General features: G+C 62.5%; 864 protein-coding genes, 2 tRNA genes, 2 other RNA genes, 12 pseudogenes and 2 riboswitches (1 of these 882 running past the window's edge). Of the genes and pseudogenes, 502 read left to right on the plus strand and 378 right to left on the minus strand.

Annotated elements, in window-relative coordinates:
* Positions 1 to 162 precede the first annotated feature (162 nt).
* Complete coding sequence (locus CN933_RS00010; protein WP_018095874.1) at positions 163 to 1,125, minus strand: MBL fold metallo-hydrolase; 963 nt, start codon at positions 1,123 to 1,125, stop codon at positions 163 to 165.
* Between the two features lie 106 nt (positions 1,126 to 1,231).
* Between CN933_RS00010 and CN933_RS00015 the strand changes: the two genes are divergently transcribed.
* Positions 1,232 to 2,212: a LysR family transcriptional regulator gene (locus tag CN933_RS00015; protein WP_018095873.1), complete on the plus strand. Its 981-nt coding sequence runs from the start codon at positions 1,232 to 1,234 to the stop codon at positions 2,210 to 2,212.
* Positions 2,213 to 2,514: 302 nt separating this feature from the next.
* Here the strand turns inward: CN933_RS00015 and CN933_RS00020 are convergent, their stop codons facing one another.
* The gene (locus tag CN933_RS00020; protein ID WP_026168685.1) at positions 2,515 to 3,240 is read right to left on the minus strand and encodes an aspartate/glutamate racemase family protein; all 726 of its coding nucleotides are present in this window, start codon (positions 3,238 to 3,240) and stop codon (positions 2,515 to 2,517) included.
* A 30-nt stretch (positions 3,241 to 3,270) separates the two neighbouring features.
* Positions 3,271 to 3,894 (minus strand): flavin reductase family protein, encoded by a 624-nt coding sequence (locus CN933_RS00025; protein WP_018095871.1) that lies wholly within the window; start codon positions 3,892 to 3,894, stop codon positions 3,271 to 3,273.
* A gap of 133 nt (positions 3,895 to 4,027) precedes the next feature.
* On the opposite strand from CN933_RS00025, the gene CN933_RS00030 reads away from it, so the two are divergent.
* Positions 4,028 to 4,705: a GntR family transcriptional regulator gene (locus tag CN933_RS00030; RefSeq protein WP_018095870.1), complete on the plus strand. Its 678-nt coding sequence runs from the start codon at positions 4,028 to 4,030 to the stop codon at positions 4,703 to 4,705.
* An 80-nt stretch (positions 4,706 to 4,785) separates the two neighbouring features.
* Here the strand turns inward: CN933_RS00030 and CN933_RS00035 are convergent, their stop codons facing one another.
* The 9 genes from CN933_RS00035 to CN933_RS00075 all read right to left on the minus strand — a co-directional run bounded on the left by CN933_RS00035 (position 4,786) and on the right by CN933_RS00075 (position 16,457).
* A complete protein-coding gene (locus CN933_RS00035; RefSeq protein ID WP_018095869.1) occupies positions 4,786 to 5,790 on the minus strand; it encodes an ABC transporter ATP-binding protein in 1,005 nt (334 codons plus the stop codon).
* The gene (locus CN933_RS00040; protein WP_018095868.1) at positions 5,787 to 6,770 is read right to left on the minus strand and encodes an ABC transporter ATP-binding protein; all 984 of its coding nucleotides are present in this window, start codon (positions 6,768 to 6,770) and stop codon (positions 5,787 to 5,789) included. The genes CN933_RS00035 and CN933_RS00040 overlap by 4 nt, the downstream gene beginning before the upstream one ends.
* Positions 6,763 to 8,256, minus strand: a complete 1,494-nt coding sequence (locus tag CN933_RS00045) for an amidohydrolase family protein (protein WP_018095867.1) — start codon at positions 8,254 to 8,256, stop codon at positions 6,763 to 6,765. The genes CN933_RS00040 and CN933_RS00045 overlap by 8 nt, the downstream gene beginning before the upstream one ends.
* Complete coding sequence (locus tag CN933_RS00050; RefSeq protein ID WP_018095866.1) at positions 8,256 to 9,449, minus strand: amidohydrolase family protein; 1,194 nt, start codon at positions 9,447 to 9,449, stop codon at positions 8,256 to 8,258. Before CN933_RS00050 ends, CN933_RS00045 begins: the two co-directional genes overlap by 1 nt.
* 5 nt (positions 9,450 to 9,454) lie before the next feature.
* The gene (locus CN933_RS00055; protein WP_018095865.1) at positions 9,455 to 10,405 is read right to left on the minus strand and encodes an ABC transporter permease; all 951 of its coding nucleotides are present in this window, start codon (positions 10,403 to 10,405) and stop codon (positions 9,455 to 9,457) included.
* Between the two features lie 34 nt (positions 10,406 to 10,439).
* Complete coding sequence (locus CN933_RS00060; protein ID WP_018095864.1) at positions 10,440 to 11,408, minus strand: ABC transporter permease; 969 nt, start codon at positions 11,406 to 11,408, stop codon at positions 10,440 to 10,442.
* A 57-nt stretch (positions 11,409 to 11,465) separates the two neighbouring features.
* On the minus strand, positions 11,466 to 13,028 hold the full coding sequence (locus CN933_RS00065; RefSeq protein ID WP_018095863.1) for an ABC transporter substrate-binding protein: 1,563 nt from the start codon (positions 13,026 to 13,028) through the stop codon (positions 11,466 to 11,468).
* A 278-nt stretch (positions 13,029 to 13,306) separates the two neighbouring features.
* Complete coding sequence (locus CN933_RS00070; protein ID WP_018095862.1) at positions 13,307 to 14,797, minus strand: amidohydrolase family protein; 1,491 nt, start codon at positions 14,795 to 14,797, stop codon at positions 13,307 to 13,309.
* 79 nt (positions 14,798 to 14,876) lie between these two features.
* A complete protein-coding gene (locus CN933_RS00075) occupies positions 14,877 to 16,457 on the minus strand; it encodes an ABC transporter substrate-binding protein (RefSeq protein ID WP_018095861.1) in 1,581 nt (526 codons plus the stop codon).
* Between the two features lie 186 nt (positions 16,458 to 16,643).
* On the opposite strand from CN933_RS00075, the gene CN933_RS00080 reads away from it, so the two are divergent.
* Complete coding sequence (locus tag CN933_RS00080) at positions 16,644 to 18,119, plus strand: amidohydrolase family protein (RefSeq protein WP_018095860.1); 1,476 nt, start codon at positions 16,644 to 16,646, stop codon at positions 18,117 to 18,119.
* A 63-nt stretch (positions 18,120 to 18,182) separates the two neighbouring features.
* Here the strand turns inward: CN933_RS00080 and CN933_RS00085 are convergent, their stop codons facing one another.
* From CN933_RS00085 to CN933_RS00125, 9 genes are all read right to left on the minus strand, one after another.
* Entirely contained in the window at positions 18,183 to 19,496 is a 1,314-nt protein-coding gene (locus CN933_RS00085; RefSeq protein ID WP_102761180.1) for an aspartate aminotransferase family protein, read from the minus strand.
* Positions 19,497 to 19,510: 14 nt separating this feature from the next.
* Positions 19,511 to 20,179 carry a cysteine hydrolase family protein gene (locus tag CN933_RS00090; RefSeq protein WP_018095858.1) on the minus strand — a complete coding sequence of 223 codons (669 nt, stop codon included), beginning with the start codon at positions 20,177 to 20,179 and terminating at the stop codon, positions 19,511 to 19,513.
* The gene (locus CN933_RS00095) at positions 20,176 to 21,204 is read right to left on the minus strand and encodes a branched-chain amino acid ABC transporter permease (RefSeq protein ID WP_018095857.1); all 1,029 of its coding nucleotides are present in this window, start codon (positions 21,202 to 21,204) and stop codon (positions 20,176 to 20,178) included. The genes CN933_RS00090 and CN933_RS00095 overlap by 4 nt, the downstream gene beginning before the upstream one ends.
* Positions 21,205 to 21,217: 13 nt before the next feature.
* Entirely contained in the window at positions 21,218 to 22,108 is an 891-nt protein-coding gene (locus tag CN933_RS00100) for a branched-chain amino acid ABC transporter permease (RefSeq protein WP_018095856.1), read from the minus strand.
* A gap of 3 nt (positions 22,109 to 22,111) precedes the next feature.
* Positions 22,112 to 22,819, minus strand: a complete 708-nt coding sequence (locus CN933_RS00105) for an ABC transporter ATP-binding protein (protein WP_018095855.1) — start codon at positions 22,817 to 22,819, stop codon at positions 22,112 to 22,114.
* Positions 22,812 to 23,546 carry an ABC transporter ATP-binding protein gene (locus CN933_RS00110; RefSeq protein WP_018095854.1) on the minus strand — a complete coding sequence of 245 codons (735 nt, stop codon included), beginning with the start codon at positions 23,544 to 23,546 and terminating at the stop codon, positions 22,812 to 22,814. The genes CN933_RS00105 and CN933_RS00110 overlap by 8 nt, the downstream gene beginning before the upstream one ends.
* Before the next feature lie 51 nt (positions 23,547 to 23,597).
* A complete protein-coding gene (locus tag CN933_RS00115) occupies positions 23,598 to 24,770 on the minus strand; it encodes an ABC transporter substrate-binding protein (protein ID WP_018095853.1) in 1,173 nt (390 codons plus the stop codon).
* Positions 24,771 to 24,890: 120 nt separating this feature from the next.
* Complete coding sequence (locus CN933_RS00120; RefSeq protein WP_026168684.1) at positions 24,891 to 25,541, minus strand: cysteine hydrolase family protein; 651 nt, start codon at positions 25,539 to 25,541, stop codon at positions 24,891 to 24,893.
* On the minus strand, positions 25,531 to 26,346 hold the full coding sequence (locus CN933_RS00125; protein WP_018095851.1) for an N-formylglutamate amidohydrolase: 816 nt from the start codon (positions 26,344 to 26,346) through the stop codon (positions 25,531 to 25,533). Before CN933_RS00125 ends, CN933_RS00120 begins: the two co-directional genes overlap by 11 nt.
* Positions 26,347 to 26,494: 148 nt before the next feature.
* On the opposite strand from CN933_RS00125, the gene CN933_RS00130 reads away from it, so the two are divergent.
* The 5 genes from CN933_RS00130 to CN933_RS00150 all read left to right on the plus strand — a co-directional run bounded on the left by CN933_RS00130 (position 26,495) and on the right by CN933_RS00150 (position 32,846).
* Positions 26,495 to 27,397, plus strand: coding sequence for a MurR/RpiR family transcriptional regulator (locus CN933_RS00130; RefSeq protein ID WP_018095850.1), 903 nt, complete (start codon positions 26,495 to 26,497; stop codon positions 27,395 to 27,397).
* Positions 27,387 to 28,700: a glutamine synthetase family protein gene (locus CN933_RS00135; RefSeq protein WP_080636499.1), complete on the plus strand. Its 1,314-nt coding sequence runs from the start codon at positions 27,387 to 27,389 to the stop codon at positions 28,698 to 28,700. The genes CN933_RS00130 and CN933_RS00135 overlap by 11 nt, the downstream gene beginning before the upstream one ends.
* A 135-nt stretch (positions 28,701 to 28,835) precedes the next feature.
* Complete coding sequence (locus tag CN933_RS00140) at positions 28,836 to 29,303, plus strand: group III truncated hemoglobin (protein ID WP_026168683.1); 468 nt, start codon at positions 28,836 to 28,838, stop codon at positions 29,301 to 29,303.
* 88 nt (positions 29,304 to 29,391) lie between these two features.
* Positions 29,392 to 31,386, plus strand: coding sequence for a transketolase (tkt, locus tag CN933_RS00145; protein WP_102761181.1), 1,995 nt, complete (start codon positions 29,392 to 29,394; stop codon positions 31,384 to 31,386).
* A 26-nt stretch (positions 31,387 to 31,412) separates the two neighbouring features.
* Positions 31,413 to 32,846: a xylulokinase gene (locus tag CN933_RS00150; protein ID WP_018095846.1), complete on the plus strand. Its 1,434-nt coding sequence runs from the start codon at positions 31,413 to 31,415 to the stop codon at positions 32,844 to 32,846.
* 16 nt (positions 32,847 to 32,862) lie between these two features.
* Here CN933_RS00150 and CN933_RS00155 read toward each other — a convergent pair whose 3' ends face one another.
* Positions 32,863 to 33,597, minus strand: a complete 735-nt coding sequence (locus CN933_RS00155) for a GntR family transcriptional regulator (RefSeq protein WP_018095845.1) — start codon at positions 33,595 to 33,597, stop codon at positions 32,863 to 32,865.
* A gap of 496 nt (positions 33,598 to 34,093) precedes the next feature.
* On the opposite strand from CN933_RS00155, the gene CN933_RS00160 reads away from it, so the two are divergent.
* The 4 genes from CN933_RS00160 to CN933_RS00175 are packed head-to-tail and all read left to right on the plus strand — an operon-like array spanning position 34,094 to position 38,436.
* Positions 34,094 to 34,864 (plus strand): SDR family NAD(P)-dependent oxidoreductase, encoded by a 771-nt coding sequence (locus CN933_RS00160; protein ID WP_018095844.1) that lies wholly within the window; start codon positions 34,094 to 34,096, stop codon positions 34,862 to 34,864.
* 57 nt (positions 34,865 to 34,921) lie between these two features.
* Complete coding sequence (locus CN933_RS00165; protein WP_018095843.1) at positions 34,922 to 35,887, plus strand: substrate-binding domain-containing protein; 966 nt, start codon at positions 34,922 to 34,924, stop codon at positions 35,885 to 35,887.
* 54 nt (positions 35,888 to 35,941) lie between these two features.
* On the plus strand, positions 35,942 to 37,447 hold the full coding sequence (locus tag CN933_RS00170; protein WP_018095842.1) for a sugar ABC transporter ATP-binding protein: 1,506 nt from the start codon (positions 35,942 to 35,944) through the stop codon (positions 37,445 to 37,447).
* Positions 37,444 to 38,436, plus strand: a complete 993-nt coding sequence (locus tag CN933_RS00175) for an ABC transporter permease (RefSeq protein ID WP_018095841.1) — start codon at positions 37,444 to 37,446, stop codon at positions 38,434 to 38,436. Before CN933_RS00170 ends, CN933_RS00175 begins: the two co-directional genes overlap by 4 nt.
* Positions 38,437 to 38,490: 54 nt before the next feature.
* Here the strand turns inward: CN933_RS00175 and CN933_RS00180 are convergent, their stop codons facing one another.
* The 15 genes and pseudogenes from CN933_RS00180 to CN933_RS00250 all read right to left on the minus strand — a co-directional run.
* Positions 38,491 to 39,249 carry an SDR family NAD(P)-dependent oxidoreductase gene (locus tag CN933_RS00180; protein WP_026168682.1) on the minus strand — a complete coding sequence of 253 codons (759 nt, stop codon included), beginning with the start codon at positions 39,247 to 39,249 and terminating at the stop codon, positions 38,491 to 38,493.
* Between the two features lie 30 nt (positions 39,250 to 39,279).
* Complete coding sequence (locus tag CN933_RS00185) at positions 39,280 to 40,809, minus strand: xylulokinase (RefSeq protein ID WP_018095839.1); 1,530 nt, start codon at positions 40,807 to 40,809, stop codon at positions 39,280 to 39,282.
* Positions 40,806 to 42,353 (minus strand): xylulokinase, encoded by a 1,548-nt coding sequence (locus CN933_RS00190; RefSeq protein ID WP_018095838.1) that lies wholly within the window; start codon positions 42,351 to 42,353, stop codon positions 40,806 to 40,808. The genes CN933_RS00185 and CN933_RS00190 overlap by 4 nt, the downstream gene beginning before the upstream one ends.
* Before the next feature lie 4 nt (positions 42,354 to 42,357).
* Positions 42,358 to 43,098, minus strand: coding sequence for a deoxyribose-phosphate aldolase (deoC, locus tag CN933_RS00195; protein WP_018095837.1), 741 nt, complete (start codon positions 43,096 to 43,098; stop codon positions 42,358 to 42,360).
* Positions 43,099 to 43,100: 2 nt separating this feature from the next.
* Positions 43,101 to 43,991 (minus strand): SIS domain-containing protein, encoded by an 891-nt coding sequence (locus tag CN933_RS00200; protein WP_018095836.1) that lies wholly within the window; start codon positions 43,989 to 43,991, stop codon positions 43,101 to 43,103.
* A 12-nt stretch (positions 43,992 to 44,003) separates the two neighbouring features.
* Positions 44,004 to 44,864: an MBL fold metallo-hydrolase gene (locus tag CN933_RS00205; RefSeq protein WP_102761182.1), complete on the minus strand. Its 861-nt coding sequence runs from the start codon at positions 44,862 to 44,864 to the stop codon at positions 44,004 to 44,006.
* Positions 44,861 to 45,793 carry a phosphoglycerate dehydrogenase gene (locus CN933_RS00210; protein ID WP_018095834.1) on the minus strand — a complete coding sequence of 311 codons (933 nt, stop codon included), beginning with the start codon at positions 45,791 to 45,793 and terminating at the stop codon, positions 44,861 to 44,863. The genes CN933_RS00205 and CN933_RS00210 overlap by 4 nt, the downstream gene beginning before the upstream one ends.
* A 4-nt stretch (positions 45,794 to 45,797) precedes the next feature.
* Positions 45,798 to 46,751: a shikimate dehydrogenase family protein gene (locus CN933_RS00215; RefSeq protein ID WP_102761183.1), complete on the minus strand. Its 954-nt coding sequence runs from the start codon at positions 46,749 to 46,751 to the stop codon at positions 45,798 to 45,800.
* Positions 46,748 to 47,401 (minus strand): bifunctional 4-hydroxy-2-oxoglutarate aldolase/2-dehydro-3-deoxy-phosphogluconate aldolase, encoded by a 654-nt coding sequence (locus CN933_RS00220; protein ID WP_018095832.1) that lies wholly within the window; start codon positions 47,399 to 47,401, stop codon positions 46,748 to 46,750. The genes CN933_RS00215 and CN933_RS00220 overlap by 4 nt, the downstream gene beginning before the upstream one ends.
* A complete protein-coding gene (locus CN933_RS00225; RefSeq protein ID WP_018095831.1) occupies positions 47,398 to 48,042 on the minus strand; it encodes a glucose-6-phosphate isomerase in 645 nt (214 codons plus the stop codon). The genes CN933_RS00220 and CN933_RS00225 overlap by 4 nt, the downstream gene beginning before the upstream one ends.
* A 29-nt stretch (positions 48,043 to 48,071) precedes the next feature.
* Positions 48,072 to 48,836 (minus strand): SDR family oxidoreductase, encoded by a 765-nt coding sequence (locus CN933_RS00230; protein WP_102761184.1) that lies wholly within the window; start codon positions 48,834 to 48,836, stop codon positions 48,072 to 48,074.
* Position 48,837: 1 nt separating this feature from the next.
* The gene (locus CN933_RS00235) at positions 48,838 to 49,566 is read right to left on the minus strand and encodes an SDR family oxidoreductase (RefSeq protein ID WP_018095829.1); all 729 of its coding nucleotides are present in this window, start codon (positions 49,564 to 49,566) and stop codon (positions 48,838 to 48,840) included.
* A 17-nt stretch (positions 49,567 to 49,583) separates the two neighbouring features.
* Complete coding sequence (locus CN933_RS00240) at positions 49,584 to 50,678, minus strand: glycerol dehydrogenase (RefSeq protein WP_102761185.1); 1,095 nt, start codon at positions 50,676 to 50,678, stop codon at positions 49,584 to 49,586.
* Between the two features lie 35 nt (positions 50,679 to 50,713).
* Positions 50,714 to 51,484, minus strand: a complete 771-nt coding sequence (locus tag CN933_RS00245; protein WP_018095827.1) for an SDR family NAD(P)-dependent oxidoreductase — start codon at positions 51,482 to 51,484, stop codon at positions 50,714 to 50,716.
* 241 nt (positions 51,485 to 51,725) lie between these two features.
* Positions 51,726 to 51,911: pseudogene (locus CN933_RS00250) on the minus strand (GntR family transcriptional regulator); the annotation flags it as partial.
* 32 nt (positions 51,912 to 51,943) lie between these two features.
* On the opposite strand from CN933_RS00250, the gene CN933_RS00255 reads away from it, so the two are divergent.
* The 24 genes from CN933_RS00255 (at position 51,944) to CN933_RS00370 (ending at position 79,454) form a co-directional block, all read left to right on the plus strand.
* Positions 51,944 to 53,014, plus strand: a complete 1,071-nt coding sequence (locus CN933_RS00255) for an Ldh family oxidoreductase (protein ID WP_018095825.1) — start codon at positions 51,944 to 51,946, stop codon at positions 53,012 to 53,014.
* A 60-nt stretch (positions 53,015 to 53,074) separates the two neighbouring features.
* Positions 53,075 to 54,427 carry an ABC transporter substrate-binding protein gene (locus tag CN933_RS00260; protein WP_018095824.1) on the plus strand — a complete coding sequence of 451 codons (1,353 nt, stop codon included), beginning with the start codon at positions 53,075 to 53,077 and terminating at the stop codon, positions 54,425 to 54,427.
* A gap of 142 nt (positions 54,428 to 54,569) precedes the next feature.
* Positions 54,570 to 55,469 (plus strand): carbohydrate ABC transporter permease, encoded by a 900-nt coding sequence (locus CN933_RS00265; protein WP_234704913.1) that lies wholly within the window; start codon positions 54,570 to 54,572, stop codon positions 55,467 to 55,469.
* A gap of 10 nt (positions 55,470 to 55,479) precedes the next feature.
* Positions 55,480 to 56,340, plus strand: a complete 861-nt coding sequence (locus tag CN933_RS00270) for a carbohydrate ABC transporter permease (protein ID WP_018095822.1) — start codon at positions 55,480 to 55,482, stop codon at positions 56,338 to 56,340.
* Positions 56,341 to 56,344: 4 nt separating this feature from the next.
* Complete coding sequence (locus CN933_RS00275) at positions 56,345 to 56,587, plus strand: hypothetical protein (RefSeq protein WP_018095821.1); 243 nt, start codon at positions 56,345 to 56,347, stop codon at positions 56,585 to 56,587.
* Entirely contained in the window at positions 56,587 to 57,696 is a 1,110-nt protein-coding gene (locus CN933_RS00280; protein WP_018095820.1) for an ABC transporter ATP-binding protein, read from the plus strand. Before CN933_RS00275 ends, CN933_RS00280 begins: the two co-directional genes overlap by 1 nt.
* Positions 57,697 to 57,699: 3 nt before the next feature.
* Entirely contained in the window at positions 57,700 to 58,794 is a 1,095-nt protein-coding gene (locus CN933_RS00285) for an ABC transporter ATP-binding protein (protein ID WP_018095819.1), read from the plus strand.
* The gene (locus CN933_RS00290; protein ID WP_018095818.1) at positions 58,791 to 60,455 is read left to right on the plus strand and encodes a GMC family oxidoreductase; all 1,665 of its coding nucleotides are present in this window, start codon (positions 58,791 to 58,793) and stop codon (positions 60,453 to 60,455) included. Before CN933_RS00285 ends, CN933_RS00290 begins: the two co-directional genes overlap by 4 nt.
* 9 nt (positions 60,456 to 60,464) lie before the next feature.
* Positions 60,465 to 60,992 carry a 2,4'-dihydroxyacetophenone dioxygenase family protein gene (locus tag CN933_RS00295; protein ID WP_026168681.1) on the plus strand — a complete coding sequence of 176 codons (528 nt, stop codon included), beginning with the start codon at positions 60,465 to 60,467 and terminating at the stop codon, positions 60,990 to 60,992.
* Positions 60,970 to 61,761 (plus strand): SDR family NAD(P)-dependent oxidoreductase, encoded by a 792-nt coding sequence (locus CN933_RS00300; protein WP_018095816.1) that lies wholly within the window; start codon positions 60,970 to 60,972, stop codon positions 61,759 to 61,761. Before CN933_RS00295 ends, CN933_RS00300 begins: the two co-directional genes overlap by 23 nt.
* Before the next feature lie 8 nt (positions 61,762 to 61,769).
* Positions 61,770 to 62,765 (plus strand): zinc-binding dehydrogenase, encoded by a 996-nt coding sequence (locus CN933_RS00305; RefSeq protein WP_102761186.1) that lies wholly within the window; start codon positions 61,770 to 61,772, stop codon positions 62,763 to 62,765.
* Positions 62,766 to 62,794: 29 nt separating this feature from the next.
* The gene (gene aldA / locus CN933_RS00310; protein ID WP_018095814.1) at positions 62,795 to 64,231 is read left to right on the plus strand and encodes an aldehyde dehydrogenase; all 1,437 of its coding nucleotides are present in this window, start codon (positions 62,795 to 62,797) and stop codon (positions 64,229 to 64,231) included.
* Between the two features lie 41 nt (positions 64,232 to 64,272).
* Positions 64,273 to 65,046 (plus strand): SDR family oxidoreductase, encoded by a 774-nt coding sequence (locus CN933_RS00315; RefSeq protein ID WP_018095813.1) that lies wholly within the window; start codon positions 64,273 to 64,275, stop codon positions 65,044 to 65,046.
* A gap of 454 nt (positions 65,047 to 65,500) precedes the next feature.
* Positions 65,501 to 66,688, plus strand: a complete 1,188-nt coding sequence (locus tag CN933_RS00320) for a sugar ABC transporter substrate-binding protein (protein ID WP_018095812.1) — start codon at positions 65,501 to 65,503, stop codon at positions 66,686 to 66,688.
* 132 nt (positions 66,689 to 66,820) lie between these two features.
* On the plus strand, positions 66,821 to 68,305 hold the full coding sequence (locus tag CN933_RS00325; RefSeq protein ID WP_018095811.1) for a sugar ABC transporter ATP-binding protein: 1,485 nt from the start codon (positions 66,821 to 66,823) through the stop codon (positions 68,303 to 68,305).
* A 9-nt stretch (positions 68,306 to 68,314) separates the two neighbouring features.
* Positions 68,315 to 69,364, plus strand: coding sequence for an ABC transporter permease (locus CN933_RS00330; RefSeq protein ID WP_018095810.1), 1,050 nt, complete (start codon positions 68,315 to 68,317; stop codon positions 69,362 to 69,364).
* Between the two features lie 264 nt (positions 69,365 to 69,628).
* Positions 69,629 to 70,534, plus strand: a complete 906-nt coding sequence (locus CN933_RS00335) for a LysR family transcriptional regulator (protein ID WP_018095809.1) — start codon at positions 69,629 to 69,631, stop codon at positions 70,532 to 70,534.
* 179 nt (positions 70,535 to 70,713) lie between these two features.
* Complete coding sequence (locus CN933_RS00340; RefSeq protein WP_018095808.1) at positions 70,714 to 71,658, plus strand: ABC transporter permease; 945 nt, start codon at positions 70,714 to 70,716, stop codon at positions 71,656 to 71,658.
* Positions 71,655 to 72,473, plus strand: a complete 819-nt coding sequence (locus tag CN933_RS00345; protein WP_018095807.1) for an ABC transporter permease — start codon at positions 71,655 to 71,657, stop codon at positions 72,471 to 72,473. The genes CN933_RS00340 and CN933_RS00345 overlap by 4 nt, the downstream gene beginning before the upstream one ends.
* A complete protein-coding gene (locus tag CN933_RS00350) occupies positions 72,470 to 74,098 on the plus strand; it encodes a dipeptide ABC transporter ATP-binding protein (protein ID WP_018095806.1) in 1,629 nt (542 codons plus the stop codon). Before CN933_RS00345 ends, CN933_RS00350 begins: the two co-directional genes overlap by 4 nt.
* 1 nt (position 74,099) lies before the next feature.
* On the plus strand, positions 74,100 to 74,963 hold the full coding sequence (locus CN933_RS00355) for a serine hydrolase (protein WP_018095805.1): 864 nt from the start codon (positions 74,100 to 74,102) through the stop codon (positions 74,961 to 74,963).
* 23 nt (positions 74,964 to 74,986) lie between these two features.
* Positions 74,987 to 76,531: an ABC transporter substrate-binding protein gene (locus CN933_RS00360; protein WP_018095804.1), complete on the plus strand. Its 1,545-nt coding sequence runs from the start codon at positions 74,987 to 74,989 to the stop codon at positions 76,529 to 76,531.
* Positions 76,532 to 76,691: 160 nt separating this feature from the next.
* Positions 76,692 to 78,152 (plus strand): M20 family metallopeptidase, encoded by a 1,461-nt coding sequence (locus CN933_RS00365; RefSeq protein ID WP_102761187.1) that lies wholly within the window; start codon positions 76,692 to 76,694, stop codon positions 78,150 to 78,152.
* 261 nt (positions 78,153 to 78,413) lie between these two features.
* Complete coding sequence (locus CN933_RS00370) at positions 78,414 to 79,454, plus strand: NAD(P)-dependent alcohol dehydrogenase (protein WP_018095802.1); 1,041 nt, start codon at positions 78,414 to 78,416, stop codon at positions 79,452 to 79,454.
* Positions 79,455 to 79,869: 415 nt separating this feature from the next.
* Here the strand turns inward: CN933_RS00370 and CN933_RS00375 are convergent, their stop codons facing one another.
* The 14 genes from CN933_RS00375 to CN933_RS00440 all read right to left on the minus strand — a co-directional run bounded on the left by CN933_RS00375 (position 79,870) and on the right by CN933_RS00440 (position 95,069).
* Complete coding sequence (locus CN933_RS00375; RefSeq protein WP_102761188.1) at positions 79,870 to 82,431, minus strand: GcvT family protein; 2,562 nt, start codon at positions 82,429 to 82,431, stop codon at positions 79,870 to 79,872.
* 261 nt (positions 82,432 to 82,692) lie between these two features.
* Positions 82,693 to 83,052 carry a cytochrome C oxidase subunit IV family protein gene (locus CN933_RS00380; RefSeq protein WP_018095800.1) on the minus strand — a complete coding sequence of 120 codons (360 nt, stop codon included), beginning with the start codon at positions 83,050 to 83,052 and terminating at the stop codon, positions 82,693 to 82,695.
* A gap of 11 nt (positions 83,053 to 83,063) precedes the next feature.
* Entirely contained in the window at positions 83,064 to 83,786 is a 723-nt protein-coding gene (locus CN933_RS00385; RefSeq protein WP_018095799.1) for a heme-copper oxidase subunit III family protein, read from the minus strand.
* Between the two features lie 12 nt (positions 83,787 to 83,798).
* Positions 83,799 to 84,497, minus strand: coding sequence for a cytochrome c oxidase subunit 3 (locus CN933_RS00390; RefSeq protein ID WP_018095798.1), 699 nt, complete (start codon positions 84,495 to 84,497; stop codon positions 83,799 to 83,801).
* A complete protein-coding gene (gene ctaD / locus CN933_RS00395; RefSeq protein ID WP_018095797.1) occupies positions 84,494 to 86,275 on the minus strand; it encodes a cytochrome c oxidase subunit I in 1,782 nt (593 codons plus the stop codon). The genes CN933_RS00390 and ctaD overlap by 4 nt, the downstream gene beginning before the upstream one ends.
* Before the next feature lie 33 nt (positions 86,276 to 86,308).
* A complete protein-coding gene (locus tag CN933_RS00400; protein ID WP_018095796.1) occupies positions 86,309 to 87,253 on the minus strand; it encodes a cytochrome c oxidase subunit II in 945 nt (314 codons plus the stop codon).
* Positions 87,254 to 87,389: 136 nt separating this feature from the next.
* Positions 87,390 to 87,776: a c-type cytochrome gene (locus CN933_RS00405; RefSeq protein ID WP_018095795.1), complete on the minus strand. Its 387-nt coding sequence runs from the start codon at positions 87,774 to 87,776 to the stop codon at positions 87,390 to 87,392.
* Between the two features lie 199 nt (positions 87,777 to 87,975).
* Complete coding sequence (locus CN933_RS00410; protein ID WP_018095794.1) at positions 87,976 to 89,043, minus strand: ABC transporter ATP-binding protein; 1,068 nt, start codon at positions 89,041 to 89,043, stop codon at positions 87,976 to 87,978.
* 6 nt (positions 89,044 to 89,049) lie between these two features.
* A complete protein-coding gene (locus CN933_RS00415; RefSeq protein ID WP_018095793.1) occupies positions 89,050 to 89,883 on the minus strand; it encodes a carbohydrate ABC transporter permease in 834 nt (277 codons plus the stop codon).
* Between the two features lie 4 nt (positions 89,884 to 89,887).
* Positions 89,888 to 90,823: a carbohydrate ABC transporter permease gene (locus CN933_RS00420; protein ID WP_018095792.1), complete on the minus strand. Its 936-nt coding sequence runs from the start codon at positions 90,821 to 90,823 to the stop codon at positions 89,888 to 89,890.
* Positions 90,824 to 90,920: 97 nt separating this feature from the next.
* Entirely contained in the window at positions 90,921 to 92,183 is a 1,263-nt protein-coding gene (locus CN933_RS00425) for an ABC transporter substrate-binding protein (RefSeq protein WP_018095791.1), read from the minus strand.
* 37 nt (positions 92,184 to 92,220) lie between these two features.
* Positions 92,221 to 93,393 (minus strand): PLP-dependent transferase, encoded by a 1,173-nt coding sequence (locus CN933_RS00430; protein ID WP_018095790.1) that lies wholly within the window; start codon positions 93,391 to 93,393, stop codon positions 92,221 to 92,223.
* Positions 93,390 to 94,106 (minus strand): FadR/GntR family transcriptional regulator, encoded by a 717-nt coding sequence (locus CN933_RS00435; protein WP_018095789.1) that lies wholly within the window; start codon positions 94,104 to 94,106, stop codon positions 93,390 to 93,392. The genes CN933_RS00430 and CN933_RS00435 overlap by 4 nt, the downstream gene beginning before the upstream one ends.
* Positions 94,107 to 94,376: 270 nt before the next feature.
* Positions 94,377 to 95,069: a GntR family transcriptional regulator gene (locus tag CN933_RS00440; RefSeq protein WP_018095788.1), complete on the minus strand. Its 693-nt coding sequence runs from the start codon at positions 95,067 to 95,069 to the stop codon at positions 94,377 to 94,379.
* 124 nt (positions 95,070 to 95,193) lie between these two features.
* Between CN933_RS00440 and CN933_RS00445 the strand changes: the two genes are divergently transcribed.
* The 5 genes from CN933_RS00445 to CN933_RS00460 all read left to right on the plus strand — a co-directional run bounded on the left by CN933_RS00445 (position 95,194) and on the right by CN933_RS00460 (position 100,827).
* Positions 95,194 to 96,561: a glutamine synthetase family protein gene (locus tag CN933_RS00445; RefSeq protein WP_018095787.1), complete on the plus strand. Its 1,368-nt coding sequence runs from the start codon at positions 95,194 to 95,196 to the stop codon at positions 96,559 to 96,561.
* A complete protein-coding gene (locus tag CN933_RS00450; protein WP_018095786.1) occupies positions 96,558 to 97,871 on the plus strand; it encodes an NAD(P)/FAD-dependent oxidoreductase in 1,314 nt (437 codons plus the stop codon). The genes CN933_RS00445 and CN933_RS00450 overlap by 4 nt, the downstream gene beginning before the upstream one ends.
* Positions 97,872 to 98,055: 184 nt before the next feature.
* Positions 98,056 to 98,205 (plus strand): hypothetical protein, encoded by a 150-nt coding sequence (locus CN933_RS31415; protein WP_018095785.1) that lies wholly within the window; start codon positions 98,056 to 98,058, stop codon positions 98,203 to 98,205.
* Positions 98,206 to 98,355: 150 nt separating this feature from the next.
* Entirely contained in the window at positions 98,356 to 99,789 is a 1,434-nt protein-coding gene (locus tag CN933_RS00455; protein WP_018095784.1) for an aldehyde dehydrogenase family protein, read from the plus strand.
* A gap of 147 nt (positions 99,790 to 99,936) precedes the next feature.
* Positions 99,937 to 100,827, plus strand: coding sequence for a DMT family transporter (locus CN933_RS00460; protein ID WP_033047352.1), 891 nt, complete (start codon positions 99,937 to 99,939; stop codon positions 100,825 to 100,827).
* 5 nt (positions 100,828 to 100,832) lie between these two features.
* Here CN933_RS00460 and CN933_RS00465 read toward each other — a convergent pair whose 3' ends face one another.
* Positions 100,833 to 102,011, minus strand: coding sequence for an aminotransferase (locus CN933_RS00465; protein WP_018095782.1), 1,179 nt, complete (start codon positions 102,009 to 102,011; stop codon positions 100,833 to 100,835).
* 45 nt (positions 102,012 to 102,056) lie between these two features.
* On the minus strand, positions 102,057 to 103,124 hold the full coding sequence (locus tag CN933_RS00470; RefSeq protein WP_018095781.1) for a LysR substrate-binding domain-containing protein: 1,068 nt from the start codon (positions 103,122 to 103,124) through the stop codon (positions 102,057 to 102,059).
* 192 nt (positions 103,125 to 103,316) lie between these two features.
* Here CN933_RS00470 and speB point away from each other — a divergent pair, with 192 nt between their 5' ends.
* The 8 genes from speB (at position 103,317) to CN933_RS00510 (ending at position 111,058) form a co-directional block, all read left to right on the plus strand.
* Positions 103,317 to 104,375, plus strand: a complete 1,059-nt coding sequence (speB, locus tag CN933_RS00475) for an agmatinase (protein ID WP_018095780.1) — start codon at positions 103,317 to 103,319, stop codon at positions 104,373 to 104,375.
* Between the two features lie 169 nt (positions 104,376 to 104,544).
* Entirely contained in the window at positions 104,545 to 105,624 is a 1,080-nt protein-coding gene (locus tag CN933_RS00480) for an ABC transporter substrate-binding protein (RefSeq protein WP_102761189.1), read from the plus strand.
* Between the two features lie 169 nt (positions 105,625 to 105,793).
* Positions 105,794 to 106,831 carry an ABC transporter ATP-binding protein gene (locus CN933_RS00485; RefSeq protein ID WP_018095778.1) on the plus strand — a complete coding sequence of 346 codons (1,038 nt, stop codon included), beginning with the start codon at positions 105,794 to 105,796 and terminating at the stop codon, positions 106,829 to 106,831.
* On the plus strand, positions 106,828 to 107,682 hold the full coding sequence (locus CN933_RS00490) for an ABC transporter permease (RefSeq protein WP_018095777.1): 855 nt from the start codon (positions 106,828 to 106,830) through the stop codon (positions 107,680 to 107,682). The genes CN933_RS00485 and CN933_RS00490 overlap by 4 nt, the downstream gene beginning before the upstream one ends.
* Positions 107,679 to 108,479 (plus strand): ABC transporter permease, encoded by an 801-nt coding sequence (locus CN933_RS00495; RefSeq protein WP_018095776.1) that lies wholly within the window; start codon positions 107,679 to 107,681, stop codon positions 108,477 to 108,479. The genes CN933_RS00490 and CN933_RS00495 overlap by 4 nt, the downstream gene beginning before the upstream one ends.
* On the plus strand, positions 108,476 to 109,255 hold the full coding sequence (locus tag CN933_RS00500) for a carbon-nitrogen hydrolase family protein (RefSeq protein WP_018095775.1): 780 nt from the start codon (positions 108,476 to 108,478) through the stop codon (positions 109,253 to 109,255). The genes CN933_RS00495 and CN933_RS00500 overlap by 4 nt, the downstream gene beginning before the upstream one ends.
* A gap of 158 nt (positions 109,256 to 109,413) precedes the next feature.
* A complete protein-coding gene (locus CN933_RS00505; RefSeq protein WP_018095774.1) occupies positions 109,414 to 110,367 on the plus strand; it encodes a ring-cleaving dioxygenase in 954 nt (317 codons plus the stop codon).
* Positions 110,368 to 110,500: 133 nt separating this feature from the next.
* The gene (locus CN933_RS00510; protein WP_026168677.1) at positions 110,501 to 111,058 is read left to right on the plus strand and encodes an NADPH-dependent FMN reductase; all 558 of its coding nucleotides are present in this window, start codon (positions 110,501 to 110,503) and stop codon (positions 111,056 to 111,058) included.
* A 3-nt stretch (positions 111,059 to 111,061) separates the two neighbouring features.
* Here CN933_RS00510 and CN933_RS00515 read toward each other — a convergent pair whose 3' ends face one another.
* Positions 111,062 to 112,618, minus strand: coding sequence for a VOC family protein (locus CN933_RS00515; protein WP_018095772.1), 1,557 nt, complete (start codon positions 112,616 to 112,618; stop codon positions 111,062 to 111,064).
* Positions 112,615 to 113,490, minus strand: a complete 876-nt coding sequence (locus tag CN933_RS00520) for an SDR family NAD(P)-dependent oxidoreductase (RefSeq protein WP_018095771.1) — start codon at positions 113,488 to 113,490, stop codon at positions 112,615 to 112,617. Before CN933_RS00520 ends, CN933_RS00515 begins: the two co-directional genes overlap by 4 nt.
* Positions 113,491 to 113,697: 207 nt before the next feature.
* Between CN933_RS00520 and CN933_RS00525 the strand changes: the two genes are divergently transcribed.
* A complete protein-coding gene (locus CN933_RS00525; protein WP_018095770.1) occupies positions 113,698 to 114,450 on the plus strand; it encodes a Crp/Fnr family transcriptional regulator in 753 nt (250 codons plus the stop codon).
* A gap of 124 nt (positions 114,451 to 114,574) precedes the next feature.
* Complete coding sequence (locus CN933_RS00530) at positions 114,575 to 114,961, plus strand: response regulator (RefSeq protein WP_018095769.1); 387 nt, start codon at positions 114,575 to 114,577, stop codon at positions 114,959 to 114,961.
* Between the two features lie 13 nt (positions 114,962 to 114,974).
* On the opposite strand, the gene cysQ is transcribed toward CN933_RS00530, so the two are convergent.
* On the minus strand, positions 114,975 to 115,751 hold the full coding sequence (gene cysQ / locus CN933_RS00535) for a 3'(2'),5'-bisphosphate nucleotidase CysQ (protein WP_018095768.1): 777 nt from the start codon (positions 115,749 to 115,751) through the stop codon (positions 114,975 to 114,977).
* A 393-nt stretch (positions 115,752 to 116,144) separates the two neighbouring features.
* Between cysQ and CN933_RS00540 the strand changes: the two genes are divergently transcribed.
* The 6 genes from CN933_RS00540 to CN933_RS00565 all read left to right on the plus strand — a co-directional run bounded on the left by CN933_RS00540 (position 116,145) and on the right by CN933_RS00565 (position 121,647).
* Entirely contained in the window at positions 116,145 to 117,047 is a 903-nt protein-coding gene (locus CN933_RS00540) for a branched-chain amino acid ABC transporter permease (RefSeq protein WP_003525638.1), read from the plus strand.
* A gap of 4 nt (positions 117,048 to 117,051) precedes the next feature.
* On the plus strand, positions 117,052 to 118,437 hold the full coding sequence (gene livM, locus CN933_RS00545; RefSeq protein ID WP_018095767.1) for a high-affinity branched-chain amino acid ABC transporter permease LivM: 1,386 nt from the start codon (positions 117,052 to 117,054) through the stop codon (positions 118,435 to 118,437).
* Positions 118,437 to 119,324, plus strand: coding sequence for an ABC transporter ATP-binding protein (locus tag CN933_RS00550; protein ID WP_018095766.1), 888 nt, complete (start codon positions 118,437 to 118,439; stop codon positions 119,322 to 119,324). Before livM ends, CN933_RS00550 begins: the two co-directional genes overlap by 1 nt.
* Complete coding sequence (locus CN933_RS00555) at positions 119,321 to 120,046, plus strand: ABC transporter ATP-binding protein (protein ID WP_018095765.1); 726 nt, start codon at positions 119,321 to 119,323, stop codon at positions 120,044 to 120,046. The genes CN933_RS00550 and CN933_RS00555 overlap by 4 nt, the downstream gene beginning before the upstream one ends.
* 25 nt (positions 120,047 to 120,071) lie before the next feature.
* Positions 120,072 to 120,416 (plus strand): DUF6867 family protein, encoded by a 345-nt coding sequence (locus CN933_RS00560; protein ID WP_018095764.1) that lies wholly within the window; start codon positions 120,072 to 120,074, stop codon positions 120,414 to 120,416.
* A gap of 112 nt (positions 120,417 to 120,528) precedes the next feature.
* Positions 120,529 to 121,647: a branched-chain amino acid ABC transporter substrate-binding protein gene (locus CN933_RS00565; RefSeq protein ID WP_018095763.1), complete on the plus strand. Its 1,119-nt coding sequence runs from the start codon at positions 120,529 to 120,531 to the stop codon at positions 121,645 to 121,647.
* Between the two features lie 6 nt (positions 121,648 to 121,653).
* Here the strand turns inward: CN933_RS00565 and CN933_RS00570 are convergent, their stop codons facing one another.
* Positions 121,654 to 121,956 (minus strand): recombinase family protein, encoded by a 303-nt coding sequence (locus CN933_RS00570; protein WP_018095762.1) that lies wholly within the window; start codon positions 121,954 to 121,956, stop codon positions 121,654 to 121,656.
* 320 nt (positions 121,957 to 122,276) lie between these two features.
* On the opposite strand from CN933_RS00570, the gene CN933_RS00575 reads away from it, so the two are divergent.
* On the plus strand, positions 122,277 to 122,576 hold the full coding sequence (locus CN933_RS00575; protein WP_018095760.1) for a type II toxin-antitoxin system TacA family antitoxin: 300 nt from the start codon (positions 122,277 to 122,279) through the stop codon (positions 122,574 to 122,576).
* Between the two features lie 6 nt (positions 122,577 to 122,582).
* Positions 122,583 to 123,083, plus strand: coding sequence for a GNAT family N-acetyltransferase (locus tag CN933_RS00580; protein ID WP_018095759.1), 501 nt, complete (start codon positions 122,583 to 122,585; stop codon positions 123,081 to 123,083).
* A 69-nt stretch (positions 123,084 to 123,152) separates the two neighbouring features.
* Here CN933_RS00580 and CN933_RS00585 read toward each other — a convergent pair whose 3' ends face one another.
* Positions 123,153 to 123,605 (minus strand): MarR family winged helix-turn-helix transcriptional regulator, encoded by a 453-nt coding sequence (locus CN933_RS00585; protein ID WP_018095758.1) that lies wholly within the window; start codon positions 123,603 to 123,605, stop codon positions 123,153 to 123,155.
* Positions 123,606 to 123,785: 180 nt separating this feature from the next.
* On the opposite strand from CN933_RS00585, the gene CN933_RS00590 reads away from it, so the two are divergent.
* From CN933_RS00590 to ureG, 13 genes are all read left to right on the plus strand, one after another.
* Positions 123,786 to 124,781: an alpha/beta fold hydrolase gene (locus tag CN933_RS00590; RefSeq protein WP_018095757.1), complete on the plus strand. Its 996-nt coding sequence runs from the start codon at positions 123,786 to 123,788 to the stop codon at positions 124,779 to 124,781.
* 296 nt (positions 124,782 to 125,077) lie between these two features.
* Complete coding sequence (locus CN933_RS00595) at positions 125,078 to 125,911, plus strand: urease accessory protein UreD (protein WP_018095756.1); 834 nt, start codon at positions 125,078 to 125,080, stop codon at positions 125,909 to 125,911.
* Between the two features lie 28 nt (positions 125,912 to 125,939).
* The gene (locus CN933_RS00600; RefSeq protein WP_003525618.1) at positions 125,940 to 126,242 is read left to right on the plus strand and encodes an urease subunit gamma; all 303 of its coding nucleotides are present in this window, start codon (positions 125,940 to 125,942) and stop codon (positions 126,240 to 126,242) included.
* 12 nt (positions 126,243 to 126,254) lie between these two features.
* Positions 126,255 to 126,509: a DUF1272 domain-containing protein gene (locus tag CN933_RS00605; protein WP_018095755.1), complete on the plus strand. Its 255-nt coding sequence runs from the start codon at positions 126,255 to 126,257 to the stop codon at positions 126,507 to 126,509.
* 11 nt (positions 126,510 to 126,520) lie between these two features.
* Positions 126,521 to 126,826: an urease subunit beta gene (locus tag CN933_RS00610; protein ID WP_003525615.1), complete on the plus strand. Its 306-nt coding sequence runs from the start codon at positions 126,521 to 126,523 to the stop codon at positions 126,824 to 126,826.
* Positions 126,823 to 127,242 (plus strand): lysozyme inhibitor LprI family protein, encoded by a 420-nt coding sequence (locus CN933_RS00615; protein ID WP_018095754.1) that lies wholly within the window; start codon positions 126,823 to 126,825, stop codon positions 127,240 to 127,242. The genes CN933_RS00610 and CN933_RS00615 overlap by 4 nt, the downstream gene beginning before the upstream one ends.
* Before the next feature lie 3 nt (positions 127,243 to 127,245).
* Positions 127,246 to 127,896 carry a glycosyltransferase family 29 protein gene (locus CN933_RS00620; protein ID WP_018095753.1) on the plus strand — a complete coding sequence of 217 codons (651 nt, stop codon included), beginning with the start codon at positions 127,246 to 127,248 and terminating at the stop codon, positions 127,894 to 127,896.
* Between the two features lie 3 nt (positions 127,897 to 127,899).
* Positions 127,900 to 129,612, plus strand: coding sequence for an urease subunit alpha (ureC, locus tag CN933_RS00625; protein ID WP_018095752.1), 1,713 nt, complete (start codon positions 127,900 to 127,902; stop codon positions 129,610 to 129,612).
* Positions 129,613 to 129,778: 166 nt separating this feature from the next.
* Positions 129,779 to 130,318 carry a peroxiredoxin gene (locus tag CN933_RS00630; protein WP_018095751.1) on the plus strand — a complete coding sequence of 180 codons (540 nt, stop codon included), beginning with the start codon at positions 129,779 to 129,781 and terminating at the stop codon, positions 130,316 to 130,318.
* Positions 130,319 to 130,447: 129 nt separating this feature from the next.
* On the plus strand, positions 130,448 to 130,804 hold the full coding sequence (locus CN933_RS00635) for a putative quinol monooxygenase (RefSeq protein ID WP_018095750.1): 357 nt from the start codon (positions 130,448 to 130,450) through the stop codon (positions 130,802 to 130,804).
* Between the two features lies 1 nt (position 130,805).
* Positions 130,806 to 131,270: an urease accessory protein UreE gene (gene ureE, locus CN933_RS00640; RefSeq protein ID WP_018095749.1), complete on the plus strand. Its 465-nt coding sequence runs from the start codon at positions 130,806 to 130,808 to the stop codon at positions 131,268 to 131,270.
* Positions 131,263 to 131,934, plus strand: a complete 672-nt coding sequence (locus tag CN933_RS00645; RefSeq protein WP_018095748.1) for an urease accessory protein UreF — start codon at positions 131,263 to 131,265, stop codon at positions 131,932 to 131,934. The genes ureE and CN933_RS00645 overlap by 8 nt, the downstream gene beginning before the upstream one ends.
* 35 nt (positions 131,935 to 131,969) lie before the next feature.
* Positions 131,970 to 132,581 carry an urease accessory protein UreG gene (gene ureG, locus CN933_RS00650; RefSeq protein ID WP_018095747.1) on the plus strand — a complete coding sequence of 204 codons (612 nt, stop codon included), beginning with the start codon at positions 131,970 to 131,972 and terminating at the stop codon, positions 132,579 to 132,581.
* Positions 132,582 to 132,608: 27 nt separating this feature from the next.
* Here ureG and CN933_RS00655 read toward each other — a convergent pair whose 3' ends face one another.
* The 6 genes from CN933_RS00655 to CN933_RS00680 form a co-directional block, all read right to left on the minus strand.
* Positions 132,609 to 135,920, minus strand: a complete 3,312-nt coding sequence (locus CN933_RS00655; RefSeq protein WP_102761190.1) for an efflux RND transporter permease subunit — start codon at positions 135,918 to 135,920, stop codon at positions 132,609 to 132,611.
* Positions 135,921 to 135,935: 15 nt separating this feature from the next.
* Positions 135,936 to 137,123 (minus strand): efflux RND transporter periplasmic adaptor subunit, encoded by a 1,188-nt coding sequence (locus CN933_RS00660; RefSeq protein WP_018095745.1) that lies wholly within the window; start codon positions 137,121 to 137,123, stop codon positions 135,936 to 135,938.
* Positions 137,124 to 137,716: 593 nt separating this feature from the next.
* Entirely contained in the window at positions 137,717 to 138,709 is a 993-nt protein-coding gene (locus CN933_RS00665) for an ABC transporter substrate-binding protein (RefSeq protein WP_018095744.1), read from the minus strand.
* A gap of 156 nt (positions 138,710 to 138,865) precedes the next feature.
* Positions 138,866 to 139,735, minus strand: coding sequence for an ABC transporter permease (locus CN933_RS00670; protein ID WP_018095743.1), 870 nt, complete (start codon positions 139,733 to 139,735; stop codon positions 138,866 to 138,868).
* Complete coding sequence (locus CN933_RS00675) at positions 139,732 to 140,616, minus strand: ABC transporter permease (protein ID WP_018095742.1); 885 nt, start codon at positions 140,614 to 140,616, stop codon at positions 139,732 to 139,734. The genes CN933_RS00670 and CN933_RS00675 overlap by 4 nt, the downstream gene beginning before the upstream one ends.
* Before the next feature lie 69 nt (positions 140,617 to 140,685).
* Positions 140,686 to 141,477: an ABC transporter ATP-binding protein gene (locus tag CN933_RS00680; RefSeq protein WP_026168675.1), complete on the minus strand. Its 792-nt coding sequence runs from the start codon at positions 141,475 to 141,477 to the stop codon at positions 140,686 to 140,688.
* Positions 141,478 to 141,598: 121 nt separating this feature from the next.
* Here CN933_RS00680 and CN933_RS00685 point away from each other — a divergent pair, with 121 nt between their 5' ends.
* On the plus strand, positions 141,599 to 142,012 hold the full coding sequence (locus CN933_RS00685) for a cupin domain-containing protein (protein ID WP_018095740.1): 414 nt from the start codon (positions 141,599 to 141,601) through the stop codon (positions 142,010 to 142,012).
* Positions 142,013 to 142,078: 66 nt separating this feature from the next.
* Here CN933_RS00685 and hydA read toward each other — a convergent pair whose 3' ends face one another.
* Together hydA and CN933_RS00695 are read right to left on the minus strand one after the other, a co-directional pair.
* Entirely contained in the window at positions 142,079 to 143,533 is a 1,455-nt protein-coding gene (gene hydA, locus CN933_RS00690) for a dihydropyrimidinase (RefSeq protein WP_102761191.1), read from the minus strand.
* 80 nt (positions 143,534 to 143,613) lie between these two features.
* On the minus strand, positions 143,614 to 144,864 hold the full coding sequence (locus CN933_RS00695) for a Zn-dependent hydrolase (protein WP_018095738.1): 1,251 nt from the start codon (positions 144,862 to 144,864) through the stop codon (positions 143,614 to 143,616).
* A 276-nt stretch (positions 144,865 to 145,140) separates the two neighbouring features.
* Here CN933_RS00695 and rutR point away from each other — a divergent pair, with 276 nt between their 5' ends.
* Positions 145,141 to 145,782, plus strand: a complete 642-nt coding sequence (gene rutR, locus CN933_RS00700; RefSeq protein WP_018095737.1) for an HTH-type transcriptional regulator RutR — start codon at positions 145,141 to 145,143, stop codon at positions 145,780 to 145,782.
* Position 145,783: 1 nt separating this feature from the next.
* Here the strand turns inward: rutR and cyaC are convergent, their stop codons facing one another.
* Together cyaC and CN933_RS00710 are read right to left on the minus strand one after the other, a co-directional pair.
* On the minus strand, positions 145,784 to 147,457 hold the full coding sequence (gene cyaC, locus CN933_RS00705; RefSeq protein ID WP_018095736.1) for an adenylate cyclase CyaC: 1,674 nt from the start codon (positions 147,455 to 147,457) through the stop codon (positions 145,784 to 145,786).
* Between the two features lie 148 nt (positions 147,458 to 147,605).
* A complete protein-coding gene (locus CN933_RS00710; protein WP_018095735.1) occupies positions 147,606 to 148,505 on the minus strand; it encodes a LysR family transcriptional regulator in 900 nt (299 codons plus the stop codon).
* 104 nt (positions 148,506 to 148,609) lie between these two features.
* Between CN933_RS00710 and CN933_RS00715 the strand changes: the two genes are divergently transcribed.
* Positions 148,610 to 149,632, plus strand: a complete 1,023-nt coding sequence (locus CN933_RS00715) for a zinc-dependent alcohol dehydrogenase family protein (protein ID WP_018095734.1) — start codon at positions 148,610 to 148,612, stop codon at positions 149,630 to 149,632.
* A 64-nt stretch (positions 149,633 to 149,696) separates the two neighbouring features.
* Here CN933_RS00715 and preA read toward each other — a convergent pair whose 3' ends face one another.
* A complete protein-coding gene (preA, locus tag CN933_RS00720; protein ID WP_026168674.1) occupies positions 149,697 to 151,010 on the minus strand; it encodes an NAD-dependent dihydropyrimidine dehydrogenase subunit PreA in 1,314 nt (437 codons plus the stop codon).
* 31 nt (positions 151,011 to 151,041) lie between these two features.
* On the minus strand, positions 151,042 to 152,403 hold the full coding sequence (locus CN933_RS00725) for an NAD(P)-dependent oxidoreductase (RefSeq protein WP_018095732.1): 1,362 nt from the start codon (positions 152,401 to 152,403) through the stop codon (positions 151,042 to 151,044).
* A 199-nt stretch (positions 152,404 to 152,602) separates the two neighbouring features.
* Here CN933_RS00725 and CN933_RS00730 point away from each other — a divergent pair, with 199 nt between their 5' ends.
* From CN933_RS00730 to CN933_RS00770, 9 genes are all read left to right on the plus strand, one after another.
* Entirely contained in the window at positions 152,603 to 153,556 is a 954-nt protein-coding gene (locus CN933_RS00730; protein WP_018095731.1) for a sugar-binding transcriptional regulator, read from the plus strand.
* Between the two features lie 193 nt (positions 153,557 to 153,749).
* Positions 153,750 to 155,060: an ABC transporter substrate-binding protein gene (locus tag CN933_RS00735; RefSeq protein WP_018095730.1), complete on the plus strand. Its 1,311-nt coding sequence runs from the start codon at positions 153,750 to 153,752 to the stop codon at positions 155,058 to 155,060.
* A gap of 189 nt (positions 155,061 to 155,249) precedes the next feature.
* Entirely contained in the window at positions 155,250 to 156,122 is an 873-nt protein-coding gene (locus tag CN933_RS00740; RefSeq protein ID WP_018095729.1) for a carbohydrate ABC transporter permease, read from the plus strand.
* A gap of 4 nt (positions 156,123 to 156,126) precedes the next feature.
* On the plus strand, positions 156,127 to 156,957 hold the full coding sequence (locus tag CN933_RS00745; RefSeq protein ID WP_018095728.1) for a carbohydrate ABC transporter permease: 831 nt from the start codon (positions 156,127 to 156,129) through the stop codon (positions 156,955 to 156,957).
* Positions 156,958 to 156,987: 30 nt separating this feature from the next.
* Positions 156,988 to 157,989 (plus strand): ABC transporter ATP-binding protein, encoded by a 1,002-nt coding sequence (locus tag CN933_RS00750; RefSeq protein ID WP_018095727.1) that lies wholly within the window; start codon positions 156,988 to 156,990, stop codon positions 157,987 to 157,989.
* Positions 157,986 to 158,759 (plus strand): L-iditol 2-dehydrogenase, encoded by a 774-nt coding sequence (locus tag CN933_RS00755; RefSeq protein WP_018095726.1) that lies wholly within the window; start codon positions 157,986 to 157,988, stop codon positions 158,757 to 158,759. Before CN933_RS00750 ends, CN933_RS00755 begins: the two co-directional genes overlap by 4 nt.
* Before the next feature lie 26 nt (positions 158,760 to 158,785).
* Positions 158,786 to 160,270 carry a mannitol dehydrogenase family protein gene (locus CN933_RS00760; protein WP_018095725.1) on the plus strand — a complete coding sequence of 495 codons (1,485 nt, stop codon included), beginning with the start codon at positions 158,786 to 158,788 and terminating at the stop codon, positions 160,268 to 160,270.
* Complete coding sequence (locus tag CN933_RS00765; protein WP_018095724.1) at positions 160,267 to 160,941, plus strand: HAD family hydrolase; 675 nt, start codon at positions 160,267 to 160,269, stop codon at positions 160,939 to 160,941. The genes CN933_RS00760 and CN933_RS00765 overlap by 4 nt, the downstream gene beginning before the upstream one ends.
* Before the next feature lie 84 nt (positions 160,942 to 161,025).
* Complete coding sequence (locus CN933_RS00770) at positions 161,026 to 162,609, plus strand: FGGY-family carbohydrate kinase (RefSeq protein ID WP_018095723.1); 1,584 nt, start codon at positions 161,026 to 161,028, stop codon at positions 162,607 to 162,609.
* 453 nt (positions 162,610 to 163,062) lie between these two features.
* Here the strand turns inward: CN933_RS00770 and rsiB1 are convergent, their stop codons facing one another.
* The gene (gene rsiB1 / locus CN933_RS00775) at positions 163,063 to 163,857 is read right to left on the minus strand and encodes a PhyR-type response regulator RsiB1 (protein ID WP_003525566.1); all 795 of its coding nucleotides are present in this window, start codon (positions 163,855 to 163,857) and stop codon (positions 163,063 to 163,065) included.
* Positions 163,858 to 164,018: 161 nt separating this feature from the next.
* Between rsiB1 and rsiA1 the strand changes: the two genes are divergently transcribed.
* From rsiA1 to CN933_RS00790, 3 genes are all read left to right on the plus strand, one after another.
* On the plus strand, positions 164,019 to 164,186 hold the full coding sequence (gene rsiA1 / locus CN933_RS00780; protein WP_018095722.1) for an anti-sigma factor RsiA1: 168 nt from the start codon (positions 164,019 to 164,021) through the stop codon (positions 164,184 to 164,186).
* A gap of 7 nt (positions 164,187 to 164,193) precedes the next feature.
* On the plus strand, positions 164,194 to 164,748 hold the full coding sequence (locus CN933_RS00785; RefSeq protein WP_003525557.1) for an RNA polymerase sigma factor: 555 nt from the start codon (positions 164,194 to 164,196) through the stop codon (positions 164,746 to 164,748).
* 296 nt (positions 164,749 to 165,044) lie between these two features.
* Complete coding sequence (locus CN933_RS00790; RefSeq protein ID WP_018095721.1) at positions 165,045 to 166,550, plus strand: sensor histidine kinase; 1,506 nt, start codon at positions 165,045 to 165,047, stop codon at positions 166,548 to 166,550.
* 66 nt (positions 166,551 to 166,616) lie between these two features.
* Here CN933_RS00790 and CN933_RS00795 read toward each other — a convergent pair whose 3' ends face one another.
* The 7 genes from CN933_RS00795 to hemP form a co-directional block, all read right to left on the minus strand.
* Entirely contained in the window at positions 166,617 to 167,048 is a 432-nt protein-coding gene (locus CN933_RS00795; RefSeq protein ID WP_102761192.1) for a hypothetical protein, read from the minus strand.
* A 47-nt stretch (positions 167,049 to 167,095) separates the two neighbouring features.
* Entirely contained in the window at positions 167,096 to 167,458 is a 363-nt protein-coding gene (locus tag CN933_RS00800) for an ElaB/YgaM/YqjD family protein (protein ID WP_018095719.1), read from the minus strand.
* Between the two features lie 214 nt (positions 167,459 to 167,672).
* Entirely contained in the window at positions 167,673 to 168,464 is a 792-nt protein-coding gene (locus CN933_RS00805; protein WP_102761324.1) for a heme ABC transporter ATP-binding protein, read from the minus strand.
* Between the two features lie 8 nt (positions 168,465 to 168,472).
* Complete coding sequence (locus tag CN933_RS00810) at positions 168,473 to 169,591, minus strand: FecCD family ABC transporter permease (protein ID WP_018095717.1); 1,119 nt, start codon at positions 169,589 to 169,591, stop codon at positions 168,473 to 168,475.
* On the minus strand, positions 169,578 to 170,528 hold the full coding sequence (locus tag CN933_RS00815; protein WP_026168670.1) for a heme/hemin ABC transporter substrate-binding protein: 951 nt from the start codon (positions 170,526 to 170,528) through the stop codon (positions 169,578 to 169,580). Before CN933_RS00815 ends, CN933_RS00810 begins: the two co-directional genes overlap by 14 nt.
* Before the next feature lie 56 nt (positions 170,529 to 170,584).
* On the minus strand, positions 170,585 to 171,646 hold the full coding sequence (locus CN933_RS00820) for a hemin-degrading factor (RefSeq protein WP_033047348.1): 1,062 nt from the start codon (positions 171,644 to 171,646) through the stop codon (positions 170,585 to 170,587).
* A gap of 10 nt (positions 171,647 to 171,656) precedes the next feature.
* On the minus strand, positions 171,657 to 171,788 hold the full coding sequence (gene hemP / locus CN933_RS00825; protein ID WP_026168669.1) for a hemin uptake protein HemP: 132 nt from the start codon (positions 171,786 to 171,788) through the stop codon (positions 171,657 to 171,659).
* 238 nt (positions 171,789 to 172,026) lie between these two features.
* Here hemP and CN933_RS00830 point away from each other — a divergent pair, with 238 nt between their 5' ends.
* From CN933_RS00830 to hmuQ, 5 genes are all read left to right on the plus strand, one after another.
* Positions 172,027 to 172,455 carry a hypothetical protein gene (locus CN933_RS00830; protein WP_018095713.1) on the plus strand — a complete coding sequence of 143 codons (429 nt, stop codon included), beginning with the start codon at positions 172,027 to 172,029 and terminating at the stop codon, positions 172,453 to 172,455.
* 40 nt (positions 172,456 to 172,495) lie between these two features.
* Complete coding sequence (locus tag CN933_RS00835; protein WP_018095712.1) at positions 172,496 to 173,422, plus strand: energy transducer TonB family protein; 927 nt, start codon at positions 172,496 to 172,498, stop codon at positions 173,420 to 173,422.
* 205 nt (positions 173,423 to 173,627) lie between these two features.
* Positions 173,628 to 174,041 (plus strand): DUF2325 domain-containing protein, encoded by a 414-nt coding sequence (locus CN933_RS00840; protein ID WP_018095711.1) that lies wholly within the window; start codon positions 173,628 to 173,630, stop codon positions 174,039 to 174,041.
* A 51-nt stretch (positions 174,042 to 174,092) separates the two neighbouring features.
* Positions 174,093 to 174,359 (plus strand): hypothetical protein, encoded by a 267-nt coding sequence (locus CN933_RS00845; RefSeq protein WP_102761193.1) that lies wholly within the window; start codon positions 174,093 to 174,095, stop codon positions 174,357 to 174,359.
* A gap of 169 nt (positions 174,360 to 174,528) precedes the next feature.
* Positions 174,529 to 174,843 (plus strand): heme-degrading protein HmuQ, encoded by a 315-nt coding sequence (hmuQ, locus tag CN933_RS00850; RefSeq protein WP_018095709.1) that lies wholly within the window; start codon positions 174,529 to 174,531, stop codon positions 174,841 to 174,843.
* 308 nt (positions 174,844 to 175,151) lie between these two features.
* Here the strand turns inward: hmuQ and CN933_RS00855 are convergent, their stop codons facing one another.
* Both CN933_RS00855 and CN933_RS00860 read right to left on the minus strand, forming a co-directional pair.
* The gene (locus tag CN933_RS00855) at positions 175,152 to 175,514 is read right to left on the minus strand and encodes a DUF423 domain-containing protein (RefSeq protein ID WP_018095708.1); all 363 of its coding nucleotides are present in this window, start codon (positions 175,512 to 175,514) and stop codon (positions 175,152 to 175,154) included.
* Between the two features lie 5 nt (positions 175,515 to 175,519).
* Complete coding sequence (locus CN933_RS00860) at positions 175,520 to 175,912, minus strand: globin domain-containing protein (RefSeq protein ID WP_018095707.1); 393 nt, start codon at positions 175,910 to 175,912, stop codon at positions 175,520 to 175,522.
* A gap of 174 nt (positions 175,913 to 176,086) precedes the next feature.
* Between CN933_RS00860 and CN933_RS00865 the strand changes: the two genes are divergently transcribed.
* The 8 genes from CN933_RS00865 (at position 176,087) to CN933_RS00900 (ending at position 183,560) form a co-directional block, all read left to right on the plus strand.
* Entirely contained in the window at positions 176,087 to 176,641 is a 555-nt protein-coding gene (locus CN933_RS00865; RefSeq protein ID WP_018095706.1) for a TetR/AcrR family transcriptional regulator, read from the plus strand.
* Positions 176,642 to 176,687: 46 nt separating this feature from the next.
* Positions 176,688 to 177,029, plus strand: a complete 342-nt coding sequence (locus CN933_RS00870; protein ID WP_018095705.1) for a DMT family transporter — start codon at positions 176,688 to 176,690, stop codon at positions 177,027 to 177,029.
* Between the two features lie 179 nt (positions 177,030 to 177,208).
* Positions 177,209 to 178,264 carry a dipeptidase gene (locus CN933_RS00875; protein WP_026168668.1) on the plus strand — a complete coding sequence of 352 codons (1,056 nt, stop codon included), beginning with the start codon at positions 177,209 to 177,211 and terminating at the stop codon, positions 178,262 to 178,264.
* 47 nt (positions 178,265 to 178,311) lie between these two features.
* Entirely contained in the window at positions 178,312 to 179,952 is a 1,641-nt protein-coding gene (locus CN933_RS00880; protein WP_018095703.1) for an ABC transporter substrate-binding protein, read from the plus strand.
* A gap of 23 nt (positions 179,953 to 179,975) precedes the next feature.
* Entirely contained in the window at positions 179,976 to 181,037 is a 1,062-nt protein-coding gene (locus CN933_RS00885; RefSeq protein WP_033047285.1) for an ABC transporter permease, read from the plus strand.
* A complete protein-coding gene (locus CN933_RS00890; protein ID WP_018095701.1) occupies positions 181,034 to 181,966 on the plus strand; it encodes an ABC transporter permease in 933 nt (310 codons plus the stop codon). Before CN933_RS00885 ends, CN933_RS00890 begins: the two co-directional genes overlap by 4 nt.
* Positions 181,963 to 182,796 (plus strand): ABC transporter ATP-binding protein, encoded by an 834-nt coding sequence (locus tag CN933_RS00895; protein ID WP_018095700.1) that lies wholly within the window; start codon positions 181,963 to 181,965, stop codon positions 182,794 to 182,796. The genes CN933_RS00890 and CN933_RS00895 overlap by 4 nt, the downstream gene beginning before the upstream one ends.
* Positions 182,793 to 183,560 carry an ABC transporter ATP-binding protein gene (locus tag CN933_RS00900; protein WP_018095699.1) on the plus strand — a complete coding sequence of 256 codons (768 nt, stop codon included), beginning with the start codon at positions 182,793 to 182,795 and terminating at the stop codon, positions 183,558 to 183,560. Before CN933_RS00895 ends, CN933_RS00900 begins: the two co-directional genes overlap by 4 nt.
* Before the next feature lie 54 nt (positions 183,561 to 183,614).
* Here CN933_RS00900 and CN933_RS00905 read toward each other — a convergent pair whose 3' ends face one another.
* A complete protein-coding gene (locus CN933_RS00905; protein WP_018095698.1) occupies positions 183,615 to 184,532 on the minus strand; it encodes a sugar kinase in 918 nt (305 codons plus the stop codon).
* Positions 184,533 to 184,665: 133 nt separating this feature from the next.
* Between CN933_RS00905 and bglA the strand changes: the two genes are divergently transcribed.
* Complete coding sequence (gene bglA, locus CN933_RS00910) at positions 184,666 to 186,309, plus strand: beta-galactosidase BglA (protein WP_018095697.1); 1,644 nt, start codon at positions 184,666 to 184,668, stop codon at positions 186,307 to 186,309.
* Positions 186,310 to 186,354: 45 nt separating this feature from the next.
* On the opposite strand, the gene ade is transcribed toward bglA, so the two are convergent.
* The 8 genes from ade to CN933_RS00950 all read right to left on the minus strand — a co-directional run bounded on the left by ade (position 186,355) and on the right by CN933_RS00950 (position 194,478).
* Entirely contained in the window at positions 186,355 to 188,052 is a 1,698-nt protein-coding gene (gene ade / locus CN933_RS00915) for an adenine deaminase (protein ID WP_018095696.1), read from the minus strand.
* Between the two features lie 87 nt (positions 188,053 to 188,139).
* On the minus strand, positions 188,140 to 189,468 hold the full coding sequence (aptA, locus tag CN933_RS00920; RefSeq protein ID WP_018095695.1) for an omega-aminotransferase AptA: 1,329 nt from the start codon (positions 189,466 to 189,468) through the stop codon (positions 188,140 to 188,142).
* 89 nt (positions 189,469 to 189,557) lie between these two features.
* Complete coding sequence (locus CN933_RS00925; protein ID WP_018095694.1) at positions 189,558 to 190,091, minus strand: ATP-binding protein; 534 nt, start codon at positions 190,089 to 190,091, stop codon at positions 189,558 to 189,560.
* Between the two features lie 142 nt (positions 190,092 to 190,233).
* The gene (locus CN933_RS00930) at positions 190,234 to 190,578 is read right to left on the minus strand and encodes an ArsR/SmtB family transcription factor (protein WP_020487479.1); all 345 of its coding nucleotides are present in this window, start codon (positions 190,576 to 190,578) and stop codon (positions 190,234 to 190,236) included.
* A gap of 118 nt (positions 190,579 to 190,696) precedes the next feature.
* Positions 190,697 to 191,440: a HugZ family pyridoxamine 5'-phosphate oxidase gene (locus CN933_RS00935; protein ID WP_018095692.1), complete on the minus strand. Its 744-nt coding sequence runs from the start codon at positions 191,438 to 191,440 to the stop codon at positions 190,697 to 190,699.
* A 33-nt stretch (positions 191,441 to 191,473) separates the two neighbouring features.
* On the minus strand, positions 191,474 to 192,523 hold the full coding sequence (gene choV, locus CN933_RS00940; RefSeq protein WP_018095691.1) for a choline ABC transporter ATP-binding protein: 1,050 nt from the start codon (positions 192,521 to 192,523) through the stop codon (positions 191,474 to 191,476).
* Positions 192,520 to 193,365: a choline ABC transporter permease subunit gene (choW, locus tag CN933_RS00945; protein ID WP_018095690.1), complete on the minus strand. Its 846-nt coding sequence runs from the start codon at positions 193,363 to 193,365 to the stop codon at positions 192,520 to 192,522. Before choW ends, choV begins: the two co-directional genes overlap by 4 nt.
* Before the next feature lie 156 nt (positions 193,366 to 193,521).
* Positions 193,522 to 194,478: a choline ABC transporter substrate-binding protein gene (locus tag CN933_RS00950; RefSeq protein ID WP_018095689.1), complete on the minus strand. Its 957-nt coding sequence runs from the start codon at positions 194,476 to 194,478 to the stop codon at positions 193,522 to 193,524.
* 285 nt (positions 194,479 to 194,763) lie between these two features.
* On the opposite strand from CN933_RS00950, the gene CN933_RS00955 reads away from it, so the two are divergent.
* The 8 genes from CN933_RS00955 to CN933_RS00990 all read left to right on the plus strand — a co-directional run bounded on the left by CN933_RS00955 (position 194,764) and on the right by CN933_RS00990 (position 204,752).
* Positions 194,764 to 195,351: a thymidine kinase gene (locus CN933_RS00955; RefSeq protein ID WP_018095688.1), complete on the plus strand. Its 588-nt coding sequence runs from the start codon at positions 194,764 to 194,766 to the stop codon at positions 195,349 to 195,351.
* A 157-nt stretch (positions 195,352 to 195,508) separates the two neighbouring features.
* The gene (locus tag CN933_RS00960; RefSeq protein WP_018095687.1) at positions 195,509 to 196,597 is read left to right on the plus strand and encodes a hypothetical protein; all 1,089 of its coding nucleotides are present in this window, start codon (positions 195,509 to 195,511) and stop codon (positions 196,595 to 196,597) included.
* A gap of 61 nt (positions 196,598 to 196,658) precedes the next feature.
* On the plus strand, positions 196,659 to 197,807 hold the full coding sequence (locus CN933_RS00965) for a hypothetical protein (protein ID WP_018095686.1): 1,149 nt from the start codon (positions 196,659 to 196,661) through the stop codon (positions 197,805 to 197,807).
* 3 nt (positions 197,808 to 197,810) lie between these two features.
* Positions 197,811 to 199,727 (plus strand): AAA family ATPase, encoded by a 1,917-nt coding sequence (locus CN933_RS00970; protein WP_018095685.1) that lies wholly within the window; start codon positions 197,811 to 197,813, stop codon positions 199,725 to 199,727.
* A gap of 161 nt (positions 199,728 to 199,888) precedes the next feature.
* Positions 199,889 to 200,290: an endonuclease domain-containing protein gene (locus CN933_RS00975; protein ID WP_018095684.1), complete on the plus strand. Its 402-nt coding sequence runs from the start codon at positions 199,889 to 199,891 to the stop codon at positions 200,288 to 200,290.
* Positions 200,291 to 200,471: 181 nt separating this feature from the next.
* On the plus strand, positions 200,472 to 201,761 hold the full coding sequence (locus tag CN933_RS00980) for a DUF6638 family protein (protein WP_018095683.1): 1,290 nt from the start codon (positions 200,472 to 200,474) through the stop codon (positions 201,759 to 201,761).
* A 3-nt stretch (positions 201,762 to 201,764) separates the two neighbouring features.
* Positions 201,765 to 202,985 (plus strand): DUF2333 family protein, encoded by a 1,221-nt coding sequence (locus CN933_RS00985; protein WP_018095682.1) that lies wholly within the window; start codon positions 201,765 to 201,767, stop codon positions 202,983 to 202,985.
* Between the two features lie 87 nt (positions 202,986 to 203,072).
* Positions 203,073 to 204,752, plus strand: a complete 1,680-nt coding sequence (locus CN933_RS00990; protein WP_033047347.1) for a formate--tetrahydrofolate ligase — start codon at positions 203,073 to 203,075, stop codon at positions 204,750 to 204,752.
* A 90-nt stretch (positions 204,753 to 204,842) separates the two neighbouring features.
* On the opposite strand, the gene CN933_RS00995 is transcribed toward CN933_RS00990, so the two are convergent.
* Positions 204,843 to 205,676, minus strand: a complete 834-nt coding sequence (locus CN933_RS00995; RefSeq protein ID WP_018095680.1) for an extensin-like domain-containing protein — start codon at positions 205,674 to 205,676, stop codon at positions 204,843 to 204,845.
* A gap of 280 nt (positions 205,677 to 205,956) precedes the next feature.
* On the opposite strand from CN933_RS00995, the gene CN933_RS01000 reads away from it, so the two are divergent.
* From CN933_RS01000 to CN933_RS01020, 6 genes are all read left to right on the plus strand, one after another.
* A complete protein-coding gene (locus CN933_RS01000) occupies positions 205,957 to 208,176 on the plus strand; it encodes a TonB-dependent receptor, heme/hemoglobin family (protein WP_018095679.1) in 2,220 nt (739 codons plus the stop codon).
* A gap of 122 nt (positions 208,177 to 208,298) precedes the next feature.
* Complete coding sequence (gene trpLE / locus CN933_RS31420) at positions 208,299 to 208,343, plus strand: trpE operon leader peptide TrpLE (protein WP_180980694.1); 45 nt, start codon at positions 208,299 to 208,301, stop codon at positions 208,341 to 208,343.
* Between the two features lie 114 nt (positions 208,344 to 208,457).
* Positions 208,458 to 210,647, plus strand: a complete 2,190-nt coding sequence (locus CN933_RS01005; RefSeq protein ID WP_018095678.1) for an anthranilate synthase — start codon at positions 208,458 to 208,460, stop codon at positions 210,645 to 210,647.
* Between the two features lie 168 nt (positions 210,648 to 210,815).
* On the plus strand, positions 210,816 to 211,736 hold the full coding sequence (gene yiiP, locus CN933_RS01010; RefSeq protein ID WP_018095677.1) for a cation diffusion facilitator family transporter YiiP: 921 nt from the start codon (positions 210,816 to 210,818) through the stop codon (positions 211,734 to 211,736).
* Positions 211,733 to 212,197, plus strand: coding sequence for a preQ(1) synthase (queF, locus tag CN933_RS01015; RefSeq protein ID WP_018095676.1), 465 nt, complete (start codon positions 211,733 to 211,735; stop codon positions 212,195 to 212,197). Before yiiP ends, queF begins: the two co-directional genes overlap by 4 nt.
* 31 nt (positions 212,198 to 212,228) lie before the next feature.
* Positions 212,229 to 213,050, plus strand: coding sequence for an APH(3'') family aminoglycoside O-phosphotransferase (locus tag CN933_RS01020; RefSeq protein WP_050563114.1), 822 nt, complete (start codon positions 212,229 to 212,231; stop codon positions 213,048 to 213,050).
* 26 nt (positions 213,051 to 213,076) lie between these two features.
* On the opposite strand, the gene CN933_RS01025 is transcribed toward CN933_RS01020, so the two are convergent.
* Both CN933_RS01025 and CN933_RS01030 read right to left on the minus strand, forming a co-directional pair.
* Positions 213,077 to 213,565: a GNAT family N-acetyltransferase gene (locus CN933_RS01025; RefSeq protein ID WP_180980680.1), complete on the minus strand. Its 489-nt coding sequence runs from the start codon at positions 213,563 to 213,565 to the stop codon at positions 213,077 to 213,079.
* Positions 213,562 to 214,140 carry a HupE/UreJ family protein gene (locus CN933_RS01030; RefSeq protein WP_018095673.1) on the minus strand — a complete coding sequence of 193 codons (579 nt, stop codon included), beginning with the start codon at positions 214,138 to 214,140 and terminating at the stop codon, positions 213,562 to 213,564. Before CN933_RS01030 ends, CN933_RS01025 begins: the two co-directional genes overlap by 4 nt.
* Before the next feature lie 197 nt (positions 214,141 to 214,337).
* Here CN933_RS01030 and CN933_RS01035 point away from each other — a divergent pair, with 197 nt between their 5' ends.
* On the plus strand, positions 214,338 to 214,925 hold the full coding sequence (locus CN933_RS01035) for an ATP-dependent Clp protease proteolytic subunit (protein ID WP_003534438.1): 588 nt from the start codon (positions 214,338 to 214,340) through the stop codon (positions 214,923 to 214,925).
* 462 nt (positions 214,926 to 215,387) lie between these two features.
* The gene (leuA, locus tag CN933_RS01045) at positions 215,388 to 217,097 is read left to right on the plus strand and encodes a 2-isopropylmalate synthase (protein ID WP_018095671.1); all 1,710 of its coding nucleotides are present in this window, start codon (positions 215,388 to 215,390) and stop codon (positions 217,095 to 217,097) included.
* A 208-nt stretch (positions 217,098 to 217,305) separates the two neighbouring features.
* Here the strand turns inward: leuA and CN933_RS01050 are convergent, their stop codons facing one another.
* The 3 genes from CN933_RS01050 to CN933_RS01060 all read right to left on the minus strand — a co-directional run bounded on the left by CN933_RS01050 (position 217,306) and on the right by CN933_RS01060 (position 219,749).
* The gene (locus tag CN933_RS01050; protein ID WP_102761194.1) at positions 217,306 to 218,133 is read right to left on the minus strand and encodes an anti-sigma factor family protein; all 828 of its coding nucleotides are present in this window, start codon (positions 218,131 to 218,133) and stop codon (positions 217,306 to 217,308) included.
* Positions 218,134 to 218,136: 3 nt separating this feature from the next.
* The gene (locus CN933_RS01055) at positions 218,137 to 218,652 is read right to left on the minus strand and encodes an RNA polymerase sigma factor (protein ID WP_018095669.1); all 516 of its coding nucleotides are present in this window, start codon (positions 218,650 to 218,652) and stop codon (positions 218,137 to 218,139) included.
* Between the two features lie 194 nt (positions 218,653 to 218,846).
* Positions 218,847 to 219,749: a metallophosphoesterase family protein gene (locus CN933_RS01060; RefSeq protein ID WP_018095668.1), complete on the minus strand. Its 903-nt coding sequence runs from the start codon at positions 219,747 to 219,749 to the stop codon at positions 218,847 to 218,849.
* Between the two features lie 82 nt (positions 219,750 to 219,831).
* Here CN933_RS01060 and CN933_RS01065 point away from each other — a divergent pair, with 82 nt between their 5' ends.
* Complete coding sequence (locus CN933_RS01065) at positions 219,832 to 220,323, plus strand: NUDIX domain-containing protein (protein WP_018095667.1); 492 nt, start codon at positions 219,832 to 219,834, stop codon at positions 220,321 to 220,323.
* Between the two features lie 95 nt (positions 220,324 to 220,418).
* Here CN933_RS01065 and CN933_RS01070 read toward each other — a convergent pair whose 3' ends face one another.
* The gene (locus tag CN933_RS01070; RefSeq protein WP_018095666.1) at positions 220,419 to 221,411 is read right to left on the minus strand and encodes a glutathione S-transferase family protein; all 993 of its coding nucleotides are present in this window, start codon (positions 221,409 to 221,411) and stop codon (positions 220,419 to 220,421) included.
* 256 nt (positions 221,412 to 221,667) lie between these two features.
* On the opposite strand from CN933_RS01070, the gene CN933_RS01075 reads away from it, so the two are divergent.
* Positions 221,668 to 222,219, plus strand: a complete 552-nt coding sequence (locus tag CN933_RS01075; RefSeq protein WP_018095665.1) for a GNAT family N-acetyltransferase — start codon at positions 221,668 to 221,670, stop codon at positions 222,217 to 222,219.
* Between the two features lie 65 nt (positions 222,220 to 222,284).
* Here CN933_RS01075 and CN933_RS01080 read toward each other — a convergent pair whose 3' ends face one another.
* Genes CN933_RS01080 through CN933_RS01095 form a run of 4 tightly spaced genes read right to left on the minus strand, consistent with a single transcriptional unit; the run spans position 222,285 to position 229,112 of the window.
* Positions 222,285 to 224,354, minus strand: coding sequence for a membrane protein (locus CN933_RS01080; RefSeq protein ID WP_018095664.1), 2,070 nt, complete (start codon positions 224,352 to 224,354; stop codon positions 222,285 to 222,287).
* 10 nt (positions 224,355 to 224,364) lie between these two features.
* The gene (locus tag CN933_RS01085; RefSeq protein ID WP_018095663.1) at positions 224,365 to 227,178 is read right to left on the minus strand and encodes a DUF4159 domain-containing protein; all 2,814 of its coding nucleotides are present in this window, start codon (positions 227,176 to 227,178) and stop codon (positions 224,365 to 224,367) included.
* The gene (locus CN933_RS01090) at positions 227,175 to 228,095 is read right to left on the minus strand and encodes a DUF58 domain-containing protein (RefSeq protein ID WP_018095662.1); all 921 of its coding nucleotides are present in this window, start codon (positions 228,093 to 228,095) and stop codon (positions 227,175 to 227,177) included. The genes CN933_RS01085 and CN933_RS01090 overlap by 4 nt, the downstream gene beginning before the upstream one ends.
* 3 nt (positions 228,096 to 228,098) lie before the next feature.
* A complete protein-coding gene (locus CN933_RS01095) occupies positions 228,099 to 229,112 on the minus strand; it encodes an AAA family ATPase (RefSeq protein ID WP_018095661.1) in 1,014 nt (337 codons plus the stop codon).
* A 357-nt stretch (positions 229,113 to 229,469) separates the two neighbouring features.
* Here CN933_RS01095 and CN933_RS01100 point away from each other — a divergent pair, with 357 nt between their 5' ends.
* The 3 genes from CN933_RS01100 to CN933_RS01110 are packed head-to-tail and all read left to right on the plus strand — an operon-like array spanning position 229,470 to position 231,978.
* Entirely contained in the window at positions 229,470 to 230,093 is a 624-nt protein-coding gene (locus CN933_RS01100; RefSeq protein ID WP_026168666.1) for a DUF1285 domain-containing protein, read from the plus strand.
* Positions 230,090 to 230,722, plus strand: a complete 633-nt coding sequence (locus CN933_RS01105) for a CoA pyrophosphatase (RefSeq protein ID WP_018095659.1) — start codon at positions 230,090 to 230,092, stop codon at positions 230,720 to 230,722. Before CN933_RS01100 ends, CN933_RS01105 begins: the two co-directional genes overlap by 4 nt.
* The gene (locus tag CN933_RS01110) at positions 230,719 to 231,978 is read left to right on the plus strand and encodes a CCA tRNA nucleotidyltransferase (protein WP_018095658.1); all 1,260 of its coding nucleotides are present in this window, start codon (positions 230,719 to 230,721) and stop codon (positions 231,976 to 231,978) included. The genes CN933_RS01105 and CN933_RS01110 overlap by 4 nt, the downstream gene beginning before the upstream one ends.
* A gap of 18 nt (positions 231,979 to 231,996) precedes the next feature.
* Here the strand turns inward: CN933_RS01110 and CN933_RS01115 are convergent, their stop codons facing one another.
* Positions 231,997 to 232,182, minus strand: coding sequence for a DUF1059 domain-containing protein (locus CN933_RS01115; RefSeq protein ID WP_003534500.1), 186 nt, complete (start codon positions 232,180 to 232,182; stop codon positions 231,997 to 231,999).
* Between the two features lie 173 nt (positions 232,183 to 232,355).
* Between CN933_RS01115 and CN933_RS01120 the strand changes: the two genes are divergently transcribed.
* The gene (locus CN933_RS01120; protein WP_018095657.1) at positions 232,356 to 232,898 is read left to right on the plus strand and encodes an adenine phosphoribosyltransferase; all 543 of its coding nucleotides are present in this window, start codon (positions 232,356 to 232,358) and stop codon (positions 232,896 to 232,898) included.
* A 45-nt stretch (positions 232,899 to 232,943) separates the two neighbouring features.
* Here the strand turns inward: CN933_RS01120 and CN933_RS01125 are convergent, their stop codons facing one another.
* Together CN933_RS01125 and CN933_RS01130 are read right to left on the minus strand one after the other, a co-directional pair.
* Positions 232,944 to 233,414: a MaoC family dehydratase gene (locus tag CN933_RS01125; protein WP_018095656.1), complete on the minus strand. Its 471-nt coding sequence runs from the start codon at positions 233,412 to 233,414 to the stop codon at positions 232,944 to 232,946.
* Complete coding sequence (locus CN933_RS01130) at positions 233,411 to 233,866, minus strand: MaoC family dehydratase (protein ID WP_018095655.1); 456 nt, start codon at positions 233,864 to 233,866, stop codon at positions 233,411 to 233,413. Before CN933_RS01130 ends, CN933_RS01125 begins: the two co-directional genes overlap by 4 nt.
* A 165-nt stretch (positions 233,867 to 234,031) precedes the next feature.
* Between CN933_RS01130 and CN933_RS01135 the strand changes: the two genes are divergently transcribed.
* Entirely contained in the window at positions 234,032 to 235,138 is a 1,107-nt protein-coding gene (locus CN933_RS01135; protein WP_026168665.1) for a hypothetical protein, read from the plus strand.
* A gap of 24 nt (positions 235,139 to 235,162) precedes the next feature.
* Here CN933_RS01135 and ychF read toward each other — a convergent pair whose 3' ends face one another.
* On the minus strand, positions 235,163 to 236,266 hold the full coding sequence (gene ychF, locus CN933_RS01140) for a redox-regulated ATPase YchF (protein WP_018095654.1): 1,104 nt from the start codon (positions 236,264 to 236,266) through the stop codon (positions 235,163 to 235,165).
* Positions 236,267 to 236,495: 229 nt separating this feature from the next.
* On the opposite strand from ychF, the gene clpS reads away from it, so the two are divergent.
* On the plus strand, positions 236,496 to 236,801 hold the full coding sequence (gene clpS, locus CN933_RS01145; protein ID WP_018095653.1) for an ATP-dependent Clp protease adapter ClpS: 306 nt from the start codon (positions 236,496 to 236,498) through the stop codon (positions 236,799 to 236,801).
* 131 nt (positions 236,802 to 236,932) lie between these two features.
* On the opposite strand, the gene pth is transcribed toward clpS, so the two are convergent.
* From pth to CN933_RS01160, 3 genes are all read right to left on the minus strand, one after another.
* Complete coding sequence (gene pth / locus CN933_RS01150) at positions 236,933 to 237,652, minus strand: aminoacyl-tRNA hydrolase (RefSeq protein ID WP_018095652.1); 720 nt, start codon at positions 237,650 to 237,652, stop codon at positions 236,933 to 236,935.
* Positions 237,653 to 237,896: 244 nt separating this feature from the next.
* A complete protein-coding gene (locus CN933_RS01155) occupies positions 237,897 to 238,514 on the minus strand; it encodes a 50S ribosomal protein L25/general stress protein Ctc (RefSeq protein WP_018095651.1) in 618 nt (205 codons plus the stop codon).
* 153 nt (positions 238,515 to 238,667) lie between these two features.
* On the minus strand, positions 238,668 to 239,849 hold the full coding sequence (locus CN933_RS01160) for a benzoate/H(+) symporter BenE family transporter (RefSeq protein ID WP_018095650.1): 1,182 nt from the start codon (positions 239,847 to 239,849) through the stop codon (positions 238,668 to 238,670).
* Positions 239,850 to 240,167: 318 nt separating this feature from the next.
* Here CN933_RS01160 and CN933_RS01165 point away from each other — a divergent pair, with 318 nt between their 5' ends.
* The 4 genes from CN933_RS01165 (at position 240,168) to CN933_RS01180 (ending at position 244,141) form a co-directional block, all read left to right on the plus strand.
* A complete protein-coding gene (locus tag CN933_RS01165) occupies positions 240,168 to 241,124 on the plus strand; it encodes a helix-turn-helix domain-containing protein (RefSeq protein ID WP_018095649.1) in 957 nt (318 codons plus the stop codon).
* Positions 241,125 to 241,261: 137 nt separating this feature from the next.
* A complete protein-coding gene (gene adh, locus CN933_RS01170) occupies positions 241,262 to 242,770 on the plus strand; it encodes an aldehyde dehydrogenase (RefSeq protein ID WP_018095648.1) in 1,509 nt (502 codons plus the stop codon).
* Positions 242,771 to 242,861: 91 nt separating this feature from the next.
* A complete protein-coding gene (locus CN933_RS01175) occupies positions 242,862 to 243,239 on the plus strand; it encodes a DUF779 domain-containing protein (protein ID WP_018095647.1) in 378 nt (125 codons plus the stop codon).
* Between the two features lie 71 nt (positions 243,240 to 243,310).
* Positions 243,311 to 244,141, plus strand: a complete 831-nt coding sequence (locus CN933_RS01180; protein ID WP_026168664.1) for an isocitrate lyase/PEP mutase family protein — start codon at positions 243,311 to 243,313, stop codon at positions 244,139 to 244,141.
* Positions 244,142 to 244,181: 40 nt separating this feature from the next.
* On the opposite strand, the gene CN933_RS01185 is transcribed toward CN933_RS01180, so the two are convergent.
* The 6 genes from CN933_RS01185 to lgt all read right to left on the minus strand — a co-directional run bounded on the left by CN933_RS01185 (position 244,182) and on the right by lgt (position 250,607).
* The gene (locus CN933_RS01185; protein WP_018095645.1) at positions 244,182 to 245,114 is read right to left on the minus strand and encodes a ribose-phosphate pyrophosphokinase; all 933 of its coding nucleotides are present in this window, start codon (positions 245,112 to 245,114) and stop codon (positions 244,182 to 244,184) included.
* Positions 245,115 to 245,400: 286 nt separating this feature from the next.
* Positions 245,401 to 246,282, minus strand: coding sequence for a hypothetical protein (locus CN933_RS01190; protein ID WP_018095644.1), 882 nt, complete (start codon positions 246,280 to 246,282; stop codon positions 245,401 to 245,403).
* A 257-nt stretch (positions 246,283 to 246,539) separates the two neighbouring features.
* A complete protein-coding gene (locus CN933_RS01195; protein ID WP_018095643.1) occupies positions 246,540 to 247,691 on the minus strand; it encodes a M24 family metallopeptidase in 1,152 nt (383 codons plus the stop codon).
* 1 nt (position 247,692) lies between these two features.
* The gene (gene pgeF / locus CN933_RS01200) at positions 247,693 to 248,487 is read right to left on the minus strand and encodes a peptidoglycan editing factor PgeF (RefSeq protein WP_018095642.1); all 795 of its coding nucleotides are present in this window, start codon (positions 248,485 to 248,487) and stop codon (positions 247,693 to 247,695) included.
* Positions 248,488 to 248,649: 162 nt separating this feature from the next.
* Positions 248,650 to 249,753, minus strand: coding sequence for a class I SAM-dependent methyltransferase (locus CN933_RS01205; protein WP_018095641.1), 1,104 nt, complete (start codon positions 249,751 to 249,753; stop codon positions 248,650 to 248,652).
* An 11-nt stretch (positions 249,754 to 249,764) separates the two neighbouring features.
* On the minus strand, positions 249,765 to 250,607 hold the full coding sequence (gene lgt, locus CN933_RS01210) for a prolipoprotein diacylglyceryl transferase (RefSeq protein ID WP_018095640.1): 843 nt from the start codon (positions 250,605 to 250,607) through the stop codon (positions 249,765 to 249,767).
* A gap of 284 nt (positions 250,608 to 250,891) precedes the next feature.
* On the opposite strand from lgt, the gene CN933_RS01215 reads away from it, so the two are divergent.
* The 4 genes from CN933_RS01215 (at position 250,892) to CN933_RS01230 (ending at position 253,423) form a co-directional block, all read left to right on the plus strand.
* A complete protein-coding gene (locus CN933_RS01215; protein ID WP_033047342.1) occupies positions 250,892 to 251,179 on the plus strand; it encodes an accessory factor UbiK family protein in 288 nt (95 codons plus the stop codon).
* Between the two features lie 474 nt (positions 251,180 to 251,653).
* Positions 251,654 to 252,154 carry a type III secretion system chaperone family protein gene (locus tag CN933_RS01220; RefSeq protein ID WP_018095638.1) on the plus strand — a complete coding sequence of 167 codons (501 nt, stop codon included), beginning with the start codon at positions 251,654 to 251,656 and terminating at the stop codon, positions 252,152 to 252,154.
* 1 nt (position 252,155) lies between these two features.
* Positions 252,156 to 252,974 (plus strand): pyrroline-5-carboxylate reductase, encoded by an 819-nt coding sequence (gene proC, locus CN933_RS01225; protein ID WP_018095637.1) that lies wholly within the window; start codon positions 252,156 to 252,158, stop codon positions 252,972 to 252,974.
* Between the two features lie 107 nt (positions 252,975 to 253,081).
* Entirely contained in the window at positions 253,082 to 253,423 is a 342-nt protein-coding gene (locus CN933_RS01230; protein ID WP_018095636.1) for a tRNA-binding protein, read from the plus strand.
* A gap of 12 nt (positions 253,424 to 253,435) precedes the next feature.
* Here CN933_RS01230 and CN933_RS01235 read toward each other — a convergent pair whose 3' ends face one another.
* From CN933_RS01235 to CN933_RS01255, 5 genes are all read right to left on the minus strand, one after another.
* Positions 253,436 to 254,818, minus strand: a complete 1,383-nt coding sequence (locus CN933_RS01235; RefSeq protein ID WP_018095635.1) for an ATP-binding protein — start codon at positions 254,816 to 254,818, stop codon at positions 253,436 to 253,438.
* A 33-nt stretch (positions 254,819 to 254,851) separates the two neighbouring features.
* Positions 254,852 to 255,553 (minus strand): response regulator, encoded by a 702-nt coding sequence (locus CN933_RS01240; protein WP_013844742.1) that lies wholly within the window; start codon positions 255,551 to 255,553, stop codon positions 254,852 to 254,854.
* Between the two features lie 217 nt (positions 255,554 to 255,770).
* The gene (locus CN933_RS01245) at positions 255,771 to 256,289 is read right to left on the minus strand and encodes a MarR family winged helix-turn-helix transcriptional regulator (RefSeq protein ID WP_018095634.1); all 519 of its coding nucleotides are present in this window, start codon (positions 256,287 to 256,289) and stop codon (positions 255,771 to 255,773) included.
* A gap of 141 nt (positions 256,290 to 256,430) precedes the next feature.
* Positions 256,431 to 256,697, minus strand: coding sequence for a hypothetical protein (locus CN933_RS01250; protein WP_018095633.1), 267 nt, complete (start codon positions 256,695 to 256,697; stop codon positions 256,431 to 256,433).
* Between the two features lie 323 nt (positions 256,698 to 257,020).
* The gene (locus tag CN933_RS01255) at positions 257,021 to 257,650 is read right to left on the minus strand and encodes a DUF1236 domain-containing protein (protein WP_018095632.1); all 630 of its coding nucleotides are present in this window, start codon (positions 257,648 to 257,650) and stop codon (positions 257,021 to 257,023) included.
* Between the two features lie 218 nt (positions 257,651 to 257,868).
* Between CN933_RS01255 and CN933_RS01260 the strand changes: the two genes are divergently transcribed.
* Both CN933_RS01260 and CN933_RS01265 read left to right on the plus strand, forming a co-directional pair.
* Positions 257,869 to 258,024, plus strand: coding sequence for a hypothetical protein (locus CN933_RS01260; RefSeq protein WP_080636519.1), 156 nt, complete (start codon positions 257,869 to 257,871; stop codon positions 258,022 to 258,024).
* A 109-nt stretch (positions 258,025 to 258,133) separates the two neighbouring features.
* Positions 258,134 to 258,775, plus strand: a complete 642-nt coding sequence (locus CN933_RS01265) for an MBL fold metallo-hydrolase (RefSeq protein WP_018095630.1) — start codon at positions 258,134 to 258,136, stop codon at positions 258,773 to 258,775.
* Positions 258,776 to 258,848: 73 nt separating this feature from the next.
* Here CN933_RS01265 and CN933_RS01270 read toward each other — a convergent pair whose 3' ends face one another.
* The 6 genes from CN933_RS01270 to CN933_RS01295 all read right to left on the minus strand — a co-directional run bounded on the left by CN933_RS01270 (position 258,849) and on the right by CN933_RS01295 (position 263,182).
* Positions 258,849 to 259,274: a BA14K family protein gene (locus tag CN933_RS01270; protein ID WP_018095629.1), complete on the minus strand. Its 426-nt coding sequence runs from the start codon at positions 259,272 to 259,274 to the stop codon at positions 258,849 to 258,851.
* A gap of 143 nt (positions 259,275 to 259,417) precedes the next feature.
* Positions 259,418 to 259,633: a cold-shock protein gene (locus CN933_RS01275; protein ID WP_003532915.1), complete on the minus strand. Its 216-nt coding sequence runs from the start codon at positions 259,631 to 259,633 to the stop codon at positions 259,418 to 259,420.
* 669 nt (positions 259,634 to 260,302) lie between these two features.
* Positions 260,303 to 261,205 (minus strand): DMT family transporter, encoded by a 903-nt coding sequence (locus tag CN933_RS01280; RefSeq protein WP_026168662.1) that lies wholly within the window; start codon positions 261,203 to 261,205, stop codon positions 260,303 to 260,305.
* A gap of 186 nt (positions 261,206 to 261,391) precedes the next feature.
* Positions 261,392 to 262,582, minus strand: a complete 1,191-nt coding sequence (locus CN933_RS01285; protein WP_018095627.1) for a PQQ-dependent sugar dehydrogenase — start codon at positions 262,580 to 262,582, stop codon at positions 261,392 to 261,394.
* Between the two features lie 125 nt (positions 262,583 to 262,707).
* On the minus strand, positions 262,708 to 262,992 hold the full coding sequence (locus tag CN933_RS01290; protein WP_018095626.1) for a membrane protein: 285 nt from the start codon (positions 262,990 to 262,992) through the stop codon (positions 262,708 to 262,710).
* Entirely contained in the window at positions 262,985 to 263,182 is a 198-nt protein-coding gene (locus CN933_RS01295) for a hypothetical protein (RefSeq protein ID WP_018095625.1), read from the minus strand. Before CN933_RS01295 ends, CN933_RS01290 begins: the two co-directional genes overlap by 8 nt.
* 398 nt (positions 263,183 to 263,580) lie before the next feature.
* Here CN933_RS01295 and CN933_RS01300 point away from each other — a divergent pair, with 398 nt between their 5' ends.
* The gene (locus CN933_RS01300; protein WP_018095624.1) at positions 263,581 to 264,783 is read left to right on the plus strand and encodes a pyridoxal phosphate-dependent aminotransferase; all 1,203 of its coding nucleotides are present in this window, start codon (positions 263,581 to 263,583) and stop codon (positions 264,781 to 264,783) included.
* Between the two features lie 119 nt (positions 264,784 to 264,902).
* Here the strand turns inward: CN933_RS01300 and CN933_RS01305 are convergent, their stop codons facing one another.
* On the minus strand, positions 264,903 to 265,769 hold the full coding sequence (locus CN933_RS01305) for an NAD(P)-dependent oxidoreductase (protein ID WP_018095623.1): 867 nt from the start codon (positions 265,767 to 265,769) through the stop codon (positions 264,903 to 264,905).
* Positions 265,770 to 265,793: 24 nt separating this feature from the next.
* Positions 265,794 to 266,555 (minus strand): SDR family oxidoreductase, encoded by a 762-nt coding sequence (locus CN933_RS01310; protein ID WP_018095622.1) that lies wholly within the window; start codon positions 266,553 to 266,555, stop codon positions 265,794 to 265,796.
* A gap of 112 nt (positions 266,556 to 266,667) precedes the next feature.
* On the opposite strand from CN933_RS01310, the gene CN933_RS01315 reads away from it, so the two are divergent.
* Entirely contained in the window at positions 266,668 to 267,558 is an 891-nt protein-coding gene (locus CN933_RS01315) for a LysR substrate-binding domain-containing protein (RefSeq protein WP_018095621.1), read from the plus strand.
* 37 nt (positions 267,559 to 267,595) lie between these two features.
* Here CN933_RS01315 and carA read toward each other — a convergent pair whose 3' ends face one another.
* Positions 267,596 to 268,801: a glutamine-hydrolyzing carbamoyl-phosphate synthase small subunit gene (gene carA / locus CN933_RS01320; protein WP_018095620.1), complete on the minus strand. Its 1,206-nt coding sequence runs from the start codon at positions 268,799 to 268,801 to the stop codon at positions 267,596 to 267,598.
* 326 nt (positions 268,802 to 269,127) lie between these two features.
* Here carA and CN933_RS01325 point away from each other — a divergent pair, with 326 nt between their 5' ends.
* The 12 genes from CN933_RS01325 to CN933_RS01385 all read left to right on the plus strand — a co-directional run bounded on the left by CN933_RS01325 (position 269,128) and on the right by CN933_RS01385 (position 282,088).
* Positions 269,128 to 269,577 carry a GatB/YqeY domain-containing protein gene (locus CN933_RS01325; protein WP_018095619.1) on the plus strand — a complete coding sequence of 150 codons (450 nt, stop codon included), beginning with the start codon at positions 269,128 to 269,130 and terminating at the stop codon, positions 269,575 to 269,577.
* A gap of 233 nt (positions 269,578 to 269,810) precedes the next feature.
* Positions 269,811 to 271,814, plus strand: a complete 2,004-nt coding sequence (dnaG, locus tag CN933_RS01330; protein ID WP_018095618.1) for a DNA primase — start codon at positions 269,811 to 269,813, stop codon at positions 271,812 to 271,814.
* A gap of 45 nt (positions 271,815 to 271,859) precedes the next feature.
* The gene (gene recQ / locus CN933_RS01335) at positions 271,860 to 273,770 is read left to right on the plus strand and encodes a DNA helicase RecQ (RefSeq protein ID WP_018095617.1); all 1,911 of its coding nucleotides are present in this window, start codon (positions 271,860 to 271,862) and stop codon (positions 273,768 to 273,770) included.
* 139 nt (positions 273,771 to 273,909) lie between these two features.
* Positions 273,910 to 275,097 carry a glycine C-acetyltransferase gene (locus tag CN933_RS01340; RefSeq protein ID WP_018095616.1) on the plus strand — a complete coding sequence of 396 codons (1,188 nt, stop codon included), beginning with the start codon at positions 273,910 to 273,912 and terminating at the stop codon, positions 275,095 to 275,097.
* Between the two features lie 23 nt (positions 275,098 to 275,120).
* Entirely contained in the window at positions 275,121 to 276,155 is a 1,035-nt protein-coding gene (gene tdh / locus CN933_RS01345; protein ID WP_018095615.1) for an L-threonine 3-dehydrogenase, read from the plus strand.
* Positions 276,156 to 276,593: 438 nt separating this feature from the next.
* Positions 276,594 to 278,648: an RNA polymerase sigma factor RpoD gene (gene rpoD, locus CN933_RS01355; RefSeq protein WP_018095614.1), complete on the plus strand. Its 2,055-nt coding sequence runs from the start codon at positions 276,594 to 276,596 to the stop codon at positions 278,646 to 278,648.
* Positions 278,649 to 278,920: 272 nt separating this feature from the next.
* Positions 278,921 to 279,211 (plus strand): GYD domain-containing protein, encoded by a 291-nt coding sequence (locus tag CN933_RS01360; RefSeq protein ID WP_003532955.1) that lies wholly within the window; start codon positions 278,921 to 278,923, stop codon positions 279,209 to 279,211.
* 201 nt (positions 279,212 to 279,412) lie between these two features.
* Entirely contained in the window at positions 279,413 to 279,982 is a 570-nt protein-coding gene (locus CN933_RS01365; protein WP_018095613.1) for a transglycosylase SLT domain-containing protein, read from the plus strand.
* A 95-nt stretch (positions 279,983 to 280,077) separates the two neighbouring features.
* A complete protein-coding gene (locus CN933_RS01370; protein WP_018095612.1) occupies positions 280,078 to 280,431 on the plus strand; it encodes a DUF1428 domain-containing protein in 354 nt (117 codons plus the stop codon).
* 123 nt (positions 280,432 to 280,554) lie between these two features.
* Positions 280,555 to 280,977, plus strand: a complete 423-nt coding sequence (locus CN933_RS01375) for a secondary thiamine-phosphate synthase enzyme YjbQ (protein ID WP_018095611.1) — start codon at positions 280,555 to 280,557, stop codon at positions 280,975 to 280,977.
* 94 nt (positions 280,978 to 281,071) lie between these two features.
* A complete protein-coding gene (locus tag CN933_RS01380; RefSeq protein WP_018095610.1) occupies positions 281,072 to 281,476 on the plus strand; it encodes a ketosteroid isomerase-related protein in 405 nt (134 codons plus the stop codon).
* 255 nt (positions 281,477 to 281,731) lie between these two features.
* Positions 281,732 to 282,088 carry a hypothetical protein gene (locus tag CN933_RS01385; protein WP_018095609.1) on the plus strand — a complete coding sequence of 119 codons (357 nt, stop codon included), beginning with the start codon at positions 281,732 to 281,734 and terminating at the stop codon, positions 282,086 to 282,088.
* A 93-nt stretch (positions 282,089 to 282,181) separates the two neighbouring features.
* On the opposite strand, the gene CN933_RS01390 is transcribed toward CN933_RS01385, so the two are convergent.
* Positions 282,182 to 282,970: an SIMPL domain-containing protein gene (locus CN933_RS01390; RefSeq protein WP_003537551.1), complete on the minus strand. Its 789-nt coding sequence runs from the start codon at positions 282,968 to 282,970 to the stop codon at positions 282,182 to 282,184.
* A gap of 145 nt (positions 282,971 to 283,115) precedes the next feature.
* On the opposite strand from CN933_RS01390, the gene CN933_RS01395 reads away from it, so the two are divergent.
* The 6 genes from CN933_RS01395 to CN933_RS01420 all read left to right on the plus strand — a co-directional run bounded on the left by CN933_RS01395 (position 283,116) and on the right by CN933_RS01420 (position 288,887).
* Positions 283,116 to 283,191: transfer RNA gene (locus CN933_RS01395), tRNA-Ile, on the plus strand.
* Positions 283,192 to 283,427: 236 nt separating this feature from the next.
* Positions 283,428 to 284,390 carry an SDR family NAD(P)-dependent oxidoreductase gene (locus tag CN933_RS01400; RefSeq protein WP_102761195.1) on the plus strand — a complete coding sequence of 321 codons (963 nt, stop codon included), beginning with the start codon at positions 283,428 to 283,430 and terminating at the stop codon, positions 284,388 to 284,390.
* A gap of 196 nt (positions 284,391 to 284,586) precedes the next feature.
* Positions 284,587 to 286,290 (plus strand): alpha/beta fold hydrolase, encoded by a 1,704-nt coding sequence (locus tag CN933_RS01405; RefSeq protein WP_080636491.1) that lies wholly within the window; start codon positions 284,587 to 284,589, stop codon positions 286,288 to 286,290.
* A gap of 93 nt (positions 286,291 to 286,383) precedes the next feature.
* Positions 286,384 to 287,349 carry an MBL fold metallo-hydrolase gene (locus CN933_RS01410; protein ID WP_018095589.1) on the plus strand — a complete coding sequence of 322 codons (966 nt, stop codon included), beginning with the start codon at positions 286,384 to 286,386 and terminating at the stop codon, positions 287,347 to 287,349.
* Positions 287,350 to 287,478: 129 nt separating this feature from the next.
* Positions 287,479 to 287,916, plus strand: coding sequence for a DsrE family protein (locus tag CN933_RS01415; protein ID WP_018095588.1), 438 nt, complete (start codon positions 287,479 to 287,481; stop codon positions 287,914 to 287,916).
* A gap of 125 nt (positions 287,917 to 288,041) precedes the next feature.
* Complete coding sequence (locus CN933_RS01420) at positions 288,042 to 288,887, plus strand: SDR family NAD(P)-dependent oxidoreductase (RefSeq protein WP_102761196.1); 846 nt, start codon at positions 288,042 to 288,044, stop codon at positions 288,885 to 288,887.
* A 34-nt stretch (positions 288,888 to 288,921) separates the two neighbouring features.
* On the opposite strand, the gene CN933_RS01425 is transcribed toward CN933_RS01420, so the two are convergent.
* Positions 288,922 to 289,875, minus strand: a complete 954-nt coding sequence (locus tag CN933_RS01425) for an AraC family transcriptional regulator (RefSeq protein WP_348627586.1) — start codon at positions 289,873 to 289,875, stop codon at positions 288,922 to 288,924.
* A gap of 88 nt (positions 289,876 to 289,963) precedes the next feature.
* Here CN933_RS01425 and CN933_RS01430 point away from each other — a divergent pair, with 88 nt between their 5' ends.
* Genes CN933_RS01430 through CN933_RS01440 form a run of 3 tightly spaced genes read left to right on the plus strand, consistent with a single transcriptional unit; the run spans position 289,964 to position 292,522 of the window.
* A complete protein-coding gene (locus CN933_RS01430) occupies positions 289,964 to 290,416 on the plus strand; it encodes a nuclear transport factor 2 family protein (protein ID WP_102761197.1) in 453 nt (150 codons plus the stop codon).
* Positions 290,413 to 291,498: a Gfo/Idh/MocA family protein gene (locus CN933_RS01435; protein WP_018095584.1), complete on the plus strand. Its 1,086-nt coding sequence runs from the start codon at positions 290,413 to 290,415 to the stop codon at positions 291,496 to 291,498. Before CN933_RS01430 ends, CN933_RS01435 begins: the two co-directional genes overlap by 4 nt.
* A complete protein-coding gene (locus CN933_RS01440; protein WP_026168656.1) occupies positions 291,491 to 292,522 on the plus strand; it encodes a quinone oxidoreductase family protein in 1,032 nt (343 codons plus the stop codon). The genes CN933_RS01435 and CN933_RS01440 overlap by 8 nt, the downstream gene beginning before the upstream one ends.
* Before the next feature lie 165 nt (positions 292,523 to 292,687).
* Here the strand turns inward: CN933_RS01440 and CN933_RS01445 are convergent, their stop codons facing one another.
* From CN933_RS01445 to CN933_RS01460, 5 genes and pseudogenes are all read right to left on the minus strand, one after another.
* On the minus strand, positions 292,688 to 294,172 hold the full coding sequence (locus tag CN933_RS01445; protein ID WP_018095582.1) for a DUF1254 domain-containing protein: 1,485 nt from the start codon (positions 294,170 to 294,172) through the stop codon (positions 292,688 to 292,690).
* A gap of 114 nt (positions 294,173 to 294,286) precedes the next feature.
* Entirely contained in the window at positions 294,287 to 295,381 is a 1,095-nt protein-coding gene (locus CN933_RS32220; protein WP_267880145.1) for a DUF1214 domain-containing protein, read from the minus strand.
* Positions 295,382 to 295,485: 104 nt separating this feature from the next.
* Positions 295,486 to 295,821, minus strand: a pseudogene (locus tag CN933_RS32310) (hypothetical protein); the annotation flags it as partial.
* Positions 295,822 to 295,928: 107 nt separating this feature from the next.
* On the minus strand, positions 295,929 to 296,921 hold the full coding sequence (locus CN933_RS01455; protein ID WP_234704919.1) for a helix-turn-helix domain-containing protein: 993 nt from the start codon (positions 296,919 to 296,921) through the stop codon (positions 295,929 to 295,931).
* Between the two features lie 73 nt (positions 296,922 to 296,994).
* Positions 296,995 to 297,981, minus strand: a complete 987-nt coding sequence (locus tag CN933_RS01460) for a helix-turn-helix domain-containing protein (RefSeq protein WP_018095580.1) — start codon at positions 297,979 to 297,981, stop codon at positions 296,995 to 296,997.
* Between the two features lie 546 nt (positions 297,982 to 298,527).
* Between CN933_RS01460 and CN933_RS01470 the strand changes: the two genes are divergently transcribed.
* Positions 298,528 to 299,154, plus strand: a complete 627-nt coding sequence (locus CN933_RS01470; protein ID WP_018095579.1) for a hypothetical protein — start codon at positions 298,528 to 298,530, stop codon at positions 299,152 to 299,154.
* A 122-nt stretch (positions 299,155 to 299,276) separates the two neighbouring features.
* Here CN933_RS01470 and CN933_RS01475 read toward each other — a convergent pair whose 3' ends face one another.
* The 3 genes from CN933_RS01475 to CN933_RS01485 form a co-directional block, all read right to left on the minus strand.
* Positions 299,277 to 299,615: a hypothetical protein gene (locus tag CN933_RS01475; protein WP_018095578.1), complete on the minus strand. Its 339-nt coding sequence runs from the start codon at positions 299,613 to 299,615 to the stop codon at positions 299,277 to 299,279.
* A gap of 354 nt (positions 299,616 to 299,969) precedes the next feature.
* A complete protein-coding gene (locus tag CN933_RS01480) occupies positions 299,970 to 300,554 on the minus strand; it encodes a methyltransferase domain-containing protein (RefSeq protein WP_018095577.1) in 585 nt (194 codons plus the stop codon).
* A 96-nt stretch (positions 300,555 to 300,650) separates the two neighbouring features.
* A complete protein-coding gene (locus CN933_RS01485) occupies positions 300,651 to 301,280 on the minus strand; it encodes a hypothetical protein (protein ID WP_018095576.1) in 630 nt (209 codons plus the stop codon).
* 121 nt (positions 301,281 to 301,401) lie between these two features.
* Between CN933_RS01485 and CN933_RS01490 the strand changes: the two genes are divergently transcribed.
* Positions 301,402 to 301,638 carry a hypothetical protein gene (locus CN933_RS01490; RefSeq protein WP_018095575.1) on the plus strand — a complete coding sequence of 79 codons (237 nt, stop codon included), beginning with the start codon at positions 301,402 to 301,404 and terminating at the stop codon, positions 301,636 to 301,638.
* Between the two features lie 46 nt (positions 301,639 to 301,684).
* Here CN933_RS01490 and aac(3)-IV read toward each other — a convergent pair whose 3' ends face one another.
* The gene (gene aac(3)-IV / locus CN933_RS01495) at positions 301,685 to 302,494 is read right to left on the minus strand and encodes an AAC(3)-IV family aminoglycoside N-acetyltransferase (RefSeq protein ID WP_018095574.1); all 810 of its coding nucleotides are present in this window, start codon (positions 302,492 to 302,494) and stop codon (positions 301,685 to 301,687) included.
* Between the two features lie 540 nt (positions 302,495 to 303,034).
* On the opposite strand from aac(3)-IV, the gene CN933_RS01505 reads away from it, so the two are divergent.
* The 4 genes from CN933_RS01505 to CN933_RS01520 all read left to right on the plus strand — a co-directional run bounded on the left by CN933_RS01505 (position 303,035) and on the right by CN933_RS01520 (position 306,662).
* Positions 303,035 to 304,861: an AfsR/SARP family transcriptional regulator gene (locus CN933_RS01505; protein WP_018095573.1), complete on the plus strand. Its 1,827-nt coding sequence runs from the start codon at positions 303,035 to 303,037 to the stop codon at positions 304,859 to 304,861.
* Between the two features lie 17 nt (positions 304,862 to 304,878).
* Positions 304,879 to 305,094: a hypothetical protein gene (locus tag CN933_RS01510; RefSeq protein ID WP_018095572.1), complete on the plus strand. Its 216-nt coding sequence runs from the start codon at positions 304,879 to 304,881 to the stop codon at positions 305,092 to 305,094.
* A gap of 28 nt (positions 305,095 to 305,122) precedes the next feature.
* A complete protein-coding gene (locus CN933_RS01515) occupies positions 305,123 to 306,304 on the plus strand; it encodes a YcaO-like family protein (protein WP_026168655.1) in 1,182 nt (393 codons plus the stop codon).
* Between the two features lie 124 nt (positions 306,305 to 306,428).
* Positions 306,429 to 306,662 (plus strand): hypothetical protein, encoded by a 234-nt coding sequence (locus tag CN933_RS01520; protein ID WP_018095571.1) that lies wholly within the window; start codon positions 306,429 to 306,431, stop codon positions 306,660 to 306,662.
* Between the two features lie 123 nt (positions 306,663 to 306,785).
* Here the strand turns inward: CN933_RS01520 and CN933_RS01525 are convergent, their stop codons facing one another.
* Positions 306,786 to 307,580, minus strand: coding sequence for a DUF1194 domain-containing protein (locus CN933_RS01525; RefSeq protein ID WP_018095570.1), 795 nt, complete (start codon positions 307,578 to 307,580; stop codon positions 306,786 to 306,788).
* Positions 307,581 to 307,814: 234 nt separating this feature from the next.
* On the opposite strand from CN933_RS01525, the gene CN933_RS01530 reads away from it, so the two are divergent.
* Together CN933_RS01530 and CN933_RS01535 are read left to right on the plus strand one after the other, a co-directional pair.
* Positions 307,815 to 309,128: a glucoamylase family protein gene (locus CN933_RS01530; protein ID WP_018095569.1), complete on the plus strand. Its 1,314-nt coding sequence runs from the start codon at positions 307,815 to 307,817 to the stop codon at positions 309,126 to 309,128.
* A gap of 49 nt (positions 309,129 to 309,177) precedes the next feature.
* Positions 309,178 to 309,657: an anthrone oxygenase family protein gene (locus CN933_RS01535; RefSeq protein WP_018095568.1), complete on the plus strand. Its 480-nt coding sequence runs from the start codon at positions 309,178 to 309,180 to the stop codon at positions 309,655 to 309,657.
* Positions 309,658 to 309,720: 63 nt separating this feature from the next.
* On the opposite strand, the gene CN933_RS01540 is transcribed toward CN933_RS01535, so the two are convergent.
* On the minus strand, positions 309,721 to 310,512 hold the full coding sequence (locus CN933_RS01540; protein WP_018095567.1) for a crotonase/enoyl-CoA hydratase family protein: 792 nt from the start codon (positions 310,510 to 310,512) through the stop codon (positions 309,721 to 309,723).
* An 84-nt stretch (positions 310,513 to 310,596) separates the two neighbouring features.
* Between CN933_RS01540 and CN933_RS01545 the strand changes: the two genes are divergently transcribed.
* On the plus strand, positions 310,597 to 311,193 hold the full coding sequence (locus CN933_RS01545; RefSeq protein ID WP_018095566.1) for a TetR/AcrR family transcriptional regulator: 597 nt from the start codon (positions 310,597 to 310,599) through the stop codon (positions 311,191 to 311,193).
* A complete protein-coding gene (locus CN933_RS01550) occupies positions 311,190 to 311,552 on the plus strand; it encodes a VOC family protein (RefSeq protein ID WP_018095565.1) in 363 nt (120 codons plus the stop codon). Before CN933_RS01545 ends, CN933_RS01550 begins: the two co-directional genes overlap by 4 nt.
* Before the next feature lie 112 nt (positions 311,553 to 311,664).
* Here the strand turns inward: CN933_RS01550 and CN933_RS01555 are convergent, their stop codons facing one another.
* Positions 311,665 to 312,948: a cystathionine gamma-synthase family protein gene (locus tag CN933_RS01555; protein WP_018095564.1), complete on the minus strand. Its 1,284-nt coding sequence runs from the start codon at positions 312,946 to 312,948 to the stop codon at positions 311,665 to 311,667.
* Between the two features lie 231 nt (positions 312,949 to 313,179).
* Between CN933_RS01555 and CN933_RS01560 the strand changes: the two genes are divergently transcribed.
* Positions 313,180 to 314,859 carry an alpha/beta hydrolase gene (locus CN933_RS01560; protein WP_026168654.1) on the plus strand — a complete coding sequence of 560 codons (1,680 nt, stop codon included), beginning with the start codon at positions 313,180 to 313,182 and terminating at the stop codon, positions 314,857 to 314,859.
* A gap of 65 nt (positions 314,860 to 314,924) precedes the next feature.
* Here the strand turns inward: CN933_RS01560 and CN933_RS01565 are convergent, their stop codons facing one another.
* A complete protein-coding gene (locus tag CN933_RS01565) occupies positions 314,925 to 315,776 on the minus strand; it encodes a LysR family transcriptional regulator (protein WP_018095562.1) in 852 nt (283 codons plus the stop codon).
* A 122-nt stretch (positions 315,777 to 315,898) separates the two neighbouring features.
* On the opposite strand from CN933_RS01565, the gene CN933_RS01570 reads away from it, so the two are divergent.
* From CN933_RS01570 to CN933_RS01580, 3 genes are all read left to right on the plus strand, one after another.
* Complete coding sequence (locus CN933_RS01570; RefSeq protein ID WP_102761199.1) at positions 315,899 to 318,346, plus strand: GcvT family protein; 2,448 nt, start codon at positions 315,899 to 315,901, stop codon at positions 318,344 to 318,346.
* Positions 318,343 to 320,790: a GcvT family protein gene (locus CN933_RS01575; RefSeq protein ID WP_018095560.1), complete on the plus strand. Its 2,448-nt coding sequence runs from the start codon at positions 318,343 to 318,345 to the stop codon at positions 320,788 to 320,790. Before CN933_RS01570 ends, CN933_RS01575 begins: the two co-directional genes overlap by 4 nt.
* A gap of 141 nt (positions 320,791 to 320,931) precedes the next feature.
* Complete coding sequence (locus CN933_RS01580; RefSeq protein WP_018095559.1) at positions 320,932 to 322,476, plus strand: trimethylamine methyltransferase family protein; 1,545 nt, start codon at positions 320,932 to 320,934, stop codon at positions 322,474 to 322,476.
* A 15-nt stretch (positions 322,477 to 322,491) separates the two neighbouring features.
* Here the strand turns inward: CN933_RS01580 and CN933_RS01585 are convergent, their stop codons facing one another.
* The 11 genes from CN933_RS01585 to CN933_RS01635 form a co-directional block, all read right to left on the minus strand.
* Positions 322,492 to 323,013 (minus strand): hypothetical protein, encoded by a 522-nt coding sequence (locus tag CN933_RS01585; protein WP_018095558.1) that lies wholly within the window; start codon positions 323,011 to 323,013, stop codon positions 322,492 to 322,494.
* A gap of 106 nt (positions 323,014 to 323,119) precedes the next feature.
* A complete protein-coding gene (locus CN933_RS01590; protein ID WP_018095557.1) occupies positions 323,120 to 324,256 on the minus strand; it encodes an ABC transporter substrate-binding protein in 1,137 nt (378 codons plus the stop codon).
* A 1-nt stretch (position 324,257) separates the two neighbouring features.
* The gene (fhuF, locus tag CN933_RS01595) at positions 324,258 to 324,989 is read right to left on the minus strand and encodes a siderophore-iron reductase FhuF (RefSeq protein ID WP_018095556.1); all 732 of its coding nucleotides are present in this window, start codon (positions 324,987 to 324,989) and stop codon (positions 324,258 to 324,260) included.
* A gap of 28 nt (positions 324,990 to 325,017) precedes the next feature.
* Entirely contained in the window at positions 325,018 to 327,192 is a 2,175-nt protein-coding gene (locus CN933_RS01600) for a TonB-dependent siderophore receptor (RefSeq protein ID WP_018095555.1), read from the minus strand.
* A 407-nt stretch (positions 327,193 to 327,599) separates the two neighbouring features.
* Positions 327,600 to 329,027, minus strand: a complete 1,428-nt coding sequence (locus tag CN933_RS01605) for a gamma-aminobutyraldehyde dehydrogenase (RefSeq protein ID WP_018095554.1) — start codon at positions 329,025 to 329,027, stop codon at positions 327,600 to 327,602.
* A gap of 27 nt (positions 329,028 to 329,054) precedes the next feature.
* The gene (locus CN933_RS01610) at positions 329,055 to 329,870 is read right to left on the minus strand and encodes an ABC transporter permease (RefSeq protein WP_018095553.1); all 816 of its coding nucleotides are present in this window, start codon (positions 329,868 to 329,870) and stop codon (positions 329,055 to 329,057) included.
* Positions 329,860 to 330,810, minus strand: a complete 951-nt coding sequence (locus CN933_RS01615; RefSeq protein ID WP_102761200.1) for an ABC transporter permease — start codon at positions 330,808 to 330,810, stop codon at positions 329,860 to 329,862. Before CN933_RS01615 ends, CN933_RS01610 begins: the two co-directional genes overlap by 11 nt.
* The gene (locus CN933_RS01620; RefSeq protein ID WP_018095551.1) at positions 330,807 to 331,802 is read right to left on the minus strand and encodes an ABC transporter ATP-binding protein; all 996 of its coding nucleotides are present in this window, start codon (positions 331,800 to 331,802) and stop codon (positions 330,807 to 330,809) included. Before CN933_RS01620 ends, CN933_RS01615 begins: the two co-directional genes overlap by 4 nt.
* A 191-nt stretch (positions 331,803 to 331,993) precedes the next feature.
* Positions 331,994 to 333,154: an ABC transporter substrate-binding protein gene (locus CN933_RS01625; protein ID WP_018095550.1), complete on the minus strand. Its 1,161-nt coding sequence runs from the start codon at positions 333,152 to 333,154 to the stop codon at positions 331,994 to 331,996.
* A gap of 122 nt (positions 333,155 to 333,276) precedes the next feature.
* A complete protein-coding gene (locus CN933_RS01630; protein ID WP_018095549.1) occupies positions 333,277 to 334,185 on the minus strand; it encodes a LysR family transcriptional regulator in 909 nt (302 codons plus the stop codon).
* 99 nt (positions 334,186 to 334,284) lie between these two features.
* Complete coding sequence (locus CN933_RS01635) at positions 334,285 to 335,307, minus strand: LacI family DNA-binding transcriptional regulator (protein ID WP_018095548.1); 1,023 nt, start codon at positions 335,305 to 335,307, stop codon at positions 334,285 to 334,287.
* Between the two features lie 267 nt (positions 335,308 to 335,574).
* Between CN933_RS01635 and CN933_RS01640 the strand changes: the two genes are divergently transcribed.
* The 9 genes from CN933_RS01640 to CN933_RS01680 all read left to right on the plus strand — a co-directional run bounded on the left by CN933_RS01640 (position 335,575) and on the right by CN933_RS01680 (position 344,345).
* Positions 335,575 to 336,909 (plus strand): ABC transporter substrate-binding protein, encoded by a 1,335-nt coding sequence (locus CN933_RS01640; RefSeq protein WP_018095547.1) that lies wholly within the window; start codon positions 335,575 to 335,577, stop codon positions 336,907 to 336,909.
* Positions 336,910 to 337,009: 100 nt separating this feature from the next.
* A complete protein-coding gene (locus CN933_RS01645; protein WP_018095546.1) occupies positions 337,010 to 337,957 on the plus strand; it encodes a carbohydrate ABC transporter permease in 948 nt (315 codons plus the stop codon).
* Positions 337,954 to 338,895, plus strand: a complete 942-nt coding sequence (locus CN933_RS01650; RefSeq protein WP_018095545.1) for a carbohydrate ABC transporter permease — start codon at positions 337,954 to 337,956, stop codon at positions 338,893 to 338,895. Before CN933_RS01645 ends, CN933_RS01650 begins: the two co-directional genes overlap by 4 nt.
* Entirely contained in the window at positions 338,892 to 339,080 is a 189-nt protein-coding gene (locus CN933_RS01655; protein WP_018095544.1) for a hypothetical protein, read from the plus strand. The genes CN933_RS01650 and CN933_RS01655 overlap by 4 nt, the downstream gene beginning before the upstream one ends.
* A 4-nt stretch (positions 339,081 to 339,084) precedes the next feature.
* Positions 339,085 to 340,182 carry an ABC transporter ATP-binding protein gene (locus tag CN933_RS01660; protein ID WP_018095543.1) on the plus strand — a complete coding sequence of 366 codons (1,098 nt, stop codon included), beginning with the start codon at positions 339,085 to 339,087 and terminating at the stop codon, positions 340,180 to 340,182.
* Positions 340,175 to 341,170 (plus strand): ABC transporter ATP-binding protein, encoded by a 996-nt coding sequence (locus tag CN933_RS01665; RefSeq protein ID WP_018095542.1) that lies wholly within the window; start codon positions 340,175 to 340,177, stop codon positions 341,168 to 341,170. Before CN933_RS01660 ends, CN933_RS01665 begins: the two co-directional genes overlap by 8 nt.
* A gap of 10 nt (positions 341,171 to 341,180) precedes the next feature.
* Positions 341,181 to 342,818, plus strand: a complete 1,638-nt coding sequence (locus CN933_RS01670; RefSeq protein ID WP_018095541.1) for a dihydroxyacetone kinase subunit DhaK — start codon at positions 341,181 to 341,183, stop codon at positions 342,816 to 342,818.
* Between the two features lie 182 nt (positions 342,819 to 343,000).
* On the plus strand, positions 343,001 to 343,924 hold the full coding sequence (locus CN933_RS01675) for an alpha/beta hydrolase (protein WP_102761201.1): 924 nt from the start codon (positions 343,001 to 343,003) through the stop codon (positions 343,922 to 343,924).
* 7 nt (positions 343,925 to 343,931) lie between these two features.
* Positions 343,932 to 344,345: an ACT domain-containing protein gene (locus tag CN933_RS01680; protein ID WP_018095539.1), complete on the plus strand. Its 414-nt coding sequence runs from the start codon at positions 343,932 to 343,934 to the stop codon at positions 344,343 to 344,345.
* A 55-nt stretch (positions 344,346 to 344,400) separates the two neighbouring features.
* On the opposite strand, the gene CN933_RS01685 is transcribed toward CN933_RS01680, so the two are convergent.
* Positions 344,401 to 346,398 (minus strand): CocE/NonD family hydrolase, encoded by a 1,998-nt coding sequence (locus tag CN933_RS01685; protein ID WP_018095538.1) that lies wholly within the window; start codon positions 346,396 to 346,398, stop codon positions 344,401 to 344,403.
* Positions 346,399 to 346,477: 79 nt separating this feature from the next.
* Positions 346,478 to 348,067, minus strand: a complete 1,590-nt coding sequence (locus CN933_RS01690) for an ABC transporter substrate-binding protein (protein ID WP_018095537.1) — start codon at positions 348,065 to 348,067, stop codon at positions 346,478 to 346,480.
* A gap of 123 nt (positions 348,068 to 348,190) precedes the next feature.
* Between CN933_RS01690 and CN933_RS01695 the strand changes: the two genes are divergently transcribed.
* Positions 348,191 to 348,985 carry a helix-turn-helix domain-containing protein gene (locus CN933_RS01695; RefSeq protein WP_018095536.1) on the plus strand — a complete coding sequence of 265 codons (795 nt, stop codon included), beginning with the start codon at positions 348,191 to 348,193 and terminating at the stop codon, positions 348,983 to 348,985.
* Between the two features lie 29 nt (positions 348,986 to 349,014).
* On the opposite strand, the gene CN933_RS01700 is transcribed toward CN933_RS01695, so the two are convergent.
* From CN933_RS01700 to bcoG, 9 genes are all read right to left on the minus strand, one after another.
* Positions 349,015 to 350,646 carry an ABC transporter ATP-binding protein gene (locus tag CN933_RS01700; protein ID WP_018095535.1) on the minus strand — a complete coding sequence of 544 codons (1,632 nt, stop codon included), beginning with the start codon at positions 350,644 to 350,646 and terminating at the stop codon, positions 349,015 to 349,017.
* Positions 350,639 to 351,466, minus strand: coding sequence for an ABC transporter permease (locus CN933_RS01705; RefSeq protein WP_018095534.1), 828 nt, complete (start codon positions 351,464 to 351,466; stop codon positions 350,639 to 350,641). Before CN933_RS01705 ends, CN933_RS01700 begins: the two co-directional genes overlap by 8 nt.
* Positions 351,463 to 352,587: an ABC transporter permease gene (locus tag CN933_RS01710; RefSeq protein ID WP_018095533.1), complete on the minus strand. Its 1,125-nt coding sequence runs from the start codon at positions 352,585 to 352,587 to the stop codon at positions 351,463 to 351,465. The genes CN933_RS01705 and CN933_RS01710 overlap by 4 nt, the downstream gene beginning before the upstream one ends.
* Positions 352,572 to 354,161, minus strand: a complete 1,590-nt coding sequence (locus CN933_RS01715; protein ID WP_018095532.1) for an ABC transporter substrate-binding protein — start codon at positions 354,159 to 354,161, stop codon at positions 352,572 to 352,574. Before CN933_RS01715 ends, CN933_RS01710 begins: the two co-directional genes overlap by 16 nt.
* A 339-nt stretch (positions 354,162 to 354,500) precedes the next feature.
* On the minus strand, positions 354,501 to 355,283 hold the full coding sequence (locus CN933_RS01720) for a carnitinyl-CoA dehydratase (RefSeq protein WP_018095531.1): 783 nt from the start codon (positions 355,281 to 355,283) through the stop codon (positions 354,501 to 354,503).
* Positions 355,284 to 355,287: 4 nt separating this feature from the next.
* Positions 355,288 to 357,351 carry an acetate--CoA ligase family protein gene (locus tag CN933_RS01725; protein ID WP_018095530.1) on the minus strand — a complete coding sequence of 688 codons (2,064 nt, stop codon included), beginning with the start codon at positions 357,349 to 357,351 and terminating at the stop codon, positions 355,288 to 355,290.
* Positions 357,352 to 357,428: 77 nt separating this feature from the next.
* Positions 357,429 to 358,589 carry an acyl-CoA dehydrogenase family protein gene (locus CN933_RS01730; RefSeq protein WP_018095529.1) on the minus strand — a complete coding sequence of 387 codons (1,161 nt, stop codon included), beginning with the start codon at positions 358,587 to 358,589 and terminating at the stop codon, positions 357,429 to 357,431.
* A 185-nt stretch (positions 358,590 to 358,774) separates the two neighbouring features.
* Positions 358,775 to 360,265, minus strand: a complete 1,491-nt coding sequence (locus CN933_RS01735; RefSeq protein WP_018095528.1) for a carnitine 3-dehydrogenase — start codon at positions 360,263 to 360,265, stop codon at positions 358,775 to 358,777.
* 138 nt (positions 360,266 to 360,403) lie between these two features.
* Complete coding sequence (gene bcoG / locus CN933_RS01740; protein WP_018095527.1) at positions 360,404 to 361,306, minus strand: 3-dehydrocarnitine:acetyl-CoA trimethylamine transferase BcoG; 903 nt, start codon at positions 361,304 to 361,306, stop codon at positions 360,404 to 360,406.
* Positions 361,307 to 361,415: 109 nt separating this feature from the next.
* Here bcoG and CN933_RS01745 point away from each other — a divergent pair, with 109 nt between their 5' ends.
* Positions 361,416 to 362,387 (plus strand): GlxA family transcriptional regulator, encoded by a 972-nt coding sequence (locus CN933_RS01745; protein WP_018095526.1) that lies wholly within the window; start codon positions 361,416 to 361,418, stop codon positions 362,385 to 362,387.
* A gap of 91 nt (positions 362,388 to 362,478) precedes the next feature.
* Here the strand turns inward: CN933_RS01745 and CN933_RS01750 are convergent, their stop codons facing one another.
* From CN933_RS01750 to CN933_RS01770, 5 genes are all read right to left on the minus strand, one after another.
* Positions 362,479 to 363,240, minus strand: a complete 762-nt coding sequence (locus CN933_RS01750) for an SDR family NAD(P)-dependent oxidoreductase (protein ID WP_018095525.1) — start codon at positions 363,238 to 363,240, stop codon at positions 362,479 to 362,481.
* 4 nt (positions 363,241 to 363,244) lie between these two features.
* Complete coding sequence (locus tag CN933_RS01755) at positions 363,245 to 364,063, minus strand: ABC transporter permease (RefSeq protein WP_018095524.1); 819 nt, start codon at positions 364,061 to 364,063, stop codon at positions 363,245 to 363,247.
* Positions 364,063 to 364,929, minus strand: coding sequence for an ABC transporter permease (locus CN933_RS01760; protein WP_018095523.1), 867 nt, complete (start codon positions 364,927 to 364,929; stop codon positions 364,063 to 364,065). The genes CN933_RS01755 and CN933_RS01760 overlap by 1 nt, the downstream gene beginning before the upstream one ends.
* Positions 364,930 to 365,084: 155 nt before the next feature.
* Complete coding sequence (locus tag CN933_RS01765; RefSeq protein ID WP_018095522.1) at positions 365,085 to 366,248, minus strand: polyamine ABC transporter substrate-binding protein; 1,164 nt, start codon at positions 366,246 to 366,248, stop codon at positions 365,085 to 365,087.
* 51 nt (positions 366,249 to 366,299) lie between these two features.
* Positions 366,300 to 367,421: an ABC transporter ATP-binding protein gene (locus CN933_RS01770; RefSeq protein ID WP_018095521.1), complete on the minus strand. Its 1,122-nt coding sequence runs from the start codon at positions 367,419 to 367,421 to the stop codon at positions 366,300 to 366,302.
* A gap of 142 nt (positions 367,422 to 367,563) precedes the next feature.
* Between CN933_RS01770 and CN933_RS01775 the strand changes: the two genes are divergently transcribed.
* The 18 genes from CN933_RS01775 to derI all read left to right on the plus strand — a co-directional run bounded on the left by CN933_RS01775 (position 367,564) and on the right by derI (position 386,424).
* Positions 367,564 to 368,367 carry a helix-turn-helix transcriptional regulator gene (locus CN933_RS01775; RefSeq protein ID WP_018095520.1) on the plus strand — a complete coding sequence of 268 codons (804 nt, stop codon included), beginning with the start codon at positions 367,564 to 367,566 and terminating at the stop codon, positions 368,365 to 368,367.
* Positions 368,368 to 368,576: 209 nt separating this feature from the next.
* A complete protein-coding gene (locus CN933_RS01780) occupies positions 368,577 to 369,536 on the plus strand; it encodes a sugar-binding transcriptional regulator (RefSeq protein WP_026168650.1) in 960 nt (319 codons plus the stop codon).
* A 115-nt stretch (positions 369,537 to 369,651) separates the two neighbouring features.
* The gene (locus tag CN933_RS01785) at positions 369,652 to 371,097 is read left to right on the plus strand and encodes an ABC transporter substrate-binding protein (protein WP_018095518.1); all 1,446 of its coding nucleotides are present in this window, start codon (positions 369,652 to 369,654) and stop codon (positions 371,095 to 371,097) included.
* A 188-nt stretch (positions 371,098 to 371,285) separates the two neighbouring features.
* Positions 371,286 to 372,209, plus strand: coding sequence for a carbohydrate ABC transporter permease (locus CN933_RS01790; protein ID WP_018095517.1), 924 nt, complete (start codon positions 371,286 to 371,288; stop codon positions 372,207 to 372,209).
* An 11-nt stretch (positions 372,210 to 372,220) separates the two neighbouring features.
* On the plus strand, positions 372,221 to 373,078 hold the full coding sequence (locus CN933_RS01795) for a carbohydrate ABC transporter permease (protein WP_018095516.1): 858 nt from the start codon (positions 372,221 to 372,223) through the stop codon (positions 373,076 to 373,078).
* Between the two features lie 4 nt (positions 373,079 to 373,082).
* Complete coding sequence (locus tag CN933_RS01800; RefSeq protein ID WP_018095515.1) at positions 373,083 to 374,201, plus strand: ABC transporter ATP-binding protein; 1,119 nt, start codon at positions 373,083 to 373,085, stop codon at positions 374,199 to 374,201.
* Complete coding sequence (locus CN933_RS01805; protein WP_018095514.1) at positions 374,198 to 375,322, plus strand: ABC transporter ATP-binding protein; 1,125 nt, start codon at positions 374,198 to 374,200, stop codon at positions 375,320 to 375,322. The genes CN933_RS01800 and CN933_RS01805 overlap by 4 nt, the downstream gene beginning before the upstream one ends.
* Entirely contained in the window at positions 375,322 to 376,899 is a 1,578-nt protein-coding gene (locus CN933_RS01810) for an FGGY-family carbohydrate kinase (RefSeq protein ID WP_018095513.1), read from the plus strand. Before CN933_RS01805 ends, CN933_RS01810 begins: the two co-directional genes overlap by 1 nt.
* Positions 376,896 to 377,933 (plus strand): 2-hydroxyacid dehydrogenase, encoded by a 1,038-nt coding sequence (locus CN933_RS01815; RefSeq protein ID WP_018095512.1) that lies wholly within the window; start codon positions 376,896 to 376,898, stop codon positions 377,931 to 377,933. The genes CN933_RS01810 and CN933_RS01815 overlap by 4 nt, the downstream gene beginning before the upstream one ends.
* Positions 377,934 to 377,942: 9 nt before the next feature.
* On the plus strand, positions 377,943 to 378,611 hold the full coding sequence (locus CN933_RS01820) for a class II aldolase/adducin family protein (RefSeq protein ID WP_018095511.1): 669 nt from the start codon (positions 377,943 to 377,945) through the stop codon (positions 378,609 to 378,611).
* A 4-nt stretch (positions 378,612 to 378,615) separates the two neighbouring features.
* The gene (locus tag CN933_RS01825) at positions 378,616 to 380,154 is read left to right on the plus strand and encodes a glycerol-3-phosphate dehydrogenase (RefSeq protein WP_102761202.1); all 1,539 of its coding nucleotides are present in this window, start codon (positions 378,616 to 378,618) and stop codon (positions 380,152 to 380,154) included.
* A gap of 13 nt (positions 380,155 to 380,167) precedes the next feature.
* The gene (locus CN933_RS01830) at positions 380,168 to 381,223 is read left to right on the plus strand and encodes a class II aldolase (protein WP_102761203.1); all 1,056 of its coding nucleotides are present in this window, start codon (positions 380,168 to 380,170) and stop codon (positions 381,221 to 381,223) included.
* On the plus strand, positions 381,220 to 382,503 hold the full coding sequence (locus CN933_RS01835) for an FGGY-family carbohydrate kinase (protein ID WP_018095508.1): 1,284 nt from the start codon (positions 381,220 to 381,222) through the stop codon (positions 382,501 to 382,503). Before CN933_RS01830 ends, CN933_RS01835 begins: the two co-directional genes overlap by 4 nt.
* Positions 382,500 to 383,345, plus strand: coding sequence for a TIGR01459 family HAD-type hydrolase (locus tag CN933_RS01840; RefSeq protein ID WP_018095507.1), 846 nt, complete (start codon positions 382,500 to 382,502; stop codon positions 383,343 to 383,345). The genes CN933_RS01835 and CN933_RS01840 overlap by 4 nt, the downstream gene beginning before the upstream one ends.
* 13 nt (positions 383,346 to 383,358) lie before the next feature.
* Positions 383,359 to 384,297, plus strand: a complete 939-nt coding sequence (locus tag CN933_RS01845) for a sugar phosphate isomerase/epimerase family protein (protein WP_102761204.1) — start codon at positions 383,359 to 383,361, stop codon at positions 384,295 to 384,297.
* Positions 384,298 to 384,392: 95 nt separating this feature from the next.
* A complete protein-coding gene (locus tag CN933_RS01850) occupies positions 384,393 to 385,178 on the plus strand; it encodes a DeoR/GlpR family DNA-binding transcription regulator (RefSeq protein WP_018095505.1) in 786 nt (261 codons plus the stop codon).
* On the plus strand, positions 385,175 to 385,942 hold the full coding sequence (locus CN933_RS01855) for a triose-phosphate isomerase (protein ID WP_018095504.1): 768 nt from the start codon (positions 385,175 to 385,177) through the stop codon (positions 385,940 to 385,942). Before CN933_RS01850 ends, CN933_RS01855 begins: the two co-directional genes overlap by 4 nt.
* A 44-nt stretch (positions 385,943 to 385,986) precedes the next feature.
* Entirely contained in the window at positions 385,987 to 386,424 is a 438-nt protein-coding gene (gene derI, locus CN933_RS01860) for a D-erythrulose-4-phosphate isomerase (protein WP_003537271.1), read from the plus strand.
* 145 nt (positions 386,425 to 386,569) lie between these two features.
* Here derI and CN933_RS01865 read toward each other — a convergent pair whose 3' ends face one another.
* From CN933_RS01865 to CN933_RS01900, 8 genes are all read right to left on the minus strand, one after another.
* On the minus strand, positions 386,570 to 388,786 hold the full coding sequence (locus tag CN933_RS01865) for a TonB-dependent siderophore receptor (RefSeq protein ID WP_180980681.1): 2,217 nt from the start codon (positions 388,784 to 388,786) through the stop codon (positions 386,570 to 386,572).
* Between the two features lie 152 nt (positions 388,787 to 388,938).
* A complete protein-coding gene (locus tag CN933_RS01870) occupies positions 388,939 to 389,823 on the minus strand; it encodes an AraC family transcriptional regulator (RefSeq protein WP_018095502.1) in 885 nt (294 codons plus the stop codon).
* Between the two features lie 204 nt (positions 389,824 to 390,027).
* A complete protein-coding gene (locus tag CN933_RS01875) occupies positions 390,028 to 390,501 on the minus strand; it encodes a 6,7-dimethyl-8-ribityllumazine synthase (RefSeq protein WP_018095501.1) in 474 nt (157 codons plus the stop codon).
* Between the two features lie 89 nt (positions 390,502 to 390,590).
* A riboswitch (FMN riboswitch) is annotated at positions 390,591 to 390,756 on the minus strand.
* A 112-nt stretch (positions 390,757 to 390,868) separates the two neighbouring features.
* Positions 390,869 to 391,930: an ABC transporter ATP-binding protein gene (locus CN933_RS01880; protein ID WP_018095500.1), complete on the minus strand. Its 1,062-nt coding sequence runs from the start codon at positions 391,928 to 391,930 to the stop codon at positions 390,869 to 390,871.
* Between the two features lie 4 nt (positions 391,931 to 391,934).
* On the minus strand, positions 391,935 to 392,723 hold the full coding sequence (locus tag CN933_RS01885; RefSeq protein WP_018095499.1) for an ABC transporter permease: 789 nt from the start codon (positions 392,721 to 392,723) through the stop codon (positions 391,935 to 391,937).
* Entirely contained in the window at positions 392,720 to 393,601 is an 882-nt protein-coding gene (locus CN933_RS01890) for an ABC transporter permease (RefSeq protein WP_018095498.1), read from the minus strand. The genes CN933_RS01885 and CN933_RS01890 overlap by 4 nt, the downstream gene beginning before the upstream one ends.
* Positions 393,602 to 393,678: 77 nt before the next feature.
* Positions 393,679 to 394,782, minus strand: a complete 1,104-nt coding sequence (locus CN933_RS01895) for an ABC transporter substrate-binding protein (RefSeq protein ID WP_018095497.1) — start codon at positions 394,780 to 394,782, stop codon at positions 393,679 to 393,681.
* Positions 394,783 to 394,968: 186 nt separating this feature from the next.
* The gene (locus tag CN933_RS01900; protein WP_018095496.1) at positions 394,969 to 395,847 is read right to left on the minus strand and encodes a MurR/RpiR family transcriptional regulator; all 879 of its coding nucleotides are present in this window, start codon (positions 395,845 to 395,847) and stop codon (positions 394,969 to 394,971) included.
* 170 nt (positions 395,848 to 396,017) lie between these two features.
* Between CN933_RS01900 and CN933_RS01905 the strand changes: the two genes are divergently transcribed.
* The 8 genes from CN933_RS01905 to CN933_RS01940 all read left to right on the plus strand — a co-directional run bounded on the left by CN933_RS01905 (position 396,018) and on the right by CN933_RS01940 (position 405,006).
* Entirely contained in the window at positions 396,018 to 396,791 is a 774-nt protein-coding gene (locus CN933_RS01905) for an N-formylglutamate amidohydrolase (protein WP_018095495.1), read from the plus strand.
* A gap of 127 nt (positions 396,792 to 396,918) precedes the next feature.
* The gene (locus tag CN933_RS01910; RefSeq protein ID WP_018095494.1) at positions 396,919 to 397,428 is read left to right on the plus strand and encodes a TRAP transporter small permease subunit; all 510 of its coding nucleotides are present in this window, start codon (positions 396,919 to 396,921) and stop codon (positions 397,426 to 397,428) included.
* Positions 397,425 to 398,750: a TRAP transporter large permease gene (locus CN933_RS01915; RefSeq protein WP_018095493.1), complete on the plus strand. Its 1,326-nt coding sequence runs from the start codon at positions 397,425 to 397,427 to the stop codon at positions 398,748 to 398,750. Before CN933_RS01910 ends, CN933_RS01915 begins: the two co-directional genes overlap by 4 nt.
* 96 nt (positions 398,751 to 398,846) lie before the next feature.
* A complete protein-coding gene (locus CN933_RS01920) occupies positions 398,847 to 399,896 on the plus strand; it encodes a TRAP transporter substrate-binding protein (RefSeq protein WP_018095492.1) in 1,050 nt (349 codons plus the stop codon).
* Between the two features lie 94 nt (positions 399,897 to 399,990).
* Positions 399,991 to 401,361 (plus strand): glutamine synthetase family protein, encoded by a 1,371-nt coding sequence (locus tag CN933_RS01925; RefSeq protein WP_018095491.1) that lies wholly within the window; start codon positions 399,991 to 399,993, stop codon positions 401,359 to 401,361.
* Positions 401,362 to 401,552: 191 nt separating this feature from the next.
* Positions 401,553 to 402,938, plus strand: a complete 1,386-nt coding sequence (locus CN933_RS01930) for an aldehyde dehydrogenase family protein (RefSeq protein WP_018095490.1) — start codon at positions 401,553 to 401,555, stop codon at positions 402,936 to 402,938.
* Positions 402,935 to 404,080 carry an iron-containing alcohol dehydrogenase gene (locus CN933_RS01935; RefSeq protein WP_018095489.1) on the plus strand — a complete coding sequence of 382 codons (1,146 nt, stop codon included), beginning with the start codon at positions 402,935 to 402,937 and terminating at the stop codon, positions 404,078 to 404,080. Before CN933_RS01930 ends, CN933_RS01935 begins: the two co-directional genes overlap by 4 nt.
* A 209-nt stretch (positions 404,081 to 404,289) precedes the next feature.
* Positions 404,290 to 405,006 (plus strand): AAA family ATPase, encoded by a 717-nt coding sequence (locus tag CN933_RS01940; protein ID WP_003529183.1) that lies wholly within the window; start codon positions 404,290 to 404,292, stop codon positions 405,004 to 405,006.
* 26 nt (positions 405,007 to 405,032) lie between these two features.
* On the opposite strand, the gene CN933_RS01945 is transcribed toward CN933_RS01940, so the two are convergent.
* Together CN933_RS01945 and CN933_RS01950 are read right to left on the minus strand one after the other, a co-directional pair.
* Positions 405,033 to 406,322, minus strand: a complete 1,290-nt coding sequence (locus tag CN933_RS01945) for an NAD(P)/FAD-dependent oxidoreductase (protein WP_102761205.1) — start codon at positions 406,320 to 406,322, stop codon at positions 405,033 to 405,035.
* A 187-nt stretch (positions 406,323 to 406,509) separates the two neighbouring features.
* Entirely contained in the window at positions 406,510 to 407,916 is a 1,407-nt protein-coding gene (locus tag CN933_RS01950) for a L,D-transpeptidase family protein (RefSeq protein WP_102761206.1), read from the minus strand.
* A gap of 167 nt (positions 407,917 to 408,083) precedes the next feature.
* Between CN933_RS01950 and CN933_RS01955 the strand changes: the two genes are divergently transcribed.
* A complete protein-coding gene (locus CN933_RS01955; protein WP_018095485.1) occupies positions 408,084 to 408,923 on the plus strand; it encodes a DUF4432 family protein in 840 nt (279 codons plus the stop codon).
* A gap of 69 nt (positions 408,924 to 408,992) precedes the next feature.
* On the plus strand, positions 408,993 to 409,331 hold the full coding sequence (locus tag CN933_RS01960; RefSeq protein ID WP_010969769.1) for a protein tyrosine phosphatase family protein: 339 nt from the start codon (positions 408,993 to 408,995) through the stop codon (positions 409,329 to 409,331).
* A 34-nt stretch (positions 409,332 to 409,365) separates the two neighbouring features.
* Here the strand turns inward: CN933_RS01960 and CN933_RS01965 are convergent, their stop codons facing one another.
* From CN933_RS01965 to CN933_RS01975, 3 genes are read right to left on the minus strand one after another with little or no spacing between them, the layout of a single operon-like run.
* The gene (locus CN933_RS01965) at positions 409,366 to 411,012 is read right to left on the minus strand and encodes a thiamine pyrophosphate-binding protein (protein WP_018095484.1); all 1,647 of its coding nucleotides are present in this window, start codon (positions 411,010 to 411,012) and stop codon (positions 409,366 to 409,368) included.
* A 35-nt stretch (positions 411,013 to 411,047) separates the two neighbouring features.
* On the minus strand, positions 411,048 to 412,001 hold the full coding sequence (locus CN933_RS01970) for a DMT family transporter (protein WP_018095483.1): 954 nt from the start codon (positions 411,999 to 412,001) through the stop codon (positions 411,048 to 411,050).
* Positions 411,998 to 412,942 carry an alpha/beta fold hydrolase gene (locus tag CN933_RS01975; protein ID WP_018095482.1) on the minus strand — a complete coding sequence of 315 codons (945 nt, stop codon included), beginning with the start codon at positions 412,940 to 412,942 and terminating at the stop codon, positions 411,998 to 412,000. The genes CN933_RS01970 and CN933_RS01975 overlap by 4 nt, the downstream gene beginning before the upstream one ends.
* A gap of 189 nt (positions 412,943 to 413,131) precedes the next feature.
* Between CN933_RS01975 and CN933_RS01980 the strand changes: the two genes are divergently transcribed.
* The 4 genes from CN933_RS01980 (at position 413,132) to metF (ending at position 418,079) form a co-directional block, all read left to right on the plus strand.
* Positions 413,132 to 413,899: a ribonuclease T2 gene (locus tag CN933_RS01980; RefSeq protein ID WP_018095481.1), complete on the plus strand. Its 768-nt coding sequence runs from the start codon at positions 413,132 to 413,134 to the stop codon at positions 413,897 to 413,899.
* A 128-nt stretch (positions 413,900 to 414,027) separates the two neighbouring features.
* Entirely contained in the window at positions 414,028 to 415,677 is a 1,650-nt protein-coding gene (gene ettA, locus CN933_RS01985; protein ID WP_102761207.1) for an energy-dependent translational throttle protein EttA, read from the plus strand.
* Between the two features lie 435 nt (positions 415,678 to 416,112).
* Positions 416,113 to 417,135, plus strand: a complete 1,023-nt coding sequence (locus tag CN933_RS01990; RefSeq protein WP_018095479.1) for an ArsR/SmtB family transcription factor — start codon at positions 416,113 to 416,115, stop codon at positions 417,133 to 417,135.
* Between the two features lie 2 nt (positions 417,136 to 417,137).
* On the plus strand, positions 417,138 to 418,079 hold the full coding sequence (metF, locus tag CN933_RS01995) for a methylenetetrahydrofolate reductase [NAD(P)H] (protein ID WP_018095478.1): 942 nt from the start codon (positions 417,138 to 417,140) through the stop codon (positions 418,077 to 418,079).
* A 532-nt stretch (positions 418,080 to 418,611) separates the two neighbouring features.
* Here the strand turns inward: metF and CN933_RS02000 are convergent.
* The 5 genes from CN933_RS02000 to CN933_RS02020 all read right to left on the minus strand — a co-directional run bounded on the left by CN933_RS02000 (position 418,612) and on the right by CN933_RS02020 (position 423,982).
* Positions 418,612 to 419,556 carry a DMT family transporter gene (locus CN933_RS02000; protein ID WP_026168648.1) on the minus strand — a complete coding sequence of 315 codons (945 nt, stop codon included), beginning with the start codon at positions 419,554 to 419,556 and terminating at the stop codon, positions 418,612 to 418,614.
* 211 nt (positions 419,557 to 419,767) lie between these two features.
* Entirely contained in the window at positions 419,768 to 420,985 is a 1,218-nt protein-coding gene (locus CN933_RS02005; protein WP_018095476.1) for a lytic murein transglycosylase, read from the minus strand.
* 137 nt (positions 420,986 to 421,122) lie between these two features.
* Complete coding sequence (locus CN933_RS02010; protein ID WP_018095475.1) at positions 421,123 to 421,908, minus strand: glycoside hydrolase family 25 protein; 786 nt, start codon at positions 421,906 to 421,908, stop codon at positions 421,123 to 421,125.
* Positions 421,909 to 422,069: 161 nt separating this feature from the next.
* Positions 422,070 to 422,735, minus strand: coding sequence for a class I SAM-dependent methyltransferase (locus CN933_RS02015; protein WP_018095474.1), 666 nt, complete (start codon positions 422,733 to 422,735; stop codon positions 422,070 to 422,072).
* Positions 422,732 to 423,982 (minus strand): BtaA family protein, encoded by a 1,251-nt coding sequence (locus CN933_RS02020; protein ID WP_018095473.1) that lies wholly within the window; start codon positions 423,980 to 423,982, stop codon positions 422,732 to 422,734. Before CN933_RS02020 ends, CN933_RS02015 begins: the two co-directional genes overlap by 4 nt.
* 252 nt (positions 423,983 to 424,234) lie before the next feature.
* Here CN933_RS02020 and CN933_RS02025 point away from each other — a divergent pair, with 252 nt between their 5' ends.
* Positions 424,235 to 425,596: a serine hydrolase domain-containing protein gene (locus CN933_RS02025; protein ID WP_102761208.1), complete on the plus strand. Its 1,362-nt coding sequence runs from the start codon at positions 424,235 to 424,237 to the stop codon at positions 425,594 to 425,596.
* 37 nt (positions 425,597 to 425,633) lie between these two features.
* Here the strand turns inward: CN933_RS02025 and CN933_RS02030 are convergent, their stop codons facing one another.
* From CN933_RS02030 to CN933_RS02040, 3 genes are all read right to left on the minus strand, one after another.
* Positions 425,634 to 426,638 (minus strand): lytic transglycosylase domain-containing protein, encoded by a 1,005-nt coding sequence (locus CN933_RS02030; protein ID WP_018095471.1) that lies wholly within the window; start codon positions 426,636 to 426,638, stop codon positions 425,634 to 425,636.
* Positions 426,639 to 426,771: 133 nt separating this feature from the next.
* The gene (locus CN933_RS02035; protein WP_018095470.1) at positions 426,772 to 427,407 is read right to left on the minus strand and encodes a LysE family translocator; all 636 of its coding nucleotides are present in this window, start codon (positions 427,405 to 427,407) and stop codon (positions 426,772 to 426,774) included.
* A 140-nt stretch (positions 427,408 to 427,547) separates the two neighbouring features.
* Positions 427,548 to 428,762, minus strand: a complete 1,215-nt coding sequence (locus CN933_RS02040; protein ID WP_018095469.1) for a pyrophosphate--fructose-6-phosphate 1-phosphotransferase — start codon at positions 428,760 to 428,762, stop codon at positions 427,548 to 427,550.
* Between the two features lie 343 nt (positions 428,763 to 429,105).
* Between CN933_RS02040 and CN933_RS02045 the strand changes: the two genes are divergently transcribed.
* The 17 genes from CN933_RS02045 to murB all read left to right on the plus strand — a co-directional run bounded on the left by CN933_RS02045 (position 429,106) and on the right by murB (position 447,705).
* The gene (locus CN933_RS02045) at positions 429,106 to 429,813 is read left to right on the plus strand and encodes a J domain-containing protein (protein ID WP_018095468.1); all 708 of its coding nucleotides are present in this window, start codon (positions 429,106 to 429,108) and stop codon (positions 429,811 to 429,813) included.
* Positions 429,810 to 430,574, plus strand: coding sequence for an N-acetylmuramoyl-L-alanine amidase (locus CN933_RS02050; protein WP_018095467.1), 765 nt, complete (start codon positions 429,810 to 429,812; stop codon positions 430,572 to 430,574). Before CN933_RS02045 ends, CN933_RS02050 begins: the two co-directional genes overlap by 4 nt.
* 226 nt (positions 430,575 to 430,800) lie before the next feature.
* A complete protein-coding gene (locus CN933_RS02055) occupies positions 430,801 to 431,340 on the plus strand; it encodes a lytic transglycosylase domain-containing protein (RefSeq protein WP_018095466.1) in 540 nt (179 codons plus the stop codon).
* A gap of 137 nt (positions 431,341 to 431,477) precedes the next feature.
* Complete coding sequence (locus tag CN933_RS02060) at positions 431,478 to 432,665, plus strand: NAD(P)/FAD-dependent oxidoreductase (protein WP_102761209.1); 1,188 nt, start codon at positions 431,478 to 431,480, stop codon at positions 432,663 to 432,665.
* Positions 432,666 to 432,736: 71 nt separating this feature from the next.
* Positions 432,737 to 433,134: RNase P RNA component class A (gene rnpB, locus CN933_RS02065), an RNA gene on the plus strand.
* A gap of 416 nt (positions 433,135 to 433,550) precedes the next feature.
* Entirely contained in the window at positions 433,551 to 433,991 is a 441-nt protein-coding gene (gene mraZ / locus CN933_RS02070) for a division/cell wall cluster transcriptional repressor MraZ (RefSeq protein WP_018095464.1), read from the plus strand.
* A gap of 14 nt (positions 433,992 to 434,005) precedes the next feature.
* Positions 434,006 to 435,031, plus strand: a complete 1,026-nt coding sequence (gene rsmH, locus CN933_RS02075) for a 16S rRNA (cytosine(1402)-N(4))-methyltransferase RsmH (protein WP_018095463.1) — start codon at positions 434,006 to 434,008, stop codon at positions 435,029 to 435,031.
* A 6-nt stretch (positions 435,032 to 435,037) separates the two neighbouring features.
* The gene (gene ftsL / locus CN933_RS02080; protein ID WP_102761210.1) at positions 435,038 to 435,433 is read left to right on the plus strand and encodes a cell division protein FtsL; all 396 of its coding nucleotides are present in this window, start codon (positions 435,038 to 435,040) and stop codon (positions 435,431 to 435,433) included.
* A complete protein-coding gene (locus CN933_RS02085; RefSeq protein WP_018095461.1) occupies positions 435,433 to 437,181 on the plus strand; it encodes a peptidoglycan D,D-transpeptidase FtsI family protein in 1,749 nt (582 codons plus the stop codon). The genes ftsL and CN933_RS02085 overlap by 1 nt, the downstream gene beginning before the upstream one ends.
* A 165-nt stretch (positions 437,182 to 437,346) precedes the next feature.
* On the plus strand, positions 437,347 to 438,807 hold the full coding sequence (locus CN933_RS02090) for a UDP-N-acetylmuramoyl-L-alanyl-D-glutamate--2,6-diaminopimelate ligase (RefSeq protein ID WP_018095460.1): 1,461 nt from the start codon (positions 437,347 to 437,349) through the stop codon (positions 438,805 to 438,807).
* Between the two features lies 1 nt (position 438,808).
* Positions 438,809 to 440,242, plus strand: coding sequence for a UDP-N-acetylmuramoylalanyl-D-glutamyl-2,6-diaminopimelate--D-alanyl-D-alanine ligase (locus tag CN933_RS02095; protein WP_018095459.1), 1,434 nt, complete (start codon positions 438,809 to 438,811; stop codon positions 440,240 to 440,242).
* A 241-nt stretch (positions 440,243 to 440,483) separates the two neighbouring features.
* Complete coding sequence (mraY, locus tag CN933_RS02100) at positions 440,484 to 441,584, plus strand: phospho-N-acetylmuramoyl-pentapeptide-transferase (protein ID WP_018095458.1); 1,101 nt, start codon at positions 440,484 to 440,486, stop codon at positions 441,582 to 441,584.
* Positions 441,585 to 441,590: 6 nt separating this feature from the next.
* Positions 441,591 to 442,982 carry a UDP-N-acetylmuramoyl-L-alanine--D-glutamate ligase gene (gene murD / locus CN933_RS02105; RefSeq protein WP_018095457.1) on the plus strand — a complete coding sequence of 464 codons (1,392 nt, stop codon included), beginning with the start codon at positions 441,591 to 441,593 and terminating at the stop codon, positions 442,980 to 442,982.
* A 57-nt stretch (positions 442,983 to 443,039) separates the two neighbouring features.
* Positions 443,040 to 444,194 (plus strand): putative lipid II flippase FtsW, encoded by a 1,155-nt coding sequence (gene ftsW / locus CN933_RS02110; protein WP_018095456.1) that lies wholly within the window; start codon positions 443,040 to 443,042, stop codon positions 444,192 to 444,194.
* Positions 444,195 to 444,197: 3 nt separating this feature from the next.
* Positions 444,198 to 445,322, plus strand: a complete 1,125-nt coding sequence (gene murG / locus CN933_RS02115; protein ID WP_018095455.1) for an undecaprenyldiphospho-muramoylpentapeptide beta-N-acetylglucosaminyltransferase — start codon at positions 444,198 to 444,200, stop codon at positions 445,320 to 445,322.
* Entirely contained in the window at positions 445,319 to 446,734 is a 1,416-nt protein-coding gene (gene murC, locus CN933_RS02120; protein ID WP_018095454.1) for a UDP-N-acetylmuramate--L-alanine ligase, read from the plus strand. The genes murG and murC overlap by 4 nt, the downstream gene beginning before the upstream one ends.
* The gene (gene murB / locus CN933_RS02125) at positions 446,731 to 447,705 is read left to right on the plus strand and encodes a UDP-N-acetylmuramate dehydrogenase (protein ID WP_018095453.1); all 975 of its coding nucleotides are present in this window, start codon (positions 446,731 to 446,733) and stop codon (positions 447,703 to 447,705) included. The genes murC and murB overlap by 4 nt, the downstream gene beginning before the upstream one ends.
* 72 nt (positions 447,706 to 447,777) lie before the next feature.
* Here murB and CN933_RS02130 read toward each other — a convergent pair.
* A pseudogene (locus tag CN933_RS02130) lies at positions 447,778 to 449,087 on the minus strand (MFS transporter).
* Between the two features lie 401 nt (positions 449,088 to 449,488).
* On the opposite strand from CN933_RS02130, the gene aqpZ reads away from it, so the two are divergent.
* The 9 genes from aqpZ to ligA all read left to right on the plus strand — a co-directional run bounded on the left by aqpZ (position 449,489) and on the right by ligA (position 462,003).
* Positions 449,489 to 450,175, plus strand: coding sequence for an aquaporin Z (gene aqpZ, locus CN933_RS02135; protein ID WP_018095451.1), 687 nt, complete (start codon positions 449,489 to 449,491; stop codon positions 450,173 to 450,175).
* A gap of 310 nt (positions 450,176 to 450,485) precedes the next feature.
* Positions 450,486 to 451,412 (plus strand): D-alanine--D-alanine ligase, encoded by a 927-nt coding sequence (locus tag CN933_RS02140; RefSeq protein WP_018095450.1) that lies wholly within the window; start codon positions 450,486 to 450,488, stop codon positions 451,410 to 451,412.
* Entirely contained in the window at positions 451,400 to 452,329 is a 930-nt protein-coding gene (gene ftsQ / locus CN933_RS02145) for a cell division protein FtsQ (protein WP_018095449.1), read from the plus strand. Before CN933_RS02140 ends, ftsQ begins: the two co-directional genes overlap by 13 nt.
* The gene (ftsA, locus tag CN933_RS02150) at positions 452,326 to 453,654 is read left to right on the plus strand and encodes a cell division protein FtsA (protein WP_018095448.1); all 1,329 of its coding nucleotides are present in this window, start codon (positions 452,326 to 452,328) and stop codon (positions 453,652 to 453,654) included. The genes ftsQ and ftsA overlap by 4 nt, the downstream gene beginning before the upstream one ends.
* A 94-nt stretch (positions 453,655 to 453,748) precedes the next feature.
* The gene (gene ftsZ, locus CN933_RS02155) at positions 453,749 to 455,530 is read left to right on the plus strand and encodes a cell division protein FtsZ (RefSeq protein WP_018095447.1); all 1,782 of its coding nucleotides are present in this window, start codon (positions 453,749 to 453,751) and stop codon (positions 455,528 to 455,530) included.
* Between the two features lie 426 nt (positions 455,531 to 455,956).
* On the plus strand, positions 455,957 to 456,910 hold the full coding sequence (gene lpxC / locus CN933_RS02160) for a UDP-3-O-acyl-N-acetylglucosamine deacetylase (RefSeq protein ID WP_018095446.1): 954 nt from the start codon (positions 455,957 to 455,959) through the stop codon (positions 456,908 to 456,910).
* A gap of 265 nt (positions 456,911 to 457,175) precedes the next feature.
* On the plus strand, positions 457,176 to 458,042 hold the full coding sequence (locus CN933_RS02165) for an outer membrane protein assembly factor BamD (protein WP_018095445.1): 867 nt from the start codon (positions 457,176 to 457,178) through the stop codon (positions 458,040 to 458,042).
* A gap of 36 nt (positions 458,043 to 458,078) precedes the next feature.
* Positions 458,079 to 459,752, plus strand: coding sequence for a DNA repair protein RecN (gene recN / locus CN933_RS02170; protein ID WP_018095444.1), 1,674 nt, complete (start codon positions 458,079 to 458,081; stop codon positions 459,750 to 459,752).
* A gap of 97 nt (positions 459,753 to 459,849) precedes the next feature.
* A complete protein-coding gene (gene ligA / locus CN933_RS02175; protein ID WP_102761211.1) occupies positions 459,850 to 462,003 on the plus strand; it encodes an NAD-dependent DNA ligase LigA in 2,154 nt (717 codons plus the stop codon).
* A gap of 134 nt (positions 462,004 to 462,137) precedes the next feature.
* Here ligA and CN933_RS02180 read toward each other — a convergent pair whose 3' ends face one another.
* Positions 462,138 to 462,542, minus strand: coding sequence for a VOC family protein (locus CN933_RS02180; protein WP_026168647.1), 405 nt, complete (start codon positions 462,540 to 462,542; stop codon positions 462,138 to 462,140).
* Between the two features lie 348 nt (positions 462,543 to 462,890).
* Here CN933_RS02180 and panC point away from each other — a divergent pair, with 348 nt between their 5' ends.
* The 5 genes from panC to CN933_RS02205 all read left to right on the plus strand — a co-directional run bounded on the left by panC (position 462,891) and on the right by CN933_RS02205 (position 466,192).
* Positions 462,891 to 463,766: a pantoate--beta-alanine ligase gene (gene panC, locus CN933_RS02185; protein WP_018095441.1), complete on the plus strand. Its 876-nt coding sequence runs from the start codon at positions 462,891 to 462,893 to the stop codon at positions 463,764 to 463,766.
* A 2-nt stretch (positions 463,767 to 463,768) separates the two neighbouring features.
* Positions 463,769 to 464,590 (plus strand): 3-methyl-2-oxobutanoate hydroxymethyltransferase, encoded by an 822-nt coding sequence (gene panB, locus CN933_RS02190; RefSeq protein ID WP_018095440.1) that lies wholly within the window; start codon positions 463,769 to 463,771, stop codon positions 464,588 to 464,590.
* 217 nt (positions 464,591 to 464,807) lie between these two features.
* Positions 464,808 to 465,524 (plus strand): AzlC family ABC transporter permease, encoded by a 717-nt coding sequence (locus CN933_RS02195; RefSeq protein WP_018095439.1) that lies wholly within the window; start codon positions 464,808 to 464,810, stop codon positions 465,522 to 465,524.
* Positions 465,525 to 465,527: 3 nt separating this feature from the next.
* Entirely contained in the window at positions 465,528 to 465,836 is a 309-nt protein-coding gene (locus tag CN933_RS02200) for a branched-chain amino acid transport AzlD family protein (protein WP_018095438.1), read from the plus strand.
* 116 nt (positions 465,837 to 465,952) lie between these two features.
* Positions 465,953 to 466,192, plus strand: coding sequence for a PA2433 domain-containing protein (locus tag CN933_RS02205; RefSeq protein ID WP_018095437.1), 240 nt, complete (start codon positions 465,953 to 465,955; stop codon positions 466,190 to 466,192).
* Positions 466,193 to 466,565: 373 nt separating this feature from the next.
* On the opposite strand, the gene CN933_RS02210 is transcribed toward CN933_RS02205, so the two are convergent.
* Positions 466,566 to 468,401, minus strand: a complete 1,836-nt coding sequence (locus CN933_RS02210) for an aminopeptidase P family protein (protein WP_018095436.1) — start codon at positions 468,399 to 468,401, stop codon at positions 466,566 to 466,568.
* Between the two features lie 666 nt (positions 468,402 to 469,067).
* On the opposite strand from CN933_RS02210, the gene CN933_RS02220 reads away from it, so the two are divergent.
* A complete protein-coding gene (locus CN933_RS02220; protein ID WP_003536225.1) occupies positions 469,068 to 469,325 on the plus strand; it encodes a hypothetical protein in 258 nt (85 codons plus the stop codon).
* A gap of 69 nt (positions 469,326 to 469,394) precedes the next feature.
* On the opposite strand, the gene CN933_RS02225 is transcribed toward CN933_RS02220, so the two are convergent.
* The 3 genes from CN933_RS02225 to CN933_RS02235 form a co-directional block, all read right to left on the minus strand.
* Complete coding sequence (locus CN933_RS02225) at positions 469,395 to 470,270, minus strand: 50S ribosomal protein L11 methyltransferase (protein WP_026168646.1); 876 nt, start codon at positions 470,268 to 470,270, stop codon at positions 469,395 to 469,397.
* Positions 470,271 to 470,430: 160 nt separating this feature from the next.
* A complete protein-coding gene (locus tag CN933_RS02230; RefSeq protein ID WP_018095432.1) occupies positions 470,431 to 471,030 on the minus strand; it encodes an SCO family protein in 600 nt (199 codons plus the stop codon).
* A 145-nt stretch (positions 471,031 to 471,175) separates the two neighbouring features.
* Positions 471,176 to 471,334: a hypothetical protein gene (locus tag CN933_RS02235; protein WP_018095431.1), complete on the minus strand. Its 159-nt coding sequence runs from the start codon at positions 471,332 to 471,334 to the stop codon at positions 471,176 to 471,178.
* Between the two features lie 250 nt (positions 471,335 to 471,584).
* On the opposite strand from CN933_RS02235, the gene CN933_RS02240 reads away from it, so the two are divergent.
* The 4 genes from CN933_RS02240 to CN933_RS02260 all read left to right on the plus strand — a co-directional run bounded on the left by CN933_RS02240 (position 471,585) and on the right by CN933_RS02260 (position 475,416).
* Positions 471,585 to 473,654 (plus strand): methyl-accepting chemotaxis protein, encoded by a 2,070-nt coding sequence (locus tag CN933_RS02240; protein ID WP_018095430.1) that lies wholly within the window; start codon positions 471,585 to 471,587, stop codon positions 473,652 to 473,654.
* 2 nt (positions 473,655 to 473,656) lie between these two features.
* On the plus strand, positions 473,657 to 474,121 hold the full coding sequence (locus CN933_RS02245; RefSeq protein WP_003536237.1) for a chemotaxis protein CheW: 465 nt from the start codon (positions 473,657 to 473,659) through the stop codon (positions 474,119 to 474,121).
* A gap of 298 nt (positions 474,122 to 474,419) precedes the next feature.
* On the plus strand, positions 474,420 to 474,809 hold the full coding sequence (locus tag CN933_RS02255; protein ID WP_102761212.1) for a hypothetical protein: 390 nt from the start codon (positions 474,420 to 474,422) through the stop codon (positions 474,807 to 474,809).
* A 247-nt stretch (positions 474,810 to 475,056) separates the two neighbouring features.
* Positions 475,057 to 475,416 carry a hypothetical protein gene (locus CN933_RS02260; protein ID WP_018095427.1) on the plus strand — a complete coding sequence of 120 codons (360 nt, stop codon included), beginning with the start codon at positions 475,057 to 475,059 and terminating at the stop codon, positions 475,414 to 475,416.
* A gap of 177 nt (positions 475,417 to 475,593) precedes the next feature.
* Here CN933_RS02260 and CN933_RS02265 read toward each other — a convergent pair whose 3' ends face one another.
* A complete protein-coding gene (locus CN933_RS02265) occupies positions 475,594 to 476,091 on the minus strand; it encodes a CreA family protein (protein WP_018095426.1) in 498 nt (165 codons plus the stop codon).
* 103 nt (positions 476,092 to 476,194) lie between these two features.
* Positions 476,195 to 477,475 carry a GGDEF domain-containing protein gene (locus CN933_RS02270; RefSeq protein WP_026168645.1) on the minus strand — a complete coding sequence of 427 codons (1,281 nt, stop codon included), beginning with the start codon at positions 477,473 to 477,475 and terminating at the stop codon, positions 476,195 to 476,197.
* A 122-nt stretch (positions 477,476 to 477,597) separates the two neighbouring features.
* On the opposite strand from CN933_RS02270, the gene CN933_RS02275 reads away from it, so the two are divergent.
* Both CN933_RS02275 and CN933_RS02280 read left to right on the plus strand, forming a co-directional pair.
* The gene (locus CN933_RS02275; protein WP_026168644.1) at positions 477,598 to 478,287 is read left to right on the plus strand and encodes a phosphoribosyltransferase; all 690 of its coding nucleotides are present in this window, start codon (positions 477,598 to 477,600) and stop codon (positions 478,285 to 478,287) included.
* 82 nt (positions 478,288 to 478,369) lie between these two features.
* Positions 478,370 to 478,831, plus strand: a complete 462-nt coding sequence (locus CN933_RS02280; RefSeq protein WP_018095424.1) for a GNAT family N-acetyltransferase — start codon at positions 478,370 to 478,372, stop codon at positions 478,829 to 478,831.
* A gap of 53 nt (positions 478,832 to 478,884) precedes the next feature.
* Here CN933_RS02280 and CN933_RS02285 read toward each other — a convergent pair whose 3' ends face one another.
* From CN933_RS02285 to CN933_RS02295, 3 genes are all read right to left on the minus strand, one after another.
* Complete coding sequence (locus CN933_RS02285) at positions 478,885 to 481,437, minus strand: ATP-dependent helicase (RefSeq protein ID WP_018095423.1); 2,553 nt, start codon at positions 481,435 to 481,437, stop codon at positions 478,885 to 478,887.
* Positions 481,438 to 481,560: 123 nt separating this feature from the next.
* Positions 481,561 to 481,971 carry a carboxymuconolactone decarboxylase family protein gene (locus tag CN933_RS02290; RefSeq protein ID WP_018095422.1) on the minus strand — a complete coding sequence of 137 codons (411 nt, stop codon included), beginning with the start codon at positions 481,969 to 481,971 and terminating at the stop codon, positions 481,561 to 481,563.
* 16 nt (positions 481,972 to 481,987) lie between these two features.
* Positions 481,988 to 482,809: a cyclase family protein gene (locus CN933_RS02295; RefSeq protein WP_018095421.1), complete on the minus strand. Its 822-nt coding sequence runs from the start codon at positions 482,807 to 482,809 to the stop codon at positions 481,988 to 481,990.
* A gap of 320 nt (positions 482,810 to 483,129) precedes the next feature.
* Here CN933_RS02295 and CN933_RS02300 point away from each other — a divergent pair, with 320 nt between their 5' ends.
* Both CN933_RS02300 and CN933_RS02305 read left to right on the plus strand, forming a co-directional pair.
* The gene (locus CN933_RS02300; RefSeq protein WP_018095420.1) at positions 483,130 to 484,326 is read left to right on the plus strand and encodes an efflux RND transporter periplasmic adaptor subunit; all 1,197 of its coding nucleotides are present in this window, start codon (positions 483,130 to 483,132) and stop codon (positions 484,324 to 484,326) included.
* Complete coding sequence (locus tag CN933_RS02305) at positions 484,323 to 487,457, plus strand: efflux RND transporter permease subunit (protein ID WP_102761213.1); 3,135 nt, start codon at positions 484,323 to 484,325, stop codon at positions 487,455 to 487,457. The genes CN933_RS02300 and CN933_RS02305 overlap by 4 nt, the downstream gene beginning before the upstream one ends.
* Before the next feature lie 54 nt (positions 487,458 to 487,511).
* On the opposite strand, the gene CN933_RS02310 is transcribed toward CN933_RS02305, so the two are convergent.
* On the minus strand, positions 487,512 to 487,946 hold the full coding sequence (locus CN933_RS02310) for an anthrone oxygenase family protein (protein WP_018095418.1): 435 nt from the start codon (positions 487,944 to 487,946) through the stop codon (positions 487,512 to 487,514).
* A 470-nt stretch (positions 487,947 to 488,416) separates the two neighbouring features.
* On the opposite strand from CN933_RS02310, the gene CN933_RS02315 reads away from it, so the two are divergent.
* A complete protein-coding gene (locus tag CN933_RS02315) occupies positions 488,417 to 489,823 on the plus strand; it encodes an FAD-binding oxidoreductase (protein ID WP_018095417.1) in 1,407 nt (468 codons plus the stop codon).
* Positions 489,824 to 489,887: 64 nt separating this feature from the next.
* Positions 489,888 to 493,658, plus strand: a complete 3,771-nt coding sequence (locus tag CN933_RS02320; protein WP_033047280.1) for an AsmA family protein — start codon at positions 489,888 to 489,890, stop codon at positions 493,656 to 493,658.
* Between the two features lie 41 nt (positions 493,659 to 493,699).
* On the opposite strand, the gene CN933_RS02325 is transcribed toward CN933_RS02320, so the two are convergent.
* The 4 genes from CN933_RS02325 to ssrA form a co-directional block, all read right to left on the minus strand.
* On the minus strand, positions 493,700 to 493,942 hold the full coding sequence (locus tag CN933_RS02325; RefSeq protein ID WP_018095415.1) for a ribbon-helix-helix domain-containing protein: 243 nt from the start codon (positions 493,940 to 493,942) through the stop codon (positions 493,700 to 493,702).
* 82 nt (positions 493,943 to 494,024) lie between these two features.
* Positions 494,025 to 494,240: a DUF4169 family protein gene (locus tag CN933_RS02330; protein WP_018095414.1), complete on the minus strand. Its 216-nt coding sequence runs from the start codon at positions 494,238 to 494,240 to the stop codon at positions 494,025 to 494,027.
* Between the two features lie 21 nt (positions 494,241 to 494,261).
* Positions 494,262 to 494,777, minus strand: coding sequence for an SspB family protein (locus CN933_RS02335; RefSeq protein ID WP_018095413.1), 516 nt, complete (start codon positions 494,775 to 494,777; stop codon positions 494,262 to 494,264).
* A 203-nt stretch (positions 494,778 to 494,980) separates the two neighbouring features.
* Positions 494,981 to 495,340: a transfer-messenger RNA gene (gene ssrA, locus CN933_RS02340) on the minus strand.
* A gap of 149 nt (positions 495,341 to 495,489) precedes the next feature.
* On the opposite strand from ssrA, the gene CN933_RS02345 reads away from it, so the two are divergent.
* Positions 495,490 to 495,798 carry a DUF2853 family protein gene (locus CN933_RS02345; protein ID WP_018095412.1) on the plus strand — a complete coding sequence of 103 codons (309 nt, stop codon included), beginning with the start codon at positions 495,490 to 495,492 and terminating at the stop codon, positions 495,796 to 495,798.
* A 113-nt stretch (positions 495,799 to 495,911) separates the two neighbouring features.
* Here CN933_RS02345 and CN933_RS02350 read toward each other — a convergent pair whose 3' ends face one another.
* Entirely contained in the window at positions 495,912 to 496,358 is a 447-nt protein-coding gene (locus tag CN933_RS02350; protein WP_018095411.1) for a DUF2267 domain-containing protein, read from the minus strand.
* Between the two features lie 301 nt (positions 496,359 to 496,659).
* Between CN933_RS02350 and CN933_RS02355 the strand changes: the two genes are divergently transcribed.
* The 11 genes from CN933_RS02355 to CN933_RS02405 all read left to right on the plus strand — a co-directional run bounded on the left by CN933_RS02355 (position 496,660) and on the right by CN933_RS02405 (position 504,076).
* Positions 496,660 to 496,866: a hypothetical protein gene (locus CN933_RS02355; RefSeq protein ID WP_018095410.1), complete on the plus strand. Its 207-nt coding sequence runs from the start codon at positions 496,660 to 496,662 to the stop codon at positions 496,864 to 496,866.
* A 10-nt stretch (positions 496,867 to 496,876) separates the two neighbouring features.
* Complete coding sequence (locus CN933_RS02360) at positions 496,877 to 497,119, plus strand: hypothetical protein (protein WP_018095409.1); 243 nt, start codon at positions 496,877 to 496,879, stop codon at positions 497,117 to 497,119.
* 44 nt (positions 497,120 to 497,163) lie between these two features.
* Positions 497,164 to 497,382 (plus strand): hypothetical protein, encoded by a 219-nt coding sequence (locus CN933_RS02365; protein WP_018095408.1) that lies wholly within the window; start codon positions 497,164 to 497,166, stop codon positions 497,380 to 497,382.
* A gap of 160 nt (positions 497,383 to 497,542) precedes the next feature.
* The gene (locus tag CN933_RS02370; RefSeq protein ID WP_018095407.1) at positions 497,543 to 498,337 is read left to right on the plus strand and encodes a thymidylate synthase; all 795 of its coding nucleotides are present in this window, start codon (positions 497,543 to 497,545) and stop codon (positions 498,335 to 498,337) included.
* Between the two features lie 62 nt (positions 498,338 to 498,399).
* Positions 498,400 to 499,005, plus strand: a complete 606-nt coding sequence (locus CN933_RS02375) for a glutathione S-transferase (RefSeq protein WP_018095406.1) — start codon at positions 498,400 to 498,402, stop codon at positions 499,003 to 499,005.
* Between the two features lie 13 nt (positions 499,006 to 499,018).
* Positions 499,019 to 499,561: a dihydrofolate reductase gene (locus CN933_RS02380; RefSeq protein ID WP_080636486.1), complete on the plus strand. Its 543-nt coding sequence runs from the start codon at positions 499,019 to 499,021 to the stop codon at positions 499,559 to 499,561.
* A gap of 194 nt (positions 499,562 to 499,755) precedes the next feature.
* A complete protein-coding gene (hflK, locus tag CN933_RS02385) occupies positions 499,756 to 500,844 on the plus strand; it encodes an FtsH protease activity modulator HflK (protein ID WP_018095404.1) in 1,089 nt (362 codons plus the stop codon).
* Entirely contained in the window at positions 500,841 to 501,773 is a 933-nt protein-coding gene (gene hflC / locus CN933_RS02390) for a protease modulator HflC (protein WP_018095403.1), read from the plus strand. Before hflK ends, hflC begins: the two co-directional genes overlap by 4 nt.
* Positions 501,774 to 501,780: 7 nt before the next feature.
* The gene (locus tag CN933_RS02395) at positions 501,781 to 501,966 is read left to right on the plus strand and encodes a DUF2065 domain-containing protein (RefSeq protein ID WP_018095402.1); all 186 of its coding nucleotides are present in this window, start codon (positions 501,781 to 501,783) and stop codon (positions 501,964 to 501,966) included.
* Between the two features lie 5 nt (positions 501,967 to 501,971).
* Complete coding sequence (locus CN933_RS02400) at positions 501,972 to 502,358, plus strand: ACT domain-containing protein (protein ID WP_003534920.1); 387 nt, start codon at positions 501,972 to 501,974, stop codon at positions 502,356 to 502,358.
* A gap of 209 nt (positions 502,359 to 502,567) precedes the next feature.
* The gene (locus tag CN933_RS02405) at positions 502,568 to 504,076 is read left to right on the plus strand and encodes a Do family serine endopeptidase (RefSeq protein WP_018095401.1); all 1,509 of its coding nucleotides are present in this window, start codon (positions 502,568 to 502,570) and stop codon (positions 504,074 to 504,076) included.
* 31 nt (positions 504,077 to 504,107) lie between these two features.
* On the opposite strand, the gene CN933_RS02410 is transcribed toward CN933_RS02405, so the two are convergent.
* Together CN933_RS02410 and serB are read right to left on the minus strand one after the other, a co-directional pair.
* On the minus strand, positions 504,108 to 504,683 hold the full coding sequence (locus CN933_RS02410) for a GNAT family N-acetyltransferase (protein WP_018095400.1): 576 nt from the start codon (positions 504,681 to 504,683) through the stop codon (positions 504,108 to 504,110).
* Positions 504,680 to 505,567, minus strand: coding sequence for a phosphoserine phosphatase SerB (gene serB, locus CN933_RS02415; RefSeq protein WP_018095399.1), 888 nt, complete (start codon positions 505,565 to 505,567; stop codon positions 504,680 to 504,682). The genes CN933_RS02410 and serB overlap by 4 nt, the downstream gene beginning before the upstream one ends.
* On the opposite strand from serB, the gene miaA reads away from it, so the two are divergent.
* Positions 505,566 to 506,477 carry a tRNA (adenosine(37)-N6)-dimethylallyltransferase MiaA gene (miaA, locus tag CN933_RS02420; RefSeq protein ID WP_018095398.1) on the plus strand — a complete coding sequence of 304 codons (912 nt, stop codon included), beginning with the start codon at positions 505,566 to 505,568 and terminating at the stop codon, positions 506,475 to 506,477. The two genes, serB and miaA, sit on opposite strands and share 2 nt — an antisense overlap.
* 65 nt (positions 506,478 to 506,542) lie before the next feature.
* Here miaA and CN933_RS02425 read toward each other — a convergent pair whose 3' ends face one another.
* From CN933_RS02425 to CN933_RS02435, 3 genes are all read right to left on the minus strand, one after another.
* Positions 506,543 to 506,983, minus strand: a complete 441-nt coding sequence (locus CN933_RS02425) for a DUF6841 family protein (RefSeq protein ID WP_018095397.1) — start codon at positions 506,981 to 506,983, stop codon at positions 506,543 to 506,545.
* Positions 506,984 to 507,025: 42 nt separating this feature from the next.
* Positions 507,026 to 507,376, minus strand: coding sequence for a hypothetical protein (locus CN933_RS02430; RefSeq protein WP_018095396.1), 351 nt, complete (start codon positions 507,374 to 507,376; stop codon positions 507,026 to 507,028).
* A 112-nt stretch (positions 507,377 to 507,488) separates the two neighbouring features.
* Positions 507,489 to 509,525 carry an ATP-binding protein gene (locus CN933_RS02435; RefSeq protein ID WP_018095395.1) on the minus strand — a complete coding sequence of 679 codons (2,037 nt, stop codon included), beginning with the start codon at positions 509,523 to 509,525 and terminating at the stop codon, positions 507,489 to 507,491.
* A gap of 347 nt (positions 509,526 to 509,872) precedes the next feature.
* On the opposite strand from CN933_RS02435, the gene CN933_RS02440 reads away from it, so the two are divergent.
* On the plus strand, positions 509,873 to 511,651 hold the full coding sequence (locus CN933_RS02440) for an acetolactate synthase 3 large subunit (protein ID WP_018095394.1): 1,779 nt from the start codon (positions 509,873 to 509,875) through the stop codon (positions 511,649 to 511,651).
* A 21-nt stretch (positions 511,652 to 511,672) separates the two neighbouring features.
* Positions 511,673 to 512,245 (plus strand): acetolactate synthase small subunit, encoded by a 573-nt coding sequence (gene ilvN, locus CN933_RS02445; protein WP_018095393.1) that lies wholly within the window; start codon positions 511,673 to 511,675, stop codon positions 512,243 to 512,245.
* Between the two features lie 122 nt (positions 512,246 to 512,367).
* On the opposite strand, the gene CN933_RS02450 is transcribed toward ilvN, so the two are convergent.
* Complete coding sequence (locus tag CN933_RS02450; protein ID WP_018095392.1) at positions 512,368 to 513,213, minus strand: aldo/keto reductase; 846 nt, start codon at positions 513,211 to 513,213, stop codon at positions 512,368 to 512,370.
* Between the two features lie 311 nt (positions 513,214 to 513,524).
* On the opposite strand from CN933_RS02450, the gene CN933_RS02455 reads away from it, so the two are divergent.
* Together CN933_RS02455 and CN933_RS02460 are read left to right on the plus strand one after the other, a co-directional pair.
* On the plus strand, positions 513,525 to 513,734 hold the full coding sequence (locus CN933_RS02455; protein WP_003533862.1) for a cold-shock protein: 210 nt from the start codon (positions 513,525 to 513,527) through the stop codon (positions 513,732 to 513,734).
* Between the two features lie 156 nt (positions 513,735 to 513,890).
* Complete coding sequence (locus CN933_RS02460) at positions 513,891 to 514,115, plus strand: hypothetical protein (protein WP_003533858.1); 225 nt, start codon at positions 513,891 to 513,893, stop codon at positions 514,113 to 514,115.
* 102 nt (positions 514,116 to 514,217) lie between these two features.
* On the opposite strand, the pseudogene CN933_RS02465 reads toward CN933_RS02460, so the two are convergent.
* Positions 514,218 to 514,592 (minus strand): annotated as a pseudogene (locus CN933_RS02465) (SAM-dependent methyltransferase); the annotation flags it as partial.
* A gap of 447 nt (positions 514,593 to 515,039) precedes the next feature.
* Between CN933_RS02465 and CN933_RS02470 the strand changes: the two are divergent.
* The 4 genes from CN933_RS02470 to CN933_RS02485 all read left to right on the plus strand — a co-directional run bounded on the left by CN933_RS02470 (position 515,040) and on the right by CN933_RS02485 (position 517,371).
* Positions 515,040 to 515,633, plus strand: coding sequence for a LysE family translocator (locus tag CN933_RS02470; RefSeq protein ID WP_018095390.1), 594 nt, complete (start codon positions 515,040 to 515,042; stop codon positions 515,631 to 515,633).
* Positions 515,634 to 515,700: 67 nt separating this feature from the next.
* Positions 515,701 to 516,342, plus strand: a complete 642-nt coding sequence (gene nthA, locus CN933_RS02475; RefSeq protein WP_018095389.1) for a nitrile hydratase subunit alpha — start codon at positions 515,701 to 515,703, stop codon at positions 516,340 to 516,342.
* On the plus strand, positions 516,339 to 516,998 hold the full coding sequence (gene nthB / locus CN933_RS02480) for a nitrile hydratase subunit beta (protein ID WP_018095388.1): 660 nt from the start codon (positions 516,339 to 516,341) through the stop codon (positions 516,996 to 516,998). The genes nthA and nthB overlap by 4 nt, the downstream gene beginning before the upstream one ends.
* Entirely contained in the window at positions 516,985 to 517,371 is a 387-nt protein-coding gene (locus CN933_RS02485) for a nitrile hydratase accessory protein (RefSeq protein WP_018095387.1), read from the plus strand. Before nthB ends, CN933_RS02485 begins: the two co-directional genes overlap by 14 nt.
* A gap of 19 nt (positions 517,372 to 517,390) precedes the next feature.
* Here the strand turns inward: CN933_RS02485 and CN933_RS02490 are convergent, their stop codons facing one another.
* The 4 genes from CN933_RS02490 to CN933_RS02505 form a co-directional block, all read right to left on the minus strand.
* Entirely contained in the window at positions 517,391 to 518,197 is an 807-nt protein-coding gene (locus CN933_RS02490; protein ID WP_018095386.1) for an anti-sigma factor family protein, read from the minus strand.
* A complete protein-coding gene (locus CN933_RS02495; protein WP_018095385.1) occupies positions 518,194 to 518,748 on the minus strand; it encodes an RNA polymerase sigma factor in 555 nt (184 codons plus the stop codon). The genes CN933_RS02490 and CN933_RS02495 overlap by 4 nt, the downstream gene beginning before the upstream one ends.
* Positions 518,732 to 519,106 carry a COG4315 family predicted lipoprotein gene (locus CN933_RS02500; protein ID WP_018095384.1) on the minus strand — a complete coding sequence of 125 codons (375 nt, stop codon included), beginning with the start codon at positions 519,104 to 519,106 and terminating at the stop codon, positions 518,732 to 518,734. The genes CN933_RS02495 and CN933_RS02500 overlap by 17 nt, the downstream gene beginning before the upstream one ends.
* A 114-nt stretch (positions 519,107 to 519,220) precedes the next feature.
* Positions 519,221 to 520,309: an AbrB family protein gene (locus tag CN933_RS02505; RefSeq protein WP_018095383.1), complete on the minus strand. Its 1,089-nt coding sequence runs from the start codon at positions 520,307 to 520,309 to the stop codon at positions 519,221 to 519,223.
* Between the two features lie 247 nt (positions 520,310 to 520,556).
* Here CN933_RS02505 and CN933_RS02510 point away from each other — a divergent pair, with 247 nt between their 5' ends.
* Positions 520,557 to 521,684, plus strand: coding sequence for an ATP-dependent DNA helicase (locus CN933_RS02510; RefSeq protein WP_018095382.1), 1,128 nt, complete (start codon positions 520,557 to 520,559; stop codon positions 521,682 to 521,684).
* A gap of 12 nt (positions 521,685 to 521,696) precedes the next feature.
* On the opposite strand, the gene CN933_RS02515 is transcribed toward CN933_RS02510, so the two are convergent.
* Positions 521,697 to 522,329 (minus strand): LysE family translocator, encoded by a 633-nt coding sequence (locus CN933_RS02515; protein ID WP_018095381.1) that lies wholly within the window; start codon positions 522,327 to 522,329, stop codon positions 521,697 to 521,699.
* Between the two features lie 110 nt (positions 522,330 to 522,439).
* Positions 522,440 to 524,335 (minus strand): RpoH suppressor SuhR, encoded by a 1,896-nt coding sequence (gene suhR, locus CN933_RS02520; RefSeq protein WP_018095380.1) that lies wholly within the window; start codon positions 524,333 to 524,335, stop codon positions 522,440 to 522,442.
* Positions 524,336 to 524,723: 388 nt separating this feature from the next.
* On the opposite strand from suhR, the gene CN933_RS02525 reads away from it, so the two are divergent.
* The 5 genes from CN933_RS02525 to CN933_RS02545 are packed head-to-tail and all read left to right on the plus strand — an operon-like array spanning position 524,724 to position 531,735.
* Positions 524,724 to 527,798 carry an ATP-binding protein gene (locus CN933_RS02525; protein WP_018095379.1) on the plus strand — a complete coding sequence of 1,025 codons (3,075 nt, stop codon included), beginning with the start codon at positions 524,724 to 524,726 and terminating at the stop codon, positions 527,796 to 527,798.
* A complete protein-coding gene (locus CN933_RS02530) occupies positions 527,782 to 529,011 on the plus strand; it encodes a YcaO-like family protein (RefSeq protein WP_080636484.1) in 1,230 nt (409 codons plus the stop codon). The genes CN933_RS02525 and CN933_RS02530 overlap by 17 nt, the downstream gene beginning before the upstream one ends.
* Positions 529,012 to 529,018: 7 nt before the next feature.
* Positions 529,019 to 529,801 (plus strand): TfuA-like protein, encoded by a 783-nt coding sequence (locus CN933_RS02535; protein WP_018095377.1) that lies wholly within the window; start codon positions 529,019 to 529,021, stop codon positions 529,799 to 529,801.
* Between the two features lie 32 nt (positions 529,802 to 529,833).
* The gene (locus tag CN933_RS02540; protein ID WP_018095376.1) at positions 529,834 to 531,018 is read left to right on the plus strand and encodes a gluzincin family metallopeptidase; all 1,185 of its coding nucleotides are present in this window, start codon (positions 529,834 to 529,836) and stop codon (positions 531,016 to 531,018) included.
* A 21-nt stretch (positions 531,019 to 531,039) separates the two neighbouring features.
* Complete coding sequence (locus CN933_RS02545; RefSeq protein ID WP_018095375.1) at positions 531,040 to 531,735, plus strand: hypothetical protein; 696 nt, start codon at positions 531,040 to 531,042, stop codon at positions 531,733 to 531,735.
* Between the two features lie 27 nt (positions 531,736 to 531,762).
* Here CN933_RS02545 and CN933_RS02550 read toward each other — a convergent pair whose 3' ends face one another.
* The 4 genes and pseudogenes from CN933_RS02550 to CN933_RS02565 form a co-directional block, all read right to left on the minus strand.
* Positions 531,763 to 532,116: an EF-hand domain-containing protein gene (locus tag CN933_RS02550; RefSeq protein WP_018095374.1), complete on the minus strand. Its 354-nt coding sequence runs from the start codon at positions 532,114 to 532,116 to the stop codon at positions 531,763 to 531,765.
* 17 nt (positions 532,117 to 532,133) lie between these two features.
* Positions 532,134 to 532,373 carry a glycine zipper 2TM domain-containing protein gene (locus CN933_RS02555; protein WP_018095373.1) on the minus strand — a complete coding sequence of 80 codons (240 nt, stop codon included), beginning with the start codon at positions 532,371 to 532,373 and terminating at the stop codon, positions 532,134 to 532,136.
* A gap of 290 nt (positions 532,374 to 532,663) precedes the next feature.
* Positions 532,664 to 533,770, minus strand: coding sequence for a hypothetical protein (locus CN933_RS02560; protein ID WP_102761214.1), 1,107 nt, complete (start codon positions 533,768 to 533,770; stop codon positions 532,664 to 532,666).
* A 229-nt stretch (positions 533,771 to 533,999) separates the two neighbouring features.
* Positions 534,000 to 534,610: pseudogene (locus CN933_RS02565) on the minus strand (DUF899 family protein).
* 203 nt (positions 534,611 to 534,813) lie between these two features.
* Here CN933_RS02565 and CN933_RS02570 point away from each other — a divergent pair.
* The 4 genes from CN933_RS02570 (at position 534,814) to CN933_RS02585 (ending at position 539,962) form a co-directional block, all read left to right on the plus strand.
* Positions 534,814 to 535,566, plus strand: coding sequence for a pyridoxine 5'-phosphate synthase (locus CN933_RS02570; protein WP_018095371.1), 753 nt, complete (start codon positions 534,814 to 534,816; stop codon positions 535,564 to 535,566).
* Between the two features lie 243 nt (positions 535,567 to 535,809).
* On the plus strand, positions 535,810 to 537,825 hold the full coding sequence (locus tag CN933_RS02575) for an acyltransferase family protein (RefSeq protein ID WP_018095370.1): 2,016 nt from the start codon (positions 535,810 to 535,812) through the stop codon (positions 537,823 to 537,825).
* Between the two features lie 107 nt (positions 537,826 to 537,932).
* Positions 537,933 to 539,351 carry an aminotransferase-like domain-containing protein gene (locus CN933_RS02580; protein WP_102761215.1) on the plus strand — a complete coding sequence of 473 codons (1,419 nt, stop codon included), beginning with the start codon at positions 537,933 to 537,935 and terminating at the stop codon, positions 539,349 to 539,351.
* Positions 539,352 to 539,539: 188 nt separating this feature from the next.
* Positions 539,540 to 539,962, plus strand: a complete 423-nt coding sequence (locus tag CN933_RS02585; RefSeq protein WP_018095368.1) for a DUF983 domain-containing protein — start codon at positions 539,540 to 539,542, stop codon at positions 539,960 to 539,962.
* Positions 539,963 to 540,076: 114 nt separating this feature from the next.
* Here the strand turns inward: CN933_RS02585 and CN933_RS02590 are convergent, their stop codons facing one another.
* A complete protein-coding gene (locus tag CN933_RS02590) occupies positions 540,077 to 540,964 on the minus strand; it encodes an SDR family oxidoreductase (protein ID WP_018095367.1) in 888 nt (295 codons plus the stop codon).
* A gap of 164 nt (positions 540,965 to 541,128) precedes the next feature.
* On the opposite strand from CN933_RS02590, the gene CN933_RS02595 reads away from it, so the two are divergent.
* Positions 541,129 to 541,533, plus strand: a complete 405-nt coding sequence (locus tag CN933_RS02595; protein ID WP_018095366.1) for a winged helix-turn-helix transcriptional regulator — start codon at positions 541,129 to 541,131, stop codon at positions 541,531 to 541,533.
* Positions 541,534 to 541,638: 105 nt separating this feature from the next.
* Here CN933_RS02595 and CN933_RS02600 read toward each other — a convergent pair whose 3' ends face one another.
* Positions 541,639 to 542,343, minus strand: coding sequence for an aspartate/glutamate racemase family protein (locus tag CN933_RS02600; protein ID WP_018095365.1), 705 nt, complete (start codon positions 542,341 to 542,343; stop codon positions 541,639 to 541,641).
* A 200-nt stretch (positions 542,344 to 542,543) separates the two neighbouring features.
* Here CN933_RS02600 and CN933_RS02605 point away from each other — a divergent pair, with 200 nt between their 5' ends.
* From CN933_RS02605 to CN933_RS02630, 6 genes are all read left to right on the plus strand, one after another.
* Positions 542,544 to 543,008 (plus strand): Lrp/AsnC family transcriptional regulator, encoded by a 465-nt coding sequence (locus tag CN933_RS02605; RefSeq protein WP_003533799.1) that lies wholly within the window; start codon positions 542,544 to 542,546, stop codon positions 543,006 to 543,008.
* A gap of 133 nt (positions 543,009 to 543,141) precedes the next feature.
* Positions 543,142 to 544,410 carry an NAD(P)/FAD-dependent oxidoreductase gene (locus tag CN933_RS02610; protein ID WP_018095364.1) on the plus strand — a complete coding sequence of 423 codons (1,269 nt, stop codon included), beginning with the start codon at positions 543,142 to 543,144 and terminating at the stop codon, positions 544,408 to 544,410.
* Between the two features lie 83 nt (positions 544,411 to 544,493).
* A complete protein-coding gene (locus tag CN933_RS02615; protein WP_018095363.1) occupies positions 544,494 to 545,336 on the plus strand; it encodes a MurR/RpiR family transcriptional regulator in 843 nt (280 codons plus the stop codon).
* A 213-nt stretch (positions 545,337 to 545,549) separates the two neighbouring features.
* Positions 545,550 to 547,010 carry an MFS transporter gene (locus CN933_RS02620; RefSeq protein ID WP_018095362.1) on the plus strand — a complete coding sequence of 487 codons (1,461 nt, stop codon included), beginning with the start codon at positions 545,550 to 545,552 and terminating at the stop codon, positions 547,008 to 547,010.
* The gene (locus CN933_RS02625; RefSeq protein WP_018095361.1) at positions 547,007 to 547,666 is read left to right on the plus strand and encodes an aspartate/glutamate racemase family protein; all 660 of its coding nucleotides are present in this window, start codon (positions 547,007 to 547,009) and stop codon (positions 547,664 to 547,666) included. The genes CN933_RS02620 and CN933_RS02625 overlap by 4 nt, the downstream gene beginning before the upstream one ends.
* 151 nt (positions 547,667 to 547,817) lie before the next feature.
* Positions 547,818 to 548,717 (plus strand): aminoglycoside phosphotransferase family protein, encoded by a 900-nt coding sequence (locus CN933_RS02630; protein ID WP_018095360.1) that lies wholly within the window; start codon positions 547,818 to 547,820, stop codon positions 548,715 to 548,717.
* 35 nt (positions 548,718 to 548,752) lie between these two features.
* Here the strand turns inward: CN933_RS02630 and CN933_RS02635 are convergent, their stop codons facing one another.
* Both CN933_RS02635 and CN933_RS02640 read right to left on the minus strand, forming a co-directional pair.
* On the minus strand, positions 548,753 to 549,511 hold the full coding sequence (locus CN933_RS02635) for a thermonuclease family protein (RefSeq protein ID WP_018095359.1): 759 nt from the start codon (positions 549,509 to 549,511) through the stop codon (positions 548,753 to 548,755).
* 301 nt (positions 549,512 to 549,812) lie between these two features.
* Positions 549,813 to 550,589: a hypothetical protein gene (locus CN933_RS02640; RefSeq protein ID WP_026168643.1), complete on the minus strand. Its 777-nt coding sequence runs from the start codon at positions 550,587 to 550,589 to the stop codon at positions 549,813 to 549,815.
* A 170-nt stretch (positions 550,590 to 550,759) separates the two neighbouring features.
* Here CN933_RS02640 and CN933_RS02645 point away from each other — a divergent pair, with 170 nt between their 5' ends.
* The gene (locus CN933_RS02645; RefSeq protein ID WP_018095357.1) at positions 550,760 to 551,350 is read left to right on the plus strand and encodes a transglutaminase-like cysteine peptidase; all 591 of its coding nucleotides are present in this window, start codon (positions 550,760 to 550,762) and stop codon (positions 551,348 to 551,350) included.
* Between the two features lie 57 nt (positions 551,351 to 551,407).
* Here the strand turns inward: CN933_RS02645 and CN933_RS02650 are convergent, their stop codons facing one another.
* Entirely contained in the window at positions 551,408 to 553,351 is a 1,944-nt protein-coding gene (locus CN933_RS02650; protein WP_102761216.1) for a MacB family efflux pump subunit, read from the minus strand.
* 8 nt (positions 553,352 to 553,359) lie between these two features.
* On the minus strand, positions 553,360 to 554,634 hold the full coding sequence (macA, locus tag CN933_RS02655; protein ID WP_102761217.1) for a macrolide transporter subunit MacA: 1,275 nt from the start codon (positions 554,632 to 554,634) through the stop codon (positions 553,360 to 553,362).
* A 283-nt stretch (positions 554,635 to 554,917) separates the two neighbouring features.
* Between macA and CN933_RS02660 the strand changes: the two genes are divergently transcribed.
* Positions 554,918 to 555,565 (plus strand): TetR/AcrR family transcriptional regulator C-terminal domain-containing protein, encoded by a 648-nt coding sequence (locus tag CN933_RS02660; RefSeq protein ID WP_018095354.1) that lies wholly within the window; start codon positions 554,918 to 554,920, stop codon positions 555,563 to 555,565.
* A gap of 31 nt (positions 555,566 to 555,596) precedes the next feature.
* Positions 555,597 to 556,643, plus strand: a pseudogene (gene ilvC / locus CN933_RS02665) (ketol-acid reductoisomerase); the annotation flags it as partial.
* Positions 556,644 to 556,708: 65 nt separating this feature from the next.
* On the opposite strand, the gene CN933_RS02670 reads toward ilvC, so the two are convergent.
* Positions 556,709 to 556,963: a hypothetical protein gene (locus CN933_RS02670; RefSeq protein WP_018095352.1), complete on the minus strand. Its 255-nt coding sequence runs from the start codon at positions 556,961 to 556,963 to the stop codon at positions 556,709 to 556,711.
* A 238-nt stretch (positions 556,964 to 557,201) separates the two neighbouring features.
* Between CN933_RS02670 and CN933_RS02675 the strand changes: the two genes are divergently transcribed.
* The 5 genes from CN933_RS02675 to CN933_RS02700 all read left to right on the plus strand — a co-directional run bounded on the left by CN933_RS02675 (position 557,202) and on the right by CN933_RS02700 (position 562,140).
* A complete protein-coding gene (locus tag CN933_RS02675) occupies positions 557,202 to 558,155 on the plus strand; it encodes an adenylate/guanylate cyclase domain-containing protein (RefSeq protein WP_018095351.1) in 954 nt (317 codons plus the stop codon).
* A 156-nt stretch (positions 558,156 to 558,311) separates the two neighbouring features.
* Positions 558,312 to 559,256 carry an ABC transporter substrate-binding protein gene (locus CN933_RS02680; protein ID WP_018095350.1) on the plus strand — a complete coding sequence of 315 codons (945 nt, stop codon included), beginning with the start codon at positions 558,312 to 558,314 and terminating at the stop codon, positions 559,254 to 559,256.
* Positions 559,244 to 559,942: a L,D-transpeptidase gene (locus tag CN933_RS02685; protein WP_018095349.1), complete on the plus strand. Its 699-nt coding sequence runs from the start codon at positions 559,244 to 559,246 to the stop codon at positions 559,940 to 559,942. Before CN933_RS02680 ends, CN933_RS02685 begins: the two co-directional genes overlap by 13 nt.
* A 48-nt stretch (positions 559,943 to 559,990) precedes the next feature.
* Positions 559,991 to 560,326 (plus strand): hypothetical protein, encoded by a 336-nt coding sequence (locus CN933_RS31770; protein WP_086017462.1) that lies wholly within the window; start codon positions 559,991 to 559,993, stop codon positions 560,324 to 560,326.
* Positions 560,327 to 560,913: 587 nt separating this feature from the next.
* Entirely contained in the window at positions 560,914 to 562,140 is a 1,227-nt protein-coding gene (locus CN933_RS02700) for an aminotransferase-like domain-containing protein (RefSeq protein ID WP_102761219.1), read from the plus strand.
* Positions 562,141 to 562,360: 220 nt separating this feature from the next.
* Here the strand turns inward: CN933_RS02700 and CN933_RS02710 are convergent, their stop codons facing one another.
* The gene (locus CN933_RS02710; RefSeq protein WP_018095345.1) at positions 562,361 to 563,410 is read right to left on the minus strand and encodes an aldo/keto reductase; all 1,050 of its coding nucleotides are present in this window, start codon (positions 563,408 to 563,410) and stop codon (positions 562,361 to 562,363) included.
* Between the two features lie 37 nt (positions 563,411 to 563,447).
* Positions 563,448 to 564,122, minus strand: a complete 675-nt coding sequence (locus CN933_RS02715; protein ID WP_018095344.1) for a glutathione S-transferase family protein — start codon at positions 564,120 to 564,122, stop codon at positions 563,448 to 563,450.
* 181 nt (positions 564,123 to 564,303) lie between these two features.
* On the opposite strand from CN933_RS02715, the gene CN933_RS02720 reads away from it, so the two are divergent.
* Positions 564,304 to 564,846: a metal-dependent hydrolase gene (locus tag CN933_RS02720; RefSeq protein WP_018095343.1), complete on the plus strand. Its 543-nt coding sequence runs from the start codon at positions 564,304 to 564,306 to the stop codon at positions 564,844 to 564,846.
* 106 nt (positions 564,847 to 564,952) lie between these two features.
* Here the strand turns inward: CN933_RS02720 and rpsU are convergent, their stop codons facing one another.
* From rpsU to CN933_RS02735, 3 genes are all read right to left on the minus strand, one after another.
* Positions 564,953 to 565,189, minus strand: a complete 237-nt coding sequence (gene rpsU / locus CN933_RS02725) for a 30S ribosomal protein S21 (protein ID WP_003537123.1) — start codon at positions 565,187 to 565,189, stop codon at positions 564,953 to 564,955.
* 42 nt (positions 565,190 to 565,231) lie between these two features.
* Entirely contained in the window at positions 565,232 to 565,519 is a 288-nt protein-coding gene (locus tag CN933_RS02730) for a hypothetical protein (RefSeq protein WP_018095342.1), read from the minus strand.
* 169 nt (positions 565,520 to 565,688) lie between these two features.
* The gene (locus CN933_RS02735) at positions 565,689 to 565,898 is read right to left on the minus strand and encodes a cold-shock protein (RefSeq protein WP_018095341.1); all 210 of its coding nucleotides are present in this window, start codon (positions 565,896 to 565,898) and stop codon (positions 565,689 to 565,691) included.
* A gap of 380 nt (positions 565,899 to 566,278) precedes the next feature.
* On the opposite strand from CN933_RS02735, the gene CN933_RS02745 reads away from it, so the two are divergent.
* From CN933_RS02745 to CN933_RS02760, 4 genes are all read left to right on the plus strand, one after another.
* Positions 566,279 to 567,259, plus strand: a complete 981-nt coding sequence (locus CN933_RS02745) for an ABC transporter substrate-binding protein (RefSeq protein ID WP_018095339.1) — start codon at positions 566,279 to 566,281, stop codon at positions 567,257 to 567,259.
* Between the two features lie 7 nt (positions 567,260 to 567,266).
* Positions 567,267 to 569,303, plus strand: coding sequence for an ABC transporter permease (locus tag CN933_RS02750; protein WP_018095338.1), 2,037 nt, complete (start codon positions 567,267 to 567,269; stop codon positions 569,301 to 569,303).
* Positions 569,291 to 570,367 carry an ABC transporter ATP-binding protein gene (locus CN933_RS02755; RefSeq protein WP_102761221.1) on the plus strand — a complete coding sequence of 359 codons (1,077 nt, stop codon included), beginning with the start codon at positions 569,291 to 569,293 and terminating at the stop codon, positions 570,365 to 570,367. The genes CN933_RS02750 and CN933_RS02755 overlap by 13 nt, the downstream gene beginning before the upstream one ends.
* Before the next feature lie 138 nt (positions 570,368 to 570,505).
* On the plus strand, positions 570,506 to 572,218 hold the full coding sequence (locus CN933_RS02760) for an HAD-IIB family hydrolase (RefSeq protein WP_018095336.1): 1,713 nt from the start codon (positions 570,506 to 570,508) through the stop codon (positions 572,216 to 572,218).
* Between the two features lie 36 nt (positions 572,219 to 572,254).
* Here the strand turns inward: CN933_RS02760 and CN933_RS02765 are convergent, their stop codons facing one another.
* Positions 572,255 to 572,449, minus strand: a complete 195-nt coding sequence (locus tag CN933_RS02765) for a hypothetical protein (RefSeq protein ID WP_018095335.1) — start codon at positions 572,447 to 572,449, stop codon at positions 572,255 to 572,257.
* Between the two features lie 225 nt (positions 572,450 to 572,674).
* Between CN933_RS02765 and ftsZ (CN933_RS02770) the strand changes: the two genes are divergently transcribed.
* A complete protein-coding gene (gene ftsZ, locus CN933_RS02770) occupies positions 572,675 to 573,712 on the plus strand; it encodes a cell division protein FtsZ (RefSeq protein WP_018095334.1) in 1,038 nt (345 codons plus the stop codon).
* A 217-nt stretch (positions 573,713 to 573,929) separates the two neighbouring features.
* Here ftsZ (CN933_RS02770) and CN933_RS02775 read toward each other — a convergent pair whose 3' ends face one another.
* Positions 573,930 to 575,699 (minus strand): adenylate/guanylate cyclase domain-containing protein, encoded by a 1,770-nt coding sequence (locus tag CN933_RS02775; RefSeq protein WP_018095333.1) that lies wholly within the window; start codon positions 575,697 to 575,699, stop codon positions 573,930 to 573,932.
* Between the two features lie 183 nt (positions 575,700 to 575,882).
* A complete protein-coding gene (locus CN933_RS02780; protein WP_018095332.1) occupies positions 575,883 to 577,211 on the minus strand; it encodes a PQQ-dependent sugar dehydrogenase in 1,329 nt (442 codons plus the stop codon).
* Positions 577,212 to 577,487: 276 nt separating this feature from the next.
* Between CN933_RS02780 and CN933_RS02785 the strand changes: the two genes are divergently transcribed.
* The 9 genes from CN933_RS02785 to CN933_RS02825 all read left to right on the plus strand — a co-directional run bounded on the left by CN933_RS02785 (position 577,488) and on the right by CN933_RS02825 (position 587,475).
* Positions 577,488 to 578,627 carry a TRAP transporter substrate-binding protein gene (locus CN933_RS02785; protein WP_018095331.1) on the plus strand — a complete coding sequence of 380 codons (1,140 nt, stop codon included), beginning with the start codon at positions 577,488 to 577,490 and terminating at the stop codon, positions 578,625 to 578,627.
* A 75-nt stretch (positions 578,628 to 578,702) separates the two neighbouring features.
* Positions 578,703 to 579,368 (plus strand): TRAP transporter small permease subunit, encoded by a 666-nt coding sequence (locus tag CN933_RS02790; protein ID WP_033047329.1) that lies wholly within the window; start codon positions 578,703 to 578,705, stop codon positions 579,366 to 579,368.
* Positions 579,365 to 581,104, plus strand: coding sequence for a TRAP transporter large permease (locus CN933_RS02795; RefSeq protein ID WP_018095330.1), 1,740 nt, complete (start codon positions 579,365 to 579,367; stop codon positions 581,102 to 581,104). Before CN933_RS02790 ends, CN933_RS02795 begins: the two co-directional genes overlap by 4 nt.
* A 512-nt stretch (positions 581,105 to 581,616) precedes the next feature.
* Positions 581,617 to 582,951 carry a TadE/TadG family type IV pilus assembly protein gene (locus tag CN933_RS02800; protein WP_018095329.1) on the plus strand — a complete coding sequence of 445 codons (1,335 nt, stop codon included), beginning with the start codon at positions 581,617 to 581,619 and terminating at the stop codon, positions 582,949 to 582,951.
* A gap of 777 nt (positions 582,952 to 583,728) precedes the next feature.
* Positions 583,729 to 584,172: an NlpC/P60 family protein gene (locus CN933_RS02805; RefSeq protein WP_003529999.1), complete on the plus strand. Its 444-nt coding sequence runs from the start codon at positions 583,729 to 583,731 to the stop codon at positions 584,170 to 584,172.
* A 149-nt stretch (positions 584,173 to 584,321) separates the two neighbouring features.
* On the plus strand, positions 584,322 to 585,428 hold the full coding sequence (locus CN933_RS02810) for an endonuclease/exonuclease/phosphatase family protein (RefSeq protein WP_018095327.1): 1,107 nt from the start codon (positions 584,322 to 584,324) through the stop codon (positions 585,426 to 585,428).
* 2 nt (positions 585,429 to 585,430) lie between these two features.
* Positions 585,431 to 586,180 (plus strand): NUDIX hydrolase, encoded by a 750-nt coding sequence (locus CN933_RS02815; protein ID WP_018095326.1) that lies wholly within the window; start codon positions 585,431 to 585,433, stop codon positions 586,178 to 586,180.
* Positions 586,181 to 586,355: 175 nt separating this feature from the next.
* Positions 586,356 to 587,273 (plus strand): PhzF family protein, encoded by a 918-nt coding sequence (locus CN933_RS02820; protein ID WP_018095325.1) that lies wholly within the window; start codon positions 586,356 to 586,358, stop codon positions 587,271 to 587,273.
* A gap of 126 nt (positions 587,274 to 587,399) precedes the next feature.
* Positions 587,400 to 587,475 (plus strand) — tRNA-Lys (locus CN933_RS02825).
* Between the two features lie 87 nt (positions 587,476 to 587,562).
* Here CN933_RS02825 and CN933_RS02830 read toward each other — a convergent pair.
* Genes CN933_RS02830 through CN933_RS02920 form a run of 19 tightly spaced genes read right to left on the minus strand, consistent with a single transcriptional unit; the run spans position 587,563 to position 596,585 of the window.
* Entirely contained in the window at positions 587,563 to 588,747 is a 1,185-nt protein-coding gene (locus tag CN933_RS02830) for a site-specific integrase (protein WP_017267203.1), read from the minus strand.
* Positions 588,734 to 588,967 carry a hypothetical protein gene (locus CN933_RS02835; protein WP_180980683.1) on the minus strand — a complete coding sequence of 78 codons (234 nt, stop codon included), beginning with the start codon at positions 588,965 to 588,967 and terminating at the stop codon, positions 588,734 to 588,736. The genes CN933_RS02830 and CN933_RS02835 overlap by 14 nt, the downstream gene beginning before the upstream one ends.
* A 47-nt stretch (positions 588,968 to 589,014) precedes the next feature.
* Entirely contained in the window at positions 589,015 to 589,206 is a 192-nt protein-coding gene (locus CN933_RS02840) for a hypothetical protein (RefSeq protein ID WP_102761223.1), read from the minus strand.
* Positions 589,203 to 589,712 carry a DUF1643 domain-containing protein gene (locus tag CN933_RS02845; protein WP_102761224.1) on the minus strand — a complete coding sequence of 170 codons (510 nt, stop codon included), beginning with the start codon at positions 589,710 to 589,712 and terminating at the stop codon, positions 589,203 to 589,205. Before CN933_RS02845 ends, CN933_RS02840 begins: the two co-directional genes overlap by 4 nt.
* On the minus strand, positions 589,705 to 590,163 hold the full coding sequence (locus CN933_RS02850; RefSeq protein ID WP_102761225.1) for a hypothetical protein: 459 nt from the start codon (positions 590,161 to 590,163) through the stop codon (positions 589,705 to 589,707). The genes CN933_RS02845 and CN933_RS02850 overlap by 8 nt, the downstream gene beginning before the upstream one ends.
* On the minus strand, positions 590,160 to 590,423 hold the full coding sequence (locus tag CN933_RS02855) for a hypothetical protein (RefSeq protein WP_102761226.1): 264 nt from the start codon (positions 590,421 to 590,423) through the stop codon (positions 590,160 to 590,162). Before CN933_RS02855 ends, CN933_RS02850 begins: the two co-directional genes overlap by 4 nt.
* Positions 590,420 to 590,614 (minus strand): hypothetical protein, encoded by a 195-nt coding sequence (locus tag CN933_RS02860; protein ID WP_102761227.1) that lies wholly within the window; start codon positions 590,612 to 590,614, stop codon positions 590,420 to 590,422. Before CN933_RS02860 ends, CN933_RS02855 begins: the two co-directional genes overlap by 4 nt.
* On the minus strand, positions 590,611 to 590,958 hold the full coding sequence (locus CN933_RS02865) for an HNH endonuclease (RefSeq protein ID WP_102761228.1): 348 nt from the start codon (positions 590,956 to 590,958) through the stop codon (positions 590,611 to 590,613). The genes CN933_RS02860 and CN933_RS02865 overlap by 4 nt, the downstream gene beginning before the upstream one ends.
* On the minus strand, positions 590,955 to 591,245 hold the full coding sequence (locus tag CN933_RS02870) for a hypothetical protein (RefSeq protein ID WP_102761229.1): 291 nt from the start codon (positions 591,243 to 591,245) through the stop codon (positions 590,955 to 590,957). The genes CN933_RS02865 and CN933_RS02870 overlap by 4 nt, the downstream gene beginning before the upstream one ends.
* Positions 591,245 to 591,658: a hypothetical protein gene (locus tag CN933_RS02875; protein WP_102761230.1), complete on the minus strand. Its 414-nt coding sequence runs from the start codon at positions 591,656 to 591,658 to the stop codon at positions 591,245 to 591,247. The genes CN933_RS02870 and CN933_RS02875 overlap by 1 nt, the downstream gene beginning before the upstream one ends.
* Positions 591,655 to 592,362, minus strand: coding sequence for a hypothetical protein (locus CN933_RS02880; RefSeq protein ID WP_102761231.1), 708 nt, complete (start codon positions 592,360 to 592,362; stop codon positions 591,655 to 591,657). Before CN933_RS02880 ends, CN933_RS02875 begins: the two co-directional genes overlap by 4 nt.
* Positions 592,362 to 593,039, minus strand: a complete 678-nt coding sequence (locus CN933_RS02885) for a hypothetical protein (RefSeq protein ID WP_102761232.1) — start codon at positions 593,037 to 593,039, stop codon at positions 592,362 to 592,364. The genes CN933_RS02880 and CN933_RS02885 overlap by 1 nt, the downstream gene beginning before the upstream one ends.
* Complete coding sequence (locus CN933_RS02890) at positions 593,036 to 593,785, minus strand: DUF5131 family protein (protein WP_102761233.1); 750 nt, start codon at positions 593,783 to 593,785, stop codon at positions 593,036 to 593,038. Before CN933_RS02890 ends, CN933_RS02885 begins: the two co-directional genes overlap by 4 nt.
* A complete protein-coding gene (locus CN933_RS02895; protein ID WP_102761234.1) occupies positions 593,785 to 594,306 on the minus strand; it encodes a hypothetical protein in 522 nt (173 codons plus the stop codon). The genes CN933_RS02890 and CN933_RS02895 overlap by 1 nt, the downstream gene beginning before the upstream one ends.
* A gap of 1 nt (position 594,307) precedes the next feature.
* Positions 594,308 to 595,327: a phage recombination protein Bet gene (gene bet, locus CN933_RS02900; protein WP_102761235.1), complete on the minus strand. Its 1,020-nt coding sequence runs from the start codon at positions 595,325 to 595,327 to the stop codon at positions 594,308 to 594,310.
* Between the two features lie 2 nt (positions 595,328 to 595,329).
* Positions 595,330 to 595,860 (minus strand): siphovirus Gp157 family protein, encoded by a 531-nt coding sequence (locus CN933_RS02905; RefSeq protein ID WP_102761236.1) that lies wholly within the window; start codon positions 595,858 to 595,860, stop codon positions 595,330 to 595,332.
* A gap of 1 nt (position 595,861) precedes the next feature.
* Positions 595,862 to 596,098, minus strand: a complete 237-nt coding sequence (locus CN933_RS02910) for a hypothetical protein (RefSeq protein WP_102761237.1) — start codon at positions 596,096 to 596,098, stop codon at positions 595,862 to 595,864.
* On the minus strand, positions 596,095 to 596,355 hold the full coding sequence (locus tag CN933_RS02915) for a hypothetical protein (RefSeq protein WP_102761238.1): 261 nt from the start codon (positions 596,353 to 596,355) through the stop codon (positions 596,095 to 596,097). The genes CN933_RS02910 and CN933_RS02915 overlap by 4 nt, the downstream gene beginning before the upstream one ends.
* Positions 596,352 to 596,585 carry a hypothetical protein gene (locus CN933_RS02920; RefSeq protein ID WP_102761239.1) on the minus strand — a complete coding sequence of 78 codons (234 nt, stop codon included), beginning with the start codon at positions 596,583 to 596,585 and terminating at the stop codon, positions 596,352 to 596,354. Before CN933_RS02920 ends, CN933_RS02915 begins: the two co-directional genes overlap by 4 nt.
* Positions 596,586 to 596,713: 128 nt before the next feature.
* Here CN933_RS02920 and CN933_RS31430 point away from each other — a divergent pair, with 128 nt between their 5' ends.
* Positions 596,714 to 596,956: a hypothetical protein gene (locus CN933_RS31430; RefSeq protein ID WP_180980684.1), complete on the plus strand. Its 243-nt coding sequence runs from the start codon at positions 596,714 to 596,716 to the stop codon at positions 596,954 to 596,956.
* Positions 596,957 to 597,074: 118 nt separating this feature from the next.
* On the opposite strand, the gene CN933_RS02930 is transcribed toward CN933_RS31430, so the two are convergent.
* Positions 597,075 to 597,812 carry a helix-turn-helix domain-containing protein gene (locus CN933_RS02930; RefSeq protein WP_102761241.1) on the minus strand — a complete coding sequence of 246 codons (738 nt, stop codon included), beginning with the start codon at positions 597,810 to 597,812 and terminating at the stop codon, positions 597,075 to 597,077.
* 83 nt (positions 597,813 to 597,895) lie between these two features.
* On the opposite strand from CN933_RS02930, the gene CN933_RS02935 reads away from it, so the two are divergent.
* From CN933_RS02935 to CN933_RS02955, 4 genes are all read left to right on the plus strand, one after another.
* Positions 597,896 to 598,099, plus strand: coding sequence for a transcriptional regulator (locus tag CN933_RS02935; protein WP_102761242.1), 204 nt, complete (start codon positions 597,896 to 597,898; stop codon positions 598,097 to 598,099).
* Entirely contained in the window at positions 598,096 to 598,947 is an 852-nt protein-coding gene (locus CN933_RS02940; protein WP_102761243.1) for a DUF2312 domain-containing protein, read from the plus strand. Before CN933_RS02935 ends, CN933_RS02940 begins: the two co-directional genes overlap by 4 nt.
* A gap of 133 nt (positions 598,948 to 599,080) precedes the next feature.
* Positions 599,081 to 599,284 (plus strand): hypothetical protein, encoded by a 204-nt coding sequence (locus CN933_RS02945; protein ID WP_102761244.1) that lies wholly within the window; start codon positions 599,081 to 599,083, stop codon positions 599,282 to 599,284.
* Positions 599,285 to 599,618: 334 nt separating this feature from the next.
* Positions 599,619 to 600,017, plus strand: a complete 399-nt coding sequence (locus tag CN933_RS02955) for a hypothetical protein (protein WP_245425060.1) — start codon at positions 599,619 to 599,621, stop codon at positions 600,015 to 600,017.
* A 74-nt stretch (positions 600,018 to 600,091) separates the two neighbouring features.
* On the opposite strand, the gene CN933_RS02960 is transcribed toward CN933_RS02955, so the two are convergent.
* Positions 600,092 to 600,889: an HNH endonuclease gene (locus tag CN933_RS02960; RefSeq protein ID WP_102761247.1), complete on the minus strand. Its 798-nt coding sequence runs from the start codon at positions 600,887 to 600,889 to the stop codon at positions 600,092 to 600,094.
* 77 nt (positions 600,890 to 600,966) lie between these two features.
* On the opposite strand from CN933_RS02960, the gene CN933_RS02965 reads away from it, so the two are divergent.
* Positions 600,967 to 601,152: a hypothetical protein gene (locus CN933_RS02965; protein WP_102761248.1), complete on the plus strand. Its 186-nt coding sequence runs from the start codon at positions 600,967 to 600,969 to the stop codon at positions 601,150 to 601,152.
* Positions 601,149 to 601,721, plus strand: a complete 573-nt coding sequence (locus CN933_RS02970; RefSeq protein WP_180980685.1) for a TRM11 family methyltransferase — start codon at positions 601,149 to 601,151, stop codon at positions 601,719 to 601,721. Before CN933_RS02965 ends, CN933_RS02970 begins: the two co-directional genes overlap by 4 nt.
* A 5-nt stretch (positions 601,722 to 601,726) precedes the next feature.
* Here CN933_RS02970 and CN933_RS02975 read toward each other — a convergent pair whose 3' ends face one another.
* On the minus strand, positions 601,727 to 601,906 hold the full coding sequence (locus CN933_RS02975) for a hypothetical protein (RefSeq protein WP_102761249.1): 180 nt from the start codon (positions 601,904 to 601,906) through the stop codon (positions 601,727 to 601,729).
* Positions 601,907 to 601,974: 68 nt separating this feature from the next.
* On the opposite strand from CN933_RS02975, the gene CN933_RS02980 reads away from it, so the two are divergent.
* From CN933_RS02980 to CN933_RS03010, 7 genes are all read left to right on the plus strand, one after another.
* Entirely contained in the window at positions 601,975 to 602,190 is a 216-nt protein-coding gene (locus CN933_RS02980; RefSeq protein ID WP_003528137.1) for a hypothetical protein, read from the plus strand.
* A 1-nt stretch (position 602,191) separates the two neighbouring features.
* Complete coding sequence (locus CN933_RS02985) at positions 602,192 to 603,079, plus strand: hypothetical protein (protein ID WP_102761250.1); 888 nt, start codon at positions 602,192 to 602,194, stop codon at positions 603,077 to 603,079.
* Positions 603,076 to 603,936: a YdaU family protein gene (locus CN933_RS02990; protein WP_102761251.1), complete on the plus strand. Its 861-nt coding sequence runs from the start codon at positions 603,076 to 603,078 to the stop codon at positions 603,934 to 603,936. The genes CN933_RS02985 and CN933_RS02990 overlap by 4 nt, the downstream gene beginning before the upstream one ends.
* Positions 603,878 to 604,654 carry a hypothetical protein gene (locus tag CN933_RS02995; protein ID WP_102761252.1) on the plus strand — a complete coding sequence of 259 codons (777 nt, stop codon included), beginning with the start codon at positions 603,878 to 603,880 and terminating at the stop codon, positions 604,652 to 604,654. Before CN933_RS02990 ends, CN933_RS02995 begins: the two co-directional genes overlap by 59 nt.
* A complete protein-coding gene (locus CN933_RS03000) occupies positions 604,651 to 605,079 on the plus strand; it encodes a GcrA family cell cycle regulator (RefSeq protein WP_102761253.1) in 429 nt (142 codons plus the stop codon). The genes CN933_RS02995 and CN933_RS03000 overlap by 4 nt, the downstream gene beginning before the upstream one ends.
* The gene (gene nusG, locus CN933_RS03005) at positions 605,076 to 605,693 is read left to right on the plus strand and encodes a transcription termination/antitermination protein NusG (protein WP_102761254.1); all 618 of its coding nucleotides are present in this window, start codon (positions 605,076 to 605,078) and stop codon (positions 605,691 to 605,693) included. Before CN933_RS03000 ends, nusG begins: the two co-directional genes overlap by 4 nt.
* Before the next feature lie 84 nt (positions 605,694 to 605,777).
* Positions 605,778 to 606,080: a hypothetical protein gene (locus CN933_RS03010; RefSeq protein WP_102761255.1), complete on the plus strand. Its 303-nt coding sequence runs from the start codon at positions 605,778 to 605,780 to the stop codon at positions 606,078 to 606,080.
* Positions 606,081 to 606,137: 57 nt separating this feature from the next.
* Here the strand turns inward: CN933_RS03010 and CN933_RS03015 are convergent, their stop codons facing one another.
* Positions 606,138 to 606,623, minus strand: a complete 486-nt coding sequence (locus tag CN933_RS03015; RefSeq protein ID WP_102761256.1) for a helix-turn-helix domain-containing protein — start codon at positions 606,621 to 606,623, stop codon at positions 606,138 to 606,140.
* A 118-nt stretch (positions 606,624 to 606,741) separates the two neighbouring features.
* Here CN933_RS03015 and CN933_RS31435 point away from each other — a divergent pair, with 118 nt between their 5' ends.
* Positions 606,742 to 606,912 (plus strand): hypothetical protein, encoded by a 171-nt coding sequence (locus CN933_RS31435; RefSeq protein WP_180980686.1) that lies wholly within the window; start codon positions 606,742 to 606,744, stop codon positions 606,910 to 606,912.
* A gap of 19 nt (positions 606,913 to 606,931) precedes the next feature.
* Here CN933_RS31435 and CN933_RS03020 read toward each other — a convergent pair whose 3' ends face one another.
* A complete protein-coding gene (locus tag CN933_RS03020; protein WP_146032651.1) occupies positions 606,932 to 607,153 on the minus strand; it encodes a hypothetical protein in 222 nt (73 codons plus the stop codon).
* A 22-nt stretch (positions 607,154 to 607,175) separates the two neighbouring features.
* Here CN933_RS03020 and CN933_RS03025 point away from each other — a divergent pair, with 22 nt between their 5' ends.
* The 3 genes from CN933_RS03025 to CN933_RS03035 are packed head-to-tail and all read left to right on the plus strand — an operon-like array spanning position 607,176 to position 610,566.
* Entirely contained in the window at positions 607,176 to 607,787 is a 612-nt protein-coding gene (locus CN933_RS03025) for a terminase small subunit (RefSeq protein ID WP_027989944.1), read from the plus strand.
* Positions 607,754 to 609,190 (plus strand): PBSX family phage terminase large subunit, encoded by a 1,437-nt coding sequence (locus CN933_RS03030; protein ID WP_245425061.1) that lies wholly within the window; start codon positions 607,754 to 607,756, stop codon positions 609,188 to 609,190. Before CN933_RS03025 ends, CN933_RS03030 begins: the two co-directional genes overlap by 34 nt.
* A gap of 8 nt (positions 609,191 to 609,198) precedes the next feature.
* Positions 609,199 to 610,566: a phage portal protein gene (locus tag CN933_RS03035; protein WP_102761258.1), complete on the plus strand. Its 1,368-nt coding sequence runs from the start codon at positions 609,199 to 609,201 to the stop codon at positions 610,564 to 610,566.
* Between the two features lie 15 nt (positions 610,567 to 610,581).
* On the opposite strand, the gene CN933_RS03040 is transcribed toward CN933_RS03035, so the two are convergent.
* Positions 610,582 to 611,136 carry a hypothetical protein gene (locus CN933_RS03040; RefSeq protein WP_146032652.1) on the minus strand — a complete coding sequence of 185 codons (555 nt, stop codon included), beginning with the start codon at positions 611,134 to 611,136 and terminating at the stop codon, positions 610,582 to 610,584.
* 98 nt (positions 611,137 to 611,234) lie between these two features.
* Here CN933_RS03040 and CN933_RS03045 point away from each other — a divergent pair, with 98 nt between their 5' ends.
* From CN933_RS03045 to CN933_RS03085, 11 genes are all read left to right on the plus strand, one after another.
* Entirely contained in the window at positions 611,235 to 612,380 is a 1,146-nt protein-coding gene (locus CN933_RS03045; protein WP_102761260.1) for a DUF2213 domain-containing protein, read from the plus strand.
* Positions 612,381 to 612,392: 12 nt separating this feature from the next.
* Positions 612,393 to 612,863 carry a structural cement protein Gp24 gene (locus tag CN933_RS03050; RefSeq protein ID WP_017265451.1) on the plus strand — a complete coding sequence of 157 codons (471 nt, stop codon included), beginning with the start codon at positions 612,393 to 612,395 and terminating at the stop codon, positions 612,861 to 612,863.
* A gap of 25 nt (positions 612,864 to 612,888) precedes the next feature.
* Positions 612,889 to 613,866, plus strand: a complete 978-nt coding sequence (locus CN933_RS03055; protein WP_102761261.1) for a DUF2184 domain-containing protein — start codon at positions 612,889 to 612,891, stop codon at positions 613,864 to 613,866.
* A gap of 14 nt (positions 613,867 to 613,880) precedes the next feature.
* Positions 613,881 to 614,222 (plus strand): hypothetical protein, encoded by a 342-nt coding sequence (locus tag CN933_RS03060; protein WP_102761262.1) that lies wholly within the window; start codon positions 613,881 to 613,883, stop codon positions 614,220 to 614,222.
* Between the two features lie 51 nt (positions 614,223 to 614,273).
* Complete coding sequence (locus CN933_RS03065; RefSeq protein ID WP_102761263.1) at positions 614,274 to 614,768, plus strand: DnaT-like ssDNA-binding protein; 495 nt, start codon at positions 614,274 to 614,276, stop codon at positions 614,766 to 614,768.
* Positions 614,768 to 615,130, plus strand: a complete 363-nt coding sequence (locus CN933_RS03070) for a hypothetical protein (protein ID WP_102761264.1) — start codon at positions 614,768 to 614,770, stop codon at positions 615,128 to 615,130. Before CN933_RS03065 ends, CN933_RS03070 begins: the two co-directional genes overlap by 1 nt.
* Positions 615,131 to 615,782: 652 nt before the next feature.
* Positions 615,783 to 615,944 carry a hypothetical protein gene (locus CN933_RS31440; protein WP_180980687.1) on the plus strand — a complete coding sequence of 54 codons (162 nt, stop codon included), beginning with the start codon at positions 615,783 to 615,785 and terminating at the stop codon, positions 615,942 to 615,944.
* Between the two features lie 11 nt (positions 615,945 to 615,955).
* Positions 615,956 to 616,120: a hypothetical protein gene (locus CN933_RS31445; RefSeq protein ID WP_180980688.1), complete on the plus strand. Its 165-nt coding sequence runs from the start codon at positions 615,956 to 615,958 to the stop codon at positions 616,118 to 616,120.
* Entirely contained in the window at positions 616,120 to 616,323 is a 204-nt protein-coding gene (locus CN933_RS03075) for a hypothetical protein (RefSeq protein WP_102761265.1), read from the plus strand. Before CN933_RS31445 ends, CN933_RS03075 begins: the two co-directional genes overlap by 1 nt.
* On the plus strand, positions 616,320 to 617,357 hold the full coding sequence (locus tag CN933_RS03080; RefSeq protein WP_102761266.1) for a phage minor head protein: 1,038 nt from the start codon (positions 616,320 to 616,322) through the stop codon (positions 617,355 to 617,357). The genes CN933_RS03075 and CN933_RS03080 overlap by 4 nt, the downstream gene beginning before the upstream one ends.
* A complete protein-coding gene (locus CN933_RS03085; RefSeq protein ID WP_102761267.1) occupies positions 617,357 to 617,803 on the plus strand; it encodes a hypothetical protein in 447 nt (148 codons plus the stop codon). Before CN933_RS03080 ends, CN933_RS03085 begins: the two co-directional genes overlap by 1 nt.
* On the opposite strand, the gene CN933_RS03090 is transcribed toward CN933_RS03085, so the two are convergent.
* Positions 617,781 to 618,005 carry a hypothetical protein gene (locus CN933_RS03090; protein WP_102761268.1) on the minus strand — a complete coding sequence of 75 codons (225 nt, stop codon included), beginning with the start codon at positions 618,003 to 618,005 and terminating at the stop codon, positions 617,781 to 617,783. The genes CN933_RS03085 and CN933_RS03090 overlap by 23 nt on opposite strands.
* On the opposite strand from CN933_RS03090, the gene CN933_RS03095 reads away from it, so the two are divergent.
* From CN933_RS03095 to CN933_RS31450, 10 genes are all read left to right on the plus strand, one after another.
* Positions 618,004 to 618,420 carry a phage tail terminator-like protein gene (locus CN933_RS03095; RefSeq protein ID WP_102761269.1) on the plus strand — a complete coding sequence of 139 codons (417 nt, stop codon included), beginning with the start codon at positions 618,004 to 618,006 and terminating at the stop codon, positions 618,418 to 618,420. The two genes, CN933_RS03090 and CN933_RS03095, sit on opposite strands and share 2 nt — an antisense overlap.
* Before the next feature lie 15 nt (positions 618,421 to 618,435).
* Positions 618,436 to 618,924, plus strand: a complete 489-nt coding sequence (locus tag CN933_RS03100) for a hypothetical protein (RefSeq protein WP_088217708.1) — start codon at positions 618,436 to 618,438, stop codon at positions 618,922 to 618,924.
* 8 nt (positions 618,925 to 618,932) lie between these two features.
* Positions 618,933 to 619,307, plus strand: coding sequence for a hypothetical protein (locus tag CN933_RS03105; protein WP_102761270.1), 375 nt, complete (start codon positions 618,933 to 618,935; stop codon positions 619,305 to 619,307).
* Between the two features lie 68 nt (positions 619,308 to 619,375).
* Complete coding sequence (locus tag CN933_RS03110; protein WP_127520912.1) at positions 619,376 to 619,696, plus strand: phage tail assembly chaperone; 321 nt, start codon at positions 619,376 to 619,378, stop codon at positions 619,694 to 619,696.
* An 11-nt stretch (positions 619,697 to 619,707) separates the two neighbouring features.
* A complete protein-coding gene (locus CN933_RS03115; RefSeq protein ID WP_210204013.1) occupies positions 619,708 to 621,681 on the plus strand; it encodes a phage tail length tape measure family protein in 1,974 nt (657 codons plus the stop codon).
* A gap of 3 nt (positions 621,682 to 621,684) precedes the next feature.
* Positions 621,685 to 622,419: a hypothetical protein gene (locus CN933_RS03120; protein ID WP_102761272.1), complete on the plus strand. Its 735-nt coding sequence runs from the start codon at positions 621,685 to 621,687 to the stop codon at positions 622,417 to 622,419.
* Positions 622,419 to 623,018 (plus strand): hypothetical protein, encoded by a 600-nt coding sequence (locus tag CN933_RS03125; RefSeq protein WP_102761273.1) that lies wholly within the window; start codon positions 622,419 to 622,421, stop codon positions 623,016 to 623,018. The genes CN933_RS03120 and CN933_RS03125 overlap by 1 nt, the downstream gene beginning before the upstream one ends.
* Positions 623,019 to 623,026: 8 nt before the next feature.
* Positions 623,027 to 623,446, plus strand: coding sequence for a DUF6950 family protein (locus tag CN933_RS03130; protein WP_102761274.1), 420 nt, complete (start codon positions 623,027 to 623,029; stop codon positions 623,444 to 623,446).
* Positions 623,443 to 625,650: a phage tail protein gene (locus CN933_RS03135; protein ID WP_102761275.1), complete on the plus strand. Its 2,208-nt coding sequence runs from the start codon at positions 623,443 to 623,445 to the stop codon at positions 625,648 to 625,650. The genes CN933_RS03130 and CN933_RS03135 overlap by 4 nt, the downstream gene beginning before the upstream one ends.
* Positions 625,651 to 625,717: 67 nt before the next feature.
* A complete protein-coding gene (locus CN933_RS31450) occupies positions 625,718 to 628,300 on the plus strand; it encodes a hypothetical protein (protein WP_180980689.1) in 2,583 nt (860 codons plus the stop codon).
* Positions 628,301 to 628,310: 10 nt separating this feature from the next.
* Here CN933_RS31450 and CN933_RS03145 read toward each other — a convergent pair whose 3' ends face one another.
* The 3 genes from CN933_RS03145 to CN933_RS03160 all read right to left on the minus strand — a co-directional run bounded on the left by CN933_RS03145 (position 628,311) and on the right by CN933_RS03160 (position 631,535).
* Positions 628,311 to 629,081 (minus strand): FkbM family methyltransferase, encoded by a 771-nt coding sequence (locus CN933_RS03145; RefSeq protein WP_180980690.1) that lies wholly within the window; start codon positions 629,079 to 629,081, stop codon positions 628,311 to 628,313.
* 415 nt (positions 629,082 to 629,496) lie between these two features.
* The gene (locus tag CN933_RS03155) at positions 629,497 to 630,276 is read right to left on the minus strand and encodes an FkbM family methyltransferase (protein ID WP_102761329.1); all 780 of its coding nucleotides are present in this window, start codon (positions 630,274 to 630,276) and stop codon (positions 629,497 to 629,499) included.
* A 140-nt stretch (positions 630,277 to 630,416) separates the two neighbouring features.
* Entirely contained in the window at positions 630,417 to 631,535 is a 1,119-nt protein-coding gene (locus CN933_RS03160; protein ID WP_146032654.1) for a DUF1796 family putative cysteine peptidase, read from the minus strand.
* Between the two features lie 720 nt (positions 631,536 to 632,255).
* Here CN933_RS03160 and CN933_RS03170 point away from each other — a divergent pair.
* The 6 genes and pseudogenes from CN933_RS03170 to CN933_RS32315 all read left to right on the plus strand — a co-directional run bounded on the left by CN933_RS03170 (position 632,256) and on the right by CN933_RS32315 (position 635,446).
* Complete coding sequence (locus tag CN933_RS03170) at positions 632,256 to 633,146, plus strand: hypothetical protein (protein WP_146032655.1); 891 nt, start codon at positions 632,256 to 632,258, stop codon at positions 633,144 to 633,146.
* 225 nt (positions 633,147 to 633,371) lie between these two features.
* Positions 633,372 to 634,340, plus strand: coding sequence for a chitinase (locus CN933_RS03175; protein WP_102761281.1), 969 nt, complete (start codon positions 633,372 to 633,374; stop codon positions 634,338 to 634,340).
* Positions 634,340 to 634,624: a hypothetical protein gene (locus CN933_RS03180; protein WP_102761282.1), complete on the plus strand. Its 285-nt coding sequence runs from the start codon at positions 634,340 to 634,342 to the stop codon at positions 634,622 to 634,624. The genes CN933_RS03175 and CN933_RS03180 overlap by 1 nt, the downstream gene beginning before the upstream one ends.
* Positions 634,515 to 634,769 (plus strand): hypothetical protein, encoded by a 255-nt coding sequence (locus CN933_RS03185; RefSeq protein ID WP_102761283.1) that lies wholly within the window; start codon positions 634,515 to 634,517, stop codon positions 634,767 to 634,769. Before CN933_RS03180 ends, CN933_RS03185 begins: the two co-directional genes overlap by 110 nt.
* Before the next feature lie 59 nt (positions 634,770 to 634,828).
* Entirely contained in the window at positions 634,829 to 635,194 is a 366-nt protein-coding gene (locus CN933_RS03190; RefSeq protein ID WP_003528213.1) for a hypothetical protein, read from the plus strand.
* A 53-nt stretch (positions 635,195 to 635,247) separates the two neighbouring features.
* Positions 635,248 to 635,446 (plus strand): annotated as a pseudogene (locus CN933_RS32315) (hypothetical protein).
* Between the two features lie 28 nt (positions 635,447 to 635,474).
* Here CN933_RS32315 and CN933_RS03200 read toward each other — a convergent pair.
* Entirely contained in the window at positions 635,475 to 635,714 is a 240-nt protein-coding gene (locus CN933_RS03200; RefSeq protein WP_102761285.1) for a hypothetical protein, read from the minus strand.
* 191 nt (positions 635,715 to 635,905) lie between these two features.
* Positions 635,906 to 636,145: a hypothetical protein gene (locus CN933_RS03205; protein WP_102761286.1), complete on the minus strand. Its 240-nt coding sequence runs from the start codon at positions 636,143 to 636,145 to the stop codon at positions 635,906 to 635,908.
* A gap of 226 nt (positions 636,146 to 636,371) precedes the next feature.
* On the opposite strand from CN933_RS03205, the gene CN933_RS03210 reads away from it, so the two are divergent.
* Positions 636,372 to 637,313 (plus strand): hypothetical protein, encoded by a 942-nt coding sequence (locus CN933_RS03210; RefSeq protein WP_102761287.1) that lies wholly within the window; start codon positions 636,372 to 636,374, stop codon positions 637,311 to 637,313.
* A gap of 450 nt (positions 637,314 to 637,763) precedes the next feature.
* Here CN933_RS03210 and CN933_RS03220 read toward each other — a convergent pair whose 3' ends face one another.
* Together CN933_RS03220 and CN933_RS03225 are read right to left on the minus strand one after the other, a co-directional pair.
* Complete coding sequence (locus tag CN933_RS03220) at positions 637,764 to 637,949, minus strand: EsV-1-7 cysteine-rich motif-containing protein (RefSeq protein ID WP_102761288.1); 186 nt, start codon at positions 637,947 to 637,949, stop codon at positions 637,764 to 637,766.
* A complete protein-coding gene (locus CN933_RS03225) occupies positions 637,942 to 638,445 on the minus strand; it encodes a hypothetical protein (RefSeq protein ID WP_102761289.1) in 504 nt (167 codons plus the stop codon). The genes CN933_RS03220 and CN933_RS03225 overlap by 8 nt, the downstream gene beginning before the upstream one ends.
* A 134-nt stretch (positions 638,446 to 638,579) precedes the next feature.
* Between CN933_RS03225 and ligD the strand changes: the two genes are divergently transcribed.
* Positions 638,580 to 639,545, plus strand: coding sequence for a non-homologous end-joining DNA ligase (gene ligD, locus CN933_RS03230; protein ID WP_180980691.1), 966 nt, complete (start codon positions 638,580 to 638,582; stop codon positions 639,543 to 639,545).
* A 147-nt stretch (positions 639,546 to 639,692) separates the two neighbouring features.
* On the opposite strand, the gene CN933_RS03235 is transcribed toward ligD, so the two are convergent.
* The gene (locus CN933_RS03235) at positions 639,693 to 640,049 is read right to left on the minus strand and encodes a hypothetical protein (RefSeq protein ID WP_102761291.1); all 357 of its coding nucleotides are present in this window, start codon (positions 640,047 to 640,049) and stop codon (positions 639,693 to 639,695) included.
* Positions 640,050 to 640,628: 579 nt separating this feature from the next.
* Here CN933_RS03235 and CN933_RS32320 point away from each other — a divergent pair.
* The 4 genes and pseudogenes from CN933_RS32320 to CN933_RS03255 form a co-directional block, all read left to right on the plus strand.
* A pseudogene (locus CN933_RS32320) lies at positions 640,629 to 640,724 on the plus strand (Stf0 family sulfotransferase); the annotation flags it as partial.
* Positions 640,725 to 640,970: 246 nt separating this feature from the next.
* Positions 640,971 to 641,870, plus strand: coding sequence for a glycosyltransferase family 2 protein (locus CN933_RS03245; RefSeq protein WP_080636511.1), 900 nt, complete (start codon positions 640,971 to 640,973; stop codon positions 641,868 to 641,870).
* A 180-nt stretch (positions 641,871 to 642,050) separates the two neighbouring features.
* The gene (locus CN933_RS03250) at positions 642,051 to 643,046 is read left to right on the plus strand and encodes a Tim44 domain-containing protein (RefSeq protein WP_018095323.1); all 996 of its coding nucleotides are present in this window, start codon (positions 642,051 to 642,053) and stop codon (positions 643,044 to 643,046) included.
* Between the two features lie 228 nt (positions 643,047 to 643,274).
* On the plus strand, positions 643,275 to 643,997 hold the full coding sequence (locus CN933_RS03255) for a pentapeptide repeat-containing protein (RefSeq protein ID WP_018095322.1): 723 nt from the start codon (positions 643,275 to 643,277) through the stop codon (positions 643,995 to 643,997).
* An 18-nt stretch (positions 643,998 to 644,015) separates the two neighbouring features.
* Here the strand turns inward: CN933_RS03255 and CN933_RS03260 are convergent, their stop codons facing one another.
* The 3 genes from CN933_RS03260 to CN933_RS03270 form a co-directional block, all read right to left on the minus strand.
* Positions 644,016 to 644,300: a hypothetical protein gene (locus CN933_RS03260; protein ID WP_102761292.1), complete on the minus strand. Its 285-nt coding sequence runs from the start codon at positions 644,298 to 644,300 to the stop codon at positions 644,016 to 644,018.
* Positions 644,297 to 644,626, minus strand: coding sequence for a hypothetical protein (locus CN933_RS03265; protein WP_018095321.1), 330 nt, complete (start codon positions 644,624 to 644,626; stop codon positions 644,297 to 644,299). Before CN933_RS03265 ends, CN933_RS03260 begins: the two co-directional genes overlap by 4 nt.
* Positions 644,627 to 644,820: 194 nt before the next feature.
* Positions 644,821 to 645,510 (minus strand): LexA family transcriptional regulator, encoded by a 690-nt coding sequence (locus tag CN933_RS03270; protein ID WP_018095320.1) that lies wholly within the window; start codon positions 645,508 to 645,510, stop codon positions 644,821 to 644,823.
* Positions 645,511 to 645,644: 134 nt separating this feature from the next.
* Here CN933_RS03270 and CN933_RS03275 point away from each other — a divergent pair, with 134 nt between their 5' ends.
* The 3 genes from CN933_RS03275 (at position 645,645) to CN933_RS03285 (ending at position 647,534) form a co-directional block, all read left to right on the plus strand.
* The gene (locus CN933_RS03275) at positions 645,645 to 646,181 is read left to right on the plus strand and encodes a helix-turn-helix domain-containing protein (RefSeq protein ID WP_018095319.1); all 537 of its coding nucleotides are present in this window, start codon (positions 645,645 to 645,647) and stop codon (positions 646,179 to 646,181) included.
* 122 nt (positions 646,182 to 646,303) lie between these two features.
* On the plus strand, positions 646,304 to 646,921 hold the full coding sequence (locus tag CN933_RS03280; RefSeq protein WP_018095318.1) for a hypothetical protein: 618 nt from the start codon (positions 646,304 to 646,306) through the stop codon (positions 646,919 to 646,921).
* A 247-nt stretch (positions 646,922 to 647,168) separates the two neighbouring features.
* Positions 647,169 to 647,534 (plus strand): BA14K family protein, encoded by a 366-nt coding sequence (locus tag CN933_RS03285; RefSeq protein WP_026168639.1) that lies wholly within the window; start codon positions 647,169 to 647,171, stop codon positions 647,532 to 647,534.
* A 13-nt stretch (positions 647,535 to 647,547) separates the two neighbouring features.
* Here the strand turns inward: CN933_RS03285 and CN933_RS03290 are convergent, their stop codons facing one another.
* From CN933_RS03290 to CN933_RS03300, 3 genes are all read right to left on the minus strand, one after another.
* Positions 647,548 to 647,727 carry a hypothetical protein gene (locus CN933_RS03290; RefSeq protein WP_018095316.1) on the minus strand — a complete coding sequence of 60 codons (180 nt, stop codon included), beginning with the start codon at positions 647,725 to 647,727 and terminating at the stop codon, positions 647,548 to 647,550.
* Positions 647,728 to 647,890: 163 nt separating this feature from the next.
* A complete protein-coding gene (locus tag CN933_RS03295; protein ID WP_018095315.1) occupies positions 647,891 to 648,091 on the minus strand; it encodes a hypothetical protein in 201 nt (66 codons plus the stop codon).
* Between the two features lie 1,148 nt (positions 648,092 to 649,239).
* Entirely contained in the window at positions 649,240 to 649,647 is a 408-nt protein-coding gene (locus CN933_RS03300; protein WP_026168638.1) for a hypothetical protein, read from the minus strand.
* Between the two features lie 175 nt (positions 649,648 to 649,822).
* Between CN933_RS03300 and CN933_RS03305 the strand changes: the two genes are divergently transcribed.
* Positions 649,823 to 650,188 (plus strand): hypothetical protein, encoded by a 366-nt coding sequence (locus tag CN933_RS03305; protein ID WP_026168637.1) that lies wholly within the window; start codon positions 649,823 to 649,825, stop codon positions 650,186 to 650,188.
* Here the strand turns inward: CN933_RS03305 and CN933_RS03310 are convergent.
* On the minus strand, positions 650,185 to 650,589 hold the full coding sequence (locus CN933_RS03310; protein ID WP_018095312.1) for a hypothetical protein: 405 nt from the start codon (positions 650,587 to 650,589) through the stop codon (positions 650,185 to 650,187). The genes CN933_RS03305 and CN933_RS03310 overlap by 4 nt on opposite strands.
* A gap of 338 nt (positions 650,590 to 650,927) precedes the next feature.
* Here CN933_RS03310 and CN933_RS03315 point away from each other — a divergent pair, with 338 nt between their 5' ends.
* On the plus strand, positions 650,928 to 651,083 hold the full coding sequence (locus CN933_RS03315; protein ID WP_020487478.1) for a DUF3309 family protein: 156 nt from the start codon (positions 650,928 to 650,930) through the stop codon (positions 651,081 to 651,083).
* Between the two features lie 25 nt (positions 651,084 to 651,108).
* Here the strand turns inward: CN933_RS03315 and CN933_RS03320 are convergent, their stop codons facing one another.
* Complete coding sequence (locus CN933_RS03320; RefSeq protein WP_018095310.1) at positions 651,109 to 651,450, minus strand: GFA family protein; 342 nt, start codon at positions 651,448 to 651,450, stop codon at positions 651,109 to 651,111.
* A gap of 142 nt (positions 651,451 to 651,592) precedes the next feature.
* Between CN933_RS03320 and CN933_RS03325 the strand changes: the two are divergent.
* The 3 genes and pseudogenes from CN933_RS03325 to CN933_RS03335 form a co-directional block, all read left to right on the plus strand.
* A pseudogene (locus CN933_RS03325) lies at positions 651,593 to 652,366 on the plus strand (terminase large subunit domain-containing protein); the annotation flags it as partial.
* 47 nt (positions 652,367 to 652,413) lie between these two features.
* The gene (locus tag CN933_RS03330; RefSeq protein ID WP_146032656.1) at positions 652,414 to 654,024 is read left to right on the plus strand and encodes a hypothetical protein; all 1,611 of its coding nucleotides are present in this window, start codon (positions 652,414 to 652,416) and stop codon (positions 654,022 to 654,024) included.
* Positions 654,025 to 654,510: a hypothetical protein gene (locus CN933_RS03335; RefSeq protein WP_018095308.1), complete on the plus strand. Its 486-nt coding sequence runs from the start codon at positions 654,025 to 654,027 to the stop codon at positions 654,508 to 654,510.
* A gap of 67 nt (positions 654,511 to 654,577) precedes the next feature.
* Here the strand turns inward: CN933_RS03335 and CN933_RS03340 are convergent, their stop codons facing one another.
* Positions 654,578 to 655,420, minus strand: a complete 843-nt coding sequence (locus CN933_RS03340; protein ID WP_018095307.1) for a glycosyltransferase family 2 protein — start codon at positions 655,418 to 655,420, stop codon at positions 654,578 to 654,580.
* Between the two features lie 229 nt (positions 655,421 to 655,649).
* Here CN933_RS03340 and CN933_RS03345 point away from each other — a divergent pair, with 229 nt between their 5' ends.
* The 3 genes from CN933_RS03345 (at position 655,650) to CN933_RS03355 (ending at position 657,165) form a co-directional block, all read left to right on the plus strand.
* A complete protein-coding gene (locus CN933_RS03345; protein ID WP_018095306.1) occupies positions 655,650 to 656,462 on the plus strand; it encodes a lysozyme family protein in 813 nt (270 codons plus the stop codon).
* Between the two features lie 120 nt (positions 656,463 to 656,582).
* Entirely contained in the window at positions 656,583 to 656,834 is a 252-nt protein-coding gene (locus CN933_RS03350; RefSeq protein ID WP_018095304.1) for a hypothetical protein, read from the plus strand.
* Complete coding sequence (locus CN933_RS03355; protein ID WP_102761294.1) at positions 656,827 to 657,165, plus strand: DUF1515 family protein; 339 nt, start codon at positions 656,827 to 656,829, stop codon at positions 657,163 to 657,165. Before CN933_RS03350 ends, CN933_RS03355 begins: the two co-directional genes overlap by 8 nt.
* A gap of 144 nt (positions 657,166 to 657,309) precedes the next feature.
* Here the strand turns inward: CN933_RS03355 and CN933_RS03360 are convergent, their stop codons facing one another.
* A complete protein-coding gene (locus CN933_RS03360) occupies positions 657,310 to 657,594 on the minus strand; it encodes a hypothetical protein (protein ID WP_026168635.1) in 285 nt (94 codons plus the stop codon).
* Between the two features lie 36 nt (positions 657,595 to 657,630).
* Positions 657,631 to 658,050 (minus strand): hypothetical protein, encoded by a 420-nt coding sequence (locus tag CN933_RS03365; RefSeq protein ID WP_018095301.1) that lies wholly within the window; start codon positions 658,048 to 658,050, stop codon positions 657,631 to 657,633.
* 283 nt (positions 658,051 to 658,333) lie between these two features.
* On the opposite strand from CN933_RS03365, the gene CN933_RS03370 reads away from it, so the two are divergent.
* The 4 genes from CN933_RS03370 (at position 658,334) to CN933_RS03385 (ending at position 664,016) form a co-directional block, all read left to right on the plus strand.
* On the plus strand, positions 658,334 to 660,109 hold the full coding sequence (locus CN933_RS03370) for an SLC13 family permease (RefSeq protein WP_018095300.1): 1,776 nt from the start codon (positions 658,334 to 658,336) through the stop codon (positions 660,107 to 660,109).
* Between the two features lie 147 nt (positions 660,110 to 660,256).
* On the plus strand, positions 660,257 to 660,817 hold the full coding sequence (locus tag CN933_RS03375) for a DUF924 family protein (protein WP_026168634.1): 561 nt from the start codon (positions 660,257 to 660,259) through the stop codon (positions 660,815 to 660,817).
* A 41-nt stretch (positions 660,818 to 660,858) separates the two neighbouring features.
* A complete protein-coding gene (locus CN933_RS03380) occupies positions 660,859 to 661,320 on the plus strand; it encodes a GFA family protein (RefSeq protein ID WP_018095299.1) in 462 nt (153 codons plus the stop codon).
* Between the two features lie 131 nt (positions 661,321 to 661,451).
* The gene (locus tag CN933_RS03385) at positions 661,452 to 664,016 is read left to right on the plus strand and encodes a mechanosensitive ion channel family protein (RefSeq protein ID WP_026168633.1); all 2,565 of its coding nucleotides are present in this window, start codon (positions 661,452 to 661,454) and stop codon (positions 664,014 to 664,016) included.
* Positions 664,017 to 664,166: 150 nt separating this feature from the next.
* On the opposite strand, the gene CN933_RS03390 is transcribed toward CN933_RS03385, so the two are convergent.
* The gene (locus CN933_RS03390) at positions 664,167 to 664,808 is read right to left on the minus strand and encodes a TerC family protein (RefSeq protein WP_018095298.1); all 642 of its coding nucleotides are present in this window, start codon (positions 664,806 to 664,808) and stop codon (positions 664,167 to 664,169) included.
* 399 nt (positions 664,809 to 665,207) lie between these two features.
* Here CN933_RS03390 and CN933_RS03395 point away from each other — a divergent pair, with 399 nt between their 5' ends.
* Complete coding sequence (locus CN933_RS03395; protein WP_018095296.1) at positions 665,208 to 665,471, plus strand: hypothetical protein; 264 nt, start codon at positions 665,208 to 665,210, stop codon at positions 665,469 to 665,471.
* Positions 665,472 to 665,566: 95 nt separating this feature from the next.
* Here the strand turns inward: CN933_RS03395 and CN933_RS03400 are convergent, their stop codons facing one another.
* On the minus strand, positions 665,567 to 666,226 hold the full coding sequence (locus CN933_RS03400; protein WP_018095295.1) for a dihydrofolate reductase family protein: 660 nt from the start codon (positions 666,224 to 666,226) through the stop codon (positions 665,567 to 665,569).
* Positions 666,227 to 666,341: 115 nt separating this feature from the next.
* Positions 666,342 to 667,751: an adenylate/guanylate cyclase domain-containing protein gene (locus tag CN933_RS03405; RefSeq protein WP_102761330.1), complete on the minus strand. Its 1,410-nt coding sequence runs from the start codon at positions 667,749 to 667,751 to the stop codon at positions 666,342 to 666,344.
* Between the two features lie 186 nt (positions 667,752 to 667,937).
* Between CN933_RS03405 and CN933_RS03410 the strand changes: the two genes are divergently transcribed.
* Complete coding sequence (locus CN933_RS03410; protein ID WP_018095293.1) at positions 667,938 to 669,551, plus strand: SMc04171 family calcium-binding repeat protein; 1,614 nt, start codon at positions 667,938 to 667,940, stop codon at positions 669,549 to 669,551.
* A 103-nt stretch (positions 669,552 to 669,654) separates the two neighbouring features.
* Complete coding sequence (locus CN933_RS03415; RefSeq protein ID WP_018095292.1) at positions 669,655 to 670,488, plus strand: response regulator; 834 nt, start codon at positions 669,655 to 669,657, stop codon at positions 670,486 to 670,488.
* Between the two features lie 62 nt (positions 670,489 to 670,550).
* Here the strand turns inward: CN933_RS03415 and CN933_RS03420 are convergent, their stop codons facing one another.
* From CN933_RS03420 to CN933_RS03430, 3 genes are all read right to left on the minus strand, one after another.
* Complete coding sequence (locus CN933_RS03420) at positions 670,551 to 675,683, minus strand: beta strand repeat-containing protein (RefSeq protein ID WP_102761295.1); 5,133 nt, start codon at positions 675,681 to 675,683, stop codon at positions 670,551 to 670,553.
* 212 nt (positions 675,684 to 675,895) lie between these two features.
* On the minus strand, positions 675,896 to 676,657 hold the full coding sequence (locus CN933_RS03425) for an outer membrane protein (RefSeq protein ID WP_018095290.1): 762 nt from the start codon (positions 676,655 to 676,657) through the stop codon (positions 675,896 to 675,898).
* 408 nt (positions 676,658 to 677,065) lie between these two features.
* Positions 677,066 to 678,070: a GlxA family transcriptional regulator gene (locus tag CN933_RS03430; protein WP_003530649.1), complete on the minus strand. Its 1,005-nt coding sequence runs from the start codon at positions 678,068 to 678,070 to the stop codon at positions 677,066 to 677,068.
* A 506-nt stretch (positions 678,071 to 678,576) separates the two neighbouring features.
* On the opposite strand from CN933_RS03430, the gene CN933_RS03435 reads away from it, so the two are divergent.
* On the plus strand, positions 678,577 to 678,849 hold the full coding sequence (locus CN933_RS03435; RefSeq protein WP_018095287.1) for a metal/formaldehyde-sensitive transcriptional repressor: 273 nt from the start codon (positions 678,577 to 678,579) through the stop codon (positions 678,847 to 678,849).
* A complete protein-coding gene (gene dmeF, locus CN933_RS03440; protein ID WP_018095286.1) occupies positions 678,846 to 679,802 on the plus strand; it encodes a CDF family Co(II)/Ni(II) efflux transporter DmeF in 957 nt (318 codons plus the stop codon). The genes CN933_RS03435 and dmeF overlap by 4 nt, the downstream gene beginning before the upstream one ends.
* A gap of 13 nt (positions 679,803 to 679,815) precedes the next feature.
* Here the strand turns inward: dmeF and CN933_RS03445 are convergent.
* A pseudogene (locus CN933_RS03445) lies at positions 679,816 to 680,416 on the minus strand (YdeI/OmpD-associated family protein).
* A gap of 234 nt (positions 680,417 to 680,650) precedes the next feature.
* Between CN933_RS03445 and CN933_RS03450 the strand changes: the two are divergent.
* On the plus strand, positions 680,651 to 681,514 hold the full coding sequence (locus CN933_RS03450) for an alpha/beta fold hydrolase (protein ID WP_018095284.1): 864 nt from the start codon (positions 680,651 to 680,653) through the stop codon (positions 681,512 to 681,514).
* A gap of 123 nt (positions 681,515 to 681,637) precedes the next feature.
* On the opposite strand, the gene CN933_RS03455 is transcribed toward CN933_RS03450, so the two are convergent.
* On the minus strand, positions 681,638 to 681,838 hold the full coding sequence (locus CN933_RS03455; RefSeq protein WP_018095283.1) for a hypothetical protein: 201 nt from the start codon (positions 681,836 to 681,838) through the stop codon (positions 681,638 to 681,640).
* A 550-nt stretch (positions 681,839 to 682,388) separates the two neighbouring features.
* Between CN933_RS03455 and CN933_RS03465 the strand changes: the two genes are divergently transcribed.
* The 3 genes from CN933_RS03465 to CN933_RS03475 all read left to right on the plus strand — a co-directional run bounded on the left by CN933_RS03465 (position 682,389) and on the right by CN933_RS03475 (position 684,213).
* The gene (locus CN933_RS03465) at positions 682,389 to 683,285 is read left to right on the plus strand and encodes a LysR substrate-binding domain-containing protein (protein WP_018095281.1); all 897 of its coding nucleotides are present in this window, start codon (positions 682,389 to 682,391) and stop codon (positions 683,283 to 683,285) included.
* A 97-nt stretch (positions 683,286 to 683,382) separates the two neighbouring features.
* Positions 683,383 to 683,712, plus strand: coding sequence for an ArsR/SmtB family transcription factor (locus tag CN933_RS03470; protein WP_018095280.1), 330 nt, complete (start codon positions 683,383 to 683,385; stop codon positions 683,710 to 683,712).
* A gap of 30 nt (positions 683,713 to 683,742) precedes the next feature.
* Positions 683,743 to 684,213: an SRPBCC family protein gene (locus CN933_RS03475; protein WP_018095279.1), complete on the plus strand. Its 471-nt coding sequence runs from the start codon at positions 683,743 to 683,745 to the stop codon at positions 684,211 to 684,213.
* Positions 684,214 to 684,413: 200 nt separating this feature from the next.
* Here CN933_RS03475 and CN933_RS03480 read toward each other — a convergent pair whose 3' ends face one another.
* From CN933_RS03480 to CN933_RS03510, 7 genes are all read right to left on the minus strand, one after another.
* Positions 684,414 to 685,076: a phosphotransferase-like protein gene (locus CN933_RS03480; RefSeq protein WP_018095278.1), complete on the minus strand. Its 663-nt coding sequence runs from the start codon at positions 685,074 to 685,076 to the stop codon at positions 684,414 to 684,416.
* Between the two features lie 61 nt (positions 685,077 to 685,137).
* Positions 685,138 to 687,189, minus strand: coding sequence for an ASKHA domain-containing protein (locus tag CN933_RS03485; protein ID WP_018095277.1), 2,052 nt, complete (start codon positions 687,187 to 687,189; stop codon positions 685,138 to 685,140).
* 19 nt (positions 687,190 to 687,208) lie between these two features.
* Positions 687,209 to 687,547 (minus strand): hypothetical protein, encoded by a 339-nt coding sequence (locus CN933_RS03490; protein ID WP_018095276.1) that lies wholly within the window; start codon positions 687,545 to 687,547, stop codon positions 687,209 to 687,211.
* 2 nt (positions 687,548 to 687,549) lie between these two features.
* Complete coding sequence (locus CN933_RS03495; protein ID WP_018095275.1) at positions 687,550 to 688,509, minus strand: methyltetrahydrofolate cobalamin methyltransferase; 960 nt, start codon at positions 688,507 to 688,509, stop codon at positions 687,550 to 687,552.
* Between the two features lie 121 nt (positions 688,510 to 688,630).
* Positions 688,631 to 689,722, minus strand: a complete 1,092-nt coding sequence (locus CN933_RS03500; RefSeq protein WP_018095274.1) for a methylenetetrahydrofolate reductase — start codon at positions 689,720 to 689,722, stop codon at positions 688,631 to 688,633.
* Complete coding sequence (locus CN933_RS03505) at positions 689,719 to 690,306, minus strand: methylenetetrahydrofolate reductase C-terminal domain-containing protein (protein ID WP_018095273.1); 588 nt, start codon at positions 690,304 to 690,306, stop codon at positions 689,719 to 689,721. Before CN933_RS03505 ends, CN933_RS03500 begins: the two co-directional genes overlap by 4 nt.
* On the minus strand, positions 690,299 to 690,601 hold the full coding sequence (locus CN933_RS03510) for a virulence factor (RefSeq protein ID WP_003530676.1): 303 nt from the start codon (positions 690,599 to 690,601) through the stop codon (positions 690,299 to 690,301). Before CN933_RS03510 ends, CN933_RS03505 begins: the two co-directional genes overlap by 8 nt.
* A gap of 305 nt (positions 690,602 to 690,906) precedes the next feature.
* On the opposite strand from CN933_RS03510, the gene CN933_RS03515 reads away from it, so the two are divergent.
* Positions 690,907 to 691,374 (plus strand): BA14K family protein, encoded by a 468-nt coding sequence (locus CN933_RS03515; RefSeq protein ID WP_018095272.1) that lies wholly within the window; start codon positions 690,907 to 690,909, stop codon positions 691,372 to 691,374.
* Between the two features lie 316 nt (positions 691,375 to 691,690).
* On the opposite strand, the gene CN933_RS03520 is transcribed toward CN933_RS03515, so the two are convergent.
* Positions 691,691 to 692,311 carry a DUF1638 domain-containing protein gene (locus CN933_RS03520; protein ID WP_026168630.1) on the minus strand — a complete coding sequence of 207 codons (621 nt, stop codon included), beginning with the start codon at positions 692,309 to 692,311 and terminating at the stop codon, positions 691,691 to 691,693.
* Between the two features lie 37 nt (positions 692,312 to 692,348).
* On the opposite strand from CN933_RS03520, the gene CN933_RS03525 reads away from it, so the two are divergent.
* Positions 692,349 to 692,507 carry an entericidin domain-containing protein gene (locus tag CN933_RS03525; RefSeq protein ID WP_080636480.1) on the plus strand — a complete coding sequence of 53 codons (159 nt, stop codon included), beginning with the start codon at positions 692,349 to 692,351 and terminating at the stop codon, positions 692,505 to 692,507.
* Positions 692,508 to 692,595: 88 nt separating this feature from the next.
* Here CN933_RS03525 and CN933_RS03530 read toward each other — a convergent pair whose 3' ends face one another.
* Positions 692,596 to 693,294, minus strand: a complete 699-nt coding sequence (locus tag CN933_RS03530) for a cobalamin B12-binding domain-containing protein (protein ID WP_018095269.1) — start codon at positions 693,292 to 693,294, stop codon at positions 692,596 to 692,598.
* Positions 693,295 to 693,803: 509 nt separating this feature from the next.
* Here CN933_RS03530 and CN933_RS03535 point away from each other — a divergent pair.
* From CN933_RS03535 to CN933_RS03555, 5 genes are all read left to right on the plus strand, one after another.
* Positions 693,804 to 695,378 carry a trimethylamine methyltransferase family protein gene (locus tag CN933_RS03535; protein ID WP_018095268.1) on the plus strand — a complete coding sequence of 525 codons (1,575 nt, stop codon included), beginning with the start codon at positions 693,804 to 693,806 and terminating at the stop codon, positions 695,376 to 695,378.
* A gap of 107 nt (positions 695,379 to 695,485) precedes the next feature.
* Positions 695,486 to 696,190: a 4Fe-4S dicluster domain-containing protein gene (locus CN933_RS03540; protein ID WP_018095267.1), complete on the plus strand. Its 705-nt coding sequence runs from the start codon at positions 695,486 to 695,488 to the stop codon at positions 696,188 to 696,190.
* 73 nt (positions 696,191 to 696,263) lie between these two features.
* A complete protein-coding gene (locus CN933_RS03545; RefSeq protein WP_102761296.1) occupies positions 696,264 to 697,016 on the plus strand; it encodes a phosphodiester glycosidase family protein in 753 nt (250 codons plus the stop codon).
* 78 nt (positions 697,017 to 697,094) lie between these two features.
* Positions 697,095 to 697,730, plus strand: a complete 636-nt coding sequence (locus CN933_RS03550; protein ID WP_018095266.1) for a helix-turn-helix transcriptional regulator — start codon at positions 697,095 to 697,097, stop codon at positions 697,728 to 697,730.
* A gap of 27 nt (positions 697,731 to 697,757) precedes the next feature.
* Positions 697,758 to 698,900 carry an aminotransferase class I/II-fold pyridoxal phosphate-dependent enzyme gene (locus CN933_RS03555; protein ID WP_018095265.1) on the plus strand — a complete coding sequence of 381 codons (1,143 nt, stop codon included), beginning with the start codon at positions 697,758 to 697,760 and terminating at the stop codon, positions 698,898 to 698,900.
* Positions 698,901 to 698,952: 52 nt separating this feature from the next.
* Here CN933_RS03555 and bmt read toward each other — a convergent pair whose 3' ends face one another.
* Both bmt and CN933_RS03565 read right to left on the minus strand, forming a co-directional pair.
* Positions 698,953 to 699,966 (minus strand): betaine--homocysteine S-methyltransferase, encoded by a 1,014-nt coding sequence (gene bmt / locus CN933_RS03560; protein ID WP_018095264.1) that lies wholly within the window; start codon positions 699,964 to 699,966, stop codon positions 698,953 to 698,955.
* 75 nt (positions 699,967 to 700,041) lie between these two features.
* A complete protein-coding gene (locus CN933_RS03565) occupies positions 700,042 to 700,890 on the minus strand; it encodes a LysR substrate-binding domain-containing protein (protein ID WP_018095263.1) in 849 nt (282 codons plus the stop codon).
* A gap of 97 nt (positions 700,891 to 700,987) precedes the next feature.
* On the opposite strand from CN933_RS03565, the gene CN933_RS03570 reads away from it, so the two are divergent.
* On the plus strand, positions 700,988 to 701,395 hold the full coding sequence (locus tag CN933_RS03570; RefSeq protein WP_018095262.1) for a tautomerase family protein: 408 nt from the start codon (positions 700,988 to 700,990) through the stop codon (positions 701,393 to 701,395).
* Positions 701,396 to 701,436: 41 nt separating this feature from the next.
* Here the strand turns inward: CN933_RS03570 and CN933_RS03575 are convergent, their stop codons facing one another.
* The 3 genes from CN933_RS03575 to CN933_RS03585 form a co-directional block, all read right to left on the minus strand.
* A complete protein-coding gene (locus CN933_RS03575; protein WP_018095261.1) occupies positions 701,437 to 702,483 on the minus strand; it encodes a quaternary amine ABC transporter ATP-binding protein in 1,047 nt (348 codons plus the stop codon).
* A gap of 229 nt (positions 702,484 to 702,712) precedes the next feature.
* Positions 702,713 to 703,711, minus strand: a complete 999-nt coding sequence (locus CN933_RS03580; RefSeq protein WP_018095260.1) for an ABC transporter substrate-binding protein — start codon at positions 703,709 to 703,711, stop codon at positions 702,713 to 702,715.
* Between the two features lie 463 nt (positions 703,712 to 704,174).
* Positions 704,175 to 704,318: a hypothetical protein gene (locus CN933_RS03585; RefSeq protein WP_010969600.1), complete on the minus strand. Its 144-nt coding sequence runs from the start codon at positions 704,316 to 704,318 to the stop codon at positions 704,175 to 704,177.
* Between the two features lie 290 nt (positions 704,319 to 704,608).
* Between CN933_RS03585 and CN933_RS03590 the strand changes: the two genes are divergently transcribed.
* The 3 genes from CN933_RS03590 to cyaD2 all read left to right on the plus strand — a co-directional run bounded on the left by CN933_RS03590 (position 704,609) and on the right by cyaD2 (position 709,272).
* Positions 704,609 to 706,063 (plus strand): cobyric acid synthase, encoded by a 1,455-nt coding sequence (locus CN933_RS03590; protein ID WP_018095259.1) that lies wholly within the window; start codon positions 704,609 to 704,611, stop codon positions 706,061 to 706,063.
* A 91-nt stretch (positions 706,064 to 706,154) separates the two neighbouring features.
* Entirely contained in the window at positions 706,155 to 706,970 is an 816-nt protein-coding gene (locus CN933_RS03595) for an alpha/beta fold hydrolase (RefSeq protein WP_018095258.1), read from the plus strand.
* A 124-nt stretch (positions 706,971 to 707,094) separates the two neighbouring features.
* Positions 707,095 to 709,272: an adenylate cyclase CyaD2 gene (gene cyaD2 / locus CN933_RS03600; RefSeq protein WP_018095257.1), complete on the plus strand. Its 2,178-nt coding sequence runs from the start codon at positions 707,095 to 707,097 to the stop codon at positions 709,270 to 709,272.
* Between the two features lie 64 nt (positions 709,273 to 709,336).
* Here cyaD2 and CN933_RS03605 read toward each other — a convergent pair whose 3' ends face one another.
* Positions 709,337 to 710,266 carry a FecR family protein gene (locus CN933_RS03605; protein ID WP_018095256.1) on the minus strand — a complete coding sequence of 310 codons (930 nt, stop codon included), beginning with the start codon at positions 710,264 to 710,266 and terminating at the stop codon, positions 709,337 to 709,339.
* Between the two features lie 763 nt (positions 710,267 to 711,029).
* On the opposite strand from CN933_RS03605, the gene cobU reads away from it, so the two are divergent.
* The 12 genes from cobU to CN933_RS03665 all read left to right on the plus strand — a co-directional run bounded on the left by cobU (position 711,030) and on the right by CN933_RS03665 (position 725,737).
* Entirely contained in the window at positions 711,030 to 711,557 is a 528-nt protein-coding gene (cobU, locus tag CN933_RS03610; protein WP_018095254.1) for a bifunctional adenosylcobinamide kinase/adenosylcobinamide-phosphate guanylyltransferase, read from the plus strand.
* 3 nt (positions 711,558 to 711,560) lie between these two features.
* Complete coding sequence (gene cobW, locus CN933_RS03615; protein ID WP_018095253.1) at positions 711,561 to 712,625, plus strand: cobalamin biosynthesis protein CobW; 1,065 nt, start codon at positions 711,561 to 711,563, stop codon at positions 712,623 to 712,625.
* Positions 712,626 to 712,664: 39 nt separating this feature from the next.
* Positions 712,665 to 716,480, plus strand: coding sequence for a cobaltochelatase subunit CobN (gene cobN / locus CN933_RS03620; RefSeq protein ID WP_018095252.1), 3,816 nt, complete (start codon positions 712,665 to 712,667; stop codon positions 716,478 to 716,480).
* A 10-nt stretch (positions 716,481 to 716,490) separates the two neighbouring features.
* Positions 716,491 to 717,135, plus strand: coding sequence for a cob(I)yrinic acid a,c-diamide adenosyltransferase (cobO, locus tag CN933_RS03625; protein WP_018095251.1), 645 nt, complete (start codon positions 716,491 to 716,493; stop codon positions 717,133 to 717,135).
* On the plus strand, positions 717,135 to 717,560 hold the full coding sequence (locus tag CN933_RS03630) for an EamA family transporter (protein ID WP_018095250.1): 426 nt from the start codon (positions 717,135 to 717,137) through the stop codon (positions 717,558 to 717,560). Before cobO ends, CN933_RS03630 begins: the two co-directional genes overlap by 1 nt.
* A 160-nt stretch (positions 717,561 to 717,720) precedes the next feature.
* Complete coding sequence (locus CN933_RS03635) at positions 717,721 to 718,887, plus strand: transporter substrate-binding domain-containing protein (protein WP_018095249.1); 1,167 nt, start codon at positions 717,721 to 717,723, stop codon at positions 718,885 to 718,887.
* Positions 718,884 to 719,498 (plus strand): ANTAR domain-containing response regulator, encoded by a 615-nt coding sequence (locus tag CN933_RS03640; RefSeq protein ID WP_018095248.1) that lies wholly within the window; start codon positions 718,884 to 718,886, stop codon positions 719,496 to 719,498. The genes CN933_RS03635 and CN933_RS03640 overlap by 4 nt, the downstream gene beginning before the upstream one ends.
* Positions 719,479 to 720,375 (plus strand): ABC transporter permease, encoded by an 897-nt coding sequence (locus CN933_RS03645; protein ID WP_102761297.1) that lies wholly within the window; start codon positions 719,479 to 719,481, stop codon positions 720,373 to 720,375. Before CN933_RS03640 ends, CN933_RS03645 begins: the two co-directional genes overlap by 20 nt.
* Positions 720,375 to 721,295: an ABC transporter permease gene (locus CN933_RS03650; protein ID WP_018095246.1), complete on the plus strand. Its 921-nt coding sequence runs from the start codon at positions 720,375 to 720,377 to the stop codon at positions 721,293 to 721,295. The genes CN933_RS03645 and CN933_RS03650 overlap by 1 nt, the downstream gene beginning before the upstream one ends.
* Before the next feature lie 41 nt (positions 721,296 to 721,336).
* Positions 721,337 to 722,953 (plus strand): ABC transporter substrate-binding protein, encoded by a 1,617-nt coding sequence (locus tag CN933_RS03655; RefSeq protein WP_018095245.1) that lies wholly within the window; start codon positions 721,337 to 721,339, stop codon positions 722,951 to 722,953.
* Complete coding sequence (locus CN933_RS03660; RefSeq protein WP_018095244.1) at positions 722,943 to 723,887, plus strand: acetamidase/formamidase family protein; 945 nt, start codon at positions 722,943 to 722,945, stop codon at positions 723,885 to 723,887. The genes CN933_RS03655 and CN933_RS03660 overlap by 11 nt, the downstream gene beginning before the upstream one ends.
* Positions 723,888 to 723,955: 68 nt before the next feature.
* Entirely contained in the window at positions 723,956 to 725,737 is a 1,782-nt protein-coding gene (locus CN933_RS03665; RefSeq protein WP_018095243.1) for an ABC transporter ATP-binding protein, read from the plus strand.
* Positions 725,738 to 725,760: 23 nt separating this feature from the next.
* On the opposite strand, the gene CN933_RS03670 is transcribed toward CN933_RS03665, so the two are convergent.
* Entirely contained in the window at positions 725,761 to 726,546 is a 786-nt protein-coding gene (locus tag CN933_RS03670; RefSeq protein WP_026168628.1) for a TSUP family transporter, read from the minus strand.
* A gap of 325 nt (positions 726,547 to 726,871) precedes the next feature.
* On the opposite strand from CN933_RS03670, the gene CN933_RS03675 reads away from it, so the two are divergent.
* The 11 genes from CN933_RS03675 to CN933_RS03725 all read left to right on the plus strand — a co-directional run bounded on the left by CN933_RS03675 (position 726,872) and on the right by CN933_RS03725 (position 737,119).
* Positions 726,872 to 727,300, plus strand: a complete 429-nt coding sequence (locus CN933_RS03675; RefSeq protein ID WP_026168627.1) for a cobalamin biosynthesis protein — start codon at positions 726,872 to 726,874, stop codon at positions 727,298 to 727,300.
* Positions 727,301 to 727,433: 133 nt separating this feature from the next.
* Positions 727,434 to 728,273, plus strand: a complete 840-nt coding sequence (cobA, locus tag CN933_RS03680) for a uroporphyrinogen-III C-methyltransferase (RefSeq protein WP_018095241.1) — start codon at positions 727,434 to 727,436, stop codon at positions 728,271 to 728,273.
* Positions 728,270 to 729,559 carry a cobyrinic acid a,c-diamide synthase CobB gene (locus CN933_RS03685; protein WP_018095240.1) on the plus strand — a complete coding sequence of 430 codons (1,290 nt, stop codon included), beginning with the start codon at positions 728,270 to 728,272 and terminating at the stop codon, positions 729,557 to 729,559. Before cobA ends, CN933_RS03685 begins: the two co-directional genes overlap by 4 nt.
* Before the next feature lie 2 nt (positions 729,560 to 729,561).
* The gene (gene cobD, locus CN933_RS03690) at positions 729,562 to 730,563 is read left to right on the plus strand and encodes a threonine-phosphate decarboxylase CobD (RefSeq protein WP_018095239.1); all 1,002 of its coding nucleotides are present in this window, start codon (positions 729,562 to 729,564) and stop codon (positions 730,561 to 730,563) included.
* Positions 730,563 to 731,549 (plus strand): adenosylcobinamide-phosphate synthase CbiB, encoded by a 987-nt coding sequence (cbiB, locus tag CN933_RS03695; RefSeq protein WP_018095238.1) that lies wholly within the window; start codon positions 730,563 to 730,565, stop codon positions 731,547 to 731,549. The genes cobD and cbiB overlap by 1 nt, the downstream gene beginning before the upstream one ends.
* A gap of 126 nt (positions 731,550 to 731,675) precedes the next feature.
* Positions 731,676 to 731,963, plus strand: a complete 288-nt coding sequence (locus tag CN933_RS03700; RefSeq protein ID WP_010969581.1) for an acyl carrier protein — start codon at positions 731,676 to 731,678, stop codon at positions 731,961 to 731,963.
* 171 nt (positions 731,964 to 732,134) lie between these two features.
* Positions 732,135 to 732,611, plus strand: coding sequence for a 3-hydroxyacyl-ACP dehydratase FabZ family protein (locus CN933_RS03705; RefSeq protein WP_003530766.1), 477 nt, complete (start codon positions 732,135 to 732,137; stop codon positions 732,609 to 732,611).
* A 2-nt stretch (positions 732,612 to 732,613) separates the two neighbouring features.
* Complete coding sequence (locus CN933_RS03710; RefSeq protein WP_018095237.1) at positions 732,614 to 733,816, plus strand: beta-ketoacyl-ACP synthase; 1,203 nt, start codon at positions 732,614 to 732,616, stop codon at positions 733,814 to 733,816.
* A 12-nt stretch (positions 733,817 to 733,828) separates the two neighbouring features.
* Positions 733,829 to 735,112, plus strand: a complete 1,284-nt coding sequence (locus tag CN933_RS03715) for a beta-ketoacyl-ACP synthase (RefSeq protein ID WP_018095236.1) — start codon at positions 733,829 to 733,831, stop codon at positions 735,110 to 735,112.
* A gap of 43 nt (positions 735,113 to 735,155) precedes the next feature.
* The gene (locus tag CN933_RS03720; protein WP_102761298.1) at positions 735,156 to 736,184 is read left to right on the plus strand and encodes a zinc-binding dehydrogenase; all 1,029 of its coding nucleotides are present in this window, start codon (positions 735,156 to 735,158) and stop codon (positions 736,182 to 736,184) included.
* Positions 736,185 to 736,195: 11 nt separating this feature from the next.
* Positions 736,196 to 737,119, plus strand: a complete 924-nt coding sequence (locus CN933_RS03725; RefSeq protein ID WP_026168626.1) for a lipid A biosynthesis lauroyl acyltransferase — start codon at positions 736,196 to 736,198, stop codon at positions 737,117 to 737,119.
* A 234-nt stretch (positions 737,120 to 737,353) separates the two neighbouring features.
* On the opposite strand, the pseudogene CN933_RS03735 reads toward CN933_RS03725, so the two are convergent.
* From CN933_RS03735 to CN933_RS03750, 4 genes and pseudogenes are all read right to left on the minus strand, one after another.
* Positions 737,354 to 737,696, minus strand: a pseudogene (locus CN933_RS03735) (VOC family protein).
* On the minus strand, positions 737,680 to 738,123 hold the full coding sequence (locus CN933_RS03740; protein WP_018095231.1) for an SRPBCC family protein: 444 nt from the start codon (positions 738,121 to 738,123) through the stop codon (positions 737,680 to 737,682). Before CN933_RS03740 ends, CN933_RS03735 begins: the two are co-directional and overlap by 17 nt.
* 104 nt (positions 738,124 to 738,227) lie before the next feature.
* Positions 738,228 to 739,145, minus strand: coding sequence for a helix-turn-helix domain-containing protein (locus tag CN933_RS03745; RefSeq protein WP_018095230.1), 918 nt, complete (start codon positions 739,143 to 739,145; stop codon positions 738,228 to 738,230).
* An 81-nt stretch (positions 739,146 to 739,226) separates the two neighbouring features.
* Positions 739,227 to 740,645: an alanine/glycine:cation symporter family protein gene (locus tag CN933_RS03750; RefSeq protein WP_102761299.1), complete on the minus strand. Its 1,419-nt coding sequence runs from the start codon at positions 740,643 to 740,645 to the stop codon at positions 739,227 to 739,229.
* 432 nt (positions 740,646 to 741,077) lie between these two features.
* On the opposite strand from CN933_RS03750, the gene gnd reads away from it, so the two are divergent.
* A complete protein-coding gene (gene gnd, locus CN933_RS03760) occupies positions 741,078 to 742,508 on the plus strand; it encodes an NADP-dependent phosphogluconate dehydrogenase (RefSeq protein WP_018095228.1) in 1,431 nt (476 codons plus the stop codon).
* A 218-nt stretch (positions 742,509 to 742,726) separates the two neighbouring features.
* Positions 742,727 to 742,993 carry a hypothetical protein gene (locus CN933_RS03765; protein ID WP_102761300.1) on the plus strand — a complete coding sequence of 89 codons (267 nt, stop codon included), beginning with the start codon at positions 742,727 to 742,729 and terminating at the stop codon, positions 742,991 to 742,993.
* Between the two features lie 108 nt (positions 742,994 to 743,101).
* Here CN933_RS03765 and CN933_RS03770 read toward each other — a convergent pair whose 3' ends face one another.
* Positions 743,102 to 744,163 carry a LacI family transcriptional regulator gene (locus tag CN933_RS03770; protein ID WP_018095226.1) on the minus strand — a complete coding sequence of 354 codons (1,062 nt, stop codon included), beginning with the start codon at positions 744,161 to 744,163 and terminating at the stop codon, positions 743,102 to 743,104.
* Between the two features lie 471 nt (positions 744,164 to 744,634).
* On the opposite strand from CN933_RS03770, the gene CN933_RS03775 reads away from it, so the two are divergent.
* The 9 genes from CN933_RS03775 (at position 744,635) to CN933_RS03815 (ending at position 756,109) form a co-directional block, all read left to right on the plus strand.
* Positions 744,635 to 745,870 (plus strand): ABC transporter substrate-binding protein, encoded by a 1,236-nt coding sequence (locus CN933_RS03775; protein ID WP_018095225.1) that lies wholly within the window; start codon positions 744,635 to 744,637, stop codon positions 745,868 to 745,870.
* Positions 745,871 to 746,060: 190 nt separating this feature from the next.
* Entirely contained in the window at positions 746,061 to 746,969 is a 909-nt protein-coding gene (locus CN933_RS03780; protein ID WP_018095224.1) for a carbohydrate ABC transporter permease, read from the plus strand.
* Positions 746,962 to 747,900, plus strand: a complete 939-nt coding sequence (locus CN933_RS03785; RefSeq protein WP_018095223.1) for a carbohydrate ABC transporter permease — start codon at positions 746,962 to 746,964, stop codon at positions 747,898 to 747,900. The genes CN933_RS03780 and CN933_RS03785 overlap by 8 nt, the downstream gene beginning before the upstream one ends.
* A 6-nt stretch (positions 747,901 to 747,906) precedes the next feature.
* On the plus strand, positions 747,907 to 748,992 hold the full coding sequence (locus CN933_RS03790; protein ID WP_018095222.1) for an ABC transporter ATP-binding protein: 1,086 nt from the start codon (positions 747,907 to 747,909) through the stop codon (positions 748,990 to 748,992).
* A gap of 92 nt (positions 748,993 to 749,084) precedes the next feature.
* Complete coding sequence (locus CN933_RS03795; protein ID WP_026168625.1) at positions 749,085 to 751,559, plus strand: beta-mannosidase; 2,475 nt, start codon at positions 749,085 to 749,087, stop codon at positions 751,557 to 751,559.
* A gap of 56 nt (positions 751,560 to 751,615) precedes the next feature.
* Positions 751,616 to 752,377, plus strand: coding sequence for a sugar phosphate isomerase/epimerase family protein (locus tag CN933_RS03800; protein WP_018095220.1), 762 nt, complete (start codon positions 751,616 to 751,618; stop codon positions 752,375 to 752,377).
* 16 nt (positions 752,378 to 752,393) lie between these two features.
* On the plus strand, positions 752,394 to 753,527 hold the full coding sequence (locus CN933_RS03805) for a Gfo/Idh/MocA family protein (protein WP_018095219.1): 1,134 nt from the start codon (positions 752,394 to 752,396) through the stop codon (positions 753,525 to 753,527).
* Between the two features lie 156 nt (positions 753,528 to 753,683).
* On the plus strand, positions 753,684 to 754,712 hold the full coding sequence (gene mgrA, locus CN933_RS03810; RefSeq protein ID WP_018095218.1) for an L-glyceraldehyde 3-phosphate reductase: 1,029 nt from the start codon (positions 753,684 to 753,686) through the stop codon (positions 754,710 to 754,712).
* A gap of 290 nt (positions 754,713 to 755,002) precedes the next feature.
* Positions 755,003 to 756,109 carry a TRAP transporter substrate-binding protein gene (locus CN933_RS03815; RefSeq protein ID WP_100673719.1) on the plus strand — a complete coding sequence of 369 codons (1,107 nt, stop codon included), beginning with the start codon at positions 755,003 to 755,005 and terminating at the stop codon, positions 756,107 to 756,109.
* 206 nt (positions 756,110 to 756,315) lie between these two features.
* Here the strand turns inward: CN933_RS03815 and CN933_RS03820 are convergent, their stop codons facing one another.
* The 5 genes from CN933_RS03820 to relB all read right to left on the minus strand — a co-directional run bounded on the left by CN933_RS03820 (position 756,316) and on the right by relB (position 761,154).
* Positions 756,316 to 757,101 (minus strand): ABC transporter permease, encoded by a 786-nt coding sequence (locus CN933_RS03820; RefSeq protein WP_018095216.1) that lies wholly within the window; start codon positions 757,099 to 757,101, stop codon positions 756,316 to 756,318.
* Entirely contained in the window at positions 757,098 to 758,279 is a 1,182-nt protein-coding gene (locus CN933_RS03825) for an ABC transporter permease (protein WP_018095215.1), read from the minus strand. The genes CN933_RS03820 and CN933_RS03825 overlap by 4 nt, the downstream gene beginning before the upstream one ends.
* Positions 758,276 to 759,340, minus strand: coding sequence for an ABC transporter ATP-binding protein (locus CN933_RS03830; protein ID WP_018095214.1), 1,065 nt, complete (start codon positions 759,338 to 759,340; stop codon positions 758,276 to 758,278). Before CN933_RS03830 ends, CN933_RS03825 begins: the two co-directional genes overlap by 4 nt.
* A 107-nt stretch (positions 759,341 to 759,447) precedes the next feature.
* On the minus strand, positions 759,448 to 760,488 hold the full coding sequence (locus CN933_RS03835) for an ABC transporter substrate-binding protein (RefSeq protein WP_018095213.1): 1,041 nt from the start codon (positions 760,486 to 760,488) through the stop codon (positions 759,448 to 759,450).
* 117 nt (positions 760,489 to 760,605) lie between these two features.
* Positions 760,606 to 761,154, minus strand: coding sequence for a type II toxin-antitoxin system RelB family anti-toxin (gene relB / locus CN933_RS03840; protein WP_018095212.1), 549 nt, complete (start codon positions 761,152 to 761,154; stop codon positions 760,606 to 760,608).
* Positions 761,155 to 761,333: 179 nt separating this feature from the next.
* On the opposite strand from relB, the gene hisD reads away from it, so the two are divergent.
* The gene (gene hisD / locus CN933_RS03845; protein WP_018095211.1) at positions 761,334 to 762,632 is read left to right on the plus strand and encodes a histidinol dehydrogenase; all 1,299 of its coding nucleotides are present in this window, start codon (positions 761,334 to 761,336) and stop codon (positions 762,630 to 762,632) included.
* Between the two features lie 103 nt (positions 762,633 to 762,735).
* Here hisD and CN933_RS03850 read toward each other — a convergent pair whose 3' ends face one another.
* Positions 762,736 to 764,529: a TRAP transporter large permease gene (locus CN933_RS03850; RefSeq protein WP_018095210.1), complete on the minus strand. Its 1,794-nt coding sequence runs from the start codon at positions 764,527 to 764,529 to the stop codon at positions 762,736 to 762,738.
* On the minus strand, positions 764,526 to 765,101 hold the full coding sequence (locus CN933_RS03855; protein WP_018095209.1) for a TRAP transporter small permease subunit: 576 nt from the start codon (positions 765,099 to 765,101) through the stop codon (positions 764,526 to 764,528). Before CN933_RS03855 ends, CN933_RS03850 begins: the two co-directional genes overlap by 4 nt.
* Positions 765,102 to 765,448: 347 nt before the next feature.
* Here CN933_RS03855 and CN933_RS03860 point away from each other — a divergent pair, with 347 nt between their 5' ends.
* Together CN933_RS03860 and CN933_RS03865 are read left to right on the plus strand one after the other, a co-directional pair.
* Complete coding sequence (locus tag CN933_RS03860; protein WP_026168624.1) at positions 765,449 to 767,074, plus strand: glycoside hydrolase family 43 protein; 1,626 nt, start codon at positions 765,449 to 765,451, stop codon at positions 767,072 to 767,074.
* A 128-nt stretch (positions 767,075 to 767,202) separates the two neighbouring features.
* Positions 767,203 to 767,583, plus strand: coding sequence for an RcnB family protein (locus CN933_RS03865; RefSeq protein WP_018095207.1), 381 nt, complete (start codon positions 767,203 to 767,205; stop codon positions 767,581 to 767,583).
* Positions 767,584 to 767,691: 108 nt separating this feature from the next.
* On the opposite strand, the gene znuA is transcribed toward CN933_RS03865, so the two are convergent.
* Complete coding sequence (gene znuA / locus CN933_RS03870; RefSeq protein WP_018095206.1) at positions 767,692 to 768,705, minus strand: zinc ABC transporter substrate-binding protein ZnuA; 1,014 nt, start codon at positions 768,703 to 768,705, stop codon at positions 767,692 to 767,694.
* Between the two features lie 143 nt (positions 768,706 to 768,848).
* On the opposite strand from znuA, the gene CN933_RS03875 reads away from it, so the two are divergent.
* The 3 genes from CN933_RS03875 to CN933_RS03885 are packed head-to-tail and all read left to right on the plus strand — an operon-like array spanning position 768,849 to position 770,969.
* Positions 768,849 to 769,754, plus strand: a complete 906-nt coding sequence (locus CN933_RS03875) for a metal ABC transporter ATP-binding protein (protein WP_102761301.1) — start codon at positions 768,849 to 768,851, stop codon at positions 769,752 to 769,754.
* On the plus strand, positions 769,747 to 770,574 hold the full coding sequence (gene znuB, locus CN933_RS03880) for a zinc ABC transporter permease subunit ZnuB (protein WP_018095204.1): 828 nt from the start codon (positions 769,747 to 769,749) through the stop codon (positions 770,572 to 770,574). The genes CN933_RS03875 and znuB overlap by 8 nt, the downstream gene beginning before the upstream one ends.
* Entirely contained in the window at positions 770,574 to 770,969 is a 396-nt protein-coding gene (locus tag CN933_RS03885; RefSeq protein ID WP_003536852.1) for a Fur family transcriptional regulator, read from the plus strand. Before znuB ends, CN933_RS03885 begins: the two co-directional genes overlap by 1 nt.
* 9 nt (positions 770,970 to 770,978) lie before the next feature.
* Here CN933_RS03885 and CN933_RS03890 read toward each other — a convergent pair whose 3' ends face one another.
* From CN933_RS03890 to CN933_RS03910, 4 genes are all read right to left on the minus strand, one after another.
* Positions 770,979 to 771,509 (minus strand): gamma carbonic anhydrase family protein, encoded by a 531-nt coding sequence (locus CN933_RS03890; protein ID WP_018095203.1) that lies wholly within the window; start codon positions 771,507 to 771,509, stop codon positions 770,979 to 770,981.
* A gap of 49 nt (positions 771,510 to 771,558) precedes the next feature.
* Positions 771,559 to 772,245: a fumarylacetoacetate hydrolase family protein gene (locus CN933_RS03895; protein ID WP_102761302.1), complete on the minus strand. Its 687-nt coding sequence runs from the start codon at positions 772,243 to 772,245 to the stop codon at positions 771,559 to 771,561.
* Positions 772,246 to 772,432: 187 nt separating this feature from the next.
* Positions 772,433 to 772,642 (minus strand): hypothetical protein, encoded by a 210-nt coding sequence (locus CN933_RS03900; protein WP_003536846.1) that lies wholly within the window; start codon positions 772,640 to 772,642, stop codon positions 772,433 to 772,435.
* Positions 772,643 to 773,395: 753 nt separating this feature from the next.
* Positions 773,396 to 773,632 carry a DUF982 domain-containing protein gene (locus CN933_RS03910; RefSeq protein WP_018095200.1) on the minus strand — a complete coding sequence of 79 codons (237 nt, stop codon included), beginning with the start codon at positions 773,630 to 773,632 and terminating at the stop codon, positions 773,396 to 773,398.
* Between the two features lie 427 nt (positions 773,633 to 774,059).
* Between CN933_RS03910 and CN933_RS03915 the strand changes: the two genes are divergently transcribed.
* Complete coding sequence (locus tag CN933_RS03915) at positions 774,060 to 774,308, plus strand: hypothetical protein (RefSeq protein WP_018095199.1); 249 nt, start codon at positions 774,060 to 774,062, stop codon at positions 774,306 to 774,308.
* A gap of 156 nt (positions 774,309 to 774,464) precedes the next feature.
* Here CN933_RS03915 and CN933_RS03920 read toward each other — a convergent pair whose 3' ends face one another.
* From CN933_RS03920 to CN933_RS03940, 5 genes are all read right to left on the minus strand, one after another.
* The gene (locus CN933_RS03920; protein ID WP_026168623.1) at positions 774,465 to 775,121 is read right to left on the minus strand and encodes a hypothetical protein; all 657 of its coding nucleotides are present in this window, start codon (positions 775,119 to 775,121) and stop codon (positions 774,465 to 774,467) included.
* 485 nt (positions 775,122 to 775,606) lie between these two features.
* Positions 775,607 to 776,524: an NADP-dependent oxidoreductase gene (locus tag CN933_RS03925; RefSeq protein WP_018095197.1), complete on the minus strand. Its 918-nt coding sequence runs from the start codon at positions 776,522 to 776,524 to the stop codon at positions 775,607 to 775,609.
* Positions 776,525 to 776,716: 192 nt separating this feature from the next.
* Complete coding sequence (locus CN933_RS03930) at positions 776,717 to 777,262, minus strand: carboxymuconolactone decarboxylase family protein (RefSeq protein WP_026168622.1); 546 nt, start codon at positions 777,260 to 777,262, stop codon at positions 776,717 to 776,719.
* A gap of 34 nt (positions 777,263 to 777,296) precedes the next feature.
* Positions 777,297 to 778,037, minus strand: coding sequence for a nitroreductase family protein (locus CN933_RS03935; protein ID WP_018095195.1), 741 nt, complete (start codon positions 778,035 to 778,037; stop codon positions 777,297 to 777,299).
* Positions 778,038 to 778,169: 132 nt separating this feature from the next.
* On the minus strand, positions 778,170 to 779,126 hold the full coding sequence (locus CN933_RS03940; RefSeq protein WP_018095194.1) for a cupin domain-containing protein: 957 nt from the start codon (positions 779,124 to 779,126) through the stop codon (positions 778,170 to 778,172).
* A gap of 210 nt (positions 779,127 to 779,336) precedes the next feature.
* Here CN933_RS03940 and dusA point away from each other — a divergent pair, with 210 nt between their 5' ends.
* Positions 779,337 to 780,494 (plus strand): tRNA dihydrouridine(20/20a) synthase DusA, encoded by a 1,158-nt coding sequence (dusA, locus tag CN933_RS03945; RefSeq protein ID WP_018095193.1) that lies wholly within the window; start codon positions 779,337 to 779,339, stop codon positions 780,492 to 780,494.
* A gap of 127 nt (positions 780,495 to 780,621) precedes the next feature.
* On the opposite strand, the gene CN933_RS03950 is transcribed toward dusA, so the two are convergent.
* Positions 780,622 to 780,834: a cold-shock protein gene (locus CN933_RS03950; RefSeq protein WP_003535347.1), complete on the minus strand. Its 213-nt coding sequence runs from the start codon at positions 780,832 to 780,834 to the stop codon at positions 780,622 to 780,624.
* Between the two features lie 501 nt (positions 780,835 to 781,335).
* On the opposite strand from CN933_RS03950, the gene CN933_RS03955 reads away from it, so the two are divergent.
* Positions 781,336 to 781,953, plus strand: coding sequence for a J domain-containing protein (locus CN933_RS03955; RefSeq protein WP_018095192.1), 618 nt, complete (start codon positions 781,336 to 781,338; stop codon positions 781,951 to 781,953).
* A 237-nt stretch (positions 781,954 to 782,190) separates the two neighbouring features.
* Here the strand turns inward: CN933_RS03955 and CN933_RS31455 are convergent, their stop codons facing one another.
* Both CN933_RS31455 and uvrB read right to left on the minus strand, forming a co-directional pair.
* Positions 782,191 to 782,748 (minus strand): hypothetical protein, encoded by a 558-nt coding sequence (locus CN933_RS31455; RefSeq protein WP_102761303.1) that lies wholly within the window; start codon positions 782,746 to 782,748, stop codon positions 782,191 to 782,193.
* A gap of 246 nt (positions 782,749 to 782,994) precedes the next feature.
* Positions 782,995 to 785,988 (minus strand): excinuclease ABC subunit UvrB, encoded by a 2,994-nt coding sequence (gene uvrB, locus CN933_RS03965; protein WP_018095190.1) that lies wholly within the window; start codon positions 785,986 to 785,988, stop codon positions 782,995 to 782,997.
* A 213-nt stretch (positions 785,989 to 786,201) separates the two neighbouring features.
* On the opposite strand from uvrB, the gene CN933_RS03970 reads away from it, so the two are divergent.
* Positions 786,202 to 786,555 (plus strand): DMT family protein, encoded by a 354-nt coding sequence (locus CN933_RS03970; RefSeq protein WP_018095189.1) that lies wholly within the window; start codon positions 786,202 to 786,204, stop codon positions 786,553 to 786,555.
* 29 nt (positions 786,556 to 786,584) lie between these two features.
* Here CN933_RS03970 and CN933_RS03975 read toward each other — a convergent pair whose 3' ends face one another.
* Together CN933_RS03975 and CN933_RS03980 are read right to left on the minus strand one after the other, a co-directional pair.
* Positions 786,585 to 787,175 (minus strand): hypothetical protein, encoded by a 591-nt coding sequence (locus tag CN933_RS03975; RefSeq protein WP_018095188.1) that lies wholly within the window; start codon positions 787,173 to 787,175, stop codon positions 786,585 to 786,587.
* An 11-nt stretch (positions 787,176 to 787,186) separates the two neighbouring features.
* Entirely contained in the window at positions 787,187 to 787,576 is a 390-nt protein-coding gene (locus tag CN933_RS03980) for an acyl-CoA thioesterase (protein ID WP_018095187.1), read from the minus strand.
* Between the two features lie 210 nt (positions 787,577 to 787,786).
* Between CN933_RS03980 and CN933_RS03985 the strand changes: the two genes are divergently transcribed.
* The 4 genes from CN933_RS03985 (at position 787,787) to CN933_RS04005 (ending at position 794,466) form a co-directional block, all read left to right on the plus strand.
* Positions 787,787 to 789,601 (plus strand): methyl-accepting chemotaxis protein, encoded by a 1,815-nt coding sequence (locus CN933_RS03985; RefSeq protein WP_018095186.1) that lies wholly within the window; start codon positions 787,787 to 787,789, stop codon positions 789,599 to 789,601.
* Positions 789,602 to 790,015: 414 nt separating this feature from the next.
* On the plus strand, positions 790,016 to 790,570 hold the full coding sequence (locus CN933_RS03995) for a Kazal-type serine protease inhibitor domain-containing protein (protein ID WP_018095185.1): 555 nt from the start codon (positions 790,016 to 790,018) through the stop codon (positions 790,568 to 790,570).
* Positions 790,571 to 790,819: 249 nt separating this feature from the next.
* Positions 790,820 to 792,016, plus strand: coding sequence for an extensin-like domain-containing protein (locus CN933_RS04000; RefSeq protein ID WP_033047311.1), 1,197 nt, complete (start codon positions 790,820 to 790,822; stop codon positions 792,014 to 792,016).
* A gap of 311 nt (positions 792,017 to 792,327) precedes the next feature.
* On the plus strand, positions 792,328 to 794,466 hold the full coding sequence (locus tag CN933_RS04005; RefSeq protein ID WP_018095183.1) for a TonB-dependent receptor: 2,139 nt from the start codon (positions 792,328 to 792,330) through the stop codon (positions 794,464 to 794,466).
* A gap of 177 nt (positions 794,467 to 794,643) precedes the next feature.
* On the opposite strand, the gene CN933_RS04010 is transcribed toward CN933_RS04005, so the two are convergent.
* Complete coding sequence (locus CN933_RS04010) at positions 794,644 to 795,759, minus strand: ABC transporter substrate-binding protein (RefSeq protein WP_050563106.1); 1,116 nt, start codon at positions 795,757 to 795,759, stop codon at positions 794,644 to 794,646.
* Between the two features lie 492 nt (positions 795,760 to 796,251).
* Between CN933_RS04010 and CN933_RS04015 the strand changes: the two genes are divergently transcribed.
* Together CN933_RS04015 and CN933_RS04020 are read left to right on the plus strand one after the other, a co-directional pair.
* Complete coding sequence (locus tag CN933_RS04015; protein ID WP_018095180.1) at positions 796,252 to 797,178, plus strand: ABC transporter ATP-binding protein; 927 nt, start codon at positions 796,252 to 796,254, stop codon at positions 797,176 to 797,178.
* Entirely contained in the window at positions 797,175 to 797,936 is a 762-nt protein-coding gene (locus CN933_RS04020; protein ID WP_003535321.1) for an ABC transporter permease, read from the plus strand. The genes CN933_RS04015 and CN933_RS04020 overlap by 4 nt, the downstream gene beginning before the upstream one ends.
* Positions 797,937 to 797,954: 18 nt before the next feature.
* Here CN933_RS04020 and CN933_RS04025 read toward each other — a convergent pair whose 3' ends face one another.
* Genes CN933_RS04025 through CN933_RS04035 form a run of 3 tightly spaced genes read right to left on the minus strand, consistent with a single transcriptional unit; the run spans position 797,955 to position 799,709 of the window.
* Positions 797,955 to 798,656 (minus strand): TIGR02281 family clan AA aspartic protease, encoded by a 702-nt coding sequence (locus CN933_RS04025; RefSeq protein ID WP_018095179.1) that lies wholly within the window; start codon positions 798,654 to 798,656, stop codon positions 797,955 to 797,957.
* On the minus strand, positions 798,653 to 798,874 hold the full coding sequence (locus CN933_RS04030; protein WP_020487477.1) for a DUF1289 domain-containing protein: 222 nt from the start codon (positions 798,872 to 798,874) through the stop codon (positions 798,653 to 798,655). The genes CN933_RS04025 and CN933_RS04030 overlap by 4 nt, the downstream gene beginning before the upstream one ends.
* A 46-nt stretch (positions 798,875 to 798,920) precedes the next feature.
* A complete protein-coding gene (locus tag CN933_RS04035) occupies positions 798,921 to 799,709 on the minus strand; it encodes an adenosylcobinamide-GDP ribazoletransferase (RefSeq protein ID WP_026168619.1) in 789 nt (262 codons plus the stop codon).
* 139 nt (positions 799,710 to 799,848) lie between these two features.
* On the opposite strand from CN933_RS04035, the gene cobT reads away from it, so the two are divergent.
* Positions 799,849 to 800,865 (plus strand): nicotinate-nucleotide--dimethylbenzimidazole phosphoribosyltransferase, encoded by a 1,017-nt coding sequence (gene cobT, locus CN933_RS04040; protein ID WP_018095176.1) that lies wholly within the window; start codon positions 799,849 to 799,851, stop codon positions 800,863 to 800,865.
* A 225-nt stretch (positions 800,866 to 801,090) separates the two neighbouring features.
* Positions 801,091 to 801,504, plus strand: coding sequence for a diacylglycerol kinase (locus CN933_RS04045; RefSeq protein ID WP_018095175.1), 414 nt, complete (start codon positions 801,091 to 801,093; stop codon positions 801,502 to 801,504).
* Between the two features lie 74 nt (positions 801,505 to 801,578).
* Here the strand turns inward: CN933_RS04045 and CN933_RS04050 are convergent, their stop codons facing one another.
* Complete coding sequence (locus CN933_RS04050) at positions 801,579 to 803,114, minus strand: sensor histidine kinase (RefSeq protein ID WP_018095174.1); 1,536 nt, start codon at positions 803,112 to 803,114, stop codon at positions 801,579 to 801,581.
* Between the two features lie 150 nt (positions 803,115 to 803,264).
* Between CN933_RS04050 and CN933_RS04055 the strand changes: the two genes are divergently transcribed.
* From CN933_RS04055 to CN933_RS04075, 5 genes are all read left to right on the plus strand, one after another.
* Entirely contained in the window at positions 803,265 to 803,984 is a 720-nt protein-coding gene (locus CN933_RS04055) for a thermonuclease family protein (protein ID WP_018095173.1), read from the plus strand.
* Positions 803,977 to 804,606, plus strand: a complete 630-nt coding sequence (locus CN933_RS04060) for a uracil-DNA glycosylase family protein (protein ID WP_018095172.1) — start codon at positions 803,977 to 803,979, stop codon at positions 804,604 to 804,606. Before CN933_RS04055 ends, CN933_RS04060 begins: the two co-directional genes overlap by 8 nt.
* Positions 804,607 to 804,670: 64 nt before the next feature.
* Positions 804,671 to 805,159, plus strand: coding sequence for an Lrp/AsnC family transcriptional regulator (locus CN933_RS04065; protein ID WP_003535303.1), 489 nt, complete (start codon positions 804,671 to 804,673; stop codon positions 805,157 to 805,159).
* 307 nt (positions 805,160 to 805,466) lie between these two features.
* Entirely contained in the window at positions 805,467 to 805,739 is a 273-nt protein-coding gene (locus CN933_RS04070) for a type II toxin-antitoxin system VapB family antitoxin (protein WP_018095171.1), read from the plus strand.
* Positions 805,739 to 806,149, plus strand: a complete 411-nt coding sequence (locus CN933_RS04075; protein WP_018095170.1) for a type II toxin-antitoxin system VapC family toxin — start codon at positions 805,739 to 805,741, stop codon at positions 806,147 to 806,149. Before CN933_RS04070 ends, CN933_RS04075 begins: the two co-directional genes overlap by 1 nt.
* Positions 806,150 to 806,215: 66 nt before the next feature.
* Here the strand turns inward: CN933_RS04075 and CN933_RS04080 are convergent, their stop codons facing one another.
* From CN933_RS04080 to CN933_RS04090, 3 genes are all read right to left on the minus strand, one after another.
* Positions 806,216 to 806,944, minus strand: a complete 729-nt coding sequence (locus CN933_RS04080) for a DNA alkylation repair protein (RefSeq protein ID WP_018095169.1) — start codon at positions 806,942 to 806,944, stop codon at positions 806,216 to 806,218.
* Positions 806,941 to 807,810, minus strand: a complete 870-nt coding sequence (locus CN933_RS04085; RefSeq protein WP_018095168.1) for an NAD(P)-dependent oxidoreductase — start codon at positions 807,808 to 807,810, stop codon at positions 806,941 to 806,943. Before CN933_RS04085 ends, CN933_RS04080 begins: the two co-directional genes overlap by 4 nt.
* A gap of 68 nt (positions 807,811 to 807,878) precedes the next feature.
* Positions 807,879 to 808,706: a class I SAM-dependent methyltransferase gene (locus CN933_RS04090; protein ID WP_018095167.1), complete on the minus strand. Its 828-nt coding sequence runs from the start codon at positions 808,704 to 808,706 to the stop codon at positions 807,879 to 807,881.
* A gap of 286 nt (positions 808,707 to 808,992) precedes the next feature.
* Here CN933_RS04090 and CN933_RS04095 point away from each other — a divergent pair, with 286 nt between their 5' ends.
* Together CN933_RS04095 and CN933_RS04100 are read left to right on the plus strand one after the other, a co-directional pair.
* Positions 808,993 to 809,718: a DUF2270 domain-containing protein gene (locus CN933_RS04095; protein ID WP_018095166.1), complete on the plus strand. Its 726-nt coding sequence runs from the start codon at positions 808,993 to 808,995 to the stop codon at positions 809,716 to 809,718.
* A gap of 118 nt (positions 809,719 to 809,836) precedes the next feature.
* Positions 809,837 to 810,541 (plus strand): SDR family oxidoreductase, encoded by a 705-nt coding sequence (locus CN933_RS04100; protein WP_018095165.1) that lies wholly within the window; start codon positions 809,837 to 809,839, stop codon positions 810,539 to 810,541.
* A 28-nt stretch (positions 810,542 to 810,569) separates the two neighbouring features.
* Here the strand turns inward: CN933_RS04100 and CN933_RS04105 are convergent, their stop codons facing one another.
* The 4 genes from CN933_RS04105 to CN933_RS04120 all read right to left on the minus strand — a co-directional run bounded on the left by CN933_RS04105 (position 810,570) and on the right by CN933_RS04120 (position 813,622).
* Positions 810,570 to 810,836 (minus strand): usg protein, encoded by a 267-nt coding sequence (locus CN933_RS04105; protein ID WP_026168618.1) that lies wholly within the window; start codon positions 810,834 to 810,836, stop codon positions 810,570 to 810,572.
* A gap of 177 nt (positions 810,837 to 811,013) precedes the next feature.
* Positions 811,014 to 811,844, minus strand: a complete 831-nt coding sequence (locus CN933_RS04110; RefSeq protein WP_018095163.1) for an ABC transporter permease — start codon at positions 811,842 to 811,844, stop codon at positions 811,014 to 811,016.
* Positions 811,841 to 812,644: an ABC transporter permease gene (locus CN933_RS04115; RefSeq protein WP_018095162.1), complete on the minus strand. Its 804-nt coding sequence runs from the start codon at positions 812,642 to 812,644 to the stop codon at positions 811,841 to 811,843. Before CN933_RS04115 ends, CN933_RS04110 begins: the two co-directional genes overlap by 4 nt.
* A gap of 195 nt (positions 812,645 to 812,839) precedes the next feature.
* Entirely contained in the window at positions 812,840 to 813,622 is a 783-nt protein-coding gene (locus CN933_RS04120) for an ABC transporter substrate-binding protein (RefSeq protein WP_026168617.1), read from the minus strand.
* Between the two features lie 406 nt (positions 813,623 to 814,028).
* On the opposite strand from CN933_RS04120, the gene CN933_RS04125 reads away from it, so the two are divergent.
* Positions 814,029 to 816,281, plus strand: a complete 2,253-nt coding sequence (locus CN933_RS04125; RefSeq protein WP_018095160.1) for an OmpA family protein — start codon at positions 814,029 to 814,031, stop codon at positions 816,279 to 816,281.
* A gap of 109 nt (positions 816,282 to 816,390) precedes the next feature.
* On the opposite strand, the gene mobB is transcribed toward CN933_RS04125, so the two are convergent.
* The 4 genes and pseudogenes from mobB to moaA all read right to left on the minus strand — a co-directional run bounded on the left by mobB (position 816,391) and on the right by moaA (position 819,255).
* Positions 816,391 to 816,915, minus strand: a complete 525-nt coding sequence (mobB, locus tag CN933_RS04130; protein ID WP_018095159.1) for a molybdopterin-guanine dinucleotide biosynthesis protein B — start codon at positions 816,913 to 816,915, stop codon at positions 816,391 to 816,393.
* Positions 816,912 to 816,992: pseudogene (locus CN933_RS32505) on the minus strand (molybdenum cofactor guanylyltransferase MobA); the annotation flags it as partial. The pseudogene CN933_RS32505 and the gene mobB, both read right to left, overlap by 4 nt.
* Positions 816,993 to 817,040: 48 nt before the next feature.
* Complete coding sequence (locus tag CN933_RS04135) at positions 817,041 to 817,949, minus strand: DMT family transporter (protein WP_018095157.1); 909 nt, start codon at positions 817,947 to 817,949, stop codon at positions 817,041 to 817,043.
* 256 nt (positions 817,950 to 818,205) lie between these two features.
* A complete protein-coding gene (gene moaA, locus CN933_RS04140; protein ID WP_018095156.1) occupies positions 818,206 to 819,255 on the minus strand; it encodes a GTP 3',8-cyclase MoaA in 1,050 nt (349 codons plus the stop codon).
* 159 nt (positions 819,256 to 819,414) lie between these two features.
* On the opposite strand from moaA, the gene CN933_RS04145 reads away from it, so the two are divergent.
* Positions 819,415 to 819,789 (plus strand): gamma-butyrobetaine hydroxylase family protein, encoded by a 375-nt coding sequence (locus CN933_RS04145; protein WP_026168616.1) that lies wholly within the window; start codon positions 819,415 to 819,417, stop codon positions 819,787 to 819,789.
* Positions 819,790 to 819,830: 41 nt separating this feature from the next.
* Here the strand turns inward: CN933_RS04145 and CN933_RS04150 are convergent, their stop codons facing one another.
* Positions 819,831 to 820,322, minus strand: coding sequence for a MarR family winged helix-turn-helix transcriptional regulator (locus CN933_RS04150; protein WP_018095154.1), 492 nt, complete (start codon positions 820,320 to 820,322; stop codon positions 819,831 to 819,833).
* 44 nt (positions 820,323 to 820,366) lie between these two features.
* On the opposite strand from CN933_RS04150, the gene CN933_RS04155 reads away from it, so the two are divergent.
* Both CN933_RS04155 and CN933_RS04160 read left to right on the plus strand, forming a co-directional pair.
* Positions 820,367 to 821,284 carry an alpha/beta fold hydrolase gene (locus CN933_RS04155; RefSeq protein ID WP_018095153.1) on the plus strand — a complete coding sequence of 306 codons (918 nt, stop codon included), beginning with the start codon at positions 820,367 to 820,369 and terminating at the stop codon, positions 821,282 to 821,284.
* A gap of 91 nt (positions 821,285 to 821,375) precedes the next feature.
* Complete coding sequence (locus CN933_RS04160; protein ID WP_018095152.1) at positions 821,376 to 821,984, plus strand: pyridoxamine 5'-phosphate oxidase family protein; 609 nt, start codon at positions 821,376 to 821,378, stop codon at positions 821,982 to 821,984.
* Between the two features lie 46 nt (positions 821,985 to 822,030).
* Here CN933_RS04160 and fumC read toward each other — a convergent pair whose 3' ends face one another.
* Entirely contained in the window at positions 822,031 to 823,422 is a 1,392-nt protein-coding gene (gene fumC / locus CN933_RS04165) for a class II fumarate hydratase (RefSeq protein WP_026168615.1), read from the minus strand.
* A gap of 497 nt (positions 823,423 to 823,919) precedes the next feature.
* Between fumC and CN933_RS04170 the strand changes: the two genes are divergently transcribed.
* Entirely contained in the window at positions 823,920 to 825,815 is a 1,896-nt protein-coding gene (locus CN933_RS04170) for a L,D-transpeptidase family protein (RefSeq protein WP_018095151.1), read from the plus strand.
* 33 nt (positions 825,816 to 825,848) lie between these two features.
* Here the strand turns inward: CN933_RS04170 and CN933_RS04175 are convergent, their stop codons facing one another.
* Positions 825,849 to 826,532 carry an HAD family hydrolase gene (locus CN933_RS04175; RefSeq protein ID WP_026168614.1) on the minus strand — a complete coding sequence of 228 codons (684 nt, stop codon included), beginning with the start codon at positions 826,530 to 826,532 and terminating at the stop codon, positions 825,849 to 825,851.
* 219 nt (positions 826,533 to 826,751) lie between these two features.
* Here CN933_RS04175 and rpiA point away from each other — a divergent pair, with 219 nt between their 5' ends.
* From rpiA to CN933_RS04200, 5 genes are all read left to right on the plus strand, one after another.
* On the plus strand, positions 826,752 to 827,447 hold the full coding sequence (gene rpiA, locus CN933_RS04180; protein ID WP_018095149.1) for a ribose-5-phosphate isomerase RpiA: 696 nt from the start codon (positions 826,752 to 826,754) through the stop codon (positions 827,445 to 827,447).
* Positions 827,448 to 827,559: 112 nt separating this feature from the next.
* On the plus strand, positions 827,560 to 828,102 hold the full coding sequence (locus tag CN933_RS04185) for a DUF2059 domain-containing protein (RefSeq protein WP_018095148.1): 543 nt from the start codon (positions 827,560 to 827,562) through the stop codon (positions 828,100 to 828,102).
* A 200-nt stretch (positions 828,103 to 828,302) separates the two neighbouring features.
* A complete protein-coding gene (gene gor, locus CN933_RS04190) occupies positions 828,303 to 829,694 on the plus strand; it encodes a glutathione-disulfide reductase (RefSeq protein WP_018095147.1) in 1,392 nt (463 codons plus the stop codon).
* Positions 829,695 to 829,926: 232 nt separating this feature from the next.
* Entirely contained in the window at positions 829,927 to 831,300 is a 1,374-nt protein-coding gene (locus CN933_RS04195) for a class II 3-deoxy-7-phosphoheptulonate synthase (RefSeq protein ID WP_026168613.1), read from the plus strand.
* A gap of 130 nt (positions 831,301 to 831,430) precedes the next feature.
* Positions 831,431 to 831,826, plus strand: coding sequence for a GFA family protein (locus CN933_RS04200; protein WP_018095145.1), 396 nt, complete (start codon positions 831,431 to 831,433; stop codon positions 831,824 to 831,826).
* Positions 831,827 to 831,857: 31 nt separating this feature from the next.
* Here the strand turns inward: CN933_RS04200 and CN933_RS04205 are convergent, their stop codons facing one another.
* The 4 genes from CN933_RS04205 to CN933_RS04220 all read right to left on the minus strand — a co-directional run bounded on the left by CN933_RS04205 (position 831,858) and on the right by CN933_RS04220 (position 837,267).
* Positions 831,858 to 832,760 carry a hypothetical protein gene (locus CN933_RS04205; protein ID WP_026168612.1) on the minus strand — a complete coding sequence of 301 codons (903 nt, stop codon included), beginning with the start codon at positions 832,758 to 832,760 and terminating at the stop codon, positions 831,858 to 831,860.
* Positions 832,761 to 832,902: 142 nt separating this feature from the next.
* Complete coding sequence (locus CN933_RS04210; RefSeq protein WP_018095144.1) at positions 832,903 to 834,636, minus strand: TadG family pilus assembly protein; 1,734 nt, start codon at positions 834,634 to 834,636, stop codon at positions 832,903 to 832,905.
* Position 834,637: 1 nt separating this feature from the next.
* The gene (locus CN933_RS04215; protein ID WP_018095143.1) at positions 834,638 to 835,060 is read right to left on the minus strand and encodes a TadE family protein; all 423 of its coding nucleotides are present in this window, start codon (positions 835,058 to 835,060) and stop codon (positions 834,638 to 834,640) included.
* A 287-nt stretch (positions 835,061 to 835,347) separates the two neighbouring features.
* Positions 835,348 to 837,267, minus strand: a complete 1,920-nt coding sequence (locus tag CN933_RS04220) for an LTA synthase family protein (protein ID WP_018095142.1) — start codon at positions 837,265 to 837,267, stop codon at positions 835,348 to 835,350.
* Between the two features lie 267 nt (positions 837,268 to 837,534).
* Here CN933_RS04220 and CN933_RS04225 point away from each other — a divergent pair, with 267 nt between their 5' ends.
* Both CN933_RS04225 and CN933_RS04230 read left to right on the plus strand, forming a co-directional pair.
* Entirely contained in the window at positions 837,535 to 839,217 is a 1,683-nt protein-coding gene (locus tag CN933_RS04225; RefSeq protein WP_018095141.1) for an NAD+ synthase, read from the plus strand.
* Between the two features lies 1 nt (position 839,218).
* On the plus strand, positions 839,219 to 840,046 hold the full coding sequence (locus tag CN933_RS04230; RefSeq protein ID WP_102761305.1) for a TolB family protein: 828 nt from the start codon (positions 839,219 to 839,221) through the stop codon (positions 840,044 to 840,046).
* 9 nt (positions 840,047 to 840,055) lie between these two features.
* Here CN933_RS04230 and CN933_RS04235 read toward each other — a convergent pair whose 3' ends face one another.
* Positions 840,056 to 841,078: a LacI family DNA-binding transcriptional regulator gene (locus CN933_RS04235; protein WP_018095139.1), complete on the minus strand. Its 1,023-nt coding sequence runs from the start codon at positions 841,076 to 841,078 to the stop codon at positions 840,056 to 840,058.
* Positions 841,079 to 841,175: 97 nt separating this feature from the next.
* Between CN933_RS04235 and CN933_RS04240 the strand changes: the two genes are divergently transcribed.
* From CN933_RS04240 to bluB, 3 genes are all read left to right on the plus strand, one after another.
* On the plus strand, positions 841,176 to 842,369 hold the full coding sequence (locus CN933_RS04240) for a phytanoyl-CoA dioxygenase family protein (protein ID WP_102761306.1): 1,194 nt from the start codon (positions 841,176 to 841,178) through the stop codon (positions 842,367 to 842,369).
* A 63-nt stretch (positions 842,370 to 842,432) separates the two neighbouring features.
* Positions 842,433 to 843,254 (plus strand): SDR family oxidoreductase, encoded by an 822-nt coding sequence (locus CN933_RS04245; RefSeq protein ID WP_018095137.1) that lies wholly within the window; start codon positions 842,433 to 842,435, stop codon positions 843,252 to 843,254.
* Between the two features lie 40 nt (positions 843,255 to 843,294).
* A riboswitch (cobalamin riboswitch) is annotated at positions 843,295 to 843,504 on the plus strand.
* Positions 843,505 to 843,549: 45 nt separating this feature from the next.
* Complete coding sequence (bluB, locus tag CN933_RS04250; RefSeq protein WP_018095136.1) at positions 843,550 to 844,233, plus strand: 5,6-dimethylbenzimidazole synthase; 684 nt, start codon at positions 843,550 to 843,552, stop codon at positions 844,231 to 844,233.
* 533 nt (positions 844,234 to 844,766) lie between these two features.
* Here the strand turns inward: bluB and CN933_RS04265 are convergent.
* The 4 genes from CN933_RS04265 to CN933_RS04280 all read right to left on the minus strand — a co-directional run bounded on the left by CN933_RS04265 (position 844,767) and on the right by CN933_RS04280 (position 850,118).
* Positions 844,767 to 845,894 (minus strand): DUF2865 domain-containing protein, encoded by a 1,128-nt coding sequence (locus CN933_RS04265; RefSeq protein ID WP_018095135.1) that lies wholly within the window; start codon positions 845,892 to 845,894, stop codon positions 844,767 to 844,769.
* A 167-nt stretch (positions 845,895 to 846,061) separates the two neighbouring features.
* The gene (locus tag CN933_RS04270; protein WP_003534106.1) at positions 846,062 to 846,706 is read right to left on the minus strand and encodes an acyl-homoserine-lactone synthase; all 645 of its coding nucleotides are present in this window, start codon (positions 846,704 to 846,706) and stop codon (positions 846,062 to 846,064) included.
* Positions 846,707 to 846,861: 155 nt separating this feature from the next.
* Entirely contained in the window at positions 846,862 to 847,599 is a 738-nt protein-coding gene (locus CN933_RS04275; protein ID WP_018095134.1) for a helix-turn-helix transcriptional regulator, read from the minus strand.
* A 206-nt stretch (positions 847,600 to 847,805) separates the two neighbouring features.
* Positions 847,806 to 850,118 (minus strand): NADP-dependent malic enzyme, encoded by a 2,313-nt coding sequence (locus tag CN933_RS04280; protein ID WP_018095133.1) that lies wholly within the window; start codon positions 850,116 to 850,118, stop codon positions 847,806 to 847,808.
* 245 nt (positions 850,119 to 850,363) lie between these two features.
* Between CN933_RS04280 and CN933_RS04285 the strand changes: the two genes are divergently transcribed.
* Together CN933_RS04285 and CN933_RS04290 are read left to right on the plus strand one after the other, a co-directional pair.
* A complete protein-coding gene (locus CN933_RS04285; RefSeq protein ID WP_018095132.1) occupies positions 850,364 to 851,209 on the plus strand; it encodes a UDP-2,3-diacylglucosamine diphosphatase in 846 nt (281 codons plus the stop codon).
* A 137-nt stretch (positions 851,210 to 851,346) separates the two neighbouring features.
* Complete coding sequence (locus CN933_RS04290; protein WP_018095131.1) at positions 851,347 to 852,570, plus strand: MFS transporter; 1,224 nt, start codon at positions 851,347 to 851,349, stop codon at positions 852,568 to 852,570.
* Here CN933_RS04290 and dgcA read toward each other — a convergent pair.
* Positions 852,522 to 853,505: an N-acetyl-D-Glu racemase DgcA gene (dgcA, locus tag CN933_RS04295; RefSeq protein WP_018095130.1), complete on the minus strand. Its 984-nt coding sequence runs from the start codon at positions 853,503 to 853,505 to the stop codon at positions 852,522 to 852,524. The two genes, CN933_RS04290 and dgcA, sit on opposite strands and share 49 nt — an antisense overlap.
* Positions 853,506 to 853,690: 185 nt before the next feature.
* Between dgcA and CN933_RS04300 the strand changes: the two genes are divergently transcribed.
* The 4 genes from CN933_RS04300 to CN933_RS04315 all read left to right on the plus strand — a co-directional run bounded on the left by CN933_RS04300 (position 853,691) and on the right by CN933_RS04315 (position 857,809).
* Complete coding sequence (locus CN933_RS04300) at positions 853,691 to 854,830, plus strand: ABC transporter permease (RefSeq protein ID WP_018095129.1); 1,140 nt, start codon at positions 853,691 to 853,693, stop codon at positions 854,828 to 854,830.
* 11 nt (positions 854,831 to 854,841) lie between these two features.
* Positions 854,842 to 855,651, plus strand: a complete 810-nt coding sequence (locus tag CN933_RS04305) for an ABC transporter ATP-binding protein (RefSeq protein ID WP_018095128.1) — start codon at positions 854,842 to 854,844, stop codon at positions 855,649 to 855,651.
* A gap of 91 nt (positions 855,652 to 855,742) precedes the next feature.
* A complete protein-coding gene (locus CN933_RS04310; protein ID WP_026168611.1) occupies positions 855,743 to 857,113 on the plus strand; it encodes an MlaD family protein in 1,371 nt (456 codons plus the stop codon).
* 81 nt (positions 857,114 to 857,194) lie between these two features.
* Entirely contained in the window at positions 857,195 to 857,809 is a 615-nt protein-coding gene (locus CN933_RS04315; RefSeq protein WP_018095126.1) for an ABC-type transport auxiliary lipoprotein family protein, read from the plus strand.
* Between the two features lie 67 nt (positions 857,810 to 857,876).
* On the opposite strand, the gene CN933_RS04320 is transcribed toward CN933_RS04315, so the two are convergent.
* On the minus strand, positions 857,877 to 858,155 hold the full coding sequence (locus tag CN933_RS04320) for a BON domain-containing protein (RefSeq protein ID WP_018095125.1): 279 nt from the start codon (positions 858,153 to 858,155) through the stop codon (positions 857,877 to 857,879).
* A gap of 84 nt (positions 858,156 to 858,239) precedes the next feature.
* A complete protein-coding gene (gene hemF, locus CN933_RS04325) occupies positions 858,240 to 859,151 on the minus strand; it encodes an oxygen-dependent coproporphyrinogen oxidase (RefSeq protein WP_026168610.1) in 912 nt (303 codons plus the stop codon).
* Positions 859,152 to 859,353: 202 nt separating this feature from the next.
* Between hemF and CN933_RS04330 the strand changes: the two genes are divergently transcribed.
* A complete protein-coding gene (locus CN933_RS04330) occupies positions 859,354 to 859,614 on the plus strand; it encodes a hypothetical protein (RefSeq protein ID WP_003534130.1) in 261 nt (86 codons plus the stop codon).
* 139 nt (positions 859,615 to 859,753) lie between these two features.
* The gene (locus CN933_RS04335; protein WP_018095123.1) at positions 859,754 to 860,983 is read left to right on the plus strand and encodes an MFS transporter; all 1,230 of its coding nucleotides are present in this window, start codon (positions 859,754 to 859,756) and stop codon (positions 860,981 to 860,983) included.
* Here CN933_RS04335 and soxR read toward each other — a convergent pair.
* Positions 860,943 to 861,428 carry a redox-sensitive transcriptional activator SoxR gene (gene soxR, locus CN933_RS04340; protein WP_018095122.1) on the minus strand — a complete coding sequence of 162 codons (486 nt, stop codon included), beginning with the start codon at positions 861,426 to 861,428 and terminating at the stop codon, positions 860,943 to 860,945. The two genes, CN933_RS04335 and soxR, sit on opposite strands and share 41 nt — an antisense overlap.
* A 78-nt stretch (positions 861,429 to 861,506) precedes the next feature.
* Here soxR and CN933_RS04345 point away from each other — a divergent pair, with 78 nt between their 5' ends.
* Entirely contained in the window at positions 861,507 to 862,079 is a 573-nt protein-coding gene (locus CN933_RS04345) for an NADPH-dependent FMN reductase (protein WP_010969495.1), read from the plus strand.
* A 54-nt stretch (positions 862,080 to 862,133) separates the two neighbouring features.
* On the opposite strand, the gene CN933_RS04350 is transcribed toward CN933_RS04345, so the two are convergent.
* The gene (locus CN933_RS04350) at positions 862,134 to 862,595 is read right to left on the minus strand and encodes a tRNA (cytidine(34)-2'-O)-methyltransferase (protein WP_018095121.1); all 462 of its coding nucleotides are present in this window, start codon (positions 862,593 to 862,595) and stop codon (positions 862,134 to 862,136) included.
* Between the two features lie 479 nt (positions 862,596 to 863,074).
* On the opposite strand from CN933_RS04350, the gene CN933_RS04355 reads away from it, so the two are divergent.
* The 5 genes from CN933_RS04355 to CN933_RS04375 all read left to right on the plus strand — a co-directional run bounded on the left by CN933_RS04355 (position 863,075) and on the right by CN933_RS04375 (position 870,002).
* The gene (locus tag CN933_RS04355; protein WP_102761309.1) at positions 863,075 to 864,928 is read left to right on the plus strand and encodes an ABC transporter ATP-binding protein; all 1,854 of its coding nucleotides are present in this window, start codon (positions 863,075 to 863,077) and stop codon (positions 864,926 to 864,928) included.
* Positions 864,929 to 865,046: 118 nt separating this feature from the next.
* Positions 865,047 to 866,912 (plus strand): ABC transporter ATP-binding protein, encoded by a 1,866-nt coding sequence (locus CN933_RS04360; RefSeq protein WP_033047302.1) that lies wholly within the window; start codon positions 865,047 to 865,049, stop codon positions 866,910 to 866,912.
* A 314-nt stretch (positions 866,913 to 867,226) separates the two neighbouring features.
* Positions 867,227 to 867,805 (plus strand): ubiquinol-cytochrome c reductase iron-sulfur subunit, encoded by a 579-nt coding sequence (gene petA, locus CN933_RS04365; protein WP_018095118.1) that lies wholly within the window; start codon positions 867,227 to 867,229, stop codon positions 867,803 to 867,805.
* A 14-nt stretch (positions 867,806 to 867,819) separates the two neighbouring features.
* On the plus strand, positions 867,820 to 869,100 hold the full coding sequence (locus tag CN933_RS04370; RefSeq protein ID WP_018095117.1) for a cytochrome b: 1,281 nt from the start codon (positions 867,820 to 867,822) through the stop codon (positions 869,098 to 869,100).
* Positions 869,101 to 869,132: 32 nt separating this feature from the next.
* The gene (locus CN933_RS04375) at positions 869,133 to 870,002 is read left to right on the plus strand and encodes a cytochrome c1 (RefSeq protein ID WP_018095116.1); all 870 of its coding nucleotides are present in this window, start codon (positions 869,133 to 869,135) and stop codon (positions 870,000 to 870,002) included.
* Between the two features lie 735 nt (positions 870,003 to 870,737).
* On the opposite strand, the gene CN933_RS04385 is transcribed toward CN933_RS04375, so the two are convergent.
* Positions 870,738 to 877,022: an apolipoprotein A-IV repeat region-like domain-containing protein gene (locus tag CN933_RS04385; protein ID WP_102761310.1), complete on the minus strand. Its 6,285-nt coding sequence runs from the start codon at positions 877,020 to 877,022 to the stop codon at positions 870,738 to 870,740.
* Between the two features lie 504 nt (positions 877,023 to 877,526).
* Between CN933_RS04385 and CN933_RS04390 the strand changes: the two genes are divergently transcribed.
* Entirely contained in the window at positions 877,527 to 877,895 is a 369-nt protein-coding gene (locus CN933_RS04390) for an Hpt domain-containing protein (RefSeq protein ID WP_102761311.1), read from the plus strand.
* 399 nt (positions 877,896 to 878,294) lie between these two features.
* Positions 878,295 to 878,615, plus strand: coding sequence for a 2Fe-2S iron-sulfur cluster-binding protein (locus CN933_RS04395; protein WP_018095113.1), 321 nt, complete (start codon positions 878,295 to 878,297; stop codon positions 878,613 to 878,615).
* 470 nt (positions 878,616 to 879,085) lie between these two features.
* Here CN933_RS04395 and CN933_RS04405 read toward each other — a convergent pair whose 3' ends face one another.
* Positions 879,086 to 879,721: a DUF922 domain-containing Zn-dependent protease gene (locus tag CN933_RS04405; RefSeq protein WP_018095112.1), complete on the minus strand. Its 636-nt coding sequence runs from the start codon at positions 879,719 to 879,721 to the stop codon at positions 879,086 to 879,088.
* 195 nt (positions 879,722 to 879,916) lie between these two features.
* Between CN933_RS04405 and folP the strand changes: the two genes are divergently transcribed.
* From folP to folK, 3 genes are read left to right on the plus strand one after another with little or no spacing between them, the layout of a single operon-like run.
* Entirely contained in the window at positions 879,917 to 880,768 is an 852-nt protein-coding gene (gene folP, locus CN933_RS04410) for a dihydropteroate synthase (protein ID WP_018095111.1), read from the plus strand.
* 14 nt (positions 880,769 to 880,782) lie between these two features.
* Positions 880,783 to 881,154, plus strand: a complete 372-nt coding sequence (gene folB / locus CN933_RS04415) for a dihydroneopterin aldolase (RefSeq protein ID WP_018095110.1) — start codon at positions 880,783 to 880,785, stop codon at positions 881,152 to 881,154.
* The gene (gene folK, locus CN933_RS04420) at positions 881,141 to 881,665 is read left to right on the plus strand and encodes a 2-amino-4-hydroxy-6-hydroxymethyldihydropteridine diphosphokinase (RefSeq protein ID WP_018095109.1); all 525 of its coding nucleotides are present in this window, start codon (positions 881,141 to 881,143) and stop codon (positions 881,663 to 881,665) included. Before folB ends, folK begins: the two co-directional genes overlap by 14 nt.
* A 34-nt stretch (positions 881,666 to 881,699) precedes the next feature.
* Here the strand turns inward: folK and CN933_RS04425 are convergent, their stop codons facing one another.
* From CN933_RS04425 to CN933_RS04440, 4 genes are all read right to left on the minus strand, one after another.
* Positions 881,700 to 882,251, minus strand: a complete 552-nt coding sequence (locus CN933_RS04425; protein ID WP_018095108.1) for a hypothetical protein — start codon at positions 882,249 to 882,251, stop codon at positions 881,700 to 881,702.
* 135 nt (positions 882,252 to 882,386) lie between these two features.
* Positions 882,387 to 883,466: a YcjF family protein gene (locus tag CN933_RS04430; protein WP_018095107.1), complete on the minus strand. Its 1,080-nt coding sequence runs from the start codon at positions 883,464 to 883,466 to the stop codon at positions 882,387 to 882,389.
* On the minus strand, positions 883,463 to 884,962 hold the full coding sequence (locus CN933_RS04435) for a YcjX family GTP-binding protein (RefSeq protein ID WP_018095106.1): 1,500 nt from the start codon (positions 884,960 to 884,962) through the stop codon (positions 883,463 to 883,465). The genes CN933_RS04430 and CN933_RS04435 overlap by 4 nt, the downstream gene beginning before the upstream one ends.
* Before the next feature lie 168 nt (positions 884,963 to 885,130).
* Positions 885,131 to 885,667, minus strand: a complete 537-nt coding sequence (locus CN933_RS04440; RefSeq protein WP_102761312.1) for a SixA phosphatase family protein — start codon at positions 885,665 to 885,667, stop codon at positions 885,131 to 885,133.
* Positions 885,668 to 886,073: 406 nt separating this feature from the next.
* On the opposite strand from CN933_RS04440, the gene dksA reads away from it, so the two are divergent.
* Positions 886,074 to 886,493, plus strand: coding sequence for an RNA polymerase-binding protein DksA (dksA, locus tag CN933_RS04445; RefSeq protein WP_003532995.1), 420 nt, complete (start codon positions 886,074 to 886,076; stop codon positions 886,491 to 886,493).
* A 92-nt stretch (positions 886,494 to 886,585) separates the two neighbouring features.
* On the opposite strand, the gene CN933_RS04450 is transcribed toward dksA, so the two are convergent.
* Complete coding sequence (locus CN933_RS04450) at positions 886,586 to 887,548, minus strand: flagellar biosynthetic protein FliO (RefSeq protein ID WP_018095104.1); 963 nt, start codon at positions 887,546 to 887,548, stop codon at positions 886,586 to 886,588.
* A gap of 365 nt (positions 887,549 to 887,913) precedes the next feature.
* Here CN933_RS04450 and cckA point away from each other — a divergent pair, with 365 nt between their 5' ends.
* Positions 887,914 to 890,523: a cell cycle histidine kinase CckA gene (cckA, locus tag CN933_RS04455; protein WP_018095103.1), complete on the plus strand. Its 2,610-nt coding sequence runs from the start codon at positions 887,914 to 887,916 to the stop codon at positions 890,521 to 890,523.
* 119 nt (positions 890,524 to 890,642) lie between these two features.
* Here cckA and CN933_RS04460 read toward each other — a convergent pair whose 3' ends face one another.
* Both CN933_RS04460 and CN933_RS04465 read right to left on the minus strand, forming a co-directional pair.
* Positions 890,643 to 891,572 (minus strand): pseudouridine-5'-phosphate glycosidase, encoded by a 930-nt coding sequence (locus CN933_RS04460; protein ID WP_026168608.1) that lies wholly within the window; start codon positions 891,570 to 891,572, stop codon positions 890,643 to 890,645.
* A 135-nt stretch (positions 891,573 to 891,707) separates the two neighbouring features.
* Positions 891,708 to 892,667: a carbohydrate kinase family protein gene (locus CN933_RS04465; protein WP_018095101.1), complete on the minus strand. Its 960-nt coding sequence runs from the start codon at positions 892,665 to 892,667 to the stop codon at positions 891,708 to 891,710.
* 334 nt (positions 892,668 to 893,001) lie between these two features.
* Between CN933_RS04465 and recA the strand changes: the two genes are divergently transcribed.
* Together recA and alaS are read left to right on the plus strand one after the other, a co-directional pair.
* Entirely contained in the window at positions 893,002 to 894,087 is a 1,086-nt protein-coding gene (gene recA, locus CN933_RS04470; RefSeq protein ID WP_010969478.1) for a recombinase RecA, read from the plus strand.
* A 238-nt stretch (positions 894,088 to 894,325) separates the two neighbouring features.
* Positions 894,326 to 896,989, plus strand: a complete 2,664-nt coding sequence (gene alaS / locus CN933_RS04475) for an alanine--tRNA ligase (protein ID WP_018095100.1) — start codon at positions 894,326 to 894,328, stop codon at positions 896,987 to 896,989.
* A gap of 297 nt (positions 896,990 to 897,286) precedes the next feature.
* Here the strand turns inward: alaS and CN933_RS04480 are convergent, their stop codons facing one another.
* Positions 897,287 to 898,376, minus strand: partial view of an NADP-dependent isocitrate dehydrogenase gene (locus tag CN933_RS04480; RefSeq protein ID WP_010969471.1) — the 3' portion only. It continues 125 nt past the right edge of the window; only the last 1,090 of its 1,215 coding nucleotides appear in the window; the start codon falls outside the window, past its right edge; it ends in the stop codon at positions 897,287 to 897,289.

Raw genomic sequence — 898,376 nt, forward strand, 5'->3', positions numbered from 1 at the left:
GGAGCAGCCCGGTAGCTCGTCAGGCTCATAACCTGAAGGCCGCAGGTTCAAATCCTGCCCCCGCAACCAAACACATACACATGCACGTACACACGAAAAGGCCCGCATCAGCGGGCCTTTTTGCGTTTGGGGGGAGGTCGAGCACGATCTCCTCTCACTTGATCAGAACTGCCAATCGACCGGCACCCAGGCATAGCCGGCGTCCGTCTTGAGCATTCGGCCAAGGCCCGGGAACGGATAGTGGAAGCCGAGCACGAGGAGCCGGTCTGCAGCCGCCATGTCGAAGATGCGGCGGCGGGATGCGAGTGCGGCGTCCTTGTCGCGATCCGGCCCGGGCAACCAGGGCCGGTCGACATTGACGATCGGGTGGTAGGCGAGATCGGCCGTCAGCAGGAGCTGATCGTTCCCGGATTGAACGAGGAAGTTCGCCATGCCCGGCGTGTGGCCGGATGCCGGAAGCGTGGTCAGCCCGGTAACGATCTCCGCGCCGGCTTCGTACAACTCGATTCCCTTGGTGATGGGTTCAACGCTCCGCTTGATAGCCGCGGCGAAGTTGCGGCGAAAGTCTTCGGTCACCGGCATGTAGGAAAGATCCGGAACGTTACGGACGAAGAAGTCCCAATCGGCACGAGGCGCAAAGACGGCAGCCCGCGGAAATGCCTTGCCGCCCTCCGCTGTTCGAAGGTTGCCGACATGGTCCGGGTGCGTGTGCGAGACCACCACAACGTCTATGTCCTCGGGCCGTAAACCAACGGCGGCCAGATTCTCGAAGATGCGACCGCCTTGCGGACCCATGGTTTGCCCGGCTCCGGCTTCGAGAAGGATCCGCTTGCCATTCGTCTCGATAAGAAGGGTGTTGAGATTCAGCGTCAGCCGGTCGGTAGGCAGGAAAGCGCGCCTCAGAACGTCCTGCAGCTCTGCTTCTGGCGCATCGCTGGCGTAGATGCGGGGAGGGCCGCCGATCAGCCCGTCGCTCAGCACGGTCGCCGAGATGTCGCCGACGCGGAAGCGGTAATAGCCGGCATTTCCACCGTGAGCCGGAAGCGACGCGGCGGGAGCTGCCTGCGCAGAGCCCATCCCGGTAGGCAAGATCATTCCCGTGACCGCCGATGCGGCGGTCAGCATGATCTTCCTACGATTCAGAGTAATTTCACTCATGTTTTTGATCCCGTCCGAATAGCTGATCGCAGGTGCTGCATCTGGTGCCGCCGTCTGGCGACTTCTTCTGGGGATGACACAGGTTGGACGTGAGGATAAGCTAATCAAAACCGATCAGCTTATTAAGCAGGGCTTTGCAATGCGGCCATTACGGCTCGACAGCTTGGAAATCTTTGAGGACGTCGTGCGCTGTGGTGGCTTTAGAGCCGCCGCGCTTGGCAGGGGTGTTTCGTCGTCCGCCATCAGTCAATCGATCAGCGTGCTCGAAGAGGCGCTGGGAATTCGGCTTCTGAACCGAACGACACGCAGCGTCGCGCCTACTGAAGCGGGCGAGCGGCTTCTCGAGCGGCTAAGGCCCGCTCTGTACGAAATCAGAACAGCGGTCGACGACCTCAATCAGCTTCGCGAGCGCCCATCTGGCACGGTGCGGATCAACGCACCGGGACCGGCCGCCGACCACGTTCTGTGCCCTCTGACCTTTGAGTTCATGAAAATTTATCCCGACGTCAATGTCGAGATCGTCAGCGATGCTGCGATCATCGATATCGTGGAGCAAGGTTTCGACGCCGGGGTGCGCTTCGGGAATCAGCTCGCCCAGGACATGATCGCCATGCCCCTCGGTCCGGCCCTGCGATACGCGATCGTGGCCTCGCCGGACTATCTTCGCAAACGCGGTCGACCCGGCTCACCAGGCGATCTCTTACAGCACGACTGTATTCGCCGCCGCTTCCCCGGCGGAACCATGGTGACGTGGAAATTTGCGCGTGACGGCGACGAAGTGGAAATCACCCCGAAAGGTCGGTTGACATTGAGCTCAGCGCATCAGGAGCTCCAGGCCGCGCTCGCGGGATCGGGAATCGCTCACCTGTTCGAGGATTATGTCCGTGACGATGTCGAACAGGGCAGACTTATTGAGTTGCTCTGCGACTGGAAGCAGAAGCTGCCGAGTTGGTATCTGTATTATCCGAGCCGGCGACATACGAGCGCGGCCGTGCGGGCTTTCCTCGAATTCATCCGCAATCAGAGATGGTATCCTGATCGCAAGGAAAGATGAAAGCGGCCTCGAGAGGGTGCGGTCCTCGGCGCGTTTCATTGCGTCAGAGGTTGACCATTCCCTCGCATATTCGCGAGCAGAAGTCGTAACAACCGCACTTCCCGGTTCCTCATTCCTGTGCATGTCACAGGAATCCAGCCAGACCCCAGTCCTTGGGCTGGAAAGGCTCTTCCGCGCCGCAGACGCGGCGCTGCTGGATCCCTGTGACGGAGCACAGGGACGAGGAAAAAGGAGAGGGTGCAGTCCTCCGAAAACTTTCCTACAGCGCCGCGCTTCCTATGATACGCGCACCTGGAAGTCCTTTAAGCGCAAACCTTTTGACTGGCCGCGGTTTTAACTCGGGGATAGGCGTAAGTGTTGAGCTTGGAAGTCGTATATCCTCCGCCAAGCAGCGCTTCGGCCATCTTTACTGCAGCAGTCACGCCATCGATTACCGGCACTCCCGTCGCTCTCTGGAGGCGGGCACACAAGGATGACATTCCCGCACAGCCAAGGACGATCGCTTCGGCACCATCCTCGGCTTTGGCAATCTCGATTTCCTCGAGCAGCAGCCGCTCGGCTTTTTGCGGATCGTCCTCGAGGGCAAGGACCGGAAGATCGATAGCACGGACTTTCCGGCAATGACGCTCGGCGCCGTAATCGCTGACCAGATCCTCGATGATCGGAACCGAGCGCGGAAGCGTCGTTATGACGGAGAAGCGACGGCTGATCGTCATGGCAACCTGTACCGCAGCCTGGCAAATACCGATCACGGGGCCTTTGGCGACTTCGCGCGCGGCATGCAGTCCGGGGTCGTCAAAACACGCTATAACATAGGCGTCGACGCCCTGCGCTTCGCCGTGGCGGATCTCCGCCAGCATTCCCGGAACCGACATGGCTTCATCTGCACCACCTTCAATACTGGCCGGGGTATCGGTCGGATTGGAGGCGGAGACGTGCGTGTGGGGATGTTTGACCAGCAAGGCGCTTTCGAGCGCTTGCGCGGTCATGGAGGCTGTAGAATTGGGATTGATGAGATGAATATGCATGATGAAATTCTCGTTGCCTCTCATTGACGCCTATTTCTTCTTGACGAAATCGGCGATCGGCGGGGCCTTCAAAACGAACTGGCGGTCTGACGTGATGTAATTGTCGGCATGAAGCCGGGCGATCGGCTGGTAACGTTCCGGGTCCACATAATGACCATCGGCGTCGAGGCAGTCGCGGCGCACATGCATGTGCACCACCTCGCCCAGCACGAGGGTGCGGCGGGGATAGTCGATCAGGCGCTCGACGCGGCACTCGAAGATGCAAGGCGCCTCCTCGGCATAGGCAACATCGATCTTGCGGCACCGGGCGGCTTTCAATCCGGCCATTTCCAACTCGTCGACCTCGCTGTCGAAGCCAAGGCCGCAGATCAACATCTGTTGAGACAACGCCATATCGACCATGCTGATGGCAAATTCACCGGAGCGGCGAATATTGACCATCGTGTCCTTCGGCTCACCGGTCAATCGCGGCTGGATGCCCAGGACGACGATGGCCGGATCATGTGAAAACACGTTGAAGAAACTCATCGGCGCAGCGTTGCTATGCCCGCTCTCGGAGCGGGTCGTCACGAGCGCGATCGGACGCGGGCCGATGAAATTCGTCAGCAGCCGATAGCGGCTTTGCGGCTCAATTTCTTCGAAGTCGAATTCCATCGCGGTCCCAAAATGTCGGTCTTATGATCTACAATAAGCTTTCATATTGTAGACAATATTGCAAGCCATTTGAATCCGCGAGTTGACTTTTTCACGCGCTTGGCGATTGTCTGTTTCAGCAAGGAGAACAGGTATGCGCGAACAAGCCGCGATGTCGGTCGAGCAGATTGTCGAAAGGGTATGGCTTTCCATCGCTGAACGGCGATTGCGTCCTGGCGTGCAACTCAAAGAAGAACAGCTGGCGTCGATTTTTCACGTCAGTCGCGCACGTGTTCGTCAGGCGCTGACCGTTCTCGCACGCGACGGCCTCGTAACGATCATTCCCAATCGCGGTGCTTTTGTTTGCAAGCCGTCGGTGGAAGAGGCGCGCGACGTGTTTTTCGTTCGCCAGGCAGTGGAGAGATGCGTCGTGGAGCGTCTCTGCAGTTCGATGTCGAAGGATAGCGTGAAGCGGCTCCGCGATCATGTCAAAAATGAGCGGATCGCCAATGCCGAAGACAGCACCACGGATATCATCAAGCTTTCCGGCGGCTTCCATCTTTTGCTGGCCGAACTGACCGGGTCGGACTTCCTGTTTACGACAATGCGCGACCTTATCGCCCGCAGTTCGCTGATTACGGCCGTTTACCGGAACACCACACGCTTCAATTGCGGTCCCGACGAACATGCCGACATCGTCAAGGCGATTGCGGCGAAAGAAGCCCAGAGAGCCGTCCATCTCATGTCGCATCATCTGGAACATGTGGAATCCGAGCTCGACTTGAGTGAGATACGCGACTTTTCGCACGATCTGCGCGCAGCACTGGCTTGAAACGGCGGAACGCCGGCATCGTGATCTATTCCAGGAAGTTGAGACGCGGGACGCGGGCGGAAAACCGCACAGACTTTTCCTCATCCCGCTTCAGGTAAACGTTCCGCGATCACGTCCTCCGCCAGATGACAGGCTACCCGGGTGCCGTTTTGCAAGACCCGCACCGTAGGCACTTCCTTGGAACAGCGCGCCGTGGCGATCGGGCAACGCGGGTGGAAGGCGCAGCCGGACGGCGGTTTCAGCGGGCTCGGCACTTCGCCGCTGGCCGGCTCGCGGTTGCGGTTCGGTGCCTCGATGTTCGGAATCGTCTGCAGCAGGAGCCGCGTGTAGGGATGGCGCGGCTGAGCGAACAACTCTTCCGTATCGCCTTCCTCGACGATGCGGCCCAGATACATCACCGCGATGCGGTCCGACATTTGGCGAACGACGCTCAAGTCATGGCTGATGAAGAGATAGGTAAGCCCCAGCTCGTCCTGCAAACGGCGCATCAGGTTCAACACCTGCGCCTGCACGGACACGTCGAGCGCCGAGGTCGGCTCGTCGCAGACCAGAAATTCGGGTTCGCTCGCCAGCGCGCGGGCGATCGAGATACGCTGGCGCTGCCCGCCTGAAAATTCGTGCGGGAACTTCTCGCCATCGGATGGCGAGAGCCCGACAATGCCCAGAAGCTCTTCGACGCGCTCCGTCACCTCGGCCGCGGTCTTGCGCAGCTTCAGTTCGCGCAGCGGTTCGGCGATGATGTTCTTCACCCGCCAGCGCGGATTGAGCGAGGCGTAAGGGTCCTGAAAGATCATCTGCGCCGAAAGCGGCGCGCCGCTCCTGCCGGGCGCAAAGCGCATTTCGCCGCTCGTCGGACGATGCAGGCCGGTGACGAGGCGCGCAACGGTGGATTTTCCGCAACCGCTCTCGCCGACAATGCTGAGACAGCCGCCGGCGGGAACGGTAAAGCTGATATCGTTCACGGCCTGCAGATACTGTCGGGGCTTGCGCTCCACTACCCTGTTGAGCCAGGGAGCGGACACGTCGAATGTCTTGACCAGCCGGTCGACAGTCAGAGCCGGGGCCTTTTGCAACGGTTTGGTCATGCGGTGCCTCCTGCGCTCAGCCAGCAGGCGCTTGCACTCTGGCCGGCAAAAACGAGTTCCGGGCGTTCGCGCCGGCAGCGCGGCCCTGCCATCTTGCAGCGCGGATTGAACGCGCAGCCCTCGGGTATCGCGTCCAGACGCGGCATGGAGCCGTCGATCTGGTTGAGCCTCTCGACACGCGCGCCGAGCGACGGAATCGACGCCATCAGACCCTGCGTATAGGGATGGCGCGGCTGGTGCAGCACTTGTTCGACTGCTCCGATCTCGATCAGCCTTCCGGCATACATGACCGCGATGCGGTCGGCAGCTTCCGCGATCACGCCCATGTCGTGCGTGACGAGCATGACGGCGGCCTGCTTCTCCTTGCACAATTTGCGCAGGAGCGAGATGATCTGCGCCTGGATCGACACGTCGAGCGCCGTTGTCGGTTCGTCGGCGATGACGAGTTTCGGCGAGGCTGCAAGCGCCAGCGCAATCACGACACGCTGGCGCATGCCGCCCGAGAACTGATGCGGATACTGATTGACCCGCTCCTCCGGCGAGGGAATGCCGACATCGCGCAGCAACTGCACGGCGCGGGCGCGGGCTTCGGCCTTGCCGAGACCGAGGTGCCGGCGAATGGTTTCGACGAGCTGTGCGCCGACCGAGAACAGCGGATTGAGAGAGGTAAGCGGATCCTGGAAAATCGCACCGATCTCGCGGCCGCGGATTTTTTCCATGGCGCGATCATCGAGCGTATCGATGCGACGCTTGCCGAGCCAGACCTCGCCGCCGGCGATATGGCCCGGCGCTTCGAGCAGGCCCTGAATGGCGAGCCCGGTCATGGACTTGCCTGCGCCGGACTCGCCGACGACGCCGAGAATCTCACCGGGCCGGATCGACAGGCTGACATCCGACAGCGCGGTCACCGTGCCGCGACGGCCCGGAAAATCCACACGCAGATTGCGAACTTCAATGACTGGTTCCTGGATGTCACCCATTTGCGTCCCCCTCTATCGGATAGCTGGGCGGGAAGATTGCGGCGACCGGAGGATTGTTCCAGCTCCGCTCGGGATATTTGGCGATCAGCCCGTCATATTGAGCCTGCGCCTGAATGCGCGCCTCCTGCATGTCGAAGCCGGCGAGCTGGCGATCCAGCATGGAGACGCGGCCATCGACGAAGACCGCATGCGTGATCTTGCCAGACCCGCCGGTGACGATCGTGGTGATCGGATCGATGGACGGAGCCATGACGGTGTCGTCGAGGCGGAAGACCGCGATATCTGCACGGGCCCCCGGTGACAGATGGCCGAGATCGGAACGGCCCAGTGCCTTCGCGCCGCCAATCGTCGCCGCATCGAACAGGTCGGCAGACCGCAGGCGGTCGGGTGCGCCGTCGGCGATGCGGCCCGTGATAAGGCCCGTAAGCAGGTTCATCAGCATGTCGGGCGGTGTCGTATCCGTCCCCATGGCAATATTGATCCCGCGCCTGACGCAGGCGGAGAAGGAGTTGAGGATCGAGCCGCCACGGCCCGAAACCAGCGGACAATGGACGATGGAAACGCCGTTCGCCGCGTAAAGACCGAGATCCTCGTCCGTGGCGTTGGTGGCATGCGGCGCGATGAGGCGGTCGCTCAACAGACCGTGCTTTGCAAGCCAGCTCGGTGCGGTCGAGCCGTGCAGCATCCGCACCGTGTCCACTTCCATCGCGCCCTGTGCCATGTGCAGCCGGAATTTGCAGCCGAGATCGCGGGCGGCGGCATCGGTGCGCTGCAAAAGCTTGATCGTCGAGGTTTCGACACGGTCCGGCGCCAGCATGCCGCGCACCAGATCGCCATGGCTGCCATTCTGGCGTTCAATATAGGAAATGGCGTCGTTCAGGCCCTGAAAGCCGCGCTCCTCATCGAAGACAGGCACCATCTTGCCCGGTGCTTCCAGCACCATGCCGCCCGAACGGTAGGCGGGGCTGAGATAGACACGCAGACCCAGCTCGCCCGCGGCTTGCGCAGCCGCATCGAACTCGGCGACCGTTTCACCCCATTCACGGTAAAACAGCGATGCAATCGGAGCGGCGGTGGTGATACCGTTCAACAGCAGCTGGCCGAAAGCGAACCGCTTCTGAAAGGCCAGCGCCTCCTGCGTGTACATTTCATAAGGACCAGCTTCGACATAGGAACGCGGCCAGACGCGGCCCTTTGCCCAACCGGGATGATTGTCGATGCCGAGGATGGTCGTATCGAGATCCGACAGTGCGTCGAGATCGATCAGTCCAGGGCTGATCAAGGCATCGCCGAAGTCGATTCGGCGGGCCACTTCGCCGGGGAAACGGTGCCCGACGAATAGAATCTCGCCGTTCTCGAAAACGACCTCGCCATTGCGCAGAAGCCGGTGGCTGCCGTCTTTATGTCCGACCACCCAGCCGGCGGTGATCAGTGTGCGCCCATCCGGACGACGGCCGAGCGGAAGAGTATCGAAAGTCTCGCTCATTACGGCATCTCCACCACAGCGACGCCCTGACGGGCCGTGACGCGACCGCCCTTGACGACCAGCGGACGCGGAGCGACATCCACCACCGCATGCGCCAGCGTTTCACCGGTCAGCAGGGTGAAATCGGCATTGCAGCCGACATCGAGGCCGTAATTTTCCAGGCGCATGACATCCGCACCGCCCTGCGAGACGATGTGCAGCACATGTTCCAGATCGTGATCGGAGCGCACGCCGTTCTTCATGCCGATGACCTTGGCGCGATCGAGCATGTCCGGCTGACCCCACGGACCCCAGGTGTCACGGATGCCGTCACAGCCGCCGCCGATGCGCACGCCCGCTTCCTTCAGGCGCTTGATCGACGGCACTGTGGCCGAAGGCGCACCTGTCGTTAGGATGGCGACGTCCAGAATGGCGAGCTCTTCGATCAGCTGGCCGACGCGCAGATAATCGTTCATGCCGAGCGCAAACGCGTGGCTGATCGCCACCTTGCCTTCCATGCCGTTGGCGCGGATGCGCTCGAAGATGAGTTCCATGGTGAAGGCGCCGAGATCGCCCGTCTCATGCAGGTGAATGTCGATCGGCACGCCATGCTTGGTGGCGAGCGCGAACAGAATGTCGAGCTGTCCCTTCGGATCGCGGTCGATGCCGCACGGATCGATGCCGCCCAGCACTTCGCAGCCCTGACGCAGCGCCTCGTCGAGCAACTCCTTCGTGCCGGGCATGACCATCAGGCCCGACTGCGGGAACGCCACGATTTCGATATCGATGACGCCCCTGAGTTTTTCGCGCGTTTGCCAGACGCCCTCGACCAGCGACAGGCCGTGGACCGGATCTATGTCGACATGGCTGCGGATATGGGTTGCGCCATGAGCCGCCAGACCGATCGCATGGCGCATCGACTGACGATGCGGATCGATGCCGATGTCCAGACGGTGCTCGCGCTCGAAATCGATGCGCTCGCGCAGGATCGCGGCGCGGTTGTTGACATGCCACGGCATGCCCCAAGTGGTCTTGTCGAGATGGGTATGCGCATCGATCAGGCCGGGCGCGACGATGGCGTTGCCGCCGTCTTCCACGGCCATTCCCGGTTCAGCCTCAAAACGCCCGAAACCGGCAATCTTTCCGTCCCTGATCAGGACATCGCAGGATTCTCCTGCCATCGGCCGGACATTGCGGAGCAAAAGGTCGTTCATAAGGCTTACCTCAGTTTCGGATTGAGAGCATCGCGGAGCCAGTCGCCGAGCATGTTGACGGCCACGACCAGCAGGCAGAGCTGAATGACTGGGAAGAGCACGATCCACCAGGATCCGGAAAACAGGAACTGATTGCCAATGCGGATCAGCGTTCCCAGAGACGGCTGGCTCGGCGGCATGCCGATGCCGAGGAACGAAAGCGTGGCTTCGGTGAGGATCGCCATGCCGAAGTTGAGCGTGGCCGCCACCATGATCGGCGTCAGCGTGTTGGGCAGGATATGACTGGCCATGATGCGCCGGGCAGGGACGCCGATCAGCCGCGCCGCCGACACGTAGTCCTTTCCGGCTTCGACGATGGTCTGCGCGCGAACCGTGCGGGCATATTGCACCCAGGCGGATAACGCGATGGCGAGGATGAGCACCGCGGACGCCCCGACCTCTCGCAGGCTGACAGGCAGCATCTGACGCACGACCGTCGAGACGAGAATGGCGACGAGGATGGTCGGAATGGACAGCGTGATGTCGCCGAAACGCATCAGCAGATTGTCGATGAACCCGCCGAAGTAGCCGGCGATCAGCCCCGCGCTCATGCCGATCAGCAGGGAGAGCGCCACCGAGGCGATGCCGATGACGATGGAAATGCGCGTCCCGTAGAGAATGGCCGACAGCATGTCGCGGCCCTGCGTGTCGGTGCCGAGAAGATAGGGCCATTCTCCGCCTTCCTCCCATACCGGCGGCAGTTCGGCCTTCCACATGTCGAGCGCTGCGCCGTCATAGGGGTTCTGCGGTGCGATCAGCGGTGCGAACAGTGCCGTCAGGATCAGGATCGCCAGCAACGCGGCGCTGAACATCGCCGTCTTGCTATGGGTGAACGACCACCACAAATCGCTTTGGCGGATACGCTGGAAAAGCGATGGACGGGTGACGGGCGGAGTTTGAGAAGTCTGGATACTCATCGGTCTTGGCCCCACAGTCGGTTCAACGGGCGTTTCAGCGGGCTGTACGCAAGCGGGGATCGATTACCGCATAGGCAATGTCCACCAGCGTGTTGAGCACGACGAAGATGAAGGAAATGATGCAGAGATAGGCCGCCATCACCGGAATATCGAGGAAGGTCACGGCCTGGATGAAGAGCATGCCCATGCCTGGCCACTGGAACACGGTTTCGGTGATGAGCGCGAAGGCAATCAGCGAACCGACATTCATCGCGGTCATGGTCACGACCGGCATCAGGCAGTTGCGCAGCGCATGGCGGAAGTAGATGCGCCAGCGCGGAATGCCGCGCGCGCGGGCAAATTTCACGTAATCAGATCGGAGCACTTCCAGCATTTCAGCGCGGACCAGACGCATGACCAGCGTGACCTGATAAAGCGACAGAGCGACGGACGGCAGCAGGATCGCCGCGCGGCCCGAAGGCGTCAGGAGCCCCGTCGACCAGAAGCCAAGCTGCACGACATCGCCGCGACCGAAAGCCGGGAGCCAGCCGAACGTAACCGAGAAGACGAGGATCAGCAGGATGCCGACGACGAAGCTCGGCAGCGAGACCCCGACAATGGAGATAAACTGCAGGCCCTCGGTATACCATTTGCCGCGCTTGATCGCCGTCAGCACGCCGAGGGGAAGGCCAAGCAGCAGGGAGATCAGCGTGGCAACCAGCACCAGCTCCAGGGTCGCCGGAAAGCGTTCGGCGATCAGGCTCAGCACGTCCTGGCCGTTGCGGTAGGAGATGCCGAAATTGCCCTGCGCGGCGTTGACCACGAACCGGGTATATTGTGTCATCAGGCCATCGTTGAGGCCCAGACGTTCGCGCAGATTGTCGCGGTCGGTCTGAGTCATCTGCTCGTTGGCCATCATCTCGACGGGATCGCCCGCCAGCCGGAAAATCAGAAAGGCCAGCAAAGCGACGGCCAACATCACCATGACGGCGTTTGCCAGGCGCTTTATGATAAAAACCAGCATAGGAATTCCTCGGTCACAGGACGCTCCGGGAGTCCATCCCGGAGCGTCGTGGATGAATTATTCGGCAAACTGCGTCAGCCAGTGGCGCGGCTTGTTGTCCGGCAGCTGCACGATCTTTTCGATCTTGTTCGACATGACCCAGGCCATCGGCTGCTGGTGTAAGGGCAGCATCACGATCTCGTCCTTCACCATTTGCAGCGCTTTGCTTTGCAGCGTCAGGCGCTTGGTGCGGTCCATTTCGGTCGACGCCTGCACGATCAGCTTATCGATCTCCGGATAGCTCCAGCCGCCCCAGTTGAAGACACCGGCATTGGCCGTCTTCGTCTGAATCATCTGGAGAAGGATCGAATAGCTGTCGAGCATCGGTTCCGTGGCCCAGCCGATCAGATAGACGTCGGCCTTGCCGCTCGTACGCTTCGGCGCCTGTGCGGCGGTGGGGGCAATGTCGAGCTGCGGTTTGAAGCCTGCGCGGCTCAGCAGGTTCACCAGCCCCTGGCAAAGCTCTTCCTCGTTCACATAGGCGTCGGTCGTGCAGACCAGCGTGAACGGATAGTCCGAGGCGCCAGCCTCGGCCAGAAGCTTCTTCGAGAGGGCAGGATCGAATGCCAGCGTCGTGTCCAGCTCGGGAGCGTAACCCGGAATTTCCGGCGCGACCACCGCGCCTGCCGTGCGCGACTTGCCGCGCATGACGCGCTGCTGGATCAGATCCCGGTCGAGCGCATGGGCAAAAGCCTGACGCACGCGCAGGTCGTTGAACTTGTTCTCCGAACCGTTCGCGAGTTCCGGCTTGCGGTTGAAGCCGACCATGACGGTACGCAGATCGGTGCGCTCCATGACTTTCAGGTCGGGCTGCGCCTGCAGCCGCGGCAGATCCTGCGACGGTGCGTTTTCCGTGAAGTTGACTTCGCCGGAAAGGAGCGCGGCGACGCGCGTCGCCGCCGAGGTGATCGGCGTGAACTCGATGCGGTCGATGTTGGACTTGGAGGTCTTGTCCCACCAGTCCGGGTTCTTCACGAGGACCGTCTTGGAATCCGGGACCCGGCTTTCCAGCTTGAACGGACCGGTGCCGTTGGTGTGATAGGTGGCGTAGCCTTCGATCTTCGCGCCGACATCGGTCGGCTTCTCCGAATTGTTGGTCTTCAGCCAGCCGGCGTCGAAGACGTGGATGTTTGTGAGGTCGTTGAGAAGCAGCGGATAGGGCCCGCTCAGCTCAATATCGATCGTATGGTCGTCCACCTTCTTGGAGGACTTGTAGGCCGGCAGGTTGCCGCGAAGCGGCGAAACCGGATCGCTGACGCGCTTCAGGGATGCGAGCACGTCGTCGGCAGTGAAATCCGCGCCATCGTGGAATTTCACGCCTTTGCGCAAGTGAAAGCGCCAGACCGTATCGGAAACGGTTTCCCAGGATTCGGCAAGGGCCGGTTCGATCTTCAGATTGGCGTCATAGCGCACCAATCCTTCATAGACATGATTGAGAAAGGACAGCGTATAGCTGTCGCCATAGGAATAGGGATCAAGCGAGTAGATATCGCGCGCCGCTCCCCATTTCAGCGTTTCGGCATGGCCGGACAAGGTCAGGCCCATCAGCATCGTGGCCGCGAGGCCAAGTTTCTTCATCATATGTTTGCTCCGCTTCTGGAAATTTGCGCCTCCTTTTCGGAGGTCTGTTGTCATGCACCGCCGCATCCGTCGCCGGTTGCGGTATTCTCAAATGCTTGCGCCGGAAGGGCGCACACCGGGGTTGGGTGTGATTTTCCTCCATACGACATGACCTGCCTCCCAGGTCATATGAGGACAGTATGGCGATCGGCAAAAAGTTGTCAACGTGATTGTAGACAATATTTGTCCCATCGGCCCTATCGAATATGTCGACAAAATGCTCGGTTCCAGGTGAGTCCCTACTGGACCTTCCATACCGGATAGCTCGGCTGGAAGATTTTCCCGACGGGCGGATGCTGCCAACTGCGATCCGGATATTTGGCAATCAGGCCGTCATATTGTTGCTGCGCCCGCTCGCGCGCCGCAATCATGTCGATGCCGGCGACCTTGCCGTCCAGCATCGAAAGCCGCCCGTCGACAAACACGGCCTGCGTCACCTTGCCGGAACCGCCGACGACCAGCGTGGTGACCGGATCGACGCTCGGGGTCATATGGACATCGTCGAGACGGAAGACGGCGATATCCGCTTTGGCGCCGGCGGCGAGCCGCCCGAGGTCGCTGCGACCCAGCGCTTTCGCGCCGCCGCGCGTGGCGGCATCAAACAGATCCTTGGAGAATACCGCATCCGCAGCCTTCTCGCCGATACGGCAGGCGATCAGCCCGACCAGCAGGTTCATCAACATGTCGGGCGGCGCGGTATCGGTTGCCATGCCGATATTGATGCCGAGCCTGCGGCAGGCGGCGAAGGAATTGAGAATGCTGCCCATGCGCGCCGAGACCAGCGGCGAATGCGCGATCGAAACGCCATGTTGCGCGTAAAGCTGCAGATCCTGTGGCGAGGCGTAGGTTCCATGCGGCGCGATCAGCCTTTCGCTCATGAGCCCATGATCCGCCAGCCATTGCGGCGCGGAAACGCCATGCAGTCTGCGCATGATGTCGAGTTCCAGATTGCCCTGCGCCATATGAATTCTGACGCGGCAATCGAGATCGCGCGCCGCGGCCATGGTGCGCTGCAACAGAGGCAATGTGCAGGTTTCGATACGGTCCGGCGCCAGCATTCCGTTGACCAGGCCGTTATGACGGCCATGGTTGCGCTCGATGAAATCGATCGCGTCCGCAAGGCCTTGCAGTCCCCGCGCCCCATCGAATACCGGCTCGATACGCCCCGGACCCTCCAGAATCATCCCACCGGAGCGATAGGCGGGGCTCAGAAAGACCCTGAGCCCGAGATCGCCCGCCGCGTCGGCCGCAGCTTCGAATTCCGCGACGGTCTCGGCCCAGTGGCGATAGTAGAGCGACGCGATGGGCGCGGCGGTGGTGATGCCGTTCAACAGCAGGAGGCCGAAACCGAACCGCTTCTGGAACACCAGCTCCTCGGCGGAATACATCTCATAAGGTCCGCTCTCCACATAGGAACGCGGCCAGATGCGCCCCTTGGCCCAACCAGGCTGGTTGTCCTGGACGAGCAGGTAGGTATCGAGATCGGACAGGGCGTCGAGGTCGATCAGGCCGGGGCTGACCAGCGCCGTACCGAAATCGATCCGGCGCGCCACGTCCCCCTCGAAACGCGGCCCGGCATAAAGCACCTCGTTTTGCTCGAGGACGATTTCGCCGTCGGGGATCAGAGCGTGACCGGCATCACGCCAGGCGAGCACCCATTGTGCGGTTATCAGCGTTCGCCCCTCGGGCCGCTCACCCAGAACGAGCTGGCTGGAAAGATCAGGTTTCATGGGATTTTCGATCCTGCTGCATATCAAAAGAGCGCCTCACCGGGGTGAGGCGCTCTGATTGCGGGCTGGAAGGTCAGGCCTATTCGGCCATTTGCGTATACCAGTGGCGCGGCTTGTTGTCGGCACGGAAATCCACGCTCTTGACCTTGTCCAGCATGCCCCAGGCGATCGGCTGCTGGTGAAGCGGGATCAGGATCGCCTTGTCCTTGGCGATTTTCAGCGCCTGTTCTTCCAGCGCGAGACGCTTGGCGGTGTCAGGTTCCTGTGCCGCCTTCTTCACCAGATCGTCGAGTTCCGGATAGGACCAGCCGCCATAGTTGGACACGCCCGTCGAGCCGCTGCGCGTGGAGAGAACCTGAGAGAGCAGCGAATAGGCATCGAGCGTCGGTTCGTTTGCCCAGCTCAGATTGAACATGTCGGCCTTGCCATTGGTGCGCTTCGGCTGCTGCACGGCGCGCGGGCCCATGTCGATGGTGGGCTGGAAGCCGGCACGCTTGAGCATGTTTGCAACGCCCGAGCAGATGTCTTCCTCGTTGATGCTCTCGTCGTTCATGCACAGATAGGTAAAGGCGAGATCCTTCTGGCCGGCCTCTTCGAGCAGCTTCTGGGCAAGCTTGGAATCGGCAGGCTGATAAGTGTCGAGCGACTTCGCATAGCCGGCGATTTCCGGTGCTATGAGCGAGCCGGAAGGCCGCGCCAGCCCGCGCATGATCTTCTTGTTGATGAGATCGCGGTCGATGCTTGCTTCCACTGCCTGGCGCACGCGAAGGTCCAGGAACGGGTTCGGACGCCCGTCTTCGAGCTTCTCCTTGCCGTTGAAGCCGATGAAAACCGTGCGCAATTCCGTGCGCTTGCTTACGGTGATACCCGGCGAGGATTCCAGGCGGGGAAGATCCTGAATGGGGGCGGAATCGAGCAGATCGATTTCGTTGGAAAGAAGCGCTGCTACACGCGTTGCCGCCGACGCGATCGGAATATACTCGATCCGATCCAGATTGTGCTTCTTCTGATCCCACCACTGATCGTTGACGAGGAGAACGGTCTTGCTGTCCGGGACGCGGCTTTCCAGCTTGAACGGGCCTGTGCCGTTCGTGTTGTGCGTGGCGTAATTCTCGGTGTTGGACGCGATATCGGTCGGCTTTTCTGCGTTGTTGTCCTTCAGCCATTTGGCGCTGAACATGAAGATATTGGTCATGTCGTTCAGGAACAGCGCGGTCGGCGCCGAAACCTCGATATCGACCGTGAAATCATCGACCTTCTTGACGCCGACATAGAGCGGAATGTTGCCGCGCAGGGGCGAAGTCGGGTCCGAAACGCGGTTCATCGAGGCGACCACGTCGTCGGCCGTGAAATCCGCGCCGTCGTGGAACTTCACGCCTTTGCGCAGGGTGAAACGCCAGTGTTTGCTGTCGATCAGCTTCCACTCGGTGGCGAGCGCCGGCTCGATCTCGAAGTTCGGGCCATAACGGATCAGACCTTCATAGATGTGGTTCAGGAACGCCAGATTGGATGTCGAGGGAACGGAATCCGGGTCGAGCGAATAGATATCTGCCCGGCTGCCCCAGCGCAGCGTGGCGGCACTTGCCGAAGTGGCCAGCACCGGCGCGGCAATAGCCGCTGCGGCCAGCGTCGATATCAGAAACCTGTTTAAACGCGACATGAACTTCCCCTTATGACGGTCGATAGAGTGGTTGGCCCGAATTTTTCGGCAGTATCATAATCGATTGTTTTATTGTCAACGATATTGTTGGCAATTATGAATCAGAACATCGACAGTTCGAAATGACATTACGGGCGCGGAAACCGCGCAAAATACCGCAACGGCGTTTTTCAAGGGGAATAGGGAATGGATGGGCTCCTGCTGCTTCACGGGACGATCGTCACCGTCGACGAGACACGGCGGATCATCGAGGACGGTGCGCTGGCAATCGAAAACGACAGGATTGTCGACATAGGCACGGCGCAAGCGCTGGCTCCTCGTTATGCCGGAAAGAAAGTGATCGACTGCCGGGGCAAGATGATCATCCCCGGGCTGATCGATGCTCATGGGCATGCCGGCCATGCGCTTATCCGCAGCATCGGCGCCGACACCAATTCGCTGTGGATGCGCATCGTGACGCCGACCTACTATCACTATGTCACCCGCGATTACTGGTATGCGGATGGCCTCGTCTCGGGCCTGGAAAGACTTCGTGCGGGCGTGACCACCTCGGCCAGCATCATCACATCGATGCCGCGCAGCGACGATCCGGTATTCGCCATCAATCATGCTCGCGCCTATTCGGAACTCGGGCTTCGCGAGATCATCTGCGTTGGCCCAGCGGGTCTGCCCTGGCCGCAATCGGTCACGCGGTGGGAAAGCGGCAAGCCGGAGCGGCGCAGCGTCTCCTTCGAGGAGATGATCGAGGGCGCCGAAGCCGTCATCGAAAGCCTGAACGGAACCGCCGACGGGCGCATCAAGGTCTTCCTGACGCCATTCACGATCGTGCCTTCGGTCGAACCGTCGAACGCCTCGACGCCGGACTTTGCCGTCAATCTGACCGAAAACGACCGGATGCAGGCGCGGCGCATCCGTGAAACCGCGCGCAAATGGGGCGTGCGCATCCATTCCGATGCCTTCGCCGGACAGATACGCATGGCCTGGCAGGACAAGGAGAATGCGCTGCTGGGCCCCGATGTGCACCTCCAGCATTGCTGGGGAATATCCCACGAAGAGATCGACATCCTGGCCGAAACCGGCACCCATGTCACCCACGCGCCACCCGGACGCTCCACGCCGATCATGGAGATGATGGCCCGGGGCGTGCCGGTCGCGATCACTTCGGACGGCGCGGCTCCGAGCCGTCATTTCGATATGCTCCAGATCGCGCGCAGCGCCCAAGCCACCCAGCACATTCTGCACAATCACGACCGCTATATCCTGCCGCCGGGCAAGGTTTTCGAGATGATCACCATCGATGCGGCCGGCGCCATCGGCATGGATCACGAGATCGGTTCGCTCGAGGCGGGCAAGAAGGCGGATATCGTCATCATCGACATGCGCAAGGCGCATCTGACGCCCAACTGGATGCCGGTTCACCGGCTGATCCACCAGGTTCTCGGCAGCGATGTCGATACGGTGATCGTCGACGGCAGGATCATCATGGAGGAGGGCAGGGTACTGACCGCCGACATGTATGAGGCGCTGGCTTTCGGTGAAGCCGAAGCAAAGGCGCTCGTGGAGCGGGCCGGTCTGCACGCTCACATGCACGATCCCGGCTGGAAGCAATTACATCGCACGTTTCAAAGGCCTGTTCCGCTACCGCCCGTGCCGGAGCATTGAACTCACGCAGCTGATTGGAGACCTGGAAGCCCGCAATGCGTCCATGAAAGGCCAGCGACGCCGTTACCAGCCCGCGAAATCTCCAAGCAAGGCCTCATCGATGCGTCCGGCGGCCACATCGGCGAGCGCCTGGTCAAGCAGAGCGACACCCGCCTCGGCCTCCGCCTGCGTCAATGTCAGCGGAGGCGTGAGTTCGAGCACGTTGGACCGCACGCCGACATAGTAAAGTACGAGGCCGAGTTGGAAGGCGCGGTAGACGGTCAGCGCCGCCTGACGCGAAGCCGGTTCGCGGCTGGCGGGATCGGTCACAAGCTCGACGCCGAGGGCTAGGCCGCGGCCACGCACATCGCCGATCAGCGCATGGCCGGCGGCAAGGCGGTCAAGCGCGGCGCGCAGCGCCTTGCCGCTTCTTTCCGCATTCAGGACGAGGTGGTCGCGCTCGATCGTCTGCAGCACGGCCAGCGCGGCGGCCGCGCAGACGGGATTGCCGTGCACGGTCTGCAGCGCGAAGGCAACGCTGTGATTCATGATGGCTTCCGGACCGACCACCGCAGAAATCGGCAGGCCGCCACCAAGGCCCTTGCCGAAGACGACGATGTCCGGTTCGATACCGGAATGCTCGAAGGCGTTGAAGCGGCCGCTCCGGCCGAGGCCGACCTTCACTTCGTCCGATACGATCAGAATGCCGTGCCTGCGGCAGAGCGCTTCCACCGCCTTGAAGAATCCGTCCGGCGGCACCAGCATGCCGCCGTCCGACTGGATCGGTTCGATGAAGAACGCTGCGACCTCTTCCGGCGGCACTTCGGTCGCGAAGAGCCGCTCGAGGCGGGCGAGCGCGGCGTCGCTTGCAACCTCGGGGCTGCCGGCGGCATAGCTGTTCGGATAGGGCACGAGCGTCAGGCCCTGTGCCCGACTGCCCTGTTGTGCCGGATGGCCGGAAACGCCCATGGAGCCGATGGTGCCGCCGTGATAGGCCCCGTGGAACGCTAGAATGCGCGGCCGGCCGGTGGCGGCGACGACCATGCGGGCGACCGTCTCATTGGCGTCGGAGCCGGAATGGCCGAACCAGACGCGGCCGCGGGCGCGCTCAGGCACGAGCGAAAGCAGCCTTTCGGGGAGCAGCACGCAAGCCTCGTTGGCCGATGAAAGATAGCTCGCGCCCGCCTGATCGGAGAGCGCGCGGCCCACCGCTTCACGGATCGCCGGATGAGAGTGGCCGAGGCTCGCTGCGCCCCAGGAGGCGGAGAAATCGAGAAGCTGCCGCCCGTCGTCGGCGGTCAGATAAGCGCCGCTGCCCCCGACGACCGCCTGCGGAAAAAACCGCAGATGCGCCATTTTCGAAACCGAGTGGCTTTCGCGGGCGTAGAGATCGGGCACGCAGGCAATCTCCTCTATTTGAAAAAGGTGAGAACCTCTTCGAGCGAGACGACATGGCAGTAGATCATGTTGATGATCTCCAGTTCCCGCCGGTGCAGATCGTCCGTCGCCGCGGCGCCGCAGTCGTCGACGACGACCACGCCGAAACTTTCATCCGCCAGGCTGCGCACGGTCGAGGAGACGCACTGGTCGGTGAAGATGCCGCAGCAGATGACGTCCTTGATGCCCATATTGTGCAGGACGAGGCGAAGGTTCGTACCGGTCAGCGCGCTGTCTGTCGTCTTCGTGACGACGATCTCGTCGCTGCGCGGCTCCAGTTCCGGAACGATCTGGCCCTCGGGCAGCTCCTTCGGCAGGAGCAGGTAATTGAAGCCGGGCTTCTTCTGGCTCAGCGAGCGGTCGCGCCCGTCCGGCTTCAGGCAGGCGATGCGGGCGAAGATGACCTCCACTTTGCGCTTGCGGCATTCGTCGATCAGCCGCGCCGTGTTCGGTATCACCGTCTTGCGCATACGCTCGTAGAAAGGCTGCCAGCGGGCGGTTTCTTCAGGCGTATCCTTCGGGTCGAGATAGGTGTTCTGGATGTCGATGACCAGCAGCGCCGTCGTCGCCGGATCGAGCACGATGTCGTCCGGCTCCTCGGCACCGGCATAGTAGAAAGATCGGTAGGCGGTCTTCCAGCTCATGCAACTGTCTCCTTCTTGCGGCGGGCGCGGGTGAGGATGTGGCCTATCTCGCGGTTCGGGAAGAGACCGCCCGGCTTGACGATCATTACCGCGATCATGGCGAGCGCGAGGACGATTTCCGTGAGGCCGACGACCTGGCCGGCGCCCAAGGCGGTGGCGTTGAGCGCGCCTTCCGTGCCGCGCAGCCCCTCATAGGCGAACGTGACGAGAATCGTGCCGGCCACCGCGCCTGTCACCGTGTTGGCGCCGCCGATCACCAGCATTGTGATGATGAGGAACGTCTCCTTCAGATAGAAGGCCTTCGGCGCGAACGAGGTGATGAAATGTCCCCACAGCGCCCCGCCGATGCCGGCGATGAACGCGGCGAGGATGAAGGCGCGCCAGCGCAGGTGCGGAATGTCGGCGCCGAGGGCCGCAGCGGCGACCTCGTCCTCCCGCGAGGCGCGCAGCAGCTTGCCTGTCCGCGATTCCTTGAAGGCAAGCGCCACGACCACCACGATCGCCGCGACGATCGCCGCGATCGGCATGTCCGTCGTCTTCGGTAGGCCGAAGAGCGTGCGCGGGCCGTTGGTGAAGGCGCTCCAGTTGTTCATGACCGTGTAGAGCACGACGAGCAGCGCGAAGGAGGTGATCACCGACGCCGCATCCGAAAGCCGCATCAGCGGATAGGCGACGACGGCCGCGACGACGGCGGCCAGCACGCCCGCCGCGAGCATGGCGAGGAGCGGCGAAACTTCCACGACCTTCATGAAATCGTAGAGATCCGGCAGCGCCATGCCCTTCATCTGAGCCGGGATGGTGAGCACGGCGGACGTGTAGGCGCCGAGGCCCATGAAGCCGATATGGGCGAAGGAGAGCAGGCCCGAATTGCCCATGAAGGTCTGCAGGCCGATGACCAGCACGAGCGAGATCAGCAGGTTGGTGGCGATACGGTCATAGAGGCGGATGCCGAGGAGCTGGCTTCCGACGGCGATGATGGCGATGACGCCGATGAGGATGAGGGCGGTGAAATAGGAGTGTTTCATGGTCGCGCTCCCCTCAGGTCCGCTGTCCGCTCGCCGGACCCCTGATGAGGCCGTCGGGGCGCCAGAGCAGGATCAGGATGACGAGGCTGAAGGTGAAGGCGTCGCGGAATTTCAGCAGATCCTGCGACAGGGTGTAGTTGAGCGTGGTGTCGATGAGCGCGAGCAGGAACCCCCCGACAACGGCGCCGGGCAGGCTCCGCATGCCGCCGATGACCGTGGCGATGAAGGCGACGAGCAGCGGCTCCAGGCCGATGCCCGGAACGACGGTGCCGATGCGGCCGATCCAGAGAATGCCGACGACGCCGGCGAGGAAGCCGGAAAGGGCGAAGGCGGACGAGATGATGAGGTTCGCCGGCACTCCCAGCATGCGCGCCATGGTGAAGTTCGTCGCCGCTGCGCGCATCGCGATGCCGAGCGTCGTCCTGCGCATCAGGAAGGCGACGCCGGCGAGCAGTGCGATGGAGGCGGCGATGGTGATGAGGTTGCGGACCGGGGTGATCGCACCGGCGATCGAGACAGTCTGCGAGAAGATGTCCGGCAGCGGCACGTTGCGTGGTCGCGGCGAGATGAACAGCAGCGCCGCATTCTGCAGCAGGTTGGAGAAGGCGAAGGAGGTAATCAGCACCGCCGTCACCGATTTGGCCCGCACCGGACGGAAGGCGGCGTAGTCGGTGATGATGCCGAAGAGGATCGCCATACCGACGGCGAGCACCGCCATGACGAGCCAGGGCAGGCCCGAGCCGCTGGCGAGAAACATCGTATAGCCGGCCACCATGATGAGTTCGCCATAGGCGAAGTTCACGAGGCGAAGGATCCCGTAGATGATGACGAGGCCGAGTGCCATGAGCGCATAGGCGCCGCCGAGGCTGAGGACGTCGATGACGAACTGGATCGCGAAAGCCATGGATCAGCCTCCCAGATAATGCGCGCTGAGGTCGCTGGTCGAGCGGATTTCCTCGGCCGTGCCGGATGCGACGATGGCGCCGAGGCGCATGACGAAGGCGCGGTCGGCGACGGCGAGCGCCTGGTTCACGTTCTGCTCGACGAGCAGGATGGTGAGGCCGGATTTCTTCAGTGCCTCGATCATCTCGAAGATGCGTTCGACGATGGCCGGCGCAAGGCCGAGCGAGGGTTCGTCCAGAAGAAGCACCCGTGGCCTCGCCATAAGCGCGCGGGCGATGACGAGCATCTGCTGCTCGCCGCCGGAGAGCGTGCCGGCCGCCTGTTTCGAGCGCTCGGCAAGGCGCGGGAAGAGCGTGTTCAGCTTCTCGAGGTTGTCGCGGTTGCCAGCTTGGTCGCGGCGATGGATATAGGCGCCGAGCATCAGGTTTTCGGCGACCGTCAGGTCCGGGAAGACGTCGCGGGTTTCCGGCACGGTGGCAAGGCCCGCGCGCACGACCTGTTCGGGGCTCGCCGCGGTGATGTCCTTGCCTTCGAGCGTGATCGTGCCGCCGGAGGCTTTCAGCGCGCCGGCGATGCACTTGATGGTCGAGGATTTGCCGGCACCATTGGCGCCGAGCAGGCTCACCAGCTCACCCTTTCGAAGCGTGAAGCTGATGCTGCGTACAGCGCGGATCGCACCGTAGCTGACGGAAAGGTCGGCGACGTCAAGCATGGGCCGCCCCCTTGCCGAGATAGGCTTCGATAACGGCCGGGTGGCTGCGGACGTGGGCGGCGTCGCCCTCTGCAATCGTGCGGCCGGAGGCGAGCACATGCAGCCTGTGGCAGAGGCGCATGATGAGACCCATGTCGTGGTCGATGATGAGAAGGCCGAGCCGGCGTTTCTCGGGCAATTCGGCGAGCGTGTGCAGCAGGGTTTCCGTCTCGGCATCGTTCATGCCGGCGGCGGGCTCGTCGAGCAGCAGAAAGCGCGGTTCGGCGGCGAGCGCCCGGGCGATTTCGACGCGGCGCTTGTCGCCATAGCTGAGGCTTTCGCCAAGCTCGTCCGCCTTAGCCGTCAGGCCGAGTTCGGCCAGCAGGTCCTTCGCGCGTTCAGCCGACACAGCGCGGGAGGCGCCCTTTGCCAGCGCCGCCGCCTCGACATTCTCGAGGACGGTCATCGAGTTGAAAATGCGCACGATCTGAAAGGAGCGGCTTACGCCCGCAAGCGCGATCTCGCGCGGCGAGAGACCCGACAGGGTGATGTCGCCGGCGGCGATCGTGCCGGTCGCCAGCTTCACCTGGCCGGTGATGGCATTGATGAGCGTCGTCTTGCCGGAGCCGTTCGGCCCGATGAGGCCGACGACCTCGCCGGCGGAGACCGAGAGTGAGACATGGTCGAGTGCGCGCAGGCCGGTGAATTCCACCGACACGTCGTTTACCGCGAGACGCGTTTCAGACATGGCTTTTCCGAGGTGATGGGGCCGGCCTTGCGGCCGACCCGAATTGACCGATCAGGGCTTAGGCAGGGATTCCGGCTTACGCCATCCAACGAAGCTCGGCTTGCCGCCCTTTAGCTCGATCACGGCCGCAGCCTTGTTCGGCACATGGCCTTCCTCGTTCGTGCCGTAGTCGAGATCGCCGGTCAGCAGCTTGAACTGGCCATCTTCAAGTGCCTTGGCGAGCGCTGCGCCTTCGGTCGTTCCGGCCGCCTTTACCGCCTCGGCGAGCAGCATGATCGTATCCCAGCCCGTCGAGACGAAGGACGTGTCGGGCGCCTTGCCGAACATCTCCTTGTAGAGCTCGATGAACTTCGGCATGTCCGGATGCGCCTCCGGGCCCATCCAGGTATGCGTGACGAAATAGACGTCATTGCCGAATTTTTCGCCGAGCGCCTCGTGCATGGCCGGGTCGTCATAGGCGTCGCCACCGAGAACCGGCGCATCGTAGCCGACTTCGCGCAACGCGCGGATGATCACACCGATGTCCGTGCCGTAGGAGGAGACGAAGATCACGTCCGGCTTCTTGCCGAGCGCCTGGAGCCGGGCGAGCTGGGCGGAAAAATTATTGTCGCCGTTCGTGTAGGTGTCTTCGAGCAGAATCTCGCCGCCATCGGCCTTGAATTGCTCCACGAAATATTTCGAGAGCGACTTTGTATAGGCGATGAACTGGTCGGTGACGACGTAGGCCGTCTTCCAGCCCTTTTCCTTGACGGCGAAATCGGCGGCCGTCGCACCCATCGTGGTATTCCACATGGAGAGCGTGAACTGCTTGTCGCCGAGCGACCAGGAGGAATAGAGCGGGTCGGAGGCACAGGTCGAGATGCCGACGAGGCCCGCCGACTGCGCTTCACGGCTCGCGGGCGAACCGAAGTCGAAATCGCACGGTGCGACGATGATCTCGGCGCCCTTGTCGATCAGTTCGACCGCGACGTTGCCGACCGTCACCGGGTCCGACTTACCGTCGATATTGACGAATTCGACCTGCTTCCCCAGCAAGCCGCCATTGTCGTTGAGATACTTCACGGCGACCTTCGCGCCGTTGTAGCCGGGCGTGTCGAGGGGAGCCTGAATGCCCGTCATCGAGAGTGCGCCGCCGATCAGGATCTTGTCGTCGTCGGCAATGGCTGTGGAAGAGGCAAGCGCGAAGCTTGCCGCTGCCAGAAACAGTCTGGAAGTCTTGATCATGGTCGTTCCCCTTATTGATGCCATTCGGCGGTGGTCGTTGTGCGGCCTGGTCTTTTGACCTTCTTGTGCGGACCGCCCTCGTATGCTCCCTATTTGCCTCCCGTCGGCCGTTCGGGCAGGTTACTGCCCGATTTCCTTCAAAAGATCGTCGGTCGATATCTGGCGGCAATAGCCCTTGATTGCGCTCAGCGAGGTGTAGTGGCGTTCCTCCGAATAGGTGCCGCAGGCATCGGGTACGAGCGTCACCAGATAGTTGAGGTCGCAGGCGTCGCGCACTGCCGATTCCACGCATTGGTCGGTCAGGAGGCCGCACAGCACGATCTGCTTCACCCCGAGATTACGCAGCACATAGTCGATATGGGTGGAGACGAAGACACTGGAGGAACTCTTCGGGAAGACGATCTCGTCCTCCAGCGGTTCGAGCTCGTCGATTACCTTACCATCCCAGGAGCCTTTCGGCACGTTGAAGCCGGTGATCTTGTAGTCGAGGCTGCGGTCGCGGCCGTCCTTCGTCAGGCTCTCGATCGTCGTGTGCAGCACCTCGATGCCGGCCTTGCGGAAACCGGCGAGCAGGCGCTGCATGTTCGGTATCGCCACCTCGCGGATACGGTTGAAGTAGTAGCCGTACTTGCCGGCAATATCCGCATCCGAGACATCCTTGAACTCGCCCCCCTCGCGGCTGACGGAAAAGTTCTGCACGTCGATGAACAGGATGGCGGAAGCGGCCGGGTCGAGCGGCACGTCGCGGGTGGTCGGATGGTCAGCGGCCATCATTGGTTCCTTCGATGCTTTCTGCCGCAAGCCGGAGGGGGCCGGCCAGCCGGTCCGCCCATTCCTGTTGTCCGCGGGCGTCGTTGATGAGATCGTTGCGCACTTCGAGAAGCACATGCGGAATGCCGCGCCGCTCGCCGTGCACGGGGATCGTGTAGTCGGAGAGATCGTCGACGTGGTACGGCTCGTTGAGCCTGACGGTAACGTCCGGATTGGCGGCGCGGAAGACTTCGGCCAGCCGTTCGGCGAAACGGGCGTCGCGATTGTAGAGAAAGCCGAGTTCGAAATCCCGGACGGCGCCGGTCGCGCGCATGACGGGCGTGAAGCTATGTACCGAGACGAGGAAGAGCGGCTTGCCGGCCGCCTGTCGCCGGTCGAGCGCGACGGCGATCGCCTCGTGCAGCGGCTGATGGATTTCCACGTAGCGGCCGCGACGTTCGCGATCGGACAGGTCGGCATTGACCGGAACGACGGTCCCGTCGCTCTGCGCCACGAAGCAGTCCGTCGCTTCCAAGGGGCGATTGCAGTCGATGACGAGCCGGCTGTAGCGCTGCAGGACGAGTGCTGCATCGAGGCGTTCGGAAATGCCGCGTGCAACACCCTCGGCGCCGACGTCGTAGGCGATGTGACGGTCCATTTCCTCGGGTGCAATGCCGAGATCGCCAAGCGCTGCAGGCAGCGCGCGGCCCGCATGTTCGCAGGTGATGAAGATCGCCGATCGGCCGGTAGGATTGATCCATTCTACAGGATCCGGGTCACCCGCCTGCAGCAATCTGGTCGTGTCGCGATCTGCGAGCCTGAGCATGAGATGAGATCCGTCGTGCGGTCCGGCGGTGTGGCCTTCGATGGCGAACAGTCAAAGAAATTTTTCAATCATAGTCAATCTGATTTTTCCGTTTGACTAATTTTTTTCAGGACGCGAATATTCGTTCCAACCAAGGGAAGACACACCGATGAGCGATGGGAAATCGTCGACGACGATCCGCACGAGGATCCGCGAGGCCGCCGGGCAGCTGACGGCCAGCGAGCGAAAGATCGCCAATGCCATTCTCGCCGATTACCCCTTCACCGGCCTGGAAAGCATTCAGGAACTGGCGGCCAAGACTGGCGTCAGCGCGCCCTCCATCACCCGTTTCGTCAGTAAGATCGGCTGCGGCGGTTTCCAGGACCTGCAACGGCAATTGATCGCCGAGCTGAAGGAGGGCCGGCGCTCGCCCCTTGACCTCAAATCCAGCCAGAGGCCGGTCGGCCATTCGGAGTTCCTGTCGGAATATGTCGCGCGTGTTTCGGCCGTCATGGGGGAAATGACGGGAATGGTTTCACAGGCACAGTTCGACATTCTGGCCGAGCTTCTCGCCGACCCGTCGCGCAACATCTTCCTGCTCGGGGGGCGCGTCAGCAACAGCATCGCTTCCTTCCTGTCGATTCATCTCAGGCAGATCCGCAGCGGCATCTACCACATGGCCGACAACCCGGAGTTCTGGCCGGAGCATGTGCTGCGCATGCGCAGGAAAGATGTCGTGCTGCTGATCGATTTCCGGCGTTACCAGCTCAGCCTCGCACGCCTTGCCGAGAACATCGCCCAGAAGCGTGGCGCGACCATCGTCGTCGTCACCGACAAGTGGATGTCGCCGGCTGCCCGCAACGCCGATCACATCGTCGCGCTGCCGATCGACGCCGGCACGGCCTGGGACACGGTTTCCGCTGCCATGGCGCTCGTCGAGGCACTCATCGTGCGCGTCTCGGAGACCGATTGGGAGGCGACGCAGAAGCGCATCAAGGATTGGGACGGCATCCGCTTTGCGATGCCGGGCTACGACCAGGACAGGATCAACGGGGACTCAGATGAAACGTGAGGAAATGATGGTCGCCTGCTGCGGCGATCTCTCGGGCAAGGTGCGCGGCAAGGCCTTTCCGCTGGCGCAGATGGACAAGCGCTTGCAGCGGGGCGTCGGCTGGACGCCGACCAATGTACAGATCACCTGCTTCGATGCGATCGCCGAAAGCCCCTTCGGCTCGCTCGGCGACCTCGTGCTCATTCCCGATCCGTCGACCTGCGTCAGCTTCGAAAGCGAGGAGGGGGCGCCGAAGGAGAACTTTGTTCTCGGTAACATTCGCTATACCGACGGCCGCCCCTGGGAATTCTGCACGCGCTCTATTCTCGAGGCCGCCTTGGAGCGGCTGCAGAGCGTGGCGGGTGTTACGCTTTACGGCGCCTTCGAGCATGAATTCCAGCTCAAGCACCGCCTTGGCGAAATCGGCAAGGCCTTCACGCTCGGAGGGTTCCAGGAGGAACGGCATTTCTGCGAGGCGATCATCGCGGCAATGCGCGAGGCTGGCGTGACGCCCGATACGATCCTGAAGGAGTTCGGCGCCGGTCAGTTCGAGGTGACGATGGGTCCCCAGAGGGGCGTCACCATCGCCGACCATTCGCTGATTACCCGCGAACTCGTCGGCCTCGTCGCGCGCGAGCTTTCTTATGAGCCGACCTTCACGCCGATCCGCGATCCGGCCGGAGTCGGCAACGGCGTGCATGTCCACTTGAGCATGCTGGATTCGGCGGGTGCCCCGGTCACTTACGATCCGAACGGCAAACATGAGCTTTCCGAAGTTGCGGGAAAATTCGTCGCCGGCATTCTGAAATATCTCGACTCCATCATTGCGATCACGGCGCCGAGCGTGGTCTCCTACCTGCGTCTCACACCGCATCGCTGGAGCGCAGCCTTCAACAATCTCGGTTTTCGGGATCGCGAGGCATCGGTGCGCATCTGCCCGGTTTCCGATATCAGCGACATCGCCCGCGCCGCCCAGTTCAACTTCGAGTTTCGTGCGGCCGATGCGACCGCCAATCCACATCTTGCCCTCGCGGCAATCGTCCATGCCGGGGTACAGGGCATCGAGGAGGGGCTCGCGGTGCCGGAGGCGACGCAGGAAGACCTTTCGCTCCTGAGCGCGGAGGCCCTTGCCGCCCGCGGCTACGTCCGCCTGCCGCAGACACTCGAAGCGGCCCTCCAGCGCTTCAAGGGCAATGCGACAGTGTGCAGCTGGTTCCCCGAAGGCTTTGCCGACGTCTACGTCAAGCATAAGGAGGGCGAGATCGCCTATCTGGCGGACAAGACGCAGACGGAGATTTGTGCGGCCTACGACAGCGTCTATTGACGGCAACTGCCGCCGCTGCCGTTTACGGCCTGATCCTTGTCGGGCAGATTGCCGCATTCTGCAGTTCGGCTTTGGGCGCGACGTCCGCAATCCCTATATAGTGGGCAGCAGATGCGACCGAACCGGGCGGATGGTATGAGCGACGAATTGCAGGGCCACGCTGTGCAAAGCCCCGCTATGCGCGAAAGCGCAAAGGCGGAGATGAAAGCACTCGGGATCGATGAAGCGTTCATCGGTAGGCTGGTCGACACGTTTTATGCGCGTGTGCTCGCGCATCCGGAGCTTGGGCCGGTGTTCGACGCAAGGCTTTCGGGGCGCTGGCCGGAGCACATGGAGAAGATGAAAAGCTTCTGGTCCGCCGTTGCCTTCCGCAGCGGCGCTTACGGGGGAAAGCCGGTGCAGGCGCATCTCGGCGTCGCCAATATTTCTCCGGAACTCTTTCCGAAATGGCTGGGGCTCTTTGCTGGGACGCTGGACGACATTGCACCGAATGAGGAAGCGAAGGCCTGGTTCATGGCCACAGCAGAGCGCATCGCGCGTAGCCTGACGCTCTCGCTCTTCTACAATCCGGCGCTCGACGACCCGACACTCAAGCGCTCCTGAAGTTGGCCTTGGCGATTGCCAACGAATCTCCCTTGTCATGTTGTACTTACAACATTATAGGATGAGGAGAGATTTGGAGGCTTTATATATGTCCGACCGCCGGGTGTTGGCGAACGCCATTCGATTCCTGACCGTTGACGTCGTGCAGAAGGCGAATTCGGGCCACCCCGGAACGGCCATGGGAATGGCGGACATTGCCGAGGTTCTGTGGAACGACTTCCTGCGGCACAATCCGGCCAATCCGAAATGGATCAACCGCGACCGTTTCGTGCAGTCGAACGGACATGGGTCGATGCTGACCTATTCGCTGCTTCATCTCTCCGGCTACGGGCTGACGGTTCAGGATCTGAAGGATCACCGCAAGCTGCATTCCAGGACGCCAGGCCATCCGGAATACGGCATCACGGCAGGGGTCGAGACGACGACCGGTCCGCTCGGCCAAGGTTTTGCTACGGCGGCCGGCATGGCACTGGCGGAAAGGAAGCTTGCGCAGGAGTTCAACCGCGACGGCTTTCCCGTGGTCGATCACTTCACCTATGTTTTCGTCGGCGACGGCTGCCTCATGGAGGGCGTAGCGCAGGAGGCGGCCTCGCTCGCCGGCACTTTGAAGCTCAACAAGCTCATCGCCGTCTATGACGACAACAGCATCTCCATCGACGGCGAGACGCCGGGCTGGTTCGCCGACGACACGGCCGCTCGTTTCCGTGCGCTCGGCTGGAACGTCATCGCGGACGTGGACGGGCACGATGCGGAGGCAATCACCGCGGCCTTCGATGCCGCGCGCCGCTCGAGCGACAAGCCGACCATGATCTGCTGCAAGACGATCATCGGCTATGGCTCGCCGAACAAGCAGGGCAAGGAGGAGGTGCACGGGGCGCCGCTTGGCGTGGAGGAGGTGGCCCGCACCCGCGAGCACCTCGGCTGGAAGCATGAGCCTTTCATCGTGCCGGACGCCGTGATGCGGGCATGGGACGCCCGCCCGCGCGGCGAAAGGGCGGAAGCCGAATGGAATGCCCTTTTCGCGGCCTATGAGGCGAAGCACCCCGAACTGGCCGCCGAGCTGAAGCGGCGTACCGCAGGCCGGTTGCCGGACGAATTCGACGCGGTCGTGGCAAACGAGGCAGAGCGGGTTCTTACTCACGGAACGGTCAGGCAACCGATCCGCAAGGCTTCCAACCGCGTTCTCGGCAATCTCCTCCGAAGCGTGCCGGAGGTGATCGGTGGTTCGGCCGACGTTTCGATTTCGACGCTGGCCTGGACAGGTGCGGCGCATTCTATCAAGCCGGACGACTTTTCAGGAAATTTCGTGCACTATGGCGTGCGTGAGTTCGGCATGTCGGCAATGATGAACGGCATGGCGGCCCATGGCGGTCTCATTCCCTACGGCGCCTGCTATCTCGTGTTCAGCGATTACAGCCGCAATGCCGTGCGCCTTTCGGCGTTGATGGGCCTCAAGACTATCTTCCTCTTCACGCACGATTCGATCGGAGTGGGCGAGGACGGGCCGACGCACCAGCCGTGCGAGCAGCTGGTGGCGCTCCGCGCTATCCCGAACATGTCGCTGTGGCGGCCGGGCAGCGAACTGGAGGCGCTCGTTGCCTGGGAATCGGCGCTGAAGCGTGAAGGGCCAAGCGTTATCGTTGCCGCGCGACAGGACGGTGCGGTTTTCGCGCATAGGAGCGCCGATCTCGACGGTATCCGTCGCGGCGGCTACGTGCTGCAGGACGCGGGCGGCAAGCCCGATGTCGTCCTCGTCGCGACCGGGTCTGAGATCGGCCTTGTTCTCGAAGCCGCGGCGGTGCTGGAGGGCCAGGGCAAGGCGGTTCGGCTCGTATCCATTCCCAATGGCAATCTCTTCGCAGCGCAGGACCGTGACTATCAGGAAAGCGTGCTGGCTTTCGGCACGCCGACGATATTTGTCGAGGCGGCCTCTCCGCTTTATTGGTACCAGTTCCTCAGGGGACCGGGTACGGTCGTCGGCGTCGACCGATTCGGCGAATCCGCGCCCGGGCCGGAAATCTACCGCGTCATGAACCTGACGGCTGAACGGATCGTATCCGAGGCCGGTCAGTTCCTGTGCTGACACCTTGATCCAATGACGGGGAAAGCATGTATCTCGGCATCGACCTTGGCACCGGTTCGGTCAAAGCGCTTCTGATCGACGGCGACGGCAAGGCTGTCGCCGAGGCCGCGCGAGCCTATCCCGTCTCCTCGCCCAAGCCGGGTCATGCCGAGACGTCACCCGCGGACTGGTGGGCACAAACCGTGGCGGCCGTGCGCGCCTGCTGCGAGGGGCACGGCGGCGACGTTCGCGGCATCGGCCTGTCGGGCCAGGCACACGGTCTTGTCGCCATCGGTGCAGACGCCAAGCCGCTGCGGCCTGCCATTCTGTGGGCCGACCAGCGGGCGACCGCCGAAATGGAGGCGGTGCTTGCCCTCCCGGAAACGGTGCGGCGTCCGCTGGCCAATCCGGTCGTCAGCGGAATGGCCGGTCTCTCCCTTCTGTGGCTGCGGCGGAACGAGCCGGCCACCTATGGTGCGATTCGCCGCATCCTCGCCCCCAAGGATTGGCTGCGGCTCGTCATGACGGGCGAGGCCGCGACCGAGCCCTCCGACGCGTCGATGACACTGCTCTACGATGTCGGGGCCGACCGTTGGGCAAGCGATGTCCTCAGCCACCTGGCGATCGATCCCGCGATCCTTGCGCCCATCGTCGAATCCCATTCGGTCGCCGGCAGGCTGAGTGCAGCCGCGGCCGCCGAGCTTGGCCTTGCTGCCGGCACGCCGGTGGCCGCAGGCCTTTCCGATACGGCATCCTGCCTGTTCGGCATGGGCCAGACGAAGCCCGGCTCCACCATCCTCCAGGTGGGATCGGGCATCCAGATCATGTCGGTGGTCGAAACCATCGAACCGCGGGTCCAGCCCTTTTATAACAGTTATCGGGGCATCGGCGGCAATCTCTACTCGATGGCCGCCCTCCAGAACGGCGGCACGGCATTCGAATGGGCCCGCACCGTTCTCGGCGCCTCCTGGCGGGAAATGTACCATGCGGGCTTCGAGGAGAACGAAGGCAATGGCGGCGTCATCTTCTTGCCCTATGTGACGGGCGAGCGAGCGCCGCTGCTCGATCCGAACGCCTCCGCCGCCTGGGCCTATATGCGTCTTGGCTGCACGCGCAGCCAACTGATCCGATCGGTCTTCGAAGGCGTTGCCCTCGCCGTGCGCGACAGTTGGGATGCCCTGCGCGCTGTCGGTGTGTCGGCGGATCGGATACTCCTGACCGGTGGCGGCAGCACGGACACGCGCTGGCAGCAATTGCTGGCGGATATTCTGGAGGTGCCGCTTGTGCCGGCACACGATCTCGGCAATGCCACGATCGGCGCGGCCTATCTCGGAGGCATGGCTGCCGGCCATTGGCGCTCAATCGAGGACATCCCGTTCCCGGACCGTCCCGGCAGTCTGATCGAACCCCGGCCGTTCGAGGGGCTGAATGCACTCCTGCCTCGGTTTCGCGCCACCTATCGTGGCCTCAAGCACGTCTGAGAATGCCGCGCCGCTCTCAATAGGTCCGGTGCAGGTCGATGGTCAGCCGGGTCCGATCGGGATGGTGCCAGGACTCGTAATATTCGAGCACCTGCTTGTTCTGGTCGTAGGTGATTTCCCGGTTGAACAGGACGTAACTGTTCATTTCCACATGTAACTGGGCGGCGATCGCCTCTTCATTGATGCGAGCGAGCTCGACCTGCCGTCTGCCGGTCGTCGCCACGGCGTTATAGCGCTCGGCAAGATACTGGTAGAGGGAGACGTCCTCGAGCTCCTTCGACTGCAACAGATCGGGAAAGCGCGAGTAGGGCAGGAAGTTGCGCACCACGAGGAAAACTACCCCGTCCGCATAGCGCAGGCGCTCCAGAAACACCGCATCGTTTTCGCCGATCTGCTCCACGACATGGGCGGGCGGCTTGATGCGCTCCTGCTTCAACACCCGGGTCGTCAGCTTGAACCCGGCCTTGGCCATGCTTTCAAGCAGGGGATCGAGCTGCTGGACGAGCGCGATCGGCACCTTGCGTTCCAGCACGAAGGCGCCGCGGCCGCGCTCCGTCTCGATGAGATTGTCGTGGGCAAGCGACTGAAGCGCCTGCCGGACGACGCTGCGCGAGATGTCGTACTGCTGACAGAGCTCGCCTTCGGTCGGCAGCTTGCTTCCGGGAGGGTAAGCGCCGGATTCGATCGCGGCCCGCAGCGCCCCGGCGAGCTGAAAATAGAGTGGGATGGGTGAACTGCGTTCGATGCTCATGCGAATCTCTGCCTTTCGTACCGTGGCGGATAACTCTGCCCCTCATACCCATGACCTGACAAGCGGACATCTGTAAATGCGCCCAGACGGGGTGCACGGGGCGTTGACACTCACAACTCGTTCCGGTAACGATGTACGGACAACATTATAAAAAGCCTTTCTGATATAACAGATTGTGCGGGGACATCAAATACGGGAGTGGCAGAGGTGAATCCCAGTAAAGCTGTCGCAGAGTGCGTGCCGGATCGCGCCTATGCGGGGTGAGGGTCGGTCGTTTTTGCCCGCGCCACGCAGGTGAAGAACGTGTGGCTGCCTTACGGGGAGTAGGGCAGGGAGGAAGGCGGGCCGCCGGCCCGCCTGCAACATGTGCCGGGCGCGACGAGCTCCCGCACCGCAAATCGAAGACCGACGGTTCGCAGTCGAGGGCCGCGCAGTTGCGCGGCCTCCCGAACGCGCGCCTAGGTCAGGTTGCGACATGCACAGAGGGAGGACAGGGGTGCATCTCGAACGCTTCAGGCTCGACGGCGAACTTGCGGTCGTCACCGGAGGAGGACGCGGCATAGGACTCGCGAGCGCCGATGCGCTCGGCGAGGCAGGCGCGCGCCTTGCCATCATCGAACGCGATCCGGCGCTCCTCGAAGAGGCCCATGCAATCCTTCTGGCGAAGGGCTACGACGTTTCCGTGCACCAGGGCGACGTTACCGATCCTGCCCGCATGCAGGCAATCGCGGACGAACTAACCGCGAAAGGCGGCGCTTCCATCCTCGTCAACAATGCGGGCATCGCGCTCAGTGATATTCCAGCCGAGGACATGGAGGACGAACGCTGGCTCAAGGTCATCGACGTCAACCTGAACGGCGTCTACTGGTGCAGCCGCGCTTTCGGCCGGCAAATGCTTTCGGCCGGTCGCGGATCGATCGTCAATGTCGGCTCCATGTCCGGCTTCATCGTCAACCGGCCCCAGCCGCAGGCGCATTACAACGCCTCGAAGGCCGCCGTACACCACCTGACCAAGTCGCTCGCCGCCGAATGGGCGCCGCGTGGCGTGCGGGTCAACGCGGTCGCGCCCACCTACATCGAAACGCCGCTCAACGCGCTCGTCGAGAACGACAGGCCCATGCTCGACCGCTGGCTCGATTCCACGCCCATGGGGCGCATGGGCAAGGACCACGAGGTCGCAAGCGTGATCCTCTTCCTGTCCTCCCGGGCGGCCAGCCTGATGACCGGATCGATCGTGCTTGCGGATGGAGGATACACGCTCTGGTGATCGCATCCATGCCGGATGCCGGAACGAACGAATAGCAATCAACAAGGAGGAGTTACAATGTCCCGCATCAAGACGCTTCTGGCAGGGTCCGTGGCCCTGTTCGGCCTGACCTCTGCTGCCATGGCCGAGGAGTGCAAGGTGGGCCTCACCATGCCCTCGCTCAATGCGCCCTACTTCGCGGCGCAGGTCGCTGCGGTTGAAAAGGCAGCCAAGGACCAGGGTTGCGAAATCACGACGGCGGACAGCCAGAATGATTTTTCCAAGCAGATCAACGACGTCGAAGACATGATCGCCAAGGGAATCGACATCCTGATCCTCAACCCGCGTGACCAGGAGGCGCTCGTTCCGGTCGCCGACGCCGCTACCAAAGCCGGCGTGAAGGTCGTCGTGATGGACTCCACGCTGAACCCGAAGGCCAACGTCGTCACCCAGGTCCGTTCCTCGAATGACGAGAACGGCCGTCTCGTCGGCGACTGGATCGCCAAGAAGATGAAGGGCACGCCGATCAAGATGCTCCTCCTGTCCGGCAACCAGGGCAATCCCGGCGGCCTCGATCGCCGCATGGGCGTCATCAAGGGCATCGTGGAAGGCCAGCTCGTCAACGAAGGTGCGGTCAACCTCCAGGTTCTGGGCCAGGGCTGGGGCGACTGGGCGACGGACGGCGGTCTGAAGGCTGCGGAAGACCTGTTCCAGGCGCATCCGGACGCCAACCTCGTTGTCGGCGAAAACGACTCCATGGTCCTCGGCGCGGTTCAGGCCGCGAAGGCTGCCGGTCTCGATGGCATCCTGTTTGCCGCCGCGGCCGACGGACAGCGCGAGGCGCTGGAGATGATCAAGGAAGGGACCTACGGCGCCACCGGCCTAAACGATCCGGACCTCGTCGGACGCACCGCCTTCGATATCGCCTACAAGGCCTTCAAGGGCGAGCTTCCGGCCGACTTTCCGAAGCTGCACCTGACACCGGCCGACGTCATCTCCGCGGACAACGTCGACAAATACTACAACCCGCAGTCCGTATTCTGATCGACAATGAAGAAAGGGATGCACTGGGCCTCCGGTGCATCCCTTGGAGAGCCAATGACCGTACTTGTCAGACTGTCCGGCATCAGCAAGAACTTTAGCGGAGTACAGGCCCTGAAGGGCGTCGACTTCGACCTGAGGGCCGGCGAAGTCCATGCGCTGGTCGGTGAGAACGGCGCGGGAAAATCCACTCTGATGCGCGTGCTTGCCGGCGAAATGAAGCCGACCTCCGGGACCGTCAGCATTCACCGCGAGACGACGCAGCACTCCGCCCCGCGGGACGCCGCCGGCCGGGGTATTTCGGTGATCCATCAGGAACTGGCGCTGGCGCCCGACCTGACGGTCGCGGAAAACATCTTTCTCGGACGCCTGCCGCGCATCGTCAATCACCGCCGGCTGCGCAAGGCAGCCAGCGAAATCCTCGAACGTCTCGGCTTCGACATCGACCCCACCACGCACGCCGGACGCCTGACAGTCGCTCACCAGCAGGTCGTGGAAATCGCCAAGGCGCTCTCCAACCGGGCGCGCATCATCGTCTTCGACGAGCCGACCGCGGTGCTTGCCAACAGCGATGCCGAGCGCCTGCTCGCGATCATCCGCGAGTTGCGCGCGGGTGGTACCGGTGTCGTCTACATCTCGCACCGTCTGAACGAGGTCTTCGACCTTTCAGACCGTATCACCGTCATGAAGGACGGCTCGCATGTGGAAACGCTGGAGACCTCCGCAACGGATGTCGACGCGGTGATCGCACGCATGGTCGGGCGGCAGATGTCCGCGCTTTTTCCATCCAAGGCCGGGCGTGTTCCGGGTGACGTGATCGTCCGTGTGCGCAACGTTGCGCGCGGCCGCAAGGTCCGCGACGTCAGTTTCTCGGTTCGCGCCGGCGAAGTCGTCGGCCTCGGCGGTCTCGTCGGTTCGGGCCGTACGGAAGTCGCTCGCCTCGTCTTCGGTGCCGACAAGATGGATTCGGGCACTGTAGAACTCAACGGCAAACCGCTCCATCTCTCCTCACCGCGCGAGGCCGTGCGCGCCCGCATCGGCCTCGTTCCGGAAGACCGCAAGCAGCAGGGCGTCATCCTCGATGCGCCGATCCGGATCAACACGACGCTTGCCAAGATCCGCAGCATATCCCGTCTCGGCTTCCTCGACGTAGGCAAGGAGCGGCAGGTCGCCGTGGCGCTTGGCGCCGAGATGCGGCTCAAGGCGTCGAGCGTCGACGCGCCGGTTTCGAGTCTTTCGGGCGGCAACCAGCAGAAAGTGGCGCTTGCCAAATGGTTCCACGCCGATTGCGACCTGCTCATCCTCGACGAACCGACGCGCGGCGTCGACGTCGGGGCGAAGGGCGAGATCTACAATCTGATCAACGACCTCGCCAAAGCCGGGAAAGCAATCCTCGTTATTTCGTCCGAACATCAGGAACTGTTCGGCATCTGCGACCGCGTTCTCGTGATGGCGGAAGGGGCCATCGTCGGCGAACTCACTGAAAGCCAGTTCACCGAGCAGCAATTGCTGACGCTGGCAATGACCCGGTCGGCCCGGGAAAGGAATGAGACAAGCCCATGAGCATTACGTCCGCAAGCGCCGCCGCGCCCTCGTCGTTTACGCCGCGCGTTCTGGACGCGATCCGCCACTACGGTACGTTCGGCATCTTCCTGGTGCTGGTGGTCGTCGCGTCCTTCTGGTCCGATGCGTTCCTGACGGAGCGCAACCTGATGAACGTCGTGCGCCAGGTCGCCTCCGGCGCCGGCATCATGGCCGTCGGCATGCTCTTCGTCGTGCTCACGCGCGGCATCGACCTTTCGGTCGGCTCCATCGCCGCCGTCGGATCGGTGCTCTGCGCCCACCTTGTCGCAACACAGGGCTATGGCGTGCCTATGGCGATCCTGCTGGTCATTCTGACCGGCGCCGCCTGTGGCGTGGTCACCGGTTTCTTCGTCGCCTACATGCGGTTGCCGTCCTTCGTCATCTCGCTGGCGATGATGGCGATCGCCCGCGGCATCTCGCTGATCATCAGTGCGGGACGCCCGATCACCATGGGATCGCCCGGCGCGTCGCTCGTCGATTTCGGCAGCGGCTTTCTCTTCGGTATTCCACAGCCAGCGATCCTGATGCTGGTCATCTATGCAATCGGGGGCGTGGTGCTGCTCTATACGAGCTTCGGCCGCATCGTCACCGCGATCGGCTCGAACGAGGAGGCCGTGCGGCTCTCCGGCGTGCCGGTCGAGCGCTATGTCCTGTCGGTCTATGTCATCAGCGGCGCACTCGCCGCGGTCGCGGGCATCGTCGCCGCGGGCCGGACGGGCATCGGCACGCCTCAGGTCGGTGTCGGTGCGGAGCTCGATGTCATCGCGGCGGTCGTCATCGGCGGCGCGAGCCTCATGGGCGGGCGCGGCGGCATGTTCAACACGCTGCTCGGCGCGCTGATCCTCGGTATCATCACCAACATCATGAACCTCGCCGGCGTGCCGGGCTATCACCAGAACGTCTATCTCGGACTGATCATCATCCTGGCAATGCTCATACAGTTCGTCACCGCCCGGTCGCGCCGTTAGGCCCCGCAAAGCGGGCGAGGCGACGTGCCCCGCCCAACGCTGGTTCACCTTGATCTAGAAGCCGCCGACCACGAAGCCGCCATCGACTGGCAAGTCCGCGCCGGTGATGAATTCCGCGGCCGGCGAGGCGAGGAAGAGGGCGGTTCCGACCAGGTCGTCCACGGTGCCCCAGCGCTTGAGCGCCGAACGCTGGGCGATCTTCTCCGCCGGCACCGGGTCGGTCCAAAGACCCTTCGTCATGTCGGTCTTGTGGTAGCCGGGGGAGATGGCGTTGACGCGGATGCCGTCGGGGCCGAAGGCGTGGGCAAGATGGCGTGTGAGGCCGAGCACGCCCGACTTGCTGGCGCCATAGGCCGGCACGAGCGGATCGCTGACATAGCTCAGCATCGAGGCCGTGTTGAGAATGACACCGCGCGAGGCCTTCAGGAGCGGCAGGACGGCCATGGCAAAGCGCATCTGGCTATTCAGGTTGACGTCCATCACCTCCATGTAGGTGGCGTCCTCGAATTCCGACTCGGGCCGGGCAATGCCTGCGCCGTTGACCAGAACGTCGAGCTTGCTCAGCGTCCTGGCGAAGGCGTTGATCGCTGCCGGGTCGCGCACGTCGACACGCTCGAAGCGGATTGCCTCGTTTTGGGGATCGGCCGCGGCAGCCTTGAGCTTGGTTTCCGAACTGCCGAGTGCGATGACCGAGCCGCCAAGCCGGGCAAAGCCCTGTGCAATGGCAAGGCCGATGCCGGACGAACCGCCGGTGACGAGAATGTCCTTGCCGGCAAAAAGGTCCGGACGAAACGTATCGACGATGTCTTTCATGAATTCCTCCTCAGGCATGATAGTCGTTCTTCAGGTCCGCGTGCCGGCCGGATGGATCCGGGCGGCAAGCGCATCCATGTCGTCATAAAGCGCCATGCTGTGATGATAGAGCCGCTCGAAAACCGGCTGGACATGGCTGTAGACCTCGACCCATGCGGGGTCCGGCGCGATTTCTTCCGCATAACGCACATAGGCGTCCGCCGCGTCGTCCGGCCGGGAAAAGCGGCCTGTCGCGGTCGCGGCCATGGCCGCGCAGCCCATGAGGCCGCATTCTGGCTCTTGCGGCACCATCACCGGTGTGTCGAAGACGCTTGCCTTGATCTTGAGCCAGAGCTTCGTGCGGGCACCGCCGCCCGCCGCTATCATGCGCTCCAGGCGCTTGCCCGAGCTGTGCTCCATGATACGGATATGGCGGGCCATGGCGAAGGCGATCCCTTCCAGGATGGCCCGGTGCAGGTGCTCCATGCCGTGTCCGGCGCCGAGGCCGAAGAACTGTGCCCGCGCATTGCGATGCTGACCGAGGCGTTCGCCGGTGAGAAACGGCATGAACAGCAGTGCCTCGCAGCCGGCCGGCGCCTTCTCGGCGCGCGCGACGATGTCGCCGTAGCTCAGCGCGCCGTCATGGAAGGCGCGCCGCGCCCAGCGCATGCCGTCGCCGCCGGTTTCGAGAAGCACGAAGGGCGCCCAGTTGCCTTCGATGGTGGCGACGTTGGAAATCTCCGGATCCAGCAAGGGCTTGTCGGCGATCATCGTGACGATGGCACCGGTGCCCGTGCTGTCCGATCCGAGGCCGGGCCGGCAGACCCCCGAGCCGAGCAGCGCCACCGGATAGTCCGCTCCGCCCACCATGACGGGCGTGCCGGCGTTGAGTCCTGTCGCGAGCGCGGCCTGGTCCGTGACGCGGCCGATGATTTCCAGGGGGTTGCGGATGGGCGGAAGCAGCCGGGCATCAAGCCCCATTCGCTCGATCATCGCCGGCGACCAGGCGAGCGTTGCGGGGTTCATCAGAAAGCTGCAGGAGGCGTCGCCGGTATCCATGGCGATCTCGCCGGTCAGCCGGAAGTTGATGTAATCCTTGGGCATCATGGCGACGGCGCTGCGCCGATAGGCCTCGGGGTCGGCATCGCGCACCCATTGCAGCTTGAAGCCCGGCCAGGCCGGCGTCGGCGTGTTGCCGCTTTCGGCGAGATAGCTGCCGGGCTCGTTCTCCGCCTCGAAACGGCGCACGAGGTTCAGTGTGCGCTTGTCGTTCCAGAGCGGTGCGGTATCGCGCGTCAATTGCCCGGCATCGTCGATGAGCACGAGACCGTGCATCTGGCCGCATACGGCGACGATGGAGATGCGCTCGCGCGCGCCTTCCGCCTTGTCGAGTACGGTTCGGATGGCGATGCAGGCCCCCTCCCACCAGTCGAGCGGTCGCTGCTCTGCCCAGCCGAACTGCGGCACGATCTGGTCGTGCTCGCGCGCGGCGATTTCGACGATCTTGCCGCTGGTGTCGATGAGCGCCGCCCGCACGCTCCCGGTACCGACGTCGATCGCTAGAAAGAGTTCTCCGATCATGTTGCGGCCTCCCTCAATGCGGCAAGTGCGCCGGACAGTTCGTGTTGCTGCTCGGCCGCGAGGCGATAGGCAGCAAGCGCGGCCCGGTAGACCGTGCGTGCATCCGGCGCGGGTTCGCTGCGTCCTTCCGGAACGTGCAGTGCGCGGATCGGCAGGAAGTCCTCCCACAGCCCCATGCCGACGAAGGCCAACGCCGCAGCACCGAGTGCCGCCGCCTGCTGATCGACCCGCGTCTTGACGATCGTGCAGTCGAAGACGTCGGCGAAGACCTGCCGCCAGAAGGCGCTGCGCGCGCCGCCACCGACAATGATCATTTCCGGGCCGATGACCGTCATGCGGCGCAACTCGTCCAATGCGATCCGCAGCCCGAGTGCCACACCCTCGAGCGTCGCGCGCAGGATGTCGGCACGGCCGTGCTGCAGGTCCAGCCCGACGAAGCCGCCGCGCACTGCCGGTCCGCCCTCGAAGCTCGTGCCGCCGCCGAGCGTCGGCACGAAGATCAGGCCGCGCGCACCGGCCGGAGCCTCGGCGGCGAGCCGGAAGAGCGCGTCATGGACGTCCATTCCGGCAACCTCGGCCGCATGCTTCACGTCCGGCAGCAGCGTGTCCGTCACCCAGTTGAAGCTCGTGCCCGAGGAAAAGATCGATGTCGCCGAAATGAACATGCCCGGCGCCACATGGGCGAACACGAAGGGACGCACCCGATCGTCGAGGAGTGGCTCCGAAGCCGAAACAGTGATCCAGCTCGACGAGCCCATCGAGGCATAGGCGTCGCCCTCGAGAAAGGTGCGGCCGCCAAGCGCCATGCAACTGTTGTCGACGCCCCCCGCGACCACTTTCACCCCGGGGGAGAGACCGAGCCGTTCGGCAATGTCGGGCAGGACCTCGCCGAGGACATCGGTGGAGGCGACGATGGGCGCGAACAGGTCCCGGCTCAGCCCCGCCGCTTCGACAAGTTCGCAGGCATAGCGCCCCGCTTTGAGGTCATAGACGCCGGTGCCCGAAGCATAGGACGGATCGGTGGCGATGCGGCCGGTCAGCCGCAGGTTGATGTAGTCCTTCGTGCCGATGATCGTCCGTGCCCGCGCGAAGATGTCGGGTGCGTTCCGGCGCAGCCACATGGCCTTGAACACGGTGTAGAGGGGCGCCGGAAAACCATTGCCGGTCGTCCGGTACCAGGTGTCCGGATCGACGCGCGTGAAGAAATCCTCCGCTTCCGCGACGGCGCGTCCGTCGGACCAGATCGGTACGAATTCCTGCAGCAGCGCGCCGTTTTCATCGAGAGGAAGGCAGCCGAGGCTGTGGCCGGAAACGGCAATGGCACGGATGTCGCCGGCCTTGACCGCGGCATTCTCGAACAGAATCCGGAGGCTTGCGCAAATTGCCTCCCACCAGTCTTCGGGACGCTGCTCGTGACAGGAGGACGAGGGGTAGAACGTTCTGTAGGAAACCACCTCTTCCGCAATGCAGATCCCGTCCGGACGGAATATCGCGGCCTTGACGCCGCCGGTTCCGAGGTCGAATGCCGCAACGGTGTCGCTCATGGCGTCAGCCCGCCTTACCGGCAATGTCGAGGCGGCCGCCGGGCAGGGCGGCGCACTGGCGCACGAGGTCGACGGCGACCTGCGTATTGATGCCGAATCGGGTAACCCCCAGACGCATCATGCCGGCGATGGCATCGAGCGAACGGATGCCGCCGGAGGCCTTGATCTCCACCGCGCCCTCAACGCTTTCGACGATGAGTTTCAGCTTTTCCAGCGTCGTGGCGGTCGGCGTCCAGCCGGTGCCGGTCTTCACGAAGGCGGCTCCGCTTTCGGCTACGATCGCCGAAGCGGCCCGGATCTCCTCGTCCGTCAGATGGGCGAGCTCCAGAATGACCTTGAGCGGCACCGGGGCAATGGCCTCTGCGACGGCGCGTATCTCGTTGCGGACATAGCCGAAGTCGCCGGATTTGAGGCGGCCGACATTGATCATCATGTCGAGTTCCTGCGCGCCGTTCCCGGCAAGCTCCACAGCCTCGGCGGTCTTGGTTCGGGTGCTGTGGCCGCCCGAGGGAAAGCCCACCGGACCGCCGACAAGCGTCAGGCCGCCCGAGGGGACGAGGCTTCGCAACAGCGGCACGAAATTCGGCAGGGCATGCGCAGCGATGAACCCTTCCGCAACCGCGATTTCCGCCAGTTCCCGCACGTCCGCTTCCGTGTGGAAGGCCTGAACGGCGCTGATATCGATCAAGGCGGCGAGATCGCGGGGGGCGAGGGAGGCCGGCGGCTGGCGGCGGGTGTCGTTCATCTCTATGTCTCTGTGCTGGTGCGTAGGTAACGAAGATTGCGCTTCATGCCGGTGAAAAGATCGACATGCTCGGTGCCCCGGCGCAGTGCGACGCTGGTGGACAGGATGTCGACGACCGTCAGCGCGGCGATGCGGGAGATCGTCGGCGTGTAGATGTTGGTGTTTTCCAGCGTCTCGACCATCAGCACGATATCGCAGAATTCGACAAGCGGGCCGTCCGACCCGACGATGCCGATGACCAGACAGCCGCTCTCGCGCGCCCGGCGCGCGGTTTCGATGATCGCCAGCGTCGCGCCGGTATTGGAGATGACGACCGCGACGTCGCCGGGCTTCAGCATGGAAACGACCATGATCTGCTGGTGGGCGTCTGTTTCCGCGCCGCAGGGGACTCCGAAGAGGGGAAACTTCTGCTGGGCGTCGCGTGCGACGATGCCCGATGCGCCGAAGCCGAAGAACTCGATGCGGTTGGCCTTGGCAAGCGCGTCGACGGCTCGGTCGACCTGGACCGGGTCGAGATGATTGCGCACCCAGTCGAGGCTGGTGATCGTATAGTCGAAGATCTTCTCCGATACCTTGGCCGGATTGTCGCCGGCGTCGATGACCGAGTGGGTCGCGGACATGCCGAGCGCGAGACTCTGGGCGAGGCGGAGCTTGAAGTCCTGGTATCCCGTGCAGCCGATCGAGGTGCAGAAACGGATCACCGTCGGCTGGCTCACCTCCGCCCATTCCGCCGCCTCGGCGATGGTCGCATTGATGACGCGCTTCGGATCGGCCAGAACGAGTTCGGCGACCTTGCGGTCCGACTTGCGCAAGTCCGCGCGCTTCAGCCTGATGACTTCGAGTATGTTGTTGTTGCCGCCGATCGTTTTGGGCTGGAGCGCATTGGTCGACATGGAGATCCCCGGTTACTTGGACAGTCGGTATTCGACCGACAGCTTTGCCCGATGGAGCCGTACCCTGCAATCGGCGGCCGCCGATTTGGCGTCGATCACCCGGGGGTCTTCGGTATTGAAGGCGAACATGCCGTAGTGATGGGCGATCATGTCGGATGCGCCGATCCGCTCCGCCAGCAGGCATGCTTCGTCCAGCGTCAGGTTGCCGGCAATGCCGGCCTGCGTAAGTTCGGCGCGGCGGCCGTTGACCGGCAGGAGCGCCAGGTCGACCCGGAGGGGCGACACCTCCTCGACGAGTCCCTCGTAAGGGATCGTGTCACCGGCATGGTAGAGGCGTGCACCCTCGGCCGCGATCACATAACCGAGGAACCTGTGCCAGCCCTCGGGGGTGCGTTCGAGTGTTTCATGTGCGGCGCGGATTGCGGTGACGCCGAGACCGGCAAGAGGTTCGATGCGCTCGCCCGCGTCGACTGCGATAAGCCGTTCCGGCCCGACGCCGATACGCTCCTGCGCGGCAGCCAGCGCGGCGCGGGGCACGACGAAGCGGCAGTCCGGGTTGGCCGCGGCGATCAGCATGAGGGTCTGCGGATCCATGTGGTCGGTATGCTGATGGGTCACGAGCACGAGGTCGACCGGGCCGAGCCCGGACGGCGCGACCGGGGCCGTCATCATGCGGTCGTGCTCGAAGCGCTGGCCGCGGTATTTTTCCGCGAGGCTGTCGGAGAGATAGGGGTCGATGACGATGCGGAAACGGTTCGTCGCGATCACGAAACCGGCCTGCCCGAGCCAGTAGAAGCGGATGCCGTCGGCCGGCGGCACGGCGAGCCGCTCGGTAAGCGAACCCGAAAAGGGCACGGGCGACAGCGACATCATGCGCTCTCCTCCTCCAGGGCCGAGAGAAGGTTGGCCACCGCAATCGCGGTCGCCTTGCTGACGCTCTCGTCGGTCAAGCCGCCGATATGGCTGGTGGCGATGACGCGCGGATGGCTGGCAAGGGAGCCGGCCGCCGGCGGTTCCTCGACGAAGACATCGGTCGCATAGGCCTGCAGCCGGCCCTCGTCGAGTGCGGCGCGCACCGCCTCCTCGTCCACCAGTGTCGCGCGCGCGGTATTGATCAGGATGGCGTGCGGGGGCACTGCCGCCAGACGCGCCGCATCGACGATCGGCCGGCCATCGGCCGGGGCCGGGCAGTGCAGTGAGACGATGTCCGCCTCCGCGAAGACCTCGTCGAGGCTCCCCCATTTGAACGGGCCATACACTTCGACATTCGGACGGAACGGATCATGGGCGATGACGCTGGCCCGCATCGCCGAGACGGCGCGTGCGACGCGCTTTCCGATTGCGCCGCAACCGATAATCCCGACGCTGCGTTCCGCGATTTCCTTGCCGCGCGAGCGGGGCCAGCCGCCGGCGCGGATGCCGGCCGTTTCGGTTGGAATGTGACGCAGGGTGGCAAGGATAAGCCCGACCGCAAGTTCCGCCACGCCGACTGCGTTGGCGCCCTCGGCCTTGAGGACGCGGATGCCCCGTCCCTCAAGCAGGGAGAGCGGCAGATTGTCGATGCCGGTGCCGTTGCGGCTGATCGCCCGCAGACTGTCTGCTGCGGCGATGACCTTGCCGGAAACGGGCTCGACGCCCGCCAGCCAGCCGACACAGCCCGGCACGAGATCGATCAGTTCGGCCTCGTCCGGCATACGGCCCGGCGTGGAGAATACGAGCTCGAATCCAGCCTGCCGAAGCGGCTCGAGTTCCGGCGGCGGGGCGAGAGAGAGCGAACGGGGTGTCACGAGAATGCGCTTCACGGCGTCACCCCTTTGCCGCCTCGATGGCGATCCGCGAAATCTCGTCGAAGGTCGGCCCGGAGGCCGGAATGACGATATCGAACACTTCCGCGATGACCTGAGTCCAGCCGTGCAGGAAATAGGTCCATCCGTCCTCCACCTGCAGCCCGCGCGCGGCCTGCTGCCGTCGCGCCTGATCGAGAAAGACGAGGTCGCCGCGATAGTTGAGGTCCCAGGCGACGGCACGCTCGGGGAAAAGGCCGGCATCGGTGATCGGCGAACCCGGCGCGTCCTTGCCCAGACCGGTCGCGTTGATCACCATGGAACCGGGCTTCAGCGAGGCCATGGCCGCATCGTTCAGCTCCGGCCTGTCGGCCAGGACATAATCGACCTTCACGCGGGCGCCCATTGCCTCGTGAATCCGCTTCAATTCCTCGAGGCGGGGGCGCGACCGATTGGTCACGACGATGCGGGAGGGTAAATCGTCCCCGCGCTTTTCCTGCATGAGATGCCAGGTGATGGCGATGGTCGAACCGCCGGCTCCCATCGACAGAACTTCCGCGCCGGTTTCGGCGAAATGGCCGGTCGGCAAGAAGCCGTCGATGGCGAGACCCGATGAGATGGGATCCTTGGCGTGGCAGACGAGCTTGCCGCCGCGTTTGGACAGGCAGCTCGTCTCGTGCATCAGCAGTGCATGCGGATCGATCACGTCGAAGAGATCACGTGCCGCATTGAACAGGTCGATCTTGTGGGTCGTGACCAGCGCGCCGAGCGACAGCGGGTCCGATTTGATGAAGGAAACGGCCTCGCGGTAGGCCGCCGGATCGGCATGAAGCGGAAAATCGATACCTTTCAGGACCGCGTCCTTCAGGCCGAGGTGACGCGCCCAGGCGGGGAAGACCCGCATGATCGAGCTCTTCGCCGTCGTCACCCCGATGAAATAGAAAGTTGGCTGGGTCGCGGGCTGGTAGCGGCTCATCGGGTCACCTCGCGTATTTCCTTCGCCCGTGCGACTGCCGCGCGCGCCTTTGCCGTGATGTCGGCCCAACGACCTTCGCCGATGTCAGCCTTGGTGGCGATCCAGGTGCCGCCGACGGCGGCCACCGCGCCAAGCTTCAGCCATTCATGCATGTTGTCGAGGCTGACGCCGCCGGTCGGCACGAAGCGGGTGCCGAGATGGGCGAAGGGAGCACTGATCGCCTCCAGCATCGACGGGCCCCCGGCCGCCTTGGCCGGAAAGAATTTGGCGAGCTTCAGGCCGTTGCGGGATACGGCCGTCAGGTCGGAGGGCGTCATGATGCCTGGAGCGAACGGAAAATCCTTGGTCTTGGCGGCCGCGACGATCTCGGCGTCGAAACCGGGCGCGAGGCCGAAGCGCGCACCCGCACTGATCGCTGCGCGCAAAGCATCCGGCGTCAGGATCGTCCCGGCGCCGACCAGCAGTTCCGGGCGCTTCTCGGCCATGATCGCGATCACCTCGGCGGCTGCTTCGGTGCGGAAGGTGATTTCGGCAAGCGGCAAGCCGCCTTCGAGAAGCGCATCGGCCAGCGCGACGGCGTCGGAGGAGCGCTCGATCGCGATGACCGGAACGACGCCGAGGGTTGCGGCTTTGTCGAACGGGGCAATCATGCGGTTTTCTCCTTCTTTTCGCGGCCATAGAGCGCGGCGACCGTCGCCGCGTCGCGCATCCGCCAATTGGGATTGTCGACCTGCTTCCAGCCGCCCCTGCCGTCATCGATGATGCGCGCACGCATGCCGCCCGCCTTGGCGATGCAGTCGTAGTCCTGGCCGGAGTCGGCAGGGTAGCAGAAGAGCATCACGAGCTCGTCGCCGCCGATATTCACCGAACGGTGGATCCAGTACGGCGGCACGTAGCAGACCGTCTGCGCGTCGATGGGCACGACGCGGACCTCGCCCTCCGGAGATTCCAGGAGCATGAGGCCGCGACCCTTCTGGCCGTAGTAGATTTCCGGCCGGTCCGACTGCTTGTGAATGTGGCCGCGGGTGACGAAATACTCTTCGCCCACCTTGCCCGGCAGCATGCGGGTGATACCGAAAATGAGGTCGCCGGTGCGTTCGTTGGGGCGGAATTCCGAGACCTCGTAGACGACCGTATCGTTCCAGGTTTCCTGCATGGCAGAGAATGCCGCCTCGTCGGCATAAAGACCGGCGAGATCGCGGAAGCGTTTCTGATAGGCGCCCGTTGCATCGCTCATGGCACCGGTCCGCAGATCGACCTGGCACCCTGCGGGCTCAAATAGCTTTGTCAAAGTAATTCCTCGTATGTCTCGTTCTTGGTTCAGGCGATCGTGTAACCGCCGTCGATCATGAGGTTCGCGCCGTTGACCGTCGCGGCCGCGCCGCTGGCGAGGTAGAGTACCGATGCGGCGATCTCCCATGGCTTGGCGAAGCGCCGCGTCGGGATGGCGGCGCGGGCGCGCTCGCCTTTCTCTCCAGCCCAGCCGGTTAGCCCGAGCTCCGTTTCGACCACTGTCGGCGAGACGGCGTTGACGGTCACGCCGCGTGGACCCCATTCCAGCGCCATGCAGTTCGTCATGCCGATGATGCCCGCCTTGCTGGCGCAGTAGGCAACATGGCCCTCGATGCCGATGACCGCCGCCTGGGAGGCCATGTTGACGATGCGGCCCGACCCCCGCTCCAGCATGCCGGGGGCGATGGCGCGCGCCATGAGGAAGGCACCCTTGAGATTGACGGCGAGCGTACGGTCCCATTCGACCGTCGGATAGCTTTCCGCAGGGGCAAGCGGCCCGATGCCGGCATTGTTGATCAGAATGTCGATCCGGCCGAAGGCTTCGGTCACCGACTTGACGGCGCGCTCGACTCCCTGCTCGTCCGTCACGTCCGCCACATGGGCGATGTGGCCGGTGCCGAGCGAAACGGCCACATCCGAAACGGCGGCGTCGCGATCCAGAAGCGCGACGCGCGCCTTCTTCGCGGCGAAAGCTTCGGCAACTGCCCTGCCGATGCCGGTGGCGGCGCCCGTGACCACGACGGTCTTGCCGCTGAAATCAAGCAGGTCGTCGAAGGAGGGGACTTCCGTCATGTCAGAATTCCTGGCCTGTGTGGGTGATCGTCATCTCCTGGAGATTGACGTCCTGCGGCAGCTCGTAGGCAAAGAGCATGGTCCGCGCGATGTCGTTGGCATCCAGCCCGCCGTCGAGCTGCTTGCGGCCGCTGTCCCAGAAGTCGTAGGCGTTCTGGTGGGTGATGGTCTTGTCGATCTCCGACTTCGCAACGCCGGGCGAGATGACCATGACGCGGACGCGATGAGACGACATGGTCTGGCGCATTCCTTCGCTGACGGCATGTACGAAATGCTTGGTGCCGCCATAGACGTCATGGTGCGGATAGACCTTGCGGCCTGCGATGGAGGAGACGTTGATGATGGTGCCGTGGCGCCGCTCCTTCATGCCGGGAGCGACCGCGTGCATGCCGTTGAGAACGCCGAGGCAGTTGATATCGACGAGATCGCGCCATTGCGCTGGGTCCTGCTCGTCGAGCCGGGCGAGACGGGAGATACCGGCATTGTTGATGAGGCAGTCGACCGGGCCGAACTGCGCCTCACCCTGCCGGATCGCGCTTGCGAGCGCATCATAGTCACGGACGTCGGCGGCGACCGCGAGCATGTTCGGAAGCGCCATCGCCTCGATCAGTTCGGATCGGCGGGCGATCAGGAGCAGGGGATAACCGGCGGCCGAGAAGACGCGCGCGGTTTCCTGTCCGATGCCGGCGCTTGCGCCGGTGATCATGACGAGCGGCTTTCTGCCGGTCATGGTTTGCCTCCCGTCGGTCAGTGGATGCTGCGTGAAAAAGCGTCGAGCGCCAGGATCGCGTCGCGCACGGCCGCTACGGTGATGGTGACCGGCGTCGCATAGATGATGTTGCCGGGCCGGCAGGCGGCTTCCGCCACGCGCCCGATCTTGGCGGGCACGTCATCGACGACGCCGAGGTCCGCCAATTTGGTCGGCAGTCCGACGCTGCGGCAGAAGCGTATCATCGTCTCGATCTCGGATCGGTCGCGGTTTTCCAGCATCAGCAGGCAAAGCGTGCCGAAGGCGACCTTCTCGCCGTGGAAATAACCGTGCACCTCCTCCAGCACTGTCAGGCCGTCATGGATGCCATGCGCGGCCGAGCAGCCGCAATTCTCGAAACCGAGGCCGGATAGCAGCGTGTTGGCCTCGATGATGTTTTCGACCGCCTGCGTCAGCAGGCCTGCCTCGACGGCGATCTTCGCCTTGACGGCATCGCGTATCAGCACATCCTGGCAATGCCGGGCGATTGCCATCCCGGCTTCGGTAGCGGGGAAGCCGCCGGCCACATAATTGTCCGTGCGCGACTCGATGTTGGAGCGAGCCTCGAACCAGGTCGAAAGCGCATCGCCGATCCCCGCGACGAGAAAGCGTGCCGGTGCGGCTGCAACCAGGGCGGAATCGACGACGACGACGTCCGGGTTGCGGGGCAGGCGGAGTGCCTCCTCGTAGACCCCATGTTCGGTGTAGCGCACGGCAATCGCACTGCAGGGCGCGTCGGTCGAGGCGATGGTCGGTGCGATGACGATGCGCGCTCCAGTGTCGATGGCGACGATCTTGGCTGTGTCGGCCGTCTTGCCCCCGCCCACGCCCACGAGAATATCGCTGCCATGATCGATTGCGACCTGCCGGACGCGCTCGATCTCGGAGGTGCAGCACTCTCCGCCGAACCGCTCGAAGCGGATGTCGAGCGAGTCGCCGCAGCTTTTGCCGATGCGTTCGCTGAGTGCGTCGAACAGCACGCGGTCGATCAGGACGAGCGCGCGTTTGCCGAGCGGCGCCAGATAGGTCGCCAGCTTGTCGATCTCGCCCGCGCGCTGGATGTATTTGTTCGGACCGCCGAATGCCCGTGCCATTCAATTGCTCCTATCGCTGCATGGTGATGTGTAGGTCAGTGGATGGTGTAGCCACCGTCGATGGTGAGCACCGAGCCGGTGATGTAGCTGGCGGCGTCCGAAGCCAGGAACAGCACCGCTGCCGCCACTTCGCTGGCCTTGCCCGCGCGGCCCAGCGGCGTCATGCCGAGCCAGATTTTCGACCATACGGGATCATCCAGGCCACCCTGCGTCATCGCTGTCTCGATATAGCCGGGGGCGACGGCGTTGATGCGGATGTTGCTCTTGGCGAATTCGCCCGCGAGCGACTTCGTCAACATGTGTACGCCTGCCTTGCTGGCGTTGTAGGCGACCTGGTTCTGCGGCAGGTTGCTTATGTAACCCGAGATCGATCCGATGTTGACGATCGAACCGCGGCCGGCCGCCGCCATCGTCTCGATAGCCGCGCGACAGCACCAGAAAAGGCCGGTCAGATTGGTGTTGATCACCTCGTTCCAGGTTTCCGGCTCGAGTTTCAGGCTGTCGCAATGGCGCGCGATCCCGGCATTGTTCACGAGGATGTCGAGCCCGCCCAACTCTGCTGCTGCCTGCCTGACGACCTGCTGCGCGGCGCCCTCGTTGGAAATGTCAGCGGGCAGGTAGATCGCCTCGATCCCCTTCTGCTTCAATTGTCGGACAGCCTTTTCGCCTTCGTCGCGCGATCGGGCGGAAATGGCCACGCGCGCACCGGCTTCGCCAAGAGCCTCGGCGCAGGCGAAGCCGATGCCGCGACTTCCGCCAGTAATGAAAGCGGCGCGCCCATTCAGTCTGAAAAGCTCAGCGTACACTTCTCCCCTCCCTGGCTATGCGCATCCCGGCGCCTCTAAAAATGTAGTTTAATTACCTTGACAATCGAGTGTCAATCCGAAAATCTAACTATCAGAGGTGGAATTGCCGGATTACGCGGGGGGACGAGTTAATTTATCCCTGGCGCTGTCCCGGTTAAATGTAGCTAAGCTACAGGAGGGCTATTGCATGGGCGTGCTGCTTCAACGCCGTTTCCGGCCGGACCGCTGGAAGGGTGGGAGCTCAGCGACGGGTTGCCCGGCGTCGTCCCTTGGTCGCCGTCACCCCTTCAGCGTCGCGCGCCTTCGCCGCAGCCGGATAGTGCTCTCGCGTCGACGCGATGCGCCGTCCCATGAGGTCGATTGCGGCGTCGTCGTCACTGCTCGCGACCAGCTCGGCAAGGCACACATGGTCTTCGAACGAGGAGGCCCCGTCGCCCGCAATCTCCAGGTAGGCTTGACATGTCCGTCCAGACACTAGTTGCCCCTGATTTGCTCGAAGCGCGAGTCGAGAACGCCTTGCGCCAGGCCGGCGCTGCGCAGGACTCGGCCGCTGCAGCGGTGCGGGCGATGATGCACGCCTCGCGCATCGGGGTGGACAGTCACGGCGTGCGGCTGGTGGTTCATTATGACCGCGTGCTGCGCGGCGGCCGGGTCAACGGCACGCCGAGCATGACGGTCCGCCGGACCGCGGCCGCCACGGCCGTCGTGGATGGCGACAACGCGCTCGGCCATCACGCGGCCTATGTCGCCATGGATCAGGCCATCGAACTGGCGCGCGAAAGCGGCATCGGCGCGGTGGGAGTCATCCGTTCCTCGCATTTCGGCGCGGCCGGCGCCTATGCACGGGTGGCCGCCGAGGCGGGCATGATCGGCTTTGCCACCACCAATTCAGACAGGGTCGTGGCGCCGTTTCAGGGTCGCGAGGCCTTCCACGGCACCAACCCCCTGGCATTTGCCGCGCCGAGCGGCGGCGCGCGGCCTTGGCTGCTCGACATGGCAACCTCGTCTATCCCGCTGAACCGGCTGCTCCTCTACAAGTCCCTCGGAGTGTCTTTGCCGGCGGGGGTCGCGGTCGACGAGGCGGGCCGCCCGACCGTGGAGCCTTCCGATGGCAGGACGCTTCTGCCGCTCGGCGGTGTGGATTTTTCCTTCAAGGGTGCAGCTCTTGCCGGCGTCGCGACGCTGCTGTCGGCCATCCTGCAGGGCATGACCCTCGATCACGATCTCATGCCCATGGTCGGAACGGATGATTATTCGACCCCGCGCGGAATGGGTCATTTCCTGCTTGCCATCGATCCGGACCGATTTGGCGGACGCGACGTCTTCAACAGGGGCATGGCTGCTTATCTGGAAGCGCTGCGGGCCGCGCCCGCGCAGGAGGGGGGCGAAGTGCTGGCGCCTGGCGACCGCGAATGGCGTGTCGAAGCCGCGCGTGCGCAGACCGGCATCCCGATCGATCCCGATACCGCGGCCTTTCTTGGTCTGCTGCGGGATCCGGCCGAACCGGCCGGAAACTCCGAGGGGAGTTAGTTTCATAGCCAACACGTGCCGGGGCAGGGAGCCTCCGGCCACCAACTGGGGAGGAATAGAATGAAAACGATGCTGAAGCAGGGATTGCTGGCCGCAGCGCTGTTGACCTCGACGGCGCCGGCCGCCATGGCGCAGGAATGCGCGGATGCGGATCGCGTGCCGATCACATGGTCCACGATCGCGGGCTTCTACACGGATGCCATGGCGAAGCTGGTGTCGGGCTTCGAGGCGGGCCACTGCGTGAAGGTCAATGTCGTCAACATCGACAACTCGCAGCTCTACAACAAGCAGGTCATCGAAATGGTCGGCCAGACGGGTGCCTATGACGTCGTGACCCTCGAAACCTCCGAAAAGGCGGAATTCGCCGAAAACGGCTTCATTCTGCCGATGACCGAATATTTCGCGGACAAGAAGGAGCAACTCGACGATGTCGCGCCGACGCTCGCAGCGCTGACGACGCAGTACAAGGGCGATGTCTGGGGCCTGCCTTACTACACCTACACGGCCGGTTACATCTATCGCGCCGACCTGTTCGACGACCCGACCGAAAAGGAAGCCTTCAAGAAGCGCTTCAACTACGACCTCGCCGTGCCGACCACCTGGGCGCAGCACCGCGACATCGCCGAGTTCTTCACGCGCAAGGCTGGCGAGACGCTGAAAGGGGAAAAGCTCACCAAGGACTTTTACGGCGTCGGCCTGATGGCTGGTCCCTTCCCGGAGATCCAGGACGAAATGTCCGGCGTGCTCTGGTCCCAGGGCGCCGACTGGTTGACGGACGAAGGCAAGGTACCGGTCGATGCCGTCGAAAAGGCGATGAACGACTATCTTGAACTGGTCAAATACGCGCCGCCGGCCGCGCTTACCGTCACCTATGACGGGGTCATGAACCAGATGAAGGACGGGCAGATCGCGCAGACCTATTCCTTCTTCCTCGATCAGTGGCCGAATGCGGTGCAGACCGAAAAAGTACCGGGAGCCCAGATGGGCGTCGCCGAGGCGCCGGAGAAGAAAGCCTATATCGGCGGTTTCCTGCTGGCGGTTTCCGCATCATCCGCCCACCCGAAGGAGGCGATGGATTTCGTCGCCTATATCGGCGGACATGATGCGCAGATGGAGTTCGCCAAGGCTGGCGGGACCTCCACGCTGATGAGCGTTCTTTCCGATCCGGCCTTCGCCGCACCGGAGAGCCGCGCGAAGACCGGCCATTTCGCAACGCTCCTGGAAATCTTCGAGTCGATGAAGGGCTTCCGCTCGAACCTGTTCGACACGCCGTTCGGCGCGAAGATCTACAACACGATGCAGATCCCGCTGCAATCGGCCGCTGCCGGCCAGATCTCGGCCCGCCAGGCCGCCGAACAGCTTGCCGGCGAAGTCGAGAAGATTTGCGGCGGCCCGTGCCCGATCGGCAAGTGATCGGAGGCATCCCTCAACGCAATGCATGGTGGGCGCCTGCCCACCATGCGGATCGATCGAAAGGCGCGGACGACCCCGCGCAACCTTCTGGAGGAGTTTGATGTCGCAGTCGCTATCCGTGCCGGCGTCACGGGAAAGGGGAGTGGCCAGCCCGACTGCCATGTCCGATCGCTGGTTTTCGATCCTTCTCGTCGTGCCTGCGATGTTGGTCATTCTTGTCTTCGCCCTGCTGCCGCTCGCCTATGCGCTGGACGTGTCCTTTCGTTTCGCCGACCTGACGCGCGGCCGGATCGGAGATTTCGTCGGTCTCGACAACTACCGGGCGGTGCTGCACGACAGGGCCTTCTGGAGCTCCGTCTGGGTTACGCTCAAGTTCACGCTGACGGCCGTCACCCTCGAAATGGTGCTCGGCATCGCCATCGCCTTCCTGATTCACGGCGCCACGGCCGGCAAGGGCGTTATCCGCAGCCTGATGATCCTGCCGCTTGCCACCTCGGCCGCGGTGACGGGCCTTTTCTGGCGCTATCTCTACGACACGCAGTTCGGACTGATTAACTACTTCCTTGGTCTCGTCGGGCTGCCGGAGCCCAACTGGCTCGGCGACTATACGATCGCGCTCTGGTCCGTCATCCTGTTCGATGTCTGGCAATGGACCCCTTTCGTCGCGCTGATCGCGCTCGCCGGTCTCCAGGCCCTGCCCAAGGAGCCTTTCGAAGCCGCCGAACTCGATGGCGCCAGCACCTTCCGGGTGCTTCGCACCCTGACCTTTCCAATGCTGAAGCCGGTGCTCTTCCTCGTCCTCGTGCTGCGCACCATCGACAGCGTCCGGCTGTACGACGCGGTGGCGGTGCTCACGCGCGGCGGACCGGGCACGGTGACCGAAACCATGACCTTCTATCTCTACCGTACGGGCCTGAAGCTGTTCCGGATGGACTATGCATCCACCATGGCGATCTTCTTCCTCTACGCCATGCTGGTCGCAAGCCTCTTCGCGCTGCGCCCGCTGCTCACCCAATTTTCGTCCCGTGCATCGGAAGGCTGAGGAGAGCGCCATGCTGCAACGTGAATCAAGTTTCGCCAAGGAAGCGCTCCGCTACGGCCTGATCGTGCTCGTGCTCGGCTTCATCGTCTTTCCGATCGCCTGGATGATCATCACCTCGTTCAAGCCCGCCGATGCGGTCATGGTGTCGCCGCCGCGCTTCCTGTTCACCCCGACGCTCGAAAACTACACGCACGCGATCTACGACAAGAACTTCCTGTTCTACATCAAGAACACGCTGTTCATCTCCGTCGCTTCGACGATCATCGTCGTCGTCACGGGGTCGCTCGCGGCCTATAGTTTTGCCCGCTACAATGTCGGCGACGGCCATCTGCTCTTTTTCATCCTGTCGACAAAGATGTTTCCGGCGATTGCGGTGATCCTGCCTTACTTCCTGATCTTTCGGGATGTCGGCAAGACCGGCATCGGCCGCTTCTTCGGCATCGGCCTCGATCAGCCGGGGGCTTTGATCATCTCCTATACGGTGTTCAACCTGCCTTTCGCCATCTGGCTGCTGGTGTCCTTCTTCCAGGACATTCCCCGCGAGCTCGAACATTCCGCCCGTCTCGACGGCCTGTCGCGGCTGAAGGTCCTGGCCAAGGTCGTGTGCCCGTTGGCCGCCCCCGGCATCGCGGTCACCGGGGTGTTCACGCTGATCTTCAGCTGGAACGAGTTCCTCTTCGCCTACATCCTGACCCGCAAGGCCGCGAGCACCGTGACGGTAGGCGTCGAGTCCTTCTTCACCCTGCAAGGCATTCTCTGGGGCCCGGTCGCGGCCGCTGCCACCATCAGCGTCCTGCCGATGCTGGTCTTCGTGCTGGCCATGCAACGCTACATGGTCCGAGGCCTGACCTTCGGCGCTGTGAGAGGATAAGGTCATGAGCTTCAGTCAAGGCTGGGACACCGGCTTCCGCGTCATCCTCATCTATGTCGGCATCGTTTTCGTCTGGCTCGGCCTGATCGAGCCGTATTTCACCAGCCGGTCGGTGTCCGTCATCGTCATGAACATCGTTGCGTTCGCGATCTCTGCGGCTTTCGTCGTCCGCGCGCGCAATCGTTTTATCGCCGAGCGTCGGCAGGCCGAGGCCGACGTTGCCGCCCTGATGCAGGAGGACCTCTGATGTACGAATTGAGATCCGTCCACAAGCGATATGGGCTTGCCAAGGTCGCGCTGCGCAAGATCGATCTTGCCGTGCGGGACCGGGAATTCCTGGTGATCTACGGGCCTGCCGGCGCAGGCAAGAGCACGCTTCTCAACATCCTGGCGGGGATATCCAAGCCGACCAGCGGCGACGTGCTGCGCAACGGTACGTCCATTCTGCGCGTGCCGCCGGAAAAACGCGACGCGGCCATGGCTTTCGAGAATTATGCGCTCTATTCCCACCTTTCGGTCGGCGAGAACCTCGCCTTTCCGCTGAAGGCGCGCGGTTTCGACCGCGCCGAGATCGAGGCGCGGGTCAGGCGGATTTCCGGGATTCTCGGCATCGGGCACCTGCTCGAGCGGCGGCCGGGCTTCCTTTCCGGCGGGCAGCGCCAGCGCGTCGCGCTCGGCCGTGCGATCATCCGGCCGGCCGATATCTATCTTCTCGATGAGCCGGTCGGCCATCTCGACGCGAAACTGCGCCACAAGATACGCGCCGAACTGAAGGCGCTGGCGGAGGACCTGGCCGCGACTGTCGTCTTCACCACGACTTCGTCGCGCGAGGCATTGGCGCTCGGCGACCGCGTCGCCGTACTCAATGCCGGCAAGCTGGAGCAGGTCGGCAAACCCGCCGATCTCTATCACCGGCCCGCCAACGCCTTCGTCGCTTCCTTCGTCGGCGACCCGCCGATGAGCTTCATCTCCGTGAAGCCGCGGCGCAACGACGGCAACGTCGATTTCGTTACGGCGGACGGAATGCCGGTGGCCTCGCTTGCGGCCGAGGCCGTCCGGGACCTCGACGACGAGCCCGGCTCGCGGATCCAGGTGGGTTTCCGCTCCAACGAGGTCCGGATCGCCCGGGAGGGAGATTCCAACGCGCTTCGCGGCCGCGTCGATGTCATCGAGAACCTCGGCTACATGAAGATCGCACTGGTTGGCATCGGCGGCGACCAGGTTTCCGTCTCGGTGCCCGCCGGCACGCCGCTCGGTGTCGGCGAAACGGTCGCCATCGCCTTCCCGCGCGATGCCATTCATCTGTTCCAGAACGCCCTGGCGGTCACGCACGCGACGCCTTCCGCAGGAGTTTGACAAATGGCATCCATCAGAGCTGAAAAACTCGTCAAGCGCTATGGCGCCTTCCAGGCCGTGCACGGCATCGATTTCGAAATTGCCGATGGCGAGTTCGTCGCCATTCTCGGCCCCTCGGGCTGCGGAAAGTCTTCGACGATGCGTATGATCGCCGGTCTGGAGACGATCACCGAGGGGGCCATCTATTTCGACGGCAGGCGCGTCAACGAGGTGCGCGCCCGCGACCGGAACGTCGCCATGTCCTTCGAGTCCTACGCGCTCTATCCGACGATCTCGATCTACGAGAACATCGCCTTTCCGCTGCGTTCGGCCAATGTCGACAACAGGGAAATCGACCGCCAGGTCCGCGACATTGCCGAGAAGATGGAGCTGACGCCGCTCCTGAACCTCAAGCCGAAGGGCCTCTCCTCCGGACAGGCGCAGCGTGTCGGCCTGGCACGGGCGCTGGTGCGCAACCCTGCGATGTTCCTTCTCGACGAGCCGATCTCGCATCTGGATACGCGCCAGCGCTACCGCATGCGCCGCTTCATCAAGAGCCTTCACCAGAAGTTCAGCTACACCATGATCTACGTCACCCATGACCAGGAGGAGGCATTGGCGCTCGCCGACCGGGTCATGGTGATGAGCGACGGCGAAATCCAGCAGATGGCGGTGCCCGACGAGGTCTATGCCCGCCCGAAGAACGCGTTCGTTGCCGGTTTCGTGGGCGAGCCGCCGATCAATTTCTTCGACTGCCGCGTGGTGGCGGCGAACGGCGGCTGGGGGATCGAGTTCGAAGGCCGGAAGCTGGTTTTGCCGGAGCGTCTTCATGCCGCCGCGCAGGCTATCGGCGAGGGGGGCCTCGCGGCGATCCGGCCGCATTTTCTTTCGATCGAAGGCGACAGCCCGCTGCGCCTCGACGGCAAGGTCTTCATCACGGAAGAGTTGCAGGATCAGAATCTGATCTTCGTCGACGTCGGCGATACACGGTTCACCCTGGTCGCCCATCCGTCGGTCACGCCCAAGCGCGGCGAGGCGGTGCCGGTCTCGATCGACCCGGAGCACCTGTTGCTGTTCCCGCGGTCGCAGGCGGGCAAGGTCGAGAGTATCGTCGCGTGAGCTACGACTACATCGTCGTCGGCGGCGGAACGGCGGGTTGTCTTGCAGCCGGCAAGCTTGCGGGCGAGCACGGCGCGCGGGTGCTGGTCCTGGAGGCGGGACCGGACGACCGCAATCCGCTGATCCGCATGCCCGCCGGCTTCGTCAAGCTGCTCGGCGTCGAGAAATACATGTGGTTCTACAAGTCCGTGGCGCAGGCCCGGCTCGGGGGCCGAAGGCCCATCGTGCCGCAAGGACGCGTGCTCGGCGGCGGTTCGTCGGTCAACGCGATGGTCTATATGCGCGGCCAGCCGGCCGACTACGACGGCTGGGCGGACGAGATCGGTGACGATCAATGGTCCTACGATGCGCTGCTGCCCTATTTCACGGCCATGGAGGACAATGCGCGGCTGAACGACGACTATCATGGTGTCGGCGGTCCGTGGAAAGTGTCGGATCTCGAGCACATCTGCGAGCTCTCGCGCGCCTTCGTCCTGGCGGCCCAGGGCATCGGCCTGCCGCATAACGGCGATTTCAACGGTCGAAGCCAGCGCGGTGCGGGCGCCTATCAGGTGACGACGCGCAACGGTCGGCGCTGCTCGGCAGTCGATGCCTTTTTGCGCCCCGCCATGGCGAGCGGCCGGCTGGACGTGAAGACTTCCTGTCTCGTTCATTCACTCATCATCGAGAACGACCGCGCCGTCGGCGTACGCTATTCCGGGAACGGTAGCGGACGGTCTGTCGCCGAAGCCGGCTGCGATGGCGAAGTGCTGCTTGCCGCCGGCGCCATCGCGACGCCGAAACTTCTGATGCTCTCGGGAATCGGGCCTGGGGATCATCTGAAGTCCCATGGCATTTCGACGCTTGTCGACCTGCCGGGCGTCGGTGCCAACCTGCAGGACCACACCGAGACGCCGGTCGTGGCGCTTTGTAACGGACCATTCGGCTATTACGGGCACGATCGTGGCTGGAAGCAGATGCGCAACGGCCTCGAATATCTTCTCAACCGTAGCGGGCCGGTGACGTCCAACGGCGTCGAGGCGGGCGCCTTCTTCGATCCCGACGATCTTGGCGGCGACCCGAAGGTTCAGCAGTTTTGCGTACCGACGGTCTATCTGGACAAGGACCATACGGATCAGGAGGCCAGCCACGGGCTCACACTGAATTCCTGCGTTGCCCGGCCGCGTTCGCGCGGCTCGGTACGGCTCGCCTCCGCCGATCCAAAGGATCAGCCCCTGGTCGATCCGAACTATCTGGCCGATCCGGAGGACCTGCGCCTGTCGATCGGCGGCGTTCGCCGCGCGCGTGAAATCCTGCGGCAGGAGCCCCTGCGGTCGATGATCGCGCGCGAGGTGTTTCCCGGTCCCGACAAGGTGTCCGATGCGGATCTCGCCGAGCATGCCCGGCGGTTCGTCAAGACCGTCTATCACCCGGTCGGCACCTGTCGCATGGCCCGAAATGGCGACGCCGGCGGCGTGCTCGACGCCGAGATGCGGGTCCGCGGGGTCCAAGGGCTCCGGGTCATCGATGCATCCGCGATCCCGACTATCGTTTCCGGCAACACCAACGCCGCCGTGCTGGTCGTCGCCGACAAGGCGGTGGAGTTCATCACCGGCGGCAAGCGCCGCCAGCCTGCGGGAATCGCCCCGCGCAGCCCCTCGACAAATCGCCAGACAGCCTAGGAAACAGCCATGCCCCCCATGAAGACCGATCCCAATCCGCGCATGCCCTATCAATATCCCATGCCGAAGGAGGCGTTGCCCGACATCGTCATTCCCGACGCGATCCCGGCCGACGACCGGGTGTGGGTGCCGCAGGGGCAGAATGTCTGGTTTCGCCCGCTCTGTCTCAACCGTTCCGCCGGCTACTGGATGAACCTGCTGAAAGTTCGCAAATCCGGCGTGCTCAGCCGCCACCGGCATCCGCAGGCGGTCCACGGCTTCGTGCTGAAGGGCCGCTGGCACTATCTGGAGCACGACTGGGTGGCCGAGGAGGGCGGCTATGTCTTCGAGCCGCCGGGCGAAACCCACACGCTGGTCGTGCCCGACGACGTGGAGGAGATGATCACCTTTTTCCAGGTCAACGGCATCATGTACTACGTCGACGCCGTCGGCGAGCCGCTCGGTTTCGAGGACGTGTTCACCAAGATCGATATGTGCCGCGCCCATTACGACGCGGTCGGGCTGGGGGCGGATTATGTCGACCAGTTCATCCGCTGACGAGCGGACCGGCGCGACCGGCAATCCCGCCGCCTACCTGCGCCCCGGCCTCTTCGAGGGTCGGCAGGTGATGGTCAGCGGCGGGACCTCCGGCATCGGGGCGGCGATCTGCGAGGCTTTCGCCGCACTCGGCGCGGACGTGCTCGCCACAGGCGTCACCGAGGCGGAGATTGCCGCCGCCAAAAACCGGCCTGAACTCGGGAGAGTGCGATTCGCCACGCTCGACGTGCGCGACAGGTCTGCCGTCGAGGCTCTGGTCGCCGATCTGCCGCGGCTGGACCACCTGGTGAACTGCGCCGGCGTGATCCGCCGTAACGACGAACTCGACCCGGATGTGTTCGCCGATGTCGTCGACGTCAACCTCAACGGCTCCATGCGCGTCTGTGCCGCCGCCCGGCCGCGCCTTGCGGAAGCCGCCGGCACGATCGTCAACACCGCTTCCATGTTGTCATTCTTCGGCGGAGGGCTGGTGCCCGGCTATTCGGCCTCGAAGGGCGGCATCGCCCAGCTCACAAAATCGCTGGCGATCGCCTATGCGGCCGATAAAATTCGGGTGAATGCGATCGCGCCCGGCTGGATCGCGACGCCCCTGACGACGGCCCTGCGCGAGAACCCGGAGCGCAATGCGGCCATCATCGGCCGCACGCCGCTTAACCGTTGGGGCGAGCCGGCGGAAGTTGCCGGTGGTGTTCTCTATCTATCCTCGCCGCTCGCAAGCTTCGTTACCGGCAGCGTGCTGGTCGTCGACGGCGGCTATCTGACCATGTGAGGCACGACGTGAAGGCTATCGTTCTCCCCGGACCGCAGGCACGGCTCGACGACGTAACGCTCGACGAGCTGCCCATAGCCGAGCCAGGTCCCGGCGAATTGCGCTTCAGGGTCATCGCCGTTTCGATCAATCCGGTGGACTGGAAGCTGACCCTGGATCACAAGCCGGAATGGAGCTATCCGCATGTGTTGGGGCTCGACGCCGCCGGTGTCGTCGACGCGGTCGGGCCGGGCGTCGAAGGCTGGGAGGTCGGCGACCGGGCAGTGGTTCACAACAGCCTCTGGAAGGCCGGCGTCTTCGCCGAATATTGCCTCACACAGGCGCACGCCACGTCGCGTCTGCCCGACGGCGTGGGCTTTACCGACGCGGCGGCCATCCCCTGCGCCGGCTACACGGCCTATCAGGCGCTCTTCCGAAAGGCACGGCTCGAGGCGGGCCAGACCGTCCTTGTCCAGGGCGCCAATGGCGGCGTCGGCGGATTTGCCACGCAACTGGCCCATCAGGCCGGCGCGAAGGTGATCGCGCTGGCGCGGCCGGAGCATTTCGCCGCCGTTCGCGGCTTCGGCGCCGATGTCGTCTTCGACTACCGGGACGCGGACCTGTTGCGGAAGGTGCGGGCAGAAACGGAGGGCGGCGAAGGCGTCGATGTCATGCTGGAAGTCGTCAACCCCGGGGACGCCCGCAAGTCGCTCGCTTTTATTCACTACAACGGACATCTCGTATCGATCGACCCGCTGCCGGTCATGACCGACGTGCCGTCCTATACCTATGCCGCATCGATCCACGAGGTCGCTCTGGGCGGCGCCTATCATGCCGGACACCTGCCGACCCAGCGCGATTTCGCCCGCATCGGCGATGACATGATGGCGCGTCTTGCGGCGGGCGGGATCGATCCGATGATCGAAGAGATCGTGGCGCTCGGGGATGTCCCGGACGCGCTGCGGCGGCTGCGGCGCCGGGCGGTGACGGGCAAGATCGTCGCCCGCGTCGCGCCGGATGCCTGACGAGAACAATGCAACACGGGAAAAACACCATGTCCAGGAACACGCACTACATCGACGGCCAGTTTGTCGAGGACCGCACCTCCGACCGCATCGCCGTGTACAACCCGGCAACCGCGGAGCAGATCGCGGAGATCCCGGACGGCCCGGCCGAGATCGTCGATGCGGCGGTCGACGCCGCGCGCAGGGCGCAATTCGCCTGGTCGGAACTGCCGCCCATCGAACGGGCAGGTTATGTCAAGGCGATCGCCGAGAAGATCCGCGGCAAGGTCGATGTTCTCGCCGAAACGATTTCCCGCGAACAGGGCAAGATCCTGTCCCTGGCCCGGGGCGAGGTGCTCGGCATGGCCGGGCTGATGGAGTACATGGCCGAGTGGGCGCGCCGTATCGAGGGCGAGATCATCGCCAGCGACCGAAAGGGCGAGACGATCTACCTCAATCGCGTGCCGGTCGGCGTGGTCGCCGGCATCCTGCCCTGGAACTTTCCGTTCTATCTGATCGGACGCAAGCTCGCCCCGGCGCTCGTTGCCGGCAATACGATCGTCATCAAGCCGAGCGAGGAAACGCCGCTCAATGCGTTTCTCTTCGCCGAGCTGGCGGATGAGGTCGGCCTGCCGAAGGGTGTGTTCAACATGGTTTCCGGGCGCGGGCGCACGACGGGCGCCGCCCTGTCCGGTCATCCGGGCATCGATCTCGTCAGCTTCACCGGCAGCGTGCCGACGGGCATCGCCATCATGGAGGCGGCGGCGAAGAATCTCACACGGGTAAATCTCGAACTCGGCGGCAAGGCCCCGGCGATCGTACTGAAGGACGCCGACCTCGACATCGCGGTGGAGGCCATCACGGCGTCGCGCGTGATCAATACCGGCCAGGTCTGCAACTGCGCGGAACGCATCTTCGTCGAGCGGCAGGTGGCGGACGAATTCACGGAGCGCTTCATAAAACGCATGGCGGCCGTCACCTATGGCGATCCGATCGCCGAGCGGACCGTCGACATGGGGCCACTCGTCAATGCGGTCCAACTGGACAAGGTCGGGGCCATGGTCGACCGGGCACGCGAGGCGGGGGCCTCGGTGGTGCTGGGCGGAAAGCGCGCCGAGCGCAATCGCGGCCACCACTATGAACCGACCGTGCTTACCGGCTGCACCCCGGACATGGAAATCATGCGCAAGGAGATATTCGGTCCCGTCGCGCCGGTCGCCGTCGTCGAAGATGCGGACGAGGCGGTCCACTTCGCCAACGACACCGAATACGGCCTGACGTCATCGCTCTACACGCAGGATCTCAACAAGGCGATGCGCGTCACGCGGCGCCTGCAGTTCGGCGAGACCTATATCAACCGGGAAAACGGCGAGGCCTATCAGGGCTTCCATGCCGGCCGCAAGAAATCCGGGATCGGCGGTGCGGACGGCAAGCACGGCTTCTACGAGTACATGGAAACGCAAGCCGTCTATATCCAGCACGGCTGAGGTGGGAACGGACCGGCAGTGCCCGGCCAGAAAGGAATGGTATGTACCTCAGAAAATTCGATCTTTCCGGCCGCGTGGCCGTGGTGACGGGAGCCGGGCAGGGGATCGGGCTCGCCTGCGCGGAAGCGCTTTGCGAAGCCGGCGCGGCGGTCGTGCTCACCGACGTCAGCGTGGAGCGCTGCGAAGCCGGTCGGGCCGCGCTGGCAGCCAAAGGATACGCCGTCGAGACCGACCTGATCGACATCGGCGACAGTGCTTCCATCAATGCGGTGGCGGACCGGCTGGCAGATGGCGGCAGGGCGGCCGACATCCTCGTCGCAAATGCCGGGATCGCCCATGCCGGCGTTCCGGCCGAAGAGCTCTCGGATGCAGACTGGGAGCGGATGATCGGCATCAATCTCAGCGGCGCTTTCCGGTCCTGCCGGGCCTTCGGCAGGCATATGCTGGCCAAGGGCAGGGGATCGATCGTCACGATCGGTTCCATGTCCGGCACCATCGTCAACCGGCCGCAACAGCAGGTGCACTACAATGCGGCCAAGGCGGGCGTCCATCACCTGACCCGCTCGCTTGCTGCCGAGTGGGCGACCCGCGGCGTGCGGGTGAACTCGGTCGCACCGACCTATATCGACACGCCGCTTCTGACTTTCGCCAAGGAGGACAAGCCGATGTACGAGCAATGGCTGGACATGACGCCGATGCATCGTCTCGGCCAGCCGGACGAGATCGCCTCGGTCGTGCTCTTCCTGGCGTCCGACGCCTCCAGCCTCATGACCGGGTCCATCGTTGCCGCGGATGCCGGCTATACTTGCTGGTAAGAGCAATCCCAGGAAAAGTGCGTAGCGGTTTTCCGTCCGGGATTGCGGCAGAGGACCAGAGCAATTCCAGGAAAAGTGCGTAGCGGTTTTCCGGGGATTGCGGACAGGGAGGGGGACCCGATCCGGTTTGATTTATCCGCATGACATGCTATACGTACAACATGATAAATAAGCGCCGACAGTGATTTCTGTCGGTGCCTCTTGCTCTTGGGTTTTTCGTAGTCAAGCTACCTATCCAGCAAAGATTCCCCGTCTGATTCATCTAGCGCTCCCTGATGCTCGGCCAAGTTTGTGGGCATTTTCCTGAAGCGAGGAATGACTCGCCGCAAACACGATCACTAAAAATGTAGTTGAATTACGAAATAGCATTGTCTAGCATGTCCCTGCGTGAGAGTGGGACAGCCGGTCGGCGTCCGCCGCACGTGTGGAGGAGAATTCGACAGGGAGGGGAGCTATGTACAAAAAGCTCGCAAAATCATCGCTGTTCGCAGCGGCGGCCACTATCGCACTCTTGCCGATGCTGGGCGCTGTGCCGGCCGTTGCGCAGGACGGCGAAAATATCGACGTTACCATCGGCTGGGTGCCGCCGGACATTACCGGCGTCTTCAAGACGGCCACGAATTTCTTCGAGCTGGCTGCCGAGGACGCCAATAAGAATGGTTTCAACGTCAAGGTTCTGACGAAGTCGCCCACCAGCCCCACGGCCTTCGCCGAGCAGGTCAGCATCATCGAGGACATGATCCAGCGCAAGGTCGACCTCATCGCCGTTTCCCCGGCTGAAGTCGCGACCGTCAAGCCGGCCCTTGCCCGCGCGACGGAAGCCGGCATCCCGGTCGTCGTCGTCAATCTGCTCGAACCGATCGACGGCGTTGACGTCTCGTCCTACATCGGCTTCGACAACACGCAGGGCGCGGAGGTGAGCGCCTATTCGGTCGTAGACTATTTCGGCGGTCCGGGCGTGCTCGGTAGCGGCGACAAGGTCGATGTCGAACCCGGCACCTATCTCGACCTGAAGTTCTGGGAGGGTATCGCTTCCAAGCTCTCGGCCGAGGACAAGGCCAAGATCAAGGCGCGCGGTGCCATCATCGAGGGCGTTGCCGGCGGCTTCTTCTCGACGGCCCGCCTCGACGGATTCCGCAAGGTGCTCGAGCAGTTCCCGGGTATCGAGATCGTCGGCGGCACCTGCGCCGGCGACTGGAACCGCGAGAAGGGCACGCGTTGCGCCGAGGATATCCTGCAGGCCAATCAGGGCGATCTCGATTTCATCTGGGCGGCGTCGAACGAGATGGGCCTCGGCGCGATGCTCGTCGCCGGCTCGCAGAACCGGCTCGAAACCACACAGGACGGCGCGACTGTCGGTGACAAGAAGGTGGCGATCTTCACCAATGACGTCACGCCGGAGTCGGTCGACCGCATAGCCGAGGGCAAGATGATCGCCGAAACGACCCACGGCTTCGCCGATTGGGGTTGGTTCGGCACCAAGTTTGCCGTCGAACTCGCCTGCGGTCTGGAAGTGCCGAAGACCTTCGACATTCGCCCGCGCAGCGTTTACGAGGCGAATGCGCGCAACTTCTATCCGGAACCGAAGCTTGAGCCGATCGACTGGAAGACCATCCGGGCGAACTGCAAGAAAGCCGACTGAGCTTCTCCCAGGGCTGCGGAGCATCCTCTCGAGAGAGGGGTGCTCCGCGCCGCCGCTTGTATGCAGATGCAAACGGCATGCAGAGATAGAAAGGGCACGTTCCGTGCCGGTTCCTAGCGGTAGTTGTGGGGCATGGATCAACACGAAATCCTTCTGAAGCTCGAGAATATCGAGAAGCGCTTCCCCGGTGTCGTGGCATTGAAGTCGATCTCGCTCGAAGTGCGCGCGGGCGAGGTGCAGGTGCTTCTCGGCGAAAACGGCGCGGGCAAGTCGACGTTGATGAAGATTCTCGCCGGCGAGCATGCGCCGACCGGCGGGGCAATCGTGGTGGGTGGCCGGAAGGTTTCGGCGCTGACGCCGACGCTTGCCACGGAACTCGGCATCGGCCTCGTGCATCAGGAACTGAGTCTTATCCCGGCGCTCAGCGTCGCCGAAAACATCCTGCTCGGCCGGATGCCGCGCAAGGCTTTCGGCAGGATAGACTGGGGCAAGGCCTACGAGGACGCGTGCCGCGCACTCGAGGCGCTCGGCGTTTCCATCGACCCGACGGCCGAAGTGCGCACCCTCGAAGTGGCCGAGCAGCAATTGATCGAGATTACCCGCGTCCTGGAGCGCGGCCCGCGCATCCTTCTGCTCGATGAGCCCACCTCGGCACTCTCGGATAATGAGCGCAGCCGGCTCTTCGATGTCATTCGTCGCCTGAAACAGCGCGGTCACGGCATCATCTACATTTCCCATCACCTCTCGGAAATTCCGATGATCGCCGATCGCGTTACGGTGCTGCGCGACGGCCTCGTCGTGGAGACGCTGCCCGCCGACAAGGCGGACGAGGCGACGGTGATCAGGCTGATGGTCGGCCGCAGGCTGGAAGAACAGTTTCCCAAGGAAACGGTGGAACTGGGGGCGCCCGTGCTGGCCGTCGAAAACCTCGCCTCCGGCCGCACACTTAAGGATCTTTCCTTCATCCTCCGCCGCGGCGAAATCCTCGGCATCTACGGGCTTATGGGCGCGGGACAGGCCGAGATCGCCAACGCCCTGTTCGGCTTGCAGGCGGTCAAGGCCGGTTCGATCGAGGTCGGGGGCAGCCGCGCGGATTTCCGGCATTCCTCGGACGCGATCGCGGCCGGCCTCGGCTTGATCTCGCGTGACCGCCGGCAGAGCCTCGTGCCGATGCAGCCGGTCGGTCCCAATCTCAGCCTCTCCTGGCTTTCCGGGAAGTCGCTTCTGTCGCGTCTCGATCTTACGCGCGAGCGCGAGGAGGGCAGCCGCTACATTTCCGATCTGCGCATCCGTCCGGCGTCGTCCACGCACAAGCTGTTCTTCTTCAGCGGCGGCAATCAGCAGAAGGTCATTCTGGCGCGGTGGATGTCGAGCGGCGCGCGGATCCTGATTTTCGACGAGCCGACCCGCGGCATCGACGTCGGCGCCAAGGCGGAAGTGTTCGCGGTGATGAGCCGGCTGGTGTCGGAAGGCGCGTCAATTCTGATGATCTCTTCGGAGCTCAACGAACTGATCGGCATGGCGGACCGCGTGCTGGTCATGCGGAGCGGACGCCTCTCGGCGGAGCTGCCGAGGGAAGACATATCGCAGCACAACCTGCTGCGATATGCAAGCTAGGGAGTGGGAATGGATATGCGTGCGGAAAAGAATCCGGACATCCCGGCCGGTGCGGCTGGTGCCCGTAAGGCGAAGTTGAAGGCGGTCGTCTTCCAGGCTGGTCCGCTGATCGCCCTGGTCCTGCTGATGGCCTATCTCGCCTTTGCCACATCCAACTTCTTGACGTTCGACAACCTTTCCAACGTGGCACGGCAGTCCGCATTCGTCGCCATTCTCGCGGTCGGGCAGACATTTGTCATCCTGACGGGCGGCATAGATCTCTCGGTCGCGGCCATTGCGGCGCTTTCCGCCTCGATAACCGCCGTCCTGCTCACGCAGCCGCTCGTGCTGTTCGGTATCGATTTCGGCTTCGTGCCGCCGCCGGTGGCGATCCTCATCGGGATTTTGATCGGCATGGGCGCCGGTGCGCTCAACGGCTGGCTCATCTCCAAGTTCAAGATCCCGGATTTCATCGCGACGCTCGGCACGATGACGGCGTTCCGCGGCGCGGCGCTGCTGGTCACCGACGGCCTGCCCGTCCCCTCCTTCAATGCCGGCCGGCAACTTCCCGAAGGCCTGATCTGGGTCGGCGGCGGCCAGCTCTTCGGCGTGCCGGTGAGCGCGCTCATCGCTCTCCTCTGCGCGGCTGCCGGCTGGTACGTGCTTCGCTACACCGCGCTCGGGCGAGCGATCTATGCCGTCGGCGGCAACCGTGCGGCCGCCCATTCGTCCGGCATCAGCATTTCCCGGACCAAGATCATGACCTATGCCATTTCCGGTCTGCTGGCGGCGATCGCGGGTATCATCCTGGTCGGGCGCCTCAACTCCGCCAATGCGCTTATGGCGGATGGCGAGGAGCTGCGTTCCATCGCCTCCGTCGTCATCGGCGGCACCAATCTCTTCGGCGGCGAAGGCGGTGTGTGGGGATCGATCATCGGCGCGGCCATCATCGGCGTGCTCGGTAACGGCCTCAACCTGCTCGATGTCAGCCCGTTCTGGCAGCGCATCGCGCAGGGCGTCGTCATCGTGGTCGTGGTGATCTTCGACCAATGGCGCCGTCGCAGCATGACCCGCGTTTGAGGTCCATGAAGAGCAAGCCTCGAGCCCGGCGCTGCAATAGAGCGGAGGCGGAAAAGTGTGCGCGGTTTTCCGTCAGGAAGTGCGTAGATTCAAAGCGACAGAGCGTTTCAGCCATTAAATGACACAGTGAAACGCTCTATCTGACGCTCACCTATTGCTTTGTCGGCGGCGAAGAGCTTCCTCTGTCGAAGATACCGCCGGCCTTCCAGCAGGGCATTTCCGGCTGGCCGGGACGAACATGCCGCCATCGAAGGTGTTGACCCCATGAACATCAAGCAACTGGAAGTCCTGCGGACACTCCTTGCAACCGGCTCGACCATCGCGACCGCGAAGGCCATGGGTCTCAGCCAGTCGGGAGTGAGCCGCATGCTGCAGCAGCTTGAAAGCGATCTGGCCATCACGCTTTTCGCCCGCGACAAGGGCCGGTTGATTCCGACTCCGGAGGCGACGGTTCTTGGGCGTGATGCGCAAAACGTCCTGCTGGCCATCGAGCGCATGTCCGGCCATGCGGAGGATCTTCGCAACGGCTCCTCCGGGCCGGAGATCGTCCGCATCGGGCTGCCGAGCAGCATGTGGGAAAATTTCGCACCCGCCATGTTGATCGACTATGTCAGGGATTTTCCAGGCGTTCGCATCGAAACGTTCTTCGAGACGACCACGGCGATCACCAAACTGGTCGAGGAACGCGTGATCGACCTCGGTTTTTTACGTATCGAAGGCGAAACGGGGCCGGGCATTGCAATCGACAAGGTTGCGAGCGGTGAAAGCGTCTGCGTCGTTCCGAAGGATCACTCGCTTGCCGAATTGCCCGAGATCACCATCAAGCATCTGCGAAACGTGCCGCTCATCCTGATCGGTCGGCAGCGGCCGAACCGCATGGCGCTCGACCAGGCCTTTCAGCGGGCGGGGGTAAAGCAGATGGTCAAGATCGAAACCCACACCAACAGTTCGGCGTGCTCCTATGTCGCGCATGGACTGGGCGTGTCGATCATCAGCAGCTTCTATGCGAATCTCTACCGTCACCTGCCCGTCGTATACCGGCCGTTCGTGCCTCGCGCGACACAGGAATTCGGATTGGTGCGTGCCGCCGGAGTTCCGCTCTCCATCGCCGCCCAGGCACTCAGCGACGCCCTGAAGAAGCAGATCCGACTTTCGCAAGAAGATCAATAAAAGCAAAATACTGGCTCTTTTTGAGCCCTCAGTTCCATTGCTCCGCAATCTTCCAAAGCCCGCATAAGGCTATGACGAATATGCATAATATTGCGCGTCATTCCTCATTCCCGCATAGTCTGGGCCGAAGAAGCCGATGATGGCTCGATTTCAACTCGACCATCAATCGTGGGGAACCGATGCTACGCTTTATCCTGAGCCGTCTGATGATGGCGATTCCGACGATCGTGCTTGTCGCCGTGGCGGTCTTTGCACTGATCCGCTTCATTCCCGGTGACCCCGCCGCGCTGATGCTGGGGGACATGGCTCAGCCCGATCAGATCGCAGCAATGCGCGTGGAGCTCGGTCTCGACAAGTCCATGCCCCAACAATTCCTGATCTGGGCCGGCGATGTGCTGCGAGGCGATTTCGGCCGCTCGATCGTCAATGACGAGGCCGTGCTGCCGCTGGTCGTTTCGCGCTTTCTGGTGAGTGCGGAGATCGTGGTCGTCGCCGTGCTTCTGGCAAGCCTGATTGCCGTACCGGCCGGCGTAATTGCCGCGTGGCGTCAGAATAGCCTGACGGACCTGGCTCTGGTTGGAACGGCAACGGTTCTTCTGTCCATCCCGACCTTCTGGCTCGGCTTGCTGCTGCTGTTGCTTTTCGGGCTTGAACTCGGCTGGCTGCCTGTTCTGGGCTATGTCTCGATCGGCGACAATCTGACCGCCGGTCTGCTCTATCTCGTCCTGCCCGTCGTGACGCTGGTCATCCATGAAGCGGGAGTGCTGATCCGCATGGCGCGTGCCTCCACGTTGGAAGTGCTGCGTCTCGACTACATTACCCACGCCCGTGCGAAAGGGCTGTCGGAAAGCGCCGTGCTCTGGCGCCATGCGTTCAAGAACGCCTTCGGTCCGACCTGGACGATGATCGGCCTCATCCTGGGCAATCTGCTGGGCGGCATTGCCGTCATCGAGACGGTCTTCACCATTCCGGGGCTCGGCCGACTGATGGTGGACAGCATTTTCGCGCGCGACTACCCGGTCATCCAGGGATGCCTTCTGTTCGTTTCGCTCTCCTATGTGCTGGTCAACCTCGTCGTCGACCTTCTCTACCCTCTCTTCGATCCGCGTGTTGTCGCCGAATGAAAAACTTCACCCTCAACGGACTGATCGGCGGCATCCTGATCGCCACCCTGATCGTCACCGCTGCCGTCGGTCTCTTCTGGACACCCTTCGACCCGATGAAGCTCTCCTTCACCGCGCGGCTTGCAGCTCCCGGCAGCGCGCATCTGCTCGGCACCGACGAATTCGGCCGGGACGTCTTGAGCCGCCTGATGGTCGGCGCCCGAGCCAGCGTCTGGATCGGCGCGCTCACCGTCGGCTTCGCCACTGTCTGGGGGACGCTCATAGGCCTCATCAGCGGTTATGCGCGCGGCTGGGTGGACGGCATCATCATGGCTGTCAACAACGCGCTTCTCGCTTTTCCCGGCATATTGCTGGCGCTCGGGCTGCTCGCCGTTTTCGGCGCCAACCAGTACGGCATCATTTTCGCGCTCGGCATCGCCTATACGCCTTCCATGGCGCGCGTCGTGCGCGGCGCCGTGCTTTCGCTGAGGGAGCGGGAGTTCATCGAGGCCTCGCGGGTGATGGGAAATGGCGAACTTTATACGATGTTGCGCCATATCCTGCCGAATTGCGTGGCGCCGATCACGGTTCTCGCCACCTCCATGTTCGGCTGGGCCATCCTGTCGGAAAGCGCGCTCTCGTTTCTGGGCCTCGGCGTGCCGCCTCCGGCGCCGACCTGGGGCAACATGCTGGCGGCCGGGCGGCCATTCCTCCAGCAGGCCGCATGGCTCGGATTGTTCCCCGGCCTGTGCATCGCGCTGACGCTGCTTGGCATCAATCTTCTGGGCGACGCGCTCCGCGACCGGCTCGACCCGCGCATGAGGGGCCTGAAATGACGATGGACAAGCTTCTCACCGTCTGCGGCCTTGCGCTTGAAGTCGCAAGAACCGGCCATCAGGTCGTCAAGTCGGTCTCCTTCGACCTCGCGCCGGGCGAGATCTTCGGCATCGTCGGCGAAAGCGGCTCCGGCAAGACGCTGGCGACCCGAGCGCTGATCTCGCTGCTGCCGCCGACCGTCAAGGTCGCCGGCGGGTCGGTGTCCTACAGGGGCCGCGACGTGCTGAAGATGAAGGAAAATGAGCTTCGCCATCTGCGCGGTGCAGAGATCGGCGTCGTCTTCCAGGAGCCGATGACCTCGCTCAACCCGTCGATGACGATCGGCCGGCAGCTGGAGGAAGGCCTCATCCTGCACACCAAGGCCTCGGCGCAGGAGCGACGCTCCCTCATCCTCGACATGTTGAAGCGGGTCGGAATCCGCGATCCGGAGGGGGCGCTTGCCTCCTATCCGCACGAGTTTTCGGGCGGCATGCGCCAGCGCATCATGCTCGCCTCCGTCATGCTCTTGAAGCCGTCGCTGCTGATTGCCGATGAGCCGACCACTGCACTCGATGCCGTCATCCAGCGCGACGTGATGGAACTGATGGTGGAACTGACGCGGGCGGAAGGTACGGCCGTTTTGCTGATCAGCCACGATCTTCCGATGGTGGCGCGCTACACGAGCCGTATCGTCGTGATGGAAAAGGGCTCGATCGTGGAACAGGGCCGGACCGAGGACCTGCTCAAGGCACCGCAGCACCCCTACACAAAGAAGCTCCTCTCCTCGCTGCCCTTCCGCGGCCGGGCGCGCCAGATCGACATGACGAGGGTGCCCATGATCTCGGCCCGCGATATCATCGTGGACTATGCGGGCCGAAAGTCGCTGTTCAGGAAGAACAGGCCGAAGCGCGCGCTGCATGGCGTCAGCATCGACATTCACGAGGGCGAGGTCGTGGCACTCGTCGGCGGTTCCGGTTCCGGCAAGACGACGCTCGGCCGAACCATTGCCGGTCTCGTCACGGAAAGCGAGGGCCGCATCCAGTTCCAGGGACGGCCGCGCACCGAAAACTGGACCGATTATCGGCTCAACTGCCAGATGGTGTTCCAGGATCCCTATTCATCGCTCGATCCGCGCATGACCATCGACGCGCTGGTCGAGGAGGCGCTGAGGCTGGTCCCGGGCCTCGATGGCAAGGCCAAGCGCAAGCGTACCCTGGAAACGCTGGAGGAAGTCGGCCTCGGGGTCGACTATGCCGGCCGCTATGCGCACGAACTCTCCGGAGGTCAGCGCCAACGCGTCGCCATTGCGCGTGCGATCGCGCGGCGCCCGCGCTTCCTGATCGCGGACGAACCGGTATCCGCGCTCGACGTGACGGTCAGGGCGCAGGTCCTCGATCTCTTCTCGGATCTGCAAAAACGCTACGGCTTTTCCTGCCTGTTCATCAGTCACGACCTCGGCGTCGTCGAACAGGTGGCCGACCGCGTCGTCGTCATGCAGGACGGCCGGATCATCGAGGAGGGAGATCGCGACACGATTTTCGACAGTCCGAAGGAAGCCTATACGCGCCGGCTTCTCTCGGCCATTCCCGCCCTCGACCAGAACGAAAAGGGCGGCGTGACACTCAAATGGCGTCTGGAGAATTGATGTGGATAGGCTAACCGATCTTGGCCCGGTGAAGGAAAGGCTTGCGGAGATCTGCGACGCGCAGCCTTTCGTGACACGCTTCGTTGTGCGCAACCTCAGGACCGGAGAGACGATCGAACGCGGGGCCGACGAGGAAACGCCTTCTGCCAGCACGCGCAAGACCTCGATCATGATGGCGGCGCTGAAGGCGGTGCACGAGGGGCGGCTGGATCTCGACGAGCCCATCACCTACGAAGCCCGCTTTGCCGAGGAAGTCGCCAGCGGCATGTTCCGGTATTTGACGCCCGGGATCGTGATTTCGTTGCGCGACGCGATAACCGGTATGATGGTGCTGAGCGACAATGTCTGCACCAAGATGGTGTTCGAGCGTCTGACGCTGGAGGAAGTGGACAGCTACTGCAAATCGATCGGCATGCACGGTACGCATCATCGCTTCCTCATTCCGCCGCTGGCCCTGCCGCCGGACCATTCGCTGACCTCGGTCACGACCACGACAGCCCGCGACCAGGCCTTCCTGCTGCAGACGATCCTGGACGCGCAGACCTCTCCCGAGGCGATTGCGAAGCTCGGCACATCGCCGCAGTTGTGCGCCTATGCCTTGCAGACTCTGAAGAACCAGATCCTGCGCTATGCCATTCCGTCGCGCCTGCCGTTCGGCACGGTGGTTGCGCACAAGGGCGGCACGGGTAAGCGCGGCCGCATGAATGCCGGCATCGTCTATCGCGACGGCGCCCCCTTCTACATCATCTCCGCCTATACCGACGAAGTGCCGCAGGTCATGCCGGACGGCACACCGGGTTACACGATGGCGCTCGAGACGATCGGCAGGCTTTCGCGTGCCTGCTGGGACGGATTCCACTCATAACGATCAATAAAGAGGGTAGAACAATGAGAAAGCTTCTTCTTGCGGGCGCCGCACTGCTCGCCACGGCCAATATGGCAGCAGCACGCGACATCACGATCGCGCAGAGCTCAGATCTGCGCAGCAACAATCCGGGCGTCAACCGCGACGGCAATACCGACAGCATCATCCTTCACATCGTCGAAGGCCTCGTCGGCTACAACAATGTCGGCGAAGTGAAGCCGCTCCTAGCCAAGAGCTTCGAGATGTCGGCCGATGGGCTGACCTATACGTTCAAGCTGCGCACCGACGTGAAATTCCACAACGGCAAACCGATGACGGCCGACGACGTGGTGTGGAACTGGACGCGCTACCTCAAGCCCGAGACGAAGTGGACCTGCCTGAAAGATTTCGCAGAAGGCGGGGCCGCGCCTGTAGCCGGCGTCAAGGCCACAGATGCGGCAACCGTCGAGATCACGCTCGCAAAGCCGTCGGCCGTTTTCCTTGGCCTGATGTCGCGTCCCGAATGCGGCTTTACCGGCATGATTTCGCCTGAATCCGTCGCTGCCGACGGCAGCTTCGTCCAGCCGATCGGGACCGGCCCCTTCATGTGGGGGGAATGGAAGAAAGGCGAGTACATCCATCTCGAGAAATTCGCGGATTATGTATCGCCGGCAAACGATGGAAAGCCGGATGGCATGGTCGGTTCGAAGCGGCCCCTTGCAGACGGTGTCAAATTCATGGTCATTCCGGATGCCTCGACCGTGAAGGCAGGCCTGGAATCCGGTGTGCTCGACACGGCGGAAATCTCGCCGGATCTCATTCCCGAATTCCAGTCGAGCGAAACGATGCGATTGATCGTCGCGCGCAACAACGGCAAGAACCTCTTCTACATTCAGACCCGCGACAAGGTCCTGAGCAATCCGGGCGTGCGCCGCGCCATGGCGATGGCGCTCGATCTGGATCAGCTCGTTGCTGCCGCCTCCAACGGCACGGGCGAGGCGAACGGCTCGATGGTGTCGCAGGACTCGGTCTATTTCAGCGAAACGCAGAAGAAGCGTCTTCCCTATGACATCGAGGCCGCCAAGAAGGAGCTGGCGGATGCGGGCTACAACGGCGAGCCGATCTCGATCATCGCCAACAAGCGCGGCAACGTGCCGAGCTTCCCGGCCGCCGTCATGGCGCATGCGATGATGCAGCAGGCCGGCCTCAACGTACAGATCGAGGTTCTGGACTACGCAACCCAGGTCGACCGCCGCCGTTCCGGCAATTACCAGGTCATTTCGCAGTCGGTCGCGCCGCGTCTCGACCCCGCCCTGATGTATTCCTTCTACGTTGGCGACAAGGACGAGAACGCTTCCCTGATGTGGGACGATCCGAAGGCTATCGAACTGATGAACGCAGCCTATGCCGAGGCTGATCAGGGCAAGCGCCAGAAGATCTTCGACGAGTTCCACGAGCTCATGCTGAAGGAAATGCCGGGCATCTTCCTTTACGACATGGTCGATGTCTGGGGCGCGACCAGGAAGCTGAAGGGCCAGCCGGTCTGGCAGTCGAACGCCCGCCTTTGGGAGGTGTCGGTCGCCGACTAGCCCCCTGATCGCCTGCGCCGGGCGGCAGAACACCGACCCGGCCAATCCATCACCCATCGGACCGACCCGGTGAAGCGACCTTTGCGCGTCTGAAAAGACGCGCTGCGCTGCAGGCGCCGGCGATCTCCTGCGCCCGCCCTTCGAAATACGAGGACATGTCATGAACCGAGAGGACGTGATCTCGATCGCCACGGCGATCGAATCGATGAAACCGGAGTTTACCCGCTTGAGCGACAGCATCTGGGATTTCGCCGAGCTGAAATTCGAGGAGCAGCGCTCGTCCGGGCTGCTTACCAAGGCTCTCGAAGACAATGATTTTTCCGTTCGGCGCAGCGTGGCGGGCATGGACACGGCCTTCATCGGCGAGTCCGGCAGCGGCAAGCCGGTGATAGCCTTTCTGGGGGAATTCGATGCACTCGCCGGCATGAGCCAGACGGCCGGGATCGCCGAGGCGAAGCCGCTTGTCGAAGGTGCCAGTGGCCATGGCTGCGGCCATAACCTGCTCGGCGTCGGTTCGCTGATGGCGGCAATCGCACTCGCCCGGCATCTGAAGGCCCACAATCTGCCCGGGACCGTGCGCTATTACGGCTGCCCCGGCGAGGAGGGCGGCTCCGGGAAGACCTTCATGGTGCGTGCCGGCCTGTTCGACGACGTCGACGCAGCGCTTACCTGGCATCCGGCACCGTTCAACGGAGTGCGCTCCACCAACAATCTTGCCGTTCTCGAATATTTCTACCGCTTCAAGGGCGTGGCCGCGCACGCCGCGAACGCAGCCCATCTCGGCCGTTCGGCACTCGACGCTGTCGAACTCATGAATGTCGGCGTCAACTTTCTGCGCGAGCACATGCCGCAGGATTGCCGGGTGCACTATGCAATCACCGATACCGGGGGCAAGGCGGCGAATGTCGTGCAGGCGAACGCCGAAGTACTCTACCTGATCCGCGCGCCGGAAATGCCACAGGCGCTCGAGCTCGCCAGCCGTGTCGAGAAGGTGGCCCGTGGCGCAGCCATGATGACCGAGACGGAGGTGGAAATCGCCTTCGACACGGCCTCGACCAACCTCCTGCCCAACATCACGATCGAGACCGCCATGCATGAGAACATGGTGGCGCTCGGCCCGGTCGCCTTCGACGAGGCCGACGTCGCATTCGCCAGATCCATTCAGGAGACGTTCTCGCAAGAGGCAATCAAAAGCAGCATCCGCCTCTACCAGATGAAGCGCGACGTCTTCTCCAACGCCAATGTCGATGGATCGTCACCACTGCATCTCGGCCTGCGCGAATTCGAAGGCCATTCACACTTCCGCGCCGGCTCGACCGATGTCGGCGATGTCAGCTGGGTGACGCCGACGGCGCAGTGCTGGGCGCCGGCATGGGCGATCGGCACCAACCCGCATACCTGGCAGGTCGTTGCGCAGGGCAAAAGCCCGATCGCCCACAAGGCGACGGCGCATGCCGCCAAGACGCTCGCCACGACGGGTCTGTCGCTGATGACTTCGCCGGACCTGCTTGCCGCCGCCAGGGCGGAATGGCTGGAGAAGACGGACGGGAAATCCTATGTCTGCCCTATCCCGGCGGATGTCATGCCGGGGTCGCATTTTCATGATCGACCGGCCCGATGATGGCGTTTCGGCTTCGATCCTTCCGTCAGGGGTCGACCGTTCCCACCACCTCGTGAGATGTTCTGCATCGGCAAATGAGCTTCCCCGGGGCGTTCTTCTCTTCTTCGAATCGCAAAAACACACTAGCTCTTCTGCCTTGATGCAATTGCTGACGGGAATCGCTGCGCGAGTCTCCTCGAATTGCTGCAGAGGCGGCACGGGCGCAAAAACCATCTCGATCCAGAGCGGTAAACGGCAACTTATTGTACGAGGAGAACGGTAGTGGCAAAAGCGCTTGTACTTGAAAAGAAGGGGCAATTGTCGCTGCGCGACATTCCGGTCAGGCGGGATCTGTCGCCGGCCGACGTGCTGATCGGAATCCGCACCGTCGGCGTTTGTGGCTCCGATGTCCACTATTACACCCATGGAAAGATCGGGCCCTTTGTCGTCAACGAGCCGATGATACTGGGTCACGAGGCCGCGGGCGTCGTTCTGGAGGTCGGCTCGGAAGTCCGGCATCTGAAGAAGGGTGACCGTGTCTGCATGGAACCCGGCATTCCGGACCTCTCCTCCCGGTCGTCCAAGCTCGGCATCTACAATGTCGATCCGTCCGTACGGTTCTGGGCCACGCCGCCGGTCCATGGGTGCCTGACGCCCGAGGTCGTTCATCCGGCGGCCTTCACCTATCGCCTCCCCGACCACGTGTCCTTCGCGGAAGGGGCGATGGTCGAGCCGTTCGCCATCGGCGTGCAGGCCGCCCTTCGCGCGGGCATCAAGCCGGGGGATGTCGGCGTCGTCATGGGGGCCGGCCCGATCGGCATGATGACGGCACTGGCTGCGCTCGCGGGGGGATGCTCCAAGGTCTACGTGGCTGACCTCGCGCAGCCGAAACTGGATGTCATCGGCGCCTATGAAGGTATCGAGACAATCAATGTCCGCCAGCAGACGGCATCCGAGGCTCTGGCGCAGGCGACGGGCGGCTGGGGGGCGGATGTGGTCTTCGAGTGCTCCGGGGCCGCACCCGCAATCCTTGCTCTTCCGGGTCTTGCGCGTCCTGGCGGAACCGTCGTGCTCGTCGGCATGCCCGTCGACCCCGTCCCCTTCGACATCGTCGGTATGCAGGCCAAGGAACTGCGGATCGAGACGGTGTTCCGCTATGCCAATGTCTACGACCGCGCCATCGAACTGATCGCCTCCGGCAAGGTCGATTTGAAACCGCTGATCTCTGCTACCATTCCGTTCGACGAGAGCATCGCCGCCTTCGACCGCGCCGTCGAGGCGCGCCCCACGGACGTGAAGATACAGATCGAGATGCCGGCGTAAGAGCCCGTGGCGCGGCTCTTCGAACGCGGGCAAGGTGCCGGCCGTAAAGCTGATCGGCGTCACAGGTTGACTCTTCCCTCGCATATTCGCAAGCGAAAGTTGTAGTGGCCGCACATCTCGGTCCCTTATTCCTGTGCTCGTCACGGGAATTCAGCCAGACCAAGTCCTTGGGCTGAAAGAACGCTTTCCGCGCCGCAGACGCGGCGCTGCTTTCATCCCTGTGACGAGCACACGGATGAGGACGGAGAGATTGCAGTTCTCCGACAACTTTCCTACAGCGCCGCGCGTCTTATGCTGCATGTTTTCGTCCTTTGATCGACTACGAACAAGGAAACATGCCGAAAAGACCGGCCAGAGCTTCCACGTGGTTTCACGCCGGATCGGCCTGAAACCACGGACAGGTTATCCGGCCCGGTTACGTCCGCGGCTTCAGGTTCTCCGGGTCGTAAAGCGGCTTGTAGCCGACGCCGGCGACCTCGACCGGGTAGGTCTCGGCAAAATACTCGACATTGAGCTTGCGGCCGACCTGGCAGTAAGACCAGGGCAGATAGGCGAGCGCGATGTTCTTCCCGATCGTCGGGCCGTAGGCGATGGAAGTGGTGTAGGAGCGGCGGCCGAGTTCGTCGACCAGCACCTCGCCGGTCTCCGGGTCCATGACCGGCAGGTTGCCGACGGGGTAGCGCTTCACCCCGTTCCTGTCGGTGTTCTCCGTCATGAGGAGCGTGCAGAGTATGGCGGGCTGGTGCTCGCGCGCCTTGTACTCCATATGCTTCGCCTTGCCGCGGAAGTCCGCTTCCTTGACCTTCGGACGGGCAAGGTCCGCCTCGATAAGATTGTAGTGGGTGAGAAGATCCGCGTTCTGCAGGCGGAGGCTCTTTTCCATCCGGCGCGAGTTCGCGTAGGTCTCGACGCCGAAGGCCATGACGCCCGTGGCGCGCAGCGCATCCCAGACGGCCAGGCCGTCCTCGTATTTCATGTGCAGTTCCCAGCCCTGCTCGCCGACATAGGAGATGCGGAAGGCGGAGACCGGCCTGCCGGCGATCTCGATCTGCTTGATCGCGGCGAAGGGGAAATTCTCCGGATCGAGGCCGGCCGGTTCCGCCACGACCTTCTTCAGCGTTTCGCGGGCATTCGGGCCCCAGATGCCGATGGTGACGAACTTCTCCGAAACGTCGGTGATGGTGACGTCGAGCCCCCGGTCTTCCGCGACACGGCGCATATAGTGGAAGTCACGCGGGCCGGCATCGGCACCGTTCACGAGGCGGCAGCGGTCGCTCATGCGGAAGACGGTGAAGTCGGCGCGCACCATGCCCTCGTCATCGAGGAAGTGGGTGTAGATGCCCTTGCCGATATTGCCGTCTCCGCCGATCTTGGCGGCGCAAAGCCACTCGAGAAGCTCCACATGGTCCGGCCCTTCGATATCCACCATGTGGAAGTGCGAGAGGTTGACGATGCCGCAATCCTCGCTCATCGCCAGATGCTCGGCGTTGGAAACGCGCCAGAAGTGGCGGTTGTCCCACTCGTTCTCGCGAACCGGAATGCGGTTGCCGTATTTTTCGAGCAGGTGCTCGTTGGCGGCATAGCCGTGCGCGCGCTCCCAGCCGCCGAGTTCCATGAAGTAGCCGCCGAGCTCCTTCTCGCGCTCGTAGAAGGGCGAGCGCTTGACGTTGCGGCCGCTCGCATAGGGCTCGCGCGGATGCACGGCCGGGAAATAGATCTTCTGCGCCGCCTCGAAGCAGCGGCCTTCGATGAACTTCTCTTCGAGCTGGTGCGGGTAGAAGCGCGCGTAGTCGATCGAGGCGTGGTCGGTATGGGTACGCCCGTCCGTCATCCAGTCGGCGATCAGCTTGCCGTAGGCCGGGCCGTCCTTCACCCAGATGGCGACGCAGTACCAGAGGCCGCGTACCTTCTGGCTCTCGCCGCAGGAGGGGCCGCCGGCGGCCGATACCTGCAGCAGGCCGTTGAAGGAGTGGCCCTCGTTATAGCCGAGCTCGCCGAGGATCGGCGTAAGTTCCATGGCGCGCTCGAGCGGCTCGATGATCTGCTCCATATCGAGGTCGCGCTGCGAGGGCGACAGGCGTGCCTCGTGCTTTTCGAGGATGTCGCGCGGATGGCAGAGGCGCGGATTGTCTGTTTCGTAATAGCCCCATTCGATCTGGCCGCCCTCGGTGGTCCTCGGGTCGCCGGTGTCGCGCATATAGGCCGAGTTGCCCTGATCGCGCAGCAGGGGGAAGCCGATTTCCTGGCCGGTGCCTTCGAATTCGTTGTAGGGGCCGAAGAAGGTGAGCGGATGATCGACCGGCATGACAGGCAGGTCCTCGCCGACCATTTCAGCGATCAGGCGACCCCAGATGCCGGCGCAGACCACGACATGGTCGGCCATGATCGTGCCGCGATGTGTGACGACGCCCTTGATACGGCCGTTTTCGACAAGCAGCGCAGTTGCCGGCGTATTGCCGAATATCTGCAGCTTGCCGGACTTTTCCGCCGCATCGACCAGCTTGCCGGCAACCGTCTGCGAGCGCGGGATGACGAGGCCGGCATCCGGATCGAACATGCCGCCCATCACCTGATCTTCCTCGATCAGCGGGAACAGCTTCTTGATTTCGGCCGGCGAGACATAGTGTGCGCGGGTGCCGAAGGCCTTGGCGGAGGAAAGCTTGCGCTTGATCTCCTCCATCCAGACGCGGTCGCCGGTGCGTGCGACTTCCAGACCGCCGATGCGGGCGTAGTGACCCATCTTCTCGAAGAAGTCGATCGAATACTGCGTCGTCCAGACCGAGAGATAGTCGTGGCTTGTGGTGTAGCAGAAGTCGGAGGCATGTGCCGTAGAGCCGATATCCGTCGGGATGCCCGACTTGTCGATGCCGACGATATCGTCCCAGCCACGCTCGATGAGGTGGTGGGCGATCGATGCGCCGACGATGCCACCCAGTCCTACGATTACGACCTTCGCCTTTTCCGGAAACTCTGCCATTGATGCGACCCTGGTTTGGTTTTGAAGCCGGATATTAGAGCCTGCCGCGCCGCGAGTTGAGCCTGTCTACGACATAATCGTCGTGCTGCACGACCAGAATGTTGCGGGCGGCGGACGGGCACGGTCGCGGCCGCAAGGACGCTCATCTAGCTGATATAGCGAGAAAATACACCCTGCGGGGCGGCGAGGAACAGGTTTTTCCTCGAACAGGGAGGCGGCAGGCGGACGCGCCGCCGAAACGCGACCTTTCGGCAGCCGCCTTTACTCGCCGCCACCGAAGAAGGTGAGGCGCGTGAAGAGGACATAGTTCGATTCCGACACCATCAGCGCCACGAAGACGAGCACCAGCAGCGGGGGCAGAATGATCGCGTAGATCAGCGCCAGGCGTTCCCACGCCATATGCATGAACACGGCCACGATGAGGCCCGCCTTCAGCATCATGAAGATGAGGATCAGCGACCAGCGGAGATAGCCCTGCAGGCCGAAGTAATCGACGAGGTATGAAAGAGCGCTGAGGACGAAGAGCAGCCCCCAGACCAGGAGGTAGAGCTTGATCGGGTGCTGCTGGTGCTCCGTATGGGCGACCGCAGGTTGTGCCGGATGTATTTCCGCGTGAGCCACGATGCCCTCCCTCACCAAAGATAGAAGAATGCGAAGATGAAGACCCAGACCAGGTCGACGAAGTGCCAGTAGAGGCCGGTTATCTCGACGATCTCGTAGCGCCCCTTGCGGCTGGTGAAGAAGCCGCGCCGCTCCGTTTCAAAATCGCCGCGCCAGACCTTGCGGGCGACGATCAGCAGGAAGATCACGCCGAAGGTGACGTGGGTCCCGTGAAAGCCGGTGATCATGAAGAAGGAAGAGCCGAATTGAGCGGCTCCCCAGGGGTTGCCCCAGGGCCGCACGCCCTCGGCGATCAGCTTCGACCATTCGAACGCCTGCATGCCGACGAAGGTGGCGCCGAAAAGCGCCGTCAGAAGCATGAGCGCCGCGGTCTTCCGCCGGTCGCGGCGGTAACCGTAGTTGACGGCCATGGCCATGGTGCCGCTGCTCGAAATGAGAACGAAGGTCATGATGGCGATGAGGATCAGCGGCATGTGCGTTCCGGCGATTTCGAGTGCGAAAACCTCGCTCGGATTGGGCCATGGAACGGCGGTGGACATTCGCGCCGACATGTAGGCAAGCAGGAAGCAGCCGAAGACGAAGGTGTCGCTGAGGAGAAAGATCCACATCATGGCCTTTCCCCAGGAAACATCCTTGAAGGTGCGCTGGTCGGAGGCCCAGTCCGACGCGAGACCCGCCAGACCGGCGGGGCGCGGGAGCGTTTCTGCTGCGGGCTTCTTCATCGGTGCAGACATGTTCAACGGTTCCTATGTCAGCAGTTGGCGGCAGAAATCGATCACGCCGCTGGCCCAGCCGGCAAAAAGAGCGAAGAGAACCAGCCAGACGATCAGCATGAAATGCCAGTAGATGGCGCAAAGCTCGATCGACAGGCGCGTTCTGTTGTCGAGCGGTGTTTGCGAGGCATGTGCGGTTACCCGTCCGAGAGCGAAGAGCCCCCCGATGATGTGCAGGCCGTGCATGCCCGTAAGCAGATAGAAGAAGCTGTTGGCCGGATTCCCGGCGACGAAATATCCGGCGTCCGACAGCGCACGCCAGGCGAAGAGTTGACCCACGAGGAAAGCAAGGCCAAGAGCGAGCGCCGCCAGGAGACCGATCCGAGCCGCCTCGTCGTTCCGCCGCCCTGCCTCGACCCTGGTCCAGTGCAGGGTGATGCTGCCGGCGGCGAGGATGCCCGTATTGAGCCAGAGAAGGCCGGGCAAAGGCAGCGCGCCCCAGTCGGATGACGCCATGCGCATGAAATAGGCGCTGATCGCAAGTGAAAACAGCGCGCCGACGACGGTGAGAAATACGCCGAGGCCGATTTTTGCCGGCGGCAAACGCGTTGCGCCCCGCCGGTCGTGGAAGTGACCGACCTCGAGCCAGGGGCGCGATGTCAGGCGCTGCCCTGCGAGCCACCAGACGACGATGGCGGCGATCGCCGCCAGAAAGAAGGCGACGATGCTCATGAGACGGTCTCGTGACTGAGGCGGCCGGGCGTCGGCTGGTTCTGCGGGATGAAATCCTCCGGCGCGCCGGGGACGCTGTAGTCATAGGCCCAGCGGTAGACGACGGGCAGTTCATCGCCCCAGTTACCGTGAGGCGGCGGCGTCTCGGGCGTCTGCCATTCGAGCGTCGTCGCGCGCCAGGGATTGCCCCCGGCCTCCCGCCCGTGGCGCAGGCTCCAGCCCAGATTGAAGAGGAACAGGATCTGCGCAGCGCCGACGAGAAGCGCCATGACGCTGATGAAGGCGTTGAGCTCGGCGATCGAAGTCGTCACGAAAGATGCCTCGCCGAGCTCGTGATAGCGGCGCGGGACGCCGATGAGGCCGAGATAATGCATCGGGAAGAAGATGGCGTAGGCGCCGATGAAGGTGACCCAGAAATGGATCTGGCCCATCGCCTCGTTGAGCATGCGCCCGGTGATCTTCGGATACCAGTGATAGATGGCGCCGAAGATCACCATGATCGGCGCCACGCCCATGACCATGTGGAAATGCGCGACGACGAACATCGTATCGGAGAGCGGCACGTCGACGACGACATTGCCGAGAAAGAGACCCGTCAGCCCGCCATTGACGAAGGTGACGATGAAGGCGAGGGCGAAGAGCATCGGCAGCGTCAGATGGATATTGCCGCGCCAGAGGGTGAGGACCCAGTTATAGACCTTGATCGCCGTCGGCACCGCGATGATCAGCGTGGTCGTGGCGAAGAAGAAGCCGAAATACGGGTTCATGCCGCTGACATACATGTGGTGCGCCCAGACGATGAAGGAGAGGCCGCCGATGATGACGATCGCCCAGACCATCATGCGGTAGCCGAAGATGTTCTTGCGGGCATGGGTGCTGATGAGATCGGAGACGATGCCGAAGGCGGGCAGGGCGACGATGTAGACTTCGGGGTGGCCGAAGAACCAGAACAGGTGCTGGAAGAGAATCGGGCTGCCGCCGCCATATTGCAGCTGCTCGCCCATCTCGACGATGGCCGGCATGAAGAAGCTCGTCCCGAGCAGCCGGTCGAAGAGCATCATGACGCAGGCGACGAAAAGGGCAGGGAAGGCAAGCAGCGCCATCACCGTCGCGGTGAAGATGCCCCAGACGGTCAGCGGCAGCCGCATCAGCGTCATGCCGCGTGCGCGGCCCTGCAGCACGGTCACGACATAGTTGAGGCCACCCATGGTGAAGCCGATGACGAAGATGATCAGCGACGAGAGCATCATGATGATGCCCCAGTCCCTGCCGCCGGGCGTGCCGGAAAGGACGGCCTGCGGCGGATAGAGGGTCCAGCCGGCGCCGGTCGGTCCGCCGGGCGTGAAGAAGCTTGCGGCCAGGACGATCACGGCGAGCAGATAGATCCAGTAGCTGAGCATGTTGGCATAGGGAAACACCATGTCGCGCGCGCCGACCATCAGCGGGATCAGATAGTTGCCGAAGCCGCCGAGGAAGAGGGCGGTGAGCAGGTAGATCACCATGATCATTCCGTGCATGGTGATGAACTGATAGTAGCGCTCGGCATCGATCAGCTCGAATGTGCCGGGAAAACCGAGTTGCAGCCGGATCAGCCAGGACAGCACCAGCGCCACCATGCCGATGGCGATCGCGGTCGTGCCGTATTGAATGGCGATGATTTTCGCATCCTGGCTGAAGACATAGCGCGTCCACCAGCTATGCGGATGGTAAAGCTCAACATCCTCGACTTCGGGAGGCGGAAGTGCCTCGCCAATACCGGACCGGACGTCGACCATCATATCTCCTCCCCAGGGGCTACTTCACGGCACCTCCTACTGTGCCGCTGAGGCGGCGACCGTTGTCGCCGCCGGGCCGAAGCATTCTCGCTCTTCTTCAAAAAGCGCGAATGCTCCGGTTCCTTGTTCGGTCGCAACTCCGGACGGAGAACCGCTACACGCTTTTCCCGGAATTGCTTTTGTTTCCAATGATGCGGACAGTTGCGAAAAGGTCTGCTGCTCGGCGAGCCAGGCCTGGTAGTCTTCTTCGGTGTCGACCACGACGGTACCGCGCATCTGCGGGTGGCCGACGCCGCAGAGTTCCGCGCAGAGTATCTCGAAGGTTCCGGTCCGCGTCGGCGTCAACCAGAAATAGGTGACCATGCCTGGCACCATGTCCATCTTGGCGCGGAATTCGGGGACGTAGAAATCGTGCAGGACGTCGACCGACCTAAGCAGCATCTTGACCGGCTTGCCGACCGGCAGGTGAAGCTCGCCGCCTTCGATGATGATGTCGTCCTGCCCGGCGGCGTCGTCCCGATTGACCCCGAGCGCGTTTTCGGGGGCGATATCGCGCGTTTCGGTCGTGCCCAGCTTACCGTCCGCGCCGGGCAGCCGGAAGCTCCACAGCCATTGCTGGCCGATCACCTCAACTTCGGACGCATCCTGCGGGACGGTGACGAACTGGTTCCAGACGAAGAGGCCCGGCGCCAGCATCGCCGCGACACCGAAGGTCGTGCCCGTCGCGAGCCAGCCTTCGAGCCGCCTGTTTTCGGGCTCGTAAGCGGCGGTATTGCCGGGTCGGTGGCGGAAGCGCAGGACGCAATAGGCCATGAACAGGACCACGGCGGTGAAGGCGATGCCGGTGATCCAGAAGGTGATGGTGATGGTATTGTCGATGTAACTCCAATTGGAGGCGATCGGGGTCCACCACCAGGGACTAAGCAAATGGAACAACACCGAGCCGACGGCCAGCAGAACCAGAATCACTACCACGGCCATTCCCTGACCCTCCCCCGCCGTGATCGGCCGTGAGACGAATACGCAATCGCAGAGTTCCGATCACAATTATTGCACGAACGGAAAATACTGGCAAATCATCCGGACGAGATCGAATTCTCACTTCCCGCAAGTATTCCTATTTGGGATGCTGCTTCATGTAGGCGATCACATTGGCAATCTCCTCGTCCTTCTTGAGGCCGGGGAATACCATCTTCGTGCCTTTGACCTTGGCCCTGGGGTTACGCAGATATTCGGCGAGCGTCGCGTCGTCCCAGACGAGACCACCCTTGCCCGCATCGATCATGGCTTGCGAATATTTGAAGTCCGCATGGGTGCCGGCCGTCCGGCCGATGACGCCTTGCAGCGAAGGACCGACCTTGTTCTGGTCCTTGTCGATCACGTGACAGGTGGCGCATTTCTTGAAGACGGTGGCGCCGGCCTCGGCATCGCCCTCCTGGGCAAGCCCGGCGAGCGGACAGAGCGAGAGTGCCGAAAAAGACAGGGCAGCAAGTGCAATTCGCATGATACTTCCTCAATTTCGCCCGGCGCGGGGCAAGGAAGGCTATCGTCAAATCTGCTTTGGCGGTGCTTGCTTCTCTTAAGGAATGGTGCGCCGGGGCGGTTGATACGTGCGACAGGAAAGAAGCTAGTCCTTGTCGTAGAGAAGTCAATTGCTCCTTCCGGCTAAGCCTGAACCTGCGGGCCGCCATTCGGCGCGTGCGTCAGACGCGCTTGCCCTCCGCATCGAAGAAATGCAGGTGGTGGGCGGGGAAGTGGACGGGGATCGTGCCGGACGCCGTCAGGAACGACCGGTCGTTGGTGAAGACCTTGAAGGTCGCCCGCCCGAGCGAGAGATGCAGGATGATGCCGAAGCCCGTCGGCTCGACCAGATCGACGCCGGCAAGCAGCGTCTCCGGGCCGTGGCCGGCAAGCACGACATGTTCGGGACGGATGCCGAGCGTCACCTTTGCGTTATTCGAAAGGGGCGCGGCCGCGTCGAGCGGGATGCCGATCTCATCCGACATCTCGAAGCGCGGCGCGTCGCCCGCGTGGCAGGTACCTTCGAAGAAGTTCATGCCCGGCGAGCCGATGAAGCCGGCGACGAAAAGATTGGCCGGACGGTCGTAGAGATCGAGCGGGCTTCCGACCTGCTGGACCACGCCGCCGTTCATGGCGACGATGCGGTCTGCCAGCGTCATCGCCTCGATCTGATCGTGCGTCACATAGATAGAGGTGGCGCCCAGATCCTTGTGCAGTTTCTTGATCTCGGCCCGCATCTGCTCGCGCAGGCGCGCATCGAGATTGGAGAGCGGTTCGTCGAAGAGAAACGCCTTCGGCTCGCGCACGATGGCGCGGCCCATGGCGACGCGCTGGCGTTGGCCGCCGGAGAGCGCCTTGGGGCGGCGATCGAGCAACGGGTCGAGGCCGAGCTTGGCAGCGGCGCCAGCAACGACTGTCGTTATCCTTTCCTTGGCCGTCTTGCGCAGCCTCAGGCTGTAGCTCATGTTTTTCGCGACCGACATATGCGGGTAGAGCGCGTAGGACTGGAACACCATGGCAATGTCGCGGTCCTTCGGAGCGAGTTCGTTGACCCGCCTGCCGGCGATGCGGATCTCGCCGCCGGTCACGCTCTCGAGCCCGGCGATCATGCGCAGAAGGGTCGACTTGCCGCAGCCGGAGGGACCGACGAGCACGACGAACTCGCCGTCGCTGATCTTGAGGTCGACGTCGTGCAGCACCGGGTGGGTACCGTAGGACTTCTTGATGTTGGCGATGTCGATGGAAGCCATTGCGTATCAGCCTTTCACCGCGCCGGCCGTGAGGCCCTGGACGAGATAGCGTTGAATGAGGAGGAAGAAGAGGCAGGCCGGTATCAGCGCCAGCACGCCGGCGGCCATCATCTGCCCGAAGTCGACCGAGAATTTCGAAACGAAGGACAGGAGCCCGACCGGGAAGGTCGCCTGTGCGTTGCCGGAGATCAGCATCAGCGAGAAGAGCAGTTCGCTCCAGGCGGCGGTGAAGACGAAGCCTAGGGTCGCGGCGATTCCGGGCAGCGTCAGCGGCAGGATGATTTGGCGGAAGGCGACGAACTGCGTCGCGCCGTCGATCATCGCCGCCTCTTCCAGGTCCTTCGGAATGCCGTCGAAGAAGGACTGCATCAGGAATGTCGCGAAGGGGACGTTGAAGGCGGTGTAGACGACGACGAGCCCGGTGAGGCTGTTGGTCAGCCCCAGCGGCGAGAGGATCTTGAAGATCGGCGCGACCAGCATCACCAGAGGAAACATCTGCGTCAGCAGCATCAGCGTGACCAGCCAGTATTTGCCGCGGAACCGGAAGCGCGAGAGCGCGTAGCCGGAGAGCGAGGCGAGGATGGTGACGATCACGGCGGTCGACCCCGAAACGATCAGGCTGTTGCGGAAGAACACCGGGAAGGCGCTGTGCCGCAGCACGAAGTCGAAGTGTTCGAGGCTCGCCCGCGACGGCCAGAGACGAATGCCCTCCGAATAGAGGAGGTCGTTCGGCGTGACGGCGACCTTGAGCAGCCAGAAGAGCGGGAAGAGCGCGAAGGCGATATAAGCGAGGATCGCCAGGCGATGCGCAATGGTCAGAAATGCTTGTTTGGCGCGCATGGTCTCAATCCTTGCTCAGGAGCCATTGCCGCAGGATCACGATCAGCAATGAATAGGCGAGGAGCAGCGCCAGCAGCACCAGCGCGATCGCCGAGGCATAACCGAAATCCAGCCGCTTGAACGCCTGGGTGAAGATGTAGCTTGCGACGATCTGGGTTCGGTCCGCCGGCCCGCCATTGGTCATGACGATGATGAGATCGGCGAAATTGGAGATCCAGACCGTACGCAGCAGAATGGTGATCGCGATCGTGGGCGCCAGGAAGGGAAGGGTGATCGAAAGGAAACGCTGCACCGGGCCGGCGCCGTCGATGCTCGCTGCCTCGTAAAGGTCGCGCGGGATCGCCTGGAGCGCTGCCAGCAGTGTGATCGCGAAGAAGGGGATGCCCCACCAGATATTGGCAATGATCGGTCCCCACATGGCAAGCTGGGGATCGGACAGAATGTTGGTCGGCTGGCTCATGATGCCGAGAGCGAAGAACCAGTGCGGCAGCGGACCGACGACGGGGTTGAAAAGCCAGGCCCAGTTGAGGCCGGCCAGAAAACTCGGCACCGCCCAGGGCAGGAAGACGAGCGCCTGTGCAACCGCACGCCCATAGAATGGCTTGTCGAGCAGGAGTGCCAGGATGAGCCCGAAGGCGAACTGCAGGAACACGGAGGCGCCGGTCCACCAGAGCGTGTTGCGCAGCGAACGGAAGAATGCCTGGTCCTGGGCGAGCGCGCGGAAATGATCGAGGCCGACGAAACCGCCGGAGAAGGGGTTGAGCAGCTGGATGTCGCGGAAAGCGTAGGAGATGCCGAGCACCAGAGGCACGAGCATGACCGTAACGATCAGGATGAGCGCCGGAGCGGTATAGAGATAGGGCGCAGAGGCGTCGGCGATCCGCTTCATCAGCGGCGGACGGGTTGCGGGCAGGCCGTCATGGCGTGCGGCATAGGCCATCGATCGAAATTTCCCCTTTTTTGACCGCCGTTATCGATCGGCGTGCCTTTTCTTGCGTCGGACGACCGGCGGCGGCTGACCGCCGCCGGTGCCTGCGTTACTTCTTGCTTGCGAGGTACTTCTGCTGCGCCTTGGTCAGGTAGTCGGCCCATTGATTGGCGAGCTCTTCCGGCGTGATGTCGCCGAGCAGGGCCTCCTGGGTCGTCTTGATGGCGAGCGAATCCTTGAAGAAGGCGAATTCTTCGAGATAGGTCGGCATGACCGTCAGCACGACGTCCTTGTCGGCGAGTTCGTCGAACCAGCCCTTGAACTGCGGGCTCGCATAGAAGGGGTCCTTCTCGGCCGACTTATGGACGGGCAGCGCGCCGGTGCGCTTGTTCCACTCGATATTGCCTTCCGGGCCTTCCAGCGTTTCGATCAGCTTCCAGGAGAGATCCTTGTTCTGGCTGGCGGCAAGAATCGACCAGCCGGCAAAGCCGATCGTGGTAAAGGCCTTGCCGCTCGGCCCCTTGGGCATGGTGGTGACGCCGAAATCCTCCGGCTTCATGCGCTGGGCGATCGCGATCAACGCGTCCGGATCCTGGTCGAGGAAGGCGCAGGTGCCGCTGTAGAAGCCGGCGACGATCTCGTTGAAGCCCCAGTTGACGCTATCCTTGGGGGCGAGGCCGTTCTTGTAGAGGTCGATGACCCAGGTGAGGCCCTTGATCCAGCCCTCGCTGTTCATCGTCGAGGTGCCGTCCTCGTTGAAGAACTTGTTGTCGCCGGCCATGGTCGCGCCGAACATCACCCAGCCGTTGAGACCGCCCGGACCGCCGCGCAGGCAATAGCCCGATTTGCCGGGCAGCTTGGAGACCGCCTCGGAAGCCTTGACGAAGTCGTCCATCGTCTTCGGCGGTTCGGAGACGCCCGCTTCGGAGAGCAGCTTCTTGTTGTAGAACATGGCCCGGAGATAGAAGCCATAGGGCAGCATATAGGCGGTGTCGTTGACGTCGCGGCCGAGTTCGAGCGCGCGCTCTGTGAGGCCGGGGGTGTGCTCCCACTTTTCGAGATAGGGCTCGAGGCTTTCGAGCATGCCGTTATTGGCGTAGAGCGACAGCCAGGTGTCCGGCATTTCCATGACGTCGGGGATTTCGCCGGCCGAGACCATGGTCGCGAATTTCTGGAAGGCTTCGCCCCAGGGCAGCGAAATGATCTCCACGGTCGTGCCGGGGTTCGCCTGTTCGAACTTGGCGACGATCGACTTCAGCGTTTCGGTGCGCTCGGGGCTGGTGATGACCTCGACGAGCTTCAGCTTGGTATCGGCAAGGGCGCTGCCGGCCATCAGCGTGGCAAGCAGGGTGGCGGTGATCAGTTTCCTCATTTTATCGTTCCCTTTGTTCTCGCTGGTTGCGTGTTCGTCAGCCTGATGAAGCGGCTGTCATCGCCGTTTCGAGATCGCTCCAGAGGGCCTCCGTTCCCTCCAGGCCGACATGGAGCCGTACCGACCGCGGTGAAATGCCGAAGGCTGCCGCGGAATTGGGCTCGGCTTTCTGCGCCAGGACGACTTCGCCCGGCACGATGAGGCTTTCGTGGCCGCCCCAGGAGACGCCGAGCTTGAAGAGTTTCAGGTGATCGGCGAAGCGGCGCATGTCGACGCCTTCGCGGAAGATGAAGGAGAAAAGTCCGGAGGTGCCGGAGAGACCGGGGGGCAGATGGTTGCCGAGGCCCGGGTGGCAGACGGTTTCGACCAGCGGATGCTCGGCCAGACGACGGGCGACCGCGAGCGCCGAGCGCTCATGTGCCTTCATCCGCACCGGCAGCGTGCGCATGCCCCGGATCAGCAGCCAGGCGTCGAAGGGCGAAAGCTTGCCGCCGAGATAGGGATAGGCTTCCGAACGGATGCGGCCGATCAGGTCGCTCGACCCGGCGACGACGCCGGCGACGACATCGCTATGGCCGCTCAGATATTTCGATGCGGAGTGAATGACGAGGTCGACGCCGAGCGAGACCGGCTGCTGAAATACCGGACTGGCCCAGCTGTTGTCGATGACCGTGACGATCCCCTGCCGGCGTGCGAGAGCCGCAAGCGCTGCGACATCGTGCGTGTCCATCACCCAGCTGGTCGGGCTTTCCATGTAGAAGAGCTTGGCGCCTGGAAGCGCCCTGGCAACCGCCTCTTCGTCGCGCCCGTCCACATAGGTGACCTCGATACGCATGCGCTTCAGATGCGTGCCGAAGAGGCGGAACGCGTCGGGATAGACATGTTTCACGGCGACGATGCGGTCGCCCGGTTCGACGAAGGAGAGGACTGTGGAGGAGATCGCCGACATGCCGCTTGCGAAACCGATGGCGTCTTCGGCGGCTTCGAGCTTCGCCAGCATCTCCTCGAAATGCCTGACCGTCGGGTTGAGGCCGCGGGTGTAGATAGGCCGCACGCGCTCGCCCCGATAGGAAGCGACCATCTCGTCATAGTTCTTGAAGGTGAAGAGCGAGGTCTGCACGATCGGCGGTACGACTGCATCGAAAGCGTTGCTCTCGTCATGCGCGACGATAAGGGAGGCTCTCTCGAACGGATCGAGGCCGTTGTTCATTTGGACATTTCCTTGATGTCTTCCTCGACGACCGCGAGGATTTTCAGCGTTTCCGCGCGCGCGGCCTCGGCGTCCTGCGCCGCGATCGCATCGAAGAGCGTTCGGTGAAAGGGAAAGGAGCGCCTTGCGAAGTCCGAGCGGTCGAAAGGCTCGTCCCAGAAGCGTTCGAAGGCCTCGCGCATCTGTTCGAGCAGTTGCTTGAAGAGCGGATTGTGGGTCGCGTCGTAGATCGCAAGATGGAAGGCGAGGTCTTCCGGGCCGGAGGTTCCCTTGGCGAGATGGACCCGCTCCATCTCGTTGAGCTTCGTTTCGATGTTGACGAGGTCGGCCTCCGTGCGGCGCCGCGAAGCGACCATGCCGGCCTCGACCTCGATGCCGCGCCGCACTTCGAGCGTCTGCAGCAGCGCGTCGCGAAGGTGCTCCGTGTCGAGCGCCAGCGGCATGTGGATGGTTGCGGTGGAAATGGCGCGCAGGAGATAGGTGCCGCTGCCCTTGCGCGCCTCGACAACGCCGAGCGCCTGGAAATGGCTCAGCACCTCACGAATGGTGGAGCGGCCGACGGCGAGCGCCGCCATCATTTCCCGCTCGGCAGGCAAGCGATCCCCGGGGTTCAGCCCCGATCTTTGAATGAAATCGGCAAGGGCGGATATTACCTGCTGCGCCCGGTCTGCGGGCGGCAGGGGCAGGAGCATCGCTTTATCCTGCAGGGGCATCCGGTTCTCCCCAGAACCACAATTGGTCTGACATCTGAGCAATATGCAGGGGACAGGAGAGGTGGTCAAGGGCCAGATGAGCGTCGAAGCCTTGAGGTCTGCCCCTCACCCTAGCCTCTCCCCGCTTGCGGGGAGAGGAGACGAGTCCGTATCGACCCATCGAGGCTGAAGCGGAACACAGGGGTGTCCCCTCTCCCCCCAAGCGGGGAGAGGGCTAGGGTGAGGGGCAGATCAGGGTGATTATCCTACTGGAGCAGACCCAAGGCTCGTTCACCGCGCAAGCGCGAGCAGCTTGCCGATCGCCTGCTGATCGAAGCCGCCGATGCCCTCGCGGATGTCGGCGGCGATGGCTTGCGCCACGGCGTCCTCGTCACGCCGTCTCAGGGCCTCGATGGCCTCACGGTGACGGTCGATGACGTAGAATTCCGTGACGTGCTCCATGGCAATGCCGAGGATCGGCCCGAGCTGGAGCCAGAGGCTCTCTACGAACGGCATGACGACCTGATCGGGATTGGCCGTATAGATCCGCCGGTGAAATTCCTGATTGGCGATCAGCGCCTGCGCCTTCTGCCCCGCCAGGATCGCGGCCTCGATCGCGTCATCCAGTGCGATGATGCGGTCTATCTGCCGGTCGGAGAGATGGGCGACGGCCCTGCGCGCGGCATGGCTTTCAAGCGCGATACGAAGCGAGATCAGCTCCTCGAAACGCGCCGGCGTGATTCGCGGCACGACGATCCGCCGGTTCTCCAGAAATTGCAGGGCACCGATCGAGGTCAGCTGACGCAGTGCTTCGCGCACCGGCGTGGGGCTGCTCTCCAGCGCATCTGCGAGCCCGCGTATGGTGACGGAGGTTCCGGGCCGGAAGGCGCCCACCATGATCGCCTGCCTGAGACGCGCAAAGGCATAGTCGTGGGTCGTCATGCCTTCCGGCCGATGAAGGGCGGGCAGAGCAAGGGTCTTCAAGACGGCGATTCCTCCCGCACCCCGGGTGTTGGAACGAGTCGATCCTGCCGACCCGGGGCAGCTTGACTTCAAAACTGCAACTATGTCAATTTCCCGATAATGTGATCACAAAAAGAAATACGATATGTCAATCGATGCGGACGACCCGGAAGTGTTCCAGTCCTGGCTTGAACAGAACGGCCCGATAGAAAGTATTCAGGCGGTGATTTGCGACCTGAACGGCATCATGCGCGGCAAGCGGGTGCCGGTGGAACAGGCCAGGAAGGTGCTCGGCGGCGGCATCCGCATGCCGCTCTCGATCGTCGGCGTCGACGTCTGGGGTGAGGACATCATCGGCAGCGCGCAGGTCTTTGCGACCGGCGACCGCGACGGCATCTGCGGCGTCACGGGGCGAGGGGCCCTGCCGGTCAACTGGACGTCGCGGCCGAGCGCGCTGGTTCCGCTCTGGCTGTTCGTCGAGAACGGCAGGCCCTTTCTTGCCGATCCGCGCCAGGCGCTCGCGGCGATCATGCGCGAATATCGCGAACTGGGGCTGCGCCCGGTGGTAGCGACGGAGCTGGAATTCTATCTCATCGATCCCGAGCCGGACAGCGCCGTCCCGCCGATCTCGCCCTATACCGGCAAGCGGCTCGATTCCGACGCGATCCTTTCGATCGACGAGCTCGACGATTTCGGCGAGTTCTTCTCCGACGTCTACAGGGAGTGCGCGCGGCAGAACGTGCCGGCGGATGCGGCGATAGCCGAAAACGGCATCGGCCAGTTCGAGATCAATCTGCTGCACAGCGACGATCCGCTGAAGGCGGCGGATGACGCGATCTTCTTCAAGCGCATCGTCAAGGGGGTCGCCCGCAAGCACGGGCTCGCGGCGACCTTCATGGCCAAACCCTACGGCACCCGTTCCGGCAACGGCATGCACATCCATTTCAGCCTGCTCGACGAGGAAGGCAACAACGTCTTCGACGACGGCAGCGACGAGGGATCGGCCGTGCTCAAGCATGCGGTGGCCGGCCTCCTGCGCGGCATGGCCGAGACGACGCTTATGTTCGCCCCGCACTTCAATTCCTACCGCCGGCTGCGGCCCGACACGCATGCGCCGACCTCGATTTCCTGGGGTTACGAGAACCGCACCTCGGCAATCCGCATCCCGGGCGGCAATCCGGCGGCGCGGCGGATCGAGCACCGCGTCGCGGGTGCCGACGCCAATCCCTATCTCGTCATCGCCGCGATCCTCGGCGCGGCGCTCGTAGGCATCCGCAACAAATGGAAGCCGCCGGCGCCCGTCGAGGGACGAGCCTATGCGACGGAGAAATTGCCCAAAATTCCTGCCGATTGGGGGCAGGCGGTCGACGCCTTCGAGGCCGGACCGATCGCCGCCGAGATCTTCGATCCCGTGCTTCGCTCCATGCTGATCGCCTGCAAGCGCCAGGAGATCGCCGGCTTCGCCGAGCAGGTCACGGATTACGAATTCAGCGCCTATCTGGAAATCGTATGATGGCACGGAAGCAGAAATCCTATGCCGGGGACGGCAGCTACCCGACGAGCTATTACGCCGCCTCGCGCAACATCATCCGCAATCCGGTCAGGCTGGAAGGCCGGATCGAAACCGACATCTGCATCGTAGGCGCGGGGTATTCGGGCCTGTCCACGGCCATTCATCTTGCCGAAAAGGGCTACAAGGTCACCGTGGTCGAGGGTGCGCAGGTGGGCTGGGGCGCCTCCGGACGCAACGGCGGCCAGATCGTCAACGGTCTCAATGCCGGCCTGTCGACGATCGAGCGCCGCTACGGCGAGGATGCCGCCCGCTTCATCGGCGGCCTTGTACAGGAAGGCGGACGGATCATCCGCCGGCTCGTCAGCGAGTATCGGATCGAGTGCGATCTGAAGCCCGGCAATATCTATGCCGCCTATACCGGAGCCCACATGAAGGAGCTCGAGGCCAAGCAGGCGCTCTGGCGCAAACACGGGATGGACGATCATCAGCTTCTCGACCGCGAGGCGCTGCGCAAGCTCGTCGATTCCGAGGCCTATTGCGGCGGCATGCTCGACACCACCGGCGGCCATATGCATCCGCTCAATCTGGTGCTCGGCGAGGCACGCGCCCTGGAGAGCCTCGGCGGCGTGATCTACGAGATGTCACCGGTGACCCGTGTCGACCACGAATCGGCCCGGCCGACCGTCCATACCGAGGGGGGCGAGGTTTCCGCCCGGATCGTCGTGCTTTGCGGCAACGCCTATCTTGGCGATGCCGTGCCGAAGCTCGCCACCCGCGTCATGCCCGTTTCGACCCAGATGATCACCACCGCGCCGCTCGGCGAGGAGCTTGCCCATTCGCTGATCCCGAGCGACATGTGCGTGGAGGACGTTCGCTACATTCTCGACTATTTCCGGCTGTCCGCCGACAAGCGGATGATTTTCGGCGGCGGCACCGTCTATGGCGGTACCGACCCGGCGGATGTCGTGGCAAAGCTCAGGCCAAATCTCGAAAAGGTCTTTCCGCGGCTCAAGGGCGTGAAGATCGACTATGCCTGGAGCGGCAACTTCGCACTCTCCTTCACGCGCGTGCCGCAAATGGGGCGGATCGGCAGCAATACCTATTTCGCCCATGGCTATAGCGGTCATGGCGTGACGGGCTCCCACCTTTTCGGCCGCACTCTTGCCGAAGCGATCGACGGGGACGCGGCGCGCTTCGATGTCTTCGCGAAGCTGCCCTGGTATCCATTCCCCGGCGGACGGATGTTCCGCGCGCAGTATTCGACTGTCGGATCGTGGTGGTACATGCTCAAGGACGCCGTCGGCTGGTAGCCGGGGCGATCGCTCCTGGGCATCGGAGACCTCGAAAGAACCGTGTATTCCGCGCTGCCCGGCAGGCCGGTTAAACGAATTTTTCATTTCTCGTTTGATCCGTGGCAAAAAATTATCTAGGAATTCGATCAAGAATATAGGAGAACAACGGCTACAGGCCACGCCCCAACAGCGGAGAGACATAATGAACGCGACCAAGGCGATGACCCAATCCCGCTATACCGTCTACCGGGCTCGACCAGCCCGTCGTCCGACTGCCAGACACTTTACCCAGGCCATCGCGGTGGCTGCAGCCTTCACTTTCATCTGCGCGCTCCTCATCGGCGCGTTCTGATTTCGCAACGGCTGCAGGTGCTCATGCATCTGCAGCCGTTCATCGGCCGGTGCCGTTTCCCGACACGCTCCCTTCCGCTTTTCCGCCCTTGTCCGCGTGCAGCCGCCGTCGTAGCCTTGCCGGCGGAAATCAGACGGGATGGAGGAGCGAATGCTCGACAAACGGAAATTCTACATCGACGGCAAATGGGTTGAGCCGGCCACGCAGAACGATCTTCTGGTGCTCAATCCGGCGACCGAGAAGCCGATAGCGGTTATCTCGCTCGGCACCGCTGCCGACGTCGACCGGGCGGTTGCAGCCGCCAAGAAGGCATTCGCAAGCTATAGCCGGACGAGCGTCGAGGAACGGCTGGCGCTGCTCGAAAGGCTGCTCGCGATCTACAAGCGGCGTTACGATGAAATGGCCGACACCATCACGGCCGAACTCGGTGCGCCGAGAACGATGAGCCGCGAGCAGCAGGCGGATGTGGGCGTCGGTCATCTTCAGGGCTTCATCGATGCCCTGAAGCGCCTGAAACTCAAGGAAAAGCTGCCGAACGGCGACACGCTCCTGCGTGAGCCGATCGGCGTCTGCGGTCTCATCACGCCGTGGAACTGGCCGGTCAACCAGATCGCGCTCAAGGTCGTCCCGGCGCTTGCGACCGGCTGCACCTGCGTCCTGAAACCCAGCGAATTCACGCCGCTGAACGCCATGCTCTACGCCGAGATGGTCGAAGAGGCGGGCTTTCCGGCCGGCGTCTTCAACCTCGTCAATGGTGACGGCATTCATGCCGGGGCGGCGCTGTCGAAGCACAAGGACATCGACATGATGTCCTTCACCGGTTCGACGCGGGCGGGTATCGCCGTCAGCAAGGACGCCGCCGATACGGTCAAGCGCGTCACGCTCGAACTCGGCGGAAAGTCGCCGAACATCGTCTTTGCCGATGCCGATATAGAGGAGCGGGTGACCGCCAGCATTCTCGAATGCTTCAACAATTCCGGCCAGTCCTGTGATGCCCCGACACGTATGCTCGTCGAGCGCAGCGCCTATGACGAGGTCGTGGAAATCGCCAGGCGCGTCGGCATGGAGGCGAGGGTCGGCGATCCGACGAAGGATGGCTCCCATATCGGCCCGCTCGTCAGCCATATTCAGTTCGAGCGGGTGCAGGCGCTGATCGAAGCGGGCGTTGCCGAGGGCGCGACGCTCCTGGCCGGCGGCCCCGGCAAGCCGGAAGGCTTCGAGGCCGGATATTTCGTCCGGCCGACGATCTTCGCCGATGTCGACAATTCCATGCGGATCGCGCGCGAGGAAGTGTTCGGACCGGTGCTTTCGATCATTCCCTTCGATACGGAAGAGGAGGCGATCGCGATCGCCAACGACACGAATTACGGCCTCGCGGCCTATGTCCAGACGCGCGACCGCGAAAGGGCGGAGCGGGTGGCATCGCGTCTCCGCGCCGGCATGGTGCACATCAACGGCGGTCCGCACCGCTACGGAAGCCCCTTCGGCGGCTACAAGCAGTCCGGCAACGGCCGGGAAGGCGGGATGTTCGGGCTCGAGGACTTCCTGGAGGTGAAAACGGTTCACCTGCCGGACGCAGCCTGACGGGTCGTCTCTCCCACGGCCGCACGTTTTCGCGTGTGGTCGTTTTTCGCCTATCGGGCGAATTCGGCTGTCGCTTGCGGCGGGATTCTGATAGCTGGCTTGCCGCGCGCCGGTTCTGCGCGCGCTTCCCAGCCATCGGACATCGCCGTGACCCAAGCCGCCAGTTCCGCCGCTCCCCGTAACAGACTTGCCATGGCCGCGCTCATCATCGGCGGTGCCGCCATCGGCGGATCGCCGATCTTCGTGCGGCTCTCGGAAGTGGGGCCGATGGCCACTGCCTTCTGGCGTGTCGCGCTGGCGCTGATCCCGCTGCTGGCCTGGTCACGGCTGCGCGGCGGCGCAGTCGCGGACAAGCCCCCGCAGCGCCTGTCCGATTACGCTCAACTTGTCCTGCCGGGCGTATTTCTCGCCATCGATCTCGCAGCCTGGCACCTTGCGCTCACCATGACCTCGGTCGCCAATGCGACGCTGCTTGCCAATCTGGCGCCGGTCTTCGTGACGCTTGCCGGATGGGCTCTGTTCCGCTCGGCGGTCAGCGGCATCTTCCTGGGCGGCCTCGCCACGGCGATCGTCGGCGTGGTCGTCCTGAAAGGCGGTCCGGCGGCACTCGGCGGCGGCGATCTCGCCGGCGATGGGATCGCTATCGTCGCGGCCGCGTTCTATGCCGGCTACATTCTCGCAATCGGGCGTCTGCGAAGCCGCTTCAGCACAAACCGGATCATGATCTGGAGCACCGCATCGGCAGCCGTTTGCATGCTGCCGATGGCCCTGTTGGCCGAGCAGTCGCTTTTCCCGACGAGCGCCTTCGGCTGGGCCATGCTCTTCGGACTTGCCTTCGTGAGCCACGCCGGCGGGCAGGTGGCGATCACCTATGCGCTCGCTTTTCTGCCGCCGGCCTTTTCTTCGCTGACGCTGCTCCTGCAGCCGGTCGTGGCTGCGCTGCTCGCCTGGGTTCTGCTGAGCGAGCCGGTGGGCGCCATGCAGGCGATCGGCGGCGCGATCGTGCTGATCGGCATCCTGATCGCCCGCCGCGGCTGAGCCACTCAGATACCCGGCAGCTCGAATCGCGCGAGGCGCTCTTCGAGCTTGAGGATCGTCGCCACGTCCGCATTGGCGAAGGCGAAGCGCAGGTAGTTCTCCTGACCCTCGCCGAAATAATCGCCGGGCAAGCAGAGGACGCCGGCGAGCTTCGCCAGCTTCTCGGCGACGAATTGCGACTCGATATCGGGGAAGGGGTGGCGGATATAGGCAAAATAGGCGCCCACTGCCTGCAGGTTCCATTGCGGCAGCCGGGTCATGATCGTCCTCAGCGCCTCGGCGCGGGCGGCGATTTCGGCGCGGTTGGCGAGCCGCCAGTCGGCAAGCGCCGGTATCGCCCTTGCGACGGCCGCCTGGGGGGAACGCGGGGCGCAGATCTGGAGATTGTCCATGATCTTGGCGACCTGCTCGACCACCTGCGGTCCGGCGGTGATCGCGCCGAGACGATGGCCCGGAATGCAGAAGGACTTCGAGAAACTGTAAAGACCGATGAAACCGTCCTCCCAGCCCGGGGTTCGAAGCAGGCCGTGCGGCGCGGCGGCCGCATCCGGCAGGAAGTCGCGATAGGTTTCGTCCAGAATGAGCCAGGTTCCGTTCGCGCGGCAGAGCTCGTAGATGCGTTGCAGCAGTTCGGGCGGGTAGACCGCTCCCGTGGGATTGTTGGGCGAAACGAGCGCAAGTGCCCGGATGCCCGGCCGCAAGGCAGAGGCGATGGTCTCGACCTCGGGCAGGAACCCGGCGCCCGCATCGAGCGGCGCAAGCTCGACATCGATCCCCAGCATCGCCAGCGTCGTCTCCTGGTTGAAGTAATAGGGATTGCTCATCAACACCGTATCGCCGGCCCCGGCAACGGCCATCGCGGCACAGATGAAGGCCTGGTTGCAGCCGGAAGTGATGTGGACGTTGCCGGCGGCGACCGCCGCGCCATAGAGCGACGCCACGTGCTCGGCATAGGCCTGGCGCAGTTCCGCTTCACCCTCGATCGCTCCGTAGCCCGTGTAGGCCGCCGACGCCGCGGCTTCGCCCAGCCATTTCAGCATGTCGGGATGAGCGGGATAGCCGGGCACGGCTTGGGAGAGGTCGATCAGCGGGCCTTTTGCCCCGTCATAAGCCTTCGCCCATGCGAGCACCGAGGGTATCGGCGGCGGCGAGAGCTTTTCGACGAGGGGATTGAAATGCGGCATGGCGGATTTCCTGTTGTTGAAGCGGACGGGATTCTCAGCCCCGCATCATGATTTGATTTTGCGCCTCTGCGGGCGTTCCGGACGCCGGTTGCGCGGCGGGGAGCGGGGTTGAAGGCTCTTCGGTGTTGTCTTGCGGCCGGCATCTTCCGGCTTCGGCATGCGGCTGCGGATGATCGTGCGGGCGGACATCTGCAGCTCCGGCATCGGATCGCTTTCGAGAGCGGCAAACAGCCAGTCGATGAAAACGCGGACGATCGGCGCGGCGCGAACTTCATTACGGCAGGCGACGAAAAAGGCGTCGTTGGCCGGAACCGTCAGGTCGAAAGGGGCGATCAGCTCGCCACGGGCGATCAGGCTGCCGGCGGTGATCGTATCGCCGAGCGCAACGCCCTGATTGTGCAGGGCCGCCTCGGTCGAAAGCCGCGCATCGCTCATGAAATGCTGGCGACCGCGCTGGAAATCGATCGCGTCGGCTGCGGCGAGCCAGGTGTTCCACTCGCGGCCGTCGTCGCCATGCAGCATCACGTGGTCGCGGATGTCCCGGATGGAGCGCAGCGGCCGCATGTTGAGGAGCGTCGGGCTGACGACCGGGAAAAGCTCGAGCCGGCTCCAGAGCCTCGACCAGCAGTCCTGCCAGTTGCCGTCGCCATAGAGCAGGCAGACGTCGACGTCCGGGGAATCGAGGTTCGCCTCGTCATTGGAGGCGATCAGCCGCAATTGGACATCGGGGAACTGCTCGGTAAAGAGGTGCAGCCGCGGAATCATCCAGAAGGAGAGCAGTGCCGGGACGCAGGTGACGGTGAGTTCCCCGCTCGTCGCGGGCCGCGTCATCGCCGCCGTTGCCGCGGCGATCTCGGCGAAGGCATGCGTCACCGCAGGCAGGAGCAGCGCGCCCTGCGGCGTCAGCTTCAGCCGCTTGCCGCCCCGCTCGAAAAGGGGCGCGTTGAAGGAGAGTTCGAGCGCGCGGATCTGATGGCTTACCGCGCCGTGGGTGACGTTGAGCTCACGCGCCGCAGCGGAAACGGAGCCGCGCCGGGCGGTGGCCTCGAAGGCGCGCAGCGGATTCAGCGGAGGCAGGCGGCTCGACAAGAAGAAGCTCCGGAGAGGCGGCATCTATGTGAATTTTTCTCACATCAAACGCTATAACAATGTCAATTGCTTTTCCAGAAGAATTGTCTCCTAATATGCGCAACAAAGGCAAAAGCCGGGGAACCTGATTGCGCCGCTTCAGATCGGCACACCGCAAGTCGTGACTTGCGGTGCATCATGTGCCAGCCCCGGCTGAACGATACGGAGGTCCGGCGCATGGCTTGGGATGAACAGAAGCTCAACGCATTGAAGGCGAAATATGGCGAGAGCCATGGCGGCGAGCTCTTCGATCCGACCTTCCGCAAGGTCGCGGATAAGATTTTCACGAAGAGCGGCACGCGGCTGGCGCCCTATTCCGGCATTCCGACATTCCTGACCGCACCTCACATGCCGGTCGATGCCGATGAGCCCGATTTCGGCAATCTTCAGGTGGCGATGATCGGCGTTCCCATGGATCTCGGCGTCACCAATCGCCCGGGATCGCGCTTCGGGCCACGGGCGCTGCGCGCGATCGAGCGGATCGGGCCCTATAATCACGTGCTCGGCTGCGCACCGGTGCACGATCTCAGGGTCGCCGATATCGGCGATGTTCCCTTCCGCAGCCGCTATCGGCTCGAAATCAGCCACGAGGACATCGAGAAGCGGATCAACCAGATCGTCGGTGCGGGCGTCGTGCCGCTCTCCGTCGGCGGCGACCATTCGATCACCCATCCGATCCTCAAGGCCGTGGGCAAGAAGCAGCCTGTCGGCATGATCCATATCGACGCGCATTGCGACACTGGCGGCGCCTTTGACCTGACCAAGTTCCACCATGGCGGCCCGTTCCGCAACGCCGTCCTCGACGGCGTGCTCGACCCGACCCGCGTCATCCAGATCGGCATCCGCGGCTCGGCAGAGTATCTGTGGGAGTTCTCCTACGAGTCCGGCATGACGGTCGTTCATGCGGAGGAGGTCACCGGACTGGGTATTCCGGCGATCATCGAAAAGGCGAAGAAGATCGTCGGCGACGGTCCGACCTATCTTTCCTTCGACATCGACAGCCTCGACCCGAGCTTCGCGCCGGGCACCGGTACGCCGGAAGTCGGAGGCCTGACGACGCGTGAGGTGCTGGAGTTGATCCGCGGGCTGAAGGGCGTCAATCTCGTCGGCGGCGACGTCGTCGAGGTGGCGCCGCAATACGACACCACCACCAATACGGCCCATGCCGGCGCCCAGGTGCTCTTCGAGATCCTGAGCCTGATGGTCTTCAGTCCGGCCGTTGCCGGCAAGGGCTGATGCGCGGATGAACGATCCGAAACCGATGCGCATGGCGGGCACGAGCGGATCACGATAATCTATTGCCAGATCATTTTCCTTGCTGAAGCGAAGCGGGGACAAAGGGCGCAGGGAATCAACTAGAACAAGGGAACGCGGCGCAATCCGCCAAAAACAAAGGAGACATGCGATGATCATCAATTCCATCAAGCGCCGCACGCTGCTCGGTGCGGGGCTTGCCGGCGCGTCGATGCTGGCAATGCCGGCGGTGCTGAGGGCGCAGGACAAGTCGCTGAAGGTCGGCGTCTATGGCGGCTACTTCAAGGACTCATTCGGCAAGAACATCTTCCCCGAATTCACCAAGGCGACCGGCATCGCGATCGAATCCGTCGCCGAGCCCACCGGCGAGGCATGGCTCGTCCAGCTCGAACAGGCCGCCCGCGCCGGTCAGGCGCCCGCCGACGTTTCCATGATGTCTCAGGTGGCGATGCTCAAAGGGCAGGCGACCGACCTCTGGACGCCGATCGACATGGCCAAGATCAAGAACGGCTCGAACCTGCTCGACCGCTTCGTCAACAAATATCCGGACGGCCGCATCGCCGGCATCGGCGCCGTTTCCTGGTACATCACGCTGGTGACCAACACCGACGTCTACAAGGAGGCGCCGACCTCGTGGCAGGCGTTCTGGGATCCGGCGAATGCCGACAAGCTCGGCCTCCTGGCGCTGGTCTCCAATTCCTTCCTGCTCGAAGTGACAGCCAAGACCTTCATGGGCGGCACCAATGCGCTCGACACGGAAGAGGGGATTCTCAAAGCGTTCGAGAAGCTCGCCGAAGTGAAGCCGAACGTCCGTCTCTGGTACCGCGACGAAGCGCAGTTCGAACAGGCGCTGAAGTCGGGCGAAATCCCGATGGGGCAATATTATCACGACGTGACGGGGCTTGCCGCGGCGGATGGTCATCCGGTGCGTTCCACCTTCCCCAAGGAGGGCGGCATCCAGGATTCCGGCTGCTGGGCGCTTTCGCGCGCGTCGCAGAAGGTCGAAGAAGCCCACATCTTCATCGACTACATGTGCCAGCCTGCGGTTCAGGCGACGCTCTCGCGCAAGGTCGGCACCTCGCCGACGGTCAAACGCGAGTCGACCGATCTGACGGATAAGGAATTCGCTGCCGTCTCCTCGGACATCGAGCCGATCGTTCCGCGCTACGATCTCTACCAGACGAAGTCGGATTGGCTGAACCAGAAGTGGACGGAACTGATCGTCGGCTGAGGCCGGCCATGAGCCGCCGCCTCGGTATCCCGGGGCGGCGCAGCGTATTGCGCGACCTTAAACCGGAAGCGGTTTGGGGATAAGCTGATTTGGAATTTTGGAAGTGTCACCGCGGCAGCGTCTGACGTGGCCGGTGACATCCGCGCATGAGGCGCGAAACGGGGAACATATGTCGGGACTTGCCCTTCAAAACGTCGTCAAGGAATTCGGGTCGTTCAGGGCCGTCAACGATGTCGACTTGATGGTGCCGCACGGCACATTCGTCTGCATGCTCGGGCCGTCGGGCTGCGGCAAGACCACGCTTTTGCGCATGATCGCAGGTCTGGACCTGCCGACCTCGGGCTCCATAGGGCTCGACGGCGAGGACATCACCCGGGTTCCGACGCATAAACGCAATCTCGGCATGGTGTTCCAGTCGCTGGCGCTGTTTCCCCACCTGACCGTCGGCGAGAATATCGCCTATCCGCTGCGCATCCGCGGCGCGCCCAAGGAAGACCAGAGGAAACGGGTCGACGAGCTGCTTTCGATGATCCACCTGTCGGGCTATGCCGACCGGCCGGTCTCGAAGCTCTCCGGCGGCCAGCGCCAGCGCGTGGCGATAGCCCGGGCGCTGGCGATTTCGCCGAAGCTCTTCCTGCTCGACGAGCCCCTGTCGGCGCTCGACGCCAAGCTGCGCGAGGCGATGCAGGTCGAGCTCAGACAGTTGCAGCAGAAGCTCGGCATCACCACCATCGTCGTCACCCACGACCAGCGCGAGGCGATGACCATGGCCGATACGGTCGTGGTCATGAACGGCGGCGAGATCCGGCAGGCTGCTTCGCCGATCGAGATCTACCGCCGGCCGGCCGACAGCTTCGTCGCCGATTTTATCGGGCAGACCAATCTGATCGAAGCGGAGGCGGACACTTCGGGCCGCGTGACGGTGCTCGGTCAGCCCGTGCCGGGCCTGCAATTGCCGCCGGGCGCGGTGAAGGCGATGCTTTCGATCCGCCCGGAAGACGTGCACCTGACCGCGCCGGGTACCGGAGCGCTTTCCGGCACGGTGACCTTCGTGCGCGACCTCGGGGGCACGATCGAGACATTCGTCGATGTCGCCGGCCGGCAGATCGTGGCGGTCTCGACGCCGCGCGCCCGGCCGCAGGTGACGGTCGGCCAACAGGTCGGCGTCGCTCTCCCGCCCGATGTCTGTGTGGTGCTCGCCAGATGAGACGCGAACCGCCCCGAACCTTCGGTGATTACCTGCCGATCCTCTTCCCCGCGGGGATGCTGACGATCTTCTTCGTGGTGCCCTTCGGCACGATGATCGCAGTCAGTTTCTTTCAGCGCCAGCAGGGCGGCTTCTATACGCCGGCCTTCGTCTACGACAATTATGCCCGCTTCCTCTCGGCCTTCTTCGGCGGCGTGCTCGGCTTTTCCCTGATGCTGGCGATCGCGGTCGCCGCGTGCTGCGTGGTCTTGGCGCTGCCCTTCACCTATCTACTCACGCGTATGGCGCGCCGGGTGCAGGTCGTGTGGCTCGTCGCTCTGCTCTCCGTGCTTTCTCTCTCCGAAGTCATCATCGGTTTTGCATGGTCCACCCTTTTCTCGCGCACGGCCGGCATTACCAACATCCTCGTGGCGCTCGGGCTCATGGGTGAGGCGAAGGCGCTCACGCCGAGTTTTGCCGCTGTGCTGACCGGCATGGTCTATCAGGCCTTTCCCTATACCGTGCTCGTGCTCTTCCCCGCGCTCGTGCGCCTCGACCCGACACTGACGGAAGCCGCCCGCACACTCGGTGCCTCGCCGCTCAGGGCCTTCTTCACCGTCGTCGTTCCGGCGCTGAGAAACACGATCACCGCGACGCTGATCATGGTCTTCATCTTCGCGCTCGGCTCCTATCTCCTGCCGCAACTCCTCGGCCGGCCGCAGCACTGGACGTTGTCGGTGCTCATCACCGATCAGGCGATCTATCAGTCCAACATGCCCTTCGCCGCGGCGATGGCGGTGTTTCTCGTCCTGGTGACGCTTGGGCTGGTGGCTCTAACGGTCATCGCGGGACGGAAGGGAGAGGCGGCATGAGCACCATTTTCCGCAAGGTCTACTTCTCCCTGATCGGGCTCTTTCTCGCTTTGCCGCTGATCGTCGTCGCCGGCGTCTCGGTCAACGCCAAGCAGACGCTCGCCTTTCCCCCGCAGGGTTTCTCCACATCCTGGTACGGGGAAATCTTCCTGAACCCCGAATGGCGCAGCGCGCTTTTTGCCTCGGTGACGCTGGCGCTCCTTTCCGCCGCACTTGCGGTCGCGATCGCGCTGCCGCTTGCCTGGTTTCTCTGGCGGCGCGTCGCGCCATGGGCGAACATCTTCCAGCTTCTGGGGGTCGCGCCCTTCACGCTGCCGCCGGTCATCACCGCGCTCGGCCTGCTCACCTTCTGGGCGACGGCCGGCTTTTACGGCCAGCCCTGGACCGCCGTCGTCAGCCACGCGATCTTCTTCGTGACACTGCCGCTCGTCACGCTGTCTCTCGGCTTCACCTCGATCGACCGCTCGCTGGTCGAGGCGGCCTCGACGATGGGCGCGGACGACCGCACGGTCTTCCGCACCGTCGTTCTGCCGTTGATCCTGCCCTATATCGTTTCCGGCTATGCCTTCGCCTTCGTGCTGTCGCTCAATGAGTATATCGTCGCCTACATGACCGTCGGCTTCACGATGGAGACGCTGCCGATCAAGATCTTCAACGCGCTTCGCTACGGCTATACGCCCACCATGGCCTCCGTGACGATCCTCTTCGTCACGACGGCCGCGGTCATCTTCAGCCTCGTCGCCCGCTTCGGAGACCTGCCGAAGCTGCTCGGCGCCATGTCGTCGGACGGAAAATGATGAAGTTCGCTGCCCTGCAGATGAAGAGCATTGGCGGCGACGTTGCCGCCAATCTCGCCCGCATCGAGCGGGCGGCGATCGCGGCTTGCGGGAAGGGGGCGAGCCTGCTCGTCGCCCCGGAGCTCGCAATCACCGGCTACGGCGCGGGAGAAGCCATCCGCAGGCTCGCTGAGCCGGCGGATGGGCCGATCGTTCGAGAATTGGGGCGCATCTCGCTGCAAACCGGCGTCGCCATCGTTGCCGGATTCGCAGAGCAGGACGCGGACGCCATTTACAACAGCGCCGTCCATGTCGACGCGAATGCCACCCCGATTGTCTATCGGAAGTCGCATCTCTATGGCGATTACGAGCGTTCGCTCTTCACGCCGGCGGAACCCTCGACACGCCTGTTCAAACATCGCGGCGTCACTTGCGGCATGCTGATCTGCTACGATGTCGAGTTCCCCGAAAACGTCCGTCGCCTGGCGCTTGCGGGTGCCGATGCGGTGTTGGTGCCGACGGCCCTCCCGGCCGGATGGTCCGGCACTTTCATCACCGACCATATGATCCGGACGCGGGCCTTCGAGAACCAGCTCTTCGTCGCCTATGTCAATCACTGCGGTTCGGACGACATGTTTTCGTTTGCGGGACTCTCGCTCATAGCGTCCCCGGATGGCCAGGCACTGGCAAAGGCCGGTTCCGCGGATGAAACCCTGATCTTCGCCGAAATCGACCCGCAGGCATTTGCCATTTCCCGGGCGGAGAATACTTATCTCATGGACTTGAAACGCGGCTGATCTGCCAGATCGTTCTTAATCGGAGAACAATCCGTTCGCGTCGTCCCCCTTTTGGAAACGCTCGGTCGGATCGATATTGTGCTCAACCGAAATGCCCGCCCTGCAGCGCCGCGCAACTGACGCAAAAGGCGCTGCAGCATAGCGAATAGGAGGCAATCATGAGCTTGCAACTGACTGGTATTCACCATCTGACCGCGATAACCGCCAATGCGCCGGAGAACCTGCGCTTCTACACGGGGACGCTGGGCCTCCGCCTGGTCAAGAAGACCGTCAACCAGGACGACACGACGGCCTATCATCTCTTCTATGCCGACGGGCAGGCGACCCCCGGCACGGATCTGACCTTCTTCGACTGGCCGGTCGGAACCGAAGGACGCGGCACGCACAGCATTTCGCGGACCGGGCTTCGAGTCGGCAGCGCAGAAACCGTGCGGTGGTGGAAGCGCCGTTTCGATGAGTTGGAGGTCGCTTCCGGCGAGGTCGCCGAAATCGACGGCCGTATCTCCCTCGATTTCGAGGACGGCGAGGGCCAGCGCTTCCGGCTCGTCGACGACGGTGGAATGGCGCCGTCCCACCCTTGGGAAAGGAGCGCGGTTCCGGCCGAGCACCAGATTAAGGGCCTTGGGCCGATCACCATCAGCGTGCCGGACATCAGCAACACCGCGCTCGTGCTGACGCGTGTCATGAACATGGCCGAACTGCGGAGCTATCCGTCGCCCGATGGTGTCGGAGAGGTGCATGTCTTCTCGATGGGCGAGGGCGGGCCGGCGGCCGAACTGCATGTAGCGGTCCAGCCCGATCTGCCGACCGCTCGCCAGGGGGCGGGCGCCGTCCACCACGTCGCTTTCCGGGCGCCGGATGTCGAAACGCTGCATCGGTGGACGGAGCGCCTCGGCGAGTTCCGCCTGCCGTCGAGCGGCGAGGTCGAGCGCTTCTACTTCCGTTCGCTCTACTTCCGCGAGCCGAACGGCATCCTTTTCGAGATCGCCACCGACGGGCCCGGCTTTGCGGTCGACGAACCGATGGAAACCCTTGGCGAAAGCCTATCGCTGCCGCCGTTCCTCGAGCCGAAGAGGGCTCAGATCGAGGCGAGACTGAAGCCTCTGGAGTAACGGCTGCCGTTCTCGCCGGGCCGCGACATGAAGAGCCGGAAGCGATTCCGGCTTTCCTTTTGCCGCGAGCCCGCTAGTTTTTTGACTGACGCGGGATTTGCGCGGCATCGCCAGCGAAAGGAATTTGTCGTTCATGACCAAGCTTCTCGGCATATCGGGCAGTCTGCGGAAGGCCTCCTTCAACACTGCATTGCTCAAGGCCGCACAAGCGGTGGCGCCGGACGGGGTGGAATTCGAGACCGCGACCTTGCATGGCATTCCGCTGTATGACGGAGACGTGGAGGCCGAAAGCGGCGTTCCGGCCGCTGCGGAGGCGCTGAAGCAGAAGATCGTCGCGGCGGACGGCGTCATTTTCTTCACGCCGGAATACAACAATTCGGTCCCGGGTGTTTTCAAGAATGCGATCGACTGGCTGAGTCGCCCGCCAGCCGACATAAAGAAGGTCTTCGGCGGCCGGCCGTTCGCGCTCGCCGGCGCATCTCCGGGAAGCTTCGGGACCATTCTCAGCCAAAACGCCTGGCTGTCGGTGATGCGGACGCTCGGCGCCGAAATGTGGTCGGGCAAGCGGCTGATGGTGCCGAAAGCCGATACGTTGTTCGACGGCGACGGACAGCTGAAGGACGATCAGACCCTGGAGAGGCTGCGCGGCTTCGTACAGGCCTTCGCCGATCACGTCGCCGGCAAGGCATGACGCTCAGAGGCCGGATTGCGCGAGCCAGGGCCGGATAACGGCGATGTCTTCGACGCCTATTCCGTGGCCGGTATCGAGGTCGACTTCCTCGAAATCGGCTCCGCTGGCCCTGAGCGCCGTCTTCAGTTCCGGCGCGTGCTTGCCGTAGGGATCGTCCTTGCCGGTGAGCATTAGCACTTTGGTGCCCGCAAGGTCCGGTTCCGGCGCGCTTTCGAGCGCCGCCATCGCGCGCATCAGCACCGCGTTCCTGACAATGCCCGGGTGGAGATGCAGCACCGCGGCGAGCAGGTTGGCGCCGTTCGAGTAGCCGATGAACACGGTCTTCTCCGGGTCGAGGCCGTAGCTCTCGCGCGCGCCCTCGACGAAGGCGGCAAACGCTTCCGCTTCCGAGCGAATGTCCTGCTGGTCGAATTTCGTCATCGAAAAGCGCCGGAACCAGCGCGGGAAGCCTTCCTCGGTGCTGCGGCCGCGCACGCCCAGGAGAGTCGCATGCGGATCGAGCTGACGGCCGAAGGGCAGCATATCGATTTCGTTGCCGCCGCTGCCGTGCAGCAGCACGAAGGTACGATCGTTCGCCTTCTCCGGACGGTGGAACCGATGGATGAAAGGAAGCTCGCGCTGCGGCACCCTGGGTTCGCCGGGCAGCGCGAATTGCGGCAGCCTGACCAGCGTTGCCGTGGGATCGCTCGCCAGATGCGGGGGCAGGAACAGCGTCGTGCCGAGAGCATCCGGAGCTTCGTCGACGGCAAAGCCGGGCCCGTCCGTAGCGAGCTCGCAGAGCGCACCGCCGGGCTCGCGCACATAGAGCGAGAAGAAATATTTCCGGTCATGCGCATTGGTGGCGCCGGCGTGCTCCTGCTCGAGATCGGCTCTGACCGCAAGCACGGTCGCCTCATCGGGGGCGCGGAAGGCGATGTGGTCGATCGTGCCGGTACCAGGGGCGGCACTCCAGAAGCCGCCGGCATCGCGGACATCGATCACGTCCCCGGACGAGGAGGTGAGGCGACGGATGCTCTCCGTCGCTCCCGTCTCGGTGTAGCCGAAGTGGTTTTGAAGGAAGTGCGCCGTGTCTTTCGGTTTTTCCGTGAGCACCGTCGCGCCGCGTAAGCGGCGGATGGAGTCCGTTTCGGGGATGTCGTCTCCCGCCCAGGGCGCTGGCTCCGCAAGCGCGTTCGTTCCCACCAGCTTGACGATCACGCCGTCCAGGTCCTTCAGACGCAGGACCGGTTCGCCGAACTCCTGCGACGGGCCGGTCGCCTGGATGTTGAACTTCAGCGCTCGCGTCATCCAGTAGCCGATGCTGTCAGGCGGAATGGCGAAGGCGATCTCGCTCGGCTGGCCGTGACCGACCCGGCCCGGAGAGCCGTCTTCCCAGACCAGGAAACTCACGAGAGAGCCCGGCGAGCCCGCGGCGTCGCCGTAGAAGAGATGCAACTGATTGGGATCTTCGTAGCCGCCGGTCCGCTTGACGAGGTGCAGCCCCAGGAAGCCGACATAGAAATCGACGTTGGCCTGTACCTTGCGGGCGATCAGGGTGATGTGGTGAATGCCGCTCGTCACGGTCTTGTCCTCCCTGCCGTCGTCCCGGCGAGAAACGACTGGAAGGCTTCGCCGTAATCCGGGTGCCAGCGTGAAAGCGGCGGTCGGTTTTCGACGATGTCTCCCGCTGCCCAAAGGATGCGCTTTTCATCCGTTGAACGCGCGACCTCGTTGTCGGGGCAAAGGATATAGAAGTCGCCGCGGGCAAGGCTCTCCATCATGAAGTCCACCGTCTGTTCCGGCGTCCAGGCGCCCGCCGGCTTTTCCGTGCGCCCTTGCGCGGTGAGAGACGTGTAGACGAAACCGGGGATCAGCAGATGCGCATTGACCTTGCAGTCCTCGGTATTGCGCAGTTCGTGCTGCAGGGCCTCGGTGAAGACCTTCACGCCCGCTTTCGACAGGTTGTAGGCGGGATCGCCGGGCGGCGTGGTGATGCCCTGTTTCGAACCCGTGTTGATGATGAGCGCCGGCTGCCCGTGGGCAATCATCGCCGGGGCAAAGATGCGCGAGCCGTTGATGACGCCCCAGAGATTTACGCCGATCACGGCCTCCCAGTTCTCCAGTGGCCCGAAAACAGAGCTGCCAGGCTGGATGCCGGCATTGTTCATCAGCACATGCACGTGTCCAAAGCGCTCTTGCGTGACACGCGCCAGAGCCACGAGGTCGTCCGCCCGCGACACGTCGGTTTCGACCGCGGCGACATCGCCGGAGCCGCCCGGAGCCGCCTTCGCTACCTCGGCCGCCGCAGCGTGCAATCTCTCGCCGCCGAGATCGGCGAGCACAACCTTCATTCCAAGGCTGGCGAAGCGCCGCGCCGCGGCAAGGCCGATACCGGAGGCGGCGCCGGTCACGACGGCGACGTTGTTCTTGGCTATGGCGGAGTAGGACAGCATGGTTTCGATTCTGCTTGGAACGGATCAGCCAGACATAGGGTCTGCGCGCCGGCAAGTCCATGAGACTGCGTGGTGCGCGACGGGAAAAATGCGTGCTGCGTTGCCGCGATCACCAGCTTTCGTCTTCGGTCTTGTCGTTCTTTTGCGCCATGCTAGTGTGTCAAGTCTGCCCCATCCGCTCCGGTCCGCCGGGCCTCGAGATACTTCATGATAACCGAAGGCAAATTCAACAAAGGCACGCCCTGCAAAGAGTGTCCCTTGCGCCCGCTTCCGCTGTTCCGCCCCTTCAAGGCGGAAGAACTTGCATTCGTCTCCCACTTCAAGATCGGTGAGCTCGTCTTCGATGCGAGCGCGACGATACTCGCGGAGGGGGAGCAAAGCGAGCATCTGTTCACCGTGCTTTCCGGATGGGGTTTTCGCTACAAGATGCTCGATGACGGCCGGCGGCAGATCCTGAACTACGTGATGCCGGGCGATATCGTCGGGCTGCAAGGCACTCTCATGGGCGAGATGCAGCATTCGATCGAGGCGCTTTCGCCGGTCGTGCTCTGCGTCTTCCAGCGCGACAGGCTCGGCGAACTCTACAGGCAGCATCCCGACCTCGCCTACGATCTGACCTGGATCGCAGCGCGTGAGGAGCGGATGCTAGACGAGAATCTGCTGAGCATCGGCCGCCGTTCCGCTCTGGAGCGTGCAGCCTACCTCATCGCCTTTCTTTACCAGAGGGCCGTCACGCTGGAGCTCTTCCGCGGCGGCTGGACCGTTATTCCCGTCACGCAGCAACACGTTGCCGACACGCTCGGCCTCTCGATCGTCCACACCAACAAGACGCTGAAGAAGCTGGCGGCCAGGGGCCTCCTGCGCTGGGCCGAGAAGGGCTGCGACGTCCACGATATCGACGGCTTGCTTGCGCTTGCGGGCTGGGACGGATTCAGCGAGCCGAAGCGGCCGCTGATTTGATGCGAATCGTCATGCGTCAAATTACGTACAACATGTCTTTTTTAAATGCGCCCGGCCTCCCGGGTGTTCTATTAGCCGCTTCTTTATGGTCTCGGAAAATCGAGAGGCCGAGGGTGCAGATATAATGCCAGTCAGTCAGGTTCCGCCGGCCATCAAGTCGGTCCTCGTCCTCGAGGATAATTTCCTTATCGCTCTGGACATGGAAGAGATGCTCGTCGCTCTCGGGGTGACGAGCGTTCACGTCGCCACCACCAAGGCAAAGGCGATGGAACTCATCGCCGATCATACGTTCGATTTCGCAATTCTCGACATCAATCTGGGGGACGACACGAGCTTTGCCGTTGCCGATGCGCTGATGGCGCGGGGCATCAGCTTCGGCTTCACCAGTGGCTACGGGGAACTGTTGGCGCTGCCGAGCCATCTTCGCGATGTTCCGAGGATCGACAAACCCTTCAGCGAAGGAACGCTCAGCAGCCTCATCGCCACGGCCGCCTCTTCGAGAGACATGTGACTGCCGTTGCGGCTCACGCCCTGCCGCGCGAGATGAACCAGGGATTGGCGAAGTCGACGTCATCCGGTTGGTTGCGTTTGCCGTAGCCGAGCGGATTGCCCGCCATTGTAAGCGTCTGGCCACCGGCCGCCCTCAGGATCGCGTCGCCTGCCGCGGTGTCCCACTCCATCGTCCGGCTGAAGCGCGGATAGATGTCGGCAATGCCTTCCGCCAGCAGGCAGAACTTCAGCGACGAGCCGACGGCCTCATGGTCGCTGATGCCCTGATCGGTGAGGAAGGAGATCGTTTCGGGGCTGTTGTGCCAGCGGCTGGTCAGCGCCATCGGCCGGTCGCCGCAGCGGCGGCAGCCGATGGTGGTCCATTCGCCCGTGACCTGGCCATCCTCGACCGCCGCCTTCTTCGCCATGCCCGCGGCCGCCGAATAGATGAGGCCGAGAGCCGGTGCATAGACGACGCCGGCGACGGGTGCGCCGCTTTCTATGAGGCCGATATTGACGGTGAAATGGCTGTTGCGCTCGACGAATTCCTTCGTGCCGTCCAGCGGGTCGACGAGGAAGAAACGCGTTCCGGCGATATCGGCAACGTGGCCTGCGGCGACCTCCTCCTCCGCGACGACCGGTATATCCGGGAAGGCGGCCGCCAGATCGGCAAGGATGATCTGCTCGGCGCGGTGGTCCGCATCGGTCACGGGCGAGGCGTCAGCCTTGTAGGTGACGGCCGGCCCGGCCCGGTGAATTTCCAGAATTGCTTGTCCGGCGGCGAGCGCCGATGTCTCCAGTATGTCCAGCATTGCTTCCTGTTCTTGCGGTCGAGGCGATTCGCTTTGGAGCGCTTCGCCTCTTATCAGACGGGCAACGGCCACTGTAGCACTTGAATTGCTGCGCGGGTCACTTGCCGCGGCGGGGTGGGGCTTCCGCCCACTGCAATGCGCCCCGCTTCGTTGCCGCTATCTGCCCTTTGCTGCCGAAGGAGGCTATTTCGCAAGCGAATGCTGCTGAAATTTTCATTTTTCTGGCTCCAAAAGTGTCAAATCGATTTTATCGCGGAACAATTTGGTGGTGGCGCATTTTTTAGCTTTCATTTTCAATTGAAAGCGGTATGAAATCGGGCCTAGCACATGCTCGAAAATGAGTATTAAAAAACAAGAGATCGGACCGACAGGATCCGGTCCAGGGGAAGATTGATGGAGTATTTTGTCCAGCAGCTCGTCAACGGGCTGACGCTTGGGTCTATTTATGGTATGATCGCGATCGGTTATACCATGGTCTACGGCATCATCGGCATGATCAACTTCGCCCACGGCGATATCTTCATGCTTGGCGGCTTTGCCGCATTGATCGTCTTCTTGCTTCTCACGACATTCATTGCCGGCGTGCCGGTTGTACTGGCGCTTTTGATCATGATGGTCGTCGGTATGCTGACGGCTGCGCTTTGGAACTGGACCATCGAGCGCGTGGCCTATCGCCCGCTTCGCGGTTCCTTCCGTCTGGCGCCGCTGATCACGGCGATCGGCATGTCGATCGTGCTGTCGAATTTCATCCAGGTGACGCAGGGCCCGCGGAACAAGCCTATCCCGCCTCTGGTCTCCTCGGTCTATGATCTGTTCGGCATCTCGGTTTCTCTGAAGCAGATCATCATCGTCGTCATCACGGCAATCCTGCTCTCGGTCTTCTGGTACATCGTCAACCGAACCCCGCTCGGCCGGGCCCAGCGGGCGACCGAGCAGGACCGCAAGATGGCGGCGTTGCTCGGTGTCGATGTCGACCGCACGATCTCGGTGACCTTCATCATGGGCGCCGCACTCGCCGCTGTCGCCGGGACCATGTATCTGATGTATTACGGCGTGGTCGTGTTCACCGACGGTTTCGCCCCGGGAGTCAAGGCGTTTACCGCTGCCGTTCTCGGTGGGATCGGCTCGCTGCCCGGCGCCGTGCTCGGCGGCTTGCTGATAGGCCTCATCGAGTCGCTGTGGTCCGCCTACTTCACCATCGACTACAAGGATGTCGCGACCTTCTCGATTCTCGCGATCGTCCTGATCTTCAAGCCGTCGGGTATTCTCGGACGACCGGAAGTCGAGAAGGTATAGTTCCATGGCAAATGTCGCATCCACAACCGCAAGCGCCGGCAGCGAGCTGACGGCGCGGGCGCTCCGCGAGGCTGTCTTTGCGGGCCTCATCACGCTCGGAATGTTCGTGCTCTTCGTCGGCCTGAAAACCGACCAGAACATCCGCAACGAGCTCATCCTCACGCAGCGATTTGGCCTGCTCGCGACCTTCGTAGCCATCGCCATGGTCGGCCGCTTCCTCATGGTCGCCTATGTCCAGCCGCGGCTGGCGCAGCGCAAGGCGGCAAAGGCGGCCGCGCCCGATGTGGTGAAGGAGGAGACCTTCTTCAGCCGCAACTGGTCGAAGATTGCGGTCATCCTGCTGCTGTTCTACCCACCGGTGATCGTCGCGCTCGTGGGCGTCCAGGGGTCGCTGAAATGGGTCGACAATTTCGGCATTCAGATCCTCATCTACGTGATGCTTGCCTGGGGCCTCAACATCGTCGTCGGTCTCGCCGGGCTGCTCGATCTCGGCTATGTGGCCTTCTATGCCGTCGGTGCCTATTCCTACGCGCTGCTCTCCAGCTATTTCGGCCTGTCCTTCTGGGTGCTGCTGCCGATTGCCGGCCTTCTCGCCGCCTGCTGGGGCGTCGTTCTCGGCTTTCCGGTGCTGCGCCTCAGGGGTGATTACCTCGCGATCGTGACGCTCGCCTTCGGTGAGATCATCCGCCTCGTGCTGATCAATTGGACGGAAGTCACCAAAGGCACGTTCGGCGTTTCCGGCATCGCCAAGGCGACGCTCTTCGGTATCAAGTTCGATGCCACGAAGGACGGCTTCGCGGCAATGATGGGCCTGCCGATGTCTTCGGCCTATTACAAGATCTTCCTGTTCTATCTGATCCTCGGTCTCGCCCTGCTGACGGCGTTCGTCACGATCCGGCTGCGCCGGATGCCGATCGGCCGCGCCTGGGAGGCATTGCGTGAAGACGAGATCGCCTGCCGTTCCCTCGGCATCAACACCGTCACCACCAAGCTGACGGCGTTTGCGACGGGCGCGATGTTCGGCGGCTTTGCCGGTTCGTTCTTCGCGGTGCGTCAGGGCTTCGTCTCGCCGGAATCCTTCGTCTTCCTGGAATCGGCCGTTATCCTCGCCATCGTGGTTCTCGGCGGCATGGGCTCGCTGACGGGTATCGCCATTGCCGCCGTCGTCATGATCGGCGGCACGGAAATCCTGCGTGAACTGACCTTCCTCAAGATGATCTTCGGACCGACCTTCACGCCGGAACTCTATCGCATGCTGATCTTCGGCCTCGCCATGGTCACCGTCATGGTCTGGAAGCCGCGCGGCTTCGTCGGATCACGCGAGCCGACCGCGTTCCTGCGCGAACGCAGGGCAATCTCCGGCAGCTTCACCAAAGAGGGGCACGGCTGATGGCCTTTGGGACCGACACCATGACAAAAGACCCCATCCTCAAGGTTGAACGCCTGTCGATGCGCTTCGGCGGTCTCATGGCCATCAACGACTTCTCCTTCGAGGCGGAGCGCGGCGAGATCACGGCGTTGATCGGTCCGAACGGAGCGGGCAAGACGACGGTGTTCAACTGCATCACCGGCTTCTACAAACCGACGATGGGCATGATCACCATGCGGCAGAAGTCGGGCGCCGAATTCCTTCTGGAACGGCTGCCGGATTTTGAGATCACCAAGAAGGCCAAGGTGGCTCGGACCTTCCAGAACATCCGCATGTTCTCGGGTCTGACGGTGCTCGAAAACCTGCTCGTTGCCCAGCACAACAAACTGATGCGGGCATCCGGCTATACCATTCTCGGCCTGTTCGGCTTCCCGGCCTATCGCGAGGCATCCAGGGAGTCGATCGAGCTCGCCAGGCACTGGCTCGAAAAGGCATCGCTGACCGAGCGAGCCGACGATCCGGCCGGCGACCTGCCCTATGGTGCCCAGCGGCGGCTCGAGATCGCCCGCGCAATGTGTACCGGGCCGGAGCTTCTCTGCCTGGACGAGCCCGCGGCGGGTCTCAATCCGCGCGAATCGCTCGCCCTCAATGAACTGCTCCAAGAGATCCGCCGCGATACCGGCACCTCCATCCTGTTGATCGAGCACGATATGTCCGTTGTGATGGAAATATCGGATCACGTCGTCGTGCTCGAATACGGTCAGAAGATTTCCGACGGCACCCCGGACTTCGTGAAGAACGATCCAAAGGTCATTGCGGCCTATCTGGGTGTCGAGGACGAAGAGGTTGAAGAGGTGATCGGAGAAATCGAGGAAATCGAAGGCGAGCGTGGGGGGCCCGGACAATGACTGCGCCCCTGCTGCATGTGAGAGGCGTCGAGACCTATTACGGCAATATCCGCGCGCTGAGCGGCGTGGACATGGAGGTCCATCGCGGCGAGATCGTCGCGCTGATCGGCGCCAACGGCGCCGGGAAATCGACGCTCATGATGACGATCTGCGGCAGCCCGCAGGCGCGCACCGGCTCGGTCCACTTCGACGGCCAGGACATCACGCGTCTGCCCACGCATGAGATCGCGCGTCTGAGGATTGCCCAGTCGCCGGAAGGGCGCCGGATTTTCCCACGCATGACGGTGCTCGAAAACCTCCAGATGGGCGCGAGCCTCGACAATCTGAAGCACTTCAAGGAAGACGTGGAGAAGGTCTTCGCGCTTTTCCCGCGGCTCAAGGAGCGGCAGGCGCAGCGTGGGGGGACGCTTTCGGGAGGCGAGCAGCAGATGTTGTCGATCGGCCGTGCGCTGATGGCCCGTCCGAAGCTCCTGCTGCTCGACGAGCCGTCGCTCGGGCTTGCGCCCTTGATCGTCAAAGGTATCTTCGAAGCGATCAAGGTGCTCAACAAGAACGAGGGCCTCACCGTGTTCCTCGTCGAACAGAACGCCTTCGGAGCGCTCAAGCTTTCCGATCGAGGCTATGTAATGGTCAACGGCCGTGTGACGATGAGCGGGTCAGGCAAGGACCTCCTCGCCAATCCGGAGGTTCGCGCGGCCTATCTCGAAGGCGGCCGCCATTGATCCGCCGGGTGTGGAGTTGAGTGAGATGCACGGAATTCTCTACGAAGAAGCCTCGATCTGGCAGTTTGTTTTCATCACCTGCGTTCTCGGAGGCTGGACCGCGTGGCGGACCGGCAAGAGCGTCGCGGAAAGCTGGGGTGACGTTCCGCGGCTCGTGATTTATGTCGCACTGTTGGGCTGGGGCATCCGGTTCATCCACCATGCGCTTTTCAACGGAACGATGTTCACGCTGCAATTCTATGTAGTGGACACGGTCGTCCTTTTATTGTTTGCTGCCGCTGGTTTCCGTTACTATCGGACCAAGCAAATGGCCAGCATGTACTATTGGCTTTATGAAAAAACTTCGCCTTTCTCCTGGAAGGCAAAATAAGGGAACGGCGCGTGCCGGTCCGCGGCCGGTGCGAAAGAACACCGGCGCAATGATGGTGGGCATTGCGCAGGCTTATGAAACGAGACCCGCTCGAATATTTGGGAGTAACAAGATGAAAAAGTCTCTTCTGTCGGCCGTTGCGCTGACAGCAATGGTCGCCTTCAGCGGCACCGCGTGGGCTGACATCCTGGTCGGTGTCGGTGCTCCGTTGACTGGTCCGAACGCCGCCTTCGGCGCGCAGATCCAGAAAGGTGCAGAGCAGGCGGCCGAGGACATCAATGCTGCAGGCGGCATCAATGGGGAACAGATCAAGGTCGTACTCGGCGACGACGTTTCGGATCCCAAGCAGGGTGTTTCCGTCGCCCAGAAATTCGTGGCCGATGGCGTGAAATTCGTCGTTGGTCACTTCAACTCGGGTGTCTCGATTCCCGCATCGGAAATCTATGCGGAAAACGGCATCCTGCAGGTGACGCCGGCCTCGACCAACCCGCAATACACCGAACGCGGCCTGTGGAACACCTTCCGCACCTGTGGCCGTGACGACCAGCAGGGCGCCGTTGCGGGCGCTTATATCGCGGCCAATTTCAAGGACGCGAAAGTCGCCGTCATTCACGACAAGACCCCCTATGGTCAGGGCCTTGCCGACGAAACCAAGAAGTCGATGAACGAAGCCGGCGTCACCGAGGCGCTCTATGAAGGCATCAACACCGGCGACAAGGACTTCTCCGCACTTATCGCCAAGATGAAACAGGCTGGTGTCTCGATCGTCTATTACGGCGGTCTGCACACGGAAGCCGGCCTGATCATGCGCCAGATGAAGGACCAGGGCCTGAACGCGACGATGATGTCGGGCGACGGCATCGTCTCGAACGAACTGGCCTCGATTGCCGGCGATGCGGTCGACGGCACGCTGATGACCTTCGCACCGGACCCGCGCAAGAGCCCGGCTGCCAAGGACCTCGTCGAGAAGTTCCGCGCCGCCGGCTTCGAGCCTGAAGCCTACACGCTCTATGCCTATGCGGCCCTTCAGGTGATCGCAGAAGGCGCCAAGGCCGCCGGCAACACCGATCCGCAGGCGGTCGCCGAAGCCATCAAGGCCAAGGGCCCGTTCAAGACGGCAATCGGCGAGCTCGGCTTCGACGAAAAGGGCGACATCACCCGCCCGGACTACGTCATGTACACCTGGAAGAAGGGTGACGACGGAAAGTTCAGCTACTTCCAGAACGAATAGTTCTTCTTACAGGCAATCTGGGAGGCCCGGCGGCAAACGCCGGGCCTTCTGCCGTTGTGCGCCCGGCATGGGCGCACTCTTGTCGCGGCTGACGCGATCCAGCGCCTCGGCAAGCACCATATCGAAGCGGCAGCGCGCGGAATCCATGACCAGCGCCTGGAGACCGGGCCGCTGGATCATGCTGGAGCCGGAGATGGAAGGGTCCACCTGCCTCCTTCTCGGCCGTAGCCGGCACATGCGGAGCTGGTCGGCGATCGAGGCCTCGCGCTGCAGGTCCGAGGAACAGCGGGCGTAGACGGCAATCTTCACTGAGATTCGCTCCGAAGCATCAGGTGGTGCGCTTCCTCCGTCGCTTCGTCATCTGTATTCTTGAGCATAGCATTCCCTTGCCAACTGCCGTGCCAGGAAATCGACCATGCGCAGCCAGCGGGGGTCCGGATTGCCGCGGGGGGCGCGGCCATCGCGCTATCGCGCACTGTGTTGTAGCGCGATGACTTATGGGATTCCCGCCTTGGCATCGCCATATCCCGCTCCGTCCGGCCTCTCCCGACAACCTAAGCCATTGAATTGACCATCTCGTATTGCAGTATGCGATACAAACCCCTATATTCCCCCGAAGGAGACGAATGATGGCCAGCACAGCGGAACGCAAGGAATATCCCATCTCGATGCGCCTGCCCGAAGCAGACGTGGCGATGATTGATCGCGCTGCCAGCCTGCGGGGACGCTCGCGCACCGAATTCGTGCGCGATGCGGCGGTGCGCGCGGCCGAGGAAGTGGTCATGGAGCAAAGCCCGATCCGGATGAGCCCCGACAGTTTTGCCGCCTTCATGGAGGCCCTGTCCGCTCCGGCCGAACCTGTTCCCGAGATGGTCGAGCTGGCCAAACGGCCTGCTCCATGGGAGCCTGGCTACGTTCCGAGACGGTAATACCCGGTGCTATCCGTTCCCGAGCCGCTCTCCGCAGCGCACGATGTCTCGCAATTCTCGTGTGGCAAGCCGTCGCTCGATCACTGGCTGAAAACGCGCGCCCTGACCAATCAGGAGAGGGGGTTCACTGCCGTTCTCGTGGTGCATGAGGAAGGCCGTGTCGTCGGCTACTACGGTCTGGCGCCCACGGCGGTCGTGCCGTCGGTCCTTCCGCGTTCGATCCGCACTGGCCAGCCACCTGATCCCGTTCCCTGCCTCCTTCTCGGCCAACTCGCCACCGACGCTCAGTGGACAGGCTTGGGTATCGGAACGGGTTTGGCGAAGCACGCGCTACAACGCTGCGTCCGGGCGGCCGGCCTTATCGGCGGCCGCGCAGTGATGGTTAATGCGATTGACGTCGAGGCTTCGCTGTTCTGGCAGAGGCGTGGTTTCACGCCCTCGAAGGAAGATCCCTTCGTCCTGTTCCGATCCATCAGCGCCATCGCTGCCTCCTTCGCCGAGCGGTGACTACTCGTTCTTGGTGTTATCGGCCTAGCGCTGGTGTTCGAGCGCCGACGCTTCCTTCAATGATGCACTTTATCGCAGCAGCGATGCCCGGAGAGCCGCGATCTCTTGTTTCAGCCGGGCGACCTCTGCCGGCTCCATTCCCGTCGCATCGGCAATGCCGATCGGGACCCGACTTGCTTTCTCCCGGAGCGCGCGGCCGGTCTCGGTCAGGCGCACGCGCACTTGCCGCTCATCGGCCTTGTCGCGGGTGCGCAAAATGTAGCCCATGGCTTCCAGCCGCTTCAGCATGGGAGTGAGCGTGCTCGACTCCAGGAACAGCTTCTCGCCCAGACTGCCGACGGTCTGGTCGTCCTTTTCCCAAAGAGCCACCATCACGAGGTATTGCGGGTAGGTCAGGTCGAGCTCGTCGAGGAGCGGCTTGTAGACACGCGTGAAGGCGTGATTTGCGGAGTAGATCGCAAAGCACAGGAAGTTGTCGAGCTTCATGAGTTCCTCCGAAGGAGGGAGGTTTGCCTTTGCCATCGCTCCGGTCCCGATTATCTTTCCGACTATAATAAATCGTTCGCGATATAATCGCAAGGTATTGACGTCTGCCGCAGTCCGCGATAAATATCGTGCACGATTTAATTGTTGCCGATATAAATCGCGCGGCGATGATCGGATGTGAATTTTGATCGGATTTCAGGGAAAGGAGCATTTCCAATGACCAAGGCTCAGGCGAAGACAGCCACGAACGACGTCTCCCGCAGAGAAATTCTGACAGGCGCAATCGGCGCCGCCACCGCCGCGGCCGCACTCTCGGCCGCCAGCCCGGCCGTCGCCGGTGGCGCCGAGCCGCAAGCCGGTGCGGTGGCCACGAGAGTAAGCGGCAGCAGGATCAACACGCGTGATGGCGTCGAGATCTACTACAAGGACTGGGGTCCGAAGGACGGACCGGTGGTCGTCCTCAGCCATGGCTGGCCGCTTTCGTCGGATAGCTGGGAGGCACAGGCCTTCTATCTCGCCAGTAACGGCTTTCGGGTCGTCACCCATGACCGCCGCGGCCACGGCCGCTCGAGCCAGCCATGGGACGGCAACGACATGGATCATTATGCCGACGATCTCGCCGATCTGATCGAAACGCTGGACCTCAAGGACATCTTCCTTGCCGGCTTCTCGACCGGCGGCGGCGAAGTCGCCCGCTATATCGGACGCCACGGGACCGCCCGCGTCGCCAAGGCAGGACTGATCTCGGCAGTGCCGCCCTTGATGGTCAAGACCGACGACAACCCCGGCGGTCTGCCGAAGGAGGTCTTCGATGGCCTGCAGGCCGCCAGCCTCGCCGATCGCTCGCAGCTTTACCGGGACATCGCCTCGGGCCCGTTCTTCGGCTTCAACCGGCCCGGCGCGAAACCTTCACAGGGCATGATCGACAGCTTCTGGCTGCAGGGCATGACGGCCGGTCACAAGAACGCCTATGACTCCATCGTCGCCTTTTCGCAGACGGATTTCACGGAAGACTTGAAGAAATTCGACGTGCCGACGCTCATCATCCACGGCGACGACGACCAGGTCGTGCCGATCGATGCTGCCGCCCGTGCCTCCAAGAAGCTGGTGCCTCACGCCGAGTTGAAGGTCTATCCGGGTGCGCCGCACGGCATCACGGATACCCACAAGGACCAGCTCAACAAGGACCTGCTCGACTTCGCAAGGTCCTGAGCCAGCGGGATTGCAAAGCAGCTGAAAAGGGCACCCTCGGGTGCCCTTTTTGTATCCGACCGGCTACCCATCGGCTCGATTTCATGCACTATCCGGAAGCATTCCGGGAGACATATGATGACCGCCAAGCCGCGCATTCTTATCACTCGCCGCTGGCCACAGGCCGTGGAGCGGGGTTGAGACGCGTCGGTCTCTCGCTTTTGCGAGGCTTCGGCTCTTCCTGTGTAACAATGGTTTGACTTCTGCAACGCGGTTCGGGCGAAAACCCGTCCCCAGGGGAGCTTCGGCGAACGTCCATGGAAACGGCAGCGATCATCGCACCGCAGCGGGCGAGAGGAGAGGGGCGGCTCGTCGCCAAGGCCGAAGGCGGACGCACGCGCATCGCCGAGCTCTACCAGGAAGGCTGCGCCAAGATCCGTCTGCCCAGAACCTTCGATGCCTCGATGGAGGCCGTGCTCATCAATTCATCGGGCGGCGTGACGGGCGGTGACCGGCTTTCCTGGGATTTCAGGGCGGGAGAAGGCACGAAACTCACGCTGACGACTCAGGCCTGCGAGAAGATCTACAAGGCAAGCACCGGCACGGCCGAGATTGCGACGCGCATAGCGGTCGCCGCCGGCGCTCACGTCGACTGGCTGCCGCAGGAGACGATTCTGTTCGATCGGTCGGCCCTGTCGCGGAGCCTGGAGGTCGACCTCGCCGCCGACGCATCCTTTCTCGCGGTGGAGGCAGTTCTGATCGGCCGCAAGGCCATGGGCGAGGAGGTGCGCGCCGGCCTCTTCCGCGACAATTGGCGAATTCGAAGCGGCGGCAGGCTGATTCACGCGGAGAACCTCGCCTTGGCCGGCGACGTCGCGGCGCTTGCATCGCGGCGAGCGGTCCTCGACGGCGCTTCCGCCTTCGCGACCCTCGTCTATGCCGCGCCGGATTGCGAGTCGCAGCTTTCCAGAATGCGTTTGGCGCTCGCGGGACATGCCCTGTCCGGCGTCAGCCATTACCAAATCGGCGGTCGGGACAAGATCGTCGCCCGCCTTGCTGCGGCCGATGGGTTCGCGCTCAGAAAAATCCTGATCCCGCTCATTTCGCACTTGCGTAAAGACGCGTCAGTGCCGAAAGTCTGGACTCTCTGATCCCTGCAATCGATCTGGACGGCGACGCATGAATCTCACTCCGCGCGAAAAAGACAAGCTGTTGATTTCCATGGCGGCGATGGTCGCGCGGCGGCGGCTCGAGCGGGGCGTGAAGCTCAATCATCCCGAGGCAATCGCCCTCATCACCGACTTCGTCGTGGAAGGCGCGAGAGACGGCCGTTCCGTCGCCGAGCTGATGGAGGCGGGCGCCCATGTTCTTACCCGCGATCAGGTGATGGAGGGCATTGCGGAGATGATCCACGACATCCAGGTCGAGGCGACTTTTCCCGACGGGACGAAGCTCGTCACCGTCCACGAGCCTATCCGCTAGCGAGGAGGCACCATGCTCAGCCTGCGTCCAAACTGCGAATGCTGCAATCGAGACCTGCCACCCGATAGCGGCCATGCGATGATCTGCACCTTCGAGTGTACTTTTTGCGCCGGCTGTGCGGAAACGAAGCTTGGCGGGACTTGCCCGAATTGCGGAGGCGAACTGGTCCGGCGCCCGGTGCGGCCTGTGGCAATGCTGAAGAAATATCCGGCATCGACGGAGCGCGTCTTGAAGCCCGAAGGCTGTGCGCCCGAACGAGCCGTCTGAGGGGAAGGATCATGATTCCAGGTGAGATTATCGCCGCCGCCGGTGAGATCGAGTTGAATGCGGGCCTCGAAACCGTCAGCATCGAGGTTGCCAACTCCGGGGACCGACCGGTGCAGGTCGGCAGCCATTATCACTTCGCCGAGACCAATCCGGGCCTGATCTTCGACCGTGACGCCGCGCGCGGCAAGCGGCTCGACATCCCTGCGGGTACGGCCGTCCGCTTCGAGCCTGGACAGACACGGCAGGTGACGCTCATCCCGCTTTCGGGAAAGCGCGAGGTTTTCGGCTTCCGCCAGCAGGTCATGGGGAAGCTATGAGAGCGGCCGGTGCTGCTTTGAGCCTGTTGTTGTGCTGCACGGCTTCCGCCTATGCGCAACAGCCCGAGCCGGATTGCGGGAAGGCCGTGACCCAGATGGATCTCAACATATGCGCCGATCAGGACTACCGGGCGGCGGATGCGGAGCTGAACAAGACCTACCGCCTTGCGGTCGCGGCCATGCAGGCGACCGACAAGGAGCTTGGCGGCATCGACGCGGCTTACGTCGGAGCGCTCGAGGCACTGAAAAAAGCCCAGCGCGCCTGGATCGGCTATCGCGACGGCCAATGCGAACTCGCCGGGTTCGAGGCGAGGGGCGGCTCGATGGAGCCCATGCTGATCTCCGGTTGCCTCGCAGAGCTGACACGCAAGCGCACGGCCGAGCTCAAGAAACTCATGGAATCTTCGGAGAATTGATCATTGCAAAGCGGCCGCGTCATCATGATCGTTGGCAATGGTGACGTGCCCGAGGGCGCTGCCGCGACGATCGATGCAGCCGATCTGGTGATCCGTTTCAACGATTGCCGCTCGGTCGGGAAGGGCGGCAGCAGGACCGATATCATCGCCGTCTGCAACACCGGCCGCCCGGCACTGTCAATGCTTGCCGGCGGGCGCTGGAAGACGAGCGAGCCGGTCCGGCAGGCACGCGAGCTATGGAGCGTCCGCGCCGGAGCCAGGTTCGCCGCGATGCGGGCAGCACTTGCCGAGACACATCCGGATCTCGACGATTTCTGCGACGACTATACGGCCGGCTTCGAGAGCTTCGCGCGGGCTACGGCACGCAAGCACCGGGTCATCGCGGCCGAGACGCATGACCGGCTTGAGCGCGATCTCGCCCGCTTCGCGCCGTCGCCTTATGTCGCGCCGTCGAGCGGCTTGGTGGTCATTTCCGACATCGTGTCGAGCTTTGCCGCAGCCGGCGACGATGTGGTGCTTGCCGGCTTCGGCCATATCGGCTGGCAGTGGCACCCGTTTGCCGCCGAGCGCCGCTATGTCGATGCGCTCGCAGCGCAAGGGCGGCTTCGCAGGCTTCATCCATTTGTCTCTTCAGATTTGCCCCAGGGAGCCTGAACCATGTCCTACAGAATGTCGCGCGCGGCCTATGCCAACATGTTCGGTCCGACCGTAGGCGACAAGGTGCGCCTCGCCGACACCGAGCTCTTCATCGAGGTCGAAAAGGACTTCACCACGCATGGCGAGGAGGTGAAGTTCGGGGGCGGCAAGGTCATCCGCGACGGCATGGGCCAGAGCCAGGTGACGCGCGAAGGCGGCGCGGTCGACACGGTGATCACCAATGCGCTGATCCTCGATCATTGGGGAATCGTGAAGGCGGATATCGGGCTGAAGGACGGGCGGATCGCGGCAATCGGCAAGGCCGGCAATCCGGACACGCAGCCGGGCGTCACCATTATCGTCGGTCCGGGCACGGAGGTTATCGCCGGCGAGGGCAAGATCGTCACGGCCGGGGGCATGGATAGCCATATACACTTCATCTGTCCGCAGCAGATCGAAGAGGCGCTGATGAGCGGCCTGACATGCATGCTCGGCGGCGGGACGGGACCGGCGCACGGTACGCTCGCCACGACCTGCACGCCCGGACCCTGGCACATCGCCCGCATGATCGAAGCGGCCGATGCGTTTCCGATGAATCTCGCCTTTGCGGGCAAGGGCAACGCGTCGCTGCCTGGAGCGCTCGTTGAAATGGTACTCGGCGGCGCGACTTCGCTGAAACTGCACGAGGATTGGGGCACGACGCCGGCCGCCATCGACTGCTGCCTCTCCGTGGCCGATGAATACGACGTGCAGGTTATGATCCATACCGACACCCTCAACGAAAGCGGATTCGTCGAGGATACGATCGCGGCGATCAAGGGCCGGACGATCCATGCCTATCACACGGAAGGCGCCGGTGGCGGGCATGCGCCCGATATCATCAGGATCTGCGGCCAGCCGAACGTCATCCCGTCCTCCACCAATCCGACGCGGCCCTATACGGTGAACACGCTTGCGGAACATCTCGACATGCTGATGGTCTGCCATCACCTGTCGCCCAGCATTCCGGAAGACATCGCCTTCGCCGAAAGCCGCATCCGCAGGGAGACGATCGCGGCGGAGGATATCCTCCACGATATCGGCGCCTTCTCGATCATTTCCTCCGACAGCCAGGCGATGGGGCGTGTCGGCGAGGTGGCGATCCGCACCTGGCAGACCGCCGACAAGATGAAGCGCCAGCGCGGACGGCTCCAGGAGGAGACCGGCGACAATGACAATTTCCGCGTCAAGCGCTATATCGCCAAATACACGATCAACCCGGCGATCGCGCACGGCCTCAGCCATGAGATCGGCTCGCTCGAGGTCGGCAAGCGCGCCGATCTGGTCCTCTGGAATCCGGCCTTCTTCGGCGTGAAACCCGACATGGTGCTCCTCGGCGGCACGATCGCAGCAGCACCCATGGGCGACCCGAACGCCTCCATCCCCACGCCGCAGCCGGTCCACTACCGGCCGATGTTCGGCGCCTATGGAAAGAGCCGGACCAACTCCTCGGTCACCTTCGTCTCGCAGGCGTCGCTCGATGCCGGGCTTGCCGGCAGGCTCGGCGTCGCCAAGGAGCTCGTCGCCGTCCAGAACACCCGCGGCGGCATCGGCAAGGCGTCGATGATCCACAACAGCCTGACGCCGCATATCGAGGTAGACCCGGAAACCTACGAGGTCCGCGCCGACGGCGAGCTCCTGACCTGCGAGCCGGCGACGGTGCTGCCGATGGCGCAGCGCTATTTCCTCTTCTGAGCCGAACAGCCATGCATCGGCCGCATGGCTGCCATGCGGGAGGCCTCGAACCGTCGCTTTGATGCTGCACTGCAGCGGAAATTTCGCTAGGAAGGGCACTCGATTTCGCCGGTGCGCCTGTCCTCCCAAGACAGCGCCGCCGGCAGCCAGTTCTTAGGAGATGATGATGCTCGGCAGAAAAGTTCCCGCTGTAACCTTCCGCACCCGCGTCCGCGACGAGTCCGTCGGCGGTTCCAATCCGTTCCGCTGGCAGGACGTTACCTCGGACGACTATTTCGCCGGCAAGCGCGTCGTGCTGTTTTCGCTCCCGGGTGCTTTCACCCCGACCTGCTCGACCTACCAGCTGCCGGACTTCGAAAAGCTCACCTCCGAATTCCGGGGTCTCGGGATCGACGAGATCTACTGCGTCTCCGTCAACGACGCCTTCGTGATGAACGCCTGGGGCAAGTCGCAGGGCCTCGAGAACGTCAAGCTCATTCCGGACGGTTCGGGCGAGTTCACCCGCAAGATGGGCATGCTCGTCGCCAAGGACAATCTCGGCTTCGGAATGCGCTCCTGGCGCTATGCCGCCGTCATCAACAACGGCGTTGTCGAGCAGTGGTTCGAAGAGGAAGGCTACTCCGACAATTGCGACAGCGATCCCTACGGTGTCTCCTCGCCGCAGAACATTCTCGCGGCGCTGAAATCCAAGAAGCTCGCCGCCTGATCCCGATTCTCCCGAATCGATAAAGCCCCGGCTGCCGCAAGCAGGTTCCTGAAAATCCACGGGATTTTCGCCTTCTTGCTGGTGCCGGGGCTTTTTCTTGCTACAGTGAAGACTTCCAAGAGGAAGCGGATGTGGGGGCGCGAACCGCGCACGTTTCCTCTTTCACCGGCAAGGGGAATGCAGAAATTCATGGTTTACATTATCGCATATCTGACGGCGCATGCGGGCAAGGGCGACGAGATCGTGGCGCTGACGAAGCCGCTGATCCAGGCGACGCTGAAAGAGGCCGGTTGCGTCAGCTATGAGCTCTATCGCAAGCCCACGGATCCCGATGCGCTGGTGTTCGTGGAAACATGGAAGGACAGGGCAGCTATCGATGCCCATTTCGCCGAACCGCATCTGAAGGCCTTTCAGACGGCGGCGGCAAGCCTGCTGGCGAGCGCCCGCGTCGAGATCGTGCATCCGGAAAAGATCGAGGTGGTCTGACGTGCCCTATCGCTCGACCGAAGTTCGTTCGCCCGGTCCGGGCGAGAGGGCGCCGCTCCATCGCCTGACCCTGACGCATGAGCAGCGCCATCTGCGCCGCAAGCTCCTGCACCTCGACAACGACGATGTGGTGATGCTGGATCTCAAGGAGCCCGTGATGCTCGCCGATGGCGATCTCCTGGTGCTCGAGGGAGGCGGCCATATAGAGGTGAAGGCGGCAGCGGAGGCGCTTTACGACATCCGCGCGCGAAACGCGCTGCATCTGATAGAGCTTGCCTGGCATCTCGGCAACCGGCACCTGCCGGCGGCGGTAGAAGAGGGACGGATTCTGATAGCCCGCGACCCGGTCATTCGCGCCATGCTGGAGGGCCTGGGCGCCACCGTCGATGACGTGATCGAGCCCTTTCATCCCCTGCACGGCGCCTATCACCAGCACGGTCACGGCGATCACCACCGTCATGGCTGAGAATGCCGATACGCAGTCGCTCCTGCGTCTCGTTACCTGGCTCTCGCCCGCCTTTCCCGTCGGCTCCTTCTCCTATTCCGGCGGTCTGGAGCAAGCCATTCATGACGGGCTTGTCACCGGTGCCGACGATTTGCGGCTCTGGTGCGAAACGCTCCTGGATCACGGCACGACGTGGAACGACGCGCTGCTTCTGGCGGAAGGTTACCGTGCATATGACGATGCCGCGCGGTTGATTGCGGCATCGGAACTGGCCGAGGCGCTTGCCGGATCGCGCGAGCGGCACATGGAAACCATGCTCCTCGGCGAGGCGTTCCTGGCCGCCGCCGGCCACTGGCCGCACGCGGCGCTTAAATTCCCCGGCGGGAGAGCCGCCTATCCGGTGGCGGTCGGCGCGGTCGCCGGAGCGCACTGTACCGGCCTCGAAGCGGCGCTCGCCGCCTTTCTCAACGCCACCATATCGAACGCGGTGTCGGTGGCCATCCGCTGCGGCGTTACCGGCCAGCGCAACGGGGTCGGCATGCTTGCGCGTATGGAGGAGACGATAGGGGCGGCGGCAGCGCGCGCCGCGCTCGCCTCGCTCGATGATCTTGGCGCCGCGGCGATCATTGCCGACATTGCCTCGCTGCGACACGAGATCTTGCATTCACGGTTGTTCCGCACTTAACGGAACGATGGACAGACTTCGAAAGGATAGAAGAGATGCCATCGAAAAACGGTCCTCTGCGCATCGGTATCGGCGGCCCGGTCGGGTCCGGAAAGACGGCACTTACCGACAAGCTCTGCAAGGCCATGCGGGAGAAATACTCCGTCGCGGTGGTCACCAACGACATCTATACCAAGGAAGATGCCGAAGCGCTGGTGCGTATGCAGGCCTTGCCTTCGGAGCGGATCGTCGGGGTCGAGACGGGCGGATGCCCCCATACGGCGATCCGCGAGGATGCGTCGATCAATCTTCAGGCGATTGCCGATCTCAACCGCCGCATTCCCGATCTCGATGTCGTCTTCATCGAGTCGGGAGGGGACAATCTGGCAGCGACCTTCTCGCCCGATCTCGCTGATCTTACGATCTATGTGATCTCGGTCTGCCAGGGCGAGGAAATTCCGCGCAAGGGCGGGCCGGGGATCACCAGGTCCGATCTGCTGGTGATCAACAAGAAGGATCTCGCCCCTTACGTCGGTGCCGACCTCGGGGTCATGAAACGCGATGCGGCACGGATGCGAGCCGAAAAGCCGTTCGTGTTTTCGGATATGAAACGCGGCGACGGGGTGGAGCGGATCGTCGAGTTCCTGACGGTGCACGGGGGACTCTGAGCAGAGCACCCCCGCGCAGCTCTCGTCCTATTCCGCGGCAAGCGCCGGATGGCTGATGACCTTGCCGTCGGACTTGCGGCGCTTCTCGTCTTCGAGCGCCTTGATGCGCGCTTCGAGGCTCTCGATCGTGCTGCCCTGTTCGGCGGCAAGCTTGCTCAGCGCCTCCTGGTCGAGCGGCGGTTCTTCCTCGTCCTTCTGGCCGATGAAGCGGCCGAAAGCCCAGGCGAGGAGACGCGACAGGTCGTCCATGATCAGGAAGAAGGACGGAACCACGACGAGGCTCAGGACGGTCGAGACGATGATGCCTCCGATGACGGCGATCGCCATCGGTGCACGGAAGGAACCGCCTTCGCCGACGCCCAGGGCCGAGGGCAGCATGCCCGCAGACATGGCGATCGAGGTCATGACAATCGGACGGGCCCGCTTCCGTCCCGCCTCGATCATGGCAAGCGTCCGGTCCATGCCGTGATGCATCATCTCGATACCGAAGTCGACGAGCAGGATGGCGTTCTTGGTGACGATGCCCATCAGCATCAGGATACCGATCAGCACCGGCATGGACAGCGCGTTCTGAGTGAGGATCAAGGCGGCTGCCACGCCGCCGATCGCGAGCGGCAGCGAGAACAGGATGGTGAAAGGCTGTATCACATCCTTGAACAGGAGGATGAGTACGACCAGAACCATCATCAGACCCAGCAGCATGGCGTTGCCGAAGCTCTCCTGCATCTCGGCCTGCACCTCGGCATCGCCGCTTTCGAGGAACTGGACCGTCGCAGGCAGATCGGCGTCGGCGGCGATTTCCCTGAAGCGGGCCGATGCCGTGTCGAGCGCCACGCCGGCGGGCAGATCGGCGCCGAGCTTGACGACGCGGTAGCGGTCGTAGCGCTTGATGGAACTCGGCCCTTCCGCATAATTGATGTCCGCGACGCTCGACAGCGGCACGGTCGCTCCGGATGCCGTCCGGACCTTCAGGTTGCGGATCGCCGCCAGGTCGGTGCGAAAATCACGGTCGAGCTGCACCCGGATCGGGATCAGGCGCCCATCGAGCGCGATTTTCGCCAACTGCGCGTCGATATCGCCGATCGTGGCGATGCGGATCACCTCGGAGATCTGCGCCGTCGTAATGCCAAGGCGCGACATCTGGTCGTCGCGGGGCCGGATCTGCAGTTCCGGTCGGGGCAGCGCGCCCTCGGGGCTGACATTGGCAAGCAGCGGGTCTCGGCGCAGATCCGCTTCCAGGGTGGCGACCGCCTTGTCGAGATCCTCCTCGTTGTTGGAAAGCAGGTTGAACGACAGGTCACGTTCGCCGCGATCGTTGAGCTTGGTGACGCGGACATCGGGAATCGATCGCAATCGGGCGAAGATTTCCCTCTCGATCTCGGATTGCGGCTTGATCCGCCCGGCCGGGGGCAGCTTCGGCAGGTATTCGCCGATCAGCGGCGTGCGGCCGATCACGTCGTTGACGACCTTGTTGATCAGCGAATGATCGAGCTTCTCGAGCAGCACCGTGACGGCAGCGCGTCGCAGCTCGAGGTCGCCCTTGGGCGAGGCGCCGCCGAGCACGAAGACGTTTTCCACGCCGTCGATATCCTTGACGCGATTGTAGATCTCGGTGGTGGTCCGGTCCGTGTCCGCGAGCATTGCGTCCGGCGGCAGTTCGATCGACAGGCTTACGCGCGAGCTGTCTTCCGGCGGCAGGAAGCTGCCCGGGACGAAGACGAGCAGCGCGACCACCGAACCGACCGAGAGCAGGATGGCGACGAGCAGCGTGGAGTAGCGCGTGTACCAGCGTTTCGTGGTGAAGCGTACGAGGCGCGTGTACTGGCGCATCATGAAGCCTTCATCATCATGATGCCCGCCGGCATCCGAAGGCTTCATCAGATAGGCCGCCATGACCGGCGTGATCAGGCGGGCGACCAGGAGCGAGAAGAACACCGAGACGGCGACCGTCAGGCCGAACTGGATGAAGTACTGTCCCGGAATGCCCGGCATGAAGGACACGGGCACGAAGACGGCGATGATCGTGAAGGTGGTGGCGATCACCGCAAAGCCGATCTCGTCCGCAGCCTCGATCGCTGCGCGGTAAGGCGACTTGCCCATCCGGATATGACGCTCGATGTTCTCGATCTCCACGATCGCATCGTCGACGAGAATACCCGTCGCGAGCGTCATCGCCAGGAAGCTGACGAGGTTCAGCGAGAAACCGAGCAGTTCCATCACCCAGAAGGTGGGGATCGCCGAGAGCGGCAGTGCGACCGCCGAAATCAAGGTCGCGCGCCAATTGCGCAGGAACAGCATCACGACGATGACGGCGAGCAGCGCGCCCTCGATCAGCGTATGAATCGCCGCCTCGTAATTGCCGTAGGTGAAGTAGACCGAATCGTCCACCATCTCGATGGAAACGTCCGGGTGCTTTGCCCGGATTTCATCGAGCGTCTTGCCGACGGTTTCCGCGACCGACACTTCGCTCGCCCCCTTGGCGCGGAACACGGCGAAGGTGACGCCGGGCTGCCCGTTGAAGCGGGAGAACGACTTCGGCTCCTCATAGGTGTCGATAACGTTGCCGAGTTCCGACAGACGGACGAAGCGGCCGTTCGGCAGCGAGATCATCGTATTCGCCAGCGCCGTTACGTCGCGCGTGTCGCCCAATGTGCGGATCGCCTGTTCGCTGCCGCCGACCTGGCCCCGGCCGGAACCGAGGTCCATGTTCATCCGGCGAAGCTGGGCGTTGACGTCGGCGGCGCTGATGCCAAAGGAATTCAGGCGGTCCTCATCGAGCTCGACCCGGACTTCGCGGTCGGAGCCGCCGTAGCGGTCGACACGGCCGATGCCGGTCTGGCCCTGGATGGCGCGCTTGATCGTGTCGTCGACGAACCAGGAGAGCTCTTCCAGCGTCATGCCCGGCGACGAGACGGAAAATGTCTGGATCGCCTGGCCTTCCACGTCGACCTTGGAAACGATCGGCTCTTCGATCGAGGTCGGAAGATCGCTGCGGATGCGATCGATGGCATCCTTGACATCCTGCACGGCCTGCGTTGTCGGGACTTCCATGCGGAAGATGACGGCGGTCGTCGAAATGCCGTCGGTGATCGTCGACTCGATATGGTCGACGCCGGAGACGCCGGCGACCGCGTCCTCGATCTCCTTGGTGACCTGGGTTTCCAGTTCGGCGGGCGCCGCACCGCTCTGCGTGACGGCGATCGAAACGATCGGCACGTCGATGTTCGGGAAGCGGGTGATGGGCAGCGAATTGAACGACTGCCACCCGAGCACCACGAGCACGAAAAACGCCAGGATGGGCGCGACCGGATTGCGGATAGACCAGGCGGAGAAATTCATGGTCTCATGTTCCCGTCAGTTGGTTGCCGGCTCGGCGGATTCGACCGGATTGATGCGGTCGCCATCGCGCACATAGGCACCGGCCTTCGCCACCGCCTGTTCACCCGGTTCGATGCCGGAGAGTATCTCGATGAATTGTCCGTCCTGGATGCCCGTTTCGACAGGTACCAGGCGCACGACGCCGTCTTCTACCTTGCGGACGATGGATTTGCCGTCTTCCGATGTAACGGCCGTTTGCGGCAAAACCACCGTTTCCTTCTGCTCCGCCACTATCACGGCGCTGGCATACATGCCCGCGCGCGCCTTGGATGCGTCGGTCAGGCTGATACGCACCGTGCCGAGGCGCGTCTGCGGGTCGACCGTAGGGGCGATCAGGCGGATCTTCCCCTCGATCGTGGTGGTGCTGCCGGCAAGCTTGACTGTTGCGGTCTGCCCCACGGCAAGCTTGATCACATCGGACTCGGCGACATCGGCCCACATCTCGATTTCGCCGTCGCGAATGATCGCGAACAGCGGCTCGCCGCTGCCGCTGGCGATCGCACCGACCTTGGCGTTCTTTCGCGAGACGACGCCGCTGACCGGCGCCTTCACGGCGGTCCGCGCGAGACGCAGGTCGACGTCGTCAATCTGGGCCTGCACCACCTTGATATCTGCCGTTGCGACGCTCACCGACTGCTCCGCCGAGCGGACGCGTGCGCGGCCCGCTGCGGCAAGCGCTTTCAAGCGGTCGGCCTCGGCAGTCGAGACGGTACCGTTTTCCGACAGCTGCACAGCACGGTTCGCGACACGCGTCGCCTCTTCCGAATTGGCCGTCACTTCGGCAAGCTGGGCGTGCAACTGGGCGAGCGATGCCTCGGCCTTGGCGAGGTTGGCTTCGAGCTGACTTCTTTGCAGAAGCAGGGCGTCCTGGTTGAGGGTGGCCAGCGTGCTGCCTTTTTCCACCCGGTCACCGACGTCGACATTGAGCGACCGTATGGCGAGGCCATCCACCAGGGGAGAGACATAGATCTCCTCCACCGCCTCGATGGAACCGGTGGCGATGACGCGGTCGGTGATCGCACGCTTCGTCGCTTCGGTCACGACGATGGAGGGCGGTGCCTGTTTTTGCGGCGGCTTGGCGGCCTCTTCGGCGGAAGCGCTCACAAGCGCGGACAGGAGCATCGCTGCACAAGCGCCGATGAGAGGCAGGAGTTTCTGAGCCATAGGCCTGTTTTCCCGAAGCTGAAGCACACGTGCCCGATCACGCCCGCGCAGGGGCGAATATCCGGCCGCAATCACGCTATTTCACCTACAGCGCCGCGCGTCTTTTCGGACGCGCAAGGACCGCTGCAGCATTTTGAATCGCTGCCCGGGCAGCGGTTTCAAGCCACAGGCACCGGATGGGAAGAAAATTCCCTGATGGGCAATCCTAAAGAAATAAAGATTCCTCCATTCGCTTGCCCTCCAGTCAAACGTTCCGGCCTATGTAATCGCCGGAGCAAATGCTTACAAGAGCGGCGAAGCAATGGTGCCTCACTATTTCTACTGTCATGCGTCTTCGGATGCAATACGGGTGCAACCTGAAGGTAGTCTTAACAACCACAGCGTGGTGCGAGATTTTCGCCGTTTGACAGCGAACCCTCCACGCTAAGCCATTGGAATCGAGCCTTTGTGCGCGGGCGGGCGCTGATCGGTGCGCTTCTCCGGGAGTAACGCTGCGACCTTTGACCACGGGGTGCGAGTTCGCGGCAAGCGGCACGCCTTCGCATAAGGAGCGCGCGGCGAGTGCCACGCGCTCCTGATCGTCATGCGGCGCCTTATTTAAGCGCCGCGTCCGTGATCTCGTGGGTCCAGGCGCCTTCCGGCTCCTTGGAAATGACCGGGTCGGAGCCGCCGGCCAGCAGCGACTGGACGGTGCGCTGGTAATCCGCCTCGTCGAGCGCGCCGTCGGATCCTGCAGTCAGCTTGGCGACTTCGCCCATCATGCGCTTCTGGTGCTTTTCCGTCTGCGCGCCGGTGGAGTCGTTCTCGAGCACGATATCGGCCGCCTCGTCCGGATTCTCCTCGGCATATTTCCAGCCCTTCATCGAGGCGCGGACGAACTTCACCATCTTGTCCTTGAAGGCCTCGTCCTTGAGCTTGTCCTCGAGCACGTAGAGGCCGTCTTCGAGCGTGGCGACGCCCTGGTCCTCGTATTTGAAGGTGACCAGATCCTCCGGCTTGATGCCGGCATCGATGACCTGCCAGTATTCGTTGTAGGTCATGGTGGAGATGCAGGCGGCCTGCTTCTGAATCAGCGGATCGACGTTGAACCCCTGCTTCAGCACGGTCACGCCGTCCGGTCCGCCATCCGTCGGGATCTTCAGATGCGACATCCAGGAGAGGAACGGATATTCGTTGCCGAAGAACCAAACGCCGAGGGTCTTGCCCTTGAAGTCTTCGGGACCCTTTACTCCGGATTCCTTCAGACAGGTGAGCATCATGCCCGATGTCTTGAAGGGCTGGGCGATATTGACGAGCGGCACGCCCTTTTCGCGCGTGGCGAGGGCGGATGGCATCCAGTCGACGATGACGTCGGCGCCGCCGCCGGCGATCACCTGCGCCGGAGCGATATCCGGTCCGCCGGGCTTGATTTCGACGTCGAGGCCCTCTTCCTCGTAAAAGCCCTTGTCCTTCGCCACGTAGTAGCCGGCGAACTGCGCCTGGGTCACCCACTTCAGCTGCAGCGTGACCTTTTCGGCGGCATTGGCGTGGAAAGCGGCAAGCGAAAAGACGCCCGCTGCCAGCAGAATTCCAAGTTTCTTGTTCATTTCAGTTCCCTCTTATCGTTGCCTTGTCGTCCTAACACTTTGAAACTACGCATTTCGGCCGGGAAGGCCATTACGTATTTTCCCGGAAATGCTCCAACCCTTTGGTCCAACGCACTTCCGGACGGAAAACCGTTACACACTTTTCCTGGAAGTGCTCTAGGCTCGCCCACTGCGGATGGACGGATGCCAGAACGTGACCGCGCGCTCGATGAGCGCGACCACCCCGTAGAAGACGGAGCCAGCCACCGCCGCTACGGCGATTTCGGCCCAGACCATGTCGACGTTCATGCGACCCACTTCCGTGGAGATCCGGAAACCCATGCCGACAATGGGCGTTCCGAAGAATTCGGCCACGATCGCACCGATCAGCGCCAGCGTGGAGTTAATCTTGAGAGCGTTGAAAATAAAAGGCCAGGCGGCCGGCAAGCGGAGCTTGACGAGTGTCTGCCACCAGGATGCGGCATAGGTGCGCATCAGATCGCGCTCCATGTGGCTGGCGGCTGCAAGGCCCGAAACCGTGTTCACCAGCATCGGGAAGAAGGTCATGATGACGACGACCGCCACTTTCGACTGCCAGTCGAAGCCGAACCACATGACCATGATCGGGGCGACACCGATGACGGGGAGGGCGGAGACGAAATTGCCGAGCGGCAGCAGCCCTTTCTGCAGGAAGGGCGAACGGTCGATGAGGATTGCGACGACGAAGCCGAGGCCGCAGCCGAGCGCGTAGCCGGTCAGCACGGACTTCAGGAAGGTCTGCCGGAAATCGGCCGCGAGTGTCGGCAGCGAGTTGATCAGCCGCTGCCAGATCATCGACGGGGCGGGCAACAGCACCGAGGGGACGGCGAAACCGCGGACGATGCCTTCCCAGAGGACGAGTATGGTGATGCCGAAGAGGAGAGGCACGGCAAGACGTGCCGCATTGTTTGCGGCGTCGCTTGCGAACTGCTGCCGGACCAGCCATTCGTTGAAGGCCCAGGCAGCGAGCCAGAAGAGGATGGCGCCGGCGAGAGCGGCAATACTCATGGTCTTGCCCCCATGCGCTTCAGGACGGCCGTATGCGCCAGGCCAACGATCATGACGAGGACCGCGGCGAGGGCCGCAGCCATGAACAGCGCCGCCCAGATCTGTACGGTCTGTCCGTAATAGGACCCGGCGAGCAGGCGTGCGCCGAGCCCGGCGACTGCGCCGGTCGGCAGCTCGCCGACGATGGCGCCGACGAGCGAGATCGCGACGGCAACCTTCAGCGAGGTGAAGAGATAGGGCATGGACGAAGGCCAGCGCAGCTTCCAGAAGGTCTGGGCGGGCGAGGCGTTATAGGTGTGCATCAGGTCGAGCTGGATCGTTTCGGGGCTGCGCAGTCCCTTGACCATGCCGACGACCACCGGGAAGAACGAAAGATAGGTGGAAATCAGCGCCTTCGGAAGCAGGCCGGAAATCCCGATGGCGTTGAGCACGACGATGATCATCGGCGCGATCGCCAGGATCGGGATGGTCTGACTGGCGATCACCCAGGGCATGAGCGATCGGTCCATTGCGCGGTTGTGGACGATACCGACAGCCAGCAGCACGCCGAGCACCGTGCCGATGCCGAAGCCGAGCAAAGTGGCCGAAAGCGTGATCCAGGCATGATAGACGAGGCTGCGCTTCGAGGTGATGGCCTTATTGGCAGTCGTATCCCAGATTTCGGCGACCACCTGGTGCGGAGCGGGCAGCACCGGGCGTTCCTGGGCCATGGTATTGCGGAGGATTTCGGAAAAGCCGATCTCGGTGCCGGCACGCGCGGCGGTATCTCTTTCAAAAGGTGCGTTCAGGAAAACCGCTGCGACGTACCAGCCGGCGATCAACAGGAAAACGACCGTGGAGACGGGAAGCAGTTTGTCCTTAAGGAAGCTCTCCTCGCGCATGGTCACGCTCTCCCGCCAGTCGTCGTCCTTGTGGGGAGGGGTCGGGGATGGGTCATCTCCGCCCGGCGTCTACTCGTCATAGCTGTGCCCCGCTCTCAAGCCCTCGCGCACGCGATGCGCGATCTCGAGGAATTCCGGCGTCTCCCGAATGCCGAGCGGCCGTTCCCTCGGCAGCGTCGATTCGATGACGTCCGTGACGCGGCCCGGGCGGGGGCTCATGACGATGATCTTGGTCGAGAGGTAGACCGCCTCCGGAATGGAGTGCGTGACGAAACAGATTGTCTTGTTGGTGCGCGCCCAGAGTTTGAGGAGTTGTTCGTTCAAATGGTCGCGGACGATCTCGTCGAGCGCCCCGAAGGGCTCGTCCATCAGCAGGAGATCGGCATCGAAGGCCAGCGCCCGGGCAATCGACGCGCGCTGCTGCATGCCGCCGGAGAGCTGCCAGGGATATTTCTTTCCGAAGCCCGAGAGGTTGACGAGTTCCAGCGTCCGCTCGATCCGCGCCTTCCGGTCCTCGCTGGAGTAGCCCATGATCTCCAGCGGCAGCGCGATGTTCTTTTCGATCGTGCGCCAGGGATAAAGGGCGGCCGCCTGGAAGACATAGCCATAGGCGCGCTGCCGGCGGGCCTCCTCCGGCGTCATGCCGTTGACGGAAATGGTGCCGGCCGTGGCCTTTTCGAGATCGGCGATGACGCGCAGAAACGTCGTCTTGCCGCAGCCGGATGGGCCGATGAAGGAGACGAAGTCGCCCTTGACCACGTCGAGATTCACGCCGGTGAGTGCATTGACCGGACCGTCGCTGGTCTCGAACGTCAGGCCGAGGTTCCGGGCCGAGACCACGGAGGCGGGATTGGATGTCATGGACAAATTCTCATTATCGACTGCCTGTGTCAGACTGCTATCCGGACCCGCAACATGCAATGGCGGATTTGCCGGCGAGGTCGCCTGCTGCTGGTTTTTCAGCGTATTCTGGAGGACGGTCATGTCTCGATCACCCAATCCTGGCTGTCGCGTGGTTCGCCCGGGCGGTGCCTTTGCCGGCAAGCAGGGGCTCGACTATTTCGAAGGTATCGCCGCGGAAACGGTCGGCTCCACCGGCATCTGCATGCATCTCGTGACCATGCCGCCCGGTGCGCGCGCCAAGGCGCATCTTCACGAGACCCATGAAACGGCGATCTACGTGCTCTCCGGCGAAGCGCACACCTGGTTCGGCGAGCGGCTCGAAGAACACGTGATCACCAGAGCCGGAGATATGCTCTACATTCCCGCCGGCGTGCCGCACCTGCCGGCGAACCTCTCGCACGCCCCTTGCACGGCGGTCATCGCCCGGACGGATCCGAAAGGAAACGAGAGCGTCGTGCTGCTGCCCGAGCTCGACGGGCTCGTGCCCGCCTAGAGCAATTCCGGGAAAAGTCATCAGCGCGATCGCCGTTTCTCGCATGCGATAAGGTTGCGGCATCTCTCAGACGCCGCTTGCGGGAATGCCGCTGCGCTGCACCGCCCGTGGCGCCGTCACTTCCTTCCAGGTGGAAAGCGCGGTGCTGACCGCCGGGAAGGGATTACGCCGGACGAATTCGCCGTGGCCCTCCCGGGTCTTCACGGTTCCGTCCTCGATCGAAACCACGCCGCGCGTCAGCGTGAAACGCGGAAGACCGGTGACCGTCTTGCCCTCGAAGACGTTGTAATCGATCGCCGATTGCTGCGTCTTTGCCGAGATCGTCTTGGAGCGCTTGGGGTCCCAGACGACGAGGTCGGCATCGGCGCCGACGAGGATCGCTCCCTTCCTGGGATAGATATTCAGGATCTTGGCGATGTTGGTGGAGGTTACCGCCACGAATTCGTTCATGGTGATGCGGCCGGTCGCAACACCATAGGTCCAGAGCATCGGCATGCGGTCTTCCAGTCCGCCGGTGCCGTTCGGGATTCTGGTGAAATCGCCGACGCCGAAGCGCTTCTGCTCGGTCGTGAAGGCGCAATGGTCGGTCGCGACCACCTGGAGCGAACCGGAGGCAAGCCCCGCCCAGAGGCTGTCCTGGTGAAGTTTGTTGCGGAAAGGCGGCGACATCACCCTGCGGGCGGCGTGGTCCCAGTCCTTGTCGAAATATTCGCTCTCATCGAGCGTCAGGTGCTGGATCAAGGGCTCGCCGAAGACACGCATGCCCTTGGCGCGGGCGCGCCGGATCGCTTCATGCGCCTGTTCGCACGAAGTATGAACGATGTAGACGGGACAGCCGGCCATGTCGGCGATCATGATCGCGCGGTTGGTGGCCTCTCCCTCGACCTCCGCCGGCCGCGAATAGGCATGTGCTTCCGGGCCGCTATTGCCTTCCGCCAGCAGCTTCGCCTGCAGTTGCGCCACCACGTCGCCGTTTTCGGCGTGGACCAGCGGCAGCGCGCCGAGCGCCGCACAGCGCTGGAAGGAGGAAAACATCTCGTCGTCGTCCACCATCAGCGCGCCCTTGTAGGCCATGAAGTGCTTGAAGGTGTTGATGCCCTTTTCCTTTACGATCGTCTCCATCTCGTCGAAGACCTGCTCGCCCCACCAGGTGATCGCCATGTGGAAGGAATAGTCGCAGTTGGCGCGCGTCGACTTGTTGTCCCACATGGTGAGCGCCTCAAGCAGCGACTGGCCGGGCGAGGGGAGTGCGAAATCGACGACCATCGTGGTGCCGCCGGCGAGTGCCGCCCGGGTCCCGCTTTCGAAATCGTCGGAGGAATAGGTACCCATGAAAGGCATTTCGAGATGCGTATGCGGGTCGATGCCGCCCGGCATCACGTAGCAGCCGGTGGCGTCGAGCGTCTCGGCGCCGGAGAGATTCGGTCCGATTTCGACGATCTTGCCGCCTTCCACCTTTAAATCGGCCTTGTAGGTCAGGTCGGCCGTGACGATGGTTCCACCCTTGATGACAGTGCTCATTGGTTCGTTTCCCTGGAAGGTGCCTTCGGCGGCTCAGGCCACCACGAAAAAGGGCGGAACCACCGTCCCGCCCGCAAAACTCATTCCACGATCTCCGCCGTCTCGAGCACGGCGTGGAACAGGACGTCCGCGCCGGCCGCCGCCCATTCCCTGGAGATGTCCTCCGCCTCGTTGTGGCTGAGTCCGCCGACGCAGGGGCACATGATCATCGTGGTCGGCGCGACCTTTGCGGCCCAGCAGGCATCGTGTCCGGCGCCGGATACGAGATTCATGTGGCTGTAGCCGAGCTTCTCGGCGGCCCCGCGTACCGTCTCGACCAGCTTAGGGTCGAAGGTGACGGGATCGAAATGCCCGACCGCCTCGATGGAACAGCCGACGCCGAGCCGCTCGCAGATTTTTGGCGCTTCGGCTTCGATCCGGGCGCGCATGCCGTCCAGTTTGGCCTGGTCGGGTGAGCGGATGTCGACGGTGAACACCACTTGGCCCGGCAGGACGTTGCGCGAATTGGGCGAAAAGAACATCTGGCCGACGCCGCCGACGGCGCCCGGCTGGTTTTCCATGGCGACGGTCTGGACCATTTCGAGGATCCGCGCCATTGCGAGGCCCGCATTGACGCGCATGTCCATCGGCGTCGAGCCGGTATGTGCTTCCCTGCCGGTCAGCGTGAACTCCAGCCACCAAAGACCCTGACAGTGCGTGACGACGCCGATCTGCTTGTTCTCGGCCTCGAGGATAGGTCCCTGCTCGATGTGGTATTCGAAATAGGCGTGCATCTTGCGCGCGCCGACCTCTTCATCGCCAAGCCAGCCGATGCGCTTCAGTTCATCGCCGAAGCTCTTTCCTTCGGGATCCTTGCGGGCATAGGCGTATTCGAGGGTATGGACCCCGGCAAAGACGCCGGATGCGAGCATGGCAGGCGCAAAGCGCGCGCCTTCCTCATTGGTCCAGTTGGTCACGACGATCGGGTGCTTCGTCTTGATGCCGAGATCGTTCATCGTACGTACGGCCTCGAGGCCGCTCAGGACGCCGAGGACCCCGTCGAACTTGCCGCCGGTCGGCTGTGTGTCGAGATGCGAGCCGATATGGACGGGCAGCGCATCCGGATCCGTACCGGGTCGGGTGAGGAACATGGTGCCCATCTTGTCGACACCCATGGAGAGCCCCGCCTCTTCGCACCAGGACTGGAAAAGCCGGCGACCTTCGCCGTCCGCATCCGTCAAGGTCTGGCGGTTGTTGCCGCCGGCAACGCCGGGGCCGATCTTCGCCATTTCCATCAACGAATCCCATAGACGGTCGGCATTGACGCGCCTATTCTCGCCAGGTGCTGCCATGGCGTTCTCCTCTATTGTCGGCCAGTCCCTCCCCGGGATAGCCCTCATGTTCCCGTCGGCCGAATCGGGGCCTTGTTGTGATGCCCTTCGATCAGGCGTTGCCTTTGTCGGCAATCTGACTGATAATTTGACCGGTTGGTAAACATTACAACTTCCGTGGCGGCACTCAAGCCGGAAAAAGAAAAAAACAGGAGTTACTGCTCAAGAAATCGGCGCGTCCGAATATTGGGCAAATTGTGCCGACGTCTTTCGCTGGGGGCTTGGACAGGGGACGAGATGGTACTTCCGAGAGCGGCTAGAACCCAGAGGCGCACGCGCATCCAGGAGGAGAAGGAGGAGCAGATCCTCGAGGCGGCGCTGGAGGTGTTTTCCGCAAACGGCTTTCGCGGGTCGACGATCGATCAGATCGCTGACGTGGCGGGCATGTCGAAGCCGAACCTGCTTTATTATTTCCGCACCAAAGAGGCGATGCATCGCGCGCTGATAGACCGCGTTCTCGACACCTGGCTCGATCCTCTGCGCGCGTTCGATGCCGAGGGCAACCCGGTCGCCGAGATCCGCAGCTATATCCGGCGCAAGCTCGAAATGGCGCGCGACTTCCCGCGCGAAAGCCGGCTGTTCGCCAACGAGGTCCTGCAGGGCGCCCCGCGGATCGTGGACGAGCTCAAGGGTCCGCTGAAGCAATTGGTGGACGAGAAGGCCGAGGTTATCCGCAGCTGGGCCAAGGCTGGCAAGATCGCAAGATGCGACCCTTATCACCTCATCTTCGCCATCTGGTCGACGACGCAGCATTATGCCGACTTCGACGTTCAGGTGCGCGCCGTGCTCGGCCAGGAGAATGCCGGCGAAGGGCGCTTCGAGGACGCCGCGCGCTTTCTCGAGCGGCTGTTCGTCGACGGGCTGCAGGTGCGGGAGTAGCCTATCCGGCTGTCGGCAGGGATCGGGAGAGCTGCGCGGCGTCACCGACGATCCAGGTTTCCAGCGTTGCCTTGCGGCCCCGCAGGCTGATTTCGAGCCGTCTGTGGCCCTCGAAGCTTAAACCCGCGCGCTCGACCAGTTCGGCCGAAACGGCAAGCTCGACGTCGTGCTCCTTCGCGAGGCCTTCCAGTCGGCTCGCGGTGTTGATCGTGTCGCCGACGACCGTGAGCGAGGTTGCCTGGCCGTAGCCCATTTCGCCGATGATCGCCGGCCCCGCGTGGAGGCCGATGGCGAGCCTCAGCGGCTGCTCGAGCTCCCCTTCGAAAGTCTGGTTGAGCGCCCGGATTCCTTGCGACAACCGGGCGGCGGCCGACAGTGCCTGGCGGCAGGCTTCCGGCAGAGGGGCCTTCAGTCCGAAGATCGCGAGCGCCCCGTCGCCGATGAACTTGTCGACGACGCCACCGGAACTTTCGACGGCTTCGCCGACGACCTCGAAGTAGCGGTTGAGCAGAAAGACCGTGTCGTAGGGCAGCCGGTGTTCGGCGATGCGGGTGAAATCACGCAGGTCGCAGAAGAGCACTGCGACGCGGCGCTCGCGTCCGCCGGCGTTCTGGCGGGCAAGCTGCGTCTTGATCCCGATGCTGTCGGTGTCGAGGATGGGCACGACGCTCACATTGTGCACGGGTCGGAACTGGCAGGCGAGGCGTACGTTCTCGGGAGCGCCGATGCGGGTCAGCGTCGCGAGTTCTGCGGCTTCCGGCGTCGGTTGGCCTTCGAGCCCCTGCGTTATCCGCACGCGACAGGTCGAGCAGCGGCCGCGTCCGCCGCAGACGGACACATGCGGGATTCCAGCCGCCCGACTCGCCTCCAGAACGCTGAAGCCGAGGCTGACGGCAGCGACCCGGCCGTCCGGATAACGAATGCGAATACGGCCGCGCGCCGGCAGGGCGCGCAGAACGAGGGTGCCGCCGATCAGGCTTGCGAAGCAGCCATAGAATGCCAGCCTGATCCTATCGAGGAGGGCAGGGTCGACGCGAGGTGCCTGGCTGGCATAGGCCCTGTCGCCATAACCGCCATGTTCGGCGTAGTCGCGCTCCAGCGATCGGGCGCCGTTGACGAAGCCGAGCAGTGCGAAGATCGGCACCAGCAGGGCGACGGTATAGAGCAGCGTTTCGTACTTCGGAAACCAGGCGCGGCCGCGCATCCAGAACCAGGCGCCAAGGCAGGCGTGACCCCAGACGACGATGAGTGCAAGCGACTGGCGAGAGGTGTTGAACGAGCTTGACCAGAGCGTGCGCAGGATTGCGGGGTAGTCGGGGTAAACACCTGAAAGAAGCGGCTCCACGCGGGCGGCGACAACGTGAGGAATGAGCAGAAAGGGCAGGCTCAGGCCGAAGATGATCTTCAGGGCTTCGCCGACAGGCATCCTGAAGGTTTGCCGCCGGTAGAGACTGTCAAGCGCCATCAGAAAATGCAGCAACAACGCGCCGTAGAGGAGGGCCGTTCCGGGGATGCTCTGCCAGACCGAGGTGAAGATCCGCCGGCCCGTTTCCATGGCTCCGATCGACACCAGGCCGAGCGCATGGTTCGAGAAATGGAGGAGCACAAAGACGCCGAGCACAGCCCCTGAAATCAGGTGCATCTTCTTGCGCGTGCTGGCGGATAGGATCGTCAAACAATCTTGCCTGGGTCTGGCGGCCTCGAAACAGGCTCGCGTCAATGTCCTCCTTATTAACCAGATCACCGATGCCGGCAACTTACGTTTTCTAAACGAATTGTTTCGCTCTCGGGTCTTGCGCGGAGTGCGCATGTCCCATGCCGTGCTACTCCATGATGCGCGGCAATCCTGCGGCGAGCTTGTCGATCACCACCCGCAGTTTCGGCAGCATGTGCTGCGTTCGCGGCCAGACCGCATGCGCCTTGAAGATCAGCCCGGGGCGGTCGGTGAGGACGCGGACAAGCTCGCCTTTCTGCACGCGCTCGCGCACCAGCCAGCAAGGCAGCCAGGCAAGGCCGTGGCCGGCGGAAGCCGCATCGGCGATCGCGGCGAGATCATCGAGCCTCAGCCGCGTTTGCGGGAGCACGATTTCGGCCGCTTTGCCGTCGGACGGAAAGGACCAGGATAGCGGCTCGCCTCCACGGGCGTAGACGATGCCTTCTTGTGCTGCGAGTTCGGCCACCGTTCTCGGCGTGCCGTGCGTTTCAAGATAGGCAGGGGAGGCGCAGACGGTCATCCGCTGTTCCGCCACCGTGCGCATCATCAGGCCGGAGCCGTTGCCGAGCGGGCTGTTGCGGATGGCGAGATCGAAGCCTTCGTCGAGAAGGTCGACGACCCGGTCGTTGAAGGAGAGATCGAATTCCAGACGGGGATGCGCCCGCAACAGGTCGCGAAGCAGCGGCGCCACGCATTGGCGGCCGAAGAGGACCGGCATCGAGATGCGCAGGCGGCCGCGAATTTCCTGCTTCCCGGATTCGAGGAGGTCTTCGGCCGTTCTGATTTCGCCCAGCGCTTTTTGGCAGCTGTCGTAGAAGAGCTGCCCTTCTTCGGTAAGACTCTGCGTCCTTGTGGTGCGGTGAAAGAGGCGCACGCCGAGCCGTCGTTCGAGCCGGGATACCGTCTTGCCCACGGCCGAGCGCGAAAGGTTGAGCCGCGCGGCGGCGGCGGAAAAGCCGCCGGCATCGGCAACTTCCACGAAAACCGAAATACCGTTGAAGCGCTCCACGAATTGCGTCCTCCAGGGAACCAATGATGGGAAATCATATCGCAACCGAAGACGAATGTTCAACAGTATGCTCGCTTCACCGCAACGGATGAAAAGGAACGGGCATGTCCAAATGGATGCAGGAATGGAGCACGCAGACGGTGGCCCCCCACAATCTCAAGCGTGCCGAACGGCCGGTGCCGGAGGCCGGCGAGCACGATATCCTCGTGCGAACGCTTGCCGTATCGCTCAACTATCGCGACAAGCTGGTACTGGAGACCGGCATGGGGCTCGATCTCGCTTTCCCCTTCGTGCCGGCCTCGGATATGAGCGGAGTGGTCGAGGCCGTCGGCAAGAGCGTGACGCGTTTCCAGCCGGGCGATCGCGTGATCTCCACCTTCGCCCCCGATTGGCTTGACGGCTTACGACCCGGCACCGGCAGGACGCCTGCCTATCAGACGCTCGGAGGGGCGCATCCGGGCGTCCTGTCCGAATATGTGGTTTTCCCTGAAGGCTGGTTCGTCCCAGCTCCGAAGAGCCTCGACGCGGCGGAGGCGAGTACCTTGCCCTGTGCGGGCCTGACCGCCTGGTTCGCTCTTGTCGAGAAGGGGCATCTGCGGGCGGGCGACCGTGTCGTCGTGCAGGGCACCGGCGGCGTTGCGCTGTTCGGGCTGCAAATCGCTAAGGCGACCGGAGCCGAGGTCATCGTGACCTCGAGCAGCCGCGAAAAGCTCGATCGGGCTTTTGCGCTCGGTGCCGATCACGGCATAAATCGCCTGGAGGAGGACTGGGTGGAGCGCGTCTATGCGCTGACCGCGGATCATGGGGCCGACCACATTCTGGAGATCGCCGGCGGCGCCGGGCTCGGCCAGTCCCTGAAGGCAGTCGCGCCGGACGGGCGCATCTCGGTGATCGGCGTGCTCGAGGGCTTCGAGGTCTCAGGTCCGGTCGGGCCGCTTCTCCTGAAGTCTCCCGTCGTGCAGGGTATCAGCGTCGGTCACCGCAGAGCACTCGAAGATCTGGTCGGGGCCGTCGATCGACTTGGACTGAAGCCCGTCATCGACAGCCGTTACAAGTTCACCGAAGTCCCCGAGGCCCTCGCGCATCTCGACCGCGGCCCCTTCGGCAAGGTGGTGATAGAGTTTTGACGCGATAGAAACGTGGGAGGGCCGCCGGTGATGCCGGCGGCCCTCCGGTCTGACTCGTATGTCTTCACTCGGCGGCCTGGCGGGCCATCGGGTTGTTCGGATGGGTCGTCCAGTTGGCGTAGTTCGGGTCGACCGGTTTCCCGGTGCGCCGGTCGAGCGTGCCGGCCGCGAGCGGCTCCATGGTGATGCAGTTCTCCACCGGGCAGACATTGACGCAGAGGTTGCAGCCGACGCATTCCTCCTCGATCACCTCGAAATGACGCACGCCGTTTACGAATTGGGTGATCGCCTGATGCGAAGTGTCCTCGCAGGCGATATGACAGCGGCCGCATTTGATGCAGGCGTCCTGATCGATCTTCGCCTTGGCGATATAGTTGAGGTTGAGATATTGCCAGTCGGTGACGTTCGGGACGGCACGGCCGCTGATGTCGTCGAGCGACCGATGGCCCTTGGCGTCCATCCAGTCGGAGAGGCCCGTAATCATCTCCTGGACGATCTTGAAGCCATAGGTCATCGCCGCCGTGCAGACCTGCACGTTGCCGGCCCCGAGCACCATGAATTCCGCCGCATCCCGCCAGGTGGTCACGCCACCGATGCCGGAAATCGGCAGGCCGTGGGTCTCGGGATCACGGGCGATCTCGGCCACCATGTTGAGGGCGATCGGCTTCACCGCCGGGCCGCAATAACCGCCATGGCTGCCGCGGCCGTCGATCGAGGGCTCCGGCGAGAAAGTGTCGAGGTTGACCCCGGTAATCGAGTTGATCGTGTTGATCAGCGATACCGCGTCGGTGCCGCCGGCCTTGGCAGCGCGGGCGGGCTTGCGGATGTCCGTGATGTTCGGCGTCAGCTTGGTGATGACCGGCATGCGCGTATATTGCTTGCACCAGCGCACCACCATCTCGATATATTCCGGCACCTGGCCGACCGCCGAGCCCATGCCGCGCTCGGACATGCCGTGCGGACAGCCGAAATTGAGCTCGATGCCGTCGGCGCCGGTCTCCTCGACCAGCGGCAGGATCGCCTTCCATGCGTTCTCCTCGCAAGGCACCATGATCGAGGCGATCAGGGCACGGTCCGGCCAGTTCATCTTCACCTGCTTCATTTCGCGCAGGTTCACATAGAGATCGCGGTCGGTAATGAGTTCGATATTGTTGAAACCCAGCAGCCGCCGGTCGGCGCCCCAGATCGCGCCGTAGCGCGGGCCGTTGACATTGACAACGGGCGGTCCTTCCTCACCCAGGGTCTTCCAGACGACGCCGCCCCAGCCTGCCTTGAAGGCGCGCTCGACGTTGTAGGCCTTGTCCGTCGGCGGCGCCGAGGCGAGCCAGAACGGATTCGGGGATTTGATGCCGACAAAATTGTTGCGAAGATCAGCCATTGTTCTCGTCCTCTCGATCCTGTTCTGCTTTTCAAGCAACGGCGCTCGCCAGCGGCTGAGCCGCGGCGAAAGCCCGGTCGATCGATCCGGCGGCATCGCGTCCCATCGCGACGGCGGAAACGGTGAGATCCTCGCCCCCAAGCACGCAGTCACCGCCGGCCCAGACCTTGTCGAGCGAGGTGCGCCCTTCCGCATCGACGACGATGCGTCCGCTTTCCATGCGTAGCGCACCGAGGCCGGAGGCCTCGAAGGTCTGGCCGATGGCCTTGAAGATCTGGTCGGCGGCAATGATTCCGGTTTCGCCGGTCGTCGTCAGCCTACCGTTCTCAAGCGTGGTGTAGTCGAGTTCGATGCCGGCGACCCTGCCGTCCTTGACGGCGATGCGTTTCGGCTGCAGCCAGTGGCGGATGGTGACGCCCTTGGAGGCCGCGAGATCCTGCTCGAATTCCGAGGCGTTCATGTGCTCCTTGCCGCGGCGATAGCAGATCGTCACTTCCTCGGCGCCGAGCAGTTTCGCCTGGACGGCCGCGTCGATCGCAGTCATGCCGCCGCCGAGAACCACGACGCGCCGGCCGACCGGAATGTCGGCCTTTGTCTTCGACTGGCGAAGTGCGGCAATGAAGTCGACGGCATCCTCGACGCCTTCGGCATTCTCGCCTTCGATCCGCAGTGCATTGACACCGGCAAGACCGAGGCCGAGAAAGACGGCATCGAATTCTTCCGCCAGATCGGCAAGGGAGAAGTCGCGGCCGAGCGCCTTGCCGTGGCTGACCTCGATGCCGCCGACCGAAAGCACGTATTCGACCTCTTTCTGGGCGAAGTCGTCGACCGCCTTATAGGCGGCGATGCCGTATTCGTTGAGGCCGCCGGATTTTTCGCGCGCGTCGTAGATCACCACGTCGTGGCCTTTTACGGCCAGCCGATGCGCGCAGGCGAGCCCCGCCGGCCCGGCGCCGACGACGGCGACCCTGCGGCCGGAACGCGCGGCGCGCGAATAGAATTGCTTGTTCTCCCGCATTGCGATGTCGGTCGCGTAGCGCTGCAGGCGGCCGATTTCGACCGGCCGCTCCTCGGCCGTGTTGCGTACGCAGGCCTCTTCGCAGAGCGTTTCGGTGGGACAGACGCGGGCGCACATGCCACCAAGTATGTTCTGATCGAAGATCGTCTTCGCCGAGCCGATCGGATTGCCCGTCGCGATCTGGCGAATGAAGAGCGGGATGTCGATGGAGGTGGGACAGGCAGTCATGCAGGGCGCGTCATGACAGAAATAACAGCGGTCCGCGGCGACCAGCGCCTCGTGCCTGTCGAGTGGCGCATGAAGGTCGGAGAAATTGGCTTCGTACTCGGCAAGCGGCAGCCGCCCGCCGAGAATCCCAGATTGCGTCGTTCCCATTTTTGGCTCCCAATGTTTTCTCAGGATGACGGAACGGTAACACGCTTTATTTTTTTATCAAACGGTAAAATTTCCTTCCAAACGGCTGCAAAAGCCTGGAAAAGCGGACCTTGCCGGTGCCAAGGCGCGCCGCATATCGCCCCCGTTTGACAGCGCATGGAAAATAGTGGCAGCAAATCAAGGGGAAGGGAGCCAATCGATGGCACGCAAGGCGGAAAGCAGCAACAGGCTGGACGATGCAGCCCGCGCAGGCTGGCTCTATTATGTCGCCGGCCGGACGCAGGACGAGATTGCGTCGGTCATGGGAATTTCGCGGCAGTCGGCGCAACGTCTCGTGTCGCTTGCCATGGCCGAGCGGCTGATCAAGGTGCGCCTGGACCATCCGATCGCCGCCTGCCTCGAAATGGCGGCGCGTCTCAAGGAGAAATACGACCTCAAGCATGTCGACGTCGTTCCGAGCGACCCCGGTTCCCAATCCACGACCGTCGGAATCGCCGAGGCCGGAGCGGCGGAAATCGAGCGCTGGCTGAAGTCGGCCGAGCCCGTGGTGCTCGCGATCGGCACGGGCCGGACGCTGAAGGCGACCATCGACCAGCTGCCATCGATGGAATGCCCACAGCACCGTATCGTTTCGCTCACGGGCAATATCCGGCTCGACGGGTCGGCTGCCTATTACAACGTCATCTTCAGCATGGCGGACACGATCAAGGCGCGGCATTTCCCCATGCCCTTGCCGGTTCTCGTCTCCTCGCCGGAAGAGCGCGAAGTCCTGCACAAGCAGAGCCTGGTGCAGATCGCCCTGGAACTCGGCGCCGAGGCCGACGCCGCCTTCGTGGGCGTCGGCGAACTGGGGCCCGACGCGCCGCTTTGCGAAGACGGGTTCCTGGCGCGCGATGAAATGGCACGGCTGATGGCCGCGGGCGCTGCCGGCGAGATCTGCGGGTGGATGTTCGACCACGAAGGCGTGCTCCTGCCCGACAGCATCAATGAGCGCGTCGCCTCGGTTCCGCTGCCGCCGCGCGACCGCGCGTCGGTCATCGGGATCGCCAAGGGCAGGCGCAAATACGAGGCGCTGCGCGCCGCACTCAAGGGCAGGATCATCAACGGTCTCGTCACCGATGAGGCTACGGCCGACTATCTGCTCCGCGTCTAGATCGCGCAGCCGGCCGCGGGGCCGCGGCATCGGCGTCGTTCTCGTGAAATCCCTGTAAAAAATCCAAAGCTAAAACATCTTCTTAGCTGCTCTGCCGCACCGGAACGACAAATGCGCATTGACATTTCGTCGCAATCGGTGAGTAATTGCTCACGAGCAAGGCAAATGCTCAATTTCTTCTGGGAGGAAGTCGATGAATTTGAGAACTTTCCTGCTGGGCACGTGCTCGGCAGTCGCTCTGGCGGGTCTGGCCCAAGCGGAGACGCTGACCATTGCCACCGTGAACAATGGCGACATGATCCGGATGCAGAAGCTGACGGACGATTTCACGTCGAAAAATCCCGACATCCAGCTTGAGTGGGTCACTCTCGAGGAAAACGTGCTGCGCCAGCGGGTCACGACCGACATCGCGACCAAGGGCGGTCAGTACGACATCATGACGATCGGCACGTATGAAGTGCCGATCTGGGCGAAGCAGGGCTGGCTCCTGCCGCTCGACAATCTCGGTCCCGAATACGACGTCGACGACCTTCTGCCGGCGATCCGCAGCGGCCTGACGATCGACGGCAAGCTCTATGCGGCACCGTTCTACGGCGAGAGCTCGATGGTCATGTACCGCAAGGACCTGTTCGAGAAGGCCGGGCTTAGCATGCCCGATGCGCCGACCTGGGATTTCATCGCCGATGCGGCCCGCAAGATCACCGACAAGGATAACGAGATCTACGGTATCTGCCTGCGCGGCAAGGCCGGCTGGGGCGAGAACATGGCTTTCCTGACGGCCACGGCAAACGCCTTCGGCGCCCGCTGGTTCGACGAGAACTGGAAGCCGCAGTTCGACCAGCCGGAATGGAAGAACACACTCGACTTCTACGTCAAGCTGATGAATGACGCAGGCCCGCCCGGCGCCTCGTCCAACGGCTTCAACGAGAACCTGTCGCTGTTCCAGACCGGCAAGTGCGGCATGTGGATCGACGCGACCGTGGCCGCCTCCTTCGTGACCAATCCGAAGGAGTCGACCGTTGCCGACAAGGTCGGTTTCGCGCTCGCTCCCGACACCGGCCTCGGCAAGCGCGGCAACTGGCTCTGGGCCTGGAACCTCGCCATTCCGGCAGGATCGCAGAAGGCCGAGTCGGCGCAGAAGTTCATCGCCTGGGCCACGGGCAAGGATTATCTGAAGCTCGTTGCCGAGAAGGAAGGCTGGGCGAACGTTCCTCCCGGTACCCGCACCTCCCTCTATGAGAACCCGGAGTACCAGAAGGCGGCCCCCTTCGCGAAGATGACCCTGGACTCGATCAATGCCGCCGACCCGAAGAACCCGGCGGTGAAGCCGGTGCCCTATGTCGGCGTCCAGTTCGTGGCGATCCCGGAATTCCAGGGTCTCGGCACGGCGGTCGGGCAGGTGTTCTCGGCGGCGCTGGCCGGTCAGATGAGCGTGGATCAGGCGCTTGCCAGCGCGCAGCAGCTGTCGACCCGCGAAATGACCAAAGCCGGCTACATCAAGTGAGCTCCCAAGGAGCCGGAGCGTCTGCTGGAAACAGCGAACGCCCCGGCTACCTCCAGAGCGGGACGGGGAAAGGGGCAACCCGCCTTCGATCCGCGTTCCGCTCTGACTTTTCCAGTTCATGGCGCGCGTTCGGATGGCGATACGCCTGCCGTTTTTGAAGAACCGCGTCGACTTCACACGGGGGACGCCATGGCGACCTTGCACACCCGCTCCGCCGCGCGATTGATGATCGCGCCCTCGGTGCTCCTGCTTCTGGCCTGGATGATCGTGCCGCTGGCCATGACGGTCTATTTCTCGCTGCTGCGCTACAACCTGCTGATGCCGGGGATGGAGGAGTTCGCCGGGCTTACGAATTACACCTATTTCCTCACCGACCCGGCCTTCTTCCAGGCGATATTCAACACGCTCGCCATCGTTCTCGGCGTGCTCTTCATCACCGTGGTCGGCGGCATCGGACTGGCGCTTCTTCTCGACCAGCCGATGTTCGGGCAGGGGATCGTGCGCATCCTGGTGATCGCGCCCTTCCTCATCATGCCGACGGTGGCGGCGCTGGTCTGGAAGAACATGTTCATGAATCCCGTGAACGGACTTTTCGCCTGGCTTGCCAAGCTGCTCGGATTGCAGCCGTTCGACTTTCTCGCCAACGCGCCGCTTCTCTCGATCATTCTGATCGTCGCCTGGCAGTGGCTGCCCTTCGCCACGCTCATCCTGCTGACTGCGCTGCAGTCGCTCGACGAGGAGCAGAAGGAAGCCGCACAGATGGACGGCGCAGGCGCGGTAAGCCGCTTCATCTATCTCGTCCTGCCGCATCTCTCGCGTGCGATCACGGTCGTCATCCTGATCCAGACGATCTTCCTGCTGTCGGTCTTCGCCGAGATCCTCGTCACCACCAATGGCGGTCCGGGTACGCAGAGCACGAACCTCACTTTCCTCGTCTACGCCCAAGCCCTTCTGCAGTTCGATGTGGGCGGCGCCTCGGCGGGCGGGATCATCGCGGTCATCCTCGCCAATATCGTCGCATTCTTCCTGATGCGCATGATCGGCAAGACGCTGGAGGCTTGAGACCATGGCACGCAATGTCTCTACCGGGCGCAAGCTCATCACGACCGTGGTGGCCTGGACGATCGGAATCCTGATCTTCTTTCCGATCCTCTGGACCTTCCTGACGAGCTTCAAGACGGAAGCCCAGGCGATCGCCTCTCCGCCGGTCTTCCTCTTCTTCGACTGGACGACCGAGAACTATTCCGAGGTGCAGAGCCGGTCGGATTACCTGAAGCACTTCATGAATTCGGTGGTCGTTTCCTTCGGCTCGACCCTGCTCGGCCTGTTGATCGCGATCCCGTCAGCCTGGGCGATGGCGTTCTCGCCGACGAAGCGCACCAAGGACGTGCTGATGTGGATGCTCTCCACCAAGATGATGCCGCCGGTCGGCGTGCTGGTGCCGATGTATCTGATATTCCGCAACTGGGGACTGCTCGACACGCGCACAGGGCTCGTGATCGTGCTGACGCTGATCAACCTGCCGATCATCATCTGGATGCTCTACACCTATTTCAAGGAGATCCCCGGCGAGATCCTCGAAGCGGCGCGCATGGACGGCGCCTCGCTCTCCAAGGAAATCATCTATGTGCTGACGCCGATGGCGATCCCCGGCATAGCCTCGACGCTGCTGCTCAACATCATCCTTGCCTGGAACGAAGCGTTCTGGACCTTGAACCTGAGCGCCGCAAAGGCCGCGCCGCTCACCGCGTTCATCGCCTCCTATTCGAGCCCGGAGGGCCTCTTCTACGCCAAGCTGTCGGCGGCCTCGACGATGGCGATCGCCCCTATCCTCATCCTCGGCTGGTTCTCGCAAAAACAGCTCGTGCGCGGCCTCACTTTCGGCGCAGTCAAGTAAGGGCGACGCGGTTCAAACAAGGGTAAAACCATGGGAAGCATCACTCTCAAGAACGTATCGAAGGTCTTCGGCGCCCACGCCGTCATTCCCTCGATAGACCTCGATATCACCGACGGCGAGTTCGTCGTCTTCGTCGGCCCCTCGGGTTGCGGCAAGTCGACGCTTCTGAGGCTGATCGCCGGACTGGAGGACGTCAGCGACGGCGAGATCGTCATCGACGGCCGCAACGCCACCGAGCTGCCGCCGGCAAAGCGCGGCCTTTCGATGGTGTTCCAGTCCTACGCTCTCTATCCGCATATGAGCGTGCGCTCCAACATCGCCTTTCCGCTGAAGATGGCGGGCGAGGACAAGGCCACGATCGACAAGAAGGTCGAGGACGCGGCGCGCGTCCTCAACCTCACCGACTATCTCGACCGCAAGCCCCGCCAGCTTTCCGGCGGCCAGCGCCAGCGCGTGGCGATCGGCCGGGCCATCGTCCGCCAGCCGGAAGCCTTCCTTTTCGACGAGCCGCTGTCGAATCTCGACGCCGCGCTGCGGGTCAACATGCGACTGGAGATCAGCCAGCTTCACCAGCAACTGAAGACGACCATGGTCTACGTGACGCACGACCAGGTGGAGGCCATGACCATGGCCGACAAGATCGTCGTGCTCAACCGCGGCCGCATCGAGCAGGTGGGCTCGCCCCTCGACCTCTACCGCAGGCCGGACAATCTATTCGTCGCCGGTTTCATCGGGTCGCCGAAGATGAACTTCGTCACCGGTGCGCCTGCCGCGGCCCATCAGGCCCACACGATCGGCATCCGCCCGGAGCATATTGCCCTTTCGAAGGATCAGGGCACGTGGCGGGGCACGGTGGGAGTGGCCGAGCATCTCGGCTCGGACACCTTCCTGCACGTGCATGCAGACGGCATCGGTACTTTGACGGCGCGCGTCGGCGGCGACTTCGCGGTGACCCATGGCGATCAGGTCTATCTGACGCCGGATCCCGAGCGCCTTCACAGGTTCGATGAAAAGGGAATGGCAATTCGATGAAACGTCTTGAAGGAAAGAGCGCGTTGATCACCGGATCGGCGCGGGGTATCGGCCGCGCTTTCGCCGAAGCCTACGTGCGCGAGGGCGCCACGGTCGCCATCGCCGACATCGATATCGAGCGGGCGAGACGGGCGGCGGCGGAGATCGGGTCCGCGGCCTATGCGGTCGTGATGGATGTGACCCGGCAGGACTCCATCGACGCCGCGATCGCCGCGACCGTCGAACATGCCGGCGGGCTCGACATCCTCGTCAACAATGCCGCGCTCTTCGACCTCGCGCCGATCGTCGAGATCACCCGCGAGAGCTACGAAAAACTGTTTGCGATCAACGTCGCCGGCACGCTCTTCACCTTGCAGGCGGCCGCCAGGCAGATGATCGCGCAGGGCAGGGGCGGCAAGATCATCAACATGGCGAGCCAGGCGGGCAGGCGTGGGGAAGCTCTGGTGGCGATCTATTGCGCCACCAAGGCTGCGGTCATCAGCCTCACCCAATCGGCCGGTCTCGATCTCATCAAACACCGCATCAACGTCAACGCCATCGCTCCCGGCGTCGTCGACGGTGAGCACTGGGAGGGCGTCGACGCGCTTTTCGCCAAATACGAGAACCGTCCGCGCGGCGAGAAAAAACGGTTGGTCGGGGAGGCCGTTCCCTTCGGACGCATGGGCACCGCAGAGGACCTGACCGGCATGGCGATCTTCCTCGCCTCGGCGGAAAGCGACTACATCGTCTCGCAGACCTATAACGTCGATGGCGGCAACTGGATGAGCTGAGGCTCGTTCGCGAAAGGATTGAAAGGATGGCGACCAAACTCTCCCTTGCCACGCTCGACGCGGTCAAAGCCAGGGCCGGCGTCCCGAACTACGGCCGGCATGACCTTCGGGCCGGCATCGTGCATTTCGGCGTCGGCAATTTCCACCGTGCGCATCAGGCGGTCTATCTCGATGACCTTTTCAACCTGGGACGCGATCGCGATTGGGCAATTATCGGCGCGGGTGTCCTGCCATCGGACAAGGTCATGCGCGACAAGCTCGAAGCGCAGGATTTCCTGACGACGGTGGTCGAGCAGGACAACAACCGCACGGGCGCGCATGTCACGGGCGCCATGATCGCCTATCTCGAGCCTGGCGACACGCCCGCGATCGTGGCGCAGCTCGCAAGCCCGCTCATCCGCATCGTTTCCCTGACGATCACCGAAGGCGGCTATTTCATCGATCCGGCATCCGGCGTCTTCGACCCGGCGCATCCGGCGATCGTCGAGGATGCGCGCGATCCGACGGCTCCAAAAACCGTCTTCGGCCTCATCCTGGCGGGGCTCGCCGAACGCCGCGCCAAGGGCATTCCGCCGTTCACGATCATGTCCTGCGACAATATTCCTGGAAACGGAGAGGTCACCCACGCTGCCGTCTCCGGTCTGGCGCGCCTCTCCGATCCGGGCTTTGCGGACTGGATCGATGCCAATGTCGCCTTTCCGAACGGCATGGTCGACCGCATCACGCCGGCAACCGGTGCCCGCGAGATCGGCATCGTCGCCTCACAATACGGAATCGACGATGCCTGGCCGGTCTTTTGCGAGGAATTCAAGCAATGGGTGCTGGAGGACCGTTTCCCGCAAGGCCGCCCGGCGCTCGAAGAGGTGGGCGTGCAGTTCGTGCCGGACGTCGCGCCGTACGAGCATATGAAGATCCGTATCCTCAACGGCGGCCATGCGGCGATCGCCTATCCGGCGGCACTGCTCGACATCCATTTCGTTCATGAGGCGATGGAGGAGCCGTTGATCCGCGCCTTCCTGTCAAAGCTGGAGCACGACGAGATCATCCCGGTGATACCGCCGGTTCCGGACACGGATCTGAAGGATTATTACAAGCTCATCGAGACGCGTTTCTCCAATCCGAAGATCGGTGACACGGTCGCGCGGCTGGCGCAGGACGGCTCCAACCGACAGCCGAAATTCATCCTGCCGTCGACGGCCGACCGCCTGCGCCGCGGCGAAGACGTCGTCGGGTTGTCGCTCGTTTCGGCGCTGTGGTGCCGTTATTTCGCCGGCAAGTCGGACAGCGGCAAGGAGATCGTTTTCAACGACGCCAACGCCGACCGGCTGCAGGCCGCCGCAGTTGCAGCGAAGGACGATCCAATGGCGTTCCTTGCGCTTTCCGACATCTTCGGCGATGTCGCGCAATCCGATCTCTTCCGCCGCCGTTTCGCTCACGCGTTGAAAGTGCTTTGGGAAAAGGGTACGCGTGCCACGCTCCAGCTTTATCTGGACGGAAACCTCGGGGAATGACGATGGTGGGGCACGCCTCCAGGCTGGTGATTTTCGATTGTGACGGCGTATTGGTGGACAGCGAACCGATTTCGCTCGGGGTCCTCGTCGACGCGCTCGCGGCTGCCGGCGTTTCGATGACGACCGAGGAGGCGAGCGAGCGCTTCCTCGGCCGCAGCTTGAAGACGATGTCGACGATCCTGCACGAAGAACACGGACTTGCGACCGACGAGGTTTTTCTCGAAGGCATGCGGACACGGCTCTATGCACGATTTCGCGAGGAACTGAGGCCAATCGCCGGCATACGCGAGGCGGTGGAAGGGCTGGGCACCGCCCATTGCGTGGCTTCGTCGAGCCAGCCGGAGCGCATCCGCCTTTCGCTGGCCGTGACGGGGCTCATCGATCTCTTCGAGCCGAACATCTTCAGCGCCAGCATGGTGGAGCGCGGCAAGCCGGCGCCCGACCTTTTCCTGCATGCAAGCGCTAAGATGGGCTATTACCCGTCCGATTGCATCGTCATCGAGGACAGCCCGGCCGGCATCGAGGCGGCAAAGTCCGCCGGCATGCGCGTCTTCGCCTTCGCGGGGGGCAGCCACGCACGAAACGACCGCCACCGGCGGACGCTCGCCAGCCTCGAACCCGACGTGCTGTTTGACGACATGGGCGAATTGATACAGTTTGTCCGTCAATAGGGAGAGCAGGACGGGGCGGTTTTGCTGCCGCGTCGTCCGGCTCGGCGAACATCCATCATTTTTTCGGGACGGGGGCATCCATTGATGCGCGAATATGTCGTGGCGGTCGATATTGGAACCGGCAGCGCCCGCGCCGGCGTCTTCGACCGGCAAGGTAGGCTCCTGGCGCGGGCCGATCGGACGATTGCGATGAACCGTCCGGAGGAAAACCACGCCGAACACGATTCCGAGGACATCTGGGCTGCGGTCTGCGGGGCGGTCAGATCGGCGCGCGAGAAGGCGGCTGTGCCGGCGGAAAGCATTGCGGCGATCGGCTTCGACGCCACCTGTTCGCTCGTCGTGCGCGATCGCGACGGCCTCCCGCTCTCGGTCAATCGTCAGGGGGAGGCACGCTGGGACACCATCGTCTGGCTGGACCACCGGGCGTTGGCGGAAGCCGATTTCTGTACGGCGACGAAACATCCCGTTCTCGATCATTCGGGGCGGGTGATGTCGCCCGAGATGGAAATGCCGAAGCTGATGTGGCTGAAGCGCAACCTCCCGCAGCAATGGGAACGGGCGGGGTATTTCTTCGACCTCGCGGATTACATGTCCTGGCGGGCGACCGGAAGTCCGGCCCGCTCGCGCTGTACGCTGACGGCAAAATGGAACTATCTCGCGCACGAGAAACGCGGGTGGCAGCAGGACTATCTGGAGCAGATCGGTCTTGAGGACCTCCTCGAACGTGGTGGCTTGCCCGAGGAGACGCTGCCGGTGGAGCGAGCCGTCGGGCGTCTGAGCGCGAGCGCGGCGGAGGAGCTCGGGCTCGACACCGCATGCCAGGTCGCGCCGGGGCTGATCGATGCCTATGCCGGGGCGCTCGGCGTGCTCGGCGGCTTCGCGGACGCGCCGGCGAAGCTGGAGCGCCAGCTGGCACTGATCGGCGGAACCTCGAGTTGCATTGTTGCCTTTTCCAAGGACATGAAGCCGGGTTTCGGCATGTGGGGGCCTTATTTCGAAGCGGTCTTGCCCGGGCTCTGGCTCATCGAGGGCGGTCAGTCGGCGACCGGAGCGCTGCTCGATCATATCGTGCGGCTGCACGGAGGCGGACTACCACCGACGACCGAAACCCATGCGAAGATCATCGAGCGGGTGCAGGAAATGCGCGCGCTTCATGGCGCGGACTTTGCCCAGCGCCTTCACGTGCTTCCGGATTTCCACGGCAACCGGTCGCCGCTTGCCGATCCGCATGCACTCGGGGTCATCAGCGGGCTGCCGCTCGACTCCTCCTTCGATGCGCTGTGCCGGCTCTATTGGCGGACCTGCGTCGCGATAGCGCTCGGGATTCGCCACATCCTGGAGATGATGAAGGAAGCGGGCTACGAACTCGACACGCTGCACGTGACCGGCGGGCATGTGCGCAACTCCCTGTTAATGGAGCTTTATTGCGACGTCACCGGCTGCCGGGTCGTCGCACCCCAGGCAGCCGATGCCGTTCTCCTCGGCACGGCAATGACGGCGGCCGTCGCCGGCGAGCTCTATCCGGACCTCGCCAGGGCCGGACCGGCGATGTCGTCGGCTGGAACGGAACGGCTCCCCGACCCGGCGCAACGCCGCATCTACGACCGGGATTATCGGCGCTTCCTCGCGCTCTATCGGCATCGCGAGGAACTGGAGTCGATGGAGTGATTCAACATGCGAGGGGTGCAGATTTTCATCTGCAGTCTTGCCGAATATCCGCGGAACCTTTTTTCGCCTCGTGCATTATGGCGATAACCGGACGGTGACGCACATCGCCCCCAATGTGACGTCGGAGGCATACCGCCGGTTGCCAACTCACATCCCCCCTCAGTGAGTTGCCAAAGCTCAGCCAGTGCCCTTCCCTCGGCACTGGCTGTTTTGCTTCGGGAGCATCGGGCGATGCGACCGAGTTCCGGATGCGGGCGTTTGCGATGGTGATCATCTTAGGCGAGGCGTTCCTGTGCTTGTCACAGGAAGCCAGTCAGCCCAAGTCTTCGGGCTGAAAGAAAGTTCCGCGCCGCAGACGCGGCGCCCCCATCCTGTGACGAGCATTGGGGATGAGGGCCCCCGACACTGTAAAAGCAATGCCGCCGGGGCCCCTGTGGTGAGGGAAATCTCGACTCAGGCCGCAGCCTTCGTCGTCTCGTTGAAGAACAGCGCCTGGCTGATCAGGGCCTTCACCATTTCCGGATTGAAAGGCTTGGTGACGAGGAACGTGGGTTCGGGACGTTCACCGGTCAGGAGACGCTCCGGGAAGGCGGTGATGAAAATCACCGGAACGGCAGCCGTCTTCAGGATTTCGTTTACGGCATCGATTCCCGAGCTGCCGTCGGCGAGCTGGATGTCTGCGAGCACCATGTTCGGCTTCGTCGTCTCATAGAGGGCGATCGCCTCGTCCTTGGTGCGTGCAATCCCGGTCACGCTGTGGCCGAGGCTTTCGACCATCTGCTCGATGTCGATCGCGATCAGCGGCTCGTCCTCGATGATCATGATCTCGGTTGCAACCTGACGGGAAATTTCCTGGGATGCGCGGTCGAGAAGTGCGGCCAGCTTGGCGGCGTCTACATCGAGTACTTCGGCGGCTTCCTGTGGGGTGAAGGCTTCGACGGAAACGAGCAGGAACGCCTGGCGTGCGAGCGGCGAGACGGCCGCAAGGTTGACGGATGCGCGCTGTTCCCAGGCAAAGGGCGACACCGGCTCCGGCACGAGGACGGAAGACGATCCGAACATGGATGTGAAAAGACGGAACAACGCTACCCTGTCGCTGCTTGCTTCCGGAAAGATAGACGTATCCGCGATAAGTGCCTCAAGCACGGCCGCGACATAGGCATCTCCAGAGGTCTGCGACCCGGTCAGGGCACGCGAATAGCGGCGCAGATAAGGAAGAAATGGAGCAATACGGGTGGACAATGTCATTCAGGGACTCCCTCAATCCATGGGCGTAATATCGTTGCGAAAACGTTTCGCCGAAAAAATGGTTCCGCTTCGGAACATTTCATTTTTCCGCTGCGTTATGGTGCAGGCGAACTTTCAAGGGCGAAATTGCAACAATGAGATATACGACAGGGGCAGGGCGGATGAGCGGTAAAAGTCCGTCCTCCGACGATCCGAATGCGCAGATTGCGGTGAAGCTGAAGGCCCTCTATCAGTCGGTGCAGGAGGAAGCGATACCGGCACGCTTTCTCGATCTACTGGAAAAGCTGGAAGCTGCAGAACAGCAATCGGCTCTGCAGGGCAAGGAGTAAGCGCCGGATGTCATCCGAAAATCAAGAGTTCAAGCGTGAGATGCTTGCCGCGCTGCCGAGCCTGCGCGCCTTTGCGATGTCACTGATCGGACGACACGACCGGGCCGACGATCTCGTGCAGGACACGATCATGAAGGCCTGGGCCAAGCAGGATCATTTCGAGATCGGTACCAATATGAAGGCCTGGCTTTTCACGATCCTGCGCAACGAGCTTTACAGTCAGATGCGCAAGCGTGGGCGCGAGGTGCAGGACAGCGACGGCCATTTGACGGAGACGCTCGCCCATCACCCGGAACAATACGGCTCGCTCGATCTGCAGGATTTCCGCCGGGCGCTCGAACAGTTGCCGCCCGATCAACGCGAAGCGATCATCCTTGTGGGGGCCTCCGGCTTTTCCTACGAGGAGGCCGCAACGATCTGCGGCTGTGCGCTCGGAACGATCAAGAGCCGCGTCAACAGGGCGCGTCAAAGGCTGCAGGAAATTCTCCAGGTTAGGGGAGAAAACGACTACGGGCCCGACGAGACCTCCGCACCCATCACCTCGCGTGCCTTCGTTTCCTGATGCGATCCCGCAGCGTCCTGTCGGACGCGCGAAGTCGCTGTAGCACCTCGATCTGCTGCATGTTTTGTCCTTGAATCGATAGCGGTTCAAGGACATATGCATAGACCGGTGCCGGATTGAAGTTCGTGCGGCGCTCGCAAGAGGGCATTCGGAGGGCTGCGTTCGACCGGCGGAGCGTGGTCGCCATATTGCTCCAGTTTGCTGTATGTTTTCCTCCCTAGACCGGCTCCGGTCGAAGGCAAACATACAGTGGAGCTGAGATTCAGGCGCCTGCGCGAGTTTGGAGTTCAGGCCGAATGCGTGAAAAGACAGAGGCGATGCTTCCAGCGGTAGCGCAGGTGCTCGACGCGCCGGAGCGGCTCGGCGTCCTTCAGGCCGCCGTGCCGGACATGTCGGTTCCCGATGAGGATTTCGACGGGCTGGCGCGGCTTGCCGCGAGCCTTTTCGACGCGCCTATCGCTCTCGTCAGCCTGGTCGACCGCGAGTGGCAATGGTTCAAGGCATGCATAGGCACGGCTGAAACGCGGTCGCACGTTCGCGAGTCCTTCTGCGTCCATACGATTGCGGCAGGCGACGGCGGCCCCTTCCTCGTGCTTGATGCCTCCCGTCATCCGGCGTTCCGTCACCGCCGGGCGGTCGCCAGCCCCCCATTCCTGCGCTTTTATGCGGGCGCGCCGATTATTCTGGACGGTCAGGCGATCGGAACCGTCGCGGTTCTCGATGTCGAGCCCCGGTCCGAGGTCTCGGCCAAACGGCAAAGCGAGCTGCAGCGCATCGCAGGTGTCGCCGCCTCGCTGTTCAAGCTGAAGGACGAGACGCGCCGGCGTGCGCTCAAGGAGGCCGCGCTTTCCCGCGAGGAGCAGCGGCTCGCAATGGCGCTCGACGCGGCCAATGTCGGCAGCTGGCTCTGGGACATTCGCGCCGGCACGGTCTCAGGCAATGGCGCAATGATGCGCATGTTCGGTCTTCCGCCGGAGCGCACCGTCGGCGCCAAGGCGATCTTTTCCGCCATTCATCCCGAGGATCGCATCCCGACCTTCTCGAAGCTCCGTCAGGCGATGGCTGCCAACGAGGAATATGACGGCATGTTTCGCATCGGCACGAACGGGCGATGGCTTCTGGGCCGCGGCCGCGTGCACGACCGCGACAGCAAGGGCGCGCCCCTGAGCTTTCTCGGCATGACGATCGACGTCTCGGACCAGCAGGCGTCGGTGAACCGTACGCGACTGTTGCTGAAAGAGCTGAACCATCGGGTCAAGAACACGCTTGCAATGCTCCAGTCGCTCGCCCGCCAGACGCTCCGGCAAACGAGTGACCCGGCCGAGTTCATGACCGCCTTTGCCGGCCGCCTTCAGGCGATTTCCGAGGCGCACGGGCTCCTTTCCGACTACGAATGGGGCACGATCCACCTGTCGGAACTGATTTCGAAACAGTTGCTGCCCTATGTCAGCGATTATTCCCAACAGGTCGAGCTGCACAAGGACGAGATTCTTCTGGGTCCCGACCAGGCCGTTGGGCTTGGATTGGTGCTGCACGAATTGGCGACCAATGCGGTAAAATACGGCGCGCTCTCGGTTCCGACGGGGAAAATCGTGCTGACGGCGCGCCGCGTGGTCGAGGACGGCGAGACCGTCCTGCATCTGACCTGGACCGAAGTGGGCGGACCGCCTATTCGCGAGCCGCGTCGCCGCGGTTTCGGCTCGATCCTGATCGAGCGCAGCCTGGACAAGATCATCGGGAGCTCGGTGAAAGTGGAATATCTGCCTGCGGGGGTCACGGCATTGATCCGACTGCCGCTTTGAGGGCAGTCTGAGGGACCGCGCCTCGGCGCACGGAAAAGGCCCCGCCGGGGCCTTTTCCGTGCGGAATCAACTATCGTCGCTGCGCTTGCGGCCCCGGCTCAGTCCCAGCAGCGCGGCAACGGCAATCCCGGTCGCGGCTCCCAGAAGCGGCTGTTTGCGCAGGATGCTTGTCACCGCAACGAGCGCAAGATTCGTCCGCATCGCCGAGCGGCGGCGGCGTTCGTCGGCAAGCCGGCGGTCGCGGGCGTTCAGCCCGGCCATGACGCCGATGACGACCAGAGCGGTCACGATCAGGGCGACGGTGACCGTCAGCGCTGCGGCGACCGGCGAATAGCGCGCCGAGAGAAGCAGGGCGATTGCTATCAGCGCGAAGACGTAGGCGCTGCCGAGAAGCACGACGACGATGGCCCAGAGGACCACATTGCGTTTATAGCGCGACGCCGCAGCGGCGGCGTCGAACGCAAGCAGGGCCGACAGGACAGTTCCGAGTGTCCCCATAAGGTAGCTCCCCTTCATACTCGGTCAACGCGACGCCTGGCAGGTCCTCACCGGCGCAGCAAAGCGGCTGCGATGAGGCCGATAACGGCTGCGGTGCCGAGCGTCGCAAGAGGATGCTCGCGTATCGTCCGACGAACCTCTCTTTCCGTATCCGCATAGCGGCTGCGCAAGTCGGAAAGCATCTGCTCGCCGCTCTCCAACAAGGCGTGCAGATCGGTTTCGGCCTGGTCACGGGCGCCGCGCGCTTTGACCTTTGCATCACGCGAAGCCGCAGCCCCGCGGTCGGCAATCAGCGTCATGAGCTGCGCGATGTCTTCGCGTATTTCGTTGAGCTGATCCTCCATCGACGGGTCGATCGCGCTGCCGTTGCGCTTGCGGCTGCCCGAGCCCGAGAACATGCCTGTCGCCATTGTCTTTTCCCTCGCTGCTGTGCCGGCGTGAAACGGCCGGCATGTGGTCGGTTCATGCGAATCGGCCGGCGAAGGCACACTTCCCGGCTCTTTGTGCGCCCGATAGGACACGCGGCACTCCAAGCGGGCGCGGTCTACACGCCGGCATTGTAGATCAACGCATGAGGGAGGAATTTGTTTCGGTAATCCTGACGTTGCCGCTGTGAGCCCGGCTTCACATCGTGGCGGACTGCGGCAATACGAACGGGATATCCTGTGCCGGAGCGACGCTCACCCGCATGCGGCAGCCGAAGATCGCTTCCATGGTCTCGTCGGTCAGCACGTCTTTCGGCGCTCCGCGCGCCCGGATGCGGCCGGCTTTCATCATCACGATCTGATCGGCAAACATCGATGTAAGGTTGAGATCGTGCATGACAGCGACGACACCGCCGCCGTCGGCGCAGAATTGGCGCGCAAGCCGCATGATCGTGAGCTGGTGGCGGATGTCGAGGCTCGATACCGGCTCATCGAGCAGGAGATAGCGCGGTTCGCCGTCTGCGACCGGCGCCGAGATCTGGCAGAGGACGCGTGCGAGCTGCACCCGCTGCTGTTCGCCGCCCGAAAGTTCCTGGTAGAAGCGGCCGGAGAAGCCGGCGAGATCGACGGCCTCCAGAGCTTCGTCGGCTGTCCGGTCGCCGGCGACCGCCTTGCCGCTTCCGGCTGCCTCGAGGCCGAGGCGCACGATTTCCCTGACGGTGAAGGGAAATGAGATGACCGTCGATTGCGGCAGCACGCCCCGCTTCAGTGCGAGCTCCCATGGTTTCAGGCTTGCGATGTCGCGACCGTTGATGGTGACCTTACCGGCCGAAGGCGTGAGCTCGCCCGAGATCGCCTTCAAGGTCGTGGTCTTGCCCGATCCGTTCGGGCCGACGATTGCAGTCATCGCACCGGGAGCGGCGTCGAGGGAGACGCCGTGCAGCACCTGTCTTCCGGCAAGGCGGACGGAAATGTCGGATGCTCTGATCATGTTCGCAATCAAAGTCCCAAGTTCGACCGGCCCCTGAGCAGGACCCAGAGAAAGAAGGGCGCACCCACGAAGGCGGTGATGATGCCGATCGGCAGTTCGGCCGGCGACACGATGGTGCGGGCTAGCATGTCGGCGAAGATCAGCAGCGTGCCGCCAAGGAGGGCGGAGGCGGGCAGCAGGTAGCGGTGATCCGGGCCTATGATCAGCCGCAGGAGATGCGGAACGACGATGCCGACGAATCCGATGCCGCCGCTGACGGCCACCGACGCGCCGGTGGCGCCGGCAACGCTGAAGATGGCGATGTTCTTCAGCCGCTGAACCGGGACGCCCATGTGATAGGCGGCGGCTTCGCCGAGCGTGATGGCGTTGAGCCCGCGCGCCAGGAAGGGGACGACTGCAAGTGACAGGAGAATGATCGGTCCGGCGGCGCCGATCTTGGTCCAGTTGGCGCCGGCGAGCGATCCGAGGCCCCAGAAAGTGAGATCGCGCAGTTGTTTGTCGTCCGCGATGAAGACGAGTACGCCCGTCACTGCACCGGCAAGCGCGCCCAGCGCAATGCCCGCCAGCAGCATCGTCGCGACCGAGGTCTGGCCGCCGCGCGTAGCGATCCGGTAGAGCAGCAGCGTGGTGGCGAGGCCGCCGAGAAAGGCGCCGAAGGGGAGGGCATAGAAGCCGAAGACCGCGAATAGCGGGCCAAAGGCAACGTCACCGAGCACGATCAACAGCACCGCGCCGAGGCTTGCGCCGGAGGAAACTCCGACAAGGCCGGGATCGGCCAACGGATTGCGGAAGAGGCCCTGCATCACGACGCCGGAAACGGCAAGCGACGCGCCGACCAGCATGCCGAGAACGGCACGCGGCAAACGGATATCGAGGATGATGATTCGGTCGCGGGCGCTCATGGCCTGATCGGCCTCGCCGAAAAGCCACCGAAGGATATTGCCGAGCGAAGCGTCGGCGGCGCCGGTGGTGATGGAGGTCATGAACGTCACGGCCGCCAGTATCGCCAGAACGAGGATCAGGCCACGCGCCAGGCCCGCCCGGTCTCCGTTGCGCCAGTCGCGGACGATCCGGGCGGCAAGTGCCGGCCGGCGCATCGGGCCTTCCATGGCCTCACTGCGAGGCATTGGTCTTCTTTCCGTAAATTGCGGCGTTGAGTTCGCGGATAGCGCCTGCCGTGCGAGGACCGAAGCCGAGCAGATGCAGCCCGTCCATGCGGATCAGCGCCTTGTTCTTTGCCGCCGGGGTGAGGCTGAGGGCCGGAAGCGCGAAGAGTTCGTCGGGGCCTGCAGCATGGCTATCGCCGCGGTTCATCATCAGGACCACATCGGGCTTGGCCTCGATGATCGCCTCCTCCGTCAATGCCTTGTAACCGGGCGAGGTGCCGACGGCGTTGACCGCGCCGGCAAGCTCGATGATGCCGGCGGCGGCGGTGCCGGTACCGGAGGCGAGGATTCTGCCGCCCTGGGTGCTCAGAACGAAGAGGACACGCTTGCGCTCGCCTTCCGGGCGAGCGGCACTGTCGGCCACGGCGGCGGCGAGATCTCTCTCCACGGATTGCGCGAGCGTTTCGGCCTTTTCCTTCACGCCGAGGAAAGCTCCGACGGCGCGGATCTTGTTGACGATGCCGTCCTTGTCATAGGTCTCGGGGATGCTGGTGAAGGGAATGTTCGCCTCTTGGAGCACGGCGAGCGTTTCCGGCGGGCCGCTGCCCTCGACGGCCACGATTGCCGTCGGGTTGACGGCAAGAACGCCTTCGGGCGCCAATCGCCGCATGTAGCCGACATCCGGCAGCTTGGTCGCCGCCTCCGGGTAAATGCTGGTGGAGTCGCGGCCGACGAGGCGGTTCTCCTCGCCGAGCGCATAGATGATTTCGGTAATCGCGCCGCCCACGGAAACGACGCGGGAGGTGTCCGGCTGCTCGAGCACCTCGGCCATCGCCGGGCGCAGGAACGGAGGAGTTCCCGGCGCAAGCAGGGGCAGAACGAAAGGCGCCGACAGCGCGAAGGCTGCGAGGGCCATTTCCCAACGCCGAAGACGGCAGATACCGAAGCCGTTCATCATCACTTCCTTTGATCTGTGCGTGTCGTCCCAAATCGCCGCCCGGTTGGGCGGCGCCATCAGGCCGCGACGACGGCTTCCAGGCGGGGCAGCGCCTCGACCAGGCTGCGCCATTCGGCCCTCTCCGAGGAACCTTCCTTCCGCTTTCCGAAAAACTGGATGATCATCTCGCCCTTGGCGTCGAGCGCTTCGAGGGAGGTCACGTGTCCGTCGGCGGTCGGCTTACGCGCGGCCCAGAGTTCGGCGATGTGATCGGTGCGCAGATGCAGATGGAAGGTTTCGTCCATCACGTTCAGCCACGGCCCCATGGTACCGATCTTGACGACCGGACCGGAATGAATCTGGATGACGCCGCGGTTGCCGACGAAGCACATGATCGGCAGGGCCGTCTCTGCAGCATTGCGCATCATCATCTCGATGCAGGCCGTGTCGAGCCGCCAGGCAAAGTCGTCGCCGATCGCGTGCAGCGCCCGGCGCCGTCCGATATTGAGCTTGCGCAACATGCCGGGGAACTGATGCGTGTCCGTGAGCTTCGACCAGCGGTCGCGCAGCTCCGCCGTATCGACTGCAGCATCGGCCGAATCGTCGTCCGTGGGCGCGCCGGGATCGGCGATGAAGTCCTGCGACTGATCGTCCAGGCGAAGGTCTTCGACGATCGTCTCATAGGCGGCCAGGTTCGAGAGAGGACGCAGGTGAACCTTGTGGACAGCATTGCCCCACTTGTCGAAGAACTGCAGGCTGCGGCGAACCTCCCCTGTCGCATCCGTCTTGGTCACGGCGAAACCATGTGCCCAGGCGCCGGAAAAGATGCGCAGGTCGATTTCGGGACCAAGCACCAGAGCCGCGCCGTGCCCTTGCTTGATGTTCTCGTAGACGCCGACCTTTTCGTGGACGGCGCTTTCGTTGCGGGTAAGCGCAAGGACTTCGCCCAGCTCCTCGACGCGCTCGAGGAAGCGGCTGGCGCTGCATTGGATCCGGACGGCGGTGAGGCCGCATTCGGCAGCGACGAGCGCTGCCTCGGAAATGCCGAGCTTCGCGGCGATGTCGCGTTCGCGCAGCTTCGGATTCTCGGCGCGATAGGCCCGGATATCGGACGGGGTGGGGTGAGCGCTCTCAGTCATCGTCATCTCGCTACTTGTTCAGAATCAGCTTGCCCTGGCGGGTGATCTTCATTCGATAGATCGCCCCGTCGTGGGAAATGAGAATCTCGTTGTGGCCGCGGAAAAGGTCGTGGCTCTCGACGATCGGTTGCGGCCGGTTCAGCGGCGTCTCGGTCCGCGGGGATCGTGGATTATCGTTGTCGTTCGGTGTCACGGTTTTGCCGGTTCGCGAGTAGAAGACGAGACGAGTGCGTCATCCATTGATCCCGCCCATTCCAGTTAGTATCTTGACTTCATTACTCATATTTCATTAAGGACGCAATACCGGAATGTTGCGGTCAAGTTAAAAGGATCGCGTGCGGGAACCGAAAGGACCGCCGCGGACAGCGAGTGGTGCCAGGATGACTTACTTTTCCCGTTTTGCCTTTGCGGCCTTTGCAGCTCTCTTCACGGCAGGGGCAGCCGGAGCGCAGGATGCTGCCGCGCCAGCCGGCCTTTCGATCGAGCTCAACGAGATCGCGTCGTCGGAAAAGGGATGCAAGTTGACCTTCGTCGCCAGTAGCGCGCTCGCTCTTTCGAAGGTCTCGTTCGAATTCGTGCTCTTCGATCAGAAAGGTCTGGTCGAGCGCATGGCCGTGCTCGATTTCAGGGATCTTCCCGCGGGCAAGACGAAAGTCAGGCAATTCGATCTGCCGGGCACGAAGTGCGAGGCGGTGAAAAGCCTGCTGATCAACGATGCGCCGACCTGCGTCGGCGAAGGCGTCGGCAAGGGTGCATGTATGACGGGCCTGAAGACCGGCTCGAAATCGGCCGTGGAGCTCAAGGGCTGAGGTTCGCGTTCTCGAAATTGCCGGCGGAAGGCAAGACAGAATGAAACACATGGTGAAATGGGCGACGGCGATCGGCCTTTCCCTGCTGGCGCATGCCGGCGGGGCGATGTTGCTTGCTCCTGATGAGGAAAAGGAGCTGGCGCTCATCGCCGGCGGCTCCACCGTGGAAGTGTCGATGCTCGGCAACGCCTTCGAAGATGCCGTTCAGGCGGGGGACCCATCCGAAGTGGTGGAGCCGACGGAAGAGACGCCCGAGGAACTGAAGCCGACCGAGATCGAACCGACGGAAGAGGTGGTCGAAGCCGTAGAGCCGGTGCCGACCGAACCTGTTGCCCAGGAGCCGTCCGAGATGACGCCGACGGAGGCGGACGTCATACTTCCCGCGGAAGAAATGCCGGCGAGCCAGGTCGAAGAAGCAGACGTGATCGCAAGCATCGCTCCGGCCGAGACCGTCATTCCGCAGGAGAGACCGGACCCTGAGGAAGTCTTGAAGCCCGAGGTCGAGAAGGTCGAGCCGAAGAAGGAGCCGGCGAAGAAAAAGAAGGTCGTCCGAAAAAAGGCAGGTGAGGGCGGCGCCCAGGCGAAATCGCAGAAAAAGGGCAAGACCGACGGCGTGGAGAATGCCACGGCGGCTGCCGCCACCGGAGAAAGCCGCGGTGCGTCGCGGGAAATCGGCAATGCCGCGGTGTCGAACTATCCCGGCAAGGTCAGAAGAAAGCTGACCCGCGCTATTCGCTACCCGGCCGAGGCCAGAAGGCAGGGGCTGCGCGGTGTTGCCCATGTCAGCTTTACCGTAACTTCCGGTGGTGGGGTGGCAAGGGTCGGCATAACGAAAAGCGCCGGTTCACCCGTCCTCGATCAGGCGGCGTTGGAAACCGTGCGCCGGGCGGCACCTTTCCCGGCCATTCCCGCCGGTGCGGGCCGCGACAGATGGGAATTCAACATCCCGGTGTCCTTCACCCGGTGAATTCAGGGCTGTGAATCTGCTTCCGCGAGAGGAAAAAGTCGCGAAGGCGAGCATCGAAATATATGATCAAAACACTCATGTTTATACTTTACTCCTGCTATCAAGTTTTATAGGTTGCCTCCGTCACGCAACCGATCGGTGTGTGCCAAATCTGATTGGCGATGGGCCGCAGGGCCGGCGTCGCGAAGCAAGACGGAGACGACGGATGGGTGGCAAGCGGCACCAGAATGCAGGCAAGGGCGGCAAGGGCAGGGCGAAGGATGCGCAGAGCCAACCGCAATCCAATGCCGGAAAGGTGACGCTCGAGGGCCGTAGCTTCCTCTATGTCGGCGGACGCGACTGCCAGGTTGCGCATCTGCGCCAGATCGCCAGTTCCTACGGTGCGGAACTCATCCACCATGACGGCGGTTTACGGGAGGCGGTATCGCGCATCGATCGCGTCCTGCCCTCGGTCGACTGCGTCTTCTGCCCGATCGACTGCATCAGCCACGATGCGTGTCTTCGCGTGAAGACCGGCTGCAAGAAGTGGGGCAAGGCCTTCGTGCCGTTGCGCAACGGCTCGAAGTCGAGTCTCGAGCGGGCGCTTCAGGATCTGACCGGAAACGGCAGCGAGAACTGAATCTTTTACGAGCGGTCAGACGGCATTCTCGCCGGCCGCATGGAGCTTCCAATGCATGACGAACGTCCCGATCAGATGACGATGATCGGTCTCCACAAACTCGCTTCGCAATTCGGTGACGGACTGGTTCCCGAGCTCTACGAGCTTCTCACGCGCCGAGCACGGATGCTTGAGGAAAACGAAAACGCGACCGAATTTCCGACCTGGCAAGCGCGCCCGCCGGCGAGGGATCCTCTCGGCCTTGCGCCGCCGAGCGGGGGATCTGTCCTGCCGTTTCCGTCAACGACCGCGCAGCCCGTCTCGCAAAAGAAGGCCTAGATCGCTTCCAGGAAACGTGTGTAACGGCTTCCGTCCGGAAGTGCGTTGGACCAAGGGTTAGGGCCTTCCAGTGTTTCCATGAAACATTGGGATGCGCTAATAGTTGAGGCGCGGGATGCGGGCGAAAAACCGCACACACTTTCCTCATCCCGCTACAGGAGAGCTAGCCATGTTTTTCGCCATGAACCGTTTCCGTGTCGCAGCCGGCCAGGAGGAGGCCTTCGAGGCGGTCTGGAAGGCGCGGGACTCTTCTCTCTCGGAGATGCCGGGCTTCATCGAATTCCATCTGCTGCGCGGCGACAGCGTGCCGGAGGAAGGCTACACGCCTTTTATTTCGAAATCGGCCTGGGAGACCAGGGACGCCTTCATCGCCTGGACCAAGTCCGATAATTTCCGGGCGGCGCACCGAAGCGCCGGCGAAAACAAGGCAATGTATCTCGGTCCCCCGAAGTTCGAGGGCTTTACCGTCGTCGAGGGTGCCTGATCTTCAGCGCGCCGTCATGCTTGACGAACCCGCGGCGGCTTGTTTGATTTCCTCATTCCTGTGCTTGTCACAGGAATCCAGCCAGACCAAGTCCTTGGGCTGAAAGAACGCTTCCCGCGCCGCAGACGCGGCGCTGTTCTCATACCTGTGACGAGCACAGGAATGAGGCGAGGAGAGATTGCAGGCCTCCGAATCTCAACAGGTTTGGTTCACTTTCATCCGGAAGGCCAGTCTGCCTCCGAAAATGTGCGACTGCATACTGAAACTCCCCTCTTACCGGAATTCCTGTACTTCGGGCTTGTCCCTCCTCACGCTTCCGGGCGCAGGAATGCCCCGATCGCGACGGCAAGCCAGCCGGCCATCATCGTCAGGCCCCCGAGCGGCGCCGACATTGGGAAGAGGCCGTGGCCCGAGAAATGGCGCATGGTGAGGTCTCCGGCAAAGAGTGCCGTGCCTGCCGCCAGCAGCAAGGCGGCGAGGGCGGCGGTGCGGAAGTGCGCCCATCCGGCATGAAGCGCGACGAGCGCCGGTGCGTGGGCGAGGCACATGGCCGATGCGCCGCCGAGAAGACGCGGATCGCCATGCGAAGCGGCGGCGGCACTCGCGACGCCGAAGAGGCCCATGAGGCCGGCTACGAAAAGCATGGTCGAGCGCAGTCCGCTGTTCGGCATCCTGGCTATTCCTTGTTCTGCATATGATGGGCGAGCCGGGTGATCGGCTCCAGAATGATCTCCCTCAGCTTCGGGTGGGAGACGGTTTCTTCGAGTGCGCGGGTGAAGCAGAGAAGCCATTCGTCGCGCTCGACAGGCCCGATCCCGGCAATGAAGTGCCGGCGACGCAGCATGGGGTGGCCGCGTTTCTGCACATAGATCGGCGGTCCACCGAGCCAGCCGGTCAGATATTCGTAGAACTTTTCCTCGCTGCCGGTCAGATCCGGCGGGTGGATGGCGCGGCAGTTCGCCGCCTCGGGCAGGCTGTCCATCAGTTCGTAGAAGCGCCGCGTCAGGGCGCGCACGGTGGCGTCGCCACCGATCGCCTCGTAAAGCGTCGTCGTTTGCGGTTCCGTCATGGTCACGTTCCTCGCCGGGATTGGTACAGCGCGCGACCCGGGCGGGCAATGCCTTGCCATTCCTTCGCTTGCGGCTTTTCGGCGCGGCAGAGATCGTCGTCTGCCTTCCGCGCGACAATCGTCGCCCCGAGGAAAGCCACTTGACAAACCGTCCAGACGGTATGTTTATGAGATATGACAAACGCCCCATCAAGAAAAAAACAGCCGCAACGCGTCCGCCGGCAATTGCTGGAGGTCGCGGGACGCCTGTCGCTGGAGCAGGGCATCGCCGCGGTCACCCTCGACGCCGTATCGCAGGCGGCGGGTGTCAGCAAAGGCGGGCTGTTGCACCATTTCCCGAACAAGCTGGCTCTGCTCGACGCCCTCTTCGATGATCTTGTCGTGCGTTTCGACAGCGCCCTCGACGAAGCGATGGCCGGAGATGACGTCGAAAAGGGACGCTTTACGCGTGCCTATCTCGGCGTCTGTTTCGCGCTCGATGCGGAGGCGCAAGGTTGGCAGATGCTGACCATTGCGCTCCTGGCCGAGCCGCACCTCAAGGAGCGTTGGCGCGAATGGGTGGCGCGCCGGTCCGCGCAATTCGCCGCGACGGACAGTTCGCCAAATTGCCTGCTCGCCCGCTTCGCCGCCGATGGCGTCTGGCTGTCGGATCTGATGCGCAGCCACGACATCGAAGCGTCGACCAGGGCGATCCTGCTTCAGAAACTCAACGCGCTTTCGCTGGAATAGAGGGCAGACCCGTGCCGCTTTCCCATACTTCGATCGGAGACGTTCCGTGAATCCCGCCACGCTCTACACCGTTCTGGTGATCGCCATCGTCTTCGAAGTGCTCGGCACTTCCGCCATGCAGGCGGCGCAGCACTTCACGCGGCTGACGCCCACCGTGCTCATGGTTCTGTGCTACGCGGTCGCCTTCTTCTTCCTCTCCTATGCGCTCCGCTACATCCCGGTCGGAATCGCCTATGCGCTCTGGAGCGGCCTCGGCATCGTGCTGATCTCGATCGCCGGCTACGTAGTTTTCGGTCAGAAGCTCGATCTGCCGGCTATTCTCGGGCTGGGGCTCATCATCGCCGGCGTGCTGGTACTCAACCTCTTCTCGAAATCCACGTTCCATTGATCGCGGTGACGATCGCGGTCGGCTTCCTGCAAGTTTTCGCTACAGCCTATCCACTGAAATTCCCGGATATTCATTGAAATGCGCAGTCCGTTTCAATAGCATCGCCTTTCGTCTCCGTCCGGACGCGCGGTGGCGATGTCCCATCCGATCTCCCTGATATAACGAAGGAAAATTTGGGAATGCAGGCGGTTTTCGACGGCCATAACGATGTGCTTTTGCGCCTTTGGCAACATGCACGCGGCGGTGCCGACCCGGTGGCCGAGTTTTCGGAAGGCACCGATAAGGGCCACATCGATGCGGCGCGCGCCAGGGCAGGCGGTCTCGCAGGCGGCCTCTGTGCGATTTACGTCCCGTCCGGCGATCTGGTGCTCAAGACGCCGGATGAGAATGGCCATTACGCGACGCCCATGGCGGCGCCGCTCGACCACTTGCCGTCGCTCGCGACCGCCATGGAGCTCGCAGACATCGCGTTCAAGCTCGACCGCGCGGGCGCCTGGCGGCTTTGCCGTTCGGTTGAAGAGATACGCGCGGCAATGGCCGACGAAGTGTTTGCTGCCGTCCTGCATATGGAGGGCTGCGAGGCGATCGGGCCCGACCTCGCGGCGCTCGAGACTTTCCACGCCGCCGGACTTCGCTCGCTCGGCCCTGTATGGAGCCGCCATAACGTGTTCGGTCATGGCGTTCCCTTCGCCTACCCGATGTCGCCCGATACGGGGCCCGGCCTTACCGAAGCCGGCTTCGAACTCGTGCGCGCCTGCAACCGGCTCGGCATTCTGATCGACCTCGCGCACATCACGGAAAAGGGTTTCTGGGACGTGGCGAAGACGACCGACCAGCCGCTCGTCGCCAGCCATTCCAATGCTCATGCGCTGACGCCGGTCGCCCGCAACCTGACCGACCGGCAGCTCGACGCCATCCGCGAGAGCCGCGGCATCGTCGGCCTCAACTATGCGACGACGATGCTGCGCCCCGATGGGCAGGAGAACGCGACGACGCCGCTTTCCGACATGGTCCGCCACGTCGACCATCTGGTCGAACGTATCGGTATCGATTGCGTGGCGCTCGGATCGGACTTCGACGGCGCGACCATCCCCGAGGAAATCGCCGACGCGGCGGGAAATCAGAAGCTCGTTGCCGCGCTGGAAGACGCCGGATATGGTGACGCCGAACTGGCGAAAATATGCCGGGAGAACTGGCTGAGAGTTCTGGGTCAGGCGTGGCACAAGCCTGCCTGATCATCATGAAGAAAAGCCCGAGAAGGGTTAAAAGAGGGAAGCGCGATATGATGCACAAGCTCAACGGACGTTTTCGAGTTCTTGCCGCCTCGGCGGCACTCGCCATGGCAATGGGTGCGGCCCAGCCGTCCTTCGCGGAAACGCCGAAGGATACGCTGGTCGAGGGCTTCGCGTTCGACGACATCATCACCATGGATCCGGGCGAAGCTTTCGAGCTGTCGACCGCCGAGATGACCAGCAACACCTACAGCCTGCTCGTCCGCCTCGATCTCAACGACACGTCCAAGGTCATCGGCGACCTCGCCGAAAGCTGGACGGTCTCCGATGACGGCCTGACCTATACGTTCAAGCTCAAGTCCGGCATGAAATTCGCCTCCGGCAATCCGATCACCGCCGAGGACGTCGCCTATTCGTTTGAACGCGCCGTCAAGCTCGACAAGAGCCCGGCCTTCATTCTTACGCAGTTCGGCCTCACCGGCGACAACGTCACGGAAAAGGCGAAGGCCGCCGACGCCGAGACCTTCGTCTTCACGGTCGACCAGCCCTACGCGCCGAGCTTCGTGCTCAACTGTCTCACGGCGACCGTCGCCTCCGTCGTGGACAAGAAGCTCGTGCTCGAGCACGTGAAATCCGTTACGCCGAGCGACGAATACAAATACGACAACGACTTCGGCAATGAATGGCTGAAGACCGGTTACGCCGGATCCGGTCCGTTCAAGCTGCGCGAATGGCGCGCAAACGAGGTCGTGGTTCTGGAGCGCAACGAAAACTTCTACGGCGAACCGGCGAAACTCGCCCGCGTCATCTACCGCCACATGAAGGAAAGCTCCGGCCAGCGGCTGGCGCTCGAAGCCGGCGACATCGACGTGGCGCGAAACCTCGAGCCGGGCGATTACGAGGCGGTCGGCAAAAATGCCGATCTGGCGACGGCGAGCGCGCCGAAGGGCACGGTCTACTATATCAGCCTCAATCAGAAGAACGAGACGCTGGCAAAACCCGAGGTACAGCAGGCCTTCAAGTATCTCGTCGACTATGACGCGATCGGCTCGACGCTGATCAAGGGCATAGGCGAGATACACCAGAGCTTCCTGCCGAAGGGCGTGCTCGGTGCTCTCAACGAGAACCCCTACACGTTCGACGTTGCCAAGGCGAAGGAACTGCTGGCGAAGGCGGGTTATCCCGACGGCTTCACGGTCACGATGGACGTGCGCAACACCCAGCCGGTGACCGGCATTGCCGAATCTTTCCAGCAGACGCTGGCCGAGGCGGGCGTGAAGCTCGAAATCATTCCCGGTGACGGCAAACAGACGCTGACCAAGTACCGCGCCCGCAACCACGATATGTATATCGGTCAGTGGGGCATGGATTATTTCGATCCGCACTCCAATGCCGATACCTTCACCAACAATCCGGACAATTCCGACGAAGGCACGAACAAGACGCTCGCCTGGCGCAACGCCTGGGACGTTCCGGAACTCAGCAAGAAGACCAAGGACGCGCTCCTCGAACGCGACAGCGCCAAGCGCGCCGATATCTACAAGGAGCTGCAGAAGACGGTTCTCGAGAATAGTCCTTTCATCCTGATCTTTCAGCAGACGGAGGTCGCCGGCCTCCGTGGCAACGTCGAGGGCTTCAAGCTCGGACCGAGCTTCGACACCAACTACGTCTGGAACGTATCCAAGGAATAGTCGAAAGGACCGTTCCCTTGAGCATGAGCGGAATTGAACCCATGAGCGGGCGCCGGCGCGCCCGTTCCCGGAAGGCGTTTGTCGCGGTACTGCAGTTTCTCGTCGTCGTGGCAACCACCTATCTCGGCCTTCTCGCCGTCACCTTCTTCATCGGCCGCGTCATCCCGATCGATCCGGTGCTCGCCGTTCTCGGCGATCGGGCGCCGAATCACGTCGTGGAACGCACGCGCGAAGCGATGGGGCTCAACCTGCCGCTTTACCAGCAGTTCTTCATCTACTGCCGGCAAGCATTCACCGGCGACTTCGGGACCTCGGTGCTGACCACCAATCCGGTCATGGCGGATATCCGCCGCGTCTTTCCGGCCACCATGGAACTCGCGACGCTCGGAACCCTGATCGGCGCATTCATCGGCGTGCCGCTGGGCGTTCTCGCCGCCGTCAAGCGCGGCAGCATCGCCGACCAGGTTGTTCGCGTCATCGGCCTCGTCGGCTATTCCGTGCCGATCTTCTGGCTGGCATTGCTCGCGCTGCTCGTCTTCTATGCGCGGCTGCAATGGGTCGCCTACCCCGGCCGCATCGATATCGTCTACGAATACAGCTTCACGCCGGCCACCGGTTTCTACCTCCTGGACTCGGCCTGGCAGGGCCAATGGGACGTTTTCCGCGACGTCTTCCGGCACATCATCCTGCCGGCTTCGCTGCTCGGCTATTTCTCGCTCGCCTATATCAGCCGCATGACCCGCAGCTTCATGCTGAACGAGCTGCAGCAGGAATATATCGTTGCGGCGCGAGCCAAGGGCCTTTCGGAGGCGCGGATCATATGGACGCACGCGCTGCGCAATGCGGCGGTGCCGCTGGTGACGGTGATCGCGCTCTCCTATGCCGGCCTGCTCGAAGGGTCGGTCCTGACGGAGACCGTATTCGCCTGGCCGGGGCTCGGCCTCTACATCACCAATTCACTGCAGAATGCCGACATGAATGCCGTTCTCGGCGGCACGATCATCATCGGATCGGTCTTCATCGCCATCAATCTCCTGTCCGATCTTCTCTACCGGACGCTTGACCCGAGGACGCGCGCCCGATGAGCCTTGCCACCGAAACACGCCCGATGACGCGCCGCGAGTGGCTGCTTTCAGATCGCCCGCAGTCGCGGACCCAGGCTCGGCTCGGCCGCGCCTATATGACCTGGCGGCGCTTCTCCGCCAACCGGCTTGCGGTGCTCGGCCTTTGCATTCTGCTCGCGCTCGTATTCGTTGCGATCTTCGCCGATGCGCTCGCGCCTCACTCTCCGGTCATCGGAAACCTTGCCGGCGCGCGGCTTCTGCCGCCCGGCAGCGAAAGCTATCTGCTCGGCACGGACGACCAGGGTCGCGACATTCTCTCCCGGCTGATACACGGTTCGCGGCTGACGCTCCTCGTCGTCCTTCTCGTCGCAGTCATCGCGGCACCGGTCGGCCTGATCGTCGGCGCCGTCGCCGGCTATGCCGGCGGATGGGTTGACGCGGTCCTCATGCGCATCACCGACATCTTCCTCGCCTTTCCGAAGCTCGTGCTCGCGCTGGCCTTCGTCGCGGCGCTCGGCCCGGGGATCGAAAATGCGGTGATCGCGATCGCCATCACCTCCTGGCCGCCCTATGCGCGCATCGCCCGCGCCGAAACGCTGACAGTGCGCAACTCCGATTACATCGCCGCTGTGCGGCTGATGGGCGCCTCGCCCCTGCGCATCGTCTTCCGCCATGTCATGCCCATGTGCATGTCGTCGCTGATCGTCCGCGTTACGCTCGACATGGCCGGCATCATCCTGACGGCCGCGGGCCTCGGCTTCCTCGGCCTCGGCGCGCAACCACCGCTGCCGGAATGGGGCGCCATGATCGCCTCCGGCCGGCGCTTCATCCTCGACCAGTGGTGGGTGGCGACCATGCCCGGCATCGCCATCCTGATCGTCAGCCTCGGCTTCAACCTGCTCGGTGACGGGCTGCGCGATGCGCTCGATCCCCGGGAGAGCGGCCAATGAGCGCGCTTCTGACAGTCGAGGACCTCCGGGTCCGGTTCCCGACGCGCACCGGGGTTGTCGAGGCCGTTCGCGGGGTTTCCTTTACCCTCGGGCGCGAGCGCCTCGGCATCGTCGGCGAAAGCGGCTCGGGCAAGTCGCAGACGGGCCGTGCCATCATGGGGCTGACGCCGCCGCACGCGGAAGTGACGGCGAAACGGCTTGCCTTCGAAGGGATCGATCTTCTTTCGGCCTCCCCAAAACTCCGGCGGGACCTGCGTGGCAAGCGCATCGCCATGATCCTGCAGGATCCGAAATATTCGCTGAACCCGGTGATGAGCATTGGACGGCAGATCGTCGAGACCTTGCGGCGGCATGAGAAGGTCGGCCGCGCGGAAGCGCGGGAGAGGGCGCTCGACATGCTCGCGGCCGTGCAGATCCGCGATGCTTCCCGCGTCTTCGACCTCTATCCGCACGAGGTCTCGGGCGGCATGGGACAACGGGCGATGATCGCCATGATGCTGGTTGCCGGGCCGGAACTCCTGATCGCGGACGAGCCGACCTCGGCGCTCGACGTGACGGTTCAGCTCGAAGTCCTCGCGATCCTCGACAAGCTGGTGGCGGAACGCGGCATGGGGCTGATCTTCGTCTCGCACGACCTGCGCCTCGTCTCCTCCTTCTGCGACCGCGTTCTGGTGATGTATGCGGGCAGGATCGTCGAGGAGATCGCCGCATCGGAACTCGGCAACGCCAAGCATCCCTATACACGAGGTCTCCTGAACTGCATGCCGGTGATCGGGGCGGATCGCCATCCATTGCCGGTGCTCGACCGCAAACCGGAGTGGGCGCTATGACCGAGGCCGTATCCGTCGAAAATCTGAGCGTCGTCTTCGACGAGTTCAAGGCGCTCGATGCCGTCCGCGTGGATGTCGCGAAGGGCGAGTCCTTCGGCCTCGTCGGCGAATCCGGCTCGGGCAAGTCCACACTGCTGCGCGCCGTCGCCGGCCTCACCGCGGCAAGTGAAGGAACGATCCGGGTTTCAGGCCGCGAGGTTCGTGGCACGCGTCGTGACAAGGCCTTTTATCGGGCGGTGCAGATGGTGTTCCAGGATCCTTACGGTTCGCTGCATCCGCGCCAGACGGTCGACCGGCAGCTGATGGAGCCTCTGGCGATCCACGGCATCGGCGACGGCGAGCGCCGTATCCTGAAGGCCCTGGACGAGGTGGGCCTCGGATCCGGTTTCCGCTTCCGCTATCCGCACCAGCTCTCCGGTGGCCAGCGCCAGCGCGTCGCGATCGCACGCGCCCTCATCTTGGAACCCTCGATCCTGCTCCTCGACGAGCCGACCTCGGCGCTCGACGCGTCCGTGCAGGCGGAAGTGCTGAACCTCCTCGAAGAGGTGCGGCGCGACCGCGGCCTGACCTTCATCATGGTGAGCCACGATCTCGGCGTCGTCACCCATATGTGCGAACGGCTGGCGGTGATGCAGAACGGCCGCGTTGTGGAGCGGCTGACCTCGGCCGACCTGGTCGCCGGCCGCATTGCGGAGGAATATACGCGCAATCTCATGGTCGCGAGCAAGGGGTTCCGGCGGGAAGCGGTGGCACAAAGCGCGTAGGGTACCCCTCCGCCCGGCAGGGGGGCTTGCTGCCACCTTCACCCGGATCGCGCTTTAACCCCGCGGCAGCTTGTCCCGTCCGATCAGCGCGCCATGGTGACCGATCACGGCGGCCGCAACACGGGCGGCGAAGGCCGCAGCATCGGCCGGACTGTCGCCGCTGGCAAGACGGGCGAGGAAGGAGCCGTTGAAGCTGTCGCCGGCGCTGGTCGTGTCGACGACGGCGGAAACCTGCGTGGCGGGAACGTGAACCCGGTCTTCACCCGTACAATCGAGCGTGACGCCGTTTTCACCATCCTTGACCACAACGTTTTCGGCGCCGAGTGCCCGATAGCGCTCGATCGTCGCTTCCACGGATGCATCGCCGAAATGCGTGGCCTCGTCGTCGAAGCTCGGCATCACCATCGTTGCCGCCCGCGCACCGGCTTCGATCGTCGCGCGCATCCGAGCGGCGTCGTCCCAAAGGCGTGGCCGGATGTTCGGATCGAAGACGACCTGCCGCCCGCCCGCCTTTGCCCGCCGAAGCTCCGCAAGCAATGTTTCTGCCGCCTCCGGCGACAGGATCGCCAGGGTGATTCCCGAAAAGAACACCACATTCGCCGCCTCGATCGCCGTCCGGAGCCGATCGGGATCGTCCGCGAGCAGTTTCGCAGCGGAAGTCGAGCGCCAGTAGGAAAAGCTGCGCTCGCCGTTCTTGAGGTGGATCATATAGAGGCCGGGCGTTCGCCCTTCGATCCTGCGGATGTGCGCCGCGCCGACGCCGGTGCTCTCGATGAAGGCCAGCAGCTCGTCCGAAACCGTGTCGGTTCCGACGGCGGTGAAATAATCGACCGTCCAGTCCGCCGGCAGGAAGAGCCGGGCATAGTAGGCGGTATTGAAGGTGTCGCCGGCATAGCCCTTGCGCAGCATGTCGCGTTCCGCCTGCATGAGCTCCACCATGCATTCGCCGATCGAAAGCAGTTTGCCCGTCATTCAGTCCTCCCTTTCCGCTGATCCGAATTAAGCGCATGTCACTGCGCGAGCAAGCGAATGTTGACGGCGGCGTTTACTCGAAGAAGCGGTGAAGATAAATCTGGGTTGCTGAACCAACCATGGAGAGCTGCGCATGCCGGCGGCATCTGGATCGAACGAAAACTGGTGGCGCGGAGCGGTGATCTATCAGGTCTATCCGCGCTCCTTCCAGGATACGGACGGCGACGGAATGGGCGACCTTCGCGGTGTCACCCGACGGCTTCCCCATATCGCCTCGCTCGGGGTCGATGCCATCTGGCTTTCGCCCTTCTTCACGTCGCCCCAGGCGGACATGGGCTATGACGTTTCGGATTATTGCGACGTCGATCCCATGTTCGGCACGCTCGCCGATTTCGACGAGATGCTGGCGGAGGCCCATCGGCTGGGGCTCAAGGTGATCATCGACCAGGTGATCTCGCATACATCCGACCGCCACCCCTGGTTCGTCGAAAGTCGCTCGAGCCGGACCAATGCCATGGCGGATTGGTATGTGTGGGCCGACCCGAAGCCGGACGGAACGGCGCCGAACAACTGGCTTTCGATCTTCGGCGGTCCGGGCTGGGAATGGGACGGGGTGCGCCGGCAATATTACCTGCATAACTTCCTGTCTTCGCAGCCGGACCTCAACTTCCACAACCCGGAGGTTCAGGAGGCGGTGCTCGCGACGGTCCGCTTCTGGCTCGACCGCGGGGTCGACGGTTTCAGGCTCGATACGGCGAATTTCTATTTCCACGACAAGCTTCTGCGGGACAACCCGCCGCTGGTGCCGGATCCGGACGCAACGAGCCGCGATGCTCCGGAGGTCAATCCCTACGGCATGCAGGACCACCTCTATGACAAGACGCAGCCGGAAAACCTCGGTTTCCTGCGCCGGTTTCGAGCACTGCTCGATGAATATGGCGGCCGTGCGACGGTGGGAGAGGTCGGCGACGGGTCACGCTCGCTGCAGACGGTCGCCGCCTATACGAGCGGCGGCGACAAGCTGCACATGTGCTATACCTTCGACCTGCTCGGGCCGGAATTCACCGCGCGCCACTTCCGCCGCTGCGTCGAGAATTTCCAGTCTACGGTGACGGACGGCTGGGTCTGCTGGGCCTTCTCCAATCACGATGTCATGCGTCATGTCAGCCGCTTCGCGCCGCGCGAGGCCGACCGGGAGCGCGTGGCGAAGCTTGCGATCTCGCTGCTTGCCAGCCTGCGGGGCACCATCTGCCTTTATCAGGGAGAGGAGCTCGGCCTGCCGGAAGCGGAGCTTGCCTTCGAAGAATTGCGCGACCCATACGGCATCCGCTTCTGGCCGGCCTTCGCCGGACGCGACGGGTGCCGGACCCCGATGGTCTGGGAACGAGAGCTGACGAATGCCGGCTTTTCCGAGGGGGCTCCCTGGTTGCCGGTGCGCGACGGGCACCGAAGGCTGGCGGTGGATGCACAGGAGGGCGTCGAAGGATCGGTGCTCGAGCATTATCGCCAGACCCTTGCGTTCCGTCGGGCGCAGTCCGCGCTGGTCGACGCAGACATGACCTTCCTGGGCACCAACCAGGATCTTCTGGTCTTCACCAGAGAAAAGGAAGGCGAGCGGCGGCTGTTCGTCTTCAACCTGACCCAGGAGCCGCAGACGTTTCACCTCCCGACGACGCTCGTCGCCGAGCCGCATCCCATGCCCGGTTTTGCACCGGTTTTCGCGGATAATGCGATCAGTCTCGCCGCGCTCGACGTTTTCTGCGGGAGGTTGCGGTAGTGGAGGCGAGGTGCGGCTGCGTCAGCGAATGCCGCGCCTCGACCCTCACCCGATCAGCATGAACCTGTCCACATCGACAAGCCCGCGGTCGGAAATCTTCAAATGCGGGATCACCGGCAGCGGCAGAAAGGCGAGTTGCAGGAAGGGCTCTTCCAGCGTGGCGCCCAGCGCAAAGGCGGCCTGACGCAGATGGTGTAGCGTATCGCGCACGCGCTCGTGCGGTTCTAGGCTCATCAGGCCGGCGACGGGCAGGGCGATCTCGCCGGTGACCTTGCCGTCCTCGACGACGACGAAGCCGCCTTTGATCTCGCCGAGCCGGTTGGCGGCGACAGCCATGTCCTCCTCGCTCACGCCGACGACACAGATATTGTGGCTGTCGTGGCCGACCGTGGAGGCGATCGCGCCCTTTTTCAGGCCGAAGCCCTGGACGAAGCCATTGGCATGATTGCCGTTCACCCCGTGGCGCTCGATCACGGCGACCTTGATGATGTCGCGGTCGAGATCGACGCCGGTCCGGTTGCCTTCGGCGGGCAGGCGATATCGGCGGTGTTCGGTGATGATCTTGCCGGGCAGGACGCCGAGCACCGAAGTCTCGCCTTCATTGTAGGGGAGGCCGAAGTCCGCAGCCTTGACCTCGCGCGCCTTGACGCTGTCGAGCCCCACCGGCTCGACCGGCTTGCGCCCGGCGAAGAGAGCATCCGTAACGCGCCGGCCGGCGGAGAGGACGAGTTCGGCCTTGCAATTTTCCAGGCTGTCGACGACGACGAGGTCGGCGCGCCAGCCAGGTGCCACGAGGCCGCGATCGCTGAGGCCGAAGGCGCGCGCGGCGGAAATCGAAGCGGCGCGATAGATGGCGAGCGGCTCGACGCCAGCGGCGATGGCCGTGCGGATCATGTGGTCGAGATGGCCCTGCTCGGCGATATCGAGCGGGTTGCGGTCGTCGGTGCAGAGGGCCAGATAGGGCGACAGCCGCTCGGTGAGAAGAGGAATGAGGGCCTGCAGGTCCTTGGAAACGGAACCTTCGCGAACGAGGATGTGCATGCCCTTGCGTATCTTTTCGAGCGCTTCCTCCGCGCTCGTGCATTCGTGATCGGTGCGGATCCCCGTGGCGAGATAGCCGTTCAGTTCCTTGCCGCGGAGCAGGGGGGCATGGCCGTCGATATGACCGTCCTGGAAGGCATCGAGCTTGGCGAGGCAAACCGGATCCTTGTTGACCACCCCGGGAAAGTTCATGAACTCGGCAAGGCCGATCACCTTCGGGTGGTGGCGGAAGGGCGTGAGGCGCTCGATCGGCAGGTCGGCACCGGACGTTTCCAGGTGGGTCGCCGGCACGCAGGAGGAGAGCTGGACGCGGATGTCCATGATCGTCTCTGTCGCCGAATCCAGGAAATATTGTATGCCTTCGGTGCCGAGCACATTGGCGATCTCGTGCGGATCGCAGATAACAGTGGTGACGCCGAGCGGCAGCACGCAGCGGTCGAATTCGTGCGGGGTGACGAGCGACGATTCGATGTGGAGATGCGTGTCGATGAAGCCGGGAACGACGATGCGGCCGGTAACGTCGATCTCCTCACGGCCCTGGTAGTCGCCCCAGGTGCCGACGATCCGCTCGCCCGAAATGGCGATGTCGGAGGCGACCAGCTCGCCGGTGACCAGATCGAAGAACCGCCCGCCCTTGAGCACGATGTCCGCCGGCTCGCGGCCGACGCCCTGATCGATGAGACGCTCCAGCGCTTCGGACATGCGTGCACCTCGTCCTTGATATTGATTTCATGACAATAACCCTCTCCCCGTATCCGGGGAAAGGATTTTGCCTTTGGCAGGAATGCCTCAGATATTGTTCTTCAGAACGTCGCGCAGCTTGTCGAAAAGCTCGTCGATCTGTTGCTTTTCGATGATCAGCGGCGGCGACAATGCGATGATGTCGCCCGTAGTGCGGATCAGCAGGCCTTTCTCGTAAGCCTTGAGGAAGGCGGAGAAGGCGCGCTTTGTCGGCTCGCCGGCGATCGGCTCGAGTTCGACCGCGCCGATCAGCCCGATATTGCGGATGTCGATGACATGCGGGCAGTCCTTCAGCGAGTGCAGCGCCTCCTCCCAGTAGGGCGCAAGTTCGGCCGCGCGCGTCAGCAGCCCTTCTTCCTTGTAGGTATCCAGCGTTCCAAGCGCCGCGGCCGAGGCGATCGGATTGCCCGAATAGGTGTAGCCGTGGAAGAACTCGATCAGGTGTTCCGGCCCGGTCATGAAGGCGTCGTGGATTTCCGATGTCACGAAGACCGCGCCCATCGGAATGACGCCGTTGGTAAGCCCCTTGGCCGTGGTGATGATGTCCGGCTTCACGTCGAAATATTGAGCGGCAAAGGGCGTGCCGAGGCGGCCGTAGCCGGTGATGACCTCGTCGAAGATCAACAGGATCCCGTGCTTGGTGCAAATTTCGCGCAGCTTCTGGAGATAGCCCTTCGGCGGGATGAGAACACCGGTCGAGCCGGCGACGGGCTCGACGATGACTGCGGCGACCGTCGAGGCGTCATGCAGGGTGACGATGCGCTCGAGTTCGGCCGCGAGATCGGCGCCGTGCTCGGGCTCGCCGCGGGTAAAGGCGTTCTTGGCAGGCAGATGCGTGTGCGGAAGGTGATCGACGCCCGTCAGCAGCGTGCCGAACATCTTTCGGTTGGCGACGATGCCGCCGACCGAAATACCGCCGAAATTGACGCCGTGATAGCCGCGCTCGCGGCCGATGAGGCGGAAGCGCGAGCCATTGCCCTTGGCGCGGTGGTAGGCGAGAGCCACCTTCAAGGCGGTATCGACCGATTCCGATCCTGAGTTGGTGTAGAGGACGTGGTTCATGCCCTCGGGCGCGATGTCGACCAGCCGGTTTGCGAGCTCGAAGGCTTTCGGATGGCCGAGCTGGAAGGCCGGCGCGTAGTCGAGTTCGCCCGCCTGTTCACGAATCGCCTCGGTGATCTTCGGACGGCAGTGGCCTGCATTGACGCACCAGAGCCCTGCAGTTCCATCGAGAACCGTCCGCCCGTCATGGGTGGTGTAGTACATGTCCTTGGCGCCGACGAACAGCCGCGGTTCCTTCTTGAACTGCCGGTTGGCGGTGAAGGGCATCCAGAAGGCTCTGAGGTCGTTGGGCGTGGTGTTCAGGCGGTTGGACATGTCTTTCCTCCTCGTCGAGTCCCGGCAATCTGGATTTGCCGGGGCGGATTCTTTACCCGTTGGTCAAACTATCAGCCCGCCGAGGGGCGTCAAGCCAGGCGAAACGATCCGCTTTCCACGGCCTGGATCACGGCACTGAGCGTGTCCTCCCGAGTGTGTCCTTCGGTCGGAAGAACATGCCGTTCGAGGGGGCCGAGCGATGAGAGCTGCTGATGAAGCGCCCCGATGGGCACGGGGTCTGTCAATGTGTCTCCGCCGCGCTGTTGGCAGCGCCGGATGGCGACATCGAGCGGCGGACGCAGCACGACGTAGTGGAGCGGTGCCGTGATTTTCCTGAATGGTTCCAGGAACCACGGTCCGACGATGCCGTCCACAATGACGAAATAGCCGCCATGTGCGTAGGTTGCGGCCACTTTCGTCAACACGTCGACAACGACAGCGTTTTGTTCGTGAGCTTCGGGCAGATAGGGCGGTATCGCCCCGTTTTTGATGAAATGCCAGAAGTCGTCGCAGTGAAGATGGACCTTCGATGATCCTGGCTCTGCCGCGAGCGCCTGCGCTGTCGTGGTCTTTCCGGAGCCGGGTGGCCCGGTGAGAATGAGAATCTCGCGTTCAAGGTTCATGGCACGATCATGTAGCACGATGCTGCGGGACAGTCTGCGACAGGACCGAGAAGGCCTGCTCACCCGCCAAAAATGAAGCCCCGCGATCGGATCGGCGGGGCTTGATGAGGCGTGCTGTTCGGTCGACGGACGTGCTGGGAGGTTACGCCGATTTGCGAACGAGAGGCTTTTCGTCCACGGCATCGGTGTCTTCGCCGTAGATGTCGGATAGTGCGCCCAGAATCTTCAACACGGCGCCGGACGAGCTCGAATAATAGATCGTCTGTGCGTCACGACGGGTGCTGACCAGATTCTGCGCACGAAGCTTCGAGAGGTGCTGAGAAAGAGCCGATTGGCTCAACCCGACCTTATGGGCCAGGGCGCCAACCGCCATTTCCTCCTTGACGAGAGAGTCGAGGATGAGCAGGCGTTTCGGATTTGCCATGGCCGAAAGGAAACCGGCTGCTATCTCGGCGTCCTCGTGTTTTTCAGGCGGAAGAGGCTGCATCGTGTGCTCCATGCGAGAATTCATCACACGTAGTTATGATTGATGAAGCACGATAATTAGCCGTGATGCATAAAAGGGCAACCACCCCCTGCAAGAAATGGGGGTAGCTAAGATGCGATTAACGGTAAAGTTTTTTTAGAATTGGCCGTAATTCGGCCGCGTCGGCAAGAGGCGTCTCGAACTCCAGGCGGCGCAGACGGTCGCCGTCCGACAGGTCGAGCCCTGCCGAATCGATGCCGACGATCTTCCAGTCGCCTTCCGGTGCGCGGCAATGAGTGGTTGCATAATATCTCACGGCTTCGGCGTGATCGGCGTTCATGTGCTCGATCGCGCCGCCTTCCATTTCCGCGATGGCGGCAGCGGCCGGCGAAGCGATGGCGAGATCCTCCGCCGTCAGCACATAGGCGCGGCCGAAGCCGCCATTGAGGCTTGCCCGCAACGGGTTGAGACGGAAGAAGCCGAAGTCCGGAAAATCGGCATAGAGCTTGGACTTGGGGTGCCGGCGAAGAAATCGTTCGCGAAGACGCAGGTGGAGGGCGCAATCGCGCGGGACGGCTTCCGCCTCGCACTGGACCGTCAGGCGCGGATGGGCGAGCGGGTCGCCTTTGCCCGGTTCGCCGGTCAGCAGCGAAGCGCGCCGGTCCGCCGTGAGCGCTTGAGTATGCGTCGACAGCCGCGACACGAGGATGACCGGCGTTCCGTCGATATCGATGCCGACGAGTACACGGCTGACGAAGGGAAAACCATCGCTCCCCGGCTCGATCCCGGCAAGCGCGCCGCTTCTCGCCGAACGAAGAAGCACCCGGGCGAGCTTGCGTGCTTCCTCGTCAGTCTCGCGCAGCACACTGGGTTTCTCGCTCATGATCGACTCCTTCCGGCGGGCCAGCGCGCCGCGTCAACTTTTGTTGCGGTGGCGCGTCAATCCTTCGACGATGTTCTGGGCGTCGATGGTCCCGACGACGGAGCCGTTGTCGACCACACCTATGCTGCCCGGCTGACGCGACATGGCGTCGAGAATATCGACGAGCGGCGTGGTGGGCCTGGCCGTTGCCGAAACGCCGGTATTGGCGGCGGCTCGCCCGACGCCGGTCTGCATCACATCCTTCGCCGTCAGCATGGTGATCGGGTTCATGTGCTGGACGAAATCGGCCACGTACTGATTTGCCGGCTCCTTCACGATTTCCTGCGGCGTCCCGCACTGGATGATTCTTCCGCCTTCCATGATGGCGATTCGGTTGCCGATACGGAAGGCCTCGTCGAGATCGTGGCTGACGAAGAGGATCGTCTTTTTCAGCCGCCGCTGGAATTCGAGCAGTTCGTCCTGGAGGCGCGTGCGGATCAGCGGGTCGAGGGCCGAGAACGGCTCATCCATCAGCAGGATCGGGGCGCCGGTGGCGAAGGCTCTTGCGAGGCCGACCCGCTGCTGCATGCCGCCCGAGAGCTCGTTGACCTTGCGGTCCGCCCACTTGGCCAGGTTGACGAGTTCAAGCTGCTCGCCGACGCGCTTTCTTCGTTCGGCATCGGCAACGCCGGCCAGTTCGAGCCCGAAGCCGACATTGTCCGCCACCGTTCGCCACGGCAGAAGCGCAAACTGCTGGAACACCATCGAGACCGTATGCATGCGGAAGTCGCGCAGAGACTTGGCGTTGCAGCGATAGGGGTTCAGCGATCCGTTCGCGGTCTTGACCTCGACCTCGCCGCGCACCACCGGCGCGAGGCCGTTGACGGCCCTGAGCAGCGTCGATTTGCCGGAGCCGGACAGCCCCATCAGAACGAGGATCTCGCCTTCATTGATGGTCAGCGAAGCGCCGGCGACGCCCAGTACCAGGCCTGTGGCGGCACCGATCTCATCGCGCGTCTTGCCCTGGTCGACCATCTGCACGGCAATCTGCGGGTTTTTGCCGAAGATGATGTCGACATTCTTGAAAACGACGGCGTCGGTCATGCGCCTTCTCCTTCATCGGACGAGCGGAAAAGACGGTCGAGAACGATCGCGAGAATGACGATACAAAGACCGGACTCGAATCCTCTTGCGATGTTCACCGTGTTCAGCGCTCTGAGGACGGGCACGCCGAGACCGTCGGCACCGACGAGCGCTGCGATCACCACCATCGAGAGCGACAGCATGATGGTCTGGGTCAGGCCTGCCATGATCTGCGGCATGGCGAAGGGCAGTTCGACCTTGCGCAGCACCTGCCAGGGCGTCGCGCCGAAGGATTCGGCGGCCTCGACCAGCGCCGGCGGCGTCGAGATGATGCCGAGCCGCGTCAGTCGGATCGGCGCGGGAATGGCGAAAATGACGGTGGCGATCAGCCCCGGCACCATTCCGAGTCCGAAAAGGATCAGCGCCGGAATGAGGTAGACGAAGGTGGGGATCGTCTGCATCAGGTCCAGGATCGGCCGCATGATCGAGTAGATCCAGGCACGGCGCGCCGCAGCTATGCCGAGGGGCACGCCGACGGCCATGCTGACGAAGGTTGCCGCAAGGACCAGCGCCAGCGTTTCCGTGGTCTCCTGCCAATAGCCCTGATTGACGATCAGGAGCAGCCCGAGACAGGTGAAGGCGGCAATGCCGAGGGAGCGGCGGAACCACCATGCGAGCGCCGTCACGACGGCGATGATGATAAGCGGGTGCGGCGTCTGGAGGATGTAGAGCAGGACCGAAATGATCGCCGAAAGCACGTTGGCGAGCTGGTCGAAGAACAGGTCGAAATTCGTCGTCAGCCAGTCGACGAAAGACTTCGCCCAGGCGCCGATCGGGATGGGGTTTTCAGTCAGGAATTCCACGAAACAGGGTCCCTCTTGCCAGGGTCAACACTCAGGTCAAAAGACCGGTGGAAAAAAGGCGGGGTGTTTCCCCGCCTCACTGCATTTCCCATATCGGAGCCGATTTGAGCACGGAACATGCAGCAATTCAAAATGCCACGCGTGATCTGCCGCCGGTCAGAGGCCGAGGGCGGCCTTGACCGCGGCCAGTCCGTCGCCGCCATCCTTGGTCGTGACCCCCGCAAGCCAGGGTTCGATGCTCTGCGGATTGTCCTTCAACCACGCGGCCGCAGCTTTCTCCGGGTCTTCGCCGTCGTTGAGGATCTTGCCCATGATCTCGTTCTCCATCTGGAGGGAGAACGAAAGGTTCTGGAGAAGCTTGCCGACATTCGGGCATTCGGTCGTGTATCCGGCGCGCACATTGGTGTGCACCGTCGCGCCGCCGTAATTCGGGCCGAATACGTCATCGCCACCGGAAAGATAGGTGAGCTTGAAATTGGCGTTCATCGGATGCGGTTCCCATCCGAGGAAGACGATCGGGTCGCCGGACTTCTCGGCGCGGGCGACCTGCGCCAGCATCCCCTGCTCGGAGGATTCGACCACTTCGAAGCCCTTGAGATCGAAGGTGCCCTTTTCGACCATGTCGATGATCAGGCGGTTGCCGTCATTGCCCGGTTCGATACCGTAGATCTTGCCGTCGAGTTCGTCCTTGTGGGCCGCGATATCCTTGAAGTCCTTGATGCCCAGTTCCACGCCCTTGGCATTGGTCGCAAGCGTGTATTTCGCGCCTGCGAGGTTTTCGCGCACCGTCTCGACGGATTTATCCTCGCGGTAGGGGGCGATATCCGCTTCCATGGTCGGCATCCAATTGCCGAGGAAGACGTCGATGTCCTTGTTCTTCAGCGATGTGTAGGTAACCGGCACCGACAGAACCTTCACGTCCGTTTCGTAGCCGAGCGCCTCGAGGATGGTCGTCGCGGTCGCCGTCGTCGCTGTGATATCGGTCCAGCCGACGTCGGAGAAGCGGACCGTGCCGCAGCTTTCCGGTTCGGCTGCAAAAGCGCTTCCGGCGGTCAGGGTTGCCATGCAAACGGCCCCCGCCAGCGTGAATTTGAGAGAAAGCGTCCTTATCATCGTCGTCGTTCCCCTGCCTTGTGTTCTTTTTTTAGCCAAACACCAATGAAGCGCGAATTCAAGCGCCCCAGCGTTTAAAGAAGTGTATTGCCTCAGTACATTAACGGGATGCATAAAGCGACGCCTGATGTCGCAATGCCCGCGAAATACCGCCCCCCGGTGCGAGCAGTACTTGCGGGCCATCGCATGTGCGCCCTCTCGGAAATCTGTGAGTCGCTGCGGGATGCTCTGGTCATCGGACGCGTGCCCCGTCATGTAGCGGGCACGATGTCCGGAGATGGGACCATGTCCAAACTTTATTTCAGCTATGCGACGATGAATGCGGGCAAGAGCACGCTGCTCCTGCAGGCCGCCTACAACTATCAGGAGCGCGGCATGCGCGTCGTGATGCTGATCGCAGCTTTCGACGACCGCGCCGGCCAGGGTCGCATCGCGTCTCGCATCGGGCTGGAATCGGAGGCGATCCCCTTCCGTAGCGAGGACGATCTCCATGCGCTGATCGAGCGCCTGAACGGCGACGGCTCCGGTGAAATCGCCTGCGTCTTCGTGGACGAGGCGCAGTTCCTCGGTGAAGATCAGGTCTGGCAGTTGGCGCGTGTGGCGGATCGCCTCGGCATCCCGGTCATGGCCTATGGCCTGAGGACGGACTTCCAGGGCAAGCTTTTCCCCGGCTCCATGGCTCTGCTCGCTATCGCGGATGAGCTGCGCGAAGTCAGGACCATCTGCCATTGCGGGCGCAAGGCAACGATGGTCGTTCGCCTCGACGGCCGCGGCAAGGTCATGCGGGAGGGCGCTCAGGTGGATGTCGGCGGCAATGAGAAATACGTCTCCTATTGTCGTCGCCATTGGGAAGACCGGATGCACGAAGGGTGACGCGCAAGCCGGCCGGCGGCGATGCACCGGCCTACTGTCGTGCGCTTGAAAAAGCGGCCACCGCCCTTGTCGATCCGTGCTAAACATCCTTTATATAAGTGCAATCAAGGGCTGAAATAGTCCGCTCGCACTGCTGGCTGGCTTAGGGGAGAAGGCAATGGCGACGCTTCAGAATTTTGACTCCGAGATCGAGAAGACCAGAACCGTCGTCAAGGAGATGCGCGGCAAGCTCGAGCAGTCCGGCGTCGTTCTCGAGCAATTCGCCAAGGCGGACACCAAGCTCGGCGACGTCAATTTCGATATCGAGAACGCCCGCATTCAGGACGTCGTCAACCAGCAGAAGGTGATGGAAGCCAACATCGCCGATCTGATCATCGGACTGGAGGATGCCACCAACGTCTTCGGTGCCGAGTTCGAAAGCATGAAGAGCTACACCGGCTACGAGAAATTCATCGGAATCTTCTCGAAGCAGAAGATGCAGAGGCTGCGGACCGATCGCGTGCGCAACATGTCGCTTGCCGGCAACCTGCAGGAACTGCTGTCGAAATCGGATACCATCGTCGGCATCCTCAAGGACCAGAAGGCGATTCTCGACCAGCGCTACAAGACCTCCGAGCAGAGCCTCATCCAGGTGATCGAGCGCCGCAAGGGCACGATGGCTGCGCTGGAACAGACTCAGAAGCGGATCGAAGAGCTCAACCCGCTGCTGCTCGATATCGAGAACAGGATCGCCGCCTCGACAGACCAGAAGACCCGAACCGACCTCGAAGGCGAGCGCTCGCAGCTTGCGACCGAATACAATGAAAAGCAGGCGAAGGAACAGGAGCTTCTGGCCGAGAGCCAGACGCTCGAGCGCTACACGGCCATGTTCCAGACCTTCGTCGATTCTTTGAACAACCAGATCGCCGCCCAGAACACGCTGATCAACAAGCTTACCATCGACACGGAACAGCGCATCGTTCTCTACAAGGCACTGGAAGATTCGTTGAAGACGGCTGCGCAGCAGGACGTGGCGCACAAGATCAACACGCTCGGCAGTCAGGTGGACACGGCCGCCGAGGAGACCATGGCCGGGATCGGCGCGGCCGCACAGCGCCACATCGGCGATTTGCTCGAGATGCATGAAAAGAACATGCTTGCGACGCAGGATATCCAGCGGCGCAAGAAACTCGCCGACGACGCCTTCGCGCGCCGCTTCCAGACGGTGATGGACAAGCATAATGCAGCAAATTATGTGAAGCAGTGATCGGCAAGGCGGCAATGATCCGATCTGCGACCGCCTTTCGGCATTTGCCGGGAGAGCTGCCATGAATACCGCCATTCCTTCGGCCGTCAGGCAATATTTCGGCTCCGTCCGGGCGGCGCTCGCAGGGCTCGAGCTCTTCCTCGGAGACCGCAATTCGCCGCTTTACCGCGACAGCGTCGTCGGCGAAGTCATCGGTCCCTATCTTGCCCGGCTGAAAGCCTCGATCGCCTGCTGGGAAAACCGGATCGGTTTCGTCGAACAGTTTCGCATCTCGCGCGCCGAAAGCGGCTTTCCGGTTTTCCAGAACGTGCTGGAACTCGAAAACGACCGGCAGAATGCGGAGAAGCGGCTTGCGAGCATTCCTTCCGCCGATGCGCTGCGCGAGGAAATGGTCGATTTCATCCTGAGGCAGAGGGCGTTCCCCGAGGCCCTTCAGGTTCGCATGGCCGAAAGGCTCTATCTGGAGCAGATCGGCAAGGGGGATATCTTTTCGCCGTTCATCCTGCCGGAGACGATCCGGGTCGCGGTCAATCCGAAGACGATGCGGCCCTATTACGTCGTTTCCTGGGGCGCCTTCGACGGCAGTCAGACGCTGCCGATGATCTATATGGCGACGATCGAGGATTCCTCGGAGAATATCGTCGAGATGCTGGTGACCGAGGATGGCAAGCTCAATCCGGGAGTCGAGATTCCGCTCCCCGTGGGTGGCCTGCTCAATCCGGAGCTCGCAAGCCGTTTCGACGATTTCGCCTCCAAGAACAGCGCCTATTCGCTGACGCCGGCGACGATCGCCACAAATCTCGACAGGGACTTCCCCGAACTGCATCCGAAACAGCTTCGCCGGATCGTGCTCGGCCCCTTCTATTCGGCGGGCATCACCGAGAACAATGCGAGGGTCAACGACATTCTCTCCAGGGTGCGCAAGACCGAGAATGCGTGGCTGCTCACCTGGACGGTGCAGGAGGTCTTCTCGAAGGCGGAGCGGCCGGCAACGCGTGGCTTCTGGTCCTCCACCCAGGCGCAGGAGGAGTTTCACATCGAGACCGCCGATCTGGAGGCGGCGCGCATGGGGGTAAGCGCGTATGAGAAGCATGCACTGGTGCCGCACGACGCGTACCAGGCGCTCTATGCCTCCGGTGAGGCTGCCCAGGTCTTCGGCGATTACAAGGTGCATGTCATATCCGGCAACCAGGTGGTGAGCGAGGTCTGAGCCATGGCATTGAACACAGGGCTGACGACACTGCATGAGGACGATATCGCCGGACATCAGGCGGTGGCGCAGAGCCTGGTCACCAAGCTTGCCATTGTCGAGCGGGACGATGGCGCGGCCGCCACGCCGCTGGCAGGGACGGGGCGCCGTTTCGTCTCGACGGTCTCGACCGGCGGTCAGCGCCGCAGCCGCGAGGTCGAACTCGCACGCACCATCCAGGCGGTTCGCAGCGCCGACCCGCTCCTGTCGCCGGCGCAGCATTCGGTGCTCTATCGCACCCGTCGCGGCATCCAGGTGGCGCTGGCGGTTGCCGATGTCTTCGCGCGGCAGACGAACCTTGAACAATTGCAGGCGCGTAACGCCACCGCGCCGCTTACCGGCGAGGATGCGGCTCATTTCAAGGCGCTGCTCTCCGCTTCGGCCTATATCGCCGCCTTCACGCTTGCCGCCTATCTCGGCGCGACGCTGCAGGAAGAGGGCGAGCCGGTGGACGATGCCGCGGAGCCGGATTTCCTTTTCGACACGCCGCAGGATGCGCTGAAAACCATGGTCGCCGGTCTCGACCGCAGCATCGCCGGTGCGCCGGACGAGCTCGCTCTGGCCGCACGAGCCCGGGCCTTTTCCCGCATCGCGATCGAGGGTCTGATTGCGCGCAAGGCGCGTTTCACCGGTCTGCAGAATTTCGAGAGCGTGCATATCCGGCTCGACCAGGACGATTTTACGCTCAACGGTTTCGACGTCGCGCCCGGGCAGAAGCGCAAGCCGCTGGTGATGACCTTCAAGAAGCCCGAGGAGATCATCGGCAATCACATCGCCAAGTACCAGGCGCTGAAGCTCGCCAAGATGCTGATGGCCTACGACTTCGACCGGCAGATGAACCCTTTCGTCGAACTCGGCGGCTTTCTCTTCACCTTCATCGGCGACGGCATGCCGGGTACCGGCAAGACGATCCTGATCCAGATGCTCGCCGGCATGCTGCACGAATATTGCGGCATCGCCGGTTATCCCTTCCATTACGAGAATTTCGGCGTCGACCAGATTTCCTCCTATCAGGGCAAATCGGGGCAGAACTGCAAGGAATTCGTCAACAACGTCGTGAACCCGCGGGCGATCGGCTTCGGCACGATCGACGATGTCGACCAGGTGGCGGCTAAGCGCTCCGACGACCGTGCCTCGGCCGGTCAGCACGAGGTGACGGCGGTGCTGATGGAGAGCTTCGCCGGCGCCTCGACGGTGGTGCGCGGCAACTGCACCTTCGGCATGTTCTCCAACTATCCCGAGAATGTCGACGACGCCCTGCGCCAGCGGGCCGGTGCGCGCTGGCTGGTCGACGGGCCGCAGACGGAGGACGACTACATCGACATCTTCGCGCTGCTCGTCGGCAAGAACCACAAGATCCCCCTCGGCGAGCACGACCTCTATGCCGGTCAGGAGATCAAGCGCGCCGTCTCGCAATCCTATGCCGCGCATGCGCGACCGCAGGAGGAGGGGCTTGCCGCCGTCTGGGAGCGTTATCAGAAGGAGAAGGGCAAGATCGCCACGCTCGCCGATGTGGGCGCCTATCTGCACATGATCAAGGAGGCGGAGCCCCGCTTCACCGGGCGCGCCATCAGGAACATCACCGATGCCGTCAAGCTGAGGGCCATGGACGTCGAACTGCCCGACGACTGGTTCAGGGACGCCGGCACGTTCATGCATAGGCCCTACGACGAGAAGAAGGCGATGATCGAGCAATTGCGAGGCCCGATCACCATCGACATGGTGCTGCAGGAAATCAACCGCTATGCGGATAGCGAGTTCCGCTACACCGACAAATCCGACGATGCGGCAGTCGGCGAGATCATCCGCCGGGAGCGTCAGCGCGAGAGGGCGATCCGAGAGATCGAGACCATGAAGCGCGAGGGCAGGTGGCAGGGATGAAGGTTGTGTTCGCGGCATTTGCCCCTCACCCTAACCCTCTCCCCGCAGGCGGGGAGAGGGGACGAGATCCCTTGGGCGCGTTATCGGGTGCGATTGAACACAACGGTGTCCCCTCTCCCCGCGCGCGGGGAGAGGGCTAGGGTGAGGGGCAACCCGCAAGCATGAGAGGAGCGAACGAACGCCAGACAGAACGCGCGAGAGGTCTGCGGCAAAGCGACAATGAAGCAGAAGCGCTCCTTTGGTCGGAACTGAAAGGCCGACGACTAAACGGCTTCAAGTTCGTCCGGCAGGTCCCCATCGGTCGTTACTATGCTGATTTCGCCTGCCGTGATGAGCGGCTGGTCGTCGAGGTCGACGGCAGTCAGCATCAGATCGGCAGCGGCGATGAGAGGCGCGACGCGTTCATGATCACGAATGGCTGGAGTGTGCTCCGCTTCTGGAATACGGACGTCTTCAATGACCGCGCGGCGGTGCTGGAGACGATCGTGGCGGTCCTGGAAAAGCGGATGGTGGGAGCAATGAGGAGTGCTGATTTGACCTTCATTCCGGGGGAGAAGAGATGAGTCGGGCGTCGAAATCGGCGTCTCGGTCCGCCCCTCACCCTAACCCTTTCCCCGCAGGCGGGGAGAGGGGACCAACTTGCTTCTGGCCGGGGAGGTTGAAGCAGGCCACGACGGTGTCCCCTCTCCCCGCGCGCGGGGAGAGGGCTAGGGTGAGGGGCAGAATGCTGAGGAGCATCGCCGCATGAAGCGCCTTTTGGAAGCGGAGCTCATCTATGGACGGCTGCTCGACATTTCCGAACCGCATCTCGTCTCGCGCTACAACAAGGCTCTCAAAGGCTTCGGGCTGAAGCCGACGGCTCTTCAGCGGTTCAGCATCGATATGACCGGCTTCTCACCCGAAATCGCCGAGGAAATCGGCGACCGCGACTATCTGGATCCGAACCTGGTCAACCGGCGCTTCATCATCCTGACGCCGGCGCAGGCGGATCTGCCGGTCGTGCACACGAGCTTCTCAAACACCGCGGCGCTGATGCACGAATTCTTCAACGCCAATGGCCGCGCGATCAATGCGATCACCATCAAGGATGCGCTCTACGGCGAGATCGAGGATTCGGTCTCAGTCGTCGAGGACATTGACGATCTGCTTTCCATCAACGAAGTCCGCTTCCGGGTGCTCTCGGCCGAGGACATGCTCGGCAAGGCGACCGAACTGCGCGAGCTCGTCGACCGGCTGAAAAAGGTGCCGAACGCGTGGGCGGACGACGCGATGCTCGATCGGATGGTCGAACTCGCCAAGACGACCGGCGACATAAGGCAGAACGTGCTCGTGCCGGACGAACTGGTCTTCCGCCATGAGGCCTTCTGGGCAAATCACTTCGGCGGCGTCTACGTCTTTCTCGACGAGAAGACGACGACGGTCATCTGCGACCCTTCCGTGCCCGGTTTCCGCCGTTCGCGGCCCTGGCAGGTCAGCTACATCGCCATAACCGACCACGCCCGCATCTATGACTTTCTGGCGACGACCAACCGGCTGCAATTACCGCAGGCATCCTGGGTGCAGGAGTCCGGCCTCTTCCAGCATCGCGCGGACATGGTGATCCGTGGGCTCGTCAACGATGCCGATCCGCAGGCCGATCTGACAAGTGTCGACCGGATATGGCTCCAGACCTGGATCCACCGCAATGCCGCGCTGGTGGCGCGCGACGGGATTTATCCCTTCCTCCAGGAAATGGCGCGGGCGATCGCCGCGACGGGTACGATCAGGATGCAGGACGTCGCCCCGGAGAACCGGTTTCTGCTCGTCCGGGCCGCCCCGCAGCATCCCGATCAATGGCTCGTCAACCGCCTGATCTCCGAACTGGTCCCTCGCGATTTCGTCTCGCGATTCGTGTTCGACAAGCAAGGCTTCTACAAAGCCTATGAGGGCTACAGCGAAAAGTTCCGCGAATATGTTGTTGCGACACTGACCGGCACATATCTCAAGGACAAGGCCGCCTTCCGTCATAAGCTCTACGGTCTCAAAGAGGAATAAAACATGTTCGATCCGATCGTTGCGTTCTTCCAGCGTGTATTCACGGCGATCGGCCGTGGCATCGGATTGGCGGTGGCTTGGCTTCTGTGGCCGTTCGTCGCGCTCGGCAACTGGTACCGGGGACGAAGCTGGATCATCAAGGGGCCGATCGGCCTGATCCTCCTCTGCCTCGTGCTCTTCTACGCCTACTTTGTCTGGCAGACGCAAGCCTGGACGAATTTCGACCCGGACTATGTCGACCGCTACAAGCTCACCGACCGCAGGACTCCGGCCGGTTCGCCCGTCAGCGGACCTGGAACGACGACGGGCCAGTCCGGTTCTGCGGCTGACGCGAACCGAGCTACGGTCGCACCGTCCGGTGCGGACAGCACGACCGAGGCTCTCGCAGTGGCGGAGCTTCCGGCCGGAACGGTTTGTCAGACCTCGGCCGTCGTCGAGGTGGCGGCCGATCTCATCGACCTCAACGTCAATCAGAATGCCTGGATCTCGTCGATGCTCGGCTACAAGCTCGGCTTTTTCGGACTGGACTGGGACGATACGCCCTGGCTGGACAACAAGGCGTCCTTCCAGCGCGGCATCAATCAGGCGGTCCGGCGCACAGCGGTGGAACTGGTGGATTCGCTCGGCCGTGTTCGCGGTACATCGGGAGTCAATGCGGACCTGCAGAGCGCGCGCGGCAATATCCAGTTCGACGAGGAAACCTGGTATTTCGGCCTTAACCCCTTTGGTCCGAAGACCCCGACGCCCAGCTTCTATCGTTCGGCGATGCGCGACCTGAGGAAGTTCAACGTCTCGCTCGGCAAGTGCGAGGCGATCTTCGACGGACGGTCCGACAACATGGTCGAGTTCCTCGATCGCGTCGCCAATGATCTCGGCAACACCTCGGCGATCATCCGCGAACGATCGGAGTTCCACAATGGCGGCTGGTTCGACACGCGGGCCGACGACCGCTTCTGGTTCGCCTTCGGCCAGCTCTACGGCTATTACGGCATTCTCTCGGCTGCCGGTGCCGATTTCGAGAATGTCGTCACCCAACGTGGCCTGGGGCCGATCTATACCGAGACGATGAAGCAGCTTCGCGCTGCGCTCAGAATCCAGCCGCTCATCATTTCGAACGGCCGCGAGGACGGCTGGATCATGCCGACCCATCTCGCGACGATGGGCTTCTACATTCTCCGCGTCCGGTCGAACCTCGTGGAAATGCGCGACATTCTTGCCCGTTGACGGGCGACGTGCGAGCCTAGGCGAAGGAATGGAACCTGCGTACCCCGCGGAGGAGGCGGGGTGCGCGAGGCAAACTGGGGGGAAGCCGTGGGAGAGGTAAAGTCCGACATCGAGATCGCGCGTGCCGCGCGCAAGCAACCGATTATGGAGGTGGGCGCGAAACTAGGCATTCCGCCGGAGCATCTGCTTCCCTACGGCCATGACAAGGCCAAGGTGAGCGCCGAGTTCATTGCGGCGCAGCAGGAAAAGAGGGACGGCCGGCTCATCCTGGTGACCGCCATCAACCCGACGCCGGCGGGCGAGGGAAAGACGACGACGACCGTCGGTCTCGGCGACGGCCTGAACCGCATCGGCAAGAAGGCGATCGTCTGCATTCGCGAGGCGTCGCTCGGCCCCTGTTTCGGCATCAAGGGCGGGGCGGCGGGCGGCGGTTACGCCCAGGTGGTGCCGATGGAGGACATCAACCTTCACTTCACCGGCGATTTCCATGCCATTACGTCGGCGCATAATCTTCTCGCTGCCCTGATCGACAACCACATCTATTGGGGCAACGAACAGGCGATAGACATTCGCCGTATTGCCTGGCGGCGGGTCATGGACATGAACGACCGGGCGCTTCGCCAGATCGTCGGCTCGCTCGGCGGCGTCGCCAACGGCTATCCGAGAGAGACCGGCTTCGACATCACCGTCGCCTCGGAAGTCATGGCGATCCTGTGCCTCGCGATGGACATCAAGGATCTGGAGAGGCGGCTCGGCAACATCATCATCGGCTACCGCCGCGACAAGAGCCCCGTCTTTGCACGCGACATCAAGGCCGACGGGGCGATGGCGGTGCTGCTCAAGGACGCGATGCAGCCGAATCTGGTGCAGACGCTCGAGAACAATCCCGCCTTCGTACACGGCGGCCCCTTCGCCAATATCGCGCATGGCTGCAATTCGGTCGTGGCCACCACGACGGCGTTGAAGCTTGCCGATTACGTCGTGACCGAGGCCGGTTTCGGAGCGGATCTCGGCGCAGAGAAATTCTTCGACATCAAGTGTCGGAAGGCAGGTCTCAAGCCGGATGCAGCGGTGATCGTCGCCACCGTCCGGGCGATCAAGATGAACGGAGGCGTCAAGAGAGAGGATCTCGCCAGGGAGAACGTCGAGGCTCTGAGGAAGGGATGCCCGAACCTTGGCCGCCACATCCAGAACGTCAAGAAATTCGGCGTCCCCGTGCTCGTCGCGATCAACCACTTCACCTCCGATACCGAGGCCGAGATCCGTGCGATCAAGGACTATGTCCGCACGCTCGGCTCCGAAGCGGTTCTCTGCAAGCACTGGGCCGAGGGTTCGGCGGGCATCGAGGAGCTCGCGCGCAGGGTCGTGGACCTCGCCAATGCCGGCCATTCGCAGTTCTCACCGCTCTACGCGGACGAGATGCCTCTCTTCGAAAAGATCGAAACGATCGCCAAGGACATTTATCATGCGAGCGAGGTGATCGCCGACAAGGTGGTTCGCGATCAGCTGCGCACCTGGGAAGATCAGGGCTACGGCCATCTGCCGATCTGCATGGCTAAAACGCAGTATTCCTTTTCCACCGACCCGAACCTGCGCGGAGCGCCGACCGGCCACACCGTGCCGATCCGCGAGGTCCGGCTGGCTGCCGGCGCCGGCTTCATCGTCGTCATCACCGGCGAGATCATGACGATGCCCGGCCTGCCGAAGGTGCCTTCTTCGGAACGGATACGGCTGAACGAGCAGGGGTATATCGAGGGGTTGTTTTGAGGCGGCTCTGCCGCGGGCGCTCGCCGCAATTCCCTTCTCCCCGCATGCGGGGAGAAGGTCGCGGCAGCGGGTTGAGGGGCGCGCGCCTCCTCAGCGGCAATAGCGGTATCCGTTCTTTCTTTCGATAACGTCCAGATGCAGATGATCTTCATGCGCCGCGTCACTGCCGGGGTCGAGGACGGTCGTGAAATACAGGCAGGCCGAAGCCGTGACCGCCCGCTGGAACGCGCCGGTGAGGGTACCGTCCTCGTCGCGGGGCTGGATCTCAATCGTCTTGTCGTTGCTGAGCGTGAACGAGGCGATGTCGACCGCGTTGCCGCGCGCATGTTCAGATATCTTGCCGGTCTCTGCATTGTTCCTCAGCCGGCAGATATAGGTTGATGCCTGGTTCAAGGCGACGATGCGGGTCTCGGCGCCGAAGGCGCTTCTGGCGGCCGGTGCAGCCGTTTCCTTCGTCCAGCGCGCGAGCGCCAGCGCCGCCTTGCAGCGCATCACCCCCTCGGGCTTCAGCGTCACGTCGGGCAGTATCGCACTGACCCTAATCGGCTTGTCGATGCCGCAGCCCTTGCCGTCGTCGATGCCATCGACCTCGGCAAAGGCGGTGCCGAGCGATTGCAATTCCGAGAGACAGGATGCATATTCCTGGGGACTCTCCTTTTCGATCGTCAGCACAGGGCCGACGTCGAGGGCGTCGTCCTTCCAGTTCGGAGGCAATTCCTGCGCTGCCCGCGCGCCGTCCTTCTTTTCTCCGCCGGATTTTTCCAGGCTGCCAGCATCACCCGGCGGCGGCGTAATGGGCTTGGGCGTGGGCGTCGGCTGGCCGCTGCCGGCGGAGGGACGCGGCTCGGGTACCGGTCCGGTCTTCGGCAAGGCCGCTCCCGAAAGGAGAAACGCGGAGATCAGAATGATTCCGGCGTGGCGCATGAGGTCCTCTCCATCTTTTCTGCAGCCCCGGGCTTTTCTGCAGCCCCAGACGGCGAAACGCACCGGGAACGATCCTGTTTCAAATTGTGCTGAAACTGAGGACGGGGCCGCACCGCAGGCATGAAGATGAGGAAGAACCCCCAGATATATATTGACAATAACACTCATGTTTTCGTATGTGGCTGAAATAAGGCGGAAATTGCCGCCCCCTACCAGCCCAGCCAGCCCTTGAGTTCGCGCTCAACAGCAAGCCCGGCCAACACTTTCAAAGGACTGGTCCATGCTAAACCGGCATCATCGCCTGGCACTTTTGGCTTGCACGGCATTCGCTACCCTCGCGGGCACGACACTTACTCATGCGCAATCCACCGGGCAGCCGCAGGGCGCCGCCGAAAAGAAGGGGCGCGTGACCGTATTGAAGCAGCTTTCCGTGAAGGGGGGCGGGAAGGAGGGCGTGGCGGATACGCCGCTCGCCTCGCACGTCCCCGAAGAGCAAATCGATGACAACCAGGTGACGAGCTTCGAAGATCTGGGCAGGACACTCGAACCTGGTGTGTACTTCAATCGGGCCAACGGTAGCGTCAACATCCGCGGCCTCGACGGTCCACGCGTATTGACGACCATTGACGGCATCGCAATACCGTTTCTCGATGATGGTGCAAGGGATGCAGACGGAGGCATCGACAGCTTCGACTTCAATGAGTTGTCGAGCGTTGATATCGTGCGCGGGGCGGATTCGAGCCGCGCAGGTGGTGGCGCACTTGCCGGCGCCGTAGTTTTGCGCACCCTTGATCCGGAAGATCTGATTGGCGAGGGCAAGAGCTGGGGTGGTATCTTCAAGTTCACCTATGATGGCGACGACGAGAGCCTTGGCGGCTCCGCCGCAGTGGCTGCACGCTACGACAACACTGCAATCTTAGTCCAGGGAGGCTATAGAAGAGGAAACGAGCTCCAGACCAACGGCGATGACGGCAGCTATGGATCCGCTCGGACGGAGGCTAATCCGGCAGATTTCGACCAAAAGAACATGCTTGTCAAAGTGAAGCAGTACACGGACAGCGGGCATAGCTTTACGCTGACCGGCGAACGTTTCGATCGCGACAAAGACATCGATCTTCGGCGTGCGCAGACCGGCTCGCCCTATCGGCCAGGCGAGTGGAACGGTACTGAAGCCAACGAGCGCGACCGCATCTCGCTGAACTACGAGTTCGAGGCCACGGATGACCGCGCGCTTTTCGATGCGGCCAATGCCGTATTCTATTGGCAGGATCTCGTACGTGGGAATGGAACGCACGGCATGCGGTACTCCCGACCAATCGGTGATTACCGGCGTCTGAGCGAGGTCGAGGATCGTGGTTTTGGTAGTGCTGGCTATGTCGAAAAGGTTTTCGATTCCGGTTACTTCCATCACACGATTACGCTGGGCGGAGACTTCTACATCAATACGGTGACGCAATATTCATCCGGTCGGGACAACTGCGGACCTGGGCCCTACCCGTCGCGCGATTCGTGCAACTTCCTTCATACCAACCAATCCGACATGCCGGATGTCGACAGCAAGCGTTTCGGCATTTTCGCTCAGGATGAAATCGCATTCGGAGAAACCGGCTTCTCCCTTACGCCTGGTCTTCGATATGACTGGTATGAGCATTCGCCGCAGGAAACCGCTGCCTACACACGTAACCCGAACTACAACGGTTTGCCCGACGGACAGGATGCCGATGCATTGTCACCGAAGCTGCTGGCCAAGTATCAGGCCGCAGATAACTTCGAGCTCTTTGCGCAGTGGGCGATGGCTTTCCGCGAGCCAGAGGCAACCGAGCTATACCTCGATTACGGTGCACCGGGTACTTACCTCCGGCTCGGCAATCCGAATCTGAAGCCCGAAACGAGCAGTGGCTTCGAGGTCGGCGCAAATATCGGCGACTCCGAGTTCGGTGGCCGCATTACCGGCTTCTACAATCGCTATCGTAATTTCATCGATTCCGTGAATGCGCCGGTTCAGGATCGAATCAACTACCCCTTTGGCATCACGCAATATGTGAACCGCAATCGCGTGCAGATATCTGGCGTTGAACTCGCCGCTCACAAGGTCTTCGATTTCGGCGTTTCTTTCCGCGGCTCTGTGACTTATGCACTTGGAAAAGACCTGGGTACCAACGAACGGCTTGGTTCCGTAGCCCCTCTTAAAGGTGTCCTTGCGATTGGCTATGAGACCGAAACGTGGGGAACGGAACTTGCTATGATCGCAGCGAAGGAAGTCTCGTATAGATCAGACGCCAAGTTCAGAGCGCCTGGTTACGGAATATTTGATCTCACCGGTTGGTGGAAGCCGGAAACGGTCGAAGGGCTGACGATGCGTGCCGGTATCTACAACCTGTTCGACAAAGAATACTACGACGCGATTTCAATTCGCGACGTGACACCTCCGGATGCGGGCAAAGCGTTCTATTCCGAGCCCGGAAGAACGTTCAAGTTCTCGTTGACGCAGCGCTTCTAGTGCGATTCTGATTACGCCTGGAGGGTGGCCGTTGTAGCCACCCTCATTTTTGATATTGGCCCAGATAAGTTCCAAGATTTCCCGCTTGCGCGCCACTGCAAGCCGCGCTAACACTTCCGCCCATGGCAAACATGCAGAACATTTCGATCTGGTGGTGGGCTCGCTGAGGCGGCCTTGACCAGTCATGCGTGATTGAGAGATGGAGCCGCCCGGAGATTTCGAGGCGGCTTTTTTCGTATTCTGGCCGCGTGGAAAGACCGGGCTTTTACGGAGCGAGACGAATGGCAGCGGTAATTCTGGAAGACGGCGCGGAGAGCTATACCACGAAGGGCGGCATCGTCGTCACCCGCAGGCGGCGCGAGGCATCCTACAGCGACGCGATCGCCGGTTATGTCGACAGGCTCGACGAACGCCGCGGCGCGGTCTTCTCCTCGAACTACGAATATCCCGGCCGCTATACCCGCTGGGACACTGCGGTGGTCGACCCGCCGCTTGCCATCTCCTCCTTCGGTCGCTCGCTGTGGATCGAAGCCTATAACGAACGCGGCGAAGTGCTGCTGGCACTGATCGCCGAGGATCTGAAGTCCGTTGCCGACATTACGCTCGGCGCGCTTGCGCCCCGTCGTCTCGACCTCACAATCAACGAGCCCGATCGTGTCTTCACCGAGGAAGAGCGGTCGAAGATGCCGACGGTCTTTACGGTTCTTCGCGCGGTGACGAACCTCTTTCATTCGGAGGAGGACTCGAACCTCGGCCTCTATGGCGCCTTCGGCTACGACCTCGCCTTCCAGTTCGATGCGATCGAACTGAAGCTTACGCGTCCGGACGACCAGCGCGACATGGTTCTCTTCCTGCCGGACGAAATCCTGGTGGTCGATCACTATGCGGCAAAGGCCTGGATCGACCGCTACGATTTCGCCAGGGAGGACCTTTCGACCGAGGGCAAGGCAGGGGACATCGCTCCCGAGCCGTTCCTGAGCGTCGACAGCATCCCGCCGCACGGGGATCACCGCCCGGGCGAATATGCCGAACTGGTCGTCAAGGCGAAGGAAAGCTTCCGTCGCGGCGATCTTTTCGAAGTGGTGCCGGGGCAGAAATTCTACGAGCGCTGCGAAAGCCGCCCGTCCGAGATTTCCAATCGGCTGAAGGCGATCAATCCGTCGCCCTATTCCTTCTTCATCAATCTCGGCAACCAGGAATACCTGGTGGGTGCTTCGCCGGAGATGTTCGTGCGCGTTTCCGGCCGGCGCATCGAGACCTGCCCGATTTCCGGCACGATCAAGCGCGGCGACGATCCGATCGCAGACAGCGAGCAGATCCTGAAGCTCTTGAACTCGAAGAAGGACGAGTCCGAACTCACCATGTGCTCGGACGTGGACCGCAACGACAAGAGCCGGGTCTGCGTGCCGGGCTCGGTCAAGGTGATCGGTCGCCGTCAGATCGAGATGTATTCGCGGCTGATCCACACGGTCGATCACATCGAGGGGCGCCTGCGCGACGATATGGACGCCTTCGACGGGTTCCTCAGCCACGCCTGGGCGGTGACCGTTACCGGAGCGCCGAAGCTCTGGGCCATGCGCTTCATCGAGAGCCACGAGAAGAGCCCGCGTGCCTGGTACGGGGGCGCGATCGGCATGGTCGGCTTCAACGGCGACATGAACACCGGGCTGACCTTGCGTACCATCCGCATCAAGGACGGGATCGCCGAGGTGAGGGCGGGTGCGACGCTCCTCTATGATTCCAATCCGGAAGAAGAAGAAGCCGAAACCGAACTGAAGGCCTCTGCCATGATTGCAGCCATCCGCGACGCCAAATCTGCAAACAGCGCCAAGGCCGCGCGCGATGTCGCTGCCGTTGGCGCCGGAGTGAGCATCCTGCTCGTCGATCACGAGGACAGCTTCGTCCATACCCTGGCGAACTACTTCCGCCAGACGGGCGCGACTGTCACCACCGTGCGCACGCCCGTGGCCGAGGAAATCTTCGACCGGGTCAAGCCCGACCTCGTCGTGCTTTCGCCCGGTCCCGGCACCCCGAAGGACTTCGACTGCAAGGCGACGATCAAGAAGGCGCGGACGCGGGACCTGCCGATCTTCGGCGTCTGCCTGGGGCTGCAGGCGCTCGCGGAGGCCTATGGCGGCGATCTTCGTCAACTGGCGATCCCGATGCACGGGAAACCCTCGCGCATCCGCGTGCTCGAACCCGGTGTCGTCTTCTCCGGCCTCGGCAAGGAGGTGACGGTCGGGCGCTATCATTCGATTTTCGCCGATCCGTCCAACCTGCCGCGCGAATTCGTGATCACGGCCGAAAGCGAAGATGGTACGATCATGGGCATCGAACACAGCAAGGAGCCGGTGGCGGCCGTGCAGTTCCATCCGGAATCGATCATGACGCTCGGCGGTGACGCCGGCATGCGGATGATCGAGAACGTGGTTGCCCATCTCGCCAAGCGGGCGAAGACCAAGGCAGCCTGACCTCTTGCGCGTCGGCTGTATCGGCCGGAGGCATTCGACCGTTTGACAAGCGGCCCGTAATCGCCCATATGGCGCCCATGATCCGCCTGCGCGAAAACCCGCGCGGGCGGTTTTGCATTTGAATGGCCTTGCATCTGCAACTCGTTTGCATCTGCAGGAGGAATGACGATGACCGGAACCGACAATAGTACCATCCTGCGACTCGCCTTCTGGGGCATCCCCCTGTCGCTGGGCGTGATGGGTCTTAAAATGCTCGCCTGGTGGGTGACGGGCTCGGTGGCGCTCCTGTCCGACGGGCTGGAATCCTCCGTCAACGTGGTCGCCGCGGTGATTGCCTATGCGATGATCGGCTATGCGGCAAAGCCGGCCGATGCCGATCACCCCTTCGGGCATCACAAGGCGGAATACTTCTCCGCGGTCATCGAAGGCGTGCTGATCGTCCTGGCGGCGTTGCTGATTATCTGGGAAGCCATCCCCGAAATGATGGCACCGGTGCTTCTGAATGCACCGACGCTAGGCCTCGCCATCAATTTCGCCGCCGGCGTCGTCAATGCGATCTGGGCCTATGTGCTTATCCGCGCCGGCAGCCGCCATCGCTCGCCGGCCTTGCGTGCGGACGGCCAGCATATTCTCTCCGATGTCGTGACCTCCGTGGGCGTGCTCGTCGGCCTTCTTCTCGCCATCGCCACCGGCTACGCGATCCTCGATCCGCTGCTCGCCGTGATCGTCGCGGGCAACATCCTCTTCCAGGGCTGGAAGGTGATTTCGCGCTCCGTCGACGGGCTGATGGACAGAGCGGTGCCGGCGGACGAGGAGGAGGCGATCAAGGCGGCGATCGCGGCTAATGCCGGCGGGTCTCTCGGGGTCCATGATCTGAAGACGCGTCAGGCGGGCCCGGCGATTTTCGTGGATTTTCACATGGTCGTGCCGGAGGCGATGGCGGTCGGTGACGCGCACGATATCTGCGACCGGATCGAGGAGGCGATTCGCGTCGTGCACTCGGGCGCGGAGATCGCCATCCACGTCGAACCGGAAGGCGAAAAGGCGCACGGGGTGCGCGTTAAAGTTAGTGGAGCATCACGGAAATGACCAAGACTGACGTATCGGGACTTTCACAACTGGGGACGAAGGTCGATCTGCCCCAGAGCCCGGAAGAAGCGGTTCTCGAAAGGGTGCCGAGCGGGCACGGCGGCACGGACTTCGTCGTGCGCTTTACGGCGCCCGAGTTCACCTCGCTTTGCCCTATGACCGGGCAGCCCGACTTCGCGCATATCGTCATCGACTATGTGCCGGACGGCTGGCTGGTCGAATCGAAATCGCTCAAGCTGTTCCTGCATTCGTTCCGCAACCACGGCGCTTTCCACGAGGATTGCACGATCGAGATCGCCAAGCGGCTGGTTTCGCTGCTTTCGCCGAAGTGGCTACGGATCGGCGCCTACTGGTATCCCCGCGGCGGCATCCCGATCGACGTTTTCTGGCAGACGGGAAACCCGCCCGAGGGCGTCTGGCTGCCGGATCAGGGCGTGCCGACCTATCGCGGACGGGGATGATGGCGGTTGCTGATTTGCAATGGCGGGTTTCATGAGCAGGCGCGACGCCGGTGACGAAACGCTACTCCCGAAACTGCCTGCGGGTCGGGAATGGACACCGGTTCGTCACGGCGAATCCGGTGACCGCGTCTATCGTCGCAGCGACGGTAGCGCCTATGCGAAGATTGCGAGCGGTAAGGCCATGGCTCTGCTCGAGGGCGAGCGCGATCGTGTCGCGTGGCTGGCGCCGTTCCGCCTGGGCTCGCCCTCCGTCTGCGAGTGGATCGCAGCAGAGAATGAAGCATGCGTCGTCATCAGCGCGCTGCCGGGCGTGCCGGCAAGCCAGCTCCCCGTGGTCGACCTCAAGAGGGCCTGGCCGTCGATCGTGCGGCAATTGAAGCTGCTGCATGGACTGCCAACGGAATCCTGCCCCTTCGAGCGGCGACTCGCGTCGATGTTCGACCGGGCCGCGGATGTCGTCCGGCGCGATGCCGTCAATCCGGATTTCCTGGCTCCGGAGGATCAGAACACTCCGCCGGGCGAACTGCTCGACGCTCTGCGCGCTGAACTGCCGCGGCACCTGATCGATGAGCCTTCCGGTCTCGTAGTCTGCCATGGCGACGCATGCCTGCCCAACTTCATGATCGATCCGGATACACACCGCTGCACGGGCGTTATCGATCTGAGTCGGCTCGGAACGGCGGATCGATACGTCGATTTTTCGCTCCTCCTTGGCAACGCTCGCGAAAGCTGGACCGGACACGGCGATGCGGAGACCGCGCGGGACTGCCTCTTCGACATTCACGGGATCTCGGCACCGGACGAAGATCGTCTCGCTTTCTATCTTCGGCTGGATCCGCTGACCTGGGGATGAGCCGCCCGCCGGTTCGCACGGATTCCCTATCGACCGAGCCGAAGTGCTTTTGACAGGCCGATCTTTTCCAGTTCGGTCTGGAGTATCGGGTCGAAAGCGACTTTTCTCCAAAGCACTCGGTAGCCGAGACGCTGGTAGAGCTGAAGCGCCCGCTCGTTTTGGGCCGCCACCTGGATTGAGGCTTGCCTGTATCCACGCTCGGCGATTTGCGCTTCGAGCGCCTTTATGAGGGCCGATCCGGCGCCCCGTCCTTCGAAGGCGGGAGCCACCCAGATATCGCTGATGACATGGTCATCGTGCTCGCGGGCGCCGAGGCCGGCAGCTTCTCCATCGACTTCAGCGACGAGAATGCGAGGCCCCAGTTCTCGCACGAACGGCAGAAACGGATTGTTCTGTTCGGTGGCCGCCGCAACATGCGCCGGCACAAGCGGCTTTATGCCTTTGCGCCAGGCTTCAAGGCCGATTTGAGCGAGAAAGTCCGCCTCCTGCGGCAGCGCGGAGCGAACCAGTATCATCCGAGGATCAAGGCTGCGCCGGCTATGGCGGTGGCGCCGCCGACGATACGAGTGACGACGCCGCGGTCCGCAAGCCGGGCGAGCCCCATGCCGAGACCGATGCCGGCAATGTGCAGAAGAGCGGTTGCGATCACGAATCCTGCTGCAAACGACCAGGTGCCGGCCGAGCCCAATTCTCCACCGTGGGCATGGCCATGGAAGAGCGCGAAGGCCGCGACGATGGCTGCAGCCGTTGCCGCGTCAAGCCGGACGGCTATGGCGACGACCAGGCCGAGCGCCACGACGGAGGCGAGAATGGCCGGTTCGACAAGGGGCAGGGGAGCGCCGGCGTGGGCGAGAACGAAGCCGAGCAACATCGTCGCGACAAAGGCAGCCGGCACGCTCCACAGCGCCCTGCCGCCGATCTGAGCCGCCCAAAGGCCGACGGCGATCATCGCAAGAACGTGGTCGGCTCCGAACAGCGGATGGGAAAGACCCGCCATCACCGACCCGTGTTCGGCTGGATCGAGATGGGCGAAGGCAGGCGCGGAGGAGCCGGCGAAGAGCGCGGCTGCGAGAAGGACGGATTTCTTCATTCTGGGCCCCGATACGGACATTGATGATCCGCTGATCTTATTGGGCTCCCACCGGCTGTCCATACGTCATTTGGCGGGCCCTGTTCACCATCGTGCCGAGGCGGGCGGTTCGAACCGTGTTAACGCCGCCGTTTGCATTGTTTTCGCCGTCGAGTCGCATTATCTGGTTGGAAGACATTTCATGAGGAGTCCGAAGAATGCGGAACGACGACGACCAGGAAGAAAAGAAGACCGAATTGCCCTTGGGCAAGGAGACGGAGGCGAACCTTTTCAAGTCGCGTTCGATTTTCATTTACGGGACCATCACTCAGGAACTCGCGCAGAAGGTCTGCTCGCAGCTCGTGGCGCTTGCCGCGGCCAGCGACGACGACATCCGCCTCTTCGTCAACTCGCCCGGCGGCCATGTCGAATCCGGCGACAGCATCCACGACATGATCAAGTTCGTGAAGCCGAAGGTCTGGACCATCGGCACCGGCTGGGTCGCATCCGCCGGCGCGCTCATCTATGTCGCTGCGCCCAAGGAGCAGCGCCTGTGCCTGCCGAACACCCGCTTCCTGTTGCACCAACCCTCGGGCGGAACGCGCGGCATGGCTTCCGACATCGAGATCCAGGCACGCGAGATCATCAAGATGAACGAGCGTCTGAACCGGATCTTCTCCGAAGCGACCGGACAGCCGGTCGACAAGATCGCCAAGGACACAGATCGCGATTACTGGCTCGGTGCGGAAGAGGCGAAGGCCTACGGTCTTGTTTCGCGCATCGTCACCTCCATCGCGGAAATCTAGAGCGTCCGCCCCTCATCCGCCTGCAGACACCTTCTCCCGCAAGCGGGGCGAAGGGAGGCGAGGCGCCGCCTCAGACCCCTTTCCCCCACGCGCGGGGAAAGGGCTCGTCCTCGGACCAAACCCCGAGGAGAGGGCACTCTTGCTCCGCTTTACCAAGCCGTGTATAGGCTTTTCCATGACTGAGGCCGACGCAAACAAGATCGCAGCGATCTTTTCGGGACACGATGCCAATCGTGCTCCTGCGCGCGCCTTCGCCTCCCTTCTTCTTCTCGGCCTTATCCGCGGTTGCCGGGTTCGCTGAGGAGCGCCCGGCGGCCGAAAAGCCTTGCCGGCACCTGCTCCTCGAAATCCAGAAAAGCTGAACCAAATCGCGCGGCCCCCGCGGCATCGCCATCGCAATGTCCCGAATGATCGGCTATTGCATGCGGCAGGCTACGCTCCAGTGACGAAGAGAAGCTGCACATGATTTTGAAATCGCATTCCATCAAGACCGGCATGCCCGAAGCGGCTGTGAAATATCAGCCCTATCCGCAGATCGCGCTGCCGGATCGCACGTGGCCGTCAAAGGCGATTACCGAGGCGCCGATCTGGTGTTCCGTGGATCTTCGCGACGGCAACCAGGCACTCGTCGACCCGATGGGTCACGACCGGAAGGCGCGCATGTTCCACCTCCTCCTGGACATGGGCTTCAAGGAGATCGAGATCGGCTTCCCATCCGCGTCGCAGACGGATTTCGATTTCGCCCGCTGGTGCGTCGAGGAAGGCAACGTCTCCGAAGACGTGTCGCTGCAGGTGCTGGTACAGTGCCGGCCGGAATTGATCGCGCGGACCTTCGAGGCGCTTGAAGGTGCGCACCGGCCGATCGTGCATTTCTACAATTCGACGAGCGAGCTGCAGCGCCGCGTCGTCTTCGGCAAGGACGTGGCCGGCATCAAACAGATCGCGACCGACGCCGCCAAGATGATCACCGACATGGCCGCGAAAGCGGGCGGCGGCTATCGCTTTGAGTACTCGCCGGAAAGCTTCACGGGCACCGAACTCGAAGTGGCATTGGAGATTTGCAACGCCGTGATCGAGATCGTCCGGCCGACGGCGGACAACAAGCTCATCATCAACCTGCCCTCGACCGTGGAGATGGCGACGCCGAACATCTATGCCGACCAGATCGAATGGATGTGCCGCAATCTCGACAATCGCGAGAACCTGATCGTCTCGCTGCATCCGCACAATGACCGCGGCACCGGCATTGCCGCAACCGAGCTGGGGCTGATGGCGGGCGCCGACCGTGTCGAGGGGACGCTCTTCGGCAATGGCGAGCGCACCGGCAACGTCGATGTGGTGACGCTGGCGCTCAACATGTTCACGCAGGGCGTCGATCCCAAGCTCGACTGCTCGGACATCGAGCGGATCAAGGAAGTCTACGAATATTCCAACCAGATGGTCATTCCGGAACGCCACCCCTATGTCGGCGAACTGGTTTACACGGCTTTCTCCGGCTCGCATCAGGATGCCATCAACAAGGGCATGAAGGCGATCAAACAGGCGAACAAGCCGACCTGGGAGGTACCCTATCTGCCGATCGATCCGCGCGATGTCGGACGCAGCTATGAAGCGATCATCCGCATCAACTCGCAGTCGGGCAAGGGCGGCATCGCCTATATCCTGCAGGAGGACTACGGAATCAATCTGCCGCGCAATCTGCAGATCGAGTTCCGTGAGGAAGTCCAGCGCATCACCGACGAGGAAGGCAAGGAGCTGCCCTCGAAGCGCATCCATGAGCGCTTCATCGAAAGCTATGTCGAGCAGCCGGGCGCGCGCATCAAGTTCGTCGACCATCACACCTACCCTGTAGGCGAGCACAAAGGCTTGCGCGTCGTTGCCGCCGAGATCACGGACGGCGGCGAGACCAGACAGATCGAGGGCAAGGGCACGGGCCCGATCGACGGCTTCATCAATGCACTGTCGATCTATCTCGGCGTCGAACTCTCGGTGGCGGATTACTCCGAGCATTCGCTGCAGCATGGTTCGAACGCCGCTGCGATCGCTTATGTCGAGGTCGAGTATCCGGGCGGCAAGCTCTTCGGCGTCGGCATCAACACCAATATCGTGGCCGCCTCACTGGAGGCGATCGTCTCGGCTGCCAACCGCGTGCTGGACGTGATGGGGAAGTGACGCGCTTGCCCTGGTAGGTGCCCCTTGCCCCGACCCTCTCTCCGCGCGCGGAGAGAGGGGAGACGGAACTGGGCAGCGCTTAGCCTGGTCTTCGATAGGTGGATCGCGGAAACGCTCCCGACCCTGGCTCATATGCGATGGCCCTGCCTCCTAGGGGCAGAAGGTCGCGACGGCTCTATGCGGGGCAGCTACTCGGTCTTGATCAGCGTCAAATGTTCGCCGCCACCGTTTCGGCAAGGTCCTGCAGAGCGGGGTCGGAGGACGGACCTATCATCACGAATGAGACGCTTTCCCGTTGCCACGATATCAAGCCGAGGTCGCCGCGGATGGTCTCGGTGAATTCGCCGGATTGTTGCCCGTCGCCTTGCTTGAGAAAGCAGATAGTGAAGACCTCTCCCTCCCGGTCGCGATAGACGAGCTGGGCAACCGGCCTGCCGTTGGCGGCAAGGAGCCTCGCCCCTTCGAAGGATAATCCCTTGCGGGCGAGATCGGGGACAGCGAAGCTCACGCCGACGCTTGCGGCAAGCCAGGTCTCGATCTCGGCCGCCTGCGTTCCCGGCACCTCGACCAGATGCTCCTTCTGGCGCGAATAGATGCGGTGAGACCCCACGATATCGTCGATCCAGGGGTGGTCATCGGCCTGGTTCATCGGCTCGGCGAAGTCCGTGGCGCTGCCGAGAATGAAGCCGGCGGCTCCGCCGAGCAGGAAAAGGGCGATGGAAGCGGCGAGGATGCGCGGCCAGATGCGAGCGCTTCGTCTTGGAAGGCTGGCCGTCGTTACCCGCTCCGATTTCGGGTTGATGCCGGGGCCTTGCTTTATCTGGCGCACCAGCGCCAGCGGCACCGGATCATGGAGGAAGTTTTCGAACGCCCCGTTGCCGAAGGCGCTGCCCGACTTGAGCTTGTCGAGCAATGCCCTCGCCTCGTCGTCGCGGGCGAGAAGAGCGTCAAGCTCGGATTTTTCGCTTTCCGCGAGTTCGCCGTCGATATAGGCGGACAACCGCACCTCGAGCGCCAGCCCCTTCGTTTGCAGCAACGGTCAGGCCCTCCTTTCCGTATTTTCGGACAACATGGCCGCGAGCCTGAGCCGCGCCGTCGACAGCCTGCTCATGACCGTACCGACGGGGATGCCGAGGATCTCCGCCGTTTCCCGGTAGCTGTGGCCTTCGACATTGACGAGGAGGAAGACGCTTGCCAGTCCCTCCGGCATCGACAGGATCATCTTCTGCACCTGATTGGCATAGGCGGCCTTTTCGGCTGTTGCTTCGACGTGCGGTTCGTCCCGCTCGAAAACGTCGACCGCACCGGCGCTGCGCACCTTGCGCTTGCGGATTTCGTCCACCCAGAGATTGCGGGTCATCGCATAGACCCAGCTTTCCAGCCGGCCTTCGCCATTCCAAAGGTGACCGCGCGCGATTGCCCGCTCGCAAACTTCCTGGACGAGATCGTCGGCATCATTGGCATTGCGGGCCAGCGTGATCGCGAAGCGGCGCAGTTTGGGCAGCAGGCTGACCAAATCCCGTCTGAAATCCTTCATTTCTGCCGCTGGGCGCATTGCTCTTCCAGGAAAACGTGCCGGATCGCGCGTCCATTCGCCATCCGGACGCACCATCAATGATATGGAACATTTGGTCCTAAGTCTGCAAGGGAAGAGCCGGAACGGAAAGAGGTTTTTGCACCCCGGCAACCGGTTTTCCCCACGCCGCCGCGCGTCCTTGAATCGGCCGGGACCGAAAGGCTTCCGGCGTTTCAGAAATACGTCGTTTCGGCGAGCACCACGCCGGTCGCGTCCGGGTTGATCGCGTAGCGCTCCCGGGTCAGCCGCCAGTCTCCGGGCTCGCCGTCGACGGAAAAGAGATTGTAGGCGGCGACGGGCTTGCTGCCTCCGGGACCCTGCGAGGCGGATGCGATGCCGACGACCGGCACCGGCCCCGTATGCCCCTTGAGCCAGTGGAGCGTATTGAGATGCGTGTGGCCGTGCAGAACCAGCTCGGCCCCGCCGGCGGAGATGGTGGCAGCGAAACGGCGGATGCCGATCATGCGCTTGTGCATCGAGGTCGCGCCGCGAATCGGCGGGTGATGGATCATGACGATGCGGAACAATCCGGCTTCGCCGGCCTGGCGAAGGAGGTTGACCGTCGCGCGCGCCTGTCGCGGCCCGAAATAACCGCTCGCGGCGAAAGGGGGCGTGGCCACGGCCGTCGAGCAGCCGATGAGCGCCACCCTGCCGCGCACCCGCATATAGGGAAAGCAGGCATGCTTCTTCATCCAGCCGCTTGGGCCGTCGTCGCCGCGCATGAAGGGATACCATGCATGCGTGATCTTCTCGTATGCGCCGGGCACATAGGCGTCGTGGTTGCCTGGAACCACCGAGATTTCATTGGGGTCGCCCGCTTCCGCGAGCCATTCGGTAACCGCCTCGATCTCCAGCGAAGAGGCGAGATTGACGAGATCTCCGGTGATCGCCAGGTGATCCGGATTGCGCACCTCGATGTCCTGCATCAGGCAGTCGAGCGTCCCGGGAAAGAGATGGCGCACCCTGTTCCTGTGCCAGTTGACGAAACCGGTGATCCGCTTGGAGGCGAGTTCGCGGAGGGAGAGATCGGGCAAAGGCCCCAGGTGGACATCGGATATATGCGCAAGTTTGAACATTAATCTCGTCTAGCGCATATTCCCGGGAAGGGGAATCAGTAATGGACTATTCCCGGAAACCGTGAATGTGAGGAGAAGGCGTATGGACGAGAGCCGCGGGCCGGAGATACCCTCCTGGCGGCTCCGCTTTCTGACGCGGTTTGCCCATGTTTATTTCGCCCTGGCGCGCGGTATGACGCTCGGCGTGCGGGCTGCCTGTTTCGACGATGAGGGGCGGGTCTTTCTCGTAAGGCATTCCTATCTGCCGGGCTGGCATCTTCCCGGCGGCGGCCTCGACCGCAACGAGACTGCGGTGGAGGGCCTTGCCCGCGAACTCAGGGAGGAGGGCAACCTCGTGCTGACGACGGCACCGCTGCTCTTTCAGGTCTACTACAACCGGCGCACCAGCAAGCGCGATCACGTCATCTTCTTCCGCTGCGATAATGTCCGCCAGGAGCGGCCGAAGCGTGCGGATCTCGAAATCGCCGCGGCGGGCTTCTTTCCGCTCGACGACCTTCCGGCGGACACGACGCCTGCGACCCGGCGCCGGCTGGCGGAGCTCGCTGGAAGCGCGGCGCCGGATACGTTCTGGTAGGCGACCGATCGCCCCCTCATGCGCCTGCTTGTCCCTTCTCCCCCGCAAGCGGACGAAGGGACAAGCGGCTAGCGCCCATTTTCTCTCATCCTTGTTCAGAGGCTATCCCGCCCGTGCGGCGCTCCAAGGTCGAGCACCGGACCCGCCGGCACGATGCCCGTGGGATTGATCGTCGTATGGCTGCGGTAATAGTGCTGCTTGATGTGGTGCATATTGACCGTCTCGGCGACGCCCGGCACCTGGTAGAGCTCGCGCAGATAGCCGTAGAGATTCGGATAGTCCGCAATGCGGCGGATGTTGCATTTGAAATGGCCGACATAGACCGGATCGAAACGGACGAGTGTCGTGAAGAGCCGCCAATCGGCTTCGGTCAGGCGGTCTCCCGTGAGATAGCGCTTCGACGCGAGGCGGTTCTCCAGTTCGTCCAGCATGGAGAAGAGGGCGGCGACGCTCTCCTCATAGGCCGCCTGGCTGGTTGCGAAGCCGGCCTTGTAGACCCCGTTGTTGACCGCGTCGTAGATACGCGCATTGAGCGCGTCGATTTCGGGACGCAGATCTTGCGGGCAGAAATCTGCCGTCGAGCCGGTCAGACGATCGAAGGCCGAGTTGAACATGCGGATGATTTCGGCGGACTCGTTCGAGACGATCGTGTTCTTCCGCTTATCCCAGAGGACCGGCACCGTCACCCGGCCGGAATAGACCGGGTCGGCGCGCAGATAGACTTCCCAGAGCATGCGCGAGCCGAAGAGGTGATCGGCGGTGCCGCCGTTCTCGCCCTCACGGTCCTCTCCCTTGAATTCCCAGCCATTGGCCAGCATCAGCGGGTCGACGATGGAAAGCGAGATGAGGTCTTCGAGCTTCTTGAGCTTGCGGAAGATCAGCGTGCGGTGCGCCCAGGGGCAGGCAAGGGACACATAGAGATGATAGCGGCTCGCTTCGGCCTCGAAGCCGCCTTCGCCGGAAGGGCCGGGCGATCCATCTGCCGTGATCCAGTTGCGGAACTGCGATTCGCTGCGCTTGAAATGACCGTTCGTCGCACGCGTGTCGTACCAGACATCCTGCCAGACGCCATTCACGAGCCTACCCATAGGCCAACTCCTTTCGATCGTTTGCTGACGTCATAATTAGTGCTGAGAACCGCGGCCGATAGATGTGAAATTCCGAACAGTGCGTTTTACCCTTTGACTGGCAGCATTTTTCTGCTATCGGCGAAACGGTAGCTCTTTCATCTGGGAACGATCACAACAATGATCCTGTCGGGAAGCCTGCGACGACGCTGATGCTGCAAACGCCCATTCGGGGCGAGCCATCCTCCATGTCCGTTCGCATGCCGGTTCTCGACACATGAAAAAGCACGATCTCGTCTATCTGACCGAAGACGCATCCCACGACGCAGCCATCGAAATCATCAATGAAGAGGCGTTCGGGCCGGGTCGCTTCACCCGCGCCGCCGCGCGGATTCGCGAGCAGGGGCCCCATGACCGGGCGCTCTCCTTCATCTGCGCCGATAACGGCGAAACGATCGCGTCGGTCCGGATGACGCCGGTAACGGCCGGTTCGGTGAAAGGACATCTGCTCGGCCCGCTTGCCGTCCGGCCCTCGCACAAGAACCAGGGCATCGGCCGGGAACTCGTCCGTATTGCAGTCGAAGCGGCGCGCCGCAAGGGCACCGAAGCGGTTATCCTCGTCGGCGATCCGCCCTATTACCAGCCGCTCGGTTTCGAGAAGGTACGCCACGGCGCGCTCCAATTCCCGGGTCCCGTCGATCCCGCGAGGGTTCTCGTCGTGCCGGTCGCGCCGGACGTTCACGCCCGGCTTGAAGGCGTGATCGCCTGGCGGGATGACGGCGCCACCTGCCTCACTGCGCGCACGGAGGCGCAAGGGGCGGCTGCCTGATCTCTGGACGTCGGCTATTCGTCGTCCTCGGCCCGAGAATGGCGAAGCCGTGGCCTCGCCGGCGTTCACCGACCCTCGCGATACCAGGTAGCGGAGATGAGGAAGAGCAGTGCCGCCAGGCCGAAGAGCCCCGCGAAAAGTGAAAGGGAATCAATGCCCTTCAGCACCGTCTCGTCGGTCATGCGCAGCGACAGGCGCTGATCGTCCGCCACGCGGACGGCGCCGCGAACCGGGAGGATAGAGGGGAGGTCGACGGGTCCGTCGGCGCTCGCCAGACGGCGGACCAGGCCCTTCGTCTTCTCCGCCCAGGGTTTGATCTTCTCCTCCGTGGAAATCGCCGCCTTGAATTCGGGCGCATCGACGTTGCCGACATGGACGAGCGTCGTCAATTCGTCGTTGGCAACTTCGAAGAGGCCGATTTCATTCGTCTCGACCTCAGCCTTGTAGAGCCCCGGCTCGCCTTCCGTGAGCGTGACTTCCTGGGTCCGGCCGGAAGGATAGGTGAGGGTCGCCTGGCCGGGATCTCCTTCGATCGTCTGGCGCGTGATCTCGAGCGTCCGGCCCATCGCGCGGGCGGTGAGCGCCTCCTCTTCGAGCGCCGGCTCCTGCATCAGCCAATGCGCCGTGCGGCGATAGAGCGAGACATGCGGCCCACCCCCTTCGAAGCCGCGCGCCCACAGCCAACCCTGGTCGGAGAGCAGCATGGCGACACGCCCCTTGCCGACGCGGTTGAGGACCAGCAGCGGCTTGCCGTCAGCAGCTTCCATTACCGTCTGCCCGAGCGGCCTGTCCACGTCGACGGTACGGAACCAGCGGCCCCAGGCCGGCGGTTCGTCCGCTGCCCCTTCGAGCCCGCGGGTGACCGGGTGCTTCTTTCCTTCCTCCGAGAGCCGGGGGAAGAACGCCTTCTCGTTCATGACGCCGGTCGGCATTGCCGGCAGCACCGCCGCAAGCGGGGTCGCGGCGATCGAATCGTCGCCGGCGTGCTCCGGCCCGGCGGCGATCAGCAGCGCTCCACCGTTCTGCACGTACTGGGCGATGTTGTCGTAATAGAGGATCGGCAGCACGCCACGATGCTGGTAGCGATCGAAAATGATGAGGTCGAACTCGCTGATCTTGTCGACGAAAAGCTCCCGCGTCGGGAAGGCGATGAGCGAGAGTTCGTTGATCGGCGTGCCGTCTTGCTTCTCCGGCGGCCGGAGAATGGTGAAATGGACGAGGTCGACCGCGGCATCGGATTTCAAGAGGTTGCGCCAGGCGCGCTCGCCCGCATGCGGCTCTCCCGAAACGAGGAGCACGCGAAGATTTTCGCGGATGCCGTCGAGCACATGCACGGCGCGGTTGTTCGTCTCCGTCACCTCGCCGGCAACCGGATTGACGGCGAATTCCAGGATGTTGTTGCCGCCGCGCGGAACGGTGAAGCTGAACGGAACGTCTGTGCCGGGCTCCGCCTGCTCCGTGGCGATCTCGTTGCCGTTCAGGCGGATCGTCACCTCGGCGCTGCCGCCGGGAGCCGCGCCGTCATCCACGACCCGAAAGGTCATTCTCTGCTGTTCGCCGACGATGCCGAAGCGGGGGGCGCTGACGATTTCGATGCGCCGGTCGAACTCGTCCGGCTTGCCGCTGATCAGGGCGTGGACGGGTGCATCGAAGCCGAGCTTCTGGTTGACGTCCGGCACGTCGTGGATCTGGCCGTCGGTAATGAAGATGGCGCCGCCGACACGGGCGGGCGGCACGTCTGCGAGCGCCGTTGTCAGGGCGCCGAAGAGCCTGGTCGAGGGTGCCTCGGTTTCCTCGCCGTCGGCGGCTTCGACAATGCGCGCCTCGATCTGGGGGAAGCGGGAAAGGCGTTCCTTGAGCCCCTCGAGCGCCTGGTCGGTCTGCGCGCGGCGGTCACCGTTCTCCTGGCTCTGGCTGCGGTCGACAACGACGGCGACGATGGTGGAGAGGGGTTCGCGCTCCTCCTGGAAGAGGACGGGATTTGCAAGCGCGAGGCAGAATGCAGCCAGCGCCGCCGCCCTGATCCAGGCTCCCCGAACGCCGCGCCAGATACCGAGTGCCGCCAGAACAACTGCGACAAGCGCCAGTGCCCCGAGATACGGCCAGGCGAGAAGCGGCGAGAAATCGATTGTCATCGCCGGGTCCTCATTGTCCGAGCCGCTCGAGCAGGGCGGGCACGTGCACCTGGTCGGCCTTGTAGTTGCCGGTCAGCATGTACATCATGATGTTGACACCGGAGCGAAAGGCGTATTCGCGCTGCATTTCGTCCGGCGGCACGGTCGGTAGCAGTGCGACTCCGTTCGAATCCACGGCCCATGCACCGGCAAAGTCGTTGCCGGTGATGATGATCGGCGTCACCCCGTCGCCCGGTCGCGCCGGCCGGTTGCTCGGTTCCTCGCGACTATCGAGCTGGGATTCGATCCACAGCGGACTGCCGGTATAGCGGCCGGGAAAATTCGTCAGCAGATAGAAGGCCTTGGTCAGGACATGGTCGGCCGGAACCGGCTCCAGCGGCGGTATGTCGAGATTGCCGAGGATCGCCTGGAGACGTTCGGTGTTCGCGCTGGTTCCGTTCGATGAAGAGCCGAGCGAGGAAAACTGATCACGCGTGTCGAACAGGACCGTGCCGCCCGCTCGCATATAGGCATCGATTCGGCTGACGGCTTGCGGGCTCGGCATGGGCGCGCTGGCGGAAATCGGCCAGTAGATGATGGGGTAGAGGCTCAATTCGTCCTTGGAGATGTCAAGGCCGACGGGCGCGCCGGGCTCGAGCGTGGTGCGATAGGTGAGGAAGTCGGTGAGGCCTCTCAGCCCGTCTTCGGAAAGGCGGTCCACCTCTTCCTCGCCGGTGACCACATAGGCGAGATGCGTGGTGTCCAGCCGCTCGAGGATGCGCTGGTCGTCCGGGCGCGTGTCGTCGGCAAAGGCCTCCGGCGGAGCGAGGAAGACGGTTCCGGCGAGGACTATGATGATTGCCGAAGCGGCCCTTGCCATCCGTGCGCGTGAAAATACGCCACCCATGAAGAGCACGATCAGAGCGTCCGCGAGCAGCAGCAGGAGGGCGAGCGTCATCAGCGCCGGCTTCAGCGACCAGCTTTCCGTACCGGCCAGCCGCTCGGAGGTATGAGGGCCGGCGGCGGTCATGTCGATCCGCTTGAGCTCGGCGTCGCGCGGCAAGAGGTTGAGCGCCGTGAAGCCGTCCTCGGAGCCGTAGAGCCCCGGAGGATTGTCGGCTGTCGCGACCGGTGCCTTGCCGGGCACGATGTCGAGGGGACGGGCATTGCCCGTCTCAGCGACGAGCACGCCATCGGCGTTCAGAAGCCGGTAGGGCGGCAAGGTCTGCGCCTTCACGGCCTTGCCGTCGCTGGCGATACCGCCGCCGCGCGAGAGCTGGACACTGCGGCGAAGCATTTCAACGAAATGGCCCGAGATCGGCAGGTTCGACCATGTGGCCTCGGCGCTGACGTGAAAGAGCACGATGCGGCCCGCCCCGCGTGTCGCAGTCGTGACCAGCGGTGTGCCGTCGGCGAGGTTTGCCCATGTGCGCTCCGCCAGATCGGCTGTCGGTTCGGCCAGAACCTGACGCTTGACGAGAATGTCGGTGGGGCGGGCCATGCCGGCGAAGGGACTGTTGCCGGGATAATCGGCGAGCGGCTGCGGTTCGGACCAGGAGAGCGCGCCGCCGAGCGCCCGTTCGCCCTGGCGAAGCGTGACCGGGACGAGCGGATCGTCGGCAGGTGCGGCGGCCAGGCGGGGGCCGGCGAAGCGGATCAGCGTGCCGCCGTTGTCGATCCATTTCGCAAGCAGAGGATAGGTCTCTTCCGGCAGCCGGCCGATGTCGGCCATGATCAGAACCGAGGGGCGCTGCTCGAGAAGCTCCGGAATTGCAACGGCAAGATCGTTCTGGCGGGGCTCGACGAGATCGGCATAGGGGGCGAGCGCCCGATTGATATAGTAGAGCGGCGAGAGCAGCGGCTGCGACAGGTCACGTGCCTCGCCGCTCAGTAGAGCCACGCGACGGCGGCGAAAGCCGTCGTCGAGGAGATGCTGGGCGCCGGCGGTCGCGGCTCCTTCGATGCCGATGCGGGCGAAGTCGTTGCGCAGTTCGAACGGGGCCTCGATCATCCCCTTGGCGGTTGCTGCGCCGGGTGCGAAATCGATCGCCCCGCCGGCGATCGCCCGGCCGCGGGTATCGAACGCAACGATGGGCAGGGAACGGCCGTCGTCGGTCTTCAGCCGGCTCGCCGTCACCGACATGCCGCCGGACTCGTTGCTCGTCGTAGTGAGTGCCACGGCCTCGCTGCCGTCCGCTTCGATCACCTTGAGACCGGCCGCGCCGATCCCGGCCAGCGCCTCCATCGTCTTGCCGTCGCCCCCTTCAATGCCGTCGGTGATGAAGGCGACCGTTCCGGGAGGAGCGTCTTCAAAGGCCGCCTGCAAGGCCGCGATTGCGGAACCACGGTCGGCAGGCAGCGGCTCGGGTCTGGCCGCCGCCAGCCGGTTGCGCGCAGTACTCGCCGATCCTGGCGTGGCGTCGTGCTGGCGCTCTCCGGTGAAGACGATCGAAATCGCGACATCCTTCGCCTCGGCGTCGTCGATCAGCGCCGAGGCGGCTTCGACACGCCGCTCCCAGTCGGGCGCCGTTGCCCAACTGTTGTCGATCAGCAGCGCCAGCGGCCCGGAGGTCGCGAGCGTATTGCTGCGCGGGTTGAAGACGGGGTCGGCGATCGCGAAGATGACAGCCGCGGCCATCAGCATCCTGAGAAGGGTCAGCCACCAGGGGCTTTTCGAGGGTGTCTCCTCGCGCTTCATCACCGAAGCCAGGATGCGCAGCGGCGGAAAGATTTCGGCCGCAGGTCTTGGGGGCGTCATGCGCAGCAGCCACCAGATCACCGGCAGTGCCACGAGTGCTGCCAGAATGGCGGGGTTGGCAAAAATGAAGGAGAGGCCGCCGATCATGCAAGCCCCCCATGGGCCGCTCGGCCCGGCATGCCTGAAAGATGCATATGCACCGTGACCAGAGCTTCCGACGCCGCCCGATCCGTTCTGTGCGGAATGAAGGTCCAGCCGAGATGGCGCAGGCTCGTGCCGAGGCTGTCGCGGCGGGCGCGATAGGCACGCTGGTAGTCTTCGCGCAGGATCTCGGCACGTCCCGCGGTCAGCTTCTCGCCGGTTTCAGGATCGGTGAACTCGGTTCTGCCGGCATAGGGGAAGACTTCCTCCGCCGGATCGGCGATCTCCACGACATGGCCGCGCAGACCCCGGCGGGCGAGCGGTCCAAGTCGTTCCATCACCCTGTCGGCGGGGTCGAGAAAATCGCCGATCAGAACGAGGTCGCTGGCGCCGCGGATCATTGCGGTATCGGGCAGGCCCTCCGCAAGCGGACTATGCATGATTGCCGTTGCCAGCCGCTCGGCAGCGTTGCGTGCCGAAACCGGCTCCATCACGCCCGGGCAGCCGATCCGCTCGCCGGAACGGGCGAGAATTTCGGCGAGCGCCAGCATCAGCACCAGAGCGCGGCTCTCCTTCGAAACGGCGCCGAGCGTCGATTTGTACATCATCGAGGGCGAGAGATCGGCCCAGAGCCAGATCGTGTGCGCTGCCTCCCATTCGCGGTCGCGGACATAGGTGTGGTCGTCCTTGGCGGAACGGCGCCAGTCGATACGCGAGAAGCTTTCCCCGTCGCTGTAGGGGCGGAACTGCCAGAAGTTCTCGCCGATACCGCGCTTGCGCCGGCCGTGCCAACCGGTGATGACCGTGTTTGCGATCCTGCGGGCCTCGACAAGACAGTCGGGCACCAGCATCGCGCGCTGCTGCGCGCGCGACAGGACCTCACCGGAAGGGGTACGCGCGACAATGTGCCCGATCGAGGCCATGCGTCAGCCCTTGGCCCGCTTCACCAGGCCGGCGATGACGTCGCGCACCGACATGCCCTCGGCGCGGGCGGCGAAGGTCAGCGCCATGCGGTGCTGGAGAACCGGCTCGGCGAGCGCAAGGACGTCGTCGATCGAAGGGGCAAGCCGCCCGTCGTAGAGCGCGCGGGCGCGGGCGCAGAGCATGAGCGCCTGTCCGGCGCGCGGACCCGGCCCCCAGGCAACGTTCTTGTCGGTGTCGGCATTGCCGTTGCCGGGGCGTGCGGAACGAACGAGCGCCAGGATGGCGTCGACCACCTTCTCGCCGACAGGCATCTGACGGATCAGCCCCTGGATCTGCTGCAGGCGGCCTGCGTCGATCACGGGCCGCGCCTCGGTTTCTGCGAGTCCGGTCGTCTCGAGCAGGATCTGTCGTTCGGCGGCAAGCTCGGGGTAGCCGACATCGACCTGCATCAGGAAGCGGTCGAGCTGGGCTTCGGGAAGCGGATAGGTGCCTTCCTGCTCCAGCGGGTTCTGGGTTGCGAGCACGTGGAACGGCTGTGGCAGGTCCTTGCGGTCGCCCGCGATGGTGATGTGATACTCCTGCATCGCCTGCAGCAGGGCCGACTGCGTGCGCGGCGAGGCGCGGTTGATCTCGTCGGCCATCAGGAGCTGCGTGAAGATCGGGCCGGGAATGAAGCGGAAGGAGCGATGGCCTGCCGCGTCCTGGTCCATGACCTCCGAACCCAGGATATCGGAGGGCATGAGGTCGGGCGTGAACTGAATGCGGCTGTTGTCGAGCCCGAGAACGATGCCGAGCGTGGCGACGAGCTTGGTCTTGGCAAGTCCCGGAACGCCGACAAGCAGCGCGTGCCCGCCGGAAAGTACCGCGAGCAGCGTTTGCTCGACGACGCTCTCCTGACCGAAAATGACCTTGCCGATCTCGGCGCGGACCAGCGCGACCTCTCCGAGCGCCGCCTCGGCTGCGGCGACGATCGCCTTTTCGTCGGCCAGTTCGGTCGCGCCTTTCATTACACTCATTGCAAGTCTCCCGGTCGTCCGCTTCTGGATCGATCGCCGATGCCGGCTGTCCAGTTCCTGTTTTTCAATTTAGACCCCGCGGGGCGGCTGACAAGCCGCCGCCGTCGCACTATCTCGTGAGCTTGACACCAAAGCCTGAAGCATTGCGTTCCAGGCGCGAATGCGGACATATGCGCCGAAGCGAGCTTGTGGTGCATACCCGACGCTACAGCGCCGCGTCTTATCAGACGCGCAAGGCTTGCTGTAGCACTTTTAACTGCTGCATGCGTTTGTCCCCGATCGGTCACGAACAAGGACATGCAGCAGGCAACGGCGTCATGCTTCGGATGCAAGATCGAGACCAAACGGGACGGAACAATGGCAGAAGCCAAGATTCAACAAATGGGCGATGCGGCCGGCCTGGCGGCGCTGATCGCACGCGCTGCCGGGCAGACGGGCGGCGAGGCGAGAGGGTTGCCGCCGGTCGACCGCTGGAATCCGCCGTTCTGCGGCGACATCGACATGGAAATCCGCGGCGATGGAACCTGGTTCTACATGGGCACGCCGATCGGCCGGCAGCCGCTGGTGAGGCTGTTCTCGACCGTGCTTCGCAAGGACGAGGACGGCAAGACCTATCTCGTCACGCCTGTGGAAAAGGTCGGCATCCGGGTCGCCGACGCGCCGTTCATCGCCGTGGAGATGAGCGTGACCGAGAAGGACGGCGAGAATGTGCTGACCTTCCGCACCAATGTCGGCGACGTGGTCGAGGCGGGCCCGGAGCATCCCTTGCGCTTCGTTATCCACGGCGACAATCGCGAACTCAAACCCTATCTACATGTGCGCGGGCGGCTGAAAGCGCTCGTCTCGCGACCGGTGATGTACGACATCGTCGAGCTCGGCGAGACCATCGCGGTGGAAGGGGTGGAGATGTTCTGCGTCAGATCGGCCGGAGCGATCTTCCCGATCATGCCCGCGGCCGAGCTGGAAGCTTTGTGCCGATGAACGGTCACCCATACTCCGCCGACGAATTCCGTCGCCGCGCGCTGCAGCAGGCGGGGGGGCCGATCGAGACTGCCTGGCGCGATCACGGCGATTTCCTGCTGAACCCGGGCATCGTATCCTATCTCGAGTCCCTGCATCTGAAGGACGCCGCAGTCCTCGTCCCGGTCGTCGACGACGGCGAAGACGCCAACGTCATCTTCACCCAGCGCACCTCGAATTTGCGCAAGCATTCCGGCCAGGTCGCCTTTCCGGGCGGTGCGGTGGATCCGGAAGACCACTCCATCGAAGTCGCCGCACTGCGCGAGGCTGAGGAGGAGATCGGGCTCGATCCGCGTTTCGTCGAGACGGTCGCGCGGCTGCCGCATTACATGGCCATGTCCGGCTTCCGCATCACGCCGGTGCTTGCGGTGGTTCAGCCCGGCTTCGTGCTAGAGCCGAATCCGGAGGAAGTGGAGAGCGTGTTCGAGGTGCCGTTGTCGTTCCTGATGAATCCCCGAAATCATGGACGGGGAAGCAGTCACTGGCAGGGCGCTGAACGCCATTTCTATCGCATGCCCTACGGCGAAAGGAACATCTGGGGGATCACCGCGGGGATCGTCCGCATGCTCTATGAAAGGCTCTATGCATGACTTCCATTGTCGCCGAGCGCTGGTTTCAGGCTCCTCATCTTCGCCGTATCTTCGACCTGTTGAACGCCGATGGCGGCGAGGTTCGGGTCGTCGGAGGCGCGATCCGCAACAGCCTCATGGGTTTGCCGGCCGGCGACGTCGACCTGGCAACCACCTGGCGTCCCGAGGAGGTGACCGAGCGGGCGGGGCGCGCCGGCATCAAGGCGGTGCCGACGGGAATCGACCATGGCACCGTGACGCTCGTCATAGAAGGTGTTCCCTATGAGATAACGACCCTGCGCCGAGACGTCGCGACCGATGGGCGTCGCGCCGAAGTGGCCTTCGGGACCGACTGGAAAGCGGATGCGGAACGCCGCGACTTCACCATCAACGCCCTCTACGCCGGTGCGGACGGCGAGATCATCGACCATGTCGGGGGCCTCGGGGACATCGAGACGCGGACGGTGCGCTTCATCGGCAGCGCGGCCGAACGCGTGGCCGAAGATTACCTCCGTATTCTTCGCTTCTTCCGCTTCTTCGCCCATTACGGCAGCGGCCGTCCGGACGCCGAAGGCCTGCGGGCCTGCGCCCAGGCCCGCGCGAAGCTCGCCACGCTTTCCGCCGAACGCGTGTGGACGGAGACGAAGAAGCTGCTTTCGGCCGACGACCCCGGCCGTGCGCTCCTGTGGATGCGGCAGGCAGGTGTGCTGAGCGAGATCCTGCCCGAGACCGAAAAATGGGGCATCGACGCTATCCCCGCGCTGATCGCTGCGGAGAAGAGTTTTTCCTGGCAGGCGGACCCGCTCCTGAGGCTTGCGGCGATGGTCCCGCCCGACGCCGACCGGCTCGAAGCCATGGCCAAACGTCTGCGGCTGTCCAAGGCGGAGAGCGCCTACCTCGGCCGGTTCGCCGAAGCGCCGGAAATCGCCGCTACTCTTGCGGATGCTGCGCTCGACCGCAGGCTCTATCGCCATGGCGCAGAAGGCATTGTCGTCCGGCTGAGGCTTGCGCTTGCCTCGGCACGCCGCAAGGCCGAAACCGATCCGGCATTCCTTGCCGACAGCGCGTCCTTTCACCGCCTCCTTGCACGGGCGGAAAAATGGCAGCGGCCTGTCTTCCCGTTGAACGGTGCCGATGTCCTCAAACTGGGGGTTCCCGCCGGTCCCAAGGTGGGGGAAGTGTTGGCAGAGCTTGAAGCCTTCTGGGTCGAGCGCAACTTCAAGGTCGAGCGGGCGACCCTCGTCGCCCGGCTCGAGTCGATGGTGCGGTCGGGCTGAGACCGGTTCGGGCCGCGGTCAGGCGACCTTGGTTTCGTCGACGATGCGGGCCTTGATGTTGTCGACCATGTTTTCGCGGATGATCGTCTCGCCATGGGTCTCGCGCATATGCTCGACGACCCGGCGCACGATTTCCGCATCATTGTCAGCGCGGGTGTGCCAAGCGCAACCCGGGACGAGCGAACCGCATTCGAATAGGCGCATGGTGTTCCTCCTTCCTACAATCGGCAAGCCTCCCCTTGAAAAGCCTAGCATCAACCCGCGCTCTCGCCAAATTGTTCCGGCTCGGACCCCGAGCGAAGAAAATCCTGTAAACGGGCGCTTTGTTGGTGCTATGCCTGTGGCAATCGAGGATCCAGCAAAGGCCGCATTCACACATGACCGCTGTTCAATTGGAACTGATTTCCGCCATTCGAAGCATTCCGGACTATCCGAAGCCCGGCGTCATGTTCCGTGACATCACGACCCTGCTCGGCAATCCGCGGGCCTTCCGCCGGGCGATAGACGAGCTCGTCCATCCCTATGCCGGTACCAAGGTCGACAAGATCGCCGGCATCGAGGCGCGGGGCTTTATCCTTGGCGGGGCGATTGCGCACCAGCTTTCGGCCGGCTTCATACCCATTCGCAAGAAGGGAAAGTTGCCGCACGACACGGTGCGGATCGCCTACAGTCTGGAATACGGCGTGGACGAGATGGAAATGCACAGGGACGCGGTCGCTCCCGGGGACAAGGTGATCCTCGTCGATGACCTGATCGCCACCGGCGGCACCGCCGAGGGCGCCGCCAAGCTCCTGAAGCAGATGGGTGCGGACATCGTCGCAGCCTGCTTCATCATCGATCTGCCTGAGCTCGGCGGGCGCAAGAAGCTCGAAGCGCTCGGCGTCAATGTGCGCACGCTCATCGAATTCGAGGGGCATTGAGCCCACAGGCTTCTAGGCCAGGATCGAACAGCTGGCCCCGGCCATTCAAGCGAATTCGATGACCTTGCTCTCGAAGCGGATGACCGGCTCGCCGTGCTGGTTCTCGCCCTCGCAGAGGATCGTGTTGATCCGCCAGCCGGGTCGCGAGGCGACGATCCGGGCCTCCAGTAACGTGACCGCATAGGTGATCGTGTCGCCGGCATAGACCGGCTTCAGCCACCTGAGTTCCTTGAACCCGGGCGAGGGGCCGAGCGTCGGCGCATGCAGTCCCTCGGCTGCAAGGCGGCGGATCTCCTCTTTCCAGAACCGCAGGAAGCACTGCATCCAGCCGGCGCTGGTATGCCATCCGGAGGCGCAAAGACCGCCGAAAAGCGACTGTCTCGCCTGCTGCTCGTCGACGTGGAAGGGCTGCGGGTCGAAATCGCGGGCGAAGCGGATGATGTCCTCCGCGGTGAATGTCAGGCTGCCGGTGATGACCTTGCGCCCGGCCTGGTAGAGCTCCTCCAGCGTCATCATGCGCGCGCCTCCCCATTGCGGCGCCTAAACATGACGGAGCATTCCGAAACCGCCACGGCTTCACCGCTCTGGTTCTCGATCTCGTTGCGAAATTTGACGAAGCCGATTGCCGGCTTGGTTTTCGACGGGCGCGCCTCCAGGACAAGGCTGAAGCCTGAAAGGATATCTCCGGCAAGGACCGGCTTCTTCCACTCCATGAAGTCGACCCCCGGTGACCCTTGCGAGGACGAATCGCCGAGAAAGGCCTCGATCATCATCCGCATGCCGACCGCGCTCGTGTGCCAACCGGAAGCGGCGAGGCCGCCGAGAATGCTGCTCTTGCCGACCTCTTCATCCAGATGCATGGGCTGCGGATCGAATTCGCTGGCGAAGGCGATCATGTCGTTGGCCTGCATCAGGACCGGGCTGTAGTCGAAACGCCGGCCCTGAGTGAAATCCTCGAAATAAAGCATGCCTCATTCTCTCCTTACGGCGACGCGCGTTCCAAGAGAACGCACAAAGGGCCGACCTTACGTGGCTTCGGTCCGGCTGATTTTCCAGGTTGCGCATGTCGATTGTTCATGCGATCACCTTACCGAAAGTTGCGCGTTGCAGCTTTTTCCCGCAAGGATCCGCCCGTGACAGATTTGAACAAGGCCCTGGCGGCAGCCGCCGAAAAGGGACTCATATCAGCCGATCGTGTCAATGATCTTGATGCTTTTCTTTCGGCGCGGGGGGTGAGTGCAGGCCTCGCAATGGCCGCAGCAAGCCGCCCTGACGAGACACGCCACGATGCGCAAGCGGCAGAAGAGAGCGAGCAGCCGCGCTTCCTGCGCGGATTCCACGACATTCTTATCACGATCGGCGTGGTGGTCGTGCTTGTGGGGCTCTGGGGCATCGGCGGCACGATCGCCGTGCTGCCGCTAATCATCTTTCTGGCGGAAATACTCGTGCGCCGGCAGAGGCTGGCCTTGCCCGCGGTTGCGCTGACCCTGGCGCTCGTTCATTGGGTCGGGCAGGGAATGTACAACGTCATGGCGGCCGGACAGCCTGCGTGGACGGACGAGACCTATTTGATGTTGGCCTATGTCTGCGCTTTTCCAGTCCCTCTGGGGCTGTTTTACTGGCGCTACAGAATTCCCCTGTCTTTCGCCCTGTTCCTGCTGTCGATAGCAGCCGTGGCGGTCGCCTTCGTTTTCCTCGCTCTGGACAAAGCCTTCGGGGTCGACTTCGTTCTGGAACAGTATCCCCATCTGGTCGCAGCGATTCTTCTCGTGGCGGCGCTGGCGATTTTTGCGCTTGCCATGCGCTACGACATCTCGGACCCGCATCGTCTGACCCTGCGCTCCGACATAGCCTTCTGGCTGCATCTCGCCGCAGCACCGGCCTTACTCCATGCGATGCTCGGTTTCATCGTCTTATCCAGTCAGGGCGACGTTTGGTGGACAGGAGAGGGGGGCCTGGGTCAGTCAGCCGCCGTTATTTTCCTCGTGGCGCTTTTCATGACGATCGGTCTGGTGATCGATCGCCGCGCATTCGTGACGTCGGGCCTTTTGTCGCTGGGCGCAGCCATTTGGACGATCCTCCAGAAAAGCGGCGCCTCGCTCGATACCTACGTCTTCATCGCCTTCGCGGTGGTTGGGCTGACGGTACTCGTGATCGGCATTTTCTGGCAGCCGCTGCGCCGCGCAGCGATGAGCCTGCTGCCCGTCGCGATCACCGCGCGGCTGCATGCCGTGCGGTGATCCTGGCTCGCAACGGTTCCGCGCTTACGTATTGAACCGGAAATGGATGACGTCGCCGTCCTGGACGACGTATTCCTTGCCTTCGTCGCGAGCCTTGCCGGCCTCCTTCGCGCCGTTTTCGCCGCCATAGGCGATATAGTCGTCATAGGCGATCGTGTTGGCGCGGATGAAGCCGCGCTCGAAATCCGAATGGATGACGCCGGCGGCCTGCGGGGCCTTGGTGCCGCGAGGGATCGTCCAGGCGCGGGTCTCCTTCGGTCCAACCGTGAAATAGGTGATGAGATCGAGGAGCTTGTAGCCGGCGCGGATCAGACGGTCGAGGCCGGCTTCCTCGAGATCGAGCGCCGCGAGGAATTCCTTCGCTTCCTCTTCCGGAAGCTGCGCGACTTCAGACTCGATCGCCGCCGAAATGACGACCGTTTCGGCGCCCTGTTCCCTGGCCATCTTCTCGACGGCGCGGGTGTGCTCGTTGCCGGTCGCCGCGTCGCTTTCGGCGACGTTGCAGACGTAGAGAACCGGGTGCGAGGTGAGCAGGTTGAGGCTCTGGAGAATGCGAAGCTCGTCGGCGTCGAGCTTGGAAAGCAGGGTGCGCACGGGCTTGCCTTCCTGCAGCAGCTTCAACGAAGCTTCCATGATCGGAAGCTGCGCCATCGACTCCTTGTCCTTGCCGGTCGCACGCTTGCGCGTCTGTTCGGCACGCCGCTCGAGGCTGTCGAGATCGGCGAGCATCAGCTCGGTCTCGATGGTGTCGGCGTCTTCGACCGGATGGATGCGGCCTTCGACATGGGTGATGTCGTCGTCCTCGAAACAGCGCAGCACGTGGACGACGGCATCCACCTCGCGGATGTTGGCGAGGAACTGGTTGCCGAGGCCCTCGCCCTTGGACGCACCGCGCACCAGCCCGGCGATGTCGACGAAGGAGATGCGGGTCGGGATGATTTCCTTCGACTTGGCGATGTCGGCGAGTTTGCGCATGCGCGGGTCGGGCACGGCGACTTCGCCGGTGTTCGGCTCGATCGTGCAGAAAGGATAGTTCGCCGCCTGCGCCGCCGCCGTCTTGGTCAGCGCGTTGAAGAGTGTGGACTTGCCGACATTCGGCAGCCCGACGATACCGCATTTGAAGCCCATGGCTATAATCCGTCGTTCCTGATTTCTTGAGCGTGGCTATGGGATAAAGGAGAGAGGCGGTCAAGCTTTTCGCGCCGGTCCGCTTGCTCCGGCAGCCGGGTTTCACTTGAATGCCGGGGGACGGAGCGCGATATTGGCGGTAGCGGAGTGAGGAAAAAGGTGGGCGGTTTGCCACCTTCGCCCGCTTGATCGCCAACGCTTTTCTCATGTCATCGACGGCGGATTACCCATGAGCGACAATGATGTAGCCGCAAAGCGCCTGACCAAGCCCAAGCTCGACAGACCGAAGCTCTACAAGGTGCTGCTGGTCAATGACGACTACACGCCGCGCGAATTCGTGGTCATGGTGCTGAAGGCGGTTTTCCGGATGAGCGAGGAGGCAGGCTACCGGGTGATGATGACGGCCCACAAGATGGGCACTTCGGTCGTGGTGGTGTGTGCAAAGGACGTTGCGGAGACCAAAGCCAAGGAAGCGACCGACCTCGGCAAGGAGGCGGGCTTTCCGCTGCTGTTCACCGCAGAGCCCGAGGAGTGAGGCGGCGGCCTGCCCGGTTGGAGCGGGATGCGGGCGAAACCGCGCACACTTTTCCTCATTCCTGTGCTTGTCACAGGAATCCAGCCAGGCCAAGTCCTTGGACTGGAAAGACTCCTCCGCGCGGCAAGGCCTTAATCCCCCTTCGGCCCGAACATCTTCTTGAGCATGTCGGCCATCGGCCCCGTCGCCGGCAGCTTCTTCGGCTGGGCCGTGACGCGCGCCTGATGGATATGGGATTGCCCCGCCTGCTTCTTCGCAGCGACGGGTTTTTCCGCCTCCGGCTTGCCGCCGGTTGCCAGGGCGATCTTGTTCATGAGCTGCGAATCCTCGCCCTTTACCAGCATGTCGGCATTGTTGGCGATCGCTTCGAGCAGCGGTGACAGCCAGGTCTGGTCGGCCTTGGCGAAATCGCCGAGCACATGTGCGTGGACCAGATCCTTGACTCCGGGATGGCCGATGCCGAGGCGCAGGCGGCGGTATTCCTTGCCGCAATGGGCATCGATCGACTTGATGCCGTTGTGCCCGCCGTGGCCGCCGCCGGTCTTGATCCGGGCCTTGCCGGCGGGAAGGTCCAATTCGTCATAAATGACGACGATGTCCTTCGGCGCGAGCTTGTAGAAGCGCATCGCTTCGCCGAGCGCTTCGCCGGAGAGATTCATGAAGGTCTGCGGCTTCATCAGCAGGACGCGTTCGCCGTCGATCTCGCCTTCGGAGATCTCCGACTTGAATTTCCTCGACCAGGCGGAAAAGCCCTGGCGCCGCTGAATGGCGTCGACGGCCATGAAGCCGATATTGTGGCGGTTGCCGGCATATTTCGGGCCGGGATTGCCAAGTCCCGCGATGATCAGCATGCGGCCAAACTCCTGCATTCGCCCTGTGGCGATATATTTGAGTGGCAATCGCCACGCCCAGTTCCCTCAGCCCAAAATCACCGTCATCACCCAAAGTCAACGGCTATTTCCGATACCACTTTATCCGGTTCGCGCGCGGGAGGCAGCATTTGACGGGCAAAAGAAAACCCGCCCCACGAAAATGGGACGGGTTCTTTCATTCGGGGCGATCCGGCGTGGACAGGGCGTCCGCCGGAAACAGAGATCAAGCCTCTTCTTCGCCGCCTTCAGCTTCTTCTTCAGTCGGTTCGACTTCCTGCGTGCGGCCGGCGATCGTGGCAACCGTGAAGTCGCGGTCGGTGATGACCGGGGTCGCGCCTGCGGGAAGCGCGACGTTCGAAATGTGAACGGTGTCGCCGATCTTGAGGCCGGTGAGGTCGACCGTCAGGAATTCCGGGATGTTGTCGGCGGACACGTTGAGTTCGACCTCGTGACGGACGATGTTCAGCGCGCCGCCCTGCTTCAGGCCCGGCGACTTCTCTTCGTTCTCGAAGCGAACCGGAACCTGTACGGATACCTGGCTGCCCTTGGTGACGCGCAGGAAATCGACGTGCATGGTGAAGTCACGCACCGGATCGAGCTGATAGTCCTTCGGCAGGACGCGGATCTTTTCGCCGTTGACGTTGATCGTCGCAACGGTGGTCATGAAACCGCCGCCGTGGATCTTCATCGTCACTTCCTTGGTGGAGAGTGCGATGGCAAGCGGGGCCTGCTTGTCACCGTAGATGACAGCCGGGATAAGACCGTTGCGGCGAAGTTCACGGGAGGACCCCTTACCAACCCGTTCGCGCGTCTCGGCCTTGAGCTCGTAAGTTTCGCTCATAGGTAGACCTTTCTATGTTGTTTGGAGAGTTCGTCCGTCAAGAATGCGGAAAAACCTGAAGCCGCCATGCGGCTTCATCCGCGTTGCCTCCAAGGGTGTCTGCGCGGACGCGGGGTCCATAACCGAGAACCGGCGCAAATGCAAGGCGCGGCTTCAGGCCCTCTTTTTGGCTAGACGCGCGAGCGCCAGCATGAGGCCGCCCGCGACAAGCCCCCAAAAGGCCCCCGACACGCCGGCGAAACCGACGCCCGAGGCGGTGACGAGAAACGTGATGGCGGCTGCTTCGCGGGTCTCGGCATTCGTGAAGGCGGCAACTGCGGAACCCGAGAAGGCGCCGATCAGCGCAAGGCCGGCAACGGCCTCGATGAGGACCGATGGGGCAAGGCTGACGAAGGTCGTGACGGCTCCGGCCAGGAGGCCGAAGACGACGTAGGCGATACCGGCATTGATTGCCGACCAGTAGCGGCGGGCGCGGTCGGGATGAGAATCGGAGCCGGCGCACATCGCCGCGGTGATCGCCGCGAGATTGACCGCATGTCCGCCGAAAGGGGCACTCAGCAGCGTGAAAAGCCCGGTCGTGGCGAAGAGGGGACCCGGATCGGGGTGGTAGTCATTCACCTTCAGGACCGCGATGCCGGGGATGTTCTGCGATGCCATCGTAACGATGAAAAGCGGCAGAGCGATGCTGACCAGGGCGGAGGTGCTGAGGGAAGGCGGAACGAACTCGAGCTTCGGAACGAGCGCGGCGGAGAGCCCAGCCACGGCGCCCTCCGGCATCTCGATCCCGAAGGCGACGACGAGAACGAAGGCGACGAGCGCGGCGGGAACGGCATAGAGCCTGCTGAAGCTGCCGACGACGGCCCAGGCAAGAACGATAGGCAGGCCCAAGAGCGGGTTGAAGGCGATCGCCTTGACCGGAGCGAAGCAAAGGCTCAGGAGTACGCCGGCGAGCATCGCGTTTGCCAATGCCGCGGGGATGGCGGACACCATCCGGCCGAGGGGCTTCCACAGGCCGGCGACGATGATCAGCACTCCGCAGACGAGGAAGGCGCCGACGGCAGCGCTGAAGCCGCCTTCCACTGCGCCGGAACTCGCGAGCAGGGCCGCGCCCGGTGTCGACCAGGCGACGCTGACGGGAAGTCTCGTGACGGCGCTGATGACGATAGCGCAGATGCCCATCGAGACCGACAGCGCCATCAGTCCGGAGGCTGCCTGCGTCTCGTTCGCACCGACGCCGGCGAGCCCGTGCAGGACCACGGCGAAGGAGCTGGCAAAGCCCACGAATGCAATCAGCACGCCCATGAAGAGGCTTTGGACGGAGAAATCTCGGAGCATGGCGGACAACCGGGTGTTGCGATAAGCGAGGTTCCCTGTCGAGTAGCATATCCTCGACGCCTGTCGATACCGATCTGACGGCGCGCGTCGAGGGCGGAGCGAAAAAACCTTCGTCTAGCTGGACCTCCCGCAGCATCGATGCCTATAGTTAGGCCGGGGGAATTGCGCCGTGGGGGAGAGTTCGGCGCCTGGTTCCGCCGAAGAACGCTGTCCAAGCGGAGGAGGGGAGCGCGGGTCTCGCCCGTGTGCCTTGCTTGCAAGCGTTGATCACGTCCACGGGCCGACAGGCCCGATCGCCGCGATCCAGGGAGGGAGCGAATGCCTTCGATCAGGGACCACTCCGAGCGGGTCTACCGCATCGCACATCAATCTTCCGCTGCGGTGACTTCGCCGGTCGCTGCATCGTGGCGCCGCTGCATGACGCTGCACGGCCTGGCGCCCGAGGAGGCGCGTTCGCCCTGGCGGCTTTCCGAGAGCGAGTTCCGGCTGGCGCGCGAAAGCTCCGGCGTCCTGATCGCGGAGGCGAAAGGCGAGCTCGACCGGCTGTTTGCCACGGTCGGAAAGGCCGGGTGCTGCCTGCTGCTGACCGACGGAAAGGGCGTTGCGCTGGAACGGCGCGGCGCCGGCGGCGACGATGCGGACTTTCGCGGTATCGGATTGTGGTCGGGAACCGTGTGGAGCGAGGCGAGCGTCGGGACCAATGGCATCGGTACGGCGATCGCGGACGAGCGTCCGGTCCTCATCCAGCGCGACCAACACTTCCTCAGCCGCAATATCGGCCTGAGCTGCGCGACGGCGCCGATCCGCGACGAGAGCGGCAAGCTCGCCGCGGCGATAGACATCTCCACCTGCCGCGACGACGCATCCGAGGCGACGCTTTCGATCCTCTCGCAGGCGGTGCGCGATGCCGCAGCGCGAATCGAGGCCAATCTTTTCCGCCGCGCTTTCGTCGGCGCTCGCATCGTTCTCGTACCGGTCGATCGGACGGGACCTGCACTGCTTGCGGTCGACCGTGACGATCTCGTTCTCGGCGCGACGCGAGCTGCCCGGCTGTGGCTCGGACTCGACGACGAGCGTATCGCCGCCGGCGTCCCGGCTTCCGACCTGCTTCAGGAAGACCTGCCTGGCGAGGGCGGCGAATTGCCGGACGCCGAACGTGCGGCGCTGCGCCGCGCGCTCTCTCGGGCGAAGGGTAATGTGTCGATGGCGGCCGATCTCCTCGGCATCAGCCGCGCGACCCTCTACCGCAAGATGAAGCGGCTTTCTCTCAACTGATCGATATGGACGTCGACCTGTCGCAATTCTGAAACAGTCGGTGCCATCAACCGCGGCGCCGCCCTACCGGAAAAGCGCGTTCGGCCTCACTCTCCTTCCACAGCAACCGCACCGCTGTCATCCAAGGGAGGAAGTCCATGCTGCATCAGAAGATCGTCGAGAACCCCTACAAGCAGAAATACGGAAACTTCATCGGCGGCGAATGGCGCGAGCCCGTTGCGGGCCGCTATTTCGACAACACGACGCCGATCACCGGCGGCACGCTTTGCCAGGTCGCGCGTTCGGACGCCGCCGACATCGAGCTTGCTCTCGACGCGGCGCACGCCGCAAGGGAGAAATGGGGCCGGAGTTCGGCGACGGAGCGGTCCAACATCCTGATGAAGATCGCCGCCCGCATGGAGGACAATCTGGAGCTTCTGGCACGGGCCGAAACCTGGGACAACGGCAAGCCGATCCGCGAGACGATGGCCGCCGACATTCCGTTGGCGATCGATCATTTTCGCTATTTCGCTGCCTGCATCCGTGCGCAGGAAGGTTCGATCGGCGAGATCGACCATGACACCGTCGCCTACCATTTCCACGAGCCGCTCGGCGTCGTCGGCCAGATCATTCCTTGGAACTTCCCGATCCTGATGGCCGCCTGGAAGCTTGCGCCGGCGCTTGCCGCGGGAAACTGCGTCGTGCTCAAACCGGCCGAGCAGACGCCGGGGTCGATCCTGGTCTGGGCGGAACTTATCGGCGACCTCCTGCCGCCGGGTGTCCTCAACATCGTCAACGGCTTCGGCCTCGAAGCGGGCAAGCCGCTCGCCACCAGCCCGCGCATCGCCAAGATCGCTTTTACCGGCGAGACGACGACCGGGCGGCTTATCATGCAATATGCCAGCCAGAACCTCATCCCGGTCACGCTGGAGCTCGGCGGAAAGTCGCCGAACATCTTCTTCGCGGACGTCGCCAGCGAGGACGACGACTTCTTCGACAAGGCGCTCGAGGGCTTCGCCATGTTCGCGCTGAACCAGGGCGAGGTCTGCACCTGCCCGAGCCGCGCGCTTGTCCAGGAGAGCATCTACGACAGCTTCATGGAGCGGGCGGTAAAGAGGGTCGAGGCGATCCGGCAGGGCAATCCGCTCGATGAAGCAACGATGATCGGTGCCCAGGCTTCGAGCGAACAGCTCGAGAAGATCCTCGCCTATATCGAAATCGGCAAGGAGGAAGGCGCCGAGGTGCTGACCGGCGGCGGGCGCAATGTGCTCGAAGGCGATCTCTCGGGCGGCTACTACGTCAAGCCGACCGTATTCCACGGCCACAACAGGATGCGCATCTTTCAGGAGGAGATTTTCGGGCCGGTCGTGTCGGTCACGACCTTCAAGACGGAAGCCGAGGCGCTGGAAATCGCCAATGACACGCTCTACGGGCTTGGCGCCGGCGTGTGGAGCCGCGATGCCAATCGCTGCTACCGCTTCGGCCGCGCGATCAAAGCGGGCCGCGTCTGGACAAATTGCTACCACGCCTATCCGGCGCACGCCGCCTTCGGCGGATACAAGCAATCCGGCATCGGGCGCGAGACGCACAAGATGATGCTGGACCATTATCAGCAGACGAAGAACATGCTGGTAAGCTACAGCCCGAAAGCGCTCGGCTTCTTCTGATCCGGCCGGGCCCCTGCCGGCCCGATCCTCGCGGCGGGCTCCCGATGCTTCATCGGGGGCCTTCCGGCTTCTGCGAATGAGGAGATGCAAAGTGAGCGACGGAGCAACGGAGCCGCGCGTGCTTGCGACGGATGCGGCGATCGACCTCATCCGCGAAATCCGGCGCGATCATCCGGATATACTCTTTCACCAGTCGGGCGGCTGCTGCGACGGCTCGTCGCCGATGTGCTACCCGGCGGACGATTATATCGTCGGCGACAACGACGTGAAGCTCGGCGAGATCGACGGCGTGCCCGTCTATATCAGCTCGAGTCAGTACGAGGTCTGGAAGCACACGCAGCTGATCATCGACGTCGTGCCCGGCAGGGGCGGCATGTTTTCGCTGGATAACGGCCGGGAGAAGCGGTTCCTCACCCGCTCGCGCCTGTTTGGTGGGGGCGAGGCTTGCCCGGTGCAGCCCCGCGGTTGACTACGGGAAATTTGTCCGCGTGTTTTCGTTTCATGCTATCGCTGGTTATCTTCAAGCGACGGATGGCGGGCATGGGCAAGCAGCAAGACAAGCACCTGAAATTCCGCGCATTGCACGATCGCGAGGGCGCTTTCGTTATTCCAAATCCCTGGGATGCAGGGTCTGCGCGCATTCTCGCGGCGGTCGGCTTCGAGGCGCTGGCGACGACGAGCGCGGGGCTTGCGTTTTCCATCGGCCGGAGGGATTCGGCGGCGGCTCTCTCGCGCGACGTCATATTGCAGAATGCCCGCGATATCGTCGAGGCGACCGAATTGCCGGTGTCCGCGGATCTGGAGGACGGCTTCGGTAAGGATCCGCTGTGCTGTGCCGAGACGATTTCACTGGCGGCAGGCGTCGGGCTCGTCGGTGGTTCGATCGAAGACGCAACCGGTGATGCCGCCGATCCCGTCTTCGAGTTCGGCCTGGCCGTTGAACGTGTTGCCGCTGCCGCAGAGGAAGCCCGCAAGCACCCCTTCGTCCTCACCGCGCGCGCCGAGAACTTCCTGTGCGGACGGCCTGACCTCGACGATACCATCCGGCGCCTCGTCGCGTTCGAGGAGGCCGGTGCGGATGTCCTCTATGCGCCGGGGCTGCCCGACATCGAAGCGATCCGAACGGTCTGCTCTGCCGTCAAGCGCCCGGTCAATGTGGTCATGGGGCTCGCCGGGCAGGTCTACACAGTGGAACAACTGCAGGAAGCGGGCGTGAAGCGCATCAGTGTCGGCGGCTCTTTTGCTCGGGCTGCCCTTGCCGCACTCATGAGCGCGGCGCGAGAGGTCAAGGAGCACGGCACTTTCACCTATGCGAAAAGTGCCATGCCGGCCCGCGAGGCGGCATCATACATGCTGGACGTCAAGAGATGAACGACGTCCGCGTCTGGTGAGACGCGCGGCGTCGTAAACGTCAATCGAACAGGCTCGATACCGATTCTTCCTGGCTCGTGCGGCTGATCGCCTCGCCGAGCAGCGCGGCGGTCGAGATCACACGGATATTGTGCGCCGACTGCACTGCCGTCGTCGGCTGGATCGAATCGGTGATCACCAGTTCCTTCAACATCGAGGAGGTGACGCGCGCGACTGCGCCGCCGGACAGGACGCCGTGGGTGATATAGGCGGTGACGCTGGTCGCGCCGTTCTTCAGCAGTGCCTCGGCGGCGTTGCAGAGCGTACCGCCGGAATCGACGATATCGTCGATGAGGAGGCAGTCCTTGCCGTTGACTTCGCCGATGACGTTCATCACTTCCGATTCACCGGGGCGGTCGCGACGCTTGTCGACGATCGCCAGCAGACAGTCCAGCCGCTTGGCGAGCGCCCGGGCACGCACGACGCCGCCGACATCCGGCGAAACGACCATGACGTTCTTGAGATTGTAGTTCTCCTTGACGTCTCGCGCGAGGATCGGAACGGCATAGAGGTTGTCGGTCGGGATATCGAAGAAGCCCTGGATCTGCCCGGCGTGCAGGTCGAGGGTCAGAACACGGTCGGCACCGGCTTCGGTAATGAGATTGGCGACCAGCTTGGCGGAGATCGGCGTGCGAGGACCGGGTTTTCGATCCTGCCGGGCATAGCCGAAATAGGGAAGGACGGCGGTGATGCGGCGAGCCGAGGAGCGCCGGACCGCGTCGATCATGATGAGGAGTTCCATCAGATGATCGTTGGTCGGGAAGGAGGTCGACTGGACGATGAAGACGTCCTCGCCGCGCACGTTCTCGCCGATCTCGACGAAGATTTCCTGATCGGCGAAGCGCCTTACTGTGGCTTTGCCGAGCGGCAGGTTGAGATAGTTGCAGATCGCTTCGGCCAGCAGCCGGTTCGAATTGCCTGCGAAAACCTTCATTGACGGTCCGCCTTGAGCTGGCGCGGCCACGTCCGGTCGTCCGGGGGGTGGGTTCTCCGCGCAGATTCCGTGAGCCATTCCGATTGCGGGCAATCACTGCGGACGGCCGCTGTCAGAGCTGATCGGCCGCTTTTTAGCGTCCTTGAAGGTGAATGCAAGGGGATTGCTGCGGCGCAACGCTCAATATCCGAAAAACTTTGCGCCAGCCGGCCAGGATGACGGCGATTCCGGGCCGATTGGCCGAAAATCGGAAAGCGCGGGGGAAAGCGGAGCCCGAGCGGAGGCGCTATCCAGCGGTCGACCGACGCCATTCGATATAGGCGTCGATCGTCTGGCTGGCGATCGCCTCCATCGTTTCTGCCGGGACGGCGCTCCAGGGGTCGGCCGCCGTGTTTGCAACGGAGTCCTGTCCCTGGATGCGGTGCAGGCGATTGCCGCTGCCGTCGAGTATGTCCCAGACATAGACGACCGTCGTCTTGCCGCCGTCGTTGAGCGCTGAAAAATATCCCTTGAGGATATGGTCGCTGGTTTTGTCGGTCGAGCTCTTGATTGCGAGGCCCTGACTGCGCGCCGAAGCTCCGAGCTGCTTCGACAGCGGCGTGACCGCCTGGACCGGCGCGCCGATGATCGGCAGAAAACGGATTCCGCCCGAGCCGGTCGCAGCTGCCGCAGGCGATGCGGCGGCTTGCTGCGTCTGCGCGGGCGCCTGCGTCGTTTCGACCGGTGTGGGCTGCTCCTCGCCGCCATTGTCCTGCGTCGCGTCTTCCACGGGCGGTGCCTGATGCCGGGCGATCCGGGCGGGCGCCGCCTGAGGCTGCGTCGTCTGTACCGGTGCTTCACCGCCGGCGAGACGGTTTGCCTGGCCTTCCAGCGTGCCGGCCGGGTCGGTGTAGTCGCTATAGCCGACATTGTCGGCGGCGTGCTGCGGAGGCGGGCTCGAAATGTTCGGCTGTGCCGCGAAGGCGGCGGAGCGGCCCGGCGGCACGCTTTCCACCGGCATCACCGCGGTCTGCGCCGACATGGAGTCGAGATCCGACTGGGTCACTGGAGGGGAGCGGAAAGTGCCTTCGCCCACATCCACCTGCGGGATCAGGGCGTCTGTCGTGTTGCAGCCGGCCAAGGCTGCGGCAAGGCCAAGGCTGGCGATCGGATTGATCTGCTTGCGCATCGTTCCCACCGTCTCCGCTAGATCACGATGATTTTAGGTCGAGCCGACTAAAATCATGACCGTGATCGCTTCCAAAGAGCGAGAGCGGGACGCGGGCGGAAAACCGCACGCACTTTTCCTCATCCCGCTCTCGAACATCCCGGCGCCGGATGCGGCGGCTGCAGCGCCGCGCGCCCCGCGGGACGCGCAAAGTCGCTGCAGCAGGATCAGCCGCCGGCGCGTTCTTCACTTTCGACGGAAATCATAGGGCGATTTCCTTACGCAGATATGAAGTCCAGTCCGTAGCGCGAGAGCGGGCGGGGGGTGTCGGCCGTGGTGAGATAGGTCTGGCCGAGCGTCATGGCGGTACCGCTGTCCGAATCCATGATGATCATGTGGACGAAGAGGGACATGTCCGGCTCGATCTCCTGCGGATTGCCGATATGGAACATCTGGTGTTCCATCCAGGAGGGCGAGAAGCGTGCGCCGAGCGAATAGCCGCAGGCGTTCAGACGGTGCCGGGCAAGGCCGCGCTCGTCCATGATCTTCGCATGCACGTCGAAGACGGTCCCGAAGGTATTGCCGGGTCGAAGCACCATTTCGATCGCCTGGATCGTTTCCCGACAGGCGCTGTAAAGCTCGCGGTGACGGTTGGTGGGCTCGCCGATCACGACCGTGCGCATCATCGCCGCATGGTAATGGGCGCTGACACCGGCCCATTCGAGCGTGAGCTGATCGTTGGCGTCGAGGTTGCGCCGGCCGGCCTTGTAGCGGCAGAGCAGTGCGTCGGCCCCGGAACCGATGATGAACTCATTGGCCGGATAGTCGCCGCCGCCGGCAAAAACGGCACCCTGCATGGCCGCGAGGATATCCGCCTCGCTGCCGCCCGGGCGGATGAGTGGCAGCGCCGCGTCGAGCGCGTCGTCTGCAAGGCTCGCCGCCTTCTCGACATAAGCGATCTCCGCCGGGCTCTTGATCAGACGCAGGCGGCTGACGAGCAGCGACGCGTCGACCAGTTCCCCGAAAGTGGAGAGCTGGTGGTCGACGAGGCGCGCCGTTCTTCCGGTCATGCCGTGGGTGTCGTATTCGACGCCGATGCGGCGGCCGAGGAGATCGAGCTCACTGAGCAGATTCTTGAGGTCCATGGCCGGATCGGCATTGACCCGATCCACCCATATTTCGATGCGCTCGATATTCGACGTATGACGCGCCTGGCGCAGGTCGGCCGAACGGGTGAGCAGGACCATGGAACCATCCCGCTTGACCACCAGCGACTGGAAGAAGCAATAGCCGAAGGTGTCGTAGCCGGTCAGCCAGTACATGCTCTCCTGCGCGAAGAGCAGTATCGCGTCGAGCTTTTCTTCCTGCATCTTGGCCGTGAGCCGCGCCAGGCGGGCCGCATATTCTTCTTCGGCGAAATGAAGCGCCATCTCAAACCTCCCGTATGGAAATCGCTGATATCTGCCGCCCGTAATCAGGCTCCTGCCTGTGCGTCGTACGGCGATAGGAGAAGAAGCGGTCTTCGTCCGCATAGGTGCAGATGCCGAGGTTTTCCGCCGTCACGCCGGCCTCGGCCAACCGCCGGACCGTCAATCCGGGAAGGTCGAACATGGCGTGGCCGTCGCGGCCCGACGGCGTGAAAAACGACGCATAGCTTGCCTCGGTGGCGACGAAGCGGGCTACGAATTCGGGGCCGACCTCATAGTGGCTCCGGCTGATCGACGGTCCGAGACAGGCGATGATGCGCTCGCGGCGGGCGCCGAGCGAGATCATCGCTTCGACGGTGCTTTCGAGCACGCCACCGAGCGCGCCCTTCCATCCGGCATGGGCGGCACCGATGACGCCTGCTTCCGGATCGGCGAAAAGGACCGGACCGCAGTCGGCGGAGAGAACGCCGAGGACGATGCCGGGCGTTGCCGTTACCAGAGCATCGGCATCCGGCCGCGCGCCGTCGTAACCGGCGTCGACGATGATCGCGTCCGGCGAATGGACCTGGTGCACCGTGGCAAGTTGTCGTGGCTCCGCGTCGAACCAGCGGGCGACCCGGGCTCGGTTCTCGCCGACCCGTTCCCGCTCGTCGTTCGAGCCGAGACCGACATTCAAACCGCGGTAGATGCCCTCGGAAACGCCTCCCTGGCGCGTGAAATAACCGTGTGCGATTGCCGGGCCTGCCTTTGCGGCGAAGAGCGGGCTCTGCACAGGGGATAGCGAGGCATCATCCTGCATTCGGTGTTTTCGCCCTCGTGATTTTCTAAGCTTCGTTGGAATTGAGGGCGCGTTGCGGCCCGTCGACTTGCAGCTGATTTGCCGGCGCGATGTTGACCCGGCAGGCGGGGACTGTCAATCGCCCTGCCGAGCCGAGGAACGCGAGGCGGTGCACGGCCGGCGCTAAGACGCCTTCTTGTGGAAGGGCGCCAGGGCGACTTCCGGACTGCTTACCACCAGCACCTTGAACAGCTCCCCCATCCTGCCCGCGCCGGAGCCCGCAAGCCGCTCGACATCGTCGCGGATGCTTTCCTGGGTCGTGTCGTCCTTGTCCCGGCCGAGTGCCGCGGCGCGTTCCAGGAGTCCGAGGCCGACCAGGAAATCACCCTGACGGGCAAGTCCGTTGATCTGCACGCCCTCCGCTTTCGCACGGCTCGCCAACTGCTCGAAATCGACATGGCTGGTCAGGTCGGCGAGACCGGGATTGGCAAGCGGCGGATCATATTCGTGATTGCGGACGGCCTGCAGCGTGTCGCCGTAGCCGGTCGCCAGATGACCGTAGTCGATGATGATCGCCGTGCCGCTGCCGGCGCGGAGGCGCTCGCAGAGCGCGGCCATCACCGCGTCGCGGGCAGGGGAGATTTCGAAGATCGTGCCTTCCGCGACGGTTGGCGCGGGAGAGGGCAGCAATGCGGGATCAATGCCGGCAATGCCTGCGGCAAAGGTCAATCGGCCCTCCGCATCGAGGCCGACCATGCGCTCACGGAAGCCCTGTGCGGTCCGCACGAACTGACGGATCGGAATTGCATCGAAAAGCTCGTTCGCAGCCAGGAGCAGGAATCCGGAGGGAAGGCTGTCGAAGCTCTCATGCCAGCGGACCTTGCCTTCGTGTTCGGCCAAGGTCTCGGCCTGCAGCTTGCGAAGCCGGTCGCTGGTTTCGACGAGATGAACGGTTGTGGTCCGGTACAGCGCCGGCGCCAGCCGCCGGATGACGCGGAGCATGTCGGACATCATCGTGCCGCGGCCCGGACCGATCTCGGCGATAATCGCGTCCTCAGGCGTGCCGTGCTGCTGCCATGCATGCACGAGGAATATGCCGATCATCTCGCCGAAGAGCTGGCTGATCTCCGGCGCGGTGGTGAAATCCCCCGCCCGCCCGAACGGTTCGCGGACGCGATAGTAGCCATGCTGCGGATCGGCAAGGCAGAGGGAGAAATAGTCGGTCACGCTGATCGGTCCGTTGGTCCGGATCAGCGCCTTGACCTTGTCGGCGAGAGGATTCGTCATGACTTGTCCAGTCAAGCGGCGGCAGCCGCGCTGTGCGCCCGCGCAATGGCCCAGATTCCGACCAGTAGCATGGGCAGTGAAAGTACCATGCCCATGGTAAGCCAGTCCCCCGCAAGATAGCCGATCTGTGCGTCCGGTTCGCGGAAGAATTCCACGAAAATGCGGCTCGCGGCATAGCCGCAGACGAAGATGCCGGTGACAAGGCCGGGTATTTTCAAGGCTCTGCGGCGATAGACGAACCAGGCGAGCACGACCAGAAGCACGATGCCTTCGAGGGCCGCCTCGTAAAGCTGACTGGGATGACGGGCGAAGGGGCCTCCCGTCGGGAAGACGACCGCCCAGGGCATCGAGGACAGGCGGCCCCAGAGTTCTCCATTGATGAAATTGGCGATGCGCCCGAAGAAGAGCCCGATCGGCACCACTGTTGCCACGACGTCGAACAGGCTCCAGAGGGGGATGGCGTTCCTGCGCGCAAAGATGATCATCGCCAGCGTGGTGCCGAGAAGGCCGCCATGGAAGGACATGCCGCCGTTCCAGATCTGGATCGCGCGGACGGGATTCTCGAGGATGGAGCCGAGATCGTAGAAAAGGATGTAGCCGATGCGCCCGCCAAGCACGATGCCGCCGGCCGCCCAGAGCAGGAAGTCGTCAAGCTGCGCCAGGTTGAGGGGGGCGATGCCGTTGCGCCAGAGCGAAGCGTTCTGGATTATGCGGCGCGCATAGAGCCATCCGAGGAGTATCCCCGCGACATAGGCGAGCCCGTACCAGCGCACGGCGAGCGGCCCTATCGTGAAGATGACGGGGTCGATTTCGGGGAAGGGCAGGATGGCGAGGCGGGTCGCGATTGTTTCCAAGGTCTTCTCTCGTGCCGGACCGATGATTTCGGCGGAACATGACGAGCGAATCCGGCGCGGTCAAGCACCCGCTGCCGCCGCGCAACGACGCCCCAGCCTCTTCGAACGTAGAAAGGTGGCCGCAGCACGCTATACTGCCCCATCGCCCCATCGCAGATTAAAGGGTCCTGGAGAACGTTGAGCGGCGTCACGGACGTCATTTTCCTTGCATCCTCACGCCGGGGACCCTACCTGAAATTATGAGCTCCGCCGCATGTGGCGGGATGGAAATGGAGACCAGAAAGATGAGCACAGGCGCCAACCGTATTCTCGATGATCTCGCTCGGCTGATGACGGATGCGGCGGGCGCGGCACAAGGGGTGCGGCGCGAGGTCGAGGCGGCATTCCGGGCGCAAACCGAAAACTGGCTGAATTCTCTCGATGTCGTGAAGCGCGAGGAGTTCGAGGCGGTCAAGGAAATGGCCGCACGGGCACGGGACGAAAACGACGCTCTCCTTGCTCGCATCGAAGCGCTGGAAGCACGCATGGCCGCGACCGGTCCGGCAGCCGGCGACATCACGACGGGCAAGTAAAAACCTGCCGCAGGTCGGCTTTCGATCGCCGTCTACCCTCGAGCCGCGTGCCTTTCCGGCTCTCACGGATGCGAATGCGGCGCGGGGCCAATCGGCCACCCCGCCGTCGCCCGGCGCATTTCACTTCGTCAGCGTCACGGTTAACAAAAACTGAAAAGTTTTCCACCTGTGGACACTGGCAAAAAACCTTTATCGCAGAGTCGTTTAAGCAGCCGCGCTGAATCAGATTCATAGCGCGGGGCGCAATTCTTCCCGGCAATTTTTAGGCTCGGGGGCTGGCACGCTGACTCCGCCGTTATACACTGATTTTAAATGATGATTCGACACGGACCAAGCAAGCTCCGGGCAGGGTGAGTAAGCCAGGATAGTCGCAGGTCCAGCAATCATAGTGTGTTCGTATCCGGTATTGGGTTTGCAGTGTTGCGTCCTGTGAGCGTGACTTTGTGCGCCTTAGCCGCGCCTTTAGGGTGATGCATGAGCCTTTTGGAAATGGAAGTCGAGCGCCAGTCCAACCCGGTCGATATGATCGAGTTCGTTGCCGCGAACAATGACTGGTCGTTCGAGCGATCCGGCGAGGACGAGATTGCCATGACCGTCGAAGGCAGGTGGGCGGACTACCACGTTTCCTTTTCCTGGATGGAGGAGTTCGAGGCGCTGCATCTGGCCTGCGCCTTCGACATCAAGGTGCCGGACAGCCGCGCAAACGAGGTGATACGACTTCTGTCCCATATCAACGGCCAGGTGCTGATGGGTCATTTCGATCTTTGGCGCCAAGAAGAAGTCATCATCTTCCGGCAATCTCTGTTGCTCGCCGGTGGAGCGGAACCGACGAACCAGCAGGTCGAGGTGCTCCTGTCGAACGCGCTCGACGCCTGCGAGTCCTATTTCCAAGCGTTCCAGTTCGTCGTTTGGTCGGGCATGGATGCGCAGCGCGCGGTCGATGCGGTATTGTTCGAGACCGTTGGGGAGGCATGAAGTGAGCTTTGCCGTTTCGGGTCCGATCGTGCTCGTCGGCGCCGGCAATATGGGCGGCGCCATGCTCGCGGGCTGGCTGAAGAGCGGAGTGCGCGGCAACGACGTTCTCGTCATCGATCCGGGCCCGTCACCGGCGATGGCAAAGCTGCTCGCGGATAGCGGTGTGCAACATGTGACCTCCGCTCCGGCGGGCGCCGAGGCGGGCGCGATCTTCATCGCGGTCAAGCCGCAGGTGATGGAAACGGTGCTGCCACCCCTGAAAGGGCTCGTCGGTCCGCAAACCGTGATCGTTTCGGTGGCCGCCGGCAAGACGCTCCGTTTCATCGAACGGCACCTGGGTGAGGCGGCGACGGTGCGCGCCATGCCGAATACGCCAGCCATGATCGGACGTGGTGTGACCGGCGCCTTCGCGAATGCGCGCGTCAGCGATGCTCAGCGCGCCCTGGTGCATGATCTGCTGAAAGTCAGCGGCCCCGTCGAATGGGTCGGGAGCGAAGCGGATATCGATGCCGTGACCGCCGTCTCCGGCAGCGGCCCGGCCTATGTGTTTTATCTCGTCGAGTGCATGGCGGAGGCCGGGCGCAAGGCCGGACTCGAGGCGGACCTAGCCATGCGTCTTGCTCGGGAAACCGTCGCGGGGGCTGGTGAACTCCTCCATCAGTCCCCCGACGATGCAGCGCGCCTGCGCCAGAACGTCACTTCGCCCGGCGGTACCACGGCGGCTGCACTGGCGGTATTGATGGCGGATGACGGCATGCAGCCGCTCTTCGACCGGGCCATTGAGGCGGCGCGCAAGCGCGCGGAAGAACTGGCCGGGTAATTCCAGGCGAGACGGCGCGTCTCGCAGTTCACTCTGAAGTTGTCGCAATCGTTCACGTTTCCGGTCGTACGTCGAATCGACCCATCGACGTGATCCGGGGAACATTCATGACTGAAATCATTTCCTACGCCGATTTCGAACGCGTCGACATACGTGTCGGTACAATCGTGGAAGCGGAACCCTTTCCCGAGGCGCGCAAGCCGGCAATCAAGCTCAAGATCGATTTCGGTCCTGACATCGGCATCAGGAAATCCTCCGCGCAAATCACGGCGCACTACAAGCCCGAGGAACTCGTCGGCAGGCAGGTTCTGGGTGTCGTCAATTTCCCGCCGCGCCAGATCGGCCCCGTCCGTTCCGAGGTGCTCACGCTCGGCTTCGAAGACGAGGCCGGTGCGATCGTGCTCGCATCCACCGACAAGCCGGTGCCGAACGGCAAGAAGCTGATGTGAACGTCCCCGAATTTACGTCGGCACACGCACCGTCGCGCGCAGGCCGCCGAGGGGGCTGTCTGCGAGCGTGACATTGCCGCCATGGCTGCGGGCGATGTCGCGGGCCACGGCAAGGCCGAGGCCCGTGCCGGAACTGTCGAGATTGCGGGCTTCGTCCAGGCGGAAGAACGGTTTGAACACGTCTTCGCGTGACCGCTCGGGAATGCCCGGACCGTCGTCATCGACTGTGATGGTCAGCCATTTCGCGCTCTGGCGGGCCTCGATATGCACGGTGTTCGCATAGCGATAGGCGTTGGATGCGAGATTGGAGATGAGCCGCGTGAAGGCGTTCGGCCTCACGTGAATCTCGTTCTCGCCCTGGATCGCGGTCGTCAGCGTCTTGCCGTACAACTCCGCCTCCGCCGAAAGCCGCGCCATCAGATCGCTGAGTTTCAGTTGGCCGACATCCTCTTCCGCGTCTCCTCGGGCGAAGGCGAGATAGCCTTCCAGCATGTTCTGCATGTCCTCCACGTCCTGGTTGAGGCTTTCGAGGTCCGGATTGTTGCCCACAATTGCCAGCTGCAGCTTGAACCGGGTCAGGATCGTCCTCAAGTCGTGGCTGACGCCGGTCAGCATCGCGGTGCGCTGTTCGATCTGGCGCTCGATCCGCTCGCGCATCAGGATGAAGGCGAGACCGGCCCGCCGAATTTCATTGGCACCCCGCGGTGCGAAATCGTCGATCTTCTGTCCCTTGCCGAAGCTCTCCGCTGCGCTGGCGAGCGCCAGGATCGGCCTGATCTGCCCGCGCAGGAAGAGAATCGCGATCGTCAGCAAGACGAGCGACGCGCCGACCATCCACACGAGGAAGATGTGTGTGTTCGATGCATAGGCCTGGTTGCGGCGGGCATAGACCCTGAGAATGCGGTCGTCTTCGAGCTTGATGCGAATTTCCACGATCTTGGAATTGCCGACCGTATCGATCCAGAAGGGACGCCGGATCTGGTCCGAAATCTCCTCGCTGAGGATCTGGTCGAGGATTTCGAAGAAGGGCTTGGGGCGCGGCGGCGGCAGCTCTCCGCCGGGCTCGACGGTTATGTTGAGGTCGAGCTGATCGCGGGCGATGCGGACGATCTGGTCGATATCGCCCTCCCGCGGGAAGGTGGTGATCAGGTCGACGATGGCGGCGATGTCGTTGGTCACCGCCGAGGAGAGGCGCTGGGTGACGAGTTGCCAGTGCCGCTCCATGAACACGAAGGCGACCACGGACTGCAGCAGCACCATCGGGATGACGACGATCAGAAGCGAGCGCGCGTAAAGACCCATCGGCAGCCGGCGCCGCAGCCAGCGGACCACGCGCTTCCAGCCGCCGTCCGCGGGTGTCGTTCCTTCGCGCTTCAAACCGTCAAAGCTTGCCATGGCCCTTGATCCGGCCCTCGTTTCTGCCCATCGTCAGTCAACGCTCAGCCGGTAACCGATGCCGCGAACGGTCTGCAGCCAGACGGGGTTGGAAGGATCGTCCTCGATTTTACGCCTTAGCCGGTTTATCTGCACGTCTATCGTCCGCTCGCCGACCTCGGCGTCGTCGCCGATCAGCTCGTGGCGCGGAATGGTTTCGCCGGCGCGCTGCGAAAACAGCGTCATGATCTCCTGCTCACGGTCGGTGAGGCGGATATGGTCGGCTCCGCGGCGCAATTCCTTGCGCACGACCGAGAAGGTGTAGGGCCCGAAAATAACCTGATCGACCTTATGTGTCTGTGTCGGCTGGTTGCGGCGCAGAATATTGTTGATGCGGAGCACGAGTTCGCGCGGCTCGAAAGGTTTCGGCAGGTAATCGTCGGCGCCCGCTTCTAGCCCTTCGATACGCGAATTCGCCTCCGCCAGCGCCGTCAGCATGATGATCGGCACCGACTTGATCTGCCTGAGACTTTGCGTCAGAGCGATGCCGCTTTCCCCCGGCATCATCACGTCGACGACCAGAAGATCGAAGTCGATTCCTATCAGCTTTCGCCGGGCCTCGTCGGCATCGGCTGCCGTCGTTACGCGAAATCCCTGTTCGACCAGATAGCGGTTGAGCAGGTCGCGGATGCGCCGGTCATCGTCGACGACCAGAAGATGTGCCGCATCGTCGGAGACTGTCGCCTTTGCTATCATCTTTCGGTACCCTCATTGCCCGTCAAGCCGGAAAGGCTGCGCCAAAAATGCCGGAGACCGTGCAGCACAGGCGCCGCGGTCTCCCATTCTCATTCAAGGGGCTACCCGTTCTGCCACGAACGACGAGCCGACGTCCAATCAGACGCGCACAGGTCGCGTAACATTTTGAATCGTTGTGTGACTCTCGGGCGGCTTCCCTGCAGCGCCGCACAGTGAATCAGCCCGCAACGTCGTTCATCATGTTGGCGAGAAACCGCTTCACGGTTTCCCGTGCACCCGGTCCGGCCCTTGCCAATGCATCCGCTATGCGGCGGGACTGTGGTTCGGCAAGCGCCCGCGCCAGGGCCTGGCCTTCCGGCGTCGTGTAGAGCATGCGCTGCCGCCGGTCTTCGGGACCGGTTACCTGCCGGATATAGCCGGAATCGATCAACTGCTTGAGGACACGGGCAAGGCTCTGCTTGGTGATCTTCAGCGTTTCGAGAAGGTCCGCGACCGTCATGCCGGGTTCGCGGTTGACGAAATGCACGACGCGATGATGCGCGCGGCCGAATCCGCTCTTCTCGAGAATGGCGTCCGGGTCGCCGGTGAAGTCGCGATAGGCAAAGAAAAGCAACTCGATGATCTCGAAATCTATCGTGTCCACATCTTCGCCAGCGCTGTCGCTTACGCTCTTGTTCCTGATCTGGCCGACCACGCGGTCATATCCTTTCAATCGAAAATGCCGTTCGCGAAACATACCGCAATATATGTCAGTTTGGTTGACATATTTCCATCGAGTCGCATTCATTCAGAGCGAAGACACGCATGGCGCCTCGGCGACACGCAGAAAAGGCGGCCGCAGCCGCCTTTTGCATTGCGATGGATGTCGCCTCAAGACTCACGCCTGCTTGCCGACGAACTGCCCGACAATGCCGTTGAGAACGCCGCCGCCGACGAGAGCGCCGATTGCCTGCATGGCCAGACCGGTCGCGGCGGCCTCTCCGCCAAGCATCTGGATCAGGAACCCGCCGCCGACGCCGCCGATGGCACCGACGATCGTGCGTGCCACGACTGAGAATGCCTGCTGCTTCAGCATGGCGCTGGCGGCGTTTCCGCCAGCTGCCCCCGCAATCAACTGGGTAATGATAGGCACTAATGCTTCCATCGATCCCTCCGTCCTGCGACCCCTCATCCAGAGCCGCGACATACCGGACAATCCGGCACGGGAAGGTTGAAGCCGACGGGGAGAATTGTCAATTTTGCCACCACTGGTGTTGGCCACAGGCGGCGATCCGGAAGCGGACCTGTGGGATAGTCGCTTGAGTTGTTTCGGGAATTTATTTCGGGCGCGCGCGAGCGCACGAGGACCCTCAAAGCGGCATCGCTCGTGCTCGCTCCTGCCGGCGCGCTTCCGACGGGTGATTCGCCATGACGCAGCGTTGTGAATTGTCGCTGCGCCACTGTGCCTTCCCGCTTTTCGCCTGACGCTTAGCGATAGACGTAGACGACCCTTCTTGTCCCCGGATCGACAAGGACGGGCTGGCCATTGATGGTCACGTACTGATACTCGTAGTCGGGAATTGGCTGGACGGCCACCGTGTTCGGCAGCGTGGCACCGACGACGGCCTCTCCCTCTACATAGACGGTGTCGACCGGGTTCTCGGTGATATAGGTGCGCACCGTAGGAGGCGGAGTCACCGCTTCGACCTGCTCGACCGGACCCACCAGTTCGAGCGGTTCGGACGGCGCCACCACGGTCTCGCCCTCATAGGCGACCGTCGGGACCGAGAGTTCCGTGCGGCGTTCCTGGATAACGGCTGTCGTACCGCCCATGTCCGTGGCCAGGTAACGGGCGTAAGCCCAGCCGCGCAAGCCGTTGACGTCGATGCGGCACCAGTTGCTTCCCTCCATGCAGCCGTCGAGCACGGCAGCACTGCCCCGTGTGGCGACGCCGACTGCAGGATATTGCGGGCCGGGTCCCGCACGCACATTGAGGTCCGTCAGCGTCGTTGCGCTCATTTCGGCATGGGCTGCGGGAATGGCGGCGAGCATCGCGCCGGCTGCCAAAACCGCTCTGAGCGGGGCCGCTTTGAACAGAGTTGGAGAGAGGGTCTTCATCATCTTGCTCCTTCATTTGCAGGCCAGAACGCGCCGCGCTGCAGGGATGTTCCCCCCGTCACATCACGAAATACAGGGATGAAACATATTGCCGTCGCCAAGCGTTGCCGGGACTGAAGGAAGCCGACGAAGTCTTCGCTCTATTGTTGGCCGGCAACGCGCGGCTGAATTATCGATTTCTATCCGACACAGGATGGCTCCAAGCAGGGAGTGACGAGATGCAAGGTGAGATTTCGGACGATGCCAAGCTTGCCGCCAAACGGTTGCGTCCGCTGGTGGTGGTCGTCGTGACAGCCAAGCTCGTGGTTTCGGTGCTGTTGCTCGCGACGGTACACTATTCGCCACCGGCTTCGGAAATCGTGGCCCTGCGCTGATTTGCACTGTCATACCGCTCGCTTATCGCTATAGCTGGGAAAACGGCCTGGATCGGGAAGGGCTTCTCACTTCCAGGCTACCTCACGAGCAAGAGCGAGGCATGGTCCGATGTTACAGGCAGGCATTATCCCGGTAACGCATTTCGAGCAGAACTGTACTGTCCTGTTCGATAGCGAGACCAAGGAGGGCGTGGTCGTCGATCCCGGCGGCGACGTCGACATCATCCTGCAGACGATCCGCGAGAACGGCATCGCGTTGAAGGCTATCTGGCTCACACATGGTCACATCGATCATGCCGGCGGCGCCAAGGAATTGAAAGAAGCACTGGGGCTCGACATTGTCGGACCCCACAAGGACGACCTTCCGCTGCTCGAACGGCTGGAGGATCAGGCGGAGCGCTTCGGCCTCGCGATGAAGGTTCAGAACGTCGTACCGGACCGCTGGCTTGAAGAGGGCGATACCGTCTCCTTCGGCAACCACGTCTTCGAGGTCTTGCATTGCCCCGGCCACGCGCCCGGTCATGTGGTCTACTTCAACCGGGCACAAAATTTCGCCCATGTCGGCGACGTGCTTTTTCACGGCTCAATCGGCCGCACCGACCTGCCGGGCGGCAATCATCAGCAGCTTCTGGATTCGATCCGGGACAAGATACTGCCGCTCGGAGACAATGTGGGCTTCATCTGCGGCCACGGCCCGGGCGGCCAGATCGGCGAAGAGCGGCGCACCAACCCGTTTCTCCGCGGTCTTTGACGAGGGGTGCGAAAAAGAAAAGGGCGCATGACTTCTCCAGTCATGCGCCCTTTCGGTTAATACGCGGCGGTTTTCAGCCGGCGTTGCAGAAATGGCTGCGGCCGTCATAGCCGACGAAGGTTCCGGTGTCCGGATTGAACGAGCGATAGCGCTGCGAGCAATAGCGATACCAAGCCGGTGTCCAGGGCTCGAGGCCGTAGGTCTCGACCGCCACCGGACGATAGACGGGCCGGTAAACCGGGCGCGGACGATAGACCGGGCGGGGCTCGTAATAGTCGGGCTCCGGATCGATATAGACCCGCTCGCCGTAATAGCGCGGCGGCGGCGGCGAGGCGATCGCGCTGCCGATGAGCGCGCCTGCGGCCAAGCCGACGGCGCCCGCTACCCATGCATCGTCGTTATTGCGATGGCGGTGCCCTGCCTGGGCGGTGCCGAAGGTCGGGATAACGATGGCGGCCGCGGCGACCGACAGGACGGCTGCTTTGATGAATTTGTTCATGGGCTTCAATCCTATGCATGCGACCGGATGGTTTCCGGATTTCATGATGAGCAAAGTCTATATAAGACAAACTGAACGGAGCCTGAACGAAAAAACCCGGCAAAACTGCCGGGCTCGAACTTAACTTTCAGCAGAGAACAGCGTTAGCCGACGATCTGCAGGTTGACCGCCTTCGGGCCCTTGCCGCGGCGATCCGGCTCGGTGTCGAAGGATACCTTCTGGTTTTCCGTGAGACCGCTCAGGCCCGAGGCCTGCACGGCAGAAATATGCACGAAGATGTCCGCGCCACCGTTCTCAGGCTTGATGAAGCCAAAGCCCTTGTCTGTGTTGAAGAATTTTACAGTGCCAGTCTCGGCCATGCGTCAGGTCCTTTTCTCTCCACCCGGGTTGCGGGCAGCATTGCAGTTTTGCCCGATATGGGCGTGGGGGCAGTTCTCGACAATTGAGGAAAGGGTCCTGGTTATCGCGACCAGCCGCAGGAAGGAATAACAGCCTCCCCCCGTTGGCCGCCCGGAGTGGGTTGCGTCTCCGGCCCGCTTTTATTCAAGATCTTCCCGTGTTCGCAGATTGCCCGAACACAGTAAGAGTGATGGGTTTATTTTGAATTGGCAAGCAAAACTTTTCTGACGAGGTATTGCGTCTTATCATTGCTCAAAAAGAGGTCAGTTGGTCGTTTAGACTCGCCTGTTCAAAAAGCATCGCAAGCTGTTGAATTCAAAGCTTTTCGGCCATGGATCGGGATGCGGCTGGATCATTTGCGCCAAATTCCGTCGCACATGGGTATGCCGCAACTTTGTGCAGCCTGGTTTGTCGGTCCAAGCGCCTGATATCGCTCGTCGTTCACGCAGCGCACGGGTGCGAGGGGCCATAGACTGCAGGCCTACAGAAAAACTGCAGGATATATTGCCGGCTCAAGCGCAATTCACAGTTCCAAGCAAAATTGAGGGGTTTCCGAGAGTATTAGTAGTATTAACCCCGATGCGAAGCGCGCGGAGAAATTGCACGGAACGGCCAGCAGAAACCGCTGTTCAGACAGCAGCTTCCGCGGCCTCGCCACGTTTCTTCGTCAGTTCCGGCACGAGCTCGACCGCAAGCATCGCCAGGAAGATGACTGCGCAGCCGACGTAGCCGACCGGAGTGATGGTCTCTCCGAGCAGCAGCACCCCGAACAGGGCGGCGAAGAGCGCTTCGCTCGAGAGGAAGATGGCAGCCTGCGGCGCCGTCGTATAGCGTTGGCCGACGACTTGGCAGATGAACGCGATGCCGCTCGAGAAGATCCCGGCGTAGAGGATCTGCGGGAGGGCGCCGCTGATCGCGTCAAGGCTCAGCGGCTCGAGCAGCCCGGCCAGTGCGCAGCCTGCAACGGCACAGACGGCGAACTGCGTCATCGACAGGAGCATCGGCCGGCCCGTGGCCGGAGCGAATAAGCCGACCAACATCAGCTGAACCGCCCAGAACAGGGCACAGACGATCGTCAGCATGTCTCCGCCGGTCAGCGCCGAAAGCGCGCCGCCGCTCAGGAGAAAGATGCCGAAAGCCGCGAGCAGGGCGGCCGGCCAGATGACCCAGTGCGGCCGGCGGCGCAGGAAGACGACAGTCAGTACGGGGACGAATACCACGTAGAGCCCGGTCAGGAAGCCGGAATTGGTGACGGTGGTGGTGAGGAGGCCGTATTGTTGCGTGACGGCTCCGCCGAAAAGCGCCAGTCCGACGAAGACGAAGTTGCGCATGGCGTTGCGCGGCAAGGGCGCAGCGGCCTGCCTCTTTTCAAGGAGCGCCAGGGGCAGTGCCACGAGTGTCGCGATCGCAAAGCGCAGGCCGATGAACCAGAGCGGTCCGATCGCGTCCATCGCCGTCGACTGCGCTACGAAGCCCGCACCCCAGATTGCACCGGAGAACAGGAGGAAGAGATTGGCTTGAATGCGAGTCACCGCTGGCTCCGGGTCGTGGTCCTGCTCACGGGAGGCGCGCGATCTTCGCGCCATATTCCGCGACTTTCGAGAATCACTCCGAAGCCATGCTGCTCAGGTGATTGCGACCTCGCTCTATCAGTTGCGTTTTTTTCGGGCAAGCCGCTCCGTGTCGCCGCCAAGCTGGGCAGCCGTTCCGTAGCGGACTCATTGCGTCGGAGCTTTGGAGACCCTGAGCACTGCGCCGTCCTCCTCGTCGGTGACCATGATCAGTGCCCCGTCGGAAGCGACGATGACGTCGCGGATGCGGCCGAATTCGCCGTCGAACAGCCGTTCCTCATTGGTCACGGCGCCGGTCTCGTCGCGGTCCAGGCGGGCAAGCAACTGGTACTTCAGTGCCGCGATCAAAAGGTCGCCGTTCCACTCCGGAAACATTTGGCCGCGATAAACGGCGATCGCGCCGGGCGCGATTGATGGGTCCCAATAGAAGAGCGGCTGCTCAAGACCTTCCTTCGCGGTGCCCTCGCCGATCTCCACTCCGGAATAATCCTTGCCGAAGGTGATCACCGGCCAGCCGTAGTTTCTGCCGGGCTGCGGATTGTTCACCTCGTCGCCGCCGCGCGCGCCGTGCTCGACGGTCAAAAGCTTGCCGTCTTCGGGATCGAAGGCGATGCCCTGGGGGTTGCGGTGCCCTATTGACCAGATCTCGGCAAGGCCGCCGGTGCCGCCGCGATAGGGATTGGAGGCGGGAATGCTGCCGTCGGCGTTGATGTGGAGGATCGAACCGGCATGGTCGCGCGGGTCCTGGGCGCGCTCGCCTTCGCCGCGATCGCCGATGCCGAAGAACAGGCTGCCGTCCTTGTCGATGGCGATGCGCGAGCCGAAGTGCTGCCCCTTCCGGGTAAACCTGTTCATCCGGAAGATCTCCTTCACATCCCTCAGGCTCTGCTCGTCCTGCGAAAGAGCCGCCCGCACGAGAACGGTGCCGTAGCCACCATCACCGCGGACGGAAAGAGTGAGATAGAGCGTCCTGTTGGTCGCAAATTGCCGATCAAGGGCGACGTCCAGAAGACCGCCCTGGCCATGAGCGGCCGCTTTCGGCACCCCCTTGATCGCAGCCGACAGCTTGCCGTCGCGCAGAATGCGCAGCCGGCCGGGTCGTTCGGTGACGATCAGCGCCCCGTCGGGCATGGCTTCGACCGCCCAGGGATGCTCCAGCCCCGAGGCAAGCGTCTCGACGAGAACGGTTCCTGTCTGAGTGGGAAATTCCCGCCTCTCCTGCGCAGCGGCAGGGGACGAGGCGAAGGCAAGAAAGAGCGAGACTGCAGCCGCCGTCGAGAATGTAAACACTGTTCCGATGTCCATTGAGCCGCCAGTATTCCAGCGCGAGTGCCGCATTGCATTCCTCCGGTCCGTCCGTCTGAGCAAATGCATCGTGCCGTCTCGGAGGTCCGAACGCGCGAGCAACGCGCAAACTGGAGCGGCACGCACGGGCCTTCAAGTCAAATCGGATCAAAACGGCTTTATCGCACCGATCCTGTGGTGAGCGGTCCCGGCGCTTCTCGGATCGCCTCGAGGCGCGTCGGCTGGGGTTCGCCTTCCGTCGCGGAACGATGTCGTCCTCCGGAGTTTTGCTGAAGCAGATACCGCGCGACCTCGTCTTTGGCCTTCACGTAGAAGCCTTTGCCGACGAGCATCAGGCCGGCAAGGGCGAATAGGGCGACAATCGCAACGACGATTGTCTGGATCGCCGACAGTCGTGCGAAGAGGTCGGCGTTCGGCTGCGACGCGTTATCGTTGTCAGCCATGGCGCGCGGCTTCGGACTGGACGTGGGCCGTCGCGGGCTGCTGCCCGATGTCGGCTTGCGTCGTCACCTGCGTCATCAATCCGAGGACCATCACGATGCAGGCCGCAAGTGCGGCGAGCGCGATATAGAAACCCCAGCGTGCCTCGTTGCGGCGGGTGCGCGAGGCGGCGACTTCATCATCGAGAAACATAGCATACCCCCAAGATGCCGATGCATCCGCATCGCGAATTGGCGCTTGGAAATCGGCTCTTGCGGGACGGAATTGCGGCGCGCTGAGACAGTTGTTGTGGCGAAAAAAAGGCACGTCTCGGCCGCGAAAAAGCGCGGGAGTATCCGGGCGGAGGCGCGTCGACCGATGGTGCGCCGGCAGCCGCTCGGCCGCACGAGGTCATCCAGTTTCGGTCGATTGCTTTGATCGCACCCATGAAACTTTGTCATGGTGACGCATTTTGCGCTGACTTGCCGCCGTTTTTCGCCTGAAGCGCTTGCAAGACCGGGCGTCTTTCGACATAGACCTAACCGCTAGGGAACCCCGGTTTTCCGTTCCGTAGCGTCTCACGCCGTCTCGAAACGATCAGGAAACACACCATGGCCTTCCTTGCCGATGCCCTTTCCCGCGTAAAGCCGTCCGCCACCATCGCTGTTTCGCAGAAAGCCCGCGAGTTGAAAGCGAAAGGCCGCGATGTCATCGGCCTCGGCGCAGGGGAGCCGGACTTCGACACGCCTGACAACATCAAGAAGGCCGCGATCGACGCGATCAATCGCGGCGAGACGAAGTACACGCCGGTTTCCGGCATTCCGGAACTGCGCGAAGCCATTGCGAAGAAGTTCAAGCGCGAGAACAATCTCGACTACACCGCGGCGCAGACGATCGTCGGCACCGGCGGAAAGCAGATTCTCTTCAACGCCTTCATGGCGACGCTCAACCCGGGCGACGAAGTCGTGATTCCGGCACCGTACTGGGTCTCCTATCCGGAAATGGTGGCGCTGTGCGGCGGCACACCCGTCTTCGTCTCGACCAAGCAGGAGAACAATTTCAAGCTCAAGGCCGAGGATCTCGACCGCGCGATCACGCCGAAGACCAAGTGGTTCGTCTTCAACTCGCCGTCCAACCCCTCGGGCGCGGCCTATTCGCATGAGGAGCTCAAGGCGCTCACGGACGTCCTCATGAAGCATCCGCATGTCTGGGTTCTGACGGACGACATGTACGAGCACCTGACCTATGGCGACTTCAAATTTGCGACCCCCGTCGAAGTCGAGCCCGGCCTCTACGAGCGCACGCTGACGATGAACGGCGTCTCCAAGGCCTACGCGATGACCGGATGGCGCATCGGCTACGCGGCCGGGCCGCTTCATCTGATCAAGGCGATGGACATGATCCAGGGCCAGCAGACTTCGGGCGCCGCCTCGATCGCGCAGTGGGCGGCCGTCGAGGCGCTCAACGGCCCGCAGGATTTCATCGGACGCAACAAGGAGATCTTCCAGGGCCGCCGCGATCTCGTCGTCTCGATGCTGAACCAGGCCAAGGGCATTTCCTGCCCGACGCCGGAAGGCGCCTTCTACGTCTATCCGTCCTGCGCCGGGTTGATCGGCAAGACCGCGCCCTCGGGCAAGGTCATCGAAACGGATGAGGATTTCGTCTCCGAGCTTTTGGAGACGGAAGGCGTGGCTGTGGTCCACGGCTCGGCCTTCGGCCTCGGCCCGAACTTCCGCATCTCCTACGCGACCTCCGAGGCGCTGCTGGAGGAGGCTTGCCGCCGCATCCAGCGCTTTTGCGCCGCCTGCAGGTAATGCTCCTGCAGACCCACATGAAAGAGCCCGCTGCAACGGCGGGCTTTTTCATGTTCAGAGCTTGATTCAGCAATCTGCCAGTCCGATTCAAGCAGCAGTCCTAGCCCGTTGGAACAGAATCACTTTCGCTTCCGGATCACTTCGACGACGGCGGAGATGTCGTCGCCGTGGCCCCCACTGTCGACGCGGTCGCCCGCCAGCCGCAACATGGGTTGCATGAAATCGGGAGCGACGCCCTGTTCTTCGCTTGCCCTCACTATGTTCGCGAGCGCGATCTTCTGCATGGCGATGTTGGAGACGACATCGCGGCCGTGCATGCCGCTATCGATCTTGCCGGCGAGGTCGGGCAGGGTACCGCTCATCGCCTCGATCCAAGGCAGGAGCAGCGGCAGGAAGTCGACGGCCTTGCCTCCGGCGCTGGTCACCAGCGCGCTCGCGTGCAGGAAGCCCGAGAAGAGCCCGTACATGCCTGACAGCAGCGCTATGTCGTAGAGTGAAGCCAATCCCTCGTCTTCGCCAAGGTGACGGCTTTCGGCAAGGGCTTCGAGGGCCGAACTGTGCCGATCGAATAACGCACGCGAGCCGCTGTAAAGGATCAGGGCGCCGGCCCCGCCGATCATCGGCGGGATCGCCATGATCCCCCCGTCGAGATAGATCGCTGCCTTGGCCGCCAGCCACGTGCCGAGTTCCCGGGCGTCACCCGGCGTGCCGTTGGTCAGGTTGAGGAGGTCACGGCCGGCAAGCGCCTCCTCCGCCTGTTCCAGGACCGCCCGTGCGGCGGGGTAATCGACGAGGCAGAGGATGGCGAGTTCGCTCGCTGCAATTGCTTCGGCCGGGCTTTCCGCGATCTTCGCACCGGCACCTGCAAGCGGCTCGGCGCGCGATCGCGTCCGGTTCCAGACCGTGACGCTATGGCCGTTCTTGAGGAGCGTGCGTGCAAGCGCCGTCCCCATGGCGCCCATGCCGAGAACTGAAATGCTGCTCATGGATCGTACCTTTCTCGAAATCATTCAGGCGGCGGTCGAGAGCTTCTGGCCCAGGCCGCCGTCGACGGCGAGTTTCGCCCCGGTGGTGAAGGTCGCCTCGAAGGCGAGGAAGAGCACGGCGCGTGCCACTTCATCCGCGGTGCCGTTGCGCTTCATCGGCGTGATGTTGTCGCCGAGCGTCTTGAACTCGGCGCGCTCGGCTTCGGTGATGCCGGCGACGCCCTTGGTCGGCGTATCGATGAAGCCGGGGCTGACGCTGTTGACCCGGATACCGCGCGGCAGAAGCTCGGCGGCGAGCACGGATGCGAAGGAGACGAGTGCCGCCTTGCTCGCGCTGTAGACGCTCATGCCCGGATGGCCACCCTCGTCGGCGACGGAGGAGGTGAAGACGATCGATCCGCCTTCGCGGATCAGAGGCGTCAGCCGCTGCACGGTGAAGAAGGCGCCCTTGGTGTTGACGGCAAACTGGCGGTCATAGGAGGCCTCGCTCACCTGGTCGAAGGGCTCCAGCTCGGAGACGCCGGCATTGATGTGCAGGAGATCGATCGCTCCGAGCGTCTGACCGACGGTCGCACCGAGCACGGCGATTTCGTTGAGATCCGCGATGTCCGAGCGCAATGCATGCACGCGCGGGCCGAACTCCTCCCTAATGCGGGCGAGGTTACTCTCATTGCGGCCCGTGAGCAGTACCTCGGCGCCGCCTTCGACAAGCCGTCTCACGGTCGCCAGGCCCATGCCGTGGGTCCCGCCGATGACGATCGCCTTCTTTCCCTGATAGTTGCCCATGTTCGTTTCCTTTCGGTTCAATAATGATGACCAACAGATGCATCTGTGGACGAACTTGTGCTAGATGGCTCTGCGTGGATCTATCGTTCACGCTTGTGGATGATGGAAAACCATGGCCAATCTCAACGACTTCACGTTCTTTGTTCACGTCGTGGACCACGGGGGTTTCGCGCCGGCCGCGCGAGCGCTGAACCTGCCGAAATCCACGCTCAGCAAGCGCGTGGCCGAACTGGAAAAGGATCTCGGCGCCCGGTTGATCAACCGCACGTCGCGTCATTTCGCTGTGACCGAAACCGGCAAGGATTTCTATCGCCACGCGGCGGCGATGATGATCGAGGCGGAAGCGGCGGAGAATATCGTCAGGGGCAGACTTGCCGAACCCAGCGGCACGGTGAGGATCACGGCTTCGGTGCCGACCGCGCAGCTATCCCTGGCGCCGCTCCTGCCGCAGCTCGCACTTGCCTATCCGAAGCTGCGCGTGACGCTGCATGCGACGGACCGCTTTGTCGACGTCATCCAGGAAGGCTTCGATCTTGCGGTGCGAGACCATTTCGCACCGCTGCCGGATTCGGGCCTCGTCCAGCGCCGCGTCGGATTTCAGGCTAAGCTGATCGTCGCCTCACCGCTCTATTTGCGAGGGAACGGCACTCCCGAACGCCCGGAGGACCTCGATCGTCATGATGGGCTGCTCACGTCGCTGGCGTCCGAAGGCTGGGTGATGGAGCGCGCCGATGGGGCGACCGTGTCGGTCTCGCCGAGGCCGCGTTTCGTGGCCGACGAATCCCGCGTCCTGCGAGAAGCTGCGCTCGCGGGTCTCGGCATCACCACCTTGCCCGGCAAGCTTTGTCAGCAGGAGATCGAAAGCGGCACGCTTGTCCGCATTCTTCCGAAGTGGACCGCCGGCAAAGTGATGACGACGATCTTGATGCCGCACCGGCGCGGGCAGCTCCCCTCCGTACGGGCAACGGTCGATTTCATCGCCGAGCGTCTCGTCGACGGCTGATGCAAGAAGGCCCGCACGAGGCGGGCCTTGAAAGAACTCAGCGCTCGGCGAGTGCCGGTTCGCCCTTCTTCTCGCGAATGAGATTCAGGAAGCGGCGGAAGAGGTAGTGGCTGTCCTGCGGGCCTGGCGATGCTTCCGGGTGATGCTGGACGGAGAAGATCGGCCTGCCGCCGACGCGCAGGCCGCAATTGGTGCCGTCGAAGAGCGAGATGTGAGTCTGTTCAACGCCTTGCGGAAGCGAGTTCGCATCGACCGCGAAGCCGTGGTTCATCGAAACGATCTCAACCTTGCCGGTGGTGTGGTCCTTGACCGGGTGGTTGGCGCCGTGGTGTCCCTGGTGCATCTTTTCGGTCTTGGCACCGAGCGCCAGTGCCAGCATCTGGTGGCCGAGGCATATACCGAAGACCGGGATATCCGTCTTGAGAAGGTCCTGAATGACCGGCACGGCATATTCGCCCGTCGCGGCCGGGTCGCCCGGGCCGTTCGACAGGAAGATGCCGTCCGGCTTGAGCGCGATGACTTCCTCGGCGCTCGTCTGAGCCGGAACGACGGTGACACGGCAGTTCAGGCCGGCGAAGAGGCGGAGGATGTTGCGCTTGACGCCGTAGTCGAGAGCCACGACGTGATAAGCGGCGTCGGTCTCGCCCAGCGTCGAGTAGCCCTCGTCCCAGACCCACGGCTTCTCGTTCCAGCGATAGGACTGCCCGGACGTGGCGACCTTGGCGAGATCGAGGCCTTCGAGGCCGCTCCAGGCCTTTGCCTCGGCCTTCAGCGCCTCGACGTCGAAGACGCCCGCCGGGTCGTGGGCGATGACGGCGTTGGGCATGCCGTTTTCGCGGATCCAGGCCGTCAGCGCCCGCGTGTCGATGCCGCAGAGCCCGATGATGCCGCGCGCCTTCAGCCAGGCGTCGAGGTGCTTGGCGGCGCGGTAGTTGGAGGGCTCGGTGATGTCTGCCTTGAAGATGACGCCGACGGCACCGTTGCGGGCGGCAGGCGTAAGATCCTCGATGTCCTCGTCATTGGCGCCGATATTGCCGATATGCGGGAAGGTGAACGTGACGATCTGGCCGAGATAGGAGGGATCGGTCAGGATTTCCTGGTACCCGGTCAACGCCGTGTTGAAACAGACCTCGGCCTGAACCTTACCGGTCGCGCCGATGCCCTTGCCTTCGATCACCGTGCCGTCGGCCAGAACGAGCAGGGCAGTGGGTTTCTGGATTGTCCATGCGGGTGTCGCGGTCATCGTCTCTATCCCGTTGTGGCCGAAAGCGAGGCTTGAAAGCCGGTCGGTTCAGGGCCATTTCAGATCGCATGCGGCATGGCGCGCGGAAACCCCGCGGGAGAAAGTTCATGCCGATGTACGTGCAGGTGCCGGAAAATAGCCAAAGGCTCTGGCAAGGTCAACCAGACGCTGTGAATTGTTCCGAAATAAAATGCGTTATAATTCAATCGGTTGCCAAAGACGTTTGATTGTGCCTGCCGCACTGGTTTAAGACGATGACAAAAGGACGCATCGAACCGGCCCCCGCAGACAGAGCCCTGGGGTCGGTTTCGACATGGAGTTAAGACATGCGCGAGCATTTCGCCAATGCACTGAAAGAAGCCCTCAAGGCCAAGGATACCCGGCGCATCTCGACCGTCCGGCTCATCCAGGCCGCGATCAAGGACCGCGACATCGCCAATCGCGGCCACGGCAAGGACCCGGTCGGCGACGACGAGATTCTGCAGATCCTCGCGAAGATGATCAAGCAGCGCGAGGAATCGGCCCGAGTCTATGACGAGGGCGGCCGGCCGGAGCTTGCCGAGCAGGAGCGGCAGGAAATCGCCATCATCAACCAGTTTCTGCCGGAGCAGCTTTCCGAGGAAAAGGTCAAGGAAGTCTGCGCCAAGACCGTCGCGGAAATCGGTGCGCACGGGCTGCGCGACATGGGCAAGTGCATGAATGCCCTGAAGGAGCGTTATCCCGGCAAGATGGACTTCGGCAAGGCCTCCGGGGTGGTCAAGGATCTCCTGAAGTAAGCCGCAGCGCCCGCTACGGCGGGCGCGCATTCCTCAAGGCCGCTGACGGCAAACGACCCGTGCCGCGCCGGCCGACAAGCGTTACCCTTGGATCGAGCACGTACCTGTGAATAGCGGGCAAGGCGCAGGCTGCCTGTGGCTTCCTTCGGCCATGCCGCTTATATGGAGGTTTGCATGCATGTCGTTGCCCGAAGCCGCTGCACGGGCTCGGGCGACATGCGGTAGAGGTAACCATGCGCTTTTCACCGTCCTTCCTCGACGAGATACGCGACCGCGTCCCCATTTCGGACGTGATCGGCAAGCGCGTCACCTGGGACCGGCGCAAGACCAATGTTTCGCGCGGCGATTATTGGGCCTGTTGCCCGTTCCACGGCGAGAAATCTCCGAGCTTCCACTGCGAGGATCGCAAGGGCCGCTACCATTGCTTCGGCTGCGGCGTTTCCGGCGATCATTTCCGCTTCCTGACCGAGCTCGAGGGCCTGAGTTTTCCGGAGGCCGTGCAGCAGATCGCTGATTTGGCGGGCGTCCCGATGCCGCAGCCGGACCCGCAGGCCGAGCAGCGCGAGCGGGAACGTACGAGCCTGCTCGACGTCATGGAACTGGCGACGCAGTTTTTTCAGGATCAGCTTCAGACGGCGAACGGGGCAAAGGCGCGCGCCTATCTGCGCGAGCGCGGACTGACCGGCCGCACGATCGAGACGTTCCGTCTCGGCTTTGCACCCGACAGCCGCAATGCACTGAAGGAGTTTCTCGCCGGAAAGGGTATCGGCAAGGAGCAGATCGAGGCCTGCGGCCTCGTCGTGCACGGCGACGGCATTCCGGTTTCCTACGACCGCTTCCGCGACAGGATCATGTTCCCGATCCCGTCCGCCCGAGAAAAGGTGATCGCCTTCGGCGGGCGCGCCATGTCGCCGGACGCCCCGGCAAAATATCTGAACTCCAACGAGACCGAGCTCTTTCACAAGGGCAATGTGCTCTTCAATTTCGCCCGCGCCCGGCGGGCTTCGCAAGGTGCCGACGGCGCAGGCACGATCATTGCCGTCGAAGGCTATATGGACGTGATCGCGCTTCATCAGGCTGGGATAGAAAATGCCGTTGCGCCGCTCGGCACGGCGCTGACCGAAAATCAGCTCGATCTCTTATGGAAGATGACGACCCAGCCGGTGCTCTGCTTCGATGGCGACGGCGCCGGCGTGCGCGCCGCCCATCGGGCCGTCGATCTCGCGCTGCCCCATTTGAAGCCTGGCCGGTCCGTGCGCTTTGCCCTGTTGCCGGAGGGCAAGGACCCGGACGATATGGTGCGCCATGACGGACGCGAGCCCTTCGACAAGGTGCTCGCCAATGCCCGCTCGCTCGCCGACATGGTCTGGCAGCGCGAGGTGCAGGGCGGCGATTTCGACACGCCGGAAAAACGCGCCGAACTCGAAGCGCGGCTGCGGCAGGTGACCTCGGTAATCGCCGACGAGAGCGTGCGCCGCCATTATGGGCAGGACATGCGCGACCGCCTGAATGCGTTTCTCCAGGGGAGCGCGCCGTTCAGAGGCGAGAGGCGGCCGTTCGAGCGAGCCGGGAGGCAGGCGGGCAGGCAGGGTGGCAGGGGCTGGTCGCCGGCTCCCAACCCGGTCATGGGCGCGGCCGTGGAGGCTGGGACCGCCGGCAGTTCCAAACTCAATCAGATGCTGAAGGCCCGCGGCTCGCTTCGCCCGCCGGTACTTCGCGAGAGCGTGCTTGCATTGACGATCGTCAATCATCCGCAATTGCTGTTCGACGAGTATGACGAGATTGCCACGATCGAGTTCGACCACCGTGATCTGCAGCGCTGCTGGGCTGCGGTTCTGAACGCGGCGGCGGCGAACGGATTGCGGCTCACGCGGGAAACCCTCATGGAGCAGCTCGAGGCGGAGGGATTCTCCACGCTGATCGCCGCTCTGGACCGGCAGGTGCGCTATGCGCGGCTCTGGACCGCAACGGCGGCGGCGGCTCCGGAGGATGCACGCGAAGGTTACCTTCAGGCCCTGACGCTTCATCGGCGGACGAAGGCGCTGCTCTGGCAGAAGCGGGAACTCGAGCGCGAGATCGCGGAAGCCACGGCGTCCGAAGACGTGGAGCAGGGTCAGCGGCTTGTGCGCGCCATGGAGGAGGTGCAGCTCGAGCTTCACCGGATGGACAAGCTCGAAGCGATCATCGAAGGCTTCGGCGTGCTTTCCGGCCGCGTCAAGGGCCCGGCGGCTCGTTAGCCGATACTCTCACGACGGGCCGGTTGAGCAGCGGCCCGAGCCGGTTTGTCTTCAATCAGCCGCGACCCCATACTGCGTGCTCCCGATGAAAGCGATTCCATGCCCGAAAGCCACAACACCGCCCGCCTGTTCGAAACGGAAGGCCTCAACAATCCCCTCGATCTCCTGAAGCGTATCTACGGTTATTCCACCTTCCGCGGTCAGCAGCAGGCGGTCGTCGACCATGTGGTTGCCGGTGGCGACGCCGTCGTGCTCTTTCCGACGGGGGCGGGAAAATCGCTCTGCTTCCAGATCCCGGCGCTCTGCCGCCGGGGCGTCGGCATCGTCGTTTCGCCGCTGATCGCCCTGATGCGCGATCAGGTGGAGGCGCTGAAGCAGCTCGGCATCCGGGCCGCCGCACTCAACTCTTCATTGACGCGGGACGAGGCGATCGCGGTCCGCCGCGCTCTTTCGAGAGACGAACTCGATCTCCTCTACGTGACGCCGGAGCGCGCCGTCACCGATGGCTTCGCCGAAATGATCGCCGATGCCGACATCGCCCTTTTCGCGATCGACGAGGCCCATTGCGTATCGCAATGGGGACATGACTTCCGCCCGGAATATCGCGGTCTCGGCTGCCTCGCCGAGCGCTTTCCCGGCGTGCCGCGCATCGCGCTTACCGCCACCGCGGATCCCCATACGCGCGACGATATGATCGAGCGGCTGGCACTCGGCGGCGCGCGTGTTTTCACCTCCAGCTTCGACCGACCGAATATCGCCTATGAGATCGTGGAACGCGATCAGCCTCGCCAGCAATTGCTGCGCTTCCTGTCGCGCTTCAAGGATGCAAGCGGCATCGTCTATTGCCTGTCGCGCGCGAAGGTCGAGGACACGGCGGAATGGCTCGATGCACAGGGCATCCGTGCACTTCCCTATCATGCCGGCATGGAGCGGGCGGCGCGCGACGCCCATCAGGATGCATTCCTGAAGGAGGAGAATCTGTGCCTCGTCGCAACCGTCGCCTTCGGCATGGGGATCGACAAGCCGGATGTGCGCTACGTCGCCCATCTCGATCTCCCGGGCTCGGTCGAGGCCTACTACCAGGAGACGGGGAGGGCGGGTCGCGATGGTCTGCCTTCCGAAGTGTGGATGGCCTATGGCATGGCCGACGTCATTCAGCGCCGGCGGATGATCGACGAGGGCGGGGCGCCCGAGGAAATCAAGCGCATCGAGCGGGCGAAACTCAATTCGCTGCTTGCCATTTGCGAGACGGCAGGCTGCCGGCGCCAGGCCATCCTCGCGCATTTCGGTGAGGCTCATCCGGGCGGCTGCGGTCATTGCGACACCTGCCTAAAGCCCGTCGAGACCTGGGACGGCACGGAAGCGGCGATCAAGGCGCTTGCCGCCGTCTACCGGACCGGAGAGCGCTTCGGAACCGGCCATCTGATCGATGTGCTTACGGGCAGCGTGAACGAGAAGACGGAGCGCTTCGGCCATATCGACATGCCGGTCTTCGGGGCCGGCAAGGACCTGCCGGCGCGCACCTGGCAGTCGATCTTCCGGCAACTGCTCGCCGCCGGGCTGATCTCCGTGGACCACGGCGCCTTCGGAGCGTTGAAGCTCGAGCCCGAGGCCCGCAGCGTCTTTCGCCGCGAACGGCAGGTGCTCTTCCGCAAGGATCGTCCGAGCTCCGGCAAGGCCAAAGCCGCACGCGGGTCGAAGGCGACCGGGGAACGATCGGACCTCGCGGGATCGGATCTCGAGTTGTTCGAGCGGCTCCGGTCGGAGCGCCTCTCTCTCGCCCGAGAGATGGACGTGCCGCCCTATGTCGTCTTTCCGGATACGACCTTGATCGCTCTCGCCAAGCGTCGTCCGCGCGATTTCGACGAATTGCTCGACGTTCCCGGTATCGGCGAGAGCAAGCGGGAGAGATATGGCGAAGCGTTTCTCGCCGTGATCGAGGCGTTCGAGGGCTGAAGTCGACGCGGGATGATGGAACCGCCCTCGTCCCGGTGCGGGCGTGGGCGCAGCATCGAAACCGATTCCATGAGCAGTGCCATCGTGATAGTCGTCTAGACTGGTGAAATGAAGTTCTTGTCTCGAAAGCACGCAGCCCATGACCACGGCCTTCCTCTCCCATCTCCGTTCGGAACTCGAAAGCCTCAGGCAGGCCGGGCTCTATAAGTCCGAGCGGGTCATCACCTCCAAGCAGTCGGGCGAGATTGAAGTCGCTTCCGGCGAGCGCGTCCTGAATTTCTGCTCCAACAACTATCTCGGCCTCGCCGACAGCGATGATCTTGCGGAAGCCGCGAAGAGCGCGCTCGACCGTTACGGCTACGGCATGGCGTCGGTGCGTTTCATCTGCGGCACGCAGGAGGAACACAAGGAGCTCGAAGCGCGCATATCCTCCTTCCTCGGCATGGAGGATACGATCCTCTATTCCTCCTGTTTCGACGCCAATGGCGGTTTGTTCGAGACGCTGCTCGGCGAGGACGACGCGATCATCTCCGATGCGCTGAACCATGCCTCCATCATCGATGGAGTGCGCCTCTCCAAGGCGAGGCGCTTCCGCTATGCCAACAACGACATGGCAGCACTGGAAGAGGAGCTGAAGAAGGCGGAAGGCAGCCGTTTCAAGATGATCGCCACCGACGGCGTCTTCTCTATGGACGGCATCATCGCCAATCTCCAGGGCGTCTGCGATCTGGCTGAGAAATACCACGCCATGGTCATGGTGGACGACAGCCATGCGGTCGGTTTCGTCGGCAAGCATGGCCGCGGCTCCGCCGAGCATTGCGGCGTCGAAGGACGGGTCGATATCATTACCGGTACGCTCGGCAAGGCGCTCGGCGGCGCTTCGGGCGGGTATACCTCGGCGAAGGCCGACGTCGTCGAGTGGTTGCGCCAGCGCTCGCGGCCCTATCTCTTTTCCAATACGCTCGCGCCCGTCATCGCGGCCGCCTCTCTCAAGGTTTTCGAGCTGATCGAAGACGGCGACGCTCTGCGCAACCGTCTTTACGCAAACGCGGCGCTCTTCCGGAGCGAGATGTCCCGGCTAGGCTTCACGCTTGCCGGCGAGGGCCATCCGATCATTCCGGTCATGCTTGGAGATGCGGCGCTCGCACAGGAGATGGCGGCGCGCATGCTGAAGAAGGGCGTCTACGTCGTGGGCTTCTCCTTCCCGGTGGTGCCGAAGGGGCAGGCCCGCATCCGTACGCAGATGTCCGCGGCGCACAGCGAAGCGGATGTCCGCCGTGCGATCGCGGTCTTCGAGGAGGTGGGCCGCGAACTGGAGGTGATCTAATTGGCACAGGCGAGGATCGAGCGATGACCAACATGATGAAGGCACTCGTCAAGACGAAGCCGGAGGTCGGCCTCTGGATGGAGCGCGTGCCGGTGCCGGAAGTCGGCCCGAACGACGTCCTGATCCGTGTCAGGAAATCGGCGATTTGCGGCACCGACGTCCACATCTGGAACTGGGATCAATGGGCGGAGAAGACGATCCCGGTGCCGATGGTCGTCGGACACGAATTCATGGGCGAGGTCGTCGAGGTCGGGCCGGCCGTCAGCAAGCATCATGTCGGCGAGCGCGTTTCCGGAGAAGGTCACATCGTCTGCGGCAAATGCCGCAATTGCCGCGCGGGCAGGGGGCATCTCTGCCGCAACACGCTCGGCGTCGGCGTCAATCGCCCCGGCTCCTTCGCCGAGTTCGTCTGCCTTCCCGAATATAATGTCGTGTCGATCCCCGACGACGTGCCGGACGAGATCGCCGCAATCTTCGATCCCTTCGGTAACGCCGTCCATACGGCGCTCTCCTTCGATCTCGTCGGCGAGGACGTTCTGGTCACCGGTGCCGGGCCGATCGGCATCATGGGGGCGATGGTGGCCAAGCGTTGCGGTGCCCGCAAGGTGGTGATTACCGACATCAACCCCGTTCGTCTGGATCTCGCGCGCAAGCTCGGCATCGACCACGTCGTCGACGCTTCGAAGGAAAATCTTGCCGACGTCATGCGGGTGATCGGCATGACCGAGGGCTTCGATGTCGGGCTGGAAATGTCGGGCGCCGCGCCCGCGTTCCGCGATATGATCGACAAGATGAACAATGGCGGCAAGATTGCGATCCTCGGCATTGCACCGGCGGGCTTCGAGATCGATTGGAACAAGGTCATCTTCAAGATGCTCAACCTCAAGGGCATCTATGGCCGCGAAATGTTCGAGACCTGGTACAAGATGATCGCCTTCGTCCAGGGCGGGCTCGACCTCTCGCCGATAATCACCCACCGGATCGGCATCGACGATTTTCGCGACGGCTTCGAGGCGATGCGCTCGGGCAATTCCGGCAAGGTGGTGATGGACTGGTAGACGGAGTCGCGGTCGCGAGCGATTGCCATCAGGATTCTTCCGGAAAAATCGCGCAACCCTTGTCTTTCTTTGGGGCGCTCCTACATGTTGAGCGAAAGCTGATAAACAGCGCAAAATCCCGTCCATGAGCGTTTTTTGCCGATTTGCGCGGTTTTTCACCGGAAATGCTTGACGGGATCAAAAATTCTGGGAATCACCATTTCAAGCAGAAATGGCGACATGGTACGGCGGATAGGAAATCATGCCAGGGACGTTTCAGTGGCAGGACTGTCGAAGCTTGCCCGTTCACCGCGATCGCTGTCGTGGTTAATCAGGAATTAAATATCATCCCGTTACGTCAGGGGAAATAATCGGTGGCGGGTACGCGGCGTGCCCGGACCTCCGAGTAGCATTGATTACCGGGCGCCGGCCGGTTGCGACAAGGAAAGCGACGAATAAATGGCAACAAAAGTCAAAGAAAACGAAGAAGCCGACGTTGAACGTGAAGGTGCACCGGACGGTCCGCTTCTCGATCTTTCCGACGATGCTGTCAAGAAGATGATCAAGGCCGCCAAGAAGCGCGGCTATGTGACCATGGACGAGCTCAACTCCGTTCTGCCCTCCGAAGAAGTGACTTCCGAGCAGATCGAAGACACGATGTCCATGCTTTCCGACATGGGCATCAACGTCATCGAGGACGAGGAAGCCGAGGAGGCTGCCGCCAGCGACGACGATGACGGCGCCGACGAGGGCGAAAGCGAAGGCGGCGAACTCGCGCCTGCCAGCGGCACCGCGCTTGCAGCCAGCAAGAAGAAGGAGCCGACCGATCGCACCGACGATCCGGTGCGCATGTATCTGCGCGAGATGGGCTCCGTGGAGCTTCTCTCGCGCGAAGGCGAAATTGCCATCGCCAAGCGTATCGAGGCCGGCCGCGAAACGATGATTGCCGGGCTTTGCGAGAGCCCGCTTACCTTCCAGGCGTTGATCATCTGGCGCGACGAGCTGAACGAAGGCCAGACTCTGCTGCGCGAGATCATCGATCTCGAGACGACCTATTCCGGCCCCGAGGCAAAGGCTGCACCGCAGTTCCAGAGCCCGGAAAAGATCGAAGCCGACCGCAAGGCTGCGGAAGAGAAGGAAAAGGTACGCAAGACCCGCGCTGCGGCGAACGACGACGACATCACCAATGTCGGCGGCGAAGGCCAGCCATCCGAAGAAGAAGAGGAGGACGACGACGAGTCGAACCTCTCGCTCGCCGCGATGGAAGCGGAACTGCGTCCGCAGGTGATGGAGACGCTCGACGTCATCGCCGAAACGTACAAGAAGCTCCGCAAGCTGCAGGACCAGCAGGTGGAAGCGCGCCTTGCCGCGACCGGCACTCTGTCGCCGGCGCAGGAGCGCCGCTACAAGGAGCTGAAGGACGAGCTGATCAAGGCTGTGAAGTCGCTGTCGCTCAACCAGAACCGCATCGACGCTCTGGTCGAGCAGCTCTACGACATCTCCAAGCGCCTGACGCAGAACGAGGGCCGTCTCCTGCGCCTGGCCGAATCCTATGGCGTCAAGCGTGAGGCGTTCCTGGAGCAGTATTCCGGCGCCGAGCTCGATCCGAACTGGATGAAGTCGATCAGCAATCTCGCCGGCAAGGGCTGGAAGGAGTTTGCCAGGGCCGAAAACCAGACGATCCGCGACATCCGCCAGGAGATCCAGAACCTTGCCACCGAGACCGGCATTTCCATTGCCGAGTTCCGCCGCATCGTATCCATGGTCCAGAAGGGCGAGCGTGAAGCGCGTATCGCCAAGAAGGAGATGGTCGAGGCCAACCTTCGTCTGGTGATCTCTATCGCCAAGAAGTACACGAACCGTGGCCTGCAGTTCCTCGATCTGATCCAGGAAGGCAACATCGGTCTGATGAAGGCGGTCGACAAGTTCGAGTATCGCCGCGGTTACAAGTTCTCGACCTATGCGACATGGTGGATTAGGCAGGCGATCACCCGTTCGATCGCCGACCAGGCCCGCACGATCCGCATTCCGGTGCACATGATCGAGACGATCAACAAGATCGTCCGCACCTCTCGCCAGATGCTGCACGAGATCGGTCGCGAGCCGACGCCGGAGGAACTGGCGGAAAAGCTCGCCATGCCGCTCGAAAAGGTGCGCAAGGTCCTGAAGATCGCCAAGGAGCCGATCTCGCTCGAAACGCCGGTCGGCGACGAGGAAGATTCGCATCTCGGCGATTTCATCGAGGACAAGAATGCGCTGTTGCCGATCGACGCGGCCATTCAGGCGAATCTGCGCGAGACGACGACGCGCGTGCTCGCCTCGCTCACGCCCCGCGAGGAGCGCGTGCTGCGCATGCGTTTCGGCATCGGCATGAACACCGACCATACGCTGGAAGAAGTCGGCCAGCAGTTCTCGGTCACCCGCGAACGCATCCGGCAGATCGAAGCGAAGGCGCTGCGCAAGCTCAAGCATCCGAGCCGTTCGCGCAAGCTGCGCTCGTTCCTGGACAGCTGATTCCAGAACCTTCCACGAAGTAACGAAGCCGGGCCTGGATCTAGCGCCCGGCTTTTCTTTGTGCGCCGGGCCTGGCGCAAAACCGTACCTCGTTTTCCTCGAATTGCTTTATACTTTGCGCGTTGCGGCAGAGAAGGTCGCTCCCTCCCATCGCCGGGAACATGGCGTCCCGAGGCCGCATATGAGCGCGCGAATGCGCTCCGGTATTCTTCGATACAGGGCATCCTTGAGCGCCTTCGGCCGAAGGCGGGATGCTTTGCGGGAGGTGTGAGATGACGACTTACGTTCTGCTTCTCAATTGGACCGAGCTGGGTATCAGGAACGTGCGCGAGTCGCCGAAGCGGCTCGATGCGGCAAGGAGGCAGCTCGAGGAAATGGGCGGTTCCTTCAAGGACTTCTATCTGACGATGGGCGAACACGACATGGTTGCGATCTGCGAAGCGCCCGACGACGCAGTCGCTGCGCGCTTCGCTATCACGCTCGGCATGAACGGCAATGTGCGTACGCGCACGCTGAAGGCCTTCCCGGAGGCCGCCTACCGAGAACTGATCGGTACGCTCTGATAGAGCGCTTCCGGACCGCCGCTCATCTGCCGCCGGCGCCTTCTCCCCGCAAGGGGCGAACGGACACGTTCGCCCGCTCCCCGCCTGCGGGGAAGCTCGGATTCTAACCCGAGGAGAGGGGTAGCCCACCTTCGCCTACGCATAAAAACCGATCCTTAAGATTTACGTCTTATCAACCTCTCGCAAACGAGAGGTTCCGCGATGCGTTGCGTTTTTGTCGTCGTCCTCCTGTTGTTGGCCGGCTGCGGGACGGTGCCGAGAGAGACCCGGAACGCCTGTGCGGTTTTCGAGCAGCGAGATGGTCTTTTCAACAATTGGCGCAGGGCTGCCTACGCGGCAGAGCGCGAATACGGCGTGCCGGTCCCGGTGCTGATGGCGACGATCTATGCCGAGTCAGGCTTCCGCCATAATGCCAGGCCGCCTCGCACGAAGCTCTTCGGCTTCATCCCGTGGACAAGGGTCTCTTCGGCCTACGGCTACTCGCAGGCGCTTGACGGCACCTGGGCGCGCTATCAGTCCGAGACTGGCCGGTGGACGGCGCGCCGATCGGATTTCGGCGACGCGATCCGCTTTATCGCCTGGTATCACAATCAGAGCCACCAGCGGAACGGCATCGCCCTCAACGATACCTACCGGCTCTATATCGCCTATTATCACGGCCACAGCGGCTATGCCCGCGGCAACTGGAGCGATACGGCAAAGGCCGGCGCCAAGAGAGCATCCGGCATGGCTGCGAACTACGCGCGCCAGCTGCGCGGCTGCGGCTCCTGACTCGAGCGGATGACGGCAGCCATCAAAATGTCGACCCCCTGTCGGATCCTGCGCTCTTCGATCGTCCTTGTGATGTCAACGTGGAGGAGACGAAAATGGCGTATGTGGACGGTTTTCTCGTTGCAGTGCCGACGGCCAACATCGAGGCCTACAAGAAGCTGGCGAGCGCGGCGGGTGCGGTGTGGAAGGAGCATGGCGCGCTCAATTACGTCGAATGCCTCGCAGACGACGTGCCCTATGGCGAACTCACATCATTCCCGCGCGCGGTTCAGGCAAAGGACGACGAGACCGTCGTCTTCTCGTGGATCGTCTACCGGTCGCGTCAGGACCGGGACGCGATCGTCGCCAAGGTGATGGCGGATCCGAGACTACAGGGCGACGAATGGAAGTCCGTCTTCGATGGAAAACGCATGATCTATGGCGGGTTCGAGGCTTTCCTCGAACTATAGAAACGGCGTTGCGGCCTGCGGTACGATCCCGTAAGTCATGGAGCGAACCGGATGCTAGACAGGCCCCGTACGTCAATGGACATGCGGGGTCACAGCAGCGCCCGGAAGCTGGCGGAGGGGAGAATGGCGCAGACTGTCATCGCCATATCTACGAAAGGGCAGGGGCTCTACGAGTTCACGGCCGCGGCCGGCGACTTCGTGCGCGCGTCCGGCGTGGATGAAGGATTGCTCACGGTTTTCGTCCGTCATACTTCCGCTTCGCTGATCATCCAGGAGAACGCCGATCCGGACGTGAAGCGTGACCTCCACGCCTTTTTCCACCGGCTGGTACCGCCGTCCTCCGATCGCTCGATGAGCTGGATCGTCCATACGTTGGAGGGGCCGGACGACATGCCGGCCCATATCAAGGCGGCACTCACACAGGTTTCGCTCGGCATTCCCGTCATGCAGGGACGCCTGGCGCTTGGAACCTGGCAGGGGCTTTATCTGTTCGAACACCGCGACCGGCCGCACCGCCGCGAGATCGTCCTGCATCTCGGCAGCTGACGAGGCGCAGGCGCGGGCGGGCGCTACCATTTTCTCTTTCCGCGCGGCCGGCGCATTGCGGTAGAGTGAAGCGGGGGACAATTCGGAGGAGAAAATGACAGACGCCCAGACGATAGCCAGCCGTTTCATCGAAGCCCTGAACGACCGCGACTTCGACACGCTTTCGCGTCTCGTCGGCGAGGACGTCGCGTTCGACTCGCCCACCGGGGAGCGAACCCTCGGCGCCGGCGCGCTCAGGAGCTGGGTGATGAATTATTTCCGCCATTTCGACGAGAGCTTCGGCGACGTCGTGTTGATGCGGGACGCCGGGGGTGAGCGGGTGGCGGCGGATACGACCGCGCGCGGTACCTATCGCGAGACGATGGCCGGCTTTCCCGAAGCCTCCGGTCAGGCCTATTCCATTGCTAGCGTCTTCGTCTTCGAGATCGAGGACGGTCTCATTGCGCGACTCAGCCACTATCGCAACAGCCGCCTCTTCGAGCGCGAGCTGGCTGGGTGAGCCCGTCTTAACCGTCTGACGCCAACGCGTCCGGACGAAGAATCTTTATACACTTTTCTGAAGTGCTCTTAGCCTGTCGGATCAATAACTTGGCCTGCCGGAATGTACCGGGGGTTTGGAGCGATTCATGGCGCGTCGGCGGCGTGATGAACCTGAATACTGCATGAACGGAGGGTTCCGGTGCCGTTCAGTTTTGCGGGCCTATGTTTGCCTCAATCGTCAACCAGAACCGCTTCGTCACACCGGAGAAAAGCAATGAAAAAGTTCCTCGTTAACGCCGCCGTCGCTGCAGTGATCGGATTGACCGGTCTGGTTTCCACGGCCTCGGCTCAGTCGCTCACCCTGGAATTGGGTCCGGGCGGCGGCGTCCACTACCGCGACTATGACCGCCACGACGACTGGCGCGATCGCCGACACTATGACCGCCGCGACCGTCGCGGCCGCTGTGCACCCGGCCTCGCCGTCGAAAAGGCACGCGATCGCGGTCTCCGCCGCGCCTATGTTGCCGACGTCACGGGTCGCCGCGTCGTCGTCGAAGGCCGCCGCCATGGGCACCGCCAGGCCATTATTTTCGCCAATGCACGCGGATGCCCGGTCATCGGCCGCTGGTAAATCACCGGTTTTCCGTCTCGTCTCCCCCGGCCGACGGAAATGGAGCCCTCACGCCCTGGCGTGGGGGCTCTTTGCTTTGCGCTTCGGACCCCGTTACTGATTGACGGCGAACGTCACGTTGACGGTGACGTTATAGGCATTCTCGCCGGTCGCCATCGGAACCGAATCGGCGGCGGCAAATTCCTTCGCCATGCTGCGGACCACGGGGATCGGTTCGGGCCGGGAGGGCTGCTCCGCGATCTCGATCACGCGTCCGAGCGAGACCCCCGCCGCCTCGGCCAGGACCTTGGCCTTGTTGATGGCGTCGGCGACCGCGGCCTTGCGGGCTTCCGTGATCACGGCATCCGGCTTGTCGTTGGTGAACTCGATGCCGCCGCCCTGATTGACGCCGAGGGTCACGGACTTGTCCAGGATCTCGCCGAGCTGTCCCAGATCCCGCACGCGCACGCCGACGCCGTTGACGACCTGGTACCCCACCAGTTCCGGCGGCCGATTACCGCCGTCATTGTTCGGCGGATAGTGATATTGCGGATTGATCGAGAAGCCGCTCGTCTGCAGGTCGCGCTCGGCGATCCCGGCCTGCTTCAATGCCGAGAGCACGTCCGCCATCGCCTTGTTGTTGGCATCGAGCGCTTCGCGCGCGGTCTTGGCGTCCTTGACGACGCTGAGCTGCAAGATCGCCATGTCCGGAGCGGTCGTCGAGCGGCCCTCGCCGGAGACCTTGATTACCGCCTGTCGGCCCCTGACACCGTCCGGGCGCCCCTTGCCATCCCCCTTGCCGGCGGTGCTCTCCTGAGCCGCCGCAGCGGCTGCAAAGGCACCGGCAAATGCGGCTGCGACTGCGGCGACATGAACGGTACGGGCAATACGTGTAGAAAACATGGACGTTTCTCTCCGGTTGTTTATCCTCGATTCCATGCTTACCGATTGTGTAGCTATTGCGGCAATGGCTTGTCGGCAAAAAGGTTTTACGCTAGAGCCTGCACAGCGGACTGCCATTGGTCCGCAACCGCCGGCGACGACGGCAGGGCCTGTAGCTCAATGGTTAGAGCCGGCGGCTCATAACCGCTTGGTTGGGGGTTCGAGTCCCTCCGGGCCCACCATTTTTCTTTTTTTTCAATGATTTACATGGCGGATTTTCCAGAAAATTTGGAAAACCTTTGGGTAAACCCTCCGGGCAAAGAACAAGGCGGCTCGATGGCCGCCCCTTTTTCATTCGCCAGCAACCCGCATGCGGGGCCGCACTCCCTCCAATATCGAGCCCTCTCGCCAGTTCCGCCCCAACCGGCTATCAACTGGGTGCGCCCGGTTCCCGAGACGTTCAACGCGCGGAGGAAAAATGGCCCAGACGCCGCTTCACACTTCATTCGGTCCCACCGTAACGGCCGCGCAAGTCGCACTTCGTTCGGACCTCACCGGGCAAACAGCAATCGTTACAGGCGGTTCCTCCGGTCTTGGCTTGGAGACCGTGAAAGCGCTGTCTTCACGCGGAGCATTTGTATGCGTGCCCGCGTTGAACCCTTCCCTTGCCGCCGCAGCCCTTGAGGGCATTGAGCGTACTGAGGTTTGTCCCATCGATCTGATCGACGCACCCTCCATCCGCGCCTTCGCAGACGCATTCCTCGGGCGTCGAAAGCGGCTCGACCTCCTTGTTCTCAATGCGGGCGTAATGGCGAGACCCTTGTTCCGCGATGCGGACGGTCGTGAGGGTCATTTGTCCATCAACCACCTCGGACATTTTCGCCTGACGTCGTTGCTATGGCCCGCGTTGGTCTCGGCGGGCAAGTCACGGGTGGTCGTGATGTCGTCTCGCGGTCACCAAATGGGCGACGTCGACTTCGACGACCTGAATTTCGAGCGGCGTGCTTATGAGAAGTGGAGGGCCTATGGGCAGTCCAAGACAGCGAACGCGCTTTTTGCCGTCGCGCTGGATGCCCGGGGTGTAGATCACGGAATACGCGCCTATTCCGTACATCCCGGCATGATCATGACTGCCGGCATCGGCCATCTGAGCCGCGCCGAGTTCGACGCTTTCGGAGCCCTTGCGCCTGACGGCTCACCGATAATCGATCCGGTCAGGGATATGAAGACGGTGGAACAAGGCGCTTCCACTGCGGTTTGGTGCGCCACCGCGCCGGAACTTGAAGCGATAGGCGGTGTCTATTGCGAGAACTGCGGCATAGCGGCAATCAGTCCCGATGGACCCGATGGAGTACGCCCTTATGCCGTCGATCCAGAAAGGGCCGAAAGGCTTTGGCGCGAGACTGTCAGTCTGACAGGTTTAGAACCTACGAGAGCTTGACAGAAACGGCCCGTTCCCGATGGTCTCATGACCAAAGCCACGTAATCTTGACAGACTCGATGAAAATCGATGGACGACGTCCCTCTTCGGAAGCATAAATGTGCGCCGGGGACGTCTTTATTTCAGAATCACGAATTTTGGACTGACGTAGCGCTCAGTCCGCATCAAATTTTCAACGGTAATTCAGGATGATGCAATGGAAGGGCAGGCACTCCCAGCCGGAACTGCTATAGCTGACGTCGCGGTCACCTTCGGGCCATTCTCCCTTTATCCTGGCAGACATGTTCTGCTGAAGGAAGGCGAACCGCTGTCGATCGGCTCGCGCGCGCTCGAGATACTGATCGCGTTGGTGGAGCAGGCGGGCGAGCTTGTAAGCAAAGACGATTTGACCGCAAGGGCCTGGCCAAATGCGGCCGTGGAGGAGTCCAATCTAAGGGCGCAGATCGCATTGCTCCGAAAGGTGCTCGGCGACGACCAGACAGCTCCCCGCTACGTCGTCTCCGTTCCCTCGAGAGGCTATCGGTTCGTTGCTCCGGTCACCCGAATGCCACTCGAACCTGCCGCGGGGGAATTAGTCGACAACAACCTTCCGAAGCAACTTACGCAGGTGATCGGGCGCGAAGAGGCGATCAAGATCGTGGAAGGGCGGTTCCAGCGATTCCGGATTGTCACTATCGTCGGCCCTGGCGGCATGGGCAAGACGACGGTCGGCATCCGCGTGGCAGCCCAGCTCCTGTCATCGCACAAAGACGGCATTTGTTTCCTTGACTTGGCTCCGATAACGAATCCGCAGCTGCTCCCGTCTATCTTGGCCTCGGCACTCCGGCTGACAGAGACGTCGGACGATCCGACGAGGAGCCTGATCGGCTTTCTCCGCGGAAAGAGAATGCTGATCGTTTTCGACAGCTGCGAACACATCCTCGAGGACGCCGCACGACTGGCGGAAACATTGCTCCGTGAAGCACCGGAAGTCGCGATTCTGGCAACCAGTCGCGAAGCGTTGCGAGTGGAGGGCGAAAGTGTTTACAGGCTCCCACCTCTCGACATGCCGCCATCGGCTGTCGTCCTGACCGCCGACGACGCATTGAAATACCCAGCCATCCGTCTGTTCGTGGAGCGGGCTGCCTCTTCCGGAAGCGGGTATTCCTTCGATGACGACGAAGCTCCGGTCGTGGCGCACATATGTCGGCAGCTTGACGGGATTGCTCTGGCAATCGAACTTGCCGCGGCACGGGTCGAGGCATTCGGCACGCGCGGCATTGCCGAACTTCTGAACGATCGCCTGCTACTGCTGACAGGTGGGCGGCGCACGGCTCTTCCCCGTCACCAAACCTTGGCGGCTATGATCGAGTGGAGCTACGGAGCACTTTCGGCTCGAGAGCAGACGGTCGCCCGGCACGGTAAGGGCCGGGTCGCCAAGGCCGTCCTGATCTCTGCCATTCCTCCCGTTATGGTCAAGTCTGCTAAGAACCCGGGCGGACTTCCGATCGAGGTCTTCGACGGCTACCGTGCTGCTTTGGCGGCGAACCGCGCGCAGCTCTATCTCGATATCGCCAGCGGCCCGTTCTACGGCTTCAACCGCCCCGGCGCAGCCATATCGGAAGGCACCATTCGCAACTGGTGGCGACAGGGGATGATGGGCGGAGCGAACGCCCACTACGAATGCATCAAGGTCTTTTCCGAGACCGACTTCACGGAGGACCTCCAGGTCATCGACGTGCCCGTTCTGGTCATGCACGGCAGCGACGACCAGGTCGTTCCGATCGCGGACTCCGCGGAGTTGTCCGTGAAGCTGCTCAAGGACGGCAAGCTCAAGGTCTACGACGGCTATCCGCATGGAATGTTCACGACGCATGCCGACGTGATTAACGCCGACCTGCTGGCCTTTATCAAAGCGTGACGCCCCGGGCAGGCCGCGAGGTCTGCCCTACCTCCCACAAATTCAGCTGGATAGCCGTCGGCTCGCCTGCGACCGGCTGCGGAAAGGTATGCCATGAAATCCGAACACATGCTCTCCCGTCGTGGATTTTGCCTTTGCTGCATCGGGGCGGCGGGCTTCGCGGCTACCAGTGGCTGGATGAGTCCCCGCGCCGCCTACGCCGAAGCGCGCGGCTTGGTGAGCCTCATCAAGGATAGCGCCGCCAGTGCCAAGATAGCCACCCATAAACTGAGAGGAAACGTCACCGTCCTCGAAGGCTCCGGCGGCAACATAGCGGTCCTGGACGGCAAAGACGGCCTCGTCATGGTGGACGCAGGCATCAGCGTCTCCAAGACGCAGATGACGAAGACGCTCGCGGCGATCTCCGCCGAGCCCGTCACCCACCTCATCAACACCCACTGGCACTTCGACCACGCGGACGGAAACCCGTGGCTTGGCGCGGGTGGAGCCAAGATCATCGCCCACGAGAACACCCGCAAATATCTCTCGCAGGTGCAGAGGGTCGAGGACTGGGACTACAATTTCCTGGCCCTGGAGCGCATCGGCGTGCCCAAGCATGTCTTCGCGAAGGAGCATTCGCTCAAGCTGAACGGCCAGTCGCTGGACATGAAGTATTACGGCCCGGCGCATACGGACGGCGACATCTCCGTGATGTTCGGCGAAGCAGATGTCCTCCATGTTGGCGACACCTACTGGAACGGCATCTACCCCTTTATCGACCACTCGACGGGCGGCAGCATCGACGGGATGATCGCCGCGTCCGACGCCAATCTGGCCGCCTCGACCGACAAGACCATCATCATTCCCGGCCACGGAAACCCCGTGAGCAACCGGGCGGAGCTCCAGGCCTTCCGCGACATGCTCGTCGCCATCCGGGAAAACGTCGCGGCGCTCAAGCGCGAGGGGCGTTCAAAAGACGAGACCGTCGCCGCCAAGCCCACTGCAGCCTTCGACGCTAAGTGGGGCAAATTCGTCATCGACCCGGCGTTCTTCACCAAGCTGGTCTACGAGGGCGTGTAAAGCCTGACCAGCAATAACCGTTTTCCTGGCGCGTACCTCCCCATCCTCCCGCGCGTCAACGGGACGCCCCCATCTCGGGGCGTCCCGGCATCAAACCGTCGCAGCAGTCTGAACCCTCAGGAGACAGCCATGTCCGAAGCGAAAAGCGCGCTCTTCATCGACATTCCGGTCGAGCTCAAGGAAGTGAAATCCGTCCATAGCATCGGAGGCCTCGAGTTCGAAGGCGATCTTCCCGCGGCGCTGTTCCATCTCCAACTGATCACGACGGACATCGCGAACTGGAAGGCGGCATCCGACATCATCGTGGTCTTCCACACCAACGCCGGCCATGTCACCCTCGACGATGCGGCCTACAACGCCTCCCGCAACATCGCCACGGGCAACCCGTACAAGAAGCTCGTCTCCGATCTCATAGATGTCGGCGTGAAGGTCGAGCTCTGCGGGGCGACCGCCAAGGTCAACGGATGGGGCAACGCCGACCTCCTTCCCCACATCAAGATCAACCTCGACGCCATGGCGCGCACGATCCAGCTCGTGCAGCAGGGTTTCGTCAAAATCACCGAGTGACTTCACGCGCTCCGTCCGGGTGACGGCTCGATCTGCAGGAGGCTCACATGCTTCAAGTCCCACAATTCGGATTCCATTCGACGGCGTCGGAAGTCTTAAGCGACGTCGACCTCCATGGGAAAACCATGATCGTCACGGGAGGCGCTAGCGGTATCGGGATCGAGACGACGGCTGCGCTCGCGGCTGCCGGCGCGTCCGTCGTCATCGCCGTCCGTCGCCCGGAGGCCGCAGAGGAAGTCGTGCAAGACCTCAGGATCAGGACGGCCAATCCCGACATTTCGGTCCGGTCGCTCGACCTTGCCGATCTCCGCTCTGTCGGCCGCTTCATCGAAGACTGGGAGGGCCCGATCCACGCGCTCATCAACAACGCGGGAATCATGGCGTTGCCGGACCTTCGGCGCTCTTCTCAAGGCTGGGAGATGCAGTTCGCGACCAATTACCTGGGTCACTTCGCCTTGACCCTCGGCCTCCGCCGGCACCTTGCCAACGCCCGGGGCGCGCGTGTCGTGTCCGTGAGTTCGAGCGGCAGCCTCTTCGGACCCGTATTCTGGGACGATCCCCACTTTCGCTTTATTCCCTATGATCCGCTGCTGGCTTATGCCCAGTCGAAGACCGCGTGCACGCTGCTGTCCGTCGGGATCAAACAACACTGGAAGGACGACGGGATCGTCTCGAACGCCCTCAACCCCGGCGCGATCGCCACAAACCTTCAGCGCCACACCGGAGGGCTCCGCACCCCAGAGCACCTGCGCAAGACACCCGAGGAGGGGGCAGCGACGTCAGTCTTCGTCGCTGCCTCCCCATTGGTCGAGGGCACCAACGGGCGCTACTTCGAGAACTGCGCTGAGGCACCGATCGTCCAGAGCCGTCCTCAGCTGAAGTTGGAGGGCGTTCCCGGCTACGCGCTCGACCCCTCCAACGCGGAGAGACTTTGGCATATGGCGCTGAAATTCCTGGAAGAGTGCCGATGAACACGCTCCAACACGTGGGTTCCATGTACGAAAATCACCTCGGGTGCGGCTTCCCCCGATGCGCGACAGAGCTCGCCTTCTTGAACATGGCCGGAGTGTGACCCGTGACCCGTTTGAACGCCTTATTGAAGGCTGCGTCGGAGCCGTATCCCACTTTGCGGGCTATTTCCGAGATCGGTGCCGAAGTCTTGAAGAGCAGCGTCGCTGCGCACCGAACGCGCCAACTCGTGAGGTATTCCAGCGGCGTCTGCTCGATAACGCTCCTGAAGCGCACGGCAAAGGCCGATCGCGACATGCCAGCAATTCTGGCCAAAGAGTCGACGGTCCAGTTCCTCGCCGGATCGGCGTGGATTGCCTCGATCACGGGTTTCAGCCGTAGGTCCGACATGGCGGCCAACCAACCCCGTTTCGGGCTCTCGCCGTCCTCGACATACGCTCGCAGGGCGTGGATGAAGAGGAGCTCGAACAGCCGGGATATCGCGGCGTCGGAACCAAGGCCCGGAGCGCCGGTCTCCACTGCCAGCATGTTGAGAACGGAGGCGAAACCAGCGGTCCTGCCGTCGCTTTGCCTGAGGTGCAGGAAGCGGGGCAGCACGTCGAGTGCGGAGTCGCGGTCGATGCGCTCTATCTGGAACGATCCGCTGATGAACGTCGTCGTTGGGCCTCCACCCCCCAAGTTGATCCTGTCGCCCACCCGTCCACGCTCGACATCGACGCAGTCGATCAGGATGGAGCGCTCGTCGTCGAAGATTCGGTATGCAGCCTCGTCGAGCAGGATGAAGACGTCGCCGCTTTCGAGTGTGGTGGTCCCTGGCCGTTCGGGGGTGGTGAGGACGGCCGAGCCGCTGAGGACGTGAACGAATTCGCCGCGCGCTCGCCGGGAGACATGATCCCCCAGGGCGCGCTGGCTTCTAGGCGGGTGAATTTGGCGTCGCTGATGCGCGGTGCGGTCAAGATTTTCGAGAGCGTGTCCATGAGACCCGTGAATTTTGGACGATCAGACAACGGTTCAGGACTAATCGACCTCAAACGTCCAGAACGAGCGCCTTATGTAGACCTCCGAAAGGAGAATGCAAATGCAGGATGATTCACAGGCATTCGATGAGATCGCAATGAGGAAAGCCCGCTATTGCCGATATGTCGACACCAAGCACTGGGAGAAATTCCGGGAGCTTTTCGCCGACGCGCCGACCATCCGTTTCGTTGATCCCGAAGGGCATACGATCCATGCCTTCACGTCGGTCGACGAATTCGTCACGACAAGTGCCAGCTACCTTGAAGGCGCGCGAACGATTCATCACGTCCACAACGCAGAGATGGAGCGCGTCGCGGAAGGTCTGGTCGACGCAATCTGGTTGATGGAGGACTACTTGGTCTTCCCGCCCGCGAACGATGAACGCCCCGCCAGCATGCACGGCTACGGCCACTATCACGAAACCTGGGAGTTTCTGGACGGACACTGGCGCATCGCCAAGCTGGAGCTTCGCCGAACCATTCTGGAATTCTCGCCCAAGGAGCGTTTGCAATGACCCAGGCCCCCATCGGAGTCGGCATCATCGGCGTCCATCCGGACCGCGGTTGGGCATCGACCGCCCATGTCCCCGCGTTGCGTGACCTCGAGCAGTTTCGACTTTCCGCAGTGAGCCACACCCGCATGGAGATCGCAAAGGCATCGGCCGAGAAGTTCGGTTTCGACCATGCCGTTTCGTCGACGGAGGAACTCGTCAATCATCCTGAGGTCGACCTAGTCGTGGTCACGGTCAGGGTGCCGGAACATCTTGGGCTGGTGACGGCGGCCCTGGAAGCCGGGAAATCCGTGTTCTCGGAGTGGCCACTCGGTATGAACCTGCGCGATGCGGAAACCATGAACGCGCTCGCCTTGGAGAAAGGTGTCTCGGCGATGATCGGGCTCCAGACCCGGGCGAACCCGACCATCCGGCATATGCGGAGGCTCGTTTCCCAAGGCTATGTCGGCGAGGTTCTCTCCGCGACGGTCATCGGCTCGGGGATCACCTGGGGCGAGGAGATCGAGGAAGCCTTCCGCTACACGCTCGACCCTTCCCAAGGCGCGAGCATGCTGCACGTGCCGTTCGCGCATACGATCGACGCTTTGATTTTCGCTCTGGACGAGGATTTCCAGACCGTCTCCGGCACCCTCGTCAGCCGCCGCCCGACGATCAGGATGACCGGGAGCCATGAGGTCGTCCCGTTCGAGGTCGCCGATCAGATCGCCTTCACCGGCAAGCTCGCCAACGGCGCGCTGATCACCAGTCACTTCCGCGGCGGGCTGTCGCGTGCGACCAATTTCCATCTGGAGATCAATGGAAGCAAGGGCGACCTGTTGCTGACAAGCCCCGTGGGCTACGTGGGCTTGGGTGGATTCAGCCTCATGGGTGCTCAGGACGGAGAGACCTTGCATTCGCTCTCCGTACCGGATGACTTCGGTATCGACGAAAACGTGCTCACGGGGAATGTCAGGAAACTCTACGAACTCTTTGCGTCCGACATTACCTCGGGCACGCGCCAGAGCCCGACATTCGAGGATGCCGTCAAGTTGCACCGGCTGATTAATGCGGTCGAGCACAGCGGCGGAGTGGCGCGGGATGTTTGACACGATGCGGGCATTGGTTATGTACGAGCCGGGAGGACCCGAAGTCCTGCAGGTCCGAGACGTGGCGAAGCCGAAGATCGATAGACCGTCGGACGTACTCGTCAAGGTCATTGCGGCGGGGGTGAACCCGGCCGACTGGCAGAACCGCAAGAGTGGCCAACGGCACGATCCGAATGCGGAGACTGGTTCACCGACCATCCTTGGAATTGACGGCGTCGGCGTGGTCGAAGCGATCGGTGATGCCGTGGAAGGGATCACTGTTGGGGACGAGGTCTGGTACATCGACGGCGGCTATCCCGGCAATCCGGGGAGCTACGCTGAGTACAAGGTCGTTCACGGCGCTTATGTATCGAAGAAGCCTAAAAGCCTTGACTTCGCGCAGGCGGCCGCACTTCCAGTGGTCGGACTAACGGCGTGGGAAGCCGTCTTCGGCAAGGGCAAGGTCATGTCCGGCGACCACGTCCTGGTACACGGGGGCGCGGGCGGTCTCGGCCATATCGCGATCCAATATCTCTCGACAGTCGGTGCCCGGATCGCAACCACCGTCTCGACCGATGTCAAGGCGGAGTTCGCTCTCGGAATGGGGGCCGAGCTGGCCATCCGCTACCGGACCCAGGACGTCAACAAGGAGCTCAAGGCCTGGAGCGGAAAAGACGGCGCTGACGTCGTGTTCGACTTTGTCGGGCATGACAACTTTGCGCGGAGCTTTGAGCATACTGCAGCTTATGGCCGTCTGGTGAACACTGTGGTCTCTGACTGGCCCAAGGGCGGCAACGCCATGGCGGAATGGAAAAACCTAGACGTCTCGTTCGTCAACATCGGCCTGCCGCAGATCGCTCGCGATCATCGGAACAGGCTGCGACAAGTCAAGGTACTCGACCAGATCGCCGAAATGGTCGACGGTGGCACCCTGCGCGCTCACATCGACCGCGTGGTTTCGTTTGAAGGCGTTGGCGACGCGCATCGGGCACTGGAAGCGGGCGAGACCATTGGCCGGGTCGTCCTGCACATCAAAGGAGAATGAGATGAGCAGAAGCAAATCACCGTTGTCAATCAGCATAGAAACGGGACCCCTATCGGCTTCGCAAACCGATCGCTTGGTCGCTCCAGTGACGAAAGAATACGGTGCGCTGCAACCGCGTGCGCCCTTCCTGAATGGTCGTCAAACAGGAAGGGCGCAGTTCACGATTTACGGGTTGACCTTCTCAATGTCGGGCAGCGCCCAGGACTTGTCGAAGAACGCTTCTGTCGGGCCATAGAAGCGGAAGTAGGCGAACCATCCCTTGTCGGGGTTGGTCTGCACCCAGTTCGCCTCCTTGCCTTCGGGGGCTTTCGGGCCGAAATAGACGTCCACCGATCCGTCCTCGTTCGCGACGATATCTTCCTTGCGCGATGAGATGTCCGGCCGTCCCTGCTCGGTGACCGGCATCTGCCGCGTCGCCTCGTCGTAGGCGGTGACCGACCAGAAATTCTTTGCCGGCGGATTGGCCGGGACATGAAGTTTGTAGGTGTTCTCGCCCGAGAGCCATGCCCCGTCCGCGTCCTTGTAGGACGCGATGTAGCGCTGTCCGACGCCCACAGTCTGGGTCAGCATCGCCTTCGAAATCACGACGGCCTCGTAGAACCATGCGGCGCGCTCGTCGAGCTGATCATAGGTGTTCGCCTTCTGATCGGTCGCCACGACCAAAGCATGCTTCCAATTGGTCCCCTCCCAGAAAGGAGGCTCCACCCTTTTGTCGGTGGTGTTCGCCTTCGCCATCGCCTCGCCGACCAGAACCCCGTCTTGGAGCAGTTTGCTCTGTCTTTCGTCCGGCTTGAATGGCTGCCCTCTCTCGATGCCGAGGAATTTCAATTGAGCCAGGATCAGCCGGTCGCGTTCGTCGATGGGGTTGCGCTGGATGACTTCGTTCAGACTGTCCCAGTAGGCCATGCCGCGTGGCGGCATCTGGCTCCACTTCTTGTCACCGGCGGCGCGTGCCGGCATTGGCTCGCCAGTGCCTTCGAGAGTCCAGGAGTAGGTCTTGATCTGCGGGATCATCTCGGCGATCGCCTTTTCCTTGTCGGCATCGAGCAGCCGGAAGCCGGCGAAAACGTCGCGGCTCGTCGCCTGCACCACGAAATAGCCGGGTGCCTCCACCGGTCCGTATCCGGGCGGCATGATCAGGTATTTTCCACCCTTGCCCATGTCGGGGCCGACGACGCCGAGATCGGCAAGCACCCGCTGCCACGGGTCGAGGATCATGCCTGCGATCAGCCCCGGAGGCACTTCGACGACGAAAGGACCAGTTTCCTTCAAGTCGATAAAGGTGGCGATGTAAGGCGTCGTGTAGTTCGGCGTCAGGATTCCCAATTTTTCGGCGAAGTCCAGATAGGTGAGCATCTCGCCGCTCTTGCCGCCGAACACGCTGTAGTGGGCGCGACGCCATTCGTTCATACCGACCGCCGGGATGCCCCAGAGATAAGCTTGCGTTGCGCGCTGGAAGTCCATCTCGTCATACAGCTTTTTCACCGTCTCGGCGGATGGATATCCGCTCTGGAAGTTCAACTCGCCGATGCGGGTTTTGACAGCGGCATCGCCCTCGAAGGGGTTCGCCTCCTCAGCCCATGCGGCCGATGCGCTGCACAATGCCGATCCCAAAAGAGCCGATGTCAGAATTTTGGAAAGCACGGTCATGATCGTTCTTCCTGCAGGTTGGTTCCGGTCCGGGACCGGCCAATCGGCCGGCCGAACTTTCATTTCGCTAGGATTCTCGGCCGTGTCAGCCGTTTCGCCTGGAACGGGATTTTGTCATTTGATCTTCTCGAAATCGCCCGGCTTCCAGCTATAGTCGACGGCGCGATCGCCTGGACCATAGAGCCGAAGGATGGCGAAAAAGCCTCGGCCGGGAGCCGTCGCCAGCCAGTTGGCCTCCTTGCCTTCAGGCGCCTTCGGCCCGACGTAAAGGTCGATCGTGCCGTCTGCATTGACGACCGGTTTGTCGCGAGAGCCGAGCGACGGGTAGCGCCGCTCCTCGGTCGCAAGGCCCGATGCGTTCTCCGCCTCGTAGAGCGTCAGCGACCAGAACAATTCGGCCGGTACATCGGGCGGCAGCGTCACCTTGTACGAATTGTCCCCCGACAGCGGCGTGCGGTCCGCATCATTGAAGGCGATTGCGTAGAAGGCACCGCGGCCCGGCGTCAGCGACACCATACCGGGGCTGATTGAATAGTAATCCGTGAACATCCATGCCCGGTGTTCGATGTCCGTGAAGCCGCGTTCCCGGTTCACCCAGGATAGGTCGATCGATTTCTCCGGTCCTGGTTCGGCGGCGGTGTTTATCGGATTGGTCCAGCGCCGATCTGGCCAGACGAGGAGCGACTTACCGCCGACCTCCTCGCTAAGGCCGATGACGCGGCTCATCTTATAGCCGACATCCGCTGCGGTGTTGAGGATCGCTCGCTTCTGCGGAGAGGGCGAGAAGGGTTCCTTCGCGATCAGGCCGACATTGGCGAGGAGACCAAGACCGTCCGGTCCCGCCAGATTCTTGCCTTCACGGTCGATCAGCCACTTCAACTGCTCGAACGCCGAGATATCCGAGCGCGGCAGCATGTTTGCGTTCACGCCGGAGGCATTCGGAAATTGCATCGGCTTGCGCTCGCTCTCGGGGAGGTTCAGCGGATAGAGCTTGACCTGTTCCACGAGTTTGTTGGTGGGCTCGAGATTGTCCGGATCGTCGTAGAATGCGCGTAGGAATACGAAGAGGTTATTGGTGCCCGAGCGGTAGATATAAGCATCTTGGGGTAACTGTCCGTCATAGCCAGGCGGCGTGATGACGAATGTGCCGCCTTTGCCCGCATCGGGGCCGGGCAGGCCGACGTCGCCGAAAAACTTGCCGCCGTCCATCGGGATCGGCCGCTGCCAGAAGTCAAGCAGGATGCCCTGAATTTCGGAGGCGCCTCAAATACGATCGGACCCGTCTCGCCCATATCGATGAAAGCCATCGCATAGATCAGGTCGGAGTTCGGCGTCGTCACCATTGTCTTGGTGTCAAGCCTCTCTTTCCAGACCGGCATGACGTTGTAGCCGGTGCCAAAGACGTCCTCGGCTCCGCTCCTCATGCCCAGCGTGTTGATCAGCGGTAAGGCCCAGATATAGGCTTGGGTCGCCTGCTGAAAGAGAAGCTCGTCCTTCAGGGCCTTGGCAGTCTCAGCCGTGGGACGGTTTTGCTCGAACGGCAGGTTGGCCAGTCGATCGAAGCGTGCCTCTTCGGCCGCTGCCGAACCGGTCAGTCCGAATGCAAGGAATGCAGCGGTTATCGATGGAAATGCGGTTGTGCGTTTCATGATACTCGGCCTTCTGCTGGGGTTGGTGTTCCAATGCTGACATGCCGGATTTTCGGGCGGACTATGCACCCCCGCGCCTGTGGGCGGCTATGCGTTTTTTGCCAATCTCAAAGCCAGGCCCGGGAAATCGCACGGCGGGATTGTGCGGCTACGGTTGCGCTGGGCTTCTCTCCGAAAAGCTCCTGATACCAGCCGGACATGCGCCCGTGTTCGGCAATGCCCCACTTTTTGGCGCTTGCCGATATTGTCGCCAGTTGATCGCCGGCCATCAGATCGCGCCGAATTCTATGCAGCCGGAGCCTGCGCAGATAGTGGTTGGGCGTATCGCCCAGCACCTCGAGAAAGGCGCGGTAGAGGGTGCGACGGGAGGATCCGCACGCCGTCGTGATATCGGTTATCGATATGGGACTTGCGAGATGCCGGTCGATATATTGTTGCGCCAGTCGAACGATGGTTTCATAAGACGAAGGCCGGCTTGCGGCGGTCGTCCCACGATCGTTTGCGTAGTGAGAAATTATGGCCCGCAACATCGTGCTTCCTACGTGGACGCCGGCCTCTGTTTCTTCTCCCAGGTGCACCCGGAGCAACGCTTCTCTCAGCTCCTTGAGCTTTTCCTGGGCCAATGGCCTGGAATGAACCGCGGACTGCAGAAACCTGCGGCCAAGACCATCCTCCAGCCGGCGCAGATCAAGAGTTGCCGTTACATACATCGAGCCTGGTGCGCATAGGACGTCGACTTCGCACCCCGGAAGGAGAATACCCACCGTTCCTTCCGGGATCTGTCGCAGACAGACTCGAAATCCACCGACTTGGGAGAGCACAATTCCGACGGTGACGGCAGCGTCCGACAGGACACCCCTCGCCATCGCATTCCCCGCGATGAAACCCGAACTGAGAATCACGCCGTCATATGTGCTGAAGGCGAGACTGCCGCTGATCTTGCGCCCCGCCATTTGCACTGCGTCCAGCTCGGCACCCAGTACTGCATTTCGCAGGCCTTCGATGTCTTGCAACGGGAAGCGCTGCCAATGATCGGCCTTTGCATCCGGGAATGGATCACCGCTTAGCTTCTTCAAGGCTGCGACATGGCCATGGACCACGCTCTCCAATTTGCATCCCCAAAAGACGAGGATGGCAGGAAGGAAGCGTTCCCTCTATGCACCTTTTGCCAATCTAGTGGGCTGTCGAGCCTTGTTGTGCGGATTCGGACTGCTTGAACGCTGCTAATGTTTCGCTCGGCAGTTCCCCGAACAATTCGCGATACCATCCCGCCAATCTGCCGAGTTCGCTGATGCCCCACTCATTTGCCACGACCGCGATGGTGCACGCTCGTTCCCGATCAGTCGCGAGGCCCCGTCTTATTCTGTGCAGCCTTAGACGCCGGACGTATGTTTGGGGAGTGTCGTCGAGGATGTCCGCGAACGCGCGGTAGAGCGTACGACGCGAGGCGAATGCGGCAGCTGCGATGTCGTCAAGGGCTATCGGCTCAGAAAGGTGTTCGACTATGTAGGCTCTGGCACGCGCCACGATCCTCGCATGTAGATGTGTGTTGGCCCGGCGTCCGTGGTTATAAGGGGGGCGGCCAAGATGGTCGATGAGCGCTCTCAGCAGCATCTTCCCGAGACCGGGCCGTGCGGGGTTGCCCGTGTGGATGCGGCTAAATTCGGCCGCAAGCGCCGTTACCACCTCCGGCGTCATGGATCGATTGTGAATCCCACTTCCGCCTAGCGCAGCCCTGTCCAGAACCATTCCGTTTCTTCCGGCTTCCTGCTCGAGTTGATCGGCGGAAATCGTCGCTACGGCGTACATGGAGCCCGGCGCGTAGAGAGAATCGTGTTCGTCCCCTCCATGATATATGGCCACGTCTCCAGTTTTGACCTCGGTGAACGAGTGCCAGGATGATCCGGGGAGCCAGAGGCCAAGCCCCAAAGAAAGAGTGTCCGGGGAGAGAGGGCTGCGAAGCGCCACACGGCCTTCTATAAAGCCGCCGCTGTATGTCACGCCATCCTGCTCGGAAAAAATGAGGCTCCCTGACAGCTTGCCACGCGCCATCTGTGTAGCTTCCATTCCGGCACCATGCACCGCGTCGGACAGGTCTTCGACTTGCGATATCTCTATACGGTGCCAGGGGGACGGGACCTGCTGGAGAATTCCTTCCATTCCGAAACAATCCTCTTTTCGGAGAAGTTTCATACCGCAAACGGCCGGGCGCAAGCATTCCAACAACACGACTTCAGCTTCGCCGATCGTTTCACTACCCAGGATTGATACAATAGAGGAGCGTTTGCCGCGGGGCCAGTGTTCATCGGCATCGCAATGCGAGAACTTGACGGCAATAGTCCCTGGTTCGAGGCCTGCTGAGGTTCAGGCCGCCCGCCGCGGCTTATTTCATTTCCTCATTCCTGTGCTTGCCACAGGAATCCAGCCAGCCCAAGTCCTTGGGCTGAAAGAACGCTTCCCGCGCCGCAGACGCGGCGCTGCTCTCATCTCTGTGACAAGCACGAGAGATGAGAACGAGGAGACGTTGCAGTCCTCCGAAAAGTTTCCAACAGCGCCGCGCATCTTATGAGACGCGCAAAGGTCGCTGTAGCCCTTTCAGCTGCTGCATGGCTCACTTAACGGTTGCCGCTTCCAATCACAGGATTTCGATTTTACGCCGGCCGTTTTCAGCAATAGGCTTCACTGACGAAATGCTGGAGAATCGCCATGAACCGCGTGCTTGCATTCACAGTGGCCGTCCTGGCCTGCTCTCCACTGTGGGCACACGCCCAGGACACCTCCATGAGCTTCTTCGTCACCAGCGCAAATCCGGGCAGGGGTGGCGACCTCGGAGGACTGGCCGGAGCCGACGCATACTGCAATTCCTTGGCGACGGCGAGTGGTTCGACGGGCAAGACCTGGAGAGCCTATCTGTCCACCGACACCGAGAACGCCAGGGATCGGATCGGAAACGGCCCCTGGTACAACGCCAAGGGCGAGAAGATCGCCGACGATGTCGCCTCGCTTCACAGCGACGGCAACAACCTGACGAAGCAGACGGCTCTCAACGAGAAAGGCGAAGTCATTCCCGGCCGTGGCGACAGCCCCAACCGCCACGACATCCTGACTGGCTCGAAACCAGATGGAACTGCCGCACCGGAAACCTGCGGCAATTGGACAATGGGCGGCGCGGAGGGCGCGGCGATCGTCGGCCACAGCGACCGAACGGGCCTGGACGATTCCGATGCGGCGAAATCCTGGAATTCGTCGCATTCGACGAGGGGCGGCTGCTCGAACGAGGCATTCAAGGGAACCGGCGGAGACGGCCTCTTCTACTGCTTCGCAAGCAATTGACGGTGGCTGGGCCGCTCGCGGCATGCACCCGGTGCCGAAAAGCAAGCCGGCGCCACCAGTCCAGAATGGGCAACGCATTTCCGTTTGGGCACAATCTCGCTTGAATAGCTGACCGAAGGCGTTCAGGTCAGAAAGGGCATGATATCTACGCCGTCTCCTGGAAAGACTGTGATGTGCGGGTGGTCCTGGAACAGCCGCGCCGCGGCCTCGATGCTTCCCGCTTCGACGACAAGGTAGCCGCAAAATGGGTTCACGGCATTGGCGATACCGTCCCTGGTTACACGTGTCGTCTTGCCCACCATGCCACCACGGTCGAGGATGGATGCGGCGTTTCTGTCCTCCCAGGCTGCCCACTGTTCCAGCCCGACCGCGTCGATCGCGTCCTGCTCTGCCTTGGGCAGACTGCGGAAGGCGGCGAGGTCTTCGGGTTTCATGGTGTACACGGCCAGAAAACGGGGCATTGGCGCTCTCTTCGTGGTGGTAGATGGCTGCCAATCTACACTCTGTGCAGCCGAAGTCACCCGCATTGCCGCCACTTGTTTGATTTCCTCATTCCTGTGCTTGTCACAGGAGATCCAGCCAGACCAAGTCCTTGGGCTGGAAAGGCTCTCCCGCGCCGCAGACGCGGCGCTGCTCTCATCCCTGTGACGAGCACAGGAATGAGGAACGAGGAGAGGTTGCAGTCCTGCGCTGTAGCCCTTTAAGCGGCTGCATGTTTTTGTCCATTGATCGGCTACGATCAAAGGAAACATGCAGTGGCGCACGAAGCAACCCAATCATAAACTCAAAATGAATCTCAACAGGCCTTAGGGGATTTACTTCATGGCAGTAATCGCCATCCATTCCGTTGCCTTCCGGTCGTAAGCGCCGCCCAACCACGCTTCCGTTTCAATCGCCCGCCAAGGTGCCGCTGCACGCCAGAGCCGGATCAACTCGTCTTGCGATAGATAGTTATAATGACGACCAAGTGCGTCCGAACCCTCCTCGGCTCCTGTTTTGAAGCTCGCCCAAACGACCCCGTTTTCGATCATCGCCCGATAAACTTTCTCGATCACACCGCGAAGGTCCGATCGACGTACATGGGTCAATGAAGCGCAAGCATATACGCCGTCATAAATCCCGATGGCATCCAACTCATTGAAGAGCATTGTCTTGACTGGCCGTCCGATGCGGCGCGAAGCAATGGCGGCGAGTTCGGGGGAGCCGTCAGTGGCGTCAAGATCAAAGCCTCTTCCGATGATGGCGGCAGCATCGACACCGCCACCGGTCCCCAGTTCCAGGACTTTACCCTTTGGCCTGCAACGGTCGAGGAAGGTGAACAACCTCGGATTGGGAGCACCCCCGCTGGCAGCATATTCCTCGGCATTCGTGTCGTAGAAGCCTAGTGTTACGTCGGTCATCAGAAAATCGCTCGCCCCAATTCGTGCCGGTCATCATCGACGGCAATCATAAAGAAGGGGTGACCGCGCCCCGGGCGCAATCCGGTCGATTCCCGATTACCGAAGAAGTCCATCGCGTCCGAACTCCTCCCATCCGGCCAGGTTGGAGGCGACGTCTCCGTGTTCGGCTTCGGAGTTCGATCCGCCCTTGGTGGTGTTTCTCAACGATCGCGTCAACTTCGCCTTGTACGCAGCCCGTCTGCGGTTTTCGGCGGCAGCCGCCGCGTCTTCCTCGCGCCAATCGTCCACGACGCCTCGATCGAGAATGTCTGCGACAATCCTCGGGTCGAAGACATGAAATGTTATCTTTCTGGCGCGTCCGCGCAGCTTGACCGTTCGCGTTCCAGCACTCGGCAAGCGACCGTCGGCCAGCCACCGATGTCTTTCGCTCGTCTTGATCGTGAGAATGTCCTCGATCTCGCGCGGTATCACCGGAAGGGTCTCGATGCTTACCAACGCCTCGGCGACGACAGCCGATGCGGCGTGGAACGCAGCCTTCTCGCTTGCGGACATCATAAGCGTGAGCTCGCGACCATCGAGATTGAGCGATTTTTTCGTGGCAGACGGAAGCCGCGCGCGAATTTCCAGAAGGATGCCCTTCATGCGGACGGATGAACCCAATGTCGCCGCTGGCGGCAGCACCCATGTCTTGAGCAGCTCGATGCGACTGTTGTCGTGTTTCGGCATGACGCTTAGATGGGTCGCTTCCTTTAGATCGTCAACGACGTCATGCTGTCGGAGACAGAGCGTCCTCTAGGGTCAAGGCAAAAAGTATGGTAAGCGCCAGCCAGACAACAACAGGAGTGTAATGGTGAGCGAACCGACCGTCGCAGATGCGATAAACCGCATTTATGAATCGCTCCAGGCGGACAATGCCGACATCGACGCGCATATCGCGACTCTCAAGGCAGCGTTGACGCGGGAGGGGTTGAAAGAGGCCGTCTTTGATCCGGGCAGACTCGCACAGAACAACCGTTCTGGCAGGAAGCTGATGCAGGCCTACTTTCGGCAGCGCGGCGTAACGGTCAAATACTCGGATTCGTAAAACCGTGCCATGTCATCAGACGGGCCGTAGGAGACGGCCGAGCTGATCACCCGGCGAGGCTGCCGCCACGAGCGCAGCCGGCCGACTGGCGCGCCGCATCGCATTCGTCGCACCCTGCCTCTACCGGATGCAGGAAGACGAGTGGATCGCGGGCCAGTTGATCCGTGGCGATCCTCGCGATGTCTCGCGAGCGGATCAGGCGAGCATGGGCATGGCCGACCGGGCCCTCCCGCTGCAAGCCCTTTCGCCGCAGCCAGGTGTCGGCCAGGTTGAAGTTCTGGCAGCAGTGATCGTTCTCGCGATAGTCGATGCGGATCGGCCTGCCGTTATCGAGGACCGTACAGTGTTTCGGCACTCCATAGGGGACCTTCGCCATCAGCTCGGCGAGATGCAGCGTGGTGTCCGAATCGTGCCCGACGCCGAGGAGGAGCACTTGCCCGTCTAGTTCGTGGATACGTCCTATAGGACTTGCGGGAGCGTGCGGGGGCAGGGGCAGAGTGTCTGATGTGATGCGTGCGGCAAGCGGGCCGGCTGCCGCAAACGCGAACGGATGGTCGCTGCGCGTCACATTCTCCAGCCGCCAGAACGTGTCGGCGAGTATTCCCAGATCGGATGTTGCAGGTGTCGTCGCGGGGTCGAACGGCTCGTCGTCAAGACCCGACCATGATGGCATGACGAGTGTGCCCTCCGGGCCGATGGCCGTGCGCAGAGCGGCAATCACGCCAAGCGGCCCGCCTTCGACAGGCCGGACGCTGCGAAAGGAACTGTGAACGAGCAGAATGCCTCCAGGCTCTACCCCGAGTGCAATGAGTTGATCAACGACTTGCGAAGTCCGCCATTCATATTGTTGCGTCATGGATTGCCTATTGGTAACCGCTGGCATTGCGACAGCAAAAAGCGCGCTTGTTTGGGCCAAGCGCGCTCCGGCGAACGATCTGCAGCGGGTTTACGGCACCCTCGATCGATCCCGTTCAACATAGCATGAAAACGGCTGGCGAACAACGATGCGGAAGCTCCGCGGACGCCGTCTTGGGCTGCGTCCTTAACAGATATAAGCGGCAATGAGTTGCCATGTTCCGGCTTTTCGAGCATGTTCGCATCTGGGCTGCATGCGTTTCCGCATCGGGCTGGGAAGTGAACCAAGGGACGGGCAGGTGTGGCTCCGGGCATCGCAGCCGCACATCCGGAGGCATGAACCGTGCCGATCGGTGGCTGCGCCTGCACAGATTGCCGGTCTGTTCGGCGTCCGTCCTTCTTTCTCCAGCGACGAGCCGTGGGGCGCAGCGTGCGCTTTGGTGTTCGTGCCGAAGGGGCAGGAGAGGGTTGGTGAACGAGATGTCGACGGTCTCGCCGGTCGCCGGCGGCGCTTCCACCATTCGAGCCATTTGAGGTTTTCGTGGCGGGGCCGCATTATCGTCTGCAGACATTCGGGGAGTTGCGGCTGGTCGATTCCGGCGGCGTGGTTGTGGCGTGTCCCGAGCGGGGGTCGCTGATACTCGCCTATCTCTGCGTGTCCGGGGAGAAAACGGCTTCCCGTGAAAAGCTCGCAATGCTGATCTGGCCCGAACGGGAAAAGAGCGTCGCTTTCAAGAACCTGCGGTCGACATTGTGGCGCATGCGCCATCTTGCTGCGGAGTCGGGGCCGCTCATTGCGGCGACGGAAACCGAGGTGACGGTGGGGGAGATTACCTGCGACGTCGACGGTTTCGAGGCGCTGGAGCGTTCGGAAGAGGCGTTCCGCACCGGGCTTGCGCTCTGGCGCGACGGGTTTCTGGCAAGCGCGGATGTGCCACCGGGTCGCTATGCGGATTGGGTCGGAGAACAGCGGCGGCTGTTCACGCAGGCGATGCGCGCGGCGCTTCTCGGCGGCGAAGAGCGGTTTGCCGACAGGTCTCTGCGGCGCAGCGCGTGCATGCACCTCCTCGAGCTCGATCCGATGGATACGGCCGTGCGTGCGATCCTGGAGCGGATGACCGGCGGGGGGCTGGTCATCGGGGGCGGCGAGCCGGGAAGGGCCCGGCTGCCGCAGGCTGGGTTTGGCAGGGAGTTCGCAACGGAGGCGAGTGCTCCGCCGGTTGCGCCGGCACCCCGTGTCGCTCTGCTTCCCCCCGCGGCCTTCGGCAGCGATCCGATGCTTCACGCGGTCAGCGTGGCTGTGGTCGAGGACATCACGATCGGGCTATGTGCGCAACGATCGATGTCCGTCGTTGCTCCATACACGGCGGAGCGGATACGGGATGCCGCGGACAAGGCTGCGTTCCTGGAAAAGCATGGCGTCACCTATGCGCTCGACTGCCGCATGTCGGACCAGGGACTTTTCACGCAGCTCATATTTCTGCCGTCCGACGCGATCGTCTGGGCGGAGCGGTTCGCGATATCTCCGGTCGGTCTCCTTCAGCAACGCCAGGAAATCGCCTTTCATGTCGCCCGGGCGGTGACGGAGCAGGTCGAGACCGGCCGTGCCGCGCGTATCGACTATCTGGCCCATCCGGAGGCCTATTACGCCTACCTCGCCGGCCTGCGAAACCTCTCCAGCGTGGGGCTTCCCGAAATCCGCAGGGCACGCCGCGATTTCAGGGCCGCGCTCAAGCACAAGCCGGATTTTGCTCCGGCGCTGAGCGGGATGGCGCGCACCTATGCAATCGAGTGGATCCTGACGGCCCGCGGCGATCGTGAACTTCTTTCGCTGGCGGAGCATCACGCCAAGGAGGCGATCGAAAGCAATGAGGACCTGCCCGGAGCACACCGCGAGTTCGGTGTCGTCAAACTCTATCAGGGTGATCTCGACGAGAGCCTTGCGGCGCTGGATCTCGCGGAAAACCTGAGCCCGCATTATGCCGACGTGCTTTACAGCCACGCCGACACGCTCGTTCATGTCTCCCGTCCGCGTGAGGCGCTCGACAAGCTGGCCAAGGCGCTTTCGCTCAATCCGCTGGCGCCCGACACGTATTTCTGGAGCGCTGCCGGTGCCAGCTATTTCCTCGAAAACTATGAGGACGCGATCGGCTACGTTCAGAGAATGAAGGACAAGTCGCCCGGCGACAGGCTGCTTGCGGCAAGCTGGGCGATGCTCGGCGACCAGAAGAAAGCACGGGCGTACCGGATGCGGGCGTTGAAGAGCAATCCGACATTCGACGTCGACAAGTGGCTTGCCGTCGTTCCGATCAAGGAACAATGGCAGAAGGACCTCTATCGTGAGGGGCTGAAAAAGGCGGGGTTTTGAGGATGAGGGATAGCGATATGGCGAAGGTTGTTGTGATTGGGATTCCCGGCGAGCCGGGTCTGTGGCTGGCGGACCTGGGGAGCGGAACCGTCACGCCGCTCGATCAGGTGACGGGCGACCTGGCCGCGGCGGACAAGCTCCGGGCACAAGGGGGAACGGTCGTCAAGAATGTCGACCTCGCAGTGGCTGTGTCCTCCGCCGACAAGGTGTTTTCGGGCCATTTCGACGGGTGACCGGTCCCGGCATCGGGGTGGGGCCGACTTGCGCAATGAATATTCCGATCGTGTGCTGAGCCCGGAAGAGACCTTCGAACGTGTAAGGCCTCTGCTTTCCGGTTTCGGCATAACCCGGATCGCCAGGCACACGGGACTGGACAGGATCGGAATCCCCGTCTGGTGCGCCTATACGCCGAATGCGCGATCCATCGTGGTCGCACAGGGCAAAGGGCTGACGGATGTGGAGGCGAAGGTTTCCGCCGTCATGGAGGCGCTGGAGCGCGCTGTTGCCGGCGAACCCGCCGTCGAAACCATTGTGGCCACGACGCGCTCCCTGCAGGCGTCCGGGCGGACCGTGAACCCGCTTCCGGGGCTGATTGCGGCCGGGCAGGAGGAAATCGGTCCGGACGAAGAACTGCTCTGGGCCCCCGGCTCCGACCTGATCTCCGGCCGCGAGGTGTTCGTACCGCTCGCAGCGGCGCAGTTGGACCGTACCCGGCCTTCGCGTTTCTGGATGTCGTCGGATGGGCTCGCATCGGGAAATTCCATTCAGGAAGCGACATTGCACGGGCTGCTGGAGCGCATCGAGCGCGACGCCCATGTCCTGTGGGGCGTGTCAGGGCCGCAGAGCCGTTACCGCAAGTGCGTTGCTCCCGAGGGGTTCGGCGATGCAGCGCTGAATAGTCTCGTCGAGCGCATCAGAGCCGCCGGTCTCGATCTCCGGCTTTTCGACATTACCAGCGACATCGATGTTCCCTGCTTTCTGGCACTGCTCGGCCCCGCCGATATCGCCATCAGGGACGATGGTCGTTTCGTCGATGTGACAAGCGGCTGCGGGGCGCATGTCTTTGCCGTTCGCGCGGCGATCAGAGCGGTGACCGAAGCGGCGCAGTCGCGGCTCACCTTCATGAGCGGCGCGCGGGACGACGTCTTTCCCGAAACCTTCAGCCGGCCTTTGCCGGACTCGACCCGCCGGGCCTTCCTCGCGGCGCCGTGCTTGCATGCGCCGTCGGCGCCGCATGCAGGCGGCGATCCGGACGGGCTGCTGCGGCACACCATCGATCATCTGAAGGATGCAGACGTGCAATCTGTAATTGTGGTGCGCCTGTCGGATGAAGCTCTGCCGTTCGCGGTCGTCAAGATCTTCGTTCCCGATCTTGAAAACCCTGACGGTGAAAGAGCGCGCCGTTTCGGTCCGCGCGCGCTTTCCAAAGCGCTCGCATCATAAAGGAGCAGACCCGCAAAGCATTTGGCGAGATCTACTCCGGTACTCTACCGGTGCGAGTGCAACGCTCGTGCAACGCGCGAAAAATCCGAACTCGTCTATAGTCGCCGTCAGGGAAGCGCACGGAATGGGGGTTCAAATGAATAATCATCCTTCGTCCTTGACGGATACTGAAACGGAACTTGCGAGCATCGCCAGAATGCTCAGCCACATTCGCGATAGCGCCCGCGCATTGGACGCTCAGGCCGTCGAGTATTGCGTCGAGATGGCACTGCAGGCCGTTGCCAACGAGTTGCGGGATCGCAGCGAGCTCGTCATCGCGGCGGCGGGCTTCGACGCCAGAATTCACTCGTTGCAATAGCAGCGGGCGCGGGTCGCGTCACAAAGAGCCAAGGCGGCTTCGCCGTTCACCGAAACGGTGAGGCGATCTGTGGTCGGGCGGGAAAAAGCGCGCTGCGGGAAGACCCGCGGCGCGCTCTCACGTCTAGCGATCCAGCTCCGGGTAGACCCTGTCGAGAAAACCGGGCCGCAGCTTTTCGCCTATCATGCAGTCTGCCGCGGCTTCGCCGGCTGCAAGGCGGAGCGCCGGCGCGGGAGTGAGGCCGCTTACTTCCAGGATAAGCTTCTGACGGATTGCGATCGCGAAATCCTCGGGCTCATGGACGGGCAGGACGAAGGAGCCGGGGCCGCCGATGACGCATTCGGCGTAATACTGGTCGAGCGGCCCGGTCGAGACCGACGGGCGGATGAGGATCGCAAGCCCGTTAATGATGATTCCGCGCGATACGGCATCGTTGCGGGCAGGCGTGACCGGCGGCCCGGTATTGTTCGGTCCGTCACCGGAGATGTCGAGGACCCGTCGCGCACCTGAAAAGGCGTTCGAATCGATGAGGCTCGTGCCGAAAAGGATCGCGTTGGAGATCGAGGTGCCACGCCGCGTCCCGATCGGCCGCGCCTCAAGCTTGACGGCGAAGGCTTCGGCGTCGGCAGCATTTTCGATCACCTGCCAGTTTACGACGGAGGCCTCGTTTACGAGCCCTGCCCATTCGAAATAGCCGATGGCGATCCGCCCGAGGAGCCCGCCCTGAACCGCATTGATGAAATCCGGGTGTCGCAGCGCCTGCAGATAGCCGGAGCGCTGCACGCGCGCCTCCTCCATGTCCATCGAACCGGACATGTCGACAGCCAGCAACAGCTCCACGTCCACGTCGGCGGCCATGGCTGCCGACTGTATCGGGCTCCCGCTCAGAGCCAGGATCAATGCTATCGTGCCTAACATCGCATCAGCCAATCATCGTGGATCACGCGTCGGGCGTTCTGCCCCTCTATCCCGGGCACCGCGATTTGCCGTAAAACCGGCCTCGGCCTCCGGGCCGATGTAATCCGACGAATGTACCACAGGATTGGAAATCCGCGACTGCTGGCGCGACGCGGGCCTACAATATTCGGTGATCGCGGCAAGGGCTGCGCCACCCGCCGCAATGTCACCAACGTCATCGAAGAATAGGCCACCATGTTTCACTCGAACTGGAACTCGGATATCGCATGCGTCGACCGGCTGCAGCGCGCGGCGTTCGGCTACTTTCTTCGATATTCCGATCCGGCAACCGGTCTGGTGGCCGACACCTCGCGCGAGGGTTCTCCGTCGAGCATCGCCGCCACCGGCTTCGGACTGGCAGCCTATCCGGTCGCGGTCGAGCGCGGCTGGATCGGGCGGGCGGAGGCCGCCCGGCGTGTGTTGGCCACCCTCGCATTCTTCGCGGCGAGCCGGCAGGAGAGCGACGTACGGGCAAGCGGCTATCGTGGCTTCTATTATCATTTCCTCGATATGCCGTCGGGAGAGCGTGCCTGGCGAAGCGAAATCTCCACGATAGACACCGCGTTGCTGCTTGCCGGTGCCCTGGCCGCTGCGGCCTATTTTTCCGGCTCGGGCGCGCAGGAGCGGGAGATCAGGAGCCTCGCCGCGTTTCTCTATGAAAGGGCCGATTGGAACTGGGCGCTCAATGGCGGCGATACCGTCACAATGGGCTGGCGGCCGCCGGGGCGCTTCCTGAAGCACCGCTGGCGGGGCTACAGCGAGGCGCTGCTCCTTTATGTCCTGGCACTGGGATCGCCGACACGACCGATCATGCCGCAGAACTACGACGCCTACACCGCGGCGCATGAATGGCTCACGCTCGGCGGGATGGCGCATCTCCACGCCGGCGCGCTCTTCGTCCACCTGTTTCCGCAGGCCTGGATCGATTTTCGCGGCCTTCGCGACCGGGAGATGCGTGAAAGGGACAGCGACTATTTCGAAAACTCCCGTCGGGCCATCAGGCTGCAGCGCGCCCATGCCGAAGAAAATCCCCATGGCTTCGCGGGTTACTGCAGCGATCTATGGGGCTTCAGCGCCTGCCACGCGCCGAAAGGCTGGCTGCGGCTTCGCGACGGGCGGCGGCAGAGATTGCTCGGCTACGAGGCACGCGGCGCACCATTCGGCGCCGATGACGGTACGCTTGTTCCATGGGCGTCGCTCGCCGGCCTGCCGTTCGAGCCGGACGCGTGTCTCGCCAGCCTTTCCCACCTGATGTCGCATTATCCCGCGCTCGTTACGGAGGGTTGCCTTCCCGGCGGCTTCAATCCCAGCCTGCCCGGGGACGGCCCCGAGGGTTGGGTGGATGACAGAATCGTCGGGCTTGACCAGGGGCTCGTGGTCATGATGATCGAGAACTGGAGAAGCGGCCTGATTTGGGAACTGACGCGCAGCATTCCGGCATTCAGCCATGGGTTGAGCAGGGCCGGCTTTGCGGGCGGCTGGCTTTCGTCGACGCTGCCTCGAGTCTGAAACGAGGGAAGCGGCCCGAAGCGGCTTCGTTCCCGTCTGGAGTGCCGCGATGGTTGCCCTTGTTCCTGCGCTGGCTTTTGCCGCCGCTATCGGATCCGGTCTGATGGCCGGGCTCTTCTTCGTCTTCTCGGTCTGCATCATGCAGGCGCTGTCGCGGCTCCCGCCTGATCAGGGGGTCGCCGCGATGAACGCCATCAACGTGGTCATTCAGAACCCGCTGTTTCTCTCCGCCTTCATGGGTACGGCGCTGCTTGGCCTGATCCTCCTCGTCATGGCCTTCATCTCGGGCGGGCAGGGGAGTTATCTGCTGGCAGCCGGCGGGCTCGTCTACCTTGTGGGCACGCTCGCGGTGACGGTCGCGATCAATGTTCCGCTGAACGAGGCGCTTGCGGCCGCCCCTGCCGGCCAGGCAGCCGCCGAGCTCTGGCAGCAGCGATACCTGACCGACTGGGTCCGCTGGAACCACGTGCGCACCTTCGCTTCGACAGGCGCGCTCGCCCTTTTCGTGCTCGGCTTCGCGCGGATTTAGAACACTCCTGGAAAAGTGACGAACGGTTCTCCGTGCGGAACCGGGTCGTTTTGAAGAACCGGATCAGCGCCCGGCATAGCGTGGCTCTCGCCGCTCTCTCCAGGCGGCAAGCCCTTCCTTGAGATCATGGCTTGGAACCATTCGTGCGAATTGCTCGCTTTCGCAAAGCAGACCTTCTCCGATGGCCATGTTGAGACCGCGCGTCACGGCCGTGATGATGGCGGCGGTGGCAAGAGGGGAATGGCGGATGATCCGATCGGCAAGCGCTCTGGCCGAGGCGATCAGTTGATCATGCGGCACGACGGCATTGACGAGCCCCATGTCCATCGCGCGTTGGGGCGAGAATGCATCCCCGGTCAGGAGCAGCTCGAGCGCACGCTTTCGTCCTGCCAGGCGAGGCAGTCTCTGCGTGCCCCCGAATGTCGGCGGCATGGCAAGCTTGATTTCCGGTTTGGCAAAGCGAGCCCGCTCGCTCGCTATCGCGAGATGCACCGCTTCGGTCATCTCGCAGCCGCCACCATAGGCGAGACCGTTGACTGCAGCGATCACAGGCTTCGAAAAGGCTTCCAGGCGGTGCGTCAGCTGTTGCCCCCGCCGGACAAAATCGCGGCCGGCGGCGTTCACGCCCTTGGCCACGCTGCCGGCGAATTCGTGAATGTCGCCGCCTGCGGAAAAGGCGCGATCGCCGGCGCCGGTGAGGATGACTGCCTGCACCGTCTCGTCGGTCTCGACACGGTCGAGAAGGGCTAAAAGCCGATCGATCAGTTCGTAGTTGAGGGCATTCAGCTTTTCGGGCCGGTTGAGGGTAAGCAGGGCGATGCCGGCCGAAATTTCGATAAGAACCGTATCGGACATGAATTGTCTCCCATCAAGTATTGACGAGTGGAGGCTAAGTCGGCGACAAAGGAATGTATATTCACTAGTCGGTATACATAGCCCATGACGACGGCACCGAACACACGCGAACGCATCGTTTCCGCCGCTTCCACGCTGTTCTATGCCGAAGGGATCCGCGCCGTCGGCGTGGACGCCGTCGCCGAGGCGGCCGGCGTGACGAAGCGAACGCTCTATTATCACTTCAAAAGCAAGGACGACCTGATTGCCGCCTATCTCGAGGGGCGCGATCAGCCGAACCTCAAGCTCTTCCGGAAATGGTTCAGCGAAACCGAAGGCGACGTGGCATCGAAAGTCGAGGGCATCTTCCTCAATCTTGCCCGCGTCGCCCGACATCCGAAATGGAAGGGCTGCGGCTTCCTGCGCACCTCCGCCGAACTCGCCGGCATGCCGGGGCACCCGGCGATCCGTATCGGCGCCGCGCACAAGAAAAAGTTCGAGGAGTGGCTCCGGCAGGTGTTCGAGGCAGAAGGGATCGTGGACGCGGAAGCGCTCGCGCGGCAGGTCCTGTTGCTCCTCGACGGGAGCTTCGCCGTCGTTCTGCTCCACCGTGATCCGAGCTATATGGAGACGGCGGGGACGGCCGCGGCCTCGCTCGTCAAGTTGGCGCTATCGGAGCGGACAATCGGGAGGGTCGAATGACAGTACGACGCATCGTTCCTAATCTTCAGGTGTCCGATCCGCTTCAGGCGCAGCGGTTCTATGCGGACCTGCTCGGCCTGGAGGTGGTGATGGATCACGGCTGGATCGTCACATTTGCGGCGGTTGGCCGCTCCGCAATGCCGCAGGTGAGCTTCGCCACCGAAGGCGGGTCCGGAACGCCCGTCCCGGCGCTCTCGATCGAGGTGGATGACGTGGACGAAACCTATCACCGCGCCACGGCCGCCGGTGCGGAGATCGTCTACGATATCACCGACGAAAGCTGGGGCGTGCGCCGGTTCTTTCTGCGCGATCCGTTCGGCACTATCGTCAACGTCCTTTCGCATCGGGCAAGGGCTTGACCCCGGTCGTCCCCTAAAAACGAATGGATCGGCACCGCAATGAACAGGACGGCGATGGTCGCGCTGAGCACGCTGTCGCAGACCTCCAAACCGGACGACCTCCAGCAGCAGCCTAGATCATCGTCAGCGCGTTTGCGACGTCGGCGACGAGATCGTCCGGGTGCTCGATGCCGATCGACAGGCGGATCGTGGATTCGAGCACGCCGATCCGGGCGCGGACCTCGATCGGCACGCCGGAATGCGTCATTGCCGCCGGGTGGCTCGCGAGCGATTCCGTACCGCCGAGACTGACGGCGAGCTTGAAGATCTGCAGTGCGTTGAGGAAGCGGAATGCCGCCTCCTGGCCGCCGGCGATGTCGAAGGAGAAGGTCGATCCCGCGCCGGTGCATTGCGTGGCGAATACACGGCCGACCGGCGTGTCCGCGTCGTGGAACGGCAGATAATGGATCCGCTCGACCTTGGGATGGTCACGCAGGAATTCGGCGACGATGCGGGCGTTGTCGTTTGCCTTTTCCATACGCACCGACAGGGTTTCGAGCGAGCGGCCGATCATCCAGCAGGAATGCGGATCGAGCTGTGTGCCGATCGAGCCGCGCAGGGCCTTCACCTGCCTGATCAGCGCCTTGGAGCCGAGAACGGCGCCGGCGATCAGGTCGGAATGGCCGCCGACATATTTGGTCAGGGAATAAAGGGAAAGATCCGCCCCGTGTTCGATCGGGTGTTGAAAGACAGGGCCGAGCAGGGTGTTGTCGCAGGCGACGATCGGCCGATGCGCCTGTCTTTCTTCGACTCTTTCGGCAATGCGCCGGATCAACGCGACGTCGACAAGGCTGTTGGTGGGATTGGCCGGCGTCTCTATCAGGATCGCGGAGACCCGCCCCTTGCTCATCGCTTCTTCAGCCGCGGCATTGACGGCCGCCTCGTCCGTACCATCGCCAAAGCCGACCGCGGAGACACCCAGATTGAGAAAGGTCTTGGCGAGCAGCGTTTCGGTGCCGCCGTAAAGCGGCTGCGAATGCAGGATGGAGTCTCCCGGCCGCACGAAAGCGAGAAGCGTCGTGGCGATCGCCGACATCCCGGAGGAAAAGAGCGCGCCGGCTTCCGCTCGTTCGAAAATGGCGAGCCGGTCTTCGACGATCTCGCTGTTCGGGTGATTGAAGCGGGAATAGACGAGCCCGGCACCCACGCCAGCGGGCGGTTCGCGCCGGCCGGAGACGAAGTCGAAGAAGTCACGGCCCTCCTCGGCGGAGTGGAAGACGAAAGTCGAGGTGAGAAAGATCGGCGGCTTGACGGCACCCTCCGAGAGCTCGGGGTCGTAACCATAATTCAGCATCAGCGTTTCGGGATGCAGTTTGTGGTTGCCGATATGGGTCTTGGAGGGGTGCGGCGCGGTCATGGGTTTTTCTCCTTGGCGCAGGCAGACTCTACTACCGGCTTAAATATACCAAACGTCTGCGTCCGATCCTTGCTATTTGCGATCACTTCGTTTTGATGCCCGCGTCTCTTGCCGGCGCAAAATCCTCGACAGTGCCTCTGCACGTTTTTGTCCTTTGCAGCAGGCCAGCGGGAATTGACTACACGCCGGCGGAAAGCGACATTGCCGCCAGCGCGCGAAGTGGAGTCCGCCATGGAACACGTTCAGCAGACGGACCTGCCGAGACCGGTGCACCGTCACATCTCCACCTTCCTGCGTTCGTTTTCCACAAGCGGCCTCCTCGTCGGCATTCTGTTCTTTGCGGTTTCGTTGACGCCGAGTCTGATACCCAGGCCCTATCTGATTCAGGCCGTGATCTCCGGATTTTCCCTTGCAGCCGGATACGCGATCGGCGTGTTTCTGCGCTGGCTCTGGTCCTTCTTCGAACTCCCCGAGCCGACGGTGCGGCGCGCGCGAACATTGAAAATCGCCGCTGCGATCGTTTCGATAGCGGCCGCGGCCGTATTCCTGTGGCAGGCGGCGCATTGGCAAAACACAGTACGGCACATCATGGGCCTCGAGCCCATCGAGAGCGCCGAGCCGCTCCAGCTCGGCCTGATAGCCGTGCTCATGTTCATCGTCCTGGTCCTCCTGGCGCGGCTGTTCCGGCTGACCTTTCGCGTTCTTTCCCGATGGCTGCAACATTTCCTCACGCGGCCGATCGCCAATGCCCTCGGCGGGGTGGTGGCGCTCGCCCTGTTCTGGTCCGCTGCGAACGGCGTGATCTTCAAGTTCGCGCTTCGTGCCGCAGACAGTTCTTTCCAGCAACTCGATGCACTTATGGATCCCGAGATCGCACCGCCTGCCGATCCCGCCAGGACGGGGAGCGGCGCGTCGCTCGTGCACTGGGACGAGCTCGGGCGGCAGGGACGGCAGTTCATCGCGTCCGGCCCGACCGGCGCCGACATCGGGGCGTTCTTCGGGGCTGCAGCTCCCGATCCCGTGCGTGTCTATGTCGGGCTGAATTCCGCCGAGACCGCGCGGGAGCGGGCGAAGCTGGCGCTGGAGGAGCTGAAGCGTGCCGGAGGCTTCGAGCGCAAGTCGCTGATCGTCGTCGCGCCGACCGGCACCGGCTGGATCGACCCCGCCGCGCTCGATACGCTCGAATATCTGCTTCACGGCGACGTCGCGAGCGTGGCCGTGCAATATTCCTATCTCACCAGCTGGCTCTCCCTGCTGGTCGAGCCGGGCTATGGTGCCGAAGCGGCCGACGCCCTCTTCGACGCGGTCTATGGCTACTGGACGACGCTGCCCAGGGATCGTCGGCCCAAGCTCTATCTGCACGGGCTCAGCCTTGGCGCGATGAATTCGCAAGGATCGGTCGATCTCTTCGATGTCATCAGCGACCCCTTCCAGGGCGCGCTCTGGAGCGGGCCGCCGTTTCCGAGCGCGCTCTGGCGTTCGGTGACGGCCGACCGCGTCGCCGGCTCGACCGCCTGGCTGCCGCGCTATCGCGACAGCTCCGCCATCCGCTTCACCAGTCAGGAGAATGCGCTGGACATTCCCGGTGCGCGCTGGGGCGCGATGCGGATCGTCTATCTGCAATATGCCAGCGATCCGGTGACCTTTTTCGATCCCCGTTCCTTCTACCGGGAGCCGGACTGGATGAAGCCCCCGCGTGGACCGGACGTTTCGCCGGCGCTGAGCTGGTTTCCCGTGGTCACCGGACTGCAGCTGCTTGCCGACATGGCGTTGGCGACGACCTCGCCGATGGGCTACGGCCATGTCTATGCACCGGAACACTACATCGACGCCTGGATGGCGGTTACCGATCCGCAAGGTGTTACGGCCGAGGATATCGCGCGATTGAAGGCGCAATTCAGCAAGCGGTGAGCTGCCTTCATCGCTCCCCATCCGACCACAGAGAGAGGCCGGGGCGCCGGAAGCTTCGGATACGTCTAGGTCACGAACCCCGACAGCAGCCCCTCCATTGCGCCGATGATCTTGCGATGCTGATGGGCGTGGCGGGTGCGGAGGCTCGTTGCCGCATAGACGGTCTGCGAGATGACCGGCGCGTCGGCCACGACTGCAACGCGGTCGGCGAGCCGATCGGCAGTCGCCTGCGTCACGTAAGCGGCGCCGCCGAGCGTGCGCAACAGGTCCGTGACGGCCATGTTCTGGCCGGCCGCGAGCGAAGCTCCCGAAAGATGCGGAAGAGCCAGGCGGTGCGCCCGGTCGAAGGCCGGCGAGTAACTGGAACGGATATAGGTTTCAGGCTTCACCCCGGCCATCTCGGGAGCATCGGTGCTGACCAGCACGTAATGCAGTTCGCCGATCCGTTCATAGTGAAGGTCGGGCAGGAAATGCGGTGTGTAGAGGATCGCGAGATCCAGCTCTCCGGCGGCAAGATCGCGGTTCATCTGGTTCGAATAATCCGCCTCCATATAGATCTCGGTGGTCGGCAGGTCGCGGCGGATCGCAGCGACCCAGCGGCCGGCAATGATCTCGGCCAGGTCGTGCTGGATTCCGAGCCGCATCGAACGTTCCAGAGCGCCTGCACTCGCGACTGCACGGGTGGCCTCATGCCACTGGTTTTGCAAGGCTTTCGCATAATCGAGAAAGCGCAGTCCCGCGGCCGTCGGAAGGGTTCCGCCCTTGTTGCGGGTGAAGAGCTTGCGGTTGAACTGCGTCTCCAGCGCCTTCACCCGATGAGAAACCGTGGATTGCGTGATGTTGAGGCGCTCGGCGGTGCGGTTGAAGCTGCGCGTTTCCATCAGGTCAAGAAAGGTCTCGATCAGGTCAACCTGCATTTGTGTCGCTCCTTGCTCCTCCCCGCCAATCTAATCGAATTCTTCGATCAATAAAGCTGAATCGCCGCGCTTGATGGCATCAGGCTTCCCCGTCAAAGATCGCCGTAACAGAGGGAGCCAGCATGTCGAATTTGCCGTCTCACGCACGTGTCGTGATCATTGGTGGGGGAGCCGTCGGCGCCTCCTCGCTCTACCATCTTGCCAAGGCCGGTTGGACCGACTGCGTGCTTGTTGAAAAGAACGAGCTCACGGCCGGCTCCACCTGGCATGCGGCCGGCAACGTGCCGACCTTCTCCTCATCCTGGTCGATCATGAACATGCAGCGCTATTCGGCTTCGCTCTATCGCGACCTGGGAGCGCTCGTCGATTACCCGATGAATTATCATGTGACGGGATCCATCCGCCTCGGCCATTCGAAGGAGCGGCTGCAGGAGTTCAAGCGCGTCGTCGGCATGGGCCGTTACCAGGGCATGGACCTCGATATAGTGACGCCCGAGGAAATGCGCAGCCGCTATCCCTTCCTCGAAACGCATGACCTGACCGGCGCGCTATACGATCCCTATGACGGCGACATCGATCCGGCGCAGCTGACCCAGGCGCTCGCCAAGGGCGCGCGCGACATGGGCGCGAAGATCATCCGCTTCTGTCCCGTGACCGGTGCCCGGCGCGAAAGGGATGAATGGGTGGTCGAGACGGCGCAGGGCGAAATCCGCTGCGAATACGTCGTCAACGCCGCCGGATATTATGCCCGCGAGGTCGGGAAGATGTTCGGCCGCGACGTGCCGATGATGGTGATGAGCCATCAGTACGTCCTTTTCGACGAGATCCCGGAACTTGCCGCCTGGTCGAAGGAAGCCGGGCACAAGCTGCCGCTCCTTCGCGACGTCGACTCCTCCTATTATCTCCGCCAGGAGAAATATGGCATGAATCTCGGGCCGTACGAGAAGAACTGCCGCGCTCACTGGGTGAGGCCCGATGACCCGATGCCGGAGGATTTTTCCTTCCAGCTCTTCCCGGACGACCTCGAAAGACTGGAATGGTATCTGAACGATGCGGTCGAGCGCGTGCCGATCCTGGGGACGGCAGGTCTTTCGCGCGTCATCAACGGACCGATTCCCTATGCGCCGGACGGCAATCCGCTGATCGGGCCGATGCCCGGCGTGCCGAACGCCTTCGAGGCCTGCGTCTTCACCTTCGGCATCTGCCAGGCGGGAGGGGCCGGCAAGGTGCTCGCCGAATGGGTGACCGAAGGCCGGACCGAATGGGACATGTGGTGCTGCGACCCGCGCCGCTACACGGACTATACCGACCAGGACTATTGCATCGCCAAGGGGATGGAGATTTACGGCCACGAATATGCGATGCATTTCCCGAAGCACTACTGGCCGGCCGGGCGCGGCAGGAAGCTCTCGCCGATCCATGATCGCGTTGCGGCGCTCGGCGCGCAGTTCAAGCCCTATAACGGCTGGGAACGCGCCATGTGGTACGCGAAACCCGGCGACGACACGTCAGAGGCTGCGACGCAGACCTGGGGAAGGGAAGGCCCCTGGGCGAAGCGGATCGAGGAGGAGTGCCTGGCCGTGCGCGATGCCGCCGGCATTCTCGACCTGCCGGGCTTTTCGCGCTTCCGGCTGAAGGGGGAGGGCGCGCGCGAGTGGCTCTCCGGCCTCATCACTGGCCGCGTACCGAAGCCCGGCCGCATCGGGCTGGCCTATTTCGCTGACGACAAGGGCCGCATCCTCACCGAAATGTCCGTCATGGCGATCGAGGAGGATTTCTTCTTCCTGATCACCGCGGCGACGGCGCAGTGGCATGATTTCGAGTGGCTGCAGAAGCATCGCCCGGCGGACGCCGCCTTCACGCTGGATGACGTGACGGTGAAATTCGCCTGCCAGATCCTGACGGGGCCGAAATCGCGCGCGATCCTGGCCGAGGTCTCGGACGCCGACCTTGCGAAGGGGTGGCTGACGCATCAAACTGCGCAGATCGCCGGCCGTTATTGCCAGCTCGTGCGGGTCTCCTTCGCCGGCGAACTCGGCTGGGAGATCCACACGAAAGTGGAGGATACCGCCGCGGTCTTCGATGCCGTTTGGGAAGCCGGGCAGAAGCACGGCCTCAAGCCGTTCGGCATGGAGGCGCTCGACAGTCTGCGCATCGAGAAGGGCTACCGCGCCTGGAAGGGCGATCTCTCCACCGATTATACGGTTTTGCAGGGCGGGCTCGAACGCTTCGTCGACTGGTCGAAGCCGGATTTCAAGGGCAAGGCCGCGCTGGAGCGTGAGAAGCAGCAGGGCGTCACGAAGCGCTTCGTGACGCTGACGGTAGAGCCCGGCGATTGCGACGCGCCCTATATGTCGACGCTCTGGTCGGGCGGCGAGGTCGTCGGCGAGACCACGTCCGGAAACTGGGGCTACCGCACCGGCAAGTCGATCGCACTCGGCATGCTGCGCGCCGATCTGGCCGTTCCCGGCCAGGAGGTCGAGGTAGAGATTTTCGGTGACCGCTTCAAGGCCATCGTCCAGCCGGACCAGCCGCTCTGGGATCCCTCGAATGAAAGACTGAAGGCATGACGAAGCCCATTCCCGCAAAAGCGCGTGTCGTCATCATCGGCGGTGGCGTTTCCGGCTGCTCGGTCGCCTATCATCTGGCGAAGCTCGGCTGGACCGATGTGGTTCTGCTCGAGCGCAAGCAGTTGACCTGCGGCACGACCTGGCATGCGGCCGGTTTGATCGGCCAGCTGCGCGCTTCGCAGAACATGACACGGCTCGCCAAATACTCGGCCGATCTTTACGTGAAGCTCGAGGCGGAAACCGGCATCGCTACCGGCATGCGCCAGAACGGCTCGATCACCGTGGCGCTGACGGAAGAGCGCAAGGAAGAGATCTATCGGCAGGCCTCGCTGGCGCGCGCCTTCAACGTCGACGTACGCGAGGTCACGCCCGACGAGGTCAAGGAGCTTTACCCGCACCTCAACGTTTCCGACGTGAAGGCGGCGGTCCACCTGCCGCTCGACGGCCAGTGCGATCCGGCCAACATCGCCATGGCGCTTGCCAAGGGTGCGCGGCAGAACGGTGCGACGATCGTCGAGGGCGTGAAAGTCACCTCGGTGCTGAAGAAGGGCGGCCGAATAACCGGCGTCACCTGCGAGCAGAACGGCGAGAGCTTCACGATCGAGACGGAGAATGTCGTCAACTGCGCCGGCATGTGGGGCAGGGAGCTTGCCCGGCAATCCGGCGTCACCGTGCCGCTGCACGCCTGCGAGCACTTCTATATCGTCACCGAGGCGATACCTGACCTCAGCCGCCTGCCGGTGCTGCGCGTGCCGGACGAGTGCACCTACTACAAGGAAGATGCCGGCAAGATGCTGATCGGCGCCTTCGAGCTCAAGGCGAAGCCCTGGGGCATGGAAGGCATCCGCGAGGATTTCTGTTTCGACCAGCTGCCGGAGGACTTCGACCATTTCGCCCCGATCCTCGAAATGGCCGTCAACCGCATGCCGATGCTTGAAACGGCGGGCATCCACACCTTCTTCAACGGCCCGGAAAGCTTCACGCCAGACGACCGCTACTATCTCGGCGAGGCGCCGGAGCTCAAGGGCTACTGGGTGGCAGCCGGTTACAATTCGATCGGGATCGTCTCCTCGGGAGGCGCCGGCATGGCGCTGGCGCAGTGGATGAACGACGGCGAGCCGCCCTTCGATCTCTGGGAGGTCGATATCCGCCGGGCGCAGCCCTTCCAGAAGAACCGTTCCTACCTCAAGGAACGCGTCAGCGAGACGCTGGGTCTGCTTTACGCCGATCATTTCCCCTATCGCCAGATGGCGACCGCCCGCGGCGTTCGCCGCTCGCCCATCCACGAACATCTGAAGGCGCGCGGTGCCGTCTTCGGCGAAGTGGCGGGATGGGAGCGGCCAAACTGGTTCGCAAGGGACGACCAGGAGCGCGAATACCGCTATTCGTGGAAACGGCAGAACTGGTTCGAAAACCAGCGGGAGGAGCACCTCGCTGTCCGCAATGGGGTCGGCCTTTTCGACATGACCTCCTTCGGCAAGATCCGCGTCGAGGGCCGCGATGCGCTCGCTTTCGTGCAACGGCTTTGCGCCAACGAGATGAATGTCGAGCCCGGCCGTGTCGTCTACACCCAGATGCTGAACGCCCGCGGCGGCATCGAGAGCGACCTGACCGTCACGCGGCTTTCGCAGACCGCCTTCTTCCTCGTCGTGCCCGGAGCCACGCTGCAGCGCGATCTTGCCTGGCTGCGAAAACATGTGCGCGACGAGTTCGTGGTGATCACCGACGTCACCGCTGCCGAAAGCGTGCTCTGCGTCATGGGGCCAAGGGCACGCGAGCTCATGCAGAGGGTGAGCCCGAATGATTTTTCCAACGAGGCGCACCCCTTCGCCTCCGCCCGCGAGATAGAGATCGGGATGGGCCTCGCCCGCGCCCACCGCGTCACCTATGTCGGCGAACTCGGATGGGAGCTCTACGTCTCCACCGACCAGGCGGCGCATGTGTTCGAGACACTGGAACTGGCGGGTGCCGATGTCGGGCTGAAGCTCTGTGGCCTTCATACGCTCGATAGCTGCCGGATCGAGAAAGCCTTCCGGCATTTCGGCCACGATATCACCGACGAGGATCATGTGCTCGAAGCGGGGCTCGGCTTTGCGGTGAAGCCCGGAAAAGGCGAGTTCATCGGCCGCGAGGCGGTGCTCACCAAGCGCGACGAGGGTCTTTCGCGCCGGCTGGTGCAGTTCCGGCTTTCAGATCCGGAGCCGTTGCTCTTCCACAACGAAGCGATCGTGCGCGACGGAGAGATCGTCGGCACGATTACGTCGGGCAATTATGGCCACCATCTCGGGGGTGCGATCGGGCTCGGCTATGTGGCCTGCCAGGGTGAAAGCGAGGCCGATGTGCTGGCTTCCGCTTACGAGATCGAAATCGCCGGAACGCGGGTCAGGGCCGAGGCTTCGCTGAAGCCGATGTACGACCCGAAGGCGGAGCGGGTGCGGGCCTGAAAAGACTGCCCCCATAGGCCTGCCGGCACTTCTCTCCGTGTTGACGGGGAGAAAGGAGATGCCGTGCAGCAGTCCCCCGGGTGCGAAACCGAGGGACAGGGGCAAACAACAGACGACGACAGCGCCATTGGGAGATGAATGATGGCTGAGGAATGCGCAGTTGCGGCTTCGAGACGGTCCGGCGGACGGGCGGCGCGCGTTGCGCTTCGTTCGTCGCCGCTCGCCGAAAATATCCGCCCCGTTCGTCCGGGCCTTTCCGGCGGACAGTACAAGCCGCTGACGGAGGCCAACGTCAGACGGATTCACGAGGCGGCGCTCGATGCGCTGGAACAGATCGGCCTTGCCAACGCGCCGCGATCCGGCGTCGAGATCATGACCGGCGCCGGGGCCATCCTCGGCGAGGATGGACGACTCCGCTTCCCGCGTGCACTGGTCGAGGACATGCTGGCCATCGCCGCGCGCGACATCACCCTTTACGCGCGTGATCCGAAACAGGACCTCGAACTCAGCGGTACGCGCGTCTATTACGGTACGGCGGGCGCGGCGGTTCACGTGGTCGACGTCGAGAAGCGCGAATACCGCGAATCGACCGCCAAGGATCTCCTGAACGCGGCGCAGCTCGTCCATCACCTGGACAATGTCCATTTCTTCCAGCGAGCCATGGTCTGCCGGGACGTTTCCGACAATTTCCTGATGGACATCAACACGCTCTACGCCTGCTGCGCAGGGACGACGAAGCATGTCGGCACGAGCTTCTCCGATCCGTCGCATGTGGAGGGCTGCTTCGACCTCATTCACATGATCGCAGGCGGCGAGGACAAGTGGCGGGCGCGGCCCTTCGTTTCGAACTCGAACTGCTTCGTCGTGCCGCCGATGAAGTTCGCCGAGGAAAGCTGCATCACCATGGAGAAGTGCATCCGCGGCGGCATGCCCGTCCTGCTGCTATCCGCCGGACAGGCGGGGGCGACTGCCCCGGCGCCGCTTGCGACCGCCATCGTGCAGGCGGTTGCCGAGTGCCTTGCCGGCGTCGTCTACGTCAATGCGCTTTCGCCCGGCCATCCGGCGGTCTTCGGCACCTGGCCGTTCGTCTCCGATCTGAGGACGGGCGCCATGTCCGGCGGCTCCGGCGAACAGGCTCTGCTGACCGCCGGCTGCGCGCAGATGCACCAGTTCTATCGCCTGCCCGGCGGCGCCGCCGCCGGCATCGCGGATGCGAAGCTTCCCGATATGCAGGCCGGCTGGGAACAGGCGATCTCCAACGTGATGGCGGGGCTTTCGGGGCTCAACATGGTCTACGAGGCGGTCGGCATGCATGCATCGCTCCTCGGCTTCTGCCTGGAGTCGCTGGTGCTCGGAGACGACATGCTCGGCCAGGTGCAGCGCTGCATCCGCGGCATCGACGTAACGGAGGATTCGGTTTCGCTCGAGACCATGCGTTCGGTCTGCCTCGACGGCCCCGGCCACTATCTCGGCCATCCGCAGACACTCGGGCTGATGCAGACGGAATATATCTATCCGGCCGTCGCCGACCGCACGAGCCCGAAGGAATGGGTCGAGATCGGCCGGCCGGATCTCGTCGCCCGCGCGATCGAGAGGAAGAACCGCATCCTGGCAGACGCTGCCCCGTCGCTGATCTCGGCGGAGGCCGACCGGGCGATACGGGAGCGGTTCGGCATCTTTTGTTGACGTGTCGATTCGCCGTCAGCGTCGACCGGCACCTCTGACTTCGCTTACCTTATAGGTCCATTTCGGTGCAGTCGGCGCTTCATCCGGCCTGTAGGGGAAGGTCAGGAACGTCTCGAATGGGCGGTTCTGGCCGCCCGGCACCCGGAGCAGGATGAGAGCCGTATCCTCGCCGATACGTGTGCAGGCATCCTGCGGGCAGTCCTCGAGCGTCACCGTGAGGCGGAAATATTCGAGCGTGACGTCCGACGCATTGGCTGCGGTGCCACGGACCCGAAAGGTGCGCTCAGTTTCGTTCGGTTCGAACGCCATGTCCCGCAGGGTGATGTCGGCGACGGTCAGCCCGGCGGCGGGCCGGCTCGGGGCCGGCTCCGGGGCTTTGTCCGGAGCAGCTTCGTTCAGCCAGACGAGAAAAGCGACGCTCAGCCCCAGCGCAACCGCAATGGACAGGACCGGTTCGATCCAGCTGCGGAAGCGACCGTAACGGGCCGCGAGATACACGATCGCCAAGCCCAACGGTAACGCAATCAGCCACGCCATGAAGTTCCTCCTGCGAGAACCTTATATAGGGCGAGGCGGCGCTGGCAATCTTTGGGCACGCCCGGTCGACACCCTTCTGCCAATCCGGGGCAGGTTCAGCCGGCGGTCATTTCTTCAAACTGATCCAATAGATGCCCTCGAAGGGAACTGCAGCGAAGCGCCGGTCGATTTCGGCGAGCGTCGCCGCGGGATCGACGTCGGGAAAGAGGTCGGGGCGAAGCCAGGAGGCAAAGGCTTCCGCCGCGACGATGTTCAGCGGAACGGCGTTGAAGAAATTCCAGAGGCCGTGCACACGCCCGTTGCGGACGGCCGCGATGCTCTCCATCACCGGCTTGTCCACGGCCTGCGCCAAGGTCCGCTCCGCCTCTTCGGCCTTGACGCCGGGCCCGATCGAAAAGCCGCTATATTTGCCGCCCGGCGACGAGGTGGCGATATAGACGTCCGGGTTCTCGGCCATGACGGCTTCCGCGTTCATCATGCCGCCCGGGCGCGGCAGCGCGCCCTCGGCGATGTTGCGGCTGCCGGTGACGGCGATGAATTCGCCCAATCCCCCGACGCCGTAGGCCCAGCAGCAACGGTCTGGCGCGGGAAACGCTTCCATGAGGACTTTAGGGCCGGGCTCGGAACTCTTGGCGACGCGATCGCGGATGCGGGCGAGACGTTCCTCATAGAAGCGGGCGAACTCCTCCGCCTGTTCTTCTCTCTCGAAAACCCTGCCGAGGAGACGTATGTTGGCAGGCGTGTTTTTGAGTGCTTCGTTGTTGAAGTCCACGACGATGACGGGCACGCCGGTGCTCTCGAGGTATTCCATCGCGCGCTGGCCGGTTTCCGTATCCGCCTGCCAGTTGGCGAGAACCGCAAGATCGGCCTTCAGCGTCAGGATCGTTTCGAAGGAAAGGCCCGGTCCGCTGCCGTCGTCGATCAGCGGCACGTCTGCGAGCTTCGGAAACTTGCGAACGAAGCTCTCATAGATTTCCGGATTGTCGCCTTTCATGTCGCCGGACCAGCCGGCGAGCAGACTTACCGGGTCCGGATGGATGAGCGAGAGGGCGACGAGATTGAAGCCGCTGCCGAGAAGCACCGCCTTGGGGGGCGCGGGGATCGTTACCTGTCTTCCGACTGCGTCCGTGACCGTGATCGGCCATTGTGCCTGCGCCAGCGCGGCGAACGGGAAGAAGAGGATCGACAGGAGGGCAATGGCCTGAAGGAAGAGGCCGCGGCGGCGTGGGTATGGACGAGACAAGCTATTGTTTCCTTTGGCTTGGAAGGGCGCAGAGGCTGCCGCAGCTCGGAATGCCGGGGAGGAGATATCTCAGACAGCAGATCTTGCGCCGACAGACGCGCGTCCCGTCTTCTTCCTCCTGACGCAGACAGTCGAAGAAAGGATTGGGAGCGCCGTTGGGCATCAGACGGCAGCCGACCATGGCATCGGCCTGGTCGCTCATGGGGTCGGTTCCGGCGGTTCGAAGCGCATAATCGATGTAAACGGCGGCATTGTTCCAGGCGAGCCTCGGCGATATGCCGCCGGCCGCCTTGAGATACGGGACCACCTTGGCAAGATGCTCGTCCATGAGCGAGCCGATCAGGGCGAAGATGTCACGCCCGTCATCGTCGCGCCACTGACCTGCCGTCGCGACCCCGAAGGCGCGCGGCAGCCCGTCGTCCGAGAGCGCCACCGTCATTTGGTCGAAGTCCGCCGGCAGCGCCTGGTGGTCCAGCACCCGGGCGACGACATAGGGGATGGTCAGGGCGGAGAAATAATAGAGCGACCACATGGAGGCGACGGCGCGGCGGTCGGTGCCGCCGGAGGCCTCGGCATAGTGCGAGAGCGTCCGGTCAAAGGCGCCGGAGGCGAAAAATTCCGGGAGCGAAATGCCGTCGGAAAGATTCGCCGACAGCATCATCTTCTCGTTGCACCAGGCATGCGGGCCGGCAAAGGCCGCCGACAGACCTTTCGGCTCGTCGACTACCGCCATGCCCTCATGCCCGGCTGTTGTCATGAGCTTACCAGTTGTAACGCAGCGAGCCGATGACCATGCGGCCCTGATCGCGATGGCAGTAGCCGGCAGTGCACACGGCCTCGCGGCGGTCGAAGAGATTGGTGGCATTCACCTGCAGATGCAGACCCTCATATTTCTGGTCGATCGCTGCGAAGTCGTAGCCGACGGAAGCATCGAAGAGAACACGCGAACTATTCTTGAAGGTGTTTTCGTCATTACCGTAACTCGATCCCACGAAACGCGCGCCTCCACCCAGGCTGAATCCGTAAAACGGGCCATCTTCCGGCAATGTATAATGAGCCCAGATCGATGCCATATGCTGTGGTGCGGAAGATACATAGTTGCCGATCGTGCCTTCGGGGCCTTGAATGATTTTGACATCGGTATAGGCGTAAGAAGCGATAAGCGAAAGGCCGTTGTCAAGGCTGGTGTTCGCTTCGATTTCGAAACCGCGCGAACGCAGTTTGCCGCGCTGGACCTGTATGTTGGTGACGCCGTCCGCCTCTAAATAAAGGCCATTCTTCTGATCGATGTTGAAGAGAGCGGCCGTGATCAGCGTATTGCTGTTCGGCAGGAGGTACTTGACGCCGACTTCCTGTTGTTCGCTCTCGGTCGGTTTGAACGGCTGGTGCGTTTCCTGGTTGATGCCGGCATTGGGTGTGAAGGCCGTCGAGTAGCTTATATAGGGCGCCAGTCCGAAGTCGGTCTGGTAGGTGAGCCCTATGCGGCCGGAGAACTCCTTGTCCTTCTGCGAAACCGACGTCAACGAATCGCTGGCAAGGTCGGTGGTGTCCGTATCGGTCGATACCCAGTCGTAGCGTCCGCTCACCGTCAACGTCCAGGCGTCGTAGCGGATCTGGTCTTGCAGATATGTGCCGAGCTGCCACTGGTCCTGGACCGTACGGGTGTTGAAGTCTATCGGGTCGACCGGACGGCCCTGCGTCGGATTGTCGGTATCGAGCGGCGGCGACACGCCGCGTCCGTCGAGCGCACGGAAACGCAGTTTCGTATAGTCGATCCCCGCAAGCAGCGTATGCTCCAGAGCGCCGGTGTCGAATTTGGCTTCGAGCTGGTTGTCGATGACGAACGCGGTCAGCCGCTCGTCATAGGTGCCGGCGGCGCTGTCGAGCAAAGTCGGGTCGTCAGCATTCGGGGCGTAGGCGAAATCCCAGTCGGCGTCGATGTTCAGCGTGGATACACGCGCATTCTGGCGCAAGACGAAGGTGTCGTTGAGCCGGTGCTCGAATTCGTAGCCGATGCGCCCCTGCTTCTGTATTGAATCGTTGAAGTCGGGGTTGCCGGCAAATATGTCGGTCACTTCGCCGGTCAGCGGGTCGTTGTAATAGGTCGCGGTGCCTCCGGTCTTGGTGCGCGAATACTCGCCGAGAACCGTCAGCTTCGTGTCTTCGTCCGGCTTCCAGGTGAAAGCCGGTGCGATATAGGCGCGGTCGTCCGCAAGGCCGACCTGCTCGGTGTCGGCATCGCGCAGCAGGCCGGTCAGGCGATAATAGACCGGGTCGGTTTCGTTCACCGGGCCCGAGAAGTCGAACTGGCCCTGATAGCGGTCGTGACTGCCGTATTGGACCTGCACCTCTCTCAGCGCGTCTTCCGTCGGCCGCTTGGTGATGAGGTTGTAAAGACCGCCGGCGCCTGTTGCGCCATAGAGGGCCGAGGAGGGTCCGCGCAGGATCGAAACGCCTTCGAGCCCGTAGGGTTCGTTCTTGAAGACCGAGTCGACAGCCGCCGGCTGGCGGAGATTGTCGCGGAAGATGCCGGTAAAGGTTACGTCGAAACCGCGGACGAAGAATGCGTCGAAGCGAGGATCGAAACCATAGGCGCCCACGCGTGTGCCCGGCGTATAGGCGAGCGTCTCCAGCAGCGTCTGCGGGTTGCGGTCCTTCAATTGCTGTTCGGTCACCGTGGAAATCGATTGCGGAGTCTCGAGGAACGGCGTGTCGACTTTGGCGCCCGTGGCGCTGCTGATGCCGACATAGCCTTCGGCCGTGATCACGCCGCCACTGCCGTTGACCACCAGCGTTTCGAGCTCGGTCGAATTGCCGCCGGAAGCGGCTTCCTGTTCTGCTTGCTGCGCCTGGGCCGTGGCGACAAGGGCGAGGGCGGACGTTCCGGCGAGGGCAGCGCGAATGAGGGGCAGGAGGAAGGCGGATTTCGAGGGCATGCAACGCAACCTTATAGAGATATAAGTTATGTTCTATAAGATGAGCTATTCACTCATGATTGTTGCGGGCGCAAGCTCTTTTCATGACTTTTTCAGTCATGTTCCGGAAGTATGTGTGAAAAGTGCAACATCGGCGAACGCGCGGGCAGGGGAGCGGCCGGCCCGTGAGGGTTTGGATGGGCAAGTGGAGTGCGACGCGGCATGCCCCCAGAGCATTTCAATGTTTCATGGAAACCTTGAAATGCTCTAACCGATTGATCCAAAACACTTCCGGACGGAGAACCGTTACACTTTCCTGGAAGCGCTCTAACCTCTCTCGATGAGGCGAGGGACCGGGGCGAGGCTGCCGCGGGCCGCCTCGCCGGACCTGCGGCAGACGGTTGCCCGCAGGATGGGGCGCGGCAAATTCACCCGTGATTGATCATGATGTGACGGACGGCGGTGTAGTCCTCCAGCGCATAGACCGACATGTCCTTGCCATAGCCCGACTGCTTGATGCCGCCATGCGGCATTTCGTTGGTCAGCATGAAATGGGTGTTGATCCAGGTGCAGCCGTATTGCAGGCGGGATGCCGCTCGCATCGCCTTGCTGATGTCCTTCGTCCAGACCGAGGAGGCGAGGCCATAATCGCTGTCGTTCGCCCAGGCCACGGCATCGTCCTTGCCGGTGAAGCGCGTGACGGAGACGACCGGACCGAAGACTTCGCGGCGGACGATCTCGTCCTCCTGAGTGGCGCCCGCGACGACCGTCGGTTGGAAGAAGAAGCCTTGCTCGCTGCCCGTGCCGCCGCCGGTGGTGATCTCGATGTGCTTCTGATCGGCGGCCCTTTCGACGAAGCTTGCCACGCGGTCGCGCTGGCGCCTGGAGATCAGCGGACCGATCTCGTTTTCCGTGTCGTCGTCGAGATTGTAGCGGATGGTCGAGACGGCCGATGTGAGGTCGGCGACGAGTTTCTCGTAGATTCCGGCTTCGGCATAGATGCGGCAGGCGGCGGTGCAGTCCTGACCGGCATTGTAGTAACCGAAGGTGCGGATGCCGTTGACCACCGCCTCGAGGTCGGCGTCGTCATAGACGATGACCGGCGCCTTGCCGCCGAGCTCGAGATGGGTGCGCTTCACCGTCTTGGCGGCGGCCGCGAGCACCTTCTTGCCGGTGGCGATGTCGCCGGTGATCGATACCATGCCGACCTTCGGATGGTTGATCAGCGCGTTGCCGACGGTTTCGCCGCGGCCGGTGATGACGTTGACGACGCCTTCGGGGAGAATGTCGGCGAGGAGCCGCGCGAGCTTCAGCGCCGTCAGCGGCGTCTGCTCGGATGGCTTGAAGACGACGGTGTTGCCGCCGCCGATTGCCGGCGCCAGCTTCCAGGCCATCATCATCAGGGGATAGTTCCACGGCGCGATCGAGCCGACGACCCCGATCGGGTCGCGGCGGATCATCGACGTATGGCCCGGCAGATACTCGCCCGCCGTCGGCGCATGCAGATTGCGCACCGCGCCGGCGAAGAAGCGCCAGCAGTCGATGATCGCGGGCAACTCGTCGTTCTTCACCGCATTGATCGGCTTGCCGCAGTTCAGCGCCTCCAGCGCGGCGAATTCATCGGCTTCTTTCTCGATGGCATCGGCGACCTTCAAGAGGGTGTTGGAGCGTTCGGCCGGCGTCGTCTGCGACCAGCCGACGAAGGCGCGCTCGGCAGCGTCGACGGCGGCGTCGATCTGCGCGTGGGAGGCCTCGGCGAGGTCGATGATCCCGGCGCCCGTCCTCGGATTGAGAATGTGTTCCTCGGCCTCGGTTCCGGCTTCGAAGCGCGATCCGATCAAGAGCTGGGTGTCCATGTCTGTTCTCCCTTCAAGTGCGAAATGTCATTTGCCGGCGCCGGCGATCTGGTCGCCGTCGCGGGTCAGGTAATACGCGCCGAGGATCGGCAGGAAGGTGGCCATCACGACGACCATGGCGACGACGTTGGTCACCGGGCGCTGACGCGGGCGGATCAGCTCTTCCAGCATCCAGATCGGCAGGGTCGATTGCTGCCCGGCCGTGAAGGTCGTCACGATCACCTCGTCGAAGGAAAGCGCGAAGGCGAGCATGCCGCCGGCGAGCAGGGCCGTGCCGATGTTCGGCAGGATCACGTAGCGGAAGGTCTGGAAACCGTCGGCGCCGAGATCCATGGAAGCCTCGATCAGCGAGCCGGAAATCCGGCGGAAACGGGCGACCGCATTGTTGTAGACGACGACGATGCAGAAGGTCGCGTGGCCGAGCACGATGGTCCAGAAGGAGAAGGGGATGTCGGCCATGGAGAAGGCCGAACGCAGCGCAATGCCGGTGATGATGCCGGGAAGCGCGATCGGCAGGATAACGAGGAGCGAGATCGTCTCCCGGCCGAAGAAACGGGTCTGGCTGACGGCAGCGGCGCACAGGGTGCCGAGGACGAGGGCGACCGCAGTCGCGATCGAGGCGACCTTGACGGAGAGCGTCAGCGCCGCCCAGACATCCGGCCGGTTCCAGGCGACGGCGAACCATTGCGTGGTAAGCCCCGGCGGCGGAAACTGGTAGCTCTTTTCCTCGGTGGTGAAAGCGTAGAGAAAAATCAGCAGGATCGGCAGATGCAGGAAAGCGAGGCCGGCGGCGGCAGCGATCTTCAGACCCAATGGAGCGGAATTCGCCTTCTCAGAGCGCATCGAAGGCCCCCATGCGTTTGGCCATCCAGAGATAGGCGCCCATGATGACGATCGGCACGACCGTGAAGGCGGCCGCGAGCGGAATGTTTCCGGCGGTGCCCTGCTGCGCGTAGACGGCCTGACCGATGAAGAGCCGCGACGAGCCGACGATCTGCGGAATGATGTAGTCGCCGAGCGTCAGCGAGAAGGTGAAGATCGATCCGGCGACGATGCCCGGCAGCGCGAGCGGAAAGAGCACATGGCGGAAGGTCTGGGCGGGCGTTCCGCCGAGGTCCGAGGAGGCTTCGACCAGATTGGCCGGCACGCGCTCGAGCGCCGCCTGGATAGGCAGGATCATGAACGGCATCCAGACATAGACGAAGACGATGAAGGTGCCCGTATAGCTGACGGACAGCGAGTTGCCGCCGACGACCGGAAGAGATAACCAGGCATCGATCAGCCAGAGAAGGTTCAGCTTTGCGAAGAACCAGGTCAGAATGCCTTCCTTGGCGAGGATCAGCTTCCAGGCATAGATCTTGACGAGATAGCTCGACCAGAGCGGCAGCATGACGGCGAGATAGAAGAGCGCCTTCCATTTCCCGCGCGCGTAGCGGGCGGCGTAATAGGCGATCGGAAAGGCAATGAGCGCCGAGACGAGCGTCACCAGAGCGGCCATCGAGACGGTGCGGATGATGATGTCCAGATTGGCTTCGCTCAAGAGCTGCCGATAGGTCGCAAGCGTGAACTCGTAATTTATGAGCCCGGAGAAGTCGTCGATCGAAAAGAAGCTCTGCAGCAGCAGCGCGAAGAGCGAACCGAGATAGACGATCCCGAGCCAGAGAAGCGGCGGTGCGAGAAAGATCGCCAGCAGCACATGCGGGTGCCGCCAGAAAAAATCCGAAAGGCGGCCGGCCGGGCTGCGGCGCTGCGGAAGAACGATGCATTCGGCGACGATCGTCATGCGTCCTCCATCGGGTGGAGGTCGTGCGCGGCGAAGCTGATCGTGACCGGACTGCCGACCGCGGGAACGCGACGGGCCGCCGGGCTCGCCACGGCGATGCGGGCACCTTCGACGTCGATCACGATGCGGTTGGTGGCGCCGAGGAAGCTCTGCGAAGCGACGGTGCCGGAAAGGCTCAGCGCTCCGTCGCTCGGCGGCGCGAGGGTGACGGCCTCCGGGCGGAGACTCGCGAAGGAAGCCTTCAGTCCCAATCTGCGGCAGAGGTCCTCCGAAAGCACGTTGGAGGAGCCGACGAAATCGGCGACGAAACGGGTCTGCGGGCGGTTGTAGACTTCTTCCGGGCTTCCGAGCTGCTGAATACGGCCCTCGTTGAAGACGGCGATCCGGTCGGCCATCGACAGGGCTTCGCCCTGATCATGGGTGACGAAGACGAAGGTGATGCCGAGGGACTTCTGCAGCGTCTTCAATTCCTCCTGCATCTGTTCGCGAAGCTTCAGATCGAGCGCGCCCAACGGCTCGTCGAGAAGCAGAACCTTGGGCTTGTTGACGAGCGCGCGGGCGAGCGCCACGCGCTGGCGCTGGCCGCCGGAAAGCTGTCCGGGCCGGCGCGTGCCGTAGCCCGGAAGCTTCACCATGGCGAGCGCATCCTCGGCCGCCCTGCGGCGCTCCTCGCGTCCGACGCCCTTGACCATCAGGCCATAGGCGACGTTGTCGAGAATGGAGAGATGCGGGAAGAGGGCGTAGTCCTGGAAGACGGTATTGACGCTGCGCCGATACGGCGGCACGCCTTCGGCAGTCTCGCCGAAGATCTCGATATGGCCTCCGGTCGGCTGCTCGAAGCCTGCCATCAGCCTCAGGCAGGTGGTCTTGCCCGAGCCCGACGGACCGAGCATCGCGAAGAACTCGCCCTCGGCGATCGCAAGGTTCACGCGATCGACGGCACGGACGGCGCCGAAATAGCGGGAAACATTGTCGAAGAGGACGGCGGTCATAGGGATACTCCAGGTAATTATTGCCGCTCATCCGCCTGCTGGCACCTTCTCCCCGCTTGCGGGGAGAAGGGACTCGCGGTCGGTGCCTCGCCTGTATTCCGGGGCGAGGCCTTTGCGGAAGCGTTCCCTGTCCCCGCGAGCGGGAGACGGCCAGGATGAGGGGCGATGCTTGCGACGCGGTTGAGACCGGCTTACCGCCCGCCGATGACGCCGATATAGTCGGAGACCCAGCGATGATAGGGCACGCATTCGCCCTGGCTTTCGCATTTCGTCACGGGCGTCTTCCAGAATTTGACCTTCTCGAAGTCGTCATAGCCGTTGGTCTTGCAACCCTCGTCGGTCAGAAGATCGTTGCCCTTGCAGGCGGCACCGACCGAGGGATTGGCGCCGAACCAGGCGGATACATCGCCCTGGACCTTCGGCGAGAGCGAATGCTCCATCCACATATAGGCACAGTTCGGATGCTCGCTGTCGGCATGCAGCATGGTCGTATCGGCCCAGCCCGTCACGCCTTCTTCCGGGATGACGGAAGCGATCGGCTGCTTCTCCGCCTGCATCAGGTTGACCTGGAAGGGCCAGGAGCCGGAGGCGACGACGCCCTCGTTCTTGAAGTCGTCGATCTGGATCATCGCATCGTGCCAGTAGCGCCCGACGAGGGTGCGCTGGGTGCGCAACAGATCGAGTGCGGCCTTGTACTGATCTTCGTTGAGCTCGTAAGGATCCTTGATGCCGAGATCGGGCTTGTGCGCCATCAGGTAGTTGGCGGCATCCGCCACATGGATCGGACCGTCATAGGCCTGGACGCGGCCCTTGTTGGATTTGCCGTCGGGCAGCGTCATCTCCTCGAAGACGACCTTCCAGCTCTTCGGCGGCTGATCCTTGAAGGCCTCGGTGTTGTACATCAGCACGTTCGGGCCCCAGACATAGGGGGTGCCGTAATGGACGCCGTTGGCGGTGTGCCACGGGGCGTTCTGCATGCGTTCGTCGATCGTTTTCCAGCTGGGGATGAGATCTGTATTGATCGGCTGGACGCGCTTTCCAGCCACGAGGCGCAGCGATGCGTCTCCGGAGGCCGTCACCAGGTCGAAACCGCCTTCGTTCATCAGCGCGACCATTTCGTCGGAGGTCGCCGCCGTCTTGACGCTGACCTTGCAATCCGTCTTCTTCTCGAAATCGGTGACCCAGTCGTAGTTCTTGTCGGTCTCGCCGCGCTCGATATAGCCCGCCCAGGCGACGATCGAGAGCGCACCTTCGCCCTGACCGAGCTCTTTCAGCGGCTCCTGCGCCAGCGCGGGGGCGGCGAGGCCCAGCGACAGGGTAAGTGCCGTGCAGGATTTCAGGATCTGCTTCATCGGAAGTCTCCCCAGTTTCATGCCGTTAGCGGCTTTGTTCCCGGATCGAAGCGTGCCTTGGTTTCTCCGTATTCGCAAATTCATTAATCAGAATGCCGATATCGGGATTTCCGATATCGCGGTCATCGCGGGCGGGCGCTGCGCAGCGCTTCGGCCACGCCGACGAAATCGCGCGCGGACTGGGGCAGGCTCGAACCCTTGCGCCAGACCATGCCGACCTGCACGACCGGCAGCGCCCCGGAAACGTCGCGGCTTTCGATCCGGTCGCCTTCGAGCGACCACGGTCGGTAGACGAGATCAGGCAAAAGCGCGATGCCGGCACCGGTCGCGACCAGGCTTCTGACCGCCTCCACGGAGCGGGTGCGGAAGGCGACATGCGGACGCGCGCCGAGCGCCGTCAGGAGTTTGCCGGTATTCTCCTCGATCTCGTCCACCGTCAACATGATCAGCGGCTCTCTTGCGATATCCTCGACCGAGATGATGTCGGCGCTGACGAGCGGGTGGCCGATCGGCAGCCACAGTCGGTAAGGGGAGGTTTCCAGGATTTCCGCCTGCAGCGCCATGCGGTCGCGCAGGTTCGAAATGACCATCACGGCGACGTCGAGCTCGCCGCCGATCAGGAGGTGCTCGAGATAGGAGCCGTTGTCCTCGATGGCGCTCACCTCGATGCCGGGGCAGGCGCGGCGGTAGCGGGCAAGCAGGTCGGAGAGCACATAGCCGGCGACGAGGGACGTGACCCCGAGATTGAGCTTGCCGCCACGTTCCTCGCGGCTGTCGGAGAAGCTGCGCCGCGCATCGGAGACATCGGCGAGGATCTTGGTCGCGTGGCGCAGAAACTGATGCCCATTATGGGTGATCGCAAGGCCGCGGGGGTGCCGGTCGAAGAGCTCGACCCCGAGATCGGTTTCGAGCTCCTTGATTGCCTCGGTGATCGATGATTGAGAGATGGAGAGGTTCTGCGCCGCGCGGGTGACCGAGCCCTGCTCGGCGACGGCGACGAAATATTGCAACTGCCGGAGTGTGAATGCCATGTGCGAATTAACACCGTGCGCCGCAGGGAACGCAAGCACGGCGTGAACTGCGGCAGGGGTGACGCATTTCGTCTCGCACGCCGGAGCGACGCTGTTGAGTTAGAGATTTTCCCGCAGGAGGATCTCGATCCGTATGCGTTCCTGTGCCGCGAGAGGCTCGCGTGCGTCGGTGCGTGCTCTCATAATGCGGATTGCGCTTCGCACGGCGTGGCCGGGATCTTGCGCAATGACGGCATCGACCCGGTCGTCGCGTAGCGCCTCCTCGGTGAAAGGGGTCCGTTCGTGGACGACGACGGCAAGGTTGGTCAGATCGATGTTCGCGCCGATCGCCGTCAGGGGCATGCGCGCTTCCGAACTGAGCACATAAACAGCGGCGATGTTGGCTTGGTTGCCGAGCACGCGGGCGATGACTTCCTTACCCCGCCGCTCGTCGGCATGGGTTTCGATCGATGGCAGAGGCGTGAGATGGGGAAATTGCTCATTGATGACGGTATCGAAGCCGTGCCGACGCTGGATGCTGTCCATCGACTGCATCGTCTCCGCGACCACCATCACCTTGCCGGGCGTGCGACAGGTGAGCCTGCCGATCAGCTTTCCTGCCGTTGCTCCGGCTGCAAAATTGTCCACCCCGACGAAATCCGCCTCGGGCAGCTTTTCCTGGCCCGAGAGAAATTGAACGACCTTGATATTTCTTTCGAGAAGGCGTGCGACGGCATCGCGCACCTGCGGTGATTCCGGAGCCATCAGGGCGACCCCATCGACCTCATGCCCGTCGATGCCGGCGAGATATTTCGCGACCCCATGGGCGTCGTCGACGGGAATCTGGACATAATCGATGTCGATCAGGTCGCCCTTGAGCGCACCCTTCGACTCCTCGACGCGCTCAAGCAATTCACGGAGATAGAGGTCGCCGGATCTGGGAAATACAAACCGGAACCGATAGCTCTTGTTCCGCGCAAGGCTCACTGCAGCGGGGTTTCTAATAAACCCAATTCGTTCAATGGCTTCGTTGACGCTTCTGATTGCCTTCTTGCTTACATGGGGACGGTCGTTCAAAACACGATCGACGGTCGCCAGGCTGACGCCGGCCGCTTCTGCAAGGTCTTTGGCTGTTGGCCGCATGAGGGCTCCTGACGCGATCTGCACAGATCACGTTTCTCGCAAAATCGGAAAAAACGCAAGAATTGACGTGCGCACCTCAAAAATAGCTTGAATTGAGGTGCGCACGTCAATATGACTCTGCTGGCCGTGGCATGCTGGAGGAGCCGCAGGCCACAGAGGCGGCGCGGAGGAGAACAGACCCGCCGGGAAGTTTTTCGCGCCAAGTGCCCGCAAAGGGCGTGTTCAGCCTTCCGATGGGGTCGGAAGGCGAGGGAGGAGGTCCCCGCCATGACATTTCGCAACACGAGATCACTGGCCGCTTTCGGTACGCTTCTGGCTGCCGGCGTCGCATATCCAGGTCAGGCCAGCGCCAAGGACCTGACGCTGTGCTGGGCCGCGTGGGATCCGGCCAATGCGCTCGTCGAGCTCAGCAAGGATTTCGAGGCCCAGAGCGGCATCAAGATGAAGTTCGAATTCGTGCCGTGGCCGAACTTCGCCGACCGCATGCTCAACGAACTCAACTCCGGCGGCAAGCTCTGCGATCTGATGATCGGCGACAGCCAGTGGATCGGCGGCGCGGCCGAGAATGGTCAGTACGTCAAGCTCAACGATTTCTTCGACAAGGAAGGGATCAAGATGAGCGACTTCATTCCGGCGACCGTGGTCGGCTACGCCGAATGGCCGAAGAATTCTCCGAACTACTGGGCGCTGCCCGCCTTCGGCGACGTTGTCGGCTGGAGCTACCGGAAGGACTGGTTCGCCCGCCCCGAGCTGCAGGCGGAATTCAAGGAGAAATATGGCCGCGACCTGGCCGTGCCGAAGACCTTCGGCGAGCTGAAGGACATCGCGCAGTTCTTCCAGAAGCGCGAGATCGACGGCAAGACGGTCTATGGCGCGGCGATCTACACGGAGCGCGGCTCCGAGGGCATCACCATGGGCGTCATGGACGTGCTCTACAGCTTCGGCTTCAAATACGAGAACCCGGACAAGCCCTATGAACTGGAAGGCTACGTCAATTCGGCGGAAGCCGTGAAGGGTCTGGAGTTCTATAAGGAACTCTACGATTGCTGCACACCGCCCGGCCACTCGGATGCCTACATGTCCGAGGACATCGACGCGTACAAGTCCGGCCAGGTCGCGTTGCACATGAACTTCGCCTTCACCTGGCCGGGCATCAATGCCGACGCCAATGTCGGCGGCGAGAAGTCCGGTTACTTCCCCAACCCGGCAGGGCCGGATGGCGCTGCCTATGCGCAGCTCGGCGGGCAGGGCATTTCGGTCGTCTCATCCTCGCAGAAGCAGGAGGATGCGCTCGCCTACATCAAGTGGTTCGCGCAGCCTGAAATCCAGCAGAAATGGTGGCAGATGGGCGGCTACTCGGCGCTCCGGAAAGTCGTCGAGGATCCGGGTTTTGCGACGAGCCAGCCCTATGCGCAGACCTTCCTCGATTCCATGGCCATCGTGCAGGACTTCTGGGCGGAGCCGAGCTACGCCTCGCTGCTGCAGGCGGCGCAGAAACGCTTCCATGATTATGTCGTCGCCGGTCAGGGCTCCGCGCAGGATGCGCTCGACGGTCTCGTCAAGGACTGGACGCAGGTCTTCGACGACGAAGGCAAGTACTGACGTCATCGGCCGGACCCGCGCCTCCCAGCGGGCCAGGGCGCAGCCGGAGCCGGGGATCTGCCCCGGCTCTGCGCCGCCCACGTGCTACAGGGGAATACCAATGCTGAAATCATCCGTGGACCGGGTCGCCGAGGCGACACCGCACGCCATCGCCAGACGCATGCATGGTCTGTCCGACCGTGCGCTCGCCTGGCTCTTCGTCGCCCCGTCGATCGTGCTGCTTCTGGCGGTCAACATCTTTCCGCTCATCTGGACGATCCGGTTGAGCTTCACCAATTTCCGGGTCAACCGGCCCAATGCCGAGGTCGAATTCGTCGGCCTAAAGAACTACCTGAAAATCCTGTCCGACCGGGATATCTGGCTGACCATGCAGGCGACAGCCCATTTTCTGATCTGGACCATCGTGCTTCAGGTCCTGATCGGCTTCACGCTTGCCTATCTCATCAACAAGAAGTTCCGCGGCAACGATCTGTGGACCACGATCATCGTGCTGCCGATGATGCTGAGCCCGGCCGTGGTGGGTAATTTCTGGACCTTCCTCTACCAGCCGCAGATCGGCCTCTTCAACTATGCGGTCGGCTTTCTGACGAGCGCGGACCCCTCCAGCTTCTCGATGATCGGCGACGTGTCGCTCGCCCCCTGGGCCATTATCATCGTGGATACCTGGATGTGGACGCCCTTCGTCATGCTGATCTGCCTTGCGGGTCTGCGCTCCATTCCGCCCAGCATCTATGAGGCGGCCGAATGCGACCGCGCCAGCAAGTGGCGGCAGTTCTGGACGATCACCATCCCACTCGTCCTGCCCTTCCTGATGCTCGCCGTGCTCTTCCGCGGCATCGAAAACTTCAAGATGTTCGACCTCGTCGTACAGCTGACCGGCGGCGGGCCGGGCTCGATCACCGAACTCACCTCGATCAACCTCAAGCGCGAAGCGTTCGAGAAATGGCGCACAGGCTATGCCTCCGCCTATGCGGTCATCCTCTTCGTCACGGTCTTCGGTCTCGCCTCGATCTATGTCAAAGCCCTGAACAAGGTGAAACAACGATGAGTAGCTATTCCGTCGCCGAGCCGTCGCTCCGGCAGAAATGGTTCGCGGGCTTCCTGGTCGTGGTCTACGCCTTGATCACCATCCTGCCGCTCGCCTGGATCATCGCGACGAGCTTCAAGAGCCCGTCCGACGCCATCGCCTATCCGCCGAAGACCTTCTTCACGCCGACGGTGGAAGGGTATGTCAACGTTTTCACCACGCGTACGCGCCTTTCCGAGGAGCAGCTCCAGGCGCTCGGCGAGCCCACGACCTGGTACGACAAGCTCGTACGCAAGGATGGGCTGGTCATTTCCGGCCCCTCGCGCTTTGCCGAGCGCTTCACAAATTCGGTGATCATCGGCTTCGGTTCCACGGTGCTCTGCATCGTGCTCGGCACGGCCGCCGCCTATGCCTTCTCGCGCTTCAGGGTGCCGCTAAAGGATGACCTTCTCTTCTTCATCCTGTCCACGCGCATGATGCCGCCGATCGCCGTCGCCATCCCGATCTTCCTGATGTTCCGCTCGCTCGGCCTCAGCGATACCCATGCCGGGATGATCCTGCTCTATACGGCGGTCAACCTGTCGCTCTCCGTCTGGCTGCTGAAGGGGTTCATCGACGAGATCCCCGTCGAATACGAGGAGGCGGCGCTGATCGATGGCTACACCCGCTTCCAGGCCTTCTACAAGGTCGTGTTGCCGCAGGCAGCGACGGGCATCGCCTCGACCGCGATCTTCTGCCTGATCTTCGCCTGGAACGAATATGCCTTCGCGGTGCTGTTGACATCCGGCAACGCCCAGACGGCGCCGCCCTTCATTCCCACCATCATCGGCGTCAGCGGCCAGGATTGGCCTGCCGTCGCCGCCGGAGCCACGCTCTTCCTCGTGCCGGTCATGGTGTTCACCATCCTTCTGCGCAAACATCTCCTGCGCGGCCTCACCTTCGGAGCAGTCCGCAAATGACACGATTTCTCAACGGCCTCCGGCATTTCAGGCGCAGCGCCTGGGAAATGCTGGCCTCGGTGCTGATCGCGGCGGGTGTCGTCATGCTGATGCAGCCCTTCGCGCTTGCGCTCTACTCCTGGTCCTTCGTCATAACCCTGCTGGGCACGGTGATGTTCATCATCGTCAGCCATTTCCCGGAGTAGGCCGATGGCGCAAATCAGGATCCAGAATGTGCGCAAGGAGTTCGGCGCCTTTACCGCCGTGCGTTCCTCCACCTTCACCATCGAGGATGGCGAGTTCTTCATGCTGCTCGGCCCCTCCGGCTGCGGCAAGACGACGACATTGCGCATGATGGCCGGCCTCGAATTGCCGACCTCGGGCGAGATATTCATCGACGGAGAGGAGGTCGGCATGAAGCCGGCCAGCCAGCGCGACATCGCCTTCGTCTTCCAGATGTTCGCGCTCTACCCGCATATGAACGTACGTAAGAACATCTCCTATCCCCTGGTCAGCCAGGGCATGAAGCGCGAGGAGGTGGCGACGCGCGTTGCCGAGGTCGCCCGCATCCTCAAGATCGAGCATATCCTCGACAAGCCCGTCGGCGGGCTCTCAGGCGGCGATCGTCAGCGCGTGGCGCTCGGCCGCGCCATCGTGCGCCGCCCCAAGGCCTTCTTCATGGACGAGCCGCTCGGCGCGCTCGACGCGGAGTTCCGCGAGCACATGGCGGAGGAACTGCGCGCGCTGCACGACCGCATGGGCGCCACCACCGTCTATGTCACGCACGACCAGCTCGAGGCTATGCAGATGGGCGACAAGATCGTCGTCATGAACCATGGCGTCATCGAGCAGTTCGGTCGGCCGCAGCAGATCTACGACTGGCCGGCGACGAAATTCGTCGCCCAGTTCATCGGCTCGCCTTCCATGAATTTCCTCGATTTCGACGGCATGATCGGCATCGGCGGCGACAGCGTCGATCTCGGCGGCGTGAAGATGAAAGTGCCGGCCGCGCGGGAGGGCCGCGCCGGCCGCCTCACGCTCGGCGTGCGGCCGGAGCATGTGAAATTCCGCGACGATGCCGCCTACCGCGGGCGCGTCAGCGCCGTGGAATATCTCGGCACGACGCAGATCGTGACAGTTTCGACCGGTCATGGCGATCTGAAGGCGCGCATTTCCTCAAGCTGCAAGGTGCGGGAGGAGGAGATGGTCGGGCTCGATTTCGATACGCGCACCCTTTCGCTTTTCGATGCTGATAAAGGCAATGCGCTCGTCTCCGAGGCCAATGAGGGAGTGTTGGGTCATGGCTGAGGTCGTCCTTGAAAATGTGACGAAGCGGTTCGGCGGCACGCTCGCGCTCGGCGATGTCTCGCTCCGGGTGCCGGACGGCTCCTTCGTCGTGCTGCTTGGCCCGAGCGGCGCGGGCAAGACAACGACGCTGCGCATGGTCTCCGGTCTCGATGCCCCCGACAGTGGCGAGGTCTTCATCGGCGGCCGCGCCATGAAGGGGCTGTCGCCGGCCGAGCGCAATGTCGCGATGGTCTTCCAGCAATATTCGCTCTATCCACATCTCACGGTCCGCCAGAACCTAGAGTTTCCCCTGAAGTCGCCGCTCCTGAAGACGCCGCAGGCGGAGATCGACAGGAAGGTGAAAGAGGTTGCCGAGGTCTTGCAGATCGCCCACAAGCTGGAGAACAAGGCGACCGCGCTTTCCGGCGGCGAGATGCAGCGCGTCTCCATCGGCCGCGCTCTTGTCCGCAATCCGGATATCTTCCTGATGGACGAGCCGCTGAGTTCGCTCGATGCGAAGCTCAGAGCGGACCTGCGCATCGAATTGAAGCGCATCCAGGCGAAGTCAGGCGCGACACTTATCTACGTCACCCATGACCAGATCGAGGCGATGACCATGGCGACCCATGTCGGCGTGCTCAACGAGGGGCGACTGGTGCAGTTCGGTTCGCCGCGGGCCGTCTATGAAGAGCCCGTCAGCGTCTATGCCGCCACCCGTCTCGGCCAGCCGCGCATCAACGTGCTGCCGGCCGATCTCTTCGCCGGCGCTCCGGCGGGCGCAAAGAGCATCGGCCTTCGCCCGGAACACATTGTGCAAGGTGACGGGGAGGAGGCGCTGGTCAAGCGGGTCGAGCATCTCGGCGACCAGACACGCCTGCACCTCACTTTCAAGCGGCATGACCTCATCACCGTCACCGACGCCCACACGCCGCTGAAGGGCGGCGAGACCATTCGGATCCGACCGTCGCAGCCGCTCTATTTCGACGCGGCGGGCATGCGTTTAGCTTAAGGAGATTTTTATGGCGCAATTCATCAACAAGCGCGAAGACGTCGTCACAGAGGCGATCGATGGCGTGCTGGCTCTTTCGGGCGGTGCTCTTACCCGCCTCGACGGCTATCCGCATATCCGGGTCGTCAAGCGCAGCGATTGGGACAAGTCTAGGGTCGCGATCGTCTCGGGCGGCGGCTCGGGCCACGAGCCAGCCCATGTCGGTTTCGTCGGCAAGGGTATGCTGACGGCGGCCGTCTGCGGCGATGTCTTCGCCTCGCCCGGCGTGGACGCCGTGCTTGCCGGTATCCTCGCCGTGACGGGGCCAGCCGGATGTCTGCTCGTCGTCAAGAATTATACCGGCGACCGGTTGAACTTCGGCCTCGCCGCCGAGCGGGCGCGCGCCTACGGCCTCAATGTCTCGATGGTGATCGTCGGCGACGATATAGCGCTTCCCGATCTCCCGCAGGCCCGCGGCGTCGCCGGCACGCTCTTCGTACACAAGATCGCGGGGGCGCTCGCCGAGCAGGGCGCGGACCTCGACACCGTGACGGCCGCAGCAAGGCGTGTCATCGCGGGAACGCGCTCCATCGGTATGTCGCTCGATACCTGCCGCGTACCGGGCTCCCCGAAGGAGGATCGTATTCCCGAAGGCAAGGCCGAACTCGGCCTCGGCATCCATGGCGAGGCAGGCGTCGAGCAGATCGATTTTGCCGGCGCGCGCGCTTCGGTCGCCACCATGGTGGAGCGGCTGGCTGCGGTGATGGCTGAGGGGCCGCATGTCGCGCTGATCAACAATCTCGGCGGCACGTCGGTGCTCGAAATGTCGGTTCTGGCGCATGATCTCCTCGGCTCGGCCGTCGGCGCGAAGATTACCCATGCCATCGGCCCGGCTCCGCTGATGACCTCGCTCGACATGCAGGGTTTTTCCATCTCCGTTTTCCCGGCTGATGCCGCCGAACTGGAGCTCCTGAAGGCTCCCGTGCCGATCCCCGCCTGGCCGGGCGTTTGCGATGTCCGGCCGGTTGCCGTCGCGGCCCTGCCGGACGGCCTGACGCCGATCATGCCGATCCCGTCAAACCATGCGGCGACGCGCGCATTCCTGATCGGCTGCTGCGACGTGCTGGTCGCCGCCGAGCAGGATCTCAATGCGCTCGATGCCAAATCGGGTGACGGCGACACCGGCTCGACATTGGCAGGCGCGGCCCGCGCGCTGATCAACGCCGTCGACCGCCTGCCGCTGTCGGACCATACTCAGCTCCTGCGCGCCATCGGCCAGGAACTCAGCCAGACGATGGGCGGCTCCTCCGGTGTGCTGCTCGCGATCTTCTTCGCCGCTGCCGGGGATGGCGCGTCGAGCGGTCTGCCGATTCGCGAGGCGCTGCGGGCAGGGCTTGCCCGAATGCAGGAGATCGGCGGTGCCAGGATTGGCGATCGTACGATGGTCGACGCACTCGCGCCCGCATTGGACGCGCTCGGCCAGGGCATTGCCGCCGCCGCCGCCGCCGCGCGCGAAGGCGCGAACTTCACCGCCACGCTTACCCGCGCGAATGCCGGTCGCGCGGCCTATATCAATGCCAGACAGCTCGAAGGACACATCGACCCCGGCGCTGAGGCGGTGGCGCGGCTTTTTCAGCATCTGGCACGCTATCCCGGCATCGCTGGTTGACAGCGAGCCGAACGAACGGCTCGGCACCGCCTTGACGCCAAACATCTGCCGGGATTTCAGCCTGCCCAAGGCTCCCGGCGCTGTCGCATCGATTGCGCCGGAAGGGATGCCGGCCGCCGCCTACAACAACCTCGTTGTCAAAGTCGTCAAACTGACTCTAAGGTGCGGTGAGGGGGAATGGGATGGATTCGAAAACGACAAAGCCGATGCCGACAGAAGCGGGGATTCGCGCCTTTCACCAACGTTGCGAGGCGTTCTATCCCGCCGATGCGGTCAATGCCTCCGTCGAGCAGCAACGGCAATGGTACGATGCACTCTGCGCCGAGTTCGACGCGCCGTCTCCCGAAGGGCTGACCCGGCGGGACGGGCGGCTGGCGGGACGAATTCCGGTGCGGTACTACCGTCCGGCGAAGGTCGCGAGCGAGACGCGCGTTCTCTATATCCATGGCGGCGGGTTCGTCGTCGGCTCGCTTGAGAGCCATGATGCGATCTGCGCCGAGCTTGCCCATGGTGCACGGGTCGAGCTGGTGTCGGTAGACTATCGCCTTGCCCCCGAACATCTATGGCCCGCAGCCTTCGAAGACTGCTATGACGTGCTCGAAGCGCTTCTTGCCGATGGGCGTCCGCTCGTCGTCGCCGGCGACAGCGCCGGCGGCAACCTGTCAGCCGGAATCGTACTGAAAGCGAAGGCTGAGGGGCTCGCCGGCATCGTCGGCCAGGTTCTGATCTATCCCGGCCTCGGCGGCGATCTGACGCGCGGCTCCTATATCGAGATGGCCGAGGCGCCGCTGCTTTCCACCGCCGACGTCGACTATTACCGCGAGGTGCTGAAAGCGCCGGCGGATGAGCCGTTTGCGCACCCGCTGAAGGCCGCGGACCTGTCCGGACTTCCCCCCGCCTATATCACTGGAGCTCATTTCGATCCGCTGCGGGATGATGCGCGCGCCTATGCAGCCCGGCTCGCCCAGGCCGGCGTGGACGTCACCTACCAAGAAGAGCCGCAGATGGTGCATTCCTGGCTTCGAGCGCGCCACATGAGCCCCGGTGCGCGGGACGGCTTCGTGCGTCTCGTGCAAGCTGTGGCACGATTGACCGGCACGGCTTGAGTCGGCGATGAGCGGCGAGACCGATCTCCAGCGGCTGCTTGCAGAATTGGAGCCGGTGCTACATGACGGCGAATATGTCTATTGCACGGTTGAAAGTCGTGCTGCGGCCTGGTTCGCGCTTGAGCCGATCGGAACCTTTCGCGAAAATGAGGGGATTACGCTCATCCTCGAGCAGACCCGTGCCGAGGCGGCGGGACTTTCCTATGGACCGGTGCTGCGGCTGATTACGCTGGGCGTCCATTCCGCACTCGAAGCCGTTGGGCTGACGGCGGCGGTTTCAGGCGCACTGACGCAGGCGGGCATCAGCGCCAATGTTGTCGCGGCCTATTACCACGACCACATTTTCGTGCCCGCGGCAGATGCAGAAAGAGCCGTCCAAGTGTTGCGGGCGCTCAGCCACGGAAACGCGAGCGCCCGATGAAATTGCCCCTGGCTCACTCCCCGGGTAGCGGGACGAGGGGCAGTCGCGCCGAGCCTCACATGAAATCCCGCCGGATCCGCTTTTCGAAGCTCTTCTCGAAGATCTTCGTCTCTCCCTCGAAAGCCTCAACCCTGGCGGAGGCGATCCACTCGCTTTGCGTACAGCCGAGGCGGGAGGTCGAGACGGTCTTCAGCGATTGCTGCCCACGCCGCGCAATACAGGTCCAGGTCGAAGCGCCCGTCATCGAGTGTGGATCGTCCGGCGCGATCGTCCAGGTTTCTTCGCGGATGTCCTGCGTCACATTGCCCGTGCCGGGATGCTCGACGAGGCCGGTATTCTCGTAGATCCGATAATGCGTCAGGCCCTTGGTCATGTCGCGTTCGACGGTGCGGCGCGTTTCGGACGGCGAATGCTCGATATAGTGCGGCAACGGGTCGGGATTGGCCGGCTGCGGCACGACGATCTCGCGATGGTCGCCGAGAAGCGGCAGGGAAAGGGAGACGCTGGCCGTATCGATCGTGACGCCTGGATCGGTCGGCGACGGCAGGATGATCGGCCAATAGGAGGTCGACAGCGACAGGCGTATGCGGTGACCGGCGCGGAAGCGATAGCCGCAAGCATCGAGCACCAGCGTGACGCGCGTCTTGCGGTTCTTCTCCATTGGCACCGGCTGCGCATTGCCGTTGCGGTGCGCCAGGTTGAGGACGCCGAAGGCGACGCGGGTTGCCGTTCCGTCCGGATGGACATCGACGATACGCGCGACGAGATTGGCGGTTTCGGCACTGCAGGAAAGCTCGAGGTCGAGCACCGGCTGACCGAGATAGTCCTCCGCCTCGAGCAGCGGGCGCGTGTCGAAAGTGAGCGAGCCCGCATCGTCGATGCGCTGGTCGCCGGGCATCTCGGCGTCGGGCTTGAGCGTGAAATACTCACCGGCAGCGGTGCCGGTATCGAGCGGCGAACGCAGGTAAACATCGCCGATCCCGCGCCGGGACGGGGAACCGGCCGCCAGGCCTCCCTCGCTCGAAACCGCGAAGGTCCGCATTTCCGGCGTGCTCCAGACATCCTTGGCGATCCAGCGGCCCGGGTCTTCATTGCGCCTGACCGCAGGCCTCGGGCCGTCGAGCATATAGGCGCGCATCTGCGGCAATTGCTCGGCATCGTTCTTTTCGTCGCGAAGCCAGCGGTTCCACCAGCGGATCGCCTCTCCGAGAAAGTCTGCTCGCGGCTTCGGCCAGGCGAAATGCGGATATTTGTGGACCCAGGGGCCGATGAGCGCCTTGGCCTTGCCGCCGAGCCCCTCGACCGCCTTGATCGGCGTGTTGCGGTAGCCGTCCGCCCATCCGGCGATCACCAGCGCCGGGATCGGAAAGCCGTCGAAATCCTCCGAGATCGAGCCATGCCGCCAGAAATCGTCGCGGCGCTGGTGCTCCAGCCATTCCTCCAGGAAGAAGGGCTCGTTCTCGAGGCGCTCCAGCCACATCTCCCGCCAGCGCTCGCCGACGAGTTCCGGATCGGGCGATCGAGACTGGTAGGCGAGCATGGTTGCCGCCCAGGAGAGTTGAGCCGAGAGATGGCAGCCGTTCTTGTAGTGGATGTCGTCATTGTAGCGGTCGACGGTCGAGGCGATCGAGATCACCGCCTTGAGAGCCGGCGGCTTGAGTGCCGCCACCTGCAGACAGTTGAAGCCGCCCCAGGAGATGCCCATCATCCCGACCTTGCCGTTCGACCAGGGCTGTGCCGCAATCCATTCGATGATCTCGCAGCCGTCGGAGAGTTCACGCGGCGTATATTCGCCGTCGATCACGCCCTCGGACTCGCCCGAGCCGCGGATGTCGACGCGAACGCCGGCAATCCCGGCGGCCGCGAAGGCAGGGTAGGTGGATTCGTCGCGTGCACAGGTTCCGTCGCGCTTGCGGTAGGGCAGGTATTCCAGGACGGCCGGCACCGGCTTCTGCTCGGTGCCCTCGGGCATCCAGATGCGCGCGGCGAGCCGGGTTCCGTCCTCGAGGGTTATCCATTCGTTTTCGATCACGGTGAAATTGCGCTCGACCATGTTGGCTGCCTCCGATCGGTGCGTGACTGTTGAGATGCGAGGCGCAGGCGGAAAACCACCTGCGCCTGCTCATTGCACTTTAGCTGTCGAACCAGACGCGGCTTCCGACGTAGCCGTTGGAAAGGTCGTTGCCGATGTCGTGCACGAAGCCTTTCAGCGAAGCGGAGGCGGCGTTCACATAATCGTTGAAGACGGGCAGGATGAGACCGCCTTCGTCCCGCACCATGAGTGCCATGGTGTGGTAGAGCTCCTTGCGCTTGGCTTCGTCAAGTTCGGAGCGCGCCTGCAGGAGAAGCTTGTCGAAGTCCTCCCGCTTGAACCGCGTGTCGTTCCATTCCGCACTCGACAGATAGGACGTGGAATAACGGGAATCCTGCGTCGGGCGGCCGCCCCAGTAGGAAGCGCAGAACGGCTGAACATTCCAGACATTGGTCCAGTAGCCGTCTTCCGGCTCCCGGCGTACTTCGATTTCGATCCCGGCCTTGCGGGCGCTTTCCTGGAAGAGGACGGAAGCATCGACCGCACCCGGGAAGGCGGCATCGGAGGTGCGCAGCAGGATCGGCCGGTCGTGGCCGGACTTCTTGTAATGGAAGGCCGCCTTGTCGGGGTCGTAGGCGCGCTGCTCGATGCCTTCAGGTGCCAGCGCGTAGTTTTCGTTGACCGGATAATCGTTGCCGAGCGTGCCGTAGCCGCCGAGCACGCGATCGAGAATAGCCTGCCTATCTATGGCATATTTCAGCGCGAGCCTCAGGTCGTTGTTGTCGAAGGGGGCCGTGTCGCAATGCATGAGGAAGCTGTAGAAGCCCTTGCCCGAGGTCTGCAGGATCTCGACGCGGGGCGCACGCTTCAGCAGCGGCACGGTCTTCGGATCGACGCCGTTGATGAAATGCACCTGCCCGGAGGAAAGCGCCGCAATGCGGGCCGTGTTGTCGTTCATGACGATGATCTCGACGCTGTCGACATAGCCGCGGTCCGAACGCCAGTCGGCGGTGTTCTTCTCGAAGGTTGCCCGGATGCCGGCTTCGTAGCTTGCCAGCTTGTAGGGGCCGGTGCCGATCGGCGAGGTGGGGTTGTCGACGCCGCCGCCGGGCTGGATGATGAGATGATAGTCGGTCAGCAGGAGGGGCAGGTCCGCATTGCCTTCCGTCAGCGTCAGGACGAGGTCTCCGGCTTTTTCCTCGATCGCCTTGACGGACCGCATCAGCCCGAGCGCTCCCGACTTGGAGCCTTCGTCGGAATGCCGCTTCAACGTTGCGATCACGTCTGCGACGGTGAGTTTCTTGCCGTCGTGGAAAGCGATGTCGTTCCGGATCTTGAACGTCCAGACCGAAGCATCCGCCGACGACTCCCAGGAGGAGGCGATCGCGGGCAGCGGAGCGCCTGTCTCGGGATGGGACTCGACCAGCGTGTCGCCCCAGAGATGGCCGATCACGAAAGATACCGAACCGCTATAGGTTGCCGGATCGAGCGAATCGGTCGTCGCTCCGCCGTCGAGGCCGAGCTTCAGGTGGCCGCCGCGTTTGGGCTCCTGCGCCCGTGCCTCGCCCAAGCCGATGGAGCTCCCGATGCCGGCGGCGAGGCCGAGCGCTGCGGTGCCTGCGAGGAAGCCGCGCCGGTTGATGCCGGCCGGTACGATGAGGCCGTCGGGACGCTTCGTGAATTCGGTCATTTCCAGTTCCCCTTGTGTGTCTTGTTCGAGAGAAACCTAACGCCTGCCGGCCCCCAGGCAATTTCGCGACTTGACGCGAATTTTCGCTAGTTTACGCTGGCTGCAATTCGATAGGTGGAGCACTTGCAGCCGGACGACACATTCGTAACAAATCTGCGTTTTGCCTGTGCGACGCGGCGCTCGATCTCCCAGATCTGCCGCGAGATCGGCATCAACCGTCAGCAGTTCAACCGCTACATCAACGGCGAGGCGCGGCCTTCGGCGCACAACGTGCAACGGATTGCCGCGTTCTTCGGACTTGCGGCTGAGGATTTTTCGCTCTCACCCAAGCTGTTCGAGGCGCGTATGATCCGCCCCGAGCGGCACCGGCTGGAAGCGGGGCAGCTCCTCGAAGGGTTCCCGGGCGATGCAGCAGCCCTTCGCCACCATTTCGGCTACTACCAGACCTATCACCTTTCGCTCTCCTGGCCCGGCTTCGTGGTCTGTTCCTGCGCGCATATCTATGAGGAAGGCGGCTCGATCCGGGTGAAATCGATCGAGCGCATTCGCGACAAGGCGAACGAGATCGAACAGTTCTCGAAATATGTCGGCCTCGTCACCTTCTGGCGAAACCGCATCTTCATAGCCGAGCGCACCGTGGGGCAGGCGTCGATGCTGGCGCAGACGATCCTGATGCCCTTCGAGGTGCACCAGCGGGTCTATCTGCGCGGCACCACCATGGGGGTCTCGTGGCGCAAGGAGAACCTGCCCTACGCCTCGCGGATGATCTGGCGGCATATCGGGCTGGATCCGGACAAGCGCCAGATGCTTTCGCGCTGCGGGCTGCTTCCTTTCGGGTCGCGGCATCTGCCCTCTGCGGTCCGGCGCTTCCTGGAGACGCCGGAGGCCGAAGTGCTGACCATTCCCGCAGAATACTGACGAGTGCGCGTGGCGGCCGCCACGCGCACTCAATTGCCGGCGCTCTCCATCCGTCGCGTCTGCAGTACCTTTTCCAGCCAGCCGATTTCCATTTCGGGAACCGACTTCAAAAGCAGATCGGTATAGTCGTCGAAGGGCGGCGAAAGGACCTTAGACTTCGGACCGAAGCGCACCAGCCGGCCGCGATGCATTACGGCGACGCTGTCGGCGATTGCCCGGACGATCGCTATGTCATGGGTGATGAAGACGTAGGAAACGGCGGTTTCCTCCTGCAGCTTCAGAAGCAGGTTCAGAATCCCCTCCGCCACCAGCGGATCGAGCGCCGAGGTCGGCTCGTCGCAAAGGATGAGTTCCGGTTGGGCGGCAAGCGCCCGGGCGATCGCGACGCGCTGCTTCTGTCCGCCGGAAAGCTCGGCCGGATAACGATCGAGGAAGCGGGTGCCCATTTCGATCTGGTCGAGCAATTCCTTCACCCGCTCGGTCTTCTTGGCGCCATGCATTCCGAAGTAGAAGGAGAGCGGCCGGCCGACGATATCGCGCACAGTCTGGCGCGGGTTCATCGCCGTATCGGCCATCTGATAGATCATTTGGATCCGCCGAAGCTCGTCGTTGGTTCGCCCCTTCAAGGCTTTCGGCAGTTCCTTTCCTTCGAAGGTGATGCGCCCTTCGCTCGGCGGCAGCAGGCCGGTGATGACGCGTGCGAGCGTCGACTTGCCCGATCCGGACTCCCCGACGACTGCAAGCGTCTGCCCCTTCGGCAGGTGCATCGAGACGTCGTGCAGCACCTTGAAGCCGTTGGCGTAGCCGGCATGCACATGTTCGATCTTGAGAAGCGCGCCGGTCTGGTCCGGGGCCTCGACGCGTTTTTCCTGGCGGACGCTGACGAGGGCGCGGGTGTATTCTTCCCTCGGGGCCTCGATCACCTGCTTCGTGGTGCCGTATTCCACGGTCTTTCCGTGACGCAGCACCATGATGTCGTCGGAGATCTGGGCGACGACCGCAAGATCGTGGGTGATGTAGAGGGCCGCCGTGTCGGTCTCTTCGATCGCGTGCTTGATGGCCGCGAGCACGTCGATCTGGGTCGTCACGTCGAGCGCCGTGGTCGGCTCGTCGAAGACGATCAGTTCCGGATTGGGGCAGAGTGCCATGGCGGTCATGGCGCGCTGCAACTGCCCGCCCGACACCTGGTGGGGATAGCGGTCGCCGAAGGTCTCCGGATTGGGAAGGCCGAGGACCTCGAAAAGATAGAGCGCGCGCCTGTTCGCCTCTTCACGGCTCATGACGCCGTGACGGACCGACGCCTCGATCACCTGATCGCCGAGCTTGTGCGCCGGGTTGAAGGCGGCTGCGGCGGACTGCGCGACGTAGCAGACATTGCGCCCGCGAACCGCGTTGATGCCGCTGCGGCCGAGCTTCAGGATGTCGCGGCCGTTGAGCAGCACCTCACCGCCGGTGATTCTCACGCCGCCGCGGCCATAGGCGAGCGCCGAAAGGCCGATGGTCGACTTGCCGGCACCGGACTCGCCGATGAGACCGAGCACCTTGCCTTTTTCGAGATCGAAGGAAACGCCCTCGACCAGCGTCACCACCTTCGGCGGTTCGCCCGGCGGATAGCTCGTCGCTTCGATCTTCAGGTTCTTGACGGAAAGCAGCTCAGGCATCGCCGCGGCCTCCTTTCAGGCTCGAGGTGCGCTTCATCAGCCAGTCGACGACGAGATTGACGCAGATGGCGAGGGCGGCGATCGCTCCGCCCGGGATGAGCGCGGCCGATATGCCGAAGATGATGCCATCCTTGTTGTCCTTGACCATGCCGCCCCAGTCGGCGGCCGGCGGCTGGATGCCAAGGCCGAGGAAGGAGAGGGTGGAGAGGAACAGGATCGAGAAGGCGAAGCGCAGACCGAACTCGGCGAGCAGCGGCGACAGCGTGTTCGGCAGGATTTCCCGGAAGATGATCCAGACATTGCCTTCGCCGCGTAACCGCGCAGCCTCGACGAATTCCATCACCGCGACATCGAGGGCGACGGCGCGGCCGATGCGGAAGACACGCGTCGAGTCGAGCACGGCCATGACGAGGACCAGGATCCACAGATGCTGCGGCAGCACCGCGAGAACGACGAGTGCGAAGATCAGCGTCGGCACCGCCATCATCAGATCGTTGAAGCGGGAGAAGAACTGATCGACGAAGCCGCCGGTGACGGCTGCGGTGAAGCTCAGGATCATGCCGAGAGCGAAGGAGAGCACGGTTGCCGCCAACGCCACGAAGATGGTCGTGCGGGCACCGTAGATCAGGCGCGAGAGCAGGTCGCGGCCAAGATTGTCCGTGCCGAGCAGGAAATCGCCGCCGGCCGGGAGCCAGATCTCGCCGACCACCTCACGCTCGCCGAAGGGCGCGAGAACGGGCGCGAAGAGAGCGCACAGAAGCGCGATCGCGATGCCGATGATGCCTACCCAGGCACTGAGTGGAATGGATTTCAGGTTCATCGCGGGTGCCTCAGTCTCGGATTGGCGAGAATGGCGAGAATGTCGGCCGCCATGTTGAGGAAGATGTAGAAGGCCGCAAAGATCAGCCCGCACGCCTGCACGACGGGCATGTCGCGCACCGTCACGGCATCCACCATGTATTGCCCCATGCCGGGATAAACGAAGACGACTTCGACCACGACGACGCCGACGACCAGATAGGCAAGGTTCAGCGCGATGACGTTGATGACCGGGGCCACGGCATTGGGGGCGGCGTGGCGCGCGATGATGCGGAACGTGCCGAGCCCCTTGAGTTCGGCGGTCTCCACGTAGGCCGACGACATGACGTTTAGGATGGCCGCGCGCGTCATGCGCATCATATGGGCGAGGACCACGAGCACGAGGGTCGCGACCGGAAGTGCGATCGCCGAAAGGCGGTCCATGAAGCCCATGCTGGCGTAGACGGTGGCCGGGAAGGTGGCGACCCCCCATTTGACGGCGAAGAACATGATCAGCAGATAGCCGATGAAGAACTCCGGCAGCGAGATCGCCGCAAGCGATATCACGTTGATGATCTTGTCAGGCAGGCGGTTGCGGAATTGCACCGCGAGCATCCCTAGCCCCACGGCCAGCGGTACGGAGACGAGCGCCGCGAAGAAAGCCAGGAAGAGCGAGTTGCCGAGGCGGTTGCCGATCTGCTCGCTGACGGAATTCCTGCTCGCCCAGGACGTGCCGAAATCACCCTGCACCGCGCCGCCGAGCCAGCTGAGATAGCGCTCGCTCCAGGGGCGGTCGAGCCCGAGATCCTTGCGGATGTTCTCGACGGCCTGCGGCGTCGCCGACTGGCCGAGATAGGTGGTGGCGAAATCGCCTGGCAACGCCTCGATGCCGCCGAAGATCATCAGCGACACGGCGAAGAGCAGGCCGACGCTCAGTCCCAGGCGCTGAAGGATCAGCGCCGCGAGAGGACGGCGAAAGGCGAAGCGCCGCCAGAACGTGCCGCCGAGCTCGTCGGCGGCCGGGTCGGGTTTGGCTGGGGCACCGGAAAGATCGGGGGACCGCAGGGCTGTCTCGCCTGCGGTCGCATCCGTCACGACCGGACCCGTGATCGGTCCGCTTTCCATCATCAGGCGTCCAGCCATACCCTGGTCGCGACATAGCCGTTCGACATGTCGTTGCCGATGTCGTGGACGTAGCCCTTCACCGTTTTGCCGGCCGCGTTCACGAAGTCGTTGAACATCGGCAGGATCAGGCCGCCTTCGTCGCGCACCATCATCGCCATGGTGCGGTACATGTCCTTGCGCTTCGCTTCGTCCAGCTCGGAACGCGCTTCGAGCAGGATCTTGTCGAAATCCGGACGCTTGAAGCGGGTGTCGTTCCAGTCGGCTGTCGAGAGATAGGCGGTGGAGTACATCTGATCCTGGGTCGGACGCCCGCCCCAATAGGATGTCGAGAAGGGTTGGACGTTCCAGACGTTGGACCAATAGCCGTCGCCCGGCTCGCGCTTGACCTCGATCTCGATGCCCGCCTTCTTGGCGCTCGCCTGGTAGAGGACGGCGGCATCGACCGCGCCCGGGAAAGCGACGTCCGAGGTGCGCAGCAGCACCGGACCGCTATGGCCGGATTTCTTGTAGTGGAATGCCGCCTTGTCCGGATCGTAGGCGCGTTGCTCGATACCTTCGGGGAAGAGCGCATAGGTGTCGTTGATCGGGAAGTCGTTGCCGACCTTGCCGTAGCCGCCAAGAATGCGCTGTACCAGCGTCTCGCGATCCATCGCGTATTTCAGCGCCATGCGCAGGTCGTTGTTGTCGAACGGCGCCGTGTTGCAATGCATGATGAAGACGTAATGTCCTCGGCCCGACGTGTTGAGGATTTCCACGGTCGGCGCCTTCTTCAACAGGTTGACCGTCTTTGGGTCGACGCGGTTGATGAAGTGAACCTGGCCCGAGGACAGCGCCGCGATGCGCGCCGTCGCGTCGTTCATCGCGATCAGTTCGACGGAATCGACATAGCCGCGATCGGTGCGCCAGTCGTCGGCATTCCTTTCGAATGTGGCCCGTACGCCCGGCTCGAAGCTTGCGACCTTATAGGGGCCGGTCCCGATCATCGCGTCGGGATTGTCCGTGCCGCCGTTCGGCTGGATGATGAGGTGATAATCGGTCAGCAGCAGCGGCAGGTCCGCATTGCCCTCCGTCAGCGTCAAGACGAGCTTGTCGCCGTCGGCCTTGATTTCCTTGATGGATTTCATCACGCCGAGCGCGCCGGACTCGGACTTTTCGTCCGTGTGTCGCTGCAGGGTCTTGATGACGTCGTCGATCGTCAGTTCCTTACCGTCGTGGAATTTGACGCCCTTGCGGATCGTGAAGGTCCAGGTGGCGGCGTCGGCGGAGGGCTCCCAGGATTCTGCAAGCGCCGGCACCGGTTCGCCGGTCGTCGGGTGGCTCTCGACGAGCATGTCGCCCCAGTTCCGGCCGACCACGAACATGAATTGCGACAGCGCCTTTGCGGGATCCCGCGAATCGGTGGCGGCTGCCCCTTCGAGGCCGAGCTTCAGGTGACCGCCGCGCTTCGGCTCCTGCGCCGCGGCGCTCGACGCGAAGAGCGTATTCGCCGTAGACACAGCAATGCCGAGGGCGGCGGCGCGTCCGAGAAATTCACGCCGGTTCATTTTGCCGAGCATGACCTGACGTGCCAAATAGTCTTTGTAATCGCTCATTCCCCTGTTCCCTTCTTCAGCCGGCATTCGCCGTTCGTTGTGATTGGTAGAGTGTTCGCGTATTTGCCATCGGTCGAGATGGCCGGAGGTGGTTTGCAGTCCACCGGGATCGTCTCTATCCTGACCTCCTTGTCGTCTCTTTGCGCGTTATCCGCGTTGTTCACCCATAAGGCTAAACGCTTGGACGTGGCTTGTAACGTCCTAAATTATAAATCTTTTCCATAAGCATGTCTTATGGAAAGACTGCTCAGCCGCACGCGCCGGTGCTCGCGACGCGTCACGCTGAAGGCCGGCATCCTCCGGCTTCCACTCTGTCCGCGGCCGAAGAGGCCGCGTATCTCAGCGTCCCTTCCAGACCGGGTCGCGCTTCTCCGCAAAGGCGCGGGCGCCCTCGAGCTGGTCCTCGCTCGAATAGAGGACATCGACTGTCCTGAACTGGCGACGGGTGACCTTGTTCATGGTCGTCTGGAAGTCCCGGCCCTCGGCATCGCGGACCACTTCCTTGATTGCGGCATAGACGAGCGGCGGGCCGCTTTCGAGCAGGCGCGCCAGTTCCCAAGCCCGGTCCATCAGCCGTCCGGCCGGCAGGATCTCGTTGACGAAGCCCCAGCGGTTCGCTTCGACCACGTCGAGCCAGCGGCCGGTGAGCAGCATGTCCATGGCGATATGGTAGGGGATTCGCTTCGGCAGCTTGATCGAAGCGGCATCGGCGAGCGTGCCCGAGCGGATTTCCGGGAGTGCGAAACTCGCATGTTCGGCTGCGAGGATGATGTCGGTCGAAAGCGCGATCTCCAGGCCGCCACCGCAACAAATGCCGTTGACGGCAGCGATGATGGGCTTGTTGAGGTCGCGCAGCTCCTGCATCCCGCCGAAACCGCCGACGCCGTAGTCTCCATCGACTGGATCGCCTTCCGCGGCCGCCTTCAGGTCCCAGCCGGGGCAGAAGAATTTCTCGCCGGCGCCGGTGATGATCGCGACCCTGAGCGCCGGGTCGTCCCGGAAATCGCGGAAGATTTCGCCCATGACGCGGCTGGTCTTCAGGTCGATGGCGTTGGCCTTCGGCCGGTCGATCGTGACTTCGAGAATGCCGCCTTCGCGGCGCGTAAGGATCGGTCCGGTCATGGGCTCATTTCCTCCGGCGGATCAGGGCGTCGGCGGCAACGGCTCCGTGGCCGTCCGGCAGCACCATTATAGGATTGATATCGAGTTCTTCGAGTTTGGAAGCGTTTGCAACGACATAGGATGCCGCGGCAGCGACAGTTCCCGCCAAGGCGGCGATATCGCCCTTGGGATTGCCGCGATAGCCGTCGAGCAGCTTGGCGATCTTCAGGCCCGCAATCGCATCGCGGATCATCTCTTCGGTGACCGGCAGCGTGAGGATCGCGGAATCCTCGAGCAATTCGACGAGAATTCCGCCCGCGCCGATCGTCAGCACCGGACCTGCGACCGCGTCGCGCATCGCCCCGACGATCAGCTCCGCCACAGGCCTGGCGATCATCTTCTCGACGAGGTAACCGGAGGCGACCGCAGCCATGCCTCGCGCCGCTGTGATGACCTCCTGACGGCTTGTCAGATTGACCTTGACCGCACCGGCTTCGGTCTTGTGCGCCACGCCGAGGCCCTTGAGGACCACGGGGAAGCCGAGGGCCTCGGCCGCCGCTGCGGCTTCCTCGACTGTGGCGGCGCTCCTGCCACCGGGAACGATGACGCCCGCTGCCGCGAGCTCAGCCTTCGCTTCGGCTTCGCTCAGGGTGACGATCTCGCCTCCCTCGGGACGCGAGCGGAGGAGGGGAGGTGCTGCGGGCTTTGCCCAGATCGCGCCAATCGCAGCGGCGGTCTCGATGGCGGCGAGCGCCTCGTCGATGCCGAAGAAGGGCACGACGCCCGCCGACACCAGCGAGAGAGCGGTTTCCTCGGGCATGTTCTCGCCTAGGCTGGCAACGATACCGGCGACCGCGCCGGTAGCCTTCGTCGCATCGATGGTCGCCTCACAGGTCGTGACCCAGTCGGCCGCGTCGCATCGGTCGAGCCGCGGGAAATCGAGCACGATCAGGTTGAGGGCATAGCCGCCGCGCATCATGGCCGTGAAGGCGGCCGTCTGCTTCTCGCGATTTCCCCAGACGAAGGTGTGGTAGTCGAGCGGATTGGCGATCGTCACCATTTCGCCGAGGCTTTCGCGCAGCGGCTGGCGCTGTTCCTCCCTGAGTGCCCGGAAATTGACTTTGCGCCGGACGCCGGCATCCGCCATCAGCGATGCCTCGCCGCCCGAACAGCTCATCGAGGAGATATCGGCGCTGGGCAGCGGCCCATGAAGATGCAGCAGCTTCAGGGTTTCGAGCAACTCGGGCAGCGTATCGACGCGGCCGATGCCGAGGCGGGCGAGCAGGGCCGAGGAGACCCGGTCGTTGCCGGCTAGCGAGGCGGTATGGGAGACGGTTGCAAGCTGGGCTGCTTCCGATTTCCCGACCTTCAGCGTGACCACGGGTTTGCGCAGCTCGCGTGCGCGGGCGGCAAGCCTTTCCAACGCCTCGATGCTGTCGAAGCCTTCGATATGAAGACCGACGGCGGTGACGCGCGGATCCTCGAGCACGGCGCAGGCGATGTCGGAAAGGCCCGTCTGCGCCTGGTTGCCGGCCGTCATGACATAGGCCAGCGGCAGCCCGCGCTTCTGCATGGAGATGTTGCAGGCGATGTTGGAAGATTGCGTGAGGATCGCGACGCCGCGTTCGACCCGAAGCATGCCGTGCTGGTCGGGCCAGAGCAGCGCGCCGTCCAGCATGTTGATGAAACCGTAGCAGTTGGGCCCGACGATCGGCATGTCGCCGGCCGCCGCGACGAGCGCCTCCTGCAGGTCGTTGCCGTCGGTAAGCTCGTTTGCCGCCTCGCGGAAACCGGAGGCGTAGCAGACGGCACCCCCGGCGCCGCGCGCGGCGAGATCGCGGATGATCTCGATCGTGAGCGCGCGGTTGACCCCGACGAAGGAAGCATCCGGCGCCCTCGGCAGGTCGGACACCGAGCGGTAGCAGCGGCGGCCGAGGATTTCTTCCTCGCGCGGGTGGACCGGCCAGATGTCGCCGGCAAAGCCCATCTTGTCGCATTGTTCGATGACGCGGCGCGCCTCCTTGCCGCCGAAGACGGCGATGGAGCGTGGGCGGATGAGACGGTCGAGGGAGCGGGGAGTGGGGGTCATGCCGCGCCCCCGTGGAGTGCGCCGGAGAGATGCCCGGCAGGGCAGAGGGGGGTAATTTGCGGAAGCTCGCCCATCGCTCAAGCCCCCAGCGGCCGGAGCAGATCGCGGCTGATGATGTGTCGCTGGATCTCGGACGTCCCATCCCAGATGCGCTCGACGCGGGCGTCGCGCCAGAAGCGGGCGAGCGGCAGGTCGTCCATGAGTCCCATGCCGCCATAGATCTGGATCGCCTCGTCTGTGACGCGGGCGAGCATTTCGGTGGCAAAGACCTTGGCCGAAGCGATCTCGCGGTTGGACGGCAGGCCCTGGTCGAGCCGCCAGGCGGCCGAGAGTGTCAGAAGGTCGGCCGCGTCGATCTCGGTGATCATGTCGGCAAGCTTGAAGGAGACTCCCTGGTTGGCGCCGATCGGCTTGCCGAACTGCTTGCGCTCGGCCGCGTAGGAGAGTGCGTAATCGAAGGCGCGACGGGCGCGGCCGACGGAGGTGGCCGCCACGGTCAGGCGCGTGGCGTAGAGCCAGTCGTTGGCGATATCGAAGCCTTTATGGGCCTCGCCGAGAATCTGGGCGGAAGGCAGCCGGCAGTCGTCGAAAGTGAGGATGCAGTTCTTGTAGCCGCGATGCGAGACGGAATTGTAGCCTTCGCGGATTTCGAAGCCGGGGGTGCCGCGATCGACCAGGAAACAGGTGATCTTCTTCTTCGGTCCGCGCGGCGTCTGCTCCTCGCCGGTGGCGACGAAGACGATGACGAAATCGGCAATGTCGGCATGGCTGATGAAGTGCTTCGTCCCGTTGACGATCCAGTCGTCGCCGTCCTGCCGTGCGAAGCATTTCATGCCGCGCACGTCCGAGCCGGCATCCGGTTCGGTCATGGCGAGCGCGTCGAACTTGTCGCCGCGGACGGCGGGGAGCAGGTATCGCTCCCGCTGATCCTCGTTGCAGGCCATCAGGATGCCGGACGGCCGCCCGAAAAAGACGGTGAGGCCCATGGACCCGCGGCCGAGCTCGCGCTCGACCAGAGTGAAGGTCAGATGGTCGAGGCCGGCGCCGCCGACCTCTTCCGGGAAGTTGCAGGCGAAGAAGCCGAGTTCCTTGCATTTGCGGGCGATTTCCAGCCCGAGTTCGCGCGGCACCACGCCGGTCCGCTCGACCTCGTTCTCATGCGGATAGATCTCGGTCTCGACGAAGGTGCGGACCGTGTCGACGATCATCTGCTGTTCTTCGGTCAGTGCGAAATTCATTGTTCTCCCTCGTCAATTCTGGTCCGCGCGGCAGATCGCTCCTCAACGATCTGCTGCGGGCTCTCGGGCGGTGCCCCTCTCCTCGGGCTAATCCGAGGACTATCCCTCTCCCCGTCGGGACGTCCTTGGGACGGGGAGAGGTGCCGGCAGGCGGATGAGGGGCTCTTATCCCGCCAGCATCGCCATCACCGTTTCTGCCCCACATGCCGTCCCGCGCCCTCGGGCGCGTCCAGCTTCGCATGACCTTCCGCGATCGGCTTCAGCTTGGCCATCACCTCCGCCGGTGCCGGCACGGACTTGCCGGCCTTGGCGTCGACATGCAGCATCATCTGTTCGGCGGTGGCGATGACGTCGCCCGACGCCGCATCGTGAATGCGCGTGAAGAAGTGAATGCGCTTCTCGTCCGACGAAAGAAGCTGCAGGGTCGTATAGAGCGCCTGTCCGAGCTTGGCTTCGCCGAGATGACGAATGTGGGTCTCGACCGTGTAATAGCTGTGGCCGGCCTCGACATAGGCGAAGTCGACGCCGATCAACTTGAGCAGTGCGTCCGAGGTGTCGCCGAAGAGCTGTAAGTATCGATGCTCTGTCATGTGGCCGTTGTAGTCGACCCAGGCGGCGTTGACCCTGGTATCGACCAGACGCAGCGGCCCGGACGCGTCCAGGCTCTTCGACGGACTGCCGCCCTTTTCCCAAAGCCGCTTCTCGAAATCGGCGAGCAGCTTGCCGGCACCCCAGCCTTTGCCGCCGTCGCCGGCCTTCAAGGCATGCATGATGCCGACGAGGTTTTCGTCCCGGATGCGTTCGAGTTCGCGGATGGAGCGACCGGCTGCCTGCGCGTCCGATTGGGCCCCGATCTTCTCGACGAGCGCGTCGTCGAGATCGACCACGTCGGTGAATTTCGTCCAGGGCCATTTGAGGCAAGGGCCGAACTGGGCGAGGAAATGGCGCATGCCCGCTTCGCCGCCGGCGATGCGATAAGTCTCGAAGAGACCCATCTGTGCCCAGCGCATGCCGAAGGAATAGCGCATGACGTCGTCGAGCGTCTCGGTATCGCAGATGTCGTCCTGGATCAGCCAGAGTGCTTCGCGCCACAGCGCCTCGAGCAGGCGGTCGCCGACGAAGGCCTCTATCTCCTTGGCGATGACGACGCCCTTCATGCCGATCTCGGCGACCGCTTCCTCGGCGCGCCCGATCGTTTCCGGCGAAGTCTTCTTGCCGCCGACGAGCTCCACCAACGGCAGCAGGTAGACCGGGTTATAGGGATGGGCCACGAACATGCGTTCGGGGTGTTTCATCTCGGCCTGCAGGTCGGACGGGAGCAGGCCCGAAGTGGAGGAGCCGATGAGGGCGTCGGGCCGGGCGGCGGCATCGATCTCGTTGATGACGCCGCGCTTCAACGGCAACCGTTCGGGCACGCTTTCCTGAATCCAGTCAACGTCCTCGACTGCTTCCTGAACGCTCTTGCAGAAGGTGAATTTGCCGCGCGGCGGAAGCGGCGCCATGGTCAGCATGCCATAGGCGCGTTCCGCGTTGGCCATGACCTCGCCGATGATGCGCTCGGCTTCCGGATGCGGGTCGAAGATGTTGACGTCTATTCCTGCAAGCGCAAAACGCGCAGCCCAGGCCCCGCCGATGACGCCGCCGCCGATACAGGCGGCCCTGGTGATTGTGGTCATTCCCCTCTCCATTCAAAATGTCGTAAGAGCCTCTCCCGATCCCTTCGGGACCGACCTCCCCACAAAGGGGAGGGACAGGTGGCGCCTGCCGCGGCAGGTCAAGTCCTCCCCTTATGGGGAGGGTTGGGAGGGGTCTTGTTACCGCTTCGTCAGCTTCAGCTTCCTGCGGACCTCCTCCGGACCGATGATCTTCGCGCCCATGCTCTCGACGACGGAAACCGCTTTCTCCACGAGCTGGGCATTGGTCGCGAGCTGGCCCTTGCCGACATAGAGATTGTCTTCCAGGCCGACGCGGACGTTGCCGCCGGCAAGGATTGCGGCAGCGGGATAGGCCATGGCGTTGCGGCCGATCGAGAAGGCGGAAAAGGTCCAGTTCGAGGGAACGTTGTTGACCATGGCCATGAAGGTGTTGAGATCGTCCGGCGCGCCCCACGGAATGCCCATGCAGAGCTGGATCAGCACCGGATCCTCGATCAGGCCTTCTTCGGCGAGTTGCTTGGCGAACCACAAATGGCCGGTATCGAAGGCCTCGATCTCCGGACGCACGCCGAGTGCGGTCATCTGCCGTGCCATCTCGCGCAGCATCGACGGCGTATTGGTCATGACGTAATCGCCGAGCGAGAAATTCATCGTGCCGCAGTCGAGCGTGCAGATTTCCGGCAGGCATTCGGCGACATGCGCGACGCGTTCGGTGGCGCCGGCCATGTCCGTGCCCTTCTCGTTGACGGGGAAGGGGCTCTCGACGTTACCGAATACGAGGTCTCCGCCCATGCCGGCGGTCAGATTGAGCACCACGTCGATGTCGGCGGAGCGGATGCGGTCGGTCACCTCCCTGTAGAGATCGAGCCGCCGCGCAGGCGCGCCGGTGTCGGGATCGCGGACGTGACAGTGGACGACCGCGGCACCCGCCTTGGCGGCCTCGATCGCCGATTCAGCGATCTGTTTCGGCGTGACCGGAACGTGGCTGGATTTCGAGACGGTGTCTCCGGCGCCGGTGACGGCGCATGTGATGAACACCTCGCGGTTCATGCTGAGCGGCATTGATGTCCTCCCTTTCGTTGCCCGTATTACGGGCCAGAAAATGCCGCGTTGCTTTGCATTAAGAGAAGCATCCTATACATTATCGGAATTCTCTGGAGGAAGTTTTGTCGTGGACAGCAGCATCGCGCAGGCGCAGCATATCGACCTTCTGGTCTTGCCGGAGACCAATCTCATCCTTGTCGCATCGGTTGTCGAACCGTTGCGCGCCGCCAATCGTATCGCCGGGCGCACGCTTTACAGCTGGAGCCTGTTCAGTCCGGACGGGAGGGCGATCGAGACGAAGAGCGGCATTCCCGTCCCGGTGGCCGGCGCCTTCCGCCCGCAGCGCGAGACGGCGCCGCTCTTCGTGCTTTCCAGCTACCACTGGCAGCGCAGCGCCACCTCGCAGCTCAAGATGCTCCTGTCGCAGACGGCGCGGCACCGGGAGATGATGGCCGGAATCGAATCCGGCTCCTGGCTGCTGGCGGAGACGAGCCTCCTCGACAATTTCTCGGCCACCACCCATTGGGAGGATTTCGAGGATTTCGCCGCCGCCTATCCGCAGGTGACGATGGTGCGCGAGCGTTTCGTCATCGACCGAAAACGCATCACCACCGGCGGCTCGCTGCCGACGCTGGACCTGATGCTGGAACTGATCCGCCGCGCGCACGGCTATTCGCTGGCGCTCGAAGTGTCGCGCCTCTTCATCTACGAGCAGGAACGCACCCGCGGCGACCTCCTGCAGGTACCCGCGATCGGCAACATGCGCATTCTCGAGACTCGCGTCGGCGCCGCGGTCAAGCTGATGGAAGAAACGGTCGAGGCTCCGCTGACGCTCGCGCGGCTGGCGCGCCGCGTGGGGGTCAGCGCCCGGCACCTTCAGGATCTCTTCAAGGAGACCATGGGCGTCGCGCCGCACGAACACTATCTGGCGCTGCGGCTGAACGCAGCGCGGCGCAAGGTGATCGAAACGCGGATGGAGTTCGCCGACATCGCGGCGATTTCCGGCTTCAACTCGTCGTCTTCATTTTCGCGCAGCTATCGCGCGCATTATCGCGAAAGCCCCAGCGAGACGCGCCGGCGGCTCAAGCTGAAGAACTGATTCAAGGGCTTCAGGCGGAAGTTGAGCGAAGGTGAGTTTTACGAGTCGAATCAGAGGTCTGCGGCCAATCCATCGAGAGATGATTCAGCGATCAGACCACCGTCTCGCCCCCGTCCACCACGAGGATCTGTCCGGTCATGTAGGAGGAACGGTCGGAAACAAGGAAGAGGATCGACTCGGCGATCTCGTCGACGCTCGCCCAGCGGCCGAGCGGAACCCTCTCGCGGATATAGGCTTCGATGGCCTCGCGCCCGCCCATCTGGTCGATGAAGGGTTCGTTGAAGGGCGTGTCGACCCAGCCGGGGCAGAGAGCGTTCACCCTGACACCGTATTTCGCATAGTCGCCCGCCATCTGCCGCGTCATGGCGATGACCGCGTGTTTCGTCGTCGTATAGGCGATCATCTCACGATCGTAGAGGACGCCGGATGAGGACGACGTGTTGACGATCACGCCGCGACCGGCCGCCTTCATCGAGGGCATGACGAGGCGGGCGGCCATGAAATGGGCGCGGACGTTGAGGTTCCAGGACCGGTCGAAACCCGCCACCTCGACCTTTTCCAGGTCGCCGGCGACCTGCGCGCCGGCGTGATTGTGCAGTATGTCGATCCGCCCGTGCCGATAGAGGACATCGGCGATGCCGTCCGCAAGCGCTTCGTCGTCGGTGACGTCGACCGCGAGCGCTTCAGCGCTGCCGCCCCTGGTGGCGATCGCCGCCACGGTTTCGCCCGCGGCTTCCACGCTGCGGTCGACGACGACCACATGGGCGCCTTCGCGGGCCATGATGGCGGCGCCCGCCCGGCCGATTCCGGAGCCCGCTCCGGTCACGATCGCGATCCGGTCATTCAGGATCATGGTTTCACTCCCCGGATTTGCTTTTCTTTTCGCGCATGAGCACGCGGGCGGTCAGGATAAGGAACAGCGAGGCGACCAGGACCAGGGTCGCGATCGCGTTGATTTCCGGCGTCACCCCGCGGCGGATCGAGGCGAAGACATAGATCGGCAGGGTCGTCTTCGAGCCGGCGACGAAGAAGGCGATGATGAAGTCGTCGAAGGAGAAGGTGAAGGCGAGGAGAAAGCCCGCGAGGATCGACGGCAGGATCTGCGGCAGCACGATCAGCCGGAAAGTGGTGAGCGGCGTCGCATAGAGGTCGCCCGACGCCTCGACGATGTCGCGGCCGAGGCTCGCGATGCGCGCCTTGACGATCATGGTGACGAGCGCCATCGAGAAGAGCCCGTGGGCGGCGATGATGGAGCCGTAACCGAGTCCCAGTTGCGGCGGCTGATCGCCCGGCCAGAGGGCTGCGATCGTCGGGTTGACGAAGGAGAAGACAGCGACGAGTGCGACCAGCGTCGCGATGCCGATGACGACGCCCGGGACGACGATCGCCGCGGCGAAGAGAGCATCGAAGAGCGCGCGCATGCGGGAGCCAAGCCGTTCCATGCCGAGCGCTGCCATGGTGCCGAAGACGGCGGCAAGCGTGGCGCTGGTGAAGGCGATGATCAGGCTGTTCTGCAGCGCCGAGACGAGAAACGTGTTGCCGAGCGCCTTGCCGTACCAGGCGAGCGAAAAGCCCGTGAACTCGCTCGCATTGCGGCCGGCATTGAACGAGAAGAGCACGACCAGGGCGATCGGCGCATAAAGGAAGAGATAGACGGAGGAGATGAAGGCGCGCATCAGACGAGATCCACCTGTCTTGTTCCTGCGACCTTCCAGGCGATTCGCATCGCCACCATGAGCACGACGACGACGACGGCGACGAGTGTCACGGCGATCGCCGATCCGAAGGGCCAGTTCCGAGACTGCAGGAAGAGATCGACCAGCGCATTGCCGATGAAGAAGACCTTGCCGCCGCCGAGCAGCTGCGGGATCAGATACTCGCCGAGAAGCAGGATGGTGACGAGCGCGACGCCCGTCATGACCCCCGGCAGCGACAACGGCAGAGTGACGCCCAGAAAGGTGGAGACGGGCTTGCCGCCGAGATCGGCGGAAGCCTCCAGCAGGCGGCGGTCGAGCTTTTCCAGGCTCACATAGATCGGCATGATCATCAGCGGCAGATAGCCGTAGACGATGCCGAGCAGCACGGCGCCGGGCGTATTCAGCATGCGGACGTCCTCGATGCCGATCATCGACAGGAGATTGGGAATGCCGCGCGAGCCGAGGATGTACATCCAGGCATAGGTACGCACGAGCAGGCTTGTCCAGAAAGGAACGACGACGAGCGAGACGAGTATGAGGCGGTAGCGCGGATTTGCCTTGACGGCGAGATAATAGGCGACCGGATAGGCGACGATGAGGCAGAGCAGGGCGCCGGCCGGGGCGAGCATCAGCGTATTCCAGAAGGCGGCCGCGCGAGTCGGCAGATTGGCGAACTGCGCAAAGGTGAAGGCCGGCTGGTATCCGCCTTCAGGCGCCCGCTCGCCAAAGGCGAAGACGAGCATGGCGATGAATGGGAGAACCAGGAAGACGGTGAGCCACGCGGCCGCCGGCGCAATCAGCGCCGCCGTAACCAGTTTCCTCTTCGTGTTCGTTGCTGCCTGCATGGTTTGTCCGTGAACTGGAATGAAACTGCCCCTCACCCTAACCCTCTCCCCGCAGGCGGCGAGAGGGGACTGGGGCGTCGCGGCTTGTGTCCTTCTCCCCGTTAAACGGGGAGAAGGTCGCGGCAGCGGGATGAGGGGCGATCTTGCCCGTATGTTCAAGCCGATTTGAAGCGCGCCATCAGCTCGGCGCGGCCGGGATCCGTCAGCGTCACGGCAGCGCCGAATTCGAGCGGGGTGAGGGCCGCTTCGTCCGGATAGACGATCTTGTTCGAGGTGACATCGGCCGGGAGCAGCTTCATGACGCGGCTGTCGGTCGTCGGCGCGCCGTTGGCGATGTGTTCTTTAACGGCATTTTCCGGGGTCATCAGGAAATCGAGCAACGCGTAGCCCGCGGGCTTGTTCGCTGCACTCTTCGGGATCGCATAGAAGTCCGACCAGATCTCGCCGCCGTCCTTGCCGAGCACGAACTTGATCTCCGGCATGTCGCGGTTGAGTTGGGCCCCGTCATTGGTCCAGCACATGGTCATCCACGCATCGGTCGCGCGCATCGAGGGCTGATAGTCGCTGTTGATGGCATAGAGATGCGGCTTGACCTTGATCAGCAACTCTTCGGCCTTGGCGAGCTCTTCGGGCTTGACCGAATTGAAGGAAAAGCCGAGCGAGACCAGCGCGTTGCCGATGGTGGTCAGCTGATAGTCGTGCACCATGGCGCGGCCGTCGGCTTCCGTCATCGCGACCTCGAAGAAGTCCTTCCAGCTCGCAACCGGCGCCTTGATCTTGTCGGAATTCACCGCGATCCCAGTGGTTCCCCAGTTCTTCGGTACGGCATAGGTCTTTCCGTCGACGATGCCTTCATTGGTGAAGCGCCCATTTTCCGTCGAGGCGTCGTAGTTGGGCAGCTTGGAGAGATCGAGCTCGTCGATCAGGCCGAGCTTCACATAGGTCGAGATCGTGTAGTTCGTGGGCACGAAGAGGTCCCAGCCGGTGCCGCCCGCCTGCAGCTTCGCCAGCATTTCCTCGTTGGAACCGAAGACGTTGACTTCGACCGCAACGCCGGTCGCGGCGGTAAAGGCTTCGAAGGTGGCGGGATCGTGATAGTTCGGCCAGGTGGCGATCGACATCTGCGTGCCGAGGTCGCCGGCGGCGTAAGCGGCGGAGTTGAAGAGGCCGGGCTGGCGCGCCAATACGGCCGTCGCGAGGCCGAGGCCGGTGACGCCGAGAAAGTGACGACGCGAAACGGAGCCGCGCTTCAGGCGCATCAGTTCGTCGGCAAGCTTGTCCGCGGTGATCGGGGCATTCTCTCTGTACCACTTGGTCATGATGCTGTTCCCTTATCGTTGACGTCAATTGATTGCGGCAGATCGGGCCCTTCAGGCCGGAAAGACATGCATTGCATTCGGGTCGAAGCTTAGCCCGATCCTTTCGCCCGGCTCGGCGAGATCGCTGTCGTTCAGGCTGCGGCGGTCTGCGGTAACGAGAAAATCTCCGAGGCCCTCGACCTCGACCGAATATTCGACGGACGAGCCCAGGAAGATACGGTGGGTCACCGTGCCGCGCAGCGCAGCGCTGCCGTCACGCACCAGGCTTATCGCCTCCGGGCGCAGCGCAACCATGACCGGGCCCGCCGTGCCGTTGGCTCGGGCGGGCTTGGCAAGTCCGACGCCATTGGCGAGGAGGACCGCGCCGGCGCCGGGTTCGATCGACCCGGCGATGCGGTTGGCCTTGCCGACGAAGTCGGCGACGAAGAGACTTGCCGGGCGGTCGTAGATCTCCTGCGGCGGTCCGATCTGCACGATGCGGCCGGTGCTCATGACGCAGACGAAGTCGCTCATCGAGAGCGCCTCTTCCTGATCGTGCGTGACGAGCACGAAGGTGATGCCGAGCTCGCGCTGCAGGCTCTGCAGTTCGATCTGCATGGCGGTGCGCAGCTTCTTATCGAGCGCTGCGAGCGGCTCGTCGAGGAGCAGCACCTTCGGCTTGTTGACGATGGCGCGGGCGAGCGCCACGCGCTGCTGCTGTCCGCCGGACATTTCGTGGATCCGGCGCTTGCCGAAGCCGCCGAGGCGGACCATCTCCAGCGCCTCCTGAGCACGCCGGGTGATCTCGGCGGCCGGGATGCGGGGACGCATTTGCCTCAAGCCATAGGCGACGTTCTGCTCGACATCGAGATGCGGGAAAAGCGCATATTGCTGGAACACCATGTTGACCGGCCGGCGATAGGCAGGCACGCCGTTCATCGGCTGGCCGCCGATATAGACCATGCCTTCGCTCGGCTGCTCGAAGCCGCCGATCATGCGCAGGCATGTGGTCTTGCCGCAGCCGGATGGGCCGAGCAGCGCAACGAAGGCGCCCTTCGGCACCGTCAGGTTGATGTCCGATACGGCCGTTACGCTGCCATAGCGTTTGGCGACCGAACGGAATTCGATGTCGTTCGTCGAAGCGGATGTCACGTCTGTTCCCTGCGGTCGTTCTTGGAATTGCTCGCGGTTCATGCACCGCCGCTTCCACCGTCATTATCGGATAGCCTAGTCAAAATCGCCCGGGCCGGTATATACCCCAAGAGAGGTATTTCAACCCAGAATGCCCTGTGGGAGGAGTATACCCCAGAGCGGCGGAGCGACCCGGGAGAACCGTTTGGGCATCGACCTCGACAGACTTTTTCAGGCGATGGCGCCGCTGGTGAACGGCGCCCCGATGGATGACGAGGCTGTCGGCTGCACATTCCGGGGACTGATGTCCACCCTGATGACATTCGATTACGTCGTCGTCTTCGCCTATCGCGGAAAAGAACGGCCGCTCGACCTTTACAGTACGTTCGACGCCGAGGATCACGTGCTCTTCGTGAGCCTCTATCAGGCCGGACCTTATCTGCTCGATCCGTTCTATCACGCCGCTCGTGCCCCCAAGCCCGGCGTGTGGCGCATGCGCGAACTGGCGCCCGACCGCTTTTTCTCGAGCGAATACTACCGGACCTACTACGTCCAGACGGGGCTTGCCGAGGAGGTCGGCTTCTTCGTGCCGGTCAGCGAACAGGTCACCGTCGTCCTCTCCTTGATGCGGCGGGAGGCGACGGGGGTCTTCAGCGCGACGGAATTCGCTTTGCTGAAGAAGGCGGAGCTGCTGGTGGCGGCCCTCGTGCGCCATCATTGGGCGGAACTCGACCGTCGCTTCGATATGGCGCTCGCGAAAAAGGGCCGGGGCCGCCGGAAGGCGGCACATCCTCCGGCAGACGGGGTCTGGCGGCACCTCAATCTTACCGAGCGGGAAGCGGCGATCATCGAACTCGTGCTCCAGGGCCATTCTTCCGAATCGATCGGATTGAAGCTCGGCATTTCGACGGGCACGGTCAAAGTCCACCGCCGCAACGTCTATCGGAAGCTCGGCATTTCCTCGCAAACCCAGCTCCTGTCTCTCTACATCAAGAATCTCGGCCATTAGAGAGGCGGGCTTCCGCGTCTGCCGATCACCTGACGCCATTGGCTTTTCGAAAACTCCGCGGGACGCATCGCCGATGTGCCCGCGTTTTTTCGGCATGCGACCAACTGAGACTTGACAATTTTTTCAACCCGTGAAAATTATTTCATATTGAGATAAAAATATCATGCGCTGCAAAATTTATCATGCAGCGCAGCATCGGGTGGGAGGATATGGCGAGCATCGGTGGAATGGCTGTCCGCGAGGACGAGGCGAGCATGGCAACCCGCGCCGCCTGGCTGCATTACGCCGGCGGGCTGACCCAGGCCGAGGTCGCCAAGCGCCTGGGGCTCACGTCGCTCAAAGCACACCGGCTGATCATGAAGGCCAACCAGGAAGGGTTGGTGAAAGTCTATATCGACGGGGACGTCTCCGAATGCGTCGAGCTGGAGCAGAAGCTTTCCAGCCGTTACGGCCTGGACTATTGCGAGGTGGTCCCGGACTTCGACAGCGACGACCTGCCGTTGAAGGCGCTCGGCATCTCCGGGGCGCAGTTTCTCAGACGCGAGATAGAGCGCGGAGAGACGGCGTTGATCGGCGTCGGCCACGGACGCACGCTCGCAGCCAGCATCGAGTACATGCCGCGCACGGCGAGCAACAACACGCGCTTCGTTTCTCTGCTCGGCGGGCTCACGCGAAAATTCTCCGCCAATCCGCATGACGTTATCCACCGCCTGGCAGAGCGCACGGGCGCGGAAGCCTATGTGATGCCGGTGCCGTTCTTCGCGAATACGGTCGAGGACCGCGATGTCCTTTTCAGCCAGCGCGGCGTGCGGGAGGTCTTCGATCTCGCGAAGTCGGCCGACCTTCTGATGGTCGGGATCGGTACGGCCGAGCGCGAGGCATCGCTTGTGGCGACCGGGATGATCGAGATGCGCGAAATAGCGGAGATCCAGAAAGCGGGCGGCGTGGGCGAACTGCTCGGCCACTTCTTCGACGAGAAGGGCAGGCCGATAGAGACCGCGCTTTCGAACCGCACCTTCACGCTTGGCCGGCAGGACCTGCAGAACCGCCGCACCGTGGCGATTGCCGGGGGCAGGGTCAAGGCGCGCCCGATTCGCGCGGTCCTGGAGAGCGGGTTCCTGAGCGGACTCATCACCGACGAGCGCACTGCGCAGACGCTCGCCGCTTGAGAAAACACGGGACCGAGGAGCGACGAAAATCGGCGCTGCGGTCCAGGGAGGCAATACCGGTTGGGTAGCCGGCAGCTCAGTCGAGCAGTTTTACCCGTAGTGGAGGAGAAAACAGATGTACGACAAGGAGAAAGACCTCATTGGCGCATTCCTGCGCGGAGAGGTGGACCGTCGCGGCCTGTTGAAGGGCCTTGGCGCGGCAGGCCTGACGGCGGGCACCGCCGGCACCCTGTTCAACATGATGTCGACCCAGGCGCTTGCCGCCGACTTCGACTGGAAGGCACATTCCGGCAAGTCGCTGAAGCTGCTCCTGAACAAGCACCCTTATGCGGATGCGATGATCGCCAATCTTCAGGCGTTCAAGGACCTGACCGGCATCGAAGTCACCTATGACGTCTTCCCGGAGGACGTCTATTTCGACAAGGTGACGGCGGCGCTCTCTTCCGGCTCGTCGGAATACGACGCCTTCATGACCGGCGCCTACATGACCTGGACCTACGGTCCGGCCGGCTGGATCACGGACCTCAACGAGTGGATCAAGGATCCGGCGAAGACAAATCCGCAATATGGCTGGGACGACTTCCTGCCGGGCGTCAAGGCTTCCTGCGCATGGAACGGACAGCCGGGCGGTGCGCTCGGTTCGGAAGATGCCAAGCAATGGTGCATTCCGTGGGGCTACGAGCAGAACAACCTCTCCTATAATCAGGAGATGTTCGAAAAGGTCGGCGCAAGCGTTCCGAAGAACCTCGATGAACTCGTCGCTACCGCGGCAAAGCTCAACAAGGACGTGGGCGGCGGCGTCTACGGCATCGGCGTGCGCGGGTCGCGTTCCTGGGCGACCATCCATCCGGGCTTCCTTTCCGGCTACGCGAATTTCGGCCAGAAGGATCTGAACGTCTCGGAGGACGGCAAGCTTTCGGCCGCGATGAATACGCCTGAATCCAAGGCCTTCCACGCGAAATGGGTGCAGATGATCCAGGAGAGCGGCCCGAAGGACTGGTCGACCTACACCTGGTACCAGGTCGGCACGGACCTCGGCGCCGGCGCCTCCGCCATGATCTACGACGCCGACATTCTCGGCTACTTCATGAATGGCGGCGATAACAAGATGGCCGGCAAGCTCGCCTACGCGCCGTTTGCCGCCAACCCGGAAGCAAAGGCTCCGACGCCGAACATCTGGATCTGGTCGCTGGCCATGTCCAACTTCGCGAAGGACAAGGATGCGACCTGGTACTTCCTGCAATGGGCATCGGGTCTCGAGCACGCGATCTTCGGCGCGACCAAGATGGACTTCGTCAACCCGGTCCGGGCATCGGTCTGGAAAGACGAGATCTTCCGCGAGCGGTTGAACAAGAGCTATCCCGGTTATGTGGAGATGCACGACGTTTCGGCGCCGGGCGCGAAGATCCACTTCACCCCCCAGCCGCTTTTCTTCGACCTCACCACCGAATGGGCGGCGACGCTGCAGAAGATGGTGGCGAAGGAGGTGCCGGTCGACGAGGGTCTCGACAGGCTTGTCGAGAGCATCGACCGGCAGCTCGCGGAAGCCGGGCTCGGCTGATCGCACCTCAGGCTTGGAGCGGATGCGGGCGGACATCATCGAAGGTTCGCATCCATCCCGCTCCAGGCCAGCCCGCCGCCGGCGGGCCGCCGTTCCGGCACGAAAAGCAAATGGAAGAGGGGGTCTGGCTGCGCCGGCCGCGGCCGACCCCTTATGTCATAGACACAGGCATTTAGACGGAGCTGGCCATGGCTTCAGTAACGCACTCCAGCCCAAGGGGCAGCAGGTTCGGGATCAGCAAGAGGGCCTTGCCCTATGTGCTCTCCCTGCCGGCGCTTCTCGTGTGCATCGGTATCCTGATCCCGTTCTTCACGGCGGTGATCTATTCCTTCCAGCGCTACCGGCTTAGCCAGCCCTGGGCACGCCAGTTCAACTGGGGTGAGAACTATCTGAACTTCTTCACCGATCCGGGTTTCTGGAACACGCTGAAGATCTCGCTGCTCTATGCCGGCGTCACCGTGACCCTGGAGCTGCTGCTCGGTCTCGGCATCGCGCTGCTCTTGCAGCGCCGCTCCACGGTCAACAACTTCATCTCGATCATGCTGCTCCTGCCGCTGATGACGGCCCCGGCGCTCGCCGCGCTGATGTGGAAGCTGATGACCAATCCCGGCTTCGGAATCCTGAGCTATCTCGCAAGCCTCGTAGGCCTTGAGAATTTCCGCTGGGCCTCGTCGCCGGACACGGCGCTGCTGACCGTCGTGCTGGTCGACATCTGGGTCTATACGCCCTTCATCATGATCCTGCTGCTCGCGGGCCTCCGCTCGCTGCCGACGCAGCCTTTCGAAGCGGCGGCGCTCGACGGCGTGCCGCGCAGTTTCGTCTTCTTCCGCATCACCTTGCCGATGCTGACGCCCTATATTCTGACGGCGACGCTCTTCCGGCTGCTCGATTCGATCCAGCAGTTCGACATCATCTACGCGATGACGCAGGGCGGACCCGGGGACACGCTGACGGTCTTCCAGGTCGAGGCTTACCTCAACTTCTTCCAGTCGACCAATGTGGGGCGTTCCGCGGCGCTGCTGATCATCCTGTGGGCTATCACCTACGCCCTGTCGAACATCTTCATCAAGAACTGGCTCCGGCTGCGCGAACGCGCCCGCGGCGAAGCGTAAGGAGGCCGAAAATGGAAACCACCTCTCCGGTCGAACGGCTCCTGCGCGGCGTCGCGCTCACCCTGGTCGTCGTCTTCTTCATGTTTCCGATCATCTGGATCTTCCTCATGTCGTTCCAGACGAACGAGACGATCCTCAGAATACCCCCATCGGTGGTCTTCACGCCGACGCTCGAGAATTATGCGGCGCTGATCACCGGCAAACTCCAGACGGCTTCCGGCACGCTCGATATCGCCTTCATGCGCAATCTCGGCAATTCGGTTCTGCTGTCGGTCGCTTCCGTAGCTCTGGCGCTGGTCCTCGGCGTGCCGGCGGCCTATGCCTTCGCGCGGCACAAGTTCAGGGGGTCGGAGGACATCGCCTTCACGCTGCTCTCCTTCCGCTTTGCGCCGCCGTTGCTCGTGCTGCTGCCCCTGACGCAGTATTTTCAGTGGCTCGGCCTCTCGAACACCTATTTCGGTCTCATCTGGATCTACCAGCTGATCTGCCTGCCGCTCATCCTCTGGATCGTGCGCGGCTACTTCGAGGACATCTCGGCCGATGTCGAATATGCCTATCGCATCGCCGGCCACTCCTGGTTTTCGACGTTCCGCAAGATCGCCCTGCCGCTGGCAGGTCCCGGGATCGCAGCGGCCGGTCTGCTCGCCTTCATCTTCGCGTGGAACAATTTCGTGTTCGCCCTGGTGCTGGCGTCCGCGGACAAGCAGCCGGTGACAGTCGGCGCGCTGGCTTTCGTCACGGCCTCGGGCATCCAGTACGGCCAGATCGCCGCCGCGATCGTGCTCTCGATCACGCCGACGCTCGCACTCGCACTCTACGCCCAGCGCTACCTCGTCGAAGGCCTGTCGCTCGGTGCGGTGAAGGGATAATCGAATGACAACACTGCAACTGAAAAACATCGTCAAGCGCTACAAGAGCCAGGCGGTTCTGGACGATCTCTCGCTCGACGTGGCCAATGGCGAGCGACTGGTGCTCTTCGGCCCGTCCGGTTCCGGCAAGACCGTTCTGCTCCGGCTGATCGCCGGCGTCATCGAACCGGATGGTGGCCGGGTCCTGATCGGCGGCGAAGACATGACCGACGTGGACGCGGAGCATCGCGGGCTCGGCATGGCGTTCCAGAACTTTGCACTGTTCCCGCATATGAGCGCCTTCGACAACATCGCCAGCGCGCTGACCTCGCGGAAATCGTCCCGGGACACGATCGCCGCCGGCGTGCACAAGGTCGCAAAGCTCCTGAAGATCGATCATGTGCTGAGCCATCATCCGAAGGCGCTCTCCAACGGCCAGAAGCAGCGCACGGCACTTGCCCGCGCCCTCGTGGGCTCGCCGCCGCTGCTACTTCTCGACGATCCGCTTCGCAACGTCGACGCGAAGCTGCGCTTCGAGATGAGGCTGGAACTGCCGCGCCTGCTCGCCGCTCAAGGGGCAACCGTCATCTACGTCACGCAGGACTACAAGGAGGCAATGGCGCTCGGCGACCGCATCGCGGTCATGGCGCATGGGCGTATCCGCCAGATCGGCACGCCGGCGGAAATCTACAACGCGCCCGCCGATATAGAGATCGCCCGGCTCTTCGGCGATCCGACCATCAACCTGCTCGATGTCGTGCCGCAGCGCGGACCGGACGGCGCGTTCGTCGAACTCTCCGACATGCGGCTGCGCCTACCGGGCTTCGGCGCGCAAATTGTCGAAAAGCAATGCGTTCTCGGCCTGCGCCCGGAGACGATCGCTTTTACCGAAGCCGCCGCGCAGGGCGCGATCCCCGTGACGGTCGAGGCGGAAACGCCGCTCAACGAGAAGACCGTGACGCTGGCGCTGACCGCCCGCGGCCGCGAGATCTTGGTGTCCCGTCCTGCCGGTACCCCCGGCCCGGTCGCCGGACCGGCGCATATCGCAGTCGACGGTCGGGCGGCCTTTCTGTTCGACAAGGCGACGGGCCAGCGCATCCTTCCGTCCGAACTGGCATCCAAGCGCGATGGAGAAGCGGCATGAACGCTACCGCTCTTTTGATCGACAACGTCGACAAGTTCTATGGCCCGGTCGACTACGGCGTTCACGCCGTGAAGCAGCTGAACATGGAGGTGAAGAAGGGTGAGATCATCGCGCTTCTGGGCTCCTCCGGCTGCGGCAAGACCTCTACCCTTCGCATGATCGCCGGCTTCGAACCGGTATCGCGCGGCACGATTTCGGTCGCCGGCCGGCAGGTGCATATGCTTGCGCCGGTCCGCCGCAACGTCGCCATGGCCTTCGAAGGCTATTCGCTCTATCCGCCGCTGACGGTACGCGAAAACATAGCTTTTGCGCTCAAGGCGTCGAAGCTCTCTCAAAGCGTCGTCGAAGAGAAGGTAGCGAGCATCGCCAAGCTGCTCGAGATCGAGGATATTCTCGGCCGTTATCCGAGTTCGATTTCCGGCGGTCAGCAGCAGAGGGCGTCCCTCGGACGCGCGCTTATCCGCGACGCCGACCTGCATCTCCTCGACGAACCGATGGGCCAGCTCGAGCCGCAATTGCGCGCCGTGCTGCGCGGCCGTATCAAGCACTACATCAAGGAACGCGGGCTCACCGCCATTCTCGTCACCCACGATCAGACCGAAGCGAACGCGCTCGCCGATCGGATCGCCGTCATGGAAGGCGGCGTGCTGCAGCAGTTCGATACGCCGCAGAAGATCAAGGAGCGGCCGGCGAATCTCTTCACCGGAACCTTCGTCGGCGAGCCGCCGATGAACGTCTTCGAGGCAAGCGTCAGCGGCACGGACGCCCGCGTGACCTTCGGCCTCAAGGACGGGGTCCGGCTCGAATACCAGGCCGCCGATTTCTCCCATGCCGTTCGCAATGCGCTGATGAAGCGCCAGAATGTGGTTCTCGGCATCCGGCCCTATTCCGTCCGGCGCAGTGCAGACGGGGTGACGGGGCGTGTTGCCGTCAATCAATGGCTCGGCGACCAGACCCATATCGCGGCCGATTTCGCCGGCGGCACCATGGTGCTCGTCGAACACGACCGTACCAGCCTGGAGATCGGTCAGCCGATCGGCATCCGGCTCGACCCTGCAAGCCTGCACGTCTTCGACAGCGAGAGCGGTATCGCCATTTCGCACGGCGAGGAGCTCGCCTGATGCGCGACATCCTCATCGGCATCGATGCCGGGACGTCGGTCATCAAGTCGGTCGCCTTCGATCTCGGCGGCCGGCAGTTGGCGATGACGGCAGTTCCGAACAGCTATGAGGCGGTGGGCCGCACCGGCAGCGTTCAGGAGTTGCGGCGTACCTGGACGGACACGGTCAAAACCCTGGTCGAGCTCTCGGCCAGGATCGAGAACCTCCCTGGCCGTGTTGCCGCCATCGCGGTGACCGGTCAGGGGGACGGCACCTGGATGATCGACAGAGAGGGCGAGCCGGTGGGCAAGGGCTGGCTCTGGCTCGATGCGCGCGCCAGCGCAATCGTCGAACGCCTGCGGGCCGAAAGCGGCGATGCGGAGCGTTTCTCGCGCACCGGCTCCGGTCTTGCCGCCTGCCAGCAGGGCCCGCAGTTGCGCTGGATGAAGGATCATGCACCGGAAATGCTGCAAGGTGCTGCGACCGCTTTCCATTGCAAGGACTGGCTCTATTTCAATCTCACGGACAGGCGCGCGACCGATCCCTCGGAAGCGAATTTCACCTTCGGCGATTTCCGCAAGCGCCAGTATTCCGACGACGTGATCGACTTTCTCGGTCTCAACGAACTCAAACACCTGCTGCCGGAAATCGTCGACGGGGCGAGCACGCATCACCCTCTCTCGGCTGCCGCCGCGGCCGCCACGGGCCTGCCGGCGGGGACGCCGGTGGTGCTCGGCTATGTCGACGTCGTCTGCACCGCGCTCGGCGCTGGCCTCTACGATCCCGGAACCGACACGGGCTGCTCGATCATAGGCTCGACAGGCATGCACATGCGTCTGGCCGCCGGCGCCGACGATGTTCGGCTCAACCAGGATCACACCGGCTACACCATGTGCATGCCGATTCCGGGCACCTATGCGCAGATGCAGTCGAATATGGCTGCGACGCTCAATATCGACTGGATCCTGCAGTTTGCGGGAGGTCTCCTCAAGGGCATGGGGATCGAGAAATCGAAGAACGATCTGCTCGCCCATGTGGATGGCTGGCTTTCCGAGGCGAACGAGACTCCGCTTCTCTTCCAGCCCTACATTTCGGAGGCCGGTGAGCGCGGCCCCTTTGTCGATGCTTCGGCCCGCGCCTCCTTCGTCGGGCTTTCGATCAATCACGGCTTCGGCGACATGGTACGCGCGGTCTTCGACGGTCTCGCCTTTGCCTCGCGGGATTGTTACGCCGCGATGGGGCCGCTGCCGGCCTGCGTTCGGCTGTCGGGCGGCGCTGCGCGCAGCGCCTCGCTGCGCCGCATTCTCGGCGGGGCTCTCGGCGCCAGCATCCAGACGAGCGAACGCGAGGAGGCGGGTGCCGCCGGTGCGGCGATGATCGCCGCCGTCTCTCTCGGCATTTATCCCTCGATGGCCGACTGCGTCCGCGAATGGGTGCGGCCCCACCATCGGCCGGCAGAACCCGCGGATGAAGAGCTTGCGCGCCGCTATGACGCGCTTTTCCCCGCCTACAAGCAGTCGCGCCTAGCGCTTCAACCCGTCTGGCATGCGCTCTCCCACGCAGCCGGAACGGGAAACCAACAGGAAAGACCGCAATGAAGAAGATAGCCATTATCGGCGACCGGTTCATGCTGCCGGATGTTTTTCGCGACAAGATCGTCGAGGCATGCGGCGACGGGCATGAGATCAGCATGCTCGAACTGCCCTGGCCGGACGTGCCGATGGAGCACGGCTATGCCGTGGAGGGCATGGACGGCCTCAAGGAATATCTCGGCAAGCCCGGCGAAATCGTCGACTTCGTCGGCGATGCCGAGATCCTCGTGACGCAGCTTGCACCGCTGTCGCGAACGATGCTGGCTGACCTGCCGGGATTGAAGCTCGTCGCCGTGTCGCGCGGCGGTCCGGTCAATATCGACATGAAAGCCGCTCGCGAAGCGGGCGTCCTCGTCGTCAACACGCCCGGCCGCAATGCGAGTGCCGTCGCCGAATTCACGATCGGCGCCATCCTCGCGGAGACGCGCCTTATCCGCGTGGGGCACGAAGCGCTGAGGCGGAGCGAATGGCGGGGCGATCTCTACCGTGCCGACCGCACCGGCCGCGAGCTTTCCGAAATGACGGTCGGCGTCATCGGCTACGGCAATATCGGCACCAAGGTGGTCCGCTTGCTTCGTGCTTTCGGCACCAAGGTGCTCGTCCACGATCCCTATGTTCAGCTCAGCGCCGAAGACAGAAATGCCGGCGTCGAGCACGTCTCGCTCGACGAACTGCTTGCCCGCGCCGACCTGGTGACGCTGCATCCGCGCGTCAGCGAAGAGACGAAGAACATGATGAATGCGGAAACCTTCGCGAAGATGAAACCGGGGGCGATCTTCGTGAACACGGCCCGCGGACCGCTCTGCGACTATGACGCGCTTTACGAGAGTCTCGTCAGCGGCCATCTCGCAAGCGCGATGCTGGAGACCTTTGCCGTCGAGCCCGTGCCGGAAGGCTGGCCGCTGTTGAAACTTCCCAATGTGACGCTGACGCCGCATATCGCGGGCGCGTCGGTACGCACCGTGACCTATGCGGCCGAAATGGCCGCAGAGGAAGTGCGCCGCTACATCGCCGGCCTGCCGCCGGTCAATCCGTGCTGAGGTGGGACGATGAACGAACTTCAACTGCGCCAGTCGATCATCGACCATTGCCGCCACATGAATGCGATCGGCCTCAACCAGGGCACTTCGGGCAATATCAGCCTGCGCCATGGCGGCACGATGCTGATCACCCCGTCTGCGATCCCCTATGCCGAGATGACGCCTGAGATGATCGTCGCCATGCCGATCGACGGCGAGTATGGCGCCTGGGCAGGCCCCAAGAGGCCGTCGGTCGAATGGCCCTTCCACCTCGACATTCTGCGGGCGCGGCCGGATGTCGGCGCCGTCGTTCACACCCACGCGACCTTCTCGACAATCCTCGCGATCGCGCGCAAGCCGATTCCCGCCTGCCACTACATGATCGCCGCCTTCGGCGGTACCGACGTGCGCGTCGCCGATTACGCCCGCTACGGCACGAAGGCGCTGTCGGAGAACGTGCTGAAGGCGATGGAGGGGCGTTCCGCCTGCCTCATGGCCAATCACGGCATGATCGCGACCGGTTCGAGCCTGGAAAAGGCGATGTGGGCGGCGGTCGAGCTCGAGACGATCGCCAAGCAATATTACCACGCGCTCCTGATCGGCGGCCCGGTGGTCCTGCCGCAGGAGGAAATCGCCGGCGTCATCGAGGGATTTGCCACTTACGGCCATCAGGACAAACCCAACGGCGAGGCCGCCTGACCGCATGACGACGACAGGAGACAAGCACGTGAGTTCCGAACCCGGCACATACGACCTTTTCGTCATCGGCGGCGGCATAAACGGTGCGGGCATTGCCCGCGACGCGGCAGGGCGGGGGCTCTCCGTCCTGCTCTGCGAGAAGGACGATCTGGCGCAGGGCACGAGTTCCCGCTCCGGCAAGCTCGTTCATGGCGGCTTACGCTACCTCGAATATTACGAGTTCCGCCTGGTGCGCGAAGCCCTGATAGAGCGCGAGGTTCTGCTGGAATCCGCACCTCACATCATCTGGCCGATGCGTTTCGTGCTGCCGCACAATCCGGCCGACAGGCCGGCCTGGCTCGTACGGCTCGGCCTCTTCCTCTACGATCACCTGGGCGGCCGCAAGCGCCTCCCCGGCACGCGGGTGCTCAACCTGCGCACGGCCCCGGAAGGCGCTGCGATCAAGCCGGCCTATCGCAAGGCCTTCGAATATTCCGACTGTTGGGTGGACGACGCCCGCCTCGTCGTGCTCAACGCGCTCGACGCGAAAAAGAAAGGCGCCCGGATACTGACCCGCACCGCCTGCACCGGTATTCGCCGGCGAGGCGACCTCTGGCATGTCGAGATGACCGATGCCGCGACCGGAGCGAAGACGGAGGCCAAGGCGCGCTGCGTGGTCAACACCGCCGGGCCCTGGGTCAACGACGTGATCGGCCGCGTTGCGGGACTGAATTCGAGCCGCAGCGTGCGCCTCGTCAAGGGCAGCCACATCGTCGTGCCGAAGTTCTGGGAGGGGCGGCAGGCCTATCTCGTCCAGAACCCCGACAAGCGCGTGATCTTCATCAATCCCTATCAGAACGATCTGGCGCTGATCGGCACCACGGATATTCCCTATGACGGGCGGCCGGAGGACGTCACGGCGGACGAAAACGAGGTCGCCTATCTCCTGAAATCCGTCAACCGCTATTTCAAGCAGCAACTGGCGCCGGGCGACATCCTTCACAGCTTCTCGGGTGTGCGTCCGCTTTACGACGACAATGCCGAAAATCCGTCGGCGGTGACGCGCGACTATATTTTCGAGCTCGACGCCGCCGGGAAGGACGCGCCGCTGCTCTCGGTGTTCGGCGGCAAGATCACGACCTTCCGCAAGCTCTCCGAGCACGCGCTCGAGCGGTTGAAGCCTTTCTTTCCGAAGATGGGCCCGGCCTGGACGGCGCGTGCGCATCTGCCGGGCGGCGACATGGCGGATGCGGATTTCGAGCAGTTCCTCGGCGACCTGCGCGCGCGCTACCGATGGCTGCCGTCGGACCTCGCCAAGCACTACGCCCGGCTTTACGGCACGCGGGCGCATGATCTGATCGGCAGCGCCACCTGTCTCGACGAGCTCGGGACGGCGTTCACGCCGCTCTTCCGGGAGCGGGAAGCCCGCTTCCTCATAGAGAATGAATGGGCGCGAACGGCGGAAGACCTGATGGAACGGCGCACGAAACACGGCCTGCATATGAGCGACGCCGAGAAGCGGGCATTCAGCGGCTGGTTCGAGGGCCAGCAGGCTGCGGCGTGAGAAGGATGAATTGATGTTGCGAAGCTCCGAATTCGAAGCGCTTCTCGATCTGTCGGCCCGTGTCGGCGCCGATCCGGATCTCGTTCAGGGCGCGGGCGGCAATACCTCGATCAAGGAGGGCGGAACCCTCTGGATCAAGGCTTCCGGCCTGTGGCTTGCCCATGCCCGTCGGCGCGACGTGATGGTCGCGGTCGCGCTCGACCCGTTGCTCGACGCATTAGAGCGGGACGACCCGGCGACGGAGAAGGCGCAGGATTTCGTCGTCGAGGATCTGAACCCCTCGGGCCTCAGGCCATCGATCGAAACCACGGTCCACGCGCTGATGCCGCAGAAGGTGGTTGTTCATGTCCATTGCGTCGAGACGATCGCGACCGCCGTTCACGCCGACGCGGCCGCGATTGCCGAAGAGAAGCTTCAGGGCATTCCCTACGCCTTCGTTCCCTATGCCAGGCCGGGGCTGCCGCTCGCCAAGGCAATTGCCGAGCGGATTCGGGATGATACCTCGGTCCTGGTACTCGGAAATCACGGGCTCGCCGTCGCCGCCGAGACGGTCGCGGACGCCGCGCGTCTTCTCGCAGGGGTATCCCAGCGCTTCGCCGTGCCCGTGCGGCGGGCGCCTTCCGCCGACCTTGAGGCGCTGTCGCGCCTTGCGGTCAACAGCGCCTATCGGCTGCCCGACGACGGGCGGATCCACGATGCCGCGACCGATCTGGAAAGCTGCAGAATTGCCGCGGGAGGCAGCCTCTATCCGGACCACGTGATCTTTCTCGGCAAGGGGTCGGTTGTCGCCGCTCCGGGAGAGAACGCGCTCTCTCTCGAAGAGGGCTTCCGTCGCGCGGGAGAGAGCCTGCCGCCGGTCCTTCTCTTTCCCGGCAAGGGCGCCTTGGTGCTCAAGGATATCTCTGCCGGCGCGCTCGCCATGGCGCGCTGCCTTTCGGACGTGACGGCGCGAATCCCGGAGGGTGCAAGGCTGCGCTATCTCACCGATGCGGAAAACGCGGAACTTCTCGGCTGGGACGCGGAAAAATACCGCCAGCAGCTGAACCGTGCAGGGCAGGTGCTGCAATGAGCGGCCGGGGCAAGCTCGTTCTCGGCATCGACCTTGGCACGTCCGGTGCACGTGCCGTGGCGATGACCGCTGCGGGCGAGATCGTCGCGTCGGGCGCAGCCAGGCTTGCCGCCTTTTCCGACGACCATCGCGATCCGCTTGGCTGGTGGGAGGCGGTTCAGGCCGCGCTTGCGCAGGCACTCGAAGCCATCGACGGCTCGCATATATGTGCGGTCGGCATCGACGGCACGTCGGGCACCATGCTCCCGGTCGCTGCCGACGGAGCGCCGCTTGCGACGCCGCTCATGTATAACGACCCGGTCGGCGATCCCGCCATTCTGGAGCGCATCGCCGTCCATGCACCCAAGGAGAGTGCGGCACATGGCGCGACATCGGGCCTGGCCAAGCTGCTGACCGTCCAGTCGCTGCCGGAGGTCTTCCGTGTCATTCACCAGGCCGACTGGATTGCCGGCCATTTCACCGGGCTTTATGACGTCAGCGACGAAAACAACGCGCTGAAGACCGGCTACGATCCCGTTGCCCGCAACTGGCCGGAATGGCTTGCGCGGACCGGCGCGCGTATCGATCTTCTGCCCGACGTTCTGCCGGCGGGGGCGCCGGTCGCGACGATCTCGCCGGCCGCGGCGAAAGCCTTCGGATTGCCGAGCGAAGCCGTTATCGTTGCGGGTACGACGGATGGCTGCGCCTCCTTCCTTGCGACCGGCGCTGACCGGCCGGGTGACGCCGTCAGTGCGCTGGGCACGACGTTGACAGTGAAGATGCTCTCCGACAAGCCGCTCTTTGCCCCGGAATTCGGGCTCTACAGCCATCGGATCGGCGATATGTGGCTTGCCGGCGGCGCCTCCAATACCGGTGGCGCGGTTCTCGCCGCGCATTTCAGCAACGATCGGATCGCCGAGCTTTCGGAGCAAATCGACCCGGCGAGCGATACGGGCCTCGACTTCTATCCGCTGCTGAAACCCGGCGAGCGGTTCCCGGTGGCCGATCCCGCCTTCATGCCGCGCATGGAACCGCGCCCGACGGAGGACGCCGAATTCCTGAAGGCGATCTTCGAGGGCATCGCGGGGGTCGAGCGTCTTGCTTATGAGCGGCTCGTATCCCTCGGCAGCCCGGCCCTGGGCTCGATCCGCACCGTCGGCGGCGGCGCGAAGAACCGGGTGTGGACCGAAATCCGAAAACGGAGGCTCGTCGTTCCCTTCCTGCCGGTGCTATCGGAAGAGGCTGCTGCCGGCGCCGCTCGCCTGGCGCTGTCGGGAGCGAAAGAGGCGGGCGTGCTATGAGCGTCGTCCGGGAAATTCCAGCCCTCTCTGCGATATCGGACGCATATGATGCCTTTCTCGTGGATCAATACGGAGTGCTGAGAGACGGGCGCGGTCCCTATCCGGGTGCGGCGGAAACGCTTGTCCGACTTAAGCAGGCAGGAAAGCGGGTCCTCATCCTCTCCAATTCCGGCAAGCGCTCGGCCGAGAACGATCGGCGGCTGGAGGCACTCGGTTTCCAGGGCGGAAGCTGGGACTGGTTCCTGACCTCGGGAGAGGTTGCCTGGCAGCTCTTGAAACGGGAGGCCGAAGGCGAGGGTGGCGCAGCGCGCAAGTGCCTTCTGATCAGCCGCGACGGCGATCAGTCGCCGCTCAAGGGGCTGAATCTCGTGCGCACCGAGAGCGGTGAAGACGCCGACATCGTTCTGCTGGCGGGGAGCGAGGGCGATATCCATCCGCTTGCCTATTACGAAGATCTGCTGGGACCGGCTGCCCGGCGGGGCATCCCGTGCCTCTGTACCAACCCGGACAAGGTGATGCTGACGAGGAGCGGCCCGGCCTTCGGCGCCGGTCGCATCGCCGAGCTTTACGAAGAGCTGGGCGGTCCTGTGCGCTGGATCGGCAAGCCGTTTGCCGACATCTACGACTTCGCGCTCGATTTTCTCGGGCGGCCGGAGCCGCGGCGCGTCTGTGCCATAGGCGACAGCGTCGAGCATGACATTGCCGGGGCTGCGGCGGCCGGGCTCGGCTCGGTGCTCGTCGCCACCGGAATTCTCGAGCAGCGGTCGGACGAGGAGCGCCGGCAACTCTTCCGGGAGCACGGTGCGAGCCCCGATTTCATCCTCCCGAAATTCCTCTGGTAGCAAGGAGCCGGCAATGGCCTTCACGCTGTCGCTCAACACCAATCCTCTGGTCAACCGCTTTGCCGAGGCGGACGACCTGATCGACACCATCGCCGAGAAGATCCGCATCGGTTACGTCCAACTCACCCATGAATTCGTCAATCCAGGCTGGCCGGCGGCGACGATCAACAAGACGCTGCGGCAGTTTCGAACGGCGCTCGGCCGAACCGGCGTGAAAGTCACCTCCGGCATGACGGGCCCCTATGGCCGTCTCAATCATTTCGGACATCCCGACCCGGACGTCCGGCGCTATTATGTCAACTGGTTCAAGACTTTCGCCGATATCTCCGCCGAGCTCGGCGCTTCCGGCATGGGCACGCAGTTCGCGATCTTCACGCTCAGGGATTATCACGACCCGGCGCGTCGCGAGGAGCTGATGGCAATCGCCATCGAATGCTGGCGCGAGGTGGCAGAGCACGCCAAGGCCGCGGGCCTTTCCTATGTCTTCTGGGAGCCGATGTCGGTCGGCCGGGAGTTCGGCCACACGATCGAGGCGTGCAGGGCGCTCGACCGGCGTCTGGCGGCAGCCGACCTGCCGATCCCGATGAGGATGATGGTCGACATCGATCATGGCGACGTCACATCGCCGAACGCCGCCGACGTCGATCCCTATGCCTGGGCGGAGGCCTTTCCGCGGCAGTCGCCGATCATTCACGTCAAGCAGTCCTCGATGAACAAGGGCGGACACTGGCCCTTCACGGCCGCCCACAACAAGGACGGAAGGATCACGCCCGAACGACTGCTCGAGGCCGTCAGGAGGGGAGGCGGGACGGACAACGAAATCTGCCTGGAGCTTTCCTTCCGGGAGCGCGAACCGACCGACCGCAACGTGGTGGAAATGATCCGGGAGTCGGTTGAATTCTGGGAGCCCTTTATCGAAACGGGATTCAATGCTTCGAAATTATCACAATGAAATGTAACAAAATCCCATATGTGAGTTGAAAAATCACATAAGAGTGTTACCTTTCCCTTGGCGCGGCGGTTAGCTGCACCTGACGGGACGATGCGATGAAACCGGAAGACAGACGCCAGGCGATCATGGATGTCCTGATGGAGGCGGGAACAGCCTCCGTCGAGGAACTCGCCCTTCGCTTCGGCGTCAGCAAGATGACGGTTCATCGCGACCTTGACGATCTCGAACAGGCGGGGCTCCTGCGAAAGGTCCATGGCGGCGCTTCCATCCAGTCGAGCCCGCAATTCGAAAGCGATTTCCGCTACCGTGAAAAGATCGCGACGGGCGAGAAGCGCCGCCTTGCGGAACATGCCGCGACGCTGATCGAGCCCGGCCAGAGCGTCATCATCGACGACAGCTCGACGGCCGGAGCGATCTCCGGGTTTCTAAGGGATATTCGCCCGCTCACCGTCATCACCAACAATCTCGGCGTCATCGCCGATCTTTCGGGAGCCCCGGGCATCAACCTGATCGCGCTCGGCGGGCATTACAGCAAGAAATTCAACGGCTTTTTCGGTGTCGTCACCGAGGAGGCGCTGCGTTCGCTGCGCGCCGACGTGGCCTTCCTGTCGAGTTCGGCCGTCGAGGGCGCGTCAGCGTTCCACCAGGATCAGGAGGTCGTGCAGATCAAGCGCCAGATGGTGAAATCCGCCAGCCGCAAATATCTCCTGGTGGACCACGGCAAGTTCGGCCGGTCGGCCCTGCATTTCCTGACGGGGCTGGAGGCCTTCGATGCGGTGCTGACCGGAAGCGAAGTGTCCGAGGGGAATACGGCGGCGCTCGGCGACGCCGGCGTCAAGCTCGTCAGGATCGACAATCGGAAAATATTGGAGAACGCATGAGCAAGTCTGGTCTCTGGGTCGGCACGAGCTGGAAGATGAACAAGACGCTGGCCGAGACAATGGTCTTCGCCGACGGTCTTGCGGCCGCCGAGGATGGGCGCGATCAGCGGATACAGCGCTTCGTCATTCCTCCGTTCACCGCCGTGCGGCAGGTGAAGGAAAGGCTTAAGGCGACGAGCGTCAAGGTCGGTGCGCAGAACATGCACTGGGACGATGCGGGCGCCTGGACCGGCGAAATTTCTCCGGTCATGCTCAGGGATTGCGATCTCGACATCGTCGAGCTCGGCCACAGCGAGCGGCGGGAGCATTTCGGCGAGACCGACCGCACCGTGGGCCTGAAGACGGCAGCCGCCGTCAAGCATGGGCTCGTGCCGTTGATCTGCATCGGCGAGACTTTCGCCGAACGCGAGGCGGGCGAGGCGGATACGGTCCTGAAGCGCCAGGTGGAAGGCGCCTTTGCCTTTCTCGAAGGCGCGGCGCGGACGGCGCCCGTTCTCCTGGCCTATGAGCCGGTCTGGGCGATCGGCGTCAACGGCATACCGGCCACCGCCGACTATGCGGATGCCCGCCACCGCCGCATTGGCGAAGTCGCCGAGCGTGCACTCGGCGTGAAGGTTCCGGTACTCTATGGCGGCAGCGTCAATCCGCAGAACTGCGAGGAATTGATCCTCCAGCGCCATATCGACGGGCTCTTCATCGGCCGCTCCGCCTGGGACGTGGGCGGCTATCTCGACATTCTGCAACGCGTAGCCCGGGCGATCTGAGCATCGCCGGGTCAGGCAACAACACCTTACGGAAAGGAAACGACATGAAAATCGCGATTGGAGCCGACAGTGCCGGCAAGCCCCTGCTCGACGTCATCGCCGCGCATCTCGCCAAGAGAAGCGATCTCGAAGTCAAGGACCTGAGTCAGACCGGCTACTATGCCGATCTCTCCCGCGATCTGGCGCAGACGATCACGGCCGGCGAAAACGAGCGCGGCATTCTGATCTGCGGCACCGGCATCGGCGTGTGCATCTCGGCCAATAAGGTGCCGGGCATCCGCGCCGCGCTGACCCACGATACCTATTCCGCCGAGCGGGCGGCCAAATCCAACAACGCCCAGATCATCACCATGGGCGCGCGCGTCATCGGCCCGGAACTGGCGAAATCGATCGTCGATACGTGGCTGGCCTCCGAGTTCGACCCCAACGGTCCGTCGGCGGCAAATGTCGAAGCGATCGACCGCCTGGATCAGGCGAAGTAACGGTCGCGAATTCTGCGGCGCGTGCCGATCCTCCCTCATGCGCACGCAGCGAGACGCCCGGCAGCAATGCCGGGTGTTTTCGTTGAAGGGGCGGTGGATGAGTTCCCCCACATCCGGCTCTGCCTATGAGGGGAAGTACCACCCGTCACCACTTCTTGCTGAGCTTCAGCGTGAAAGTCCGGCTTTCGCCGTAGCCGCAGGTCAGGAGACCCTGGCAGCCCGCGACATAGTCCTTGTCGAACAGGTTGGCGACGTTGAGCGACGCCGTCCAGTCGTTCTTCTCATAGCGGATGGCGGCATCTACGAGCGTCGCCGCCGGGACCTTCTTCGTATTCGCGGCGTCGGCCCAGGACTCGCCCTGGCGGCGCACGCCCGCACCGAGGCTCATGCCTTCGAACGCGCCGCCGGTCACGGTGTAGTCGAGCCACAGAGCGGCCTGAGTCTCGGGTATGAGATAGGGCGACTTGCCGAGCAGCGACGGGTTGGTGTCTTCCGTGATCTCCAGATCGGTATAGCTGAACGCCGAGACGACCTTCCAGTTTTCGTCGATATTCACCTTGCCTTCGAGCTCGAAACCGCGGGAGCGCACCTCGCCGAGCGGTGTCGAAACACCGAGTGTGTCGGTCACCTGGACGTTCTGCTTGGTTATCTGGAAGACCGAGGCGGTGAACAAACCATCGATAAACGACGGCTCGTATTTGATCCCCGCTTCGTATTGGTAGCCTTCTTCGGGCTTCAGGGGCACCAGCGTCGTGACCGCGGGATCCGGGTTCGAGTCGCGCGAGCCCACGAGCGGATTGAAGAACGTCGCTACGCTCAAATAGGGCGTAACGCCGCTTTCGAACTCGTAGGCAAGGCCGGCCCGGCCGCTGAGCGCTCCGTCGTCATATCCGAAGTTCGAAGGTGCGGCCCAGGCCGTGGCGCCGTTCCTGAGGTCGGTGTCCACATAGTCGTATCGCCCATTGAGCGTGGCCAGCCAACCGTCGCCGAAGCGCACTTGATCCTGAGCATAGATGCCGATCTGCTGCTGCGTGAAAACCTGGTTGATGTACACGGATTTCGGGCCCTGCGGCACACCGTAAACCGGATCGGTCGGGCTGATCGGCGTAGCGTCTCCCGAGGCGCCAATGTGGTCCAGTCGATAATATTTGTAATCCAGGCCGGCAAGGAAGGTGTGGCTCGTGGCGCCGAGGTCGAATTCCGTCTCGGCGCGGTTGTCGATCGCAAAGCTGTCGACTTTCGAGGTGGCCTCGAAACCGATGCGGTTCAGAAGGTATTCGGGAGCGATCGGATCGACATTGCCGAAGCCGTAGGGATACGGATAGTTCTCGTGTTTGTGGAGATGGGCATAGCGGGCGTTTTGCGTAAATTTCCAGCCGTTGTCGAAGTCGTGCGTGAACTCATAGCCGGCCATCTGCTGGGCGTAGGTTCCTTCGTCCATGTCCGGCTCGCCGAAATAGGCGTCGCGGTCGATCTTGCCGAAGGGAGCATCGACCACGGTTCCGACATAGGGCAGGAAGCCGTTGCCCACATGAACCTGGTCCAGACCCTGGAACAGGCCGAAGACGGTCAGGCTGGTCGCATCGTCGGGCGCATAGGTCACCTGAGGAAGGATGAAACCGCGCAAGTCCTCGGAATAGTCCGAATAGTTGTCGCCGCCGGCGACCTTTCCGGTCAGGCGGTAGCGAACCGTTCCGTCATCGTTCAGCTTGTCGCTGATGTCGAAGCCGGTGAAGGCGTTGCCGTCGCTGTTGATGCCGACTTCGGTGTAATAGAGCGGCTCATCGAGCGGACGCTTGCTGATCAGATTGATGATGCCGCCCGGATTGGACCCGCCATAGAGCACGGAGGCCGGGCCCTTCAGCACCTCGATCCGCTCCAGCATGAAAGGGTCGATCTGGAAATTGCCGAAACCGAAGCTAAAGAGCGGCAGGCCGTCGAGGAAGAGGCCGGTCTGGGCCGCATCGAAGCCGCGGATGTAGAACCAGTCCGTGTCGGGATCGGTGCCGAAAGGTGCCGACAGGACGCCGGGTGTATAGCGCAAGGCCTCGTCGACCTTGTTGACCACGGCGCGATCGTCCAGTTCCTCGCGGCCAACGACGGAGACCGACTGGGGGATTTCGTTGAGCGGCGTGGCGGTTTTCGACCCGGTTGCAGTCGCCTTTGCGACGTAGCCGTCCACCGGTCCGCTCGCGCTGGCGCCCGTCGCAATGCCGCCCTCGACGACGATCCGCTCGAGCTGCGTGGCGTTTCCCTCCTGCGCCAGCGCCATTCCGCTCATCATCAGCGGCGCGAGCGCTGCTCCCCTCGCCAGAAGAGTCTTCAGATGCGCCCCGCGAATCCTGAACTTCATCTCAATCATGCCTCGAAAAATCGGCCGGCCCCGCGTTGCCCCGCGTGACCGGCACTGTCGACGATAAGATGAGTGTCTAGATCAACTATTTTGGCGGCGCTTGTCCCGATATCGGGAAATTGAACGATTTTGGGCAAAACTGCGCGCTGCCGGCGGACTGGTCAGGCGGTGTGACTTTTCTTCCAGAAGGCCGGAGTCGTGCCGACTGCCTTGCGAAACACACGGGTGAAGTGCGCCTGATCGGCAAAGCCCGTCTCGGCGGCAACCGAGGTCAGCGGGGCGTCGCTCCTGAGCAGCATCTGCTTTGCCCGTTCGACCCGCGCATTGATGTGCCACTGGTGAGGCGCGACACCCGTCGAAGCCTTGAAGGCGTGACTGAAATGCGATTGGGAAAGCCCCGTGAGGTCGGCGAGTTCCTCGAGCCGGACATTACGGGCGAAATTCTCCTCGATGAAATCGACGGCCCGCCGCAATTGCCACGCCGCAAGCTGGCTGCGCTTGCGGCCGCTTCGCTTGCCGATCTTCATGAGATCGATGAAAAGCGCCACCGTGAGGCCGTCGCCGTAAAGATCGTGGAGGGGCTGGGGATTGAGGCACTCGGCTGCGATCAGGCCGGCGATCGCGAGGAAGCGTTGGTCCTGGAACATCAGCCGGGGCGTCTCGATTGCCGCGGCGTCGAGGTCTTCCTTCAGGCGTCTGCCGAGTGCATCGATGTCGAAGTGAAGATCGAGATGCCGGATGTAATGGATGTCGACGACATCGGTCCAGAGCTCCATTCCGGCCGGGATATAGGAGAGGGCCTGCCGATGGTAGTTCTGGACGGCACCCTTGCCGTTTGCGGCGAGCTTCACCCTGCAATTGCCGCCGCCCTTGGCGTCGAGCACGATGAACATGCGGGGGTCCTCGGCGATATAATAGCCGCCCGCATGCGGAACGCATTCCACATCCCAGACATCCGCGACCACACCATTCCACTCTCTGCGGTTGAGGCCGCCGATGATCGAAAACCCGCTGATCCTGTTCTGCATGCGCGGCTGAAATGTCATCGTCGCTTTCTCCGGTCCTGCCGGCTTGCCAAGCCCGACCGCAGTAATCCTTCAAGTGTTATTCAAGTTTGTTATCGCGGATCGCGTGGGGTTTCAATCGCTTCAATGTGAAGGCGCGGCCGATGCCGACCGCGCCCCTTTTCTGAATGGAATTGGTACATCTGCGCCTCTCGGGTTTAGCCCGGGGAGAGGGGCAGCACCGTTTCAGGCGTCGACCAGCGCGAGCTTCGCACGCGCATCGAGAATCTGCGCGCAGGCATTCGCGGCTTCCTCGCCCTTGACGACGAAATGGTCGCGGAAGAAGGCGATCAGAGGCTCGCTTTCCTGGAAGTTGTGGGGTGTCAGGACCGCGGAGAGCACCGGCACGTCGGTATCGAGCTGGACGCGCATCATGCCGTCGAGCACCGTCCCGGCGACGAAGTCGTGGCGATAGATGCCGCCATTGACGACGAAGGCGGTGCCGAGGATCGCCGCGTAGCGGCCGGTCCTGGCGAGCGCCTGCGCATGCAGCGGGATTTCGAGCGCTCCCGGCACGTCGAAGATCTCGACATCGGCGGCGCTGCCGCCGAGTTTCGTCCATTGCGCAATGAAGGCGTCAACGCAACGATCGACGATATCGGCGTGCCAGCGGGCGCGGACGATGGCGATCTTGGCGGAGGGATGGGAAAGTATGGTCATGGTCTCAAGCCTTTCAGGGTTGGCATTTTCCAATGATCCCGTCGGGCGAACATGCATGTGCGAAGACCCCGGGGAGGGGCGACGCCTCTGCTTGCTCTCTTCCATCCGGACTATAACCGTCGGCTCCGGAATTCGACCGGATCTGCTGACCTTCGCACGAAAATGCGAAGCGCTCGCGGGCTTCGACCACCGACCATTCCCGATCCTGTGTTCGCTACCGCCGGTGGGGAATTTCACCCCGCCCTGAGAACGCTTGCGACTATAGCGGCTGTTTCGCCGCCGTCAAATCTGTGCTGCGACGTGAAAGCGAAAAATCACGACAGAATTTTCCAAGGATTTCGCACCTCTGAACAATTCATTCCGCGGTCTATTCGCGGATGACGAGCAGGTCCTTTGCCGCGAAGCGCAGCGTGACGCTCTCGCCGGCGACCGGCGGGGTCATGCCCGGATCGTTGAACATATCGAAGGAGATGATGTCTTCGCCGACCCGCAGCTTGGTGCGGATGACGGAGCCGAGAAAACTCCTCGATACGACTTGGCCCGGAAGTGCGGTATCGCCCCTGGCGCCCTCGGCGATTGAGCCTGCTTCCGGCCTGAGTGCCAGCGAAATGCTGTCGCCGCCCTTTGCCCCGGCTATCGGCTCTTTCAGCGAAATCCGCTGCCCGCCTATGGTGACCGCGCCGCTTGCGGGATCGGCCACCTTGCCCTCGATGATGTTGAGCGTGCCGACGAAGGAGGCGACGAATCGTGTGGCCGGGGTGTTGTAGATCTCGAAAGGGGTGCCGATCTGATCGGCGCGGCCGGCATTCATGACGACGATCCGGTCGGAGATCGACAGTGCCTCTTCCTGGTCGTGCGTCACGAATACCGTGGTGATGCCGAGCTGCTGCTGGATCTGCCGGATCTCCTCCCGCAGCGAGATGCGGATTTTTGCATCGAGCGCGGAGAGCGGCTCGTCGAGGAGCAGCACCTGCGGCTTGACGGCGAGGGCGCGGGCAAGCGCCACGCGCTGCTGCTGTCCGCCGGACAATTGATAGGGGAAACGGTCCGCCAGATGCTCGAGCTTGATCAGTCCGAGCATCTGCTTCACCCGAGCCTCGATCTCCGTTTTGGAGGCGCCGGCGACCTTGAGGCCGAAGGCGACATTGTCGTGAACATTCATGTTGGGAAAGAGTGCGTAGGACTGGAACACCATGCCGATATTGCGCTGGTTGGGCTTCAGCGTGCCCTGGTCCTTGCCGTCGATGAAGATCGAGCCGCCGGACGGCGTTTCGAAGCCGGCGATCATGCGCAGTATGGTCGTCTTGCCGCAGCCGGAGGGGCCGAGGAAGGAGACGAACTCGCCCTTGTCGATCCCCATGTCGAAATTATGCACGACCTGAACCGGGCCGAAGGATTTCTGGATGTTGGTCAGTTGCAGGAATGCCATGTGATCAAGCCTTGGCCGGAGCGGATTTCTGGAAGCGCGATACGAGCTGGATCAATCCCATGCTGAGCCAGGTGATCGCGAATGCGATGACGGCGAGCGCCGAAGGCTCGTAGGCCTTGTTGGCGCCGACAAGCTGCAGATAGGGGCCGAAGGCCGGGCGGTTGAGGAGCGCCGCCATGGTGAATTCGCCCATGACGATCGCGAAGGTGATGAAGGCACCGGAAAGCACGCCGCTCATCACATTCGGGAAAATGCAGCGGAAGAGGATGGTCGGCCATTTGGCGCCGAGGCTTTCCGCGGCCTCGGTCAGCGTTCTGACATCGATGGCCCGCATCGCCGTGTCGACGGCGCGGTACATATAGGGAAGCGACAGCGTCATGTAGGAGAACATCAGGAGCGCATTGGTCCCGGAAGTGGAGCCGGTCAGCGGCAGGAACGATGAGGAATTATAGAGTCTGAGATAGCCGAAGACGATGACGATCGCCGGAATGACGAGCGGCAGCAGCGTGATGAACTCGATGACGGGGCGGACCTGGGGCAGGCGCAGCCGCACCCAGTAGGCGGTCGGCACCACCAGCAGCATGCCGAAGATGATCGTGAAAAACGCCATCAGCATCGAATAGCCGAAGGTCTCGCGAAACTGGAAGTCGGAGAAGACCGACCGGTAAGCGTCGAAGGAATAGGCATCGCGGCGCATGCGCAGCGAGAATTCCAGCGTGCCGAGCAGCGGGACGATGAAATAGCTCGCTCCGATGGCGATGGCGATCCAGGCACCGAGACGTCTTGCTTTCATTTCTGCCACCGTTCGGCGCGCATCCGCAGCCAGATGTAGAGAATATTGGAGATGCCGGTGATGACGATCATGCCGAGCGCCAGCGCATAGCCGAGATTCGGATTATGGAGCACGTCGCCGCGGATCTGCGCATAGAGCAGGATCGGCACGATATTGAGCGAACTGCCGGTCAGCGCGTAGGCGGTGGCGATCGCGCCGAAGGCGTTGGCGAAGAGCAGGAGCGTCGTGCCGAGCAGGCTCGGCCAGAGGATCGGCAGCGCCACCATGCGCCAGTATTGCCAGGTGGAGGCGCCGAGAATTTCGGAAGCTTCGCGCCATTCCTTCTTCATGCCGTCGAGCGCCGGCGTAAGAATCAGCACCATCAGCGGGATCTGGAAATACATGTAGGTGATGGTGAGGCCGAGGAAGCTCAGGAGATTGAACCCCGTCGAATAGAGATTGAAGCCGAACCAGTCGCGCAGAAACACGGTGACAAGACCGGTGCGGCCGAGGGTGGCGAGAAAGGCGAAGGCGAGCGGAACGCCCGCGAAGTTGGAGGCGACGCCGGAAAAGGTGAGGAGCCCGGAGCGAATCCAGCCCGGCAGCCCGCCAAGCACGATCGCCCACGCAAGGAAAAAGCCGATGAGCGCGCCGCCGAGCGAGGAGGCGACCGATACGCGGATCGAAATCCAGTAGGCGGAGAGGATCGAGGGCGTGAAGAGATCGCCGATATTCTTGAAGGTGAACTCGCCTGCAGGCGTGAGGAAGGCGCCGGTGACGAGATAGAGCGTCGGAACGACCAGGAACATCAGCGCGAAAATCATGAAGGGCGCGATGCCCAGCCAGTCGATGATCGCTCGTTTGCTGATCAGGGGTGCTGCTGCTGTTGTCGTGGTCATAAAGCTTTCGGCTGTCCCGGCGTCGGAGGAAAATGACCTCCCCGCCACGTACGAGGCGGGGAGGTACGCAATGGCGGTTACTGCACGCTCGCGCCGACGACGCTGTCCCATTTGGTGGTGATCGCTTCCTTGCCCTTGGCCTGCTCGTCGAGTGTCGGGAACACGGCCTTTTCGTAGGATGCGGCCGGCGGCAGCTTGTCGAGCATTTCCTGCGGAACCTTGCCGTTCTTGACGAGGTCGTTGAAGCGGATCGGGTGGCAGTAGCCCTTCAGCCAGCCGAGCTGACCTTCGTCCGAATAAAGATATTCCATCCAGAGCTTGGCGGCGTTCGGATGCGGAGCGAAGGCAGAGATCGCCTGCACGTAGACGCCGGCGACGACGCCGGAGGCCGGGACGACGACTTCGACCGGCGGGTTGCCGTTCAGGCTGTCGCGCCAGGAGAGGCCGTTATAGTCCCAGGCGATGATGATCGGCGTCGAGCCTTGCGCAAGCGAGGCGGACTTGCCGATGACCGGGACGAAGTTGCCGGCCTTGTTGACCTCGGCGAAGAAGGCCAGGCCCGCTTCCCCGGCCTTTGCCGCATCGGTTTCGCCGGCCGCGAGGCCGGCGGCATAGACCGCCTGCACCGCCTGGTTGGATGCGCGCGGATCGCCGGCGAGGGCGACCGAGTTCGCATAGTCGGACTTCTTGAGGTCCGCCCAGTCCTTCGGCACGTCCTTGACGATATCGGTGTTCACCACGAAGGAGAGAACGCCGTAATAGTCGCCGTACCAATAGCCTTCCGGATCCTTGGCCGTGTCCGGAATCGTGTCCCAGGTAGAGACCTTGTAGGGCTGAATCAGGCCTTCGGCCTTGGCCGAGGGACCGAACGAGAGGCCGACGTCGATGACGTCGGGTGCCTGCGGGCCGGTGTTGCCCTTGTTGGCCTTGATCGCCTCGATCTCGTCTCCGGAGCCCGCATCCGGGTTCAGTTCGTTGACTTCGATGCCGTATTTGGCCTTGAAGCCGGCGATCACGTCGCCGTACCCGCACCAATTGTGCGGGAGCGCGATTGTCGTCAGCGTGCCTTCCTTCTTGGCGGCTGCGATGAGCTCTTCGCTCGGCTCGGCAACGGCTACTGCCGTCGTTGCGAGCAGCATGGCGGTCGAAAGCGAGAGCAGGCGTTGAGTCCTTGAAATCACTGGGGTTCTCCTTATTGGGTTTTCAGTCAATTTCGCCGATGCAGTTAAAGATATGCGATGAAGCTTATGTGACAGGCTTTGTCCCGCCTGCGGCAGATATGTCGGCTTCGGAGCAATCCGCCCCGGTTGCATTCGAATGTCGCCTGAATGCTCTTCCATCAGAGAATTCAAGCCGCCGGAGCCCTCCTAGACCGGCTTGCGGAAAATGCGGGTGGAATCGAACAGGCCCTCCAGCGTCTTCATCCGGTCCCGGGTTTGGTCCCAGTTCGAGCTCTGTACCGCCTCGATCAGCGCCTCCACGAGGAAGAGCAGCATGACGGAACTGTCCCATGCGGAGGGAACCTCGATCCGGGCGCGGAAAACCTTCGATGAAGACTTGGCGACCGGAGAGCCCCACTGGTCCGTGAAGAGGATGATCTCGACGCCGCGGTCTCGGGCGGAGCGGGCGAGCGTTTCCATTTCCTGCTCGTAACGGCGGATGTCAAACAGGATGAGGACGTCTCCCGGGCGCATGTCCAGCACGTAATGCGGCCACGAACTCGGGTTCGCGGCGATCTGCGTCACGCCGGTTCGGATGACCTGAAGATGAGTGAAGAGGTAATCCGCGAGAGAGCGGGTGATGCGCCCGCCGACGAGATAGACCCTGCGCTTCAAATCGGCAACGAGTGCGGCGGCCGTGTCGAACTCCGCGGGCTCGATCTGCGACAGCGTCTGGCGCATGTTTCCCATGACCGCGTCGGCGAAGCGGTTGAGCGTATGGGTTCCCGGCGCGCTGGCCGCCCAGCGGTCGTGCTTCGCGATCGGATTGGAAATCGTCGCCTCGAGCTCCTGATGAAGCCGTGCCTGAAAGTCCGGGAAGCCGCGAAAACCGAGCTTCTGAACCATGCGGGCGACCGTCGGCGTCGAAACGCCGGCGTTCTCTGCAACGGTGGTGATCGAGCCGAGACCGGAGACCGGGTAATTATCGAGAAGTGTCTCCGCCAACTGCCTTTCGGCGCGCGTCAGCGCGGCGAAATGTGCGCTGATCACATCCGACACCGTCATGGAAGCCGTGTTGCCGTTCAATGTCGTCCCCTTGGCCGGTCTTTGCCAGCTTGCCGGAAATTAAACATCGCTGTCACAATCGGAGTCAATCGCAATTTTGAAAAGATCGTTTCAGTTTTCCATTGACAGCAGCCCATTCGTGAAGAATTCTCTTCATAATCATCGTCTGCCAAGGCATTGGGGAGCCGGTTTTGACGAGACTTTTGACTGAGGCAGAGGGCGACCCGGTCGCGATCGAGAACGCTGAAGCAGCGGGAGATTTTCTCTTCGTCTGCGAGCATGCCTCGAACCGTATGCCCGAACGCCTGGGAACGCTCGGTCTCTCCGGAGAAGCGCTCGAAAGCCATATCGCCTGGGATCCCGGCGCGTTGGCTGTCTCCCGGCTGCTCTCCAAAGAGCTGGATGGCACCTTGATTCATCAGCGTTTTTCGCGCCTTGCCTATGACTGCAACAGACCGCCGGAAGCGGCTGCGGCGATGCCTTCCGTCAGCGAGACCTATGAGGTGCCCGGCAACGTCGCCCTGTCGGCCGCGGAGCGGCAGGCGCGGATCCAGGAGATTTACCTGCCGTTTCACGCGGCGGTCACGCGCGCGGTGGCAGACCGCAAGGCCGCGCGCAGAGGGCCGGTTCTCGTGACCATACACAGTTTCACGCCGATCTATTTCGGCAAGCCGCGGACCGTCGAGCTCGGCATTCTGCACGATGCGGACAGCCGGCTCGCGGAGCGCATGCTTGCCGCCGCGGCGACCGCGGAGGCGGGATACGACGTCCGCCGCAACGAACCTTACGGACCGGCCGACGGCGTGACGCACAGTCTGATCGAATACGGTATCCGCCTTGGCGTGCCCAACGTCATGATCGAGATCCGCAACGATCTCATCCGCGATAAAGTCGGCCAAAGGGTCATGGCCGATTATCTGGCGGGGCTGCTCGCAACGAGCGCGGTTGCCCTTCCGGCACAATAATAGACCCGGGGAGCGGCGAAGCCGCGGTGATGACGGTGAACAGGAGAGATGCAGCCCATGATCGGATCGGCAGCTATGGGAGGGGAGCTTCCTCGTCCTGACGGCGCGCGCGGGGCAGGGCGCCGCGATGCCTGAATATTTGAAAACCTATGTGCGGACGGTCGACGGCTTCAATCGCCGCGTCGGCCGGACGACCATGTATCTGATCTTCGCGATGATGGGCATTCTGCTCTATTCGTCCGTATCGAAGGCCTGGCTGCTGCCGTCGCTCTGGACGCTCGAAATGGCACAATTCGTCATGGCGGCATACTACCTGCTGGGTGGGGCCTATTCGCTCCAGCTCGACAGCCACGTGCGTATGGACCTGGTCTATGGCCGCTGGACTGCGCGCACGCGCGCTGCGGTCGATGCGATCACCATCCTCATGCTCTTCGTCTATCTGGGCTTCCTGCTTTATGGGGGCGTTTCCAGCACTGCTTACGCGTTGAAATACGGTGAGACCAGCTATTCGAGCTGGGCACCCTACATGGCGCCGATCAAGATCGTCATGACGATAGGCATCGCACTCACTCTCCTGCAGGCAACGTCCATCTTCATCAAGGACCTTGCCCGGGCGATGGGGAGGCCGATCGCATGAGCTACGAGATGATCGCCTTCATGATGTTCTCGTCCATGATGATGACGATGCTGACCGGGCAAAGGGTCTTCGCGGCCATCGGTGTCGTCGGCGCGGTTTCGGCTGCCTTCCTCTGGGGCAATGGCGGCTTCGAGATGGCCTTCGCCGCTTCGATGAAGCTGATGAAATGGTATCCGCTGCTCACTTTGCCGCTCTTCATCTTCATGGGCTACATGCTGTCGGAGTCCGGGATCGCCGAGGATCTCTACAAGATGTTCCACGTGTGGATGGGCGGCCTGCGCGGCGGGCTTGCGCTCGGCACCATCGGGCTGATGGTCATCATTTCCGCGATGAACGGACTCAGCGTTGCGGGAATGGCGATCGGCGCGACCATTGCGCTGCCCGAGCTCCTGCGCCGCGGCTACGACAAGACGATGGTGACCGGAGTCATTCAGGCGGGCAGTTCACTCGGCATTCTGGTTCCGCCGAGCGTCGTGCTGGTGCTCTACGGCATGATCGCGCGTCAGCCGGTGGGGCAGCTCTGGCTTGCAGGCGTGTTTCCGGGGTTGCTTCTGGCACTGCTGTTTTCGATCTATGTGGTCTTTCGCTGCAAGATACAGCCGCATCTTGGGCCCGCGCTTCCCAAGGAGGAGCGGAACGTCCCGCTTGCCGAAAAGCTCAAGCTGTTACGCGCCGGCATCCTCCCCTTCATGATCTTCTTTCTGATGATGGGCCTCTTCGTGATGGGCGTCACAAGCCTTGTCGAGAGCTCCGCCGTGGGGGCGCTTTCTGCCCTCGTAGCGGCCTGGTGGAAGGGGCGTCTGACATGGACCGTTTTCGACAAGACGATCGAGCAGACACTCGGCATCTCCTGCATGTTCATGTGGATCATCCTGGCAGCGCTCTGCTTCGGTGCGGTCTTCGACGGTCTGGGAGCGGTCAAGGCGATCGAGTTCCTGTTCCTGGAGAAATGGGGGCTGGGCCCGTGGGAAGTGCTGATCCTGATGCAGCTTTCCTATCTGGTCATGGGCACGTTCCTCGACGACACAGCCATGCTGGTGATCGTCGCCCCGCTCTACATACCTCTCGTCGGCAGCCTCGGCTTCGATCTGATCTGGTACGGCGTGCTCTACACGATAACCTGCCAGATCGCCTACATGACTCCGCCCTTCGGCTACAACCTGTTCCTGATGCGTGCGATGGCTCCTCCCGAGATATCGCTGATGGACATCTACAGATCGGTGCTCCCCTTCGTCCTGGTGATGCTCGTGGGACTGGCAATCGTGACGGCGTTTCCGGAGATCGCACTGTGGCTGCCGCACCATGTCTATGTGAAGGGCTGACGGGGAGCCGGCGCCTTGCGCCGCAAGAGGTGAGACCTTCCGATGGGGGGCTCCGAAAAAGAAGTGAACGTTGAACGAAAACAGAGGGAAACGGACATGACCAACAGACGCGATTTTCTGAAGAAGGCCGGGCTTGCAGCCGCGGCCGGAACGACGGCGCTTGCTGCCCCGGCAGTGCGTGCGCAATCCGGAAAGATCACCTGGCGCCTGCAGACCTATGCCGGCCCGGCGCTCGCCGAACATGTCATCAAGCCGGCGATCGATGCCTTCAACAAGGCCGCCAATGGCGAGATGCAGATCGACCTTTACACCGCCGATCAGCTCGTGCCGACCGGCGAATTGTTCCGCGCCATGCAGGCCGGTACGATCGATGCGGTTCAGAGCGACGACGACTCGATGGCTTCACCGGTCGACATCAAGGTATTCGGCGGCTATTTCCCATTCGCTTCGCGCTACAGCCTGGACGTGCCGACGCTCTTTCATCAGTACGGCCTCAACGAGATCTGGGCCGAAGCCTACGGAGAAGTCGAAGGGGTCACCTGGCTTTCGGCCGGATCCTGGGATCCCTGCAACTTTGCAACGGTGAAGCCGATCAAGACGCTTGCGGACCTCAAGGGCCTGCGCATCTTCACCTTCCCGACCGCGGGCAAGTTTCTGACGCGTTTCGGCGTCGTTCCCGTCACTCTGCCCTGGGAGGACGTGCAGGTCGCCATGCAGACGGGCGAACTCGACGGGCTCGCCTGGTCGGGGATTACCGAGGACTACACGGTGGGCTGGGCGGACGTCACCAAGTACTTCCTGACGAACAATATCTCCGGCGCCTGGTGCGGATCGTTTTTTGCGAACTCCGCACGGTGGAAGGAGGTGCCGGAGCATCTGCAGACGCTGTTCCGCCTCTGCATCGACTCCTCGCATTACTATCGCCAGCACTGGTACTGGGGCGGCGAGGCGAAGTTGCGCGCCGAAGGCACCAAGCTGGAACTGACGACCATTCCGGACGAGGAATGGAAAACGGTTGAAGCGGAGGCCCTGAAATTCTGGGACGAGATTGCTGCCACCAGCCCGCGCGCGGCCAAGGTCGTAGAGATATTGAAGAAGTACCGCGAGACAATGGAAAAGGCCGGGCCGCCCTATCGCTATACCTGATCGGGGCCCAGCAACTGACACCCGGGGCTGCGATGCGGCCCCGGAGATGGACGGAACAATTCTACCGGTAGCAGACCGGAACCAGGACCTTCCCATGAGCGCGAACTATACATTCGATGATTTGAAGAGAGACGTGGCCGAGGGCCGCATCGACACGGTGCTGGCTTGCCAGGTCGACATGCAGGGCCGGCTGATGGGCAAGCGGTTTCATGCGGAATATTTCGTGGAAAGCGCATGGAAGGAGACGCATAGCTGCAACTACCTGCTTGCGACGGATATGGAGATGGAGACCGTTCCCGGCTACAAGGCGACGAGCTGGGAGAAAGGGTACGGCGACTACACGATGAAGCCGGACCTCTCGACCCTCCGGCGCATTCCGTGGCTCGAAGGCACCGCGCTGGTCCTCTGCGACATGCTGGACCATGACACGCATGCGGAAGTGCCGCACTCGCCGCGCGCCATTTTGAAGAAGCAGGTGGCGCGCCTCGAAGCCATGGGCTTCAAGGCCTATATGGCGAGCGAACTCGAATTCTTCCTCTTCGATCAGTCCTATGACGATGCGAGGCTCTCGGGATATCGCGACCTGCAGCTCGCCAGCGGCTACAACGAGGATTACCACATCTTCCAGACGACCAAGGAAGAGGATGTGATGCGGGCGATCCGCAACGGTCTTCAGGGTGCCGGGATCCCGGTCGAGAACTCCAAGGGCGAGGCGTCCGCCGGCCAGGAGGAGATCAACGTCCGTTACGCCGAGGCCGTGACGATGGCCGACCGGCATGCGATCATCAAGAACGGCTGCAAGGAAATCGCCTGGCAGCGCGGCAAGGCGATCACCTTCCTTGCCAAGTGGAACTACTCGGCCGCCGGCTCCTCGTCGCACATTCACCAGTCGCTCTGGAGCAAGGACGGAGAAACGCCGCTGTTCTTCGACAAGAACGGGCAGTATGGCATGTCTGAGCTCATGCGCCATTATGTGGCCGGTCAGCTCGCCCATGCGAGCGAGGTAACCTATTTCCTGGCGCCCTATATCAACTCCTACAAGCGCTTCATGGCCGGCACCTTCGCTCCGACCAAGGCGATCTGGAGCAAGGACAACCGCACGGCCGGCTATCGCCTCTGCGGTGAGGGCAGCAAGGCAATCCGTATCGAGTGCCGCGTCGGCGGCTCCGATCTCAATCCGTACCTTGCCTTTGCCGCCCTGATCGCGGCCGGCATTTCCGGCATCGAGAACAAGATGGAACTGGAGGCGCCCTTCGTGGGCGACGCCTATCAGGGCAAGGAGGTGCGCGAGATCCCGCATACGCTGAGAGAGGCGAGCGAGGCGCTTTCCGGTTCGAAGATGCTGCGTGCCGCTTTCGGCGAAGAGGTTGTCGATCATTATGTGCACGCCGCAGAATGGGAGCAGCAGGAATATGACCGGCGGGTGACGGACTGGGAGGTCGCGCGCGGGTTCGAAAGGGCGTAACAACGCCCTCCCCAATCCCTCCCCACGAGGGGGAGGGGCTACGTTGCGGCACCCTCCTATCGAAAGCCGATGCCTCCACAAGGAGCATGGCCGAATTACCGTGGGGAGCGGTGCCGCAAGCTAAGCCCCTCCCTCTCGTGCGGAGGGTTGGGGAGGGGAATTCATTGTGAAATGAGAACAGGAAGACGATCATGACGATGATCCGATGTGTTTCGCCGGTCGACGGCGAGGTTTATGCCGAGCGCCCGGCAATGCCGCTGGAGATGGCGAGGCAGGCCGTGGCACATGCGCGCCTCGCGCAGAAGGCCTGGGCCAGGCGCCCGCTCGATGAACGTGTGAAGCTGGTGCTTGCCGGCGTGGCACGCCTCAACGAGATGGTCGACGAGGTGGTGCCGGAACTCGCCTGGCAGATGGGCCGGCCGGTGCGCTATGGCGGCGAATTCAAGGGATTCAACGAGCGCTCCAATTACGTCGCTTCGATCGCGGCCGATGCGCTGAAGCCGCTCGTCGTGGAGGAGAGCGACCGCTTCGAGCGGCGCATCGCGCGCGAGCCGCATGGCGTCGTCTTCGTCATCGCTCCGTGGAACTATCCCTATATGACCGCGATCAACACGGTCGCGCCGGCGCTGATGGCCGGCAATACCGTGATCCTCAAGCACGCCAGCCAAACGATCCTCGTCGGCGAGCGCATGGTGCGCGCCTTCATCGAGGCGGGCGTTCCGGCGGACGTTTTCCAGAACCTGTTCCTGGATCACGACACGACGGCGGCGCTGATTGCCGCCAAGAGCTTCGACTTCATCAACTTCACCGGATCGGTCGAAGGCGGCCGGTCGATCGAGCGGGCGGCGGCCGGCACCTTTACCGGCCTCGGCCTCGAACTCGGCGGCAAGGATCCTGGCTATGTGATGGAGGATGCCGACCTCGACGCGGCCGTCGACACGCTGATGGACGGCGCGACCTACAATTCCGGCCAATGCTGCTGCGGCATCGAGCGTATCTATGTGCATGAGTCGCTCTACGACGCCTTTGTCGAGAAATCGGTCGCCTGGGCGTCCAATTACAAGCTCGGCAATCCGCTCGATCCGGAGACGACGCTCGGTCCGATGGCACACAAGCGCTTTGCGGCAACCGTGCGCAATCAGATCGCCGATGCGATCTCCAGGGGTGCCAAGGCGCTGATCGACCCGAAGCTCTTCCCGCAGGACGATGGCGGTGCCTATCTGGCGCCGCAAGTCCTTGTCGACGTCGATCACTCCATGGAGTTCATGCGCGAGGAAACCTTCGGGCCGGCCGTGGGCATCATGAAGGTGAAGAGCGACGCCGAGGCGATCGAATTGATGAACGACAGCCGGTACGGTCTCACCGCGTCGCTCTGGACGAAGGATGCGGAGCGCGCGGCGCGGATCGGCAGTGAGCTCGAAACCGGCACGGTTTTCATGAATCGCGCCGACTATCTCGATCCGGCGCTGTGCTGGACCGGCGTCAAGGAGACCGGCCGGGGCGGCTCGCTCTCGGTGCTCGGCTTCCACAACCTCACCCGCCCGAAATCCTATCACCTCAAGAAAGTGACCGCATGACCATCACCGCCAACTGGAGCTATCCGACCGCCGTCAAATTCGGCGCCGGCCGGATCAAGGAGCTTGCCGACCACTGCAAGGCGCTCGGCATCAAGAAGCCGCTGCTCATAACGGATCGCGGACTTGCCCCGATGGCGATCACGCAGCAGGCGCTCGATATTCTGGAAGCGGGTGGCCTCGGACGCGCGATCTTCGCGGACGTCGATCCGAACCCCAACGACAGGAACCTCGAAGCCGGCGTGAAAGCGTTCCGTGACGGCGGCCATGACGGCGTCGTCGCCTTCGGCGGCGGCTCGGGCCTGGACCTCGGCAAGTGCGTCGCATTCATGGCCGGCCAGACGCGGCCGGTCTGGGACTTCGAGGATATCGGCGACTGGTGGACCCGCGCGAGCGTCGAAGGTATCGCGCCGATCGTCGCCGTTCCGACGACCGCCGGTACCGGGTCAGAAGTCGGGCGCGCCAGCGTCATCACCAATTCGGCAAGTCATGTGAAGAAGGTGATCTTCCATCCGAAGTTCCTTCCTGGCGTCACGATCTGCGATCCGGAACTGACGGTCGGCATGCCCAAGGTGATCACCGCCGGCACGGGCATGGACGCCTTTGCCCATTGCCTCGAAGCCTATTCGTCTCCCTTCTATCACCCCATGTCGGCAGGTATCGCCCTCGAGGGCATGCGGCTCGTCAAGGAATATCTGCCGCGCGCCTACAAGGACGGCACGGATCTCGAAGCCCGTGCCAACATGATGAGCGCGGCGGCCATGGGGGCGGTCGCATTCCAGAAGGGGCTCGGCGCGATCCACTCGCTGTCGCATCCCGTCGGCGCGATCTACAACACCCATCACGGCATGACCAACGCCGTGGTGATGCCCCCGGTCCTGCGGTTCAACCGCTCCGCGATCGAGGAGAAGATCGGTCGCGCCGCCGCCTATCTCGGCATTGCGGGCGGTTTCGACGGTTTCTATGACTATGTGCTGCAGCTCCGGGAGGAACTCGGCGTTCCCGACAAGCTGTCGGCGCTTGGTGTCGGCACGGACCGTATCGACGAGATGGCCGAGATGGCGATCGTCGATCCGACGGCCGGCGGCAATCCCGTCGAACTGACGCTCGATGCCGCCAAAAAGCTGTTCGCCGAATGCATTTGACGGGAGCCGTCGTTAATTTTTTCAAGCCCGGAAAACCCATGTTTTCCGGGCTTTTTCGTTGCTCTTCAACGGGAAATGCGCCCCACGGTTAACTTTTGGGGGCCAAAAGTTTCCATTTCGTTAACCATGTTCTGCAAGGTTCTATTAAGGAAACCGCGCGCCGTGCATCGCTCGGCGGACCGGAAACGAGCAAGGACGAGGTGAGAGAAATGGCGGTCATCACATTCGCCAATGCAAAGGGCGGTGCGGGAAAGACGACCGCGGCGCTGATCCTGTCGACGGAACTGGCGAGGCAGGGAAACCGCGTCGTGGTACTGGACGCCGATCCGCAGCGCTGGATCACGAGCTGGTCCGAAGTGTCCGGCCGTGTCGCCAATCTCGAGGTGATTTCGCACGTCACTCCGGCTTCGCTTCCCTGTCATATCCGCGAACTCAAGGGTGAGGCCGATTTCATCGTCATCGACCTCGCCGGAGCCAAGGACGCGATCGTCGCGTTGGCGCTGGGTCTGTCCGATCACGTGCTGATACCGGTTCAGGGCTGTGCCATGGATGCGCGGGGGGCCGTACAGATTCTTGAACTTATCCGCCATATCGGAGAGAAGGCGAGGGTACGCATCAACCACTCGGTCGTGTTGACGCGCGTCAATTCGCTGGTGACGACGCGAGCGCTGCAGACGATCAAGGCGCTGCTCGCCTCCCGCGGCGTTTCGGTCCTCGATACGCCGATCGTCGAGCGTGTTGCCTATCGCGAAATCTTCGAGTGCGGCGGCACCCTGCAGATGATGGACCCGAACAGGGTCAGCAATCTCGACAAGGCGCGCGAAAACGCATACGCGCTTGCCGCCGAGGTGCAGAACCTGCTCCCCGTGACCGCACGCCGCGCCCTGATGTCCCGCCTGCGCTCGGCTTTGCCGCGGGCGGCGTAGCGATCGATCCCGAAGGGCGTTGCCGTTCAGAACCTTTTATCGATGAAATGCTTGGCCTGGGCGCCGGCGTGGTAGAAGACGGATTTCAGAGTCCGCCACGGATCCGGCGTGACCGGCGTCTCGGCAAGCGGGATCGCGGACGTGTCGCCGGTGACGTGACGGGCAAGCGCGCGGCCGAAGACGGTACCTGGGGCTATGCCGCGGCCGTTATATCCGCTGATCGATACGACATTCGGGGCGAGCACATGCATGGCCGGCAGATTGTTCGTGGTCATGCCGATGCGGCCGTCCCACCAATATTCGAAGCGGAAATCCCCGATAAAGGGGAAGAGCTTGCGCACGGACCGGGCGGCGAAGGCCCGGTGTGTGCCCGCGGCGATCGCATCGAGCCTGCCGATCGATCCGAAAATCAGCCGGTTCTGCTTGTCCATGCGGAAGGAGGTCATCACCAGCCCCGTGTCCCAGGCCCCCTGGCGTTCGGGCAATATGCGCTCGGCCACGTGGTCGGGCAGCGGATTGGTCGCGAACTGGAAATAGGGAAGGATCGTCAGTTCCTGCCGGAACTCCTTCCATGGGGTATCGGTGACAAGGCTTCCATAGGCGTTGGTCGCGAGAATGACGTGACGGGCCGTGACCGTCCCACGCCCGGTCTTCAATTTCCAGAGATCGCCTTGCCGGCTGGCTGCAAGGAGGGGGGTATCGGTGAAGATTTCGGCGCCGGCGGCAAGCGCCGCACGCGCCAAGCCCCGCGCATAGGCGAGCGGCTGTATCGTTCCGGCTCGACGGTCGAGCAGTGCGCCTGTGAAGCACTCGGCCCCTGAAAGCGCGTGCGCCTTTTCTGCCGAAAGCACCTCAACCGGAGCACCGCGTTTTTTCCATTGCGCCTCGCGCTCCCGGATTTCCTTGAGCCCTTCCGCACCGACCGACATATGCAGCGTGCCGTTGCGAACGGCTTCGCATTCGATTCCATGTTTCGCAACGAGATCATAGACCAATGACGGGCCGTCGCCGAGTTCGTCGAGAAGGCGGTTGCCCGCGGCTGCTCCCAGCGTTGCAATCAGGTCGTCCGGCTGCACCCACATGCCGGCATTGACCAGGCCGACATTGCGGCCCGAACCCCCGAAGCCGATCATCCGCGATTCGATCACCGCCGTCCTGACGCCTGTCTCGGCCAGATGAAGCGCGGCCGAAAGGCCAGTGAAACCACCTCCGACGATCACCACCTCGACCGCCAGGTCGCCTGCTAGCGGAGCGGTGCGCGGAGCGGCCGGTGCCGTCGCATGCCAGAGATTGGGGAGAGCACGCTCCGTTGCCATCGCGGACAGTTCCTTAGAGTCAGGGGTGTTTCGCCTGTGATAAAGGCAATGCGGCGGAGTTTTTCATGACAATGTTTCATGATGTCATGAGGCTGCTGCGGCCGGCAGGGCTGTATGGCATTCGAGGCAGCTCGAGCGTGTCGCGATCATGCGCATTCACGCGGCACGCTTGGCTGATTGTCGTGCGTCAGTCGACGAATTCGACCGTGACGCCAGTGCTCACCATCTTGCCGAGTTCGGTCGCATCCCAGTTGGTAAGGCGGACGCAGCCATGGCTCTGGGTCTTGCCGATCTTCGACGGCTCCGGTGTCCCGTGAATGCCGTAGGTCGGCTTCGATAGTGCGATCCAGACGGTGCCCACCGGGCCGTTCGGACCCGGCTGCAGTTGCAGGATCCTGTCGTTAGCGCCCTGCTGGAAGTTGATCTTCGGGTTATAGGTATAACCTGGATCGAAGGCGATACGCTCGACATGCACCGTCCCGGAAGGCGACGGCGTGTCGGAAGAGCCGATGGTGGCCGGATAGGCGGCGATCAGTTTCCCCGCCTCGTCGTAGGCGAGCACCTGCTTGCGGGCCTTGTCCGCGACGATGCGCGCCACCTTGCCCTTCTTGTTCGGGCCGGGATTGACGACTTTGATCGTCGTGCCGGGGATCGAAAAATCGGCACCGGGATTGAGCTCGCGCAGATAGGCCTCGTCCATGTGGAACTTTTCGCCGAGCATCTCCGTCACGGACGTGAACGACAAATGCGGCAACTGCGCCTTGTGGGCGTAGTCTTCCGGAATGGAGGCGACAAAGGGGCCGGCCGCATCCGCCGCGGTGATCGTGTAGGTCGTAATCGGCAAGCCGCCGTTGAAGCGCAGCCGCTCGAGAATGTCTTCGGTATTGTTCGGATCGAGCGTTTCACCCGTTGCCTGCTGCCAGGCTTCAATGGCCTTGGTGACGTTCGAGCCCATCTTGCCGTCGATCACGCCGGGAGAAAAGCCTTCGCGGTCGAGGAAGACCTGCAGGGCAGCGATCTCGGCGCGCGACTTTCCTCTCGCCGTCATGGCCGGCGGCATCGGCTGTGCCAGCGGGTCATTGTATTGCGGATCGTAGGCGGCCTCCTCACGATCGGAGAGCGAGGGAAGGCTGTTGGGCAGATCCTCGCGCTCGACCGGAGCGGGCGCAATATCGCGATATTCGGGAATGGCGCCGGTAAACTCGCCGGGCTCGGAATAGCCGTAACCGCGATCGCGGGGATCGGGATAGCCATCGCGCCCGTATTGGCGGCGCCGCTGTCCGCGACCATAGCCGTCATTCGGCACGACGGTGGCGACGATATTGCCCCACGGATCCACGAGCACCGTGCGTCCGCGCCGGTCGCGCATGGCGTGAACCTCGGCCTCTCCGGGGATATAGTCGAGAATGTCGCCTTCGGGGGTGACGAGCATCACCTCGCCGCCGCCCCAATAGCCACCATAGGCATCCTGTGCGTTGGCGGGCGCAAGCTCCACGGCGATGAGGGCGAGTGCTGCGAAGAGCGAAAGGCCGGTGCGGGTCGCGGGCGTCACTAGGGAACCTGTCTTCATGGCGGTTGCTTTGCGGCGGTACATACCGATTTGGACGTTAATGTGAAAAAAGTGAATTCATCATGAACAGCCGGTTAAATTAGTTAGGCCAACATCCTGCCCATTGCAACGCTCGCCGAAATGGCCCGGTTCCGAGGCTTCGACTATCATGGATTCTCTGCCTGATTCCGGGCTCCTTGCGAGGAGGTGAAATGCGGACGACCTTGAACGCGGCCGATGGCGCCGCGATCCACCTCCTGTTCGACCCGTCCTCGGCACTCGATGTCGCGGCCTTCGTCGTGGCCGGCGTCGACCTGTCGCCCGGCGCGGCGATCCCCTCGGACGGCGATCCGCGGATCGACCGCGCGCTTGCGGGTTTCCTGTTCACCTGCGGTCCCGACCACATTCGTCATCCCGAGGCTCTGGAAGGCGGCGCCGGCGCCTATTATCCCCTGCACGGTTCGCTCGCCGGAACGCCTGTCAGCCGGACCGATATGTGCGGGGCAGGCGATCGCCGTACTGCGGTGACCGAAGTCGATCTCGCCTGCGGCGGCCGAGCGGCCATAGAGCGGCTCTGGCAAGTCGATGCGGCCGCGCACGCCGTGACGCTTGCCGACCGCGTCGTCAACATCGGTTCGTCGGCCTTTGCGCCGATGATGATGTATCACATGAACATCGCGGGGCGGCTGCTCGGCGAGAAAACGCGGATCGAAAGCCCGTCGGTCGAGGGCGGGTCGCTTCCCTGGCGCTTCGGCGAGGGGGACAGCGCGCACTTCTGCCGGCCGGCCGTTGCCTGTGACGGATGGTCGGAGGTGGCGCTGAGCGCAATGCCGGGTCTTCAGGGGCGTACACTCCGTGTGCGGTTCCGGACCGAGACGCTGCCGTTCCTGCAGATGTGGCGCTGTCAGCGCGGCGGCGCCAACGTCGTCAGCATCGAACCGGCCTCGCATCGCCTGGCGAAGCGGCCCGAACTTGCCGCAAACGGGGAGCTTGGCCTTCTTCAGCCCGGTCAATCGCGTGAATATCGCCTGGCTTTCGCCGTCTCCCGATGACGCCTTCTCGATTGACGCCGCCCGGCGCCGGGCCTAAATCAGGGCAACGCTTTTCTTGAGGGACGCCACATGGACATTCGCCAGATCAACGATGAGTACTCGGTTTCGGGCCAGATCACCGTCGACGACCTCGACGAGATCAAGGCGCTCGGCTTCAAGTCCATCGTCTGTCATCGCCCGGATTTCGAGGCCCCCGATCAGCCGACCTTCGACGCCATCGCGGCGCGTGCCCAGGAACTCGGGCTGGAGATCACCCATATCCCGGTCGGCCCGATGGGCGTGACCGCGGACGCGGTCAAGAGCATGGTCGACGCATTGGACGAATTCCAGCGACCGATGCTCGGCTATTGCCGCTCCGGCGCCCGCTCCACCGCAGTCTATCAGCAGACGCTGCATATTCGGGGCTGAGGCGGGCCCGGCGCAGCCGGGCCACCAAAAGCACTCACCCGTTGCGGATTTCGCTCAGCGTCCGCGTCGGCGTGATCGCTTCCGGGTCGAGCTTGATCTCGATGATGGCCGGCTTGCCGCTCTCACGCGCCCGCAGGAAGGCGCCTGCAAATTCTTCCGTCCTCGCCACCGTTTCGCCGTGGCCGCCATAGGCGCGGGCGAGCGCTGCGAAATCCGGGTTCGTCAGATCCGTCGCGCTGACGCGGCCTGGATAATCGCGCTCCTGATGCATGCGGATGGTACCGTAGATACCGTTGTTGACGACGAGCACGATGATGGGGAGTTCGTAGCGGACGGCGGTCGCGAACTCCTGGCCGTGCATGAGGAAACAGCCGTCCCCGGCAAAGCAGACCACCTCGCGGTCGGGATGCAGATGCTGGGCCGCGACTGCGGCCGGCAGGCCGTAACCCATCGAACCGGAAGCGGGAGCAGCCTGCGTCCCGTAACGCCTGAAACGGTGGAAGCGATGGAGCCAGGTGGCGTAGTTGCCTGCACCGTTGGTGAAGATCGTCTCCGGCCCCGTATTCGCCTCCAGCCAGTTCACGATCGGGCCCATCTGCACGTCGCCCGGTCCCTTCTCCGGCGGCGTCGACCATTTGAGGTAGGCCGCATGCATTTCCCCGGTGCGGGCGGACCAATGGGGCTCGGCCGCAGGCGTCAGGCTAGAGAGCGCCGCGACGAAGTCGCGCGGGCTCGCGGCAATTGCGAGGTCCGGACGGTAGACCCGGCCGAGTTCGCCCGGATCCGGATGGACATGCACCAGGGTCTGCCTCGGGTAGGGGACGTCGATCAGCGTGTAGCCGGAGGAAGGCATCTCCGAGAACCGCCCGCCGACGAGGAGGACGAGGTCGGCATCCCGGATTTCGCCTGCCAGCGACGGGTTGATGCCGATGCCGACATCGCCCGCATAGTTTGGATGCAGGTGGTCGAAAAGCATCTGGCGGCGGAAGGAGCAGCCGACAGGCAGCTGCCAACGCTCGGCGAAGCTCTGGAATCCGGCTACGGCCTCGGCGGACCAGCGAGTACCGCCGAGAATGGCGATCGGCCTTTTCGCGGTGGAGAGAAGCTCTGCAAGCTGAGAGATCTGGCCTGGGCCGGGGTGGCTTTCCACCGGCCGGTAAGCGCGTGCGGCCGGTGCTTCGGCGCTCTGTGTCAGCATGTCTTCCGGCAAGGTCAGGACCACGGGGCCGGGACGGCCGGACGTCGCGACGGCGAAGGCACGCGTCACGAATTCCGGGATGCGCGCCGGATCGTCGATTTCGCCGACCCATTTTGCGACTTCGGTAAAGGCCCGGCGATACTCGATTTCCTGAAAAGCCTCCCGCTCGCGGGCGTCGCGCTGTACCTGGCCGATGAAGAGGATCATCGGAACCGAGTCCTGCCGGGCCACGTGGAGTCCGGCGGAGGCATTGGTCGCGCCGGGGCCGCGGGTGACCATGCAGATGCCGGGCTCGCCCGTCAGCCGGCCCCAGGCATCCGCCATCATTGCGGCCCCGCCCTCCTGCCGGCAAACGACGACCTCGATGTCGGCGTCATAAAGCGCATCGAGCACCGCCAGATAGCTTTCTCCCGGTACGCAAGAGATGCGCTTCACCCCGTTTGCGGCAAGCGCCTCCACCACCAGTTGTCCGCCCGTTTCCATGTGCACCTCCCAAATGCTGTCCTGTTTCGCCGCTGTCAGATCGCCGGCGACACCGGCGCGATACCCGCCGTCTTCTGCACCTGTCGCTCGCGCCAGATGATATAAAGTCCTGAGCCGATGATGATCGCGATCCCCAGCCATTTCAGCGCGTCCGGCAGATCGCCGAAGACGAGCCAGCCGAAAATCGTCGCCGAGACGATCTCGAGATATTGCAGCGGCGCGAGCACCGAGGCCGGCGCCGCCCGATAGGCATAGACGCCGAGCACGCCGGAGATCGTCGCGGTGACGCCGACTCCCAACAGAAAGTACCAGGCGCGCCCGTCCGGCCAGACCGGATCGAAGACGCTCGATCCGCTGCCCTCGCCGAACCAGAGCAGCGCGAGACAGAAGAGGCCTCCCCAGATGCCGGCATGGAACTGCATCGACCAGGGATCCTCGTTCTGCGCGACCATGCGCGTCACGAGCAGGAAAACGGCGAGACCGAAGGCGGCGACGATCGGCAGAAGCGCGACCCAACCAACTTCCTGCATGCTCGGCTGGATGACGAGCAGCGAACCGAGGAAGCCGACAGCGCAGGCGGTGTAACGGCGCCAGCCGATCGTCTCCTTGAGGAAAATGCTGCCGAGAATGGTGAGGATGATCGGTTCCACGAAGAAGATGGCGATGGCATCGGCCACCTCCATGACCTTCAGCGTGGTGATGAAGGAAAGCATGGTCACCACCAAAAGGCCGCCGCGCAGCGCATGCAGCGCACTCTTGCGCCAGGTGAGATCAAACAGCGTGCCGCGCAGAAGGACGATCGGCAGGATGAAGACGATCTGCAGCAGGAAGCGGGCCGCCGTGATCTCGGCCGAGGGAACCGTCGCTATGGCGAGCTTCGAGAAGATGTCGATCAGCGGCGACAGCAACACCGAAAGGACCATCAGCGTCAGGCCGTAGGAGATCCGGTTGTGGTCGATTGCCGCCTTGGAAAGGGAGAGCTCGCTCATGGACGGTGCCGCTTTCCCCCGACTGCCTTCAGGCACCAGGCGGCGAACTCCGTCATCGCTTTTTCCCGTCCAATCTCGTTCAGCGTTTCGTGGCGCATGCCCTCGTGAATTACGATCGTGACATCCGTCATGCCCCGCGCTTTCATGCGGTTGCCCAGCCAGCGAACGGCCTCTCCGTTGAGGGTGGAAGGATCGGCGCTGCCGCCGGCGAGGTGAACCGGCAGGCTGGAGGGCAGCCGCGACAGCCGGTCGGAGCGGGCGCCGGCAAAGGCGAAGGCGAATACGTCGAGCCACAGCGATACGGTCGGGTCGAAACCACAGAGCGGATCTTCGAGATATTTGGCAACCTCGCTCTTATCGCGCGAGAGCCAATCGAAATCGGTCTGCCGGTCGGCGATGCTGGTGCTCCAGGCACCGAAGGTGAGTTTCGTCACGAGCGGACTTGGCACGTCCGAACCCTTCAGCATCTTCTCGATCGCCAGCAGCAACTGGCCGCCGCGCCCGGCAAGGCCGGGCCGGAAATTGGAGTTCCACACAGCAAGCGCGTCGTAGAGTTCCGGATCGGTTTCGGCGGCGTTAAGCGCGATCAGGCCGCCCATCGAATGGCCGAACAGCACGACCGGCAGGCCGGGATGGCTGGCCGCCGCCATATCGCGGAGCGCGCGGAGATCCGCGACGACCTTGGCCGCGCCGTCCCGCTGCGCGAACATGGCGGGAGATGCATCGGGGGCACAGCTCGTGCCGTGGCCGCGGTGGTCATGGGCGTAGACGTGGAAACCTTGGCCGGCCATGGCTTCGGCAAAGCGGGCATAACGGCCGGAATGCTCGGCAAGGCCGTGGCTGATGACGAGAATGCCTTGCGGTTCGCCCGCGGCGCCGAAATGGCGCCAGCCGAGCGTCGCGCCGGTCGGGCTTCGATGCGTCCTCACCTGCCCGAACATGCCATGCGCTCTCCCCCACTTGCGGATGCCGTGCGGATATCAAATCGATTTGGGTGGGAAAGGCAACCGCAGCTTGTTGCTCGTTGCGCATGAGATCACAACGAATCCGCAGATGCGATTCAGGGTCGCAATTTTCCCGTATATGGAGTTATTTGTTCCTGTTTTGTTTCCTTTAGAGGGTTTGGGGCAATGAAGACAAGGGCGATGATGCATCTGATCAGGTTGGCGGCGCTGGCGCTGGGTTTGGCGAATGCGCCCCTCGCTGCGGCTCAGGAGAGTGAGGCGAGCGAGGGCGAAACCGGCGCGGGAAGGACGGAATATGTCCTCGCCGTGAGTTGGCAGCCGGGATTCTGCGAGACCCGGCCCGATCGCAAGGAATGCGTCGATCAGACCGCGGAGCGCTTCGACGCCACGAATTTCTCGCTTCATGGACTATGGCCGCTCAAGAAGAGCTATTGCGGCGTGGAGGCGGATCTGAAAGCGCGCGACCGCAAGGGCGATTGGCTGGAACTGCCGGAAGTCGCCATGGGGGATGAGACGGCCAAGCGCCTGCTCGTCGCCATGCCAGGCGTCAAGTCCGGTCTGGACCGGCACCAATGGCTGCGCAACGGTACCTGCCAGACGGCAAACGCCGAGGACTACTTCGCGCTGCAGCTTCGGCTTCTGGACGAGCTCAACCGGTCGGCGGTGCGTGCGCTCTTCGCCGGCGGGATCGGCAGGGAACTCGACGAAAAACAGATCAAGCAGGCCTTCGACCAGGCTTTCGGGGCGGGGGCCGGAGACCGGGTGCGCATGCGTTGCCAGTCGGTGAACGGCCGCGACGTGATTACCGGGCTGACGATCGGGCTCTCGGGCGACCTCTCGGGCAAAGCCGAGCTGGCGGATTTGATCCAGGCGGCGGGGCCGACGGAATTCAAATGCGCGAAGGGGGTCGCAGACGCTGCCGGGCGGGGCTGATCCGGACCGCAATTCGCATTGAGGAGGCGGCGGGGGAGCGTGGGGGCAAGGGCCTTTGGCGTTGCCCCGCCACCATAATTCGCCTACATAGCGGGCAAAATTCCCTTCCGATGCGGAGCATTTCCTTTATGGCACGTCAATTCATCTATCACATGGCCGGGCTGAACAAGGCCTACGGTAACAAGAAGGTCCTCGAGAACATCCATCTCTCCTTCTATCCGGAGGCGAAGATCGGCATTCTCGGCCCGAACGGGGCCGGTAAGTCGACCGTGCTCCGGATCATGGCCGGCCTTGATACCGAATATACCGGTGAGGCCTGGGTCGCCGAAGGTGCGAAGGTCGGCTATCTCGCACAGGAGCCGCAACTCGATCCTCAGAAGAACGTGCTCGATAACGTGATGGAAGGGGTGGCTGCCAAGAAGGCGATCCTCGACCGCTACAACGAGCTGATGATGAACTATTCCGACGAAACCGCGGAAGAGGGCGCCAAGCTCCAGGACGTCATCGACAGCCAGAACCTCTGGGACCTCGACAGTCAGGTGGAAATGGCGATGGAAGCGTTGCGTTGCCCTCCGGGCGATGCGGAGGTCACCAATCTCTCCGGCGGTGAGAAGCGCCGCGTGGCGCTTTGCAAGCTTCTGCTGTCGCAGCCCGAACTGCTTCTGCTCGACGAACCGACCAACCACCTCGACGCGGAAACGATCGCCTGGCTCGAAAAACACCTGCGCGAATATCCGGGCGCCGTGCTGATGGTCACGCACGATCGCTACTTCCTCGACAACGTCACAGGCTGGATTCTCGAACTCGACCGCGGACGGGGCATTCCCTATGAGGGCAACTACTCCGCCTATCTGCAGGCGAAGGCCAAGCGCATGGCGCAGGAAGGACGCGAAGAGGCTGCCCGCCAGAAGGCCATCAGCCGCGAGCAGGAGTGGATCTCTTCAAGCCCCAAGGCCCGCCAGGCGAAGTCCAAGGCTCGTATTCGCGCCTATGACGAGCTGGTCGAGGCGGCTGCGGACCGGCGTCCGGGCGATGCGCAGATCGTCATTCCCGTGGGCGAACGGCTGGGACAGGTGGTCATCGAGGCGGAGAATATTTCCAAGGGTTATGGCGACCAGCTGCTGATCGAAGGCCTGAGCTTCAAGCTGCCGCCGGGCGGCATCGTCGGCGTCATCGGCCCGAACGGCGCCGGCAAGACGACGCTCTTCCGCATGATCACCGGCCAGGAGCAGCCCGACGACGGTTCCATCCGGATCGGGGACAGCGTGCAGCTCGCCTATGTCGACCAGAGCCGCGATGCGCTCGACGCCAACAAGACGGTCTGGGAAGAAATCTCGGGCGGCAACGACATCATCAAGCTCGGCAAGCACGAGGTCAATTCGCGGGCCTATTGCTCGACCTTCAACTTCAAGGGCGGCGATCAGCAACAGAAGGTCGGCACGCTTTCGGGCGGCCAGCGCAACCGCGTTCACCTTGCCAAGATGCTGAAGTCCGGCGGCAACGTCGTCCTGCTCGACGAACCGACCAACGACCTCGACACCGAGACCCTGGCCGCACTGGAAGATGCGCTCGAAAACTTCGCGGGTTGCGCCGTTATCATCAGCCACGACCGCATGTTCCTCGACCGCCTTGCCACCCATATCCTCGCCTTCGAGGGCGACAGCCACGTCGAGTGGTTCGAAGGCAATTTCGAGGATTATGAAAAGGACAAGATCCGCCGCCTCGGCCCGGACTCGGTCAATCCGAAGCGCGTAACCTACAAGCGCCTGACGCGTTGACCGTCATAGGTTTGCGGCGGCGCATCGCTGACCGCGTTCTTTGAGCCTGCACATCCAGCGAAGGCGGCTTCTCCGGGTCGCCATCGCCGGGCTTCGCCGCGCATCCTCGGGGCTTGACCCGAGGATCCGTTCACAAGCGACCGATACTCAAACAGGCGGCGTTACGCGCAGTCCGTTGCATGCACCGCGTCATCCACGGAGTTCGGCTGCTATGCCCGGCGTGTGGGTCCTCCGGTCCAGAGGTCGACGGGCAGAGCCTGCTCCCGAAGCGTTCTGAAATCTCCACAGATCGTAGCGCGCCATTTGTCGGCCGGGCGACCGCAAGGGCCGGCCGTTCTATCCTCCAGGCGCCATTCCATTGCCTCTATGCGCAAATCTCTTGCGCGGCCGCCACAAATCACATAAACATATCTTTATGTGTTGATGGGGAAGGCTATGGCTGATCGGGAAACGCTTGGTTTGGATGCGCTGGTCGACGTGCTGAAGGCGGCGGGCGAGCCGACGCGCCTGCGCCTGCTGGCCCTTCTCTCGGCCGGCGACCTGACGGTCACCGATCTTACCGAAATTCTCGGGCAGTCGCAGCCGCGCATTTCGCGTCATCTGAAATTGCTGGCCGAGGTCGCGCTCATCGATCGCTATCAGGAAGGCGCCTGGGCCTATTTCCGCCTGCGGCAGGAGGGCCGTCGCGTCGCGCTGATCCGCGAGCTTCTCGCATCGGCTGCAGCCGACGATGCAATTCTGGCCAGGGATGCAATCCGCCTTGCCACGTTGAAGAGAACCCGCGCGGAGAAGGCGCAGGCCTATTTCAGCCGCAACGCCGCCGAATGGGACAAGCTCAGACGTCTGCACATCGCCGAAGGCGACGTCGAGGCGGCGCTCAAGGCGATGGTCGGCGACGAGCCGGTCGACAGCCTGCTCGACCTCGGCACAGGAACCGGACGTATCCTGCAGCTCTTCGAGGGCATTTACCGTCGCGGCATCGGCGTCGACGCCAGCCGCGACATGCTGGCGGTCGCCCGGTCCAACCTGGACAGGGCCGGCATCACCAAGGCGTCGATCCGCCACGGCGACATCTTCAACCTGCCGCTTGATGGTCAATCCTTCGATCTCGTCACGATCCATCAGGTGCTGCATTATCTCGAGGAGCCCGAGGCGGCGATTGCCGAGGCCGCGCGCATGCTCGTCCCGGGCGGCCGGCTCGTGATCATCGATTTCGCGCCGCATGGGCTTGAACATTTGCGTGACGACCATGCCCATGCGCGCCTGGGCTTCTCGCACCAGACAATGAGCGAATGGCTGCAGAAGGCGGATCTTTCGCTCGAGAAGACGACCGATCTTGCGCCGGAAGGCGGGCAGGAGGGGAAGCTGACTGTCACCATCTGGCTGGCGCGCGATCAGCGCGCGGTCGAAACCGTTGCCGACTTGCCGCGCCAGCGTCTTCATGCAGGGGGAGTTTGAGAATGAACGGACGGACGCCTTATCCCGTGGACTGCGACGGTCTTAGATTTTCCTTCGAGTACTTCCCTCCGAAGAACGACGAGATGGAGGCGCAACTCTTTCAGACCGTCACGGCTCTCTCCGTCTTCGCGCCCGCCTTCGTCACCGTGACCTACGGTGCCGGCGGGTCGACCAAGGCGCGCTCCCTGACGACGGTCAAGCGGATGATCGGGGAGATGGAGATCGGGAATACGGCCGCGCATCTCACTTGCGTCGGCGCGCCGAAGGCGGAGGTGGACGCGGTCATCGACGAGTTCGTCGCCTGCGGCGTGCGCCATTTCGTCGCGTTGAGGGGTGATCCGCAAGGCGGTATCGGCAGCGTCTACGAGCCTTTTCCGGGCGGCTACGAAAATGCCGCCGCCCTCGTCGAGGCCCTGCGGGCGCGCGGCGATTTCGAGATCTCCGTCTCCGCCTATCCGGAAAAGCATCCGGAGAGCCCCGACGTCGCTGCCGACATAGACATGCTGAAGCGCAAGGTCGACAATGGCGCAACGCGCGCGCTTACGCAGTTCTTCTTCGACAATGACGACTTCGAGCGCTATCTGGAACGCGTAAGGAGCGCGGGCATCGCGATCCCGATCGTACCCGGGATACTGCCGATCAATAATCTCATCCAGGTGCAGAAATTTGCCGGTCTTTGCGGCGCCAGAGTTCCGGAGTCGATCGTTTCGCGGCTGGGTCCTCTTGACGATCAGCCGGAAGGGCGTTTCCGGGAGGCGGCCCATATCGCGGCCGAACAGATCACCGATCTCGTCCGGCGCGGCGTCAGCGATTTCCACCTCTACACGATGAACCGCCCGCAGCTCATCACTGCCGTTTGCGAACTGATGGGCTATGATCCGGAACTCGCGCCGGCTCAGCCGGCAGACACGGAACGCCCGGTCCGGGCCGTCGCGAGGGCATGACGGCCGACCTCGGATAAACAGCACCATAGCGAAAGCCCATGAATGCCGCAGCATTCATGGGCTTTCTGATTGTTGCAGCCTGTCGAACTATTGCGCCTGAGCGGCGGTGAGACCTTGCTGCAAAATGGATTTTCCGGAAATTAAAGTCCCCGTTTCGGCTGGACTGTCAGTGGCCCTGAATCACACGAAAAGCATTACGGCCACGAATGCGAACGCTGCACTGATCATAAGGACGTTCAACGAGTGTGTAAGTCCCATAAGCTGATCCTCCCTGCGTTGACGGGTAAAACATAGGGCGAAAAAACGGCATGTGAAAGCGAAACTTGTGCTGCACTGCGAAATTCCCTATCTCCGATTTTTTCATGAATGCATGTAATATGTTGAAAACAATCAACTATTTAGAATGCCACATTTTATTCACAATTCCTGCCAGGAGGTTAATGTAAACATCTGTAACGCTGCGTGAGTGTGTGAAAAAGTCGGTGAATCAGTCTACCGGCGCCCGCCGGGCGGATCGTGGCGCGCGGAACGGTCACCGTCCGACGGAATATCCGAGCTTCAGGACGCGCCCATCCAGGATCGCCAGGCCGACGGCGATGAGCAGCATGCCCCCGATATCCGTCGCCTGCAGTATTTCTCCCAGGAAGAGATAGCCAAGCAGGATGGCGCTTGGCGGGACGAGCAGCGTTACCAGCGAGGTGTTGGTGGCGCCCGCTTCGGCCATGATGCGGAAGAACAGGATATAGGCATAGGCGGTCGAGACGAGCGCCAGTCCGAGGATCGCGAGCACGGTCGTGAGCGGCGGCATGGGCAGGGTCCATGGCATGTCGACGAGGACCGCGACCGGCAGCATGATGAGCGTCGATGCCGTCAATTGCCCGGCGGCCGTCACCGGCGCGGCCAGATTGCGGAAGCGTTTGCCGTAAGAAGCGGAAAAGCCGTAGCTGACTGCCGCCAGGACCGGCAGGACCAGCGCCCAGAGCGGCACGTCGCCGGCAGCGCCGAAGAGGCCGGCAAGCGCACTCGGCCCTATGAGCACGACGGTACCGGCAAGCCCAAGCAGGCAACCGCTGAACTTCGCGGTGCTCAGCTTTTCATCCTCGGTCGCGACATTCGCTATGAGCACCGTCCAGACCGGCGTCGTGGCGTTGAGGATTGCAGCGAGACCGGCGCCGATATGCGTCTGGCCGAGAAAGATGAACGCATGCGGAATGGCGTTGTTGATGAGCCCCATGAGCAAGAACTCGCGCCAGCGCCCGGCGAGCGCCGGATATATGCCGTGTCGGCCGCGAAGATAGAGATGCAGGGCGAGGGCAGCGAGGCCGAGACGCAAAAGCACGAGCGTGAAAGGCGGCACATGGGCAACGGCCACCCGGGCGAAGAAGAAGGAACCGCCCCAGATGAGACCGAGCAGCCCGAGCAGTGCCCAGAGGCGCATGGTCATGTGGGTGCTGATGGAATTTGCGGGTGAAGCCATATCTTGCCTGCGCAGCAGCTGCCGCATCGGCCCGAAATCGGACGATTTCGGAAAGCACGATGCGTCGACCGAATAAGTTGGAGCGCACTTCGTGCGCCCATCCGGAACGACCGCGCTCTAAGCCGGAATAGGAGCCCGACAATTCAGAATTGTGCAAGCAGTATTGCGGCGAAGCGGGTGTCGCCACCCGCTTCTTGCGTCCTGCCAAAGGTTAAAGCGCCTCCAGCAGGCCCGGTGTTGCCCAGCCGTCGGCGGGAAGGCCGAGCTTCAACTGCTCCTTCTGCAGTGCGGCCCGCGTGCCCGAGCCGAGAATGCCGTCGATCTTGCCGACGTCATGACCAAGCGCCTGCAATCTGGTCTGCAGGGCTTTCATCTCGGCGTCGCCGAGCCCCGGTTCCGGATTGCCCTGCTGATAGGGAGGCGCACCGGCAAGCCGGGTCGCGAAATAGGCGGCGGAGGTCGTGTAGATGAAGGACTGATTCCACTCGAGATAGATCTTGAAGTTCGGGTAGGTCAGGAAAGCGGCGCCTTTGCGGCCCTGAGGGAGAACCAGCGAGGCTTCAAGCCCGCTGTTGGAGGTGTTGCCGTCACGCGGCGTGACACCGAGTGCGAACCAATCGCCGGCGGTCATGCCGGACTGCAGGCCCGTCTTCTCCCAAGGCAGTTGCTCCGGGACGCGGACCTCCTGAATCCACGGCTCCCCAGGCTTGAAGCCCAGGCTCTGGATGAATTTCGCCGCCGTCAGAATGGCATCCGGAGAACTCTTCTTGAGATTGACATGGCCGTCGCCGTCGCCGTCGACGCCATAGGCGATGATGTCCTCAGGCAGCATCTGTACCTGGCCGATCTCGCCCGCCCATGCGCCGGTTGTCGTCGCGGGATCGAGATCGCCGTGCTGTACCATCTCGATTGCGGCGAGAAGCTGCGGCCGGAACATTTCCGGCCGGCGGCAGTCATGCGCCAGCGTCACCAGCGCGTTGCGCGTATTGAAATCGCCCTGCACGGCGCCGAAGTCGGTTTCCATCGCCCAGAACGCGGTGATCACGGGCGCCGGTATGCCGAATTCCTGCTCGGCCCGGTCAAAGACGTCGGCATATTCCCGCATTTTCTGCGCACCGATGTCGAGGCGCGACTTGCTGACGGTTCGCTTCGAAAATTCGGTGAAGGTCCGCTTGAACACGCCCTGGGTGCGGTCGCGGCTGAGCACCTTCTGGTCGATCGCGGCGCCTGCGAGCGCCCGATCGGCGACGTCTGCGGGAATGCCCTTGGCGACCGCTTCTGCCTTGACGCCCTCCAGAAAGGAGCCGAGGTCGCCGCCGCACGCGGCGGCTGGGTTTCCCGACTGAGCCGGAGCTTGCGCCAGGGCCGGCGTGCCGGCGATGGCAAGAAATCCGAGGGAGAGAAGGGCTTTGCGCGCTGTGCCTGTCATTACAATTCCTTTCCGTGGCCGGCCGCACGGAATGCCGCCGGGCCCGAAGTCTGTCGAGAATGAAATCTATCGATGCTCTCTCAGAGCATTATGACCGAATGAAGAAAAATGCGGACCATGCCGCCCCGTCCTCTGGTCTATCTTGCCTGCGAGACGGTCGCGACCCACTTCTGCCAGTTCCTGGCGGAACCGGCGAAGGCGTTGATGTCCGTGCTGCCCTGAATGCCGGGGATCACGCCGGTGCTGGTATATTGCCAAAAGGCCCAGCGGCGTTCGACGTAGATGTCCTTAGGGTGCTTGGCTACCGAGCGCACCCAGAAATGATAGTCGTTGAAGGCGCCGACCAGATTGTCGCGGTGAAAATCGACGGACGTGTAGATGATCGGCCGTTTGCCGTAATGGGCCTCGAGCCGGTCCATGAACCGCTTCATTTCGGACCGCACGGTGTCCGGCGCCGGCCGGTAGCGGCAGGTCTTCGATTCGCCGTTCCATTCGACATCCAGGACGGGCGGCAGGTGGACGGCGCTCTTCGGCACGTTGGCAATGAACCAGTCGGCCTGGGCGTCGGCGGTGGAGCAGAAATAATAGAAATGATAGGGCGCGTAGGCGAGGCCGACGGCGCGCGCCTGCTGCCAATATTCGTGGAAGCGCGAGTCCAGCCGGTCCTTGCCTTCGGTTGCCTTGATGAACGCGAAGGACACGCCGGAATTCTTGACCTTTCGCCAATCGATGTCGCCGTTCCACTTGGAGACGTCGATTCCGTGAACGCTGTGATGGTGCGGCGTGCTGCCGCCGAAATCCTGCGGATCGGTATCGTGGAAGCGCGGCTGAATGGAGGCCGTCTTGACGAGGTCGTAATCTGTGGAGGTACAGGAAGAGAGAATGGAGGCGATGGGCAGCAATGCCAGGAGAAGCCGGCGCATGGGGGTTCCGTTTCGAGACGAACGACGATCCTGCCTCACGCGATGGTTTCCATGATTGGTGATGTCCCCCAGGGAGGCGTGACCTCCTTTTCACCATATCATCGTAAAAATTGCGTTAGCTCAAGTGTGAATTGCAGCCGAATGCTTTCCGCCATCGTCCGCTACGGTGCCGCGCGACGATAGACGGCGAGCCAGGCATAGCCTCGTCCGAGCGATCTGACCTCGAGCGCCGCTCCGTTTCTCTCGGCCCTTGTGCGCATCGCGTCGAAAAGCAATTCGCGCGGCGTGACGTGGAAACGTCCGAGCCAGGCCTGGAGGAGGCGGCGGAAGCCGGCCGGCCAACCCTCCTGCTGGCCGAAATCGACGATATGCAGCGAACCGCCCGGCTTGAGCGCGGCAATCGCGGCATCGACCGCCTTTTCCCATTCGGGAACCATGGAAAGCGCGTAGGAGATGACGATCCGGTCGAAGCCTTCCTGATCGAAGGAGGCGGCAGTGAAGTTCGTCGCGTCGGCGACCCGCAACACTGCGTCCGGCCGATTTTTGCGCCGGAGCTTGGCTTTGGCGGTCGCCAGCATCTCGGCCGAGATATCGAGGCCGAAGAGGCGCGCACCGGGGTAGAGTTCCCCGAGCACGGCGAGATTGCGGCCCGTGCCGCAACCGACTTCCAGCACGGATGCACCCGGCGGCGGGTTCAATTCACGGATCAGCGTGTCCCGGCCGAAGAGATAGTATTTGCGAGTGAAATCATAGATGTACCGCTGATAGCGATACATGCGGTCCATGAGGTGAGCCTGGCCTTCATTCGCAGTCTGCACGGCGCTCATGCTTTCTTCCGATAGATGTGGAAGCCGCCATAGATCGCGGACCGATCCTGGGCGCCGAGCCTCATCGAGGTCTCGGCATCGTAGTGCCACTGATCGAGGAGCGTGGTGGAGAGGCGCCCCGGCAGGATGCTCGCTTCCGCCGCCGTGCGGAAGATCACCGCCGCGCCGGCGTCGGCGGTGCGGGTGATCTCCGTCCAGAGGTCGTTCAGCTGCTGGTCGGTCATCCAGTCCTGTGCGTCGAGGAGCACGTAGCGGTCAACGGAGGCGGCGGGCTTGCCGGCGAGAAGCTCGGTGAAGCTCGCATGGTGGATCTCGACGCGCTCCGCATTGTTGCGAATCGCTTCGTATCGCGATGCCTGAAGATAAGGCGGCAACTCGCCCTCGTCCGGCCGCGGGTAGCGCCGCGCAAAGGCCTGCCAGGCGAAGTAGTTATCGCGCAAGGGGAAATGACAGGTCAGCTTTTCCAGGCGATTGCGCAGCACCGCGGCGACGGATTTCTCCCTGCTCAGGCTCGCGAGTTCGTCGAACTGCTGCGGCGGGATGCCGAGGCCGAAAAGGGAGCTCTTGCGGCTGGTGATCCACCGGATGACCGGACGCTCGAAGAGCGGAGCGAGCTTGTCTTCGAAGAACTGCCGCTGCTCGCGCATGGAGCGCGCCTTCGCGAAATCTTCAGGATTGACGCCATGCAGCCGTGCGAGAACATGGCTCGCGGCAATGAAGCGGCCGAGCAGGCCGGTACGGTAGATGTTGCGCCGGAAGACGCCGATGCGCCGGCGGCCGGTGAGATCCCGGCCGTTCCAATAGGCGCGGGTTGCCGGATCGAGCTTGGGAGCGAGGAACACGTCGTAAGCCTGGCCATTCGTGCGCGTACCCTCGACGGCGAGGAACCGCACCACGTCCTTGTGGCTCGGCAGGTGGCGAAAGGCCGAAAGCTTCAGCCGGTTGAGCGCGATGTGATGGGGATTGAGATCGACCACGTCTATTCGGGCAGGCGCGGCCGAGAGGTAGGTCAGCATGTTGCAGCCGCCGGAACCGATCGTCACGATCCGATGTCCGGGGCGGATCTGCATCGCTTCCATGTCGACAATCGGGTCCTCCCAGATCTGCGGATAGACGAGTCCGGAAAAGAGCAGACCGAACAGGCGTTCGGAGAGACCGGCGGGGGAGAGAGCTTTATGCTGCAGGAGTGCGCTTTTCAGTTTCGGATTCTTCTTGCCGAAGCCGGCATCCGGGGCGAAGTCGGTCATCTTGCCTATCGTCCAGTTGAAACTGAGCTGCTTCTAAGGTGACTCGGCTACACTTTGATGACGAGGTTTCGCACAGGGGCTCGCAGGGATTCGGGTATTGCCCCTCATCCGCGTGCCGACAGCATTTCCCCGCAAGCGGGGCGAAGGAGGCTCGCTGCGCCTCTGCTGACGGATACAAGACGCAATGGTCATGTACACTGGTCAGGCGGGCGAAAGCGCAGTAGCACTTATGCGAAGAGCGGGAGGGCGAGAATGAAGGGTCTTTTGAAGACGCTTGGAGGACCGGTGGCGGCCGCGCTCGCGGGCCTCGTCGGTTGGCTGGCGCTGTTTCCGCCTGAACTCCTCAAGGTGGGGGATGGCTATGCCGCCAAGATCGTCTGCTCCAACGTGTTCCTCGCGGGGCGCGATCCGCAGGAAGTGCTGGCGCAGGACGTGCAGGCGCCTGGCCACCCGCTGCTGAAGCTCGTGCGCGTTTCGGTCGATCAGGAAGAGCAGAGCGTGACGGCGCGTATCCTGGGCTTTGCCGCACCAGGCCGCGCCGTCTACCGTCCGGGCCACGGTTGCGCCAATGTGAGCGGAGGCAGCGCCGAGGCCATTGCAGGGATGCGCGCGACCGAGTCGGCAACGACGCCTCTCGCCCACGATCCCGGCGCCGACTGGCCGGACGGGGACAAGCCGGACATCGACACGGCCATTCAAATGCTCGTCGAAGATCCGGCACTGGCAGGCCCGGGCATGCGCGCAATCGTGGTCGTCAGGGATGGCAGGCTGGTCGCGGAAACCTATGCGGCAGGCTTCGACCGGAACACGCCCCTGCTCGGCTGGTCTATGACGAAGTCCGTGACCGCGGCGATCATCGGCCGGCGCATTGCCGAAGGGCGGATGGATCTGACCCAGACCAATCTGGTGACCGAATGGAACGGCGACGAGCGGGCTCGCATCAAGCTGACCGATCTTCTCGCGATGCAGAGCGGGCTCGATTTCAACGAGGATTACGGCGACGTCACGGACGTGACGCGCATGCTCTATCTGGAAAGCGACATGGCCGGCTTCGTCGCCTCGAAGCCTCTGGAGGCCCCTCCGGGCACGAAATTCGCCTATTCGAGCGGCACGAGCAATCTTCTGTCCCGACTCTGGATGGAGACATTCGACGACCCGGCTGAAGCGCTTTCCTATCCGCGCGAGGCGCTCTTCGCTCCTCTCGGGATGACGAGCGCTGTGATGGAGACGGATGCAAGCGGAACCTTCGTCGGCTCTTCCTACATGTATGCGTCGGCGCCGGACTGGGCGCGCTTCGCCGAGTTTCTGCTTCAGGACGGAAGCTGGAAGGGGAGGCGGCTCCTGCCGGAAGGTTACGTATCCTTCATGCGCACGCCGACTGCGGCTTCCGGCGGCGATTACGGGGCCGGCCAGGTCTGGCTCCAGGAAAACGGTATCCGCGCCGGAACGGCGAATTTCCCGCCCGATACGTTCTGGATGCTTGGACATGACGGGCAGGCGATCATGATCGTCCCCTCGCTTCGCCTCGCGGTCGTCCGCCTGGGGCTGACACCGTCGCGCCTCGGCTACGACGTGCAGAAGCTGAATGCGAGGATAATCGACGCGCTCGATTGAGCGATGTCCGGCAGACAGGCCAGCCGCTCGTCGCGGCTTACCTCATATTCAGCTCGTCGAGCATGCCCTTGCGCTTGGCATGGTAATAATAGCCGCTGGCATAGAGCCTTACCGCGCCGTCGTGCTGGTTGTCGGCAACCATCCACGCTCCGCGCAGATACTTGGTCGCGTATTTGAGGTTGGTTTCCGCGTCGAAGAGCCCTTCGGCCGGGCCCTCATAGCCGAGACCCTTGGCCGTGTTATAGCGGATCTGCATCAACCCGAAATTGCCTTTGCTGTAGGCGCGGGGGTTGTAGTTGCTCTCGCGCCTGACCACCCGGTGCACCAGCTCGAGCGGCAGACCGTTCAGTTCGGCATAATATTTGATCAGCCTGTCAAGCTCCGGCCGCGAGCTGGTCGGTGCTTTTCCGGACTTCAGCGAATCGGGGATGACGCTTGCGACCGCGCCGATTGCGGTGTCGAACACGCCCGTCTTCGGGCGCTCCGTCGGAACGATCATGCGCTTGGCGACAAGCGTTTCCAGACCGACCGGCTCGCCGGTGTCGAAATCCGATTCCCACGAGGCGGCAACTCCGATAAGCGGGGCGGACTGATGTCCGGCGCCTTTCTCGGGGACCGGCGGCGCGGCTGCCGGGGAGGTGCCTGCCGAGGCGGGTGTCGCCATCGCTACTTCAAAGGGCTGCGCGGGTTTGGCCGCCGGCACGGCAACCGACTGGGGAGCCGCGAAAGCGAGAGTCGTGTCTGTCGCGGGCCCCGTCTTCGTTTCGCCAGCGAAATCAGTTCCTGTGCTGCTTGCCGGCACCGCCGACGAGGTTTGTGCGGTCAATGCGGCCGAGGTGCTCGCCGTTGCGCCGATCGGCGCAGGCAGTGCGTAAGCCGTCGTCTCCGTTCCCGGCTTCGGCAGTGGCGTGACCGTCTGCACGGCCGTTAACTCCGCAAGCGACGTATGCTCGACCGTGGAACACCCGGAAGCAACAGCGACGGAAACAAGGGACACGGCGGCAAGTGCCCGCTTCGAAAGGGGAATACGGAATTTCGCCATGCTGTCACTTTCGTGCTTCTGGGCCCCGTAGCCCCTGCAAATCAGCGGTTGCCACCCCGCCGCGCTTGAATCTCCATTAACCTATGCCGCCGGTTGCGGCAAGCGCGTGAGAGCATTTCAGAGACTGCTCATGTCAGGTCGTGGCGCGCTTCAGGCCCGCCGTCAGCAGGCCGGCGCCGATGAGCAGCGAACCACCGAGGCGATTGACGATGCGCCGGACATTCGGCTTGCGGATGGTGCTTCCGGCCGCGGCAGCAAGCCAGGCATAAAGCGCCGCGTTGATCGTGGCGAGTATCAGGAATGTCGTCTCGAAGATCGCCATCTGCGCGAAAAGCGGCCGCGACAGATCGAGGAACTGGGGCAGGAAGGCGACGAAGAAGAGAATGCTCTTCGGGTTGAGTGCGGTCACCGCATAGGTGTGAACGAAGATCCGCAGCGGCCTTTCTGCAGGACTCGTTTCAAGGGTGCTCCCGCTGTCGTTGCCGACCGGCGCCTTCCAGAGCTTGATGCCGAGCCAGACGAGATAGGCGGCGCCGACCCACTTCAGCACGGTGAAAATCGCCGCCGAGGTTGCAAGCAGAGCGCCGAGGCCGAGCATCGACGCCGTCATTGCGGTGAAATCGCCAAGAGCCACACCAGCCACGGTCGCCCCCGCGATCTTGCGGCCGTGGCCGAGCGCATAGGATATGACGAGAAGGATCGTGGGGCCGGGAATCGCAAGCAGCACCGCAGATGCGGCGGCGAAGGCGAACCAGTGTTCGAAGGACATGAGGGGGCTCCGCGGTTGAATGGCTGCTGAAGAGGAGGGAGCCATGCCGGCGCGCAGCCGTCAACTCCTCTCGAGCCGAAAGCCTCCGGTGAGAAGCGGCTCGCCGTTTCAGAAAACAGCGAACCGCTCCTCGTCCTTCATCAGTCGGCCACCTGCCATTTCTGACCGACGACATCCATGACCTCGCCGAACCATTTCGCGGACGTGTCGAAATGCTTTCCGCCCTTGATGCGCGGGAACTCGATCGTGCGCAGCCGCCCGCCCTGGTCCTCGTCGTGACCCGTCACGCCGGAGACCTTGTTGAGCGCGCTCTCGACCGCCAGATCGACCATGCTCTGGATGAGGCGCAGATCGTCGACATTGGCGGGGGCGGAGCGGGCATAGTAGCCGGACTTCTGCACCATGGACCGCTCGGCGCCGAGGAGCGCCGCAAACTGCTTGGAGAACCAGTTGCCGACGTTGATCGTATCGATCTTCACGTGGCCGAACGCGTCGCGCTTGACCGTCTCGCCGGCGGCCTCCCGCTCGGCGACGATGGCGTCGAGGCAGGCGCCTTCGCTCACGAACAGCGTGACGAACCCGGCGCGATCCATGACTTCGCGCAGGCGCTCGGCTTCCGCTTCCAGATCGAACGCCATCTCGGGAAGGTAGAGGCCGTCGATGTTCTTCAGCTGTGCGTTCATCATGAAGCCGTCGACATATTCCTTGTTGCCGGCCAGCTGGATATAGGCGCGCGCGGTTGCCGCGGTCAGCCAGCCGCAGTGGCGGCCCATGACTTCATGGACGACGAGGGTGCGCGGCGCAGCGCTCTGTTCGTTGCTGACATGGTCGAAGAAGCGTGCGCCGTATTCGGCCGCCGTCCAGGCGCCGAGTGTCTGGCGGATGGGCACCACGTCGTTGTCGACCGTCTTCGGCAGCCCCACGACCGTCAGATCGTAGCCGTTGGCTCCGAGATAGGCTGCGAGATCGGCCGCGGTGGTGTTGGTATCGTCGCCGCCGATCGTGTGCAGGATGCTGATGCCGTCGGAGGCGAGCCTCTCGGCCGCGACGCGCAGCGGATTCTCCCCTTCCTTGACGAGACCGCGCTTCACGCAGTCGGCGGTGTTGGTGAGCTTTACGCGGCTGTTGCCGATCGGCGATCCGCCGTGGCGGTGGAGCACATGCGCCTTCTCGCGCATGGCCGGGGTGATTTCGATCCGGTCGGCGAGAAGCAGGCCCTGATAGCCGGAACGGTAGGCCACGAGCTCATAGTCCGGCGCGATGTCCGTGTAGCGTTCGATCAGGCCGCCGACAGCGGATGAGAGGCAGGGCGCGAGCCCGCCTGCCGTCAACATTGCGACTTTCTTCTTGGCCATGGGGTCCTCCTGGGGATTTCGGCATCAAGCGATCGCTCGTGAGATCAACCGCATTCTAAATCCTTGCCTTAGATCAAAGATAGCGGTGGTCTAACCCAAATCCGATGGAAATTAAATGACAGGGTTGTGGATCACGAGAACCGGGAACCGGCCGCGCGGTTGCAGCGTTGCGCCTGAAGGTCGCACGGCACCGTCCAGGAATTCGATTGAGATTTGTGACGATATGAATTATTGAGGGGCCATCACAAATTCGTCATCCATGATGGTTGACGCGGCTCTGCCGCTTGCAAATCGCCACCGCATCAGATCATGCTCGCGCGGTGGACAGGGAACAATCGCACTCATGTCATTTTGGGACAGCCTCCTCAAAATCGTCACGACCACTGGTAACGCCCTTACGGGAGTGGTCGAGGCGGTCCGGACGCTCTTCGAAGGAGATCCGGAAACCCGGCGAAAGGTCGCCTTTTCGGTCGCCATGATCGCCCTTTCGGCGAAAATGGCGAAGGCCGACGGCATCGTGAACGAGGCCGAGGTGAGCGCCTTTCGCGACATCTTCAAGTTTCCCGCGGACCAGGCGAGGAACGTCGCCAGGCTTTACAATCTCGCCCGCCAGGACGTTGCCGGCTACGAGGCCTATGCGGAGAAAATGGCTTCGCTCTGCTCCTCTTGCGAGAGGAATTGCCCGATTCTCGAAGACATCGTCGACGGCCTGTTCCATATCGCCAAATCCGACGGGGCGGTGCACGAGAAGGAGCTTACGTTCCTGAGGCGTGTGGCTGAGATATTCAGGATGGACGACGAGCATTTCGGGCGCATCATGGCGCGCCACGTTCATGGCGACGACCGCGATCCCTATCAGGTTCTCGGCGTTTCGCCGAAGGATGACTTTTCCGCGATTCGCAAGCGCTATCGCGTTCTCGTTTCCGAGAACCACCCGGACATGCTCGTGGCGCGCGGCGTGCCGGAAGAGTTCCACGCGATCGCCAACGATCGCATGGCCGTGCTCAACGCGGCCTACGAGGCGATCGAACGAGAGCGCCGCGCCGCATGACATCCGAGACCTGCGACTTCCCCGGCGCTCACCTCGTGCCCTCGCCCAATCATGGCGAGCGCGCCGGCGGGCGCAGGCCGGATATGATCATCCTTCACTACACCGGCATGGAGACGGCGGCGTCCGCGCTCGACTGGCTCTGTCGCGAGGAAAGCCAGGTTTCCTGTCACTATTTCATAGACGAGGAGGGGCAAATCGCCCAGCTGGTGCCGGAAGAACGCAGGGCCTGGCACGCGGGCAAGGGCGTCTGGAAGGGCGAAACGGATATCAATTCGTGCTCCATCGGGATCGAGATTGCCAATGCCGGTCACCCGGGCGGCCTCCCGGATTTCCCTGAAGCGCAGATCGAGGCGGTCGCCGAATTGTGTCTGGACTGTGGCGAACGCTGGCAAATCACCCCGGAGAGGGTGCTCGCGCATAGCGATATCGCGCCGATTCGCAAGGTAGATCCTGGAGAAAATTTTCCTTGGGATGTGCTGTTTCGTCGCGGGGTCGGACACTGGGTTGAACCGGCCTCCGTGAGGGGCGGTCGCTTCTTCCAGCGCGGCGACCGGGGCCAGCCCGTGGAAGCACTCCAGTCCATGCTTTGGCTTTATGGTTACGGAATTGAAATCACAGGGGATTTCTGCGCGAAGACCGAAGGGGTGGTCGCTGCGTTCCAGCGCCATTTCCGACAATCTCGAGTGGACGGCATCGCCGACGTTTCCACCATCGATACGCTGCATCGTCTGCTTTCGACATTGCCGATTCCGGCCGCCTGAAAAGCGATTTTTGTCCGCCCTAAATTAGCGTCTGATTGATTTTTGCGCACGATTTTCTCGTGCTGCCACATGTTTACCATGATGCGCCGGTCATTTCCGTTGCATCAACTGCAGGGGATGTGGCGCCGGGCGCGGCACTCTTGTCAATGAAAACGATCGGGAAATTCGATCGTCGCGGTGGGGTGCGCCGCGCGATCGGTTCCCCAGACCGGAGACTTCAAACTAAATGAGAATAGCGTCTGTTGCTGCGGTGGCGGCATGCCTTGGCATGTTCTTCGCCGGGATTGGTACGTCGTATGCAGGGGGCATCGACAAGACCGTCAAGACTTCTGCAATTCCGTCGGTAAGCAGAACGACGGGTTATCCGAAACCCGACCTGACTTTGCCGCGCGGATCCCAATACACGATCCTCATCCAGTCCTATGCTAAGCAATACGGCATTCCCGCCGACCTCGCTCACGCGATCGTCGAGGTCGAGAGCAACTTCAATGCCAAGGCTCGCGGAAGCGCCGGCGAAGTCGGCCTGATGCAAATCAAGCCGGCCACGGCCCGGATGATGGGCTATACCGGTTCGATCAAAGACCTCTACGAGCCTGAGACCAATATCAAATTCGGGATGAAGTACCTGGCGAAGGCGCAGGAGCTTTCGGACGGGACGACCTGCGGCACCATCCTCAAATACAATGCCGGCCATGGCGCTAAGCGAATGAACCCCGTTTCGAAGCGCTACTGCGGTAAAGTCAAGAACATCCTGGATTGGTTGTGATCTACCGCATGTGACGCTGTAAGACATACGCCGGATGGGTATTGCGTTCCGGCATATTGTTGATTGTCCGAAGGAATTCGGTGCGGAAGACTGAACGGCGTGCTATCTCGGTCGCGAAGCGAACATCGGGGAAGGGCATGTCGGAGAGCGTTGATTTCGTTATCATTGGCAAGGGGATGATGGGCGCCGCAGCGGCGCGTCACCTTGCGAGGGCGGGCGCCGGTGTCGCGCTTATCGGCCCCGATGAGCCGGAGGACTGGGCGAGCCACGGCGGCGTTTTCGCCAGTCACTACGACAATGCCCGCATCACCCGTACGATCGACGACGACCCGGTCTGGGCGCGTCTGGCCCGGCGCTCGATCGATCGGTATCCGGAAATCGCACAGGAAAGCGGCGTCGACTTCTATTTTCCCGTCGGCTGTCTGATCGCGGCTCCAGCTCCCGGCGGCGCGTTCGACTATCTCGAGAATGTCGAGCGTGCCCGCGACAGGCTGGGCGTCGAGGCACCGCTGATCCTTGGCGACGACCTTGCCGGGCGGTTTCCCTGGTTCCGCTTCCCGCAAGGCTATGCCGGCGTTCATGAGGCAAACGGTGCAGGCTACATAAATCCTCGTTCGCTCGTCCGTGCGCAAACGATCGCGGCCGAAAAATCGGGTGCACGGGTGATCCGCTCGGAGGTGATCTCGGTCGAAGACGGTCCGGATCACGTGGTGGTCGGCACGATCGACGGCCACCTGGTACGGGCCGGCCGCGTCCTGGTCGCCGCGGGCGGCTTCTCGCTTTCGCAGGCGCTTCTTCCGCGGCCGCTCGACCTTGCGGTAAAGGCGCGCACCGTGCTTTTTGCGGAGGTGGGCGCGGATGATCTTTCCTTCTATGAAGGCATGCCGTCGCTGATCGGAGTCGCGCCGGAGCAGGAGAGAAGCTATTACCTGTTGCCGCCGGTTGCCTATGCCGATGGCAAACACTACGTAAAGATCGGCGGCGATCCGACCGATCGGATCCTTGCGAGCGAGCCGGCGATCAGGGACTGGTTCCGAAGCGGTGCAAACGCGGATGCGGCCGAACACATGCGCGGACTGCTCGCCGAGACGATCCCCGGCTTGAGACCCGCTTCGACGCATTATTCGCCCTGCGTCACGGCGTTCACGCGACACGGCTATCCTTATATCGGTTTCGTGAGCGACCGCATTGCCGTGCTCACAGGCGGCAACGGCCAGGCTGCCAAGAGCTCCGACGAGATCGGCAGGCTTGGCGCGGTGCTGGTGGCGGACGGCCGGCTCGAGGCGGACGGGTACGAAACGGACTTCGCGGTCGCGTATCGCTAAGTAACCGCCGGACCGCGCGGCCGTGCCGATTTCTCTGGCGCTTGCCGTCCCGGTCGTTTAATGAGCCTCTGCCAGTTGGCCGGGCAGCCGCGCCTCGCAAGTGCCGAAAGGCCGCGGGGCGAGGAAAGTCCGGGCTCCACGGAAACACGGTGCCGGATAACGTCCGGCGGGGGCGACCCCAGGGAAAGTGCCACAGAAAGCAGACCGCTCCGCTTGCGGAGTAAGGGTGAAAGGGTGGGGTAAGAGCCCACCGCGGACATGGCGACATGGACGGCACGGCAAACCCCACCGGGAGCAAGACCGAATAGGGACGACACGGGCGCGCAAGCGCCCAGCCGGTTTCCAGGCGCGTCGTCCGGGTGGGTTGCACGAGGCTGCGCGCAAGCGCAGCCCCAGATGAATGGCTGCCACGTTTCGTCTCTCCGGAGGCGGAGCCATACAGAACCCGGCTTACAGGCCAACTGGCTTTTTTCTTTGCAGCTTTCGCCACTGCGGCAAAGCACGTCTCCTCAATTCCCTGACTCAGCGAATCACGCCTGCGAGGCTCGCCGCACCTCACGGACGCGGCTCGCTTTTGCGCGCGATTCCAAGGCATTAGGGTTTGGATCGTAACCCTTTGTTAAACTTAACAACCTATCAATATTTGATCATCCGCAAGGCTGGTTACGAGCTTCTCCCATTGACGCCCATATGGTCCCATGTTATCCCATAATGGTACTGCGCAAGGGCCGTGCAATGGCCCTCCATCGCGAAATTCGAGGCTTCCGTCGATGGGAAGATCAGGCGGGCACGCACGTGCCCGGCGGGGGATCCATGCGCGGTGGTGCGAGTGTATGTGCGGGCCGATGATCGTGGCCCGTCAATCGGAGGCGGCCGTTTCGCGTCATGAACCGCTTCTTGTCACATGTTACGAACCGGATCGATGCCAAAGGGCGGGTCTCCGTCCCTTCGGCCTTTCGCGCCGTGCTTTTGGAGGCAGGCGTGCGGGAGTTATACTGTTTTCAGGACTTCGTCTTTCCGGCGATCAGCGTCGGCGGGCCGGAGCTTCTGGACCGGTTCGAGAAGCAGATGGCCGCCGAGGATCCGTTTTCGGATGCGGCCAACGAGATGTCGCTCCTTGTTCATGGGGGCGGGGTCTATGTGAAGCTCGACCCGGAGGGCCGGCTGATGGTGACGGATTTCATCCGCGACTTCACCGGCATCTCGAACGACGTGACCTTCGTCGGGCGGGGCGATCATTTTCAGCTCTGGGATCCGCAGGCGTTTGCGAGGGCGCAGGCGGAGGCCAGAGAAGGGCGCAAGCAACGGGGGCTGCGTTCACAATAGAATGGAGAGGCGGGATGGTGACGGATCAAGGCGGCGGAACTTCTGATGCCGACGGCGGACCGGTTCGTCACATTCCCGTCCTCCTGAAGGAAGTTCTCGCGGCTCTGGATCCCGCTCCCGGCAAGATCGTTCTCGACGGCACTTTCGGCGCCGGCGGCTACGCATCCGCCATTCTCGATGCCGGTGCCGACGTCATCGCGCTCGACCGCGATCCGACGGCGATCGCCGCGGGGCAGGCCATGATGCACGCGAGTGGCGGGCGGCTGAAGCTCGTTCATTCCCGTTTTTCCGATCTGGCCGAGCATGCGCCGGCACAAGGGCTCGACGGCGTCGTGCTCGATATCGGCGTCTCTTCCATGCAGATCGACGAGGCGGAGCGTGGCTTCTCCTTTCAGAAGAAGGGGCCGCTCGACATGCGCATGTCGGCCGCCGGCGTCTCCGCCGCCGATGTCGTCAATCGAGCGAAGGTGTCGGACCTCATCCGCATCTTCGGCTTCCTCGGAGAGGAAAAGCAGGCGGGGCGGATTGCGCGCGCCATCGAAAAGCGCCGCGCCGAGACGCCGTTCGAGACCACCCGCGATCTCGCAAATCTCATCGAGACGGTTACGCCGCGCAAGGCCAAGGACAAGATTCACCCCGCAACGCGTGTCTTCCAGGCGTTGCGCATCTTCGTCAATGACGAGCTGGGCGAGCTCGCCCATGCCCTGTTTGCGGCCGAACGGGCTCTGAAACCTGGCGGCCGGCTCGTCGTCGTTACCTTTCATTCGCTCGAGGATCGAATCGTAAAGACGTTCTTCCAGGATCGGTCCGGCAAGGCGGGCGGCTCCCGCCATCTGCCGCTGGTGACGGCGCGCGCCGCAACCTTCACGCCAGTCGGCAAGCCTATGGTCGCGGCAAGCGAGGAGGAGGCGTCCCGCAATCCTCGTGCCCGGTCCGCGAAGCTGAGAGCGGGTGTCCGCACCGAGGCTCCGTCGCCGGGCGCCGATCTTTCGATTTTCAATCTGCCGGAACTGGCGAGCCTTGCAAGGCTGGGGGGCTAGAAGACGATGCTCAGAACGCTCGATATTGTCCTGATCGTCATCATGACGGCGGCCGCGACGGTCACCTACACGATCAAGCATAAGGCCGAGAACAAGCTCGAAGAGGTGCGCAGGCTCGACGCAGCGATAAAGCTCGAAGAGGACACGATCGATCTGCTCAAGGCCGACTGGGCGCTTCTGACCCAGCCGAACCGGCTGGAGAGACTGGTGACCGTCTTTGCAGCCGATCTGCAACTCGCGCCGACCCCCTCGACGCAGCTGGCGCGGCCGGAGGAGCTGCCGATGCTGAGGGCTGATCTGCCTCCATCCGAAGAGGATAAGAAGGCCAGGGAGCAGGCGGCCGACAATATCGCCGCCGTCATCGAGGCCGACAATATCGCAACAGGTTCGGTGGCGCGCTGATGTCGTTTCTCTCTCGTATCATGGTGCTGAAGAGCAAGGCGCATTTTTCGGCGGGCGGCAATAACCGCCCCGCCGACAGCGGGCTCAACGTCACTTTCGAAGGAACGCGCAAGAAGAGCGCAAGCCGGGCGAAAAGCCGGGTCGCGATCATCATCGCCAGTTTCGGCCTCGTCTACGCGGCGATCGGAGGACGCCTCGTCCAATATGGTCTCGCGCAGCCGGAAACGGTCTCCTCGATCGGCCGCGCCGATAGTCTCATGGCCTCGCGGCCGGATATTCTCGACCGCAACGGCGAGGTTCTCGCAACCGATATCCGTACCGTCTCGCTCTATGCGGAGCCGCACAAGATCGTCGATGCCGACGAGGCGGTGGAGCGATTGGCGACGGTGCTTCCTGATCTCAACGCGCGCGAAATCTACAACAAGCTCAAGTCGAATTCGCGCTTTCAATGGCTGCGCCGGCAACTGACGCCGAAGCAGCAGAGCGAAATCCTCGCGCTCGGCATTCCCGGCATCGGCTTCCGCCCGGAGAAACGGCGCTTCTATCCGGGAGGGCCGACTGCCGCCCACATCCTCGGTCACGTCAACATCGACAACCGCGGCGTCGCCGGTATGGAGCGTTACATAGACGAGCAGGGTCTCGCCGATCTTGCGGCGATCGGAATGACCAGCGATGCCAAGCTCGAACCGGTCAGGCTTTCGATCGACGTGCGCGTGCAGAATATCGTGCGCGACGTCATCGACGCAGGCATGAAGAACTACCAGGCGATTGCCGCCGGTGCCGTCGTCCTCGACGTCCATACCGGCGAAGTGCTGGCCATGGCCTCCGTGCCGGATTACGACCCGAACAGGCCCGCGGAAGGCGCCGAAGAGGGCTGGATGAACCGCATGTCGAACGGCACGTTCGAGATGGGCTCCACCTTCAAGACCTTCACCATCGCCATGGGTCTCGATTCCGGCAAGGTGACGCTCAACGACAGTTTCGATGCGACCGCACCGATCCGCATCGGCGGATTCACGATCAAGGACTTCCACGGCAAGCGCCGCGTACTGACGGTGCCGGAAATCTTCCAGTATTCCTCGAATATCGGTACCGCCAAGATCGCCGACCTGATCGGCATTCCGGGCCACAAGGAGTTCCTCACGCGGATAGGCCTGCTGACGAGGCTTCCGACCGAACTGCCGGAAGTGAAGGCGCCAAGCCAGCCGCGCGAGTGGAAGAAGATCAACTCGATCACGATCTCCTTCGGCCACGGCGTTTCGACGACGCCGCTGCAGACGGCGGTCGCAGGTGCCGCGCTGGTCAATGGCGGCAAACTCATCCCGCCGACCTTCCTGCCGCGCAGCGAGGAAAAAGCGAGCGAACTCGCGAGCGCAGTGGTCAAGAAGAGTACCAGTGAAGACATGCGCTATCTGCTTCGCTGGAACGGCATCGCGGGTTCGGGCAAGCGGGCGCTCGTTCCGGGTTTCAATGTCGGCGGCAAGACCGGCACGGCCGACAAGGTCGTCAACGGCCGCTATGCCAGCGACCTGAACTTCAATGCCTTCCTTGCGGCGTTTCCGATCGACGATCCCAAATACATGGTGCTGACCTTCATCGACGCGCCCAAGACCGGCGAAGGCGGGGGACGCACGGCCGGTTCGAATGCCGCCCCGATGGTGCGCGACATCATCAGCCGCTCCGCTCCGCTGCTCGGCGTGGAGCCGAAGTTCGGACAAGACGGTTCTGCCTTGCTTGTGTCTTATTGACCGTGAAATGAAAGGCGGAGGATTCGCGATTCCGCTGCATGGCTCCGTGAACCGGAGTCGATTCAAGGACCATACCATGCTGCATTCAAAATGTTACGGCGACCTTTGCGCGTCTGAGAAGACGCACGGCGCTGTTGGATCATATCGATGTGAGACGTGCAGTTCATGAAGATCACGGACCTGGCGGGATCGAATTTCCCGGAACTTTCGGCGCAGCTGAAGGGCGACGCCGCGACCATCGAGATCGGCGGCATCACGGCCGATAGCCGGCAGGTCAGGCCCGGCGACCTCTTCGTCGCCGTTGCCGGATCGAAGGCGGACGGGGCCGCTTACATAGCGGATGCGCTGTCTCGCGGAGCCTCGGCGGTCGTCGCCGGAAAAGGTGCCCAGGCGGAAGCGGGTGCGCCCGTCTTTGCGATCTCCGAACCGCGCAGGTTCCTGGCAAAGGCGGCATCCAGCTTCTACGAGCGCCAGCCGGAGACGATGGTGGCGGTCACGGGCACGGCGGGAAAGACGTCCGTTGCCTCCTTCACCCGGCAGATCTGGGCGCATAGCGGCTTCTCGGCGGCGATGATCGGCACCACGGGAGTGGTGGCGCCCGGCCGCACCGAATACGGCTCGCTGACGACCCCCGACCCGGTATCCCTGCACAAGCTGCTTGCGGAACTTGCCGATGAGGGCGTGACCCATGCGGCAATGGAGGCTTCGAGCCACGGTCTGGACCAGTGCCGGCTGGACGGGGTCAACCTCGCAGCCGCCGCCTTTACCAATCTCGGTCGCGATCACATGGATTACCATCCGACGGTCGAACACTACATGGCCTCCAAGATGCGCCTCTTCGGGGCGCTCCTGCCGAAAGGTTCGCCGGCGGTGATCTTCGCGGACGACCAATGGTCCGCCGAGGCGATCGCTGCCGCTCGCAAGGCCGGCCACGATGTGCGCACCGTCGGGCGCAACGGCGATTTCATTGCGCTGAAGCGCGTCGAGCATTTCCGCCACAAGCAGTCGGCGGAGGTGCATGTCGGTGACGACATCTACGAAATTCACGTGCCGCTCGCCGGTGATTTCCAGATCGCCAACGCGCTCGTCGCCGCGGGGCTCGCAATGTCCACCGGGATCACCGCAAAGGCGGCATTCTCGGCGCTGGAGAGGCTGCAGGGCGCTTCGGGGCGGCTGGAGCTCGTCGGACAGACGAAGGACGGCGCACTCGCCTATGTGGACTACGCCCACAAGCCGGACGCACTCGCAAACGTGCTGGAGTCCGTGCGTCCCTTTACCACCGGCCGGGTCGTGGTGGTTTTCGGATGCGGCGGCGACCGGGACAAGGGCAAGCGCCCGATCATGGGAGAGATTGCCAGCCGCCTCGCCGATGTCGTGATCGTCACCGACGACAATCCGCGCTCGGAAGTACCGGAAGTGATCCGTGCCGAGATCATGGCTGCGGCCAAGGGGGCTACGGAAATCGGCGATCGCGCCGAGGCGATCCGTGCGGCCGTCGGCATGCTGAAGACCGGCGATACGCTGATCGTTGCCGGAAAGGGGCATGAAGAGGGGCAGACGATCGGTTCGGTGACGCTGCCTTTTTCCGACCACGCGGAGGTCCGCAAGGCACTGGGAGGTCTTTGATTTGAACTGGCTCTGGACAAGCAGCGATCTTCTGGCCGCCATGAACGGCCGCCCGGTCGGGAACCTGCCCGAAGGGATCACCGGCATTTCGATCGACAGCCGCACGATCGGCGATGGCGAGGCCTTTTTCGCGATCAGAGGCGATCGCGTCGACGGCCACGACTATGCCGGGATCGCGCTTGCAAACGGAGCCGCGCTCCTGGTCGTCAGCGAAGCGAAACTCCCGGCGCTGGGGCGCCTGACCGCCCCGATGATCGTCGTCGACGACGTGCTGGAGGCGATGATCCGGCTCGGTTGCGCCGCCCGCGACCGCAGCGCGGCGAAAATCATCGCCGTCACGGGATCGGTGGGCAAGACCACCACGAAGGAGATGCTGAGGCACGTGCTGTCGCCCCTCGGCCGGGTGCACGCCTCCGTGGCGTCCTTCAACAATCACTGGGGCGTGCCGCTGACGCTTGCGCGCATGCCGGAGACGACCGATTTCGGGGTCTTCGAGATCGGAATGAACCATGCGGGCGAAATTCTGCCGCTGACACGGATGGTCCGCCCGCATGTCGCGGTGGTGACCAGCATTGCCGCCGCCCATCTGGGCAATTTCACGAGCCTGGACGAGATTGCGGCCGCCAAGGCCGAGATCTTCGAAGGCGTGGTCAACGGCGGCCATGCGGTCATCAATCGGGACAGCGCGCAATACGAGTTCCTCGAAAGGGCGGCTGCGGCGGCGGGGGTCAGCCATGTCCATTCCTTCGGCGCAAATCCGAGATCGGAGTTCCGTCTGGCCGAGTTTGCCGGAGGAGCGGAAAGCTCGGTGCTCTGGGCCGCCGTGGGAGGCAGAACGCTTGAGATAGCGATCGGGGCACCCGGGCGCCATATTGCCGAGAACGCCTTGGCGGCGATCGCCGCGGCGACGCTGGCAGGCGCGGATACCGATCGCGTCGTCGCGTCGTTTGCGACGATGCAGCCGGAAAAGGGCCGGGGGCTGCGGCATCACCTGAGGATCGGCGCCGGGCACCTCACCGTGATCGACGAAAGCTACAACGCCAATCCCGCCTCGATGCGGGCGGCGATCTCGCTTCTGCGCGATGCAGAGCCGTCAGCCGGCGGGCGACGCATTGCCGTTCTCGGCGACATGCTGGAAATGGGCGAGCATTCGGCGGTGGTTCATGCGGCGCTTGCGAGACCCATTATCGAGGCGGGTATTGCCGATGTCTGGCTGGCCGGGCCCGAGATGGCCCATCTGCGCGACGCCCTGCCGCCGGAGGTATCCGTCGTCCATCGGGACCGGGTGGATGATCTCACGGGCTACGCGCTCGGAGCTGTCGCGGCCGGCGACGTCGTGATGGTCAAGTCTTCGAAGGGCACCGGTTGCGCAAAGATCGTCCAGGCGCTTCTCGATGCCTATCCGCAGGAGACGGCCGGAGCAGGGGAAGTATAGGGACGTTGCCATCGCTGCATGTTTCCTCGAACCGGAACCGGTCTGCGGAAGAACATGCGGCTACTGAAAGCGCTGCGGCGGCTCTTGTGCACCCGAAAGGGTGCGCGGCGCCGCAGTGCTGGTGGATACGGCCTTCGGCCAGGGGAAATGGCCTAACATAGTCGAACGCAAGCGGGTATCTTCTGGCAGATGATTCTGTTGGACGATGTCCAATTATAAACTTCCGGGGGAAAGGTCCCTTATGCTGATCTGGCTTGTGGAACTGGCGGACCACTTTCAATTCTTCAATCTCTTTCGCTACATCACCTTCCGTACGGGGGCGGCTCTCTTCACCTCTGCCTTGATCGTGTTCCTGTTCGGCCCCGCCATGATCGCATCGTTGCGCATCCGCCAGGGCAAGGGCCAGCCGATCCGTGCGGACGGCCCCCAGACGCACTTCAAGAAGGCAGGGACCCCGACCATGGGCGGGTTGATGATCCTGACCGGCATCGTGGTGTCGTCGCTGCTCTGGGCCGATCTATCCAGCATCTATGTCGTATCGACGCTTCTGGTGACGCTCGGGTTCGGCGCTATAGGCTTCTACGACGACTATCTGAAGGTGACGAAGCAGTCGGAAAAGGGCTTCTCCGGCAAGGCACGGCTCGGCATCGAGTTCGTGATCGCCGCCGTTGCCGTCTTCTTCATGATGCAGGCGGCGCTTTCCGCGGGGGCGGCGGGTTCCACCTTCGGCTCGTCGGTGACCTTTCCCTTCTTCAAGGACCTGATGCTCAATCTCGGATATTTCTTCGTGCTGTTCGGCGGGTTCGTCATCGTCGGCGCGGGAAATTCCGTAAACCTGACCGACGGTCTCGACGGGCTCGCGATCGTTCCCGTCATGATCGCGTCGGCCGCATTTGGGCTGATCGCCTATCTTGCCGGTAACGCCGTCTTCGCCAATTACCTGCAGATCCATTTCGTGCCCGGCACCGGCGAACTCGCGGTGATCCTCGGTGCCGTGATCGGCGCGGGCCTCGGCTTCCTGTGGTTCAACGCACCGCCTGCTGCGATTTTCATGGGCGATACGGGTTCGCTTGCGCTCGGCGGCCTGATCGGCACCGTGGCCGTCGCGACCAAGCACGAGATCGTCATGGTCATCATCGGCGGGCTCTTCGTCATCGAGACGCTGTCGGTCATCATTCAGGTCTTCTGGTTCAAGCGCACCGGGCATCGCGTCTTCCTGATGGCGCCGATCCACCATCACTTCGAGAAGAAAGGCTGGACGGAAAGCCAGGTGGTGATCCGTTTCTGGATCATCGCAGTAATCCTCGCAATGGTCGGCCTCTCGACGCTGAAGCTGCGGTGAGCCGCGATGATCCCGGTCACCACATTCAAGGGCAGGAAGATCGCACTCTTCGGGCTTGGCGGCTCGGGGCTCGCGACGGCTCAGGCACTCGTTTCGGGCGGTGCCGATGTCGTGGCGTGGGACGACAATCCTGACAGCGTCGCCAAGGCTGCGGCGGCCGGGATAACCACGGCTGACTTGCGCGGCGTCGACTGGCATGACTTTGCCGCCCTGGTGCTTTCGCCCGGCGTGCCGCTGACGCATCCGAAGCCGCACTGGAGCGTCGATCTCGCGCATCAGGCCGGCGTCGAGATCATCGGCGACGTGGAGCTCTTCGTGCGTGAGCGACGCAAACACGCGCCCGATTGCCCCTTCATCGCCATCACCGGCACCAACGGCAAATCCACGACGACGGCGCTGATCGCCCATATCCTCAGGACGAGCGGGCGGGACACGCAGCTCGGCGGCAATATCGGCACCGCAGTGCTCACGCTGGATCCGCCGAAAGCAGGGCGCTTCTATGTCGTCGAATGCTCATCCTACCAGATCGACCTTGCGCCCACGCTCGACCCGACCGCCGGGATACTGCTCAACCTGACGCCGGATCATCTGGATCGCCACGGCACGATGCAGCACTATGCGGAGATCAAGGAGCGTCTGGTGGCGGGGAGCGGAACGGCGGTCGTCGGCGTCGACGACAGCCTCTCGAGCCTGATCGCGGATCGGGTGGAGCGGGCAGGAACAAAGGTGGTGCGTATCTCGCGCCGCCATCCGCTTGCCGAGGGCGTTTATGCCGAAGGCTCGGCGCTGATGCGGGCGCAGGACGGGGCATCGTCGCTCTTTACCGATCTTGCCGGCATCCAGACGCTACGCGGAGGGCACAATGCCCAGAATGCCGCGGCTGCGATCGCCGCCTGCCTGGCGGTCGGCATCTCCGGGAAGGAAATCGTGAACGGCCTCAGGAGCTTTCCGGGCCTCAAGCACCGGATGCAGCCGGTTGCGAAAAAGGGCGAGATCGTCTTCGTCAACGACAGCAAGGCGACCAATGCAGAGGCTGCAGCCCCGGCGCTTTCAAGTTACGACCGAATCTACTGGATCGCCGGCGGTCTGCCGAAGGAGGGCGGCATCACGTCACTGGCGCCATTCTTCCCGAAGATCGTAAAAGCCTATCTGATCGGAGAAGCGGCACCCTCCTTCGCGGCGACACTCGGCGAAGCAGTGCCCTACGAAATCTCGGGGACGTTGGAAAAGGCGGTTGCGCACGCGGCAGCGGATGCGGCGCGGGACACGCAAGGCCCTGCGGCCGTGATGCTTTCCCCGGCTTGCGCAAGCTTCGACCAGTACAAGAATTTCGAGGTGCGCGGAGATGCCTTCGTCGGCCATGTGGCGGCGCTCGAGGGCGTGAGCATGCTGATTTGACGGCTTCGGCCGGTAGTGGATGTTGGCGCGGTACGCGCCCGGAAAGGGGACAGACTGATGGTAAGCCGAGCCGAACGTGGCCCCGTGGCCGACTGGTTCTGGACGATCGACAGATTTTTTCTCGCCGCCTTCATCCTGCTGATGGGCGTGGGCTTCATGCTCTCCTTCGCCGCAAGCCCCCCGGTCGCCGAACGGCTCGGCCTCGACAGCTTCCACTTCGTCAAGCGCCATGCGCTCTTCCTCCTGCCGTCGCTGGTGGTGATGGTCGGCATCTCCTTTCTCTCGCCCCGACAGGTTCGGCGCACGGCGATCATCCTGCTCGTGATTTCCACGGCGATGATGGTGCTGGCTCTGTTCTTCGGCCAGGAGGTCAAGGGCTCCCGGCGGTGGCTGTCGCTCGCCGGCATTTCGATACAGCCCTCGGAATTCATGAAGCCCGCCTTTGTCGTGGTCTGCGCCTGGCTTTTCGCCGAACATGCACGGCAGCCGGAAATTCCCGGCAATCTGCTTTCGATCCTCCTCTTCGGTATCGTCGGGGCGCTCCTCGTTGCCCAGCCCGACCTCGGCCAGACCATCCTCACTGCGGCGGTCTGGGGCGGCATGTTCTTCATGGCCGGCATGCCATGGCTCTGGATCATCGTGCTCGCGTCGGTGGCGATAGGCGGATTTTTCGCCGCCTATTCCATCCTGCCCCACGTCGCCGGCCGCATCGACCGGTTCCTGACCGGCGAAGGCGATACGTTCCAGGTGGATACGGCCCGCGAGGCGATCATTCGCGGCGACTGGTTCGGCCGCGGCCCCGGTGAGGGCGTGGTGAAGCGCATCATTCCGGACAGCCATACGGACTTCATCTTTTCCGTCGCTGCGGAGGAGTTCGGCATCGTCTTCTGCATGGTCATCGTCATGATCTTCGCCTTCGTGGTCATGCGCGGTCTCAATCATGCCTTCCGCGAGCGCAACGACTTCAATCGGTTCGCGGTTGCTGGGCTGGTTCTGCAAATCGGCATCCAGTCGATGATCAATATCGGCGTGAATCTCGAGCTGCTTCCGGCCAAGGGCATGACGCTCCCGCTGATTTCCTATGGCGGGTCGTCGATGGTGGCGATCTGCGTGACGGCGGGGTTCATTCTGGCACTGACGCGTCATCGGCCGGAGAAACGCGCCGTCGAGCGCAGCCTCTTTCGATCGGGCGTCGGAGTGCCGGCGGAGTGAGACATGGATAAAGGCATCATTCTTCTTGCCGCCGGCGGGACCGGCGGGCACCTCTTTCCAGCCGAGGCGCTGGCGCATGAGCTGAAAGCGACAGGCTATTCCGTGCATCTGGTGACGGACAGCCGTGCCGAACGCTTCACGGGGAAGTTCCCGGCCGACGAGATTCATGTCGTGCCGTCGGCGACGATCGGTTCGAAGAACCCGATGAAACTCGCCCGGTCGGTGTGGAAGCTCTGGACGGGCCTGAGGGCGGCACGGCGACTGATTGCCAGGCTTAGGCCCAGGGCCGTCGTCGGCTTCGGCGGCTACCCGACGGTGCCGCCGCTGCTTGCGGCCACGGGCATGGGCATTCCGTCGATCATCCACGAACAGAACGCGGTGATGGGCCGCGCCAACAAAATGCTCGCATCACGGGTCAAGGCCGTCGCCGGCGGCTTTCTCCCGGAAGGCGCCGGAGCCTTCGCGGCGAAGACCGTGGCGACCGGAAACCCTGTGCGTCCGGCGGTGCTGAAGGCTGCCGGGCTTCCTTATGCGCCGGCTGCCGGCGATGCGCCCTTTCATCTCGTGGTCTTCGGCGGCAGCCAGGGCGCGCAATTCTTCTCGAAAACGGTGCCGCAGGCGGTCTGCCGGCTCGACGACGCGCTGCGCCAACGGCTGAAGGTGACGCAGCAGGCCCGGCCCGAGGACCGCGAAGGCGTCATCGCGGTCTACGAGAAGCTCGGCGTTCCCGCTGAGGTATCTCCCTTCTTCACCGACATGGCCGGTCGGATCGCTTCGGCGCAGCTCGTTATCTGCCGCTCGGGCGCGTCCACCGTTTCGGAAATCTCGGTCATCGGACGCCCGGCGATCCTGGTGCCGTATCCCTACGCTCTCGACCACGACCAGGCAGCCAATGCCGCGGCACTCGCCGCGAAAGGGGGGGCGCGCGTGATCGCGCAGGTGGAGCTCAGCGCCGAGCGGCTCGCCGGCATCCTTACGGATGCGATGAGCAACCCGGATGCGCTGGCGCAGATGGCGGCCGGCGCCCGCCAGACCGGCAAGCCGGATGCCGCGCGCTTGCTTGCCTTGCTGGTAGAGGCTATTGCCAGCGGCTCGACAGTCGCGAAGTTCAAGGAAACACGCTCATGAAGATGCCGAAGACGATCGGGCTCGTACATTTCATTGGTATCGGCGGCATCGGCATGAGCGGTATTGCCGAGGTCCTGCACAATCTCGGCCATCGCGTCCAGGGTTCCGACCAAGCCGACAGCGCCAATGTGCAGCGTCTGCGGGAAAAGGGCATCAGCGTCTCCATCGGGCACAAAGCGGAAAATCTCGGCGATGCCGAGGTGGTCGTCGTCTCGACGGCGATCAAGAAGGACAACCCCGAGCTCATCGCTGCCCGCGAGAAATTCCTGCCGGTCGTGCGGCGTGCCGAGATGCTTGCCGAGCTGATGCGCTTCCGCAATGCAATTGCGATCGGCGGGACCCATGGAAAGACGACGACGACCTCGATGGTCGCCGCCCTGCTCGATGCGGGCGGCCTCGATCCGACCGTGATCAACGGCGGCATCATCAACGCCTACGGCACCAATGCGCGCATGGGCGCCGGCGAATGGATGGTGGTCGAAGCAGACGAATCCGACGGCACGTTCCTGAAGCTGCCGGCCGACATCGCGGTCGTCACCAATATCGATCCCGAACATCTCGACCACTACGGCAATTTCGACGCCGTCCGTGCGGCCTTCCGGCAGTTCGTCGAGAACGTGCCCTTTTACGGTTTTGGCGTGCTGTGTCTCGACCACCCGGAGGTCCAGTCCATGGTCGGCAAGATCGAGGACCGGAAGGTCGTCACCTACGGCGAGAACCCCCAGGCCGACGTGCGCTTCCACAATATCCGCATGGACGGTGCGACCTCCATCTTCGATATCGAGATCCGCCGCCGCCGCACGGGCCAGGTGATCGCGATCAAGGACCTCAGGCTGCCGATGCCCGGACGCCATAATGTCTCCAACGCCACGGCTGCCGTGGCGGTCGCACAGCGGCTCGGCATCAAGCCCGAGGACATTGCGAGAGGTCTTGCCACCTTCGGCGGCGTGAAACGCCGCTTTACTCTGACGGGAGAGTGGAACGGCGCGCGCATCTTCGACGATTACGGCCACCATCCGGTCGAGATCAGGGCGGTCCTGAGGGCGGCGCGCGAGGCGTGCCAGGGGCGCATCGTCGCGGTCCACCAGCCGCATCGCTACTCGCGCCTGTCGAGCCTCTTCGAAGACTTCACATCCTGCTTCAACGACGCCGATACGATCCTGCTCGCTCCGGTCTATGCGGCCGGCGAGGAAGCCATAGAGGGCGTCAGCTCGGAAGCGCTCGTCGACCGCATCAAGGCTGCCGGCCATCGCGATGCCCGCCACATCCCCGGACAGGAGGCATTGGCGCCCGTTATCGCGAAGATTGCACAGCCGGGCGATTTTGTGGTTCTCTTGGGAGCTGGCAGCATTACCTATTGGGCCGCGGCCTTGCCCAAGCAGCTCGCGGAAATTTCAGGAAATCGAGCATGAAACAGGTCAACGGTCAGAAACTTCTCGATTCGCTCGGAAACGGCGTCGCTGCAATCCGCGGACGTCTCACGCCCGATGCCCCGATGGACCGCGTTACCTGGTTTCGTGCGGGCGGTCTCGCCGAGCTCATGTTCCAGCCGCACGACACCGACGACCTCGTCGCCTTCCTGAAGCTGGTGCCCGAAGAGGTGCCGGTGATGGTCGTCGGCGTGGGCTCCAACCTGCTCGTGCGCGACGGCGGTATTCCGGGTGTCGTCATCCGGCTTTCGGCGAAGGGCTTCGGCGATCTCGAACTCGCCGGTGAAAACCGCATCAAGGCGGGCGCGATCTGCCCGGACAAGAACATCGCCGCCATGGCACTCGACCATGGTATCGGCGGCTTCTACTTCTATTACGGCATTCCCGGTTCGATCGGCGGGGCACTCCGCATGAACGCCGGCGCCAATAGCGGCGAAACCAGCGAACGCGTCGTCGAGGTCCATGCCGTCGACCGCAAGGGCAACAGGCATGTCCTGAGCAAAGCCGAGATGGGCTACGGCTACCGCCATTCCGGCGCGGCCAAGGAGCTGATCTTCACGCATGCGATCTTCGAGGGCTATGCGGAAGACAAGACCAAGATCCGCACCGACATGGACGCCGTGCGCCAGCATCGCGAAACGGTGCAGCCGATCCGCGAGAAGACCGGCGGATCCACGTTCAAGAACCCGGACGGCCATTCGGCCTGGAAGCTGATCGACGAGGCCGGCTGCCGCGGGATGATGATCGGCAATGCCCAGATGTCGCCGCTTCACTGCAATTTCATGATCAATACCGGACAGGCGACCGGCTACGAGCTCGAATATCTCGGCGAGACCGTGCGCCAGCGGGTGATGGAGCATTCCGGCGTCAAGCTGGAATGGGAAATCAAGCGGGTCGGCAATTTCATGCCGGGCTATGAAATCAGGGAATTCCTCGGCCGCGCCACGGCCTGATCCGAAATCGGGACCAAGAAAAAGGCCGCGGCGGATATCCGACGCGGCCCTTTTTCAGGATTATTCCATCTCTCAGCCCGAGACCTCTTCCTCGTTCGAAAGAAGCAGGCAGACGAGCGTGATCGATGCCGCCGCCAGCAGATAGTAGCCGACATGGCCGAGGCTGTAATTGGTCGCGAGCCAGGTGGCGATATAGGGCGCCAGCGACGCGCCGAAGATGCCGGCGAGGTTGAAGGTCATCGAGGCGCCGGTATAGCGCACCGCCGTCGGGAAGGGAGCCGCCAGCGCCGCGCCGATCGGCCCGTAGGTGAGGCCCATCAGGCCGAGGCCGACGATCGAGAATACGAAGGCCCCGCCGAGACCGGATGACAGAAGCGGCGCCATGAAGAGGCCGAAAACGCCGATGCCGATCGTCGTCAGCACCAGCACGAGGCGCCGGCCGAAGCGGTCCGAAAGTATGCCGGAGACCGGGATCATCAGGCCGAAGAAGACGACGCCCGTCATCTGTACGAGCAGGAACTGTTCGCGCGAATAGCCGAGCTTGGTCGTGCCCCAGGAGAGCGAGAAGACGGTCATCAGATAGAACAGGACGAAGGTCGCGAGCGCCACGAAAGTGCCGAGTACGAGGCTTCGCTTGTGCGAGCGGAAGATCGCCGCGACCGGCACCTCGACACGCTCGGCTTGTCGATCGCCTTCTGGAATTCCGGCGTTTCGGTGATCTTCAGGCGGACATAGAGGCCGACGATCACGAGCAGCACGCTGGCGATGAAGGGAACGCGCCAGCCCCAGGCGAAAAAGGCCTCTTCGCTCATGACTTCGCCGAGGATGAGGAAGGTTCCTGCCGACAGGATGAAGCCGATCGGCGCGCCCAGCTGCGGGAACATGGCGTACCAGCTCCGCTTGCCTTCGGGCGCATTCTCGGTGGCGAGCAACACCGCGCCGCCCCATTCGCCGCCGAGGCCGAGGCTCTGACCGAAACGGCAAAGGGCAAGCAGCAGCGGTGCCACGACGCCGATCGTCGCATAGGTGGGCAACAGGCCGATGATGACCGTGGAAATGCCCATGGTCATCAGCGCGGCGACGAGCGTCGCCTTCCGGCCGATCCTGTCGCCGAAGTGACCGAAGATCACGGCGCCGAGCGGGCGGGCGAAGAAGGCGATCGAAAAGGTGGCGAGGGACTGCAGCATTGCCGAGGTCGGATCGGCTGCAGGGAAGAAAAGGTGCGGGAAGATGATTACCGCTGCGGTCGCATAGACATAGAAGTCGAAGAATTCGATCGTGGTGCCGACCAGGCTGGCGAACAGCACCCGGGCAGGGGAGTTCACGGCCTGCCGATGCAACGCACCATCCTGCGGCGACAGCGAGGTTGTCGCGTCTGTCATTGGTTCGTTCCTGTGGCAATTCGCGGGAAAGCGAGTAACTCTCTCCCGCCGGAATTGCGTAGTTTCAGAGGGTTAGATCAGTTCGCTGTCCCATGGACGCAAAAAAATGATCTGGCGGTTATGCCGTCTTGGGAGGCGGGCGGCCGGTTCTTAGCGCAAGTTTTCACATCGAGAAAGTCCGATTTCGTAAGAAATGCGAACTAAATGCGCTTGCCGGCGCAGCAATATTCCACCGGCGCATCGCCCCGCCTTGCCCGAGCAGTCGACATGCCCACCTACATGAATTCATGGGCTTCCCGTAATGCGGGCATTGACAGAAAATACATCTTCCGCTTGACGAGAATCGAATACTGGAGAACTCTCGTCGGCGAAGCGTTTTGCTTCGATTTGGGGGAATATTCATGTTCAGAAAGCTCTCTGCGGAATTTCTCGGTACTTTCTGGCTCGTTCTCGGCGGGTGCGGCAGCGCCGTACTTGCCGCTGCCTTCCCGGAGGTCGGCATCGGCCTGCTCGGCGTCTCCTTTGCCTTCGGCCTTACGGTGCTGACCATGGCCTATGCGGTCGGCGGAATTTCCGGCGGCCATTTCAATCCGGCGGTATCGGTCGGACTTGCCGTTGCCGGCAGAATGCCGCCGGCGAGCCTCGTCGGTTACATCATCGCGCAGGTCGCCGGCGCGATCGCCGCGGCTGCCGTGCTCTACGTGATCGCCAGCGGCAAGGCCGATTTTCAGCTTGGCGGTTTTGCCGCCAATGGTTACGGCGAACATTCTCCGGGGGGCTACTCGTTGACGGCGGCTCTCGTCACCGAGGTCGTCATGACCGCCTTTTTCCTGCTCATCATTCTTGGCTCGACGCATGGCCGCGTGCCTGTGGGCTTCGCGCCCATCGCCATCGGCCTTGGGCTGACCTTGATTCACCTCGTCTCGATCCCGGTCACCAACACCTCCGTAAATCCGGCCCGATCGACCGGACAGGCGCTGTTCGTCGGCGACTGGGCCATTTCCCAGCTCTGGCTCTTCTGGGTCGCGCCGCTGATCGGTGCAGCCATTGCCGGGATCGTATGGAAAATCGTCGGCGACGATAGCTAGATCGGGAAAGATAGCGCCACGTAAGACCATGTAGAGCCCGCCTGCACACGCAGGCGGGCTCTGCCTTTCCTAAGATTATTTCCCTTGCAAGCCACAGAAAGCTCTGATTCAGCTAGGAAATCTTGTCTCTGATTGATTCTGGGCGGGTTGCGCCGAAGCGCGTTTCGCGGCGAGAGTTAACCAAAGTAAACACTTCATTAACCATAATGTCGTTGTAGTGGTTTCACGCGACGGTCACGCGAATCGAGGCTTCGAAATCAGCCAGGTGCAAGCAAGCTTCGCGATAGTGGCGTATTGTTTGGGGGTTTGAATGAGCAGCAAGCATGTTGCTGTCCTGTTGGGCGGATTTTCCTCGGAGAGGCCGGTGAGCCTGTCTTCGGGGACGGCTTGCGCGGATGCCCTGGAGGCGGAAGGCTATCGCGTCACGCGCGTCGATGTCGGTCGCGACGTCGCAGCGGTTCTTCAGGAATTGCGCCCGGATGTCGTCTTCAATGCGCTTCATGGGCCGTTCGGCGAAGACGGGACGATCCAGGGCATTCTCGAATATCTCGAGATCCCCTATACCCATTCGGGCGTCCTGGCTTCTGCACTGGCCATGGATAAAGACCAGGCAAAGCATGTCGCCAAGGCTGCCGGCATCCCGGTTGCCGAGGCGCTGGTCATGGACCGGCGCAGCTTCGGCAATCAGCATCCGATGAAACCGCCCTATGTGGTGAAGCCGGTCCGCGAGGGGTCGAGCTTCGGGGTGGTGATCGTCAAGGAGGATCAGTCGCATCCGCCTCAGTTGATCACCTCAAGCGAGTGGCGGTACGGCGACCGCGTCATGGTCGAGCGCTATATTGCCGGACGCGAATTCACCTGCGGTGTCATGGGCGATGTCGCCCTCGGCGTCACTGAAATCATCCCGCAGGGGCACGCCTTCTACGATTACGACTCGAAATACGTAAAAGGTGGTTCAAAGCACGTCATACCTGCACAGATTTCACCAAATATTTACCAAAAAATACAAACACTGGCGTTGAAGGCGCATGAGGCGATCGGTTGCCGCGGCGTCAGCCGGTCCGACTTTCGTTTCGACGATCGTGGGGATGGTGAGGGCGAGTTGATCTGGCTCGAGATCAATACCCAACCCGGCATGACCCCAACGTCCCTGGTGCCCGAAATGGCGCAGCATGCGGGCCTTCAATTCGGTGAATTTCTCAGGTGGATGGTGGAGGACGCGTCGTGCTTGCGCTGAGGGGCAGAAGGGGCAAGAGGGTTCGTTACCCGGCCGGCGCTGTCGCCGAGGCGGATGAAGCGTTCGTCCTGCCGCGGCCGCTGCGCAAGGGCGTGCGCTTTCTGATCAGCCTTGGCGCCGGTCGAATCCGCTTCCCGAATCATACCGGAACAGTTTCCGCCGCAGCTTTCATGGTGGCCACGGGCCTTTACGGCATGTCGCTCGGCGGCCACACGCAGAGTTTCGCGCAGGTCTCGACGACTGCCGCCGGCTTCGCGATCGAGGACGTCCGCGTTTCCGGCAACGCGCAGACCTCCGAGATCGACATTCTCCAGCAGCTCGGCCTGGACGGCACGACGTCACTGGTGGCGCTCGACATCGAGGAGGCGCGTCGGCTTATCGGCGAACTGCCCTGGGTGGAGACCGTCACGGTGCGCAAGATCTATCCGGGTACGATCGAGGTCGTTCTCAAGGAGCGCGAAGCCTTCGGTATCTGGCAGCACGGATCGGATCTCTCCCTGATAGAGCGTAGCGGCAGCGTCATCGCGCCGCTCAGGGACAACAAGTTCGCCAGCCTGCCGCTTTTCGTCGGCCGCGACGCGGAGACGGCGGCGGCCGCGTTCTACGATGAATTTTCCCGCTGGCCGGAGTTCCGCTCCCGCGTCAAAGCCTTCGTGCGCGTGGCCGGGCGTCGCTGGGATCTGCGGCTCAACAACGGCGTCGTCGTGAAGCTTCCGGAAAAGGATGTTGCCCGCGCGATGAGCGTGCTCGCCGGTATGCAAGACACGCATCAGTTGCTGGAGCGCGATATCGCCGCCGTCGATCTCAGGCTCGAAGACCGCACGACCGTACAGTTGACGCCGGAAGCCGTGAAGCGCCGGGAAGTCGCACTCAAGGCGAGGGAGAAAATGCTGAAAGCCCAGGAGAAGCGGATATGAGTTTGTTCGGATCCGCCAATTTCGGCCTTCCGCGTCTGAAACCCTTGCCCTCGAAGCGGTCGCATGTCGTGTCGGTGCTCGATATCGGCTCGACCAAGGTGGTATGCATGATCGGCCGCCTGACGCCGCGTGCCGAGAGCCAGATCCTGCCCGGGCGCACGCACAGCATCGAGGTCATCGGCATCGGGCACCAGAAGTCGCGGGGCGTCAAGAATGGCGTCATCGCCGATCTCGACGCGGTCGAAAGTGTCGTCCGGCTTGCGGTCGATGCAGCCGAGCGCATGGCGGGACTAACCATCGACAGCCTCATCGTGAATGTTTCCGCCGGCCGCCTGCAGAGCGACGTCTATACCGCGACGATCGATCTCGGCGGGCAGGAGGTCGAGGCGAACGATCTGAAGAAGGTACTCGCTGCCGCGGGTCACCAGTCGCTGCGCACCGATCGTGCCATCCTGCACTCTCTGCCGACCGGCTTCTCGCTCGACGGCGAGCGCGGCATCCGCGACCCGCTGGCGATGTTCGGTGACGTTCTCGGCGTCGACATGCATGTGCTGACGGCGGAGCGGCCCGCACTGAAGAACCTCGAACTCTGCGTCAATCGCGCTCACCTCTCGGTCGAGGGCATGGTAGCGACGCCCTATGCCAGCGGCCTTGCGGCACTCGTGGATGACGAGGTCGAGCTCGGATGTGCGGCCATCGACATGGGCGGCGGTACGACGACGATCTCGGTTTTCGCCGAAGGCAAGCTCGTCCATGCGGATGCCGTCGGGCTTGGCGGCCACCACGTCACGACCGATCTTGCGCGCGGCCTGTCCACCCGCATCGAGGATGCCGAGCGCCTGAAGGTCGTGCACGGTTCGGCGCTTCCGAACAGCGTGGACGAGCGCGATATCATTTCGGTTCCGCCGATCGGCGAAGACGACCGCGATCAGCCGACGCACGTGCCGCGCGCTCTGGTTTCGCGCATCGTTCGCGCTCGCATCGAAGAGACGCTGGAACTCATACGCGACCGCATCCAGCGGTCCGGTTTCAGCCCGATCGTCGGCAAGCGGATCGTATTGACGGGGGGAGCCAGCCAGTTGACCGGCCTGCCGGAAGCGGCGCGGCGCATTCTCGCACGCAATGTCCGCATCGGCCGCCCGCTCGGCGTATCCGGACTGCCGGCCGCTGCCAAGGGCCCGGCCTTCTCCACGGCCGTCGGGCTGATGATCTACCCGCAGGTCGCCGACCTCGAGACGCATGCCGCCGGCAGCGGCATGTTCTCCACCCTCGGTGGCAACAGCCGTTTCGCCCGGATGGGGCAATGGCTGAAAGAAAGTTTCTAGACCGCTCGGCATATCGCCGAACGGGACAGGTGTTCGAGTTTGAAGGAATTGGCCGGCTCGGCAAGGCGGCCAGGGAAAGAGAAGGAACAGGACTATGGCCATCAACTTGCAGAAGCCGGACATTACCGAGCTGAAGCCGCGTATCACGGTCTTCGGCGTCGGCGGCGGCGGCGGCAACGCCGTCAACAACATGATCACCGCCGGGCTCCAGGGCGTCGATTTCGTCGTCGCCAACACGGATGCCCAGGCACTCACCATGACCAAGGCCGAGCGGATCATCCAGATGGGTGTCGCCGTCACCGAAGGTCTTGGTGCCGGCTCGCAGCCGGAAGTCGGCCGTGCGGCCGCTGAAGAATGCATCGACGAGATCATCGATCACCTGCAGGGCACGCATATGTGCTTCGTCACCGCCGGCATGGGCGGCGGCACCGGCACGGGCGCTGCTCCGATCGTCGCCCAGGCTGCCCGCAACAAGGGTATCCTCACCGTCGGCGTCGTCACCAAGCCGTTCCATTTCGAAGGCGGACGCCGCATGCGGATCGCCGACCAGGGTATTTCCGATCTTCAGAAGTCGGTCGACACCCTGATCGTCATCCCGAACCAGAACCTCTTCCGCATCGCCAATGACAAGACGACCTTCGCGGACGCCTTCGCCATGGCCGATCAGGTTCTTTATTCCGGCGTCGCCTGCATCACCGACCTCATGGTCAAGGAAGGCCTCATCAATCTCGACTTCGCCGACGTCCGTTCGGTGATGCGCGAAATGGGCCGCGCCATGATGGGCACGGGCGAAGCCTCCGGCGAAGGCCGCGCAATGGCCGCTGCGGAAGCTGCGATCGCCAACCCGCTGCTCGACGAAACCTCGATGAAGGGCGCTCAAGGCCTGCTCATCTCCATCACCGGTGGCCGCGACCTCACGCTCTTCGAGGTGGACGAGGCTGCGACGCGTATCCGCGAGGAGGTCGATCCGGACGCCAACATCATTCTCGGTGCGACCTTCGACGAGGAGCTCGAAGGCCTCATTCGGGTTTCGGTCGTCGCGACCGGCATCGACCGCACGGCCGCGGAGGTGGCCGGCCGCTCCGCCGACTTTCGTCCGGTAGCGCCGAAGCCGATCGTCCGCCCGTCCGCCGCCGTTCCGGCCCAGCCGCAGCCGACTGTTTCGCTGCAGCCCGCGCCGCAGCCGCAGCCGGTGCAGCAGCCGCTCCAGCAGCAGCAGAATGTCGACCACATCGCGCTCGCCATTCGCGAAGCCGAAATGGAGCGCGAACTCGACATCGCTGCGCGCACCCAGGTCGCCGCACCGCAGACGCAGCCGCAGCCGCAGCCGCAACTGCAGGAAGAGACCTTCCGTCCGCAGAGCAAGCTTTTCGCAGGCGTTGCTCCGGCGGAGGCCGCACCGGTCATGCGGCCGGCGCAGCCGGCACCGCGCCCGGTCGAGATGCAGGCGCCCGTTCAGCCGCAGATGCAGGCACAGCCGGTCCGGCAGGAGCCCACCCCGGTCGTGCGGCAGCAGGCCGAGCCGGTACGCATGCCGAAGGTCGAGGACTTTCCGCCGGTCGTGAAGGCGGAAATGGATCACCGGACGCAGCCGGCGCCTGTGCATCAGGAGGAACGCGGACCGATGGGACTCCTGAACCGGATCACGAGCTCGCTCGGGCTGCGTGAACGGGAAGCGACGAATGTCTCGTCCGACATGACCGCCGCCGCACCAAGCGCCGCCTCGCAACAGCGCCGGCCGCTTTCGCCGGAAGCCAGCCTCTATGCGCCGCGTCGCGGCCAGCTCGACGATCACGGTCGCGCTGCGCCTCAGATGCGGTCGCATGAAGACGATCAGCTCGAAATTCCGGCGTTCCTGCGCCGCCAGTCGAGCTGATACCTACGGCGCCGTGCGTCCGATCGGACGCGCAACGTCGCCGTGGTACTTTCAGTCGCCGCAGTTTTTCCTGAGCCGACTCCGGTTCAGGGAAACATGCGGAGACTGTTCCTTCACCTTGCCGATGCCCGGGCGCCAGCCCGGGCATTTTTCGATTTCCCTCGCGAAATCAGACACTTGTCATTTGCATTGCGCGCATATGAATTGCGTAACAAACCGAAACGAACAGTGATTTGGAATGGTGTCTCCAAACTCTTATTTTCATCATCGGAATTGGGGACGCATACGATTCGATCGGGCGCTGTTAGTTCGAAGACGAGATTTCCGCCGACTGGCGCGGGATCCCGGTACTTCGTCTTGTGTCTTGAGCAACGTGGCACCCTCTAGGATTTTGGCCGAAGGCCGCCTTGATTGAAAGTGACGAGAATGGGAATCGAACTGCTCGGGTTTCAGACGACGATTGCAAACCCGATAACCCTCAAGGGAATTGGCGTTCACTCCGGTGCGGAAGTCGAGATCACCTTCCAGCCGGCCGATGCCGACGCCGGGATCGTGTTCCAGCGTGTGCTTGCCGGCGGCCGGGTGAGCGAATTCCGGGCCGTCTCGTCGCAGGTCGGCAACACCGATCTCTGCACCGTCCTTGGCCTCTCGCCGGCGACCTCGATCGCCACGATCGAGCATGTCATGGCGGCGGTCTATGCGCTCGGCCTCGACAACCTGTCGATCGAGGTGCATGGCGCCGAAATGCCGATCATGGATGGCAGCTCCGCTCCCTTTATCGAGGCGATCGAGCAGGCAGGTATTCAATCGCTTGCCGAGAAGCGCCGCTATATCCGCATCCTAAAGCCGGTGCGCATCGAATCGGGCGCTTCCTGGTCGGAATTCACGCCCTATGACGGCATGCGCTTCGAAGTCGAGATCGATTTCGATTGCCCGCTGATCGGCCGTCAGGCATGGAAGGGCGACATGACGCCTTCCGTTTTCAAGCGGGAGCTGTCGCGGGCGCGTACTTTCGGCTTCATGCGCGATGTGGAGCGCCTTTGGGCAGGCGGTTTCGCGCTCGGCTCGTCACTCGAAAACTCCGTGGTAATCTCGGACGACAACGCGGTCATCAATGTGGAGGGACTGCGGTATACGGACGAGTTCGTCCGCCACAAGACCCTCGACGCCGTGGGCGATCTTTCGCTGGCGGGCGCTCCCTTCCTCGGCTGCTACCGCTCCTATCGCGGCGGGCACCGGATGAATGCCAATGCCCTCAAGGCATTGCTCAGCGATCCGACCGCCTATGAGGTGGTGGAAACGGCAACGCCGCGCCAGCGCACCCGTTCGCGGGACATGGTGGCGGTTGCCGCACCGGGCTTCGCGCCCTGGTCCGCCTGAGGGCACAGGACATTCATCTCCAGTCGCCGGCCGAAAGGCCGGCATTTTTATGATGATTCGATAGTTTCCCCGAGTAACGCGTGTTCTTCGGCACCGATTTTCACGGTGCCAGAGGCGCTTTACACATCTGAAAATGGGTGCAGCGTTGCAGGGCGCCACAAATTTGCATGAATTGCCGATCATGACGTTGCGGTCTTGAGGTAACTTGCTCTAAAACGCGCAAGTCTGGCGCGATGCTAGGCGCTGAGTGAAACGGGAATATCCGATGGTTCTTGCAGTTTCTGTCGACATAAGAAGATCAGCGCGCGTCGCCGCGGTCGTTCTTGCGGCTATCGCCGGCTCCAGTCTGATCACGGCCTGCCAGAACGATCCGGACATCGACATCACCAAACTCACGGCCGAGACCGATCCGCCGGACGTGCTCTATAACCAGGGCCTTGCAAACCTGAACGCCGGCAAGACGACGGAGGCGGCGCGGAAGTTCGAGGCGATCGACAAGCAGCATCCGTTCTCCGAATATGCCCGCAAAGCGCTGGTCATGAATGCATTCGTTTCCTATCGCAACGGCCAGTATCAGGACGCGATCAACTCGACCAACCGTTATCTGAACCTTTATCCGCAGTCGGAAGACGCGGCCTACGCGCAATATATACAGGGCCTTGCCTATACGAAGCAGATTCCGTCGGTGACGCAGGATCAAAGACCTGCGGCGAAGGCGATCGAGGCGATGCAGGTCGTCGTCGACAAGTATCCGGACTCCGAATATGTCGACGATGCGCAGGCAAAGATCCGCTTTGCACGCGACCAGCTCGCCGGCAAGGAGATGCAGGTCGGCCGCTATTATCTCGAGCGCAAGGAATACCTTGCGGCGATTTCACGCTTCCGCACCGTCGTCGAGCGATATCCGACCACCAATCAGGTCGAGGAAGCGCTCGCCCGTCTCGTCGAAGCCTATTATGCGATGGGCGTGACTGGGGAAGCCCAGACGGCGGCAGCGGTTCTCGGGCATAACTACCCCGACAGCCAATGGTATGCCGACTCCTACAAGCTGCTGCAATCCGGCGGGCTTGAGCCGCGCGAAACCGGCACGTCCTGGATCGCGCGCGCGGGAAAGAACCTCATCGGCGCGTGATTTTCCCGGCGCCCGACAACGAAGATATGAAACCGGATGCTCGCCCAGCTCGCGATCCGCGATATCGTCCTGATCGAACGGCTTGACCTCAGCTTCGATGCCGGGCTTTCGGTGCTGACCGGCGAAACCGGCGCGGGCAAATCCATCCTTCTCGACAGTCTGTCGCTCGCGCTGGGCGGCCGCGGCGACGGTTCGCTCGTGCGTCACGGCGAGGACAGGGGCCAGGTTACCGCTGTCTTCGACGTTCCCGCCGGCCATGCGGCGCGGCTCTTCCTGCGCGAGAACGGCATCGACGACGACGGCGATCTGATCTTCCGCCGTGTGCAATCGGCCGACGGCCGCACCAAGGCGTTCATCAACGACCAGCCGGTGAGCGTCCAGCTGATGCGGCAGGTCGGCCAGACGCTCGTTGAAATTCACGGCCAGCACGACGATCGGGCGCTTGTCGACACCGACGCGCACCGCACGCTGCTCGACGCTTTCGGCGGCACGACCGAAGCTGCGGAAGACGTCGCGACCTTCTATCGCGGCTGGAAGGATGCCGAGCGCTGTCTGAAGAAACACCGCGAGAAGGTGGAGGCAGCAGCCCGCGAGGCGGACTATCTGCGTTCCTCCGTCGAGGAACTCGAGACGCTTTCGCCACGCGACGGCGAAGAGGAGGAACTCGCCGAGAGCCGAGCCCGCATGATGAAGGTCGAGCGCATTGCCGGGGACATCAGCGAGGCATCCGAGTTTCTGAACGGCAACGCCTCGCCGGTACCGCTCATCGCGTCGCTCGTCCGGCGGCTCGAACGCAAGAGCCATGAGGCACCAGGCCTGCTCGAAGAGACGGTCGAGCTTCTGGACGGGGCGCTGAACCAGCTTGCGGATGCCCAGATGGCGGTCGAGCGCGCGCTCCGCAACACGGAATTCGATCCGAAGGAACTCGAGCGCGTCGAGGAGCGGCTTTTTGCTCTGCGGGCCGCGAGCCGCAAATATTCGGTTCCCGTCACCGAACTGCCGGCACTTGCCGCGCGGATGATCGCAGATCTTGCCGATCTCGACGCCGGCGAGGAGAAGCTGAAGCAGCTGGAAATACAGGTCGACGAAGCCAGGGCGGCCTTCGACGTTGCGGCCCGCTCGCTTTCCGAGAAGCGCCACAATACGGCTGCTGCGCTTTCGGCCGCCGTCATGGAAGAATTGCCTGCGCTGAAGCTCGAACGCGCCCGCTTCATGGTGGAGGTGACGAGCGATCCGGGATCGCCGACGGCCGACGGGATCGATGCGGTCGAATTCCACGTCCAGACCAATCCCGGCACCAGGCCGGGGCCGATCATGAAGGTCGCTTCGGGTGGCGAGCTCTCGCGCTTCCTGCTCGCGCTGAAAGTGGCGCTCGCCGACCGCGGTTCCGCGCCGACGCTCGTCTTCGACGAGATCGATACCGGCGTCGGCGGCGCCGTGGCGGACGCGATCGGCCAGCGCCTGAAGCGACTTTCGAAAACCGTGCAGGTGCTTTCCGTCACCCATGCGCCGCAGGTTGCCGCGCGTGCGGCGACGCATCTCCTGATTTCGAAGGGGCCTTCCGCGGAAAAGACCGAGATGATCGCCACCCGAGTCGCCCGCATGGACGAAGCGGCACGCACGGAAGAGATCGCCCGCATGCTCGCCGGCGCCTCGATTACCGAGGAGGCGAGGGCCGCGGCTGCGCGATTGCTCGCCGGCAACGGTTGAATAGCCCCCACTTATCTTCGTATCGATTACCCTCAAATCGATTCCGATTTTAAGAATCATGCAGTAAAAGCGACTCCAAAGTTCTGGAGCCGCATCCATGCTGAATCAAAGAAAACCCGTCGAACAATTGAACGAAGCGGAAGCTGCCGAGGAACTCGCCTTCCTGGCGGCGGAGCTTGCCCGCCACGACGTACTCTATCACGGCAAGGATGCTCCGGAGATTTCGGATGCGGACTACGATGGGCTGAAGCGGCGGAACGATCTCATCGAAGAGCGCTTTCCGGCACTTGTCCGCGAGGACAGCCCCTCGCGGAAGGTCGGTGCCGCGCCCTCGCTCACCTTCGCGCCCGTCGCCCATGCGCGGCCGATGCTGTCGCTCGACAATACCTTCTCGGACGAGGACGCCCGCGCATTCGTCGCCGGCGTCTACCGCTTCCTCGGCCAGCTCCCGGACGGCTCGATCGCCTTCACGGCCGAGCCGAAGATCGACGGGCTATCCATGTCGCTGCGCTACGAAAACCGGCGGCTCGTCACGGCTGCGACCCGCGGCGACGGCACGACCGGAGAAAACGTCACGGCCAATGTTCGTACCATCGGCATGATCCCGCAGACGCTTCCCGCGGACGCGCCTGACGTCGTCGAGATCCGCGGCGAGATCTACATGGCGAAATCGGACTTCGCCGCGCTCAATGCCGAGATGGCGGCGCAGGGCAGGCCGCTCTACGTCAACCCGCGCAATACGGCGTCGGGTTCGCTCCGTCAGCTGGACGCGAAGGTGACGGCGAACCGCAAGCTGCGCTTCTTCGCCTATGCCTGGGGCGAGATGTCGGCGATGCCTGCGGATACGCAGCTCGGCATGGTGGAGACCTTCAAGGCCTGGGGATTCCCGGTCAATCCGCTGATGCAGCGCTTCTTCTCCGCCGACGTGCTCCTGGAGCACTATCACCATATCGAGCGGGAGCGTCCGGACCTCGACTACGACATCGACGGCGTCGTCTACAAGGTCGACCGGCTCGATCTGCAGGCCAGGCTCGGCTTCCGCTCGCGCAGTCCGCGCTGGGCAACGGCGCACAAGTTTCCGGCCGAACAGGCTTTCACGCGTCTGAAGGGCATCGACATTCAGGTCGGCCGTACCGGCGCCCTGACGCCCGTCGCGCGGCTGGAGCCGATCACGGTCGGGGGCGTCGTCGTCACTAACGCGACGCTGCACAACGAGGATTATATCCGGGGCGTCGGCAACACCGGCGAGCCGATCCGCGATGGGCGCGACGTTCGTATCGGCGACATGGTGATCGTCCAGCGGGCAGGGGACGTGATCCCTCAGATCGTCGACGTGGTGATGGACGAGCGGCCGGAAGGCGCCGAGCCCTACAGGTTTCCGACGACGTGCCCCATCTGCGGCAGCCATGCGGTGCGCGACATCAACGAAAAGACCGGCAAGGTGGATGCCGTGCGCCGCTGCACGGGCGGCTTCGTCTGCCGTGCGCAGGCGGTCGAGCATCTGAAGCATTTCGTCTCGCGCAATGCCTTCGACATCGAAGGCCTCGGCTCCAAGCAGATCGAGTTCTTCTTCGAAAGCGAGGACGAGAATCTGAGGATCCGCACCGCCCCCGAGATCTTCACGCTCGAACGCCGCCAGGAGCAATCGCTCAACAAGCTCGAGAACATCGATGGATTCGGCAAGGTAAGCGTCCGCAAGCTGTACGAGGCGATCAATGCCCGCCGCTCGATAGCGCTTCATCGCCTGATCTATGCGCTTGGCATCCGCCATGTGGGCGAGACCACCGCCAAGCTGCTTGCGCGCTCCTATGGCAGCTACGAGCATTTCGGGGCGGCCATGACCGAGGCGGCAGGCTTTTCGGGAGATGCCTGGAACGAGCTGAACAGCATTGACGGCATTGGCGAGGTGGTCGCTCGCGCCATTGTCGAGTTCTACAAGGAGCCGCGCAACCTGAAGGTCGTTTCCGAGCTGCTGCGCGAAGTTACGCCCGAAAACGCGGCATTGCCCGTGGCGACCGACAGCCCCGTCGCCGGCAAGACGGTCGTCTTCACGGGATCGCTGGAGAAGATGACGCGCGAGGAGGCGAAGGCAAAGGCGGAGAGTCTCGGCGCCAAGGTGGCGGGATCGGTATCGAAGAAGACCGACATCGTCGTCGCCGGCCCGGGCGCCGGCTCGAAGCTCGACAAGGCCCGCGAACTCGGCGTCCAGACGATGGACGAGGACGAGTGGCTGGCGCTGATCGGCGGGTAGCGTGTTTTGTTTCTCCCGCAAGCGGGGCGAAGGGGGGCGCGGCGCCGCTTCTTGTCCCTTCTCCCCATTGACGTGGGGAGAAGGTGCCGGCAGGCGGATGAGAGCGATGCCGCGCGACCCGTTGGTTTAGATCGTCACGCCTGCTGCTCAGCCGACATGTCCATCCACATGAACTCCCAGACGTGGCCGTCCAGGTCCTGGAAGCTGATGCCGTACATGAAGCCGTAGTCGATCGCCGGCTTCCATGGCTTGCCTCCCGCGGCAATAGCCTTGTCGAACATGTCGTCGCATTCGGCACGGCTTCCGGCGGAGAGCGCGGTGATAACCTCGGTGCCCTTCGCCGTGTCGCTGATCTCGCCGACGATGAAGCTACGGAACTTCGGCTCGGTCAGAAGCATGGCGAAGATATTGTCGTCGATGACCATGCAGGCGGCGGTCTCGTCGGAAAACTGCTCGTTGAATGTAAAGCCCAAAGCGGAGAAGAAGGACCGCGAGGCTTTCAGATCCTTGACCGGCAGGTTGACGAAAATCATGCGCATGGGGTGCTCCTTGTTGAAGATGGTTTCGCTTCGATGAGCCAAGGACGAAGACATGTGCCGCGTGCCGACAGGGCTCGTTGAATTTTTCGACCCCCTCGTAGTCGACCACGGTCTGAGACGCCGATCAGGTGCGGCGCTTCGAATTTGAGCCCATTTCCGTTTGTGTTTTTGCGCTGCACAAGATAGATCTTGCAGCCAAAATTTGTGCAATTGCCTTTTCGCGGGGCTGGCGCCCGCAGCCGCGCGTCTTATCGGACGCGCAACTGTCGCTGTAGCATTTTGACGATGCAGGAGCCATATCGGCGAAGCGGGGCGTATCTAACGTCCCGGCGGATTGGAGGGTCCGAAATGAGAACCATCAGCACCATCGCCGAACTGCGAGAGGCCCTTGCCGAGCATCGGCGCGCGGGCAGGTCCATCGGACTGGTCCCCACCATGGGCTATCTCCATGTCGGCCATATGGAACTCGTGCGCCGCGCCCGCGTCGAGAACCACGTGGTCGTTGCCAGCATATTCGTCAATCCGCTGCAGTTCGGCGCGAACGAGGATCTTGGCAAATACCCGCGCGACCTCGCCCGTGATCAGGCGCTGCTGACCGATGGCGGCGTCGATTTCCTTTTTGCCCCCGGCGTTTCCGACATGTATCCGCGGCCGATGGAAACGGTGGTCGACGTGCCGAAGCTCGGCTCCGAGCTCGAAGGCGCGGTGAGGCCCGGCCATTTCGCAGGCGTTGCGACCGTCGTCACCAAGCTCTTCAACATCGTCCAGCCGGACCGCGCCTATTTCGGCGAAAAGGATTTCCAGCAGCTCCAGATCATCCGGCGCATGGTCGAGGATCTGGCGCAGCCGGTTACGGTCATCGGCGTACCGACGGTGCGCGAGGAGGACGGGCTCGCCTGTTCGTCGCGCAACGTCTATCTGACGACACAAGAGCGGCGTGCAGCCGCGATCGTGCCGAAGGCGCTGGACGAGGCCGAGCGGCTGATCGCAAGCGGCGTCACCGAACCGGCCGAAATCGAGAAGGGTGTCTTGGAGTTTCTCGCCGGCGAACCCCTGGCGCGGCCCGAAGTGGTGGCGCTGCGCGACCCGGAAACGCTTGAGCCTGTCGGCGAGATCGGAGAAAAGCCGGTCCTGCTCCTGCTCTTCGTCCGCTTCGGCACCACGAAGCTGCTCGACAACCGCGTCATAGCCCCGAAATCCGCCCGTTTTGCAAAGGTAGCCTGAGAATGAGCGTCCAGACCACGAAACGGCGGCTCAGCCCCGCCAGCATCGAAGCCCTGAAGGGTGAGCGCCCGATCGTCAGCCTGACGGCCTATACGACGCCGATCGCACGGCTTCTCGATCCTCATGTGGATTTCCTCCTGGTCGGCGATTCGCTCGGCATGGTTCTCTACGGCCTCGATACGACCGTCGGCGTCACGCTCGACATGATGATTGCGCATGGCCAGGCGGTCATGCGCGGTTCAGAGCGCTGTTGTGTCGTCGTCGACCTGCCTTTCGGCGCCTATCAGGAATCCAAGGAACAGGCCTTCCGCAGCGCCGCGCGCATCCTGAAGGAAACGGGCTGCAGCGCAGTGAAGCTCGAGGGCGGGGCCGAGATGGCCGAGACTGTCGAATTCCTTGTCAGCCGTGGCATTCCGGTGCTCGGCCATGTGGGCTTGATGCCGCAGCTCGTCAACACGACGGGCGGCTACCGCTCGGTCGGGCGCAACGAGAAGGAAGTGGCCAAGATCCGCCGCGACGCCAAGGCGATCGACGATGCCGGCGCTTTCGCCATCGTGGTCGAGGGAACGGTCGAGCCAGTCGCCCGCGAGATCACCGCCACGCTGCGCGCGCCGACCATCGGCATCGGCGCTTCGCCGGCCTGCGACGGCCAGATACTGGTATCGGATGACATGCTGGGTCTTTTCAACGATTTCAAGCCGCGCTTCGTCAAGCACTTCGCCGAACTGGCACCGACGATCTCAAAGGCGGCGGAGGCCTATGCCAACGAGGTGAAGGCGCGCACTTTTCCAGGCATAGAGCACACGTTTCAGGTAAAGCGCTGACGTGTCGGGGCGGGCGCGTTCCTTGCGTCCGCCTTCTTATGGTTGGCCGGCCGAGCACCTGGTCTTGCGTGCGCTTGGAATGACGCGCGTCCAACCATCAGAAAATTCAATCGCCGCATCAGAGTAATTGAATTGTCGCGATGTGCGGCAGCGCCTATCTGTCCGGCAGGCAATCTGCCGGCATGCTCGTTACGAGCGGCCCCCGCGGGAGAATTTCATGAGCAGAGGCGATTTCCGGGAAGGGCTTCGCGGCGGCTTTCCGATCATGCTGGCGGCATCGCCCTTCGGCGCGCTTTTCGGCGCGCTTGCGGTGGATAACGGTTTTTCGATTGCCGATGCGGTATTCATGAGCGCCACCGTCTATGCGGGTGCAAGCCAGATGGTCGGCATCGAACTCTTCGGAAGCAACGTTCAGCCCTGGCTCGTGGTGCTCTCGGTTTTTGCGGTCAACTTCCGCCACGTGCTCTATTCCGCTTCTCTCGCCAAGCACATCCGCCATTTCAGCTTCGCTCAAAAGCTGATCGCCTTCTTTCTGCTCGTGGATCCGCAATATGCAGAGACCGAGCAGCGCGGCGAGCGCGGATTGCCGGTCACCTTCGCCTGGTATGCGGGCTTCGGCGTCGTGATCTATGTTCCGTGGATCATCAATACGCTGATCGGTGCGATTTTCGGGCAGTTGATCGGCGATCCCAAAGCGATCGGTCTCGACGTGCTCCTCCCGATCTACTTTCTGGGGCTGGTGATGAGCTTCCGCACACGCGACCGTTTTCTGCCGATCGTGGCCGTGAGCGCCGTCGCCTCGGTGGCGGCGATGCATTTCGTCGGCTCCCCCTGGCATGTCAGCATCGGCGCGCTTGCCGGCATCGTGCTCGCGGCCTGCATGCCGCCGAAGCGACCGGCGATCGAAGCCCACGCCGTGGAAAAGGAGGCCTGATCCTTGGACGCGCAACACCTCGATCTGCTCTATCTCATCGTTGCGGCCGCAGTCGCCACTTATGTCACGCGCTTCGGTGGCTACGTGCTCATCACTCAGCTGAAGTACATTCCCCCGCGGATCGAATCTGCGCTGAACGCAGTCCCCGCGGCTGTATTGACGACGCTGGTGGCGCCCGCCTTCGTCTATGGTGGCATGGACGTCGCCGCAGCGATGCTCGTCGCCTTCGTCATCGGGCTGCGCTTATCGACGCTTCGGATGCTGCTCGTCGGCTGGATCGCGGTCATAGCGATCCGGCACCTGATCATGTAGGTTCCCGCCCGCCTGAGCACGGGTCCGGCCGCTCGGATTGGCGCCAGACCGGTTCTGGACTATCATCCTCTCGTTGCCGGGGAGGCAGCCGCCCCCCGGCCCACGGAGGAGCGACCATGATTACCAGAATTTCCGTTGCGCTGTTTCTCGCGCTTGCGCCTGTCCCCGCTTTTGCGAATCAGTGCCCCGCCATGATGCAGGCCATCGATGCGGCCATGCCCAACGCATCGTTGTCCGAGGCCGACATGGCCAAGGTGAAACAGTTGCGCCAGCAGGGCGAAGACTTGCACAAGGCCGGCGACCATGCGGGTTCGGAAGCAGCGCTCGGCCAAGCCAAGACTATGCTCGGTATCTGACTGGGAACGCGCCGTGATTTGGCATTCAGACGATTGTCGGATGAACGCCTGTTGAGATTCGGGCTACCTGCCGCGGCTTTTTTGATCTCGTCATCCCCTGTGCTCGTCGCGCCGCAGGCGCGGCGCGGCCTTCATTTCTGTGACAAGCACATGTGAGGGAGGAGGAGAGATTGCAGTCCTCCGAAAAGTTTCCTGCAGCGACCTTTGCGCGTCTTATGAGACGCTCTAAGGCTGCGATCCAGTAAAATTCGCGGGTTACGCGAAAGCGTCGCCGCAAATATAACCATGCTGTTGGTTGAGAAATCGACCCTCCCAACGGAGGCCCGGCGGTACCCCAGCCCCAGCCCACACCGCCGGGCCGCCCGGTTCCGAGCTACCGCGCGATTGCTTCCGTAGCATTGGCCAGCCAGTCTCTCGTCTCCGCGTCCGACAGCAGCGGCATCAGCTTTTCCCGCGTTTCCGCGTGGTAGGCATTCAGCCAGTCGAGCTCGTCGTCGGTCAGCAGGGCGGGAAGGACGAGCCGGCGATCGATCGGGCAGAAGGTCAGCGTGTCGAAGCCGAGCATCGGCTGGTCGCCGCCATCGATCTCCTCCGGCTGGCGGACGACGACGAGATTCTCGATGCGGATGCCGAAGGCACCGGGGCGATAGTAACCGGGTTCGTTGGACAGGATCATGCCCGGCAGCAATTCCTGCGTGGCAAGCCGGGCAATGCGCTGCGGTCCTTCGTGGACCGAGAGATAGGAGCCGACACCGTGGCCGGTCCCATGCGCATAATCGGCGCCCGCCTTCCACAGTGCGATCCGGGCGAGCGGATCGAGATCGACGCCGCGTGACCCCTTCGGGAAGCGCGCCGTGCTGATTGCGATCATGCCCTTGAGCACGAGCGTGAAGAATCGCTTCTGTTCTTCCGGCACCGCGCCGATCGCGACCGTGCGGGTGATGTCGGTCGTGCCGTTGATGTATTGCGCGCCGGAGTCGATCAGGAAGATGGTACCCGCCTCGATCCGCCGGTCGGTTTCGTTCGTGACCCGGTAATGCATGATTGCGGCATGCGAACCGGCGCCGGCGATCGTGTCGAAAGAAACGTCCTTCAGCGGGTTCTGCATGCGCTCGCCGACGGCCGCGCGCATTGCCTCCAATTGCCTGGTTGCGCCGATTTCGGTGACGCTGCCGGGCTCCCTCGCGTCCAGCCAGGCGAGGAACTCGACCATCGCCGCACCATCCTGCAGGTGCGCCCGGGTCGATCCGGCGATCTCGGCTGCATTCTTGCAGGCGCGTGGCAGGCGGGCGGGATCGACCGCCTCGACCACCGAACCTTCCTTCCTGCGAATCAGCTCGCCGATCGCAAAGGGGGCGAGATCCGGATCGATCATGATGGCTGCGCCGGTCGAGGCGAGGGCGGCGAGCCGATCGTCGAAGGTAGCAGGCGCCATTATATCGGCGAGCTGCGTCAGGTAGGCCTCCTGCTCGATGCCGGTCTTGCGTTTGTCGAGGAAAAGCTCGGCGCTGCCGTCCGCATGGACGATGGCGCGTGCCAGCGGGTGCGGCGTGTGCGGCACGTCGCTGCCACGGATGTTGAAGGTCCAGGCGACGGAGGAGGGATCGGTAAGTATGACGGCCGCGGCCTTCGCCTTTGACACGCCCGCCGCGATCTCCGCTATCTTGTCTCTTGCCAATTGTCCCGCATGCTCGACCGGCTGGATCGTCACAGGGCCGAGCGGCGCTGCGGGACGGTCGGTCCAGAGCCGGTCGAGCGGATTGTGGTCGAGGAGGACGACACTGCCGCCGACCGCCGTCAGCGCCTTTTCGAGCCGGCGAACTTCCGCCGCGGTGTGCAGCCAAGGATCGATGCCGAGGCGGAAGTCCTTGGGTCCATGGCGCTCCAGCCAGACATGCGGCGGTTCGCCGATGAGATCGCCGCCGGTGAAGACGCTGCCGTCCACCTGCTCCTTGAGCTGGGTTACATAACGGCCGTCGACGAAGACGATCGCCTCGCGCTGCGTCACGAGCGCTACACCGGCCGAACCGGTAAAGCCCGTCAGCCACGACAGCCGCTCGGAACTGCGGGGCACATACTCCCCTTGAAATTCGTCGGCACGCGGCACGAGGAAGCCATCGACGCCCAGGGTTGCGAGGGCGGCACGCAGGGCGGTGGTTCTCTCCTTGCCGAACTGGGGCGTGGAGGTGACTTCGAAGGATTGGAACATGGACTTTCCCGGTAAGCTTGGCGGAGAACCGCAGGTGAGACGAGCATGTTAATGCATCTCTTCCAAAAGTGTGCAGCGGTTTTGGGGTAACGACCCCCATAAAATAACAACTTAAGATCCGCTCCCGCACGGGGAGGCGAAATTCACGTGAACGTCCCCGCACCTCGGGCAGCGCGGGCGGCATTGCTCATTTGTAATACATATGCACGCGGCGCATGGCACCCATGCCCGAATGTGGCTTTCTCTATCGGAATTATAGGTTATAAGCCGCCTCAACGAACACGGACGAACGTCCGCCGGTTCAAAAGACTGCAGTTCCGAGAATAGTTGGTCATCTGTTCTCCTCCTCCCTCAGGGTGGCCAGCTTCGGAACGGTAGAGCCCGCTTGAGCGCTCCTCCTCCTCAAGCTCGCGGGTATGGTCGGCCAAAAGCCGGTCAGCAGGCGATGCTTCGGCATCGCCTTTGTTTCGAGAAGGCCGCCCGTCATGATGGACTGGGCGGCCTTTTCGTTTTCTCGGCTCCCGTTTCGGTCGGTACGGAGGTTCCTGTGGAAAGAGGCGGTGTCCACGGGAAAACAAATGAAGAACGGTTTGCTTCGTGATATGCCCGCTTACGGTCGACTTGCGAGGATATCTCTCAAACGGAGCATGCAGAGGTAGAGCAGCGATGCTGAAAACCGATACCCGTCAAGCCAATTGGCGCCGTGCCAATCCGGGAAAATATGATGCTCACCTCGCTGTGCAGCGAGCCGTGAAGGCAGGCGAGCTGGAAAAGCAGACGTGCGAGGTTTGCGGGATCGAAGCGGTCGATGCCCATCACGATCAATACGACGAGCCTTTGAAGGTGCGGTGGTTATGCCGCCGACATCACACGAGGCTTCATCATTACGGCGAAGACATGTTCCCGATCAGGGATGCGCTTTAGGGCATTCCAACGTTTCATAGAAACACTGAAGGGGACGCCGCGACCGGACGCGTCTGCGACAAGCGTGGCTTACCTGGTCAGATGAATGGTTACCCAGCCATTGCGCCAGATGGTGCACGCATGTCTGAGGTTCTGGCCGTTATAGGCTGCGAGCACCTTCCAGCGCTGTTCGGCGAGAATGCCGGAGAGGATGACCGAACCGCCCGGAGCGAGGTTGGCCACAAGTTGCGGCGCCATCTTCATCAGCGGGCGCGCCAGAATGTTGGCGATGATGAGATCGAAGGGGCCGTTGGCGCTGAAGGTGGTCGAGTGAAAGCCGGGCGCCGTGGCGAATGTCAAGCCGTTGACGACGCCGTTGCGACGGGCATTGTCGGCGGCGACGCGGGTTGCGATCGGATCGATATCGGTTGCGAGCACCGGAACATGCAGGAGCTTCCAGGCGGCGATCGCCAGCACGCCGCTTCCCGTTCCGAGGTCGAGCGCGTTGCGGAGAGGCCGGGAACGGGCGACGGAGGCAAGCATTTCGAGGCAGCCGGCGGTCGTGCCGTGATGGCCGGTACCGAAGGCCTGACCGGCATCGATCTCGATGGCAATCTCGCCCGGCTTCACCTTGTCGCGATCATGCGAGCCGTGGATGACGAAGCGGCCCGCGCGCACGGGGGCGAGGCCCTCCAGCGACTTGGCGATCCAGTCGACATCCGGCAGCACTTCGCGCTCGATCGGAAGATGCGAAAATTCGGCTTCGAGTGCCTGAGCGAGGCGTGATCTCACGCTCTCTTCTTCATCCGTCATCATGTAGACGGAGGCCTCCCAGACATCCCGCTTCTCGTCGATCTCCATGGTCGCGATCGCGTAATCGTCTTCTTCGAAGATTGCGCTCATGACGTCGAGGACGGCGGCCGCCTGCTTCTCGGTAGTGGTAACGAAAAGGCGTATCTCGCTCACGGTGCTTTCCTTCGGCATGCAGCCATTCAAAAGGGCCACAGTGGCTTCGGCGCGTCCGAACGGATGCGCGCGCTGTGGGCGGTTCGCCGCTATCATGAATGAGGTACAAAGGCAAAGCGCCGGGATTGCCGGCGCCCGCAGGATAGACGGGCAAGCCTTGTTAGCCGCGCGTGAGGTTTTCCAGCTTCTTGACGGCCGTTTCGGGATTTTCGCCATAGGCGATCGTTCCGCTGAACTGGCCGTTGGCGTCGAGCAGGAAGACCGAGGCTGTATGATCCATTGTGTAGTCGCCGTCCGGCTTTGCCTCGTCGGTGGGGACTTTCTTGTAATAGACGCGGTAACCCTTGACCATATCCAGCACCTTTTCGGGCGGACCGGAGATACCGGTGATGCGCTTGGACACGTTTGAAACATACTGGCCGAGCACCTCGGGGGTATCGCGCTCCGGATCGACGGTGATGAAGTAGGCCTGCAGCTTGTTGCCCTCGGGGTCGACCTTGTCGAGCCAGCCGTTCAGTTCGAACAGCGTGGTGGGGCAAACTTCCGGGCAATGGGTGAAGCCGAAGAAGAGCGCCGTCGGCTTGCCGGTGAACGCTTTCTCGGTGATGGGCTCGCCATTCTGGGCGACGAGGGTAAAGGGTACGCCGAAGGGGCTGGATGCGGCCTGCTGCTTCGACTGCGTCATGTCGAAGGTCAGCCAGCCGAGGACGGCCACCATGACGAGAATGGCTACCCAGAGAACGATGCGTATGGATTTCATTATTGCCACCAGTCTGTTGCTGCCCCGACGCATCTGAAACGGACGCACGGCGCCGTCGGGCCGTCAGGAATGTAGCGTTGATACCGCTTCGGACACACGGGTGCAAAGGGGACAATTGCCGCAGGTGTGCTCGAGGCGATGCGTCTCAAATGCACCAGGCGAGGCCGGCTTGCGCCAGCGACAGGAAAATGTCGGCGCCATTCGCGATCCAGCCTCTGAAGGCGAGCAGGAAGACGAGCGCGAGCACGCCGGTGGCGAGGGCGAGGATCAGGGGAGAGAGCGACTTTTTGGTGTCCGTGCGCATGAGGCGATCATAACACCATGAGACGGAAGGAAAAGGGCGGCAGCGGTCGAAACGCGCGAACTTCCGCAAAGTCGCGGCCCGTGTTTTAGCGATTGTTTAAGGTCTGTTTGCCACTGTCCACAGACGCGGAGAAGTGAACCACTTCGATATGACATGAGGTCATCCGGTTTGATCGAGCCCGGTTTTCCGCATCGATCGCAACGGAGGACCCCGCCTGCCGCGGCGGGTCCAGCTATGGACTGCCATATCGATGAACACCCTTGCATCCGCCAGGAGAACGCTCTCCGTCAGCCAACGCCTTGCGACGCTTGCGGGGGCAGCTTTTCTCGGTTTCGGTTCCGTTCTCGCCGTCGGCCTCTATGAGCAAGGCAGCTCGCAAGAGGCGCTCGACAAGGCGGTTATCGCTCAGCGCGACATGGGAACGATAGAGGAAATGCGCCTTGCCCGCCTGAAGCTCGTGCTTGCGGCAATGGACACCATCGTCGACCGCGGCGAACGCCGGATACAGCCGGAGCGTGCGGCCCAGATCAAATCCTCGCTAGAGGTCATCGAGGGCAGGCAAGCCGATCTCGAGGCGCTCGCGCGTCTTGTCGGCAAGCCGGAAGTTCTTGCCGGGTTCGAAGCGGATATCGCCCAACTGCGCAAGGCCGTCGAGCAGGACCTGAAAGCGCTCGTGGAGGCCGGAGCGCCAGGCGATGAATTCGCCCGCATCGACGATGTCATCGACGCCGCAGGCGAGCGCGTGGGCGCATCGCTTGCGCAACTGGCCGATGCCGCAGCCGGCCTGGCCGCGGCGCGCATCGCAGATGTCCGCACCAGTGGTGAGCATGCGCTCATGCTCCAGGCAGCCGCCTGTTTGCTGGCAATGGCGACCCTGATCGGCCTTATCTGGTTCCATGGGAACGTCTTGCGCCGAGGCGTCCTCGGTCTGCGCGACGGCATGCGGCGGATACATTCGGGCGAGCTCACGACTGAAGTGGCGGGGCTCGACCGCGGCGACGAAATCGGCGAGATGGCACGTTCGGTGGAGCTTTTCCGGGTCTCGGCAATCGAGAAACGCGCGCTCGAGGAAGGGGCGAGGGCGAGTCGGCAGGAAATCGAGGCGGAACGCGAGCGGCACGAGACGGAGCGCGAGCAGGTTATCGGACGGATCAAGACCGCAGTCGAAGCCCTCGGCGGAGCGCTCAATCAGCTTGCAGACGGCAATCTGGCGGTTGCGATCCGCGAGCCTTTCGATAGCGGACTCGATGCGTTGCGCCGCGACTTCAACGACACGGTGGAACGGCTGAGCCATGTCCTTTCGAGTGTCACGGAGAATACCGCCTCGATCGAATCGAATGGGCGGCAGATGCGCAGCGCGGCCGACGATCTGGCTCGGCGAACGGAAAAACAGGCCGCATCGCTGGAGCAGACCTCGGCCGCGCTCGAGGAAATCACCGTCACCGTGAAGACAGCGACCGAGCGCGCCGAAGAGGCAAGCCATATGGTCGACGAGGCGCGCATCAATGCCGAGGAGTCCGGGCGCATCGTCGGCGAGGCGATCGCCGCCATGGCCCGCATCGAGGGCGCTTCCAGCGAGATAGGCAAGATCATCGACGTGATCGACGAGATCGCGTTCCAGACCAATCTGCTGGCGCTCAATGCCGGGGTCGAGGCCGCGCGGGCTGGGGAGGCCGGCAAGGGCTTTGCCGTCGTTGCCCAGGAGGTGAGGGAGCTCGCCCAACGCGCTGCCGGTGCCGCGAAGGATATCAAGGCTCTGGTGAGCCGCTCGGGCAACGAGGTCAAGACCGGCGTCAGGCTGGTTCAGGAGACCGGCGACGCGCTTGGCCGCATCGGTGCCAAAGTGGCCTGCATCAACGAACATATGAGCTCCATCGTCATGGCGGCGCGCGAGCAATCGACGGGCCTCCGCGAAATCAATACCGCCGTCGCTCAACTCGATCAGATGACGCAGCAGAATGCCGCCATGGTCGAGCAGACCAATGCGGCGAGCCATACGCTTGCGCAGGATGCCGAGAAGCTCAGCGAGATCGTCGGGCAATTCCGCCACGGGCAGGCGCGCGAGACGGCGATCCGCACGGCGGCGATCCGGCCGCCGGGCAGGGCAGGCCCGGCGAGGGCAGGCGCTCCGGGGGGGACGGCAACAGCGACTGCTGCCGCGCCCGTGTCACTTCGCAAGCCCGCGGCCGCGCAATCATCCACGCGTCCAGCTCCATCTCCAGCAAAGGCGCTGATGGGAAAACTGGCTGGCGCATTCGGCAACATGCCGGGATCAACGCCGTCGACAACGGCGTCCGGTGAAAATTGGGAAGAGTTTTGATCATGAGCAACGCAATCAAGCAGTCAGGCGCCTATCTCGAAATCGTCTCCTTTCACCTGGGTGAACAGGAATTCTGCATCGACATCATGGCAATCCGGGAAATCCGCGGTTGGGCACCGGTGACGCCGATGCCGCACACGCCGCCGTACGTTCTCGGCCTCATCAACCTGCGGGGTGCAGTGATCCCGGTCATCGACATGGCCTGCCGCCTCGGCATGAAGATGACCGAGCCGTCGGAGCGCTCCGCCATCATCGTCACCGACATCAATGGCAAGCTCGTCGGACTGCTGGTCGAGCAGGTCTCCGATATGATGACGATCCGCAGCGAAGACCTGCAGCCCGCGCCGGAGATCATCCCGGAAGCCCAGCGCGCCTTCTGCCGCGGCATCGTCGCGCTTGAAAAATCCATGGTCTGCTTCCTCAATCTCGACACCGTCATCGCCGAGGAACTGGCACAGGCAGCCTAGTCACGATTTTTCAGGTCGGCTCGGCCCTGAAAGCATGACTGCCGGACCGCCAGGGACGGTTTCCGAAAAGGCCCGCGAAAGCGGGCCTTTTCGCAGGAGCCGGCGGACGCCCGGCGGCTGTTGCATGGCGATCGGCATCACGGCGGAGCGAGCAAATGTGAAAACGTGGCGGTCGCACGCAAGGAACCCCTGCACGCCAAACGAGTTATGCACAGGCAGCATTTGGCGAGAAGCCGTCTGCTGGTGATTACAGCCTCCGCGTTTGGAAGCTGATGTGGAAACAGACAGGAGCAACGCCATGAAAGTTTCTTTCAGAACATCGCTCGCTGCATTTGCCCTCTCATCGGCGCTTGCCGGCGTCGCCGTGCCGGCCTTTGCAGACAGTTACTATCAGGGCATCGACCCGCATAATCCTCCGGGCACTCGGAACAGAGGCGCGGTAATGGTGCCGGCCCGTCCGTATTACGTCGATCCTGCCCCGACCGGCAGCGTCTATGTCGATCCCGCACCGACGGGCAGCGTCTATGTCGATCCGGCGCCGACCGGCAGCATCTACATGGAACCGGCGCCGGGCAGCCGGGCGAGCAACGCTCCCGGCCGGGTACGTGAGCACTATACGAACGAGTACCAGGGCCCCGGTGACGGCGACTATTATCAAGGCATCTCGCCTCCGGCTCCCCGTCCCTAAACATTCCTGATGCCTTTGAGCGCATTGCGCTTTCGCGGACCACCGCCTCTAGAGGCGATGGTCCGCCGCTGCATGCTCTTCAGTCTGAGGACGCGCCCGCAATGCCACCTTCGCGGTGGAGGGGGCGGTCAAGTTACAGTTACGTAATGAGCATCACTCTTGGATGAGCAAAAGTGACAAATCGTCAAACGCTTTCGACCGGTGCCCGGTGTTATCTTTGTAACCGCAGCATCCGTAGGAGGCTCGTATGCTGAACAGTAGCATCCATTGGGAGGTGGGATGCCTAACGGACATAGGAGTTAATGTCATGAGACTTTCTCTGAAAAAATCATTTGCTGCATTTGTCCTGTCATCCGCCTTGGTGGGCGCCGCGGCGCCAGCCTTTGCGGATAGCTACTATCAGGGCCTCGACCCGAACCACCCTCCGGGGACGCAGAATCAGGTGCGCATGCCGACCTCGCGTAATCTGCCTCCGTCTTCGGTCGACCCGACTGCGACAGGGAGTATCGACGGAGGTCGTATGATGTCTCCGAACGGTACCTACCAGGAGAGATACGACCCGGGTGAGGGCGACTACTATCGGGGTATTGTGCCGCCTAAACCGTAAGGCGCGAAATCAGCTACTGCATGTTTCATCGAGGCGCACCAGCTCAAGAAATTATGTATGCGGCGTAAAATGCGGCAGACCTTAGTCTCGCAGAAGCGCGCGCTGTAGCTCGGAAGGGGAGTGTGGAAACCCGTACTCCCCTTCCGGCCGTTTGATCTGCTGCGTCTGCCGGATCGCTTATTCCGGCCGCCCATTCTCCCAGGTGACCGGCTGGCCATAGAGCGGGACCGTGGTGATCGACATCTTGGCCGAACCGTCGGTCAACTGCCTCGAATGCGCCAGATAGATCAGCGTGTCGTTGGCCTTGTCGTAGATACGGGTCACCAGCAGGTTCTTCCATATGAGGGACAGTCCGGAACGGAAGACTTCCTCCCCCTCCTTCGACAGGTCGATATCGCCGATGGCGATGGGGCCGGTCTGGCGGCAGGCGATGGAGTTGTTCGACGGATCCTCGAACCAGTTGCCGTTCTTCAGGCGGTCGATGACGCTGCGATCGAAATAGGTGACGTGGCAGGTAACCCCGGTCACCTTCGGGTCGCTCACGGCATCGATCTTGATATCGTTGCCGAGCCAGTCGACCCCGACCTGGCCGACGGTTTCGGCGTGGACGGGCGCAACCGCCGCGGCCGAGACGGTGAGGCCGGCGACAAGCAAGGCACGGATGCGGCGCAACATGAGTATCCTCCAATGAACTGCACCGTTCAGATAGGCAGTGGATGCTGCAATGCAAGCACCGGCCGCCACGCCCGTCGACATGCAGGATCCATCGTGCGAGAAGTCACGCGGAGTGGCGCAGTTCCGACCGGGCGGCACGCGCTTCGCGCAATTGCGCGGCGGCTGCCGCAAGGGCGCGGGCGCTGGCGTCAATGCGGCGATCCCTTGCCACCGAGCAACGGTCGCGTCCATCGGCCTTTGAGTCGTAGAGAGCAAGATCGGCGCGTATCATCACGTCGGCAATCGTTTCGCCCGCAATGGCGGCGGCGATCCCGATGCTCACGGTCAAACGGATGCGCTGATGCGAGCGGCCGGCAGGCGTCTCGCGCACCACGCGGCAGATGTCCTCCGCCAGCGCCTTTGCCTGCTCTTCCGTGTGGTCCGGCAGGACGATACCGAATTCCTCGCCACCGATCCGTCCGAGGACGCCCCGTCCGGCGAGGAAAGCCGAGACGGTTTCGGCAAAATGCGCGAGCGCCATGTCGCCGCAGGCGTGCCCGTACTGATCGTTGATCTGTTTGAAGAAATCGAGGTCGAGCAGCAGGAAGGCAGCCGGCTCCTGGCGTGCCAGGCACTCGGCGAAGATCCGCTCGCCCTCTTCCATGAGCGTCCCGCGCGACAGCGCACCGGTCAAGCCGTCGCGTGCGATCATAGCCCTCAACCCGGCGATGATGCGGGCCTGCATCGTAAGGATCACGGCCAGGAAGACGAGGGGAAGGCACAGCACCCGCATGGTGACGAGCAGGAAATCAAACAGCATCGAAGCGGGCGGCCCCGGGGGCCCCGGCACGACGTGCGACGATGGGCCGAGAACATGAGCAAGGGCGGTGAAAACCACGGCGGCGGAGCCGACGACTACGATCCCGATCGCCGGCTTTTCGCTCGGCCAGCGGTCGGCTGCGGCCAGACCAAGGACGAAAAGTGGAGCCGCGACAACGCCCGCAACGACAATCAGGGCCGCGGCCGGACTGTCATGGCCGCCGAGCGCGATGATGAAGCCGAGCACGCCGCTCGTGAATGCGAGCACCAGACAAAGCGATGCCGGCATCGACGATGCGAGGAACCAGCGGAGGCCCTGTAGGACGAAGAAGAGGGAAACGGCAAGACCCGCATAGCCGAACATTGCAGCGATCGGCGCCTGCAACGCCGCCGCGACCGTCAAAGCGCCTGCCGAAGCTGCCGAGAGCGCGCAACCGGCGGAGAACTCCCGAACAGCGGCGACCGGCCGCAGAGAAAGGAGAACGGGTAGCATGGCAAGAAGGGCGATGACCGGTATGGCGGAGAGAAAGCTCATTTCGAAACGGCCTGTCGTGCTAAAATAAAGTGCGGCTTGCGTTTCAGCCATTATGCAAGGCCATTGGTAACGATGGCGCATTAACGAAAGCTGGCGAAATTCGCTGCAATTTGAGCGATCACTCTCTCCATAGTTGTGGCAATCGGTCGCGGCGCTTTTCAGGGAGCGATGTCATGGCCCAGGAAGGCATATCCTTTGCAGACATACCCTTTGCAGACAGGGCCGATGCGGGTCGAAGGCTTGCTCGCGCCATCGAAGCGCATCTCACCGAGAAAGCGGACTTCGCCGACCCGCTGGTGATGGCGTTGCCGCGCGGCGGCGTACCGGTGGCCTTCGAGGTGGCAAGAACCCTCGCCGCCTCCCTCGAACTCCTCATCGTTCGCAAGATCGGCGCACCCGGTCATCCCGAATTCGGTCTCGGAGCGCTGGTCGACAGCGACGAGCCGCAGGTCGTCCTCAATGCCGAGGCAATGCGTATCGTCAGTCCTTCCGAGAAGTACGTCCAGGCGGAGACAGAGCGGCAAAGGCTCGAACTCGCGCGCCGCCGTGTCCTCTATCTGGGCGATCAGACGCGAATTTCTCCAAGCGGGCGCAATGTCATCATTGTCGATGACGGCATTGCCACGGGGGGAACGGCCAAAGCTGCGGCGAAAGCCCTGCGGCAGGCAGGCGCCGCGGCGCTGATGCTCGCCGTTCCGGTCTCGCCGAAGAGCGCGATCGTCGCCCTGCGGGACGAGGTGGACCGGCTCGTCTGTCTCGCCACCCCCACCCCTTTCCATGCGGTCAGCGTCTATTACGACGATTTCGAGCAGACCACGGATGCCGAGGTGATCGCGCTGTTGAGACAGGCGAGGGGCGGATAAACGGGGTCTTGCGCTGGGGCGTGACACAGTCTTCCGGCAAAGATAGTTGTAGTGCGCCTGAATTTGCGAACGGGGATTGAGAATGTCCGACTATCTTGCCATACGCCCGGTAACGCGCCTCGACTATGAGCAGTGGCTGCCGCTTTGGAACGGCTACAACGCCTTTTACGGCCGAGCCGGTGAAACGGCGCTCCCTCCCGACATCACCCAGATGACCTGGTCGCGCTTCTTCGATGCCTATGAGCCGATGCATGCGCTGGTCGCCGAAAGCGAAGGACGGCTCATCGGATTGACGCACTATATTTTCCACCGCAGCACGACGTCGATCCAGCCGAATTGCTATCTGCAGGACCTTTTCACCGATGAGGCCGGCCGCGGCAAGGGAGTCGGCCGGGCGCTTATCAACGGCGTCTACGAAGCGGCGAAACGCGCGGGGTCGCCGCGCGTCTATTGGCTGACCCACGAGACCAACCACACGGCGATGCAGCTCTACGACAAGGTGGCCGAGAAGTCGGGCTTCGTCATGTATCGAAAGATGTTTTGAGGCCTGCGGTCGGGTAGAACGGAAAAGCGCTGCACACCTTTTCCCTGAAGTGCTTACACCGGCTCTACGAACCCATCCAGCACACGCTTCTGCCCGGCGCGGTCGAAATCGATCGTCAGCTTGTTGCCCTCGATCGCCGCGATGTTGCCGTTGCCGAACTTGATGTGGAAGACCCGGTCGCCGACATTGAAACGGGAGGGCTCGGCGCTCGTCGACTTGGCGACGAGCTCGCCTTCGATGGTGCGCGTGCGGGGCCCCGATTCGCCGTAACCGATTCGTTCGATGGCGTGGCCGGAGCGGGTGCCCCAGTTGTCGCGGGTGGCGTCCGACCGGTGCTGCTGGGCGCGCTTCCAGCCGGGCGTCTGATAATTGTTCTCGAAGGGATCGGCCTTGTCGAAGCGCGACTGGCCGTAACCGCCGCGACCGTAACCGCCATAAGAGACCTCCTGTTCGGCGACTTCCACATGGGCGAGCGGCAACTCGTCGAGGAAGCGTGAGGGAAGCGTCGATTGCCAGAGGCCGTGGATGCGGCGGTTCGAAACGAACCAGATATGACAGCGGCGCTTGGCGCGAGTGATTCCGACATAGGCGAGGCGGCGTTCCTCCTCCAGACCTGCGCGGCCGCCCTCGTCCAGGGCGCGCTGATGCGGGAACAGCCCTTCCTCCCATCCCGGCAGGAAGACGGTGTCGAATTCCAGCCCTTTGGCCGAATGCAGCGTCATGATGGAGACGGCGTCCATATTCTCGTTCTGCTCGGCGTCCATCACGAGGGCGACGTGCTCGAGAAAGCCGCGCATGGACTCGAAGGCTTCCATCGAACGGATGAGTTCCTTCAGGTTTTCCAGGCGCCCGGGCGCTTCGGCCGATTTGTCGGCCTGCCACATGGCGGTATAGCCGCTCTCGTCGAGGATCTGCTCTGCAAGTTCGGTGTGCGGCGTCGATTCGAGCAAACCCTGCCAGCGGCGGAAATCGGCGACGACGTCGAAGAGGCCCTTGCGCGCCTTCGGCTTCAATTCGTCCGTCTCGACGATCTCGCTCGCCGCGGCCAGCATCGGGATGTCGCGGGCCCGGGCATAGTCGTGCAGGGTACGGACGGTCGTCTCGCCGAGGCCACGCTTCGGCGTGTTGACGATCCGCTCGAAGGCGAGATCGTCGGCGGGCTGACAGACGAGGCGGAAATAGGCCATGGCATCGCGAATTTCGAGCCGCTCATAGAAGCGAGGGCCGCCGATGACGCGATAGTTGAGGCCGAGCGTGACGAAGCGGTCTTCGAACTCGCGCATCTGGAAAGAGGCGCGCACGAGGATCGATATGTCGTTAAGGTTGTGCTTCTTGCGCTGGAGCTGCTCGATCTCTTCGCCGATCGCGCGAGCCTCCTCCTCGGAATCCCAGGCGGCATGAACATGCACTTTCTCGTCGTCGGGATTGGTGCGTTCGGTAAAGAGCGTCTTGCCGAGCCGGCCCTCGTTATGGGCAATCAGATGCGCCGCCGCGCCGAGGATATGCTCGGTCGAGCGGTAGTTGCGCTCCAGCTTGATGACCTTGGCGCCGGGGAAATCCTTCTCGAAGCGGAGAATGTTGTCCACCTCGGCGCCGCGCCAGCCATAGATCGACTGGTCGTCGTCGCCGACGCAGCAAATGTTGACGGTGGGCTTTCTCTCTTCGGCGCCAGGGGAATGCCCCTCCCCAACCGCTCCCCACGAGGGGGAGGGGCTAGACTGCGGCGCCGCAGGGCTTGGGGAGGGGTTGTTCCTCCCGGAACCCTGCGTCCGCTGGGCCAGCAGCCTCAGCCACATATATTGCGCCGTGTTGGTATCTTGGTACTCGTCGACGAGGATGTAGCGGAACTTGCCGTGATACTCCTTCAGCACGTCCGGATTGGCACGGAACATGCGGATCGGATGCAGCAGCAGATCGCCGAAATCGCAGGCATTCAAGGTCAGCAGCCGGTTCTGGTAGGCGGCATAGAGCTCGCGGCCCTTGCCGTTGGCAAAGGCGCGGGCATCGCCTTCCGGGATTTGCGACGGGTCCAGGCCCTTGTTCTTCCAGGTGTCGATCATGCCGGCGAACTGCTTGGCCGGCCAGCGCTTGTCGTCGAGACCCTCCGCCTGGATGAGCTGCTTGATAAGTCGAACGACATCGTCGGTGTCGAGGATGGTGAAGTCGGACCGCAAACCCACCAGTTCGGCATGGCGGCGGAGGAGCTTGACCCCGATCGAGTGGAAGGTACCGAGCCAGGGCATGCCCTCGACGGCGTGGCCGACGAGCACGCCGATGCGCTCCTTCATTTCCCGCGCCGCCTTGTTGGTGAAGGTGACGGCGAGGATCTGCGAGGGATAGGCGCGGCCGGTCGAAAGGATATGGGCGATCCGCGTCGTCAGCACGCGCGTCTTGCCGGTGCCGGCGCCGGCGAGCACGAGCACCGGACCTTCCAGCGCCTCGACTGCCTCCCGTTGCTCCGGGTTGAGCCCGGAGACATAGTCCGGTCGCTGGGTCTTGTCGCGGGCGGCCATGGCGCGCGCCGCGATGCCGCCGCCGGCGGCCGCGGGTTTCCGCGGCGCGGGTTCCTCGTCGAAAAAGGGAATATCGTCAAAACCTTTGGTCATGCGGCCCAATGTAGTGATTCGGGACCGAAAGGCCAGAAAGGATGTTCTTCTTTTATTCCGGAACCTTCGCCCGCTCGCGCATGCCTGTGGAAAGACTGATGTTTCAGGTCGGCATGCCGCCGTCTATGTTTTGCCGGACGCGTCGAACACCGGATCGACCGGGACCTGCAGGGCCGTCGCCAGCTGGTTGGTCTTGGCGGCGAGCGAAATGACGCGCAGGAGATCCGCGTGCTCGGCGTCCGTCATTCCCTTGGTCCTTGCGGCGGCGGTGTGGGAGTGAATGCAGTAGCCGCAGCCATTGCTCACGGAAACCGCGATATACAGCATTTCCTTCACCAGCGGGTCGAGCGCCGAAGGCGTCGCCATTACCGCCTTGACCTCCGCCCAGGTCCGCTCCAGCAGTTCGGGGTCGAAGGCGAGCCAGAGCCACATATTGTTGATGAAGTCCGATTTCCGAGTCGCCCGGATGTCGTCGAAGACGGCCTTGACGCGTGGGTCGGATTCGGGACCGGATGGCGGCGCCACAGTGCTCATGCTTACTCCATGCGTTTCAAACGAGGGCGAAGACGCGGGCCGGGCCGCCGGTGCCGCCACGGTGCTTTGGTGCGCCGAGGACCAGCGTCGCGCCCTTGGCCGGCACCTTGTCGAGATTGGCGGCCGCCTCGAGGCCCCAGCGGCCTTCCGGCAGCCAGGCGTAATGGGTGGCGAAATCGGGCGAAATGCCGTGATCGAGCGAGAGGGTATCGACGGCCATGCCGGCTGCCTTCGTGTCCTCGATCAGGAACTTGGCTGCTTCCACGTGAAAGCCGGGGAAATGCATCTTACCGGCCGTGTCTGCATTGCGGAACTTGTCGGTACCGAGATGATCCGACCAGCCCGACAGCATGGCGACGCAGGCATTTTCGGGAATGTCTCCATTGGCCGCAATCCACGCCTTGATGTCGTCCGGCGTCAGCTGCGCATCCGGATCGGCGGCCGCCTTCTCGCGGATGTCGACGACGCAGAGCGGCACGAGCAGCTTGTCGAGGGGCAACTCGGCGACTGAAAGGCCGTCGGCGGAGAAGTGCAGCGGCGCGTCGACATGAGTGCCGGTGTGCTCGTTCACCCGAAGTTCGAACAGGTTGAACTTGTGTTCGGCATATTTGAACTTCTGCTCCCGGAAGAATTGCTGCTGACCGAAGAAAGTCGGAAACTCCTCATGAAGTTCATGGGTGAGATCGGTGACGCTGCCGTGGCCGGCGGCAAGCGCCGGAGGTGCGATCCCCATGCCGGCGGCGGCAATGCCTGCCGTACCGACCGCGGCCGCACGGAGCAAACTCCGCCGCGACATCATCCGCTGCTTGACCGATTCGATGACGCATGCATCGCACATTGCCGTCTCCCTTCGTGTCGAGAGCCGGCCCGAAACAGCCGCCGGCGACGAACAGAATAGCCGAGCCACGCAAGCTGTAAACATGCCGCCGACCCGCCGCCAGCGTGTGCGGTTCAGGACGGGCGCAGGGGCCATCATGCCGCCACCAAAATCGCTTTTGTTACAATTGCGTAATGATGCCATTCCGAGATTGCCCGGACGTCTGCAAACAACGATAATCAGCGCAAATCGGAACGTTCCATCGGGTGCGCGCCTCGTTGGAGCGCCCTTTTCTTTTGGAGGGCTTTTTCTTTTGGAGAGCTTTTCTTTTGGAGACATGAATGCGCTTTTGGAATCAGCTCGCGATCAGCGTCGTCGTCCTCGCCATCGGGGGCGCCGCGTGGGTGCGCTTTGCGCCCGGCGCGGGTGAGACCTTGGCGGCGATCGGGGTTTCGCAACCGTTGATCGATGCGTTGTCGGGACCAAAGGACGGCGAAGGGGCAAGGGGCGGTTCGGGCAATGGCGAGCGCGGGCAGGGTCGACGCAGCGGCTTCGCGGAAGCCCCCCTGGTCGTCGTTAAGCCTGCCGAGCGCGCCGTCGTCAACGACAGGCTGAACGCGATCGGCAACGGCGAAGCGATCCGCTCGGTTACGGTGACGCCGACCGCAACGGGAAATCTCACGGAAATACTGGTGAAGTCGGGCGACAGGATCACGGAAGGCCAGGTTATCGCGCGCCTCGACAGCGACGACCAGATGATCGCTGCCGAGCAGGCGCGGCTGACCCGCGACAGTGCCCGGGAGAAGGTCGAGCGCTACCGCAATCTCAGCACCGCGCGCGCAGTGACGGCCGTCGAGGTGCGTGACTCCGAGATCGCGCTGCAGGCAGCCGAACTGGCACTGAAAACCGCCGAGCTCGACCTGAAGCGTCGCGACATCGTGGCGCCCTCCAAGGGGGTGGTCGGGATCATCACCGTCAATATAGGAGATTACGTCACGACCTCGACGCCGATCGCCGTCGTGGACGACCGGTCGCAGATCCTCGTCGACTTCTGGGTGCCCGAGCGCTTCGCAGGCAAGATCTCTGTCGATCAGCCGGTGACCGCGAGCGCGATCGCGCAGCCAGGGCGTGCACTCCAGGGCGTCGTTCACGCGATAGACAACCGCCTCGACCCGGAGAGCCGGACGCTCCGGGTCCGGGCGCGACTCGAGAATCCGGATGACATGCTGCGCGCCGGCATGTCCTTTTCGGTCACCGTGGCATTCGACGGCGACCGATATCCCACCGTCGACCCGCTGGCGATCCAGTGGAGTTCCGAAGGCTCCTTTATCTGGCGGGTCAAAGGCGACAAAAGCGAGCGCGTGCCGATCAAGATCATCCAGCGCAATCCCGACAGGGTGCTTGTCGATGCGGACCTCGCCGAGGGCGACCGCGTCGTGACCGAGGGCGTGCAGCGGCTTCGCGACGGCGGCGTGGTGCGGATCGCCGGCGAGCCTGCGGCCGAGGCCGAGCAGAAGGTCGCGGGAGACGCGAAATGAATATCGGCATGGGAGGCCATCAACCAGGCGGAGGGCAGGGCGGAAGGACGGGTTTCACCGCGCTTTTCATCCGCCGGCCGATCTTCGCCCTGGTCGTCAACACGCTGATCGTCGTGGCCGGTCTTGCCGCCTGGAACGGTGTCGAGATCCGCGAACTGCCGCAGGTCGACCAGCCGGTGGTCTCTGTCACGACCGAGTTCGACGGCGCCTCGCCGGAAACGATCGACCGTGAAGTGACCTCGGCCATCGAAGGCGCCGTCTCGCGGGTGCAGGGCATCAAGGGCATTTCGTCTTCCTCGTCATTCGGGCGCAGCCGGGTGACGCTCGAATTCTCCGACACGACCGATATCGGCCAGGCGGCCAACGACGTTCGCGATGCGCTCGGCCGGATCACCGGCCAATTGCCTGATGATGCCGACGAGCCGCGCATCGTGAAGGCGGATTCCGACAGCCAGCCGATCATGCGCCTTGCATTGACCTCCGACACGATGAGCATGGACGACATGACGCTGCTCGTCGAGAACGAGATCAGCGACCGGCTGGCCGCGGTCGAAGGCGTTGCCGACGTCACAGTCTACGGCGACCAGGAGAAGATTTTCCGTATCGACCTGAATCAGGCGAAGCTCGCCGGACGCGGAGTCACCGTGGCCAATCTTCGCGAGGCGCTTTCCGACGCCTCCTACGATGTGCCGGCGGGCTCGTTGACGAGCGCAAGTCAGGACATTTCCGTTCGGGCGACGGCCGACCTCCAGACGCCCGAGCAGTTCGAAAACCTGATGCTCGGCAACAATGTCCGGCTTCGCGACGTCGCGACCGTGACCCTCGGCCCGGATACGGGCACTTCGGCGCTGCGCTCCAACGGCCGCGAGGGTATCGGCCTCGGCATCATCCGCCAGGCCCAGTCGAACACGGTCGATATTTCCGAGGGCGTGCGCAGCGTCGTGGACGCAATCTCCTCGGATATCCTGCCGCCCGGAACCGGGCTCAAGATCACCAGCGACGACGCGGTGTTCATCAACGGCGCCATCCATGAGGTGGAGATCGCACTCTTCGTCGCCGTTTTCATCGTCACCCTCGTCATCTACCTGTTCCTGCTCGACTGGCGCGCGACGCTCATCCCGACCATAACCATGCCGATCGCGCTGATCGGAACGGTGGCCGCGATCTATCTTGCGGGCTTTTCGATCAACATCCTGACGCTTCTGGCGATCGTGCTTGCGACCGGGCTCGTCGTCGATGATGCGATCGTGGTGCTCGAAAATATCGTGCGGCGCCGGGCCGAGGGCCTCGGTCCGCGCGCCGCCGCCGTCCACGGTACGCTCGAGGTCTTCTTCGCCGTGCTCGCAACCACGGCTACGCTGGCGGCCGTGTTCGTTCCGCTCTCCTTCCTGCCGGGGCAGACGGGCGGGCTCTTCCGTGAATTCGGCTTCGTGCTCGCCTTTGCGATCCTTCTGTCGTCCTTCGTCTCGCTGACGCTCTGTCCGATGCTCGCCTCGCGCATGCTGACGAAAGAGCCGCATGAGCATGAGGGGGTGATGCAGCGCTTCGGCCGGCGCGCTTCCGCCTTCTACCGCGTGACGCTTCGCGCCTGCCTCAACGCGCCGCTCATCGTCTTCGCGGTAGCCGCCTTCTTTACCGCCGCCGGCGCTTTGGGCTTTCTGACGCTCAAGTCGGAGCTGACGCCGAACGAGGACCGTTCGCAGGTCATGCTGCGGATCAACGCGCCGCAGGGCGTCTCGCTGGAATACACGCAGGCACAGCTGCGCCGCATCGAAGAGGGCCTGCAGCCGCTGCTCAAATCCGGCGAGATCAGCAATGTGTTCTCTATTTCCGGTCAGGGCGGCTCGGCCAATAGCGGCTTCATGGTCCTGACGCTTGCCCCGTGGGAAGCGCGCGAGCGTACGCAGGGCCAGATCGTCGCCGACATCAACAGGGCGACCTCGAAGATCCCGTCGGTTCGCGCCTTCACCATCCAGGCGAACAGCCTCGGTATCCGCGGTGCCGGCAGCGGCCTGCAGGTCGCGCTTGTCGGCAACGATTACACGAAGCTGGGCGACGCGGCGGCGAAGCTCGTCAGGGCAATGGAGGATACCGGCCGCTTCGAGAATGTGAGGCTCAACTACGAGGCCAACCAGGCGCAATTGTCGGTGACGATCGACCGGGAGCGCGCCTCCGACCTCGGCGTGGACATAGGTGGCCTCTCCTGGGCGCTGCAGGCGATGCTCGACGGCAGCAGCGTCGTCGATATCTTCGTGGAAGGAGAGTCCTATCCGGTCAAACTGCTCTCTTCCACCGAGCCGCTCAACGACCCGACGGATCTGCAGAACATCTTCGTCAAGGCCGGCGACGGCCGCATCGTGCCGATGTCGTCCATCGCCACGGTCGAGGAGAAGGCAGTGGCGCCGCAGCTTTCCCGCGAATCGCAACTGCGCGCCGTTTCGCTGTCGGCCGGCCTGAAGTCCGATCTCGCACTCGGCGAGGCGCTGTCGATGGTCGAGGAGATGGCCGAACCCCTTCTGCCGCCCGGATCGCGGATCATGCCGCTTGCCGAGGCCGCGACGCTGGACGAGAACGCCAACGGCCTGTTCGTTACCTTCGGCTTCGCGCTCGTCATCATCTTTCTGGTGCTTGCGGCGCAATTCGAAAGCTTCGTGAGCGGCCTCATCATCATGTCGACCGTGCCGCTCGGTCTCGCCTGCGCCGTCTTCGCAATGATCGTGACCGGCAACACGCTCAACATCTACAGTCAGATCGGGCTCGTCATGCTGGTCGGCATCATGGCCAAGAACGGCATCCTGATCGTCGAGTTCGCCAACCAGCTCCGCGACCGTGGGCAGGACGTCCGCAGCGCCATCGAGAATGCCGCCAATATCCGTCTTAGGCCGGTGATGATGACAATGATCGCGACCGTCGTGGGCGCGGTACCGCTGGTTCTGGCAAGCGGTGCCGGCGCCGAAGCGCGCATCGCCCTTGGCTGGGTGCTCGTGGGTGGGTTGGGCCTGGCGGTGGTCGTGACGCTCTATCTGACGCCCGTCGCCTATCTGGTCATTGCCCGCTTTACCAAGCCGCATGCCGACGAGGAGCGGAAGCTGCTGGAGGAGATGAAGGCGGCCGAGGTGCTCAAGATCTGACATGGTCGAAATCTGAGGCAGCGGCAGGTGGCGCGGCGCAATTGCCGCGGATCGTCAGAAGCCGCCTGCTGCGGCAGCGAGATAGATGAGGGTAGCGAGCGCACCGAGGGCGCTGCGGCCGGCATGGAGCCTGCCCCAGCGCTCGATCAGTTCACGGGTTTCCGCATTCGCCTGATCCGGACGGGTCGTCTTCAGGCGCTGGTTGACGGGCATGATGACGAAAAGCGTATAGGGCCAGTTGAGTATGATGACGGCCGCTCCCAAGCCCCAGAGCGCATCGCCTGACTGCCACCATGCCACAGCGCCGAGGAGGCAGGAAACGATCGCGAGAGGAGCCTGCATCTCGAAGCCGCGCCGATAGGCGGGTACCCATTCCCGCAACGCTGCACTTCCGTCCAGCGCCAGTCTGGCAGGCTGTTCAGCCACATTGATGTAAATGGCGGCGCCGAAGAAAATCGACGCGGTGATCAAAGCAAGCAGCCCGAACATGCGAACGTTCTCCCTTTCCGGACATAATATCCTATAGGCCTGATATCCTATAGGCCTGCAAACAAAAGACGCATTCGCTGCGGTGCCCTGCAGTCGGCCGGACTTGTGACAAGCCGGTATCACCGGCGGTAATTTTTTGACGCGATGCCGCTCCAAACGGGTGAACTTCTGGACAAAGTGATTCCGATTTGCACAGTAGCCCATTGAAATGTAAGCGCTTCCGGTCGGCCGGGTGGCTGGGGCGCGTGCGGACAAGGACGGTGTCGATCTTCGAAGCCGTCCAAAGCGCCCGCGACGGATTTGCGAGAGTGGAGACGGGAGAGTGAGCCCTCGCGTATTTTCCTTGTCGCGCCGGACCGGGTGCCCTTAATTCGAGTGCGAATTGGGGATAGATTGTGCGGGCGCTCAAGACGAAAGAGCGCTCTTCCGGGGCTGCGAAGGCGCAACGGGAGATGAGAAGGAGAATTTTCGTGGCGGTGAACGCAATCCGGGCAGGGGCGAGAAACGAGAACGGTATCGCTGCGGCCAAAACACACCTCGCCACACGCTTCGGAGATCGATTCCAGACCGGTGAAGCGATCCGGGCCCAGCACGCCCACACGACGACCTACATTCCCGCGCAGATGCCCGATGCCGTGGTTTTCCCCGAAAGTGCAGCCGAGGTGCGCGAGGTCGTGGAGATCGCGTGTGAATACCGCGTGCCGCTCATTCCCTTCGGAACGGGCTCCTCGCTCGAAGGTCACGTCAACGCGCCCCATGGCGGCATCTCGGTCGACATGATGCGGATGAACCGGGTGCTTGCGGTTAATGCCGACGACCTGGACTGCACAGTGGAGCCGGGCGTGACGCGGGAGGAACTCAACAGCTACCTGCGCGATACCGGTCTCTTCTTCCCGATCGATCCGGGCGCAAACGCCTCGATCGGCGGCATGGCGTCGACGCGTGCATCGGGCACCAATGCGGTGCGCTACGGTACCATGAAGGAAAACGTGCTCGCCGTCACGGCCGTCGTCGCCGGCGGGCGCGAAATCACGACGGCGCATCGGGCGCGCAAGTCGTCGACCGGCTATGACCTGACGCGCCTCTTCGTCGGCGCGGAAGGCACCCTCGGCATCCTCACCTCGATCACGCTTCGCCTGCAGGGCATACCGGAGGTGATTTCCGGCGGCGTCTGCCCTTTTCCGACGATTGCCGACGCCTGCAATGCCGTGATCCTGACGATCCAGTCCGGCATCCCGGTGGCGCGCATAGAACTCCTGGACGCGTTGCAGATGAGGGCGTGCAATGCCTATTCGGGCCTGACCTACCAGGAAACGCCCACCCTTTTCGTCGAATTCCACGGCAACGGGGAGAGCGTCGAGCTGCAGTCCCGTCAATTCGCCGAAATAGCGTCGGAATTCGGTTCTACGGGTTTCATCTGGACGACCAATCCGGAAGAGCGGGCACGGCTCTGGAAGGCACGGCACAACGCCTACTGGGCGCAGAAGAGCCTCATGCCCGGGCGCGCCATTCTCTCCACCGATGTCTGCGTGCCGATCTCGCGTCTTGCCGACTGCGTCGCGGCGACGCATGAAGACATTGCTGCGCATGGTTTGGTCGCGCCGATCGTCGGGCACGCCGGCGATGGAAATTTTCATGTGGGGCTGCTCTTCGACGACACGGATGCGGCTGACGTGGCGCAGGCGGAGGCTTTCGTCGAGCGGCTGAATGGGCGGGCGCTCTCCATGGACGGCACCTGTACGGGCGAACATGGGATCGGGCAGGGCAAGATGCCGTTTCTTGCGGCCGAACTCGGCGATGCGTTGGATCTGATGCGGCAGATCAAACGCTCTCTCGATCCCGACAACATCTTCAATCCGGGCAAGATCTTTGCCTGAGACTTGCAAAACCGGTTCAAAGCCGCAATGCAAGGGACGGACGAACTGACGGGAATGTGACACGGTGCTGGCGCGAATTCTGGTTACCCTCGGAGGACTGTTGGTCGTCGCGCTCTTTGCCGCGCTGATCGCACCCCTGTTTATCGACTGGACCAGCTTCCGTGCCGATTTCGAGCGGGAGGCAAGCCGCATCATGGGCAAGCCCGTGGTGGTCCATGGCAGCGTCGATGCGCGTCTCATTCCCTTTCCTACGGTCACGCTCAACGACGTGCGCGTCGGAGCGAGCGACGGCGGCGCACCGCTGATTCAGGTCGCGCAGTTTTCGATGAGCGCGGAGCTTGCGCCCTTCCTGAGCGGCGAGGCGCTGATTTTCGACATGCGGCTCGACCGGCCGAAGGCGCGGCTCCGGCTCCAGCCCGATGGCACGCTGGATTGGGCACGCGGGTCGCGCGCCGCGATTCCCGCCAATACGGTCATCCTGGAGAGGGTGGAGATCGCCGACGGCGAGATCGAGTTCGTGGATGAGCAGACGGGGCGCACGCGCCGGGTCAGTGAGCTCTCCGCCGACCTCTCGGCCCGCGCGCTCGCCGGGCCCTGGAGGGTCGAGGGCCGTGCGACGCTCGACGGTGAGGCGGGAAGCTTCTCATTGACGAGCAACACCGTCGACGAAACGGGCGCCTTGAGCCTGCGGGCGCGGCTGGTGCCGGACGAACGGCCCTTCGGCGTGGAGCTCGACGGCGATCTGAAGATCGTCGATTTCAGACCGGTTTATGCCGGGCGCTTCACGCTCACGGAGAACCGGCCCGCCAGCGAGGTCAAGGCGGACGGCGCCCTTCGTATCAACGGCGAGTTCCAGCTTACCAATGAAAGCATCCGCGTACCGGAATACCATTTCGAAATAGGGCCGCCCGACGATCCCTATATCGTCACCGGCGAGGCGACGCTCGACACCGGCAAGGACCAGCGGTTCCTGCTGATCGCCGACGGCCAGCAGATCGATGTCAGCCGCATCGGCAATTCCGGCAGCAGCGGCAAGACGGGGCGCGATCCGGCCGTCTCGCTACGCCAGCGGATCGACGCAATGCTGGCGATCGCCGCCGATATCCCGATCCCGCAGGTGCCGGGACGCGCCAGTCTGAAACTTCCGGCGATCGTGATCGGCGACACGACGGTGCGCGACGTTCGCCTTGACGTCCGGCCCGACGGCGCCGGCTGGATCGTCGACAATGCGGTTGCACTCCTGCCCGGCCGCACGCAACTGGAAGCCAAGGGCCGGCTGAGCCTCAAGGAACAGCGCTCCTTTCGCGGGGACCTCGTCATCGCTTCGAACCAGCCGTCGGGATTCGCGAACTGGCTGGCGGGATCGGTCGATCCGGCGATACGCACGCTGAAAACGGCCGGGTTTTCGGCGGCGGTCAATCTGACGGACACTCTGCAGCAGTTTGAAAACCTTGAAGTGGCGGCAGGTCCGGCCACGTTGCGCGGCAGGATCGAGCGCCAGTCCTTCGCCGAGCAGCCGCCCGCGCTGTCGCTGCAGTTGAAAGGCAACCGCATAGATATGGAGGCGCTTCAGGCCCTCGCCGGTCTTGTCGCGGGCGACGCCTCCACCGGGACCTTGCTGCAGCACGCCATCGCCGCCGATCTTTCCGCCGAGACATTCTCCGCCTTCGGTGAGGAAGCGCAGGACGTACAGGCGGTACTCACCTTCAAGAACGGCCAGCTGCAGGCGGAGCGCGTGGCGATCGGCGCTCTTTCCGGCGCACAGCTTGCGTTTTCCGGCCGCATCAGCGGCGGGCTCGAAAAACCGGTCGTGTCGGCGAAGATGAAACTCGCCGCGGAGGAGCTTACGCCCTTCCTCGAAATGATCGGACGGCATAGCGCGGCCCATCCGGCGCTGGCACGGCTGATCAAGGCCGGACCCTATTACTCGGACGCTGCTTTCGACGTAACGCTGACGGCCGGCAACAAGGAGGGGAACGCACCCTTCACCTTCGGCGTGATCGGGACCGCCAACGGAGGCAAGATAGCCGCCAGCTATCAGGCGCCCGATGTCGCCCAGGCGCTCGCCGGCCAGGGCATGCTGCTGGAGGCGACGCTCGAGAATCCGCAGACATCCGTTCTCCTGGGGCAGGCCGGATTGGACCCGCTGCCCTTCGAAGCGGACGCAAACGGCATTCTTGCCATAAAGCTGCAGAGCACGGAGGGCTCGAAGGCAAATGGTTCGCTGACCTTCACCACGGAGCGGACGTCGCTTGCGGCGAACGGTGTCTTCGATCTTGCGCGCGCGCACTACCTCGAAGGGCAGGGGAAGCTCACCCTGAAATCCGAGGACCTGGAGCCCTATCTGCTGTTGCAGGGCATCGGGCTGCCGCAGATGGGCAGCGGTTTGCCGGTAACGGTCTCGGCCGAGTTTGCGACCGATGCCGAAAAAATCGCAGTGACCGCAATCGAGGGCAAAGCCGACCAGAACGGCTTTGCCGGCGCGCTTTCGATCGACCGCAAGGTTCTCGGCAAGGCGCAAGGGGAGCTTTCGGTCGATGCCCTCGATCTCGCCTGGCTCGGCGAAGGAATTCTGGGGCAGGTTCACGACGCAAGCACCGGGGGACTGGCGCTGGCACCGGTCGTAAAACCGGCATGGACCGGGCTCGATGTGGCGCTCAACGTAAGTGCGAAGCGCTTCTGGCCAGGCGTCTACGGTCCGGTGACCGGCTTTGCCGGGCAGCTGCAATGGAAGGGCGATGAACTCGCACTCAGCGATGCGACGGGAGACTGGCTGGGGGGCAAGCTCGCGGGGCGGCTGCAAATCGGCAATGCCAACGGCTCCGGCTACCTGCGCTCGAAGTTCGATCTCACAGGTGCCGACATTGCCGAAACGGGTTGGGTGCGGCCGACGGGCCCGGTGGCGACCGGCCGCTTCGATCTTGCCGTGGCGATGGAGGCTGCCGGCGCAACGCCGCAGGCAATGGTGCAATCGCTCAGCGGATCCGGAACGGCGACCTTGAACGGGCTTACTCTCAACGGCATCAATACGGCGGCGCTGCCGCAACTGATGGCGGCGGCGGACGCAATGAAGACCGATATCTCGCCCGATGCGATCCGCAAGGCTGCAGAGAACCTGCTCTTTACCGGCCAGTCGGTCGTCGGCGCTGTGAAGGTGCCCTTCGGCATTGCAGGCGGAACCGTCAGGGCGCAGAACGTCACCGCCGGTGATGGCAACGCCGCTTTCAGCGGGGAGGCCGCTTTCGACTTGCCTGCAGGGCGAATGAGCGGGGCGATCGATCTGACCTTCCGTCCCGGCGAGGAGGCGCTTGCGGGAGCCGAGCCTCGCGTCCGGTTCTCCTATGCCGGGCTGCTTGCATCGCCCGGCGTGACGGTCGATGTCACTGAGCTGTCGAACTTCCTGTCGCTCAGAGCCTTCGAGCGCGAGCGCAGGCGTGTCGAGACACTACAGGCGAATGTGCTCGAAAAGCAACGCTTGCGCCGCGAGGTCGCGCTTTACCGGGCGCGCGCGGCGGAGCGTGAGCAGCAGCGCTTGCGGACGATCGCCGAGGAGCGCCGCCGTCAGGCAGCGGCGGCGGAAGCGGCGCGGATGCGGGCGGAGGCGGAAGCACGGGCGGCCGCTGAACGCCGTGCGGAGGATGAGGAGCGGCTGAGAATGCGGCAACTGCCGCCGCGCAGCATCGGTCGCCAGCAGACGCCTGTCGCTCCGTCGCAGGATGCCCGGCGCGGCGGCCAGTTGCCATCGCCTTCCGGTAACCCGGGCGGGCAAAATGCCGGACCACCGGCTGGTCAGGGCCTGAATTTCGATTTGCTTCCCGACATTACCGTGCAGTAGCAGGCGACCGGCCAGCAACGGCATCGTTCCCGGAGGTGGCTCTATGCCTCGCGCACCGTCCCTTCGCGTGCCTTGACCCAGGCGAGCACAAAGACCCGTAAGGCCGACGACAGATTTCCATCCTGGCCACGGCCGTCGTCGATCTCGGCGATGAGCCGCGCGAGCGGCATGTCGCGGTCCTTGGCGATGGATTTCAATTCCAGCCAAAAGGGTTCTTCGAGAGTGAAGCTGGTGCGGTGGCCGTGCAAGGTGGCCGAATGCTTGACGACCTTCCCCATGCTCATAAACGGATTCAAGCGGCTGCCGATTCGATTCGGAAAGCTGCCGCAAGTCCTTGAGTGGCAATCGCTTTTGCGGCTGCGGTCGTCACGGCTTCTTCCGGTCGAGTGAAGCCTCGCCGCCCGCTTGCTCGAGCCTGCCGTGATCAAGCGTCTTTGCGGCCTTTTCGTTCAAGGCCTTGGTCAGGGCCTTCTCGGTCTTGCTGCGGCCGAAGGTAAGGCGATTTTGCTCGGCCTGCTTTTCCTTTTCAGTCCGAGCCTGGCGTTTGCGGAACTGACGCAGATTGATCACGTCGCCGGCCATGGTCCGCGCCTCCTCGCGTCGTCAGTTTTTCTTGCGGAAGGAATCGAGCGAGACGACGGAAGCGCCACCGCCCTTCGGGCCGTCGGGCTTTTCCGTGCTTTCGTCAGTTGCGGCCTCGGCAGCTTCGTCGAGCGGATAAGCGGTTATTTCCGCCGAATCGGCTTCTTCTTCCTCGCCGGCCGCCACATCGAACTCCAGTTCGAAGTTGACCGAGGGATCGTAGAAGCCGCGAATTGCATTGTACGGGATCACAAGCTTTTCCGGTGTGTCCGAGAACGAAAGGCCGATTTCGAAGCCGGTCTCGGTAACCTTCAGATCCCAGAACTGGTGCTGGACGACGATCGTCATCTGTTCCGGATATTTGGCCTTGAGATGTTGCGAGATCCGGACACCGGGCGCACCGGTCAGGAACGTAATGAAGAAGTGGTGATCGCCGGGCAGGTGGCCCGTAGCGGAAACTTCGGCCAACACCTTGCGAATGACGCCGCGAAGCGCGTCCTGCGCCAGAATGTCGTAGCGAATATGGTCCTGGCCCATTTGGTCCCCGTTCTCTTCAAGTCACTTGATGCATGATTCCTGCAACCGGAACTCCATTCAGGAAATCATGCAGCGATTCAAGGTGCTACAGCCAAACCTGCGCCTTGACTATGTCGGCGCCGTGGCCTGCTCCTTCATTGCCCGTCTGTTTATGACGAGTCAATTATTGAGGCATCTATAGACCATTTCACGACAGGGGAGAAGGTGAAGGCTTCTGTTGCCAGGTGCCTTCGGACCCCGCCTTACGGTGCTACCCGGAAGGACTTGATTTGAAGTGTCGCACCGCCGTTAGGCAGCGAGACGTGCTTCAGCATAGTTGTCGTTTGCAACTATAAGTTTAGCCCGATAACGGTGGTACAATGCCGAGCAAAAAGTCGATCTTTACGCCCTTGTCGATCCTATTTCGCCCCCATCAAAAGCCGGTCTGCACGAGGCCGGTTTTTGGTGGAGGCGCCGGGTACCGCCCCCGGGTCCAATGGGTTTATTGCATCGCCCGTTTATTGCCATAGCCGCCCGAAGACAGCACTCGTCATATAGGTCTTTCCGCGTCCCAAGAAAAGGGCTTCTCGAGGGAAATGACGGATTTATGTCGGTCTCGCCAACCCCGCACGAAATGCTTGACTTACACGAGCGGCGTGAAAAACTCCGGCTGCTGCACGCGGTTCGCGAGAAGGGCGGCAGCTTTTGAGAGCAAGTGCAAAGTGGAGGCTTCATGACTGATTATCTTGCAGACGTGCAGAAGTATGACAGCAGCGCCGACGAAGCAGTTGTCAACAAGATCGTGCGCCATCTCGGTATCGCCCTTCGCAACAAGGATTCCGCCCTCGTTTCGGCCTCGGATCCAAAGGAACTGGAACGCGTCAAGGAAAAATGGTGCGAGAAGAAACTCGGCGTCGGCGGGTCAGATGCAGATGCCGCTATTGCCTCGGCGGCCAAAGCGATGGCGGATGATCGCAGCAAGTCGCGTGTGACCTTCTACTATCTGGTCGCCAAGAATCTGGGCAAGCTCCAGACGCTCTGATCCAGGCTGGCCGGCAAAGCACTTTCCGGTCGGCGACGAGCCGGCCGGGCGCCAGAGCTGCCCCGGCGGCGCCGTAACCCGGCGCCGATCTCTTTTATTCGCCCCCGTTTGCGCTATTCGCGGGCGCCGACGCTGTCGGGCCATAGCGACTGGATTTCTTTGGGCAAGGCGTCGCGTACCTTTGCAGTCTGGCCAAGGTCGACATGCCGTGCCAGGACCCGAAATACGCTACGCGCCGCGTCGGCCGGATCGACCGGCCGCGTATCCTTCATACCCTGCGCGATCCGGGCGAGAAATTCGTCGAGCGAACGAGTGCCCTTGTCCGGCGGGTGGTTCGGCCGGTATTGATCGTAGTAGGCGCCTCGTACGATCAGCGGAAGTTCCGCGCCGAGATGGGCCGCGATTTCCGGAGGAAGCCGGTCCCGCAGGACCCGCAGCACAACTGACAGGATGTGCCAGGCGACTTTCCGGTCCGGACCGTGTTGTTCCATGATCTCGCCGAGCCAGATATGGGTCGTTTGCAGTGTCTTCTCGAAGACGTCGAGACCTGTGGCGCTCATCGTCACCTCCCTTGCTTGATGGGTGAAGCGCAACTGCACGGCTCTTTGGTGGGACCGGTTCAGGCGGTCAGAGCCCGTTCAGGCGTGAACATGCAGAATTTCGCGTCCCGCGAGGAACGCGGCGCTGTAGATTGGCCTAACAGCCATCCGCGGCGATTGTTTCGCCGCTGCCGATAAATACTGCTCCGCCTCGTGCTGCCGAAGGGGGCCGCGATTGCGGAACATTCACGGTTCAGTGCGGTTAAACGAGGAAGTGAACCAGGGGCGCCCCGGAACAAGTCGCAGAGCAGGAGGAAGGCCGATGACATCGTCCAAACATCCGAAGACACGCCGCCCGAGCGACAAGGACCTGAAGCAGGATCCCGGGATCGGACGCACGAAGGGCATTGGTGGTCCGTCGGACTACGAAGCCCTGAAACGCGGCAACACTATCGAAGGAGATGTCGCGAACGACACGACCGCGCAAGGCGGCGCAAACCCGGACCAGCGCGGTCGCAGCAACAAATAGGAGCAAGGCAATGGTCGGCAGAAAGACGCAAGAGCAGCAGAAGCGCGTGCTGCAGGGCCGCGAGAACACCTCCAACGCAGACAAGGACTTCAATGCCGAAGCGGATCTGCAACGTTCCGACGCTTTGAGAAAGGCGCAACGCAAGGGACAGGATTTGAGCACCGAGCATGGCGATGCCCGCGAGGCGGACGATCGCAGCATTCTGCGTGGGAAAAATCAGGAGAGCAGGCATCACAAGGGCGCCGGCGACTGATGGAACTGGCCGGCATTTCCGAGAATAGCTGAAAGGAGACTGCGATGGCTCACGCCAGCAAGAAGAACATGGGAAAGCCCGACAAGGGCAAGGGCGACGGTAGCGGTGCGAAAACCGAACTGAAGGAAGGCATCCTCGGCGAAAACGACGTCCTGTCGAACAGGGACAAGGCCCAGCATTCCGACTCGCGGGGCCTCGACGAGAGGGCGGTAAGGAACGAGCAGTATCAGGACCACGCCGCAAACCGACGCCCGTCGAAATGAACCGCCGGGCGCGTATGCCGGAGGTCTTGGGGCTGGTTGGCCCGACCGACGGATGGTCGTGCATGGCGACGCGAAGTGCGGGAAAACACCTTTCCACCATTGGTTCGCGCGGCGGTTCGTTCTATTTTCGACGCTACGAACGAATCGTCGGCGGAAAAGCATGCGACAATATCTCGATCTCCTCGAACATGTGATCACAACGGGAACCGACCGGGGCGACCGTACGGGTACGGGCACGCGCTCCGTTTTCGGCTATCAGATGCGCTTCGACCTGTCGCAGGGTTTTCCGGTGCTGACCACCAAGAAGCTGCATCTACGCTCGATCATTCACGAGCTTCTCTGGTTCCTCAGGGGCGACACGAACGTCGCCTATCTCAAGGAAAACGGGGTGAGCATCTGGGACGAATGGGCGGACGAAAACGGCGAGCTCGGACCGGTCTACGGCTATCAATGGCGCTCCTGGCCGACGCCCGGCGGCGGACATATCGATCAGATCGCGGCGCTCGTCGAAGGCCTGAAGACCAATCCTAATTCCCGCCGCCACATCGTTTCGGCCTGGAATCCGGCACTTGTGGACGAAATGGCGCTCCCGCCATGCCACTGCCTGTTCCAGTTCTACGTGGCGGACGGGAAGCTCTCCTGTCAGCTCTACCAGCGCTCGGGCGATATCTTTCTCGGCGTACCCTTCAATATCGCTTCCTACGCTCTGCTGACGATGATGGTGGCGCAGGTGACAGGGCTCGAAGCCGGCGATTTCGTTCATACGCTTGGTGACGCACATATCTACCGCAACCACTTCGAACAGGCGCAGCTGCAACTGACGAGAACGCCGAAGGCGCTGCCGAAAATGGAAATAAATCCGGCGGTGAAGGATATATTTTCGTTTAGATTCGAAGACTTTGAGCTCGTCGGCTACGAAGCCGATTCACATATCAAGGCGCCGGTCGCGGTCTAGCTAAGCACTCCGGGCAAAGCCGGTTCCCGCGTCTCCCGGTGGTGCCCCAATGGGAGGTTTCCATGCTGACGCTGATCCACGCGCCTTTGTCGCGCTCATCGCGCATCATCTGGCTGCTCGAAGAACTTGGTGCCGACTACGACATCCGTTATGTCGATATTCGCCGTTGGGACGGATCCGGCGGCCCGGATGAGAACAATCCGCATCCGCACAAGCAGGTGCCGGCACTCCTTCACGACGGGACATTGATCTGGGAGTCGGTCGCGGTCGTGCAATATCTGACGGATCTCTATCCCGATTGCAGCCTGAGCCGGCCGCCGGGACATCGTGAGCGCGGCGCCTATCTGTCGTGGCTCGCCTACTATGCCGGCGTCATCGAGCCGACCGCTCTCGCTCATATATCCGGAGTGACGGTGAATAATCCGGGGCTTGCGAGGCTTTACACCGAAATGTGTGCGCATGTGATCGACGCGCTTACGCGGCACACCTATCTCCTTGGTGAATCGATGAGCGCGGCCGATCTGTTGCTCGCAAGCGCATTGCAGTGGATGCGCAAGATCCTGCCGGAAAGCGACGTGATAGATCGCTATATTCGCGTCGTCACGGACCGGGCGGCACTGGTTCGCGCGCGTGAAATCGACAGCAAGCCGAGTGGTTTTCATGACTGAGGCGGAGCAGAAGATGGCTACCCGACCGAAGATCGTTTTCGTCGTCGCTGTCGCGGCGAATGGGGTCATAGGCCGCGAGGGCGATCTGCCCTGGCGGCTCTCGACCGATCTCAAGCGCTTCAAGGCGCTGACGATCGGCAAGCCGGTCGTCATGGGACGCAAGACCTGGGCCTCGCTCGGGCGACCCTTGCCCGGCAGGCCGAACATCGTCATCAGCCGCAACCCCGATTTCGAAGCTCCCGGCGCGGAGGTGGCGCCGTCGCTGGAAGTGGCGCTCACGATCGCTGGGGAGCGGGCGGCCGCGGTCGGGGCCGACGAGATCTGCATCATTGGCGGCGGCGAGATCTATCGTCAGTCGATCGGCATGGCCGATGTGCTGCACGTGACCGAAGTGCAAGCGGAGGTGGATGGCGATACACGCTTTCCTTCTATCGACCCGGCGGTTTTCGAAAAGGTGCTGGAGGAAGACCTTCCGCGCGGCGCGAAAGACAGCCATGCGATGCACTTCGTGACCTGGCGCCGCCGCACGTCGCCGCCAGAAGGTGCCGGAGCCTGACCGGTCTCGGCGCTTATCCACGCACTTGCCTATCGCTGCGGCGGGAGCGGTGAACAATTTTAACGCATTTACGGTGAACTCGGCCGTATCGCGTTGAAAGCAATGCACATGATACCTATAACGGGTTCACATCGTGACCGGCCGCAATGCCTGCGGGGCGTTCAGCGACAGAGTTTCTTGGAAGTGAGGATTTAATGCCCTGGAGCAATCAGAATGGCGGCGGCGGCGGCCCGTGGGGCGGCGGCGGCGGCAATCAGGGGCCATGGGGCCAGGGGCCCAACCGGCCACGCGGCGGAAAAGGTGGTCCGCCGGATCTGGAAGAGATCATCCGGCGTGGCCAGGATCAGTTGAAAAACGTGGTTCCGGGAGGCTTCAACGGCGGGATCTTCGTCATCGTGGGCCTGTTGGTCCTCGGCTTCGTTCTGCTGAATTCCATCTATACCGTTCAGCCGGATGAACGCGGCGTCGAGATGCGCTTCGGCAAGCCGAAGGAAGAAATCTCCATGCCGGGCCTGCACTATCACTTCTGGCCGCTCGAAACCGTCGAGATCGTCAAAGTGACGGAGCAGCAGCAGAATATCGGCGGCCGCACGGGCCAGTCAAATGCCGGCCTGATGCTCAGCGGCGATCAGAACATCGTCAACGTGCAGTTCTCGGTGCTGTTCTCGGTTACCGACCCGAAGGCCTATCTCTTCAATGTCGAGAACCCGGCCGACACGCTGCAGCAGGTGGCCGAAAGCGCAATGCGCGAGGTCGTCGGCCGCCGTCCGGCCCAGGATATCTTCCGCGACAACCGCCAGGCGATCGCCGCGGACGTGAAAAACACGATCCAGGCGACGATGGATACTTACGGCGCCGGCATATCGGTGAATACCGTTGCGATCGAGGACGCCGCACCGCCGCGTGAAGTGGCCGATGCCTTCGACGAAGTGCAGCGCGCCGAACAGGACGAGGACCGCTTCGTGGAAGAGGCGAACCAGTACGCCAACCAGGTGCTCGGCAGGGCTCGCGGCCAGGGCGCCCAGATCCGCGAAGAGGCGGCCGCCTACAAGGACCGCGTCGTCAAGGAAGCTCAGGGTGAGGCTCAGCGCTTCATCTCGGTCTACGACGAATATTCCAAGGCTCCCGAGGTCACGCGCAAGCGGCTTTACATCGAAACGCTGCAAGGCGTTCTCGGCAAGTCCAGGAAGGTCATTCTGGACGAGAAGAACGGCCAGGGCGTGCTGCCCTACCTGCCGCTCAACGAAATCGGCAGGCCCGTTCAGTCGGGAGGAAACCAATGATCAACAATCGCAGCTCAATAATCCTGATCGTCCTCGCCGCCGTCCTGTTCGTCGTCTATTCCTCGGTCTTCGTCGTGAACGAGCGCCAGCAGGCGATCGTCGTTCGCTTCGGTCAGATCCGGGAGGTGAAGAGCGAACCGGGTCTTTATTTCAAGCTTCCATTCGGCTTCATGGACGCCGATCGCGTCCAGTATGTCGAAGACCAGGCACTCCGTTTCGACCTCGACAATATCCGCGTGCAGGTCTCCGGCGGCAAATTCTACGAGGTGGATGCATTCGTCGTCTACAAGATCGCCGATCCCCGCCGCTTCCGGCAGACGGTTTCCGGAGACCGGGAATCTGCGGAGTCCCGGCTTAGGACGCGCCTCGATGCGTCGCTGCGCCGGGTTTACGGTCTGAGGGGATTCGAGGCGGCGCTTTCCGACGAACGCGCATCGATGATGCGTGAGGTCCGTACGGACCTCAGCGCGGATGCCGAGTCGCTTGGTCTCAACATCGAGGACGTGCGCATCCGCCGTACGGACCTGACCCAGGAAGTCTCGCAGCAGACCTACGAACGGATGAAGGCGGAACGTCTGGCCGAAGCCGAACTGATCCGTGCCCGGGGCAACGAGGAAGGCCAGCGACGCCGCGCGATCGCGGATCGTCAAGTGGTCGAGATCGTTGCCGAAGCGCAGCGTGATTCGGAAATCCTGCGCGGTGAGGGCGAAGCGGAGCGGACGCAGATATTTGCCGACGCATTCCAGCGCGATCCGGGCTTCTTCGAGTTCTACCGGTCGATGGCTGCCTATGCGCAGTCGATCGGCAGCCCGGAAACAACCATCGTGCTGTCGCCGCATTCGGAATTCTTCCGTTATTTCAACAGCGCGGACGGTGCGGACCAACCGCTACCGGGCCCGGGCCTGGCGGCGCCGACCACCGCAGATTGAGCGGACGATGTCCGACTTTCTGACCGGTCTGGCTTTTTTCCTGATCATCGAGGGGCTGGTGTACGCACTGGCCCCTTTGGTTTTGGTGGAACTGGCGAGGCGATTGCCGTATGTCCCTGAACATCAGCTCCGATTGGCCGGATTGACTTCGGTGGCCGTCGGCGTCGGGCTCGTATGGTTGCTTCGAGGATAATGCGAATGCCACATAAATTGCTCATCCGGCTGGTCGATGCCGAATATGCCATTACCCGTTTGAATGTCGGATCCGCGATTCCGGAGTGGCTGCCGGGCCCGGGATTCTGGACGGTTTCCAGTTCCCGCGAGGAAATGACGCTTGTCTGTCGTGCCGCCCGTGTCCCATCGAGCGTGCAGAGTTCGCTCGGCTGGCGCTGCTTCCGCATCGAGCAGCATTTCAGTTTCGACGTGCCCGGCGTTCTGTCGTCGGTGCTGCGACCGCTTTCGGAGGCAGGTGTCGGCGTCTTCGCCAATTCGACCTTCAGCACCGATTACGTCTTCGTCGCGGGGTCCAATCTCGAGCAGGCCGTGGAGGCTCTGAAAGAGCACGGGCACGAAATAACCATCTGAGGCGCCGCCTGTTCGCTGCCCGGATCAGGAAATCGTGTTTGGACGCTTCGGAATTCCGCCGTATCTTCAAGAGAAGGTTCGCGTGATGCGCGTCTCGATCGGGTCGCGCTGCGCTGTAGTTCGTTGCAGCCGAACGATGTTCATGCATCATCCTTGCCGGACGACCGGGGGCCGGCGTTATGTAAGGGAAATGATAGGAGCCTAGCGACTTGTCGAAACGACCCGAATTCTTCCGCGGCCTGGTGCTGGCGGCCGCGACGGCACTCATATTCACCAATGCGACGCTGGCCCAGACGGCCACGTCCCGACCTCCGGCCGGCCCGCCGTCCGTTGCCGATCTCGCCGAGGGACTGCTCGACGCCGTCGTCAACATCTCGATTTCGCAGAACGTCAAGAGCGACGACAATGCGCCGATGCCGCAGGTGCCGGAAGGGTCGCCGCATCAGGAGTTCTTCGACGAGTTTTTCAGAGGACAAGGCGGCGAGGGCGGTCGGCCGCGCACGGTCAACTCGCTCGGTTCGGGATTCATCATCGATCCGGCTGGCTACATAGTCACCAACAACCACGTCATCCAGGATGCCGACGATATCGAGATCAATTTCTCCGATGGATCGAAGCTGAAGGCGAAGCTTGTCGGCATGGATACGAAAACCGACCTCGCCCTCCTGAAGGTCGAACCGAAGAAGCCGCTCAAGGCCGTCTCCTTCGGCGACTCGCGAAAGATCAGGATCGGCGATTGGGTGATGGTCGTCGGCAATCCGTTCGGCCTGGGCGTATCCGTATCCGTGGGTGTCGTCTCCGCACGCGGCCGCAATATCAATGCCGGCCCTTACGACAGTTTCATCCAGACCGATGCGGCGATCAACCGCGGCAATTCGGGCGGTCCGCTTTTCAACATGCAGGGTGAGGTCGTCGGCATCAATACGGCGATCCTTTCGCAGACCGGCATGTCGGTCGGTATCGGCTTTGCCGTGCCGGCGGAGCTTGCGGTGAACGTCGTCAATCAGCTCAGGGAATTCGGCGAGACGCGCCGTGGCTGGCTCGGTGTACGGATCCAGCCCGTCACGGACGATATCGCCGAGAGCCTGAAGATGGAGCTCCCACGCGGCGCGCTCGTTTCGGGCATCATCGAGGGCGGTCCGATCACCAAGGGCGAGATCAAGCCGGGCGACATCATCATCCGCTTCGACGGAACGGATATCGCGGAAATTCGCGATCTCATGCGCACGGTCGGCGAGAGCCCGGTCGGCAAGGCGGTCGATGTGGTCATTATCCGCGACGGCAAGGAGCAGACCGCTCGCGTGACGCTCGGCCGGCTGGAGGATGGCGAGCAGCTCGCCAATGCGAAACCGGGAGAAGTGCTGCCGAACGGCGGTGAGGCGAAGCCCGGCGAGCCGCCGGCCGCGCAACTGCCTGCAAGCGACACCGTGCTCGGAATGAAGCTTGCCGAGCTCGACGCCGACCGCCGCCAGAGTTTCGGCATCGTCGAAAGCGTCAAAGGCGTCGTGATCACCGAGGTGCAACCCAATTCGCCAGCGGCCGAGCGCCGGGTGGAGCCGGGCGAGGTGATCGTCGAACTCGGTCAGGAAGCCATGGAAACGCCGGAGGATGTTACCTCACGCGTCACCGAACTGAAGGCCGACGGACGCCGCAACGCCTTGCTGATGATCGCGAACAAGACCGGCGAACTGCGTTTCGTGACGGTGCGGATGGAATAGAGCACGCGCTCTCGGCCGTGGCGACGGGGTGTTACCGCATCGCGGCAAGACCATCCCGCCGCCATTCTTCCGCGGTTATTGCGTAAAGCACGTGGCGTTTGAGATGCGGATGCGTGTCCGGGACGCCGGAATGATCGAAGTCGCGCATGGAATCGGGGCGCATGCCGATCCGCTTCATGACGGCGGTGGAGCGCGTGTTGGCCGGAACGGCGATGGCAACGATCTCCCCAAGCTTCCTCTCGCCGAATCCGTAATCGAGAAGCGCCCGCGCTGCGTCCGTTACGTAGCCCTTTCCCCAATGGCGGAGAGCCAGGCGCCAACCGATCTCGACGGTGCCGTCGGGCAGGTGCGGTTCGAGATCGGTGCGTGCAAGTCCGCAGAAGCCGACCGGCGCGTCGTTCTCACGGAGCGCGAGCGCGAAGAAGCCGAAGCCGGTTTCGAAGATGTTGCGGTTGTTGCGGTCGAAAAGCGCGTCGGCCTCCGCGCGTGTTCGGCGGAACGGGAAGAACTCCATGACCGTGGGATCGTTGTTGATCTCGGCAAAGAGTTCGCGGTCGGTCTCGGCCCAGGCACGGAGCCTGAGCCGCTCGGTCTCTAGAATGATCACGTCACGAAATCCGTCTTGCGGTATCCCTGGAGGTAGAGCAGGGCGGTGAGGTCGCCATGGTCGATGCGGATCTTCGCCTGCTCGGCAACGACGGGCTTGGCGTGGAGCGCCACTCCAGTGCCGGCAAGCTGCAGCATTCCGAGATCGTTGGCACCGTCGCCGACGGCGATGACGTCCGCCGGCGTGATCCCGAGCCGTTCCGAAATGTCGATGAGCGCGTCGACCTTGGCCTGCTTGCCGAGGATCGGCCGGGCAACGTCGCCGGTCAGCTTGCCGTTTTCTTCAAGGAGAATGTTGGCACGGTTTTCGTCGAATCCAAGCTTCTCTGCGATAGGGCCGGTAAATACGGTGAAGCCGCCGGAGACGAGGGCGCTGTAATGTCCCTTCGCCTTCATGGTGGCAATCAGTTCGCGGCCACCCGGCGTCAATGTGATGCGCGTGGCGATGACCTCATCGACGACGGTAACGGGCAGGCCCTGGAGAAGCGCCACTCTTTCGACGAGTGCCGGCTCGAAAGCGATCTCGCCGTTCATGGCACGCGCGGTGATTGCCGCGACCTTTTCCTTCAAGCCGACTTCCGCGGCCAGCTCGTCGATGCATTCCTGCCCGATCATGGTGGAGTCCATGTCGGCGATCAGAAATCGCTTGCGGCGGCTTTCGGCATCTTGCACGGCGACGTCGATCGCGGCGCCGGCGACCGACTGGCGCAGCCGAGCTTCCGCTTCGCCGGCCTCGGCGCCATCCCTCAACACGATGTCGCAGGCAATACCGTCCGCGAGCCAATAAAGCCCGGACGCGTCGAGGCTTTCCGCTGCCGCTTCCGCGCGTGCTGGCGACAGAACGGGATTTGACGGATTGGCGATAAGCGTGGCAACGAGAGCCATGATGCAAAACCTTGCGAAAGACATCGACGCGATCCTGATAACCGGGCCGACCGCCAGCGGCAAGTCCGCGCTCGCGGTGAAGCTCGCGCAAAGACACGGCGGCGTCGTGATCAATGCTGATAGCATGCAGGTTTACGGGACGCTGAAAGTCCTGACCGCGCGGCCGGATGAAAGCGAGATGGGGGGCGTCGAGCATTTCCTCTACGGTCACGTCCCCCCGGGCCGGGCCTATTCCACCGGCGTGTGGCTCCGCGAAGCGGAAGCGCTCGTGGCGCGGCTAAGGAAGGAAGGGCGGCTGCCGGTCTTCGTCGGCGGCACGGGCCTCTATTTCAAAGCGCTGATCGGAGGGCTATCGGATATGCCCGAGATTCCGCCCGCGATCCGCCAGCGCCTGCGCGCGCGCCTGACGGAGGAAGGCGCCGAGGCGCTGCACCGGGAACTTTCCGGGCGCGATCCGGAGACGGCGGCGCGCGTGCAACCCGGCGATGGGCAGCGTATCGTGCGTGCGCTGGAGGTAATCGAGGCCACGGGAAGGCCGATAGGATCTTACCAGCAGAGCCGTGGGCCGGTGAACATCGACCCGGCGCGCGCGCAGAAGATCGTCGTATTGCCGGAGCGGCAGCTTCTTCATGGCCGTATCGATCGGCGCTTCGAGACGATGCTTGCGAGAGGCGCCGTCGAGGAGGTGCGCGCGCTTCTCGCGCTTCGCCTTCCTCCGGAGATGCCGGTGATGAAGGCGATCGGCGTCCCACAGATCGCTGCGATGCTGAAAGGCGAGATGAGCGAGGCGCAGGTGATCGAGGCCGGCGCGGCGGCAACGCGCCAATATGCCAAGCGTCAGATGACCTGGTTTCGCAATCAGCTTGACGAGACCTGGCAGCGTATCGAGGGTCCGGATGCCTTGGGCTGAACAACAAGCACAGGGCTGAGGCTCCTTGGAGCATTATGCTGCGGTCTGAAGCGGCATCAGAAGCGTCAGTCGATGCCGTGCTCCTTCAATACCGCCTCCTCGTCGCCGCTGATCCAGCCGAAAATCTTCGGCTCGCCGCCACTCAGCTGAACGAGGTAATGAACCTCGAAATCGATGGTGACATTCGGCTGTTCCTCGGCGTCGAAGACGGAGCGCCAATCGACTCTTACGAGAAAATGCAGCGCATCGATCGGCGTTACCGTGGTTTTGCGGATCTTCAATTCCCTGGTGCCGATAGCACGATAGCGGGCATAACCCTTTTCCATCGAAGCCGTCAGGGTTTCGTCGTTTTTTCCCGTCATGACTCCGGCCGGCGAGGCGGCGATAAAGTCCGAGGCGAAGGCGGAGGTCGTACTTCCGACCGGAAGCGCCCCCGCAAGGACCTGATTGGCCATGCTCTCGTAGCGCTCGAAGAAGCGCGTCAAAATCTCTTCCATGATTTCCATCCCAATTTGCGCCGCGCAACGGAGGCGGAGGCTTGCGGGCCGTCAATCAACCGGCGTGTGCTGGTGTTGAATAAGCTTCCAGTCTGCTCCAACGCCGTGATAGGTCGAGGTACAACAGGCCGCATAAGGCTCACCTTCCGCGCGTCTCGCCTCCGCAAGATAGCCGAGCACGATAAAGTTCTCGCCGATCCGGCTCATGACTTTCTCGCTGATCGTGAGATGCTCCCACCGCGGAACTCCCTGGAGACTTCGGATTATGACCGATCGTCCGCGCAGCAGACCGACCGGCGCGGGGAATGCCATGATGCAGTCTTCGTCCAGCAATTCGCGATAGGGATCGGAGCCCTCGAGCCAGAGCCGCCGCTCGTTTCTCCATGCGTCATTGTCGTCCATGATCGTCTCCTCGCCTTGACGTCACCTCAACGCTTGAGAGGAGCCCCCGGATCCAAAATTGCAATCAGGGCAGGTTGAGCGGCCAGGACGCACCGTGCCCTCCGCTTCTGCTCTATTTGCGGATGAGGCTGCCGAGTGGTCGCCTGAGCAGGCTTTCGCGAAGCGACCCCTCGTGACGCGGTGCCGGCGTGGCGAAGCCTGCATCCGATCGGCCGGGCGCCTCGGCGGGCCGGCCCGATATCCTTTCCGCCTCGCCGGACAGGATCTGGTCGCGAATCCGGCTGAAGCGTTCGAACTCCTGGTTTCCCGGCTCGGACGGGCGGGGAAGCATGTCGGGGCTATAGGGCTCGAATGCGGGGTATCGGCGCGAATGGGAGTCCGCGATCTCGGTCCCGGTGCCTCTGCCGCTCCGGTTATTATCCTCGAGCGCCGGCGCCTGCTTGGTCTGTGACGCCAGATAGCTCTGTTGGAAACTCGATATGTCGGGACCGTTGACGGCACGCATTCGGCTGATGATCGAACGGAGGTCGGCGAGGGGCTGCGCGTCGTCGTCAACCTTGTCGGTGATGCCGTGGGCGCGGGGCAACCGCGCATCGTCGACGCGGGCAAAGCGCATGCGCATCGGTACTGCGACCGCCTCGCCGAATGCGATTGCCTCGCCGTTGCCGATCGAGGAAATGAAGCTGGTGGTGGAGATCGACGAATTGGCGATCGCCGAACGGATGATTTCCTGGTCGCGATCGTTGGCGAGCCGCATGGCGAAGACCGTCGAGCATTGCGACAGGATCGTCGGATCGAGCTCGCCCGGCCGCTGGGTGATGATGCCGAGCGAGACTCCGTATTTGCGACCCTCCTTGGCGATCCGTGAAATAGCCTGGCGTGTCGGCACAAAGCCGAGCGACGGATCGGCCGGCACATAGCGGTGCGCCTCTTCGCAAACGACCAGCATATGGATGGCGCCATTGCCCCAGAGGCCTATCTCGAAGGCCATGCGGCAGAGCACGGAGGCGAGGGAGTTGACGACTTCCGACGGGATCCCGGCAAGCTCGAAGGTGGCGATCGGCTTGCCGTCGCCCGGAATGCGGAAGATCTTTGCAATCGTGTCCTCGATCGTGTCCGTGATCGTGTTCTGCGAGAACATGAAATGGTAGCGCGGATCGTTGACTGCGGAGACGATCCTGACCTTGAGGGAGCGCAGGTACGGCTTGTCGTTGCGTCCCTCGAGCCGCCCAATGCGCTCATCGATCAGCGCCAGAAGATCGGCAATACGGTATGGGACGGGGGTATCCGCGGTGATCGAGCTCTTTTCCGTCTGCCGCCGCATCAGGGCGGATTCTCCGCCCTTGAATGCCTTTTTCGCGTCCGCGATGACGTCCCGCAGGATATCGAGTTCGTCCGGCACCGGCGGGCGTCCACGAAAGATGACCTCGGCCAACTCCTCGAGCCGGAAGAACCAGAACGGGAGGTCGAGCGTATCCGTGTCGATGACCACCGCCTGGTCGGGAAAGGCGGCGGCGAACTCGTTGTGCGGATCGAGGATCAGCACACGCAGCTTCGGGTCGGCGGCGATCGCCTTGTTCAGGAGCAGTGTCACGGCGGTCGACTTGCCGACGCCGGTGGTGCCGACGATCGCAAAGTGCTTGGCAAGCATGGAAGGCACATGGATGGTGGCGTCGAGACTTTCATCCTGCGTCAGCTTGCCGATGACGCAACTGTCCGATTGACCGGAGTCGTAGATGCGGGCGAGATCGCTCACGCGGATGCGGTGGGCAATCGCTCCGAGATAGGGATAGCGGCTGATGCCGGCGGAAAACTCTTCCCGCCCATCCGGACCGACATGAACCTCGCCCATCAATTCCACTTCGATGCGGAAAGTATTGTTGACCTCTTCGCCCCAGCCCTCGGAAACGGTCTGCATCGAATAGACGAGGGCGACGACACGGTTGGTGCCGACGGAAATCGAAACCAGCTTGCCGACCGACCAGAGCTCGGTGAGCGAAGTCTCGCCATTTTCTGCGACCGCCGCGATCGTGGCGCGCGAGCCGTTGCAGGCGACGACCCGCCCGAGAAATCGATTGCCGGGCTTGAACGTATCGCGGCGATCCGTCTCGGCGGCGCGAGGCGCCGATTGATTTCCACTTTCGAGCAACGCAGCACCTCGGGCGAAAACGCCAATCAGCAGCAGGATGCGCGCCGAATCCGGCGCCTTTTCCTTGCTGCGTCCCAGGATAGCGGCTGCGGTTTAATAACTGGTTGCTCGCAGGCCGTGCCGATCGGGACACGCCAAAGCCGTTGACGGATGGGGAATTTCCGTTTAACAAATCGCCCCATGAAAAATTTCGCGGTTATTCTTGTGGTGGGACGGCGCATGGGCAGGATGGTGTAACCATCCGGCGGTAGCCACCCATGCGCTGAACGAGGCTCCTGACGGGGCCTTTTTTTATGCCTTCAAACACGTTATTCACCCAAACCTGAACGAGGGACGGAAGCAGGCCAATGAGCGGAACTGAGAACCAGATGACGGGCGCGGAGATCGTTCTCCAGGCTTTGAAAGACAATGGCGTCGAACACATCTTCGGCTATCCCGGCGGTGCCGTGCTCCCGATCTACGACGAGATTTTCCAGCAGGAGGATATCCAGCACATTCTCGTCCGCCACGAGCAGGGCGCCGGCCATATGGCCGAAGGATATGCCCGCTCCACCGGCAAGGTCGGCGTCATGCTGGTGACTTCGGGCCCGGGAGCAACCAATGCGGTCACGCCGCTGCAGGACGCGCTGATGGACTCGATCCCGCTCGTCTGCATTTCGGGGCAGGTACCGACGTCGCTGATCGGCTCGGACGCCTTCCAGGAATGCGACACGATCGGCATCACCCGGCCCTGCACCAAGCACAACTGGCTGGTCAGGGACGTCAACGAGCTCGCCCGCGTCATCCATGAGGCTTTCCGCGTTGCTCAGTCGGGCCGTCCGGGTCCGGTCGTCGTCGACATTCCGAAGGACGTCCAGTTCGCAACCGGTACCTATACGCCGCCTTCGGCCGTTCCGACACAGAAGAGCTACCAGCCGAAGACCCAAGGGGACCTGAAGAGGATCGAGGAGGCGGTCGCGCTCATGAAAACGGCGCGCCAGCCGGTCATCTATTCGGGCGGCGGCGTCATCAATTCCGGGCCGCAGGCCGCACATTTCCTGCGCGAACTGGTCGAGCTCACCGGCTTCCCGATCACGTCGACGCTGATGGGCCTCGGCGCCTATCCGGCCTCCGGCAAGAACTGGCTCGGCATGCTCGGCATGCATGGGACCTACGAAGCCAACCTGGCGATGCATGATTGCGACCTCATGATCTGCATCGGCGCGCGCTTCGACGACCGGATCACCGGCCGGCTCAATGCCTTCTCGCCCAACTCGAAGAAGATCCACATCGATATCGACCCGTCCTCCATCAACAAGAACGTCCGCGTCGACGTTCCGATCATCGGCGACGTCGCCGCTGTGCTCGAGGACATGATCCGCCTGTGGCGTGCTGCGGCCAAGACGGTCGACCAGGCGCGGCTTGGCGACTGGTGGAAAGAGATCTCCAGGTGGCGGGCGCGCAACTCGCTGGCCTATACGCCGAGTGCCGACGTCATCATGCCGCAATATGCGATCCAGCGGCTGTACGAGCTCACCAAGGACCGCGACACCTACATCACCACCGAAGTCGGCCAGCACCAGATGTGGGCCGCGCAGTTCTTCGGCTTCGAAGAGCCGAACCGCTGGATGACCTCGGGCGGCCTCGGCACCATGGGCTACGGATTCCCGGCCGCGGTCGGCGTCCAGGTCGCGCATCCGGAGAGCCTCGTCATCGACATCGCCGGCGACGCCTCGATCCAGATGTGCATCCAGGAGATGTCGTGCGCGGTCCAGTACGGCCTGCCGGTCAAGATCTTCATCCTGAACAATCAATATATGGGCATGGTCCGGCAGTGGCAGCAGCTCCTGCACGGCAACCGGCTGTCGCATTCCTACACCGAGGCGATGCCGGACTTCGTCAAGCTCGCCGAGGCCTATGGCGGCGTCGGCATCCGTTGCGAAAAGCCGGGAGAGCTCGACGATGCGATCCGGCAGATGATCGACACACCGGCCCCGGTCATTTTCGACTGCCGCGTCGCCAATCTTGCAAACTGCTTCCCGATGATCCCTTCGGGCAAGGCGCACAACGAGATGCTGCTCCCCGACGAGGCAACGGACGAGGTGGTCGCCAACGCCATCGATGCCAAGGGCCGTCAGCTCGTTTGAGGACAAGGTAGGAACAGGAAAATGAATGCACATCTTCAGGCGACGGGCTCCGCCTACTTCATCGCCAAGGAAACGGAGCTTGCGGAAACGCACACACTTTCCGTTCTGGTCGACAACGAGCCGGGCGTGCTCGCCCGCGTCATCGGCCTTTTCTCCGGCCGCGGCTACAATATCGAGAGCCTGACGGTCTCCGAGACGGAGCACGAGGCTCATCTCTCGCGCATCACCATCGTGACCCGCGGCACGCCGCACGTGCTCGAGCAGATCAAGAACCAGCTCGAACGTCTGGTGCCGGTGCACCGCGTCGTAGACCTCACGGTCCGCGCCGCCGGTCTGGGCCATGAGCGGCCGATCGAGCGTGAACTGGCGCTCGTCAAGGTACACGGCTCGGGCGAACATCGGGTGGAGGCGCTCAGGCTCGCCGATGCCTTCCGTGCCTCGGTCATCGACGCCAACATCGATCACTTCGTCTTCGAGATCACCGGCAAGCCTTCCAAGATCGAGCAGTTCATCGCCATCATGAAGCCGCTCGGGCTGATCGAAGTCTGCCGCACCGGCATCGCCGCGATGAACCGCGGGCCCCAGGGAATGTAAAGAAGCGAGGAAGATTGCGCGCCTTCGGCGCGCGCCCCTACCAACCCCTCCCCAGAGGTGGGAGGGGTTGTACCTGCAGCACCCTTACAAGCCCACTTCGCCCGTCTGGGTACCCTATGGCATCAAATCACCTCCAGCCGCGTCTTCCTTCGCGGCGGCGGGAAGTGGCGGTCGAGTTCGTCGAGATTTTCCGTCGTAAGGCGGATATCCATCGCGTCGCGGTTTTCGCGGGCGCGTTCGGGGGAACCGGTCTTCGGGATCGAAATCACCCCGGAACGCGTCTTCAAAAAGGCGAGTGCCACCTGGGCGGGCGTCGCCTGATGCGCCTTGGCGATGTGAATCAGATCGGCGTCATGCAGAAGGCGGCCTTCGTCGAGCGGTGAGTAGGCCATGACCGCCACGCCCCGATCGCGGCACCGGGGCAGCAGGTCGAATTCGATGCCGCGGCGGGCGAGATTGTAGAGCACCTGATTGGCCGCGACGTTGCCGCCGTCAGGAACGGCCGCCAGCTCCTCCATGTCGTCGACGTCGAAATTGGATACGCCCCAGGCGCGGATCTTGCCGGCCTTCTTCAGCTCTTCGAAGGCGGCGACAGTTTCGGCGAGCGGATAGCCCCCGCGCCAATGCAGAAGGTAAAGATCGACGCAGTCGATGCCGAGATTGCGCAGGCTGCGTTCGCAGGCGGCAACCGTACCCGCGCGGCTGGCGTTGGAGGGCAGCACCTTGCTGACGACGAATGCCTCGTCGCGCCGACCCCGGATCGCTTCTCCCACGATACGTTCGGCAGCGCCGTCGCCGTACATCTCTGCAGTGTCGATCAGCGTCATGCCGAGATCGAGCCCGGTCTGCAGGCTGCGGATCTCGTCGGCGGACTTCGCGCGGTTTTCGCCCATGCGCCATGTCCCCTGGCCGAGCGCGGGAACCTTGCGGCCGTCCGGAAAAACGATGGTCGGGATCGGATCGTGCATAGGGATTGTCCTGAGAGTTGCTCCAGTTCCGAGATTTAAGGCCGCGTGGGGGAAAGTCCACAAGCAAGTCGCAGCATTGCGGCCGTGACACGCCGCCGCGTGCGGTCGCGCCGATAGTCTTCTCTCGAAAGAAAATAAAATTGTGCCTTGTAAGAAACACAATGATGACCTACATAGCTCGGTATCGATATTGATCGACGATATTTGTTTCTGCGCCAAGGCGCATCGTCACGAAAATCCTGACAACATCGGTTTTGATACACCGTTTTTATGCGGTGGCGGTTTTCCATGGCTATTGAAAGGACATCGACGTGGCTTCTGGAACGGTAAAGTGGTTCAACAGCACCAAGGGCTTCGGTTTCATCCAGCCAGATGACGGCGCCGCTGACGTGTTCGTCCATATTTCGGCGGTTGAACGCGCCGGCCTGTCCACGCTGAAAGACGGGCAGAAGGTAAGCTTCGAGCTGACGCAGGATCGGCGCTCGGGCAAGACCTCGGCGGACAACCTTCGCGCTCTCTGAACGGATCGCGCGTTTGTGCCCTAACACGGCACTTCATGACATTATTATCTCCCCGCCCGTGACCACGGATGTACTGGCGCGGCGGGTTGAGATGATGAGGAAGGTCGGGCCTGTCCCGGCCTTTTTTATTGGCTGAAATTTGATGGAGGATCTCGCATGAAGGACGTCGGCAATCGTATTTTCAAGGCCGAGAAGAAGAACCCTGCGGATCGCGCGGATCAGGCCACAATTGCATCACGCGCCATTATCGAGCAGGAAGCTGCGGCGCGTGTGAAGAAGACCGCCCGGCTCAAACAGATGCGGCTGGAGAAAGAGGCCGAGGAGGCGGCAAATCCAGTTGCCGCCCCCGCAAAGAAGGGCAAGGCGCAGAAGCGAAAGTAGCCGGACTTTACGGCATATTTCCTGAATTCGGCGCTTGCCCTCCAACAGGGCGGCGGCAAGGGATGGCAAACGCTACTCGCGCATCCCGCGCGGCCGAGACTCCTACCTTTGTGCGGCAACGAGCATCATCATCGGCCGGTCGACCTCTTCCGCGAGGTCCGGATTGCGGGCGATCTCATCGGCGGTCGGGCTCCACTCCTGAACGCGGCGGATCGAAAAACCGGCTGAAATCAGAGTGTTCAATGTGGTGCCGAGCGTGCGGTGATACTTGACGACGCCTTTTGCAAGCCAGTCGGTGACACGCTTTCCTTCGGCCGAGTAGCGATCGAGCGGCCAGATGCGGCGGCCCTCGGCGTCCGTGGACCAGCCAGGGTTCGTCGGAGCCATGTAGACCGGATGTTCGATGGTGAAGACGAAATGCGATCCGGGCAGGAGACTGCTATGGATCGTTCGCACCAGCCGGTCGAAGTCTTCGATAGCCGGTGAAGAATTCGGGTTTGTCGTAAACGTTCTGTGCCATTTTCCATCTCCATGATGACGATGGACGGGCGCCTGAATTAGAAGAAAGCCCCGTCCGCTTTGAGCGAGGCTGAGGGGTTGCGCGTGCCTGCGCGTATAATAGACGCGCGGCGCTGTTGTCAGCGTGTGCGAAGCCCCTGCATCCCGCCTGTTGGGATGCCGGCGAACCGGGCGACAATGTGGGTGTCATGTTCACACATAGCGTGGCTATCCCATGGAAAAGGTTAGGGGTCAAGGCGGTGCAGCATCCCCGGCTTTCGGTTTGTCACCGTGACAAGATTTGGGTGGCGGTTGCATTTGGGTCAGCTAGCTTGACCCACCAGGGTCGCCGCCCGCGGGATTACGCGACGCGAATCCCAGGTTTGTAGCGGCGTTCTCGGCAGACCCGCGGCTTTGGAGGAACTCATGCAACTGGATACGCTTCTGGCGCTGTTCCTGTTTGCCTTAACGACATCGATCACGCCCGGACCGAACAACATGATGCTGTTCGCCTCGGGCGTGAACTTCGGTTTCGTGCGCACGATTCCGCATATGCTGGGGATCGGCATCGGCTTCTTCGTTCTTCTCATTGCCGTGGGGCTCGGTCTCGGCGCGCTGCTTCATTCCGTGCCGCTCCTCTATACGGCCCTGAAGTTCGCCGGAGGCGCCTATCTCGTCTGGATCGCCTGGAAGATCGGCACGTCTCGCTCGCTCGGCGAAGGAAAGGCGAATGCAGTGCCGATGACCTTCCTGCAGGCGGCTGCTTTCCAATGGGTCAATCCGAAGGCCTGGGTAATGGCGGTTTCGGCCATGGCCACCTATACGAGCAGCGACAGCTATCTCATGAGCGTGCTCGTCGTCGGCGTCGTCTTCGCACTCGTCAATGTGCCGAGCGTTTCGACCTGGGCGGGTTTCGGCTCGGCCCTCAGGCAATGGCTCTCGGAACCTGCGCGGCTCAAATGGTTCAACATCACCATGGCCGTCTTGCTCGTCGTCAGTCTTTGGCCGATGCTCAGATAGTCCGCCGACACGCGACGTTTTTAGGGTCACGCATTTAGATCAGTAGCCTTCGGTAGAGGAGCCAGGAATGTCCGAGCACCATCATGGGCATGGCGACGATCACGGCCATCACCACGACAACCATCTGACCGACATGGAAGCCCGGGTTAAGGCACTGGAGACGGTGCTGACGGAAAAGGGTTTGATCGATCCTGCGGCGATCGACGCGATCGTCGAGGCGTACGAGACGAAGGTGGGACCGCGAAACGGCGCGCGCGTCGTCGCCAAGGCCTGGAGCGACGTCGATTTTGCCGATTGGCTGAAACGCGACGCGACCGCGGCGATCGCCAGCCTCGGTTTCACCGGGCGCCAGGGCGAGCACATGCGTGCGGTGTTCAACACGCCCGAAACGCACAACCTCATCGTCTGTACGCTGTGCTCCTGCTATCCCTGGGCAGTGCTGGGGCTGCCGCCGGTGTGGTACAAGGCGCCGCCCTATCGTTCGCGCGCCGTTATCGATCCTCGCGGCGTGCTTGCCGAATTCGGGCTCGAGCTGTCGGCTGAAAAGAAGGTTCGCGTCTGGGATTCGACGGCCGAACTGCGCTACCTCGTCGTGCCGGAGCGGCCGGAAGGTACCGATGGCTTCGGTGAGGACGCCCTGGCAGAGCTCGTGACGCGCGATTCCATGATCGGCACCGGGCTAGCCCTATCGCCGGAGGTGGTACGATGAACGGCCCGCACGATCTCGGAGGTCAGCATGGCATGGGCCCGATCGCTCCGGAACGCAACGAGCCCACATTCCATGCAGAGTGGGAAAAGCGGGCGCTCGGCATCACGCTTTCCTGTGGCGCTTTCGGTGCCTGGACGCTGGACGAAAGCCGGCACGCGCGCGAAAGCCTGCCCCCGGCGACCTATCTTTCCGCGAGCTATTATGAAATCTGGACGCGGGCGCTGGAAACGCTTCTGAAGCGCCACGGCTTCGTGACGGAAGCCGAGCTCGACGCCGGCCATATGCTCGACAAGGGGCGGGAGCCGAAGCGGGTGCTCACAGCGGATATGGTGGCAGGCGTGCTCGCCAAGGGCGGGCCATGCGACCGGCCGGTCGAAATGCCGCCGCGTTTTGCCGCCGGCGAGAGAGTGCGTACGAAGAACTTCAATCCGGAGAGCCACACGCGCCTGCCGCGCTACGCCCGCGCCAGGACAGGCATGGTGGAGGCCGTGCAGGGCGGCTTCGTCTTCCCGGACGACAACGCCCACGGCAGGGGCGAGAACCCGCAATGGCTCTACACGGTGGTCTTCGACGCAGGCGAGATCTGGGGTGAGGGCGCGGACCCCACGCTTACCGTCTCTATCGATGCCTGGGAGAGCTATCTTGAACCCGCATAGATCGACGCCTGCTCCTGCCCGTTCCCCGCTTCTGGCTTCGGCGGAACTGCCAAAATCGCGCGAGGGCGATCCCGTCTTTGCCGAACCCTGGCAGGCGGTCGCCTTCGCCATGACCGTGCGGCTTCACGAGCAGGGTGTATTTTCGTGGAGCGAATGGGCCGAAGCGCTTTCGGCCGAGCTCTACAAGCCCGGCCGCAGGGCGGACGGCAGCGACTACTACGATTGCTGGGTTGCGGCGCTGAGCCGTCTGGTAACGGAACTCTCCCTCGCTTCCGGCCCCGAACTGGAGGCGCTGGTCGGCAGTTGGCAGCGCGCAGCGGAAGCGACGCCGCACGGAACGCCGATCGCGCTCGCGAATGATCCTCTGCGTTGAGGGATTGTCCGACGGCCGTTCAGGAGCTCTCCGAAGCCTCGAACTGGCGATAACATTCGTCGGCAACCTTCTGCAGCAAAGCGCGCGGCACCTCGCCCGTCACGGCGTAGCCGATTTCGCCGTCTATCCAGTAGAAGGTCTCGACATTCCCCTGGCTGGATATGCGGAAACTCGTTTCGCGGTTTTCCCGGTTGCGGCCGAGAAGGACCGTTAGCCGTTCCCCCGTCACGTCTTCATACATCAGCATTGCGCCTGCCGTATCGTTGACCGGCACGAGGCGCCCGCCGACGAGCGAGAATCCAAGCGAGGACAGATCGGGAATTTTCAGCCCATAATCGAGGCGTTTGCCGAGCCATGTGGCGAGATGCTCCCGCTCGCTGGCGCCGACCTCCACCGGGTGGCGGACTTCGCTGGCATAGATCAGAAATGCCGATTGTGCCTGCCGAGGGAGCGCCTCGGAGGCATCGGCGGACTCGGGCGGCGGAGCCACGAGGTCGGGCCCATAGGCTCCGGCGAGCGCGCCGGCGGCAAAAATCAGAAGCCCGGCGGCGAGACGTCGCAGCGTCGGCACCGCCGATGCCCATCCGGTACTCCGTGATTTTCGGCGGGCCGATATAAGCGAGCGATCTTCCTCGCCGCTGCGGGCATAAGAGGCGAAATGCTGCTTCAGCGCCGTCGCCTGCGCCTGCCATTGACGGACCTCTTCGGCCTTTGCCGGCTGCTTTTCCAGCCAGGCTTCGATGCGCTCGCGCTCCGGTTGCGCCAAGTGGCCATCCACATAGGCGTGAAGATCGTCATCGGAGACGGTTTCGAAGTCGGCGCTCATTTGGGTCTCCGCAGGGCGATCACGTTATCGTCCTTCATCGCTTCGGCGAGCTGGCGGCGGGCTCGCGAAAGGCGGGACATCACGGTCCCGACCGGAATTTCCATCATGTCTGCCACATCCTGGTAGCGGTATCCCTCGATGACGACGAGCATCAGAACGGCGCGATTGTCCGCGGAGAGCCGCTCGAGTGCGCGCAGCAGACGCTGCCGCTCCAGAGGATCCGCATTGTTTTCCTCCGCGCGAAGGCCGAGCGTCTCGTCAAGCTCCACTTCCGGGTGCTGAGCGCGGCGGCGTCGGCCGTTGCGATAAAGATTGGTCATGATCGTGAAGACCCAGGCGCGAAGGTTCACGCCTCGCCATTGCGCGCGTCTCGTAAGCACTTTTTCGACGCAGTCCTGCAGCAGATCTTCGCCATCCGTATCGGAACGCGCGAGGCTGCGCGAGTAACGCCTGAGCGCCGGAATCAGCGCCAGGACGTCCTCCTCGAACGGGTCGGCGGAGGAGATTTCCTCCCCCGCGCGTTTATTCAAGCCATCACGGCCGTGCGGCATCCCATACGCCCTTCACGCCGTCGCCGGTGACGTCACCCATTTTCTTGTCCTTCACCCAGAAATAAAGGGGCATGCCGTCCTTCGCCCATTGTTTGCTGCCGTCCTTTCGCTCCACGACCGAAAAGGCACCCTCGGCCGTTGCGTCGCCTTCCACCATGAAGGGCGGCCAATTCGTAGCGCAGGCATCATAGCAGGCAGAGACGCCCTTCTTGTCGTTTTTGAAAGTGTAGAGCGTCATGCCGTTTTCGGCGGCGAGCACCGGCCCTTTCTCCGACTCGACCGTTTTCACGGGCGGAGCGGCAAAGGCGGCGGCGGCCGTGCCAAGTGAGATGGCGATGGTCAACGCAAGCGTTCTCATGGGCGTTCCTTCCTTAGATGTCTTCGACGAGAACCGCGCTCGGGCGGGTTCGAGGATAAGACACGGAACGCTACGGATTTATTCCCTGCGCAAGTAACGATTGCGGCGCTGGTTTTATGCGCGGTCGGCGACGAAGCGGGCGAGGGCGGGGCCGATCATCGTGATGATGAGCAGACGGGCCGTCTGCAAGGCCATGACGAATGGCAGGTCGACGTCACTCGAGGCAGCGATGACGGCGATCGAATCGAGCCCGCCGGGACTGGTCGCGAGATAGGCGGTCAGCGGATCGGTGCCGGCGACCTTGACGAGCAACAGAGCGAGAAAGCCGGAAAAGGCAATCAGCACCAGGATGGAGACGATCGTCGGCATCAGAGCGCGCCGCGCATGCGCCAGAATTGCCCGCGTGAAGCCGAGGCCGATATTCCATCCGAGCATCGCGAAAGAGAGCGCCAGCAGCCATTGCGGCAGTTCGATCGTAAGCGTTCCGGTAATGTTGAGGGCCGAACCGATTGCAAAGGGCACGAGGAAGGCGCCGGCCGGCACACGCAGTATCTTGCCAAGGAAGCCGCCCGCGATTCCGACGGCGAGCGTCATGATGAAAGGCAGACCGGCAATCGGGGCAAACCAGTGAGGTGCCGTTTCGGCTTCGACGCCGCTCACCCAGAGATGGGACACGATGGTCGCCGTGCTGGCAACGAAGACGACGCGCAGATATTGCATGAAGGCGACGAGCCGGGCGTCCGCGCCATAGGCATCGGCCATCAGCAGCATGGTCGAGGCAGCGCCCGCCGACGAGCCCCAGATCGCGGTCGTGCCCGGCAGGATGCCCATCCGGGTGATCGTCCAGCCGCAGAGCGTGCTGACGCCGATCACCGAAAGAATGATGGCGAGAAAGAGGAGCCAATTGCCGGAAAAGGTCACGAGAAGATCGGGACTCATCGAAGCGGCGATCATCATCGCCAGCACGACCTGAACGCAAAAGAAGAGCTGTCGCGGCAGCCGGATCGTTCCGCCATTCATGCCGACGAGCGCACCGGCGATCATCGGCCCCATCAGCAGCCCCGCAGGAATTCCGATCATTTCGAGGAGGCCGGCGAAGACGGCGGAGAGCAGGGCCAGCAGGCACCACTGCCAAACGGCGGACAGACGTCCCAGTCCGCCGTTCCTGGGCAGCGTCGGGGTTGAGGGCTGTTCCGGCTTCAAGGTCATTCTCCGGCGGGCGGCGCGGCTTGCTGCACACTGTATGCAGCGCACCGTTGGTAGCAGGATCGGCCGCCCCAGTTCAAGGTGCAGTGCAAAAAACTGTGCCACAGCCGTTTTGCCGGAAGTCGGCCACAAAGTCGTGGATTGCTGACGTGATGGCCTCGCGCAGCAGCACCGCACGAGCTTCGTCGGCTGGCCGGCCAAATCCGCACTTGCGCCGGGCGGCCGAATCCTGACACTCAAGGTCATGCAGTTCGCTCCGCAACAGGATGAGGCCCTGAAGGCCGTTTCGCAATGGTTGAAGGGAGGCCGATCTCAGCTCTTCCGGCTGTTCGGCTATGCCGGCACCGGCAAGACGACGCTCGCCCGCCATTTTGCAGAAAATGTCGATGGCGAGGTGGTGTTCGCCGCCTTCACCGGCAAGGCTGCGCAGGTGCTGCGCTCCAAGGGGGCCACGAACGCCAAGACGATCCACTCGCTGATCTACCGACCGCGCGGCGAGGAGGAAGTGGAGGACGAGGAGACCGGCAAGACCTCGATTGCGCCGATGTTCGCGATCAACCGCCAGAGCCCGGTCGCGAAAGCGGCGCTGATCATCGTCGACGAATGCTCGATGGTAGACGAGGCGCTCGGCAAGGATCTGATGAGTTTCGGCACGCCGATCCTCGTTCTCGGCGATCCCGGACAATTGCCGCCGGTTTCCGGCGGCGGCTACTTCACCAATCACGAACCGGATTTTCTCCTGACGGATATCCATCGCCAGGCTAGGGACAACCCTATCATCCAGCTCGCCATGCAGGTGCGCGAGGGCAAGGAGATCATGCACGGCGACTACGGCACCGCCCAGGTCATCTCCAAGGGGCAGGTGACACAGCCCATGGTGCTGGAAGCCGATCAGGTATTGGTCGGGACCAACAGGACACGGCGGCGCTACAACCAGCGGCTTCGCGAACTGAAGGGCTTTACCAGCGAATATCCGCAGTCCGGCGACAAGCTCGTGTGCCTTCGCAACGATCCGGCCAAGGGGCTGCTCAACGGTTCGCTCTGGCAGGTGATGAGCTCGTCAAAGGAGACGGTCAAGCCGGGGATCAACCTGATGATCCGCCCGGAAGACGACGACATGGATCGCGGCGCTGCCAAGATCAAGCTCCTGAAGGCGGCTTTCGAGGACGTCGAGGGCGAAATCCCCTGGTCCACGCGCAAGCGTTACGACGAGTTCGATTACGGCTACGCGCTGACGGTGCACAAGGCCCAGGGCTCGCAATGGAACAACGTCGTGCTTTTCGACGAGAGCTGGGCTTTCCGCGATACGCGCGAACGCTGGCTTTACACGGCGATCACACGCGCCGCCGAGCGGTTGACGATAGTGCGGTAGGACTCTGGCCCATCAACCCTTCTGAATCGCGAGATGGGCTCCCAGTCCGATAAGGGTTGCGCCGCCGATGCGTTGAAAAAGGTGTTGCGCTCGGCCCGAACGCTTCAATCTCGATACGACGGCGCTTGCAAGTACGACGCAGAGGACGTCCGCTGACGAGAATACCAGGTTTACGACCGTTCCGAGGATGAGGAACTGAGCCCATACCGGAAGCGCGGCGGAGGCATCTACGAACTGCGGCAGAAACGCAATGAAAAATAATGCGGTCTTTGGGTTCAGAACTTCCACGACGACGCTCTCGGCAAATGCGCGACGGCCCGATTTCGGATCCGCCTCAGGTAGAGGAGCATGTTCCTGAGCTTTCCGGCAGAAGAGAGAAATGCCGAGCCAAATCAGATAGGCGGCGCCGGTCAATTTGACCGCCAGATAAAGTGTAGGCACGGCATGGAAAAGAATAGACAGCCCGCCGGCGGCGGCAGCGACGTGCACATAGCCGCCGATGTGAATGCCGAGGGTGGCCATCAGCCCGGACCATCGACCGCGCGCCATGGTCTGGGCCGCGGCATAGAGCATAGCCGGCCCCGGAATAAAAGCGAACAAAGCGGTGGTGATGAAGAAGGTAATTAGCGATCCCGCCGATGGCATGTTTGTTCCTCTTGCGGCTGCCGACAGTCCGACTACTATAGCGAAAGTGAATCCGCGTCTACAATGAAGAGCTGCAGGGAGGGGTTGCTGGCGTTGACCGCTCGTGCCAGCTAGTAAGTCGGTGCGATCTGCAATTGTGGCAGCGGCCTCGGGGCGGTCTTCGTCAAGTCAGGCCCTTCATCGCTCCATTTCTGTCCCTCGTTGATAAGCTCCTGAAGAAGCTGCGCCGCCAATTCACGCTCCGCCTTGCTTCCAAACCGATAGGAGGGTGGCGTCGACGCGGGATCGCGAGCGAATGCATAGGCGGTTTCGTAATCCGGAATCCTCGGTTGATAGGCGTCGCTCGCGGCAATATCGATCGTGTAGCGCTGGAGTGCCGAGGCGAGATTGCGCCAGCGGATCCAGTAATGGTTCTCGAAGGAGAACCGGGCGAATGCCTCGCCGGCGGCCGTGCCTTTTTTCGAGACGGTCGCGAGGACCTCTTTCGACATGGCGAGGTTCAGGCCACCTTCCTGTGGGCTCAACGAGACATGGACGATGCGTTCGCGATGCCCGGGCGCGCGCGACTGGAGGAGGTCGCGCCAGTTCTGCATGGTCGCGACGATCGCGAAGACGAAGGCGCAGAGTTCGTGGACTGCCGACTTGCGTGCAATCGGCTGATAGTGCCGCTGCCACCCTTGCCGGTTGTTCTCCGGCAGAAAGACCTCCGGCCGCGAGCCGGTATCGGAGGTTCCCGGATAAACGAGATTGATGGCGAAGGTGGGCCATCGGGGCAGCGCCCGGTCGAAGAGGTGAATCGGGAAGTTGCTGCTGATGCCGCCGTCCGAGAACCAGCAGATCCGGAACGCGGCGGGCCTGGCCCTGCGCTTCTTGCCGCCGGTGGTCAGCGCTTCCGTGCTGTCCAATACGGTCTTCTGTTCGTCCTCGTCCGAAGTCGTATCTTCAGCTTCGTTTTCTCCGTCCGACGGGCTTTCGCGGCGGGCCGGCTCATGCAGCGGCACGGCGCTGATCAGGAGGGGGAAGCTGAGGCTCATGCGCGTTGCGACGAGCACCGGCATGTCGGCGCCATGCGGTAGCAGATAGTAATCCTCACCCGCCACGGTGACCGGCTCCCCAGCCTTCTCTACCATCCAGTCGACGACGACCTTGGGAAAAAGCGCATCGAACTCCGTGCGCCGGAACCAGAAAAGCGCGCTTTCGAACGGCAGGCTGCGCGGTTCCTGGTGCGATATGCCGGTCGTGATCATCTTCAGGGTGACGGCCCGGTCGGAGCCCGGTTCGCCGGGGTAGCGCTCCGCCGTCCAAAGATCGCCGAAGGTGAGGGGCTGGTCCGAAGCCTTGCCGGACAGTGCCTGCAGGGTTTCGTGGAGCCAATCGGTCAAGACCATCTTTCCTGGGCGGGCGGGCTGATCCGGTGCCGTGCCGGTACAGAGGCCCATCAGATTGCGGCGCAGGACACGAGCGATGCGCAATACCGAGAACACCGCCCCTCCCAGATAGGCGCAGACCGCAGCCGGTAGAGCCGCCGCCATCATGCCGGTTTGCCCCCCGACAGCATAGGCAAGACCCGTGAGGGCCGCGAGCAGAAGCAGCGTTTCGACGGGTGCGATGAGCACGGCGCTTCCAAGAAGCGCAAGGCCTTTGCGAAGAACGCCGGCGTTGCCGGCGAGTATGACGAGCAAACGGAATGCCTGACCTGCGCCGGCCGCAGGCTGGAGGAGGCCGTTGATGAAGCCGGGAGAGGCGAGGTTCGACGATGCCTTCGCAAGGCCTTCGAAACCGACGTGCTCCTCTGGTTGAGCGATCGCCGCCTTCATCTGCTTCCGCCGATCTCCGACCGCGGCCGCCGCACAAGCCGCAGCTGCGATCGCCCCGGCCGACGTGCCGCCGATATTCTTGAACCGGTAGTCCCGCGCAAGCGCCAGAGCGGCATTCGGGTAGACGATACCGCTGGTGATGCCGCCCTTCATGACGAGATCGCAGTATTTCGCGGGAGTGCGTGCCATCGATCGTCTCCTGATGCAGATCTGACGAAAAATCATCCTCCAGGCGCCGGGTGCCTGCGCCGCCTTTCTTTCAAGGTTGCGCTCAAACCGTGCGGCAATCCAGTAGCGCCTGCGGTTACGGCGTGGGTTGCAGCACAAGAAGGCGCGTCTTAACGCTCATCGAAGGGGAAAGGTTGCCCGGCTGCACGTTTTGCAACTGCCCGCCGATTGACATTGCCCCAACGGGCAATCAGCCTTCCCCGAGTCGGTCCCGACACCGCGTGCAGTCAGGGGTGATATTTTCCGCACTCAGGTCGGGATCACGTCGGAAAAATGCGAGACAGACAGGTCGCCCTCAGGCAGCGCCGCGTATCTGAGCGGACCTGGCAGGCGAATGCGGGAGTGGTGCATGCTGCGCGAGAGCCGGACCAACACACCACGAGGAGCAGCCGAGCGTGGGAAGCGCCCGGGCGGCTCTTCCGTGCGTGGCGGCGAGCGGCGTATCGTCACGGCGCTTTGCTATGATCTGGTCGGGTCGACCGATCTGATGCACGTGATGGATATCGAGGACTATCAGGAACTGATGTCCGCCTTTCAGCTTGCTTCCAAACAAGCGATCGCATCGCATTCCGGCGTGATGCAGCACGAGGCCGGCGACGGCGGTGTTGCGCTCTTCCCGATCGAACTCGAGGCGAAGGACGCCGCCTCGCTCGCAATCCGCGCTGGGCTCGGGATCGTAGAGGCCTGCAAGCGCGTCGGCCGCGAGGCGGGGCAGGACGATCTGCAGGTCCGCGTGGGCATCGCCACGTCGGTAGCCCTCGTTCGCGAAGGATCCCGCGAAGGCTGGACTCGGGAACCGGTCACAGGCGCGGCGCTTGCCATGGCTGCCCGGCTGCAGGCCATCACGGCCCCGAACAGCGTTCTGGTCTGCGAGGAGACACGTCACCTTGCCGGCAGATCCCATGCCTTCGTGTTTCAGGGCAGCAAGGAGCTCAAGGGCTTTGCGGCGCCTGAGAAGGTGTGGCGCGCGCTCGGTCATAAATTGGGAGTGGACCGCTTCTATGCTTTCGGACGGATGGGCGGGCCGCTTATCAACCGTGAGAACGAACTGCATACTATCGGGCAACTTTGGGATGGCGTTCTTGCGGGACAAGGCTCCGTGGTCCTGATCCAAGGGGACGCCGGCATCGGCAAATCGCGTCTTCTCAGGGAAATTCGCAGGCGGACGCGCGCCAAGCGTTCCAAGCTTCTCTTCTTCCAGTGCCTGCCCGGCGGTTTCCGCTCGACACTTCATCCCCTCTTGAACAATCTCCCCGAGGCGGCGTCGGGGAGTGGAGGGCAGATGGGTCCGACGACCGCCGCGGTGGCGGCGCTGTTCGAACGCAACGGTATCAGGGACGCGGAGGTCGTCGATGTCTTCTCCTACCTGCTCGGGGCGCAGGGCAGCCGTCTGCAGTCGAACGAAGATCCGAAGGCGATCCGCGAGAAGGCTCATCGCGCCATGCTCCGTGCATTGGAAGCCGTGTGCCGACGCGGGCCGGTGGTGGTGGCTGTCGAGGACGTCCACTGGATCGATCCGACATCGCGTGACCTGCTTGGCGAAGCTGCGAGGATCATTGCAAAATTCCCCGTCTTGCTCGTTACGACGTCGCGTCCTTCCTATGCTTCGGAATGGCTCGACGCCGCCAACCCGACGCGGCTTGCGTTGCGGCCACTCGATTCGGATGAAACCAGGCTGGCGATAAAGGCAAAATGGCCGGAGCACCGCCTGGCGCTGCTTCCCGATCTCTTCGACGCGACCGAACGGATATCCGGTGGCGTTCCGCTCTTCATCGAGGAGATCTGTCAATGGGTGTCCCAAAATGTCGAGCCCGACACGATGCGCCTGTCGGAGAGCGCCAACCCGTCGCATGTGTCGGCGTTCGAGTCGATATTGGAATCCCGCCTGCAGCAGCTCGGCACGGCCAGGGAGGTCGCGCGCGCGGCGGCAGTCGCCGGCACGCAGGTGACGTTGCCGCTGCTTCGGGCTCTGTTACCCGATTTCGGCAAGAGCGCGCTTGCGAACGCAGCCGATACTCTCTGCGAGACGGGATTCCTGACGCGGATAAGGGTGCCGGGGCGCACCGCCTACGGCTTCCGGCATACGCTGATCCAGGAGACGATCTACAATGCCGTGCTGCGCAAGCAGCGGCAGGTGCTGCATCGGCGGCTCTTCACAGCGGTCAACCAAAATCGTGGCATGGCGGCCTGGATCGATACCGGCGCGCTTGCCGAGCATGCGGAAAGGGCGGGGCTTGTCGAAGAGGCCGTCCCCTTGTTTATCGCCGCGGGGAAGGAGAGTTCGAGCCGGTCCGCAATGATAGAGGCGAGGCAATTTCTGGAACATGCCCTGGCTCTTTGCGGCCAATTGAGCGAGAGCGACACAGCCGAACCTCTGAAGCTTTCGGCGTTTACTGCCCTCGGCCCGGTCGTGGCCGGTCTAGTGGGACTTAACTCGCCGCCGGCACGGCGGTTATACGAGGAGGGCGTGGAAATTGCCCGCCGTCGCCCCTTGTCGGAACAGTCGAAGTGGTTTCCGATCTATTGGGGGTGGTGGTTCACCGGATCCGATTTTCGGGTGATGCACGACCGAGCCCTGGAGGTGCGGTCGATGCTGTCAAAGGCCAACGAACCGGAAATCCAGCTCCAGGTCAACCACTGCATTTGGGCGATCGATTTCAATCTCGGCCGGCATCGGGAAACGCAGGAGGCGATCAAGGCCGGCCTGGCGCTCTATGACGAGAAGCGCGCCAAAGAGAGCCGAACGGAATTCGGCGGGCATGATGCGAAGGTTTGTGGCCTCGGCCAACTCGCGCTCTCCCTATGGCTCACGGGGCGCACGAAAGCCTCGGACGCGGCGCTATCGAGAATGATCGCTTTCACGGACCGGATAGCGCATGCGCACAGCAAGGCACACTCCCTGGATACCGAAGCGGTGTCTGCTTTTTACCGGGACGATTTCGAAAGGCTCGTCGAGGTTTCGGCACGAATGGCGGATTTCGCAAAGCGGCACAAAATGCAGTCCCTGTCCGGCCTGTCGATTCTCTTCAGCGGGTGGGCCGAGGCGCACCGCACGAGCCTTGCGAGTGGCCATGCCACCTTTCAAAATGGCCTGGCGCTTCTGCGCGAACTTGGGACGGTGGCGGATCTGCCAATCTATCTCTGCATGCACGCTACCTTGCTGGGTCTCGCCGGCAAGATCGAGCCGGCGATCGACGTCGTTAACGAAGCGATCGGCAGGGGGGAGGAAACCGGCCATGCCTATTGGCTGGCGGAGTTGCACCGATGCCGCGCCATTCTCCGGGCGCGGGCAGGCGAGCGTAAGGATGCCGTCGCCACAGACCTGCGGTGCGCCGTTGAAATCGCGGAAAGCCAAGGGGCGACGGCGCTCATCAGGCGAGCGAGGCATTCGATGCGGGAGCTCGGCATTGCCATTGGGCGCTGAACGAAATGGTGCGAAGTCGAACGAGGGCGCACGCGGCCCCCTCGCTGATCTCTATGCCTCGTTCGTGTCCGCGCGGAAGGCGCCCTTTTCGGATGATCTGGTCGAGGGGAGCCTGGAGCGCTGTCTCGCTGCCCTGCCGCCACTCTGCCGCCGCGCGCGCATCACCCGCCTCGGCGATCTGACGGGGCTCGACCGCATCGGCCTGCCGGTGATGCAGGCTGTCCGCCCCGCCGCGCTTTCAGAGGTCACGTCCCTCGGGCGGGGCCTGTCGAGGGCGGAGGCGGCAGTCGGCGCGCTGATGGAATCGCTCGAGCGTTATTTCGCCGAGACCATTCCGGCGGAACGGACCTTTCTGGCGACGGCCGACCAACTCGACGTTGCCGACGACCTTTTTGACAACCTCGTGGTTCCGCGGTGGCGCGGGAAATGGCGGCAAAGGACAATTGCCTGGATCGACGGTATCGATGTCGTCGGCGGCTCTGCGCACCCGGTGCCGCTGGAACTTGTGCATACGTGCTACAGCGAACCGCAGCCGGCCCATGACGGCGTCTTTCTGCGGACGACCACAGGGCTTGCCTGCCATACGAGCCCCCATGGCGCTTTCCTGCACGGATTATGGGAATGCCTTGAACGGGACGCCATCGCACGCGCATTCGCAACGCACGGCTTCTTCGACCGGTGGCGCATTGCGCCCCACGGACTCGGTGACGGGGTGGATCATATCCGATCGCTCGCGGGCGCTCGCGGGATATCGTTTGCACTGTGGCTCGCTCCGTCGCCGGCGGCTGTTGCCGTCGTCTGGTGTCAGGCGGTCGAGGCCGGGCTCGGGGAACCCATCCTTGCGTTGCCGACGGAAGGCTACGCCGCCGGGCCCAGCATCGAAATGGCGGCGGCCCGCGCAATGCTGGAGGCGCTCTCGGCAAGGGCAGGGGCGATCTCCGGCGCCCGTGACGACCAGACGAGGGAACATTACCGCAGGAGCACCGATGGCGCGGTGGCGAAGGCCCGCGAGCTCGTCCTCGCCGATTTGGCGGCCAAGCCGGCAGAGCCGACGCCCGCGGCGACTCCGGATCCCGGTACATTGATAGACCGGGTGGTCGAAGCCGGTCTTGGACCTGTGCTGGCCATTCCCGTGGGTGCCGACGAGCAGGCGGGCGTTCATTGCGTGCGAACGGTTCTTCCCGGCGCCTCTCCCTTTTTCGTCCTGCGATGAGTGTGCGATGGCTGGCCGAGGCGACAATCCGATCCTGGTGTTTCTCGGTCCGACGCTGCGTCTTGCCGAGGCGGAAAAAATCCTCGACGCGATTTATCTGCAGCCGGCCGCCCAGGGGGATGTCCTGCTTGCGGCACATGCCTTTCGACCGCGGGCCATGATTCTGATCGACGGGCAGTTCGAAGACAGACCGGCTGTCCGGCACAAGGAAATTCTCTGGGCGATGGCGCAAGGGATCGTCGTTATCGGCGCCGCCAGCATGGGCGCGCTCAGAGCCGCGGAGCTTGACGCTTTCGGCATGATCGGGGTCGGTCTCGTCTACAGGTGGTATCGACGCTTCGGACTTGGTCCACTTTCCAACCCTGCGCCCGACGATGCGGTCGCGGTACATTCGGGCCCGCGGGAACTCGGCTTTCCGCCTTTGACGGATGCACTTGTCGACCTGCAGCGAACCTTCTCCGCGTGGTGGCGCCTGGGTGTCGTCAGCCGTTCGGAACGCGACCGCCTTACAACGTTTGCGCGAAACTTGAACTTCCGGGAGCGCTCGCTTTCCGCGGTCTTGCAGGCCGCGGGCTGTGCTCAGGAGAGAAGCAAGGAACTGCGGGAGCAGATGATCGGACAGAAGAGGCACGACGCGATCCTTGCACTACAGCAAGCACCAAGCCTTCTGGAGCAGCATCGCGGCCCGCAGCAAGATGGCGAATGGATCGCGACGAACACCTTCCTCCGCGACCTGGAAGCAGGCGGCATTGACTCGAATTTGGTGAACACCTATAAATTGAAACCATAATTTAGGCATTTTCATCCGGGGGGCAGTGTGCGATGCGTCTGCTTCGAGACGAAGCCCTCGAGTCCGGCGATTCCCGTCTGGGCACGCGGTTCTGGATTTTCCCTCAGCCACCCTTCATTCCGGGCTATGAAAAACCGGACCGCGTCTGGCTGCCCATACCGAGGGATGAGATCGCCGAAGGGCCGAGCGACGCGACGATGTATGTCGTCGATCCGCTCGACGACAAGGAACCCTACGGCTTCGACCGGCTGCCGCCGTTTCACGGCGCCGCTCGCGCGCCGGTGGGACCGGGTCCGGATCGCCATTTCGACAACCTGTCTCCCGACTCCCGGGCGTTCCTGCCTGTGCATGCCTATGCCTGTGTGCACTTCGTTCTCAACATCTGGCAGAGCTATCTGGGCAGACCGGTCCGCTGGTTCTTCGATCAGACCTTTCCGCGGCTGGAGATCGTTGCCTTCGTGAATTGGGACAATGCCCAGGCAGGCTACGGCTTCCTGGAGCTTGGCTGTTCCGACATCGACGGAATAAGGCGGCCCTATGCGCTCAATTTCGACACCATCGCTCACGAGACCGGACATCTCATCCTCCTTTCGGAAACCGGCATACCGACGGCTATGTCGCGCGGAGACGACTTCTTCTCCTTTTCCGAGGCCTTTTCAGACCTTGTGTCGCTGATCTCGTTCCTGCACTTCGATTCCGCGATCGACAGGCTGCTCAGGCGGACGAAAGGGAACCTCCTGCTCTATAACGAGCTCAACCGCTTCGCCGAGACGAGTCCGGAAACCCAGATCCGTCTCGCCACGAATTTTCGCCGCATGTCAGAGGTCACGCGCGAGGTGCATGACCGCGCACTGCCTTTCGTGGGCGCAATTTTCGACTCGATCGTCGAGCTCTATCATCGCGAGCTTGTGGCACGCGACTGTGCCGACATACGGCTGCTCGATATCGACCTCCGGCATCTGGAGCAGGATGATTTCGACCGGTTCCGTCAGGCAACGGCAGAGGCTTTCCGGATCAAGCCGATGATCTTCGGACTTGCGCTGCGCTCGGCCCGCGACGCGGTTGGACAGGCGCTTGCAGCCTCGCTGCGGTCGGTCAATCCGGACACCTTGCGGCTGGATCAGGCCGCGGCCGCTGTCGTCGCGGCTGCCGATGGAACGGCCGCCGGAGTTCTGGAGGCGAATTTTGCATGGCGTGAAATCATCAGCTCGAGATAGGGGACAGAAAAGGAGAGGAAGATGAGCAATTGCAGCAGCCATCCCGGGGTGGGCAAAGAGCCGGACGGCCTGTCCAAACCAATCTACGATACCTACAATCCGAGCGAAGTACGCCTCTACGGGCGACCGGCAACGCGAGAAGAAATATTCAAGATCACGGACGAGCAGATCCGCCAAAGAATCAAGTCGTCGCTACGCGAAACGTCGCTTCGGGACGAAGACCTGAATACGCTGGTGAGAATAGTAAAGGAGGCGGCGATCGGAACGGTCGACAACGACGTTCTCGCCGGTATCTTAAAGCAGCAGATCGTCCTGGCCATTTTCGATGATGAGCTGAAGTTCAGTCAGCTTCCGGTCAGCGTCAACATACCGGCGAAGAATTTCGAAAAGGGCGGCGAACGATACATCAAGAGCATCGGCGTGATATACGGCTATGCCTATGAGGGGCATTGCTACAAGTTGCCGAAGCCGCAGATCATGTATCTGCCGGAAGAGCCGCGGGAGATCCTCGGCGGGGATTGCGGATGCGACTGCGGATATGTTCCCGAACTCGGCTACGCCGTATGGCAGATCGACAAGCTCGAGCGCGTCATTGCGCTGGACGTTCGCTCCGACGACGTGAAAACCCTGGTGCTCGACGAGAACATGCCCGGCAGCCGGTCGCCCATGGCCTATGCGCAGACGATGGCGCTGGCTCCGCAACGGCATCGCGACTGAGCATCCTTGGCCGAGCGGCGGCGCTGCCTATTGGAGGCTGCCGTCGCCGCTTCTGTCGGCTGATTTGAAGTCGGCCATGACCCTGTTGAGGAACTCGGTTCGGCTGAGCTTCCCGTCGCGATTGGCGTCGGTCGCGGCAAATTGCTGCGCGTTCAGAACCTGCGCCACTTCTTCCGAGCGCAGGCTTCCATCCTTGTTCCTGTCCAGGTTCGCGAAGGCCGAGGTCATGAAGGCCTGGTATTCCGGCCGGTCGACGGCGCCGTTCCCGTCACGGTCGAGACGATTCATCTGACCCTGGTTCATGGCCACCGGCTGATCCTGCGCCGCTGCTGCAATCACCTGGCAAAGCGCGAACGCCGCCACGAGGACTGGTCTCTTCATCACCCCGTTCCTTTGGGTCAGGTGCAGGTCAGGGCGCTGCCCGCCGCGCTGCCGAGTACGGCACCGCCGCCCACGGCCCAGAGTTGTCCGGTTCCCGATCCGATGGTCGCGCCGGCCAGACCACCGACGACCGCGCCACCGACGGTGCCTGCGATGCAGCCGAACTCACCGGTCCGCCCCCCGGTCATCGAGGCGGTTTGGCAGCCGGACAAGGCGAAGCAGGCTGCGAGAGCGAGAGCGATCGTGCAGTTCTTCATTTCTTCCTCCAAGCATTTCGCCCGTATCAAGTACAGATCGTAGGAGGCGCCATCGAGTGGCGTCGAATGGAAAAGGGCTTCCGAATAGCTGCCTTTCGGCAGAACACGCGGTCCATCCAGAAAGACGTGCGGACTAACGGCAAATACTACCGCTGCCTATGCGTGAAAACAACTCTCGGGCCAGTTGACCACCGATCACCAATGGCAACACATGATGTCGGCCGTGATTATGAGCTGGTCATATTCCGCTCAGGGGCGCCCCACCGGATGACGAACGATCTCTGAAGAGTTCAGTGACCGTTGATCTTGTGCGGACTGCTGACCGAGAGGATGAAGAAGGGCTCATCGCCCTTGAGCGGCTTTAGTTTCTGCTGACAGTTCCACGCCTCCTGAAAGCTTTCGCGCGTCAGCAGCTTGCGGTACTGCGCGGTCGCCGACATGCATCGCATCAGCGTGCTTTGCAGGCCTTCCAGTGCGGCATGGGCATAGATTTCGCCGTCCAGGGCAAAAAGCTGTGCCGCAAGCGAGGTGCTTTCGTAGAGAATGTCGGCCTCGCTATCGAGCCGGTCCGCGGTAATAAAGTCCTGGCGCAGGGGGATGCCTTCGCCGTCGTGGGAAAGCGTGACCCGGATGCCGGCCGCAGGCGCATCGTACCAGATGAGCGCGATGGAGAATGCAAGCGCCTGATTGCCCGAAACCGACGCGCCGCCTCCGTCGGACGCGGTTGCCTGCCCAAGCGTTCCGTGACGAAGCGCTGCCTCGCGCAACTGCGCGGCAAACCGTCCGGTGCTCTTGTGCTGCGGGCCGGTCACGCTGATGCTGACAGAGGGAAGGCCCCTGACGGCGGCCATAGGACCATTGACGAGCTTGGCCTCGGCATCGATCTCGAGCGACATTTCCGACGCCGGCAGAGGAACGAAAAGGAGAAGCGGCAGCACCGTGAGCACGGCCCAGGGAGAGGAGAAAGGGGCGGGCTGCCAGGGCGGCCTGCGCCCGGGCTGCCGGCTGCGGGCGCCCGCGGTATCGTGACCTGAAGACACAGGGACACTGGACGACCGCCGGCGATACTCCGGCACATAGGTCCCCTTGGGCATGGCGATCTGCCATTCTTCGTCTGCGCCGTCCGTTTCGTAAAAGGCCTTGAGCAGCTTCCGTAACTTGCCGGCATGGACGCGTACAAGCGGATCGCTGTCCGCATCGAACGTCTGGCTGCGTCCGAAAACATCGATGGCAATCGAATAGCCCTTCAACTGGGCGCCTTCACCGAGGATCTCCTTTTCCACTACATAGGCGAGAAACGCGCGCAGCCGCTCGGAGCGTTGAAAGCCCTTGCTGTCGAGAATCCGCGCGAGCGCTCGCCGGATCGTCTCATTGCATGGCCTTTCGGCTGGCGTCATCGATGGCTCCAAGAAAAGATGCGGCTCAATGCCGGAAAATTGTTTTAGAACATAAGCAACCTTAGCCTGATTCGAAACTTAGGCCCAAAGATGGTGGTTGTCAGGCCGCGCGTCAAAAAGTCCGCGTTCGGGCTCCGCAGCAGAAATGCGTGGATTGGCGGGCGCGCAAGGCCGTCGCCTGCACGGGTCCTCTATGGACGGGCAGGCGACGGCCCCTAAAACGGCGCGATCACTCGCCGCTGCTATATTCGAGTTTCGGGTACCAGTCGGCACCTCGTCCCTCTGGCGTGGTGTCGAGCAGGGTCCATAACGGGTCGGGATCGGGTGCGCCGCGCGGATCCTGACCCGGATCGGCCATCTCGCCGCTGATCTCCGCACTCCAGAAGTGCCGGATCTTTCCGTCTCTCCGCGTGAAGACGGTATAGCCCGGAACGTCCTCATCCTCGGCACTGACATAGTCTCGGGTGAAGACGCCGTCGCTATCGGAGTAAACCTTCAATTGCGTCCAGCCGCGGGCCTTCTTTGCGGCGAGCAGTCTCTCCACGGGCGAACGGGCGACCATGGCGAGTGCCACGCGCTGCTCGATATCGGGCACCTTGCCCTCCCAGCCGGCCATCAGGGAGGTGCACATAGGGCAGGGCCTTTCGCGCTGCGGCCCGAACATATAGCTGTAGATGATGAGGGTATCCTTGTCGCCGAAGACACCCGCTCGATGTGGCGCCTCAATTCGATCTCCTCGGCGAGAAGCGCGTTACGCGCCCGGCGGTAGTCGGGACTTTCGTTGGGAAAGCGGGCGCGGTTGCGCGCTGCGAGTTCCGTAGCGGTGGTCTGCATCGTCATGATCACTCTCCTCCGGTTACTGCGGCATCTATCAATCATCGGCGGTAACGTTGATATCAACCTATCTGATCGCTGTCAAAGAGGCGTCCTGTGATGGGGCGGGCAAAGAGCGATTTCGGTTTCCTGAAAACTGCGGTAGAACAGCAGCGTAGCCATCATTCGGCCCCTCGTTCAATTGGGGCGTTTCGTCTGAAAGTTCCGATATGCCTGCAAAGCTCTCCGTAAATCTCAACGCCATTGCCATGCTGCGCAACCGGCGCGATCTCCCCTGGCCGTCTGTGACCGGCCTCGGCCGCACCGCCTTGCAGGCGGGAGCGAGCGGACTGACCGTCCACCCGCGCCCGGACCAGCGGCATATCCGCTTTTCCGATCTCCAGCCGATCCGCGACCTGATCGACGACGAGTTTCCGGCTGCGGAATTCAACATGGAGGGCTTTCCGAACGAGGCTTTCCTCGAACTGGTCGAGCGGCACGAACCCGAGCAGGTGACATTGGTGCCGGACGATCCGGCACAGGCAACCTCTGATCATGGCTGGGATTTTCGCAAGAGCCATAACCTGCTCGGCAACGTCGTCGGGCGGCTGAAGAAGAGAGGTTTCCGCGTCTCGCTGTTTGCCGACGGCGTTCCCGACCCGGAGGCGCTGAAGCTTGCCAAGGAGACCGGGGCCGACCGTATAGAGCTCTATACCGGACCCTATGGCGGCTGTTACGACGATCCGGAAAAGGCGGAGCGGATCGCGATCGAGTTGGGCCGCACCGCGGAGATCGCGATCGGCCTTGGTCTGGCCGTCAATGCCGGCCACGACCTGACCGTCGCCAACCTGCCGTTGCTCGTCAAACACATTCCCGAACTCGCCGAGGTTTCGATCGGACATGGGCTGACGGCCGATGCGCTCGAATACGGAATGGCCGAGACCGTACGACGCTTCCGCCGCGCCTGTGGCGAGACGGCTTAGGGCGACGGATTAGTAGCTCGGCGCGCCTCTTGTTGCGTGTCGCTTTGACGAGGGATTTTCGCGCTTACCTCTTTTGATGTGAAGCTGCGCGCGCCGACTGCGGGCAGCTGAGGCAAAAAAAAGCGGCGGATCAACGCAATTGAGTTCAGTTCGGGCTTCACTTGTATTATAGAGGTCACACTACAGCGTTATCGATCAAGTTATTTCGAATAAATTTATTGCAGGTGCTCGAGGATTGCTCAGATGGAGTACCGAAAGGATATTGACGGGCTGCGAGCGATCGCGGTCCTGCCGGTAGTTTTGTATCATGCCGGCATTCCGGGTTTTTCCGGCGGGTTCGTGGGCGTCGATATCTTTTTCGTGATATCGGGGTTTCTGATCACGGGAATACTCCATAAGGATCTTGCCGAAGGTCGCTTTTCGCTTGCTACGTTTTACGAGCGGCGTGCCCGCCGAATATTGCCGGCGCTTTTCGTCGTCGTGGCGACGTGCCTTGCTGCCGGTGTGCTTCTCCTTCTGCCGGACATGCTGGTCGGCCTTGCGCGTTCGGCACTGGCGACGATGATGTTCGCCTCGAACGTCTGGTTCTGGTTCTCCACTTCCGACTACTTCGCTCCGAGTGCGGATCTGGAACCCCTGCTTCATACCTGGTCGCTGGCCGTCGAAGAGCAGTTCTACATCGTCCTGCCGCTGCTCCTCTGGTGGCTCTACGGGAGGCCGCGCAGGGCCGTTCTCGGTGCGCTTGTCGGTCTCTGTATCTTCTCCTTCCTGCTTTCCGTCTGGGCGACGGGTCCCTATCCGCAGGAGAGTTTCTATTTTGCTCCGACACGGGCCTGGGAACTTGGGCTCGGTGTGCTGCTGGCGCTCGGCGTGTTTCCGGCCTGCCGGAACGCGTATCTGGTCGAGGCGATCGCGCTGTCGGGGATCGCGGCAATCTTCATCGCCGTCGCGCTCTATAGCGCCGCGACGCCATTTCCAGGCATTGCCGCCGCGCTGCCATGCTTCGGAGCCCTGGCGTTGCTCTGGTCGGGCGAGCAACGGCAGACGGCCGTAGCGCGCATTCTGTCCAGTCCGGTGCCGGTGGCGATCGGCCTCGTCTCCTATTCGCTCTACCTTTGGCACTGGCCGATCATCGTTTATTTTCGTTTGACCCTCGGTACGCTGGACCTTCCTTACGCGCAGGCTTCGCTTGCGATAGGCCTTTCCTTCGCCTGTGCCTTCGCGAGCTGGCGTCTGGTCGAAAGGCCCTTCCGTCGTCGGCCGCCGATTGGAATTTCGCGGCAACGCATTTTCGCCTCCGCGCTCGCCGGCGCTGCCGTCCTCTCGGTCGTTTCAGCAGTCGTAGACCTGCGGGAGGGTTTTCCGGAACGCCTTCCGCAGGATGTCCGACTTGCCTATGCTGGCAGTCGCGATATCGACGCGCGCCGCGGGCGGTGTGACGGCAAGCTGCCTAAGGACGGACTGTGCCGCATCGAAGGCGAAGCAAGTTCGCCCTCGGATCGGAGGAACGACGTGCTCCTATGGGGTGACTCCCATGCAGGGGCACTTCTGTCGGGCCTCGATTTCCTGATGGACGGCCGGAAACGAGGCGGCGCGGTCGCCTTCAAGGGCGCATGCCCGCCGATCCTCGGCGTGCAGCGGGTGGATCAGAAACACAGCGGGGATTGCGTCGCCTTCAACGCGGCCATCATGGCGATGCTGGAACAAAGCGATGATTTTCCGATCGTCGTCCTCAGCGCACGTTGGCCGCTCGCAGCGAACGGTAAACGATATCCCGGCGAGACGGGACGCCCCGCAATCCTCGACCGTCTGGATTTCGAGGAGGCGAGCCACGGCACCGCCGGAAACTACGCGATTTTCAAGAGCGAGTTTTTGAGGACGGTTCGGGAGATCCGCGACACCGGGCGGCGCGTCGTCATCGTGGATGGGATACCGGAGATCGGCTGGTCCGTTCCGCACGCGTTGGGGCTGCACCGCCTCATCGACGCCCACCTGCCGCCTCCGCCAACGCGGCAGGCGGTAGATGCACGCAGTGCGAAGGCCAATTCGGTCCTGGCCATTGCCGACGAGGACCCGGGCGTACAGCGCGTCAGTGCAGTGCCGCTCCTCTGTAATCCGGTCTGCGCTGTCGAGAAGAACGGCATTCCCCTGTATTCCGACGACGACCACCTTAGCGTTTACGGTGCGATGACCATCGTGCCGAGGATGTTCAAGGATCTGATGCCGAGCGACACCAATCGCCGGCTCAGGCCCGGCTAGTCGTATCGCCGGAAAGCCGCGCGCTCCAGCTCTCTCTACCAGGACGATCTTGCGCGCCAAACTCCGTCCATGCAATATCCATACATTGTAAGACTCGAAAGGCTACGATGGACGTGGATCGCGTGGAGGTTTCCTGGATGCCGGCGCTCGGCCAAGCGCGAGGACCGCTGTATCTCGCAATTGCCGACGAGATCGCCGCGGACATCGCGGCGGGTCGACTGAAGGGGGGAGTGCGCCTGCCACCGCAGCGCGCGCTGGCGGCCGCGCTCGGCATCGACTTCACAACCGTCAGCCGGGCCTACAACGAAGCGCGCCGGCGCGGTTTGGTCGAGGGTCGGGTGGGGCAGGGTACCTACGTCACGGCTCGGCGCCGGAGCGCCGCACGTCCCTCATCGGGCGGCCTGGCGGGCGGCCTGCTGGGCGGTCTCGTCGACATGAGCATGAACCTGCCGCCGCTCTTCGACGACCCAGCCCTGTCGGAGAGAATGTGGATGGATGTTGCGCCTCTCGACCAACGTGATCCCGAACTGCTGATGCGCTACCAGCCCGTCGGCGGCACGGAGCGGGACAGGGCTGCCGGTGCAGCCTGGCTCAAGCCGCGGCTCGGCGACCTTCGAGCCGATCGCTTGGTCGTCTGTACAGGAGCGCAAGGGGCTCTGCTTGCGAGCGTCGGGGTGCTGGCGACGAAGGGCGACAGGATCTGCGCCGAGGCGCTCACCTATCCGGGCCTCCGCTCACTGGCGGCGCATATGGGTATCGAGCTCGTGAGCGTCCGGATCGACCGAAACGGGATATTGCCCGACGCGTTCGAGGAGGCGTGCGCCCGGCACAAGCCGAAGGCGCTTTACTGCAATCCGACCCTTCACAATCCCACGACCGCGACGCTTCCGCTCGAGCGCCGCGAGGCGATCGTCGCGATTGCACGCCGTCACGGCGTGGCCGTGATCGAGGACGACGCCTATGGCGCATTGCCCGCGAACCCCGTTCCGCCACTGGCCGCGCTCGCGCCGGACCTCGTCTTTCATATAGCAGGGCTTGCCAAGTGCCTCTCGCCGGCGCTCCGCATCGCCTATCTCGTCGCGCCCGATCGATCGGCGGCCGTCCGCCTCGAAGGGGCGATCCGAGCGACAGTCGGCATGACGTCTCCGCTTTCGGCGGCCATCGCCACGCGCTGGCTGGAGGAAGGAACGGCGCAAGCGGTTCTGGGAGCGATCCGGACGGAAGCCGGCGCGCGCCAGCAGATCGCGATCAAGAGCCTCGAGGACGCCGATCTTCTCGCCGATCGCGAGGGATTTCATCTCTGGCTGAAGCTGCCCTCCCGCTGGAACCGCGGCGAGTTCACGGCGCAGCTGCGAACGGCCGGGATCGGCGTCGTCGCCAGCGATGCCTTCGCGATCTCCGACCCACCGGAAGCCGTCCGGCTCGGTCTGGGGTCTGCGCGGACACGCGATGAACTGCGGCACAGCCTGGAGGTCATCGCCGGTCTCCTCGCTCAGTCGCCGGCGGCCCGAAACCTCATCGTTTAAGGGTGATACTCCCGCGCGAAGGTGCTGCGTGGAATTGCCGCGCCCCGGTATGCATACAATTTATTGTTCTTGTATGCTTTGTATGTCATCTTTTGGGGAGCCGACGAAGCGGCTAGTGCCTGGTCGGCGGGAACGTCTCCCAAGCTTGCGGGTTTGCGGGGGCATGCAGAAGACTGAAAGGAAGAACGATGTCGGATCATGAGTGGCCGCCTCTGTCGCCGCTGCATACGGGATTACGAGGTCGCTGCCCCCGTTGCGGCCAGGGGCATTTGTTCGACGGCTTCCTGAAGCTCAGGCAAGGATGCGAAGTCTGCGGCCTGGACTATTCCTTCGCCGATCCCGCGGACGGTCCTGCTTTCTTCGTGATCTGCTTTGCCTGCGTGCCGAGCGTGTTTCTCGGCGTGTGGCTGGAGGTACAATACAGCGCACCCCTTTGGGTCCATCTCCTGGTCACCGGGCCGTTCATGTTCCTGACCTGTATTCCGCCGTTGAGGCCGTTAAAGGGCTGGTTGGTGGCGAGCCAATATTTCTACAAGGCCGAGGAGGGCAGGGTAGCTCGCCGGGCCGCAGCGTCCGCGCCGCAGAGTTCGAGCGAGACCGCCTTGCGCTGAACACCGACCTCCACCCTCGAATTGGACCGGAATTCCGAAGGGAAAGCTGCGCATTCTTCTGCTCCCGCTTTTAAAAAGGCCCGGTCGTTTGCCGGGCCTGCCGCTTCCTCATGATCAGTGGACGAGTGCCGACTTATTCGCCTCCAGAAAGGAGGCGAGGTCGATGGGGGGCCTTCCGGTAAGCCCGGCGGTGTCGTCGGTCACGATGTCGAAATGTCCTTTGCGGGTATTGGCGTCGAAGGAGACGAGGATCGGGACGAAGAAGTCCGGGAGACCCGCATTCTTGAGACCGCCCGACAATGCCTCGTCAGAGACGTGGACGACCTCGAGCGTCTTGCCGGTGGCCTTGGCAACAAGGGCGGCGATCTCGCCGGTTGTAAGGGCTTGCGGTCCGGTCAGGGTGTAAGTGCGGCTTTCCGTAGAGCTTGACTGTAGAGCGGAAGCGGCGGCCGCGGCAAGGTCACGGCGGCCGATGTGGGAAATGCGGCCATCGCCGGCGGAGGAGAACCATTGTCCTGCCGCGAGTGCGTGCGGGAGCGACAGGAGGAGGTTTTCCATGTACCAGGCGTTACGCAGGATCGTGTAGGGAATTCCCGTCGCCTTGATGGCTTCTTCGGTGCCGAGATGATCGGACGCGAAAGGGATCACCGAGGTTTCCGGCTGCGGCATCGACGTATAGAGGATGTGCTTCACCGCCGCCTTCCTGGCCGCTTCGACGGCGGCAAGGTGCTGCTTCAGACGCTTGCCCGGTTCGTTGAGAACATCCGTCGAAATGATGAGTATGCGGTCGGCGCCGGCGAAGGCCCGCTCGAGCGAGGCCGGATCGTCGAAGTCGGCGGCACGGGTCTCGACGCCCTTCGCTGCGTAGTCCGCCAGTTTGGCGATGTCCCGGCTGGTGGCGGTAATATCGGCCGGCTTCGTCTTGCCGGAGGCCAGGAGCGCATCGAGCACGAGTTTGCCGAACTGTCCGGCGGCGCCGGTTACGAGCAGTCTTCCAGACATGATTTTCCTTTCGTTTCCACTCCAGCGCGTCGTTCAGCATGTCCTGTCCACATGATCTCATCCCGAAAGCTGGTCTCTTTTTGAGAGTTGCTCTTATCCCTTGATCTGCTAAGAGCTGTAAAGGAGGCAGTTTTTTCTGCCGTGGTTACGGAAAGGGTACCGCCATGACCAAGGCATCGGGCACGTTGAAGGGCAAGCGGGTGGCAGTCGTCTGCGGCATGCCTATGGACATCGACAATTGTCCGGTGCGGGACGTGATGGACAATATCGGCGGTAAGTGGAACTCGCTGATGATTCTGTCGCTCGCCGACGGTCCTTTGCGCTTCTCGCAGCTCAGGCGGCTCATCCCGGACATTTCACAGCGGATGCTGACCCAGACGCTACGGGATCTGCAGCGTGATGGTTATCTGCGCCGTACCGTTTACCCGACGCAGCCCCCGAGCGTGGAATACAGCCTTACGGATCTCGGGCGCTCGTTTCTTGTCGTGCTAAGGGTCTTCGTCGACTGGTCGCTGGAGAACCACCAGGCTATCCGGCAGGCGCGGGCAGAGTACGACGACACGCCATAGGCGGATTGTCGCCACAGGCCTATGGCAACGCCACGCTCATAGCGATCGGTATCGCTCTCGGTGCTGCGGCGGGCCTGCTAAATCAGCGCCTTTAGGCAGAGCAGCTTACTGCCGGTCGCCAAGCGAGAATTCGACCGCCGCCTCCGCATGGATGGCAGTGGAATCGAAGCCTGGGAGCGGCAATTCGGCCGGATCGAGAAGCAGGCAGATTTCGGTGCAGCCGAGAATGACGGCGTCCGCACCCTCCGCCTTTGCTTTCTCGACGAGCCCGATCACTGCCGAGCGCGAAACGTTCAGCACCTGGCCTGCGCAGAGCTCGTCGAAGATCACGTTGTGGGTGAGTGTCCGGCCATCGGCATCGGGTACCATCAGGTCGATATCATGTGTCTTCATGCGCTCCGCATAGAAGCCGTGTTCCATCGTGTAGCGTGTGGCGAGCAACAGGGGCTTGCGGCTGCCGGCGGCCTTCAGGCGCAGTGCCGTTTCGTCGATGATGTTGATCAAGGGGACATCGACCGAGGCACGCACCGCGTCGGCAATGATGTGCATGGTATTGCTGCAGATCAGGATGCAGTCCGCGCCGCCGGCGACGAGCCCGCGGGCGACACCGGAGAGAAGCAGGGCGGCGTCGTCCCAATGGCCGGCTCTCTGCAGGTCCACGATCTGCTGGAAGTCGACGGAATGCAGAAGCACTTCCGCCGAATGTAATTTGCCACGTCGTTTGCGTACGGCCTCGTTGACCAAGCGGTAATAGACTGCCGAGCTTTCGAAGCTCATGCCGCCGATGAGGCCGATTTTCCGCATTTCCATCGTCGTTCCTGCTGCTGCCCTTTGGCCGTCGGGAACGCTTCGCCACGTTCCCCGTTCCATTGCTAGATTATCGTGCGGGCCCGGTTGCATGTGTTTGCTTTGATCGGCGCTTGGCCAGATTTTAGCAAGCCGTTTGCGCCCGAATCCGAATGCCGCGAAAAATTTCGGCGCACTCTATGGCAAGAGCAAGGAGTCGGAGCGTGCTTGACGAGAGAGACCGGAAGCTGCTCATGCTTCTGCAGCAGGATGCGAGCGTCGCCATGGGCGACCTTGCCGAGAGGGTGAGTCTTTCGCTTTCCGCCTGCTCGCGGCGCATTCAGCGGCTGGAGGAGGCCGGCTATGTCACCCGGCGCATCGTCGTCCTCGACCGGGAAAGGATGGGCGTGCCGACCACGGTTTTTGCGCTGATCAAGACGGCGCATCATTCCGACGACTGGATCGAAAAGTTCCGCAGGGCGATCAGCGACATTCCGGAGATCGTCGAGGCGCACCGGCTGACCGGCAATTACGATTACATCGTCAAGGTGGTTCTGCCGCGGGTCGAACATTACGACGTCGTCTACAAGCAGATCGTGCGGAAGGTGGAGCTTTTCGACGTTTCCGCATCGATTTCGATGGAAGTCCTGAAAAGTGGTACCGCAGTGCCCGTCGGCTATGCGGAGTAGGCCGGCGAAACGTCCGCGAAGACCATTCGCGGATGCAATGCAGCCATGCCGGGCGACGGCTTGCGCTCCCGCGTGTGGAGTTCAACAGTGTTGCCAGCTCGATGTGAGCGGATGAGGAACAGGACGGAAGACCATGCAGGAAAGACATCATGTCGTCGTGGTCGGCGGAGGTTTCGGCGGGCTGCAACTCGTCAACGACCTCAAGGGTGCGCCGGTCAGGGTCACGCTGATCGACCGGCGCAATCATCACCTTTTCCAGCCGCTGCTTTACCAGGTGGCGACCACGGTGCTCGCAACCTCGGAGATCGCATGGCCGATCCGCCGGCTCTACCGCGACCGACAGGAGGTGACGACGCTGCTCGGCGAGGTAGCGGGCGTCGATACGACTGCGAAGGAAGTGACGCTCGTGCATGGGCAATCGATCCCCTACGACACGTTGGTGTTGGCGACCGGCGCAACGCACGCCTATTTCGGCCATGACGAATGGGCGGCGGTCGCGCCTGGGCTCAAGACCCTGGAGGATGCGACGACCATTCGCCGCCGCGTGCTCATCGCCTTCGAGCAGGCGGAGGTGGAGGAGGACCCCGCCAGGCGCGATGCACTGCTGACCTTCACGATCATCGGCGCAGGACCGACCGGGGTCGAGCTTGCGGGCATCATTGCCGAAATGGCCCATAGAACACTGCCCGGCGAGTTCCGCCGGATCGATACGCGTCTGGCGCGCGTGGTGCTCGTCGAAGCCGGCCCGCGCATTCTTCCCGCCTTCAGCGAAGAGCTTTCCGCCTATGCTTCCCGCGAACTGGAGAAGCTTGGCGTCGAGGTGCTGACGGGCACGCCGGTGACCGACTGCACCGAGGAGGGGGTCACGATAGGCGAGAGCTTCGTCGCGAGCCGGACGCTCGTCTGGGCGGCGGGGGTCCAGGCCTCGCCCGCCGCCAAATGGATCGGCGCCGACGCGGACCGCGCCGGCCGCGTTAAGGTCGGGCCCGATCTGACCGCGCCGGGCCATCCGGACATCTTCGTCATCGGCGATACGGCATCCGTCATCCAGGAAGACGGCAAGCCGGTGCCCGGCATCGCGCCCGCGGCCAAGCAGCAGGGGGCCTACGTCGCCCAGGTGATCCGTGGCCGCTTCACGGGCTCTCCGGCGCCGGGGTCGTTCCGCTACCGGCACCAGGGAAGCCTGGCCACCATCGGCAGGCGCGCGGCGATCATCGATTTCGGCCGGATCAAGCTCAAGGGGTCGCTTGCCTGGTGGATCTGGGGCATTGCCCACATCTATTTCCTGATCGGTACCCGCAGCCGCTTTGCCGTGGCCTGGAGCTGGCTATGGACATATCTGAGCGGTCAGCACAGCGCCCGCCTGATAACGCAGAAGGATACGCTTCGGGAGGAGAGGTGACCGCGGGGCGGATCTTCCACCTATTGCCAAGGCCGGACGAAAATCGGACAGTCCCGTGAAACGACAGTTTCATGGGAGTGCCAATGGCCGCCAAAGAACGTTCCTTCCTCGCTCGCGTCCGCGAAATTCTACCCGAGTTGCACCCGGCCGAGCGGCGGCTTGGCGATTTCCTCTGTGATTTTCCGGGGGAGATAGCGAGCTATTCCGCGCAGGAGCTGGCGGCTTTGGCCCATGTATCGAAAGCGACCGTGTCGCGCTTCGTTCAGCGCCTCGGCTACGAAAACTACGAGGAAGCGCGGCGGCACGCGCGCGCGGACAAGCAGACCGGGTCGCGCCTTTTCCTGGCGACCGCCACCGATGCCGACGGCCGGCAATCGGTCGCAGCGCATGTCGCCCAGGGCGTCGCCAATCTGGAGGCCACCTTCCTTGCGATCGGCGAGGCTGAGATCGATGCGGCTGCCACAGCCATCCTGGAGGCCCGCAAGGTGTGGGTCATCGGCTTTCGCGCCAGCCATTCCTTTGCGACCTATCTGCAATGGCAGCTCACCCAGGTGATCGAAAACATCGCTGCCATTCCCGGAGGCGGGCAGACGCTCGGCGAGCATCTGGTCAGCATCGCGCCCGACGACGTCGTCGTTCTCTTCGGTCTGCGGCGCCGCGTCGCTCTGATGGAGCAACTCATGGCGCAGGTGGAAAGAACCAAGGCGAAGTTGCTCTACATCACCGATGAAGGCGTGCCTCTCCTGAGCGGTGCGGCTTGGCACTTCCGTTGCCAGACCCTGGCGCCGGGGCCGCTTTTCAACCATGTGTCGGTGATGGCGCTCTGCCATCTCCTGACCACACGCTGCATCGAGACCGCAGGCGTTGCCGGCCGGAACCGGCTGCGCGGTATCGAGGCACTGAACGACACGCTGGAAGAGCTGTGAGCCCGCGCAGTACGGATCGCAACGGCTTGGCGCACGAAGCTCGCCATCGATAGGCCCCGGCCGGAACGCCATGTTCGTGGAGGCCAAGCCTGCCGGAAGGGCAGGAATTCCTCTCCGTCGCCCCCTGTGGATTCGGGCTATGAAACTGCAGTTTCGTGGTGTATGATCGAGAAACTAAGTTTTCACGCTCGTTCAACCACAAGGGGAACAACAATGGCAGCGGAAAATATGGTGCCGACCGGCGGGAGTTCGCCGGTCATTCGACAACTGGAATCGGCTTTCACCAAAATCGGCGTTACCGGCGCGCACAAGCAGATTCTCGCCCTCGTCCTGATCGGTTGCCTGTTCGACAGCTTCGAACAGAACACGATCGGCGTCGCCGGTCCCATTCTCAAGGAGCACTGGGGCCTTACCGGCACGGACATCGGGTTTCTCAACACGATCACCTTCGGCAGCGCCGCGGTCGGGCGACTGCTGTCGGGCATTCTCGGCGACCGCTACGGCCGGCGGGTGATGCTGACCGTCAATCTCCTGCTCTTCACCATCGGCTCGGCGGCCTGCGCGATGGCGCCGAACTTCACCATGCTTTGTTTTGCCCGCGCGATCGTCGGCTTCGGCGTCGGCGGCGAAATCTCGACGGCGGTGACGATGCTCTCGGAATTCTGCTCGCCGAAGTTTCGCGGCACGGCGGCGGGTCTCGTGAATGTCGGCGCCGGCGGGTTCGGCAACTTCCTGGCGCCGGCATTCGGCCTGCTGATATTTACGCTTTTCCCGGGAGAGAACAGCTGGCGCTGGCTATTTGCGTCACTGGCGCTGCCGGCGCTTCTGGTCGTCTTCTATCGCCGCTTTGTACCGGAGACGCCGCGGTTCCTTGCCTCGAAGAACAGGATCGGCGAGGCGAACAAGGTACTGTCCATCCTGGCCTCAGGCTCGTTGAAACCGCGCAATCTCGTGGTGCAGGAATACCTGACGACAGATCATATGACGGACGAGGCCACCGAGAAGAGCGACTGGCGGGAACTCTTCCGAGCACCCTTCATCGGGCGGACCATACCGGTAGCGATCGCCATTCTCATGAGCTATGGCGCGCAATTGTCGGTCTTGACGCTGATGCCCGTCATCTTCGTGTCGATGGGCTATACGCTCTCCGGCAGCCTGCTCTACAGCATGATCATCCAGAGCGGCAGCGTCCTCGGTGCGATCGCCGCTTCGATGTTCGGCTACTATCTGCCGCGCAAGAAGGTGCTGACCGTGGGTGCGGCGCTCGCCTGCCTTGCGGCGGTGTCGATCGTCGCTCTCGGCACCAATATCTATCTCGTTCTCCTGTTCGGAGCCATCTTCCAGTTCTTCGTCCTGCTGCTCAACACGTCGATCTGGATCTATGCGCCGGAACTGTTCCCGACGAGAATTCGCGCCTTCGGGGTGGCCCTCATTCTGGCAACGGGATCGGCGGCCGGCTCGTTCGTGCCGACGATTTCCGGCATGCTGTTCGACAGCTACGGAATGATCGGCGTCTTCGGGCTTGCTGCGGGAATGTATGCGGTCTTCGCATTCTGCATCCAGCTTGGCCCGGAAACCTACGGCCGATCGATGGAGGATCTCTCGCTGCCGGCGGAGGCCGATCAGCCGAAGGCGGCGCAGCAGGGGCCAGTCGTCGCGGAGCTCAGAACGTGAACTTCCATCTTCTGCTGATCAACCCGAACAGCTCGCAGGCGACGAGCGAGATGATGGCCTCCATCGCGCACAAGGCTGCGAATGGACGCCTGGCCGTGGCAAGCGCCACGGCCAGGCGCAGTCCCCGGATGATCCTGAAGCCGGACGAACTGGCAGCCGCCGCCGACGAGGTGGTGGAAATCGGCACCAGACACGAGCCGGGCTGCCTCGGGATCATCGTCAGCGCCTTTGGCGATCCCGGCCTTGCCCTGCTCCGGGAGCGTGTCGGCATTCCCGTCGTGGGCATCTGCGAAGCTTCGATGCTGGAGGCTTCGCAGGATGGACGACGGTTCGGCGTTGCAACCACGACGCCCGACCTCGCGGATGCGATCGCAGAGCGGGCACGGCATCTGGGGCTTTCCCATCTCTACTCCGGCATCCGCTGCACGCCAGGCGATCCGCTCGCCGTATCCAGAGACGAGGAGCGCCTGCGGACCTCGCTCTGGCACGCAGTTCGCGCCTCCGTCGACCTTGATGGGGCGGAGGCAGTCATCATCGGCGGCGGCCCGCTCGGACAGGCGGCGGAGCAGCTGCAGCCGCTATTCGATGTGCCCGTCATCGGTCCTATCCCGTCCGCCGTAACGCGGGTTCTCGGGCTGTTGCAGGTCGATGCCTGAGGGCAAGTTCCGGGCGGAACTTGGAAACCGTCACGTTTCATGATCTTAATTCGGTCCAGCCGGATCGTTCCACCGTCTCATTGAGCCATCGAAGCGATCCTGCTCCTCCCGGCAGTCTACCAATCACCGTGATCAGGGAAGCGGACATTCGATGTCTTCCGCCGAAACGCCCGAAATCAGTACAGCTCTCGTCGAACAGTTGATTTCCGAGCAGTTTCCGCAATGGGCGGACCTGCCGATAAGACCGGTCAAGTTCGGTGGGTGGGACAACAGGACCTTCCACCTGGGCGACGTTATGAACGTGCGGTTGCCGAGCGCCGCCCATTACGCGCTTCAAGTGGAAAAGGAGCAACATTGGCTGCCTCGTCTTGCGCCGTACCTGCCGTTGCGTATTCCTGCGCCTTTGGCCATCGGGCGGCCGGGCAGGGGCTATCCGTGGCATTGGTCCGTCTATCGATGGCTACCGGGCGAGACCGCGACCCATGCGCCCATCACCGACCTCGGCAGTTTTGCGACGACCCTCGGTGAATTCCTGGCTGCGCTGCAACGGATCGACGCGCGGAGCGGTCCGCCGCCCGGGCAACACAATTTCTTCCGAGGCGGTCCTTTGGCCGTCTACGACCACGAAACGCGCCGGGCACTCGAAGCGCTCGAGGGCAGGATCGACGTTGCCACCGCACGTGTGGTGTGGGAGGTGGCGCTTGGCTCCGCGTGGAACAATGCTCCCGTCTGGTTCCATGGCGATGTCGCCTCCGGCAACCTCCTGGTCGAAAACGGCCAGTTGAGCGCCGTGATCGATTTCGGCACGTCAGGCGTCGGCGATCCGGCGTGCGACCTGTCGATCTCCTGGACGATGTTCGATGAAACAAGCCGCGCCGCATTCCGGGACGCCCTTCCGCTCGACGAAGAGACCTGGGCGCGTGGCCGTGGATGGACCTTGTGGAAGGCGCTGATCGTTGCCGTCGAGATGCCGGGCACCGATCGACGGGAAATCGAAAAATCGCGGCGGGTCATCGATGCGGTTCTGTCAGATCACCGCCGCTATGGGTAGCGAACTTCATTCCCGTGTCCTGTGGCCGCCACGGTTCAACCGGAAACGCGCGCGGTGGACTGGCCGCACCACGACTGTGGGTGCCCGGTTCGCTTTCTGGCGAGCCCTTCCGATATGAGGATGTCTCCGAGGGATCTGCCGTTCCTGACGACGAGCCGCCGCTTGCCGGGCTCGTCGCCCGGGGTGGCTTCGGATGCAACGAGGGCGAAGTTTCCGGAATTCAACAACTCTCGCAATCGTGCCTTGGCATAAGAGCCGCGCGACCGTTCCTCGTCGCATTTCGCGAGCTTCGTTTCCGGCGCATCTATGTCGGCGATGAGAATTCTCTGGCCCTGGTACAGGAAGGTATCGCCGTCGAGAACGCAGTTATCATGGCGGATGCCGCAGAAATAGAAGGTGCCGCTCTCGGCCGGGCGCAGGTTAGCCTGTTCGAGAGACTGCCTAACCGGTAGTTCCACGGGTGCAGGCGGGATCAATGCGGTCTTCGGCGCTATCGACCCGGTCTGATCCTTCGGACGGAAAGGGATCGGAATGGTCGCCAGTTCCACCTTTTTTGGCGGTTTCTTCTCGGCCGGCATCTTCGCCTGCGCTTTTTTCTCGGACGGTTTCTCGGCGTGCGAAAGCAGCGCGGTCAGCTTCGATGCCCCGGGGAGATGTCCTAATTCCCCCCGGTGCTCGTAGGCCACAATCCCGCCGACGATGACTGCTGCCGCCAGATACCAGCGGCCCATACCGCTCCGGCTGCTCTTGCGGGCCGTGCTGCGCTTTCGTCTTTTGGAATTTGCCTTGGTCATGGGATTCGGTCCTCGATTGCGGCGGCATTATCGGGACCAGGGGTTAGTGAAAGGTTGTCGTCGCTGCACGGGCCAAATCATTTCAGTTTTACACACTCTTCCTGATCCCGCTCTGACGACACCGCTGCCAAAGGGAAGGGCGGCACCTGCGGGAGCCGCCCTTCAAGGGTTACCGTCGACGTTGCTGGACAAGCGCCCCGGCTTGTCACTTTCCCAGTCCGGCCGTAAGCCGTCGACGGTCGCGATCGCTGTTCTCGCTGATGCCAGGGACTTCCGTCACCGCGGCCATGGCCGCGGCTGCTTACTTATCGCCCTTGGCTTTCCCGCCTTTGTCCTTTCCGCCCTTGTCCTTCCCGCCTTTGCCTTGGCCGTCCTGATCGCCCTTATTGTTGTCCTGGTTACCCTTGCCGCCGTCCTGGTTACCCTTGCCGCCGTCCTGGTTACCCTTGTCGTTGTCCTGGTGGCCCTTGCCGCCGTCCTGGTTGCCCTTGTCGTTGTCCTGGTGGCCCTTGCCGCCGTCCTGGTTACCCTTGCCGTTGTCCTGATGGCCCTTGCCGCCGTCCTGGCCGCCCTTCCCGTTGTCCTGGCCGCCCTTACCGCCGTCCTGATCACCTTTGCCATTGTCCTGGTCACCCTTGCCGGGATCCTGACCACCACCACCGCCGTTGTCGCCGCCACCGCCACCGCCACCGCCGCCGCCGCCGCCGCCGCCGCCACCGCCGCCGCCACCGCCGCCGCCGCCACCAGCGCCGCCGCCCTTGTTGCCACCGCTCTTGCCGCCGCCTCTCGTCGGACCGCTTGCAGTGGAGTCACTGCGATCGTGGCGTCCGGTGCCCGCACCAATGGTCGCCGTCGTCAGGGGCGGACACATCTTAATCTGCGCGGGGGTGAGAATCTTCGACCGGTTTATTGCAACGCAACATGCCGCGAAGTTGTCTTCCGAAAGCGGACTGCACTGACGCGCAGTCATGCGCTGGCGCTGTACTGCATCCGCATCCGTCGTAACGATTACGGCTCCTATCGTGGCCGTGGATAGTATGAAAAATGTCCGAAATATCGATCTATTAATTCTTTTCATTTCTATACTCCTAATAACATTAACTTTAAAAATACTTTTTAGAATTGAATTAAAATTACCTGTGGTCAACTTACGAATTGTTAGTAGATGGCCATATCACTGCCTCATTTCGGGTTATCAACCATGGCTTAATCTATCTTAGCTAGTCTCTACGGCGGACCGGGAGACTTATGTCCGTCGTTGGAGAACGCCTCGTGAAACGCTTCATTGCGCAGACAGTCTTTTTGTTGCTGATCGCGGCCCCTGGGGCTGCCGATGCCGGTACAACCATGAGGACCGCCGGCAAGGCCTTCGCGCCGCCGGCCTTCGCATCCTTCTGCGCCCGCGAGCCGCGGCTCTGCAACACTGGCGGCGGCAAGAAGGCCGTCGTTCTCGCGCCGGAAAAGATCAGCGAGCTCAAACAGATCAACAGCACCGTCAATGCAAGCATCCGCGAACGCAGCGACCGCGCAAATGTCGGCAAGGACGACGATTGGCGTGTGCCGACCGCCTACGGAGACTGCGAGGACTTCGCAATTCTGAAGAAGCGGGAGCTTCTGAAGCGGGGTTGGCCGGCCTCGGCTCTGCTACTCACGGTTGCGCGTTATCGCGGAGAGGGCCACACGGTTCTCACCGTCCGCACGAGCGAAGGTGACCTTGTGCTCGACAACAGGACCAACTCGGTCAGAGATTGGTCACGCACTCCTTATAATTACTTCGCCCGACAATCCCAGTCGAACGGCAAGCGCTGGGAATTGATCGCAGGCGCCCAAAATATCTGATTTCGACTGAATGGGCGCTTTTCCAGGGCGGGAAAACCGCTACTGCGTGGAATTGATCTAATCCGCGCCGAGGGCCACCGCCGGCTGGAGGCGCGATGCATTTCTCGCCGGCAGATAGCCGAAGAGCAGGCCGGTGAGAAACGCACAGGCGAAGGCAAGCGCGACGGGGCCGGGCGTGAAGCTGACGGGCATGCCGAAGGCTTTAGCGGCGTAACCGGTCGATAGACCGGCCACGACGCCGATCGCACCGCCGATCGCGGAAACGACCAGTGCCTCGACGATGAACTGCACGAGTATGTCCCGCTCGCGCGCTCCGGTCGCCATTCTCACGCCGATCTCGCGTGTGCGTTCGCTGACGCTGACGAGCATGATGTTCATCACGCCGATGCCGCCGACGAGCAGCGAAATCGCTGCGACCGATCCCAGGAAGAACTTCATGGTGTTCGAAGTCTCGGTGAATGCCTCGCGCACGGAAGACATGTTGGTGATCTGAGTATCGTCCTTCCTGTGGCGCTCGTTGAGCAGTGCCTGAATTCTCTCCTGGGTCAGGTCTATTGCCGCGGCATCCTGCACCTTGACGGTGATCGTGCGGATGTTGCGCTGACCGAAGAGGCGCATGCTGCCGGTCGTGAGCGGCACGAGGACCACGTCGTCCTGATCGTTGCCGCCGGCGCTGGCGCCCATCCCGCTCATCACCCCGATCACCTGGAAGGGGATCTTGTTCACGAGCACGTATTGACCGATCGGGTCGGAGCCCTCCGGGAAGAGCGTCTTGACGACGGTCTCGCCGAGCACCGCGACCGGTGCGTATGTCTCCATGTCGTTCCGGTTGATGAATTCGCCGCGGCCGATCTTCCAGGACTTCGCTTCCGTAAACTGCGGCACCGTTCCGTTTGCGGTCGTCTGATAGTCGATGTTGCCGCGCCGAAGCGTCACGGTGCTCGTCATTTCGGGGACGGCGAATGCGACATTCGCAAGCTCCGTGATCGCGTCCGCATCTGCCGGCACGAGGGTAACATTCGTCCCGCCGGCGCTGCCGCGGAAATTCGCCATGCTGGGGCGGACGACGAGAAGATCCGACCCCATCGACGAGATCCGGTCGAGTACCGTATTCTGCGCGCCGGTGCCGATGGCGAGCATGGCGACAACCGAACCGACGCCGATGACGATGCCGAGCAGCGTCAGGATCGTACGAAAGAGGTTTGCCCGCAGCGCCCGCAGTGCCATCTTCACCGCTTCCGACACGTCCGCGATCGCCGCGAAGCCCTCACGCGTGCTTTGGGCGAGACCGACGGCTGCATCGGGATTGCTGCGTCCCTTCTTGGAGCGGTCGGCAACGATCCGCCCATCGCTGATCTCGATCAGCCGGTCGGCCTGTGCGGCGACCTCGCGCGAATGGGTGATGACGATGACGGTGTGGCCGTTTTCGTTCATATCGCGAAGGAGGCGCATCACCTCTTCGCCGCTCTGGCTGTCGAGCGCGCCGGTCGGCTCGTCGGCAAGGATGACGCGGCCTCTATTCATCAGGGCGCGGGCGATCGAGACGCGCTGCTGCTGGCCACCGGAAAGCTGGTTCGGACGATGATCGAGCCGTTCGCCGAGCTTGAGCGACTGCAGGAGCGCCTCGGCACGATCGTGCCGGTCGCGGGCGGAAACGCCGGCATAGACGGCGGGTACCTCGACATTCTCCCGGGCGCTTGCGGTCGGGATCAGATTGTAGGACTGGAAGATAAAGCCGAAGGTGCGGCGGCGCAGCGCCGCGAGCGCGTCGCCGTCGAAGCCGGAGACGCTATCGCCTTCGATGAAGTAGTCGCCCGAGGTCGGCTGGTCGAGGCAGCCGAGAATGTTCATCAGCGTCGACTTGCCGGAACCGGACTGGCCGATGATCGCGACGAACTCGCCGGCCTCGATATCGAGGGATATATGGTGCAAGACCTCGACGGCGATGTCGCCGTTGAAATAGGTCTTGCTGACATCCCGGAGTGAAATGAGCGGGGCCATCGGCGTGCTCAGAACATCGGCGGCATGCGCATGCCGCGCCGGCTGGTATTGGGACCGCGGCTGCCGTTCGTGGCGGAGGCAGCGTCGACGACCACTTTCTCACCTTCCTCCAGCCCGCGGACGATTTCGGCGCTCACCCGGTTGCGGACACCGACCTCGACGGTGCGCGTCTGGCTCGCACCGGACGGCGCAACGACGGTCACTTCCGCTCTTGCGGGCCCGTCGGAGGCCGCCGCCTCCATGGTGCGGACTGCCGTGCTCGGGACAACCAGCACATTCTTTGCCGCCGCCTGGACGAAGAAGACCTGCGCGCTCATCGACATCATCAACTCGCCCGTGGGATTGGGGACATCGAAGAGGGCATAGTAGAGGACGACGTTGTTCTCGGTATCGGGCATCGGCTCGATCTGACGCAACTTGCCGGTGAAGCGCTTTCCGGGCTGTCCGAGAAGGGTGAAATACGCATCCATGCCGAGCTTCAGCTTGCCGACATCGGCTTCGGAGACCTGCGCCTTGACCGTCATCGTGGAAAGATCGGCGATCGTGACGATCGTCGGCGTCGTCTGGTTGGCGTTGAGGGTCTGTCCCTCCTTGGCGGGGTCGTCGACGATGGTGCCGGCCATCGGAGCATAGATCTTGGTATAGCCGAGATCGACCCGGTCCCCGGCAAGAGTGGCCTTCTGCTTGCGGATCTGCGCCTCGACCGCCTGCACATCGGCGCCAGCGGCCGCATGATCGGCGACAGCCTGGTCGAGCGTCGACTGCGAAACGCTTTTCGTGGCGACGAGATTGCGTTGACGCTCGATGTTGGCCTGCTTCAATACGAGCTGGGCCTTCTTCGAGACGAGCTGCGCTTCAAGATTGGCCAGTTCCGCCTCGTCGATCTCGATCCTGTTCTCGATCGAGGCGGGGTCGATCTCGGCGATGAGCTGGTTCTGTTCGACCTTGTCGCCGATCGCGACATGCAGCGACTTCAACTGGCCGGAGACCTGTGCGCCGGCATCGACCGATTTGACCGCCTCCAGCGTGCCGACGGCAGTCACGCTCTCTTCGATGTCGCCGCGCGTGACCGCCTGAGTGATCATGGTGGTGGCCGGCTGCGCGCCCTGGCGGCTCCAGGCATAGTAGCCCGTGCCGACGATAGCGAGCACCAGGAGCGCAAAGATCCAGCGGCGGCGCGAACGGCGCTTTATGCGTGGCGGCATCACCGGAGCCGGGATGACGGTGACGTTCGACGGTGTCGAACGCGACGCTTCGTCCGTCGTCTCGGCTGTCTTGCTCATTGTTTTTCTCTATCCCAGGCATCTTCATTCAACATAAAGATCAACCCGATCAGCGAAAAGCTTTGAGATCATTATATTTTCGTAATGTAGGGAGGCGCGCACCGGTAAAGCGGGCGCGGGGGCGACGCAGGCACGGAAATCGGAGTCCCGCCAGTGGGTTGCTCCCATTTTTGTCCGGGGCTGCCTTGAAACGAACCGGATATCCAAAACCGCTTGACGTCCCCGGATCGGGCAATTAGAAACCTCACGAACCGTACCGTACGGTACTGATAGGGCGAAGCGAGTGCAAAGCGTCGGAGCGATAAGAGAGGCAGGTGCCGCAAACGGCCTGACCGAGCGCCAGGGAGCGGTGCTCGAACAGGCTTTGCGCCTGCTTGTCGACGGGGGCGAAAAGGCGCTGACGACGGCGGGAGTGGCGCGCGCGGCGAACTGCTCCAAGGAGAGCCTCTACAAGTGGTTCGGCGATCGTGAAGGGCTCCTTTCGGCCATGATCGCCTTTCAGGCGAGCAAGGTTCGCACGCTCGACGTCTCCGCCGCAAAGCTGGACGGGGGCAGCTTGAGGGTGCATCTCGTCGCTTTCGCCAAGGACCTTCTCGACGTGCTGGCAGGCGACGTGTCGCTGGCGCTCAACCGGCTTGCGATCGGACAGGCGAGCCGGGAAGGCTCGAAGCTCGGCCACATGCTGCAGGAACGCGGCCGCCGGCAGATCGGACGCAGGGCGGGAGCGCTGCTCGAAGCGGGCCGCAAGGCCGGTCTCCTGGCTTTCGACAACGCTGACGAAGCCTATGGCGCTCTTTACGGCCTGGTCGTCTCCGACTGGCATTTGCGCATGCTTCTCGGCGAGGAGCCGGGTAGCCTGAAGAAGGATTTCAGCCGCAGGGCGGAGCGGGCGGTCGACGCCTTTCTCACGCTCTACGGCGCGAAAAGGTAGGGCGGCCGTATCTGCGGCTGCCAAAGCGAAACGGACAAGCAAAGGGAAGGAAAAATCGATGCGCGTCTATTACGATCGTGATGCCGATCTCAACCTCATCAAGTCGAAGAAGGTCGCCATCATCGGCTACGGCAGCCAGGGCCGCGCCCATGCGCTGAACCTCAAGGATTCCGGCGCGCAGAACGTCGCCATTGCGCTTAAGTCGGGTTCGGCCACGGCAAAGAAGGCCGAAGCGGACGGCTTCAAGGTCATGACCGTTGCCGAAGCTGCCGCCTGGGCCGACCTGATGATGATGGCGACGCCGGACGAGCTGCAGGCCGACATCTACAAGGCCGAGATCGCCGGAAACATCCGCGACGGCGCGGCAATCGCCTTTGCGCACGGCCTGAACGTCCACTTCGGCCTCATCGAGCCGAAGGCCTCGGTCGACGTCGTAATGATCGCGCCGAAGGGCCCGGGTCATACGGTCCGCGGCGAATACCAGAAGGGCGGCGGCGTCCCCTGCCTGGTCGCCGTTCATCAGGACGCTTCCGGTAATGCCCTCGATCTCGCTCTCTCCTACGCCTGCGGCGTCGGCGGCGGCCGCTCGGGCATCATCGAGACCAACTTCAAGGAAGAGTGCGAAACCGATCTCTTCGGCGAACAGGTCGTTCTCTGCGGCGGCCTGGTCGAACTCATCCGCGCCGGTTTCGAGACGCTGGTCGAGGCCGGTTATGCGCCGGAGATGGCCTATTTCGAGTGCCTGCACGAAGTGAAGCTGATCGTCGACCTGATCTATGAAGGCGGCATCGCCAACATGAACTACTCGATCTCGAACACGGCCGAGTGGGGCGAATACGTCACCGGACCGCGCATCATCACCGAAGAGACCAAGGCCGAGATGAAGCGGGTCCTCAAGGACATCCAGACCGGTAAATTCACCTCGGAATGGATGCAGGAATACCGCTCCGGTGCCGCCCGCTTCAAGGGCATCCGTCGCGTCAACGACTCTCACCAGATCGAGGAAGTCGGCGCGAAGCTGCGCGCGATGATGCCTTGGATCGGCAAGAACAAGCTGGTCGACAAGGCGAAAAACTAAGATCCGCCTGCAATGAACAAAAGGGAAGCCGGAGCCCAAGCTCCGGCTTCTTCATATGCAGCGTCTTACATCGGATCCTTACCCTTCATGGCATTCGCCATATGGGACTTGCACTTTTCCTGATCGTTCGCCGCCAGTGCCTCCTTGGCCATGGCGAGTTCCTTCTGCGCCATCTCCTTCCGACCCGTGTCGGTGATCTGGCCCACGTCAGTCTCGAGCTTGGTCATGCCTGCCTGGTCGCAAACCATATCGGCCTGGGCAAAGGCTGGGGACACGCAAGCGGCGGATATCGCGGCTGCAACCAACATTTTTCTCAACATCTGTAACCTCCAGTTTCGTCGCTTCATGCGATACACGGCTCCAAACCGCCGAGGGACCGATCAGTTCCTTGCAGCAAGCTAAGGTGCTCCCCGTACGCAAAGCCGTTACACACTTTCCTGGAGTGCTCTAAGCCCGCAGTGACGCGCGGCAGATGCGTCCGGCATTGAGAATCGCGACGGCGTCGCTATCCTGCGAGGCGCGGGCCTTCGGCCAGCCTCCGAGCGAGGGCGAAATCCGATGTCATCAACACGCCGTAAGCTGACCACCATTTTCTGCGCCGACGTGCAGGATTATTCGCGCCTGATGGGGAAAGACGAGGAGGGAACGCTTGCGGCCCTCAAGCGCAGCCGGGATGCCATGGCGCGCCTGATCGAGGCGCATGAAGGACGGGTGGTCAATACGTGGGGCGACGGGGTGATCGCGGAGTTTCCGAGCGTGGTGGAGGCGGTGAGAGCGGCGATAGACGTTCAGAACGAGTTGGCCGGACTGAATGCCGAGCGGCAAGGCGAGGCGCGGATGGATTATCGCATCGGCCTCAATCTCGGCGATGTGATCGCTGACGGCGACGACCTTTACGGCGACGGCGTCAATATCGCGGCCCGCCTGCAAGCCTCGGCGCCGGCCGGCGGCATCGTGATTTCGAGCACCGTCTATGATCAGGTTCGCAACAAGCTGGCCGTCGGCTTCGAATTCCTTGGCGCGCTGACGGTCAAGAACATCGACGGGGGCGTTCCGAGTTATGTGGTCCAGATCGGAACGGCCGAGGGCGCGGTGTCGCAAAAAGGGGGCCGCGACTGGGGGAGGCCGGGTGCACTTCCGGACCGCGAGACCCCGGCCGCCGAGACCGGGGTAGGGCGAGCGACGATCGTAAGACGCGCAGCGCCCGGCCGTCGCCTTTTCGGCGTTCTCGCCGTAGCCGCATCGGCGGTCGTTGCCATAAATCTGCTGTCGTGGGAGGGAACGTTCTGGGCCAGATGGCCCCTGTTTGCGCTGGCCTTGATCGCGATGCTCGATTGCCTGTGGACGTCCACGCGGCTCGACCGCGGACTGGCCCTGCTCGGGGCAGCCGGATTTGCGGTCCTTGCGGTCAATCTCCTTTCCTGGGAGGGGAGATTCTGGGCGGTATGGCCTCTGCTTGGAATTGCGGTGGCGGCGGGACTTCGGTGGGTCACGCGCCGTCCCGGGCGGTGAGCACCGGCTCGCATAGGTTAAGCGGCGGAATGCAGGCGGTGTAACCGGAAGTTGACGGGACTCGGCAAGCCGTGCATTGTGCCCGCAAAGGAAGATAAAGCTCAGCAGGCATTCGCATCGGAACGACGTTCAGATAGATCTTTTCGGGGGGGCACTGTGAGGAGAGGCCGGGAGTTCCTTTGCGCGGCGGCGCTGGCGTTGGTCGTGGCTGCGCCGGCAGCGGCGGCGGATCTGGTGATCGCGATGCCGCCCTGGCCATCCGGACAGGCAGCCGCGAACATTCTCAAGCTCGGCATCGCCAAGAAGTTCAGCCTCGAGGCGGAGGTGCGCGAACTCGGGACGCTGACCGCCTTCATCGGCCTCGAAAAGGGCGAGGTCGATATCCAGCCGGAGGTTTGGCGGCCGAATTTCGACGAACTCGTCCGCAAATTCGTGACCGAAAAAGGCGTCGTGATGCTCAGCGAGCGTGCGGTGCCGGCATGGCAGGGGCTTTGCGCCACGCCGGAAGCGGCTGCGACGATCAAGTCGGTCGCGGATCTCGGCGATCCGGCCAAGACCAAGATACTGGATACCGACGGCGACGGGCGCGGCGAAATGTGGATCGGCGCCGCCGAATGGCTTTCGACGGGCATCGAACGGGCGCGGGCGGCGGGCTACGGCTATGCGGCGAACCTGACGCTCGTCGAGGCCAAGGAGGAAGTGGCGATGGCGGCGGTCGACGCGGCGATCGCGACCGCGCGCCCCATGGTCTTCTACTGCTATGCTCCGCACCATGTTTTCAAGCTGCACCAGATCTCCCGGCTCGAGGAGCCGCCTCACGACCCGGCGAAATGGAAGATCGCGCCGCCGAACGACCCGCTATGGGTCAGCAAATCGAGCGCCGCCACGGCGTGGGACGCCGGACAATTTCAGATCGGCTATGCGACGGCCTTCGCAAAGAAGCATCCGGAAGTCGCGCAGTTCCTTCAGAAGGTAGACTTCTCGCCGGATGAAGTGACGGCGATGAGCTATGCGCTCGAAGTCGAGCGGCAGGCGCCTGCGGACTACGCCAGGAAATGGGTTGAAAGCCACGCGGAACGGATCGACGGATGGGCGAAATGACGATGATCCAGACGCTTTCGAAAAGACAGGCAGGTCGGCGCAAATTGGGCAAGGCGCTGCTTCTCCTCGGTCTTTGCCTCGTTCCGCTTGCAGCGCTTGCCCAAACGCAGATCTACGATTCCAAGACGAAGAAATGGGTGAACTACGACAAGAGGAAAGCCCGACAGTACTTTGCGCGAAACAATCAGGTTCCCGAGGCCTTTCGCCGGCAGATGGTGCCGTTCCGCACGGCAGAAGTTCCGGGCACGATCATCATCGATGGCAACCAGCATTTCCTCTATCTCGTGCAGCCCGGCGGTCAGGCGATCCGCTACGGCATCGGTGTAGGCCGCGAAGGTTTCGGCTGGGCGGGCATCGTTCGGGTAGGGCGCACGGCCGAATGGCCGACCTGGACGCCGCCGGCCGAGATGGTCGTGCGCGATCCGAACGCGGCAAAATGGGCAGGCGGCATGCCGGGCGGGCCCGACAATCCGCTAGGCGCTCGCGCGCTCTACCTTTACGAAGGTGATAACGATACGATCTACCGCATCCATGGTACGGTGGAGCCCTGGACGATCGGGCTGGACGTTTCCTCCGGGTGCATAAGAATGAACAATGAAGACATTATCGACCTGCATTCGCGCGTCAGCGTGGGCGCGAAGGTCATCGTGCTGATGCAGGGGGCTGCTCTCTATAAGGGCGTGTAACCGGCCGAAACGCGGCCGCATGGGCGAGAGCGCGAAGATACGGGCTATATGCCAAGACCGGAGGATGTGGATTTGTCGACGAGTAAATTGGGAAGCCGTCCAATTCAAGCGTCCGTGATGGCTGCGGTCTTTCTTCTTGCCGCATGCCAATCGACCCCGGAACCTCAGGAAATGGCCCGCACGAGCCTTCAGACAGCCCCCGCCGACCTGCAGCTTTTGTGCGCCAATGCCGTGGTCGCCCAGGCCGGCGGCGCCAAGGTCCTGCCGATGAGTTCTCGACAACTCGATGCGACGAGCTACAGCGTCGACCTCGATGCCGCCGGTCGCAAGTTTACCTGCATCGTGGACAGCAGCGGCAGCGTGAGGTCGGTCCAGCCGGCATAGGTATTCAAGAGGGCGGATTCAAACAAACGCCTCTTCCGGTTCGCTTTTGCGGCGCAGTATAAATGTTGCGCCGCATAAAAATTAAAGAATAGAGTTCTCCTTCGGAAGTCATCCGGAGAATTTTCTTCCAAAAATTCAGAAATTGTGTTCTGATACCCTTGTGGGTAGGAGGAGCACTATGTCCACGATCATACAGCACTTCGCTCTTTTCGATTTGTTTATCTTGGCTGGGATCTCTTTTCTTCTGATCTGCAGCTATTTCGACGAGGGTGAGGCCTGAGTATCAGGAGGCGTTCGCCGCCTCCTGCCGACCGGACTTATCCGGTCCGACCCTTGGCGTCTCGAGCCGAAGCGGCTAGCCGATCGTTGCCTGACGGTGTCGACGGCCACGGCGTCACGATCCCGTATGCTCGATCCCGTATGCCGCCCTTTCCAACGCCTCCCATTTCCAACGAGCGTATCGGAATGTCTGTAACTGCACGATTGCCGTAACGGCGCAGGCGACAGCTGAGGCAAAATAGGTCAGGAATATTGACTTAAATATTGGGCTGTGTTCATGTCCCTCGGGTGCAACCGGGAGGACCTCCATGCTGGATTGGGAAAGCACTTTCGCCACGCGCTCGAGCCGGATGAAGGCTTCGGAAATCCGCGAATTGCTGAAGCTCCTTGATCGTCCCGACATCATTTCGTTTGCGGGCGGAATTCCCGATCCTGAGCTTTTCCCGAATGATGCGTTCAGGGAGGCTTACGCCGAGATTTTCGATGGGCCGTCGGTCGGTGCCGCGCTGCAATATTCGGTGAGCGAGGGCTATCGGCCGCTTCGCGAGTGGCTCGCCGGGCAGATGGCGGCACTTGGCATTCCGGCGAGCGTCGACAACATCTTCATCACCTCCGGGTCGCAGCAGGGGCTCGACTATCTCGGCAAGCTGTTTCTGTCGCCGAAAGACACGGCGCTCGTCACCTGGCCGACCTATCTTGGTGCGCTGCAGGCCTTCAACGCCTATGAACCCAATTACGATCAGCTGAACCCCACCGGCAACCGGACGCCGGCAGCCTATGCCCAGGCTGCAGCGGAAGCGGGCGGGCGCGTCAAGTTCGCCTATCTCTCGGCCGACTTCGCCAACCCCACCGGCGAGACGGTGGGCCGCGCCGGGCGCGAGCGCGTCCTTGCACTTGCCGAGGAGCTCGACATCGCCATCATCGAGGATGCGGCCTACCAGTCGCTGCGTTATGACGGCGAGGCGGTCCCGCCGATCCTTGCGCTCGAGATCGCCCGCAAAAGCGACATAAACAGCACCCGCACGATCTATTGCGGCAGCTTCTCGAAGACGCTGGCGCCTGGCCTTCGCGTCGGCTGGATCTGCGCCGCCGAACCGGTGATCCGCAAGCTGGTGCTGATGAAGCAGGCAGCCGACCTTCACTCCTCCACCATCAACCAGATGGCGATCGCGACCGTCGCCGGGCGGGGCTTCGAGGCGCAGGTGGCGAAAATCCACAAGGCCTACAGGCAGCGGCGTGACGCGATGCTGTCGGCGCTCGAAAAATACATGCCCGCCGGCGTCACCTGGACGAAGCCCGAAGGCGGCATGTTCATCTGGGTAACGCTGCCGAAGGGGAGCGACGGCGCTGAGCTGCTGGCCAAGTCGATCCAGACGGCCAAGGTGGCGTTCGTCCCCGGGCGCGCCTTTTTCGCCGACGGGGCCGGCGAAAACACCCTGCGGCTCAGCTTCTCCTGCGCCAACGACAGGATGATCGACGAGGGCATCCGCCGGCTGGCCGATCTCATTCGCGGCGAGGTCGCGCAGGCGGCCTGAGTGGAAGTCGCGGCAGGCTGACGATTTTCGCTCATCCGCCTGCCGGCACCTTCTCCCCGCAAATCGGGGAGAAGGGACAAGCGGCATGCACTCAGTTCAAATGAACGGTTGCGGAGAGATATCGAGCGGCTACCGCGAGTCTCCTTCGCCCCGCTAGCGGGGAGAAGGTGCCGGAAGGCGGATGAGGGGCGGCCGCGGGTGCATAAAGAGCTGTCGTCGCTCAAATATGCGGCCCGAGCAGCGACAGATCGGCTTTGCCGAGGCGGTCCTTGGCGGTCCAGAGCTGATGCCAATAGGGATAGATGACCGGCGGCAGGCTGACCGCGTCGAGGAGTTCGCGCTCCTCGTCGGTGAGCTTCAGGCCGGCGGCGGCGAGATTGTCGCGGAACTGCTCCTCGGTGCGCCCGCCGATGATCACCGAGGTGACGGCATCTCGGCCGATAAGCCAGGCGAGCGCCACCTGCGCCGGGGACACGTTGCGCTCGGCGGCGATCGCCACCAGCATGTCGACGATCTTCCACAGCCGTTCCTCGTCGCGGATCGGCGGCTCGTTCCAGCCGGCGAGCTGGCGGGTGCCTTCCGGCGACTGTCCGCGCCTGTGCTTGCCTGACAGAAGGCCGCCTGCCAGCGGGCTCCAGACGAGGATGCCGAGACCCTGATCGATGGAGATCGGGACCAGTTCGTACTCGGCCTCGCGTGCTTCGAGCGTGTAATGAATCTGTTGGCTGACGAAGCGCTGGCGGTGTTCGAGCGCACTGATGCCGAGTGCCTTCATGATGTGCCAGCCGGAATAGTTGGAGCAGCCGATATAGCGCACCTTGCCCTGGCGCACGAGCGTATCGAGCGCTTCCATGGTTTCCTCGAGTGGCGTCTGACCGTCCCATTCATGAACCTGGTAAAGGTCGATCACGTCGGTCTTCAGACGCTTCAGGCTCGCCTCGCAGGCGTGGACCAGGTGATGGCGCGACAGGCCTCCGTCATTGGGACCGGGGCCCATCGAGAAGCGCGCCTTGGTGGCGATGAGCACGCCGTCCTTGCGCTTTCCGCCGAGAACTTCGCCGATGATCTCCTCGCAGGCGCCGGTCGAATAGATGTCCGCCGTATCGATCAGATTGACGCCCGCATCCAGGCAGAGGTCGACATAGCGGCGGGCATCCGCGACACCGACATCGCCGACCTGGGCGAACTTTCCACCGCCGCCGATCGTCATCGTACCCATGGTGATGGTCGAGATCTTGAGCCCGGAGCGGCCGAGCCGACGATATTCCATTGTCTCGCTCCTTGTGTTGTTGGTCGCCTATAGGATGTTAGAGGAATCTTGCGGGTATCGCGTCCTTATAGGGAAACAGCGGGAAGTAAGGCCGCGCCTCGGCCAAGGTGCGCTGGAAGGAGGGGCGCTCCAGCAGGCGCTCGAAATAGGCGCCGAGGTTCGGGTGCGTGCCGTCGAACGGGGCCACGATCCCGGCGTAGAAGAGGGCGGGCGCGGCGGCGCAATCGGCGATCGAGAAGCTTTCCCCGACCGCAAAGCGCCGGTCCCCGAAGTGGCGTTCGGCAAGGTCATACGCGTTCGCCAGCGCCGCTTGCGCATCGGCGACGCCGCGCCGATCGTTCTCGCCGGAGGCGCGCAGCGTATCGGTCACGATCTTCTGCATCGGGACCTGGACGTAGAGGTCGAAGAAGCGGTCCCAGAGCCGCGCCTCGAGCGCCAGGGCGTCGTCGTGCGGTATCAGCGGCTGCTCACCGGGGTAATGCTGGTCGAGATATTCGATGATCACTGAGGTTTCCGGCACCGTCCTGTCGCGTGCAGCGTCGTGCAGCACGGGGATCTTGCCGACGGGCCAGACCTCCAGATAGCGAGCATGCTCCGCCGGGTCTCCGAGATCCACGACCTGCGGCGTGAACGGCGTGCCGGCTTCGTAAAGCGCGATCAGCACCTTGTGACAGAAGGAAGCAAGCGGATGAAGGTAGAGGGTGAGCGTCATGCGACATGTCCTTGGGCCGGCCCCAGTGACTATAGCGCGGATTCGGGAGGGGAAAAGCAGGCTTCTCTGCGGCGCTCGTTATAGTGGAAATTACTCACAACTCTAACCTGAGATTGCCATGAAAATGCCGGGATGCCCTGATGGTCTGCACCCGGCACGCTGCCGCCCAGGATCCCGCTCGATGTTCATTGCCCATCTTCCCGCCGGTTACATTCTCACCCATTGCATCGCTCGAAAGAATGAAACCATCCGATCCCGCGCACTCGCGGTAGGGCTGATCTTCTCCGTGCTTCCGGATTTGGATCTGCTTTATTTTTACCTCGTAGACGGCCGGCGTACGCCACATCACGACTACTGGACCCATTTGCCGATTTTCTGGCTGGGGGTTGCGGCGCTCACGGCCGCGGCGCTGATCCTTGCCGGGAAGCGGCACTCTATGTTTCTCGTTTGGGTCGCGCTCGCCAACGTGATGACGCACCTTCTTCTCGATTCGATCGCCGCCGACATACGCTGGCTCCATCCCCTTTCGGGGACCCGCTTCAACCTCGTCGAGGTGCCGGCGCGCTTTGAGCCCTGGTACCTCAATTTCATACTGCACTGGACGTTTGCGGCGGAAATTGCGATCTGCGCGGCCGCGTTGTGGGTCTGGCGGATGCAAAGGCGCAGGAACCGTGATCGCAGGGTCGAAGGAAACGCGGAGGGGACCGAGCGAATTCACGCATGAAAACGACGCGCAAGGGCGCGTCGCAAAGTGGTACCAGCCTACAGCGCCGCGCGCTCATCAGACGTGCGAGGATCGCCGTAGCTGCTGTGCAGCCGGAGGGCGCGCCTCAGCGCGCGCGGGCTACTTTCTTCGGCGACGGCAGCAGGCCTTCGCGCTGAAGCTTCTTGCGCGCCAGCTTGCGGGTGCGGCGGACAGCTTCTGCTTTTTCGCGGACGCGCTTTTCGGACGGTTTTTCGTAGGCGCTGCGCATCTTCATTTCGCGGAAGACGCCTTCACGCTGCATCTTCTTCTTGAGAACGCGAAGAGCCTGGTCGATGTTATTGTCCCTGACGAGTACCTGCAAAGTATATCCTTTCCGTTTTTATAGGATTGCTGATTGGGTTCTTTATTTCGGCGTCCTGATGTTCAAGGGTTTGAACCAGGGCTTGCCTTCGACCGATGCCGTCTGGCCGTGTTCCTGGAGCGGGGAAGCCGTTTCCGAAGGATCGATGTCGTGTTCGAAGATACGCCGTTCGAAGTTCTCCGTTCCGAACCGCACCCGATATTGCGCTTCCCCGTGTTCGGCCGCGGGCAGGATGGACACGATGCGGCAGGTCCGGTCCGCAGCGGCCGTGCGCGTGAGATCGGCTCTCAGGACGACACTGTCGCCAACGCTGTAGGTGTTCCGGCCCATGGCCATCTCCTTCGTCCGTGCCACCCGGGGGCGGCACAAGCAAAAAAGGCCGGGCGTTACCCCGACCTCCTCTTGAGCGCCGCGCGTCTTTACCAGACGCGCTGGGGCGCCCCGTCATTCAAACGCTCCCTGCCAGTACATCCGTGGTCAGCGGAGGCGAATGACGAATTTATGCGGCCCGCAGATTGTCTGCAGAGCTCTTGCCGGACTTGTTGTCGCGGACGATGTCGTAGGTAACCTTCTGGCCTTCTACGAGCGAACGCATTCCAGCGCGTTCAACGGCGGAGGCGTGCACGAATACGTCCGTGGCGCCATCGTCGGGCTGGATGAAGCCGAAGCCCTTGGTGCTGTTGAACCACTTTACGGTGCCTGAGTTCATAACGATTTCCTTTCAATCGCTAGAGTTCCCGGACGAATATCAGTCCGGTTTGATCGATATTGAGAGGAAATCTGACGAAGCGCTTCGGCGCGTAGACAAAGGTCACAAGCAAGTTTCGATGAGCTATATATAAACGCTGCTTCGAGATATGCAATGGATGAACCGAATTTAATTGTGCGAGGGACTCAGCCCGTCCCGAAAATACGATCAAGCCGCTGATTTGAATCGCCAATAATATTTTAGAGAGATCGTCCGAGAACATTCGTGGAACTCTCCGGCCGGCCGACGAGCTGAGGTTTTTCCGGCTTTTCGCTGTCACATCCCTGTAAAACACCCGCTCTATCCCTCGGCGCGATCTTTCTCCGACCGAGGGCAAATTCATGAAAACGCTTCTCCCTGCCGTCGCCGCAGCGCTCGTCGCCGGCCTCCTGTCCACTGCCGCTTTCGCGGAAAGCCTCGTGCTTTACACCAGCCAGCCGAACGAGGACGCGCAGGCGACGGTGGACGCGTTTCAGGCCGCGAACCCGGGTGTCGAGGTCGCGTGGGTGCGGGACGGGACGACGAAGATAATGGCCAAGCTGATGGCGGAGATCGAAGCGGGCAACCCGGTGGCGGACGTGCTTCTGATCGCCGACACGGTGACGATGCAGCGGCTGAAGGAAACGGGATACCTGGTGCCCTACAAATCTCCGGAAGCGGCGGCTTATGACGCTTCGCTCTTCGATGCCGAGGGCGCCTATTATTCGACGAAGATGATCACGACCGGCATCGTCTACAACGCTTCCGCTTCGATGAAGCCGGCCGGCTGGCAGGATCTTGCGAAACCCGAGGCCAAGGGTCTGGTCACTATGCCGAGCCCGCTCACCTCGGGTGCGGCGCTGATCCATGCGCAGACGCTTGCCGACATCGACGGGCTCGGCTGGGACTATTACAAGGCGCTCGCCGAAAACGGAGCGACGGCCGCCGGCGGCAATGGCGGCGTATTGAAGGCGGTCGCGACCGGCGAGAAGGCGTATGGCATGGTCGTCGATTTCATGGCCATCCGCGAGAAGGCCAAGGGTGCGCCGGTGGAATTCGTCTTCCCGGCCGAGGGCGTTTCCGCCGTCACGGAGCCGGTCGCCATCCTGAAGACCGCAAGAAACCCGGAGACAGCAAAGAAATTCGTTGATTTCCTGCTCTCCGAGGAGGGCCAGCAAGTGGCGGTGAAAATGGGCTATCTCCCGGCGCGCGACGGCATGGCCTTGCCGGAGGGCTTCCCGGCGCGCGAGACGATCAAGGTGCTGCCGGTCGATGCTGCCGAAGCCGTGAAGAACTCCGAGGCGGACCTGAAGACCTTCTCCGGCATTTTCGGTACCAACTGACCTCTCGATGCCGGACACTGACGAGATCGCCCGCAGCGGGCGCCGGATATCTTGCGCGCCGGCTGCCGACCCGAGTGCCGAGGGTGGTTCCGACTTGAAAAAGCTGGAGCGCCCGCTGAGCGTTCTGTCGAAGGCGCGGTCCTGGCTGTGGCTTTGGTTCGCATTCGGCGGCGCGATGGACGAGGCGGCAGACCGGAGCAGGGAACCGAGCCGGGCTCCGCTACCGAAACCGCTGACGAGGACGCTGCGCGGCTTCGAGGTGCCGCCGTCGCCTTACGTGACGGAGGGTCGATCGCCTACGGCGAACTCCTCGAAGGCCGGGACGGGGTGGCGAGCGGCATATTTCCGGCTCCGTGGCCCGCGCATGTCTGCGGGTGGGGAGCCCGCATGGCTGCTGGCATTGGTGTTCGGCGCAGTATTTCTGCTTTCGGCGCTGCCGCTGATCCGACTCGGATGGGCAGGTATCAAGGGCCTCGAAGGAGGCGAGGCGGTGGGGGTGCTCTTCGAGGCGGCGACCTTCGCGGCGCTCCGCAATACGCTGATCACGGCGGCCGGCGGCACGGCGATCTCGCTCTTCGTGGGGGCACTCTTCGCCTTTGTCGTGGCGCTTACGGACATCCGTGGCAAGCTTGCCTTGAGCTTCGCCTTCATGCTGCCGATGATGATCCCCCCGCAGGTGACGGCGCTCGCCTGGGTGGAGATGTCGGGTCCATCGAGCCCCCTTCTCAAGACGCTGGGGCTTGCACCGCCGCTCGGCAGCCCTCAGCCACTCTATTCGCTTGCGGGGATCGCCTTGCTTCTCGGCGTACAGCATGCGCCGCTCGTCTTCCTGGCGATCAGGGCCGGACTTGCAGCGGCGCCCCGTGACGGGGTCGAGGCGGCGCGGCTTTGCGGCGCCTCGCCCTGGCGCGTCCTTCGCGACATCGTTCTGCCGCTTTCCTCTCCGGGGCTCATCGCCGGGGCGGCGATCGCCTTCGTATCCGGTATCGGCAACTTCGGTATCCCGGCGATACTCGGCATTCCCGCCTCGATCGAGACGCTGCCGACCTTGATCTTCAGCCGGTTTGCGAGTTTCGGTTCGTCCACCTTCGGCGAAATCGCGGTGCTTTCGACGCTGATCGCCCTGATTTCCGCCGCAGGGCTGCTTCTGCAGCAGCGAGCGCTCAAGCGCAGAGACTATCGTCTGATCGGCCTTGCCGGCGCGAGGGCCGCCTTCACGCTCGGGCGCATGCGGTTCGCCGCGGAGGCGCTGCTTTGGACAATCCTGGCGCTGCTGCTGATCGCACCGCTCCTGGCGCTCGTCGCAAGTTCCCTCGTGCCGGCCTACGGCGTGCCGCTCAGTTTCGACACCATGACCTTGAACGCCTATGGGGAAATACTCCTCCGCCAGTCGATGACGTTGACGGCGCTCAAGAATTCCCTTTTCCTCGCCTCCGCCGCTGCAGTCGGCCTGCTTGCGGTCACCGTACCGGCCGGTTACCTGCTCGTGACGCGGCGCGGGCGGCTTGCCAGTCTTATGGCGATCCTGATCGAGATCCCCTATGCGCTGCCCGGCATCGTGCTCGCCGTCGCCTTCATCCTTGCCTTCGCGGCACCGCTGCCGCTGATCGGCGTTTCGATCTACGGTACGATCTGGATCATTCTTGCCGCCTATTTCTCCTCCTTCCTCGCCGTTAGCCTCAAGCCGGTGATGAGCGCCTTCCTGCAGATAGATCCCTCGCTCGAGGAGGCGGCGCGGCTTGCGGGCGCGGGGTTCCTGCGCCGCATGCGCGATGTGCTGCTGCCGCTTCTGGCGCCGGCCGCCGGCGCTTCGGTCATCCTCGTCTTCCTGATCGCGGCGAACGAATTGACCGTCTCGGCACTCCTCTGGTCCGCCGGCACGCAGACGCTCGGCGTCGCAATCTTCAATCTCGACGACAGCGGCTCTTCCGATCTCGCCTCGGCGCTCTCGGTGCTCGTCGTCGTCATGGTCATCGGGCTGATGGCAGCGTTGGAATTCCTCGCAAAATATTTGCCGGAGGGCGTGCTGCCATGGCGCAACTGATCCTCAACCACCTGACCAAAGACTTCGGTGTCAAAGGTGCAGAGCAGGTGAGGCCGGCAGTTTCGGACGTGTCGCTGGCGCTGCGCAAGCAGGGGTTTCTCGCGCTGCTCGGGCCTTCCGGCTGTGGCAAGACGACGGTGCTCCGGATGATCGCCGGCTTCGAGCAGCCGACGGACGGCTCGATCGAGTTCGGCGAGCGCCGGCTTTCGGATGCAGCCCGTGTGCTGCCGCCGGAGAAGCGCAACATGGCGATGGTATTCCAATCCTATGCGCTCTGGCCGCATATGACGGTGGCGGAGAATGTCGGCTACCCCTTGAAGGTCCGCGGCTTTTCCGGCGAGGCCTGGCGCAAGCGGGTAGGCGACGCGCTTTCGCTGGTGAAGCTTGCCGATTTCGCCGATCGGCGGCCGGCTGTACTTTCCGGCGGCCAGCGGCAGCGTGTGGCGCTGGCGCGCTGCCTGGTCACGGAACCGGACGTGGTGCTGCTCGATGAGCCGCTCGCCAATCTCGATCAGCATTTGAGGAAGTCGATGGAGGAGACCTTCCGCGCCTTTCACGAGCGCTCCGGCGCGACGATGATCTATGTGACTCACGACCAGGCCGAGGCGATGGCGCTTGCGACCGACGTCGCGGTGATGTCGGAAGGCAAGCTTATTCAGGTGGCGCCGCCGGCGGAAATCTATGCGCGGCCTGAGGGTCGGGTGGTCGGGGGTCTGATCGGTCGCGGCGCGATCGTGCGGTTGAATTTGCCGGAGGGAGCGGGGCGTGCGCTCGACTGGCCGCTCCTCCGCGCTGCGCTTGCCGACAGGCGCGGCGGCAAAGGGCATGCAGGCGAAGCGCATGCAGGCGAGGGGCCGCTTTGCGACGTGCTCATTCGTCCGGAGCAGGTTCATCGGGATGGCGAAGGCATCCCGATGCGGGTTCTCTCCTCGGTCTTCGAGGGCGAACGCTCCGCACTCACACTCGCGCTGCCCGACGGGCAAAGCCTCAAAGCCTATAGCAGCGTGCCGCTCTGCGACGGTGCTCGCGTTCCTTTCGTCGTGAGTGGAGGCTGGCGGCTTTAGACGAAGCTTGCGGCGACAGGCGGCCTTGCGGGCCGGAACCAGCCTTGGCCTTGCACGTTCCACCGTGCAGCACGACAATAGTGGCGGCTAAAGATCGAGCGGATCCGGCGGCCGGTAACAGAAGGAGGCGGCACGCAGATGTATGTCATGGCTCTTGCGACGGATTACGACGGTACACTGGCCGATTACGGTGCCGTCCGTCCGGAAACTCTGGAGACCTTAAAGAGGCTGAAGGAGAGCGGGCGCAAGCTCCTGCTCGTGACCGGGCGCGAACTGCCGGACCTCAAGAGCGTGTTTCCCGAAATCGATGTGTTCGACAAGGTCGTCGTCGAGAACGGTGCGCTGCTCTATACGCCGGAAACCGGCGAGGAGCGGCTGCTTGCACCCTCGCCGCCGGAGGCCTTCATCGAGCGCCTCAAGGAGAAGGGCGTCGACAGGATGTCGGTCGGCCGTTCCATCGTCGCCACCTGGGAGCCGTTCCAGACAGCCGCGCTCGAAGCGATCAACGAGCTCGGCCTCGAACTCGAGATCATCTTCAACAAGGGCGCCGTCATGGTGCTCCCGACGGGTGTGAACAAGGCCACGGGGCTGAAGGCGGCCCTGAAGGAGATGGGGCTTTCCTTTCTCAACGTGGTGGGGGTCGGCGATGCCGAGAACGATCATGCGCTTTTGAGGATGTGCGGCTGCGGAGCCGCCGTGGCCAACGCCTTGCCGGCGCTCAAGGAGACGGCCGACGTGATCCTCGAGGGTGTGCGCGGGGCCGGCGTCGAGCAACTGATGAACCGGATCATGGAGTCCGATTATGCGTTGTGCTCGAGTGCCCGCCACCAGGTGCCGATCGGTGAGGATGACGAAGGGCCGGTGGAGATCGGACCGCAGGACGTGCTGCTGATAGCCGGGAGTTCCGGCATCGGCAAGTCGAGACTGGCGACCGCCCTTGCGGAGCGATTACGGGAACGGCGCTTCCAGCTCTGCATATTCGATCCGGAGGGCGACTATGAGGGGCTTGAAGGCGCGGTGACCGTGGGGAACGGGTCTGTCGCGCCTACGGGCAGGGAGGTGCTGGAGCTCCTGGCCAATCCTGACGATAACGTCGTCGTCAGCGCAACAGGCGTCGAGCCCAACGACCGGCCCGAGTTCTTCGCCGGCCTGATGCCCGACTTGTCGGCGCTGCGTGCCAAGACCGGCAGGCCGCATTGGCTGATTATCGACGAGGCCCATCACCTCATGCCGGCAGCGCGCGACAGTGCCTCGCTCGCGCTTTCCGACGACCGCTCCGGCATGATCATGATCACGGTCCACCCGGACTCGGTCTCGCCCGATGCTCTCAAGGAGATCACTGCGGTCGCAGCGCTCGGTCCCAAGGCGCGCGATGTAATCGCGACGGTTTGCTCCGTCTTGGGTGAGGCGCTGCCGGACGGGCTGGATGCTTCTTTCGGGGAAGACGAGGTTCTTTTCTGGCGGCGCACGCCGCCCGCGCCGGTTCGGCGGATCAAGAGCGAGCAACCCCGGGAAGCCCGCAAGCGGCATACGCGCAAATATGCGGAGGGCCGGTTGGGCGAGGAGGCAAGCTTCTATTTCCGCGGTCCGAAGAACGAGATGAATTTGCGCGCCCACAATCTGACGATGTTTCTGCAGATCGCCGAAGGCATAGACGACGCGACCTGGGAGCACCATCTGCGCCACGGCGATTACTCGAAGTGGTTCGAGGAACACATCGGCGACGAGGAGTTGGCGGAGGAGGCTGCGGGCATAGAAGAGGATCGTTCGCTCTCGCCTGCCGAAAGCCGGCAGAGGCTGGCCGAGGCGGTGCGCCGGCGCTACACCGCGCCCGCATCCGAAGCGGGTTGAGCCGGCGCCCGCGGCGGGCGTTGAAGAGACGTCTCTTTACTTTTTCGGCTTCTGCTTCGAGGCGGCGCTGCGGCCGTCGGAGCTTTTCGAACGTTCGTCGAACCGATCGGCGCCTTTTCTAAGGTCCGATCCCTTTTGTGCTTCGGTCTTTTTCTCTTCCTTGGCGGCGCTTTTGTGCAGGCCGGTGCTGGATTGCTTGCCCTTCGCCGTCGGGGCTTGTTCGGTACCCATGGCAGCCATTCCTCCTTGCGCGAAACCCAGATTGAACGTGCCCGGATATTTCTTTGTTCCCCTGCCGACGAAGGTAGTTGTGGACTGCCATGATTTTGTCGCTCTTGCCTTCTCTGTGGCTTTTTTGAATTCCTAGAATGAAGGCGCCTGATTCGCGCCGCACCGCATTCGCTCTCCGTGTTCCGAGTTTTCGGGCGGCCGGGGAACTGCCCAAGGAGAAGAACCATGACGGAATACAAGAAGCCGATCATTACCGAGATGCGCCCGAAGATCACGGTCATCGGCGTCGGCGGCGGCGGCGGCAACGCGATCAACAACATGATCGCCGAAAACCTGCAGGGCGTCGATTTTATCGCCGCGAACACGGACGCGCAGGCGCTGGCGACGTCGAAGGCGGAGCGGCGAATCCAGCTGGGCGCTGCCATCACCGAGGGTCTCGGCGCCGGTTCGGTACCCGACATCGGCAATGCGGCCGCCCAGGAATCGATCGACGAGATCATGGACCACCTCGGCGGCACGCATATGTGCTTCGTCACGGCAGGCATGGGCGGCGGTACCGGTACGGGAGCGGCGCCGGTGATCGCGGAAGCGGCGCGGCGGGCCGGGATCCTGACGGTTGCGGTCGTCACCAAGCCCTTCAGCTTCGAGGGACAGCGGCGCATGCAGACGGCGGAGCTCGGCGTCGAGCGGCTGCGGGAGAGTGCAGACACGGTCATCGTCATCCCCAACCAGAACCTCTTTCGCATCGCCGATGCCAAGACGACCTTCGCCGACGCATTCATGATTGCCGACCGGGTCCTCTATTCGGGCGTCAGCTGCATCACCGACCTGATCGTCAAGGAGGGGCTGATGAATCTCGACTTCGCCGACGTCAAGACGGTGATGAAGGGCATGGGCCGGGCGATGATGGGCACGGGCGAAGCGACCGGCGAGAACCGCGCGATGCTGGCGGCGGAAGCGGCGATCGCCAACCCGCTGCTCGACGAAGTCTCCATGCGCGGTGCCAAAGGCGTGCTCGTGTCGATCTCCGGCGGAATGGACATGACGCTTTTCGAGGTGGACGAGGCGGCGACCCGCATCCGCGAGGAAGTTTACGACGAAGCCGACATCGTCGTCGGTGCGATCTTCGACCGGAGCCTGGACGGCACTTTCCGCGTGTCCGTCGTCGCGACCGGCCTCGACAGCAACCGCGGAACTCAGGCGACGGCGCCGGAGGCCATGAACGGCCAGGCGGCCGCCGCTCCTTCGCGCACGCTGCAATAGGATAGGGCGACCCGGCGGATACCCCCGTACGTCAGAAAGTGACAAGCGGGGGCGAGGGGGAACACGACCCTACTAAATTGCCCCTCACCCTAGCCCTCTCCCCGCAAGCGGGGAGAGGGGACGTGCACCACGTGGGCGATTTTATTTGCGGTTACGCTGTGGTGGACAGGCGCCGCCGCTTGTCCCTTCGGGCGGGCCATTCGGCAGCAGCTGGATATCAGTCAGGCAGGCCGGCGCGGCACAGATCGCTGACGAAACGGGTGATGAAATCTTCCGGCATGACCGGCACGCTGCCGAAGTAGAATTCGGCGCGGGCCGTTTTCACGGTCATGTCCGGGCGCCGGCGAAGAAGGTTTGCCACGGCCGAACTGCGTTCGTCGGTCCGGTCGATGGCACCGAGCGAGGCCGCCAGGACCATTGCCGGCCAGAATGTGGCGTTCTCCTGGCGCAGGGAGGCACGGGCCGCTTCGGCGGCTTGCGCGAAGCGACCCGACTGATAGTGGGCGATAGCCACCATATTGTAAAAGGTCCACAGATGCGGATCGCGAGGGCTCAACCGGAAGGCTTCGTTGATCGCGGCAATGCCTTCCTCCGGGCGGCCGACATAGCAAAGCGCTTGCCCGAGGGCGAAGTGGCCCTGGGCGAAGCTTGCATCGAGCCTCAGCGCATTCCGCAGATGCTCTATGCCACGCTGCGGCAGGCCGCCGAGTGCCCGTGCCCGGCCGAGCGCAAGATGGGCGGCCGGCTCACGGTCGTCGAGCGCGATTGCGCGTTCCGCGAGCGCCGTCGCGTCGGCGATCCGCTCGGCCCGCTCTTCCAGGGGGCCGTACCAGCCGAGCTGTATATGGACATAGGCAAGCCGCGCATGGGCCTGGGCAAAGGCGGGCTCTAGATCGACCGCCCGCTCGAAGAGCGTCTTGGATATCCTCAGATTTTCCAGATCGAACTTGTAAAGATGCCATAGCGCCTTCAGGTAAATGTTCCACGCATCCATGTCCGTCGCGGTGTGGCCGCGCAACGCAGCGAATTCGATGAAGCCGAGTTCCGGCTCCACGGTGCCGGTGATCTGCCCCGCGATTTCGTCCTGGAGCACGAAAACATCGTCCAGCATGCGGTCGTAGCGTTCTGCCCAGAGCAGCATGCCGGTTTCGCCGCTCAGCAATTGCGCCGTGATGCGGATGCGGTTGGCCGCGCGACGTATGCTGCCCTCGATCACATATTTGACACCCAGGTCTTCCGCCACTCTCCTCGCGTCGACCGCCTTCCCCTTGAAGGTGAAGGAGGAGTTGCGAGCGACGACGCGCAGCCACCGGCACCGGGCGAGCGTGGTGATCAACTCCTCGGTAAAGCCGTCGGAGAAATGTTCCTGTTCGTCGGCGCTCGAAAGATTCACGAAGGGCAGGACTGCGATCGATGGGCGCTTCTTACCGGGCAGGGGGTCGGTTTGTGCCGGCGCCGGCGGCACTTCCCCTGCCGCGCCGCCCGGCTGCCAGCGCCAGGCGCGCAGCGGACCGGGAAGATCGGCGAATGTCCTGCAGCCGATTTCGGTCAAGGGGAAATCCACCTTCAAGCCGATCTGGTCATAGACCTGCTGCGACACGCACACGCCGCCGGGCGGCGCCATTTCCTGCAGGTGCTCGGCAACGGCAATGCCTTCGCCATGGATGTCGCCATCGTCAGCGACGATATCGCCGAGATGGACGCCGATGCGCAACTCCAGACGCTCCGCTTCGGCGCCTCCGGCGTGATCATGCATCGTTCGCTGGATCGCGACCGCGCAGGCGACCGCGTCGAGGACGCTTGGGAATTCCGCGAGCGTCCCGTCTCCCGCCTGCTTGACGATCCTTCCGCCATGGACCGCGACCAAAGGGAGAATAAAGGAATCACGGCACTGCTTGACCGCCCGGTACGTGCCCGCTTCATCCAGTCCCATCAGCCGGCTATAGCCGACGATGTCCGCGTCCATGATCGCTGCCAGCCGCCTCATGCCGTCCGTCTCCCGGCGATGTCGTGAGCGAAATACCGATCGGTTGAACATGTGTGAGCGGTAATTCGTGCGTACTTTCCGGTCCGCTCAAAGAGCCGCGGACATCATGAAAAATCGCGTTGCGATCGCCTCGAGTGGGAGAGTAGCAATGGGGAAGCGGCAAGTCTATCGGAGCGAAGACCGCTATCTACGGCTGACGCGCCAGATGCCATTGCCGACATCGTCGGCGACGAGCAGGGCGCCCTGCCTGTCGATCGCAACGCCGACCGGCCGGCCCATCGCCTTCCCGCTCCGGCTGACGAACCCGGCGAGGACGTCTCTCGGTCGTCCGTTCGGCTTGCCCTTGGCAAAGGGAACGAAGATCACCTTGTACCCGCTGTGCACGCTGCGGTTCCAAGAGCCGTGCTGGCCTACGAAGGCACCGTTGGCATAGGCGCGCCCGAGCGATGCGCCTTTGGAGAATGTCAGCCCCAGCGAAGCGGTGTGCGAGCCAAGAGCGTAGTCGGGTTTTACCGCTTTCGCCACGAGATCCGGGCGCGGCGGCTTGACGCGCGCATCGACGTTCTGACCGAAGTAGCTGTAGGGCCAGCCATAGAAGGCGCCGTCCCGGACGGAGGTCATGTAGTCGGGAACGAGATCGTCGCCGAGTTCGTCACGCTCGTTGACGGCGACCCAGAGCTCGCCGCTTTCCGGGTTCCAGGACAGGCCGTTGGGATTGCGCAGGCCCGAAGCGAAGACCCGGGTGCGGCGGCTTGCCTTGTCCACCTCCAGAACGGCCGCGCGATACTTTTCCGCAGCCATGCCGTTTTCCCCGACATTGCTGTTGGAGCCGACGGTGACATAGAGCTTTCGTCCATCCGGGCTCGCGATCACGTCTTTCGTCCAATGATGATTGAGATTTCCCGACGGCAGGTCGATGATCTTTTCCGGCGTGCCCAGGCGAGTCTGACCGCGGGAATAGGGGAATGCGACGAGCGCGTCGGTATTGGCGACATAGAGCTTGCCCTTAGAAAGCGTCATGCCGAAGGGAGAATTGAGGCCTTCCGCGAAGGTTCTGCGAAGGTCGGCGATGCCGTCGCCGTCGGTATCGCGCAGAAGCGTGATCCGGTTGGCGCTTGGCGCTGCGGCACCCGCTCGTTTCATCGCCAGCTTCATGAATGCCTTTTTGAGGCTGAAGCCTTCGTCGTGCTTGGCCGGCGCATTGGTTTCGGCCACCAGCACGTCGCCGTTCGGCAGTACATGCAGCCAGCGCGGGTGATCGAGGCCCGCAGCGAAGGCGTTCACCTTCAGCCCTTTTGCCGGTGTCGGCGTGGCGCCTTCCTGCCAGCCTTTTGCGTCGGCGATGTTGACGGTCGGGATCACCGTGGGGTTCGGTTTCGGCAAAGTCGGATTCGGGCCGTAGCCGACCAGGCCCGTCGTGCGAGCCGCATTTCGGGCCGAAACGCCGGCGCAGCCGGCCATAAGCGCACCGGCCATGGTGATGACGATCAGGTGTCGCGGAACGGTAGTCATGCCATGCCCTCCCGAAGAGATCGGCCGCTCTCGCAGTGAGACGGAACGCTGTGCCATACTATTCCCTTCCGCATCCGACCGGCAGCGTTCTCCGCTCGTTCCCTGCAATCTTTGCGAGGGGCGCATTCGGGAGTATTCTCTCCTGCAGCAAGAAAAAAATCGGGGCGCAGCGCGTCTCCAGACGATGCTTGTGCCTCTTCAGCGATTGTGAATGCCCGCGAAAAAATCCGCTCCCAAAAAGGGGAGGGAGTTCGCGCGCAGCCTTGGGAGGAAAACATGAAACACAGAGCCGAAAGCGGGGGGACATCGCGCCGCAAATTTCTCCGCGGCGCCGCAGCGGCCGGGGCGGCCATGGCTGCAGCGCCGAGCATCGTGAGGGCACAAGGGCCGGTCAGCATGCGCTGGCAAAGCACGTGGCCGTCCAAGGACATCTTTCACGAGTTCGCGCTCGACTTCGCAAAGAAGGTCAACGACATGACTGGTGGCGACCTCAAGATAGAGGTGCTTCCGGCCGGTGCCGTCGTGCCGGCATTCGGACTGCTCGACGCGGTTTCCGAAGGAACGCTCGATGGGGGCCACGGCGTGATGGTCTATCACTACGGCAAGCAGACTGCGCTGGCGCTGTGGGGATCGGGGCCCGGCTTCGCCATGGACGCCAACATGATGCTGGCCTGGCACAAATATGGCGGCGGCAGGGACCTGCTCGCCAAGCTTTACGAGTCGATCGGTGCCAATGTCGTGTCGTTTCCCTACGGGCCCATGCCGACACAGCCGCTGGGCTGGTTCAAGAAGCCGGTCGCCAAGGCCGAGGACCTGCAGGGATTGAAGTTCCGCACCGTCGGTATCTCGATCGATGTGTTCACAGGGCTCGGCGCAGCGGTCAACGCCTTGCCCGGAGGCGAGATCGTCGCCGCGCTCGACCGCGGCCTGCTCGACGCCGCGGAATTCAACAATGCCTCATCCGATCGCCTGCTCGGCTTTCCCGACGTCTCCAAGGTCTGCATGCTGCAGGGCTATCATCAGAATGCCGAGACATTCGAGATCCTGTTCAACAAAGGAAAGTTCGACGGCCTGCCGGATCAGATGAAGGCAATCATAACCAATGCGGTGGACGCGGCGTCGGCAGACATGGCCTGGAAAGCGATCGACCGCTACTCCACGGATTATCGCGAGATGCAGACGGCCGATCAGGTCAAGTTCTACAAGACGCCCGAAGCGATCCTCAAGCGGCAACTCGAAGTCTATGACGAGGTGGTGAAGAAGAAATCGGCGGAAAATCCGGTGTTCAAGGAGGTACTGCAGTCCCAGATCGCCTTTGCCGAACGCGCGACACGCTGGGAGCAGGATACCGTCGTCAACCGGCGGATGGCCTTCGACCACTATTTCGGGCGAGACGGGGTCGCCAAGTCGCTCTGACTTCATCCCGATCCAGTACATTACCGGCGCGGGGCCGGTGATGTACGGTCAGGACCTGGCCTCCCGGGGGTGCGCGTGAACGTTCAGCATCTGCTCATGAGGATCGACGCCATCAGCGTCTGGACCGGCAAGGCGGCGGCGTGGCTGATCATCGGTCTGATGATGCTGGTCTGCGGTGAAGTCTTCAAACGCTATATCCTGAACATGCCGACCGCATGGATCTTCGATGCCAGCAACATGCTCTACGGCAGCCTCTTCATGCTGGCGGGCGCCTATGCCCTGGCGCAGAACGCGCATGTGCGCGGTGATTTCATCTACAGTTCGTTGAAGCCGCGCACGCAGGCGGCGTTGGACCTCATCCTTTACATCTTCTTCTTCCTGCCCGGAATCGCCGCCCTCATCTATGCAGGCTACGACTATGCCGCATTGTCATGGCGGATCGGCGAGCACTCGACGGTGACCGCCGAAGGGCCGCCGATCTATTACTTCAAGACGGTCATTCCGATCGCAGGCGCGCTCGTCATCCTTCAGGGACTGGCGGAGATCCTGCGCTGCATCGTCTGTCTCAGAACCGGGGTGTGGCCGGCGCGGCTGAAGGACGTCGAAGAGATCGACGTCGTCGCCGAGCAGCTTGCCCATAGCGAGCATGTGGACGAGGAAACGCGTGAAGCTGCCATCGAACGCGCGCAGGATATCGACAGGGCGGCCCGGCAGCGCGGCCTCGGAGGGGGAGAGCGGTGAGTGAACCTTTTCTTGGCTTGACGATGCTGGGCCTCATCGTGGTCGTGATCATGATGGGATTTCCGACGGCCTTCACCCTCATGGGTCTCGGAATGCTGTTCGGCTTCTACGCCTTCTACAATCCGGTGGAACCCTGGATCGACAATCGCGTCTTCGATCTCATGGTCCAGCGCACCTACGGCGCAATGACCAATGACGTGCTGATCTCCATCCCGCTTTTCGTGCTGATGGGCTACGTGATGGAGCGCGGCGCGCTGGTCGACAAGATGTTCTACAGCATCCAGCTGTCATTCCGGCGCGTTCCGGCATCGCTCGCGGTGACAACGCTCATCGTCTGCACCTTCTGGGGCATCGCCAGCGGCCTCGTCGGCGCCGTGGTCGTGCTGATGGGGGTGATCGCCATGAACCCGATGCTGCGGGCCGGTTACGATGTGAAGCTTGCCTCGGGCGTCATCACCGCGGGAGGCACTCTGGGCATCCTGATCCCTCCTTCGGTGATGATCATCGTCTATGCGGCCGTAGCCGGCCAGTCGGTGGTCAAGCTTTATGCGGCGACGATGTTTCCCGGCTTCTTTCTGGCGCTCCTCTATCTCGCCTATGTCCTCGGCTGGGCGATGCTCAATCCGAAGATCGCTCCGAGCCTGCCCGAGGAACAGACGCGCGTCCCGGTGCCGCCATGGATGAAGCATTTCGCAGAGGTCTATTCACCCAACATGCTCGCCGGTCTTCTCGCAGCGCTCGTCTCGCCATCACGCGCGCTCGGGATCAAGGCGGGGGAGGGACGGCTCACCTATTGGAAACTCGTCAAGAACCTTGCTGCGGCGCTCTTTCCGCTTCTGCTGACGGCGTCCACGCTCTGGCTTCTCTGGTGGTATGTCGTCATTCATCAACAGGTGGCCGCGACCGAAGCACCGGAGGGGCTGGAAGAGCTCGGCGCGCCGGTCGCGGATGCCGGGCCTGCAGCGGCTGGCGGCCCCGCGACGAGCTTCTACGTCTGGTTCGGCCTCGCCGCCGCAGTCGCCGTCTTCGCGCTGCTGCGCTACTATCGCAACATGACGGCGGAACGGCTGCAGGTGGTGAAGCTCCTCGTTTCCTCCGTCATGCCGCTCGCAATCCTCACGGTGGCGGTGCTCGGGGTGATCCTGTTCGGCATCACCACAGCGACGGAATCCGCCGCCGTCGGCGCGGCCGGTGCCTTCCTGCTGGCGCTCCAGGCGCGGACTCTCGACTGGCAGCGCACCAAGGAGGCGGTGTTCCTGACCGCAAAGACGACCGCCATGGTCTGCTGGCTCTTCGTCGGCTCGGCGCTTTTCTCCGCCGTTTTCGCGATCCTCGGCGGACAGGCGCTGGTGGAGCAATGGGTTCTCGCGCTGGATCTCACGCCGGTGCAGTTCATGATCCTGTCTCAGGCGATCATCTTCATTCTCGGCTGGCCGCTCGAGTGGACCGAGATCATCATCATCTTCGTGCCGATCTTTCTGCCGATGCTCCACCATTTCGACATCGACCCGATCCTCTGGGGCGTGCTCGTCTTCGTCAATTTGCAGGCTGCGTTCCTGTCCCCGCCGGTTGCGATGTCGGCCTACTATCTCAAGGGCGTGTCGCCGCCGCAGGTTACCCTCAACCAGATATTCGCGGGCATGATGCCCTACATGCTCATCGTCATTCTCTGCATGATCATGATGTATATCTGGCCGGGCATGACGCTCTGGCTGCCCGAATATCTCTATGGCTGACGCGCTTGCTGCAGCGTTGAGCGGCGCCGCGGAAATGACCCGGCGCCAGGAGCGCCCATACAAAACCAGGGCCCGCCGTCAGCGAGCGGGTCCTGGTAAATTGCGGCGAAAATTTCAATCTCTCTATTTTCCCGGCGGCAATATCACACCCGGCTGCCAGACGCCCCGGGCATATCCATCACTCTCCGCCCGGGGGCTGCCGCGAGCTCGACCGGGTAAATCCTCGCAATCGGCGTTCACCCCGAAGGGAGCTCCGATCTAAATTGCTACTGAAATCATTTCCCTGATTGCACCGCTATTTTTGACGAGATCGGTGGCCTTGGTCCAGTAACTTTTCAGGGCGATTTGTTACGAACTACGACCGATTCTTGCGCAGGAGGCGGCTTGTCGCGAGGAAGTCGAGGACTCCCGCCCTTCTTGTAAAGATTTCATAAAAGCCGAACGTGTTTGGTAACGATCTTAAAATTAGTTAATGCTTATGTGTTGCGGTGGGGCTGCTGAGAGGGAAGGCTATGAGGGCCGCGACGTTCCGCCTGCATCTGAGAAGATTGGTGCGCGACAGGAGCGGCAACTTCGCCGTTCTGGGCGCGATCGCTTTCGTTCCGATTATCGGCGCGGCTGCGCTGGCGATCGACTTCGCCGGGGCTTACCTGGAGGCGGAGAAAATCCAGAGCGCTCTCGATGCGGCCGCGCTCGGCTCGGTCCGCGCCTATGGCGAGGGCGCCACCGAGGACGACGCCTACGCCGCGGCGCAAAAGTTCTTCTGGAGCAATTATGCGCTGCCGCAGGAGAGCGTCGTCGACGCGCTGGCCGTCGCCACCGAGCCGTCGACGCAGGCGCTGTCCGTAAAGTTCACGCGCAATGTGAATGAAGATACCGCTACCGCCGAATTCGTGCTGGACCACAAGCCGCTCTTCCTCGAGCGCCTGCCGCTGCAGATCCGGCGCCTGGCGATTGCCGCGCGCGCCTCCGGGGCGGAGGCCTGCATTCTTGCGCTTCATCGCACGGCAGACCGGGCATTCGAGGTCAGCGGCAGCGCAATTGCCGATCTGACGGGATGCGCGGTCCTTTCGAACTCCGACGACGATCAGTCGGTCTATATCGGCGGCTCAGGCAAGCTCAAAGCCGAGTGTCTTTACGCAGCGGGCCGTATCTACAGCTCGCCGCAGGCGGTACAGCTCGCCTGCGAGGCCGCCGTGGAAGGATCGCCGCGCATACCCGACCCATTTGCGAGCAAGGGGCTCCCCAAGCCTTCGGGCTGGACGAATCTTTCCGGCTGCGGTCAGGGCTACGTCGCCGGAGGCGGCGGCAACGGCGATTGCAACGGCACTGGAAAGACACCGAAAAATGCCGACGGCCATGTGGTGACGTTGAAACCCGGTACCTACGGCGGCCTGGATCTGAAAGGAGCCGTCACGCTCCAGGCGGGCAATTACATCATCGACGGCGGCCGGCTCGAACTCGGCAGCCAAACGGTCGTCAGCGGTCAGGGCGTGACCTTCTTCCTGATCAACGATGCGGAACTCAGGATCAATGGAGGCGCCACCTTCAATATCTCGCCTTCCCTCGAGGGCAGTTGGGCCGGCTTCTCGATCGTTGCAGAGCACGGCAACACCGCATCAGCCGTCATCAACGGCAACAGCAAATCCTCGTTGACGGGGATCCTCTATTTCCCCGACGCCCGCGAACTCCAATATGCCGGCAACGGCACGACCAGCGGTGAGTGCATCAGATTGATCGCACAGGAGATCACGCTGATCGGCAACAGTACTTTCAAGATGGATTGCAGCAAGGAGCTTGCCAATACCCATTTCAATTATCCGGGCGCCATTCGTCTGGTGCGCTGATCCTGAAAGCAGCGCCGCCAGGCCGCCATGCTGGCCGCCGGGGCAGACAAGGGTCAATAGCCGCCGACCGATAGGCAAAAACGCGCCAGTTTCGGGCCACAGTAGCGAATCGGCGAAGAAATCGACGCCAATTGCGCAAAACAAGCGGTCTTTGCCACAATTTCGCTTCACCTAGCCGGCAAGTTTTCGACTGCTGACCACCGGCTGGCAGGGGAATTTCAAACTCTCGCAAAGCGAACGCCATCAGGTTGGGGGCACGGCCATTGCAATTCGCGGGCCGGCTGCAATACCGCGCTGAAAATCCATATTCGATTTTCGGAAACGGTCATGTGCAGCCTCAAAGCGCTAGAGAGTCCTTTGTGCTTTGTGCCGAAGGCGTAGTGCAGCCTTGACGGCTGCCGACACGGTACCGCTCACGGGCGGACCGTGCAGCAATCCAGGCATGCCGCCTTGGCGCCTTTGACGGGCGCTGGGCGCGGCCGTTGCTGTACGCCTCGGTGGAGGACGCTCTAGCCCTTTGATTCCGGAGCCATCTTCATCTGCGATCGGGACGCATTCCCGAACGCGGAGCGGCTCGGCGCGTGCATATGCGCGTCTGCGGAAGGGGCGAACTTCTTGCGATGGACGGAGACGAAGAGGCAGGCGAAGGCCGGCATGACGCCGTCCGCGCCGGCTGCATCTTTTGGATCGAAGTCAATCCGGAAGATGCGGCAAAACCAGGTGCTACGGCGACTTTGCGTCTGATTGGACGCGCAGCGCCGTGAGGGAGACCAACTCATGAAGGTTGTCGCGCTTCTGACTGCAGCATTTCTTGCGCTTACGTCACCCGACACCGCATCAGCGGGAATGCTCACCCAGGCCCAGCAATATGCCGGGCTGCACGAGGTGAAAAACAACAGGCGCCTGCGCGCCGCTCTCGGCATCAATCCGGCCCGTACGCCCTGGTGCGGCCATTTCATGGGGATGGTTGCCAGGAAATCCGGCCGGCAGCCACCGAAGAGCTATGGCATCGCCCGCTCGTGGCTGAGGTTCGGTGCGCCCGTCAAGCTGTCCTACGCACGGCCGGGCGACGTCGTCGTCGTCAGAGCCGGACGGAGCTATCACGTCGGCGTCCTGTCGCAGATGTCCAAATCGACCGCACGTCTTATCGGCGGCAACCAGTCGGGTCGCGTGCAGTTGTCCTATTTCAGCCGAGCCCAGGTGGTGGCGGTAAGACGATAGCAGCCAGGGCCGCGCACGGGCTCATGGCAAGTTTCCTCTCAGGCGGACGGCAACGCCGCGGAGGGCTCGCGCGCGGCACAATCTGCAGCTTTACACTCTTGCTCGTCCCGCTCTAATCTCCGCGGCAATTCAATGTGGAATTGCCCCTGATGTCGCTTCGCCTTGCCACCTTCAATATCGAAAACCTCATGAGCCGCTTCGATTTTTCCGGCTTTCGCAACCAGCTCAAGCAGGATCGGGTGTTGCGGCTCTTCGACGTTCGCAGCGAGGCGGAATACCAGCGTCTGGAAGAGGCACGCACGATCGCGCATACGGACGACACCCGGCAGATGTCGGCGCTGGCGATTGCCGATTGCGACGCCGATATTCTCTGCCTGCAGGAGGCCGACAACATGGCGGCGCTGCAGGCCTTCGAATATGGCTATCTGTTTCGCATGGCCGGCAACGGTTATCGCCAGAAATATCTGATCGAAGGCAACGACTCCCGCGGCATAGATGTCGCCGTGCTGATGCGGGAGGAGACCCGCGACGGCCAGAAGATCGAGTGCCTGGAGGTAAAGAGCCACGCTGCGCTCACCTATGAGGATCTCGACCTCTTCAACGACGAACTGGCACTTACGAACCGGCCCCGCGACCGCATCTTCAAACGCGATTGCCTCGAATTGGATGTGAGAATCGGCGGGAGGCCGCTGACCCTCTATGTGGTGCATCTCAAGTCCATGGGGCCGGCGCGCGAAGGTCTCGACGGCCGGCAGGCGACGATGGCCGTGCGTGTCGCGGAGGTGAAGGCCGTGCGCCATCTCATCGAACGCCGCTTCGGCCGCGGACATACGGCCGACAAAGTCTTCGCCATCTGTGGCGACATGAACGACTATCAGGAGAAGGTGAAGGTGCTGGGCGACCGGCGCAACGGCTATGAATTCGTGCCGCATGAGGAAACGACGAGCGCGCTCGACATCCTGAGCCACGACGGTTTTGTCGAAAATCCCAATCTGCGCCGGCCGGTCCTCGACCGCTGGACGCTCTTTCATAGCCGGGGGCCGGATGATCGGCATCTCTGCCAGCTCGACTATATCTGGCTGTCGCCGGAGCTGGCGCGCCGCAACGCGGCCCGGCTGCCTGAAATCATCCGTTCCGGGCAGCCCTATCGCACGATCTTTCCCGCGGGGCAGGAGGTCGAGCGTTATCCGCGCACCGGCTGGGACCGTCCGAAAGCCTCCGACCATTGCCCTGTCGTAATGACCTTGGATATTTGAAGATGACCTTACTGGAAACCAGCCAGGGGCAATGGCCTCTCGACGGGACGATCTTCCCGGTCTCGGAAATCGATATAGAGGTCTCGCCCGAGCCCCATCCGTTCCATCTGGCAGAGGCGGATCGGGCGCGCGAAAGCTGGCAGCGGGAAATCGCCGCGAACCCACACCTTTTCGACGGCCGGATGGTACTGCAGAGGTCGGTCCGGATCACGGACGGGCGCATCAGCGCGCGGGCCCATATCGTTCCCTATTCGACCTTTCTCTGGTGGCGGAAAACGAGAGCGGCGGGCGCGAGCCATATCTTTGGCATGCCGATGCTCGTCTCTTCGGACGGCGCTTTGATCGCCATCCGCATGGGTGCGCACACGGCCAATCCGGGCCGGGTCTATAGCCCCGGCGGTTCGCTGGAGCCGGAGGACATCATCGACGGGCGCTGCGACGTCGGGCGCAACATCGCGCGCGAGGTCATGGAGGAAACCGGCATCTCGCTTTCCGAAGCGGTCGCAGAACCGGGCTGGCACGCCATCCGCATGGATGGCACCCTTACCGTTTTCCGCGTTTTCCGATTGGCGGCCACGGCGGAGGAAATCCTTGCGCGGGTGGCGGCGCATGTTGCTGCCGATCCCCATCCCGAGATCGACGAGGCGGTGGCGATCCGAGGGCCAGAGCCGACCGCACATAATTATCCGCCGTTCATTCCACCCATACTTGAATGGCTTTTTGCGCGTAGCCGCGTGCAGCAGATGGCGTGAAGGAACGTCGCCGCGGGCATTTTGCCTTGCCGCCGGGCCGCTGGCGTTGCAAGGTCGCGAGCGGTGCGGACAGCAGAGTTTTGACCCGACGTCGCGGCGTCGGCAGACGGGATCTTCGTAATACCGCGCTACCCGGACCTAATCCACAACGACCCGGACCAATAAGGGGACATGTATGGCACGGCGTTACGCGATCTACGATGTCTTCACCGAGAAACGGCTGGCGGGCAACCCTCTGGCAGTGGTGTTCGAGGCCGAGGGGCTTGCCGAGGAAGCCATGCAGGCGATCGCCCAGGAGTTCAACCTTTCCGAAACGGTTTTCATCCTGCGGCCCGGCAACGCCGCCCATTCCGCCCGGCTTCGGATATTCACGCCGGCACACGAACTGCCCTTCGCCGGACACCCGACAGTCGGAGCGGCCGTAGCAATTGCGGAAGCGGCCTACGGGGAGGCCAACAGTGCGCTCGAACTGATGCAGGTACTGGAAGAAAGCGTGGGGCCGGTCCGCGCTGCCGTCAGGCTGAAGCCGGGAGCGGCGACCTTCGCCGAATTCGACCTGCCGCGCAAACCGATCCGGCTCCACGCGCAGTTGGACCGGCAGGAGATCGCCGACGCCCTTGCGCTCAAGACCACGCAGGTCGGCTTTGAAAATCATGTGCCGTCGTTCTGGAGCGCCGGCGTTCCCTTCGTCATGGTGCCCCTTCATGACGTCGGCGCGGCGGCTTCGGTGGAATTCGATCCGCAGCGCTGGGAGCACCTGGCACCGCTTGCCGAGGGCCGGCTCGCTGCAGCCTATCTCTACTGTCGCGGCGGCATCAATCATACAGCCCGCTTTCATGCCCGGATGTTCGCCCCCGGCATGGGCCTCGTCGAAGACCCGGCAACCGGCTCGGCCGCGGCCGCTCTTTCAGGCGCCATCAACTTCTTCGACGGCCTGGTCGATGGCCACCACCCCATGCTGATCGAGCAGGGGGTCGAAATGGGCCGCCCTTCCTTCATTCATCTGCATCTGGACATAGCGGAGGGCAAGATCGCGAGCGCGCGGATAGGCGGCCATGCCATAAAAGTTGCCGAAGGGGAGCTGACGGTCTGAAGTGGCGGCGCAGGACGCACGAATGCACCGCGCTGAAATTTTTGCAGAAAACTTGCAAAGGGCGCTGGACAAGCCCGTCGAACGCCATTATACGCCCCACCAGACCGCAGCGAAGCGGTTCCGGTCGGGTGATTAGCTCAGTTGGTAGAGCAGCTGACTCTTAATCAGCGGGTCCACGGTTCGAGCCCGTGATCACCCACCAAAAACCTCTTGAAATCATTGTAGATTTTCCAAGTTGTCCGGGATTTCCGGACAGCTGGTTTCCAAGAAATTGGAAACGGTTTCCAATTCACGTTCCGTTCTTGTTCCTGAAAGCGGCCGGCTCGATCTCGCTCCAGCGTGCTTCCATGAGCTTCATCGCGTCCTTCGCGAGGCTCCTCAAAGCCACCTCTCGGCCGTAGTGCTGCACCATCTGCGCTGACATGTTGCAGATCGCTCCGACCTGGTTCTCGGTGCAGCCAACCTCCAGCAGATTGATCACAGCGTTCTTGCGCAGACCGTGGAAGACGATCCGGTTTTCCCGGAACGGCTTGAACGCGTCTTTCGCCATGAGCTTCTGCCATTCTGTCCGGAAACCGTCGGGGCTCTTGTATGACGTGGCGCGAGCGCCGGCGTGCAGCATCACGCTATCTGACGTCGGCACGCGATCGATCCATTTCCGATAGGCGAAGTGGATCGGAATCCAAACCGTGTTTCCCGTCTTCTGCGCACGGACGGCGATCGTGTTCTCTCCCGCCTTCGGCTTCGTCATAGCCAGCACGTCGCCCTGGCGCTGCCCGGTAAAGAATGCCGACATGGCGATCATCTGCATGTGAAACGGTGCGTGCTCTAGCAGGATCTCAAAAGCCCAGTTCGGCCATGGCACCCACGGCTCGCCGCCCGGTATCTTTTCCGTCATCTCCACGACGTTGGTCTTGCAGTAGCCGCGGGAGGCGCCCCACGCCATCAGGCGGGACAGGAAGGCTCGGAACTGGTTTGCCTTCGCTGGCGTCTCGCCGAGGGCATCTATCGCGTCCTGCGCGTCGACCGTCGTCAAGTCGACGGGGAGGTCGTCTCCCCATGTCTCCTTGATGATGTCGCCAGAGGTTCGGTAGCCGCGCTGAGTGGAAGCCGCCAGCTTGGTCCAGAAGGGGTTGGTCTCGCTCTGGAAGGCTTCGACGAGCGCCTTGAAGTCCTTGATGCCTTGGCGGCCGCGGCGGATGAATGCTTCGTGCGCCTTCGTGGCCTCGGGCCAAAACTCTTTGCTCTTCAGGTCCGGTAGCCGCTTGCCGTCGAGGAGGAAGCCCTTCTCATCGCGGGCCATGGCTTCACAGATCGACAGGCGTTCGGAGAACTCCTTCTCAAGCGGTTCCGGAAGGGCGATCGATGGCCACGCCTCCTTGGTGTTCCGGAACCTGGTATAGAAGGTGTAGACGGTTTGCGAACCGTTGGCGCGTCGCTTGATGACGCGGTGCACGTGCTTAGGCAGTTCCACCGTTCCGCTTTTCCCTGATCTTTTCACGGAACTTCGCTCCCAATCCTGAGGACATCGTCGATGTGCCGAGGTTCATCGCCCGGTCCAGATCCTCACGATACCAGAACTTCCGTCGCGTGCTGTCAACGATGCGCGGGTTCGGATAGATCGTTCCGACGCGATCGAGGAAATCTTCGACATGCTTTTCCCCGCAATACCCGGCAGCCATGTCAGCGGACATGCGAGGTGGCCAGCTGCCTGGGGGAACAAGGGATTGGCGGCGTTCTCTCATCTTTCGCCTCTCTTCGCCGCTTCCCGCTCATTTGCGATCGCCGTCCCGATCGCCAACAGGACTTCGATATGGGTCATCGGCCGAGGCGGACCGGCTATAGCCTTTGCTGCCGTGCGGATCTCCTCGGGAAGAGCGTAGTATTCGCACGTGGCGGGGGTGGCGTTGGTCAGGTCGGGGATAACTGTCATGGCGCAAAATACGATCTAGGTTGTGTGTCGGCAGCGAGGTACAGCGGATGGCCTGGCTGTCCGTCTGCTGTGATTTTCAGCGCGACGAGGTCGAAGAATTCGAGCCGCTCGGCAACCTCGCGACCGCGGTCATGAAGAGATCCGTGTGTCCCCCACGCGCAGACGATCTTACGGGCGCTCTTGGCTATCGCAAGAATGTGCTGATCGTTATCCGGCCCGATCGGGTCGGGATGGTCGTAGAGTGCTTTCGGATCGGTGGAGCGAAGGGCAAAGAGGTTGCCGACGATCAAGCCGCCGAAGCCCCAAGCCTTCGCGAAGCCGATGCACCGTCGAATCGTCGGGTCATCTTGACTGGCGTCGGCCGTGGACGGATTCAGCATGAGAAAGGCGACCTTGGCCTTCTCGCCATCCCAGTGCCGCTCAAGGCGGTAACGATAGGCGTCGCATTCTGAGATGACGGCCGAGGATTTCGTCTCGGTTGCGAACATGTCGAGCGTGTTAGCCATGTTCCCGCTCCTTGGCTGCGGCGAGTGCTCGATCTGCTATCTTGATCAGCGCGTCCTTTTCGTCGCAGCCATCCAGGATGAGGCCAGCGCGTATGCTTCGCAGCGCCTTCACCAGCCGCTCTATCACCTCCGCACCAGCACCGATGTTCTCGTTTTCAGGGTCACTTTTAGGGTCATTTAGGCAAGTCTTTTCCGGCGTTTCGCTATTCGTTCCCTTGCCGTTTCCGTTGACAAACGGCTCCACCGTGATCGCCGACATGATCCGCGTCTCGTAATCGCGCTGGGCGGCGGCTTGGGCAGCCTCGGCAGTCGGGAACGACCCGTCCAGCAGGCTGCATTCCCATCTGCCGACATCAACGTTCCAAACCGAATAGCAAGCCACGAAATCTGTTTGCGCGGACAAGAACCCGAGTTTCTCGCGCCACTCAAGCGGCTTTACCTTGATCGTCATTGCTGCATGCCTTTCTTCGCGCGAAGTACGGAGGGGCTGAGAATGTCGCCGCCCATAGACCGATAAGTGAGGCAGCCGTTTTCAGCGTTGAATGTGCCGTCGAGGAAAAGCTCGGCGCCCTCACTCATGAAGCGGTCGATGTGCTCGGGATTGGCGGCGAGGACAGAAACGATCTGCCCGGCGAGTTCCATGGCGGGCTCACCCGCTTGCCATCCGACGGCGTTGGCTACCTGGGCGATCTTCTCGACTATTTCCCTCATACCTCGTCCCTCGACCGGAGCGCGCCGGCGTCCGCTAGCGTCTGATTGGTTTCGTCGTCGCTTGGCGGCTGCTCGCCGGCGAGAGCATAGACGAAGTTGCGTAGGTCAACGCCGGCCTTTCGGCTCTTGGCGGTGATGGTGAAGCTGCCGTCGCGATGCCGGCGAACAGTGATTGATGGGGATTTGGTCATGCTTCCCTCGTTTTTGCGAAGCCGCGGCTCTTGATCTTGGCCTTGGACTGAGGCCAGAGCCCCAGATGTTTTTTCCGGATGCGGTCGCATTTTGCTTGTTCGGATTGCTCCTCCGCGGATTTCTCGCGATGCGGCTGCTTCAGAACCGGATGCAGGTTGCTTTCCCTGTGCTCGCCACCGCGCCAGAGGGCCTTGATGTGATCGAGGTCCCAGGCGTCGCCGGCCATAATCTTCCGTTGCGATAGTTGGCAGACGCCGCCGAATTTCTCGAACACGCGAAGGCGGACGCGCGGCGGCACTTTCTCGTCGTCGGTCTTGCCGATCCATTCTGGGACGCTTCTCATAGCGAATTGATCTCCAAGTTCATGTCTTCGAGACCGGCGACGAACCCCATAGGCATCAGTTCCTCGACATAGTGCATGGCATACTGGTTGACGCCGACAGGCTTGCCTTCCTTGCTGACGACGAGGAACAGGCAGGAGCGGCCTTGCCATTCATTGCCTTCGGTGATCGCAAGCAAGATCTGCATATGCCTCTGCTTGAGGCCGCGACCGCCCTTGATGGGGTAGACGTTCCCGACGCGAACGGGATCGGTCGGCGTGAAGTCAGTCAGGTTCGAGACGAATTCCATCAGGCTCTCCCCGTCAGCTTCCGCGTCATCCGCACGACCTCGCGCTGGCGATTGTGGTCTGCGAGCATGTCGCGCTGGACTGATTTGATGGTTTTGCCGGGAACGCGGATCACGCGCAGGACGCGCGCCTTGTCGCACTCGAAGGAGAACCCGGCGCGCTCGGCGTCCGGATCCGGCGTCAACTCGCCGATCGGCTCGACCTCGTAGACCTTGCCGCAGCCGGACCAATGCATGCAGGCGTAGAGAAGGGCGCCGCGCATGTCGATGCAGACATAGACCTTGTCGGTGTTGCAGACGCCGGCCGCGCCGAAGCGAGCCGTCGACGGTGCTTTCGTCGTTGCCGGCGGCAGGACGAACTGACCGATGGTCAGGCCGCCGAATCCACCGTGGAAGTAGCGAACGGCGCCGGTCATGCTGCCACCTTCGCGATCTGGTCGATGTTCTTCTTGATGACCTTAAAGGTGTAGGCGGCAACCCAAGGATTGGCGTCCCAAGTGCCGGGGCCGTTGATCTCCTCCCAAAGGCAAGCGTATGCCAAACGGGGAGCTGCCTCTCCCTGCTGCGCATATTGGGCCTCAGGGACGAATACGCCTTCAGCGAGGGCATCGGCTATGCTGATTTCCTGCAGCCGCTCGACGCGAACCTCGGTCACGATCAGGGTGATGCGAGAATCCTGCCTGCGCATGAAGATCGACGGGCGCCAGCGGGAGAGTTCTGGCTGCACGTCATCGGCACGATAGTAGACGAGCCTCGCCAAGTCTGGGCACGCCATGTGATCATCGCCGTTGTCGCCGACGCGGGCATGCGTTTCCTTCACCCAAAGCCGATCACCGGTCTGCATCTTTGGATACACGCGGTGCGTCGTGCCATCGAACGGATCGGTGTCTCCGGAGAGCCATGGCAGTTTCAGGTAGGGGCCGGGATTGCCGGCCGGAGACGGGCCCGGGTCGACAAAGGCCTTTCGCCAATCCCATTCCTGCGCCTTCGTGAACTTGCTCCATGGCTTGCCGTTTAAGAGCGTGCTCTGGAAGGAGAGGATCCGGCGTGTCTGCGTCTTGCGGCCGTCGAGCAAAGCGCGGACCATCGGCGACGAAAAGAGAATAGGGCGGTCAGTCATCACGCGGCTCCCTTCGTGGATTTGGCGTATGCTTCCAAGGCCTCACGGTCGCCGTTGCAGCAAGTGTACCCCGCGATAGGGGGCCCGATCCGGTGGTAGGACTCTAGGCGGAAGTGCGCAGGGCCGATTTTCATGCCGGGAAAGCGGAAGGCGACGATGACCTGGCCACGATGCCAGAAGCCAGAGCGGTCGGCTCGCGTCACGTATGCGTGGTGACCGCGGAACTTGGATTCGTTGTCGGCAAAGTCAGCATCGGGGAACCTCGCGCGGACGATCTCTTTGAAATCCTCGATCGCCGCCGCCTCTTCCTGTTTGCGCCTCGCCTCGCGCTTCAGATGCTTCCACTTGCAGCGGGCGCAGCAATAGACGGCGCCGTGCATGGTGCCGACGATGCCGTCGACGGGCAGGCGGTGTTCTTCTTCAAGGTCGCTATCGATTTGGATTCCGCAGCCGTGGCATTCGAAGTGCCAGCCGTGGTCGACCGCGACTTTTGCAGGAACACCTTTGCCGGCGAATGCGTCGGCCCAAGGGGCGCGGCGGCACTGGATATAGGACAGCTCGCCGTCACCATATTCGTTCGCGCCGGCTTTCGCGGCGACGATCGCCCTCGGCGCGAAATAGATGTCGCCCGTGTGTTCGTCCTTCTCAAGGACGGCGTATGCCTTGAGAGCGGTCATGCTGCCTCCGGATACTGGCGAACGAGAAGGTCGTCCGGGATCGGTGCCTTGCGCGTCATTTGCTTCATGAAGAAGGCGCGGCCTAGCTCGCGGCTCTGGTCGCGCAGATAGCGGAAGTTATCCGGGTCGGTGTATCGAGCCTTGTGCGGCCCCTGGTCGGTTTCGCCTCCGGTGATGATCCAGTCCGGGGCATACCTGTCGAGGACGACACGGCTTAGGAGCGGTTCGTAGCTTCCGAAGGTGAACAGCGGCTCAAGCGATTGCTTCACCTCCCAGAGCTTCATCCGGTCGCGATCGTATTCGGGCTGGTTGGCGATGGTGGCGCCGATCGCGGCATTGCGAGGGAGCATCCGATGGCCGCGTGCAGGGTCGGTCATCTTCATGACATTGCCGATCCGCTTCGTCAGCAAAAGCCAGATGAGGTTCGGCGTTGCTTCGATCAGGCTCATCAGATCGTAGCGCCACATCTCGTCGACTTCGTTGTCGAACACGTCGGCCAATGATGCGCAGAAGACATAGGGGCGGCGTCCGGCTTCCTTGGCAGCCTTGTCCCAAGCGATCGGCTTGCGCCAGTTGGCTTTGCCCGTGCGCTGTCTGTCCTCGCCAGCACCCCACTGAACGCGGTGGTATCGGTTCGCCATCAGGTTTTCGGCGTAGCAGCCGTCGCAGGCCGGAGAGACCTTCGTGCATCCAATCCACGGATTGAAGGTGTGATCGGTCCATTCGATCTTGCTGTTCTCAGCCATTATGCTGCGCTCCCCGTTTGGCGTTGCGTGGAGCCGCGCTCGACGCCGATTAGATCGTCGAGGAAGTCGAGGACGGCCGTTTTGCTTTCCTGAAATTCCTGCTTGCCCATGGCCTTCATGGACTGGCTCTTCGCCACGTAGCGGGTGACGGTCGCCTCCTTCACGTCGACGACAGAGAAGGCATCGATCGGCCGGATGAAGGCGGCGAGGCGCATTGCCTCCGCCTTCGTGCTGCAGACGATGGTGTGTGCATCGCAGTATCCGGTCCGGATCAGCGCGTAGGTGCGTAGGTGCTCGGCGGATTCGGCGAACGGCAGCCCGGAATACTGCTCCGGCAGATTGCGCCAGGCATCGTTCACGGCGGCGAAAAAATGCCGGTGCGAATTCATGCTCCGGTCGTTGTGCTCGGCGAGCGTATAGAACTCGCCGACCACGAAACGCTTGTCGCATTCGCGGGCCCAGTGCCGGTTCGCCGGCTGGAAGGCCTCGCCATTCCACTGAAGCAGGACCGGGGCGCTCATGTCAGCCCGCCATCATAGGGTGATTGCGGAGCTCGGCATCGGAAGGGCCCATCGCCGGACGGCCCGGCTTGCGAGCGATAGCGGCCTCGATTTCCTTCTTGAGCGCGAGCGCGTCGCCCGGCTGCAGAGCCCAGAAGCGTTTCAGGGGCTCGCGGTTCGCGTCCCGCCACTTCGCGACGGTCTCCGGCGTGGATTCGTTGATGAAGCGCATGACCTCATCGGCGAACTTCCCGACCGGTACATTCTCGAGCGCCCAGTTGTCCCCCCAGGTGACGGTGATGGAGTTGTCTGCGCCGATCACCCGCATGCGGTGATCCTCGCGTTCTTTCTCGACGACTTCGGAGGCGGTGAGGTCGAGAACCTTGGCGCGGTCCAACTCGGCTTCGTCATAGGTGCCGGTAAACTGTTCCGGCCACCCTGCACGAAGCGCCTGCATCTGCGCGCACTTCTCGATCATGAGGCGCGGCATCCGGCACCAGTTTCCGGAGTCGTCAAGCACTTCGGTTTCTTCGCCGATGGCAACTTTCTTTTTCTTCGGCTTGCCGCTGTCCGGCCAGACCTCGCCGGTATCTTCCCACTTGTACCCGCCAGCGGCTTTGCGCTTAATCGGCGCAAACTCGGACCAATAGGCTTGTCCCACGACTTCGAACCAATCGCCGGACTGCGGATCTCGCTTCCACAAATAGACAGTAGCGGAGACGATGCCGAGCGGGTTCGTCGGCGACACCAGCGCCTTGTCGATTTCGAACTGTGTGGGCTTGCTGGCTGGACGGTAGTCGCCGCAACGCTGCGCGATGACGCGTTGGCCGTCGCGGGTGATGATGATCGTCATCTTCCGCTTTTCAGCATCACCCTTGGAAAAGACCATGGGAATGATCTGCCCGAGGAACGGGTCGAGGCCTTTTGCACGTGCGACTTCGCAGAAGAGGTTGAACTCTTCATCGTTGCAGTCTTTGGCGACCGTGGCCTTCACGAGCGCTATCTGCTTAGGCGTCATGTCATATCGGGTCACTGCGTTCATGGTCACTTCCTCCGGACCGTGAGAGAGAACGAGCCGTTGTCGAGCGTGGCGCCGGGAATGGCGGCGCCGCCTTCGCGCAGATCGGCTGTGAGGGCTTTCTTGTCGAGCTTCGGGGCAGGGCGCGGCTGCTCTACCCAGTATTTCGCCGGGATATCGGCCTCGTCGGTGACGATCAGGGCGGCCGCGCGCTTCGTGAGCGACAGCGTTGCCGTCGGCAGCTTCATCGAAAGCTGATCGGTGGCGAGCATCGCCTGTTCGATCAGGGTGCGGATCCGCTCGGCGCGCTTCTCGACAGTCTTGCGGCGCGCCTCGAACTCGGCTTCCTTGGCTTTGAGCCCAGTCACGAGAACATCGCACTCGTCGAGTTCCGCGATAGCCTCCTCGATAGCCTCCTTGAGGTTCGTTTCGCCCTCGATGGTGTCGGCGACCAGTTCGGTGTCGTCATCGGTGCCCTGGTTGCGAAGATCGACGAGGAGAGCTTTTGCGGCTTCGGTCTGCCGGCGGATGGTGTGTTCGATTCCTGGTGCGGTCATGTCAGACGTTCCTGGCTTTGACGATTTGGCGGTGGACCTGCTCCGTGTTCCAGAAGCCGGCGGCGAAGACGGCGAGCACGGCAGCAAGGAGAATGAGGAAGGTCGCGGTTGCGGTAGTGGCGCGGTTCAGGTTCGCGACCGCGTCCAGATCGATGTTGCGCGCCGGCGGGAGGTCACAGCGTCCGCACTCGCAATAGCGCTGCGCAGGATCGCAGGCGTAGGAGACGGGGCGTGTCACGCGACCCTCCGGGCGGCAGTCGCGGCCTGCTCGCGTGAATACTCGCAGGCCTGCAGGTATCCGTTGATCATGTCGGAGAGGGCACCCAGCTTTTCGGCGGAGAGCTTGATCGCGAACACGTCGAAGTCGTTGTTGAAGCGCTTCCAAGCCGTGTCGCCGCTCGGGCCGGGCGCAATGATGCCGGCCTTTTCAAGCTCCCACCTGCTGGTGTTCGAGAGGAAGAAAGCAAAGTCGCGGAGTTGCGTTGCCGTGATCATGCCGCGCTCCTCTTGATCGAAACGGCTTCGGAAGCGAAGAAATCGGGGAAGGTGGAATAGCGCTCGAAGCGCTCGACGGTCGTGCCGGGGAATGCGGCGGCTTCTTCGAGAGCCTCATCTTCGCAACGGAACTGCAGAGCGTCGTCGACTTCGTAGGAGAAGAAGCCTTCGACCGTCAGAACGCGGCCTACCTCATCCTCAATCCTGTATCGGGTAACCATCGTGCCCATCGTTTTCATCTCCCGGCGTGGCCCTGTGTCGCCAGCGCTTTGCTGATGAGATGAATGTAAGTCGTACTTACCTATTCGGTCAAGAAGAAAATGTAAGTATGCCCTACTTATTGGAGTGAGGTAAGCGAGTGACCGAGAAATTTGCTTGGCTGTCGCTGGTTTTACGACTCGACTCGGCGCAGTTTCGCTGCTTTCTTAAAGCGAACGAAAAGAGAACAAGCAGGAGAGAGGAATGTCGCGCAGCGGCCCAGTGGATCATCCGGATGCCCTACGACTGGTTGTCGAGCTTGATAGCGTTTATGTGGCTTGTGATGATTGCGGCCATTCGCGACTTCTTCGCCTCGACAACCTTCGGAAAGCTGCCGAGCTAGGCGTGCATAACTACATGCAGCTTTGTCGGAAGATCCGTTGCAGCGAGTGCCCCAAGACGCCGCCAGCCTTTCGCAATCTAACGATCCGGCCGACGTGGCGCTGCGACGAGCCCTCGCTTCAGAGCATAGCGTGAAAGACGACCTTGTGAACGCTGAACACCTTCTCGGCGGGGAACTCCAGCTCGTGAGTTTCCCCTTCGCCGGGATTGTATTGGTAGAGGCGCAGCGTATCGCCAGAGCGCGAGACGAAGCGCTTCAGGTAGCTTGAGACCTCGTCGTCGTCGTCATCCCCAAGGATTTGCACAATTACATCATCGCCTTGGCGCACCTTCAGATGCGGGTTTACCCAAGCTGTTTCGCCGTGGAAAAAGCGCGGCTCGCCGGATCGGCCATCCACCTGCACCGCATAGGCGCCTTCGACGCCTTCGAGCCCGGGTGGGCAGAATACCTGGGCGATGTCCTGCCCATTCATGATGAACCGACCATTGGCGCCGGCTGCGATATGGCCGCGCAATGGGATCGACTTATCACCGGGGAACTGCTGCCACCGAGGAGGGAAGCTCGCGTTCGGCTTTGGCTTCTTCTGCTTGGCGTTCGCGCTGACGACGCGCAGGCGCCTAGTGATGCCAGTCTCTGCTTCTTCCGGCGCATTTCCTTGCCCGGTCAGAAGCCACTCTGGCTCGCACTGAAGGATTTCCGCGAGGGGAACAATCTTGTCACGTTCAGGCGCTGTAGAGTTGTTCTCCCATAGCGTCACCGACACTCGGTTGATGCCGAATGCTTCTGCAAGACCTTGCTGAGTAAGTCCGACGGCTTTGCGCCGAGCCCGGATTCTATCGCCGATCGTATCATCCATACCCTACTTGTAATTATCCCCTACGTAAAAATCACCTACATCGCGCTTGACAACGAGAGTAAGTGTAACTTACCTTCGCTTACATGATTGAGATCGTCGAAAGAGCAGCGGAGAAGGCGGGGGGCGTAGTTTCGCTCGCACGTGTACTCGGCATCAAGCACACGGCCTTGTACTCTTGGAACCGTGTCCCCGCGGAACGTGTGCTCGACATCGAGCGTGTCACCGGCATATCCCGCCACGAACTGCGGCCCGACGTTTTCGGCAAAGCGCCGGAGGCGGCACAATGACGTCGGACGCCCAGATCAAAGCCTTCATCGACCGCATTCTTCGCCTGAAGGAAGAGCAGGACACGATCGGCGAGGACATCCGCGACATTTATGCGGAAGCAAAATCCATGGGCTTCGACAAGACCGCTATGGGCAACGTCGTCGCTCATCTGCGCAAGGTCGCAAAGAAGGGTTCCGACACCGTCGCGGAGCAGGGGGCCATCTTCGATTTGTACCTGTGCGCCTACGAGGGAAAATCCCCTCATGCGCCTGCGCCTGCGCGCGCACGAGAAAACATTGAACAATTCGACCCGGAAACGGGCGAGATCAGCGCCAAGCTCGTGGAAACCGTCGCCGCTGGCGTGCAGACCGAGACCGGCCGCAAGGCACTGATCGCCGCCGTCGACATCATGATCGCCCGTGAAGAGGAAGAAGGAACGCACGAGAGGCCCTCGACCAACGATGAGCCATCCCCAGAGGCAGGTCCGCAAGCCGAAGCCTCTCCTGCCGGGACTGGAGCCGGGACGCTTGCGGATCGTGAGGGCCGCCATGAAGGGGAGGCGGCTTCGTTCGGCCTCCCCACCAACTCCGAAATCCCCAGCGCCGAGCGCGAGACCGACCGCGAGGCGGCGGGCACTCTCGCCGGCGCCAACGCAGGAGGCGAATATGTAGATGGCAGCGCGGAGCGCGCGTCCCCTGTTGCAACGTCGTCTGGCCCGGACGTGAAATGGGCACAGAATTCCACCGCCAAGCCGAAATCCGTTCTCCGGCCGCACTGCCGGAACCCAGAAGCGTGCGGCGGCTATGGCACGAACCATTGTCACACCTGCCTGAAGGCTATGCGCGAGCAACCGGAGGAAGTCGCATGAGCGAGTACCTCCGGACATCCAAATCAGAAGACGCCGCAGCTCAAAGAACCATTGAGGGCAGGGTGGATTTTCATCGCGCCCAGGTGAGCCGCGCCGCTCCGTCCAATCCAAACTCAGATCAGAAGAGGGCTGCATGATGATGAATACCTTGCTTGTCTGTGGTGCTTCCATCGGCCTCGCCGTCGCCGGCGCGAAGATCTTCAACGCGGCCTGCGACAAGATCGGGCGGCTCGCTGCCGAGCGCCGCGACCTGGTCGCTGAGAACAAATTCCTGAAAATGACTGATGACGAACTGGCCGCCCTGATCCTGGCGGACGTCCGCGACGGCCGCTTTTGAAAACGAACTAGCCGGCTACCTCCACCGGCTATCGCGGGCCTCCGTCTTCTCCTCCTCCCAAGCCGGAGGCCCGCAAGACTTTCAACCGGATGCGCTTGTTCGAGAGCCTCAACACGACGGCGTTCACAAGCTCACCAAGGGGGATTGCCGGTGACGACGAGGGTGCGTCACCGGCGGCAGAGGCAGGGTGCGGCTCCCGGACTCTGCGAAACGGAATGACTTGGGAGGGACCGGCAGCCGTTGGCGCGGCGCCGTCCTCTCCATCGGAAGTAATGCCTGTGCGCATCACGCTTCTCCATCAACACGGAAAGGTATCGCACAGGAGAACGACAAGGTGTTGGGAACCGACAACAAGTCCTTGGGGTCTCGCCCCAAGGGAAAAAACGAAGGCAACACAATGAGTACCGATGTTCTTGAAGCAAGAGACTTGTTGAGGGACGCGTTTCCGCTGGGCCGGCACGGCAAGCTCGACAATGTGTTCTTTGAGGCCTGCAAGTTCGTCAATCGCTTCGTTCAGAAGGAATTCACCCAGAGACGGGCCCGCTCGATCTGGGAAGGCACCGCGCGTCGCATCGACGCCGAGGAAATGGACGCGCTGCGGTTGGCAGCAATCGAGGAGAGCAAGCGTGAACAGAGAGAACTCCGTGCCCGTCTGGCTGCACTGGATGCGAAGCTTGCCGACGTCGACGAGGCTTTGGCTCGCACGCAGATGGCAGCGGATTGCCGGCCGTAGGCTCGATTGGGCGGAGTATTTGGCTCCGGAACTGAAAGACGAGGATGGTGATGACTTCAGCGCAGACGAGTAGCCTACGCCTCAATGGCCTTCATGCTCGCCAGGAGTTTGCCATTGTACGTCGAGCCGTCGGCGCCCGAGTGAACTCGGCGATGGCAATTCGGGCAAAGCGCTATCACAAAACGCGGATCGTCAGGGCCGCCGTCGGTGAGGCGGCGAATGTGGTGCGGCTCGAGATAGGGCACGCCATTGCCGCGCCGGAATGGAGCCGGTTGGCTGCACCCCTCGCAATGGCCTTTCGCGCGCGCAACAACATAGTCGCGCACGTCTCGGCTGCGCTCGAACACAGAAGCGGTCGACTTGGACTTGGCAGGAGTGGCGTTGGTAGCCGCAAATGCGCGCTTACGGAGCTCGCTCAGGTCTGGAGAGATGGGTGTCATCTCTTCGATCTGCTCGACGACGGCAGCTACCTGCCTCAATTCGAAGACAAGAGCGTCACGCACACTTCCAAGGCGATCAGGCGCCTGCTCAAAGTGGTGAGCCTCGTAGACGTACTCGTCCTCAAAGCGAAGACCGGTCGGCGTTTTCCGGAAGAGCAGGAGGCTTGCGCCGTTCGCCGAATGGTTGGCGATCGCCGCATTGCCGCGCTGCATCGTCATGTTGCCGACCTGTCCTTCACCGAAATACTCGAATACGCCATCGGGCCGCTGTCGGTCGGCATAACCGTGTTCGAGACCTTCTTCTCCGGTGATGATGATCACCAGCCTGTGCTTGGAAGGGGTAATGATTCCGCCTTGCTGCTGGCCGCCAAATCGGCCGTGAATATCAGCTCGACGGTTATAGACCCGGCCACGCTCGAAACCCCAAGACATCTATTGCCCCCTCACTCGATTGGAGGAGTTTTCGCATTTTCGGGTTGCGTCAGGGTTAAAGCGGTGAGGGCGGTAGTATGACCACCTACTCCGACGTCATCGAATGGGCCGAAGCCCAGAAGCGCCAGAAGTTCACTTGGTTGGAAGACCACGGCCCGCGCTCGAAGCGCCCGCGTCCTGAGACCGAGGCCGAGAACAAGCTTCGCGACATCGCCATGCTCGACGCCGTCATTGCTGTGTGCAAGGCGAGGGCGGCAGCATGACGGTAGTCGCCTCCAAATACGCCCGCATCGAAAACGACCTCTACCAGACGGAGCCATGGGCAACACAGGCGCTCGTCCGCCACTTTCCCGTCAAGGGCATGGAAATCTGGGAGCCATGCGCCGGCAACCATCTTATCGCTGATGTGCTGACCGAGGCGGGCGCCGAAGTTTATACGAGCGATATCGCCACTTACTCGAGAGAGCATTCAGCCCTCATCGACTTTGTAGCGCCTGGCACCGTCCAGTTCTATCACGGTGACGGAATCGTCACGAACCCACCTTATGGCAAGCAGAACCGCCTCGCCGTGAAGTTCGTTGAGACTGCGCTGGTGGCCTGCAGCGGCATCGTTGCGATGTTGCTCACCGCGAAATTTGATTCCGGTAATACCCGAACGCACCTGTTCCGAGATAATCCCCGCTTCGCTGGGAAGATCGTCCTCGTCGACCGCATCAGCTTCCTCTTGAACGATGAGAGTGGGACCGAAGATCACGCTTGGTACATCTGGACCGAGACGCCGCGCCTGCCGCGCGCTCCGGTGATCCTCTACGCGGGGAGGGCGGCCGCATGACAAGCTCAATCGCTCATCTTCGACGGGACCTCCTCGCCGGGCACCGGACTGATGTCGGGTGTGTCCGGGCCTACGTCGGGCTCTGGCTCTTCGATCGGTGGCTCCGGCAGATCTGGCGGCACATCCGCCGGCATGTCTGGCGGGAATTCAGGGTCACTGGGCTTCGGGATTGGGGTCGTAGGCATTCAGGCCTCCTCTTTCATCGCGCAACCGATGCTGGGCTGTGTTTGTTCCACGAGCCGGGAGGCATGGCATGACCTTCCTGGAAGCCTACGCCAAGTTCGGTCCCGACACGATGGCGATCGCCGAGGCCTTGGACATCAAGGAACACGAGGCGGACACCCTCATAAACATGAAGATGAACCGCGATCGTCTGGGCCCGACGGTATGCCAGATGGCGGCTTTGAACGCTCCCCGTAAACCCATTCGTTTCGCCGGCTTTGACGAGACAGAAAAGTCGTGGTGGTGAGATGGTAACGGCGAAACCGGGCTGGATAGGCGGACTAGCTGAATGGACTGAGGGTGACACCGCCTATCTGTCTGTCGCCTTCACATGGAAGCTCAACGACGCATACCAGCGCGCCGTCTATTATCGAGCTCTTGGCTACAAGGTTCGGGCCGGTGGTCCCGGCATCTTCACCCGCAAGCACTTCCTGGCAGACGTGGCAGAGATCGGCGGCGACGTCCCAGATGCCGTTTCGAGGCACAATCCGGCGGCAACTATAGCTAGTCGCGGGTGCCCTGTCGGGTGCTGGTTCTGCATCGTGCCAAAGATGGAGGGCAAAGAATTCACGCTTTTGCCTGAGTTCCCGGTTCGGCCGATCCTTTGCGACAACAATCTCTCAGGGCTTCCGGCGGATTATCAGAATTTCATTATCGAGCGGTATCTCGGAGAAGGAGTCCCGCTCCTCGACGCCAATAGCGGTTTCGAGCCCCGGACCTTTGACGAGGACTGCTTCGTCAGGTGGTCACGCATCAACAAAGGCCCTTGGCGCTTCGCCTACGACGACCATCACGAACGCTGTTATGTCGAACGCGTCATGCGGATGCTTCGCGATGTCTCGCCTCGTCGGAAACGCGTCTACGTGCTCATCGGCAATGAGCCGGTCGCGGCATGCATGGAGCGGATCAAAGAGGTCATAGCCTGGGGCGGAGAGCCGCACGTCCAGCCTTACATGAAGCTCAACGCTCTTGAGCGTACGCCTTTCCCTCGGTTCGATTGGAACAAGCAGCTGCTCCGCGACGTCGCACGATGGGCCAATTCACCTCAGATTTGGCGCAAAACGTCTTTCGACCGCTACAGGCGGTCGGTCAAAACGGCCGAGCGATACGATGAGCAACAGGGGCTTTTCCTATGAGTGAACGCCCCTTTATGCAGCTCTACGTCTCCGATTTCATCGGCGACACCTTGCATCTGAGTACCGAGCAGATCGGCGCTTACATGCTGCTGCTCATGGCCATGTGGAATGCCGGCGGCCGCCTACCGAACGACGATGCGAAACTTGCACGCGTCGTCCGCATGAGCGTGAAGAAGTGGAAGGCGATCGAGGCCGACCTTATCGGCTTCTTCGATGTCACCGACGGCGAAATTTGCCACAATCGCCTGACGAAAGAGCTGCAAAAAAGCGAGAGAAAATCGCAGTTGAGAGCCGACGCCGGGGCTAAGGGTGGAAGCTCTAAGGCATTGAAAGATAAAGAAGCACGTCTAGCAAATGCTAGCGTTTTGCCACAGCATTCTCCAGATACCATAACCAGAGATAATACATCCTCACTCCGTTCGGATGTTTGCCCGGAGCCGGAAAAATCCGCTCCGGCCACCCCTTCGTCGCCGACCGTGATCGAGCTTCCTACCGTCAATGGCGACATGGTTCCGATCACAGAGGCAGACCTGGCCGAGTGGTCAGAGGCCTTCCCTGCGGTGAACGTTCGCCAGCAGCTCGCAGCGATGCGCTCCTGGCTCAACGCCAATCCCAAGAACCGCAAGACGAGCAAGGGCATGAAGCGCTTCGTCGTCTCCTGGCTCACTCGCGATCAGGACCGCGGAGGAGGGCGCCAGCATCCGCAAGCGCAATCGCCTCCGCGCCCGCAAAGCCCTTCCATGCAACGCCACCACGACATCCACGCAAGGCTGAAACGAGAACTCTACGGTGAACCAGATGACCAATTTGCCGGCCCAACTGTCGACATTGCAGCAGGAGATTTCCGTTCTCACTGAACAGCTCGCGCCGGCCAACCCCGACGACATCGCCCAGTGCATCGAGGGCCTCATGAGTGGCGGCATGCGGATCTCAGAATCCATCACGGCTGAGAACCCTGTCGAGGAATATCGCTTCTCCCTCCGCAACGTGCCGGTCTTCGGGCTGCGACGGGCCTACGTGAAGCTGAAGCGCGGCGAATACGAGAACATCAACAAGGCGTTCATCCCCCTCCCGGCGGAGCTTTCGGCAATGGCCAATGCCGAGTGCCGTCTCATCCGTGAGGATCGGATTCGGAAGCAGGAAACGATGCGAGCCGTGCAGGATAGCGTCAGCAGGACGCTTCCGAACGCTCATGGCCTGATGGACTTGCGGGCCACCCAGCGCGATCGGGCCAACGAACTGGCCGCCAAGGGGTTCTCCCTCGTCGCCCAGGGCGTTGACCATCTGGAATTCGCCCAGCTCGCCAAATCGCGGGAACTGCCGGCAGGGTCGGTCCATCTCTGGGCTATCGACGAGGTCTGGTCGCCGATCGCTGTCCGCGTCAACCGCAGCAGGATTCAGACCAAGCTGAACGTTCAGCCCGCATCGATCTCGCCGGAGCGAGCTGACGAGCTGGCACGCATGCTGGCGCTCCCTGATGCCCGCGAGGTCACTTCGGAGCAGATGGCGTATCGCGGCAAGGTCAAGGCCGAGATCGAGGCGGCGGAGCCAACGGAAGAGGAGCGCGCGGCATGACCATCCAGCACCGCACCGTCGACATCGAGGCTTCTGCCAAGCTTTGGAGCGAGGGCTTATCGGCAGCTCAGATCGCGAGCAGATTCGGAGTGTCACGGAACGTCGTCATCGGCATCGCGTATCGCAACCGTGACCGGTTTCCCCCGCGCCTGAAGCGAAAGCTGGTGCCTTCTAAGCGCGAGCCGGCACGACGGACACGCGAACTGGCTCCGGAACTTCCGCCGGAACCGAAGATCCCGTCAACGGCCTACGATGCCGAGCGGCTCAAACGCGCAAAGCTTCTCCACGAACTAACGGCCTGCGAATGTTGCTGGCCTCTCAACACCGGTGGCCCGTACCTATTCTGTGCGGCGGAAACGACGGGCCGCTACTGCCGAAATCACCAGGCCAGATCATTGCCGAAAAAGAACGAGGGACAAGCATGAGCAGATCACATTGGTATGCAATCAGGACGGCCCCGGGCTATCAGCGTATGGCGGCCGTCGACGAGCGCCTCCCGGAAGGCCGTCGCATGGAATCCATCATCGAGCGGAACTGCCGCAAGGACGGCTTCGACATTTTCATGCCGTCGTTCTACACCGAGTTGAGGCACCACCGGACGAAACAGATCCTGCAGAAGCGGTTCCCGTTCCTGGTCGGCTATGCCTTCGTGAACTTGCCGAGGCTGAATTTCGAGGAGCTCCGCCGCGTCGACGGCGTCGTGTGCTTCCTGCGCGGCGCCAACTATGGACCTCTCGAATTTCCCGACGGGACCATCGAGGCGCTGTACTTCGCCGAACACGAGCGCCGGCAGGCCTTCCTCTACGAGCAGCACTGCCGGAAGGAGAACGAGCGCCACGAGCAAATCCAGCACCTCCGCGGCCAGCTCCGAAAGATCCTGCCGAAAGGCCGGAAAGCTCGCGTCTCCATGGTCGACCAGGCGGAAAGGGCTATAGATTCTCTAAGCCCACAGATCAAAGAGCGCGTGCAGAAAATTATCAGTGAATTGAGCAGCCTCACCGCTGACGCGGAGGTTGAAAATCTCTCCAAAGCCGTATAGGTTTCCTGCAGTGATTTGCGGTTGTTCAGTTGCGGACCTCAATGAGGGAACACTCGCCGGACCGCTGCCGAGATCTCACACTCGGTGCATAGGAGAAATGCGCCCATTTTCTCGTCAGACTTCACCTTATTAGAGATCGGAGTCGGCACGGCGGTTGCCGTAGTCGTCGGCAGTCTCGTCTATTGGCTGTTGAGCAAGCGCTTTGGCAGCGGCCAGCCGGAAATCTCCGGGGTTGAGCTGCAGTTCCGAAACGTGTTTGCAATTATGGACGAGGACCGCCGGCTATCGCTGATCCGTTTCTACATGGACAAGCACGGCTGCGGACGAGAAGAGGCGATGCGCCACGCCGTGGATCATTGGAGGCGCGACGCAAGGCGTTGGGATTGACTGGGCAAGCGCGACCACCGAATGACCGCCGTCTATGCGGTAGGGTGGACGCCTTCGTCATTTCAGATCATAGGACGAGATCATTGGCGTCTCAACGCTGTCAGGGGCAGTTTTGGACTTTGCCTTGGCGAGTGCGCGGAACCGCTGAAGACGAGACTGACCGTCCCACATTGCTTCAGCGGTACCACTGATGCGGAATGTACTGCAATTTTGGCAGGTATATTCGCTGTAGTCTCCGCCTGTGCGCGGTGCCTGTAACGTGCCTGGGCGCCCGCAAACGGGGCAGGCGTCGTGAAGCGCGACATTTTCCAGTGCTTTTGCAGCAACATCGGCAAGCTCGTTGGGGAGATGCGCTCCCTTAATGCCGTCGGCGGTGGTTTTCAGAACGGCCCATTTGCCAGCCTGGATGTGAACCGGGCGAACCGCAGTCTTGCCAGTTTCAAGATCTTCGTAGGTGCGCAGCGGCACACCCATTTCTTCGGCGAAGGCGGCTTGAGTGAGAGGTACCCAGTTGCGCAGCTGCTTGAGGGCATTTCCAGTCATTGATTGATCTCCAGAGTGGTGCATTCGTGCAAGGGGGTTATCCCACGGTTTTCGTGGTTTTGCAAGCGCAAATCCACGAAAACCGTGGCCCGACTCTGTTCTTCCCCAGGAGCGCGAAATGCAGCTTTATCTCGTCGAGAAATTCGACACGGGCCCAGACGGCCTCAAGAGCATGCAAGCCTTCATCAACGAGAAGGCGGCAGAGGGATACGCCCTCGTCCAGGCGGTACCGCGCAATACCTACCATTGGGTGCTGTTCTTCAAGCGCGAGGCTGAAGCCTCAGCATGAGGCCACAGCCCCGCTCCCCTTACGCGAGGTTCTTGTCCAGCGCGCTGAGATAACGCGAGTAGTTCTCAATGAGACGAAGATGCATTTGCTTCTGCTCTTCCATGATCTCGTCGTCGCTTCTGGTGTCCGTGACGTCCTTTAGCACAAAGCGGTATTTCTCGATGAACTCGATCATCCGCTCCGCGTGTTCGATCTCAGCATTGAAGCGTTCGCGCATAAAGCGAAGAGTATCTCTATCCATTCAATTCCCCCAAGGTTGAAACATGCCCGTCCTGAAAAACGCGCGGCACGAGAAGTTCGCGCAGGCGCTCGCCAAAGGCAAGACAGCAGATGACGCGTATGCGGAAGCAGGCTTCAAGCCTGACCGGGGAAATGCTTCGCGTTTACAGCAGAAAGACAACATCAGACAACGCGTCGCCGAACTTTTGGAATGGGAGCAGACGGTGGAGCGCAAAGCCACCGAGAAGGCCATAGACAAGCTCGCCATCACGAAAGAGCGCGTCCTGGCAGAGCTGGCCAAGATCGGGTTCGCCGACATCCGCAAGGCGATCAAATGGCAGGGCACGCTGGTGACCGAAGAGGATAACCCGGATGGCGGTGACGTCCTCGTGATCAAGAACGTCGTCACCAACAACGTCCAGCTGATTTCGAGCGACGAGATCGACGACGACACAGCCGCGGCCATTGCCGAGATCAGCCAGAATTCGACCGGCGGCATCAAGATCAAGTTTCACGACAAGAAGGGCGCTCTCGTGGATATCGGGAAGCACCTTGGCATGTTCGTTGAGCGGCACGAGCACTCCGGACCTGACGGCGCCCCGATACAGACCGAGACAAGAACATGGCGGGAAGTGCTGCGCAGCGAAAAGAGCTAGACGCCACCACCCATCTCACCAACCCCGCGCTTCACGACTTTTGGGAACAGGTCTTCCTTGGACAGGCGGACATCGCGGTTCTCCACGGTGGACGCTCAAGTTCAAAGACACGAGACACGGCGTGCCAGTTGGTGCGCCTGGTCGACCATGTCGGCGTCAAGATGCGGGTTCTCTGCATCCGCCGCTTCCAGAACCGCATTCAGGATTCGGTTTATACCGAACTGAAATGGGCGATCGCTCATCTCGGGCTCAGCAAAGTCTTCGACGTGCAGAAGACGACGATCATCCATCGCAGGACTGGCGCGGAGTTCATTTTCTACGGCATCGAGCGAAACCTTGAGGACATCAAGGGAACGTCCGACGTCGATATCCTCTGGGTGGAAGAAGCCGAAAAGCTGACCGAAGAGCAATGGACGGTCATCGGGCCGACCATCCGCAAGGAAGACAGCCTGGCTATCCTGCTGTTCAACCCGAAGTTCGTCACCGACTACGTCTGGAAGAACTTCGTCGTCAACACGCCACCGCACTGCATCGTCAAGCAGATCAACTACACCTCCAACCCGTTCCTCTCGGCCAAGGCGCTGCGCGATATCGCGGCGATGCAGGAACGCGACCCGGAGATGTTCGAGCACGTCTATCGAGGCGTGCCGCTCGGCGACAGCGAGCTTTCGATCTTCAAGCGCCGCTGGCTCGACGCGTGTGTCGATGCGCACAAGGTCCTGAAGGTCAGCCTCACCGGCCGCAACATCATCGGCTTCGACCCCGCCGACGACGGCGAGGACAAGAGCGCGACCGCTGATAAGATCGAGGGCGTATTCGTCGACGCCGAGGACTGGTCGTCGGATAAAGACCAACTCGTCCAGAACGCCAAGAAGGTCTGGACGAAGGCCAAGCATGCCGGAGCCACGGTTTCATACGACACAATCGGCGTCGGGGCATTCGTCGGCGGATACATCGACGAGCAGAACAAGGTCGATGGAGCGAAGGTAAGGCACTACGCATTCCACGCCGGGGGCGCCGTGATGGATGGCGACAAACCGAGCGATCCCTTCAACAAGAACAGCCCGCTCAACAAAGATGAGTATCTGAACCTAAAGGCGCAGGCGTGGGCCAATACGGCGCGCCGGGCGATGCTCACCTTCAATGCAGTGACGCGAGGCCAGCCCATAAAGCCGGAAGACATCCTGTCATTCGCCTCTGAGGTCGGCAAGGCAAAGCTTGATGCACTGTTCACCGAGCTTTGCGTACCGTGGTGGGTAGAGACCGAGGGCAAGAAGCGGGTGGTGCCGAAGGCTAAGCTCAAGAAAGACCTCGGCGTGAAGTCGCACAATCTCGCTGATGCGGTCATAGCGGCTGATAACGTGCACATCACCGGATCCACGTTTACGCTGTCGAATGTTTAGGAGCGGACATGGCCAACATCATCGCGTTCGTCCGCGACAGCCTGACAAACATGGTCGCCAGCTTGGGCACCGGCCGGGACAAGGCAGCGGCTAACGTCTATTCGATGCCGATGTTGTCGGACGAGGAGCTGCTCAACGCCTACCGTGGTGCGTGGCTGCCCCGGAAGATCGTCGATATCCCGGCCTTCGACAGCATCCGCGCCTGGCGCGATTGGCAGGCGAAGAAGCCGCAGATCGAGGCAATCGAAGCGGAAGAGAAGCGGCTGAACCTCAAGGGCAAGCTGCTGGAGACCCGCATCAAGGCGCGGCTCTGGGGCGGCGCTGCGATGGTCATCGGTACCGGCGACCAGGACCTGACACAGCCGCTTGACGTCGAGCGCATCGGGAAGGGCGGTCTGAAATACCTCACGGTCATGACGCGGCGCCATCTCACGGCCGGCGAAATCGATCGAGATCCGGCGTCGGAATGGTACGGCAAACCGAAGGTCTACCAGTTGAACTCCGCCGACGGCACCCAGGTCGAAATCCATCCCTCGCGCCTGGTCATCTTCAACGGCAGCCAACAGCCTGACGAGGACATCGTCACCACGACTTATGCCGGCTGGGGCGACAGCGTGCTCTTGTCAGTCGTCGATGCGATCAAGCAGGCCGACGGTACCGCGGCAAACATCGCCAGCCTCGTCTTCGAGGCGAAGGTCAACGTGATCCGCATCCCGGATTTCATGCAGAACCTTGGCGATGAGCGGTACCGGGCGAAGATCCTCGAGCGCTACACGCTCGCAGCCACGGCCAAGGGCATCAACGGCGACCTGCTCCTCGACAAAGAGGAGGAGTACGAGCAGAAGACCGCCAGCTTCGCCACGCTGCCTGATGTGCTGATGTCTTTCCTGCAGATCGTTTCCGGCGCCGCCGACATTCCGGCCACCCGGCTTCTCGGCCAGTCGCCGGCCGGCATGAACGCGACCGGCGAAAGCGACCTGCGCAACTACTACGACCGCTTGCAGGCAATGCAGACCGTCGAGATGACGCCTGCCATGGCGCGCCTCGACGAGTGCATCATTCGCAGCGCGCTCGGCTCCCGCGATCCGGACATCTACTACGAATGGGCACCGCTCTGGGGCATGTCGGAGAAGGAGAAGGCCGACGTCTTCAAGACGAAGGCCGATGCGGCTCGGCAGCTGGTCGGATCCGGCACGGGGCAGGAGATCATCCCGCGCGAAGCCGTTTCCGATGCTCTGGTCAACACGTTCATTGAGGACGGATCACTGCCCGGCCTCGATGCAGCGATTGAGGAATACGGCAAGCTCGCCGAGCAAGAAATCGATCCTACCCAGCACAGCGCGGCTATAGTGGGCGAGGAGATCCGCCGTGCGTGACAAAAGCCGCGACCGTCATTTCTTCACGCACTCGGAATCCAAAGTGAAAGTACCTTCTAACGGTTTGATTTCGTATTTCCGCTTGTATTCGCCCTCGCAAATAACGGCTGAGGCAGTTTCGGTACCGATGACCAATGCGACACCTGCGATTAGAACGTAAGCGATGATCGGAATGGGATCATCCGTCATAATTATCGAGCCGGAGCGTTCACCGGACACCGAATAGACCGCCTTATTAATTTTGTTCTCGCCTGCTTGAAATTGCGCAGTAATGCGCTGCGTGACAACGATGCCCATCTCCTTGGCCGTTGCAAAAGCCATTTCTGTAGTGACTGCTTCGGGTATGTGCACTTCAATTGGTGTCTGGACGCCGTCCGACGCTCGCACGAACGTGCCGCCGATGACGTAAGTGCTGTTCACAGCCTCGAGCTTCGAAGTGGCTCCGACCGCCAGAATCGAAATTTCATCTGAGTCTGAGATGGTGATTTCCGCGGTGCCGAAAGTATTTTCCGCATGCGCAATCGACGCCCAGGAGACGGCGCCGATGAGCGACCAAACCAATGCTCTCATAACGAAGCCCCCCATCTTACCTATGGCTAATATGCTGCCACGACAAGTTGTTGGGGGCAATGTAGCCCTTCCGGGTTACCCTACGAGGCGAGGCAACCATGAAGTTCACAGACCTTGCGCCGATCGCGGGCACGCGACGGACCGCCGACGGCTACCTTGTTGCTGACGTGCGCACCGCGCGCACTGGCATCCAGCTCTATGCCGGTCATGAGGTCGGCAAGCCGGAAATGGCAACGGTAAAGGTCTACCGTCCTGAGGATCAGGTCTTTGATAAGGACAGCCTCGGCAGCTACGCGCACAAGCCGGTGACGAACGATCATCCGGACGAGGCGGTGACGGCCGAGAACTGGAAAGCGCTTTCCGTCGGCCAGATCGGCGACGAGGTCGCCCGCGACGGTGAATTCGTCCGCGTCCCGCTCATAGTCATGGACGGCGCCACCATCGGCGACATCGAGGGCGGCAAGCGTGAGCTTTCCGCCGGCTACACCTGCGATCTCGCATGGGAACCGGGCACGACGCCCGAGGGCGAGAAGTACGACGCCATCCAGAAGGATATCCGGATCAACCACGTCGCCATCGTGCAGCGCGGACGCGCCGGATCAGAAGCTCGCATCGGCGACGGTGTGAGGTCGTGGGGCGCTGCCCCGTTCACCAGTGATCAGAAACCGAAAGAGGACAAGATCATGACCCTGAAGACGGTTACCGTCGATGGCATCCCGGTTGAAGTAACCGACCAGGGTGCCACGGTGATCGGCACGCTGCAGCAGCGCCTTGCCGACGCCAACACCAAGTTCGCCGACGCCGAGAAGGCCCATCAGACGGCTCTGGCCGCCAAGGATGCCGAGCTGGCGAAGAAGGATGCTGAGCTCGATGCTCTGAAAGGCAAGATCCTTTCCGACGCCGATCTCGACAAGCGCGTCCAGGCCCGTGCTGATCTCATCACCAAGGCGCATGCGATCGCCAAGGACGTGAAGACCGAAGGTCTCTCGGATGCGGCGATTCGCAAGGCTGTCGTCGTCGCCAAGCTCGGCGATGCTGCCATCGCCGACAAGTCGGAGGCCTACATCGACGCTCGCTTCGACATGCTCGTCGAGGACGCCAGCAAGAACGGCTCCGATCCGTTCCGCACTGTCGTGCAGAATGGCCTTTCGCAGGTCAGCGACGCCGACAAGGTCGTGACCGACGCCTATTCCCAGATGGTCGCCGACATGAAGGCCGGCAAGACCTCTGCGGCAGCCAACTAAGGAGGCGCTTCAATGGCTACCTACCAGACCACCTATGGCGCGGCTCCCGCGAAGGGGCTTGCAGGCCAGATCGCTTCCGAAGAGAAGTGCAACAAGGTCAGCCGCACTGTCGAGACGGCGGCCGGCATCAAGTTCGGCGCTCCCGCTCAGCGGGGAGCCGGCAATCATGGCGTTGCCATCCTCACCACCGGCGACTTTCTCGGGCTCGCAGTGCTCAATCCCGCGGTACCGCCGAGCGCCAGCAACCCTGACGCCTATCCGCAGTACTTCACCGGCGCCTTCATGACGATGGGCACGATGTACGTCACCGCGGGTGCAACTGTCGCTGCCGGTGACCCGGTCTACTATGTGACCGCCACCGGCCGCTACACGAACACGGACAACACGGGTGCCAACCCCGCAATCCCCGATGCCTTCTTCGAAGAATCGGGCACCGATGGCGCCATCGTCCAGATCAGCCTTGGCCTGCGCCATCAGGCGTAACGGCTCGCGAAAGGAACCCTGAACTATGAACCAGATCATCCGTCAGGCCTTCGCTGATGCGCAGGCCGCGTTCCCCTTCGTCATCGCGCAGGGGCGCAACATCGAGACCCGCATCTACCAGCGGCGCTATCCGACCTTCAACTACGGTGCACACGTGCCCGTCGTGACGGAAGGGAATGCCTGGGCGATCGGCACGACCTTCTTCACCGTCGATACCGCAGGCGAGGCGAAGTTCCTCTCCGGCGCCGGTACCGACATGCCCTTCAACCAGGCAACGAAGGACATGGCCAGCCATGACTTCGCGATGATCGGCTCCGGCTGGGAGTGGAACCTCGAGGAGGTCAATCAGGCTGCCCTTTACGGCATCGACCTGAACGGCACCAAGGCCATGTCGGCGTCCGACAAGGTCGAGCGCCTGCTCAACTCGGTTGCCATGGTCGGCACGACCGAGAAGAACTGGACCGGCTTTGTCAACGACCCGCAGGTCTCGCGTGTCGACGTTGCCGCGGATGGCGCAGGGGGCGGCGGTTCGTCCACCTTCTGGGTCAACAAGACCAACGACCAGATCCTCCGGGACATCAACGACCTGATCTCCAGCGTCCGCGAGAATACCTCGGAAGTGGAATGGGTCGACACGCTCCGCCTGCCGCCGGAAGCGTTCCGTCTCATCGCTACCCGCCGTCTCGGCGAAGGCGACGGCCTTCTGACCCTCCTGGAGTACATCCGCCGCAACAACGTCTACACGGCGGAAACGGGCCAGCAGCTCGACATCCAGCCGCTCCGCGAGCTCGCCACGGCCTCCCAGGACGGCGGCGGCCGCATGGTCGTGTATCGCCGGGATTCGGAAGTTCTCCGCTTCCACCTGCCGATGCCGCGCCGTGTCCTCCAGCCGCGCCAGAAGTCCATCATGGGCTTCGAAACCGGCATCATCGCCCGTACCGGCGGTACCGAATGGCGTCTGCCCGGTGCTGCCGCCTACGGCGACGAAATCACCGCACCGTAATCGGAGGATCGGTCATGAAGGTCACCAACAACAGCAAAGCGCTGCAGGGCGTCCGCTCGAAGGGGCGGGCGGTCTACATCCAGCCGGGCGAAACCAGAGACGTCGATCTCGAGGGCGTTGATCTCGAAAAGGCCAAGCGCCTTCGCTTCCTCAAGATCGAGGGCGCTTCCAAGGCTGCCGCCAACCAGGACGGCGACGGCCCGAAGACGGCACTGGAAGTGCTCGAAATGGCGAAGGACCAGAACGTGCAGTTCATGTCCTTCAAGTCGGCCGCTAAAAAGCTGCTCGGCGAAAAGACCCCGTCCACCAAGGACGAGATTGTCGCTGCTCTCGAAGAGCTGGCGACGCAGCCCTGACAATCAGCCCGGCGGTAATCTGCCGGGCCTAATCTTGCATCGGAGATCGACATGGCTGGATACGGCACGAACGACGGCTTCACGTCTTACGCAACCGAAGCTGGCTATGTCTTTCCCGATGGCACGACCGATGAACAGAAAACCGCTGCCCGCCAGCGCGGTTCTCTGGTGATCGATCGGTATGAGCCGAAGTTCAGCGGCCGGCGCACCGGCGGGTATGCCCAAGAGCGCGCATGGCCGCGCACCGGCGCGACGACCTACTACGGCGAGGAGATCCCCTCAAACGAAACACCGGTCGCCATCATCAACGCCTCCTACGAGGCGGCATTCCTCGAGCTGACGAACCAGGGGAGCCTTTCGCCCGTCGTCACCGGATCGCAAACGGTGAAGCGCGAGAAGATTGGGCAGCTTGAAGTCGAGTATTCAACCTCTTCGTCAACGGACATCGACAATCTCGTCTCACTCGCCACGCCTGTCGTGACGACGATCGAGGGATTGCTTTGGCCGTTCCTCATGCCGTGCATCCCTGGCGCTCTGGTGGTCTGATGGCGAACCCGATCTATGCACGGATGCAGGCGACGGCGCAGCGCCTGATCGCCAAGTATGGTCAAGCCGGTACGGTCAAGCGCGTGACGCCTCCGGATCCTGTCTACGGCGGCGATCCTGTCGAGACGGCCTATCCGGCCACGCTCGTGCCTATGGCCTATGAGACCCGCTACATCGACGGAACGGTCATTCTCAGCGGGGATATGCAGATTTACATCTCGGCGGTCGGTCTTCCGATCGAGCCGACCGTCGGCGACGTCGTCACCGCCAATGGGAAAGACTACGCCATCATCAACGGCGACCCGAACAAATACGACGGCATCACGCCGGTCGTCTTCATCGTCCAAGGAAGAATCGCATAGGTATATTTTTAGTCGCTGATTTACACCTCCGGTACATGTGATATTGTTTGGTTGTGGGGAGATGAGGGGCTCAATCATATGAGGAAGAAAACAACTATAGCCATTCTGTTGGTGCTAAGCGCAACTTTGTGTTCGTGCGCGATGGGTGGCCACACGGTCACGGGAAATGCCACGGGAGGGACAGTCAGCAACACGGTCAGTGTTGGCGACGTCTGCGCAGGTATGACGGCGAACTGCACGCGCGAGGCGCGGCAAACCTCAGCGTCAACAGCCCAAAGTTCAGCAGCTGCAGAAGGCGCGACAGAATGAAGCTTCGCTTTGTTGTCGTTTCAACCTCACTCATCTTGTGCGGCTGTGTCGCGCAAGGGGGGCAGAGCATCCACGGAGATCCTGAGGGCGGAAGCATAAAAACGAACATCAATTTACCAATCCATGTAACACAAGTGCAGGGCGGGATGGGACGGACGTGTTACAACACGATGAATCGTGCGCCCATGTGCATGATGTATCAACCTGGCTATCAAGGAAGTTCATGCTTCTGTCAGGGCCCCTGGGGACCTGTTCCGGGTGTAATAGGCCCCTAGGTCGGCAATTGAAACGCTTACTCAACAGGCCCGCTTCGGCGGGCCTTTTTCATAGGAAGGATCGCAGCATGAGCGTGCCCGCACAGAACTTCCAGAAACTCATGGAAGCGCCTGCTTCGAAGATATTTGCCGTCCTGGTTGACCTCTACGGACGTGAGATCGCCGACAAAGTCGCCAAGGAAGTCATCAAACCCAGTGTCGGCCCGAAGGTCGACTGGCCCAAGTGGTGAGAGGATCAGTAATGAGCAAGATCAAAGTCGAAGTCGTTAAGCCCTTCGAGCGCTACAAGATCGGCGACAAGCCGGAGCTTACCGCAATCAAAGCGGCCACGCTGGAAAAGATGGGACTGGTGAAGCCGGCCAATCAGACGGCAGAGAAGCAGATCGCCAAAGCGGAGGCCAAGTGATGGCGGACGGATCGATCAAATTCGACATAGAGACAGATCCGAACGTGCATGCCGTTGAGGCCGTTCGCGATCTCGCCGACGTTGTCCCTCCCATTGTTCGGAATGGCGTCAAGGTTGAGATTGAATTCTCCTCGATGCAGTCGGTCGGCATGACCAACACACGGCGCGCGATCACCGTCACCTTTGCTAGGGACGATGCATGACCTTCGACGAGCTGCTCGCCACGTATGAACCGCGCTTGGCGGCTGCGTTTCGTGAGGCAATCGAGGAAATTCGCTCGTCGGTCGTGCTGGCGCGCGTGATCGAGCGTCTTGAGTGCGGCGACGTCAACGGCGCTATTGAGGCAATGCACTTGGAGCCGGAGGCATTCTCGGCTCTTGATGTGGCGTTGACCGAGGCCTTCAACGCCGGCGGCATCAATGCGGTCGGAGAGCTGCCGAACCTGATCGAGCCGAATGGCGCGCGTGTTATCTGGCGTTTCGGCGTTCGCAACCCCGTTGCCGAGGCGATCCTCCGCGACCTGTCGTCGACGATGGTCACGCACATCACCGATGACCAGCGGCAGGGCATCCGCCAGGCGCTGGAGCAGGGGCTTGCCCGCGGGGCCAACCCGAGATCGACGGCGCTCGACGTTGTCGGCCGGCAGAACCGCGTCACCGGCCGCCGAGAAGGCGGCGTGTTAGGCCTGACGCGATACCAGCTCGAGTTTATCGAACGGGCGCGCCTGCATCTTGCTTCCGGCGCCCCGGACCTGATGAACCGGTATTTCGAGCTCAAGACGCGCGACAAGCGTTTCGACCGGACCGTTATGGCTGCGATACGCGCTGGAAAGCCGGTCACCGGAGAAACCCTGACGCGGATCATCGGCAGGCTTCGCGATAAGAACCTGCTTCTCCGCGGGGAAATGCTGGCTCGCACCGAAACCATGATGGCACTCGGCTCCGCGCGCGATGAAGCGATGCGGCAGCAGATCGAGGCCGGGAAGGTCCAGGCCCAGGACGTCAACAAGCGATGGCATTCAGCCGGCGACAACCGGGTGAGGCACACGCACCGCGTTTTGAATGGGCAAGCCGTCGGCATCGATCAAGTATTCCAGAGTCCGAGCGGCGCCATGCTTCGCTATCCGGGCGACCCGCGCGCGCCGATCAGCGAAATATCCGGCTGCCGCTGCTGGTGCGAGTATGACGTCGACTACATCGCTGCAGGCCTGCGGCGCTACCGGGCGAGGGCGGCCTGATGGCAAACCTCAAGTTCAGCGCTCAAATCGCGGCATGGGCTGATAAGGTGCCGGAGGCTGTCGAGGCGGTATTGAAGGAGAGCACGAAGGAAATCGTGCGCGAGATGCAGACGCCTCGCGCCGCCGGCGGCCGGATGAGGGTGGACACCGGGTTCCTCCGGGCTTCGCTCATGGCGTCCACCGCCGCCATGCCATCAATCAACCCGGCTGCCCAGCCGGTCGAGGGCGGGGCCTACACCTATAACGATGGGCAGATCGAAGCGGTGATTGCCGGGGCAGCCATCGGTGACACGCTGTATTTCGGCTACACAGCGGCGTACGCGGGCCACCGCGAGTACGGCGCCAATGGCCAGCCGCCGGATGCGTTCGTTCGTCTTGCTGTCCAGAATTGGGGAATGACGGTCGACCGCACCGCGAAGAAGGTCAAGGCTGCGTTTGGTCTTTGATTGCCCGGTTGCCGTCGCTGCCTTCCTCGGCGGCCATTAGCAGCCCGAGGGACAGCAGCATCAACGACTTCTCGGCGGCGCGTAGGGCCGTCTCAGCGCGAACCGTTTCACCAGTCGCCTGCGCGAGCGTCATCCTCGCATTGGTCAGCAAGTCATGCGCCTGGTTGTCGGTCAGCTTTTCGGACATGAGGAATTGATACATGGCGGTCGGTATCGACGCAATCATCTTCAAGGCGTTGACCGATCATCTACTTACGATGACGCCGGCGCTCCCCATCGCTGCACCTAACGTCGTGTTTCCGGCCGCCGGGCAATCCATGCCGTCGAAGTACCTGGCAGTCTCGTTCCTGCCAAACCAGACGCGGGAAATCACCTTGGGAGACGACCCGCAGCAGAAGCGGGGGCTCTACCAGGTCTCAGTCGTGTTCGCGGTAGGCGTGGGGATCATTGGTGCGCTCGAGACAGTCGAGACCATCATCTCGCTCTTCAAAAACCGTTCGCTGTTTGCTTCTGGCGTGAAGGTCACGATCAGCAGCGAGCCATGGGCATCAGGCCCAATCCAGGAAGGAAACCGGGTCCAGATCCCGGTCACCATCCCATACTACTGTTTTGCCTAGGAAAGGATCCGAACAATGGCAGGCTTGAAGACGACCCTTGCGGGGGCGAAAGTCTACATCAGCACGGCGGCCGTTACGCTGCCACTCAATGCGGCCGGCTTCGGCGCTCTAACCTTCACGGAGATCACGAGCGTGGGCAATCTGGGCGACTATGGCGCCGCCCCGAACATCATCAATTACAACACGCTCGATACTGAGGTCATGTCTAAGGCCAAAGGGGTCGAGGATGCCGGCGAATTGGCGATCGAAGTTGCCCGCATCTTTGACGATCCCGGCCAAATCGCAATCCGCGCCGCTGCGGCCACCAAATTCAACTACGCGATCAAGGTCGAATATGCCGACGCCCCGACGCCGTCCTGGTCGAACACGATCATGTACGCCGCCGGCCCGGTTTCCGGTCCGCAACTGCTCGGCGGCGGCACGGACGATTTCATTCGGGAGTCCTACACGGTCGCCTTCACCGATCAGCGCCCGATCTTCGTTGCCCCTGTCGAAACCCCGTAAGGTGATCAATGGACCTGCTTTCCCTCAACCCAAACACGATCACCATTGACCTGAAGCACCCGGCGACCGGCGCTCCCCTCGGCGTGTCGGTCGAGCTCCAGAGCCTCGAAAGCGATGCGGTAAAGGCCGTGGAGCGCGCCCTGAAGAACAAGGCGCTTCGCGGCGGCCGGAACACTGTCACGGCAGAGAAGATCGAAGACAACACGATTGCTCTCCTGTCGGCCGCAATCGTGTCTTGGACGTTCTCCGGTGATGCCATGCTCGGCGACGACAAGAAGCCGGCCTGCAACGATGCGAACAAGCGTAAGCTGCTCTCCGTGCCCGCCATCGCGAAGCAGATCGACAGCGCACTCGGAGACGAAGCGGCTTTTTTCGGCAGCTAGGCGATGAACTGGCGGCGACCGTCGCCCTCATCGTCAAATACGACACTCCCGGATATGAACTCCGGGGCATGGGCGGGGTAAAGGAAACGCTATCCCGCCGCGAAATGAACGATCGGTTCGGTCAAGGGCATCTCAATCCTGATATCGAGCCGCCGGAAGACGGCGAACACCTGTGGGAATGGTTCTGGCACCTGTCGGGACATCGCCACCAGGGCATGAACGGCCCCCAGCCTCTCACTTATCAGGACGTCGAAACCTGGTCGCGAATGACCGGGACGCTCCTGCTGCGTGAAGAGGTGTTGATCCTGATGCAGATGGACACGGCGTTTCTCAATGCCGTCGCCGACGAGCACGAAGAACAGCGCAAGCGGGCGGAAGCCGACAAGTAACGGAGGATGCTATGGCCGACGTAGCGACCCTTGGCATTGCCGTAGACAGCTCTGGCGTTGAAAAGGGCGCGAAGTCCCTTGACCATCTCACGAACGCTGCCAAGCGCGCGGAGGCGGCTGCTGCTGGCGTATCCGGCGCCACAAAGAACGCGGGGGCCGCTGCGGCGTCCGTATCCGCTGGAGCCGACAGTGCCGCAGCCGCACTCAACCGTGAGAGCGCCGCCGCCACCAAGGCAGCCGGCGCACTGAAGATGCACGCCGCAGCGGCAAACCAGAACGTGCGAGGCATGACGGCCGCATCAATGAACGTCGGGAACCTCGCGGCCCAGTTCCAAGATATCGCTGTGACTTCGGCGATGGCGATGAGCCCGCTGCAGATCGCCCTACAGCAGGGTACGCAGATCAGCGCGGTTCTGGGGCCAATGGGGGCCGCAGGCGCAGTCCAGGCACTCGGGCAAGCCTTCCTCACGGTCCTGTCTCCCGTCAGCCTTGCCACGATTGCCATTGTGGGTCTTTCGGCGGCTGGACTGCAGATGGTGGATTGGCCGGCTTTGGCGGCTTCGGCATTGAACGGTCTTGCATCCGTTCTGCAGACGATCGCCCCCTATGCTGCTATGGCTGCCGCTGGGCTTGCGCTTATCTACGCGCCGGCGGTGATTGGCGGGGTCATCAACCTCATCGCTCTGCTTGGGCGTCTTTCCGTCGCCGCTCTCGGCCTCGCGGCCTCGTTTGCCGCAGCAAACCCGGCTGTCGCCTTCGTGGCCGGCATCACTGCCGCCGTGGTCGCCGCCAACATCTTCCGGGAGGAGTTGGCCCAGATATTCGGCGTCGATATCGTCGAGACCGCCAAGACCGGCGTGAACCTTATCATCGGCTCATTTGTAGCCGCCTTCGAGGACATCAAGTTCGTCTGGGCCCAGCTTCCCAACATCATGGGAGCGGCGATCGTCGGAGCGGCAAACGCAGTCATCGGCGGCATGAACGCCATGATCGGCAAGGCGACTGCGTTGTTGAACGGGTTCATTGCAGAGATCAACGGGATGCTCGGTTCTCTGCCATTCGGGATGGGCGAGGGCGCATCGATCCCGAATATCGGCGACATGTCCGTCGGTATGATCGAAAACAGCTTCGCGAGTGACCTTTCAGGCGCTGTGGACGCGCGAAACACGGCGGTCGGGGCAGCGCTCAGCCGAGACTACCTCGGCGACATGGGCACTGCGATCTCTCAGGGCGCATCCACTGCAGCGGCGAAGTTGAAGGAGGTTGCTGCTGGACTAACCAACGTCGAGGCTGCAGCGGGGAAGGCTGGGGGCTCCGGCAAGAAGGCGGGAGAGGACACCGCTAAGGGGTTCGATACCGCCAAAGAAGCCATGAAGCAGGCCGAAGAGGCAATGGGGTTCGCCAAGGACATCACGAAGGGCTTTATCTCCGATGTTAAATCGGGCTTGAAGAACGGCGAGGGCTTGTGGAAGTCGTTTGCCAATGCTGCCGTGAACGCCCTCGATAAGATCGCCGACAAGCTGCTCGATCAGGCCCTCAACAGTCTGTTCGCGCCAGCAAACGGCGGCGGTGGGCTGCTGGGTAGCATCCTCGGCGGGATCTTCGGCGGTGGGCAGCTCGCAAAAGCGAAAGCGGGCGGAATTGGTCTCTATGCCGATGGCACGGCATCCGCGCGCGCGGGCATGGCGATCGTTGGCGAAGAGGGGCCGGAGGTCGTGCGGTTCCGCGGTGGCGAAAAGGTCATCCCTAACCACCAGCTCAAGGCCGCCAATACCAATCGGAACGGCGGCGGGCACGGCGGCGGCGGTATCGCCGGCGTCCGCGTTTATGTCGATCAAGACGGTAACTGGCAGGCGAAGGTTGAAAACATCGCGCGCGGCGCTGCCTCGCAGGTCAGCGCCAACAACTTCGCGCAATACAACGAACAGCAGCGCCGGGTCGGCTTCGGGGAAACGCAGAAGCGCTTCGTTGCACAGAAAGGCTGATGGATGGCAATTTACACCGGTCAGCCCACCGTACCGATCATGTATCTACGGCCGACTCGGGCGAGTTTCGACAATCCCGGGTCGGCGCTCGACGGAGGCGTCAACGGCATCGGCGAATCCATCAGCATTGAGACCAGCGGCGGCGGCATCGTTACTGCGACGTATGAGGAATGCGTCTTGCTTGGAGACGACACCGAGCGTCACGAGGTGATCAACTGGCTCGGGGCACGAGGGAACGGCGGCTATCGCTTCTTCAACGTCCCCATCATCAATGACGGGATCGGACCATTTCCGGTCATCGACGGCAAGAAGCGGCCGATCATCAAGGGCATACCCCATTCCGACGGATCGTTCTTTTCGGACGGGTCGGGCTACAGCCAGGCGGCTGTTTACGGCGAGGTGACCGAAGCGGCGGGCCTCGGAGCCGGGATCCTGAAAATGCGTGTCTACGGCGCCGCACGGCCGCTGCGCTGGTCGGATTGGTTCTCGATCTATCATCCAACAAAGGGCTGGCGCGCTTACCGGTATTGGGAGGTGATCTCAAAGACCAATGAGGTCAACCCGGTCTATACCCTCGCCATCGCCCCGCCTCTGCGCGAGGCGGTAACGGCCGGCACCCGCGTCGAGCTCGCGCGCCCGATCTGTTGCATGAAATTCCCGCGCGGCTTCACGTTGCCCTGGGACTACTCTGGCTTTTACGAGTCCCGGCCGACGCTTCGGTTCACGGAGGCGTTCTGATGGAGTTCGTCCCCGCACACATCATCGAGGAGATGCGCGGCAGCCATCAGCTTGGCATCTTCCTCAGGGTCGACACGGATCCTGCCTTGCATCTCTGGTTCGGTATCAATGACATCCCGGCCAACTTCGACAGCATCGACCCGACAGGGACGGTCTATCTTGGTGGCGGCCGTCTGATCGGCGTGCCAACGCTCGAGGTGCTGGTCAACGGTACCGCCGACAGCGTCGAGTTCACTCTTTCCGGGCTCGACCCGACAACATCGGCGAAGATGCTCGACAGCCTGCCGCCAGTGCGCGGCGCGGCAGTCCAGATGGGCCTGACGACGCTCGATCGGTATTTCCAGCCGATGAGCAGCATTATCCCGATCTGGACCGGGACCGCCTCTCACACCGGGGAGGTGAGCCCACCAGTCGAGGAGGGCGACAGCCCGAGCATCACGCTTTCTCTTGCCGTCGTGACGGGCGAGGCGACCCGTTCCCGTGGCGCGCGGTCGGTCTGGTCGTCTCCGCATCAGAAGGCGATTTCGCCAACCGATAAGTTCTGCGACGGCGTCAGCCGGCTTGCCAGGGGCGTTCAGCCAGTCTGGCCGAATTTCTAAGGACTGCCATGACCTTGCAGGAATTTCTTAGCCTGCCGCACCAGTTCCGGTGGGGCGGGGTTGCTGGCGATGATTGCACGACCTTCTGCGGGACTTGGCTGCGCGAAAGCGTCGGCGTAGATCCCGCGGCGGCTTATCGCGGCACATACAGCACGGCCGAAGGCGCTCACGACATTCTGGCCCGGGCCGGCGGCCTCGTGGCGTTCGCCGCGGCGGCGCTTGAGCCCCTCGGCTTCATCCGCACCGAAGATCCGCTCGATGGCGACGTCGGCGTCGTGCTCGCGCCTTCCGGAATGGCCGGGGTCAAGGAAGTCTGCGCCGTCCGTTTCGGGCCTCTCTGGGCCCTGCTGGCGCCATCCGGCGTCATCGCCAAGAAACTTGATCACGTTGCAGCCTGGCGCGCGCCGGATGGAGATCGAAACGAATGAGTTTCCATCACCGCATGATGCTGCAGCGCTATGGGCTGGGCTGCACGACGTCGCTTTACAGCGAAGTTCTGTTTGATCCGATCTTTACGCCGATCTTCACGGCTGTGCTGGGGACCGGCGGCTTCGCAATCGGCGCATCGACGATCACTTACGCTTCGCTCGCGTCGGCAATCGCAACGACGGCGATCTCGATCGGGCTGCAGGCGCTTCTGGCACAAGCACCGAAGCCGCCGAAGCCGGAAGACGGAAGGGCGCCGCTCAACCAGGCGATACCGTATCGGATCTATGCCGTCGGCCGCACCCGCGTTGCCGGCGCCCGCATGATGTGGGAGGCGAAGGGCTCCAACCTATATTCGGTGCAGGCCATCGCCGGCCACCGCATCAAGTCGTTCAACCGGTTCTATCTGAACGATGATGAGGTGACGGTCGTCGACAACGTCGTTCAGCCGCTGACGACGGGCGGCCGGTACGGCGCGGGCTCCGCGAACGTCAGGCTGTACACCCGCCTCGGCGCGAACCCCGAAACGCCCTATGCCGAGCTCGTCTCCGCACTGGGCGCGGATGGCATCTGGACCAACGATCACCGCGGAGACGGCCAGGCGTCGCTCGCCATGCGGGCGCACAATGCAGACGCGCAGGATCAGCAGACGGCGTTTCCTTACGGGGCGCCGTCGCCTTCTGTTGAGATCGATGGAGCCTATTGCTGGGACTTCCGTGACCCGGCGCAGGATCCGGCAGATCAGAGCACATGGACGTGGACCCGCAATGCGGCCATCATCTTGGCTTGGCATCTCTGCTTCAACGAGTTCGGATTCGGTCTCGACTACCGGAAGGCGCTGCTACCAGTCCTCGACCTCTGGAAAGAGGACGCGGATATCTGCGACGAGGACATTCCTCTCGCCGGCGGCGGAACCGAGAAGCGGTATCAGTGCAATGGCTGGGATACGACCGAGAACGGCCCGAAGTCTGGCCTGAACGCCATCCTCGCCACCTGCGACGGCCACCTGGTCGCCCGCGGCGACGGTGCCCGCATTCTGACCGTCGGAAAGTTCCGCGAAAGCAGGACCGCCACGCTGACCGATGCCGATATCGTCGGCCACAACGTTCAATACGGTGTTCTCTTCGAGGACGAGTGCAACCGCCTCGTCCCGAAATTCACCTATCCGGCGACGAACTACACGAGCTGCGATACCGACTTCTTCGAGGACACGGACGCGCAAATCGCCGCCGGCCGCGTCCTGACCATGGAGGGCACCTACGAGTGGTGCCACCAGTGGCGGCAAGCTCGTCGCCTCGGCAAGCGGGATTGGCTGCGCCAGCGCCAGGAGGTCAAGGGCAGCCTCGACGTCCGGCTCTCCGGCATCAATGCCGTCTATGCGCGGTGGGTCCGGCTCGATACGCCCAAGCGGCTGCCGAAGCTGGACGGGAAACTGATCGAAAACCGCCGCTCCATCGTCGCCCTCACAAAGGGCGGCTTCACGATGGACTTCATCGAGCATCCCGACGGCATCGACGACTGGAACCCGGCGACGGAAGAGGGGCAGCAGCCGCCGGTACCGCCCGCGCCGAACGCCTCGGAGATCTCGACGCCCGTTGTCAACCTCATTCAGGCAAAGGCGAACGGCGGTAGTGTCTACATCCGAGTCGTGGTCATCGACCCAGAGGACGGTAGCTATACGCCGGTCGTTCGCTACAGGGTGGCTGACGCAGACGGATTGGGAACTCCCGGTGCATGGGTGGAGCAGCGGAACCCAAGCGCGAATCCTTCGGGAGGATATATCAATCTTTCCACAGGGAATGTCCCCGTCGATGAAGTCTTGGACATCCAAGTCGCATTCATCGCATCCAACAGAAGGTATTCCAATTGGTCGGTAACGGAGACAGTTACCTCGACGGCTTATCCGAATCCTCCTGAAGAGGTGACGGACGTAAGCGCGACAGGGAGCGTGAACCCAGGCGAGGCTGTCTTCCAATGGACTTCCCCGAATGATGAAACCTACGAGGGCGCTCGCGCCTATTGGAACACCGTAAACTCCTTCACCGACGCCACGCTTTTCGGAACGAAGTACAGCGGCCCCGATGTCGTCAATCACTATCGCCTTACCGGCATCTCGGCGGGCACTCGCTACGGCTTTGTCGTGTCGGTAAATCCGTCAAATGTTCCGGGCGATCCGGTCCCGACCGGGCCATTCACCGTCTCCTGACACCCCTAAGTCGCAAACCTGTCCACGGCCCCGGTTCAACTCGGGGCGTTTTCGCATGGGAAAAATCATGGTCGAACTTGCCGCAAACATTTGGGCCGACGGTCCTTCGTCTGATCCGTATGAGCCGAAGAAGGAACAAATCCGCGCGTGGGGGGCGTGGGTCGAAGGGATCATCACGGCATTTACCTCGTCCGGCGGCCTGATCTATTCCAGCAAGACGGCACTCGATGCAGATTTGTCGAAGGCTGCCAACAGCATGGCGTGGGTCATTGGAGATCCCGTTGCTGCGAACAATGGCGTCTACGGCAAAGTAGGCGCCTCGGGAACGGGTTCTTGGACGCGGCGCAGCGATCTGCCCTTCAGTTTCATCATCGCATCCGATGCCGGCGCCGGCACGCCAAACGCCATTCAGGCGACGACCGCCATTCCGGTCAGCGGCTCCGCGCTGATCTGGATGAACGTTGCGGATACGAACACCACAACTCCGGTCACGGTCAGCTTCAACGGCGGCTCTGCGTTGACGATCAAGAGTAACAGCGGTGAGGACGTCGAAGTCGGCGGCCTTCAGTCGGGCATGATCCTACTCGGCGTTGTATCTGGCAGCACCTTCCGTCTGTTCAGCGATGAAACCATTGCTGCGAAACTGTACGCGGCGCGTGATGCCGCAGTGGCTGCGCAGGCTGCTGCGGAGGCGGCTGAAGCGGCGGCCGAAGCGGCACGCGACATCGCGCTTGACGCTGCTGGAGACACCGTTGCGCAGGGCAGCGTTCCGATCTTCAACAGCCGGGACACGGCGGCAACCTTCAACCTCGTGGCCTTCAGCACTGTGATCGTGAACAAATGGTCCAGCGCGTCCGCGGTCGCTCCAGCGCATTACGTGAAAGTTGCGCAGCCGGGCAATGTCGAGCCAACGTCGCCGGCCAAGTTCCAGAGCGCCGATGGCTACTGGTTTGCCCTTGATGAGGATTGGCCGTCTGATTTGATGTTTGGCGATGGGACGGCGGCTATCGATCGAGCAGCGGCGCACGGAACACTGTGCCTGAAAATTAGCAAGCGCTCGACCTACAGCATCACAGCCAACTATTCGACGCCTGTCGACATGGTACTGGATTTCGAGCGCGGTGCTTATTTCACGGTAGATGCTGCGGCGGAACTCTACGTTCGGGGCATCGTCTCGGCTTACGATGACGACCACATTTGGCGCGGTACGGGTGCTGTAAAGGGTCTGACGTATGCGACAACTGCCCATTTCGGCATGGTCAATAACTACAATGCCAGCACGGGAACGGGGGCCGATTGCGCCCCGATGCTCCAAAGGGCGATCAATGCCTTGGCCAATTCAAGCCTTGACGATCGGGTGAACAAGTGGCGAAGCACCTTCAAGGCTCTTTCCGGCCAATTTCTCTTGGGCAGCACGGTGCAGGTGCCGATAGATGAGCACCATGGTATCAGGTTTATTGGGGCCGGCACTGAGATTGATGGTACGCGGTTTTGGAGTACCCACGCTGGCATTTGCCTTCACGTGTTGCGCGGTTCCCTCACCAACGTTTCTGATTTTGAACTTCGCGACTTCTGCCTAGAAAAAGTTAACGGGCACCTTAGTGCCGTAAACGAGGGAACTGGACTAAAACTCGGGGAGGACGATGACACTCTGTCCGGCCTTGGCTATCGTCTGGTTGAAAATGTCCGTGCTGAATATTTCAATACAAATTTCAACTATACGAACGCCAGAAACGTTGTTTTCAAAAGGTGCCGCGCCAGCCAGACGCAGGCAAACAGAAGCAACATGGTTATCCGTTCCCGCAACGACCTGTTTTGCGGCGAGGTCTTTCTAGAGGATTTCGTCTTCGATTACCCGCCTGCCGGAGTTGATGGACCGAACCTTCCGGATTCGTTTAACCTCCAGATTGATGCAGCCGGCACGCAGGGCATCCGCCAAGTTATCATGCGGAATATCAACGGTTACCGTGGTCAGAGTAGCGTTTTCATCCAAGCCCAGGACAACTCTGGTTGCGGGGAAATCGTCTACGACGGGTCCGCTCTCGACGGGTCAAACGGGGAGGCCGACTATACGCAAATGCTTATCTACGCGGGCAATAACGCGATCGTAGATGGGGTTCGCATCTACGGCGGCTACCTGGCTGGGGCAAAGCATGCATTCCGGACGAGCGGTCCTGGCACCGTGAACGGCGTCATGATCATGGCGAACCAGTTTTGGTACATGGCGCGTCAGACGATTCTCTTTCAAGCCGCTCATCACCGTGGAATCAACATCATCGGCAACGATTTCAAGAACGTCGTCGGTACTGCCGACGCAACGGTGGTGGAGGAAGCGATCTATTTTGAAGGTGACGCCAAGGGCATTTCTGTCATGTCCAACAGCGTTAACAACAACACCGCACTCCTGCAATATTTCGTCCGCTTCACGGGCGCATGCGACGAGATTGTCACCTTCGGGAATAGCGGCAACTGGACAGTTGGCGAGGTCTACAAGGATAGCACCGGTCTGCGGTATATTTTCATGAGCGCCGCGGCCCTCGGCAACGTCGTGATTGCCCCTACGTTACTTCCGACATCATCGGCGGGCCTTGGGTCCGGTGCTATTTGGCGCGATAGCGCCGCAGGGAACGTCTTGAAGGTGGTGCCTTAACGGCACCACCCTACGCGACTTGGTTGACGAGATCGAAAATATCGTCGCCGGAACGCATCATGCTGCGCAATGCAGAAATCGCAGCATTAGCCCCTGCGGGGAGGGGCGTAGCCTCACCGTTAGCGGGATTAACGACTGCGAGAGGGCCGACAAATTCGATGATCCCGCGGAGACAATCGACCGGGTCCAATTTTGCGTTTTCGACGATCGCATATTCGTTGAATTCAAAAATAATCGTCGGGCGATGCTTCAAGATTGTCTGAAGGGCTCCTTGGAACACCTGAAGCTCGAAGCCTTCAACGTCGACCTTCATGAAATCGACGCTGTCCAGAGCGGCACCATATACGAAGTCGTCGATGCTCTTCATTTCTACATCGGTGCCGGAACCATCGATTACGATATGATTGGCGTGGGACATATTGTCGTCGAAGAAGAATTTGATCGTCTTGGATTCACTGCCTACTGCAAATGGCTGAGGAGATATTTGCGCCCAACCGTGATTGCGGCCGATGTTAGCGCTCAGGTGATCAAATGTCCTCGGGGATGGCTCAAAGCTCATGATCTTCGAAGCTGGAGCCAGTTCGGCCATTATAAGACTGGCAAGGCCAATGTTCGCTCCGATATCGAGACAAGTCTTCACGTGGCGGGTCTTGATGATGCGGCTCAGAAAGTTAGCTAACCCTCCCAGGTCATGGTCTGGGAGTGCTTTGAAGTATGCATCAGAGGGGTTCCCCTGAACCTCATACAGAGTTTTGTAGGCACGGAATGTACGCGTTTCCATCATTCTCTCTTGTCTTTGGCTGTGCTTCTTGGGGGGGAGCCCATTCAGGCTCCAATTGTGGTGACTTAGCCCAAGACAAATAACTTCGTCGGCTCAGACCATTGGGTCTCGCTTTCACCTATTCCGACAACATTCTTGGAAGGCGTCGACAATGCAGTTCTGAATTTTTTTTCATCCAATGGCTGCAGAGCCACCAGTCCGCTGGGCATCATGACCTCGGCGTCTTGATCGACCGATCTAAGGATCTCTATCAGATTCGAAACCTTCACCGATGGTTCCTCCCATTCAGACGGTAAATGTTCCGCCGAAACTACACATCGCCGTCGATTAGTCCAGCAGCCATAGATCGAAAGATGTTGAGAACGTATCGGCCCCGCGCAGCGGTCGAAAGCGGCATGGCAGCGCATGTCCGGCATCAGCGATGATTGCTGAACAGCCTCATGTGGAACGCCTGACACGCATGGAAGACTTTTGGGGTCCGCGGAGAGAGAGGATGAAGGGCCAGGAACTGCCACGGCATCGTCGTGTCCCACATATCGGGGGTAAAGGGCATTCCAGCGATGGTGTATAGGAAGTAGCCGCGACTGTGGAACAATTCGAAAAACTCGTCTTGCGTGTAGCCGAATAGCTCAGCAGACGTTTGCCTGCCATTTTCGAAGACGATCACCGGGCGATCTTCCGTCATGATGCGTTCGGCCCCCTTTAGCGCATGATATTCCGCGCCTTCAATGTCGAGCTTGATCAGCGAAACATGTCTATCGACAGCATCGTCCAAGGTCGTTGTCGTGACTTCGATTGGAATGTGCTCGCTACCTTGCGCCCGCACGGCGAGTGACGACAGGCCGTGCTCTAAAGGATAGAAGTTGAATGTCATCACTTCTTCGGATCGATGCCAGACCGCCTTGTCTATAAAGCTGATGGTCTCACGTAGTGGATTATTCTTCTTGGCAATTTCCATCATCTGCGGCGCGGCTTCGAATGCGAAGACATGGCCGTTCAGCCCGCATGCTCGCATCAGCGCCCGTGTATGGTCGCCTTTGTTGACGCCGCAGTCCACTGCGCAATCACCGTTCCCCAGAACTGCTGTGTAAATGGCGAATGTAATTTCCTCGAAGAGGTCGCCGAAGCGGTCCCTGTGCACGAAGTATGCGTTTATTCCAAGGGCCTCTTGGAGGTGGTGATCAGATAATTTCATGGAGCCATCTGTCCTCGGCGTGTGCTCAGCCGCCATCTGTTAGATCTTGCAAACGTCGAAACTACACAGTGCCGATGAATAGTCCAGGGTCGATCGATGGTTGAGTCCTCATATCCACGAGTGCCAGATCAGATTTGTAACTACCTGTTCGGCGAGACGACCGCTCCAATCTTGTCAAAGATCGCTCTGTAGTTTTTCTGGCAGAATGGATCTGTTACGGGCTCGAGATGAGGGCCAAGCGGTTCAACGATAATCGTCCCTCGGCTCGCATCGATAATCTTAGCTGATTGCTCCTCGTTCGTGATGATTAGGAGGTCGAGTTTGCGTGGATTGAAACACCTGGCGAATGCTTCGTAGAGCTTTAATGCCATTTCCTCTTTGTCGGGATACGCATGTGGCTCCGCCCTGACCATCAGAACATCGGCGCCGCGCGTGTTTTTTCTGAACCTGTTTAGAATGAACTGAGTTTTTTGCTGCACGTTCTCTATCTGTGAGGCCAGATCATCAATGATCGGGCTCGCCGAGTGGTAGCCGTCACCTGTCCCATGATCGCCTTCCCGCTTGAAGTCGTGGTGGTGCCGAATGCCGTAGTGCCGGCATCGGACGGTTTCCCGAGGATAGGCGCCGTCCAGAATTTCGAGGTTCTCCAGCCGCATAATGTTCGCAAAATCGTCGTCAAGAACTTTGATGGCCGCATCATAGTCGGAGATCCACCAATCGAAGGGTGTTGCCTTCGTCGTCTTGTAGTATTCGCGGATGTTGAAAGCGGGGCCGCACCACGAACCGAGGCTGGCGATCACATCGTAGGAGTTTAGTTGTGGTCCGCTATCGGCCCGTTGTGGAACTGGTAGGGGTGACGACAAGGATCGAGCTTTTTCCGCAGGCTTGGGCCGGCTGAATAGCCGCGACAGCAGGCCTTTAGGCGTTGGTTTCTCGCGAAGCCGAATCGAAGCCTTTCTTAGCCGCTCTTGCAGTTCTCGCTTTTGGCTCCGGTAGTCGGAGATCTGCTGCCGGCTTCTTTGAAGCTCGTGCGTTAGATCAGCGATCCTCTGCTCCAGCATTCTACGCGCTTCCGCGTTGAGGATGGCATCTCTGATGCTCTCCGCCCGAATTGTAGCGAGTTGTTCCGCAAGAGAATCTTGGGCTTGCCCCGAAATCTGATCGGTCAGTGTTTTGTCGCCTGTAGCGACGGGGCGGTAACATTCGTTCATCGGAGGGTAAGCTCTGGTCTCTTGTTGAGGTGCGAGGGAAATATTCATCGCGACCGCACAGTAGCGCAGAAGTGCCCGGCGCTGCAACCCAATGCGTGTGTACTAATGGGCTACTCAACTTCCAGCTAAAATACCATTGGCTACTTTCGCAATTAAATAGAAGCCAATCGAGAAATGAAACCCCGCTTTGGGGTGGGTTTTTTATTGCCCTAGGGCAGACACATCCTCCCAAACAGCAAGGTGACAATGGCTCGGGAAACTCTTCCCGTCGCCCTCGAACTCTTGTTCGGGGGATGAGGGCGGCTTTGCGCTTGCCTGTGTCAGACGAACTCCGGGCGAGGCCCGGTCGCAGGAGGCAGGCGCCAGGCCTCTAACCGCCCCGTCGCTGCGAGACGGCAGGACGGCTGCGCGGCGTTACCACAATGCGCCGTCAGTCTCCATTCGCCCATTCGGGCGAAGCAAACTCTCAATCATTCCAATCAGGAGAAACCGATGAGTGCCATCACCGCTCAGCGTTGTTCGCCTGGCGGTCGGCGGTGTGGACCTATTCCACGGTCGAGCTGGCGAACGTGACGGCCGGGTAGCGCGCGCAGCCGAGGGTCGAAGAGTTCATCGCGGAGCTGCCGGTGTTTCACTGGCCGAGCGTTTGAGACGACCGGTATCGGGAAAGGCACTGACGCGCGCAAGAGTTGATCATCACGGTACCGTTGCGTAACCAGAGCTAATCTACGAAGGTCGTTCAAGTCCGATTCACGACGCGAGGTATGAATGGCCGACCAGAAATTGAGAAAGAGGGTTGAGCGCCTTCTCTCCGGCGACATTCGCCCGCAAGATCTTATGACCCTCTTCCTTTTCGCCCGCGATCACTGCGATGGTCGCGAGGTCGTAGCGGACATCGGCCACTTTACTGCACACCACCTTGATCGCGATCGTGGCGTAACGGTTCGGTCTGCGCGGGAATGGTGCCTCCAAATGCGGTTTCACATGCCTCTCTTCGAAAAACAATCGGGGAGCGAGCCAAGAAATGTGGATGGCAACAGTTTACCGCCAGCGACGAGGGATTATCTGAAGGTCGCGGCGAACCGCATCGGCCACACCGCTTTCGAGAAACGAGCAGGGCTGTCGTTGAAGGCTGCCCATAAAACTCTCTGCTCACTGGCTGACCGCCTCGTCCCAAATCCCGACAACACATGGCAGATGCCGCCCGATTGGACTGACAAGGAATTCGCGGTTCTTAAGTGCGTGGTCTCGCTTATTGTTTCGAAACCTGCCTTCGAGCCCAAAGTCTTGACCGAAGGGTTTCTCGATACGCTAAAGAGCTACGGCCTGCTGACTAGGGAAGAAGTTCGCCAACACCGGAATACGCTGTCCCATTTGATCCAGCTCTTCGCTATCTCTGTCATGCACAGAACCAAGGTGATCATGGAGGATGGTGACGTGCTGCCGATCAATGCGTACGTCAACGCAGAGGAAAGGCAGATCCAATTGCTATGCGCTGTGAACGTTCCACTTCGCGGCAAGAATATTGCGGTGTCTGCGCCTATTTTTGTCGCTGACTTAGATGCGTTTGAACACTGCCACCCAGACCTCCTAGAGGGCGATGGCGAGATCAAAGGTGACTTAGAGATTTCCTCCGAGGGTGAATTGGTGCCCCTCTAGTAGCAGCGTTCCGGCGCTTTTCGCTTCGCTATCGTCCATGCTCAAGTCCGTTTCCATCGATCCAACGTAAAGCCCGTGAGGGTCTGCGCCCAATGACGAGCTTCCTGGCCGCATTGTAAAGGCGCACGCGACCAATGCCAGTTTAAGCCGGACCACCGCCCGTCGCCATTAAACAGCGTGGCTTAGCCCCCCCGACCTTTCACCAATGACAATCAGGAGACTTCAATGAGCGCTATCACCGCTCAGCACGTTCGCGCTGCCGCAAAGGGCAAGGTGAACGAGAGCAACCTCGCGTCCGTGCTTCTGGCGCTGGACAGGCACGGCGACCGCTTCGGTATGGATCGGCCGCACCGGCTCGCCCAGTATTTCGCCCAGCTCATGCATGAGAGCGGCGACTTCCGCTACGATCGCGAGATCTGGGGCCCGACGCCGGCGCAGCAGCGCTATGATACCAGAACCGATCTCGGCAACACGCCCGAGAAGGATGGCGACGGCTATCTCTACCGCGGCCGAACCGGAATGCAGCTGACCGGCAAGCACAACTATCGCCAGTTCCGAGACTGGTGCCGCGCCGCTGGCCTCGACTGCCCGGACTTCGTCAAGGATCCGGACGCGGTCAATTCCGATCCCTGGGAAGGCCTGGTGCCTCTGTTCTACTGGGATACGCGCGACCTAAACCGCTGGGCCGATGAGGGCGACGCGGAGACCATCACGAAGAAGATCAACGGCGGCAAGAACGGCTTGGCCGACCGCTTCGACCGGCTCGCCCGCATCTCGCTCGTTCTCCTTGGCTACCGCGGAGACAACGTCCTGCAGTTTCAGGCCGACCAGCGTCTTCAGGTCGACGGTGACGTCGGACCGAAAACACGCGCCGCGATGCATACGGCGCTTGTGGCGCTCACCCCGGGCGAAGCGGCACGGCCGGAGGTAAAGGCGGCGCCGGTGACCGAGGAGAAGCCAGTCCCGGTTCCTGTCACGCCGCCCAGCCTCGATGCTCCTTGGTGGAAGTCGAAAGAGGTGATCACGCCGTCTGTCATCGGCGGCGGCGCTTCGCTGCTCACCGCGATCGGCGGGATACCTTGGCAAAACCTCCTCCTGATCCTCGTCGCGTTCGGAGCAATCGCCGGCTTCCTCTATTGGAGGAAGAGCGCCGATCGGCAGGCGGTGGCGAAACAAGTCGAGGGGATGGCGTGATGTTCAGCCGCCTCTCTCTGGCCGCCGGCGCCGTTGCCGGCGGCGTCCTCGTCTTTTTCGGCATGCAGATGGTCAACGCGCTCTGGATCATCCCTGCGGCGAAGGAGGAGGGCCGGAAGCTCGAACGCGCCGAACTGGATTCCGCAACCAACAAAGCAATCGGAGAACTGCGAGATGAAGCTGATCGCGCTCGCTTTAACCGTCGCCTGTGCATTGAGCGCGGCCGGCTGTACGTCAACGCATCAGGTCTCTGCGTCGAAAGACCGCCTCAACCAGGCGGCTAGGGCAGTCGTGGGAACGTCCCTGATCGGCGCCCGAGGCGCAACGCCGGCCGATCAGGACAAGATCGACGAAACAGTCGCGGGGCTATGCGGCGCCCGCGCCTGGAGCCAGAGCGAATGCGCCCGCCACGACGCGGCGCAGCAGTAACCATCCAGCGTTGCATTTCGAGGGGCAGGGCATTGGCTGAAACACAGGAAACCGAAAAGATGGTCGCAACTCCGAAATGGAGGTTTGAATATAACCTCAACACCCTGGTGATCCTGTTCGGCTTTGCCGGCGGCCTCATAGCGTGGGGCGCGACTTGGGAGAGGGTGAACGCCAACCAGGATTCGCAGGCCAATTCCATCGATCGCCTCGACAAGCGCCTGACGGCTGCCGAAGTCTCCCTCCGGCAGATCGACAATCACGAACTCCGGATCTCGGCGGTGGAGAAGCAGGCTGCCGAAGCGGCGACGTCAATGAAGGCCGTCGAGAACACGCTCAACAGCCTTTCCATCGATACGCGTGTGATGCGCGAGATCCTGCAGAGGATCGAGGCCAGCCAGCGCGACGGCGCGCAGTTGCGGCGCTGACGTTGTATAATCATGCAATTGCGCGATGCGCGTTGACCTGATCTGATCTTCGCATGAGCACGAAACTAAGACTTGAAGCTTAAGCCATACCTCCTCGCCGAGCTTGACCAGCGCGGATATGAGGTGGTCGAAGATATGCAGCACCTGTCCGCAGTCGAGATGCTGCGGATACCCGGGATGGGTGGACGCGACTATCGGGAAATCGCCAAGGCCTTGGGGCGAGAGCCATTCCCTGATCAGAAGAGACGTTGAGCGCGCGAAAGCCGCTGGTTCGACGCTTTCATATCTCTGCGAACTCGGGCGGCCTCCGCCGTTCAGGAAGGCCGGCCGTGAAGTTGATGTACGGCACAGGGGCGCGGCTGTAGCTGGTGAACGACCATGTTCCCGGCCTCAGTTCAATGTCAAACCCACATTGCGCAGCTCGCTTAATGGCCGCGTTGAAGGTGTGCATAGCCTCCGTCAGTTGGCGCTCTGCCTCCTGCTCTTCGGCGGTCTTCGGGAACAGATAGATCTCGGCCATTTGCTCGGTTCCTTGCAAGTTTTTCCGGGTGCGAGCTTGATCCCATTTCCGCTGAGAGTACAATATCCGGAGCGACGTTCGAAGCGGTTCCCTTGGATGGAACAGGGCGAGAGCCCGACCCGGAGGAAGGTTAACGTCGCGATCGGAGCTGCAGCGGATCAGCCTCCAAATTCACTGCAGCTCTGTTTATGTCAGGCCATCTCTCGATCCCGAGGAGCGGGGCTGCCGCCGTCGTCGTCCCCGCCATCATCGTCCGGCCACCAGCCCTTCCAATCGTCTCCCAGCGCTTCCTTCGCCTGGCGGCCGTCCAGACGGGCGATAAGCGCCTGGAGCAGCTCGTGCTCCGAAATGCCGCTTTCGTCGGGCAGGTATTCGGCGATGTCTTTCTGGCAATCCCAGATCAGCTGCTTCATCTTCAGCGCGTCGGCCATGATGTGCCTCTGTTTTCAGCGACTAAATAAGAGTGCCCGCGCCAGGTGCGGCCGCGGGCACTTCCTAACAGGTTGGGGGAGCTGAATGCCGAATTGTTCGGCACCACAATAATTCCTCGGCAATGCCAACCGAAAATGTCGAAAATTCTTGCCTAATCGCTTTCGTTGCTGCGGTACAGGATTTCAACTATATTTCAAGAGGGGTTGTGGTGAGCGGGTTGGGGCAATGCAGGTTCGATTCCTTAGAAAATTAGCTTTTATAATCGCGCCTGCCGTTCTGAGCATTATCGTCTCTGTGTATCTGGTTCATTCCACGATCAGGTCAAGCCAACTCGAAGAAGAATTGAAGATCGCAAGACTGTCTCTCGAAATTGACCGAGAGCATGAAAATGTCCTTAGGCGGATGAGGGAGTTTCAAGCAAGAAACCCATCGGAAGTCATGATGGTTGCTTCAGGAGACGACAGAGTTTTGCTGTCAGTTCCGACCCAATTGATTTCTCAATCTCTTTTGTTGTCTGGCATTCCAACAATGAATGGGGAAGGAGAGGACACCGCGCTCCGGCAGATGCGGAGTTTGGGCGAGACGATTCAATCCCTTCCAGACGGAAAAGTCGCTTTGAATGCGCCGACGCAAATGACAGTTGGTGAACCAAGGGAGATAAGTGCCGTCGTAGGAGTCGGCGTGCCCACGGAGGAGCTTGCCGAAGTTTTTCGAAAGGGGGACCAGCATTTTTCGGCAGATGCAAAGGTATCCCATAAAATGGTGGCGCGTTTGACAGGTGCCAATTTCAAAGTCGAAGAATATACCACGGGTCAGCAATTGATCGCTCTCGGGAATCCGACCATGTGGAAATGGAGGGTGACCGCTTCGTTAGAGGGTACCCAGACGCTGACCGCGATGCTTTACGCTGTGGTGACGAATGGAAAGGACGATGTCGAGGTCCTGATCGATACCTACGACCAAGAAATCACCGTCGAAGTCAAGCCCATGACCTGGATGGAGACGTTTTCGGCGATAAAGAACAGCGTGAAGGAGGCGTGGGAGATTTGGCTTGCTGTCGGTGGTCTGGTTTCTGTGGTGGTGGTATCAACTCGTAGCCGACTCAAGAAGCTGTTTGGTTGGCCCGAGCGGGCGCCTAGCAGCGAGCCCCGACCGGGACAATCTTGAGACCATACCTCCGAAGAAACTGAGGGTGTTAAAAGCAGAAGTCCCGCGTGAGGAGGCTCTTAATTTCCTCCAGATCGATCTGAAGTCGGGCATTTTCGTATCTCTTATTACTTTGAGGAAGAAGAAGACGATCGCCCCGGTAGAACCCGCAAGGCCGAGGACGCGACAAGGATTTCACGGATGTACGGAACGGAGGCCACGGCGATGATGAAGCCTGCCGAGCCGCCAACCATTGTTGCTCTTGTTTCCGCAGCGCGAACGTCGGAGCTTCGACTGCAGCTCGTCAGGGGTGCTCTGGCTGCCGAACCTCGATGCGATCGCCCAGCGGTTCACCCAATTGCGAAAGTCACACGCGGCGCAGCGCGCGCCAATATCTGATCCTCACCGAGATCGGCAAGCCGCAGCTCCCCGATACCGTCCGGATAGCTCCCGCGGGTGTCAGGTTCCAGGTCAATGCCGCGACTGTGCCTCATGGCGCGACTTCCATTCCGGCTTATGCTCTGAGCAGAACCAGTTCGGTTCCGCCCGACCGACGGCGAAGCCGAAGCTGCCCCATGTGGTGCAGCCCGGGTGTTCGCAGTAGTGGACATAGGGTCCGGTCTCGTAGTGGGGCTTGGCGCCCAGTTCGTCACTCATCCGGATCGCCTCCTCGTCCTTCAGAGCTATGGCGGCTCGTTTGGGCTTCAAGGTTTGGGCGCCCTCGGCCGGCGCCAAACTGCTGCTCGAATGCCTTTTCCCAATTCGGATGACAGGAGGTGCTTACGTGCTTCAGCGGCTCGAAATGGTATCGCGCCAGCAGTGCCGCCGATATTATCCGCGCCATTTCCTTGCGCGCACGTTCTGCCTTCAGCCGATCGCGATCGCAGGCGGCCCGCCGCAGTTCGAGCGGGATCGAGTAGAGCGTCTGGGTAACGAAAGGCGCGATCGCCGGAGATCGCAGCACCGTCTCGACGTCGAATATCGCAAAGGCACCGAAGGATTCGGCAATTCCCTTGGCAAGTTCCTGGACGCCGCGCACCTCGACGGGACGGCGATATTGGTCAAGGCCGGCATAGGCCCGTTTCTGGTGAGGTGGCAATACAGTGAGATCGACTGCGATCGCGCTTTCGATTTCATCTTCGAGTGTTCGCATTGTGCGCGCCTTTCCGTTTGGTTCGCCCCTGATTGATGGAATGGCGCGCCGCATCGCCGTTGAATGTTCCTAATATGTTCTCTAAGCCGAAAGAGTCAATTCGGCTTTTTGCGGGCCTGTGCGTTAATGGGCTAATGGCCAGAGCATCCTCAAAGAAGCCGCGCGATATCCCTCCGACCGATCCCATGCCGGCGCGCATCGATCCCTGCCTTGCGACGCTCGTCGACAAGCCGCCGAAGGGGCCGGACTGGGCCTATGAAGTGAAGTGGGACGGTTACCGGCTTGCGGTCCACATCGAGCCGGGCCGGGTGAGGGTGCTCACGCGCGGCGGCTACGATTGGACCGATCGCTTTCCGACGATCGTTGACGACGCTCGGCGCCTGGCCGTAAAAACCGCCATCCTCGACGGGGAGGCGGTCGTGCTCGACGACCAGGGCCGCTCGGATTTCGGCATGCTGCAGCGGGCGCTTGGCCGCTTGCCGTCGGCGGTCGAAGCCGGTGCGATCGTCTTTTATGCCTTCGACCTCCTTTATCTCGACGGCCGCGACCTTCGCCGGCTGCCGCTGCGCGAGCGCCGGCGATTGCTCGAGCCGCTCGTCGCTGGCCGGGAAGGGGCCGTCCGCCTTTCAGAAGAGGTTCAGGCTGATGGTGACGAGTTCTTTCGCGTCGCGTGCGAACACGGGCTCGAAGGCATCATCGCCAAGCACGTCGAGAAGCCCTATCGCTCCGGCCGCGGCGAGTGGTGGCAGAAGATCACCTGCAAGCGGCGCGACAGCTTCGTGATTGTCGGCTACGAGCCGTCGACCGTTCCTGGTCATATCGGCCGGTTGCTGCTGGCGGCGCGGAAGGACGGACAGCTGGTCTACGTCGGCGGCTGCGGTACCGGCTGGTCAAACGAGCTTTCGCGAGAGTTACGCAAGCTGCTCGAGGGAATGGTGACGAAGTCGCCGGCCGTGGCCCTTAGGAGGAAAGCCGCCGTCTTTGTCGAGCCGGTGCTTGTCGCCGAGGTCGAGTATCGCGCCTGGACCGACGATGGAAAGCTGCGGCATGCGTCGTTCAAAGGGATAAGGTCGAGAGAGGACGAGGCGGCATTGTTCTAGCTCTCCGAAGGTATCGAGGAATAGGCGTAACTCCGCACGAAATCGTGCCGTGTCCGCTTCACTCCCCGTTACCGTGAGATTACTCGATCAGTACCGCGTTCGCACTCATGCTGGCGTAGGGAGGCGAAGTCGCAGCATCGTCGGCTGCTACTCACCCGTTTGTGGGTTTCTTGCTCCTTCGCCCTGCGCTTTCCCCGAGCCTGTCGGACCACTCTCCTTGGAGCCAGGCGCTTTGGCTCCGTTTTGCGGCCCGCCCAACCAGTCTTTTGTACCTGCCGTCTCCTTCGCCTGATCACCGGTTCCGGTGGGCACTACGACTTGCTGCCCGTTTTGTTGATAATCGGCTTGGGTCTCGTGGCCCCGAAGATTTTCTTGAGATTCTGCCTCTGGTGGTTTTCCCCGGCCAGACCAGGTGGAAGACGTGCCATGGCCGGAGGCGGCCGAATATTCGGGCGGGTCTTGGATTGTCTTCTTCGCGGGAGGAGTTTTAGCGTTTTCGGTCATGACGATCTCCACTGTTGCGCGTTGTTGGATTGGTAGGATGGCCGGTGCTCATTTGAGCCGGCGTCGTCCAGAGGGGCGGCGTGGTCGTCTGCTGCATCGACAGTCACCGAGCCTGGCATTCCTTTCAGTCACGCTCACGACGTCATTAAGCTATCAGGCTCGCGGATGAAAACTACCCTGCGTTTTAATGGTGCGCGCCATTTTACCGTCGCAAGTTGTACTTAGAAACCCAATACCAAACATCCGCAAGAGTGAATCTGGCCGCGAGAGGGCGGAGGTGGCAGTGTTCGAAATTCTTGTTGCAGATCAGCCAAAGAAGACCTAATTTGCGGTTTCCAATTCACGAAACGTTCCGCGTTTTCAGGTGTAGTTATCGCACGTAATTGGAAACGGCTTTACTTAATTTGCAGGCTGTTCAGCGAAAAATAGATTACTCTTAATCAGCGGGTCCACGGTTCGAGCCCGTGATCACCCACCAAAAACCTCAAATTCTCTGGGAATGCAGCAATGGTTCGGCCTACGCCCTGATGGCTCGGGCTCAGCTGACGAGCGGACTTCGCATAGTCGCCACAGCCTCTTGCCTATGACCGGCGGGAGCACATTCCGGGAAAGATCAAGAACTTCGTCAAGCTTGGCAGCCGGACCCTGCGACCGCGGCACCCGTTTGCATTCTAGGCCGACGGTTGTGCCCTCGACCGGCGCAAGCTTCGCGGTTGCGGCGGAGTTGAATTCGCGCACCGATGCCGATAAACGCTTCCTCTCGCAGCGGTCGATCGGGAGCAGACCTTGAAAGAACTTCACTATCCTTTTCGCCGAGCTGAGAGCGAGCGGGTTCGCAGAGGGATATTCGATCGCGTTCTTACCCGTTACGAAACCTACAAGCTGACGGCGCGGGTCCGCAAGCGGAAGCGGACGATCGAGATGTCGTGCCTGACGCCGGGCGGGCAGCGGGCGCTCGGCAAAGACGACATCCCGCTCGTGTTCAATACGCATAACGACCGGAAGCTGCTGCCTTCGTTTCTCGCGCACTACCGAAGGCTCGGCGTTACCCGCTTCATCTGCGTCGATGACGTATCGTCGGACGGGACGCGGGACTACCTGCTTGCGCAGGCGGATGTGGACCTTTGGAGCTCGCCGGTGCGGTATCGCGATGCCCGCAGGGGGCGTGAATGGCGAGAGGCTCTGTTCGAGCGCTATGGCTGGAACCGGTGGTATCTGAATGTCGATTCCGACGAGTTCCTGATCTACGAGGATTGCGAGAACCGGCCGCTCGAAGCTCTTCTGCGGGCGCTGGAGAGCAAAGGGGAAAAGCGCCTCGCAGCCCCGATGCTCGACATGTATCCGATCGGACCGCTCGGGGCTGCCACGCTCGACAGCGATGATGGCCGCATGCCGTGGGAAATCGCCGATCATTTCGACGGCTCCGGATACGAGATCAGCTATACGAAGCGGGCGATCAGCATCACGGGCGGCCCGCGGAAGCGCAAATTCGCCCATCTGCTCGAACTCATCAAATATCCTGTCATCTTCTGGGACAGGGAATGCAGCCTCGGCGTCAGCATTCATCAGCCGTTGCCCTGCGAAAGGAATTTCACCGCCGTCGCCGGTGTGCTGCTGCACTTCAAGTTCTTCTCCGACTACAAGGAAAAGATCGAACAGGCAGTCGCCGACGGGCAGTATTTCGATGCTGCGGCCGTCTACCGCAAGATGTTTGAAGATCTTCAGGAGGCCGGTGAGTTCGACTTTTCCGATGCGTGCTCGACGCGGTTCTCGAGTTCCAGGCAGTTGCTCGAACTCGGCTTTATCGGACCCGTGCGCTAGCCGTAGCCGCGTCCGAGGCATCGGGAGGAACGGCGCCAAACGCCTCAATCGGTGGACAGTTTACCGTTAGCTCACACCGAATACGAGGAAAGACGGGGCAGCACTCTTAAATTCCTGCGCCTCTGGCTCTATATGACCTCTTATTGACCGATTGCGGTCGAGAGACAGGGAAGGGTGGAAATGCAGCGTTTCGGACGTGTTCTGGCCATTGCGGCAATCGGTGTTGCGGCGATGATGACGGTGGTCGACGTCGCTGAAGCGAGGCGGGCAGGCGGTGGCTTCGGCTCGCGCGGCAGCCGGACCTTTTCCGCCCCGCCGGTCACTCGGACGGCACCGGCACCGGCCGCGCCGATCGACAGAACCATGACACCGCGGCAGAGCACCCAGCCTTCGACCGCGACCAATCCGGCCAGCCAGAACCGGACCAATGCCCGGCCGGGCTTTTTCAATGGTTTCGGCGGATCCATGCTCGGCGGTCTCATGATGGGCGGTCTGATCGGCATGCTGCTCGGCCATGGCATCGGCGGCGGCATCGGCTTCCTCGGCCTGCTGCTGCAGGTCGGCCTCGTCGTTCTGTTGATCTCCCTGGCAATGCGCTTCTTCGGCCGCAACCAGCGTCCGGCCTATTCGGCGCCCGCTGCCTCGGCCCGCTCTTCGGCGGCAGCCGGCGCAGCGCCGTCCTTCCGAATTCCGCGGATAGGTGAAGCCATGGGTGGTGCTGCCACAGGGGCGTCCGCCGCCGCACCGGTACCGGTGCAGACAGATGAAATCAGCGTGGGCCAGGACGATCTCGATCGCTTCGAGGCGATGCTGAAGGATGTGCAGGCTGCCTACGGAGCGGAGGATTATGCGGCGCTGCGTCAGCTGACCACACCCGAAGCCATGTCCTACCTCGCGGAAGAGCTAAGCGACAACGCAACAAAGGGTCTCAAGAACGAAGTCCGCGACGTTCACCTCGTTCAGGGCGACCTCGCGGAGGCATGGAGAGAGAACGGTACCGAATATGCGACGGTGGCCATGCGCTACGAGAGCATCGACGTGATGCGTGACAGGGCCACCGGCAGGGTCGTGAGCGGCAATGCCAATGAGGCGACAGACGCCGTCGAGATATGGACGTTCGCGCGAAAGCCCGGCGCCGACTGGCAGGTATCTGCCATCCAGGGCGTCGAGGCCTGAACGCCCGCCAGCCTGACCGCCGGGCGGCAAGCCTGCCACCGGCATCACGATCCGATCAGAAGAAGGCGAAGATCGGCTATTGACGGCGCCGCTCTTTGCCGCTCTTTTCTGACGGGCGGATTCGCCTTAACATCTTGAATTCCGGTTGAGTTCTGCGCGGTGGTTCGTTCAGTCCGGCACGTGTCGGCCTGCTGATCTTTCGCCCGCAGCCGATCGAGGAGCGGCGATATGACGAAGCTTGGCAAGACGGGTGGCAGCGCGCGTACAACGTTCTGCGCTGCGGCGATCACGGTGTGGGCCCTTGCCGCCGGCGTCGCCGCAGCGGCGGATTGCAAGAGCGCTGCGGGACCGGGCACGGACTGGCAGGACTGCAACAAAAAGCAGATCATGCTGGGTGGTAGCGAACTCCCGGGAAGCAATTTGTTCAACACCGATTTTACGATGACCGACCTGCGCGGGGCCAATCTCACGTCCGCTAATCTGGAGAAGGCGACGCTCGTTCGTGCTTCGCTCGCCAGGGCGAAAGCGGACAAGGCGAATTTCAGCAGGGTGGAGGCCTATCGCGGCAACTTTTCAGCTATCTCTGCGGAGAATGCATCCTTCGCGAGTGCCGAGCTGCAGCGCACCGACTTCAGCGGAGCACGGCTGGCAGGCGCCGACTTCGAGAAAGCGGAACTCGGGCGCGCCAATTTCGACAAGGCCGTACTAACGGGCACGCGCTTCGCGATGGCCAATCTTTCGCGCGCCAAGCTGAGCGGTGCGGTTCTCGAAGGACCGATCGATCTGGATCGCGCCTTTCTTTTCCTGACGAGGATAGAGGGCGTCGACCTTTCCAGAGCGTCCGGGCTCACACAGGAACAGGTCGATCTCACCTGCGGTGACGGCGCGACCAAGTTGCCGTCGGGACTGGCCGCGCCCGCTAAATGGCCGTGCCCTCCCGACGACGATTGAAGCGTAAAGGCGGGCGCCTCAACGATCATCGTTCGGTGCCGCAAGCTCGGCGGATACAAGCCTGAGACCCGGTCGTGCCTGCGGCGACTCCGCGCCGACTCTCCGTTGCGGCCGATCGTCCTGCGCCGCCGCTTCAGCCAGATCGTAGCCGAGAGCGAAGGCGATTTTCTTCAGCATTTCGCGAGCGCGAAACTCGTGACGGGCGATGGCCTGGCTTTCGGTGACGAAGTAGGCGGCACTGACAGCCTCGATGAGATTGAGGGCAGCGAGATTGATGACGGCGTATGTCTCGGCGCGGATCACAGGGCGCCTCCGAATTGCTGCCGGGGATTGTGCGTACCGAGCTGCCGCTGGACCTGGCTCGCATCCGCGCCGCTGCCGAACTCACGCTCGCGATTGAGTGCGAAGAAGGCGTCGTCGACGAGATCCGTCGCGGGCCGGGCTTCACGCTGGAAGACATGCCCATCTGCACCAAGATGCCAGGCGAGCGAAGCCAGACTGGAATAGGCGGAGGAGAGAAAGCACTTGAGCGCCATCTGGTTCTGCGCGTCGGTCGAACGGAGAAAGTCGGCGGCGAAGAGTTCGTCGACCTGGCCATGAAGATCGGATCTGATTCGGGGGAGGGACATGTGGCGCTTATTCTCCTCGTATCGCTGCCGGCGTTCGTCCGCCGTGCAATTCTGCCCTGTGTTCACCCAACATTGCATCCGACACGATACATGTCAACACGAATCGTGTTGAATTGGCCGACATGGGGGATGTCGTTGGGGTGCGACAAAGGAATAAGCTCGCTGGTCGACTCCCGCCTGGGGTCTTTGCGTTCTCAGGCGTTGCCGGCGAGCGCGATATAATGGACGGAGTGAACGGTACAGGCTTCGAAGCGCAGTTCCTTATGGGGGTTGAACTGCTCGAGAACCAGTTCGGAGCTGTTGTGGCGCACGAACTTCTTGACGTAGGCCAGCAGGGCCCCGCCTTCTTCCAGCCGAATCTGAGCGATCACGTAGTCGCCTTTCCGGACGCGGCGGCTGGGATCAACGAAGCAGACCTCGCCGTCTTCGTAACGCGGGTACATCGAATCGCCTGAAACCGAGACCGCATAGGCGCCCGAGATGTCCGAGAGTATCGGCGGCGCCATGACTTCGTACAGCACGTTGCCGTTCATTATGAATTCACCATCAACCCCGCCGACTGCCTGACCGAAGACCGGGATCTTTTCCCCCTGGCCGATTACCTTGGCGCCGATCCGGGCGTTCGGCGCGTCGACTTCGACCATTGTCGAGCCGGTCGCGGAGCCCGTGGAGCTTCGGCGGTTGGTGCCGGTCAGCAGCCAAAGCGGATCGACATTGAACTTGCGGCCGTAGATCTCGGCTTCGCTGAGTTCGAACTCATTCTGCCCATTCTCGTGGGCGCGATAGGTCGAGGCCACGATGCCCAAGGCATTCGCTGCGTCGGAGGCGAACCGGTACCCCGCTTTGACGCGCGCCTCGCGCAATCTTTCAGCTCTTTCGCTCATGATACGGGACTTAGCAATGTTGATAACATAAATCATGTTGACACCACGACATTATAGATGTCATTGGTAAAGTCAAGTCGCGGCTGCGGAGGCACCGCGACTGCTGGGAGCACGGGAAAGGGAGTTCAAGAACAGTGGCGGAGAATTCGGAACTGGCAAGGCAGACTCGACACTATCGCGGCGTACGGGAGCGGCTGGCCCGCCCGAGCGAAGCGATGGGCAGATCTGCGCGCATCAAAGAACTCGAAGGACAATTGGTCGACCTTGCTTCCGACAACGAAGCGAAAGGACGGCGGATTGCGAGACTGGAAGCCGATCTCGCCGATGCGGAAGCGCGGCTGCTCGCGCAGGCCCGAATTCTGCTTGGCAGCCGAGATACCGGTGCGTCGAATGTGGGCGGCCGCGACAGAGCGCCGATCGAGGAAATCGTTGCCGCCGTGCTCGAGGATTTTCCCGGTGTGAGCTGGGACGACATCATCAGTGTGCGCCGGGAGCGCCGGCTGGTGAAGCCGAGGCATGCCTGCATGCGCGCGATCTATGAGCGCCGCCGGGATCTCTCGCTGGCGGGGATCGGCCGCATCTTCCATCGAGACCACACGACCGTGCTTGCGGTCGTGAATGATGGCGGCGCCGGAAGCCGGACAGCTTCCAGAGATGACACCTTCGGCTGAGCCCTGCGGCGGCTCGCATTCCATACCCACCCTCAGTTCACCCTGAATACCGTCACGTCCCGCCGCTTCACGGCAGGTCGCCCGCAACGGATGTCTCAATCACCACGCTCGAAAGGATTCCCATGTTGACCAAGGCTCAGAAATTGCGTGCAAAGCGCAAGGCACAACTCGGACGGCCGCGGAAGGCCAATGCCGAGCGCTTTGCATGCGGCAAGATAAAGCCGGAGTGGTCCAAACAGGAAAGCGAAAAGGAGGCCATGGCTGTGGCGCTTGCAGCGCGCAAGCGCATGCATGGCCTAGAGACCAGAGGCGCGCTTGCCGGCTACACGCTCGGCCGGCTGTTTCTAGACGGGCGGATTACCGAGCAGCAGCGGGAGGCGGGCGACGACTACGCGGCGACGATGGTGCGCTATTATCATTTGACGGGCATTCCGTTTCCAAGCATCAGGGCCCAGCAAATCGGCCACGTAAGAGGACATGCAAGCGAGCCGAGCGAGGCCCGCGCCGTGAAGGCGAAGAACGCGGCGGAGAGAATGATGAGGCTTGAAGGCCTGTTGCTCGGATGCGAGGAGGGGCGGCAGGTGAAAGCCACCGTCTTCAACGTCTGCGTGATGGATTACGAAGGGTTGAGAATGATGCCGGAAGCCCAATTGGATTGGCTGAAGCGGGGCCTGAATGCCCTCCTCTTCGAAAAGGGCTTGCGCGAATATGGGAAGAAGGATATTTCGCTTACTCCATAATAGGAATAATATCCTATAGCTCGATCCGGCCTAAGCCGGTTCAGACCGTGCCACAAGAATGCCGGGCAAGCCGTAGTCCCAAAAACCGCTGCACTTTTGGGCGAATAGAGATTAAATGCTTTCAATGCGAAGGTGCCTCGAACCAGCATGTCGAGGCGCATCGACCGTTTCCCCGGAGCAGAAAGAAGGTGAGTCCGTGAAAGCTTCAGCAATGCTCGCCTTTGCGGTGATTGCCGTAGCGACAGGTATGCTACCGGCGCAAGCCCAGACGTGCAGCACGGGAATTTGCGCCGGTCGTCCCGCGGGCAGCAGCAACCACGATCTCTTTATCGAGAGGGAATACCGCGACTTCCTGCAACAGCGATATCCGAACTACGGCTCCCGCTATCGCGGCAGGGCTCCCGACATTGGCATAGGCCCCGGTGCGACGGTGGGAGGCCCTTCGCCCCGGGCGGTGGACAGATCGCGCCTGCGCCAACGGCAAAGGGGGCAGTTCGACGCCAATGCGCATCTTCGCTGGTGCCAGGAGCGGTACGCCTCGTATCGCGCTGCGGACGACACGTTTCAGCCCTTCGACGGCGGGCGCCGCCGGTGTAACTCGCCTTACAATTAGAGGGAGTAACCCCTCAGCGCGTTTTGCGCAGGAGCTTCATTGCGACGTAAGCCGCGGACTGCGCCTGAAGCTGAGTGGCGAACTGACCCTGGGCCGGATAGGTGACGCCGCGATAGCTGAGGACGAAGGCCCAGCGCCCGTTCGTTCGCTTTTCGACCCTGATTTCGGCATCTGGCTTGTTATCTGGACTCACCGCAGTTTTCCTCGTTCGCCATTCAGCGCCGGCATGACCCCGGCGCGAGTAACTTGCGCATCCGGCGGCGGAAAGCAAGAGTTCGCGGCGGTGCCCGGCATGCCTGAAGCGCTGCCTGCCGCACCTGTAAATGGTCCAGTGCAGGTTTGAACGTCGTGCCCGGTTACTCGACGGATTTAACCGGGCCGAAACGCTCCATGACGAACGAAGTCTGGACGCCACCCTGCAGGCGGTCGGTCTTTTCAAGTTTTACGCTGGCGAACTGACCGGATTCGGCGAGGGGCGTGCGGTGCCAGGCCGTGGTGACGAACAAGCCGGCACCGACGATGAAACCGACGGCGACATAGATCCAAGGATTGCGCATGGACGAAGCTCCTTCTCTCGGGAAGGCAAATGCATTGCGGGCTGTCGTGGTTCCCCGACGATCGGGATACTGGCCTAAATTTCAGTCTCTATAGTAATGTTCAAAGCAATGTGTTTTGCCTCGGCACGAAACGTCGTCCGACATCGAGCAACGATAGCGAACCGATCGCTGCCGTTCATCCGAGACATCATTATCGAAATATATACCCAAGCCCTCAAGCATCAGCCTTTCAGGATTGAAGCAGAGGCCAATGTCTTATGCAAGGAAATTATAATATACATCTGTACAACAAAATTTGAGCGGCCTCTTCATCAAGCAGGCATCCGAGCAGCGGGTTCATAGCGGCCTGCGCGTTGGCAGCAGCAGGCGAACTTACCTCCTGCGGTCCGCCGTGAGACATCGGAGAGATTTCCCGTGGGCAAATCGAAAAACAAGCGCTCTTGGCGTGACGAAGGCTTGCGCACCGAGAGGCATTTGCGGTATTCCATAAATCAAGGATAGGAATTTTATCCTCTCAGGGCTTCAGCATTGTGATACCCGCCGCGGCTTGTTTGATCTCATCGTCCCTGTGCTCGTCACAGGGTCCAGTGAAACCAAGCCTTGGCCGAAAGAACGCTTCCCGCGCCGCAGACGCGGCGCTGCTGGATTTCTGTGACAAGCACAGAGAGATGAGAGTGGAGCAGGAATTGCAATCCTGCTCCGATCCTGCGGAGGCGACCTCGAAAACGTCCGGCGCTCCTCTCGGCGCGGCGTGCTCCTCACTTCCAATTCATGGTTCACGGCGATGCCGCGCGTTCCAAGACGCCGCGGCGCCGTGTGCGGCCGGCGATGCGCTTCCGCGTCACCCGAATCCGCGAGGCGGATTCTGCGTGAAGACGCGTTGACCCCAATATCTCGCATGATCCAGGCGCCAGCGGCGCCGGGCGAGTGGGCGGCATCGCCGGCCGCAAATGAATTTGATCCACCGCAATACCCGCGAAACGCAAATGTTCATGAGGAGAAGTCCATGAGTGAAAGGAAGGGCCAGCCCCTCCTGGGCCAACGATGACACTTAAACAGGCGTTATCGAGATGGCGGGAACAGGCGGCATCCAACATGCTTTCCCAACGGATCCGCTTCAGAGATCTGGCTTCGGCGATCGGAGGCGGTTAGCCTAAGTACTCGACTGCTATGACGAGGTTGCCGAAGAGTATCTGCCCCGGGTCGCCTGATGCTCTCGGGGTGTAGTAAAGAGGAACGACGCGGGGACGTCCGCTCCAAAGGCGCAACGTAGGAAAACCAGTGTGGCTCACGCAGCAGGCATCCTGCTGCGAGGGGTCGTTCCAAAAGCTGAACGTGTAAGATGAGGCCGACATATCCCGCAACTGGATCACGTGCTCACCGATCGGCACGAAACAATCATCTTCTCCATCGCACCAGCCGCTCGTGTGCTCGAAACTTCTGTCAGGCATTTGAAGCCAGGCCTTCACGAAGTATTGCGGTTCGCCCCGTTCCCCCGCAGAGGCGGAGATCGTCGATGCGGCAATGAGAAAGGCGGTGGCGAGGCTTCGGCGCATATTCCCTCCTGGCGTGGCGGTTTTCTCTTCGATAAACGAGGCGGCACAGTCCTGTTGCGCCAATCTGATCCGGGATTCTGGCGCAATTATGGATTGCATATGGCGGAAAGATTGTTCCAGAAATTGTGGTCATTAGCTGCCGGCCCGAGAAGGACGAGGAGCGGAGAAATTCATGATGAAAGATCAGAGCGCCATGCCGGAGGCGGAAGCGCCGGACGCGGCGGGCATGCCGGCTGCGAGAGGTGAGGGCAGCCCGCTGGGGAGCAGCTTTCTCGGTGCCGTGCGCACGGATTTCGCCCAGCATGGCAGCGAGGTCATCGCTCGCATTCGCGACGAGAAGCCGGAAGCCTATCTGAAGCTCGTCGCCTCGGTTCTGCCGAAGGACCTGAGTGCCGCAACCGGCGGGGTTGACGATTTGTCGGACGAACAGATCATCGACCGGATCCGCGCGCTGGACGCTGCGATCCGGCCACTGCTTCCAGCCAGGAAGAGGGCAGGCGGCCTGCGAAAGCGCGTGCCGCCTGCGAAAGTGCAGCTTTAATGCGTCGGCGCCACTCTTGCCGAGACAGACGCTTCGCTGCTCGAGAAGATGATGACGGCAAAGAGCAGAACGCCGGCGAAGGCGATGAGCGACGAAACGGCGACGATCGGCTCCACGGCCGTGTTTCCGGAAAGCATCAGGTAGAGCGACGGGATCAGGACGGCCACCCCGAAGGTGTAGACTGCGTACTGAATCACCGCCAGCCGCCTTGCCGCCTTTTGAGGATTAAGCGCGTGGTAGCCGCCGAAAATCGCCATGGTTACCCAGCCGAGCAGATTGGCGTGGGCATGGGCGCCCGTTGCGGCATGGTTGCCTGTGATCGACATATGCAGGCCGATCGAAATGCCCAGGATCAAAAAAACAATCGCCGTTCTGAAATAAAGATTTGCAATACGTGGCATCGGTTTCCCCTCCGAGAAAAAAAGAAAATTAGCATGTTCTCATGCGTATGAGAACATGCAGATAAAAGGCCCTTTCACGCCGCCTCGCTGTTCCAGATGTGACAAATCGGAAAACGAGGACCAGGCTCCCAAGGAAACTGCCCGTTCTGATTGAGTGTTGCCCGCATATGGGTCGCGTGGGGCGTGGAACATATTCTGACTTCTCGCATTCGTAGGATGAACGATGTTCTTTGTAGCGCACCCACATCTTCGGAGGCGCGCAAAAGTCGCTGCAGAAACTCGATTTGGCGCGTGATTTCGTTCGCAGAAATTTCGATCGTGCAAGGGAGAACCGCAATATGCTTGGCACCGTCCTCCTCATTATTCTGATCCTGCTTTTGATCGGCGCCATTCCGGCCTGGCCCTACTCGTCCGGCTGGGGATACGGCCCTTCGGGAATTCTCGGCGTTCTGGTCGTGGTCCTGTTGATCTTGCTCTTGATGGGCAGAATCTGAAGGCCCGAGGCACAGAGAGCCGATTTCACCAACTCGCGCCGTCGATAAGGCGGTGCGGGATGTCTTCCCAGACCGAACGATCGAAGACGCGCATGTTGACCCCCATGCGCGGTGAGCTGCGGCCGGCCGGCGACCAGTGGGTTATGCAGCCGCAAACGCCGCAGTGATGCATGGTCAAGGTCCTGTCGCCTTGGACATATCCGACGAGCTTTCTTTCAGGATCGGTGATGCTGACCTCGCTGGAAGGGTAATAGCCCCAAAGCGTGCCGAGCCTGCTGCAAAGCGAGCAGTTGCAATCGCCGAGCGTCTCCGGGCGGACGGGGACCGCGACGCGGACCGCCCTGCAATGGCAATGGCCTTCGATCATGATTTTCTCCCATCGGCGCTTCGTATGTCAGCACGGCATTGGGGACATTATTGATCTTATTCCGGCGCAGTCCAGCAAAGACGAAGCGATGCTTACGCCGGCTACGACCGCAATTCGCAAAAATATAGAGGCGTGATCACGGATGAGCGTATCCAACCCATCCGAGGGGACAATTGCGTCCGGCCTTTCCGCGATGCTCAGGGAACAGATGCTGCTGATGGCGGAGCTCCACAGGCGGCAACGAACGAATATCCTTGCCGCCTACCGGCCCTATGCCAAGCAGCGGGAGTTCCATGCGGCGGGCGCGGCTTTTCGCGAGAGGCTGTTCATGGCCGGCAACCAGCTCGGCAAGACGCTGGCCGGCGCAGCGGAGGGGGCGATGCACCTGACCGGGCGCTATCCCGACTGGTGGCAGGGCCGGCGGTTCGACCGGCCGATCGTCATGCTGGCGGGCTCGGAGTCCTATGAACTGACCCGCGACGGCGTGCAACGGCTACTGGTCGGGCCGCCCCTCAACGAGGAGGAGTGGGGCACCGGATTTCTCCCGAAAGCGGCGATCAAGGCGACAACGCGCCGCGCCGGCGCTTCCGGTGCTCTCGACAGCGTGACGGTGCGGCATGTTTCGGGCAGAGCCTCGACGCTGCTCTTCAAGGCATACGAACAGGGGCGCGCCAAATGGCAGGCCAATACGGTGGATTACGTCTGGTTCGACGAGGAGCCGCCGGAAGACGTCTATTTCGAAGGGATTACCCGCACCAATGCAACGCGCGGCGCCATCGCGGTCACCTTTACGCCGCTCAGGGGCCTGAGCGCGGTCGTGGCCAGGTACCTCATGGAAAAATCGCCGGATCGCGCGGTGATCACCATGACGATCGAGGATGCCGAGCACTATACGCTCGAGGATCGCCAGCGGGTGGAGGGACGGGGGCGACCTCGGCAAGCGCAGCGCGGACCAATCTCGGATTGGCGATCGGTACGAACGTGCAGGCCTACGACGCCGGCCTGCAATCGATTGCCACGCTCGCGACTGCCGCCGACAGGATGATCTACACAACGGCAGCCGATGCCTATGCCACGACGGCGCTGACGCCGTTCGCGCGCACGATCCTCGGCGACGCAGACGCAGCGGCGGCGCTGACGACCCTGGGTGTGTCCGCTTTCGCCAAAGCGCTCCTGGACGACACGGATGCGGCTACCGCCCGGACGACGCTCGGAGTGGCAATCGGAGCGGACGTGCAGGCCTACGACGCGGGCTTACAGTCGATCTCCGGGCTGACGACCGCCGCAGACAGGACGATCTACACGACCGCATCGGATGTCTATGCGACCACGGCGCTGACGCCATTTGCGCGAACGATCCTCGACGACACCAGCGCCGCTGCCGTGAAGACCACGCTCGGCCTTGCGGCAGTGGCGTCGTCCGGATCGGCCTCGGATCTCAGCTCGGGAACGATTTCCGACGCACGGCTTCCGGGCTCGATGGCGGGCAAGAATTTCTCGTCCGGCGTAAGCTTCGCCAATGCGGTTGCTGCCGGGAACACCGATCTTTCGAAGCATATCCAGCTCTACAGCGGTTACGGATTCACGATCACGGGTTCGACCCTGAACTATACGGTCCCGGCCAACTCCTCTCATGTGTGGAACGTCAACGGAACGGAAGTCGGCCGCCTCAATTCCTCGGGCCTGACGCTGGCAACACCGCTTGCGCTCGCCGAAGGAGGTACGGGCTCGACGGACGCCGCGACGGCGAGGTCCAATCTCGGTGCGAACAGCGCTTCCAATCTCACGACCGGAACCATTCCGAACGCCAGAATTGCCGGAGCCTATGACGGCATCACGACGCTCGGCCAGACCGGCACCCATACGATCACCACCCCCGGCGAGGCGATACGTATCGTTGGCCCCGCCTCCACCGACGATCCGTATGTGAGCTTCTATAAAGGGGCCACTCGCCAAGCTTATATCCAGCACACCGACGGCACGGGGGTGAATCAAGGGTTTCGCATTTATAACGATACGGCGACCGGCGGCGACACGGCCCTCACACTGAAGAATTCCGGCGGCGTCGACAGCCTGGAATTCCAGGTCAACGGCGCCGAGCACGTCGTCTATCACTCCGGAAATCTATCCTCGGCCGACCTCAACTCGATCTATGGCTACACGCCGGCGAATTCTGCAAAACAGATCATCGCCGGCAACGGCCTGACCGGCGGCGGCACGCTTGCCGCAGATCGCACCCTGACGCTCGGCACGCCTGGCGACATTACCAACTCGACGACAAACTCCGTCACGTCTACCAGCCACACCCATGCCCTCGGGTTTACTGCGGCGGAGGTCTATGTTGGAACTGGTGCCAACGACACGAGCTTTCCGCTCGGCCATATTGTGGCACTGGGTAACGACGCCAACATTGCACGCAATGCCTCCGGCACCCCCACCCTCCACAATTCGATCAACAGGTACTACGTCCCATCGACCCACCCGAGCGCCGGAGCAGCATTGGCGGGGACCTGGCGCTCACGCGGAGTAGTCAATGGCAACGGCGAGTACAACATCATGCAAAGGGTCGCTTAAATGGAAAAGTCGATTTTCGAGGTGGTCACCGTCCACAAGGTCACGGATACGCCGACCCCTGGCATCTACGACCTTGATCTCACGTTGAGGATCAACGGCGTGGAGGAACGTTTCGAACACTACGTTTCCACACCTGACGACTCGATCGGTGCGAACCCAGCAATCCGTACCTGGATGAAGCAGCATCCGGACTTTCCGGTTCAAAGCTATGTACCGCCGACGACGGAGCAAGTCCGTGCATCGCTTCCGCTACTGACCACCCGTCGGTTTCGTCTAGGCCTCGTCAAGAACGGGTTTACTCCGGCTCAGGTCGCGGCCGCTATTGAGACAGTGCAGGAAGGTCCTGAGAAGGAGGTTGCGAAAATTGAGTGGGAATACGCCACCACATTCAACCGCGCGCATCCGCTCATAGACCTCATTGGCACCGCCCTCGGCCTCTCGGACGAGCAGATTGACGCAATGTGGTCCACATCTGCCGACCTCTAGCCTGTCCTGTCACGGATCGACATACAAAGCTGCGCTGTGGCAACGAAACAATTGCCATCAAATGACATTAGAAAATCCAAAAAATCTTATACCGAGTCTTTCGTCGCGCGTCGTTCCAACACATCCGAAAGAATTTCATCCGGGTCGACCAGCTGACATCTGGAAGCTTTTTTACCAGATTGTAGCAGCCTTTAGTATATTTCAGTCTCTGAGTTAGGCGATCTCGAAAACTTTTGGCCCCATAACGCGCCTCAGAGCCAGATCCCTCTGTGAAGTCGAATGTTGGTCCGTCGACGTACACTACGAGGTCGCGGACGACAAGTTCTGAAACGACGTATGATGCGAAACACCAAGGATTTCCAAGTTCGAACCAGCGTTCCATGAGCATTTCTTTTGCGCTGGCTCTGTACAGACCGTAGATCCACTCAGCCGGGAACGTTAGATTTCTTGGAACCTTGCCTGATGCGTATTTACTTGTGAATTCGAAGACAGAGTCGTCCGGGGCTTTGATTCTGGACCCGCTTCGCCCTACCAGCTTCGTCGAGCATGCGGCAAGAAGCTTTCCGGGATTTTCGTCAAGTGCTTCAACCAAGCGCGCGAGAAAATCCGGCGACGAATGGTCATCGCATGCACGCAGGCAAAAATATTCGCCACGTTCGGCGCCGAGCCGGACTGCTCTCGCGAAGTTATCGATCGCGCTTACATGTTCTGCGCATTTGACGACGGAGAAGCGTTCATCCGACCGGCAAAATTGCTCGGCTATGTCGACCGTCTTATCCGTCGATTTATTGTCGAGAATGATTGCTTCGAAGCCATCGAACGTCTGTTCGGCAATGCACCGTAGACTGCTGGTGAGTGTCTTTTCGCCATTGTAGACGGGGAAAACGACGACAACCTTCGGCTTGGGCACTGATTTTATCTCTACCGTTCAATCAGTCTTGCACATATCCAATGGCGCAACGATCCGCAACGGGCGTCCATGGCGAGAGCGCCAGGCGCTTCTTCGGCGGCAGCAAGCTCGCAACGGACGAAGGCCTGTTGAGGAGATCGAGCAAGCCGCTGCGGGTATCCCGAATCTCAACAGGCCTTAGTCCGCCTTTTTTCGCCGACGAACTGCAATTTCAGCAGAAAGGAACCCCATGACCCAAACCGTGCCTCCGGGCGCGGCGATGCTGCTCGACTTTATCCGGGAGGCGGAAGTCGGCAGCAAAGGCCGCGCGTCTTACGACGTGATCTACGGACATAACCAGGGAAAGCTCACAAAGCCGCTTACGCACATGGCGATCGCCGAGGTGATCCGTGCGCAGAAGGGGTGGGCGAGGGCGCATGGATCGAGTGCGGCGGGGGGCTATCAGTTCATGCGGGCCACGCTTTCCGGGCTTTTGAAGGAAGTACCGGGATTGGGCGGAGATCAGCGCTTCGATCCTGCGCTTCAGGACCGGCTCGCCCTTCACCTTCTGAACCGCCGCGGTTTCGCCGGCTTTATCTCCGGCAAGATCGGCCCCGTTGAATTCGCGAGGCGCCTGGCGATGGAATGGGCGTCTCTGCCGGTTCTCGCCGATAGCCAGGGTGACCGGCAGCGGATAAGGCGCGGGCAGTCCTATTATGCCGGCGACGGGCTCAACCGAGCGCTGGTGCGGCCGGAAAAGCTGGAAGCCGTGCTTCGCGCAGTGCTGGCAGCCGGTCCACGAGAGGTCGAGGCGGACCGCGCGGGCGAGGCGGCGGCGCTTGTGGTTCCGGCACGCCCGGGCAAGCCGGTTTCCCGGTCCGGCCGCTTCTGGACCTGGTTGCTGACGGCCGGCGGCACGATCGTCACGGCGCTGAAGGAGCTGAACCTCGTCGCGCTGGATTGGCGGGTGCAGCTTGCGATCCTCGTCATAATCGTCAGCTTTGCCGTTTACGCGATCTGGTCGATGCCGGCGGTCCGCGACGCTTTGAGGCTCACACGATGACGTTTCCGTGGAGCAACCTGGTCGTCGCTGCCTTGATCCTGGCCGGAATTTCCTGGGCCATACTCGAAATCCGTTCGAATGCCGCGCAGGCGGTCCGCAATTCAATCGAAAGGCAGAACAATGAAGCAGCAAAGAGCGCTGACGCGAAGCGCTTTGACTATGACGTCTGTTCTTCTTCTGGCGGGCTGTGGAACTTCGGGACCGGTCGATGTGAGCGGCCTTCGCAGCATCGTGGGAACTGAACTTGCCGGCGCCCGCGGCGCGACGCAGATCGACCAGCGCAAGATCGACCGCACGGTGGTCGGCCTCTGCGCGGCGTCCGTCTGGACCAGGGCGGAGTGTGCGAGACACGGGGAGGGCGGAGATGATTGAGGCCGGCGTTCACCAGCAGCTCGGCACCTTGGTCGCCGAGGTGAAGAACCTGCGGGAGGACCTGCGCCGATCGGAGGACAGGTCGGATGCCGGCCGCGTATCCATGACGCGCCGGATGGACGAGTTGGTCGAGCGCATGCGGACCCTCGAGGGCTCGATGATGCTCGTCAAGGACGATATTGCCGCAATGAAACCGGTGACCGAGGACGTGCGCAAATGGAAGCTGATGGGGATGGGCGCTCTCGGCGTTATCGGGATCGGCGGGGCGGCGCTCGGCGTGACCTTTTCCGATGTGGCAAAACGCGTGCTGTTGCTCACGAAGGCAGGGTAGAGAAATTTTCGCAGTAATTACGTTGCAGCGGCGCTGAAGGCGCCGATGCAATAGGTTCCTTTTTTACCGCAATCCGTTGGCCCGACCGGCGTCACTTCCCTGGAAGATGCTCCAGGGTGCTCCGGCGCAGGAACGTAGCCCAATTCAGTCGTCGTCGAAGAGTGGAAGGTCGCGATAGCGGCGGCTTACCAACCGCAACGATCGGTCCGGCTCTATGACATAGCTTTCGTAGACCCGGCGGCCGAATCGATCGATGAACTGATGCGGCACAATGCTGCCGACCGGTGCCTTGGTAAGCCTGGTGCGCGGCTGGCCACCATAGGTGATGCTGCCGGGAATCGGCTCCAAATAGGGCGAATAGCCCATCGAGGTCGCCTCGCAGCCGGTCAGAAGTGTGAGCATGCACAGGATAGGAAGAACATATTTCATGACGATCCTCGCCACTTGCATGATTCTCGCCGGCATTCAGTCGCTGAAGATGTCGTAATCTATGCGGCGGCTGGTCAGTCGCAACGAGCGGTCCGGATTAATGACATAGGTCTCGTAGACCCGGTGACCATAGGTGTCGAAGAACTGGTGCGGCACCATGCTGCCGATCGGCGCCTTCGTCAGCTTCGTTCGCGGTTGACCGCCATAGGTAATGCTGCCGGGAATGGGTTCCAGTCTGGGGCCGGAGCCAACCGTTTGCGTCGATGTACAGGCGCTGAGCGCGACGGCGGCGCAGAGGGTGAAGAGAGCTGTGCTCAGGGCACCGCGCCTCCGAATGGACGTGTGGGGATGTCCTGCAGCGGCTTGCATTGTCGCGCGGTTCTCCGGCTTCGTTTCGGATTCAGGGAAGATGCGGTAGGCTGCGGCGGATTGCATCGCGTGACGGTTCATGTACATGCTTCGCCTCACATGAGTTGCACCACCTTATTCCTTATTCGACAACGTGCAAAGAAAGCAGGAAGTTCGGCGTGTCGCGGCAACCACCCGCGTTTCGTGGGGATTTCGCGATATTTCGATTGCATAGGCAGAAATCTTTGAACGATGTAATGGCCGAAGCCCGCCGATGCTCGCGCAATGCCGCCCGAACCTTCGGGTGGTATCGCGCGTTTGATCCGGTGTCGGTAAATGGGCTTGCAAACAGAACCCCGGTTCCCGACGATTCGCTGCTCAGGTACTGCCCATGACCGCCGAACAGACCCTTTCGTTTCTCGTGCTCGGCGCCATGATGATCTTCTTCATTTGGGGTCGCTTTCGCTACGACATCATCGCCTGCTCGGCGTTGATGCTTTCGGTAGCCGTCGGCATCGTTCCTTTCGATAACGCTTTTGACGGCTTCAGCGACGACATCGTCATCATCGTCGGCAGCGCATTGATCGTCAGCGCGGGCGTGGCGCGTTCGGGTGTGGTCGATGCCGCCATCCAGCGATTTCTTCCGGACCTGCAATCGGTAAGGGCACAGCTCGCTCTTCTCGTCGTCACGGTCACGGTCCTTTCCGCCTTCATCAAGAACATCGGCGCGCTTGCGATCATGATTCCGGTAGCGTTCCAGTTCGCGCGTCGCTCGAACGTGCAACCGTCCGTCTTCCTGATGCCCATGGCTTTCGGCTCGCTGATCGGTGGTCTGATGACGCAGGTCGGCACCTCGCCCAACGTCGTCGTGTCCCGGGTGCGTGCGGATCTGACGGGCGAGAGTTTCACCATGTTCGACTTCACGCCTGTCGGCGCTTCGCTGGCACTGGTCGGCGCGGTGTTCCTGCTGTTCGGCTATCGCCTGGTGCCGGAGCGGAAAAGTCAGCAGGTCGGCATGCATCAGGCGATCGAGATCACCGACTACACGTCCGAGGCGATGGTCCCGGCCGGATCGCCTGTGATCGGCAAGCCACTCAGTAATCTTGTCAAGATCGGCGATGGCGGAGCCGTGGTGATCGCCGTCTTCCGTCGCGGCACGCATCTGGCGCCGCTGCCCGATGTCGTCGTCGAACTGGACGATATCCTTCTGCTCGAAGGCGGTCCCGCTGCGCTCGACCGCATCGTCTCCCAGGCAAAGCTCAAGATCTCCGGCGATCGTGCGCCGATGCCGAACGACAAGGAGAAAGCCGAGACCGAAGCCATCGAGGCGGTGATCGCCACCGGCTCACCGCTCATCGGCATGTCGGCTCAGCGCCTGGCGCTCTTCAACAATCACAACATCAACCTGCTGGCCGTCAGCCGCCAAGGCGAACGACTGAAACAGAGGCTTGGCAGCATCAGGCTGCGGGCCGGCGACATCGTCGTGCTGCAGGGTACCCGCAGGGACTTGCCGTCTTTCCTGCAGGACTTCGGCTGCCTGCCGCTCGCACAACGGGAAATCCTGCTCGGCACCATTCGGCGTGCCACTGTCCCGTTGCTTGTTCTGGCGACCGCGATGGGGGCGACCGCGGTTGGGGTCGTGCCTGTGCAAATCGCCTTTTTTGCCGCGGCTCTTGCCATGGTGGTGTTTCGCGTCATCCCTCTGCGTGACGTTTACCGCGCCGTGGACGGACCGATTCTGGTCATGCTTGCCGCGCTGATTCCCGTCAGCGACACTTTACGCACGACGGGCGGCTCGGACCTGATCGCGGGCTGGCTGAGCGGGATGGCGGTGAATCTACCGCCTGCGGGGGCGCTTGCCATCATGGTCGTTGCGGCCATGGCGGTGACACCCTTCCTGAACAATGCCGCCACGGTCCTCGTCATGGCGCCGATTGCCGCCAGTTTTGCAACGGCCCTCGAATACAGGCCAGACGCGTTCCTGATGGCGGTAGCGATCGGTGCCGGCTCTGACTTCCTCACGCCGATCGGCCACCAATGCAACACGCTGGTAATGGGACCCGGCGGTTACCGGTTCAGCGACTACCCACGACTGGGGCTGCCGCTTTCCATCGTCATCGTCATCGTCGCGGTGCCGATGCTGATGTGGATCTGGCCGCTGCGTTAGAATGCCGGGGACAAATGAAACCGCGCGAATACGGATCGCCTTCTAAATCGCAGGCATTCGGTGGAAACGGCCTGATCGCCGCCTATCTTGCGGCGGAAGCGCATCTTTTGTGGAATTGCTCTGGCAGCAGGGAGGCATGTGAGCGTCATGACTGGCGATATCGAGATCTGCACGCCGGAAGAGGTGCTGAAATTCTGGTTCACGGAACTTTCCTATGACCACTGGTTCACGCCGGATCCCGGACTCGATGAGCAGTGCGCGCGGCGATTTCAGGCGTCGCACCTAGCCCTGTCCAGAAACCTCGACAATGTCTGGCGCGAGACCCCGCAGAACTGGCTGGCGGCGGTCATTCTTTTCGATCAGATGCCGCGCAACATGTATCGCGGGTCGCCCTTGGCCTTTGCCACCGATTGTCTGGCATTGCGCGAGGCGAAGCTTGCCATCGGGGCGAGCGCCGACATGGCAGTGCCGACGGAATGGCGCGCGTTTTTCTATATGCCCTTCGAACACTCCGAAAACCTGACCGACCAGACCATGTCGGTCAAGCTGTTCACGGAACTCGGAGACGCCGGCTACCTCGACTATGCGATCCGGCATCGGGACGTGATCGAGCGGTTCGGCCGCTTCCCGCATCGCAATGCCATTTTGGCCCGCACTTCGTCACCGGCCGAGGAAGAGTACCTCGCGCAGCCCGGCGCCGGGTTCTAGGCATGAACCATGGCGAAAAACGCTGAGATCAGGAGGAAACCATGAGTGCCGGAGAACTGCCCTGGCAAGGGGGATGCCGTTGCGGAGAGGTCCGCATCAAGGTGAGCGGGCAACCGCTTCTCACGATGGCATGCCATTGTACCGGCTGCCAGCGAATGACCGGGAGCGCGTTCTCGCTGAGCGTCGCCATTCCGAGCGAAGGCTTCGAGGTCACACGCGGCGAGCCTGTCATCGGCGGCCTTCATGGCGCAACGCGCCACTATTTCTGTCCTCATTGCATGAGCTGGATGTTCACGCGCCCGGAAGGCATGGACTGGTTCGTCAATCTCCGCGCGACCATGCTCGACGATCCCAGCTGGTGCAGGCCTTTCATCGAAACCTGGACCAGTGAAAAGCTGCCGTGGGTGAGCACATCCGCCGTTCATAGCTATGCGGCGTTGCCACCGCTGGAGGATTACGAACAGTTGCTGGCGGACTACGCCGGGCATTCCGAAGGGGATTGAACCGCGAGACTGTTCGGATCGGCCTAGATCTCAAGGGGTTTGCATCTTTTCGCCGTTATGCATGTGCAGACCGGTCTTGGCGAAGCCTGGAGCGGTTCTGCGCGGCGCAGGGATTATCGAAGGGTAGAATGTTGCATCTCCTGGATAAACTAAGGGCGCTTTCGATTGCCCTGTCTTTCGGTGCGCTGACACTGGCTGCCGGCGGATTCGCAGTTGCGCAGGAGCCCGCGCCGAGCGTTGAGCAAACCGGGCCGGCCGCACCGGCCGCACCGGTCGCACCCGCCCAGCCTGCCCAATCCGGCCAGCCTGCGCCGCAGGCCGAACCGGCACAGCGGGCGGAGCAAACGGGGGCCGGTCAGGCGCCGGATGCCGCATCGCCGGTACTGCAGCAGGCGGAGGATCAGCTTACCCAGGCCGACCGGGAGCTGAAGCGTCTCATCGAGCGTACCAATGCCGTCGAGGACGACGACGCCATGCTCGCCGAACTCAGGGTGCAGGTCGACGAGCTTTCAAAGCAGATCATCGCGGCCTCCGTCCCCACTCGTCCGAGGCTCGACGAAATCAAGGCGAGGCTCACGGAACTCGGCGATCCTCCCGGTGAGGGACAGCCGCCCGAAGACGCGGTCATCACCGATGAGCGAAAACGGCTCCTGGCGGAGCGCGGGGCGGTCAATGCTCTGACGGGCAAGGCGGAGAACCTATCGATCGAGGCGAGGAAACTTGCCAACCGGATCACCGCGACGCGCCGGGCGATCTTCTCCAACACTCTGCTGAGACATACGGATGTCTCGGCGGCGATGCTGAGCGAGGCAATCACGGCAACGATGCACGAAGCGATGGCACTGTCGCGCAGCATCGGCGGTTGGCTGACATTCGCCTGGAACTACAAGCGCGTGCCGCTGCTGAGCGCCATCTTCCTTTCGCTCTGCGCCGCGCTGCTCTTCCTGGTCGGCGGTTACAGGCTTTTTTCGCCGGTCCTCATGCGCGACGAGGCAGACGACGAGCCCACCTATTTCCGGCAGCTTTCGCTTGCGTTCTGGTCGACGCTCATCCCCACTCTGGCGCTCGCAGCCTTCGCTATGTCGAGCTACTTCTTCCTCAGTAGCTTCAACGTCTTGCGGACGGATATCGCTCCCATCGTTGCGATCACGCTCGCCATGGGCGTCGTGCTGTTCTTCATAGCCAGGCTGGCAGGCGCGGTGCTATCGCCGCGCCGGTCGAGCTGGCGGCTCGTGCGTGTTTCGGATCGCGGTGCCAAAATGCTGATGGTGCCGATCTTCGCGATGGCGCTCGTCAACGGGCTCGACTATCTGCTCGGCAGCATCAGCGAGTCGCTCGGTTCCCCGGTGGTGTTGACGATTGCCAAAAGCTTCGTGGCATCGATCATCATCGGTCTCATTCTGATGTCGATGGCGTGGATCCGGCCTGTGCTGAGGGCCGATGAGCCTTACGATGCACCGGGACATGCCTGGCCGCGGGTGATCTCGCTCTCCTTCCTCCTGCTGGGGGCGGCGCTTATCGCGACTGCATTGTCGGGCTATGTCGGCCTGGCGCGTTTCATCGCCACCCAGATCACGGTGACGAGCGCGATCCTGGTGACGGTCTATATCGGCCTCCTTACGGGGAAGTCTGTCTCCAAGCAGGGCGCCTTTGCCGAAACGGTAGCCGGGCGCTATCTGGAGCGCCGATTCCATCTGGAGCCGGTTGCGCTCGACCAATTCGGCCTTTTTGCCGGTCTCGGCATCTATGTGCTCGTTCTCTCCTTTTTCATCCCGCTGATATTGATGCAGTGGGGCTTCAAGACTGCGGATATCGAGTCCTGGGCCTATCAGGTGCTGACCGAAATCAGGATCGGTACGATCACGATTTCGCTGGTGGGCATTCTCGCGGGAGTACTGCTCTTTGCCCTCGGCTATCTCGTCACGCGTTGGGTGCAGCGCTGGATCGACGGCAACGTCATGGCGCGCAGTCGTGTCGACGCCGGCGTGCGCAACTCCATACGAACCGGCATCGGCTATACGGGCGTGGGCATTGCCGGCCTTATCGGCTTGTCTGCCGCCGGCATCGATCTTTCGAGCCTCGCCCTCGTTGCCGGCGCTCTCTCCCTCGGCGTCGGTTTCGGCCTGCAGAACATCGTCTCCAACTTCGTTTCGGGGCTGATCCTGCTGGTGGAGCGTCCCTTCAAGGTGGGCGACTGGATCGTCAGCGGTACGACCGAAGGCTTTGTGCGGCGCATCTCCGTCCGCGCGACCGAGATCGAGACCTTCCAGCATCAGTCGATCATGATGCCGAATTCCCTGCTCATCAACGCGTCGGTCGGAAACTGGACGCACCGCAACAAGCTCGGCCGGTCGGAAATCGCCGTGACGGTGACCTATGCCAGCGATCCGCGCCGGGTTATCGAACTGCTCTACGAAATCGCCGCAGCCCATCCGATGATCCTCAAGAATCCGGCTCCCAATGTCGGCTTCACGGCCTTCCAAGACGAGCGAATGACGTTTGAATTGCGGATCTATGTCGCTGACGTGCTGACGGCCGGCGGCGTTCGCAACGACCTTCGCGTCTCGATCTACGAGCGCTTTCGTGACGAGGGAATCGGCGCGCCGTTCCCGATGAAGGTCGAAGATGTAACGCCTGAGAAAGAAGCCGGAAGCGCCGGCGCCGAACCGTCTGTTATCGAAAAAGAGAAGGCCTAAGCTGGCTGAAAACAACGCCTGACGCGCCGGTGCTGTTGGCGAAGGCCGGAAAAGCGAAGAAGGAGCGGAAATGCCGCTCCTTCTTCTCTATCGGCCGGACCCCGGCCGCAGGTTGAAATTACGCACTTCCGCACGGAAAAACGTTACGCGCTAAAGCCCAGCCAGCGCCTGCGCCACCGGCACAACGTGTGGCCACACCTCCATTGTGCCGCGATAGATCATGTCGAGTGCGACGTAGAAGATGATCGCCAGGCCGATGTAAGCGATCCAGTGATAGCGGCTGAGCAGGCGGGCAATAAAGCTGGCGGCGATGCCCATCATCGCGATCGAGAGCGCCAGACCGAAGACGAGCACGGTCGGATGCTCTCGGGCGGCGCCGGCGACGGCGAGGACGTTGTCGAGCGACATGGACACGTCCGCTATCACGATCTGTGTTGCCGCTTGTTTGAAAGTCTTCTTTGGGGCCGAGGCGTCCGCATTTTCGAGCCCGTCAACGCCTTCGTGGCCGCCAGTGCGAATCTCGCGCCACATCTTCCAGCAGACCCAGAGCAACAGAAGCCCGCCGGCGAGCAGGAGGCCGATGATCGCAAGCAGTTGCACCGTGAAGATGGCGAGCACGATGCGAAGCACGGTGGCGGCGAGAATGCCGACGAGGATAGCCTTCTTGCGCTGCTCCAGCGGCAAGCCGGCTGCTGCAAGGCCGATAACGACAGCGTTGTCGCCGGCAAGCACCAGGTCGATCACAATGACCTGCAGCAGTGCCGTCAGGCCGGCGGAAGTGAAAATCTCCATGTGTGGTAACCCTTCTTGTCCCCGAAACGCCTGCGGCGTCGCAAACGCATAGACCGCCAACAATCGACGGATCAAGTGGGCCGGCTAAACTAATCGGTACTTTCGAAAGACATACGATCGCCGGGCAGCTTTCGGTGCCTCCGGCGCGGCTCGAGCCGCCGCATCGTTTTTCCTGCACGCCGTACGCTTCGAGAAATTCTGCGCTGCCGCGCCGCGCTTCTTATCAGACGCGCAAAGGCCTGCAGCACTTCGATCTGCTGCATGTTTTTGACCTTTGATCGGTTACGATCAAGCAAATATGCGGTAGGCTGGCCGCGGCTAGAGGGGTGGCCTGCGTCTTCTTCTCGCGACGGGAAGGCGGCCGGCCGAAACGGGGGCGGCGCTCGTGCGCCGAATGTGATGAAGACGTATGCTGTTATTCTGGTGCCTGCAATGCTGTGGGCTGGCGTGGCCTATGCCGCAAGTGTTACAAACACGGACGGCGAGGCCGCTGTTCTGGTGATCGTCGAAGGGGAGAGCCGGATCGAAGTGGCAATCGATGCAGGTGCGACCGAAGTGATCTGCCCCGGCGGCTGCTTCGTCACTGCGCCGAACGGCGACCGCGTGGGACTCCAGGGCGACGAGACGATCGAAATCGTCAACGGCTCCGTCGTTGTGAAGTGACGCCCCTCGGGGCGCAGGAGGAGTCTTTTCACGACAATTGCGGGGCCGTAGCCCCGCATCAGTGACGAGCGACGGCACTATACACAGGCAGAAGATCAGCTCAGCTTTCTTCGCCGCTCCAGCTCCGCTTCGGTCGGCTGTTCGAACTCGAACGAACCTGGCACGACAGGACCGCTGCGGACGTATTGGTTGACGGTGACGCCTGTCCCCGAGACTTTTGAACCGACGAGTTTTAACGCCATCGGCATGGCGCCGTGACCGAAAAGCCGCTTGCCCTTTCGGAGCACGACCGGAAAGTACGAGATGTACATCTCGTCTATCAAATCATTGCTGAACAGGGTCTGCAGGAAGTCGGTCGAACCCTGGGTCAACAGATCGGGGCCTTCCTCGCTCTTGAGTTTCTTGAGCGTTGCTACCGGGTCGGAGCCGAGAGTACGGCTATTTTGCCAGTCGAGCCTCAGATCGGGGTTGCGCGTAGCGACATATTTGGTGATCCGGTCAAAGAGCGGACCGATCGGATCGTCAGGGCCGGCATAGGGCCAGTGTGCGGCGAAGATGTCATAGGTCTTCCGACCGAGCAGAAGATCGAACGGCCTGGAAAACATCTCGTCCACCGCTTGTCCCATGGTTTCGTCGAAATAGGGAGCGGCCCAGCCGCCATGGTCGAAGCCGCCGACCGGGTCTTCGTGTGGTCCGCCCGGCGCCTGCATGATTCCGTCAAGGCTTACGAATGCGCCAACGATGATCTTTCTCATTTCTGCTCTCCTCGTTCGTGGTGTTACCGAAGCAAGGACGCTGGACGAAGGCCGATGCCGACAGAAACGCCACAAGCTGCAAGAATTTCTTTGAGAACTTTGGCGTATGAGCGGCTCACGGGATCGCGAAAATGCTGATCTCGTTGGCGATCCCCCTTAGCGCCACGTTGTGCGCCACCGGGCTTAAGCCCCGATCAGAGAGCACGCTGGATGCTCGAGGATCCTCGAGGACGGAGCCGGTCGCGAAGATCTCACGCGAGGTGGCGAGATGCTGGACGCGCGAGGCGATGTTGACGGTCTGGCCGAAATAGTCCTGCCGGTCGTTGAGATTGACCGCGATGCATGGCCCCTCATGGATGCCGATCTTGAGGAGCAGGTCCTCGCTGCCACGCTCTTCGTTGAGTTTGCGCATTGCCTCGCGCATCCGCATTGCCGCGGTGATGGCCCGGTCGGGCGCTGGAAAAGTTGCCATAACCGCATCACCGATCGTCTTGACGACGGCGCCGGTCTCGGCCGCGACGATTTCGTTCAAGACGTTGAAATGCGTTTTCACCAGGTCGAAGGCCGCGAGGTCGCCAACGCGCTCGTAGAGTTCCGTCGAGCCGCGCAGGTCGGTGAAGAGGAAAGTAAGGCTGGTGATTTTCAGCCGTTGGTCCACATCGAGCGTGTCGGTGCGGTAGATGTCGCGGAATGTCTGGTTGGAGAGCAGCCGCTTGGCGGTGAGAAACGGCCGACGGCGGCCGAGCAGGGCATGCAGCGCTTCGCCTGCCACGCAGATCGAGGGCAGGGTACGAACTTCGGCGTGGTTCTCCACCGAAACGCGCAAGGGGCCGGGCGGCAAGCTCAGCGTCTCGTGATGGCGGTGCGAGCGATCGAAGACGAGCCCGAGATTCCTCCTTTCCCTTGTCGGTTCGCCGCTCACATCCAGGAATTGCGCAGCATGCGTCACCGGCTCGAAGACGATGACGAACTCCGCGGGAAGCTGCAGCGAGATCACGGCTTTCTCGCCAGGCGGCAGTTCCAGCGCCTCCAGCAGGAATTCATCGACCTTTGCTTCGTAATCCTCTTCCGGCAGGTCGATGCCGGAACCCCAGTAGATCTGGCGGAAATATTCGGCCGGCGGCAATTCATGCGGCGTATGTGCCCCTATGTGGCGCACGCGCGGACTGATCGTGAAGGTGACTTCGACCATCTCGTCCAGCGTCGGTTCGTAACCGGCGGCACACAGCGCGCAGGTATATTCCGTACTCTGCACCGTCTTCAGGGACGTGTTGGCATCGAGTACACCGCCGCAACCGGGACAGAGCACGTTCCAGGAAAGCTCGAAAATTCCCAGGCGCGAGGCATGCAGGAAGCCTGCGATCGTCTCTTCCTCGTCAAGTCCCTCGCGCGCGGCGAATGCGAGGGCATTGACGCGGCAAAGCTTGTGATCGGGCGCATCCAGAACGAGCCGCTCGAATGCATCGGCGACCTCCGTCCTTGCCGAATGGCGCAGCACATCGAAAAGGGTTTGGGCCTCGCTCATGAACACATCTTATACGGAAATCGGCGGGCGGTCAGGCTGCATTTCGGTTTGGGTACAAAGTAATTATATATTTGAAGTAATGTAATCTATATTTACAGATTGAAAAATATTTGCGGCCACGTCTCGATTTATACTTTGAAATTTAATATTAGTGGCATGCTTCGCAATTCATGGGGGAAGAGCGACATGACCACAGTCGTGGGGACGGCCCGAGACGATACGCTATCTGGAACCGGGGAGAAGGATCGCATCTGGGGTCTAGCCGGCGCCGATGAGATCGAAGCTGGCGGCGGCGATGACCTCGTCGACGGCGGGGCGGGAAACGACCGTCTGACAAGCAGGAGCGGCTATGACCGACTCGACGGCGGCGAGGGAGATGATCTCATCAGCCTGATCGGGACCGGCGGCGCGGTTACAGGCGGTGCCGGCGTCGATACGTTGGTGGTCGACCTGTCGAGCGTCAGCTCGGACGTCCGGTTCAGCGGCGAGCACGGGCACGGCATCATCGGCTACAACACGGCGAATTGGGAACACATCTTCTTCAATCGCATCGAGCGGCTGGTGCTGACGACCGGCAGCGGCAACGACCGGATCTTCGGCGCCGCCACCGACGACATCATTTCGACCGGCGCCGGGAACGACGTCGTGGGCCCATATGGCGTCGACGGCGACGACGGCACCAGCATGCTCGGCGACGACACGATCGACACAGGCGGCGGCGGCGACATCATCAACGACACTGTTGGCGCGAACCGGATCTTTGCCGGCGACCACAACGACATCATCATCACCACGCTTTCCTCCGCGGTGATCGACGGCGGGAGCGGCTGGGATAAACTATCTATCTTCGATGAAGGGCGAACCGACGACGTCACCGTCGATTTCGGACAGGGGTTTGCCTCGACGGGCACGCGGATCGGCGGGATCGAGGTTGCCAGCGTGGATCTCGGCGGCGGCAGTGATACGCTGATTGCCGGAAATCTGTCTTCGCTCAGCGCCCATATGGGCGAGGGCGACAATTATGTCGCCGGCAGCAGCGGCAGGGACTATGTCGCCTCCGGAAGCGGCGACGATGCCCTTTATGGGGGCGCTGGCGACGACATCCTGATCAGTGCCGGCGGAAACGACGTGCTCGTCGGCGGCGATGGGAACGATGACATCTACGACGGCGGAACGAGTTTCGGCGACGGAGAGACATATATCGACGGCGGCGCCGGCGACGACCTTATCCAGGTGGTTGCGCCATCAGGCTTTATCGATGGCGGGACCGGCAGCGATACGTTGCGCGTCGTCGATCCCCTGCCGGGCACGAATTTCGACGCTTCGACCGGCATGCTGGGTACGTCGCTGATCTTCACCGGTATCGAGAGGTTCGAGCTCTCCGGCGGCTCGGGGAACGATACCATCCGCACGCTTGGAGGCAACGATCAGCTCGCCGGCAACGCCGGCAGCGACCGTCTGGACGGCGGCGCCGGAAGCGACGTGCTTTGGGGGGGCGCGGGTGACGATGTCATGACCGGCGGAGCAGGCGCAGATACCTTCCTTTGGTCGTCCGATACGTTTTCGTTCTCAGGTGTGGATCGTATCACGGATTTCGATGCGGACGGAGGCGACCTGCTGCGCTTTACCGAATATGCACCCGACACGACGGGCATCGACAGCTTCGCAGACCTGATTGCCGCCGCGACCGAGACCGAAGACGGGCTCTACATCGCCTTCAACGGGTCCGATACATTCGGTCTGTTGCTGGACAAGGTCGCACTTGCCGACCTTTCAGCGGATGATGTCGTCTTCGTTTGAGGGATGCCTTCGCCGACATTCGGATGAGTGCGCCCATTAACACCGGATAAAGCGTTTTGCTCCTAGGGTGCCTTCCGGGGACACTCTTTTTCATAGGCGATCAATGTCATTCTTCGGCATTTCCGGAATGTACTTTTCCGGCGAATCCCTCGGCGAACACCGTATCGTGCTTGCCGAGGACTCCAACCTCTTTGCCTCGATGGTCTCGAAGCGGCTGAAGGAGCTTTTCGATATCGACGTGATCGTCTGTCGCGACTACGAGGACTTGCAGTTCGCGGTCGAAAACGCTTCCTTCGCGCCATCTCTGGCAATTTCCAATATCAACCTTCCAGGCGCCGAGAACGGCGAAGCGCTCACCTACCTGATCGAGATGAGCGTACCGACGATCGTCTTCACCGGCTCGTTTCAGGAGAGCACGCGCGAGGCGATCCTCGCCAAGGACATTGTCGATTATGTCATCAAGGACAGCGTCTTTGCTGTCGATATGCTGGCAGAATCCGTCTGCCGTTTCCTGACGAACCAGCAGCATCACGTGTTGATCGTCGATGATAGTGCGACGGCCCGGGCCGTGTTGACGACGCAGTTGAAGCGCTACAATTTCAGAACGAGCTCGGCGGAAAGCGGCTCCGCGGCGCTGGAAATCCTGAAGAGCAATCCGGACATCGCCCTCGTCATAACCGACTACAATATGCCCGATATCGACGGTTTCGAACTTACGCGGCGAATCCGCGCCGCCCACGGCCCGCATCAGCTAAGGATCATCGGTGTGTCGTCGTCGACGGACCGGCTGCTTTCCGCCCGTTTCCTCAAAGCCGGCGGCAACGATTTTATCGTCCGTCCCTTCGTCAACGAGGAGTTCTACTGCCGCGTCAATCAGAACCTCGATACCCTCACCAAGGTGAGAACGTTGAACGCGAGGACCAAGATTCCGGCCTGAACGACGATCGCCATTCGGCGACCGGCGCCGATTGAGGTCGGAATTTGCCGTGCTGGACTGGCTTACAACAGAAAATCTCCCGTCGCGAGGCTCTTCAACCCGGAAAGCTCGATCTGAAAATCAGCGCGGCCGTCGCCGTTGACATCACCATAGATGATCGTCTTGTCGTCGAGGGTGCCCGCCGGATTGAACGTCTTGTAGATGAGCTCGCCCGCGTGACGGGAGAATTCGCCGGTGCCTCGCCACGTGAAGGCCTGGTTGCCGGCCGCACCGGTGTTCGCATCGATGGCCGATAGATCGAGCCGATCGAAGCCGTTCGCGAAATCTGTCACGGTGTCGCGATGTCCGGCACCAGAGGCCGGCCCATATGCAACATTGTTCACATAGCCGGAGAAACCGGGCGCCGAGTCGTTGGTAGATTTGAAAACGAAGATATCGTTCCCCGCTCCTCCCGTCAGCAGATCGGCTCCTGCGCCGCCAATGATCGTATCGTTGCCGGCTGCGCCATTGATGACATCGTTCCCCGCTCCACCGTCAAAGGTCTCGTTCGCGGCGGTGCCGGTGAGGCGGTCGGAGCCGGCCGAACCGATATACCGCTCAATGGCGTCGGTGACGGACACCCTGACCGTCTTGGTTGCTTCTAGTCCTGTTCCGACAGACGGGTCGTCAAGCCCGATGGTCACGTCGAGGTATGGGTTTGTCTCGAAATCGAGCCGTGCACCTGCCTTCAACCAGAGGACGTTGCCGCGGATTTCGAACAGCGCCGCATCCGCGCCGCTCAAAGACAGCAGATTGGTCCCCTGAGCGTCGTCGGCGATCACAAGAGTAGCAACCTTCTGGGCCGTTCCCGTCGAGGCATCTTCGGTAATGCGGGTGAGGTGCTGCGTGAGCGTAAGGCTAGGAGCGTCGTTGACGGGGTTGACGGTGAAATTGAATGTCGCAGGGGTCGGCGCGGAGTTGTCCTCGTTGCCGTCTTCGACGACGACCCGGAAGGAGGCGGCGGTGGTCTCCGAGCCATTGTGGCGGAAGGAGACGAGGCCGGCTGCGAGTTGCGCCGCCGTAAAGCCGGCGGCCACCGACCCGTTGACGAGGACAGAGCCATTGACGGCGTTCGAGACGTTGAAGCTAACACCCGCCGCGGTGTCGTCCGGATCGGAATAGCCGAGATCGGTCGTCGTGAGCTTATAGGTTCCGCCCTCTGCGACCGCCGCTCTCAGATCGCCGGTGCGTATGGGAGCGTCGTTGACGGGGTTGACGGTGAAATTGAATGTCGCAGGGGTTGGCGCGGAGTTGTCCTCATTGCCGTCTTCTACGACGACCCGGAAGGAGGCGGCAGTGGTCTCCGAGCCATTGTGGCGGAAGGAAACGAGGCCGGCTGCGAGTTGCGCCGCCGTAAAGCTGGCGGCCACTGACCCGTTGACGAGGACAGAGCCATTGACGGCGTTCGAGACGTTGAAGCTAACACCCGCTGCGGTGTCGTCCGGATCGGAATAGCCGAGATCGGCCGTCGTGAGCTTATAGGTTCCGCCCTCTGCGACCGCCGCTCTCAGATCGCCGGTGCGTATGGGAGCGTCGTTGACGGGGTTGACGGTGAAATTGAATGTCGCAGGGGTTGGCGCGGAGTTGTCCTCGTTGCCATCTTCTACGACGACCCGGAAGGAGGCGGCGGTGGTCTCCGAGCCATTGTGGCGGAAGGAGACGAGGCCGGCTGCGAGTTGCGCCGCCGTAAAGCTGGCGGCCACTGACCCGTTGACGAGGACAGAGCCATTGATGGCGTTCGAGACGTTGAAGCTAACACCCGCCGCGGTGTCGTCCGGATCGGAATAGCCGAGATCGGCCGTCGTGAGCTTATAGGTTCCGCCCTCTGCGACCGTCGCTCTCAGATCGCCGGTGAGCGCGGGAGCGTCATTGACGATGCCGTCGACGAGGATGGAACTGGTCGGCGCTATATTGTTCAAGGTAAGCAGAGCGCTGTTGCCGGCGCTGTCGCTTATAGTCGCCCCATTGAGCGTGAGGGGGCCGAGCGTGATGCCGGTCCAATCTGCCTGGTTATCGGTAACCGTCAGTCGGAATGCCAGAGCGGTGCTGCCGCTTCCTGCAATATATTCGGCATAGGCTGTCCCGCCCATATCGAGCATAACCGCAAGTCGCGGAACGCCGTTGGTGGTGTCCACGGTCACCGCCTCATGGAAGTTGATCGCGAAGTCCAGACTGTCGCCGAATTTGTAAGTGCCGGCTGCAGGCACTCCTACGCTGGTGACCGTCGGCCCAACGCCGTCCACGACGATGTTGTTCTGCGCGGCGATCGAGTTGGCGCCGCCCGGCGTCGGCAGTGTCAGATCGGCGCCGACATTGGTGGCGCTTCTGATCGCTCCGCCGTTCGCCGCTAGCGCGGAGATGCCCGCATAATCCAGATCCGGAGCCAGATCGCCCGCCTGAACCGTGTAGCTGAAGGACAGCGTATTCGATCCGGAACCCGAGACATACGCGGCAAGCCGATCGGTGGCGCCGGTTTCCAACAGCAATGTCGGCGTTCCGCCGGTGGTGTCGACGTTGACCACCCCGTCGAAGGTTACGGTCAGTGTGATCGTATCTCCTGCCTTGTAGACTCCGTCCGGTGCGGCAGCGTCGACGCTTAAGACCTTCGGAGCCGGCGACACGACGGCGATGGTGATCGTATCGCTATCGCTTTGCGCACCGCCCGAACCGGAATGCCCCTGATCATTGGTTGTGATCTTTAGTGAGGCGTCGCCCGAATAGCCGGGGCTAGGAGAGAAAACCAGCCCGTTCAGTGCGACGTTGATGTCGCTCAGGGAACCCGCAAAGGTCATGCCCGAATCGGACGTGCCGGTGCCGGCAATAAAGGTCAGACCCGCAGTGCCGCCCAGCGTAAGCTGACCGTGTTCGGCGGTAAGCGTCACCACGACCATACCGCTGCCGGCATCGACGTCGGCAATCGAAATTAGATTTCCATTTGCAATGCTGAAGACGAGGGCGCCGTCGGCTAGGACCGATTGCCCGACCGGAACGTCGTTTACGGGTGCATCGTTCACGGCAGTCAGTACGAGCGTCGTGGTGGAAGCATCGCTTTTCGCGCCGCCGGACCCCGCGTTGCCGAGGTCGTTGATCTCCGTCGTCAGAACGACGTTGCTGGTCGAGTTGGACACGGGCGTAAATGTGACATTCGAACCCGCGATGAAGGCATTGATGTCGGCCAAGGAGCCAGACATTTCCAGCGATGTGCCCGTGCCGGAAACGGTAACGCCGCCCGCTGATTGCGCCGAGAGCGATCCCGAGGCGACGCTGAAAGTAACTGTAACGGTGCCGGACCCTGCATCCGCATCAGCGAAGGAGATGCCCGTAATTGCCGTCGCGGTGTCCTCAGAAATACTGACCACAGCGGGAGCCGAAACCGTCGGGGCGTCGTTGACCGCCGTTATTTGCAGCGCCGTCGTTTCCGCCGCGGTCTGCGCGCCGCCGCTGCCTGTGTTTCCGCCATCGGTGATGCTCGTCGTGAGGATCACGTTGCCGGTCGCATTCGCGGCCGGCGTGAAAGTCACGTTGGCGGCTGCAATGAACGCGTTGATATCGGCCTCCGTGCCGGTGAGCGTGAGGCCAGTCCCCGTTCCGCCTGCGGTTACGCCGCTGCCGCTGACGGCCGAGAGCGATCCCGATGGCACGGAGAAGGTAACGGTCACGGAACTGCCGCCAGCGTCGGCGTCGGAGAAGGAAATGCCCGTGATAGCGGCCGCGGTGTCCTCCGTGAAAGCGATTGCGCCGGGCGCGGAAATTTGCGGCGCATCGTTGACGGAGCCGACGTCGATGGTCTTCGTGGCGGGAGCGCTGTCGCTCGTGCCGTCATTGGTGCTGAAGCTGATCGTACGGGCCGCAGCCGTGGGTGCCTCGGAGGTGTTCAAATAGGTGACGGTCCGTAACGCCGCCTGCCACTGCGCGACGGTTGCCGTTCCGCCCGGCGACGTAAGGGTCAAAACGCCTGTGAGGGAGCTGTAGGTGGCATCGATGTTCCCGAACGCGGCCGAACTGGTATTCGCGAAGGCCAGAACGTCCTGACCGGAATGAAAATTTCCGGTGATCTGGACGGTCGCCGAGGCGAGCGTACCGTTGTCGAGGTCGGACACGGTTAGTCCGGTGTCGATCGCCACCGGTGCATCTCCCTCAGTAAAGGATCCGGTACCACCGGACGTCGTCGTCACCGGAGCGTCATTGGCTGCGACGAGATTCACCGTCGGCGATGTCGTTGTCGAATTGCCGCCTTCGGCGTCGCGGACCGTGACAGAGACGGTCCTTGTGCCGGTGGGCGAGGCGCCCATGTTGGCGTAGGTCAGATTGTGAATAATGGCTTCCACTGCGGCGCCCGAAGCGTTGCCGTTCAAAGCGACTTGCAGGAAGCTGGACCCCGCGCCGCCTCCGCTCATTGTTCCGATAGCGGTGCCACCAAAGGTAACGATCGTACCTGAAATTCCGATTTGCCCGGCACCGGTTCCCTGGTTTTGCAGACCTAGGGCATCTTCGCCTGCAACCACTCCGGAAAGCGTGAAGCGTATCTGTCCACCGCTCCAGCCGGTATTGTCAGCATCGGTGACGGCAGCCAGACTTGTGGTATCCACAAGTATCGCAGCTTGACTGCCGCTGACATAGTCCTTTGCGTCAGAGGCATCGAAATTGGTAACAACCGGCCGGTGGTTCGCGTCGATGGTTATATTATCGAGCCAAAAGCTCATCGTGCCGGTGGTCGTCGTCTCCGGAATGATGAGATCTTGCAGGCTGAGCGATGTTCCTCTGCTCATAGCGGGAACATTGCCGGCAAAGATCGCCCGATAATAATAGGGCCCGACGCCATCGCCGTGAATATTGTCGTCGTACCAGGTGGTTCCGTCCAGACCGAGTCCCGGCGACCAACCATTCACGATCAAAGGATCGGCGTTCACGCTTATCTGGTAGTCGTAGAAGTCGATCAAAGCTCCGGTTGCGCTGGTGATGGCGATCGAAAATTGTTCGCCGCCATAGGCCGGGTCCTCGGCGAAGTTGAAACGACCGTTGTCGAAATTGGCACTCCAATTTCCTTGCGCGGATATCGTGAAAACGAGCCCGCCGGCGCTAAGGACATTATCGGCCCCGCCGGCCGTTCCGTCGGTGATCTGCCCGGCGGAAAAGTCGATTAATGTTTGCGCCATTGTCTGCACTCCTGCAATATCTGCCGCGATCGCCTGGAGGGACGGCACTGACTCCAAGCCACGGGCGTGTCCGCCCTGTCTTTGTCTACGACGCCGTTTGTGTCACAAGCGTCTTAAGAAAGCTCGTAATACATTGATTAAAAAGGTTTTTGTGTTCGCTTACGAAGCGGCCGCCTTGTGTCTTTGCCCCTACCACTCGGCGTCCCGCAAGGTCACATTCGCCAACGGATTCCGACCCGCACCACATCGAAATCGAGATCGTTTTCGTAGCGCGGGAACGCGCCGACCGGTTCGATCGCTGCGCCCGAGGCGGTCACCTTGCCGAAATCGTAATGAAGATATTCGAGCGTTGCCGACCAGTTCTCCGCAAAGCGCCACTCAGCCCCAGCACCTGCCACCCAACCGCTCTTTGTTCCTCCGCCGGAAACGTTCATCTGACCGATCGTCGGCCAGTCGCTAAGGTCGTAGGCGCGCACGCCGATATCGGCCACGGCGACACCGCCGGTCACATAAAAGAGCAGGTCGTCGGCGGCAAGTCCGGCACGAAGACGTGCGGTGCCGACCCAGTCGGTGTCGAAGCTTGCATGTGTGTCGTTGACGATTGCGGACGTGCCGGTGCCGGCAAGATTCATAAGGCTGAAATCGACTGCGCCACCGATTACGAGTGTCAGCCCTTCGACATCGAGTTGCCGGTCGCAACCGGCTTCGATCCCGCCGACTACTCCGTGATCATCGCTCTTGATCACCTCGTAGGGCGGACCGACGCTGTTCCAGGAGGTTCCGTCCGTCGCGAATGGCCCCTGGGTGAACGGCTTATCGGTTGCTTCGGCATCGGCGCGGCCATAGCCCGCATTTGCTCCCAGATAACAGCCCGACCAGTTTCGGGAGGAAGTCAGTTCGTCGGCGAAGGTCGCGTGAGCGCTTGTTACCGTCAGCGCGATGGCGAAGGCCACGGGCGAGGCGAGACCGGACATATTATCTCTCTTGATATATGATAAACAACTTATAGATGATTATGCTGATGGAATTCTCGTTATGCGACCATAAGTAAGACGGCGGCCCAAAGAAAGTGGGCGCTTTGCACAATCATTAATTTTTTGTGAGAGGGGGCCGTTTATCCGGAGAAAATGGTGCTCCGGCCCAATTGAAAGCGGCGAAAAGCGAAATCCTTCACTGCTGCGCGGCGGCGCGGCCGGAGAGCGAAGCCCGCCGTTTCCCTGTTTCAATGAAACAGGGAAACGTTCTAACAGTTTGGAATCACACACTTCCACGCGGAAGAGCGTTACACCCTTTCCGGAAGTGCTCTAAACCAATCGGTCCGTACGAGCGAATCAGGGTTTCGACCAACCCTGCAAGGTCCCAGAGGATCGAATAGACGCGATCTACCGTGCCATCTGCAGCGTCAGCTTGCGCTCGGCGCGTTCCTGCTGCGGCGAGCGGTTGTAAAGCTCGCGGTAACACTTCGAGAAATGCGAAGCGGAAACGAAGCCGCAGGCGACGGCGACTTCCACAACCGGCATGGACGACTGAATAAGCAGGTGCCGGGCGCGGTCGAGGCGGATTTCCAGATAATAGCGGGCAGGCGACCTGCCCATTTCCTGGCGGAAAAGCCGCTCTATCTGACGGCGAGACAGGTCCGCGCTTTCTGCGATCTCCAGTAGCGACAGCGGCTCGGAGAGGTTGCTCTCCATCAGTTCGATGATTGACAGGACTTTTGCGTTCTGGACGCCGAGACGCGCTCTCAGCGGCAGCCGCTGGCGGTCGTGCGGCCCGCGCACCCGATCCGTCAGCGCCTGTTCGCATACGCGGTTGACGAGGTTCTCGCCGAAATCCTGATCGATCAGGTTCAGCATCATGTCGAGCGAGGCGGTGCCGCCGGCGCACGTATAGATGTTGCCGTCGATCTCGTAGAGGTCCGCATATACATCGGCCTGGGGGAAGCTCTCGGAGAAGCCCGGCAGGTTTTCCCAATGGATCGCGCAGCGCTTGCCCGTGAGCAGGCCCGCCGAGGCGAGCACATGGGCGCCGGTACAGAGACTGCCGACGGCGATGCCGCGATTATAGGCTTCGCGCAGCCATGCGTTCACCGACTTGTTCTGGAAGTCCTCGACATAGACGCCCGAACAGACCAGCACCATCGATGGGCGGCTTTCTCCGCCGAGATACTTGCGTTCGTCGGCCAGCGAAGTGTTGACTTCGAGCGCAATGCCGGCCGACGAATAGACCTTTTGCCCGTCGGTCGAGGCGAGACGCCACGTATAGGCTTCATAACCGAGCATCCGGTTCGCGATGCGAAGCGTCTCGATCGCCGCCGAAAAGGGCAGCATCGAAAAGTTTGGCACCAGAAAGAAGACGAGCGAGCGCTTCTTCGTCAGCGGTTTGTGCATAGAACCTCCCAGGCTAAAGCACGTTGCAGAGATAGAATTCATGCGACGCACTTCAGGTCGTCGCTTCCGTGCATGTCGTCAGCCCCAAACCGCTGCGCACTTCTGGGCGACATGCATTAAGGCTCGTATATTCGTCGCTTGGAATATGCGCTTCAGCTTGCCGGATTGCGACATTGGCATGGAAAGCCGCGACTGGGAAGAAATTTCGCATTGCGACATCCTTCGGCCCGGGCCTCTTGCGGGCCGGATCGACGAGTGTATGGAATGCGACAAGATCACGGACCGCGATGACGTAATCGAGCAAAAATAAGGCAAATTGAGCGAAAGCTGCGCAAGAGCGCCTAAGTTGCGACTTTGCCGCCAGCGACTTTTCACCTTCGCGGAGTCGGGATGTCGGTATCTGACAAGACGCAATGGAGCGCGCGCAGCTTCGTGGCTTGGCGTCAATGCAACACAGCGACGGCGCGGCTTGCATGGGCGTCGGAAATAGGGTACCCCCCTATGCTATGTCCCATACGATCAGAGATCAGGAAAAGTTGCTCGCCCGTGTCCGCCGTCTAAAGGGGCAGATGGAAGCGGTCGAGCGTGCGCTCGAAGCTCGCCAGGCCTGCGGCGATATTCTCAACCTCGTCGCCTCCGTGCGCGGTGCAGTCAACGGGCTGACCATCGAACTGATCGAAGATCATATTCGCGGCCACGTCGCCGGCCACGAATCTCAAGGAGAGCGCGAAGAGGGCGCTGCCGAACTGATCGAAATCGTCAGGAGATACCTGAAATGAGCGAAACCCATTCACCGGCGCCCACAGGTCATGATCATGTATTCCTCGGCGACAATCACCAGCGCAACGAAAGGCGCACCTGGTTCGTCATTGCGCTGACTGCGGGAATGATGGTCGCGGAGATCGCCGCGGGTACCTTCTACGGCTCCATGGCATTGGTCGCCGACGGCTGGCACATGTCGACACACGCCGCGGCCCTGCTCATCGCGGCGCTCGCCTATCTCTATGCCCGCCGGAACGCGCGCAACCCACGCTTTACCTTCGGTACGGGCAAGCTTGGCGATCTCGCCGGTTTCTCAAGCGCGATCGTACTTGCCTTGATCGCCCTGCTGATCGGCTGGGAAAGCCTCCTGCGGCTTGCCAATCCGGTGGCAATCAGTTTTCCGCAGGCCATTTCGGTGGCCGTGCTCGGACTTGCGGTCAATCTCGCCTGTGCCTGGCTGCTTCGTGAGGATCATTCACATCATCACCACCACCACGGCCATCATCACCATCACGAGCACCACCATAGCGTCTCGGCGCACGGGCGGGACAACAATCTGCGTGCCGCCTACCTGCATGTGCTGGCGGACGCGCTCACCTCGGTCCTTGCGATCGTCGCTCTTGCGGCCGGCAGCGTCTTTGGCTGGATATGGCTCGATCCGATGATGGGCATTGTCGGCGCGCTGGTGATTGCCCGCTGGTCATGGGGCCTGATCCGAGACAGCGGCAGCGTGTTGCTCGATTACATTCCGCCGGGCGAGGACCTGCCCGACGAAATACGCGCGGCAATCGAGCGGGACGGGGATCGGATCACCGATCTGCACGTGTGGCAGCTTGGGCCCGGCCACCACGGTGCCATCGTTTCGCTGGTGACGAAGAATCCCCAAAGTCCGTCGAGCTACCGCCGCAAGCTCGAGCATATCCACGAGCTTTCGCACGTGACGGTCGAGGTCGAACCGCTGGCGGCCTGAGAGGCAGATCGATCTATCGCGCCTTGCGTCGTGGGTGAGGCGTCTCGCCGCGGGCCAGCATGCCGACATATTTTTCGATGCGCGCAGCCCGCGTCTCGGTCTTTTTTCGCATCGTGAATGCGGAATAGGATTGCGTAGCGATTCCGGCTGTCGAGTTCGTCGAACAGCATCTTAGCCGCTGCGTTCTGCGCAAGCGCATCGTGAAGATCGTCGGGCACGGTCGCCTTGCTCGGCGGTGGCGCGGCGGCATCCCACCGGCCGTCGTTCTTGGCGCGTTCAACTTCGGCAAGGCCGCGCGGTGTCATGCGCCCCTCGGCGATCAATTCGGTCGCCCGAGCGCAATTTACCTGCGACCATCGGCTGCGCGCACGGCGCGGCGTGTATTTGTTCAGGTAAAAGTCGCTGTCGGATCCAATACGCTGACCGTCGATCCAGCCGTAACAGAGCGCCACATCGAGCGCCTCCCTCGGCGTGATGGTCGCTATCCCGGACGCCTTCTTGGCGAATTTCACCCAAAGCCCCTTGCAATCAGGTCCTTGCTCCGCGATCCACGTTTCGAAGGTCTTTGCGTCCGCAAAATGGATCACCGGCAATTGGGCTTCACTCTCACTCATCAGGATTACCGATCTACTGGGGAACTCTCGACACGGACCGCTTTTACAAAAGCAAAAACATGCCGCTGATGCCAGCCGCAAATATTACCGGGAGGCGAGGGGGTCGTCCGGGCAAAGGCAGTCACAGGTTGCGCAGCGCTGCAAAAATTGTGTTGCTCATGTCGGGGAGCGGGAGCCTCGCTCGTCTTATCATCGAAACCGGCACAGGCCGGTCCCAAACCGAGGAGAAGAACGATGTTCCGCACCGCCCTGATTACCGCGACGCTGCTCGTTGCGGGCGCCACGCTTGCCCGATCCGAACCGGCGGGCGATCGGGTCAAGGTCAACGGCATGGAAATGTATTACGAAGTCTCGGGCGAGGGCGACCCGCTCATCGTGCTGCATGGCGCCTACATGAACATCCCTTCGATGGGTGCCATTATCCCGAAGCTCGCAGAGACCCACAAGGTCTATGCGATCGAGTTTCAGGGCCACGGCCGCACCACGGATATCGACCGGCCGATCACCTATCCCAATCTTGCCGATGACGTCGCAGCCTTCATGGATGCCGTGAAGATCGAAAAGGCCGATGTCTTCGGCTACTCGATGGGTGCGGCTGCCGGTCTGCAGCTTGCCATTCGCCATCCGGAAAAAGTCAACAAGCTCGCCGCCGCCTCCGTGGCCTATGATGCCGAGGGCTGGCAGCCGGCGTTCAAGGCCTTCATTCCCCAGATGTCGGTCGAGATGTTCGTCAACATGCCGTTTGCCGAGGATTATCGCAAGCTCGCAGCCAATCCCGACGGTTTCCCCGAGCTCGTCAGGAAACTGATCGCGCTGGAGAAGGAGCCGATGGCATGGGAAGCGGACGTCAGGGCATTGAAAACCCCGGTTTTGATCATCACCGGCGATGCGGACGTGGCGACGCTCGAACATTCGGTCGCTCTGTTCCGGCTGCTCGGTGGGGGCGTCATGGGCGACATGGGCAAACCGCTGCCCGCCTCTCGCCTTGCCGTCCTCCCGGCGACGTCGCACACCGCCGTCATCAGCCAGCCCGAGCTGCTTCATGCGTTCGTCGAGCCTTTTCTGAAGGGCAAGACGCCGAAGGGATTCTTCGAGTAGGGAGCACTTGCTGGCGCCAAGTGCTTGGCGCTTTTCGAAACAAAAAGGGCATTCCGTTGCGGGAATGCCCTTATAGTCTGGTCTTGCGGTCAATGCCGGGAGGATGGCATCTGCAGTCTTTCTTCATTGGTCCGTCTTATGCACTGCATCATCGACGGAGGGGAAGCCGATATCCTTCAACGTGTCGTAGGAGAGGTTCTCCAGGACACGTTCGTTGCGGTGTCGCTTCCATGCGGCCCAGGCACGGGCCCGCAGGTTGAAGAGTCCGGGCAGGGCTGCGAGACCCGGGCTCGACGCGGACGAAAAATGCTCGTTCATAGACATTGCTGGTTCCTTCTGAGTTCCTCAAAAGGTCGCGACCATGGACGTTATGGTGCAACGCGATTGATCATTCAAACGAATATGTTTGATGTAATTCATCAAACCCCGTGATTGATTTCGCTCGCTATAGCCGTTCTATCGGATGCTCTGATCGGTTGCTGTTCCGCGGGTAACAGGTCGTTTCGGACCCTTGCCGGCAGTCTCGCCAGTTGGCGGCGTGTTTCCACCCGATTCCTGACTAGATTGCCGGCACGGCGCCGTTCGGCAATCCGTTCGATAAGAGATCGGGCATGCCACAGCATCGCCAGCACGATGTCCCCGTCATCGATGGTTCGAGCCTGCCTGGGCGCCCGGCCGGTGGGCGCGGCACTCGGGCCCGGTCTTTCGTGAGGGGCGCCATTATCGATCGCCAACATCAGAGCGGACATAGCCTTCTCCTTCTGGTTCAGGGCGTTTCCGTCCCTTGGAGGCTTGACTATCGCGCATGCGTGATGTTCAATCAAACGAAATGAAGTTAAGTTATCTTTCAGTTTTTCTGATCTAGGGTGCCGCCATGAACATGATGATGCGCCACGCGCTTCCGCTGCTCGAAATGGACGTGCTCAAGACTTTCGTCGCCATTGCCGAGACCGGAAACTTCACCACCGCCGCGGAGACGGTCTACCGCACGCCTTCAGCCGTTTCGATGCAGATCAAGAAGCTCGAGGAAATGCTCGGCTGCACGTTGTTTTTGCGCGACGCCCGCTCGGTGTCGCTGACGCCCAAGGGCGAACTCCTGCTCGGCTATGCCCGGCGGCTTCTATCGCTCAACAACGAGACGGTGTCCCGCTTCCTGTTGCCAGACATGAACGGTGTGGTGCGGGTCGGTGCGCCGGAGGACGTCGGCGAGCGAATTCTGCCTGATGTATTGAAGCGCTTTGCCGAGACGTATCCGAACGTCACCATCGACGTTTCGATCGGCATGAGCAACGCGATGCGCAAGCGGGTCGACGAGCATCGGCTGGACATCGCCGTGTTCAACAGCCTTTCCGAGGACTCTGCCAAAGGCGCAGAAATCCTGATGCAGGAGAAACTGGTCTGGGCAGGTGCGAAATGCGGGAACGCGCATCTGCGCGATCCTCTGCCGGTTTCCATGTGGGAGGACGGCTGCGTCTGGCGTGCCGATGCGGTCGAGAAGCTGTCGCGTGCGGGCCGCAAGTTCCGCGTGGCCTTTTTGAGCGCCTATACGACCGGACAGCGTGCGGCTGTTCTCGCCGGGCTCGCGATCGCGCCGCTGCCGCGGTATCTCGTCCAAGGCGAGATGGTCCAGCTCGGCGAGCGTGACGGCCTGCCGGATCTAGGTCACTACAACATCGGCCTCAAGGTCATCGAAGATGCGCCGGCGCCGGTTTTGGCGGTCGCGGAGCATGTTCGCGCTGCCTTCGCCGAGTTGCAGATGCAGGCGGCATAATTCCGCAGGAGGCGTCCCGGGACCGCCAAACGACTCGGGAAGCAAACGTCGCGCGATACCGGGGTGGACGATCATAAGTTTTGGCTTATAATAAGCTATGACTTATGATCAGGATAAAGCCTTTGCTGCGCTCGCCGATCCAACGCGCCGTGCCATCTTCGAGAAGGTGGCTGAGCGGCGGCAGTCGGTCGCCGAGATCGCCCGGGCCATGCCGGTTTCACAGCCGGCGATCTCACAGCATTTGAAGATACTGAAGGCGGCACATCTCGTGCGCGACGTGCCGTCGGGTGCGCGGCGAATCTATTCGATCGATCCCAACGGGCTGGGGCCGCTCAGGAAATGGCTCGACCGATTCTGGGATGATCAACTCGCCGCATTCAAGCAGGCGGTCGAGGCGGCCGAGTGGTCTGAAGAAGCCGAAGAGTAACTCTGTCGCGATCTCACGGGAGGAGACCTCATGAACATGATCGAGCCGGCACCGGTCCGGAAGTCGGTTACGGTGCGTACATCGCCGCAGCAGGCGTTCGACATTTTCGTCAGCGGAATGGGGACGTGGTGGATCAAGGGCCACAGCCTCACGCAGTCCGGTCAAAAGACGGTTGTGGTAGAGGCGGTCGCGGGTGGCCGCTGGTACGAGATCGGCAACGCGGGCGAAGAATGCGAGTGGGGGCGTGTCGTTGCGTGCGACAGACCGAACCGAATTCTATTCGACTGGCAGCTCAACGCCGATTTCGACTTCGATCCCGGCCTGCATACCGAAGTGGAGGTCCTGTTCGAGGCAAATGGGGAAGGTGGCACAACCGTCATTCTCGAGCACCGCCATCTTGAAAATTACGGCGTGAAGGCCGAGGAAATGCGCGGTATTTTCGATTCGGAAAATGGCTGGGGCGGTCTGTTGGCGTCCTATGTGGAGATGGCAGCAGCTTGAGTTCACGCCGTTGCCGGTCATCATGCGCCATTAGAACCTATGGCTGGCTCTGCCGACCGATCGGCCCATAAAGCGTATATGGGGACTGCAATCGGCGCGGGAAGCGTTCTTCCTGCCCAAGGACTTCGTCGGCTGGATCCTTGTGACAAGCACATTGAAATGAAACAAGCCGCCGCGGATATCCGCAATCTCAACAGGCCTTAATCCGGCTGCGAAATGCTGGCCATTCTGGCCAGCCGTTGGAATGCCGTCGGAGCCATGGGCTCTGCTTCGAGCCGTTTGCGGATGAGCGCGGCGCATTCGTCAGGCGTCATCATGGACGTGTCGACTGCGAGATCGTAGATGCCGGGGCGATGCACCTCTCGCTGCCAGGCGAGCACCTGGCGCGGAACAGGCTCCGCCTCGCTGCCGGTGAGGTAACCGCCTTCGCGACCGAGCTGGCCGCGATTGCGCCGCTCCATTATCGTCTCGACTGGACACCGCACCCCGACGAAGAGGACGGGAAGGCCGAGAAGCCGCCGGGCACAGTCGGGAAGGATATGGCGTGGTTCACCATAGGCCTCGTGATGCCCGACATCGGCGACAACGTTCAGACCCAGCCGGCTATGCGCGGCAACGGACTCGTAGAGGGCAGCATAGAAGAGGGGTACGAGCGCTTCGATTTCAGGCAATTCACCGCCGGGCCGCAACCCGATCCCCGGCAGGTAGCGGCGAGGCATTACTCGCTCCATGTAGGTGTCGACGCCAAGGTTCATCCACGGCCCGTCGAATGTCTCCTGGATCACCGCGGCTATGCTCGATTTGCCGGATCGCGGCGCCCCGTTGAGGATGACGATCCGTCCAGGATTGCAGCCGCTTTTCATCGGATCTCCTCGGCCGTCGACACATGGTCCGGCTATTCGAAGCGGTGAGACGAGGCTGGGACTACTCCCTATTGCGTCGCCGTCTGCGGCCGCCTCCTTCGCCGCCGTCGTCGATCAGTGCCTTGCGCGCCGGCAGGGTAACCACTTCGGCGAGTTTCGGGAAGGCATCCACCTTGTTCGGCATCGCCATGGCGTTGACGAAATGCTCCTGAAACTTCGATTCAAGCGCCGTCTCTATCTTCTCGATTTTCCTCACTGTTTGCTCGATCTCGCGGCGGTGACCGCGATTGAGGAGCGCCATCAGCGCGCCTGTGCCGGCGGCATTGCCGACCGCCTTCACTTCGGTGAGGTCGCAATCGGGGATCAGTCCGAGCACCATGGCATATTTCGGATCGATGAAGGAGCCGAAGGCACCGGCAAACCGGATCGTGTCGACGTGATCGACACCTTGTTTCTCCATGAGCAGCTTGATGCCGGCATAGAGCGCGGACTTGGCGAGCTGGATCGCTCTGATATCGTTCTGCGTCACGGTGATGCGCTGTTCGCCTTCGTGGAGCAGATAGGAGAAGGTGCGGCCGTTCGGGATGATGCGCGGGCTCTTCGCGACCATTGCGCCGTCGACGACGCCGTCCTGCGAAATGATGCCGGTGAGGTACATCTCCGCGACGACTTCGATGATCGCCGAGCCACAGATGCCTGTGACACCGACTGCCGCAGCGGCCTCGGCGAAACCTTCTTCATTCGACCATTTGTCGACGCCGATCACCCGGAACCGCGGCTCCAGCGTCTCGGGATCGATGCGAACGCGCTCGATCGCTCCGGGTGCGGCTCGTTGGCCGGAGGAGATCTCGGCCCCCTCGAAAGCAGGTCCGGTCGGCGATGAGGCGGCCACGACGCGCTCCCTGTTGCCGAGCACGATCTCGGCATTGGTGCCGACATCGACGAGCAGCATCATCTTGTCCTGACGATGCGGCCCTTCGGAAAGCGTCGCACCCGCGGCGTCCGCTCCGACATGGCCGGCGATGCACGGGAGCATATAGAGGCGCGCGCCGCGATTGACCTCTATGTCGATTTCGTGCGCCCAATATTGCAGGGCGCCGGAGACGGCCAGTGCGAAGGGCGCCTGGCCGAGTTCCGTCGGGTCGATCCCGAGGAACAGGTGATGCATGATCGGATTGGCGACGACGACCATGTCGAGAATGTCGCGGCGGTCGACCTCGCCTTCGGCGCAGACCTTGCCGATCAGGCCGTTCAACGCTTCGCGTACCGCCTTGGTCATCGCCTCGCGGCCATCCGGATTCATCATCACATAGGAGACGCGGCTCATCAGATCCTCACCGAAGCGGATCTGCGGATTCGATGTGCCGGAGGAGGCCACGATGCGTCCGGAGAGCAGCGATACGAGATGCATCGCAATCGTCGTCGAGCCAATGTCGCAGGCGACGCCATAAGCCTCGTTCTTCAGTCCAGGCCAGAGAGCGACAATGAAGGGACGCGAGGAGTCCATGTCGCGATGGATCGCCGCAGTCACTGCCCAATTGCCCTTGCGCAATATGCCTTGTACCTGGGGGATCAGGTGGGGGGCGATCAGAAGGTCCTTCCAACCCCAGTCTTTTTCCAGGACGACCTTCAACCGATCGAGATCGCCGAGCGGCTTATGCATGTCCGGTTCGTCGATCTCGACATAGCACAGTTGCACCGCCGCATTGCGCTCGATCACGCGGTCGGTTGCGGCCTTGCGCACCACCTGTGCGTTGATGACGGTGTCCTGCGGCACGTCGATGACGAGATCGCCGAGAATCTGCGCCGAACAGGACAGCCGCCGCCCGTCAGGCAATTCGCGCACGCTCGCGTAACGCTGCTCCTTGGGACCAATCGGCGAGATATGGTCGTTGGACGAAACGATCTTGTGCTTGGCGAAATTGCCTTCCTGAACGGAAACCTGGCAACGCCCGCAGGTGGCGCGGCCGCCACAGACGCTTTCGACATAAACTCCAAGCGAACGTGCGGCATCGAGGATCGGCGTCCCGACGGGGAAACGGCCGCGTTTGCCGGAGGGCATGAAGAGCACCAGCGGATCGTTCTTTTCGTCCTTCGAGGGCACGTTCAACATTTTCTGTCTCGCCAGCAGTTTATTTCGCGAGCCGGCGGGCGTTTGCCCGCACGCGCTTGGCATAGGGCCGAACTGCGGCCGCCGCTATCCGGTTGTGCGCGGCGGCAGAGCCCGGCTTTCCGGCGGCAAGCGCCGCGGCCGCACCCATTCCTTCCTTCACCAGGGCGACATTGGCGGCGACGACGCTTTCGGCGACTGCCGCCATCTTTTCGGTCACCATCCGGCTTGCCTCGACATAGTCGGTTGCCGAGCCGGTGATAGCGGCTACGGCCATCGCCTGCGTACGCGCGGCTATGACCATGGGGGCCTGAAACCAGAGTGCCGCCAGGTCGCTTGCGAAGGAGTGGTGCCTGGCCATTTTTACTCCGCCCGTGCGACGCCGGCACGCGCCGCGCGTCCGCCGCGCCGCCCGCCGGCACCCGCCGGTGCGGCCGCAGCGACGGCCTGGCCGCCTTCGGCCGGCTTGTGGTCGCGATAGGTCATGATCCAGTTTGTGCAGTTCGGATCGGTGCCGTTAAGCACGTTCGCGGCTCGAACCGCCTCCATTTCCTGCGGACGGCAGGGGTTCATGATGGCCGAGGTCATGCCGGCGCCGATCACCATGGGGATGAAGCCGGCGTTGATGCCGTGGCGATGCGGCAGGCCGAAGGAAATGTTGGAGAGGCCGCAGGTGGTGTTGACCTTGAGCTCTTCGCGAAGGCGGCGAAGCAGCGCGAAAACCTGCTGGCCCGCAGATCCCAGTGCGCCGATCGGCATGACCAGCGGATCGACGACGATATCGTGCGGCTTGATGCCGTAATCGGCGGCGCGCTCGACGATCTTCTTGGCGACCGCGAAGCGGACGTCCGGGTCCATCGAAATGCCGGTCTCGTCATTGGAGATCGCCACCACCGGAACGTCGTATTTCTTGCAGAGCGGCAGGATCGCTTCGAGCTTCTCTTCCTCGCCGGTCACCGAGTTGACGAGCGGGCGGCCCTTTGCGACGCGCAGGCCGGCTTCGATGGCGGCAGTAACCGAACTGTCGATCGACAGCGGCACGTCGACGAGGCCCTGAACGATCTCCAGAGTCTTGACGAGGAGCGGCGGCTCGGTCTCGTTCGGGTCGACGGCCGTCACGCCTGCATTGACGTCGAGCATCGTCGCGCCGGCGGCAACCTGCTCCAGCGCATCCTTAATCACGGTGTCGAAGTTGCCCTCGATCATCTCGGCCGCGAGCTTCTTACGGCCGGTCGGATTGATGCGTTCGCCGATGACGCAGAAGGGCTGGTCGAAGCCGATGATGATCTCGCGGGTGGCGGAGGCGACGATGGTGCGGGTCATATGAGATCCTCTGAACCTTGAGCGTTGGCCTATGTAATAGGGCCGTTCTGTGTTTGTAAGGCGCTGGACGAGCAGGAGCGCCGGTTATCCTCTGCTAAAGCCGCCGACTCACGGCTTTGTCTCAATGCGGGTGGTGCGCAGCGGCCTCGGCCATCTGCTGCTGATTTTCTTCTTTGCCTTCGCGGATATGCTCCAGCCGCTCCGCAACCAGCGCATCGGTCGGCGCGGCTTCGCGAGTCCAGGGTTTGCGGCCCCTCAGGACACCCGATTCATGGACGATTTCGGCAACATACTCTTCCTGGCGGTAGGCCATGACGTGGACGCCGGAAACGCCCTCGATCTCCTTCACCTCGTTCATGATGTCGATACAGAGCTGCTTGCCTTCCTTTTTCTGGTCTTGGGCGCCCTCGAGCCGCTTGATGATGCTGTCCGGAATGTGGATGCCCGGAACATTGGAGCGGATCCAGCGGGCAGTCTTGGCGGATGCCATCGGCCCGACGCCCACCAGGATGTAGCACTTCTCGTGAAGACCGAGATCGCGCACCTTCTTCATGTATTCGCGAAACATCGGAACGTCGAAGCAATACTGGCTCTGCACGAACTGTGCGCCGGCCTCGATCTTCTTGGCGAGGCGATAGGGGCGGAAATCATAGGGCGGAGCGAAGGGGTTGATCGCCGCTCCGAGGAATACCTGAGGCGGCGTCGTCAGCTTGCGGCCCGAAAGAAACTTGGAATTGTCGCGCATGATGCGCACCGTCTCGAGCAGGGACATGCAGTCGAGATCGAAAACCGGCTTGGCCCCGGGCTGGTCGCCCGCCTGCACGCCGTCGCCGGTGAGGCACATGATGTTCTGGACACCCATGGCCGAGGCGCCGAGCACGTCGCCCTGAATCGCGATACGGTTCTTGTCGCGGCAGGCGATCTGCATGATCGGCGCATAGCCCATGCGCGTCAGGAGCGCGCAGATGCCGACGGATGACATGTGGCAGTTGGCGCCTGAAGCGTCGACCGCATTGATGCCGTCCACCCATCCGTCGAAGACTGCCGCTCGCTCGTAGACGTCCTGGGGATCGGCGCTGTCCGGCGGATTGAGTTCGGCGGTCACTGCGAACTCGCCGCGGCGCAGCACGCGCTCCAACCGCCCGCGCGAGGAATGGCCGGGCAGGGGATCGAGCGGTGCGCCGGGATCGTGGGGATTGATGTCCGGACTCATTGCTGCGGACCTTCCTTGTTCGCCGCTTCGCGGGCGGCCGCGGCCTCGGCCGTTACCCGCAACCAGGACGAGGTTTCGCGCAGCGACTGGTTGACCGGCTTCTGCACGTTCATGATTGCATCACCCTTCACCATGTTCTGCGAGCCCTTCCACGCCTGCACCCAGACGCAGGGCATATCCGGTTCGACTTCGCAATTGCCGTTTGCGCGTACGCCGCCGCAGGGGCCGTTCCTCAGCTGTTTCGGACAGTTCATAGGGCACGACATACCGGTTGAGGACAACGCGCACTGGCCGCACATGCGACAGTCGAAGAGGAAGCCCTTGACGTGACGCTCGACGAAGGTGACAGGCCTTTCAACCCGGTTGTAGCCAATTGCGTTCCAAAGCGGATGGAGAAGCAGGAACATGTCGGCGAAACGGTTGTAGAACCACTCGAGGAAACGCGAATTGCGCACGGCCCAGAGACGTACCGTGTATTTGTGGCGCGAGCGGCGGCTGGGCGACACACCCTGGGGCGTATAGGCTCCCGTCGCCGCCTTTCTGGCCGGCTGGGCGTTGCCGGTGACGACCTTCGGGTCAGGCATTGTCCCGGCCTCCGGCCTTGACGAGTGCGACGAGGCGCTCCCGGTCATAGGCGGCTTCCAACTCCGCGGCCGCCCTGTCGGCTTCCGCCTCGAGGTCGTCGGAGACCGGAACGGGATCGGCCTTGCGCCATTCGGCAAGGTAGTCGTCGGTCTCGGCGGCTCCGGTGCGCATGGCGCACATGTCGATCGCCTCGGTGAAACGCAGAGAGAGCTCGCGTTTGGCGGTCTTGCGGCCCTGCTTGATGATGACTTGCGCGGGGATATCGCGCCAGTAGACGATAATGCGGTCTGCCATCGGATTCCTGTTCTCCTATAGGGGCGACAATGCGCATGTCCACGCGCCGTGGCTCACCTTGCCACGACGTCCGATATGTCCAAAAACGACGCTGCACGATCGCGCATCCGAACCTTGCGTTCGCGGAGCGCACCGCTTGTGCCGGCACGGCGAAATGCCTGCCTTATCGGCGGCGACAAAGGACCGGGAATAGGCGTGCACCGGCCTTCGGATGGTCCTTAAGAATATCATGAATCTTGCATTCACTGCGTGTTCACCTGGCCGGCGGCAAAAGCTCTGACCTATTCGAACAGATAGGTGTGGAGATGAAGAAGATTGGGATACTGTTCCTCGCGGCTGTGACGGCTTTCACCGCCTATGCGCCTGCGCAAGCTATGCCCTTCCCGACCGTTCCGGTGTCGCAGGCGAGCGACGTGCAGACGGTCGGCCACCGCGGCTGGCACGGTCACCGACATCGCCCGCGGCACGGCTGGCGCCGGCACGGCCATCGTCACGGCTGGTATAACGGGCATCGCGGCTACAGCTATCGCCGCCACGGCTACCGCCGCCACAGCGACGGCTGGTGGTATCCTCTGGGAGCCTTCGGTGCCGGCATGATCATCGGCGGCGCCATCGCCCAGCCGCGTTACGCAGAGCCACGCTATGCGGCGCCGGGACTGCCTTCCAGCCACGTCAACTGGTGCTATGACCGCTACCGCTCGTACCGCGCTGCGGACAATTCCTATCAGCCCTATGGTGGCCCAAGACAGCAGTGCTATTCGCCGTATTACTGATGTGTCGCGAGGCCGTCCGTCGGTAACGGGCGGCCTTAAAAGCGCGTCGCGCCGAAGTGTGGCTCAGTAACCCGAACTGCCGCCTCCCGAACTGCCCATGCTGCTGCCGCCGGAGTTGGTGGAACTGCTTCCGGCAGGGTTCATCGTGTTTCGGCTGGATTGATTTGTCATGCACCCGGCGAGTGTCAAAAGGGCAATCGCGGCTGCGAGTATCGTCGATCTGCGGGCCATTGTCTCTCTCCCATCGTGAATTGGATAGGACATGTGACGGCGCCCAACTATTCCCTCGGGCGGCACAAACGCCGGCTCAGAGGGATCAAATCTCGATCAGCGATGTCGTGAGATCGCCATAGCCGGTATAGCGGTACTCATATTCGAGCCCGAGAATATCGGCGGCGCGACGCGCCTTTTCCTGCAACACCGCGTCCTCCTGCTGGGAGAGATAGACGAGCTTGCGGTAGTGGCCGAAATACATGTCGCGCAGTTCCGGGTGCCGGTCGAGGCCGAGCGGCTCGATGACGAAGGCTTCGAACTGCCGGGCAAGGAAATCCGTCAGGAAGAAGGCTGTGATGTCATCGTCCCAGCGGGCTGCGAAATCCGTGTTTCCGGCAAAGAACGAGTAGCAATGCGGCCCCGGGATGCGCGTCACCCGTTCCTCTTCGCAGAGGCGGTCGATAAGCCCGCCGGTGCCGCAATCGGCATAGGCGATGAAGATGCGCTCGAAACCGTCGGCGCGCGCCCGGGTGATAGCCTCACGCAGGCCCGGAGTGATCTTTTCCGGCGTGTTGTGCCAGATGGCCGGCAGACAGTTGAGCTCGATGTGGTCGAGCCCGTTGGCCGCGCAGACGGCAAGAATTTCGCGCGCGATCGCGCCGCAACCAATGACATGAACTTTCTTCGGTTGTGCACGTTCTCTTGCCGACGTTGCGTTTTCCATCTTTATTCCGCCTTGCATCAACAAAGGAATCACGGTCATGACGACAAAATCCATCGCGACCATCGGAGCCGTTTTGATAGCGCTGGCAACCCTGAGTTCCTGCGCAAACACGATCCGCGGCGTAGGACAGGATACTGCAAACGCAGTAAACGCGACACAGGGAGCCGGCCATCGGGTCGCCAGGGCCGCCAACTGACGGCCTGAGCGCAAGATCGACGCTTTCTCCGAAAAAAAAGCCGGCTGCTCGTTCACACGGGCAGCCGGCTTTTTCATTTCGGATCGTCTCAGCCGGCTGCGAGCTGATTGTGCTTGCGCTTCATGTAGTCCTTGGCCGTCTCGACGGCGACGGCGGCATCGCGGCAATAGGCATCGGCCCCGACGGCCTTGCCGAATTCCTCGTTGAGCGGTGCACCGCCGACGAGGACGATGTATTCGTCGCGCAATCCCTTTTCTTTCATAGTGTCGATGACGACCTTCATATAGGGCATGGTCGTCGTGAGCAGGGCAGACATGCCGAGGATGTCCGGCTTCTCACGCTCGAGCGCTTCGAGGTAGTTCTCGACCGGATTGTTGATGCCGAGGTCGACGACGTCGAAGCCGGCGCCTTCCATCATCATGCCGACGAGGTTCTTGCCGATGTCGTGGATGTCGCCCTTGACCGTGCCGATCACCATCTTGCCGAGCTTCGGGGCACCGGTTTCAACAAGCAACGGGCGCAGGATGAACATGCCGGCCTTCATGGCATTGGCCGAAAGGAGCACTTCCGGGACGAAGAGAATGCCGTCGCGGAAATCGATGCCGACGATGCGCATGCCTTCGACCAGAGCCTGGGTCAAGACGTCGTAAGGCGTCCAGCCACGCTTGAGGAGGATGCGCGTCCCTTCCTCGATTTCCTCCTTGAGACCGTCATAGAGGTCGTCATGCATCTGCTGCACGAGTTCCTCGTCGGAAAGGTCCTCGAGAATGATTTCATCGTCTGCCATAGTTGGGTTCCTCGGTTCCTGGCACAGTCATTTCGCACGGGTGGCACGAGAGAGGGCGCAATCCGGACGCGTCGCCCAATCCTTAGCGGGCTATACCTAAAAATCTCTTGTTGAAAGCGACGTCGCATGTGATGAAAAACGACGGCGCCCGGCGTAAATGCTCCCACGCGACGGCGGCGGCATTATTCCGCGGTTCGGAATCTGCCGCCTGCAAAATTATACAGCACTTCAAGGCGTTAGAGTGGCGCTTGCGCGGTGCCGATCTGAAGCAGCCGAAAGACGACTGCAATGGCAGCGACCGCAGACCGAGTGTCTAAGATGCGCCAGCCGTTGGCGCATTAAGACCCGTACCGGTCCGGCGCCTTGGTAGCATTAGGTCAAATCGACTACCGGATGCATATGCCCGCCGCTGGATCAGCCTCGCGAAAGGGGTATGCACCCACCCATCAAAGTGTTGCGGCGTTCATCGCGTATGATGCGCGGGGCACCGCGGGAAGAGGAATGAGCGAATGAGCGACGTTACAGAACAAGGTGCGGCCGAAGGCGGCGGACGCCGCGCGCGTGGCGAGGGGCGGGGAGCGGCAGCGCGTCGCGCTTCCCGCACCGGCGGTGGCCCGGGACCGTCTCTGCCCTATATCCAGCGCAGGATTCGCGAATACGAAGTTCTTGACGAGGAAGGGCTGCAGCTCATCGAACGCAACGCCGAGGTCGTTCTCGAAGAGATCGGCATCGAGTTTCGCGACGATGCCGAAGCGCTCGATCTGTGGAAGGCCGCTGGTGCCGACGTGCGCGGTCAACGCGTGCATTTCCCCAAGGGACTTTGCCGCGAGCTCTTGAAGACGGCGCCGAAGGATTTTACCTGGCACGCGCGCAACCCGGAGCGCAGCGCTCAGATCGGCGGCAAGGCGACCGTCTTCGCGCCGGTTTACGGCCCGCCCTTCGTGCGCGATCTCGACGGCAACCGCCGCTATGCGACGATCGAGGATTTCCGCAACTTCGTGAAGCTCGCCTATATGGCGCCGTCGATGCACTCTTCGGGCGGCACGGTATGCGAACCGGTCGATATCGCCGTGAACAAGCGCCACCTCGACATGGTCTATAGCCATATCCGCTATTCCGACAAACCCTTCATGGGATCGGTCACCGCGCCCGAGCGCGCCGAAGACACGGTCGCAATGGCGAAGATCCTTTTCGGCGACGATTTCGTCGAGAACAATGCGGTGACGTTGAACCTCATCAACGCGAACTCGCCGATGGTCTTCGACGAGACGATGCTCGGTGCCGCGAAGGTCTATGCCCGCCATAACCAGGCTTGCGTCGTTTCGCCCTTCATCCTGTCGGGCGCGATGAGCCCGGTCACGGTCGCCGGCACACTGACGCAGATCCTCGCCGAAGTGCTCGCAGGTGCGGCCTTCACCCAGCTCATCCGCAAGGGCGCACCGGTGCTGTTCGGCACCTTCGCCGCATCGATTTCGATGCAGTCGGGCGCGCCGACCTTCGGCACGCCGGAGCCGTCGCTCGTCTCCTACGGCGCTGCTCAGCTGGCTCGCCGCCTCGGCCTGCCGTTCCGTACCGGCGGTTCGCTCTGCGGCTCGAAGGTTCCGGATGCGCAGGCCGCACATGAATCGGCAAATACGCTGAACATGACGCTGCTTGCCGGCACCAACTTCGTGCTGCATGCAGCCGGCTGGCTCGAGGGCGGTCTCGTCTCGTCCTACGAGAAGTTCATGATCGACCAGGATCAGCTCGGCATGATGCAGAAGATGGCCGAGGGCGTGGACCTTTCCGAAGACGCGCAGGCGCTCGACGCCATCCGCGAAGTCGGCCCCGGCAGCCACTATCTCGGCTGTGCACATACGCAGGCGAACTTCCAGAGCGCCTTCTATCGCTCGCCGCTCGCCGATAACAACTCCTTCGAGCAGTGGGAGATCGAGGGCGAGAAGCGGATCGAACAGCGCGCCAACGCGCTCGCCCGCTCGTGGCTCGAAAACTATGAGGCGCCCTATCTCGACCCGGCAATCGACGAGGCGCTGAAGGAATTCATCGCCAAGCGGAAGGACTCGATGCCCGACGCCTTCACCTGAAAGGCTCCCGAGCGAGCCAGGGAGCAAGGCGGCGCGGCGCAGGTGGCCGATATGATACAGAAAGAGGTCTGGCGCCCGCATTACGAAACTCAAGGGCCGAAACCGAAATGACGGCTCCTTACGCATCGGAAAGCGATGTGCTTGAAACCATCCGTGCGGCGCTTGCGCCGCACGGTCTTTTTTTGCGCGGAACCGTGAACTTCGCACCGGGCGAGGGGGCGCCGACGCTCGAAGGAGGCAAGTCCGCGGCGAGCGTCGTGCTGATCGGCAATGTCGGCGGCTCGGTCTGGGAGTCCTTCAGCCGGTGGCGCGAAGGCGAACCGGACGGCGGCGGTGCGGAGCCGCTCGACAAGTGGTCGAAGCAGGTCATCCGCCCGGCGGCTGCGGCAGCAGGCGCCTCGGCGTATTTTCCATCCGATCCCCCTTGGCAGCCCTTCCAGCAATGGGCAATGCGTGCCGAGGGGCTGAAGCCGTCGCCGCTCGGCATCCTCATTCATCCGCGCTACGGCCTATGGCACGGCTATCGCGGCGCGCTGGGCTTCGATCGAGCCATGCCGGTGACGGGCGAGCCGGCGGGTGGCCACCCCTGCGAACGCTGTATTGGACGGCCCTGCCTTTCTGGCTGCCCGGCGGACGCCTTGGCAGGCGCTACGTTCGATATGGGGCGCTGTCGCGCGCATCTGAGAACCGGAGAAGGGGTGACCGGCTGCCTTGCTCACGGCTGTCTGTCCCGCGATGCCTGCCCGGTGGGGTGCGACTATCGCTATCCGGCGGGGCAATTGCGTTTCCATATGGCGGCGATCGAGCTTTAATCAGCGCGCGCCCGCATAAATCCGCTGCAATCCATGCGATGCTACGTCGTATGATTCCCTCCGGGTCTGTTCGATGCCGCTGTTTACAAGAGCCTTCATCGCCGGCGCCGCCCTTCTATGCGCCGGTCTCGCTGCACCCGCATTCGGTGCCTGTCGCGATGTTCTCCATCTCGGCGAAACCTACCTCGCCTGCAGCTTCGACCCGTCGACGAGCGACATAAGGCTCTACAACAAGGATCAGACGGGCATGCCGTTCAGGTCTTTCAGGGCGCTGTCGCTCGAACTTCGTCGTCGCGAACAGTATCTCGTCTTCGCGATGAACGGCGGCATGTACCACGAGGACCTCGCTCCGGTCGGGCTGCATGTGGAGGAGGGTGCGGAGCTGGCGCCGCTCAATAGAAATCCGGGTTGGGGCAACTTTCACATGCTGCCGAACGGCGTCTTTTATGTCGGCGATGGCATGGCCGGGGTCATGGCGGCGGAAGCCTATCGCCTTGCCGGCATCGAGCCGCGTTTCGCGACGCAATCCGGTCCGATGCTCGTCATCAATGGTGCGCTGCATCCCCGTTTCCTGCCGGATAGTGACAGCCTCAAGACCCGCAATGGCGTCGGGGTGACGAACAGCGGGAAGGTGGTCTTCGCCGTGTCGAAACGGCCGGTGCGCTTTCACGATTTCGCGACCTTGTTTCGCGACGCGCTCGATTGCCCCAATGCGCTCTTTCTCGACGGAACGATCTCGAGCCTTTATGCGCCGGAGATCAATCGGCACGACCGGCTGTTTCCGCTCGGCCCCATCATCGCTGTCGTCGCGGCGTTTCCGCGCTGACTTCTCGATCCGTCGATCCGCGATTATGAATAAAAAGTACAATCTTGACAAAACGTATAAATCGTTTCAGATGCACGCATGAATATAGAACCGGGCATTCCCACCTGTCTTGCTGTGCACGCGCCCTCGGCCGCGGCGATAAGCGCGTTGCTTTACCCGCATGCGGAGGTCGTTCTGCACGATCTGTCCACCGGCAAGATTGCGGCTCTCTGGAACGCCTTTTCCGGTCGCACCGCGGCGACCGACTCCCTCATCGAGGATGGCCTCGACGGCATGGCTGAGGGCGCCTGCGTGCTCGGCCCTTATGAGAAGACGGGCGCGGACGGACGGCGGCTGAAATCGGTCTCGGCGGTGCTTCGCAACAATGAGGGACATGCCGTCGGGCTGCTCTGCATCAATCTCGATGTCTCACGAATCGACGACGCCGTGAGGCTGCTCGCGGCCTTTGCCGGCACGCCGGAACCACGGCCGCCGGCATTGTTTTCGCGCGATTGGCGCGAGGAGATCAATGCAGCGCTGCACGCTTGGCTAAAGGTGAGAGGCCTTGCGCTTTCCGCCTTGAAGCGCCCGGATCGCGTGGCACTGGTTGCGGCACTCGAAGAGCAGGGGCTCTTCAAGACCCGCAATGCGGTCGACCATCTGGCGAGCCTGATCGGCACCTCGCGCGCATCCATCTACAACTACCTTTCGGCCGCGCGCGAAGGCGCCGCCTGAATCTCGCGTTCAAAGGAAAGAACGACCATGACGACTTTGCCGGCCTTTCGCCTCGAGACGCATTTCTCGCGCTGGGAGTTCACGGCGCGCCACCACATGACCGCGAGCGACAGCGAAACCATGTCGATGGCGGAGTTGCTTTCCTGCGCCGACGACGCCGATCGCGACGCGTGGGAGCGGCTGACGCTCGGCTATACCGAGACCCATGGCGCTCCGGCGCTCCGCAAGGCGATCGCCGCGACCTATGAGGGGCTTGAGCCGGAAGATATCCTCTGCTTCGCCGGTGCCGAGGAAGGGCTCTACTGTGCCATGCTGGCTGCGCTCGGTCCCGAGGACCATGCCATCGTCACCGTGCCCAATTACCAGTCGATGGAAACGCTTCCGGTCACGCTCGCCGCGTCGGTGAGCGGCGTTGCACTCCCTCCCGAGAACAAGTGGCAGATCGATATCGCCGATGTCCGGGCGGCGCTGCAGCCGAACACGAAGCTGATCGCGGTCAATTTCCCCAATAACCCGACGGGTGCTGTCGCCGAGCCGTCGATCTTTCGCGCGCTCGCGGCGCTCTGCGCCGAGCGCGGCATTCATCTTTTCAGCGATGAGGTCTATCGAGGACTGGAGCGCGATGAGGAGAAGCGCCTGCCGCAGGCGGCCGAACTCTTCGATCGCGGTATCTCGCTCAACGTCATGTCCAAGGCCTATGGCCTTCCAGGTGTTCGGATCGGCTGGATCGCCTGCCGCGATCGCGCGCTTCTCCAGCGCATGGAAGGCATGAAGCACTACCTCTCCATCTGCAACTCCCGGCCATCGGAGGTACTGGCGACAATCGCGCTCAAATCGCGCCATCGGATACTTGAACGCAATCGCGCGCTCTGCACGCGAAATCTCGAGAAACTCGGAGCCTTCTTCGCCGAGTTCGCAGATCTCTACGAGTGGCAGGCGCCGGATGGCGGCTGCGTCGGCTTCGCCCGCTATCGCGGGGCAGACGGCGTGGAGGAACATTGCCGGCGGCTTGTCGAGGAATCAGGCGTGCTGTTGCTTCCGTCGAGCCTTTTCGTCTCCGATCTACTGCCGGTCCCGCAGGATCGCTTCCGCGTCGGATTCGGCCGCAGGAACATCGAAGAGGGGCTCGAAGCCTGGCGCCATCACCTGCTGCGGGCGCGCGTGAGGTGATCGGCGGTGGGGACCGTAGCTCCGGCTTTGCCGCCGGAGCTCCGGCATGACCTTAGGCGCGCCGACGGCGCTCTCGGGCCGGGGCGGCGGGACCTTCATTTGCCGATTTGTTCCGCAACGGACCGATTTTCTCGACGATCGTATCGAGCGTGGGGCGTTCACCCCTGGTGTGATTGTCGATCGCGAGCCGCATCGCGGCCAGATGGTTGCAGGAGGTGCCGCAACAGCCGCCGATGATCCTGGCGCCGGCGTCGACGGCCAACCGGGCATATTCGGCCATCAGCGGCGGAGTGCCGGAATAGTGGATCTCCGAGCCGCGGAATTCGGGAATGCCGCAATTGCCCTTGACGACGATTGTCGCCTCCGGGCTGGCAGCCGTCATATCGAGCAGCGAGGAAAGAATGTCGGACGCCCCGACGCCGCAATTCGCGCCGACGGCAACCGGACCGTCGCCGATATCGGCGGCGACGCCGTGAATGTCTTTCGGGTGCAGGCCCATCATCGTCTTGCCGGCGGTGTCGAAGGAACCGGTGTAGACATAGGGAAGGCCGACCTTCGCCGCGGCTTCGGCGGCCGCACGAATTTCGTCCGGAGAGGACATGGTCTCGATCCAGGCGACCTCCGCGCCGCCGGCTTTCAGGCCCTCGATCTGTTCGACAAAGGCCGCGACCGCGTCTTCATAGGAGAGGGTGCCGAGCGGTATCAGCAGCTCGCCCGTTGGGCCTACGGATCCGGCCGTGATGACCTTTCGCGGCGCCTGGTCGGCGACGGCGCGCGCGATTTCTGCGGCCCGCTTGTTGAGCTGGTGGACCCGGTCTTCGGCCTGATGAAGCTTCAGTCGGTGGCGTGTGCCGCCAAAGGAATTGGTGAGAATGATGTCGGCGCCGGCATCCACGAAGTCCTGATGCAGCTTGGTGACGTTGTCCGGTTTCGTCTCGTTCCACATCTCCGGTGCTTCGCCCGCTTCGAGCCCCATGGCGAAGAGCGACGTGCCTGTGGCGCCATCGGCAAGCAGAACGCCCTTCTGGGCGAGGAGATCGGAAAGAGCATGGGCTGCAACGGACATCGGATTTTCCCGGCTGAATGGAACTGCAATAAGATATAAAGATATCTTTATGTGTTGGCAACAGAATTGCGCCGATCAACGCGGCAATTCGTTCGCAAGCAGCGCAGCCAGATCGGTTGCGGGCTTCTCTGCCCGGGCGTGCAGACGCAGGCTGAATTCGGCCGGGGGCAGGGATGGCAAGCCGAGATGGACAGGAGCGCGCTCGATGCCGGTGCCGAGGAATCTTTCCGTCCGGGTCGTAACGGCGATGCCGCTCAAAACGGCGGCGCGCAGGCCCGACAGGCTGGGGCTCGTTGCCGCGATCCGAAAGCGGCGGCCGGTTCTCTCGAGGGCCGATATGGCGGCGGCGCGGAAGCCGCAAGGTGGGTCGAGTACGGCGAGGGGCAGTTCCTCTTCTTCCGCTGCCAAGCCCCTGTCGGAGCAGAGCCAAAGCATCTGTTCGCGCAGCACGAGCAATTCGTCATCTGCAGCCGCCTGTCGCATGGCCAGCAAAATGTCGATCTGGTTCTGATCGAAGGCGGCCGTCAATTCTTTCGACCGCCCGATCCTCAAATCCAGGCGAATGCGTGGATGGGAACGCGCGAAGCGGCGCAGCAGTCCGGGCAGCATCGTATCGGCAAAGTCCTGAGTGCTGCCGAGGGAGATCCGTCCGTCGGCGCGCGCGCCCCTCAGGCTGAGCCAGGCGTCGCGATGCGCATCCAAAATACGCCGGGCATGGGCGGCGAGCTCCTCTCCCACGGGCGTGAGCACGCGTCCGCGTCCGGCGGGCGCAAGAAGGCGCTCGCCGACCAGCGCTTCCAGCCGCTGCATTTGCGCCGTCACGGCGGAGGGCGAACGGTTGACGGCGGTTGCCGCTCTTGCAAGCGAACCGCCCTCGGCGAAGGCGAGAAAAGTGCGCAGCAGCTCGGGATCGATCGGATTCATACTTCAATTTTACAGAAGTGTATCTGCAAAACAATTCGATTTTGTTGATGTGGCGACGATGGCAAATTGACGAGGTGTTTCGAAGAAAGGAACTGTGATGCCCATCATCAACATCAGCGTTACCGGACAGCCGGAGCCGGAGCTTTCGGCGAAAATAGCAACAAAGGTGAGCGACCTCACGCAGTCGCATCTTCGCAAGGACCCCTCGGTGACGGCGGTCGTCGTTAGCTACGTCGATCCGCGGCATTGGTTCGCGGGCGGAAAGTCGCTTGCATCGCAGCAGACCAGCAGTTTCTGGCTCGACATCAAGGTTGTCGACGGCACCAATACGAAGCAGGAACTTGGTGCCTATGTCGAAGCGATCTTTGCGGCGTTCGAGGATATTCTCGGGATGGTCCATCCCGAAAGCTACGTGCTCGTGCATGAGGTACCGGCGGCAGCCTATGGCTATGGCGGCAAGACGCAGGAGTTCCGGTACATCAGCGGAAGGCTGGGGGTCACTTGACTATCTGCTGTTGAGGGCGCCCATGGGCGCCCTCAAAGCCATCAAGCCGCCTGCCGGTCGGTATGCTGCACGGGCGTCACCATGGCGGAGATGATCATCTGCAGGTCGATCGCACCGATCGGGCGACCGTTGCCGTCGACGACATGCGCGTTGCTTATTTGCGCGCCGGTCATGGTGCGGGCAGCCGCTTCGAGCACGGTGCCTACGGCGAGCGGCAGGCCTTCCGGGTTTCCGGAGAGCGGCCGCATGATCGTCTCCACGTTGACCACCCGCCCGCGGTTCACTTCCTTCACAAAGGCCGTGATGTAGTCGTCGGCTGGCGAGAGCACGATTTCCTGGCCGGTTCCCTGCTGCACGACGCGGCCGTCGCGCAGGATGGCGATCTTGTCGCCGAGCCTCAGGGCCTCGTCGAGATCATGGGTGATGAAGACCACCGTCTTCTTCAACTCCTTCTGCAGTTCGAGCAGGACCGACTGCATGTCGACGCGTATCAGCGGATCGAGTGCCGAATAGGCCTCGTCCATCAGCAGGATGTCGGCGTCGTTCGTAAGCGCGCGGGCAAGGCCGACGCGCTGCTGCATGCCGCCGGAAAGCTGGTTCGGATAGTGCTGCTCGAAGCCTTGAAGGCCGACGCGCTCGATCCAGCCAAGCGCACGCTTTTCGCTCTCGCGCCGATCGACACCCTGTATCTCAAGACCGTAGATGGTGTTTTCGAGAACCGTGCGATGCGGCAGCAGTGCGAACTTCTGGAAGACCATCGCCGTCTTGTGGCGGCGGAATGCGCGAAGGTCGTTCTCGTTCATCTTGCAGACGTCGACGCCGTCGTAGAGGACTTCGCCCGAGGTCGGATCGATCAGCCGGTTGATGTGCCGGATCAGCGTCGATTTGCCGGACCCCGAGAGCCCCATCACGACCGTTATGCAGCCGCCCGGCATGGAAATGTTGATGTCCTGCAGTCCGAGCACGTGGCCGTGCTTTTCGTTGAGTTCGGCCTTACCCATCCCGTTCTCGACGAGTTTGACGTAATCCTCTCCGCGCGGGCCGAAAATCTTGTAGAGGTTCTTCACCTCGATTGCGTGACTAGCCATGGACAACCTTTCCCCTTCTCTTGGCTTGGAGCTTTTACGCCGACTGCGTTTTCGTGGCGCTTCCCGCTCCTTGCATCAGAACTGTGACAGCGGAACACGCCGACCGCTTTACTGTTTGCGACGCAGGCGCGGCTCGTGCGTCGCGCATCAGGCAGCCGCATCCTCGAATGGGCGCTGGAATCCATCACCTTCACGATTTCGCGCCGATCCGACCGAAGATCACAGTGATCTAGAGCGCGGCCTTCACCTTTTCGGCGACCTCCGGGCCTACCCACTGCGTCCATATCTCCTGGAAGTTTTCGAGGAAGTAGCGGGCGGCGCTTTCGTTCGTCCCCCGGTTCTGATCCATCCAAGCCAGAACTTTGTTTACCGTCGCGTTTTCCCATTGCCGCGCCTGGACGTAGTCCATGGCGCTGCCTGCTCGATCGGCAAAGGACTTGGTCACCACGGTATAGACGTCCGAGACCGGATAGGAGTTTACCTTTGGGGTCGGGCAATTCGGGGCGGCAGTGCAGGAGTCCCATTCCGCCTTGTCGTGATCCACGCCGAAAGACAGCAAGGTCATCTCGTACTTGCCGAGCAAGGCGGTCGGAGCCCAATAATAGCCGAGCCAGCCGGTCTTCTTCTCGAATGCATCGGCGATCGACGCGTCAAGCCCGGCAGCGGAACCGGGATCGATCAGCTGGAAGCCGGCCTTGTCCGCTTCGAGAGCCTTGTAGAGGTTGGCGGTGGAGAACCGGCAATTCCATGTTGAAGGACAATTGTGGACCGCTCCCTTTGCGGGGTTCTCATGAGAAGGGAAGAGTTCCGGGCGCTTCAACGCGTCCTGCACCGTTCGAATGTCCGGGTGCGCGTCGGCGATGAACTTCGGAATCCACCAGCCCTCTACCCCACCTTCGCTCAAGATTCTGGCGCCTTCGACGAGGCGGCCTTCCTTGATTGCGGCATCGAAAGGCGTGCGTACGGAGTTGATCCACAGTTCCGGCACCAGGTCGGGCTCCGCCTTCTCGTTCATCGAGGTAAAGGTCAGCATCGTGTCGCCAGCGACGAGCTTCACGCTGCATCCATAGCCGGTTTCCAGAATGAACTTGTCCACGTGAGCCGCGACGCCCGCCGATGCCCAGTCCATCTCGGCGATGCTGACGCCGCCACATTCGGCAGCACCGGAAGGGCCCGCCAGAGACCATATGCCCGCCGTGAGGATGAGGGTAGCAAGGAGTTTTTTCATGTCCGTCGACACCTTCACGTCACTGCGGCCACACATGGTGGATGGAGCGCCGCCCAATCGCTCCCGCGCGCTGAAGCTGCCAGCCCACTTCGTTGTCATTGCGGCAAGCCTAAGTGTTCGCGTCGAGAAATCAACCTTTTCGATCCGGCGCCGGTCGCCGGCGGCATATTGCGCCGCGAGGAGCTCGCGGTACCGAGGACGCGAACGGCGAAATCGCCGAAATTCACCTTTGGTTAAGGCCTCAATAACGATCCGGTAAGGTTGTGGGGATAATTGTCTGCCTGCGGCGGGCGACTGCCGCAGGTCCGGATCAGGTAGTGCGTACCGGACCCGATATTCAGCGGAACGATCTGATCGCCGCACCCTTCCATTCCAACGGTTGGGTGCGGCTTTTGCATTTCAGGGCGGGAATCGTGAAGCAGCCGCCCCGAAAAGGGGGCGGCTTCGAACGCGACGTGGCGCTTTATCCGACGTTGGACGTGCGGATGAGGCCGAGTGGGCCGACCGGCGCTTCCGCGACTACATTACGGACGCGGGACTGGCCGTTCGGCGCCTTGGAGTTCCAGGCGATCTGAACGAAGTTGGGTTTGCCGAAAACGAACAGCATGACTTTCTACCTTGGGAGACCGGGCAATTTTCCGGCGGGGTTTCGATGGCGCGGATATAGGCTCTTGCCGCGACGGCTTGAATGCCAGGCTCGGCACCGCATGTCGCAATTGAGCTAGCTCGCGAGAATTTTCAGATCCTGAAAAATAAACCGCACACAGGTTTCATCCTCCCGCCCCAGAACGCTTGAAGAAGGCCGGAAACGCACCGCGACCGCCGGTGACGCAATCACGGCGGAATCGCGTCGGGACGGAGCTTTGCGGCAGGCGCTTTCGATGCTACGGGAAAGGCATGACACGCAAGATCATGCTGCAGGGAACCGGCTCGGATGTCGGAAAATCGGTACTGGTGGCGGGCCTCTGCCGGCTCGCATCCAATCATGGCCTCAGCGTAAAACCGTTCAAGCCCCAGAACATGTCGAACAATGCCGCCGTTGCTGACGACGGCGGCGAGATCGGCCGTGCGCAATGGCTCCAGGCGCTTGCCGCACGCGTGCCGTCCTCCGTGCATATGAACCCGGTGCTCCTGAAGCCGCAATCGGACGTGGGCAGCCAGATCGTCGTCCAGGGCAAGGTGGCCGGCCAGGCCAAGGGGAGGGACTACCAGGCTCTCAAGCCAAGGCTCCTCGGCTCTGTCATGGAGAGTTTCGAGCAGGTGTCAGCCGGCGCCGATCTCGTGATCGTCGAAGGCGCCGGTTCGCCGGCCGAGATCAACCTGCGCGCCGGCGACATCGCCAATATGGGCTTTGCCACCCGCGCTGACGTACCCGTCGTTCTCGTCGGCGATATCGACCGCGGTGGTGTTATCGCGTCCCTGGTCGGCACGCATGCGATCCTGCCGGAGAACGACCGGCGCATGGTCACCGGCTACCTCATCAACAAATTCCGCGGCGATGTTACGCTCTTCGACGACGGCATCGCATCGGTCCGCCAGTTTACCGGCTGGCCTTGCTTCGGCGTCGTGCCCTGGCTGAAAAGTGCCGGGCGGCTGCCTGCCGAAGACTCCGTCGTTCTCGAGAGGCTGACGCGGGGCGGCGGCAAGGCGCTGAAGGTCGCGGTCCCCGTCCTGTCGCGGATCGCCAATTTCGACGATCTCGATCCCCTGGCCGCGGAGCCGGACGTGGACATCGTCTTCGTTCGGCCGGGGGCGCCGCTTCCAGACGATGCGGGCCTCATCGTCATACCCGGCTCGAAGTCCACCATTGCCGATCTCGAGGATTTCCGCAGGCAGGGCTGGGACCGGGACCTCGACCGGCATATGCGCCGCGGTGGGCGGGTCGTCGGTATCTGCGGCGGCTATCAGATGCTCGGAAGCCGGGTTACCGATCCGCTCGGTATCGAGGGCGGCAAGCGCGCGATTGAGGGGCTGGGGCTGCTTTCCGTCGAGACGGAGATGGCTCCGGAAAAGACGGTTCGCAACAGCCGCGCCTGGTCGCGAGAATACGACGTCGCGCTCGAAGGCTACGAAATCCATCTCGGCAAGACGACCGGCGCCGATTGCAGCCGCGCGCCGGTCGAGATCGACGGCCGCCCGGATGGAGCGATGTCGGCGGACGGCCGCGTGATGGGCACCTATCTGCACGGTCTTTTCGCAAGCGACGCCTACCGTTCCGCGTTGCTCAGGAGCTTCGGTATCGAAGGCGGGGGAGGCAATTACCGCCAGTCGGTGGATGCGGCTCTCGACGAGATTGCCGGGGAACTCGAAGCGGTACTCGATCGGGCATGGCTCGGCACGCTTTTGGGGTAGGGCCGGCCGGACGAGGCGTGCCTTTTTGGCATTTCTCGCCCGGACCGTATCGTGTCGGAAGCGCAGAAAACGGCTCGTTGAAAGGATCGAAATGCAGCAATACGACGACGATCTTCGGCAGTTCGAAGCCCAGGGCGCACCGGCTCTGCCTCCGGCCGCGGAGCAGGGCTATGTGGAGCGCGATGGCGCCCGGATATGGTATTCGACATATGGCGCGGGAGCACCGGTGGTCCTGTTGCACGGCGGCCTCGGCCACAGCGGCAATTGGGGCTATCAGCTTGCGCCGCTTCTTGAGGCCGGCCGTCGCGTCGTGCTCATCGACAGCCGCGGACATGGGCGCAGCACGCGCGATGAGCGGCCCTACAGCTACGAAGTGATGGCGTCCGACGTCCTTGCCGTCACCGACATGCTGAAGCTTCAGAAATTCGCCGTGGTGGGCTGGAGCGACGGGGCGTGCATCGGCCTCGTGCTTGCGAGCGCGGCTCCAACGCGCGTTGCCGGCGTCTTCTTCTTCGGCTGCAACATGGACCCGAGCGGCGCGACAGAATTCGAGGCCACTCCGGTTATCGACCGTTGCTTCGCCCGGCACCGGAAGGACTATGCCGAATTGTCGGCGACGCCTGATGAGTTCGATGACTTCGTCTCGGCCGTCAGCGAGATGATGAGTACGCAACCCAATTATTCGGCGGGCGACCTCGCCGGCATCCGAGTGCCGGTCGCGATCGTGCAGGCCGAGAACGACGAGTTCATAAAGAGAGAGCACGCCCAATATCTCGCGCGGAGCATTCCCGCAGCCGAATTGATCACGCTTGAACACGTCAGCCACTTTGCGCCGCTGCAGAGGCCCGACGTGTTCAACGGCGCCATGCTTGCATTTCTCGACAAGGTGCTTCCAACCAGGACCTGAGGCTTTACACCCGTCGTCACGTTCTCCGTTGCATACGCCTTGCGAAAAATGCAGCATGGTTTTCGGGTAGGACGACCTCTTCGCCGCTGTGCATGGCGACGGCGTCCGGGCGAAGGGCGCTGCCATGGCACGCACGCAGCTAATAGGGGTCATTATCGGCCTGGTGATCGTCGCGGCGCTCACCGTGCTGCGTGCAAGCGATCCGCCGCTTTTGCGTCTCGCCCGAGATCTCACTTTCGACGAGTATCAGCGCCTGGCGCCGCGCAGCTTCGAGGACGTTCCGGTTCGCGTCGTCGACATCGACGAGGCGTCGCTGAAAGAGTTCGGCCAGTGGCCGTGGCCGCGCGACCGCGTTGCCGCACTGGTCGACCGGCTCTCGGAAATGGGGGCGGCGGTGATAGCCTTCGACATCCTGTTCTCCGAACCCGACCGTCTTTCGCCGCGCAGCGTCATGCGCGATGTCGCCGGGGTCGATCCGGCGCTCCTTGAGCGGCTGCCGGACAATGACGAGATACTCTCCCGATCGATCGCCGACCGGCCGGTCGTGCTCGGTTTCGGCCTTTCCAACGCAGGCAACTACCGGCCGCCGGTGAAAGCGGGTTTCGCCTTCACCGGCGAAAGTCCGCTCGATGCGCCGCCGCGGCTTACGGCTGCGACTCCTTTGAGGCCACAACTCGAAGCCAGTGCCGTGGGCCTGGGCCATATCAGCCTCAATCCCGGCAGGCCGTCGGCCGTTGTGCGCGCCGTCCCGCTGCTGTTGAGCGATGGCGAGCAACTCTATCCGAACCTGGCCCTCGAAGCGCTGCGTGTGGCTCAGGGCGCTTCCACCTACATCGTAGCGGGTGCTCCGGATGCGCCTGATACCATCACGCTGATCAAGGTCGGCGAATTCGTGGTGCCGGTGACCGCGGCGGGCGAACTCTGGCTCTATGTCAGTCCCGATCGCGGTGAAAGATATGTCTCTGCCGGCCGGGTGCTGGCGCCCGGCGGAGTTTCCGCAGAGACGAGGGCAGCGATCCAAGGCAGTATCGTATTCGTGGGCACGTCGGCAGCAGGCCTGCAGGACATCCGCACCACGGCTCTTGGACACAACGTGCCCGGCGTGTCGCTGCACGCGCAGACTGTCGAGCAGGTTCTCTCGGGCCGCTTCCTCTCCCGTCCGGATTGGGCGGACGGACTGGAAATCCTTGCGATCGCGGCTGCAGGGAGCCTGCTCGTCCTGCTGACCACCTTCGTCAGCCCGGCCGTCGCGCTTGCCTGCGGCCTTCTGATAACCGCGCTGGCCCTCGCGGCCTCCTGGTCAGCCTTCCTCTATGCAGGCCTGCTGTTCGACCCTCTGGCTCCGATCCTTGCCGGATCGATCACCCATTTTGCGGCAACCGCCTATCGTTTCCTGGTCATAGACCGGGAGCGGCGCGTGGTTCGGCGCGCCTTTGGCCAGTACCTGTCGCCCTCGCTCCTCTATCGCATCGAGCATACGCATGACGCCCTGCGTCTCGGCGGCGACGACCGTGAGTTGACGATCATGTTCGTCGACGTGCGCAACTTCACGGAGATCAGCGAGCGCCTGACGCCGGGAGAGGTGGTCCGGTTTCTCAACACGCTGCTCGACGCGCTGAGCCGCCATGTCATCGCCAATGAAGGCACGCTCGACAAGTTCATCGGCGATTCGATCATGGCGTTCTGGAATGCGCCCGTCGACGTCGCCGATCACCCCGGCAAGGCCATCCGCGCCGCCTTGGCCATGCGCGAGACGCTCGCCCGCCTCAACGAGAGCGACGCCTTCGGCTTCGGGAGCGACCAAAAGGTGGCGATCGGTGTGGGGATCCATACCGGGCTTGCCTGCGTCGGCAATATGGGAGCGGAGATGCACTTCAACTATTCGGCCGTCGGCGACGCGGTCAACGTCGCCGCCCGGATCGAGGCTGCCTGCAAGGACGTCGGCTTCGATATTCTGATATCCGAGACGACGGCGGATCTGGGCGAACGGTGCGCCGTGCTGGAGGCGGGGGCGCTGGCGCTGAAGGGCAAGAGCACGCGAACGCGGGTATTCGCCGTGGTCGGTGACGAGCATATGGCCGCTTCGGCCGAGTTTTCCGAGCTGCAGCGCATTCATGAACAGTTGATCGGGGCGATGCGTTTAAGGTCACGGCCCCGCAGAGAGCTTGTCAATGCCGCAAAGCTCAAGGCTCCGGCTCTTTGCGGGGGATTATCGGATTTTTATCGCCGCATCGGGCGCCGGACAGACCACTTTGCCGGTGATCCTTTGCCGTTCGCAGACGAAGTCAGATCCGCCGAATAGAGAGACCATTTGATCCAACGCACTTCCGGACGGAAAACCGTTACACACTTTTCCTGGAAGTGCTCTAACCGCGGCCGTTCTTTGTGCCTGTGTCCACTTGCCCGTTCTTGCCGCTATCCTGGCCCTTCTTGCCGGTGTCCTGCCCCTTCTTGCCGGTGTCCTGGCCCTTCTTGCCCGTGTCCTGCCCCTTCTTCCCCTTGTCGAGGCCACGCTTGCCCGGCTCGTTGCTGGGCGTCTTGCCCGGGCGGGGCGCCTTTTGCGGGCTTGCTTTTTCGGGCGGCCGCGCCCGTTCCGGCGTGGTCGGCTTGATCTCGATAGCGGCCGAAATACCGCAACTGCCGCTCATGCCGCCGAAGGAGGCAGAAAGTCTTTGGTCGCCCGAAAGAAAGGGCAGGGCCTTCCGGTTTCCGAGTGTCGCCAGTGTGCGGCGACCGGCCTTGTGCGTGTCCGTCATGGTGCCGTCGCGCTTTGCGATCACGCAATCGCAGCGTCGGGTGAGCTGCTGGCATCCCGCCGGGCCGCAGAACCGGGCCGCGCCCTCCAGGAGAACGATCGCCGTCGTTCCGTCGTTGCCGATGTAAAAGTCGAACACGGTTCCGCGTACGCCGATCGTTCCGGCAGGCGTCAAGATCTGATAGGCCGAGTGCTTCGAATTTCCGCTGATCCAACGGAACGTGCCTTTGGCGGCGGCGACGGTGAGTTGCTGCACCGATTTCGAATCGTTGAAGACGAACTTGTCGATGACGACGGAAGAGCCTGCCCCCACCGCCAATTTACTGCCGTCGCGGAACACGAACTGGCCGAGCCCAGATCTGGACGTGCTTATTCGCTCGTCCCGGTGAACAGCGTCCCGCTCCACGAGCGGCCCGCCGCTGCCGGTGACGACCGTCCTGATCCGGACCGCTTCTCCAACCGGTTCGGCGGCAATCGTCGGCATGGAACCGTAAAACGCTGCGGCCAAAGCAGCGATTGCGGCACGACGCAAGTGAAACATCGCACCCTCCACGATGATCTCCTGCGGCCGACGTGGTCCGGGGATCATGAGCGTGAATGATAACCGGATCGACACAATGTCGCCGGACCCCAAGCATTCATTCTTATCATGGCCGGGCCGGAAGTGTCTGCCTACCCGTTCGGGGTAGCCGGCGCGAAAGCGCATTTCTGCCGTAATCGGCGGTCCCAGTGTCGCAGGCCGTCGATTGACTTTGCCGCTGCCGCTTCATAATTAACGCAGTATGGATGGTTCCCTCGTGCCGAGGTGGGGCGAGGGAGTAAATGGGAATGCGACGGGGCGGACCCACGCCGGGCGCCCTTATCGCAGCCGACCCCGCGACTGTAGAACGGTCAGGGTTCGCCATCGGGCATTTCGCCGGATTTCAACGCGCTGCATGGGGCAGTCTCGTGAAGTTTGGCGGCATGTCGGAAAAGCCACTGGCGTGGCATTGCGATGAGCCAGGCAGGACGCCTCTTCTTCTACGAATCGTCCGCCTTTCGCGATGCCGCAAACGCCGGGAAGGCGAGGCGAGCCCGTTCGGTCTTTTGCCGCATCGTTTTTCGGGCCGAGCCGGTTCGTCGAACGTGCGGCCATGAGGATCGTGACGCCCTGAGCCAGGAGACCTGCCATTCGTCAGGGCATTCCGCCCGAGGGGAGATGCTCCCCGATGCCAGCACGGAGGTTGTCGTGGCTCACAGGTCTTCGATCGAACGCGTTCTCGGCGCGCGCCGTTGCCGCTATAGCCTTCTCTAGGGCAGGCGGTATGGACATTTCCAATCTCGGCCCGATCCTCGTGCTTGGCGGCGCGCGTTCGGGAAAATCCACCTTCGCGGAAAAACTCGTCGAGGCCACCGGGTCTCCGATGCACTATCTTGCGACCGGCCGGGCCTTCGACGAGGAGATGCGGGAACGCATCGCCCTTCACCAGGCTACTCGGCAGGGGAAGGGTTGGACCACCCACGAGGAACCGCTCGATCTCGTGGGGCTGCTTCGCCGCATCGATGAGCCCAGCCGGGCTGTCCTCATAGACTGCCTGACCCTGTGGGTGACCAATCTGATGATGGAGGAGCGCGACATGGCCGCCGAATTCGCCGCGCTCGCCGCCTTTCTGCCCGCGGCGCGCTCGCGACTCGTTTTCGTCTCTAACGAGGTCGGTCTCGGGATCGTCCCGGAAAACCGGATGGCGCGCGACTTTCGCGATCACGCCGGCCGGCTCCACCAGATCGTGGCGGAGAAATCCGCAGAAGTTTACTTTGTCGCGGCCGGACTGCCGCTGAAAATGAAGGGTTGATCCATGACACTCGCAAGGGCGCCGCAGGGCAAAATACCGGCTACCGTCATCACCGGCTTTCTCGGTGCCGGCAAGACGACGATGATCCGCAACCTGCTGCAGAATGCCGACGGCAAGCGCATCGCGCTGATCATCAACGAATTCGGTGATCTCGGTGTCGACGGCGATGTGCTGAAGGGCTGCGGAGCGGAAGCCTGTTCGGAAGAGGACATCATCGAACTGACCAATGGCTGCATCTGCTGCACCGTAGCCGACGACTTCATCCCGACCATGACGAAGCTGCTCGAGAGGGAGAACCGGCCGGATCATATCGTCATCGAAACCTCCGGCCTGGCGCTGCCGCAGCCGCTCGTCGCCGCATTCAACTGGCCGGACATCCGCAGCGAGGTAACGGTCGACGGCGTCGTTACCGTCGTCGATAGTGCGGCGGTCGCCGCGGGCCGCTTTGCCGATGATCACGACAAGGTAGACGCGCTGCGTGTCGGCGACGATAATCTCGACCACGAGAGCCCGCTCGAAGAACTTTTCGAGGATCAGCTCACCGCCGCGGACCTCATCGTTCTCAACAAGACGGACCTTATCGACGCCGCGGGGCTGCAGTCCGTGCGCGAAGAGGTGGCCTCCCGCATCAGCCGCAAGCCGACGATGATCGAGGCGAGGAACGGCGAGGTAGCCGCCGCCATCCTGCTCGGGCTCGGAGTGGGTACGGAGGGCGATATCGTCAACCGCAAGTCTCACCACGAGATGGAGCATGAGGCAGGCGAGGAGCATGATCATGACGAGTTCGACAGCTTCGTCGTAGAGCTTGGCGCCATAGCCGACCCTGCCGCTTTCATTGAAAAGCTCAAGGGCGTCATCTCAAAGCACGACGTGCTGCGCCTCAAGGGCTTCGTCGACGTTCCGGGCAAGCCGATGCGCCTCTTGGTCCAGGCGGTCGGCAGCCGCATCGACCAGTATTTCGACCGCGCATGGGCTTCCGGCGAAACACGCGGCACGCGTCTCGTCGTCATCGGGCTGCATGACATGGACGAGCCCGCCGTGCGCGCAGCGATTTCGGCGCTCGCGTGAAATGGCTTCGAATTTGAACGAGGAGTCCAGGGAGCATCCATGCATCTCCTCCTAGCTCAGAAAGGAACGATCGCCGACGGTAATGAGGCGATCGACCTGGGACAGAGCCCGGGCGACATATTGTTCCTGTCGGCGGCCGATACGGAGCTTGCCTCGATCGCGGCTGCCCATCGTCAGCGCGCGGGCGCAAGAAGCCTGCGGATCGCCAGCCTGATGAATCTCATGCACCCCATGTCGGTCGACACTTACGTCGAACGCACGGCGAGGCATGCGAAACTGATCGTCGTACGGCCGCTCGGTGGTGCGAGCTACTTCCGTTACGTCCTCGAGGCGCTCTACGCCGCGGCGGTTGCGAATAAGTTCCAGATCGCCGTGTTGCCGGGCGACGACAAGCCGGACCCGGGCCTCGACCCGTTTTCCACCGTATCGGTGGAAGATCGGCAGCGCCTTTGGGCGTATTGCACCGAAGGCGGCGCGGAGAATGCCGGCCTGTTCCTCGATTACGCGCAGGTATTGATCGATGGCGGCGACAAGCCGCAGCCGGCGCGGCCGTTGCTCAAGGCGGGGATATGGTGGCCTGGCAGGGGCGTGATCGGCGTCGAGGAATGGGTGCGCCTGTCCGAAGCGCGTCCGGCTGTAACCCCCGGTCAGGTGGACAGAGCGGAACACGAACCCACCGTCGCCATCTGCTTCTACCGCGCGCTCGTCCAGAGCGGAGAGACGAAGCCGGTGGAGGCGCTGATCGAGGCTCTGGCGGCCGAGGCTGTGCGGGCGCTCCCCGTTTTCGTCTCCAGCCTCAAGGATCCGGTCTCGATCGGCACGGTCGAAGCGATCTTCGCCGAAGCAGTGCCGGATGTCGTGATGAACGCCACGGGCTTTGCCGTTTCCGCACCCGGCGCGGACCGCCAGCCGACCGTGCTCGAATCAGGCGGCGCGCCGGTGCTGCAGGTCATCTTTTCCGGCTCGTCGCGGGAGGCCTGGGAAGCTTCGGCTCAAGGGCTGATGGCCCGCGATCTCGGCATGAATGTCGCGTTGCCGGAGGTGGACGGGAGGGTTCTCTCCCGTGCCGTTTCCTTCAAGGCTGCCTCGGTTTACGACCCGCTGGTGGAGGCCAATATCGTCGGACACGAGCCGCTTGCGGATCGTGCACGTTTCGCGGCGCGCCTTGCCGCCAATTGGACGAAGCTGCGCCGGACCCCGCCCGGTGGCCGCCGGGTTGCCATCGTCATGGCCAACTATCCGAACCGCGACGGACGCCTCGGAAACGGCGTGGGTCTCGATACGCCTGCCGGCACGATCGAAGTGCTGAAAGCGATGACCGCGGAAGGCTATGCTGTCGGCAATGTTCCTGATGACGGCGACGCGCTGATCCGCTTTCTGATGGCCGGGCCGACCAATGCGGCGAGCGGCGACCGTGAAATCCGCGAAACGATTTCCTTGAATCGCTACAAGGGTTTCTTCGAAGCGCTTCCGAAAAAGATTCAGCAGGAAGTGACCGCGCGCTGGGGCGCGCCGCAGGCCGACCCCTTCTACATCGACGGGGTATTCGCCCTGCCGCTCGCGCGCTTCGGCGATGTGCTCGTGGGCATCCAGCCGGCGCGCGGCTACAATATCGATGCGAAGGAAACCTATCACGATCCGGACCTCGTGCCGCCGCACGGCTATCTCGCTTTCTATGCCTATTTGCGCGAGGTATTCGGCGCCCATGCGATCGTCCATATGGGCAAGCACGGCAACCTCGAATGGCTCCCCGGAAAGGCGCTGGCGCTTTCCGAAGAGTGCTACCCCGAGGCGATATTCGGCCCGATGCCGCATCTTTATCCCTTCATCGTCAACGATCCCGGCGAGGGCACGCAGGCCAAGCGGCGAACCAGCGCCGTCATCATCGACCATCTGACGCCACCTTTGACGCGGGCGGAGTCCTACGGACCGCTGAAGGACCTGGAGGCGCTGGTCGACGAGTACTACGAGGCTGCGGGCGGCGATCCCCGGCGGCTCAGGCTGCTCAGCCGGCAGATCCTCGATCTCGTCCGCGACATCGGCCTCGACCACGACGCCGGCATCGAGAAGGGCGACAGCGAGAACCAGGCGCTCGAAAAACTCGATGCCTATCTCTGTGACCTGAAGGAAATGCAGATCCGCGACGGGTTGCATATCTTCGGCCTGGCGCCGAAGGGAAGGCTTTTGACCGATCTTACGGTCGCGCTCGCCCGTGTGCCGCGGGGTCTGGGTGAGGGCGGAGATCAGAGCCTGCAGCGGGCAATTGCGGCGGACTTGAGATTGCACGTGGCTTTGCCGCAACCCTTCGACCCGCTCGATTGCGTCATGTCCGATCCTTGGGCCGGCCCGAAGCCCGATCTTCTCGCCGCCCTCTCGGATGCGCCATGGCGCACCGCCGGCGACACCGTCGAGCGCATCGAACTGCTTGCAGCGAAGCTCGTTTCAGGCGAAATCGTCTGCCCGGTGGGATGGACCAACAGCCGCGCCGTACTTGACGTGGTCGAGACGCGGCTGAAGCCTTCGATCCAGAGCTCCGGCGAGGCGGAAATCAAGGGTCTGCTGACCGGCCTCGACGGCCGGTTTGTCGCCCCCGGTCCCTCGGGTGCGCCGACGCGCGGCCGTCCGGACGTGCTGCCGACGGGGCGCAACTTCTATTCGGTGGACAGCCGCTCCGTGCCGACTCCGGCGGCCTATGAGCTCGGCAGGAAATCGGCGGAGCTGCTTATCCGCCGCTACCTGCAGGACCACGGCGAATGGCCGTCCTCTTTCGGATTGACGGCCTGGGGCACCTCCAACATGCGTACCGGCGGCGACGACATCGCCCAGGCTTTGGCACTGATCGGCGCAAAGCCCGTCTGGGACATGGCCTCGCGCCGCGTGACCGGCTACGAAATCGTTCCGCTTGCCGTTCTCGGCCGTCCCCGTGTCGACGTCACCCTGCGTATATCCGGCTTCTTCCGCGACGCCTTTCCCGAGCAGATAGCACTCTTCGACAAGGCGGTCCGCGCGGTCGGCGCGCTCGACGAGGACGATGCCGACAATATGATCGCCGCCCGCATGCGTGCCGAAACGCGGCGGTGGGAAGAGCGGGGCGCCGACGTGAAGGAGGCTCAACGCCGTGCCTCCTATCGCGTCTTCGGTTCGAAACCCGGCGCTTACGGAGCGGGCCTGCAGGCGCTTGTCGATGAGAAGAACTGGGAAACGCGCGGCGATCTTGCCGAGGCTTACCTCATCTGGGGCGGTTACGCTTACGGTGCCGGCGAGGATGGAAAGGCGGAGCGGGGCCTTTTCGAGGAGCGCCTGCGCTCGATCGAAGCCGTGGTCCAGAACCAGGACAACCGCGAGCATGATCTGCTCGACAGCGACGACTACTACCAGTTCGAGGGCGGCATGAGCGCTGCGGCTGAGCATCTCGGCGGTCAGCGTCCGGCCATCTACCACAACGACCATTCGCGCCCCGAAAAGCCGGTCATCCGCTCGCTCGAGGAGGAGATCGGCCGCGTGGTGCGTGCCCGCGTCGTCAATCCGAAGTGGATCGACGGCGTGATGCGCCACGGCTACAAGGGAGCCTTCGAAATCGCCGCGACGATCGATTACATGTTCGCCTTCGCTGCGACCACCGGGGCGGTGCGCGATCATCATTTCGAGGCAGCCTATCAGGCCTATATTGCCGACGAAAAAGTCCTCCGGTTCCTGCGCGAAAAGAACCCGGCCGCGCTTTCGGAAATATCGGAGAGGCTGCTGGAGGCGATCGACCGCGGCCTATGGAACCCGCGCTCCAACTCGGCGCGATTCGAACTGAACAGCCTTTCCGGCCGCGCGGCTACCGATCGCCTGATGGCCGGAAACCAATAGGGAGGACATCATGAACGACGAGACCGCGAATACCGGCGAACCGATCGCCGAGAAGGACGAAGCGCGCCACGCCATGAAGATGGCGAAGAAGAAGACCGCCCGCGACAAGATCATGGCCACCAAAACGGACGAAAAAGGCTTGATCATCGTCCACACCGGCAAGGGCAAGGGCAAATCGACGGCCGGCTTCGGTATGATCTTTCGCCACATCGCCCACGGAATGCCCTGCGCCGTCGTTCAGTTCATCAAGGGCGCCATGCACACGGGCGAGCGTGATCTGATCGAGAAACATTTCGGCGATATCTGCCAGTTCTACACGCTCGGCGAAGGCTTCACCTGGGAGACGCAGGATCGCGCGCGCGACGTCGCAATGGCGGCAAAGGCGTGGGAGAAGGCAAAGGAGCTCATCCGCGACGAACGCAACTCCATGGTGCTCCTCGACGAGATCAACATCGCGCTGCGCTACGACTACATCGAGGTCGCCGAGGTCGTGCGCTTTCTCAAGGAGGAGAAGCCGCACATGACGCATGTGGTCCTGACCGGCCGCAACGCCAAGGAAGACCTGATCGAGATCGCCGATCTGGTAACGGAGATGGAACTGGTGAAACACCCCTTCCGCTCGGGCATCAAGGGTCAGAAGGGCGTGGAATTCTGATGACGCAGGCCTGGCAGTTCTGGGCGCTGCTCTCCGCGGTCTTCGCAGCGCTAACTGCCATTTTCGCCAAGATCGGCGTCGCAGACATCACCTCCGACTTCGCGACGCTGATCCGAACAGCCATCATTCTTGTCGTTGTCGTGAGCATCGTTGCAGTGACCGGACAATGGCAGCGCCCAACGGAGATCTCCGGCCGAACCTGGCTCTTCCTCGGCCTGTCCGGTCTTGCGACAGGGGCGTCGTGGCTCGCCTATTTCCGCGCGCTCAAGCTGGGCGATGCCGCTCGCGTGGCACCGGTCGACAAGCTGTCGATCATATTCGTCGCGCTGTTCGGCGTGCTTTTTCTCGGCGAGAAGCTCAATCTGATCAACTGGCTCGGCGTCGGTCTGATTGCGGCCGGTGCGCTTCTGCTGGCGGTATTCTAGCGGGCACGGCAAGATCCGGACAGGAAATCGTCGCCGCCATGTCCTTTCGTATTGACAAGTCGTATCCTAACGTTAGGCTTGGCTGAAATTATCTGTCGGCATCTGGGCCTCGAAGGGAAACTTTGTTTCTCTGCGGGGCCTTTTTGCATTTGAGGGGCGAATGACAGGCAACGTTACCTACCCGGTAGGAGTATTGTTCTCTCGGAGCGGGAGCTACGCGCAGCCGGCGGGCCAAGGCTTTGGCGGCGCTATGGCAGCGATCGAGCATGTCAATGCGTCCGGGCGTTTTCCGTTCAGGCTCGAGGCCCATCATCTCGATCCGGCAGGCGAGGCGGATCGCTATGCACCGCTTTGCAGGCAACTGATCCGCGAGCACGGTGTCCGCCATGTGGTGGGCTGCACCACCTCCTGGAGCCGCAAGGAAGTGATTCCCGTGGTCGAGAAGCTCGACGCGCTGCTCTGGTATCCTTGCGTCTATGAAGGTTTCGAGGTTTCCGAAAACCTTATCTACGTTGCCGCCTGTGCCAACCAGCACCTGGTGCCGCTTCTCGACTATATCGCGCCGCGGTTCGGCAGCAGAGCGATGCTTGTCGGCTCCAACTATATCTGGGGCTGGGAGACCAACCGAATCGCACGCGACATTCTCCATCGCTCGGGCGGCGAGGTCCTGGGCGAGCGTTTCGTGTCGATGGGCGACACGGATATCGTCCACCTGATCGACGAGGTGCGCGAGAAGAAACCGGATTTCATCCTGAACAACCTGATCGGCCCGTCATCATACGCTTTCCTGCGCGCGCTTCACGCTCTCGCTGAAGCGGATGAGCGCTTCCATCCGGATAAATGCCCGGTCATCAGCTGCAACCTCTACGAGGGCGAGATCGCCGGGCTCGGACACGCCGCGGCGGGGCATTTCACGGTCAGCTGCTATTTCCGCACGATCCAGTCGCTGGAAAACGACGCCTTCCTGAAGACACTTGCGGCGCTGGATCCGGGCGCCGTAGTCGATGCCTTCTATGTGCAGGCATTCAGTGCCGTGGTGATGATCGCCGAGGCGATCGCGCGCAGCGGCAGCGACGATGCGGATGTTGTACGCGCCGCCCTGTGCGGGCAGGCGGTCGACACACCGCTCGGGGCCATCAGCGTCGATCGATGGACGAACCATGTGGAATTGCCGGCCCATATCGGCCGCGCGGGCGCAGATGGCAGTTTCGAGATCGTCAAGCGCTCGTATGAAGCCATCACGCCGGATCCGTTCCTGACATCCACGCCGCTTGTCCGCGCGATGGGAGGGAACGAGGCCCGGCCTGAGCTGAAGGTGGTGAAATGAGATCTGTTCATAACACCCCGAATTTCGATGGCTGGCAGGCGCTCATCCTGCACCGGCCGCATCAGAACGTCGACGCTCTCTTTGCCCAATGCGCCCGCATAGGCATTGCGGCGGAACAGGCCTGGCCGGATTTTCCCGGTGACCGATCTGCAGAGGAGTTCAACGTCCTCCTTATCGACGCAGATATGGGCCACGACGAGCAATTTCCCTGGCGTCAGGGGGAAGCACCCATGCCGATGATCGCACTGATCGGCTCCGAGGCACCCGGCCGCATCGCCTGGACTATCGCGCAAGGGGCCGACGCGCAGCTTCTGAAGCCCATCGGCAGCGCCGGGCTGTACAGTGCTCTGATGGTCGCAAGCCACAGTTTTGTCCGCCGCCATGCGCTCGATCGTGACGTCGCCGCATTGAAGCATCGCCTCACGCGACGCCAGGAACTTGCGGAGGCAACGGCGCTGCTGATGCTCCGGAAGAACTGCGGGGCCAGCGAAGCCTACCAGCACCTGCGCCTGACCGCGATGTCGCGCAGCTGCAGCATCGAGGACGTTGCCGCGGCGATCGTCCAGGAATTCGAGAACCACGGATTGAAGAATGCCGACCATGGTCGCTGAAACGGCGCGCAGCAAAGAGAATAGGACACCGGGCGTGTGGACGCGCCTCCTTCGCAGGCCGCTTGCGCTCATCGGTCTTGCGGTCATCATCGTGGTGGTTGGCGCAGCAGCGCTTGCGCCTTGGATCGTGCCCTATGACCCGCACGAGCAGTTCTTCGAGGGTCTGACCATCGAAGGCGCGCCGCTGCCGCCCAACAGTCAATTCTGGCTCGGTACCGACCTTGTCGGACGCGACCTCCTGAGCCGGCTGATCTATGGCGCGCGCACCTCGCTCGTCATCGGCGTGGTCGCCAATGGCATTGCCGTCGTCATCGGCTCGCTCGTCGGCATTGCAGCCGGCTATTTCCGCGGCTGGGTGGACACCGTGCTGATGCGCTTCACCGACCTGATGATGGCCTTTCCGGCGCTCCTCCTTGCCATCGTTCTGGCCGCGATCTTCACACCCAGCCTCTGGATCGTGGCGATGGTCATCGCGATGGTGAATTGGGTGCAGATCGCCCGCGTCGTCTATACCGAAACCCGCTCGATAGCCGAGCGCGATTTCGTGACTGCCGAGCGGGCCATGGGGGCCGGCGCCGGCCGCATTCTCTTCCGTCACATTCTTCCGCATCTCCTGTCCACGATCATCGTCTGGGCGACGCTCGGGATTGCGACGACGGTGCTTCTGGAGGCGACGCTTTCATTCCTCGGTATCGGCGTGCAGCCGCCCATCCCCTCCTGGGGCAATATCATCTTCGAAAACCAGACCTATTTCACTTCGGCACCGTGGCTGGTGTTCATACCGGGTGCGGCGATCCTGGCGCTCGCGCTCGCCTTCAACCTGGTCGGCGATGCGCTGCGGGATGTTCTCGATCCGACGCAGCAGGGGAGGCATTGATGGCAGCCTATATCGCGCGGCGACTGCTTCAGACGGTCGTCATCCTGCTTGGTATCAGCTTCGTCACCTTCGTTCTCCTCTATCTGATACCGGCCGATCCGGCCAGACAGATCGCCGGCCGCAGCGCAACGGCTCAGACCGTGGAGAACATCCGCGAACAGCTCGGGCTCAACCTGCCTTTCTACGAGCAGTATCTGCGCTATGTTTCCGGCCTGGTGCAGGGCGACTTCGGCCGCTCCTACCTGCAGAAGACCGAAGTCGCGACGCTGATCGCGTCGCGGCTTCCCGCAAGTCTCGTGCTGATGGCCGGAGCCATCACTTGTGAACTGATCTTCGGGCTCACCATGGGGATCGTCGCGGCGCTTCGGCGCGGCTCACGCACCGACGACACGCTGATGATCGCGTCTTTCGTCGGGGTGTCGGCGCCGCAATTCGTGATCGGCATCCTGCTGCTTTATGTCTTCGCCGTGAAGCTCGGCTGGTTCCCGATTGGCGGCTATGGCACTTTCGCCCATCTGGTCCTGCCCTCCGTTACGCTCGGCTTCCTGGGCGCCGGCTGGTATTCGCGCATGATGCGTTCCTCGCTGATCGAAGTGATGCGCCAGGATTTCATCCGCACGGCGCGCGCAACCGGTGCGGGCCGCGCCAAGGTCCTGTTCCGGCACGCAATGCCCAACGCGATACTGCCCGTTATCGCGATGATCGGCATCGACATCGGTCTGTTCATGTCCGGAATAGTCGTGGTGGAAAGCGTCTTTGGCTGGCCCGGCATCGGCCAGCTTGCCTGGCAGGCGATCCAGCGGGTGGACATCCCGATCATCATGGGCGTCACGCTCGTCTCTGCGTTTGCCATCGTGCTCGGCAACCTGCTCGCCGATCTCATCACACCGCTTATCGACCCGCGCATCAAGCTGCGTTGACGCGGGAAGAACCAACAGCAGCACGAAGAAAGGAACTTCAGATGAGGAACTTGCTACTGGCCGGCGTCTGCGCCGCTGCCCTCTTGGGAACTCCTGCGCTTGCCGACGACATCAAGCAGGGTGGCGAAATGACCGTCACCTACAAGGACGATGTTTCGACACTCGATCCGGCGATCGGCTACGACTGGCAGAATTGGTCGATGATCAAGTCGCTGTTCGATGGCCTGATGGATTATGTCCCGGGCACGACCGAGCTGCGTCCCGACCTTGCCGAATCCTACGAAATCTCTGAAGACGGCAAAGTCTTCACGTTCAAGCTGCGCCAGGGCGTCAAGTTTCACAATAGCCGCGAGCTGACGGCCGAAGACGTGAAATATTCGATCGAGCGCGTGGTGAACCCGACGACCCAGAGCCCGGGTGCCGGATTCTTTTCGACGATCAAAGGCTTTGAAGATGCCTCTGCCGGCAAGGCGGAGGGGCTGTCCGGCATCACGGTGCAGGATCCGCACACGATCAGGTTCGAACTGACCCGGCCAGACGCCACATTCCTCCATGTCATGGCCCTCAACTTTGCCCATGTCGTGCCGAAGGAAGAGGTCGAGAAACACGGCTTCGACTTCGGGAAGAATCCCGTCGGCTCCGGCGCGTTCAAGCTTGCCGAGTGGACGCTTGGGCAGCGCCTCGTTTTCGAGCGCTTCGCCGACTACTGGAACGAAGGGCTTCCGAAGCTGGACCGCATCACCTTCGAGGTTGGCCAGGAGCCGGTCGTCGCGCTGCTTCGGCTGCAGAATGGGGAAATCGACGTACCCGGGGACGGCATTCCGCCGGCGAAGTTCGTCGAAGTGACGAATGATCCGAACTTCAAGGACCTGATCATCCAGGGTGGCCAGCTGCACACCGGCTATGTGACGATGAACGTCAAGATGGCTCCCTTCGACAAGGTCGAGGTGCGCAAGGCTGTGAACATGGCCATTAACAAGGATCGTATCCTGCGTATCATCAACGGTCGCGCGGTTGCCGCCAACCAGCCGCTGCCGCCCTCGATGCCCGGCTATGCAAAGGACTATGCAGGTTATGCCTACGACCCCGACGGTGCCAAGAAGCTGCTCGAGCAAGCTGGCCTCGCGGACGGGTTCTCGACCGAACTCTATGTCATGAATACCGACCCGCAGCCGCGCATCGCCCAGGCGATTCAGCAGGACCTGAAGGCGATCGGCATCACGGCATCCATCAAGTCGCTCGCGCAGGCCAATGTCATTGCGGCCGGCGGCGAGGAAAACCAGGCGCCGATGATCTGGTCGGGCGGCATGGCGTGGATTGCCGATTTCCCCGATCCCTCGAACTTCTACGGTCCTATTCTGGGTTGCGGCGGTGCCGTGCCGGGAGGCTGGAACTGGTCCTGGTACTGCAATGAAGAGCTCGACAAGAAGGCGGCCGAAGCCGACGCCATCGTCGACCCGGCAAAGGCCGCGGAACGCGAGGCCCTGTGGCGCGACATCTATCTGAAGATCATGGAGGACGCGCCCTGGGCGCCGATCTTCAACGAGGAGCGCTTCACCATCCGCTCCGAGCGTATCGGCGGCGACGACAAGCTGTTCGTCGATCCGGTCCACATCCCCGTCCATTACGATCAGGTATATGCAAAAGATGTGCAGTAACTGCGACTACACCATCCACGGACGCCATCACCATTACGGCTGGGATCATTCGATCCCGCCGGCGGAAACCGTGGCGCCCGGATCGCGGCTCGAGTTCAATTGCCTGGACTCCGGCTCCGGTCATTTCACCGCCGACAGCACGGTTGCCGATGTCTCGACGGTCGATTTTACGAAGGTCAATCCGGTCACCGGTCCCATCTATGTCGATGGGGCCAGGCCGGGGGACGCCCTGAAGGTGACCATCGAGCACTTCAAGCCGAGCGGCTTTGGCTGGACGGCCAATATCCCGGGCTTCGGGCTCCTCGCCGATCAGTTCGCCGAGCCGGCGCTGACACTCTGGAAATATGATCCGGCTACGCTCGCTCCCGCAGCCTTCGGCGAGCTCGGCCGGGTTCCCCTGAAGCCCTTCGCCGGCACGATCGGGCTCGCGCCGGCAGAGCCGGGGCTGCATTCCGTAGTTCCGCCGCGGCGGGTAGGAGGCAATCTCGACATTCGCGATCTGGCGGCGGGAACGACCCTTTACCTGCCCGTCGAGGTGGAGGGCGCCTTGTTCTCCATCGGCGACACGCATGCGGCGCAGGGGGATGGCGAAGTCTGCGGCACGGCCATCGAAAGCGCGATGGATGTGGTCGTGAAGCTGGAGCTGGTGAAGGACGCCAATCTCAAGATGCCGCGCTTTACCACGCCGGGCCCCGTCACACGGCATCTCGACGCCGAGGGTTATGAGGTCACGACCGGCATTGGAAGCGATCTGATGGAAGGTGCGCGTGCGGCCGTGTCCGGCATGATCGACCTTCTCTGTGCGACGCGCGGCATGAAGCCGGAAGACGCCTACATGCTGTGCTCGGTCTGCGGCGACCTTCGCATCAGCGAAATCGTCGACCAGCCGAACTGGGTCGTGTCCTTCTATTTCCCGCGCATCGTCTTTGCGTGACGAACGGCCCTGTTCCGCCTCGGCGGGGCAGGGCGTCCTTCTGATGACATTGCCGAGGCCTCTGCCCGATGACTTCCTCTCTGCTTTCCGTGAAGGAACTGACCGTCCAGGTGGCCACGCCGACCGGGCCGAAGGTCGTGGTGGAGCGTCTGTCCTTCGATCTTCTTCCCGGCAGGACGCTTTGTCTTGCAGGCGAGAGCGGATCGGGAAAGTCGATGACCGCGCTTTCGCTGATGCAGCTGCTGCCGAAGCCGATGGCACGTATTGCGGGCGGCTCGGCCACTCTCGATGGCGAGGACATATTGGCGCTTCCCGAAGCGCGCATGCGGCAGATTCGCGGGCGCAAGATCGGGATGATCTTCCAGGAGCCGATGACCTCGCTCAACCCGGTGATGACGGTCGGCAATCAGCTGATCGGTGCGATCACCGCGCATGGAAACGCCAGTGGGCGGCGCGCCGCGCGGGTGCGGGCCGTAGAACTCCTGGACCAGGTTCAGATCCCGGAGCCGGAGCGGCGGCTCGGCCAATATCCGCACGAGCTTTCCGGCGGCTTGCGTCAGCGCATCGTCATCGCGATGGCGCTCGCGCAGAACCCGCGAATCCTGATCGCCGACGAGCCCACGACGGCGCTCGACGTAACGGTTCAGGCGCAGATACTGGCCCTTATTCGCAAGCTGCAGGCCGATCATGGGATTTCGGTGATCATGATCACCCATGACATGGGCGTGGTCGCGGAGATGGCCGACGAGGTGCTGGTGATGAAGCATGGCCGCACCGTCGAGCACGCAACCAGCAGGGATCTTTTCGCGCATCCGCAGGATGCGTACACGAAGGAACTCCTTTCCGCTGTGCCGCGCCTCGGCGAAATGGCGGGGACGGAGGCACCGAAACGCGCAGCGGCGAAATCGGTCGCGGCAGGATCTCAGCCAGGCGACGAACAGCCGATGCTCGACGTCGAAAACCTCACGGTGCGTTTCGACATCAAGGGCGGCTTCCTTCAGCGCCCGGTCAGGCGACTTCACGCGGTGGAGGGCATTTCTTTCTCCGTGCGTAGGGGTGAGACGCTGTCTCTCGTCGGAGAATCCGGTTGCGGCAAGTCGACGACCGGCAAGGCGCTCTTGAACCTTGTCCCGTGGACGGGAGACATCCGCGTCGACGGACGCTCCACGCATGGCTTGCGGGGGAGCTCCATGCGACCCATCCTGCGCGACGTCCAGATGATCTTCCAGGACCCATACGCATCGCTGGATCCGCGAATGCGCGTCTGCGATCTGGTGGCCGAGCCACTGGTGATCCACGGCCTTGCAAGCGGAAGCGAGCTGCGTGACCGGGTGGAGTATCTTTTCAAGCGGGTCGGATTGTCGCCCGAGCAGATGAAGCGCTACCCGCATGAGTTTTCGGGCGGTCAGCGGCAGCGCATCTGCATAGCGCGCGCCCTGTCTCTCTCACCGAAGCTCATCGTCGCAGATGAGTCCGTCGCGGCACTCGATGTATCAATCCAGGCTCAGGTGCTCGATCTCCTGCAGGACATCCAGGACGAGACCGGCGTCTCCTACCTGTTTATTTCTCACGACATGGCAGTCGTCGAGCAAATCAGCCATCGGGTAGCGGTCATGTATATGGGCCGTTTCGTCGAAACGGGCACGCGGCGGCAGATCTTCGAGAATCCGCAGCATCCCTATACGAAGAAACTGATGGCTGCCGTTCCCGTGGCAGATCCGGGTCGAGCACGCCGGGATTTCGTGCCTAAAGCGGAAGACCTGCCCAGTCCCGTGCGCGCCCTGGACTATGTGCCGTCCTTCCCGCCGCCATCGGATCTGGGCGGCGGACATCTCGTCTGGAGCGGCTGAACGCTCGTCGGTTTTCGACTGGCCTACAGCCCCAGCCAGATACGCAGCGGATATCCCGGATCGGCGAGCAGCCGGATGGCGAGCGCGATCGAAACGACGACCAGCAAAGGCTTGATGATCTTCGCGCCCTTTGCCATCGCATAGCGCGAGCCGACCTGCGCGCCGAGGAACTGGCCGACGCCCATCGTCAGGCCGATCTTCCACAGCACGACGCCGCTGAGCAGGAAGACGAAAAATGCGCCGATATTGGAGCCGAAGTTCAGGAATTTCGTGTGCGCCGTCGCCTTGAGGATGCCGTAGCCTGCGAGGGAGACGAAACCGAGCATGAAGAAGGAACCTGTGCCCGGACCGAAAACGCCGTCATAGAGGCCGATCAGGGGCACGAAGGTGATGGTGAACAGGAAAACCGACAGCCGCCGATGCTTGTCGATGTCGCCGATATTCGGCTTGAAGCCGAAGTAGAGGGCGATGCCGATCAACAGGAACGGCAGCACGGCCTCCAGGACGTCCGCGGGAACGACCGTCGCCAGCAAGGCGCCCAAAACTGCGCCCGCCGCCGACATCAGGGCCATCGGGAGCTGCTCCCTGAGGTTCACGTGACCGTGCCGGGCATAGGCGATGCTCGCCGACCCCGAGCCGAAAAGGGACTGCAGCTTGTTGGTGCCCAGCGTCTCGAGCGGTGGAATCCCCGCAATCAGCATGGCCGGGATGGTGATCATCCCGCCGCCGCCGGCGATCGAATCGATGAACCCTGCAAGGAATGCGGCCGCGAAAAGAAAGAGCAGTATGTGGAGGGCTAGGTCGTGCACTGGAGTCTCGAGCAAATAGGGCGGCGGAACTGCTTCAGCCGCCTTGTGTCAGAGCTGACGCCGAAATGCAAAGAATTGTCTTGAGGGCGTTCCGTGACCGCACGGTTTGCGACACGTGGATGGCGCAATCCGGTTTGACCGACCTGAAACGCTCCGATAAAAATGACGATCATGCGACGGCGTCCGTTCAGGCGGACTGAAAGAGCGTCCGGTGCGGCCGACCCATGCAGGGGGCTTGATCCGGTGCTGTCCGGACCGGTACGTGGCATTTGCCAGGCCGGCGCTTCGTATGGAACGCCGACGCCGCATGGGAGCCGCACCGCATATGCCTTCCGCCGAAGGACACATCACCGCCGAACTCGTGCTCGGCCTTGGCTGCGAGCGCAACACAGCGCCCGAAGAGGTGATCGCGCTTGCCGAACAGGCGCTTGCGGATGCCGGCGCTTCCGGCAGGGATGTCGCACTCGTCGCCTCTCTGGATGCGCGAACCGATGAGCCCGCGATCCATGCGGTGGCGCGGCACTTTTCGGTGCCCACGCATTTCTTCGACGCTGCCACGCTGGAGGCGCAATCGTCGCGTCTAAAAAATCCATCGAAGGTCGTCTTTGCCCATACGGGTTGCCACGGCGTCGCTGAAGGCGCGGCTCTGGCGGCCGCCGGGTGCGACGCGGTGTTGCTTGTACCTAAGATCCGATCGGTGCGGGCGACGGCGGCAATCGCCGGGCCGGCTGATTATGCAAAGGGAGCCGTGTGATGGCCTCGGCCGAATTTTGCAGTTTCTTTGATGAGCGGATTCAATTATCTGCCATTGTTTCCTGCATAACGACTTCAAGTTTTTCCTTCGTCGGATCGGATGGAATGCCTTGCTTTGCCCGGAGTATCGACCGATGACCGACATGTTTGCCGGCCTGCCTGATCTCGAGCCGGGTTCGGTCTGGCTCGTCGGCGCGGGCCCGGGCGATCCCGGCCTTCTGACCCTGCACGCAGCCAACGCGCTTCGCCAGGCGGATGTGATCGTTCACGATGCGCTGGTCAACGGTGATTGCCTCAAGCTCGCCAAAGCGAGTGCAGCACTCGAATTTGCGGGCAAGCGCGGCGGCAAGCCTTCGCCGAAACAGCGCGATATCTCGCTGCGGCTGGTCGAACTGGCACGTGAAGGGAAGAGGGTGCTGCGCCTCAAGGGTGGCGATCCCTTTGTCTTCGGCCGAGGCGGAGAGGAGGCGCTGACCCTGGTCGAGCACCGCATCCCGTTCCGCATCGTTCCCGGGATCACCGCGGGCATAGGCGGGCTTGCCTATGCCGGTATTCCGGTCACGCATCGGGAGGTGAACCACGCGGTGACTTTCCTCACCGGCCATGATTCTTCCGGCGTCGTGCCGGACAGGATCAATTGGGAAGGCATTGCCAAGGGCTCTCCGGTGATCGTCATGTACATGGCGATGAAGCATATCGGCCAGATCTCGGCCAACCTGATCGCCGCCGGCCGCTCGCCAGACGAGCCTGTGGCTTTCGTCTGCAATGCCGCGACACCGGAGCAGGTGGTGCTGGAAACCACGCTTTCGTCCGCCGAAGCCGATGTAACCGCTTCGGGGCTCGAGCCGCCGGCAATCGTCGTCGTCGGCGAGGTCGTCCGGCTGCGCGCCTCGCTCGACTGGCTTGGCGCTCTCGATGGCCGGGCGCTCGCTCCCGATCCGTTTTCGAGCCGCATTCTCCGGAATCCGGCATGAATGGAGTGATGATTGCAGCCCCGAGCTCCGGCTCGGGCAAGACCACGGTCACGCTCGGCCTGATGCGGGCATTGAAACGTCGCGGGCTCTCGATCGCGCCTGGCAAGGCGGGGCCGGACTATATCGACCCGGCCTTCCACGCGGCTGCCAGCGGCAAACCCTGCTTCAATTATGACCCGTGGGCAATGCGCCCCGAACTGCTCCTTGCCAATGCGGCGGCTGCGACGGAAGACGGCTCGGTGCTGATCATGGAGGCGATGATGGGCCTCTTTGACGGCGCGGCGGATGGCACGGGCGCGCCGGCGGACCTCGCCGCAGCACTCGGACTTGCAGTGATCCTGGTCGTCGATTGCGCGCGCCTCTCCCATTCCGTGGCCGCCCTGGTTGGCGGCTATGCCCGTCACCGCGACGATGTCCGTGTCGCGGGCGTCATTCTGAACAAGGTCGGCAGCGACCGGCATGAGGGAATGCTGCGCGATGCGCTTGCCGGTATTGCGATGCCGGTCTTCGGCGTGCTGCGGCAGGACGCAGCATTGAAGCTGCCCGAACGTCACCTGGGCCTCGTACAGGCAGGCGAGCATGGATCGCTGGAAGCCTTCATCGATCACGCGGCAATGCGGGTCGCATCGGGTTGCGATCTCGAGGCGGTGCTTGCTGCGGCGACGCCGCTGACGGTGGGAGAGACGGCCGGGACGCTAAAGCCGCTCGGCCAGCGGACAGCCGTCGCACGCGACTTGGCCTTCGCCTTCTGCTACGAGCATCTTCTTTCCGGCTGGCGCGGGCAGGGGACCGAAATCACGTTCTTCTCGCCTCTTGCGGACGAGGGGCCCGATCCGCTTGCCGATGCGGTCTATCTCCCCGGCGGTTATCCCGAGCTTCATGCGGAACAGCTCTCCAATGCTTCGAATTTCCGCGCTGCCATGCACAAGGCCGCTGGAGACGGGGCGCGCATCTTCGGGGAGTGCGGCGGCTACATGGTGCTGGGCGACGGGCTTGTCGCGGCGGATGGCGGGCGTTACGAGATGCTCGGGCTTTTGCCGCTCGTCACGAGCTTTGCCGAACGCAAGCGGCATCTCGGCTACCGGCGCGTGACACCGGTCGACGACGTGTTTTTCCGCGGACCGATGACCGCGCACGAATTTCACTATGCCACGATCGTTTCGGAGGGAGCGGCTGAGCCGCTCTTCACGGCACGGGACGCGGCAGGGCTCGATCTCGGCCGCGCCGGCCTCCGTCGCCGGAATGTTGCCGGCTCCTTCATGCATCTCATCGATTTCTCGGAATGATCATGGCCGCTCCCATCATACATGGCGGCGCGATCACGGAAGCCGCAGCGCGCTTCGGCGGCACGCCCGACGACTGGCTCGATCTCTCGACGGGTATCAACCCGTGTCCCGTCCCCCTGCCGGAAATCGACGCGCGCGTCTGGCACCGATTGCCGGATCAGCATGTGGAAGAGGCGGCCCGTGCGGCGGCCAGGGGCTACTACCGGACGGGCGAACTCATGCCATTGCCGGTGCCCGGAACACAAGCCGTCATTCAATTGCTCCCGCGGATCGCGGTCCAGGGAAAGCGCGCCGCCGTATTTGCGCCGACCTATGGCGAATATGCGCGCGTACTGAAAGGCGCCGGCCTTGCCGTCGACACCGTCACATGCGCCGGTGATCTCCGGACGGCGCACGGCCTGGCCGTCGTCGTCAATCCGAACAATCCGACCGGACGGCTCTTTCCGCCGGAGGAAATCCTTGCAATGGCGGAGGCGATGCGGGTGCATGACGGCCTGCTCGTGGTGGACGAGGCCTTCGGCGATCTTGAGCCGGACGCAAGCGTCGCCGGACACGTTGCGGCCAATGACAACCTCGTCGTTTTCCGTTCTTTCGGGAAATTCTTCGGTCTTGCGGGCCTTCGGCTCGGCTTTGTGGTCGCGCACCGGTCGATCGAGCAGTCGTTTCGTGACTGGCTCGGCCCCTGGTCGGTCTCGGGTCCGGCACTTGCCATTTCGGCGAAACTGATGGAAGGCGACACGCCGGGGATCAAGGCCGGCATCGCGGAACGCAAGGCCGCGCTCGACGCGGTGCTTCTCGGTGCGGGGCTCGAGGTGGTCGGCGGCACCGGCCTCTTCACGCTCGTAGAACACGAACGGGCTTACGATCTTCACGCGGCGCTCTGCGAGGCGCATATCCTGACGCGAAAGTTCGACTACGATCCGCGCTGGCTGCGTATCGGATTGTCGCCGAACGCGCAGGGCGACCGTCGTCTCGCCGAGGCTTTGAACCGGATGGGTGCGTAGTGTCGGCTGAAATACTTCTGATCCTCGTGATGGCGCTGCTGCTGGACCGCATCCTCGGCGATCCGGACTGGCTCTGGTCGCGTCTGACCCATCCGGTGGTGTTCTTCGGCAAGGCGGTCGAATTCGTGGACGAGGCGCTTAACCGCGGCGAATTCACCAAGGCCTGGCTGAAATTCCGCGGTGTCGTCGGCATTCTGGTACTGCTCGCCGGAGCCACGGCTTTGGGTGTCGTGCTCGCTCGGCTTTTCGATGTGCTTGGCGCCCTCGGCTCTTTGCTCGAGGTTGTCACGGTGGCCGTCTTCCTCGCCCAAAAGAGCCTTGCCGATCACGTTTCCCGGGTTGCCGCCGGCCTGCGACGCGATGGACTTGCGGGTGGCCGCAAGGCGGTATCGATGATCGTTGGGCGCGATCCGAACACACTCGACGAGCCGGCCGTCTGCCGGGCGGCGATCGAAAGCCTTGCGGAAAACTTTTCAGACGGCGTCGTCGCTCCCGCTTTCTGGTATGCGGTTGCCGGACTTCCCGGCCTTCTTGCCTACAAGATGCTGAACACGGCCGACTCGATGATCGGCCACAAGAGCCCGAAATATCTTCATTTCGGCTTGGCTTCGGCGCGGCTCGACGACCTGGCGAACCTGCCCGCGGCCCGGCTCTCGGCCCTCCTGATTGCGGCCGGCGCCTATTTCCGGCGCGGTGCGGAAGCGGCGAAAACCGCGATCGAGGTGGCGCGGCGCGATCACGGACTTCACCGCTCGCCCAATTCCGGCTGGCCCGAGGCTGCGATGGCAGGTGCCGTCGGCATTCAGCTTGCCGGCCCGAGAATCTATGGTGGCGTGAAGGTCGACGAGCCCATGATGAACGATGCCGGCCGTGCGGTTGCAGCCATCGAGGATATCGAGGCTGCGGTCACCGTCTTCTATGCGGCCTGCTCCGTGATGGCGCTCGCTTTCGCGATCGTCGCCTTGCCGCTTCTGGTTTTCTTCTAGGTAAACGGCCCTCTCCTGGCGGTTTAGCAACATCTGTTTCAAATCGCGGTGGCAAAAGCCTGTGGGGCATTGGCTTTTCCGGTGCATTTTTCTATAGGGTTCGCCAAGACTCGAATTTTAAGAGGTATGCGCGTGACAGCTACATTCGACAAGGTTGCCGATATTATCGCGGAAACGAGCGAGATCGATCGCGAGACGATCAAGCCGGAAAGCCACACGATCGATGATCTCGGCATCGACAGCCTCGACTTTCTCGACATCGTTTTTGCGATCGACAAGGAATTCGGTATCAAGATCCCGCTGGAGCAGTGGACTCAGGAAGTCAACGAAGGCAAGGTCTCGACCGAGGAATACTTCGTGCTGAAGAACCTCTGTGCCAAGATCGACGAGCTGCGGGCCGCCAAAGCGGGTTGAGGACGCCTCAAGCGGCTTTCCGCGTGGATTACGCTTTCATCTGCGATCGGAGTTTTAGCGATCATCGCTGACACGGATCGGCCCCTTTCCCGATGCCGCCTGTCGCGCCCCGCGCTTGACAGGCGGCATCGGCATTTTTACTTGAGCGCGAAACGAATGGGATGAGCCTGAATGCTCCTTGAATATTTCCAGATGATCGACCGGGTCGAAACCGTCGATCTGTCGGCAGGCCGTCTCGTGGCGCGCTCGGTCGTGCCGGAGAAGAGCCCGGTATTCGAGGGGCATTTCCCCGGCTATCCGCTGGTCCCGGGCGTGCTGCTTATCGAAACCATGGCGCAGGCTTCCGGTTTTCTCGTGCTGGCCGCCACGAAATTCGCCGCAATGCCGTTCCTGATGACGGTCGATGGTGCCAAGATGCGCAGCTTCGTCGAACCGAATGCCGAGCTTGAGATAGAGGCGCTGCTCGAGCACGAGGGATCCGGCTTTGCCGTGACGAAGGCCAGGATTGCGTCTGGCGGCAAGAAGATATGCGATGCCCAGCTGAAGCTGAGGACGATCCCGTTCGACCAGGTGCCGCTGGGCGACATTGTGCGCAAGCGTGCGGAAGAACTGGGGCTCATGGCCGCGATGGCCGGTTCGGAGAAGTGAAGATGAGGAAATCCGCGAACGATGTGGTGATCACCGGGGTAGGCATCGTGACGAGCCAGGGCGTCGGCGCCGAGCCTCACGTGGCGCTGCTCGGCGCGGCCGAGCCGCCTGAGGCTCGCATAGAGACGGAACGCTTCGCACCCTATCCGATCCATCCGTTGCCGGAAATCGACTGGTCGCAGCAGATTCCGAAGCGTGGCGATCAGCGGCAGATGGAGAACTGGCAGCGCCTCGGCGTTTTCGCTGCCGGCCTGGCGCTCGACGACGCTGGTCTCAAGGACAACCTCGAAGCCTGCGGCAGCATGGACATGATCGTCGCGGCCGGCGGCGGCGAGCGCGACATCAATGTCGACTCGCTCATCGTCGACGAGGCGCTGAAGCGCAACGACCGCGAACGGCTCTTGAACGAGAAGCTGACGACGGAACTGCGCCCGACGCTGTTTCTGGCGCAGCTTTCCAACCTTCTCGCCGGCAACATCTCCATCGTGCACAAGGTTACGGGTTCGTCGCGCACTTTCATGGGCGAAGAGGCGGCCGGCATTTCCGCGATCGAGACGGCCTTTGCCCGCATCAAGGCCGGTCAGTCGAGCCACACGCTCGTCGGGGGTGCATTTTCGGCCGAGCGTCTCGACATCGTCCTGATGATCGAGGCGATCCAGGGCCATGCGCTCGGCGAATGGCATCCGATCTGGTCACGCAGGCCCGAGGACGGGGGCGGTATGATCCTCGGCTCCGTTGGCGCCTTCCTTGTTCTGGAGTCGCGCGAATATGCCGAGTCGCGCGGCGCCCGCATCTATGCGACGATCGATGCGATCGGCGGCGACCGCGGCAGCCGCGAGGACGGGCGGCTCGAAGCGCGCCTCAGATATTTGTCGAAACCGGCCCTGGAGCTCGATCCGCAGTCGACCGTCGTCTTTTCCGGCACTTCGGGCTTCCATGACCTTGCCGGACGGGAGAAGGCGTTTCTCGAAACCGAACTCGCCGGCCGGCCTGTGCGTGCCTATGGCGGGCTCGTCGGTCACGGCATCGAGGCGCAGTTTCCGGTCGGCATGGTCCTGGCCGCGCTCTCGCTCGGACACGCAGCCAAGGTTCCGCCTTTCGACCCCGCCGCCGAAGCCCCGATGCTGGCGCCGGCCAGGGCGGCGGTCGTTACCACCATCGGCCACTCCCGTGGCGAAGGCGTCGCCGTGCTTGCCGCGGAATAAGGAGCTCGAACTATGAGCAAGGCTTATAAGGACCACCTCGGCCGTCCGATCGTTGCTGTCACCGGCATGGGCGTCATCACCTCGCTCGGGCAGGGGCTCGACGATAATTGGGCGGCGCTCACCGGGGGCGTATCGGGCATCCACAGGATCACCCGGTTCCCGACCGATGCTCTTTCGACCCGCATCAGCGGCACGGTCGACTTCATCGAGATCCCTGCGGAGAATGCCGTCGAGCGTTCCTATGCGATGGCGCGCGAAACGACGCTGGAGGCCCTGGCGCAGGCCGGCCTTTCCGGCGAATTCAACGGTCCGCTCTTCCTGGCGGCCCCGCCGATCGAGCCTGAGTGGAATGCCCGTTTCGAGCTTGCCGACCGCTCGCCGCCGTCGAGCCAGCCGGGCGACGCTTATAACCGCTTTCTCGCGGCAATGCGGCAGAAGGCCGATCCGGCCTTCCACGAGGCCGTGCTTTTCGGCTCGATCTCGGAGCGTCTTGCCGATCGATTCGGAACGCGTGGCCTTCCGGTGACGCTTTCGACGGCCTGCGCATCCGGGGCGACCGCCATACAGCTCGGCGTCGAAGCCATCCGCCAGGGCAGGACCGACAGGGCGCTCACGGTTGCGACCGACGGCTCGGTCAGTGCCGAGGCTCTCATCCGCTTCTCGCTGCTCTCGGCGCTCTCCACACAGAACGAGCCGCCGGAAAAGGCTTCGAAGCCCTTCACCAAGGATCGCGACGGTTTCGTGATTGCGGAAGGCGCCGCGACGCTCGTGCTCGAATCGCTGGAAGCGGCGGTCGCTCGCGGCGCCCGCATCTACGGTATTCTCAAGGGCTGCGGCGAAAAGGCCGACCTCTTCCACCGCACGCGTTCCTCCCCAGATGGCGGACCGGCGATCGCGACGATCCGCGCAGCACTTGCGGATGCGGGCATCGACGAAGCCGGGATCGGCTACATCAATGCCCACGGCACCTCCACGCCCGAAAACGACAAGATGGAGTATTTGTCGATGTCCGCGGTCTTCGGCGAGCGGTTGCCGTCGATCCCGGTCTCATCCAACAAGTCGATGATCGGCCACACGCTGACGGCAGCCGGTGCGGTCGAAGCAGTCTTCTCGCTCCAGACGATGCTCAGCGGCACGCTGCCGCCGACGATCAACTACCAGAACCCCGACCCCGCGATCGTTCTCGACGTCGTGCCGAACGTAAAGCGCAGCCAGCAGGTGACTGCAGTGCTGTCGAACTCCTTCGGCTTCGGCGGCCAGAACGCCAGCCTCGTCATGACCGCCGAGCCGGCTTGAGCCGCTCGAGGACCGAATACCTGCCTGCCGCAAAGGAAAAACCATGCGCGCCCTGCAATTGCTCGATGACCGCAAGCTTGAAATCACCGATCTGCCGGAGCCGGAGGCGCCCGGTCCTGGCGAGGTGACGCTGCGGGTCAAGGCGGTCGCGCTCAATCATATCGACGTCTGGGGCTGGCGCGGCATGGCTTTCGCCAAGCGCAAGATGCCGCTCGTCATCGGCGCGGAAGCCTCCGGCGTCGTGGAGAGCATCGGTCCGGGCGTCGCCAATGTGCTCCCCGGCCAGCTCGTCTCGATCTACGGTGCGCGTACCTGCGGCCTCTGCCGCCCGTGCCGCGAGGGGCGCGACAATCTCTGCGAACATGTCGGAGGCGTCCATGGCTTCCATCTGGACGGCTTCGCGCAGGAGAAGGTCAACCTTCCGGCGCGCCTGTTGGTGCCTGCACCCCCGGGTGTCGATGAAATCGGCGCGGCGCTGGCGCCGGTCACCTTCGGTACCGTCGAGCACATGCTGTTCGACAACGCCAGGCTCGAACCCGGCGAGACGATCCTCGTCCATGCGGGCGGATCCGGTATCGGCACGGCCGCGATCCAGCTCGCCAAGAAGATCGGCTGCACGGTCATCACCACGGTCGGATCGGACGACAAGATCGACAGGGCGAAGGCTCTCGGTGCCGACCACGTCATCAATTACCGGACCGATCGTTTCGAAGGCGTCGTGCGGAAGCTGACGAAGAAGAAGGGCGTCGATGTCGTCTTCGAACATGTCGGCAAGGATACCTGGGCGGGCTCCATGCTGTCGATGAAGCGGGGCGGACGCCTCGTCACCTGCGGCTCGACTTCCGGCGTCTCGACCGACATGAACCTGATGATGCTGTTTCAGCAGCAGCTGAAACTGCTCGGCTCCTTCGGCTGCCGCATGGAGAACATGGCGAACGCCATGCAGAAGATGGGGCGCGGGCTCGTTCACCCGGTGATCGATACCGAGGTGGAGCTCAACGATATCGACCGTGCGCTGGAGCGTATGGAGTCGCGCCAGATCTTCGGCAAGATCGTGTTGCGGATGGATTGATCTTCGTGCGGATGCTGATCACACGGCTGGTGCTTGCTGCGAATCGATTCCGTCAATGGTCGATCGCGCAGCTCGTCCTGCTGCTTCTCACGATACTCAAGCTTTTCCCCGCGGACATGGCGATCAACTTCACGGATCGCATTGCCCGCTGGATCGGGCCGAAGACCGGTCGTCACAAGCTGACGCTGATCAATCTGCGCAATGCCTTTCCCGAGAAGAGCGATGCCGAGATCGCGGCGATCGCGCTCGAAAGCTGGGGCAATATGGGGCGGCTCGCCGCCGAATACGTGTTCCTCGATCAGCTCTTCGACTTCGATCCGGCGCGCGCGGAGCCGGGCAGGGTGGAGGTTTCGGGCATCCCTCTCTTCCTGGAGCTGCGAGACAATCCGCGGCCGTTCATCGTCTTCACGGCCCATAGCGGCAATTTCGAAATGCTGCCGGTTGCCGGCTCGGCTTTCGGCCTCGACGTGACGGTGCTCTTCCGGCCGCCGAACAATCCCTATCTCGCCGACCGGGTATTCGAGTTCCGCAAGGAGCGCATGGGCAACCTCGTGCCGTCGCATGCCGGCTCCTCCTTCGCCCTTGCCAGGCAGCTCGAACGCGGCGGCGGAGTCGGCGTGCTCGTCGACCAGAAGTTCCGCAAGGGCCTGAAGACGAAGTTCTTCGGGCAGCCCGTGCAGACGAATCCGCTGCTTGCCAAGCTCGTCCGCCAGTTCAATTGCGAGGTCTATCCGGCCCGTTGCATTCGCCTGCCCGGCAACCGCTTCCGGCTGGAGCTCGAGGCGGCGGTCGAAATCCCCCGCAGGGCCGACGGCAGCGTCGATGTCACGGCAACGGCGCAGATGTTGAACGACAAGGTCGAGAGCTGGGTTCGCGAATATCCGGGCCAGTGGCTCTGGTATCATGACCGCTGGCACATCAAGCGGACGCTTTGAGCCGGTCTCCTGACGGACATCTTTCCCCTCGGAAGCTGCCGCCTCCTTAAATCGGTGCCGATTTAGGGATTGTCTGGAGTGCGCCGGGCATGCGCGACGAGAACCGTGACGGCGTCCGCCGAAGGAGGAAACGAGATGGCACAGGAATGGCCGATGTTCATCCTGCAGTGCATCGTCGTCTTCGGGCTCGTCGGCGCGCTGTTCATCCGCTTCGGCGAATGAACAGGCTTACGGCTACTGCGCGGACCACACCGCCAGCTCATAGCCATCGGGGTCGGCAAAATGGAACCGCCGGCCGCCCGGGAAGGTGAAGATAGGCTTCAGGATCTTGCCGCCTGCGGCTTCGACCTGTCGCTGAGCGTCCTCGATCTGGTCGGCATAGATGATGACGAGCGGACCGCCGCTGCGAACCGGACCAAGTGTGGTGAAACCGCCCGTCGGCGAACTCGCAATATTCCGGGCCGTAATCCGTGAAGGTCCAGCCGAAGGCGCTGCCGTAGAAGGTCTTGCTCGCGGCGATATCCGTCACATTGAACTCGACATAGTCGATGCGTTTGTCGTTACCTTTGCTGGCCATTGGCTTTGTCGCCTTCCTGCTTGTGATTACCGGTTTCCAGGATGGATTTGAGCGCGGCAAGATCCTTTTCGACCCAGGCCGCGTCATCGGCGAATTGCGCATCGGTCATGCCGGGCTGCCTGAGCAGGGTGAACATGACTTCCGCGCCGTCGCCGTTCGGCACGACGCGAAGCGCATTGTGGACGCGCGCGCCGTTATCGAGTGTCACGAGGTGGTCGACCACACCGAATTCGTTGTCGGCGACGAAGCGGACGCGGGCATTGCCGAGAGGCCCGGGTGCGATCCACTCGTCGCCGTCGCGCGTGAGCCCGGAGGAGAGACCGGTCGCCCAGAGCGGCATCTTCTCGTGGTCTGCCATGAAGGCATAGACCTCGCGCCAGTCGCGCTCGATCGAGGTGTGGATAATCCGGGCCGTCATCGTCGCCATGCGTTCCTCCGTCCTGGGATTTATAGCATTGCTCCGGGCAACGGTCTTGAACGAAACGGCCAACCTTGGCGCCGGCGGGCCCACGCACGTAATAGTCTCTTGAATCAGTCTGTTATGTGGGAATTCTCAACCCGGCCAAGGCCGAAGCGCGCGGCCAACTGCCGCTGGATTTCGCGCGGCGTGAAGGATGTGAGCCCTCTTGCCTCCCGGGCAAGATGGGCCTGATCGGCATAGCCGGCATCGACAGCAATGTTTGCCAGCGTGTCCCCGGGCCGCGACCGGCAGGCGGCCAGGAAGCGCTGCAGGCGCAGAATGCGGTCGAGGGTCTTTGCGCCGTAGCCGAGATGCTCGTGGCACAGACGGCGAAATGTCCGCTCGCTGGTACCGATCTCTCGGACAAGGGACCGGACGGGATCGTCTAAGGTCAGCCGGTCGACCTGAAGGTGTGCGACGCAAGCCGCAATGTCCGGCGGCGGCGGCTCGGCGGCGGCGGATAGGCGTCCAAGCAGGGCCGCGGCAAGAACACCGAGCCGCTCCGGCGTGCTCGCCGCTTCGCGCATCCGCGCCTCGATTTCGTTCGCAGCCGGACCCCAGACGAGATGGAGCGGCACCGTTTGGCCGGTGATTTCGCGGAGCGGCGTGCGCAACCACGGCGCCGCCGCGCCGATCCGGAACCGAGCGCCGATGATGGTTTCGCCGGCAGGAAGCTTCGGAAAGGCGGCGACCCTGTCGGGACCGACGATGGCCAGTCCCTTCGACGACCAGATGATGTCGCTGCAACCGTCGGGGACGACGGCGATGGTCGAGGGGGCGCCGTCGGGCATGCGGTGCAGCCAGAGGCATTTGAAGTAGGAGGCGAGCGCCGCCGGGGGCGACTGCTCGCGGTAGATTCCGCTCGTCTGGGCGAGCGCGGGAGGGCAGAGCCTCGGCCTATCGACGCCTGAACAGCCGGCCGCAACCTCCTGCCGGAGCCGGTCGGCGGCGCCAGCGTCTTCGTCGTATGCGGGGCAGGACGTTCCCATTGCCCTTTTTTGCGCCGGCGAACCCGCGCGGTCAATGCCTCTCACCGAGACAAGGAATGCCTCGGCGGTCCCGCCCTGTCGCTAATCGCGCGACCAGATCTCGCCGTCGATCTTTCCCTGCAGCTCCGGATAATCGGCCGCGTGGAAAACCGGGACGGCGCCTGCCTTACGCTGTTCAAAATAGTCTTTCGTCAGCTTTGCGATGGTCCCCGAAAGGAGCAGGATCGCGACGAGATTGATCGTCGCCATCAGTCCCATGGAGGCGTCGGCCGCGTCGAAAACGGTGGTGATGCTTTCGTAGGCTCCCCAGACGACCATCGCCAGCGTGGCGCAACGCATGATCATAAGCCCGAGTCGGTTGCCCCCGCCGAGATAGGTCAGCGCGTTTTCGGCGTAGGAATAGTTGCCGATGATCGAGGTGAAAGCGAAGAAGAAGATCGCGATGGCGATGAAATAGGTCCCGGCCGAGCCGATATGCGTGCTCATCGCCGCCTGTGTGAGCTGTGTCCCGGTGACGCCGGAGCCGGGTTCCAGCGTGCCCGAAAGCAGGATCATCACCGATGTCGCGGTGCAGATCAGTATCGTGTCGATGAAAACGCCCAGGGATTGCACGAAGCCCTGCGACGAGGGATGGTGCGGTACAGGGGTCGCCACGGCTGCGATATTCGGAGCCGAACCCATGCCCGCCTCGTTCGAGAAGAGGCCGCGTTTGACGCCGTTGAGCATCGCCGCAGCAATCCCGCCGGTGATGCCGCCGGCCGCTTCCTGAAAGCCGAAGGCGCTCGAGATGATCGTCCAGAGTACGCCCGGCACCGCCGAGGCATTTGCGATCAGCACGTAGACGGCCGTGAGCAGATAGGCCGCGGCCATGAAGGGGACGACAATCTCGGCGACGCGGGCAATCTGGCGGATGCCGCCGAAGATCACCACGCCGGAGAGTAGCGCAACGGCCACGCCCACTGCGAGTTTGGGCACACCGAAGGCACCCTCGACCGCATCGGCGATCGAGTTTGCCTGAACGGCGTTGAACACGAGACCGAAGGAGAGGATGAGGCAGGCCGAGAAGATCGTGGCCGCCCAGGGCGCATTGAGGCCGCGAGCGATATAGAAAGCCGGCCCGCCGCGGTATTGCCCGTCCTCGTTGCGAATCTTGTACAGCTGAGCCAGCGCGCTCTCGGCATAGGCGGTCGCCATGCCGACGAACGCCACGATCCACATCCAGAAGGTCGCGCCGGGTCCGCCGAGATAGAGAGCGACCGCAACGCCTGCGAGGTTACCGGTTCCGACACGTGAGGCGAGGCTGACCATAAGCGCCTGGAAGGGGCTGATTCCGGCCGCATCCTTGCTGCCGCCGCGGCTTAAGACCCGGAACATTTCGGCGAAATGAACGATTTGGGGAAAACCGAGCCGGACCGTGAAATAGAGGCCGACCGCAAGTAGACCATAGATGAGCACATAGCCCCAGAAGATCGTGTTCAGAAAGCCGATGATCGTTTCCATACGGTCCTCGCTCCTATTGCATTGGAGGTTGCGCCGGCCCCTCGTTCTAGTCGCGCGGGGGACTCGGACGTGTTCTGCGGCATTACGGTGCAAACTCGACTCAGATCAAGGCTCTACGGGGCTGGAACGGGCAGAACACAGGGCGGGAGGCGATATATTCCGTGGATTCGCTTCGGACGCATTCAGAAAGAGGATGTAGAGGGTGCCTTCCGGCGCGTGTTCAAGGCGTCGAACAGGGGCCGGAAAAGGTTTGAATTTGTCAGGAACGGCTTGTCGTAAATCGATTTGAATGCCAAAACAGCCTCCGCCGCCGCGTGCCGTCCGGTCCCTGATTTTCTGGGGGGTGACAGACACGCGCAGATCAATTCGAAGGGCCGGCACGCGCGCGATTGCGCGCCGTGGCCGGCTCTCCTGTCCAATGGAGGCAATCACGTGTCACAGGCGGAAATCGGCCTAATCGGTCTCGGAGTCATGGGCTCGAACCTGGCGCTCAACATCGCTGAAAAAGGCAACAGGATCGCCGTTTTCAACCGCACGGTCGACGCGACGCGCAAATTCTACGCTGAGGCCGGCGCGCTGAAGGACCAGATCGTTCCCTGCGAAACGATCGAAGAATTCGTCGCCGCCATCCGCCCGCCGCGTCCGATCATCATCATGATCAAGGCCGGCGATCCGGTCGACCAGCAGATGGAGGCCCTGAAACCCCATCTCGCCAAGGGCGACATCATGATCGATGCGGGCAACGCCAATTTCCGCGACACGATGCGCCGTTTCGAGGGTCTGAAGGATTCGGGCCTCACCTTCATCGGCATGGGTGTCTCCGGTGGCGAGGAAGGCGCCCGCCATGGGCCCTCGATCATGGTCGGCGGCACGGAAGAATCCTATCATCGCGTCGAGAAGGTTCTGACCTCGATCGCTGCGAAATACGATAGCGACCCCTGCGTCGCCTGGCTCGGCGAGAACGGGGCGGGGCACTTCGTCAAGACGATCCACAACGGCATCGAATATGCCGATATGCAGATGATCGCCGAGATTTACGGCATCCTGCGTGACGGATTGAAGATGACGGCACAGGAGATCGGCGAGGTCTTCGGTGCCTGGAACAAGGGCCGGCTCAACTCCTACCTGATCGAAATCACCGAGAAGGTCCTTAAGGCCGCCGATCCGCTGACCGGCAATCCCATCGTCGATATGATCCTCGACAAGGCCGGTCAGAAGGGCACCGGCAAATGGTCGGTGATCGAGGCGCAGAACATGGGCGTGCCGGCGACCGCGATCGAAGCGGCGGTCGCAGCCCGCAGCATCTCCTCGGCGAAGGAAGAGCGGGAAGCCGCCGAGAAGGTTCTCGGTCTGCCTCCGGTCGGCGAAGTCAAGGTGGCCGACAGGGACGCTTTCATCAAGGACCTCGAAAACGCGCTGCTCGCCGCCAAGATCGGCGCCTATGCGCAAGGCTTCGCAGTGATGGCGGCGGCTTCGAAGGAGTTCGGCTGGAACCTGCCGATGCCCACGATCGCAAAGATCTGGCGCGCCGGCTGCATCATCCGCTCGCAGTTCCTCGACGAGATCACCACCGCCTTCACCAAGGCACCGGATGCGGCGAACCTGATCGTCACCCCGGCTTTCGCTGCCATGGTCAAGGAGAGCGATGGTGCGTTGCGACGGGTGGTTTCGACGGCCGTCCTCGGCGGTCTTCCGGTGCCTGCGCTGGCCTCGGCGCTCGGCTATTTCGACAGCTACCGCCGCGGCCGCGGCACGGCCAATGTCATCCAGGCGCAGCGCGACTTCTTCGGCGCCCACGGTTTCGACCGTATCGATGGTGCAGACAGCCATCACGGACCGTGGGGCAGCGGTCTGAACGCTTGAATTCGCATGAGTTTAGAGGGGCGGCTGGCCGCCCCTCTAAAGCGGGGCGAGGAAAAGAGTGTGCGGCTTTCCGCCTGCATCCCGCGTCTCAAACTATTATGAATCGATCGCGGCCGTGATTGGGTCGCCCGGACCTGAAATCATCGTGATCTGGCGACAAGTCCAGGCAAGCCCCGGCGTCTAAGATCTCAATAAGGGAGCCATTCGAGAAGGCAGGCATGAAATTCACAGTGATCGAAGGGGGCAAGGCGGCGGAGGTCAAGGCCGCCGGATCGATGACCATCCGCGACGAGGCGGAGAGACGCATAAAGGCGGCCGGTTATGAGCAATGGCGGGTGCGGAGCCTGGCAACCGGCGCGCCTATCCCGGGGCCAATCCGGTACCTGAAGATGCAGATCGATTTCGTCGCCGGAAAGCTCGAACAGCTCAATCCCATCCCAAGCGATTTTACCGACGACAAGTACTGGCCGGCCGCGAGGATCTGAGCCCTGCTGCGTCGGCGCGGAAGCGTTCTCCTGGAGCGAGGTTTTCGGCGGGTCGGCTCCCTGTGGCAGGCCCAGGAATCAGGATCGCCTGCAACAGGCACGGCAGATCTATGATGCCGCCGACCTCGCCATCGGCGGCTGGAATTCCGGCTGGCTGAGGCTCTGAAGCGTCTCTGGGGGGTGGCCTTCGATATGGCCGATCACAGCCTTTGCGAGCTCGCGCCCGGCAATGCGGATGTCCTCATACATCGTCATGACTTCCGGGCGCAGCCAGCGCAGGAAGTCGCTCGGCACTTTCGACACCATTTCCGCGTCCTCCCCGACCTTCTTGCCTGCCGCTTCGATCCCGGCGATCAACGCGATCGCGCCCGAACCGCTGCCGGACACCACGCCGTCTGGGGCGTCGGGGGAACGCATCAGCTTCTCGAACGCATCACGGATGGCAACCAGGCTGTGGTCGATGTTGACCTGGTGAAAGCTTACCGCTTCCGCGCCGAAGTCTTTCAGGCCCCGCTCGAAGCCGGTGCGCATGTGCGAATGGAAGGTCAGATTCGGCGGCGGTTCGAGGAGCACGAGCCGCCGCCTGCCGCGGTCGACGAGCTTGCGGACCGCCTCGTAGGCGAAGCGTTCATTGTCGAAGTCGTGATAGGGATGGATCAGCCCCATTTCGGTTCGCCCATGGGTGGCGAAGGGCAGGTGGCGCTCGGTTAGAAGCGTTACCCGCTGATCGTTGGGCTCGGTACGCGAAATGATCACCCCGTCCGCCGCGCCGGTATCGAGAATGTAGCGGATCGGGCCGAGCGGATCCTTGGCCGAACTGTAAGGCGTCACGACCAGGTGGTATTGCGTGCCGGCGAGAATTTCGGTGATGCCGATGACCATGGGGCTGGTAATGCCCATGATCTCTTCCTCCAGCGTCAGCACGAGGCTGATGACATTCGTCTTGCCCGTCCTGAGGCGGACGCCCGCCCGGTTGGGCTGATAACCGATCTGTTTTGCTACCAGGCGGACACGCTCCTTGGTTTCCGCACCGATGTCTGGAGCGTCCTTCAGGGCACGCGAGACGGTGGTAACACCGAGCCCGGTCATGAAGGCGATCGTCTTAAGGGTCGGTCTGCCGCCTTCGACCGGCGGCGCCGTCGTCGCTCTGTTCTTCGTCTTGCCATCCATGCCCGTCACGCCAATCCGCTCTCCTGAACCGCGGCCCTCGTCGCTACCCTTCAACCGGAGGCCGTGTCGCCCCGCCTTATATACGAACCACGGCTGCTGGCCACATCCGTCTACGCCTGAGTTCAAATCAAAATCTGTAACGATACAGTAGCGATGTCGAGCATTTTCGTTGCTGCAATGCGAAGGGCGTAACCCTCAGGTTGAGTTGCGCTCGGGAGAGCGTCGATGTGGCGTATGGGAAGCCATGAAAGGTTTCGCCGGGATGAGAGATGTGCGAAAATCCCAGAAATAAAGGAAATTATCGCGCATTTGCCGTCGAATTTCTTGCCTCTCCACAGGCGTTCCGACTTGGGCATTCGCCACTCACGATTGTATTTGTGGATTTATCGTGAATTGCCCGTTGTAGGTGTTGCGCAGGGAAATTCTTTGATCTAAGTTTTTCCGGCAACGTTACAGTGAGGGAGGACACTCATGAAATTGCGTTTTCTAGCTGCCGCTTTGGGCGCAGCCACTGCCTTGCCATTCGGCGCTGCCAACGCGACCGATCTCGAGGTCACGCATTGGTGGACTTCGGGTGGTGAAGCCGCGGCGGTTGCCGAGCTGGCGAAAGCTTTCGATGCGACCGGCAACAAGTGGGTCGACGGTGCGATCGCCGGCTCCGGGGGTACCGCACGCCCGATCATGATCAGCCGCATAACCGGCGGTGACCCAATGGCCGCCACCCAGTTCAACCACGGCCGTCAGGCGGAAGAGCTGGTGCAGGCGGGCCTGATGCGCGATCTCACCGACATCGCTACCAAGGAGAATTGGAAGGAAGTCGTGAAGCCCTCGAGCCTGCTCGACTCCTGCACGATCGAGGGCAAGATCTATTGCGCGCCGGTCAACATCCATTCCTGGCAGTGGCTGTGGCTTTCGAATGCAGCCTTCAAGCAGGCGGGCGTCGAAGTTCCGAAGAATTGGGACGAGTTCGTCGCTGCGGCCCCGGCGCTCGAGAAGGCCGGAATCGTTCCGCTCGCCGTCGGCGGCCAGCCGTGGCAGGCGGCGGGCGCCTTCGACGTGCTGATGGTTGCGATCGCCGGCAAGGAGAACTTCGAGAAAGTCTTCGCCCAGAAAGACGAGGAAGTGGCCGCCGGGCCTGAAATCGCCAAAGTCTTCAAGGCTGCCGACGATGCCCGCCGCATGTCGAAGGGCACCAACGTCCAGGATTGGAACCAGGCGACCAACATGGTCATCACCGGCAAGGCTGGCGGGCAGATCATGGGGGACTGGGCCCAGGGCGAGTTCCAGCTTGCGGGTCAGAAAGCCGGCGTGGACTACACCTGCCTTCCGGGTCTCGGCGTCAACGAGGTGATCTCGACCGGCGGCGACGCGTTCTACTTCCCGCTTCTGGAGGACGAGGAGAAGTCGAAGGCGCAGGAAGTGCTGGCGTCGACCTTGCTCAAACCGGAAACGCAGGTGGCCTTCAATCTGAAGAAGGGCTCTCTGCCGGTACGCGGGGACGTCGATCTTGCGGCCGCGAACGACTGCATGAAGAAGGGGCTCGATATCCTCGCAAAGGGCAATGTGATCCAGGGCACGGACCAGCTTCTGTCGGCCGACAGCCAGAAGCAGAAGGAGGACCTTTTCTCCGAGTTCTTCGCGAACCACTCCATGACGCCCGAAGATGCGCAGAAGCGTTTTGCCGACATCATCGCGGCTGCGGATTGAGAGCGGCGCTCCAGGCCCCGCACTTTGACGGGGCTGATCTTCCCTCGCCGGGAGCACGGTGAAAACACGCCGCCTGCGCTGATTTTGTCGGCGCAGGCGTGGGCGAGGGAGGCAAACGGGCCTCAGCCGCCGGCGCATTGCCGCAGGTGCCCGATTACATGAAAACCTTTTGCAGTTCGGAGGAGGAAACATGACAGGTCTAACACGTGGTTCGGCGCGGCCGAACCAGTGGCTGCGAAACCTGAATGCGAAGATCGCCTCTATCCCGATGATCCTCACGGCCATGGTCATCTTCGTGGGCGGCACGGCCTGGACGGTCGTCTACTCCTTTACCAATTCCAAGCTCCTGCCGCGGCTCGCCTTTGTCGGCTTCGACCAGTACGAGCGGCTGTGGGCCGCGCCCCGCTGGCTGGTCTCGATTCAGAACCTGGCGGTCTTCGGTTGCCTCTCGCTGATTTTCAGCCTGGTGATCGGCTTCGTTCTGGCCGCCCTGATGGATCAGAAGATCCGTTTCGAGAACACGTTCCGGACGATCATGCTCTATCCGTTCGCCCTGTCGTTCATCGTCACCGGCCTCGTCTGGCAATGGCTGCTCAATCCGCAATACGGGATCCAGTCGATCGTCAGGTCGCTTGGATGGACGAGCTTCTCCTTCGACCCGCTCTACAACTCGAACATCGTCATATACGGCATTCTCATCGCCGCGCTGTGGCAGGGAACAGGCCTCGTCATGTGCCTGATGCTCGCCGGGCTGCGAGGGATCGACGAGGACATCTGGAAAGCGGCGAGGGTCGACGGCATCCCGATGTGGAAAACGTATGTGCTGATCATCATCCCGATGATGCGCGGCGTCTTCATCACCACTCTGGTGATCATCGCGAGCGGCATCGTCAAGGTCTACGACCTCGTCGTGGCGCAGACGAGCGGCGGCCCGGGGATCGCCTCCGAAGTGCCGGCCAAATACGTCTACGACTACATGTTCCAGGCGCAGAACCTGGGCCAGGGCTTTGCCGCCTCCACCATGATGCTCGTGACTGTCGCGATCATCATCGTGCCGTGGGCATATCTGGAGTTCGGAGGAGGCCGCAAGCGTGGATAACATCGCAAATAACAGCATGGCCGCGGCTTACGAGACTGCTCCCGGACTCGTGGCCGGCCCTCGCGGCAGAAAGCCGCGCAGGACACTCTCGCGCCGCAATGTCATCGTCTACGGCACTTTGATCGTCGTGGCGCTCTATTATCTTCTGCCGCTCTACGTGATGATCGTGACCTCGCTCAAGGGCATGCCCGAGATCCGCGTCGGCAACATCTTCGCTCCGCCGCTCGAGATCACTTTCGAGCCCTGGGTGAAGGCCTGGGCGGAGGCCTGCACCGGACTGAATTGCGACGGGCTTTCCCGCGGCTTCTGGAATTCGGTGCGCATCACCGTGCCGTCCGTGATCATCTCGATCGCAATCGCCTCCGTGAACGGCTACGCGCTCGCCAACTGGCGGTTCAAGGGCGCCGATCTGTTCTTCACCATCCTTATCGTCGGCGCCTTCATCCCTTACCAGGTGATGATCTATCCGATCGTGATCGTGCTCAGAGAAATGGGCGTCTACGGGACGCTGACCGGCCTGATCATCGTGCACACGATTTTCGGCATGCCGATCCTGACCCTGCTTTTCCGCAACTATTTCGCCGGGCTGCCGGAGGAGCTCTTCAAGGCCGCACGCGTCGACGGCGCCGGGTTCTGGACGATCTATTTCAAGATCATGCTGCCGATGTCACTGCCGATCTTCGTGGTTGCGATGATCCTCCAGGTGACCGGGATCTGGAACGACTTCCTTTTCGGCGTGGTCTTCACCCGGCCGGAATACTACCCGATGACGGTCCAGCTCAACAACATCGTCAATTCGGTTCAGGGCGTGAAGGAATACAACGTCAACATGGCGGCCACGATCCTGACCGGCCTCGTGCCGTTGACGGTCTATTTCGTCTCCGGCCGCCTGTTCGTCCGCGGCATCGCAGCCGGCGCAGTGAAAGGATAAGCAAGCATGACAAGCGTATCTGTCAGGGATCTGTCGTTGAATTTCGGCGCCGTCACCGTGCTCGACAGGCTCAATCTCGACATCGATCACGGGGAGTTTCTCGTCCTGCTCGGCTCATCCGGGTGCGGCAAGTCCACGCTGCTCAATTGCATTGCCGGGCTGCTCGACGTCTCCGACGGGCAGATCTTCATCAAGGACCGCAACGTCACCTGGGAGGAGCCGAAGGACCGCGGCATCGGCATGGTGTTCCAGTCCTATGCGCTCTATCCGCAAATGACCGTCGAGAAGAATCTCTCCTTCGGCCTGAAGGTCGCCAAGATCCCGCCGGCCGAAATCGACAAGCGCGTGACGCGTGCCGCGGAGATCCTGCAGATCCAGCCGCTGCTCAAGCGCAAACCCTCGGAGCTCTCCGGCGGCCAGCGGCAGCGTGTGGCGATCGGCCGGGCGCTGGTGCGCGATGTCGACGTCTTCCTGTTCGACGAGCCACTGTCGAACCTCGACGCCAAGCTGCGCTCCGAACTGCGCGTGGAGATCAAGCGCCTGCATCAGTCGCTGAAGAACACGATGATCTATGTCACCCATGACCAGATCGAAGCGCTGACGCTGGCCGACCGGATCGCCGTCATGAAAAGCGGCGTGATCCAGCAACTCGCCGATCCGATGACGATCTATAACGCCCCGGAAAACCTCTTCGTCGCCGGCTTCATCGGTTCGCCCTCGATGAATTTCTTCCGCGGCGAGGTGGAGGCAAAGGACGGACGCAGCTTCGTTCGGGTCGGAGGCATCGCTTTCGACGTGACCGACTATCCGGCGCACACCAGGCTGCAGCCCGGACGGAAGGTCGTTCTCGGCCTGCGGCCGGAGCACGTGAAGGTCGATGAGGCGAGGGACGGCGAGCCGGCGCACCAGGCGGTCGTCGACATCGAGGAACCGATGGGGGCTGACAACCTCCTATGGCTGACATTTGCCGGCCAATCCATGTCGGTGCGGATTGCCGGCCAGAGGCGCTACCCGCCGGGCAGCACCGTGCGCCTTACCTTCGACATGGGCGTCGCGTCGATCTTCGACGCCGAGAGTGAAAATCGCCTCTGACGAGCCGAGAAGGGGACCGGGATACCAGACTCGGTCCGTATCGATGAAACGGCGCCGGTGCAGGCCGCCCGGTGAACGAATGGATCCTGGAAATGCCTTCCGAAACCCCGAACCGCGATTCCATCCGTATCGACCTTTCCGGCGATTGGCTGCTTGCCGCCGCCGACAACAGCCACGCCCTGACGATCGCGCTGCCGGGCGACGTGCATAGTGCGTTGCAGCGAGCCGGCATCATCGCCGATCCCTATCGCGGCCGAAACGAGGCCGATATCCAGTGGGTCGCCCGGAAAGACTGGGTGCTCGAGCGCACCGTCGTCATCGATGCCGATGATCTGAACGGGGGATGGTATCTCGACTTCGAAAGCATCGACACGGTCGCCTCGGTCTACGTCAACGATGAGCTCGTATTGCAGTCCGAGAATTGCTTCCGCCGTTATCGGCCCGACGTGTCGGACGCGATCGTCGCCGGCGAGAACCGCATCCGCATCGTGCTCCATTCGGCAATTGCCGAGGGCGCGCGGCGGCAGGCGGCGCAACCCTTCTACGTGCCCTACCATGACGGCAATTCGCCGATCGCCAACGGCAACATGCTGCGCAAGCCGCAATGCCATTTCGGCTGGGACTGGAATATCGCCATCGCGCCGCTCGGGATCTACGGCTCGTTGGCGCTCCGCCGGCTGGAAACGGCTCGCATCGAACATGTCACCACGCGCCAGATGTGGCTTGATGACGGCAGCGTCGATCTGCAGGTGACGGTCCAGCTTTTCGCCCGCGATCCCGGTATCGTGCCGGTTCATTTCATGCTCGACGGCGTGCGCGAACGACTGGATTGTGCGGTCGGCGCCGGGGAAACGCGCCTTACCCATGTCTTCACGGTGCAGGAGCCCAGGCGCTGGTGGCCGGCCGGCAGCGGCGACCAGGCGTTCTCGACGCTCAAGGTGGAGGTGCCCGGCGAAGCCGTCACGCGGCAGATCGGCTTCCGCACGATCGAGCTCGTCACCGATAAGGACGAGGCGGGGAGCCGCTTCGCCCTCCGGGTAAACGGCCGGGAGATCTTCTGCCGCGGGGCCAACTGGATACCGGCGGATGCGCTGATGTCGCGCGTCACGCCCGAAAGTGTCGAGGACCTTCTCCGCTCGGCGGTGGACGCGAACATGAACATGATCCGCGTCTGGGGCGGCGGCTTCTATGAGCCCGACTGGTTCTACGATCTTTGCGACCGGCTCGGTCTACTCGTCTGGCAGGATTTCATGTTCGCCTGCAATCTCTACCCGTCGACGCCGGATTTTCTGGAGAACGTTGCGGCCGAAGTGGACTATCAGGTCAGGCGGCTTTCGACCCATCCGTCCCTCGCGCTCTGGTGCGGCGACAACGAGCTTGTCGGCGCGCTTACCTGGTTCGAGGAGAGCCGCAGGGATCGCGACCGCTATCTGGTCTCCTACGACCGCCTGAACCGGACGGTCGAGGCGTCGATGAAGCAGGCCTGCCCGGAAGCGATCTGGTGGCCGTCCAGCCCCTCCGTCGGATACCTCGATTTCGGCGACGCCTGGCACGCCGACGGGGCCGGCGACATGCACTACTGGTCCGTCTGGCACGAGAACAAGTCCTTCGACAATTACCGCACGGTGCGGCCGCGCTTCTGCTCGGAATTCGGATTCCAGTCCTACACCTCGATGCCAGTCATCCGGCAGTTCGCCGAAGCGCGCGACCTCAACATCGCCTCGCCGGTGATGGAGACGCATCAGAAGAATGCCGGCGGCAACGAACGCATCGCCGGCACCATGTTCCGCTACTTCCGGTTCCCCAAGGATTTTCCGAGCTTCGTCTATCTGAGCCAGATCCAGCAGGGCCTGGCGATCCGGACGGCCGTCGACTATTGGCGGTCGCTGAAGCCCCATTGCATGGGCACGCTCTACTGGCAGCTCAACGACACTTGGCCGGTCGCGTCCTGGTCGAGCCTCGACTATGGCGGACATTGGAAGGCGATGCACTACATGGCGCGCCGCTTCTTCCAGCCGGTTGCCGTTGCCGCAATTCCCTCCACGGATGGGCGGGAAATCGCCTTCTCGATGGTGAACGACACGGCCGAGCCGGTGACGGTCGAGTTGCAGGCGTTCCTGGTTTCGCTCGACGGCACTCGGCAGCCGCTGCTCGCCGCCGCGGGGACGTGCCCGGCCGATCGCGCGTCGACGCTCGTTGCCATCGCCGCGAAGGACATTCCACCCGACACGCTGCTCTTCTGGTCTTTCGAGGCTTCGAACGGGGCAACGGGCGAAGGACACTATGTCCACGGTACCTATAAAGCACTCGATCTCGTGCCTTCCGGCCTGACCATCGAGACGGCGCCTCGGCCGGACGGTTCCTTCGATGTCGCCGTAACGGCCACCGGGCTGGCGCTGCACGTCATGATCGAAGCCGATGTCGAGGGACGCTATTCCGACAATGCCTTCGATCTGACCGCCGGCGAGACGAAATCGATCCGCTTCACGCCAAGGCTGCCGGTCGACGCGGGCGTGAGCCCACGCTTCAGCGCCTACGATCTCGAATCCTGCCAGGGAAAAGGGTGAGTCCCATTTTACGCGCACTCCCAGGCAACCGTTCCACGAACCACCAGGAGATTTCCATGAAAGACGTCAGCTTCCAACTCTACAGCGCCCGCAATTTCCCGCCTTTTGCCGAAGTCCTCGCTGCTATCGGCTCCGCGGGCTACACACAGGTGGAAGGCTACGGAGCCCTTTACGCTGCCCTCTCGGATGCGGAGATCGCCGATTTCAAGGCCGGGCTCGATCGCAACGGCCTCTCCATGCCGACCGCGCATTTCGGCCTGGATATGCTGGAAAGCGACGCGCCGCGCGTGCTTGAGATCGCCGAGGCGCTCGGCATTCGCGCCATCTATTGTCCTTACCTGATGCCGGACCAGCGCCCGATGGATGCGGGCGGATGGCGAGCCTTCGGGGCACGACTGCAGGCGGCCGGTAAGCCGTTCCGCGACGCCGGGCTCGACTTCGGCTGGCACAATCACGACTTCGAGTTCCACGCACTCGCCGACGGCTCGGTGCCGCTCGACCAGATTTTTGCCGGCGGCCCGGACCTTTCCTGGGAGGCGGATATCGCCTGGATCGTGCGCGGCGGGGGAGACTCCTTCGCCTGGATCTCGAAATATCCGACCCGCATCACGGCGGTCCATGTCAAGGACATCGCGCCCAAGGGCGAGAATGCGGACGAGGACGGTTGGGCCGACGTCGGGGAGGGAACGCTCGACTGGAAGGCACTGATCCAGGCGCTTTCCAGAACCTCGGCCAAGTATTTTGTCGCCGAACACGACAATCCCAGCGACTTCAGACGTTTCGCCAAGCGCTCGCTGGCTTCGATTCAATCCTACTGATCGACGGAAAACCCCCATGACAAGAGAACTTGGTGTCGGCATCATCGGATGCGGCAATATCTCCACGACCTATTTCAAGCTTGCTCCGCTGTTCAAGGGCATTCGGATCGCCGCCTGTGCCGACATCAATCCGGCGGCGGCGGAAGCACGCGGCGCCGAATTCGACGTGACTGCGCAGAGCATCGATGCGCTGCTCGCCAATCCGGAAGTTGACATCGTCGTCAATCTGACGATCCCGGAGGCGCATTTTCCGGTCTCGAAGGCCATTCTGGAAGCCGGCAAGCATGTCTATTCCGAAAAGCCGCTCGTGCTCTCGCTGGAGCAGGGAGAGGAGCTAAGGAGAATTGCCACCGGAAAGGGGCTGACGGTCGGTTGCGCACCGGACACTTTCCTGGGTGGGGCGCACCAGCTTGCCCGCGCCTATATCGACGCCGGCAAGATCGGGCAGGTCACCTCCGGTACATGTCATGTCATGAGCCCGGGCATGGAGATGTGGCATCCGAATCCGGACTTCTTCTTCCTGCCCGGCGGCGGGCCGATTCTCGATCTCGGACCCTACTACATCGCAAACCTGATCAACCTGATCGGACCGGTGAAACGGGTCGGCGCACTCTCCTCCATGGCGAGCACGACGCGGACCATCACCAGCGAACCCAGAAACGGCGAGGTTATCCCGGTCAAGACGCCCACCAACATTCACGCCCTGCTCGAGTTCCAGAACGGCGCAACCATCACGCTTTCGGCAAGCTGGGATGTCTGGTCGCATCGTCATGCGAATATGGAGCTTTATGGCACCGAAGGGTCGCTCTTCGTTCCGGATCCGAATTTCTTCGGCGGCACGGTCGAGGCGAGCGGGCGGAATAAGGACATCCGGCCGCTCGAAATGTGGGAGCACCCCTTCGCCGTCAACAATTGGGACCATCCGCTCGGCCCGATCGCCAATTATCGGACGGCGGGGCTCGCGGATATGGCGGACGCAATCCTCAAGGGGCGCGATGCCCGCTGCTCGCTGGAACGCACGCTGCACGGTGTCGACGTGATGGTGTCGATCCTCAAATCCGGCGAGGAGGGAAACTTCGTCACGCTGTCGACAACCTGCACCCAGCCGGCGGCGCTCGGCATTGAAGAGGCGCAGGCATTGCTGCGCTGAGCCGGGTGCCATCCGCCTGCCGCCACCTTCTCCCATTTTGATGGCGAGAAGGGGCCGGCAGGCGGATCAAGGGGCCCTTCATCGAGCTGCTGCCCCTTGAGGACCTTTGTGGGGAGGGGTATTCAACGCCACCGAAGCGAACGAGGAACACGAGTCATGGCCTGGCAACCGGCGGAAAACAGATACGAGAAGATGAAGTACAATCGCTGCGGCCGGAGCGGCTTGAAGCTCCCGGCGATTTCGCTCGGCCTATGGCACAATTTCGGTGGCGACACGCCGCACGACCGCAAGGTGGACATGTGCCGCACGGCCTTCGACCTCGGCATCACCCATTTCGATCTGGCGAATAATTACGGTCCGCCGCCCGGCTCTGCCGAAATCGCCTTCGGCGAGATCATGCGCACAGATTTCGCCGGCCTCCGCGACGAACTCATCATCTCGTCCAAGGCGGGTTATGATATGTGGCCCGGCCCCTATGGGGAGTGGGGCAGCCGGAAATATCTTGTCGCCTCTTGCGACCAGAGCCTCAAACGCATGGGGCTCGATTATGTCGACATCTTCTATTCCCATCGCTTCGATCCGGATACGCCCCTCGAAGAGACTTGCGGTGCGCTCGATCACATCGTCCGTTCGGGGCGTGCGCTCTATGTCGGCATTTCCTCCTACAACTCGCAGCGTACCCGCGAGGCGGCGGCGATCCTGAAGGAGATGGGCACGCCCTGTCTCATCCACCAGCCGAGCTATTCGATGCTTAACCGTTGGGTCGAGGATGACGGCCTCGTCGACACGCTGGAGGAGCTCGGCATCGGCTCGATCGTCTTTTCGCCGCTCGCGCAGGGCATGCTGACGACGAAGTACCTGAGCGGCATTCCCGAGGACAGCCGCGCCGCGCAGAACCACTTCCTCAAGAAGGATTTCATCCGTCCGGGGATCATCGACAATATCCGCAAGCTGAACGCGATCGCCGAACGGCGCGGCCAGACGCTCGCTCAGATGGCACTCGCCTGGGTGCTGCGCGGCGGCCGCATCACCTCGGCGCTGATCGGCGCCAGCCGTTCCGCACAGATCGTCGATTGCGTCAAGGCGCTGGAAAACGACGCTTTCACATCAGAGGAACTGAGCGAAATCGACCTTTACGCACGCGAGGCCGACGTCAATCTCTGGGCCAGATCCGCCGAGCTCTGAATCGGTTCGAATGCATTGATTTGCCTCGATTTTGGGCAATTTCCAACCGCTTGCGACGTCTTATACAAAAGTCGAAGAAGACGCCGCAACACGGTCGCTGGACATGCATTATCGATTATGTATGGTGCACGTGTGCCGCGGTGCGCAAAGCCTTCGCGGGCTTCGGCGTTGTCGGCACTAACGAGGAGGAAAGAGACCTTGCGACGTCCCGGATGGGCGGACGGGGGCTCGATGGGCAGTGACGCGGCCGATCCGTGTCGCACTGCTCATGGCGGGAACAGGGAGGAACCATGGATCGCCGTTCATTCATCAAACATGCGAGCATCGGCGGCCTTGGTGCGGCTGCTGCATCGACGCTGGCTGCGCCGGCCGTTGCGCAGACCAATCCGAAGGTCACCTGGCGCTTGACGTCGTCCTTCCCGAAATCGCTGGATACGATCTATGGCGGCGCGGAAGTGCTGTCGAAATACGTGTCCGAAGCTACCGACGGAAATTTTCAGATCCAGGTCTTCGCCGCCGGCGAAATCGTCCCGGGCCTGCAGGCAGCGGATGCGGCGGCTGCCGGGACCGTCGAAGCGTGCCATACGGTAGCCTATTATTACTGGGGTAAGGATCCGACCTGGGCGCTGGGCGCAGCCGTGCCTTTCGCACTCAATGCCCGCGGCATGAACGCCTGGCACTATCATGGCGGCGGCATCGACCTCTTCAACGAGTTTCTGGGAACCCAGGGCCTCGTCGGCTTCCCGGGCGGCAATACCGGCGTTCAGATGGGCGGCTGGTTCCGCAAGGAAATCAAGACCGTGGCCGACATGAAGGGCCTGAAGATGCGCGTCGGAGGGTTCGCCGGCAAGGTCATGGAACGCCTCGGAGTCGTTCCGCAGCAGCTCGCCGGCGGCGACATCTATCCGGCGCTCGAAAAAGGCACGATCGACGCGGCCGAATGGGTCGGTCCCTATGACGACGAGAAGCTCGGTTTCTACAAGGTCGCGCCCTATTACTACTATCCCGGCTGGTGGGAAGGCGGTCCGACCGTGCATGCCATGTTCAACAAGGCAGCCTTCGACGGCCTGCCGAAGGCTTATCAGTCGCTCCTGCGGACGGCCTGCCAGGCGACCGACGCGAACATGCTGCAGAAGTACGACTATCTCAACCCGTCCGCGATCAAGCGCCTCGTCGCGGCGGGGGCGAAGCTGAGCCCGTTCAGCCCGGAAATCCTGTCGGCCTGCTTCGACGAGTCCAACAAGGTTTACGCGGAAATGGAAGCGTCGAACGCGCCATTCAAGAAGATCTGGGAATCGATCAAAGCCTTCCGCGCGGAGTATTTCCTCAACGCACAGATTGCGGAATACAACTACGACACCTTCATGATGATCCAGCAGCGGAACGGCAAGATCTGACGCTGCGCTGAGGGGCACTTTTTCGAAATTGCCCCTCATCCCGCTGCCGCGACCTTCTCCCCGTTTGACGGGGAGAAGGGACTAGCTGCAGGTGAGTTGCTTCCCATCAAGCCATTTGAGGACCGGAACATTGCCGCGGGTCCCCTTCGGCGCGCTTGCGTGCAGGCTTTGCGTCGTGGCCTTTTATGAAAGTGCGCCGATCCAGCTCATGCGACCTGCCGCTTCCTTCGAACGAAGTGAGCCAAGGCTGCAATCAGGACGGTGCCTACGATGAACAGGAATGCGGCGGCAGCAATGGCGGGGCTGATGTTCTCGCGGATCGTGGAGAACATTTGCCGTGCAACGGTTCTCTGGTTGGGACCCGCGACGAACAGCGTCAGCACCACCTCATCCAGCGAGGTCGCAAACGCGAAGACTGCTCCTGAAATGATTCCGGGCATGGCCAAAGGCAGTGTAACCGTCTTGAGAACGACCGCCGGCGATGCCCCGAGGCTGGCCGCAGCGTTTTCAAGCCGACGGTCTATGCCCTGTAGCGCGGCCGTGACGTTCACCACCACGAACGGGATGGCGATCACCGTATGAGCTATGATCACTCCCAGATAGGTATTCGCGAGCCCATACTGGGCGAACATCAACTGCATACCGACGCCCAGCACCACCGCTGGAACCACCATCGGAAGCAGGAACACCGTGCGGAAAAAACCGAACAGGAGCGATACGGATTTTCCGCGAAGCCCAAGCGAGGCGACCGTACCCAGCACGGTGGCAAGCACCGTCGTTCCTGCTCCGATGATCAGGCTGTTGATAATCGAGCGCCGCCAGGCGTCGGCAGTGAACAATTCATCGAACCACCTCAACGAAAAATCAGGGATCGGATAGTTGAGGAATACGCTGTCGGTGAAGGCCAGCGGCAGGATCGCAAATAGCGGGGCCATGAGAAAGATGACGACGGCCGAGCCGAATATCGCCCTGGACAGGGAAAGCGTCCTCATGCCCTGGCCTCCTCGGATGAGAGCCGCAGGTAGACGACGTAAAGGATGATCGTTGCGGTCAGGAGAACGATCCCGAGCGCGCCTGCCATGCCCCAGTTGGCCGCGCCCGTTGCATAGTAGGCGATCACGGCGCTGATCATCTGATCCTTTGCGCCGCCAATCAGTGCAGGTGTGATGTAGTACCCAAGGGCGCTCATGAACACGAGCAACGATCCGGACACGACGCCTCGCATGCTGAGTGGCAGAAGCACCGAAAGGAATGATCGGAAAGGTGACGCGCCAAGTGAGGCCGCGGCTGGCATCAGGTTCTTGGGAATGCCGATCAAAACACTGAAGATCGGCAATACCATGAAGGGAAGCAGGACATGGGTCATGGCGATGACGACGCCTAACCGATTGAATATCAAAGGCAATGGCCCGTCCGTCAGGCCGATTGCCTGGAGCGTCATATTGATCAGACCATTGTCTTGCAGAATGATGTACCAGGCGGCCGTTCTGACGAGGAGCGATGTCCAAAGCGGGAGCAGAACCGCTCCAAGCAGGAGTTGACGCCTCCAGCCAGTGGTCGAGGCGGCCACCATCGCGAAGGGCAAGCCGATCAAAACGGTGCAGACGGTCACCATGCCCGCCATGACGATGGTGCGAAGCAGCGTTTCGCGGTTTGCCGAAGTCCCGGCCGGCGCGTCGACCACGTTGCCATTCTTGTCACGCGTCAGGTCGACAGCCGCAAGAAGATTTCGGTCGGTGACAGGCGAGCTTGCGGCGTCCTGCACTGCAATCCAGAATGCCGGGTCGTTCCATCGCCGATCGACGGAGGTGAGGTCACCGAGGCTAGGGTCATCGGCAACGGCCGTCCTGGTCTTGCTCATCAATGTTCGAAAACCCGACTTCGCGCTGTTCAGCCGGCGAACGAGGTCACCAAACAATTCGTCGTCCTGTATTCCGTGAATGTCTACGACCAGCGCTCTCTGCGCCTCCACCGGCGGAGCGCTCGAGCGGTCCCATCCGTCGAGGGCAGCAGCTACGGTAGGTAGCGCGCGAGACGCGACGGGATCGGAAACGGCAGTCTTCATCATGGTTCCCAAAGGGACGACGAAAAAGAACAGAAGGAATAGCGCCAAGGGCGCAATCAGGACGAACGATTTGGCATGCTGCAGGAACCGGGAGCGTTGCTTCATGCGACGATCCAGCATTGTTCGGGTGAGAACGAGGCGACCGCCTCATCACCGATCCGAGGCGTGGTTGCTTTCCTTGTAGACTTGATGACGAGAGACCCGTTTGCCGCCTCGACGACGACCTGCAGGTGGTCACCGCGATAGACCACGTCAGACACCCTGACCTTCAATTCATTCCTCGACCCGTCGGAAGAACCGAGTTCGATGCGCTCGGGCCGGACCGAGACTTTCACGTGCTTGCCCGGTTCGTGCTTTGCGGCTGACGCGACCTGGAGTTGCTGGCCGCCATCGACCGCAATACCCAGCAAACCGTTTTCGGACGTCGTCACTTTGCCGCTGAGCAAGTTGGTTTCGCCAATGAATTCGGCGACGAATTGCGTCGTCGGACGGTCATAAATTTCGGAAGGCGTGCCGATCTGCTCGATCTTTCCGTGATTGAAAATGGCGATTCTGTCCGACATCGTCAGCGCTTCGGCCTGATCATGTGTCACGAAAACAATGGTCAGACCCAATCGATGATGGATATCGCGAATGTCCATCTGCATCTGCTCGCGAAGCTTTTTGTCCAGCGCCCCGAGCGGTTCGTCCATGAGGACCACTTCAGGTTCGAAGACGAGCGCTCGCGCCAGCGCTACACGCTGCTGCTGACCGCCCGACAGCTGGATCGGCCGCCTGTCGTGGAACGCCCCGAGTTGGACCATATCGAGAGCCTTGCCGACGCGATCGGCGATTTCACCGCGGGATACCCGACGCATCTTGAGCGGAAACGCTACATTCTCCGCAACTGTCACAGGGGGGAACAGAGCGTAATTCTGGAAAACCACGCCCATGTTCCGTCTATGGGGCGGCAGTGCATCGACCCGCTTACCCCTGACGGAAATTGACCCGCTGGTGGGGGCCTCGAAGCCTGCCAACATCATCAGAAGTGTAGTCTTGCCTGAACCGGATGGCCCGAGCATGCTGACAAACTCGCCCTTCTCGATAGCCAGGTCCAGTTTATCGACGACGGTCATGGCGCCGAACGCTTTGCTGACTTTGTCAAAGTGAATGAATGCGTTGCCCATCGTCACCTACGCAAAATGGAGGAGGGCCACCCCCCAAACGATCAAAGGGTTATGTTGCCCCATGGATCGGGGCAACAGAGCGGCGGTAAATTAACTGCGACGATCGCCTATTGAGCCAGCCAGGCGTTGAAGCGCTGGGTGAGCTCTTCCGAGTTGTCTGTCCAGAAGTCTACGTCGAGAGCGACGGCACCATTCAGGTTCTCTTCCGTCGTCGGCAGCTCCTTCTGGAACTGTTCCGGGACGAGCTTGGTCGCACCAAGATTCGGAAGCCCGTATGCGATATACTCCGGAAGCTTCGCCTGATTTTCAGCCTTGCTCGCGTAGGCGATGAAGTCCATGCCGGCGTCCTTGTTCGGGCTATCCTTCAGGATTACCCAGCTGTCGATTGCATAGACGCTGCCGGGGAAAACGAAACCGAACTTCTTGCCCTCGCTACGATTGATCCCGCTGATGCGGCCGTTATATGCGGACGTCATAACGACCTGGCCGGAAGATAGCAGCTGGAGTGGTTGTGCCCCAGCGTCCCACCAGATGATATCCGCCTTCAGTTCGTCTAGTTTCTTGAATGCGCGATCAACGCCGCCTTCGCCGCTCAGAACGTCGTAAACCTGGTCCGCGGGGACGCCATCTGCCATCAAGGCGAACTCAAGCGCATATTTGGGTCCCTTGCGCAGGCCGCGTTTACCCGGGAATTTCTTCGTGTCCCAGAAATCGGCCCAGGTCTTCGGACCTTCCGCCAGCTTGTCACCATCGTAGGACAGGCCGGTCGACCAGACGATATTGCCGACACCGCAGTCGCTGACGGCCGCCGGGAGATACGCCTCCTTCCCGCCCATCTTCTGCCAGTCGATCTTTTCGTAGATGCCGTCGGCGCAACCAAGAGCCAACTCTTCGGCTTCGACTTCGACGACATCCCAGTTCGGCACGCCGGCCTTCACCTTGGCCTGCAACACGCCGTATCCGCCCTCCCAGCTTTCATCGAGAACGGGCTTTCCAGTTTCCTTCCCGAATGTCTCGAAGAAGATTTTTCTTTGCGCGTCCTGGAAATTCCCACCCCAGGATACGACCGTCAGGTCGCGTGATTGCGCACCGACGACGCTCGTCATCAGGACGCTAGAGGCAATGACAGCAGCTTTAAGGATTTTCATCGAGCCCTCCCCATTAGTGTTTTCGACTGCACGATACAAAGCAGTTTTCAGGGGTTTGGGAAGGGCACTAACCGCTCTGGTCACTATTCTCACCACTCGGATCGAGTGACGCCTGCGTCAATAGGTCGGCGGCGTGATCGCGCTCACTATTTCGCTCGGGCCATCGTGGACGTTGCGGAATCGATGCGGAAGCCGACTATCGAAATAGTAGCCGTCACCCGCGCCCAAGATACGCTTCTGATTGCCCACCGTCACCTCGACGGCTCCGGACAGAACCATGCCGGCCTCCTGTGCCGCATGGGTGAATTCCTCTCCGGTATCTGCGCCGGGCGCGTAACGCTCATGGAGCATAAGCATCTGCCTGTTCGGATGGTCCAGACCAATGACGCGATAGGAAATTGTGTCAGCCTTTCCAATCTCGATGAGGTCGGCCGAGGAATAGAACGGCGTATATGGAAGACTCGATTGCAGGTCGGAAAAGAAACCGGGCAACGTCGTGCCCAGGGCGTCGAGGACCGCGCCGAGAGTGTCGATCGACGGGCTCATTCGGTCTCGCTCGATCAATGAGATCGTAGAATGTGAAATGCCCGACCGCGCAGCCAGTTCTCTGACACCCAAGTCTCGCCTCCGGCGCAGTTCACGAAGTTTGCTTCCGATTTTCGGCATTCGTCGATTCCTTGATCTGATCGGTTCGCCCCAGCATGACACCCCCGGCGCGCGCTTCCTACGTCCTGAGATCGCTGGGCGCGCAAAGTGGTGAGAATACTGAACGGGTGGTTTGCGGGCAATTGCCCGTCTGCCGCGGTTCCACGATGCTGAGACACCACCGCACACAGGAGATTTTAATGACATCGCGTCTCGCCGCATTGAATGACAGGTTCATCCAGATCAAGAAGCCCACCCGTGACGCAGTCTCCGACACGGCTCCGGTCGAGAAGACGGTCAAGGATATCATCGCAAATGTGCGTGAGCGTGGTGACGCCGCTGTTCGCGAATACTCCGCAGCCTTCGATAAAGTGGAGCTTGAAAAATTCGAAGTAAGCGAAGAAGAGAGGCTGAAGGCCGTAGCGGAACTCGATCCGCAGACCCGCGAAGACACCGAATTCGCCATCGCGAACGTCCGCGCCTTTGCCGAAGCTCAGCTCAAGACCATCCTCCCGCTTGAAATCGAGACACTGCCGGGTCTGCACCTCGGCCACCGCGTCATCCCGATCGAAGTCGTGGGGTGCTACGTGCCTGGCGGTCGGTATCCTCTCCTGTCGGCGCCGGTCATGACCATCGTACCGGCTAAGGTCGCCGGCTGCGACCAGGTAATCGCCTGCCTCCCGCCAAACGCACACCCCGCCATGATCGCGGGCTGCCATCTGTCAGGTGCCGATCGCATCTTCCGTGTAGGCGGAGCCCAGGCAATCGCGGCAATGGCATCAGGCACCGAGTCAATCCCGGCGGTCGACAAAATCGTTGGCCCCGGCAACGCATTCGTCAACGAAGCCAAGCGCCAGGTGTTTGGTCAAGTCGGCATCGACCAGCTTGCCGGCCCGAGCGAAATCTTCATCGTCGCCGACGAAACCGGCAATGCTGCTATGATCGCCACCGACCTCCTTGCGCAGGCAGAACACGATGTTCGCACCCGCGTCGGTCTGATCACGACCGACCGCAAGCTCGCGGAAGCTACCCTGGTCGAAGTCGAAAGGCAGTTGCAGGACCTCTCGACTGCCGATGTCGCGTCGGTAGCCTGGAAGGATTATGGGGAGATCACCGTCTGCGAAGACGAAGCAGCGATGATCGCCTATTCAGACTACATCGCAGCCGAGCATCTTCAGGTTCACACCCGGGATCCGCAGGCCACCGCCAAGAAGCTCCGCAACTACGGTTCACTCTTCATCGGCGAACTGGCCAGCGTGGTTTACTCCGACAAATGCTGCGGCACCAATCACACCCTTCCGACCATGGCCGCTGGCCGGTATACGGGTGGGCTCTGGGTCGGCTCCTACGTCAAAATCTGCACGCATCAATGGTTGGATGAACGCGGCGTTGCCGCGGTCGCTCCTGCCGCTGTACGGCAGAGCGCTACAGAACGGCTCGAAGGCCATCGCCGCGCAGCCGCTCTGAGGCTCAGCCCGCGGCAATTCGCTGCCGATTGATCCGTCCTTCCAAATGGGATGATGCAAGAAGCCACCCGGCCGCTGTCGGGTGGCTTCTTGCATCGGCCGACGGTAAGCCGTCGGCCTGCTTGTGGAGCGCACTTCAGTTGAACGACGGCGGTGCGCTGAGATCGGGGGCCGGGTTGTTCTGCTGAGGCGCCGTATTCGGTTGGGCCGGCTGCTGGCCAGCCCCGTCAAGCGGGCTGCCGCTTGGCAGCTGCAAGCCGCCGGGAAGACCGAGGCCGCCGCCGTTGTCGGGCAAGGTCAGGCCGCCTCCGCCGTTGCCGAAGCCCGGAACTTCGATCTTTATCGTCGACGGATCGACGCCGGTGCCGCTGCCTTTGTAATGCAGCACCATCTGCGGGAACATGAGTGTGAGCGCAATCATGATGATCTGTATGCCGACGAAAGGCACTGCGCCCCAATAGATCTGCCCCGTCGTCACCGGCTCCATCTTCTTGCCGGTCACCTTGTCGAGATAGGGCACCCGGGCTGCGACGGAGCGCAGGTAGAAGAGTGCGAAACCGAAGGGCGGATGCATGAAGCTCGTCTGCATGTTGATGCCGAGCAGCACGCCGAACCAGATCAGATCGATGCCCAGCTTGTCGGCCGCCGGTGCGAGCAGCGGCACGATGATGAAAGCGAGCTCGAAGAAATCGAGGAAGAACGCCAGAAAGAAGACGAGCACGTTGACGGCGATCAGGAAACCGATCTCGCCGCCCGGGAGCGCGGTCAGCAGATGTTCCACCCAGAGGTGTCCGTTGACGCCGTAGAAGGTGAGCGAAAAGACCCGGGCGCCGATCAGGATGAACAGCACGAAGGCGGAGAGCCGTGTCGTGGAGGCGAGCGCGGCGCGGACGACCTCCATGTTCAGCCGGCCCTTGGCCGCAGCCATGACAAGGGCGCCGACGGCTCCCATGGCTCCGCCTTCGGTCGGGGTGGCGATGCCGAGGAATATGGTGCCGAGAACCAGGAAGATCAGGGCCAGCGGCGGGATCAGCACGATGATCACCTGCTGGGCCAGACGCGAAAGCGCGTTGATCTTGAGCGCTCTGTCGGCGATGGCGGCCACATATATGACGATGATGCCGACCGTCGCGCCGAGGATGTCAGCGTTTTCCCCTTGTGTCGGCGAAAGGTACAAATGGGCCGCATAGGCTATGGCTGCGGCGACCACCAATGCGACCGCGAGCGAGGTGACGCCGGATCCGAGGGTGCGCGCTTCCAAAGGCAATGCCGGCATGGAGTCCCGCTTCACGAAGGTCATGAGCACGATGTAGCCCATGTACAGGCTGGTCAGGACGAGGCCGGGGATGAGAGCGCCCGCATACATGTCGCCGACCGAGCGGCCGAGCTGGTCCGCGAGAACGATCAGCACCAGCGACGGCGGGATGATCTGCGCGAGCGTGCCCGACGCCGCAATGACGCCGGTGGCGATGCGGCGGTCATAGCCGTAGCGCAGCATGATCGGCAGCGAGATCAGGCCCATGGCGATCACCGAAGCCGCAACGACGCCGGTGGTGGCCGCAAGAAGCGCGCCCACGAAGATGACAGCATAGGCGAGCCCCCCGCGTACGGGACCGAAGAGCTGGCCGATCGTGTCGAGAAGATCCTCGGCCATGCCCGATCGTTCGAGCACTATGCCCATGAAGGTGAAGAAGGGAATGGCGAGGAGCGTGTCGTTCGACATGACCCCCCAGAACCGTTCCGGCAATGCGTTGAGCAGGGGCCAGGAAAGATTGATGGAATCCGACAAGGGCGCGAGTTCGACGCCGATGATGAAGAAGAGGAGACCGTTGGCGGCAAGCGAGAAGGCGACCGGATATCCGAGCAGCAGGAACACGATCAGCGACACGAACATGATCGGCGCCAGGTTTTCAGCGACGAACTCGATCATGAGCGGGCCTCCGGCGATACCGTGTCATCGAGCGGTGCATGAGCCGGAACGTAAGGCGTCGGATCGTCCATGTTTCCGGTCATGATCGCGATCTTCTTGATGATTTCGGATACGCCCTGCAGGGCGAGAAGAACGAAGCCGATCAGCAGGATCGCTTTCGCCGGCCATAGGATGAGCCCGCCGGCGCTCGAGGAAAGTTCGCCCGAGACATAGGACATCCGTACGTAGGGCACGAGGTAATAGAGCATGAGAAGCACGAAGGGCATCAGGAAGAAGACGTGTCCGAAGAGGTCGATCCAGTGCTGTACACGGCGCGAGAACATTCCGTAGACGACGTCGATGCGGATGTGCTCGTTCTGGCTCAGCGTGTAGGCGGCGGCGAACATGAAGGCCGCGCCGAAGAGATACCACTGCGCCTCCAACCATGCATTGGACGACATGTTGAACACTTTTCGGATGACGGCGTTGCCGGCGCTCACGAGCACGGCCACCAGAATAAGCCAAGAGACCGCCTTGCCGACCTTTTCGGTAATGGCGTCGATCAATCGGCTGAAGCCGAGTAACGGTTTCATCGAGTTCCTCCCCGCAATGGTTTTTGTTTTTTTGCCAAGCACAGGCAGAGTGCCCATTTCAAGCCTGCTTTCAAGTGCGATGGCCGATTTTCCGGGATAGGGGCGGGGTCTCAGACGAAAGTCGAATACGGTCCACCGGCGAATGATCAAAACTTAGGCACGCAGGCGCGCTTGCAGCCGATGTTCCGCCGCAGCTTTCGTGGAAAATGAAGCCCGCGCAGGGGATTTCAGGCGATTCGACAGGTGGCAATCTGCCGGATGCCGGTGTCGGAACGCTGCGCGAAAGGTCTTGAAAAGACGGTGAGCTTGGGGCTGGATGCGGCACCGCGAAGAGGGAGATGCAAGAGATGAACGCGACGATCCGGAACCCGATCCTGCCCGGTTTCAATCCGGACCCGTCCATCTGTCGGGTCGGCGAAGACTATTACATCGCGACCTCGACATTCGAATGGTACCCCGGCGTGCAGATTCACCATTCGCGCGATCTCGTGAACTGGCGACTCGTGCGCCGTCCGCTCGAACGCGCAAGTCAGCTCGACATGCGCGGCAATCCCGACAGTTGCGGCGTATGGGCTCCGTGCCTGTCCTATTGCGACGGGCTGTTCTGGCTCGTCTATACCGACGTCAAACGCCTGGACGGCAACTTCAAGGATGCCCACAACTACATCGTGACTGCGGAAGCGGTCGAGGCCACCTGGTCCGATCCGGTCTATGTCAATTCGTCGGGATTCGATCCGTCGCTCTTCCATGACGACGATGGCCGCAAATGGTTTCTCAACATGAAGTGGAACCACCGCTCCGAAAGCTTCGGCGGCTCGCCCAAAAGCCCCGCTTTCGACGGTATCCTCCTGCAGGAATGGGACGAGCGGACCCGCAAGCTCGTAGGCCCGGCGAAGAACATCTTCGCCGGCAGTCCGCTCGGCCTCGTCGAAGGGCCGCATCTCTTCAGACGCGACGGTTGGTATTACCTGACGGTCGCCGAGGGAGGAACAGGTTACGACCACGCCGTGGGCATGGCGCGGTCCCGCACGATCGACGGACCTTACGAGATGCACCCGAATGTTCATCTCATCACATCCAAGGATCACCCGGAGGCGGCTCTCCAACGCGCGGGGCACGGGCAATATGTCGAGACGCCGGACGGCCAAGCCTATCATACGCATCTTTGCGGCCGGCCGCTGCCGCCGCAGCGACGCTGCACGCTCGGCCGCGAGACTGCGCTGCAGAAATGCGTCTGGCGGGAGGACGGATGGCTTTATCTCGAAAATGGCGGCCCGGTTCCCGAGGTGACCGTGCCCGCGCCGGGAGCTGCAGGAACCGTCGCTGAGCGTGTCCTTTTTGAAACGGACTTCGACGAGCAGGTGCTTCCGCCGGAGTTCCAGTGGCTGCGCACCCCGATCCCGGAGCGGATATTCTCGTTAACCGCCCGGACCGGGCATCTCCGGCTCTTCGGCCGCGAGAGCATCGGCAGTTGGTTCGAGCAGGCGCTGGTGGCGCGGCGGCAGGAACATCATTCCTTCCGCGCGGAAGCCGTCGTCGATTTCGCTCCTGACACCTATCAGCAGGTCGCGGGTCTCACGCATTATTATAACCGGCACAAGTTCCATGCCCTTGGCGTCACACGGCACGAAATCCTCGGACGTACCCTCACCGTACTCTCCTGTCCGGGCGATTTTCCGAACGGGCGGTTGACTTATCCGGTCGGCAGCGGCATCGCCGTACCCGACGGTCCAATTCAACTCGCCATGGAGGTGAGAGACAACGATCTCCAGTTCTTTTGGCGGAGGGCGGACCAGGCACAATGGCTGACCATCGGGCCGGTGCTCGACGCCGGCGTGATTTCGGACGAAGGTGGGCGCGGCGAGCACGGTTCCTTCACGGGGGCGTTCGCCGGCATCTTCGCTTTCGACATCTCGGGTTGCGCGATGCCTGCCGATTTCGACCGTTTCCGCTACCAGGCGCTTAGCGTTTGAAATGCGGGAAGTTTATGAGAGAACTCTTATAAGCATCGGTAATCATTACTTATTTGTAATGTCAGGCTTCATATTCGGTTCAGGAAGGGAGGCTTAGTTTCGGGGGGTAATAACGAAAGGAAAACCTCATGAAACGCCTTCTGATCGCGCTCGTCGCCAGCTCGTTCCTCGCCACTCCGATGGCGCTTGCTCAGCCGGCCGGCTCCTTCGAGCTTGCGCAGGCGCATGATCGTAATCGCCACAGGCACGTCGATCGTCATGTCGAGAAACGCGTCGACCGACACGTCGAGAAGCATGTCGAAAAGCGCGTGATCGTCAAAAAGCACCGCTGGGCGCGCGGCCACAGGCTGAGCCCGTCCGAGCGGCGCCACATGGCCTATGTCCGCGACTACCGCCGCTACAAGTTGCGGCCGCCGCCGCGGGGCCAGCAATGGGTGCGCGTCGACAATGACTTTCTGCTGATCAGCCTCGCAACGGGCGTGATCGCAGGCCTCGCATCGGCCTATTGACCTTGCGTGTTCCTTTTTAAGGAACCCGATTTTTCCCTCATCCCTGTGACGAGGACAGGGATGAGGCGATCAAACAAGCGGCGGCGGTGGCCCGAATCTCAACAGGCCTTAGCTCGCCGAAGAAAGGCATTCCTTCAGCGAGACGCCGATGTTTTCCATCATCTGGAAGTAAAGATCCGGTCCGGCGTCGAGGGTGCCGGCTTCCGGATCGAGCGTTCCGGATTTCGCCGGCGTGCCTTCGATGACGACACTGACGAGCTTCGGCTCGAACTGCGGCTCGGCGAAGACGCAAGTCGCGCCCAATTCCTTGATCTTCGCGCGGATCTCGGAGAGCCGTTCCGCGCCGGGCAGCACTTCCGGGCTGACGGTGATCGAACCGGCGACGCGCACCTTATAGCGGTTCTCGAAATACTGATAGGCATCGTGGAAGACGACGAAAGGCTTGTCCTTGATTGCGGCCACCGTCTCGGCGAGACCCTTGTCGAGAGAGTCGATCCGCTCGTTGAACCTCTCCAGATTGGCCTTGTAGGTGGCGGCGTTGGACGGATCGGCCGCGGCCAAAGTCTTCTCGATCTCAGTCGCCATGGCCTTGGCGTTCATCGGATCGAGCCACATATGCATGTCGAATTCGCCTTCGGCGTGATCGTGACCGTCATGCTTGTCGGCATGCTCGCCACCGTCCGCTTCGCCGGCATGGGCATGGCCGTGTTCTTCGTGGCCGGCTTCGCCGCCGTGCCCCTCTTCACCGTGATCATGCCCCTCGAAGGCGCCGCCCTCGCGGAACTTCAGCTTCTCCAGCCCGGGAGCCTCGCCGAGTTCGACCACCTGGGCTCCTGTGCCGAGCGTATCAAGCGGCTTGTCGAGGAAAGCCTCAAGGCCCGGTCCGACCCAGAACACGACCTTTGCCGCCTGCAGTGCCGCGGCGTTCGACGGCTTCATGGTGTAGGTATGAGGGGAGGCACCGCCCTCGACGATGAGCGAGGGTTCGCCGACGCCCTGCATGATCGAGGCGACCAGCGAATGGACCGGCTTGATCGAGACGACCACATTGGGCGCCTCCGCAAATGCGGGGGAGGCAAGGAGAAGCGTTGAGGCGAACAGGAGGGCAGTCGTCGAATTCATCGGTTTCTCCGAATTGTCCGGTTGCTGCAGCCGGCGTTTATGGCCGGGCGTTGCTTGAAACGGCATGGTTATGTTATTACATCAATTGCGTTATGCTATAACGTGTGCGATAGCCAGTGGCAACCACCAGCCGGAACTTTTTGATGCTGAACTTCCGATCACCAGAAACGACGGCTTTGGTCAGCCTCGCCAATGCCGGAGTGCGGCGAAACGGCAGATGGCTGGTGCGCGGCGTCGATTTTTCGATCAGCCGCGGCGAGATCGTCACCCTCATAGGGCCGAACGGGTCTGGAAAATCGACGACGGCGAAGACGGCGATCGGGGTTCTCAAACCGGATGAGGGACACGTCGACCGGCTCGCAGGGCTGAAGGTCGGCTATGTGCCGCAGAAGCTTGCCGTCGACTGGACGCTGCCGCTGACGGTGGAGCGGCTGATGACGCTGACGGGCCCGCTCAAGGGGCGAGAGATCGAGGAGTCGCTCGCAGCGACGGGCATGCTGCACATGGCGAAGGCCGAGGTGCAGCACCTTTCGGGTGGCGAGTTCCAGCGGGCGCTGCTTGCCCGCGCGATCGCCCGCAAACCCGACCTGCTGGTCCTGGACGAGCCGGTGCAGGGAGTCGATTTTTCCGGGGAGATAGCCCTCTACGAATTGATCAAGCAGATCCGCAACCGCACCGGCTGCGGTATCCTGCTCATTTCCCACGATCTCCATATCGTCATGGCGGAAACCGATACGGTCGTCTGCCTCAACGGCCATGTCTGCTGTCGCGGAACGCCGCAGGTGGTGAGCCAGAGTCCGGAATATCTCAAACTCTTCGGCCGCCGGGCCGCCGGCGCGCTTGCGGTTTACAGTCATCACCACGACCATACGCACCTCCCGGACGGGCGGGTGCTGCATGCCGACGGCAGCATCACCGAAAGCTGCTTCCCGGACGACGGCCATCATCATGACGAAGAGGCCGACAACATTCATGATCACGATCCGGACTGCGGCTGCGGCCATCACGCGCGGCTCCAGGGTTACGGGACGGAGAAGCGCGATGCTTGACGATTTCTTCATTCGCGCGCTCGTCGCCGGAATTGGCATCGCCATGGTCGCCGGGCCGCTCGGTTGCTTCGTCATCTGGCGGCGCATGGCCTATTTCGGCGATACGATGGCACATTCGGCGCTGTTGGGGGTGGCGCTCTCGCTGCTCATGGACCTCAACCTCATGGTAAGCGTGTTTATCGTCGCTTCCGCCGTCTCGGTGCTGCTTCTCTTCCTGCAGAAGCGCGGCGCGCTTTCGACCGATGCGCTGCTCGGCATTCTCTCGCACTCGGCGCTGTCGATCGGCCTCGTCATCGTCGCCTTCATGACCTGGGTCCGGATCGACCTCGTCGGCTTCCTCTTCGGCGACATCCTCGCGGTGTCCCGCGCCGATATCGACATCGTGTGGGGCGGTGGCATTCTGGTGATCTTCGCGCTGGTCTATCTCTGGCGGCCGTTGCTCGCATCGACCGTCAATCCGGAACTGGCCGAAGCGGAAGGCCTCGAGCCCGAGAGGGCGCGGTTCTTCTTCATGCTGCTGATGGCTCTGGTGATTGCGATCGCCATGAAGATCGTCGGTATCCTGCTGATCACCTCGCTGCTGATCATACCGGCGGCAACCGCCCGTCGCTTCGCCTCGTCTCCGGAAGTCATGGCTGTCTACGCCTCGCTGATCGGCGCGGTCGCCGTCGCCGGCGGGCTTTTCGGCTCGCTTCACTGGGATACGCCGTCGGGACCGTCTATCGTGGTTGCCGCGCTGGTCCTTTTCGTGCTGAGTCTGCTGCCGGTCGGCCGCCGGATCGCGAGCGCCCCGCATACTTCGGATGGAGGACATCACTGATGGTTACGCCCCAATTGACCAAGAACCAGTCGCTGGTGATGGGGGCGCTTGCCCATTCGGACGGTCCGATGAGCGCTTACACCATTCTCGACAAGCTGCGCGACAATGGCTTTCGCGCGCCGCTGCAGGTCTATCGCGCGCTCGACAAGCTGCTCGAATACGGGCTGGTTCATCGGCTGGAGAGCCTCAACGCTTTCGTGGCCTGCAGCTGCCCGCATGAACACGAGCACGACCACGGCGTCACAGCCTTCACCATCTGCGAAGGCTGCGGCCAGGTGACCGAGTTTCATGACGAGGTGATCGAGGATCGGCTTTCCACGCTCGTGCGCGCGCAGGAGTTCAAGACCGAGAAGACGACGATCGAGATCCGCGGACACTGCAAGAGCTGCGCGTGAGGCCGCGTATCAATCCAGCAGCGTAAGCTGGGCGGCGTAACGCTGCCAATTCTTCACATAATGTTCGGCCGAACGCCTCAATCCCTCGACGGCGGCGTCATCGAGGGTCCGCACCACCTTGGCCGGGGCGCCGACAATGAGAGAATTGTCGGGGAATTCCTTCCCCTCGGTGACCAGCGCGTTGGCGCCGACGAGGCAATTGCGGCCGATCTTCGCACCATTCAATATCGTCGCTCCCATGCCGATCAGCGAATTGTCGCCGATGGTGCAGCCGTGAACGATCGCCCGGTGACCGATGGTGCAGCCTTCGCCTATGGAAACCGGGTGACCGGGATCGACATGGATGATGACGGCCTCCTGGATGTTCGTGCGCGCGCCGATGCGGATCGGCTCGTTGTCGCCGCGCAGCGTCGCGCCGAACCAGATGCCGACGTCCTCGCCGAGCTCAACCTGCCCGATGATGGTTGCGTCCGGCGCCACCCAGTAGCTGCCTTCGGTCGGCGTCTGCGGTCTGAGGGGTCCTAGAGCGTAAAGCGGCATGGCGGCTGCGTCCTTTGATCGAAGGCGGTGATCTTCGCCCTTCCGTTTATCAAACGATGTTGACGGAGATCGCGCCGATCCCGTCGATGCCGCAGGCTACGACATCGCCTTGCGTGACGGCACCCACACCTGACGGCGTTCCGGTCATGATGATGTCGCCCGGTGCGAGAGTGAAGAGGCGGGAAAGCTCGGCGATGATCTCGGGCACCTTCCAGATCATCTGGTCGAGGTCGCCCTGTTGGCGCAGTTCGCCATTGACTTTGAGCCATATATTGCCGCTTGCGGGATGACCGATCGCGGTGACGGGGACGATCGCGGAAACCGGCGCGGAATGCTCGAACGCCTTGGCGGCCGTCCACGGCTTGCCGGCCTTCTTGGCTTCCGCCTGCAGATCCCGGCGGGTGAAGTCGATGCCGACGGCATAACCGAAGATGTGATCGGCGGCCTGCTCGACGGGAATGTCCGCGCCCCCGGTGCGCATGGCGACGACCAGCTCAACCTCGTGATGAACGTCGGAAGAGCGCGTCGGATAGGGAAAATCCTCGCCCGGCGGCAGAAGATTGTCGGCGTTTTTCTGAAAGAAGAAGGGCGCCTCACGGTCCGGGTCGTGACCCATCTCGCGGGCGTGGGCCGCATAGTTGCGGCCGACACAATAGACCCGGCGCACCGGAAACCCGACGGAGCTGCCGGAGATCGGCAGCAGGACGAGGGGCGGGGGTGTCAGGGCTGTCTGCATGATCGTCCGGCTCCATCATTCGGTCTCGGTCTGGCCCGAGCGGTTCGTTCGCAGAAATCGACGCACCAGCACCGCCCCCTAGGTCAGGGCGACGCCGAAGCGAATCTGGAGAGAAGGACGTTAGCAGCCGGACGGGCTGCTGCAATAGGCAGGGCGTGAGAATGATGCCTGAGCCGTGCTCTCGGGGTCAGGCGCAGCGCGCATAGGCCTCTAGTTGGTCACGCGTGAGGAAGCGGCCGTCGGACCGCGAGTTGAGTTCCGGATGACTGTATTCGAGGCTTGGTACCTGGGGAAGCTCAAGGGCCTGGCGCACGGTCATGATGCCGATTTCCTTCCGGCCGCTTTCGCGCTTCATGCTGACTTCGACGATACGATAGAGATTACGCTCTCTCATCATAGCTCTCCCGTATTATTTCTTATGTCCCTCTTTTGATGAAACCTTAAACATTCGATATTGGTTTTTGTAAGACGGAATAGAATATAACGCCGCCAGATGAAGCCTTCACGACAGAAATCGGGCGAATTCGCGAAGATTTCACACTCATTTCGAGGCTGGACCGCGCGATTGCAAAGATCGCATTCTCATATTCGCGGATTAACACACGGGAACGGTTATATTAGAGGTTTCTTTGTTTTTCAAGCCGGCCGGCCGGGTGTGCCCGAATATTGCGCTGCACAAGAATTGTATTACCAATACACTGGGTCCGACTGGAGGCGCCCAGCATCGATCCACCCAGGCGGCGGAAAACCGCAAGCGCAAAGGATCGTTCAGTGTTGCGGTCGCTTGCCCGCATATCGTGAGCTAGGGCCTGTTGAGATTCGGGCCGCCCGCCGCCGCCTGTTTGATTTCCTCATTCCTGTGCTCGTCACAGGAATCCAGCCAGACCAAGTCCTTGGGCTGAAAGAACCCTTCGCGCGCCGCAGACGCGGCGCTGCTCTCATCCCTGTGACGAGCAAGGGATGAGGACGGAGGAAAGATGCAGTCCTCTGAACAGTTTCCTACAGCGCCGCGCGTCTTATGAGACGCGCAAAGGTCGCTGGAGCACTTTGAACTGCGTCGCCATGCGTGCCGACAAAATCGATCAGAGCTTCAACGCCATTATCGATCTCGCAGCAGCCGTCATTAATTCAAAATGAATCTCAACAGGCCCTAATGCGCTTTGAGACGCGCCTCCTCAGCGGCGGAAAGAAAGAGTCTGCGTGCTTCCTCGCAGGTACGACGCCCGTCGATCGCGGCGCGGCACGCGCTGCGCGCGGCGACATAGTAGGGGCCGCGATACGGCCAATGGTCCGCGAGGCATCGGAGCGCGTCGGACGGTCCCTTGACCATGCGCACGTCACCCCCGTTCATTCCAAGCTCGATGGGATTGCTCCACAAGACCTGCATGCTTCTCCTCCTGGATCGCAGCGACGCGACAATCGGGCCGCGTCTGGGTATGTTCGGTTCCAATCGGGCGACAAAGCGACGGACACCGGCTTCGACTGCCGCTTTCCCGCTCCCGGGATCATGTACAAGAACGCTGTCGGGCCTGCCGGGTTCCCTCCCGAGAAGCCCGGAGACCGGGCCGAGCGCTTCAATGTAGCTCAGGGAATCCCGTTTGTCCGCAATTTTGCTGAAACACGGTTTCCCTCCTGTCCGCCGCCGCTGCCGATCAGATATTTTCGCAACAGGGACGCTTTGCTCATCGTCGAAGGAGCCCTTATCTGGAGTTGTCCTTTCCCTCGCCACCCGTATTGCGCTGCATCCCCTTAAAAGGCGGGGTTTCAAGCACTTGGCCCACATTCTATACCTTTTCTGCTGTTGGAGGGCTGGAATGGTGACGGTTGCAGAGATCCGTTTGACTTGGTTGCCACTGCAGAATGGGACTTTCTGCGCGATGCTTGGCAGACATGAAGTCGCCTTTGTCATGAAACGTCAGGCCATGAGCGATTGGGCCTGGCGCATCTCCCATTGCAACGGTACCGGTGAAACGGGCTTCCGCTACGAGCCGACGCTCGAGGGCGCCAAGGCGGAGGTTCTTGCCGGCATTCAGGAGTGGTTCCGCCAGGCGGGATTTCAATGAGCTTCGACCGCCTCTGATTGCGGCAGTAGAGCGGGATGAGGAGAAAAGTGTGCCGTTCCGCCCGCATCCCGCTCCAACTTCGTAGAGTCGATCACGTTCATGATGCTAGGTCGACCCGACCTGAATCATCGTGATCCAACGACTATTGGTACCGTGTCAGTCGCTCGACGTGGAAGCGGGAGTTTCGCCGCCGCCGGAGCCGCTATCCTGGCCACCGCCTGAGCCGCTATCCTGTCCGCCGCCGGAGCCGCTATCCTGTCCGCCGCCGGAGCCGTTGTCCTGGCCGCCACCGGAGCCTTCGCCGCCACCGGAGCCGCTGTCCTGACCGCCGCCTGAGCCGCTGTCCTGACCGCCGCCGGAACCGCTATCCTGTCCGCCGCCGGAACCGCTATCCTGTCCACCGCCGGAACCGCTGTCCTGGCCGCCGCCGGAGCCGCTGTCCTGTCCGCCGCCGGAACCGCTGTCCTGGCCGCCGCCGGAACCGCTGTCCTGACCGCCGCCGGAACCGCTGTCCTGGCCGCCGCCGGAGCCGCTGTCCTGACCGCCGCCGGAACCGCTGTCCTGACCGCCGCCGGAGCCGGTATCCTGACCGCCGCCGGAACCGGTATCCTGACCGCCACCGGAGCCCGTCTCCTGACCTCCGGCTGGCGCGCTCCCGGCGTCGGCAACGACAAGGACGTCACCATGAGGACCGGCAAGCGCTGTACTCTGACGCAGGCCGTCATCGAACGACGCGAGTGAGGCAAATGGCGTGGCAACGACATAGGCGAGACCAAGCAATGAGCCGATGATAGTTTTTCCTGTTCTACGCATTGTCCTGCTTCCTTCCCTAAAGTTTAGGACATGTTTCGAACCTCAGCCTCCAGCGCGGCGCAGGATGGCACAGAAAGTGCTGCCTTACGCAAGAATATTATAACTGTCTGATCTTCAACAGAATATCCAGATAGAGGCCTCGGTAGGTGCCCGAATTTTGCCACAAGATACAATCGACAGTATTAGGTAAGAAGAAACAATACATCCGAACATCTGATTCGGCTCTGTTTCTTCTGTCGGTTATATTAACATTCCCTCTTTCACTCGGCGATTGTGCACGTGATTTGCTACAAGCCTCGGACCGCTGCCGTATGTAGAAATGGGCTGACGAGACAGGATGGAATCGGTGCCACAGACGGGAAGACGGGAAGTCGGTATTTCAAGGCACCCGTCTTTGCGGTGGCGCCGTCGCATGGAGGCCTATCCGGCAGGAAGATACGGCCGCTTCGATTCCCCCGCGAATATCCTCGGTTCTCGCCGAGTCCTCACGGGAGAACGCGGATGACTGTCTTTCCGGCGCGTCGCTCCGTAGAATTGAAGGTGGCGATCGCATCGTCCAGACTTGAAATCTTGCCGATGTTCGTCCGCAGTCTTCCGTCCCGGACGCGCTGAACGATCTCCGAGAGCTGGCCACGATCAGCCTCTACGACAAAGTCAACCACCAGGCCATCCACAGGTCGGACATCCGTCGGTCCGACGGCTGTCACAAGCGTTCCTCCGGCCCGGATCAGCGGTACGGACCGCCTCTGAACATCGCCGCCGATAACGTCGAATACCAGATCGACGCCGCCGACGTCTTCCAGGGTGTCGTTTCCAAGATCGACGAATTCATTTGCACCGAAGTCCAGAGCTCTCTGGCGGTCAGCGGCGCGTCCGGTGCCGATGACATAGGCGCCGGCTTCCCGCGCAAGCTGGGTCACGATCGAGCCGACAGCGCCAGCTGCGCCATGGGCGAGGACGCTCTGCCCCGCCTGAAGGCGGCCATGCTGAAACAGTCCCTGCCATGCGGTCAGGCCAGATATTGGCAGGCTTGCGCCCACCGTGAAGTCGACGTTGCCGGGCAATGGCGCGAGGTTGCGGGCCTCCATGGCGACGTACTCAGCGAGTGTGCCGTCGCGATACCAGTCCGACAGGCCGAACACCCGCTGGCCGATCGACAGCCCCGTGGTGCCATAGCCCAGCTCGGTGATCACACCGGCCAGCTCATGGCCGAGAACCGATGGCGTCCGGTCACGAAAGGCCCGATCCGTCCAGGTTGAAGGCCAATCCAGTTCGGTGTTGACGAACCCCGCCGCATGGACCTCAACGACGACGTCGTTTATGGCGGCCTGAGGCTCGGGTCGCTCCACCAGCTTCATTCCGGCTGTTCCCGCAGCCTGGTCGGTCACTACGATCGCTTTCATGGGAATTGTCTCCTCAGATATTTGTTGGCTTGGAAAAATTCAGGCGTGGAAGATGTTTTCGATCTCCCGCGCAACCCGTTACCGGCTTGACGCCTTTTCGAAGACCTTGCTGTCGAAATTGCTGTGTGATGTCGCGCGGCGAGCCCGGCTTATTTCGGGTTCAACCGCGCGGAGATTGCGACAGGACCGGGCTTAGACAGAGCCGGCCGGGGCAACGGCGGGAAAGTCCCGCTCGGGGTCGAACACGTTGTTGAAGAAGTTCGTCAGGGAGTACATGGCGACCAGCGCAACGATCTCGATGATGTTCGCATCGGTGTAGCCGACATCGCGGACGGCTTTCAGATCGGCCTCACCAACGTGTCCTCGGGCCTCGATGACTTTGCGCGCGAACTGGACTGCGGCGTCTCGTTTCGCGTCGCTTGCATGACCCTTCCGGGCGAGAATGATGTCATCCGCCGATAACTTTGCCATATGTTCCGCGGTGTAGCTGTGAACCGTCAGGCAATAATTGCAGCCATTCACCTCCGAGACGGCAAGGCCGATACTATCGCGCGTCCTCACATCGAGCGCCTTGCTGAGGGAGCCAAGCAGCGTGGCCCATGCGTTGAACGCGATCGGGCTCTGCGCGAAGGACGCCATCATATTTGGGGTGAATCCGATGCTCTTCGTGAATGCATCGAGAGTTGGTTTCGATTCTGCCGGTACATTTTCGGGTTCCAGGGCAATAGTTCTAGACATCATACTCTCCATAAGTGACTGTTGGGACTGAGAATTATGCAAAGGACAGGACGTCGGCCACCGGCAGGCGCGGCTTCTGCGGCCAGTTGCCGGTCCGCTCCGGCCCGACGGTCAGAAGCATGACCGGCACTTCGTCCTCGGTCAGGCCGAACTCGCGGTGCACGGCTTCCGCGTCGAACCCGATCATCGGCGTCGAACCCAGGCCGAGGGAGCGAGCTGCATAGATGATGGCCGCGGTGCCGAAGGTAGCGGAACGTACCGCCTCGTCGCGCTGCCGTTGGGGTTGACCGTCATACAGACCGCGAGCGGGGATTTCCCATTCCGGCACCAGGTGCGCTGGCATGATGCCGGCTTCCACTACCGGCACCAGGCGCTCCGGGACGGTGCGGGCATCGGCCAACCTGCCGACGATGATGAAGGTAACGGCGGCGTCGGTGATTGCGGGCTGGTTCCAGGCGATCGGACGTAGCCGTGCCTTGGCGTCAGGCGTACGGACTGCGATAAACCGCCAGTTCTGCAGGTGGAACGATGTCGGCGCGGAGGTGCCGATCCGCACCAGGTCGCGGATCTCACCATCGCTGAGGGTGGCGGCTGGGTCGTAGTACTTGGCAGCACTACGGCTCAGAATGGTTTCGATGACGGCATTCGTCGGCGTTGGCTGTGTGTGCGAATGGGACGGTTGGGGCGCGAGAGCGATTCCGGGGCTCTCGGTCCGTGCGTGGATTTCGGCGCCTGTGCCGGTTGCGGTTTCGGCGGTGATGCTGATGCAGTTCATTGGATGGCTCCTTCATCAAGTGATGACGGAACCTAATTTACGAATGATGGTGCAAACATCGAGACTGGATTGGCTCAATATAATGCGCGAAAGGATCAATCTGGCGCATTTGAGCTAAGATCGTCCTGGGGCCTACGGGCCATTGTGCGCCAGTCGGCGCCATTCCCCCGGCGTCATCCCCATCCTTTCCGCAAACACCCGTCGAAATGCGGAAACGGATTGATATCCCACCGTCTCGGCCACAGCTTCAGTGCTTATTGCCGGCTTCTTGAGTTCGTTGGCGGCCAAACTCATGCGGAGATCGGTCAACAAATCGAGCGCGGAGCAACCTAGCCTGTCTTGAAAGTGCCGCATGAACGTGGCGCGTGACATGCCGCACAAATCCGCCAGATCAGGCAGTTTCCATGGATGGGCCGGATCGCCAAGCATGGCCGCAATGGCTGGAGCAAGTCGCGGATGGCCGGCCAGGGCCAACAAGCCTTCGGGGGCTTTCTCGGATTCGCTCGCCGCTCGCAGTACCAGTGTGAACAGGGCCGAAGAAAGGGCGTTGAGAACGGCGCGTCCTCCCGCTCGGTCGCCGGCGGACTCCATACGCATCAGCCTCACCAGACTGGCCAGTTGGTTGGAAGCGGAACTGATACCATCTTCTCCACGGCTGTCCGTGGCCCGCGCCACGAGATTTGTGGGCAGGTAGTTACGGATCAGTCGATCATGAGGCGGCGCGATGAAAAATCGACCACACAACAGATCGAGTTGCTCGCCCTGGCTATCGTTCTCGCTCAGCATCCATCCGGCAGACCTCCGGTGTTGCCGGGTATGGATAGGAGTTTGCCCGCTACCGTCGTGCAGTACATGCGCCGCTCCATGAGGTAGCAGCACGATATCTCCGCTCACCAACTCCCTCGTCGTTTTCGTCTCCGGATCCTCGAAAATGGCCCGACCCTGGACGATGGCGTGGTAGGGGATTTCGTTCGCCGCAGCCCGGCTCCAGGCCACGCGCCATGGCGCACCGTAGGTACAGCGGACCTCGAGCTGACCGGTTACGGTGACGATTTGCAGGAGATGGCTCAACCAATCGACTTCAGACATTGGACCTCGAGACTTTCAGGAAATCGTCATGTGATTGAAATAGTCGCGGCAGACATCCTCGACCGGGATGATCGCCTTTCTGCCCATTCCGGCGCTTTCGCTAGACGATGGTGCCCATGTTTTTGCTATAAGCCTCCAGCCATTTGCTACATTGTAGCAATAGCACAGCAGGAACGGGCTAAAAACGCGTCAAACGAGAGCCAACAGGATATGAAAGAAACAGCGCAAACCGCTGGTAAGCAAGATAAAAACAGGTACTTCAAGGCACCCGTCTTTGCCGTTGCGCCGATGATAGATTGGACCGATCGTCATTATCGGTTTTTCGCGCGCCTGCTCTCGAGGCATGCTTTGCTCTATACGGAAATGATCGTCGCGGATGCGATTCTGCGCGGCGACCGGGAAAAGCTGCTCGGCCACGATGCCTCTGAACATCCGGTCGCCCTGCAGCTCGGCGGCAGCGATCCGACGAAGATGGCGGAGGCGGCGCGCATCGCCGAAGGCTTCGGCTACGACGAGATCAACATGAATGTCGGCTGCCCGTCAGACCGGGTGCAATCCGGCACCTTCGGGGCTTGTCTGATGCAGGAGCCGGCGTTGGTCGCCGACTGCATCGCGGCGATGAAGGCGGCGGTCAAGATTCCGGTCACGGTCAAATGTCGTATCGGCGTCGACGATCAGGATCCGGAAGTCGCGCTTCGCGACCTCGTCGGGCGCGTCAAGGATGCCGGAACGGATGCCGTGTGGGTGCATGCGCGAAAGGCATGGCTCAAAGGGCTGAGCCCGAAAGAGAACCGCGAGGTTCCGCCGCTCGACTATGGCCTCGTACACCGCCTCAAGGCGGAAAATACGAATCTTTTCATTGGTCTCAATGGGGGTCTTCAAAAGCTGGATCAGGCGCTATCCCACCTCGATCCGCGGTCGCTACCGACGGGAGGAGCCACCGGGACTGCGGCAGAGGCCGCATGCGGCGCTCCTCTCGACGGTGTGATGCTGGGCCGCGCGGCCTATCACGACAGCGGCCTGCTGACGGCCGCCGACGGCTATTTCGTCCACCCGCTGACGGGGGCCGCGCCCATGCCGATCGACCCCGACGGCTTTTCCGATCGTAACCATAATCTGTCGCTGGAATTCTGGTCCGGTATCCGCGATGCCATGGTGAACCATGCCGCTGCGCATATCGAGAATGGCGGCCGGCTGATCCACGTTACGCGGCACATGGTCGGGCTCTTCCAAGGCTGGCCCGGCGCGCGGCGCTATCGTCAGATACTCTCCGCCGACGCCACCCGCAAGGATGCCGTTCCGCAAGTGATCCACACTGCTTTCGACGCGGTGTTCGAGGCGGTAACGGCAAGGCAGGCGGCAGAGTAACGCGACTGCGCCGCAGTCTCCTTCGCCGGCGAGGGGAAGGCGGGCGGCAGGTGGGATGGGGTGCTCTCCAACGAAAAGCGGCGCCTCTTGCGAAGCGCCGCTCTTCACGCTTTGTCGAACGCCAGGCTTAGAGAGCCTGGAGGTTGACGGCCTTCGGGCCCTTGCCCATGCGATCCGGCTCCGTGTCGAAGCTGACCTCCTGGCCATCGTTCAATGTCGTGAGGCCTGCGGCCTGGACAGCGGTGATGTGGACGAAAACGTCCTTCGAACCGCCTTCCGGCGTGATGAAACCAAAACCCTTGTCCTGGTTGAAAAATTTGACGATGCCTTTAGTGGCCATGGAAGAAGTCCTTTTCCTTCAGTCTGTCTTTGCCGCAACCCTGCGCTTCAATATCACGCATCGGTTGCTTTAGGTAGTGTGTCCGCGCCCCCGGAAGGAAGCGAACGTGTCGTCTTCAGCGAAATGCGCTGAAAGGCGTCGAGTGGTCACGATATCGGGGAAAAGACGTCTACGATGCCGCTTGCGGCTGTCCCGGCGTCAAGCCAGGCTCAAAGCGAAAGTCCAGTCTCCGGGATTGAAAACGCCCGAACGGCAATAGAATTGGCAGTATTCCGCGAAAAAGGCAAGGGGAGTTCTTGCGGTCCCGCACCTGCGGACAATGCCTTATGCCGAAGCGCCCGCGTGACCTCACGGTGCCGTGTGCCGCGGGGCAAATGTCGTGGATTGCCTCGTTTCGACCACATTTTCGTCGCGGCACTAGGTTGAGCCTGCACTCTCCCCGTGAGCCTCGCGGGCTTGCTGCTGCGGCGGCGAACCGGTAGGTCTGTACCGGAAACCAATATGCGAGTTGACGATGAGCAGGTGGCCGGCGTGATCGATCCCTATGCCCTCCTTGGAATTGAGCGCGACGCCGACGAACGGGCGGTCCGGACGGCCTATCGCCGGGCGGTAAAGACCGCGCATCCCGACCGCGGCGGTGATGCCGAGCAGTTCGGCAAGCTGCAGGCGGCCTACGATCTCCTGAAGGATCCGGTGCGCCGCAAAGTCTACGATGACACCGGTTACGATCCCCAGCTCGCCGACCCGAAAGACCTCAAGGGCCTTATGATGCTGGAGACCCTCGTCAACGACTTCATACTCGATGAACGCGAGCCCGGCAGTTTCGATCCGGTGGCGGCGATGCGACGCAAGCTTTCCGACGACATCGTCAAAAACCGCTTCCACATTCTGGAACTGGAACGCCACCGCTCCCGCGTGCGCAAGCATCTCGACCGCATCGGCAGGCGGCCCGAGACAGACGTGCTCGGCTCCATGCTGCGCGCCCGCAGCCAGTCGATCGCCGAGGCGATCAGGAATGCAGAAGCCCAGATCGAGGCGATCGAGCAGGCCTACTCCATGCTGGAGGGGTATTCCTACGAGTTGGAAGCGGTGGAGGCGAAGGCGCGCGCGGCGGAGTAGAGCAGGTGCGGCCGTCGGTCCATGGCAGGGTGACCGCTCGTTGGAGCTGTGAAACGCGAAGCGCATAGCCTCAACAAGCCAGACGTTCTCCGCGACGCGCCGGGAGCGGGACTGGCCGTGCCGGCTATGAGAGCCGGCCACGGCGCTCTCGTCATTTGCCATCGGCGCTGTCGAGCGCTCCTGCGGCCGATCCTTCAGGCGCCCGACCCGCCGTCATCGCGGTTATCGTCGTCCTGGTTAGTCCTGGTTACCTTTAAGGCCGCGATCTTGGCTGCCTTTGCCGCTGTCCTGGTTGCCGTTGTCCTGGTTGCCCTTGCCGTGATCCTGGTTGCCCTTGCCGTGATCCTGGTTACCCTTGCCGTGGTCCTGGTTGCCCTTGCCATGGTCCTGGTTACCCTTGCCGGTGTCTTGGCCACCGCCACCGCCGGGATCGCCGCCACCGCCGGGATCGCCACCACCGCCACCACCGCCGCCGCCACCACCGCCGCTGCCACCGTCATCGCCATTCAGGTTGCGAGGACCGCTGTCGGTGGAGGTCGTGGAAAATGAATTACCGATAGCCGCCGTGGAGAGGGGCGGGCATTGCTCTATTTGCCCGGCCGTGAGGATTTCCGCTCTGTTCTGAGCCATGCAGCAAGCTTCGTAATTGGCGTCCGTCAGAGGGCTGCACTGCTCGGCCATGAGCACGGGGCCCGTAAGGTTCTGGGCGTGCGCGGGAATCGTTGCCGAAGTTGAAAAACCGACTGACATAAGAGCCAGACCGGTGCTCGTAAGAAATACATCCAGGGTTTTCATATTTTCCTCCCTAAATTAGTGACAACTTAAATTCGTGTCGGGAAGGAAATGTTCCGTAAAAATTTAAGGGTTCCGCGGCTATGTCGGGCTAATCATTTCGGGCTACCCATAAAAAATTGGGGGTATTGGCGGCGTCGTTGCACTCGTTCTGAAGTCGCTCTCGCAGCGACCGCTTTGGTCCATTCGATGTCTGGAAAGGCCTGGCAACGGCCCAGTGTCCGGCCCTTGGATCCTGATAGGACTGGCTCAGCGTCCCGGACGCCCCGTCTTGCCCTTCGTCCGGCTCTTGCGCCGCTTTTCCTCCGCCGGCTCCTCGTAGGATCCTACGCCCGGCTTGGCGCGGGTGAGGGTCGGCTTTTCCGGTGCCGGTCCCGGTACCGGCTTCTCCGTGCGGCCGACGGTCATTTCGTCAAGGGTGTTTTTTCTGAAAAGCGACTGCCCCCCATCTGCCTTTCGGGCACCTTCTCCTCGGCCGCGGGAAGAGGGGATCGCCACGTCGCGGCCCATTTCATCGAGTTCGGGTTTACGGAAGAGGGGACGTTCGGTGTCGGTCCCCGGGCCCATATTGTCGAGCGAGGGCTTCTGGAAGTAGGATTCTGTCTTTCCCTCCCCCTTGTGGGAAGGGTGGCCCGAAGGTCCGGGAGGGGTGTCGCCTTGCCCCTCCGCAGCCCTCCCCACAAGGGGGAGGGTGTCCGTTGTGCCGGGCACGCCCTTGCTGGCCCGCTTGCTGCTCTCCTGCGATTTCGCTTCCTCTCGCGCCATCGGGTCGTCCAGCACGGCCAGTTCGGCCGCCTTGAGGCGCTTGATCTCGTCGCGCAGGCGTGCGGCCTTTTCGAAGTCAAGATCCGCGGCGGCGTCGCGCATCTGTTTTTCCAGTGCGTTGAGGTGCGCCTGCAGATTGTTGCCGACGAGGTGGCCGCCATCGGCAAAGCCCTTGCCGGCGACGCCGGAAATATCGGCGCGGACATGGTCGCGTTCGTAGACCGAATCGAGGATGTCGGAGATCTTCGCCTTGACCGATTCGGGCGTGATGCCGTGCTCGGCATTGTAGGCCATCTGTTTCTCGCGGCGGCGGCTGGTCTCCTCCATCGCCCGCTGCATCGAGCCGGTGATCGTGTCGGCATAGAGGATGACCTTGCCGTCGACGTTACGGGCGGCGCGGCCGATCGTCTGGATGAGCGACGTTTCCGAGCGCAGGAAGCCTTCCTTGTCGGCGTCGAGAATGGCGACGAAGCCGCATTCGGGAATATCGAGACCCTCGCGCAGGAGGTTGATGCCGACCAGCACGTCGAAGGCGCCGAGGCGCAGATCGCGGATGATCTCGATGCGCTCGAGCGTGTCGATGTCCGAATGCATGTAGCGCACCCGCACGCCCTGTTCGTGCAGATACTCGGTCAGGTCTTCGGCCATGCGCTTGGTGAGCACGGTGACGAGGGTGCGGTAGCCCGCGGCGGCGGTCTCGCGGATCTCGCCCAGCACGTCGTCCACCTGCGTTTTGGCGGAGCGCACCTCCACCGGCGGATCGATGAGGCCGGTCGGACGGATCACCTGTTCGGCGAAGACGCCGCCGGCCTGCTCCATCTCCCAGGCGCCGGGCGTTGCCGACACGGCGATGGTGTCGGGGCGCATTGCGTCCCATTCCTCGAAGCGCAGTGGCCGGTTGTCCATGCAGGAGGGCAGGCGGAACCCGTACTCGGCGAGCGTCGCCTTGCGGCGGAAGTCGCCGCGATACATGCCGCCGATCTGCGGAATGGTGACGTGACTCTCGTCGATGAAGATCAGCGCATCGTCCGGAATATATTCGAACAGCGTCGGCGGCGGCTCGCCCGGCCTGCGGCCGGTGAGGTAGCGCGAATAGTTCTCGATGCCCTGGCAGGAGCCGGTGGCCTCGAGCATCTCGATGTCGTAACGGGTGCGCTGCTCCAGCCGCTGCGCTTCCAGAAGGCGCCCGGCGCGTTCCAGTTCGGCGAGCCGCTGGCTCATTTCCTCCTTGATCGCCTTGATCGCGGCGTTCAGCGTCGGCCGCGGCGTCACATAGTGCGAATTGGCGTAGATCTTCACCGACTTGAGGTCACCGGTCTTCTGGCCGGTGAGCGGATCGAACTCGGTGATCGAGTCGATCTCGTCTCCGAACATCGAGATGCGCCAGGCGGCATCCTCCAGGTGGGCGGGAAAGATTTCAATCGTGTCGCCGCGCACGCGGAAGGAGCCCCGCTGAAAGTCCATGTCGCGGCGCTTGTATTGCTGCGCGACCAGGTCGGCCAGCAACTGGCGCTGGTCGAGCCGGTCGCCGACGCTCATCTGGAAGGTCATTGCCGTATAGGTCTCGACCGAGCCGATACCGTAAATGCAGGAGACCGAGGCGACGATGATGACGTCGTCGCGTTCGAGCAGCGAACGCGTCGCCGAGTGGCGCATGCGGTCGATCTGCTCGTTGATCGACGATTCCTTCTCGATGTAGGTGTCCGAGCGCGGCACGTAGGCTTCCGGCTGGTAGTAGTCGTAATAGGAGACGAAATATTCGACCGCATTGTCCGGGAAGAAGTTCTTGAACTCGGAATAGAGCTGCGCGGCGAGCGTCTTGTTCGGAGCCAGAATGACGGCCGGGCGCTGCGTCGCCTCGATCACCTTGGCCATGGTGAAGGTTTTTCCTGACCCCGTGACGCCGAGCAGCACCTGGTTGCGCTCGCCCGAGGTGAGCCCGTCGACCAGGTCCGCGATCGCCGTCGGCTGGTCTCCGGCCGGCTCGTAATCCGATTGCATGCGGATCGGGATGCCGCCTTCGGACTTTTCAGGCCGGGCCGGGCGGTGCGGCGTCCAGAGCTTGCCGTCCTTGAACAGCGGATTGCCGCTCTCGATGAGCTTGGCAAGCGCCTCGACGGTGGCGGTGACGCCGGAACCGGAGGTGAGCTTGTCGGCATCCTCCAAGGCGACATCGAGGCCGGCCACGGGATTGAGCCCCGCGGCCGCACGCGTCTTCGGATCGGTCGTTCCGCCCATCGATGTGCCGCGGGCCGATTTCGACGCGGAGATCTCCACCTTCTTGCGATGCCTGCCGGCCTTGGACGCAACTTCGCGCCGGCTCTCGAAGGTGCTCGCTTCCGCTTCCGATTCGAGCTGCTTCACCCAGTCGGAGACATTGCCGGAAAGGGGCGTACCGGAAAGCGGCGCCTGCGGGGCTTCTTCGAACCCGCCGGGTGCCGACGATTTCTTCGGGGAATTCTTCGGTGATCTGGCCATGCCGGGAATATGGACAGAGTCAGGTCGAAAGTGAAGGGGGAACGAGTACAAAAGGGAAACGGAAAACCGCGATCCTCCACTCGTTTCCCGGACCTCCGAGGCGACGGCTTAAACTGACGGTCGCATCGTTGCACCGGGAGCCGAAGGCACTTGCAACGCCGGCACTCGGCGGAGCATTCTCGGCCTGCGATTCGCGCTCTTCCCGAGGTTTCCATGCCATTTGCCATCAATCCTGCCTATGTCTGGCCGGTCATCCTGCTGCTCCTCTCCAACGTGTTCATGACCTTCGCCTGGTACGGCCACCTGAAGTTCACTTCGTCGCCGCTCTACATCGTCATCGTCGCAAGCTGGGGGATCGCCTTTTTCGAATATTGGCTGGCCGTGCCGGCGAACCGCATCGGACACTCTGTCTATTCGGCGGCGCAACTGAAGACGATGCAGGAGGTGATCACGCTCACCATTTTCGTCCTCTTCTCGATTTTCTGGCTGAAGGAACCGATCGGCTGGCATCAGTTCATCGGCTTCGCGCTGATCGCGCTCGGGGCGTCGTTCATCTTCAAGGGGTGAGACATCGCCACGAGCGGCATCTGCCCCCGTCAATCGAGAAGGTCGAAGGCGCGATACATCCATGTGAGCTGGTAAAGAACCGCGCCGACCAGAAAAGACGCATGGAAGCGCCGGTCAGGCGTGACCGCCGCGATGATGCAGAGCGCGATATAGGCCGCGTTGCGAAGCGGATATTCGATCCCGAAGGACTGGAAATAGGCCTTGCCCTTCAAGGCTGTGTCGATGAGGTCGACTGCGAATGCGATGGCGAGGAAGCCGAAGAACCAGGCGCGCCTGGACATGAAATAATGTTCGTAGCCGCTGTACTCGTCGAGAGTCGTCGGAAAGAGGAAGACGCAGAGGAGGAAGAAGACGCAGCTATAGAGGATGACGAACAGGTAGACGCTGACGTCGATCACCGCCAGCGAGTGCAGATGATACTCCCACCACCAGAAATGGACGAGGAAGAAGAACATGAACAGCACCCAGCCGAGGTGTATCCAATAGACCTTCGTCTTGCCCGGGTGCTGCACGAAAAGCGCAACGCCGCTGAGGAGCCGCGCAAGCGAGAGGCTGATCACCATGCCCATGACGACGCGTATGTGCGAAAAGATCGCCGGATCGGGCTGCACCTGCTCCATGAACCAGGCCCTTATTGCTCGGCCGGAACGGGCGTCGGCTTGCCGGTCGAGTCGAGCGCGACCATCACGAAGATGGCGTCGGTGACCTTTTCCATGACATGTGAGAGGTAACGCTGTGCCCATGCCTCGACCTTGAGCGTCATCGACGTCCGCCCGACCTTTACGATGTCGGTATAGATGCAGAGTGTGTCGCCGATCTTCACCGGCATGGCGAAGGCCATTTCCTTTACCGCCGCAGTCACGACGCGGCCCCTGGCGCGCTCGGCGGCCCGGATGCCGCAGGAAAGGTCCATCTGCGCCATGACCCAGCCGCCGAAGATGTCGCCGGCGGCATTGGCGTCGCCGGGCATTGCGAGGGTGCGCAAGGTCAGTTCGCCATTCGGCTTGCTTGCTGCGTTCATGCGGCCTGTCTCCCTGTTGACGAACAAGGTTTAACGCACTGCCGTCAGGCGAGCAAAGAGGCGCCGGAACAATTCCACGCTGAAGAAGCAAAAGGCGGCACACGTGACGGTGTTATCGTTAATTTGATCACCCTCAAATCTAGTGAGCGTTTGTTAGGAGCTTTGCAAATAGCCGCTCATATTCTGCATGCCTCGAAATGGAGGCAGGGGATGAGAAGAATTCGAATTTCGGCGCGTCTTTACGCGCTGGTCGCGTTTGCGCTTTTGACGATGGCGGCGGCGCTGACCTTTGGACTGATCCAGGCGCAGGACAAGCTGGTTGCCGAGCGCAAGGCCATGCTCGCGGCGATGAATGAGAACGCGATCAAGGTTTTCGACGCCTATCACGGCCAGGAAAAGGCCGGCACGCTGACGCGCGAGGAGGCGCAGGGCCGCGCACTGGAGGCGATCCGGGCGATGCGCTATCAGGACAGCGGCTATTTCTGGGTGAACGATATGCATCCGAAGATGGTGATGCATCCGATCAAGCCCGAACTCGACGGCGCCGACCTGACGCAGAACAAGGATCCCAACGGCAAGTTCCTGTTCGTGGAATTCGTCAAGACGGTTCAGGCGCACGGCAAGGGCTTCGTCGATTACTACTGGCCGAAGCCCGGCGCCGACCAGCCCGTGCTGAAATATTCGCACGTGGCCGGTTTCGAGCCCTGGGGATGGGTGGTCGGTACCGGTGTTTATGCCGACGACCTGGCCGCCATGTTCCGCGAGCGCGCCTGGCAGATGGCCGGCATTCTGGTCGCGGCAGCGCTCGCGATCCTCATGGCGGCACTGGCGATCGTGCGCAGCGTCGTTCGGCCCATCGAAAAGCTGAAGGTCTCGATGCGGGCGATCGCAGACGAGGACCTTTCCTCGGATGTTCCGGAAACCGATCGCGGCGACGAGATCGGGCAGATGGCACAGGTGCTCGTCGTCCTGCGCGACTCCGTCAAGGAGCGCCTCGAACTGCGATCGCGCGAGGCGGAGCAGCAGGACCGCCTGGACGCAGAACGGCGTGGCAACGAGGAGCGCCAGCGTACGACTGCCGCAACCCAGGCCGAGGCGATGGAGACGCTCGGCGGCGCGCTCGAGCGGCTGGCAAACGGCGACCTGACCGCCGCGGTGGCCCGGATCGCGCCGGAATACGCCAAGCTCAAGGACGACTTCAACACGGCGGTCGCCGCGCTTCGCGACGTCATCGGCGCCATTTCCCAATCCACCGAAATCGTCCATGGCAGTGCCGCCGACATTTCAGAGGCCGCCAACAATCTTTCGCGTCGGACCGAACAGCAGGCGGCGGCACTTGAAGAGACGGCCGCAGCTCTTGACGAGATCACCTCCACCGTACGCCAGGCATCGGATCGTGCCCTGGAAGCGCGCGACATGGTCGACGAGACGAAGGCGAGCGCGGCGAAATCCGGTGGTATCGTGCGTAATGCGATCGATGCAATGGGGCGCATCGAAGCCTCGTCCAGCCGGATAAGCCAGATCATCGGCGTGATCGATGAGATCGCCTTCCAGACGAACCTGCTGGCGCTGAATGCAGGCGTCGAGGCGGCGCGGGCAGGGGAGGCCGGCCGCGGCTTCGCCGTGGTTGCCCAGGAGGTCCGCGAACTTGCGCAACGCTCGGCCGGCGCAGCAAAGGAGATCAAGGAGCTGATAGGCACCTCGGTGAAGGAGGTTGGCGCCGGCGTCGAACTCGTCCGCTCGACGGGCGATGCGCTGATGGAGATCGAGGCCCTGGTCAACCGTGTCAACGAGCAGGTGGCCGCAATTGCGACCGCTGCTCGGGAACAGGCGACCGGACTGCAGGAGGTCAACACGGCCGTCAACAGCATGGACCAGATGACGCAGCAGAACGCCGCAATGGTCGAGGAGACGACCGCGGCAAGCCAGACGCTGGCGCAGGAAAGTCGCGAGCTGAAGGCGCTGCTCGAACAGTTCAGGCTCGGGGAACGGGGCGCACAGCCGGCCTTTGGCAGGGCAGCCTGAGGCCATCGTAGCCGATCAATGGTCAAAACATGCGGCACCACAGCGCCGCGCGTCTAATAAGATGCGCGGCGCTGTGGGAAACTTTTCGGAGGACTGCAATCTCTGTGCTCGTCACAGGGATCCAGCAGCGCCGCGTCTGCGGCGCGGGAAGCGTTTTTTCAGCCCAAGGACTTGGGCTGACTGGATTCCTGTGACAAGCACAGGAATGAGGAAATCAAACAAGCGGCCGCGGGCCTCTTCGTTCAACCGACGTCCTTCGGGCGGGTGAGCCTGCTCCTGTCGGTGGTGCGTGGACGGCGCATCTCGCGGGAGTTGACGCCTGGCCGCAAGACAGGCGAGATGGTGCGACGGGAGGACGGTCGCTATCGCGCGCCGATCCGGCCGCATCCGAGATGCCAGCCAAGGGGGAGACCTGTGTTGCCTTTCAAGCGTTTCATCATGAAGTCTGCCGCCATTTTCCTGGCCGCCGCCGGCTTTCTTTCTGCCTGTACCGTGGTCGTCGACGAGCCACGCCCCGGTCCGGGACCGATCCGCCCGCCGGGCCCGCAAATGTGCACGATGGAATTCGCGCCCGTCTGCGGCGAACGCGGCAATCGCATTCGGACCTTCCCCAATGCCTGCCAGGCACGCGCCGACGGCTTCCGTGTCGTTCATCGCGGCGAATGCCGTCCGGCATCCCGTCCGCCGGAAGAGCAGGTCTGCACGCGCGAGTTTTCGCCGGTTTGCGGCCAGCGCGGCCCGCGAAGGCAGACCTTCCCAAATTCGTGCATGGCGCGCGCCGAAGGCTTCCGCGTCGTCGCACCCGGAGAATGCCGCCGTGAGGATGATCGTCCGCAGCAGCCGCAATTCTGCACGCGCGAATTCGCGCCGGTCTGCGGCGAGCGCAATGGACGATCAAGAACGTTCCCGAATGCCTGCGAGGCACGAGCGGACGGGTTCCGCGTCGCCCATCCGGGGGAATGCCGTTAGTCGGACGAAAACCCACAAAGAAAAGGCCCGCACCCGTAAGGATGCGGGCCTTTTCTTTTGTCCCCGCTCGCCCGATTTGGCGTGCGGCCGGCAAGGCTTCGTTTACCACGTTTGCTTAAATTGCTTTGCAAAGCCGACTTTCTCGACCGAGCGCCCGTTTGGCGACATTCCGCAGGTTCATTCTCGGCTGTGGGCAGGCGGCGCACGGACAAGGCCGAAGCTTTGTCATGGATGAAGGCGGCAATCAGTATGGCGTATGTTTCTCTTCTTCATCGTCCATTGGCGGCGCTGCTGTTGTCCATTCCGCTCGTTGCCTGCACGACGGACGTGCTTGCGCCACCGGCCCGAATCGACGGGAGCTCCCGTGTCGGCGCGATCAGGCCGGCGCCTGCAGCCATGCCGGAGCAGGAAGTCGCTGCCTATCCGTCGTCAGAGCCGGTCGCCATGGCCAGCCGGACCTCCGTTGCCCCGGCTTCCAGTAATGCGGCTCTTGCGCCCCAGGGCCAGGTCGCCGGGGCCGGATCGATGACGGTTCCGCCCGAGGGGGTGAACATGGACGCCATGCTCGGCGTCGAACCGGTGGTCGGCCTGGCGCAGGAGCAGGCCGGCGAGATCGCCGAGGGGAATACGACGCAGCCGGTCGTGGCCGGTATCGGCGAAAGCGATGTGCGACAGCTTGCCGGAGCGCCGCAGCCGATGCCGATGCCTGAGGCGAATCCCGGCTATGATCCCGACCTGCCGCCCCTTGCTCCCGCGCAGAGCGCGGCCGAGGAAGTGAATAGAACGCGTGTTCTCGAGCCCCAGCGGGCGACGCGCACTGAGCAGCCGCAGCAGGTCGCTTTCATACCGCGCGCCCGCAGCCCCCTGTCCACGCCGGAATACACCGGCGAAATGCCGGGCTCGGAGGTCGCGTGCCGGCAGCGGTTGAAGAAGCTCGGCGTCGTCTTCCGCGACGTTCCGCGCGTCCGTAACGGACCGTCCTGTGGCATCGACTACCCGATCGAGCTCAGCGGCCTGTCCGGCGACATCGCCGTCAAACCTGCGGTGAAGCTGAATTGCCAGGTAACGGAAGCCTTCGCCAGGTGGGTGAAATACGAGCTGGCGCCGTCGTCGCGCTACCGTTACTGGTCGGGCGTCAAGACGATCAAGCCCCTCGGCGGCTACTCCTGCCGGACGATGAACTCCCGCCGCGGCAATCCCATGTCGGAACATGCGCGCGGCAACGCGATAGACGTCGGCAAGTTCGTGCTGAAAAACGGCAAGGAAATCGATGTGCGCAAGAAGGGCTTCTTTGCTTTCCGTGAGCGGGGGCTCCTGAAAGCGGTGCGCACGGACAGCTGCAAGTATTTCCACACGGTGCTCGGACCAGGCAGCGATCCTTTCCACAAGGACCATTTCCACTTCGATCTGCGCACGCGTAAGTCCGGTTACCGGCACTGCGATTAGCACGCTGCACAAGCGGACCATCGGTCGGACGACCCGGCTGACGTCGCGATGGCCTCGTCTCGGGAGAGGAGTCGAGGATGACGGGGCAGGCGTCCAGGGGTATCCGGCGTCTCCCGGTCGGAAAACACCCGCAAGCGAACGCGGCGGACGGCGCCGAACGCGCGGCCGTTCCATTTTATCGCTGCAAATAACGGCTGCACGCAATTGTTGACATAAAAAATCAAGTTATCTAACACCGGTTTTGTACCGACGTGCTCGGCTCGTTGCAAAGCGAGTCGGCCGTCTCGGTCGATGTTCTTAGAGGGGTATCTATGGAACTGCGTGTTGGACTGCTGGCTGTCCTGCTGGCAACGGTGAGCCGTGCCGCTTTGGCACAAGATGCGACGGTGCTGGATCGCATCGAGGTGAGGGGCGCCGCGACTGCGACGATAGGCACGGAACCGGAAGACTACGCCGGGGGGCAGGTAGCGCGCGGTGGTCGCGTCGGCTTGCTCGGCAACCGCGACTTCATGGACACGCCGTTCAACATAACCAGCTATACCGCGGCGACGATCGAGAATCAGAATGCGAAGACTGTAGCCGACGTTCTGGCCAACGATCCGTCGGTCAGGAGCACTCACGCCTCCGGCGGAATGCTGGATTCCTTCTACATCAGGGGGTTTCCGCTCAACGAGGGGAATTTTGGCGAAGTCTCCTTCGACGGGGTCTTCGGCGTCGCTCCCACCTTTCGTCTGTTCACCGACTATGCCGAACGTGTGGAGGTTATCAAGGGACCGACGGCACTCCTTTACGGCATCTCTCCGAACAGCAGCGTCGGCGGCAGTATCAATATCGTGCCGAAACGCGCGCCCGAGATTGATCTGACTCGCGTGACGACCGACTATGCCTCCGATCTTTACGGCGGCGGACATCTGGATGTCAGTCGCCGCTTCGGCGACCAGCGCCAGTTCGGCGTCCGCTTCAATGGCAGTTATCGCGGCGGCGACACCGCCATCGACAACCAGTCACTCGACGTCGGTGTCGGCGCAATCGCGCTCGACTACGAGGGCGAAGGCATCCGGGCGACCCTGGACGTCATCGGGCAACGGCAGGACGTCGACGCCCCGCTGCGCCCATTCTTCCCGTTTGGGAATTTCGAAATTCCCGAGGCGCCGGGTGGCCGATCCAATATCCAGGAACCCTGGGAATGGGCGACGACCGAGGACCTGTCCTGGTTGGGGCGGGTTGAATATGACCTGAGTGACGCGGTCACCGTCTTCGCGGCCGTCGGTGGCGGGAATTCGCGGGTCGAGCGCCTCTTTGGCACTCCGCTGCTTCTTAACTCTGCCGGCGACGCCAGTGTCACCCCGCAGAATTTCGTCTTCGATGTCGACCGTCTGACGGCGGAGGCGGGCGTTCGCGCCGAGTTCGAGACGGCGGCCATCGATCACTCGGTCACATTCCAGGTCAGCGGGCTTCAGCAACGTCTCGCGCGCGGCTCTAACTCTGGAATCGCGCAGCCAACCAATATCTTCGATCCGCTTCCTCGTCCCGAGCAGGAGGTGCCGCAGCCGACCCATGTGCCAAGAGCTTCGGAGAATATCTTCCATGGTTTCGCGCTTTCCGACACCATGTCGATGTTCGATGAGCGCGTGCAACTGACCTTGGGTGGGCGCTGGCAGCATATCGATACCGAAAACTACAGCCCTGCCACGGGCGCCATCACCGCATCTTCCGACGAGAGCGCTCTGACGCCGCTCGCTGGCATCGTATTCAAGCCGTGGGAAAACGTCGCGCTTTATGCCAATTACGTTGAGGGCCTCAGCGTCGGCGACACGGCCCCGGCGACGGCCGTCAATTCGGGCGAGACGCTTGCGCCCTACCGATCAAGGCAATACGAGATCGGCACCAAAGTCGATCTCGGACGCGTGGCGGTGACCGCCAGCGTGTTTCAGATCGAAAAGCCGTTCGGCGTGCTGGAGACGCAGGGCGGCGGCCTGGTCTTCGCGGAAGGCGGCGAACAGCGCAACCGCGGCGTCGAGTTGAACGTCTTCGGCGAGGTGACACCCGAAATCCGGGTTCTCGGTGGTGTCGCCTTCATCCACGGCGAAATCACGAAAACGAGCGATGACGCGGCGCGTGGCAATACCCCGATCGGGGTGCCCTCTCTGCAGGTCAATCTGGGGGCGGAGTGGGATACGCCCTTCTTGCCTGGTCTGACGCTCACCGGCAATGTCATCCACACGGACGAGCAGTTTGTGAATACGGCAAACACCCAGGAAATTCCCTCCTGGACCCGGCTTGATCTCGGCGCCCGCTACTTGACCGCGATCAACGAGAGGCCGGTCACGTTCCGCGCCAATGTCGAGAATGTCTTCGACCTTGACTACTGGTCCGGCGTTGCAAGTTACGGCACCCTGTCGCAGGGTGCGCCGCTGACGGTGAAGGTCTCCATGACAACCGACTTCTGATTCCACCGAGTATGCCCATGGAGGCGCCGTCGGGCGCCTCCGGCCGTCGAGCGTGCGGTCGAACCGGATCAGCAACCCGCGGATGCAGGCGTGACCGCGTACCTCACGAACGTAGAAAAGCGAAGGCGAGACACTCCGTGGAGAGCCTCACGCGCTTGAATCACCAGGCTGGGCCGATCAGTCAGTGCTGTCGACGAGGCTGACGGCATAGCCGGGACGATAGGGGATGGGCAGAAAACGCCGGTGATACTCGGCAAATGTCGCGTCCGGATCGAGGCTGGCAAAGAGTTCCGGGTGGAGCCATTTCGCCAGTTGCTGGACGGCGAAGAACTCATAGGGGCTGTTGTAGAACTGGTGCCAGATGCCGTGGAAGGTCCGGGTCTTCTGGGCTGCGATGTCGGTGTAGGCGCTGCGGCTGGTGAACCATTCGAGCTTCTGCCGGCTCACCGTCTCATCCGCGCCGGGTCCCAGGGGGATCCAGTGCCCGCCCGGCACGTAGGCTTCCCAGTCGGCGCTGGTAACGACGACATGTTCGGGATTGGCGGCGATCACCTGCTCCGGATTGAGCTGTCCGAACGTGGAAGGAAGAATGTCGCTGCCGATATTGAGGCCGCCGGCGAGTTCGACATACTTGCCGAAGTTTTCGGCCCCGAAGGTAAGGCAGCAATCGTCGGCATAGCCGCCGATCCTCTCGATGAACACCCTCGGGCGCTCGGGCTTGGACGTGCCGATGACGTCGGTCACTCGTGCCATCGCTTCACGGCGGAATGCGATGATCTCTTCCGCGCGCTCCTCGCGCTCCATGATCTTCCCGAGCAGACGGATGGTAGGCTCGGTGTTCTTCAGCGGATGATGGCGGAAATCGATATAGAGGACCGGGATCTGGAGCTCCGCGAGCTTCTCGATATATTTGGCATCTTCGTTCGCACGCATGGCCTCGAGATTGAGCAGGACCACGTCGGGTTTCAGGACGATTGTCGATTCTATGTCGATCAGACCGTTTTCCTTTCCAGGAAATGCCGGAAGCTCCGCCAATCTGGGAAAGGCTTCGAGGTACTGCCTGTATGTCGCCGGATCGGCCTCGATCAGATCGTCGCGCCATGCGACGACGCGAGCCAAGGGATCTTCCGGCTCGAGCGACGCAACAAGGTAGAGTTGCCGCCCCTCACCAAGCAGTACGCGCCTGACCGGCGTATTTACCGTCACCTCGCGGCCGGCGATATCGGTGACCGTGATCGGTGCAGGCTTCTCCGCCTCTGTCCGCTCCCCGGTGAACGCAACGGCCGGAACCATCAGGACCAGAAAGGCGATTGCGGCGCAAAGCACCGAAAGTTTTCTCCTCACGACAATTCTCCTCCCTCGAATGATTGACGCGGCCTGTCCCGCAGACAGAGCGCCGACCCGTTCGGTCTATCTCGTGGCCGAAATCGATCGCGCCGGCGAGAGAGACCATTGTTCGGGCGGCGGGCCCTCATGCACGCTTTTGCATCGCATACATATCTTGATGACAGCAATCAAGATTAGGCAGCGCTCGAGATTGTTCGGCATCGTTACGACGCGGCGCGACGCGAGAAAGATTTCTATCGGCTCGCCGAGGAAAGGCGGCACGGCTGGTGTCCGCACTCCAAGAGATTCTACTGGCGCACGGGCAGCAGTCGCTAAGCGGAGCGGCGCCCTTGACGGAGCGTCAACGTAAATTTGGCTTGGACGGGCTGCAAATCCATGTGAATCGGCCCATATAGAGCAGCACCCTGCCGTCTTTGCACCTCTTCCCGGATATGTTCCATGGCGCCAATCGTTTCCATCTCCAATCTGTCGAAGACCTATGCCTCGGGGTTTCAGGCCTTGAAGGACGTCAGCCTCGATATCGAAGAGGGCGAAATTCTTGCCCTCCTCGGTCCGAACGGCGCCGGCAAGACGACGCTCATCTCGATCGTCTGCGGTATTGTCAATGCGACGGGCGGCCAGGTTACCGTCGGCGGCAACGACGTCGTGCGCGACTTCCGCCAGACACGGGCGATGATAGGCCTTGTGCCGCAGGAACTGACGACCGACGCTTTCGAGACGGTGTGGAACACCGTTTCCTTCTCGCGCGGGCTTCACGGCAGGAAGCCGGATCCGGCGCATATCGAAAAGGTACTGAAAGACCTCTCGCTCTGGAACAAGAAGGACAGCACCCTGCGCGAGCTTTCCGGGGGCATGAAGCGGCGCGTTCTGATCGCCAAGGCGCTCTCGCACGAGCCGCGCGTTCTTTTCCTCGACGAGCCGACGGCCGGTGTCGACGTCAGCCTGCGAAAGAGCATGTGGGAGGTCGTCCAGCGGCTGCGCGCTTCGGGCGTGACGATCATCCTCACGACCCACTACATCGAGGAAGCGGAGGAGATCGCCGACCGGATCGCGGTGATCAACAGCGGCGAGATACTGCTCGTCGAAGACAAGAATGCGTTGATGACGAAACTCGGACGCAAGCAGCTGCGCGTCGATCTGGCCCAACCTCTGGAGCGGGTTCCCGATTCTCTTGCCTCCTACAATTTGTTGCTGGAGGGCGACGGCGAACGCCTGATCTATGAATACGACACGAGCGCTGATCGGACGGGCATCACGTCGCTGCTCGCGGCGCTGGCCGAGGCGGGCATCAGGCTCCGGGACATTTCCACCAGGCAGAGTTCGCTCGAGGATATTTTCGTTGAGATCGTGGAGGCGGGGCGATGAACATAGAAGCAGTCAAATCCATCTATTTCTTCGAAATGGCACGCACACGCCGCACGCTTCTGCAAAGCGTCGTGTCGCCCGTCATCTCCACTTCGCTCTATTTTATCGTTTTCGGAGCCGCCATCGGTGGACGCATCCAGGAAATCGACGGGATTTCCTACGGTGCCTTCATCACGCCCGGGTTGATGATGCTGACGCTTCTGACGCAGTGCATCGGCAACGGCTCATTCGGGATCTATTTTCCGAAATTCACCGGCACGATCTATGAGGTGCTGTCGTCACCGATATCCATGCTGGAGATTGTGCTCGGTTATGTGGGAGCAGCGGCGACAAAGGGGATGATGATCGGCACGATCATCCTCGTCACGGCCTCGCTGTTCGTCGATCTCAGCATCGCCCATCCCTTCGTGATGCTTTTCTTTTTCGTTCTGACGGCGGTGACCTTCAGCCTGTTCGGTTTCCTGATCGGCATCTGGGCGAAGGATTTCGAGCAGCTCAACCTCATTCCGATGCTGGTGGTCCCGCCGCTCGTCTTCCTCGGCGGCAGCTTCTATTCGATCGACATGCTGCCGCCATTCTGGCGGGCAGTAAGCCACTTCAACCCGGTCCTTTATCTGATCAGCGGCTTCCGCTGGAGCTTCTTCGAGATATCGGACGTAAATCCGCTCGCCAGCGCGGCAATCATTCTCGTCTTTCTCGCCCTCTGCATGTCCGCACTGACATGGATATTCCGGACCGGGTACAAGCTGCGCAACTGAGGCTGGAGCGGCGGGGGCTCAGTCCCTGAGCCGGAGCTCGTCGCTGCGCATCTGCAGGAAGTCGAGGGTCGAGAGGAAGCTCATTCCGAGCAGGCTGCTGTCCAGCCGCCCCTCGGCCGCGACCATGGCGCGGATATTCGTCCGCCGGATCGGTCCGATCGCGATCTCCGGCAGGATGACAGGTGCCGCAAGCGCCGGTCCGTTGGCGGTCATGACAGTGATGGTGTAGCCGAGATCGGCGACGTCGAGACCGACCCTCGCCGCGTCCTCATGGGTGAGCACGATACTGCTCGCGCCGGTGTCCACAAGCATGCTGACCTCACGCCCGTTGACGGTCGCATCGGCGGCAAAGTGGCCGTCGATCCGCTTGTGAAGCACCACCTCCTGCTGACCCTCGCTGTCGGTGATGACCATGGCCCTGCCGGGCATAAGTCCTGCCAGCACCCGGTCGCCGACGGACTGAAGGTCGAAGCGGTAGACATAGAGCGCAACGAGGACGAACGCGATCAGCAGCCAGATCGCGATCTGTGTCAGGCCTTCGCCCAGCGTTCGGCGGCTTCTGACGATACCGGCGGCGAAAAGCGTCGCCAGCGCGCCGAGGGCTACGAGCTGTCCGAAATCGTCGTTGTTCATGCCGAACGTTCGGCCGGAATCGTGATTGATGATCAGCAGCACGAGGCCGATGCCGAGTATTGCGAGGAGGACGATCAGTCTGCTCATGAGCCGTTTTGTTCTCGCGCCATGCGCGACCGGCGCGTCTCCCGCCGCGGTTTGCGCTCGACCGTTTCCAGTCGCGCCGGCAAGGCCTGCATGATCGTGTGCCGTTCGGTATCGGTGTAGAGCGTCCAGGCGCCGATCTCCTGACGTGTGCGCCCGCAGCCGAAACAGTAACCGGTCCTATCGTCGATCGTGCAGACGAGAATGCAGGGAGATTCCATGATCGGGACGATGCTCTGCTGTTTCGTTCGAAAATATATCGGCTTTTCAGATGGCCAGTGCAAGAGCGCCCAGAACGGCGATCTCCGTCAGTTGCTGGGTGGCGCCGATGGTGTCGCCGGTATGGCCGCCGACCTTGCGTAAGGCGATCCGGGTGAAGCCTGGCACCGCAAGCCCGAAGGCAGCGAGCGAAAGCAGGACGGCGACGGTCGGGACGTCGGCCAGGAAAAACAGCACAAGCGCGAGGAGCACGCCCGAACCGAGCGCAACCGATGTCGCCTGCGGCTCGGGTAAACCGGCCGAGGCGGCGACCCCGCCGCGGCGGGCAGGCGGGAGGCGGGACCAGTGCCAGACCATCGCGGCGCGGCTCAGCGCGGCGGTCGCAAGCAGCGCAATTCCGCCGCCTATCGGCGTCAGCAGCGGCAGGAAGGCGGCCAGGGCCGAGACGCGAAGGCCGAAGGAAAGAATGAGGGCAACCGCGCCATAGGTACCGATCCGACTGTCCTTCATGATCTCCAGGGCGTTTTCCCGATCGCGCCCGCCGCCGAAACCATCGGCCGTATCCCCAAGGCCGTCCTCATGCAGGGCGCCGGTGACCATCGCCTGCACCGCGACGACGAGGGAGGCGTTGAAGAGCGAGCTCGCGTGTAGCGCGCCCAGAAGGACCGCTATCACGGCGGCAGGAAGGGCGATCAGGATACCCGCAAGAGGGAAGGCGCGCACGGCGCGGCCGAGCCCGCCGTCATAGCCGCGGAAATATCGATCCGGCACGGGAATGCGGCTCAAAAAGGCAACCGACCGTGCGACGTCGTCCCAGAGCTCGCGAATATCTGCCATCTCGTCTCCCGCATCCCGAATCGCCCGGCGTCCCGCGGGATCATGCGAGACGACGGCAAATGGCGCAAATGCCGTTGCCGCGGGCGGCATCACGCTCTATGACGAGCCCCGAACGAGTTTCACGTTGCAAGGATGATCCATGAGCGCCAGCGGCCTGCCGTTTGATGATTTCCGCGAACTACTGCGCAACCTGCCGGGGCCGGATACGGCGGCACTCGTTGCGGCGCGCGAGCGGGACGGGCAATTGACGAAGCCCCCCGGCGCTCTCGGGCGCCTCGAGGAAATCGCCTTCTGGCTTGCCGCCTGGACGGGACGTCCGCCGGCGGTCAACCGGCCGCTCGTCGCGATCTTCGCCGGCAATCACGGCGTGACCCGGCAGGGGGTGACGCCCTTTCCCGCTTCGGTGACGGCGCAGATGGTCGAGAACTTCGCCGCCGGCGGTGCTGCCATCAACCAGATCTGCGTAGCGCACGATCTCGGCCTCAAAGTCTTCGATCTGGCGCTCGACTATCCGACCGGAGATATCACCGAGGAACCGGCTCTCTCCGAGCGCGACTGCGCCGCCACCATGGCTTTCGGCATGGAAGCGATTGCCGGAGGCACGGATCTGCTGTGCATCGGCGAAATGGGCATCGGCAACACGACGATCGCGGCCGCCATCAATCTCGGCCTCTATGGCGGCACGGCAGAGGAATGGGTCGGTCCCGGCACCGGTTCGGAAGGCGAGGTGCTCGCGCGCAAGATCGCTGCCGTCGAAAAGGCCGTTGCGCTGCACCGCGATCACTTGTCCGATCCGCTCGAAGTCATGCGGCGGCTCGGCGGCCGCGAGATCGCGGCGATGGCGGGTGCAATTCTCGCGGCGCGGATGCAGAAGGTGCCCGTCATCATCGACGGCTACGTCGCGACCGCGGCCGCGGCGATCCTCAAGGCCGCCAACCCGGCGGCGCTCGACCATTGCCTGATCGGCCATGTATCAAGCGAGCCCGGTCACATGCGGGCGATCGAGAAACTCGGCAAGACACCGCTCCTGGCTCTCGGCATGCGGCTTGGCGAAGGCACGGGTGCGGCTCTTGCAGCAGGCATCGTCAAGGCGGCGGCTGCCTGCCACAGCGGCATGGCGACCTTCGCGCAGGCTGGCGTAAGCAACAAGGAGTAGGGCAGGCCAGCCCACGCGCTTCAGCACGCCTTGGTGCTTGCTGTCGATCGGCCGTCATGCGTGCTATGCTCGTGCCGTGCAGCTATTGATGCGGGGCGGCTTCTCGCATATCGGGGATAAACCGGGTCATTCGGTTCGGGTGGCCTCAATGCGGCATTGCCGCCGCCTTTGATTCGCCTCAATAGGAACGTCGAAGCTGTGCCCCCTCCCAACCTGCGAGACGAAATGGACGTCAAGAACACTACCTCCCGCAACGGCGCCACCGCGCCCGTTCAGAAGCATCGTGGTTTCCGGCATCTTTTCGCGGCGGCCAGCTATTCCTTCGGCGGTGCGAAGCGCCTGATCGGCGAGGCGGCCTTTCGGCACGAACTCATCGCCTTCGCCGTCGCGATGGTCGCGTTCGCGATCGTCGGCGCGAACCTGTTCCAGTATGTCGCGATGGCAATCCTGTTTCTGCTGATGATGGCCTTCGAGGCGATCAACACCGCGATCGAGGAAATCGTCGACCGCGTCTCGCCGGAGATCTCGGAGATGGGCAGGAACGCAAAGGATCTCGGCTCGTTCGCGTGCCTTTGCCTCATTCTCGCCAATGCGGCCTATGCGCTGTACGTGATATTCCTCGCTCGCTTCCTGGGCTGATCCGCGACGCCGGCACCACCCTCATTTCCGTGACAGGCACAGGAATGCGGAAGTGGAGGACGCCCGGCAAGCGTTTACGCGAAGCTCCTTCTCCGGCGGGTGAGGGACGGGACGTCCTCGACCGGGGGCAAGCTCTGCAGAACGCGACGCGGCGGCAGGATAGCGATCGCCTCGGTACCTTCCCGGAGTTTCGAGCGCAGGATGAACTGACCGCCATGCTTGGCGAGGATCGCCTGGACGATCGGCAGACCGAGGCCGGTGCCCTGTTCGGCGCTCTTGATGGCGATCGAACCCTGGCCGAAGGCGGATAGGACGATCGGGATCTCCTCTTCCGGAATGCCGGGGCCGTTGTCTCTGATCGAAAGATATTGCCCGCCGCCGGCGGTCCAGCCGACCTTTACGCTGACCTCACCGCCCGACGGGGTGAACTTGACGGCATTCGAAAGGAGGTTGAGGGTCACCTGGCGCATGGCTTTTTCGTCCGCCCAGACGGACGGCATCGCCTGTTCGAACTGATGGGCCATGGTTATGTTCTTGCCGCGCGCACGGAGCTGAACCATGCCGATGCAATCCTCGACGATCTCCGCCAGGTTTACCGCATCCTCGCTGAGCTCGTACTTGCCGGCTTCGATACGCGAAAGATCGAGAATTTCGTTGATGAGATTCAAGAGGTGCTCGCCGGAGCGATGGATGTCCAGCGTGTATTCCTTGTAGGTCGGGTTGGCGAGGGGTCCGAGCACCTCTGTCGACATGACCTCCGAGAAGCCGAGGATGGCATTGAGCGGCGTGCGCAGCTCGTGCGACATCGAGGCCAGGAAACGGGATTTTGCGAGATTCGCCTCTTCGGCGCGGCGGCGAGCCTCGTCCGACATGGACTTCGCCACCTCGAGTTCGGCGATGAGATCGTCCTTCTCGGACTGTACCGAAAGGATATGTACGTTGGCGCGGTTCATCCTGTCGGTCATGAACGCCAGGAAGACAAGCGAGAGCGCCAGGATGCCCGTGAGGCCGATATCGACCGCGTCGCCGGTCGTGAGTGAGGAGAAGCCGAGCGCGGCCAGGACAGGCAGAAACGTGTAATAGAGGGCGTTCCGCAGCAGAAAAGTGCCCATGGCGGTGACCGCAAGGGCAATGAAGAGCACCGTTCCCTCGAACAGACTGGAAGCGATCTCGCCGCAGGACGCACAATCCGAAAGCGTGAAGATCGCCCAGCACAGGCCGGTCAGCATCTGGCCGGCGAGGAAGCGGCGGCGCCAGACGGACACTTTTTCGGCGACCACATCCTCGCGTTTGGCCTTCCGCGCGAGAAAGATGGTGACCGCATGCGCGGAAAGCGCCAACAAGGCCCAGGCGAGAAAATGCGGGTCGCCCGAGAGGTAGATGCCGCTGGCGGCGATCAGGATTACGAGGAGGGGCAGGGCCATCGCGCCGTGGAGCACGGACTCGATGTGTAGCAGGAGCATTTCCCGTTCGAAGCCGGACGGTGCCGAGGAACCGGTCTGCAGCCGCTGACGCGTCGCGCGAACGGTCTTCGAAACAGCCTTGTTTCGATGGCTCCGCGACTTGTCCACGATGATCTTGTCGGTCGATGTGCTGGCGGCGATGCTCATGCTTCTGGTCAGGATTGGGTTCAGCTTGCACTCTAGGATGCAATCCTTAAGAAGTTGCTGCCCCCATGAAGGATTCGGCAACCATTGTGGCGCGATTGCGGTTTTCGAGGCCGGGATGGGCAGGAAGAACAACACGAGGAGGCGCGGGGCGTGAAGTCGCAAGACCGCAGATTCCGGATCGTCGGCGGCAGCGGCGCCAGCCCGGGCTCTTCCGGAAGGCGCTTTGGATTTGGTCGCTCCGGGTTTCCCGAGCGGCGAAAGAGGCCGTCCGGCAGCGGCGGCATGGCCGGCGGTTGGATTTTCCTGATCCTTCTCGGTATCGGCGCCTACATAGCCGCGCAGCTGCCGCCCTCGGAACGGCCCGTGACCGGCGAGTTGCGCGGCTCGGCGTCGGCGAGCGATGGCGATAGTCTGCGGCTCGACGGACGCCGCATACGCATCGAAGGCATCGATGCCCCGGAGATCGGCCAGATGTGTCGACGCGGGGAAACCGCGTGGGACTGCGGCGCCCAGGCGCGGCAACGGTTGATTGCTCTCATCGCGGGAACAACGACCGTCTGCCGGCTCCATGGCCACGATCGCTATGGTCGGGAACTCGGTGTCTGCGCGGCTGGCGGGACCGACCTCGGAAGAGAAATGGTCCTCTCCGGTCATGCGGTCAGCTATGGACTCTACCGTGAGGAAGAGAAAGCGGCGCGAACAGGCCGGCGAGGGCTCTGGGGCGGCGATTTCGTCAGGCCGCAGGAATGGCGGCGTTCGAACGGCGGTGCAGAGGAGACCCCGCACCGGGCGGGTGACTGGCTGGAGGCCATTATTCAATGGCTTCAGGAGTATTCGAGCGCGATCATGGCGAGGATCGGCGGTGACTGAGGAGCGGCTGCAGGCGTTGAGGGCGGCGATCTCGATCTGTCGCCGGTGCCGTGACGAGCCGGCGCGCGGCGAAGACCACCGGCTGCCGCACGAGCCGAGGCCGGTGGCGGTGCTTTCCGCGTCGGCGCGGATTCTGATCGCCGGGCAGGCACCCGGATTGCGGGTCCATGAAAGCGGCCTTCCCTTCAACGATGCCTCTGGCGATCGGCTGCGGCAATGGCTGTCGGTGGACCGGGCGGCATTCTACGATCCGCAAAATTTCGCCATCGTGCCGATGGGTTTCTGTTTCCCGGGCTACGACAGCCACGGCAGCGACCTGCCGCCGAGAAGCGAATGCGCGCCGCTGTGGCGGCAGAAGGCGATGGACGCGATGCCGCAGATCGAGCTGGTGCTTGCGGTCGGTCATTATGCGCAGCGCTGGCATCTCGGAAGGGACTGTCCCAAATCCATGACGGAGACCGTGCGCAACTGGCAACGCTACGCGAGACGCAATTCCGGCGTCTCCGTATTGCCGCTGCCGCATCCGAGCTGGCGCAATACCGGCTGGCTCCGGCGTCATCCCTGGTTTGAGGCCGAGTTGCTGCCCTTCCTGCGTGAACGGGTGAGGGCGCTGACGACGTGAAACAATTTTCTTTATTTTCACGATTACCGCGCTATAGAGGGAAAAATATTCGAGAGGATTTTCCATGGATCGCCTAGACCGCAAGATCCTGCGGCTTTTGCAGGAAGACTCGACCTTGGCTGTAGCCGACCTCGCCAAGAAGGTCGGGCTTTCCACCACGCCGTGCTGGCGGCGCATCCAGAAGATGGAAGAGGAAGGCGTGATCCGCCGCCGTGTCGCGCTTCTCGATCCGGTGAAAGTCAACACCAAGGTCACCGTATTCGTTTCCGTGCGCACCAATTCGCATTCGATGGAGTGGCTGCGGCGGTTCTCCGAAGTCGTGGCGGATTTTCCGGAAGTGGTGGAATTCTATCGCATGAGCGGCGACGTGGATTATCTCCTGCGCGTGGTCGTGCCGGATATCGCCGCCTATGATGCCTTCTACAAGCGTCTGATCGCCAAGATCGAGATCCGCGACGTTTCCTCGGCCTTCGCAATGGAGCAGATCAAGTATACGACGCAGCTGCCGCTCGATTACATGGTCATCGACCAGGCGAAGTCGAGCGAGGACTAGAAGACCGGGTCGTTATCCTCGCTCAAGCCGGGTATGACGCGGAGGGATGCTGCGATAGGTCCTCAAGACATGCGGCTGCCCAGCCGCGTGCAATGCCGATCTCGATGGTTCGGTACGGCTCCCGCTACCCTTTCTCCGGCGCGAACCTCTCCACCCGCCATCCACGGGCAGGTTTGACGACTGCGTGCCGCCATAGAGGCCATTCAACCGGTGATGACGATTAGTAGCGGCCGGGATTTCGACCCTTTCCGTTGAAACATCGGGTCGGAAATGCTATCTAGATTGCAAATCTAGATAGGTGGTTGCCATGGCCTTGAGCATCAAGACAGAGGAAGCCGACCGGCTGGCGCGGGAGTTGTCTCGCCTGACCGGCGAAACCATGACCGACGCCATCACGCAGGCCATGCGCGAGCGGCTGGAACGGCTGCGTGCCGAGCGGGAGGCGCAGGCCGACTATGTTGCGCGCATGAAGGCCTTCGTCCGCGAGCGCGCCGGCCGCTACGATCGCCGTCCGGTCACGAAGCAGGAATGGGATGAAGCGGTTGGCGATACGGCTGAAGAACTCGGTGTTCACCGTTGATGGTCGTGGACGCGTCCGCCATCATCGCGATCATGTTCGAGGAGGCGGAAGCGCCTGACTGCATGGCCGCTCTTCAGACAGAGGCCCTGCGCCTCATATCGGCTGTGAACTATGTCGAAGCCGGTACTGTCATGGCCGGCAGGATCAAGGATGGAGACCGGCATGAGGCGATTGCCGATCTCGACGCGTTTCTGTCCGACTTCGGCATAGCGGTTGCGCCCATAGACGATAACCTTGCTCGTGCCGCCATGAGGGCGCGTCTGGATTACGGCAAGGGATTCGGCACGCGCGGCGGCCTGAACTTCGGCGATTGCTTCGCCTATGCCCTGGCCAAACGGCATTCCGCTCCTCTTCTCTACGTTGGCGACGATTTCGCGCTGACCGACGTTCAATCTGGACTGGCGCGCTAGACGCAGAGAGTCCGGGTGGAGATGAAGAATGGCGAGGCCTCGAAGAACGAGGTTTGTCAGGCTCGGTTAAAACTCGGGCTTGACTTGAGAAACCATTCGCGAGCCGCTGGAAAGCCGCTGGCGGACCCTGCTGTTCGTCAGTTCGCGCAACGCGTCCTTGCCCGTCCATCGTGCCGTACGGTCCGTGCTCGCCGCGAGCTTTTGCGCGAGCGCCAGGGCCGGTCCGTGGCAGGCGGGGCTGCGCTTGCCGATCTGCCTGAGTGCCCAATTCACCGACTTCTTCACGAAGTTGCGCTCGTCGGCGGCGTGAGTCTCGATCAGCGGCAGCCAGGCAAGCAGCGTCGAATCAGGCTCCTTCTTGAGATGCACGGCGGCTGTTGCGATCATCGCGAAGGCCAGGCGGCGGACGAATTCCCGCTCATCGGCGGCGAATTCAGGAATGAGCACTTGCTCGAGGCGCGCTCCGACGAAGAGGTCGGCAACGGCATCGACCACTTCCCAGGAGTCGCAGGCATTCGCCCATTGCCGCGCTTCAGCGAGCGTCAGCGCCTTCGGGTCCGCGGTGAACGCTGCCAGCAGGCGTGCTTCGCGGATGCCGGAGGTCCAGAGGTCGAGCGCACGGGCATGGTCGGTCTTTACCGTGCGCGCGACGCGACGAAGCTCAACGTTCGAAACGCCCAGGGCGGTTTCGGTCGCAATGCCGAAGCGCGCCATGCCGGCGATGTTTTCGTCCGAGCCGAGGGCGCGGAGATATTCGATGATCTCTTCCGCCGTCGACGCCGGGGCCGGCGTCATTTTTCGAGCCGGGCGAGCAGGGAAGACGTATCCCAGCGATTGCCGCCGACCGCCTGGATGTCGCCGTAGAACTGGTCGACGAGGGCGGTCACCGGGAGCTTGGCGCCGTTGCGCCTGGCCTCGGCAAGGACGATGTCCAGATCCTTGCGCATCCAGTCGACCGCGAAGCCGAAGTCATATTTGCCTTCGTTCATGGTCTTGTGGCGATTTTCCATCTGCCAGGAACCGGCCGCTCCCTTGGAGATGACCTCGATCACCTTCTCGATGTCGAGCCCTGCTTTCTTGCCGAAGTGGATTCCCTCTGCGAGCCCCTGGACGAGGCCAGCGATACAGATCTGATTGATCATTTTGGTCAGCTGGCCGGCGCCGGCGGGGCCCATCAAGCCGACCATCCGGGCATAGGCGTCGATGACGGGCCTGGCCTTGTCGAAAGCCCCCGCATCGCCCCCGCACATGACGGTGAGCACGCCGTTTTCCGCTCCGGCCTGCCCGCCGGAGACGGGCGCGTCGATGAAATGCGCACCCTTCGCCGCCGCCGCCGCGTAGAGCTCGCGGGCAACCGCGGCCGATGCCGTGGTGTTGTCGATGAAGATCGACCCGGCTGCCATCGTTTCGAAGGCGCCGTTCTCTCCCGTCGTGACGGAGCGGAGGTCGTCGTCATTGCCGACGCAGGCGAAGACGAAATCCTGGCCCTTGGCCGCTTCGGCCGGCGTTGCGGCGGTCCGGCCGCCGAATGCCGCTGCCCATTGCTCCGCCTTGGCTGCAGTCCGGTTATAGACCGTGACATCGTGCCCGCCGCGGGCCTTGAGATGACCGGCCATCGGATACCCCATGACGCCGAGACCGATGAATGCGACTTTGGCCATTTCCTTGAGACTCCCTTATCGATGGCGTGTTTGCGGCCGACGATAGCCGCGGCCGCAGCAGCCTGCAATCAGGGTTTGAAGCGGGCGGTCACCAATTGGCCGGCAATCGGCTCGCCTTCCTCCATGCGCACCGTGATGTCGGTGATGTCGACGATCTCGAACCCGGTCGCCGCCAGGCGCTCGCGCAGGTAGGTTTCCGAGTGGGCGAAGCGCTGGTGCGGTCCGACGGCGAAGCCTTGTCCCGCCGGGGTCCCGCCCGGCAGGCTCTCGCTCGAGAAAATCAGGAGCCCGCCCGGCACCAGATTGTCGACTGCGCCGAAGAACAGCGGCTCCAAGGCGCCGATATAGGGCAGGACGTCGGTTGCGGCGATCAGGTCGAAGGGTTCGTCGTCATTGTCGTCGAGGAAATCGACCGCCTCTGCGACATAGAGCGTCTCGTAGAGATCCTTCTCATGGGCGATCTCAACCATGTTTTCCGAAAGGTCTACGCCGGTTATGTCTTCCGCCATGTCGCGAAGCGCGCCTCCGGTCAGCCCGGTGCCGCAGCCGAGATCGAGGATCCGCTTGAACGGTCCGAGCCCGAGCGCCTGAAGCCGCTGGCGCACGAGCAGTGGCACGCAATAGTGGAGCTGGTCGACGAGAACATTGTCGAAGACGTCGGCGTGCTGATCGAAGAGTGTTGCCACATAGGCGTCCGAAGCCTTGAGCGGCGTCTCGCCGCGCCCCATCGATGCAAGCCGAACGGCGGCGCCGCCGTGGTCCTCCGGGTCGATTTCCAGGACTTCCCGATAGGCGGCGGCCGCCGCGTCGAAATGCCCGGACTTCTCCAAGGCAAGCGCTCGGTTATAGGCCTCTGCGAGGGCCTCCTCGTCGATCTTCTTGATTTTCTGCGTCATGGGCGCTTCATACGACCCCCGGCGGCCTTTGACAATCGCCGGTCGCGGCCGTCCCTGTCACTGGCCGGTTCAGCTCGATAATAACCTGTTCTTTGGCGGAACGGCGACGGTTTCCGTCGACGCGGGATTATACCACCTCACGGCCCGAGGAGAGGTTCCGCCGAGGCGGCGACGGGAACATTCGCCTGCGGTAAAGATTTTGAGCAGGTCGGGGACGCGCGCCATTTAACCTTGATCGAAAAGGAGTCATCATTCCTAAAAGAATGAAAAATCGGGAGGAATGCCGATGTCTGCCGAATTGAGCCCGTTGACATTGGAAACGGAGATGCCGGAGCGGCAAACGCCGCCTCTGCCGCAGACACCGCAGGAGACGATCAACGCGATCATCCACTATTATCGCGGCGAAATCGGGCGGATGGCCGGTTGGCGGGACCGCATAGACCGAACATCGAACTGGGCGATCACCGTGGTCGCGGCGATGCTTTCGGTCTCGCTCTCGACGCCGTCGTCCCATCACGGTGTTCTTCTCTTTGCCATGCTGCTCATCAGCCTGTTGCTGCTGATCGAAGCGCGGCGTTACCGTTTCTTCGACGTCTATCGCGCCCGCGTGCGCCAGATGGAACGCGGCTACTTCGCGCAAATCTTGTGCCCTGAAGGCACGCCGAGCTTCAAATGGTCGGTGTCGATCGCCAAGAGCCTGCGCCAGCCGGCTTTCCTGATGGGCTACAGGGAGGCCCTCTGCCGGCGGTTACAGCGCAATTATTGCTGGATGTACCTGATCCTGCTCCTGGCATGGGCGCTGAAGATTTCCTCGCCGAAGATTTCGAGCACGGGAGAGCCTTTCGGCCATGTCCGTTCCTGGGCCGATGTTGCCGAGAACGCCGCTCTTGGTCCCGTGCCTGGCCTTGCCGTGGCGATCGGCGTCGCGCTCTTCTATGCGGTCGTGCTCTACGGTTCGCTCCACAGGGCGACAGGCGCCGGCGAATTGGCGCATGGCGAGGTCCATGTCTGAGACCTGCGTGCACCGCTGCGCCGCATTGCTGATCCCGCCTTCAGAAATTCTCAGTTGATGCGGGCGCGCAGGCCTGCTTCAACTGCGCTTCTCTCGGTCATGCCAAAAGGAGCACAAGATGAGCGAACAGAAGGTGGCGATCGTCACGGCCGGCGGTTCCGGCATGGGGGCCGAGGCGGCAAGGAGGATGGCGGCAGAGGGTTACAGGGTTGCCGTCCTGTCTTCGTCCGGCAAGGGCGAGGCGCTCGCCAAGGAACTCGGCGGAATCGGCGTTACCGGATCGAACCAGTCGAACGACGATCTGAAGCGGCTCGTCGACGCAGCCTATGATGCCTGGGGGCGCGTGGACGCGCTGATCAATTCGGCCGGGCATGGCCCGCGGGCTCCGGTGCTCGAACTCACCGACGAGGAATGGCACCGGGGTATGGATGTCTATTTTCTCAACGTCGTGCGGCCAACCCGGCTGGTGACGCCGATCATGGTGGAGCAGAAATCCGGCAGCATCGTCAATATTTCCACCTACGCCGCCTTCGAACCCGACCCCTTGTTTCCGACGTCGGGGGTCTTCCGTTCCGGGCTTGCGGCTTTCACCAAGCTCTTCGCCGATCGGTATGCCGCCGACAATGTCCGCATGAACAATGTTCTGCCCGGCTTTATCGACAGTCTGCCCGAAACGGAGGAACGGCGTCAGCGGATTCCGATGGGACGTTACGGCGCATCGGAGGAGGTGGCCGAGTTGATCGCGCTGCTCGCAAGCGATCGCGGAGGCTATATCACCGGCCAGAACATCCGGATCGACGGCGGCATCACCCGATCCGTCTGACACATCCGACAACGACGTGCGCCGGAGCCTAATGGACGATAAACTCTCCCTGGAGAGCCCGCCATTCGGAGGCCGAAATCAGCTTTCGGTGCACATAGCGTACCGAATGCAGCGGCCCGTCCAGCTTCTCCTGCCAGAATTTGAGGAAGCTATGCATTTCCGGAAAGTCCGGCGCGATGTCGTAGTGTTGCCAGATGTATGTCTGCAGGAAAGCCGGGTGGTCGGGCATCCGATAAAGTATCTGAGCCGTCGTCAGCCCGTAACCCTTGAGCTGCAGTTCCATGTCGTTCGTCATGCGGACCTCACTTTTCACAAAGGTTGGTCTCTATGATGGAGCGCTTAATTGCTTAATCAAGCCTTAATGTAGGTGAGTAAAGCGAGAAAGCACCTACAAAAACAATCGGTTGGCAGCAAATGGCGGCGAGTGCTGCCAAGCTGGCCACCGGAGTCCGGCCTGCGGCCCGAGGCGCGTTCAGCGCTTTAGATGGCGGGTCAGGCGGGCTTCCAGCCAGCCCCAGATGTTGCGCAGCAATTCCACCATCAGCAGATAGAGGATCGCGGCCCAGATATACATTTGGTAGTCGAAGGTCCGGGAAAAGGCGCGACGAGTCTCACCCATGAGGTCGAAGACCGTGACGATCGCCACGATTGCCGAGCCCTTGATCATCAGGATGATTTCGTTGCCGTAGGGGCGCAGCGCAACGATCATCGCCTGAGGCAGAATGACCTTGAAGAAGGCTACGCGCTCCGGCAGGCCGAGCGCGGCCGCCCCCTCGCGCTGGCCGCGCGGCACGCTTTCGATGGCGCCGCGCAGGATTTCCGCCTGATAGGCGGCGGTGTTCAGCGTGAAGGTGAACAGCGCACAGTTCCAGGCATCGCGGAAGAACCACCACAGTCCCGCGGATTCGAGCTGCGGACGGAAGCTGCCGAGCCCGTAATAGATGAGGAAGAGCTGGGTGATGAGCGGCGTCCCGCGGAAGAAGTAGACATAGGCGTAGGCAAGCCAGCCCCATAATCTGTTCTTCGACATGCGCCCGAGCGCCACGGGCAGCGAAACGACAGCGCCCATGAGGATGGAGGAGGTGACGAGTGTCAGTGTCACCCCAAGACCGGAAAGGAAGCTCGGCCCATAGCGAGAGAATTTCTCGGGGTCCCAGCCGTTGACGACCGTCAGGAAAATTCCGACACCGAGCGCCAGCCAGATGCCGAGCGCCACGCTGCCGAAAAAGCGCGAGAAAGTGTAGGGCTTCGGCGGCGCCGGCGGGGGCGCCTGCGGCGGGATCATGGTTTCGGCAATGCTCATCGGCGTGCCTCCGCGCGCTTGGTGGAGCGCTCGAGCGCCGAGAATACGACCGAGGAGATCATTGCCAGGACGAGGAACAGAACGCAGGCGATGCCGAAGAATTCGAAAGCGTGCTTGGTCACCCGGGCCGCAACGCCGGTCTGGCGCAGGATATCCGGCAGCCCGATGACCGAGACGAGGGCGGTGTCCTTGAGCAGCGCCATCCAGAGATTGCCGAGCCCGGGCAGCGCGATGCGGATGAGCTGAGGCAGAATGATGAGGCGCATCGTCTTGCCCCGGTGCAGGCCGAGCGCGTCACCGGCCTCGTACTGCCCGTGGGGAATCGCCTTGAAGGCAGAAAGCAGCACTTCGGAACAATAGGCCGAAAAGACCACGCCCAGAGCGATCATCCCCGCAACGAAGGCGCTGATCTCGACGGCGCCCGTATAACCGATCGTCGCCAGGAACTGCTGGGCGAGGATCTGCAGGCCGTAATATACGATGAAGAGCGTAAGGAGCTCCGGCAGGCCTCGGAAAATCGTCGTATAGATGTTGCCGGCCAGCCGCAGGGATTTTTCCTCGGATTGCTTGGCGAGCGCAACGAAGAAGCCGATGATCAATCCCACTGGAAGGGTCGCGATCGCCAGGCTGGCGGTGACGAGGAATCCATAGGCGATTTCATCGCCCCAGCCTGCGTCGCCGCACGCGAGAAGGGTATCCGATCCGAACCACCGAAATACCCCGAGAGGACCGCATAGCGGATCGATGATCGCGCCGATCCAGGAGAGACCGGAGGAAAGGGCGGCAAACAGTCCGCTCATGCCAATAGTTCCCGTTGCGTATTCTGGCGTCTACCGCGTTTTTGTTCTTCAGCCGCGCCGCGCGCTAGACGCTTATTTTCGTGATTCCTTGTCAAACAAAAACGGCGGAAGGGCAAGCCCGTCCGCCGTTGCATTTTCTTCATCAACCGAGATTATCCCGGCATAAAGCCTCAAGATGTGCAGGATTCGCCGAGATTAGCTGCCGTAGACGTCGAAGGGGAAGTACTTCTCGTTGATTTCCTTGTACTTGCCGTTCGCGCGGATGGCGTCGATCGCCTTGTTGAACTTCTCCCGCAGAGCGTTGTCGCCCTTGCGGAGCGCGATACCTGCGCCTTCGCCATTGATGACCGGATCGATCGGCAGGGTACCAAGCAGCTTGCAGCAGGCGCCATCGTCCGTCTTGAGCCATTCCGAAAGCACCACGACGTCGTCGATGGCCGCGTCGATGCGGCCGTTGGCGAGGTCGAGCTTGTATTCATCCGCGGTCGGGTAAAGCTTCAGTTCCGAATCTTTCATATGCGCTTCCGCATAGTTGGAGTGCGTGGTCGAACTCTGTGCGCCCAGCATTTTGCCGGAGAGGGCTGCTGCCGTCGCCTCGGTGATCGGCGAATCTTTCGGCACCGCGATGGCCGGAGGCGTGTTGTAGTACTTGTTGGTGAAGTCGACCTTTTCCTTGCGTTCCTCGGTGATCGACATGGACGCGATGAACGCGTCGAATTTCTTGGCGATCAGCGCCGGAATGGCGCCGTCCCATTCCTGGGTCACGAAGGTGCAATCGGCCTTCATCTCTTCGCAAAGCGCCTTGGCGATATCGATGTCGAAGCCGGTCAGCGTGCCGTCGGACTCGAGATTGTTGAAGGGCGGGTAGGCGCCTTCGGTACCGATCACGATCTTCTCGCCCTCCGCCATGGCAGCGCCGGCCATAAGCACGAAAACGGCAGCCGATACGGTGGCTGCCAGACGTCTGGAAATACGCATGATGTCCTCTCTGTTGGCTCGGCATCCGGTTCTTCTTGTTTCGCGGATGCCAATTGGCGCCGGAGCTTCAAGCCGCCGGTTGCGGCGATATTCGTACGGATTTCCTGCAAAAATCAACTGGAAAGCTTTGCTTCCCACTGTTCGACGCGAATCATGTCCTTCGATTGCCGCAGAAGTTGCGCGAGAAGATGAACGGGCCGTTCAGGAGCGGTTAATGTCGCCTTCGATAGGCCTTGCAGCGGAACCGATCCGCAGTTGCGGCGTTGCGGCTACGGCATTTCGGCCGAGGCAAAAATGGCCGGGACCGCGGATCATGGCCCTGTGACGAGGGCGCCATGGTGGGCGAGGCGATTGGAGTCGCGTTTGCACACCAGCGTCAGGACCTCCGAACAAGAGGAAGAAAAAAATGTCGATACGATCCAGACTTTTCGCAACAGTGGCCTTGCCCGTTCTTTCGGCGTCCCTGATGATCCAGCCGGCCTTCGCTGACAGCCTGACTGCTCCGTTCGAAGTCGCTCAGGAAGGAGAGGGCCAACAGTCGCCCGAGGATCTGCTGTTGCTGAAGCGCAAGCAGCGTCAGGCCGAGGAGGAATCGCAGGGGCAGGCGGAGGAGCAGCCGCAGGCCGAGGAGCAGCAGAAACCGCGCAGGAAGCGCCAGCAGCAGGCCGAAGAACAGCCGGCAGCCGAAGAGAGCGCTCCGCAGCAGGCCGAAGAAGAGGCTCCCCGCCGCAAGAAGCGCCAGCAGCAGGCGGAAGAGCAGCCCGCAGCCGAAGAGAGCGCTCCGCAGCAGGCCGAAGAAGAGGCTCCCCGGCGCAAGAAACGCCAGCAGCAGGCGGAAGAGCAGCCCGCAGCCGAAGAGAGCGCTCCGCAGCAGGCCGAAGAAGAGGCTCCCCGGCGCAAGAAGCGCCAGCAGCAGGCGGAAGAACAGCCTGCAGCCGAAGAGAGCGCTCCGCAGCAGGCCGAAGAAGAGGCCCCCAAGCGCAAGAAGCGCCAGCAGCAGGCCGAAGAGCAGAAGCCTGCGGCCGAGGAGGGTGCCCCCCAGCAGGCCGAAGAAGAGGCCCCTGCGGGCGAGAAGCGCCAGCAGCAGGCGGAAGAGCAGCAGCCCGCAGCCGAGGAGGGCGCGCCGCAGCAGGCCGAGGAACAGGAGCCTACGCGTAAGAGACGCCAGCAACAGGCCGAGGAGCAGCGGCAGACGGAAGAACAGAAGGCCGCCGAGCAGCCGACCGCCGAACCTGAGAGCGGCACCACCGCCGAACAGCCCGCGACGGAGGCGCCGGCCGAGCAGACTGGCGAGAGCGAGCAGCAGTCGATTCCCGGCGCCGAACAACCCGCAACCGCTGAACAGCAGGGTGAGCAGCCCGCCGGCCAGCCGGCTCCCGAAGTCGTCGATGAGCGCTCGACGGAAGAAAAGCAGAAAATCGCGGAGGACCCCGCAGCCTCCGACGAGACCGTCGTCCTGCCTGTCGAGAAAGGCGCGGCTGTCCTCGACAGCGACAAGGATGCCGACATTTCCGGCGGCAACCAGGCGCGAGAAACCCGGCGGAAGCAGCGCGAGGAATTGCGTGCGACTCAAGAGAGCGTAGAACCGCCGGCCGACGATGCAGCGGCCCAGGCTGCGATCCCGGCCGAAGCCAGGGAAGAAATTCCTCAAAAGATCGAGGCTGCGCTCAGCGAAGAGGGCGAGCGGGTTGAGGAGGCGCCGACCTTTGCGGTGCCGCAGACGACCAACATCATCAACAGCACGGTCATAAACAACACAACGGTCAACAACACGACCGTCAACAACACCACCGAGAACAACGTCACGGAGGTGAGGGTCGTCGAAGAAAACGAGGACCGTGTCATCCTCGGGGTCGGCGATCGCATCTTCGTGCGCGGCGACGACCGGCCGCGCCTGCGCAGGAATTCGGAAGAGAGCTATTATGAAAATCTCTCGCGAGGTCGCGTCCGTGAAACGATCGTCCGCCCGGGCGGCTATCGGATCGTCACCATCTACAACGAGTACGGAGACATCCTGACGCGCACGCGCGTCGATCGTGACGGCGAGGAATACGTCATGATGTACGCGCCGGAATACGAAGAAGACCGACCCGCCATCATAGACGTGGGTTATGACCTGCCACCGATGCGTCTGACGATACCGGTGGACGAATATATCGTCGATGTCGCCGAGGATCCGGACCGGGATTACTACGAGTTCCTGTCCGAACCCCCGGTCGAGTCGGTCGAACGCGTCTACACCATCGATGAGGTGCGTCACTCCGCACGCCTGCGCGACAAGGTTCGCCGAATCGATCTCGACACCATCACCTTCGCGACGGGAAGCGCCGAGGTATCGATGTCGCAGGCGAAAACCATGCGCAATGTCGCGGAGGCAATGAACAAGATCCTGGAGAAGGATCCGGGTGAAACCTTCTTCATCGAGGGTCACACGGATGCCGTTGGCGCCGACCAGTCCAACCTCGTACTTTCCGACGAGCGTGCCGAGTCCGTCGCAGTGCTCCTGACCGAGGTCTACGGCATCCCGGCCGAAAACCTCGTCACCCAGGGCTATGGCGAGCGGTTCCTCAAAATCCGCACGAACGGGCCGGAGCAGGAGAACCGCCGCGTCACCATTCGCCGCGTGACGCCGCTGGTGCGTCCTGTAGCGCAGCGGTAGGTCAACGAGGCGTGCGAACTGACATCGGTCGGGGCCGGGAAACCGGCCCCGATTATTTGTGGGTTCTGCAAGCCGCCTGTGCGCTTGGATTGATGCCGTCCGCTCGACCTCAGTCACGCAGTCCGATGACCTTCTCGACGAAATCTGCGATCGCCTGCGTGTCGTCCAGGTCGAATACGGGGAGGCCGGCGTCCGCGACCGGATGATCGGCAGCGATGGCCATGATATGCGGATCGTTGGGTGCGAGCGGTTCGCGATTGGCCGATTCCTGGCGGCGCGCCTCGATTTTCGGGACAGGCTCGCGCTTGTACCCTTCGATCAGTACCAGGTCGCAAGGGGCAAGCCGGGACAAGATCTCTTCGAATGTGGGCTCCGGCGCCCCACGCAATTCATGCATGATCGCGAAGCGCGTCGACGAAACGATAGTTACCTCGTGCGCGCCGGCCTCGCGATGGCGGTAGCTGTCCGCGCCGACTTTGTCGATGTCGAAGTCGTGATGCGCGTGCTTGATCGTGGAGACCATGTAGCCGCGGCGGGTCATTTCACTGACAAGGCGGACCATCAGGCCGGTCTTCCCGGAATTCTTCCAGCCGGCGATGCCGAAAATCTTCGGTGGGCGCAAGGGGTCGTTCATGGTTCGTGATCCTCGATATAGGGCAACCAGGCCTCAGCCCGCTGAAGCTCTTCGGGCGTGTTGATGTTGACTGCCGGAGGGAAGGTGGCATGGGAGGGGCCGCCTGGCATCGAGAACGTCCTCGGCTATTCAAGGGGGCCGCCGAGTGCGCGCTGCGCGACCGCCCGCCGGCCGCGCTTGCTCTCGCGGTAGAACGTATAAAGGCCGGAACCGATGATGATGGCGACGCCCGCCAGCATCCAGCGGTCCGGCGTCTCTGCGAAGAAGACGACTCCGAGGGTGATCGACCAGAGAAGACTCATATAGCGAAATGGCGCAATCACGGAGATCTCGCCTTCGCGCATCGCGAGTACGATCGTCTGGTAACCGAGCATCAGAAGCACACTGGCGCCGGCGATATGGCTGAGCGACGTCGTAGACATCGGTTGCCAGCCGCCGAGCGGGACGATGAGGGCCGCACCGACCAGCGTCGTCACGAGTGAGGTCGTCACCGTGATGTACAGCGACGGCACGTCGGTGCCGATGCGGCGGGTGCAGAGGTCTCGTGTCGCAGTGAAAAAGACGCAGGCGACGACGGTGAGGGCCGCCGCGGTGAAGCCCTCGGGACCGGGGCGCAACACGATGAGGACGCCGGCGAAGCCGACGACGATCGCCGCCCACCGCCGCCAGCCGACGGGCTCGCCGAGGAACAGCGCGGCGCCGAGCGTGACCGCCAGCGGAAGTGCCTGCATGATCGCCGAAGCGTTGGCGAGCGGGATCTGGCCAAGCGCGGAGATATAGGTCACCGATGCAAGCGCCTCCATGGCGATGCGCAGCAGGATGGCCGGCCTGAAGATCGTCCGAACCGGCCGGAAGGCGCCGAACCGGTATGCGACTACGACCACCATCAGCGTCGTCAGCAACCCGCGGATGAACATGATCTGGCCGGTATTCATGGCGCCGGTGACCGATTTTACCAGCGCATCGTTGCAGGCGAACCCGATCATCGCGAGGCACATGAAGACGATGCCGCGGAAATTGGCTGACGAGCGCATTCTCATTCCTGATAGCTGTGGCCGAACGGCGCGAGCCTCCCCGGCGTGGCGAATCCCTACTGCATGTTCCCTTAAATCCTATCCGATTAAAGGACAAAAACATCCGGAAGATCAAAGATCTGAGCGCTTCAAAACCGATGAGGTATGAGATGTCGCGCATCGCCCGCGGCGCTCGTGCCGAGCAAGGCATTGCCGCTTGTCCCTTCGCCCCGCTTGCGGGGAGAAGGTGCCGGCAGGCGGATGAGGGGCAAAACTGTTATCCCCCGGTGACGCTCATGTGCCGGGCGACGGCGGGGCGGTTCTGTTCGCGGTCGATGATGAAGTCGTGGCCCTTCGGCTTGCGGCCGATCGCCTCGTCGATGACCTGCCCGAGATAGGCGTCGTCGTCGGTGGCGCGCAGTGCGGCGCGCAGATCGGCAGCGTCGTTCTGGCCGAGGCACATATAGAGCGTGCCGGTGCAGGTCAGCCGGACGCGATTGCAGCTTTCGCAAAAATTGTGCGTGAGCGGCGTAATCAGGCCGAGACGCCCGCCGGTCTCCGCGACCTCGACATAGCGGGCCGGGCCGCCGGTGCGGTAGGGAATGTCATGGAGCGTGAAGTCGGCCTCGAGCCGCCTGCGCATCTCCGAGAGCGGCAGGTAATGGTCGGTCCTGTCCTCGTCCACTTCGCCCATCGGCATGGTCTCGATCAGCGTCAGATCCATGCCGCGGCCATGCGCCCAGCGCATCAGGTCCGGTATCTCGGCATCGTTGAAGTCCTTGAGGGCAACCGCGTTGATCTTCACCTTCAATCCGGCTGCCAACGCCGCGTCGATGCCTTCGTGCACCCTTGCCAATTCGCCCCAGCGGGTGATCTGGCGGAACTTGTCGGGATCGAGCGTGTCGAGCGAGACATTGATCCTCCGCACGCCGCAATCGACGAGTTCGGCGGCGAATTTCGAAAGCTGCGAGCCGTTGGTGGTGAGTGTCAGTTCGTCCAGCCGTCCCGCTTCGATCTCTTTGCCGAGTTCGCGAATGAGGAACATGATGTTCTTGCGCACCAGCGGCTCCCCGCCGGTGAGCCTCAGCTTGCGTACGCCCTTGGCAATGAAGGCGGAACAGAGCCGCTGGAGTTCTTCCAGCGTCAACAGGTCCTTCTTCGGCAGGAACGTCATGTGCTCCGCCATGCAATAGGTGCAGCGGAAGTCGCAGCGATCGGTGACAGAGACGCGGAGATAGGTGACCGCGCGGCCAAATGGATCGACCATCGGGGCAGTCGTGGTGTCGAGCGGTCTGGCGTCGGTCTGGTCTATAGCGGCCGTGTTCAAGTCTTTTCTCCCTGCGCTTTCAATGTCGGGGTCAAAAAGGGTCGCGTCAAGGCGCATCCTGTCGCAAACTGTTTCAAATATCTGGAAAGCCTTCTGCGGGCGATTTCCGGCCGTTCAATTCTGCTTTACTTGAACGGGGACGAACACGGAGCAATGACGATGAGCGAATTCTGGCCGACCGAACTGCGGATATCCAGGGACCGCCACCGCCTGTCCGTCACCTTCGACGACGGCGTGGCCTTCGACCTATCCGCGGAACTCCTGCGGGTCCTCTCGCCCTCGGCAGAGGTGCAAGGGCACGGGCCGAGCCAGCGGGTGACGGTTCCGGGCAAGCGCAACGTCCAGATCATCACGGTCCAGCCGACGGGAAATTACGCGGTGCGAATCGGTTTCGACGATTCGCATGACACCGGCATCTATACCTGGACCTATCTGCGGGAGCTCGGCGAGAAAGGCGAAGAGCTGTTCAAGGCCTATGAGCAGGAGCTCGCCGACAAGGGTATGTCGCGCGACAAGGCCGAAAAGCCGCGCTGACGTCTCGCAGCCTTGGGGACCGCCGACCCGGGAAGCCTCGGTCAGCCTCCCGCCGCCAATTCATCTTCCCTGAGCAGGGTGGCGATGATCCGCTCCATCGACTCGGCGACCTTGACGCAGTCCTCGATCGGCTCCCCGCCGTGCGAACTCTCGATGAGCGCCGTCTGAATTTCCATTGCTTCCTCGGTCAAGGTCCTTCCGGCTGAGGTCAGCGACAGACGCAATACGCGTTTGTCTCTTGCGTCGCCTCGCCTTTCGATGAGGCCGCGCTTTTCGAGCTGCGGCAGCAGCATGCTCATGTTCGAGCGGCCGACGAGCAGCTTGCGTGCAAGCTCCTGCTGGGTGATGCCGTCGAAGCGGTAGAGATTGACCAGGATGTCCAGGTGCGGCGGCTTCACATCCAGATGGCTCAGCCGCCGCGTCAATGTCTGCTGCATCAGCTGACAGGCGCGGGCAACGGCGATCCAACTTCGAAAACGAGGATGATCCCAGGGAAAGTGGTGGCTTTCGATCTGTGCTTGCTTTTTGTTCATCGTTGTACAATTATGTTCATGGTTGAACATTAGAAAGCTCCACTATGCCATCCTTTGCGATCAAGGTCATCCGTCTATCGCTGAAGGCCGTTTCGGCGTTTTCGGACGACAAGGCAGGCAAGTCCGCATTCTGGATCTTCTGCCGCACTCCGAGCCGGAAGCCAAAAAGCGGCAAGGAGGCGGCGCTGCTCAAAGCGGCAGTGCCGATCATGCAACGGTCGCGGAAGGTCACGTTGTCCTTTGCGGGCGGCTGGGCTGCCGCTCGCCATTTCGAATGCCGCAACGGTGGTCGTGGGCCGCGGGTACTGGTCGCGCACGGCTGGGGATCTCGCAGCGACTATCTGGCAACGCTGATCGACGGCCTGCTCTCCTCGGGCGCGGAGGTGGTGGCGCTCGACTTGCCGGGTCACGGAGCGTCGCCCGGGCGGACACTGACCATGCCGCAAGCGGTGAGGGCGATCGATGCGGCGTGGCGCCATTTCGACGGATTCGATGTCGGTATAGGCCATTCCTTCGGCGGCGCGAGCCTCGCCTGCGCGGCCGGGGCAGTGCTCTGCGACGTACCGGCGCGCGTTCCGGGGAAACTGGTCCTGATCGGTGCGCCAAGCGAAATGACATGGCTCTTCAGGGGCTTCGGCCGGATGTTGGGGCTCGCGCCGAAAGCGCAGGCAGCTTTCGAGGGCATGGTGGAGCGGCTCTCCGGCCGTCGCATCGAGGGTTTCGATGCTACCCGCATCCTGGCGGCACTCCGCAGGCCGGTTCTGGTCATCCATGCCGAGGACGACAAGGAGGTCCCCGCCGATCACGCGCGCCGCTACGGCGCGGTCGGGCCAAATGTGGAATTGCACTGGGCGAACGGTCTCGGGCATCGCCGCATCGTTTCCGCCGCTCCGGTCATCGAGAAGATCAACGAATTTCTCTGGGAGCGCAGGAAAGAGGCTCCCATGTCAAAAATCGCCTGATGGCGTCATCAGGTCGTCATGCTATTCCTCGAAACGAGCGCGCAGAGTTCGCGATTTCGGCGTGCCATAGCACCGTTGCAGGAGGGGTGAGATGACGATTATCGGAACGGTCGAGGAGTTGCAGGCGCTCTATGGCGGAGCGAGCGAGGCATCGATCGTCAAAGTAACGGCAGCGCTGACGGCCGAGTACCGGGAAATGATCGAAGCGTCGCCCTTCGCAGCGCTCGCCACCGTCGGTCCTGAGGGACTCGACTGTTCGCCGCGGGGCGACGATCGAAGCGTCGTCCGCGTCGCGGACGACAAGACCGTGCTGATGCCCGACTGGCGGGGTAACAACCGGGTGGACTCGCTTGCCAATATCGTGCGCGATCCGAGAGTGGCGCTGCTCTTCCTCGTGCCCGGATCGAACACGACCATCCGCATCAACGGCACCGCCGTCGTCAGCGTCGACCCGGCTTTGACCGGTTCCTTCGAGATCGATGGGAAGCACCCGCGCAGCGTCGTCGTGGTAACGATCGGCGAGGTCTATTTCCAATGCGCCCGGGCTCTGATCCGTTCACAGCTCTGGAATGCGGAGCGCTTCGCCGATGCGGCCTCGCTACCGACGCCGGGCGCGCTGCTGAAGGCTGCCAAGGCCGATTTCGACAAGGAAAGCTATGACCGGGAGTGGCCCGGCCGCGCCGCGAAGACCATGTGGTAGGCGGCCGCGGCGGCAACATGTCGAGCCGCGGCCGCATGAAGTGCGATCAGGCCGGACCGATCATGGTCTCGGGGCGGACGACGGCGTCGAACTCCTCGTCCGTGACGTAGCCGCCGCCTACGGCCTCTTCGCGAAGCGTGGTGCCGTTCTTGTGTGCGGTCTTGGCGATCTTGGCCGCGTTGTCGTAGCCGATCTTCGGCGCAAGCGCAGTCACCAACATCAGCGAACGGTCGAGCGCCGCCTTGATGTTGTCCTCCCGCGCCTCGATCCCGACGACGCAATTATCGGTGAAGGAGATAGCCGCATCGGCGAGCAGCTGCACCGACTGCAGGAAGTTGTAGGCCATCAGCGGATTGTAGACGTTGAGCTCGAAATGGCCCTGGCTGCCGGCAAAGGTCAGCGCCGCATGATTGCCGAAGACCTGGACGCAGACCTGGGTAAGCGCCTCGCACTGAGTCGGATTGACCTTGCCCGGCATGATGGACGAGCCCGGCTCGTTTTCCGGCAGCGAAAGCTCGCCGAGGCCGGAGCGGGGGCCGGAGCCGAGGAAGCGGATGTCGTTGGCGATCTTGAAAAGCGCGGCGGCGGTGGCGTTGATCGCGCCGTGGCTGAAGACCATCGAGTCGTGTGCGGCCAGTGCTTCGAACTTGTTCGGCGCGGAAGTGAAGCCGATGCCGGTGATGCCGGCGATTTCCTCGGCGACCTTCTCGGCAAACCCGACGGGCGCGTTGAGCCCGGTGCCGACGGCGGTCCCGCCCTGGGCGAGCTCGCAAAGGCCGGGGAGCGTCATCTCGATCCGTTTGATCGAGGAGGCGACCTGCGCAGAATAGCCGGAAAACTCCTGTCCCAGAGTCAGGGGCGTTGCGTCCTGCGTGTGGGTGCGTCCGATCTTGATGATGTGATCGAAAGCCTTCACCTTCTCTTCGAGCGCCTTGTGCAAGTGCTTGAGCGCCGGCAGCAGATCGTGGATCACGCGCTCCGCGCAGGCGATGTGCATGGCGGTGGGATAGGTGTCGTTCGACGACTGGCTCATATTGACGTGATCGTTCGGGTGAACCGGCTCCTTCGAGCCCATGACGCCGCCGAGCAGCTCGATCGCACGGTTGGAAACGACCTCGTTCGCATTCATGTTCGACTGGGTTCCGGAGCCCGTCTGCCACACGACGAGAGGGAAGTGCTCGTCAAGCTTGCCGTCGATCACCTCCTGCGCGGCCCTGACGATCGCGTCGCCGATCGTTGGGTCGAGGCGGCCGAGCGCTATGTTGGCGCGGGCAGCCGCCTGCTTGACGATGCCGAGTGCACGCACGATTGCCAGAGGCTGTTTTTCCCAGCCGATTTTGAAATTGCCCAGCGATCGCTGGGCCTGTGCGCCCCAATAGCGGTCGCTCGCCACTTCGATGGGGCCGAACGTATCTGTTTCCGTGCGGGTCGATGTCATCGCGATACCTGCTTTCGTCATGCGGTTCATGAAGCCGAGGCGGGGAACCGGGTCCAAAGCCGATCTTCCTCCCCGCTGCCGGGCATTTCTCTGCCTCGGCCATGACGCCTTGTAAAGGGGCCGCGGGAGCATGGAACCCCTACAATCGTTTGAATTGCCGCCGAGCGGCAAGCCACGATCAGGCTTTGCTCACAAGGGTTTCCGGGCGGCACGATGTGTCCTTTCCGTCACATCCGCAATCTTCCGTTGCGCATCTTGCCTGTGTCGCAGGGAACATCGGCATGGCGCTCCGGCGTTCAAAGTGGATGCAAATCAGATTTTTAGGCGAAGGGTCATGGCTGAAAACGGGACGCGGCGATACGCGGGGAGCGGATTCGGGAGGCTTCGTTTCCTTTTCATTCACCATCCTTTTCTATAACTCTCGGAGCACGAGGGCGTGGCGAGAATCTGGCGGCGACTGCATTCGGCGGCGACGCAATACGGGGACGTTTGTATCTATGAGAACTATCAAGTCGGCAGCGATTGTCGCGCTCATGAGCGGCTGTGCGGTTGCAACCATGGATGTGCAGCCGGCGTCTGCAATCACCTTCATGGACTTCATCCGCGGAGGCAAGAAGCGCGATGCGCAGGAGCAGGTGCAGCCTCGCCAGCAGGTTCCGGGCGTGGACATGTTCGCGCCGCAGCGGCTTGATCAGAAGGCGGCGAAGCCTCCGCGCATCACCGGCCCGCGCTATTATACCTATAAGGCGGACCCGCTACGCCGGATCGCGACGGATCGTATGGTCGATCCTGTCGTTACCGGTTCGGTGCTGAACGGAGCCCTGCCGCCGATGCTGCGCTCGCCGCTATCCGATGCGCGCCAGTTTCTTCCGGAAATCGATGTGCGCGCGCCTGGCGAGGTGGCAAAAGCTGTCGAGAATTTCTACGGCACGAGGACGGAATTCCTGTGGATCGAGGGGACGGGCGTCAACGGCCGTGCCAAGGCGGCGCTGGCCGTCCTGTCCGACGCTGCGAAGGTCGGTCTCGACCCGCTCGACTACGCCGTCGTCATTCCTCCGGAAGATTTCGACCGCGGCGACATGATCGCCCGCGAGAAGGATTTGGTGCGCTTCGAAATCGCGATGTCCGCGGCCGTGCTCACCTATGTTCAGGACACCGTGCGCGGCCGTATCGATCCGAACAGGATTTCCGGCTATCACGACTTCAAGCGGAAAAACGTCGATCTTCTTGGCTTTCTGGAGAAGGTCGAGACAAGCAGTGATGTCGCGGCGCTTGTCGAAAGTCAAAATCCGAAAAGCGCACAGTTTGCGGCCTTGAGGCAGGAACTCGAGCGGCTTCGGACGCAGGTCGCAGCTGTGCCCCGGGTGGAGATCGCACCGGGGACGTTGCTGAAGCCCGGCGAAAGCAATCCGGAACTCGCGAATGTCATCGCCGGAATCAAGTTGAAAGCCTCGGAAGCGTTGAAGACGGAGCATGCGGTCGTGCTCGCGGCCTATGACGGGACGCCGGACTACACGCCCGAGCTGGTGCCGGTCGTCGAGGCCTTCCAGAAGGAACACGGTCTGAAGGCGGATGGCATTGTCGGGCAGGCGTCGATACGCGCGCTCACCGGCGGCGATACGACCGAAGGGAAGATAGACAAGGTCGAAATCGCGATGGAGCAGGCGCGCTGGTTGCCGGATGGGCTTGGCGACCGCTATGTCTTCATCAACCAGCCGGCCTTCACCGCGTCCTACACGGAACAGGGCACCGAGCAGTTCTCCATGCGCGTTGTCGTCGGTTCCAAGGCCAACCAGACATATTTCTTCCAGGACGAAATCCAGACGGTCGAAGTAAATCCCTATTGGGGCGTGCCGCAGTCGATCATCGTGAATGAGATGCTGCCGAAGCTTAGAAACGATCCGGGCTATCTGGATCGGATGGGTTATCAGGTGGAAGTCGGCGGCCGCGTTGTTCCTTCCACCGCGGTGAACTGGTACGGTTCGACGAACTCGGTCGCCGTGCGTCAGCCGCCGAGCAGCGACAATGCGCTTGGCGAACTGAAGATCCTCTTCCCCAATGCGCATGCGATCTACATGCACGACACGCCGTCGAAGAGCTTCTTCAAGCGTGATCAGCGGGCGCTCAGCCATGGCTGCGTGCGTCTCGCCGATCCCCGGCGCATGGCGGCGGCGGTTCTGGGCGTGAGTGTCGAAGAGGTCGGCAAGGAAATATCAGGCGGCCGCAACAAGGCGCTGCCGGTCTCCGCCAAAGTCCCGGTCTATGTTTCCTATTTTACCGCCTGGCCGAACAAGGACGGAACCGTCGAGTATTTCCACGACGTCTACGATCGCGACATGTATATGAATCGCGCATTCGAGGCGACGCGCAAGGCGCGGAGTTTGGAAGGATGAGGAGAGTGGGCCGCGTTAGACGAGCGGCCCCTTTCACTTCGGCTTGCGGGAGAGCACGGTCTCGACCAGATTCGGTGTCAATTCGTCGAAGTGGCCGATGATCTGATCGGGCAGCAGGCTTTCTATCGGCACGTCTGAATAGCCGAAGGGCACGACGATCGACGGAACGGAGGCATTTCGGGCGACGAGAACGTCGTTGAGACTGTCGCCGACCATGACCGCCCGTTCGGCCACCCCACCGGCATTCGAGACCGTCGACAGCAGGTGGTCGGCATGCGGTTTGCGCACGGTGAAGGTATCGCCGCCGGATATCGCCGCAAAGCGGCCAAGTAGCCCCAACCCCTCCAAAAGACGCTTTGCCAGCATTTCCGGCTTGTTGGTGCAGACGGCGAGTTTCAGCCCCGCATCCTGCAGGCGGTCGAGCGCTTCGACCAGCCCCGGATAGGGCAGGGATTCACCCGGCATTGATCCGTGATAAAAATCGACGAACTCTTTCATCTGCCAGGACAGTTCTTCTTCGGCAATCGTTCTGCCGCGAAGCGCGAAAGTCCGCTCGATCATGGCCCGTGCGCCGTGGCCGACCAGATGCGTGAGGTCCGCATAGGTCACCGGCTCGATACCGGCTTGCGTCACCGCATGGTTCAAGCTGGCGACGAGATCGGGCGCTGTGTCGACGAGCGTACCGTCGAGATCGAAGACGACTAGGGGCAGGGACACCGGCAACCTCGTTCTGCAAAACCTTGTCCGACCGGGTAGGCGAAGTCGGCGTGGAATGCAATGGCGACCTAGGTCGTAGCGCTGCCGGAATCCGGTTCAGGCCGTGCATTTTGACTTTTGTTTGCCGCGGCGGGCGTGTAAGTGTCTCAGCGGAATTGGACGGTGGCGGCCGAGGGCGACGCCCCCGCCTGACGTGGATCGAGAGGGAGCGAGTGGCGCATGGACGCCCGCCAAATGAAGATCAAGGCCGCCGAAGCGGCGCTTGAACATGTCGAAAACGGCATGCGGCTTGGAATAGGCACAGGCTCGACGGCTGAAGAATTCGTCCGATTGCTGGCCGAGAAAGTGGCATCCGGCTTTCAGATCTCCGGCGTCCCGACGTCCGAGCGGACGGCGCGCCTCTGCCTCGAGCTCGGTGTGCCTCTGAAGTCGCTCGACGAACTGCCGGAACTGGACCTGACGATCGACGGGGCCGACGAGGTCGACGGAAAGCTACGCCTCATCAAGGGCGGCGGTGGCGCGTTGCTGCGCGAGAAGATCGTCGCGAGCGCCTCGGCGCGGATGATCGTCATCGCCGACGAATCGAAGGTCGTGGACGTGCTCGGCGCTTTCAAACTGCCGATCGAGATCAATTCTTTCGGCCAGGTCGCCACGAGGCTCGCGATCGAAAAGACCGCTTCGCGTCTGGGTCTTGCAGGAGATATCGTCGTGCGATCCTCCGGCGACGGAGCCTTCACGACCGATGGCGGACACCTCATTCTCGATGCATCTTTTGGCCGTATTCCTGATGCAGATGCGCTCGCGGTGGAGCTGAACGCCATCCCGGGCGTCGTCGAGCACGGGCTTTTCATAGAAATGGCGTCGATGGCGATCATTGCCGGTCCTGAGGGAGCGCGCACGCTTACGGCCTCTTGAACGGCTCCGGCCGAGCGGCGCGGGGCGTATCGAGAGACAGACTTTTGCACAGGTCAGCCAGGCGGCGGCTATCGGCCGGGCGGCACGTGCCAACACAGGAGCATGGAAAAATATGAACAAATTCGCAGGTCTTGCCCGCACTTTCGCTACTGCTGCGATCCTCGTTTCGGTTGCGGTTCCGGCGGTACGGGCGCAGGACGTGACGGAAGATCAGATCAAGGCTGCGCGTGCGACGATCGCCGCGCTCGGCGTGACCAACAGCTTCGACAACATTCTGCCGAACCTCGCCGAACGCCTGAAGAACACGCTCATTCAGGCATCGCCGAACCATCAGGAACTGATCACCGCGACCGTGGACGAGAAGGCGCTCAGCCTCGCCGGGCGGCGTTCGGATCTGGAGCGCGAAGCTGCGACCATCTACGCGAAGACCTTCACCGTCGAAGAGCTGAACGCCATCGCCGACTTCTACAACTCGACCGCGGGCAAGAAGCTTCTGAATGACGGCCCGATCGCCTCGCGTGAGATGCTGAAGGCTGCCGACATCTGGGCTGCCGGCGTTTCGCGCGACCTGACCAGCGAAGCGACGAAGTCGCTCGACGAGAAGATCGGCAATGCGCCGGCAGCAAATGCCGGCGCCACGGCGCCTGCGCAATAACGACCGGTCGAACCGGCGGTCTGGCCGCCACCAGACGGCACGAGTTTAACCGCAAGACAGGAGCCCGGAGCGATCCGGGCTTTTCTTTTTTTGCGCCGCAATACTATATCAGGGGCGAAAGGCGACTCCGTGTGCGCTTTCCAGCCCGACGTCTCCCGGCCGACGGCCTATTCGACATTTCACTTCCTGCAGGAGTTCCCATGAGCGCTTTCGACTATGACCTCTTCGTGATCGGGGGCGGTTCGGGCGGAGTGAGAAGCGGGCGGCTGGCTGCGGCGCTCGGCAAGAAGGTGGCGATCGCCGAGGAGTTCCGTTACGGCGGGACGTGCGTCATCCGCGGCTGTGTACCGAAGAAGCTCTATGTCTATGCCTCGCAGTTTGCGGAACATTTCGAAGATGCCGCGGGCTTCGGCTGGGTCGTCGGCGAGAGCCGTTTCGATTGGGCCAAGCTCGTTGCCGCGAAGGAACAGGAGATCGCCCGGCTGGAGGGTCTTTACCGTAAGGGCCTGGCAAATGCCGGGGCCGAGATCCTGGATACGCGCGCCGAGCTCGCCGGTCCGAACACGGTGAAGCTGCTTGCTAGCGGCAAGACCGTCACGGCGGAGCGCATCGTTATCGCGGTCGGGGGGCATCCGAGTCCGCATGACGCGCTGCCGGGCCATGAACTGTGCATCACCTCCAACGAAGCCTTCGATCTTCCGGCGCTGCCGGAATCGATCCTCATTGCCGGCGGCGGCTACATCGCCGTGGAATTCGCCAATATCTTCCACGGGCTGGGCGTGAAAACGACGCTGATCTACCGCGGGAAGGAAATTCTGTCCCGCTTCGATCAGGACATGCGGCGTGGTCTGCACGCAGCCATGGAGGAGAAGGGAATCCGCATCCTTTGCGAGGACATCATCCAGTCGGTGTCGGCGGATGCGGACGGACGGCGTGTGGCAACGACGATGAAACATGGTGAGATCGTCGCCGACCAGGTGATGCTGGCGCTCGGTCGTGTGCCGAACACGAAGGGTCTCGGGCTTGAGGCGGCCGGCGTCAGGACCAACGAGCTCGGTGCAATCATCGTCGACGCCTTTTCGCGCACGAGCACGCCGGGGATCTACGCACTCGGCGATGTGACCGATCGCGTGCAGCTGACCCCGGTGGCGATCCACGAGGCCATGTGCTTCATCGAGACGGAATACAAGAACAATCCGACCTCGCCGGACCACGACCTGATCGCGACCGCCGTCTTCTCGCAACCCGAGATCGGCACGGTAGGGATCACGGAAGAGGAAGCGGCCCGGAAATTCCAAGAGATCGAGGTCTATCGCGCCGAGTTCCGGCCGATGAAAGCGACGCTCTCCGGCCGTAAGGAGAAGACGATCATGAAGCTCGTCGTCAATGCCTCTGACCGCAAGGTCGTCGGGGCGCATATTCTCGGCCATGATGCCGGCGAGATGGCGCAGTTGTTGGGAATTTCGCTGAAGGCCGGCTGCACGAAGGACGATTTCGACCGGACGATGGCGGTTCACCCGACGGCGGCGGAAGAGCTCGTCACGATGTATCAGCCGAGCTATCGCGTGAGGAACGGGGAGAGGGTCGGCTGAGCCTCGCCCGCCGTCATCGTGACAGTCCACGTTTTCTGGTAGGATGGCTTTCCAAGCCCCCTGTTAACGTTTATAAGCCCGCATCCGCGAAAGTAGTCCGCCCGGGCGTTGTGGCAGATCGCAGGTATCGGCGGGGCTGCCGACGCGGACGCATGCAAATCCGGATGCCGGGCGGCGTGACGGCCGCAGGGCGCGACGCGGGCCGATCCGCGTCAGACAACAGGTGATGGAAATGGCACAGACTTGGACTCCGAACAGCTGGCGGCAAAAACCCATTCAGCAGGTGCCGGACTATCCGGACCTCGCAGCGCTCGATAGCGTGGAGGCGCGTCTTGCCAAGTATCCGCCGCTTGTCTTCGCGGGAGAGGCGCGCCGTCTCAAGAGCGCGCTTGCCAATGTTGCCGAGGGCCGCGGCTTCCTGTTGCAAGGGGGCGACTGCGCCGAGAGCTTCGCCGAGCATGGCGCCGATACGATCCGCGATTTCTTCCGCGCCTTCCTGCAGATGGCCGTCGTCCTGACCTTCGGTGCGCAGCAGCCGGTCGTCAAGGTGGGCCGCATTGCCGGCCAGTTCGCCAAGCCGCGCTCGTCGGGCATCGAGAAACAGGGTGATGTGACGCTGCCGAGCTACCGCGGCGACATCATCAACGGCATAGAGTTCACGGAGGAGGCACGCGTGCCCAATCCGGAGCGGCAGGTCATGGCCTATCGCCAGTCCGCGGCCACGCTGAACCTGCTGCGCGCCTTCGCCATGGGCGGTTACGCCAATCTCGAGAACGTCCATCAGTGGATGCTCGGTTTCGTCAAGGACAGCCCTCAGGCAGAGCGTTACCGCAAGCTCGCCGACCGGATATCCGAGACGATGGATTTCATGAAGGCGATCGGTATCACCGCTGAAAACCATCCGAGCCTGCGTGAAACGGATTTCTTCACCAGCCACGAAGCTCTGCTGCTCGGTTACGAGCAGGCGCTCACGCGCGTCGATTCGACCTCGGGCGACTGGTACGCGACGTCCGGCCACATGATCTGGATCGGCGATCGTACGCGCCAGCCCGATCACGCGCATATCGAATATTGCCGCGGCATCAAGAATCCGCTTGGCCTGAAGTGCGGCCCGTCGCTGACGGCGGACGGCCTTCTCGAATTGATCGACGTCCTCAATCCCGCCAACGAGGCGGGACGTCTCACGCTGATCTGCCGCTTCGGCCACGACAAGGTCGCCGAGCATCTGCCGCGCCTCATCCGAGCCGTCGAGCGGGAGGGCAAGAAGGTGGTGTGGTCCTGCGATCCGATGCATGGCAACACGATCACGCTCAACAATTACAAGACCCGGCCGTTCGAGCGGATTCTGTCCGAAGTCGAGAGCTTCTTCCAGATTCACCGCGCCGAAGGCTCGCATCCGGGCGGCATCCATATCGAGATGACCGGCAACGACGTCACGGAGTGCACCGGCGGCGCACGCGCGCTTTCCGGCGACGACCTTGCCGACCGCTACCACACCCATTGCGATCCGCGCCTCAATGCCGATCAGGCACTTGAGCTGGCCTTCCTGCTCGCCGAGCGGATGAAGGGCGGCCGCGACGAGAAGAAGATGGTCGTCAACGGCTGATCCGATAAAGCCATCGGTTCAATATTTCTGAACCTGTGGCGCATTCTCTGAATTTGACTTTGGCCGGGCCAGCTTGAAAGCTTGCCCGGCTTTTATGTGTTGAAGTGCACAGGTTCGAAGGGGGCAGACGATGGAAATAAACGAGGGCGGTTGCCTTTGCGGCGCTGTGCGTTTCAAGACGCGCGGAAAGCTTCGCGAACTGATCTTCTGCCATTGCTCTCAATGCCGAAAGCAAACCGGGCTCTACTATGCGGCCACAAATGTGCTCGACAGTGAAATGGAAGTGGAAGGCGTCGAGAACGTGACCTGGTACCGTTCCAGCGATGAGGCGCGACGCGGTTTCTGCCGGCATTGCGGATCGGCCCTGTTCTGGAAGGCGGATGGATTGGACTACACGTCCATTCTCGCCGGAACGTTCGAGGGTGCGGTGGCGCTCGAGCCCGGCTATCACATCTTTTGCGCGGACAAGGGGAGCTATTACGATATCAGCGACGACCTGCCGCGCTTTCCAGAATCGCGGCCGTAGCGGCATAAGGCGTGCAGCGAATGCTGGGCAGTCAAGCAGCCCAATCGGAGGCTTGATCATAGGCGCTGGCCAAAGCCTCGATCTTTACCGCCTGCCAGGAGACATATTCCTCGATCAGCCGTGCGCTCAGCCAGAACCGTCCGCGTCGTCCATCCTCGGATTTTCCAAGGAACCCGGCTGCGTCGGCCCTGGCGAATATCCGGCGGACATGGGTATTCGATATCAGGTAGTGCTCGGCAAGTTTCGCCAGGCTGACATCGACCCATACCTTGCCGTCCATCGGCGCGAATTCGGAGACGCGCGTCATGAGATCGTCGAGGATCACGCCGCCCGATTCGGACCAGACAAAGATGGCGACACCCTTCGGCGGCGTCGTCCATCTGTTGTCGGAGAGGAGGCGCCGTGCCGCCAGCGGCTGGGCGCGTTCGAAAATCGATTTGTCCGCTTCGACGCGTGAGACTCTGGTTCCGCCGTCGAGGAGATCGATCGTGCTCATCTGACTCTTGAACCAGAGTCGCATCGCGGTCTCGCTGACCTCGGTCGGCTCGAGAGGGCGCGCTCTCTTGGTACGTCCGCCCGATGCCGGCTGAAGCAGCTTGTAAGCGACCAGTTCCGCCAGGAATGCGGCGGCCGTATTGCGGCTGGCGCCCCCGGTATCCCGCATGAATTTGAGCAACCGCGCGGCAGTGATGCCTGATTCCGGGTTGTTGGCATCCCGTTCCAGGTGCAGGGAATAGGCCGCTTGGGTCAGCATCCACTTCTGGTGTGACGCCACCAGACGCGCAACGCGCGGGAAGAGGTCGTTGACGGCGATCAGCGTTCGCGCGCCTGCCTGCAATATTTGCGGGAAATTTGGATTTTGCACCAGGTCGCTAACCGTCAAGCCGGTTGGTACCTGCTGCTCAGAGCTGCCCTTCTCCGCGACCCGCTGCATCTGCTGCGCGCGCCCCCCACTCCTGCGCTGGGGGCACTCAATGGTCCCTTCGCCCCACATTTACCATTCACGCGTAATGATCAATGCGCAAGGCCTGCGTTTTGTTTCACACGAAATTGAAATCTGCACGTGTGCGAGCGCTTTACTGAACAAGAACGGGCCGTTGGCATGTAACGCCGGTGACGCGCACGTCGGCCTCGCCGACGCGCACGCCGACCAGGAGCAGTAGATTGTAGAGCAATTGATCGACGGGTGCGGTCACGGCGCCGAGTGTTTGCGCCAGGGCCTGCTGCAATAAAGTCGGACTTCCGATCGAGAGGAGACCGCCCACATTGATCTGGGCGTCGAGATTGCCGAGCAGGGTCTTGGTCGTCGAAGAGAGGATATCCCTGGTCGAGACGCTCTTGATCGTCCGCGAGGCAACCTCGGTGGGGCTGAATGTCAGGCGAGAGGGTTGCAGGTTCTTGGACTCGACATGGGCGATGCCGTCGATCTTGATCAGACCGTCGAGGAGCCGCGCCCGGGTCACCCGGGCATCGGACGAAAAGCTCGACAGGACGGTGGGATCGACATCGCCGAGGGCGATCTCCGCCACGCCGGGAACCGCATCTATGATCACCGCCGCATTCTCCGGCCTTCCGCCGTAGCAACGGATATCCGCGAGCTTTGCTTCCGCATGGGCGAGTTCGACATAGATCGGCAGCCGAATGCGGGTTCCGGCGAGAGCCGCGAGACCGTCGATGACGACTTCGACAGCGAGGCGCGTCTGTGCCGTTCTTACTGCCGCGCCTGGTGAACCCAGGCGATGGCTCGGCGTTTCCACCGGCGGTTCGCCGATCGCGAGCCTGACCTTTACCGAGGCAATACCTGGCAGACCCGCAACGGCGTCGAGAGCGATCTGATGTTCGCCGTTGGCAATCACCGCAGCGGCAGAGACGACTTGCAACGCACTGACTTTCATCGCCCAGTCCGAGCCCGCATCTATGCCGAGGCTCTTTTTCGGGTCGATGTTGAGGATCTGCGCCAAAGTGAATGTCTGCCTGTTCCCGGCTGTTGCGAGTTCGACGGACTTGAGCGCCGAAGTCACCGTTCCGGAGAGCCCCTGCACGAGCCGCAGCGATCCGAGCAGTTGCGGCATCGTCAGCTCCGTCGTCAGCACGTCTTCATAGGAAGCGGCCGTGAGACTGAGGCGGGTGGCGATGATCTTGAGGAATGGCTGGATATCGATGTCGGCGTCGATCAATGCCTCGTAATCCATGACCTTCAGCGCCACGTTGGTGCCGAGCATCTGGCCGAGGATCGCGTTCAAGAGGCCCCCATTGAGGCTGGCAAGGCGGGAGCCGACGGAGAAGGCAGCGATTTTCGAACTCGCCGCGGTGCCGATCACGCTCAAATCTGGCGACTCGCTGAACAGCGCCGCGAGATAGATGTCGCCCTTCTTCTCAAGCGTAACCTGGACGGCGTCGGCGGGCAGGGCCCCCCTGATGAACCGTTGGCCGGCATCGATCGTCGGGTCGGGGACATAGCGCCCGCGCACGACCGTAGCCACCCCCTTTGCGGCGGTTTCGACGTCGTTCGGCAGGAGTTTGCCGTCCACAGTCATCAGCCCCGAGGGAGTCGAGACGGCGAAGCCGAGACCGTTGCTCCGGAAGTGGGCGAGCACGGCCTCTTCCGCTGAACTTACATTGGCCGCGGCCGCGATCGAGGCGAGGTCCGCGACAGACTGCAGCTCGCGCCGCTGAAGGGTGAGATAGCCGTAATCGATGCCGAGCCCCATCGACGCGACCACCAGCGGCATGACGAGGGCCGCCGAGACGCCAATATTGCCGGTGCGGGACTTCAGGTATCGCCGAACGGCGGATGTCGCTCCATGCATCTCAGATGCCTCCCACACGTATCGTCGCGTAACGCTCGATCTGCTCACCCGGCAGGGCAAAGGTGAAGAGCTTCCAGATGGGGAGGTCGCTTGCGTCATAGGAGATGGTGACGGTGAACTGGTTGGTATTGTTGGCGTCATCGCGGACGGTGACGTTCATGCGGGAGGAGTCGATGAAGGTCTGGCTCATCGTCGTGCGCCGGATGTAATCGGTCGCAAGGCGCTCCCGCTCTTCTTCGGAAAGGCCCGCAATCGCCGTCCGTGCCGCATCCGCGGCTATCTGCTGGATGGAATGTGCGGCGCTCAGATAGATCCCGTAGGCTATCAGCGTCAGCACGCACATGAAGAAAAGCGGCGCAATGACTGCGAATTCAATGGCGGCAGCACCCTTCCGACTGGCGAGCAGGCGGTTGAAAACGGACATGCGGCATCTCCAAAGTATTATGAGTATTTGTTTCCCATTGTCTCTGCAGCTTCAGGCTGCGCCACAATCGTTAATTATTCTATACGTCTACAAGTATTTGTTTTTGCTTGTGGAAAACTGCAATTTAGGAAATATTTATTCGCGTTTTAATTGAAATCGGTGGAGTCTGCCACATTTCCCTGAGGGGACGCGGTTCGCCCGGAATCAAGAAGCGTTTCACTGCTTGTCGAAAGCAGTGAAACGCTTGTTGATTCCGGGAGGGGATTGGCCGTCCGGGCCGGGTCCGTTCACATACCAGCGCTATAAAGCTCGGCGTGAGACTTGAAGAAGCGCTCGGTGCTGTAGCGCTTGCCGAACATCATGTCGTGCTGCAGGAAGCGGTAGTCACGCAGCGATGCGGGCACCTTCGGCTGGCGCAGCCAGTCGGCGACGTCCTTGCCGTTCTTGCGGATCAGCATGTAACGGTCGAGGACACGGTAGTGGTCGTAGACCTTGCCGAGGAACCCCGTGTAGTAGGGATGCTCGTAGCCCGCCTGTTTCAGGATCTGGTAGGAAAGGAAGGCCGGGCTGATCGTGCCGATGTTCTTCTTCGGCCCCGTCTTGTTCGACCAGACGACGAGCGGCGTCTCATGCTCGGCCTTCATCTGATCCTTCGGTCCCTTGCGCTCGGCCGTGATGCCCTTCATGTAACCGGTGCTGGAATAGACGGTGTTCAGCGGCGGAAGGTGGTCGCCGAAGAGAACGATGATCGTCTCCCGGTCGCGCTCTTTCGCCCAGTCCATCAGCATCTTGAGGCTGTCGTCGGCTTCCTTGACGCCTTGCGCATAGGTGGCGAGCACCTGGCGGTCGGCTTCGGGAAGATCGCCCTCGACCTTGATCGTGTTCTTCGCATAGCGGTTGGCCTCATATGGACCATGGCCCTGCAGGGTCACCGCGAAAAAGAAGAAAGGGTCCTCCACCTCGTCCGCCTGGCGGATGATTTCCTTCGTCAAAGACTCGTCCGACGCAAAGATGCCGCGCTTCTGCATGGCCGGCATGTTCTCTTCCGACCGGAACATGTCGAAACCGAAGGCCTTGTAGACGGCTGTGCGGTTCCAGAACCATCCCTGGAAAGGGTGAATGGCGCGCGAAACATAGCCTTCGCCGCGGAAGAAGGTGGCGAGTGAGGGAATCGGATTGCGGATATATTGCTGGTAGGGGATGCTGCCATAGGGCAGGAACGCGTTGGAAAAACCGGTCAGCGCTTCGAATTCGACATTGGCGGTCATGCCGCCGAACTCCGGAGAAAAGACGTTGCCGCCCTGCAGTTCACGGATCGTCGGCATGGGATCGGGCGTGAGCTTCACCTTGGGCAGGCGCGTAGGATCCCAAAAGGACTCGCTCATCAGCACGATCACATCCGGTTTGCCGCGATGGGTCGTGCCGGCGGGAAGCGACTTTACCGGAATCCGGTCGATCGCGTCCGCCATATAGCCGGCCGGCGCGCTTACGTTGGCCATCGGGAGGTTGATGGCAAAGGCAAGCGCGAAGCCGTTGTGGCGGTAGTTCTCGGTCTGGTCCCACATGATGGGGATGACACGAAGCCGGTCACGGATCCACGAGAACTGGTTGTAGTCCATGATGTTCCAGAATGCGACCAGCAGCGGCAGGGCGAATGCGATCCGCATCAGCCGCTCCCGACGTGTCAGCTTGGGAAAGTTCCGCCAGGCGTACCGCAGCAGGAGCGTGCCAACGACGATGGCCGCGATCAAGCCGGCGACGACGCCGACTGCTGTCCACGGCCTGTCCTTCACGAGTACCGGCATCAGCTCCATGATCTGCCGGCCGAAAAGGAAATCGGTCGGATAGAGCGGATCGGACAGGAAGACCTGCTTCTGCTGACTGATGAATGCCGGCACAACGGCGAGCGGCGCGACGAGCAGCGCCGCCTTGTGTTCGCGGCCGAACAGGGCATCGACGCCGAGCATGGCGAGGAAGAACACGGCGACCGTGGTCCAGGCCGGGCGCATGGGATCGGTGAAATAGGCGACGGTGTCGGGCAAGGACCAGCGCACGATCAATTCGACGGTGAAGACGAGCGCCGTCGCAATGAGAAGCGTGAAGAGCGCACTGCGGGCGCCCGACAGGGTTCTCGTATATCTTGCGGAAGAGCCTTGCCCGTCGGCGTAGACTTGAGAGCTGCTCACGGCGGAATCGATACGGGCCAACGGGCGTCTCCAATTTCACAAATATTTCACTCTACCGTCATACGACTGTCATCTTGAACAGGGGATGAATGGCGGAAACGGCGCCGCCGCCGCCAGGTTCCTGTGGCGGCTAAAGAATTTCTGCGCTGCGCTTAACTGTCCGAAAACACGAAGCTTTTTGGATTTTTTCCGCCGGATCTCGATTGAGTGCGGGTTTTTTCCCCCGGATGCGGTAAGAACAACGCGAACGAAGCATGTATTCGCTGACGAGAGACGACGGGCCCGCTCATGAATGCACAGAAAGCCGCTCCCTCAACGCTACGGATCGCCGTGGCACAGCTCAACCCAACGGTCGGAGACATTGCCGGCAACGTCGCAAAAGCACGCGAGGCGCGGACGGCGGCGGCGCGCGAAGGCGCCGATCTCCTGCTTCTGACCGAGCTCTTCATCTCCGGCTATCCGCCGGAAGACCTCGTCTTGAAGCCCGCTTTCCTGAAGGCCTGCGAGCAGGCGGTGGAGAAGCTTGCGGCGGAGACGGCAGATGGCGGGCCGGGCGTCGTCATCGGCTTTCCACGGCAGGCCTCCGGCCTCCGGCACAATTCGGTTGCAGTTCTCGACGCTGGCAAGATCATCGCTATCCGCGACAAGGTCGACTTGCCGAACTACGGCGAATTTGACGAAAAGCGCGTCTTCGACGCGGGTGAGATGCCGGGCCCGGTGAACTTTCGCGGCGTGCGGATCGGCATACCGGTGTGCGAGGACATATGGGGCGATCTCGGCGTCTGCGAGACTCTCGCGGAGAGTGGCGCCGAAATCCTCCTGTCGCCGAACGGTTCGCCCTACTACCGCGGAAAGGTCGACGTGCGCCATCAGGTGGTGCTGCGGCAGGTGATCGAGACCGGTCTCCCGATGATCTATGCCAACCAGCTCGGCGGCCAGGACGAGCTGGTTTTCGACGGCGCGAGTTTCGCCTTCAACGCGGACAAGTCGCTGGCATTCCAGATGAGCCAATTCGAAGAGGCGGTGGCCGTCTCAGAATGGAAAAGGGGCGCGGACGGCTGGACCTCGGCCAACGGGCTCAAGTCGCGCATACCGGAAGGCGAAGAGGCCGATTACCGCGCTTGCATGCTGGGCTTTCGCGATTACGTCAACAAGAACGGTTTCAGGAACGTTGTCCTGGGCCTGTCCGGCGGCATCGATTCGGCGATCTGCACGGCGCTTGCGGTGGATGCGTTGGGCGAGGAGCGGGTTCGCACGGTCATGCTGCCCTACCGCTACACCTCGCGCGAGTCGTTGCAGGATGCCGAGGCATGCGCCAAGGCGCTCGGCTGCCGCTACGACATCGTTGCGATCGAAGAGCCGGTCGAGGGCTTCCTCAGCGCGCTCTCCGATACGTTCGAGGGAACTGAGGCGGGCATCACCGAGGAAAACCTTCAGAGTCGTACGCGCGGGACGATCCTGATGGCGATCTCCAACAAATTCGGCTCCATGGTGGTGACGACGGGCAACAAATCCGAAATGTCGGTCGGTTACGCCACGCTTTACGGCGACATGAACGGCGGCTTCAATCCGATCAAGGATCTCTACAAGATGCAGGTTTACGCGCTGGCACGCTGGCGAAACGGCACGGTTCCGCCGGGAGCGCTGGGCCCGTCTGGCGAAGTCATTCCGCAGAACATCATCGACAAGGCGCCGTCGGCCGAACTCCGCCCCGACCAGACGGACCAGGATTCGCTGCCGCCTTATCCGGTGCTCGACGACATTCTCGAATGCCTGGTCGAGAAGGAAATGAGCACGGAGGAGATCGTCGCGCGCGGGCATGAAGAGGCAACCGTTCACCGGATCGAGCACCTGCTCTACATCGCCGAATACAAGCGCCGCCAGTCGGCGCCGGGCGTGAAGATCACCAGGAAGAATTTCGGCCGCGACCGGCGTTATCCGATCACCAACCGCTTCCGCGACAGGGGGTAGCATGCGCAGTTCGGTGGAGATCTTCGACATCGCGACCGGCGAGACGCGCGTCGTCTGGCAGACGGAGCGGCTGGTCGAGGCACCGAACTGGTCACCCGACGGAAAATTCCTCATCATCAACGGCGACGGCAGGCTTTATCGGTTTGGCTTCGACGGTTCCGAGCCCACGGAGATCGATACCGGCTTTGCCCGGCGCTGCAACAACGATCACGGGATTTCGCCCGACGGCAGCACGCTCGTGATCAGCGACAAGACGGAATTCGGCAGTTCGGCAATCTATCTCCTGCCGGCAGAAGGCGGCACGCCGCGGCTCGTCACACGCAACCTACCGTCCTACTGGCACGGTTGGTCGCCCGACGGGCGCATGCTGGCCTATTGCGGAATCCGCGATCAGGTCTTCGACATCTACACGATTCCGGTCGAAGGCGGGGAGGAACGCCGCCTGACGCAGGGGCAGGGCCGCAATGACGGGCCGGACTGGTCTGCGGACGGGGAGTGGATCTATTTCAATTCGAGCCGTACCGGCCGCATGCAGATCTGGCGGGTGAGGCCGGACGGCGAGGATCTACAGCGTATCACCGACAGCCCTTACGGCGACTGGTTTCCGCATCCGTCGCCGGACGGCAGGCACCTGCTCGTGCTCTCCTATGACGGCGATGTCTTCGATCACCCGCGCGATCTCGACGTGCGTCTCCGCCTGATGGATGCGGACGGCGGCAATGCGCGCGTACTGTTCGAACTCTTCGGCGGGCAGGGGACGGTGAACGTCCCGAACTGGTCGCCCTCGGGCACCGCCTTTGCCTTCGTACGCTATCAGCCGGAGGAATAGCCTGCGGGGTCAGACACGCGGCAGGTTGTAAGGGGTGATTACTTCGACGGCGGAAAGATGCCGCTTTTCGGAGGCGCGGAGCGCGCCCCGGCGCTCCATGACCGCGTGGAAAGCCATGCGGACGTCCGTTTTCAGGTCGTGGTGAAGAACGAACTGGACAAGGCCCTGACGCAGGAGCTCCAGATTGTCCTCGTCGAGGTCGTGAGCGACGAAAAGAAGGCAGTCGCGCTGCAACTGTCTGAAGGCGTCGAGCACGGCGCGATTGCCTCCGCCGATCGAATAAGCAGCATTGATCTCCGGATGGCTGCCGATTGCCTTGAGGGCAAGTGCGCCTGTCTCCTCGTTCCTGCCGTGGCCCTCACTGATCTCGATCACGCCGATATGCGGATATTTTTCCCGCAGCACGCGGCGAAAGCCGATCTCGCGTTCCTCTTCGCCGCGAAAGCGGCTGCTCGATATGGTGACCAGCACCGTCGCAGGACGGTCCGCGAAGCGCTCGCCGACCAGGTAGGCCGCGGTTTCCCCGGCAGCGCGGTTGTCAGCCCCGGCATAGGCCGTCCGCGATGAATGCGGCAGATCGGTAACGAGCGTGACGACCGCAACTCCCGCGTTTTCGAGCCGCGCTACGGCTCCGGCAATCTCCGGCACGTCGGGCGCCTTGAGGACTACTCCGTCGGTTCCGCGAAGCCGAATACGGTCGAGCAACTGGCTGATGTCCTGCGGCCGCATGGTCTCGGCGAAATGGAAGCGGGACCGGAAAACGGTAGGCATGAAGGTCGCGGCTTCGCTTTCGAATGCCTTGCGCACCGCTTCGGTGAAGCGTTCCGGTGCCTCCATCACCACGTCGACGGCAAATTTGCGTCCCTGTACTTCAAGGCCGGCCTGCTGCCTCTCGAGTTCACGAATGGCTGCATTGACGCGCATTACCGTTTGCTGGCGCACGCCCCTCCGGCCGTTGAGGACGCGATCGACGGTCGCCGTACTGAGTCCCGCCTGGAAGGCGATGTCCTTGACGAGAAACGGATGTGCCACCTATCCCTCCTGATGGCTTTTTGATGGATTCCTGCTCTATATCAGAAGCGGGCAAGCCGTATAGTCGGATCATCGTCGTCCTTGAGGAGGAGAACTGATGAAGACGGACAATCCCGCGAGAGCGCGTCTGGAACGCGTCTGGCTCAGTGAGGCGGCCTGCGATATCGAGGAATTTCGCGCCGCGGTCGAGCACCGTGTCGGCCTGGCGGACTATCCGCACGCGGCAGACTGCCAGAAGAACGTCCTGATCTATGACAGCGCCCGTCTTATCGGTGATTGCGGCACGCAGGCCGGCAGGCGGTCGGTGCTTGCGGAGATCTGCGAGGTGCTTGCGACGGGGCCGGGCGTCGCGGTCTTCAAGCGTGCCTTCACCGATACGCATGTGGTCGACGAAGCGAGCCGCATCTTCGATGAGATCATCGAGGAGCAGCACCGCACCAACAGCGGCGGCGGCGATCACTTCGCCAAGCCCGGCGCCAACGACCGGATCTGGAATTCTCTGGAAAAGCACTGCCTGAAGAACCCTGAGAATTTCGCCGCCTACTACGCCAACGCCATCATCGCGCTCGTCAGTGAGGCATGGCTTGGTCCGAACTACCAGATGACGGCGCAGGTCAATCGCGTCAATCCGGGCGGCGCGTCTCAATCGCCGCATCGCGACTACCATCTGGGCTTCCAGACCTCGGCCGTCATAGAGCAGTATCCGGCGCATGTGCACAGGCTCTCGCCGGTCCTGACGCTCCAGGGCGCGGTCGCTCATTGCGACATGCCGGTCGAAAGCGGGCCAACCCTGTTCCTGCCCTATAGCCAGACGTATCTGCCCGGATATCTCGCTTTGAGACGGCCGGAGTTCCGCGCCTATTTCGAAGAGAACCATGTGCAATTGCCGCTGGAGAAGGGCGATATCGTATTCTTCAACCCGGCACTTTTCCACGCCGCGGGCAGCAACCGGTCTGCGGGAATCAAGCGTGTGGCCAATCTTCTGCAGGTATCCTCCGCCTTCGGCAGGGCGATGGAAACGGTGGATCGCGAACACATGTGCGCCGTGCTCTTTCCGGCTCTGAAAGTCCTTGCGGCCGGCGGCAAGCTCACGCAGGACGAAATTGCCCATGCGGTTGCCGCGTGCGCCGAAGGTTATTCATTCCCGACCAATCTCGATCGTGATCCGCCGGTTGGCGGTCTGGCGCCCAGGACGCAGGCGCAGCTGATGCACCAAGCGCTTGCCGGCGAATGGAGTGCCGAAGCGTTTGCCGAGGCGCTGGCCGATCAGGCGGCGAGAAAGCTAAGCTAAACCACCTGGCTCAATGCACGGTCACGAAGCCATATTCACCAACATATCAAAGGGAGGAACAGGATGAGCACGGACCACGCACGACTGGACGGGAAGATCGCCATCGTGACCGGTGGCACGCAGGGGCTCGGTGCCGCGATTGCCGCACTCTTTGCCGAACGTGGCGCCGCCGGCATCGTGATTTGCGGGCGCAACGCGGCGAAGGGCGAGGCGAAAGCTGCCGAGATCGCCGCGGCGACCGGTTCGAAGGTCGTCTACGTGCCGGCGGATCTTGAGCGGGTGGAGGACGCCCGAACGGTCGTCGCGGCCTGCGACCGCACTTTCGGCCGGGTCGATGCGCTCGTCAACGCCGCAGCGATTACCGACCGGGGCACGATCCTCGACACCAGCCCGGAACTCTTCGACCGGATGTTCGCGGTCAATGTGCGCGCGCCATTCTTCCTGATGCAGGAGGTGATAAAGGTGATGCGGCGCGAGAAGACGGAGGGCACGATCGTCAATATCGGCTCCATGTCGGCGAAGGCGGGCCAGCCCTTCATCACAGCCTATTGTGCGTCGAAGGGGGCGCTGGAGACGCTGACCAGGAACACCGCCTATGCCGTCCTGCGCAACCGGATACGGGTCAACGGCCTCAACATCGGCTGGATGGCCTCGGAAGGCGAAGACCGGATCCAGCGCGAATATCACGATGCGCCGGCGAACTGGCTGGAAAAGGCGGCGGCGAGCCAGCCCTTCGGCAGGCTCGTAGATCCGGCCGAGGTCGCGCGTGCCTGCGCCTATCTCTCATCGGCAGAATCCGGCCTCATGACGGGTTCCGTCATCTGCTTCGATCAGTCGATCTGGGGTGCCTATGACGCCTCGCCTCATCCGGAGGCACCGCTCTGAAGCTCCCATCTTGCTCGCCTTGCGTTTCGAGGGGAGCTATGGCCATATGCCGCCGTCAGGTGCCCGCGAAGGCGGGAGAATCGGGAAGCCGGTGCAGTTCCGGCACGTGCCCAGCGCTGTGACGGGGACGTTCGCGCCAAGTCGGTCTGAATCTTTTCAGACCTTTGCCACTGAATCTTCACGTGATTCGGGAAGGCGGCGCGAACGGATGATCCGAAGTCAGAAGACCGGCCTGGCGAGATAGACCGGCCCCGCGCGGACGGCGGGAGGTTTCCGCATTGTTGGGGATCGAACGATGCTGCCTGACCAGAACGGCTGCCTTGCGGCGGCCGGAGCTTTTTCGCCGGACGAGCGCGCCGCCGTCTATCGTGCCATAGAGACGCGCCGCGACGTGCGCGACGAATTCCTGCCCGAACCACTGCCTGAGGATCTGGTCGCGCGACTGCTCGCTGCGGCGCACCAGGCGCCGTCCGTCGGCTTCATGCAACCCTGGAACTTCGTGCTCGTGCGACAGGACGAGACGCGGGAGAAAGTCTGGCAGGCATTCCAGCGCGCCAATGACGAGGCCGCAGAGATGTTTTCCGGCGAAAGGCAGGCGAAGTATCGCTCGCTGAAGCTCGAAGGCATTCGCAAGGCGCCGCTCAGCATTTGCGTGACCTGCGACCGGACGCGCGGCGGAGCGGTCGTCCTGGGCCGCACCCATAATCCGCAGATGGATCTGTACTCGACCGTTTGCGCCGTCCAGAACCTCTGGCTTGCCGCGCGCGCCGAAGGGGTGGGCGTCGGCTGGGTCAGCATTTTCCATGAGAGGGAAATCAAGGCGATTCTCGGGATTCCGGAGCATATCGAAATCGTTGCCTGGCTTTGCCTGGGTTTCGTCGACAAGCTGTACCAGGAGCCGGAACTCGCCGCGAAGGGCTGGCGGCAGCGCTTGCCGCTCGAAGATCTCGTTTTCGAGGAAGGCTGGGGTGTCCGTTAGATCACGATGTTAGGGTCGATCTAAGGCCGACGCGGTTTGTTCGATACCCTCATTCCTGTGCTTGTCACAGGAATCCAGCCAGACCAAGTCCTTGGGCTGAAAGAACTCTCCCGCGCCGCAGACGCGGCGCTGCTGGATCCCTGTGACGAGCACAGGGATGAGGGTAGAGAGGGTGCGGTCCCTCGGCGCGTTTCATAAACCGTGAAGATAGCGAGGCGACACGACAGGTCCCGGGTCACGCCCGTATACAGCGTCCCGTTTCGCTTCGATGTAGTGGCCGCACATCCCCGGTCCCTCATTCCTGTGCTTGTCACAGGAATCCAGCCAGACCAAGTCCTTGGGCTGAAAAGAACTCTCCCGCGCCGCAGACGCGGCGCTGCTCTCATCCCTGTGACGAGCACAGGAGAGATTGCAGTCCTCCGAAAAGTTTCCCACAGCGCCGCGCGTCTTATCAGTCGCGCAAAGGTCGCTCTCTAACGGGCTCTGGATCAAGAACATGCGTGATTCTCGCAGAATGCTCGCAACGGCGCCTGTCAATTGTCCTGCAGCGGCTGGTATCGCGGCCCAAGCGGATGCTTGAGGTCGATCGCGCTCTCTTCCTGCGGAAGGAAAGTCGGACCGACGATGCGGACCTTGTTTTTGGTCGGGTCGTAGGGTCGCTCTTCTACCGGCTTGGGCGGCGCCTTTCTCTCGCTGCCGATGGTAATGACCGATGGGCTGACGGCGGTGAGCTTTCCGGCAGAGCCTGTCTTTTGCCTGTTGGCATCCGTTGCGGAATCCGGGATTCCGCAGCCACAGATGCCCGGTGAGCCGACACCGCGCGCCCGGTAGGCAAAGGCCGTTGGGAGGTCGGTGTAGGGCCGGCCGGTCGTTGCCGAAACCATCCGGTCCGCTTCTTCCGTTGCGAGCACATGGTAATAGAGCTCCGTCTCCGCACCCGGGCAGCGCGCGCGGCAGAGATCGGCGTCGCGACCGAAGTCCGCCGGCGTGGCATGCGAGGAGATGGGAAAGAAGGCGCCATCGCATGTTCGTACGCACATGGTTCTGAGGCTGCCGACGAAATCGGGCTCCATGAGCGGAAGCTCTGCCCCGGGGGCGTCGAGCAGAAGCGGATAGGCATCGCTGTCCGGCGGCAGGTCCCTCAGGATGTTCCGGTGAACCTCCGTTTCCCGGGCGGCGGCGCTCGCAAACTCGCCTTCGGCGCTTCCGGTATCCCAGGCCTCGCGCACCCCCGAGCAGCCGTTGAGTTCCATTGCGGCGAGGATACGCCGCCGAACGTCGTCGTCTCCACCGCCGATCAGATGCCTGCGCTGCGCCTTGAGTTGCCGCAGATTCTCCTCCATCCGCGCGATCGTGCCGTCGAGTTCGGCGCAAGCCGCCTCGTCATCGCCGCCGATAATGACGACGCTGTCGCTGCTGCATTCCATTCGGCGGCGATCGTTCTTTGCGCGTCGCAGCTCGATGTTCTGGCGGGAGACCGCACCTGTAAAATCGCGCAGGCTGGCATTCGTCGTGAAACCTGTGGGAAGGCCGGCGAGGCGGGCGCTCAGCCGTTCGCAAACGCCGGATGCCGCAGCCGGGCCGGTTGTCGCCAACGCGAGCGGTACGAGAACCGCCGCGATGCGCCGGATCTTGGATGCCACCTTCGGGGACGCGGACACGTGCTTCTTCCTGCCTTGCAGCGGACCGTTGCCGATGTGTCCGCCTTACCGCCTCATCATAGGACCTTGTCGAGATGGTGCAACGGGAAGAGGGCATCTGCGTTAATTTGCGATGCCCTTGAATGGAAAGCTGTGGGCCGTGCGCCTGCACGGCCCGGAATATCGGGTCAGGCGGCGCGTGCCGTTTCGAGCGACATCGGGCGATCGAGGACGGTACCTTCGATGGAGGCCACCGCCTTCATCGTTTCGAGCAGGTTCCTGCTCACCTCCCAGGCAATGGCGACCGCATGGACGGAGCCGATCCTGTGCGGGTCGGCTATGCGCTCCCCCGGGCAACCCATGCGGCGGAACATTCGCTCCAGGAAAACGTCGGTGACCGTGACGATATGGCTGATGCCCGAGGCAAGGCTCATTTCGCCCACACCGCACATCAGTTCGGCCGCGGCGATGGTGACCTGGTTCGATGCGCGATCCTGGGAAATTTCGGGATCGATGCAGAAGCGGCTCGATTCCCACACCGACGCACTGCGGATTTCCGGATTGTCCCCGAGCAGGATCGGGAACGTATCGTCCAGCATGTTCGGACCGAGCGTCGGAAGGAGCCTGAGAGAGCCACGAATCTTGCCAGTGTCCGGCGAGTACGACATGACATAGAGCGGATTGGCCTTGTCGTAGTGGTCGATTTCCCAGTCCCCTTCGGTCTTGACGTCCCACTTCAAGAAGTCGTGGAATACGCGCTTACGCAGCCGGAACATCTCGTCGATGGCCTGGGGATGCTGGCTGCGACCGTTTCCGTTCACTATCCTGATCATTTTTCGCTCCATGCGTGATTACGCGATGTAGCGATGCTGTCAGGCTCGGATGACATATGTAACTGTCTATAGTGACAGTTTATTTTCTTGTTTTTTCCCAATAGATTTGTGGGGGAAACTGCGAGTGGCCGGTCCTGTCCCGGGCCGGCAACCCGTCAGATGGTGGGGATCAGAGCATGTCGAACAGCGTGCGCTACGGCTTGCGTGTTGGACACTACATTGAGTTTGCGGCGGGCATTGGTCATGAAGAAACGAACGGTTCGCTCGGATATCCCGAGAATGGTTGCAATCTCCCAGTAGCTCTTGCCGGCCGCCGACCAGGTGAGCACTTCGGTTTCCCGCCCGGTCAGGCGGAGATCGCGCTCGTCGAGCGCCCCGGCCATGGCCGAATGTTCGAGCATGGAGGCGTGGAACAGGTTGGCAGCCAGCTGGAAATCGCGCAGATGGCAACGGCGATAGGCGGACCACTCGACCGGCGACATATTGGCACCGATTGCGAGGAGCGCCATGCGGCCTGCAGGCGAGGGAAGCGGCAAGGCCACGCCTTCGGTGGAAAGCCCGATCTCCTCGGCCGCCTCGAAGAGGGGCTCGCATTCCGGAAAGCGGCGCCGCGCTGTCGCCCATTCCACAGGCCTGACACCGCCTAGCGCAAGCTTGAGGATCGGGTCGATCCTGTAAAGCTCCCTGGCGGCGTAGATTTCAGCGGCGTAGGCGCCGAAAGTGTGATGCAGGCGGCAGATTCTCAGACCATCCGGAAGAGACTCCGCCTCCAGATACAGGAGATGCGAGATGTTGAAGGTTCGACGCATCAGGGCGAAGAAGCGCTCGGGGTCGGCGCAACCTCCATATTCCACGATATCCAGCAAATTGAGGACAGCTTGTTGATTAGTCATGCCGTAACACCGAAACTTGCCCCTATAATAAACATGGTTTACGGCGGCCGGTTTTGTCTAGTGCAATATTTCATAAACGGTGCAGTAATCCGGTCTATACAACCTCAGGTTGAGTTTTGAGCCTGATATCGCCAGCGCGGCCGCGTCGTTTCGCTGGAAACAGCGCTTTTCGGCCCTCCATCGCCAATGAGGAGGCGCGCCATCCCTCAGACGGGATGGCTCGATTCGACGACGGCCAGCGCTGCCATGTTGACGACGCCGCGCGAGGTGACGGACGGCGACAGGATATGCGCCGGCAGCGCCGAGCCCAGAAGGATCGGGCCGACATGCAGGCTGTCCGTCATGGTTTTGACCACGCCGAGCGTGATATTGGCGGCGTCGAGATTGGGGAAGACGAGCAGATTCGCTTCGCCGTTCAGCGTGCTGTCCGGCATCACGCGTTGGCGCAGGACCTCGGAGATGGCGGAATCGCCATGCATTTCTCCGTCCACCTCCAGATCGGGGGCTAGCTCGCGCACGAGCTGCAGTGCGGTGCGCATCTTGAAAGCGCTCTCGGAATCGCGCGAGCCGAAGTTCGAATGGGAGACGAGGGCGGCACGCGGCGTGATGCCGAAGCGGCGGATTTCGTTTGCAGCCATCACCGTCGTCTGAGCGATCTCCTCCGCGCTCGGGCTGAAGCTCACATAGGTATCGGTAAAGAAGGTCGCTCCGCGTTGTGAGATCAGGAGGCTGAGCGCCGAGAAGTCGAGTACGCCCGACCGCTTGCCGATGATCTGCGATACATCACGCAAATGCTTGCTGTAGCGTCCCTCGACCCCGCAGATCAGCGCGTCCGCCTCGCCGCGCTTGACGGCGAGCGCGCCGATGACCGTCGTATTCGTGCGCACGATCGTGCGGGCCGCCTCGGGAATGACGCCGAGCCGCCCGACGAGGGCGAAATAATCATCGACATAGTCGCGGTAGCGCGGGTCGCCTTCGGGATTGACGACCTCGAAATCGACGTCGGGGCGGATTCTGAGGCCGTAGCGCCGCAGTCGGGTCTCGATGATTTGCGGGCGGCCGATCAGGATCGGCTTGGCTGTGCCTTCCTCCAGCAGAACCTGGGCGGCGCGCAGCACCCGCTCATCTTCGCCCTCGGCGAAGATGACGCGGTTCTTCGTCGCATTCTTCGCTGCAGCAAAGACCGGTTTCATGATGAAGCCGGAGCGGAAGACGAAACGGTTGAGCTTGTCGAGATAGGCGTCGAAGTCCTGGATCGGACGCGTAGCGACGCCGCTTTCGGCCGCAGCCTTTGCAACGGCCGGTGCAATCCGCAGGATCAGCCGCTGATCGAAAGGCGAAGGGATCAGGTAATCGGGGCCGAAGACGGGCGTTTCGCCGGAATAGGCGCGCGCGGCGACATCCGACGGCTCCTCGCGGGCAAGGCCTGCTATCGCGCGCACGGCCGCCATCTTCATCTCTTCGTTGATGGTGCGTGCGCCGCAATCGAGCGCGCCACGGAAAATATGCGGGAAACAGAGGACATTGTTGACCTGGTTCGGAAAATCCGAGCGTCCGGTGCAGATCATGGCATCGGGGCGCGCGGCGCGGGCCACTTCGGGCATGATCTCCGGCGTAGGATTGGCCAGCGCCATGATCAGTGGCTTTTCGGCCATCCGGGCCAACAGTTCAGGCTTGAGAACGCCGGCGGCCGAGAGCCCCAGAAACACGTCGGCTCCGCCGATGCTGTCGGCGAGCACACGATTGTCGCTCTCCTGCGCGTAGACGGCTTTCCACTCGTCCATCAGGGCCTCGCGCCCCTTGTAGACGAGACCTTCGATGTCGTGGACCCAGATGTTTTCGCGCTTGGCGCCCAGCGTGACGAGGAGGTTGAGGCAGGCAAGCGCCGCCGCTCCGGCACCGGAGGCCACGATCTTGGCCTCGGCAATGTCCTTGCCGGCAAGTTCCAGGCCGTTCAGGACGGCGGCAGCGACGATGATCGCGGTCCCGTGCTGGTCGTCGTGGAAGACCGGTATTTCCATTTTCTCGCGCAGACGCCGCTCCACCTCGAAACATTCGGGAGCTTTGATGTCCTCGAGATTGATGCCGCCGAAGGTCGGCTCCAGCGCCGAGATGACGTCGACCATCCGATCGACCGTCGGTGCGTCGATCTCGATGTCGAAGACGTCGATCCCCGCGAATTTCTTGAAGAGAACGGCCTTCCCCTCCATCACGGGTTTGGAGGCGAGGGGACCGATATTGCCAAGACCGAGAACGGCTGTGCCGTTGGATACCACGGCGACGAGATTGGCGCGGGCGGTGAAATCGGCGGCGGTCTCGGGATTGTCCTTGATGGCGAGGCAAGGTGCGGCGACCCCCGGCGAATAGGCGAGCGCCAGGTCGCGCTGATTCCCGAGTGGCTTGGTCGGCTGAATCTCGAGCTTGCCGGGGCGAGGATAGCGATGGAAGAAGAGTGCCTGCTGATCGATGTCTCCGCTGGCGGGAACGGCCTGGGATTTCGCTTTATCGCCCGTGTTCATGCCTTTGCATTCCTTGAATTCTTGCGTGGGACCCGAGAGCGCGGTTCAGGAAATCGCGTTCACGTCCGGTGCTGATCGATGTCGTGCCTTTTGGCATGAATCGCCCGGCAGGTACAGTTTCGACGCGGTTCTTTCCAGCCATGGCTACGCGGCGCTTGCTGCCTGCTCCGTGTCCCATGTCATCTTCCTGAAACACGAGTCTGATTTTGACGGTCGTGAAACGGCTAAACTAGGATGAGGCTGGCATGGCGGCGGCATCGGCATACCAACAGAATTCCGTTCTGAAACTGCGGACGCTTTTCATTTCCGATGTTCATCTGGGCTCGAAAGCGGCCAAGACGGACTTTCTTCTGGATTTCCTGCGGCACCACGAGGCGGAGACGATCATTCTGGTCGGGGATATCGTGGACGGCTGGCGTCTCAAACGCAGCTGGTACTGGCCGCAATCGTGCAACGACGTGGTCCAGAAGCTTCTGCGCAAGGCACGAAAAGGCACGCGCATCATCTACATCCCCGGTAATCACGACGAATTCCTCCGGGAGTTTCCGGGCGTTCATTTCGGCGGTATCGAAGTGGCGCAACGCTATCTCCACAAGGGCGCGGACGGGCGGACCTATCTCGTGCTGCACGGGGACGAGTTCGACGTGGTCGTGCGCAACGCACGCGTTCTCGCCTATCTCGGCGACTGGGCCTACGACATGGCAATCGCCATCAATATCGGCCTTGCGGCAATACGTCGTCGTCTCGACATGCCTTACTGGTCGTTTTCCTCCTGGGCCAAGCTGCAGGTCAAACATGCGGTGAACTTCATCGGCGAGTTCCAGAAAGTCGTGACCGAGGAAGCCCGTCGTCACGACGCGCAAGGGGTGATCTGCGGCCACATCCATCATGCGGTCATCGAAGACATCGACGGCATCAGGTACATCAACACGGGCGACTGGGTGGAGAGCTGCACGGCGATCGCCGAGCATCACGACGGCACGATGGAGCTCATCACCTGGCACCAGATGCGCGGCGACAGCGCCGCTGGACAGCGAGCCGGCGAGGCCGAGGCGATGCCCGTCAGGCGGCTCGCACCGCAGGCCGCCTGAGCGATCTGCGGGGCGCGGGAAAGTCGCGGAAGGGTCTGACTATCGTTCCGGTGGACAAGCGTCCGCGGTGACGACGAGCCGATGGCAAACACGCGCGCGGTTGTGTTACTGGTGGCCCACAGCCATCAGGTCCCTCCATGATTCCGTCATCTGCTCCCGCATTCGTCGCGGGGCCCCCGCCGCGCCATTTCGCACTCCGCATCGCGCTTCTCTTCTCAGCGCCGCTGATCGTCAACGGTTTCGCGATGCCGTACTTTCCGGTCTGGCTGAGCAGCCTGTCGCTCAGCGACTTCGAAATCGGCATAGTGCTTGCAGTTCCGATGTTCGTCCGGGTCATCACCGCACCACTGGCGGGCGTTCTCGCAGACCGCATCGGCGAGCGGGCGATCGTCCTGATCTGGTCGGGCATCCTGTCCTTCGCCGGGGCAATCGTTCTTTTCTACGCGCAGAGCTTCTGGCCGGTGCTCGTCATCTACACGCTGCAATCGGCGGTTTATTCGCCCTATGTGCCGATCGTTGAGGCGATCGCGCTTTCGGGCGTGCGGCGCTGGGGCTTCGACTATGCGCAGATGCGTGTCTGGGGATCGGTCGCCTTTATCGGGGCGACGATGCTGGGTGGCTGGCTGATCGGAGTCGTCGGCGGGCAGATGGTCCTGCCCGCAATGGCGGCAGGCTTCGCGCTCACCATACTGTTGGCGGTGGCCGCGCCGCGTGTCGGCCGTCCGCGCAGGCCATCACCGATTACCGCAATCACCGAGCCGCCGCCGCAATCGCTCCGCCAGGCGGACCTTCAACTGCTTTTGGTCGGCGTGACGCTGGTCAACAGCAGCCATGCGATGCTCTTCGCCTTCTCTGCCATCTACTGGCAGCATATCGGCTACAGCGGCACGCAGATCGGCATTCTCTGGAGTGCCGGCGTCGCAGCGGAAGTGCTGATGTTCTTCCTTGCCAGGGCGATCGTCCGCCGGTTCAGCGTCTGGACGATGATCTTCTCCGGCTGCGTGCTCGCGGTCGTGCGCTGGCTGATTTTCCCGATGGATCTCGGCTTCTCGGGCTATTTCGTTCTGCAGTGCTTCCACGCCTTCACCTATGCCATCATGCATACGGGCATGCAGCACAAGCTGGTCGAGCGTGTCGCGGAGGAGCAGGAGGCGTCGGCGCAGGGGCTTTACTTTTTCTACACCGGCATCTTCACGGCGATCTTCACCTTTCTGTCGGGCTATTTCTACGCCTGGTTCGGCGTCGACGGCTTCTACTCCATGTCGGTGGTCGCGCTTTCCGGCTGCCTTTTCACTTTCCTCGGCTGGTATCTTCAGCCCCAGAGGCTGGCTTCCGGCGGAAAGACGAGCGAGGCCTCGTAGCGAAGGCCCGGCGTGCGGTCTTTCGAAAGCAGCAGCGGTCCGTCGAGATCCACGAAATCCGCGCCCTGCGCGACAAGCACCGCCGGCGCCATGGCGAGCGAACTGCCGACCATGCAGCCGACCATGATCTTCAGACCGAAGGCTTCGGCTGCAGCGCGCATGCGCAGGGCCTCGGTCAGCCCTCCGGTCTTGTCGAGCTTGATGTTGACCGCATCGTAGCGGCCGACGAGCCTTTCGAGGTCCTCCGTGGCATGCACGCTTTCGTCGGCGCAGACGGGTACGGGGCGGGGCAGGGAGGCGAGTATCTCGTCGCGGCCGGCCGGCAGCGGCTGTTCGATGAGGCTGATGCCGTTCTCGGCGCAGGCGGTGAAATGGGCGGTAAGGTTGGCTGCCGTCCATCCCTCATTGGCGTCGAGAATGATGCGGCTCGCCGGCGCGCCGCTCCTGACGGCGCGAATGCGCGCCGTGTCGTCTGCCGTTCCGACTTTCACCTTGAGAAGCGCGCGATGGGCGTGTTTCGCGGCCTGGGCCCTCATCTCATCCGGTTCGCCGAGCGACAAGGTGTAGGCGGTGGTCAAAGGCGTCGGCCCGGCTATTCCGGCGAGCGCGGCAGCGGAGCTTCCACTGCGCTTTGCCTCGAGATCCCACAGGGCGCAGTCGACCGCGTTTCGAGCGGCGCCGGCCTTCATCGCCTTCTGCAGGTCGGTGCGTGTCATACCCTCTTCGATGAGCGGTCGTACGGTCTCGATGGCGCTCAGCACCGACTCGACCGATTCGCCGTAGCGGGCATAGGGAACGCACTCGCCCCAACCCGATAGCTCGCCGTCGGTAACGCGGCAGGTGACGACGCTTGCCGTGGTTTTCGAGCCGCGCGAAATGGTGAAAGCCCCGGCGATCGGGAAATGTTCGACGGTGGCTGTAAGAGAAATCGGCATAGAAACCCCTTGACTTCATCCGCTCCGGACCGCGGGCGGCGGACTTTCGCGAAGCTTCCGGCCCATTGTGTCATTTCTGTCGCACCAAGGGCACTGTACGACTTTGAATTCCCGCATGATTTTGTCATCAATTCGATTCTGGTTTAAGAGACTATGCGGAGAACGAACTGAAAGACCGATATCACGTGACGCGTGCCCAAACAGAGACCGCTGCCGACGTCGTCGTCGATGAGGGCGCCGCCGGAAACGGTCGGCGCTATGTGTTCAGCGGCGACTGGCGGCACGAGACCGCGGAGGAGATGGCCGCCAAGCTGAAGCGGCTTGAAAAGCCCTCCGATGGGCAGAGCGAGTTTGACTTCTCCGGCATCACCGCGATGGACACGGCCGGTGCGTGGATCATTCGCCGCTTCATGCACGGGGCAGCCGACGACGTCCGGTTCACGGGCGGCGAGCGTTATGCCGAACTGGTCCGCGCACTGCCGAAGCAACTGCGCAGCCCGGAAGAGAGTGGTACCAGAATGCCGCTTTTTCAGCGGCTGTTTACGCCCGTGGGTGAGCTGACGGTCTCCATCTGGACCGACACGGTAGCGGCCATGTACATCCTGGGGTCTGCGGTACGCGGCGCGCAGATGAAGCTCGGGCGTCACGCGGGCGTTTCGCCTGCTGCGATCGTCCATCAGATCGACCGCATGGGCGTCATGGCGACGCCCATTATCACCCTGATGTCTTTCCTGATCGGCGCCATCATCGCGCAACAGGGAGCGTTCCAGCTCCGTTCTTTCGGAGCGGAAATTTTCGTCGTCGATCTCGTCGGCATCCTGCAATTGCGCGAGATCGGCGTGTTGCTGACCGCGATCATGATCGCCGGTCGGTCGGGCAGCGCGATTACCGCCGAGATCGGCTCCATGAAGATGCGCGAAGAGGTCGACGCGCTCAAGGTCATGGGCTTGAGTCCCGTCGGCGTTCTCGTCTTTCCACGTCTCGTGGCGCTGACGATTGTCTTGCCGCTCCTGACGATCATTGCGAACTTCGCCGCCCTTGCCGGCGCCGCCATGGTGGCATGGGCCTATTCCGACATCACGATCCCGACCTTTTTGGCGCGGCTGCAGGAAGCTGTCGATTTCTCCTCGGTCGCGGCCGGTATGATCAAGGCCCCCTTCATGGCCCTGATCATCGGCGTCGTTGCCGCGGTCGAGGGACTGAAGGTCGGCGGCAGCGCCGAGTCGCTCGGGCGGCGTGTGACCTCCTCCGTCGTCAAATCCATATTCGTCGTGATTCTGATCGACGGATTGTTCGCCATGTTCTACGCGGCAATCGATTTCTGAGGTAGGCGAACATGGTTCAAGCGGTCATCGAAAAGCAAGCGGATGCGAGGGACAAGCGAGAGGCGGTTCTCTCCGTGCGCGATCTGACCGTCGGCTTCGGGGACCATGTGGTTCTCGACAATCTCAATCTCGAAGTGCTGCGTGGTGAAATCCTCGGCTTCGTCGGCGCCTCTGGTACCGGGAAGTCCGTACTGATGCGCACGGTCCTTCGGCTTCTGCCCAAGCGTTCCGGCACGATCGAAATTCTAGGCGCCGACTACGACAAAATGGGCGAGGCCGAGCGCATCGCACTCGACATGCGCCTCGGCGTGCTGTTCCAGCACGGCGCGCTTTTCTCGGCTCTGACGGTGCGTGAGAACATCCAGGTGCCGATGCGCGAATATCTGGATCTGCCGCAGGACCTGATGGACGAACTCGCCCGCCTGAAAATCGAACTGGTCGGCCTCGCACCGGAGGCCGCGGAAAAATACCCCTCGGAGCTTTCCGGCGGCATGATCAAGCGCGCGGCGCTTGCGCGCGCGCTTGCGCTCGATCCCGATCTCGTCTTTCTCGATGAGCCGACATCCGGACTCGATCCGATCGGTGCCGCGGAGTTCGACGAGTTGATCGCCAAGCTGCGGGACACGCTTGGATTGACCGTGTATATGGTGACGCACGATCTGGACAGCCTGTTTTCGGTCTGTGACCGGATCGCGGTGCTCGGCAACAAGCGCGTTCTCGTCGAAGGCACCATCGAGGATATGCTCGCCTGTGACGAGCCCTGGGTGAAGTCGTATTTCCGGGGCAAGCGCGCAAGGGCGATCGTGCGCGAGCAGGATTGAGACGAGAATGCGGGAGGCGGGGGAGCTACGGCGAGCCTGCTCGCAGAATGACATGAACAGGCGGCAAGGACCGCAAAGGTAGGTAATGCCGATGGAAACTAAAGCGAATTATGCCATTGTCGGCTTCTTCACCGTCCTGGTCATCGCCGCGGCCTTCGGCTTCGTCTATTGGATGTCGCAATATGGGCGAACCGGCCAGATGGTCGAACTCGTCGTCAACATTCCCGGGTCGGCCAATGGTCTGTCGGTGGGCTCACCGGTGCGCTTCAACGGCATCAACGTCGGCAGCGTGCGCAATCTTGCGATCGATGCCAATGATCCTCGCTATTCGATTGCGATCACCGAAGTCTCGGCCGATGCGCCGGTCATGAAATCCACAACGGCGACGCTCGAGGTGCAGGGGCTGACGGGAGCGGCCTATATCGAGCTCAGCGGCGGTCGCAAGGGGGACGAGAATATCCTCAAGACCGCGCTGGAAAACGGCACTCAGGCGCATATCCTTGCCGATCAGTCGAGCGTCACCAGCCTGTTGGCGACCGCGGACCAGATCCTCGACCGCGCGAATTCGGCGATCACGGATATCCAGAGCTTCGTCACCGACGTGCGTGGCCCGCTGACGGCCACCATCGGCAACGCGGAGCGCTTTTCCAAGGCGCTGGCGGACAATTCCGGTGCGATCGACCAGTTCCTGAAAAGCGTCGAACAACTGTCCGGCTCCGTCAATGCAGCATCGAAGAAGCTCGATGATACGCTTGCGAGCGCCGACAGGCTGATCAAGTCGGTCGACCCGAAGAAGATAGACAACATCGTCAGCAATGCCGAGCAGGTGAGCAACAATCTGAAGGATGCTTCAGGCGGGGTATCGGAAGCGATCGCCGGATTCCGGCGCACGGTGGAAACCTACGATCAGTTCGGCAAGAGTGCGCAACAGACGTTGAAGCGGGTCGATACACTGGTGGCCGCCGTCGACGCGCAGAAGGTCGGGCTGGTCGTCAACGATATCACGGCCGCGAGTGCGGACGCCCGCAAGATCGCCGCGCAGGTTTCGGCCTTTGCCGAGAAGATTTCCGCCCGTCAGGGGGACATCGATCAGACGATCACCGATTTCACGCAAATGTCCAACAAGCTGAATGCGGCATCGAACCGGGTCGACAGCATCCTGGTGAAGATCGACGGCTTCCTCGGCGACGCGGACGCTCCGTCGCTTTCTGCGCAGGCACGCGAAACGCTCGAGTCCTTCCGGCGGGTGGCGGAGAACCTGAATGCGCAACTGGGCCCGATAGCCGAAAATCTCAAGCGTTTCTCCAATTCGGGACTGCGGGACGTCGAGGCGCTCGTCGGCGACACGCGTCGCACGGTTCAAAGCCTGCAGAATACGATTTCCGAGTTCGATAAAAATCCGCAGCGGCTTCTGTTCGGCGGCGAAACGGTTAAGCAATATGATGGCCGCACGCGTCGGTGATTCGTTTATCGAGGGTCGCGGGCAGGTTGCGTTGAGGGCGGGAAGCTGAACGGCGCCGCGTTGCTAGGGGATATTTGGCGTATGGGTTTTCCGGGTCTGGTAGGTTTTCGTGGCGCGAGAGCGGCCCGGTCTGCGGTGGTTCTTGCATTGGCGGCGACGCTGGCGGGGTGCGGCTCGCGCCAGGCGGCCAACGACACGTTCAGTCTGGCGTCCGTTCCTGCGGTGGAGCGTCCGGGAGCCACGAACCGCCAGCTTCTCGTGCCTGAACCGACGGCGCTGAAGACCCTGGGCAGCGACCAGATCGTCGTTCGTCTTTCGAGGTCGGAACTGCAATACCTCGCCAGGGCCCAATGGGGAGACAATCTGCCGCGCATGGTGCAGGACAGGCTCGTCCAGACCTTCGATAACACCGGCAGGATTCGCGTCGGTAAACCCGGCCAAGGGCTGGCCATCGATTATCAATTGATAACCGAGCTCAGAGCCTTCGAAATATCCACCGATGGTCCGGCAACGGCGGTCGTCGAGATATTCGCCAAGCTACTGGACGACCGGAACGGCACCGTCCGCAAACAGCAGGCCTTCCGCGCCGTCGTGCCCGTGCGTGGCGCCGGCAATCCCGCCTTCGTCACCGCACTCGACGCCGCTTTCGCCAGGGTCGCGGCCGACATCGTCGGCTGGACGCTCAGCTCCATCTGAGGGAAGCCGTCTCTCTGATGATTATTTCTGATCTGAGATCAGCCGCATTGGGTAGCTGAGGGGCCGCTCACCCGCGCCCCGCCTTCGCGAGTTCGATGCGATTGACCACCTCGGCGACCCCTTCGACCGATAGGGCCGCCTCCTGGGCGCGGGCGATCTCCTCTTCGGTCGCCACCGTACCGGCGAGCAGGATCGTACTGCCCGAGCCCGTCACCGTGACCTCTATGGCGTCGAGGCCCGGCGCGACCGCAAGACAATGAGCGACCCGACGCTCGAGTTCGGCCGGATCTTCGGCAGGCAGCCTCTCGGGGTCATCGCCGAAGAATGTCCGTTTCTTGAAGACCATGCGTGGCTCCTTCTCTCCTGGAGAGGGAAACGCCGACGCGGCGCATTTGTTCGCCGCTTCAACGATGGTCGAATAAGCTGCGATTCACGGCCAGCGTACGAGTGGGGGCAGGGAGGAGAGGATCGACTCCACGTTGCCACCCGTCCTGAGACCGAAGATCGTGCCGCGGTCGTAAAGCAGGTTGAACTCGACGTACCGGCCGCGGCGCACGAGCTGTTCGTTTCGATCCTGTTCGGTCCAGGGCTTGTGGAAATTCGTCCGGACGATTCGCGGATAGACGAGTGCGAAGGCTTTGCCGACATCGCGCGTGAAGGCGAAATCCGCGTCCCAACCGCCGAGCTCCTCCGCAGAGCGAAGCCAATCGTAGAAGATCCCGCCGGTGCCGCGCGGTTCGTTCCGGTGTTTCAGGTAGAAATACTCGTCGCACCACTGCTTGAATTTTGCATGATCGGCGACGGGGTGCCGATTGCAGGCGATCTCCATGGCACGATGAAAAAGGACGGTATCCGGATCGGTCATGATGCGCCGGCGGTCCAGGACCGGCGTGAGGTCCGCGCCGCCGCCGAACCAATTGCTGGTGGTCACGACCATGCGCGTGTTCATGTGCACGGCAGGGACATTGGGGTTGACCGGGTGGGCGATCAGCGAAATGCCGGATGCCCAGAAGCGCGGATCTTCGCTCGCGCCGGGAATCTGGTCGCGGAACTCCGGCGAGAACTCGCCGAAGACGGTGGAGGTGTGAACCCCCACTTTCTCGAAGACGCGCCCTTCCATCATGGACATGCGACCGCCGCCGCCGGCACCTTCCTCGCGCAGCCAGTCCTTGGCGACGAAACGGCCTGCCGGACGATCCGACAGCGGACCTGTCAAATCGTCCTCGATCGCCTCGAAGGCGGCGCAGATCGTGTCGCGGAGGCTTTCGAACCAAGCCTTCGCCGCTGCCTTCTTGTCTTCGATGTCGGCCGGCAGGCCCTGTGGCAGTTGCGGTCTTTCCATGGGGATGCACTTCCGTTCGCGGATTTCCCTGCTGAAAACCGCCGATTCGATGTCGCCGCCACAGTCCATATTTTCAGCGGCTTGGCAACGGTGCCACGGCGACAGCGACAGTCTACCGCAATCAGGGCCTCAGCGGAGGATCGGGACAAATGACTGGCAATAATGCGGCGCTCATCCTATCTTTTCGCCAGAGGTATGGCCCATGGCGAAGATACCCCCAGGACCGCCGCTGGACGGCTTGCGGCGCCAGATCGCCCGGCATCGCCGGGAGCATCCCACACGAAGAGACGGGCTTTTCGTGCGCGAGACGTTTCGGCTCGAGCGCGACGCCGCGCGGGCCAAGGCGCGGGAGTGGTTCGATACCTGGCCAAAGGCTGCCTATTGGACCGAAGTCGAGAGCTGGCGCCAGCTCGAAGGCGGCGAGATCGAGTTCACGATGCGCCGTCTCCCGAGCGCAGACTGATCGCCCCCCGATCCCGCCGCTGATACGACAGGCAAGAAAATCTTTGGCCATCGATAATAGCGTGGCCAAGGTCATGGCGGCGCGATAAATCATTTTGTGTCTCCCTCTCGCTATTGCGCGTATTCCCGAACCTGCCCCGATGCCCGTTCTCCGTTCCATCATCGTGCTCTCCATCACCCAGATCATCGCCTGGGGAGCGATGTTCATGTTCGTCTCTGTGACGGCGGTCGGAATGGCGAACGATCTTCTCCTGAGGCCTTCGGCCATCTATCTCGGCCCGACCGTCATGCTGGTCGCGATGGCCTTCTGCTCACCGCTGCTTGCGCCGATCTACGCGCGCCACGGGGCGCGGCTCGTGCTCGCTTTCGGTTCGGCGGCCGCGGCTCCGGGGCTGTGGCTGCTGGCCGGCGCCGGAGGTCCGGTTTCCTATTTTGCGGCCTGGGGCATTCTTGGTCTGGCCGGGGCGGCAGCTCTCACGACGTCGGCTCAGGTGTTCCTGACAGAGATCGCGGGCGAGGGCGCGCGTCGTGCCATCGGGGCGCAGATGCTCGCCATGGCGCTCGCACCCACGATCGCCTGGCCGGTCACGACTTTCTGCGAGGCGGCTCTCGGTTGGCGCGGCACATTCGTCCTTTATGGCGCGGTGATGCTCCTCGCCTGCGCGCCCTTGCATTTTTTCGCCTTGCCCAGAGGCGAGCCGCCAAAATGCGATCCCCGGATCGCCCAATCGAATCGATCCGCGTCGCCGGCTGTTCGTCGCCAGTGGCGCGTCGTTGCCCTGATCACGGCGGCGGTCGCGCTCAACGGCTTTGTTACCTGGGGTTTTCAGCTTGTGGTGATCGATCTTTTCCGCAGCTTTGCCGTGCCCGGCTATCTGGCGGTCGGCTTCGGATCGGCCATCGGTTTCATCCAGCTCTCGGCGCGGCTTTTCGATTTCCTCGGCGGCAATCGCTGGGACGGCTTGACGACGGGCTTGGTTGCCGCGGCGATCATGCCGCCGGCACTGCTGGCGCTCGCGCTTGGGCAAGGGGCGGAATGGTCGATCGTTCTCTTCCTCGTGCTCTATGGCCTTTCAAGCGGCGCCATGTCCGTCAGCCGGGCGACGATGCCGCTCGTCTTCTTTTCCTCTACGGAATATGGGGCGGTGGTGGCGCGCCTCGGCCTGCCGCTCAACCTGGCTTTCGCCGCCGCCCCGCCGTTCTTTTCGTTCCTGCTTGGCGAGGCGGGCAACAGGTGGACGCTGGCATTTGCGCTTCTCTGCTCCCTCGGTGCATTGGCCAGCATGGCTCTGCTCTCCCGTATGAGGCCTGCGCAGTCGGGTCAGCCGGCTAACTCGCGTCATGCTCCGGCCCATCGGCGGGATCGATGAGGCGCGGCCCCGTTCCTTCGGAGGCAAGGACGTCCCATGGATTGCGCAAGGGACAGTCGCGCATCGACAGGCAACCGCAGCCAATGCAGCCTGTGAGCTGATCGCGCAGCGCCGTCAGCTTGGCGATCCGCTCGTCGAGCTGCTGCCGCCAGGTCTTCGAGAGCCGTCCCCAGTCGTCGACCGTCAGCGGCCGGTCGTCGGGGAGCACCGACAGGGCCGACTGGATCTCGGCAAGCGGGATACCCGTACGCTGGGCAACCTTGATCACGGCCACCCGCCTCAGGACGGAACGCGGGTAGCGCCGCTGATTGCCCCGGCTGCGATTGCTGCGGATGAGGCCCTTGGTCTCGTAGAAATGAAGCGTCGACACCGCGAGGCCGCTGCGTTCGGCCACTTCGCCGACCGTCAGCTCGCGCTTGATATCATTGGGTCTGTCTTTTTTCACGGCTGCTATTGACCTCAACTATAGTTGAGGTTCTATAGCATGAGCTCCCTGCAACCGACAACATGGAGCCGACATAGCATGACTGAAAAGATGACCCTTGCCCTGATCTACGGCAGCGCACGGCAGGGCCGTTTCTGCGACACGGTCGCGAGCTGGCTCATTCGTGAGCTCGAGACGTCCGACGTGTTCAGCCTGACGATCATCGATCCCGTCAGAATGAAAAGCGCTCGCGGTGACAAATCCGCCGGTCCAGCCGAGTGGATGGAGCGGAAGGTCGCCGAAGCGGACGCATTCATCGTCATCACTCCGGAGTACAACCACGGCTACCCGGCGGCGTTGAAGGAGATGATCGATGCGGTCTATGAGCCCTGGCACGCAAAGCCGGTAGCCTTCGTTTCCTATGGCGGCGCATCGGGCGGCATACGGGCCGTCGAACAATTGCGGCAGGTCTTCGGCGAATTGCACGCCGTCACCCTTCGCGACGGCATCTCCTTCGCCAAGGCCTGGTCGAAGTTCGATGCGGCGGGCAATCTCTACAAACCGGAAGAGATGCGTGCGCCACTATTCCTGATGATCGACCGGCTGACCTGGTGGGCGCGCACCCTGAAATACGCACGCAAGGCAACGCCCTACAACGAGATCGCCGCATGACCGCCGTCAGGACGCCGGATCCGGGTACAGTTGACGGCCGCCGCTCGTTTCGGCTCAGAAGGCGCCGGTCTGCCGCAGCGCTTCTCCGGCGATCATGGCGGTTGCCATGGCGATGTTGAGCGAACGCTGGCCGGGCGCCATCGGTATGAGGATGCGCGCGTCGGCCCGTTCGTGGACGTGATCGGGAACCCCGGCGCTTTCCCTGCCGAAGAGAAGGACGTCGTCCGGCCGGAAGCTGAAGCGCGTATAGGGGGCGGCCGCCTTGGTGGAGGCGAGCACCAGGCGTCTGCCGGTGCTCGACCGCCATGTTTCGAAACGCTCCCAGCTGACGTGCCGAGTCATGGTCACCGCCGCGATATAGTCCATTCCCGCACGCTTGAGATTGCGGTCCGAAAGATCGAAACCGGCAGGCTCGATGATGTCGACCGAAAGACCGAGGCAGGCGGCGAGCCGCAGGATCGTTCCGGTATTCCCTGGAATGTCAGGCTGGTAAAGGGCGATGCGGAGGTCGTTCATGCGGCTGTCGATAGAATAGATTGGAGCGTGGGAGTGATCGATGTCGGTTCCTATGCCACCGATCGGCCTCGCGATCCATGGTCGGGTGTACTCCGAAACGATTCATTCGGGGCCGCTTCTTTTGCCGCCGCTAATTTGTGCCGTATTGGCAACAGACCAACGGCCGGCGAAAAAATGGTCAAGAAAATGCCTGCGACAATCTGGCATGGCAGCACGAATAAGGTTAAAGCTCTGTCCTCTTCAACGCGAACCGAAGGAGGCATGCATGACTGTTCTGATGTTGACGCGCCTCCCACGAGTAACACGGCCTTTCCTGGCCTGACCGGTTCCGCGCCTCTGCTTTTTTCGATCGAGCGATGCGCGCTCCGGTTCATCCGGGGTCATGCTCCGCTCGCGGGCGTCGTTTCCGGGTTGTATTTTTCAAGATAAAGAATGCGGGGCGACCCGCTTTCCTTCAAGCTATCTGAAGGGGCTAGACAATGTTCGGCTGGTTTGAATCCCGCCTCGATCCTTATCCGACGGAGGAGCCGAAGCTCCCGCCAAAAGGTCTCTTTGCCTTTTGCTGGCACTATACCAGGCCCGCGGCTCCGTGGCTCTTGATCATGTCGATCTGCACCATGCTGATCGCGATCGGCGAAGTGGCCTTGTTCCAGTTCCTGGGCAATGTGGTCGATTGGCTGTCCACCGCTGACCGCGAAACCTTTCTTGCGACCGAAGGCGGCAGGCTCGCCTGGATGGCAGCCCTCATTCTTATCGGTCTGCCGGGGCTGGTCGCCCTCGACTCCTTCGTGATGCATCAGGTGTTGCTCGGCAATTATCCGATGATCGCGCGGTGGCAGATGCATCGCTATCTGCTCAGGCAGAGCATGACGTTCTTCGCCAACGAGTTTGCCGGGCGCGTGGCCACGAAGGTCATGCAGACGTCGCTTGCGGTCCGTGAAACGGTGATGAAGATCCTCGACGTCTTCGTCTATGTGGTGAGTTATTTCGCGACGATGCTGATCGTCGTGGCGGCCGCGGATTGGCGCCTCGTGATGCCGCTCGGGCTGTGGCTCGTCATCTATATCGTGATCGTCACCTATTTCGTTCCGCGGCTGCAGAAGATCTCCAAGGAACAGGCCGACGCGCGCTCGATGATGACCGGACGCATCGTCGACAGCTACACCAATATCGGGACCGTCAAGCTTTTCTCCCATGCAGGGCGGGAGGAGACATACGCCCGCGCGGGCATGGACGAATTCCTGAGCACCGTGTACCGGCAGATGCGGAAGGTCACGCTCTTCCACATATTCGTCTACGCAAACAACTGTATCGCCCTTTTTTCCGTCGGCGCTCTCGGAATCTATCTGTGGCTGACGAGCGGAATCTCGATCGGCGCGATCGCCGTCGCGATCGGTCTTGCCATGCGCGTCAACGGCATGTCGCAATGGATCATGTGGGAAGTTTCGGCGCTGTTCGAGAATATCGGCACTGTCTATGACGGCATGGGCATGATGACCAAGTCGCACGACATCGTCGACAAGCCGGCTGCCGTGACGCTCAAGGCCGACCAGGGTGCGATCAGCTTCGAAGACATCCGCTTCCATTATGGCAAGGCCAAGGGCGTCATAGACCGGCTATCACTCGATATCCGGCCCGGCGAGAAGATCGGGCTGGTCGGCCGCTCCGGCGCCGGCAAGACGACCTTGATGAACCTGCTTCTGCGCTTCTACGATCTGGAATCCGGCGCGATCCGGATCGACGGCGTGGACATCTCGACCGTCACCCAGGACAGCCTGCGTTCGCAGATCGGCGTCGTGACGCAGGACACGTCGCTCCTGCATCGCTCCATTCGCGACAACATCGCCTATGGGCATCCGCAGGCAAGCGACGACGACATCATCGCCGCCGCGAAGAAAGCGAATGCATGGGATTTCATCCAGACGCTCGAAGACAATCTGGGCAGGCGAGGGCTCGACGCTCAGGTCGGCGAACGCGGGGTCAAGCTTTCGGGCGGCCAGCGGCAAAGGATTGCGATCGCCCGCGTTTTCCTGAAGGACGCACCGATCCTCATCCTCGACGAAGCGACGTCTGCGCTCGACTCGGAGGTGGAGGCGGCTATTCAGGAAAATCTCTTCGCACTGATGTCCGGCAAGACGGTGATCGCCATCGCGCATCGCCTGTCCACGCTGACGGAGATGGATCGCCTGGTCATCCTCGAAGCCGGCCGGATCGTCGAGACCGGTTCTCACAACGAGCTCGTCGCCAGGCGCGGCATTTATGCCGATCTCTGGTCGCGCCAGTCCGGCGGCTTCATCGCCGACGAGGTCGAAAAGGAGGAGGCGGCGGAGTAATCCGCCGCCTCCCGCTCCACCGCCGGCTCCGCGTTCAGCGGGCCGGAGTTACGCAATCGTAATGGGTGCGGAAGCGAAAACGGATTGCCCGGATTTCAGAACCGCCTATATCGGAACGATGCTGCGCGCCATCGTCAAGATTTTCGAAAACTGGATCGACCCCTTTGCGCCGCGCGAGCGGCTGCAGCCGCCGCGGTCGCTCTTGGGTTTTGCCTGGTTTTACGCCAGCCAGGCGAAAGGTCCGTTCCTCGCCATGGCCGTGCTCGGCGGTCTGGTGGCGATGCTGGAAGCCGGCCTGTTCTATTTCGTCGGTCGGCTTGTCGATGTGCTCGACACGATCCGACCGGAGGACGGCTGGCACGGGTTGATCTCGACCAACGGACCGGAACTGCTCTTCATGCTGCTGACGGTCCTGGTGTTCCGCTTCCTTGCGGTGACGCTTGCCGCGCTGGTGGAGGAGCAGTCGATCATCACCGGTTTCCTGAACCTGGTGCGCTGGCAATCCTATGTCCATGTCGCGCGCCAGTCGCTCTCCTTCTTTCAGAACGACTTTTCCGGGCGTATCGTGACCAAGGTCTGGAGCGGCGCACAGGCGACGAGCGACCTGATCGTTTCGCTTTTGCAGGTGGTCTGGTTCATCGTCATCTACACGGCCTCGACCATGGCGCTGATCGCCCAGTTGGACTGGCGGTTGGCGGCGATGGTCGCCTTCTGGATCGTGATCTTCCTGGTGCTCGCGCGCTATTTCGTCCCGCGTGTGCGCAAGCATGCCCGCGACACGGCGGAGATGGCGTCGATGCTGAACGGCCGCATGGTCGATGCCTATGCGAACATCCAGACGCTGAAGCTGTTCGGCAGTGACGAGGAGAACGACCGTTATATTCGGGGTGGGTTCCACCGCTTCCAGGGAGCAGTCATCCCTTTCACGCGCCTGCTGACGGGGGTGAGGGCATCGCTCGCGCTTTTGTCCGGCATGATGATCGCGGCGATCGCGGTCTACGCGGTTCACTTGTGGTTGGCGGGCGCGGTCAGTTCCGGCGCCGTCGCGTTCACCCTGGCGCTGGTGCTGCGCCTCAACATGCTGCTCGGGCGGATGATGTCGCAATTCAATGCGATCATGCGCAATATCGGCACGATCCAGAATTCGGCGGAGCTGGTATCGCAGCCGATCGGGCTGACCGACCGGCCGGGCGCACCGGAACTGCGGGTCAGCCGGCCGGAAATCCGCTTCGAACATGTGACGTTTCACTACGGCAGGGGCGGCGGGGTCATCGACGACTTTTCGCTCACCATCCGTCCGGGCGAGAAAGTCGGCATCGTCGGCCGTTCGGGTGCCGGCAAGTCGACCCTCGTCAATCTGCTGTTGCGATTCTACGATCTCGAAGGAGGGCGGATCCTCATCGACGGACAGGACGTCGCTGCCGTCCGGCAGGAATCGCTGCGCAGCCAGATCGGTATGGTCAGCCAGGACACGTCGCTTTTGCACCGGTCGATCCGCGACAATATCCTCTTCGGGCGACCAGGGGCGGGCGAGGAGCAATTGATCGAGGCGGCGCGCAGGGCGGAAGCCCATGACTTTATCGTCGGTCTGCAGGATCAGCGCGGCCGCAGAGGGTTCGATGCACATGTGGGCGAGCGCGGCGTCAAGCTTTCCGGCGGCCAGCGCCAACGTATCGCTATCGCCCGGGTGATGCTCAAGGATGCGCCGATTCTCGTGCTGGACGAGGCGACCTCGGCGCTCGATTCGGAAGTCGAAGCGGCGATTCAGTCCAATCTGGAACGGCTGATGCAGGGCAAGACGGTGCTGGCCATCGCGCATCGGCTATCGACGATCGCCGCGCTCGACCGGCTCGTCGTCATGGACAGAGGCCGTATCGTCGAGGACGGCACCCATGCCGAACTCATCGCCAATGGCGGTCTCTACGCCGATCTCTGGTCGCGCCAGTCGGGCGGTTTCATCGCGCGCGAAGAGGCCGCGGAATAGGGCGTTCCGCGGCGCGGCTATAACGCGTCAAGTCCTTGTGCCAATTGGTCGCGCCTTTCCCCGCGACAATCTGCCCGCGGCCCCTTGTCAAGGCTGGACATAATCTGCGATCAGGCATAGAACGCGCCGGATTGATGGGGAATCTGCGTGCAGAATTTTTCCCGGATTCTGACATCCGATCCGTGGCTTGCCTCAAGGGGCCGGATGGGGTGCCAGCGTTTGACGGGGCGTGGTTCCAGGCTCGGGACGGGGCAGGAAGCGCGCCGGGGGCGGATGCGGTTTCCGCAACATTTGCGTGAGAGGATGTTTTAGCCGTGAGCGAACACGAGACTTCAAGCGAGACCATGGGCGAGCCCACTCGCCGCGATTTCCTATACCTGGCTACCGGTATGGCCGGCGTTGTCGGGGCCGGTGCGGCGGCATGGCCGTTCATCGACCAAATGCGTCCGGACGCATCCACGCTGGCGCTTGCTTCGATCGAAGTCGACGTTTCGAGCTTGCAGCCGGGCATGTCGCTGACGGCGAAGTGGCGCGGCAGGCCGGTCTTCATCCGCAACCGCACCGATAAGGAAGTGGAAGAGGCCAAGGCCGTAGCACTCGAAGAATTGAAGGATCCGGTGGCGCGCAACGCCAACCTCCCGTCCGATGCCCCGGCAAACGATCTCGATCGTTCCGCCGGCGAAGGCAAGGAAAACTGGATCATCATGGTGGGTGTCTGCACCCATCTCGGTTGCGTTCCGCTCGGTCAGGCGGGCGATTTCGGCGGCTGGTTCTGTCCCTGCCACGGCTCGCACTACGACACGGCCGGCCGAATCCGCAAAGGCCCGGCACCGGAAAACCTCGCCGTGCCGACCTTCTCGTTCGTTTCCGACACAGTCATCAAGATCGGTTGAGGGGACTACTGATAATGAGTGCTGATCATTCAACCTACACGCCAACGACGGGCATCGAGAAGTGGGTTGACTCCCGTCTTCCGCTGCCGCGGCTCGTTCACGACTCGTTCGTCTCCTATCCGGTTCCGCGCAACCTGAACTATGCTTACACCTTTGGTGCTATGCTTTCGGTGATGCTGATCGTGCAGATCCTCACCGGCATCGTCCTGGCCATGCACTATGCCGCAGAAACGAGCGTCGCCTTCAATTCGGTCGAGAAGATCATGCGCGACGTCAATCACGGCTGGCTGCTGCGTTACCTGCACGCCAACGGCGCGTCGTTCTTCTTCATCGCGGTCTACCTGCATATCGCCCGCGGCCTCTATTACGGCTCCTACAAGGCGCCGCGAGAGATCCTCTGGATCCTCGGCGTGGTCATCTATCTCCTGATGATGGCGACCGGCTTCATGGGCTACGTGCTGCCCTGGGGGCAGATGTCCTTCTGGGGGGCAACCGTCATCACCGGCTTCTTCTCGGCCTTCCCGCTGGTGGGCGAGTGGATCCAGCAGTTCCTGCTCGGCGGCTTTGCCGTCGACCAGCCGACGCTCAACCGCTTTTTCTCGCTGCATTACCTTCTGCCCTTCATGATCGCCGGCGTCGTCGTCCTGCACATCTGGGCGCTGCATGTCACCGGCCAGACCAACCCGACCGGGGTGGAGGTCAAGTCCAAGTCCGACACCGTGCCCTTCACGCCCTATGCGACGCTGAAGGATGCGCTCGGCGTATCGGTTTTCCTGATCGTCTATGCCTGGTTCGTCTTCTACATGCCGAACTTCCTCGGACACCCGGACAACTATATTCCGGCGGACGCGCTGAAGACTCCTGCTCATATCGTTCCGGAATGGTACTACCTGCCGTTCTACGCGATGCTGCGGGCAATCACCTTCAACGTCGGCCCGATCGACTCCAAGCTTGGCGGCGTTCTGGTGATGTTCGGCTCGATCCTCATCCTGTTCTTCCTGCCCTGGCTCGACACGTCGAAGGTCCGGTCGGCCGTCTACCGTCCCTGGTACAAGCTGTGCTTCTGGATCTTCGTTGCTGACTGCATCCTGCTCGGCTGGCTGGGTTCGCGTCCGGCGGAAGGCATCTATGTCGTGATGTCGCAGCTCGGCACGTTGTATTACTTCGCCTTCTTCCTCGTCATCATGCCGATCCTCGGTCTGATCGAGACGCCGAAGCGCATTCCGAACTCCATCACCGAAGCGGTGCTGGAAAAACAGAATGCCAAGGCGCAGTTGAAGCCCGCACGCGCCTGACCGGAACAGCGATCGATAAGGAATCCACAACAATGAAAAAGCTTGTTACAGGCATTCTGTCACTTGCTGTCGTCGCCGGTCTCGGGTTTGGAGCGGCTGTCGCGCAGGACGAAGCAGGCGGCGAGGAGCACGCCGGGGGCACGCCCCACTACCCGATCCACAAGCCGGAACAGCAGGACTGGACTTTTGCCGGGCTGTTCGGCCACTACGACAAGGGGCAGCTGCAGCGTGGCCTGAAGGTCTACACCGAGGTCTGTTCGGCCTGCCACTCGATGGAGCTCGTCTCCTTCCGCAAGCTCGAGGACCTCGGTTACTCCGAAGCGCAGGTGAAGGCCTTCGCTGCGAATTACGAAGTCGAGGACGGTCCGAACGCGGATGGCGAGATGTTCACGCGCAAGGCCGTTCCGTCCGATCACTTCCCGTCACCCTTCCCGAACAAGGAAGCAGCGGCTGCTTCGAACAATGGCGCGGCACCGCCGGACTTTTCGCTGATCGCGAAGGCACGCGGCATCGAACGCGGTTTCCCGCAATTCGTCTTCGACATGTTCTGGCCCTACCAGGAAGGCGGTCCGGACTACATCCATGCGCTTCTGACCGGCTATCAGGATCCGCCGGCGGGCGTGGAAGTGGCCGAAGGCACGCATTACAACCCGTATTTCGCCAGCGCCGCGGCACTGGCGATGGCACCGCCGATCTCCGACGACCAGGTCACCTATGACGACGGCGCCCCCCAGACCGTCGACCAATATAGCAAGGACGTCTCGGCGTTCCTGATGTGGGCCGCCGAGCCGCATCTGGAAGATCGCAAGCGCACCGGCTTCATGGTCATGGTGTTCCTGCTCATCTTCACGGGCCTCATCTACCTGACGAAGAAGTCGGTCTACGCGAACAAGGAACATTGATCCGGTTTGCTTGCTGGCCAGCAGGCCTGATCGACAGGAAGCCTCGGTATTTTTTGCCGGGGCTTTTTTTGTGGCATGCGGGCACAACGCAGAATTCGAAGCGAGGGCCCGCCGCAGGTATTCTCCCCCCTTGTGGGGGAGACGACACGCGGCTTGACCTTCACCTGTCCCAAACAATGCCGTCGGCAGACCGCGTCGCTTGAAGCGAGTGCCGGTTTCTGTCCGTGGCAACGGCTTCCCCCGGAGGAGCAGATGTGTATGTGCCCTAAAGTGTGCCGAGATTGGAGCCGCCGGCGCCGCTTGTTTGCTTTCCTCATTCCTGTGCTTGTCACAGGAATCCAGCCAGACCAAGTCCTTGGGCTGAAAGAACGCTTCCCGCGCCGCAGACGCGGCGCTGCTGGATCCCTGTGACAAGCACAGGGATGAGGGTCGAGAGGGTGTGGTCCCTCGGCGTGTTTCATGAACCGTGAAGATAGCGAGGCGGCGCGGAAGGTCCGCCCGTATACAGCGTCCCGCTTCGCTTCGATGCAGTAGCCGCACATTCCGGTCCCTCATTCCCGTGCTTGTCGCAGGAATCCAGCCAGGCCAAGTCCTTGGGCTGGAAGTCTTCCGCGCCGCAGACGCGGCGCTGCCCTCATCTCTGTGACAACCACAGAGTTGAGGAAGAGGAGAGATGAATAGAAACGGCCCCGTCTTGCGACGAGGCCGTTCCCGAGAGACCGATTGCTGTCCGTGTCAGCTGAAGCGCCCTGCCGCGTGGGCAAGCATCGTGTAGACCTTGCCCGTATCGGACGTCAGGTAGGTCTGTGTGATGCGCTTGTCGGGATCGTTGCGCGCGACATCGGCGAGCAGCTTCTCGAAGTCGGCGATATAGCGGTCGACGGCGGTGCGGAACTCCGGTTCGCGATCATATTTGCGCTTGATTTCGTCGAAGGTCTGCTGCCCCTTCAGCGTGTAGAGGCGGCGGGTGAAGACGTCCCGTTCGCCGCGCTGATAGCGACGCCAAAGCTCGACGGAGGCGTCGTGGTCGATCGCACGCGCGATGTCCACCGAGAGCGAATTCAGCGACTCGACCACATGGCGAGGGTTGCGGCTGTCGCCGGCTTTTGCCACCGGTTGGCTTTCCGCCGAGCGCGGCCGCGCCGCTGCAGGCTCTTCCTCGCGGGAAGCCGCGCGCAGGAGATCGCGCATCCAGCCGCCGCCCTCTTCGGCGCGTTCCTCCGTTGCCGGCGGCCGGGCAGGCTGCAGCGGGCGGGTGGCCTGCTCTATGCCCAGGCTTCCGCGCAGAGCGGCATTCGGAGCCGGCTGCGGTGCGGCAGGTTGCGGCACGGCGGCTTGCGGCAGCGATGACTGCGGTGCGACGGCTTGTGGCGCGACGACGCGGGCTGCCGGGGCAGCGGGGGCTTCCTGCTGGCGAACCGGCTGGGCGACTTCGAGCTGCGAGGAAGACTTGCCGATGATCTCGGACAGTTCCTGCAGCGCCTTGATCTGTTCGCCGACGGCGCGCCGCATCAGCGCGGCATTTTCCTTGGCCTCTTCCGGAAGGTCGAAAGCGCCGCGCTTCAATTCTTCGCGCGTCATGTCGAGTTCCTTGCGGATTTCGCCGGCGGAACGACGGATGTCGTCGGTTGCGCCGTTGAAACGGCCGATCGCATCCTCGATCGCCTGGCGGACGGCTTCGCGCAACTGTGCTGCGACGCCATCGGACTTCTTGCCGCTCTCGGCCAGCATACGCTCGACGTCGGAGACCGACGCACCGATACTGCCGCGCAGCCGCGAGGCCGCGTCCTTGGCACGCTCTTCCACGGTGGCGAACGCGCCTTCGAGCGCCTGGCCGGCTTCCTCGCCGGTCTTTGCCACGACTTGCCGCAGGGCCTCGGAGGCGCTGAGTGCACGTCCTTCGACCTGCGAAAGCGTCTTGTTTGCGTCGGCGAAGGACGTCTCGACGCCGGAGCGCAGTCTGTCGGCGATCTGGCGTGAGCGTTCCTCGGCCTGCGAGAAGACCCCTTCGACCGAAGCGGCGGCTTCATCGCTCGCCTTCACAAGCGTATCGCGCAGGGCCTCTGCCGCCTCGGTTGCCCGCTGTTCGGTGTTCGACAGCAGTCGGCCCACATCGGCGAAGGAGGTTTGGATCCCGCTGCGCAGGTTGCCGGCAACCTGACCGGAGCGTTCCTCGGCGCGCTGGAAGGCGCCGTCGACGAAGCCCTCGAGCGCACGCATGGTCCGCTCGATCTCCTCCGAACGCTGGACGAGGCCGACCGAGAGTGTCCGAAGCGCGTCCTGGCGCTCTTCGAGCGTGCTCACAAGGTTCGACTGGGCGGCCGCCAGGAGGTCGGAAGCCTGTCCGAGAACCTTCGAATGGTCTTCGAAGCGGCCGACGATGCCGCCGATCTGCGACAATGTCGAGGAGGAAATGTCCGACAGCTTGTCGACTTTGCCTTCGATCAGGCGGGTCGAGGTGGAGAGCATGTCGGAGGCCTGCCGCGCCGTTTCCGAGACCTTTGCGGCGGTCGCCTCGAGCCGCTGGTCCATATCTCCGAGATTGCCGCTCGCCTGGTCGATGACCGTGGCGATCGCCGAATTGCTCGACGCAAGCTGGTCGATCAGGCCCATGGCCGTCGACTGCAGCCGGTTCTCGACCATTTTCATCGCCTTGGCGGTCTCTTCCGCACGCAACGAGATGGCGTCGAGCGTCTCGCCGGTCCGTTCGGTGATGGCGTTGATGAGCGCGGCGTTTTCGGCACGCAGGCGGTCGGCGCTTTCCTGGGTGAGGGAAGCGATGCGTTCGGCGGCCTCCTTGCCGGTGGCGGCGTATTGTTCGATGACAGGGCGAGCCTGCTCGTCGAGAAGACGCGACAGTTCCATCGAGCGCCCGGCAAGCATCGAGTTGAGTTCGCGGGTGCTTTCGTCGAGCGTGCTGCGGATGGACTGGCCGCGCGCATCGAGCGCTTTCTCCGCCTCTGTCAGGCTCTGCTGAATGCTCTTGGCATGGGTCGCGATCTGGCTGTTGGTCGAGGCCAATCGGGCGGTCGCCGTGTCCGCGGCTTCCGCGACCGAGCGGGCGAGATCGGCGTGGCGTGCTGCCGTGGCCGATGCGGTTTGCTCGATCGACGATGCAAATTCGGCATTGCTCGCGGCGAGCGCACCCGCGAAGTCGGCGCCGGCCTTGGACAGGAGCCCGGCCGACCGGGCGGCTTCCGCGTCGATCTCCTGGGTGGCGTCGCTGACGGCACCACGAAGGCTGGTTACGAGCGCCGCAGCTTTCCCCTCGATCGTGCGGTTTACGTTGTCGAGTCCGATATTGAGGGCCCGATCCATCGTGCCGAGCCGCTCCTCGATCCGGCCCGTGCCGGCTTCGATGGCAGTCGATATGCGCGTTGCCGCAGCCTCGCTGATCCGGTCGATTTCGCCTGCGCGCTCACCCAGGCTGTCGGCGATCCGCTGGCCGGCATTGTCGACGATCGCATTGACGCTGCCGACGCTGTCGCGGATGCGCTCCTCGAGGGAGCCGAGGCTCGTTTCGATGCGCGCGCCGGTATCACCGAGAATGGCGTCGACATCGCCCACGCTGCCGCGGATGCGCTCTTCGAGGGAGCCGAGGCTCGTTTCGATGCGTGCGCCGGTTTCGCCGAGAATGGCGTCGACGTCGCCGACGCTGCCGCGGATGCGTTCTTCGAGCGAACCGAGGCTTGTCTCGATGCGCGCGCCGGTTTCGTCGAGGCGGCTATTGACGCCGCTGATCGAAATGTCGACGCGATTGGTGAGCGTGTCGGCCGCCAGACTGATCTGATCGGCTGTTTCGGCCAGACGTTCCGCAATCTCGCCCGTCGTCGAGCGCATGCGGGAGTCGAGCGCCTCGGCGCTGCGATCGATCGCTCCGGCGATCGAGGCCTGGCGCTCTTCCAGCGACATCTCGAGCATGCTGGCGCTGGTCGCCAGTGTGGTGGCCATCGCCATCGACTGGTCGGACAGCAACTCTTCGAGACGCTCGCGTCCCTGGCCAACCGAGAGGTTGATGGTGTTGATCCGATCGTCGAGGGTCGTGCGCAATTGCTCATGGGTGGTGGCCAGCGTGTCGCGCAGTTGCGCAGCCTTGCCGGAGAGCGTCCGATCGATCTCGGTGGCCTTGTCGGCAAGCGATGCGGTTGCTTCCGACGTGCGGGCGGCGAGCGCCTCGGTGCTGCGCTCGATCGCACCGGCTATCGATGCCTGGCGCTCTTCCAGCGACATTTCGAGCATGCTGGCGCTGGTCGCCAGGGTCGTTGCCATCGCCATGGACTGATCCGAGAGCAGTTCTTCCAGCTGCTCGCGGCCTTGGCCGACGGCAAGGTTGATCGCCGTGATCCGGTCGTCGAGCGTCGAACGGATCTCGTCGTGCGTCGTCGTCAGCGTATCGCGAAGGTGCGAGGCCCTGCCGGTGAGCGTCTGTTCGATCTCGGCCGCTTTTCCTGCAAGCGAAGCCGTTGCTTCCGACGTGCGGGCGGTAAGCGCTTCCGCAATTTCGGCGCTGGTACCGGCCAGCGTCTCGGAAATCTTTCCGACTCGGCTGCTCAGGTCCTCGGCAATGCGGGCGCTGGTATCGGTGAGCGTATCGGCGATCAGGCTGACGCGGCCGCCCAGGTTTTCGGCGACTTCGGAGACGCTCTGCGAAAGCTTGTTTTCGATCTCGCCGACGCGGTCGGTCATGGTCTCGGCGACCGCCATGGCGCGGAAAGTAAGGCTGTCGGCGACGTCCTCGGCATGACGGCTTAGCGAGTCAGCCATTTCGCTGGCGCGGGCCGACATGGTGGAATTGATTTGCGTCGCGCGCTCGGCGAGCACGCCGTCGAGCGCCGCTGTCTGGTTGGACAGTGCGTCGGTGATCGACTGCCCACGCTCGGAAAGGACACGCTCAAGCCGTTCTGCTGTGCCGCCGACGGCGCTTTCGATGACGCTTGTTCCTGAGGCGAGGGCGGTCGACAGCGCGGCGGTCCGTTCCGAAAGCGTGTTGTCGAGCCGATGCTGGCTTGCGGCGATCGCGCTCGTGATCTCGTCGGTGGAGCCGGTAAGAGTCTGCTCGATGCGGGCATGAGCAGACTGCAAGCCCTCGATGAAGGCCGATGTACGGGAGTCTAGTCCGTCCGTCAGGCTTCGCTCGCTCGCCGTCAGCGCGTTGGCAAGCGCATCGGCACGCTGGCCGAAGCCGTTTTCGATGCGCTCCTGCGCTTCGGTCAGCGCGCCCATCAGCGAGCCGGTCTTGTCCGAAAGCACGCTCTCGATGCGGTTGTGCGCGTTGCCGATCAGGCTGCTGAGCTCGGAGGTGCGGCTGCCGATCGTCTCCTCGATGAAGTCCTGCGTCGCGCCGAGCGCCGTTGCCAGGGTGAGCGACTGGTCGGACAGCGCCGAATTGATCTTGTCCACGCTGCTGTCAAGGGCGCCGCCGATCGCCTCCGAGCCGCCGGAAACGGTCTCGTTGATCCGGTGGAGGCTTTCCATGAGCTTGGTGTCGAGCTGGCTGGCCCGCTTGTCGAAGGCGCTTGCAAATTCGTGGAAGCGTTCGTCGAAGGCGCTTGCAAGCTGGCCGACCGTCGTCTGCAGCTTTTCCTCGAAAAAGCCGCCGCGCAGATCGAGATCCATGATGGCGTCGTCGGCGCTCGACTTGAGGCTCTGGCGGAAGCTCGCTCCCTTTTCGTCAAGGGCCGAGTTGAGCGAGGAAAGTACGTCGTCGAGGCCGCCGGAAATCGCCTGCTGGCCTATCCTGAGGCTCTCATTGAGGTCACGCGTCCGGGCGATCAGCGTCTCGTTGAGCTGACGGGCGCGTTCGTTCAGGGCGGCGTTGAGCTTCTCGGTATTGGCGTCGAGCGTCGAGGCACGGGTTTCGAATTGGCTGAGCAACTGCTCGCCACGCTGCGTCAGGTTATCGCTGAGCGCATCGAGACGCGCGTCGAACTCGTTGCTGAGCGCCACTCCGGCGGTCGTAAGGCCGGAAAGCAATGCGTCGGTCCGGGTGGTCAGCATGGTGCTCAGATTTTCGAGCGCATGGTCCGATTTGTCGGTAAGTGCCGCGGCCCGGGTATCGATGAGCGAAGCGAAGGCCTCCCCGGAAACGGCTATTCGCGAAGCAATGTCCTCGCTTGCAGTTTCGAGATCGTCCTTCAGCTTGGTATGCGCGCCAGCGATAGCCGTGCGGATCCGATCCGAATGGCCGATGATCGCTTCGCGTTCGAGACCGAGCTCCTGGACGAGCGTGCGGACACGCAGTTCGTTTTCGCTGTAGCTGCGCTCGAGCGCGCTGACTTCCGAATGCACGAGCGCTTCGAGCTCGGTTGCCCGGGCGATGGTGCGCTCGATGCCCTCGTTCATCGCCGAGACTTCGCGGCGCACGGCCTGACCGACCGTCATGACGCGGTCGGCGGCATTGGTTTCCGGCTCGGCGAGGCGCATCGCGACCTCGGCCATCGAACGCGCGGCGCTGCGCAGTTCCTGAGCACGCGCGATCATGATCGCGAAGGAGAAGAAGAGCATGACGGGCAGGGCGATGCCGAGCAGGATGCCGATCGCTCCAGGCATTGCCGCGAGATCGCCGAGAGAGCGGATCTGCCAGATCCCGGGCGCATAAAGAAGGTGGGCGACGCCGAGTCCGGCCACTGTCCAGACCAGCGAGACGATCGCAGCGACCCGGATTGCCGCGCGGCTCGAGCGGACCTCCAGCGAGCGCAGCATGGCGGCTGGGGATTTGCGCGTGTCATCGTTGGCCGGCGCCAGGGGGGGCTGCTTCGGAGCCATTTCGCTCGCAAAACTGCGCGGTGCTTCGGCGCCGCGCGCGGGCTTCGCAGCTTCCTGTTGCGTTCGTGCGGCGCGGGCCTCACCGGAACCGGCGGCCTGGCGGGCACTCTCGGACACATTTTCCGGCACCGGCTCGTCCAGGGAAGTCTCGTCGTTCAAGGCCGACTTCAGGTCGTCAAAGTCGATCTTCAGGGCAGCTTCCAGCGCCTGGAACGCCTTTTCGTCGATCGACTCGTTGGTCTTCTTCGTCGCCATACGGATACGCCTCACTACTATTGCCCGATGATGGCCGTCTTCCTGTGCCGCCAGGTGCCCAGCGGAACATCCGAACCAGGGCGGTGACCGCAAGGTCCAGGCTTCGCAACGAAGCCACAGATTTACTGATCACCCATTACATCGCCTCGATGGATAGCCGCAGCCTATGCCCTGCGACACCTTGGGACGCAGCTTATCCACCGGAACAGTTGCCATTTTCATATACGGACCCGTTCCTAATCGTATCGTAGTGACACATTAGCCGGGCTCTTACAATTATGAGCGTTCCCCATTCATTAAAATCCTAATGATTTCTTAACGGAAGCGAGCGCTCGGGACCCGAAAAGCCAAGGGAATCAGCCGGTTTAATGGTCGTTAACCATTTCCTCAATTTTTCTGCCTCCATTGCGCCGCGTTTTAGGTCAATGGCAGTGCCGCGCACCGATAATCCTGTTTGAAAACGGTGCGATTGTTTACGCGAAATCGATTGTAGGAAGCGAGCCCATGGCGGCACTCAAAATAGCCTTCGAGGCACCGGACATCCCCGCAAGTTCCACTCCCTCCAGCAGCAATCCCATCGACCTTGCGCATCTCTACAGACAGACGATGGGGGACACGGCGCTCGAGATCGAGGTTCTGAAGCTCTTTGCGCGTCAGGCACGCCAGGCGATGGCCGAGATGGCGGAACGTGACGCAGAGGCCTGCAGCCAGGAGGCCCACCGTCTGAAGGGGGCGGCTCTCGCGGTCGGTGCGGTCGCGGTCGCCGAGGCTGCAGCCGCCATCGAGACATGTCCCGCCGATGCTGCTCTGCGGAGCGCTCTCGGCGCTGCCGTTCTCGAGGCTGAGCTCTTCGTTTTGAAACTCTGCCGTTGACCTGAAGCGGCGCACTTATCGGGCGTAAGAGCGGGGTGAGGAAAGCGGGCGCGGTTTTCCGCTCGTATCCCGCTCTAACTTTTTGGGGCCGGTCACGCTCATGTAGGTCGACCCCGACCTAAAAACATGAACGTGATCTGGCTGCAGCTTGTCGTTATTGTGCATGTCGTTGTCCCAAAACCGCTGCGCACTTTTGGGCGGGATGGCTTAAAACCTATCATCAAACGCGATCTGCCCGACCGCCGCGGCAATTTGAGGCTGTGCGGACCGGCCGCATCGTGTTGACTGGCCGGTTGATTTGTTGGAAGAACGTGCCCTGAATTCAAAGCCGGGGCACCGCCTAGTCCTGACAAGCCCTGTGCCAGCCGGCCGGCCCCTCAATTCGTTCCGGAAAGAAAAATGGCAAAACTTACGATCGTAGCCTTTGACGGCGCGCGCCACGAACTCGATGTCGAGAACGGCTCCACGGTCATGGAGAATGCGGTTCGCAATTCGGTCCCCGGGATCGAGGCGGAGTGCGGCGGGGCCTGTGCCTGCGCCACCTGTCATGTCTATGTCGACGAGGCCTGGGCGGCGCAGGTCGGCACGCCGGAAGCGATGGAAGAGGATATGCTGGACTTCGCCTACGACGTGCGTCCGACCTCGCGTCTCTCCTGTCAGATCAAGATGAGCGAAGCTCTGGACGGGCTTGTCGTTCATGTCCCCGAGCGCCAGGCCTGATCGGCTCGAAGGGCCGTCGTTGCAAAAAAAAGCCTCGCCGGTCAATCGACAAGCGAGGCTAGGAGGGCGCATCGCATGCAGATGAGGGAGGGAACATCTGCCGCACCAGGACACGCCAGGAGAACCTGTGCTGCCTCATCGTCCGGACAATGCTGCAATAGCCGAAGACGACGAAGCCAAACTCACGCCGGTTGCCACTAAAACGCGAGATCTCGGTATTGATCCGCAATCCAATGTCAACTTCATCGAGCGGTTGAACTTCGGTTCCTCCGCTCGTTGCATGATTCTAATATAGCTGAGTCGGCTGCGCCCCGCTATCGCTAGATTCCGCCAGTAAAATACTGTGGGTTCCCGGCGTTTTCTTCTGGAGCGGAAACTATATCCCACCGTTTCTTTGGGGTATTCCGATCGAAAGCGCAGACACGGTCCCGCGTTTCGCGCGGCGGCGATGCACGGCCTGCCTCGCGCCATCAGCGGGCCTTGGCGTTCTTCTTCAGGCTTTCGACGCGGTATTGCAGCAACCGGATCATCCGCCGGTCGAAATTCGCCGCCTCGGTGCGGTCGAAGCGCGCCTGGTCCTTGTCGTGCCGCTCGACTTCTTCGGCGCTCACTTCCGCTACCCGGGCCTGCATGCGCTCGCAACTGTCCTCGGCTTTCAGTGAAAGCAGTGCCTTTTCCATCTGGCGCGCGTGAATGCGCGCGATCTCCGCATGGCGTTCCTCGTGGCGCTTGATGTCGCTCGCCAGCGTGTCCCAGACCAGGGCGAGATCTCGGCCCGCCTGTCGACGATACTTCCAGCGTGGCAGAATGATGCGCGTGTTGAGCGTGACTTTGGCCGAGCCCACCGCGCAGCGGTCGTCACGACTAACATAGGTGACCGTGCCGCCGAACTTGATCCGGGTGGCGCCCGGATGCCGCGTCCCGGTGCTCTTCATCATAGGGCCGGACGCCGAAAGCGCCTTGTCGAGTTCTGCGGCGGTGCGCCCGCCGATCGAGAAGTAGGAGATTCTCTTGCTGATCAGTGTCTCGCCCGAGGCATTGCCGAACGGGACTCCGACGAGCAATGCGACCAGGGCTGCACGCAGCGGGATATGGAGTCGGGGCATGGAAGGGTGTTCTCGCCGGTTGAACTTCATTGAAGCTTGGGGCATAGCCAAAGCCAGCGCAACACAAATCGGCCCCAACCGACGTCGACAAGCTTGCAAGGTTTGTGAGGAAGGCGTCATAACATGTTGCTTTCGAAGATATATTTGCACCATGACGGGCGGTGAATTCAAACCGTTCAGCTGCGGACCGGAACAATGACATACGATCCATTTCAGCCCTGTCGCTGGCAATTGGCGCATGGACGCGATCTCGAACTGGGCCCGCGTGGCGTTTTGATGGCGATCATCAATGTTACACCGGATTCATTTTCCGACGGCGGGCGCTTCGCTGATCCCGACGCTGCTGTCAGAGCTGCGCTGCGCGCATTGGAGGCGGGTGCGGAAATCCTGGATATCGGCGGCGAATCCACGCGACCCGACGCCAAACCGGTCAGTGCCGACGAGGAGCAGGCCCGCGTTCTGCCCGTTATCGCCGCGATCGCGCGGCAGTCCCGGGCCGTCATTTCGGTCGATACCTACCGCGCGGAAACCGCGCGTTTGGCGGTTCACGCCGGCGCCCACATCGTCAACGACGTGCACGGGTTGCAACGCGAGCCGGCGATCGCGGCCGTGGCGGCCGAGACGGGGGCCGGGCTCTGCATCATGCATACCGGACGCGATCGGGAGAAACTGAGCGATGTGATCGAGGATCAGTTCCATTTCCTGGAACGGTCTCTGCAGATCGCCGCCGACGCCGGCGTGGCGCGGGAACGGGTCGTGCTCGATCCGGGCTTTGGATTCGCGAAGGACACGAACGAGAACCTCGAACTGATGGCGCGCTTCAGGGCGTTGCATGGGTTTCGACGGCCGCTTCTCGTCGGAACTTCGCGCAAGCGCTTCGTCGGCGCGGTGACGGGCCGAGAGGCGGAAGGCCGCGACGTCGGTACCGCCGCGACGACGGCGCTCCTCAGAACTGCCGGCGCTGCGATTTTTCGGGTACACGATGTCGCAATCAACAGGGATGCGTTAGCGGTGGCCGATGCTATGCTGGCCGCAAAGATCAGCTGACGGGACATGAAGCCATGACTGCGACCTACACGATCACACTGAAGAACTGCGCGTTCTTTGCCCGCCATGGCGTGCTCGACGAAGAGGAGTTTCTCGGGCAGCGTTTCTTCGTCGATGCGGAACTGGTCGTCGACCAGGGGACTGCGCTTGCCGAGGACTGCATCGACGACACCGTGCATTACGGCATCGCCTTCGCCGAGATCGAGAGGATCGTCACTGGACGCCGGCGTTACCTCATCGAAGCGCTGGCGCTTGAGGTCGCCAAGACGCTTTGCGCCCGTTTTCGCCAGATTCGCCGGGCGAAGGTCTCCATCCGCAAGCCGAACGCGCCGGTTCCGGGCATCCTGGACTACGTGGAAGTCACGGTCGAGCATGTCGCCGAATAGGAGCTGGCGGCACGCGATCCTCGGTCTCGGCGGCAATCTCGGCGATCCGCGCCGGTCGATGGCGGAAGCCCTGCGGGCGCTCGACGCGCGGTCGGATTGCCGGATCGTCGCGGTTTCGCGGCTCTACCGCACGCCGCCATGGGGCAAGACGGATCAGGATTGGTTCTTCAACGCCTGTGCGGAAGTCGAAACGACGCTGGGTCCAGAGGCATTGCTTGCGGCCTGTCTCGAGATCGAACGGACCATGAAGCGCGTGAGAATGGAGCGCTGGGGTCCCCGCACCATCGACATCGATCTCCTGACCTTCGGTGACCTCAACAGGGCGAGCGCGACGCTCACGCTGCCTCATCCGCGCATGACCGAACGCGGCTTCGTGCTGAAGCCGCTCGCCGACTTTGCCGCAGACCTTGCCGTCGAAGGACGGACAGTCAGAGAATGGCTGGGCCGGGCGGATGTGAAGGGCATCGAAGTGGCCGACGAAAACGTCGAATGGTGGCGCGCGGAGCAATAAGCGCAGAAGCCGTGCTCGTACAGGTCTGTCGGGGTTACTCGATCGAACCGACGGCGATATCGTCCATTTGCCGGTTGAGGCTCACACCGATGACCGGAACCATGGTGTCCTCGACCTTCACCGAGATCGTGATGTTCATTGTTTCTTCGCCGTGCAGGCGCGCGATCATCGCGCCATTGAGCTTTTTGCGGTTGATCCCGACGACCACCTTGTCCTTGGCAACGCTGCCGGACACGACGTCGAGACCCTTGCCCTCGGCACCGTCCAGGAACTTTCCGGTGTAGCTGTTGCCCTTCCGGACGATCGTCGCCGACATCGGCTGCTTGAATACCCCGACGCGGCAGAAACCGTCCAGTTTCAGGCCGGCTTCGTTGCCGGGTGCCGCTTCACCGGTAAGATCGCAGGTAAACTTCGTGCCCTTGTACTTGCCGGCAACGATTTCGCCCGGGCCTTTCCATTGCCCGGCAATCCTGTCGAAGAACGCCTTGTCGCGGGCGCCGGAGAACGCGGGTGTCGCAAGGCCCGCGGCGGCGACAAGCGCGATAACGGCAATGCCGCGAACAATCGGAGAAGGGCGCGAGAGCATGAGCAGTCCTTGATGGATCAAGCTGGAAACTGACGTCTACATTGCCGTGAAAATGGTTAACGGATGGTTTCAGCCTGGCTTCTGGACCGCCTTATCTTGCGTAGAGGGCAGGGGGCGCCGGCGATGGATCGACGATCAGCCGGCTGCGTCCTCGGACCGTGCGGCGCCGGGCGCCAGGTCGCCCAGAAAGTCGCCGATGCTGGGGCGCTTGAGCGCGCGAAACGGCATCGGCCTGCAGAGATCCATCGCCGCGATCCCGATGCGCGCCGTCATCAGCCCGTTGATCACGCCCTCGCCGAGGCGGGCGGACAGCTTGGATGCCAGGCCGTGGCCGAGGATCTGCTGGATGAGGCTGTCGCCGACGGCGATCGAGCCGGTGACGGCGAGATGCGCGATGACGTCGCGCATCAGGCGCAGCAGGCCGAGCGTGCCCGGGCGGCTGCCGTAGAGTTCGGCCATGGCACGGATCAACCGCGCGGATTCGTAGATCACGTAGCCGAGGTCCACGAGCGCGCGCGGACTGACGGCAGTCACGATCGACACCCGCTTCGCGGCGCCAAGAATGATCCGCCGCGCCTCGCGGTCTAGCGGCGCCAGCAATTCACGCTCCGTCAGTTCGATGAGATGGGGTGCATCGATGATATCGCCCTCGGTCTCCGTCAGGCGGGCACGGCCCTTGGCCGTCCGGGGATTGCCGGCGAGCAGGTGAACGAGCCTCGCGGTCGCAGCACGTGCGGCTTGCGTCTTTCCGGCTGCGGCGGCCGCGGCCAGATCGGCTTTCAGCGTCTGGACAGCGGTCAGTTGCATCATGCCGAAGACTTCGCGCGCGACCACGATCAGGAAAGCGACGACGCCGATCGCCACGACTGCGACGGCCCCGTAGCCAAGCCAGTCGGCGCGCGAAAAGAGGTCGCGCACGAGCCGGTCGATCCAAAGCCCGACCGCGAGCGATATGAGGATGCCGAAAGCCGCCCCGGCGATCTTGCCGAAGGAGAGCCGGCGCCGCTGCGGCTTTGCTTCCGGCAGGTTGAGCGATTCGATCGCCGCGGTGGTCCCGATGAACGGGTCCTCGGCATCGGGGGTCATGACGATCTTTTCGCTGAAACTCCCCGGTGAGCGCCGCGGCGTCTGTTCCATCTGGCGTTTGGTGGCCTCCTCGGCCTCGACGGAAAAGGCGGCCGGCCTGCGTCGACGGTCGTTGAAGTCATCACTCATGCGAGGCGATCTCCGAGTAGGAACTGCATGGCCCTGTCGAGCCGGATATGCGGCACGGAGAGTTTCAGGCCGCCGCGCGTCTCCTCGAGATGCGGCGGCCGGAAGCGGACGAAATTCAGTTCCGGCATCGCCTGCTCCGGGGCGGAGGCGGATAGGGCCGATGCCGAGACGCGGTCGACGGCTTCAAAAAGAAGTTCAGGATCTTCCGGCAAGTCTCCAGGAAATATCGCTGTTTTCTTCTCGCCGTCGAATATCTCGCCATTGATCTTCTCACCGGCGATCGGCGTTCCGACGATCACGGGCAAACGATGGCCATCGTGGTCTACGGTGGCCTCCCGCGTTGCTCTGACAGATGCGAGCGCCATGACCTCAAGGCCCGCCCCGCTCATTCCTATCCGCTCGGTCGCCCGGCTGACGAGGCGAGCCGTGATGCGCTCGAGCCGGTCGTGACTTTCATGGTGCAGGTGATCGGCCTTGGTGGCGGCGATCAGTACGCGGTCGATCTTGCGCGTGACGAACGAAGTCAGCCAGGAGTTGACGCCGGGCCGGAAGCAGGCAAGCACGTCTGCCAGAGCCTGTTCCAGATCCTTCAGCGCCTCCGTGCCGCGGTTGACCGCCTGGAGCGCGTCGACAAGCACGATCTGGCGGTCGAGGCGGGCAAAATGTTCGCGGAAGAACGGTTTTACCACATGCGTCTTGTAGGCTTCGTAGCGTCGCTCCATCATCGCCCAGAGCGAACCCTTTGGGGCGCGGCTCGCAGGCAGGTCGGGGAGCGGCGAGAAGGTAAGCGCCGGCGACCCTTCGAGGTCGCCCGGCATCAGGAAGCGGCCAGGCGGCAGGGTGGAGAGGGACCGGTCGTCGTCCTTGCAGGCCTTGAGATAGGCGGTGAAACTCTCGGCAAGCCGGCGGGCGCTGCCTTCGTCGGCCGGCGCCGAGGCTCCGAGCGCGACGGCAAGTCCCAACCATTCGCTCGCCAGTTCGGCGCGCATGCCGGTGCGTGCGCGTTGAACCGTTGCGTCGCTGAACTGCCGGAAGTCCTGGCCGAGCAGCGGCAGATCGAGCAGCCATTCGCCGGGATAATCGACGATGTCGATCGAGAGCCGCCCGGGAGAGAACAGACGGTTCCAGCCGCTGGCGCTTTCGTAATCGAGGGTGATCCGCAGCTGCGATATGGCCCTGGTCGAATCCGGCCAGGACCGATCCCGGACCAGGGCCGCAATGTGATCCTCATATTGAAAGCGCGGCACCGCGTCGTCGGGCTGCGGTTCGAGCCTGATTTTGGACACACGGCCCGACCGGACCGGTTCGAAAACCGGCAGCCTCCCTCCGTTCAGCAGGTTGTGGACGAGCGAAGAGATGAAAACGGTCTTGCCGGCCCGCGAAAGGCCGGTGACGCCGAGTCTGACGGACGGGGTGACGAGACCAGCGGCACGGTCGGCGAGATTGTCCAGGGCGATCAGCGCGTCGTCTTTGAAACTGGTGAGAATGGGCGCCAAATTGTTTCGTCCCTTCGGGAATGATGAGCGGTACGTTTGATTTGCCGATATCCCAACCGGGTCGCGGGCATCCGCGTAGCGTCTGGAGCGATATAGGAAATGTTTCCGTCAGCGCAACAAGGCGAAGCGAATTCCCCGTTTCCGCGGGCGGAAGCGGCGGGTAGGGGCTCATCCTTTCTCGGCTTCTTCAAGGGCGGGAACGAGGAACTTCGAAAGTGTCGCTGTCCATGCCTTTCCGGCTATCGGCCGCGCCGCAAAATCGATCACCGCCATTCCGGCCGGCGGATATGCGTCAGCGAGTGCTGCAGCCGCCCGGTCTTCGCCCAGAATTCGTCGAAAGAGCTCCTCTATCATCGGATTGTGCCCGATAATCATCAGCGAGGGTCGGCTCGCATGCGCCTCGACAAGGTCGGCATAGACGGTCGTGGGACCGGTATAGAGTGGGTCGAGGTACCGAATGTCGATATCTTCGCCAAATGCGCGGTATAGCGGTTCGGCCGTCTGCCGGCAGCGGACAGCCGTCGAACAAAGAATCAGGTCCGGCCTGATGCGATGGTCGGCTGCGGATTGTGCCGTGAGTTCGGCCTCCGCGAAGCCGACATCGTCGAGTGCGCGATCGAAGTCGCTCTGGCCGGGCAGAGCCCAGCCCGATCGGGCGTGGCGAAGAAGCAGAAGCTGGAAGGCCGGGACGACGCTGTCTTGCATGTATTCACCCGGTGTTGGAAATCCCCAGGATGGAGGCGCCCGTGGTGCCGACGGCTGGAAACGCCTTGCGGATGCTCCGTTGTCCCGCCGGTCGGCGTAAAGATCAAGCCGCGTTTCGCGGTTTTTTGATCCGGTGCGCCCATTGAACCGATGCGGGTCGCGCACCAAATGTCGCAATCCGAAATGCCGCCGTGCTCGCTCGTGGAACGTCAAGCGGCCGATGCCGTCGGCGGTGAGCGGTATTTCGGCGTTCAAGACTTTGCGTGTAATTGTGATGAAATATTAGCCGGTTAGCCTGCGATGCGGGCAGTGTTAAAATGCAGTTAAGCACTGATTACAAGGCTTGAATCAGAGCTTCCATAGGTCTATACACCGCCGCAATGAGATGTTCTTCAGGAGAATCGCGTTGAGTGAGAAGATCGATCTTAGTACCTATGTCCTGTCGGAGGACGAGGATTTTATGAATGCGAACCACCGGGCATACTTTCGTGCGAAGCTGAATGCCTGGAGAAACGACATCCTTCGCGAGGCCCGCGAGACACTGGATCACCTGGCGGAGGAGAGCGCCAATCATCCTGATCTTGCGGACCGCGCCTCGTCCGAAACGGACCGGGCGATCGAGTTGCGCGCTCGGGACCGTCAGCGGAAGTTGATTGCCAAGATCGATGCCGCGCTGCAGCGGCTCGATGAAGGCACCTACGGCTACTGCGAGGAAACCGGGGAGCCGATCGGACTGAAGCGCCTGGACGCCCGGCCGATCGCAACTCTCTCGATCGAGGCGCAGGAACGCCACGAGCGTCGCGAGAAGGTCTACCGGGACGAATAAGTCCCGGGACACCGTTGGGACTATCGAAAACGGCGCGGTTCGACCGCGCCGTTTTCATTCGCGCACCGATGCGTTGTTCCGCGACGTACGACTTACAATTTGCGGCTCACGGAGATATCGGCGAGCATCCGTTCCATTTCTTCTTCGATCGTCGGCTCCTTGCGGGTCTCCTGCGAAGGCGATCCGAGTACCGGTTCCTGGCGACCGGCGGGCCTGATCTCCGGACGCGGCGGCCCTGAAGGTGAGAAGCGCTGGAGATCGCCGCTGATTTCCGCATCGAGCATGCGCTCGAATTCCGCGGCCGCTTCCGGCGCTGCGGGCCGAGGCGGGAGAGATTGGCCCGGCATGCCCTTTACCGGCTCGAGCGCCGTAAGCGGGACGGGGCGCTCTTCGCGTGCAGCGGGCTCCACCGGAAGCGAGCGGTCACGCACCGCGCTGAAATCGGTGTGCGACGGCTCGATGGCTGACACCGGCGGAATGTGAGGCGCAGGTAAAGGCCTGGAGACCTGCTGCGGCTGCGGTGAGCCGAGTGCGGGGCCTTGCTGATCCGGGACCACGCGCACCGGAGGCTCCGGGCGCGCGGCGACCCGCGGCGGCTCGCTCGGGCGCGCCGGTTGCCGAACGGGGTCGGCGGCAGCTTCCGTCGGGAGAGGGCGTTCGGGCGGGACAGGGGAAGGAACCGGCTGAGGCCGGGTTTCCGCAATCGGGGCGCGGGTCGTCTTTTCTTCCGGCTGCGCCTGAAGTGCGGCCGGAACCGGATCTTCTCCCTCGGGCGCGATGCGGCTTTCGATCACGATGTCCGTCGGGCCGCCAATCATGATCAGGTGCTCGACGTCGTCGCGGCGGACGAGCACCAGGCGCCGACGCGTGTCGACAGCGGCGGCATCGAGCACCGCAAGCCGCGGCTGCCTGTTCTTGCCGCCGCGGACGAAGGGAGAGGAGGGCTTGTTGCGCATGAGCCGAAGCACGGCGACGAGGCACAAGAGACCGATGGCGACCGCTCCGGCGGCGATCATGAACCGGCTGGCGTTGTCCCCGAGGATTGTTTCCAACATAGGCTGAACTCCTTACTGCCGCTTCGCATGTCAATATTTGACGGCTTTTTTCGGGCTTGGACAAGCTTCGGCCCGACATTCCCTGTGAATTGACCGCAGCGCTTCCGCAGAGACGCTTTTTGCTGTTATCTCTGATTGTTAAAGATGATTCCAGGTCGATGCGCGAAAGCGCGGAGGGCGGCCATCGATTCGCGACGATGCCTTCGGACCCGGCCACCGCATGATTCCTCAAGCCGGAAACGGATTGGGGATAAGTCATGCGGCAATTCAAAGTATTGCAGCGGCCCTTGTGCATCCACGGGGATGTACGGCACTGCAAGCGCTCGGATCGCGTTCGATGCGACCCGGCAGCAGGTGAGGACCCGATGACGAAATTGCGGCAGGCAGGTGACTACCAGATGCCGGTCGTTGACCGGGGCGTTCGTCCGGGAACCATCCTCAGGATCATCCTGCTTGCGATCGTCCTCACCGCGTCGGCTGCCGCTTTCGTCGTCTTCAAGGACCAGCTCGAAAACGAGATCGTGCTCGGCATTCTCGGCGTGCTGGCCATGGTGGGCATATTCTTCCTCGTTTCTTCCGTCATCGGCTTTATCGAAGTGATGCCGCAATCGCGGCCGGACGAACTGGCGCGCGCCTTCCTCGACGCGCATGAGGACGGGACGATCGTGACCGACCGCAAGGGCCGCATCATCTATGCCAACGCGGCCTATGGTGCCCTGACGGGCACCAAGAGTGCGGCAGGCATCCAGTCGCTCGAAACGATCCTGTCGCGCAACCGCGAGGCCACCGAAGCGATCTATCGCCTGACCAACGGTCTGCATGAGGGCAAGCAGGGACACGAGGAGTTCCGGCTTCTGAAGCCTCTGGCAAACGGCAAGGTGGCCGGTTCCGGCGCCCATTGGTATCGGCTGAAGGCGCGGGTATTGCCGCTCGAGGATGCCGACAGCAATCCGCTCTACTTGTGGCAGATCGCGGATATTACCGCGGAGCGCGACGAGCAGGAGCGCTTCTTCAAGGAACTGCAGAACGCGATCGACTATCTCGACCACGCACCCGCGGGCTTCTTCTCCGCCGGGCGCAAGGGCGAGATCTTCTATATCAACGCGACGCTCGCCGATTGGCTCGGAATAGACCTGACCAAGTTCCAGCCCGGCTCCGTCAGCATTGCCGATCTCGTCGCGGGCGAGGGGCTGGCACTGGTACAATCGGTACAGGCGGAGCCCGGTCTCAAGAAAACCAAGATCCTGGACCTCGATCTCAGAAAGACCAACGGCCAGAGCCTGCCGGTACGCCTGATTCATCGCGTTTCCTCGGCACGGGACGGTGCGCCCGGCGAAAGCCGGACGATCGTGATGTCCCGGGAAGGCGACGACGGCGATCAGTCGGCGTCGAATGCCGCGATGCGGTTCACCCGCTTCTTCAACAACACGCCCATGGCGATCGCCTCGGTGGATGGAGACGGCCGCATTCTCCGAACCAACGCTCCGTTCATGAAGCTCTTCGCCGGGCTCGTTTCGCAGGACGAGGTCGAGCGCGGGGCCCTGATCGACGCTGTGGTGCACCAATCCGAGAGAGGCCGTCTGCAGGAGTCGCTGGCTGCCGCGAAGGATCGCCAGAGCGATATTGCCCCGATCGACGCGCTTCATCCCAAGGATGAGGGGCGTCACTTCCGCTTCTATGTCAATGCCGTCATCGACCAGAGCGATCAGGCGCCCGAGGAGGCTGCGATCATCTATGCCTTGGAGATCACCGAGCAGAAGGCGCTCGAAAACCAGATGGCGCAGACGCAGAAGATGAATGCCGTGGGAACGCTCGCCGGCGGCATCGCCCATGACTTCAACAACGTCCTGACGGCCATCCTGCTTTCCGCCGACCATCTGCTGCTATCGGCGCGGCCGGCGGATGCGACCTTCGCGGACCTGATGGAGATCAAGCGTAACGCCAACCGGGCAGCCGTGCTTGTGCGGCAGCTGCTCGCCTTCTCGCGCAAGCAGACGATGCGTCCGACGGTGCTCAATCTCACCGACGTCATCGGCGATCTCAGGATGCTCGTCGACCGCATGACCGGCACCAACGTCAAGGTGGAGGTCGACTACGGCCGCGATCTCTGGCCGGTGAAGACCGACCTCGGCCAGTTCGAACAGGTGCTCCTGAACCTCGCCGTCAATGCCCGCGACGCCATGCCTGCCGGCGGGATCATCACGCTCAGGACGCGCAATCTCCCGGCGAGCGAAGTGTCGGCGCTTGGACGGCGCGAACTGCCCGAGGAAGACTTCGTCATGGTCGAGGTGTCCGACCAGGGCACCGGCATTCCGCCGGAAATCATGGACAAGATCTTCGAGCCCTTCTTCACCACGAAGGATGTCGGCAAGGGCACCGGGCTCGGACTGTCGATGGTTTACGGCATCGTGAAGCAGTCCGGCGGCTATATCTATCCCGAGTCGGAGATCGGCAGCGGTACGACCTTCCGCATCCTGCTGCCGCGGCATGTCGACGTGCCCGAAATCCAGGATGAGGACGCGTCCGCAGCGCATTCCGCGGCGCCGGCGAGGAGCGAACCGGTTGCGGTGCCGATGCCTCGGGCCGAGCCTGCCGACCTGACCGGGGATTCGGCGGTCGTGCTGCTCGTCGAGGACGAGGAAGCGGTCCGGCGCGGCGGCAAGCGCATGCTGGAGACGCGCGGCTATACGGTTCACGAAGCGGGATCGGGTATCGAAGCGCTGGAGATCATGGACGAACTCGAAGGCGCCGTCGATATCGTCGTCTCCGACGTCGTGATGCCGGAGATGGACGGGCCGACGCTGCTGCGCGAGCTGCGCAAGACGTATCCGGACCTGAAGTTCATCTTCGTATCCGGCTATGCCGAAGATGCTTTTGCGCGAAATCTGCCGGCCGACGCGAAGTTCGGCTTCCTGCCGAAGCCCTTCTCTCTGAAGCAACTCGCGGTCGCCGTGCGCGAGATGCTCGACAGCTGACGAGGTTTCTCCTCCGAACCTGTGCTCTTCGCCGTTTGCCGGCATCTTCCGCATTTCGAGGGAGAAGGGCAAACGGCGGCGCGCCAGATCCCCTTCGCCTTTTTATTCCGTTTCTGCGGTTACTTCGCAGCGAGTGCGACAGCGATCCCGGCGGCAAGGCGCGCATTGTTCTCGACCAGCGCGATATTGGTTTCCAGGCTGCGCCCGTCCGTGAAACGGAAGAGGTTGTCGAGCAGATACGGTGTGACCGCCTTGCCGGAAATGCCTTCGCTCGCCGCATTGTCGAGTGCGCGGGTGATATAGATCTCCATCTCCTCGCGCGGGATTTCGCTTTGTTCCGGCACCGGATTGGCGACAAGCATTCCGCCGTCGATCCCGAGCAACTCGCGCGTCCGCTGGAAACCGGCGATTGCCGCCGGACTGTTCAGCATCAGCGGGCTCTTGAGGCCGGATTCACGCGACCAGAAGGCCGGGAAGTTCTCGCTGTCATAGGTCACGACAGGGACACCGCGGGTTTCGAGCACTTCGAGCGTCTTGGGAATGTCCAGAATGGCCTTGGCGCCGGCACAGACGACAATGACGCCGGTACGTGCGAGTTCGTCCAGGTCCGCCGATATGTCGAAGCTCTGCTCCGCTCCGCGGTGAACACCGCCGATACCGCCGGTCGCAAAAACCCGGATGCCCGCACGGGCAGCGGCGATCATCGTTGCGGCAACGGTCGTGGCGCCGGTGCGGCGTTCGGCGATCGCAAAGGCGAGGTCGGCGCGCGAAAGTTTCATCGCGCCCTGCGTCTTCGACAGCGCCTCCAGTTTGGCATCGTCCAGACCGATATGGAGGACCCCGTGGATTACGGCGATGGTCGCGGGCACGGCACCCTGTTCGCGGATGATCGTCTCGACGCTGCGGGCCATGTCGAGGTTGCCGGGATAGGGCATGCCATGCGTGATGATCGTGGATTCCAGCGCGACGATCGGCGCACCTCGTTGCTTGGCGGCCGCGACTTCATCTGAATATTCCATCGGCAGGGACGGGGAGGAGGGTTTGGTCATGATCGTTTCCTTGATTGATGACATCCGACGGCAAATTGCATCGGGGGTACCTGATCGATTCCGGTGCCTGGAGCAGAGGGTGCGGAAGAACCGCCCGCATTCCGCGCTACCCGGCTCCCATTCAGCTGCCAATTCTCATGCCAGCATTTCCGCTTCCGGCACAAGGCGCAGCACTTGCTCCAGCTTGTCAGGCAGCATCTCTTCGGAGGCAGCGTAGGGCGAATGCAGCGTTATGACGGCGGCCGCCATGCCCCAGCGCAGGCAGTCGGCAAGATCCGCACCGGCAAGCCGGGCGGAGAGAAAGCCCGAGGCGAGCGCATCGCCGGCGCCGGTGACGTCGGCGAGTGCCGAAAGAGCCGGCGGCGTAGCGAGGCAGGCACCCTTGCGGTCGAAGGCGACCGCGGCCCGGCCTCCGCGCGTCACGACACCGCCGGAAAGACCGGCGGAGCGCAGCAGCAACGGCCATTCCGCGGCGGTTGCGGCCTCGGTGCCGGTCAGTGCGCGCGCCTCCGCCTCGTTCATGAACAGGAAATGGAGCCCGTCGAGGCACGCGCGGTAGCGGACCACCTTTGCCGGAGAAACGGCGATGCCGGCACGGAGAGGGCTGAACTTCGCGGCGGTGCCGGCAAGCGCCGTCAACGTCTCCTCCGGCAGATTGGCGTCCATCAGCACGAGTTCGCTCGCCGCTAAAATCTCGCGCGTGGTCCGCTGCTGCAGCCGGCGCGGCGTAAACAAAGCATAGAGGTCCATGTCCGCGAGCGCGATGACGAGGTTGCCGTCGTTTTCCAGGATTGCCGTATAGCTCGGCGTCTTGCGATCGAGAAAGGTGAAAGGGCGATCGATCACACCGGCAGCTTCCGCAGCGGCCGCCACCGTGTCGCCGGCGGGATCGCCGCCCCGCGGGCTGATCATGGTTACGCGATGGCCGAGGCGCGCGAGATTTCTCGCTGCATTGAAGCCGCCGCCCCCGGCTTCCTCGAACCAGGTGCCCGGATTGCTCGCGCCCGGTGTCGTCGCGCCGTTGATCCGGCCGCGCCGGTCGATATGAGCGCCGCCAAAAACGGCTATGTTCTGCGACTTCACCTGTGCTTGCATCTGGTCCTCGATGAAGGGCGGAGAAAAGGTGGCGAAGTCTCTCTTCCGCCGGCATTCCGATCTATCGTTTCGGACTACCTTTTAGGGCTTTGTCCGGCTTTGATCCATCGTGAATCACGAAGCGAATCGGGGCGGCGCGTGAAAGCCGGCATGCGTTGACGCGCAACTTGTGGATACTGTCGACGAAAGGCGTGAACAAGAATCGAACGTAGTGAAGTATTCCTAGCATTTTCAACTACTTGACGTGCCATTGCCAAGTTGGAACAAAACATGTACAAAAAGACTTGCGGCGGCTTCATTGCCTCGATAGCTCCAATAACCTAAAGGTGGACCAATGGCACAAAATTCTTTGCGGCTCGTAGAGGACAAATCGGTGGACAAAAGCAAGGCACTTGAAGCGGCTCTTTCCCAGATCGAACGTTCGTTCGGTAAGGGATCGATCATGAAGCTCGGAGCGAAGGACAGCGTAGTTGAGATCGAAACCGTCTCCACCGGTTCGCTCGGCCTCGACATCGCGCTCGGCATCGGCGGCCTGCCGAAGGGCCGCATCATCGAGATCTATGGTCCGGAAAGCTCGGGCAAGACCACGCTGGCGCTGCAGACCATTGCCGAGGCACAGAAGAAGGGCGGCATCTGCGGCTTCGTCGATGCCGAACACGCACTCGATCCGGTCTATGCGCGAAAGCTCGGGGTCGATCTCGAAAATCTCCTGATTTCGCAGCCTGATACGGGCGAGCAGGCGCTGGAAATCACCGATACGCTGGTCCGTTCGGGTGCGATCGACATTCTCGTCATCGATTCGGTGGCCGCACTCGTGCCGCGCGCCGAAATCGAGGGCGAGATGGGCGACAGTCTGCCGGGCATGCAGGCGCGCCTCATGAGCCAGGCGCTGCGCAAGCTTACGGCATCGATCTCCAAGTCAAACTGCATGGTGATCTTCATCAACCAGATCCGCATGAAGATCGGCGTGATGTTCGGCTCGCCGGAAACGACGACGGGCGGCAATGCGCTCAAGTTCTACGCCTCGGTGCGCCTCGACATTCGCCGTATCGGCTCGGTCAAGGAGCGCGAGGAAGTCGTCGGCAACCAGACCCGCGTCAAGGTCGTCAAGAACAAGATGGCACCGCCCTTCAAGCAGGTCGAGTTCGACATCATGTATGGCGAAGGCGTTTCGAAGACGGGCGAATTGATCGATCTCGGCGTCAAGGCGGGCATCGTCGAGAAATCGGGCGCCTGGTTCTCCTATAACAGCCAGCGGCTCGGCCAGGGACGGGAAAACGCCAAGCTCTTCCTGCGGGAGAATCCCGAACTGTTGCGCGAAATCGAGACGGCTCTGCGGCAGAATGCCGGTCTCATCGCCGACCGGTTCCTGGAGAATGGCGGGCCGGAAAGCGACGGCGACGAAGCCGCCGATATGTAATCGGCAGCAACCGTCTGGTTGAAGCATGCGAAGCCGGCCGTCGTCACCTGCGGCCGGTTTTTTGCTGCCCGCTGGACAGCATGAAATGCGGACGATAAAAGCCTGTGGTTCCGACGGCTCGGCCGGCGGGAGGCGTGACGTGATTGAATGCGACGCGCCCAAGCGCGGGGTTGAAAAGTGCGGCTTGCAGCCTGGAGAGATCGGGCTGCCGCCGGAGTGTACACAGATAGGACGCAAGATGAGCGGCGTGAATGAAATCCGGTCGATGTTCCTCGACTATTTCCGCAAGAACGGTCACGAGGTCGTGCCGTCCAGCCCACTCGTGCCGCGCAACGACCCGACATTGATGTTCACCAATGCGGGCATGGTGCAGTTCAAGAATGTGTTCACCGGCCTCGAGCAGCGACCCTATTCGACCGCGGCGACGGCGCAGAAATGCGTGCGCGCCGGCGGCAAGCATAACGACCTCGACAATGTCGGCTACACCGCCCGGCACCACACCTTTTTCGAGATGCTCGGCAATTTCTCCTTCGGCGACTATTTCAAGGAGCGCGCGATCGAGCTTGCCTGGAACCTGATCACCAAGGAATACGGGCTCGATGCCAAGCGTCTCCTCGTCACGGTGTATCATACCGACGACGAGGCCTTCGGCCTTTGGAAGAAGATCGCCGGCCTGAGCGACGATCGCATCATCCGCATCGCGACGAGCGACAACTTCTGGGCCATGGGAGATACCGGTCCATGCGGCCCGTGCTCGGAAATATTCTACGATCACGGCGATCATATCTGGGGCGGCCCTCCCGGCTCAGCTGAGGAAGACGGCGATCGCTTCATCGAGATCTGGAACCTCGTCTTCATGCAGTACGAGCAGATCACCAAGGAAGAGCGCGTCGACCTGCCGCGGCCCTCGATCGACACGGGCATGGGGCTTGAGCGCGTGGCCGCCGTGCTCCAGGGCCAGCACGACAATTATGACATCGACCTTTTCCGCGCGCTGATCGCGGCCTCCGAAGAGGCGACCGGCGTGAAGGCCGAAGGGGACCGGCGCGCGAGCCATCGCGTCATCGCCGATCATCTGCGTTCCTCGGCGTTCCTGATCGCCGATGGGGTTCTGCCGTCGAACGAGGGCCGCGGTTACGTTCTGCGCAGAATCATGCGCCGCGCCATGCGCCACGCGCAGTTGCTCGGCGCGCGGGATCCGCTGATGTGGAAGCTCCTGCCGGCGCTCGTGGGCCAGATGGGCCGCGCTTATCCGGAACTCGTCCGCGCCGAAGCGCTGATCTCGGAAACGCTGAAGCTGGAGGAAACCCGCTTCCGCAAGACCCTGGAGCGCGGCCTCAACCTTTTGGCGGAGGCTTCGGCCGATCTTTCCGAAGGCGACCAGTTCAACGGCGAGACGGCGTTCAAGCTCTACGACACCTACGGTTTTCCGCTCGACCTCACCCAGGACGCGCTGCGCGCCAAGGGCATCGGCGTCGATACGGACGCATTTACGGCCGCCATGCAACGGCAGAAGGCCGAGGCCCGCGCCAACTGGGCCGGCTCCGGCGAAGCCGCGACCGAGACCATCTGGTTCGAGCTCAGGGATAAGCACGGCGCGACCGACTTCCTAGGCTACGACACCGAGTCGGCCGAAGGGGTCATTCAGGCGATCGTCAGGGACGGTGCCGTCGTCGAGGCGGCCACCAAGGGCGAGAACGTACAGCTGGTTCTGAACCAGACGCCTTTCTACGGCGAATCCGGCGGCCAGGTGGGCGACACCGGCGTCATCACTACCGAGACCGGCAAGCTTGCTGTGACCGACACGCAGAAACGGGGCGAAGGGCTCTTCGTCCACTATTGCACCGTGGAGGAAGGCAGCGTGAAGACCGGCGAAGCGGCTGCCCTGACGGTCGACCATGCGCGCCGTGCGCGGCTGCGCGCCAACCATTCCGCGACGCATCTGCTGCACGAGGCGCTGCGCGAGGTCCTCGGTACCCATGTTGCCCAGAAGGGCTCGCTCGTCGCGCCTGAGCGCTTGCGCTTCGACGTCTCGCATCCGAAGCCGATGACGGCGGAGGAGCTGAAGATCGTCGAGGAGATGGCGAACGAGATCATCGTCCAGAACACGCCGGTCGTCACACGGCTGATGAGCGTCGACGATGCGATCGCCGAGGGCGCCATGGCGCTCTTCGGCGAGAAATACGGCGACGAGGTGCGGGTCGTGTCCATGGGGCAGGGCCTTCGCGGCGCCAAAGCCGGCAGGCCTTACTCGGTCGAGCTCTGTGGCGGCACGCATGTGTCCGCCACGGGCGATATCGGCCTCGTTCGCGTCGTCTCGGAAAGCGCTGTCGGCGCCGGCGTGCGCCGGGTGGAGGCGCTGACCGGTGAGGCCGCGCGAGCCTATCTCAACGAACAGGATGAGCGGGTCAAGACGTTGGCATCTGCCCTGAAGGTCCAGCCCTCGGATGTCCTCGGGCGCGTCGAGGCGCTGCTCGACGAGCGCCGCAAGCTGGAACGGGAACTTACCGAGGCGAAGAAAAAGCTCGCCCTTGCGGGCGACGGCCACAACGGTTCCGGGGATGCCGCCCGCGAGATCGGCGGCGTCCGGTTCCTCGGCAGGGTGGTATCCGGCGTCGAGCCGAAGGACCTGAAGAGTCTTGCGGACGACGGCAAGAAGACGCTCGGTTCGGGCGTGGTCGCCTTCGTGGGCGTCAGCGGCGACGGCAAGGCGAGCGCCGTGGTGGCGGTCACCGACGACCTCACTTCGAAAGTCAGCGCCGTGGATCTGGTGCGCGTCGCTTCGGCTGCGCTCGGCGGCAAGGGCGGCGGCGGGCGGCCCGACATGGCCCAGGCCGGCGGTCCGGACGGCGGACGTGCAGCGGAGGCGATCGAGGCCGTTGCCGGCGCGCTCGCCGGCTGAGCCCCAGGCGTGCTGACTTCTGAAGGGCGCTGCGGCGCCCTTTTTCATGGCAGCTGTTCGGTCCGGGTGGTTTCGAGGGCTGCCTCGGCCGAGGCGCGCATCAGTACGCGCGGCGGCCGAGTCGGGCATAGGCGGGCTTTCCGGATACCGCCACCTGGCGGCGTCGGAACGTAACGGGCGCTCTCAGCCGATCTGAGCCGCAGTTTCCCACAAGTGGATGGAACGGGGCCGGCTCCCACGACAAAAAGAAACCCGGCGCGGGGCCGGGTTCCGAATTCTGGCGATAGAACAGGCTGATTACGCCGCCATTGCCTTCCTGAGGTTCTCGTCGATCTTGTCAAGGAAGCCGGTGGTCGACAGCCAGGGCTGGTCGGGGCCGATGAGGAGCGCCAAGTCCTTGGTCATGAAGCCCGATTCGACCGTATCGACGCAGACGCGCTCCAGCGTTTCGGAAAACTTCGCGAGTTCGGCGTTGCCGTCGAGCTTGGCGCGGTGGGCGAGGCCGCGGGTCCAGGCGAAGATCGAGGCGATCGAGTTGGTCGAGGTTTCTTCGCCTTTCTGGTGCTGGCGGTAGTGTCGCGTCACCGTGCCGTGGGCGGCTTCCGCTTCGACCGTCTTTCCGTCGGGCGTCATCAGTACCGAGGTCATCAGGCCGAGCGAGCCGAAGCCCTGCGCGACGATGTCGGACTGCACGTCGCCGTCATAGTTCTTGCAGGCCCAGACATAGCCGCCGGACCACTTCAGCGCCGAGGCGACCATGTCGTCGATCAGGCGGTGTTCGTACCAGAGCTTCTCGGCCTTGAACTGGGCGGCGAATTCCTCGTCGAACACCTTCTGGAAGATATCCTTGAAGCGGCCGTCATAGGCCTTCAGGATCGTGTTCTTGGTCGAAAGGTAGACCGGAACCTTGCGCTGCAGGCCGTAGTTGAACGAGGCGCGCGCGAATTCGGTGATCGATTCGTCCAGGTTGTACATGGCGAGTGCCACGCCGGCGCCCGGCGCGTCGTAAACGTCATGCTCGATCGTCTGGCCGTCTTCGCCGACGAACTTGATCGAGAGCTTGCCCTTGCCCGGGAATTTGAAATCGGTTGCGCGGTACTGATCGCCGAAGGCGTGGCGGCCGACGATGATCGGCTTGGTCCAGCCGGGAACGAGGCGCGGCACGTTCTTGCAGATGATCGGCTCGCGGAAGATGACGCCGCCGAGGATGTTGCGGATCGTGCCGTTCGGCGACTTCCACATCTTCTTCAGTTTGAACTCCTCGACGCGGCCTTCGTCCGGCGTGATCGTGGCGCATTTGACCCCGACGCCGTGTTTCTTGATGGCGTTTGCGGCGTCGATCGTCACCTGGTCGTCAGTTGCATCACGGTTTTCGACGCCGAGGTCG

The sequence above is a fragment of the Sinorhizobium sp. M4_45 genome (genome assembly GCF_002885915.1).
Lineage (GTDB): Bacteria > Pseudomonadota > Alphaproteobacteria > Rhizobiales > Rhizobiaceae > Sinorhizobium > Sinorhizobium meliloti_A.

Excerpts from the sequence above, each read along its gene's own strand:
- CN933_RS03390 (WP_018095298.1), bottom strand. The coding sequence starts at position 664,808 with ATGGAGATTTTCACTTCCGCCGGCCTGACGGCACTGCTGCAGGTCATT.
- CN933_RS02945 (WP_102761244.1), top strand. The coding sequence starts at position 599,081 with ATGATGATGAATACCTTGCTTGTCTGTGGTGCTTCCATCGGCCTCGCC.
- CN933_RS02755 (WP_102761221.1), top strand. The coding sequence starts at position 569,291 with ATGGCGCAACTGATCCTCAACCACCTGACCAAAGACTTCGGTGTCAAA.
- CN933_RS01805 (WP_018095514.1), top strand. The coding sequence starts at position 374,198 with ATGAACGCTACCGCTCTTTTGATCGACAACGTCGACAAGTTCTATGGC.
- CN933_RS00295 (WP_026168681.1), top strand. The coding sequence starts at position 60,465 with ATGCCCCCCATGAAGACCGATCCCAATCCGCGCATGCCCTATCAATAT.
- CN933_RS01475 (WP_018095578.1), bottom strand. The coding sequence starts at position 299,615 with ATGCCCCGTTTTCTGGCCGTGTACACCATGAAACCCGAAGACCTCGCC.
- CN933_RS00905 (WP_018095698.1), bottom strand. The coding sequence starts at position 184,532 with ATGACGGGCAAACTGCTTTCGATCGGCGAATGCATGGTGGAGCTCATG.
- CN933_RS00205 (WP_102761182.1), bottom strand. The coding sequence starts at position 44,864 with ATGATGTCGCTGTCGCCCGTGCCCTTTTCGGGTTCGCTTACCGAGCGG.
- CN933_RS00465 (WP_018095782.1), bottom strand. The coding sequence starts at position 102,011 with ATGCCGCATTTCAATCCCCTCGTCGAAAAGCTCTCGCCGCCGCCGATA.
- CN933_RS00115 (WP_018095853.1), bottom strand. The coding sequence starts at position 24,770 with ATGATCAAGACTTCCAGACTGTTTCTGGCAGCGGCAAGCTTCGCGCTT.
- CN933_RS00530 (WP_018095769.1), top strand. The coding sequence starts at position 114,575 with ATGCCAGTCAGTCAGGTTCCGCCGGCCATCAAGTCGGTCCTCGTCCTC.
- CN933_RS01665 (WP_018095542.1), top strand. The coding sequence starts at position 340,175 with ATGGCTGAGGTCGTCCTTGAAAATGTGACGAAGCGGTTCGGCGGCACG.
- CN933_RS01100 (WP_026168666.1), top strand. The coding sequence starts at position 229,470 with ATGGCAGAAGCCAAGATTCAACAAATGGGCGATGCGGCCGGCCTGGCG.
- CN933_RS00230 (WP_102761184.1), bottom strand. The coding sequence starts at position 48,836 with ATGACGGAAGTCCCCTCCTTCGACGACCTGCTTGATTTCAGCGGCAAG.
- CN933_RS02685 (WP_018095349.1), top strand. The coding sequence starts at position 559,244 with ATGGGCGAAATGACGATGATCCAGACGCTTTCGAAAAGACAGGCAGGT.
- CN933_RS04310 (WP_026168611.1), top strand. The coding sequence starts at position 855,743 with ATGGAAACTAAAGCGAATTATGCCATTGTCGGCTTCTTCACCGTCCTG.
- CN933_RS00375 (WP_102761188.1), bottom strand. The coding sequence starts at position 82,431 with ATGGCAGAGTTTCCGGAAAAGGCGAAGGTCGTAATCGTAGGACTGGGT.
- CN933_RS00400 (WP_018095796.1), bottom strand. The coding sequence starts at position 87,253 with ATGGCCGTGGTAGTGATTCTGGTTCTGCTGGCCGTCGGCTCGGTGTTG.
- CN933_RS02835 (WP_180980683.1), bottom strand. The coding sequence starts at position 588,967 with ATGTCCGCTGACATGGCTGCCGGGTATTGCGGGGAAAAGCATGTCGAA.
- CN933_RS04245 (WP_018095137.1), top strand. The coding sequence starts at position 842,433 with ATGAGCACGGACCACGCACGACTGGACGGGAAGATCGCCATCGTGACC.
- CN933_RS00300 (WP_018095816.1), top strand. The coding sequence starts at position 60,970 with ATGTCGACCAGTTCATCCGCTGACGAGCGGACCGGCGCGACCGGCAAT.
- CN933_RS02820 (WP_018095325.1), top strand. The coding sequence starts at position 586,356 with ATGGCACGGCGTTACGCGATCTACGATGTCTTCACCGAGAAACGGCTG.
- CN933_RS03245 (WP_080636511.1), top strand. The coding sequence starts at position 640,971 with ATGTCGTGCCTGACGCCGGGCGGGCAGCGGGCGCTCGGCAAAGACGAC.
- CN933_RS03015 (WP_102761256.1), bottom strand. The coding sequence starts at position 606,623 with ATGACTGGAAATGCCCTCAAGCAGCTGCGCAACTGGGTACCTCTCACT.
- CN933_RS00590 (WP_018095757.1), top strand. The coding sequence starts at position 123,786 with ATGACCAAGGCTCAGGCGAAGACAGCCACGAACGACGTCTCCCGCAGA.
- rutR (WP_018095737.1), top strand. The coding sequence starts at position 145,141 with ATGGTACTTCCGAGAGCGGCTAGAACCCAGAGGCGCACGCGCATCCAG.
- CN933_RS00840 (WP_018095711.1), top strand. The coding sequence starts at position 173,628 with ATGGGTGGCAAGCGGCACCAGAATGCAGGCAAGGGCGGCAAGGGCAGG.
- CN933_RS02205 (WP_018095437.1), top strand. The coding sequence starts at position 465,953 with ATGATTACCAGAATTTCCGTTGCGCTGTTTCTCGCGCTTGCGCCTGTC.
- CN933_RS01155 (WP_018095651.1), bottom strand. The coding sequence starts at position 238,514 with ATGAGCGAAACTTACGAGCTCAAGGCCGAGACGCGCGAACGGGTTGGT.
- CN933_RS03435 (WP_018095287.1), top strand. The coding sequence starts at position 678,577 with ATGTCCCATACGATCAGAGATCAGGAAAAGTTGCTCGCCCGTGTCCGC.
- CN933_RS02460 (WP_003533858.1), top strand. The coding sequence starts at position 513,891 with ATGAAGGACGTCGGCAATCGTATTTTCAAGGCCGAGAAGAAGAACCCT.
- CN933_RS04005 (WP_018095183.1), top strand. The coding sequence starts at position 792,328 with ATGGAACTGCGTGTTGGACTGCTGGCTGTCCTGCTGGCAACGGTGAGC.
- cobO (WP_018095251.1), top strand. The coding sequence starts at position 716,491 with ATGAACGACGAGACCGCGAATACCGGCGAACCGATCGCCGAGAAGGAC.
- CN933_RS01790 (WP_018095517.1), top strand. The coding sequence starts at position 371,286 with ATGGCTTCAGTAACGCACTCCAGCCCAAGGGGCAGCAGGTTCGGGATC.
- CN933_RS04355 (WP_102761309.1), top strand. The coding sequence starts at position 863,075 with ATGTTCGGCTGGTTTGAATCCCGCCTCGATCCTTATCCGACGGAGGAG.
- CN933_RS01650 (WP_018095545.1), top strand. The coding sequence starts at position 337,954 with ATGAGTAGCTATTCCGTCGCCGAGCCGTCGCTCCGGCAGAAATGGTTC.
- CN933_RS03640 (WP_018095248.1), top strand. The coding sequence starts at position 718,884 with ATGAGATCTGTTCATAACACCCCGAATTTCGATGGCTGGCAGGCGCTC.
- CN933_RS01205 (WP_018095641.1), bottom strand. The coding sequence starts at position 249,753 with ATGACGAATCCTCTCGCCGACAAGGTCAAGGCGCTGATCCGGACCAAC.
- CN933_RS03850 (WP_018095210.1), bottom strand. The coding sequence starts at position 764,529 with ATGATCGAGTTCGTCGCTGAAAACCTGGCGCCGATCATGTTCGTGTCG.
- CN933_RS01825 (WP_102761202.1), top strand. The coding sequence starts at position 378,616 with ATGACGACGACAGGAGACAAGCACGTGAGTTCCGAACCCGGCACATAC.
- queF (WP_018095676.1), top strand. The coding sequence starts at position 211,733 with ATGACCAAGACTGACGTATCGGGACTTTCACAACTGGGGACGAAGGTC.
- CN933_RS00925 (WP_018095694.1), bottom strand. The coding sequence starts at position 190,091 with ATGAACCTTGAACGCGAGATTCTCATTCTCACCGGGCCACCCGGCTCC.
- CN933_RS04065 (WP_003535303.1), top strand. The coding sequence starts at position 804,671 with ATGGATCGCCTAGACCGCAAGATCCTGCGGCTTTTGCAGGAAGACTCG.
- CN933_RS01840 (WP_018095507.1), top strand. The coding sequence starts at position 382,500 with ATGAGCGTCGTCCGGGAAATTCCAGCCCTCTCTGCGATATCGGACGCA.
- CN933_RS02295 (WP_018095421.1), bottom strand. The coding sequence starts at position 482,809 with ATGTGCGATGCATGCGTCATCGAATCGGTCAAGCAGCGGATGATGTCG.
- CN933_RS01980 (WP_018095481.1), top strand. The coding sequence starts at position 413,132 with ATGAAGACAAGGGCGATGATGCATCTGATCAGGTTGGCGGCGCTGGCG.
- macA (WP_102761217.1), bottom strand. The coding sequence starts at position 554,634 with ATGAGCAAGACAGCCGAGACGACGGACGAAGCGTCGCGTTCGACACCG.
- CN933_RS04390 (WP_102761311.1), top strand. The coding sequence starts at position 877,527 with ATGGCGGCACTCAAAATAGCCTTCGAGGCACCGGACATCCCCGCAAGT.
- CN933_RS03890 (WP_018095203.1), bottom strand. The coding sequence starts at position 771,509 with ATGCCGCTTTACGCTCTAGGACCCCTCAGACCGCAGACGCCGACCGAA.
- CN933_RS00965 (WP_018095686.1), top strand. The coding sequence starts at position 196,659 with ATGAATACCGCCATTCCTTCGGCCGTCAGGCAATATTTCGGCTCCGTC.
- CN933_RS03925 (WP_018095197.1), bottom strand. The coding sequence starts at position 776,524 with ATGAAAGCGATCGTAGTGACCGACCAGGCTGCGGGAACAGCCGGAATG.
- CN933_RS01115 (WP_003534500.1), bottom strand. The coding sequence starts at position 232,182 with ATGCGCCTATTCGAATGCGGTTCGCTCGTCCCGGGTTGCGCTTGGCAC.
- CN933_RS01440 (WP_026168656.1), top strand. The coding sequence starts at position 291,491 with ATGTTTGACACGATGCGGGCATTGGTTATGTACGAGCCGGGAGGACCC.
- CN933_RS01930 (WP_018095490.1), top strand. The coding sequence starts at position 401,553 with ATGACGATGATCCGATGTGTTTCGCCGGTCGACGGCGAGGTTTATGCC.
- CN933_RS02720 (WP_018095343.1), top strand. The coding sequence starts at position 564,304 with ATGTTCATTGCCCATCTTCCCGCCGGTTACATTCTCACCCATTGCATC.
- CN933_RS00415 (WP_018095793.1), bottom strand. The coding sequence starts at position 89,883 with ATGCGCGCCAAACAAGCATTTCTGACCATTGCGCATCGCCTGGCGATC.
- CN933_RS02515 (WP_018095381.1), bottom strand. The coding sequence starts at position 522,329 with ATGCCATCGGCGGGATCGCTAATTACCTTCTTCATCACCACCGCTTTG.
- CN933_RS01160 (WP_018095650.1), bottom strand. The coding sequence starts at position 239,849 with ATGCTCCGAGATTTCTCCGTCCAAAGCCTCTTCATGGGCGTGCTGATT.
- CN933_RS03315 (WP_020487478.1), top strand. The coding sequence starts at position 650,928 with ATGCTTGGCACCGTCCTCCTCATTATTCTGATCCTGCTTTTGATCGGC.
- CN933_RS00800 (WP_018095719.1), bottom strand. The coding sequence starts at position 167,458 with ATGGCGACAGGCATGTTCTCGGGCTCGGGCAGCCGCAAGCGCAACGGC.
- CN933_RS01215 (WP_033047342.1), top strand. The coding sequence starts at position 250,892 with ATGAGCACAGGCGCCAACCGTATTCTCGATGATCTCGCTCGGCTGATG.
- CN933_RS03395 (WP_018095296.1), top strand. The coding sequence starts at position 665,208 with ATGAAGACGTATGCTGTTATTCTGGTGCCTGCAATGCTGTGGGCTGGC.
- CN933_RS02735 (WP_018095341.1), bottom strand. The coding sequence starts at position 565,898 with ATGAACTCAGGCACCGTAAAGTGGTTCAACAGCACCAAGGGCTTCGGC.
- CN933_RS01910 (WP_018095494.1), top strand. The coding sequence starts at position 396,919 with ATGCCTGAATATTTGAAAACCTATGTGCGGACGGTCGACGGCTTCAAT.
- CN933_RS04370 (WP_018095117.1), top strand. The coding sequence starts at position 867,820 with ATGAGTGCTGATCATTCAACCTACACGCCAACGACGGGCATCGAGAAG.
- CN933_RS00150 (WP_018095846.1), top strand. The coding sequence starts at position 31,413 with ATGTATCTCGGCATCGACCTTGGCACCGGTTCGGTCAAAGCGCTTCTG.
- CN933_RS03270 (WP_018095320.1), bottom strand. The coding sequence starts at position 645,510 with ATGAGCGAAAGAGCTGAAAGATTGCGCGAGGCGCGCGTCAAAGCGGGG.
- CN933_RS03225 (WP_102761289.1), bottom strand. The coding sequence starts at position 638,445 with ATGCGAACACTCGAAGATGAAATCGAAAGCGCGATCGCAGTCGATCTC.
- CN933_RS00670 (WP_018095743.1), bottom strand. The coding sequence starts at position 139,735 with ATGAGTATTGCCGCTCTCGCCGGCGCCATCCTCTTCTGGCTCGCTGCC.
- CN933_RS03370 (WP_018095300.1), top strand. The coding sequence starts at position 658,334 with ATGACCGCCGAACAGACCCTTTCGTTTCTCGTGCTCGGCGCCATGATG.
- CN933_RS00110 (WP_018095854.1), bottom strand. The coding sequence starts at position 23,546 with ATGTCTGAAACGCGTCTCGCGGTAAACGACGTGTCGGTGGAATTCACC.
- CN933_RS03105 (WP_102761270.1), top strand. The coding sequence starts at position 618,933 with ATGGACCTGCTTTCCCTCAACCCAAACACGATCACCATTGACCTGAAG.
- CN933_RS04105 (WP_026168618.1), bottom strand. The coding sequence starts at position 810,836 with ATGACGAACGACATGGAACTGCAGCTCAAGGGTTACGGGCTGACGACG.
- CN933_RS02325 (WP_018095415.1), bottom strand. The coding sequence starts at position 493,942 with ATGAGCATGGGGAAGGTCGTCAAGCATTCGGCCACCTTGCACGGCCAC.
- CN933_RS04145 (WP_026168616.1), top strand. The coding sequence starts at position 819,415 with ATGAGCGAATTCTGGCCGACCGAACTGCGGATATCCAGGGACCGCCAC.
- CN933_RS00070 (WP_018095862.1), bottom strand. The coding sequence starts at position 14,797 with ATGAAACCTGATCTTTCCAGCCAGCTCGTTCTGGGTGAGCGGCCCGAG.
- CN933_RS03420 (WP_102761295.1), bottom strand. The coding sequence starts at position 675,683 with ATGGCGCAAACATTAATCGACTTTTCCGCCGGGCAGATCACCGACGGA.
- CN933_RS01760 (WP_018095523.1), bottom strand. The coding sequence starts at position 364,929 with ATGCAGGCAGCAACGAACACGAAGAGGAAACTGGTTACGGCGGCGCTG.
- CN933_RS03000 (WP_102761253.1), top strand. The coding sequence starts at position 604,651 with ATGACCATCCAGCACCGCACCGTCGACATCGAGGCTTCTGCCAAGCTT.
- rsiB1 (WP_003525566.1), bottom strand. The coding sequence starts at position 163,857 with ATGACATTGTCCACCCGTATTGCTCCATTTCTTCCTTATCTGCGCCGC.
- hflK (WP_018095404.1), top strand. The coding sequence starts at position 499,756 with ATGCCCTGGAGCAATCAGAATGGCGGCGGCGGCGGCCCGTGGGGCGGC.
- CN933_RS02550 (WP_018095374.1), bottom strand. The coding sequence starts at position 532,116 with ATGAAGAGACCAGTCCTCGTGGCGGCGTTCGCGCTTTGCCAGGTGATT.
- CN933_RS03575 (WP_018095261.1), bottom strand. The coding sequence starts at position 702,483 with ATGGCTAGTCACGCAATCGAGGTGAAGAACCTCTACAAGATTTTCGGC.
- CN933_RS03800 (WP_018095220.1), top strand. The coding sequence starts at position 751,616 with ATGAAAGACGTCAGCTTCCAACTCTACAGCGCCCGCAATTTCCCGCCT.
- CN933_RS03060 (WP_102761262.1), top strand. The coding sequence starts at position 613,881 with ATGAAGGTCACCAACAACAGCAAAGCGCTGCAGGGCGTCCGCTCGAAG.
- CN933_RS01275 (WP_003532915.1), bottom strand. The coding sequence starts at position 259,633 with ATGGCCGAGACTGGCACTGTAAAATTCTTCAACACAGACAAGGGCTTT.
- CN933_RS03255 (WP_018095322.1), top strand. The coding sequence starts at position 643,275 with ATGACGAAGCTTGGCAAGACGGGTGGCAGCGCGCGTACAACGTTCTGC.
- CN933_RS04290 (WP_018095131.1), top strand. The coding sequence starts at position 851,347 with ATGATTCCGTCATCTGCTCCCGCATTCGTCGCGGGGCCCCCGCCGCGC.
- CN933_RS02865 (WP_102761228.1), bottom strand. The coding sequence starts at position 590,958 with ATGAGAAGCGTCCCAGAATGGATCGGCAAGACCGACGACGAGAAAGTG.
- aqpZ (WP_018095451.1), top strand. The coding sequence starts at position 449,489 with ATGTTCAGAAAGCTCTCTGCGGAATTTCTCGGTACTTTCTGGCTCGTT.
- CN933_RS00835 (WP_018095712.1), top strand. The coding sequence starts at position 172,496 with ATGAAACACATGGTGAAATGGGCGACGGCGATCGGCCTTTCCCTGCTG.
- CN933_RS00175 (WP_018095841.1), top strand. The coding sequence starts at position 37,444 with ATGAGCATTACGTCCGCAAGCGCCGCCGCGCCCTCGTCGTTTACGCCG.
- CN933_RS31415 (WP_018095785.1), top strand. The coding sequence starts at position 98,056 with ATGAACGCGACCAAGGCGATGACCCAATCCCGCTATACCGTCTACCGG.
- CN933_RS03745 (WP_018095230.1), bottom strand. The coding sequence starts at position 739,145 with ATGGGAACGTCCTGCCCCGCATACGACGAAGACGCTGGCGCCGCCGAC.
- CN933_RS01635 (WP_018095548.1), bottom strand. The coding sequence starts at position 335,307 with ATGCGGCCAACAGCCAAAGACCTTGCAGAAGCGGCCGGCGTCAGCCTG.
- ligD (WP_180980691.1), top strand. The coding sequence starts at position 638,580 with ATGGCCAGAGCATCCTCAAAGAAGCCGCGCGATATCCCTCCGACCGAT.
- CN933_RS00885 (WP_033047285.1), top strand. The coding sequence starts at position 179,976 with ATGAGCGGAATTGAACCCATGAGCGGGCGCCGGCGCGCCCGTTCCCGG.
- CN933_RS03085 (WP_102761267.1), top strand. The coding sequence starts at position 617,357 with ATGGCAAACCTCAAGTTCAGCGCTCAAATCGCGGCATGGGCTGATAAG.
- cyaD2 (WP_018095257.1), top strand. The coding sequence starts at position 707,095 with ATGGCACGCACGCAGCTAATAGGGGTCATTATCGGCCTGGTGATCGTC.
- CN933_RS03400 (WP_018095295.1), bottom strand. The coding sequence starts at position 666,226 with ATGAGAAAGATCATCGTTGGCGCATTCGTAAGCCTTGACGGAATCATG.
- CN933_RS02015 (WP_018095474.1), bottom strand. The coding sequence starts at position 422,735 with ATGAGCGCCGTGCAGACTGCGAATGAAGGCCAGGCTCACCTCATGGAC.
- CN933_RS04210 (WP_018095144.1), bottom strand. The coding sequence starts at position 834,636 with ATGCATGGAGCGACATCCGCCGTTCGGCGATACCTGAAGTCCCGCACC.
- CN933_RS00935 (WP_018095692.1), bottom strand. The coding sequence starts at position 191,440 with ATGAGCGAGAAACCCAGTGTGCTGCGCGAGACTGACGAGGAAGCACGC.
- CN933_RS01075 (WP_018095665.1), top strand. The coding sequence starts at position 221,668 with ATGAAAAAGCACGATCTCGTCTATCTGACCGAAGACGCATCCCACGAC.
- CN933_RS00950 (WP_018095689.1), bottom strand. The coding sequence starts at position 194,478 with ATGATAAGGACGCTTTCTCTCAAATTCACGCTGGCGGGGGCCGTTTGC.
- CN933_RS00550 (WP_018095766.1), top strand. The coding sequence starts at position 118,437 with ATGGCCTTTGGGACCGACACCATGACAAAAGACCCCATCCTCAAGGTT.
- CN933_RS00275 (WP_018095821.1), top strand. The coding sequence starts at position 56,345 with ATGAGCTTCAGTCAAGGCTGGGACACCGGCTTCCGCGTCATCCTCATC.
- CN933_RS01660 (WP_018095543.1), top strand. The coding sequence starts at position 339,085 with ATGGCGCAAATCAGGATCCAGAATGTGCGCAAGGAGTTCGGCGCCTTT.
- CN933_RS02025 (WP_102761208.1), top strand. The coding sequence starts at position 424,235 with ATGAAGGGTCTTTTGAAGACGCTTGGAGGACCGGTGGCGGCCGCGCTC.
- CN933_RS01000 (WP_018095679.1), top strand. The coding sequence starts at position 205,957 with ATGCTAAACCGGCATCATCGCCTGGCACTTTTGGCTTGCACGGCATTC.
- CN933_RS01850 (WP_018095505.1), top strand. The coding sequence starts at position 384,393 with ATGAAACCGGAAGACAGACGCCAGGCGATCATGGATGTCCTGATGGAG.
- CN933_RS04160 (WP_018095152.1), top strand. The coding sequence starts at position 821,376 with ATGACGATTATCGGAACGGTCGAGGAGTTGCAGGCGCTCTATGGCGGA.
- CN933_RS02845 (WP_102761224.1), bottom strand. The coding sequence starts at position 589,712 with ATGGCTAACACGCTCGACATGTTCGCAACCGAGACGAAATCCTCGGCC.
- CN933_RS01240 (WP_013844742.1), bottom strand. The coding sequence starts at position 255,553 with ATGATAGCAAAGGCGACAGTCTCCGACGATGCGGCACATCTTCTGGTC.
- ftsZ (WP_018095334.1), top strand. The coding sequence starts at position 572,675 with ATGACGGAATACAAGAAGCCGATCATTACCGAGATGCGCCCGAAGATC.
- CN933_RS02310 (WP_018095418.1), bottom strand. The coding sequence starts at position 487,946 with ATGTTCGGGCTGCTTGCTTTGATCACCGCGTCGATTTTCTTCGGCGCC.
- folB (WP_018095110.1), top strand. The coding sequence starts at position 880,783 with ATGACTGCGACCTACACGATCACACTGAAGAACTGCGCGTTCTTTGCC.
- CN933_RS01570 (WP_102761199.1), top strand. The coding sequence starts at position 315,899 with ATGTCGAATTTGCCGTCTCACGCACGTGTCGTGATCATTGGTGGGGGA.
- CN933_RS00795 (WP_102761192.1), bottom strand. The coding sequence starts at position 167,048 with ATGGGGACACTCGGAACTGTCCTGTCGGCCCTGCTTGCGTTCGACGCC.
- CN933_RS01305 (WP_018095623.1), bottom strand. The coding sequence starts at position 265,769 with ATGAGCAGCATTTCAGTTCTCGGCATGGGCGCCATGGGGACGGCGCTT.
- CN933_RS00130 (WP_018095850.1), top strand. The coding sequence starts at position 26,495 with ATGAGCGATGGGAAATCGTCGACGACGATCCGCACGAGGATCCGCGAG.
- CN933_RS00560 (WP_018095764.1), top strand. The coding sequence starts at position 120,072 with ATGCACGGAATTCTCTACGAAGAAGCCTCGATCTGGCAGTTTGTTTTC.
- CN933_RS00645 (WP_018095748.1), top strand. The coding sequence starts at position 131,263 with ATGGCTGAGAATGCCGATACGCAGTCGCTCCTGCGTCTCGTTACCTGG.
- CN933_RS00185 (WP_018095839.1), bottom strand. The coding sequence starts at position 40,809 with ATGATCGGAGAACTCTTTCTAGCGATCGACGTCGGTACCGGGAGCGTG.
- CN933_RS00155 (WP_018095845.1), bottom strand. The coding sequence starts at position 33,597 with ATGAGCATCGAACGCAGTTCACCCATCCCACTCTATTTTCAGCTCGCC.
- CN933_RS04015 (WP_018095180.1), top strand. The coding sequence starts at position 796,252 with ATGGCGCCAATCGTTTCCATCTCCAATCTGTCGAAGACCTATGCCTCG.
- CN933_RS03950 (WP_003535347.1), bottom strand. The coding sequence starts at position 780,834 with ATGGCCACTAAAGGCATCGTCAAATTTTTCAACCAGGACAAGGGTTTT.
- CN933_RS00040 (WP_018095868.1), bottom strand. The coding sequence starts at position 6,770 with ATGGGTGACATCCAGGAACCAGTCATTGAAGTTCGCAATCTGCGTGTG.
- CN933_RS02430 (WP_018095396.1), bottom strand. The coding sequence starts at position 507,376 with ATGGACGACAATGACGCATGGAGAAACGAGCGGCGGCTCTGGCTCGAG.
- CN933_RS03300 (WP_026168638.1), bottom strand. The coding sequence starts at position 649,647 with ATGCGCCGAAGCCTCGCCACCGCCTTTCTCATTGCCGCATCGACGATC.
- CN933_RS03585 (WP_010969600.1), bottom strand. The coding sequence starts at position 704,318 with ATGCTGTTCGTTTTCGGCAAACCCAACTTCGTTCAGATCGCCTGGAAC.
- CN933_RS00855 (WP_018095708.1), bottom strand. The coding sequence starts at position 175,514 with ATGCCGAACAGCGGACTGCGCTCGACCATGCTTTTCGTAGCCGGCCTC.
- CN933_RS03125 (WP_102761273.1), top strand. The coding sequence starts at position 622,419 with ATGGAGTTCGTCCCCGCACACATCATCGAGGAGATGCGCGGCAGCCAT.
- CN933_RS04070 (WP_018095171.1), top strand. The coding sequence starts at position 805,467 with ATGGCCTTGAGCATCAAGACAGAGGAAGCCGACCGGCTGGCGCGGGAG.
- CN933_RS00490 (WP_018095777.1), top strand. The coding sequence starts at position 106,828 with ATGAGACGCGAACCGCCCCGAACCTTCGGTGATTACCTGCCGATCCTC.
- CN933_RS00540 (WP_003525638.1), top strand. The coding sequence starts at position 116,145 with ATGGAGTATTTTGTCCAGCAGCTCGTCAACGGGCTGACGCTTGGGTCT.
- CN933_RS01310 (WP_018095622.1), bottom strand. The coding sequence starts at position 266,555 with ATGGGCAACTATCAGGGAAAGAAGGCGATCGTCATCGGCGGGACCCAC.
- CN933_RS01220 (WP_018095638.1), top strand. The coding sequence starts at position 251,654 with ATGAGCCTTTTGGAAATGGAAGTCGAGCGCCAGTCCAACCCGGTCGAT.
- ctaD (WP_018095797.1), bottom strand. The coding sequence starts at position 86,275 with ATGATGGTCGACGTCCGGTCCGGTATTGGCGAGGCACTTCCGCCTCCC.
- CN933_RS04020 (WP_003535321.1), top strand. The coding sequence starts at position 797,175 with ATGAACATAGAAGCAGTCAAATCCATCTATTTCTTCGAAATGGCACGC.
- CN933_RS00390 (WP_018095798.1), bottom strand. The coding sequence starts at position 84,497 with ATGAGCATCGTCGCCTTCTTTCTGGCGGCGATCGCCGCCATCGTCGTC.
- CN933_RS01510 (WP_018095572.1), top strand. The coding sequence starts at position 304,879 with ATGGCGAAGGTTGTTGTGATTGGGATTCCCGGCGAGCCGGGTCTGTGG.
- CN933_RS02670 (WP_018095352.1), bottom strand. The coding sequence starts at position 556,963 with ATGTTGAGAAAAATGTTGGTTGCAGCCGCGATATCCGCCGCTTGCGTG.
- CN933_RS02615 (WP_018095363.1), top strand. The coding sequence starts at position 544,494 with ATGGCCGCCAAAGAACGTTCCTTCCTCGCTCGCGTCCGCGAAATTCTA.
- CN933_RS03635 (WP_018095249.1), top strand. The coding sequence starts at position 717,721 with ATGACAGGCAACGTTACCTACCCGGTAGGAGTATTGTTCTCTCGGAGC.
- CN933_RS01925 (WP_018095491.1), top strand. The coding sequence starts at position 399,991 with ATGAGCGCGAACTATACATTCGATGATTTGAAGAGAGACGTGGCCGAG.
- CN933_RS00220 (WP_018095832.1), bottom strand. The coding sequence starts at position 47,401 with ATGATTGCCCCGTTCGACAAAGCCGCAACCCTCGGCGTCGTTCCGGTC.
- CN933_RS00135 (WP_080636499.1), top strand. The coding sequence starts at position 27,387 with ATGAAACGTGAGGAAATGATGGTCGCCTGCTGCGGCGATCTCTCGGGC.
- CN933_RS02270 (WP_026168645.1), bottom strand. The coding sequence starts at position 477,475 with ATGGCTGAAACGCAAGCCGCACTTTATTTTAGCACGACAGGCCGTTTC.
- CN933_RS01110 (WP_018095658.1), top strand. The coding sequence starts at position 230,719 with ATGACTTCCATTGTCGCCGAGCGCTGGTTTCAGGCTCCTCATCTTCGC.
- CN933_RS03645 (WP_102761297.1), top strand. The coding sequence starts at position 719,479 with ATGCCGACCATGGTCGCTGAAACGGCGCGCAGCAAAGAGAATAGGACA.
- CN933_RS00585 (WP_018095758.1), bottom strand. The coding sequence starts at position 123,605 with ATGGCAAAGGCAAACCTCCCTCCTTCGGAGGAACTCATGAAGCTCGAC.
- CN933_RS02915 (WP_102761238.1), bottom strand. The coding sequence starts at position 596,355 with ATGATCACGGCAACGCAACTCCGCGACTTTGCTTTCTTCCTCTCGAAC.
- CN933_RS03725 (WP_026168626.1), top strand. The coding sequence starts at position 736,196 with ATGCTGATCACACGGCTGGTGCTTGCTGCGAATCGATTCCGTCAATGG.
- CN933_RS02635 (WP_018095359.1), bottom strand. The coding sequence starts at position 549,511 with ATGACCAAGGCAAATTCCAAAAGACGAAAGCGCAGCACGGCCCGCAAG.
- CN933_RS03410 (WP_018095293.1), top strand. The coding sequence starts at position 667,938 with ATGACCACAGTCGTGGGGACGGCCCGAGACGATACGCTATCTGGAACC.
- CN933_RS02305 (WP_102761213.1), top strand. The coding sequence starts at position 484,323 with ATGAATATCGGCATGGGAGGCCATCAACCAGGCGGAGGGCAGGGCGGA.
- CN933_RS02975 (WP_102761249.1), bottom strand. The coding sequence starts at position 601,906 with ATGCCTACGACCCCAATCCCGAAGCCCAGTGACCCTGAATTCCCGCCA.
- CN933_RS00055 (WP_018095865.1), bottom strand. The coding sequence starts at position 10,405 with ATGAGTATCCAGACTTCTCAAACTCCGCCCGTCACCCGTCCATCGCTT.
- CN933_RS00655 (WP_102761190.1), bottom strand. The coding sequence starts at position 135,920 with ATGAATTTCTCCGCCTGGTCTATCCGCAATCCGGTCGCGCCCATCCTG.
- CN933_RS01970 (WP_018095483.1), bottom strand. The coding sequence starts at position 412,001 with ATGAGCGAGCTCTCCCTTTCCAAGGCGGCAATCGACCACAACCGGATC.
- CN933_RS01490 (WP_018095575.1), top strand. The coding sequence starts at position 301,402 with ATGGTGAGCGAACCGACCGTCGCAGATGCGATAAACCGCATTTATGAA.
- CN933_RS00810 (WP_018095717.1), bottom strand. The coding sequence starts at position 169,591 with ATGCCTCGCAGTGAGGCCATGGAAGGCCCGATGCGCCGGCCGGCACTT.
- CN933_RS02870 (WP_102761229.1), bottom strand. The coding sequence starts at position 591,245 with ATGGAATTCGTCTCGAACCTGACTGACTTCACGCCGACCGATCCCGTT.
- CN933_RS00365 (WP_102761187.1), top strand. The coding sequence starts at position 76,692 with ATGAACCGAGAGGACGTGATCTCGATCGCCACGGCGATCGAATCGATG.
- CN933_RS00120 (WP_026168684.1), bottom strand. The coding sequence starts at position 25,541 with ATGGCCGCTGACCATCCGACCACCCGCGACGTGCCGCTCGACCCGGCC.
- CN933_RS04200 (WP_018095145.1), top strand. The coding sequence starts at position 831,431 with ATGGAAATAAACGAGGGCGGTTGCCTTTGCGGCGCTGTGCGTTTCAAG.
- CN933_RS02600 (WP_018095365.1), bottom strand. The coding sequence starts at position 542,343 with ATGGAAATGCGGAAAATCGGCCTCATCGGCGGCATGAGCTTCGAAAGC.
- CN933_RS01950 (WP_102761206.1), bottom strand. The coding sequence starts at position 407,916 with ATGTACCGCCGCAAAGCAACCGCCATGAAGACAGGTTCCCTAGTGACG.
- CN933_RS00715 (WP_018095734.1), top strand. The coding sequence starts at position 148,610 with ATGTCCAAATGGATGCAGGAATGGAGCACGCAGACGGTGGCCCCCCAC.
- CN933_RS03220 (WP_102761288.1), bottom strand. The coding sequence starts at position 637,949 with ATGAGTGACGAACTGGGCGCCAAGCCCCACTACGAGACCGGACCCTAT.
- CN933_RS00140 (WP_026168683.1), top strand. The coding sequence starts at position 28,836 with ATGAGCGACGAATTGCAGGGCCACGCTGTGCAAAGCCCCGCTATGCGC.
- CN933_RS01890 (WP_018095498.1), bottom strand. The coding sequence starts at position 393,601 with ATGACCACGACAACAGCAGCAGCACCCCTGATCAGCAAACGAGCGATC.
- CN933_RS31455 (WP_102761303.1), bottom strand. The coding sequence starts at position 782,748 with ATGAAAACCCTGGATGTATTTCTTACGAGCACCGGTCTGGCTCTTATG.
- CN933_RS03525 (WP_080636480.1), top strand. The coding sequence starts at position 692,349 with ATGACGACAAAATCCATCGCGACCATCGGAGCCGTTTTGATAGCGCTG.
- livM (WP_018095767.1), top strand. The coding sequence starts at position 117,052 with ATGGCAAATGTCGCATCCACAACCGCAAGCGCCGGCAGCGAGCTGACG.
- CN933_RS01250 (WP_018095633.1), bottom strand. The coding sequence starts at position 256,697 with ATGGAAGCATTAGTGCCTATCATTACCCAGTTGATTGCGGGGGCAGCT.
- CN933_RS01485 (WP_018095576.1), bottom strand. The coding sequence starts at position 301,280 with ATGCCGAAACACGACAACAGTCGCATCGAGCTGCTCAAGACATGGGTG.
- CN933_RS03365 (WP_018095301.1), bottom strand. The coding sequence starts at position 658,050 with ATGTACATGAACCGTCACGCGATGCAATCCGCCGCAGCCTACCGCATC.
- CN933_RS03875 (WP_102761301.1), top strand. The coding sequence starts at position 768,849 with ATGCTGAACTTCCGATCACCAGAAACGACGGCTTTGGTCAGCCTCGCC.
- CN933_RS03820 (WP_018095216.1), bottom strand. The coding sequence starts at position 757,101 with ATGAGGACGCTTTCCCTGTCCAGGGCGATATTCGGCTCGGCCGTCGTC.
- CN933_RS01625 (WP_018095550.1), bottom strand. The coding sequence starts at position 333,154 with ATGAAGCAGATCCTGAAATCCTGCACGGCACTTACCCTGTCGCTGGGC.
- CN933_RS02470 (WP_018095390.1), top strand. The coding sequence starts at position 515,040 with ATGCAACTGGATACGCTTCTGGCGCTGTTCCTGTTTGCCTTAACGACA.
- CN933_RS02785 (WP_018095331.1), top strand. The coding sequence starts at position 577,488 with ATGAAACACAGAGCCGAAAGCGGGGGGACATCGCGCCGCAAATTTCTC.
- CN933_RS00695 (WP_018095738.1), bottom strand. The coding sequence starts at position 144,864 with ATGGCAGCACCTGGCGAGAATAGGCGCGTCAATGCCGACCGTCTATGG.
- hflC (WP_018095403.1), top strand. The coding sequence starts at position 500,841 with ATGATCAACAATCGCAGCTCAATAATCCTGATCGTCCTCGCCGCCGTC.
- dusA (WP_018095193.1), top strand. The coding sequence starts at position 779,337 with ATGAAAGAAACAGCGCAAACCGCTGGTAAGCAAGATAAAAACAGGTAC.
- CN933_RS00750 (WP_018095727.1), top strand. The coding sequence starts at position 156,988 with ATGGGAAGCATCACTCTCAAGAACGTATCGAAGGTCTTCGGCGCCCAC.
- CN933_RS01835 (WP_018095508.1), top strand. The coding sequence starts at position 381,220 with ATGAGCGGCCGGGGCAAGCTCGTTCTCGGCATCGACCTTGGCACGTCC.
- CN933_RS03805 (WP_018095219.1), top strand. The coding sequence starts at position 752,394 with ATGACAAGAGAACTTGGTGTCGGCATCATCGGATGCGGCAATATCTCC.
- CN933_RS03505 (WP_018095273.1), bottom strand. The coding sequence starts at position 690,306 with ATGCCTGACCCGAAGGTCGTCACCGGCAACGCCCAGCCGGCCAGAAAG.
- CN933_RS01525 (WP_018095570.1), bottom strand. The coding sequence starts at position 307,580 with ATGTTAGGCACGATAGCATTGATCCTGGCTCTGAGCGGGAGCCCGATA.
- CN933_RS01105 (WP_018095659.1), top strand. The coding sequence starts at position 230,090 with ATGAACGGTCACCCATACTCCGCCGACGAATTCCGTCGCCGCGCGCTG.
- CN933_RS00165 (WP_018095843.1), top strand. The coding sequence starts at position 34,922 with ATGTCCCGCATCAAGACGCTTCTGGCAGGGTCCGTGGCCCTGTTCGGC.
- CN933_RS01400 (WP_102761195.1), top strand. The coding sequence starts at position 283,428 with ATGGCCCAGACGCCGCTTCACACTTCATTCGGTCCCACCGTAACGGCC.
- CN933_RS03475 (WP_018095279.1), top strand. The coding sequence starts at position 683,743 with ATGAACATGATCGAGCCGGCACCGGTCCGGAAGTCGGTTACGGTGCGT.
- miaA (WP_018095398.1), top strand. The coding sequence starts at position 505,566 with ATGATGCAAAACCTTGCGAAAGACATCGACGCGATCCTGATAACCGGG.
- CN933_RS00020 (WP_026168685.1), bottom strand. The coding sequence starts at position 3,240 with ATGCATATTCATCTCATCAATCCCAATTCTACAGCCTCCATGACCGCG.
- CN933_RS02275 (WP_026168644.1), top strand. The coding sequence starts at position 477,598 with ATGGCCCAGGAAGGCATATCCTTTGCAGACATACCCTTTGCAGACAGG.
- CN933_RS02590 (WP_018095367.1), bottom strand. The coding sequence starts at position 540,964 with ATGTCTGGAAGACTGCTCGTAACCGGCGCCGCCGGACAGTTCGGCAAA.
- CN933_RS03020 (WP_146032651.1), bottom strand. The coding sequence starts at position 607,153 with ATGGATAGAGATACTCTTCGCTTTATGCGCGAACGCTTCAATGCTGAG.
- CN933_RS01300 (WP_018095624.1), top strand. The coding sequence starts at position 263,581 with ATGGCCTTCCTTGCCGATGCCCTTTCCCGCGTAAAGCCGTCCGCCACC.
- CN933_RS02780 (WP_018095332.1), bottom strand. The coding sequence starts at position 577,211 with ATGACTACCGTTCCGCGACACCTGATCGTCATCACCATGGCCGGTGCG.
- CN933_RS03155 (WP_102761329.1), bottom strand. The coding sequence starts at position 630,276 with ATGAAATTATCTGATCACCACCTCCAAGAGGCCCTTGGAATAAACGCA.
- CN933_RS04170 (WP_018095151.1), top strand. The coding sequence starts at position 823,920 with ATGAGAACTATCAAGTCGGCAGCGATTGTCGCGCTCATGAGCGGCTGT.
- CN933_RS00995 (WP_018095680.1), bottom strand. The coding sequence starts at position 205,676 with ATGCGCCACGCCGGAATCATTCTGATCTCCGCGTTTCTCCTTTCGGGA.
- CN933_RS01735 (WP_018095528.1), bottom strand. The coding sequence starts at position 360,265 with ATGACCACAATCACCAGGGCCGCCTGTATCGGCGGCGGCGTCATCGGC.
- CN933_RS02895 (WP_102761234.1), bottom strand. The coding sequence starts at position 594,306 with ATGAGCGCCCCGGTCCTGCTTCAGTGGAATGGCGAGGCCTTCCAGCCG.
- CN933_RS03070 (WP_102761264.1), top strand. The coding sequence starts at position 614,768 with ATGGCGAACCCGATCTATGCACGGATGCAGGCGACGGCGCAGCGCCTG.
- CN933_RS00660 (WP_018095745.1), bottom strand. The coding sequence starts at position 137,123 with ATGGCTCAGAAACTCCTGCCTCTCATCGGCGCTTGTGCAGCGATGCTC.
- CN933_RS00500 (WP_018095775.1), top strand. The coding sequence starts at position 108,476 with ATGATGAAGTTCGCTGCCCTGCAGATGAAGAGCATTGGCGGCGACGTT.
- CN933_RS00030 (WP_018095870.1), top strand. The coding sequence starts at position 4,028 with ATGCGCGAACAAGCCGCGATGTCGGTCGAGCAGATTGTCGAAAGGGTA.
- CN933_RS03795 (WP_026168625.1), top strand. The coding sequence starts at position 749,085 with ATGCCTTCCGAAACCCCGAACCGCGATTCCATCCGTATCGACCTTTCC.
- CN933_RS01315 (WP_018095621.1), top strand. The coding sequence starts at position 266,668 with ATGGCCAATCTCAACGACTTCACGTTCTTTGTTCACGTCGTGGACCAC.
- preA (WP_026168674.1), bottom strand. The coding sequence starts at position 151,010 with ATGGCTGATCTTCGCAACAATTTTGTCGGCATCAAATCCCCGAATCCG.
- CN933_RS00445 (WP_018095787.1), top strand. The coding sequence starts at position 95,194 with ATGTCAATCGATGCGGACGACCCGGAAGTGTTCCAGTCCTGGCTTGAA.
- rsmH (WP_018095463.1), top strand. The coding sequence starts at position 434,006 with ATGGTGACGGATCAAGGCGGCGGAACTTCTGATGCCGACGGCGGACCG.
- CN933_RS00335 (WP_018095809.1), top strand. The coding sequence starts at position 69,629 with ATGAACATCAAGCAACTGGAAGTCCTGCGGACACTCCTTGCAACCGGC.
- CN933_RS00180 (WP_026168682.1), bottom strand. The coding sequence starts at position 39,249 with ATGAAAGACATCGTCGATACGTTTCGTCCGGACCTTTTTGCCGGCAAG.
- CN933_RS04230 (WP_102761305.1), top strand. The coding sequence starts at position 839,219 with ATGCGCAGTTCGGTGGAGATCTTCGACATCGCGACCGGCGAGACGCGC.
- CN933_RS00665 (WP_018095744.1), bottom strand. The coding sequence starts at position 138,709 with ATGAACAAGAAACTTGGAATTCTGCTGGCAGCGGGCGTCTTTTCGCTT.
- CN933_RS03295 (WP_018095315.1), bottom strand. The coding sequence starts at position 648,091 with ATGCGCAATCCTTGGATCTATGTCGCCGTCGGTTTCATCGTCGGTGCC.
- CN933_RS01530 (WP_018095569.1), top strand. The coding sequence starts at position 307,815 with ATGTTTCACTCGAACTGGAACTCGGATATCGCATGCGTCGACCGGCTG.
- CN933_RS01725 (WP_018095530.1), bottom strand. The coding sequence starts at position 357,351 with ATGACCCCCACTCCCCGCTCCCTCGACCGTCTCATCCGCCCACGCTCC.
- CN933_RS03090 (WP_102761268.1), bottom strand. The coding sequence starts at position 618,005 with ATGTATCAATTCCTCATGTCCGAAAAGCTGACCGACAACCAGGCGCAT.
- CN933_RS04115 (WP_018095162.1), bottom strand. The coding sequence starts at position 812,644 with ATGAGCGGACTGTTTGCCGCCCTTTCCTCCGGTCTCTCCTGGATCGGC.
- CN933_RS03205 (WP_102761286.1), bottom strand. The coding sequence starts at position 636,145 with ATGGCCGACGCGCTGAAGATGAAGCAGCTGATCTGGGATTGCCAGAAA.
- CN933_RS02000 (WP_026168648.1), bottom strand. The coding sequence starts at position 419,556 with ATGGCTTCACCCGCAAATTCCATCAGCACCCACATGACCATGCGCCTC.
- CN933_RS01480 (WP_018095577.1), bottom strand. The coding sequence starts at position 300,554 with ATGACCGACGTAACACTAGGCTTCTACGACACGAATGCCGAGGAATAT.
- CN933_RS01780 (WP_026168650.1), top strand. The coding sequence starts at position 368,577 with ATGGCGAGCATCGGTGGAATGGCTGTCCGCGAGGACGAGGCGAGCATG.
- CN933_RS01095 (WP_018095661.1), bottom strand. The coding sequence starts at position 229,112 with ATGAGTGTAATGAAAGGCGCGACCGAACTGGCCGACGAAAAGGCGATC.
- ftsL (WP_102761210.1), top strand. The coding sequence starts at position 435,038 with ATGCTCAGAACGCTCGATATTGTCCTGATCGTCATCATGACGGCGGCC.
- CN933_RS02815 (WP_018095326.1), top strand. The coding sequence starts at position 585,431 with ATGACCTTACTGGAAACCAGCCAGGGGCAATGGCCTCTCGACGGGACG.
- CN933_RS01870 (WP_018095502.1), bottom strand. The coding sequence starts at position 389,823 with ATGACATTTCAGCCGCGCATGCAGAACAGGATCAGCGGGTTTTCGATC.
- nthA (WP_018095389.1), top strand. The coding sequence starts at position 515,701 with ATGTCCGAGCACCATCATGGGCATGGCGACGATCACGGCCATCACCAC.
- CN933_RS00090 (WP_018095858.1), bottom strand. The coding sequence starts at position 20,179 with ATGAGCTGGAAGACCGCCTACCGATCTTTCTACTATGCCGGTGCCGAG.
- CN933_RS02500 (WP_018095384.1), bottom strand. The coding sequence starts at position 519,106 with ATGAGAACGCTTGCGTTGACCATCGCCATCTCACTTGGCACGGCCGCC.
- CN933_RS02810 (WP_018095327.1), top strand. The coding sequence starts at position 584,322 with ATGTCGCTTCGCCTTGCCACCTTCAATATCGAAAACCTCATGAGCCGC.
- CN933_RS02640 (WP_026168643.1), bottom strand. The coding sequence starts at position 550,589 with ATGAAAAGAATTAATAGATCGATATTTCGGACATTTTTCATACTATCC.
- ilvN (WP_018095393.1), top strand. The coding sequence starts at position 511,673 with ATGAATGCACATCTTCAGGCGACGGGCTCCGCCTACTTCATCGCCAAG.
- nthB (WP_018095388.1), top strand. The coding sequence starts at position 516,339 with ATGAACGGCCCGCACGATCTCGGAGGTCAGCATGGCATGGGCCCGATC.
- CN933_RS01575 (WP_018095560.1), top strand. The coding sequence starts at position 318,343 with ATGACGAAGCCCATTCCCGCAAAAGCGCGTGTCGTCATCATCGGCGGT.
- CN933_RS01245 (WP_018095634.1), bottom strand. The coding sequence starts at position 256,289 with ATGTTTCGCGAACGGCATTTTCGATTGAAAGGATATGACCGCGTGGTC.
- murD (WP_018095457.1), top strand. The coding sequence starts at position 441,591 with ATGATCCCGGTCACCACATTCAAGGGCAGGAAGATCGCACTCTTCGGG.
- CN933_RS00875 (WP_026168668.1), top strand. The coding sequence starts at position 177,209 with ATGCAGGCGGTTTTCGACGGCCATAACGATGTGCTTTTGCGCCTTTGG.
- CN933_RS02970 (WP_180980685.1), top strand. The coding sequence starts at position 601,149 with ATGACGGTAGTCGCCTCCAAATACGCCCGCATCGAAAACGACCTCTAC.
- CN933_RS01120 (WP_018095657.1), top strand. The coding sequence starts at position 232,356 with ATGACCGCTGTTCAATTGGAACTGATTTCCGCCATTCGAAGCATTCCG.
- CN933_RS02985 (WP_102761250.1), top strand. The coding sequence starts at position 602,192 with ATGGTAACGGCGAAACCGGGCTGGATAGGCGGACTAGCTGAATGGACT.
- CN933_RS01130 (WP_018095655.1), bottom strand. The coding sequence starts at position 233,866 with ATGCTTTATTTCGAGGATTTCACTCAGGGCCGGCGTTTCGACTACAGC.
- CN933_RS00730 (WP_018095731.1), top strand. The coding sequence starts at position 152,603 with ATGGCACGCAAGGCGGAAAGCAGCAACAGGCTGGACGATGCAGCCCGC.
- CN933_RS02960 (WP_102761247.1), bottom strand. The coding sequence starts at position 600,889 with ATGTCTTGGGGTTTCGAGCGTGGCCGGGTCTATAACCGTCGAGCTGAT.
- CN933_RS02335 (WP_018095413.1), bottom strand. The coding sequence starts at position 494,777 with ATGGGCCAGGACCATATTCGCTACGACATTCTGGCGCAGGACGCGCTT.
- leuA (WP_018095671.1), top strand. The coding sequence starts at position 215,388 with ATGATTTTGAAATCGCATTCCATCAAGACCGGCATGCCCGAAGCGGCT.
- znuA (WP_018095206.1), bottom strand. The coding sequence starts at position 768,705 with ATGAATTCGACGACTGCCCTCCTGTTCGCCTCAACGCTTCTCCTTGCC.
- CN933_RS01705 (WP_018095534.1), bottom strand. The coding sequence starts at position 351,466 with ATGAACCTGAAATCCATTCCACTCAGTGCCTGGGTAGGCATCATCGGC.
- CN933_RS04270 (WP_003534106.1), bottom strand. The coding sequence starts at position 846,706 with ATGATCAGGATAGTGAACGGAAACGGTCGCAGCCAGCATCCCCAGGCC.
- folK (WP_018095109.1), top strand. The coding sequence starts at position 881,141 with ATGTCGCCGAATAGGAGCTGGCGGCACGCGATCCTCGGTCTCGGCGGC.
- CN933_RS03430 (WP_003530649.1), bottom strand. The coding sequence starts at position 678,070 with ATGCACAAACCGCTGACGAAGAAGCGCTCGCTCGTCTTCTTTCTGGTG.
- CN933_RS01285 (WP_018095627.1), bottom strand. The coding sequence starts at position 262,582 with ATGCGGCACTCGCGCTGGAATACTGGCGGCTCAATGGACATCGGAACA.
- ade (WP_018095696.1), bottom strand. The coding sequence starts at position 188,052 with ATGTCCGAAGCGCTGGAGCGTCTCATCGATCAGGGCGTCGGCCGCGAG.
- CN933_RS04030 (WP_020487477.1), bottom strand. The coding sequence starts at position 798,874 with ATGGAATCTCCCTGCATTCTCGTCTGCACGATCGACGATAGGACCGGT.
- CN933_RS02330 (WP_018095414.1), bottom strand. The coding sequence starts at position 494,240 with ATGGCCGGCGACGTGATCAATCTGCGTCAGTTCCGCAAACGCCAGGCT.
- CN933_RS03495 (WP_018095275.1), bottom strand. The coding sequence starts at position 688,509 with ATGACCCGCACCATCGTCGCCTCCGCCACCCGCGAGATCATCATCGGC.
- CN933_RS01605 (WP_018095554.1), bottom strand. The coding sequence starts at position 329,027 with ATGGACACCCAGCTCTTGATCGGATCGCGCTTCGAAGCCGGAACCGAG.
- gor (WP_018095147.1), top strand. The coding sequence starts at position 828,303 with ATGAGCGCTTTCGACTATGACCTCTTCGTGATCGGGGGCGGTTCGGGC.
- CN933_RS00960 (WP_018095687.1), top strand. The coding sequence starts at position 195,509 with ATGGCGACGCTTCAGAATTTTGACTCCGAGATCGAGAAGACCAGAACC.
- CN933_RS01385 (WP_018095609.1), top strand. The coding sequence starts at position 281,732 with ATGAAAAAGTTCCTCGTTAACGCCGCCGTCGCTGCAGTGATCGGATTG.
- adh (WP_018095648.1), top strand. The coding sequence starts at position 241,262 with ATGCTGCATCAGAAGATCGTCGAGAACCCCTACAAGCAGAAATACGGA.
- ettA (WP_102761207.1), top strand. The coding sequence starts at position 414,028 with ATGGCACGTCAATTCATCTATCACATGGCCGGGCTGAACAAGGCCTAC.
- CN933_RS02905 (WP_102761236.1), bottom strand. The coding sequence starts at position 595,860 with ATGACCGCACCAGGAATCGAACACACCATCCGCCGGCAGACCGAAGCC.
- CN933_RS03345 (WP_018095306.1), top strand. The coding sequence starts at position 655,650 with ATGACCCAAACCGTGCCTCCGGGCGCGGCGATGCTGCTCGACTTTATC.
- CN933_RS02760 (WP_018095336.1), top strand. The coding sequence starts at position 570,506 with ATGTATGTCATGGCTCTTGCGACGGATTACGACGGTACACTGGCCGAT.
- CN933_RS00385 (WP_018095799.1), bottom strand. The coding sequence starts at position 83,786 with ATGTCTGCACCGATGAAGAAGCCCGCAGCAGAAACGCTCCCGCGCCCC.
- CN933_RS03415 (WP_018095292.1), top strand. The coding sequence starts at position 669,655 with ATGTCATTCTTCGGCATTTCCGGAATGTACTTTTCCGGCGAATCCCTC.
- CN933_RS04240 (WP_102761306.1), top strand. The coding sequence starts at position 841,176 with ATGAAGACGGACAATCCCGCGAGAGCGCGTCTGGAACGCGTCTGGCTC.
- folP (WP_018095111.1), top strand. The coding sequence starts at position 879,917 with ATGACATACGATCCATTTCAGCCCTGTCGCTGGCAATTGGCGCATGGA.
- CN933_RS03115 (WP_210204013.1), top strand. The coding sequence starts at position 619,708 with ATGGCCGACGTAGCGACCCTTGGCATTGCCGTAGACAGCTCTGGCGTT.
- CN933_RS00060 (WP_018095864.1), bottom strand. The coding sequence starts at position 11,408 with ATGCTGGTTTTTATCATAAAGCGCCTGGCAAACGCCGTCATGGTGATG.
- tdh (WP_018095615.1), top strand. The coding sequence starts at position 275,121 with ATGACCAACATGATGAAGGCACTCGTCAAGACGAAGCCGGAGGTCGGC.
- mraY (WP_018095458.1), top strand. The coding sequence starts at position 440,484 with ATGCTGATCTGGCTTGTGGAACTGGCGGACCACTTTCAATTCTTCAAT.
- CN933_RS03650 (WP_018095246.1), top strand. The coding sequence starts at position 720,375 with ATGGCAGCCTATATCGCGCGGCGACTGCTTCAGACGGTCGTCATCCTG.
- CN933_RS01865 (WP_180980681.1), bottom strand. The coding sequence starts at position 388,786 with ATGATTGAGATGAAGTTCAGGATTCGCGGGGCGCATCTGAAGACTCTT.
- metF (WP_018095478.1), top strand. The coding sequence starts at position 417,138 with ATGAACGGACGGACGCCTTATCCCGTGGACTGCGACGGTCTTAGATTT.
- CN933_RS03910 (WP_018095200.1), bottom strand. The coding sequence starts at position 773,632 with ATGCAGGTCTTGTGGAGCAATCCCATCGAGCTTGGAATGAACGGGGGT.
- CN933_RS03305 (WP_026168637.1), top strand. The coding sequence starts at position 649,823 with ATGAAAGATCAGAGCGCCATGCCGGAGGCGGAAGCGCCGGACGCGGCG.
- CN933_RS04330 (WP_003534130.1), top strand. The coding sequence starts at position 859,354 with ATGGCGAAGATACCCCCAGGACCGCCGCTGGACGGCTTGCGGCGCCAG.
- nusG (WP_102761254.1), top strand. The coding sequence starts at position 605,076 with ATGAGCAGATCACATTGGTATGCAATCAGGACGGCCCCGGGCTATCAG.
- CN933_RS00520 (WP_018095771.1), bottom strand. The coding sequence starts at position 113,490 with ATGCTGTCCTACTCCGCCATAGCCAAGAACAACGTCGCCGTCGTGACC.
- CN933_RS01830 (WP_102761203.1), top strand. The coding sequence starts at position 380,168 with ATGTTGCGAAGCTCCGAATTCGAAGCGCTTCTCGATCTGTCGGCCCGT.
- CN933_RS00970 (WP_018095685.1), top strand. The coding sequence starts at position 197,811 with ATGGCATTGAACACAGGGCTGACGACACTGCATGAGGACGATATCGCC.
- CN933_RS03035 (WP_102761258.1), top strand. The coding sequence starts at position 609,199 with ATGGCCAACATCATCGCGTTCGTCCGCGACAGCCTGACAAACATGGTC.
- CN933_RS00240 (WP_102761185.1), bottom strand. The coding sequence starts at position 50,678 with ATGGCACGGGCATTCGGCGGTCCGAACAAATACATCCAGCGCGCGGGC.
- CN933_RS03280 (WP_018095318.1), top strand. The coding sequence starts at position 646,304 with ATGTTGACCAAGGCTCAGAAATTGCGTGCAAAGCGCAAGGCACAACTC.
- CN933_RS03705 (WP_003530766.1), top strand. The coding sequence starts at position 732,135 with ATGCTCCTTGAATATTTCCAGATGATCGACCGGGTCGAAACCGTCGAT.
- CN933_RS01940 (WP_003529183.1), top strand. The coding sequence starts at position 404,290 with ATGGCGGTCATCACATTCGCCAATGCAAAGGGCGGTGCGGGAAAGACG.
- CN933_RS02230 (WP_018095432.1), bottom strand. The coding sequence starts at position 471,030 with ATGAAATCCATACGCATCGTTCTCTGGGTAGCCATTCTCGTCATGGTG.
- CN933_RS03895 (WP_102761302.1), bottom strand. The coding sequence starts at position 772,245 with ATGCAGACAGCCCTGACACCCCCGCCCCTCGTCCTGCTGCCGATCTCC.
- CN933_RS04305 (WP_018095128.1), top strand. The coding sequence starts at position 854,842 with ATGGTTCAAGCGGTCATCGAAAAGCAAGCGGATGCGAGGGACAAGCGA.
- CN933_RS03780 (WP_018095224.1), top strand. The coding sequence starts at position 746,061 with ATGACAGGTCTAACACGTGGTTCGGCGCGGCCGAACCAGTGGCTGCGA.
- CN933_RS03915 (WP_018095199.1), top strand. The coding sequence starts at position 774,060 with ATGGTGACGGTTGCAGAGATCCGTTTGACTTGGTTGCCACTGCAGAAT.
- CN933_RS01255 (WP_018095632.1), bottom strand. The coding sequence starts at position 257,650 with ATGAAGACCCTCTCTCCAACTCTGTTCAAAGCGGCCCCGCTCAGAGCG.
- CN933_RS00420 (WP_018095792.1), bottom strand. The coding sequence starts at position 90,823 with ATGGCCTATGCCGCACGCCATGACGGCCTGCCCGCAACCCGTCCGCCG.
- CN933_RS03285 (WP_026168639.1), top strand. The coding sequence starts at position 647,169 with ATGCTACCGGCGCAAGCCCAGACGTGCAGCACGGGAATTTGCGCCGGT.
- CN933_RS02040 (WP_018095469.1), bottom strand. The coding sequence starts at position 428,762 with ATGGCCAAGAAGAAAGTCGCAATGTTGACGGCAGGCGGGCTCGCGCCC.
- CN933_RS03580 (WP_018095260.1), bottom strand. The coding sequence starts at position 703,711 with ATGAAAAAACTCCTTGCTACCCTCATCCTCACGGCGGGCATATGGTCT.
- CN933_RS04205 (WP_026168612.1), bottom strand. The coding sequence starts at position 832,760 with ATGCAGCGGGTCGCGGAGAAGGGCAGCTCTGAGCAGCAGGTACCAACC.
- CN933_RS03040 (WP_146032652.1), bottom strand. The coding sequence starts at position 611,136 with ATGAGAGCATTGGTTTGGTCGCTCATCGGCGCCGTCTCCTGGGCGTCG.
- CN933_RS01565 (WP_018095562.1), bottom strand. The coding sequence starts at position 315,776 with ATGCAGGTTGACCTGATCGAGACCTTTCTTGACCTGATGGAAACGCGC.
- CN933_RS01460 (WP_018095580.1), bottom strand. The coding sequence starts at position 297,981 with ATGGAAGGAATTCTCCAGCAGGTCCCGTCCCCCTGGCACCGTATAGAG.
- CN933_RS03100 (WP_088217708.1), top strand. The coding sequence starts at position 618,436 with ATGGCAGGCTTGAAGACGACCCTTGCGGGGGCGAAAGTCTACATCAGC.
- CN933_RS04010 (WP_050563106.1), bottom strand. The coding sequence starts at position 795,759 with ATGGTTCCGGCCGTTGCGTTCACCGGGGAGCGGACAGAGGCGGAGAAG.
- CN933_RS03160 (WP_146032654.1), bottom strand. The coding sequence starts at position 631,535 with ATGAATATTTCCCTCGCACCTCAACAAGAGACCAGAGCTTACCCTCCG.
- CN933_RS02245 (WP_003536237.1), top strand. The coding sequence starts at position 473,657 with ATGAGCAACGCAATCAAGCAGTCAGGCGCCTATCTCGAAATCGTCTCC.
- CN933_RS03700 (WP_010969581.1), top strand. The coding sequence starts at position 731,676 with ATGCGCGTGACAGCTACATTCGACAAGGTTGCCGATATTATCGCGGAA.
- CN933_RS03920 (WP_026168623.1), bottom strand. The coding sequence starts at position 775,121 with ATGCGTAGAACAGGAAAAACTATCATCGGCTCATTGCTTGGTCTCGCC.
- CN933_RS02650 (WP_102761216.1), bottom strand. The coding sequence starts at position 553,351 with ATGGCCCCGCTCATTTCACTCCGGGATGTCAGCAAGACCTATTTCAAC.
- derI (WP_003537271.1), top strand. The coding sequence starts at position 385,987 with ATGAAAATCGCGATTGGAGCCGACAGTGCCGGCAAGCCCCTGCTCGAC.
- CN933_RS02165 (WP_018095445.1), top strand. The coding sequence starts at position 457,176 with ATGGTTCTTGCAGTTTCTGTCGACATAAGAAGATCAGCGCGCGTCGCC.
- recN (WP_018095444.1), top strand. The coding sequence starts at position 458,079 with ATGCTCGCCCAGCTCGCGATCCGCGATATCGTCCTGATCGAACGGCTT.
- CN933_RS03380 (WP_018095299.1), top strand. The coding sequence starts at position 660,859 with ATGAGTGCCGGAGAACTGCCCTGGCAAGGGGGATGCCGTTGCGGAGAG.
- CN933_RS03065 (WP_102761263.1), top strand. The coding sequence starts at position 614,274 with ATGGCTGGATACGGCACGAACGACGGCTTCACGTCTTACGCAACCGAA.
- CN933_RS01090 (WP_018095662.1), bottom strand. The coding sequence starts at position 228,095 with ATGGCCTCGATCGGGCACATTGTCGCGCGTACCCCTTCCGGTGAGGTC.
- CN933_RS02345 (WP_018095412.1), top strand. The coding sequence starts at position 495,490 with ATGACTGATTATCTTGCAGACGTGCAGAAGTATGACAGCAGCGCCGAC.
- CN933_RS02675 (WP_018095351.1), top strand. The coding sequence starts at position 557,202 with ATGTCATCAACACGCCGTAAGCTGACCACCATTTTCTGCGCCGACGTG.
- recA (WP_010969478.1), top strand. The coding sequence starts at position 893,002 with ATGGCACAAAATTCTTTGCGGCTCGTAGAGGACAAATCGGTGGACAAA.
- CN933_RS02540 (WP_018095376.1), top strand. The coding sequence starts at position 529,834 with ATGCGTCTGCTTCGAGACGAAGCCCTCGAGTCCGGCGATTCCCGTCTG.
- CN933_RS03835 (WP_018095213.1), bottom strand. The coding sequence starts at position 760,488 with ATGAAAATCCTTAAAGCTGCTGTCATTGCCTCTAGCGTCCTGATGACG.
- CN933_RS01360 (WP_003532955.1), top strand. The coding sequence starts at position 278,921 with ATGACGACTTACGTTCTGCTTCTCAATTGGACCGAGCTGGGTATCAGG.
- murC (WP_018095454.1), top strand. The coding sequence starts at position 445,319 with ATGAAGATGCCGAAGACGATCGGGCTCGTACATTTCATTGGTATCGGC.
- CN933_RS04460 (WP_026168608.1), bottom strand. The coding sequence starts at position 891,572 with ATGACCAAACCCTCCTCCCCGTCCCTGCCGATGGAATATTCAGATGAA.
- CN933_RS02210 (WP_018095436.1), bottom strand. The coding sequence starts at position 468,401 with ATGTTCCAATCCTTCGAAGTCACCTCCACGCCCCAGTTCGGCAAGGAG.
- CN933_RS02280 (WP_018095424.1), top strand. The coding sequence starts at position 478,370 with ATGTCCGACTATCTTGCCATACGCCCGGTAACGCGCCTCGACTATGAG.
- CN933_RS02010 (WP_018095475.1), bottom strand. The coding sequence starts at position 421,908 with ATGCGCCGGCTTCTCCTGGCATTGCTGCCCATCGCCTCCATTCTCTCT.
- CN933_RS03335 (WP_018095308.1), top strand. The coding sequence starts at position 654,025 with ATGGAAAAGTCGATTTTCGAGGTGGTCACCGTCCACAAGGTCACGGAT.
- CN933_RS00805 (WP_102761324.1), bottom strand. The coding sequence starts at position 168,464 with ATGATCAGAGCATCCGACATTTCCGTCCGCCTTGCCGGAAGACAGGTG.
- CN933_RS02220 (WP_003536225.1), top strand. The coding sequence starts at position 469,068 with ATGCTGAAAACCGATACCCGTCAAGCCAATTGGCGCCGTGCCAATCCG.
- CN933_RS02575 (WP_018095370.1), top strand. The coding sequence starts at position 535,810 with ATGGAGTACCGAAAGGATATTGACGGGCTGCGAGCGATCGCGGTCCTG.
- CN933_RS03740 (WP_018095231.1), bottom strand. The coding sequence starts at position 738,123 with ATGGCGACGATGACGGCCCGGATTATCCACACCTCGATCGAGCGCGAC.
- CN933_RS00455 (WP_018095784.1), top strand. The coding sequence starts at position 98,356 with ATGCTCGACAAACGGAAATTCTACATCGACGGCAAATGGGTTGAGCCG.
- serB (WP_018095399.1), bottom strand. The coding sequence starts at position 505,567 with ATGGCTCTCGTTGCCACGCTTATCGCCAATCCGTCAAATCCCGTTCTG.
- CN933_RS01290 (WP_018095626.1), bottom strand. The coding sequence starts at position 262,992 with ATGGCTGACAACGATAACGCGTCGCAGCCGAACGCCGACCTCTTCGCA.
- CN933_RS00685 (WP_018095740.1), top strand. The coding sequence starts at position 141,599 with ATGTCTCGATCACCCAATCCTGGCTGTCGCGTGGTTCGCCCGGGCGGT.
- cobA (WP_018095241.1), top strand. The coding sequence starts at position 727,434 with ATGACCGACATGTTTGCCGGCCTGCCTGATCTCGAGCCGGGTTCGGTC.
- CN933_RS03210 (WP_102761287.1), top strand. The coding sequence starts at position 636,372 with ATGCAGGTTCGATTCCTTAGAAAATTAGCTTTTATAATCGCGCCTGCC.
- CN933_RS03930 (WP_026168622.1), bottom strand. The coding sequence starts at position 777,262 with ATGTCTAGAACTATTGCCCTGGAACCCGAAAATGTACCGGCAGAATCG.
- CN933_RS00675 (WP_018095742.1), bottom strand. The coding sequence starts at position 140,616 with ATGCGCGAGGAGAGCTTCCTTAAGGACAAACTGCTTCCCGTCTCCACG.
- CN933_RS00025 (WP_018095871.1), bottom strand. The coding sequence starts at position 3,894 with ATGGAATTCGACTTCGAAGAAATTGAGCCGCAAAGCCGCTATCGGCTG.
- CN933_RS02730 (WP_018095342.1), bottom strand. The coding sequence starts at position 565,519 with ATGGGCCGGAACACCTACAGCGTTGGCGACAGTGTCGTCCTGAGAGCC.
- CN933_RS02020 (WP_018095473.1), bottom strand. The coding sequence starts at position 423,982 with ATGACCGACTTCGCCCCGGATGCCGGCTTCGGCAAGAAGAATCCGAAA.
- CN933_RS01005 (WP_018095678.1), top strand. The coding sequence starts at position 208,458 with ATGGCAGCGGTAATTCTGGAAGACGGCGCGGAGAGCTATACCACGAAG.
- CN933_RS01935 (WP_018095489.1), top strand. The coding sequence starts at position 402,935 with ATGACCATCACCGCCAACTGGAGCTATCCGACCGCCGTCAAATTCGGC.
- CN933_RS01065 (WP_018095667.1), top strand. The coding sequence starts at position 219,832 with ATGGACGAGAGCCGCGGGCCGGAGATACCCTCCTGGCGGCTCCGCTTT.
- CN933_RS03080 (WP_102761266.1), top strand. The coding sequence starts at position 616,320 with ATGACCTTCGACGAGCTGCTCGCCACGTATGAACCGCGCTTGGCGGCT.
- CN933_RS02260 (WP_018095427.1), top strand. The coding sequence starts at position 475,057 with ATGCTGAACAGTAGCATCCATTGGGAGGTGGGATGCCTAACGGACATA.
- CN933_RS00360 (WP_018095804.1), top strand. The coding sequence starts at position 74,987 with ATGAGAAAGCTTCTTCTTGCGGGCGCCGCACTGCTCGCCACGGCCAAT.
- cobW (WP_018095253.1), top strand. The coding sequence starts at position 711,561 with ATGACACTCGCAAGGGCGCCGCAGGGCAAAATACCGGCTACCGTCATC.
- CN933_RS01795 (WP_018095516.1), top strand. The coding sequence starts at position 372,221 with ATGGAAACCACCTCTCCGGTCGAACGGCTCCTGCGCGGCGTCGCGCTC.
- CN933_RS00525 (WP_018095770.1), top strand. The coding sequence starts at position 113,698 with ATGATAACCGAAGGCAAATTCAACAAAGGCACGCCCTGCAAAGAGTGT.
- CN933_RS01035 (WP_003534438.1), top strand. The coding sequence starts at position 214,338 with ATGCGGAACGACGACGACCAGGAAGAAAAGAAGACCGAATTGCCCTTG.
- CN933_RS00630 (WP_018095751.1), top strand. The coding sequence starts at position 129,779 with ATGCTCGGCAGAAAAGTTCCCGCTGTAACCTTCCGCACCCGCGTCCGC.
- CN933_RS01675 (WP_102761201.1), top strand. The coding sequence starts at position 343,001 with ATGGATTCGAAAACGACAAAGCCGATGCCGACAGAAGCGGGGATTCGC.
- CN933_RS00100 (WP_018095856.1), bottom strand. The coding sequence starts at position 22,108 with ATGGCTTTCGCGATCCAGTTCGTCATCGACGTCCTCAGCCTCGGCGGC.
- CN933_RS01555 (WP_018095564.1), bottom strand. The coding sequence starts at position 312,948 with ATGACCGCGCCGCACCCCTCCAAGACCCATATCGGCAACCACAAACTG.
- CN933_RS04125 (WP_018095160.1), top strand. The coding sequence starts at position 814,029 with ATGTCGATACGATCCAGACTTTTCGCAACAGTGGCCTTGCCCGTTCTT.
- CN933_RS01700 (WP_018095535.1), bottom strand. The coding sequence starts at position 350,646 with ATGCCTGAGCTGCTTTCCGTCAAGAACCTGAAGATCGAAGCGACGAGC.
- CN933_RS02370 (WP_018095407.1), top strand. The coding sequence starts at position 497,543 with ATGCGACAATATCTCGATCTCCTCGAACATGTGATCACAACGGGAACC.
- CN933_RS02645 (WP_018095357.1), top strand. The coding sequence starts at position 550,760 with ATGTCCGTCGTTGGAGAACGCCTCGTGAAACGCTTCATTGCGCAGACA.
- hmuQ (WP_018095709.1), top strand. The coding sequence starts at position 174,529 with ATGTTTTTCGCCATGAACCGTTTCCGTGTCGCAGCCGGCCAGGAGGAG.
- CN933_RS00235 (WP_018095829.1), bottom strand. The coding sequence starts at position 49,566 with ATGACCGGCAGAAAGCCGCTCGTCATGATCACCGGCGCAAGCGCCGGC.
- CN933_RS02620 (WP_018095362.1), top strand. The coding sequence starts at position 545,550 with ATGGCAGCGGAAAATATGGTGCCGACCGGCGGGAGTTCGCCGGTCATT.
- CN933_RS02090 (WP_018095460.1), top strand. The coding sequence starts at position 437,347 with ATGAAGATCACGGACCTGGCGGGATCGAATTTCCCGGAACTTTCGGCG.
- CN933_RS01340 (WP_018095616.1), top strand. The coding sequence starts at position 273,910 with ATGACCACGGCCTTCCTCTCCCATCTCCGTTCGGAACTCGAAAGCCTC.
- CN933_RS00830 (WP_018095713.1), top strand. The coding sequence starts at position 172,027 with ATGACTTACTTTTCCCGTTTTGCCTTTGCGGCCTTTGCAGCTCTCTTC.
- CN933_RS01060 (WP_018095668.1), bottom strand. The coding sequence starts at position 219,749 with ATGTTCAAACTTGCGCATATATCCGATGTCCACCTGGGGCCTTTGCCC.
- CN933_RS02935 (WP_102761242.1), top strand. The coding sequence starts at position 597,896 with ATGATTGAGATCGTCGAAAGAGCAGCGGAGAAGGCGGGGGGCGTAGTT.
- CN933_RS00505 (WP_018095774.1), top strand. The coding sequence starts at position 109,414 with ATGAGCTTGCAACTGACTGGTATTCACCATCTGACCGCGATAACCGCC.
- CN933_RS00315 (WP_018095813.1), top strand. The coding sequence starts at position 64,273 with ATGTACCTCAGAAAATTCGATCTTTCCGGCCGCGTGGCCGTGGTGACG.
- aptA (WP_018095695.1), bottom strand. The coding sequence starts at position 189,468 with ATGTCCAACCGCCTGAACACCACGCCCAACGACCTCAGAGCCTTCTGG.
- CN933_RS03665 (WP_018095243.1), top strand. The coding sequence starts at position 723,956 with ATGACTTCCTCTCTGCTTTCCGTGAAGGAACTGACCGTCCAGGTGGCC.
- rpoD (WP_018095614.1), top strand. The coding sequence starts at position 276,594 with ATGGCAACAAAAGTCAAAGAAAACGAAGAAGCCGACGTTGAACGTGAA.
- CN933_RS02715 (WP_018095344.1), bottom strand. The coding sequence starts at position 564,122 with ATGACGCTCACCCTCTACCTTCATCCGCTTGCTTCCTTCTGTCACAAG.
- cobT (WP_018095176.1), top strand. The coding sequence starts at position 799,849 with ATGAGCGCCAGCGGCCTGCCGTTTGATGATTTCCGCGAACTACTGCGC.
- suhR (WP_018095380.1), bottom strand. The coding sequence starts at position 524,335 with ATGGCACGCACTCCCGCGAAATACTGCGATCTCGTCATGAAGGGCGGC.
- CN933_RS01055 (WP_018095669.1), bottom strand. The coding sequence starts at position 218,652 with ATGCGCCCAGCGGCAGAAATGAAGGATTTCAGACGGGATTTGGTCAGC.
- CN933_RS02940 (WP_102761243.1), top strand. The coding sequence starts at position 598,096 with ATGACGTCGGACGCCCAGATCAAAGCCTTCATCGACCGCATTCTTCGC.
- CN933_RS04315 (WP_018095126.1), top strand. The coding sequence starts at position 857,195 with ATGGGTTTTCCGGGTCTGGTAGGTTTTCGTGGCGCGAGAGCGGCCCGG.
- CN933_RS02360 (WP_018095409.1), top strand. The coding sequence starts at position 496,877 with ATGGTCGGCAGAAAGACGCAAGAGCAGCAGAAGCGCGTGCTGCAGGGC.
- CN933_RS00345 (WP_018095807.1), top strand. The coding sequence starts at position 71,655 with ATGAAAAACTTCACCCTCAACGGACTGATCGGCGGCATCCTGATCGCC.
- cysQ (WP_018095768.1), bottom strand. The coding sequence starts at position 115,751 with ATGCTGGACATACTGGAGACATCGGCGCTCGCCGCCGGACAAGCAATT.
- CN933_RS04135 (WP_018095157.1), bottom strand. The coding sequence starts at position 817,949 with ATGCGCTCGTCAGCCAATTTCCGCGGCATCGTCTTCATGTGCCTCGCG.
- CN933_RS04155 (WP_018095153.1), top strand. The coding sequence starts at position 820,367 with ATGCCATCCTTTGCGATCAAGGTCATCCGTCTATCGCTGAAGGCCGTT.
- CN933_RS00610 (WP_003525615.1), top strand. The coding sequence starts at position 126,521 with ATGATTCCAGGTGAGATTATCGCCGCCGCCGGTGAGATCGAGTTGAAT.
- CN933_RS00770 (WP_018095723.1), top strand. The coding sequence starts at position 161,026 with ATGCGCGAATATGTCGTGGCGGTCGATATTGGAACCGGCAGCGCCCGC.
- bglA (WP_018095697.1), top strand. The coding sequence starts at position 184,666 with ATGCCGGCGGCATCTGGATCGAACGAAAACTGGTGGCGCGGAGCGGTG.
- CN933_RS02630 (WP_018095360.1), top strand. The coding sequence starts at position 547,818 with ATGTCTTCCGCCGAAACGCCCGAAATCAGTACAGCTCTCGTCGAACAG.
- CN933_RS03055 (WP_102761261.1), top strand. The coding sequence starts at position 612,889 with ATGAACCAGATCATCCGTCAGGCCTTCGCTGATGCGCAGGCCGCGTTC.
- dnaG (WP_018095618.1), top strand. The coding sequence starts at position 269,811 with ATGCGCTTTTCACCGTCCTTCCTCGACGAGATACGCGACCGCGTCCCC.
- CN933_RS04450 (WP_018095104.1), bottom strand. The coding sequence starts at position 887,548 with ATGTTGGAAACAATCCTCGGGGACAACGCCAGCCGGTTCATGATCGCC.
- CN933_RS01365 (WP_018095613.1), top strand. The coding sequence starts at position 279,413 with ATGCGTTGCGTTTTTGTCGTCGTCCTCCTGTTGTTGGCCGGCTGCGGG.
- CN933_RS01975 (WP_018095482.1), bottom strand. The coding sequence starts at position 412,942 with ATGTTCGGGCAGGTGAGGACGCATCGAAGCCCGACCGGCGCGACGCTC.
- CN933_RS03405 (WP_102761330.1), bottom strand. The coding sequence starts at position 667,751 with ATGAGCGAGGCCCAAACCCTTTTCGATGTGCTGCGCCATTCGGCAAGG.
- CN933_RS01730 (WP_018095529.1), bottom strand. The coding sequence starts at position 358,589 with ATGAATTTCGCACTGACCGAAGAACAGCAGATGATCGTCGACACGGTC.
- murG (WP_018095455.1), top strand. The coding sequence starts at position 444,198 with ATGGATAAAGGCATCATTCTTCTTGCCGCCGGCGGGACCGGCGGGCAC.
- CN933_RS02580 (WP_102761215.1), top strand. The coding sequence starts at position 537,933 with ATGGACGTGGATCGCGTGGAGGTTTCCTGGATGCCGGCGCTCGGCCAA.
- CN933_RS04320 (WP_018095125.1), bottom strand. The coding sequence starts at position 858,155 with ATGGTCTTCAAGAAACGGACATTCTTCGGCGATGACCCCGAGAGGCTG.
- CN933_RS03770 (WP_018095226.1), bottom strand. The coding sequence starts at position 744,163 with ATGGATGGCAAGACGAAGAACAGAGCGACGACGGCGCCGCCGGTCGAA.
- CN933_RS01545 (WP_018095566.1), top strand. The coding sequence starts at position 310,597 with ATGACGACGGCACCGAACACACGCGAACGCATCGTTTCCGCCGCTTCC.
- CN933_RS01265 (WP_018095630.1), top strand. The coding sequence starts at position 258,134 with ATGTTACAGGCAGGCATTATCCCGGTAACGCATTTCGAGCAGAACTGT.
- CN933_RS00095 (WP_018095857.1), bottom strand. The coding sequence starts at position 21,204 with ATGAAACACTCCTATTTCACCGCCCTCATCCTCATCGGCGTCATCGCC.
- CN933_RS03685 (WP_018095240.1), top strand. The coding sequence starts at position 728,270 with ATGAATGGAGTGATGATTGCAGCCCCGAGCTCCGGCTCGGGCAAGACC.
- CN933_RS02850 (WP_102761225.1), bottom strand. The coding sequence starts at position 590,163 with ATGACGATCAAGGTAAAGCCGCTTGAGTGGCGCGAGAAACTCGGGTTC.
- CN933_RS03030 (WP_245425061.1), top strand. The coding sequence starts at position 607,754 with ATGGCGGGAAGTGCTGCGCAGCGAAAAGAGCTAGACGCCACCACCCAT.
- CN933_RS00330 (WP_018095810.1), top strand. The coding sequence starts at position 68,315 with ATGGATATGCGTGCGGAAAAGAATCCGGACATCCCGGCCGGTGCGGCT.
- CN933_RS03970 (WP_018095189.1), top strand. The coding sequence starts at position 786,202 with ATGCCATTTGCCATCAATCCTGCCTATGTCTGGCCGGTCATCCTGCTG.
- CN933_RS02585 (WP_018095368.1), top strand. The coding sequence starts at position 539,540 with ATGTCGGATCATGAGTGGCCGCCTCTGTCGCCGCTGCATACGGGATTA.
- CN933_RS03135 (WP_102761275.1), top strand. The coding sequence starts at position 623,443 with ATGAGTTTCCATCACCGCATGATGCTGCAGCGCTATGGGCTGGGCTGC.
- CN933_RS00975 (WP_018095684.1), top strand. The coding sequence starts at position 199,889 with ATGAGAGGAGCGAACGAACGCCAGACAGAACGCGCGAGAGGTCTGCGG.
- CN933_RS00680 (WP_026168675.1), bottom strand. The coding sequence starts at position 141,477 with ATGACATCCAATCCCGCCTCCGTGGTCTCGGCCCGGAACCTCGGCCTG.
- CN933_RS02920 (WP_102761239.1), bottom strand. The coding sequence starts at position 596,585 with ATGGGCACGATGGTTACCCGATACAGGATTGAGGATGAGGTAGGCCGC.
- CN933_RS04110 (WP_018095163.1), bottom strand. The coding sequence starts at position 811,844 with ATGAGCATTGCCGAAACCATGATCCCGCCGCAGGCGCCCCCGCCGGCG.
- CN933_RS01535 (WP_018095568.1), top strand. The coding sequence starts at position 309,178 with ATGGTTGCCCTTGTTCCTGCGCTGGCTTTTGCCGCCGCTATCGGATCC.
- CN933_RS04195 (WP_026168613.1), top strand. The coding sequence starts at position 829,927 with ATGGCACAGACTTGGACTCCGAACAGCTGGCGGCAAAAACCCATTCAG.
- CN933_RS00555 (WP_018095765.1), top strand. The coding sequence starts at position 119,321 with ATGACTGCGCCCCTGCTGCATGTGAGAGGCGTCGAGACCTATTACGGC.
- CN933_RS01235 (WP_018095635.1), bottom strand. The coding sequence starts at position 254,818 with ATGGCAAGCTTTGACGGTTTGAAGCGCGAAGGAACGACACCCGCGGAC.
- CN933_RS02610 (WP_018095364.1), top strand. The coding sequence starts at position 543,142 with ATGCAGGAAAGACATCATGTCGTCGTGGTCGGCGGAGGTTTCGGCGGG.
- CN933_RS01645 (WP_018095546.1), top strand. The coding sequence starts at position 337,010 with ATGCTGAAATCATCCGTGGACCGGGTCGCCGAGGCGACACCGCACGCC.
- CN933_RS02050 (WP_018095467.1), top strand. The coding sequence starts at position 429,810 with ATGACATCCGAGACCTGCGACTTCCCCGGCGCTCACCTCGTGCCCTCG.
- hisD (WP_018095211.1), top strand. The coding sequence starts at position 761,334 with ATGACATCGCGTCTCGCCGCATTGAATGACAGGTTCATCCAGATCAAG.
- speB (WP_018095780.1), top strand. The coding sequence starts at position 103,317 with ATGGCTTGGGATGAACAGAAGCTCAACGCATTGAAGGCGAAATATGGC.
- CN933_RS01720 (WP_018095531.1), bottom strand. The coding sequence starts at position 355,283 with ATGACCGGACCGATCCTTACGCGCCGCGAAGGCGGCATTCTCGAAGTC.
- CN933_RS03720 (WP_102761298.1), top strand. The coding sequence starts at position 735,156 with ATGCGCGCCCTGCAATTGCTCGATGACCGCAAGCTTGAAATCACCGAT.
- cobU (WP_018095254.1), top strand. The coding sequence starts at position 711,030 with ATGGACATTTCCAATCTCGGCCCGATCCTCGTGCTTGGCGGCGCGCGT.
- CN933_RS03455 (WP_018095283.1), bottom strand. The coding sequence starts at position 681,838 with ATGTCTATGAACGAGCATTTTTCGTCCGCGTCGAGCCCGGGTCTCGCA.
- CN933_RS03465 (WP_018095281.1), top strand. The coding sequence starts at position 682,389 with ATGAACATGATGATGCGCCACGCGCTTCCGCTGCTCGAAATGGACGTG.
- hydA (WP_102761191.1), bottom strand. The coding sequence starts at position 143,533 with ATGAGCACTGTCATCAAGGGTGGAACCATCGTCACGGCCGACCTGACC.
- CN933_RS00600 (WP_003525618.1), top strand. The coding sequence starts at position 125,940 with ATGAATCTCACTCCGCGCGAAAAAGACAAGCTGTTGATTTCCATGGCG.
- CN933_RS02535 (WP_018095377.1), top strand. The coding sequence starts at position 529,019 with ATGGCTGGCCGAGGCGACAATCCGATCCTGGTGTTTCTCGGTCCGACG.
- CN933_RS32220 (WP_267880145.1), bottom strand. The coding sequence starts at position 295,381 with ATGGACGGCGGCAAGTTTTTCGGCGACGTCGGCCTGCCCGGCCCCGAT.
- CN933_RS01680 (WP_018095539.1), top strand. The coding sequence starts at position 343,932 with ATGAGCGGCGAGACCGATCTCCAGCGGCTGCTTGCAGAATTGGAGCCG.
- mraZ (WP_018095464.1), top strand. The coding sequence starts at position 433,551 with ATGAACCGCTTCTTGTCACATGTTACGAACCGGATCGATGCCAAAGGG.
- CN933_RS03375 (WP_026168634.1), top strand. The coding sequence starts at position 660,257 with ATGACTGGCGATATCGAGATCTGCACGCCGGAAGAGGTGCTGAAATTC.
- CN933_RS01020 (WP_050563114.1), top strand. The coding sequence starts at position 212,229 with ATGAGCAGGCGCGACGCCGGTGACGAAACGCTACTCCCGAAACTGCCT.
- CN933_RS00450 (WP_018095786.1), top strand. The coding sequence starts at position 96,558 with ATGATGGCACGGAAGCAGAAATCCTATGCCGGGGACGGCAGCTACCCG.
- uvrB (WP_018095190.1), bottom strand. The coding sequence starts at position 785,988 with ATGGCCAGATCACCGAAGAATTCCCCGAAGAAATCGTCGGCACCCGGC.
- CN933_RS03425 (WP_018095290.1), bottom strand. The coding sequence starts at position 676,657 with ATGTCCGGTCTCGCCTCGCCCGTGGCCTTCGCCATCGCGCTGACGGTA.
- CN933_RS01030 (WP_018095673.1), bottom strand. The coding sequence starts at position 214,140 with ATGAAGAAATCCGTCCTTCTCGCAGCCGCGCTCTTCGCCGGCTCCTCC.
- CN933_RS04285 (WP_018095132.1), top strand. The coding sequence starts at position 850,364 with ATGGCGGCGGCATCGGCATACCAACAGAATTCCGTTCTGAAACTGCGG.
- CN933_RS02750 (WP_018095338.1), top strand. The coding sequence starts at position 567,267 with ATGCCGGACACTGACGAGATCGCCCGCAGCGGGCGCCGGATATCTTGC.
- CN933_RS00865 (WP_018095706.1), top strand. The coding sequence starts at position 176,087 with ATGACAAACGCCCCATCAAGAAAAAAACAGCCGCAACGCGTCCGCCGG.
- CN933_RS02990 (WP_102761251.1), top strand. The coding sequence starts at position 603,076 with ATGAGTGAACGCCCCTTTATGCAGCTCTACGTCTCCGATTTCATCGGC.
- dgcA (WP_018095130.1), bottom strand. The coding sequence starts at position 853,505 with ATGCCGATTTCTCTTACAGCCACCGTCGAACATTTCCCGATCGCCGGG.
- CN933_RS00350 (WP_018095806.1), top strand. The coding sequence starts at position 72,470 with ATGACGATGGACAAGCTTCTCACCGTCTGCGGCCTTGCGCTTGAAGTC.
- CN933_RS00215 (WP_102761183.1), bottom strand. The coding sequence starts at position 46,751 with ATGAGCCGCTACCAGCCCGCGACCCAGCCAACTTTCTATTTCATCGGG.
- CN933_RS01125 (WP_018095656.1), bottom strand. The coding sequence starts at position 233,414 with ATGATGACGCTGGAGGAGCTCTACCAGGCCGGGCGCAAGGTCATCACC.
- alaS (WP_018095100.1), top strand. The coding sequence starts at position 894,326 with ATGAGCGGCGTGAATGAAATCCGGTCGATGTTCCTCGACTATTTCCGC.
- CN933_RS03515 (WP_018095272.1), top strand. The coding sequence starts at position 690,907 with ATGAAGAAGATTGGGATACTGTTCCTCGCGGCTGTGACGGCTTTCACC.
- CN933_RS01025 (WP_180980680.1), bottom strand. The coding sequence starts at position 213,565 with ATGATACTGGTTCGCTCCGCGCTGCCGCAGGAGGCGGACTTTCTCGCT.
- CN933_RS03310 (WP_018095312.1), bottom strand. The coding sequence starts at position 650,589 with ATGCCACGTATTGCAAATCTTTATTTCAGAACGGCGATTGTTTTTTTG.
- CN933_RS00890 (WP_018095701.1), top strand. The coding sequence starts at position 181,034 with ATGAGCCTTGCCACCGAAACACGCCCGATGACGCGCCGCGAGTGGCTG.
- CN933_RS02510 (WP_018095382.1), top strand. The coding sequence starts at position 520,557 with ATGCAGTTCGCTCCGCAACAGGATGAGGCCCTGAAGGCCGTTTCGCAA.
- CN933_RS00900 (WP_018095699.1), top strand. The coding sequence starts at position 182,793 with ATGACCGAGGCCGTATCCGTCGAAAATCTGAGCGTCGTCTTCGACGAG.
- CN933_RS03530 (WP_018095269.1), bottom strand. The coding sequence starts at position 693,294 with ATGGCAGACGATGAAATCATTCTCGAGGACCTTTCCGACGAGGAACTC.
- CN933_RS02440 (WP_018095394.1), top strand. The coding sequence starts at position 509,873 with ATGAGCGGAACTGAGAACCAGATGACGGGCGCGGAGATCGTTCTCCAG.
- rpiA (WP_018095149.1), top strand. The coding sequence starts at position 826,752 with ATGGACGCCCGCCAAATGAAGATCAAGGCCGCCGAAGCGGCGCTTGAA.
- ftsW (WP_018095456.1), top strand. The coding sequence starts at position 443,040 with ATGGTAAGCCGAGCCGAACGTGGCCCCGTGGCCGACTGGTTCTGGACG.
- CN933_RS03250 (WP_018095323.1), top strand. The coding sequence starts at position 642,051 with ATGCAGCGTTTCGGACGTGTTCTGGCCATTGCGGCAATCGGTGTTGCG.
- CN933_RS01380 (WP_018095610.1), top strand. The coding sequence starts at position 281,072 with ATGACAGACGCCCAGACGATAGCCAGCCGTTTCATCGAAGCCCTGAAC.
- CN933_RS02980 (WP_003528137.1), top strand. The coding sequence starts at position 601,975 with ATGACCTTCCTGGAAGCCTACGCCAAGTTCGGTCCCGACACGATGGCG.
- CN933_RS01655 (WP_018095544.1), top strand. The coding sequence starts at position 338,892 with ATGACACGATTTCTCAACGGCCTCCGGCATTTCAGGCGCAGCGCCTGG.
- CN933_RS02495 (WP_018095385.1), bottom strand. The coding sequence starts at position 518,748 with ATGCCGCACGGCCGTGATGGCTTGAATAAACGCGCGGGGGAGGAAATC.
- mobB (WP_018095159.1), bottom strand. The coding sequence starts at position 816,915 with ATGAACGACCCCTTGCGCCCACCGAAGATTTTCGGCATCGCCGGCTGG.
- CN933_RS00470 (WP_018095781.1), bottom strand. The coding sequence starts at position 103,124 with ATGCCGCCTCTCCGGAGCTTCTTCTTGTCGAGCCGCCTGCCTCCGCTG.
- CN933_RS00575 (WP_018095760.1), top strand. The coding sequence starts at position 122,277 with ATGGCCAGCACAGCGGAACGCAAGGAATATCCCATCTCGATGCGCCTG.
- CN933_RS03265 (WP_018095321.1), bottom strand. The coding sequence starts at position 644,626 with ATGTCCCTCCCCCGAATCAGATCCGATCTTCATGGCCAGGTCGACGAA.
- yiiP (WP_018095677.1), top strand. The coding sequence starts at position 210,816 with ATGACCGGAACCGACAATAGTACCATCCTGCGACTCGCCTTCTGGGGC.
- relB (WP_018095212.1), bottom strand. The coding sequence starts at position 761,154 with ATGCCGAAAATCGGAAGCAAACTTCGTGAACTGCGCCGGAGGCGAGAC.
- CN933_RS03130 (WP_102761274.1), top strand. The coding sequence starts at position 623,027 with ATGACCTTGCAGGAATTTCTTAGCCTGCCGCACCAGTTCCGGTGGGGC.
- CN933_RS03855 (WP_018095209.1), bottom strand. The coding sequence starts at position 765,101 with ATGAAACCGTTACTCGGCTTCAGCCGATTGATCGACGCCATTACCGAA.
- CN933_RS02005 (WP_018095476.1), bottom strand. The coding sequence starts at position 420,985 with ATGACAGGCACAGCGCGCAAAGCCCTTCTCTCCCTCGGATTTCTTGCC.
- CN933_RS02085 (WP_018095461.1), top strand. The coding sequence starts at position 435,433 with ATGTCGTTTCTCTCTCGTATCATGGTGCTGAAGAGCAAGGCGCATTTT.
- CN933_RS01945 (WP_102761205.1), bottom strand. The coding sequence starts at position 406,322 with ATGGCAACGGAGCGTGCTCTCCCCAATCTCTGGCATGCGACGGCACCG.
- CN933_RS02965 (WP_102761248.1), top strand. The coding sequence starts at position 600,967 with ATGACCACCTACTCCGACGTCATCGAATGGGCCGAAGCCCAGAAGCGC.
- hemF (WP_026168610.1), bottom strand. The coding sequence starts at position 859,151 with ATGGAAAGACCGCAACTGCCACAGGGCCTGCCGGCCGACATCGAAGAC.
- CN933_RS02800 (WP_018095329.1), top strand. The coding sequence starts at position 581,617 with ATGAGGGCCGCGACGTTCCGCCTGCATCTGAGAAGATTGGTGCGCGAC.
- CN933_RS04095 (WP_018095166.1), top strand. The coding sequence starts at position 808,993 with ATGTCTGCCGAATTGAGCCCGTTGACATTGGAAACGGAGATGCCGGAG.
- CN933_RS00190 (WP_018095838.1), bottom strand. The coding sequence starts at position 42,353 with ATGAGCGACACCGTTGCGGCATTCGACCTCGGAACCGGCGGCGTCAAG.
- CN933_RS02030 (WP_018095471.1), bottom strand. The coding sequence starts at position 426,638 with ATGGCGAAATTCCGTATTCCCCTTTCGAAGCGGGCACTTGCCGCCGTG.
- CN933_RS02855 (WP_102761226.1), bottom strand. The coding sequence starts at position 590,423 with ATGAGGGAAATAGTCGAGAAGATCGCCCAGGTAGCCAACGCCGTCGGA.
- CN933_RS01415 (WP_018095588.1), top strand. The coding sequence starts at position 287,479 with ATGTCCGAAGCGAAAAGCGCGCTCTTCATCGACATTCCGGTCGAGCTC.
- CN933_RS01180 (WP_026168664.1), top strand. The coding sequence starts at position 243,311 with ATGGGCAAGCAGCAAGACAAGCACCTGAAATTCCGCGCATTGCACGAT.
- CN933_RS01560 (WP_026168654.1), top strand. The coding sequence starts at position 313,180 with ATGGAACACGTTCAGCAGACGGACCTGCCGAGACCGGTGCACCGTCAC.
- CN933_RS00035 (WP_018095869.1), bottom strand. The coding sequence starts at position 5,790 with ATGACCAAACCGTTGCAAAAGGCCCCGGCTCTGACTGTCGACCGGCTG.
- CN933_RS00255 (WP_018095825.1), top strand. The coding sequence starts at position 51,944 with ATGTCCGTCCAGACACTAGTTGCCCCTGATTTGCTCGAAGCGCGAGTC.
- CN933_RS01185 (WP_018095645.1), bottom strand. The coding sequence starts at position 245,114 with ATGAAGGTTTTCGCAGGCAATTCGAACCGGCTGCTGGCCGAAGCGATC.
- CN933_RS01820 (WP_018095511.1), top strand. The coding sequence starts at position 377,943 with ATGAACGAACTTCAACTGCGCCAGTCGATCATCGACCATTGCCGCCAC.
- CN933_RS01540 (WP_018095567.1), bottom strand. The coding sequence starts at position 310,512 with ATGTCCGATACGGTTCTTATCGAAATTTCGGCCGGCATCGCCCTGCTT.
- ureG (WP_018095747.1), top strand. The coding sequence starts at position 131,970 with ATGCCATCGAAAAACGGTCCTCTGCGCATCGGTATCGGCGGCCCGGTC.
- CN933_RS03490 (WP_018095276.1), bottom strand. The coding sequence starts at position 687,547 with ATGGCCAGGCACCACTCCTTCGCAAGCGACCTGGCGGCACTCTGGTTT.
- CN933_RS00050 (WP_018095866.1), bottom strand. The coding sequence starts at position 9,449 with ATGAACGACCTTTTGCTCCGCAATGTCCGGCCGATGGCAGGAGAATCC.
- CN933_RS03675 (WP_026168627.1), top strand. The coding sequence starts at position 726,872 with ATGCCTTCCGCCGAAGGACACATCACCGCCGAACTCGTGCTCGGCCTT.
- CN933_RS04075 (WP_018095170.1), top strand. The coding sequence starts at position 805,739 with ATGGTCGTGGACGCGTCCGCCATCATCGCGATCATGTTCGAGGAGGCG.
- CN933_RS01800 (WP_018095515.1), top strand. The coding sequence starts at position 373,083 with ATGACAACACTGCAACTGAAAAACATCGTCAAGCGCTACAAGAGCCAG.
- ftsZ (WP_018095447.1), top strand. The coding sequence starts at position 453,749 with ATGGCCATCAACTTGCAGAAGCCGGACATTACCGAGCTGAAGCCGCGT.
- CN933_RS00320 (WP_018095812.1), top strand. The coding sequence starts at position 65,501 with ATGTACAAAAAGCTCGCAAAATCATCGCTGTTCGCAGCGGCGGCCACT.
- CN933_RS00010 (WP_018095874.1), bottom strand. The coding sequence starts at position 1,125 with ATGCTGACCGCCGCATCGGCGGTCACGGGAATGATCTTGCCTACCGGG.
- CN933_RS02450 (WP_018095392.1), bottom strand. The coding sequence starts at position 513,213 with ATGCACGATCCGATCCCGACCATCGTTTTTCCGGACGGCCGCAAGGTT.
- CN933_RS00270 (WP_018095822.1), top strand. The coding sequence starts at position 55,480 with ATGCTGCAACGTGAATCAAGTTTCGCCAAGGAAGCGCTCCGCTACGGC.
- CN933_RS02875 (WP_102761230.1), bottom strand. The coding sequence starts at position 591,658 with ATGACCGGCGCCGTTCGCTACTTCCACGGTGGATTCGGCGGCCTGACC.
- CN933_RS01165 (WP_018095649.1), top strand. The coding sequence starts at position 240,168 with ATGCCTTCGATCAGGGACCACTCCGAGCGGGTCTACCGCATCGCACAT.
- CN933_RS00760 (WP_018095725.1), top strand. The coding sequence starts at position 158,786 with ATGGCGACCAAACTCTCCCTTGCCACGCTCGACGCGGTCAAAGCCAGG.
- CN933_RS00285 (WP_018095819.1), top strand. The coding sequence starts at position 57,700 with ATGGCATCCATCAGAGCTGAAAAACTCGTCAAGCGCTATGGCGCCTTC.
- CN933_RS04405 (WP_018095112.1), bottom strand. The coding sequence starts at position 879,721 with ATGCCCCGACTCCATATCCCGCTGCGTGCAGCCCTGGTCGCATTGCTC.
- CN933_RS03595 (WP_018095258.1), top strand. The coding sequence starts at position 706,155 with ATGCAGCAATACGACGACGATCTTCGGCAGTTCGAAGCCCAGGGCGCA.
- CN933_RS01270 (WP_018095629.1), bottom strand. The coding sequence starts at position 259,274 with ATGAACAAATTCATCAAAGCAGCCGTCCTGTCGGTCGCCGCGGCCGCC.
- murB (WP_018095453.1), top strand. The coding sequence starts at position 446,731 with ATGAAACAGGTCAACGGTCAGAAACTTCTCGATTCGCTCGGAAACGGC.
- panB (WP_018095440.1), top strand. The coding sequence starts at position 463,769 with ATGAGCGTCCAGACCACGAAACGGCGGCTCAGCCCCGCCAGCATCGAA.
- CN933_RS02045 (WP_018095468.1), top strand. The coding sequence starts at position 429,106 with ATGTCATTTTGGGACAGCCTCCTCAAAATCGTCACGACCACTGGTAAC.
- CN933_RS03175 (WP_102761281.1), top strand. The coding sequence starts at position 633,372 with ATGAGCGCTATCACCGCTCAGCACGTTCGCGCTGCCGCAAAGGGCAAG.
- CN933_RS01855 (WP_018095504.1), top strand. The coding sequence starts at position 385,175 with ATGAGCAAGTCTGGTCTCTGGGTCGGCACGAGCTGGAAGATGAACAAG.
- CN933_RS02995 (WP_102761252.1), top strand. The coding sequence starts at position 603,878 with ATGACCAATTTGCCGGCCCAACTGTCGACATTGCAGCAGGAGATTTCC.
- CN933_RS03185 (WP_102761283.1), top strand. The coding sequence starts at position 634,515 with ATGAAGCTGATCGCGCTCGCTTTAACCGTCGCCTGTGCATTGAGCGCG.
- CN933_RS00260 (WP_018095824.1), top strand. The coding sequence starts at position 53,075 with ATGAAAACGATGCTGAAGCAGGGATTGCTGGCCGCAGCGCTGTTGACC.
- CN933_RS01965 (WP_018095484.1), bottom strand. The coding sequence starts at position 411,012 with ATGGAAACGGGCGGACAACTGGTGGTGGAGGCGCTTGCCGCAAACGGG.
- CN933_RS04090 (WP_018095167.1), bottom strand. The coding sequence starts at position 808,706 with ATGACGCAGAAAATCAAGAAGATCGACGAGGAGGCCCTCGCAGAGGCC.
- CN933_RS01765 (WP_018095522.1), bottom strand. The coding sequence starts at position 366,248 with ATGACCAAGTGGTACAGAGAGAATGCCCCGATCACCGCGGACAAGCTT.
- CN933_RS00340 (WP_018095808.1), top strand. The coding sequence starts at position 70,714 with ATGCTACGCTTTATCCTGAGCCGTCTGATGATGGCGATTCCGACGATC.
- panC (WP_018095441.1), top strand. The coding sequence starts at position 462,891 with ATGAGAACCATCAGCACCATCGCCGAACTGCGAGAGGCCCTTGCCGAG.
- CN933_RS02555 (WP_018095373.1), bottom strand. The coding sequence starts at position 532,373 with ATGAAGAACTGCACGATCGCTCTCGCTCTCGCAGCCTGCTTCGCCTTG.
- CN933_RS00405 (WP_018095795.1), bottom strand. The coding sequence starts at position 87,776 with ATGCGAATTGCACTTGCTGCCCTGTCTTTTTCGGCACTCTCGCTCTGT.
- CN933_RS01430 (WP_102761197.1), top strand. The coding sequence starts at position 289,964 with ATGCAGGATGATTCACAGGCATTCGATGAGATCGCAATGAGGAAAGCC.
- CN933_RS00435 (WP_018095789.1), bottom strand. The coding sequence starts at position 94,106 with ATGCCCCTGCAGGATAAAGCGATGCTCCTGCCCCTGCCGCCCGCAGAC.
- CN933_RS01550 (WP_018095565.1), top strand. The coding sequence starts at position 311,190 with ATGACAGTACGACGCATCGTTCCTAATCTTCAGGTGTCCGATCCGCTT.
- CN933_RS00790 (WP_018095721.1), top strand. The coding sequence starts at position 165,045 with ATGCGTGAAAAGACAGAGGCGATGCTTCCAGCGGTAGCGCAGGTGCTC.
- CN933_RS01880 (WP_018095500.1), bottom strand. The coding sequence starts at position 391,930 with ATGGCATTCCTGCAACTGACCAACATCCAGAAATCCTTCGGCCCGGTT.
- CN933_RS02595 (WP_018095366.1), top strand. The coding sequence starts at position 541,129 with ATGACCAAGGCATCGGGCACGTTGAAGGGCAAGCGGGTGGCAGTCGTC.
- CN933_RS02560 (WP_102761214.1), bottom strand. The coding sequence starts at position 533,770 with ATGACGCCAGCCGAAAGGCCATGCAATGAGACGATCCGGCGAGCGCTC.
- CN933_RS03830 (WP_018095214.1), bottom strand. The coding sequence starts at position 759,340 with ATGGGCAACGCATTCATTCACTTTGACAAAGTCAGCAAAGCGTTCGGC.
- CN933_RS02350 (WP_018095411.1), bottom strand. The coding sequence starts at position 496,358 with ATGAGCGCCACAGGTCTCGACGTCTTCGAGAAGACACTGCAAACGACC.
- CN933_RS01990 (WP_018095479.1), top strand. The coding sequence starts at position 416,113 with ATGGCTGATCGGGAAACGCTTGGTTTGGATGCGCTGGTCGACGTGCTG.
- bet (WP_102761235.1), bottom strand. The coding sequence starts at position 595,327 with ATGAACGCAGTGACCCGATATGACATGACGCCTAAGCAGATAGCGCTC.
- CN933_RS04050 (WP_018095174.1), bottom strand. The coding sequence starts at position 803,114 with ATGAGCATCGCCGCCAGCACATCGACCGACAAGATCATCGTGGACAAG.
- CN933_RS03320 (WP_018095310.1), bottom strand. The coding sequence starts at position 651,450 with ATGATCGAAGGCCATTGCCATTGCAGGGCGGTCCGCGTCGCGGTCCCC.
- CN933_RS04150 (WP_018095154.1), bottom strand. The coding sequence starts at position 820,322 with ATGAACAAAAAGCAAGCACAGATCGAAAGCCACCACTTTCCCTGGGAT.
- CN933_RS02710 (WP_018095345.1), bottom strand. The coding sequence starts at position 563,410 with ATGGAATATCGTCGGCTCGGCCGCTCCGGGCTCAAGATCTCGACCATC.
- mgrA (WP_018095218.1), top strand. The coding sequence starts at position 753,684 with ATGGCCTGGCAACCGGCGGAAAACAGATACGAGAAGATGAAGTACAAT.
- CN933_RS03180 (WP_102761282.1), top strand. The coding sequence starts at position 634,340 with ATGTTCAGCCGCCTCTCTCTGGCCGCCGGCGCCGTTGCCGGCGGCGTC.
- CN933_RS03865 (WP_018095207.1), top strand. The coding sequence starts at position 767,203 with ATGAAACGCCTTCTGATCGCGCTCGTCGCCAGCTCGTTCCTCGCCACT.
- CN933_RS00985 (WP_018095682.1), top strand. The coding sequence starts at position 201,765 with ATGTTCGATCCGATCGTTGCGTTCTTCCAGCGTGTATTCACGGCGATC.
- CN933_RS02745 (WP_018095339.1), top strand. The coding sequence starts at position 566,279 with ATGAAAACGCTTCTCCCTGCCGTCGCCGCAGCGCTCGTCGCCGGCCTC.
- CN933_RS03545 (WP_102761296.1), top strand. The coding sequence starts at position 696,264 with ATGCCGCTGTTTACAAGAGCCTTCATCGCCGGCGCCGCCCTTCTATGC.
- CN933_RS03590 (WP_018095259.1), top strand. The coding sequence starts at position 704,609 with ATGACACGCAAGATCATGCTGCAGGGAACCGGCTCGGATGTCGGAAAA.
- CN933_RS01875 (WP_018095501.1), bottom strand. The coding sequence starts at position 390,501 with ATGACCATACTTTCCCATCCCTCCGCCAAGATCGCCATCGTCCGCGCC.
- CN933_RS00955 (WP_018095688.1), top strand. The coding sequence starts at position 194,764 with ATGTCCAAACTTTATTTCAGCTATGCGACGATGAATGCGGGCAAGAGC.
- CN933_RS03500 (WP_018095274.1), bottom strand. The coding sequence starts at position 689,722 with ATGAGTCCGGACATCAATCCCCACGATCCCGGCGCACCGCTCGATCCC.
- CN933_RS03860 (WP_026168624.1), top strand. The coding sequence starts at position 765,449 with ATGAACGCGACGATCCGGAACCCGATCCTGCCCGGTTTCAATCCGGAC.
- CN933_RS02055 (WP_018095466.1), top strand. The coding sequence starts at position 430,801 with ATGAGAATAGCGTCTGTTGCTGCGGTGGCGGCATGCCTTGGCATGTTC.
- CN933_RS04025 (WP_018095179.1), bottom strand. The coding sequence starts at position 798,656 with ATGAGCAGACTGATCGTCCTCCTCGCAATACTCGGCATCGGCCTCGTG.
- CN933_RS00595 (WP_018095756.1), top strand. The coding sequence starts at position 125,078 with ATGGAAACGGCAGCGATCATCGCACCGCAGCGGGCGAGAGGAGAGGGG.
- CN933_RS00615 (WP_018095754.1), top strand. The coding sequence starts at position 126,823 with ATGAGAGCGGCCGGTGCTGCTTTGAGCCTGTTGTTGTGCTGCACGGCT.
- CN933_RS01610 (WP_018095553.1), bottom strand. The coding sequence starts at position 329,870 with ATGCGCTCTGAGAAGGCGAATTCCGCTCCATTGGGTCTGAAGATCGCT.
- CN933_RS01390 (WP_003537551.1), bottom strand. The coding sequence starts at position 282,970 with ATGTTTTCTACACGTATTGCCCGTACCGTTCATGTCGCCGCAGTCGCA.
- CN933_RS02355 (WP_018095410.1), top strand. The coding sequence starts at position 496,660 with ATGACATCGTCCAAACATCCGAAGACACGCCGCCCGAGCGACAAGGAC.
- CN933_RS31450 (WP_180980689.1), top strand. The coding sequence starts at position 625,718 with ATGGTCGAACTTGCCGCAAACATTTGGGCCGACGGTCCTTCGTCTGAT.
- CN933_RS01785 (WP_018095518.1), top strand. The coding sequence starts at position 369,652 with ATGTACGACAAGGAGAAAGACCTCATTGGCGCATTCCTGCGCGGAGAG.
- CN933_RS03145 (WP_180980690.1), bottom strand. The coding sequence starts at position 629,081 with ATGGAAACGCGTACATTCCGTGCCTACAAAACTCTGTATGAGGTTCAG.
- CN933_RS01620 (WP_018095551.1), bottom strand. The coding sequence starts at position 331,802 with ATGACCGCCGTCCTCTTCGACAATGTTTCCCGCTATTTCGGCGCCGTC.
- CN933_RS01230 (WP_018095636.1), top strand. The coding sequence starts at position 253,082 with ATGACTGAAATCATTTCCTACGCCGATTTCGAACGCGTCGACATACGT.
- CN933_RS03235 (WP_102761291.1), bottom strand. The coding sequence starts at position 640,049 with ATGACCGAAAACGCTAAAACTCCTCCCGCGAAGAAGACAATCCAAGAC.
- CN933_RS03790 (WP_018095222.1), top strand. The coding sequence starts at position 747,907 with ATGACAAGCGTATCTGTCAGGGATCTGTCGTTGAATTTCGGCGCCGTC.
- CN933_RS04000 (WP_033047311.1), top strand. The coding sequence starts at position 790,820 with ATGGCGTATGTTTCTCTTCTTCATCGTCCATTGGCGGCGCTGCTGTTG.
- CN933_RS02885 (WP_102761232.1), bottom strand. The coding sequence starts at position 593,039 with ATGACCGCTCTCAAGGCATACGCCGTCCTTGAGAAGGACGAACACACG.
- CN933_RS03120 (WP_102761272.1), top strand. The coding sequence starts at position 621,685 with ATGGCAATTTACACCGGTCAGCCCACCGTACCGATCATGTATCTACGG.
- CN933_RS01520 (WP_018095571.1), top strand. The coding sequence starts at position 306,429 with ATGGGGGTTCAAATGAATAATCATCCTTCGTCCTTGACGGATACTGAA.
- CN933_RS01690 (WP_018095537.1), bottom strand. The coding sequence starts at position 348,067 with ATGACCGAATTCACGAAGCGTCCCGACGGCCTCATCGTACCGGCCGGC.
- CN933_RS00980 (WP_018095683.1), top strand. The coding sequence starts at position 200,472 with ATGAAGCGCCTTTTGGAAGCGGAGCTCATCTATGGACGGCTGCTCGAC.
- CN933_RS00605 (WP_018095755.1), top strand. The coding sequence starts at position 126,255 with ATGCTCAGCCTGCGTCCAAACTGCGAATGCTGCAATCGAGACCTGCCA.
- CN933_RS02425 (WP_018095397.1), bottom strand. The coding sequence starts at position 506,983 with ATGGAAATCATGGAAGAGATTTTGACGCGCTTCTTCGAGCGCTACGAG.
- CN933_RS00480 (WP_102761189.1), top strand. The coding sequence starts at position 104,545 with ATGATCATCAATTCCATCAAGCGCCGCACGCTGCTCGGTGCGGGGCTT.
- CN933_RS02700 (WP_102761219.1), top strand. The coding sequence starts at position 560,914 with ATGCTGGATTGGGAAAGCACTTTCGCCACGCGCTCGAGCCGGATGAAG.
- CN933_RS03350 (WP_018095304.1), top strand. The coding sequence starts at position 656,583 with ATGAAGCAGCAAAGAGCGCTGACGCGAAGCGCTTTGACTATGACGTCT.
- CN933_RS00725 (WP_018095732.1), bottom strand. The coding sequence starts at position 152,403 with ATGGGAACGACGCAATCTGGGATTCTCGGCGGGCGGCTGCCGCTTGCC.
- CN933_RS01405 (WP_080636491.1), top strand. The coding sequence starts at position 284,587 with ATGGAAGGGCAGGCACTCCCAGCCGGAACTGCTATAGCTGACGTCGCG.
- bmt (WP_018095264.1), bottom strand. The coding sequence starts at position 699,966 with ATGTCCGTTGCAGCCCATGCTCTTTCCGATCTCCTCGCCCAGAAGGGC.
- CN933_RS04385 (WP_102761310.1), bottom strand. The coding sequence starts at position 877,022 with ATGGCGACGAAGAAGACCAACGAGTCGATCGACGAAAAGGCGTTCCAG.
- ychF (WP_018095654.1), bottom strand. The coding sequence starts at position 236,266 with ATGGGCTTCAAATGCGGTATCGTCGGGCTGCCGAATGTCGGCAAGTCC.
- CN933_RS01325 (WP_018095619.1), top strand. The coding sequence starts at position 269,128 with ATGCGCGAGCATTTCGCCAATGCACTGAAAGAAGCCCTCAAGGCCAAG.
- CN933_RS02400 (WP_003534920.1), top strand. The coding sequence starts at position 501,972 with ATGCCACATAAATTGCTCATCCGGCTGGTCGATGCCGAATATGCCATT.
- CN933_RS00635 (WP_018095750.1), top strand. The coding sequence starts at position 130,448 with ATGTGGGGGCGCGAACCGCGCACGTTTCCTCTTTCACCGGCAAGGGGA.
- CN933_RS04280 (WP_018095133.1), bottom strand. The coding sequence starts at position 850,118 with ATGAACACGGGCGATAAAGCGAAATCCCAGGCCGTTCCCGCCAGCGGA.
- CN933_RS00765 (WP_018095724.1), top strand. The coding sequence starts at position 160,267 with ATGACGATGGTGGGGCACGCCTCCAGGCTGGTGATTTTCGATTGTGAC.
- fumC (WP_026168615.1), bottom strand. The coding sequence starts at position 823,422 with ATGACATCGACCCGCACGGAAACAGATACGTTCGGCCCCATCGAAGTG.
- CN933_RS00045 (WP_018095867.1), bottom strand. The coding sequence starts at position 8,256 with ATGAGCGAGACTTTCGATACTCTTCCGCTCGGCCGTCGTCCGGATGGG.
- CN933_RS01435 (WP_018095584.1), top strand. The coding sequence starts at position 290,413 with ATGACCCAGGCCCCCATCGGAGTCGGCATCATCGGCGTCCATCCGGAC.
- CN933_RS04375 (WP_018095116.1), top strand. The coding sequence starts at position 869,133 with ATGAAAAAGCTTGTTACAGGCATTCTGTCACTTGCTGTCGTCGCCGGT.
- CN933_RS01885 (WP_018095499.1), bottom strand. The coding sequence starts at position 392,723 with ATGAAAGCAAGACGTCTCGGTGCCTGGATCGCCATCGCCATCGGAGCG.
- CN933_RS04225 (WP_018095141.1), top strand. The coding sequence starts at position 837,535 with ATGAATGCACAGAAAGCCGCTCCCTCAACGCTACGGATCGCCGTGGCA.
- CN933_RS03045 (WP_102761260.1), top strand. The coding sequence starts at position 611,235 with ATGAAGTTCACAGACCTTGCGCCGATCGCGGGCACGCGACGGACCGCC.
- CN933_RS01195 (WP_018095643.1), bottom strand. The coding sequence starts at position 247,691 with ATGGCGCTTCATTTCGCCGAAGAAGAATATGCGGCCCGCCTGGCGCGG.
- CN933_RS02490 (WP_018095386.1), bottom strand. The coding sequence starts at position 518,197 with ATGAGCGCCGACTTCGAAACCGTCTCCGATGACGATCTTCACGCCTAT.
- tkt (WP_102761181.1), top strand. The coding sequence starts at position 29,392 with ATGTCCGACCGCCGGGTGTTGGCGAACGCCATTCGATTCCTGACCGTT.
- CN933_RS01915 (WP_018095493.1), top strand. The coding sequence starts at position 397,425 with ATGAGCTACGAGATGATCGCCTTCATGATGTTCTCGTCCATGATGATG.
- CN933_RS01815 (WP_018095512.1), top strand. The coding sequence starts at position 376,896 with ATGAAGAAGATAGCCATTATCGGCGACCGGTTCATGCTGCCGGATGTT.
- CN933_RS02365 (WP_018095408.1), top strand. The coding sequence starts at position 497,164 with ATGGCTCACGCCAGCAAGAAGAACATGGGAAAGCCCGACAAGGGCAAG.
- CN933_RS01410 (WP_018095589.1), top strand. The coding sequence starts at position 286,384 with ATGAAATCCGAACACATGCTCTCCCGTCGTGGATTTTGCCTTTGCTGC.
- CN933_RS31445 (WP_180980688.1), top strand. The coding sequence starts at position 615,956 with ATGAGCAAGATCAAAGTCGAAGTCGTTAAGCCCTTCGAGCGCTACAAG.
- CN933_RS04120 (WP_026168617.1), bottom strand. The coding sequence starts at position 813,622 with ATGCGTATTTCCAGACGTCTGGCAGCCACCGTATCGGCTGCCGTTTTC.
- CN933_RS03095 (WP_102761269.1), top strand. The coding sequence starts at position 618,004 with ATGGCGGTCGGTATCGACGCAATCATCTTCAAGGCGTTGACCGATCAT.
- CN933_RS02545 (WP_018095375.1), top strand. The coding sequence starts at position 531,040 with ATGAGCAATTGCAGCAGCCATCCCGGGGTGGGCAAAGAGCCGGACGGC.
- CN933_RS01710 (WP_018095533.1), bottom strand. The coding sequence starts at position 352,587 with ATGGCTGGACGCCTGATGATGGAAAGCGGACCGATCACGGGTCCGGTC.
- CN933_RS03200 (WP_102761285.1), bottom strand. The coding sequence starts at position 635,714 with ATGGCCGAGATCTATCTGTTCCCGAAGACCGCCGAAGAGCAGGAGGCA.
- CN933_RS03535 (WP_018095268.1), top strand. The coding sequence starts at position 693,804 with ATGAGCGACGTTACAGAACAAGGTGCGGCCGAAGGCGGCGGACGCCGC.
- CN933_RS00880 (WP_018095703.1), top strand. The coding sequence starts at position 178,312 with ATGATGCACAAGCTCAACGGACGTTTTCGAGTTCTTGCCGCCTCGGCG.
- CN933_RS00170 (WP_018095842.1), top strand. The coding sequence starts at position 35,942 with ATGACCGTACTTGTCAGACTGTCCGGCATCAGCAAGAACTTTAGCGGA.
- CN933_RS00075 (WP_018095861.1), bottom strand. The coding sequence starts at position 16,457 with ATGTCGCGTTTAAACAGGTTTCTGATATCGACGCTGGCCGCAGCGGCT.
- pth (WP_018095652.1), bottom strand. The coding sequence starts at position 237,652 with ATGCTGATCATCGCGGGACTTGGCAATCCCGGCCCGAAATATGCCGGC.
- cobN (WP_018095252.1), top strand. The coding sequence starts at position 712,665 with ATGCATCTCCTCCTAGCTCAGAAAGGAACGATCGCCGACGGTAATGAG.
- CN933_RS00280 (WP_018095820.1), top strand. The coding sequence starts at position 56,587 with ATGTACGAATTGAGATCCGTCCACAAGCGATATGGGCTTGCCAAGGTC.
- CN933_RS00430 (WP_018095790.1), bottom strand. The coding sequence starts at position 93,393 with ATGAACAACGGCCTCGATCCGTTCGAGAGAGCCTCCCTTATCGTCGCG.
- CN933_RS03355 (WP_102761294.1), top strand. The coding sequence starts at position 656,827 with ATGATTGAGGCCGGCGTTCACCAGCAGCTCGGCACCTTGGTCGCCGAG.
- CN933_RS03605 (WP_018095256.1), bottom strand. The coding sequence starts at position 710,266 with ATGTTTCACTTGCGTCGTGCCGCAATCGCTGCTTTGGCCGCAGCGTTT.
- CN933_RS01445 (WP_018095582.1), bottom strand. The coding sequence starts at position 294,172 with ATGACCGTGCTTTCCAAAATTCTGACATCGGCTCTTTTGGGATCGGCA.
- CN933_RS04360 (WP_033047302.1), top strand. The coding sequence starts at position 865,047 with ATGCTGCGCGCCATCGTCAAGATTTTCGAAAACTGGATCGACCCCTTT.
- deoC (WP_018095837.1), bottom strand. The coding sequence starts at position 43,098 with ATGAACGACACCCGCCGCCAGCCGCCGGCCTCCCTCGCCCCCCGCGAT.
- CN933_RS02880 (WP_102761231.1), bottom strand. The coding sequence starts at position 592,362 with ATGACTGACCGCCCTATTCTCTTTTCGTCGCCGATGGTCCGCGCTTTG.
- CN933_RS04465 (WP_018095101.1), bottom strand. The coding sequence starts at position 892,667 with ATGCAAGCACAGGTGAAGTCGCAGAACATAGCCGTTTTTGGCGGCGCT.
- CN933_RS03885 (WP_003536852.1), top strand. The coding sequence starts at position 770,574 with ATGGTTACGCCCCAATTGACCAAGAACCAGTCGCTGGTGATGGGGGCG.
- CN933_RS02805 (WP_003529999.1), top strand. The coding sequence starts at position 583,729 with ATGAAGGTTGTCGCGCTTCTGACTGCAGCATTTCTTGCGCTTACGTCA.
- CN933_RS02375 (WP_018095406.1), top strand. The coding sequence starts at position 498,400 with ATGCTGACGCTGATCCACGCGCCTTTGTCGCGCTCATCGCGCATCATC.
- cobD (WP_018095239.1), top strand. The coding sequence starts at position 729,562 with ATGGCCGCTCCCATCATACATGGCGGCGCGATCACGGAAGCCGCAGCG.
- CN933_RS01370 (WP_018095612.1), top strand. The coding sequence starts at position 280,078 with ATGGCGTATGTGGACGGTTTTCTCGTTGCAGTGCCGACGGCCAACATC.
- rsiA1 (WP_018095722.1), top strand. The coding sequence starts at position 164,019 with ATGAGCGGTAAAAGTCCGTCCTCCGACGATCCGAATGCGCAGATTGCG.
- bcoG (WP_018095527.1), bottom strand. The coding sequence starts at position 361,306 with ATGCCGCTCAGCATGAACCGCGAGGTGTTCATCACATGCGCCGTCACC.
- CN933_RS00105 (WP_018095855.1), bottom strand. The coding sequence starts at position 22,819 with ATGCTTGACGTCGCCGACCTTTCCGTCAGCTACGGTGCGATCCGCGCT.
- CN933_RS03510 (WP_003530676.1), bottom strand. The coding sequence starts at position 690,601 with ATGGCAGACCGCATTATCGTCTACTGGCGCGATATCCCCGCGCAAGTC.
- CN933_RS01750 (WP_018095525.1), bottom strand. The coding sequence starts at position 363,240 with ATGATCCTGAATGACCGGATCGCGATCGTGACCGGAGCGGGCTCCGGA.
- CN933_RS02300 (WP_018095420.1), top strand. The coding sequence starts at position 483,130 with ATGCGCTTTTGGAATCAGCTCGCGATCAGCGTCGTCGTCCTCGCCATC.
- CN933_RS00745 (WP_018095728.1), top strand. The coding sequence starts at position 156,127 with ATGGCACGCAATGTCTCTACCGGGCGCAAGCTCATCACGACCGTGGTG.
- CN933_RS03935 (WP_018095195.1), bottom strand. The coding sequence starts at position 778,037 with ATGAACTGCATCAGCATCACCGCCGAAACCGCAACCGGCACAGGCGCC.
- CN933_RS03540 (WP_018095267.1), top strand. The coding sequence starts at position 695,486 with ATGACGGCTCCTTACGCATCGGAAAGCGATGTGCTTGAAACCATCCGT.
- CN933_RS01920 (WP_018095492.1), top strand. The coding sequence starts at position 398,847 with ATGACCAACAGACGCGATTTTCTGAAGAAGGCCGGGCTTGCAGCCGCG.
- CN933_RS31770 (WP_086017462.1), top strand. The coding sequence starts at position 559,991 with ATGCCAAGACCGGAGGATGTGGATTTGTCGACGAGTAAATTGGGAAGC.
- CN933_RS03050 (WP_017265451.1), top strand. The coding sequence starts at position 612,393 with ATGGCTACCTACCAGACCACCTATGGCGCGGCTCCCGCGAAGGGGCTT.
- CN933_RS01580 (WP_018095559.1), top strand. The coding sequence starts at position 320,932 with ATGGCTGAGGAATGCGCAGTTGCGGCTTCGAGACGGTCCGGCGGACGG.
- CN933_RS31440 (WP_180980687.1), top strand. The coding sequence starts at position 615,783 with ATGAGCGTGCCCGCACAGAACTTCCAGAAACTCATGGAAGCGCCTGCT.
- CN933_RS03450 (WP_018095284.1), top strand. The coding sequence starts at position 680,651 with ATGTTCCGCACCGCCCTGATTACCGCGACGCTGCTCGTTGCGGGCGCC.
- CN933_RS03570 (WP_018095262.1), top strand. The coding sequence starts at position 700,988 with ATGCCCATCATCAACATCAGCGTTACCGGACAGCCGGAGCCGGAGCTT.
- CN933_RS00425 (WP_018095791.1), bottom strand. The coding sequence starts at position 92,183 with ATGAGGAAACTGATCACCGCCACCCTGCTTGCCACGCTGATGGCCGGC.
- CN933_RS00895 (WP_018095700.1), top strand. The coding sequence starts at position 181,963 with ATGAGCGCGCTTCTGACAGTCGAGGACCTCCGGGTCCGGTTCCCGACG.
- CN933_RS04430 (WP_018095107.1), bottom strand. The coding sequence starts at position 883,466 with ATGAGTGATGACTTCAACGACCGTCGACGCAGGCCGGCCGCCTTTTCC.
- aldA (WP_018095814.1), top strand. The coding sequence starts at position 62,795 with ATGTCCAGGAACACGCACTACATCGACGGCCAGTTTGTCGAGGACCGC.
- CN933_RS03710 (WP_018095237.1), top strand. The coding sequence starts at position 732,614 with ATGAGGAAATCCGCGAACGATGTGGTGATCACCGGGGTAGGCATCGTG.
- CN933_RS04395 (WP_018095113.1), top strand. The coding sequence starts at position 878,295 with ATGGCAAAACTTACGATCGTAGCCTTTGACGGCGCGCGCCACGAACTC.
- CN933_RS01630 (WP_018095549.1), bottom strand. The coding sequence starts at position 334,185 with ATGGCATTCACACTCCGGCAGTTGCAATATTTCGTCGCCGTCGCCGAG.
- CN933_RS00930 (WP_020487479.1), bottom strand. The coding sequence starts at position 190,578 with ATGCAGCCTCTTCCGCCTGAAAAACACGAGGACGCCGAGATAGCAGCC.
- CN933_RS03485 (WP_018095277.1), bottom strand. The coding sequence starts at position 687,189 with ATGTTGAACGTGCCCTCGAAGGACGAAAAGAACGATCCGCTGGTGCTC.
- CN933_RS02060 (WP_102761209.1), top strand. The coding sequence starts at position 431,478 with ATGTCGGAGAGCGTTGATTTCGTTATCATTGGCAAGGGGATGATGGGC.
- CN933_RS03715 (WP_018095236.1), top strand. The coding sequence starts at position 733,829 with ATGAGCAAGGCTTATAAGGACCACCTCGGCCGTCCGATCGTTGCTGTC.
- clpS (WP_018095653.1), top strand. The coding sequence starts at position 236,496 with ATGAGCGACAATGATGTAGCCGCAAAGCGCCTGACCAAGCCCAAGCTC.
- CN933_RS03655 (WP_018095245.1), top strand. The coding sequence starts at position 721,337 with ATGAGGAACTTGCTACTGGCCGGCGTCTGCGCCGCTGCCCTCTTGGGA.
- CN933_RS03940 (WP_018095194.1), bottom strand. The coding sequence starts at position 779,126 with ATGTCTGAAGTCGATTGGTTGAGCCATCTCCTGCAAATCGTCACCGTA.
- CN933_RS01070 (WP_018095666.1), bottom strand. The coding sequence starts at position 221,411 with ATGGGTAGGCTCGTGAATGGCGTCTGGCAGGATGTCTGGTACGACACG.
- CN933_RS02265 (WP_018095426.1), bottom strand. The coding sequence starts at position 476,091 with ATGTTGCGCCGCATCCGTGCCTTGCTTGTCGCCGGCCTCACCGTCTCG.
- CN933_RS01715 (WP_018095532.1), bottom strand. The coding sequence starts at position 354,161 with ATGAGCGATTACAAAGACTATTTGGCACGTCAGGTCATGCTCGGCAAA.
- CN933_RS04215 (WP_018095143.1), bottom strand. The coding sequence starts at position 835,060 with ATGTCCGTTTTCAACCGCCTGCTCGCCAGTCGGAAGGGTGCTGCCGCC.
- CN933_RS00485 (WP_018095778.1), top strand. The coding sequence starts at position 105,794 with ATGTCGGGACTTGCCCTTCAAAACGTCGTCAAGGAATTCGGGTCGTTC.
- CN933_RS03360 (WP_026168635.1), bottom strand. The coding sequence starts at position 657,594 with ATGAAATATGTTCTTCCTATCCTGTGCATGCTCACACTTCTGACCGGC.
- CN933_RS04425 (WP_018095108.1), bottom strand. The coding sequence starts at position 882,251 with ATGCTCTCGCGCCCTTCTCCGATTGTTCGCGGCATTGCCGTTATCGCG.
- CN933_RS02235 (WP_018095431.1), bottom strand. The coding sequence starts at position 471,334 with ATGCGCACGGACACCAAAAAGTCGCTCTCTCCCCTGATCCTCGCCCTC.
- CN933_RS00065 (WP_018095863.1), bottom strand. The coding sequence starts at position 13,028 with ATGATGAAGAAACTTGGCCTCGCGGCCACGATGCTGATGGGCCTGACC.
- CN933_RS03565 (WP_018095263.1), bottom strand. The coding sequence starts at position 700,890 with ATGAATCCGATCGATCCCGAGCTGCTGCGCACTTTTCTCGCCTTCGCC.
- CN933_RS04045 (WP_018095175.1), top strand. The coding sequence starts at position 801,091 with ATGGACGTCAAGAACACTACCTCCCGCAACGGCGCCACCGCGCCCGTT.
- CN933_RS02255 (WP_102761212.1), top strand. The coding sequence starts at position 474,420 with ATGAAAGTTTCTTTCAGAACATCGCTCGCTGCATTTGCCCTCTCATCG.
- CN933_RS04185 (WP_018095148.1), top strand. The coding sequence starts at position 827,560 with ATGAACAAATTCGCAGGTCTTGCCCGCACTTTCGCTACTGCTGCGATC.
- CN933_RS03660 (WP_018095244.1), top strand. The coding sequence starts at position 722,943 with ATGTGCAGTAACTGCGACTACACCATCCACGGACGCCATCACCATTAC.
- CN933_RS02380 (WP_080636486.1), top strand. The coding sequence starts at position 499,019 with ATGGCTACCCGACCGAAGATCGTTTTCGTCGTCGCTGTCGCGGCGAAT.
- CN933_RS02290 (WP_018095422.1), bottom strand. The coding sequence starts at position 481,971 with ATGAGCACTGTGGCGCCGCCATCCGGTCCCGAATCCGACCCACGCGTC.
- CN933_RS00845 (WP_102761193.1), top strand. The coding sequence starts at position 174,093 with ATGCATGACGAACGTCCCGATCAGATGACGATGATCGGTCTCCACAAA.
- CN933_RS03775 (WP_018095225.1), top strand. The coding sequence starts at position 744,635 with ATGAAATTGCGTTTTCTAGCTGCCGCTTTGGGCGCAGCCACTGCCTTG.
- CN933_RS01640 (WP_018095547.1), top strand. The coding sequence starts at position 335,575 with ATGACATTTCGCAACACGAGATCACTGGCCGCTTTCGGTACGCTTCTG.
- CN933_RS00755 (WP_018095726.1), top strand. The coding sequence starts at position 157,986 with ATGAAACGTCTTGAAGGAAAGAGCGCGTTGATCACCGGATCGGCGCGG.
- CN933_RS03630 (WP_018095250.1), top strand. The coding sequence starts at position 717,135 with ATGACGCAGGCCTGGCAGTTCTGGGCGCTGCTCTCCGCGGTCTTCGCA.
- CN933_RS03765 (WP_102761300.1), top strand. The coding sequence starts at position 742,727 with ATGAAATTCACAGTGATCGAAGGGGGCAAGGCGGCGGAGGTCAAGGCC.
- CN933_RS01080 (WP_018095664.1), bottom strand. The coding sequence starts at position 224,354 with ATGACAATCGATTTCTCGCCGCTTCTCGCCTGGCCGTATCTCGGGGCA.
- CN933_RS03025 (WP_027989944.1), top strand. The coding sequence starts at position 607,176 with ATGCCCGTCCTGAAAAACGCGCGGCACGAGAAGTTCGCGCAGGCGCTC.
- CN933_RS00820 (WP_033047348.1), bottom strand. The coding sequence starts at position 171,646 with ATGACTGAGAGCGCTCACCCCACCCCGTCCGATATCCGGGCCTATCGC.
- CN933_RS03480 (WP_018095278.1), bottom strand. The coding sequence starts at position 685,076 with ATGAAAAGCGGCTGCAATCCTGGACGGATCGTCATCCTCAACGGGGCG.
- CN933_RS01600 (WP_018095555.1), bottom strand. The coding sequence starts at position 327,192 with ATGCCCTCGAAATCCGCCTTCCTCCTGCCCCTCATTCGCGCTGCCCTC.
- CN933_RS03750 (WP_102761299.1), bottom strand. The coding sequence starts at position 740,645 with ATGGAAACGATCATCGGCTTTCTGAACACGATCTTCTGGGGCTATGTG.
- CN933_RS00080 (WP_018095860.1), top strand. The coding sequence starts at position 16,644 with ATGGATGGGCTCCTGCTGCTTCACGGGACGATCGTCACCGTCGACGAG.
- CN933_RS01585 (WP_018095558.1), bottom strand. The coding sequence starts at position 323,013 with ATGGCGTGGCTGATTGCGTTACCGTTGGGCTTGGCGATCGTGTATCTC.
- CN933_RS02035 (WP_018095470.1), bottom strand. The coding sequence starts at position 427,407 with ATGTCCTTCGAACACTGGTTCGCCTTCGCCGCCGCATCTGCGGTGCTG.
- CN933_RS00735 (WP_018095730.1), top strand. The coding sequence starts at position 153,750 with ATGAATTTGAGAACTTTCCTGCTGGGCACGTGCTCGGCAGTCGCTCTG.
- CN933_RS00495 (WP_018095776.1), top strand. The coding sequence starts at position 107,679 with ATGAGCACCATTTTCCGCAAGGTCTACTTCTCCCTGATCGGGCTCTTT.
- CN933_RS03980 (WP_018095187.1), bottom strand. The coding sequence starts at position 787,576 with ATGAACGCAGCAAGCAAGCCGAATGGCGAACTGACCTTGCGCACCCTC.
- carA (WP_018095620.1), bottom strand. The coding sequence starts at position 268,801 with ATGACCGCGACACCCGCATGGACAATCCAGAAACCCACTGCCCTGCTC.
- CN933_RS01260 (WP_080636519.1), top strand. The coding sequence starts at position 257,869 with ATGCAAGGTGAGATTTCGGACGATGCCAAGCTTGCCGCCAAACGGTTG.
- dmeF (WP_018095286.1), top strand. The coding sequence starts at position 678,846 with ATGAGCGAAACCCATTCACCGGCGCCCACAGGTCATGATCATGTATTC.
- CN933_RS02765 (WP_018095335.1), bottom strand. The coding sequence starts at position 572,449 with ATGGGTACCGAACAAGCCCCGACGGCGAAGGGCAAGCAATCCAGCACC.
- CN933_RS00510 (WP_026168677.1), top strand. The coding sequence starts at position 110,501 with ATGACCAAGCTTCTCGGCATATCGGGCAGTCTGCGGAAGGCCTCCTTC.
- CN933_RS03110 (WP_127520912.1), top strand. The coding sequence starts at position 619,376 with ATGGGCGGGGTAAAGGAAACGCTATCCCGCCGCGAAATGAACGATCGG.
- CN933_RS03520 (WP_026168630.1), bottom strand. The coding sequence starts at position 692,311 with ATGGAAAACGCAACGTCGGCAAGAGAACGTGCACAACCGAAGAAAGTT.
- CN933_RS03900 (WP_003536846.1), bottom strand. The coding sequence starts at position 772,642 with ATGATGAGAGAGCGTAATCTCTATCGTATCGTCGAAGTCAGCATGAAG.
- CN933_RS00860 (WP_018095707.1), bottom strand. The coding sequence starts at position 175,912 with ATGACGGAACCGCAAACGACGACGCTTTACGAGGCGATCGGTGGCGAC.
- CN933_RS04440 (WP_102761312.1), bottom strand. The coding sequence starts at position 885,667 with ATGCAAGACAGCGTCGTCCCGGCCTTCCAGCTTCTGCTTCTTCGCCAC.
- CN933_RS02840 (WP_102761223.1), bottom strand. The coding sequence starts at position 589,206 with ATGACAGTTATCCCCGACCTGACCAACGCCACCCCCGCCACGTGCGAA.
- CN933_RS00565 (WP_018095763.1), top strand. The coding sequence starts at position 120,529 with ATGAAAAAGTCTCTTCTGTCGGCCGTTGCGCTGACAGCAATGGTCGCC.
- CN933_RS01810 (WP_018095513.1), top strand. The coding sequence starts at position 375,322 with ATGCGCGACATCCTCATCGGCATCGATGCCGGGACGTCGGTCATCAAG.
- CN933_RS03170 (WP_146032655.1), top strand. The coding sequence starts at position 632,256 with ATGGCCGACCAGAAATTGAGAAAGAGGGTTGAGCGCCTTCTCTCCGGC.
- CN933_RS01190 (WP_018095644.1), bottom strand. The coding sequence starts at position 246,282 with ATGCGCAAGCAGATCAATCCGATCGCCAGCCTTGGCCTTGCCGCAGCC.
- CN933_RS02570 (WP_018095371.1), top strand. The coding sequence starts at position 534,814 with ATGCCTGCAAAGCTCTCCGTAAATCTCAACGCCATTGCCATGCTGCGC.
- CN933_RS01960 (WP_010969769.1), top strand. The coding sequence starts at position 408,993 with ATGGACATTCGCCAGATCAACGATGAGTACTCGGTTTCGGGCCAGATC.
- CN933_RS02180 (WP_026168647.1), bottom strand. The coding sequence starts at position 462,542 with ATGCGCATGATTTTCGTCAACCTGCCGGTCAAGGATCTGAAAGCCTCG.
- CN933_RS03955 (WP_018095192.1), top strand. The coding sequence starts at position 781,336 with ATGCGAGTTGACGATGAGCAGGTGGCCGGCGTGATCGATCCCTATGCC.
- CN933_RS03815 (WP_100673719.1), top strand. The coding sequence starts at position 755,003 with ATGGATCGCCGTTCATTCATCAAACATGCGAGCATCGGCGGCCTTGGT.
- CN933_RS01470 (WP_018095579.1), top strand. The coding sequence starts at position 298,528 with ATGAACCGCGTGCTTGCATTCACAGTGGCCGTCCTGGCCTGCTCTCCA.
- CN933_RS03550 (WP_018095266.1), top strand. The coding sequence starts at position 697,095 with ATGAATATAGAACCGGGCATTCCCACCTGTCTTGCTGTGCACGCGCCC.
- CN933_RS00200 (WP_018095836.1), bottom strand. The coding sequence starts at position 43,991 with ATGTCGACCAATGCGCTCCAGCCCAAAACGATCGGCGGCAACAACAAC.
- CN933_RS04345 (WP_010969495.1), top strand. The coding sequence starts at position 861,507 with ATGACTGAAAAGATGACCCTTGCCCTGATCTACGGCAGCGCACGGCAG.
- CN933_RS04100 (WP_018095165.1), top strand. The coding sequence starts at position 809,837 with ATGAGCGAACAGAAGGTGGCGATCGTCACGGCCGGCGGTTCCGGCATG.
- CN933_RS01375 (WP_018095611.1), top strand. The coding sequence starts at position 280,555 with ATGGCGCAGACTGTCATCGCCATATCTACGAAAGGGCAGGGGCTCTAC.
- znuB (WP_018095204.1), top strand. The coding sequence starts at position 769,747 with ATGCTTGACGATTTCTTCATTCGCGCGCTCGTCGCCGGAATTGGCATC.
- CN933_RS02285 (WP_018095423.1), bottom strand. The coding sequence starts at position 481,437 with ATGACCAAAGGTTTTGACGATATTCCCTTTTTCGACGAGGAACCCGCG.
- CN933_RS01670 (WP_018095541.1), top strand. The coding sequence starts at position 341,181 with ATGGCGCAATTCATCAACAAGCGCGAAGACGTCGTCACAGAGGCGATC.
- CN933_RS02525 (WP_018095379.1), top strand. The coding sequence starts at position 524,724 with ATGCTGCGCGAGAGCCGGACCAACACACCACGAGGAGCAGCCGAGCGT.
- CN933_RS03985 (WP_018095186.1), top strand. The coding sequence starts at position 787,787 with ATGAGAAGAATTCGAATTTCGGCGCGTCTTTACGCGCTGGTCGCGTTT.
- CN933_RS01845 (WP_102761204.1), top strand. The coding sequence starts at position 383,359 with ATGGCCTTCACGCTGTCGCTCAACACCAATCCTCTGGTCAACCGCTTT.
- CN933_RS04035 (WP_026168619.1), bottom strand. The coding sequence starts at position 799,709 with ATGGCAGATATTCGCGAGCTCTGGGACGACGTCGCACGGTCGGTTGCC.
- CN933_RS02195 (WP_018095439.1), top strand. The coding sequence starts at position 464,808 with ATGAGCAGAGGCGATTTCCGGGAAGGGCTTCGCGGCGGCTTTCCGATC.
- ftsA (WP_018095448.1), top strand. The coding sequence starts at position 452,326 with ATGAGTTTGTTCGGATCCGCCAATTTCGGCCTTCCGCGTCTGAAACCC.
- CN933_RS04080 (WP_018095169.1), bottom strand. The coding sequence starts at position 806,944 with ATGACGCCGGCCCCGGCGTCGACGGCGGAAGAGATCATCGAATATCTC.
- fhuF (WP_018095556.1), bottom strand. The coding sequence starts at position 324,989 with ATGGCGGTAGTCGACGAGCCGAAAGGTCTGTCGGCGGCCTTTGCCGGC.
- CN933_RS01685 (WP_018095538.1), bottom strand. The coding sequence starts at position 346,398 with ATGGTCGAGCGCAATTTCACCGTGATCGAAAACGAATGGATAACCCTC.
- pgeF (WP_018095642.1), bottom strand. The coding sequence starts at position 248,487 with ATGCAGGATGATGCCTCGCTATCCCCTGTGCAGAGCCCGCTCTTCGCC.
- CN933_RS00815 (WP_026168670.1), bottom strand. The coding sequence starts at position 170,528 with ATGATGAACGGCTTCGGTATCTGCCGTCTTCGGCGTTGGGAAATGGCC.
- CN933_RS02395 (WP_018095402.1), top strand. The coding sequence starts at position 501,781 with ATGTCCGACTTTCTGACCGGTCTGGCTTTTTTCCTGATCATCGAGGGG.
- CN933_RS00325 (WP_018095811.1), top strand. The coding sequence starts at position 66,821 with ATGGATCAACACGAAATCCTTCTGAAGCTCGAGAATATCGAGAAGCGC.
- CN933_RS03555 (WP_018095265.1), top strand. The coding sequence starts at position 697,758 with ATGACGACTTTGCCGGCCTTTCGCCTCGAGACGCATTTCTCGCGCTGG.
- CN933_RS00015 (WP_018095873.1), top strand. The coding sequence starts at position 1,232 with ATGACACAGGTTGGACGTGAGGATAAGCTAATCAAAACCGATCAGCTT.
- CN933_RS03825 (WP_018095215.1), bottom strand. The coding sequence starts at position 758,279 with ATGAAGCAACGCTCCCGGTTCCTGCAGCATGCCAAATCGTTCGTCCTG.
- cckA (WP_018095103.1), top strand. The coding sequence starts at position 887,914 with ATGACGAAATTGCGGCAGGCAGGTGACTACCAGATGCCGGTCGTTGAC.
- CN933_RS02240 (WP_018095430.1), top strand. The coding sequence starts at position 471,585 with ATGAACACCCTTGCATCCGCCAGGAGAACGCTCTCCGTCAGCCAACGC.
- CN933_RS03075 (WP_102761265.1), top strand. The coding sequence starts at position 616,120 with ATGGCGGACGGATCGATCAAATTCGACATAGAGACAGATCCGAACGTG.
- choV (WP_018095691.1), bottom strand. The coding sequence starts at position 192,523 with ATGACCGACGCCGTCGTTTTCAAGAATGTCGACATCATCTTCGGCAAA.
- CN933_RS03190 (WP_003528213.1), top strand. The coding sequence starts at position 634,829 with ATGGTCGCAACTCCGAAATGGAGGTTTGAATATAACCTCAACACCCTG.
- CN933_RS02930 (WP_102761241.1), bottom strand. The coding sequence starts at position 597,812 with ATGGATGATACGATCGGCGATAGAATCCGGGCTCGGCGCAAAGCCGTC.
- CN933_RS04085 (WP_018095168.1), bottom strand. The coding sequence starts at position 807,810 with ATGGCCAAAGTCGCATTCATCGGTCTCGGCGTCATGGGGTATCCGATG.
- CN933_RS02860 (WP_102761227.1), bottom strand. The coding sequence starts at position 590,614 with ATGACCAAATCCCCATCAATCACTGTTCGCCGGCATCGCGACGGCAGC.
- CN933_RS01755 (WP_018095524.1), bottom strand. The coding sequence starts at position 364,063 with ATGCGCGCCTTCATCTCCTCCGTCTATCTCTTCCTTTATGCGCCGATC.
- lpxC (WP_018095446.1), top strand. The coding sequence starts at position 455,957 with ATGGGAATCGAACTGCTCGGGTTTCAGACGACGATTGCAAACCCGATA.
- CN933_RS00410 (WP_018095794.1), bottom strand. The coding sequence starts at position 89,043 with ATGGCTTCCATCGACATCGCCAACATCAAGAAGTCCTACGGTACCCAC.
- ureC (WP_018095752.1), top strand. The coding sequence starts at position 127,900 with ATGTCCTACAGAATGTCGCGCGCGGCCTATGCCAACATGTTCGGTCCG.
- bluB (WP_018095136.1), top strand. The coding sequence starts at position 843,550 with ATGCTGCCTGACCAGAACGGCTGCCTTGCGGCGGCCGGAGCTTTTTCG.
- CN933_RS00785 (WP_003525557.1), top strand. The coding sequence starts at position 164,194 with ATGTCATCCGAAAATCAAGAGTTCAAGCGTGAGATGCTTGCCGCGCTG.
- CN933_RS01955 (WP_018095485.1), top strand. The coding sequence starts at position 408,084 with ATGCGGACGACCTTGAACGCGGCCGATGGCGCCGCGATCCACCTCCTG.
- CN933_RS03975 (WP_018095188.1), bottom strand. The coding sequence starts at position 787,175 with ATGGAGCAGGTGCAGCCCGATCCGGCGATCTTTTCGCACATACGCGTC.
- CN933_RS31435 (WP_180980686.1), top strand. The coding sequence starts at position 606,742 with ATGCAGCTTTATCTCGTCGAGAAATTCGACACGGGCCCAGACGGCCTC.
- CN933_RS01770 (WP_018095521.1), bottom strand. The coding sequence starts at position 367,421 with ATGAACCGCGAGCAATTCCAAGAACGACCGCAGGGAACAGACGTGACA.
- CN933_RS01085 (WP_018095663.1), bottom strand. The coding sequence starts at position 227,178 with ATGATCGGCGGCCTCTCCTTCATTTTTGCCAACCCCGCCATTCTGGCA.
- CN933_RS02775 (WP_018095333.1), bottom strand. The coding sequence starts at position 575,699 with ATGAGGCGGCTGGCAGCGATCATGGACGCGGACATCGTCGGCTATAGC.
- CN933_RS00740 (WP_018095729.1), top strand. The coding sequence starts at position 155,250 with ATGGCGACCTTGCACACCCGCTCCGCCGCGCGATTGATGATCGCGCCC.
- ligA (WP_102761211.1), top strand. The coding sequence starts at position 459,850 with ATGCTGAATCAAAGAAAACCCGTCGAACAATTGAACGAAGCGGAAGCT.
- CN933_RS01295 (WP_018095625.1), bottom strand. The coding sequence starts at position 263,182 with ATGTTTCTCGATGATGAAGTCGCCGCCTCGCGCACCCGCCGCAACGAG.
- CN933_RS02140 (WP_018095450.1), top strand. The coding sequence starts at position 450,486 with ATGAGCAGCAAGCATGTTGCTGTCCTGTTGGGCGGATTTTCCTCGGAG.
- CN933_RS04335 (WP_018095123.1), top strand. The coding sequence starts at position 859,754 with ATGCCCGTTCTCCGTTCCATCATCGTGCTCTCCATCACCCAGATCATC.
- CN933_RS01420 (WP_102761196.1), top strand. The coding sequence starts at position 288,042 with ATGATCGTCACGGGAGGCGCTAGCGGTATCGGGATCGAGACGACGGCT.
- CN933_RS00125 (WP_018095851.1), bottom strand. The coding sequence starts at position 26,346 with ATGCTCAGGCTCGCAGATCGCGACACGACCAGATTGCTGCAGGCGGGT.
- CN933_RS01615 (WP_102761200.1), bottom strand. The coding sequence starts at position 330,810 with ATGACGATCGTCGCCGAATGCATCGTTCTTCCGCAGCGCCGCAGCCCG.
- CN933_RS03470 (WP_018095280.1), top strand. The coding sequence starts at position 683,383 with ATGACTTATGATCAGGATAAAGCCTTTGCTGCGCTCGCCGATCCAACG.
- CN933_RS02890 (WP_102761233.1), bottom strand. The coding sequence starts at position 593,785 with ATGGCTGAGAACAGCAAGATCGAATGGACCGATCACACCTTCAATCCG.
- CN933_RS04350 (WP_018095121.1), bottom strand. The coding sequence starts at position 862,595 with ATGAACGACCTCCGCATCGCCCTTTACCAGCCTGACATTCCAGGGAAT.
- CN933_RS04275 (WP_018095134.1), bottom strand. The coding sequence starts at position 847,599 with ATGACTAATCAACAAGCTGTCCTCAATTTGCTGGATATCGTGGAATAT.